Source organism: Paraburkholderia sp. BL10I2N1 (assembly GCF_004361815.1).
GTDB lineage: Bacteria > Pseudomonadota > Gammaproteobacteria > Burkholderiales > Burkholderiaceae > Paraburkholderia.
In genome coordinates, this window is sequence record NZ_SNWA01000001.1 from 3544680 (window position 1) to 4464771 (window position 920092).

Sequence of the window (920092 nt, forward strand, 5' to 3'; positions counted from 1 at the left end):
GCGTCCGCGCAGAAACACGAGATTCTGAAACTTGTCGAGCTCCGCCTCGGCGCTATAGCGCGCCCCGCACGGGTTCTTTTCGTTCCAGCTCTGCCAAAGACGCGATCAGGCAAGTTACTGCGCCGAGCGATTCAGGCAATCTGCGAGGGCCGGGAGCCAGGAAACATCACGACTATCGAAGACCCATCTGTACTGGAAGCAATTGCAGAGTCGGTCATTCCAACGTAAGCGGCTCGCACCGGCCGTTATAGATGGTAAGTGTGTGAGACAGCAAAGTGGTGCCCATCATTGCTGATCTGATGGGCACCCCCTTTGTCATAGTTTGAAGAGAAGAAGCCGGGCACCAAACGGGCCGCCAGAATCACGCGCGGAAGCTTCGTAAGGGATTGGCGGCAGCAGCTTGCGAACCGGGCGTATCAGTCGCGAAGCTGGCCCGGGAGAATGTCACAACGCGAAGATGCTGTTCAGCTGGCGAAAATATCTGGCCGAGCAGCAAGCCCGGTCTGCTGGGCTCATTCCGGTCGTATGGTAAGTGACACGGCGACGGAGGCCGTTGTATCAACTCCAGTAGAACCGCGAGCGCAAGAGAGGAACCTGCACATCATCAATATCATGACAATGGATGGAGACACGAATGCAACTCAAAGATAAAGTAGCAGTTATCACCGGCGGAGACAGTGGAATAGGGCTAGCCTGCGCGCGTCTATTCCTTGCAGAGGGTGCCGACGTTGCGATCATCAGCAACAATTCTGAAACCCTCAGCGCTGCACAAAATCAGCTTGGTGCCAACGTAATGGCAATTCAGGCAGACGTCACGATCCCCAAGACCCTCGGCGCTGCGTTTGCAGAGGTTGGTGATCGGTTTGGCCATATCGATGTCCTGTTTGCAGGCGCTGGCGTTGCATCGACTACCCCTCTGGACGGCGCGTCCGTTGAGACTGTTGAGCGCGTCCTCACGATAAATATTGCGGGCAGCTTCTATACCGTACAGGCCGCCCTTCCTCACTTGCGCTCTGGCGCATCGATTATTCTCGTTGGCTCGGTCATGTCAACGATGGGATACGCCGGATTCGGTGTCTATGCCGCGAGTAAAGCCGGGATATCGGGGATGGCGCGCTCATTGGCTTCAGAGTTAACACCTAGAGGCATCCGCGTAAACACGCTGGTTCCAGGCGCTACGCGAACTCCAATCTGGAACAGCCTGGCGCAAACGGAAGCCCAGGTGCAGGAAATCGAGCAGGGATTGATCAGAAGCATCCCGATTGGCCGGCTCAATAACGCAGAGGAGGTGGCCCACGCCGCGCTCTTCCTGGCTTCCGATCGCTCAAGCAGCATGCGTGCGGCGGAGCTGGTTATCGACGGTGGTGCCACCGGTGCCCCCCAAGGCGCACCGGTATATCTAGCTTGAGTCACCCTCTTATGTGACTTTGAGGATTGACTAAAGGTATGTGTCGCAGGCGAAGTTCGGCTTATGTTCTCGCCTGCGATCGGCATCGCAACCGCGCGACTCCCGATAACTAGATAGTCGGCGAACCAGGGCCAAAATAAGGTCGATACTTACTTGCGCGGGAATGCGTGGGTTGCTTCCGTAAATGCCGATTTAAACGTACCGCATGTGGTGAGCCGCGCACACCAAAGATGCGTCGGAATTAATCAGCGTGCGCCCGAATTCATCTCTTTTTGCCGATCGTCGGCAGATCCGATGCATGGCGGCCTTTATCGAAATATCGGCACAAAGAAGCAAGCAGTATGGGTAATGACGTACTAATTAAGTATAACTAAATATGGAGATATAGGATGAGGCGGAATGTGACGCCCGGCTTGGGCGCTCTGATGGTATGCGCGAGCATGGCATTAAGTTCGGTTGCGTTTGCCACGGAAGGGGGAAGCGATAACATCGGCGAAGGTGCCGAGGCGTTTTTCGCCGGCGCGTTGCCGCCAGCTGGCCTGTACGGCATCTTGTATTACTCGCATTACCATGCGTCGCACTTCAACGATTCGCACGGCAACAATTCGGTGCCGGGGTTTAAGCTCGACGCCGACTTGCTGATTCCTCGCACCGTATATATGTCGAATCTGTCGTTGCTGGGCGGACGCTACGGGGCCTACGCGGTACTGCCCGTGGCACGGCTTTCTCTGAGTGCAGGCGGGATGCCATTCGACCGAACCAGTCTCGGCGACCTGCTCGTCAGTCCGGCATTGATCGCGTGGGGAACCGGCGCGCTTCGGACTGCGGCGGCCATTGAGTTCGTACTGCCCACTGGTCAGTACGACAAGAACGCGGTTCTGAACACCGGCAAGAATTATTATACGGCGCGGCCGGTGTTCGCCGTGTCGTGGTTGCCGAACGAGAGGGTAGAACTGTCCGCGAAGGTGACCTACAGCTTCAATTCGCCGAACACCGACACGAACTATCACTCAGGGAACCTGTTCCACTTTGACTACTCGGCGAGCTATGCGGTCACGCCAGCGGCGCGCGTAGGAATTTCTGGCTATTTCATCAAGCAGATGACGGACGATGTACAAAACGGTCAATCGGTAGCCAGAGACGGATTTCGTGGGCAGGTCTTCGCGATGGGTCCCGGCTTACGCTATCAGTTCAGCAAGGTCAGCGTCGAGGCACGCGTCGTGAAGGAGTTTTTCGTGCGGAATCGTCCGGCCGGGGAGGCGGTTTGGGCGAAGATGGTAGTGGCATTTTGACGGAAAAGAGCGATGTACAGGCTTGCGTATTACATAAGCATATGGAGACTTCGATGACGAATGCCAACTCAGAAACAACACGCGACAGCGCGCCGCAGGCCTCGCCGAACCCGGAGTTCGACTTCGACTGGGCGATCGTCGGGTCCGGATTCGGCGGAAGCGTCGCCGCTCTCCGGCTGACCGAGAAGGGGTACCGGGTGGGCGTGATCGAACGCGGACGTCGCTACGAGGACAGTGATCTACCCACTTCGACAAACGAGATCGAAAAGTTCGTCTGGGCTCCGGAGCAAGGGCTCTACGGCATCCTCCGAGATGTCGCGTACCAACATGTCGAGACCGCCTCGCAGACGGGCGTAGGAGGTGGGAGCCTCATGTACGGGGGCGTGCTCTTCCGTGCGCAGAAGGGGTTCTACAACGCCCCCCAGTGGCGAGGCCTCGAGTCCTGGGAGGCGGCGCTCGACCCGCACTACGCCAAGGCGGAGTTCATGCTCGGCGTGCGGGAATCCCCGTGGGACTCGGTCTCGATCCAGCTGACCAAGCGCATCGGCGAGCACTTCGGGGTCTCCGACGGATTCAGGCTTGCGCCGACCGGCGTGTTCTTCGGCGAACCCGGCAAGACAGTGGATGATCCCTACTTCGGCGGCGAAGGACCTGCGCGGACCGGATGCAGACGTTGCGGCGATTGCATGATCGGATGCCGCACGGGCGCCGCGAACAGGCTGACGAAGAACTATCTCTGGTTCGCGGAGAAGCGGGGCGCCCGGATCATTCCGGAGCAGGAGGTCATCGACGTCCGGCCCCTCGGCGCAGCCGACGGCGCAGACGGGTACCGGCTGGTCGTAGAGCAGCGCAGCCCCGACGGGTCCCGCGCCCGCACTGAGTACACCGCTCGCGGCGTCGTCTTCGCCGGCGGAGCTATCGCAACCAACGAACTGCTCGCAGACTGCAAGTACCGTGGATCACTACCGCGGATCAGCGACAGACTCGGCCACCTGGTCCGCACGAACAGCGAGACCTTCCTCAGCGTCCAGTTCCCCCGGGATCTCGAGGCATGGCGCGACGTGACAGCGCCCAGCCGATTGATCTTCGACGGGGACACCCAGGTCGAACTCCTTACCGTCGGGAAGCATGCCGACGCATGGCAGGGCAAGTTCACCGTCCTCACAGGCAAGGGGAACATCCTCGTCCGTCGCGTCAAGTGGTTGACGAACGTCATCCTTCACCCGAGACGGTGGAAGGCAACCAAGCAATCCGAGGGCTGGAGCGCCCGATCACTGGCGATGCTCGTCATGCAGCCTCGCGACAACGCGGTCCGGTTACGCGCGCAGAAGCGCAGCACCGGCACCGGCTACACGCTAGTCAGCGAGATCGATAAGTCCCGTCCCGCCCCGACATTCCTCTCTGTCGGGCACAAGGTCGCTAAGTGGCTCGCCGAGGAAACGGGTGGGGTTGCGGGCAGCACCCTGACCGAAGCCTTCCGCAACGCCCCGTGGACGGCGCACATCCTCGGCGGGGCGGTCATCGGCTCGAACGCGACCACCGGCGTCATCGACGCGGAGCTGAAAGTGTTCGGTTACAAGAACATGATCGTCTGCGACGCCGCCGCGCTGCCCGCGAATCCCGGGGTCAACCCCGCGCTCACGATCACCGCGCTCGCCGAATACGCGATGGATCGGCTCCCACGCGCACCCGCGACGACGCCAGAGCCTGTGGAGGGGTGACGCTACACCGCCGAGCGCGAACCGGGCAAGAACCGGAAGGCGGGCCCCGGCACGAGCTCGCGCATGGGAAATTCAAGCGCCCTCCATCGGGGCCGGCCCGAGACCGAGCCAAGACCTGCGCAGAGAGCACGAAGTGCCCTGAGCCGGGCCCGCCAGCCGCCGCCCGGGCCTGTGCCACCAGTTCCCGGCCGGCTCTCGGCATAGCTTTACCAACTTGCCTTACCGGGGCGAACTTCAGGATAAGCGGCTATCGCTCAGAAACCAGTCGACGGGTTTTGGGTGAGCTCAGTGAATCGGCGCCACGCGGCAAAGCGTTCGCAGAGTCGTTTGCGATACGACGAAGTTCGCAGCAGATGTCTTTCGAGCGCGAAGTGCCCCAGAAATACCTGCGTGCGTTTGCGCTCACGCTCACGAAGGCCCCGCATGCGGCGCTCGCGTTCACACGTAGGCTGATGACTGTTTTCTGCCCGGTTGTTTCACCGGGCAGCCGCCTTTGCGAACACATGCTTGACGTTAGCCAGTTGGGGAATCTCCGCCTTTGCGGCTAGGTAGAAATTTCTTGCCAGTTGGCGCCGGCGCACAGATATGAGGCACGGGACCGATCTCACGCCTCATACGGATTGGACGAGTGCTAAAACTTGTATCCGACGGATACAAACGAAATGATGGGATTAACCTTGAGCTTCGCACTGCTGGTCACGGTACCCAGCTTCGACTGCGTTGTCAGCGTTGCCCGGACGGACAGCCACATATACGAAAGCGAGGCATCAACCGACCAATGTTGGGTAATGTTGTAGGTCAAGCCTGCGTTGATCACGGGTGCAAACGAGTGGCTCAGCTTGACGCTAGTCGGCCCCTCGAGAGCGGTCCCAAGGGTTGGCGAATATAAAAGCGCGCCGCTGGCCGCCGCGGGCTCAAGTTTCACGCCACTAAACCAGACGTAAGCTGCGCCTGCGGCAAGATACGGTCGAAGGTTACTCATGGCATCGTTGAAGTAGTACTTCAGCAATATTGTCGGGCTCCACTCATATGCTGAGCCCGCCCGAGAGCGCTGAGCGACCCGGTCCCTGCTAGTCGAAACTTGGGCGGAATGCCGCCTACCGCGGCGGTGGCGATGTGATCGGTAATAAAATATGTGGCGGCGAACCCGACCGTATCGGCATTGTCAACCGACGTGCCGGTGCCCGGCGCAGTGACGCTGGTACCAAGTGCGTTGATTGTGAGTGGTTCGCTGGAGTCCTGTGGCGCGAGATGGAACCAGCCTAAGTTCCCGACGAAATCTCCGGCGCTTTGCGCCTGGGCCGAAGTGCACGTTAGCAGTGCAGTGGCAACGGCAAAAATTCGTTTTTGCAACATCCTGTCTCCTCCGGTTTTACATTTATGGTGATGAGCTGAAACGGCAAAGCAACTGGGAGGTGGGACGCGAGGGCACTATCGAAGGCGTTCTGTCACGTCGCAAACGTCCTCAATAAAGCGGCCCCGACGCGAGCCGGCGGCAATTCGACTGCCTTCTGCGATGAAGCCTTCGCTCAGGGTGCCAAATAGCCCGCGATAGCACTCGATAACCTCATCCAGTGATTCGCACGCAGGCGGATCGTAGTGACGCACAATGCGGCGGGTTCCGGATTCTGTCGTGCGGTACACGGTGATCTGGTGATAGTTGCCCGCTGCGATCGCTTGCGCGATAGAGCGTCCCATTTTGACCATCATTGCCTCCTGTTTGGGGTTCAACGCTGACCAGCCTCTGATTCCAAGGCTGGTAGTCGAGGTTGTTTCTAGGGAGCTGGTGGCGCGTGTGGCTATCGCTCCCGTGTCGCGGAGTTGGTTGTTTCCGCGAACAGACGAGAAGTCGCCAAAGCCGGGGCGATGATCCGGGCGCGGAGCTTAGGACCGCAGAGAGCTGGCAACGGACACAGAACTGCGCATGCAGTGGGGCTGTGATGCCGTGAAGGGCCTCCTCGTTGGAAATGAACCGGGTCGAGCTTGATGCCGGCTGGGAAGTCGGGATCTACCTGCCGCCGGATCTCGGCGTAAGTGGCCAGCACGAAGAGACGCTGCTTTTCCGGACCGTGGTCGTGGCGGTTGTGAAGCGGCGATAGGACCCGGCTGTCGAGATAACCGTGCGCGCCGCGGATTTGCACGCCGCTGAAGCCGGCTTTCTTGCGGATGACTGCATTGCTTCCGAAGCGCTGGATGATGTCGTCAATCTCGGCGATATAGGCTTCGGGTGGGGTGCAGAAGTACGCTGCCATGTCGCCATCGAACGGGATGGACGATGGGAAGAGACTGCCGAGATTCAGGCCTTTCGGCGACTGCTTTCCAGGATGGTCGAGCCGAACGCGGATCACCACTCCATGGTTGGTTACGCCGCGCACCCACTGCCGCAACACAGGCAGATCCGCTTCATTCTCAATCACCACGTTGCTGGGTGCGCCCACCGCGCGACGATCGGTCGTCCCGCTCCCCGTGATGACAGATTCAACGCCCGTCGCGGACCAGCGCAGGTGCAGGCCGACGAGTTTCGATGTCGGACGATTGTCGTAGGTGCCCAGCGTCTCTTTCACGGACGCCTTGGCGAGCCGGGTTCGGCGTACGCTGCCGTTCGGCAGGCGCAGAGGCTGAATCAACGAATCTATGTCAAGCGGAGAGCATTTGCGCATGGTGCATACTCGGAAGCTTCGAGGAAGCGGGACACCTGCCGGCCAGTGTCGGAATCACCAGATGTCACGCGTGGGCACGTGCATGTGTATAAGTCTGATATCGAGGGCGGTCGAGATGTGCTATACGAATCGTATAGTAGTATGATTATACTAAATGTATAGTATGTTAAACCCACAACCGACTGCCGCGGGGCGAGCCTATATGAGCGCCGCTTGTCGCTCCGGCTCGGTAGATTACGGTCGAATCTTGTGATCCTGTGAATCAGGATGAATGCCGAAATGCTCGACGAACCTGCGCTCGATCCTTGGAATTATTGAAGTTCTGAACGAGGTAGGCACGACGTCGCGGACTTGGATCCCTTGCGACTCCCCGGCCAGACTGTTGCTTCGACGAAGTTGCGCGCCCGGGACGCCAGGGTGGCGCATGTCCACATCGGCGGTACCCCTAGATGGCGGCGACCGGGAATGCGTGCACCAATCTGCCCGCAATCACTTCACGACGAAAATTGCCAGATAGATGCAGTTGAGTTCGCCGCCGATGCCGACTGTCTCCAGGCCGTGGGCAGCAGCTTTTGCTCGGGCGGGTCGACGTGCTCGATGCCGGCATTGTTTGCCGGCAGATGGAGTCTTTCGTCATTGCCCTGCAATGAACCTGAAAGCGCCCGCGAGCGACGCAGCATCGCTAATATCCAGCGTCGGCGAAGCCGCCAACCTGGGCCACAGTTTCGCTTCGAGCGCGTTCAATGCGGCGGGCTGAATATACGGCTGATCACAATTCGCCACCAGGCGGCGGCAGAAGGGTACGCCGTTGTCCGCTCTCGCGCCGGTGGCAAGGCAAACCTGCTCACGCGCGCCACGCCCGATTCGCAGTGTGCGGATGCAGGTAGGGCGAGGTAACGCATCAGGGCTTGTATTCGAGAACCTTGAATACCTGCGTGAACGCTTGTCGGCTTCCATGCAGCAGGGTTGCGCGCCCCTCGCGGAGCGCATGCGCAGGTGTGACTTGACGCAGGGCCAGCGCCATGAACGTATCCATGTCGCACTGTATCTTGACGTCGGCGGGCTCTTCGCTGGGGCCGGAGCGGACCAGCACCTTCCCGTCGTTCACCGGGACATGGAAAACTTCTGCCCCCACATGGAACTCGTACAAGGCTTGCAAACCGGCGCTTGACGCCGGATCGCTCGAACCCGTCAAGCACAGTGCGATGAGTTCCGCACGGGCACTGGACGGATCGATGCGCTCATCGATCGGCAGGTGCAGACCCCAAAGCCCAAGCGCGATTACCGGTTTGCGCAATTGTTCGCCCAATTCCGTCAGTTCGTAAGCTGGCGCTGCGGCGGGCGCTGGCAACGTGGTCGGCTGGATGACATCGCTCTCCACCAGCATGGCCAGGCGCTCGGACAGCCGGTTTGCGCCCATGGCAGGCATGATCGCCAGCAGATCCTTGAACCGCTTCGGACCTAGCAGGAGTTCGCGGATCACGAGCAGCGTCCAACGATCGCCGAGGACGTCTAATGCCCGGGCCATTGGGCAAAGTTGACCGTAGGTTTTGTTTGGCATGTCACATTGTACAAGGCCCTGCTCAGGCGAAGCCGGGTGGAACACAACACTGGCGGACGAGGCGGGAAATCTGCCGCGCAAACCTGATAGTGATCAGGTGTGGCGGCGCCGCCTCGGGGGTTACCTTCATCAGTAGCACATCAAGCTCCCGGAAAAGTCGCGCCCAGCCATCGCGGATCTGCTGCCGGGCTGCGTTTGCTCGCCCAGCCATGACCGGAGACTTCGCGGGGGCAACCCGCACGGTGTATGCGCGGGTCCGTCCGGGAATTGGCAGATGAGCCATGCTATCGGCGCCGCAACAAAATGGGCATCCATCGTCGCGGTTACCGACGAAGAGGCGCCATACCCACGCGGCAGCCCGCTCGAACGGTGGCGGTGCCTCGAAGTCCTGCGATGTCAATGTCGTAACAGGGTCCATGCCTTTGCTTCCGATTTTAGGCTCGGAGTGCACACGTTTAACTATATCATTTATATAGTCTAGACACTATACAAAATGTATAGTGTAATGCGTAGTCATTGCCTGAGGCTCGCGCATCTTTAGCCTTCGACCCGGGCGGTTTCCGCCCGACCTTGCTCCCAGGCGAGCGCAGTGTGGTAGCGAGCCCGACTATATGAGGCCTTCGCATAAAGTCTATGGAGACCCGAATGAGCAGAAGACACTGGATCCAGTCGTACGGCTCGATTCCCCCCGAGATCGACGCCGATCGCTATCCGTCCGTGACTGCGCTGCTGAGGGACGCAATGTGCCGGTTCGCTGACAAACCAGCCTTCCGTGTCGGTGGACGGACACTGACGTATGCCGATGTCGACCACTTCTCGTCTGCGTTCGCCGCTTACCTGCAAAGGTGGTCGGCGTGAAAAAAGGCGATCGTGTCGCCGTGATGCTGCCGAACCTGCTGTCGTTCCCGATCGCCTTCATTGCCATTGCAAAAATCGGCGGCATCCAGGTCAACGTCAATCCGCTATACACGGCCCGGGAACTCGAGTATCAGCTTAACGACGCGGGCGCCGAAGTGATCGTGGTCCATAGCGCTTCAGCATCCACCTTTGCGCAAGTGACTGGCAAGACGCGCGTCAGGAAGATGATTACAGCCGGTCCCGACGACGGAGGCGCTGCGGCTCCGGGGCTCACGGTCGACGGGTTGCTGAGCGAATGGATCACGCTACAAGCTGCAATCGATCTGGGCGAGACGCTCGAATTCGAGTCGGTGACCGTGATTGGCAGTGATTTGCTCTTGCTGCAATACACCGGCGGCACGACCGGGCTTTCGAAAGGCGCCGCGTTGTCACACCGTAATCTGATCGCCAACATCGAACAGTTCAGGGCCTTGATGCCCGATACGCAGCGGCCCGGCGAGGAGGTTGTCGTGACCGCGATCCCGCTTTACCACATTTTCGCGCTCATGGTGAACTTCCTGACTTACTTCTCCGTGGGCGCCGAAAACTGGCTCGTGGCCAACCCGCGGGACACTGAGGCCTTCATCGATGTGCTGAAGGCCGCGCGGCCCACAGTGTTTTCCGGCGTCAACACGTTGTACGCGGGCCTGGCTGTCCACCCACGCCTGACGGAAGTGGACTGGTCGAGACTGAAGCTTTCCGTCGGCGGCGGGGCGGCGATGATTGACATCATCTCGGCGCGATGGAAGGCGGTGACGGGCAGCTTCATTCGCGAGGGCTACGGGTTGTCTGAGACTTCTCCGGTCGTTTCTTTTAACCCGCAGTTCGTTAGTGACTTCACGGGTAGCACGGGCCTGCCGGTGCCTTCCACCGATGTCAGGCTGCTGGACGACGAGGGCAGGGAGGTCGGTATCGGTGAGGCCGGCGAGATCCATGTCAAGGGGCCACAGGTGATGTCCGGGTACTGGGAAAAGCCCGAGGCAAACGCAAAAGCGTTCACCGCTGACGGCTACTTCCGCACGGGCGATATCGGCCTCTTCGACGACAAGGGTTTCCTGAAGATCGTTGACCGCAAAAAAGACATGATTATCGTCTCGGGCTTCAACGTTTACCCAAACGAAGTGGAAGCGGTCGCGACCACATTTCCCGGCGTCGCCGAATGCGCCTGCATTGGCGTGCCGGACGAAAAAACAGGCGAGGCGGTGAAACTGTTCGTCATCAGGAAGGACGGCGCCGAGGTGACCGGGGACGGTCTGCTCGCGCACTGTCGAGCCGGCATGGCCGCCTACAAGGTGCCCAGAATTATCCAATTCGTCGATGCACTTCCGAAATCAACCGTGGGAAAGATCCTTCGACGAGAACTCCGCAGCATTGTATGAGCGCCGCTTGGCGCGACAGTCGGGCTCTGAATTGTGACTACTAGAACCAGGAAAACGGAGACAAACCATGAACGTCTTGTACGCTGATGTGCGCGTGGAGAGCGCGACCGGTGCAGGCTCGAGGTGCCCGCAATGAGTGCTTCCCATGATTTCGACTACATCGTCATCGGCTCGGGCTTCGGCGGTAGCGTGTCGGCCTGCCGGCTGACCGAGAAGGGCTACTCGGTTGGCGTAATGGAGATGGGCCGGCGCTGGACGGTTGAGGATTTTCCCCGGACCAACTGGGACGCGCGGCGCTGGATGTGGAAACCTGGTCTGAAAATGTTCGGCTTCTACAACATGCGCATCTTTCGCCACGTGATGGTCCTGAGCGGCAACGCGGTCGGCGGCGGCTCCATCACCTACGCCAACGCCCTGCTGATTCCGCCCGACAGAGTGTGGGACGAGGGCTCCTGGGCTGGCCTGACGGACTGGAAGCGCGCCATGCCGCAGTACTACGCCATGGCGGAGAAAATGCTGGGCGTCACCGAGAACAGGATGCTGGGCGAGGCGGATCTTCGGCTCAAGAAGATGGCGGATTTGCAAGGCGTGGGCGACACGTACCACAGCGGCCGCGTCGCGACGTTCTTTGCTCCCAAAGGCGAGGCCGGCGGCAAGACTTATCCTGATCCCTACTTCGGCGGTGAAGGTCCGGAGCGCGGCACTTGCGTCGGTTGCGGTGGCTGCATGGTGGGTTGCAAGCACAACGCCAAGAACACACTCGACAAGAACTATCTTTACTTCGCGGAAAAACGTGGTGCACAGGTCTTTGCCGAAACCAGGGTGGTCGACGTGCGCCCGCTCAACGGCAAGGAAGACGGCAGTGACGGCTACGAGGTCTTCACCGAACGTTCAACTGCCTGGTTCGACAAGCAGCGGCGCAGTTTCCGCTGCCGCGGTGTCGTATTTGCCGCTTCTTCATTGGGCACGATGGAGTTGTTGTTCCGGCTCAAGCACAGCGGCTCCCTGCCGCGCATCAGCGACGACCTTGGCAAACGCGTGCGCACCAATGCCGAATCCCTGGTGGGTGTGCGCTTTCCAGCCAAAGACAAGAGCATGTCGCCCGGCGTGGCCGGCGGCGCCGGCGTCTATATCGACGAGCGCACGCACATCGGTGCAGTACGTTACCCGGAAGGCTCGGACGCGACGGGTCTGATGATGACCTTGCTGTGCGGCGGCCGTGCCGGATGGACGCGGATTTTCACGTGGCTATGGACCTTGCTGACCCATCCGCTCAAAGCGGCGCATGTGCACAACCCGTTCGGGTTTGCGCGCCAGACTGTCCTGTTCGTGGTGATGCAGACGGTGGATGCTTTTATCAACATGCAGTTCAAGCGCCGCTGGTACTGGCCGTTCAAAAAGCGGTTGTGCACCGAGGGCGGCCCGATTCCCACCTTCATCCCTGAAGCCAATGCGTTTGTTGAAAAGGGGGCAAAGGCACTGGGCGGCATTCCTACCACCTTATTGACCGAGATCCTGTTCAACATCCCCACCACGGCGCACTGCATGGGTGGGTGCGCGATGGCGGACTCTCCCGAACGAGGCGTCATGGATGTCCAGAACCGCGTCTTCGGTTATCAGAATCTGCTGGTCTGCGACGGCTCGATGCTCAGTTCCAACCTGGGCGTGAACCCCAGCCTGACCATCACCGCGCTGACCGAGCATGCGATGTCCCACATTTCGACGAAATCGTCCCTTGCAACCCTCCATCCGAGTGCTCTCCATGGCCAACCCGTCCTCATTTAACGCCAGCCCGCTGAGCCAGCCGTTGCGTTTGCCCAATGGCAGCATGCTCCGCAACCGTCTCGCCAAGTCGTCCATGAGCGAGACGCTGGGTACCTATGACAACCATGCGACGCCCAAGCTCGTCGAGTTGTACCGGCGTTGGGCCGCTTCCGGTGTCGGCTTGCTGCTGACCGGCAACGTCATGATCGACCGCCGTGCGCTCGGCGAGCCTGGCAATGTGGTAATCGAGGACGAGTCCGACATGCTCATCCTGAAGCAATGGGCTCGCGCGGCCACCGACCAGGGCGCGGCCCTGTGGGTGCAACTCAATCATCCCGGCAAACAGTCGCCCAAAGGGCTGAACGTCAGCAACCTGTCGCCGTCGGCCATTCCGTTTCGCGAGGACATGGCGGCGTTTTTCGAGACCCCGCGCGAAGCCACTACCGCAGAGATCCGCGACATTATCCGGCGCTTTGGGCGCAGCGCCGCCATCTGCAAGAGCGCCGGCTTCAGCGGCGTGCAGATCCACGGCGCCCACGGCTATCTGATCAACCAGTTCCTGTCGCCTCATCACAACCGGCGCACTGACGAATGGGGCGGCAGCCCTGAGCATCGGCGCCGCTTCCTGATGGAGGTCTACGCCGAAATCCGCCGCCGTGTCGGCAGCGATTTTCCAGTGGGCATCAAACTCAATTCGGCCGACTTTCAGCGCGGCGGCTTCACCGAGGAGGAGTCGATGGCCACCATTCACGCGCTTGCCGAGGCGGGCATCGATCTGATCGAGGTTTCCGGAGGCACCTACGAGGCGCCGGCCATGAGCGGCGCCTTCCAGCAGCCGCAAAAAGCCTCGACGGCAGCGCGTGAAGCCTACTTCCTGGAGTTCGCGGAGAAAGTCCGCGCGAAGAGCCCGGTGTTGCTGATGGTCACCGGCGGCTTCTGCACAGCTGACGGCATGAACGCCGCACTGCGTTCGGGTTCGCTCGACATCGTCGGCCTGGCGCGGCTGTTGGCGATCGACCCGGATGCGCCGGCTGCCTTGCTGCAAGGGCGCGACAGCCCGCAGCGCGTGCGGCCGATCAGCACGGGCATCAAACCGGTGGACCGCATGGGCATCATGGAGGTTCTTTGGTACACGCGGCAGCTCAGGCGCATTGCAGAGGGGGGCAATCCACGCCCCAAGGAAAGCGGCCTGATGGCCTTCCTCAAAAGTCTGGTGAATAGCAGTTGGGGCAACTATCGCACCAAGCGCATGCGGGCGTGATCGCTGACACGATCTTTCCACTATTACTGTCAAAAAAAAATGATCCAGGAGATCAATGCAATGCGTCGTCTACTGAAGGCAAGCGTCCTCGGACTCGCCCTGGCAGCAACCCTCGTTTCAGCGCCAGTGCAGGCGGCCGAAGTTTCGCCAGATAACGCGACGATGAGTTCGTCGCCGCTGAAACAGGAACTCGAGGTCAGCTGGAAAGATGCGCCAACGCAAACCATCACGGCAGGCGGAGTGGACTTCGCATATCGGGAACTTGGGAAATACCATGGCGGCACGCCGGTGGTCTTTCTTACCCACCTGGCCGCCGTGCTGGACAACTGGGATCCTCGGGTGGTGGACGGCATTGCGGCGGAGCATCATGTAGTTACGTTCGACAATCGGGGTGTTGGCGCTTCCAGTGGTTCACCATCGAATTCGATTGAACAGATGGCTGATGATGCCATCGCCTTCATCAAGGCCATGGGGTTCAAACAGGTAGATCTTTTTGGTTTCTCGATGGGCGGCATGGTCGCCCAGGAAATCGTGCTGAAGGAGCCGCAACTTGTCCGCAAGATTATTCTCGCGGGGACCGGTCCCGCTGGCGGGGAAGGCATCAGTGCCGTGACCGGCGTAACTTTCTACGACATGCTCCGAGGCTTCTTCACCGGCCAGGATCCGAAGCAGTATCTGTTCTTCACCCGTACGCCCAACGGTATCGACGCGGGCAAGGCTTTGAACGAGCGCTCGGAGGACCGTGACAAGAAAATCTCCGTGACCGCGTTTCTGGCTCAATTAGAGGCGATTCGCGCCTGGGGCCGGAAAGAGCCAGAGAACCTGTCGGTGGTGCAGAATCCGGTGTTCGTTGTCAACGGCGATAGCGATCGGATGGTCCCAAGCAAGAACTCGGAAGACCTGGCGCGGCGCCTGCCGAACAGCAACCTGATCATCTACCCTGATTCCGGCCATGGCGGGGTGTTTCAATTCTACGCCGACTTTGTGCCCAAGGCGCTAGAGTTCCTTGCGAAATAACCTTTGAAGAAACGCCCACCCGGGCGCGCGATCGTCGCAGGCAGCGTGCCGGAAGGACGAAGAGCACGTTTGAGGCAATAACCTCCTGGTTCGGCAGTTGGCACCGAACATGAGCATTTCATATTCATATTTAGCAATTTAATAAGGATTCCAACATGATCGATACGCACTTCACCGCGCCGACCCGCTTCGTGGAAGTCGATGGCGATAGATTTGCCTATCGCCGCTGGGGCAACACGAGGACGACTGACCAGCCGCCATTGTTTTTCCCCCAACACTTCCGCGGCGGAATGGATCATTGGGATCGGCTCATGACAGACGGCCTGGCGGCAGGGCCTGAGGTGATCCTTTATAACGGTCGCGGCATTGCAAATCCCGAATGCGCCAACCACACAAAGGGCAAGGAATCGGGGGAATTGGACGTTATTTCATCATCAGAAAGGTGCAGTAAGTTCCGTTTCCGGACTTTCAAAAGAACCAAAATTCACCTTGACTTTCAGGGACGCCGCCAAGGGTTTTTCGACTCTTTCGGCGAAGGAAGGTAAAGAGGCATTCCTTGTGACTCTGCATCAAGAAGATCTCGCAGTCAGTGGTGACTTTGCGGAGGTAATGTCATTCCAGGGACCGACGGATTATCTGAAATTGAAAAATATATGACAGAGTAGCGTAAAGGAATATTAAAGCGTGGCAATGGGAGTAGTCACAATATCCTGGATGCTTGTTGTAGAAATGCGCAGCCGATTCTTCTGATGGGGTGATCGATGGAGGAAATTTTGCCGAATCAAGCGGAAACTAGTGGCCTCACATATTCCGGGGAGCAGGCCGATATTTTTGAAAGGTGGGTTCACTATTTCGGGGCGACCGACCCACAGGAACTCGATCTCGGAATGCTAATGGCTATCCACGAATGGGTCATGGACGGTCTGGAGCCGAGAGATCAAAGGCAAGAACGATAGTCGGCCCCGCAGGGGGCATCGGCTGTCTGACGTTTCGTGCTCCATGAGCCCCATGCCTTCCAGTCGGCCGCCTGCGCCCGAGTCACTTCGGCGTGGCGGAGTTGTCGTTACCGTGATTGCGGGCAGATGCGCGCGCTGTCGCGGACGGGCTTAGTGACGCGAGAATCTTGTCGCGGCACACCGCCAGGATTTCGTCGGCCAGCGGGGAATCGTTCGGGCAGGCGCGCGACATGACAATGGCTCCGACCGCGTGCGCCAGTATGTCGAGGGACCTGGCTCGCACCTGGCCCGGATCGGCGCCGTCCAACTCAGTGCCCTCGGGGCTCAGCGCAGCCAGCAGGCTCTCAATGCCGGCCGCAAACGTGGCCCGAACCGCTTCCGGCTGACGCGCGGCATCCCCGCCCAGTGCGGCCATCGTGCAACCGGTCGCGCGGGTGTCACGGTGCTCGCGAGAAAGGTAATACCGCACAAACTCAGGCGCGTTTACGCCCGCACTCAACGCCACGGTCTGCGCGATGCCGCAGGCCGCCGATTCCGCCACCAGGTCGGCCTTGGAGCGGAACTGTTTGTAAAAGCCGCCATGGGTGAAGCCGGCGGCGGCCATCAGATCGGCAACGCCAACTCCATCGTAGCCACGCTCCCGAAACAGTTGGGACGACGTCTCGACCACGTGCTCCCGGTTGGCCTGTGCCTGTGCCTTGGTGATCTTCATTTCTTGACCACGGTGGGTTCATGTCTGCGAAGGCTCCATTATACATTGATGTCGACCGTCATCAAAACCTTGACAGGTTAGATTATGATCGTCATCATTGATCTCATTCCCAACTCCGGAAACTGACGCAACATGACCGACAAGACGCTTTTCGAGCCCTACGCCCTTGGCCGCCTGACACTCGCCAATCGCTTTGTCATGGCACCGCTGACCCGCAATCGCGCAGGCGCGGGGCTGGTGCCCAGCGAACTGGCCGCGACCTACTACGCCCAGCGCGCCTCGGCCGGCCTGATCATCACGGAGGCCACTCAGGTGTCAGCCCAGGCCCAGGGCTATCAGGACACCCCGGGCGTGTACACACTCGAGCAAATCGCCGGCTGGCGCAAGGTCACCGAGGCCGTGCATGCCAAGGGTGGACGCATCTTCGCGCAACTCTGGCACGTCGGCCGTGTTTCGCACGTCGATGTCCAGCCTGGCGGCGCTGCGCCGGTCGCGCCTTCGGCCATCCGCGCGGAGACGAAAACCTTCGTCAACAATGGCTTTGCCGACGTGTCGCAGCCACGCGCCCTCGAACTCGACGAATTGCCGGGCATCGTTGGCGACTTTCGTCGAGCCGCGGCCAATGCCATGGCAGCCGGCTTTGACGGCGTGGAGATCCACGGCGCCAACGGCTATCTGCTGGAGCAGTTCATCAAGGACGGTGCCAACCAGCGCACTGACGCCTACGGCGGCTCGATCGAGAATCGCGCGCGCCTGTTGCTGGAAGTCGTCGCTGCAGTGGTGGAAGAAATTGGTGCCGATCGCACCGGCGTGCGCATCTCGCCTGTGTCGCCGGCAAACGGCATCTCGACCAGCGATCCCCAGCCGCAGTACGACTACATCGCCGGGCAGCTCAGCGCGCTGGACATCGTCTACCTTCACGTGGTCGAGGGTGCGACCGGCGGCCCGCGCGATGTCGCACCGTTTGACTACGACGCGCTGCGGCAGCGGTTCAGGCAAACCTACCTGGCCAATAACGGCTACGACCTGGAACTCGCTACCGCCAGGCTCGACGAGGGCAAGGCAGACCTGTTCGCCTTCGGCCGCGCATTCATCAGCAACCCCGATCTGATCGAACGCCTGAAGACCGGCGCACCGCTGGCGCAGCCCGACTTCGCCACGCTCTATGGTGGCGGCGCTGCGGGCTACACCGACTACCCGACCATTGCCGCCTGAGGCGCGCGCTGCTTGCGTACGCGTCCGAACCACTCTTGCAAAGGAAATAACCCGTGACCTCGCTTCCGACTGTTCTCATCACCGGCGCCTCCTCCGGCATCGGCGCCACTTACGCCGAGCGCTTCGCCGGCCGCGGCCACGACCTCGTGCTGGTTGCACGCGACAAGGCGCGCCTCGATACGCTGGCCGCGCGCCTGCGTGAAGAACGCGGTGTGTCTGTCGAAGTGCTGCAGGCCGACCTGACCCAGCCTGGGGATCTGGCCGCGGTCGAGACTCGCCTGCGCGACGACGCTCGCATAGGCATCCTGATCAACAACGCCGGCATGGGTCAGTCGGGTGGCTTCGTGCAGCAGACCGCTGAGGGCATCGAACGCCTGATCACGCTCAACACCACGGCACTGACGCGGCTCGCAGCCGCGGTCGCTCCGCGCTTCGTGCAGTCGGGGACTGGCGCGATCGTCAACATCGGCTCGGTGGTGGGTTTCGCGCCCGAGCTCGGCATGTCGATCTACGGCGCCACCAAGGCCTTCGTGCTTTTCCTGTCGCAGGGATTGAACCTCGAGTTGTCGCCCAGCGGCGTCTACGTGCAGGCGGTGCTGCCGGCGGCGACCCGCACGGAGATCTGGGAGCGCGCCGGCGTCGACGTCAATACGCTTACCGAGGTGATGGAGGTCGGCGAACTGGTTGATGCGGCACTGGTCGGCTTCGATCGCCGCGAGCTGGTCACCATCCCGCCGCTGCACGTGGCCGCGCGCTGGGACGCGCTGGATGGCGCGCGTCAAGGGCTCCTGTCGGATATTCGACAAGCGCACGTGGCCGATCGCTATCGGCCGGAAGCTTGACCACTGCGGCTTCTCTCTTACTCGAAAGCCAGGCCATGCCTTATCGACGGACACTCCGGCACAGCCCTCAACAGGTAACCCGATGACTGACACCCATATCACCACGCCCACGCGCTTCGCGGATGTCGACGGTACGCGATTCGCCTACCGCCGCTGGGGTAACACCGATTCCTCGCAGCCGCCTTTACTGCTTCTGCAGCACTTTCGCGGCGGCATGGACCATTGGGACCCGTTGATGACCGACGGCCTTGCCGAAGGCCGCGAAGTCATTCTCTACAACGGTCGCGGCATTGCTTCGTCCGGCGGCCAGCCCCGCACCCGCATTGAGGACATGGCCGATGACGCGGCAGCCTTCGTTCGCACCCTGGGCTTGCCGCAGATCGATGTTCTGGGCTTCTCGCTGGGCGGTTTTCAGGCGCTGGATCTGACCTGGCGTCATCCCGAGTTGGTGCGCAAACTGATGCTGCTGGGCACCGGCCCACGTGGTGGCGACCCCGACATGGAGCCGCGCGTGCTGAGCACAGCGGTCAATCCCGTCCCCGTCTTCGAAGACTTTCTCTACCTGTTCTTCGGCCGGTCGGCGCATGCCGAGCAGGCCGCGAGGGAATTCTGGGAACGTCGCCATCGACGCGTCGACCAGGACCCCCCGTCTTCCCCAGAGGTCGCGAAAGCACAGATCGAGGCCAACATGCTGTATCTGCCAAGGCTCTCGGAAGACGATCCATTCGCCTACCTGCGTGGCATCCAGCAGCCCACGTTCATCCTCAACGGCGTCAACGACGTGATGATTCCGACGGTCAACTCGTTCTACATGGCCCGCAACCTGCCGAACGCCCAGTTGTTCATCTACGCGGACTCGGGCCACGCTGCGCAGTTCCAGCACCCGCAGCGTTTTCTTTATCACGTGGCGCGGTTTCTGAGCGAGTGACGACCACGCCACTCATCGCCCCGAAGTCACGATCCAGTATCCAAAGGCCCTCGCCATGCTCAAGTTTAAGTTCCTGCTGTGGATGTTCACCCAGCTCCTGAAACGACAGATCAGGAACAACTCCGACTGCGCGAAGTACGTCGCGGGCAAGACCTTGGTGTTTCAGATCCGCACGGTGTCCGGCGTCGGTCGCTACTACGTCATTCGCGATGGCGTCATCCGATCTATTGGGGGACTGACGGCGAACCCCCAGTTCACGCTCACTTTCAGAGATGCCGTCAAAGGCTTCGCGATCCTGTCGGCCAAGGAAAGCCAGGCGGCCTTCCTCAGGGGCCTGGGCAACAAGGATCTGATCATTAGCGGCGACTTTCGCGAAGTGATGTGGTTTCAGGGCCTGACGGCATTCCTGCAGCCTCCGAAAGTCGTTTCGCCTTACAACCGCACCGCGTTCTGAGCTGCCCATGAAACCAGATCTGCTGAACCAGCTGTTGCGCCTGCCCAATGGCAGTGTGCTGCGCAATCGGCTCGCCAAGGCGGCCATGAGCGAGACGCTGGGCACCTACGACAATCGTCCGACTCCGGACCTGGTGCAGTTGTACCGACGCTGGGCCGCCTCGGGGCTGGGACTGATCATGACGGGCAACGTGATGATCGACCGCCGCGCCCTGGGCGAGCCTGGCAATGTGGTGATCGAGGACGAAACTGACTTGCCTGCCCTTCGACAGTGGGCACAAGCGGCGACTGGGCGAGGGGCGGCCATCTGGGCACAGCTCAACCATCCGGGCAAGCAATCGACCAAGGGTTTAAACGCCTTCAACCTCGCGCCGTCGGCCGTTCCCTTCCGCGAGGACATGGCCGCGTTCTTCGAAACCCCGCGCGAAGCCACCACGTCCGAGATCCACGACATCGTCGAGCGCTTCGGCCGCAGCGCGGCGATCTGCAGGAAGGCCGGGTTCAGTGGTGTGCAGATCCACGGGGCGCACGGCTACCTGATCAGCCAGTTCCTGTCTCCGCATCACAACCGTCGGGAAGACGAATGGGGCGGAACTCCCGAGAAGCGGCGCCACTTTGTACTGGCCGTCTATTTGGAGATCCGCCGGCAAGTCGGTCCGGAATTCCCGGTGGGGATCAAGCTCAACTCGGCCGACTTCCAGCGAGGCGGCTTCACCGAGGAAGAATCGATCGAAACGATTCGCGCGTTGACCGACGCGGGCATTGACCTCATCGAGATCTCGGGCGGCACCTACGAGGCACCCGCGATGAGCGGTGCGATGCGAGAGTCGAAGAAGGTTTCCACCGTGGCCCGCGAAGCCTACTTTCTCGAATTTGCCGAGAAGGTGCGGGCCGCCGTAAAGGTGCCGCTGATGGTGACCGGCGGGTTCCGCTCGGCGGCCGGCATGAACGCAGCTCTGCGCTCTGGCGCGCTGGATGTGGTGGGCCTGGCGCGGCTGCTGGCGATCGATCCCGACGCACCAGCCGCCTTGCTGCACGGGCGCGATAGCCTGAGGCAGGTGCGCCCGATCAACACCGGCCTCAAGGCTGTCGATCGCATGGGAATCATGGAGGTGCTGTGGTACACGCGCCAGCTCAAGCGCATTGCAAGGGGTAGAGAGCCGCGTCCCGACGAGAGCGGACTGTCAGCGTTCGTGAGGTCTGCTTTCAATAGCGGCTGGGGCACCTTTCGCACGCGGCGCCTGCGGGCGCGGAATTGAGTGCCGAGGGCTGGCGATCTGAGACTCGCCACTGGTGAACGTCATATGAAACGATCCACAACGCGATCCAAGGAAGTCACGCACGAGCGCATCGTCGAAGCTGGCGCACGCGCGATCCGCCGCTGTGGCTATGACGGCATTGGCATTGCGGACATCATGAAAGAGGCCGGCCTCACCCACGGCGGGTTCTACGCGCATTTCGCCTCACGCGAGGCCATGCTGGCCGAGTTGGCAGACCGCGCAGGAGCCGAGGCCATCGCCACCTTTTTGCACTTCACGGCCGCCGTGCCCGCCGAACAATCCCTGCAGGCGCTGCTGCGCGCCTATCTGTCCAGAGAGCACGTGAAAAACCCGGAGGTCGGTTGCCCGATCGCCGCCCTGGGAACGGAAATGCCGCGTCAGGCGCCGGCGGTTCGACGTGCAATTACCCGCCGCATCAAGGAAATGATCGACATGGTCTCGCGCCAATCGGCCGACTGGGACCAGCCCGGTGCGCACGAGCGCGCCCTGGCGACCGCCGCCACGATGATTGGCGCGGTCGTGCTGGCGCGCGCGGTCGACGAAGAACCGCTGTCCAGATCGTTGCTGGAGGCGGCGCTGGAGCACCTCACCCCAGCGGCGGATTGAGTTTCCATCGGCTTTTTTTTATCCCTCAGCATGATGCTCGACATATGAAACCCGTGCCCCCAAAGGAGAAGTGATCATGACATTCAAGGCGCTGCTGGCCACCAGAACCGGCGATGCGATTGCCACCGCCCTGGTCGATTTCGACGAAGCCGACCTGATGCCGGGCGACGTCACCGTCGCGATCGACTATTCGACGGTGAACTACAAGGACGCGATGGCTGTCAGCGGCCGCGCGTCGGTGATCCACCAGTTCCCGCTGATTCCGGGCATCGACTTTTCGGGCGTCGTGGAGGCTACGTCGCACGCAGGGTTCGCGGTGGGCGACCGCGTTGTCGCCAACGGCTGGGGCCTGAGTCAAACCCACCATGGCGGTTTCGCGCAGAAGGCACGCGTCAGGGGTGACTGGCTGGTCAAGCTGCCTGACGTGTTTTCGACGCGCGATGCCATGGCCATCGGCACGGCGGGGTACACCGCGATGTTGTCCGTGCTCGGGCTGGAGCATGCGGGAGTGACGCCGGACAAAGGCGATGTGCTCGTGACTGGGGCCGGCGGCGGGGCCGGGTCCATCGCCATCGCCTTGCTATCCACGCTGGGGTATCGGGTGGTGGCCTCGACCGGGCGGCTGGAGGAGACGGGCTACCTGCACGAGCTGGGTGCGGCCGAGGTTATCGACCGTCGCATGTTGTCCGAGCCGGGTGCACCAATCGCCAAGGAACGGTGGGCCGGAGCGATCGACTCGGTGGGCAGCCACACACTGGCCAATGTGCTGGCGCAGACCTGCTACCGCGGCGCGGTGGCGGCCTTCGGGCTCGCGCAGGGCGCGGACCTGCCCGGCTCGGTGTTGCCCTTCATCCTGCGCAACGTGACCCTGGCCGGCATCGACTCGGTCAACGCGCCGCAAGACGTGCGGCAGCAAGCGTGGGCACGTCTGGCCACCGACCTGGACCCCGGAAAGCTCGCACGCGCTACCCAGGTGGTCGGCCTGGCCGAAGTGTCTGGCCTTGCAGATGCGGTACTCCAGGGCCAGGTGCGTGGCCGCACCGTCGTAGACGTCAACGCGTGAAGGCCGAACCCAAGGAATCGATGATGATCAGTTTCAACCCGGATAGCCAATCGGCAACGTCCTATGCCCACGCACAGAACAACCAGGTCAGGGCGGGCGGAACCACCTTCGCTTACCGCGAACTAGGCCCGCACGGCGGCATCCCGCTAATCCTGCTCAACCACTGGGGCGCAGTGCTGGACAACTTCGACCCGCGCATCGTCGATGGCCTGGCCCGCAAGCATCGCGTTATTGCGATCGACTACCGGGGAATCGGTTCGTCCGGCGGCATTGCGCCCGTGACCGTGGACGAGATGGCGCGCGACACCATCGCGTTGATCCGCGCGATGGGTTTCGATCAGGTCGATCTGCTCGGCTTTTCGCTCGGCGGCTTCGTGGCGCAGGACGTGGCGCTAAAGGCGCCGGACCTGGTGCGTAGGTTCATCCTCACAGGCACGGGTCCCGCGGGCGGTCAGGGCATCGATCGCGTCGGTGCCATGTCCTGGCCACTGATGCTCAAGGGCCTGCTGACGCTGCGCGATCCCAAGACCTATCTGTTCTTCACCTCCACGGCCAACGGCCGGCAGCAAGCGCATTCCTGAAAAGACTGAAGGAACGCAAGGCGGATCTCGACAAGGGGCCGACGCCCCGCGCCTTGCTTCGCCAGCTCAAGGCGATCAAAGCCTGGGGCCAGCAGGCGCCGCAGGACCTCACCCACCTGCACATGCCTGTCCTGATCGCCAACGGAGACAACGACATCATGGTGCCCACCGCCTTGAGCCACGACATGGCCCGCCGTATTCCCAACGCGCAGCTCATCATTTACCAGGACGCCGGGCACGGAGGCATCTTCCAGCATCACACCAACTTCGTGCCCAAAGCACTGGAGTTTCTGGCGCAATGAATCCTTCGCGGTCAGCGACAAGCGAAGTCCTATGAAGCTAAGCAGAAGCTGCGCACAACGTGAATTTCGAACAGGTCTCGTCGAAGACAGGCCTTGCCGTACTTCACCCCAATTTGGAGAAACAGATGAAAGCAGTCCGGTTTCATAAGACAGGCGGACCCGAAACGCTGGTTTATGAGGAGGTGCCCGATCCGACACTCGCCGACGATGAGGTTCTCATCCGCGTCGAAGCGGCTGGAGTGAACTTTGCCGACGTCATGCGTCGTCGCGGCGACGACTATCCTGAGCCATCCCCTACACCCTTCACGCTGGGTGCTGAAGTAGCCGGCACGGTCGCCGCCCTCGGGAAGGCCGTGACTTCGCTCGCTGTCGGCACGCCGGTGCTGGCCGCGCCAGGAACAGGCGGTTATGCACAGTACGTCCGCGTGCCCGCTGCCATCGTGATCCCGCTGCCGGCGGGGCTCGACTTGCTACGCGCTTCGGCGCTGGTTGCCCATGGCCTGACCGCCGCTCTGGTCCTGCGCAAGGCCGCTCGACTGGCGCCGGGCGAAACCGTGTTGGTGGAGGCTGCGGCAGGCGGAGTGGGGTCGCTCGCCGTACAACTGGCCAGGCTGTATGGCGCCGGCAAGGTCATCGCGGCCGCCAGCAGCCCCGCAAAGCGGGCTCTGGCCGAGCGCCTGGGGGCTGATGCGTCGGTGGACTACACCGCCCCCGACTGGGCCGAGCAAGTGCGCGCGCTGACCGACGGCAAGGGTGTGGACGTGATCCTGGAGACGGCCGGTGGCGACAACGTCGCCGAGGCGTTCAAAGCATTGGCCCCGTTCGGGCGCCTGATCTTCATCGGCCAGTCCAGCGGCAAGACCAGCCTGATCGACCCGTGGAAGCTGACCGTCCCCAACCATACCGTTACCAGCTTTTACGTCGGCGCCTACCTTGCCTTCCCCGATCTGGTCCGGGCGACGCTGACCGAACTCATCGGGCTGGTCTTGTCCGGCAAAGTAACGCTGCAAACAGAAACGGTGTTGCCGCTCGCGCAGGCCGCCGAAGCACATCGCCTCCTGGAAGGGCGCAGCACGACCGGTAAGGTCGTGCTGCAGCCTTGGGCGTGAGCTGGATTTCGTCCGAACTCTGCCACATCATTTACCAACATTGGATTTAGAACGACATGAAAGCACTCACCTTCAAACGCTATGGCAAGTCACCCGAGATCGGGTTCGCCGAAGTACCTCGTCCTACCCTAAAGCCTGATGAACTGTTGGTCCAGGTCCACGCGGCGGGGTTGAACCCAATCGACAACATGATTCCGGCGGGAACGTTCAAACCCGTCCTCAAGTTCGAGTTGCCAGCCACGCTGGGCAGCGATATTGCTGGTATGGTGACTGAGGTCGGCAGCCGCGTGACGCGTTTCAAGCCGGGCGATGCAGTCTTTGCCAGCCTCTTCGATCTCGGTAGGGGCTCGATCGCCGAATTCGCGGCGGTGCCGGAGAGCGTTGCCGCGTCGAAGCCGGTCAATCTGGACTTTGTGCAGGCTGCCGCCGTTCCGATGGTCGGGCTCACCTCCTGGCAGGCGTTGAAGGAGCGCGCCAATCTTCGGGCTGGCCAGAAGGTGTTCGTCCCCGCAGGGTCTGGCGGTATTGGCACGTTTGCGATCCAGCTGGCAAAGTACTTCGGCGCCAGAGTGGGAACGACCACCAGTACCGGCAATGTTCAACTGGTAACCAGTCTGGGCGCAGACGAGGTCGTCGACTATAAGAAGCAGGAATTCGAAAAAGTGCTGCACGGCTACGACGTTGTGCTTGGCACTATCAGAGGTGATGCGATTGAAAAATCGATGGGCATCCTCAAACCGGGGAGCAAGATTGTGTCGCTTATCGGGCCGCTGGACGCAGCGTTCGCCCGCGCTCGCAGGCTGAACTTTATTCTGAGGTTTGTATTCGGGCTAATGAGCCGCAAGATCATGCGGCTTGCAAAAAAGCGGGAGGTGACGTATTCATTTCTCTTCGTGCGCCCCGATGGGACCCAGCTCGCCGAAATTGGCGAACTGATTAAGTCAGAACGCATCCGTCCAGTCATTGACAAGGTGTTTCCGTTTGAGCAAGCGAAGGAAGCGCTTGAATACTTGGCCCAGGGACGCGCCAAGGGCAAGGTCGTCGTCAAGGTCAAGTGACGCGCCAAACGGTTGGCTGTGGATGAACGTGCCCTCGACCATGTGACGTTCGAGGAGGTCGGCTTCGATCTCGATCAGGCGCTCTCGCACGTCAATTCGCTATTCCGGCGCGCAGACACGGAACTGGTTCGGCAGGTCCATACATGATGTCTAGAGGGTGCCCAACGGTCGTTCAATGCCGCGAATGCGACGCTACAGCATGACGCGCCGATGCAGTCGGACATACGACAATCGTTGACGCGAATTGCGTCGGACGCTTGCCGCGTTGAGGGCACTCTCTGATTACGTGGAACAGCACCCCGAATCACTCGTGTGGAGAAAATCAGCGGATCATTGAGTATTCGATTTTTTTTTTGTCGGAGATTGACCTCTCCTTTCAGCGTGGCACGTCACGCCTGGCGACCGGCCATCACACCGCCGTCGACCGGCAACACCGCGCCCGTAATCCAGGAGGCGCTCGGCGATGCCAGAAAAAGGATCGCCTCGGCGATATCGGCCGGTTGGCCGTTGCGCCCGAGAGGATGGAACGCATTGAATGACGGCAGCGTCTGCTTGACCTGATTGTCCGTCATGAACGTGTTGTAGATCGGCGTCTCAACAACGCCTGGAGCAACCGTGTTGATGCGGATATTCGCGGGCGCAAGCTCAATGGCCAGGTTGCGCGTGAGAGCATGCACTCCAGCATTCGCTGCCGAGTAGGCCGAAGACGGCGTCGCACCGATGGCCTGCAGGGCCCAGAGCGAGCCTGTCTGAACGATGGCGCCGCCGCCGCGTCGCTTCATCGCGCGCGCCGCGGCCTGTGCCATGAAGAACTTGCCTTTGAGGATGGTGTCGAGGAACCAGTCGTAATCGGACTCGCTCAGCTCCAAGAATTCCTTGGGTCGGAATACGCCCGCGTTGTTGATCAGGATGTCGACACCGCCAAACGCGTCGATCGCGACATTCACAAGCGCAGCGCCCGTGGCTGGTAAAGCGATATCCCCTGCGTACGTGCGAACTTTGATTCCTGCGGGGTCGATTTCGGCAGCGGCTTGTTTGAGCTTAGCCTGATCGCGGCCACCGATAACCACGCTAGCGCCGGCGCGCACCAGACGGATGGCCACCTCCTTGCCGATACCGGAACCGCCACCGGTGATGATGGCGACTTTAGACGAGAAACTATTCATTGTGGAAGTCCTTTGTGAACCGAACGCGGATTGAAACTTTCGAGTTGATTCGAAAGCTTTGCGTGGTGACCACATTATTGGATGACACGTATGGATTCACAAATGAGATATTCTGCCAGTCACTGAAAGAAATTCTTTACGTGATGACTGCTCCAATCTTCCTGAATGCGTTACGCGCGTTTGAAGCAAGCGCGCGCCACCAGAGTTTCTCTGCAGCGGCGACCGAGCTGAACGTCACGCCAGCGGCGGTGGGGCAGCTCGTCCGCAGCCTGGAAGAGTGGCTTGGCATGTCGCTATTCCATCGAGGCAGTGGTGGGCGGGCGCGTCTGGTGCCCACGGAGGCGGCGGTAAGGGCGCTGCCCGACATTCGCGACGGGTTCGATCGGTTGAACGTCGGATTCGCAAGACTTAGAGAGCGGTCAACGGTCGGGGTGCTGACAGTGACGGTCAGTCCCGCGTTCGCGGCCAAGTGGCTTCTGCCCCGCATCGACCGCTTTCAGACCGCATGGCCCGAAACTGACATTCGCCTTGACACAAATCTCAAGCTGGTGAACTTCGCGACACAAGGCATCGATATCGGCGTGCGCTATGGAGCCGGACACTGGCCGGATCTGGAGGCAGAAAAGCTGATGGACGAGGAAGTCTTCCCCGTCTGCTCGCCCGTGTTTCTTGAGCGTCATCCGGGAATCCGCAACCCCGCCGATCTGGACGGACTCACGCTGATCGATGATCTATCTGTCGACCGGCAAATAGGGTTCGTTACCTGGGACGCGTGGCTCGACAAAGTGGGCATTAAGTTGACTGCGGCCCGATCGAATTTGAAGATCAATAGTTCCTCTGCCGTCCTTCAAGCCTCGATCGATGGCCATGGGGTAGCGCTGGCGCGTAGCGCTCTTGCACGCGACGATGTGGCCTCAGGGCGATTGGTGCGGCTTTTTCCAGATATCGAGCGGCCGTCGGAACTTGCCTATTACATCGTCTATAGGAAGGAGTGCGCTAACCTGCCAAGACTCGTTGCGTTTCGCGAGTGGCTTCGCGAAGAGGCGTCCAGCGACAGAAATGCGACCTAATACAACATCCCGTAAATAGGTTGAATAATTAACTGCCTCGGATATCATGTCTGGATGAGTCGAGGCCGCCATGCAACGCCAGTGAAGCTGGCGAATAAAGAACGACAGGAACTGCTATCGCTGATTGAGCGGAAAACGGCTACGCAGCGAGATGTGATGCGGGCGCGTATCGCGTTGTGGGCCCACGAGGGTCACTCCAATACGGTGATTGCGCGGGAACTGGGTGTCTCGGTGCAAACGGTCTGCCTGTGGCGCAAGCGCATTGCCCGGCAAGGTGTCCTGGGTATTCGCGAGGGCGAGCGCAGTGGCCGTCCGCCACGCATCACGCACGAAGCGCGACTGCAGTTGATTGCGCTGGCGTGTGAAGCACAGGAACCTGAGGGACGGGTCACGCCGACCCTCGACGAGATTGCGGCGCGTGCCGTGGAGCGTGGCGTCGTCGGGCAGATCAGCCGCAGTCACGTGCAGCGCATTCTGCAGGCCGGCGACGTACGCCCGCACCGGGTCCGGCAATGGCTGCACAGTCCGGACCCGGCCTTTCGCGAGAAGGTCAACGTGATTTGCAAGCTGTACCGCAAGGCGCCGCGAAACGCGGTAGTGCTCAGCATCGACGAGAAGACCGGCATTCAGGCCATTGAGCGCAAGCACCCGGGACGGGCACCCGCGCCAGGACGGCTGCGTCGCCGTGAATTCGAATATATCCGTCACGGCACCCAGGCGTTGATTGCTGCGCTCGATGTGCATACCGGAAAGGTGCTGGCAGAGTGCCGCGAGCGGCGCACCCAGGACGATCTGGTAGCCTTCATGGAACGCGTGGCAGCCGCGTACCCGGACAAACAGGTGCACGTGGTTTGGGACAATCTGAACACGCATCGCGCCCAGGCCGTCTGGCAGGCGTTCAATGTGCGGCATGGCAAGCGGTTTCATTTCCACTTCACGCCGTTGCACGCAAGCTGGGTCAATCAGATCGAACTCTGGTTTGCCCGTTATACGCGCCGGGTGCTGCGCCATGCCAGCCACACCAGCACCGCGCACCTGCGCGAGCGCACCGGGCAGTTCGTCGGCGAGCACAATCAGGCCGCACGCCCCTTCAAATGGAGTTTCCGGGGCTATCCGCTGCAAAGCGGTGCATCGTAATCGAGGAACGCAGATGCCAGTTGTACCCGCCAAACACCACGCTGCTGAACTGCAGCGTCAACTGCGCAGCCTGCTCGGCCATGAGCAGATTGTCACGCAAGCCTACGGGCGCCACTTGCTGATCAAACGTCTGGACGATGAGGAGCCAACCGTCGTGGCGCGCCTCACCGAGCTCGGCCGCAATCGATATGGCGCCGCCTTTCGCAGCCATAGTGGGCGTTGGGAACCGCTGCCGGGCACGGGTTCGCTCGACGAAATGGCCGACGTGGTCGTCACGCTCCTGCAGCCTTATTTGCAGCCCGATAATTATTAAACGTATTTGCGGGATGTTGTACTAGTCGATGGCCTGCATGCGCTATCAAGCGGCCCGTATGGCCGACAAGGTATCGGGCCGACGCTATTGCGAATCGCGCATTGTGATCCGACTGCCTGACGAAGTAATGTTCGACGGCTCGCGCGATTTAATGAGGTCGAGTCGTTTACTACGAGAGTTGCTCGCGCGGTTGCCGGCTAAAGCCGTTCGCTAGATACGTCTTTACATCTTTCTTCAAACGAAGACTTTCTTGAGCACTCCAGCCGGGTGCCGTCGTGTGCGGCCTTGAGCAGGTAGTGGCGGACGTTCGTGCCGCCCTGTCTGGGTGGCGCTACGATATCGCCATATGTGGCCAGGCGGCCGCTCGCGGTCTGCGTCGTGGATGCGGCATCGGAGGCCAACCGTATTCCGCCATCCCGGGACAGTTCGATTTCGACCGCGCCTGTGTCCGTCGCCTGCCGATAGATAGGTTGCCAGCTTGCCGCCGGGAAGTAGTCATCCCAATGAAGTCGTTTTGCACCGCGTTCCATCCCGAGCATCGCTTCGAGCGCCGGGTTGAACTGCACGAATTCGCCATCGGCCGCGACGGTAACGAGCCCGACCGGCGTGACGTCATACGCGCGACGCAATTCTGCTTGCGCCCGCAACCGCTCGGCGCGCTCGGCACGGATCTGCTCGCCGATCGCGAGTGCGGCCATCAGACTGGACACGAGCGCCGCGGTTACGCTGTTCAGCGTCGGGATAAAAAATCGCGTATGGAAGGCCGCCGAAGCGACCTCAGAGAAGCTTGCAATCAGCGCCACCGCGCATCGGCTGGCGCGACGCGTCGTCCTGGGGCGACGGTATGTGAACGACGTGTACGCGGTCGCACTCGCCGCGCAGCCATGCTGTGTTCAGTGGAACACCACAGCCTTAGCCGGCCAATCTCGTGATCGCCGCTCGGCTGCCGGCTTGCTCACGCAGTCGAAACTTCTGGATCTTGCCCGTCGCGGTTTTGGGCAATTCGCCGAAGATCACGCGACGCGGGCATTTGAAATGCGCCAGTCGCTCCCGACAGAACAAGATTACATCCTCCTCCGTTATGTCAAGGGCATCCGGCTTCAGCTCGATAAACGCGCAAGGAGTCTCGCCCCATTTGTCATCAGGCTGTGCGACCACGGCCACGTACAGGACGCCCGACATGCGATAGATGACCTCCTCCACCTCCACTGACGAAATATTTTCTCCACCAGAGATGATCACATCCTTCGAGCGGTCTGTGATCTGGATATAGCCATCGGAATGGACGATGGCAAGATCTCCGGTATGGAACCAACCGCCGGCAAAGGCTTTTGCGGTTGCCTCGGGATTCTTGAGATATCCCATCATCACCGTATTCCCCCGGACCAGGACCTCACCGCAAGACTTGCTATCGGCTGACACGGTCTCGAGCGTCTCAGGATCGGCGACCGACATTTTTTCGAACGCTGCCGCACGCACACCTTGCCGCGCTTTCAATTTCCCTTGCTGCTCCGGCGGCAATGCGTCCCATTCATCGTGCCATGCACAGCTGATAGGGGTGCCGGAGATTTCAGTAATTCCAAAGACGTGGTCGACGTCGAAGCCCATCGCTCCAACGGCCTCGAGAACAGCGGCTGGCGCCGGCGAGCCGGCGGTAAGGACCCGCACCCGACGCGGCAGCGGCTGTCGGTCCGATTGAGGCATGCTTGCGAGGCCTGACAGAACAATTGGCGCCGCGCAAAAGTGATCGACGCCGTGCTTGACGATGGCGGAAAGAACGCTGGCGGCATTGACCTTGCGCAGGCATACATGCGTTCCGGCCGCGGCAGTGATCGCCCATGTGAAGCACCAGCCGTTCGCATGGAACATGGGAAGCGTCCACAAGTAAATCGGCGCACGCGGCAAAGGCCAGTTCGTCATCTGGAGCAGGCTCATCAGATGCGTTGCACGATGGCTCGGAACGACGCCTTTCGGATCGCCTGTCGTACCCGAGGTGTAGTTCAAGGCAATGGGCGTCCACTCATCGGCCGGCCAGCAGCCGGTAAATGCCGGATCGCCGCTCGCCAGCAGCGACTCGTAATCGATTTCCCCGATAGCGGGGCCCGCGGGGGCTTGGCAATCGTTGATGTCGATCACACGCGGTGGAATGGGGACTGACTTCAACGCTTTCTCGACCAGCGGAGCAAATTCGCGGTCCACCAGCAGGAGCTTGCATTCGCCGTGGCGCAGAATGAATGCGATACCGTCAGCATCGAGGCGGCAATTGACGGCATTGAGCACGGCACCTGACAAAGGCACACCAAAGTGAGCCTCGAGCATGGCTGGGGTGTTCGGCGCGATGATCGACACCGTATCGCCCGGTTCGATCCCCAACAGAACGAGCGCCGACGCGAGGCGATAGCAACGTTCGCGGGTTTCGGCCCACGTCTGCCTGAAGTCGCCATGAATGATGGCGGTCCGTTCCGGATAGACGTCGGCGGTTCGATCGAGGAAGGTCAATGGCGTCAATGGAACGTGGTTTGCCGCGTTCTTCTCAAGTCCTCGAGAGTAGGCCTTTGCACTCATGACTTTGTCTCCGTTCATTTTTCGTAGAAAGTAGTGAAATCGCCGACCGGGCTGCGCTCCGTTACCAGCGAGTTCTCGATGCAACTGGGATCCGCGTAACCCAGGCTCATCCCGCAGACCAACATGTGATTGTCGGGAATGGACAGTTCGTCGGCGATGACACGGTGGAACTTATTGAAAGCCACCTGCGGACAGGTATCGAGGCCCCGCGCCCGGGCAGCAATCATGACGCTTTGCAGAAACATGCCGGTGTCCAGAAGACTTCCTTCTCGCATGACCCGCTCAATCGTGAAGAACAGGCCTACGGGTGCATCAAAGAAGTTGTAGTTGCGGCCGTGCTGGACGTGCATCCGCTCCTTGTCACCCTTGTGGATACCCAGCAGGCCGTAAAGACTCCAACCGACCTTGCGCCGGCGGTCCACATACGGCGCGATCCATTCGCGTGGGTAGTAATCGTAGGGCTCTTCCAGGTCTGAACTTCGTGCCGGATCATCATTCATCTCGTTGATGGCAGCGGACAGGCGGGACTTCATCGTGCCTGTCACAACATGCACATGCCAGGGCTGGATGTTGACGCCCGTTGCGCTGAAGCGCGCAACGTTGAGGATGGACTCGACTTCCTCGCGGGGAACCGGTATGGGCAGGAAAGCACGGACGCTGCGCCGGGTGACGAGCGCCCAGTCGACGGCTCGACTGACGTCGGCAAACGAGCGGGAAGGAGGAGGAGATAGACGGTCCATTTTTCCGGCATGTTGAAAGTTAATCTGGATTGAATCGTTTGATTTTTTCGAGGAGAGAGCCCATACGAGCCGCGCTCTCACACGAACCTCGGCCATGAAGCCTCATATGGCACAGACTTCAGCGCCGCCGTTAATACCGTGCTGTAACCAGTGTCGGGCGAACGAGGCCGATAGTCCATGTCCATCAACTTCAGCTCGGATGAGGTCGCCCAACACCGGCGTTCGCCTGCATTGCGGCACTGTCGGTAGCTCCTGGCGCGTTACTGGACGAAATCGCTTGCTGGAGTGCCGCCCTGAACGACCGGATGCTTTAATTGTGGTCTGCCACCCTTACCGCAGATGGACGGGCGGCTTCGACCAACGCCTCGAGTTGAGCAGGGTTGTGTGGCGGGCGGCCCCGGTCAGTGTGGCCGCGAGCGGGACGCCCTGCGCTCCGGTGATCAGGCGGCGCTTTGCACCGGGGCGGAGCGTATGCGCCCATTCGCGGTAGCGTTGGCAGAACTGGGTGTAACGGTACTCGCCAGACACTGCGGACGGGCGCGCGCTGCCAACCGAACTAGTACAACATCCCGCAAATACGTTTAATAATTATCGGGCTGCAAATAAGGCTGCAGGAGCGTGACGACCACGTCGGCCATTTCGTCGAGCGAACCCGTGCCCGGCAGCGGTTCCCAACGCCCACTATGGCTGCGAAAGGCGGCGCCATATCGATTGCGGCCGAGCTCGGTGAGGCGCGCCACGACGGTTGGCTCCTCATCGTCCAGACGTTTGATCAGCAAGTGGCGCCCGTAGGCTTGCGTGACAATCTGCTCATGGCCGAGCAGGCTGCGCAGTTGACGCTGCAGTTCAGCAGCGTGGTGTTTGGCGGGTACAACTGGCATCTGCGTTCCTCGATTACGATGCACCGCTTTGCAGCGGATAGCCCCGGAAACTCCATTTGAAGGGGCGTGCGGCCTGATTGTGCTCGCCGACGAACTGCCCGGTGCGCTCGCGCAGGTGCGCGGTGCTGGTGTGGCTGGCATGGCGCAGCACCCGGCGCGTATAACGGGCAAACCAGAGTTCGATCTGATTGACCCAGCTTGCGTGCAACGGCGTGAAGTGGAAATGAAACCGCTTGCCATGCCGCACATTGAACGCCTGCCAGACGGCCTGGGCGCGATGCGTGTTCAGATTGTCCCAAACCACGTGCACCTGTTTGTCCGGGTACGCGGCTGCCACGCGTTCCATGAAGGCTACCAGATCGTCCTGGGTGCGCCGCTCGCGGCACTCTGCCAACACCTTTCCGGTATGCACATCGAGCGCAGCAATCAACGCCTGGGTGCCGTGACGGATATATTCGAATTCACGGCGACGCAGCCGTCCTGGCGCGGGTGCCCGTCCCGGGTGCTTGCGCTCAATGGCCTGAATGCCGGTCTTCTCGCCGATGCTGAGCACTACCGCGTTTCGCGGCGCCTTGCGGTACAGCTTGCAAATCACGTTGACCTTCTCGCGAAAGGCCGGGTCCGGACTGTGCAGCCATTGCCGGACCCGGTGCGGGCGTACGTCGCCGGCCTGCAGAATGCGCTGCACGTGACTGCGGCTGATCTGCCCGACGACGCCACGCTCCACGGCACGCGCCGCAATCTCGTCGAGGGTCGGCGTGACCCGTCCCTCAGGTTCCTGTGCTTCACACGCCAGCGCAATCAACTGCAGTCGCGCTTCGTGCGTGATGCGTGGCGGACGGCCACTGCGCTCGCCCTCGCGAATACCCAGGACACCTTGCCGGGCAATGCGCTTGCGCCACAGGCAGACCGTTTGCACCGAGACACCCAGTTCCCGCGCAATCACCGTATTGGAGTGACCCTCGTGGGCCCACAACGCGATACGCGCCCGCATCACATCTCGCTGCGTAGCCGTTTTCCGCTCAATCAGCGATAGCAGTTCCTGTCGTTCTTTATTCGCCAGCTTCACTGGCGTTGCATGGCGGCCTCGACTCATCCAGACATGATATCCGAGGCAGTTAATTATTCAACCTATTTACGGGATGTTGTACTAGTTCGAGCATACGAAGCTAGCTGCGAGATTCTGGTCACCGCCGACGTATTTTGGCCACTGTGGATATTCGCACAATGGTCGGGTACGTCCAGCGGCTGGCGGAGCGAGGTCGGTGATAGTCAGGTTGTGGGGCTCGGCGCCTTTGGTGACCCAATTGTCCAGCACCGTCAGACCATCGTAGGAACCATTGAACTGTCCGCCGCCACCATGCGCCGCGCCCGGCACCAGGTAAAACTTCAGAAACTGATCAAGTGGCCCCTGCCCGAACCTGGATACCAGACGGTTATAGTAGTCAATCGACAGTTGCGCGGGAATGAACTGGTCAGCTTGTCCGTGTTGGAGAATGATCTTGCCACCGCGACTCTGGAATTGAGTCAAGTCTGTACCGGCTCCGGTTGTTTGGACACGCTTTTGCAGTTCAGGCGGCCAGTTTCATCAGCCTTTCCTGACGGGCTTCGAGGGGTGATTTGAAGCCCAGCTTTTCAAGACGCCAGTCGCGATTGTATCGATCCTTGAATGCGATGGCGGCAGCACGAACTTCCTCCAGGTTTTTGAAGATGCGCCCATGAATCGCCTGTTCCTTCATTGTCCGGTTGAACCGCTCGGCGACGCCGTTGGTCTGCGGTTCGGCGACAAAGGCGTAGCTGGGCGCGATGCCCCAGAACCGGATCTGGTCGCGGAAGTCGTCCGAGGTGTATTGCGAACCGTGATCCATGCGCAGCGACAACCCGCGCCCCGAGTCGGCGACTACCGAGCCAAACTCGGCCAGCAGCCCCTGGGAGATCGGCTCGAGGGCAGCGAAGCGGTCACCGATTTTCGCCGCATGGATGCCGGTGCACAGGCCATCGCAGTGATCAACGGCCGAGAAGATCCACACCATGCCGTCGTCCACGGTCGCGACGCGCACGCCATCGGTACCCCACATCTCATTGGGGCAGTCGGTCGTGATCCGGCCGTCGTGAAGGTTGGGTTCGCCTTTTGGCCGCCGGTGCGGCGAGAGCAGACTGTGCTCACGCATCAATCGCAACACACGGGTTCTGGAGACCCGGATGCCTCGCAAGATGCGCAGCCGTGCCCAGACCTTGCGATGACCTTCGCCGGTGAATGGCGACGCTGCCAGATCGTCGCGAATAGCCTTCAGCAGTTCGGTATCGGGCATCTTCGGCTTGGGGCCGCGACGCCCCGGGATGATCGGCACCACGTTAGCTGCCGCTCTCGCACGCACCGCGTAGATCGTCGAGCGCGGGAACTGGAGCACCTGGCAGACCCGCTGCAATCCAAAGGACTTGCCTGCACTGACGGAGATCGTGTGGCTCATGTCGACGATCTCCGGACGCTCAAAGGGCGACGGGCCTGCAACTCACGCTCCTTGCGCAGGATCTCGACTTCCATGGACAACTCGCCGACCCGTCGCACGGCGTCGTTCAGCCGCGCTTGCAGTGGATCGGTGGTGCGTGCCTTGAGGCCGGCCTCCATGCCGGCCAGCGCCAGTTCACGCCATTGCTCGAGCTCGGCGATCGTCACACCGACTTCGCGGGACACGGCGTCAACGGGTTCGCCGCGCAGCAGCCGAAGCACCACGCTACGCTTGCGGCCGGTCGACCAGCGTTTGACTTCGGCCGCGCCAGAGGCGCTTTCAGTCGCGCTACGCGCTCCTTCCTGCGCATCTGGCGCAATCGCCTTCGAATCAGCTTTCTTCAACATCAACCACTCCAGTTTGGATCACACGTTTTACCCCAAATCTGTGTCCAAAAAAAACGGAGGCGCCGCAAATTGAGTCAAGTCAATGCTCGTGCTATCCATGAGCGCGCTCACCGCTTGGACGCGCGCGGTCAGTGGCCCCGGGTCGGCAGGGGTAAAATTTAGAATGCTTAAGCTAGGATCGCGAGCGACCGTGAAACGCAGCATGTCGTTTGAGAACGTGTAAAAAAACGCGCTTTTCCCGTTCACTCCGGGTTCGATTGTGGCACCGGTGGCTGACGCGCCCCAAGCCAGCGCAGTGGACCAAAAATCTGCCCCGGTGAATGCGTTGTATGCCGGAAAAGTTTGAATTCCGTTTGCCAGATCAAAGCTAAAGTTAAGTGGTGTCGAAGCGGTGGTCATTGTATTGATTTGCGCGTCGGACAAGCATGTGTCTCCGGTGTCGACTCCGCCGGGGCAGCGAATCAGCGTCGGATCGAACACGCACGCTGAAGGGTTACTAATTATTCCGTCAGCCACGCCATCCAAAGCGTCACATTGGTTCATGACCACTGCCAGAAGCGCGTTGCCTTTAGCAGGGGTGACGTATCCTCCGGGCGCTAGGAGAGATTTCGCAATTCTCCCCATTTGGAGCCATAGTCCTGTAATTCCCGAGGCCGGAAATGTCGAGATGATACCGTCGTAGTCTTGTGGGAATCGCTGCGCCGCCATCAGGGCTTGTCGTCCGCCGCTCGATCCGCCAATAAAATAACTGTGCACGAAGGCCGAGCCATAACGTCTCTTTGCGATGTACGCTGCAAAATCATGCGTCTTCTTAATGTGGTTGCCTGCGTGTACCGGCTCCGGTTGTCTGGACACGCTTTTGCAGCTCAGGCGGCCAGCTTCATCAGCCGTTCCTGACGGGCTTCGAGGGGTGATTTGAAGCCCAACTTTTCAAGACGCCAGTCGCGATTGTATCGATCCTTGAACGCGATGGCGGCGGCACGAACTTCCTCCAGGTTTTTGAAGATGCGTCCATGAATAGCCTGTTCCTTCATTGTCCGGTTGAATCGCTCGGCGACGCCGTTGGTCTGGGGTTCGGCGACGAAGGCATAGCTCGGCGCGATGCCCCAGAACCGGATCTGGTTACGGAAGTCGTCCGACGTGTACTGCGAACCGTGATCCATACGCAGCGACAGCCCGCGGCCCGCATCGGCGAGCACGGAACCGAATTCGTCCAGCAGCCCCTGGGAGATCGGCTCGAGGGCAGCAAAGCGGTCGCCAATCTTCGCGGCATGAATGCCGGTACACATGCCGTCGCAATGATCAACGGCCGAGAAGATCCACACCATGCCGTCGTCCACGGTCGCGATGCGCACGCCGTCGGTGCCCCACATCTCATTCGGGCAATCGGTTGTGATCCGGCCATCGTGAAGGTTGGGTTCGCCTCGCGCTTGCCGGTGCGGCGACAGCAGGCTGTGCTCGCGCATCAGTCGCAGCACGCGGGTCCGGGAGACCCGGATGTCGTGCAGGATACGCAAGCGCGCCCAGACCTTGCGATGCCCCTCGCCGATGAACTCAGGATCACCCACATTTTTCGTGAGCCAACTTATTCGTCTTGCCTGAAGATGCGATACATCTCGGTGATCTCGTGCAGGACGAGAAATCCACGCCACATGACGGTGGGACCGGGTGGGTGGTCATGCTTGCGGTTCAGGTACCCACCGAGTTTTGCAATCCACAGCACGACCTCACCGAGTGAAGGTATTGCAGTCGGTGGTTTTGACGTGCGATGGGTGCGGCTATGAAGCGCGCGCCATTCGTCTGGTTGCAGAAGGACTTCGCACGACAGGTCCGGATCGGCACGACCCAGCAACGTCGCGTACATGATGCGCCAGCTGATCACCGCAAATAGCGCGGTCGACCGTACGAACCGCTCAAGGTTGCCGAACTGACGCTTTTCAATGCTGCAGCCACTCTTCAGTACGCGGTGCCACGACTCAATCGTCCATCGGCGGGCATACCAGCCGAGTCGTTCAAGGGTGTCCTCAAACGTGATCGTCGGCACGGAACTGAGCAGCATCCATTCGAGCGGCTCGATGTCCGCCGGCGGCGTGGTTTCAAGGGCGTGGATCGCATAGACTGTGACCTCGGCGAGCCGGGATGAAGGCCGTTGCGGAGGCCTCAGTCGCACTGGCGTACACCGCAGTGTCAGACGGGCGACGCGCCTGGGTTGATTACCCACTGGCGGGACCTGTAACTCCGTTTCGCCCAGCGGGGCGGTCGCGGCAACGGCCTCCCAGAGGGAGTGCTCGGGGTTGACGGTCTTGCGATCCGACTTGGCTCGGATCAGCCACTCAACGCCTCGCGGACGCTCGGCCGTGAACACTTCGTAGAGGTCGCTTTCCCGGTCACCGATTCCAATCACCAGGGTCTCGGGACAGCGTGCCTTGAGGGCGCCCAGATGCGCGATGCCTTCGAGCCACTTGACGCTCTCCTTGTCTGCAACCGGAAGGTGCTTTCTCTGCTGCTTCTTGCCTAATTGCGCGTCGGGTCGCACCCAGGTCTTCATACCCAGCACACCCAGCGGCAAACCTTCTGGCGTGACGGCCAGCAGGCTGTGCAGCATGAAGCCGCGCGAAGCGTTGCCCGTGCCGTAGCCCAGTCCTTCGGTCGCTTTGAGGTGGCTCAGGTTGAATTCGGTCGTGTCCTGCACCGCAAGCACGACCGGTATGCGGGTCATGCGCCGCAGGGTCTGTTCAATGTGCGGAGCAAGTACGCCATCCGTATCGACCTGTTCGTTGTCGAAAAAACGATAGGCTGCCTTGAGCTCGGCGGCATTGAGCGAGCGCGGGAATGGGCAATCAGGACTACTTGCCAACCGTCGCGCCAGCGCGACCAGTCGGCTCGTCAAACGGGCATCGCCCAGATTGGCCGCACCGAATTCGGTATCGGCCCAGTCAGCGTTATCGTCTATGGAAGGCAACGGCGTGTCGTTTTACAGGCAATACACGCAAGTTAACATCGCCTGACTCAGTTTACAAGCGCGATTCAGCGAAAAGATGTGGGCAATCCTGAGCGCCGATGAAGGGGGAAGCCACCAGATCGTCGCGGATGGCCTTCAGCAGGTCAGCATCGGGCATCTTCGGTTTCGGGCCGCGGCGGCCCGGGATGATCGGCACCACGTTGTCCGCTGTCCTCGCGCGGACAGCATAGATCGTCGAGCGGGGGAATCCGAGCACCTGGCAAACCCGTTGCAATCCAAAGGGCTTGTTCGCACTAACGGAGATCGCGCGGCTCATGTCGACGATCTCCGAGCGGTCAAAGGGCGACGGGCCTGCAGTTCACGTTCCTTGCGCAGGATCTCGTTTTCCATAGACAACTCGCCGACGCGCCGCACGGCGTCATTGAGCCGGGCTTCCAGGGGATCGCTGGTGCGTGCCTTCAGGCCGGCCTCCATGCCGGCCAGTGCCAGCTCACGCCATTGCTTGAGCACGGCGATCGTCACACCGACTTCACGGGACACGGCGTCGACGGGTTCGCCACGCAGCAACCGAAGCACCACGCCGCGTTTGCGACCGGTCGACCAACGCTTGACTTCGGCGGCGCCAGAGGCGCTTCCAGTCGCGCTACGCGCTCCTTCCAGCGCCTCTGGCGCAACCCCGTTTACATCTGTTTTCTTCAACATCAACAACTCCAGTTTTGGACCCACGTTTTACCCCAAATCTGTGTCAAGAAAAACAGGAGGCGCGGCATGTGGTTGCCTGCGTAATTAGCGAGTGCCTCATCATTAGCTGCGAATGAGCCATCGAAGAGGGTTCCCTCATGCCCGCTGTCGCTCCCGAGAGTCACGTAACCTCTGCGCAACGGCGTTGTGACGCCTGCTGGCTCTGCGCCGGCTAAGAAACCATCGAGCGGAGAGCCCTCAGTAGCGGGGATGGTGCCGTCAAAACCCGCGCCACCAAAGTGAACAGATTTTCCGTTGAAGTTAGTCGGAAGGTCCACCTCCGCATGAATATCGGGCGCGTTGAAATCCACCGGATGAATACTTCCAAGTACTTTGCAATACTCACCATTTGTATTGCCAGGATCAGTGTCAGCAACGAGCGTGGCGGATATGACAGTGGCACCGGTTGTCGGTAACCCGATAGAGGAGGCGGGAACCGTCATGCCGGCCAACGCACTACACATCGCAGCCGACGTCTGCGCCGCGACGTTTGCCGGCGCGGAGTCATGGCCGCCGCAGCCGGATATGGCAATAGTCGATGCCGCTAACAAAGCACGCGCAATTGCCGAGCTTCGGCCCCTTGTTAACCGATTTCTCATTCTCGTCTCCGTATAGTTATTACCGCCATACTGACTTTCTGATTCCGAGCAGTCTTTGCTCTCCTGTGCTGCTATTCTCGTGAGGCGTTAATCCGGAACTGGCCACCATATGCCTGGAATTTCGGTCACGCTTCACTACTCCTACAGCAGCGATCAAGTGCGTGGCCGTCACGGGATAAATTCCGGGTACTTCCTGCAACCGGGCGCGACACTCCTATTCCTTTGCCAAAAGCGATTGCAGTGTCAGCCTGGTTGGAGCCTCAATCCATGTCCTTCGACCTCAGTTTGAATGAGGTCTGTGGACAGGCTGCTCTTTCCTCGTGCTGCGAAGGTCTTTGCTCCCCAGGACTCAACCATCCACGCACGCGATCCAATGTGCGGAGTTGCGCGCCAATGGTCTCTAGCCAGCCAACGGTTCGCCGTTCGGGCCGCCCGTCTGAAAGAATGCGAGCGGTGGCAGCAGAAAGCTCTGCTTCATACGCTTGCGCGACGCTGCTTCTCCAACGGCATCGTTCATTAACGCCAGATCTGCGTCGGGATCGAACCGCGCAACAGATCTTTGATCATCGGCATGAACTCGCGTACTCGCACGCCTACCGTCCACATCACGATCGCGGTTGTGATAAAGCAGGCCCCTCGGTCGCGTACCCGAACCGTACGACATAGAGGAACGGCTGTCGGAGTAGCTTCAGGGTAGGGGCGGCTCAGACGATCTCAATCGCCAGAGCGGTGGCCTCGCCTCCGCCGATGCACACGCTTGCCACGCCGCGCCTGGCACCGCGCTGGCGAAGTGCGGCCAGTAGCGTCACGACAAGACGTGCGCCGGTAGCGCCGATCGGGTGACCCAGCGCGCAGGCCCCGCCATGCACATTCACTCGCTCGTGCGGCAGCGACAGCTCGCGCATCGCGGCCATGACCACCACGGCGAAGGCCTCATTGATCTCCCACAGGTCGACGTCGTCAACCTGCCACCCCACCTTGGTGAGCAGCTTCTGGATCGCACCCACGGGCGCAGTAGTGAACCAGGCCGGCTCCTGTGAGTGCGTGGCATGCGCTTGGATAACGGCCAGCGTTGATAAGCCACGCTCGCGTGCGGTGGACTGGCGCATCAGCACCAACGCTGCTGCACCATCGGAGATCGAACTGGAGTTGGCCGCCGTGACGGTGCCGTCCTTGCCGAAGGAGGGCTTGAGGGTGGGGATCTTGTCCAGTTGCGCCTTCGCTGGCGCCGCGTCTTCGTCGAAGAATTTCTCGCCACTGCGGCCCGGCACGGCCACCGGCGTGATTTCCCACCGGAACAGGCCGTCGCGCTGCGCCTGCTGCGCGCGCAGCGTGGAGGTGGCAGCATAGGCGTCTTGCTCCTCACGGCTGAAACCGAAATGGCGCGCACAGTCCTCGGCGAAGGTGCCCATCAGGCGGCCGTCGGAGGCGGAGCCGTAGTGGTCCTCCAGCCCGTCGAAGAACATGTGGTCCAGCACCTGGCCGTGCCCCAGGCGCTGGCCCGAACGGGCCTTGGGCAGCAGGTACGGCGCGTTGCTCATGGATTCCATGCCGCCGGCCACGATCACGCGTTGACTCCCGGTCAACAGCAGATCGTGCGCCAGCATCGTGGCTTTCATGCCCGAGCCGCAGACCTTATTGATCGTGGTGCAGCCCGCCGAAAGCGGCAGCCCGGCCCCCAGCGCCGCTTGACGTGCGGGCGCCTGGCCCAGGCCGGCGGGCAGCACGCAGCCCATCAGCATCTCGTCTACGGCCTCAGGCTGCAGCCCGGCCCGATGCACTGCGGCGCGGATCGCGCTGGCGCCAAGTTGCGGCGCTGTCAGCGAGGCGAAGTCGCCCTGGAAGCCGCCCAGCGGCGTGCGTGCGGCACCGACGATAACGACGGGATCATTGGAAGTCGAAGAGGTAGGCATGCGAGTCTCCATCCGCCGCTCCATGGCGGCGTTGCAAGGGGTGAACAAAGGTTTCGTCGCGGAGGAATTCAGTTGACCACATTCGGGCCCTGCGACTGAGGCCGACCGCAGCAAGCGACAGCAGGCATCATGATCAGTGCGCCGGACACAGGGTCACTTGGCTGCCATGCGGATGGCGCCATCAAGGCGAATCACCTCGCCGTTGAGGTAGGCGTTTTCGAGGATGTGCTGCACAAGGCCCGCGAACTCGTCAGGCCGTCCGAGGCGCGCGGGAAAGGGGACCATCTTCCCGAGCGCGTCCTGTACCTCCGTGGGCATGCCTTTGAGCATGGGCGTCTCCATGATCCCAGGCGCGATGGCGACCACGCGAATGCCATGGCGCGCCAATTCGCGCGCGATAGGCAGCGTCATCGCGACCACCCCGCCTTTGGAGGCGGCGTAGCCCGCCTGCCCGATCTGGCCATCGAAGGCCGCGACTGACGCGGTGTTAATGATGACCCCGCGCTCGCCATCGGAGTCGGGCATGTTCTCGGCCATGCAGGCCGCGCCCAGCCGCACCATGTTGAAGGCGCCGATCAAGTTGATGTTAACGGTGCGCGCGAAACTCTCCAGCCGGTGCGGGCCTTCGCGGCCAAGCACTTTCTCGGCGGGCGCCACGCCGGCGCAATTGATCAGGCCATGCAGCGTGCCGAAGGTGTCGCGGAATGCGGCCAACGCATCCTCCGCGCTGGCCGCGTCGGATATATCGGCCTTGGCGAAGTGGGCATTGCGGCCCAATTCCGTCGCCAGCGTGGTACCAGCGTCCTGATTCAGGTCTACGAGCAGCACGCGGGCGCCGCCCGCTACCAGGCGGCGCGCCGTCGCCGCGCCAAGCCCTGAGCCGCCGCCCGTGACGACAAAACCTTTATCTTGAATCTGCATTTCTGTCTCCTGAGTGATGGCCCCGACGCGCGAGGCACCGGGGCGGTCATTGCGGCCAGCACGAAACCAGAACTTGTGGGTGTGCCCTGAAGCGTCTTGCGACATGACCGGCACGCTGCCGCGCAGCCTGTGCCGACAAGCTAGGTTCTCGACCACCTACTGGCTGGTCATCGTAGGCGGCACGCTGGGATACTTCCATGCCCATAGACTTCTTCACGCATGAGCCTTTCGGACATATCGAACGGGTCGTCCTTCCGCTCGATACTGCTCGTCGGCTGATAACTACCGGCGGCCGGCTGTCTCACGTTTCAATTGGGCCTCGCAGCGATTAACATCAGTGCACCTCTGTAAGCCGGACCTGACTATGAATGACACTCGAGACAAGGGCACAACTTCCATTGGCCTGGTGCGTGAAGCGATACTTGTCGCTACGCAACGTAATCTGGATGTGGCGGCCGCGCTGCAGCACGCCGGTATCGCGGCAGAATTGTTGAATGCCCCGAGAGCACGCGTGCCCGCATTGGCTTTTTCGCGCCTGTGGACGGCTCTGGCCGACTTGATGGACGACGAGTTCTTCGGTCTGGATAGCCACCCACTGCGCCGGGGCAGTTACGCTCTGATGTGCCACGCAGTTCTGCATGCAGCAGACCTGGGACACGCGCTGCGTCGCATGCTGAAGTTTCTGCGCGCGGTTCTCGACGACATCCACGGGGAGCTACGCTGTGAGGGCGAGTATGCACTGATCATCCTGCATGATGATGGACCGACGCGCCGCCTCTTTGCCTACGGGACGTGGTTCATCCTCGTGCACGGCTTAGCGTGTTGGCTGGCACGCAGACGGATTCCGTTGATCGAGATGAGATTTCGCGCTTCCGCGCCGATCGATGACAGCGACTACCGCATGCGCTTCTGCGAGGAGGTGACGTTCTCCGCGGACGAGACCCTGATCCGGTTCGATCGCAGTTTCCTCGACCTCAAACTGACGGAGACGGAAACGAGTCTGCGCGCATTCCTGGAGAATGCACCGGCGAACATCCTGGTGAAATACCGCAATGAATCCAGCACTACCGCCCTGATAAGGCGCCGCTTGCGAAACCAGATCCCCGACGACTGGCCTGACCTCGACACGCTATCGCAGTTACTGAATCAGTCCTCGGCCACGCTGCAGCGCCGCCTGCTGGCCGAGGGGACCAACTACCGGCAACTGAAGGACGAATTGCGCCGTGACATCGCTATCGACCTGTTTTCGACCAGTTCTCTCACGGTCGCGGAGGTCGCTGCGCGGACTGGATTTCAGGAGACCAGCGCATTTCACAGGGCCTTCAGGAAGTGGACTGGGGCCAGCCCCGGAATGTACCGCCATGGCAGGGCGACCCCTTCAAGCTAAGGAGGAAGCGCTCCATGACCGAATTGTCCCAACAGTTGCCCGGTCAGTGGCCGGCCAGCGTCACCGATGTCGTCAGCGCGTTCGTATCACGCGATGACGCGCCGGCGATCAATTGATACGCTCCGCCGTTCAGTTTCCAGGTGTGCTTCGTCACGTCCCAAGTCGACAGCAGTGTTGCGGGCACGGAGACGCTCACCTGTTGCGACTGTCCGGGCTGCAACGTGACTTTCTGCCAGCCCACGAGCCGCTTCGGCGGTTCGCCGAGCCCGGCGGGCAGCGTTGCATAGACCTGGGCCGTTTCCGCGCCGGCGCGCGTGCCGGTGTTCTGGACTGTGAGGGTCACGGTCACGTCACCGGCTCCATCCGTGCTCGCGCTGATGCCCGAGTAGGCAAACGTCGTGTAGGACAGGCCGAAGCCAAATGGGAAGAGCGGCTGGATCTGCTTTGCGTCATACCAGCGATAGCCCATCATCAGCCCCTCGCTATAGTTGACGGTCAGGTTGGTGGCCGAGATCGCCGGTTGGGGCAGATCGGCGTCCTGCTGCGGGAAGGTGATCGGCAGCTTGCCCGACGGGTTCACGTTACCGAACAGCAGGTCGGCGATTGCCTGGCCGCCTTGCACCCCCGGGTACCATGACTCAAGCACCGCGTTCACGTTGCCAAGCCACGGCATCAGTACCGGACTGCCGTTCTCCAGCACCACGACCACGCGCTTCGCTTTCGCCGCAACCGCAGTGATCAGCGCGTTCTGGTCATAGCTCTGGTTGTACGGATCCACCGCGTTGTTGGGCAGGCTCAGGCTCGGCAGATCGAACCCTTCACCTTCCCACTGAGTGGCGAACACGATTGCGACGTCAGCCTGTGCAGCGGTGCTGGCCGCGGCGTTTGCGTCTGTGCCGTCAAGGTAGGTCACGCTTGCGTTCGCTGCCTGTGCCTTGATCGCCGCAAGCGGCGAAGACTTGTACCAGGTCGCACAGCCGCCGAAAATCAGGCTTGCGGGCTGCTGGCACCCAGACACCGCATTGCCGTTGATCGCGGGCGTCCCGCCCGAGCCAGCGCCCGACAGCACACCCGTATCCGCATGTCCACCGATCACGACAATCGACGACAGGCTCGCCCCGCTCAGCGGCAGGACCGGCTGCTGCGCGCCGGTCGCCGCGGCGTTCTTCAGCAGCACCGCCGACTGTTGCGCGACCTGCAGCGCGAAGGCGTTACCCGCCGCCTGATCGATCGTGCCGCCCGACGTGGGCGGGGAATCAAAGACTCCATACCGGATCATCGTGCGCAGCTTGCGCTGCACCATGTCGTTCAGCCGCGTCATCGGCACGCTGCCCGCCGTGACCGCGGCCTTTAGCGCTGAGCTGAAGTACGAGGTAAAAGTAATGCCAGGAAGACTGCCAGCCGCACTGCCGAGGTCGCCCGGTTCTTCCTCATCCAGCCCGGCCAGCGCAGCGGCCACCGTGCTGTGATTTGCGGCCCAGTCGGACTGCACGACTCCCTTGAAGCCCCACTCGTTCTTTAGCACCGTCGTCAGCAGATACGGGTTCTCGCATGCATAGATGCCGTTCACCTGGTTAAACGAACACATCACGTTGCCCGGCTGCCCCTGCGTCACGCCGATCTCGAAGGCGAGCAACTCGGTCTCGCGCATCGTCCGCTCGTCGACCACCGAGTTGCTGGTGAAGCGGTTCGTCTCCTGATCGTTCATCGCGTAATGCTTGATGGTCGCAATGACTTTCTGCGATTGCGTGCCGGTTGTGCGTGCCGCGCTCATCGTGCCTGCCAGGACCGGATCTTCGCCCATGTATTCGAACGTGCGGCCATCACGGGGTTCGCGCGCCAGGTTGCCCCCCCGCCAAGGCCTTCGCCATACCCGAGTGCGCGCAACTCGGTCGCGATGCGCGCACCATAGGCGTTGGCGAGTTGCTGATCCCAGCTCGCCGCGAGCGCAACGGGCGCCGGCAAGGCCGTCGCACCAACGTTCGCAATGTTCACCCCGCCGGCCGAGTCCGCCATCGCGAGCCCAGGAATCCCGAGTCTGGGAACGCCCGGGATGTATCCAGCACCATTCACCCCTGGCGGAAAAGGTCCTCCGAGGCCGAAGACCGGAAAGCCAGTGCCGTGCACCAACTGAACCTTTTCGTCGGTGGTCATCTGGGCGACGAGTGCGGCGGCCCGCTGGTCGGCGACCGTGTCAGGATCAGTTGGCGCGTTGATGCCGTCGCCGCTGCCGCATGCAGCGATCATAAGGGCGACAGCGCAGGCGACTGCCGTCGCGACGCAGGGGAAAAGCAGCCTCTTCTTCATTGTCGTCTCACTCCAGTTTATGTCTGATTCGGACTGCGAAATATATGTCATGCATCGGTTCGGTCTTTTTCTCAATCGACACGACAGTTCACCCGCTGGCTGGCCGGATCATTCCGGTCACGGCAGGATCGATTCGAACCGCCAGAATTTGCACGAAAAATACGACAGCCCTTTGGTAAGGCTTGCAAGCCTAGGTGGCTCCGGCGTCGCTCCCGAGGTGCACCCGGAGCGCGCGCAGCACTTCTTGTCGTCGCCCTGGCGCAGCAATGTGCACCCGCTTGCCAGTCTGTTCGACTAATGGCGATCGGCTTGTCAATTATTGCGTCACGGCGTTCGCTTGCTGCTTGCGAGCCATTCGTCGCGCAGTCTGTTTTTCAGTATTTTTCCTACTCCAGATAGCGGCAGTGGCTCGGTGCGGATCTCATATCTGCGTGGCACCTTGTAGCCTGCAATGTGGGCTCTGCAGTGGGCGTCCAGTTCCGCAGGGGTTGCGACGTAGTCGGGTTTGATGACGATAACGGCATGCACACGCTCACCCCAACGCTCATCCGGCACCCCGATCACTGCGCATTGGCTTACCGCCGGGTGCATGCTCAAGCCTATTTCAAATTCCGAGTGGCTGGTTTGGCGGGTCAAGTACGGGCGTCAGCCCGGCGAAGCGAATACTTGACGCGCGTTGAAGAAGTAAGCTGGGACAGGGCTGGTTGCGGCAGAATGCGGCAACCAGCCCTGCAAGACAACGTGAACCGATGAACCAGACCCAACTGTTTGAAGCCGCCTTGGGAATCAAGGCCCCGTGGTACGTGCAAGGCGTCGATTTCGATGCCGCGCGGCGTGAACTGACCATTGCCGTGGACTTTGTCGCGGGTACGCGCTTTCCCTATCCCGGCGTCGCGGGCGAGCATCCGGCTCACGACACCCAGATCAAGCGGCTGCGCCACCTCAACTTCTTTCAGCACGAGTGCTATCTGGAGGTTCGGGTGCCGCGGGTGCGTCTGCCGGACGGCTCGGTGCGCCTGGTCGAACCCGACTGGATAGGCAAGCTGGACGGCTTCACGCTGCTGTTTGAAGCGCTCGTGCTGACGCTGTGCCGGGAGATGACATTTGCCGCGGTGGCCCGCGTGGTGAACCTGTCGTGGCATCGGGTGAAGGCCATCTGTGACCGTTACGTGGACCTGGCCGTGGCCGCGACCGACCTGTCCGAAGTTACCGCGGTGGCCATTGACGAAACGTCGGCCCGACGTGGGCAGGACTATATCTCGCTGGTCGCCGACATGGACGCAAGGCGCGTGGTCTTCGTCACGCCAGGCAAGGATGCCGGCGTTGTCGAACGCTTTGCCCGGCACCTGGAGGAACATAATGCCACGCCTGCACAGATCGAATCGGTCAGCATCGACATGTCGGCTGCCTTCATCAAGGGCGTGGACGAACACCTGCCCGACGCGCGTGTGACCTTCGACAAGTTTCATGTCGTGGCGCATGCGTCCAAAGCGCTTGATGGTGTGCGCCGCGCGCAGCAGAAAACCGATCCCTCGCTGAAGGGCATGCGCTGGTCGCTGCTCAAGGATGCCGAGAAACTCGATCTCGCGCAACTGACCGATCTCGAGGCGCTGATCAGCCAGTACGCCACCAACCGCACGGCCCGAGCGTGGATGTACCGCGAGCAACTGCGCGAGATTCTCGATCGCAAACAGATCCACGTCGTCTCCAAAATGCTGCGCCGGTGGTGCGGCAACGTCATGCGTTCCAAGGTCGAGCCCATGAAGGACGTCGCGCGCATGATCCGTCGTCATTTCGACGGCATCATCGCGTGGGCGCAGACACGCCAGACCAATGGATTCATTGAGGCGATCAACGGCCTGTTTCAGGCCGCCAAGCGCAAGGCACGGGGATACGCCAGCTTCAAGACCATGCGCACCGTGCTGTTTCTCATCGCGGGCAAACTCGACTTCTCAGCACTCAATCCGCATGCCTCGTGAGCCGCATTACCCACTGCGCTTTTAAAAGAGCCAAAAAATCCTGGACTACCTGGAGGTAGTTCATGTTCTCATACGAAGATCGCATTCGAGCGGTCCGACTCTACTTGAAGCTGGGCAAGCGCCTTGGGGCCACCATCAGGCAATTGGGCTACCCAACAAAGAATTCTCTCAAAGCCTGGCATCGCGAATACGAACGGTGCCATGATCTACGGGCTGGCTATGTCCGTTCTAGACCGAGGTATTCGGCTGAACAGAAGAAGGTGGCCGTCGATCATTATTTGAGTCATGACCGCTGTGCTGCCGCAACCTTGAGGGCTTTGGGCTATCCGAGTCGCGAGACGCTTACAGCCTGGATCGAAGAACTATGCCCTGAAATCAGAAAACGTATCGTCGGCAGAGCAACTGGTAGTGTTCCAAAATCACAAAAAGTGAAGCAGGCGGCGGTCATCGAGCTGTGCACCAGAGAGCAAAGCGCGCGCGTGGTTGCCGAGAAAACAGGCGTGAGTAGGCCGACGCTGTATAACTGGAAGAACCAGCTACTCGGTCGGGAGGTTCCAGCATCCATGAAACGCAAAAAGAAGCCAGCGCCGGACCATGAGCGTGCGGAACTGGAACAGCAGGTCGAATCGCTTCGACGCGACATCCGGCAGTTGCAGCTTGAGCACGATATCCTGAAGAAGGCGAACGAACTGATAAAAAAAGGAATGGGCATCGACCCGCAACTCCTGAGCAACCGGGAGAAGACGATGCTGGTTGATGCCCTGAAACAGGCCTATGCGTTGCCGGAGCTTTTTAGCCGCCTTAAGCCTTGCCCGCAGTTCCTACTTCTATCACCGTGCACGTCTGTTGGTTGCTGATAGGCATTCTGGCGCGCGTCGCATGATTGCAGACATCTTCGAACTCAATCACCGTTGCTACGGATATCGCCGAATCCGCGCGGCATTGGGCAGGCAGCAGATCTTCATCTCAGAGAAGGTCGTGCGACGTTTGATGCGACAGGAAGGTCTGGCCGCTGCCACGAACAGGCGACGTCGCTACGGCTCCTATCGCGGAGAAATAAGCCCCGCGCCGGAGAACATCATCAATCGTGACTTCTGTGCCGCCGCTCCGAATCAAAAATGGCTTACCGACATTACCGAATTCCAGATCCCGGCCGGCAAGGTTTATCTGTCGCCGGTGATCGACTGCTTCGACGGTCTCGTTGTGAGCTGGTCAATCGGCACGCGGCCGGATGCCGAGCTCGTCAATACCATGCTGGATTGGCACTGAGCCGGTTTTTTTGTCATAGAGTAAGGCACGTCGATTGGCGTTGTTCGAAAAAAAGCGCCCGGTGCCCCAGATAATTCGTACAACGCTTTGGTCTGGCCGCCCGTTGCTTTCACAATCGTGCTGTCGGCGTAGCTGCCGACGCCCCCACGGTACGGTCCGCTCTGCACATAGTAAGCGGCGGTGCGGCGCCTCCAGACCCGCCCCAGCCTCTTGTTGCATAACACGTGACTTGGCAGCTGTTCGAGTTCGCGCCCGGCTACGCCCCGATTAGTTTTTGTGTGTAGCGAAGACGACCTTTTGGGAGTGTTGGCACAGCAGGTCAACGCGTTGCTCGTTGGGCCACCAATCCCGGTTCGTAATGATGCGACAAGCAGCTTGCGTGGCAGAGTCGCTGCCCGAAAACGGGCATTTGGCTTCGGCTGACATCGTTCTCTCACTTAGGTTGCGGTCGCTCACGGGCCGTGCGAGCAGTGATAGAACGATGCTGGCACGGGTAATCAGGGCTCATTCTCTTGACATCGACATTTCCTTTGAAGGAAAATGGTTTCTGTAATATGGACTATTTAATAGCAAAGGGTTAACCCTAGCATACCGTTATAACGAGTCTTGATGGATCTGCTCGGACGTTACGGCTTTCTACATAACCCCAAGTGCACACGTCGACGTTTCTCAACTCATCGCGAATTGAATCTTGGAGGGCAAGGCGCATGGAACGTGTTCTTGACGGAAAAGCCATTATCATCACCGGCGGGGGCGGGGGTATCGGTCGAGCTGCAGCGCTAGGATGCGCGGTTGCCGGGGCCCGCGTCGTCGTAGCCGATGTCGGCAAAGCAGCTGGCGAGGCCACCATATCGCTGATTCGAGAGCAAGGCGGGGAGGCTGTTTTCGTCGCAGTCGACGTTGCGGACGAAACGCAGGTCGAGAGGCTGGTGGCGACGGCTATCGAAGAATTTGGCCGGCTAGACGGGGCGTTCAACAACGCCGGACTTTCACAAACGAACGTGCCGTTGCATGAGCTAACGGTCGCTCAATGGCGGAAGGTCCAAGGCGTCAATTATGACGGCGTGTTCTTTTGCATGAAACACGAGATCCGCGCAATGTTGGAGGGCGGAGGTGGATCGATTGTCAACGTTTCATCGTCGCTCGGGCGCGTATCGGTGCCTCTCGCGGCTGAATATTGCGGCTCGAAAGCAGGAGTGCTCGGACTAACTCGCGCAGCCGCAGTCGACTACGGGAAAAAGAGTATTCGCGTTAATGCCATTCTTCCGGGTGTGACCAAGACGCCGATGGTTAGCTCCCTCGTTTCAAACCCGCAGTTCGCCGAGTTGCTGCCGAGAATCGAGGCCCGTCACGCGATGGGACGGCTAGGGATGCCGGAAGAAATCGCGGCAGCTGCTGTGTGGTTATTGTCCGATCAGGCGTCGTTTGTCACCGGCGCCGAACTAGCTGTGGACGGTGGATACCTCGCCATGTGACCGGAGCAAACCGGCCCGCGTCCACAATCGGACGGGGCCGTGTGCTGGTCCGTGGAACGGCTGAACCGGCCAACGGTCGCGACCAATTCACGACACAAGACTTTTCGAGATGCGTTCAGCGCCTGCAATGACGAGTTCAGACAGGCGCTTAAGCTGTCGCGCGTTCGTTCGTGTAATCGGAGACGCAATGCCTAAGGCGGCTACCGCTCCTCGAGTCGGATGACGTATGGCCGCTGCCACAGAGCACACGCCGGACTGGCTTTCTTCCATATTCGTGGCGTAGCCACAACCGCGAACATTATCCAGGGCCTCTTCCAGATCCAGCCATTGCGTTATCGTCGTGGGAGTGAAGGACGGGAGAGGATCGCGAGGATACAGGGCACGCACGCGCTCGGGCGGCAGTTCCGCGAGAAGTGCTTTGCCAGCACTGGACGCGTACGCGGCGAACACATCGCCAACTGGCACTCCCACCTTGAGAGCCTGGTTGCTCTCGATGCCATCGACGTATCGGATCTTGCCTTCCTCCAAAACGGCAAGCAGTAAGCTTTCGCCTGTCTCGGCTGCAAGCTCCTCGATTACGGGGCGGGCCACCGCCCTGACGTCCAGTCGCTGAACTGCAGCCAGACCGACTTCCATCAGTGCATTGCCCGGCATGTAGACTCGCGAGACTGGATCCTGCGTCACGAAGCCGTGATATACCAGCATGGCTAACAGCCGATGGACGGTGGAGTGGCCGAGACCGAGCTCATTTTTCGCGTCGGAAAGCCTGATTTGACTCGAATGGCGGAACATCAGGAGCAGTCGCAACACGTTGTTCACCGACTCCAGCATGTAACGCGGCGCGGGCGATTGCGAATCTGTCGCGCTTTCAGGTGATGCCGTTTCGCTTTCCACCTCTGCCGTTGCGCTCTTCTTCGCAGCAGAAATGTTGTCGTCTCCCGGCTTCACTCTTTTCTCTCTTTTGGTGTCTGGCATCGATCAGTTCGATTTGAATCTTGGTCAAGACGTCATCATATACGGACGGCTTAGGCTTGGATATATGGGTTTCCGGCCGGGCGGGGATTGGGGGCATATCAAATTCTTGCCGGATAATGTTTGGCGGCTGTTGCCTATATGCAGAAAGGCAATCTGGGATATGGATTCCACCAGGTGACGCAGTGGGTGGAAAACAGTCTCCATCCTCGGACTGAAGGCCGAGGTCTTCGGGGCCGGTCGAGATGCATGCGCGGCATCACAGCACCGCACTGGGGCGGAGATCATAGAACAGCTGGTAGACGAGCGTGCGGAGCCATTTGTGCCCTTCGTCGCGTTGATACCGGTCATGCCAGAACTGGGCGATATCGACAGGGGTAATGTCAAATGGGAGAGCGACGGCACGTACATCGTTGCGGCTCGTCAGTACCCGTGCCAGCCGGCTCGGTATGCAAGCAACAAGGTCGCTAGACGAAACAATTCGTTCAAGCCCAAACGAGTGGGCCAGTTGTAGTGCCACGCGGCGAGGGTTGCCGTCGTGCGGAGACCGCGCATCGAGCTCAGCCGCAAAGTGCGCATGACTCCCCGCAGTCGGTGTGTAAATCACATGTGCCGCTGCGAAAAACTGATCAATGGAAAGACGGGTGCCTACAGTGGGATGATCGTTTCGCACAAGCGCGACGTATGTTTCCTGGAAGAGACATTGCTGATGAAGGTCGGCATGCAGTCCCGTAAACATACCAATCGCGAGATCAATCTGGCCGAGCTTCATCATCTGCTGTGCTACGTCCAGTGGCGGATCTGTCGTGACGATTCGAATGCCTGGCGCGACCCGATGCAACTGCGCGACGAGCGGCGGAATGAAGATCGCCTGGCCAAGATCGCTGACGTACAGGTGGAAGGTGCGAGTCGTGGTGGCCGGATCGAAGGTACGGCCGGCCTGCATTGCGAGACGCAGTGATGCGAAGCCTTCGTCGACAAGTGCCGCAATTCCATCCGCTCTTGCAGTGGGCTGCATGCCATTAGACGTCTTCACGAACAGAACGTCGTCGAACAATGAGCGCAGACGCTTTAACGCGTTACTAACGGACGGCTGCGTCAAATGGAGCGATTCTGCGGCTCGCGTCGTACTCCTTGTCCGGTACAGCACATCGAACACGAGCAGCAGATTGAGGTCGATGTTATCCAGCGCGGTATCGGGAGTCATCTTCGCGTTCCGTGTGCGGTTATAGGTCTCGTGAATAGCGATATTCAAACGGCAAATTTAACAGGGAGCTCTGTCCGCCCTATGCTGGCTTCGATGCGCCGGACCGCAAGTAGCGCCGGCGAGTGTTGAGACCGCCAACATACCAGGAGGAGTTTATGCAGCACAAGATCGCGCTTGAGGAGCACTTCGCATCGCCAGATACAATCGGGGATTCACAACGCTTCTTCACCGGCGACATCTGGCCGCAACGGCGTCGGCAACTTCTCGATTTACACGAAGAGCGCATAGAACGCATGGACGCCTGCGGGATCGACTACGCGATCCTGTCATTGAACGCGCCTGCTGTGCAGGCCATCACCGATACGCAGCAGGCGATCGATGTCGCACGCCGTGCGAACGACCTGCTTGCCGAGCAGGTGGCGCGTCGTCCAGACCGCTTCGGCGCGTTCGCTGCATTGCCAATGCAAGACCCGGATGCAGCCGCACGCGAGCTCGTTCGCACTGTATCGGAATTGGGTTTCAAGGGCGCTCTCGTCAATGGGTTTTCGCAAATCGGCAGCGTCGAAAATGCGACGTACTGCGACCTGTCGCAGTATTGGTCGTTCTGGGGCGAGGTCGCGCGGCTCAACGTACCGTTCTACCTGCATCCGCGCAATCCGTTACCGAGCCAGCAGCTTGCTATCGAGGGGCATCCCTGGCTCATGGGCCCTGCATGGGCATTCTCGGCCGAAACCGGTGTGCATGCGCTGCGTCTCATCGGTAGCGGACTCTTCGACGCGTATCCTTCGTTGCAAGTAATCCTGGGTCATCTGGGCGAGCTTGTTCAAAACAATATCTGGCGTACATCCCACTGGGCGTCGGCGAGCGGCAAGAATCCACTTGGCGTCAGGGCGAAACGGCCATTCATCGACTACTTCCGAGAGAACTTCTACGTCACCACGAGCGGCAATTTCCGCACGATCGCCATGCGCAACGCCATTGACGAGCTCGGCAGCGACCGTGTGATGTTCTCGTCAGATTACCCGTTCGAAGCGATGGAAGAGGCGAGCGGGTGGTTCGATCGAGCGGAAATCAACGATAACGACCGACAGAAAATTGGCCGCGACAATGCGAGGCGGCTGTTCCGTTTGTCTTGATCCGTTCAGGTTTCTGACGGAATTGGAGGCGACGCCGATCGCCTCCGCCTACAAAACAAAAACTAGCGGAAGCGCGCGCTTTTGAAGCGCCTGAGGCCGTTGCGCTAAGGACGGGGGGGCTCGTCTGAGCTTAGTCAGATGATAGCCATCTTGGAACGTCCTCATATGTAGGGTCACAGCAACCGACGATTTCCGCTCAATCGGGCTCGATCCGAGGCACCCATGGCTTCCCAATCGCGGGGGCCATTCGGATCTTGGGGGAAGCGGTTCCAGCCATCCGCTGGCCTTGTCGCGCCTTGGTTTCGAGTCGAAGCCGCGAAGCATGAGCTATCCGGGACTTTTCATCCACCCAGGGTTTCCTATAGGCAGAAATCGTTTCTGCAACATCTTGACGGGCAATGTCTTCCTGACGAAAATGTATTCTGCTATGTGGACTTAACGGAGGCTGCTGCCTCTGGTCATAGCAAGGCGCAAACAGGGATAAAAACAGAGACAACTGGAGGAGATGGTGATGGTTTGGAGACCTGACCGGCCGGGCTTCCGGCTCCGCAGTGGTTGTGCGCATCGGAGACGATTCGCCGAATTGAAACGCTGCGTCCTTGCGGCTTCGGTTACAGCTGCGGTAAGCACGCTCGGCGCCACAGCAGCTCATGCGTTCGAATTTAATACCGGCAATGAGGACCTGACGGCCCGCTGGGACAACACTGTCAAGTACAGCACGGGTGTCCGGCTCAAGAGCCCGTCATCAGAGCTGACAAGCGACGCGAACCTCGACGACGGCGATCGCAACTTCAAAAGCGGCGGTCTGATATCGAATCGCTTCGATCTTCTTTCCGAGTTCGATGTCAGTTACAAAAGTTTTGGCGTACGCCTGAGTGGTGCCGCGTGGTATGACACGGTCTACAACCGTTCGACCTACAACAATTCGCCCGGCACGGCCAACGCAGCTTCCGTGCCTTATAACCAGTATCCGGATGCGACGCGCGATGTGCATGGCCGCCAGGCCGAACTGCTTGATGTGTTCGCTCATGGATCCGGAAACATTGGCGATGTCGGCCTTTCGGGACGAGTGGGTCAGCACAGTCTGCTGTACGGGGAAAGTCTGTTCTACGGGAACAACGGCATTGCAGCGGCGCAATCACCCGTCGACATCATCAAGTTGCAGTCGGTGCCGAATACTCAATTCAAGGAGTTGATCCGGCCGGTGCCTCAACTGTCGGGGCAAATCCAGTTGCTCCCCAATCTGGCCATCGGTGGCTATTACCAGGTGCGCTGGGATCGCGATCGCCTGCCTGGAGTTGGCAGCTACTTTTCAACGGTCGACATCCTGGACACAGGCGGAGAACGCATCCTTGCCGGTCCCAACACGATCGTTCCAGGTGGCCCGGGACTCTTCTTCCAGCGTAGCGGCGACATTGAACCAAAGAACTCCGGACAGGGCGGTATGCAGATTCGCTTTCGCCCCCAGGGGAAGGATGTCGAGTTCGGCCTCTATGCCGCTCAATTTCACCAGAAGGACCCGTTTGTCTATGTGCATCCGGGCGTGGGCTTTAATCCGTCTTCAGGACAGGTCGGCACATACCAACTGGTCTTTCCTGAAAACATCAAGACAGTTGGCGCCAGCTTTTCGACAACTGTGTGGGATGTCAATATAGCGGGCGAGACATCGATCCGCTTCAACTCACCGTTGGTCCCAGCGGGCGGGTCAGTGGTCGTGCCCGATGGCGTGACGGCGGACAACAACAACAATCCGCTCTATCCGGTCGGCAAGACGATGCACGCCAATTTGTCCTGGATTGCGCTGCTCTCACCAAACAAGCTTTGGCAGGGGGGCAACCTGATTGGTGAAATCGCATGGAACCGTCGCCTTAGTGTCTCGAAAAATGCGTCGGCGCTGGACCCAAATGCTACTCGTGATGCCGGTGCGATTCGCCTTGTCTTTCAACCCGCCTATTACCAGGTGTTGAGCGGGCTCGACATCAACGTTCCAATCGGAATCGGTTACGGAATATTCGGCAAGTCCTCGGTCATCAATCCCGGTTTCAGTGTCTATCACGGAGGGGATCTCAGCATTGGGGTCAACGGTGAGTATCTGAAGGTCTGGAAATTCGGCCTCAACTATACGCACTACTTTGGCCCGGCTGCCGGCGTCGTTGGTCCGGCGAATAGTGCTGTCCAGGCCTACACATACGGGCAGACGCTCAAAGACCGGGACTTCATCACGCTTACAGCTCAGCGTACTTTCTAATCGCAGGGAACAATCCATGAAATATCGTATTGCAGCTTCTCTACTGGTAATGTGTGGTCTCTTGGCAACCAGCCAGTTGGCTCTTAGTGCGGTGAGTGCGGACGAAGCGGCCAAACTCAAAAGCACATTGACTCCGTTTGGTGCCGAGAAAGCAGGTAACAAAGACGGAACCATCCCCGCGTGGGACGGTGGATTTACCCAGGTTCCTGCCGGATACAAATCGGGAGACCAGTTCCCTGATCCGTTCGCGAGTGAAAAGCCGCTTTATACAATCAACTCAAAGAACATGGATCAGTATGCGAGCAAGCTGAGCGAGGGGGTCAAAGCACTACTGAAAAAGTATCCGGATACTTTCCGGCTTGACGTCTATCCGACTCATCGAACAGCTGCTGCACCACAATGGGTTTATGACGCTACGTTCAAAAACGCCACGGAATGCAAGCCGAAAGAAGGGGGCAACGCCATCGAAGGTTGTTTCGGGGGCATTCCCTTCCCTATCCCGTCCAGTGGTGTGGAGGCCATGTGGAATCACCGACTGCTCTGGGCAGGAGAGACCACTACGCTAAATGTCGCAAACTACATTGGTACCGCTAGCGGCCAGTTGGAATTAGCCGTAAAAGCCTATAACAAGGTCAACTATCCCTACTACGACAAGAACGGGTCAGCGAGCAACTACAAAGGGGAAAGCCAGTTGCTGCGGACGTTTATGACGGACCCTCCCTTCAAGTCGGGCGAGCAGTTTCTTACGGTTGACTATGTCAACCAACCGCGCCAGGCATGGCAGTATCTGACGGGACAACGTCGGGTCCGCATGGCACCGACGATTGGCTACGACACGCCCGATGACGTCAACTCCGGCCTCAACTACTACGACGAGGCATTCATTTTCTGGGGTCCCCTTGATCGATATGAGTGGAAGCTGATCGGCAAGAAAGAGCTTTATATCCCTTATAACGACAACAAGTTCTATCAGCGTGGCAAGAAAATCGACGAAATTCTGATGCCGCATCATCACAACCCCGATGCAATGCGATGGGAACTGCATCGTGTGTGGGTCGTTGAGGCAACGATCGCGCCTGGAAAGCGGCACGCGGTTGCGAAGCGCCGTCTGTATCTGGACGAGGACACCTGGGGCGCAATACTCGGAGACGAATATGACGCGAATGGCCAATTGTGGCGTGTCCAGATGGCGCTGCCGTTCATCGTGCCGGAAGGGCCGATGGTCGTGCCGAATGCAAACTTCTCGCTGTACAACCTGACAGCGGGTACCTATCTCGCCGCGTGCGTCACTGACTGGTCGAATCCTTCTTACAAGTATTACTTCAAGGTGCTTGATCGTCTCCCGAAGTCGTATTTCACGCCCGAAGCGATGGCGGGCGAAGGCGTTCGTTAATCGGATAGTTGAAAGATGGGGCGCCAGAAGTGGCGCTCCATCAAAAAGGAAGTCAGACATATGAAGTTAATCTCGCTGCACATCCTCCGAACGCTGTTAGTAGCGGTCGTTGCATTGCCGTTTGTGGTCTCGGGCGCGCACGCGGAACCGGAGTTACTGGCGCGACCGTCTTTACCCGATGCGCGCGCGACAAGCCGCGTTATGTTGGCAGTAAATCGTGCGGGTGAGCGACTGGTCGCGGTGGGGGAGCATGGCGTCATCCTGCTATCCGACGACAACGCCAAGACGTGGACGCAAGCCAAGGCACCTGTGAGCCTGACACTGACGAACGTCCGCTTCGTGGACACGAAGAAGGGATGGGCTGTTGGGCACGGGGGCGTCGTGTTGCTCACGAACGATCGCGGTAACACCTGGTTTAAGCAACTTGATGGGGTTGAGGCGGCTGCGCTTGTGCGAACCGCTGCGCTGCCAAAGGCAAGCAATGGCGGCGATAAAGCAAAGCGAGCGCTTGCCGACGCGGACCAGCTGGTTGCCGACGGACCCGACAAGCCGTTCCTCGATGTGTACTTCGCTGATGAGCGTCGAGGAATTGTTGTAGGAGCCTATGGACTAGCGTTTGTCACCGAAGATGGAGGCGAGCACTGGCAGTCGATCGCGGAAAGAATTCCGAATTCACAGGGGCGCCACCTGTACAGCATCTACGTAGCAAAAAGCGGTCTCTACATCGCAGGTGAACAAGGTGTCCTTTTTCGTTCGACGGACGGGTGGAAATCGTTCGACAGAATACCCACGCCATATAACGGGACGTACTTCGGTGTTGTGGGAGACGGAGGTGACATGATCCTCACCTTTGGGCTGCGCGGCAACAGTTATCGTTCTGACGACGCGGGAAAGACATGGAACAAGGTCGATGGTGTTGGGTCATCCACGTTGACAGCAGGACTGCGTTTACGTGATGGGACTTTCTTCCTCGCTAATCAAGCCGGTCAGGTTCTCAAAAGCAGTGACGCGGGTCGCAGTTTCCAGCAGGTGCACACGCGGCATGACGCAGAGTGCACGGGCATTGCCCTAGGGACGAACGGAAGCCTCGTTTTGAGTGGCGCGCGAGGCATGGGCACCGTGACACAACCGATCCAGCTTGTGGAGCAAAAGCAATGAAGCATGATTCGTCACTCGCTGAACAACCCGTAATCCGTGATTTGAAGGATTTCGACACGAAGTCCGGATCGCTGGCCGAGCGATTTCTATTCAACAACCGGCTGCTGGTCGTGGTAGTTTGCCTTGTTCTCACAACAGTGCTAGGCCTGCAAGCGACAAAGCTCACGCTTAATGCCGGCTTTGAGAAGATGATCCCGACGAAGCATCCGTTTATCGTGAACTACCTTGCGAACAGGAGCGAACTGACGGGGCTAGGAAATACGCTAAATATCGTGGTGGAAAACAAGCACGGGACCATTTTCGATGCGGCGTACCTGGACAGTTTACGCAAGCTGAACGACGACATCTTCCTGCTACCCGGTGTCGACCGTGCCTATATGAAATCCTTGTGGACGCCTTCAACCCGTTGGCTCGGTGTGACCGAGGAGGGGCTGGAGGGCGGGCCAGTGATCCCTGACGACTACAATGGATCGACGAAAAGTCTGGATCAGTTGCGTGCGAACATCGAACGTTCCGGGCAGGTGGGGCAGCTGGTCGCTAACAACTACCGTTCAAGCATCATCCGGGTCCCGCTTCTTGAAAACGATGGGACTGGCCGGCGGCTCAACTATCACGAGTTCTCGAGCAAATTGAACCAGTTGAGGGACAAGTATGAATCCCCCTCGGTGGGGATCCATATTACGGGCTTCGCCAAGGTGGTTGGCGATTTGATTGATGGACTGCAGCAAGTCTTGCTTTTCTTTGCCCTTGCAATCGCTATCTGTACATCTCTGCTTTACTGGTACACGCGTTGTGTGCGCAGCACGGTGCTAGTGGTGGTCTGTTCGCTGCTAGCGGTGGTATGGCTGCTCGGATTGCTACCGACGCTTGGCTTCGAGATCGACCCGTACTCCATTCTGGTGCCTTTCCTGGTGTTCGCAATCGGCATGAGTCACGGCGCCCAGAAGATGAACGGGATCATGCAAGACATCGGTCGTGGCACGCATCGCCTCGTTGCTGCGCGCTACACGTTTCGCAGGCTTTTCCTCGCGGGACTGACTGCGCTCCTGGCCGATGCGGTGGGTTTCGCAGTATTGATGGTCATCCAGATCAAGGTAATCCAGGACCTGGCGATTGCGGCCAGTATCGGCGTGGCCGTCCTGATCTTTACCAATCTCCTGCTACTACCAATTCTCCTGTCGTATGTGGGGGTCAGCAATAAGGCGGCAGTACGAAGCCTGAAGGCAGAAGTCGAGGACGAGAACGACACGCAACACAAAAAGCACGCGTTCTGGGAGTTCCTGGACTTGTTCACAGAACGCAAATGGGCTCGGCGTGCTCTGATCGTTGCTGCGGCTATGGGAGTGGCGGGCTTTGCCATCAGTCTGAATCTGAAAGTCGGAGATCTGAAGCCCGGTGCACCGGAGCTGCGGTCAACCTCACGCTACAACCGTGATAACGCTTTTACGGTAGCGAACTACTCGGCGAGTAGCGACACATACGTAGTAATGGTGAAGACGCCGCAGTATCAATGCACACAGTACAAGAACCTGGTGCAGGTCGATGCGCTCGAATCGCGGCTGCAACAACTGCCAGGGGTTGAGTCGACCAGTTCGGTAGCAGGTCTGGCGAGAAAGGCTGCGACGGCCATGAATGAAGGAAGCCTCAAATGGTATGAGGTCCCGCGAAGCCAGGACATGATCAATTCGATTACGAACCGTGCGCCGCGCGAGCTGTTCAACCAGAACTGTAACCTGCTGAGCATCTATATCTATCTGAAGGATCACAAGGCAAGCACGCTTGATAGCGTCGTCCGCACGGTGCAGGCGTTTGCCGATGCCAACAACACGGCAGATCATCAATTTCTGTCAGCCGCAGGCAACGCCGGTATCGAGGCCGCAACGAATATTGTAGTGAAGCGGTCGAATACCGAAATGTTGCTGCTTGTCTATGTGGCAGTGATCGTGCTGGCGTTTATCACTTTCCGGTCATGGCGTGCGGTCCTATGTGCGGTTTTGCCATTGATGTTGACGACGGTATTGGCAGAGGCACTCATGGTGGCGCTCGGCATTGGCGTGAAGGTGGCGACGCTACCTGTCACCGCGCTCGGCGTGGGGATAGGGGTGGACTATTCGCTCTACGTCTTGACCGTTGCGCTTGCGTGGCTGAGACGGGGTGCGAGTCTTTCCCAGGCGTATTACAAAGCGCTTCTATTCACGGGAAGAGTCGTTGTCTTGACCGGCGTGACACTTGGTGTGGCAGTGGCGACGTGGGCGTTCTCTCCTATCAAGTTTCAGGCAGACCTGGGGATTATGCTCGCGTTCATGTTCCTCTGGAACATGGTGGGTGCACTCGTCCTGCTTCCGGCGTTGGGTTATTACCTGTTGTCCAGAAAGGGTTCGCCGGTTAAAGACGAATCCTCGACCGCTGAATCGATGAACAATATCGAGATCGCACGCGGAGCGTCACACTAAAGTAGATCCCGGTTTTGATGACCGGTCGCCTCTGGGACGGAGGGGGCGACTCACGAAATTTCGCTGAAAGGTATATATATGGTGAAGCTGATCATTGCAGTAAAAAGAAAGCCTGACATGACCATCGAAGCGTTTCGCAGACACTTGAGCGTGACGCACGCAGATCTCGTTCGAAACTGTCCGGCAACCGCCAAGTTCGTCCGCAAATACGTTCAGAGCTACGCCTTGTGGAACGGCGACGCGCTCGAGGAACCAGCATTTGACGGTGCGGCGGAACTATGGTTTGACAGCATTGATGATAAGGATCGCTTTTTTGCGGATCCCGACTACCTTGACGGTGTCCGTCCCGACGAAATTCGGTTCGCTGACATGAGTCGGACTGTGTTTTTTCTGACTGAGGAAAATCAGGTTTGTTGAATATCTGAGATTCAATGGTGTGTGCCGTATGGGAAGGCAGACTGCGATTCCTTCTCGCGCAGCACCTTTAAGTGCTGCAGCGTTAGGGAGCCGGATTCACTCCGGTCTGCCTACATATGCTGACGTTTCATTGATTAATCCCGGAGAAACTGTATGGCTCGTGTCGGACGGCTGGAAGGGAAAGTGTGTGTGATCACCGGCACAGGGGGGAGCATGGGACGCGCAGCGGCCTTAATGTTCGCCCGTGAAGGTGCAAAGATAGTCGGCTGTGATATTTCTGTAGATGCTGCCGAGGAGACGGTCGCTGAAGTACGCAATGCCGGCGGAGAGATGGTGTCATTGCAACCATGCGATCTTACACAAAGAGAGCACTGTCAGTCGCTGGTAGCTCTTGCGTTAAACACCTACGGTTGGATTGACGTATTGTTCAACAATGCCGCGATGGCTTGGTTCGCGCCGATCGACACGATCAGTGACGAGCAATGGTACAAGACTATCGATCAGGAGTTGCACCTCGTCTTTGAGATGGTCAGAGCAGCATGGCCTGAGCTGACCAAGCGTTCCGGATCGATCATCAACACCGCCTCTGTCTCAGCATGGTCGACCTACCGGGTCCTGCCTGCTCTGGCGCATTCCGCTGCCAAGGGTGCGGTCGTTTCGTTGACCCGCCAACTGGCGCTTGAGGGTCGGGCGCACGGATTGAGGGCGAACTCAATTTCGCCTGGACTCATCGAGACCAATCAAACTCGTCCACTACTGTCCAATCCCGAGTGGTCTGACCCGATGCTCGGAAAGATCATGCTCGGCCGGATGGGCCGTCCCGAAGAGGTGGCTGCAACTGCTCTGTTTCTGGCGTCTGACGAAAGCTCATTCATCACCGGAGCCGATATTCGGGTGGACGGTGGGACCACAGCATGGTAGCCGCCAATCGCCGCGCCAAAGTCGTAATGCCATTCGAAAAGGGAGACGCAAGATGAAGAAATCTATCCAGATTTCGCAGGAAAATGGACTTGCAAAAATAAGGCTGGAGGTTTCATGCTGACCGTTTACGTCTGCGGAGGGCCGAATCCCCGCAAAGTTGCGATACTTCTTGAGGAACTCGGCTGGGAGTATCGGTCGAAACTGGTGGACATCTACCTCGGCGAGCAGCGCTCCGAAGATTATCTGGCGATCAATCCGAATGGACGCCTGCCCGCCCTCGTTGACGAGAATTCAGAGTCCCCACCGGTCGTGCTATGGGAATCCGGGGTGATCCTTGAATATCTTGCCGACAAGTCAGGGCGATTCCTGCCGAAGAGCGGAGCCCAGCGATATGAAGTGCTGAAGTGGCTGCACTTCCAGCTTACGCACGCGCCATATCTCGGCAACGCCCATCTCTATCGAGTGATGTACAAAGAAGCTATTCCCTTCGATATCAAGCGATTCACAATTGAATCGGCGCGAATTTACGGAGTGCTTGACGCGCAACTGGGTCGCTCGCAGTTCGTTGCGGGCGACGATTATTCAATTGCTGACATGGCCTGGTATCCGTGGATTCAGTACCACGAGTGGCAGGGTCAAGACCTTGCCGATTTTCCTAACGTGAGCAGTTGGTTCGGCGAGTTGAGTGAGCGCCCAGCCGTACGGAAGGGGGCGGCAATTCCATGGGCGTATGGTGAATACGGTCCCAGCGCCGTGGGTGAAAAGGTCAGTCGGCTGGTCGATCGACGGCTCAAGGATCCTCAATTTACGCTATCGGCTACGGCCGCTGACGATGCAATGTGCAATCTCGCACCTAAGTGATTAGCCGTTACCGACGCGCGCACTTCTATTTGTGCGCGCATCGGAACGCATCCAAACTGACGCTTCTTCGGTTGGCCTATCTAACGCGTCAGGATCTTGTTTCACCGTAGGGAGGAATGCTGATGCAACCATTGAGCGTATTGATCGTTGGAGTGGGTGGGCTTGGGAAGTGCATCGCACAAGAGGCGCTTGAGCGCGGCTTACGCGTTTCCGTTCTCGTGAGAAATGAAGCCAAGCTCGAAGCCGCGCTGGGAGGCGATATTGTCGCAAAGTTGTGCAAGATCACGCTAGGCGATGGCACGCGCCCGCAGGTGCTAGACGAGGCTATGTCCGGAATCGACGTTGTTTTGTCAGGCCGAGGCGCCGATCCTGATTTGGCATTCGAGTTGGCGGCAGCAGTCAAGCGAAATGACGTCAAGAAGCTCTGTTGGCCGGCTGGCACCACGAATGTCCTGGCTGACGATGGTGTCACACCAAACTATGAACGGCTCGTGCATTTAGGGAGTTGGGTTGAGGGCGCATACCGTGCACATGGCGCATGTATCGATGCCATTCGTGAGGCCGACATCAACTATGTAATCTTTTGTCCAGGCCGCATGGGGAGTGTCGGTCTGCGAAGTACGGACGTCCGTGCATCAGTGCGGATTAATCGCGACTCCGGCCCCTTCGTTTCATACGAGGACGCGGCCTGGGTGATGGTCGAAGCCGCTACCACGAACAACTTTGACCGCCAGCTTATCAGCGCGGCGACGAAAGTCTGAAAGTTCTTTGTCAGACGCGTTGCGGCCTCGAATACGAATCTCCTAGCCTACGTACCTGCTTCGGCGTCGTCCGCGTCGGCATGCAGGACATGGCATAAAGACGGAGACTTAACTAACACCGTCTAGGATTTGTTTTCATGACCGTGTATGACTATGACCTTTTCGTGATTGGTGCCGGGTCGGGCGGTGTGCGCGCCGCACGCGTGACCGCCGCACTTGGACGCCGCGTGGCGATCGCGGAGGAATATCGCTTCGGCGGGGCATGTGTCATTCGAGGCTGTATGCCGAAAAAGCTGTTCGTCTATGCTTCGCAATATGGCGAACACTTTGAGGATGCGGCGGGCTACGGTTGGAAGGTAGCAAAGCCGAGCTTCGACTGGCCTACACTCCTTGCCAATAAGGACCGCGAGATCGCTCGACTGGAAGGCGTCTACCGGCGCAATGTCGAAGCCTCGGGGGTCACCATACTGAACACGAGGGCGGAGATTGTTGATCGTCACACCGTAAGGCTTGTAGGCGAAGGGCGGACCGTCACGGTCGACCAGATATTGATCGCCACCGGCGGTCGTCCGTCAGCGCATCCCGCGCTTCCAGGCCATGAACATTGCATCACTTCCAACGAAGCATTCCATCTGCAGAACCTGCCAAAGTCGATAATGATCGGCGGCGGCGGCTACATTGCGGTGGAATTCGCGAACATCTTCCACGGATTGGGCGTTGAAACGACGCTCGTTTATCGCGGGATGGAAATTCTCAATCGCTTCGACATGGATTTGCGCACCGGCCTGCACGAAGCCATGTCGAGAAAGGGCATCGAGGTCATCTGTCATTCGGTCGCTGAGGATGTGGCGCGTCGCGATGATCGACGTCTGGATGTACGTTTGAGCAATGGGGAAACGCGCACGGTCGACCATTTCATGCTGGCTGTGGGGCGATCGCCAAATACAGAAGGACTAGGGCTTAACGCCGCCGGCGTCGAGACCTCCTCGACCGGTGCTGTGGTCGTGGACCAATTTTCGCGGACAAGTGTCGAAAACATCTGGGCTATCGGCGACGTGACCGACCGGGTCCAACTTACACCGGTGGCGATCCATGAGGCGATGTGCTTCGTGGAGACAGCGTTTAAGGATCACCCTACGGCCCCTGACCATGACCTGATAGCGACTGCTGTTTTCTCGCAGCCTGAGATCGGCACCATTGGCTTACCGGAACACGAGGCCGTGGCGAAGTACGAGGATCTGGAAGTCTATCGTACTTCGTTCCGACCCACTCGTAATGCGCTTTCCGGGCGCGACGAGAAGGTGCTTATGAAATTGATCGTAGAAACCACATCTCGGAAGGTGGTCGGGGCCCACGTTATGGGACCTGATGCCGGCGAGATGGCACAGTTACTCGCTATCCCACTTAAAGCCGGCGCTACCAAGGATGACTTCGACCGCACGATGGCGGTGCATCCGACGGCGGCTGAGGAGTTCGTAACCATGTACAGACCGACATACCGGGTTGAGCATGGCGAGCGGGTCGATCAGTTAACAGCTTGATCAAATCTCAAGGCGGCGCGCGGTCGCCCTTTGCACTTCATGCTTCGCTTCGCTGCGCCGCGAACAGCGATGCGATCAGGTGCCGGAGCCACTGGTTGCCAGGGTGGTGGTGAAAGCGCGAGTGCCAGTGCTGCGTAATTTCAAAAGACGGTAGGGGAACCGGCGGTGCAAGGATCTGCAACGGCGCCAATTCCCCGAAGGCGGTCGCGAGACTTCGAGGCAGAACAGCAATATAGTCACCCTGCGCAATGAGCGTCCACAAGCCAAGGCAATGGGCGACGCGCGCCATAGCTGCCCGTTGCACCCCATGGTGCTGAAATACGGCATCGATTGATGCCTCCATCAATGCGTGTCCGCTACCTGGCGGCCGGTAGATGATGTGCTGTGCAGTCAGGAATTGTTCGAGCGTGAGTTTGCGGGCGATCCACGGGTGATCACAGCGCGCCACGCAGACGAACGTTTCTGTGAACAGCCTCTGTTGATGAAACGGGCCTTCGAACCCATGCAAGTAGCCGACTGCAAGGTCCACATCACCGCTCTCCAAGGCAGCCTCGCGAAGCCGGAAGGGCGGTAGCTGTTCCGTGAAAATACGAACGGAAGGGGCTTGCTGCGTGATGAAACGCAGCAGACGTGGGAGCAGGACGAACTGTCCTACGTCGGTCATGAAAAGCGTGAACGAGCGTTCCGCGCACGCGGGATCAAAGCCGAGCTTGTGTTCGAGTGCCGCGTCTATACGGGCGAGGCTTTCGCGGATCGGGTCGGCGATCTCTTCAGCCCACGTCGTGGGCATCATACCTTCAGACGTTCGAACGAAGAGTGGGTCCCCCATCGCATCGCGCAGGCGGTTTAGCGCGTTGCTCACCGTCGATTGTGTCAGGCCGAGATTTAGCGCGGCAATAGTCACGCTGCGCGTCTGCAAAATCGCGTCGAAGACTTTCAACAGATTGAGATCGATTCGGTGGGGATTCATTTTCTTCGTGAGCTCGTGCTCCGAATGCGCTTCGGCAACACATTGATGGTAAGCGCTTCTGCAGCACATTGATGGTAAGCGCTTCGACGCCTATGTCGATTGGTAGAAGTCCCTCCCTGCATACGGTCGGCATCTATTGATGTCCAAAATACCTTGAATTTCGATTCTAAATTCGACTGAGGTTCAGAACGTCCATAGGCTATTGGCAAGTGGTTCCCAAACGCCGGCACCTGTGGGTGTCGAGCACACGACAAAAAAGGAGGAGACGTCAATGACCTTTAAGGTGACATTGAGGCCGAGTGGCCATGTCTATGATACGGAAGGTGATATCAGTATTTTGTCTGCGGGTCTGGCGGCTGGACATTCGCTTGCATACAGTTGTCGGGCTGGTATGTGTCGGACTTGCAAATGCAAGGTGACCGCAGGCGCAGTCGATCACGGTCATGTATCGCAGGCTTACCTTTCGGATAGTGAAAGACGCGAAGGCTATGCGCTGATCTGTCAGGCGCGCGCGCTTTCAGACGTGGAAATCGAAGCTCAGGAGTTGACCGGCCTGGCAGGCATCCGGTCGCGGGTGACTCCGAGCCGCGTCGTCAAACTGGAGCGGCGGGCCCCGGACGTTATGGAACTTCGCGTACGCTTACCGATGAACGAGAATCTTCTGTTCGCAGCGGGGCAGTACGTTGATTTTCTGCTAGCAAATGGTGAACGACGGACCTATTCAATTGCAAACGTACCTCTTGCCGAAGGGGTGACCGAGCTTGAATTCCATCTGCGTCACATGCCCGGAGGTCTATTTACGGACCATGTCTTCTCGAGGTTAAAGGTGCGGGACCTGCTGACACTCGAAGGACCGCTCGGAACGTTCTTCGTCCGTGAAGAGTACGGCCAGCCTCTGATTTTCATTGCGGGCGGGACGGGTTTCGCTCCTATCAAGTCAATGTTGCTCAATCTGTTGGCCCGTCGAATGCACGAAAAGCGGCCAATTCACTTCTACTGGGGTGCACGCACGCGTGAGGGCCTGTACATGCGCGATCTCGTCGATCAATGGGTCGGACAGTACCCTAACTTCACATTCACGCCAGTTGTTTCACATCCGACGGAAATGTGCGATTGGCATGGCCGCACCGGCAATGTTCATGAGGCAGTGCTTGAAGACCATGCGGATCTCGCGGGCCGGGAGGTCTACGTTTGCGGAGCACCAGGACTCGTGGAAGCCGCAAGGCACGATTTCGTCGCGCTGCGCAACTTGTCTCCCAAGGACTTCTTTGCCGACGAATTCCTGCCTGCGTCGGAGAGACGCGCTGAAACCTTACCACCGGAGGAGCTTCAATCTTGAGCCATATTCTCGCGCTAACAGACAATGCTGTCGTTGAACCCTCGAACGGCATGTCCGTCGTCAAGCCTTATGTTATGTCGCACGGAACGTTACCTTGTCGCGATCTTGCGAAATCTCGCAAGTTCTATGAGGAGTTCCTAGGCATGGAGTGTGTACAGCACGGCATTACGTCGATGGTGATCCGCTGTGGGTTGAAGTTTCACATCGTTTGCGTGAACCTCGGCGACGCGTGTCCACCGTGCAATATGCACAATCATTGGGGTATCGATGTCACGTCGGAAGCCGAAGTGGACGCGGCACATGAAGCTGCAATCAGGTTGAAGGACGCCTACGGCATACAGGAAGTCCAGCAGCCGGAGCGTCGTCACGGCGTTTACTCCTTCTATATGGTGGACCTCAACGGAAGCTGGTGGGAAATCCAGTACTACCCGGGCTTTCAGAATGATGACATGTTTGATTTCGGCGACCGCTTTACGCCGGACGGCAAAGCGATTACGGACCGTTAGAGGGGGGCACAATGACATTTGCATTGGCATCGATTGCTCATGATGGCCGCATCAGCGCGGCAATCAAGATTGATGGCACGCTGTGGAAACTGGAGGCGGCCGCGAAGCGGCTTGGCATCGATGGTCTTTCTGGAGGGCTTAGCGACGTTTTCAGCCGGTGGCACGATACGCGCGAGAGCGTTATGCGCGTGGCTGACGCTGCTGCGGGCGGCAAGCTGCAGAATCTTGCCTTGAATGAGCGCACCGTGGAGATCGTGCTGCCGCTCCAGTATCCGAGAAAGGTGTTCTGCATCGGAGCGAACTACGCTGACCATCTCGCCGAAATGAAGGTTGTCATCGAAAAGGTCGAGGGCCGAGCACCGTTTTTCTTCATGAAACCCGCTTCGACGGCACTCACAGGACCGGGGCATTCCATCCATCTGCCACGAGGCTGCAACGACTTTGACTGGGAAGCCGAAGTCGTTGTGGTGTTTGGCCGGGGAGGGCGCAACATTCCCGAGGAGCGGGCACTCGACTATGTTGCTGGGTATACGCTCGGTATCGATTTTACGGCTCGCGACCAGTTCCTTGCCCCTCACCTGCCATTTAATTTCGACTTCTCGCTTGGCAAGTGCCAGGATAAGGCCACCCCCGTCGGACCTGTGATTGTGCCGAAGGAGTTCGTTGACGGCGAGCATATCGAATTCCGTCTCTTCGTCAACGGCGAGCAGAAGCAGAAGGGATGCACTGCGAACATGATCTATTCGCTTCGCGAACAGATTGCGGGCGTCAGCAAGGCCGTCTGCATCGAACCAGGCGACATCATGTTCACAGGCTCTCCCGCCGGTGTCGGGGCTGCGCGCGGTGAGTCTCTTTCTGTCGGGGACAGTGTCGTGGTGGAAGCGGAAGCACTTGGGCGCATGGAGGTAGTGATCCAGGCTCCTTTCGCGACCGATTGAATCTTCCGGTATCGGTTCGCGTTCCTCGATGGGAGCGCGAACGAGTTCGTCCACTAGACCAGGCTGCGCGACACGCGTTCGGCGGCATCAATGACAAGTTCGGACAGGCGCCGTACCTGCTTCGGGTTCATCCGGGTAACTGGCGCTGCAATACCCAACGCGCCGAAAGAGCCGCGTGTCGGGTGGCGTATCGCCGCCGCCACCGAGCACACGCCCGACTGGCTCTCTTCAAAATTGGTCGCGTAGCCCCGCTTACGTACCTCGTCGAGTTCCTCTTCCAGCGCGAGCCACTGGGTAATCGTGTTGCCTGTGAATGATTGCAGTGAATCGCGATGGAACAACGCGCTTACGGCCTCGAGAGGCATCTCGGCGAGCATGGCTTTGCCAACGCTTGATGCGTAAGCTGCGAAGACGTTTCCTACAGGTACCGACACGCGCAGCGCCTGGTTACTTTCGATGGCGTCGATGTAGCGAACGTTGCCATCTTCAAGCACAGCAAGCTGCACTGTCTCCCCGGTTTCTGCCGCCAGCTTTTCGAGGACCGGACGAGCAATCGTCCGAATATCCATTCGCTGAACGGCAGCCAAACCCACTTCGAGCAGTGCCTTGCCAGGTTTGTAGATGCGTGATACCGGATCCTGGGTCACGAATCCGTGGTACACGAGCATCGCCAATAACCGGTGGACGGTCGAATGGCCGACGCCAAGCTCTTCTTTGGCATCCGAAAGCCGAATCTGGTTGGTCCGCCGAAACATCAGCAGCAGCCGCAGCACGTTGTTGACGGACTCGAGCATGTACCGGGGCGTGGGCAACGCTTGCTTTACCCCACCTTCATCGACGGGAGTGGCATTTTGCACAGATTGATCTCCAATAGTTTTTAGTAGCGCAGAAACGGCTTTGGCCTTCGTCGCCTTCGGTGGCTGGCGCGTTGCGCTCATGGTGTCAGGCATAGCAGGAAATCCCATTCTGGTCGGGCTTGTGGCCAAGTCTGACGAAACATATTCGGGTCGACATCCGGTACTGCTGCGGGGAGAAAGATCGGTCTGGCACCTATTTTTCGCACTGCGTCTGTCGTCACTTGTATTCTCCAGTGTTTCTATGATTTCTGTACAGGAGAAATCGTTTCTGGAAAGTGCTTGACCTTCGCTTTCTTATGGACGAAAATAATTTCTGACAGATGGACATTGTACGTGATGCGGGCTTCGGGTGCTCAATCCGAAGGCGAGCCGCGTACGCTTCATCAAAGGCGGAAGCGGCGCACATTGAATTACAAGCAGCGCCCCTGACTAGGAGACAAGGATGTACAACAGACAAGGCTGCTGGCGTCGGGTATTCCCGCAGTCCTCATCGCGCGAAGGCAAACTCGCTCCGAGCCGAGCAGAAGTTGCAGCGGCCTTTGTTGTCGTCAGTCAAGGGGCTCGAGCTGCTCAATCTAGCGGCGTTCCGAGCGCGCCCCGATTCAGCTCTGCCGACGTTGACCTGTTGACATTGTTCGTGTCGCCGCGCCACCGCTGGCTGAGTCGCCGGGCAGCATCACCGAAGTGGGTACGTTCGCCGAGGCCGATGTGACGCGAATCACTGAAACGACTTCGCCAAATTTCTCTCTGGTTGCGCCCGGTACACATGATTCGCGCAAATGCAGTCCGGGACCGCGACGTTAGAAAACGCACGGTCGAACATGCCGGTCACGAGGATTGTGACGGTCATAGACTAAAAGATTTAAAAGATCTAGGAGATTGAAAAATGACAGAAGAGACAAAAGCCGGTAAGCCGATGCCGCAGCTCTGGACGCGCGAAGGATTCGCCGGGCCGCTGTCGGTTGTGACCCGCCCGACGTATGCTCCCGACTATCTATCGGTAAGTGGCGTGCATGCTCCGCGTCGGTCTGTATTGAGCCACATGGTCCCGCGTGACGAGGGCGACGTCGACGCACTGCCGTCCGTTGTAGCGACGTCGAAGCTCGGTGTTCGTATCCTTGTGTCGGGACGGCGCAAACCCATGCCGTTCGTCGTGCGCAACGTTGAGGCCGACGAAATCCATTTCGTTCAGACCGGCACGGTCAAATTCGAAACTGACGTCGGCACGCTGACTGCGGAAGAGGGCGATTTCGTTTGCATTCCGCGTGCTGTCGCCTACCGGTTTGCCCCCGTTACCGAGTCGATGCGCAGCGTAATTATCGAGAGTCCATCAGCGTTAAATCTGACGCCGCCGGCACCGTTTGGGATGGTCAATTTCGCACGTGACGTGAAGCATGCAGAAATCGATGCTGATATCCCCCCGGGCGGACCGACACAGTTGATTCTGAAGACGGGCGACGGCGAAGAGACGGTTTTCCAGATGTCACATGATCCGCTCGCCGTGAGCGGCCGGCTCGCGACAAACGTTCCCGTCTGGAAGCTTAACCTCGCAAAGATCCAGGTCCTGACTTACCTCCCGGACGGAGGTCCACCAAGCGCTTTCCTTTCGTCAAAAAACGGCGAACTCTTGATGTTTAATCTCAGTGCGCGCATTACGAACCGTCCTCCCGTTCACGTTAACGCTGACTTCGACGAACTGGTCTGCTATGTCCGTGGCCCCGGCGCGTGGGGCGGGTGTTCAGAACCGGGGACGCTCACATGGGTCCCAAAGGGGGTAACCCATCATGGTCCATCGGAAAACGTCCCGGAAGGCTATCTCGCCTGGTTGGTGGAAACGCGCGCGACACTGAGGTGGACACCGGAGGCTATTGCCGCTTCGCATCTGATGGAGACTGGTCAATACGGTCCGCATCCGAGTGTGTGCGGGTAACCGTAAGAAGCGACACAAACCGCCAACGTAAGAAGCGACACAAACCGCCAACGTAAGAAGCGACACAAACCGCCAAGTAAGACTCATCTGATCTGAATTTAGTCGCCGTCACTCGGCATAACGATGAAAGCATTAGAATCGATACGGATTCCTAATGGCTTGAGTCAACTTCACAAGGAGTTTCACCATGATCGAGAAGTTGCCCCTGTGGGAAGCCGCGAAGCAGGAAATGGAGAATTATCACTTCGTCGCGGGCGCGGAAACCCAACCGAAGTGGGACGTGTCGCCAAAGATTGCGATCAACGTCGCCGTGGCGGGACGGTTTGACGACGGCAAACCGACGTCGATCCAGAACTATATCGATGAAGCGTCGCGGGTCATTGAAGCAGGAGCATGCGGCATCCACATCGATTTCACGTGGGTGACCGACGACAAGGGACGCCGTCTCGATCGCGACGTGCCGCCTGTAGAGGCATATTCGGCCGTACTGGAGCCGCTGCGCGCTCGCTTTGGTAATGCATTCGTCTCGAACCTCAATGTCCTTAATGGTACGAGCTTCGATATTTGCGTCAGTCCGGCCCGTGAGGGGCTGGCAGAAGTTGCGCCGTGCGCTCCGGGTCATCCCGAAGCATTCTGCGTGCCGGCGGTACAGGCGCTTGAAGAAGCCGGTGTGAAGCCTGAACTCGCTGTCCACAGTTCGGGCGAGATCGAACTCGCGAAGCGCCGCTTCATTGACACCGGTATTCTGACGAAACCGTATAACTGGCTGATCCTTTACGGCCTGCCGTTCAACGTGGGCCGCACGCTGGTGTCAGGCACCTGGGTGAGCGATGCTCAGGACATGACGCAGCACATGTTCCTCATGGTCGACCAGATTCGCAAGATCGATCCGACATCAGTGATTACGGTATGTGCAGCGGGCCGCGCAAGCCTCTACATGACCACGCTGGCCACAATGATGGGCCTGCACATCCGCGTCGGTACGGAAGACACGCCTTGGAAGTATCCGAACAGTGACGCACGTCTGAAAGACAACCTCGAGATGTTCCAGATGGCGAAAGATATCGCAGGCTTGCTCGGGCGGACACCCGCGAGCGCAAACGAATATCGTGAGCTCATCGGCAAACCTACGAAGTCCTGATAACGGTACGCCGCGAGACGCCGAGGCGGACGTCTCGCGGCATCGAGTAAAAAGCATTCCATCAAATCGAAGAGGAGACGCCCATGGTTATTGATACTGCTACCGCAGCAAGCGGGTTCGCGTCGCAAGTCTATGCGGCTTGCGATTCGATGGACGAACATCGTTTCGGACAATATCTGACTGAGGACTGCAGATTCGTCTATGCCAATAGCGATCCGGTTATCGGGCGTGCGAACGCGGCGGCGTATGTCAAGGGCTTCATGTCGATGATCTCGGGAATCAGGCATGAATTGCTGGAGGTCTGGCAATGCGATGACGACGTGCTCATTTCGCGAATGAATGTGACCTACACGCGAAAGGATCGGACGACGCTGACCGTTCCAGCGATGACGGTTTGGCGCATGCGCGACAAGATGATCCAAGAGTACCTGATCTACGTAGACGTTTCTGAACTGTTTGGCGGGTGATAGTGGCGGTTGCCTGGCGTACATGACAACCTGAGCCAGTATTTGGGGCGCCGTCGGAAAAAGACGCCTCAAGTCACCCAAGGAGAGGCTCATGTCCCAAGTTTCAGGCCGCAACGGAAGGCTTGCGGAAAAGGTATGCGTCATTACGGGAACCGGTAGCGGCACAGGAAGGGCAGCCGCATTGCGGTTTTCACGCGAAGGTGCGCGCATCGTCGGATGCGACGTTTCCAGATCGGCCGCGCTGGAAACTGTTGGTCTTGTGCAGCAATCGGGCGGCGAAATGGTTTCACTGCATCCTTGTTATTTGACGCGCCGCGAAGACCGCCAAGGCCTGGTTGACCTTGCTGTCGATACCTACGGCGGAATTGACGTGCTGTTCTACAACGCGGTGATGACGCGGTCCGATTCGATGGATGTCGTGCGGGATGAGAAATGGTACAAAGCAATCGAATACGAACTGAACCTTGTCTTCCTGATTACTCGCACCGCGTGGTCGGAACTGGCTAAACGGTCTGGCGCGATCATTAGCATGACATTGTGTTCCGAATGGCATTCCTGTCCGACTCTTCCGGCACTTGCCCAAACAGCAGCAAAAGGTGCGATCGTTTCGCTGACCCGCCGCTTGGCACTGGAAGGCCGCTTGCACGGAATTCGCGCCAACTCCATATCACCAGGTCCGATCGAGACCAATCAGGCGTGCGCGCAGTTCTCCCGCCCGGAGCGCTTCTCACAGATTCTGGAAAGAATCATGTTAGGCCGGCTTGCACGACCAGACGACGTGGCGGCCGCTGCGCTGTTCCTTGCATCGGACGAGAGTTCGTTCATTACAGGAGCAGACATCTGCGTCGACGGAGGTATGGCGGCTTGGGGAAAGGCAGCATGAATCTCACCGGCTTCGCGGTTCACAGACTGTCCGCCGGCTAGTCGAGCAAAACATCGGCAGACACATGTTAGTAATCTGCAATTAGTAATCCGTATTAAAGGTATCGCGCGTTGGCATGGGAATATCGCCAACAGGCAATAAAAAGCAGTTCAGAACCGTTGCGTCGTGTAGCGGATTGAACAAGGCAACGGAGACAGGATGAAACAGCGAAAGGTCATATCGCAGGCAATAGCGATCTCGGCTGGGCTGCCGGATATTTGTTTTGCAACCACTGGCATTTATGCGACCGGATACGGCACGCGTGAACAAGGGATGGGTAGAGTCGGCATCGCGATCGGCGAGTCGGTGCTCGCGCCGGCAGAAAACCCTGCTGGTATCGCATTCTCAGGAGACAGGTTGGACGTCGGTGGGGGCCTGTTATTCATTCAGTCGGGAGCGGTAGACGATGGCGTGTCCTATCACGCGAAGACGGGAATTACGCCGATGCCGGAGTTCGGTTATGTAAAGTCGTTGTCGCCTTCGCTCGTGTTCGGCGTGGCATCCTGGGCATCTGGCGCATCGATGAGTTACAGAGCGCCATACGGGGGCATCCCGGGGAATTCCAATACGTATTCACAAGGTGTCTTCGTACACGTTGCACCGACCGTCGCTTACCGGTTTGGTGCGGAAAAGAATCATGCCTTGTCATTGTCGTTCGTCGGGGCACTCTCGACCATCGATGTCGAAGGCGTTCAGGCTCAAACAGGTCTCCCAAATCAGGGGCGTAACTGGAAGCCCGGCTATGGCTTCAAGATCGGCTGGATGAGCCAGTTTACTTCGCAGTTTTCCATGGGGGCGTCCTACGCATCAAAGATCAGATACCAGCCGTGGGATAAGTACAGCCACATCTTCGCGGATGGCAGGCGGTTTGAGGAGCCGGAACAGTATGGCGTCGGCATCGCGTTCCGACCGACGCCTAAGTGGTTAATCGGGTTCGACTGGATCCGTTTCAACTATGGCAACACACATGTGCTCGGCAATCCGGTCAACTTTTCGGTGCCTCTCGGAAACATTAACGGCTGTGGATTCAGTTTTCGCAATGTCAACGCTTACCGCTTCGGCGTGCAGTACGAGGTGAACGATCGGTTCACTATTCGCGGCGGCTTTGAAATGACCGACTAGGTAGTGTCGGCTGTCAATACCGGTTTCACGTTTCTTGCACCTACGACGCCTAACCGCACCTACACGCTTGGCGCCACTTATCGGATCGGCAAGCAATCGGAACTGTCGTTTGCTTATGCAATATCCCGCGTGTGCAGGTCAATGGGACCGCGCAAAGCACAGGGACCAATCCGTATGCGCAGAACAACTTCGTTGCACTCACCTATACGAGCAAATTCTGACTTTGCTGGGTAGACCAGACGAGCGCCTGACGCAGATTTGAGCGTCGAAGGCGCAAACAGGAAAACGCCTTCTCGGAACCTCATTGCGCAGTGGAAGTGAGTTCGTTGGGGCGGCGAAAACATACGAGCCTGGCGAGGATGGCGTTACGACAACGTCCGATGCCGGTGCAAAAAGGAGCGGAGATGAAAGTCGGCGAAAAGTGGCTTATCGCGGTCTGCGTTGGAGGGTGCGTTGGCGTTGCGCACGCGCAGAGTTCTGTCACGCTGTACGGCGTATTTGACCAGGGTGTGCTGGCGGTGACGAATGTGCACGGCGCGCACGTTTACCAATCGTCGGGCGGCTGGCTGTCAGGTTCGCGATGGGGCTTGCGAGGCGCCGAAGATCTTGGCGGAGGGGCGCAGGCGATCTTCGTTCTTGAGAACGGCTTCGACGGATCCACCGGAGCCGCACTGCAAGGGGCCCGACAGTTTGGGCGTCAGGCCTACGTGGGACTTTCCAACTCGTACGGGAAACTGACGTTTGGTCGGCAATACGACATGGTCGTCGACCATCTTGCTGTTACTGGCATGACGGCGGAAATATGGGGCGGTGCATTTGCTTGTAGTCCTGGCGATGTTGACAACCTGTGTAACAGCCGGCGCATGGACAACTCCGTCAAGTATTCCAGCCCGTCGTTTGGCGGCTTTTCATTCGGCAGTGCCTATAGCTTTGGTGGAGTTCCGGGGGAACTCTCGCGGTCGAGCATCTGGACTGCAGGCGCGGATTACTCGAATGGTTCGTTGACTGGGGGCGTCGGCTATTTCAATGTGAATAGTCCGAACACAGCCTCTTATGGAGGTGCCGCAGTGTCCGGTACCGCCAACACCTTTACGAATGGTATGAGTTCGTCGCCGGTCATTAGCGGCTTTGCTTCGGCGAATCGGCAGGAAACGTTAGCAGCTGGCGTGAACTATACGATCGGCTCCAGCACGTTCGGCGCGTCCTACACCTATACCCGTTTCGACGGGCTGGGGACATTTGCCGTGGCAGGCACGCCAGTTCTCAATGGGACTGCGAAGGTACAGAATGCCGAAGCGCGATACTTTATCTACGTCACACCATTCCTTGTGACGGGAATCGCCTTCCACTACACGGCGGTGGGCGCCGCGGGCAGCATTGCTGGCGCGCGGTACCGGCAGCTGGATCTTGGCGTCAACTACTATCTGTCCAAACGCACTACGCTTTATGCAGTTTTGGCGATGCAATCTGCAAACGGACAGGACTCGACTGGCAAACCGGCGGTCGCGGCACTGGCGTTCGTCTCACCGTCTTCATCGAATCACCAGGCCGCCGCGCAGATCGGCATCCGGCATCGATTTTAGGCTGACCGTAATCCAGGCAGGCTGCGCAGGCGGGGAGAGATGGCAACGGCTGTCTCCCTCGTTGGTCCGACGATGTGGTGGCGTAACTCGCCGCTCAATCGCGGCCAGTGACCGATTCAAATGATGAGGGATTGGAGGAGTGATGAATCAGGAACATGTTGACGTCCGGGATTTCCTGGATGCCCAGAAGGGTTGCCGTCTGCAGTGGACGGTTGTGGCGCTCATTTTCGCGTTCTGTCTCGTCGACGGCTTCGACGCGACCGTGATCGGTTTTCTTGCCCCGGCTATCAAGGCGGAATGGGGATTGTCCCCCGCTGACCTTGCACCTATATTTGGTTTCGGAATGGCGGGCCTGCTGGTCGGTGGTTTGATCTGCGGTCCTCTGGCGGACCGCCGTGGTCGCAAGCCGGTAATTGTCGCCGCCGTCGCATTTTTTGGCCTGACGACGCTCGGCGCCGCGCTCGTCGATAGCGTCAGGGCGATGGTCGCACTTCGATTTCTGACGGGAATCGGGCTGGGTGGCGCGATGCCGATTGCGCTGACGCATCTGGCCGAGTTCGCGCCGAGCAACATGCGTGCGCGAATGATGGCGTGGGCGGGCATCGGCTTCACTCTGGGCGGGGCTGCATCAGGGCAGGTTGCCGCGCATCTTATTTCGCATCTAGGCTGGCGCGGCGTGCTGATATTCGGTGCCGTGCTACCCCTGCTGCTGTGTGTGTTGCTGATTGCGTTTCTGCCCGAGTCGTTGCGCTACCTCGTCGTTAAAGGCGCTGACGAGTCACGGATCCGCCGGGTCGTTGAGCGGATTGTCCCAGACTTCGCCGGCAAGCTGATTCACCGTGATGTCGAAGAATCAGGCGGTCACCGTGCGTCGGTTCTGGCGCTGTTCCGACAGAATCTGTTTGCAACGACGGTGCTGATCTGGGCCACGTACTGTTGCAGTCTCTTCCTGTTTTACCTGATGAGCAGCTGGCTACCGCTTATCCTCAGCACGACAGGGATGACAACGCGACATGCAGCCACTGTCTCGTCGATCTTCCTGCTTGCGGGCGCGGTTGGCATGCTGATACTTGGCTTTGCGATGGACAGGTTTCGGGGGGAAGTGGTGCTGGGCCTCGCCTACGCGGCTGGTGCAGTCTTCGTATGGCTGGTCGGGATGTCCGCGGACCCGACGACACTGACTGCGCTAATCGTCTGCTTCGGACTGTCAGTGGGCGGAGCGCAGAGCATCATTCCGTCTCTGGTCGCGTCGTGTTATCCAACGCCAACGAGAGCCACGGGGGTCAGTTGGGCGTCTGCGTTTGGCCGGGTGGGCGCATTCATTGGATCGATCGCGGGGGGCATTATGTTGAGCTTGCATCTGCCCACCTCGACAATATTTTCACTGATGGCCGTGCCTGCGGTGATTGCGGCAGTTGCCTTGCTGGCATTAAACAGGAAACGGCATCCGGTGGCGACGCCCGTACTGGGCAAATGAGTCGAGTCCCGCGATGGACGCGGGCGATCGGCGGCCGGCGTCATTCGCCGCGGTGCTGGTCAAATGCGCCCATCCTCGAACCGGCTGGAGATTGCGTTCACCCTCGGAACGGTCGTCGAAGAACGGGGCCGTGAGGAGGTTGCTCGCGGGCGCGCTGGCAGCGCGGGGATCGATTCCGCACTGTAAAGACGAACAGATTTCGCGTTGCTGCTACGGGGAACGGGACACCTGCGGTCGCGTCCCGATCTATTGTCCGTTCCAGTGCCCCCGTCTCCCGCGATGTATCGCGCCAGTGACCATGCTTCATCGGAATCGGCGCGTTACCAGCACCGCTCGGTCAGCGATCGAGGCATGGTCGGGACCACTGCGAACTCGTCGGGCAAGGGGAGGAGTGACGCCAGGGAAGCCGCCGCCCCATTCGGATGTGTTAAGGCAACGCTGAACAAGCTGCTGAATTTGCGGCGTGTCCGCTATTTGAAGGCGGTTCACTCATGAAGCCGAGCTTCACTCCTTGGTTTTTGGCCCTCACGGGCCTTGCATGCGGGCTTTTCGCCCGCCTTTCGCCCATTAAGGGCGTACCTGTGCCATCAATCGCTTGCGCGACAGATAGACGTTGGCCAGGGCCAAGGCCACGAATGCGCGGTTCGCATTCTTTGCCAGACCGCGATAGCGCACCTTCGTGAATCCCCACAGACGCTTGACGACCGCAAACACATGCTCGACCCGCGCCCTGATCCTCGACTTGTTGCGATTCTTGCCGCGCGCCACTTCGTCGACTTCGCCTGCACGACGCGTACGCTGATTGGTAAAGTCGCGTGCCTTCGGTGCCTTGCTGCGGATCAGCGCCTTCTGGCTCGCATAGGCGCTGTCGCCATAGACGCGTCGCTCCTGGCCGTGCAGCAATTGCGGCAGCGGGTGCTTGTCATGCACGTTGGCCGGCGTGAGCACCGCGCTATGCGTCAGACCGGTTTGGCTGTCCACGCCGATATGCAGCTTTGCGCCGAAATACCATCGTTTTCCCTTGCGCGTCTGATGCATCTCAGGGTCGCGGGCCTTCTGCTCGTTCTTGGTCGAGCTCGGCGCGCCGATCAGGGTGGCATCTACGATGGTGCCACTGTTGAGCTTCATGCCACTGACTTGCAGAACCCGGCCCACTTCGGCGAGCAGCTGCTCACCCAGTTTGTCGCGCTCCAGCAAGCGCCGGAACTTGAGCAGCGTCGTCGCGTCCGGCACCGCTTCGCAGCCCAGATCAATGCCCACAAAGCGACGCAGACTGGTGCTGTCATACAGCGCTTCTTCGCACGCAAAGTCAGCCAGGTTGAACCAGTGCTGGATAAAGTGAATCCGCAGCATGCGCTCGAGGCCAATCGGCGGTCGGCCGTTGCCGCGCTTCGGGTAATACGGCTCGACTACCGCGCACAATCCGGCCCACGGCACGATCGCATTCATCGCGTCGAGAAACTCGTCCCGACGCGTGCGTTTGCGTCGGGTCTCGAATCCCGCACCTTGACCTTGATCTGCGGCCATCGCGAGCGTCTGTTGCTTCATCGTCTTTTGCCTTATCCGTTGCTTGCGAGCTCTATAACGCTTGAAACGTACGAACGGTGGACTGATATTGTTGAGCGCCACGGCGGCTGTCGCGACGATGGGCGACGCGAAGGCCTTTCGCTCAGGACGGGAATTCGCCGCCTGGCTCGGTCTGGTGCCCAAACAAACCGGCTCTGGCGGCAAGGTTCAGTTGCTGGGCATCAGCAAGAGAGGCGTCACGTATCTGCGCACGCTGCTGATCCACGGGGCTCGTAGCGTGCTACGACATCCAGACAGGGCCGGCGCATGGGTTGAGCAGCTCGGCAAACGCCGACCGTTCAACGTGGTAATCGTGGCTCTAGCCAACAAGATCGCAAGAACCATTTGGGCACTTCTCGCCCACGACAGGCAGTACGGCAGAGAGTACGTAAGCTCGAAACCTCATTAAAGAATTTGCGTTACAAAGAAGCTGTTCTCACAGGTGGCACTTTGACAGGTTGCGTTGGCAATCGTGTGTAATGACAAGATAGGTCGGACCGGGACTCCCTAAACCTGGGTATGACGAAGAGCCTTGAGCTCGACACGGAAATGAGGTGGGAGTCAGCGGATTTCATCGGGGCCCGCAGCCGAATGATTGGCTGCAACAGGCCGGATATAAAGCAGCAACCGCCCCATCAAGTCGACCACACGAAAAACCTTCGCAAAAAGGGAGGCGTCCATATAAAGTCATACTGCCTTAATCAGCGTTGCCTTAATCCGAAGCTACGGATGCAGTGAGCGCGGCCGTGAGGATGCGGTCGTTACTCGATCGCATTCGCTTTTCAGCTCCGGCTTGAAACCTGTGCTGTCTCAGATCGATGATGTTCACTCGGCATCAGGCGTGAATCCGCATCGACAAGTCGATAGCGCGAACATGCTTGGTAAGCGCACCACTCGAAATACGATCCACGCCTGTAGCGGCGATTGCGCGCAGGGAATCCAGGTCAACGCCGCCGGACACCTCCAGAACCGCGCGACCGCCGTTCACGATGAAGGGGTGTGACATGTCGTCGAGGCTGAAGCCATCAGGAGGATGCATTCTGGCCCCGCGCCCAGCGCCTCCTGGAGCTCGATGAGGTTCTCCACTTCGATCTGGATGCTGATGTTCCCTCCCAGACTTTTTGCTTGCTCGAGCGCCCGGCGCACCCCGCCTGCAGCAGCGATGTGATTCTCTTTGATCAAGATGCCGTCCCACAGCGCCATGCGATGGTTTAATCCGCCTCCGACGCGCACGGCATACTTCTGCGCTTGTCGAAGTCCTGGGAGCGTCTTCCGTGTGTCGAGAATCGCACACCCTTTGGAATTGGGCGAAACGCCCGAAATTTTGTCGACGTAGCGACGAGTCAAGGTGGCTACGCCGGATAGCATTTGCAGGAAGTTCAGTGCTGATCGCTCTGCAGACAGTCAGACAGTAGGGGCTCTTGCGTCGCCGCTGATGCGACACACGACCGAGTTAGCTTTAACTGGTGCGCCTTCGTGAACAAGCCATTCAATTTGCGCGTCGGTGTCCAGCCTTGCCATGCAAGCTGCGAACCAGGACTGGCCGGCAATTACTCCGTCTTCTTTGGCCGTCACAAAGGCTTGTACGCGTTTCCTGGGCGGCACGAGTCGCGCGGTCCAGTCCCCACGGCCGATATCCTCGCGGAGCGCATCTTCGACTTTGCGCTCTAGCGCCTGCTGCAGAGTTTCGTTGCACTCGAACATCTTTTCTCCATACGGTGCGCCATCGGCGCCCGGCACCCACGCTGTTGTGGGGCACGTAGGTCGACGGGACGAGGAGTTTCGGGCAACTGCACCATGCCGTCAGATCGGCCCTGACTGTCGTGCTGGCATTCAGATGTTTGCACAGTGCGACGACGGTGGGGATCCCGGATGGCTAATAGCTGCCACCGGGCGTTTCGTGGAGTACCCGGAGCATTCCCTCCGCGAAAGGCCCGGTGACGCCTTTAAAATCTTCCCTCGTCAGGCATTGCAACCCCGCGGCTAGGATCTAGCAACACATGCACGGACGCTGCCATCACGCCGCAGCACACCACGAAGCGTTCATCGCCGGTCGTTCGATATCGGGCGGGAACACACGCCACGCACCGTCATCATGGAGGAAGAAGTAGATTGTCAAAGCGCCTGATGGTCGCAGTGCTTCCACGCAGATATACCGTCCCCGATTGGAAGGCATCCGACCAAACTCGGTGACTCGGGCCGGCATCGCCGGAGTCGGCCCAAGCCACTTTTTGACCAGTGAGCGCAAAGGTCTGTCTATCGTACCCATCGACTTCTCCTTCTACTTTTCCAGCACTGATGCAGCCAGCGACATAAACTTTCGAACAACGAGTCTGATGTCAGAGGTGACTCAATTTCATTCCGAGCCCCTGAGTACACGGACGAGGCCGCCATTGGAGCGAAAACAGAGCGGTGCTCCATTCCGCTCAGCGCCTTCCGGCATAAGCGGTGATTCAATTCCGCCGTTGTAGCGACTGTCAGGTATCCAGCGCAGGCGTCACACTTATGCTGGAAGGCATTGCACCGTATACGAGAGCCGCAGTAAGCAACAAGGCAGCTCCGATGGCGATGAACATGGCATCGTATGTGCCTGACCATTGCTGGATAAGGCCTGCAAGTAAAGGTCCTAACATCGCTCCCACCCGCGACAATCCGAGAAAAATGCCGACACCTGTCCCCCGGATCTCAGTGGGATACATTGCGGCAACCAGATTGTTGAGAACTATCTGGGATCCAACTACGAACGCCCCCGCCGCGGCTACCGCAATGATGGTCGTCGTGTGATTATGAGATCGTGCTAACACCCATATGGCTGCCGCACCAAGTACGAAGCTTATGGCGACGACGCGTCGGCGATCGCCTGACCGGTCTGCCGCGAAGCCCGCCAGGAGGCCGCCTAGAACAGCCATTGCAGCGAGCAGGGACCCGTAAGCAAAGCTTGCCGACAGGTTTTCGCCACGCTTGAGCATGATGGTCGGGAGCCAGCCGGAGAGGCCGTAAGCCGAAAACAGGCTGAGTGCGCCCGCGCAACAGCAACTGACAGTCCGGACCCAGTAATCGCGTGAGAAGAGCACGCGCGCTGAACCGCGGTGCTCGATCGCGGGCGGCACGTACAACTGCGCCGACTCGTAGCGCTGCGCGCGATCAGGACGGATCTTTCCGAGCAATGCCTTCAGTTCCGACCAGCGGGCGCGGCTCGCAAGGTAGTGGGGCGACTCTGGAAGCCAATGGATGAGCACCGTAAGCGAGAGCAGCGCTGCGCCGGCGTAGTACAAGCTCTGCCAGCCGAAACGGGGTGTGAGCCATGCCGCGACAATGCCGGCCGATGACGCGCCTGCGAGCCAGCCGAGCGAAAAGAACCACGCGGTGAAAACGTTCGACACACGCGCCGGCGCAATTTCATTGATATAGGTGATGGCGATCGGCATGAGCAGGCCAAGTGCAAGGCCCATGACCACACGCAGCGCGACATATGAGAAGAAGTCATGCGCTGCGACAGCGATCGCGAGGCTCATGATGCCGGATGCCCAGCACCCGAGAAGAAGCACCTTTCTGCGGCCAAGGCGGTCGCCTAACAGTCCTGAAACGGTCGATCCTGCTGCGAAGCCTGCCAGTCCGCTGGAGAGAAGTACACCGATTTCACCCGGTGACAGGCGCCATAGCTCAGTGACCGAATGGACGATGTAGGCAGCGTTGTAAAGGTCGTAGCCATCAGCCAGAAGTATCAGCGATATCAACAGGCCCAGCCAGATGTGGAAGGGTCGGAGGGGCGCGTTGTCGATCTCCTGCCTTACGTCAAGGCGGCCCGAGGAGTTCCACACCGCGCTTGCACGGGGCGCCTCAAGGTCAACGTCGGGTAATGACGCAAGAGCCATTGTGTCATTCAGCTTGGCCTTCATTCTTTGTCTCCCACGTAATATGAACGGTAGATGTAGTTTTATGAGCCCCAGCGCGATGGATGCGCCGGGCGGCCCGAGGCGCGGTCCATCAGACAAACCCGGAATGGCGACGCCGCGGGCGAATTACGCGAACCGCGGGGCTTCGCGCGTTGGAAGCGGGAGCGGGGCGCCGAGTCCGGCACGCGTTGCACGCTCCAGAATTTCGACGCCAAGCGCCAGGTCCGACACTCCCATCCCCATTGCCTTGAAGATAGTGATGTCGTCATCAGTGGTGCGGCCGTTCTTTCCGGCGATGACATCACACAGCGAGTTGACGTCCGCCCAACGACGGGATTCGCCATAGGCCCGAATGAGCTCGGTCGAAAGGCGTTGCGCCGCGGGCAGGTCGTCAACGACGGCGCGCGTGCAGCGGGCGAACACATTCATTTCAAGTTCGACACGCTCCTCGGTAATCGCCCCTACCGCGTTGATGTGGGCGCCCCGGGCTATGCACGAAGCAGACAGGAATGGCTGTTTCGCGCGCGTTACCGTGGTAATGATGGGTGCGTCGGCGACGGCCTCTTCGACCGAACTGGCTTCGACAATTTCCATATGAAACGTCTCACGCGCGCGGGCGATAAACGCCTGCCGCTTCTCGGGCGTTGGGCTGAAGACCCGCACGAGGCGCAGCGGTCGTACAGCGGCCACCGCGGCGAGTTGCGACAGGGCCTGCTTGCCCGTACCAATAAGCGCCATCAGGTCGGCATCCGGCTGTGTAAGCCAGCGCGACGCGACGCCGGATATCCCGCCGGTGCGCATCTGCCCGAGCGCGAACGCCTCAATGATCGCTTTCAACTGTCCCGTCGCAGCGTCGAACAGAATCAGCAAGGGGCATGTTCCGCCGGTAGTGTGAGCCCATGTCTTCGTTCCGACGATGCCTGTCTTGGGATAGGTTGCGCCGATGGCGTGCAGATTGTTCTCGGCCCAGGCTACATGCGTTTTCACCATGTTGCGTGCATCGCCCGCCGCCTGCTGAGCCAGGCCCCGTTCGAGCGCCCCGATTGCGTCGGAAAGGCTCATCAACTCGACGACATTCTGCTCAGAGATCCAGATCGGTGAAGTCATCTCGCTGTTACTCCTCGAAGATTGACGGGACCGGCGGCGCCAGCCGGAGGGTATTGACCACGATCGCGTGAGTGACGTAACGCCCAATCAACATTGCGAAGGCCATTGCTTCGGATGGCGGAACGAGACTGGCGAGTGCCTCGAACTCGTCCTCAACGCCTATTCCACGCTTCTGGAGCGCCGCGAGCGCATAGACCTGCGCCGCCTTTTCGACATCCGTCAACGCTTCGGCCGACGCCGGATCGAGCCTGTTGACCTCCGCGATCCATTCGCGGGGAAAGCCCAGTTTCGCACTCAGACGTTCATGCTGATGGCGTTCATAGCGGTTCTCCATGTAGCTCGCCACTGTCAGTGCACCGAGTTCGGTCAGCCGGTCCGGGAGCGCCTTCTTCAATGCGTCCGTGAAATGCATGAATTGCAGGATCACGTCGGGCGCATTGCCTGCGCACTTGAAGAGTTCGCCCAGATACCCGAGCCGTTTCACGCGCGGCTCCAGATAGGCTGCGAGGTCGGGGGGCAGCGACTCCATCTCGAGTCGGGGGATACGGTTACTCATCGTTGTCTCCTTTTGACGGTCGCGCGTCAGAACGCACCGGCGAGCACGCCGGCCTTGATTTCGAGGTAGTCGTCGACTCCGTACACAGAGCCTTCGCGTCCGACGCCGGACGCCTTGACTCCGCCAAACGGAACGACTTCTGATGAGATCGCGCCGGTGTTGATGCCGACCATGCCGGCTTCGAGCGCCTCGAACACGCGAACAATCCTGTCCATGCGGGACGCGAAGAAGTAAGCAGCGAGGCCGTATTCCGTATCGTTGGCAAGCGCAATGCCTTCTTCTTCCGTGACGAATCGCACGATCGGCGCCACGGGGCCAAACGCTTCCTCGCGAAAGAGTCGCATATCGGGAGTGACGCCGCGCACAACCGTCGGTTCAAAGAAATTACCGCCGAGCGGATGAGGGTTGCCACCGACGGTCACTGTCGCATCCAGCGCAATTGCGTCTTCGAGCAACGCGCGGAGATGGGCAATGGCGTCGCTATTGATGAGCGGGCCTTGATCGACGTCTTCTGCCGTTCCCGGGCCTACACGTAGCTGCGCCACTGCACGCTCGAATTCCGTGCAGAACGTGTCGTACACGCTCTCCTGAACCAGAATCCGGTTGGTACAGACGCAGGTCTGCCCGGCATTGCGGAACTTTGAGAAGATCGCGCCCGCGACAGCCTTCGGGATGTCAGCGTCGTCGAATACGATGAACGGTGCGTTGCCGCCCAGTTCCATTGAAACCTTCTTGACCGTTTCCGACGATTTCGCCATCAGTTCACGACCGACTTCGGTCGAGCCGGTGAACGTGAGCTTGCGCACGATCGGGTTACGACAAAGTTCATCGCCGATGCGGCGGGCGCTGCCCGTGACAACGTTGATGACGCCCGCGGGAATGTCAGCTTCCTCGGCGAGCACTGCGAGCGCCAGCGCGGTGAATGGTGTGGCGCTCGCCGGCTTCAGAACTACCGTGCAGCCCGCCGCAAGCGCCGGTCCGATCTTGCGGGTAATCATTGCCGCCGGGAAGTTCCATGGCGTGATGGCCGCACAGACGCCGACCGGCTGTTTGACGACGATAATGCGATGGCCGTCGGCGGGGGCGGGGATCACATCGCCGTTGATCCGCTTCGCTTCCTCAGCGAACCATTCGATGAAGGATGCGGCGTAGCGAATCTCTCCGCGCGCTTCCGCGAGCCTCTTGCCCTGTTCGGACGTTAGAATCAGTGCAATGTCCTCGATATGCGCAGTCACCTTGTCGTGCCACGTGCGCAGCAATTGCGATCGATGCTTCGCTGTGGTCCGCTTCCAGGATTCCAGCGCTGTCGCTGCCTGCTCAATTGCGCTGCGCACCACTTCGACCTTAAGGTCAGGCACGCGTCCGACGATTGCTCCCGAAGCCGGATTGCGCACGTCAAGCGCCGCCCCGTCACCGGCCTCGATCCACGTGCCGCCCACGAACGCAGCCTGACGCAGCAGATCGGGACGAGCGAGGACGGGAGTCGCCAGCTTATGTGTTGGCATGTCTATGGCTCCTCGTCCTTAGATGAGACCTGCGCGTTCGAGCACGTGGTCAAGGCGTTTTTCGAGTTCGGGAGTCGCAGGGACCATTGGCAGCCGATGCTCGTTGACCGGCAGGAGACCCAGCCGCTTCATCATGTACTTGATCGGAATCGGATTGGTGTCGAAGAACACTGACAGATTCAGTTCAAACAGATCGAAGTGCAGCTTTCGGCCTGCCGCAAGATCGCCTTGGTCGACGGCCTCGAAGAGGTCGGCGACCTTCCGGGGTGCGAGATTGCCGACCGCATTCATCAATCCGCATGCACCGACCGCGAGCATCGGGAAGCTCAGTTCCTCGAGGCCCACAAACACATGCCAGTCGGGCCCGAACGCGTCAAGCATGTGCGTGACGAAACCCATATCGTTGACGGCGTGTTTCATGCCGATGAGGTTCGGCACGCGCTCCCTGATTGCCTTGACGGTCGCGAGATCCACGTTCACGGCCGCGCGTCCCGGGATGTGATAGATCATTAGCGGCCGTTCTGTGCGTTGGCCGACTTCTGCGTAATACTCGACGAGGCCGCGTTGTGGCGGCTTGATGTAGTACGGCGTGACAACCAGCAGCCCGTCGACGCCTGCTTTGTCCGCATGCGAAGTCAGCTCGAGCGTTTCCGATAGCGATTGGGAACCGGTCGCCGCGATCACCGGCACGCGACCAGCCGCAGCCTCGATCGCCACGTCCACAAGGCGATTGCGTTCAGCAGTCGTCAGCGTGCTGGGTTCTGCAGTAGTGCCGTTGACGAGCACGCCGTGACCGCCGTTGGCGATCTGCCAGTCCACGAGCCGCGCGTAGGTGTCGTAGTCGACCTCGCCGTTCCGGAACGGCGTGACGATCGGGGTCATTGAACCCCGCAATGAAGAAAGTTTGTTCATCGATCGAGTCCTCAGGCTGCGCTCTTGCGATTGGTCTGGAAGCCCGTCTGGGTGCCCAGCAACGCCGGCGCTTCCTTCAAGCTCTCCTGCCAGAGGAGCGATTCCATGTAGATGTTGAGTGGCTGATCCTGAATCGTCAGTTCATACACGGGCTCGTCGTGCGATGCATGGTTGTGCACAGCCCAACCGGGTGCCGACAGCATCAGGTCGCCCGCTTTCCAGTCGTAACGGTTGCCAGCGACCGTGCTGTGGCCCGAGCCGGAGAAGTAGTAGTTGATTGCTGCCGATACGTGGCGGTGCGGACGATCGACGATCTTTGGCGGACGGATTGTCATGGTTGCAAAGAAGTTCGGCGTGATGCCGTTCGTGCGTCCCGTCGTCGGGTTGTACATCATGTAGAGACGTCGGCCCACGTACTCGCTGCCAAGCGCGGCGAGTTTGTCGAGTTCTGCCTTTACGTTTTCCCACGGGAAATGGAGCGGCTTCGACTCGACAACTGTCGGGTTGATCAACGTCTCATACGGCATGAGCAGGCCACCCTCGGTGCCGATCGGGAACGTGCCATAGGGATTCTTGCGCCGAGGATCGTCATCAGAGTGGGTAATCGCAGGACCGCTCTCGACGTCAAGCGCAACATCGAAATCCTGCACATAGATTTCCATGTGCTGAAGCAGCGGGATGTTCGAGTACACCAGCCGGACCTGGATGTCGTCCGAGTCATTGATGTGCTGATAGGCGACGAATGACGGATGGTTCCATACGTCGTATTGACGGAATGCAATAGAGCGGCCGGCAACGATCGTGCGGCCCGCACCGCGAATGCAGAAGTTGACCTCAGTCGCGTTGTGGCGCATGGGTTGCGTGGCTTCGCCCGGCAACAGCACCTGCAGCATGACCTGGATGCCGGGCGCGAGCCCCGGTGCGTCGTTACGCGCTGCGGGATGCACGATCAGCGATTGCCGGCGTCCGTCGGCCGGGGCAGGCAGGCCCGCAAGGCGAGCCACTTCGCCGTCGATTTCCTCGCGCGTGATGACCACAGGATCCCAGTAGTGATTGTCCCGCGGACGTGTTGTTGTCTGATCGACAAACAAGGCCTCGCGCCGTTCGAACGCGTGCTTCAACTCATGCATGACTGCCTCCGTTTTCGGTAATGGATTTGTGCTTCGGTCACGTCGCCGCGCAACCCTTGCCATGCGAAAACGATAGACTTCCTTAAGGGTTCAATCAAGATTGATAATTCAAATCAATATAAAGGAGCCTGCTTGCCGTTGGGCCTTATTTGAGGAGTGTGCTGGCGCTCGATGTACAATTGATTAAATCGAGTTTGTCAAAGGAATGCGTCGTCTCATGGCCAAGGATCTATTGACTCGAAGCGAAGTGCTCGAATTGCTCAACATCAAGGCGGGCACGCTCTACGCGTACGTGAGCCGCGGCTTAATCAAGACGGCTCCGCACCCGGACGGTCGCAAGAGCCTGTATTTCCGGACCGACGTAGATCGTGTTCGCAGCCGCAAACGTGGGCGACCGCCGCAGATCGCCGCGGCGGAATCCACGATGCACTGGGGTGCGCCGGTAGTGGCGTCGGCAATCACGCAGATAGCCGAGGCCGGCCCATCCTACCGAACCCGCTCAGCCGTCGAGATGGCACGCGTGGGAGTGTCGTTCGAATCGGTCGCGCAATTGCTGATGACAGGAATGTGGCAAGACAATTTCGCGGCCTGGCCGGCCATCGACACGCCGGAAGATGTGAAGCAGATGATTGACCATTACCAGGCATCGCAAGTGGCCACCGATATTGGCAATCTGCTCGGCATGGTGACATTCGCATTGGGTATGCGCGGCAGGGGACCGGCGGAAATCGCGGACGGCGCATCCGTACCGGCCGCACGACTCCTGATGCAAACGATGGCTGGCTGCCTGGGTTTCCTGCAGACGTCGCGTCGCTTCGCAGCGCGCCAGGCATTCGAGTCGCTTCCGGCGTTTATTCTGCGCGTCAGCGGGGTTGATGCCTCGCCGGAGGCTCTGCGCGCATTAAATGGCGCGATGGTCGTGCTCGCCGATAACGAACTGGCGCCGGCGACATTCGCCGCGCGCATTGCTGCATCAACCAACGCGGACCTCTTCAACTGCGTTGCAGCGGCAATAGGCTCGCACCTCGGATTCTCAACAGGTACGGCCACCCTCAAGGTGGAGTCCGCACTGCTGCAGACGACGTCGGCCAAGGATCTGGCACAGCGCAAGAGCCTCGTCAAGGAGTACGGCGCAAGCCTGTTCGGTTTCAATCATCCAATGTATCCCGGAGGTGACCCTCGGGCGGACGTCATACTGGATCTGGTCCGGGCCCTCCCGAAGCTGGACGTGGACACCCGCAATACCCTTGCATTTCTCGACGAACTTCGCGCACAGCAGCAGGCACATCCGGGCGTTGCAATAGCACTGGTCACGCTTGCGCGGGCGCTAGGGATGCCCGACGGATCTGCCACGGCGATCTGGGTGCTGAGCCGCACGAGCGGCTGGGTGGCGCACGTGCTGGAGCAGCGCACGATGGGCTTCCTGCTCAGGCCGCGCGCGAAATACATAGGTAGCGCTGTCTTGCGCTAATCTTATCAGTTGCTATGGTGATACGGACTGTTGCAGAAACTATTCTGGACCGTCGGGTCCGAAACGGCTATCCTATCGAACAAGTTAAGGAAACGAGATGGCAAGGCCGCGTGAATTTGATGAGAGGGAAGCGTTGCTTCAGGCAATGCAGGTGTTCTGGAGCAACGGTTTCGAGGCGACATCACTCACCGACCTGCTAAAGGCCACCGGTCTGAGCAAGAGCAGCCTTTATGACACGTTCGGAAGCAAGCGTGAGTTGTTCCTTGCAGCGTTCGAGGTTTACCGGCTGGAGAGAATGCGGATGCTCGACGGTTATCTGAAGAGCAAACCGACTGCATTCGCATCTATTCGGGCCTTCTTCGAGATGGTGGTTGAGCATGCGCGCCTTGCCGATCGGCCATTTGGTTGTATGAGCTGTAACGAGGCCGTCGAATTCGGACCGCATGACGAGGAAGTACAGCAGCTTATTGCCCGGGATTTCCTGGGAATCGAAGATGCGCTCGCCCATGCTGTTGAACGCGGTAAGGCTGACGGCTCTATCCCCGGCGATAAAGATGCGCGAAAACTCGCACGCTTTCTCACCGTCACACACCAGGGCTTGCAGGTTATGGCTCGCTCGAAGGCAAACATCGACCGGCTTGACGATGCGCTTGGAGTAATGCTGCAGGCATTGCAATAAACGGTTCCCACCCCAGGTGGGATTTATTTGGACCATTTTGGACCGTATGGTCCGTTATTGAAAAGGATGATGAGCATGACCGCAAATTCGCTTGATCAACTGCTTTCGCCGGTGCAGGTTGGCGCATACAAGCTGCGCAACCGGATGGTGATGGCGCCGCTGACGCGCAGCCGTGCCGGTACTGGCGACGCGCCGACACCGCTGATCGCGCAGTACTACCAGCAGCGCGCAAGTGCCGGCCTGATCATCACCGAGGCTTCCCAGATTTCGCCGCAGGGTAAGGGCTATCCGCGCACGCCGGGCATACACTCCGCCGCGCAGATCGCGGGCTGGAGGCAGGTGACCGATGCAGTGCACGCAGAAGGCGGTCGCATCTTCCTGCAGATCTGGCACGTTGGCCGACTGTCTCACCCTTCGGTGCAACCGAATGAAGCGTTGCCGGTCGCGCCGTCCGCGCTTCGGGCCGAAGGCGAAATCTTCACGGCCGAAGGGCTTATGTCGCTCGTGACACCGCGTGCACTTGAGCTGGAGGAAATCGCCGGTGTCGTGGCCGACTTCCGCAAAGCGGCGGAAAACGCGAAGCTTGCTGGCTTCGACGGCGTCGAGATTCACGCAGCGAACGGTTACCTGATTGACCAGTTCCTGCGCGACGGTACAAACGTGCGTACGGACGCCTATGGTGGCTCGATTCAAAATTGCGCGCGCTTCCTGAAGGAAGTCGTGGAAGCCGTCGTGCCGGTGTTTGGCGCCGACCGAGTAGGCGTTCGTCTGTCGCCTATCTTCAACGGCTTCTCGATGAGCGACAGCGATCCTGCAGCGACGTTCGGGTACGCCGCAGAACTGCTTGGTCAGTATGGGCTCGCTTACCTGCACGTGATGCAACTCGGCGAAGGGGAGTTCGACTTTAAGGCCCTGCGGCAGCGCTTTAACGGCACATACATTGCGAATGGTGGATACGATGCCGCACGGGCTGAATCGGCAATCGATGCGGGGGATACGGACCTCGTTTCGTTCGGCACTCTCTTCCTCGCTAATCCGGATCTTGTGAATCGCTTCCGCGCCGGATCGCCCCTCAACGAGGCAGACCGAACGACTTTTTATCAAGGGGAGGAACGGGGCTTCACCGACTACCCCGCGATAAACGCTGCCTGATAGACAGCGCGTCGAAAGCAAAAACGCCATCCGCGGTTGAATGGTCGGGTCGGGTGGCCGACCACGCTAGTCGCGAAACCATGCAAATGAGGATAGAGAACATGTCACGCACGATTCTCGTCACCGGCGCAACGAGCGCCATTTCGGCCGAAGTTATCAAAGGGCTTGTAGCCGCGAATGCAAAAGTTCGCGCGCTGGTACGTAATCCGGAAAAGGGTGATTCGCTCGCGCGATCCGGCATCGACATCGTCGTGGGCGACCTTGAAAAGCCGCAAACGCTGGACGCGGTGTTCGCTGGTGTGGACACCGCGTTCATGCTGACGCCGCCGGGTCCGCGAGCGCCTGAGCAAGGGTCGAACGCGCTGTGGGCAGCGCGCCAGGCTGGTGTACGGCGCATTGTCCGTTTGTCAGCCTTCGGCGCGGCACACAACGCGCCTACGATCAATGGACGTCTGCACGCGCTGTCCGACGCCGAGCTCATTGCCTCCGGTTTGAGTTATACGATTCTGAAGCCGCACTTCTTCATGCAAAACCTGTTGATGGCGGCGAGGAGCGTGGCGGAGCAGGGCATCTTGCCGCTTCCCATGGGAAACGGGCGTATGGGGATGATCGATACGCGTGACATTGCCAGCTTTGCTGCGCGGGTGCTTATGTCCGACGGCCATGCAAACGTCAGCTATACGTTGACTGGGCCCGCGTCAATTTCGATGGATGAGACGGCGTGCGCGCTTGCCAGTGTGCTAGCAAAGCCGGTTCGCTATCAGGACGTGCCACTTGACGCGGCGCTCCGGAACATGGCGGAAATGGGTTTTGACGACTTCACGCTTAACGTTCTGCACGATTATTTTGTGGCCTACAGCGGGAACTGGGGTGACGTCGTGACAGACGATATTTTGAGGGTAACAGGCGCACCCGCGCGCACCGTCGCAGAATTCGCACGAGACTTTGCCGACGCGTTTGGCGGAGTACGGGTGGGTTGATAGCCGGTCGATTGATGTGTGCCGAACAGAGTTCAAAGCGACGCTTGCCTTTGAGCGGGTAATCCGTCGCGCATGGATGCACGATCGGACGCTCCCATTTCGCTCTTCTCGCCAGAACGCCGTGTCGGATCGTTATGGCTGACCGACCCGCAGAACAGAATCGAAGTGAAGAAAATGTCCTCAATTATTGACAGTGCTGATGCCGAACCGAGTCACTTTCTCTACTTCGCCAGCGTAGTGCGCAACGGAAGCTTTACCCGCGCTGCAGAAGAGATTGGAGTAAGCAAGTCGACGTTGAGCCGGGTTGTAGCGAGCATGGAAGCGCAGTCCGGCGTGGCATTGCTCGAAAGGACGACCCGGCGGATAAAGGCGACAACCGCTGGGCTCCAGGTGTTCGAATGCTGTATGCAAGTTCATTCTGCAGTACGAAGAGCGCAGGGTGTGCTCGATATGCTGAGCATCCGATGTCCCGACGAGTCTGTCGCTCGCGCGCCTGGCCGTCGTTGATCAACTTCTCTGCCTGGTACCGATAGACACCGACCTGGAAACAAGCGGACTTTTTGTCTTCGGAAACATCAGCGCGGCACGCTCTTTGCACCAGCTTGGGAATCGGTTCGAAGATTAATCTGCTCAAAATGGGAATACGTCATGGGTGCGGAGAAAGAAAGAGCTGTAATTGTCGCCGGCGGGGCAGGTGCCGTGGGTGAAGGCATTGTGAGAGCATTCAGAAAGGCGGGTTACGCTGTTGTGGTCCCGTCGCGAAGCGCGAAGCGTCTGGAAGCGCTGCACGCGGCAGTTGGGGATGGGCTTGATCTTGTCGAGACGGACTTGTCTAATCCTGCCGCTGCGAGGGAATTTGCCACCAATGCTGCCGCGCGGCACGGCGGAATCGAAGTGGTCGTTGCAGCGCTTGGAGGCTGGTCGCACACCGGCCGTTTGCTCGACGCCTCAGCTGAAGTCTGGAACCGGGTCTTGGAAGACGGTCTGACGAGTCACATGCGTACAGCGCAGGCGTTGGCGCCTCTTGTGGCCACAACTCGTGGTGTATATCTATTGATCAATGGCGGCGCCGCAGATCAACCGGTGCCTGACTACGGGCCGGTGTCCATTACCGCAGCTGCACAGGCCATGCTTATGCGCGTTCTGGATCAGGAGCTCGCGACGTCGGGTGCGAGGTCACTGACCCTGCTCGTCGACAGTATTGTCGCGACGCGCTCGAGGGAGCATCCGAAGGCGCAGTGGATTACAGCTGATGAAGTGGGAAGACTTGCCGTTATGTTGGCCTCACCAGAGGCCGCTCCGTTCGCGGGACAGGTGGTGCGTGCACGTCAGCTGCGCCGGAAGGCACTCTGAGACACAGTCGGGCAACTTGACTGGCAGAGATTGCATATCATGTTTGAAGGCCTCTGCGAACTCATTGACTTCCTCAGGCACCACTGGAACACAATGCACCGCAGAAATCTAGCGCAAACCCGCACAAGCCGAACGACTGGAGACGTGTCGCGCGACGCTTTTCACTTTGGGCGCGAACGAAGTTTGTGAGTACTGCCGCGTTCGGTCGAGGGCGGCGGACGTCCGGAGCGGGCGACCGGTGCCGCACTGCCAGATCAGAACACGGACCCACCGCACAGGAGTGCGAATGTTTCGCGCTACCATTCGTTGCTTGGTCGCCATGGAAACGCTGTTCCCAGGTGAGTGCGACTTCAAAGGGTGGGACCTACCCGGCGGCCCGAGCTGCAGCAGCGCAAAGTGCTCGGGCACCATGTTAGCCAGGTTGGTAGGGATCGGTTATTTTCGCTTCTGAACTGGACTGTCACGGTTCATCCCGAGTTGCCAAACGGCCGCCCTCAGCATCCAGACTTTCTTGTGCATACACCCCCAAGGTGGCGCGGTCCCGACGGCCCTTGCCCTGCTCAATGCGCAGCGTCATACGGTGGCTGTCGACGTCGCCGAACCTTCCGGGCCACCACTTCGCTTGCGCGCAATCCTGCGCCGTAGGCGACTGACAGGGCGGTCTGGTGCTTGAGCTTGCCGGCCGCCTCGGTGAGGCGACGCACTTCATCGGGACTGGGTGCGACGTGCAGTATGCGGGGGCACGGACACAGGGTGCATCCTGACCATCAGGTCGGGCCGGTCAAGCGTAACCCCGAAGAAGAAACTTTAGGCCGGTGATGGCGTGGTTCGGTGGCACGGGCGATGTGCCGTGATCGACGAGATGCGGCTGGTGGCGCCGCAGGTCCTCGAGGGCGGCCGTGTCAGGGGAGCGCCCGAGAAACCGGGCAAATTCGCGCACGATGTACAGATAACCGATTGGGTTATTGCCAATGATGCCCGCGAGGCTCACCATCAGGAACTGGTCGTCATCCGACTTGGCTGTGTTATGGAGCGGGCAGGAGGGGACGGTAATAAGGTCGATCCTATAGTTTCTTCCCTGCATATCGTTCGCCTCCGGAAATAGCGCACGCGGAGGGACATGCTCCGTCGTTGTGCCCTCGGCTTCGCACATATAACAGCGGGTAAATTGCATTCAGACCGTCCAGTTTTTTGAGAAACGAGTGGACACACGGATGCAGAGACTCGAGCAGGGAGATCCGTCCAACCTTCATGTCCTTTATGGTCGTAGGTGATTTCCATGCGTGATCGCCGGCTTGCCTCACGCAGCCGTCCTTCATCACATGTCGGCCAGCATCGGATATCGTTTGGCGCCTTCTTTGGTCGCATCCGCCATGTCACCTTTGCTTCGGTGCAACAGGAAACAAGCACAGGACCCTGATGACCGTTTTGCCGGGATATTTAGCGTTCTCAGCGGGCAGGGCGGTGTGGCGGCATGCGGCGCGGCGCAGACCCCTCGCGTGATCAGGTTTGCGGACGCGAAACTCTGGCTCGACGGGCTGACGGGGATTTTTCACGGGCCTTCAATTGCCCTTGTAACAACGCAACCTGCTGAGCCAGACCATCGCGTTCGTGCTGCAGGCCACGGGCTTCCTGCGTGACGCGATCGTGCAGCTTCTCATGCCGCTCGGCAACGCGCCTTTGTTCGGCGGCGTCCGCCGATATCCGCTCGACGTCGCCGATAAGCTGCTCATTGCGCTTACGGACCTCGGAGAGCGCAGCCTCCGCCCGGCGTTGCGCGTCACGTGCCTCTTCGGTCTGCAGCATGACGCGTTTCTGGACACCTTCGAGCCGCGCCGTCGCACGGTCGACCTCTGCACGCAAGGCCGCTTCATGTTCGGCGTGGGTCGCTCGCAACGTTTCGACTTCACGAAGATGGGCTGATCGCACGTCGCGCAGCGCCTGTTCCGATTGCGCGCGGACAGCGTCCCTTTCGGTCGTGGCTGCTTCGGCCAGCCGGAGCGCGGCGTCACGCCCGCCCTGGACCTGCGCGAGTTCCGCAAGCACTGCGGCAAGTCGTGCCTGCTGGTCGTCAAGCTGGCCGCGAACGCTGCGAAGTTCGCCCTGAAGTTCCGCATGGGCGGTCTCCAGTGTCCCGGCGCGTGTGATGGCGGCGGCCGCTTCTGCTTCGAGCTCGTCGCCACGTTGCGCAAAGACCCGTTCACCTTGTTCGACCGCAAGCGCCCATACCGACAGCATCGCATCGGCGACCGCCGGCGGCAGCGCTGCGGCGAGTGCGTCATTGCGCGTCTGCTCGTCCTTCCACAGTTTCAGTTCGTCATTGATGGTGGTGCGGCTGCCCTGGCGGATTTCCGCGTAGATCAGGTCAACGGTGAGTTCATGCGCAGGCCGGCCCGAGGCGACCAGTTGCGCGGCGGCTTCCCGGGTGCGGATACGGGTGTCACTGATACGGCTCATGGGCGGCCTTTCACGGTAAAAACGGCTGGCAGGAACGGCATTTGAACGCAGATTATGACTGTATATTATCGTATAACGTTATAAACGTAACGCCTGCTGTTCGAAATTTGTGATAACGCCCATAATCGCAAGTATTTGTGCTGTATGCTGCCAAAAGCCCAATTCAAAACGCGTCACACCATGAATCTGCCCGCTGCAGCCCCAGAATCACCAGAACCGATCTTTTCCCTTGTGCTGCCGGCCGCTCTCGACGGGCACAACGGTATCAACCGCGCACGCGGCGGGCACCGGCAGATCGCCGCGGACAGCGACGTCGAGGCCGTGCGCCTGTGGCTCGCGGAATATGCCGGCTCGCCGCACACGCTGCGCAGCTACCGCAAGGAAGCGGTACGGCTGCTGCTGTGGGCCACCCAGGCGCTGGGCAAGCCGCTCTCGAGCCTCACGCGCGAGGACTTCCTGCTGTACGAGCGGTTTCTCGCGGCACCGACCGGCGACTGGGCCGATCCGGTACGGCCGCGGCGGGGCGGCACGCGGCGACTGTTCGACGGGCCCCTGTCCGAGCGCAGCCGGCATCAGGCGCTCGGCATCGTGTCGGGCCTGCTGTCGTATCTGGTCAGTGCCGGCTACCTGGCCGGCAATCCGCTCGCGCTGCGCCGCCGGACCGGCGCGGCAGCGCGGCGCACACGACGGGTCGAGCGTTACCTGGATCACGCCCTGTGGGATCACGTACTCGCCAGCGTCGAGCAGTGGCCGCGGGAGACCGCGCGCGATACGCAGCACTACGAGCGCAGCCGCTGGCTGGTCCGGCTGCTGTACGGCACCGGACTGCGCGTCTCGGAAGCGGCGCATGCCAAGGCGGCCGACTTTTATCAGCGGCGGGGCAACTGGTGGCTCCACGTGGTGGGGAAGGGCGGCACCGAAGGGGAGGTGCCGGTGAGCGCTGCGCTGATGGCGGATCTCGCACGATACCGCGTTTTTCATGGGCTGGCACCGACGCCGTCGGGAAATGAGAAGGCGGCCGCGGTGATGAGCGTCGCGGGCGATCCGCACAGACACCTGACGCCAGCCGCGGTCTATCTGATCGTCAAGGAAGTGTTTCGACGCGCCGCCGATATGCTCGAAACGGGCGACGTGGCCGGCGCTGAAACGCTGCGACGCGCGTCAACACACTGGCTCCGCCATAGCGCTGCGACACATCAAGCCGATGCAGGCACGGACCTGCGCTTCATCCAGAAGAACATGCGTCATGCGTCGATCCAGACAACCGGCATCTATCTGCACGCTGAAGATGACCAGCGGCACGCCGATACCGTGCGCGAACTCGAGCAGAACTGATCCCTGCAACACATAAACATAATGTGAGAGAATCGCTTCGCTATTTAAAACCACAAGAAATCGGGTGCAATATGGCGGACGAGAGCGCCAATCTCTGTTTCGACAAGTCCGGGGCGAAAGCCGACGATGTTCCGCAATCTCATGCAAATTGCATATTCAAAGAGATGCCACAGCGTCGGCTGCATTCAACGTGTGTGACCAGCGCGAATACTTGCCCCCGCCTAACATCCCCCGCAACGGACGTGGCAACCCGGCTGTCATCACGGGCACCCCGTTTTATGTCGAGGCCTGGACCTGGTCTGCTGCGCTTTCACCAGAAGGTGGACGGCCGTAGTGTGCCGAGCAGTTGCACGTAGTCCGAGCGCGGTGAGCAGGAGCAAACACACGATGAGGCAGACGAGCGTTAGTGCTTTCAACGCCGGGCCGTCAATGCTCGGATACATCTATCAGGTTCGGCAGGAAAAGCCGGACTGCGGACTTCGTTGTCAAAATCGAAGCACTCGACGACGTGAGTTTTCACGCCGACGGTGATCCTGTTGCGGTGTTGCAGACGAAAACATGCACTCAATACCGCCGCGAGCCTTGGTGACCTGAGCGCCGAGCTCTGGAAGACATTGCGCGTCTGGCTGGTCGGTTCTTCGTCCGGCGAGATCCCGGTATCCTTCCTGAGGAACGTTTTTCTATTGTTTGCTCTGGTTATTCCTTCCTGAGTTCGTTGCGGACAGATATGCGATTGGAATAACGGGTGGATTTCTTGGGTTTTGAGCCGCTGCGCGGCTTGCTTACCAAAGGAGCAAGTGCCTGAATGTAAGCGCACTTCCGATCGCTAGGCGTTGTTTTGCGGAAGGTCGGTTCTGGGGCGTCGTATGCGCTACCGTTGATTTGATGGTCCGGTCGAGTTCGTAGGGGCGACGAATCGCGCTCGCTTAAATTCCGGCCAAGGAATTGGCGGGGTTCGTTTTTTGGGGGGCTCAATGGAACCGGTTGAACCAGAATTCATCTGGCGTACAGAGATTCACCGCGGCTAGTTATCTTGATCGTGCGACGAAGGGAGACGGAATCTCCGACGCTGTTGCAATATGCCGCGCTCGCTGACCAATAGGGGTGCGTCAGCAATCTATGTCATCGAGTGCTACGCATCAGTTTCTGGGTGCTGGAGGCGATTGGCTAAAATCGAGGAATACTTGTGAAGATCACCGACGAATGGATCCGTGCCAACGCCACCCGCAATGGCGGATATACGAAGAAGCAACTTGAGTTGCTCGACGTTAACTGGCCACCCATCGTCGGATGGAAAGGGGAGATCTCAGGTCGGGAAATCGATGATGCCCTCGCCGACCAGTTTGAAGCAATTGCTCGCGCCACCTTCAACGACGGGCGATAGCAGCAACGTTTGCGGCGGCGGACTATCTCGACTTTCGCCCGGCCTTTCGGTAACCGACGCGTGAGTTCGAGTTACCTTGCAGGCCCACAAACGGCCCGTCTGGCGTCTATTGGCACGATGTACGGACCAATCGGCACGCGTATCGTGCCCGGCGCCATCGGCGCAAGCTCGTTAAAAAGCACATCGCTTGCAGTCGAGTTAGTTGCGTTGCGCGAATGAGTGTCTTCTTGGGATAGAACGCTGCATCGGGACAATAGCTGGATTTTTGCTGAGAACGGGCTTGTATTCCATACGAGCCTGTCCGCACGGGGAAGGGCGATGGCATTGTTGGACGAAATACTGAAGTGGTCGCAAAGTGAACTGAAACTCTGGCAGCAAGATGCTGTGCGTCGCTTATTTACTGCTCCCAAGACCGGCCTGACCGATGCCGACTACGCGGAGCTCTACGACCTCCTGCTCGTAGAGCATAAGTTGCCGAATGCAGGCGATCTGGCGGCGATTCCATTGTCGGCAGCAAACCTTCCCGCAGCCCAAGCAGCCGTCTCGCCCGTCGCATTGAAGGCCATGCGGGATACAAAATATCTCAACCGATTGGCTGCCGGACAGGTGCTTACATTCGCAGCTTCGGGTTTGACCGTGATATTCGGCGGCAACGGGAGCGGGAAGTCCGGCTACGCTCGCGCCCTCAAACGCGCATGTCGCGCGCGCGATCAGGTTGAACAGGTGCATCCAGACACATCAGACCCTCTTGCATCAAAACATATTCCTGAGGCGACGTTCGATGTACTCGACAACGGCGTAGAGGAGGCTCTTATTTGGAGGCGGGGAGAAGAGTCTCCGGAGAAGCTGGCCAGCATTGCGGTTTTCGACTCTCACTGTGCGCGGGTCTATCTGACCGCGGAACAGGAAGCCGCAATATCCCCGTATGGATTGAGCGTTGTTGAGGAACTGGGAAGCAAGGTCCTGCCTCACTTGAAGCGACGATTGGACCACGAGCGCAACTCGATCGACATCGACAAGTCGCCATATAAAAACCTGCTCGGTGACACTGAAGTTGGCCAGTTGATAGCGAATCTCAGCTATAGAACTGACGTCGCAGCTATCGAGAAGCTAGGAACATTGGAGCAGGTGCAGCTTGACCGATACGCTGAATTGGACAAGCTGCTGAAGGAAGCCGATCCCAAGACCACCGCGAACAACCTTTCGAACCAAGCCAAGCGTTTCGGTGAGGTAACACAACGGCTGGACAGAGCGCACGCCTGGGTAAAAGGCGAGTCTGTTAAGCGTCTGCAAACATTGGCTGCAACCGCAATCAACGCGGCCAAGGCTGAGCAGCTTGCAGCCGAGGGATTTCGAGCAGGTGAGGCCTTGCTTCCTGGCACTGGTGAGCCGATCTGGAAAGAGTTGTTTGAGGCTGCGCGCCGCTACTCGGAGCAGGCTGCATACATGAATCATGCATTTCCACACACGGAAGATGCGGTATGTTTGTGTACCGGCTCCGGTTGTTTGGACACGCTTTTGCAGTTCAGGCGGCCAGTTTCATCAGCCTTTCCTGACGGGCTTCGAGGGGTGATTTGAAGCCCAGCTTTTCAAGACGCCAGTCGCGATTGTATCGATCCTTGAATGCGATGGCGGCAGCACGAACTTCCTCCAGGTTTTTGAAGATGCGCCCATGAATCGCCTGTTCCTTCATTGTCCGGTTGAACCGCTCGGCGACGCCGTTGGTCTGCGGTTCGGCGACAAAGGCGTAGCTGGGCGCGATGCCCCAGAACCGGATCTGGTCGCGGAAGTCGTCCGAGGTGTATTGCGAACCGTGATCCATGCGCAGCGACAACCCGCGCCCCGAGTCGGCGACTACCGAGCCAAACTCGGCCAGCAGCCCCTGGGAGATCGGCTCGAGGGCAGCGAAGCGGTCACCGATTTTCGCCGCATGGATGCCGGTGCACAGGCCATCGCAGTGATCAACGGCCGAGAAGATCCACACCATGCCGTCGTCCACGGTCGCGACGCGCACGCCATCGGTACCCCACATCTCATTGGGGCAGTCGGTCGTGATCCGGCCGTCGTGAAGGTTGGGTTCGCCTTTTGGCCGCCGGTGCGGCGAGAGCAGACTGTGCTCACGCATCAATCGCAACACACGGGTTCTGGAGACCCGGATGCCTCGCAAGATGCGCAGCCGTGCCCAGACCTTGCGATGACCTTCGCCGGTGAATGGCGACGCTGCCAGATCGTCGCGAATAGCCTTCAGCAGTTCGGTATCGGGCATCTTCGGCTTGGGGCCGCGACGCCCCGGGATGATCGGCACCACGTTAGCTGCCGCTCTCGCACGCACCGCGTAGATCGTCGAGCGCGGGAACTGGAGCACCTGGCAGACCCGCTGCAATCCAAAGGACTTGCCTGCACTGACGGAGATCGTGTGGCTCATGTCGACGATCTCCGGACGCTCAAAGGGCGACGGGCCTGCAACTCACGCTCCTTGCGCAGGATCTCGACTTCCATGGACAACTCGCCGACCCGTCGCACGGCGTCGTTCAGCCGCGCTTGCAGTGGATCGGTGGTGCGTGCCTTGAGGCCGGCCTCCATGCCGGCCAGCGCCAGTTCACGCCATTGCTCGAGCTCGGCGATCGTCACACCGACTTCGCGGGACACGGCGTCAACGGGTTCGCCGCGCAGCAGCCGAAGCACCACGCTACGCTTGCGGCCGGTCGACCAGCGTTTGACTTCGGCCGCGCCAGAGGCGCTTTCAGTCGCGCTACGCGCTCCTTCCTGCGCATCTGGCGCAATCGCCTTCGAATCAGCTTTCTTCAACATCAACCACTCCAGTTTGGATCACACGTTTTACCCCAAATCTGTGTCCAAAAAAAACGGAGGCGCCGCAATGCGGTATGTTTGTTGTGTCAACAGCCACTTGAAGATGGTGCCGGGCGAATGCTCCGGTTCGAGCAGTTCGTCAAGGCCGACGCCGCGAACACGGCACAGAAGGCGCGTGAGGCATTGACCGTGGGGACCGCGAAGATTACCGGCGCGGTGCTGTCTCAGGAATTGCCCCTCTCGCTGAGTGACGAGCTCGAGACTCTGGAACGGGGGCTGCCCGCGTTGATTCTCGAGTTTGAGGCGGGAATCGAGACCCGCCGTTCAGCAATGTTGATGTTTGCCGAAAGTGGGGTTTGGGACGGGCTCCCAGATCTGCCGCAGGACCCACGGCCGAAACTTGAGGCCATCGCGAGCAGGCTTACTCAAAGAGCCAGCGGTCTCAACAATGCGGCGGATGCCGCCGCTCGCCAGAAGCTCGAAAAGGAGCGAAACGAGTTACTGGCTCGTACGCATCTCGCACCAGTAAGAGGCGCGGTGGCAGCGCTGGCGAACCGAATGAAACTCCACAAACAGCTCGAAAGCTGCGAAGTAGATCTGAGGACGAACCGGATAACAGCCAAGTCAAAGGAGTTTGCGACCATCGGCGTGAACCAGGCGCTTGCCACAGCGCTCGATGATGAGTTTGCGCGGCTGGGTATCGGGCACATCAAGACGAAGCTGATTCCGCGGGGCGATCGGAGCAAAAACAAGTATCGGCTGGGCCTCAACCTGCCTGGAACGTACAACCTTGACGAGATCCTTTCGGAGGGGGGGCAGCGGTCAATTTCACTTGGCTGCTTCTTGGCCGAATTGCGTCAATTTAACCACAAGGGGGCGATAGTATTTGACGATCCGGTGAGTTCCCTTGACCACTGGCGTCGGCAGTACGTTGCGCAGCGTTTGGCCCAGGAGGGTCGCGACAGGCAGGTGATTGTGTTCACCCATGAAACCGTGTTTTTGGCTCTTTTGGAGGATGCCGTTCAGGATGCGCAAGTCGGGCTCCATATCCAAAATCTCGAGTGGCAAAACGGCCGTCCAGGAGTTATTGTCCCTGGGCTGCCATGGGACCATCAGCCGTACGCTCAGCGAATTGACGCTATCGAGCGTACTCAGCGCTTACTTGTGAAAGACTGGCCGGCTTATCCGAATGCAGAACAGACGGAGTTAATCCGCCGCCAGTACAGCTTACTGCGCTCAACGATTGAGCGTGTTATCCAGGACGTGGTGCTCGGAGGCGTCGTTAGGCGGCACCATGAATACGTCAAAGCCGGGGACTTACGTCGCGTAGTCGGTTTTCCTCTAGTCGAGCAGCAAGAGTATGACCGCCTGGTAAGCCGGTGCAATAAAATGACTGAGGCACACGACCCGTCATCGGGGCAATACCTTGCGCCTCCCTCTGCTGCAGAATTGGGAGCTGATTTGGTAGCGTTAAAGGCAATCATCAAAATTACCAAGGCGCGGCAGAACGCGAATTAACCTTGAGGGAAGCGCAAAGATCGGCGTGTCAGCGCTGGAAAAAGTCCGTTCGGCCTATCGGAAAATTATAAGAGAGCATGAGCACACCATCGGACAGTGACATTGTCAGTCAGTTCATCGCGAGGTATCGCCGTGAATTCGACTTCTTCGAGCATGCGGGACGCATTGTTGCGCAGCAACTTGAGGCGCAGCTGGAGGCTTCTGGCATCCGTGCAATGGTGACATCAAGAGCAAAAAACCCCAAGCGCCTTGAGTCGAAAGTTCGTCAACGGAACGAGGAAAAGCACTATGCAACGGTTGACGACATCTACAACGACATTGTTGACCTTGCCGGTGTCAGAGTCGCGTTGTATTTTCCCGCTGAACGCGTTGAGGTGGACAAGATAATTCAGGAACGGTACGCCTTGGGTGAGCAGCCGAAGATTTTCGAAGGGACGTCGAACACGAACCCTAGCTATAGAAAGCGCTTCTCGGGCTATTGGGCCACCCACTATCGGCTTCAGATTCGCGAGTCGACCCTTCCTGACACAGACAAACGCTTCGCTGAAGCTCGAGTTGAGGTACAGGTAGCATCAGTATTGATGCATGCGTGGTCAGAAGTCGAGCACGATCTTGTGTACAAACCGCTCCAAGGCAGTCTGTCTGAGGACGAATTGGCGATACTGGACGAGCTAAATGGGATGGTTCTGGCCGGCGAAATTGCGCTCGAGCGTCTTCAACGGGCCGCGGAGATCCGACTTTCTGCGCAGGGTGCGAAGTTCGAAAATCACTATGACCTCGCATCGTTTCTCGTGAAGTACGGTCGCTCAAAATTTGGCGACCTAGCGGGAGAGCCAGTTATAGGCGACGTAGAGCTACTCTACAGATTTTTGGTAATGCTGGGGATCTCGACAGCGGAGCAGTTGCGTCCATATCTTGAGGGCCTGGTCCCCGACACCGAACGACGCCCGATTGCAGAGCAGATTACTGATCAAATTCTTGAGGCAAACTCGGATCGGTACAGTGCATATGCAATGGCACGTGGGCAAGACGAAACACTAGATTCTGGCGTGACTGTGAACGCCATGGTTCTACGGCCGGCGGCACAAGACCCTAAGCATCATGCTATCGGCTATTTTCTTTCACAGTGGATCGAGTTTGAGCAGTTCATCCGGGAGCTTGCCGTAATTCGGAACTTAGGAAGCGATGGAAAATCACTGGCAATGGCACCGAAGCTCAGGAAGTTCGAGGACGTGTTTAGCTCAAAACAGTTGACCGATATCGAGCAGATTCGTCGAGTTCGAAATTATCTCGTGCATGGCATTGAGAACCCGGAGCCTGAGTTTGTCGAAAGCCTTGGCCGTGAGCTTCATCAGATGTTGCATTCCTTATTGACTAGCGAGCTACCCGACGTGCGCGAAGCTGCGCGCAGGGCGCTAGGGGGTGAGGATGATGCCCGTGCTCTCTTGTAAGTACAATACCGACCGGACACCTACCCCTTCATGGTCTTTACGAACGACACAGCGTGAAACTGACGACGGGCAGGGCCGCAAACGGCTCTCCCCGGTAGTCGTGCCTCGGCTCGGCTGACCGCGGATACGGACGAATGTTGACGAACGTGAGATGCGACCGGGCGGTCGCAATTGCCTCTGGAGCAAAATCAGCCGGTGCGCATTGACGGCCGTTTGGTCGCAGGGGGATATACATACCAACGGCCGTCATCGTGCCTGAAGAACATAATTTCGAGCGGCACAGTCCCAGTCAGTCTGGAGGACCTCGCGAAGACGCAACGCGCTTCTCCCGAAGCCGTATTGCTCAAACGCGACCGCGTTAGATGTACCGGTGATGCCGGAGTTGGCGCAAGCCACTTGTCGATCAGGTTGCGCAAGGATTTCTCGCTGAGGCTCATCGCGAACTCCATGGATACATCAAAGCATTCACAGGCGCGGCTACCAACGTCGACCGTCCTCGACTGTGTCTTATCCAACGTGGGACGCGGTTGGCTGCGTCACCAACGTGCGCGACGGAGAAATGCCTGGCCGATGGAAGGTCGGCGTCAGGCAATCTCTAATATTGGTCGCATGACTGATTTATACAGTCATGCGACCAATAAATCAAGATTCTCAGCGACCGGGAAACTACGGATTTGTCTATGTATTTGGCAGAATTTTGGTAGTTGCAGATCGCGAACCGGTCGATTGTCTGGTAATTATTGGTCGTTTGACGTATTATCTGGGCGCGGAGCAGTGATGGATCTCCTGTTGAGGGCGGTATTCAACCGTGGTACGCCGTGGTCGTGCCTCATCAAGGCAGTCGTCGCTCGGCAGTGCAGCTACGTCGACGGCCATACCCCGACAACTGGCAATCAGCTAGGAGTGTTCATAAGTGAAACAGGTCGCGATCAACTTGGCTGGCAGGAAAGAGGAACCCGACGAGCCGAAGCGCCGCGGTAACAGGACAACGCGAACTCCGGAAATCCTCGAGGCGGCGATCGATGTGCTCGCAAAGTACGGTAATGTCGGGTTTGCTCTCCGGCGCGTTGCCAGCGAGGTAGGTATTCACCTGGCTACGTTGCAGCACTACTTCCCGAGCAGGGAAGACTTGTTGCGTGCGGCGATGGAAGAGGTGGCGGCGCGATACCTGGCGCTGTATCAAAGTTTGGTCAAGGACGATGAACGGTCACCAGAGGTTCGGCTCGACGCTATCGTGGACGTCGCCTTTGATGAGTTGACCAAACCCGGTACCCACATTGCGCCGTTTTGTCTCGAAGGATGGAGCATGGGAGAGCGTGAAGAGTTTGCCCGGAGCCTGGTGGCCAGGTTTAACCGCCAGTTTCAGGAGACATTTGCGAGCCTGGTAGGGAAGATCAACCCGTCGCTTACGCCTCAAGAATGCGCGCTCCGCGGTCGTCTGCTTTATTCGCATATGGCGGGACTAATTGTCCTCGTTCGCCCCGTACGCGGGGGCTCGGCCGACGTTGAAGCACTTCGTGCAGCGACAAAGGTCGTATGGAGAGCGCTCAGCGCCGCCCCGCAGTAGGGTGAAATGCTCCTGACGCTGATTGCCAGACTTTCCATAGAACTGCGCCTGATTCGAGAGACAGATCTACACCTGTCGGCCCAGCTGACATCGCCTGCTTCACTCAGCTAAGAGTGCTGGCATCCCGACAGGTTACCGATGTGTTTCGCGACGAGCGGACGGGGGAATGCCTGCTGTGAACCGTCTTCAGGGATTCGACAGAACTGCGGGTTATCGATTAAGCAGCATCGGAGTGATGTCGACCAAAGCGGTGTCGCACCTTGCCGCGTGCAGATACGCTAACCCTGGCGATAGGCGGGAGCCCCCATCATCGCGCCAGTGACCCCACCGTCAACATAGAGTTCGGTAGCTTGCACATACGATGACTCACTAGAGCAGAGAAAGAGCACGACCTCTGCGACCCCTTCTGCCTCACCCAGGCGGCCCAGTGGGACGGATCGCGTCGCGAACTCATGGACGGCTGGAATGAGCGCGGCGTCTGCTACAGTTCGCCAGAACGGAGTTCGAATATTACCGGGAGAGACGACATTTACGCGGATCGCTCTTCCAGACAGCTCTGAGGCGATGCATCGGGCCATCCCGATCAGTCCAGCCTTGCTGGCAGCATAGGCTGCCATCCCCGGCATTCCGATCGCATTGCCGATCGAACTATTCAGTACTATGGAAGCATTGTTTCGTAGGTGGGGTAGAAGCGCTTGAACGTAGAAGAAGGGACTTTTCAGGTTCGTCGCGATCAAGTGATCGAACTGTTCTACAGTCGTGCCGCCCACTGGCGTCAAGCTTGCGTCGCCAGCATTCAGAAACACAGCGTCGAAATTGCCTACGTCTCTCACGATGGATGCGAGCCCGGATTCCAGGCCGACGAAGTCAGTAGCATCCAAGCGAAAGGCAAAAGCCGACTCGCCAAGTGCCGCCTTGCTTTCAGAAAGTGTAGCTTCGTTGCGTCCGGTGATAACCACAGTAGCGCCTTCTTCCGATAGCCGTTTGGCCGCAGCGAATCCAATTCCACTATTTCCACCTGTGACCAGCACCGTTTTGCCCGCCATTCGCATGTTATCTTCACCTCATATGAATGAATTTAGCTCAAAAGGAACGCCATGCAGTTGATGGCGTAATGGGACGAAATTTATAACGCTTTTATTACCGAACCGTTGTTGCTTCTGCCCTTTGGAATCGTTCGCCGTCGATTCAGTTCTATCGAACCCGGAGCTAAAGATGATGCAGTCAAGCTCCGTCCGAATACCTTCGGAGCTTAGGCAGCACCTTCGACCGTTAAAACTTGTACGAGATACCGAGGAAAGTCACGATTGGATGAAGCCTGACTTTCGCATGACTGACAATCTCTGTTCCGCCTGCCGTTTTCCCTGTCAGCGTCACATTGGTGTCGGTAGGGATATATGCAACCAGCATGTCCACAGACCAGCGCTTGGATATCTGATAGTCAAGGCCAGCCTGTACCACCGGATTCCATGAACTGGAGGCATGTGCAGTCGCAGTTCCACCGGGACCGAAGGATTGCTCGACAAAATCGGAGTTCGTGACACGCGTGTCAGTGAACCACGTGTAATTAACGCCGACGCCGACGAAGGGCCTGAATCGACTGTCGGGCTGACCAAAGTGGTAACGCAATACCACCTCGGGAGCCCACGTCCGCGTATCGCCCAGAACGCCATAGCTATCCATCACGCCCCGCCCCTCTAGCTGCATTCGACCGGGCCAGCCACCCAAAAACGCAACGCCAATTTGATCGGTAATGTAGTGTTCGAAGATGAAGGCGGGTAAGTCGGCGCTTCGGGCACCAGACCCTGAACCCGGAATCGGCATGTTGACAGGCGTTCCGCCGACGCTTGTTACCGTCAGCGGACCGCTACCGGTTTGTGGCGCCACATGCGCCCAGCCAAGACTGACGACGTTGTCGCCAGCCGCCTGTGCGTGAGCGCTGTCGACAGATCCAGCAATCAGCGTCAAGCCTGACAGGCATGCCGTTGTTGCGTACTTCCACTTCCACATAATTGTCTCCGTTGTCGTTTTTTTCTATACGTTGTGGTCGAACTACAGCTTCCGACAGTTCAGCGAGGCCATATTGGGAGGGGCGGCCTTCGCGGAACCGTGGGACAGTAAGGCCGCCGCAGTGCTCTGCGAGGCGCTCGTGCTAGAACGGGTTGGCGTGGCGACTTGCGGGCCGTTGACCAGGACGTTGCCGCGACGTAACGCCGGGTCGGGCCGGGTTAAACCCCCAACTTTCTGCGCACGAGTGCGCCATAGCTGTCGGGAAACAGACGAGCAATCCATTGCAGGGAGCGCGCGCCATTGCCAACCAGCAGCCGTTTGTCGCCGCGTAGCAGTCCCGCCACAATCTCGCATGCACACTGCTCGGGTGTTGTCGTCATCTGGCGTTTGTTGGCATCCAGTAGACGACGCTCAAAATCCGTCTCGTGTTCGGCTTTCGGAACGTTGCTGATGTTGGTGTTGATGCCACCCGGGTGCACGAGTACGGCTCGCACGCCGGTGCCCTCCAATTCCTGCCACAGTGTTTCTGTTAGTCCTCGAACGCCGAACTTGGAGATTGTGTATGCGGCCGAGCAGGGTGTCGCCACTAGCCCGAAAACACTCGATATATTCACGATGCAGCCTTGGCGCCGGGCCAGCATTTTTGGCAAGAACGCTTTGGTGCCGTAGATCACACCCCACAGGTTGATTCCGATTACCTTCTCGAACTCCTCTATCGTGGCGTGCTCGACTGAGGCCAGCACCGAGGTTCCGGCGTTGTTGGTCACAAAGTCGACGTGCCCGAAGTCACTGGCTACTTCGTCCGCATGTCGAAACATTGCATCGCGACTTGAAACGTCGAGTAAGTAGGAACGTGACGAGGTGCCGACCGGCAAAAGCGCGACGGTTTTCGCTAGACTCTGCTCGCTCACATCTGACAGTGCGAGACGAGCGCCCCTGCGAGCGAGCTCGATAGCCAGCGCACGGCCAATGCCTGACCCCGCACCAGTGATGGCCACGACGAGATTACTGAACATGGCCGTGCACCTCCGCATTGCCACGCATTGCTGCAGCACGACACAACACTTTGACGCAATTTGGCATCCACCTGACGTCTGTCGGTGTAACCAAAGGACGGTTCTTGTCCATTCAATGTCTCCTCTCTGCCATCGTTAACGAAAGGTACGTTAGACCGCCACTATGAATTTCGTTATGCGAATCAATTCAATCGTTAATTGAGTATTGAAAAGGCCGGTCGGAGTATGCCGACCGTCCGAACCTCTACGTCCCCGTGTGCTTGTTAGATTTTGCGCTGCTCGTCCCGCCAGAAAGGCGCGCGCACATCTTTTTTTAGGACCTTGCCGTTGGGGCTTCGGGGAAGGGCATCGACGAACACGACGCGCTTGGGGGTTTTGATTCCACCGAGCTTAGGGCGACAATAGGTAATGATTTCGTCTTCGGTCGCTTGTGCGCCCTGGTTCAACTCGATGACAGCCGTGACTGCTTCGCCCCAGTCGGCGTGCGGAATGCCGATCACAGCGCAGTCCTGCACCGCCGGGTGGGTCCAGATGACCTGCTCGACCTCGCTCGGGTAGACGTTGAACCCGCCGCTGATGATCATGTCCTTCTTGCGGTCGGTAATATGAAGGAAGCCTTCTGAGTCGAGATAGCCGATGTCGCCGGTGTGCAGCCAGCCATCAATGATTGTTTCAGCAGTCTTGTCCGGGGCTCTGTAGTAACCTGCCATCAGCAGATCGCCACGAACGCAGATCTCGCCTGCCTGGCCGGTCGGAAGAATTTTTCCATTATCGTCGAGGATCTCGACCCGCACGAGCGGAGCAGGTCGCCCGGCCGCCGAGAGCCGCGCGTCGTCGGCAATTTCACCGTTGCGGAAGTGGTCTTCGGGACGCATGAATGCAATCGCGGAGGGAGCTTCGGCTTGACCATATCCCTGAAACATTACAGGTCCGAACACTTCGATCGCGTGGCGCAACTTTTCCGTTGACATCGGAGCTGCGCCGTAGATGAAGTATTTCAGCGATGAGAAGTCGCGTTTTTCGATCCCGGGAATTTCGAGAAGTCGATAAATTACCGTGGGCGGCAGATAGAGTTCCGTAACACGGTGTTTCTCGATCAGGTCAAGGAGGTGATGCAGGTCCATTCGATTCATCACCACAATCGTCCCTGCGCGTGCGGTACATGGCAGGGTAAGCGTGCCGGCGGCATGTGTCATCGGAGCGGCGACAAGATTCACGATCGGCTCGTCCGAAGAGTATGGCGCCGCAAACATCTGGTGCAGTGCGCTGACGGACAAGCTTCGGTGAGTGTTCATCGCACCTTTCGGTGCCCCCGTCGTTCCCCCGGTCGGCATCACGCCGGCGAGGGAGCCCTGTTCCGGGACAAAGTCAGGAAGGGAGGCTGGCGCGTTTGCAAGGAACGATTCGAGCGTAACGGCACCCGCTGCAGATGCAGCTTCGACGTTGTCGCCCAGAGAGATCACGGTGTGCAGTTTTTTCAGGTCAGCACGAATTTCATGCACAAGCGGCAGGAACTGCTCGTGACAGAACAGTACTTCGCAGTCAAAGCCGTCCAGCAGCCGCTGGGTCTCCTCTGGCGGATTCGCCGGATTGACCGGGACCCAGGCGAGACCGGCACGCCACAGTCCGAGTACACAACCCCACGCCTCAGGGTCGTTACTTGCCAGCACCGCGCCTTTGGCATCGCGCTCGATACCGCGGCCGAGTAGGGCATTACCGACACGACAGGACAGCTCGCCGATGTGCCTATACGTGAAGGTGCGATCGCCCGCGATGAAGGCGATCTTATCCGGGTTGGCACGCCACCCGCGGTCGAAGAAATCAGTGATAGCCATACAAGTTCCTAATTCACAACCCGATTCGATTGCCGCGATAAAGCAGCGAGTTCAGGTATCCAAATTTCATATTGAGAAGATGATTTTCGCCGTCCTCGATCCGCGCGGCCCGCGCGTCCCGGAAGAGCTTTTCAAGCTGGTACTCGCGGGTCAGACCGTATGCGCCGAAGAGTTGCAAGGCTTCATCGACTACCTCGAAGGCGAGGTCGGTGCAGGTGACTTTGGACCCGCCCGTGAAGTACGGATGCTTGGCCGGCGAAAGCAGCGTGTACTCGGTGGCGCGACGAGCCACGGCACGCATGGTTTCCACCTTTCGAGCCATCGCACCGAGCCGGTATTGGACCATTTGATGGTCGGCGAGAAGCGCGCCGCCCTGGCGCCGCTCGTGGACGTACTCGATTGCAAGCTCAAATGCTGCCCGGGCCATGCCCGTTGCCATCTGACCCATGCCAACGCCTGCTGTAGACCAGGTGCTTGCGTGACCACGCCAATATTCGTCCCCAGACGACACCGCATAGCGCAAGGGCACCTTGACGTTGTCAAAGTAAATTTCGCCTTGGGGCAAAGCCCGTTGTCCCAGCTTTTCGAGCGGCTTGCCTCGGCTTACTCCCGGGAGGTCCAAGGGCACAATGACTTCGATACCGTGTGGGTGACCGTCCCCGTCGAAGAACCCTTTGCCGTAATCGGCAACGATCGTCAAAATCGCAACTTGAGCGACCGACCCATTGGAAACCCACGCGGAGCTTTGCCCGTTGATGACAATGTCACCGCCGGTGACCTTCGCCGTGAGGTTGCCCTTGTTGCCTTGCGGCGCGAGAGGGTGCCGCTCCCCCGGATAGAGCATTGTCCCGTCCGAGCCGCGATCCGGCTGAGTGGCGACCCAACACCCTAGTTTGTTCGCCGTCAACTCGATCAGTTCATGGTTGGCGGCTCGCTTGGCCATCATGTTAGGGAACGCTGCAGCGGCTAGCGACACCGTAAGTCCTACGTCACCCCAACCAAATTCCTCAATGACGATAGCCTGAAGCCGGGCTAGCGTCTCGGGCGGAACGTCCCCGGCGTCGGTGTCGAAACTGATCCCCGATGCGACGGCCGTCTTGACGAAGTCCCAGTATGGCGAGCCGGGCGCAATCGCCTCCTCGGCAGTGAGCTTGTCGATTGCGATCGCCGCCGGGCGCATCACGTCACGTGCAAATCTGTGCATGGCGTGCTGGACGGTTCTTTCTTCGTCGCTGAGCACTTCAAATCCCGTTAGTTCTATATACGGGAGTCCGGGCCGCACTGAAGCCGGTGTATCGCGTTCCGTCTGCTGACTCATTTTCGGCGTCTCCGTTTCGTTTCTTTACGGTGGTTTCTGCTACTTCGCGGCGGCGAGGTGCGCCGGGAGATCGCGTTCGTGCTCGACATCCTGCATTTGAGCCATTCTTTCAAGGCCCTCGCGAACGGCGGGAATATCGACGAGCTTCATGAATGCCGCGTTTTCGCTCGCAAACCCTGCAAACTGTGCCTCGACGGCGGATCCAAAGACGCTTTTGATGACTTCGTCCACCGCGGCGACCGAGCCGGCAGGGCGCTTTGCGACATCATGGGCGAGCGTATTCACATAGGAGTTCAGGTCGTCGCGCGCAAGCGAGCGATTCACAAAGCCGTAGGCTGCGGCTTCGTCACCCGTGAAATCGCGAGACGACAAAATCACCTCGCGGGCGCGAGCGGGACCGATCAGCATCGCAAGCCGGGTAGTACCGCCGCCGGCCGGCAGGATTCCGCCGCTGGCCTCAGGCAAGCAGAATTTGCTTTTTGGCGTGCTGAACCGCATGTCCAACGCGAGAAGAAATTCGAGGCCAGCGCCGCGGCAAATTCCGTCAACCACGCCAATAGTCATTTGAGGCAGGATCTGCCATGCTGTTGCGAGCGCCTGCATCACGTTGATGTCGTCATAGCGGCTGCGCGGTGCAGTCGGATCGTTCGACAGCCGAAGCAGATCGTTCAGATCGAAGTGAGCGACGAAAAATTCGGGGTTGGCACTGCCGAAGACGACGACTGCGGTCTCACGGTCAAAAGCCAGTGATCCTGCGAGATCGAACAACTCGCCGATCATCTGAGCGTTGATGAGATTCAACGGGGGATTGTTGAAGTCGACGAAGAGAGTCCGGCCGTCGCGCCGAATGTTAAGTGTCTGGTAGGTCATAGTCTCCTCCGGGGGTTGGATGCGGACGACTCAGGAGCCGAGAATAGTGATTGCGGCGGCGGCCTCTTCACCGGCGTAGAGCCCGCCGCCGTTTTCTGCAAGTGCAATGCGGGCGCCGGCGACCTGGCGCGCTCCACAATTGCCGCGAAGCTGCTGCACGAGCTCGTAAATCTGCGCGAGGCCCGAGGCACCCATGGGATGTCCCTTGGACTCAAGGCCGCCGGATGGGTTGATGGGCATGCGGCCGCCCAGCTTGGACGCGCCGGACTCCACGAACCGGCCACCGGAACCGATCTCACAAAATCCAAGCAATTCCGATTGCAAGAGTTCGCCGAAGGACGATGCGTCGTGGACTTCCGCTACGGAAATGTCCTGTGGTCCGACGCCCGCTTGTTCATAGGCAGCTTGCGCGGCCAGGCGGGTGACGGAACGGTCCCATGCGGATAACGGACGCACGGTCCCGCTTTGCAGAACGGCCGCAAGGATGCGAACTGGCCGGCTACCGTCGAGACGTTTCAAACCGGCTGCGTTGCAGACGACGACTGCCGAGGCTCCGTCCGTTAGCGGTGCACACATTGGAACGGTGAGCGGGCCCGACACCGGGCGTGCTGCGAGGATTTCCTCTACAGACATCTCGGCGCGGAAGTGCGCGAGCGGGTTGTGTACGGCATGCTCGTGGTTCTTCGAGGCGATCAGAGCCAGTTGTTCCCGAGTCGTACCGAACGCGTTCATATGCGCTCTCGCGAGCGCCGCATAGACGTCCATAAACAGGCTATGAGGCTTCCCGTCATCCGGAAGCGCACCACCGAGTTCCTCGAGCACGGCACGGACGCCTTGCCGATCGTTCACGTCGACACCGCCGTCAAAGACTCCGAGTGCTTTCGTCTTGTCGCCGATGCTGAGCTTTTCGGCGCCAACCGCCAAAACAATGTCGGCGGCTCCAGAGCGCACATGCATGATGGCTTGATGTAATGCCGTGGCCCCCGTCGCACACGCGTTCTCGACATTGACGATCGGGATACGTTCGAAGCCCATCGACCGAAGCGCCATCTGACCGGCCACTACGACTTGACCTTCAAGGACGTCTTGACAGGTATTGCCGAAATATGCGGCTTCGATGGCGGCAGCATTGACGCCGGCATCTGTGAGAGCGTCGATGACCGCAGCCCGCGTCAGTTCCTTGACCGACACGTCCGGCCTAACACCGAATTCGGTCATGCCCACGCCGGCGACCCAAACGGGCATGTGGGTCATGCCACTGTCTCCTCGGTCACGCGAGCCAGGCCGTAGGCTTCCAACGCTCCCATGAGCTCGCGATGTCCCAGCAGTTGTGCCGGGGAGCGGAAGCCGACTCCGCTGAAGGTATTGCCGATCAATCGCATTGCCGCGTAGGCTTGCAACAAGCCGGTGATCTGATAGCCGGAGGTGCCGTGAATGACGGTGCGCGCCGTGACGTTGTTGCCCCGACCGATACACCAGTCAATAGAGCGATGTACCTGCCGGTTTTCTCGGGGAGGGGTGTTCGGCGTCATACTGGCCGCAACACGATCCAGCACGGGGTGCAATTTGTCCTCGGGTAGCCACTGGAACATGACCTTGAACATGCGCTCCGCGGCTCGGACGCGCTGAGGAATGTCGCCCTTGTCGTTGCGCATCGCGACGAACATGCGACAGTTGCGTACCCGTCGATCGTCGCGGAAGAAGACTGGCAATGCGGTGCCGCCCCACTGAAGACCGGGCACGACGTACGCAGTGCCCGGTACGACCATGTCCTGCTGCACGATTCCGTCGTACTTCTTCAGGACGTTGTCTTGCAGATAGTACGAGTCGGTACGAATCACGTCGAACATCGATTGGCTCGACCCAACCGTTGGGATGGCGCTGACGTATTCGCCGAGCTCAAGGGTGTCGATTCCAGGTGTTTCCAACACGATGCGGGCAGCGATGTCGTGCACTGCGTACTGCATCGATACCGCAGTGGAGACAACTAGTCCGGCCGCGGCAAATTTCGGACCCCAGTGGTCCAGCAGTTGAAGATGGTGTTGCTGTTCGCCAGCGGTGTCGAGATAGTGGCAACCGGCACGTAGCGACGCCTCGAGGACAGAGGGGCCATATCGCAGGAAGGGGCCGACCATATTGCAGACGACTTTTCGGCCTTTGAAAAGCGCTACTAGCGATTCGACAGAGCCGTCGACTTCGGCAATCTCGTAGTCGGCAGTCTCGATCCCGGGAACGGAATCCATGACTTCCTTGAGCTTGGCCTTGTTCCGCCCCGCGGCGACAAAGGGAATGCTGTACTCACGCAAGTACTCAGCCACCAGCCGTCCGGTATAACCACTGGCGCCATAGATGACGACAGGACGCAATTCGCTCATCGTCTCCTCCTATTTAATAGTTTGGTTACTGTTGGTGATGACCGACTGTACTGGGTGACCGGCATCCGGCGCTTGCACATGCGTGCATGCGACTTGTCGGTTTGTGCATCGTGGGCCCGGATTGGGGTTTCTGCGCACTTGACGGCGGCCTTACTGATCCACACGATCGCTGGTAGTAGTTATTTGTCAATTCGCCAATGGAAAGGAACCCAATGGCAGCTGTTACCTGGTCGACCCACGGGTTGCCCCACAAGCTCTTGCAGGACGCATTCAGCAGCAAGCTCTCTGATCTGCATGTAAATTGGACGTTATCGATCCCAGAGCCGGACGGATTTGACGCATCTGTGCGGTACCGGAAAGTGGATCGGCTGACAATCGGGGAGTTGCGAAGTGGCCGGATTACGGGCCAACGAGCGGCGTCGGGAGATGCACCGCTACTGGGGGTTCTGATGAACCTCAGTGGACGGCTAGCGTGCCGCTACGAAGATGGGCGCGAGGTCGTACTGCCCCCCAATCATCTGCTGATCTGGGATAGTGAGCTGGGTTTTGACTTTGACGTTGAGGGGTCTCATCGCGAGTTCTATCTGCTTGTGCCCCGCGAGCGAGTTCCCTTGACGGTTGCGAGCGCTGCCACTCATTTGTGCGGCGCGTTACCGGCGGTGCAAGGGTCCGGCCTGTCGGCCATTGCCGGTGAGCATCTCCGGACGATCTCCCAGGAGCTCGACCAACTGTCCGATGGCGCTTTGGCGATTGCCTGTCAGTCCTTTTTCGACTTGCTCGACGCGGCGCTTACCGTCAACACCCATCGTCCATCCTCAAAGGCCATACTGCTAAATGCGATCCGGCAGTACATTGACAAAAATCTGGACGACCCCGAATTGTGCGCTGCGTCAATCGCAAACGCTCATCATATTTCGGTACGGAAACTACATGTTACCTTCGCAGGTACGGGGACAACGGTCAGTCGTTGGATCCGTGATCGTCGGCTGAAAGTCTGCTATCGCGAACTATGTGCGGCTGCCAGTACGAAAACGGTGACGGACGTGGCTTACAAATGGGGATTCAACGACGCAGCCCACTTCAGTCGGACGTTCAAGCAAGCGTTCGGCGTAACCCCAAGAAGTTTGCGGATTGGCAGCACGGTACCGGCCCTGGACGATTACTAAATCCATTGTTCCAGACCTGGGTTGTTTTACTGTGCCGAAGACTGCGTACAAAAGCTCGTCGCTTTGCCGTATGCCCCGCCTGACGGCATCAGGATGCGCAAGAAGCCGGTCGCAGCATGACCTTCTGGTACGGCTTGCTGAAGCTGAAAGGCAGGACGGGCGCTGCTGCGAGGTCCTGCTTTCGTAGGCCAGAGTTAGTGTTCGTCGCGCAGCAGCATGCGCTCCATGAATACGCGCCGCTCGTCCCGCTGCTTATCGGTACCCTGGTTTGAAAGTAGGGATTCGGCCAACTCATAACTGTAAAGGGCGAATGCGCGCTTCCGTGCTTCCGAAATATCGAAGCCGAGTGCACTAAAGCACTGGGCAATATAAGCAAGGCGCTTCCCATCCACCTCATCCACAAATTGACGGGCCATCTCGTCCCGCCTTGCCCATCCCCGTATCGCTAACTCCGTCGCGGCGGCAACCTGCGCTGCTTCGCCGTGAAACGGCAATGCCAGCAGTTGGCGCAGCAGTTCCCGCGCCTTGACGTTGCGTTTCTCAAAACGCTCAATGATTTGCTCTGTGGCGGTATCGCGCCACCACGTCAACAGATGACTCAAGAGATCGTCGCGGTCTTTGAAGTGCCAGTAAAAGCTGCCCCGTGTGACCCCAAGATTTTTCGACAGAACCTCTACACGCACGGCTTCGACACTCTTGTCGACCAGAACTTCTGCGGCTGCACGAATCCAGTCATCCGGCGTGAGTTGAGGTTTGCTTGACGCGTCCGAAGTACGCGGTACCGAAGATCGTGACATTGCGTGTCCGTAAGGGCAAAAGAAATATTTTACTTCATCGACACATGCAGAACCGTATGGTCATGTGTATTCACGTTAACACCTGGAAATTTGACTGGCTAGGGTTATTGACTTCATCTCTGCGACGACATACGATGCACTCCATACACATACGTATGTGTATGGAAAGAACTCGAGGAGAGCGAGAATGGGCGATTTGGCAGGCGTTGGAAAGACGCTGCAGGCGGCGGACCATCGAACGAACTATCACGAGGTCGGGCAGGGCAAGCCGCTTTTCCTGCTGCATGGATCTGGTCCCGGTGTGTCGGGCTGGACCAACTGGAAGGGCGTGATGAGCGATCTTGGTGAGCAGTTTCGCGTGATCGTGCCAGACATCGCCGGCTTTGGTTTCACCGAGTTCAAGGAAGGCAGCAAGTACGACATCAAGCTCTGGGTGCGCCATCTCACGGGCATCATGGACGCACTTGGTATCGAGAAGGCGTCCTTCGTCGGAAACTCGTTCGGTGGCGCGCTCGCCATCGGGCTTGCGCTTTTCGACAAGCAACGCGTTGACCGGCTAGTGTTGCTAGGCACCCCTGCAGGCGAATTCGAACAGACCCCCGGCCTGAGGTCGGCATGGACATATGAACCGTCGCTCGAGAACATGGAGCAGACGATGCGTTTGTTCCCTTTTGACCAGGCGATCATCACCGATGAGATGGTCCGGACGCGTTATGAGGCCAGCGCTCGTCCTGGTGCGCAAGACGCCTTGCGTAAGCTGATTCCGAGGCCGAATAACGACGGGCCGACGATCGTCAAGGGATTTCCCGCGTCCGCCGTTGCCGGCATCGAAGCGCCGACGCTCGTGCTGCACGGGCGCGAGGACAGAGTCGTGCCGCCTGCTTGCGGTGCGCTACTCGCTCAGCACATTCCCAACGCCGATCTGTACCAGTTCGCCAAGTGCGGCCACTGGGTGCAAACGGAGCGCCGAGACGATTTCCTCCGGCTCGTCACGGATTTCGTTGGACAGCAATCATGAGCCGCAACAGCGTGGAGCGTGTGCTGCATCAGCTGTGTATCGATCGCGGCGCTAAACAGCGGTTTAAAGAGGGCGCGGAGCAGTTCCTCGAGCGCTTGCCGCTGACTGATGCCGAGCGCGCGATGATCTTGTCGTTCGACGTGAAAGGCCTTCAGCGATACGGGGTGAACAGCATGTTGACCATGGGTTTTTGGCAGGAGCTCTCGCCGAATCGCGACATGAGGGCCTATCTGTCGCGTCTGCGTGATGTGAAGGACGGGGAAGCGCTATTTGCAGCGGCACTGAAGGGGTAGATCAACTATGGGAAAAATCGTAGGAGCGTTTCTGGTTCCGCATGATCCCGTCATGTATGTGGCGCCGGAGGCGCCGGCGAAGCAGCAGCGCGATGCGGTCTGGCAGGCCTATACGGAGTGCGCGCAGCGCCTGCAAGAGCTAGAGCCGACCACCGTAATCATCATCGGCTGCGATCACTACATCTTGTTCGGTCCGCAGTGTCTGCCGAGCTACCTGATAGCGACCGGAGACGTCGACGGCCCCATCGATCAGCTACCCGGACTCAAACGCGCTGCGTTCAGCAATAACGAGGCGTTGGCGACACATATCGCTACGTACGGACGTGAAAACGGATTCGATTGGGCGGTGGCGCGCGCGTTCACAGCCGACCATTCGGTGGCGATTCCTCAGCAGCTTATCGTTGATCCGTTGCGCACGACGAGCGTAGATGTCAAAACCATTCCGGTCTATCTGGCGTGTGGCGTCGATCCGTACATCACATTACGGCGATCCGCGGAACTGGGCGAACAGATCAGGCGGGCCGTCGAGGCTTTCCCCATCGATGAGCGCGTCGTCGTGATCGGCAGCGGTGGAATAAGTCATTGGGTCGGCTCTGCCCAAATGGGGCGAGTGAACGCTGTGTTCGATCGCAAAATCATCGGGTACGCCGAGGCAGGCGATCTCAATGCGCTATGTGCGTTGTCGGACGAGTACATCCTCGAGCACGGCGGTGAGGGTGGAATGGAAATCCGCAATTGGGCCTGCGCCATGGGAGCGCTCGAAGGCTCCCGCGGAGAAACGATTGCCTACGAGGCAGTGCCGGAGTGGGTGACCGGGCTGGGTTTCGTACAGCTGCATCCGCAGTGAATCGAGAAGGACTCCTGAGATGAGCAACAAGATTTACTTGATCAAACGCGACCAGCTGCAACCAGGACAGGTGTGCAAGGTTGAGCAGTCGAGCTGCCCGCTTGCGGTCTACAACGTCGACGGTGTTTTCTATGCGACGTCCGATATGTGCACGCATGCGACCGCTTCGCTTTCGGAAGGCGAAATTGTAGACGGCGATCTGATCGCCTGCCCGCTCCACGATGGGCAATTTCATATTCCGACCGGGCAAGCGCTGGCGTTCCCATGCACGGTGGATCTGCGGACTTACAAGGTGATCGAGGAAGGCGACGATATTTACGCCGACCTTGAACAGGAAGCGGACGCGGCGGCGTCGGCAATCTGAGGAGCGAAGAAATGACACATGAGTGCACTGGAAGCTGCGAGCGGCTGCGCAAGGATCCGGCTAGCGAGCCGCTTGCCGGCCTAGACCGGCTGATCGATCTCGACGCCGGGCGTCTGTCGCGCAGGGTCTATTGGGATCAGCGCATCTACGAGCAGGAACTCGAGAAGATCTTTGCCCGGAGTTGGCTGTTTCTCGCGCATGAGTCACAGATTCCAAAGGCCGGCGATTATCTAACGACCTATATGGCCGAAGACAACGTCATCGTCGTTCGCCAGAAGGACGGATCCATCAAAGCGTTCCTCAACACCTGTCCACATCGTGGCAACAAGCTGAACTTCACGGACGCTGGTAGCGCACGCAGTTTTGTCTGCAACTATCACGGCTGGGCTTTCGGCATCGACGGTGCGCTGCGCGGTATGGCCGGCCAGGAATTGTTCGACGAAAGCGGAATGAATCCTGCCGAGCACGGCCTGCACCCCGTCGCTCAGGTCGCAACCTACAAGGGCCTGGTATTCGGCAATATGGATCCGGATGCGCCCTCGTTGAGCGAATACCTTGGCGATTTCCGGTATTACCTCGATGTGATCCTCGATATGGACGGGGAGGGCACGGAGTTTGTCGGCGGCTGCGTCAAGTCGGTGATCAACTGCAATTGGAAGATTCCGACGGAAAACTTCATCGGCGATATCTATCACGCGCTCTGGACGCACGACTCGGCGGCACGCGCGATGCTGGGTGGACCGGTCGCGGAAGTTTATAAGGATCCCGACTCGTACCATGTGAACTTCAACGGCCACGGCTGGGAGTTCAATCTCGACATCATCGGCAACGCGGCTACGTTGGGCGAAAAGGAAATTCGCAAATATCTGTATGGCATTCAACCGAAAGTTGCAGAGCGACTTGGCGAGTTTCGCTCCAGGATGATCGGTTCGATTTCGTCTGTCAGCGTCTTTCCGAACCTGTCGTTCCTGCCGGGGCAGAACACTTTCCGCGTTTGGCATCCGCGAGGACCGGGCAAGATCGAACTGCATACGTGGACCATCGTCAACAAGAGCGCGCCGCAGGAGATCAAGGACAAGTGGCTTAAGGGGACGATGATGACGTTCTCGCCGACGGGTGTGTTCGAGATGGACGACGGCGAAAATTTTGAGTTTTCGACGCGTACCAATGCGGGCTTCGTCACGCGGCAACAGGACTTGTACATGGGGCTTGGCCGCGGCAGTCGTCTCGAGGACAGCGACTTGCCTGGCAATGTTTACCGGAATCAGGTCAACGAGGCCAACCACCGTGCGTTCTATCGGCGCTGGCTCGATCTGATGCAGGCCCGCTCGTGGAGTGACGTGCCGAAGCGCGACTCGGCGAGGCTTGATGAGAATGCATTTGTCCACGGGCGCGCAGCAAAGGAGGTCGCATGAGTGCGGTACCTACGCTCGTATCCGCCGGCCCGGCGGATGGCACGGTGGATCGGGAGGTTGCCCATCGCATCGAGCAGTTCCTCTTCCGTGAGGCACGGCTGCTCGATACGGAGGCATGGGACGACTGGCTCTCGCTCATGACAGAGGATATCCATTATTGGATGCCTGCCATCGAGAACCGCAGGCGCGCAGACAAACTCGGCGCGTATGCCCCGGGTCGCGGCGCTTACTTCGACGACAACCACTTCGATCTGGAGCGCCGCATTGCAAGGTTCAAGCAACCGTCGGCATGGGCCGAGGATCCGCCAACCCGGCATGTGCATGCGATCAGCAACGTGGAGGCGTTGCCCGGTTCTCGGCCTGGCGAGTATGTCGTCCATTCCGTCTTTGTCAATTACCGCAGCCGCGGCGAGGCGGACAACGACCTGCTACTCGGCAGACGCGAGGATCTACTCCGCGAATTCGACGGCAGCTTCAAGATCGCAAGCCGCAAGATCGTCATCACGCAATCACTGCTGATGTCCAAGAACCTTAATACGTTCCTTTGACCATGGGTTGGCTAGACAACGATGTAGCGCTGATTACGGGCGCCAATTCCGGGATCGGGCTCGCCGTGCTGCGGCGTTTCCTCCAGGAGGGCGCGAAGGGCGTCGGGGCGTTGGTGCGTAGTGCTCAAGGCGCGGATGCCTTGCGTCAGGAGTTCGGCAACCGCGTTGCGGTGACTGTTGGTGACGTTCGCTCCGCCACGGCCAACGAAGAGGCTGTCGCTGCGACGCTGAGCGCATTCGGCAAACTCGATACGTTGGTTGGCAATGCGGGCGTTTGGGACTACTTCGCATCGCTGCGGAAGTTTGCCGACGGACAGCAGCTCGCCGACACTTTCCGCGAAGTGTTCGAGGTCAACGTAATGGGGTATTTGCTTGCCGCGCACGCGGCGGCGCCAGTATTGCGTGAGACGAGGGGCAGCATGATCTTTACGCTCTCCAACTCGAGTTTTTATGCGGGTGGTGGCGGTCCCGTCTATGTGGCTTCGAAGCACGCTTGCGTCGGGATGATTCGGCAACTCGCCTATGAACTCGCGCCGGACGTTCGCGTGAACGGCGTGGCCCCGGGCGGCACTGCGACCCCTCTCAAAGGCCCGGAGTCACTAGGCAAGCATGACGCGCGGTTATCCGAGATCCCTGGATTCTCGGATGCCGTGGCGGACGCCGTACCGCTCGGCTTTATGGCCCAACCGGAAGACCACACGGGACATTACGTGCTGCTCGCCTCGCGCACCAATTCATGCGCGACGACGGCGAACATCATTCAAAGCGATGGCGGGTGGGAGGTGCGCGGGCGTCCCCCGCGCAAAGCATGACGGATATGGGAGGCGTGACGAAGATGGACGGTGCGACAAACCGCGGCTGCCTGGCCGAGCTGTTCCCTGTCGGTCGGTTGCCGTTAATGGCGGCGCCGATGTTTCTGGTTTCCGGACCGGAGCTTGCGATCGCCTGTGCAACAGCCGGCATTGTCGGTAGCTTCCCCGCCCCGAATGCTCGCAATGTCGATCTCTTGGAGGCATGGCTCGCGCAGGTGACATCCGCTTTGCGCGATATGCCGGGCGCTTCCCCCTGGGCGCTCAATATGATCGTGCACAGCACCTACGATCGCTTCGAGCGTGAATTGGCGCTGGTCATGAAATATCGGCCCCGCATCGTTTCTACCGCGCTCGGCAGCCCTGCACGCGTGCGCGAGCATGTGCATAGCTACGGCGGCATCGTGATGGCGGATGTTGTCACGCCCACGCTGGCGCGCAAGGCCGTCGATGCAGGCGTCGATGCGCTGATTCTTGTTACCCATGGCGCGGGCGGGCACACGGGTTATTACAACCCTTTCGCGTTCGTCGCCGAGGTCCGCCAATTCTGGAGCGGACCACTTGGGCTCGCTGGATGCATTACGAGCGGACGCGATATCCGCGCCGCCCAATTGATCGGCGCAGACTTCGTCGTGGCCGGCACACGCTTCATCGCGACTCGCGAAAGCATGGCGTCGGCCGAATATCGCGATCTGGTGGTTAGTAGCCGGATTGAGGATTTAGTTGAGTCGAAAGCCGTGTCGGGTGTTCTTGCCAATTGGCTCAAACCCACGCTGCATGCGGCCGGCATCGATGCGTCTCTGGATGGTGAAGGCAAACGGATCGATTTTTCGGGCGACATCAGTGCCGGGAAAAAGGCGTGGAAGGACGTGTGGTCGGCGGGACAAGGGCTAGGCGCAATCGAGCGCTTGAGTAGTGTCGCTGAGTTGGTAAGGCAGCTCGAATGCGAATACCTCGAAATGCTGACAACTGAACGGGAACAGACCGGTGCACTGTTGGGCCGCTGGCGAGGGACATCCGCGTGACACGCGTCGGTCCATCAATATTATGAGGAGAGAGGCATGAAACCAGGCATTGAGGGAGCTGCCGAAGCATTGTGGCAGGCGCGCTCCGAACGGAAGACTATCGCTCGCGTGTCGGAGACCTTCGACATTCAAACGGTGCAGGATGCCTACGCGATCGCCGAGGTCAACGTCAACCGCGCCCTTGCGGCGGGCGCACGAGTCTGTGGAAAAAAAGATTGGCTTGACATCGAAAGCCGTGCAACAGCAGCTTGGGGTCGATCAGCCCGACTACGGCGTACTGTTCGCGGACATGGAGTATTTGAGCGGTGCCGAACTGCCGGCGCAAAAGCTGATTCAGCCAAAGGCCGAAGGGGAGATAGCGTTCGTTGTTGGTCGCGATCTCGATGCCCCGGACTTGAGCTGGGGGCATTTTCTCATCGGTTTGGAATACGCGTTGCCGGCGATCGAGGTTGTCGACAGTGCGATCGACGATTGGAAGATTACGCTTGTCGATACCGTCGCTGACAATGCGTCGTGCGGGCTCTACGTTCTCGGCCTCGAGCCGCGCCGTATAGGCGACCTCTCGCTGGCGGGATGCGGGATGGACTTCAGGAAGAACGGGACGACTGTCTCCGTCGGGTCAGGGGTGGCTTGCCTCGGAAATCCGCTGAGCGCGACGTACTGGCTTGCCAAAAAGATGGCTGAACTCGGCCAACCCCTGCGCGCCGGTGACGTCGTGATGTCGGGCGCGCTCGGGCCGATGGTGCCGGTGACGAGGGGCGATCGCGTCGACGTTGAGATCAGCGGCCTGGGCCGCGTGAGCTGCGCGCTGGAGTGACGTGATGAACTCGGCGCATGATGTACTCGACGGGCTTGGCCGGAATCAGGCGTCAGCGGGGCTTGCCTTGGCAACGCCCGATATCGAACGCATTGACGCTCCTGACGGCAGCTTCATTCTGCGTTCGCGCATGCCGCCAAGGCCGCACGCTCGGTGCATCGGCAGCTGGCTTGAATACTGGAGCCGCACCACGCCTGGTCAGGTGTTCCTAGCGGAGCGTACTGACGACGGCGCGGGTTGGCGCCGTTTGACGTATGCGCAAGTGCGTGCAGAGGTGGGCGCGATCGCCCAAGGCCTGCTCGATATCGGCCCGGCATCCGGGAGGCCCATTGTCGTTCTGTCGGATAACAGCATAGATGCTGCGCTTGTGGCGCTGGCCGCGATGCATATCGGCTTGCCGGTGTCGTTCATATCGGCAGCCTATTCGAGGGCAGCGCACGATTTCAGCAAATTGAACGCGCTTCTGAACGTGCTGGATCCGGGTCTGATGTATGCCGACGATGGAGAAGTTTATGGCAAGGCAATGCAGGCTAGCGGCAGGCAATGCCCGCTCGTGTATTCGCGGAATGTACCGGACGGCGGGATCGATCTCGGCTGCTTACGCAAGACGCGGGAAACGGCAGCCATCATGGAGGCTCACGCACGCGTCACGCCGGATACGCACGCGAAATACTTGCTGACGTCAGGCTCGACTGGCATCCCGAAAGCCGTAATCAATACGCACGGAATGCTTTGTGCAAACCAGGAGGCGATCGCTCAGGTTTGGCCGTTTGTTGACTCCGCCGCACCGATCGTCGTGGATTGGCTGCCTTGGAGCCATACATTTGGCGGCAACCACAACTTCAACATGATCCTGCGCAATGGCGGCTCCCTCTATATCGATGATGGGCGGCCCGTGCCTGGGTCGATCGAAAAATCGGTGCGTAATTTAATCGAACTGTCGCCGACGCTCTATTTCAACGTGCCGCGCGGATTCGATATGTTGCTGCCCCATCTCGAGCAAAACGAGACGTTTGCACGGCATTTCTTCAAGAATATGCGGGCGATCTTTTTCGCTGGCGCTGCGTTGCCAAAGCCGCTATGGGATCGCCTGAAATCGGCCGCTGAACGCCATCGTGATGCGCCGCCACTGTTCAGTTCGGCGTGGGGCTCGACGGAAACTTCACCGGTCATCACCAGCCTGCACTTCCATTATCCCGAGCCCGGCAATCTCGGTGTGCCGGTTCCGGGCGCAGAAATCAAGTTCGTACCGAACGGTGACAAGTTCGAAATGCGAGTGCGCGGCCAACACGTCTTCCGCGGGTACCTCCATGCGCGGGAGCTAACAGACAAGGCATTCGATGAGGAAGGATTTTATTTGATAGGAGATGCAGGGCGCTTGGCCAATCCCGCAAATCCGAACGCTGGCGTTCTGTTTGATGGACGCATCTCGGAAGATTTCAAGCTGACCACGGGGAGCTGGGTATCGGTCGGCACGTTGCGCCTACGTGCCGTTGCCGCCCTGATGCCGTACGCGCAGGACGTTGTTGTGGCTGGACATGATCGCGATGAAGTTGGCCTGCTCGTTTTCTCGTCACCGGCGTTGCATACGTTGGTCGGAGACGACGCGCGTGCGATGACAGGCGAGCAATTGGCGGCCAATGCAGAGGCCCGAAGAAGGATTGCAACCGCGCTCTCCTCGCTCAACGAAGGTCATGGCTCTGCTAGCCGAGTCGCACGCGCAATCATCATCGGCTGTCCGCCGAACCAAGAGAGGGGCGAGATTACGGACAAGGGATACATCAATCAACGGAGAGTGTTGACGTTGCGCGCACACGAGGTCGAGCGATTATTTGGCGGGGGCGCCTCGGTCATCTTTCCCGCCACCAACACTCATTGAACGCACTAGCGAAGGACGAGCAATGGCAAAGAAACTGAAGGCCGCGATCATCGGATCCGGAAATATCGGCACCGATTTGATGATCAAGATTATGCGACATGGCGAGCATCTCGAGATGGGGGCGATGGTCGGCATCGACCGTGCATCTGACGGGCTCGCACGTGCTTCGCGCTTGGGCGTAGCCACGACATACGAGGGCGTCGAAGGGCTCACCCGTCTGCCGGTGTTTGACGAAATCGATATCGTATTCGATGCGACAAGCGCCGCCGCGCATGTGAAGAACGACGCGTTCTTACGTCGGCTCAAGCCTGGCGTCCGAATGATCGACTTGACGCCGGCAGCGATTGGTCCGTATTGCGTACCTGTTGTGAACCTCGATGAGCATGTCGATGCGCTAAACGTCAACATGGTCACGTGCGGTGGACAGGCGACGATTCCGATGGTCGCCGCCGTCTCTCGTGTCGCGAAAGTGCACTATGGCGAAATCGTCGCATCGATCTCGAGCAAATCGGCAGGCCCGGGTACGCGCGCGAACATCGATGAATTTACTGAAACGACCTCAAAGGCGATTGAGCAGATCGGTGGAGCGACGAAGGGAAAGGCGATCATTATCCTGAATCCAGCAGAGCCGCCACTGATCATGCGCGATACCGTGTACTGCTTGTCGGAGCCGGCCGACGAGGATGCCGTGGCGCAGTCGATCGAAGAAATGGTGGCTGCCGTCAACCGTTACGTACCGGGCTATCGCCTCAAGCAGACGGTCCAATTCGACCGCATTGACGCCACTCAACCGTTGAATATCCCCGGGGTTGGCGCGCGGATGAGCGGGTTGAAGACCTCGGTATTCCTCGAAGTGGAGGGTGCCGCGCATTATCTGCCGTCTTATGCCGGCAACCTCGACATCATGACCTCCGCGGCGATGGCCTGTGCTGAACGCATGGCCGCCGAAATGGTCGCCCGTACCACTGCCTGAAGGGAGAGACGGCATGACATCTGACAAAAAGCTCTACATTTCCGACGTGACGCTACGCGATGGTTCGCATGCGATTCGTCACCAATACAGCGTGGAACAGGCCGTCGCCATTGCCAGGGCGCTCGACGAGGCGAAAGTTGACTCGATCGAGGTCGCTCATGGCGATGGTTTGCAAGGATCGAGTTTCAACTATGGCTTCGGCGCACACACCGACCTTGAATGGATAGCGGCAGTGGCGGGGACGGTCAAGCATGCCAAGGTCGCGACGCTACTTTTGCCTGGCATCGGCACGATTCACGACTTGCGCAATGCCTACGATGCCGGCGCACGCATCGTACGTGTCGCGACTCACTGCACCGAAGCCGATGTCTCGCGACAGCATATCGAGCATGCGCGCAAGCTTGGGATGGAAGCGGTGGGATTTTTGATGATGAGCCATATGACGACGCCGCAGCATCTGGCTCAGCAGGCAAAGCTCATGGAAAGCTATGGAGCGACGTGCTGCTACGTCGTGGATTCGGGCGGTGCCCTTGGCATGAACGACGTCCGCGAACGCTTCCGCGCATTCAAAGACGTACTTGATCCCCGGACGCAGACCGGCATTCATGCACACCACAACCTGAGCCTTGGGGTCGCGAACAGCATCGCGGCGGTAGAGGAAGGATGTGATCGCATTGATGCGAGTCTTGCAGGGATGGGGGCGGGTGCCGGCAACGCGCCACTCGAGGTATTTATCGCGGCGGCCGCTCGGCTCGAATGGAACCATGGCTGTGATCTCTACAAGCTGATGGACGCTGCAGACGATATCGTCCGCCCGCTGCAAGATCGGCCGGTGCGAGTCGACCGCGAAACGCTCGCGCTCGGTTACGCCGGTGTTTATTCGAGCTTCCTGCGTCACACCGAAGTTGCCGCAAAAAAGTACGGACTTAAGACCGTCGACATCCTCGTTGAACTTGGCCGCCGTCGTATGGTCGGTGGCCAGGAGGACATGATTGTGGACGTTGCGCTTGATCTGCTCAAGGCAAAAGAGGCCGAACGAGTAACCGGATAGTGCCATGACTGCATTCAAGCTGAGAATCGAGCCGGCGGGTGTCGAAATTCCGTGTTCCGCCGAGGGCAGCCTGCTCGATGCCGCGCTGGCTGCCGGTTACTTTCCGCGTCATAGCTGTCGGCGTGGCCAATGTAACGCGTGCGAGGCGCGCGTCGTGTCCGGCGACGCGCGCTATCCGAGCGGATTCGAGCCGGAAGGCGTGCGCGACGGTTACGTCTTGACCTGTCAGGCTCGCTGCACGACGGATGTCACGATCGAGGCCCAGGAGGTCGCGTCCACTCCGGGGCAGCGTGTTTTGCAGACAGGCGCGCGGGTGCTGGAAGTCCAGCGGGTGAGCGAGGACGTGGCCCGCGTGCGGCTGGCAGTGCCAACGGAAACGGGTTTTGCTTTTCAGCCAGGGCAGTATGTGGAAGTGATCTTGCGGGATGGGGCGCGGCGCAGCTACTCAATGGCGAACGCGCCCGACGGGAGCGGAACGATCGAGTGGCATGTCCGCGCGGTGCCAAGCGGGCGCTTCTCGAACCACGTCTACCGCTCGCTGAAGCCGCGTGACATGCTGCGAATCGAGGGACCATTTGGCACGTTCATGCTACGAGATTCGTCTGCGCCCGTTATCTTCCTGGCCTCGGGAACGGGTTACGCGCCGATTGCGGCGATGCTGAAGGCGCATGAGACGGTCATCCAGCAACGTGGCGCGGTGCTCTATTGGGGAGGCGTGCGTCTTAGCGATCTCTACGCATACGACGAGGTATGCGCGTGGGAGCAGGCCCATCCCGGGTTCCGCTTCGTTCCGGTTCTGTCGGGCGACGAGCCCGGTTGGACCGGACGCAAAGGCTTCGTGCATGAGGCCGTGTCTGCGGATTTCCCGAATCTTTCGCAGCATGAAGTTTACGCCTGTGGCAACCCGCTGATGGTCGACGCAGCGGGGCACACCTTCACTCAAGCGAACGGACTTCCCGCGGGAAATTTCTTCAGCGATGCGTTCGTCACTAGACCGGAGCCGGTGAAGACCGACGAAAGGGTATGACTTTCGACCGCACAGGTGTGCACGAATACGCCTGTGCGCACGCCATAACCTTGGCCTGGTAGGAAACTTGGGATAACAGATGAAAGGCATGATGGGAACGATGCGCTTCACGATCATTGTGGGTGCGACTGTCTGCGTTGTTATGCTGGCTGCGATGAGTTCCTTTAGCGCTATCGGACTATCCAGGCTAAATACACGTGTCGCGGACGTTTACCTCAAAGGCGCGCTTCCTATTGCGAACCTCGGCGACATGCGCAAGGCGCAGTTGGACATACGCTTACAGTTGCGCCGCATACAGGCAACGACCGATGCGTCCACTGTCTCATCGTTCACGGATGCAATTCGCGAAGATGAAGACCTCCTACATAAGGCGTGGAATGACTACTACGCCAGTGGGGCTGCGAGTGGCGAAGGACGGGCTGTGGCCGACCGCATTGTGGCGTTACTTCCTCGGATCATGGATGGTGACGCGAAAATTACTTCGGCCTATGCGGCCGGCGACCGAGATACTGCGGAAAAATATATCGTCGCCGATGAAGCGGTCTGGAAAGCACTGACGGCTGCCATTGATGATGGCGTCGATGTTACACGTTCTGAAGCGGGAAAATGGGCCGACCAGGGGCATGCGACCTATCATACAACGCTGATTCTCGCGTTGACGATGTCGGGTATGGGCCTACTCATAGCAATCGCTATTAGTATCTATCTCCTGCGTTCGATCTCGCGCCCCCTCGAAAAATCAATAGGTGTCGCCGGTAACATCTCTGTCGGCAAGCTGGAGAACAATTTAATCGTCGACTGCGGAGGTGAATTCGGTCAGTTGCTCGCGGCTCTGAAAAGGATGGATGAGCAGCTATCGTCGACGGTTCGCCGCATACTGGCGTCCGCTGCCTCGGTTGGGCGTTCGTCCCACGAAATCGCAAGCGGCAATATGGAACTCTCCTCACGAACTGAAGAACAAGCTTCGTCGCTGGAGGAAACGGCAGCGAGCATGACGCAGCTGACGGAGACCGTGAAGCAGAATGCAGACAATGCAATGCAGGCGAATGAACTCGCGACTGGCGCAGCCAGTCTAGCCGACACGGGTAACGAAGCAGTGCAAGGCATGGTTGGAACTATTGAGAAAATCGCCAGCAGCTCGTCCAAGATTTCAGATATCACGGGCGTGATAGAAGGCATCGCGTTTCAAACAAACATTCTTGCCTTGAACGCCGCAGTTGAAGCGGCGCGCGCCGGCGAGCAGGGACGCGGATTTGCGGTCGTTGCCAGTGAGGTGCGCAGCCTTGCCCAACGGTCTGCGGCTGCGGCTAAGGAAATCAAGGAACTGATTGGCGCGTCGGTGGCGATGATTCAGGAGGGTGCTCGCCAAGCTACGGACGTGGGCGCAACCATGACGCACGTCAAGCAGGCCATCCGCAGCGTCTCAGATATCGTTGCCGAAATAGCACGCGCGTCCGACGAGCAAAGCCGCGGGATCGAGCAGGTCGGGCAGGCGATATCGCAGATGGACGAGGTGACGCAACAGAATGCGACGCTTGTCGAACAGGCGGCCGCCGCCGCGCAGTCACTCCAGGAGCAAGCAAAAAATCTAGGCGGCGCGGTATCGGTCTTCGTGTCGAGGCAGGGCACTGAAGGAACGGTGGCATCCGAACGCCGCCAGGTTGAGGAGCAGCTAGAAGCTCCCGTCGTTTAGTAAGAAATTCCGAGCCCTCGGAGGGTTTTGCATTTTTCAATGAACGGTGATTGAGATGAAATTGTTGGTTTCAGTGAAACGCGTGGTCGACTACAACGTCAAGGTCCGGGTCAAGTCGGACGGCACGGGCGTCGACATTGCGAATGTGAAGATGTCGATGAACCCGTTCGACGAAATCGCCGTGGAAGAGGCGGTGCGTCTGAGGGAAGCGGGTGTGGCTACGGAAGTGGTGGCGGTGTCGGCCGGCGTGGCGCAATGCCAGGAGACGCTGCGCACGGCACTGGCGATCGGTGCCGATCGCGCGATCCTGATCGAGTCGAACGAAGATCTGCAGTCGCTGGCTGTGGCCAAGCTGCTCAAAGCGCTCGTCGATAAGGAGCAACCGCAGCTCGTGATCCTGGGCAAACAGGCGATCGACGACGATTCGAACCAAACGGGCCAGATGCTCGCCGCGCTGGCCAATCTGCCGCAAGCGACGTTTGCCTCGAAGGTGACGGTCGGAGGCGGCAAGGCCACGGTTGCGCGTGAAGTGGACGGCGGCGCGGAAACGCTGACGTTGACGCTGCCTGCCGTGGTGACGACGGATCTGCGCCTGAACGAGCCGCGCTACGTGACGCTGCCCAACATCATGAAGGCGAAGAAGAAGCCGTTGGAAACGATTAAACCCGAGGACCTCGGCGTGGATGTGGCACCGCGTTTGAAGACGCTGAAGGTGGCCGAGCCGCCCAAGCGCAGCGCCGGCGTGATGGTGCCGGACGTGCAGACGCTGGTCGAGAAGCTGAAGACCGAAGCCAAGGTGCTGTGAGATTACGCACGGAGCGAGACGAAATGACGATTCTGGTAATTGCGGAACATGACAACGCGTCGATCAAGGGCGCGACGCTGAACACAGTTGCTGCTGCACAGAAGATTGGCGGCGACGTCCACGTGCTGGTCGCCGGCCACAATGCGCATGGCGCAGCCGAGGCAGCGGCCAAGATCGCGGGCGTGGCGAAGGTGCTGCTGGCCGATGCGCCGCATCTGGCCGAAGGCTTGGCGGAAAACGTCGAAGCCACGGTGCTGGACATTGCGAAGGATTACTCGCACATCGTGGCGGCGGCAACGGCCTATGGTAAGAACATTGCACCACGCGTGGCGGCCAAGCTGGATGTGGCGCAGATCAGCGAAATCACGGCTGTGGTGTCCGCCGATACGTTCGAGCGTCCGATCTACGCGGGCAATGCCATCGCCACGGTGCAATCGGGCGACGCGATCAAGGTCATCACGGTGCGTGCGACGGGCTTCGATGCGGTAGCGGCCGAAGGCGGCAGCGCATCGGTGGACAAGATCGAAGCCGCAGGTGACCGTGGCATTTCGCAGTTCGTCAACCGCGAAGTGACGAAGCTCGATCGCCCGGAGCTCACGAGCGCGAACATCATCGTGTCGGGTGGCCGCGGCTTGGGCAGCGGCGAGAACTACACCAAGGTGCTCGAGCCGTTGGCCGACAAGCTCGGTGCGGCGCTGGGCGCCTCGCGCGCGGCCGTGGATGCGGGCTATGTGCCGAACGACTACCAAGTGGGCCAGACGGGCAAGATCGTTGCACCGCAACTGTATGTGGCGGTGGGCATCTCGGGTGCGATTCAGCACTTGGCCGGGATGAAGGATTCGAAGGTGATCGTGGCGATCAACAAGGATCCCGACGCGCCCATCTTCAGCGTGGCCGACTACGGGCTCGTCGGCGACCTGTTTGTTGCCGTGCCCGAACTGAGTGAGCGTATCAACTGAGGTTCGTCGAAATCGCCATCGGAACTATCTAAGGCGGAACAGAACGATGGATACGATGCAGCAGGCCCGCCTTGACGCGGCTGCCGCGGTCAATGCGGAGGACGCTTCGATTTGGCGCTGGTTTTGCGTGCTTCTCGAAGAGCGCAGAGTTCGGTGGCGCTATGCGTTCGATCAATGGGTCGTGAGCGTTGATCGAGTTCGCGTTGCAGCCGAAAGTAATTTTCACGATGCCATACGCGCTGCTAAACGGGCCGCCGAAAATCGCGGCCTTGGCCTGTTGCACGAAGCATCGGGCGATGTGAGACGGTCGAGGGTGAACGAGGACGTGACGCGGTGCCTCCGGTCCGACGATGAATGTCTGCGGTCTCCCGTCGGACATACCCATTAAACCGCGATAAGGCGGCGTCCTTGTTCGCCTATTTGTTGAGAATTTCGGAATAGCGATCGCGGAACCGAGCGGTGCATGGAGAACATATGAAGCAAAAGTCGTGGATTGTCCACAAGCCGGCGCGAGGCGCCTATGACCCTAGCTGTCTGAAGCTTGAGGAGCGAGAGAGGCCGAGTCAGGCGGGCGGAGAGGTTCTCGTGCGCACGCTATTGCTGAGCCTAGACCCGAGTAGTCGCAATTGGCTCAGGCTCGATCGTGCATCTTCCCATTCGGCACTCGGAGTAGGACGCGTGATGGTTGGCATGGCCGTGGGTGAGGTCGTTCAGTCGGGGGCGGGGTGCTTCTCCCCAGGAGACCTCGTGCAGGGACTATGGGGATGGGAAGAATTCTCGGTTGCCCGTTCTGACGCGCTTGAGAAAATCGAGCTGCCACCAGGCGTTCCGTTGGAAACGCACCTTTCAATCTTTTCGCACATCGGGCGTGCGGCCGCGGTGGGTCTTCTCGAAGTGGGCGCGCTCAGTCCGTCGGACACTGTGGTGGTGTCGGGTGCAGCGGGGGCGACGGGATCCCTGGCGGCGCAGATAGCCAAGGCATTTGGCGCCCGCGTGATCGGCATTGCCGGCGGTGAGGCTAAGTGCCGCAGGTTGCTCGACGAGTTGGGACTCGATGGTGCGATTGACTACAAGTCTGAGCCACTCGATGCAGCGCTTCGTCGAGAGTGTCCCGACGGCATCGATCTTTACTTCGACAATGTCGGGGGGGCGACGCTTGACGCTGTCTTAGAAAATATGGCTGTTGGTTGCCGCATTGTGGTCTGTGGCGCAATCTCGCAGTATGACCTGGCTACCGAGAGCGAAGCATACGGAATCAAGAATCTTCCGTTCATGCTCATCAAACAAGCGCGGATGGAAGGATTCGTCGTTTCCCAATTCCAACATCGTTACGCCGAGTTCGACGAAGTGCTCCTCGATTTGTTCACCGAGGGCAAGCTGAAGCATCGTGCGCACTTGGTGGACGGGCTCGAGCACGCGGCTGAGTCTCTAAAGCTGTTTTTCAGCGGTGCTAATGAAGGCAAGGTAATGATCCGCGTGGCGTCCCGATAGGATCTCGATTACCGTTCTCAGACATATGAAAATGGGCTGGCGCCGAGATGGGTGCTTTGTCGACCACCGGCTTCACGCGGTTCGCTCTTGGTGCACCAATCGGTTGTCTCGCCTCCGTTGCGGCTTGTACAGGGCAACGCCTCTCGCAATTTTCGATCGAAACAACTCAATCCAACTCTCAGACTGAAGGGAATCACGCATGAAGATTCACGAGTACCAGGGTAAGGAAATCCTGCGGAAATTCGGAGTCGCGGTACCGCGCGGCAAGCCGGTCTTCTCGGTGGACGATGCGGTCAAGGCCGCTGAAGAGCTCGGTGGCCCGGTGTGGGTCGTCAAGGCTCAGATCCACGCGGGTGGCCGTGGCAAGGGTGGCGGCGTGAAGGTCGCGAAGTCGCTGGAACAGGTCCGCGAATACGCGAACCAGATCCTCGGCATGCAACTCGTCACGCACCAGACTGGTCCGGAAGGCCAGAAGGTGAATCGCCTGCTGATCGAAGAAGGCGCTGACATCAAGAAGGAACTGTATGTCGGTCTCGTGATCGATCGCGTCTCGCAAAAGGTCGTCGTGATGGCCTCGAGCGAAGGCGGCATGGACATCGAAGAAGTCGCCGCGAAGACGCCGGAAGCGATCCACAAGGTCGCCGTCGATCCGTCGAAGGGTCTGCTGGACGCGGAAGCCGACGATCTGGCGAAGAAGATCGGCGTGCCCGACGCTTCGATCCCGCAAGCCCGCTCGATCCTGCAAGGCCTGTACAAGGCAACGTGGGAAACGGACGCGTCGCTGGCCGAAATCAACCCGCTGATCCTGACGGGCGACGGCAAGGTCATCGCGCTCGACGCCAAGTTCAACTTCGACTCGAACGCACTGTTCCGTCATCCGGAAATCGTCGCTTACCGCGATCTGGACGAAGAAGATCCGGCTGAAGTCGAAGCGTCGAAGTTCGACCTCGCGTACATCTCGCTCGACGGCAACATTGGCTGTCTGGTGAACGGCGCTGGTCTGGCGATGGCGACAATGGACACGATCAACCTGTTCGGCGGCGAGCCGGCGAACTTCCTCGACGTTGGCGGTGGCGCGACGACCGAGAAGGTCACGGAAGCGTTCAAGCTGATGCTGAAGAACCCGAACCTGACGGCGATTCTCGTCAACATCTTCGGCGGCATCATGCGTTGCGACGTGATCGCGGAAGGCGTGATCGCGGCTTCGAAGGCGGTCGATCTGCAAGTGCCGCTCGTCGTGCGCATGAAGGGCACGAACGAAGACCTCGGCAAGAAGATGCTGGCTGACTCCGGCCTGCCGATCATCTCGGCGGACAGCATGGAAGAAGCTGCGCAGAAGGTCGTCGCGGCTGCCGCAGGCAAATAAGGGCGCATCGCATCAAGGATACCGAATGGCTGCGCTTGGGCGTCCCGGTCCGTGCCACGTCACGGCGGGAACGCAACGCGACGCCAAACGAACAGAGGTCAATACATGTCGATTCTGATCAACAAAGACACGAAGGTCATCACGCAGGGCATCACCGGCAAGACCGGCCAGTTCCATACGCGCGCATGCCGCGAATACGCTAACGGCCGTGAAGCCTATGTCGCGGGCGTGAATCCGAAGAAGGCCGGCGAGGATTTCGAAGGCATTCCCATCTACGCAAGCGTAAAGGAAGCGAAGGCCGAAACCGGCGCGACCGTCTCGGTCATTTACGTGCCGCCGGCAGGCGCGGCTGCGGCGATCTGGGAAGCGGTCGAAGCCGACCTCGACCTGGCGATCTGCATCACCGAAGGCATCCCCGTTCGCGACATGATCGAAGTGCGCGATCGCATACGCCGTGAAAACCGCAAGACGCTGCTGCTCGGACCGAACTGCCCGGGCACGATCACGCCGGACGAACTGAAGATCGGCATCATGCCGGGTCACATCCACCGCAAGGGCCGCATCGGCGTCGTGTCGCGCTCGGGCACGCTGACGTATGAAGCAGTCGGCCAGCTGACGGCACTGGGCCTCGGCCAGTCGTCGGCAGTCGGTATCGGCGGCGACCCGATCAACGGCCTGAAGCACATCGACATCATGAAGATGTTCAACGACGATCCGGATACGGACGCCGTGGTCATGATCGGTGAGATCGGCGGTCCGGACGAAGCCAACGCGGCTTACTGGATCAAGGACAACATGAAGAAGCCGGTGGTCGGCTTCATCGCTGGTGTCACCGCGCCTCCGGGCAAGCGCATGGGCCACGCCGGCGCGCTGATCTCGGGCGGTGCCGACACCGCGCAAGCGAAGCTCGACATCATGGAAGAGTGCGGCATCAAGACCACCAAGAACCCGTCTGAAATGGGCCGCCTGCTGAAGGCGCTGCTTTGATCAGGAGCGGCAACAATAGAGATGTAGAACACGAACCCGCGCGCGGTGCAGCCGAGGCAACCAAAGTCGCCGAGCACCAGATCGACCGTCCGATCCGTGGATCCTCAAGACACCAACGCTGTGGTGCTTTGGCTTGTCGGGCGTCTCGCTGAACTTGGCTGCCTAGGTTGCTCGCGCAAAACGAATCGGTCCGATTCCATGAGTGACGAGACTCTCATTCCTCCTCGAGACGATAAGCCCGTTCTTCACTACCCTTGTGGCGAAGCGCCCGCAGCCGGGACGGTCAGCGAAATTGCGCCGGGCGTGCTGTGGTTGCGCATGCCGATGCCGCTCGCGCTCAACCACATCAATCTATGGGCATTGCGTGACGGCAACGGATGGGCAGTCGTCGACACCGGCCTGCAAACCAGCGACACGGCAGCGGCTTGGCACCAACTGTTTGCCGACGGCGGTGCTTTGGCGCAAGGCAGACTGACGCGCGTCTTCGCCACGCACATGCACCCTGACCATATCGGCATGGCAGGGTGGCTCACGCGGAAGTTCGACTGCCGGCTTTGGATGACCCGCATGGAATATCTGATGTGCCGGGTCTTGGCCGCCGGTACCGGACGAGCCGCACCGGACGACGGCGTGCGCTTCTACCGGCAGGCGGGCTGGGACGACGACGCGATCGAGCTCTACAGGATGCGATTCGGCGGCTTTGGCAAGTTCGTGCACGCGTTTCCGGATAGCTTCCGTCGGCTTAGCGACGGCGAGACCCTGAACATTGGTGAGCATTCCTGGCGTGTTGTAACTGGCAATGGGCACTCGCCGGAACATGCATGCTTCTACTGCGCCGAATCGAAACTATTGATCTCCGGCGACCAGGTATTGCCGCGGATCTCATCCAATGTCTCGGTCTTCCCGACCGAACCGGACGCCAACCCGATGGAGGACTGGTTAGCATCCCTCGACAAACTGCAGCAAATGATCCCCGACGACGTCCTCGTGCTGCCCGCACACAACGAGCCGTTCAGGGGACTTCACGAGCGCCTTGACTATTTGAGACGAAGCCACCATGCGACGCTCGACCGGCTAAGACAGGCTCTGGTTCAGCCGAAGCGCGCAGTGGATGTATTCCCGCAGCTTTTCTCACGTCCGATCAGCTCGGCGGAGCCGGGCTCGCTCGGCATGGCCACCGGCGAGAGCATCGCACACCTGAACTACCTGTTGCACCGCGGCGAAGCTGAGATGGAACTTCGGTCCGACGGTTGCGCATGGTATCGCCTGAGCCGCTCGATCAATTGACGTGAGCGTCCGGTGTCCCGTCGACGATTGTCATTCCGCTCGTGACATGCGGAATGAAATGGACAGACGGCAAGAAAACTGTCCATCTAGGCGAAAATCTAATGGACGCGAATTGATCTGTCGAACCATTGATTGTTGGGCCCCAAGCCTGTCCATTTTCACAATAGAATGGCAGCTCCGCGACAACACCATCAGGCTGTGGAACCCGGCGAACGGCGTGACTGTACCCATCAAATCTGCAACCAACGCAAGTTCGCGTGTGAAAAATTAGACCATTTGCGCGATTTCATATATCCACGACGAAAAAGATCGTCGGTTTGCGAAAGCCGGACGCGCGAGGTGCTTTTTACGGCCGAAGATGCTACCTTCGAGTCGTCCTACGATGCTCGCAGCATGCCGACGTCACGGACAGCATCGGACGATTCCATGGTGCAATTGCGGTTAATTGGCGGAGACTGCCGATCGACAGCCGTGCACTAGTGGTTACACGATGGCGGCGGCACGGCAATCTTGTTCAATTGCTCACCAACGCAGGGAAATGTGTTCACCTTAAGGTCCGGGCTGTTCATTTGACGGCCAGTTCTGTTCAAAGGTTGGCGACCGCACGGCAAAGATGGTGACACGCTGACGAAAGCCGCACTCAGAACGACGCTGTGTTCACGGTTGCCGGAAAATCGTGATCGTATTTGCCGAGGGCGGCCACAAACCGCGGCGGGATGCTATTCACGAGTGAGCAAAGTCGTTACAAAGTTGACGTTCGCGGGCAACGATGATCCGACGGTGACGAAACCGGCCGTGGGTTGTGCCCGAGTTGACGACTCCCAGGCAAGGTTTCTTTGGTGGGAATCGGCAATCTCAGGCTTCCTTCAGATCACCAAAAAAGTTTCAACTTTCGGTTCGCTCACGTGCATGGCCACGCAATCAGCGTCACAATTGCATGCCGGACAGCGGAAATATCCGCGAAATTCCGGTCGAATATCGGGTAACCAATTCCTACGCGAATTACGTGGAATATCTGATACAGATTGCGTGGAAGCGTTCTACGAGCGCAGCCGCTGGCTGATCCGCCTGCTGTACCACACGGTGCTGCGGGTCTCGGAAGCTGCGCATGCGAAGGTTGCGGACTTCTATCAGCGGCGCGGCAAACGGTGGCTGCACGTGGTCGGGAAGGGCGACACCGAAGAGGAGGTGCCGGTGAGCGCCGCGCTGATGGCAGACCTCGCGCGGTACCGGGGTTTTCATGGGCTGGCACCGACGCCGTCGGGAAATGAAATTGCGTAGTGCGTCGTACCTGAGATCACGTGTGATCACGCATCGTGATCGAAATTGTCGAGGGCGGCAAGCCGGACACGAGACTTAACGTAAATCCCTTAGAAATGCCACAAGACCATCTGCGGGTGCATTTTTTGACGCAAACCATTTAGAAACGGCGTTGACGGCATTTCTAAACGATTTCTGTCGAGTTTTCATAACAGTTTCTGTGAATGCACTCAAACGTCCAACGGTAACGAACAGGTACAAACTTGCTAAGCCTCCGTCTATCCCCGACGGGATGAAAAGCCGGACACCTTCACCGGCCCGAGGGAGGCACCGAAATGCTGAAGGATTGAGCGCGAAGGGCGCATGGATAGAAACGATCTTGTCCCGCTTGAATGGGCTGCGGAGCATGTCTCCGTTTTCAATTTTCCCGACAGTGATGCGCGGATGTTGAGAGATACGTCCGCTCGGGCAAACCACCAATTTTCCGCCGAAAGCCGGTCCACGTTCACACCACGGACGCGAGCTTTAGCGACAAAGTGCGTGCTAAGCGCGCGCAATCTTGGGACCGGCGCAAAAGTATGTACTCGATGCGTTAAAGCAGTCAAAGCATGTGTTCAGTGTGCAATCTCGTCGAGCGCACATACATTGTCTCCGCGCACTTCAATCAATCGTAGCTCGCCTGAGCGATTCCGGCCGCCTGAGTCGCATTTTGCTAGCGACATAAAACACCAAGCTGGGACGTGTGAAGCGCTTCTCCACCTAATTTACATCCTCAAGGTAAATTTGCACCAAAAGCGGGAAATCGGCCTTGTTTCAGGAAAAGTGGTTAGAAATTTACGTTCACGGACTCAAGCTACGTGAATGCTCGAGAAATAAGTTGCAACACTCCTGCAAAGTGTCAAATTCACTGATTAGCGTGAAAAATGTCGCAACTTTAGTTCGCCGGGCTGAAAGCTCGATAATTTATCTTATGTCAAATTAAACATCGAAGCCCTCCACATTTGAGGGACCGACTCCATTCGCGACCGACAAATTTGACCGGTCGCGAATGACGGGAATGGCCGACGACCTGCCCGTCAGCACCAATCAACGACACCCCGAAAAGGGCGATCACCCCAGCGAGTGCGCCTCAGCACTGACCTGGGCGTCTTCCGCCCTCCAGTCACAATCGTTCAACGCCAGGGATGCCAATTCCGCAATTCCGCGAGATTCTGGCGCAATATAAGAGTGCGACAACTGCCGACGAAGACGAAGGCATACGTGAAAAACTCCACCGCGCTCGGGCTGTTTTGCCGGCTATTTCTCGGCCTGTTTGTGGGTTTTTTTTGCATAACAGCCACCCTTTTCGTACGTTACATGTCGGCAAACCAGTTGCCAAAAGTCACTGTCGTGCAGCCGAAAAACGTATCACAAGCCTCGTTGGGAAGTGCCCCGGCAATCCCGTTCTCGTCCGCCTCCCCACACCAACAACGCCTTCGCTGAATACTGGGGAAAAGACACTCATTGCGTCGTCGACCTCCACTCTCGTCGCGTTCATTGCGGCTGCGGTGACTAGTTTCCTGAACTGGCGGAAGGACAAGGCAAAGCCGACCAAAGAAAAGCGGAACCCGTCCCGCCAGGCCAGGCCCCGAATCTGGAAGTTGTGACTCGACCCGCGCACCATCAGGTGTGCGACCTGGTACGCATGCCGCCCACGCCGACCTTGCCGCGCCCGACACGACCGGTTTTGCTTTGCGCCGAACTGCCCGGGCGCGGCTTCTTCCTGGAGACGGCCGTGAACGTTACGTGATCTGCCGGGTAGTAAGTCGCTCTGTGCACCGCTGCGTGACAGGCCGGATGGTCAGGGTTGAGCGCGAGCTTGACCGTCTTCACACCGCAAAATTTTCTACTACCCTTCATTACGTCCCGCAGCGGAATCGACAGCAATTTGCCACGCGGCGTAGCAGCGTTCCCGGACCCGGTCTGGTCGAACCAGGCGGCAGCGCGCACGTTCGCATACTCGACGCCGTTGATGGTGACATATGTCGCCTTCTCGCCGAGCTTGCATTTGGGATCCTCGACGTCGACTGCCATGATGGACATCTCCTCGGACGATACCGACGTTAACAGTTTAGGGCATGCCAAATCATCGGCATATCGGCGCCGTTTCGAGGACTCCGTACGCATGCCGGTTGCTGAACGCCGTCCATCTCGAGCACTTCGCTTGCGTTCGGCCGCTGAGCAACGGATTGCAGGGCGAACCGATGCTATCTTTACATCCGGGCCGCCGAGGCACTCGCATGGCCACCTGACATCGGCCGCAGCAAGCATGTCGAAGCAGGCGTTTCGGCTGTCTCCGTCATTCTCGGCCAGAGGTGACATCAAACCGTAATCTCAATCAATCGCACACTCCTCAACCCCGGAGAAATCATGGCAAAAGTACTCGTGCTTTACTACTCGATGTACGGTCATATCGAAACGATGGCTGAAGCGGTGGCCGAAGGCGCACGATCGGTCGCCGGCACCGAGGTGACGATCAAACGTGTCGCGGAGACGATTCCGGCGGACCAGGCCGCAGCCTACGGAGTCAAACTCGACCAGAAAGCGCCTGTGGCGACACCGAACGAACTCGCCAGTTACGATGCCATCATCTTCGGGACGCCAACGCGCTTCGGCAATATGGCCGGTCAGATGCGCACCTTCCTCGACCAGACCGGAGGACTCTGGATGAAAGGCGCGCTCATCGGAAAGATAGGGAGCGTGTTCGCATCGACCGGTACCCAGCACGGCGGCCAGGAAACCACCATCACCTCGTTTCACAGCACACTGCTGCATCAAGGCATGGTCATCGTGGGCGTGCCGTATGCATGCGCCGGTCTCACCAACATGGTCGAGATCACGGGGGGATCACCCTACGGGGCAACCACGCTGGCAGGCGCCGACGGCAAACGGCAACCCTCGGCGAATGAACTGGATATCGCGCGGTACCAGGGCAAACACGTTGCCGAACTTGCGTCGAAGCTCGCTGGCTAGCGTCTAACCGGTGCAACACTGACTTCGAACGGGAGGGTGATCGGGTGTCGCCCTCCTTTGCCGGGTCTGTGTGACGGCGCAAGGCTGTCTATCCTGGGCACTCGTCCGACACACCGGACGGCTTGCCGGTATATGCAGGTTCGACCGACCGACTTCCGACAGCCACCTCGCCGCATGAACATCGGGCGCTAACGCCCAGCGAATCAGGTGCGGGAAATCGAAGCCCCGCCGTCGATCAGCGAAGCAGTGCCAGTCACAAACGATGAATCGTCGGACGCGAGGTAAAGCACTGAACGGGCCAGTTCTTCCGGTTTGGCCACGCGCTTGAGCGCATGCAGGTTCGTGATGAATGCCTGCGACTCGGCCGTATTGTTCATATCGCGATACATCTGCGTATCCACGGCGCCGGGCAACACTGCGTTCACGCGTATGTTCTGTGGCCCGTATTCGGCCGCGAGCGCCTGAGTCAGGCCGATCAGCCCGGATTTACTCGCCGCGTACGCCGCCGTTCCAGGAAATGCGAACGTGTACCCGACAAACGTCGACGTGAAGATGATTGATCCGCCGCCCTGCTTCACCATCTCCGGAATCTGGTGCTTCGCGCCCAGAAATGCACTCGTCAGGTTGGTCGCCAGCGCGTCCGACCAGCCTGCTGCGGAGACCTCGGTTGACGGCCCCATTTCACCCAGCGTGCCGGCATTGTTAAAGGCAATGTCCAGACGGCCGAAACGGCTGACGGCCAGAGCGACGACTGCTTTCGCGAAGTCTTCCGAGCGCACGTCGCCAGCCAGAAACGCGGCCTCTCCGCCCTCCCCGACAATCTCGCCCACCAGCGTTTCGAGTTCGACCTCACGGCGCGCAGCGACCACCACCCTGGCGCCTTCCGTGGCGAACAGCTTCGCGGTCGCCCGTCCGATTCCCGCGCTGGCGCCGGTCACAATGGCGACTTTTCCTGACAAGCGGTGCATGGTCGATCTCCTGGTGCGATTGGCCGGTCGGCGCACAGGCACAACGCCGCTTCGATGATGGAAGGCTCCGGCAAGAGAGTAAGAAAATACACCCGCCGCAAACCATTGTCAGCACGGCCGCGGCTGGCAATGGGGCTTTAGACTCATGTCACTGTGCGACCCAACCTGTGAGGCCCGCCAGGGTTGCCCCGGACCGTGGGCGCGGCTTCCTGGTGATCGGCGAAGCGGTCCGGCAGCCGACCGGCAGTCTGTATCGTCTGCCTTTGCGGCAGATAAACGTCGCCAGCGTTCAGGCCTGAAACGAACTTTCAGGTAGATACGGACGTTTCATGGTTCGACGTACAACACAGTCAGGATACCGAATGTGTGTTGCACGTGAAGATCACGAGCCTTGACTTCACTGGTATCCGGCGACGTCGTGTTTTACTGTCCGCCAGCGTCGCACTCTTCCATCGCATGTCTCATGGCGTCAGCGCCTGCCGGCAGGCCACGGGTGACACTATGCCCGACCACCAGACCGGCGTCATAGGCCGCTTCAAGAGCGCGGTAAATGTCGTCAACGCTAACGATGCGGAAATCGGCGCTGGGCTTCCCCGTCAGCTCGAACGTTTCGATGCCAAGGTCTTCCCTGGCAATGGCGAGCAGCAACTCGATGTGTGCATCACTCATGGGTTTCTACTCCTTAACGATGGTTTGTGAAGTCGGCGTGCTGGGAGACGCGTCAATCCGGCGGTTGACGGTCCTGATCGCCTTGACCAGCTCACGGACGCTGTCGTACTCGCGCGCGGCCTGCAGCGAATCGTGGTCGACCATGCAGCGGGCAGTGCGGTCGGCGCGGCGAGCGGCGTACCAAAGGTAAAGGAGGCCCGGCCAGACCATCAGGCAAAACAGGACCGTAAAGACGGCCTGCGAAACGGGCTCAAGGGTGTGCGGCGACCTTCTCTGGCACACCGGGCAATATTGAACGCTGACTTTCACGACGGATCTCAGTTGACGGGGGTATACACACCCCACTCCTTTCAATATAGAAAGCTTGAGCCTCCGCAGTACGTGGTGAGATGACGCAAGTCGAGGCTCTACTCCAAAACGCCTGGTCCTTGTAGACAACCGCGAAACGCGGCTGACCCTCGATACATGAAGCGCTTCCTTACACAATCCGGCTGGTGCACGGCGAGCGCGACCCGCCCGTGTGGAGCCTCTTCCAGTTTTCCGCCGCGCGATCTGAGGGCGGTTAGCTAACGTCGGATGGCCGCGCACGCACGGCGCGGCGGCGCGAAGGGTGAATGTGAGGCGACCCGCTGGCAATGAATGGTCTGCTGAATCTGTCGTCCGCCGCGGATTGCCACCAGTGAGGAGCGTTTGGCGTGACGGACGCGAAAAGTGTTTCATGCCCCCATTTTTCTCGCCCGGCGCGCGTAGCGCGGCAGATTGCCGCCAGTCGCTCTGGCTCTCGAGCTAGATACTCGTTGGCAGGATCGGTGGATTTGGCATTGACCGTGACGGCTGCGCCGAGGCGCCTCGCGAGAGTCGATAGCCACGGCGGCCACGTTCAGGCACTTCGCCTTTGTGAAATGCAACACGCCGTCGTGCAATGTCAAGACCTGAGCACGCGTAAGGAAGGATGCCGCCAACTCAGTCGATTTAGCGGCAAAGGTGCTGCCTGTGCCGCTGCGGCTAGCTACCCTGCCGCAGTCGGCGAATGGATTAGCGGCTCAGTCAGCGATCGTCGTCACGAATCGACGATGCATGCCGGCACAACGCCCGCACCTGGAGATCCATGTACGGGAAAAGCGGCAGCTGGCTCAGCACATCGTGCAGGTGCGCCGGGCTATCGACATCGAACACGCTGATATTGGCGTAGTGTCCGGCGATCCGCCACAGATGACGCCATACCCCTTCCTTCTGCAGCCTCTGCGACATCGCCTTCTCGTCGGCCTTCAGACGCGCTGCGTGCTCAGGATCCATGTCGTGTGGCAGGTTGACCGTCATTTCAACGTGAAACAGCATTGCTTGCTCCTCAAACAGTAAAAGACCCCGTCGGCGCGGCACGCTGCGTGACGGGGTCGACTACACGTTCCATCCATGCCGTTCAGGCTTCTGCCCGCACGCGCTCGACTTCAGCGCCAGGCAGATTGGCACGCTCCCTGAACAGCGTGAAATCGAAATCGATCATGGCGAAGTTGCCGTCGACGCCATACGGCTTGCCTTGGGCGCCTTCCGCTTTCTTCACGGGCGGCACGAGACCGTCGCGCGTCGCGAAAGCGAAGTCGTCCCACAGGTACGGATCGCCTTCGATGTTGATCTGCGTTGTGAGCTTGCGGAAGCCCGGCGCCGACACGAAGAAATGAATATGCGCAGGACGATGGCCATGACGCCCGAGTTGATCTAGCAGTTGCTGAGTCTTGCCTGCGGGCGGCACGCTGTAGCCGACCGGCACCACGCTGCGGAAGCTGTAGTTGCCGTTTGCATCGGCGCGGATCGAGCGGCGCAGGTTGAACGCGGGCTGCGATTTGTCGAAGTACGAGTAGTTGCCGAGATGATTCGCGTGCCACACTTCAACCAGCGCGCCAGCGAGCGGCTTGCCATCTTCACCCAGCACACGGCCGCGCATCACCAGCGTTTCGCCGGGATCCGTGCCGTCGTCGAGACGTGCGTGGCCCTCGGACAGGGGCGCGCCGGCTACATACAGCGGCCCTTCGATCGTGCGCGGTGTGCCGCCTTCGATGCCGGCTTTCGCTTCGGCTTCGTCAAGACGCAGATCGAGAAAATGCTCGAAGCCAAGGCCTGCTGCGAGCAGTCCCAACTCACCGCTCTGGCCCGCCTCGCCGAGATAGTTGAGCGCGGTCCAGAATTCATCCGGCTGCACGTCGAGGTCTTCGATCGTATGGAACAGATCGCGAACGATCCGGTTGACGATCTCCTTCGTGCGCGGATTGCCTTCGCTGGTGGCACTGTCGTTGATCTTTTGCAGCAGCGCGTCGATGGCTTGCCTGTTCATGGGGTATCTCCTTTGATTGAATGTTTGTCGTGGCTGTAGCGGTTATCGCTCACGCGTTCATCTCACGGTGACGCTCGCCCCCTGCCGCGTATCGCGGCGCAGACGGTCGATTTTTTCCCAGTCGAGCGTGATGCCAAGCCCTGGGCCTTGCGGAAGATGCAGCGCGAAATTCTCGTAGCGCAGCGGCTCGGTGAGAATTTCTTCGGTCAGCAGCAACGGCCCGAAGAGTTCGGTGCCCCACTTCAGCTCGCCGAACGTACTGAAGAGTTGCGCCGACGCCATCGTGCCGACCGCGCCTTCGAGCATCGTGCCGCCGTACAGGTCGATGTTCGCCGCGAGGGCAATCGCGGCGACGTTCGCGGCGCCGGTGAGCCCGCCCGACTGGGCGATCTTGACGGCGAATACATCGGCGCCGCGCGTGCTGGCGACCGCAAAGGCATCGGCCGGACCGTGCAGCGCTTCGTCGGCCATGATGGGCACGCGGGCGATGTCGGTCAGACGCTTTAACCCCGCGCGGTTCCCGGCGGCGATCGGCTGTTCGATCAGCGCAACGCCCGCTTCGGCGAAACGCGAGGCGGCCCAGATCGCTTCCGGTTCACTCCATGCCTGATTGACGTCGACGCGCACTTCGCCACGCCCGTCCAGCGCTTTACTGATCGCAACGACATGCGCGACGTCGTCAGCTACCGCCTGCGAACCGATCTTCAGCTTGAACACGCGATGGCGCCGCGCCTCGAGCACGCGCTCCGCTTCGTCGATATCGCGCTTCGTGTCGCCGCTCGCGAGCGTCCATGCCACGTCGACGCTTTCGCGCACGCGCCCGCCCAACAATTCCGACAGCGGCACGTTTAGCCGCCGCGCCTGCGCATCGAACAGCGCCGTTTCGACTGCGCATTTTGCAAAGCGGTTGCCCTGAAACAGTTTGCGCAGCTTCGCCATCGCAGCGCCTGGACGTGTCGCGTCCATACCTTTGAGCAACGGCGCGAAGTAGGTGTCGAGATTGACCTTGATGCTTTCCGGGCTTTCTTCGCCGTACGCGAGACCGCCGATCGTCGTGCCTTCGCCGACGCCGATGCTGCCGTCGGCGGAGCGGATGCGCACCAGCACGAGCGTCTGGCAGTTCATGGTGGCGACCGACAGCCGGTGCGGACGGATCGTCGGAACATCGACGAGGATCGTCTCCACGGTTTCGATCTTGACGGGTGTTGCTATCATGCGTTTCCCTCCTGATGCTGCACATGTTAGAAACAAACCCGCGTAGCAGTCCAACACCCATTACGACTACTTTCATACCTTAGGGGTATGCATGGAATTGCGCCAACTCCGTTATTTCATCGCCGTCGCCGAAGAAATGAACATCACGCGTGCCGCGGACCGGTTGCATATGACTCAGCCGCCGCTCAGCCGCCAGATCCAGCAGATTGAGGAAGACGTCGGCCTGCCGCTGTTCGAACGCGGCTCGCGTCCGCTGCGGCTGACCGAGGCGGGCCGCATCTTCTATACGCAGGCGAGGCGGCTCATCGAGGAAGCGGACGAACTCGCGCCGCTCACACGCCGTCTCGCGCAACTGGCCGAGCGCATCGTGATCGGCTTCGTGCCGTCGACGCTGTATGGGGCGTTGCCTGCCGTCATTCGCGCGTTTCGCGAGGCGGCGCCGCAGATCGAACTGTCGTTGATTGAGATGTTCACGATCGAGCAGTTGGGTGCGCTAAAAGGCGGCCGCATTGACGTGGGCTTTGGACGGTTGCGTTTCGACGATGCACAGCTGTCGCGCGAGGTGCTCGTCGACGAGCGGATGATTGCCGCGTTACCGCAGGGCCACCCGCTCGCCGCCGGCACAGACACGCTGACGCTTGCCGACATTGCACGTGAAACGCTGATCGTCTACCCGAGCGCGCCACGGCCAAGCTACGCGGACCAGCAACTGTCCGCGCTGCGTGACCACGCGCTGGAACCGAAGGCGGTTCACGAAGTGCGCGAACTGCAGACGGCACTCGGGCTCGTCGCAGCGCAGGTCGGTGTGTCCCTCGTGCCGGAGAGCGTCGAAGGCCTGCGCGCGCATGGCGTGGTGTACCGGCCAGTTCTGGACGCGAACGTGTCCTCGCCGATCATCATGAGCCGCCGCCTGCAGGACGAATCGCCCACGACCACCCTCTTTTGCTCGCTGGCGCGCGATCTGTTCCGGCATGGCTGATATCGCGCTGCCGACGTAGAGCGCATATGTCCTCGCTTGCCGCAGCCTGGAGAGAAAGCGTCAACTGATTGCGCCTGTTCCGCCGCTGCTCGCCTACTCCTTCCTTTCCAGCCGCAGGTACGTATCGGCGGCAACGAGGCCAAACACGATATGAGACATGAAGCTCACCCAACTGCGGGCGTCCTCAATCCATGGGAACACGTGGCTCATGCCATAGAAGTTGATGAGATACACGGTGGCGCCAAAAACCGCGCCCGCCAGCGAGGCCATCCCCATGCTCGAATCGAAGCTGAACGGCGCGATGATCACCGCCAGAATGAGCGCGAAGATGATCGAAAGCAGGAAGTGAACGACCAGCGCCACCAGCACGATGCCCACGTCGAACGTGGCGGGCTGCGCTAGCACACCGCGCCCCACCGCAATCGCCGCGATCATTCGAGGCGCCCCCCAGGGGCTCTGCCCGGCAAACCACATCCCAAGAAATTCGAGCACCAGAAAGACCGCTCCCGCTGCGCAGCCGGCGATTACGGCTGCACGCCAGTCGGGCACGCGGCGAATGAAGTGGTGCAAGTGCATGTGACGTTCCATCGCGACCTTCTTTAGACGCGACCCGATTCCGCTGCTTTCATTAATCATTTTAGAAAATGTGGACGGAAAAGGCACTGTGCCTGCGGGTCGGTTCCGCTGACGAGGTATTCGTGCTCTGAAGGAACCGGAAATTGCGATCAGGCGATGTTGCGCAGCCCGCTGCGCTGCAGCGACGCACCCGGAAGCGCTGTGCATCGTGGCTGGATTCCATCCCTCTTCCCCAGCCCTCCCAACTGGCGCTTCATTCGAGGAAGCCAGATTCCAGCGAGGCGACGATCAAGCGATTGAGCTTATCTCGCCGCAATGCGTTGTCACGCGATCTGCTGAACCCATTGACTCCGCCAACCCGGCGCTTCAAAGGGATCCGAAAAATACTGGGTCTCGTGAACGACCTTGCCGTTGCAGAACTCCATAATGCTGACGGTATAGGCCGGTCGCCCGTTATAGGTGATGGCGTATTCCGTGATCCATAGATTGCCGTCTCCTTGAATTCGCCTGACATCGAAACCCGCTGGCTTGCCTGGATGATGGCTCCGCAGTGCCTGCAAATTCATTCTCCCGAGGATTCGTTCACCTGACTGGGGATAGTCACAGATGGCATCATCATCGTAAATATCGTGTTCTGCGTCGAGATCGCCGGCCGCCGACGCTTGCCAGTGCGCATTCAGGGCTTCACGTATTTTCTCGTCCTGCATGGAGTGCCTCCGGATACCGCTTACGTTCATCTATCGCGTGCGTCGTGGAATAAACCCGGGGCTGCCCGTCTTGACGACTTCGAGACTCCACGAAGCACGTGCTCAATGAGTGCGCTTACTGCGGGAAGTATAAGTCTCAACTTCACTGCAATGGGCAGTGGTTAGCAAGGGGGCGACTTCTCGAATTGCCTACGATCTTCGAGCCGGTGCCGAACGACCATTTCTGGCCGAGCCCAGAAGTACACGGTCAGTTTGAACATCACTGGCTTCGGCCGGAAGCCGAACTTCCGTATCCGACCCACAAGGGACGGTCGGCGCTATCAACAACAGACCTTCGCCAAGGGCAATGTGGGTTCCAGGCTTGGCGTCCAGGGCGCACTCGCCTGGTGGCAAGGAAGCTTCAAGCTCGGACTGCCACCGTAACCACAATGAGCGCCGAGAAGATCAGCGCCGGGACGAGATGCCGGAAAGGCTCCCGATTTCGTAGCAACGTGAAAAGCGCGCCGATCATGATCGCACCGGCCAGCGTTAGGCCCAAGACTCTGGTTTGTTGTCCAAGAAGAAGTGCCGCACTGAACAGCTCGAGAGCGCCACAGAGCAACTGAAACCATGCTGGGTAACCCCAGCGCGCGAAGTCGCGCTTCACCGCGCCGCGTCCTGCGAGATTGACCACCCCAGCAACCGCGAACAGAACCGCTACGATCGTCGCGAGAATCGATTCGAAAGATGCAGTGTTTAACGCCATCGTCATGCTCCGTTGCTTTGCTGAAAGTGCTTCTGTACAGAGAGGTCCGCAATCAAGCCGGGGCCGTGGGGTTCCCACGCAAGAATTCGCCGGGCATTCTGTCCGCTTACTGTCTGGTCGAGCGCCAGTGCGTCAGCAAATGGCCCGAGCGATTTGCGGGCATCGTCGAGCGGCCAGAATTCGACGCGGTCGGCGCCGACCGAGGCTCGAATCGCTTCGCCTATGTCGACAACGGCAACGGCATCTTCAGCGACCACGTTGAAAATCTGTCCGGTGACTCGATCGTCCCCGCTTGCCGCGCGCTCCACCGCGCTCAGATAAGCCGTGGCGAGATCATCGACATGCACGGCAGGCCAGTGGTTGCGACCATCGCCGACGACTCTCACCCTGCCGGTCTGGCAGACCATGCCGGCAAGCATGCCGAAGACGCCGCCGCCGTAGCCGTGCACCATCGCCGGCCGGAGGATCACCGCGGCAATCGAGCGGCGTGCTGCCAGCGCCTGCACGTGTTGCTCCACTGCGGGCCGCCAGGCGACGAGTGGTGTTGGGTTCAGTGCCGTCGCTTCAGTCGCGGGCTCGCCCTCCGTATCGCCGTAGACCCAGGTGCCCGACGTATAGACAAACGCCGCGCCCGGCCGCAAATGCGAAAGCATCGCCTCAGTCGCGGCCTCGTCAGCAGCGGCGGCGGAAGCATCGTTGGTCGACGCCATGTGCACCACGCCATTGGCGGCACCGGCAGTCGCAGCGAAAGACTGTGGCTCACGCAAGTCGCCGCCATGCAGTTTCACGCCGAGACGTGCCAGCGCACTTGCTGCCGCCGACCTGTCTTCGCGCACCAGCGCCGTCACCTGGTGGCCGCGGCTAATTGCCTTGCGCGCGACTGCTTGCCCGATGTAGCCCGTACCACCTGTAATGAACAGTTCCATAACGTTTTCCTCGATGAATTGCCTGCGGAGTCGATAAGTCACACGAACGAGACTTCTCGGTCTCGTTTTGACCAATCTAAACGAGACTGGTTAGTCTTGTCAACTGCCTGGCGATCTGTTATTTATCTGCTATGAACACGCTCTTTCTCCCCGACCTGAGCCCGCTGCAACGCCGTAAGCGGTTCGCGATCTTCGACGGCGCAAAAGCCATTTTTTTGAGGCAGGGTTTCGGCCTGGCAACGATGGACGATGTCGCCGCGGCCGCTGGCGTCGGCAAACAGACGGTCTACCGCCACTTCAAGTCGAAGGAGGCGCTCTTTGTCGGTCTGGTGAGTTCGATGTGCGCTCAGGTGGGTGAACTTCTTGCCAGTGCTCAGGACGAGCAATCCGATGGCTCACCCGAAGTTGAGTTGCGCGAGCTGGGATGGGTGTTGGCACGAATCCTTATCGAGCCGGATTATCTGCGGCTTTACCGGGCCATCGTTGCTGAGGCCGAGCGTCTTCCGGAACTCGGCCAGGTGTTTTACGAAAATGGTGCGAAGGTCGTGCGCGTCTTCGCCGCAAAAATTCTGCGAAAGCGATTTGACGAATCGACTGCTGCATTGCGGGCAGCGACATTCGTTCAGTTGGTGCTAGGCGACGCGTATCTGGAACTGTCCATTGGCTACACGGTGCCCGATGTTGAAGCGCGCTTCGCGCTGCAGATTGACGAGGCGGTGGCGGCGGCACTTCGCTAAAGCGTGCAGCGGCCCACGAACATCAGCGCATGTCCTTTTCAGGCAGCCAGCCGCGCTCGATTCGTTCTATCAACAATGTGTCGTTCCACGAACCCGGACGGAGCCGAATGGGCGCTTCACGCGCAAGTTGATACTTTTACCGGTCTAAGCCCGACTGACACCATGCCTCGACGCCATACCGCTACACCTCGACGCCCGGCTCGGCATACGGCTCCAGCAGGCGGCGCGCGTACACCATCGCTTCCACGGGCCGGCTGAACAGATAACCCTGCTGCTTGTCGCAGCCGATCGAGCGCAGGAAGGACGCCTGCGCCGGTGTCTCGACCCCCTCGGCCGTCACGTTCATGCCGAGCGAATGCGCCATCGCGACCACCGCCTGCGTGATCGCAACCGAGTCGCGGTGGTCCGGCAAGCCGGCGACAAACGACCGGTCGACCTTCAGGTTATGCAGCGGAAAGCGCTTCAGATACGACAGCGACGAATAGCCCGTGCCGAAATCGTCGACGGAAATCTGCACGCCCATGCCAGTCAGCGCCCTTAGCATCGGCAGTACGGTTTCGCTGTCGCGCATCAGAAGCCCTTCGGTAATCTCCAGTTCCAGTGCGCCGGGATCGAGCCCGGTACGGCCAAGACAGTACTGGACGCGCTCGACCAGCCCATCGTTGAACTGGCGCGGCGACAGATTGACGGCGATGACGAGGTCCGGCGCAATCGTCCTTCGCCATTCGGCTGCCTGCCCGCACGCCCGTTCGAGCACCCAGTGGCCGATCGCGACGATGAGCCCCGTGTCCTCCGCGACCGGAATGAATTCCGCCGGCGACACCTGGCCGAGTTCGCTGTTGGTCCAGCGCAGAAGCGCCTCGGCGCCGATCGTTTTACCGCACCGGCTTTCGACGACCGGCTGGTAGGCGAGACTGAGTTCGTCCGAGGTCAGCGCACGCCGCAGAGACTGCTCGATCGCAAAGCGGCGTTGCAGGCGCTGGTTGAGTTGCGCGGTGAAGAACTGGAAGTTATTGCGACCACGCTGCTTGGCGTGATACATCGCCGAATCGGCGTTGCGCATCAGCGTGGTGGCGTCGTGTCCATCTTCAGGCGACACGCTGATCCCGATCGACACCCCCAGGTAATACTCGTTGTTCGCCACTTCAAACGGCTGGGCGATTGCATCGAGCACCTGCCGCGCGAGTGCCGCGAGGCAGCCTGTATCCTCGTATTCGTTGACGACGATCACAAATTCGTCGCCGCCGACGCGCGCCAGCGTGTCCTCTACGTCTACACAGCGCGCCAGCCGGTAGGCGACGCTGCGCAGCAGCGCATCGCCCGCATCGTGACCGGCTGTGTCGTTGACCTTCTTGAAACCGTCGAGATCGACAAACAGAACGGCGACGCGCCGGGGCGGCGCAGAGCCGTCCCGCGGATCGAACAGCTCACGCATCCGGTCGCCGAGATACGTCCGGTTATAGAGGCCAGTGAGAGAATCGCGCGTTGCCAGGTACCTGAGTTGCTGCTGTGCCTCGCGCACCGGTCCGATATCGTTGAACGAGATCAGCACCGAACTGGCTTCCGTCTCGCCCGGCTTGATGATGGGCACAACGTTCCCGGTGATCCAGATGACGTTGCCATCGACGAGTTCCAGACCCAGCGTGAGGCCAAGCAGTGGCTTGCCGCTCGCCAGCACTCGGCGGGTCGGGCGTTCGCCGTCCGGGATCGTGGTGCCGTCCTCCCGCAACGCGCGGACCACCACCGAATAGATGTCGCGGCCGACGAGGCCGGTTTTGGCACACAGCATCCGGTGCGCACTCGGATTGCACGCCAGCACGATGCCCGAGCGCGATTGCACGACAATCCCTTCGTTCAGGTGATCGACCACGAGCCGGTGATGCTCTTCGCTTTGCGCAAGACGCCGGGCGATCCTGTCCTGATGTACCGCGAGCCCGACGCTGCGGCCAATGTCGCGCAGGATGGCTTCTTCTTCCTCGCCTGGCCGGCGCGGCGCGCGATAGTAAACCGCAAATGCACCCAGCACTGCGCCCGCGTCGTCCTGAAACGGAATCGACCAGCACGCCCGCAGCCCCACCGGCAGCGCGAGATGCTTGAAATCAGCCCATAGCGTATCCGTCTCGATGTCCTCGACGACCACCATCCGCCGCTCGTACATTGCGGTGCCGCACGACCCGACCCTCGGGCCGATTGCGGCCCCGTCGATTGCCGCGCTGTACTGCGCGGGCAACGACGGCGCCGCGCCCACCCTGACGTGCTGGCCGTCGGCATCGAGCAGCAGGATCGTGCAGGACGCGCCATCGCCCAGCAGCGCCTCGGCGCGGTTGCAGACTTCCACCAGCAATTCCGGCAATGGCGTATTGCGCGTGATCAGCCGCAAAACGCTCTGCTCGGAGGCCAGCACTTCGGCGGCCAGACCCGAGCCATATCGGACGCTTTCCGGTTCGGTGTCCATGATGAAACCTGCGGCGTCTTGACGGATCATATCTGCGCTCCCTATCCCGACAACGGCAAGACCAGCCCTCTGGCACACTGGGGTTTACGCCGACAGGAAGCAGGACGGCACGTGAAACGACAGTCCTGACAACGATACATGAAGTAGGGCCGCGGTACCTCTATGCCGAATGGCCAGGTGGGCTCCCAGAATGATATCCGGCTGACAACGCCCATCTCCGCAGATCGTGGCAGACTAGCCGGATCAACCGTGATGGGGCCGATCATGGAGCGTGCTTTCATCGATCGCGCGGAAGCCGGCCGCGTGCTCGCGCGTCAGTTAGGCGCCTGGGCGAATCGCAGCGACGTCGTCGTGCTCGGGTTGCCGCGCGGCGGCGTGCCAGTCGCCTTCGAGGTCGCAGACGCGCTCGGCGCGCAACTCGACGTGCTGGTGGTGCGCAAGCTGGGTTTGCCGATTCAACCCGAACTCGCGATGGGCGCGATCGCCTCGGGCGGCGCGCAGTACGTCGACCGCCTGCTGATCGACGACGCGGGCGTCACGCCGATCGAGTTCGAGCGGGTGCTGGAAGAGGCCAGGCTCGAACTCGCCGAGCGGGAGCAGATGTACCGCCAGGCCCGGCCGCCTGTGGACCTGACCGGACGTATCGTGATCGTCATCGACGACGGCATGGCGACCGGGGCGACGCTGCTGGCCGCCGCGCGGGCATTGCGCGCTCGTGCGCCGGCAAAAATCATCGCGGCATTGCCGGTCGCTCCTGCCGGCGCGGATGCGCGGCTGGGCGATGCCGTCGATGACTTCGTCTGCGCGCTGACGCCACGCATGTTCTTCAGCGTGGGTCAGTTCTACGCGGATTTCAGCGAAACCACCCACGACGACGTGTGCAACCTGCTCGCCCGCGCGCGCCGGAATGCAGGCTGAAGCACGCGCGACGCGTCCGGCGCAACAGCCGTGTGCGGTTGCTTCCGTCCGGCGGTTGAGCGACTTTTCAGGCGGCCTGTGCGGTGAGCACCACCGGCAGATAGTTCTGCAGGTATTCCTCGAAATCAGCCCGGACTTCCGGATGGCGCAGCGCGAATTCGACCGTTGCCTTCAGATAGCCGAGCTTGCTGCCGCAATCGAAACGCGTGCCGAAATAGCGGTACGCGAGCACCTGCTCTTCCGTCAGCAGCGACTGCAATGCGTCCGTCAACTGCAACTCGCCGCCGGCACCCGGCTTGAGTGCGCGAATGTGCTTGAAAACCGTCGGCATCAGCACGTAGCGTCCGACCACGCCGAGATTCGACGGCGCCTGCTCGGGCGCGGGTTTCTCGACGATGCCTGACAGTTTGATCACGTCCTCTTCCCACTCGCGGCCGTCGACGACGCCGTACGAGCGGCTATCTTCGCGCGCGATGGTTTCGACGCCGACCACCGAGCTGTGATAGTGATTGAACACGTTCACGAGTTGCTTCATGACCGGCTGCGTGCTGTGCAGCAGGTCATCGGCAAGAATCACGGCAAACGGACTCTCGCCAACCAGTTTTTCCGCGCACAGCACCGCATGGCCCAGCCCCAGCGCGGTCGCCTGGCGAACGTAGAAGCAGTCGACATGACTCGGCTTGATGTTGCGTACGAGATCGAGCAACTGCTCCTTGCCGCGCGCTTCGAGTTCAGCTTCGATTTCGTAGGACTTGTCAAAGTGATCTTCGATCGCGCGCTTGCTGCGCCCGGTGACGAAGATCATCTCCGTGATGCCAGCCTCGATGGCTTCTTCAACCGCATACTGAATGAGCGGCTTGTCGACGATAGGCAGCATTTCCTTCGGGCTGGCCTTGGTGGCCGGCAAAAAAACGCGTGCCGAGGCCTGCCACGGGAAACACGGCTTTGGTGACTTTCAGCATGGTATGGGTTCCCACCTCTGTTGATGACTGAGCGAGCGCCGGCACGATGTGCGACACGCGGCGGCTCCGCGTCTTTTTAAAAGACTAGCTTAAAATTATTCAGCTGAACGCATAAACTGCAATTAAATCGACAATCCGCAATTGCGGCGATCAGATTTGTCGCGATATGAAATATGAGTGGAAACAATTACGCCAGGCCATTCGTCATCCGGCAGGAATTTCCGGATGCAATGCCCGAAATGCCCGACATTGCACCGGGCAATCGTCGATGAGCCGTTATTCCGTGTCATCCATCGGCGGCAGCTTGTCGCCCCCGTTCATCCTGAAACGGCTGATCGGCTCGTTGCGCAGCGCTTCGCGATAGGCGGAAATCCCGACGAGAATCAGCAGCACGGCGATACCCGCGAGCAGGTGCATATTCATGGCTGTACCTTTTGGTTCTGGTGATATGAGCGTTAAACTAGCATAAAAAAAACGGTAAATAATCCAATCTACCGATCCCGTTCAGGGCATATTTTTTTAATATTCAGCGATTCATCAAGCGGTCTTTTTTATTACCCCTCGATATATATTTTTTATCATTTTTTGAGCGGTTCCTTGCATTACGATAGCCAGGCGAACCCAGGCTCGCTTGGGCGAGCGCGCCTATAAGCTTATTCATCCGCATGGACAAGGACTCCGCATGAGCGACCCCGCACTGGATGCTTCCGCCTCCTCCCTGCCCTTCCCTGCAGCGCCGCGCGGCGTCTCGCGCGCGCAGAGCGTTCCCAAGGAACACATCATCGATGCGTTGCGGGGCCTTGCAGCCCTGCTCGTCGCCTACTTCCACTGCCGCCAGGTGACATGGGTCGGCATGCAGAACTTTCATCAGACAGCAGGCCGCGCGCTGGATCTGAATACGATCGTCTCGTATCTGACGTTTCCTGTCGCCTGGGGCTCGGCAGGCGTGCCGGTTTTCTTTGTCATCAGCGGCTATTGCATTCACCGCAGCGCGGCACAGCGACTCGCCGCGAATCCAGCTTACCGCCTCGACACAGTCAATTTCTGGGCACGGCGCTTCGCGCGCATTTACCCGGTCCTGCTCGCGGCGCTCTTGCTGACCTTCGCACTCGACTGGGCCAGCCATCAGCTGCCGCCCGTCAATCACAAGCTGCTCGACATCGGTCCGCGCGCCTTCCTCGTCAACCTGTTTTCCCTGCAAGGCGTGGCAGGCAAAACCTATGGATCGAATGGCGCACTCTGGACGCTGTCGATCGAGGTGCAGTTCTACGCGATCTATCCACTGCTGTTCGCGTTGCGCCGCCGGTTCGGCATGACACCGGTGCTCGCCATGATTGCGCTCATCAACGTCGCGTCCGCATTCGCGCTCGAACGGCATGAGATCCAGTTCTTCACCTCGTACTGGCTCTCGTGGACGATCGGCGCCTGGATCGCGGAAGCCAGGGTTCGCACGACGCCCGATTCGCGCGCCGCGTCGCCGTGGTTGTATCTGATCGCGTTTGTCTTCATGGCGCTCGGCTGCATTGCCTTCCACTTCGGCCAATACGCCGCATTCCAGCTATGGGCCGCTGGTTTCGCCTGCTATCTCTACAAGGCGCTGGACCAACGCGGTGACGGCAGTAACACGCGTGGGCCTGGGTCGGCCGTCCGCCTGCTTTCACGCGTCGGCGACTTCAGTTTCTCGCTTTACCTGATCCACCTGCCGATCTTCGTCCTGCTATCGTCGCTGCTGTTCCGGTCAGCCTTTCAGGTCGAGATCTGGCCATCGTTCGCCTTCATGCTGGTCGCCATTCCCGTTGCTTACGTGTTCTACCGGCTGGTCGAACTGCCCGCAATGAAGTGGTCTGCGAGCCTCAAGCCCAAAGCAAAAGCGGCGCGCGTATAACGCCAACGCCGCCTGTATTGCCACCCCTGCTACGTATCCTGCAACTGATCTTTCATCCGCGTTCACACGCTTTCACACAGGGCGTCGCTGCCGCGCAGCGGCCGCCCTGATCCTCAAGCCTTCCCTGCAACCTTCTTCAGAATGCGCTCGACGCCGGACACGTAGTTGTCCGTTCCGAAGCGTTGCAGCGCGGTCCGATATCCGGCTGTGACGAGGCGGTCACGCAGCGACGCATGCGATTGCAGCCGTGTGAGCGTATGGGCGAGAGCGAATGCGTCGCCCGGCTCGCACAGCAGGCCGTCCACCCCATCCTCGATGATCTCGATCACCCCACCTGCACGCGCTGCGACCACCGGACGCTGCGCCAGCATGCCTTCGACGATCACGCGGCCAAACGGCTCAGGCGTGATCGACGAGTGCGCCACCACATCGACCGCGCACATGCAGGCGGCGATATCGTGCTGGAAGCCGAGAAAATGCACGCGGTCGCCGATGTCGTGCGTCGCGACGAACGCCTGCAGTTCCGCCTCGTATTCGTCTTCGCCGAACAGCGGTGCGCCGACGAGCACCGCATGCATCTTCGGGTTGAGCAACATCGCTTCGAGCAGCACATGTTGTCCTTTCCAGCGCGCGAGGCGGCTAAACGAGCCGACCAGAAACGCATCTTCGGGCAGACCAAGTCGCGCACGCAGGACACTTTGCGAAACATCGCGCAACGCCTCGAACGGCGCGTCGGAAATACCGTTGAACACGACGTCGATCCGCTTGCTGTCGAAATTAGTCAGATCGGCGAACGCGCGCACCGACGCTGCCGAGTTCGCGATGACGTGCGCCAGGCCGAATTTCGCACACCACTTGATGATCGCCAGCTGCTTGCGGCCGAAATGTTCGGCGCTGACGATATCGCGCAGATGCCAGACCACCGGCTTGCGCGTGAGACGCCCCGCCACCGCGCCGATCACCATCGCCCGCTGCGTGTTCGCATAGATCACGTCGGCGTTGCGCGCGCGTGCGGCGGTCGCGCGCACGAGCGACGCGAGCCCCTTCAAGGCCTGTCCCTTCGGCAGCTTGCCCCCCTGCTTGCGCACGTGACGCAGTGCGCCGGAATCGAGTACGTCGGCATTCACGCCTGCGTGGCCGAGCGCTACACGGAACGGACCATCGTCGAACAGGACCACCTGTATGCGCGCGCGCAGTGTCTTGACGATCTCGAGCAGCGAGAGCTCGGCGCCGCCCAGCACGCCGCTTTGATCGATCGCCAGCACACGCATGCTCGCCGCCGCCTGGGCGGATTGTGCTGATGGCGGCGAGCCATCCAGCTTGACCGGTGCCCCCGCGTCGCAGGCGGGCAACGTCGCGCTGCGCAGCGCTGGAACGTTTTGCTGGACGTGCTCGAAAAAGCGCTCGCGAAAGTGTCTGGCCGAAAACTGCTCCGCGTTCGCCCGGCAATCCGCAGCCGAAAAACGCGTGCTGTTTGCGTCGAAATCATCGACGGCCGCGATGATGGAGTCCGTGCTCTGCTCGTCGAAGAACATGCCGGTCGGACGCGGCTCATAGAGATCGCGCACCGTTTCGAGTGCGCCGCCCTTGCCATACGCAATCACGGGGGTGCCGCAGGCCTGCGCTTCGACCACCGAAATCCCGAAGTCTTCTTCCGCAGCGAACACAAAGGCCTTCGCGCGCCGCATCCTGTCGTGGAGCACCGCGAATGGCTGGTAACCCATGATCTCGACGTTCGGCGTCGCCTTCGCGCGAACCTTCTGCATGTCCGGTCCGTCACCGATCACGACGAGCCGCCGCTGCGGCATTTTCGCAAACGCCTCGACGATCAGATCGATCTTCTTGTACGGCACCATCCGCGAGGCGGTCAGATAGAAGTCTTCCTTCTGCTCGTTGAGCGAAAAAGCGTCGACATCCACCGGCGGAAAGATCACCTGCGCGTCGCGCTGATACACCTTCTTGATGCGCCGTGCGATGAACGCCGAATTCGCGACAAATGCGTCGACCGAATTCGATGTGCGGATGTCCCAGTTGCGGATGTAGTGAAGAATCATCCGCGCAAGCGCCGAACGCGGGCCGCTGATGAGATTCGACTGCTTCAGGTACTGATGCTGCAGGTCCCACGCGTAGCGGATCGGCGAATGCACGTAGCTGATATGAACCTGGTCGGGTCCGGTCAGCACGCCCTTCGCCACGGCATGGCTGCTGGAGATCACGACGTCATAGTCCGACACGTCGAGCTGCTCGATTGCGAGCGGCATCAACGGCAGCCATGCGCGATATTTCGTGCGCGCAAACGGCAGCTTCTGGATGAACGACGTGGTCACCGGCTTGCCACGCACGAACGTGCGATCGTCGAGAAAATCGACGAGGCTGAACAGATCCGCATCCGGGAAACACGCGATGATCTGTTCCAGCACGCGCTCCGCGCCGGCATAGGTGACGAGCCAGTCGTGCACGATCGCAATGCGCACCGGCTTGTCGGGGCGAATGCCCGGCCGCTGCGGCGTTTTCGCGATCTGCGGCGGGACGGCGACTTCCGCGCTGGCGCTGCGTGCGGCTGGCGTCGACGGGCGCAGGACGGTTTTTTCAAGGACGTCGTGATTCATGCGCTTTTCCTCGGGTTCAGTCGCAGCAGCAGAGAACGGGCAAGCTCGCGTACAGCGGGCGTCATCGTGAGCGACCAGCCGACATTCGCGAGCACGATCACGGCGCCCGCTGCGATCGCGATCGCGAGACTGGAAAGGAAACTGGCCAGATACAGGCTGCCCAGCAGGAAGGCCAGATGCGGCAGCATGTCGAACAGGATCGGGCGTGCCCGGATGGCGGACAGCCACAACAGCACGGCGTAGTCGAACAGCGACCGGGCTGCCACCGCCACCGCCGCACCAGCCACGCCAAAATATCTGATGCCGAACCATAGCCCGGCGGCGAGGAGCGGCAACTCGAAGAGCGCGACACGTGCCGCTGAAGCGGGGTTGACCTGCGACTGGATCAGGACGCGCGTGACGTTCGCCTGCCCGATGAGCCACACCGATATGACGAGGATGCGTCCGACCGGCGCGGCCTGCACCGCGAGATCGTTGCCCACCCACAGCCGCAGGAACGGTTCAAGGGCGAACATCGTCACGATCGCAATCGGCGTGAACGCGCTGTTGAGAAATTCGAGCGACTGCTGCGCAATCGTGCCCGCATGGTCGCGACGAACCGCGGACATCCGCGGGAACAGCGTGCGGACGAAGGCGGTCGACAGCATGTTCAGACGCATCACCAGATTCTGCGGCACCGTGTAGTACGTGACGAAGCGCGCGCCGAGCCCTGTGCCGAGCATCACGCGGTCGAGCGACTCGGAGACCATGTTGGTGACGCTCGTGATCAACATCCAGCCGCCGAAGCTGAACAGGTCCTTCGCGACCCCGAGCTGCGGCGCGCGAATCCGGCGAATATTGAGCACCTTGATCGTCGAGCGGCCGAGCATGAGCCCGGCAATGAGCCGCGCCACCACCGCGGCCGCCAGCACGTTCTGCAGATTCGGCGCGATCAGCCATGCCGCGCCGAGCGGCAGCAGCTGGAACAGAAACGTACCGATGGTCTGGTTGGTGTTGTAGATGCCAAAGCGTTCAGCCCCGTTGATTGCGCCAGCAAACACCCACGAGACGTTGGCGATCGGAATCGCAATCGCAAGCCAGGGCAACGCCATGTACACCTCGTGCCGCAACGCCGGCGACACCTTCGAGAAGTACGCGGTGTACATGAACGCGCCGAAATAAATCACGAGGCCGCCGATGATGCCCGTGCACAGATTGAGCCAGAACGCGCTCCAGAAGACCCTGGCGCTCTCTTCATCGTCGCCCGATGCGCGCGCCTTCGAAATGTGATTCTGCGCGGCCATGCTCATGCCGAGATCGAGAATTCCGAAGTAGCCGATCAGCGTCCACACGAGGCTGATCACGCCATATCGCTCGACGCCAAGCGTCCTGATGTACGCCGGCACCGTGACGAGCGAAACAAAGGTCGGCAGGACCAGCCCGCAAAAATTGATCGCCACGTTCTTGAGGATGCCTTTGTCCATCAGATGCCTTTGAGTCGTTGATACGGTTGCCGCACTGGCCGCGTTTGTTGCGCTGCACACGACGTGGCGAGGCCAGCATCGAGTAGAACACGTAAAAAATCGGCACCGCCTTTGTCGCGCTGCAAGAAAATAATTCAGACCGCGTCAGGCGTTCACGCCGGTTTCCAGCGATACATCATTACTTTTCCGCGCGCATCCTCTTCGACGAAGATCAGATATTCGCCATCGCTGCGCCGGTGTGCGCTGATACCGTTTGGCACATCCACCCAGCCCGATGCGCGTCCCACTTCCGGTCCTGGGCGGATCACGCCCACCTCCCTGCCTGAATCCCTGTCGTAGACGTGGACCGCGCCGACCGGCTCGACGGCGAACACGTATTGCCCTTCGACCGTGAGCCCGATCACCGTAGCGATCGGCTTTGCCTTCGTGTCCCACGGCAACGGAATCGCGTAACGCTGCACGGGTTTGCCCGTCGACCAACTGTCATAACGCACCAGCAGCCGTCCGGCTTCCTTCCAGAACGAGTGGTCCACCGGCAGATCGGCTGTGTAGCCGGTGGCGTAGAGCGAGTCGCTGGCAGGGTCGTAAATCGCACGATGCAACTCGGTGAAAGGCGCGGGCACGGGGTACGTCGTCAGGTTCGAATACGAGTAGACCGGGTTGCCGATCGCATCGAGTCCGCCAAAGCGGAAGCGATAGATACCCTTCGAGTCGCGCGCGCGCCAGATGTCGCCCTCGCTATCAACCCACCAGCCCCAGCCACCGATCAGTTTTGCGCCGCTCGTGTTCGGGGTGAATTCGTTGGCGTCGAACCTGCCATTGCCGTTTGCGTCGCGCCAGATCCAGTCACCGCCGGGCGGCGCGTTCGGCACGCGCGTCACGCCCCGGTCGCGGCCCGCGATAAAGCCCGACGGAATGGCCACTTCGCCGTCACGGGCCGGATCGAAGCGATAGATCTTCAGATGGTCTGCGTACATATCTGTCAGAAACAGGAACGTGCGGCCTTTCAGCTTGCGGGCAATCGGTAACCCCGGCCATTGATCGACACTGAATACCGGGTCCTCGGGGTACTTGAAGCGATTCGACAGGAAACCCGCGTATTTCCACTCCTGCCCCGGCGGCTTCGACAGATCGAGGTCGAAGCGCTTGTTGCCGGTATAAACACTATCGGGCCGCGACGGATCCATCCATGCGCCGTCGACGAACAGCAAGCCCTGCAACTGCCACGTCTGATGGCCATCGGGCGCATAACTTTCGAGGGTTGCGCCAAGGCCTGCGCCAATCGGCGCGAAGCGCGGCCCGATGCCGTTAGTCGATACATAGACGTTGCCGCGTGCATCCACGCCCACCGCCGTCAGTCCGTTGAAACGCTGCGGGCCGGGCCGCCCCGGCACCCCCGAGAAAATGCCGCCTCGCTCGCCCAGCGCGCCACTTGCCACATATCGACCGTTGCTCCTGCTGAAGAACAGCACCTGCTGAGGCGGTCCGTTGTCCGCCACCAGCACGCGCCCTTGTCCATCCACTGCGAGATCGACCGGCACGGTATCCGCGGGGAGCGGCAATTCATCATTGAGACGCTGTCCGGTCGCCGTGTAGTGCGCGATGCCGGGCGCGCGCTCGCCGAGCGTATCGGTCAGCACCCACAACGTGCCATCAGGCGCGAGGGCGATGCGGCCGGGTTCGTGTACCGCCCAAGTCGTCTTCTGGACCATCGATTCGGCGTCATACACTTCGACGCGGTCGTGCGTGGCATTTGACGCATACAGTGTCGAATCGCTCGCCGCGAGTCCGGTGATATCCGCCGTCGTGCCCGTCGGCACCTCATTCACCCTCAGGAAGCCGGCTGCGAGCCATGCACGCTGATCCGTCGCATTGGCCGAAGGCTGAAACGGCACGCTGCGTTTGGGATCGGCAATCTCTCGACGCGAAATGCCGTACCACTGCTTACCTTTTTCCGGCCAGATGCCGGGAGAAACCAGGTGACCTCGCTCGTTACCCACGGCCACGGCGAGAAACACGTATTTGCGATTGACGGCAACCGCATTGCCGCCGCCGTTGCCCCATCCGTGTGTGCCACCCGCGAATCCGAGCATCCTGCCGTTCTGATACACGCTCGCTTCCGCGCCGCTTTCGTCCCATGGCGCGTTCGTGTACACCTTGCCATCAGGCGCGACCGCGATCGCGGTGATGTTGATCTGCGTCCATGTCCCGTCGCCGTAGCCGAACGTATTGCCGATCCATGACGTCTTCGCATTCAGCGCGGTTTCTGCCGACACCACCTGCGATGCCACGCATAGCAGCGCGTAGACGCACGTGGCAAAAAATCTGGCCAACAACGGACGCGACAAATGAGGTTCCTCCAATCAGTGCCATTTCACGGCATGCTGCATGCGGCAAGCGTCCCGGAGTCCCGGCGAGTGTCTCAATGGAATGATTGCCAGAATGGCGAAAAGGCGCGGCAAACAGCGGGACCAGAAGCGTGGCCCAGGCGCAACACAAACAGGGAGCACAACGAAAACGTCGGGCCTGCAGACCGGCGGCGCGACCGATACATCACAGCGGTCCAGCATGGGCGAAGCGCAACCGGTCAAACCATCACAATGTCCCACAGTACGCGGAAAATACGGCGCGACGAAATTCGAAAATAATTCAAAAATATTCAGGAATTAAGGTTAGAGAAAGGCGAGAGCCGATTGCGAAATCATGGTGCACGACGTGACACGAGAGATAGCGGAATCCCACATGTTTGAAGGCTTGGTTCGAAGCGGATGCTTCCGCAGCGCTTGCCCGATTCGATATCGAAGCGCCACCTCGGATTCATTTGATTACAACTCGAATCCATTGTTTCGATTTATCGGTGGCATTCGAGTTTTTTCATCAGTTTATTTTCCCTAGAATGAACCTCACTTCTGTCGGTCGCCGGTCCGACTGCGGACTTTAGCGGCAGCAATTGCAGACGAGTCCCTGTCCCGGCGCATACGGCGCCAACCATGGACGGCCTATGACTGCAAGCGCCCTACCCGCGCCACCCTCACACGCTCATCGCATTGTGCAACTCGATGGTCTTCGCGCCATCGCCGTGCTCGCCGTATTCGCCCAACACGCGCTCAGGGCGCCTTTCTGGATGGGCGTGGATCTTTTCTTCGTGCTCAGCGGCTTTCTGATTACCGGCATCCTGCTCGAGCGCAAGGCGCGCGGCCAGTCGTATTTCGGTTATTTTTACTCGCGTCGCGCGCGGCGCATCCTGCCTCCGTACATTTTGCTGATGATCTTGTCATCGCTGGTGTTCGGATTGGCCTGGGCGAAACACTGGCCGTGGTATGTACTCTTCGCCACCAATATCGGCGATGCGCTCGGACAGAGCGGGCACGACAGTCTGAATGTGCTCTGGTCGCTTGCCGTCGAAGAGCAGTTCTATATTTTCTGGCCGTTCGTCGTGCTGCTGTTGCCGAAACGCGCGCTTGCGATCGTGGCTGCTTCGCTGATCGTCATCGTGCCGGTCCTGCGTGCCGTCGCGACGCCGTGGTTCGACACGTTCTGGCCGATCTATTACCTGACACCGTTCCGCATGGATCTGCTGTCCGCAGGCGCGTTGCTCGCGATTATCCAGAGGCGCAACCGCGACGCGTTCGAGGGATATGAGGTCGCGGCCGTACTGGCTTTTTTCGCCGCGCTGGCCGTGCTCGTGTGGCTCCATCTGCACTTTCCCCGTTTCCGGGCGGCCAACACGCCGCTGTCGAATGCCGGGCTGTACAGCGTGTCGCTCGTGCTGTGCACGTCCGCGCTCATCATCGCCCTGCAGTCGAAGGGTATCGTCAAACGCGTGCTGAGCAACCCGGTGCTCGTCTACGTGGGCACGATCAGCTACGCGATCTATCTGATTCACCTGAGCGTGCTGTACACGATCTGGCCGCTGGGCCTGAACCGCTACCTGAGCGCCGCGCTGGCGCTTGTCATTACGCTCGCCTATGCGAGCATCACGTGGTTCGCCTTCGAGCGCCGTCTGATCCATGGCCCGTCAAGGCAACGCGCCCATACGCAGGCGGCGCCCGACGCGAACCAGCCCGGCAGAACACAGGGCAGCACACAGGGCCGCGCATGAACCTCAGCTCAACTGCGCGCGCCACTGCGGGCGCCCTCTTCGTCGCGATGCTTGCCGTGACCGGCGCGGCGGCGAGCGGTGCATCGCGGCCTGAAGACGGCCCGCACGCAACCGGGCCGGTCGTGTTGATCGAAGCCTACGGAGATTCGACGACCCTCGGCATCTCATGCAGCGGCGGTCATTGCGGGCCGCTCGCACAGAATGCCGTCAGCGACCTGCAGGACGCGCTGCAGGCCACGCACGGCGCAAGCGTGACGGTCACCAACTTCGGCGTCGGCGGCACGATGGCGTACCAGTTGCGCGACGGCACCGAACGCGGTCGCGGCGAGCCGTGGAAAGCCCGTCTCGCGGCATCGCGCGCGCAGATCGTGACGATCAACTACGGCATCAACGAAGTGATGCACAACCAGACGCCTGAACAGTTCTACGCGGCGGAAACCGAACTCGTCACGACCGCACGCGCGCTCGGCAAGCTGCCGGTTCTGGAGACATCGAACCCGATGCCCGACGGCCGGCTCAACGCGAAGCTCGCGATGATGGCCGCCATGACCCGCCGCGTCGCGGCGGAACAGCGCGTGCCGCTCGTCGACCAGTTCTCCTACATCTCGGCCCTGCCGGACTGGAAGACGATGATGTCGGACGGCGCGCATCCGAAGCCGGAGCTCTATCGCCTGAAAGCAAACCAGGACTTCGACGTCATCGACCCGCTCGTGCGGCGCATGCTCGATGATCCGTCGAAGAAACACGCCAGTACCGAACCGGATCACATATCAAAGGGGCAACCATGAGCACTCCACGCAAGGCCATCATCACGGGCATCTCCGGTCAGGACGGCGCCTATCTCACCAAACTGCTGCTCGGCAAGGGCTATCACGTCGTCGGTACTTACCGGCGCACGAGTTCGGTCAATTTCTGGCGCATGGAAGAACTCGGCGTGGCCGATCATCCGAACCTGAGGCTCGTCGAACACGATCTGACCGACCTCGGTTCGACCGTCCGTCTGCTGCAGTCGGCACAGGCCGACGAAGTCTACAACCTCGCTGCGCAAAGCTTTGTCGGCGTGTCCTTCGATCAGCCCATCACCACCGCCGAAGTGACCGGCATCGGCGCGCTGAACCTGCTCGAGGGCATTCGCATCGTGAATCCACGCATGCGCTTCTACCAGGCATCCACCTCCGAAATGTTCGGCAAGGTGCAGGCCGTCCCGCAGTGCGAAGACACCCCGTTCTATCCGCGCAGCCCCTATGGCGTCGCCAAGCTGTTCGCTCACTGGTCGACGATCAACTATCGCGAGTCGTACGGCCTTTTCGCGAGCAGCGGCATCCTGTTCAATCACGAATCACCGCTGCGGGGTCGTGAATTCGTCACGCGCAAAATCACCGACACCGTCGCGAAGATCCGTCTCGGCAAGCGTGACGTGCTCGAACTCGGCAACATGGACGCGAAGCGCGACTGGGGCTTCGCGCTCGAATACGTCGAAGGCATGTGGCGCATGCTCCAGGCCGACGAACCCGACACTTACGTGCTCGCCACCAACCGCACCGAGACGGTGCGCGAGTTCGTGCGAATGGCGTTCGCTGCGGCGGGCTACCAGCTCGAATGGTCCGGCAAGGCTGAAACGGAAACCGGCATCGACGTGGCAACCGGCAAGACCCTGGTGCGCGTGAACCCGAAGTACTATCGCCCGGCCGAAGTCGATCTGCTGATCGGTTGCGCGGACAAGGCGAAGAAAAAGCTGGGCTGGCAACCGGAAACGACGCTCGAACAGCTCTGCCAGATGATGGTCGCAGCCGACCTGTCGCGTAACCAGCATCACGAAACATTCTGAGCCTGAAGGTGAAGAAGGCGCCTCATGCAGGCGCCTTCTTCGTCCTTGTCGAGCCTGGGCGGCCCTGAACAAGCCACCCGGGCAGAACGCTTCAGCGGTTTCAGTGCACCCCGCCTGCCGCAATCGCTTCGTCGTACACCGCCGCGACGCGCTTCGCGATCACCGCATTGTCGAAGTTCTCGCGCGCATACGCGCGGCACGCGTCAGCGTCCGGCAGCTTCAGCGAGCCATCGAGCGCCGCGGCGAGGCCATCGGCAATCGCAGCGGCGCCCGTCGCCGGCAACACCAGATCCTGCGACAACCCCGCCACCGCCTCCGGCAAACCGCCGACCGGCGTCACCAGCACCGGTGTGCCCGACGCCAGCGATTCCACGGTGATGAGGCCGAACCCTTCCAGCGCCACCGTTGGCACGACGCTGATCGTCGCTGCGCGGTAAAGCGCCGCGAGATGCTGGTCCGGCACGAAGCCGAGCAGCTTCACGTTGTCCTCGAGGCCCGCTTCCGCGATACGCGCCTGCAGCTCGCCTTCGAGCCGGCCTTTGCCAGCGATCAGCAGCAACACATCCGGCTGATGGCGCTTGAGCAGCTTCACCGCATCGACGAGGTCCTCCAGACCCATGCGCCGTACGAGCCGCCGCACCGCCAGCACGATCGGCCGTCCGAGCGGCAACTGGAGCTTGAACCGCGCTTCGGTCTGCGAGATCGGCAGGTTGAACTGCTCGACGTTCACGCAACCCGGCACGACGCGGATGCGTTCGGGCGGAATGCCGTAGCGCGACGTGAGAATTTGCCCGAAGGCATCCGACAGCACGATCAGCCGCGACGAGCGCGCATACACCGCCTGCTCCAGGTAGCGCTTCGCGCGCTGCCCGAGCGAGTCGGCGCCTTCGACGTGACTCTCGTCAGCCCATGGACCCTGGAAGTGCGAGACCTGCGGAATGCCGCGCGTGACGTCCAGACCCGGAAACGTATACAGCGCGAAATGCGAGGAGATCACGTCCGGGCGCTCTGCATCGATCGCGCGGCGCAGTGCGCGGCGCGCGGCCATCAGCCGCAAAGGCAGCGATTGCGCAGCGGAACCGAAGCCATGGATCGCGCCATCCGTATCTTGCGCCACGCGCGGCGAGCCCGCCACGACACCACGCACCGACACGCCCGCACCCGGCAGCGCACCCACGAGCGAGTAGTACATCCGGTCGAGGCCACCCGCGCGCTCGGGGAACCAGTGCATCCCGATCTGCAGCGATTTGATTGAAGAAGTTTTCATGGCTATGCCTCTAGTGTTCGCCTGACGCGGCGTCAAACATGTCAAAGGAATTCATTCGGCCGCCTTGCTGCCAGTCAGCGCATTCGCGGCGAGCGACTTCGCCTCTGCTGCGCTCCCGGCGCGATGATGGTCTTCACGACGGCCCGCCAGCTGGCGGTACAGCGCGATGTACTGACCGGCCATTCGCGCCCAGCCGAAGCCCGTCGCGAGTTCGTTCGCAGCGATGCCCATCGCGCGGCGCGCGTCGTCAGAGCCGGCGAGCCGGGCCACGGCATTGGCCAGCGCCTTTGGATCGTCCGGATCGTCGAGCACAATGCCGCATTCGGGGGTGATGATCTCCGCGCCGCCGGCGGTGCGGGCGGTCACGACCGGCAGACCGGCCGCCATCGCCTCGAGCAGCGACAGGCTCATCGCCTCGTAGCGCGACGGAAACACAAAGGCGTCGACCGAGTGCATCAGTACCGGCATCTCCTTCACCAGCCCGAGAAAATGCACGCGATCGGCGATGCCGAGCGCGCGTGCCTGTTCCGGATAGGGACTCCCCGGCAGATAACCGGCGACAGCGATATGCACGTGCTCCGGCAGATACCGCAGCGCTTCGAGCACGGTGCCGAGGTTCTTGCGCGGCGTACGCAGATCGCCGACGAAGAGCAGCAGGAACGCGTCGGCCGGCAGGTTGAACTTCGCGCGATCGCCGTGCGCGGCGGCGAAGCCTCGCGTGTCGACGCCGTTATAGATCACGTCGACCCGGTTGCGAGGCGTGAGGCCGATCGCGCGGATCTCGTCGGCGACCTTCTGCGACACCGCCGTGATCACCCGCGAGCGCCGGTACGCCCAGCGCTCGAGTATCGCGTTGAGGCCCGTGTAGACGTACTGATACGCGGACCACACACCCTTGCCGAGACCGAACGGGTAGTACTTGCTGCCGAACCAGCCGCTATGCACGAAGTGCGCCGTGTTCACGTCCGCCGGCACCCAGGAAATGAAGCCGTTCACATGCAGTACGTCATATTCGTCGCGGTGCCTGCGCAACCACCACGCGCTCTTCAGCGCGAACACCTGTTGACGCAGCAGGTTCGATGGCCACCATCTGCCGATCTTCACGGGGATCCAGCGCACGCCCGGCTCTTCGAGGAGTTCAGGCGCAACGTGCGACGCGACGAGCGTCACCGCAATGTGTGCGTCAAGGGCCGCGCGGGCAATCTCGTGGTTGACGCGCCCCTGGCCGTCGTTATGGCGCACGACGTGCGTGACGATGGCGACTCTCAATCAGGTGCCTCCTTGAAGAATGAGATTGCGTCTGCGGTTCAGTTTTTGCCAGTGCGCCGCAGACAGGATCGAGAAGATGCTCATGAACAGCAGCAGGCCGCCGGTGCCCACAAGCGAATTGGTGAAGACCAGCATCGCGAAGACCGCGAGACTGAGGCTCAGGCACGCGCCGGCATATTTGTCATCCTGCACCGCGAACGAAGCCAGCACGGCGCGCATCAGGAGCCACAGGATGCCGGACATGTAGAGCAGCGTGCCGGGCCAGCCGAGCACGAACGGAATGTTCATCACGCCGCTGTCGAAGTTGCCGTATTTGCCCAGATTGCCGCCCTCGCTCGAAAGCTTGGTCGATGTGCCGGTTGCGCCGAGCCCTTCTCCCTGCACGTCGGTAAAGGCGGTCTTGGCGAATGTCGCGTAAAACTCGTTACGCGCGGCGTAGCTCTGATCGTCATTGAGGTTCACGAGGGTCTGCAGGCGCTGCTGCATGCGGTCGGCCACCGGCCCGACTGCTAGCAGCGGCACACACAACCCGCCCAGCAGCACCGCGGTCGCGAGGATCCGCACCCGTACGCGATTGCTCGACTTGACCAGCTGGATCGCGAGCGCGATCACCCAGCCGCCCCAGGTCGAGCGCACGAGGCTCAGCGCAAAGGCGAGAAAGCCGAGCGCGCCGGCTATCCAGCGCACCCGGTGCTGAGCGGCCATCACGAAGACCATTGCGCCCATCATCGCAAAGGCGAACGGACCGGACGAATTCATCGTGCTGAACACACGCACGCCATAGGGCACAGGGTCGCCCTGCGAGGCCATCTGCGAGCTGATCATCCACATCGAATCCCATGCGGGCATGATGAAGAACTGCACGAGGCCGTAGGCGCCCATGACGAGCATGCCCCAGATGAACGTACTGACGATCACGTCGCGATACTCGGGGTATTGCCGTGTGTTCGCCATGATGTGAAAGCCGATCAGGATCGGATAGACCCAGTTCGCGAGGTCGTACACTGCGGCAAGCGGGCCGGCTGAAACCACGCCGATCAGGAGGCCATACGCGAGCCCGGCGAGGATCAGCAGCACCGGCAAGCCACGCCGCTGCGCGAGCACCGGGTAGTAGCGCAGCAGCGACAGTCCGCTGATCATCGTCACGGCGAGCGGCGCCACCTGAATGAGGCTCGTCGGCGTGTAACCGCCCTTCGACCAGTCGGCGAGACGCCGCACTTCCGGGCTCAGAAACCACAGCCACCACATGAAGCCGACGTAGCGCGCGGGGCTCTTGAAGTAGAGCCACAGGCCGGTCAGTATCGCGAGCAGCGGGAACGCGAGTGTCAGCACCGCGCCCTGGTGCGCGCCGATCAGCGCGGCCGTGACAAGCCACAGCAGTGCCTGCGGAAGCCATGCCTGCCGGTCGCTGCCGAACAAACGCGTTGACCCGCCCGCCTCGATACGCGCAACTGCCATAGATCAAAGCCCCCTGCCAGCCTGACGCTGCGGCTGCGCGGCCTGGCCGCTGCTTTTGCCAGCGCCGCTGGCGCCGCCGGCACGCCGGCGCGCTTCGTCGACCGAACGGCCGCGCGGCGACGCGCGGCGCTGCAGCAGGTCCTGTGTGATGCGCACGTGCTGCCGCGCGAATTCCTGCGTCGTCAGATCGCGTGACACGAGCTGGCGCGCGGCCGCCTGAGCCAGGCGAAGGGCGTCTTGCGGCGCGGCCACGAGGCCCTCGGCAGCATCTCGCAACGCCGCCGGATCGAACGGCGGCACATAGGCCGCCTGGCTGGCCGTGAAATAGTCCTGCAAGGCGCCGACGTCCGTGACGATCATCGGCTTGCCGACAGCGGCCGCTTCGAGCATGACCGTGATGCCCGATGCGTGTGTATTCGGGCGCAGCGGCACGACGATGACGTCGGCCCAGTCGTATAGTTCGCGCTGTTTCTTGAGGCCCGCCGCCGGCGCGATGTCGACGTTCGACGCCCGCAGCGAAGCAGGAATGCGCCGCCGTGTCGCCAGCCGCACGGTGTAACGCGCATCGTTGCCGAATGCGTTGATGAGGGTTTCCCAGTCGCGGTCGCGATCGTTGCCGATAGCGGCGATGCGCAACGGCGTGTGCGGCTCCCATTGCGTGGGCACCTGCACCGGGAAGTCGCGCGTGTTCAGGCCGTAGAAGACGTGCACTGCATCGCGGTCGAGGTACGTGCGGCACAGCGCGGCGTTCTCCGAAGCGAGCGTGGTCAGTACATCGGCGCGCGCGATCAGCTTGCGATAGGCCCAGCGCCGCAGCGCGCCGTATTCCGGCCACTTGTCGAGCAGCCACACGCTTTGCGCGAGCAGCGCAGGCGACGCCTTCCGGCCTTTGAGCAGCAGCAGGAGCGCCACCGACAGATACTCATGCTCAGTATGCGTCCAGATCACATCAGAGCGCAGGATCTCATCACGGTTGCGCAGCGTATGAATGAAATCGAAGCCGAGCACGGCCTTCAGCCCGCGCCGCAACAGCCGCATCGGCGCACGCTCGCGAGCATCCTGCGAATAGGTCAGCGCGAAGGCATCCGATTCAGCGTGGTGATAGCCATACAGGCAGCCGATGTCGTCGCCCTTGCGATAGAAACGCGGATCGGCGCCGTAAAACAGATGGACGTGGACTCTGGTCACACTCATGCAGGACTCCGGACAACCGGTTGAGGAAAGCATCGGCAAAGACACTCCGATGCCCGATGATGCCGCCTGGGCTTATCGCTTCGCGCTGCGTGTGCCTCCTGACGCAGCGTCAGCGCGTCTCGCGCGCCGCGCCAGCCCGTGTCACCGCGCCAGCCCGTCTCACCGCGCGGCGCGCCGCGCTTCGTGCGCGCCCGTGCGTACCGCGCGCCAGCGCGACAGCGTCGTGCTGCTGTGTCTTGACGCCAGCGCCAGCAGCGCGTGAGCCATGCCCGGATACACCCGCGTGCCGACCAGCGCGTACCACCACCAGGCCGCTTCCCGGCGCATCGGCGGCAAAGCGTCGCGCAGGATCAGGTGCAGGTTGTACGCGGCGTTGCGCACCGCCTGCATCGTCTGCGCATCGCGGCGGTCATCGTCGAAACGCTCCGCGGGAAAATGGTCGACGGCGACCTGCGGGTCGTACACCAGCTTCCAGCCGGCGTTCTTCACGCTCATGCTGAAAGCCATGTCGTTGTGAACCTGGGCGCCCGCGCCGCGCAAACGGTTGTCGAAGCGGATCGTGCGGACCGCTTCGCGCCGGTAGCTCATGTTGGCGCCTTTCAGCAGATCCACTTCGCGTGCCCCGCCGACGCCCAGGTGATGGTTGCCGATGATCCTGCCCGAGCGCCGCACCTTGCCGACGAGTGGGCGTGCGCCATCGAGAACGCGGCCCCTCTGGTGCACCCAGTCGCGCCCGCCGAGCGCGCCGAGCCGCGGATCGGCCTCGAACGTCGCCACGATGCGCTGCGCCCAGTCGGGGCGCGGGGCGGCGTCGTCGTCGGTGATCGCGATGACGTCGCCGGTCGCGACGTCGAGACCGCGATTGAGCGCCGCCACCTGCCCCGGCACTTCGACGAGCGCAATGCGCAACGGCAGCGCGCCCTTCACGGCCGGATCATGCAGGCAGGCGAGCGTCGCCTCGTCGTCGGGACGCACCACGACGACCACTTCGTCGGGCGCGCGCTGCTGCCGCTGCAACGCCGACATGCAGCGTGCGAGATCGGCGGGCCGGCGAAACGTGGGAACCAGTACGGAAATTTTCATGATGTCCTCTCTGCCTCGGCCGTCAGGCGCTCAGGTATTCCTGCACCATCGCGTAGCCGCGGGCGTAGGTGCCGCGCGCACGCGGCGGCATCGCATTGAAGATCGCGCCGCGCACGCTGACGCCCGCGTTGTGCAGATGCTTCATCGCATCGACGATCTCGGGTTCGCTGTGCATGCCCGAGCGCAGCACGAGGAACGTCGAGCCCGCGTGAACGGAAGTGATCGATGCGTCGGTCACCGCGAGAATCGGCGGCGTGTCGATGAGGATCACGTCGTAGCGCTTCGCAAGACCTTCGAGGTATAGCTGCAGGCGCGGCGACATCAGCAGTTCGGACGGATTCGGCGGACGATGTCCGCACGAAATGAAGGTGAGGTTTTCCGTCTCGGTGTGACGGATCGCCTCTTCCAGCGAGATCTGGCCGCTCAGCAGTTCGGAAAGGCCGTTGTCCTGCGCGCCGCCGAGGTAGCGCTCCAATGCGCCACGACGCATGTCGCCGTCGATCAGCAGCACACGCTTGCCCGAATGCGCGAGCAGCACCGCAAGGTTGACCGCGAGGAAGCTCTTGCCGACGCCGGGCATGGGTCCGGTGAGCACGACGACGTGGTTCTTCGCATCCATCATCGTGAACTGCATCGACGTACGCAGGCTGCGCAGGCTTTCCACCGTCGCGTCTTTCGGGTGTGCTGCCGAGAGCACCTTGCGCAGACGGTTGCCGCCACGCTCGAAGCTGCTCTCCAGCACCGCCTGTTTCCGCGCTCAACGGAACGAGGCCATACACCGGCAGGTGGAAGGCGCGTTCGATATGCTCCGGATCATCGATACCCTTGAACATGTTGCGGCGCAAGAACACGAAGCCCGTGCCGACGATCAGCCCGAGAATCACCGCCGCCGACAGGATCAGTACCTTCTTTGGCTTGACGGGCGCACCCGGACGCAACGCGGCATCGATGATGTGAACGTTGCCGCCCGTGCCGGCCTTCTGCACCGACAGTTCCTGCACGCGGTTCAGCAGTAGCACGTAGATGTCTTCCGCCACCTTCGCGTCGCGTTGCAGCTGGACTGCCTTGACCTCGGTCGCCGGCAGATCGCGGAAGCGGTCGGCGTACTTCGTGCGCTGCGCTTCGAGTTCGCCAAGCTGCTGACGGGCCGCAACCAGCATCGGGTGATCGTCGCCGAAACGTTGTTGCAGCGACGCGATCTGGATCCGCAGGGCCGAGATCTGCGATTCATACTGCACGCTGCCTTCCAGATAGACCTTGGCTTCATCGCTTGCATTGATCGAGCCGGACTTGCTCTGATAGGCGGTCAGCGCCGCTTCCGCGCGCTCCAGATCGCTCTTCAGGCGCGGCTCTTCGCTCTTCAGGAAGTCGAGCATCTTGCTCGCATCGACCTGCTTGCTCGCGATGTGCTGACGCAGATACGACTCGGCAACCGCATTGGCCACTTTGGCCGCGTGCTCAGGATCCTCGTCGTCGAGCGAGATCTGGATCACGCCGGTCTGCTTGCCCTGCTCGGTCACCTGGATGGCCGACTGGAACGCAGCGATCGCGTCGAGATCGTTGGCGCGCATCACCTGGAACTGCGTGCCGGGACGGGCAACGAGCTTGTCGACGAGGATCGACACGCCATTGCCCTGCGCCGGCACACCTGCCTGGCCGCTCAGGAGCGGCGAGCCATTCGGAGCGCGCAGTTCGAAACGCTCGTCGGGTAGCACCGTCAGCACCATCTTCTGGCCTTCGAGCTCGGGCGGCACTTCGACGGAATCCACGTTCGCCACTTCACCGCCCCATGCGTAGCTGCCAAGGCCCAGCCACGGACGCGCCGGTTCGCCCGGCGTCGCGAGGCGCGCGGCGAGCCTGCCCAGCACGGGAATCGTCCTCGGGGTCACCGAGAAGTTCAGCTTCATGTCATGAACCACCGGCGCGACCACGCCGCGGCTCTTGATCATCTCGATCTCGGCGTCGGTGGGCAATGAGCCCTGCCCGCTCGTCGTGATCGCGGCGCCGGTCTGCGTCTGAGTGAGCGCCTGCGACGTGTTGTCGGACTGCTCGACGCGCACGTGGGCATCCGCCGAGTACACCGGCTTCGCGATATAGCAGTAGAGCGCAGCGATCGCGACGATCGACACCGCAATGGCGATCAGCCACCAGATGTCGTCGAGAATCACCTGCAGCAGCTGACCGAGGACGACGTCCTCTTCTTCGGTCCTGGCCGGGCCGGCCAGTTGAGTGTTTGCGTGAGTGCTCACAGTTCGATCCTGGTTGGTTCGCCCCGGGATCCATGCGGTGCACAGCGGTGGACTGTGCGGGCCCGCATGGAGCTGGGACAGGTCAAGCGACTAGCGCGTCAGCTGTCTCAGATAGAACAGCGTCTGAATGGTTGGCAGCACCTGCTGCAGCACACGATTGAACGTCGTCGAGGCCGCCGTACCCACGTACACCACATCCATCGGTTGCAACTGGAATTGCGTCGACAACATGATCGAATCGGGCTGCGTCATGTCGAGGCGGTACACCTCCGGCGTCGTCGGGTTCTGCTGCATGCCGCGCAGCACGAAGATCTGACGCGGGTTCGCATCGGTGTCGAGAATGCCGCCCGACTGCGTGAGCGCATCGGCGATCGACAGACGTCCCTTGATCATCGTCAGCTGGATCGGGTTCTTCACTTCGCCCATCACGAACACGCGGCTGTCGATGCGGTCCGGCACGTTGAGGATGTCGCCCGCCTGCAGCATCACGTTCTGCTTCGTGTCGCCGCTGTCGAGCATGCGGTTGGCGTCGAGCACATACAGCTGGTTGTTGCGCGTGAGACGCACGCGCTGCAGGTCGGCATCCCCGGTCGTGCCGCCCGAGCGCGTGATGGCGTCGACGAGCGAGAGCGGCACATCGCTGATCGAAAGCGGACCCGGCGTCTTCACCTGACCGGTCACATGCACCTTCTGGCCGCGATACGACAGCACGCGCACGTCGACCTGCGGGTTGCGGATGTAGCGCACGAGTCCGGACGCGAGCTGATCGCGCAGCTCGCCAACTGTTTTGCCCGCCGCGTGGATGCGGCCGACGAACGGGAAATAGATCGTGCCGTCGGCGGCAACGGTCTGGCCGTACGGGTCGGCCTGGCCTGGCAGGGCCGTCGTATACGGCTGTTGCAACGCGGCGCCTACCGATTGCGTTGTGTTGCCGCCGGCAGACAGCGTGCTGCCGTTCGGCGTCGTAAGTTCAGGGTGATCCCAGACGGTCACGCCGAGAATGTCCTGTGGCGCGATCCGGTACACGTACTGCGCCGGATCGGCATAGCGCGATTGCGGCAGGACCTGCGGGGCTGCGGCCGCGGACTTCGCCTGGTCCATCACGACCTGCGCGTTGATCAGCGTCACCGGATAGGTTTCGGTGGGCGCGGTCTGGTTGTCTTTCAGACGCGATGTGTCGAGGTAGTTCCCCGGCGCGGTCGAGCACGCCGACACGAACGCTGCCAGCAGCAGCAGAAGAGAGAGTATGAAATTTCGCATCAGCATATTTTGTTCAGCCATCCCATGACCAGATGTTCGATGAGCACGAGACTTTCCCGATAGCCGGCTTCGTGTCCGCCGTGCGGATCGACGACGTCGGAGTCCTCCCATTTGCCGAGCGGATACACCTTGCCGCGCGAGGTCGGATCGAGCGATTCGACCTCCTTCACCTGGGCGCGCTCGGTGACCAGAATCAGATCGGCGTCGCGCACGATGCGGCGGTTCAGCCGCCGTGCCCGATGACTGCCCGTCGCGACACCCTGCTCGCCGAGCAGGCGCCGCATGACCGGGTCCATGCTGTCGCCGTCGAACGCGCGAATGCCGGCCGACTGGAACGCGATCGGCACGTTGCCGCGGTGCCTCGCAGCGCTTGCCGCGCTGCCGGCGAGACGCGCCTTGAACAGCATTTCGGCAGCCGGCGAGCGGCACACGTTGGCGTGGCAGACGATCAGAACGTTGGCGAACATGGACAGGCTCCTTGAGCGCTAATCAGCGCGCGGCGACTTCGTCGACACTCGCCGTGTGCACGGGCGGCGCGCCGGTCTGCGGTTGCGGCGCGCCGTCCGGCAGTGCGTACTGCCGGCCGATCGCGTGATATTCGATGCCGAGTTCGCGCATCGATTCAGGTTCGTACAGATTGCGGCCGTCGAAGATGAGCGGCGTCTTCAGGCTCCGCTTGAGGCTGTCGAAGTCCGGGCTCTTGAAGACTTTCCATTCGGTGAGGATCACGAGCGCATCCGCGCCTTCGGTCACCTCCATCTCGTCGCTGGTGAATTCCAGACGCGCCAGTTGCTGCGGCGCGTCCTGCAGATCCAGCGCGAACACGCGCTTCGCTTCGTCGAGCGCAACCGGATCGCAGGCCTTCACGCGGGCGCCGCGTGCGAGCAGCGCTGCGATCAGGCGGCGGCTCGGCGCTTCGCGCATGTCGTCGGTATTCGGCTTGAACGCGAGACCCCAGACGCCGAACGTGCGGCCCGTCAGATCGCCGCCAAGGCGCGTGACGATCTTGTGAGCGAGGATCTTCTTCTGCTCGTCGTTGACGGCCTCGACCGCATTCAGGATGCGCAGGTCCTGGCTATGCTCGTCGGCGGTGCGGATCAGCGCCTGCACGTCCTTCGGGAAGCACGAGCCGCCGTAGCCGCAGCCCGCATACAGGAAGTCGTAGCCGATCCGCGGATCGGAGCCGATGCCGCGGCGCACGGCCTCGATGTCGGCACCCACGCGATCGGCGAGGTTCGCGAGTTCGTTCATGAACGAGATGCGCGTGGCAAGCATCGCGTTGGCCGCGTACTTGGTGAATTCAGCCGAGCGCACGTCCATGTACAGCGTGCGCTCGCGGTTGCGGTTGAACGGCGCGTAGAGGCGCTTCATCAGATCGCGGGCCTTTTCGCCGGGCACGTCCTCGTCGCAGCCGAGCACGATGCGGTCGGGGCGCGTGAAGTCTTCCACCGCGGCCCCTTCCTTCAGGAACTCGGGATTCGACACCACCGAGAACATGTGTTTCGCGCCACGCGCCGCCAGTTGTCCGGCAATCGCGTCGCGCACGCGCAACGCGGTGCCAACGGGGACGGTCGACTTGTCGACGATCACCTTGAAGCCGTTCATGTAACGGCCGATGTTGCGCGCGGCCGCGAGCACGTATTGCAGGTCGGCGGAACCGTCTTCGTCGGACGGCGTGCCGACGGCGATGAACTGCACGTCGCCGTGCGCGACCGCTGCCTCGATGTCGGTCGAAAACCTGAGGCGGCCAGCCTTGCGGTTGCGCGCGATGACCTCCTGCAGGCCCGGCTCATGGATCGGCACGCCGCCATTGTTGAGCACGTCGATCTTGCGTTGATCGACGTCGAGACAGAACACGTCGTTGCCGATGTCAGCAAGACAGGCGCCTGTCACAAGGCCTACGTAGCCGGTACCAATGATCGTCAGGTTCATCTGTTACACCTCGAAGATTTGAACATTCCAGAAACGGAAAACACACGCCGCGCAGCCCTCGTCTGCGATGCGCCGCGCGAGCCCGTTCCGCTCAATAAGCGTTGTGGCCGACGAAACCCTTCCAGAGCGTCAGGACGACGATCTTGATGTCGAGCCAGAAGGTCCAGTGCTGCATGTAGTACAGGTCGAGCTTCACACGTCCCATCATTTTTTCGATGCGATCCGTCTCGCCCCGATAGCCGTTGATCTGCGCCCAGCCGGTGATGCCGGGCTTGATGCGATAGCGGTGCATGTACCCCTTCACCAGATCCTTGTAGATGTCGTCGTGCTCGAGCGCATGCGGACGCGGCCCGACCACCGACATCTCGCCCTTCAGCACGTTGATGAACTGCGGCAGTTCGTCGAGACTCGTGCGCCGCAGGAATGCGCCTACCGCCGTGATGCGCGGATCGCCGCGGGTCGCCTGGGTCACCTTGCCGGCGGTCTCGGCGTGCATCTTCATCGAACGGAACTTGTAGATCTCGAACTGATGCCCGTCGATGCCCTTGCGCTTCTGCCTGAAAAACACCGGTCCCGGCGAGGACAGCTTGACCATCGCAGCAATCACCAGCATCAGCGGCGCGAGCGCGGTCAACGCAGCGAGCGCGAACAGGCGGTCGAAGACGAACTTCGGCAGCACGCGCACATCCGTGATCGGCGACGCGGCGAGGTTGATCGCCGGCACGCCCAGCAGATCGACGACAGGCTGGGTAAAGAGGCTCAGGCTGCGCACGTCCGGGATGAAGCGGATGTTGACGAACTCGTTGCGAAACTCCATCACGAAGCGGTGAATCGTGCGCTCGTGGGAAATCGGCAGCGCGAGCCAGAGTTCGCTGATGCCACGCGTGCGCACGAGCCGCACCATCGTGTCGAAGTCGTGCTCGACCGGCACGCCTTCGAGCTCCATGGGCAGACTGTCCGCGCTCACGGCGTGACTGGCGAACTCGAGCCGGTCGCTCTCGCGCCGTCCGCCCGGTACGTCGAACACGACAGCGGGGCTAAAGCCCGCTTCCGGGCGGCTCCTCATCTGCTCGATCAGAAAGCGCCCGTACAGCGAGCCGCCGACGATCGCCACGGCCTTCTGGTTGTAGCCCTCGCGCCGCAGGCCCTTCAGCACGCCGTGCACGACGGCCTTCGTGAGGATCAGCAGCACGACCGTCACGATGGCCCAGTAACCGAGCCACAGACGCGACAGCTGATCCGAGCGGTGCAGGCTGAAACTCATCAGGATGCCCGTGCCCTCGACGATCAGCCATGCGCCGGCGACGCGCCACAACAGGTCGTAGACGGGCTTGCCGCGCCACGACTGATAGATACCCAGCGCCGGAAAGAACACCACCACGAGCAGGCAGTTGAACAGGAGCGAGACGTTCTCCATGTCGTTCAGCCACACGAACGCTCCGTTGTGTACGGCAGCCGCGATGAGTGCGCCGAGGCCCACCATCGCGATGTCGATAATCCGGGATAGAACGCTCAGCATGAGCCGCACCTCAGTTCGTCAGTCAAGTTCCGTCCGTGAATTGAATACATCTCGCGCTGCATGGAAGTCTCTGCGGGACAGAGATCCGTGTCACCGTCCGTCGCCATGACGAATTAAGGTCACTGGCTTTTCCATTGCAATGCGCGATGAGAAATTCTGATCCGAATGAGTGAATACCCTCGTACAGGTATCAATAAAGCGGCATTAAAATTCCCGTGACAAGGCAGCAAAATATCTCAAATTGTATCGGTAACAATTTCCGGATTTTCTCTTGATTTTTTCCGGTAATTGTTGCCGGTTTGGCATTTTTTTATTGATTAAAAAAATGCCGGTCAAGCGCCGCGCGACCGTTTTGATACGCCTCATTGCGCCGGCTGCGTCGAGCGCTCGCCACCAACTTTTCGGCTTGAATAATTCCCCGTCTGTTCAACCGGATTATTTTTATTTTTTTTCGCTCCACATCAAAAACTTTCGCATAAAAGAATCGCCCGATTTAAGCCGTTTATTTTTACCTTAGAACATAATTGGCTTTCTTTTTATTGACAAATTACGTTGTGATACAACTCATCGCATCGATCATGCCTTGAGGAGTCTTTCGATGACTGCGATTGTTGCAGCGCCTGATGTGGGTACCCGGTCTTCCATAACGGCCAACGTGAAACTCAAAGTACACCCTGTCATTCTGGCCGGTGGTTCCGGCACGCGGTTGTGGCCAATGTCGCGTGAGCAGTATCCGAAGCAGCTCATCGGTCTGCTGGGAGACGACTCATTGCTGCAATCCACCACGCGCCGCCTCGACGCGCTCGACGCCGGCTATCCGCTCGCGGATCAACTGATCGTCGTCGGGAACGAGGAGCATCGCTTCACCACCGCCGAGCAGTTGCGCACGAGCGGCAAGGCGAGCCGCCTGATGCTCGAGCCGGTCGGCCGCGATACGGCACCGGCGTTGACCGTCGCCGCGCTGTCGATCGCCGCGCAGGACCAGGACGGCGTGATGGTGGTGATGCCGGCAGACCACGCCGTCGCCGATACGGCGCGCTTTCACGCGGCGGTATCGGCCGGGGTCCAGCAGGCGGCGGCAGGTCACATCGTGACGATGGGCATCGTGCCGACCCGCGCGGAAACCGGCTACGGCTATATCCGCGTGGGCGCGCCGACCGACGCAGGTGCGGCCGGCGCCCGCCGCCTCGACCGCTTCGTTGAAAAGCCGCATCTCGAACTCGCGCAGCGCTATGTGAGTTCGGGCGAGTACTGGTGGAACAGCGGCATCTTCATCATGCGCGCGTCGACGTGGCTGAAGGCGATCAGGCATTTCCAGCCGGCGATTCATGCGGCTTGCACGGAGGCGTTCGCGGGCGGCAAGGCAGACGGCGATTTCTTCCGCCTCGCGCGCGATGCATTCGCCGCGTCGCCGTCGAATTCGATCGACTACGCGGTGATGGAGAAGCTCGGCAATGATGCGGCGGTGTGCGCGGGCGTGGTCGTGCCGCTGGATGCCGGCTGGTCCGATGTCGGTTCGTGGGACGCCATCTGGCAGATCCTGCCGAAGGACGCCGACGACAACGTCGGACGCGGCCGCGTGATGTTCGAAGGCGCGGCATCGACCTTCGCGCATTCCGAAGGCCGGCTGATTGCGTGCGTGGGCACGCAGGATCTGGTGGTCGTCGAGACAGCCGATGCAATTCTGGTCGCGGACCGTTCGCACGTGCAGGACGTGAAGAAGGTGGTGGGCCGCATCCGCAGCGAACAGGGCCCCGAGGCGGCGAACCATCGCAAGGTTCATCGCCCGTGGGGCCACTATGATTCGGTCGATACCGGCGAGCGTTTCCAGGTCAAGCGCATCGTCGTAAAGCCAGGCGCACGGCTGTCGTTGCAGATGCATCACCACCGCGCGGAACACTGGATCGTCGTGCGCGGCACGGCGCTCGTCACGCGAGGCGAAGAGCGTTTCATCGTCTCGGAGAACGAGTCAGCCTATATCCCGCTGGGTGTCACTCACCGTCTCGAGAATCCGGGCAAGATGCCGCTCGAAATCATCGAAGTGCAGTCCGGCTCCTATCTCGGCGAAGACGACATCGTGCGCTTCGACGATACCTACGGACGCCAGTGACGTCGCCGTGAGTGACAGCCTGGTCTGACGAGGCCCGTGCGTCGGTGAAGTTGCCGTCCGCGGGCGTCTTTGATGTTCAACCCCTGACGCATCAGCCGCGGACAGACTCCGGGCTAGCCCGGGTTCAGCCGTGGTGCGAGAGGAAATCCAACGCCGACGGGCTGCGATCGGCGGAACCGTCTGCCGCGTTCTCGCCCGGATAACGGCGCAGCGGTACCCGGCGCGCGTGGTTGACGTTCACATGCGCCGACATATGCACCTTCGCCGGATTCACGGCGGGAGCGTCCGCAACGCCAGCAGCAGGCGCGGGTGCAGATGCAGCGGGTGCCGCAGTAACCGCAGGACGGGGCGCCGGCATCGGTCGGGAAACGGGACCGGACGGGGGACTGGACGGCGGCCCGGCCCGAACGACGTCATCCTGAAGCGCCGCTGCGGCCATCATGCGGCAGTGACGGTCGATCCATTGCTGGGCCCACTCGAACGCGTGCCGCTCCGCTGCCTCGGGTGTCTCGAAGCGCGGACCGACGAGGCCGGAACGCTCGACGCGTCTGCCGTCCTTCATGATCTCCGCCCACGCCCGATACATCTCGTGCGGCACCGATTGCGCCATCACATAGATCACATAGCCACGCCGGTCGGCAAGCTGCTCGCCGGGCGACGACATGCCCATCCACAACGGACTGCGTGCGGCCTCTTCGGCCAGGTCGTGCTCATGATGCGAACCGTGCGCTCCGGCAGCCGGATCGCTTGCGCCCACCAGCGCACGGGGGTCGATGCGAGTCGACGCCTCGTCGGGCGAGCCCGAAAGTTGTCGCGTGATCTCCGCAAACGGATCGACGGGACGCGAGTCACCCGCATCGCCACCCGTGTGCGGCGCCTGCCACGACTCGGGACTCTTCCAGAACACGCCACGCAAACCGTCGTCACGCAGATCGTGATGATCGCGCGCAGGGGTGCTCGCCGTCTCCGTCGTGCCTTGCGGGGCAACCGCGGTCGTTGGCTCCGGGACGTAGGCGAACCGCCGGCCGGTTTGCGACAGGAGCTGAACCATTTCGGCCAATGTGCCGTTCAGTTGCCACTCTTCGAAACGGCGCCGGCAGGTTGGGCCGGAGGGATAGCGTCCAGGCAGTCTGGACCAGGGCTCGCCAGTGGTCAGGATCCACAAGACCGCGTTGGCGACGACACGCGGTTCTGCGCGGGGCCGACCGCGCCGGTTAAGACGAACAGCCGGCTCATCGGAAACGAGCGCAGACAGTAGCGCCCATTCGTCATTGCTTAGCTCATCGAAAAACATGTTTTTCTCCACGCAGCACGGCCTGCTGCGGCTTTGGACACCCACAAATTTCTTTTTTCGTGATTTGTGTGCTGCCCTCGGTTGCACAATATGCTTGTACGTTTTGGGGCGTTTCGGGCAAATCGCACAGCCTTAGTGCGGATATTCCCGTTAGCGACGCACAAAACGTGGTCTCACTCGTGCAGGGGAGAATTTGTGCACAAAGCATACCATCCCCAGGGTTTGCATGAATATCATTGAGACAAGTGTTACGCCTAGAAACAATCTTGTCCTTTTCGCGGCGTTGTTACGCTAGCCGTTGTCACGAAAATATTCGCCGGGAAAGCGTCGTGTCGGGTAATACATCAGCGCAAGTGGAGCGCTTTAGTGGCATGCGTGCCGCTTCATTTGCCGTTCATGCGCCGGCCTCACCGTGCGGCAGGAAGAGCGACGAGGCGATCGATGTGAGCAATTCGTAACAGAGTTTGTTCGACGGCCGATCGTTACGCGTGACGAGTGCGTCCGGGCTGTCGGCCTGGTCGACGCGCAGCAGGGTCCGGTTTCATTGAACGCCTTGCCGCACGCCTCGTCGCTCACCGCACGGGTGTCGTGGCGCCGTCGCCCACCACCGTTGTCCAGGCCCGCACACGCCAGCGGGTAACGAGCCCCGCGCGTACATACGGATCGGCCTTCGCGAACGCTTCCGCCACTGCGGCCGAGTCCGCTTCGAAGAGCAGCATCGCGCCGTCCACCGGATCGGCAAGCGCGCCTGCAAGCAGCAGTTCACCGCGATCGACCGCTGCCCACGCGAGCTTCAGATGTTCAGCGCGGTAGTCGCCGCGCCGTTCGAGGTAATCCGGCGATACGTCGTAGATCAACAGATAGTGCATGGTGCGTTCCTGTCTCGCTGTGAGTATGTCGATGATGCTACGACATCGCGCTGACGGCCGGGAGCCTCGCTTGCGCGTTATCAGGGAAGAACCTCATGAGCCGGCTGTCAACCGAACCCTCGTTCCGTCCGTTTTGACGGACAGCTTTGCCATGATGGCGATGGGCCCTGGTGGATGCGTGCGATGCCCGCTCGCATGACTGCCAATCACGTTTATCAACGATGGAGTGTCACATGAAGATCCAAACCGCTCTCGCTGCTCTCGTCCTTGGCGGCCTGCTCGCCTCGCCCGTCGCTTTCGCTGACAACAGCCAGCAGTCGAAGATGACGGCCTGCAACAAGCAGGCAGGTGACAAGAAAGGCGACGACCGCAAAGCCTTCATGAAGAGCTGTCTGTCGGCTTCGGCGCCGGTAGCGGCTTCCGCGCCCATGACCCAGCAGCAGAAGATGACGGCCTGCAACGCGCAGGCCGCGGACAAGAAAGGCGACGACCGCAAGGCATTCATGAAGTCCTGCCTCAGCAACAAGGGCTGATCCCGAAGCCTTTGGCGGGCCGGCCCGGCCCGCATCCGTTTCTGCATGCTGCGCCGCGCGTGACCTGTCGATCGCGGCATGCAGTTCGCATCACCAGATTGCCCGTCACGCTTCGCTTCATCCCGCGCGCTCCACGCGTGCAAGCTCCCACCTATCCTTATTTGTGCCGCTTCGCTGGCCTGTGCGCCAGAGCTGGCCGTTTTCTTCTATGATGGCTGCGGAGACGGCCCAATACCCACAATCGAAGGCGCTGAATCATTGAGGCGCTCAAGGCCAGCAGGCCAAAGGTCCGCCGTCTTGTCGTTGATGCCGAAGAGCATTGAACGGAGGCAGGAATGGTTGGGAGACACAAGAACCGCTGGCTGAGGCGGTGGCTCGTCGTCATCATCTTCTGGGCGGTGCCGGTGGCGATCGTCGCCGTGAACGAGATCCGCGAGGAAATGGCGTACAACGCCGTCGATCTCAACAACGCCCTCACCACCTGGCAGTTCACCGACGCGCAGCGCGCTGCTGGCGCCCCCGCGCACTGTCGCGGCGTACCCGACGACGCACGCGCGGCCGGCTGTCCAGCCGATGTGCTGGCGGCCAATGCCCCGCGCCAGCAGGAAGCACTCAACGAATACGAGGTGCGCAAGAGCACGCTCGCTGCCTATCTGTGGCATGCGTTCGTGGGTTACTGGGTCGTGCCTGCCGTCGTTCTTTTTCTGATCGGCGCCGTCATCGGCGGCATCCGGCGTGCGCTGCGGCGGCCCCAGCAGCCGGTCAAAAGCTCCACCCATCACTGACTTACGAAGACTTGCTGAGGAATCGCCCAGGCGGCCCTCGCGGCGACATCTCGTGGGTGTTGTGACGGGCGTTCCCGGTACGCCCTCGGCTCAAGCGAAAAACCCGGCTTGCGGATTGAAGCGCGCTTTTGTGACGATACTTTCAGTTCTATTTTCAAATCGGATGTCGGGGCTGAAAACCGGCAAAAATGACCGGACAGGATGAATACCCATCCATGGCCGCCAGACCCGCAAATGGGCAACCCTTGCCGCGAAAATCAATCTGCAAGCCGTTTTAATCGCGTGGGATTCGAGAGGCTCGGCAATCGGTCATAGTTACGTCACCGGCGTTCGTTATATGCTCCAAACGCCCACCACACAAGGCGTTCCGCGATATCACGAACATCGTCCTTCGTCCGCCCTATGATATAAGCGTGATCAGGCGACCCGATTTTAAGGCGGGGTTGCACCCAGGAAACCACGACGGAGAAAAACGATGCAAAGACGAAACTTCATTTTGAAGACTACCGCTGCGCTCGCCTTCGGAAGCCTTTCACTCGCAGGCTGTACCACGACAGGTAACCAACCCGATTCGGCCGCCACCGACATGTCGAAACGGCACGCGATCGACGCCAGCGTCGACGGCACGATTTCACGCCTCTATACCACGGTGCCGGGCTCCCGCGAGCTGATGTCGAAGGCCCGAGGCGTGCTCGTATTCCCGTCCGTGATCCAGGCGGGTTTCATCGTCGGCGGCCAGTATGGGGAAGGCGCGCTGCGCGTCGGCGGCAGCACGGTCGGCTATTACAGCACCGTTTCCGGATCGGTCGGGCTGCAGGCAGGCGGGCAATCGAAAGCGATCATTTTCCTCTTCATGACGCAGGATTCGCTCGACAAATTCCGTAACTCGGACGGCTGGTCGGCGGGCGGCGACGCTTCCGTCGCGCTGGTGAAGGTGGGGGCGAACGGCATCCTCGACACGACCACGGCTACCGCGCCGGTCCAGGCATTCGTGCTGACCAACGCGGGGCTGATGGGCGACCTGTCGCTCGCCGGCACGAAGGTGACGCGCCTGAAGATCTAGGCGTTTCCGTTTGGTTATACCCCGGCGGGCAATCGCCGGGGTATGTATGTCGACGAAGTCACACCGACACGCGCATGGCGGTCGCAACGACTCCATCATGCGCCGCGCACTTCGTGATACACACGCTTCAGCTCGACGACGTGTCGATCACCTTGAAGCGTGAACGCTTCTGCGCACGAATCACGGACTGATAGGCATTGACATACTGCTGCGCCATTCGGTGCGATGTGAAGCGCTCTTCGAAGCGCTGCCGCACGCGCTCGCGCGACAGTTTGTGCAGACGGTTCACTGCGGCGACCGCGCCAATTTCGTCCTCGACGATGAAGCCGGACACGCCGTCATCGAGCACCTCGGGCACCGAGCCGCGATTGAACGCGATGACCGGCGTACCGCAGGCCATTGCCTCGATCATCACCAGACCAAAGGGCTCCGGCCAGTCGATCGGGAACAGCAGCGCATGTGCGCCCGACAGGAACTCTGCCTTCTGGTGATCAGCAATTTCACCGATGAATTCAACATGCGGTTGCGCCAGCAACGGTTTGATATCGCGCTCGAAATATTCGCGGTCCGCCGCATCGACCTTCGCCGCGATGCGGATCGGCAGGCCGCATTTCGCGGCAATCCGGATCGCGGTATCGACACGCTTTTCCGGCGAAATGCGCCCGAGGAAAGCGAGGTACTTCTGCGCGACCGGCTGCGGTGTATAGAGTTGTTCCGGCAAGCCGTGATACACCGTGGTGAGCCACTTCGCCTGGGGCAGGGGTGCGCGCTGCGAGTCGGAAATCGAGATCACCGGTGCGGTGTTGAACGTATCGAACACCGGCTGCTGCTCGGGCAGATCGAGGCGGCCGTGCATCGTCGTCACGAACGGCGTGTCCTGGCGCTTGAACACCGAAAACGAGTAGTAGTCCATGTGGAAATGCAGCACGTCGAACTCGTCGGCCTGACGGCGGACCAGTTCCATCAGCAGCATGTGCGGTGCGACGCGGTCGCGGATCCCCGGATCGAGCCGCAAGGCGCGCGGCCACACGGGTTCGAGCTTCGCGCGCGTGACGGAGTCGCCGCTCGCGAACAGCGTGACGTCGTGGCCGAGGTCGACAAGCGCCTCGGTGATGTATGACACGACGCGCTCCGTGCCGCCGTACAGCTTCGGCGGTACCGATTCGGTCAAGGGAGCGATCTGCGCAATTCTCATTGTATGTCTCCGTGAAACTGGGCCCGGCTAACGGCCGCGGGCCTCTCCGGCGCCCGGCCGGGCAAACGCCGGCACCTTTGATCAATCGACGCCGTGCGTCTTTCGCGTTGTGATCGACACGTGAAAGACGGGCGCAATAACACGATTATTATTCAACCTGCGCGAAAAAACCCCTGGTATTTCAATTGCTGCTCGCTGTTACAGTCGCGAAACACTCGCCAGGCGGCCCTGACTCGGCCATTTTCAGCGCGCCGGCCACTTCCACGCGGGCAACTCCAGTGACGCGTCGTCGGCGATACGGGTGGCGCCGAACTGCTTTTCGAGCACGATGGACTCACTGCCGTCCTCACGCTCCAGCGACGCGATGAGCCGCGCCGCGTGTGAAACGACCAGCACCTGCGAGTGCTGCGACGCCCGCGCGATCAGACGTCCGAGCGCCGGCAGCAGATCGGGATGGAGGCTCGTTTCCGGCTCGTTCAGCACGAGCAGCGCTGGCGGCCGTGGCGTCAGCAAGGCAGCGACCAGCAGCAGATAACGCAGCGTGCCGTCGGACAGTTCCGCACCCTTCAGCGGGCGCAACAGGCCGTGCTGCTGCATCGTCACTTCGAAGCGGCCATCGTGATTCGTGATCGCGATGCGCGAGCCCGGGAAAGCGTCGTCGATCGCCTGATCGAGCGCGGCGGGGTCGCCGATCTCCCGAATCGTCTGCAAGGCCGCGGCCAGATCAGCGCCGTCGTCACCGAGCACCGGCGTGTGCGTACCGATCTGCGGCAGACGCACGGGAGAATCGGCGTCCGTGCGAAAGTAGTCGTAGAAGCGCCACGAGCGGATCTGCTCGCGCACCGCGATCATCTCGGGCGCGGTACGCGGGTCGGCGAACTCCGTCATCATGCTGTCGAAACTCGCGACGGTATGCGGAAGGGTCTGCCATTCGCCTTCGTCGTCGCGCGTGCGTATCGACGCGCCGTGACGGTCGACCAGCAGCGCCGACGGCCGCAGCAGCGGGCCGCCCCAGATGCATTCGCGTTTGATCACCGGATCGAGTGAGAACTGCGTGGGTCCGGGGATCGGCAGGCCGAGGTCGATCGCGTAGCCGAATTCGTCGCCGGCGAAGCCCAGCCGCAGACTGATCGGGTCCTTGCGGCGCGTGCCTTCGACGGCCTGATCGCCTGCCAGCATCGCTCGCGAAAAACGCTCAGGACCGGCCCACAGCGTCGACTGCAGACCGCCCTCGCGAGCCAGCGACGGAATCACTCCGCCGCGCGCGGTCACTGCGAGCAGGCGCAGCGCACGATAGACGCTCGACTTGCCGCTGCCGTTCGGCCCAGTCACGACGTTCAGTCTGGCAAGCGGCAAGATCAGTTCGCGCAACGACCGATAACCGGCGATGGCGAGCGTCGTCAGCATGGCGGCTCCCCGACCCGCGCGCAGCGCAGGTCGCCCAGAAACGAATCGCGCCACACGCCCAGGTCGTTCTTGCGCAGCGCGATCATGTTGATCTCATAGCGCCACCTGCGCTCTTCACCCGGCATGGCAAGCGCACGTTGCAGCGCTTCGCACATGCCGACGGAATCGTGCGGATTCACGATCAGCGCCCCCGTCAGTTCGGCAGCCGCTCCCGCGAACATCGACAGCACCAGCACGCCCGGATCGTCGGGATTCTGCGCGGCCACGTATTCTTTCGCGACGAGGTTCATGCCATCGTGCAACGGCGTGACGAAACCCACCTGCGACTCTCGAAACAACGACATCAGTTTCCAGTGGTCGTATTGCTGGGTGAGATAACGAATCGGCGTGTAGTCGAGCCCCGAGTAGCGGCCGTTGATGCGCCCTGCCTCGTACTCCAGATCCTGACGGATCTGCTGGTAGGTCGCGACGTCCGAGCGTGTCGGCGGCGCGATCTGCACGAGCGTGACATTGCCGCGCCATTCCGGCGAGCGCTCCAGCAACTGTTCGAACGACCTGAACCGTTCGACGAGCCCCTTCGAATAATCGAGCCGGTCGACGCTCATGATCAGCTTGCGTCCTTCGAGGCTTTGCTTCAGATCGAGCACGTGCTGACGGCTTTTATAGCGTTCGGCCTGCTCGGCGATTTCGTCCGGGAACACGCCGATCCGGTAGACGCCCGTGCGCAGCCTGCGGCCGAATGCTTCGATACGGTTGTCCCCGGTCACGCTGCCGCGCGCGTGACGCACGAGGTAGTCATGGAACGCGGTCTGGTCGGTGTCGGTCTGGAAGCCGATCAGGTCGTAACAACACAGCGACCTCACCAGTTCCTCATGCGGCGGAATATTCAGCAGGATCTGCGGCGCGGGAAACGGAATGTGCAGGAAGAAGCCGATGCGGTTCGCCACGCCTTCCGAGCGCAACGCTTCAGCGAACGGGATCAGGTGATAGTCGTGGACCCAGATGATGTCATCGGGTTCGAGCAGCTTGATGAGCTTGTGTGCGAGCCACGAATTGACGCGCCGGTAGCCGGCGTATTCCTCGCGCTCGTAACGCGCCAGATCAGTGCGATAGTGGAACACGGGCCACAGCGTCGCATTCGAGAAACCACGATAGTACTGGTCGTAGTCCTTGCGCGTGAGGCCCGTTGTCGCGAACGTGACGGCGCCATCATGTACGAGCGTCGGCCCGGCGTTTGCGACTGTTTCGCTCACCACGTCGCCGCTCCAGCCGAACCACACGCCGCCGGCGCTCTTCAGCGCGCCGAATATCCCGACTGCCAGGCCGCCCGCCGAGCCCTTCGTCTCAGTTGGCGCCGCCACCCGATTCGACACGACGATCAGCCGGCCCATGTTCACTTCCCTCCCTGTGTGCGTGTGGTGCCCCGTGACGCCCCGCGTGTGTCCGGTTCAGTTCTTCGCCTGATTCGAAACCTGACCGGTTGCAGCCACCGCATCCGCCACGCTCGCCTTGCGGGCAGATGCCGCACGCGGGTCGCTCTCCAGGCGTTCGCCGCGACTTGCCACCGGATCGGCCTCGCTATGGGCGGCCGTGCTCGATGCCGGCGCCTGCGCGCTTTTCGGCATCCAGTCGAGCGTCCCGCCCTCGACTGCCTCGAGTTCCGCGGACACCTCGGCACGCGCGCGCGGCAGGTACTGCGGATAGTGCGTCTGCACGAAAACGAGCAGCCCCTCGCGTACCCGGCAACGCAGATCCCAGTTCAGGCCCGAATCGTTCGAGCTGACGAGCACGCGCAACTGCATCGCACGGTCGGTCGCGTCAGTGACCTGCAGGACCTGCACGCGCCTGTCCCACTCGGGCGCCTGCTCGACGATGCGACCCAGTTCCTCGCGCAACGGCGTAAGCGGCATCCGGTAGTCGACATGCAGAAACACGGTGCCGATGATCTGCGAGCTGCTCTTTGTCCAGTTGGCGAACGGGTTTTCGATAAACCACTGCAACGGCACGATCAGCCGGCGCTGATCCCACAGCCGCACCGTCACATAGGTGCTGGTGATTTCCTCGATGCGCCCCCACTCGCCCTGGATGACGACGACGTCGTCGAGCCGCAGCGGTTGTGACAGCGCAATCTGCAGGCCGGCAATCAGATTGCCGAGCACTGGCCGCGCCGCGATACCGGCGACGAGACCGGCCACCCCCGCCGAAGCCAGCAGGCTCGCGCCGATCTGCCGCACGCTCGGAAAGGTCATCAACGCTCCGCCGATGCCGACGATCACGATCACGATCATCACCGAGCGCGCCAGCACACGGGCCTGCGTATGAATGCGGCGCGCCTGGAGGTTGTCGGCGGAATCGAGCGGATGAGCCTGAATGATCGCTTCGCCGATGGCCGCCGCCGAACGCACGGAAAGCCACGTGAGCGCGCCGATCAGCGCGAAAGCCGCGCCGTCGCGCAGCGCCAGGATGAAGCGCAGGGTGTCGGGGGCTTCCGTCCAGACGAGTTCGACCAGAACGATCACAAGGACGAACAGCGCGGGCTTGTCGATATAGCGCAGGATCACGCTCAGGAGCGGATACGGTCTCGCAATCCGCTTGAGCACGCGCCCGCCGATCCAGTGCACACCTATCGCAAGCACCACCGCGAGCACCGTCACGATGGAGGTGACCAACCAGCTGTGCAACGGCGCATCAGCGAGATTGGGCAGGTCTTCGATCTTGAGCATGAGTGGCGTCTTCCTCGTTGGGTTGCGGGGAAATGGGTTCGCCTGCCTGCGGCGCAGACCGGGTCGCCTGATGACGACAGCGCGCGACAGGCACACCACACCGCGGCGACAGGTAACGCCGCAGACGCAGTCGGGCGGGCGGCGCTGTCTGCGCGCGGCCCGCTAAAACTCGAACCCGGTCAGACGCGACCCGGCCGCCCGTTCAACTGCCCGTCTTGCAAGGAAAGGCCTTGCCGAGCCCGAGCGAAATTGCCGTGCTCGCGTTGTAGCCCGCGACCATCGGATTCTCCGCGATGTACTTGCGGACCGCGTCGGTCAACTGCTGCGAGTGCGCGTCGGGCGGCAGACAGAAATACTGCCCGACACGCGGGCCCGTCGTGCCACCGATCGCGTCGATTGTGTTGAAGACGCCGTCCGCCACGCCCTCGATATACGCGCCGCATGCGCTGCGCGACGCCACGTCGGTTTTTGTGCACAGCTTGTTGAGGTCGCCTCCCGTGAACGCGGCTGCCGAAAGCGGTACGGCGAGCGCGCTGGCGCAAATCAAAACCCGCAGCATAGTTTCCCTTTTATGTGAGCGGTATGAGGAGCAGTGTCGAGCGGTCTGACGCCGCATCTGATCGGCGCGGCACCGGTCGCCGCGCCAAGGCTGCTATTTTGCACTTTTACTGCGCGGCTGGGGTGCTCGCAGGCATCTGCTTCTGGGTCTGCTGCATGCGCGCCGTCAGTCCTTCGATGACGTCCGGTTCCTTGTACTGTTTCGCGAAATCGAGCGCCGTCATGCCGATCTGGTTTTTCACGTTCATGTCGGCACCGTTGTCGAGCAACAGCTTGACTGTCGAGACGTGCCCGCCGCGAGCCGCCATCATCAGCGGCGTCGTGCCGTTCGGCGAACCGGCGTCGACATAGGCCGAATGGTCGAGCAGAAGCTTCACGATCTCGTCGTTGCCGTTCGCGGCCGCATAGTGCAGTGGCGCCCAGCCTTTTTTGTTCACCTCGGCACCCTTCTCGATCAGGATTTTCACGATGGTGATGTCGTCGTTCAGCGCGGCCATCATCATCGCGTTCTCGCCCACCTTGTCGGTGATTTCGATGTCGGTCTTCGAGTTCGCGATCAGGGCGGCGACGACCTTGTCCGACTTTTCGCGCGCGGCGATCACGAGAAGCGGCATGCCCTGGTTGTCGGTCATGTTCGGGTCCATGCCCTGCGCAAGCTGCTTGTTGACTTCCTTGACGTCGTCGAACTTCACCGCCTTGATCATCGTGTCGGCCGGGGCGGCCTGAGCGGGCAGCGCGCCGAGCACCGCGAACGCCATGCCGCCCGTGATCGCCAGACGCGCGAGACGGGCCAGCCCGCGCCGCGGCGCCGAATGCACGCCGGATTCGTGTGAGCCGCGATCACCGCGAAGGCCGCTCGAGGCGTTCCCATTTCCACGTGTCAGAGTCGCAATATTTTTCATAGATTACTTTAGGAAACTTCCCTATCCATTTGATCGTTATGAATTTTATCGTCAGGTGGAGACAGGCTCCGGGATCCTGAACAGGCGGAAAAAATTCTGCGTCGTCGCGCTGGCGAGATCGGCTTCGGCCATCTCGCGCTGCTGCGCGATGAAGCGTCCGACATAACTTACGTACGCAGGTTCATTAGGCTTGCCGCGATACGGGACCGGCGCGAGGTACGGCGAATCAGTTTCGATCAGCAGACGTTCGAGCGGCACGCGGCGAGCGACGTCCTGTACGTCGGTCGCGCTCTTGAAAGTGACGATGCCCGACAGCGAGATGTAAAAATTCTGCGCAAGCGCCATTTCCGCGACGTGCCAGGGCTCGGTGAAACAGTGCATCACGCCGCCCGGCACGCCCGCGCGCTCTTCTTCCATCAGCCGCAGCGTGTCTTCCCACGACGAACGCGTATGGACGATGAGCGGCTTGTTCGTCGCGTGCGCGGCGCGGATGTGCGTGCGAAAGCGCTCCCGCTGCCATTCCATGTCGGCAATCGTACGGCCTTCAAGGCGGTAGTAGTCAAGGCCCGTTTCGCCGATCGCGACCACCTTCGGGTGCGCCGCGAGTTCGACCAGTTCCGTCACCGACGGCTCCTGCGCGTCCTCATGGTCCGGATGCACGCCGACCGACGCGTACACGTTGTCGTACGAGCGGGCGATTTCCAGCACCAATGGCAGCGTTTCGAGATCGACCGAGACGCACAGCGCGTGCGTGACCGAATGCGAGCGCATGTTTTCCAGCACCTGCGGCAGGCGGTCGGCGAGTCCTTCGAAATTGATATGGCAGTGCGAGTCGACAAACATGGTGGTGTCCTGCAAGTGTGGCGGGTCTGCGGTGAGGCTCTGGTGGTGCTTCAGGCGGCGCTGTCGAGCCGCAACCCGAGGATCACGAGATCGCGCTCGACGCCATCCAGCACCGCCACGCGCGGCAGCGCGCCCCAATCGGTAAAGCCGAAGCTGTGGAAGAGGCGCAGGCTGGGCTCATTGTGGCCGAAGACGAAGCCGAGCACGCTATCGATCTGGAGACCGGGCGCAGCCTCCAGCGCGGCGGCCAGCAACATTTTGCCGAGCCCCTTGCCACGGGCGGCTACGTCCAGATAGATGCTCACTTCGGCAGTCCGCGAATAGGCCGGGCGGCCGTAGAAATCCGAAAAACTGAGCCACGCGATCACCCGCCCCCCTTCTTCGACTACCCACAGCGGACGCGTCTTTGGCCCATGCGCGTGAAACCACGCCTCGCGGCTTTCGACGCTCACCGGTTCCAGGTCCGCCGTGACCTGGCGCGACGGCACAGTCGAGTTATAGATGGCAACGATGGCCGGCAGGTCGTCGAGTGTGGCGTCGCGGTATTTGAGACTCATGGCTTCGATGTGAAAAAGACGACGATAAAGCAGTCTGATTGACCGCGTGAAATTGACTACGAAAACAGATCGCGGTAGCCGATAAAGAGTTCTTCGAACACGAGACGCGCGTTCAGCGGATGATTCTCGACGGCCCGCTGGCGTGTCACGGTCCTCATGAAGCGGGCAAGGGCGCTCGCGTCCACCTGAGCGGCGCAGCGGGCCAATGCCGCGGAGGCGTCCGGAAAATAGCGTGGCGCGCCTGCCGTGCGCTGCGCCAGCAGATCATAGAGCCAGCGCTGCAGCCATCCGAGGACAAGCGGCACAGGCAGTTTCTGCAGCGTCTCGCCACAGGCGAACGCGTCGCAGTTCGGGCCGGCAGCCAGTTGCCTGAGCGTCCAGTCGCGCAGCGCGCGGCTTTCGTCGCTGGCGAGCGCGAGCGCCGTGAGTGGCGCACCGCCGGCTTCGGCGAGCAGCGCGGGGGCAGCGTCGATGCCTTGCGCCGCCAGCCAGGCGGTGGCGGCCTCCGGTGCGGGCGTCGGCATCGGCCACTGGCGGCAGCGGCTGATGATCGTCGGCAGCAACCGGTCGATGCGCGCCGATACCATCAGGAACACCACGCCCGCCGGCGGTTCTTCGAGCGTTTTCAGGAGCGCGTTCGCCGCCGCGACGTTCAGCGCCTCGGCGGGATAGAGAACGACCACCCGCGCGCCGCCGCGATGCGAACCGACACCGACGAAGTCCAGCAGCGCCCGCACCTGCTCGATCCTGATTTCCTTGCTGGGCGCGCGGGCTTTCTTGCCGTTGCTGTCGTCGGCGTCGGCCTTTTCTGCCTTGGCGTCGTCTGCGGCAGCAAAGCCGGATTCGGCCGCCAGCGCTTCGGGCAGTACGATCCGGTAGTCCGGGTGATTGCCCTGCGTGAACCAGTTGCAGGCGACACATTTTTCGCACGGTTCGCCGTTCGCGAGCGGCGCTTCACACAGCAACCCTTGCGCCAGATGTTGCGCAAAGCGCAGCTTGCCGATGCCGCCCTGTCCATGGAGCAGCAGCGCGTGCGGCCAGTGCGCTCGCAACTGTTGCAGGCGGCCCCAGTCATCGGTTTGCCACGGATAGATCATCGTTTATCTTTTGATTCAATCGGTTAGACGCGGTTTTTCATTGCTTGGGCGAAATATAGTCGCGCCCATAAAATCTGCTTATATTTTTATAAAATCAAATACTTGCGATGATTTCACGAAGCTCTTTCTGGATCTGGGCAATGGTATGCGTCGAATCGATCACGGCAAACCGGTACGGCGCCTCTTCGACGCGGCGCAGATATTCGTTGCGTGTCCGTGTAAAGAACGCGTCGGATTCGCTCTCGAAACGGTCCGGCTCGCGCACGGCACCCCGCCGTTCGCTGGCCGTCTCCGGCGACAGGTCGAACAGTACCGTCAGGTCCGGCTGAAAACCGCCCTGCACCCACCGCTCCAGCGCCTCGAGCTTGTCGCGCGGCAGGCCGCGCCCACCACCCTGGTACGCAAAGGTCGCGTCGGTAAAACGGTCCGACAGCACCCAGTCGCCGCGCGCCAGCGCCGGCTCGATCACCTCGGCCAGATGCTGGCGGCGCGCCGCAAACATCAGCAGCGCCTCGGTCTCGAGGTCCATCGGCTGATGCAGCAGGATCTCACGCAGCGCTTCGCCGAGTTTCGTGCCGCCCGGCTCGCGCGTCATGACGACGGCATGCCCGGTCGCCGCGACCTTTTCGGCCAGACGGTCGCCGAACCAGCCCAGATGGGTCGTCTTGCCGGCGCCATCGATGCCTTCGAACGTGATGAATTTGCCCCGCGCCATCATTGTCCTCGGATGTATTTGTCGACGGCCTTGTTGTGATCGTCGAGTGTGTCAGAAAAGATGCTGCTGCCGTCGCCGCGCGACACGAAGTACAGGGCGGTGGTCTGCGCCGGGTTCAGCGCGGCCTGCAGCGACGCCACGCCGGGCAGCGCGATCGGTGTCGGCGGCAGGCCCATGCGGGTGTAGGTATTGTAGGGAGTGTCCGTCTGCAGGTCGCGCTTCTTCAGGCGCCCCGCGAAACTGTCGCCGAGGCCGTAGATCACGGTCGGATCGGTCTGCAGCGGCATGCCGACCCGCAACCGGTTCGCGAAAACCGCCGACACCATCGGCCGGTCGGTGGCCTTGCCGGTCTCCTTTTCGATGATCGACGCCATCGTCAGCGCATCGTACGGCGTCTTGTACGGCAGGCCGGGGGCACGCGCGGCCCAGGTTTCGTCAAGGCGCAGCTTCATCAACCGATAGGCGCGCCGGTATATGTCGAGGTCGCTCGTGTCCTTGTCGAACAGGTAGGTATCGGGGAAAAAGAGACCCTCGCCGTTACCGATCGGGGCTTCCGGCGCACCGATCGCCGCCAGCAGGTCGGTGTCGCTCATGCCGGCCGTGTCGTGCTTCAGCGCGGGGTTGGCATCCAGCTCGGCGCGCATATGACGGAAAGTCCAGCCTTCGATGATGGTCGCGACGTATTCATTGACGTCGCCGCGCGCCAGCTTTTGCAGCACCTCGTAAGGCGTGATGCCGGCCTTGAATTCATAGTTGCCGGACTTCAGCTGGCTTTGCAGGCCAAGCACGCGGGTCATCAGCACAAAAAGTTCAGGTTCGACCGGCACCCCGCCACGGTTCAATTGCAGGGTCACACTGCGCACGCTGCTGTGCGGCTTGATCGTCACGTCGAGCTGTGCAGGGGTCAGGTCAATCGGACTCGTGGCCCAGTGATACACGCCGGCAACGGCGGCTGCCGCCAGCGCAACCAGGATTACGCCGGCGATGAGACATTTCTTCAGGAGGGACACGACAAGGAACGTTTGGGGTTAAGACAGCAAACAATTGATTTTTAACAGAAAAGTCTCGCGCCGTTCAGCGTTGAGGCTTTGCCCGTTTGTAGGCTTTTCGGCCCTTTTCGCCCTGTATTGTATAGATGTGGGCACGATATGGGCACACCAATCCCTCCCCACATCAGGGCGGCCTTCGCCCAAGCGCGGGTCAACCCGTTTTCAGGGTCGTCGTTCAAGGGTGATCTTTACTGGGCGAATCTTCCAGATCCGCTCGCAGTATTCGCTGATGGCACGATCGGACGAGAACTTGCCCGCATACGCGGTGTTCAGGATCGACATGCGGGTCCAGCGCCGCGTGTCCTGCCAGGCGGCGCTGACGTCCTCCTGGCGCGCGACGTAAGCGGCGTAATCGGCAAGGACGAGAAACGGGTCCGCGTGCAGCAGATTGTCGACCAGCGGACGGAACATCCCGGGATCTCCACGCGAGAAGTGCCCGCCGGAGATCAGATCCAGCGCTTCTCGCAGCTCTTCGTTCGCATTCACGTACTCGATCGGGCGGTAGCCTGCCCGTCTGACGCGTTCCACCTGATCCGCAGTCAGGCCGAACAGGAAGAAGTTTTCGTCGCCGACTTCATCACGTATTTCGACGTTGGCTCCGTCCAGCGTGCCGATGGTCACCGCGCCGTTCATCATGAACTTCATGTTGCCGGTTCCCGAGGCCTCTTTGCCGGCAGTCGAAATCTGCTCGGACAGATCGGCGGCCGGGTAGATGAAATGCGCGTTCTTCACATTGAAGTCCGGAAAGAACACGACCTTTAGTCGCCCGCTTACCGCCGGATCGTTGTTGACGACTTCAGCGATGCCGTTGATCAGGCGGATGATGAGCCTGGCCATCGCATAGCCGGGCGCGGCCTTGCCGCCGAACACGAAACAGCGCGGCGTCAGCGCGAGTTGCGGATTGCGCCGTAAGCGCAGATAGAGCGTAACGATGAAGAGCGCGTTCAGGTGTTGCCGCTTATATTCGTGGATGCGCTCTCCGCGTCGCATCTGGGATCGATCCTGAAAAGCTGGGCGGAGCACTATAACCGCGGACGTCCTCATATGTCACTGGGACCGGGTGTCCCTGATCCGCCGGCCGATCTTGCACAGATCCCCCATGAGAATTCCCGTCATCATGTTGACCGGTGCCTTGTGGTGCATGCGAAAACGATTCCTGGTGGGCTGCACCACGAGTATTCATTGGTAGCCGCTGGCACTTGATCCGGTTCTTGCGGAGCACAGCCACCGTTACGCTGGTCCGCACAACGTCTTTCCGCACTTTTTCATTTCGTTGCATCAAAGTCCGACAGTGCTGCGCGCCATTACCGGACAGGAGCGATGTTACCGGGACCCTGCTTATTGCCAGCCACCATCCAGGGCTTTCTCGCAGACGCGAGCACACACGGCATCGGGATTTGCACCTCACCGTTGTCCGTATACGAAGCCGCATCGTCGGACACCGCCTTCTGGATCGAAGCCAGCCCCTCCGGCGACTGCGCCTTCAAAATCGCCGCGACGCGCACACCGCCGCGCATCAGGACGTCGAAAGGCGTTTCGGGCGCGCGAATACGCAACGTTTGACTGACTTCCTTAATTTGCGGCTCAACGAAGCCCACATCGAGCAGCGCACGCTCCGATTCGTGCGAGTCGCTGAAGCGGAAGAACGGAGGCCCGGGAGGCAGCGGGACATCCATGCGGCCGTGCTTCTCAATGGCCTTGAGCACCATCCCGAATCCAGCGGTCCGGTCCGGCGACGCCCAAACGGTAAACGCGATCCTGCCGCCCGGGCGCAGCACGCGTAACGCTTCGGCGAGCGCGGCGTCGGGGCGAGCGAAATGCAGCATTCCGAAGCTGATGCCGACCGCGTCAAAACTCATGTCCGCAAAAGGCAGGTCTTCGGCGCTCCCGGAACGGAATGCGAGGGCGGGAAAAAGCCGTCTCGCTTGCTGGACCATCGCGTCCGCGAAATCGACGCCGACGACATCGGCACCACGACGCGCCGCGGCCGCCGCGAGGTAGCCGGGCCCAGACGCGACATCAAGAAACTGGACGCCAGCGCGTACCTCAAGGGCGTCGAGCAGCGCTTCATTTGACTGTGTCGTCAGTTCGCCAAAATATGAGTGATACGGCTGTGCGACTGTTTCCCAGCCCTGACGCTCAAAGGCGCTGAATTCGTCTTGTTCCATGTCACACCTCCATCCGGGTGTCACCTGCCGCGGCACGACACCGGATCGACGCGAACCGCGCCGATGCATGGTGATCAGGTTAGTACCACAAGGCCACTTGTACAAGACTGGGGGTTTTTAGAAGTGATCCACATCGAAGATTCTTTCACGCGCCAACTCACCTGACGGGTGGCGTGCGGTATTCGATCTCCCCGCCGGGGAGGAAATACATCATTAGCGCCCGGCCGGTGACGGTAGGAAAATGCTCGCTCGTCGGCGGAAATACACGCCATCCCGCGCCGCTCCCGCAAAACTGAACGCCTTCTTCGAGCGGGATGATCATGTTGATTTCGCCATTTATGTGGCAGTGGTATTGGCCCTTCACGTCGCGCAACAAGCCGCTCTCGACGCTCATATCCGACGTTTCACGCGACGGCTCCGCAATGCGGCCGCGGCGATACTCATCACCCTCGATATCTGCGTAGGCAGCCCAGCCTTCTTCTACACCGAGCTTCACCAATTGCGCGACCCGCGAGTAAGACTCCGTACCCGCACCGTACCTGCTGTTCAGATGCGCTTCGAGCGCCGCGTCGAGCGGCATGACGCTCGACCCTTCCCGAAGGGAGGAGACCTGTTCGTTTCCATCTCCCCTTGTGTTGGACGGAAGAGTGCTTGTGGTTCGGCCCGTTTTGTCAAGATGCGCGACGCACGATGGCTGCGTTTGTGGCGAAAACGCACGCCGGAATTTTTGCTCCGAACACTCCGCAAACGATTGCTTATACTCTGTGCACCTCTCACTCCAAGCCGCATCGTATGCAGCAGGAATGGCTTGAATATCTCGAACGACTTAGCTGGAACACCCCGATAACCTTGACGCTCGCGTCGGGGGCGGTCGGCTCCGTCATAACGCTCGCCTGGATCTCAGCAAGGGATGCGAAGGAGCGTAAACGTCAACGGCACCACACTGCGTTGGAACTCGCGCTGTCGCTGGAAAGTTACGCTCGAACGTGTCGGACAATGATGCATAAGGCCGCCTGGGCAGCGTCGGAACCGGTCGGCCCTATGAGCCGCGAAACCGGCAAGGGCGTTTCCATCCCCGCCTTTGCCTACCCGGAAAAGCTGCAGTGGCACGTTCTGAGCCGCAGAGTCATCTCTGAAGTGCGCGAATACCCGGCTATGGTGCATTCTGCACGAGAGTACGTGGAGGCATTTCGGGAGTTCGGCGAGCCGATAGACCTTTACGGCCAGGTCGAATACGAATGTGCGAAGGCTGCGATGTCTGCATTAGCGCTGGCCCGAGTCACGCGCCGCCGGCACGGAGTCGTGAGGTGGCAACCGGGTGCCAAGGATTCAGCCATAGAGCGCGAACTGTCCGACTTCATCGCGGACGCTGAAGAAAAGCGCAAGGCGTTGCTTGAGCGCCGAACAGGATCCATGGTCGGTTCGCCAGCTGACTCGCAACCGTTCAGACACCCGCTAAACGCCTGAAACCTGGGCAAGACAATGGACATCAATGCTTCAGGTGTCTCGCGACTGGCTGCGCCCTTCGAACCTGCCGCCGGGCGCTTCTGAGCGAAGCGGACCCGGCGGCCAGGGTGGGCCGGTCAGTGCAGGCGCGGCGCGCGCCGCAGAACGATCGATACCGGCACGTGCGGTTCGTGACGCAGCACGATAACCGTGATGACGTCGCGCTCGCGCCACGCGCACCGGATCACGTCCTCGATCGCGTGTTCGCGGCTTCGGAATGCATGTTCGAAACCCTCTTCAGTAAGCAGCCTGAAGCCCTCGAAGTCACCGAAGCGATCGTACTCGAGCGACGAAACCTTGCCCGTTGTCCTGCGCGGGATCGACGTTGTTTGCAGCCGGGTTCTCAAAAACGGGAGCGCCCGGCACAATGCCGCCCGCACCGACGATGCCCGTCGAGACGTCGCGGAAAATTTTGCAACTTTATTTTTTCCGGCTCTTGTTTCCGCATCGCTCATGCCCAGAGTTCATCGGAGGAGGCACGCGTCGTTTGCCGGTTGAACCGTGCCCGTAATCACGAAGCGGTCCGGGCGACGTCAACCGATCGGCGCCCTATTGTTCGACGAGCCCCGCACGCGGCCAGCGTGGCCGACACGCATACAGCAATCGCAGACTTCTTCATCCGGTGTCTCCTAGAACATATGTTTGATGCCGACCATCACGCCCGTCTGTCCCATGCCCGCGCCCGGCGTCGTGCCGCCACCGCCGCCGCTTACCGAGTAGCGCGCCTTCGCGCTGTTGGCGAGATACGCGGCTTGTGCGTATACGGAAGAGCGCTTGCTCAACAGATAAGTCGTGCGCAGTGTGCCCATCGTCGCGCGCGTGTCGTGTTCGGCGTTGACGATGCGGAACACCTCGCCGTCGACAAGAAACGCGGGCGTCACGAAGTACGAAGCGCCGACGAAGAACAGGTCGGAACGTACATTCGGCACAGCGGGTGAATCCGTCACGACGCGACGCCCGAGCCAGCCCGCGCCGAGCTTCACGCCGGCGTATTGCGCATACGCGCTGACGTGCGTGCGCGCGTCCTTGTCGGCGGCATGGGTGAGCGGCGTGATTGCCACGCCATCGAAGAAGTTGGCGGCTGCGTTCGTGCCGCCACGCTGCTCTTCGTATGAGGCAGCGATGCCGAAGTACGGTGCGTCGTACTTGAGCATCACCGACCAGTCGCGGCATTCCGTTGCATGGCCGGGCACCGAACCCGCGCAGGTGCCCTGCCCCGGCGAATTGCCCGTGCCCGCCGAATCGCGCCCGAACGAATAGCCCGCGCCCAGCGTGAATCCCTTGTAGCTGCCCATGTAGGTCACGGAATTGTCGGCGCGCGCATTAGGCACGTACGCGTCGAGCGAACCCATGCCGTAGATGTCCGGCCCGATGATGTCTGCGCCTTGCAACGACAGGTAGGTCATCGTGTATTGACGCCCGAATGCGACCGTCCCGTACGCGCTCTTGAGGCCGACGAAGGCCTGTCGTCCGAACAGCCGGCCACCCTGGCCTGAACTGCCGTCGCGCACGTTGAAGCCGCTTTCGAGCGTGAAGATCGCGCTATAGCCTCCGCCCAGATCTTCGACGCCGCGCAAGCCCCAGCGCGAAGGCAGTTCGCCTGTTACGGCGGGCATGCGGAACACATGATCGCCGGCGGCGTTCGCGTGCGATACGTATTCGATACCCGTATCGACGACGCCGTACAGCGTGACGCTCGATTGCGCGAAAGCGCTCGTGGTGAATGCGCAGAGTGCGCCGCACAGCAGAAGGCGGGTCGTTGTTGCCTGCATCTCGTTGTCTCCAAACGTCGTGTCTTGTTTTAGGAAGGGATGATTCAGTCCGCGGCGCGCGGACGGCGGATCAGCAGCAGTGCGGCAACGGCGGCGATGAGCGTGACGGGAATACTCGCGCCGATCACCATCGACGAACTGCGGCCTGTCGCCAGCAATGCGCCCGCCGCGAGCGGGCCGACCACGGAGCCGATCCGGCCCACGGCCACCGCCGCGCCGACGCCTGTGCCGCGCATGGCCGTCGGGTAGAAGACGGCGGCGAGCGCGTAGAGCACCGATTGCCCGCCGATCACGAACATGCCGGCGAAGTACGCCGAGACGGCGAGCCAGGCGAAACCCGGCGCAACCGACAAGGCCGCGAGCGACGCGATGATCCCGATGTACATGCCCGAGACAACCGCGCCGCCGCGCAGCCGGTCCATCAACATGCCGATGAAGAGCGCGCCCAGTCCGCCGCCGATGTTGAAGAAGATCTGCACGTAGCCGACTTCGGCGCGCGCGAGACCGCGCGCCGCCATCAGCGACGGCAGCCAGTTGAGCAGGAAATAGAGAACGATCAGCGTGCAGAAATAGCTGATCCAGATTTGCAGCGTGGACAGGCCGCGATGTGCACCGAACAGCACTTCGCCGACGGGCGCGGGCTGCGGCTTCGCGCCACGCGACGCCTTGCGAAACGCACTGGATTCGGGCAGGAACGCGATCAGCAACGGCACCAGCACCAGCGGCCCCGCGCCGCCGACATAGAAGATATGCCGCCAGTCCGTATCGCCGAAGCTGACGATGCCAATGATCGATGCGATCACGCCGCCGAATGGAATGCCGCAATACATCACGCTCACGGCCGTATTGCGCGCCTTCGGCGACACGGCCTCCGACGATAGCGCGATCAGGTTCGGCAGCGCGCCGCCGAGTCCCATGCCCGTCAGCACGCGCACCACCACCAGCATGCCGAAGCTCGATACCAGCGCCGTCGCGATCGACAGCAGGCCGAACACGCATGCCGACAGGATCAGCACCCGCTTGCGTCCGATGCGATCCGCAAGACGCCCGCCGAACATCGCACCTGGCAACAGACCGAAGGTGCCCGCGCTGAACGCGAGCCCCATCTGCGCGACCGTCAGGCCGAATTCGCGCGCCATGCGCGGCGCCGCGACACCGACCGATTGCAGGTCCAGCCCTTCCAGCAGGGCGATCGCGAAACAAAGGCTCAATGTGATGACGGCGCCCGTGCCCGCAATGGGCTGCGTCGTCATACTCTCCATGCTGTCTCCGGGTAATGCTGTCCTGGTGGATTTCATCTCTGTCACCTGTTGTTGTGTCGGTATCCGCGAGCGCTTCGAGATGCCTTAATATCAGGTACCCTGATATTAAGGTCGAGTAAAAGCGCGTTCGTGAGAACGCGCTGGAGATCGTCGCGATGCAGCGCATTTAATATCAGGCCACCTGACAATGCAAGACGAAAATCTTTGGTGAATACCCCAGGCGCCGCTGGCATCTTTCACGCGTGGTGCATGTCGGATATCGCCCTGAGACGCGCCCATATGCCGTTTGCGGGCCGCGACACCTTCGCGCCCACCCGCGATCAGGGTTTTCACCGACGAACGGAAGATTGTTTATCAGGCAGCTTGATAATAGACTTCGTATCAGGCTACCTGATAAATGAAATGAATCGGGTAACTACAGGAACACGGCAAACATCGATACGCGCCACAGTGCGCTGGAGCTACGAACATGGCAAGTTATGAGGATCGCTGGAAGACGGTGGACGTCAAGGTTAAAGAGGGCATTGCGTGGGTGACGTTCAATCGTCCCGAGAAGCGCAATGCGATGAGCCCCACGCTCAACAGCGAAATGGTGCAGGTGCTCGAAAGGCTGGAACTCGACGCCGATGCCAGAGTGCTCGTCCTCACGGGAGCCGGCGATGCGTGGACGGCGGGCATGGACCTGAAGGAATATTTCCGTGAAGTCGATGCGGGCCCGGAAATCCTGCAGGAAAAGATTCGCCGCGACGCGTGCCAGTGGCAATGGAAGCTGCTGCGCATGTATTCGAAGCCGACCATCGCGATGGTCAATGGCTGGTGCTTCGGCGGCGGCTTCTCGCCGCTGGTCGCCTGCGATCTCGCGATTGCCGCCGACGAAGCCGTGTTCGGCCTCTCCGAAATCAACTGGGGCATTCCGCCCGGCAATCTCGTCAGCAAGGCGATGGCCGATACCGTCGGGCATCGACAGGCGCTTTACTACATCATGACGGGCGATACCTTCACGGGCACGGAAGCCGCCGCGATGGGCCTCGTCAACAAAAGCGTGCCGCGCGAGCAGTTGCGCGCCGAGACGGTTGCGCTGGCAGCGAAGCTGCTCGAAAAGAACCCTGTGGTGCTGCGCGTCGCGAAGCATGGCTTCAAGCGCTGCCGCGAACTGACGTGGGAGCAGAATGAAGACTATCTGTACGCCAAGCTCGACCAGGCGCAACTGCGCGACCCCGAAAATGGCCGCGAGGAAGGACTGAAGCAGTTCCTCGACCAGAAATCGATCAAGCCCGGCCTTCAGGCGTACAAGCGCACCGATTGACGGCATACGACGCCCGGCATGCCCGACGCGCACGACGCGCCGGGCCCACGACAGAACATGAAGCAATGGAGACAGCCATCGTGACCGAAGTGAGCATGTTGATCGGCGGCAAGGACCGCCCCGCATCGAACGGCGCGACGTTCGAGCGCGTTAATCCCGTCACGGGCGCCGTGGCCTCGCGCGCGCCCGCAGCCACGCTCGCCGATGCCAATGCCGCCGTCGATGCCGCAGCCGCCGCCTTCCCGGCGTGGTCGGCGCTGCCGCCGACGGAGCGCCGCGCGCGCCTGCTCAAGGCCGCCGACATCATGGACGCCCGAACGGGCACCTTCATCGAAGCCGGCATCGCCGAAACGGGCGCGATGGCGAACTGGTACGGCTTCAACGTGCATCTCGCGGCCAATATGCTGCGCGAAGCGGCGGCGATGACGACGCAGATCGACGGCAGCATCGTACCCACCGATACCCCTGACAACCTCGCGCTCGCCGTGCGGCAGCCGTGTGGCGTAGTGCTCGGCATCGCGCCATGGAACGCGCCCGTGATTCTCGGCACGCGCGCCGTCGCGATGCCGCTCGCGTGCGGCAACACCGTCGTGCTCAAGGCGTCGGAGGCGTGTCCCGCCGTTCATCGGATGATCGGCAGCGTGTTGCAGGAAGCCGGACTCGGCGATGGCGTCGTCAACGTCGTGACGAATGCGCCCGAGGACGCGCCCGCCATCGTCGAGCGTCTGATCGCGCATCCCGCCGTGCGGCGCGTGAACTTCACGGGCTCGACGCACGTTGGCCGCATCATCGCCATGCACGCGGCGAAACATCTGAAGCCCGCATTGCTCGAACTCGGCGGCAAAGCACCCGTGCTCGTGCTCGACGACGCCGATCTCGATGCAGCCGTCGAAGCGATTGCGTTTGGCGCGTTCTTCAACCAGGGGCAAATCTGCATGTCGACGGAACGCGTGATCGCGCATCGCGGCATCGCGGATGCCCTCGTCGACAAGCTGACCGGCAAGGCGCACAAACTGATCGCGGCGGCACCGACTGCGCAGGGCGCCGTGCTCGGCGCGATGGTGAGCGCGCAGGCGGCGCAGCGCGCGACGGCGCTCGTCGTGGACGCATGCGAGCAGGGCGCGACGATCCGCGCAGGCGGCGCAACGCACGGCGCGATCATGCAGCCGACCATCGTCGATGGCGTGCGTCCCGGAATGAAGCTTTACGCGGAAGAATCGTTCGCGCCCGTGGTGAGCGTGCTGCGCGTCGACAGCGACGACGAAGCGGTGCGCGTGGCGAACGACAGCGTGTTCGGCTTGTCGGCGGCCGTGTTCAGCCGCGACATCGCGCGCGCCATGCAGGTCGCGAAACGCGTCGAATCGGGCATCTGCCATATCAACGGGCCGACCGTGCACGACGAAGCGCAAATGCCGTTCGGCGGCGTGAAGAGCAGCGGATACGGACGTTTCGGCAGCAAAGCGTCGATTGCGGAATTCACCGATCTGCGCTGGATCACGATACAGACGGGCCCGCGTCGCTATCCGATTTGAAGGCGTTGGCGTAGACAGGCCGTTCAGGAATTTGCGTATGGTTCGCGTAAGGCGAAAGACCTCGCGCCGGGCAGCGGCTCATCACGCCAGAGAGCCCACACAGGAGACAACAAGGTGAATATCCAGCCGACGCAACACCGTGTCGACGGAGAAACATCCGCGCCCTATCGCGCGGTGCGGATCGGTTCGGCGCCCGTCCGCGTGCGCCGCCACGGCGACGCCTGGTACATGGAATCGGACGCCACGCCCGGCAATTATCCGAAACGTCTGACCGACCGGCTCGCAAGCGGCGCGCAGGCGCATCCCGACCGCTGGCTCGTCGCGCGTCGCGGTCCGGATGGTACGTGGCGCGGCATCAGCTATGCGCAGATGCTCAGTCATGCCCGCGCGATCGGCCAGGCGCTGCTCGATCGCAAGCTGTCGGCTGATCGCCCTGTCGCGATCCTCTCGGGCAATGACCTCGAACACATGATGATCGCGCTTGGCGCAATGTGGGCCGGCGTGCCTTACGCGCCGATTTCGCCGGCGTATTCGCTCGTCTCCAGCGACTACGGCAAGCTGCGTCACACGCTCGACCTGCTGACGCCGAGCCTCGTGTTCGCCACCGAAGGCGACACGTTTGCTGCCGCGATCGTCGCGACGGTCGCCGACGACGTCGAAGTAGTCACGGCCTCGGGTTCATGCGGACTACGCAACGCAACCGCGCTGTCGCAACTGCTCGACACGGTGCCCACTACGGTCGATGCCGCGCACGAGGCGATCGATCCCGAGATGATCGCCAAATTCCTGTTCACGTCGGGCTCGACGATGCTGCCGAAAGCCGTGCCGACGACACATCGCATGCTGTGCAGCAATCAGCAGATGCTGCTCGACACCTTTCCGGAGTTCGCCGTCGAGCCGCCCGTACTGGTCGACTGGCTGCCGTGGAATCATACGTTCGGCGGCAGTCACAACGTCGGCATCGCGCTCTACAACGGCGGCACGCTGTATATCGACGACGGCAAGCCCGTCGCGAAGAAGTTCGACGAAACACTGCGCAATCTGCGCGAGATCGCGCCGACCATCTACTTCAACGTGCCGAAGGGATGGGAAGAACTGACGATCGCGCTCGAAACCGACGCGCAACTGCGCGACACGTTCTTCTCACGCGTGAAGGTGTATTTCTTCGCGGGCGCGGGACTCTCGCAGGCGGCGTGGAACCGGCTGCAAAGCGTCACCGAGCGCTTTTGCGGCGAGCGCATCCGCATCATGGCCGGGCTCGGCATGACGGAGACGTCGCCCTCGTGCCTGTTCACGACAGGGCCTGTCATGGGCGCGGGTTACGTCGGAATGCCGGCGCCCGGTTGCGAAGTCAAGCTCGTGCGCGTGGCGGGCAAGCTGGAGGCGCGCTTTCGCGGCCCGCATGTGATGTCCGGCTACTGGCGCATGGAGGACGCGCAAGCAGCGGGCTCCTTCGATGACGAAGGCTATTACTGCAGCGGCGACGCGCTGAAGTTCGTCGATCCCCGGCGCCCCGAACTCGGTCTGATGTTCGACGGACGTATCGCCGAAGACTTCAAGCTCAGCTCTGGCACGTTCGTGAGCGTCGGACCGATGCGCGCACGTGTCATATCGGCGGGCGCGCCGTATGTGCAGGATGTGGTCGTGACGGGACTGAATCGCGACGATGTCGGCCTGCTGGTGTTCCCGCGGCTCGACGACTGCCGGCGGCTCGCGCAGTTGCCGCTGTCCGCGAGCGCGTCCGAGATCGTCGGCGCGCCTGCCGTGCGTGAGTTCTTCAGCCACCTGCTCGACGGTCTGAACCGCGAATCGACGGGCAGCGCGACGGCGATCGCCCGGCTGCGGTTGCTCGACGTGGCGCCCTCGCTCGATCTCGGCGAGATCACGGACAAAGGTTCGATCAATCAGCGCGCGGTGTTGATGCATCGTGCGGAACTCGTCGAGGCGATGCACGATGCGCGGCGCAACGACCCACACGTGATCTACGTGGTGCCTTGCAAGGCGTGAAAGCGTCCAGGATGACGTAGAAGGCGAACGGCGCGGTAACATGGCGTCTTCCACGACAGCATCCGGCCGATGTGATGACGGGCAAATCTCCCACAAAAACGACTACAGCGACTAAAACAACGAGAGCGGCAGCCGCAAGCACTGCCCGCTCACGCCCTGCCTCGACGGGTCGCAAGGCTGCCGCGCGTCCCCGGCTGACCTATCTGATCGGCAGCCTCGACCGCATTCTGCGCCGCAAGATGACGGAAGCGCTGGCCCCGCTCGGGCTGACGCTCGCGCAGTTCACCGCGCTTTCGGTGCTGGAAGCGCGCGGCGAGGCGTCGAATGCCCAACTCGCCGAGCGGTCGTTCATCACGCCGCAATCGGCCAACGAAGTCATGAGCGTAATGGCGTCGCGCAATTGGATTACGCGCGAGCCGGATCCGAATCATGGCCGCATCGTCGTACTTCGACTCACGAACGAAGGGCGCCAGGTGCTGAATCGATGCAAGGCTACGGTACATGTTCTGGAAACCCAGATGCTCTCGGGCATCGAGGCGCATGATGCGTCGGCTGCGCAGGACCTGCTGGAACTCTTCGTCCGAAATCTTCGCGAGTGAGAACCGGTCCTGTACATCACCAGATGCGGTCAGGGACTCGACCCTCGCACCGTCAGGTATGCGACCTGGTACGCATGCCGCTCCACGTTCCGCGCGAGGTATGTCTGAACGACCGGGTTGCTCCGCAACGAACGAAAGGAAGGGTGCGCGCGCAGGAACGCATCGACGTCAGGAACCGCCAATTCCTTACCGTTGATCCAGTCCATCATGACTCGCGGGATTCTCAGCCAGCGGGCTGGCCAATAGAAGCGCCCATCGTTGTCCACTGCGTAGCGGCCGCGCACCAGCACAGGATTGTCGGAGCCCGATGCGGAAGGCTCAGTAGCATATTCTGCACACGTCGCAATATCGAACGGAACAAAGTGCCGCACGATTCGGAGGATTCCGCCGAGCATGGCCTCGGTAGATGGCCCCGGATCGCAGGCGCGGCGCAGTTCCAGAGCGCCGCGCAGGCGCGGCGCAGTTCCAGAGCGCCAATTGCGAACTTCAGCTGGTCGGCCTGCCTCACGCTGCCTCCCCTTCTGACGGACACGACTTCCTGTAGGACCAGCGCCGCTATCCGCAAAGGTGCGAGCTTTCTCTTACCCTTCCGCCCTTGTCGCCTGCCGCGAAACTCCCAACGCCCTCTGCTTCGCGGTGCGTCAGGTCGAGAAACAGCATACGACTGCGATGCGCTGGAAACCCGATAATCACTGCGCCGCGATGCAAAACGCCAAAAGTCCCGACGTGACCTCGTCGATGATTTGCTTCATCTCCGGATACGGCGGATGGAATGGCGTCGGGTTTTGCGGACTGCCCCACTCGATCGTGTACGAAAACACCTTAGCTTTTTTGGCATCGATCAGGTGACGGCTGAACGCATAGTCATCCGACGTGCCGGCCGTCGGATACAGGCTCATCGACTGCTCCGTCTTGTAGACCCGGCCACGCGATGCCTTGATCGCATCACGCATCTCGTTTGCCAGGTTGACCGCGATCTTCTTGTCCTCGGCCGAGATGTACTCACGGTATGCCTTGTCGTCAGCAATACCGCGCTTGCCGTCATACGTGGGGTTCTGGAAATTCATCGCTGGGTCGTCGCTTTGATCGACATCGTCACCCCAGTTGTACAGGATATCTTCCGAGTAGCTATGCAGGTCGACAAAATAACGAATGTGCGGAAAGTTGTCGAACACCCAGACGGCGTTCTTCGTCTCCGGCTCGGAGGTTGCCGCGGGCCCAATGTAGACATCGTGGTCGCACGGATCGGTGGAGTTTGCAATCGGCGACTTCGGGTTGAAGTACTTTGGAAAGTCCCAGAGAAAATCGTAATTACGGTTGACGTCAACACCGACGCACTGGGACTGCGTATGTCCCGCTGGCGCAGGCCGTCGATTCTTGCGCCACATCGGTTCGCTCAGCATGCTGTAGTTGCGTCCGTCAGGATTGGCCAGGGGAAAGACGTAAATGTCCTTCGTGTCCACCACGGCTTTGATTTGTGCGGAGGTAAAGGTCCTGCTGCCAATCGTGATATCCGTAGTTGTCCGGTATGCGTTGGTGAGCAGTTGCACGAAGTTGATGAGAATGTCAGGGCTGCCCCATTCGCGCGCGTGAACGCCGCCAAGGAAATAGATTCCGACGCGGCCCGCTCCGCTGCCTTTGCCAATCTTGAGCGCGTGACAAACACGCTTCTCCCATGTTTCGTTCGGCAATTTGATCAACGTGGTGAACGCGTCATTCGGAGCCTCTGATTCGGCAGCCAGGGCCGCCTCAACGTGCGCGACATCGAGGTATCCAGTGCCAGCGACGACCGATAACGCTTCGCGCATCAATGCGCCGCCTACGCTTTTGCGTTTTTCCTTTTGTCGCGCCACACCCTCGATTTCCGCATCCTCAAGACGTTCAACCTTGTAGCCCGCAGTTTCAAGCGCACGAATCTGTTCGTCGCTAGCGTGTGCGTCGACGCGGTAGCCTGCTGCGACTTTCTCAACCGTGTGCCGGGCGACCGTGACTCTATACTTTGTCACGAGGTCGGCCATTGCCGCGTAGTCGCTTCCGGTAATTCTGGCGTGATAATTCGACACTTTCATTCTCCCGGGCAGCTCTCTGCCTTTGCAATCTTAAAAACGGTCTGGCAGCAGATATTTCAAATCCGCGAGTCATCGTCATACCTTCGCGAATCCGTTCGCATCGGTCCAGATAGCGCTGGCCCGCTGGCACGGCAAAGCGATTCCAGCAGAACACGTCAAAAATGAGCTGATACGCGTTGGATTATAGAAATACTACAATCATCCTTGATGCCGATCTTTCAAATCGTGCGCAAGAGAATATGAAAAATACATGTAAGATCAAAGATGTACTGTCGAGTTTCGAGCTTGACGTGCCCTACAATCGACAGGCATTGTTGTAAAACTACAAGACACGCTGATCACTGTTCTTCGCGCGGCTCGCGGATCAGATTCTGCTTTTTCTCGTTCCCCTGGTCATTTTCCAAACGACCGGGCGTGTATCTTGGTCTGGCATCGCGTTTTCGCTCGAGACCTTCCCAAGATATCTGTGTTTTCCGGTTCTGGGCGCGCTTTGCGACCGGCATTCGCCCGGTAAGCTCATGCGCATCAGTCAGATTCTCCGGGCATTGGTGTGTGTCGTTGGCGTTGCCGGATACGACCTTTTCGGCGGAATAGGATGGCTGATCGCGCTTTCACCGTTGTGCGGCATGCTGACGAGCCAGGGCATCGTCGCGCGCGAGGTGATGCTGCCGCAGATCTTCAGCAGCCATCGCTTCGAGAAAGTGCTGTCGTATTCGCAACTGGCAGACCAGCTTGGGCTGGTTCTGGGCCCGATGCTGGCAGCTATGCTGCTGTCGTGGTGGCGCTGGGAGTTCGTCGTCGCCGCAACAGCCGTCCTGTTCTTTACCGCTGATATCGCACTGGCCTATTGGCAAAAAGCGAGCGCCTTCGAATTTGCTGTACCGGAAAGTGCACACGGCACCTGGTTCAAGCCGATCAAGACGGCGCTCGCTCACGTCATCCATCTCCCTGGCCTCAAGTCCGTCATCCTGCTGGCTGCTGCGGAGAACCTCGTGATCGGTGTGACGCTCGCAACGTCCGCCGCGATGGTCACCGGTTTTCACCGCTTCGGTCCCGGCACGGTAATTCTGGTTCTGTCGTTGTGTATGGGCGGCCTCGGCCTCCTGGTCTCGCTTGTTCCTCGCCTTCGGAAAGACCAGAACCCTTCGGCGGCGTCAGCATCCTCCCACGAAGGCTAGGGGCATGATGGAGCGGTTTCACAAATACTTCGAGGACAGCGCGATCCGCCAGCGAAACAAGGGGCATACCTGGGCAAGCTGGCACGTTCAGGCGGGCACGCCGCTGAACCGGTTGATGGAATTAGCGAGCTGGGCGAAGTATGAGCACATTCTCCGGTATGCCCACCTTGCGCCCGACCATCTGCAGAACACGCCAATATGGTCACTATCTGGGCACAACCGGACGCAGAAAACGTGCAAACCCTTGCGGCATAGGGCTCCTGGAAAGCATTATTTCGCCAGGGACATGCGAAACAAGGCTTGGGTGGACCCCATATAATAGTTGCTTGCTTAAGCTAAAGTCAGAATTGACCCTACTGCGAATCCATGACTGCACCGCTCGCCTCCGCGCCAGATACGCCTGTTCCGGCCTCCGCCGCCCACCCTGCACCCGCTCCGTTTCCGCGTCCGGCGCCCGCTGAGTTCGACGCCGTGCTCACACGCGGCGCGTTTATGCCGCTCACGCAGTGCGGTGTCATTGACGTCACCGGCGACGATGCCGCCACGTTCCTGCACAGCCAGCTCACCAACGACACCCAGCATCTCGATGCCGCGAACGCCCGTCTGGCGGGCTACTGCTCGCCCAAGGGCCGGTTGCTTGCATCGTTCCTGACATGGCGCACGGGCGAGACGATCCGCCTGCTGGTGTCGAAGGAGATCCAGCCCGCCGTGCAGAAGCGCCTGTCGATGTTCGTGCTGCGCGCGAAGGCGAAGCTCGTCGACGCGAGCGCCGATCTTGCCGTGGTCGGCCTTGCCGGCGATGTCCGGCCAGCGTTGTCGCATGTATTCGATGCCATTCCCGACGGCGTTCACGTCAAGGTGGACGGCCCGGCGGGCTCGCTCATCCATGTCCCCAGTGCCGCCGGACGGCTGCGCTATCTGTGGATCGGGCCGAAGGCCGACGTCGAGGCGCGTCTGCGGTTGCTCGAAGGCAAGCTCGCGCGCGTCTCGCCGGCCGTGTGGGACTGGCTGGATATCCGCGCGGGCGAGCCGCGCATCACGCAGCCGGTCGTCGAGCAGTTCGTGCCGCAGATGGTCAACTTCGACGTGCTCGGCGGCGTCAACTTCCGCAAGGGCTGCTATCCGGGCCAGGAAGTGGTGGCCCGCAGCCAGTATCGCGGCACGATCAAGCGGCGCACGTCGCTCGCGAACGTCGCGGGCGCGCTGGCGAATGTCGCGGCGGGAGCCGAACTCTTCCATTCGGACGACCCGGGCCAGCCGTGCGGCATGGTCGTCAATGCGGCTTCCGCACCTGAAGGCGGCGTCGATATACTGGTCGAGATCAAGCTCGCGGCGCTCGAAGCCGGTTCGGTGCATCTGGGCGCCGCCGATGGCCCTGTGCTTACCTTCCTGCCGTTGCCGTATTCACTGCCAACCGAGGTCTGACGCGTTGGCCCAACCTTACCTGACGGCGACACGTTCATGTGTCTGATCGTCTTCGACTGGCGACCGGACGCATCGGGCGGCCCGCTCCTCACGCTTGCCGCCAATCGCGACGAGTTCTTTCGTCGCGCCGCCCTACCGATGAACTGGTGGGTCGATGCGCCTGGCTTGCTGGCGGGGCGAGACCTCGTCGGTGGCGGGACGTGGCTCGGGATCACACGCGACGGCCGCTTTGCCGCGCTCACCAACTATCGCGCTCCGCACGAGATGCGGCCCGATGCGCCGACGCGCGGCACGCTCGTGAGCGCCTGGCTGTCCGGAGAGCGGACCGTGCCGCTCGACTATCTGCAGCAGGTCGCGCGAACCGGCGATATCTACAACGGCTTCAACCTGCTGGTCGGCGACCTGTCGCGGCGCGAACTCGGCTGGTACTGCAATCGCTCGGAGGCCGCGCCGGTCTTGCTCGAAGCCGGCACGCACGGCATTTCGAACGCGGTACTCGATACGCGATGGCCGAAGCTGGTCAGAAAGCGCGCCGAACTTGCCGCATTGCTCGCGGAAAACGCAACGCCGCCGCTGTCAAGCCTGATCGACATGATGCGCGACCCCCGTCTCGCTCGCGACGACGAGCTGCCTTCCACCGGTATTCCGCTCGAACGCGAACGGGTGTTGTCGGCAGCATTCATCGAAACGCCCGAGTACGGCACGCGCGGAACCACCGCGCTGCAGGTAGCGGCCGAAAGCGAAACGCTGAAAGTGAACGTCACCGAGCGCAGCGACGACAACGGTTCGCACCGGATCGCGCGGCCGGGACACTTCGAGCGCTCATATGGGTTCGACATCGCGTTAGACATCGCTCACTGATGCCTTCCCGACCTCCCGTGTTGTTTCGGTCAGTCGATACCGAATGCCGCGCGCAGCGCCATGGCCGCGTCGGCATGCGCCTCTGCCACCTCGGGCACGAAACCGCCCATCTTGAAGAACTCGTGGATCATGCCCGCGTAGCGTTGCAGTGTGACCACATTCCCTGCCGCGCGCAGTTTGTCGGCATAGGCGGCGCCCTCATCGCTGAGCGGATCGTACTCGGCCGTCGCGATCCACGCGGGTGCGAGGCCAGCAAAGGCCGGCGCGCCGCGTGTCCCATCGAGCGGGGCGAAGCGCCAGTCGTGACGATCGTCCGCGTCACGGACGTATTGCCCGAAGAACCACTGGATCGTGTCGCCCGACAGCAGGAAGCCATCGGACAGCCGCGTATGGGAATCGGTCTGCTGATGACCGGTCGCGCCGGGATAGATCAACAGTTGCAACGCGAGCGGAATGCCGGCGTCGCGCGCAAGCACGGCGCACACCGTGGCGAGCGTGCCGCCCGCGCTGTCGCCGCCGATCGCAATGCGCGCCTGATCCACGCCGTATAGCGCGGCATTTGCGGATAGCCACGTGAGTGCGTCGAACGCGTCGTTCACCGCGGTGGGGAATTTGTGCTCTGGCGCGAGCCGGTAGTCAACGGACAGCACCACGCACTGAGCGTCGCGCGCGAACATGCGGCACAGCGCATCGTGCGTATCCACGCTGCCGACCGTGAATCCGCCACCATGGAAATACACGAGCGCCGCTGCAGGCTCAGCCCAGCCCGGCTCGACAGGGTAATAAAGGCGCGCGCGGATCGTCGCGCCGTCGCGCGTCGGCAATGCGAGGTCTTCGACCGAAAACATCGGCGCGCTCGCGATCTCTAGAATCGGTGCGCTTTTCTCGTACGACGCGCGCGCCTGTTGCGGCGTGAGTTCGTGATAGGCGGGACGCTTCGCTTTCGCGATCATCTCGAGCACCTGCTCGATCTTCGGATTCAACGGCATCGGACATGAGCGCGGCGCGCTCGCGCCGCCTGAAAAGAATGAGCGCCGTATGATGCCATGAAGCCCCTCTTTGCCGCCCTCTTCCCTGGCACCCTCATCCGGCGTTTTTGACTTCCGGCTTGAGCGACAGCGGATCGGTCGGATTGCGCTGCTGTTCGATATCTTCGTGCCGCAGCCGTACCGTCTCCAGAATTCCCGGATGCGTGATGATGTAGAAACCGCCCGACTCAATGGCCTCGAACGTCATTCTGGCGACATCTGCCGCGCTCAGCTTGCCCGACTGCACCGCACGATGCAGCTGCTTGCCGGCGGCCAGTTGCGAGCGCGTGGGGACGGCGTCGTTGCGCAGCGCGTTTGGACGCGCGCGCTCTGCATCGGCGATGCCCGTCGGCACGAAAGCCGGACACAGCAATGAGCAGCCCACCGGACCGCCGGCGTTTTTCAGGTCGTGATAGAGCGTCTCCGTGAGCGAAACGACAGCGTGCTTCGACGCGTTGTAAATCCCCATCGAAGGGGGCGACAGCAGCCCCGCGACCGACGCCGTGTTGACGATGTGCGCAGGCTCGTTCTGGCGCAGCATGATCGGCGTAAAGACGCGCACGCCGTGCGCGACGCCCATCACGTTGACGTTGAAGACCCAGGCCCAGTCGTTCGCACTGCATTCCCACAGGAAGCCGCCCGCGCCGACGCCTGCGTTGTTGAACAGCAGATGGACCTTGCCGAAGGCGTCGAGGGCTGCGAGCGCCAGCGCTTCGACCTGCGACGCGTCGGAGACGTCAGTGGGCACGCCGATCGCGTCGGCGCCCGTAGCGCGCAGCGCATCGACGGCTTGTGCCAGCGCATTCGCGTCGACATCCGCAAGCACCAGCTTCATGCCGAGTGCCGCGCCCTTCTCCGCAAACGCGCGGCCGAAACCGCTCGCCGCGCCGGTGATCACGGCCACGCGGCCATTGAATTCGAGCATCCTGCCTCCCTGTACTCCCTGTATTTTGCGCGGGCGCCGGTTGCATTCGCGACGCCCTCGGGGCTGGCGTGTGCCAGGTGAGCTTCGCGAGCCTTTGCACCGCGGCGTCGTGCCCGCGTGCCCGATGTGCGGGACTTCAGACCAGCTTGACGAGTTGCTTGCCCAGGTTCTTGCCCTTCAGCATGCCAAGGAACGCTTCGGGCGCGTTTTCGAGCCCCTGCGCGATGGTCTCGCGATACTGCAGCTTCTTCTGTGCGACGAGCGTGCCAAGTTGCTTGAGCGCTTCGGGCCACACCTCCATATGCTCGCTGACGATGAAGCCCTGCACCAGAAGCCGCTGAGTCAGTATCAGACCAGGATGCCTGAGCGGCAACGGCGCGCTGTCGTACCCCGAGATCATTCCGCACAGCGCGATCCGCCCGAACGCGTTCATACGCGCAAGCGTTGCATCGAGCACTTCGCCGCCTACGTTCTCGAAGTAGCCGTCAACGCCATCCGGCGTAGCGGCCTTCAGATCCTGGTACAGGTTGCCCGCCTTGTAATCGACGCACGCATCGAAGCCGAGCGTCTCGACCACATAGCGGCACTTTTCCTCGCCGCCTGCGATGCCGACCGCGCGGCAACCCGTGAGCTTTGCCAGTTGCCCGACGACACTGCCCACCGCACCGCTCGCCGCGCTGACCACGACGGTCTCTCCCGCCTTCGGCGTGATGATCCGGTTCAGGCCATACCATGCTGTCACACCCGTCATGCCGACCGGCCCAAGATACGCGGACAGCGGCACGTACGTCGTATCGACCCTCTGGATACCGCTACCGTCGGACGTGCCGTATTCCTGCCAGCCGAACAGGCCGACGACCTTGTCACCAACGGCAAACTTCGGATTCTTCGACTCCACCACCTCACCGACCGTGCCGCCGATCATCACCTCGTTGAGCGGTTGCGGCAGCGCATACGATTTGCTTTCGTTCATGCGACCACGCATGTACGGATCGAGCGACAGATAGTGATTCCGCACGCGCACCTGGCCATCGGCGAGCGGCGGCAGCGGCGTTTCGACGAGCTTGAAGTTCTCGGTCGACGCGGCGCCCTGCGGACGGGACACCAGCAGGATCTGGCGATTGATTTGAGTCATGGGAATTACCTCTGCAGTTTGCGCGCCGGGTCGATCCAGATCGATCGGGCGCGGGGAACGTGGAATGCACGCGGCGCGGCAACGGACACGTCCTGAATGTTTGCAAGTCCATGGGCGGGATCAACCGTCGCTTGGACCCGGTGTCGCGGACGGATCGCTACGCAGCCGCTGCTGCTTCACATCGCGGCCCACAGCGAGACGCCGCATATATTTGAACGTGCCGAGCGCTTTCGCCACGAAGTGGCCCTCGGTGTCGCGGATTTCGCCTTCGCAATAAGCCATCGTGGTCGAGCGATGCAACACGCGGCCCGTCGCGCGCAGTTCGCCGCGCCCGGGCTGCATGAAGTTGACCTTCATCTCGACAGTGACGACACCGACGCCATCGCCCGCGACGCTACGCGCGGCCATGGCGAGGGCGACGTCCGCGAGGGTCATCGTCACGCCGCCGTGCGCGACGTCCCAGGTGTTCAGCAGTTGCGGCTGCAGCGGCAGCACGACTTCGCTGACACCATCGGCGGCCGACACGAGTTTCGCCCCGATATGATCGATGAACGGGCTTTCCACTATCGGTGTCGAGCGTTCGTTCGCGCGACCGGCTGCGGGTTTCTGTGCGTCAGTCATCGTCGCGCGTCAGACTTCATAATCGACACACTGGCGGGCTTCACGCACCGCACCAGCGAACGTCTTGAGCGCTTCGTGCGCCGGGTGGACCTGATAGGCGTCGAGGGCCGCCTTGTCGACGAAATCGGAGACGAGCACGACGTCGAACGTCGATTCAAGGCCGGGACTCGCGAGGCCCACTTCCAGATGCAGGATGCCCGGCACGATGTCGCGGCAGCCTTCAAGTTTTTCTTTTAGTTTCAGCGCGTTTTCTTCGCGGCTTGCGCCTTCGGCTGAGTCCTTCAGTTTCCACATCACGATATGTCGAATCATGGCGTTCGTAGCGCTTCGCTCTAGTCCGTTAAATAGATTGCCAGGCTTACTCAGCTGGCCTCTCCGGCTTTCCTCGCGTTCATAGTCGTTCGCCGGAAACTGCGGCCATCCGATGAAAAACCGGCAAAAAAACCGGGTTTCATTTAAACGCTCGGAAACCGATACCCGGTTTTTCACCCATGGCGCTCTCAGACATCAAGATCAGACAGGCCAGAGTAAGTTGGAAGCCTATCAAATTTACCGACTCCAATGGTCATTATGTTGAAGTGAAGCCGAACGGCTCGAAGCGCTGGCGTTATCGATACGAGTTGGCCGGGAAGGAAAATAGTTTCGAGCCAGGCTTGAGGACTTGCCGTGCGGTCAGAAGAACCGGCAGCTGTTGCGGTGAACGGGACATCTGCTTGGCGCTTATATGATCGCCAACGGCAAGGTAATCTCACTGTAACGCTCGACCAAGGGGGAAACCCCCGGTTTGCAATGTCGAGCCCGCAAGTCGTAGTATTGTTAATCGTCCTGCTTTCCCCGGTGATAGCCATCTCCGTCTGGGTAAGTCAATGCCGTTCGGTTTTGAAGGGACCGTGATGAATCGATACCCCTCTTGTCTGTCCCCGAATTCCCACATGGGACGGGATGAAGGCGGTCGTACAGTGCATCCAGCGACCGACCCATTCTTGAGCGCATGGATCAGATTCCGAACATCGCCTATGCCCGGCGAGTCCCTGCGGGTGACTGACTCGCTCAAGCAGACAATTGTCTTTGAGAGCATCTATGAAAACGTTGCTTCTGCAGGCACCCTCATTTGACGGCTTCGACGGTGGAGCGGGCTCACGTTTCCAGACGAAGCGCGAGATTCGTTCATTCTGGTATCCAACCTGGCTCGCCCAGCCCGCTGCGCTGATCGAGAATAGCCGCCTCCTGGATGCTCCCGCAGACGGCCTATCCCTGGATACGTCTCTTGACATTGCCGAGCAGTACGACCTTGTCATCATTCATACGAGCAGTCCGTCGTTTCCGAGCGATGTCCAATTCGCAGAGCATTTAAAACGACGTAAATCCACGATCCTCATCGGGATGGTCGGGGCAAAAGTCGCCGTCGATCCTCACGGCTCGCTTACAGCGAGTGATGCGATCGACTTCGTGTGCCGCGAAGAATTCGACTTCACATGTCGCGACATCGCGCAAGGGCTCCCATTCGAGTCGATTCCCGGTCTTAGCTATCGTCTGCCCGACGGCGGAATCCTGCACAACGATGCCCGGCCAATTCTTGAAGACATGGACCAGCTGCCGTTCGTTGCGCCCATCTATAAGCGCGACCTGATGAGCAAAAATTACTTCAGCGGCTACCTCAAACACCCGTATGTGTCGATCTACACGGGTCGAGGCTGCAAATCCAGGTGCACCTTTTGCCTCTGGCCGCAGACGGTCGGGGGCCATCGCTATCGCACACGTTCGGTCGAGAACGTCCTCGAAGAGGTGAAGTGGATCAGGGACAACATGCCCGAGATCAAGGAGATCATGTTTGATGACGATACCTTTACCGATCTCAGACCGAGAGCCGAAGAGATCGCTCGCGGTCTTGGCAAATTAGGCGTGACGTGGTCGTGCAACGCGAAAGCGAATGTGCCTTACTCAACCCTCAAAGTGATGAGGGAAAACGGGTTGCGGCTCTTGCTTGTCGGCTATGAATCCGGCGACGACCAGATCCTCGTGAACGTCAAGAAGGGGCTACGAACCGATATGGCGCGCCGCTTCAGTGACGATTGCCGCAAGCTCGGCATCAAGATCCACGGCACGTTCATTGTTGGACTGCCCGGCGAAACGCGCGAAACAATCAAGAAGACGATCCAATACGCGAAAGAAATCAATCCCCACACGATCCAGGTGTCACTCGCTGCGCCCTATCCCGGTACGCTCCTTCATAAGCAAGCGGTCGAGAATGGATGGCTGAAAGACAGCAAGGTCATCACGCTCGTCGATGCCAGGGGCACCCAGTCTTCAGCGATCGGCTATCCGCACCTGTCACGCGAAGAGATCTATCGCAGCGTGGAGGAATTCTATAAGCGCTTCTATTTCAGACCGACGAAGATCTGGGAAATCGTCCGCGAGATGCTGGTCAGCTGGGAGATGATGAAACGGCGCCTGCAAGAAGGCGTGCAGTTCTTCAAATTTCTCCGGGCGCACAAGGCATGAGGCACGGGGCCCGATCCACGTTTCCTGCCTCTAACGGCAGAAACGGCTTTGTGATGCATGGACGCCCCTGGTTTGCCAGGCTTCATGTTGCGATGCTTCAAAGGTCTTGATTGCAGTCATGCAGCCGGACTAGTCGCAAGTGTCGGAGGTCCCAATGAAGAAATCCGAAAGGCGGGTTGCGATTGCATTAGTGGGCGTCGCCATCTGGCTTGGTGGTCTCTATTTCGCCATTACCGGACTGGTCTATGACCGGACCATGACATTCCGTTACGGCGCGCTCGCCATTTTTGTCGGTGTGTTGATCGTGGTCGTTGCGTTGAACCTGATTTCAGTTCCAGGCTTGCCGCGCAAGAAAAAGCAGATCCCGCGATAGCAGCGTGCTCACGGCACTACGACGGCCGGCGCTGCTGCGTAGGACCCGTTCAAGTCATTCTCCACTCGGAAATTCCGCGTGTCGGACCGCGGCTCTGAACTGCTCGACTCGCAACGGGACCACCCTTGCAATTTACGCATGGTGACGTATTCTGCCTTGTTGAATGTTCATGGCGTTTGCGAAGAGCGCCCGGTCGTAGAGGGTCCGCCGAAAGGCGCAACGAGGCCCGATCAATCACATACACCTGCGCAGCGCACCCGGCGCATTCCACGCCCCTCGGGATGAGGCTGCAAGGACAGGAGACGTCGGTATGGGCAAACATCCCGCCACAGACGCTTCGCGGCAGACCTCACCCGGCAGCGACGAGCTTCAACTGATCGATGCGTGGTGGCGCGCATGCAACTACCTTTCAGTTGGCATGATTTTTCTGTTGGACAATCCACTGTTGCGCGAGCCGTTGAAAGCCGAACACGTCAAGCACCGCCTTCTCGGACACTGGGGCGCCAGCCCGGCTCTATCGTTCGTTTGGGCTCATCTTAATCGCGTGATCAAACGCGACGACCTCGACGTGATCTTCATGGCGGGCCCCGGACATGGGGCACCGGGCGTACTCGGTCCCGCCTACCTGGAAGGCACCTACTCGGAGGTCTATCCGGACAAGAGCGAAGATACGGAGGGCATGCAAAAGTTCTTCAAACAGTTCTCGTTTCCTGGTCATATCGGCTCGCACGTGACGCCGGAGACCCCCGGCTCGATCCACGAAGGCGGCGAGCTCGGCTATAGCCTGTCGCATGCCTATGGCGCTGCACTCGATAGCCCCGATCTCATCGTGGCCTGCGTGGTCGGCGATGGCGAGGCGGAGACCGGACCGCTCGCCACCGCCTGGCACTCGAACAAGTTCATCAACCCCCTGCGGGACGGCACCGTGCTGCCGATCCTGAATCTGAACGGCTACAAGATTGCGAATCCGACCATCCTCGCTCGCATCAGCAGCGAGGAACTGGAAGCGCTCTTCGTCGGCTATGGCTACAAACCCCATTTCGTAGAAGGATCGGATCACGCGGAAATGCATCGGAAGATGGCGAGTACGCTCGATACCGTTCTTGCCGAAATTCGCGCCATCCATGAGAAGGCGCGCGTGCACGGCAATGTCGAGCGGCCACGCTGGCCGATGATCGTGCTGCGCACGCCGAAAGGCTGGAGCGGACCGAAGGAGATCAATGGGCACAAGGTCGAAGGCTCGTGGCGTTCGCATCAGGTGCCATTCGCGGACGCGCGCAACAACCCCGTGAATCTCGAGGTGCTCGAGCAGTGGCTGCGCAGTTACCAGCCCGACGAGCTCTTCGATGCCGACGGCCGTCTGATTCCAGAGCTCAAGGCGCTATCCCCCGAAGGCACGCGGCGCATGAGCGCCAATCCGCATGCCAATGGCGGCGTGTTGCGCAGGGAACTGAAACTGCCCGATTTCCGGGCCTATGCGGTCGATGTTGCGCACGCGGGCCAGGTGCTGCATGAGAACACGCGTCCGCTCGGCGAGTTTCTGCGCGACATCATGCGCGAAAACATGAGCACCTTCCGCGTGTTCGGCCCGGACGAAACGGCCTCGAACCGTCTTCAGGCGATTTACGAGGTCAGCAAGAAGGTGTGGATGGCCGACCTGCTTCCAGAGGATGAGGACGGCGGCGAACTGGCACGCGACGGCCGCGTGATGGAAATGCTGTCGGAGCACACGCTGATGGGATGGCTCGAAGGTTATCTGCTGTCGGGCCGCCACGGCTTCTTCCATACCTATGAAGCGTTCGCGCACGTGGTGGATTCGATGTTCAACCAGCACGCGAAATGGCTCGACATCAGCAAGAATTACGTGCCGTGGCGCGCGTCGGTATCGTCGGAAAACATTCTGCTGTCGTCGACCGTCTGGCGCCAGGATCACAACGGCTTCTCGCACCAGGACCCTGGTTTCATCGACCTGGCCACCAACAAGAGCCCGTCAGTCACGCGCGTCTACCTTCCACCTGACGCGAACACGCTTCTGGTCGTGGCCGACCACTGCCTGCGCTCAACCAACCGCATCAACGTCATCGTGGCGGACAAGCAGAAGCACCTGCAGTTCACCACCATCGAGGAAGCCGTTGTTCACTGTGCAAAAGGCATGGGCGTGTGGAGACGCGCGAGCAACGATGAGAATGACGAACCCGACGTCGTGATGGCGTCGTGCGGTGACGTCGCCACCCAGGAGTCGCTAGCCGCGACGGCAATCCTGCGCGAACACCTGCCCGAACTCAAGCTCCGTTTCGTCAATGTGGTCGACCTGTTCAGGATGCAGCCGGCAAGCGAGCATCCGCACGGCTCGACCGAACGCGAATTCGACAGCCTGTTTACGATCGACAAACCGGTGATCTTCAACTTCCACGGTTACCCGTGGCTGATTCACAAGCTCGCATACCGCTTCCGCAATCACGAGCATCTTCACGTCCGGGGTTACAAGGAGAAGGGCAATATCAACACGCCGCTCGAACTGGCGATTCTGAATCAGGTGGACCGCTTCAACCTGGTGATCGACGTGCTCGACCGCGTGCCGCGCCTGCAAGGCAGAACCGCTCATCTCAGGGAGGACATGAGAAACGCGATCATCTGCCATCTGAACTATGCGCACACGCACGGCACGGACCGCGCCGACATCACCGACTGGGTGTGGCCAGGCTGAGTATCCCGCCCGCTTGGCGCAGGGAAAGGCAACGGCTGATCGGGCACGACGTGCACGGTGTGCCCTTCGGCTTCGCCGTGAGTGTCCAGTGCACCCGAGGCGGTCCGGAGACCTGGACCATCTGCCGTGCGCTGAGTTCAGCTCGCGCTGATTTCGTTTGAAAGCGGCTTGCCCGTCTCGAACTCCGTGATGCTTTGCAGCGTCGTCTCACAGATGGTCGTCACCGCTTCGCGCGTGAGAAAGGCCTGGTGCCCGGTCACGATCACGTTCGGGAACGTGACGAGCCGCTGCAGCACGTCGTCGGTGATGATGGTGCCGGAGAGATCACGAAAGAACAGGTCCGCCTCCTGCTCGTACACGTCGATCGCAAGGCCGCCCAGCTGCCCGCTCCTCAACGCATCGATGACCGCCTCCGTGTCGATGAGCCCGCCGCGGCTGGTGTTGATCAGAAGCGCGCCGGGCTTCGCGCGCGCGAGCATGTCCGCGTCGATGATGTGATATGTCTCCGGCGTGAGCGGGCAGTGCAGCGAGATGACATCCGCGCGCTCGCCAATCTCCTTCGGCCGTGCATAGCGCGCGCCCAGCGCCTCGAATTCCGGTGACGGAAACTTGTCGTAGCCGATCACGTTGCAGCCGAACCCGAGCATGATCTTCGCGAACACGCGCCCGATCTTGCCCGTGCCGATCACGGCCACTGTCTTGCCGCACAGGTCGAAGCCCATCAGGCCGTCGAGGGAGAAGTTGAAGTCGCGCGTGCGGTTATAGGCGCGGTGAAGCTTGCGGTTGATCGCCATCAGCAAGGCGACCGCATGCTCGGCGACCGCGTTCGGCGAGTAGTCCACCACCCGCACTACCTTGATCCCGAGGTCCTGTGCCGCTTTCAGGTCGACGTTGTTATAGCCCGTGCAGCGCAGCGCAACGAGCTTCGTGCCGCCCCGCACGAGCGCCTGCAGCACGGCGGCGTCCGCCCGATCGTTGACGAAGATGCAGACGGCGCCGTGGCCCCCGGAGAGGCCGACCGTTTCGACGTCGAGCGGGACGTCGAAGTACTGGAGCCGATGGCTGTGCGCCGCGTTCGCGGCATTGAGATATTCGCGGTCGTAGGGCTTCGCGCTGAAGACGGCTATTTCCATCGTGGCCTCCGTGGCTGGTTCGGGTTCAGGAGTTCGCAGGGGAATCGCAGAGGCTGCGCCATTACGCTATCCGCCGGCGAGCGCGGCGGCTATCTGCACGAACAGGATCTTCACGATGGTCATCGACGGGAAAATCATCGCATAGCCGACATCCGGGCGGTCGGTCGGCGCGACGCGATTGGCAAAGGCGAGGATCGCGGGATTGCCCGTCGTGCCGCTCAGCACGCCCACCGTCATGTCGAACGGCAGCCGGAAGACCCACAGGCAGAACACCGCCGTGACGACGACGAGCGCAAGCAGGATTGCCACGCCATAGAGCAGAAAGGACACGCCCGTCGCGCCGACGGTCGCGAAAAATTTCGGCCCCGAGGCGATGCCCACCTGCGCGAGGAAGATGGTCAGGCCGAAGTTGCGCAGCACGAGATTGGCCGAGAGCGGCATCGTCCAGACGAAGGGGCCGAAGCGCCGCACCCGGCCGAGCACGAGCGCCACCAGCAGGAGCGCCGCGAGCCCGAGCGCGAGCTTGCCAACGCCCGGAATCGTGAGCGGAATCGCGCCCGCAAGGAGGCCGAGCGCCGCGCCGGTGCCGATCGAGATGAAGCTCAGTTCGGCGGTGCTCTTGATGGAGTCGCCGAAGAGCGCGCGAACCTTCTTGATCTGGTCACGGTTGACCAGCAGGCCGACGCGGTCGCCGTATTCGAGGATGACGTCCGGATTTGGCATCAGATCGGCATCGCCTCGGCGCACATGCGCGATCGTGCAGACGACGCCTCCTGGAAAACGGATGTCGCGCAGCATGTGCCCGACCACGAGCCGGCTCGACGCGAACACGCGCGCGTAGTCCAGGTCCTCGCGGTGGCTCGTCATGCGGCCCGGCTGCAGTTCGCCGAAAAGCGTTGTCGCCTCGCGCAGCACGGCCGGGTCGGTGGCGGTTGCGAGCAGGACGTCGTCGGCGCGAAGGACAAGGTCGTCGGCGGGCGGGCGGTTGTGGTGCTCGCGCCGCACGGCGGCGATTGCCAGCCCGGGCGGCATGCGCGCCACCAGTTCCGCGAGGTTCAGCCCGACAAACGCCGGGTTTCGGAGCGCGATCTCGGCGGTTTCCATGAGTTTGGGCGGCGGCCGCACGATGTTCGGCTTGAGCAATGCGCTAAGGGCATACAGAAAGAGAATCGGCCCGGCCACGCCGAACGGATACGCGACGCTGTAGCCCACCGTCGGCCCGTCGCTCTTCACGGCGGCCATCGCGGCCTGCAGGCTCGCCGTGCTGGTGCCCGCGCCCGCGAACATGCCGAGCGATTCGCCGAGCCTCACGCCGAAGAGCGGCACGAGCGCAACCGCGACAAGCCCCGAGGCGATCACCCCGAGCGCGGCGGCGGCATTGGCCTTGAGGCCGTCGGCGCTCGTCAGGCCCTTGAAGAACTGGTCGCCGTACTGGACGCCGATGCCGTAGAGAAAGAGCAGGAGCCCGAGCGTGCCGAGCAGCGCGGGCGGAGCGGACTTAGGCGCGAAGCCGCCTATTGCCAGCCCGACGAACAGCACCGCGCCCGATCCGAGCGACACCCCCTTGATGCTGATCTCGCCGACCACATAGCCCAACGCAACCGTGAGAAACAGCGTCAAGAGCGGCTGGGTTTCGAGCAACGTCCTGACTGTATCCATGACCGTTCCTTTTGATGCGCAGGAGCAAGGACGCAACAGCGAATAAACCCGCCGCCCTCGGGGCACGATCCCCTCACCCGCTCGACGCTCGCCCGGTCATGCCGGCTGCGATCGAAACTTCTCGATTGTCCGAAGGTGCAGCCCAAAGGTGCGACTTCAATTTAGGTTCAAACCCATTAAAAGACAATCCGACCATGGGCCTATGCCGCGAACGCCGTGGCGACTGTAATTATTGACACAGCAGTACTAACAGGTTGATGAAACACCTCGTTTCTCCATCATCCGGGACGAAGTGGTAACCGTTGAAGGTGATTCGAGCGCCCTTCGATTAATTCGCGCACTGACGCGCAGGAAGACGCGCTTAGCTTCACTCGGGCAGCGAAGCCCGAAATCGTTGCCTATGATCTAGCTAGACCGGTTCGAGTCCATTGCAGCGCAGCGCCCGGGCGAATCCAGGGTTTAACCTTATAGCGATAGACCCGTCCGCACCGGGCTTGCGCCCCTGAAATCAAGACGTATCAGCCGAGCGTCAAACAAAAGGAGTCGCGCAAATGAAAGCTCCTCAACATGCAATACGCATCGAGTTGGTGGCGCCGCTCTCTGGGGTCATGGTACCGCTCGAAACCGTGCCCGATCCGGTCTTCGCCCAGAAGATGGTCGGCGATGGCGTGTCTCTCGACCCCATCTCGACTGAGCTGCTGTCCCCGCTCCCCGGCAAGGTCACGCAACTGCACAGCGCCGGGCACGCCGTGACGGTCACGGGCGATAGCGGGCTCGAAGTGCTGCTGCACGTCGGACTCGACACCGTGTTGCTGCGCGGCGAGGGCTTCACCCCGTTGGTCAAGGAAGGCGACATCGTCGCGATGGGCCAGCCGCTAATCCGTTTTGATCCTGTCGTCGTCGGCGCCAAGGCGGCGAGCCTGCTGACCCAGATGGTGATCGCCAACGGCGATCTTGTGACGCGCTACGTGCCCGCGAAGGGCCTCGTCACAGCGGGCCAGGATGCTGCACTGTCTGTCGAACTTGTCGGCGGCGCGGTCGAGGAAGCGACCACCGGCACGGCCGGCGCAATCTTCTCCGACGAAGTCACCCTGCCGAATCCCGTGGGCCTGCATGCACGGCCCGCTGCGGTGTTCGCCGCCGAAGCGAAGAAGTACAAGTCCGACATCCGTCTGTTGCGCGGCAGCGACAGCGCGAATGCCAAATCGGTCGTGTCGATCATGAGGCTCGCGACGAAGTTCGGCGACAAGGTGCGGGTCCAGGCCGCCGGTCCCGACGCGGGAGAAGCCGCTGGCGTGCTCGCGCGTCTGCTCGTCGACGGTTCGGGCGAGAAGCCCGGCGAGGCACCCAACCCCGCATCGGCGGGCGTTGCGTCCGCCGCCGAGTCCCCTGCCGCCGAACGCGCGCAGCCTGCCGGCGCCAACGAACTCACCGGCGTATCAGCCTCGCCCGGACTCGCCGTCGGCAAGATCGTGCAGTTCCGCCAGGAAGTCATCGACGTCGCGGAAGCAGGCGAATCGCCGCAACGCGAACGGGCGCGGCTCGAAGCGGCCCGTCACGAAGCAGGTCAGCACATCGAGGCGCTCAAGGCGAAGCTCACCGATCCGTCGAAGGCGCAGATCCTCGACGCGCACCTCGAACTGCTCGAAGACCCCGATCTCAACGACATGGCGATCGGCAGCATCAGCGCAGGCAAGAGCGCCGGCTTCGCGTGGCGCGGCGCTTTCGAGCAGCAGGCGAGCACGCTGGAGAAGCTCGACAACCCGCTGCTGCGCGAGCGCGCGGGCGACATCCGGGACGTCGGCCGGCGCGTGCTGGCGCTGCTGGCGGGCGTGAAGCAGGCGCAGATCGACGTGCCCGCCGACTCGATCCTGATCGCCGAGGAACTCTCACCGTCCGACACCGCTTCGCTCGATCGCAGCAAGGTGCTCGGCTTCTGCACGACGACCGGCGGCGCCACCAGCCACGTCGCGATCCTCGCGCGCTCGCTCGGCATCCCGGCTATCTGCGGTATCGACGAGGACGCGCTGCAACTCCCCAACGGCACGCTCGTCGTGCTGGATGGCTCGCATGGCAGCTTGCGCCGCAACCCGAGCACCGAGGAACTCGATAGGGCGCGCGAACGCATCGAGCGCCAGGCGGCCAGGCGCGAAGAAGAAAAACGCTCTGCGATCAGGTTAGCCATGACTGCCGACGGTCATCGCGTCGAAGTCGTCGCGAACATCCGCAACGCGCAGGAAGCGCGCGAAGCGGTTGCGGCCGGGGCCGAAGGCGTGGGCCTCCTGCGTTCCGAGTTCCTGTTCGACAGCCGCGACACCGCGCCATCGGAGGACGAACAGACCGACGAATATTGCGCCGTGGCCGAAGCGCTCGGCCGCGAGCGTCCGCTCGTGGTCCGCACCCTCGACGTCGGTGGCGACAAGCCGCTCTCCTACATGCCGCTGCCCCATGAAGACAACCCGTTCCTCGGCCTGCGCGGCGTGCGTGTGAGCCTCGACCGTCCGGACATCTTCCGCACGCAGCTGCGCGCAATCCTGCGCGCAGCCCCGATCGGCAACCTGCACGTGATGTTTCCGATGGTTGCCGCGATCGAGGAAGTGCGCGCGGCAAAGAAAATCCTGTTCGACGAGGCCGGCGATCGCGCAAGCGGCGTCAAGGTTGGCGTGATGATCGAAGTACCGTCTGCCGCACTGATCGCCGAGCCGCTCGCGCGCGAAGTCGACTTCTTCTCGATCGGCACGAACGATCTGACGCAATACACGCTCGCGATGGACCGCGGGCATCCGAAGCTCGCCAAAGAGGCCGACGCACTACACCCTGCGGTGCTGCGCCTGATCGGCATGACGGTCGAGGGCGCGCACAGACACGGCAAATGGGTCGGCGTGTGCGGCGGCATCGCCTCGGATGCAATGGCCGTGCCTGTGCTCGTGGGTCTCGGCGTCGACGAGCTTTCGGTCAGCGTTCCGGCGGTGGGCTCGATCAAAGCCCAGCTTGCGCGGCTGACGATGGATAAAGCGCGACAGCTCGCCACCGACGCGCTGCAACTCGGCACGGCCGCCGAGGTTCGTGTGCTCCTCGCTCCGTTCGGAGAATAAGCAAATCAATCAGATCAACAGCAACCATCTTGCACGGGACCCGAGTAAGCGCTAAAGCGCTAACTCCGGTCGACAGGAGACCGGCCATGTTCAAACATGCCTTCGGAGTGTTACAGAAAGTCGGCAAGTCGTTGATGCTGCCGGTCGCGGTGCTTCCCGTGGCCGGCCTGTTACTTGGCCTCGGCGCGACCGATTTCCACGGTTACGTGCCGGCCATCGTGCTCGCGCTGATGAAGAACGCGGGCGACGTGATCTTCAGCAATCTGCCGCTGATCTTCGCCATCGGCGTCGCACTCGGCTTCACCGAGAACGACGGCGTCTCGGGCATCGCCGCCACGATCGGGTATCTCGTCATGACGGCGACCCTGGGCGTGATCGCCAAGGTGGAAGGCATCGAGCCCGATACGATTATGGGCATTCCGTCGATCCAGACTGGCGTATTCGGCGGCATCCTTGCGGGCGGCCTGGCGGCGCGATCAAGGCCTTTTCGCAGTGGGCGGCGGTTTCCGATCCGCGCACCGCGGCGACGGTCTACGGGTTCGTCGAACGTCTATTGATCCCGTTCGGCCTGCATCACATCTGGAACGTGCCGTTCTTCTTCGAGGCGGGAAGTTACCTGGACCCGACGACCGGTAAGGTGGTCCACGGCGACATCACCCGGTTCTTCGCGGGCGACCGCACCGCAGGCATCCTGTCGGGTGCGTTCCTGTTCAAGATGTTCGGCCTGCCGGCCGCGGCGATCGCGATCTGGCACTGCGCCAAGCCTGAGAAGAAGGTCGCCGTCGGCGGCATGATGGTTTCGGCGGCGCTGACCTCGTTTCTCACCGGCATCACGGAGCCGATCGAGTTCGCCTTCCTCTTCGTCGCCCCGATTCTCTACTTCATCCACGCGTGTCTCGCGGCATCGGCACAGTTCGTGGCCAACACCCTGAACATGCGTATGGGCTTCACCTTCTCGCAGGGCGGCATCGACTTCCTGATGTTCAACCTGATCGGCAACAAGGCGACCCATGCGTGGTACGTCTTCATCCTCGGTCCGATCTACGCGGGAATCTACTACTGCGTGTTCCGCTTCGTGATCACCCGCTTCAACCTCAAGACGCCCGGTCGCGAGGACGACACAGCCGAGGCCGCCACGGTCAGCACGGCCGGCGCCGGCGGACGCTCGCGCGAACTCGTGCTCGCCTTCGGCGGCCGTTCCAACATCACGAGCCTTGATGCCTGCATCACGCGTCTACGCATTTCGGTGAACGATCCGGCGCTCGTCGACGACGGCAAGCTCAAGGCGCTCGGCGCCGCGGGCGTCGTGCACGTCGGCAACGGCGTGCAGGCGATCTTCGGGACGCTATCGGAAAACATGAAGACCGACATGCAGGAATACCTGAAGACCGCGGGCAGCGAGGCCGATCTCGCATCGGGCGGAGCGCCTGCCGCCGGAGCCGAAGCGCCGGTCGCAGCAGCCACGGCCTCCGGGCACTACACAACGCAGCAGAAGGCGCGTGCAGAAAAAATCCGCGCCGCGCTCGGTGGCGCCGCCAACATCAAGAAGCTCGAAGCGCTTGCTGCCACACGTCTGCGCGTCATGCTCACCGACGCCTCGCGGCTCGATACCACCGCACTGAAGGCTGCCGGCGTCCCTGCAACGCAATCCCTCGCCAACGGCGAGTTCGACCTGATCGTCGGCCTCGGAGCGGAGAACCTGGCAGGCGCGATGCAATAAGCGCCGAGTGCACCGACCCCTCGAATCTCGATCTCGAGACCCGGGCGGACCGATGCCAGCTTGGCTCCGTAGAGCCGCAGCGATCTCGCTCGTCTGGCCAGGCCTCACAAACGTGTCGCCGCCAGGACCGGTTGACGCAGATCCTTAAGGTGCGTGGATTGATGCATGCGTGCCGCAGCGTATGGCAGCGCATTCTTCGTTGCCGAAAAAGACGTCGCGAAGAACCTATACTCGTACAGTGCGCAGTGCCGCTCGCTGCGCGGCTCCCGATTTGATGCCCGTCAATGTAACGCCCAGCCTGCCGGCTTCCCTGTTTCGACATGTAGAGCGGATCAACCAGCGCACCCTCACAAAGCGCTCGGCCTTCGAGCGACGCCGCCAGGCGGGCACCCCTTTCATTGGGAAGTAGCCATGGACAAAGCCGTGAAATCGAAGAAAGCAAATGCGGACTCTAAACCGGAGACCGGTTACGAATCCTTCGACGAACGTGCGGCTCGGGGGCGGGCGCTGCGCGACACGGTGCCACGCTCGTCGCACGCCGGTTGGAAGCCGGCGCAAGGGCGCCGCGACCCGGTCGAGCTCCTGATCGAATCAAACGAAGGCCGCCTCTCGCACCTGGTCCCCATCCGCTTCGGGCGAATGTCTGCGTCGCCGTTCGCGTTCTATCGCGGTGCGGCCGCCCTGATGGCCGCCGACCTTGCCACCACGCCCACTAGCGGAATACGGGTGCAGGCATGCGGCGACGCACACTTGATGAACTTCGGCGGTTTTGCGACGCCGGAGCGCAACGTCATCTTCGACATCAACGATCTGGACGAGACGCTGCCTGCGCCGTTCGAATGGGACCTCAAGCGGCTGGCGGCGAGCCTGGTGATCGCCGCGCAGTATCTGGAGTTTCCCTCCAGTGAGACGATCCGCATCATCTCGGGTCTCGTCCGCGAATACCGGGAACGGATGCACGACTACGCGTCGATGAGGGCGCTCGACGTCTGGTACGACCGCATCGACCTGCAAAACTATGAGGACCGGACGGGTGATCCCGCTGTCATCGAGGCGGCACGCAAGCGGATCGCGGAGCGGATCGAAGTCGCGCGGCGCAAGACCCTGCCCGACTATCTATATCCGAAGCTCGTCTGCGAAAAGGGCGAACTGCCCAGGATCAAGGACGATCCCCCGCTCATCTTCCATCCGACGGATGAGCTGGCCCCAGGTTTCACGTCGGGATACGCGGAGGCCATCGCTGCCTATCGCGAGAGCCTCGCGGAACATGTCCGCATCCTGTTCGACCGGTTCTATTTTGTCGACCTGGCAATCAAGGTGGTCGGCGTGGGGAGCGTAGGCACGATGTGCGGCGTGGGCCTGTTCATGGCGGGGGACAACGATCCGCTGTTCCTGCAGGTGAAAGAGGCGCGGGCCTCGGTGCTGGAGCCATACGCGGGCAAGAGCCTGCACCCCAACCAGGGCCAGCGCGTGATCGCGGGCCAACGCATCATGCAGGCCGCGAGCGACGTATTTCTCGGGTGGACGCGAGGCCGCAACGGCCGCGATTTCTATATCCGTCAACTTCGCGATATGAAGATGTCCGTGGTCATCGAGGACCTGGATGAGGGCCTGCTGCGGCAGTACGCGCGCATGTGTGCGCACGCTCTGGCCCGGGCGCACGCCCGCTCAGGCGACGCCGCGGCGATCGCGGGATACATGGGCTCAGGGAAGACTTTCGATGATGCGATCACCGAGTTCGCGACCGATTACAGTGCCCAGAATCGACGTGACCACCGGGAATTTGTCCGCGCCATCAGGGAAGGACGGATCGAGGCCACTACGGAAGATTGAAGCCGCCCCGGTGGGCATTGGGCGCCCGGTCCGGAATACGTCTCGCACGCATCGCCTTGACGATCGTTTCGAAGTCCTCGGTTGTCGCGTTGCGGCTGCCTGGCAAGGTCACCTCGCGTTTGTGGAACCCGGTAGACCGGATCGCATGCGACCAGTCCGTCCAGAATCAGCCGCCTAGAGCGATGATGATCGCAAGCAGCGCGGCGCCAATTCCGGACATTGCAACACCGGTCAGCCATGGCCTTCCACCGGTGTAGCGACCGAGTGCAAAGCCGCCGATGAACAGCGTGACAAGTGCCAGGATGTTCGAGACGCGCAACGCCACCACTATTTTCGAAATAAAGATGAATGGAATCACGACCGGGAAAGTCGCCAGGACGACGAGAGCGAATACCCCGAATGCGGCGGCATAGTCTCTCCCGCCAAGTCTGACGGTCGGCTCGCGTACAGTAAGCAGCCCCTGGTGCAGTGCGTCAAGCGTCGCGGGCTGGACGATGGCTGCGAAAAGTTGCGGGAGCGCATCTGTAATCAGGCGGTGCGCTTCAGGCTTATCGCCAGTCGTCCGAAGCTGGGCGAGCAAGGTACTCTTCCTGCGTCGCTCCGTTGCCGTGCGAATCAGGTACATGACGGCATCCACGAGCCCCCAGGCGAGGTTGCAGCCGAGCGCGGTGAACATCATCGTCCGGACTTCCTGGCGGCCGGCGGTCGCAACGCTGAGGGCACCTGTGAACGAGAGTGCCATCAGCACGCCAAAGACGATTTCGCACACTCTGTCGATCGGATCAAGCAAAGGTTCGCGTTCGTTTGACATCAGTGGCGCTCCTTATTGTTCTCGGCTGATTACATCAAACCGGCGGCTCGCAGATTCGTCGCAATCGGACATATCAATGCATATGCCGCGCATGCTGAGTATATACATCACGCAGACCAACGCTGGCCGGGCTGGACCTTTGGATCACGGCCCGGTCGTTTCGAGAGCGCCCTGACGCCAGGGAACGACCCGTCGATGGTCGCTTTATGGCCGACTGATGCCCAATGCAGCCGGCCGAAGCCGACTACATCTGTAAGTGAGTTGTCGCTTGATCTGCAACAACCTCATGTTCACCGCGCGAAAGTACTGATGCTATCAATCGTGTGCCTGCGCAATTCCAGAAACCCGCGCATCATGGGTAATGTCCGGGCCGCGCGCGGACATCTGGGCGGCCGGGTGTGGCTGGATGCATAGGAGGACACCATGTCTTTCACTCCCATGTTCAAGCTCTTCGTCTGCCTGGCGTACACGATCGCCCTGCTTGGAGAGGGATCGGCTGGTGCAGCGCAGCACCCGGTCCCGGCATCTGCGACGAGGCCCGCACCGGTGCGCCAGCTCAGCGTACCCAGCACGCCCTGGCAGGGTGACTTCAATGCGATGCTCGAGCGGCGCCAGCTTCGCGTGCTCGTGCCCTACAGCCGCACCCTCTATTTCATTGACAAGGGACACGAGCGCGGCCTGACCGCGGAGCTCATGCGTGACTTCGAACGCTATATCAACAAGACCTACTCGAACCGCCTTGGCAAGCGTCCGTTCACGGTGTTTCTGATTCCGACGACGCGCGACCGGCTGCTGCCAGACCTGAACGCCGGTCTGGGCGATATCGCCGCGGGCAATCTCACGGTTACCGACGAACGATTGAAACTGGTCGACTTTTTTGCACCGCCCAACCGCAAACCGGTCAGCGAACTGGTCGTGACGGGACCGCAGTCACCCCAGCTCGCAACGCTTGACGACATGGCCGGCAAGACAGTACATGTGCGACGCTCGTCAAGCTACTATGAGAGCCTCACTGCACTCGACCGCCAACTGCGCGCGAGCGGCAAGCCCCCCCTAAAGATTGTGCTTTTGCCTGATGCGCTCGAAGATGAGGACGCGCTTGAAATGCTCAACACCGGTCTGCTGCAGATTCTGGTGGTTGACGACTGGAAGGCCAGGCTTTGGGCTCAGGTATTGCCGAACATCAGGGTGCACGACAATCTGGCCGTGCGAACCGAGGGCTATACAGGCTGGGCGATGCGCAAGAACAGTCCGCAACTCCGGGAGGCGATGGCGGATTTCTTTCTCAAGCATGCAAAGAGGCAGGGCATCGAAGAGTATCGCCTCGAGCGGTACATGCGGCACTTCAAGCAAATTCGCAACAACGATGAGGTTGAAGCGCTCCGGCGCTTCGAGCAGACGGTCGCGGTCTTCCAGATTTATGGCCGGCAATATGGCTTCGATCCCCTGATGCTTGCCGCGCAAGGCTTTCAGGAATCGCAGCTTAAGCAGAGCGCCCGCAGCCGCGCGGGGGCAGTCGGCATCATGCAGATCACGCCTGCTACTGGCAGGGAGATGAATGTGGGCAGCATCATGGTGACGGAGTCCAACATCCACGCTGGTGCAAAATACATGGATCAGCTGATGACCCGCTATTTTCCGGATGCGCACTTCAGCGAGAATGACCGGTCGCTTTTTGCCTTCGCGAGTTACAACGCGGGTCCGTCGAAGATCGCCGGAATGCGCGAAGAGGCGCTGCAACTCCGGCTCGATCCGGACAAATGGTTCAACAATGTGGAGATCGTCGTCGCCGAGAGGATCGGCATGGAGACACCCACCTACGTGCGCAATGTCTATAAATACTACGTATCGTACCGCCTGGTTACAGAGGCCCAGGCCGCGCGCACGAAGGCAGTCGGGACGGTGCGCAGGTGATGTGCAATCTGCTTTTCCAGGCGATGCCGCCGCACTGCCCTGCCAATAACCGGACGCGCCGCGCGAATGACTGATTTACCCCGGCAACAGCGTGGTCACGCCGAGTCGGTGGTCGGAAAATCGGGTGGCTTCTACAACGGTGTCGACGGGAAATCCGTCAGATCATGAACCGGTCAATCGGGCACGTCCTGCACTGAGCACGACGTTCGGCGAGAGACCAGGCGCATACCGGATGTTTCGAGGCGCTGAGGCCCGTTGACAGCGCATACAAGAGAAGTCGGAGGGACCCATGTGGATGTATGTGCTTCTTGTCTTTGTGCCGATAGCGATTGCGCTGGAATTCCTCGCCGCCCATCAGTACCTTCTCGTATTCATCACCTCCTCTCTGGCCATCCTGCCCCTCGCCGGGTGGATGGGCCACGCCACCGAGCAACTGGCGGATCGCATGGGCGAAGGGGTTGGGGGACTTCTCAATGCGACTTTCGGCAACGCCGCAGAACTGATCATTGCGTTCGTCGCATTGCATGCCGGGCTCCATCAGGTTGTGGAAGCATCCATCATCGGTTCCGTGGTGGGGAACATGCTGCTGGTGCTCGGCGCCGCGATGCTGGCCGGTGGGATACGCTATCCCGAGCAGCGTTTCAATCCGCTCGGCGCGCGTTCGCAAGCGACGATGCTCATGCTCGCGGCCGTCGCGCTGGTTCTTCCCGCCGCCTTCCAGGCGGCAGCGGGTACGACATCGGGCATGCTCCACCAGCTCAGCGTCTCATTTTGCGTCGTGCTCCTTCTCGTCTACGCGCTGTACCTGGTGTTCTCGCTCGTCACCCACCCCGGGCAGTTCCGCAGCTCCGACACGGCCGAGGACGGCGCTCCCGAAAAGGATGAGAAGAAGGCGCCTCACCCGGTCGGCCTGGCGGTGGCGGTACTGGCCGCAGCCACTGTCGGGACTGCGTGGATGAGCGAGATCATGGTGGGTTCAATCGAACCCATGGTGCACGAGTTCGGCTTCAGCGACGTCTTCGTCGGCGCATTCGTGGTCGCGGTACTGGGAAACGCAGCCGAACATGCGACGGCGATCACCGCAGCATTGAAAAATCGCCTGGATCTGTCGTTTTCCATTGCAGTCGGCTCAAGCGTGCAAGTCGCGCTTTTCGTGGCGCCCGTCCTCATCATCGCGAGCCACTTTCTCGGCCCGGCCCCAATGGATCTGGCCTTTCGTCCCGGCCTTATCCTGATCGTCGTCCTGTCCGTGCTGGTCGCGGCGCAGATATCGGGCGATGGTCGCTCCGACTGGTTCAAGGGCGCGCAGCTCCTGGTCGTTTATTTCGCCCTGGCTCTCACCTTTTTCTTCTTGCCGGGCTAAAGCGCGTACGGGTCATCTCGATGGGCCCGGTCGACACGACGGACTGGACGCAATGCGCTGGGTCCCGGGGCAGCCGTCTCGACTGGCTACGTCACAGGGGAATCGACGGTCCGAAACGCGCCGGGGACCGGTCATCCAGCAGCCCAATGCCAATGTCTTGAGATGGCCGCACTGAGACAGAGCAGCACCGTGCTCACGAGGCCAAGGTCGCCGCCCGGTGGCGGTATTGATCACGCCACGGAAACCGCAGTGGGGCGTTTGGTGAGTACCTTGGTGACGGTTTCCATGCGCCGCAATCTGTCTCGCATGTTATGGAGGGCTTGCAGAATTCCTGGGAGTGTTCGTGGAAGACGGTTCGTCGTTCGCAGTTGCAGCCATGCGCCTGCTATGAAGGCATTCAACGCGCACATTGAGCGCATCGTGCGAAACTCGACGTGCAAAGCAGCGCATTACCATACGAATTCGGACGCAGCCAACCAGAGCACCATATCGCGTGGCGCCAGCTAAGTTGCTGGTGCCCTTTTTCACTGAGCACCAGCAACGCGCATCAGCGTCTGCTGACATCGACTGCCATGATTTCGTATCCGGGGTCGCCGAAAGCGTTCGCCGCTTTTTCCGCTTCCTCATACGAGAGGAAGGACGTGGCTTCTTTAATCGTCGGTGCCATGCCGATGTCGCCGTCCTCGGCGGTGCAGAGGAACTTCTCACCGGTCTTCACGACGTAGACGGTCGTCATGTGTCCCTCCATGGTTCGCAAGGGAGCTTCCAGTCTAGCAGGCCGGAAGGGACGCGGGCGGTTCGTCGAGTCCTTTCTACCACGTCCCCGCCGGAGCCATTCCCACCTCGATTGTCCGTGCGTCATTCCACGATTTCGTACGCAACCCGGCAAATTGATCCACCGCTTTGCTTGCGACGAACCCGGCATACGCGTGTCCGTTCATGGATGTGGTTCCGCAGATTCGTCATGGCGAACGTCCCTTCCTGGGCCGACTGCTGCCCGATAGCCACGGCACCGGGAGACGGTCACTAGCAGCAGGCCATGCTCACGACGGTCCCGTGCCAGCAGCCCGTAGCGCCTCGCTCAACGACTGGGTCGATACTGCCGTCTTGCAAACTCTATACTTAACGCATACCCATCGAACCCGATCTGACTCAAATCCCGCGTGAGTTAATCATTTAATTGTGAGGGTTCCACTTATCTCGCCACTCAGCATCACTGCATCCCCACATTGGACTGTGTGCAGGCATGCACACATAACACCTTCTCGATGCCGCGCTTGTGCGTGGCCTTACAGGACACATCGAACCTGCCCATGACCACCCTCACCGATTCCGAACTCGGGCTATTACAGCAAAGGCTCTGCGAGCGCCGTCGTGAGCTGCTGGCCGCGCTGCACGGCGAATACGGTGATCTCGCCGGAGCACGCCCGCCTGAAGTGCTGGGCCCCGAGTCGCATCCCGACGAAACCGCATCGCGCAAGGCGCGCGATGCGTTGCGCACTGCGCTCGCGCAGCACGATTTCGACGAATTGCAACAGATCGACGCGGCGCTGACGCGAATCACCGCAGGCCGCTACGATGCATGCGTGGAGTGCGGCGATCCCATCAGTTATGAGCGGCTTGTCGCCGCGCCCTACACGGCCCGATGCGTTTCATGCCAGGCCGCGTTCGAACGACATCGCGCCACCCGCCAATAGGAAGCCCATCGTCGTCGCGCTTATGCGAAGTCAGGGAAAAAGCATCGCGGCGTAATTGCGCGCTGTGCAGGATGTGAATAACGTCGACACGTTCGGGAGGCTCGCCCACGACACGATAGAAAATCTGATGACCGCCGTGAACCCGATGACGTACGCCGCTGTCTTCATAGCGCGGCACAATCGGGAATGCGACATACATGTCGGCAAGGCGCATGCACTTCTCGCGCATCTCGCGTACGAAACTCAGCGCACGACGAGGATTATCGCGGGCCATGTAGTCGCCGATCGCCTCAAGGTCGGCCTCGGCGTCAGGAAGGATTCGGACAATCATCGACTGGTGCCCGCCATTGCGTGATACTTTCGGTCAAGCCGGTCGAACACTTCCACGGCGAGCCTGCCCCGTCCTGTCCCCGAATCGCCAATGCTGCGATTGATGACGGTATCGAGCGCAGCGAGCTGCATTTCGCGATCCTGAATGAGCTTCACGCCTTCTCGTAGCACCTCGCTTTCCGAGCCGTAGCGACCCGACTCGACCAACTTAGCGATGTAGCCCTCAAGCTGACGCCCGAGATCTGCATTGATCATCGCGATACCCTCGGAATATTCATCCGCCTAGACCGCCTGATAAATATTATATGGCGGTGCGGCGCAACCGGAGTGGGTCAAATTCAGGGCACGCGACCGAAGCGAGCCGCGTTGCGGGAGTTGCGCACAAGTTCCTCAACCGGGGGCGGCGCCACTACCGGAAACTGGAGTTCCTTCTGCGATTTGAGCCAGAACTGCTAGTGGACGCGGTCGAGCGCGCGGGACGAATCGTCTCGCGGCACTGGCGGCGGGCAGTTGCACGACAGCGATCGGAAAACGGACACACATTCGCGTCCGGTCTTTCCGACGGGCGTGCGATCGACGGCAGTCGCGGCGGCAACAGTGCCTACTTGCTGAACCATGAATGCACGCCCAGCTGCGAGGCCATCGAGACGGGCGACCGCGTCTTCATTCATGCGCTCAGTGCGATCAGGCCAGGCGAGGAGTTGTTTATCGATTGCGGCCTCGTCATCGACGGCGAGATGACTGAGGACATTCGGGCCCAGTACGCATGTCATTGCGGCACTTCCGCCTGCCGTCGATCGATGCCTGGCGGCAGTCCGACTACACCATGATTGAGGCGCGCTGTCAGATGGACTCCGCTGACGGACAGTCTTTCATCGTCCGCGTGCACCGATCTGCGGATTGGGATCCGGGAGCCGTGTCCCAATGCCTGGTGCCGACCCTGAGCCGCCCTTCAGCACGGCCACCCGGACGTCCGAGGCACACCTCGAAGCGGTCATTCGAACGCAGTCTGTGCCGGATGGCTAGTAGTTCGTTCCATCAATACAGTTACTAAATAAGCGATAATAGCCTCGTTTCGTTCGCAACTCTTGACGGAGGTGACGATGGCGAGGAAGTCCAAACGTGCGGCGCTGGTGCTTACACCGGAGCAGACGACGACGCTCAAGGAACTTGCTGGATCGAGGACAGCGCCCGCGCGCGAAGTCGAACGGGCGAAGGTGCTGTTGGGCTACGCCGCGGGCACTTCGATCACGGAGCTGCAACGCCAGCTCGGGTTCAGTCGTCCGATGATCTATCGCAGCGTTGACAAGGCGCTGGCAGCAGGTGTGCAAGCGGGTTTGAAAGACAGGTACCACCGGCCGCATGAACCCGAGATCAGCGATGAAGCCAAAGCCTGGGTGGTGAGCATCGCGTGCACCAAGCCCAAGGATCAGGGCCTGGCGGCCGAGTTGTGGAGCATCTCCGCACTGGCGCGGTTTGTATCTGAAGGAGCCGAGGCCGCTGGATTCGCTCGCCTGGCCAACGCTGGCAAGAGCACCGTGTGGCGCATCCTCAACGAGAACGAGATCAAGCCCCACAAGATTCGCTACTACCTGGAAAAACGGGACCCGGAGTTTGACCGCAAGATGCAGGAAGTCCTGATGGTCTACCGGGATGTCTCGATCTACCGGGAGGGCGCCGTTCATGATGCGCGACCCAACCCCATCTATACCGTCAGCGTCGACGAGAAGCCGGGTATTCAGGCGATCGGATTGACCGCGCCGGATCTGCCCCCGGTACCGGGCAAGGCATCAACCGTCGGGCGCGACTACGAGTATGTGCGTCGGGGCACGGTATCGATTCTCGCCGGAATCGACTTGCACTCGGGTCACATCTTCGCCAACGTCGAGGACCGCCACCGCAGTGTGGAGTTCATCGCGCTGCTCAAGCGCCTGGACGAGTACTATCCGAGCGAGGCCATCATCCGCGTGGTGCTGGACAACCATTCGGCCCACATCTCCAGGCAGACCATGGCCTATCTCGCCTCGCGCCCCGGGCGCTTCGAGTACGTTCACACACCCAAGCATGGCTCCTGGCTTAATCTGGTCGAATGCACCTTCTCCAAAATGGCCCGCACTTTCCTTCGCCACATCCGGGTCAAATCGATCGATGAACTGAAGGAGCGCATTCTGAGGGGCATCGAGGAATTCAATGCCTCACCGGTTGTCTTCCGCTGGAAAAAGGTCGACCTCGGCGTGGCTTAATATCTAACGACTTTGATGCAACGATCTACTAGTAGCTATAGACTCGATACTATCGGACGGTCACGAACGGTGACTGCCTTCTAAAACAACTCGATCCCGGGGCAGTCGCATGAGCTATGAATCGCAAATCCATCCACCTTCGCGGCGCGTCCCGCCATCCTTTACGTCATTGCACCGTCGCTTCTGCCTTTGCAGTGTTCAGGGTAAGGCTACACAAACTTCACCATATCCTCGATGACCTTCTTGGCGTCACCAGAGGTGGCCTCGTTCGTTCGGACAGGATCAGCGAGTTTTTAAGTGGAATTGCTGAGGCAATCAAGCTGCCGATTTTATCGCTGGCAGCGTGGCGAAGTATGCTTCATCCGGTGTCTGATCGGCCAGCCTGGAATGAGGCCGGTTCTGGTTATACCAGTTCAGGTAATTGCCGATTGAGCGGCGGGCGTGGCTGACCGAGTCGTAGGCTTTCAGATAGACCTCTTCATATTTGACGCTTCGCCACACCCGTTCGACGAACACGTTGTCACGCCAGGCGCCCTTTCCATCCATGGACAGAAGAACGTTCCGGCTGAGCACCGCGTCGGTGAATTCGGTTGCGGTGAACTGGCTGCCTTGATCCGTGTTGACGATCTCAGGCAGGCCGTATTTCGCAAACACTTCCTCCAGCGCCTCGACGGCATGGCAGCTCTCCAGCGTGATCGCCACCCGGTGTGCTAGCACCCGACGGCTCGCCCAGTCCACTACGGCCGTCAGATATACGAAGCCGCGCGCCATCGGGATATAGCTCGTATCGAGCGCCCAGACCTGATTGGCCCGGTCGATCTTGCGGTGGCGCAGCAGGTACGGCCAGATCCTGTGGGCTGCATGCTTGCGGCTCGTGTTTGGCTTGCGATACAACGCCTCGACGCCCATGCGCTTCATCAAGGTGCTGACGTGTCTGCGCCCGACCTTGATGCCTTCGCGACGCAGCAGCCTTGCCAGCATTCGTGCCCCTGCAAATGGATGCTCGAGATGAAGCTCGTCAATCCGGCGCATCAATTTCAGATCCGCTTCGCTGACCCCACGCGATTGGTAATAGGCACTCGAGCGGCTGATGCCTACCAGCCGGGCCTGCTGTGTCACCGGTAGAGCGTGATCACGATCGATCATCGCTTTACGCCCAGCAGTCCCGCCTTGCTGAGCGCGCTTTCTAAAAAATCATTCTCCAACGTCAATTGCCCGATCTTCGCGTGCAGCACCTTCACGTCGACTGGCGGCGCCGACGGCGCCGCGCCGCCCACTTCGAACACATCGGTAACCCGCTCCTGCAGTTGCTTCTTCCAGTCCGTGATCTGGTTCGGATGGACATCAAATTGCTGGGCCAGTTCTGCCAGCGTCTTGTCGCCCTTGAGCGCCGCCAGGGCCACCTTTGCCTTGAACGCCGGTGAGTGGGTCCGTCGGTTTCGTTTCGTCATCTTCTGGTTCCTTGTTGCCGGCCATTATGGCCGACTCACCCCCCAGCTTTTCCACTCAACGAACTGTCTGAATTCTCGAAGCCACTTCTATGATGCACCCAGCCTCCCGCCTCCTCTGCCCGGCAACGTGGGGGCGCTGCAAACCGCCGCCTTTAGCAGGCTCGAAGCACGTTGATGATACGGCTCGCGAGCAACGGTTTCGTATTGCGTCCATATTCAGCCATATGCGCAGAGGTCGCATGCACCTTCAATGCTTCGGGGCTTTCCCAGCGTTCGATTACCGCAAACGTGTCATTGCCGAGCGGTGTCGGAATCGTCCCGAAGTCCGATACGTCGACAACCGCCTCGTAGCTGATTCATCCCTTCTCCGCCAGCACTGCTGGGCGGTTCTTCCTGAACAGTGCCAGCATGGCGTCGCGTTGACCGGGCGCTTCGCGCAAGCCGAGCGACACGTTCCATGCAGCGCTATCGGCACGTTGTTCATCCGGAATCACCCGTTTTGACCGCCCGATCGCCGGGTGCTATGCTGAAAAATCCTTGAATTCATGGGCTTCTGGCGAAAATTCGATCATGCGGTATTGGCGTCTGGACCGCCCCGGACTCACGGGGCAACTCGATCTCTCACGCGTGACGGGCCTCGTCGCGTCGATCGGGCACACCGACGTCAATGCGCTCGCGGCCGAGATACTGAAGACGCTGGAAACGGTGGCCTCGATTTCACAGTGCACCGTATTCGCATACGAGTTCGGAAATCGTCCGCGAACCGTGTCGGTCGCGGATCATCGCGGCGGGCGCTTTTTGCGCGATGTCGCAGACACGTATGCGCGTCTCTTCTACACGCTCGACGGCAACCAGAAGATTGTCTCTGAAAGCCGTCCCACAGCACACGGCTCAGCGCTCGTCCTGCATCAGCAGACGAGTGAGGATATTCACCACGAGGGATATCGTCTCGCGTGCTATTCGCAGCCGAACGTTTCGGACCGCCTCTCCTTGCTCGTGCAACCGGCCGACAGTATCTGGCTGTCGATCAATCTTTACCGCGACAGCAGCGCAGGCAGTTTCCAGCCCGCTGAAATCGGCTTGATTGAAGCGCTCGCGCCGCTGATCAGTCACGCAGCCAGGCACCACTACGCGCTTTCAGGCCGGAATCAGCCTGGCATCCCACAGATGATGCTCGCCACGCTACGTGGTCTCTGTCCCGCGCTATCCAAGCGCGAACTGGACGTTTTGCGTGGCGTCCTCGAAGGATGTACGGCCGCAGAAATCGCCGATACGATGGGCATCAGGCCTTCCAGTGTCGTCACCTACCAGAAGCGCGCCTATCAACGCCTCGGTATCTCCAGTCAACGCCAGCTATTCGCGCTTTGCCTCTCCCCGGGCAACGCATAAGCATTCTTCCGACGAAACCATTCCGCTTTTCAATGCACTCCCCCGCGAGCGTCGCGCCTCCTCTGTACCCAAATTGAGGACAGCGCCCCGTGTTCGTCGCTCCATACTGCGCGCAATGCCCTGGCCCGTTGCTGACGGGAGCATGCAGTCGTACCGCGCCTGTCGCGCCGTGGGCACAAAAAACCAATTCTGGAGACAAACCGAATGGACCCAACACTCCGGGCCGCATCAGGCCCCATCGATGGCACGCTGCCGTCGGCCAGCGCCCTGTCGATGCAGCACGAACCCGTCGTCAGCAAGGTCTCGAAGCGCCTGCTGTGGTTCCTCTTTCTGCTGTTCTTCTTCTCGTTTCTCGACCGGATCAACATCGGTTTCGCCGGCCTGACGATGATGAAAGACCTGGGGCTGAGCGGCACCCAGTTCGGCTTCGCGACGACGCTCTTCTACCTCGCCTATATCGCCTTCGGCATCCCGGGGAACATCGTCCTTGCCCGCATCGGCGCACGAAAATGGATCGGCAGCATCATGATTGCCTGGGGTCTCGCCTCCACCGCAACGATGTTCGCGACGAGTCCCGGCACGCTGTATTTTCTTCGCGTTCTCGTCGGCATCACCGAAGCGGGCTTCCTGCCCGGCATGCTGCTGTATCTGACATTGTGGTTTCCCGCGGCTTACCGCGCACGCGCCAATGCGCTGTTCATGATCGCGATGCCCGTCACGGCGGCGATCGGCTCGGCGCTTTCCGGCTTCGTGCTCGGACTGGATGGCACGCTTGGCCTCAAAGGCTGGCAATGGCTGTTTCTGCTCGAAGGATTTCCGTCCGCGCTGCTGGGCTTGATCGTCTACTTCTATCTCGACGATTCGCCGCAGAAAGCATCGTGGCTGACGGCCACAGACAAGGATGTGCTGGCGCGCACGCTCGCCGCCGAACACCGTACCGGTCCGGCGCCACAGGCGAACGAAACAGGCAAAAATCTCATGGCCGAACTGGCGTCGCCGACGGTGCTCAAGTTCGCGCTCGCCTACTTTTGCCTCGTCAACACGCTCGCCATGGTCGCGGTCTGGACGCCGTTGATCGTCAAGAGCTTCAGCGCCGGCGCAAGCAACCGCACGGTCGGCCTGCTCGCGGCGATCCCGCAAATCTGGACGATCGTTGCAATGATCTGGTGGGGCCGCCGTTCCGATCGCCGGCAGGAACGCAAATACCACCTGCTGTTGCCTCTGTTGTTCGCGGCCGCGGGCTGGTTGTGCACGGCATGGTCCACCCATCCGGTCGCGCAGATGCTCGGTGTATGTCTGGCGTCGGCGGGGTCGTACACGGCCATGTCCATCTTCTGGACCACACCCGATCACGCCCTCAGCTTCCGGGCGAGGGCTGTCGGCATCGCGGTGATCAATGCGGTGGGCAATATCAGCTCGGCGCTGAACCCTGTGGTCGTCGGATGGTTAAAGGATGTTACGCATAGTTTTTCGGCAGGCCTGCTGTATTCGGCGGCGTTGCTCGTGACCGGTGCGCTTGTTGTCGCTGTATTGCCGATCCAGTCGACGCGCAAGCCCGTTTAAGGAAGAGACGATGAGCGTTGAATTCAAGCCCTATCCATTTTCGGCAAAGCATTACGCCGCGCGCATGCCTGAACTCGATAACGGAACCGATGCTAAACGTCGGGCCGTCACGATCGTCGGCGGGGGCCCGGTCGGACTCGCCGTTGCGCTCGGCCTTGCGAACCACGGCATCGCTTCCGTGCTGATCGAGGCCGACGACTCCGTCTGCTACGGCAGCCGCGCGATCTGCATCTCGCGACGCAGCCTCGAGATCATCGAGCGCCTTGGCGCACTCGACGGATTTCTGAAAAAAGGCCTGCCGTGGACAGGCGGACGCAGTTTCTATCGCGACGCCGAAGTGCTGCATTTCACCATGCCACAGGACCAGAACCAGAAGCTGCCGCCGATGGTGAACCTGGCCCAGTATCACATCGAGCAGTTTCTGCTGGATGCGGCGGAAAAGAACGCCGACCTGATCGACATCCGCTGGCAGACACGCGTCACCGCTATCGACGCGGGCGCGGACGGCGCAACGCTCAGCCTTGCCACCCCCGAGGGCGACTACCGGCTGGAGTCCGATTGGGTGGTCGCATGTGACGGAGGCCGCAGCACGATCCGCGATGCGCTGGATTTGAAGCTGGAAGGCACGAGTTACGAAGGCCGCTATGTCATCGTCGACATCGAACTCGATAGTAACCGTCCTACCGAACGGCTCGCGTATTTCGATCCAGCGTCAAATCCAGGTTCGACTGTTCTGGTACACAAGCAGCCCGACAACGTCTGGCGCATCGACTACCAACTGCGCGACGGCGAAGACGCCGAACAGGCCGTCAAACCCGAAAACGTCATTCCCCGTGTGCAGAGCCTGCTCGACATGATGGGCGAGCACGGCGCGTGGGCGCCCATCTGGATCACCATCTACAAGGCTAACGCGCTGACCCTGAGGCACTATCGCCACGGTCGGGTGCTATTCGCGGGAGATGCCGCTCACCTGGTACCGATCTTCGGCGTACGTGGCGCCAACTCCGGCATTGACGACGCCGACAACGTTGCCTGGAAACTGGCGTACGTCATCAGGCAATTCGCTTCGGAAGCGCTGCTTGACAGCTACTCGACCGAACGCGTGTTTGCAACGCACGAGAACCTCAGCTATGGCACGAAGAGCACCGAGTTCATGGCGCCGCCGTCCTTCGCGTTCGACCTGATGCGCAAGGCGGTGCTGAGCCTGGCGGTCAATCATCCGCCGCTGCGCTCGCTGATCAACCCGCGCCAGACGTCCGCGATCACCTACAGCGCTTCGAGCCTGAACGTGGCTGACGCGACACCCGATGCGTTCGCTGCGGGTCCCGCGCCCGGCGCGATCCTGCCTGAATGCCCTGTCACGATCATGAGCAAGGGTCATGCGACTGAAGCGCATTTGACCGATGCGCTGCATCCCGGCTTCACCGCGTTCTATTTCAGCGACAACGGCACGATTCCTTCTTCGTTCGAGAATTTCTCCCCCGCAGTCAACGGCAAAGCACTGCCCTTCGCGCTGGTTCCCATCTCCGCACGTCGGAATGACGAGGCGCGCAACGACTATGGCTGGGACCATACAGGTCAGCTTTTCACGCTATATGGCGCGAAGGTCGGCACTGTGTATCTGATCCGCCCGGACGGACACGTGCTTGCGCGATGGCAGTCAGCGACGGTCGCGCAGATTCGGGCGGCCATTGACCATGCACTCTCGTGAACGCATTCGCACGAAACAGGAGAAACCCATGACTGACAGCGAACTTGACGCCGTCTATACGCAACTGTGCAAGACCATGACAGAACTCGGCGAAGCGCACGCGCCACTGTATCTCGCGCGCCTCGCCTTGCTCGCGATCGACAGGATCGGCGACGCAGGGGCGGCCATGCGTCTCATTGCCGACGCACGAGACCACGCGTAATCTGCCCCGGCAGAACGAACCAGGCCCCACGAGGTATTTTTGTTGAATTTTGGCTACCACCGCATGTGTACGTTCCTCTGACCTCGGGACAAAGGTGTCCGCCTCTGGACATCGTTGTACGTCGCGGTGACCTGGTACGTACTGGCCGGCCCACTAATAAAGCAGCGTGGGCCGTCAGCCTTGAACGAGGCAACTTCCTCACCATTGAGCGTGAGCCTGACATCGACACCTGCCAGGTACTTGCCACGAGAACCCTGTGTGAATAGCAGCCCTCTGTCAAAATTTCCAGCCTGAGCGCGCATCGCCTGCTGTTCGTCCTGACCTACACCACCGCACAGGTAGGTGATCTGACCAACCGTGCGCGGTTCAAGATTTGCAGCCCCTGCAACTTGCCATGCCGTTGTTGCAATCGCGGCAATCATCAGCGTGCAAAGACGGGAATGCCAGGCAATCGAGCCGCAGGCGGCGGTGAGTTTCCCGGTTCCGGTGCGTTCAAGATCGAGGAAGTGCATGAGTGTCCTCCTGGAGTCGGCCCCGGAATCAATATAGGTCAAAACCAGAGCAATGGACCTCGATTGCGAATTCCGTCAGGGGTTACATGCGGACATTGAAACAATCAATCCGCGTGTTCACTTTCTGTAACGGGCTCATCAAACAACCGCACGAGTCTGTCAACGGCATGCAACTCCCAGTCTGGCGTCTGCCCCATCTCCTCAAAGACGTTGCCGGCACGATTGATCCAGCAGGTCGGAAGACCGAAATAGCGAGCCCCGGTTGCCTCCCTCACATTCGACGACCTCGAAGCTCGCGCAGTGCATCAGACACCTCCGTGAACGGTTGCCGAAAGCGGCTGACTGGACGATTGTCGATCCGGGCTACCAGTCATAGCCCACAAACAGATATGGCCCGCGATCGTCACGGGCCATATCGGTGGGTAATGCCGCCGGGGTTCCAGGGCAGCCCGCGTCCCTCTGAAGGAATCGCAGCATGATGCAACACCCTGTCCCGGCCTCGTTGCTGGTCGGCGGCAGCATCCAGACGCTGCACGCGGGTGGTCCGGCGCGTTCCACCCGGGAGAGCACTCTAGCCCAGTCGTTCTGCCGCGACGGACTTCGCATGTGCGACGGCCTCTTGTGCGTCAGAGAATGTACCGAGCTGGTCCCAACGCTCCTCGGCTGCGTAAGTCCCCTTCATACCGAGTGCCCTTTGTATGCGCAATTGCGCCACGTACCGTCCGTCCTCCAATGGTCGAGCGGTTGCAATCACCTTGTGCGGGAGACCAGATCTCTGCGGCTGAATCAGCTCAGCAGGACCGCCCGGGACGCCAATGTCGCTCAACTCGTTACGCGCTTTGCAGTCTGGGCAGTAGAAGCACCACCCTTCGTCCTCGCGAATGGATCTGACCTGCCTGCGGGCCAGCACCGCGCGACATTCGACGTTTTCGCAGATATACGGCATAGCGGTCTCCATGGTGGTTTGCGAGAAATCCTAGCATGACCATCAACGACCAACCATCGGCATTGTTGCCGTGCCCATTCTGCGCCCGCGAAGCCCGGATGAAGACCGGCGGCGACCAGTGCGCAGAGAGTCGCGTCAACCGGTCGTGGGCTTCGTCACGGAGCTACTTCCACCGCCGATTCGCTACAGTTATCTGAACGGTGCTAATGAAAATGCAGCGATCAGGATTCCGGGTTGATAATCAAGTCAGGGGTGCCCAAAGGAGCATGCGGCAAGGGGCAGTCCCGGACAACACCCGGCATTTGAGGTGATCCAATATGACTCAGTGAGGTCGTGCAAGCGGCTTATAGAGCGTTCCATGAGGTCGACGATTTTCTACAACTCCCCTCTGTGGAGAATTTCAACCGCCTGCGAAGGGAGGTTCCCCCGATGCTGCGACGTATCCTGGCTTCAAGCCGCTACATCATGCTCGTTCCCGTTATCGGGACGTTTTTGGGTTCTATTGCGCTGATTTTGTATGAGGCGACAGTCTTATCCTCGAACGCCATCGATACAGTCCGGAACGGCGCTGTCTCGACCAAGTCGGCCAAAATATTCGCCGTTGGAATAGTTGAGGCCGTCGATGTATTTCTGATTGCCATCGCTGTCTACATCATCAGTATTGGCCTCTATTCGCTGTTCATCGATGACAAGCTACCGTTACCGAAATGGCTGGAAGTCAATAATCTTGAGGATCTCAAAGGAAATCTGGTTAGCGTCGTTATTGCTGTTCTCTCGGTCCTCTTTCTGCGCGAGGCCGTCGCCTGGGACGGTACCCGTGACATCGCTGCTTTTGGTGGCACGCTAGCCCTCGTGGTTGCCGCCCTCACATTCTTTCTCATGAAAAATAACATGCGGAGGGAATGAGCCCCGCGTCAGAGCCGGCGATGCGGGTGCGTCCGCTCATTCGACTCCCGCCTGTTCGACGCGTCGACTCGCCGGGCTGTTCACTCCGGCGGGATGTCCAACGGAACGACAAACATGCCGGCGGTGTAGTCCATATGGAAATAGCCACAGCGCGCGTAAGCCGCAATGCGCTCGAGCCGCTCAGGCGAATGGCGCACATCTGTGGCGTCTGGCGCCGGATCAGCCGTACCGGAAACTGCGTTGACGTCGCGCGCCGTCCAATGCCTCCTCACGGTGCGAGCGGGATGCCGAAGGCCGTCCAGAATAAGAGCCGTTGCGTTTGTCATGATTCGACCTCCATCAATTTGACGCTGTCCCATCGAATCTAGTCATTCCAAACTGAAATCGCAAACAAGCTTTCGTGGATTGCTTCTGGACGAATGCGTCAAACCCTCATCGCGTAGCGCCGAATGTCGCGAACGCTTACGGCCCGGCATCGAAGAAGCGGTTTGCGGGCCTTGCCAAACCAAGGTTCTGGCGCAATGTCACGCCTTCGTATTCGCGGCGGAAAATGCCACGCTTCTGCAGCTCTGGAACGACCTTATCGACGAAGTCGTCGAGGCCAGCCGGCAAATGCGAAAACATCACATTGAAACCATCCGAGCCCTCTTCCTCCAGCCACTCTTCCATTTGATCGGCGATCGTGACCGCCGTGCCCACCATCTCCAGACCTGAATATCCGCCGACGCGCTGCGCGAGCTGGCGAATCGTCAGACCATCGCGTTGCGCCCATTCGACGATGCGTTGCCGCGCCGTGCGGCTCGCATTGGTTTCAGGTATCTCGGGCAGCAGACCGTCCGGATCGAAGCCGGACACGTCATGCCCCAGAGCAATCGACAGCGAGGCGATGCCGCTCTCGTAGTGCACGAAAGTATCGAGCCGCGCGCGCGTTTCCTGCGCCTCTTCCAGCGTGTCGCCAACCACGACGAACGCGGCCGGAAGCACCTTCAGATGATCGCGGGAGCGGCCGAGCTTTTCCATACGGCTCTTCAGATCGGCATAGAAGCGCTTGCCGTCGGCAAGGTTGCTTTGCGCAGTGAACACCACCTCGGCGGTTTCGGCGGCGATCTGACGGCCGGCTTCCGACGATCCCGCCTGTACGATCACGGGCCAGCCCTGCACCGGCCGTGCGATATTCAGCGGGCCACGCACCGAAAAATGCTCGCTCCTGTAGTTCAGCACATGCAGCTTGCCGCGATCGAAGAACGTACCGGTTTCGGTGTCGCGGATAAACGCGTCGTCGGCCCAACTGTCCCACAGGCCTGTCACGATATCGAAGAATTCGCGCGCGCGCCGGTAGCGCTCGTCGTGCTCGACATGCTCGTCGAGGCCAAAATTGAGCGCGGCATCGGGATTCGCCGTGGTGACCAGATTCCAGCCGGCGCGGCCGCCGCTGATGTGATCGAGCGACGCAAAGCGCCGGGCCACGTGATAGGGCGCGTCGAACGTCGTAGAGGCTGTTGCGATCAGGCCGAGCCGCTCGGTGACCGCGGCGAGTGCGGGCAGCAGCGTAAGCGGCTCGAACGACGTCACCGTATGACTGTGCCTGAGCGCCTCAACCGGCATATTGAGCACCGCAAGGTGATCGGCCATGAAGAAGGCGTCGAAGCGGCCGCGCTCCAGGGTCTGCGCGAAACGCTTCAGATGCGCGAAATTGAAATTGGCGTCGGGATACGCGCCGGGATAGCGCCACGCGCCGGTGTGGATGGTAGTGGGACGCATGAAAGCGCCGAGGCGTAGCTGACGTGACATCTCAATCGATCTCCATCGAGTGACCTGGACGACTGGATACTATCGCCCGCAAGGCGGAACGTACTGGTGAATTAAAACGATTCGTTGAACGGCCGCAGATCGATCTCCTGTGACCATGCGCTGCGCGCCTGCTGGTGAAGATGCCAGTACGCGTCGGCAATATCGGCGGGATGCAGCAGACCATCCTCGCCGCGTTCGGCTACCCGCTGTGGCGTGGACGAGCGTAGACGCTCACCGTCGATGCCACCGTCGATGACCACATGCGCGACATGGATGTTCTGCGGACCGAATTCCCGCGCGAGACTTTGACTGAGCGAGCGTAAGCCAGCCTTAGCTGAAGCGAACGCCGTAAACGGCGGCCGGCCGCGCAGCGACGCGGTTGCACCCGTAAAGAGCAGAGAGCCATGGCCGGTGGCAAGCAGCGGAGGTAGCGCCGCCCGGGCGAACAGGAAACCGCCGAATGTCGAGCCGCTCGCGAGAGCGTGCCGTCACGGCAACGGTCATGCCCTCGCGGGCAAAGCGGCGCGCGAGCGCGGCACCCAGTCCGGCGCTCGCGCCGACGCCGGCAATCCACGCGAGGCGTGTACGACCCGGTTGTTCAGTCATGGACATCTCCATTGCGTGTTGCGACCTGACATTTCGTGCAGCTGCGGTGGGCGCACGCGCCGATCTTCCAAGCGTAGGCGAGCGGCACGCAAGAAGGAAATAACGAATCGTGAAAAGTCATGTGCGTTCTTGCCGAATCAGGCTCCCTTCCGATCAGCGCCACGCCTGGCAATCGTTGACGGTGCAAATCCCGCGTCAAGGAGTTTCATGGAGAAGACGGACCTGCCGTATCGTCCCTGCCGTATCGTCCCTGCCGTATCGTCCCTCCTGTGAGCGAAGCATCGAGTTGCCGGTTGCGTCTCACCTGCGTTGGTCGTCAAATGTCATGGTGCCGGCCAGCCCAACGCCCATAAGGAGAGTGACGTGACTACTTCCGAAACGCAGGAAATCCAGGAACTATGCATTAACAGCATCCGCTTCCTGTCTGCCGATGCCGTCCAGCATGCCAACTCCGGACACCCCGGCATGCCCATGGGCGCCGCTGCCATGGCGTACACGCTGTGGACGAAATTCCTCAGGTTCAATCCGAAAGACCCGGCCTGGTTCGACCGCGATCGCTTCATCCTGTCGGCAGGTCACGGCTCGATGCTCCTGTACAGCCTGTTGCACCTCACCGGCTACGACCTGCCGCTCGATGAACTGAAGCGCTTCCGGCAATGGGGCAGCAAGACGCCCGGTCACCCGGAACGGGGGCATGCGCCCGGTGTGGAAGTCGCAACCGGTCCGCTCGGGCAGGGTTTCGGGAACGCAGTCGGCATGGCAATTGCTGAAGCGTGGCTCGCGGCCCGCTTCAACCGTCCCGGTCACACGATCATCGATCACTACACGTACGGCATTTGCGGCGACGGAGACCTGATGGAAGGCATCAGTCAGGAAGCCGCTTCGCTCGCGGGCCATCTGCAGCTCGGAAAGCTGATTTTTCTCTACGATCACAACCACGTCTCGCTCGCCGGCGGCACAGACCTCACGTTCACCGAAGATGTCGGCAAGCGGTTCGAGTCGTACGGCTGGCATATTCGACATGTCGAACGCGGCAACGACACTGAAGATATCGCCAGCGCCATCGAAGAAGCCCGGCAGCAGGCAAACCGCCCCTCCCTGCTCATTGTGCGGACACGCATCGGATATGGAAGTCCGGCAAAGCAGGACAGCTTCGAAGCCCACGGCAGCCCTCTGGGCGAAGAAGAACTGGTAGCGGCGAAGAAGGCCCTCGGATGGCCGAGCACGGAAAAATTCTTTCTGCCTGAAGACGCAGTCAGATTCTTTCGCGAGGTGGGAGACAAGGGGGCGGAACACCAGGCTACATGGGAAGCAAGGCTGGCCGGCTATCGAACGGCGTTTCCAGCGGAGGCGGCGGAGCTCGACCGGATGATCAGCGGCAAGTTGCCGGACGACTGGCGAGCCGACCTGCCTGCCTGGAGCGCACAGGACAAACCGCTCGCCACCCGTGCCGCGGGTGGGCAGGTCCTGAATGCGCTCGCGAAGCGCATCCCCAATCTGCTGGGTGGCTCGGCGGATCTGAATCCCTCCACCAATACCGCCCTGAAAGGGCAAGGCAACTTCCAGCCGGCCGAGGCTGGTGGTCCAGCGATTCAGGGCGCCGTCGACGGTGTATGGGGATACGCCGGGAGGAATCTGGCGTTCGGCGTGCGCGAGCACGCGATGGGCGCGGCTGTCAACGGACTGGCCGCACACGGCGGCATACTGCCGTTCAGCGCGACCTTCCTCATCTTCTCTGACTACATGAAGCCGTCGATTCGCCTTGGCGCACTGAGCAAGCTGAAGGTGTTCTACGTCTTCACGCACGATAGCGTGGCCGTAGGCGAAGACGGTCCCACGCATGAACCGATCGAACATCTGGCCGGCTTGCGCTCGATGCCCGGGCTCAACGTGCTGCGCCCGGCGGATGCGACGGAAACAGCGCAAGCCTGGGCGGTCGCTATCGAGCATGACGGGCCGACGCTGTTTGCCCTTAGCCGCCAGAATCTTCCCCATCTCGATCGCAGCCGCTCGGTCGACGCGGATGTGAGCAAGGGCGCCTATATCCTTTCCGAGGCTGAGGGCGGCAGGCCGGATGTCATCCTGATCGGCTCGGGTTCCGAAGTCTCCCTGTGCATGAAAGCGCAGGAAAAGCTGGCCAGCTACGGCGTCAGCGCGCGCGTGGTGAGCATGCCGGGCTGGAATCTGTTTGCCGCGCAGGATGATGCCTACCGCGAAAGGATTCTCCCTTCGGCGCTCAAGAAAAGAGTGACGGTCGAGGCCGCTGCGACATTTGGCTGGGCGCGTTGGGCAGGCGACGAGGGAACAGTGATCGGCGTCGATCATTTTGGGGCTTCCGCGCCAGGCGCGGAAATCATGAAGCATTTTGGTCTCACGGCTGAGCACGTGACGGCAGCGGCGCTGGCATTGCTCAACCGGCCCGACGAGGCGAAACAGGAATATGGTGGCGGGACGACCCACGCCGCACCCGCGTCGCCGACCTGAACCTCGTCACTCAGCCGTCGGGGAAGCGGCTGAGTGCGGCTCGTTACCTTGGTCGTTATCTCGTCATCAGCGCGTTGTACGACCCGCCCCAGGTACGCCCGTTGCCGCCGGACCCTGCACTCGTTCGATGCCCACGCGAAACACCGTTGCGTAAACGTCCTTCAACAGGGCGCGAGGCCCAAGCCCTCCGTGATCCAGTCGACGGTACGCGCCGGAAACGAGCAGGCGCATCACTGTTCCTGCACGCCGGACCGTGGACGTGGCTGCGCCATAAAGCCCGGCGCGGCGCTGCAGACGGTCGCCGAGCCTGCGATAGTAGACGGCGGCTCGCGCAGCCCGTTCGCGGATCGGCGCGGGTGCGTCCCGCGAGACGTGGCGCAACTTGTCCGCCCGCCTCGATGCGGCGGTCGCCATTCTCCGGTAGTGCGTCTGGCCCGCCGCTCGCGTCATCCGGACCTTCTGTCCCACGTCGCGATCGGGAGCCACGCCGCAACTCTGGTTGTCGTGCTGACGATAAAGCACGAGCGGATCGTCGATCGCCACGGCGTTGCCCAGCGAGGTCGCGACAAACCACGCCCACGTGTCATGCGACATCGGATAGCCTGGATCGATGGGATGTTCCGGGCGATCGCGCCAGTCGATATAGTCGTAGATCGATCGCCTGACGACGGCCGACATGCCGAACAGCACGTACCAGGGGTTCGTGGTCAACGGCGCATACTTGCCGTGATGGGACCAGTGGCTTGCCGTATCGTCGTCGCGGGGCTTCAGGTCGCCGTCCACGACCTTCACTCCATGAACTACCAGCAGCACGTCCGGATCGGCGAATTCCTGCGCCACGCGCTCGAGTTTGTTGTCCATCCAGACGTCGTCCTGATCGCAGAAGGCGACGCAATCGCCTTCGCAAAGCGATATCGCCCTGAAAAAATTCGCGTGAAACCCGAGGCGTCGTTCGTTGCGATAGACGCGCACGGGAAACGATACGCGGCGCGCAAATTCCAGCGCCACGTCACAGGTCCTGCTGTCCGGACTGTCGTCGGTGATCACCAGTTCGAAGGGAGGCATTGTCTGGCGGGCGATGCTGTCCAGTTGCTCGCGTAGAAAGCGTTCGCCTTTGCAGGTAGCCATCGCGATCGATATTTTCATGATGGGTCCATTTCCTTAGGGTCGGATGGAAATCATGCCGGGAGCGTCGGATGGGCCTCCCTGCCACCGTCACCGTGGCTCACATACCGACTGACGTATCCTCAGACTAGCAGGCAGTCCGCAAACTTGACTTCACGTAAATAAAAAAAATAATTCACGCAAAAAAAATAATTCGCGCAAAAAAAAATGCGGCCACACAGGCGCCAGGGAATGCGGTTTATGCTCCGCACACAGGTACTGCACGACGCGACGCTTCTCCTTATGCCCACCCGCTTTCATGCCGCTTTCACCGCGCTCTTCGCAGCCGCCCTCTTTGGCGCGACCACGCCGCTTGCGAAGCTTCTGCTCGGAGCGCTGTCGCCGTTCATGGTCGCGGGCCTCTTCTATCTCGGCAGCGGCGTCGGCCTCGCGCTGACGATTGCGCTGCGCCGGATGCGCACCGTGAACCGGAGCACCAGCGCGAAACTACGCGCAAGCCGGATTCAATGGCCGGACGTCCTCTGGCTGCTCGGCGCGATTGCCGCCGGCGGCATCGCGGGTCCGGCGTTCCTGATGCTCGGCCTGAGCAGCACGCCAGCCGCCACGGGCTCATTGCTGCTGAATCTCGAAGGCGTCTTCACCGCACTGATCGCATGGGTCGTTTTTCGCGAAAACGTCGATGTGCAGATCTTTCTTGGAATGATCGCAATCGTCGCGGGTGGCGTTGCGTTGTCGTGGCATCCGGGCGCCGCCGCTTTTCCGGCCGGGGCGCTGCTGGTGGCGGCAGCTTGCGTATGTTGGGCCATCGACAACAACCTGACGCGCCGTCTCTCCACGCTCGACGCGATGACCATCGCCTGCCTGAAGGGTCTCGTGGCCGGCCCCGTCAATCTGCTCATCGCGCTCAGGCTCGGGGCCACGCTGCCTCACCTGCCGGCGATCGCCGCCGCCATGCTGACCGGCTTCGCAGGCTACGGCGTGAGCCTCGTCCTGTTTGTCGTCGCGCTGCGCAATCTGGGTACGGCGCGCACGGGCGCGTATTTCTCGGTGGCGCCGCTCTTCGGCGTCACGCTGTCGCTGATCCTGTGGCCCGAGATGCCCTCGCTGCTGTTCTGGATTGCCGCCGGTTTGATGGTGCTGGGCGTCTGGCTACATATCCGCGAGCGCCATGAGCATCCGCATACGCACGAGCCAATGGAACACAACCACCGGCACCGTCACGACGAACATCATCGGCACGAACACGATTTCCCGTGGGACGGACAGGAACCCCATACGCATTCGCATCGGCACGCAAAGATCGTTCATACGCACCTGCACTTTCCGGACATTCATCATCGCCACCGCCACTGACGGCGCAGCGAGGTCCGTTTTTCAGAGAAGGAGCCCTTCGTGGAATCACTTCGTGCGCTGAAGTCTGCCCGACTGCTGCTGATGGCGGCGTTATCACTGGTGATGCTCGCGGGCTGCGCGGGCATGTTCAATCGCGACGAGCTCCGCGTAAACGTAGTCGGCGTCGAACCGCTCGCCAGTCAGGGGCTCGAACTGCGGTTCAACGTGAAGCTCCGGCTACAAAATCCGAACGACTCAACCGTCAACTTCGATGGCGTATCGCTCGAACTCGAAGTCAACAATCAGACACTCGGGAGCGGCGTCAGCAGCCAGAGCGGCAGCGTGCCGCGTTTCGGCGAGACGCTGATCAGCGTCCCGGTGACCGTGCCCGCGTTTTCGGCCGCGCGTCAGGTGATCGCGCTCGCCAACCGGGCGAACGGCGGCGACGTGCCGTTCGTGGTGCACGGCAGGCTCGCCGGCGGCGCGTTCGGCGGCATCCGTTTCTCCGACAAGGGCACGCTGCCCCTGCCGGATTTCGGTGGCATGAGCCAGTAAGCGGCAGTCTGAAATGCCAGAGGGCCGGCGACGCAATACCGCGCCGCCGGCCCTCGGCATCGTCATGCAATCAATCACGCGATCAGACAACCTCGAACAACCCTGCCGCGCCCTGCCCGCCGCCGATGCACATCGTCACGACGACAAGCTTCGCGCCGCGCCGCTTGCCTTCGATGAGCGCATGTCCGGTGAGTCGCGCGCCGGACACACCATACGGGTGACCGACCGCAATTGCGCCGCCGCTCACGTTCAGGCGTTCGTTCGGAATGCCCAGCTTGTCGCGGCAATACAGCACCTGCACGGCGAACGCCTCGTTCAGTTCCCACAGGTCGATATCCTCGACCTTCAGACCCGCCTGCTTCAGCAGCTTCGGCACGGCGAACACGGGACCGATGCCCATTTCGTCAGGCTCGCATCCCGCGACCGCGAAGCCACGGAAAATGCCGAGTGGTTGCAGCCCTTCACGCTCGGCGACCTTCGCGTTCATCACGACACACGCCGATGCGCCGTCCGAGAACTGGCTCGCGTTGCCCGCGGTAATCACGCCGCCCGGCAGCGCGGTGCGAATCTTCGATACGCCTTCGAGCGTCGTGTCCGCGCGAATGCCTTCGTCGGCGGCGATCGTGACTTCCTTCGTGAACAGACGCCCGCTCGCCTTGTCAGCGACGCCGGCAAGCACTGTCATCGGTACGATTTCGTCGTTGAAGCGGCCCGCTTCGAGTGCGGCAGCCGCGCGCTGTTGCGACTGCACGCCGTATTCGTCCTGACGCTCCTTCGAGATCGAATAGCGTTTGGCGACGTTCTCGGCGGTCTGCAGCATCGACCAGTAGATTTCCGGCTTGTTCTGGCTGAGCCAACCTTCGGCCAGCATGTGGCGGTTCATTTCGTTCTGCACGCATGAGATCGATTCGACGCCGCCCGCGACGTACACGTCGCCCTCGCCGGCGATCACGCGCTGCGCTGCCAGCGCAATCGTCTGCAGCCCCGACGAGCAGAAGCGGTTGACGGTCATCCCCGGCACGCTGACCGGCAAGCCCGCGCGCAACACGATCTGCCGTGCGATGTTGGCGCCCGTCGCCCCTTCGGGATTCGCGCAGCCCATGATCACGTCTTCGACGCGCGCCGGGTCGAGCTTCGCGCGCGCGACCGCAGCCTGCGTCACGTGGCCGCCGAGCGTCGCGCCGTGTGTCATGTTGAAGGCGCCGCGCCACGATTTGGCAAGACCCGTGCGGGCGGTCGATACGATTACGGCGTCAGTCATGCATGTCTCCTGCTTCCTGTATGGGTGATGGTTCGCCGCGCCAGAGGGCTGGCGGCGATCTGCATCAGATCTTTGCCAACACGTCGGCGGCCTGCACGCGCGAGATACCCGCTGCGTGCAGTTGCTGCCAGGCGGCGTCGAGCGAACCGTTGAGATCGATCGCGCGGGATGCGTCTTCGATCAGTGCGACCTCAAAGCCTGCGGCGCGTGCATCGAGTGCGGACCACGCGACGCAATAGTCCGTCGCGAGGCCGCAGCACCAGACGCGTTTCACGCCGACGTCGCGCAGATAGCCAGTGAGGCCGGTCGGCGTCCTGCGATCCGCTTCGAGAAAAGCCGAATAGCTGTCGACGTCGACGTGATGGCCCTTGCGGATGACGAGCCGCGCATGCGGTATGTCGAGGTCACGATGCAGCGCCGCGCCCGGTGTGTTCTGCACACAGTGGGTCGGCCACAACACCTGTTCGCCGTACGGCAGCGTCATCATTTCGAACGGGCTGCGGCCCGCGTGATTTGCGGCGAATGAGATGTGTGAGGCCGGATGCCAGTCCTGCGTCAGCACGACGTGACTGAACGCACGCGCGAGCCGGTTTATCACCGGCACGACCTCGTCTCCACGCGCGACGGCCAGTGCGCCGCCGGGCATGAAATCGTTCTGCACATCGACCGCCAGCAGGACCTCATCGGTGCCTTTCATCCCGCTCTCCTTTCTACCGCTTCGCTCAACTGTTGAAGCCGCGGCCCTGCGCCGCCCGCTCGACGATTCGCGGCGCGATCTGCCAGGCGTCACCGTTCGGCTGCGCCGCGTAGCGGCGAATGGCCCGCTCGACGTTGTAGAGGCCGACGGTGTCCGCATAGAGCATCGGACCACCGCGCCACAGCGGGAAGCCATAGCCCGTCAGATAGACCATGTCGATATCCGACGCCTTCGACGCAATGCCTTCTTCGAGAATCTTCGCGCCTTCGTTGACGAGCGCGAACACCAGACGCTCGACGATTTCGTCGTCGCTGATCCTGCGGCGTTCGGCACCCGCTTCCTTCGAGTACGCGACGATCATCTCGTCGACGAGTTTCGACGGATGCGCCGCGCGGTCGCCAGCCTTGTAGTCGTACCAGCCGCCGCCCGTCTTCTGGCCGAAGCGCCCCATCTCGCACAGACGGTCGGCGATCTTCGAATAGTGCATGTCAGGGTGTTCCTGATAGCGGCGCTTGCGGATCGCCCAGCCGATATCGTTGCCGGCGAGGTCGCTCATGCGGAACGGACCCATTGCGAAGCCGAACTTCTCGATTGCGCGGTCGATCTGTGCGGGCAACGCCCCTTCCTCGAGCATGAAGAGCGCTTGACGGACGTACTGCTCGATCATCCGGTTGCCGATAAAGCCGTCGCAGACGCCCGACACCACGGCGGTCTTCTTGATCTTCTTCGCGATCTTCATGACCGTGGCAAGCACGTCTTTCGCCGTCTCCTTGCCGCGCACGACTTCGAGCAGCTTCATCACGTTGGCCGGGCTGAAGAAGTGCATGCCGACCACGTCCTGCGAACGCTTCGTGAATGCGGCGATCCTGTCGACATCGAGCGTCGACGTATTCGATGCGAGGATCGCGCCGGGTTTCGCCACTTCGTCGAGGCGTTTGAACACCTGCTCTTTCACGCCGAGTTCTTCGAATACGGCTTCGACGATGAGGTCGGCGCTCTTCAGGTCGTCGTACGAGAGCGTCGGCGTGATCAACGCCATGCGCTGCTCCAGCGCTTCGGCGGTGAGCTTGCCCTTCTTGACGCTCGCCTCGTAATTCTTGCGGATCGTCGCGACGCCGCGATCGAGCGCTTCCTGTTTCGTTTCAAGCAGCGTGACCGGCAGGCCCGCGTTGACGAAGTTCATCGCGATGCCGCCGCCCATCGTGCCAGCACCGATCACGGCGACCTGTCTGATCTCGCGGGCAGCCGTGTCCGACGGCACATCGGGAATCTTGCTCGCGGCACGCTCGCCGAAGAACGCATGACGCAGCGCGCGGCTTTCCGGCGTCTGCACGAGTGCCATGAAGCAATCGCGCTCGAACGCAAGACCCTTGTCGAAACCGTTCTTTGCACCGGCTTCAACGGCATCGATGCACTTGTGCGGCGCCGGGAAATTCTTCGCGATGCCCGCCACCGTGTTGCGCGCAAACTGGATAAAGCCTTCGGCGTTCGGATGTTCGATCTTGCGATCGCGCACGCGCGGATGCGGGCCCGGTTTCGCGCCAACCTTGCGCGCAAACGCCAGCGCGGCTTCGAGCAGATCGCCTTCGACGACCTCGTCGAAAAGCCCCGTGCCCGCCAGCTTCTCCGACATGACGGGCGTACCCGACACGATCATGTTGAGCGCGGCTTCGAGACCGATCGCCCGCGGCAGACGCTGCGTGCCGCCCGCGCCCGGCAGAATGCCGAGCTTCACTTCGGGAAGCGCGATCTGCGCGCCCGGCGCGGCGAGCCGGTAGTGCGTGCCCAGCGCGAGTTCCAGCCCGCCGCCCATCGCGACGCTGTGAATCGCCGCGACGACCGGCTTCGCGCTACCTTCGACGGCCTTGATGACCGTCCCGAGCGTCGGCTCCTGGGTCGCTTTGGGCGTGTTGAATTCGGTGATGTCCGCGCCGCCGGAAAAAGCCTTGCCGGCGCCCGTCAGCACGATGGCCGTCACCGACGGATCGTTCTGCGCGCGTTCGAGCCCTTCGACGATGCCCGCCCGCGTCGACAGACCGAGCCCGTTGACCGGCGGATTGTTGAGCGTAATGACGGCAACGCCGTCACGTGTCGAGTAGTCCACTGCCATGTGCCTGCCTCCATGCGCCTGGCTGCGCAAGATGTGTCCGTCGGTTCATTGTCCGACGCATTGTCCAAACATTCCAGGACCAGGAGGCAGAATACACAAAAAAGCACGCTCGTTCAATTTATTGCGCGCTTATTCGATATAGGGTTTGCCCGGAGGTACCCCGGGGGTCATATGCCGCTCAGGACGGCACCTTGAACGGGCAGTCCGCGATATCGAGCGCAGACGGCAGCACGTGTTCGCGGAACATCTCGCGCAGCTTGAGTTTTTGCAGCTTGCCGGTGGCCGTATGCGGCAGTTCGTCGACGAACACGACGTCGTCCGGAATCCACCACTTCGCGACTTTGCCCTCGTAGAACGCGAGCAGTTCCTCGCGCGTCACGTCGGCGCCCGGCCGTTTGACGATGACGAGGAGCGGCCGCTCGGTCCACTTCGGATGTGCGCAGGCGATGCAGGCGGCCTCCGCGACGGCCGGATGCGCGATCGCGACGTTCTCGAGATCGATCGAACTGATCCACTCGCCGCCGGACTTGATGACGTCCTTGCTGCGGTCGGTGATGTGCAGAAAACCGTCCGGGTCGATGGTTGCCACGTCGCCGGTCGGGAACCAGCCGTCGACGAGCGGTGAGTCATCTTTCTGGAAATAACGCTTGATCACCCACGGGCCGCGCACATGCAGGTCGCCGAATGCCACACCGTCCCATGGAAGATCCCGGCCATCATCGCCGACGATTTTCATGTCGACGCCGTACATCACGTGCCCCTGCTTTTCGCGCAGCTTGCGCTGTTCGTCAGGCGGCCGCTGCGATTGCTCCCACGTCAGTTTCGCGAGCGTGCCAAGCGGTGACATCTCGGTCATGCCCCACGCATGGATGACCTCGACGCCGTAGTCGTCCTCGAACGTGCGCAGCATCGCTGGCGGACATGCGGAACCGCCGATCACGGTGCGCTGCAGCGTCGAAAACCGTACGCCCGCTTCCTTCATGTAGTTGAGCAGGCCCAGCCAGACGGTCGGTACACCGGCGGAGTACGTGACGCCTTCGGCTTCCATCAACTCGAAAAGCGACTTGCCATCGAGATCCTTGCCGGGAAAGACCAGCTTCGCGCCCGTCAACGGCGCCGAGTGCGGAATGCCCCAGGCGTTCACATGAAACATCGGCACCACCGGCAACACCGAATCGCGCGCCGACAGACACATCGCATCCGGCAGCGAGGCGCCGAACGCGTGCAGCACCGTCGAGCGATGCGAATACAGCGCACCCTTCGGATTGCCGGTCGTGCCTGATGTGTAGCAGAGGTAGGACGCCTGGCGTTCGTCGAGCGGTGGCCAGCCGAAAGCGCCGTCATGCGGTTCGAGCAGCGTCTCGTAGCTGATGAGCGCCGTTGACGTCGGCATCGGCAGGTGCGGCAGATGCGCTTCATCGGCGAGTGCGATCCAGCCGCGCACGTTCGGACAGCGCGGCGCAAGACAATCGACGAGCGGCGCGAACGTCGTGTCGAACATGACGTAGCTGTCCTGCGCGTCGTTGATGATCCACGCGATCTGGTCGGGGAAGAGCCGCGGGTTGATCGTATGGCAGACGGCACCGAAGCCCGTCGTCCCGTAATAGACCTCGAGATGCCGGTAACCATTCCATGCGAGCGTGCCGATCCGCTCGCCCGGCTGCACGCCAAGGCCGATCAGCGCCTGCGCCAGCCGCTTCGCACGCGTCTCGCAATCGCGATACGTGTAGCGATGCATGTCGCCCTCGATCCGGCGCGACACGATCTCCGTACTGCCGAAGTGCCGCGCGGCATGCGCGATCAGCGAGGACACGGTGAGCGGCACATCCATCATCTGTCCCAGCAGCGGCGTTGTCATGTCTTTTGTCTCCTCGCCCAGTCGCGTGTAAGCCTTCAGGTCGGGCGCTTCTCGCACGGTTGCCGGATGGCCGCCCCACCCATACCAGGGTGAAGCAGGAAGCCGGCCAGCAGGCCCGTGGGCGCGGACTTACAATATCGGCTAAACGTGAGGCTCTCAATATGTCGTTTTCCCCAAGCAACTCCGGCCTGTCAGAGCCAATGTCGGCCCTGGCCGGCTCGATTGGAAGCCAACGCGAAGGCGCGTTTGCCCAGCTCGGCACCGCCTTCATGACGCGTCTGCCGGCAGCGCCTCTATCGGCCCCGTACATCGTGGGCTTCGCCGCCGAAACGGCCGCCCTGCTCGGTTTCGATGCGACACTTGCCCAGGATCCAGGCTTCGCCGAGTACTTCTCCGGCAACACCACCCGCGACTGGCCCGCGCAGACCTTGCCTTATGCATCGGTATATTCCGGGCACCAGTTTGGCGTTTGGGCGGGGCAACTGGGCGATGGCCGCGCGCTCGGGCTTGGCGAAGTCGAACACAACGGCAAGCGGTACGAACTGCAACTCAAGGGCAGCGGCCGGACGCCGTATTCGCGCATGGGCGACGGCCGCGCGGTGTTGCGTTCGTCGATCCGCGAATTCCTGTGTTCGGAAGCGATGCACCACCTTGGTATTCCGACCACGCGCGCGCTCTGCGTGATCGGCTCCGACCAGCCGGTGCGCCGCGAAGAGCTGGAAACGGCGGCCGTGGTGACGCGCGTCGCGCCGAGCTTCGTGCGCTTTGGACACTTCGAGCACTTCTATTCGAACGATCGCGTCGACGCATTGCGTTCGCTGGCAGATCACGTGATCGACCGTTTCTATCCCGCCGCGAGGCATGCCGACGATCCCTATCTCGCGCTGCTGAACGAAGCGGTGCTGTCGACGGCGGACCTGCTCGCCCAATGGCAGGCGGTCGGCTTCTGCCACGGCGTGATGAACACGGACAACATGTCGATCCTCGGCCTGACGATCGACTACGGTCCGTTCGGTTTCATGGATGCGTTCGATGCGAACTACATCTGCAACCACTCCGATACGCAGGGCCGCTACGCCTACAGAATGCAGCCGCAGATCGCCTACTGGAACCTCTTCTGTCTGGCACAGGGCCTCCTGCCCCTCCTCGGCCAGCAGCACGAAGACAGCGTGCGCGGCGAACGCGCGGTGGAAGATGCGCAACGGGTGCTCGAGGGATTCAAAGGCCGCTTTGCACCCGCGCTCGAACGGCGGATGCGCGACAAGCTCGGTCTCGAAACCGAACGTCCCGGCGACGATCAGCTTGCCAACCGGCTGTTCGAAATCATGCACGCGAACCGTGCGGACTTCACGTTGACGTTCCGCCATCTGGCGCGGGTTTCGAAGCTCGATGCGAGCCAGGATGCGCCGGTGCGCGACCTGTTCCTCGACCGCGCGGCGTTCGACACCTGGGTGAACGACTACCGCGCGAGGCTGTCCGAAGAAACACGCGATGACACCGCGCGGGCCATTGCAATGAACCGGGTGAACCCCAAATTCGTACTTCGCAATCACCTTGCGGAAACCGCGATCCGTAAGGCGAAGGAAAAGGACTTCTCCGAAGTCGAACGGCTGGCGGCGGTGCTACGCCGTCCGTTCGACGAGCAACCCGAGCACGAAGCGTATGCGGCGCTGCCGCCCGACTGGGCGAGTTCGCTCGAAGTCAGTTGCTCGTCGTGAAGCCCGCCTGGATCCCGATGCCCTGAGCCGGCCGCACGCACAGACTTCGTGAGCGACCGGTCCAGCCCCTCCTATCGACAGGAACCTGACCATGAACCCAGACGATCTCAAGACCGACTTGCCCCCCGTGCAGAAAGACGACGCCGAATGGCGCGAGCAGCTTTCCGAGACCGAATACCAGGTGACGCGCCACGCCGCCACCGAGCGCCCGTTCACCGGCCGCTACTGGGACCACTTCGAGCGGGGCGTGTACGACTGCGTCTGTTGCGGCACGCCGCTCTTCGAATCGGACACGAAGTTCGACGCCGGCTGCGGCTGGCCGAGCTACTTCAAGCCGATCAACGGCGAGGTGATCGCCGAGAAGACCGACCGCTCGCACGGCATGCTGCGTATCGAGGTGCAGTGCAAGAACTGCGGCGCGCACCTCGGCCATGTATTCGAAGACGGTCCCGCTCCAACCGGCCTTCGGTACTGTATCAATTCGGCTGCGTTACAATTCGACCCCAAGTAACAGACGCCGGTCGCGGCGGCGCTTCTGACAGGCGGGCTCCTTCTGTACTGTGGCGCCGCGCCCGGGCTGCTGAACGGCATTCCCGTCCAGTCGCCTGGCGGCCGCTGGCGGACCGACCGTAGCGGGTACGGACAACGGGCGCCCACGCGCCCCTCGTTGAGCCCTTATTGAGCGTTTCACTCCCCCGATTGCCGACCCGATAATGAAATTCCTGTTCGACCTGTTCCCGATCATCCTGTTCTTTGTCGCGTTCAAGATCTGGGGCATTTTTACGGCGACGGCCGTCGCCATCGTCGCCACGCTCGTGCAGATCGCCTTTGTGGCATTCCGGCATCGCAAGGTCGATCCGATGCTGTGGGTGAGCCTCGGCGTCGTCACGGTGTTCGGCGGCGCGACGCTCGTGCTGCATAACGACACCTTCATCAAGTGGAAGCCGACCGTGCTTTACTGGGCGTTTTCGGTCGCGCTGATCGTGTCGCAGCTGGCGTTCAGCAAGAACCTGATCGAAGCGATGATGGGCAAGCAGATCACGCTGCCGCACCGCGTGTGGGCCCAGCTGAATATCGTGTGGGCGGTGTTTTTCGTGCTGCTCGGCATCGTCAACCTGTTCGTCGCCTATCACTTCTCCACCGACGCGTGGGTCAACTTCAAGCTGTTTGGCGCGACTGGCTGCCTCGTGGTGTTCATCGTCGGCCAGAGCCTGTGGCTCGCCAGATACATGAAGGAGGAGTGACCGTGAGCCACGACGTCTTCCTCAACACCACCACGGCCGAGCGCGTCGCGCTGATCGAGGCGCGCCTCGCGGCCGCACTCGCGCCGGTCGTTTCAATCGATGTGCGCGATGACAGCGCGCAGCACGCTGGCCATGCGGGTGCCGCAGCCGGCGGTCATTTCAGCGTCACGATCGTCGCCGCGGCATTCGCCGGCAAGGCCCGCGTAGCAAGGCACCGCATGGTGTATGATGCGCTGGCCGATGGCATGCAGCGCGGCATCCATGCACTCGCAATCACGGCTTACACGCCAGAAGAATTCGATTTGTTGTCCCGTTAGGAAACTTCCGATGACCTTGAAGAACACCCGCTCATGGGTATTGCTGGCTGCGTTCTCGGCAGCGCCTGCGTTTGCGCAGAACATCGCCGTCGTGAACGGCACGCCGATTCCGAAAGCACGCGCCGATGCGTTGGTCCAGCAGCTCGTCCATCAGGGCCAGCAGGACACGCCGCAACTGCAGATGGCCGTTCGCGAAGAACTGGTCAACCGTGAAATCCTGATGCAGGAAGCGGCCCGTCGCGGTATTCCGACGCGTCCGGACGTGAAGGCGCAGATCGCCGTCGCGCAACAGACCGTCGTGCTGCGCGCACTCATCGAAGACTTCGTCAAGAATAACGCGCCGACCGACGCCGAAGTCAAGGCACGCTATGACGATCTCGTGAAAGGCGCGGGCGGTCAGGAATATCACCTGCACCACATCCTCGTCGACAACGAGCAGCAGGCCAAAGACCTGATCGCGAAGATCAAGGCCGGCGCAAGCTTCGAAGACCTCGCAAAGCAATTCTCGAAGGATCCGGGATCGGGCAAGAACGGCGGCGACCTCGACTGGTCGGACCCGAAGGCCTATGTGCCGGAATTCGCCGACGCAGCCACGAAGCTGAAGAAAGGCGAGATGACCGATACGCCGGTACACACGCAGTTCGGCTGGCACATCATCCGTCTCGACGACACACGCGCGATCGCGCCGCCGCCGCTCGAGCAGGTGAAGCCGCAGGTCGTGCAGCAGATGCAGCAGGAAAAGCTGCAGGCGTTCGAAGAAGGCCTGCGCAAGAACGCGAAAATCCAGTAAGTCGCGTTGGCGGCCCTGCGGGGCAGCCGGACAGGGCTCCTATACGGGGGTTCCTATACGGGGGTTCCCATACGGGGGCTCCCAGGTGTTTTCCGGCTTCAGAAACGACAATGCCGCCCGAGGGCGGCATTGTCGTTTTCAGGTTCAAGACATGGACCAGGCGCACCTTTCGGCGCGCCCCGGTCTTCGTCCCGCCTTAGCCGAGCCAGCGGCGCGCGTTCTGGAACACACGCATCCACGGGCTTGCTTCGCCCCAGCCCTCTGGGTGCCAGCTCATCGTCACCGTGCGGTGCACGCGCTCGGTATGCGGCATCAGCACAGTGAAGCGGCCGTCAGGCGTCGTCACCGACGTGATGCCTTGCGGCGAACCATTCGGGTTGAACGGATACTGTTCGGTAGCCTGGCCACGGTGATCGACGTAGCGCATTGCCACCGCCACGCGCGATGCGTCACCCTGCTGCGAAAAGTCTGCGAAACCTTCGCCGTGCGCAACAGCCACCGGAATCCGCGAGCCTTCCATGCCGGCGAAGAAGATCGACGGCGACGTCTGCACTTCGACCAGCGAGAAGCGCGCCTCGAATTTCTCCGACTTGTTGCGCGTGAACTTCGGCCATGCGTCCGCGCCCGGAATCATCGACGCGAGGCTGCTCATCATCTGGCAGCCATTGCAGATACCGAGTGCAAACGTGTCCGCGCGACCGAAGAACGTAGCGAACATGTCGGCGAGCTGCGGATTGAAGCGGATCGTCTTCGCCCAACCTTCGCCGGCGCCGAGCACGTCGCCATACGAGAAGCCGCCGCAGGCCACTGCACCCGCGAAATCGGCCAGCGTCGCGCGGCCGGAGAGCAGGTCGCTCATGTGCACATCGTGCGCATCGAAACCGGCGCGATCGAATGCGTAGGCCGTTTCGAGGTGTGAGTTCACACCCTGCTCGCGCAGGACCGCGACACGTGGACGGGCACCCTTCGCGATGAACGGCGCGGCAATGTCTTCGGCGGGATCGAAGCCCAGATGCGCCGTGATGCCAGGATCCGACGCGTCGAGCAGCATGTCGTGTTCAGCATCGGCGCACGCGGGGTTGTCACGCAGACGCGCAATCCGCCAGCTGACTTCGTCCCACGCGCGGTGCAGTTCGGTGCGCGGTGCTTCGTAGATCTTCTTCGCATCGCGCCACACTTCGAGCGTGTCGCGGTCGTTCGGCTTGCCGATCACGTGCGAGCACGCCGACAAACCCTGCTCACGCAACGCGGCCAACACCGCATCGCGATCCGAGGTGCGCACCTGGATCACTGCGCCGAGTTCTTCGGAGAAGAGCGCGCGGATCGTGCGGTCGTCGCGACGGCCGCTCGTCTGTTTCGCCCAGTCTTTCGCGTCGCCGTAGTCGAATTCGTGATTCGGATCGAGCGTCAGCATGTCGACATTCAGCGACACACCTACGTGCCCCGCAAACGCCATTTCGCAGACCGTCGCCCACAGGCCGCCGTCCGAGCGGTCATGGTACGCAAGCAGCCGGTCTTGACCATTCAGTTCCTGAATCGCGGCAAAGAAGCGCTTCAGGTCTTCCGAATCGTCGACGTCGGGCACCGAATCGCCCACCTGCTGCGTCACCTGCGCGAGAATGCTCGCGCCGAGACGATGCTTGCCGCGGCCAAGGTCGATCGCGATCAGGACGGTGTCGCCCACTTCGTCGGCACGGCGCAGTTGCGGCGTCAGATGGCGACGCACGTCCTCGACCGGCGCGAATGCCGAGATGATCAGCGACACGGGGGCGACCACTTCCTTCGCTACGCCGCTGTCTTCCCACTTCGTGCGCATCGACAGCGAATCCTTGCCGACCGGGATGCCGATGCCCAACGCCGGGCAGAGCTCCATGCCGATCGCCTTCACGGTGTCGTAGAGCGCCGCGTCTTCGCCGGGGCTGCCGCATGCGGCCATCCAGTTGGCCGACAGCTTGAGCTTGTCCAGCGAGACGATCGGTGCCGCAGCGATGTTCGTCACCGCCTCGCCGACCGCCATGCGGCCCGACGCGGGCGCGTTGATCACGGCGAGCGGCGTGCGTTCGGCCATCGTCATTGCTTCGCCGCGGAAGCCCGCGTAGTCCGCCGCCGTGATCGCGCAGTCCGCAACCGGCACCTGCCAGGGACCGACCATCTGGTCACGCACGCTCGTGCTGCCCACCGAGCGGTCGCCGATCGTGATCAGGAACGACTTGCTCGCCACCGTCGGGTGACGCAGCACGCTCACGGCCAGTTCCGACAGGTTCAGGCCGGTCACGTCGACCGGCTGCAGGTTCACCGGTTCGCGCCTGACATCGCGATGCATGCGCGGCGGCTTACCGAGCAGGACTTCCATCGGCATATCGACCGGCTGATGGGCATTCGCATCGCGTTCGCCGGCATCGATCAGCTTCAGTTGACGTTCGGCAGTCGCCACGCCAATGACGGCGAACGGGCAACGCTCGCGCTCGCAGATCGCCGCGAACTCATCGAGATCGGCAGGCGCAATAGCGAGCACGTAGCGCTCCTGCGCCTCGTTAGACCAGATTTCGCGGGGTGACAAACCGCTCTCTTCCAGCTGAATCTTGCGCAATTCGAAGCGCGCGCCCTTGTCTGCGCCATCGACGAGTTCCGGGAACGCATTCGACAGTCCGCCCGCGCCGACGTCGTGAATGCTCAGGATCGGGTTGTTCTCGCCCAACTGCCAGCAGCCATTGATGACTTCCTGCGCGCGCCGTTCGATTTCCGGGTTGCCGCGCTGCACCGAATCGAAGTCGAGTTCAGCGGTGTTCGTGCCGGTCGCCATCGAGCTGGCTGCGCCACCGCCCATGCCGATCCGCATGCCCGGGCCGCCGATCTGGATCAGCAGCGACCCTTCCGGCAGATCGTGTTTGTGGGTGTGCTGGTCGGCGATATTGCCGATGCCGCCCGCGATCATGATCGGCTTGTGATAGCCGCGCACGCGGCCCGCCACGTTCTGTTCGTAGACGCGGAAATAGCCGCCGAGATTCGGCCGGCCAAATTCGTTGTTGAACGCGGCTCCGCCGAGCGGGCCGTCGATCATGATCTGCAGCGGCGACGCGATGCGGTCCGGGCGGCCGTACGTCTCCTGCTGTTCCGCGCTATTGCGATGGGCGACCGGCTGTGCGGCGTCGCGATCGTTTTCCCACGCTTCGCGGGCATCCGGCAGATCGAGGTTCGATACGGTGAAACCCGTGAGACCCGCCTTCGGACGCGCACCACGGCCCGTCGCGCCTTCGTCGCGGATTTCGCCACCGGCACCCGTCGCAGCACCCGGGAACGGCGAGATCGCGGTCGGGTGGTTATGCGTTTCCACCTTCATCAGCGTATGCGTGAGCTCGGTATGGCGACCGAAATGCTCAGGCAGTTCGCCTTGCTTCGTGGGCTTGCGCGGGAACCAGCGCTCGGCCATCCCGCCCACCATGATCGACGAGTTGTCCGAATACGCGACAATCGTGCCTTGCGGGCTGAGCTTCTCGGTATTGCGGATCATGTTGAAGAGCGAAATATCCTGCTCTTCGCCGTCGATCGTCCATTGCGCGTTGAAAATCTTGTGACGGCAGTGCTCGCTGTTCGCCTGCGCGAACATCATCAGTTCGACATCGGTCGGGTTGCGGCCGAGCTTCGTGAAGGCGTCGACGAGGTAGTCGATTTCGTCGTCGGCGAGCGCAAGGCCCAGTTCCGTGTTCGCGGCTTCCAGCGCGGCGCGGCCGTTCGCCAGCACGTCGACGGTTTGCAGCGGCCTCGCCGGCAGTTCGTCGAACAGGTGCATGGCGTGATCGCGTGAAGGCGCGACGCTTTCGGTCATGCGATCGTGCAGCGCGTCGGCAACGGCGGCGTGCGCTTCGTCGGACAGCGCTTTCTTTCCGCCCAGCAGCCCTGACTTCAGGATCACGGTGTACTCGACGCCGCGCTCGATCCGGCGCACGTGCGTAAGGCCGCAGTGATGCGCGATGTCGGTTGCCTTGCTCGCCCACGGCGACACCGTGCCAAAGCGCGGGACCACGAGGAAGGTTTCCGCCGTGCCACGCTCTTTCGCTTCATCGAACGGCGCGCCGTAGTGCATCAGCGCTTCGATCTTCGCGCTGTCGTCAGCGGAAAGCGGCGTCGTGGCGTTGACGAAGTGCAGGTATTGTCCGCGCACGCCGATGATGTTGGCGTCGATACGGGTGAGCGTATCCAGCAGACGGGTTTGACGGAAATCGGAAAGGGCCGAAGCGCCGGGGAAACACGAGAAGTGGGCCATGGACTTGACGTTGCGTCGCTCAGTTGCGTCTCAGTTGCGTCGCTCAATTGCGTTGCTGAGTCGCGCGTGCGGGCGACGAGAGGCGAAAGGAAGTCCGAGATTATAACCCGGGAAGGCCCGTCAGACCTGGCTGATGTGGCATGACGGCTACCACGGCGGCCGCCCCGAAGGCGGGCTCCGGCGCGGCCCGGCAACGTGCGGCGGCGTGGCGGTTCGTCCCGTTTGACTGCTATCATTCGCCCTTTCACCAGATCGGCGCTGCAGCACGGCTGCGTTGCGCCGCATGCCACGCTGGCGGGGAACGCCGGGTAGTAAGCGTCCCGCCGGCAAATCGAATCAATCATGGATGTCATTGTCATCGGCGGCGGGATAGTCGGCGTCGCCACTGCTTATCAACTGCGCGCGGCCGGGCATCGGGTATGCGTCGTCGAGCGCCACGCGACTGTCGCGCAGGGCGCGACCTACGGCCATGGGGGCACCGTGCTGCCCAGCCCCCTCGACGTCTGGTTCGGCCCGACTTTCATGCAGAACCGGCGCGCGGTGAAAAATGGTGTCATCAGCAAAGTCGGCTTCAATTCCACCGCGCGCGATTTCGTCAAACGTCTCGCGAAGCTGCACGAACCGGAAGCATTCGGACAGCAGTTCGCGCGGCTGCGCCCGCTGATCGAACTGGCGCGCGACACGCTCGCCGATATCGAAACGCGCTTCGGACTCGAATTCGAGCAGCGTAGCGGCATGCTGCACGTGGTCCGGTCGGCCCGCGAGTGGGAACTGACCCAGCCGGCACTCGATCTCCTTCGCCAGTTCGAAGTCCCGCACCACGTGCTGACGCCGGCCGAGTGCGCCGCGCTCGAGCATTCGGTGCCGACCGACCCCGAATTCGCCGGCGGTGTTTACTTCGACTCGGAGCGCACGGCCAATTGCCCGCTGTTCGCGAAGCTCGTGAAGCAGTTGCTGGACGAAGAAGGCGGCGTCACGTTCCTGAACGGCCGCGAAGTGGCTGCGATCCGGGTCGACAACCAGCGGGCAGCCGTCGAACTGACACCGCACGCCGGCGAACCGACCCGTTCACGCGAAGTCGACGTGATCGCTGCCGATGCGATCGTCGTGGCCGCTGGCGTCGGCACCTTGCCACTGCTGGAGAAGCTCGGCCTGCGTCTGCCGTTGCATCCGCTGCGGCTGCATACGCTCGCGGCGCCGGTCGCTCATGAAGAATGTGTGCCGCATATGACGGTGATCGACGCCGTCAAACGCATTACGATCACGCGCATGAATCACCGCTTGCGGGTCGCCGGCGGCGCCGTACTGCAACCTGCGAGCCAGACCGACAAGCCGCTCGGCGAGCCGCTGACGAAAGAAGCCCTCGCGCTGCTCGGCCAGGCCACCCATGACTGGATTCCCGGCGCGGCGAAAATATCGGCGGCATTGCCTTGGGAAGGCCTGAAGCTACTGTCGCCGGATGGCCTGCCGGTCGTGGGCAATGCGCACCATCCACGACTCTTCGTCAATGCCGGGCATGGCCCGGCTGGTTGGGGCCTCGCGTGCGGGTCTGCTAAAGTAATCGCTGATCTCATCGCCGGAGCCACGCCGGACGTCCCGCCCGATACGCTCGCCGCGATGCGGCCGGAGCGGTTCCGGGATTAGTATCGCGCGCTCCGTCCGGGCGGCGCCCTTCGACGCGCTGTGGCGCCGGTGGGGGTGATCGGGGTAGTCGACGGTCGTCCTTGTCCGACGCCATTTCGCTTTCGCCTGTCTCTGTCCTGCTGCCGCCATGACCGATGCCATGCAGTCCGCCTCGCCCGAAGTGCCCGCCCTCGTCAATCCGCACGACCGTCCACTGCCGCTCCTCTTCGTTGCCGGGTTACGCGCGCTTGAACAGGAAGCGGCCGCCACGCTACCCGAGCACGCGCTGATGGGCCGCGCAGGCGCGGCCGCCGCACGCTTTCTACTCGATCAGATCGGACACGACGGCTCCGTCTTCACGGATCACCCGGTGTGGCTCGTCGCGGGCCCAGGCAATAACGGCGGCGACGCCCTCGTCGTCGCGACCGAATTGCGCCGCGCCGGCGTCGCCGTGGATGTCTGCATGCCCGTCGAGGTCAAACCGGACGACGCCCGCTGGGCTCTCGCCGCCGCGCGTGTGGCCGGCGTACCGATTTCCACGACGCCGCCAGCGTCGTTCGACGCCTACGGCTGGCTCGTCGACGGCATGTTCGGCATCGGACTCGCACGACCGCTCGATGGCGTGTTCGCAACGCTTGCGCAACAGCTCACGGAGCGCGCACGCGGACAAGGCCGAGTGCTCGCGCTCGATGTTCCCAGCGGGCTCGACAGCGATACCGGCAATGTCGTCGGCAATGGGGCGGCAGTTCGGGCAACGCACACCGTCACCTTCATCGGCGCGAAGCCCGGCCTGTACATGACGTCCGGGCGCGACCTGGCCGGGTCCGTCACCGTCGCGCCGATTGGGCTCGACGCCACCGGCCGGACACAGGTGCAACTCAACGCGCCAGCCCTTTTTGCGCCCTTCCTGCCGCCACGCGATTTCGCGACAAACAAGGGCACGTTCGGCAGTCTCGCGGTGGTCGGAGGCGATACGGGCATGTGCGGAGCGCCAATTCTCGCGGCCCGCGCCGCCCTCTATGCAGGGGCGGGCAAGGTGCACGTCGCGTTCGTCGGCAGCGGCGCGCCGGCGTACGATCCGCCGCATCCCGAACTGATGCTGCATGCCATCGACGCGCTCGCGCTCGATTCGATGGATGCGCTCGCGATCGGCTGCGGCATGGGCCACCGCGACCGCGCGTCGGTCACCCTGCACGACGCATTGGCGCTCGAGGTGCCGACGCTGCTCGACGCCGACGCGCTCAATCTGCTGGCGAAAGACGACGCGCTGGCGGAAGCGCTCGAAGCGCGCGGCACGCAGCACGGCAATCCGTGTGTGCTCACGCCGCATCCGCTCGAAGCAGCGCGCCTGCTGGGCTCGGATGCGCGCGCCGTGCAAAGCGATCGCCTCGCGGCCGCGCGTTCGCTTGCCGCGCGCTATGCGAGCGTCATCGTACTGAAAGGAGCCGGCACGGTGATTGCCGCACCCGACGGCCGCATTGCGATCAATCCGACCGGCAATGCCGCCCTCGCGACCGGCGGCACCGGCGACGTGCTCGGCGGCCTGGTCGGCGCGCTGCTGGCACAGCAGCTGCCGCAGTACGAAGCGGCGCTTGCGGGCGTCTATCTGCACGGCCTCGCCGCCGATACGCTGACTGCCAGCGGCTGCGGCCCCGCCGGACTCACTGCCGGCGAACTCGCGCCTATGGTCCGAACGCTCTTGAACCGGCTGTTCTATCCATCCCTTACCTGAGCCGCGTGCGCAAGCGCCCCGCCGCGCTTCGGCTTCGCATGCATCCAATCCCACAATCTGAAGTCCACGAGTGTGCTGCTGCTGTCATCCAGTGCCGCTATACTGATTGATCGCGTCGCCGGATCGATCGCCGCGTCGGCACGGCATCGAACACGACGATCCGAAGGCGCTCCAAAGCCTCACCTCCGGCGGCACCTGTTGCGCCGCCTTCCATTCGCACCCATTCGTTCGACGGACAGTTATGACGATGAAATCGCTCCCCGCCTGGTCCGCGCTAGAAGCGCACTACGAAGAGATTCGCGATGCGCGCCTGCGCGACTGGTTCGCCCCTGAGAACGACCCCGCCCCGACCCGCGCCGAGCGCTTCACGCTGTCGGGCGGCGGTCTTGGCGCCGATTTTTCGAAGAACCGCGTCACCGATGAAACCATGCGGCTGCTCGTTCAGCTTGCGCGCGAAGCCGGTGTCGAGAAGCGTCGCGATGCGATGTTCGCAGGCGAAGTAGTCAATCCGACCGAAGGCCGCGCCGCGCTGCACACCGCGCTGCGTGCCACCGATCCGAATGCCCCGTTCCACGCGCAAATCAAGGCCGAGCAGGCAAAGATGGCCGTATTCGCCGACCAGGTGCGCAGCGGCGCATGGACCGGCTATACCGGCAAGCGGATTCGCTACGTCGTGAACATCGGCATCGGCGGCTCGGACCTGGGGCCGAAGATGGTCGTTCACGCGCTGCATCATCTGGCGACGCCTGACATCTCATCCTTCTTCGTGTCGAACGTCGACGGCGCGGACCTGTATCGCGTGCTCGAACAGACCGACCCTGAGGAAACCCTTGCGATCATCGTGTCGAAAACGTTCACGACGCTCGAAACGATGACCAATGCACGCTCGATGCGCGACTGGTTCATCCAGAAAGGCTGCCCCGAAACCGCGCTGGCGAAACACTTCGTCGGTGTCTCGGCGAACCCGGGCGAGGTCGTGAAGTTCGGCATCGCCAGGGAAAACGTCTTTGAGATGTGGGACTGGGTGGGCGGGCGCTATTCGCTATGGTCGGCTGTGGGTCTGTCGATCATGATTGCGGTCGGCCCTGCGCAGTTCGCCGAACTGCTCGCCGGCGCAAACGAGATGGACCAGCATTTCCGCGAGGCTCCGCTCGATCGGAACCTGCCGGTGCTGCTCGGAATGATCGGCATCTGGTATCGCAACTTCTTCGGCTCGCAGAGCTATCTGGTGGCACCGTATTCGGAGGCGCTGCATTACCTGTCTTCGTATCTGCAGCAGCTCGAAATGGAAAGCAACGGCAAGTCGGCCCGGCTCGATGGCGCGATGGTCGATTACCCGACTTCCGCCGTGACGTGGGGCGAGCCTGGCACCAACGGGCAGCATGCGTTCTTCCAGATGCTGCATCAAGGGCCGACGATTGTGCCGATCGATTTCGTCGCAGTGCTGACGCCCGAACACCCGCTCGCCGATCATCATCCGAAACTGCTCGCGAACTGCTTTGCGCAGAGCGAAGCACTGATGCTGGGTCGCACGTTTGAAGAAGCGCAGAAAGTTGCCGGGCCGGACAAGCCGGAACTCGTGCCGCATCTGGTGTTCCCCGGAAACCGTCCCACAACGACGCTGCTCGTCGACGCGCTCACCGCCCGCTCGCTCGGGGCGCTCATCGCGCTTTATGAGCACAAGGTGCTCGTACAGGCGTCGGTGTGGAACATCAATCCGTTCGACCAGTGGGGCGTCGAGCTAGGCAAGATTCTCGGCAAGGTCGTCGAAGCGGACCTCACTTCGGCAAGCACCGACGTGAAGAAACACGATTCGTCGACGTCGGCGCTGATCGCGAGGGCCCGGGCTACGTTGAAGCGGTAGGCGTCGCTGGCGTTGTCTTATGGAGCGGGTGACTTCGTGCGCCCGCTCCTTGTCGTTTCACCCCGGGGGCATGGAAACCGCGCGCCGGTTCAGGCGACGAGATGCCCTGCCTCGATCGTCACCGTGGAATCGCAGCGTCTGGCCAGTTCGACATCGTGCGTGACAAGCACAAGCGTTGCACCATTCGCGCGATTCATCTGGAACATCAGATCGATCACGGCATGACCGGTTGCCGCATCGAGGCTGCCGGTCGGCTCATCGGCGAACAGGATCGCCGGATGAGTGACGAACGCGCGCGCGAGCGCAACGCGCTGCTGCTCACCGCCCGACAGCAGCTTCGGATAGTGCCTGGTGCGCTTGCCAAGGCCCACCTGTTCGAGGAGCGCCCGCGCACGTGTCGCCGCCTCGCGTGCGGACATGCCGCCTTGAAGTTCGAGCGGCAGCGTGACATTTTCGAGCGACGTCAGGTGCGGCATCAGCTGAAACGACTGGAACACGAAGCCAACCGCGCCGCTGCGCAATGCAGCGCGCTGGTCTTCGTCGAGTTCGGTGAGTTCGTGACCGAGCAGCCGAACCGACCCCGAAGTCGCGCTGTCCAAACCTGCCAGCAGGCCCAGCAACGTGGACTTGCCCGAACCGGATGCGCCGAGGATCGCCACACTGCTGCCCGCCTCGATCGAAAGATCGATATGATCGAGGATCGTCAGTTCGCCTGTCGCATCCTTAACCCTCTTGCACAAACCCCGCACTTCGATGACTGGATCGGATTTCTTTTGCATGGTGAAGCACAGGTTAAAAGTGCACGCTGCGGCGCTGGCCACAGCACTCGGCGTCGCCGCATTCATGGCGACGGTGCCACTTGCTGCGGACGCAGCCAACACGGCCGCACCCGACAAGCCGGTGATTGTCGTGCTCGGCGACAGCATCTCCGCCGAGTACGGCCTGCCGCGCGACACCGGCTGGGTCGCGTTGATGCGTCGGCGGCTCGCCGACGAGCGCCTCGATTATAACGTTGCAAATGCAAGCATCAGCGGCGATACCACGAGCGGCGGACGCGCACGCTTGCCCGCGCTGATGCAGCGCCTGAAGCCGGCCATCGTAATCGTCGAACTCGGCGCGAACGATGCATTGCGCGGCGTCCCGCTCGCAACCACCGAAGACAACCTTCGGACGATTATCGAACAGGCCCAGCAGGCCCATGCCCAGGTCGTGCTGGTCGGCATGTATGTACCGCCAAATTACGGCATGGACTATACGCAAAAGTTCCACGGCATCTACGGCGATCTTTCGAAGCAGTTCCGCGTGCCGTTGGTGCCGTTCCTGCTGGCTGGAATCGAGAACAGGCCGGACATGTTCCAGGCCGACCAGATCCACCCTAAGCAGGAGGCACAACCCACGTTGTTGAACAATGTGTGGCTCACATTGAAGCCGCTACTTCGCCCCCCTTCGGCTCAATGAGACGTTTGCTCACAACTTGTTTCCGGATCGGGGGGAACACGGTCTTGCTTTGGCGATCTGACACTATCGCCTGACCTTGAAAAACCAGCTCTATTTGAGCGATTTTGGAGGGAGATAACGTGAAATACTTACCACTTATCGCGTTGACCGCGGCAATTTCTGCCTGCGCCGCGCAACCGCCGGCGGGTGTCCAGACCATCGGCCAGACACACCTGGCGCCGAAAGACGTAGCGCAATGCGTCGAGCACAAATGGGCGGACAAGTCTCAGCAGCAGGTCGTGTCGCAGGACGTGCTGGCCAACCATCAGTCCGTGGACATTTATGTCCCCGGCCAGCAGCCGCCTAACGGCGCCGCCGCTATCGTCCGTCCGGCCTATACCGGCGTGGGCTCATGGGTCGGCTACCGCCCGGCAGCCGGCGCAACCGGTGGCGATGCGACAGCCGATATTGACGCCTGCCTGTAACGCTGTAGCGCGCATTGTCGATTGATGGCGCGCGGTTTTCGTCAAACTTTTCGCCAAACAAAGAGCCCCGCTAGTGCGGGGCTTCTTGCTTCCAACAGCTGTGAGCTACCGCGCCTGGTCAATCGCCGGTGGGCTGCCCGGCCGAGTCCAGCGCTCCGTAAAACTTGATCTTCGCACGGGAACGCAGCGCATCGACGTACGCTTCGACCTGCGATTGCGCGTTGACCTGCGCGATTTGCTGCTGCGCAGCTACGAGGCGCTGCGGGTCAGCCGAGTTGCCTGGCACCACCGAATTCACGCGATAGACTGCGTAACCGTCGTCGCCGAGATCGACACCAACGTAGGCCGGCAGCTTTTGCGCGTCCGCCTTGTAGATCGCGCTGAGCGCTACAGGCGGGACGCCTTGCGCGACGTTGCGCGATACCTTCAGCGCTGACGAGAAACCTCCGGTCGACTTCGACTTCTCCAGTTCAGCAAGCTTCGCCACACCTTCCTTGCGAGCCATCTCGGCGGATTGCAGGGCAATGACCTTCTGACGTACGGCGTCCTTGACGGCATCGAGCGCCGGCACGGCAGCGGCCTTGTAATCGGTCACATGCGCGGCGATCAGCGTGCTATTGCCGACGTCGATTGCCTGCGTATTATTTTTCGCCTTCGTCGCGTCGCTCGAAAACACCGCAGCAAGAAACTTCGGGTTGTTCAACGGGCTGTCGGGCGGCAGCTTCGGATTTGGTTGCGGCGTCACCGTGGCGGTCTGGATCTGCAGTTTGTACTTGTCCGCCGCGGGCTGCAGACTCTTGGCCTGTTCGTACACCGTCGACGTGAAGCCTTCCGAATCGTCGGTGAATGCCTTGGCGGCCTGCTGGGTTTTCAGGTCCTTCGCGATCGAATCCTTCACTTCGTCGAACGGCCTCGTGACCGACGGCTTCACATCCGTCACCTTGACGATGTGATAACCGAAATCCGTCTGCACGAGATCGCTGATTTCGTCTTTCTTCAGCTTAAACACGGCGTCATCGAACGCCTTGCCGCCCGCGATCATGCCGGGACCAAAGTAGCCGAGATCCCCGCCCTTCGACGCCGAACCCGGATCCTGCGAGTTCTGCGCGGCGATCTGGGCAAATTGATCCGGATGCGCCCTGACCTGGGCGAGCAACGCTTCGGCCTTCTGCTTCGCCTTTTCCCTGTCGGCCGCGCTTGCATCCTTCGGCACAGCGATCAGGATATGGCTCGCGCGCACTTCGCCGTCGGTACGGTAATGTGCAATGTTGTCGTCGTAGTATTTCTTGATGTCTGCGTCGCTCACCGGCACAGCTGCTGCGAGCGCGTCGGGCGACAGCACCAGATACTGGATCGTCGCCGTTTCAGGCGTGGCGAACTCGGTGCGATGCGCGTCGTAGTAGGCCTGAATCTGCGCGTCGGTCGGCCGCACTTTCGCGGCGTAGTCTTTTGCGTGGAACGCGAGACCCTGCACTTCGCGCTGCTGCTCTGCGAGCTCCGTCAAGTGCTGTGCGAGCGTCTTCGACGTGAACGCGCTGGACTCGATGGTGGCCGGCAGCTGCTGTGTAGCAAGGCTGTAGCGCACGCGTTCGTCGTACTGTTCTGGCGTCATGCCCTGCATGGCCAGCAACTGCTTGTAGCGATCGACGTCGATCGAACCGTCGGCATTCTTCAGCGACGAAATGACCGGGTCGGCGAGCAAGGTACGGCGCACTGCGTCGTCCGAAGCGGTCAGATGCAGACGCTGCGTCTCATCGGTAAGTACGCGCTGCTGAATCAGGCCGTCGAGCATGTCGCGGCGACGCTCCGGCGTATCGAATGACTGCATGTCGAACTGGGCGCCGAGTACCTGGCGCGCACGATCAAGCTGCTGACGCATTGCGTTGTCGTATTCGACGCGCGTGATCTTGTGACCATTGACGCTCGCGACGTTGGCGCTCTCGTCAAAGAAGCCACGAAAGCCCTGAATACCTACAAATCCCAACCCCGGCAAAATGACAAGGATGAGCATGAACATCATCAGGCGCTGGTGATTGCGGAAAAAATCGAGCATGCGTGAGGGTTGGCCAAAAACAGAACGCCCGATATTACAACAGTGGGCAATAAAAAAGGCGAACCGGAGTTCGCCTTTCGAAAATACTGGCGGAGTGGACGGGACTCGAACCCGCGACCCCCGGCGTGACAGGCCGGTATTCTAACCGACTGAACTACCACTCCATTTTACTGCTGCTGGCTGGCCACTACAGAACCGGAAACTGGTGGGTGCTGAGAGGCTCGAACTCCCGACCTACGCCTTGTAAGGGCGCCGCTCTACCAACTGAGCTAAGCACCCGTTCCGCGATTCATCGCTGCCATTCACCAACTGTTCGCTAATCCGAGGTTGCTTTTACAGGACCCCCAACCAACGAGCCAATTAGTTTAGCGCATCTTTCAGCGCTTTACCAGGCCTAAATTTGGGCACCTTGGCTGCCTTGATCTTGATCGCGGCGCCGGTGCGCGGGTTGCGGCCCGTGCGTGCCGTGCGCTTGCCCACGGCGAACGTGCCGAAGCCGACCAACGTGACCGAACCACCCTTCTTCAACGTGCCTTTGACACCACCGATCACTGCATCGAGCGCACGTCCTGCAGCAGCCTTCGAAATATCAGCTTGTTGTGCAATGTGGTCGATCAATTCCGTCTTATTCATTCCAGCCCCCGAGAATGTTATTGGGCAATCGTGGTAGCGCCACTGGCGCCGGGATATAAGCAGGCAAGGCACACAGCGCCGAGCCAGCTAATTAGAATTGGCCGAAACCCTTGTGTCAAGCGGGGTTGAGCCTGATCGGGGCGTATATTCTCAGGGAGTTTTGTGACGGAATCTTGCGACCAATCGATGCAAATGCAACTAATTCTGGCCCGAGGAAAGAGGATGACACGAGCGATCGAGACGGCGTCCTGATGCCGCACTGCAGCACAAAACATGGGTCGAGGTGCCCTTCAGAATCTTCGGGATTCGGAATCGGGCAGTACTCCTTCGCCCCATCAGGCTGGACAGGGGACTTGCACCCCAAGATATTGCGCATGCTCGGCGCACCAATAAAAAAACCCGCGGCTTCGCCGCGGGTTTCAGGTACGACGGGAACAGCCTGTATCAGTGCTTCACAACTTCAGTTGCGGGATCCTTGGCAGCTTCGGCCACCGGCGCCGCCTTCGGCTCTTCGTCCGGCAGCGGTTGCGGCGCACGTTCGAGCGCAAGTTCAAGCACCTTGTCGATCCAGCGGACCGGCACGATTTCGATCGCGTTCTTCACGTTGTCCGGAATTTCCGTCAGGTCCTTGACGTTCTCTTCCGGGATCAGCACCAGCTTGATGCCCCCACGATGCGCCGCCAGCAGTTTTTCCTTCAGGCCGCCGATCGGAAGCACTTCGCCGCGCAACGTGATTTCGCCCGTCATCGCGACATTGGCACGCACGGGAATGCCGGTCAACACCGACACCAACGCAGTCGTCATCGCGATACCGGCCGAAGGACCGTCTTTTGGCGTCGCGCCTTCCGGCACGTGGATGTGAATGTCCTGCTTCTCGAACGCCTCGTCCTTGATGCCAAGACGACGCGACCGCGAACGGACCACCGAGCGCGCTGCCTCGACGGATTCCTTCATCACGTCACCGAGCGAACCCGTACGGATCACGTTGCCTTTACCCGGCATGACAGCAGCTTCGATCGTTAGCAGATCGCCACCGACTTCCGTCCACGCGAGACCCGTGACCTGGCCGACCTGGTTATCCTTCGCGGCCAGACCAAAGTCGTATTTGCGCACGCCGAGGAAGGTATCGAGGTTGCTGCCGTCGACCTTCACTGCGCCTTCCGCCTTCTTAAGCAGAAGCATCTTCACGACCTTGCGACAGATCTTCGAGATTTCACGCTCGAGCGAGCGGACACCTGCTTCACGCGTGTAATAACGAATGATGTCGCGGATCGCCGTTTCCGTCACATCGACCTCACCATCCTTCAGGCCGTTGTTCTTCTTCTGCTTCGGCAGAAGATAACGTTGCGCGATGCTGACCTTCTCGTCTTCCGTGTAACCCGACAGCCGGATGACTTCCATCCGGTCGAGCAGCGGCGGCGGGATGTTCAGCGAGTTCGACGTCGCGACGAACATCACATCCGATAGGTCGAAATCGACCTCGACGTAGTGATCGGCGAAGGTATGGTTCTGTTCCGGATCAAGCACTTCCAGCAATGCGGACGACGGATCGCCGCGGAAATCCTGCCCCATCTTGTCGACTTCGTCGAGCAGGAAGAGCGGATTGCGCACGCCGACCTTGGTCAGGCTTTGCAGGATCTTGCCGGGCATCGAACCAATGTACGTACGGCGGTGACCGCGAATCTCAGCTTCGTCGCGCACGCCACCTAGCGCCATGCGTACGAACTTGCGGTTCGTCGCACGCGCAATCGACTGACCAAGCGACGTCTTGCCGACGCCCGGAGGTCCAACGAGACACAGGATCGGCGCCTTCACCTTGTCCACGCGCTGCTGGACCGCGAGATACTCGAGAATGCGTTCCTTCACCTTCTCGAGACCGAAGTGATCTTCGTCGAGCACGCGTTCAGCATTTGACAGGTCGTTATTGACCTTGCTCTTCTTGCGCCACGGCAGGCCGATCAGCGTATCGATGTAGTTGCGCACAACCGTTGCTTCTGCCGACATCGGCGACATCAGTTTGAGCTTTTTCAGCTCGGCGTCGGCCTTCTTCTTGGCTTCCTTCGGCATGCGTGCGGCCGTGATGCGCTTCTCGAGCTCTTCGAGATCCGCACCTTCTTCGCCTTCGCCCAGTTCCTTCTGGATTGCCTTGACCTGCTCGTTCAGGTAGTACTCACGCTGGCTCTTTTCCATCTGACGCTTGACGCGCCCACGGATGCGCTTTTCCACCTGCAGGATGTCGATTTCGGCTTCGAGTTGCGCGAGCAGATGCTCAAGGCGCTCAACGACCGGGAACATCTCGAGGATGTGCTGCTTCTGGTCGAGCTTCAGCGGCAGATGCGCGGCGATCGTGTCGGCCAGACGCCCTGCTTCGTCGATGCCCGAAAGCGACGTAAGAATTTCCGGCGGGATCTTCTTGTTCAGCTTCACATACTGATCGAACTGCGACACGATCGCGCGACGCAGCGCTTCAGTTTCAGCGCTGTCGGCGTGGTCGGGTTCGAGAGGCATGACTTCGCACGAAAACTGGGTTTCCTGTTCTTCGATCGAGAGCGTTTTCGCGCGCTGAAGACCTTCGACAAGCACCTTCACGGTGCCATCGGGCAGCTTCAGCATTTGCAGGATGTTAGCGACACACCCTACTTCGTACATGTCCTTTTCAGTCGGCTCATCTTTCGCAGCCGTTTTCTGGGCGACGAGCATGATGTGCTTGCCGCCTTCCATCGCTGCTTCGAGAGCCTTGATCGACTTCGGGCGGCCTACGAAGAGCGGAATCACCATGTGCGGGAAGACTACGACATCACGCAGCGGGAGCAGCGGGAGCGTAGTGCGTTCCGGCGGAAGGAGTTGGGTTCCTGACATTTCATTTCCCCATGAGTGGAATCAGTTCGTTCGGTAGGTGAGGCCAGCAAAAAAGATTGCAAGGCCTCCGCGTGTGGGAAAAGTTCAGTGACTCCAAAAAAACACAATCCATCCTGGCCACAAGATAAACGAAAAAGCCGTTCACGTCGCCATGAACGGCTTTTTTGCAGAACCCGGAAAGCCGATCAATTCGAACCCGCGACCTTGGGCGCGTCTTCGTAGATCAGCAACGGTTTGCCGTCGCCGTCGATGACGTTGTCGTCGATGATGACCTTGCTCACACCCTTCATCGTCGGCAACTCGTACATCACATCCAGCAAGGCCTGTTCCAGGATCGATCGCAGACCCCGGGCACCTGTTTTGCGGCGGATCGCCTTGCGGGCAACTGCCTGCAGCGCGGCCGGACGAATCTCCAGTTCGACCCGCTCCATGTTGAACAGCTTGTGGTACTGCTTGATCAGCGCGTTCTTCGGTTCGACGAGGATTTTCATTAGCGCTGCTTCGTCGAGCTTGCCGAGCGTAGCCACCACCGGCAGACGCCCAATCAGTTCGGGAATCAGGCCAAACTTGATCAGATCTTCCGGCTCCACTTCGCGCAGCACTTCGCCAGCGTCGCGGTCCTGCTTGCTCTTCACGCTCGCACCAAAGCCGATACCCGTCTTTTCCGTGCGGTCGACAATGACTTTCTCGAGACCGTCGAATGCGCCGCCACAAATGAACAGGATGTTGGTCGTATCGACCTGGATGAAATCCTGGTTCGGATGCTTACGACCACCTTGCGGCGGCACTGATGCCATCGTGCCTTCGACCAGCTTCAGCAGCGCCTGTTGCACGCCTTCACCCGAGACATCGCGAGTGATCGACGGGTTATCGGATTTGCGGCTGATCTTGTCGATTTCGTCAATGTAGACAATGCCCCGCTGGGCCTTGTCGACTTCGTAATTGCAGTTCTGCAGCAGCTTCTGAATGATGTTTTCGACGTCTTCGCCAACGTAGCCGGCTTCCGTCAACGTCGTTGCATCGGCAATGACGAAGGGAACGTTCAGCAGACGCGCAAGCGTCTGCGCGAGGAGCGTCTTGCCGGAGCCCGTCGGGCCAATCAGCAGGATGTTGCTCTTCGACAGCTCGATTTCGTCCTTCTTGTCGAGATGCTTGAGGCGTTTGTAGTGGTTGTACACCGCCACCGCGAGAATCTTTTTCGCGCGCTCCTGGCCGATCACGTATTGATCGAGGATCTCGCGAATTTCCTGCGGACTCGGCAGATCGGACCTGGAAAGGCCGGTTTCCGTGCCCGAGCCAGCAGCCTCGTCACGGATAATTTCGTTGCAGAGGTCGATACATTCATCGCAGATGAATACCGACGGTCCGGCAATCAGCTTCTTGACCTCATGCTGACTCTTGCCGCAGAACGAGCAATACAACAGCTTCTCGCTGTTAGAACCTTTTTTGTCCGCCATAAATGTATGAGCCTCCGGACACTCAATGACATGATACGCCGTTTGCCCCAGCCTCGCAGTTGGGCTGGGACGATGCGCAAAAGCTGGGACGACGTTTTCGCAGTAGGCGCTCAGGGACGGGTCAGCTACATTTAAAGGACTTTACTCTGACCCCTGCCCTGATTTGGGGCATACGCACCAAATCAAGGACGCTTGTGCAGCACCTGGTCAACGAGACCATAGGCCTGTGCGTCGTCACCGGACATGAAATTATCGCGATCAGTGTCGCGAGCGATACGCTCGACCGGCTGCCCCGTGTGGTGCGCAAGCAGCTGGTTCAGACGCTCCTTCAGGTACAGGATTTCGCGTGCCTGGATCTCGATGTCCGATGCCTGCCCCCGTGCGCCACCCAGCGGCTGGTGAATCATTACTCGCGCGTTCGGCAACGCGAAACGCTTGCCCTTTGCGCCTGCCGCCAGCAGAAACGCGCCCATGCTGGCCGCAAGGCCCATGCACAGCGTCGAAACGTCCGGCTTGATGAACTGCATCGTGTCGTAAATGGCCATCCCGGCTGACACGGAACCACCCGGGCTGTTTATGTAAAAGCTGATGTCCTTGTCCGGATTCTCGCTTTCGAGGAACAGCAACTGTGCCACGACGAGGTTGGCGGTCTGGTCGTTCACTTCGCCGACGAGAAACACCACTCGCTCCTTCAGCAGACGCGAGTAGATGTCATACGAGCGCTCACCACGCCCGCTTGTTTCCACGACGATCGGAACAAGTCCGAGCGCCTGCGCTTCGAGATCCCGCGGCGCGTGGGAGGCCAACGTGTCCAGCAATTGAGCGCGAAAGGTCATGCAATGGATCCTTGTCTGGAAATGTTCTAGTACGTGAGGCAAGTGAGTACGACAACCCGCGTTTCAAGCCCCGCGGCACGCCGGACATAAAAAAACGGCGTGCTGGCCGTCGCTCCGACAGCCGGCACGCCGTTGCAGCGACGCTTACGACTGCGCCGTTGCGCTTGCCAGTTCTTCGAAGCTCACTTCCTTGTCCGTCACCTTGGCCTTGTTGAGGACGAAATCGACGACATTGGCTTCAACGACGTACGCTTCCATTTCAGCAAGGCGCTGCTGGTTCGAATAATACCAGCGGACGACTTCCTTCGGGTCTTCGTAGCTTTTGGCGAATTCGTCGACTTCGGCACGAATCTGCTCCGGCTTCGCCTGCAGTTCGTTCGCCTTCACGAGTTCGGCCAGCACGAGACCCAGCTTCACGCGACGCTCGGCCTGTTCCTTGAACATTTCTGCCGGGATCGGCGCGTCTGCCGCGTTCGGCACGCCACGCTGCTGCAGATCCTGACGGGCCATTTCGACGAGACGTTGCTGATCCTGTTCGATCAGCGCGTTCGGCACGTCCAGTTCGGAAATCTTCAGGAGCGCGTCCATCACCTGGTTCTTGACGATGGCCTGCGTGCGGCGCTTCGCTTCGCGTTCGAGGTTGTCCTTGATCTCGGCGCGCATCTTCGTCAGATCGCCGTCTTCGATGCCGAGCGATTTAGCGAATTCAGCGTCGATTTCCGGCAGGTGCGGCCATTCGATCTTCTTCATCGTGATCGCGAACTGGGCCGTCTTGCCGGCCACATCCTTGCCGTGATAGTCCTCAGGGAAGCTGAGGTCAAATTCGCGCGCTTCGCCGGCCTTCAGGCCCAGCGCAGCCTTTTCGAATTCCGGCAGCATACGGCCTTCGCCGAGCACGAAGGCGAAGTCGTCTGCGCTACCGCCCTGGAACACTTCACCATTGATCTTGCCGGCGAAGTCGACCGTCACGCGGTCGCCGTCTTTCGCTGCCGTGTCGGCACCGCCGTCTCCGTGTTCGCCGGCTTCGCCACGTGCGTGGAAGTGCACGCGCTGCTTGCGCAGGATGTCCAGCGTGCGGTCGACTTCAGCTTCGCTGATGGCCGTCGTGGTGCGCTCGATTTCGGCCGTGGCGACGTCGCCCAGTTTCACTTCCGGATAGACCTCGAAGGTCGCGTCGAACGCGTAGTCGCCTTCTGCGACGTCAGTCTTCGGTGCAAAGCTCGGCTGGCCGGCCACGCGCAGGTTCTCGGCGCGGCTGATGTCGAAGAATTCCTTGCCAACCTTGTCGCTCAGCACTTCGGCTTCCACCTGGCCCGAATACTGTTGCGTCACCATCTTGAGCGGCACCTTGCCCGGGCGGAAACCCGGCATGCGCACGTTCTTTGCGATCTGGCGGATACGCGAATCCACTTCCTTCTGCACAGCATCCTTCGGCAGGGAAATCGTCACGCGGCGTTCGAGCTTGCCGAGGTTCTCAACAACGTTAGCCATGGCTTCAATCGTCCTAAAATTATTCGAGCGAATCAGTTATCTTTGCCGTGCCGCCTGTCGATGTCTGCCTTGCAGGGCCTGCCTTGCGAAGTCGCAAAGCAGACTTGCGTTGCATCAATCGCGCGCCTGTCGCCGCGGGCTCTCAGGCCGCCAGCAGCACGGTTTGGGTCAGAAGAGCCGAATATTTTAGCAAACTATTTGCGCGCCTAGCCGGGATTCGACGTTTGCGCGCCTTTTCGCGCTGATTTCGGCCGGCGAGGTGCACAGTCCGGGCGGTTGCGGCACGGCGATTCCGCACTCGATGCCCGCTATGCCGCCCGCGTTATTCAGCCGCCGCCGCTGTGCTGCTAAGCTATCGCACGCGGCCGGATGCAGTCACAGCCGAACCAGCTGCCCGAGATTCGCCACCATCCCAACCATCAAGAGACACCATGCCTAAGCCGCCGTCCACGCCCGTCGTCGTTATCGCTCCCGATTCCTTCAAAGGCTCGCTCGGTGCCGAGCAGGTCGCCGAGGCCATCGCAACCGGCGTGCAGCGCGCGCGGCCAGAGGCCGTCGTACGCATCTGCCCGATGGCCGACGGCGGCGAAGGCACGCTCGACGCCATGCTCGCCCGCGGCGGCGAGCGCCGCAAGCTGACGGTATGCGGTGCAGCGGGACCGGTGCGCGAAGCGGCGGCCGGATTGCTCGCGGACGGCAGCGCGATCATCGAAACGGCGGAAGTCGTCGGCATCACGGATCCTGTCGGCATGGGCGTGCCAGTCGAAGCGCGCAGCACGCGCGGCATGGGCGAAGCGATCCGCGCACTTCTCGACGCCGGCGTGCGGCGCTTTTTCGTGGCGCTTGGCGGTAGCAGCACCAATGACGGCGGCGCGGGTCTGCTCGCCGGTCTCGGCATGAAACTGTTCGACGCACAAGGACAGGAACTGGAGCCGAAGCCCGAGGAGCTGTCGAAGGTCGCGAGCGTGGACGTGTCGCAACTCGACGCGCGGCTCGCCGAGGCGACGTTCATCGGCATGTCCGACGTCGACAACCCGCTCAACGGCGAGCACGGCGCGACGGCCGTGTTCGGTCCGCAGAAAGGGGTGCAGCCCGACCAGATCGCGACGATCGATGCTGCGCTCGCGCACTTTGCGGATCTGCTCGAACCTGCGCTGAACCGTGCTGCACGTAACGAGCCAGGTGCGGGCGCGGCGGGCGGTCTGGGCTTCGCGTTGCATATGCTCGGCGCACAGTTTCAGCCCGGCGCAGAAGTTGTCGCGCAGCAGATCGGCCTCGATGCGGCGCTCGAAGGCGCGAACTGGTTGATCACCGGCGAAGGCCGCTCGGACGTGCAGACGCTGCACGGCAAGGCGCCCTTCATCGCCTGCCGCCACGCGCAGGAGGCCGGCGTGCCGGCCACGCTGCTGTCAGGCGCCGTCGACTCCGCGGCGCTGTCGCGCCTCACGGAACACTTCACGGGTTGCTTTTCGCCAGCACCGGGGCCGATCACGCTCGACGTAGCGATCCGCGACGCCGCACGCCTGCTGGCGAACGAGGCCGAGCAGCTTACGCGACTGAAATTCGGCACGCGTTGACCCGCCCGGCGGATGCGGCAACAATCACATCGCCACGACCGCATCCACTCACCCCGGGAGCACCATGAAGGCATCCGCCAAAGCCGGACTCGAACAGTTTCTGACGTATCGCCTGCATGTACTGAACAAGCTCGCTGAACGCGGTATCAGCGAGCGTTATCAGGACAAGCTCGACGTCACCCTGCCTGAAGCGCGCGTCATTGCTTCGGTAGGTTCGTTCGGGCCATTCTCCATCATGGACCTGGCGCGGCATGCGAACCTCGACAAGAGTCAGGCAAGCCGCGCGGCCGAGGCGCTCATCAGGCAGGGACTCGTGCAGCGGCAGGCAAGCGTGGAAGATGGGCGGGTGGTACTGGTTTCACTCACGGCCGAAGGACGGGCGCTCTACAAAAAAGTGATGCCGATCGCGCGCAAGTGGAACGTCGATTTGTTCGACTGTCTCGATGACAAGGAAAAAGTCATGCTTGGCGAGGCGCTCGACAAGGTAATCGAAAGCGTGCTGGCGCGCCAGGGATGATTGCCGACAGGCGGCGCCGCCGGGCACTGCGGGCGATGAGGCCGCGCGCGGCACGCCCGCCGTTCAGCGCCGGAAGCTGACTGTTCCTGGTCCAATCCGGCCAGCGAAAGCCCCTTCAAAGCCCACTGTTCGACGCCCGTTGACGCAGCAATCCGAGAACCGCGTCGCAGAACGGTGTCGGCACACCGAGCCGGTGGCCAAGTTCGGGAAACACCCCCAGTATCGGACCGATCTCGAGCGGGCGGCCGTCTTCGAAATCCTGCAGCATCGAGGTTTTGAACGCACCGAGTTTGCGCGTCCCCGCGACCCGCTCCGCCGCCTCCATACGCGTCGACAGACCCAGTCGCCTGCCGATGGCGTCAGCCTCCTCCATCATCCGCAACACCAGCGCGTGCGTGAGCGGATCTTCGAGCAACTGATCGGCCGTCGAACCCGTCAACGCACTCAACGGATTCATGTTCATGTTGCCCCACAGCTTGACCCAGATTTCCGTGCGGATGTCGTCGGATACGGCGACTTCGAAGCCGCCCTCGCGCAGTGCCGTGGAGAACGCGTTCGCCTGCGCGGAGAGCGCCGGAGCCGGTGCGCCAACGATCAGATGATTGCCGCGGCCGCGCCGGATCACGCCGGGTGCGTCGGTCGACGAGGACAGATGCACGACGCAGCCGATTGATTGCGCCGGCGGCAATGCGGCCGACACTCTGCCATCAGGGTCCACCGCCTCGATATGCTGGCCGGCGAGCGGCCCTTGCATGCCGCTCAGAAACCACCACGGCAAGCCGTTCATCGCGGCGACGATCACCGTTTGTGGCCCGATCATCGGCCGCAGGCTCGCGGCGACGGCCGGCAACACCTGAGCCTTCAGCGCGACGACCACGAAGTCCTGCAGGCCAAACGTAGCGGCATCGTCGTCGGCCACAACCCGCGCGACAGTCTCGCTTTCTTCACCGACGATGCGAATACCATCCGCGCGAAGCGCATCGAGCGTCTTGCCGTGTGCGAGGACGCTCACGGCGTGGCCGGCGCGCACGGCCGCCGCGGCGATCAACCCACCGATCGCGCCTGCACCCACCACGGCTGTCCTGATTTGCTGCCCACCCATGACCGCGTTACTCCCTGTATGACTGATCGATACGATCGACCTGACGCAACAGCGCGCCAAGCACATCCTCACCCGCACCATAGCGCGGATCGAACTGCAACGCATCGCGCGTGCAACGCGCCGCGACCTCGTCAGGAATGTGGCGCGCCGCCCCTAGCGCAGCGCTCGCGAGCTGCACTTCGCAGGCGCGGTTGAGCGTCCAGAGCCGCACGAAGGCCTGTGCAATCGTCTCGCCGATCGCAAGCAGGCCGTGATTGCGCAGAATCATCAGTGGCTTGCCGCCGAGATTCGCGACCAGTCGCGGCCCCTCGTCAGGACGCACGGTAATGCCCTCGAAATCGTGATACGCAACCATACCGTGTAGTTGCGCTGAATAGAAGCTGGCGTTCTCCAGCCCGATCTCCGAGCACGCAACTGCCAGCCCCGCTGTGGTATGCGTGTGCATGACGCAATGGGCGTCAGGCAGTAAGCGATGAATTGCTGCGTGCACGACAAAACCGGCAGGATTCACCCGGCATGCCGACTCACCGACGATGCGTCCGTCCAGATCGACGCAGACCAGATTCGACGCATTCACCTCGGCGTAATGGAGCCCGAACGGGTTGATGAGAAAGTGCGAATTCGGGCCGGGCAGCCGGACCGTAATGTGGTTGTAGATCAGTTCGGTCCAGCCAAGCATCGCGAACACGCGATAGGTGCCGGCCAGTTGGACGCGCAGCGCCCGCTCACCCTCTGCATCCGAACTAGCGCTGGTGGAATGCGGAATACCGACGGCTGACATCACTGCCTCCTAACACATGACCGCGAGCGCCTGAAATTATCTTCGGCGTGTCAGCGCAGGATAGGAGAATCTGGTTGCATGCGCAACCAGTTGAACCCGCCACACGACCGGATGTCCCCATTGCCGGTGACATCATTGGAGCCAGGTCACGTGAGCCATGCCGCGCCGGTCAGTCGTCGATTGCAGGCGCCGCGCCGCGCGGGAAGCGAACTTGCGATCGTGCCAGGGTCGAGGGGTGTGCAGGTAATCCGGGCATGCCTGAGCGGCGTGCCTGCCACCCGGAACAGGCGGCACGATCCACGACGTAGCGCCCTTGAAACCGCAATCGATCCTGGTCCGACATTCTGGCCAGAACGATCGCTCGTCCCGCGCTGCCGGCCATAACGGACCGCAGGACGGCTTATGCGAGCGACATCACAAAAGCAGTGATGTTTCTCGATCAAGGTCCGCCGCGAAGGCGTAAGCTCGATCCAGGCGAGTGAAAACAGGCGCGGCGTTGATGTTGATCACCGGCTCCGTGTCTGAAAGCAGCCTGTCGCGGCGACGCAACACAAAGAGCTGCGCAAGACGGCGGCGGAAACACGCGAATCGCGTATCCGCGACGCAGACCTGCATCGTTTGAAACGCGCGCGCAGGTAATGCTTAACGGGAGTTTGACAATGGTTACCGCAGCGGTTGTTGTATTTATCGTAAAGTTCTGGCCCGCGATCATCGGCGTGATCGGTCTCTCGGGTGCGGCCCTGTTTGGCTGGCTTAAGACGAAGCCCTCTCATCGGCCCGATTTGCAGACATTCGAGGCCACCCTCCTTGCCCCGAAGCCAGGCATCGACTTGCGCGATGCCGCATCGCAGGCGAAATCCGGGAAGACTCAGCCGCGGAGCCCGAGGAAGAGGGAAATAAACGAGGGTGCGGGTCGGCTTTGATACGTTTGACAGCCTGTCACCTTCGGACAGACTGCCGGTTACCTGTCAAAACCGGCCGCGATGCGTCGCAGCCGTGCCCGCTGCCGCGATTGTCGCTTTGAGCTTTCTCATCGGTCTTGCGGATCACCATCCGCCGCGCAGCCTGTCTCGGCCCAGCGACGATCAGGCCTGCTTCTCCGCCGCCTCCGGCTTCGGCGCCCTCGCTGCGCGAGCCGCCTTCAGTCGCAGCGCACGCGTCGCATCGGGCGCCAATACGTTGCCCGCTTCGCCGCCCGTGAGGTCGACTCGTGCAGCCCCTTCGACGAGGCATGCCCAGTAGCGGCTTCCGCGGCACCATGTCCTGAGCGCATCGCGCAATTCCGCCTCGCTTAACGCGAGTTCCTGCGCGTGCTTCATCAGGTCTTCGAAAATACCGATCTTGAGCGGCACCTTGGGCGCCGGATTCTTCGGAAATGCCTGCGGGAATCGCTTTTGAAGCTTCGCGATCGTCAGCACCACCGGGTCGACCGGCTTCGACCGCGCCTCGGGCGCAGCCCGGCGTGCGCGAGGCGCCTTAACCGCCGGCTTGGGGTCGGTTTTTTTCGCGAGTTGATCTCTCAATGCGGCAAGTTGTTCGAAGCCCATAGCACACAGCCAATGACAAAAGAGGATCGATTGTATCAGTCTGCGTGCATTTTCCCGCGTCTTCCCTCGAGGCGCAGCAACGCTGCGCGTCAAAACGGCCCTCCCCGTTCGGCGGGATAGAGCGTCACAAAATCGTCGCATTCGAACTGGCGACGCATCCTCCGTTCGCAGCGCGAGACGCTTCGGCCAGCTATCCCGGTGATCGGGCGCCAATACCGGTTGCAATGTTCAGCAAAACGGCGGCATAAAGAGGTCTGCTGGGCGCTTACTCGCGCATCGAAATAGTTTTGAATTTCGACTCGATTGATCGAATTGTTGACTAAGTTATACGAAATATTGTTCACGACGTCGATGCGACGGACTGGGTTCCTGAATGAGGTCGTCGGTAGGCGTGACGGTTGAAACGAAATGAAATTTTTGTCGCAACGAGGCTTGGGCGTTACCTGGCACGAACATCTTGCAAATTCGTTCAGGATGCACTTCAGTGAAGGTACGCAAATTTTCTGGCTTCGAGCACGGCTAGCTGGGACACCTAAGACCAACAAACAATTTCAAGGTCAGGCACCATGACCTCATCGTCGGAACAAAGGCTTTCCCCTGGGACGCTCATTTCGCTCATCCCGCTCGTTGTCGGCTCAATCGCCGGCGCCGGCATTGTTCCACGTGCCTCCGCATTCGGACGCGCGACCGATGGCCTGGGCGCGCTGGTTGGCTGGATGATCGCCAGTGTGGCGATTTCGATGCTGGCGTTCGTCTTTCTGAGACTCGCTCGACTCAAACCCGAACTCGACATCGGTGTCCACGCGCATGAAAAGGATCGTTTCGGAGACGAACCTGACTTCACCGCGGCGCAGGGCTTCCGGGCTGGAAGCTGCGTTTGCAACGTCTCCTGCCGGCTATTCATCACATCGACGCTGGACCCGTTCTCCCTGGGCTTCGGCAATGACAGTACGGTCACACCCCGCGCGGCGTGATGCTTGCCGCGCGCCGCGCAAGAAGTCACTGTGCCCTGCCCGATGCATCTGACCTTTCACTGTATCTGGAGAAACAGCAATGGATCGACGGACGCTCCTCTTCGCAATGACGCTGGTCGCCGCGGTATCGCTGGCACCGGCGCCCGCCGTCTTCGCTGAAAACGGGGAGCCGCCTCCCCTCCCTGCCAATCAGCCGGAGCCTGGTGCGCGGGAGCGAAGCCCACGTCGGCCGCCACCACTTAAGGGACAGGCCCAACCACCGCAGCCGCGGGTAGAAGCAGGCGCACAGCGCCCTTACTTCGTGTGGATTCCAGGTCGTTGGCAGTGGAGAGACGGCAACTTCGAATGGATACCTGGGATCTGGAGCGAGGGTAGGCCAGGCTGGCGCTGGCGCCCGGGACGATGGACACCCGAACACGATGCCTGGGAATTCTCGGACGGCCGCTGGGTTCCGATTAACTAGCGTGCCTGTCCGTGACCAGCATCGGTTCATCGCATATCTGCGCCGGCATGGTCCGGTGATGCGCTGACGTGTTGCCGCGCAGTGACGCGACAATCAACGCGGCGACGGCACATCAAGGCCGCGCGAGCGCAAACGCGCCCCACTCAATCGCTTCGATGAACGAGAAAGAGGTCATTCATGTTCCCTCGCAAACCGGGCAATAAGGAAGCATCCGGCCATCCGTTCGCCTGCTTCTGCCAGAAGTCCGAGATCGAGTTTCTGAACAACCGGATCAGCGCGGATCTCTCGCGACGGGGCTTCGTTGCGGGCATGGCTGCCTCCATGTTGATGCTTGTCCTCCCGAAGCTCGCCAGCGCGCAGACGGCGCCCCCGCCCGTCAATCCCACACGCCCTGTCCTCTTCACGAACTTCCGGCTGTTCGACGGAATATCCGGCACGTTGCGCGACGGACTCTATCTGCTCGTGGATGGCAATCGCATCCACTCCCTGACGCACGGCAAACCTGCCGTGCCCGACGGCACGCAGGTGATCGACTTCGGCGGCCGCGTGCTGATGCCCGGTCTCATCGACATGCACTGGCATTCGATCATCGCAGCGCTCCCGATCCAGGTCGCGCTGAGCGCCGACGTGGGCTACCTCCATCTGGCCGCAAGCGCGGAGGCCGAGCGTACATTGATGCGCGGCTTCACCACGGTGCGCGATGCGGGCGGCCCTGCCTTCGCGCTGAAACAGGCAATCGACGAGGGACTCATATCGGGTCCGCGCATTTATCCTTCAGGCGCGATGATCACCACCTCGGGCGCTCATGGCGATTTTCGCGCGCTGTCGGATCTGCCGAGATCCGGCGGCAGGATCACCAGTTCGGAGCAAACGGGCGGCAGCATCATTGCCGACAACGCGGATGAAGTCCGCCTGCGCGTGCGTGAACAGTTCATGCAGGGCGCGTCGCAGATCAAGATCGTGGGCAGCGGCGGCGTTTCCACCCCTCGCAGTCCGCTGGACATGCTCACGTTCACCGAGCCCCAGTTGCGCGCAGCGGTGGAAACCGCCGAGGACTGGGACAGTTAGCTCCTGGTACACGCCTATCCGCCGCATGCCATCCAGCGATCGATCGCGGCGGGCGTCAAGTGCATCGAACACGGCCATCCTGATGGACGATGCAACGGCCAGCCTGATGGCGAAGAACGGCACATGGTTGAGCATTCAGCCGTTCTTGGGCGAGGAGGACTCCGTTCCGCTGACCGGTCCCACCCGGGACAAGATGCTCCAGGTTATCGCGGGTACAAACAACGCATACACGCTCGCAAAAAAAACACGGGATCAAGACGGCGTTCGGCTCGGACCTGCTGTTTTCGCCCGTGCTCGCCAGGCGCCAGGGCACCATGTTGACGCACCTGGTCCGCTGGTACACAGCAGCCGAAACGTTGAAGATGACCACGGCGGCCAATGGCCAGCTGCTCGTGCTGTCCGGACCACGCAATCCCTATCCCGGCAAGTTAGGGGTGGTGGAAGAAGGAGCGCTTGCCGATCTGTTGCTCGTCGATGGCAATCACGTTGAGAACATCGCGCTCGTCGCCGACCCGGAGAAGAACTTTCTCGTCATCATGAAGGACGGGAAGATCTACAAGAATGCACTCAGCGCGTAAGGCCCGGTGATCATGATCGTGATGGATCACTGCAGCCTTGACATGGGTCGCGTTGCCGGACAGGTGTCACCGTGTCCCGACGGGAGGTCTCAGCGCCATTCCGAAACGATTCGAGAGAGTTGGAGTGGGTGACGCCCGTTCCTGCATCGCACACGATAAGCGGACACAAGAAAGCCGCCACGTGGTTGGCGTCGGCGGCTCGCATGTCCGTACTACTTCAGTACGGCATTGCCATATCGTTCGCCACCTGTGCCCTGTCACCCACACGCAGATTGCCGAGATCGCGTTGCGTCACTGTTGCGAGCCGCCCGTCGTCGAGCCTTACGTTCACGCGGTAGATGGTCTCCGTACCGCTATTGGCCCGCCGTTCGAGCTGGTTGCCCGCCACACCGCCCGCGACGGCACCGCCGATAGTCGCAATCGTGCGGCCAGTACCGCCTCCGATCTGGTTGCCCAGCACACCGCCGGCCACGCCGCCGATCACTGTACCGAGCACACCGGAGCTGCCCGTCTGCTGCGTGACCGGTTCGATCGATTCGACGCGGCCGTAGAAGACGGACCCCACAGGCGCCTGCGAAACGCCAGGGGGAAGCGGTGCAGCAGGTGGCGGCGGTGCACATGCCGTCAATACGATCACACTCGCAACAACGCCGGACAGAGTCATGCCGTTCATCGAAGGTTCTCCTCACTGGAAACGAAAGCCCCCAGCACCATCATAAGAGATGCACGGCAAATGGAAAGTTTCCGGGCATCCGGACGCAGCATCGCGATTTATCGTCAGCTTTCTTGCGGGATGCTGCAATCTGCGCGAGTATCAGGGCATTGGGTCTAGTGGCGTACCGCGGAGAAACGACCACCACCGATCGCGGCGAATGGACGGAGGAATGTTTGTAGATCCCGGATCGAAGACTTCAAGACGGAGCATGCCGTGACAACGTCAAATACAGAAAAGCTTTCGTTGCGCGCGTTAATTGCGTTAGTCGTAGGTTCGATGGTCGGTTCGGGGATCTTCGCGCTCCCCGCTGCGTTTGCCCGTGCGACCGGCGGCTTCGGTGCGCTGATCGCGTGGCTCATCGCCGGCACCGGAATGCTGATGCTCGCGCTCGTGTTCCAGACGCTGTCGCGACGGCGCCCGGATCTCGATGCCGGCATCTACTCCTATGCGAAGGCCGGATTCGGAGAATATCTGGGCTTCAATTCCGCGTTCGGATACTGGGCCGGCTGCTGTCTTGCCGATGTCGCGTGCCTGATCCTGATCAAGTCGACGCTGGGCGCCTTTTTTCCCGTGTTCGGCGACGGCACAACCCCCGTCGCGCTCGTCAGTGCATCGATTCTGCTCTGGGCAGTGCACTGGCTGATACTGCGTGGCGTCCGTGAAGCTGCCTTCCTGAACACGGTCGCGACGATTGCGAAAATCGTCCCGATCTCCCTCTTCATCGTCTTTGTCCTGTTCGGCTTCAAGGCCGATGTCTTCGCGCTGAACTTCTGGGGCGGCGAAGGCCACGAGCTGGGCTCTCTCTTTCACCAGGTGCGCAGCACGATGCTCGTCACCGTGTTCGTCTTTGTCGGCATCGAAGGCGCAAGCGTGTACTCGCGCTATGCAAAGAATCGCAACGATGTCGGCATCGCCACCGTGCTCGGCTTCATTGGGGTTCTCTGTTTCCTCGTCCTGGTCACGATGCTGTCCTACGGCGTGCTGCTGCGGCCTGAACTCGGAGGGATCCGCAATCCGTCGATGGCTGGCGTGCTCGAAGCGGTCGTCGGTCCATGGGGCGCGGTGTTCATCAGCGTCGGCCTGCTGATATCCGTTCTGGGCAACTATCTGTCATGGTCGCTGCTTGCGGCGGAAATCCTGTTCGCCGCCGCGAAGAATGGCACCATGCCGGCATTTCTCGCCCGGGAAAACAGGAACAAGGCGCCACTTGCAGCGCTGGTGGTCTCCAATCTGCTGATCCAGATCTTCCTCATCGTCAGCCCCTTCGCGGAGTACGCGTTCCTGCTGGCGCTCAAGATGACCAGTGCGATGACGCTTGTGCCATACCTTCTGGTCGCCGCTTACGGAACGAAGCTCGCCTTGAGCGGCAAGACCTACGAGACCGATTCACATGAGCGCACGCTGGACCTCATATGCGGCGCGATCGCGACGCTCTACGCGGCCGGAATGATCTGGGCGGGCGGCATGAAATTCCTGCTGCTGTCGGCGATTGTGTATGCCCCGGGCTCCCTGCTGTTCTTCCTTGCGCGACGCGAACAAGGGAAGCCGTTATTCAACCTCGGGGAATGGCTGCTCTTCATTGTGCTTGTGATCGCAGCCTTCGGCGGCGCTTATGGTCTGGCTGCTGGTACCGTCACGATTTGATTCGCTGGCGCCGCCTCGGCCGGCAGCTTTGCAAGAATAGACAATTAGAGAACCCTTCCCGCAGTGCAACCGCAATGAGAGGGCATGAATGCGACGCACGACACTCAAGGTGGCAAAGATAAGCGGGCTGATCGTTGTCCTGCTGGTGATATTCGCGCTAGGTTTTCGCGCGTGGCATTCGCAGCGAGGGCCGGGCCTCTCGGTCTGGCATACCTACGTGCCGCGCGAAATGACGATCAAGGAAATGGACGCCGGCGACTGGAACGGCTACATGGCCGCGGAGAACCGCATATTCAACGACGTTCACACGAACGTCGTCGAAAAGCTGGACGCGGCCTCGCGCGTGCCGACAAACCGGTACTACGAGGGCTCGCCTATCTATCCGGAGCACTTTGACCAGAACTGGAACCGGTCATACGTTCTCGAACCGTCCGGCACGCCAGTCGGTGCAGTGGTGCTGCTGCACGGCCTCACCGATTCGCCCTACAGTCTGCGCCACATCGCGCGCCGCTACCGGGATCATGGCTTTGTCGCCATCGGCATCCGCCTTCCGGGACACGGCACGGTTCCTGCAGCCCTGACTCAGATCGAATGGCGCGACTGGGCTGCGGCGACGCGGCTCGCTGTGCGCGAAGCACGCCGGCGCGTCGGTCCTGACAAGCCGCTGGAGCTGGTCGGATTCTCGAATGGCGCGGCGCTCGCGCTGCAATATGCACTGGACGCGATCGAGGATAAATCCCTCACGCGCCCCACCCGCCTCGTGCTGATCTCACCAATGATCGGCGTCACCCGTTACGCCCGCTTCGCGGGGCTTGCCGGCCTTCCGTCGGTCTTCCCCGCGTTCGCCAAGGCTGCCTGGCTCGGGGTGGTGCCCGAGTTCAATCCCTTTAAATACAATTCGTTTCCGGTCAACGGCGCACGCCAGTCCTACCTGCTGACGCACGTCCTTCAGGAACAGATTTTGAGGCTGCAGCGTGAGAACCGCCTCGTCGAATTGCCGCCTGTGCTGACGTTCCAGTCAGTAACCGACTTCACTGTCAGCGCGCCCGCAGTGATGTCGGCGCTCTACGACCGGCTTCCCGAGAACGGCAGTGAGATCGTACTGTTCGACATCAACCGCAGCGTGAGATTCCGCACTTTTCTGCGCGCGGCGTCGTACGGCGCGCTCGGCCGTCTTCTACGCATAGGGCCACAGAACTACCGCACGACCATCATCGCCAACGCGAGCCCTGACTCGGGCAAAACCGTCGTGCGAACCATCGACGCCGGCGAAACGGAAGAGCACGTACAGCCGTTGGGAGTCGACTATCCATCGGATATCTTTTCCTTGTCGCACGTCGCCATTCCATTCCCGGTGACCGATCCGCTTTATGGCTCACAGCCCGGAACAGATGAGAATTTCAATGCAAATTTCGGCACGCTGAATCCGCGCGGGGAACGCGGCACGTTGATCCTCACGCTCGACTCCATGTTCCGGATCGCATCGAACCCTTTCTTTTCGTTCGTCGCGCGGCGCATCGACGAGGGTGCGGGCAAGATGCCGGGACCGGTAATCAAGGCGCCTGAACGATCGCATGAAACCGCATCAGGAACGACGGACGAAGCGGCCGACGCATTGCAGGACGTCGAACTGGATGAGTCGTATGGTCCGTAAGAACCTGTTGCTGCTCGAGATGATTGACCGGAGTACCTTTCTGTCCGGGTCGATTAATATGGATAACGTAATGCGCTCGAGCCGCACCGGCCGCGTGCGCCACCGGACGATGTGCGACACGGTGGGCGGCGACCGGTGGCCGCCGACTCCGCGGCGACGCAGACCCTTCGTTGCGGCATCGGTATTCTTCCTCATGGTGTCTGCCATTTGTCATTTCCCTTTGCATCCACAACAAGGTTCTCGCTTTCCGTACCGAAGCCTGTGTTGAGTTCATGCCACCTCTACGCCGGCTGCCATCAGGTCCGTAAGCAGGTCTCGTCCTGACTGATCCTGGAGCGACGAAACGACTTCAGTTTTGACAGCGCTCTTAGCTCCTTCCTTATTGTCTCACCCTGACAGCACAGCCGGTTACCGTCTTGTCACCTCCGTCACCGGCAACAAAGACACTCCGCCCGGTGGCTTGCCAGATACGTTCCTTCATCGGTAACCGCCTGATCGTCCGCATACCGGAGCAGTATGGGCAAACCATTCCGAATCCGCGACGCGGCCATGCCGCACCGTGGACAGTCCGCCGGCAGATCGCGTGCGGCGACGCTGCGCATCTGATCGAACGCGCCGCACGCGTCGCAACGATATTCGTAGATCGGCATGATGGTGCTACCAGTGCGTGCCCAACTCGCCACGGGGCACAAATTGCCCGTATCCAGTTTGGCCCACCCACTCGCCGTCGTCGATCAACAACTCGCCGCGCAACAGCACCTTCTTCACCCGCCCCGTGACCTGATGACCTTCGAATAGCGTGAAGTCGCAATCGCTGTGCTGCGTGTCTGCGCTAATCGTGTGCGCTTCACCCGGATCGAACAGCACGATGTCGGCGTCACTGCCGACCGCAAGCGTGCCTTTTTTCGGGAAGAGCCCAAACAGTTTCGCAGGCGCGGTCGACGTTAGCTCGACGAAGCGGTTCAGCGAGATTCGAGCTGTCCGCACGCCACCGTCGTACACCACCGTCATGCGCGTTTCGACTCCCGGCACGCCGTTTGGAATCTTCGAAAAGTCGTCGCAGCCGAGCGGTTTCTGGTTCACGTTGCCGCGATGCCCTTCCTTCATGCAGTAGGGGCAATGATCGGTCGAAATGAGTTGCAGGTCGTCAGTCTTCAGCGCGGTCCATAGCGCGTTCTGCGCGTCTTTCGAACGGAGCGGCGGACTCATGACATAGCGTGCGGTCTCGAAACTCTCATCCGAGTACGCCGAGTCGTCGAAGAACAGATAATGCGGGCAGGTTTCCGCGAACACCGGAATGCCGAGGTCGCGCGCTTCGATCACATGTTTGAGCGCTTCCCTGGCCGAAAGATGCACGAAGTACACCGGCGCTTCGGCGAGTTCCGCGAGTTTGATGCCGCGATGCGTCGCTTCGCCTTCCATGATGGCCGGGCGCGTGAGTGCGTGATAGCGCGGCGACGTATGACCTTGCGCGATCGCTTCGCGAATCAGCAAGTCGATCACGGTGCCGTTTTCGGCGTGCAATGCGATCATGCCGCCGTGCTGGCCGACCATGCGCATCGCCTGAAAGATCGCGGCGTCGTCCGACATGACGGTGCCCGGATACGCCATGAACATCTTGAAGCTCGACACCCCTTCGTGACGGATCGCGTATTGCATGTCGCCGAGTACGCTTTCGTCAACGTGCGTGACGATTACGTGGAACGCGTAGTCGATGCTGGCAACGGCAGCCGCTTTCGACTGTGCGCGGGCAATGGCATCGAGCGGACTCGTACCGGCGTTTTGCAGCGCAAAATCGATGATCGTCGTGGTGCCGCCGAAGGCGGCCGAACGTGTGCCGGAAGCGAAGTTGTCGCAGGTTACCGACGGGCCGAAGGTGTTCTCCATATGCGTATGCGCATCGACGCCGCCGGGAAACACCAGCAAGCCGCTCGCGTCGATCACGCGGGTGTCCGGTCCCGCTTCGAGTTGCTGGCCGATGCAGACAATGCGTTCACCCTGAATGACAATATCGGCAATGTAGTCGTCGACGGCTGTAATCAGGCGTCCGCCGCGGATCAGGGTGCGGGTCGCGGTGTGAGTCATGAATCGCTCCGTTCGGGATCAATGGCAAGCGCAAAGGAGAGCGCCTCGTCGAGGCGGCGGGTTTCGGCGGCCGACAGACGAGGGATCGGCGGACGCATCGACGGCTGCGGAAACTTGCCAAGCAGATGCAAACAGGCCTTCAGGCGCGCATTCGCATGCGAGCCGGGCGCCGTGCCGTAAATGGCCTTTGCCAGCGGATATACATGGCCGTGGAGCCGTTGCGCCTCGCTGAGTTCGCCGCGCAGTACCGCGCGATACAGCGCGACTATCAACTCCGGCACCACGGCGGCGAGACTCACGAGGCTGCCTTCGGTGCCGATCGCGAAGCATGGGAGCAGGTGCTCATCGCCTGATGCCATCACAGCCACATGCGGCGCAACGCATTTCGCGAGCCTGCGATTGGCCTCGTAGGCGCCGGTTTCCCAGCTCCCTTCCTTGATCGCCACCACCTCGGGCAGGCTGACCAGCGCCGTCAGCATCTCAGGCGTGTAGGCCATCGCGCCCGTGTTGACGCCCGCCTGGTACAGCATCATCGGCAACCGCGCGTTCTCGTTGACGATCCGGTGATGCGTGACTACGGTTTCCAGATCGGTGGAAAGCGCCCACGAGTAAGGCGGGAACAGCAGTAACGCATCGGCGCCCGCGCGTTGTGCGTCGTCGGCATGCGCTTGGGCTTCGTAGCTGTCTTCCGAGTTGATACCCGCGACGATGATGGAGCGCTCGCCGCATGCGCTGCTTGCAATCTCCACCACACGCCGCTTTTCCTCTCGCGACAAGGCGACGTTCTCGCCCGCGTGGCCGTTGATCAGCAGGCCGACAATTCCGTCGACCGCTGCCACGTCTTCGAGATGGCGCACTAGCGCAGCCTCGTCAAGATGGCGGCCGTGCGCATCGAGCGGACACAACGTGGCGGCGTAAATGCCATTGAAGGGGGCGTCATGCAAGGGAATCATGGGGTCTGTTCTCGATGAGAGAGTTCGGGCGCGGCAACGATGAGCCGCGCAGGGTCGAACAACGGCAGCTCGGGCGTCTCACCGAGCATCGTTTGAGCGAGCAGCTTGCCCATGTAGGGACCGCTCGTGTAACCTGAGTGCACGCAGCCGACGACCCACGCGTCGGCAAGGCCGGGCAGCGGGCCGATCATGGGCATCGCGTCGGCGGTTTCGGCTTCGAGCCCGAGCCAGATGCGCGCCACACGCGCTTTGGCGAGTGCCGGGATCACATGCTGCGCGAGCCGCAAGTTGCCGGTGAGGTTTTGCGGAATGGTTTCGACGGGACCGCGTTCGCGATCGCCGACACCTTGCCAGCCGCCACCGATCAGCACCGTGCCGTTGGCAAACTGTTTCATCGACAGCAGCCCGTTCGCAATGCTTAGCACCGAACGCATCACAGGCGGCATCCGTTCGGTGACGATCAACTGGTTCACCAGCGTCTTCACGGGAATGCGGATATCGAGCATCGCCAGCAATGGTTCCAGCCAGACGCCGCCCGCCATCACGAGACGCGTGGCGTCGATCCGAATCGAGGCACCGTGGTTTTCGGGGCCATGCACCCGGTACTGTCCATTTGTCTGATCGATGCGGACCGCGGCCGTCTGCTCGAAGATCTGCACGCCGGCTGCACGCAGCGCCGCGCAATAGGCGCGGCCGGTCAGATACGCGCTGGCAAAGCCGTCTGTCTGGCAGAACGCGGCTTCGAGCATCGCAGGGTTGAGGCCGGGTTCGACCGCGAGCGCCGCGTCGCGCTCGAGCAGGTCGATCTGCGCACCGTATTCGCGCCGTGCGGCGGCGCGGGCCCGTAGCAGTTCACGTTCGGCTTCCGTAAAAGCGAGCGACAGCCCCGGCGCAGCGGTCGCCAGTACGCTTGAGCCAAGCCATTGATCGGTTTCCATCCACATTTGCCACGCACGCATCGCGTAGGGAATCAATGCGGCCCGTGTCATATGGAGCGTGAGCGTGCCCGCGTTCACGCCGGAGGCGGCGCGGCACAGGGCGTCGCGTTCGATGAGCGCCACGCGCATGCCGGCGCGCGCGAGGAATAGCGCGGTGGTGCAGCCCATCACGCCGCCGCCGACCACGGCGGCATCGAATGGCCCATGCACGTTTTGAACCGGCGTGCTCATAGCGGGGCCGCCTTCGGAATCGGGATATCGTCGTACGCAAACTCGCCGGTGAGCGCTTCGACCGTCACCGGGCGCAAGGGCGTGCGGGCGGCAAAACATCCGACGCTTTCGCGTGAAGTGGCGCCTGCGCGCCGCATAAGCAGTTCACCGGCGACATCGCCGCACGTGCGGCCCTGGCACGGGCCCATGCCGCAACGCGTCCACGCCTTGAGCTGGTTGGCGTCCTGTGCGCCGGCATCGCAGGCGGCGTCGATCTCGCGGCGTGTCACGTCCTCGCAACGGCACACGATCGTATCGGGGGTGATGCTGTCGACGTGACCGAAGCGCAGCGCCATCAGATCGGCCATCGCATGTCCGATGCGCATTGCCTGCCGATGCGCCTTGCGCGTCGGCTCGCTGCGACGTGTCAGGCGCGAGGGGTTCGAGGCGCCGACATCGAGCGCGCACGCCAGTCCGGCCAGCGTGCCGTGTATGGCGGCAGCGGCCGCACCCGCGATACCGGCAACGTCGCCGGCGACATAGAGCAGAGGACGCGAAGTGCGCCCGTCCTCATCAGCGACGGCGATCCACCCTCCCGCCGCACGCGAATAAACATGCTTCGCACGCAACAGCCGGGTGACCTCGGTGGAAGGCGTGAGTCCATGCCCTACGGCTATGCAATCGGCGAGGACGGTCTTTCGTTGTCCGTCCATCGGGCGTCCAGCCGCGTCGCAAGGAGCAAGGGTGGCGCGCAAGCGCTCGCCGGCGGGCTCGACACGAACGATCGTGTGCCGCGCGAAGCGCGGCGTGCCCGCGCGGCCGATCGTGCGCCACCACTTTGCGCCCTGCCAAAGCAGATCGGGACGTGCGAGCAGCGCAGGCAGGGTAGCTGCCCAATCGGCGGTGCCTGCGAGATCCGCAATCGCCTCGACCTTGCCGCCGCCTTCGATCGTTTTCGCCGCCACGGCTGCGAGCAACGGACCACAGCCGGCCAGGAGCGTCGAGCGGCCTGGCAGCACACCCTGCGATTTCAGGAGGATTGTCGCAGCCGCGAGACCGATCACGCCAGGCGTGGTCCATCCTTCAAACGGCACGACCCGTTCGGTCGTTCCGGACGCAACGATCAATGCGCGTGCCAGGCAATGCACGGGGCCATGCGGGCCGGTGGCGTCGACGCGGTACTCACCGGTCGCGGCCCACACCGAATGAGCAAAGAAGGTCGTCACCGTGCTGGCGGCGAGTTCACGCCGCAGTGCGTCACCGGCCTCCTGATCGGCGCTGCTGCCGGCATCGATGCTGGCGCCAATACCATCTATGGGTGCGCGATAGACCTGCCCCCCTGCGCTGGGGTTTTCGTCGAACAGCGCGACGCTCAATCCAGTCGACGCCGCCGCCAGCGCCGCGGACGCGCCCGCCGGCCCCCCTCCGAGCACCACCACGTCGAACTCAGACATCGGCGCCGGTCTCCGGAACGGTTTCGATACGCAAGCCGTCGGTAACGGGCGTTTGGCAAGCGAGCACCCGCCGGCCGTCTACCATCACCAGACACTCCTGGCAGGATCCCATCAGACAAACCATACCGCGCGCCTCGCGCAGACGTGGGCTCGTGCGCAACGCCCTTACGCCGGACGCAAACAGCGCGGCCGCGACGCTTTCGCCAGCACGCGCCGTGAAGCGTTGGCCGTCAAAAAACAGCTCAATCGCGGCCCCGCGGTTCGCATAATGAATACGCATGGCGTCCTCTGCTGACATCGGCACCAACCTCGCTTGACAAGTAATTTAGGCGATGTTTTGATAGTACCGTATACGATGCGTATACGCAAAGTCGCCAAAAATAAGCGGCGCCGCGAACGCCTCGACCGGGCACTTCCGCACCTTGACGTCCTCTCACGGAGTTACAGCATGAAACCCTCGATCATCCTGAGCCGCATGCTCGCCGTCGGTATCGCGGCATGCGCGCTGCTCGGTTCACTCGACGCAAGCGCACGCACGCTGGACGAAATCCTCGCGTCGAAGAAGATTGTGTTCGGTATTAACCCGAACCTGGCACCGCTCGGCACCTATGACGCAAAGAACAATATCGACGGCTTCGATGTAAGCATCGCGAAGAAGATCGCGGACTCGCTGGGTGTAAAGCTGGAGATCGTGCCGGTCGGATCGAACGACCGCGTGCCGTTTCTGATGGCCGACAAGATCGACGCGGTGATGGGCGGCATGACGCGCAACGCAGACCGCATGAAAGTGATTGACTTCACTGATCCCGTGAACACTGAAGTGCTCGGCGTGCTGACCACTCAGGACAAGCCCTATAAAGACTGGACACAGCTGAACGACCCTTCGGTGCGGCTCGTGCAGGTGCGCGGCACGACGCCAGTGAAGCTGATCCAGGACAAGCTGCCCAAGGCGCAATTGCTGTTGCTGGATAACTATCCTGATGCGGTGCGCTCGATTGCACAAGGCCGCTCCGACGCGCTGATCGACGTGCTCGATTTCATGCTGAGCTACACGAAGAACTATCCGACGAAATGGCGTGTCGTTGACGCACCGATTGAAGTGGACTACGACTGCATCGGTATCAAGAAGGGCAATACCGAGCTGACTGAGCGTCTGAACAAGGAAATCGGCATGTTGCAAAAGAACGGCTTTGTGGCAGCGAGCTGGAAGAAATGGTTTGGCAGCCCGATGCTGTACGACCCGACCGCTGCACCACCCGCGATCGCCGCCCAATAACTTTGCTTCGTCACTGGCAGTGCGCGTCGTCACATAGGGTATCGCGCACTGCCTATCATCGTTGCAAGGAGTGCTGATTCGATGACGCTACAGTTCGGGCCGATCCTCGAGCAATGGCCGTATCTGCTCGGTGGCGCGTGGCTCAGTCTTCAAATCGCGGTGCTTGCGTTCGCGCTCGGCATGCTGATCGGACTCGTCTGCGCGTCGCTCCTGCGCTACGGGCCGGCTTTTGTGCGCCGCCTCGTGAGCGCGTATGTGAGCTTCGGGACCAATACGCCACAGCTCGTGCAGATCTTCTTCCTGTTCTTCGCGCTACCCGGAATCGGCGTCACGCTTTCACCCTACAGCGCGGTTCTGCTAGGCGCCACGTTCAATGTCGGCGCTTACCTGTGCGAAATCCAGCGCGCCGGTTTCGCGTCGGTACGATGGGCGGAAATCGAGGCGGCCGAGGTACTCGGCTTTTCGACGCCGCAGATCGTACGGCACGTGATCTTTCCGCACGTGATGAAAGTGATGTTTCCACCGCTGTCGAACCAGTTCATTGTGATGACACTCGGTACTTCGATGGCAGCGATCTTCGGTGTCGAGGAACTGACGGGCCGCACCTACAACATCAGCTCGCAGACGTACCTGTCGGTCGAAGCGTTTAGCGTCGCCGCAGTGATGTATATCGCCATCACACTCCTGGCGACCTTCGCGCTGGCAATGTTCGGCCGTCACGTGTGCCGCGCGAAGATAAAGGTGTTCTGATGTTCGGCTCGACAATGACACAACTCACCCAGTTGTTCTCGTACTACAACGTGTTGTTGTTGCTCGAAGGGCTCGTCGCGACCTTCGTGCTGTCGGTGATCGGCTGCATCGCGGGTTTCGTTTCGGGCTTCGTGGTGGCGATCTTGCGTGCGACGCGCTCACGCGCAATGGCGCCAGTCCGCGCGCTGATGTTCGCCTACTGCCTGCTGTTCAGGCGCGTGCCGTTCCTCGTTACGTTGATGCTGGTGTTCTTCGCGAGCCAGTCGATCAACGCGAACCTGTCTACCTTCACGGTCGCGTTGATCAGCGTATGCCTGATCGCCACGGCATATCTCGGCGAGATCGTGCGCAGCGGGCTGGAGTCGGTCCACATCAACCAGTGGGAGGCCGCCAGTACGCTGAACTTCAGCTACCTGGAGACGCTGCGCTATGTGATCGTGCCGCAGGCGTGGCGCGTCATCTTGCCGCCCACTTTCGGCTTCTTCGTGATGTTCATCAAGGACACCGCGCTAGCTTCGCAAATCGGCGTGATGGAGCTCACATCGGCGGGAAAGGTGCTCAGCAACAAGGGCTTTTCCGCGACATTCGTGTACGGGACGGTTTTGGCGCTGTATTTCCTGATGTCGTATCCCTTGTCGCGCTTCGGCAAGCGCCTGGAGAAGAATCTTGCCACAACTCGAAATCGTTGACCTGAAGGCCTCTTACGGTCCGCATACGGTACTGGAGCGCATCAACCTGTCCGTCGAGAAAGGCGAGATCGTCAGCCTGATCGGACCTTCCGGTTCGGGCAAGAGCACGTTGCTACGCGTGTTGATGGGGCTGCTGTTACCTGAGGATGGAAGTGTGCGCCTGAACGGCAGTGAGGTGAACTACGCAGACAGGGCCGCTGTACATGCGCTGCGCTCGGATATCGCGATTGTGTTCCAGCAGTACAACCTGTTCCAGAACATGACCGTGATCGACAACGTGATGATTACGCCGACCAGGATCAAACGGTGGCCGCGCGCCGAGGTCGAGCAAAACGCGATCAATCTGCTGACGCGCGTCGGCTTGGCGCACCGGTTGCATGCCTACCCTGACGAATTGTCGGGCGGCCAGCAACAGCGTGTCGCGATCGCGCGAGCGCTCGCCTTGAAACCGAAGGTGCTGTTGCTCGATGAAGTCACCGCAGCGCTCGACCCTGAACTCGTCAATGAAGTGCTCGATACGATCCGCGAGCTCGCGTCCGATGGCATCACGATGTTTATCGTGTCGCACGAAATGGGCTTCGTCCGCGAGGTGTCATCAAAGGTGGTGTTCATGGCGGGTGGCCACGTGATCGAGACCGGGACGCCACAGCAGGTGTTCGATGCGCCGCAGGAAGCGCGCACGCGTGAGTTTGTTGGAAAGATCCTGCGTCACTGATGGCGACGTTTTCGGTGACGCGGAGCGCCGTGCGCGCCTCGCACTTCGTAGCCCGCACCCAGGTTAATGTCCTGGGTCGGTGCGATGATCGTCATTGCCTGCTCCACTACGCTGTTGTTCAAACCGGCTACACCCCTCTCTCAAATCTTAAGGCTTGCCCGTATGAATAACCCTGTTTCAACCCTGTCGCTGTTCGATGCAGTCGACCGGGGCTTTGCTTCCGAAGTCGAATTTCTCGCGGCGCTCGTGCGCAGACCGTCGGACAATCCACCCGGCGATTGCGCCGGTCATGCCGAGATGGCCGCGCTTGCGCTGGAGGCGCTGGGTTTCACAGTGGAGCGGCACTCCGTACCCGTCATCGACGTGACACGGGCCGGCATTATCAGCGCGACGAACCTGGTCGTGCGGCATCGCTTCGGCGCTGGGCCGACTGTCGCCCTGAACGCGCATGGCGATGTTGTGCCGCCTGGCGATGGCTGGTCCACGGACCCCTATGGCGCAGAAATCCGCGACGGCTGGATGCATGGCCGCGGTGCTGCCGTTTCGAAGTCTGATTTCGCGACCTACGCGTTCGCACTCAAGGCATTGATTGACACTCAGGCGCCGCTTGCGGGGACCGTGGAATTACATCTGACTTACGACGAAGAAAGCGGCGGCCTGATTGGACCCGCATGGCTGCTGAAGCAGGGCATCGTGAAACCCGACTACGCGATTTGCGCGGGCTTTTCGTATGCAATCACAACGGCGCACAACGGTGCGATACATCTTGAAATCACGGTGCGCGGTAAGTCTGCCCACGCGGCGCGACCAGACACCGGGCACGATGCGCTCGAAGCTACCGTGGCGGTGTTGAACGCCTTGTATGGGCACCGGAAGGTATTGCGGCAGATTCGCTCGGCAACGACCGGCATAGAACACCCGACGCTCGTCGTGGGTCTGATCGAAGGCGGGATCAACACCAACGTCGTGCCGGACAGAGTGACGTTGCGTCTCGACCGGCGCGTCGTGCCCGAAGAAATGTCGCAGACGGTGTTGGCGCAACTCAAGCAGTTGGTTGAAGGGTCGGTAAAAGACCTGCCGGGTATCAGCGTGGGGATACGGGAGGTGTTGGTAACCTCGCCGCTGCGCGAGATAGGCGGTACCGAGCGTCTCTTATCGGCCCTGAAGCGCGCCGCCCAGGTGACGTTGCGGGCGGATATTCCCACCGAAGGCGTGCCGCTGTATACCGACGCACGGCTCTATTGCGAAGCAGGTGTGCCAACCGTCATTTACGGTGCGGGCCCGCGCACGCTGCTACTGGCGAACGGACACCGTGCGGACGAGCGTGTCGCGCTTGAAGATCTGCGCATCGCGACGAAGACCGTCGCACTCGCACTCAGTGATCTGCTGAACTGCAAGTAACCCGTCGCGTGCAGCGATCTGGCGCTGCCTGAGCGATCAGCTATATGTGCCCTCAGCGAGCCGGTCGAGCACAAAGCGGCGCAGGTTCTGTAGATGCGTACGGACGGCGGCGCGCGCGGCGTCCGCGTCGTCCGCCAGATATGCTTCGAGAATCGCCAGATGTTCCGCGCGATCTTCTTCGATACGGTTGAACGGTGTGACCAGCTCAAACAGGCGGCTGTTCGTGCGCACCAGATCGATCATGTGGGCGAGCACATCATTGCCGCTCGCGCGCGCCATCATCGTGTGGACCTGATCGTCTATCTGCCAGTGCGCCTGTTCCTGCTGGCCGCTACTTAAGGCCTTGATCTTCTTGACCAACTGCTGAACGAGTTTCTTGTCGATCTTGCCGATAGCGAGTCCAATGGCCTCCGCTTCGAGCAGCTCGCGCACTTTCATGGCCTGAAAATATTCCTGCGCGCTGACAAAGCGCACCGAATACGAGCGCGCGCCGGCGCGCGCGAGCAGGCCTTCGCCTTCCAGCCGCAGCAAAGCCTCGCGCATCGGTGTGCGGGAAATATTGAGTTCCTCGGCAAGCCGTCCTTCGACGACCGGACCACCGCTGCGCAACGCCTTGTCCAGGATCATCCGGCGCAGCGTCTGATAAGCCAGCTCGCCGAGTTTCTCGGGACTGGAGGTGGAATTGGTGTTCACGCGATCTCACTGAAGTTGTGCGTTGAGTATACGAACTGTATGCGGATACGCAAGTCTACCTCGCCAGTGACGGCTCGCGGACTTTCAGGTCAAACTCCATTTGCGGACTGAGGCCGACTCGAATACCGCCGCTTGATCCTTCACTATCACGCCGATGCGTGGCAACGCCATCCGATGCATCCTTCGTTACCACCCGCAGCATCATGACCCGTTATCTTGAGACTCACTACTTCTCGACGCGATAACAAGACGAGATCGGACCAAATGGGAGAAGAACCCGACGATTCTGTTTGCGAGTCGTCATGTTCCCAAGGCTCAGTGACCAAGACCGCTCCTGGCGATCTGCTGCTCCACGAACTGGGCGAACAGTGCATGCAGACGCGTCGTCGGATGAAGGTCGTCGGCGAACATGTACGTCTGATCGGCATTGGCCGTCACGTAGGTATTCGGCGAGCACAGCAATGCCGTCGCATCAGGCGTTTTGGCAGGGTCGCAGGCGACGCTGGTGTTTGACACGGCGAAGCCATTGGCCTGAAAACTCGCGATGATCTGATTCACCCATGTATAAGAATCGATCTGAATGACCTTGCCTTGCAGGCCATTGGCCTGCAAGGCAGCGTTCAGGCTATCGTTGAAAATTTGCGATAACTGGGTCAGGTTTGCCCCGCCGTCGGTCGAAGCGATGCCTTTGGGCGATAGTCCGATATTCGGAACATTGACCACCACGACATGAGTGGCGCCCTTCTGGACGATCTGTCCAACAACTTGAGCCAGGGTGGTCGCCGCCGTCTGAACAGTGGGCGCCGCGGCCGGCAGCGCCCCGGCGCGAAGGACGTCGTTCGAGCCAGCCCAGACCAGCACCAGTTGATCGGAGTTGAAGCCCCCGCGGGTGGCCAGATAACTCGAAACCTGCTGATTGACGGGCATCTCGATATCGCCGATCACGTCCGCAAGAAAGTCGTACAGGTTTGCTGGCGTCGCCACCGTGGCACCGCCCTCCGCATAGCCGAGTCCACTTTGCGCACTCAATTTATGGGTGGCGTCGATCGTAAACGCCGCGCTTAGCGTATCACCGTAGTATTGCGCGACATCCTGAGTCCACATTTGCCCCGGATTGGTGGTGAAACGCCCCCCGCCCAGCGGGCTCGCGATCGGGGCATAGGTCCCGACGTCCGACAGGCTGTCGCCGAACGATACAACTTGCAGATGAATGCCGCCTGCCGGGGTGGCCGCACCACTGCCGTTACTTGAGCTGCCTCCCTGCCCGCCGCATGCGGTAAACAGTGAAATCACCATCGCAAGAATTGCAACACATACCTTGTCATTGATTCCTTGCATAGCTCCACCCCTGGTCGGCCCGGCAGTTGCGCTCACGTGGCGGGCTCATCGCCAGCCTGCACACCGTTCTTGCGATAGACATCTTCGTTAAGCAAAAAGGATGCGCAATCGTCCTGATTTCACAATTCCTGCGGGCATTGAAGTGGCGCCAGATCCGCAAAAAATTGTCGCAGATGCCCTGCACCGGGCACCCAGTTAGATGGCAGCTCGCCGTCTGTGCTCCGCTCTGGAGGGCGGCCACGGGTTAGGTCCGTCCAGGTGATTCCGTGTGCGGTCTGTCCAGCAGACTACGAATCGCGTCTATCAGCTGACCTATGGGCGCGGGCTTCCGCAAAAGTACGTCCCATAGCGGCTCCATCGGAACAGGCGGCAGCACGGCCGACAGCATGACGACAGGAATGTCCGCCATTGCAGGGTCGCTCTTCAGGCGTCGGCACAGTTCAACGCCGTCAATGTGCGGCATCATCCAGTCGGTCACAATGAGACCGGGACTTTCAATGGCCGCGGCAGCCAGAGCCGCCCTCCCATCCTGCGCCGTGACCACGCGGTATCCCTCCCGTTCCACCAGCAGCTGAAGCGGGCGCAGAATATTCGGGTCGTCATCAACCAGCAATACAGTCGCCAATCCAGATGTCCCGTTTACCTCGAAAGGACAATCAGTTGAAGTGGCAATAAACGTACCCGACTTTCCAGCATCGCGGACGGCACTCTGCCGCCATGGTCGTCGTGACACAGGGACTACAATTCATGCAGCATGGCAATTCGTCCGTGCATCCATGGTACAAGTTACAACCCGGAGGGCATATGGCTGGACCGGCTGCGTCAGCCGCGGACCGTGCACGACGCGCGGGCAGCCTGGTCACACCGGCGCTCGACACGCGCCCGCATCGCCCGCCCGATTTCGCCGCTGAAAGCCATGCGATGCATCGTCTGGCACAGTCACTTTCATCCCCGGATGGTGCCTTGTTGCAGGCGCTTTCGGACATGGCGCTCAATCTGTGCGAGGCAGGCAGCGCGGGCATCGGCCTGCTGGAAAATGGCGCCGACGGCACCCAGGTCTTCCGTTGGGTTGCGGTTTCGGGTGAATGCCATGCCGCGGTGAACACCACAATCCCGGTCGCAGGCAGTCCAGGCGGCATTGCGCTCGAACTGGCTGCGGGACAGCTGTTCTCGTTTCCCAGGCGTCACTTCACGTGTCTGAACCACGTTGTTCCCGAGATTGTTGAGGAGCTGGTCGTACCGATTCCGGGTCAACCTGAGCCGTGGGGCACGCTGTGGGTGATGTCTCACGACCGGGAACGCCTTTTCGATAGCGAAGACCGTAGAATCCTGACCGGCCTCGCGAACTTCACCTGCGCAGCGCTCACGATTACCCGGGCGAAAGCAGATGCGGAAGCCCGTGCGGCAGAAGCCGAAGCGGCAAGGAACGCGCTTGCGCTCGCTGAAGCGCGCAAGGATGATTTCATTGCGTTGCTGAGCCACGAACTGCGCAATCCCCTCGCGCCAATCGACAGCGCCGTGACGGCAGCGCGAAAGCTGGCCGTGGGCAATCCCGGCGTGTTATCTGCCCTGGGTATCGCTGACAGGCAGATACGTCTGCTGAAACGACTCGTAGCCGACCTGCTCGATGCGTCCCGTATAAGGCACGGCAAAGTATCTGTCCGTCCCTCGTACGGGCTGCTCCAGGATGTCGTGGCCGATGCGGTAACGGCAATGAGGGCTGACGCCACCGACGGTCAACACCGGTTTCATGTCACGGTTCCTCCGTATCCGGTGACCGTTCACGCGGACCTCGGGCGGCTCACACAGGTTGTGTCGAATCTGTTGTCGAACGCGGTGAAGTACACGCCTCCCGGCGGCGACATCACCTTGTCGGTAGAAGCACCTAACCTCAGCGTCGCGTCGAAACACGGCTCGTCACCCTGCCATGCCGTCATCACCGTCAGGGATAACGGCGTGGGCATTTCGGCTTCATTGTTGCCACACGTTTTCGATATGTTTGCCCAATCGGCATCAGCACGGAAGCGTCCAGAAGGCGGGCTCGGAATCGGACTGGCGGTCGTAAAACATCTGGTGACCGCACACAACGGCACCGTCACCATTGCGAGCGCAGGTGAAGGCCAGGGAACGGAGGTAAACATACAACTCCCCATTGTCTGCGCAAGCACCGAAGAGAAGAACACGATGGAGACGCGCACGATGGCACCGATTCGCATCCTCCTCGTCGACGACAATGCGGACGCCGTGGAGGCGCTGGGCACGTTGCTGGAACTCGAGGGCCATAAGGTAAAGCGGGCACAAAGCGGCGTTGAAGCACTCTCGATCGTGGAGTCATTTACTCCGGACGTCGCCCTGATCGATATCACCATGCCCGGCATGGATGGCCTCGAGCTTGCGCAACTGCTTCGCCTTCGTGCCCAGTGCTCACAGACGAAACTGGTTGCACTAACTGGCTACACCGATGCTGCCAGTAGATTCATGACCGACGAACGGGTATTCGACTGCCATCTCGCCAAGCCGCTTTCGCTCGAAGACCTGGCGGATGTCATGCGGCGCACGTAGCAAATAGCGGGGCTCGAGTCCGGATCGATTGATGGAATCATTGGTACACTTCGCTGGAGGGTCTATAACAGTATCAGCAGCGCAAATCCGACGTGCCGCCCGCCGAGGCGCAGAACCCGGCGAATTTAATAGTGCTTACGACCGATTGAATCCATGCTTTGTCTTGTCGAATCTCGATTAGCCTTGGGGCATTGGAGGTAATCATGCAGTACGAGTACGGCGGCTGGACCATTGACGCGACACCAGATTATTCCCTTGGGAAATTCTTCGCGCACGCGCGCCTGACTCGAGCCTCGCCTGACAGCGGTACTGACTCTGAAATGCACATCGAGCGTGATATTGCCTGGTTCGATAGCGAGGACGAGGCGGTCCAGTGTGCGCGCCAGTGGGCGATGGTATGGATCGACGAGCGCAACGGCCGTATCGCCAGCGCGCCAGCCGACCGGGCGGCATCGCGCAACCACAACCCAGCCACTAGTCCTGCTAAATGAAGACCCGGATACATCATGCTGGCAAAGGATTAATTGTCTAACTGATATTGGCGTTTGCGTTCAGGCTGATCCCCGAGCGCTTCGGCCCATCCTGTCGGATGGGCCGCCTTTTATCCGCCGTCGGAAAGACCCCAGTCAGTCGTCAATTCTTTCGAAAGCAGATGCGATCCGCGATTTTTCCGCACACGCATCCTGCAGCGCTCTATTCGTCACAATAGTGCCCGGCCGTCCCGTCGGACAGGTAAGCCGACGAGAGGAGGAGCCGAGAACCATCGACGGAGAATGCATCCGATGGAAAAAGTATCCCGTCCGTCGGGCGCGGCATTTGCCTCAGTGATGGCCCGCGCATCCGCTGCAGTCCGCAGGGTGCCTCCACTGATGGCAGTTGCACCCATAACGCCGCTGGAAGGCGGGATGCAACTGGATCAACTGCACGACACGTTTCTGCGGACGAACTGACTGTCGCAATCATGGACATCATGCCGCAGGCTGACGGACACGTCCTCGTTCTGCCCAGAGAAGCAGCCGCCGAGATATTCGACCTCTCCGAAGAGGGCGCCGCGGCGTGCATCCGCACGACACAACTCGTAGCGAAGGCGGTCAAGGCGGCGCTGAATCCACCCGGTGTGCTCATCGCCCAGTTCAACGGGCGCGCGGCGGGGCAAACGGTGCCGCATGTTCATTTTCACATCATCCCCCGGCGCGAAGGCGAGACGTTGAGGCCTCACGGCGCCGTCCCCGCCGACCCCGAAAAACTCCGTGAAATCGCCGCACGGATTGTCGCCGCGCTTTCAGGGACAGCAGCGTAAGCGCAGCGAATCAAGCCACCCGGCTGGCGGCGCCCGTGAATGCGCCGCCGCAATCGATACCGCACGCCCCTACATCTGCCGGCGCAATTCCGCAGGCGGTACTTTCATCAGATGTCGATACTTCGCGACCGTGCGGCGCGCGACAAGCACGCCCTGATCCGCGAGCATTCTTGCCAGCGTAACGTCGGAAAGCGGATCGCTCGCATTTTCAGCAGCAATCATTTCCTTGAGCAACGCACGCACGGCAGCAGCCGAGCAGGTGCCGCCGCTCTCGGTACTGAGTTCGCGCGGGAAGAAATGCTTGAACTCGAAAATACCGCGCGGCGTCGCCATATATTTGTTGCCCGTCGCACGCGAAATGGTCGATTCATGCAGACCGAGTTCGTCCGCCACATCGCGCAGCCCGAGCGGCTTCAACGCGATTTCGCCGTACTGGAAGAAGGCCCGCTGATGCGCGACGATGCATTCGGCGACCCGCTGGATCGTGTCGAAGCGCTGCTGCGCGTTGCGAATCAACCAGCGCGCTTCCTGCAATTGTTGCGCGAGCGGCGAGCGGCTGGCACCGGCTGACTGCGCAAACAGCTCAGCGTACTTTCGATGGATGCGCGCACGCGGCATCACCGCCGGGTTGATTGTCACGACCCACTTGTTGCGCATCTGGCGCACGATCACGTCCGGCACGACGTAGCTATCTGCGGCGTATCCGTAAAAATTGCCCGGCCTGGGGTCCAGCTTGCGCACAAGTGCGCAGGCAATCCGCAACTCGCCCGCGCTGCAGCCGATCTGCTTTTCCAGTTCCGCCTGCTCGCGGCGCGCAAGCCGTTCGAGATGATGTTCGACGACCCGCAGCGCGACGTCGCGACCGGGTATGTCGTCCATCGCGTCCAGTTGCAGCTTCAGACATTCGGACAGCGAGCGGGCAGCGAGCCCTGGCCGGTCCAGCGACTGCACGAGCCGCAGCGCCACCAGCAGTTCCGCTTCGGTGAGGCGCGGCTCGGCGTCGACGACGTCGACGAGGTCCACGAGATCCTGGCGCAGATAGCCGTCGTCGTCGAGCGACTCGATGATGAGACGCGCCACCTCCCGGTCGCGTTGATTCAGCGGATACAGACACAGTGCCTGATGCAGTTGCTCGTGAAGGGTCGGCTGGGCACGCGCCCAGTCGGCGGGATCACTTCCTTCGCTATCGCCGTTGTGACGCGACGAGCCGCGTGCGAACGAATCGCCGCCGTAATCGCCGCCCATCTCGTCGGGCAGCGGCGCATCCGCACTTTCCTGCGCAGGCGACCCGGCAAACTCTGCCGTGCTGGCAGGCGCGGACATGCCTGTTTCGTCACCTGCTTCCTGGGAAGCAGGTGGACTATCCGTTGCAAGTGCAACGTCTTCGGTTTGCGACGCGTCGTATTCGAGGAACGGATTGGTGTCGAGTGCCGTGCGCAGTTCCTGCTGGAATTCAAGCGAAGACAGTTGCAGCAACCGGACCGACTGCTGCAGGCGAGGCGTCAGTGCAAATGACTGCCGGGTGCTTAGCTCGATGGAAGGCGGCATTGTAGGGTGATCCTGTGAAGAGTCTGGTTCAGGCACGACAGGTTTTCGCCAAATCCAGCAAAGCCCGTACCAGTTCTCGCACGTCACTGTTTTTACAGCACTTTGGATGCCCGCTGGACAGCTTTGCGTCATCCGTCCTCCGCCGTTTTTACAAGCCGCCGGAAAAAAAGTGGCCCCCCGCTGCTTCGTCTCTCGGGCCGTCGCGCGAAGGCCGGTTATCGGCCGAAGCCGTCGCCAGTCAAAGACCCGGGCCGATGAAACGGGGCTGCCGCGGGAGGTGGCACGCGGGTTGCGCCTACCCGCTATGTGGGCGGGCCTGGTCACGCAGCGGCTGACACGCGATGACCGGGTCCGATGTCGACCACGGGGCTGACGGAACCGTTACGCGGCACCGATCAACGATCCCCAGGGCGAGTCATCGGCGCCGATCGCCGCGATCGACCGCACAGGCAACAAGACCGCAGAACGCTTCAACCACCCGTAAGGAGAAGTCCATGAAGTCGATCCAGTTCCTCAAGGCCGCCGGCGGCATCGCATGTGTCGCCTTCGCCCTGAACGCAACGGCGCAGACAAGCGCCTCGCCGCCGCCGGCCACCTCGGAAACCGTGGGCGAGCATATCGACGACGGCACGCTTACGACAAAGGTCAAGGCCGAGTTGCTGGGCGCAAAGGACGTGAAATCGACCCATATTCACGTGAAGTCCCACAATGGCGTTGTGTGGCTGACCGGGTCGGTGCCGTCAGCAAAGGAGAAGACCGCTGCTGAAGACGCGGTGAATGGCGTATCCGGAGTCAAGGGCGTGAAGAACCACCTGAAGGTGGCGCCGGACTAAGCTTCCGGTCACATGTGCCGTAGCCCGGACTGAGCTGGGCCGAACCTTTTGGTCGAAGCCCGCTCAACTCAAAAGGCCATCCGCGTATGCGGATGGCCTTTATTGCAAGCTGCCCCGACATCCGCTTCGTTGCGGGCTCTTGCACGTGCGCGGCTGCTAATCCCGGCCGCGGCGCTTTCGCGACGATGCCGGCCTGCGACCGCAGCGTCGCTCCCCGCGCGTTGCCTTGCTCCTGTCGCGTGACAGCCTTCGTCCAACTGAGCCTCCACTTTGGCAGCGGGAGCTTCGGCCTCCGCCTTGCGGCGCCCGACGCTGCGCTTGAGCAGTCCCGACAAATCGACGATATCCGCCGTATGCCGCACCCGCGACGGCGCAGCCGCCTCGGCCTCGCCCCTTTCGTCTTGCCCTCGCAATTTTTCTTGTCCACAAGCTTAAGGATGTCATCATGGAAAGTGTCGCGATAGTCGTCGAGATTCCAGGCAGCGGTCATGCCGTCGATCAGCTTCTTTGCCGTATCGAGCTCGCGGGCGGTCACGCCGGTCTTCTTTGCGCTTTCGTCCGGCAATCGCACCTCGTCGAGCGACGGATCTCTTCGGACCCGCGCAGCGTATTGAGCGCGAGCACGCGCCCCGCCGGAATCGGCGCAGCCAGATGCTGCTTGCTGTGCAACACGGCGCTCGCGATGCCGATCTTGCCGGTGCCCGCGAGCGCATCGCGCAGCAATGCGTAGGTCTTCACGCCGCAGCGCTCCAGCGCGAGGTTGTACGGTGTGAAACCTCAGAAGCGTCGACCAGGGAAAGGAGATCGACGCTCTATGTCGATTCCGGGGTCGCCGCCTGGATCTCCTCATCGCTCAGGACCACAGATCTGCCTTTCTCATATTCGAAACCGCGCACGATGTTCTCGCGCGCCACTTCTTTGCCGGTGCGCTGGTTGATCCGCTTGTAACCGATCGGGTCGATCGGGGTCGATCTCGAGCAGGTTTGAAACGCGTGTGCCGCGTCCTCGTCGCCGGATAGGCCTGCACCGGCACGTGGACAAGGCCGAAACTGACCCATCCTTTCCAGATTGCGCGAGCCATCGTGCCTCCTAAGCGCGCCATGGCGACGCACGTCCCGCGCACGACAATAAAAGCGGCTGCCCCGTTGCACGAGCGGGCAGCCGGCTGACTTTGCGATCCTTACAATACTCGTTGTAATAGCTGCAATTCGAAAGAGCGATGTCGCGACCTTTCCGGACCGGAGCATCCTCATCGCCGTGCGACGCCGAGCACCAGCGTGACCAGAAAAACCATGAGAAAGATGTAGAACAGGATCTTCGCAATGGCAGCCGCGCCGGCTGCGATGCCGCCGAAGCCTAAGACCGCCGCGATGATCGCAATGATGAAGAAAATAAGCGCATACTGAAGCATGGAACCTCCCTCCTTATGGCCTGACCGGTGGGCGGTAGGCGTTGTTGCAAGGCGGCCTGGCTTCGCCGCTTTTTGAACTTGCCGCAGCTTCGTTCAATGCCTGGACTTGTGCTGAGGCTTGCCCTTCTGCTTCGTCGACGCAAAGTCCTCCAGCTGCGCTTCGCTCATTGACTCGTACATCGATTTCGAGGCTCCCTTTAGCGACCCGGCTTTTCTCTCGCCACGCTTTGCAGCAAGAGCGGCACCGGCGGCCATTTGCTGCGCTTTGGACTTTGCGGGCATATCGAACTCCGTTTGCGTATTGCCTGTCATTCGCCCGGTCAGCGCAACAGCGCCGGCGGTTTCCATTCCGGGACATGCAAATCCTGTACCTGCTCGACCGACGTTCTGCGTACAGCTGGCCGATCGTTCAAGATTTCGATTCGTCAATGCCGTCGACCGGCTAGGACCAGCGGCCTTGCTGCCAGTGACCGGTCGCGCGTTCTGTCGAGAGCCCACCGGAATCGCGCGATACGCGAGCGGCCTTCTGCTGTGTCCCGGCGAGACATGGACGGCCACGAGCACGCCGGAATCGCGAGACTCGCGATGCCACACGTTTGCGAGGAACGCGTCCACCGCCGCGCATGTGGGACATCGCGCCAATCAGCGAACCGACATAGGCACCGACGCCCGCCGCGATGACGAGCACCAGCATCGGCGCAGACATCAGTTTGAATAGACGGTCGAGCGCGGCGTTCTCTTGCATGGAAAACTCCTGTGAGGCTGGCGCAAATGCCTTTGTCAGGCGGCGTCAAGCCACGCCGAGCCATTGCTCGATGACGGGCCCCCGCTCGCCCAGCACCGGATCGCTCGGGGGAAACGGCAGCGCTTCCATAGCCGCGAGCTCTTCCGGCGTCAGCGCATCGCGCCGAATATCCCACTGCTGCCCAAACGGGTAGGCGCCGACCACGCGCAGATTGCCGGTGGACGCTTGCAGGCAATGTCCGGTGCCGGCAGGCAGTAGCAGCGCATCACCCGGACGCAACGTGACCACGCGTCCGCCGGGGCCGCCAATGATGACTTCAGCCGAGCCCGATGCGGTGCCCAGCACCTCGTGTGCAGTCGAATGAAAATGTTGATAGTCGAAGATGCCGTCGCGCCATTGCGGCGGCCATTGGTTGTGCTCGAAAAGCGCTTCGAATTCTGTGGTCAGATCGCTGCCTGTGCCCGGTATCGCCGCGCGATAAATTGCCACGGCAAGCTTGCGGTTGTTCGGCACCCAGTCGCGCGGCGCCAGCGTGAATGCTTCGTAGTGTCCCCGTTCAATCTGCTGCTCGTATCGCATATCGATCATCTCTTACTCCCGAATCTGCGCCCGCGAACGTCGATCGATTCCGTGTATCGTCCGCGCACATCGCTTGCGCGAATCGCGCGTGACGAATTTCAGCGGAAAACCTCGCACTGCATCACCTGCTGCGAGCGCCTGCTCCTCGACGAATGTCATGCCATCCCCCGGGATTCAGCCGCCTCCGATCCCCTGCGGCACCTTGCCCGTGCCGCCGCACACTATGCACCGTACACCCTCGACCGTGCCCCTTCCGCGACAGGCCTGACATACGTCCTCGCCTACGCCAGGCGCACCGGCCGCCTCTTCGTCGCCGGGATTGAGGGGCGTTTCGCCGTCTGCCGTTGATTGGCTCATGGAATCCTCCATTGGAAACCGCATGTGTTTGACGAAGCAACAAGCGGACCACCCGGACACGTGCACGCACGAGACGGCCATCGCAGTGATCGCGGCCCAAAACGCCTGCCCCGGGGATGCAGCGCGCGGGCAATCAGGTACGCCATCGGTGCGCCGCCGACGGCCTGCAGCGCCATCATGCCGCCTTCGGCGAAGCGCTCACTGAGCGGCTGCGCCTCGAACATCTCAAGCAGCGACCGGGCGGCGGACGTGGGTTCGGCGCGCGTCGTTTCATTAGTCTGCGTCATTGTGCTGTTTCGCCGAAGTCACCTCATTGCTCATCGCGGCGCAAGCGGTGATACCAGTTCATGAGTGGCGTAGCCGAGATCCCGTGGACGACGACCGAAGCCGTCACGACCGCGAGTGCCAGCGGGACGAGCGGCATGATGACGGTGGGGCTGCCGTGTTCGAGTGCGTAGGTCAGGTAATAGAACGAACCGATGCCACGAATGCCGAACCAGCTCATCAGGCGACGCTGTGCCGGCGACGCGCTGGAGCCGGCCAGCGAAAGCTCGACCGCCACGGGCCGCGCCAGCACGAAGAGCACGACGGAAAGTGCGATGCCTTGCCACGTGAAAAGCGGCACGTGCAGCGTTGACAGCACGTTGCCCACGAGCATCATCATCGCCATTTCGGCAATCCGTTCCAGTTCGATCGTGAAGCCGAGCACCGATTCCGCCATGAAGGCGTGCACCTTTCGCGGATCTGAAGCGGTAGCGACGACGTCTTCGGAGTCGACCTTGCCGATCGTCTCTCGCGGCAATTGTCCGCGGCTCGCGCGATGTTCGACGCCTCGCATGGCGACGCCCGCGGCGAAGGTGGCAAGAAAACCGAACGTAGACGCCCGTTGTGCAACGCCATATGAGAGCACGATCAGTCCCAGCGCGAAAAACCCTTCCAGACCGAGCGCCTGGGCATGCCGTGAGCGCAACCATGCAACGCCGTGCGTGGTTGCCCATCCAAGGCCGCCACCGACGGCGATGGCACCCACCACGCCCCATGCCGTTCGTCCGGCGAAGCTCCAGTCGAGCACGTCGCGCGTGTCTGACGAATGGCCCGCGCAGAGTGCGAGGCCAAGCACCGCGAAGGGGAGCGCAATGCCATCGTTGAGACCGCCTTCGCCCGATAGCGAAAAGCGTACGAGATCGACATCGCCGGGATCCTGGACCTGAACATCATGCGCGAGGACCGGGTCGGTGGGCGCGAGAATCGCGGCGAGCAGCAACGCAGGCCCCCAGCCGAGATGCAATACGTAGACGCCGAACAGCATCAGGATTGACACAGTGACGATCATCGCGAGAAACCCGAGCCGCAACGGCAATGACCATAGCGCATCGAAAAGCGGCACCCGCAGTCGCAAACCAATGGCGAAGAGTGAGACCAGAAGCGCGACTTCGGTCAGCATGCGCAAGACGTGCCCATCGCCGGCGATATCCAGATTGAGCAGTCCCAACCCCGCCGGTCCGCACGCAAAACCGATCCCTAGATAGAACATCGCGGCGCTGCAGGGCAGCCGCTTGAGTGACGTGGCGGCGATGCCCATGAAGACGAACACGCCGCCGACGACGATAAACCAGGTTGTTTCGTGCATGAGGTATCTGGTGAGGCGGCCTGACTACGCCGCCGTGCGGTTCCGCCTGCTGCGGGCTTCGTGATGATCCTGCGTATGCCCGCCTCAAGGCGCGCGCCCGAACGCTTCGCGCAGTTTCTTTTTCGCCTCGTCAAGCGTGTCGCGGCGCGACTTCGGCAGGTTGCGTCCGGCCCGGTTGATGTAGAAGTTCAGCATCGACATTGCCGACTGGAACGGGGTGCCTTTGCGTCGGTGGCTTCTGGTCGATGAGCGCTTGAGCGACTCCGCGATTGCCTGCGCGCTACCTGTCTTGAAGATGTTGGGCTCGATATCCATCGCGTCGCTGGTTTCCATGACGTGATGCGACCAGCGGCGCCCCTTCGTTTGCGCTGCTCCCTGTTTTGCGCGTTGCGCGGCATGGGCCTGCGCGTGTCGCTGGCGGGCCGGGCGCCCGGAACGGCTGCGCTTCGCGGGTCGCTTCGACTTTTTCGTGACCATGATCGGCTTTGCCTCCCTTGGGTAGTGATCCGCGTCGCTCTCCGGTCATCCTGACAGCAACCGGGCCATCGAAAGCGTGGCGTTCACCGCGCTTTAGACCATCCTGCCCCTGCACCCGGGGCATGCATTCCGCGCGTTCCGCATTTCCGGCTTAAAGCTTGACGCCGCCTGCCTCAGGCGCGTCGGACTCCCTTGCCGGAATGTCGTCGACGCGGAGGTCAGTGTGGCCCCAGTACGGCGCGCGGCCATAGTACTGATGGACCGTGGTGGCCCAGGTGCGGTCCGCCATCGAGGGCCAGTGTTCCTTGTCGAAGCCGGGCGCGTTCTTTACCTGGGCCGACGTGATCGACAGCACGAAGCATTTATGGTCGGTATCGAGGGTCAACGCGTTCCACGGAATGGCGAGCAGCTTGTCGCCGATGCCGAGAAAGCCGCCGCTCGACAACACCGCATAGGCGATGCGGCCGCCTTGCACATCGAGCATGATCTCCTTGATCTTGCCCACATCGTCGCCGTCCGCACTAAGCACCGTGTTGCCGTCGAGCGTGCTGGCTGCCATCACGTCCGGCCCTGGGCCGTCCGCGGTCTCTCGTCCGCCGCCGACAATGCGTGCGCCGTCGCCGGTGCGAGGTTGAGTGAACGTATTCATGATGCGTCTCCCTGATAGTGCAAGGCTGCGTCGCGAGCGGAACCTCATACAGCGGCGGGATTGCCGCGTCGATGATTGAGCAAGTGATGTACCTGTGATGCGCGGATGGTTCGCTGTCGATGATGCGCACGTTGGCGACGGGAGGACGCAACAATTGCACGACTACGCGCACAACTTGCAAGCGTGGCGCGGGTCGCTGTCCGGCAGCGGCCGCTATACGGTGGGTCTGCAAGCTTCGCACGAAGCAGCGGAGATCTGGGCATTAGCCCGCATCATCGACGCAAGCGCATCTCTGCCCATATCGCGACGTCGTCGGGCACACCTCTTGCGGCTTCGGATATATCACCGGCGAACCGTTGCGTTTTGTGCACTGGCCGGCAGGACTCTATTCAGTCATCAAGGGGAAGGACTCGTGGCTAACACTCTTCAAGGCTGCAAGGTTGCCGTGCTGGCAGTTGATGGTTTCGAGCAGGCTGAACTCGTCGAACCTAGACGCGCACTGACCGAAGCTGGGGCGACCGTGCACGTGATTTCCGCCAGGGCGGGCAAGATCCAGGGTTTCAAACATGAAGACAAGGGCGATACGGTCGACGTGGACACCACCTTCGACAAGGCAACGCCCCGCGACTACGACGCCGTGGTATTGCCCGGCGGTGTCGTGAACAGCGACGCGATCCGTCTGCTGCCGCACGCGCAGGCGTTCGTGAAGGCCGCCGACAACGCGAAAAAACTGATCGCGGTGATCTGTCACGGCGCGTGGCTGCCGGTGTCGGCCGGTCTCCTCAAGGGACGTACCGTGACGAGCTGGCCGAGCCTGCAGGATGACATCCGCAATGCAGGCGGGACGTGGGTAGACCAGGAAGTGGTCGAGGACGACAACTTCATCACAAGCCGCAAGCCGGACGATCTTCCTTCATTCAACCGGACGCTGGTCGCCCGCTTGTCAAAACAGAAGAAAGCGGAATAACGGGCGAATGTGTAGTCGACGGGACGCGCGACCGGGCGCGCGACACGCCTGCGATGAATCTCGCGCCGCGCCCCGTTTTTCCACAGAAGGATTCGGAACAGGAGAAACCGCATGACATTCCAGTATTTGCTTCGCGCATCGGTGGTAGCAATCAGTCTTGGCGTCGCAACGTTCGGCGCGGTTCATGCACAGACCAGCGCTCCGGCGGCTGCGACGGACAGCAAGCTGTCGGCGTCTGATCAGCAGTTCGTGCAGGACGCATCGCAGGCGGGAGCGACGGAAATCGAGGCGAGCAAACTCGCGTTGACGAACTCGAGCGATCCGCACGTCAGAAAATTTGCGAACCAGATGATCGCCGACCACACGAAGCTCGCGCGCAATCTTGACGTGATCGCCGTGAAGAGGGGACTCACCACGCCCCCGGCCGCTGACGCCGCTGTGATTGGAAAACTGCAGGGACTGAAGGGTGCGGATTTCGATCAGGCTTACATTGGGCAGGTTGCGTTGGAAGGACATCAGAAAGCCGTCGAGCTGTTTCAGAAGGAAAGCGAGAGCGGCACAGACCCGCAACTGAAGACCGCCGCGACGAAGGCGCTGCCTGTCATCAAACACCATCTCGCGATGGCCGAACAGCTTGGCAGCGCAAAGAAGAGCACATCATGAATGCGATTCCGCCGAAGGTTGCTTACGAGGATGCGAACATGAACATCACCTTTCCCGACGAGACACCCATTTTCGACGGCGCAAATCTGACCATGCGGTTCACGGCGGCCGTCGATGGCGAACCGGTTGCATGCTTTATCACGGCGGAAGCACTTCAGGATCACTTCGGCGCCGATTCGTCGCTGGAAGATACGCTACTCGAAGCATTCGAGCGTGGCCGCGCGCGGATTCGTTCGGTGTGCGCGGAGGCACTTGACCAGAATGATGGCGACAGCGTCGTGTTACATAGCGGCCTTTTTCGCGCCGGAGCGATGTAGCCGGATCGCGGCCTGACCGCCTGACGTGCTGCACGTGGTGCGCGCTCGTCCGATGCGGGCGACGCGCGGCGCGGCATGGTTTCTGGAAGCGATGAAAGCAGGCTCATGCCTCTGATCGGATCAGCCAAACCCAGATTTCCCGTTCGCGGGGGCGACGCCGCGTACGGCCATCCACACACTGGTCATTGTCTCGCTTCAGTTCGCAGCCTGCGGGCGCAATGCCTCGCGCCACTGGGTTGCACGCAATCGTACTCGGTGCCTGGTGCGGCGCCGATGTCAGCGTGTGTTCGCGAAGCTGCGAGACTCCCACAGATGTGGCGATCGCAACGAGAACAAGAAATTCCGCGCTTTTGATTGTCAGGATGACTCTCCATTTTGTCGATGTTACCTGCCCTTTCTACAGGTCCTTTGGCGCTTCCTCCCATACCGGTCTGCGCTAAAGGGAACGGTCGGGCATCGCCAGCTGAGCAACGTCCATGCCGACATCAAAAGCGCCGCAAAGGGTCCTCTTTGCAGCGGCTCGCACGCCAGGCCTGTCGTCATACACTCTCTGCCACGGGAATCTCTACGAGCGCGCGCAAGTTCGTAGCAGATTGCGCACGATGGCAAGGGCATGAGCGTACAGGCACGATGCCTGCGACTACCTGCTGAACCGCAGCAATGCGGTTCGCTGAACCCCAATCTGACCCAAGGAGCATTGAATGGCCACGAACGTTATTTCTGAACTGAATGATCTCGTCGAGACGTCGAAGGATGGAGAGAAGGGCTTTCGCAAGGCCGCTGAAGAGGCACACGATGCGCAACTCAAGTCGCTGTTCCTGAGCCGCGCCGATGACTGTGCGCGCGGCGCTCGCGAGTTGCAGGACGCCGTGCATCAGCTGGGCGGCAAGCCGGAGACGGGAGGCTCGATGTCAGGCGCGCTGCATCGCGGGTGGGCCGATGTGAAATCGGCGGTCACCTCCCGCAGTGACTACGACATCCTCGCGGAGTGCGAAAAAGGTGAAGACGTCGCGAAGAAGCGATACCACGACGCGCTCGAAAAGGATCTTCCCATCGACGTGCGGGCGATTGTCGAGCGTCAATATCAAGGCGTATTGCAGAATCACGACCGCGTCCGCGATCTGCGCGATCAATACGCCGCCATGAGGTAATCGGGTTCCAGCGGGTGGCGGCTTCAGGCTGCTGCCTGCCGGCTGTAGCCTGATTCGCGTTGCCCTGCGATAGGATAAGAGCCGTCCGCATACGCGGATGGCTTTCTGGTTGTGCGGGTTTTCTGTCCACCGTGGCGTCCTCGCCGCCCGATGCTGGCAGCAGTTGAGCGAACTTCACGGGCGTGCTCTCCTCACCCGAGAGACTTCATCGTCCCGGGAGTTCCGAAACCCGGCCGTTACCAGCCACGCTCGCTCCGATAGCCGATTGTTGAGGGAACAACAAGTCTCACTATCCCGCGCGGGCCGGGACAATAACTGGCGCGACTTCACGTCGCGCACTTACGTATAAGTCCGAATCTTGGCGGCACCCCGAATATCTCGAACATTGCCGGCGCTATGCGCTCGACAAGCCTGTCCGCTAGTTCGGAGAATGTTGTCACGATGCCGGCGCCACGCGTGAGGGCACCAGTGCGACGGAAGGAGAGCCAGCGGGGAGCGGAGGTAAAGCGCGGACCATGCGCGATCGCGTCAATCGGCCTACGTAATCGCGGCGATCGCGAACATCGCCACAACGGCCACGCCCATCACGACGGTTGCCAGCCACCCGGTCATCCGCAGACTGCCACGGATGCAGAATTCGCCCATGACGCGCGGATGCGAGGCCATTTTCATCATCAGCACCATGATCGGAACCGACGTGATGCCGTTGATGACGGCGCTCCAATAAAGCGCCTTGATCGGATCGAGCGACGTGAAGCCAAGCGCAAGCCCGGCCATTGTTGCAATAACGATGATCGCGTAAAAGCGCTTTGCGAGGCGCGGTTCCAGTTCCAGGCTGTTGTTCCACCGGAATGCGCCGGACATTGCGTACGCCGCCGAGCCTGCCAGCACCGGTAGCGCAAGCAGCCCGGTCCCGATAATACCGACGCTGAACAGCAGAAATGCGAACTTACCGGCTATTGGCTTGAGCGCTGACGCAGCCTGCGCGGAAGTCTGGATATCGGTCACGCCGTGCACGTGAAGGGTCGCGGCGGCCGTCAGCAGAATGAAAAACGCGATCAGGTTCGAGAATCCCATGCCGATCCATGTGTCGACGCCAATGCGCTCAAGCTGGCGCGGCGCCTCCATTGGGGCCTTCTTCAGCGCGACTTCGCCGGGGGCCGCCCGCAGCTCCTCGACTTCCTGCGACGCCTGCCAGAAAAACAGGTAGGGACTGATGGTTGTGCCAAACACCGCGACGATTGTTGTCGCGTAGTTGCCGCTCCACGACATGTGCGGGAGCACGGTGCGAAACGCCACCGTTGTCCATGGGATTTTGACGGCAAACACAACGCCCACATATGCGAGCAGCGCGAGGGTGAGCCATTTGAGCACGCGGACATAGCGCTTGTACGGCACAAAGACCTGCAACACAAGCGACAGCGCTGCCAGCGCGACCGTATAAAGATGAGCGGGACCGCCGACGAGGAGGTTGACGGCCGCGCCCATGGCCGTCAGGTCGGCCGCGATGTTGATTGTATTGGCAACGAGCAGAAGCGTGACCGCGCTGTACAGGATCGAAACCGGGTAGTGCTGCCGCAGGTTGGTTGCGAGGCCGTGGCCGCTGACCCGGCCGATCCGCGCACTGACCAGCTGGATCGCAACCATCAGCGGATAGGTCAGCAGCACGGTCCAGAGGATGTTATAGCCAAACGCGGCGCCTGCCTGTGAGTACGTCGCGATACCGCTCGGATCATCGTCGGCCGCGCCGGTGACCAGACCGGGCCCTAACTTTTCCAGCCACGGATTGGCTGACTCCTCTGGCGTGGCTGGTGGCTCAATGTTGGTTGTCATGGGTGTTCCAGACGCGGCCCAAAGGGATGCTCAAGGCCAGGACGATGTAAATGCCTGGCAACCCGCGTCGGAAGCAGCATGACGCAATGATGGAGGTGCAAATCTTGCGCCTCCTATTGCCCTGTCGGATGCCCAGCCTTTGAACGACGTGGGCCGTGCCGAGGGAAACGCCATCATTGGACGATTTCGATGGAATCGGGCGGGCAAATGACGCGAAACGCAAAGAAATCATGCTTCTCAAGGATGCGCCGGACCTGATCTCGCCGGCCCGGTTGACCTGGCCAATTGTGTAGCGGGACGCCGAGAATAGTGGCTGCCTCCCTCGCGCTTACTCGCTTTCCGCTTGCGATGTCCATCCCTACACCCTGCGGGTAAATTTCAGTTCCTCGTTATGCTCATTTGGTCAATGACGTTTCCATCATCGAATAATCTGATTTAATCCAAATTTTTAATCATAACAATATGGATATCTAACTTCGCCATGCTAGGATTCCCCTGCCTTTATACGAAGGTTAGCCAATGTACTGCGTGGAGACGTACCATGGTTTTCTGATCCTCATGGAGCTTTCAGAGGCATCTTCCAGCTGGACTTGTATAGTTGCATTTGAACGATTGGACGGCGACCTAACCAAACCAACGCCGATCGGGTTCGATAAAACCGTTCGCAAGTCTGACGATAGCGCACTGAATCTCAGCATGGATATGCTCGCTAAAGCTGAAGAGCGGATTAACTACTGGTATAAAAATGGAAATAACTGAGTTTAGACCGCCAGCTTCCTGAGCTTGACCATTCGTGCACCCGGAATGCGCTGAAAAGGATCGTGCTCCCTCTTGCCAGGATTCACCGAAAATAACAACGGAGACAGCATGCCAACTTATCAACTCACTCGCGCTGCGCTGATACGCATTGCTCAGTCGGTGTGCGGGATTTTTGATGGAAACGCGGTCTATGGTGAAAAGGCTGCGACTGACGGCAAAATGAAAAATCTGATCATTCGAGACCCAGGCGGAAAAAGAACGCCATACATCTCGCTTCTCTTTCCGGATGACATTCTTGACCGGTATGACGCAATGCCGGGCGGCGCGCGGACGACAGTCGAAAACCGGATAATTGCAATATTGCTGGAGCAGTTGCCGAACTACCAGGGTGAGTTCAAAAGCGGCTTGCTGCAGGTGCATCAGGTATTTGCCATTGAGTTCGATGCCCGACTGATTGATGACGTTTGATTCAGCCATGCGCTGCGTTCTGGTGAATACGGCGCCCTGATTGGGGTGCCCTTCGATGAGCAGCACATTGTGCGTGACTTGTTGGCCACCACCTCAACGATCTGTCTGAATCATGAGTGGTCCTGGTCTCATCGTCGAATGTGTCGAAAGGCAGCGCAATGTGACAGTCAGCTCGGCGACGCTCGCGTGGTACCCGGTACGGGCGTATCGCCACACACGGCATGGGCGTCGAAACGCAAGTCGGAGCCACCGGCGGTTGGGCACCTCAACAGCCCCCGCGCTGATCCTCGATCCCCGGCGCGATGAGCGTAGCGGCCAGTCGTCGCAATTGAGCCTGCAGGCACGGTTCGTCGCGCACAGTTCGCGCAACTCGAGCAGGTCGTGTGCAGTTTCGCCCATGGGTCGGCCATCAGCGGAAACGCCGACCGGGCTATTCAGTCTTCATAAGCTGCCATTACGAGCCATACATCACGCTCGCCGTCGTGGATTTCCGCTGCCAACGCATAGGGATCTCGAGGCTTACACCTCTGTTCGAGCATGTTATGCGCGACCTCGCCGTTGCTGAACGCGCTTTCACAGAGCGGTCGAACTTCACGCTTGCCTTCGAACATCGACCGGTTTTGGTGATAAACCAACGGCTGCCGCTTCCAGGTATTGAAGCAGTCCTTGACATGCTGGAAATCACCGCCGCAAATATTGGCCTGATAGCTACATCTTGCTTCCATGATGAACCTCCCTCGGCCATCGTCGGGCGCTTGTTGCCGGATGCGCCACCACTAGCGGTATGGCTCGTGCATATCATCGACTGGAGACCGTCGTATAACTTGATGCAACCGACGTGCCTGGGGCGGCGTTCCCAAACTGGAAACAACGTTGAGCTTCTCCCGGAGCCAGCGTCGCGCACTCATGCCGACAGACTGCGCGAAATTACAACCACCATGCAAATCTGTCGGTACGAGTCAATCGCGCTTTACCTCGTCGTTGCCAGCCAGGGGTGATGAAAAATTCAATTGCGGTCCATGCGCAAAGGCAAAAAAATGTCGCGACCGGGGCTCCTGTCCGGGTAATCGTGGCGACGACCACGCAAGCAGGAAGCGGCGTCTTCTCAATCGAAAGGGTCCTGACGAAATCAGGCAGCGCGTCCACTTCCGTCGCGAATCCTTTGTACTGACAGGTTCGTATTGTTCAACACCCTCCAGCATGGCTAAAACGGGCGCCACTCCCATACGCCCGGCATGCCTTCCGCGCGCAGGTAGCCTCGAACTCGTTGCCTGTCGTAACCGCTTACACTTCATCGGCAGCTAGCCGCTGGGCGCCGTCGCGCCGGTCTCTCCATCCCGGGAAGAATCCATGTCACGCAACAGGTCGATGAGCATGTCCGGGTCGACCGGCTTGACCAGATGGCGGCTGAAGCCGGCCTCGGCAGATTTAGAAATGTCCTCTGCGCTCGCGAATCCTGTCATGGCGATCAGCACTGCGTGCTGCGTTTGCGGTAACGCCTTGAATTCCTTCGCGACGTCGTGCCCGTTCATCCCAGGCAGGCCGATGTCCAGCAGGATCACTTCCGGTGACCATGCGGCCGCGACCCGGATCCCGCCAGGGCCGTCATCCGCTGTCCTGACCTCGTAGTCGTGCATCCGCAGGATCAGGGCGAGTGAATCCGCTGCGTCGCGATTGTCGTCTACGATCAATATCTGCGGTTTGGGGCCGCCCCCTTGTTCCACGGCAACAGGTTCGGATTCGTTGCCCGAAGGCGCTGGCGCGATGGGCAGACGTACTGTGAATCGACTGCCCTGGCCGGGCCCGGCACTCGTCACCGCAATGTCGCCTCCATGCATCTCGACCACGGAGCGGACGATCGACAGCCCGATTCCCAGTCCACTACGCGAGCGCCGGGTCGTCGGATCGACCTGGAGGAAAAGATCGAAAAGATGAGGCAACTCGTCGGTCGGAATCCCGATTCCGGTGTCTTCAACCGAAACCATTGCGGTGTCGCATTCCGCCTGGACCGTCAGGCGAATGTCGCCACCGTTCCCTGTATATTTGATTGCATTGTCCAGCAGGTTCGACATGACCTGCGTGAGGCGCATCGGATCGCCATTGACGAACACGGCCTCATCGGGAAGGTTGACCGACAATCGCTGTCGTCGCATCTCGGCGAGCGGCTGGCTGATCTCGATAGCCCGTGCGGCTGCTTCTTTCAGGTCAAAAATCTTTCTTTTCAGCTTGACCTTCCCGGTCGTGATTCTGGATACGTCGAGCAGGTCATCGACCAGGTCGGAGAGGTAACGGCTTTGCCGTTCGATCATGGCCTGCACCCACTGGACCTGCGGAGGCAGACTGGTCAGATAGTCTTTCATGACCTGCGCGCCATTGCGGATCGGTGCCAGTGGGCTACGGAGTTCATGCGCGAGGGTGGCCAGAAACACGTCCTTGCGTCGATCTGCTTCCTTCCGGGCGTCCTCGACCTGCGTGCGCTCCGTAATGTCCGCCAGCGTGCCCACAAAACATTCGACTGCGCCCTCGTCCGAAAACCGGAAGCGGCCACACATTTCGACCACGCGCAAAGCGCGATCGCTTTTCCGGAAGATCCGGAAGGCCGCCTGGACCAGGCGCCCCGGGACCTTGCCTTCATCGAATTGCTCCGCGAGCTTCGAAGCGTCGTCCGGATGAACGACAGTCTGGGTGAACTCTTCGCCGGACAGCGGGCCATCGCCGGGAGGCTGTCCGGTTATCGTGTACATCCAGACGTTTTCCCAGACGGCACTCCTCTCGGCCAGCCTCCATTCGAAGATACCCAATCCGGTGGCCGCAGCCGCCATGCGCAGTCGTTCTTCGCTTTCCTGCTGGGCGGCAAGCGCACGATCGCGCTCCCGAAGCAGATCAGCGGCGCGCTGATCCTGTTCTTCCAGTAACTGCCCGATGGCGTCATGGAGAGTCGCGCTGAACAGATCCTCGATGGTCTGATACGCCCGCGCCTCGAGCTTGCTTGAACGCGCGGGCGATAGCAGGAAAAACTCGGCCGTGGCTTCCCGGACGCACCTTCGAAGCAGATCGAGTTCCCGGAACAGGTCGTCCAGCTGGTAGCCCTGCATCCAGCGAGAGCGTCCGCGTTGACGCGCATCGCGTTCAATGCGAGCCTGGACCGGTCTCCGTCGCGCAGTTTTCAGTTTCTCGCAGATCTCTTCGTAAATGCCTGGCAAATCGTCGATGAACTGCTCGGCGGTTAGCCTGCGAGCCTCACTCAGGGGATCGGCGCGAAGCGCCGCAAGCCATCGCTGTGCGACCAGCCCACGTTTCCGTTGCAGATACGCGGGCAGTTCGCGTAAAGGTTCAGGCCGCCGCGCTTTCATGGTGTTCTCCTTGCGCGTATTAGCAGTCCACCTCTGTCGCCGTTCCGGACGACGGGCGCGGGCACGGCACATCCTCGCTGCCGGTAGCACTGACGAGTCGCCGCACCGAGGTGCGACTGACGTTAAGCTGCCTGGCAATTTCCCGTTTGCTGAGTCCCTGCGCAAACAGGGCTTGCATCTCCGGCGCGCGAGCCGTGACGGTCAGGGGGCGTCCATGCGGTGACCCGCTCGCGCAGACATCGCGCTCGAACTCAGCGACGCCAGCATGCTGGCCAGCGTCCAACCGCCGGGCGTCGTCATGTCGAGCGCGTCCGACAACGAAACGAAGCCTGCTGGTCGCGGGTTGAGACACGGGCATAGAGCACTGCACGCATGACGTTCCCCATGGCCCAAAACCCTTGAAATTCGCCGCCGGACAGCCGCAGATGCTGGGGGCACGGCGGCAACTGGAGCATGGTCATGAACATTGGTTACCGGCCATACTACTCGGTTCCTATACCTGGAGAAAGCGACGCTCCGTCGTGAAACACTGGCGCTCGCGGCCGACAGCCTCCTTTACCAGTCGATCCGACGTTTCGCTGACCGACTTTGGCTGAACCCGGGAAAGCGTGGTCCGCGCCGATCCTGATGCGAAGAGGCTTGCCGGACTCCTGACGTACGAAAAAAACCGAATCCTGAGTGTGCCCCAAATGCGATACCAACGGCGAAGCCGGCAGCACCAACAGCAAAATCGTCTAAAATTAATCTGGTCCGCCTGATTTGAACAAGGGGAAGATAATGATGCGATTGATTGCATGGATATTGATTGCTGGCACTGCAGTTCTCGCCGGTTGCAACACAATGGCAGGCGCAGGCCAGGACATTTCGAAGGGCGGCCAGGCGATCAAGAATGAGGCACAAGAAGCCAAATAAGGGGCCAACTGAGGGAGCGCGCCAACGAAGCCAAGAACCAAAGTCAACAAGCCCATTCGCTGCGAATCATCACAGCAAACGCGCGCCTCGATGGTGCGCGTTTTCGATTGTGCGCGGTTTTTCGTCTTATTTTGTCGTAAGCTCGGTTGCCGACGTATCCGCATGGCTGCCTTGGACTACAAGAATGTGGATTCCACGTCAGGACGCGACTGGCATGATCGTTGGGGAACGTCCGTCTCCTGACGTACGAAGCGGTGACGACGGTCGAGGTGCCTGATCTATGCACGAGAGACCCCCTCCATCTGGAGTAGCCAGCCGGAGCACGTTGATGAGGACGCCTGCCAGAAGTCAGGCCAGCGACCAGGTACACAGGAAGGCGCGCACGCTGACCATTCTGGCGGCATGCTGCCTGCTGTGTCAGGGGCTGTCGGCGCAAACGCCCGACGATGCCATCAGCTTGCGCCAGATATACCAGAGCCTGATTCCACGGCTCGACCATAACCCGTTTCAGCGGCGGCTGTATCTCGATTCGCAGGAATCGCCATCCACGGTCAAGGGCGAAATCTACGCCGTGATGGACTATCCATTCGCGACCGTCAACGACGCCCTCAATGACCCGTCGCAAGGCCCGGTGAACTGGTGCGATGTGTTGATCCTGCATCCCAACATCAAGTACTGCCATGCCTCTGCTGATAGTAGCGGCAACACGCTGACTGTGAACATCAGCAAAAAGGAAGTCGCCGAAGAACTCGGGGCCACTTACCGCGTGCGATTCGATTACCACGCAGCGACCACCAGCCCGGGATACTTTCAGGTAAAGCTCCACGCCGACAGCGGACCGTTGAACACCCGGGATTATCAGATCGTTCTGGAAGCGGTGTCGCTCAGCGGCGACCGCACGTTCCTGCATTTGACTTATGCATACAGCTACGGCGTGATCGGGGGTCTTGCCATGAAAGGCTATCTGGCCACCTTTGGCCGCGGCAAGGTCGGCTTCACCAACATCGCGGATTCGTCCGCGGCACAGGCGGAATACGTCGGTGGGGTACGCGGCCTCGTGGAGCGCAACACCATGCGTTACTACCTGGCCATCGATGCCTATCTCGGCGCACTGTCGAGCCTGCCGGACAGGCGGCTGGAGCAACGCCTGAGCAACTGGTTCAGCGCCAGCGAGCAATATCCGCGGCAGCTGCACGAAATTGATCGGCAACAGTATATGCAGATGAAACAGGAGGAATACCGGCGCCAGCAGACGAAGCAGTAGTTGGCGAATCGTGTATCCGCATCGCTGCCGGACAACAAGAATGCGACCGTCACCCGGCGTCTGTGGCAAGTGACCCGATGTCGGGCATGCGTCGTTCGAGTCTGGCGCTCGTGAAGTTGCGGTCACGATGGTTCACCGCTAGCGTCCGTTTCGCCGCCGGTTCATTGACGCAGATGGGCTCGAACACCTCGACCAGGAAATCGCGATCAATTTCCCGGTCAGATCCACCTGATCGGGGAACTGCTGGCCTTGCTGACACGGTACGACGAAAGCATCTATCTAAACGCATTGAGGAAGCTGGGCTCGCCCCTTCTTGCAAACCTCACGCTCCCCCCTCTAAACGCGTGACAGACTGACTCAGGGCGTGAAGTGGACCTTCAGATTTTCCGGAAGCGGCCGTTCTAAGCATCGGCATCTTACGAACCTTCATCTTCCGTTTTGCTGCTTGCGCCGCGGATCAACTCCAGTTCATATACGGTCTGTGCGCGTGGGTTCTGTATGAGTCACGTAACGATGCTTACGAACACGCCGGGGAGAACGCGCGGAATCTGATGCTGGTCATTGAGCGCGACATCGCATGCAACGTCGAACTTTATGATCTTCCGATACAAGCGGTTGTGGACGGAGTGACCGATCCGCAGGTCATGGCACTTCCGCCAAAGATCCGAAGCGAAGTATTGTTCGACCGCGCTGCCTCAGGCAATTACCTGGGTTCGATCTTCGTGATGAATGAACGGGGTGACATCATCATTGACTCCCGATTCATACCCGCGAGCAGGAAACTTCGCTGACCGTGACTATTTCGCCGTCCACCGTGATCACAGCAACACGGGCCTCTACATCAGCAAACCCTACGCGTCACGGCTGCGCGACGCCACGCTCACGATTGCGCTGAGTCGCCGGATCGCGCGTGCGGACGGCTCTTTCGGTGGTGTCGTGGTCGGAACATTGAGCATCGACTATTTCCGTGCTTTACTGGACGGCCTGTCCGTGGGAGCGCGCGGAACGGCCGCCGTGGTCGAGACGAACGGTACCATGATCACGCGATTGCCCTACGACCGCGACGTAGTCGGGCGCGATATCCGGAACGCCCCCGACTTCATTCAGGCGATGCCGACGAACGAAGGTGCATTCACCGGCACTGCATTGATCGACGGGGTCCGCCGACTCTACGTGGACAGGCGCCTGGCAGGGCTTCCAATCATCGGTGGCGAGGAATTCGTGGTGACCCTTCCCGATACCGATTCGGCCGGCGCGATGGGATTGGCTGAAACCCTTCGGCACGCGGTCTACGGCCTCAATATCGAACACATCCAGAGCCGATATGGCCGCGTGACTGTGAGCATTGGCGTAGTCGCAACCCAGGGCCGCGCGGCTTACGATGGAGCGATGCTGGTGAAGATGGCTGATTCGGCCCCGTACGAAGCCAGATCAACTGGCCGAAACCGGGTGTGTGAAGCACAAAACGGATGAAAGGTGCCGCCTCGCTAGCCCCAGAGAATGACTGGTTTGGAACTCAACGCCAATCCCGATGTGGAAACAACTGACTGGAGAGCCTTCTGGTGGAGATTTATAAAAATGCGAGATTTGTGCGTTCCGCCCTCGGTCCGCGCTACCTCCTTCTCTACTCCTGGCTGCGGCAGACCCCTCGGTAAGGTGAGAAGCGCCAGTGACCGGTAGGGTCCTTTACTGCGACCGCGCCGTATTCGTACAACACCTCGCAAGTGGCGGCAGGTCGCAGCTCACGTATGTCTTCGACAACCAGAAGCGTGCGCATCGGCGTCTCGGCGCTCGGCTCGGCAGCAGACAGCGAATATCCTTTCTCCGAACTGCGGCATCGGTTTGCCGAGCCTGCGACACCCAAATGCTCGCCATGGGCCGCATACTCCGCGCACTCCGGGCCGCCCCAATCGGTGCCAGAGCCATCCTCAATAAAAGTCGAATCCATGTGGCGCTTGCCTGCCTGGTATAAGTGTCCCTGATCTCGTGTTAGCCCCAGTGCTTGCAGCGCGCGAAGCGCCTCATGGCCGTCCAACGACGACTTGTGGCATGTCTCCCTCCATCCGTCACCACCGGATACGTGCTACGCCCGCGACACTGTCAAATCGCGCTCTCTTCGGAACTGAAGGCTCAAGACGTCCAGTCCAGTCTGTTCTGAGCCTCTCGCACGCAACGTGCCATGCCCGTTCAACCAGATTCACTGAAGCCGCGCATACCTTGCCAGATGATTTAAGCACGGAGCATCGGCCTAAGCCAGCCTGAACCGCAACGCGCGGGGTCAGCAATTCTGAGTGGCACAGGGTCATCAAAATGCGAGCGGCCGTGGACGTCCCGCTGCGTCCCCAAGGCGACCGCCGCTATCGTTCCGGTGAGGAGCGCTTGCTACTGGAGCGAAGCTTGGACAGGCTGCGGCACAGGAATTGCGGCTCGTGGAGGGCGGATTTGCACCCGCTCAGGTTGCGACCAGTCGCTTTGTGAACGAAGGAGACCGTCATGCGAGCTACCACGAAGGAAATTGTGTTTTCAGTATTGTTTATAAGTGAGGTCGCTCGAATCTCGAACGCGCTCTTCATTCCCGCTGTCGAGAGTTGAAGTGAAGGAGAAGGCAAATGACCATCGGAACCATTCTGCTAATCGTGTTGATCCTGTTGCTGATCGGCGCAGTCCCGAGCTGGCCTTACAGCCGCTCGTGGGGCTACCGTCCAACGGGCCTGCTCGGCGTCGTCCTGGTCGTCGTCTTGGTACTGGTGCTGCTGGGTCACATTTGACTGTCCGGTGCGCCGTAGATAGAGAGCGCAAGGATCCTCTATAACGGCGCGTTGTCGGTCGCTGTGCCAAGGCGCACAATCGGCGCATCGGCCTCGCCTGCCCCGATCAGCAGTCGGCGCGTCCGCGAGGTGACTGGCTTGTGGCTGGCGATCTCGATTGTGAAAATGTACGCGAATCGCGGCATGCAATTCCTGGCTCTGATCCAGGAGGGCAACATCGGTCTGATGAAGACGGTCGACAGGTTCCAGTACCGCCGGGGCTGGAAATTTTCCGCTGCCGCTACACAGTGCGTTCGCCAGACCGTCACCCGGGCGATCACCGACCCGGCCCGTTCGAGTATCGGTCCATATGATCGAGCCGACAACCAGGCTCAATCGCAGTTCGCGGGAAATATTGCAATGTAGCGGCAAGAAAGCGGGCGGACGAGGCTGGCCGAGCGCATGGAGATGCCTGAGCACATGGTACGCGGCACCATGAAGATCGCGACAGAGCCGGACTCAATGGCGACGTCCGTCGGCGAGGACGGTAACACGAGCCTCGGCGACATGATCGACAGACTCGGAGACGATGTCTCCCGCCGACACGGCGCACGCAGCCAGGGTATTCGGAGGAGTTTCGGCATAGACATGCCGACCGACTGCACACTGGAAGAGCGGCCCGACCCGGGCCTATACCGTCGCGCTTGCGACGCTGTCACTGGCGCCGCAACCCTGCATGCGCATCACATCACGAATATCCAGACATCTGCACAGGCCTCCTCGCCGGATCAGCTGCCTACGCGATGGCGGGAACGTTCAAATGGAAAAATAGCCTGGAACTCGAGCCACGGCTCGCCAGACGATTTTACGGAATCGTCATCCTTGCAACCGTAATAGGGCTGGCGCTCGGCTTCACCTCGATTGACCCGATCAAAGCGCTTCACTCGAGCGCCGTCATTAACGGCGTCACCTCCGTCCCGATCATGGTGCTCATGATGAAAATGGCATCGAACCCGGGCACCATGGGCAAATTCGTCATTGGCGGTAGCCTGCAGGTCGTCGATTGGCTGGCGGCTGCTGCGATGACAGTCGCCGCAGCGGCCATGGTCCTGCTTACTGCGGGATCGTGAGCCTGCCGCGTTGCCCTTTCCGGTCTTGCGGAATGAACTGACGATGGGGCGCTCGTGGCCATCGTCAGTCTGCCCTCAAGCCACCAGCGCATCATGGGGAAAACCCGGAGCCGTCGGCGGCGCCCGAACGAACAGCCGCCGCTCGCGGAAAACACCCGAATGGAGCCGTACGGCGGGACACATGGTGCTCACTCGATGGGTTTTGCCGCCGCAAAGCCCCTGCAATGTTCCAGATACGCCGCCTCGTGAATGCTGATCAGCTCGACTACGCTGACCCACAACCACGACGGTGTATCACGCGACCTCTCCCGGCTTCGCCGGAGTTCCGCTAGCCACGACTTACGGGTTGCGCCATCCATCTGGCTCGCATGAGCCCTGCCAACAACGAGCGCCAGGAAACGCGCGGCCTTTACTGCATCGGCCTCGAGCCGATACCACCAAAAATACCACCTCATACCACCAGCTTCCAGCGGACCAACCCGGGATGCTACAGAATGAAAAAACCCGCGAAGCCTTGTGCTATCGCGGGTTTCTGGACCTCTCCGGAACCTTCCGGAATGGTGTGTGGTGCGTGAGGCCGGACTCGAACCGGCACGCCATTGCTGGCGTCAGGACCTAAACCTGGTGCGTCTACCAATTTCGCCACTCACGCGTCGTCGCCGAACCGGCATCGACTTTATACATAGTCTGGCATGACCGTCGCGGTATCGCTTGCGCTGTATGCCGCTGCGATGTGCATCATTGCGCGCATTGATTCGTGGAGCCCATCCATACCGACGGGTAGCCACGGGTAAGCGCCGGTAAGCACTACGCAGCCGGGCAAAATGCGATGCGCACCCTGCCGATTGTCTGTCTCGCCATCGACCGCCGACTGCCGTCCCAAAGCGTAAGCGCGAGATTCTAACCGATTGCCCACGGCTTGTCTGCCCCCGCCTCTCGTATCGCGATGCTACAATTTTTCGCTGGCCGCCCGACCCGGTGCGCGCCGTCTGCATCCGACTCCCCTCACCCCCAATCCAGTGAATTTCGACGACTATTGCCAGCAGAAGGCAGCGCCACCCGGTTCGAGCACGTACTACGCACTCAGGCAGGCGCCGGCCGCCCGCCAGCCGCTCCTGACCGCCCTCTTCGCCCTGCGGCGGGAATTCGAGGAAACAGTCAAGGAAACCAGCGATCCGACCGTCGGCCGCACCAAGCTCGCGTGGTGGCAAAAGGAAACCTCCGCGCTGGCAGCCGGCGAGGCGTCTCATCCAGTATCAAAAGCGCTCATGGCGCATCTGCCCAGCACCGCCTCCGAATACGCTTCACTGGAGGCGCTGCTCTCCGGCTTCGAAATGGACCTCGATCAGGCCCGCTATCTCGACTATCCGAATCTGCGACGCTATGTCGAGAGGGTCGGCGGCGCGTTTGCCGCGCTGGTCGCGCGGGCAACGGCACGCGACCCTTCGCAGGCGTCGGGCTGGGCCGTGCCGCTCGGCAACGCCTTGATGCTTGCGCAGTTCGTCGAAGAAATCGGCGACGATGCGCGCCACGGACGCATCTATATTCCGATCGACGAGATGCAGCGCTTTAACGTCACTGCCGCGGATCTGATCAACCGCAAATACACCGACGCGTTCACCGAATTGATGCGCTTCCAGACCGGCCGCGCACGCGACTCGCTGCACGGCGCGCTCGCCGCGATTCCGGACGCCGAGCGCGCCACCCAGCGCACGCTTCGAGCGCAGGCCGCGCTCGCACTCGCGGTGCTGGACGAAATCGAAAGGGATGGCTACCACGTTCTGCATCAGCGAATTGCACTGACGCCGATCCGAAAATTGTGGATTGCCTGGCGAGCCGCACGCGGATGATGCTATGCGCGCAGCAACGGCAGCGGCTCGAATCGCTGCTGCAGCACGTTCGCAGCATCGAGACCCCACCAGGACCCAAGCACCGTCGCGTACAGTTGCCGGAAGTCGATGCCGACCGGCAGGTTGCCGTTGCCATCGAGTTGCGCGAGCACCGGCGGCACGCCGTACAGTCCACCCCGCACCCGCCCGCCCATCGCGAAGTGCGGGGTGACCGTGCCGTGATCCGTACCGTTGCTCTGATTCTCGCGCGGACGCCGGCCGAACTCCGCGTAGGTCATCACAAGCGTGCTGTCCCAGCGTCCTAGTTCCATCAGCGCCGACTTCATCGCCACGAATCCTTCCGCCCGCTGTTTTAGCAACGCAGCCTGCTGCCCAGGCTGATTCTGGTGCGTATCGAATCCGTTGAGCGTCAGCCGGATCACCGCAACGCCCTGGCCCCTAACGGGTTGCCCCTGCGCCGTGTCGCCGGCGGCAAGAACCTGCATCGCGGTTTTGATCGACGCCCCGAACGCGCCCTGGGGGAATGGGGTCTTCAGCGGAACCTGACCCTGGCGGGGCCGCAGCCGGTCGGCTGCTTTCACGATGTCATTCTCGACGTCGAGAATATGCGAGAGTTCGGGGTTGCGCTCATGTAGCGAGACAGGCGTCGCGAGCCGCGACGCCCGCACGAACTGCGCCGGATTGACGAGCGCAATCGCCCGTGCGCCGTTCGCAAGGGGGCCCATTTCCGCGCTGCCGATCACCACGCCATCGGCCGCGAAACCAGCCGGAACCGGCCTTAGCGCAAACGCGCGAGACAGCCACCCTTCGCGCAGATACTGATCGGACCTGGACGCGGTGTCCCAGATCTCGATCGAACGAAAATGCGACAGATTCGGCTGCGGATAGCTGACGCCTTGCACGATCGCCAGTTGCCGATCCTGCCAGAGCGGCATCAACGGCTGGAGCGAGGGATGCAATGCCGTCCGTTCGTCAAGCTGGATCGCCTGCTCGCGTTTGATGCCGATGCTCTTGCGCAGTTGATAGTAAGCGGGATCGGCGTACGGAATGACGGTATTCAGACCGTCGTTGCCGCCCTTCAACTCGACGAGGACCAGCAGGTTGCCATAGCCGCCAGCGGGCGATGGGCCGCCGTTCGCGAGCGTGCCCGTCTGCGCGGCAAACGTCGTCGGCAACCAGAGCGAGGCGCCGGCTGCTGTCGCCATCGAAAGGAAATCGCGTCGCTTCATGCTGCACCTCGTTCGTCCGCTGAAGGCATGTCGCCTGTCTCGTGCACCAGCTCTTATTTCAGCTGGTAGGCGGGGTCCATCAACAACGCCTCAAGATACGCGCTCCCGGTGGAATCCGTCTCGATCGCGTCGACTGGCGCGAGCGGCAACACTGCGTGCTGCAACTGCAGTTCGATCGACAGACCCGGCTTCGCATCCGGCGTCGTGTTGTAGTGCGCGAGCCATCTGTCGATATCGAAGCGCACGCCGCCCAGGCCCACACGCGCCATCGCGCGCTGCACCGGCGCGCTGGCATTCATGTTCTGCGCCATGCCATTTTGCATCCGCTGCGGACCAGTGGTTTCAGTGGCGCGAAATAATTGCTCGACAAACTGCTTGCGGGCAAGCAACGTCGAACTGTTGATCCAGGTGGGGCCGCCCGGCCAGCCCTTCACATTCGGCGGATAAAAAAGGTTTTCGCCTAGATTGCGGAACACACCCGCGAACGGTGCGGTATTGTCGTAGCCAATATCAAATGCACGTAAGGTGCCGACCACGAACTCCGCCGGCGATTTCACCAGCACCCCGCGGTTGCCGTCGCTCCAGAAAGCATCGGAAAGGAACAGGCCGCGCAGGGCAACCTTGATGTCGTAACGGCTGGCTCGAAACCGCTCCGCGATCGGAGCGATCTGGTCCGCGTCGGGTGTGTCGGACACGAACTCGCGCCACAGTTCAGTGGTGGTGAACGTGGCCGTCTCCGGGCGGGCAAGCAGGATATCGAGCACCTGATCGCCGTCGAACGCGCCGGTCTGGCCGAGGACAGTCTTGATGCCGTCGTCGTGCAGGTTCGGCCGAAAGACATAGGCTTGCGTATCGGGATCGAGGCTCCATCCGGTATAGGCGCGCGCCGCCTCCGACACGTCCTGCTGCGAATAATGGCCCTCGCCCAGCGTGAACAGTTCCATCACCTCGCGCGCGAAGTTCTCGTTGGGCTTGCCCTTGCGATTGCTTGCGCCGTCGAGATACAGCAGCATCGCCGGGTCTTTCGCGACGTCATGCAGCATGTCGCCAAAGTGACCAACTGCCTCGCGCCTGAGCAGCGCGTTCTGCCGCGCCATGTTCTGCGGGAACTCAACCTTGTCCTGACCGGACGTGAAATGATTGGCCCAGAAAAGCGTCATGCGTTCCGTGAGCGGCGACGGCGTGTTCAACATCTCGCGGACCCACCACGCACGCAGTTCCTCGTAACGTTCGCGACGCAGGCGCTGGTCGTCGCGTCGCTGGTCGGGCGTCCATGCCTTGCGTTCGGCGCGGGTTGGCAGCGGCTCCGACACCCATGCCGGCGGCGGAGTCAACGCTTCGGTGCGCACTGACGCCAGCACCCTGTCGACGGCCTGCTGCCGCGTAAGGCCGACGTACGCCGCGACCTCGCTGCTATCGGGCGCAAAACCGGTGCGGGCGAGAAAAAAGCGCGCATCGCTGGCGTCGAGAATAGCCTGCTCTTCGTCGCTCACGGCCGATGCGGCCCGGTGATCCTTGTGATGCTTTGGACGCGACCCGTGCAGCGTACTGTCCTGCGCAGCCAGGGCCGGCACGGTGAACGCCACGGCCAACCCACAGATTAGCGCCGATATACCGCGCGTCAGTGTCAAAAGGGTGTTCATAGCCTGTAAGCCTGTCGTCGGTGAACGTGACTTCGCCCGTGAAGAGTTGGCGCGAATAAGCCGTGTACCTGTCCTCGCTGCTCAACGGCAGGTCGGTCGGGTCAGTTGACGATGGAATTGCTACGAAATCTTTCGTGCAGGCAAAAAGCAGGAACGCACGCAACCGGTACGTCGAATACAGGCACCCGACTAGCGCTTGTAGAGTTCGCGCACGGCGTCTTCGATATGCTGGCGCAGAAGACGTCGCTCCTCCGGCGTCATGTGACCGTCGCGGCGCCGCTGATCGAGGTCGGGGGGCACGGCGGTGCGCATCATGATGTCGGACGCAGGCTGGTCGACGTTTGCGCGCGCTTGACGCGGGGGTTTTCCGTTATGCGAGGACGAGCGTGGAGTTGCCATCCGGTCTGCCGAAGGCTGGGCGCAGGCGAGCGTCGGACCCAGTGCGCCTGTGAGCGTGCCGGCAACTGCCAGCGTAATGACGCTCAAGCGTACATTCGGCCAAACCCCTCCCTTCATCTTGTTCCCTTCTTGGTGCGGCAACCGGTACCTCAAATGCGTATGCAGACCCCGGCCAGGACCGGGTGCGAGAGTTTTTTGTCATGTGAAGTATCTACCGAACAGCCGCAAACAGTAAAGGAGTCTAAGCGCGCATGCTTTACGTCGCGCCACAGGCGGGGTAAATTTTGTAACTGACTGTAACCCGATAATTGGTGCGAAGATGTACCTCTTTGTAATCGCGTTAAGATGCCGACCATGGAAACCAAAAACCCTTCGAAAATCCTCGTCGTCGATGACGATCCGCGCCTACGCGACCTGCTGCGCCGCTATCTGGGCGAACAGGGCTTCAACGTCTATGTGGCCGAAAACGCGCCGTCAATGAACAAGCTGTGGGTCCGCGAGCGATTCGATCTGCTCGTGCTCGATCTCATGCTGCCCGGTGAGGACGGTCTTTCGATCTGCCGGCGCCTGCGCGGTAGCAACGACCGCACGCCGATCATCATGCTGACGGCGAAGGGTGAGGACGTCGACCGCATCGTCGGCCTGGAAATGGGCGCTGACGACTACCTGCCAAAGCCGTTCAATCCACGCGAGCTGGTCGCGCGCATTCACGCGGTGCTGCGTCGGCAGACGCCGTCCGAGTTGCCTGGTGCGCCGTCGGAAACTACAGAGGTTTTCGAGTTCGGCGAGTTCGCATTGAATCTCGCTACCCGCACGCTGACGAAGGCCGGACAGGAAATCCCGCTGACCACCGGCGAGTTTTCCGTGCTCAAGGTCTTCGCGCGGCACCCACGCCAGCCGCTCTCGCGTGAAAAGCTGATGGAGCTCGCGCGCGGCCGCGAATATGAAGTGTTCGACCGCAGCCTCGACGTGCAGATCTCGCGTCTGCGCAAGCTGATCGAACCGGATCCGGGCAGCCCGCGTTTCATCCAGACGGTATGGGGCCTCGGTTACGTGTTCATTCCTGACGGCGCAGCCTGAGGTTGTTTCTGCTGACGTTGTTTCTGTTTCTTGACGAGAAGGGCCCATGCGGATCGACCGGCGCCTCCTGACGCTCGCGTTCGGTGGCCTATTCTGGCGCACATTCCTGCTGATCGCGCTTCTGATCGCAGTCAGTCTCGCCGCGTGGTTCCAGAGCTTCCGGGTGATCGAACGCGAGCCGCGCGCGCAGCGCGTGGCGTTGCAACTCGTCGCCGTCGTGAAGCTCACGCGCACCGCCCTCCTTTATTCCGATCCCGACCTGCGGCGCGCGCTGCTGCAGGATCTGGAGAGCAATGAAGGGGTGCGCGTGTACCCGCGCGAGACCACCGACAAATACCGCCTGCAACCCGACGAATCGCTCAACCGGCTGATCGAGCATGACATCCGCGGGCGCCTCGGCGACGACACGGTGATCGCGCAGAGCGTCAACGATATCCCTGGCGTCTGGATCAGCTTCAAGATCGACGACGACGATTACTGGGTCGCGCTCGATCGCGATCAGCTCGACAACGTCACCGGTCTGCAGTGGGCCGGCTGGGGCATCTTTGCTCTTGCGTTGTCGCTGTTCGGCGCGGCGTTCATTACGAGTCTGGTCAACAGGCCGTTTGCGCGGCTCGCGATGGCGGCGCGCAAGGTCGGCTCAGGACAGTCGCCCGAACCGTTGCCCGAGCGCGGCATGGGCGTGGCCGCCGAGACCAATCGCAGCTTTAACCAGATGGTGACCGACCTCGAGCAGCTCGAAGCCGATCGCGCGCTGATGCTGGCCGGCATCTCGCACGACCTGCGCACGCCGCTCGCGCGTCTGCGGCTCGAAACCGAAATGAGTCCGTCAGATCAGCCCACCAAGGACGCGATGATCGACGACATCGAGCAGATGGACATGATCATCGGCCGCTTCCTCGACTACGCGCGTCCGGTGCAGCGCATGCCGGAACCCGTCGACCTTTCCGTCATCGCAGGAGAACTGGCGGCGCGCATGGCGAACGAGGACGGCATGCGCCTCATCACACGGCTCGCGCCGTCGGCAGTCATCGAGGCAGACGAGACGGACATGCGCCGTGTCGTCGGCAACCTGATGGAAAACGCGCGCAAGTACGGCCTGAGCGATGACGACGGCATTCCACGCGTCGTGATCGAAACGCGGGTCTCGCATTCGCGTGTGGAGCTGACCGTGGTCGACGAAGGCCCCGGAATTCCCGAGGACCAGCTCGCGCTTGTCACACGACCCTTCTATCGTGTGAATACCGCCCGCAGCCAGGCCAACGGCACCGGCCTCGGGATGGCGATCGTGCAGCGCCTCGTGGGCCGCTATCGGGGTTCCCTGCGGCTGCGCAATCGCACGCCGGGGCCGGGCCTCGAAGTCACGATCGACTTCCCGCTCGCCAAGGGCATTTGAAGCCGCGGGGCAGATGTCTCACAAGAGCCTCGCCGGTTTTCGCGAGCGCTCTGCTGCGTTCCTGACCGTGCCCAATCATCGTGCTAACTATCGAAGCGTTGAATAAAAACTATCCAGTATATTAGCCAAAAACTATTGCCTTTATTATTCAATAGAGTTAGAGTGAGCCCTTGTGTAACGCATCCGTTACAGCGCAGGTAGCTTGAACAGGTTGTTTTCTCAACTCATACAGGAGTATCCGCATGAAAACCGTGGGCGATAAACTCGAAGCTTTCACCGTCACCGCTGCAAAGCCGGGCTTCAACAACCATGAAGAAAACGGCCAGTCGGCGTTCGAAGAAATCACCGAACAGTCGTTCCCGGGCAAGTGGAAAATCATCTATTTCTACCCGAAGGACTTCACGTTCGTGTGCCCGACGGAAATCGTCGAATTCGGCAAGCTGACCAAAGACTTCGAGGAGCGTGATGCGGTTCTGCTCGGCGGCAGCGTCGACAACGAATTCGTCAAGCTCGCATGGCGTCGTGAGCACAAAGACCTGAACAAGCTGAACCACTTTTCGTTCGGCGACGTGAAGGGCGAACTGATCGACCAGCTCGGCGTGCGCGACAAGGAAGCTGGCGTTGCACTGCGCGCGACGTTCATCGTCGATCCGGACAACACGATCCAGCACGTTTCGGTGAACAACCTGAACGTCGGCCGCAACCCGGAAGAAGTGCTGCGCATTCTCGACGGTCTGCAAACGGACGAACTGTGCCCGTGCAACCGTGCAGTCGGCGGCGCGACGCTGTAAGCGTTGCAGTCGAAAGCCCGCTAAGCTTGAAAGAGCCGGCGGGCTTTTTTATCGGCAACTTGATAGGAGATATCAATGGAATTCTTGTCTACGATTAAAGAACTCATTCCCGACTACGCTAAAGACATTCGCTTGAACCTGGACGGCACGATCGCACGTTCGTCGCTCGAAGGCACCGATGCGGTCGGCGTGGCGCTGGCCGCCGCCTTTGCCGCGAAGAGCCCGCTGATTGTCGATGCGATCCGCAAGTCGGGCGTGCTGTCGCCGGAAGAAACCCATGGCGCGCTGACCGCGGCCGCCCTGATGGGCATGAACAACGTCTGGTATCCGTATCTCGAGATGGCCGACAACGCGGATCTGAAGACGCAGCCGGCAGGTTTGCGGATGAACGCGTACGCGTCGCACGGCGGCGTCGACAAGCGCCGCTTCGAAATGTATGCGCTCGCGGCATCGATCATCGGCAAGTGCCACTTCTGCGTGAAGTCGCACGCCGATACGCTGGTCGCTGAAGGCATGAGTTCGACCCAATTGCGCGACGTTGGCCGCATTGCGGCCGTGGTCAACGCGGCGGCGCTGGTGATTTCGGCCGAAGGCAAGTAAACCGTTTCGAAGGCCGACGCGTGGCGGTCTGCAAAAACACCGCGCAAAAAAACGCCACGCGATCCTTCTGCGTGGCGTTTTAATCTTCTCGCACTCACAACCGCTGGCCCGCAGCAGTCAGCACGTTAGCCATCAGGCACGGGTGAGCAGCACGGCTGCCTGCGCCTCGATGCCCTCGCCTCGCCCCAGATACCCGAGCTTTTCGTTGGTCTTCGCCTTCACGTTCACCCGATCCAGCGGCAACCTCAGGTCTTCGGCGATATTCGCGCGCATCGCGTCGATGTGGGGCGCGAGCTTCGGCGCCTGGGCAATCACGGTGCTATCGACGTTGCCGATCACAAAGCCGGCCTCGGCAACCCGCTTCGCGCATTCGCGCAGCAGCACGCGGGAATTCGCGCCGGCAAACTGCTTGTCCGTGTCGGGGAAGTGACGCCCGATATCGCCCATCGCCGCCGCGCCGAACAGAGCGTCCGTGATCGCATGCAGCAGCACATCCGCATCCGAATGGCCAAGCAGCCCGCGGTCATAAGGCACCGTCACGCCGCCGATGATCAATGGCCGTCCCGGTACCAGCGCATGCACGTCGTAACCCTGCCCGATCCTGAAATCCATCATCTAATGTCCGCTAATGTGGGTTGAAACTGGTTTGAGGCGCGCTCGTTATTCCGTTCGTTGATCTCTTGCGAGGCTCACTCACGAAGTCGCTGGCCGGCTGAGAATCGCATCGGCCAGATCGAAGTCCTCCGGATACGTCACCTTGAAGTTGCGCAGGCTGCCCTGCACGAGCCGCGGCGCGTGACCGAGCCACTCGATTGCGCTGGCTTCGTCGGTCAGATCGTGGCCGTCCGCCTGCGCGCGCAGGATCGCCTCACGCAGCATGCCGATGCGGAACATCTGCGGCGTCTGCGCCTGCCACAGGCCATCGCGGGCTTCGGTGCGGGCAATGCGGCCGCCACTCTCCGGCGCAATACGCTTGAGCGTATCCGCAACCGGCAACGCGATGATGCCGCCCACCGGATCGTCTTTCAGCGCGCCGATCAGCGAGCGGATCAATGCCGGCGTGATGCCCGGGCGCGCCGCGTCGTGGACCAGCACCCAGTCGTCATCACGTGCGCCGAATTCGGCCAGCGCGTGCAGACCGTTCAGCACCGAAGCCTGGCGAGACACCCCGCCGCACCGGCGCACCGCGAAACGCAGGCCGGCGAAGCGGCGGGCATCGAAATGCTGGTCGTCGGGGGCGATCACCACGAGCGTCTGGGCGAATTCGCTGCAGGCGTCGAAGGCGGCAAGCGTGTAGTGAAGGAGGTCGCGGCCGGCGACAGTGCGATACTGCTTGGGCATCACGGCGCCGGAACGGCTGCCGGTGCCAGCACACGGGATCAGGGCAAAAAGACGGGAAGTCACAGGGGCGGACGCCGCGAAAGTCAAAGTGAAGGACGGATTTTATAATAGGTCCTTCGCGTCCACGTCGGGACACGCGTAAACTTGCCGCTCACGCGCCCCTACGGCTGCCTCTCTCTTTATGCCAGATATCGCCGCTTCAACGCAGTCCACTCCGCCCGTCGCGCTCGTCAAGGCCGGCCAGCGTTTCGCCTTCGACGGCACGCATGGCTCGTCCGATGCGCTCCTGATCGCCCGCTACCATCTTGCCTACCGTGAGCAGGTGCCGCTGCTGGCGGTTGTCTGCGAAAGCGCGGTGGACGCACAGCGGCTGTCGCAGGAGATCGCGTTCTTCGCGCCTGCTGCGCGCGTGCGTCTCTTGCCCGATTGGGAGACGCTGCCGTACGACACGTTCTCGCCGCACCAGGATCTGGTGTCCGAGCGCCTCGCGACGCTGCACGATCTCGGCGAGGGCCGCTGCGACATCCTGCTCGTGCCGGCTACCACGGCGCTGTACCGGATGCCACCGGCGTCCTTCCTGGCTGCCTATACGTTTTCGTTCACCCAGGGCGAACGGCTCGACGAAGCCAGGCTGAAGTCGCAGTTGACGCTGGCGGGCTACGAGCACGTGAGCCAGGTCGTGCGGCCGGGCGAATACTGCGTGCGCGGCTCGCTGATCGACCTGTTTCCGATGGGCTCGACGCTGCCCTACCGCATCGACCTCTTCGACGATCAGGTCGACTCGATCCGCGCCTTCGATCCCGACACGCAGCGCAGCCTCTACCCGGTGCGCGACGTGCGTCTTCTGCCCGGCCGCGAGTTCCCGTTCGACGAAGCCGCGCGCACCGCCTTTCGCAGCCGCTGGCGCGAGGTGTTCGAAGGCGATCCGAGCCGCGCATCGATTTACAGGGACATCGGCAACGGCGTGCCGTCGGCGGGGATCGAATACTACCTGCCGCTTTTCTTCGACGACACGGCGACGCTTTTCCACTATCTGCCCGAGCGTTCGCAACTGGCGTTCGTCGGCGATCTGGACGCCGCGATCAAGCGCTTCACCAACGACACGAAGCAGCGCCACAGCTTTCTGTCGCACGACCGCGACCGGCCGATTCTCGAGCCGCAGCGCCTCTTCCTGTCGGATGAAGACTTTTTCACGCTCGCCAAGCCGTTCGCGCGCCTCGTGCTGCCGGCGGATTCCGGCGGCTGGGCGACCTCGCTGCCGGATCTCGCCATCGACCGCCACGCGGAAGACCCGATCGCTGCATTGCGCGCGTATCTGGAAAAAACGCCGAATCGCGTGCTGTTTGCCACCGAATCGGCCGGCCGGCGCGAAACGATCGCGCAGTTGCTGGTGGACAACCATCTGCGGTCCGCAACCACAGACAGCTATCACGACTGGCTGCTCTCCGATGAGCGCTTCGCGCTCGGTGTCGCGCCATTGTCGAACGGCTTCGCGATACCGGGCGAACAGATCGCGATCGTCACCGAAACCGAACTCTACGGCCCGCTTGCCCGCCGCGCCGGCAGACGCCGGCAGGAACAGGCGAGCAACGTCGATTCGATGGTGCGCGACCTGTCCGAGCTCAAGCTCGGCGATCCGGTGGTGCATTCGCAGCACGGCATCGGCCGCTATATGGGCCTCGTGACGATGGACCTCGGCGAAGGCGAGACCGAATTCCTGCACCTCGAATACGCCAGCGAGAGCAAGCTGTACGTGCCGGTCGCGCAACTGCACGTGATCTCGCGCTACAGCGGCGCCGATCCGGAAAGCGCGCCGCTGCACTCGCTCGGCTCCGGCCAGTGGGAAAAAGCCAAGCGCCGTGCCGCGCAGCAGATCCGCGATACCGCCGCCGAGCTGCTGAACCTCTACGCGCGCCGCGCCGCGCGCGAAGGTCACGCGTTCGCGCTCGAACCGCGCGACTACGTGAAATTCGCCGAGAGCTTCGGCTTCGAGGAAACGCCGGACCAGGCCGCGGCCATCGCCGCGGTGATCGGCGACATGACGAGCGGCAAGCCGATGGACCGGCTGGTCTGTGGCGATGTCGGCTTCGGCAAGACCGAAGTCGCGTTGCGCGCCGCGTTCATTGCGGTGATGGGCGGCAAGCAGGTCGCGCTACTGTCGCCAACCACACTGCTCGCCGAGCAGCACACACAGACCTTCACCGACCGCTTCTCCGACTGGCCCGTGCGCATTGCAGAACTGTCGCGCTTCAAGACGACCAAAGAGGTCAACGCCGCGATCCAGCAGATCAACGACGGCTCCGTCGATATCGTCATCGGCACGCACAAGCTGCTGTCATCGGATGTGCAGTTCAAGCGGCTCGGCCTCGTGATCATCGATGAGGAACACCGCTTTGGCGTACGGCAGAAGGAAGCGTTGAAGGCACTGCGCGCCGAAGTGGACGTCCTCACGCTCACGGCCACGCCGATTCCGCGCACGCTCGGCATGGCGCTCGAAGGCCTGCGCGATTTCTCGGTAATCGCGACCGCGCCGCAGAAGCGGCTTGCGATCAAGACCTTCGTGCGACGCGAGGAAGACAGCGTGATCCGCGAAGCCATGCTGCGCGAGCTGAAGCGCGGCGGCCAGGTGTACTTCCTGCACAACGAAGTCGAGACGATCGATAATCGTCGCGCGATGCTCGAAGCGCTGGTGCCGGAGGCGCGTATCTCCGTCGCTCACGGACAGATGCACGAGCGCGAACTCGAACGCGTGATGCGCGATTTCGTCGCCCAGCGCGCCAATGTCCTGCTGTGCACGACGATCATCGAGACCGGCATCGACGTGCCGAGCGCCAACACGATCCTGATCCATCGTTCGGACAAGTTCGGTCTTGCGCAGCTGCACCAGTTGCGCGGCCGCGTCGGGCGTTCGCATCACCAGGCGTACTCGTATCTGCTCGTGCACGATCCGCAGGGACTCACGAAGCAGGCACAACGCCGCCTCGAAGCCATCCAGCAGATGGAAGAACTCGGCGCAGGCTTTTATCTGGCGATGCACGACCTCGAGATTCGCGGCACGGGCGAAGTGCTCGGCGACAAGCAGTCGGGTGAGATTCATGAGATCGGCTTCCAGCTGTACACCGACATGCTCAACGATGCAGTGAAGGCGCTGAAGGAAGGCAAGGAACCGGACCTCAACGCGCCGCTTGCCGCAACGACGGAGATCAATCTGCACGCACCCGCCATCCTGCCCGCCGACTACTGCGGCGACGTCCAGGAGCGGCTGTCGCTCTACAAGCGACTCGCCAACTGCGAGCACGACGATTTGATCGACGGGATTCAGGAAGAACTGATCGACCGCTTCGGCAAGCTGCCGCCGCAGGCGCATGCGCTGATCGAAACCCACCGTCTGCGGCTGGCCGCAAAACCGCTCGGCATTTCGAAGATCGATGCGGGCGAAGCGGTCATCGGGTTGCAATTCATCCCGAATCCACCCGTCGATGCGATGCGTATCATCGAGATGGTGCAGAAGCACAAGCACATCAAGCTCGCGGGCCAGGACAAGCTGCGCATCGAAACGCGTACGCCCGATCTCGCGGTGCGCGTCTCGACCGTGAAAGAAACGTTGCGGGCGCTTGGCGCGCCGTCTCGCGGCACCGCTGCCGCCGCTCGCTGAACGTCGATGTTGCGGTGCGCCATGGGCGCGCCGCAACATGCGTTTTCTGCCGGATGCTTTGGCCGGGACTATGTTTTTTGGGTATGATCAAAAAATAACCAAGCTGGAGTCCTGCCATGTCACACGCCGCTGAAGCAGCGCGATCCGCAGCACCGTCGTCCTCTTCCCCGTCTTCTGCTTCCGCCTCTTCTGCCTCTCCCGCGTCGCTTCCCTGGGTCACACGGCTCGTGTCGATCGACACCGTCAGCCGCAATCCGAATCTCGGTCTGATCGAAATCGTGCGCGACGAACTGCGCGCCAAGGGTATCGAGGCGACGCTCACGCACGACGCAAGCGGCAAATGGGCCAATCTGTTCGCCACCGTGCCCGCGCATGACGGCGAAACGAACGGCGGCATCGTGCTGTCGGGGCATACGGATGTGGTGCCCGTCGATGGCCAGCAATGGGACAGCGACCCTTTCAAGCCGGAGATCCGTGAAGACAGGTTGTTCGGCCGAGGCACCTGCGACATGAAGGGTTTTATCGGCGCCGCGCTCACGCTGCTGCCGCAGATGCAGAACACGAAGCTGGCAAAGCCGATTCACTTTGCCCTTTCGTTCGACGAAGAAGTGGGTTGCGTCGGCGCGCCGCTCCTCATCGCCGACCTGATGAAACGCGGCGTGAAGCCGGACGGCTGCATCGTCGGCGAACCGACCAGCATGCGCCCGATCATCGCGCACAAGGGCATCAACGCATATCAATGCTGCGTGCGCGGCCAGGCCGCGCATTCGTCGCTGACGCCCAAGGGGCTCAACGCGATCGAATACGCCGCGCGCCTCATCTGCTACATCCGCGACATGGCCGATCAGTTCCGCGAGCAAGGTCCGTTCGACGAACTCTACGACGTGCCTTTCACGACGGCGCAGACCAGCACGATCCAGGGCGGCAACGCCATCAACACCGTACCCGCCGATTGCAGATTCGAGTTCGAATTCCGCAATCTACCGACGCTCGATCCCGAGCCGATCTTCGCGCGTATCGACAAATACGCGAAGGAGACGCTGCTGCCGAAAATGCTGCGCGAGCATCCATCCGCCGCGATCGAGATCACGAAGATCGCCGCGGCACCCGGGCTCGACTCGTCGGAACAGGCGGCGATCACGCAACTGGTACGCGCGCTGACCGCCGATCAGGACAGGCGCAAGGTCGCATACGGCACCGAAGCCGGGCTGTTTTCGCTCGCCGGCATTCCGAGCATCGTGTGCGGGCCGGGCGACATCCAGCAGGCGCACAAGGCGAACGAATTCGTCGCGCTCGATCAACTGGATGCATGCGAACGCTTTCTCAGCAAGTTGATCCACAGCATGTCCGTGGATGCGCATACACACTGAAGCTCGCACACCCACCCATCACGATCGTTCGAAGACAGGCACGCCATGTCCACCGGCACTCCACAGCACACCGACCACACCATCGACGGTGAGCCGATCCCGACGCTCGACGACATCGCCGCGCAGCATTTTGCGCTGACGCCGTGGGTGGTCCGAACTCCTGTGTTCGAACGGCACGATTTTCCGTCGCTGGAAGGCACGACCCTCAATTTCAAGTTCGAACTGCTGCAGTCGGGTGGAAGCTTCAAGGCACGTGGCGCGTTCACCAACCTGCTCGCGCTCGACGAAGCCCAGCGTAGCGCGGGCGTGACATGCGTGTCCGGCGGCAATCATGCGATCGCGGTCGCGTATGCGGCGATGCGGCTCGGTATCAGCGCGAAGGTCGTACTGTTCCGCTCCGCGAATCCGGCACGAGTTGCACTGTGCCGGCAGTTTCAGGCGGAAGTGGTGATATCGGGCGGCCCGGCGGAAGCGTTCGACCTCGTGCGCCGGATCGAGGCGGAAGAAGGCCGCTACTACGTGCATCCGTTCAACGGCTACCGCACGGTGCTCGGCACATCGACCCTCGGTTATGAATGGGCGACGCAAACGCCCGACCTCGATGCGGTGATCGTGCCGATCGGCGGCGGCGGCCTTGCGGCCGGCGTCTCGACCGCGTTGCGGCTCGCCAATCCGCGCGTGCATATCTATGGCGTCGAACCCGTCGGTGCCGACGCGATGAGCAAAAGCTTTGCGGCCAACCATACGGTCAAGCTGCATCATCTGCACAGCATCGCCGATTCGCTGATGGCGCCATACACCGAGCAATACAGCTACGAGTTGTGTCGTCGCCATATCGACCGGATCGTGACCGTCTCCGACGACGAACTGTGCGTCGCGATGCTCACGCTCTTCAATCAGCTCAAGCTCGCAGTCGAGCCGGCCTGCGCGGCCGCAACCGCCGCGCTGCTCGGCCCGCTGCGCGAGACGTTGCAGGGCAGGCGCGTGGGCGTTCTGCTGTGCGGCACCAATACCGATCCGGCCTCCTTCACGCAATACATCGAACGCGCCCAGGCTTTGACGCGCGGGTGAGCGTTGGCGCTGTCGTTCTGTTCGCACTGGCGAGGCGAGTCTGTATCGATATCGCCATCAGGAATGACACGGCCGAAGAAGAAATGAAAGTATCCCGGTCCCTGTCAGGAATAAACTACCGGGATTTGTGGCTGGGAAAGCAAAACCCTATCCGCCCCTTGATACGTTCGCTATCATTGCCCTGTCGGCAAACGCCAAACCGAGGGCATTCGCCTCGTTTTTACGGAGGAAGCGATCTATGAGCATGATCCAGGAATTCAAGGAATTCGCAGTCAAAGGCAACGTGATGGATCTCGCTGTCGGCGTCATTATCGGCGGCGCATTTTCCACCATCGTCAATTCCATCGTGAAGGACCTGATCATGCCGGTTGTCGGTGTCGTCACCGGCGGCCTTGATTTCTCCAACAAGTTCGTCAAGCTCGGCCATATTCCCGACACGTACCGGGGCAATCCCGATTCATATAAAGACCTGCAGGCGGCCGGCGTCGCCGTATTCGGTTATGGATCGTTCATTACGGTGTTGATCAACTTCATCATTCTCGCGTTCATCATTTTCATGATGGTGAAGTTCATCAACAATCTCCGTAAGCCAGCGGACGCCGCACCAGCCGCACCGCCAGCGCCGACAGAAGATGTGTTGCTGCTGCGTGATATCCGCGACACGTTGAAGAATCAGCAACGCTGATTTTCGCGCGCTGACGCGCCTGAAGAAGCGACGAAAAGGCCTGCGTGGAATGCCACGCAGGCCTCTTTTTTTCACATGTATCTCAACGCGCGGCCGCTTCCGCCCCACCCGCTTTTCCTGCTTTCACCGTCGCTGCCCGTTCGATCACCTCTTCGAGCTGGATGAAATTGACGGGCTTCGTCAGATGCGACGTGAAACCGGCCGCGAGACAACGGCGCACGTCATCGTCCGTGCCGAAGCCCGTCAGGGCGACGGCCGGTGCATCCGAGTGCTCGCGGAAAGCAGTAATGAAGTCGAGCCCGGTGCCATCAGGCAAGCCGACGTCGCTCACGATCAGGTCGAAGTCCGTCGCCTGCGTGGCGGTAAGCGCGTCGGCCACTCGGCCCACCACCGTGACATCGTGGCCAAGCCCGTTGATCAGCTGCGACATCACTTCCGCTGTGTCGATGTGATCCTCGATCAACAGGATAGTAAGCACGCCTGCCGGATGCGATGCGGCGGGTATGGCCACGACGATTTCTTCGACCGGCTTCGCTGCCGTCGGCAACGTAATGGTGAAAGTCGCGCCGCAATGCGCGCCCGGGCTTCGCGCCGTGACTGTGCCCCCGTGTACGTCGGTCAGCGCCTTCGTGATCGCGAGCCCAAGCCCGAGCCCGCCGAACTGGCGCGTCATGCTCTGGCCGCCCTGCTCGAACGCGTTGAACAACTTGTCGATCTGTTCGGGCTCGATGCCGATGCCGGTATCTTCGACCGAAATCTGCACCTGCATCCGCTCGTCCTGTGTGCGAACGTAGATGTGGCCGCCATCGGGCGTGAACTTCGCCGCGTTGCGGATCAGATTCCAGAGCATCTGCTGGAGCCGTGCACGGTCCGCAAGCACGTAGCGATGCTGCGCCGTCTTCTCGACGTGCACGTCCTGCTGCTTGACCTGAATTTCGCTGCGAAAGAGTTCGAGCACGCTATCGATGACGTCATGCACATCGACGGTTTCCAGCGCCAGGCGCAGCTTGCCGTTCGCGACCCGCGTGAGGTCGAGCAGATCGTCGATCAGCCGCGCTTCGAGTTCGACGTTGCGGCGGATCATCCTGACGCCGGCACGCGCGCTCTCCGGCAAGTCGGGCACCCCTTCCAGCACGCGTGCGCAGGCAAGCACGGGCGTGAGCGGCGTGCGCAATTCGTGCGACAGCATCGCGAGAAAGCGGTCCTTCGAACGGTTCGCCTCTTCGGCGGCCTGGCGGGCGGCCTGCTCCGATGCAAGCAGGCGTTCGCGCTCCTCGATGGCTTCGCGCTCGGGATGGATGTCGGTGCAACTACCGAACCACTTGCTCACGCCACCGTGCTGATCATGCACGGCGACGATGCGCGCGTCGAACCAGCGCCACGCGCCATCGTGGCGGCGGATCCTGAGCTCGTGCCGGTAATCCGATGCCCCCGTGCTCACCGTCTTCAGCCACGTCCGGCGAATTTCCTCGCGATCGTCCGGATGAACCGCGTCGAGCCAGGCGAGCCCGAGCGAGCCGGCTTCGTCGAGACCCGTGTATTCGAACCACTGTTTCGACAGGAAATCGCAGTCGCCATTGGCGCTGCAGGTCAGCACCAGGTGAGGCAACGCTTCGGACAGTGAGCGGTAGTGCGCTTCGCGGTCGCGCAGCTTCTCCGCTTCCGCCGATGCCTTCTGCATCCGCACCTGGGACTGTACGCGCTCGACGGCCTCGGGCAGATAGTCGAGGTAATCGCCCGACTTGGGCACGACGTCCGACACCCCGGCGCGCAAGGCTTCAATCACCCGCGACTCGTCGGTAAAACCGGTGACGAGAATCGCCGGGATCCGCACACCCTCGACGCGCAGTCGCCGGAAGAAATCGAGACCTGTCTCAGCGCCGTTCAACTGATAGTCGAGCACCAGCAGGTCTGGCGCTTCAATGCCGATCAGTTCGCGCGCGCGTTGAACCGTCGTGCAGGTCGCGACATGGCAGCCGGCACGGTCGAGCGACTTCCGCGCGAGAAGCAGAATACCCTCGTCGTCGTCGACCACGAGGACGCGCGCGGCCATTGGCGGAGAAACGTCGTCGGTCATGCTGGTCTTTTTTCTCTGAAGGCCTTTTTGTGGCGAACAGGGTGCATTGGGCGCCGCCAATGCCGGCATTGCAGGCCTGCGCACTGCAACGCACAACCCTTACGATGATGAAAGCCGCTGCCCCGCCGGCAGCTTCACGACCTGCAAAAAGAAGCCCAGCCGGCGCACTGCCTCGATAAAGGCATCATATTCGACCGGCTTGGTAATGTAGACGTTGCAACCAAGTTCATAACATCGCTCGATCTCGCGCGGGTCGTCGGTTGTCGTGAGGACGATGACAGGCAGCGCGGCGGTCGAAGGCGCCTCCTTCAGGCGGCGCAGCACTTCGAAGCCGTCGACGCGCGGCATCTTCAGGTCCAGCAGCACGACGAAGTTGGCGAGATCGTCACGCGACAGACGGGCAGGCGCCGCCGTGTCGGCCGGCGGTGCGCCGAAAAAGTAATCCAGCGCGTCCTGGCCGTCGCCAAAACGGATGAAGCCATTCGTCAGGCCAGCGCGGCGCAGATTGCGCTCGACGAGCGTGGCGTGTCCATCGTCATCCTCGATCAGGATGATGCCCACCGATTCCCCTTGTGTCATGCTGCCCTCCGTGTCCGGCGTTCACCGTGCTTTCATGACATGCGTACCGGCTGATCCGGCAGCGCAACGTAAAACGTCGAGCCCATTCCCTCCACCGATTCCACCCAGGCCCGCCCGCCGTGGCGTTCGGCAATACGCCGCACGAGCACGAGACCGATGCCCTCGCCTTTGGCCACGTCGCCGTGCAGGCGCTGGAAGGCACGAAATACCTTCGACATGTAGGCCGCTGAAATCCCGAGGCCATTGTCGCGCACATAGTAAGTGCGCGTACTGTTTCCCACGGGGTGAGCCTGATCGACGGGATCGGCCTCGAGAACGCCCACTTCGATGCGTCCCGGCCGTGCCGGATCGAGATAACTGAGCGCGTTCGCAATCAGATTGCGGAAGATCTGCTCGATCGCGACCGGGTCGCCCCACGCGGGCGGCAGGTCCCGGACAGTCACCACGGCCGCCCGCTCGCGCGTCGCAGACTGCAACGTATCGAGCACTTTCGCAACCGTCTGGCCGACGCTTACCCGTTGCCAGTGGTACTCGAGACGCCCGGCGCGCGAGATGCGCAACAGCGAGTCGATGATCGCCGCCGCCTGGGTCACCGCCGTACGCAAAAACTGCAACGATTCGCGCACGTCGCCGTCGAGCACTGCGGCAAGCCGCTGCTGCTGGGGCTCCGGCGGGCGGGCCGATTCGATCGTTGCGCGCAGGTCGTCGTACGAGACCTGCAATTCTTTCGAAAAGCCCTGCAGGTTGACGAGTGGCGAGCGCAGATCGTGCGATACGCTGTAGATGAACATCTCGTTTTCCTGCGTGCCCTGCCGCAATTCCTCGTTGACGGCCGCCAGTTCGACAGCGCGCGCCTCAAGTCTTGCCTTGAGCGACTCATGCTCGAGCCCTGCGGTTTGCAGCCGGGCGCCGGTCTGGTGCAGCACGGCGTCGAGCCCGGCGATCTCGTCGTTGCCTCTCAAAGGCGCGGCGAGCGGCGCGCCGTTGCCAAGGCGGCCGGCATTACCGGTCAGCACCTCGATGCGCTGCCCAAAATGACGCGCGAACACCCATGCCGTCAGCGCCCAGATCAGCATCGAACCCACCACCGCGGCGATCAGCGTGATCTGCTGGCGCTGCCGGTTGTCCACGAACGCCGCCAGGTGCTGCGCATCAAGGCGCGACTCCTCGTCGACAAATGCATCCAGGCGGTCATGAAACAAGGCGATCGGCGCAGGAATGTCGTCGCGCTCCGAAGCAATGAGGGGCGCGAGGCTGCTTCCGTTGTGCGATGCCGCCACGACCGCGGCGGCATGGGCACGATAGCTATCGACGGCGCCGCGCATATCATGGACCCGCCGCACCTGGCGGGAGTTGCCCGCAACCAGTCGTTCGAGATGAGAGAGCCGTTCGTCGAGGTCGACCCATATTGCAGGCCGGTCCGTGAACGACACGTCGTTGACGATGAGCGCCGTGCGCAGCCGCGCGGCCTCGCGCAGCAAGGGGTCCATCGTCGCCGAGGCCTGGTAGAGAATCTGCTTGCTGCTTGACACCCACTGTGCGGACTGCGCGGTCTGTTGCTGCGTATCGAACACGGCACCGAGCAGCGCCAGTTCGACGACACCTGGTACTGCGATCAGAAGAAGACCCTTGGCAAGCAGTTTCATGTTCGTCCGGCAGCCTTTGCAATCGTGGCGGCATGTCGCCCGAGCCCTCGCCACAGAGGCATCCCGGCGCCGTTCATGGGTTCAATGCACACACCCTCGTCCCTCCGCCCGGGCCATTATCGACGGGTACCCGGCATACTTCAACGAGCTGCAAAGGCGCGGCAGAGAGGCGGTGCCGCACACAAAAAACAGCATTTTTTATGGGTGCCGGAGTCACCAGCGCGGCGGCTGAGTCTATTATGGAGTTAGATGTTCGGAGATGCGAAAGCGCGCGGCGAGCAAATACGGCATGAATCGTGCGGGTGGTGTGAGGCAGACGAACCGTCGAATCACCGTGAATCCGACATCACCGTATGCTATAAAAGATCGACGTGCGGCGCGCGAAGCCGGGAGTGGTCGCATGAGGACGCTGCGTTTCTTGCAATTCTTTTTCAGGCGAATTTTTATGTCCTTCCCGAAAAAGCGTAGGCGCGCGAAGGCGGACGGCGATGAGTCGTTTCTCGCCGTGCTACGGCATTTCAAGCCGTTCGGCCAGCTCGACACGAAGATCGCGCGGGCCCGTGCGCAAGATGAGCCTGTGCTCTACGCTCATGTTCTTCCAGGGCTCGATGTGCTGCTGTGCAGCGTGCGCGGCGCGCATCCGCCTTATCCCGAGATCGCCGAACTACGTCGTCGCTGTATCGAGTCGATTGCGAACGCGCTGGAGCAGCCGCTCGATGGACTCGAGAACGGCGGCTACTGGTATGAAGCCAACGGCTTCGGTTTCCTGGTGTTCGCAAGCCGTGCACGAGCGCGGATCCTGCCCGAGTTCGGTGCGGCCAAGGCCGCGGCTGGTGCGCGACGCGGCGTTCGCAGACAGGACGCGGCAGGCGATGCAGCCCCGCGGTCGCTTCGGTAATTCTCAGGTTAATCCCTTGCGATAACCTTTATCTTCGACGGCGGAGCAGTGATGCTCCGCCGCTTTCGTGTGTCGGCTTCACCACGCGTCAGCTTTGTCTGGCGTCAGCTTTGCCTGGCGTCAGCTTCCCTTATATTGCACAGCGGTCTCCGACGACGGCGACGTGACGGGCGCCGGTTTCGTCGCGGTGGGACGCTTCGCGCCGCTGATGGCCGAGGCAGCGGCGTCGGCGCTGCGCGACGTGGTCATCTTCTGCCCTGCCGGTGGCGCCTTGGGCTGTGTCCTCATATGCCCGAGCAGCTCGTCGCAGGGCAATGGTTTGTTATTGCTAGGCGCGATCAGCGGAATCAGGGCGGCAAACGGATTGATGAGCCCCAGCCCCACGATGGCACCGCCGCGCACCGCCAGCGCCGCCGCATTCACGCCGACACGCGGGTCCTTGAACGTGCCCTTCACGTAGAGCGGCGAGCGCAGCGTAAAGACGCGGAAGCCCTTCGTGTGCGGATGAATGTTGAGATCCATGGACTCGTCGCGCAGATCGATGTGGCCGTCCATGTTGATGACAGCATCGTCGGTGTCGAGCGCGAAGACTTTCGAATCCAGCACACCGTTCGTCGCGACAAAATTGGCCGCTGCGCAGTTGATCTTCACGTCCCGGTTGCCGAAGAGCTTCTCATAGACGACGTTCGCCACGTTCAGACCGGCGGCTTCCATGTACAGACGGCTGACGGTGCCATCCGTGATGAGCGCCTTCACTTCGCCGTTCGAGGTGGCCGCCAGCGCCGCAGGCGAATTGCCGGTTGCGGAAAGCGCGGCGTCGCCGTTGACTTCGCCCAGCGCGGTCTGCATCGTCTTCACGTTCGGGAACAGCTGCCTGAGCTTCAGATGCCGCGCCTCGGTCGCGACGCGGCCCTTCAACGGCCTGGCGCTGCCGTCGAGATGGATATCGGACGCAAGCGTCCCGCCCGCCACGCCGAATGTCAACGGCTGCAGCGACAGCACGCCATCCGTCATCACGACATGGGTGTACAGGTCGGTGATCGGCAGGCTCGGATCCTTGATGATCCGGCGTCCAGTGAACTTCACGTCGGCGTCGATCGCATTCCAGCGATCGGTGCGGAATTCCTCGACCGGCAACGCGCGGTCCGACGGCTGTTGTGCCGCGTCACCGCGCTTCGCCTTGCTGGCGCTCGAATCGGCGCCAATGATCGGCGCGAGATCAGAGAACTGCAGCAGGTTCGACACCAGTTCGCCCTGCAACAATGGGCGCGGCTCGCGCGCGAAATACGTCAGCGAGCCATTCAGGTTGCTTTCGCCCACCCGCCCTGTAAAATTTTCATACTTGAAGACACTGGCGTTCCGCTTGAACTGCCCGATGAGGTGTCCCTCGGTTGCGTACGGTGGGGTCTCCGGCAGCGTGACGCCCGTGAGCGAATACAGATGCGCCATGCTGGCCCCCTGGAGCCACAGGCGCAGATCGACTGCGGCCAGGTGCGCGGGATCCGTGACCGTGCCAACGACCGCGATTCGCGTATCACCCACTTTCACGTCGGCCTGCACGGGGAACGGACGGTTGGCATCCTGCAGCGCAAGCACGCCGCCCACCTTACCGCTGCCCGACAGCGCCGTGCGATTGTAAGTGCCCTTCACCGTCCAGCCGATGCCGTATAGCGGAACCTGCTTCGTCTCAGGCGTCACGGCGACAGCGCTTGTCGCGGGCACGCTGGCCGCCGGCGCGCTTGCGACGACCGCTGCGCTTGCAGAAGCCGCGGAAGCCCCCTGCGCAACCGTATCCGATCCGCCCACCGCGCCTGAGGCCGCAGCAGCCGATGCGCCAGCCGCCTCCGACGCTGCCGCCGCCTCCGCCTGCTTCGCGAGGCGGCTCGCACCTTCTTTGCCGACGACCTGCGCCGACGCACTGCGCGACGCATTTTCCTGCGCCTTCATCACGTCACCGATGGGCACCGGCTGGCCGAGCGTATCGACGGCTACCTGCACGTCGGTCTTCTTCTGCTCATCGGAGTACGCGACATTGCCTTTGGCAAACTGGATATCGTGCAGATCGAGCTTCCATTCGGATGGCCCTGATGAGGAAGCAAACTTGAACGTCCAGTTATTGCGCCCATCGACGAGCCGCTCGAGATAGACCGACGGATTCACCAGATTGATCGCCGGGATCACGATGTCGTGTGCGAGGAGCGGCAACACCTTGACCTGAAAATCGATTTCGTCGAGCGTGGCGAAATGCTTCTGCTTCGTCCAGTCCGGATTGGCGACGGTGATGTTGGTCGCCGAGAACCGGGGCCAGGGCAGCCAGGCGTTCCAGCCGGTCTCACCAACGGGATGCCGCCAGCCCACCTTGACATCGCCCTCGATAGCGAACGGCCGGCCGATCGCCTGGCTGACCTTGTCGTTGATATACGGACGGGCGCGATTCCAGTCGAACGCCAGGATGAAGATGACCACGGCTGCGATGAGGACAGCGATAGTCGCCACCAGCCACGCGATAATTTTTCCGATGCGCCGCGATAACGCCATGAGTGCTCCAGTGCATTTCTCTTGATTGTGCCGCAGCACATGCCATGCCCGGCCAAGGCCGTCTATTATGACGCACTGCCACATGCGCCTGATCTGCACTTAGCCTGCTTTCGTCTGCGCTCATCGGCGTTCACCCGCTTTTACTGGCATTCACCGGCCTCGACACCTTCGACTCACCTTCGACTCGCCTTGACCCCAACCATGACGGCCATTCCCATCGTCGATGCACAGGACATCTCCCGTCGCGATGCGCTGCGCGGGCAGATCCTGCTTCAGCCGACCCGCTTCGTCCTGTCTGCCGGCGACCGTGTCGCGATCACCGGTCCGTCCGGGTCCGGCAAGAGTGTTTTTCTGCGCACGCTCGCGCTGCTCGACCCGCTCGACGGCGGACGCATCCTGTGGCACGGCAAGCCCGTCGCGCGCGCAACCATTTCGCGCTACCGGCGCAATGTCGCGTATATCCGCCAGCGCCCTGCGATCCTCGACGGCACGGTCGAGGACAATCTTCGCTACCCGTTCACGCTGCGCGCCTACCGCGATGTATCGTTCGATCGCGGACGGGCCGCGTCGTTTGCGGCGCAGGCCGGCCGAAGTAGTGATTTTCTTGAGAAACACGCGAGCGAACTGTCCGGCGGCGAAGCACAGATCACGGCATTGATCCGGGTGCTGCAACTGTCGCCGGAAGTCCTGCTGCTCGATGAGCCGACGGCATCGCTCGATCCGGAATCGACGCTCGCCATCGAAGGACTGGTGAACGCGTGGTTCAGCGCAGGCGAGGGTCAGCGTGCTTCGATGTGGGTGTCACATGATCTGGCACAGGCTGAACGCATGAGCAGGCGGCATCTGACGATGCGTGCCGGGGTACTCAGCGAGCGCGCTGCGGCGTCCGCCATGGCTGCCCCGGATAACGGCAACGGCTCACAGGAGCGCGCGCAATGAACCAGGGACTCCAGAACCTGAGCCTGTGGGACGTCGGCATTGCGGCGCTGCTGATCGTCGTGAATGGCGCGCTGTCGGTGCTGCTCAAGCTCGATCTCGAACGCAAGCTCGCGTGGGCCGCCGTGCGCACCGTCGTTCAGTTGCTCGCGATCGGCTACGTGCTCGGCTGGGTCTTCGCGTACGACCGCTGGTTCGTCGTGCTGCCGCTGATGGTGTTGATGACCCTGATCGCCGGCTTCGCGGGCGCTCAGCGCGGCGCGCGCACGTATGCCGGACAACGTGCGGACAGCATCCTGTCGATCTGGATGAGTTCGTGGCTCGTCGCGGCGGTGGGGCTCTTCGTCGTGATCCGCATTCATCCGTGGTACGAGCCGCAATACGCGATTCCGATTCTCGGGATGATCCTCGGCAACACGCTGACCGGCGTATCGCTTGGCATCGAGCGGATGACCGAAGAGCTGACTGCGCGGCGCGACCGCGTCGACATGGCGCTTGCGCTCGGCGCGACGCGCTGGGAAGCGGCGCAGGGCCCGGCGCGCCAGGCCGTGCGCGCGGGAATGATTCCGACGCTGAACCAGATGGCCGTCGTCGGCGTCGTGAGTCTGCCCGGCATGATGACCGGCCAGGTGCTGGCCGGTCAGTCGCCGCTACAGGCGGTGCGCTATCAGATCGTGATCATGTTTCTGATCGCGGCGTCCTCGGCATTGGGGACCGTCGGCGCGGTGCTGCTCACGTATCGACGGCTCTTTTCCGCGGAGCACCGCTTTCTCGCATCGCGGCTGGTGGAGCGGCAAACCAAGGCGAGCCGCTGAGGGCCTCGCCCGTCAGCGGACCCGACTATGCGCCACGAATCACCGGCGCGCCGTGACCGCGACCTGCGTGCCGTCGCTCAATGTGAGCGTTTTCGTGGACCCGTTGGTCGGCAACGTGAAACGGACGATCTGACTGAGCGAGACATCGTTCGGACACTTGAGGCTCTGGCCATTGGCGGTGACGGTCTTCGTACCATGCGGCGTCTGGGCCTGGAAGCTCATCTGAACCGTCGCCGTGCCTTTTGCATCGACCACCGGGGCGAGGCGTACCTGCATCTGGCGAATCATCGCGCCGTTCGCATCGAGGGGCAGCGACGAATAGTTCGGGCATTGGTCGGTGCCGGGCACCGGGCCGCCTGGCGGCACTGTCTTCCACGTGTAGTCGTCCGACTCGCCGGAGCGGATCTGGCGCGTCTCCTGCGCATTGCCGAACTGCTTCGACGTGATCTTGACGGTGTACTTGATCGGGCCGTCGGTGGCGGCCTGCGACGTTACCGTGATGGGCGTCGCGGCCTGCGACAGCGTCGCAAACCCGCATACGACAGAAGCAGCAACAGAAACGGCGAAACATTTAAAGCTGGGGCTCATAACGTCACCTCGTTGTTGTGCCGCTGCGCACCCAGGACGCGGGCCGCGCAGCTGTTTTTGCGCGATGCACTGTCAGTCTAACGCCAAGCGGCGTCATGCGGGCCTCGCTCGGATCGGGTGTTAACCCGCTTGCAACAACAGCGTTTCTGCTGCCGTGATTTTTCTCTCCGGCCTCGTCGCAAACGACCGGGCGCGTCATCGACGGGCCCGCTCACGCGGCTTCTGCGCTCACGCTGAAGCCCCCATTTCCGCTACCGGCGCGCTCAGAAACCCGTCAACACGAGCTTGCCGATCGCCCTTCCTTCCTCGAGCAGACGATGCGCGCGCCGCACGTTCTCCGCGTTGATTCGCCCAAGATCCTGCCCCACTGTCGTGCGCAGCGTGCCCGCGTCGACGAGGCGCGCGACCTCGGTCAAGAGCTTGTGCTGTTCGATCATGTCCGGCGTGCCGAACATCGAGCGTGTGAACATGAATTCCCAATGAAACGCGGCGCTCTTCGCCTTCAGCAATTCGACGGGGACCGGCCGTTCGTTTTCGACGATCGTGCAGATTCCGCCTTGCGGTTTGATGACAGCGGCTGCCGCCGGGAAATGCCTGTCCGTGTCGTTGAACATCAGCACGTAATCGACCTGCTCGATACCGAGCGCCTTCAGCTGTGCCGGGATGTCCTTGAAGTGATCGACGATGTGGTTCGCACCCAGTTCGGTCGCCCACTTCGCCGATTCGGGCCGCGACGCCGTCGCGATCACCTTCAGCTTCCCGAGCTGTCTGGCGAGCTGGATGCCGATCGAGCCCACCCCGCCGGCGCCGCCGATGATCAGCACCGAACGCCCTTCATCGGCGCCCTGCGGCGACACGCCGAGCCGCGCAAAGAGCGCTTCCCACGCAGTGATGGCAGTGAGCGGCAGCGCAGCGGCGTGCGTGAAATCGAGCGATGCCGGCTTGCGGCCGACGATCCGTTCGTCGACGAGGTGATACTCGCTGTTCGCACCCGGTCGCGTGATGCTGCCTGCATAGAACACTGGATCGCCGAGCTTGAACAACGTCACGTCGGGACCGACCGCGGCCACTGTGCCGGCCGCGTCCCAGCCGAGCACACGCGGAGTTTTTTCGGTTTGCTCTTTCGGCGAGCGAACCTTGTAGTCGACCGGATTCACCGAAATCGCTTCCACCTTGACGAGCAGATCGTGGCCGGTCGCTTCCGGCTTGTCGATCTCGACGTCGAGCAGCGCTTCGGGGTTCTCGATGGGCAAATAGCGATAAAGACCTACGGCTTTCATGAAAGACTCCTGATTCCTTGAAGCAAGTGTTGAGGCAAATTGGAAACATGACGAACGGCATGGCGCTCCGCTCACTGGAAGCTTTGTATCCGGTCGGACTCATGCCATCGTAGGTCGTTCTGTCTTCTTGCGAAACAGTCATAATGACTGAAACATCTTTCTGATTTTCCGAAGAATGACCGTTTCGTCTACCGGTGCCGGCCGTGACCGGCTCGATCTGCTTGATGTCGCGCTGTTCGTGCGTGCCGCCCAGCTCGCCAACGTGTCAGCGGCGGGGCGTGAGTGCGGGGTGTCGGCGGCAGTGGCGAGCGCGCGTATCGCCAGTCTTGAGCACCTGCTTGGTGCGCGTCTCCTGCATCGGACAACCCGTCGCATCAGCCTCACCCAGGACGGTGAAGTGTTCATGACGCGCGCCGTCGCGCTGCTCGAAGCCGCCGATGCCGCACGCGGCTCGGTCGGCCGTGCGCAGGCCGCCCCGCAAGGACGGCTGCGGGTTTCGATGCCTTCTTCGTTCGGGCGGCAACACGTGTCACCGGTGATCGCCGAATTCCTGCGGCGCTACCCCGGTGTCGCTGTCGATCTGCGTCTGTCGGATCATCTGGTCGACCTCGTCGACGCCGGGATCGACGTCGCGATCCGCATCGGGGCCTTGAAGGATTCGTCGCTGGTCGCAAGACGGCTCGCAGTGAACCGACGCGTGATCTGCTGTTCGCCAGCGTATCTCGCCGCGCGCGGCACGCCGCGCCATCCCACGGATCTCGTCGATCACGAGTGCATCATCCTTTCGGAGCAACGCGACTGGGGATTTGTCACGCCAGCGGGGCCTGTCAGCGTGCGGGTCGACGGCCGGCTCGTGACCGACAACGGCGAGGTGATCCGCGACGCGCTGCTCGCGGGCTTCGGCATCGCATTGAAGTCGACGTGGGACGTCGCGCCCTATCTTCGTGGCGGGCAGCTGGTCACCGTGCTCGACAGCTACCCGCTCGCGGAAACCGTCGCGATCTGGGCGGTCTATCCGAGCCGCGCGTTTGTGCCGCCGAAAACCGTCGCGTTCACCGATTTTCTCGCCGCATACTTCGGCGATCCGCCGTATTGGGATCGGGAGCCGGGTTGCGGCTGACCTGCTTAAGCCATGCTGAAGCAGGTCAGCCGCACACGACCGCATCAACGCCGAACCTGCGCGCTAATGTTTGCGACGCGAGCCGCCTCCTGACTTCGACGCCGAGTTCTCATTCGTATGCGCATCGTCCTGTGTGCGCCGCTGATACTCGTCGCCGCCGCGCCGGTCGGTGTCCGTCAATCCGCGCTCGACGTCGCGGTGCGCCTGCTTGCCCACCCGATGCGGGGCCTCATCGTGCTGCGCTTGCGGGTTCTGGTCGGATTCGTGCGGCAGCGGCGCAGCGTCGTCGGTCGGCAGGCTGGCATGCCTCGTGGATGGATCTCGCTCGCGCCTTGTTGCCATTTCACGCTCGTGGCCCGTCGACGCTTTCTGCGGTGACGTTTTCATCGTAGTCCTCTCGTTCGGATGAGTCATGGCGAAAGAAGACGTTCATTCCGGCTCCGCTTTCTCCAGCCGCTTTTTCATGGCAGCGGTGATGCGCTGGCGGGTCTTCGCATACGCGGCCCACGGGTCCTGCTTTAGCCCGTCGAGCCGCTCGTGCAGGTTCGCGATGTTCCATTGATCGCCGGCCTTCGTGGCAGGCACTTCCTCCCACGTCAGTGGCACGGACACGCCAAGTCCCGGCCGCGCGCGCGTCGACCAGGCGGCGACCGTGCTGGACCCGCGGTTGTTGCGCAGATAGTCGACGAAGATTTTCTTCTTGCGGTTCTGCGCCCCCATCTTCGCTGCGAAGTGTGTCGGCAGCGTCGTCGCCATGTGCTGCGCGACCGCCTGAGAGAACGCCTTCACTTCGTCCCAGCCAGCCTGCTTCGCAAGCGGCACGACGACATGCAGACCCTTGCCGCCACTCGTCTTGCAGAACGATACGAGTCCCAGTTCCTCGAGCAGCGAACGGGTCAGCTGGGCGGCTTCGATCATGCTTTTCCAGCCAAGCGATGGATCGGGGTCGAGGTCGAATACCATGCGATCGGGCTTCTCGATGCTCGAAGCGAGTGCGTTCCAGGTGTGCAGTTCGATGGTGCCCATCTGCGCGGCGCCGATGAGCGCCTTCAGGCTGTCGATCGTAATCAGTGGTGGATGGCCCGGATCCAGATCGGGATGTTGCGTGACGCCCGGAATGGACAGTTTCTGGCTGTGCTTCTGAAAAAACAGTTCGCCGCCGATGTCCTCCGGCGCTCGCACGAGTGATACGGGACGGTCCTTTAGATGCGGCAGCAGCCAGTCGGCGACCGACTCGTAATAGCGCACGAGATCGATCTTGCGCGTGCCGGTGCTCCTGTCGATGACGCGGTCGGGATGCGACACACGCACGCTGGCGACGGTCGCACTGCCCGCTTTCGACGCGCCTGACTGAACGGCAGCATCCTTGCCGCTAGAGGTCGCCGGCCTGGCAGATTTTGCCGCACGTGCGGCTTCGCCCGACGCGCCTGAATCTCCGGCTACCCGCTTCGTCGCGCGCTGCTTCGGAGTTGACGGGTCCTGCATGGTGTCGTTGATAGTCTGCTGCACGTCGTCTCCTTTGCGCGGCGCTTCCTTCACGATCTGCCGCGCCGGCTTGTCGCGGCGCAGGCCGACGAACGATGCCTGCCGTACACTCCCCTCGTCGGTCCACTCGGCGAAATCGCATTCGGCTACCAGTTCCGGCTTTACCCAGTGCACAGGTGTACGGCTGCGTTCATCAGGTGCGCTGGCAAACGGCATGCGCGACGTTTCACGCGCGTCGAGTTCCTTCTTCAGCGAATTCAGCAGCGCGGCATTGAAGCCGGTGCCGACGCGGCCCGCATACTGCAGCTTGCCCTTGCCGTCATACACGCCGAGCAGCAGCGCACCGAAGGCTGTGCGACTGCCCGCCGGCTCGGTATAGCCGCCGATCACGAATTCCTGGCGACGTCGGCATTTGAGTTTGATCCATGCCGCCGTACGGCCCGATGCATAGACGCTGTCGCGGCGCTTGCCGATGATGCCTTCGAGGCCCATCTCGCCGGCACTTTTCAGCAGGCCGTCGGCAGAGAAAGCGAAGTCATCGGAGAAACGCAGGATGTCACTTTCGAGCGGCTCAAGCAGCGCGCGCAGGATCGCGCGACGTTGCACGAGCGGCACGCCGCGCAGGTCGTAGCCGTTCAGAAACGGGATGTCGAACAGGTAGATGACGATGTCCTGAGGACGATTGGCATCGAAGGCGTTTTGCAGCGCCTGGAAGCTCGGCACGCCGTTGCGGTCCAGCACCACGGCTTCACCGTCGAGCCACGCGGAATCGATGTCGAGCTGATCGAGTGGATCGACCTGCTTGCGGAATTTAGCGGTCCAGTCGTTGCCGGCACGCGTGAAAAGGTGCGTCTGCTGTTTCTTCGCATGACGGTCGATGCGCGCCAGCACGCGATAGCCATCGAACTTGATTTCGTACGACCAGTCGCCACCTGATGGCGCGCTGTCGACGAGCGTCGCGAGCTGCGGCTTCAAGGTCGCAGGAAGGGGTGCCTTGACCGCACCCGCGATTGCCGGCGAAACAGCCAGTTCGCGCAGGGACTGAGAACTGCGTGTAGCGACGATGTCGGTCTTTGTCGAATCGGCTGCGCTCGCCCGCTTCCTTGCCACGGGTGGCTTCTTCACTTCAGCCTTGTTCTCTTTCGTCGGGTTCGCGCCGCCATCGAGCACGCTGCCCGGAAGTCTGGCAAGCACATTGAACTCGCTTTCGCTACGAGCCGCTTCATCGCGTTCCTTGATGAGAAGCCACTGCTCTTTGTCGCCGGTTCCTTGCATATGGCTGCGCACGAGCATCCAGTTGCCGTGCAGTTTCTCGCCATGCAAGGTGAATTTCAGTTTGCCGGCCTTGTACATTTCGCGCACATGCGCTTCGCCGCCGATGGGCTCCCACGTGCCGCGATCCCAGACGATCACGCTGCCCGCACCGTAATTGCCTTGCGGGATCTCACCCTCGAACGAACCGTACTCGAGCGGATGGTCTTCGACATGCACAGCCAGCCGCTTTACCGACGGATCGAGACTCGGCCCTTTCGGCACCGCCCACGACAACAGCGTGCCGTCGAGTTCCAGACGGAAGTCGTAATGCAGACGACGCGCGTGGTGTTCCTGGATGACATATGAGAGCGCATGCGCGATCTGTCGCGACGGCTCGCCTGCAGGCGCACGCTTTTTCGCACCGGCGCCGGATGGCTCGGGCGTCTCGTTAAAGCGCCGCTTGCGGTGGTAGTTTTCGAGTCTGTCGGTCATTGTCCGGCTCGCTTGTGCCCGGTCACGCGTGCGTTGCGTATACGTGAGTATGTGCCGAGGTGTACCCATGTGCGCCCTCAAGCTGCCCGACGCCTGCGTGGCGGCGCATCCTTCGGTCCGGTATCGCGACGGGCGCGGCGGACCGTCTTCGCCTTTCGGCGGGTTGAAGTTTCCGCTTCCCCGTCGTCATCGCCGCGCGCGGCCGCCTTGCTCTTGCCGCGCCCCAGGCTGCGCTTCAGCAGGTCCGACAGATCGAGAATATCCGCCGACCGGCGCGGTGCGGCCTCCTTTTCAACCGCGCCGATTTCCTCTGTCTTGCCCGTGCGAACCTTCTTGTCGACCAGCGCCATGATGTCGTCGCGGAAGGTGTTGTGATAGCTCGACGGATCCCACGTGTCGCTCATGTCGTCGATGAGCTTTTTCGCCATCTCTAGTTCGCGGGCGGTGACCCCGGCCGATTTCAAACCCTCGGGCGGCAGCTTCAGTTCATCGAACGGACGCACTTCATCGGCCCAGTGCAGCGTGTTCAGCACAAGCACAGGTCCGAGTGGAACCAGCGCCGCCAGGTGCTGCTTGTTGTGCAGCACGACGTTAGCGACGCCGATCTTGCCTGAGGCCGCCATCGCCTCGCGCAGCAGCGCATAGACTTTTTCGCCCTTGCGATCGGGCGCCAGGTAGTACGGCGTGTCGAGGTACAGAAACGAGATCTCCGGCGCCTCGACGAACGCGAGAATATCGACCGTCTGCGTCGACTCGGGGATCGCCGAGCGGATCTCGGCGTCCGACAGCACCACGTACTGGCCCTTCTCATATTCGAAGCCGCGCACGATGTTTTCCCGCGTGACTTCCTTGCCGGTTCGCTTGCTGATCTGCCGGTAGCCGATTGGATCGATCGAGCGCTTGTCGAGCAGATTGAAGCCGGCGTTCTCGGACTGCGTCGCCGGGTAAAGTTGCACCGGCACGTGCACGAGTCCAAAGCTGATCGCGCCTTTCCAGATCATATGTGCCATGGTGCGCTCCTTGAAGTCCGAAACTTGAGAGAAGCAGCAAACGTGCCACTGGCATCAGCCTGGACGCTCGTAGCCAGTGCGAGGCGAAAGCCTGTTGATAGTGGTCGCGCGGCCCAGGCGCAGGATGTAACTCTTGCCTCGCGCGAGAAAAAGATACGGCCTGTGCTGCCTAGCCGACCTCGCAGGGCACCGCAGCGAAACCGCGGAAACGTACGCGGCCGCCGCGGGTCGGTTCGCCGCTCAAGCGCCAGGCCGGAAAGCGCTGCACAAACCGGCCGATGGCGACGCGTGCCTCAAGTCGCGCGAGCGACAGGCCTGCGCACTGATGGATGCCGAATCCAAACGCGAGATGGCGGTTTGGCTCGCGCCGGATGTCGAAGCGATCAGGGTCCGCGAACTGTTCCGGGTCACGATTCGCCGCGCCAATGCACAGCGTGACCGGCGTGCCCTTCGCCACCGGGACGCCCCCGATCTCCGTATCGACGGTCGTCATGCGATTGCCGAGCTGGTTCGAACTTTCGAAGCGCAGGCATTCTTCGACCGCGCTGCCGATCACGCGCGCCCGCGCCGCGCAATGAGATCCTTCAGGTAGTGCACGAACTCAGTCACGGCGCGATTGCCGCGCTCGAGTTGTTGCGCGTTCAACGCGGGTTCGAGGGCACCGAGAATCGCCAGTGACCATTCGCGCAACGGCCCACGCTCCTCATGCGGCACGGCCAGCAGGTCGCCGATGATCTCGACCGGAATCGCCGACGCGAACCACTCAATCAGATCGATGCGCCCACGCGCCGCAGCGTCATCGAGCAGGCCGTCGACGAGGCGGATCAGGTCGGGCTCCATCGCCGCAATGGCACGCGCGGTCAACGCCCCGGCGATCAGCTTGCGCACGCGCGTGTGCAGGGGCGGATCGTTGAAGACGAGGCTCGTCGTGTGATGCTCGTACAGTGGCGATTCCCCGTACTTCGGGCGGAATTCGACCGTCTTGTCGGAACTGAACGTTTTCGGATCGCGATACACCGCCTGAACGTCGCGATAGCGTGTGAGGAACAGCGAGCCGTTCGGCATTCGTTTGACAGGAGCGTGTGCGCGCAGCGCGCGATACGTCGGATAGGGATCCGCATAAAACGCGGCGTCGAGGTGCTGCAGGTCGAAGTCGCGCGCAAGTGCGTGATCGTCGATGGCGGCGGTCGGGGTCATCCGGTGTCTCCATTTCTGTGCCACGTCTCCGGCCGGGCGCGCAGCACCGTTTGTGAGGTCAGTATGAGGCACCTCGGCTCATCCGTGCAGGGGCACACGGATGCACGGATGCACAACGGCAAACCGTTACAATAGCGGGATTTTCCGCGCGCGCCGCGCGCTCTTCCCTGCGTCGTCCATGAACCTCGTCATCCAAAGCCCCGCGCCGCTCCCCGAAGCCCATGTCAAACCGCTCGTCGCGATCGCGCGCGGCACACGTGCAACCCCTGTCGACCAATACGCCCTGCGTATCGAAGGGGCGGACCCCGCCCAGCGCGGTGACATCGACGTCTACTGCGGCACGCATCAACTCGACTACGCGTTCATCGAACCGGGCCGGCGCTTCGCCGACTTCGGCCTCGTCGCGATGGACATGGATTCGACGCTGATCACCATTGAATGTATTGATGAGATCGCCGATTTCTGCGGGCTCAAGGCGGAAGTCGCGGCAATCACCGAAGCATCGATGCGCGGCGAGATCAAGGATTTCAACGAGAGCCTGACGCGCCGGGTCGCGCTGCTGATGGGCCTCGATGCAGCGGCTCTCGAACGGGTCTATGAAGAGCGGTTGCGGCTGTCGCCAGGCGCTGAGCGCATGCTTGCCGGAGCCAAAGCGGCCGGCCTCAGGACATTGCTCGTGTCGGGCGGCTTCACGTTTTTCACCGAAAAACTGAAGGCGCGTCTCGGTCTCGATTTCACGCGTGCGAATACGCTGGAGATTATCGACGGAAAGCTGACCGGCAACGTCGTCGGCGAAATCGTCAACGCGGACGTCAAGGCACGCATGCTGCGGGAAACCTGCGCGCAACTCGGCATCGAACCGGCCCGCGCAATCGCAATGGGCGACGGCTCGAACGATCTAAAGATGATGGCCGAAGCGGGCGTGTCGGTCGCCTTCCGCGCGAAGCCAGTGGTGCGCGAAGCCGCGAGCGTCGCGTTCAACCATGTCGGGCTCGACGGGTTGCTGCGGCTCTTCTGACGCACATACAGCCCGGCCAGTGATGTGGTGGCCGTGTCGCCGTAAAAAAAGCCGCCCCTGAACTCAGTCAGGAGCGGCTTTTCTATCGCCGTGTGCCGGGTCAAAGCAGTCCGTTATGCCAGGGTCGCGAGGCTGTGCTCGATATCCGCGCGCAAATCGGACTCTTCCTCGAGGCCGATATAGAACCGTACGAGCGTGCCACGATCCGGCCATTGCGCGGCCGTTCGCATCGAAGCAACGTCATACGGCATCGCAAGGCTGTGCGCACCGCCCCAGCTCCATCCCAGCGAAAACAGCTCCAGCGACTCGCAGAACGTATCGATTTGCGCAGCACTGTACTTTGCGTCGAACACGACGGAAAAGAGTCCGCCCGCGCCGGTGAAGTCGCGCAAATAGAACTCATGACCCGGACAGTCCGGCAGCGCGGGATGCAGCACCGCTGCGATCTCCGGACGCGTCTTGAGCCACTTCGCGATATTGAGCGCGCTGCGATCGTGCTGCTCGAAACGGATCTTCATGCTCGGCAGGCTGCGCAGGATCAGCGAACAGTCGTCCGACGATACGCCGATTCCCATGCGCATCCGCGCCGCCTTCAGCTTGAGATGCAACTCACGGTCGACGGTGATCGTCGCGCCCATCAGCACGTCGCCGCCGCCCGACTGGTATTTCGTCAAGGCCTGCACCGAGATGTCGACGCCCTGTTCGAACGGTCGGAAGGCGAGCCCCGCCGACCACGTGTTGTCGATCGCCGTCACGACGTTGCGTGCGCGAGCCGCCGTGGTGATCGCGCGTACGTCGGGCACTTCCATCGTCACGGAACCCGGCGCCTCGAGCCAGATGAGACGCGTGTTCGGCTGGATCAGATCGGCAATACCCGCGCCGATCATCGGATCGTAAAAGCGCGCCGTAATGCCGAAATCGCGCGCGAGCCAGTCGCCATGATCACGGTTCGGCGAATACACGTTGTCGGGAATCAGCACGTCGTCGCCGGTTTTCACCAGCCCGAAATAGACGTTCGAAATCGACGACAGCCCCGACGGCTGCAAGAGCGCGTGATTGCCGCCTTCGAGCGCCGCGAGACGCTGCGCGAGCACGAGCGAGGTCGGCGTCGCGTGCAAACCGTAGCGCCATTGGGCGTCGTTGCGCCAGTCGAGTGCGCGCATTGTCGCCAGATCCGGAAACACGACGGTCGAGGCGCGTGTAACCGGCACAGCGAACGATTCGAAGCCGGGCGTGAGGTCGTCTTCCGCGCGCACGATGCGGGTCTGCAAGCCGCGGCTGGATTTAGCGTCAGTCATGTTGGATTCGTGAAAAGTGGGGTGACTTCAGTGCACGGCCTGAGCGTCAGTCGCCCGTCGTCAGGTTACTCACACCGCCGACCGGATGGCCGCCGCCTGTCGTCGGCACAGGCGTGGCAGACGCCGCGGCGGCGGGTTTACCGGCCACCGCGGCCACCGCGGCCGCAGCGGTTGCGGCCTGTCCAGGCACGCCCGCGCTGCCTATGGCCGGGGCTGCCTGACCGGGTGCCAGCAGGTGCAGATCGAACGGTTGCGGATCGGAGTCGTCGACATTCGTCCGGTCGCCCGTGAGCGTGCCGTCGGCCGCAAACTTGCCGACCCAGTTGCCGGTGATATGCGTGCCGTCGTTAGACTCTTCGCCTTCCAGCGTATCGCCATCGCGATCGCCCGCGACCAGGATCACCTGACCCGTGTCAGTGAACTGGTACTCACCGTGCACACCGGACGGGTCGTCGGTTTTCGGCCCGAGGTGCAACACGATCTGGCGCGTCCCGAGCGTGCCTGTATAGCGCGGGAACTTCGCAAAATCCGCGCTCGGCTTCAAGGGCAACTGGATCGGCGCGGGCGCGGCCAGCTCTTTCACCGCATCACTTTCCGCCCGCGCCACCGAAGGCAGCAACGTGCCCGCACCGCTCACCAGCATGAACGCGCATGCGCCAGCGATCATTGTGCGCCACGACGTGACGCCCTTCATCGACTTCGATTGCTGCATCCTATCCTTCCTTCGTCCATCGTGCCGCGCATGCAGCCGCGTCAGATCCGCTCAAAGATCGCCGCGATGCCCTGCCCGCCGCCGATGCACATCGTCACGAGCGCATAGCGCCCACCGATGCGCTGCAGTTCGTACAGCGCCTTCACGGTGATCAACGCGCCGGTCGCGCCGATCGGGTGGCCGAGCGAAATGCCGGAGCCGTTCGGATTGACCTTCGCGGGGTCGAGCCCAAGTTCCTTGCTGACCGCGCAGGCCTGCGCGGCAAATGCTTCGTTCGCCTCGATCACGTCGAGGTCCGCGACCGTGAGGCCGGCGCGTTCGAGCACCTTGCGCGTGGCCGGCACCGGGCCGATGCCCATATACGCCGGGTCGACGCCCGCATGCGCGTAAGCGACCAGCCGGGCGAGCGGCTTCGCGCCGCGCTTTTCGGCCACGCTGCGCTCCATCAGGACGACCGCGGCTGCGGCGTCGTTGATGCCCGACGCGTTGCCCGCCGTCACCGTGCCGTTTTCCTTTGCGAACACCGGCTTGAGCTTCGAGAAATCTTCAGGCGATGCGTTCAGTCGCACGTGTTCGTCTGTATCGAAGACCGTGTCGCCCTTCTTCGATGGGATCGTGATCGGAAGAATCTGTTCCTTGAAGTAGCCGCTCCCGATCGCTTTTGCCGCGCGGCGGTGCGATTCGAGCGCGAGCGCGTCCTGCGCTTCGCGCGAGATGTCGAATTTCTTCGCGACATTCTCGGCGGTCACACCCATATGGATCGACTGGAACGGGTCGTTCAGCGCGCCCAGCATCATGTCGATCAGGCGGGAATCGCCCATGCGCTGACCGAAGCGCGCAGCCGGCATCACATACGGCGCGCGGCTCATGCATTCCGAACCACCACCGATCGCGATGTCCGCGTCTCCCAGCAGGATGCCCTGCGCGGCCGACACGATGGCCTGCAGGCCAGAGCCGCACAGCCGGTTCACGGTCAGCGCGGGCGCGTGCTGCGCGACGCCTCCGTTGAGCGCGGCGACACGGGCCAGATACATGTCCTTCGGCTCCGTGTGAACCACGTTGCCGAACACGACGTGACCGACTTCGTCGCCCGCCACCTTCGCCCGCGCGAGCACTTCATGGACCACGCGTGCGCCCAGATCCGTCGGCGAAAAATCCTTCAGGCTGCCGCCGAAATCACCGATGGCCGTCCGTACGCCGCTCACCACTACGACTTCCTTTTGCATCGCTCGCTCCTCTCTATCCTGAATCGTGATCTGGAATCCGTCCGGCGGCTCGCTGGCCGCCTTGTTCCCCACTGCGTGCCCGACGGCGTGCTGCCATCAGTTCGCCAGCACACTCTCGACCGTTGCGCGGTCCGGAATCGGTGCGACCGCGCCGAAGCCCTGTGTCGACAAACCCGCCGCCACATTGGCGTAACGCGCCGCATCAAAAGGATCGTCGCCTGCGACGATCCGCGCAATGAACGCGCCACCGAAGCAATCACCCGCGCCGGTCGCATCGACCGCGTTCACCACGCGGCCCGGCACCACGCGGCGCTCATCCGGCGTCGCCACATAGGAACCTTCCTTGCCGAGCTTGAGCGCGACGACACGCGGCCCAAGCGCGAGCAAAAAATCGACGATTTCGTCGTGTCCGGTGAGGCCCGTCAATTCGGTCACGTCGTCCCAGCTGGGCAGGCAGATGTCGGTCTGCCGGATCGCTTCGAGCATCACCGCACGCGCCCGTGCAAGCGGCCACAGCTTCAGACGAAGATTGGTGTCGAAACTCACGCGCACGCCATTCGCGCGCGCGTGTTCGATCGCGGCGAATGCGGCATCGCACACGCTCACGCTGATCGCCAGACTGATGCCCGACAGGTGGATCACCTTCGCGCCCGCGATGGCATCGAGCGGCAGATCGCGGGACGCGTAGCGGCTCGCGGCGGAACCCGCCCGCAGATAGTCGAACTGGTGGCCGCCCGGCCCGTGCGATACGAAATACACGCCAGTCGGCGCCTGCCCATCGATACGCACCGCAGAAGTATCGACACCCTCGCGTTGCCACAGGTCGATCAGCAGCCGGCCAAAATGATCTTCACCGACGGCCGACACAAAGCCCGTACGCGCGCCCTGTCGCGACGCCGCGACGCAGAAATTCGACGTATCACCGCCGAAGCCCTGCAGATAGTTCGGCTCATCTTTCGACGACTGGTTGAACTCGACCATCGCCTCGCCGAGCGCGAGAATCTCGGGAAATGCTTGGGCCATCGCTTAAACCTCGCCCCACAGGTCGTGGCCGTCGGCGCCGGTGATCCTCACCGATACGAAATCGCCGACCTTGTAGCGCTTCGACGCCTTCGTCGACGGCGCGATATACACGACACCGTCGATCTCCGGCGCATCTGCCGCCGTGCGGCCGATGCCGCCATCGCTGTTGATCTCGTCGACGAGCACCTTCAGGGTCTTGCCGACCTTGCGGGCGATACGCTTCGCCGACACTTCCTCCGCCACTTCCATGAAGCGGGCGCGACGTTCCTCGCGCACTTCGTCGGGCAATGCACCGTCGAGCTCGTTCGCGCTGGCGCCTTCGACTGGCGAGTAGGCAAAGCAGCCGACGCGATCCAGCTCCGCCTCGCGGATGAAGTCGAGCAGCGTTTCGAACTGCTCTTCCGTTTCGCCCGGGAAGCCGGCGATGAACGTGCTGCGGATCGTCAGGTCGGGACAGATTTCGCGCCACGCACGCACACGCTCGAGCACTTTCTCGGCGTTGGCCGGGCGCTTCATGCGCTTCAGCACTTCCGGGTGCGCGTGCTGGAACGGCACGTCGAGGTATGGCAGCACGTGGCCCTTGAACGGACCTTCGGCCATCATCGGAATCACTTCGTCGACACTCGGATACGGATACACGTAATGAAGCCGCACCCACGCGCCATACTGCGCGGCGAGTTCGCCAAGCGCGCCGACGAGGTCCGTCATACGCGTCTTGATTGGCTTGCCGTTCCAGAAACCAGTGCGATACTTGACGTCGACGCCATATGCGCTCGTGTCCTGCGAAATGACGAGCAGCTCCTTAACGCCTGACTTGAAGAGGTTCTCCGCTTCGAGCATCACTTCCGCGACAGGGCGCGACACGAGATCGCCGCGCATCGACGGGATGATGCAGAAGGTGCAGCGGTGATTGCAGCCTTCGGAAATCTTCAGATACGCGTAGTGACGCGGCGTGAGCTTCACGCCCGCGGCCGGCACGAGATCGACGAACGGATCGTGCGGTTTCGGCAGGTGGCTGTGCACATGCTGCATCACTTCGCCGACTGCGTGCGGACCGGTGACGGCGAGCACTTTCGGATGCACTTCCTCGATTAGACCCGAACCGCTCGCGCTCTTCTTCGCGCCAAGGCAGCCGGTGACGATCACCTTGCCGTTTTCAGTGAGCGCTTCGCCGATCGCGTCGAGGCTTTCCTGGACGGCTTCGTCGATAAAACCACAGGTGTTGACGACGACGAGGTCCGCGCCCTCATATGTGCCGGAAATCTCGTAACCTTCGGCGCGCAACTGCGTGATGATCTGCTCGGAATCGACGAGCGCTTTCGGGCACCCGAGGGACACGAATCCGACTTTCGGGGCGGTGGCGTGTGGCGTGATGGAGGAGGAAGTCTGCGGCATGGGGATGGTCCGGCGGGTGGCGGTCACGTAACCTCATATTGTACCGCGCCGCCGGCTTTGCCCGCCCGGAACGCGCGTGAAGCGCCTTGAGCCGCGGCCAACCGGGTCCGACTGCCATCAGGCTGCAATCAAAGTTGCCATCCGCCGGCAATCCGTTGCAGTCCGGCTCACGCGTGGCTCTGCTGCGGCTCTGGCTCGGACTGACATGTGAAGCCCGTTCGGGCCTCGCCCGAGCCGTTACTTCTTTTCCGGTTCCGGGTTCGGCTGCTTGTTGAACGGGAAAGTGCTGAACATCGATTTCGCCTGATTCTGCATCTGCTCCTGCATCTGCACGAACATGTTTTTCGACTGCTCGATGTAGCTCGTCATCATGCCCTGCATCATCGGCGCCTGCATGTTCATGAACTGGGACCAGACCTCCGGATTCATCGCGTTGCCTTCGTAGAGCGTCTTCGACTGGTCGGTGAGCTTGTTCTGGATGTCGATGAACGCCTGGATGTTCTTTTCCAGGTAAGTGCCCATCATGCCCTGCATCGCGTGCCCGTAGAAGCGGATGATCTGCGACAGCATCGACGACGAGAACATCGGCAGGCCGCCGCTTTCCTCTTCGAGAATGATCTGCAGCAGGATGGCGCGCGTCAGATCCTCGTTGCTCTTCGCATCGATGACCTTGAAGTCCTCCTGATCCAGCACGAGCTGCTTGACGTCCGTCAGCGTGATGTACGTGCTCGTTTCCGTGTCATACAGCCGGCGGTTCGGATATTTCTTGATCAGTCGTTCGGCCGTCGTCTTCTTTGTAGTAGTCATTTAACGCCTTTGAGCGCCATCGAGCGCAGAAACGGCGCCTGTCGCACGCGCAATCGAACCCTTGCGCAATGCGGGACGCCGCCGGAAACATCTGACCCGCAGCACGCCCCGCCAGGACGGGGCGCGAGTGGGATCAGCCCATGTGCAGGCCGCCGTTGAGCGAAAAATCGGCGCCCGTCGAAAAGCCCGATTCTTCGGAGGCAAGCCACGCCACGATCGAGCCGATTTCATCCGGACGGCCAAGACGGCGCACCGGAATCGTCGCCACGATCTTTTCGAGCACGTCGGGGCGGATCGACTTCACCATGTCCGTACCGATGTAGCCTGGCGAAACGGTGTTCACCGTCACGCCCTTGGTTGCCACTTCCTGGGCCAGCGCCATCGTGAAGCCGTGAATGCCGGCCTTCGCGGTCGAATAGTTGGTCTGCCCGAACTGGCCTTTCTGACCGTTCACCGACGAGATATTGATGATGCGGCCAAAGCCACGCTCGACCATGCCGTCGATCACCTGCTTCGTCACGTTGAAGAGGCTCGTGAGATTGGTGTCGATGACAGCCGTCCAGTCTTCGTGGGTCATCTTGCGGAACACCACGTCGCGGGTGATGCCGGCATTGTTGACCAGAATGTCGATCTCGCCGACTTCAGCCTTCACCTTGTCGAACGCCTGCTTGGTCGACTCCCAGTCGCCGACGTTGCCTTCCGACGCGACGAAATCGAAACCGAGGGCTTTTTGCTCGCCCAGCCATTTTTCACGACGTGGGGAATTCGGGCCGCAGCCAGCGACGACCTTGTAGCCATCCTTGTGCAGACGCTGGCAGATACTCGTGCCGATGCCGCCCATCCCGCCCGTTACATACGCAATTCGCTGTGCCATAAACCACACTCCATTATCGTTGTGCGAGGTGCCGACCGGCAGCCTCCTTCCTCGCCTTCACCGTCTCCGTGCCTCTGCCGCCTTTTGCACTCTAATGCAACAGAACCCACCCGATTCGCCAGATTCAGCGAGAACGCTGGCCGGGCGCCGCCCTGAAACGGCGCCTGGCCGCGGCGACCAGGTTATGCCGTCAAGCGCGCTCGACTGCGAGCGCGACGCCCATGCCGCCGCCGATACACAGCGACGCCAGACCTTTCTTCGCGTCGCGCTTCTGCATTTCGTGCAGCAGCGTGACGAGAATACGGCAACCGGACGCGCCGATCGGATGGCCGATCGCAATCGCGCCGCCATTCACGTTGACCTTCGACGTGTCCCAGCCCATCTGCTTGTGCACGGCGAGCGCCTGCGCGGCAAACGCCTCGTTGATTTCCATCAGGTCCAGATCCGCCGGGCTCCAGCCCGCGCGCTCCAGACAGCGACGCGAGGCCGGCACCGGGCCCATGCCCATCACCTTCGGATCGACGCCCGCATTCGCATAAGCCTTGATGCGCGCGAGCGGCGTAAGACCGAGCGCCTCGGCCTTTTTCGCCGACATCACGATCACGGCCGCCGCCCCGTCGTTCAGACCCGACGCGTTCGCCGCCGTCACCGTGCCTTCCTTCGAGAAGGCCGGCTTCAGGCCCGCCAGCGATTCGGCTGTCACGCCGTGGCGCACGAATTCGTCGCTGGCAAAGCGCAGCGGCTCGCCCTTGCGTTGCGGTATCTCGACCGGCACGATTTCAGCATCGAAACGGCCTGCCTTCTGTGCGGCTTCCGCCTTGTTCTGCGACAAAGCCGCGAACGCATCCTGCTGCTCGCGCGTAATGCCGTATTCCTTCGCCACGTTCTCGGCCGTGACGCCCATGTGATACTGGTTGTACACGTCCCACAGGCCGTCGACGATCATGCTGTCGACCAGCTTCGCGTCGCCCATGCGAAAGCCGTCGCGCGAGCCCGGCAGCACGTGCGGCGCGGCGCTCATGTTCTCCTGGCCGCCTGCAACGACGATATCCGCGTCGCCCGCGATGATCGCGTTGGCGGCCAGCATCACGGCTTTCAGGCCCGAACCGCAGACCTTGTTGATCGTCATTCCCGGCACGGCTGAAGGCAGCCCCGCCTTGATCAGGGCCTGACGGGCCGGGTTCTGGCCGGAACCGGCCGTCAGCACCTGACCCATGATCACTTCGCTGACCTGCTCTGGCTTCAGGCCCGCGCGTTCGAGGACGGCGCGGATCACCGTGGCGCCGAGTTCGGGCGCCGCGATCTTCGCAAGCGATCCGCCGAATTTGCCGACACCTGTACGTGCGGCCGATACGATCACAACATCAGTCATTTTCATTTCCTCCGGGCGCCGCGGTGTCATGCGCCGCAGCCCGTCAAGTTAAAAAACCAACTGCTTCAATTGCTTCATCCGTTTCGCACGCTTCGTACGATGTGCACCTGATGCCGGCGAAGACACCGACGCGACGTCATGCGTCGATCTGATCAATCGCGTTGCAGGACATAGCGCCCCGGCGCGGGCTCGATCTCGGGGAATTCGGCTGAGCCCGGTTCGCTACGCGGCTTCACCTTTTTGCCAGCGTATTGATCGAGCCATTCCGTCCAGTCGGGCCACCAGCTGCCAGGTACTTCCTCGGCCTGCCCGAACCATTCCTCGGCATCCTGCGGCAGGCTTCGATCCTCGCCCTTCAATACCCAGTAGTTGCGCTTGTTCTTCTTCGGCGGGTTGATCACGCCGGCGATATGGCCGGACGCACCCAGCACGAACCGCACCGGACCATTGAGCAACGGCACCGATGCGTAAGCCGTCTGCCACGGCACGATATGGTCTTCACGCGAACCGTAAATGAAGGTGGGCACATCGATGCGCGACAGGTCCACCGGTTCGCCGCAAACAGTAAGCGCACCCGGCTCGCGCAGCCTGTTCTCGAGATATGTATGGCGCAGGTACCAGACATACATCGGTCCCGGCAGGTTCGTCGAGTCGCTGTTCCAGTACAGCAGGTCGAACGGCACCGGCGTGCGACCCTTCAGATAGTTGTCGACGACGTAATTCCACACGAGGTCGTTCGGACGCAGGAACGAAAACGTGTTCGCGAACTCGATGCCACGCATCAGGCCCGGCTGAGCGCCGCCCATTCCGCCGATCGTCTGCTCGCGCATCTTCACATGAGCTTCGTCGACGAACACGTCGAGCACCCCTGTGTCCGAGAAATCGAGCATTGCAGTGAGCAAGGTCATCGACGACGCCGGATGTTCGCCTCGTGCGGACGCGACGGCGAGCGCGGTTGCGAGCATCGTGCCACCGACACAGAAGCCGAGCGTGTTGATCTGCTCGCGACCGCTGATCTGGCGGACCGTATCGATCGCTTTCAGCACACCATCGCCGATGTAGTCATCCCACGACTTGTGCGCAACCGATGCGTCCGCATTGCGCCACGAAATCAGGAATACCTGATGGCCCGAATCGAGACCGTGCGCGACGAGAGAATTCTCCGGCTGCAGATCGAGGATGTAGAACTTGTTGATACACGGCGGCACGATGAGCAGCGGCCGCTCACGCACGGTTGCCGTGCGTGGCTTGTACTGGATCAGCTGAAACAGGTCATTCTCGAAAACGATTGAGCCTTCGGTATTCGCGAGGTTCTTGCCGACAATGAAACGTGACTCGTCCGTCTGGGAAATCTTGCCGCGCTGAAGGTCGCCCAGCAGGTTCATCACACCCTGCCGCAGGCTTTCGCCCTGACTCTCGAGCAGCGTTTTCTGCGCTTCCGGATTCAAGGCGAAGAAGTTGCTCGGCGACGCCGCCGCCGTCCATTGCTGAACGGCGAAGCGGATGCGTTCGCGCGTCTTCGGATCGGTTTCGAGCGCGTCGACGAGTTCCTGCAGATAGCGCGCGTTCAGCAGATACCAGGCCGCGGTGAAACCATAGGCCGGCGTGGCTTTCCACGCTTCCGAGCTGAAACGCCGGTCCTTCAGTTCAGGGACGGTCTGCTTCGCATCCGCAGCCTGCTGGATGAGTTGCATCGCCTCTCGCGAATAGTCGGCCTGCAGTTGCTGAAGACGGCCCGGAGGGATCGCCGCAGTGGGCATCTTCAAGCCGGCGAAAGGCGACATCGACGCCGCGGCTTTCGTGAAATCCGGCATCGATGCAAACGACGGCATCTGGGGCATCTGCGGCATAGGGAACGGCGTGCCGTTTGCTCCGAAGTTTGCACCCGGCCAGGACACACCCGGCATATTGCCTTCCGGGCTCTGCGCAGAATTGCCCAGCGAACGCCATGCGTTCATCCAGGTATCGAACATTTGTTGCATCCCGACGGTAGCGGTATCGCCCTGCTGTTGCGTGGCGTCCGATGAGGTGTCCGTACGGGAGGAAGTCGAGGAACGTTTTGATGCAGCCATACCTGCTTTTGACCGGTGGGTCCTCGCGGACTGGTTGAGAGGCAGGTTTATTGCGCACGTGGGCGATTGCTCGCGACCTCGTCACGCCCTGTCCCGTGGTGAGGAACATTCTTGCTCCCCATCGCAAGGCATGTCAATGCTTGTTCCCGATTTTGCCGCAGTGCGATATTTTTTTAATTATCGTTTTCCCCATGTTTTTCTGCAGTCTGCAAAGCGGGGTATGCGTGCGATGTTATCAAATGCAAAACGAGCCCTGAATGCACGGCTTGTCGTGTATTCGCGCAGCCTGACTAACATGTTAAGCGCGATGTTTTTCTGTGCTTTACGCTGGACTGAGGCAGCGCAACAAAAATGCGCTGCCTGTCCGCCGACGAAGCGGCTTCGCGCAAACCCTGGTCAGGCGGCCGCTCCTGATGCCTGAGGGGCGCATTAACCGGCGAGCCAGATCATCGCGGCCATACGGCCGGTTTCCCGGTCACGACGATACGAATAGAAACGCTCGCGCTGGGTAACAGTACACATATCGCCACCGCTTACACGTGTAATACCGATTTGATTCAAACGGATACGTGCGAGCACCGCCAGATTGGCAAAGTATTTACCCGGCATTTCGGGTCGTGGGACAAATCCTTTTGCCGTCGCATCGCGTTGCACACCATCGACACCATTCATGAACGCGTCACGCACGTCTGAACCGACCTCGAAGGTGCCTCGCCCGATCGCCGGGCCGAGGTACGCGTGCAGCGCGCCCGTCCCCTCGCCTGCGAGATCCGCGACGCGCTGCGCCGTCTTCTCGACGATGCCCGCCGCGAGGCCGCGCCATCCCGCGTGCGCCGCACCGACTGCCCGCCCGTTCTCATCACAGAAGAGCACCGGCATGCAGTCGGCGATCATGACGACACAGACAACGCCCGGCTGATCGGTCACGCTGGCATCGGCGCGCACGGGGGCCGCGCCCTGCTGCGCGCCGGCGAGCACTTCGTCGGCACGAACCACTTCCGCACCGTGGACCTGTTCGAGCCAGGCCGCGGGTGCGCCCGTCAACGCAAGGAGCCGTGCGCGGTTGATCTCGACGGCTTGCGAGTCGTCCCCCGCGCGGCGGCCGAGGTTCAGGCCGCCCGGCAGATCGACACCGTCATGCCAGCGACCGAAGGGCGGCGCGCTCACGCCGCCGTTGCGCGTCGTGACGAGCGCGCGCACGCGCGGCGATACGCGCCATTCCGGTTGCAGCACGTCGGCAAGCGTCAGTTCCGGTGTGCTCATAGATTACGGTCCTCGCTATCGTCCTGTTCGTCAGGCAGATCGTCGTCGAAAGCGGTGTCGTAGTTTTCATCGCCGTCGTAATACGCTTCGTCGAAGGCACCTTCGTCGTCGCGCCCGAGGCCGAGCGCCGCCGATAGCGCCGCGAGATCGTCCGGCACGTCGGCGCGCCATTGCATCGTGCGGCCGGTGCGCGGATGGATCAGGCCAAGGCGCCACGCGTGCAACGCCTGGCGCGCGAAGCCGTCGGGCAGCGGCGTCACCGAGCGTTTGCCGCGCGCCCGTCCGTACACCGGATCGCCGAGCAGCGGATGACCGATGTGGGCGCAATGAACGCGAATCTGATGGGTTCGCCCGGTCTCCAGATCGCAGTGAATCGCCGACACCGGCTGGCGCTCCCAGATGGTCGAGTCGACCCGCCGGAAATGCGTGCGGGCGGGCTTGCCCGACGCACCGGTGACGACCGCCATCCGCGTGCGTTCGCGCGGATCGCGTCCGATCGGCGCGTCGATCGTGCCTTCATCGGGCATGTTGCCCCACACGAGCGCGAGATAGCGGCGCTTCACCGTGCGTGCCTGCAACTGGCGCACGAGATCTGTCTGCGCCTCGAGCGTGCGCGCGACGACCATCAGACCGGAGGTCTCCTTGTCGAGCCGGTGCACGATGCCCGCGCGCGGCAGACCGGCCGCCGCGGCGCCGTACCGGTGCAGCAGGCCGTTCAGCACGGTGCCGCTCCAGTTCCCAGCCGCGGGATGGACGACGAGACCGGCGGGTTTGTTGATCACGACAAGGGTTTCGTCTTCATAGACGATGTCGAGCGGCACCGGCTCCGGCGTGAATGCAAGCTGCTCCGGCAGCAGGTCGGGCACGAGTTCGATCGTGGCGCCGAGAGGCACCGGCTGACGGATCTTCGCCGGCGCGCCATCCACCTGTACGCGCCCCGCCTCGATCCAGCTCTGCAGACGGCTGCGCGAAAATTCCGGGAACACCTTCGCGAGCACCTTGTCGAGGCGATCGCCCGCGAGTTCGTCCGGCACCTGCACGATGCGCGGCGTTTCGTCGACGCCTTCGCGCCCGACCATGGGAGCGGGCTGCGGCACAAGCGCGTCGCTGCCGAGATCGTCATCGAGGGAATCGCCTGACAGCGCGTCGTCAGGGTCGGCGCTTAAGCTATAATCTTTGTTGCTGTTCCGCGTACCGGCAGCGGTACCCGGAGTATTTGAGCGGGTCATTGAGTCTGGGTCACCTGGACGTAAAGATAGACTGGAAAATGCGAGCCTTGAACACCATTACCAATATGGCCCGAACGACAGCGGCCCAAACGACAGCGGCCCGCAAGACGGCCGGCAAAATGACCGCAAGCGTGGCCCGATATTTTGCCTGCGCCGCCGCCCTGGCAATCGTGGCAGCCTGTCATGGCCTGCCCGAAAAGACCGATGAAACGGCCACGTGGGCGAACAACAAATTATATACGGAGGCGCAGGACGCCTTGTCCGGCGGCGACTGGGGTAAGTGCGCGAAATACTTCGAATCCCTCGAAGGGCGCGATCCGTTTGGCCACTTCGCCCAGCAGGCACAGATCAACGTTGCGTACTGCAACTGGAAAGATGGTGAAACCGACGCCGCCGACCAGGCCATCAGCCGCTTCATCCAGCTGCATCCGGATCACCCGGACATCGCTTATGCGTACTATCTGAAAGGCTTGATCCATTTCAACGACGACCTCGGTCTGTTTGGCCGCTTCTCGGGCCAGGACATGAGCGAGCGCGACCCGAAGTCGTTGCGCGAGTCGTATGACGCGTTCAAGGTCGTGGTCGACAAGTACCCCGACAGCAAGTATGCGCCGGACGCCGCGCAGCGTATGCGTTATATCGTCAATGCGCTGGCGTCGCACGAAGTGCACGCGGCGGACTATTACTATCGCCGTGGCGCGTACATCGCAGCAATCAACCGCGCGCAGGTCGCGATCAGGGAATACAAGAACGCGCCGGCCATTGAAGACGCGCTGCATATCATGCTGCTGTCCTATCAAAGGCTCAACCAGCCGCAACTGGCCGAAGATACGAGGCGCGTGCTGGCTGGCACCTTCCCGGACAGTCCGTACATCACCGGACGTTCACGGCCGGGTGCGCAAAAGTCCTGGTGGCAGTTTTAAGCCGTCCTTCGTTTCGCATCACGACCTGAGTTTCGACTCAGGTCAAACAAAAATGCCATGGATCACTCCATGGCATTTTTGTTTACGACGCCGGTTTTATTGCTGGCAGGGGCGGCGTGGCCAGCTGCCCCCCTCAGTCGCGCTCAACCCCATTCAGTCCCGCTCGAACAACGCAATCGACTCCACATGCGATGTGTGCGGAAACATGTTCACCACTCCCGCACCCTTCAACCGGTAGCCCGCTTCGTGCACCAGCAGGCCGGCGTCGCGCGCCAGCGTCGCCGGATTGCACGACACGTAGACCATACGCTTCGGCAACGGGCCGTCGCCGCTCTGCGCGATCTCCGCCAGCGCCTTGGCTACGGCCAGCGCGCCTTCGCGCGGCGGATCGATCAGGAACTTGTCGAAGTAGCCGAGCGCGCGCAAATCGTCTGCGGTGATCTCGAACAGGTTGCGGCACGCGAACGACGTATGGCCCGCGACACCATTCTCTTCAGCGTTCGCGAGTGCGCGCGTCGTCAGCACCTCGCTGCCTTCGATACCGACCACTTCCTTCGCGAGCCGCGCAAGTGGCAACGTGAAATTGCCAATTCCGCAGAACAGGTCGAGCACGCGATCCGTGCTCGACGGCGCCAACAGGCGCAGCGCGCGGCCCACCAGCACGCGGTTGATCTCGTGGTTGACCTGGGTGAAGTCGGTCGGCTTGAACGGCATCCGGATGTTGAATTCCGGCAACGTGTAGTCGAGCTGCGCGTCGAGCGGATAGAACGGCGTAACCGTGTCCGGCCCCTTCGGCTGGAGCCAGAACTGCACGTTGTGCGCATCGGCGAAATCGCGCAGCAGCTGTTCGTCGGCGGCATTGATCGGCTCCAGCACGCGCAGCACCAGGGCCGTCACCGACGCGCCCACCGCGAGCTCGATCTGCGGCATCCGGTCACGAATCGAGAGCCCTTCGACCAGCCGGCGCAGCGGCACCAGCATCGCCGACATATGCGGCGGCAGCACTTCGCAGCTCGTCATGTCGGCGACATAGCTGCTCTTCTTCTCGTGGAAGCCGACCAGCACGCCGCCCTTCTTCTCGACATGGCGCACCGTCAGCCGCGCGCGGTAGCGATATCCCCACGTCGGCCCGTGAATCGGCCGGAACACGGTTTCGGCGCGCAGCTTCGCCAGATGGGCGAGATTGTCTTCCAGCACGCGCTGCTTGACCGCGATCTGCGCCCGGATGTCGAGATGCTGCATCGAACAACCGCCGCAGGTGCCGAAAAACTGGCATTGCGGCTTCGTGCGGATCACACTCTCACGCAGAACTTCGACCACCTGCGCCTGCTCAAAACTCGGCTTCCTGCGGTAGCTCAAATAGCTGACGCGTTCGCCGGGCAGCGCACCTTCGACAAAAATGACCTTGCCTGGCTCGCCGTCCTCGTTGACCGTGCGGCCGACGCCGCGCGCTTCCATGTCGAGCGAGTCGATTTCCAGAATCGGGGCGGTAACGGGGACGGCACTCGCCCCCGCTTCGGCGGACGCTGACTTGTTTCTACGCGAGCGATGATGGGCAGTTCGAGACACCTGCGGCTTCCTGACGGACATGTGGGGAAAGGCGAGATTGTAGACGAACCGCGACTGGCGACGGAGATTTGACAATGAGACTGATCAGTTGGAATGTCCAGTGGGGACGCGACGCCGATGGCAACGTGAATCTCGCCCGCACGCTGGACGAGGCGCACCGCCTCGCCGATTTCGATGTGCTGTGCCTGCAGGAAATCACGCTCGGCTTCAGCGGGCTGCCGGGCCGTCCTGGCGACGACCAGGTTGCGGAACTCGCCTATCTGCTGCCAGGGTTTACCGTAGTGCATGCGATCGGCGCCGATCTGAAGCCGCTCGCGCCTGGCGCGCGCCGACGCCAGTTCGGCAATGCGCTGGTGACGCGCCTGCCGGTCGAGCGCGTGATTCGCCATTCGCTGCCGTGGCCGGCGGACCCGGCGGCCCCCTCAATGCAGCGGGTCGCGCTCGAAGCAGCGCTGGATGCGCCCGGCGGCCCGTTGCGGGTGCTCGTCACGCATCTTGAGTTCTATTCGCTGACGCAACGGCTTGCGCAGGTCGATGCGTTGCGGCGTGTGCAGCAGGAAGCGGCCGGACACGCAGCGCGTCCCGCCCGGGAGGAAAATGCGACCGGCCCGTTCGCCAGCAGCGCGCGACCTCTGAGCGCCATCGTCTGCGGCGATTTCAACAGCGCGTTCGGCAGCGAGGCGTACCAGCGGATGCTCGAGCCGCTTCCAGGCAGTCCTGCTTTCATCGACGCCTGGACCGAGCTGCATCCGGGCGCGACGCCGCCGCCGACCGCCGGCATCTACGACACCGTGCAATGGAAGAATGGGCCGCTCACGTGCGATTTCGTCTTCGCGACTGAGGATCTGCGTGGCCGCTTGCGGCGCTGCGAGATCGACGGCGCCACGCGCGCGTCGGATCATCAGCCGATCGTTCTGGAGCTGGATTGACAGGCAGTGCCGTCTGGGCGCTATAGAGGCGCCGGCAAAACGGCGTCAGGATGGCTAGCCTTCGAACGCGGCGAGGTATTCGGCCCAGTGCGCCGCGGGCTCCTGCGCGAGTGCGTTCTTGACGATATTGATTTCGTCGTCGTATTCGGCGGCAGAAAAGCCGCCGCGCATCAGCTGGAACCGGCAATACAACAGATACGTGTTGACGACGTCCGTTTCGCAGTAGTTGCGGATTTCTTCGATACGGCCCTGCTGGAAGGCGTGCCAGACCTGTCCGCCGTCCATCCCGAGCTTGCCGGGAAATCCGCACAGCTTCGCGAGCGCGTCGAGCGGCGCGTTGGCGCGCGCCTGGTACATCGCGAGCACGTCCATCAGGTCGGTGTGGCGTGCGTGGTAACGGCTGATGTAGTTATTCCACTTGAAATCGCGGTCGTCCTCGCCGAGATCCCAGAAGCGCGACGCCGGAATACCGTTCACCAGCGCCCGGTAGTTCAGCACGGGGAGATCGAACCCGCCGCCGTTCCAGGACACGAGTTGCGGTGTGTATTTTTCGATCACCCGGTAAAACGACTGGACAAGCGCCGCCTCGCCGTCGGCGGGGGTGCCGAGCGAGCGGACGCGAAAACCGGCGTTATCGCGAAACACGCACGAGATTGCCGCGATCCGCTGCAAATGGTGCGGCAGAAAATCGCTGCCGGTCTTTTCGCGGCGCGCGGCGAACGCGTGTTCGGCGACCTCTTCGTCGGTCAGTGTGTCCGGGAGCGCTTCGAGCCGGCGAATGCCGGCGACATCGGGAATCGTCTCGATGTCGAATACAAGAATCGGTGTCATCAGGTTATAAGACTGCGTCCTTGCGAACACCATTAGAGGCAAAGAAACGCTTCAGGCGCACGAGCGCTTCCTGCTGGATCTGACGCACGCGTTCACGGGTCAGGCCCATTTCATCGGCGAGTTCTTCCAGCGTGGCCGGCTCAATGTGGTTCAGGCCGAAACGGCGTTCGATTACATGGCGATGCTTGTCCGACAACCGCGCGAGCCACGCCCGAGTCAGTGTTTCCAGCTCGCGGTGCTGCACTTCGGCATCCGGCGACTGGCTCTGGTCATCCGACAACAGATCGAGCAGGCTGCTCGCGGGGTCGAGATCGAGCGGCGCGTCGAGCGACGCCGTGTGCTCGTTGAGCGCGAGGATGTCGGTGACTTCGTCGGTGGTCTTGCCGGTCAGGTAGGCGATGTCGTCAATGCTGGCGTCACGGCGGTCGGCCGCCGGGCCAGCATTCATTGAATTTTTCTCGAGATGGCGTTTTGCGCGCAGCACCTGATTCAGTTCGCGAATCACGTGCACCGGCAGACGCACCGTGCGCGCCTGATTCATGATCGCCCGCTCGATGCTCTGACGGATCCACCAGGTGGCATAGGTCGAAAACCGGAAGCCGCGCGTGGGATCGAATTTCTCGATCGCGTGCATCAGACCCAGGTTGCCTTCCTCGATCAGGTCGAGCAGCGGCACGCCGCGATTCAGATAGCCCTTGGCAATACTGACGACCAGCCGCAGATTGCGTTCGATCATCACCTGCCTGGCCTCAAACTCACCTGCTTTAGCGAGCCGCGAATAACGCTGCTCTTCCTCGACGGTCAGGAGCGGCTTGACGCTTATGCGATTCAGATAATGCTGGATGGTGTCGGCGGTGAGTTCCGCCTGCAGCAACGCGCGGAAGTCGTCTGCGTCAGGCGCGGAATCGTTTGCGCTGTCGCGCGCGTCAGCGACTTCATCGGCTGCGACTGCGCGCTCATCCAGGTCGGCCGGGCTGTCGACCTCGTCCATGCCGTCGTCTTCATTGACTGCGCCACCGTCCTCCACCGAAACATGCGTGGCACGGCTGATCGACTCAGTTCCGGCTTGCGGCAGGCGGCGCTTCGATTTCGGCATGGTCGTATCGCTTATTGCGGCGGCAAGTACTTCAGTGGGTCGACAGGTTTACCCTGCCGGCGAACTTCGAAATGCAACATCACACGGTCCGAATCGCTGTTGCCCATTTCGGCGATCTTCTGCCCCCTGGTCACCGCGTCTCCCTCTTTTACCATCAAAGCGCGGTTATGTGCATACGCCGTGAGATAAGTCGCGTCATGCTTGATGATAATGAGATTGCCGTATCCGCGCAGCCCATTTCCAGCATAAACCACACGACCATCCGCCGAAGCCTTGACCGGATCGCCGGCTGCCCCGCCGATATTCACACCTTTGTTCTTCGAATCGTCGAACGTATTGAGCAGCGGGCCGCGCACCGGCCATGCGAACGAGACATTGCCGTTGGCGCCCGCCGTCGTATCGCTCGCCGACGGCTGCGGCGCGAGCGCTGTTGCCGCTGGTGCGTTTGCACCCGAACTGTAGAGCGGCGGCGCGGGCATCACGCCGGCGGCAGCGCCCGTCGTAGCCGGCGCCTGAGCGCCGAGCGGCGCGCTCTGCACACCACCGCCGACGCCAACCGGCGAGGTGGCGACGCCAGGCGTCAGCGCAGCGACGTTCGCCCCTGGAGGCGCAACGCGCAGCAACTGGTCGACTTCGATCTGGTTGGGATTGGTGAGGTTGTTCCAGCTGGCGATGTCACGATAGTTCTGGCCGTTTTCGAGCGCAATCCGGTACAGCGTATCGCCCGGCTTCACACGGTAGTAACCCGGAGGAGGCGGCCCGAGCGGAACGGACGGCTGGGCCGCCTGCGTGCCGATCGCGCCCGAGCCGGAACGATCGACGACCGGCGCCTGATCGAACCGCGTCGCGCAGGCCGTCAACAGGGAGAGCGCGACCACGCATACGCTGCTTCGGGCCACTGTCAGTGCGGTCAGGTCGATATTCAGGCTGGTTCTTTGCATCGCGCGCAACATACTCATCGGTTTCAGATCACTCCGGATTTTAAGGGTACAAAGAAAACGCGATCAAGCCGCGATTCGCGCCACTGCGCCGGCCCGGTGCGCTCGACGAGCGTCAGCACCTGCGCCTGCCCGTCCTGCGATCCGACTGGCGCGACGAGCCGCGCGCCGATCGCGAGCTGTTCGAGCAGCGCCTGCGGCACATCGAGGCCAGCCGCGGCAATCACGATGGCGTCGAAAGGCGCAGCGGCCGGCAATCCGATTCGCCCGTCGCCGTAATGCAGACGGATGTTCGGAATGCGCAGCGGACGCAAGTTGGTCTTGGCGCGCTCGTACAACGGCTTGATACGTTCAATCGAATACACGTCGCGCGCGACCTGGCTCAGCACGGCGGCCTGATAGCCGCAGCCGGTGCCAATCTCGAGCACGCTTGTGAGTGGACGGCCTGCCGCTGCAAGTTCGATCATGCGCGCGACCACCGACGGCTTCGAGATCGTCTGGTGATGACCGATCGGCAGCGCCGCATCTTCGTAAGCCTGGGCCGCGAGACCGGGGTCGACGAACATGTGGCGCGGCACAACTGACATCGCGTTCAGCACGCGCTGATCCGTCACGCCGTTCGCCCGCAGCCGTTCGACCATCCGCTCGCGCACCCGTTCCGAGGTCAGCGCCATCGCGCTGTTCAACGCGACGTTCGGTGCTGCGCTGCGTTCGGCCTTCGCGCTCACCGGCTTGCCGTTCGCTGAATGACGCGAGCCCGGCGCGCGGTGGCCCGGCTGTTCGCGCGCGGTAAGCGGCGCGCGTGCGGTTCCGGGCCGCGCATCGCTGCCTGCAACGCCGCTCGTGCGAGTCTCGCCAGTCCGGCCTTCGGGCCGGCGCGGCTCGCGCACCAGATCGGCGAGGCCGAGCGGAAAGCGCTTCGCGCGCTCGCTGGTCATGAAGCGCTGCTCCCGGCGCGCACCCATTCGCGCGCCGCGGGCAGCATCTGCGTGTGGGTCAGGTCGAGTTGCAGCGGGGTGATCGAGACGTGGCCGTGCGCGACGGCGTGAAAGTCGGTGCCTTCACTTGCATCGCGGGCGCTGCCCGACGGGCCGATCCAGTAGATCGGCTCGCCGCGCGGGTTGGTCTGGCGGATGACCGGCTGCGACGGATGGCGTTTGCCAAGACGCGTGATCTGCCAGTCGCGCAACTGGTCGTAAGGCAGGTTGGGAATGTTTACGTTCAGCAACGGATGGCCCGACAGCGGATGAGCGAGATAGTGCGCGACGATCTCCGTGGCGACGCGAACCGCATCGCCGAGATGCGCCCAGTCTTTGTCGACGAGCGAAAATGCGATCGCCGGCACGCCGAACATGATGCCTTCGGTGGCAGCGGCAACGGTGCCCGAGTAGAGCGTGTCTTCGCCCATGTTCTGGCCGTTGTTGATACCCGACACGACGAGATCCGGAGTGTGGTCCAGCATGCCCGTCAGCGCGATGTGCACGGAGTCGGTCGGCGTGCCGTTCACATAATAGAAACCGTTTGACGAGCGCAGTACCGAGAGCGGCCGCGACAGCGTCAGGGAGTTCGAGGCACCGCTGCAGTTCTGCTCGGGAGCCATCACGGTGACATCGGCGAGCGGCTTCAACGCGTCGTGGAGCGCGGCGAGGCCAGGCGCCAGATAACCGTCATCATTGCTGAGTAGGATTCGCATGCGGCGATTGTAACCGAGGAAAGATGGCACGCGAACGACGCACCAGACGATGCGTGGCGTCGGTACGAGACATGCCATAAACGCACGTTCGTTCGGACCGGCTTTGACTTTGACTTACACTTTGTCTTTGCCCTGCAACGACCAGGAGACACGATGCGCGCAATCCGCTGCAACCGGTATGGGCCGCCAGAGAGCCTGACCATCGAAGACATTCCCGATCTCGTGCCTGCGCCCGGCGAGGTCGTGATCGACGTGAAGGCGGCGAGCGTCAACTTCCCTGATGTGCTGATCATCGAGAACAGGTATCAGGTCAAGCCGCCTCTGCCCTTCACCCCCGGCTCGGAAGTCGCGGGTCTGGTGCGCGCGGTCGGCGATGGCGTCACCCAGTTTCGGCCAGAACAACGCGTGGTCGCATTCATGGGATCGGGCGCTTTCGCCGAACAGGCCGTCGCGCCGGCCACAGCCTGCATCGCGCTTCCCGACGACGCCGATTTTGCGGTGGCAGCCGCATTCACGCTGGTGTACGGGACGTCGCATCACGCCGTCGTCGACCGCGCCGCGTTGCAGGCCGGCGAAACGATGCTCGTGCTCGGCGCGGCAGGCGGCGTCGGCCTTGCTGCGGTGGAGATCGGCAAGGCGCTCGGCGCTCGGGTGATCGCCGCGGCGTCAACGGACGAGAAGATTGCCGCCTGCGTCGAGCACGGTGCGGATGCGACGATCAACTACAGCCGCGACGACCTGCGCGAGCAGATCAAGGCACTCACCGACGGCCGGGGCCCCGACGTGATCTACGACCCGGTCGGCGGCATCTATACGGAACCGGCGTTTCGCAGCATTGGCTGGCGCGGGCGATATCTGGTCGTCGGGTTCGCGAACGGCGAAATTCCGAAACTGCCGCTCAACCTGACGCTGCTAAAAGGCGCGAGCGTAGTCGGCGTATTCTGGGGCGATTACGCGCGACGTGAACCCGAGCGCAATACCGCGGGCTTCATGCAGATGCTCGGCTGGATGAAAGAAGGCAAGCTGCGGCCGTACATCTCCACCCGTTACGCGCTGGAAGACACCGGACGCGCGTTGCGCGATATGGCGGAACGGCGCGTCGTCGGCAAGATCGTGATTACGCCCTGACCTTCTTCCGATACGACCGGCGGTGCTCGCGTGTCGCTGGTATGACGCCTGTACCAGCCAGAACGAATGCGGCGCGCGATCAATCGCGCGCTGCCTGTCTTTCCACCTGTCCTTCCTTGCCGCTGCCTCAGGTCTTCACAGCTTTTCGGTTTCGCCGCTTTTCGGCTGCCACTTCATCAGACGCCGTTCCATCACACCGACCACGCCGTCGAGCACCAGCGCAAAGGCTGTCAGCACCAGAATCCCGGCGAACACGGTGTTGATGTCGAAAGTGCCTTCGGCCTGCAGGATCAGATAGCCAATACCGCGCGCCGAGCCCAGATATTCGCCGACCACCGCGCCGACAAACGCCAGCCCGACCGACGTGTGCAGACTGGAAAACACCCAGCTCATCGCGCTCGGCAGATAGACGTTGCGCAGCAGCTGCTTGCGGTTGGCGCCGAGCATTCGCGCATTCGCCAGCACGACGGGGCTCACCTCCTTCACGCCCTGATAGACGTTGAAGAAGACGATGAAGAACACCAGCGTCACGCCGAGCGCGACCTTCGACCAGATCCCGAGCCCGAACCACACGCCGAAGATCGGCGCGAGGATCACGCGCGGCATCGAATTGGCGGCCTTGATGTACGGATCGAAAAGCCCGCTCGCGAGCGGCGAAAGCGCAAGCCACAGACCGATTGCAAGACCGAAGATCGTGCCAAACGCGAACGCGAGCACGGTCTCGATCAGTGTGACCCACAGGTGAAGATAGATTTCACCAGTCGCGAACCAGTCCCAGATCCGCATCAGCACTTTCTGCGGCTCGCCGAAGAAGAACGCCGCCTTGTTCGGATCGTCGAAATAGAACGGCGGCAACAGCGTCGGGCTCGTCAACGCGTACCAGAGCAGAAAGCTCAACACCAGCAGCAGCCACTGCCAGATCGCGAGGTTGGCGCGATTGGGGCGCACACGCTTCCACATGTCTGTCCTTACTGTTTCGATGGATGGCCGGCCGGCTGCAGCGGGACGGCCGTTAGTTGCTGCTGATAGCCCTTCAGCACTTCATCGCGCAGCACGCTCCAGATCTGTGCGTGAAGTTCGACGAAGCGTGGATGCGCGCGAATCTCGGCAACATCGCGCGGACGCGGCAGATCGATCGTGAATTCGCCGATCGGCCGCGTGCCCGGTCCCGCCGACAGCACGACGACGCGATCGGACATGGCGATCGCCTCGTCGAGATCGTGCGTGATGAAGAGCACCGCCTTGCGCTTCGCGGCCCACAGGTCGAGCAGTTCGTTTTCCATCAGCTGGCGCGTCTGGATGTCGAGCGCCGAGAACGGCTCGTCCATCAGAACGATGTCCGGGTCGAGAATGAGCGTCTGCGCCATCGCGACGCGCTTGCGCATGCCGCCCGACAACTGATGCGGATAGCGGTCGCCAAAGCCGCCGAGACCCACGCGCTTCAGCCACTCATCCGCCTTCGCGCGCGCTTCATGTCGCGGCACATCGCGGAAGGACAGGCCTGCCATCACGTTGTCGATGGCGGAGCGCCACGGCATCAGCGCATCGGCCTGAAACATATAGCCGGCGCGGCGGTTGATGCCTGTGAGCGGTTCGCCGAACACGCTGACCGTGCCCGATGACGGTTCGAGCAATCCCGCGCCGATGTTGAGCAACGTCGACTTGCCGCAGCCCGTCGGCCCGACGACCGACACGAATTCGCCCGGAGCAATGCGCAGCGTCGTGTCCCTGACTGCCGTGTAACGCTGCGAGCGGTCGTCACGCGACGCAAACGTGCAGGTGATGTTTTCGAGCGCCAATGCGGCAACGGTCATCGTTCGACTCGCTTCTTCTGTTTCTGATGCAGTGAGAATCGTGCGGCGGCGGGCAGGCTTTGAACTGCACCGCCGTTGCGGCCGTGACTTACGCCTTGACGGTGGCGAGCGCCTTCTTCACGAAGTCGTTGGTCCAGGTCTTCGACAGGTCGATCGACGCACCCTTCACCGTTTCGTCGAACGTCTGCAGCGTACGCAGCGACGTCGCCGGACCATCGGCCGGCATCATGCCGTCCGGCGACATCGCTTCCTTCACGTGCGCCCACGCGTCGAGATAGAGCGCGCGGTCGCCGAGCAGGTACGATTCCGGCACCGTGTTGATGAGCTCGCTGCCGGTCGCCGTCTGCAGCCACTTGAGCGCGCGCACCATCGCGTTGGTCAGCGCCTGCGTGGTGTTTGGATTCTTCGTGATGAAGCTCTGCGACGCGTACAGGCAACCGGCTGGCATGTTGCCGCCGAACACCGTGCGCGTATCGGCGAGCGTGCGCGTGTCGGACACGATGCGGATCTCGCCCGCGCGCTCCAGCTTCGTCATGACCGGGTCGAGATTGGCAAGCGCGTCGATCTGTCCTGACTGCATCGCCGAAATGGCGCCCGCACCAGCGCCCACGCCGATGAACGCGACGTCTTTCGCCGTCAGGCCGGCTTTTGCCAGCACGAAGCTCGCCATGATCGAAGTCGATGAACCCGGAGCGGTAACGCCGATCTTCCTGCCCTTCAGGTCGGTAACCGATCTGAAATTCGGCATCGTCTTCTTCGAGACGGCGAGCACGATCTGCGGCGCACGTCCCTGCAGAACGAATTCGCGGAACATCTGGTTTTTGGCCTGCAACAGCAAGGTGTGCTCGAACGCACCTGAGACCACGTCCGCGCTGCCGCCGACGGCCGCCTTCAGCGCCTGCGAGCCGCCCGCGAAGTCGGAGATCTCGACTTCCAGGCCTTCGTCCCTGAAGTAATTGCGCCGCTCCGCGATGCTGAGCGGGAGGTAATAGAACAGGTTCTTTCCACCGACCGCGATCGCGACTTTCTGCGTTTCGGGTTTGCCCTGAGCGAAGGCGAGCGGCGTACCGGCCAATGCCGCGCCAGCGAGCGCGGCTGAGCCGGTGAGGAACGTTCTGCGTTGCATCTTCGATGTCTCCGTTTTTAGTTGTCTTTGCTTTCACCCGGTCGTGTGCCGGATTTTGCGGATGGTCCTTGATCCGCGCTTGCCGTGTACGGCTGTGATCTGTCGAGCGGCCAGGGTTTCAGCGAACATCAGGCCGCCGCGCACGCTGTTCAGACGATCTGCCCGGCATGCAGGCGCGCGATGTGGTCTGCATCATAACCTAGCGAATGAAGGACTTCATCGGTATGTTCACCCAGTTCCGGTCCCAGCCAGCGCGTTTCGCCGGGCGTCTCCGACAGCTTCGGCGTCACGGCGGGCAGCGTGATGTCGACGCCGTCCTGCCATTTGAAGCGCTGGATCATCTGCCGTGCGAGAAACTGCGGATCGGTGAACATGTCGGCGACACTAAAGATGCGTCCGACCGGCACGTCGGCGGCGTTCAGCACGGCGAGCGCCTCGTCGATCGTGCGCGTGGCGAGCCAGGCGGCGATTGCGCCGTCGATCTCCTGCGTGCGCGGCACGCGGCCATCGTTGTGCGCGAGATCAGGATCGTTGGCGAGGTCCGCGCGGTCGATGGCAAGCATCAACCGCTTGAAGATCGGATCGCTGTTGCCCCCAATCACGATGCTGCCGTCGCGACACGGGTAGGTATTCGATGGCACGATCCCCGGCAGCGAAGCGCCGGTGCGCTCGCGAACCATCCCGTACACGCCGTATTCGGGCACCACGCTTTCCATCATGTTGAAGACGGCTTCGTACAGGGCGACGTCGACGACCTGCCCTTTGCCGCCATTCACCTGCCTGTGGTGCAACGCCATCAGCGAGCCGATCACGCCGTGCAGCGCCGCGATGGAATCGCCGATCGAAATGCCGATGCGCGGCGGCGGCAGATCCGGATAGCCCGTGATATGGCGCAGGCCGCCCATCGATTCGGCAATCGCACCGAACCCCGGACGATCGCGATACGGTCCGGTCTGGCCATAGCCCGACAGCCGCACCATCACGAGACCTGGATTTTCAGCGGACAGCACGTCATAGCCGAGACCGAGTTTCTCGAGTAGGCCTGGACGGAAATTCTCGACGACGATATCTGCTTCCCTGGCAAGACGCCGGACGATCTCCTTGCCCTCTTCGGCTTTCAGGTTGATCGTCACCGACTTCTTGTTGCGCGCCTGCACCGCCCACCACAGAGACGTGCCACCTACTTCCGGGTAGAGCTTGCGCCACTTGCGCAGCGGATCGCCGCCCTTCGGGTCTTCGATCTTGATGACCTCCGCGCCGAACTCACCGAGAAAACGCGCCGCGAACGGACCCGCGATCAGCGTGCCGAGTTCGAGCACCTTGACGCCCGCAAGCGGGCCAGACTGGCCAGTGGTTGCGCTCATGTGTCTCCTTCGTGTCTTTTTTGCCTGGTCTTCTCTGGTACCGGATGCGCCTGCAGTGCGCCCAACACACGCCCAGCGCGTGCCGGCTGCTGCGCTATAGCGAACGCCTGTCGAGCATCGCGCGGGCGATCGTGCCGGCGTCGACGTATTCGAGTTCGCCGCCAACCGGGACACCGCGCGCAAGCCGCGTCACGGCAAGACCGCGCGCCTTGAGTGTCTGCCCGAGATAATGGGCGGTGGCTTCGCCTTCATTCGTGAAGTTGGTCGCGAGCACGACTTCCCTGACGACGCCATCCGATGCGCGCTTCACCAGCCTGTCGAAATGAATCTCCTTCGGCCCGATGCCGTCGAGCGGACTCAGACGGCCCATCAGCACGAAGTACAGGCCACGATAGGTCATGGTCTGCTCGAGCATGATCTGATCGGCGGGTGTTTCGACGACACATAGCAAGGTCGGATCACGTTCCTCGTCGAGGCAGACTTCGCAGACCTGCGCCTCGGTGAACGTGTTGCACTTCTCGCAATGTTGCAGGTTTTCGGTGGCAAACAGCAGCGAGCGGCCGAGACGTTCGGCGCCGTCGCGGTCGTGCTGCATCAGGTGGTACGCCATGCGTTGCGCGGACTTGGGCCCGACTCCGGGCAGTGCGCGCAGCGCGTCGACGAGCGCCGACAGGGCGGAAGGTTGTTTCATGCGAAATCGGCGTCGTCGAAAAAGGTGAAACGGATGTCCGCCCGCTCAGAACGGGAGCTTGAAGCCCGGCGGCAGCGGCAGTCCCGAAGTCATGCCGCCCATCTTTTCCTGCGCGGTCGCTTCGGCCTTGCGCACGGCGTCGTTGAACGCGGCGGCGACGAGGTCTTCCAGCATGTCCTTGTCGTCGGCGAGCAGGCTCGGGTCGATCGAGACGCGGCGCACGTCGTTCTTGCACGTCATCGTCACTTTGACGAGGCCCGCGCCCGACTGCCCCTCGACCTCAATCTGAGCGAGTTGCTCCTGCATCTTCTTCATGTTTTCCTGCATCTGCTGAGCCTGCTTCATCAGCCCGGCGAGTTGACCTTTCATCATGGCGTGCTCCTTCTTGATCGTGTGAAATTCAGGGATATGGCGGTATTACGCGCCTCAAGTCCGTTGGGTTTGGCTGGCGTTCACGCCCGGTCAGTGAGCAGCGGCCGCGCCGCCTGCTGCACCCTGGCCGCCTTCCGGTGCGATCGGCCTGATCGAATCGGGAACGATGCTCGCACCGAAGTCGCGGATCAGCGACTGTACGAACGGATCCTGACGGATTTCCCGTTCGGCGTCCTGCTGGCGCTGCGCACGGGCGATGGCATCGAGCGCGGCGGCGGTGCGGCGCGCGCGGCCGACTTCGACCTGGACGTCGACGGGTTGACCGAGCCGTTCGGCCAGCGCCGTTTTCAGTTTGGCAACCTGGGCGGGATCCGCGTATTGCGGAACCGGCACATTCAGCCGGAGCGTGCCCCCATCGAGCGATATCAGTTCGCTGTTGAACGCCAGCTGGTATGAGATGCCCTTCAGCGCCAGGCCGACCGCGAGTGCGGGCCAGTCGCCGTCGAAACCGATTGCATCGAGCGGAATTGCCGGCGGCAAAGGCGTCGTGTCGACTACCGGCACCGGAGTGGGAGCAGCGGGCGTCAGGCGGACATCGTCGGGACCGCTGTCGAAGACCGGCACGTAGCCGTCGTCGAGGGGGCCGAAGTACGCATCGTCCGCTGACGCGGGCATGTAGTCGTCCAGGGGAATGTCTTCCCACGGCGGCACGGATGAAGCGCCCTGTGCCGCGTTGGGTGCGCTTTTACGCTGCGGCCGGGCCGGCGCGGATGCTGCGCCTTGCCTGTCAAGAGGTGCGCCCGGGACATTCACGCGCGGCGCGGCGGGCTTCGGCGCTGGCGCTGACGGGGCTGCCGGCGCCGCGCGACCGCGGTCAGAGGACACTTTCAGGCCCGCGCTGCGCAGCACGTCAAGCGCGGCACTCGCTCCGCCTGCCCGACGGGGCGCGGCGTCGGCGCCTGCGGGAGGCGGCGTTTGTCGTGCGGCAACGCTTGAGTCTTCCTGTGCCGCTGGCGCAACTGCCGGGGTCGAGGCAGAGGCTCCATTTGCCGCGCGTGCAAACGACGGAACCGGACGGCTATCGTCCCGCGCGGCAGGCGGCGTTGCATCTTCCTGAGCTGGCCGCCCGGGTGAGGAGGCTGCCGCATCGACGCCTTGTGCCGTCTCTGCTGCGTTGGCTTCAGCTGCTGGCGCGCCACCAGGGGCAGTACCCGCCCCGGCGGGAGCCTTGCTCCCCGAAATGTCGGTTTGCGTGTCACCTTCGACGATGGTCGCGGTCGAAGCGTCGGACGCTGCGGCGCCAGCACCCACTACTCTTGACCCGGCCTCCCCGTGCTCAGTGGCGTGCGGCACAGGTGAGGCGGAAGTCGTTTGCGCCGATGAAGTCTGAGTCGCGTTACCCGTCTGGGTCGTCACAGCCAGGCGCGCTGGCTCGGCCGCACGCGCTGGCGCAGCCGCCGTAGCCACAGGCTCGGCCGCCGCGCCCTGCCGGGCGGCAACCGTCGGGACCGCGGTGCGTGTGCCCTCGGCACTACCGGCTGTTCCAGATCGCGCCGCCGGCACTGCCCCGCCTCCGCCGCCACCGTTCGGCGCCGGCTCGAAAGCCAGCATCCGCAGAAGCGTCATCGTAAAGCCGGCGTATTCATCCGGTGCGAGGCCAAGTTCACTCCGGCCTATCGTTGCGATCTGATAGAACAGCTGAACCTGCTCGGGACTCAGCATGTCGGCGAAGCGTCGCAGGTCGGCCGCTTCCGGCCACTCCTCCAGCACCGACGACGGTGCGAACTGCGCCCAGCCAACGCGATGCAGCAGGCTCGCCAGATCCTGAAGCGCAGTCGGGAACGACAGGCTGCGCAACGCCATCTCGTCGGCAACAGCCAGCACGCCCGCACCGTCGCCCGCCGCCAGCGCGTCGAGCAGGCGGATCAGGTAGCTCTGGTCGAGCGCCCCGAGCATGCCGCGCACGGCTTCCTCAGTCACCTGATTGGCCGAATAGGCGATCGCCTGATCGGTCAGCGAGAGCGCGTCGCGCATCGAGCCGTCGGCCGAACGCGCGAGGAGGCGCAGCGCCTGAGCCTCGAAGGGAATCTTCTCTTCGCCGAGAATTCGCTCGAGATGCGACACGATGTGTCCTGCCGGCATCTGCTTCAGGTTGAACTGCAGGCAGCGCGACAGCACGGTGACGGGAATTTTCTGCGGGTCGGTCGTGGCGAGGATGAACTTGACGTGCGCCGGCGGTTCCTCCAGCGTCTTCAACATGGCGTTGAACGCGTGGTTCGTCAGCATGTGCACTTCGTCGATCATATAGACCTTGAAGCGCGCATCGACGGGCGCGTACACCGCGCGCTCCAGCAGCGCGGCCATTTCGTCGACGCCACGGTTGCTCGCCGCGTCCATTTCGACGTAGTCGACAAAGCGTCCCTCGTCGATCTCCCGACACGCACGGCAGACGCCGCATGGGGTCGCGGTCACGCCGGTTTCGCAATTCAGTGCCTTGGCGAAGATGCGCGAGAGCGTCGTCTTGCCGACGCCGCGGGTTCCGGTAAACAGATAGGCGTGATGCAGACGCCCGCCGTCGAGCGCGTGCGTGAGCGCGCGCACCACGTGCTCCTGTCCGACGAGCGACGCGAAATCCTTCGGCCGCCACTTGCGTGCGAGAACTTGATAGGTCATCCGGAAATTGTATCAGCAACAATGGAGCGCAAAGACGAATCGACCGGACGCCGCAAGGCCTCGTCGCTTCATTGAATTTCGCTAATGAAGCGATAGCGCAAACAGGAGGAACTTACACTGAACGACCGGGAAACCGCGAGGAGGAATCGGGGGAATCGGGGAAAAAGCTCGAAGGACTATTGCGGAAGAGCAACGGAAACGGAACGGCAGAAAGAGGAAGGTGACGAGCCCGACCCTCGGCACTGGTGGAAAACGGCTGTGGCTGCTTCGTTCCCGACCTGACCAGGTTGACCATCCCTCCATGCGAGGAGGCCCGTCACGAAGCATTCTATCACCGTGAGGCTGCCAATGCGACTGTTAATGGCGACGAAGACGGTCAAAGTCCATGCCTGACTCGTGTATCCACGGCGGTATTCACGGCGCACTCACATCCGGAGGCACTTGTGTTTGGCGCCGCGACCACCAGATAGATCCCGAAGCATCGCGTCGGTAACACGTGGCCCTACTGCCGGCATGACTACTATCACCACGGGCAACGCATAGCGATTTAGGCTAAACTGGCGTACGAATCACCCGCAATGCCACGGCACGCGGCGCACCCAGCAGCATGTAGATGGGTGACCGAACCGGGCAGATTATGCGGCGAGGCGAACGGAAGTTTTTTCAGTTCTGGTGTATCGTGGCGAGCAACCAAGGCGGGCCTCGAACCGAAAGAGGTATTCATACAATGAGCGAACAAATCAAGCACATCAGCGACGCATCGTTCGAACAGGATGTCGTGAAATCCGACAAACCCGTCCTGCTCGATTTCTGGGCTGAATGGTGCGGTCCCTGCAAAATGATTGCGCCGATCCTCGATGAAGTCGCGAAGGATTACGGCGACCGTCTGCAAATCGCCAAGATCAATGTCGACGAGCATCAGTCGACACCGGTCAAGTTCGGCGTGCGCGGCATCCCCACACTGATCCTCTTCAAGAATGGCGCGGTCGCCGCGCAGAAGGTCGGCGCACTGTCGAAGTCGCAACTCACCGCGTTCCTCGACGGCAATCTCTAAGCTGATCGCATGACGCGCGCAAAGCGCGTCTGCCCGGTGCGTGTTGTCAGTCGACAACATGCACGACAAGATCAGGCATTTCCGCTGCACTGGCGGGAATCGGCATGTGCTATGCTAGAATCCACAAAACGTCGAAAAGACGTGTAAGTCCTTGAGCGGTCCCGCTCACTCTCCTCCCAGATTTCATTTCGTCGCACCTTCTCCTCCCCGGCGGGTTCTCCGTATGCATTTATCCGAGCTTAAGACTCTGCACGTGTCCGAATTGATCGAGATGGCCAATGGCCTCGAGATCGAAAGTGCCAATCGCCTGCGCAAGCAGGAGTTAATGTTCGCCATTCTTAAAAAGCGCGCCAAGACGGGCGAAACGATCTTCGGTGACGGCACGCTCGAAGTGCTTCCGGACGGTTTCGGCTTCCTGCGTTCGCCGGAAACGTCGTACCTCGCGAGCACGGATGACATCTACATCAGCCCGTCGCAGATCCGCCGCTTCAACCTGCATACCGGCGACACGATCGAAGGTGAAGTCCGCACGCCGAAGGACGGCGAGCGCTATTTCGCGCTGGTCAAGGTCGACAAGGTCAATGGGCAGCCGCCAGAAGCCTCGAAGCACAAGATCATGTTCGAGAACCTCACGCCGCTGCACCCGAACAAGGTGTTGCTGCTTGAGCGTGAGATGCGCGGTGAAGAAAACGTCACGGGCCGCATCATCGACATGATCGCGCCGATCGGCAAGGGCCAGCGCGGCCTGCTGGTCGCCTCGCCGAAGTCCGGCAAGACGGTCATGCTGCAGCACATCGCGCACGCCATCAAACAGAACCATCCGGATGTCGTGCTGTTCGTGCTGCTGATCGACGAACGCCCGGAAGAAGTGACTGAAATGCAGCGTTCGGTGGCGGGCGAAGTGATTGCCTCGACTTTCGATGAACCGGCTGCGCGTCACGTGCAGGTTGCCGAAATGGTGATCGAGAAGGCCAAGCGCCTCGTCGAAATGAAGAACGACGTCGTGATTCTGCTCGACTCGATCACGCGTCTCGCGCGGGCCTACAACACGGTTGTGCCGGCATCGGGCAAGGTGCTGACAGGCGGTGTCGACGCGAACGCGCTGCAACGTCCGAAGCGCTTCTTCGGCGCGGCACGGAACATCGAGGAAGGCGGTTCGCTGACCATCATCGGCACGGCGCTGATCGAAACCGGCAGCCGCATGGACGACGTGATCTATGAAGAATTCAAGGGCACCGGCAACATGGAAGTGCACCTGGAACGACGCCTCGCTGAAAAGCGCGTCTATCCGTCGATCAATCTGAACAAGTCCGGCACGCGTCGCGAAGAACTGCTGATCAAGCCGGAGATCCTGCAAAAGATCTGGGTGCTGCGCAAGTTCATCCACGACATGGACGAAGTCGAAGCGATGGAATTCCTGCTCGACAAGATCCGCCAGACGAAGAGCAACTCCGAGTTCTTCGACATGATGCGTCGCGGCGGCTAAGAGACTCTGCACCCTCGACTCACCGGCAGGCTGCACAAAAACCGTCCGCTTTTGCGGACGGTTTTTTTTCGCTTGTACCGTCTGCACAGGCAAACCTGTACGTAAACGTTCACGTTGAACTATAATGCGCGCAGCCCGTCACGGATTTGCGACTGCCATGTCCAGCGAATCACCCACCCTCCTCACCGTCAGCGAGGCAGCGGAACGTCTGCACGTCACGCCACGCACGCTGAAGTATTACGAAGAACGGGGCCTCGTCACACCGAGCCGCAGTGAAGGCCGATATCGGCTGTACGACGAAAACGACCTCGACCGATTCTCGCGAATCCTGCGCCTGCGTTCGCTCGGATTCTCGCTGCACGGCATCACCGAGATGCTGAAGCGTCCGTTGGAACCGGTCGAAGGTGGACGCAACCGCTTCTCAATGGAATCGCTGCAGGAAATCCGCGACGCGCTGGCGCAGCAGGTCGACGCGCTGAACGCTCGTATCGACGGCGTGCGGCGCGAACTGAAAGAAGCGCAGACGCTGAAGGCCGAACTCAGCGACGACCTCGACTATGTGCAACGGCGGCTCGCTGGCGAGAACGCCGACGCGCTGCTCGCGCAGCGGCGCGACGCCCAGTCGAAGAAAAAGCCTTCGGGACGCCGCTCACCTGCCAGCGGCAAAAATGGTGGGCCGGCATGAACACTGCGCCGTCCCGCGTGCCGCGATTCAGCGCCACCAGGCTGCGCGGTGATTCTTTCCCGTGGGTGCTTGCGCTCGTCACCGGACTCGATTATTTCGAGAACGCGGTCTTCTCGTTCTTCGCAAGCTATATCGCGGGCGGCGTCAACGCATCGCCGGACGAACTCGTGTGGTCTTCAAGCGCGTATGCGGTGGCCGCCGTGCTCGGCATCCTGCAGCAACAGTGGTGGGTCGAGCGCTTTGGCTACCGGCGCTACGTCGCGGGCTGCATGCTGCTCTATTCCGCCGGCGCAGTCGCGGCCGCGCTGTGCGATACATCGTTCGAACTGCCGTTCGCGCGCGGCTTTCAGGGCTACTTCATCGGCCCGATGATGGGTACGTGCCGCATCCTGATCCAGACCAGTTTCGCGCCGCAACAGCGTGCCGGCGCCATCCGCGCGTTCCTCATCCTGATCGTGGCGAGTAGCGCGCTGGCGCCGCTCGTCGGTGGCCAGCTGGTGGCGCATTTCACCTGGCGCGCGCTGTTCGCCTGCACCGCCCCGGCAGGGGTGATCTTCGCCGGTCTCGCGTTGTTCGCACTGCCGGATTCGGGCGACGTGCTGCCCGAAGAACGTGGCGCATTGCATTTCTGGCCCTACATGATCTTCGCCTTCGCACAGGGTGCGCTGCAGATCGTGATGCAGCAGGTGCGTTTCCAGCTGCTCAGCGCGTCGCCCGGCCTCATCATGCTCGCGGTCGCGGGCATCGCCGCACTTGCCTGGTTTGCGTACCAGCAGTGGCAGCATCCGTCGCCGCTTGTCCGTCTCCATGCGCTGCGCGAGAAGACTTTCCAGGTCGGCCTCGTGCTGTATATGTTCTACTACTACGAGTCGACGGGTTTCAGCTATCTCGTCTCGCGCCTTCTCGAACAGGGGCTCGGCTACCCGGTGGAAAACGCCGGGCGGCTCGTCGGCATTACGTCGCTGATCTCGTCCTGCGCCCTCTTCGTTTATCTGCGTTACGCGAAGCTGTTGCCACGCAAAAAATGGATCATCGTGCCGGGCTTCGCGATAGCCGCGTTCGCCGCGGCCTGGATGACACGCATGTCGCCAGGCGTGGATCAGCGCGCGTTGATCGGCCCGCTCCTGCTGCGGGGACTGCTGCTGCTCTTCATCGTGCTGCCGGTCGCCAATCTGACGTTTAAAATCTTCGCTATCGAGGAGTTTACGCACGGCTACCGGCTGAAGAACATCGTCCGGCAAGTGACGATCTCGTTCGCGACTGCATCTGTCATCATTGTCGAGCAGCATCGGCAAGCGTTGCATCAGACCCGGCTCGCCGAATACGTGAATCCGTACAATCCGGTTTTTCAGAGCACGATCGCAACGCTGGCGAACGGCTTTGCCGCCGCCGGCCACTCGATGAGCGAAGCGCACGCGCTTGCCGTCGTTCAGGTGAGCCGGATGGTCGCGCAGCAGGCGAGCTTCCTGGCGTCGCCGGACGGGTTCTATTTTCTGATCGGCGTCGCCGTGTGCGGCGGAATCTTCGCAGCGTGGCAAAAACAGATCGACTGACCGATGCTATCAAAACTGACACACTGGCTCGATGCCCGCCGCCGCGATCGCGCGTTGCGCAGTCACGCGATCCCGGACGCGCTGTGGCAGTCCACGCTGGACGGCCTGCCGTTTCTCGCTTACCTCGACGCAGGCAACCTCGCCCGGCTGCGCGAACTCGCCAGCCTCTTTATTGCGCAAAAGGAGTTTTCGACTGCACACGATCTCGAGTTGACCGACGCCATGACGGTCAGCATTGCCGTGCAGGCGTGCCTGCCAGTGCTTAACCTGGGGCTCGATCTGTACAAGGGTTGGGTCGGCGTGATCGTGTATCCGGGCGAATTCGTGATCCGCAAGACAGTCGAGGATGAGGACGGCGTCGTTCACGAGATCGAGCAGGACGCGAGCGGCGAAGCGTGGGAAGGCGGCCCGGTCGTGCTGTCGTGGGAAGACGCCCAGATCACAGACGGCACGGAAGCGTACAACGTCGTGATCCACGAGTTCGCGCACAAGATCGACATGTTGACGGGCGAAGCAGACGGCCATCCGCCGCTCTTTCGTCGCCTGCACGCCCCGCTCGACGCGCCAGCCTGGGCCGCCGTGTTCGACCACGCGTACGACCACTTCTGCGCGAAGGTCGACGCGGTGCCGCAGCGCCGCTGGACGCGCTTCGAGCGCGAATCGCTGATCGATCCCTATGCGGCGGATCATCCATCGGAATTTTTTGCCGTCTGCAGCGAGGCGCTGTTCGTGCAGCCGCGCACGTTCGAGGCCGAATATCCCGAGCTATACCGGCTTCTGGCCCGCTATTACCGTCAGGATCCGGCGTGCGTGGGCGCGCTTGACACACACGACGGTCCGGGAATGCCAAAATAGTCAGGAAATTCGTCAACCGACTGATTTTCTGGCATAATCGCCGTTTTTCGACCTTAGGCAAGTGGCTCGCGCCGAAAGTCCGTTCGCGTCACCTCGCGGCGGCACGCGGGTTGGCTACCGCCAGATTAAAGGAAAGACCATGAAACAAGGCATCCATCCGGATTACCGCGAAGTTCTGTTCGTCGATATGTCGATCGACTTCAAGTTTGTGACGCGCTCGACCATTCAGACGCGTGAAACCGCCGAGTACAACGGCAAGACCTACCCGCTCGCCAAGATCGAAGTGTCGTCGGAATCGCATCCGTTCTACACTGGCCAGCAAAAGATCATGGACACGGCCGGTCGCGTCGAGAAGTTCAACAAGAAGTTCGGTGCGCGCGCAACGGGCAAGGCAGTCAAGTAATATCCGCCTCGTTACCGGCCTTGTGTTTCAACCTGAGCCGGACCGACGCACGAAGGGCAGCGAAAGCTGCCCTTTTTTATCGCCTGAATCCGTCGCAGGAAGCGGTCACGCGAAGCGTCCCGGGCATGCGGTGAATGACGCGCGACCGTATGGTTGGAAGCGCCGCAGCGGTAATGTTGCCCTTCCGACCTTGCCGCCTGTTACCCCGTCGTGACGCATGCAGCGCAGCCCGTCTACAATGCCGGATCCGGGCCGGCCGCGCCCGCCGGACACGTCGTCCGTCGGTAGCCGAACCGCTTATCCGATACTGCACATCTGCATGAGATCCGTCGTCCGCCTGACTGCCTCCGCGACCAGCGCGCTACCGCGCTCGCTGCTGCTTGCCATCTGCATCATCTACGCGTCGTTCGGCCTGTTCGGCCGCGATCCATGGAAGAACGAGGATGCAGCGGGCTTCGGCGTGATGTGGACGATGGCCAACGGCACCTGGCACGACTGGCTGCTGCCCAACCTCGTCGGCAAATTCATCACGGGCGACGCTCCGCTCAGCTACTGGATCGGCGCGATCGCAATCCGCGCGCTTGCGCCGTGGGTCGATGCGAGCAATGCGTCGCGCGTCTTCACCGGCCTGCTCTTTTGCGCGGCGTGCGCGTTCGTCTGGTACGCCGCCTATCTGCTTGGCCGACGCGCCGAAGTGCAGCCGTACAAATACGCGTTCGGCGGCGAACCTGAACCACGCGACTATGGCCGCACGCTCGCCGACGGCGCGCTGCTGATCCTGCTGGGCTGCTTTGGCCTCGCCGAGCGCGGGCACGAAACCACGCCGCAGCTGGCGCAATTCTTCTGTATCGCGATGCTCGTCTACAGCCTTGTGCGGATGATCGACAAGCCGCTGCAAGGCTCGCTGCTTTGGGGCGTCGCGCTTGGACTCATCACGTTGACGAGCAGCCCGGTGCTGGTGATCGCGTTGCTTGTCGGCACGCTGGCGATGACGATCATCGTGCGCGAGGCCCGCACGCGCTGGCTCCTGCTCGCCGGCCTGCCGGTCGCGCTGGTGCTTTCGGTGGCATGGCCGCTCGCCGCGCTGGCCGCGTTCCCGGACGACGCCGTGTGGTTCCTCAATCAGTGGCTGCGCGGCAGCGTCAGCGCGTTCTCCGGGCCGCCCGGCTCCGTGCTCCGCTACGCACTGAAAAACCTGCCGCTCTTCACGTGGCCTGCGTGGCCGCTGGCAATCTGGGCATGGTTCAGCTGGGCCGGCCTGCGACGCGCGCCACACATCGCGATTCCTTCGTCGATCATCGCGCCGCTGCTCGTCCTCGTCGTGTTGCAAAGCCATTCGACGAATCGTCTGTATATGCTGCTCCTGCCGGCGCTGGCCGTGCTTGCTGCATTCGCCTTGCCGACGCTGAAACGCGGAGCGATCAACGCGTTCGACTGGTTCGCCGTGTTGAGCTTCACGATTCTCGGCAGCTTCGTCTGGCTCGTCTGGCTCGCCGGGCTCACCGGCTTTCCGCATCCGCTCGCGCGCAATCTCGCCCGTCTTGCACCTGGCTTCAATCCGCAGTTCAAGATCCTGTCGTTCATATGCGCGGTCGCGGTCACGGTGTGCTGGATCGCACTGGTTCAGTGGCGCATCGCGCGCCATCCCAAAGTGCTGTGGCGTAGCGTGGTGCTGTCGAGCGCCGGCACAACCCTGATGTGGGTACTGCTGATGACGCTGTGGCTGCCTGTCGTGAACTACAGCCGGACCTACAAGGATGTCGCCGAGCAGATCGCGAGCCACCTGCCCGACGACTACACCTGCATCTCGCCCGTGCGTCTGGGCGATGCGCAGATTGCGACCTTCGCCTATTTCGGCGACATGCATTTCTCGTTCACCGACGACTGCGACGTGATCCTTCGCCAGGATACGCAGGACTATGGCGAACCGAGTGCGATGTCGGACTTCGTCTGGAAGCTGGTGTGGGAAGGCCGCCGGGTTGCCGACCGCGACGAGCGCTTCCGGCTGTACGTGCGCATCGACAGGCCGAAAGCGCCGGTCAAACGCCGCAACTGGCACCCGAAACCAGGCTGATCATGCTTGCCGACGTGCGGAAAATAGCCGCGCTCGCGTGGCCCGTGCTGATCGGTCAGCTTGCGATCATCTCGTTCGGCGTCATCGACACCGCGATGGTCGGCCGCTATTCGGCCATCGATCTCGCCGCCCTCGGCCTCGGCTCGTCGATCTACATGTCCGTGTATATCGGCCTGACCGGCATCCTCACGGCGCTGCAACCCATCACGGCACAACTCTACGGCGCGCGGCGCTACAGCGAGATCGGCGAAGAAGTTCGCCAGGCGTTGTGGCTTGCGCTCGCGCTGATGGTGATCGGCTTCCTGATCCTGTACTTTCCCGATCCGCTGCTGCGCATCGCGCAAGCGCCCGAAGCACTGCGCGAACGCGCTGTCGCCTATCTGCAGATCCTGTCGTTCGGACTGCCCGCGAGTCTAGCGTTTCGCGTCTACAGTTCGCTGACCAATGCAGTCGGTCAACCGCGTCTCGTGATGATCCTGCAGATCGGCGCCCTGCTGCTCAAGTTTCCGCTCAACATGTGGCTGATCTTCGGCGGTGCGGGCGTGCCGGCGCTCGGCGGTCCGGGTTGTGCGCTGGCCAGCACCGCAATCAACTGGACACTCGCTGTCGTCGGCATGGTGTTGATGATGCGCGTCAGCGTGTTCCGCCCGTTCGGGACTTTTTCGCGCTTCTGCTGGCCCGTCTGGCATCGTCAGGCGGCCCTGCTGAAGCTTGGCGTGCCGATGGGGCTCTCTTACCTGATCGAAGTCACCTCGTACACGTTCATGGCGCTTTTCATCGCACGCTTCGGTACGACGACGCTTGCCGGTCACCAGATTGCCGGCAATCTCGGCGCGGTGCTGTACATGACACCGCTATCGATCGGCATCGCGTCATCGACGCTCGTCGCGCAGGCTGTCGGCGCCCAGCGCTATCCGGCGGCGCGCAGCCTCGCCCGGCACGGCATCCTGATGGCGTGCGCAATCGCCTGCCTGTACGGCGCGATTGTGCTTGCTCTTCGGCCATTCATCGTCGCGGGCTACACGTCGAACGCGCAGGTTGCGGCAGCGGCCATGCCGCTCGTGCTGATCGTGATCGTGTATCACCTGTTCGATGCGTTGCAGATCACCACGGCATTCGTGTTGCGTGCGTACCGCGTCGCGGTGGTGCCCACTGTCATCTATGCCGTCGCATTGTGGGGCGTCGGTCTCGGCGGGGGCTATCTGCTGGGTTTCGACGTCGTCGGCGGGACGCCCGCATGGCTCACCGGCGCCCGCGGATTCTGGTGCGCCAACGCAGCCAGCCTTGCGATCGCGGGCATCGGGTTCGCCATTTACTGGCGCAACGTCAGCGTGCGATTTCTGCGCATGGACGCCACGCCGCGCATCGATACGGCAGCATAGTCGACGCGTCACACGACGCCGAAACGAAGCAGAACGCATGGCGAGCGACGCCGTCGCGCGCTTCATCCACAGCCTGCCGGTCAGCGTGAACTGTTAAATCGAGCTCACATTAATTTACTTGTCACGAATCAATCGTTATAAATCAGCGGCTTTCGTAAAAAGGGCGTGCAAATTATCCTATGCTTGAACGCAGCGCCTGCTGAGTGGAGACGTCGTCCGTTCCCGGCTATTTTTTTGCCCTCAATGGAGTGCCTGCCATGCTGAAGAAGCTGTTGATGCTCTGCGTTGCGTTTGCCCTGTCGCTATCCGCCACGTTTGCGGCGGCGGTCGAAGTCAATACAGCCGACACGGCCGCGCTGGAATCGGTCAAGGGGATTGGCCCCGTCCATGCGAAGGCGATCATCGACGAACGGACCAAAAACGGGCCGTTCAAAGATGCTGACGATCTCGCCGCGCGAGTCAAGGGGCTCGGCGCCAAATCGGTGGTCAATCTCGAAGCGGCAGGTTTGACGATCAACGGCTCAGCGGCCGCGCCGACCGGCGCCAAGGCTTCGACCCCTGCCACGACGAAGTCCGGCAGCGCCAGCAGCAAGGCAAAGACTTCGACCGAAACGGCCGCCCCCGCGGCGACACCAGCCAGCGCACCAGCTGAATCTTCGGGCACGAAAAAATCGAAGAAGACCAAAGAGGCCGCCGCATCGGCGCCAGCAGCGACCGCTGCGGCCAGTTCACCGGCCGGCGCGTCAGACGCAAACACTTCGAAGAAGAAGGGGAAGAAAGCGAAGGCTGCCTCGGCGGCATCGGGCGTGTGATAGCTGGCGCCAGACGGTGCTCCCTGCACCCTTGCCACCCGCCACTGCCCCCTAGCCGGTGCCGCGCTTCGGCGCGGCGTATTCCACCGCCGGCGCGCTTCGCGTTTGCCGGCATTCAAGAGAGACCGTCATGAGCTTACTCGACACTATCGGTTCCCTTCTCAACAAATCACCCGAAGGCGGCGGAGGTCAGCAGGCGCTGATCGCGACCGCACTCGAATTCGTGAACAACCAGCCGGGCGGCCTCAACGGCCTGATCCAGCAGTTCAAGGACAAAGGCGCCGGCGACATCATCAGTTCGTGGGTCAGCAACGGTGAGAATCAGCCAATCTCGCCGGATACGTTGCACAACGTGCTCGGTTCGGACGCCGTCGCGAGTTTCGCTTCGAAGGCCGGTATCGCTCCGGAACAGGTGACGGGCTTGCTGTCGCAGGTACTGCCTCACGTGGTCAATGCTGCGACGCCGGATGGCGAGGTTCCCGCGGAAGGTCAGCTGAACTCGACAACCGTGCTCGGCGCACTCGGTGGCCTCACTTCCTTATTCGGCAAAACCTAGGGCCAGAATCCTGTCATTTGTGCATACTCCTGGATTGTTTTGAGCACCCACCAAACAAAAAGGGCAACGACTCCCATCGCTGCCCTTTAAACCAGGTCAAACACCGGGCGTGGGCTGCGTCCCACGCCTGTTTCACTTAGTGCACAACCCGCTCGAACACGAGCTTGTCGTTTTCCACCTCGACAGGAATCAAGTCCTTCGGACCAAACCTGCCCGCCAGAATCAACTTCGCGACCGGATTCTCGATCTCCTGCTGGATCGCACGCTTCAACGGCCGCGCGCCGTACAGAGGGTCGTAACCGACCTTGCCGATCAATTCCAGCGCGGCGTCCGACACCACCAGTTGCATGTCGAGTTTAGCCAGCCGCTCGTGCAACCGCTGCAACTGAATCCGCGCAATCGACTGGATGTTCGACCGGTCAAGCGCGTGGAACACGACGACGTCGTCGATCCGGTTGAGGAACTCGGGCCGGAAATGAAGTTTCACTTCTTCCCAGACCGCATCCTTCACGGCTTCCTGCGGCTCTCCAACCATCGACTGGATCACCTGCGACCCGAGGTTCGATGTCATCACGATCACCGTGTTCTTGAAATCCACGGTACGCCCCTGACCATCGGTCATGCGACCGTCGTCGAGCACCTGAAGCAGCACGTTGAAGACATCCGGATGAGCCTTCTCGATTTCGTCGAGCAGGATCACACTGTACGGCTTGCGACGCACCGCTTCAGTCAGGTAACCGCCTTCCTCATAGCCGACATAGCCCGGCGGTGCGCCGATCAGACGCGCGACACTGTGCTTCTCCATGAATTCGCTCATGTCGATGCGGATCAGATGATCTTCCGAATCGAACAGGAACGATGCCAGCGCCTTGCACAACTCGGTCTTGCCGACGCCTGTCGGGCCGAGGAACAGGAACGATCCATATGGCCGGTTCGGATCGGCGAGACCCGCGCGCGAACGACGAATCGCATCGGCAACCGCGCTGATCGCTTCGTCCTGACCGACCACACGGTCGTGCAGTTTCTCTTCGATCTGCAGCAGCTTTTCGCGCTCACCCTGCATCATGCGTGAGACCGGAATGCCGGTCGCCCGTGACACGACTTCCGCGATTTCCTCCGCACCAACCTGGGTGCGCAAGAGGCGCCGGCGCGTCGGATTGTTCTGCTCCTGCGCCTCCGCCTGCGTAACCTGTTTCAGTTGCGCTTCGAGTTGTGGCAACTTGCCATACTGCAGTTCCGCGACCTTTTCGAGCTTGCCTTCGCGTTGCTGCCGGACAATCTCCGCACGCACCTTTTCGATCTCTTCCTTCAACTGCGCACTGCCCTGCACCGCGGCCTTTTCAGCAACCCAGATCTCTTCGAGGTCCGAATATTCGCGGTTGAGCCGCTCGATTTCTTCCTCGATCAACTGCAGGCGCTTCTGCGACGCTTCGTCCTTTTCCTTTTTGACGGCTTCGCGTTCGATCTTGAGCTGGATCAAACGACGGTCGAGCCGGTCCATTTCTTCCGGCTTCGAATCGATTTCCATCTTGATCTTCGAAGCGGCTTCGTCGATCAGGTCGATCGCCTTGTCCGGCAAAAAGCGGTCGGTGATATAGCGATGCGACAGCTCCGCGGCGGCAACGATCGCCGGGTCGGTGATATCGACACCGTGGTGCAGCTCGTACTTCTCCTGCAAGCCGCGCAGGATCGCGATCGTCGCTTCGACCGACGGCTCGTCGACCAGCACCTTCTGGAACCGGCGTTCGAGCGCTGCGTCCTTCTCGATGTACTTGCGGTACTCGTCGAGCGTGGTCGCGCCGACGCAATGCAGCTCGCCACGCGAGAGCGCCGGCTTCAGCATGTTGCCCGCGTCCATTGCGCCCTCGGCCTTGCCCGCGCCGACCATCGTATGGATTTCGTCGATGAAGACGATGGTCTGGCCTTCGTCTTTGGCGATGTCGTTCAGCACGGCTTTCAGACGCTCTTCGAACTCGCCGCGATACTTCGCGCCGGCGAGTAGCGCAGCCATGTCGAGCGACAGCACGCGCTTGCCCTTGAGCGTCTCCGGCACTTCGCCATTGACGATACGCTGCGCAAGCCCTTCGACGATGGCCGTCTTGCCCACACCCGGCTCGCCGATCAGCACGGGGTTGTTCTTCGTGCGCCGTTGCAGGATCTGGATCGAGCGGCGAATTTCGTCGTCGCGGCCGATCACCGGATCGAGCTTGCCCGCGCGGGCGCGCTCGGTCAGGTCGACCGTGTACTTCTTCAGGGCTTCGCGCTGGCTCTCCGCGTCCTGGCTATGCACCTGCGAGCCGCCACGCACCGCGGCGATCGCCGCTTCGAGCGACTTGCGCGACAGCCCGTGCTGCCGAGCGAGCCGGCCCGCTTCGCCTTTGTCGTCGGCGACGGCGAGCAGGAACATTTCGCTGGCGATAAAGGTGTCGTTGAGCTTCTGCGCTTCCTTGTCGGCCTGGTTGAGGAGGCCTGTGGTTTCGCGGCCGATCTGCACATTGCCGTCGGTGCCCTGCACCTGCGGCAGACGCGTGATCGCGTCGTTCAGCGCCGTTTGCAGTGGCTGCACGTGCACGCCTGCACGCGAGAGCAGCGAGCGGGCCGAGCCGTCCTGCTGCGCGACCAGCGCGGAAAGGACATGGACCGGTTCGATGTATTGATTGTCGTGGCCGACAGCCAGGCTTTGCGCATCCGCCAATGCTTCCTGGAATTTGGTGGTAAGTTTGTCGATTCTCATTAAGAGACCTCCAATTTCGAATATCACCAAAATGGGGCACTTTGTGCGGGTTTCAAGCGCCTTTTTGCATTGGACGGGAGTTTTTTGACAAACTGACGCGACAAACCACGGCCCCCCGCACCAGCCGGCAGGCGCCGCTTACTTCCCGACGGGCACGATCGGCACTGCCGTGCGCAAACCCAGCAATGCGGCGAGCGGCGCGGCCGGCTGCGCCAGATCACCGATCGTATGCCGGTCGAGTTCCACCATGAACGCTTCGCGTGCGGCTTCGAACACCCCCTTCAACTGGCATTGCGATTGAATCACGCAATGCCGAAGGCTACCCGTGTCATCGGGAATACAGCCGACGAGAGCGAAGTCGGCCTCGGTCGCCCGCACGACCTGGCCAACCGTGAGCGCTCCCGATTGACCTGCGAGCCGCAGACCGCCATGACGGCCGCGCACTGTCTCGACCCAGCCGAGTTCGCCAAGCCGCTGGACCACCTTCATCAGATGATTCTTCGAGATGCCGTAAGCGTCGGAGATGTCCTGGATCGTCGCGAGTCCTTCACGGCGGACCGCCAGATAAAGCATCACGCGCAACGCGTAATCGGTATAGTCGGTGAGTCTCATGGGATTCCGGTCGCGTTCAGCGGCAGGCGCAATCAGCATGACGACCGCGTCGGCACAAGGGTTGTCGATCCTGTTTCTACGCAATAACATGCCGCCTGGATGCACGTATGTCCGAACGCAGAACGCCTAGTGTGCGCCAGGTTGCGCTGTGCTCCAACTCGGACCGGCATTTTGCCGGTTTCAGGGTCGTGCTCGGTCCCGCGCGCGCCCGTGCGGCTGAATTCTGCCATTTTCGCCTTTCACCCGTGTTCACTCTATGAATCCGTCCTTTCCCCCGTTGCCGGCCGTCACGCGCCAGCCTGAGCCGACCGAAGAAAACGTCCGCGATCTGGTCTACGCGTTCTATGAGCGCGTGCGCGCCGATCCCCTGCTGGGGCCGGTCTTCGAGCGCACGCTCGCGGGAAGCTGGGACGAGCATCTGCCGAAGATGTGCACCTTCTGGGGAAGCATCGTGCTCGGCGCGAAACAGTATCGCGGCAACGTGCAGCAGGCGCATCAGCCGCTGCCGGGCATCGAACCGCAGCACTTCAGCCGCTGGTTATATCTGTTCCTGGATACGGTGGAGTCGCGCTATGAACCTGCCGCGGCAGTCCGTTTCATGGAGCCCGCGTTGCGCATTGCACAAAGCCTGCAGCTGTCGCGCTTCGGTTGGGACTACACGATTCCGGCGGAACAACAGGCGCTGCTGGATCGCGTCGCGCCACGGCGGCACAATCGTGACGACAACACGCACGAAAGCGCCCGGCCGCGTGGCGAGCCGTTCCCGACGAAGATCATCGGGCGCAACAAGGAAGATTGAGTGCGCCGTCAGCCGCATCGCCCGGCGTCCCATCCCGGGGCTGCCTCTCGCCGCCACAGACGCCGGATCAAGCCTTCGTGTTGCCTGAATCGACGCCCCAGCGGGCGAGCGCGACGTCATCGGTGACGCGCGCATCGACCCAGCGTTCCCCGCTGTCGGTCTTCTCTTTCTTCCAGAACGGGGCCTGGGTCTTCAGGTAGTCCATCACGAACTCGCACGATGCAAACGCATCGCCACGATGCGCGGCGGTCGTGGCGACCAGCACGATCTGGTCCAGCGGACAGAGCTTGCCGACCCGATGCACGATCAGCACATCGATGCCCGGCCAGCGGCTGCGCGCGGTCTCGACGATCGCCTCCAGCGCCTTCTCCGTCATGCCCGGATAGTGCTCGAGTTCCATCGTCTCGACGGCGCTGCCGTCGTTCAGATCGCGCACGGTACCGACAAAGCACGCCACCGCGCCGACCTTCGGATTCTGCGCGCGCATGGCGGCTACTTCGGTGGTCAGGTCGAAATCTTCGGTCTGGACGCGAACGGTCATCGGTGAGCTCCCAGACGGTCTCTCAGCCGCCCGTCACGGGCGGAAAGAATGCGACTTCGCAGCCGTCGGTAACACGCGTGGCGGCGTCGGTCATCTGGTGGTTACACGCCATGCGCAGGGCGCGCCCTTCGGCCAGCGCTTCGGCCCACGCGCCGCCGCGCACGCGCAGCCAGGCACGCACATCGCCGACCGTCGCAATGCCGTCCGGCAGCACGACTGATTCGTCCGCCACGCCAAGCGCCTCGCGGACGCTCGCAAAATATTTCAGCTGGATCTTCATGTTCAGTGTCCGGCGACGCGTCAGGCAACGTCAGTTCAGCAATTCGGAAAAAGGGATGAAACGCACGGTTTCGCCCGCGCTGATCGCATGGTTTGGCGGATTGTCGATCAGGCCATCGCCCCACACCGTCGAGGTCAGCACCGCCGAACTCTGGTTCGGGAACAGGTCGAGGCCACCCGCCGGATTGACACGCGCGCGCAGGAATTCATTCCTTCGATCGGCCTTCGACTGCGAGAAGTCGGCACGCAGCGACAGCGCGCGCGGTGTCACGGTGCGCACGCCGGCTAGCCGAAGCACGAACGGACGGACGAACAGCAGAAAGGTCGCAAAACTCGACACAGGATTGCCCGGCAAGCCGATGAAGAAGGTTTCGCCCACGTCCTGCGCCGTGGCGTTGGCGTCGCCCGACCGACGCACCGCGCCGAACGCAAGCGGCTTGCCCGGCTTCATCGCAATCTGCCACATCGACAGACGGCCTTCCGCCTCGACCGCCGGCTTCACGTGATCCTCCTCGCCCACCGATACGCCGCCGCAGGTCAGGATCAGGTCATGTGCCTGCGCAGCCTCGCGCAGCGTAGCGCGGGTCGCGTCGAGCCGGTCGGGCACGATGCCGAAGTCCGATACCTCGCAGCCCAGGTTCGCGAGCAAGCCACGCAGCGTGAAGCGATTCGAGTTGTAGATGGCGCCCGGCTTGCGCGGCTCGCCTGGCATCGTCAGCTCGTCGCCGGTGAAAAAAACGGCGACCTTCACGCGCCGCGCGACGGTCAGCGTCGCGCACCCGACCGATGCCGCCAACCCCAGTGCCTGCGGCGTAAGCCGCGTGCCCAAAGGCAGGATCACGGAGCCGCTGCGGATGTCCGCGCCCTGTTGTGTGATCCATTCGCCGGCCTTCGGCGTGTGCAGAATCGCGACTTCGTCGCCGGTCGTTTCGGTTTGCTCCTGCATGACGATGGCATCTGCACCGGGCGGCACCGTCGCCCCCGTGAAAATGCGCGCCGCCGTGCCCGCTGCAAGCGGCTGCGGCGCGTGGCCGGCAGGAATGCGCTGGGACACCGGCAAACGGCGCTCGCCTTGTGACAGGTCAGCCACGCGGACCGCATAGCCATCCATCGAACTGGTATTCATTGGCGGCACGTCGAGCGGCGACACGACATCGGCGGCCAGCACGCGATTCAGCGCATCGAGGGTAGGCAATGTTTCCGTGCCTTCGACGGCACGGGCCGCGCCAAGCAGCGTGGCGAGCGCATCGGCGGTCGAAAGCATCGGCGCGCGAGGCGCGGAAGATGGAGGCGTGGACATCGAATGGGCTGGCGCACAGGACCGAAAAGAATATTGTAGCGGTCAGAGAGCGCAGGCGGGGCACGCTGGACGGATAGCGTCCTTTTGTGGGTGCCCGGCACGCGCTCGGCGCGCCGGGCATTCACTCATTCACCCACTCAGTTCGACGTGTGTGCTGCGACGAAGTCCTTCACCTGCTGGACGTCGGCCGGCAACACTTCGAATCGCTGCGGCAGCGCTTCGAGACCGGAGAACGCCGCCGGCCGCTCCGGTTCGCGAAGCAGCGCTTCGCGGATCGTTTCACCAAACTTGATCGGCTGCGCGGTTTCCAGCACGATCATCGGAATGCCCGGTTGCAGATGCTCGCGCGCAACCTTCAGCCCGTCGGCGGTATGCGTATCGATCATCGTATCGTAGCGCTCGAACACGTCGCGGATTGCCTCGACGCGATCCGCATGGCTGCTGTGCCCTGACACAAAACCGAATTCCTGCACCCGCGCGAAATCGCCGCTCGCCGCCAGATCGAAGCCGCCCTTCTCTTCGACGTCGCGGAACAGTTGCAGTACGCGCGCCGGATCACGGCCCAACAGGTCGAACACGAAACGCTCGAAATTCGACGCCTTCGAGATGTCCATGCTCGGGCTGCTGGTGTGATACGTCTCGGCAGCCTTGCGCACACGATAGATGCCCGTGCGGAAGAACTCGTCGAGCACATCGTTCTCGTTGGTTGCGACGACGAGTTTCTCGATCGGCAGACCCATCATCCGCGCGATATGGCCTGCGCAGACGTTGCCGAAATTGCCGGACGGCACCGTGAACGACACACGCTCGTCGTTTGACTTCGTCGCCGCGAAATAGCCCTTGAAGTAGTACACGACCTGAGCGACGACCCGGGCCCAGTTGATCGAGTTGACCGTGCCGATCCGGTGCTTTGCCTTGAACGCGTGATCGTTCGACACCGCCTTGACGATATCCTGGCAATCGTCGAACACGCCTTCGACCGCCAGATTGAAGATGTTCGGGTCCTGCAGGCTGTACATCTGCGCAGTCTGGAACGCGCTCATCTTCCCGTGCGGCGACAGCATGAAGACGCTGATGCCCTTCTTGCCACGCATCGCATATTCAGCCGCGCTGCCGGTGTCACCCGAGGTCGCGCCGAGGATGTTCAGCGTCTCACCGTGCCTGGCGAGCGCGTACTCGAACAGGTTGCCGATCAGTTGCATCGCCATGTCCTTGAACGCGAGCGTCGGTCCGTTCGACAGTTCGAGCAGCGACAGCGGCGCGCCGTTTTCGACGCCCAGGGTCTTCAAAGGCGTGATCTGCGCGGCGCTTTCGTCGTCGCGGACGTTGCAGTAGGTCTCAGCCGTATAGGTGCGGCGCGTCAGCGTGCGCAGGTCTTCAGCGGGGATGTCGTCGCTGAACTTCGACAGGATCTCGAACGCGAGATCCGCGTACGACAGCCCGCGCCAGCGGGCCAGTTCGTCCGCCGTGACGCGCGGGTAGTGCGCGGGCAGATAGAGGCCGCCGTCTTTTGCCAGACCGCCGAGCAGGATGGCTGAGAAAGTGTGGCGCTCGCCGGCCCCGGCGCCGCGCGTGGAGATGTAGTTCATATGTGTGGCCTAGTTCAGCGCTTCCATGCGCAGCTTCGTCACCTTCGACACGACGGTCTTCAGCGCTTCGATGTTCGCGATCGCGGTGTTGACGTTCTTTTCGACCGTCTCGTGCGTGATCAGGATGATGTCGGTTTCGCCCTTGCCGTTCGCATCGACCTGCTCCGATTCCTTCTGCAGCAGCGCGTCGATCGAAATACCCGTGTCGGCGAGGATGCGCGTGATGTCGGCCAGCACGCCGGTCACATCGGCGACCCGCAGACGCAGGTAGTAACCGCTCGTCACTTCGTCGATTGACAGGATCGGCGTGCTCGACAGGCTGTCCGGCTGGAACGCCAGATGGGGCACGCGATGCTCCGGATCCGCAGTGTGCAAACGCGTCACGTCGACCAGATCGGCGATCACGGCCGATGCCGTCGGCTCCGCGCCCGCGCCCTTGCCGTAATACAACGTCGAACCCACCGCGTCGCCGTGCACCACGACCGCGTTCATCGCGCCTTCGACGTTCGCGAGCAGACGCTTCTCCGGGATCAGCGTCGGATGGACGCGCAGTTCGATACCTCTATCCGTGCGGCGCGCGATGCCGAGCAGCTTGATGCGATAGCCGAGTTCTTCCGCGTAACGGATGTCGATTGCGGCAAGCTTGCTGATGCCTTCGACGTAGGCGCGGTCGAACTGCACCGGCACGCCGAACGCGATCGCACTCATGATCGTGGCCTTGTGCGCAGCGTCGACGCCTTCGATATCGAAGGTCGGATCGGCTTCCGCATACCCCAGGTCTTGCGCGGCCTTGAGCGCCGTCGCGAAGTCGAGACCGCGGTCGCGCATCTCCGACAGGATGTAATTCGTCGTGCCGTTGATGATGCCCGCGATGTACTGGATGCGGTTCGCCGTGAGCCCTTCGCGCAGCGCCTTGATGATCGGAATACCGCCCGCCACCGCTGCTTCGAACGCTACCATCACGCCGTTCGCACGCGCCGCCTCGAAGATCTCCGTGCCGTGCACCGCGAGAAGCGCCTTGTTCGCCGTCACGACATGCTTGCGGTTGCGGATCGCGCGCAGCACCAGTTCGCGCGCGATGCCCGTGCCGCCGATCATTTCCGCAACGATATCGATCGACGGATCGTCGACCACCGCGCCGAAGTCGTCCGTAATCTGCACGGTGCCGCTTGCGCTGCCGAGCGCGGCGCTCGCCTTCGCGGGATTGCGTACGGCGATACGCGCCACTTCAATGCCGCGGCCCGCGCGGCGTTTGATTTCTTCCTGATTGCGGCGCAGTACGGTGAAGGTGCCGCTGCCTACCGTGCCGAAGCCCAGCAGTCCAACTTTGATCGGTTCCATGCAGCGTGTGTTTTCGAGTAAGAGATTAAGGAAACAGGTTGCGGGCGGCCGGTACGTCAGTTCAGGCGTCAGGCCGCGTGGCGCTTGCGATAACCGTCGAGGAAACGTGCGATCCGGTTGATCGAATCGGCAAGATCGTCGACGTTCGGCAAGAAGACGACGCGGAAATGATCCGGCGTCTTCCAGTTGAAGCCACTGCCCTGGACGAGCAGCACACGCTCTTCGAGCAGCAGATCGAGGATGAATTGCTGGTCGTTTTCGATCGGGTACATCTTCGGATCGAGACGCGGGAACATGTACAGCGCCGCCTGCGGTTTCACACAGGTTACACCGGGAATCGACGTCAGCATGTCGTACGCCAGTTCGCGCTGCCTGTACAGGCGCCCCGTGGGCACGATCAGATCGTTGATGCTCTGGTAGCCGCCGAGCGCCGTCTGGATCGCGTACTGACCCGGAACGTTCGGGCACAGCCGCATCGAGGCGAGGATGCCGAGCCCTTCGACGTAGTCTTTCGAGCGGCGGCGGTTCTCGCCGGTCAGGCCTGAAATGAACATCCAGCCCGCGCGGTAGCCGCACGAACGATAGCTCTTCGACAGGCTGTTGAAGGTGACCGTGAGCACGTCTTCGGACAGCGCGCCTATCGCGGTGTGCTGCTTGCCGTCGTAGATGATCTTGTCGTAGACCTCGTCGGCGAAGATCACGAGGCCATGCTCGCGCGCGATCTGGATCAGTTCGAGCAGCAGTTCGTTCGAATACAGCGCACCGGTGGGGTTGTTCGGGTTGATCACGACGAGCGCCCGCGTGTTCGGCGTGATCTTCGCGCGGATATCGTCCGGGTCGGGCATCCAGCCGTTCGATTCGTCACAGATGTAGTGCACCGGCGTTCCGCCCGACAGGCTCACGCCGGCGGTCCACAGCGGATAGTCGGGCGCCGGCAGCAGCACTTCATCGCCGTCGTTCAGGAGACCCTGCAGCGCCATCACGATCAGTTCAGAGGCGCCGTTGCCGATGAAGATGTCGTCGAGTTCGACGCCCTGCACGTTCTTCTGCTGTGCGTAGTGCATGATCGCCTTGCGCGCCGCGAACACGCCTTTCGAGTCGGAATAGCCCGACGAGCCCGGCAGGTTCAGGATCATGTCCTGAATGATTTCGTCCGGGGCTTCGAAACCGAACGGCGCCAGGTTGCCGATATTCAGCTTGATGATGCGATGGCCTTCTTCTTCGAGGCGCTTCGCATGTTCGAGAACGGGCCCGCGGATGTCGTAGCAGACATTCAACAGCTTGTTGGATTTCAGAATCGGTTTCACGGCGGGCACGGGGTCCTAGTCAATCAGTCGGTGTCAGTCTGGAAAAATCAGCCTGCGATGTTCAATCTGCGAAGTCCGGCCGGGGCCGACCAGTCTGGACGGACAGGTCTGCGAAAGCCTCTTGACGGGGAAGCAGGCCCGGGAGCGGCCGGTCCATGTGGGGGGACCTGTCTGAGTCGCGCCCTTCTGTCGTCATTTTGCCGGTCTTTTGCCGTCTGACGAACCTCTCCGGCGCAGCTTGTGGCGTCGCGCGAAGCAAGGGGGCGCCGCCGGGCGGCTAAAAAGTTATAATTTAGCGGATTTTGGCCGACTTCCGCAATGCACCAACCGTGTCGGCCAACCATTTTGGCCAATTCGTCCATTTCGTGCCGCCTGGTGAGGAGCTGGCTGTGAAGCGGCACGACGCCCTTCGCGCGCAGCACCCGCCACCCGATATTCACGATGGCCACGATGCCTCACGACGACCCCGGATCACAAATTTGAAACTACACCAGGATTCCAGCGGCGCCCTCAACACCGTCACCGGCTACGGCGCCGACTATGTCGAAATCAACCTCGAGCGCCATATGGGCAGCATCCTCGTGCTTCCAGACGCGCCCGTCATCGCCTGGCCGGTCTCTTCGTTCGAATCGCTTACCCCCGAACACTTCGAGCTGCTGATTGCACCGGCACCGGAAGTCGTCGTGTTCGGCAGCGGCGAACGCCTGCGCTTTCCGCACCCGCGCCTGACCGCCGCGCTCGCGAAGCACCGCATCGGTGTCGAGACGATGGACTTCAAGGCGGCCTGCCGGACCTACAACATCCTGATGGCCGAAGGCCGCAAGGTCGCGGCTGCGTTGCTGATCGAAAGCTAGAACGCGCGGCGCAGGCACCGCGTCACGGCGTTGCCACACGCTGCGCGACAGGCAGCGCTGCGCCACGGCGCCTCAATGGACCGAGGCCCGGCGCATGTCCGCCTCACTGTCGTCGCTCACCCTTCCACGACGCCGCCCCGCGGCATTGATAAACAGGCTGAAAACCATGAACGATACGCCGTCCCGGCTACCGCTCAACCGCACCGCGATCCTGCTGCTCGTCGTTGCGCTCGCTGTCATCTGGTTCGTGCCGCTCGGCTGGCGCCACCTGCTGCCGAGCGATGAGGGCCGCTATGCGGAAATGGCCCGCGAAATGTTCGTCACGGGCGACTGGATCACGCCGCGCTACAACGGCTACAAATACTTCGAAAAGCCGCCGCTGCAGACCTGGGCCAATGCGCTGACGTTCGCCTGGTTCGGCATCGGCGAATGGCAGGCGCGGCTCTACACGGCGCTCACGGGCTTCGCCGGCGTGCTGCTCGTCGGCTACACCGGCACGCGCGTGTTCAACGCGGCGACGGGCCTGTTCGCCGCGCTCGTGCTCGCGACTGCGCCGTACTGGTACCTGATGGGCCACTTCAACACGCTCGACATGGGTCTGTCGTTCTGGATGGAGTTGACGCTCAGTGCATTGCTGCTTGCGCAGCGCCCCAACCTGCCGGCAAGCCACGTGCGGCTCTGGATGTGGCTATGCTGGGGTTCGATGGCGCTCGCCGTGCTGTCGAAGGGGCTGGTCGGCATCATCCTGCCGGGCGCCGTGCTCGTGCTGTACACGTTCATCGCGCGCGACTGGGCAGTCTGGAAACGCCTGTATCTGGTGAGCGGCCTGATTGTCTTCTTCGTGATTGCAACGCCCTGGTTCGTTCTCGTCCAGCAGCGCAACCCGGAATTCCTGAATTTCTTCTTCATCGTCCAGCAGTTCCAGCGCTATCTGACGCCCGAGCAGAATCGCCCCGGCCCCATCTACTACTTCGTGCCGGTGATTCTCGTAGGGTTTCTGCCGTGGCTGTCGGTGAGCATTCAGAGCATCCGCCACGCGCTGCGCACGCCGCGCCAGCCGAACGGCTTCTCGCCGGTGACCCTGCTGCTGGTGTGGGCGGTGTTCATCTTCCTGTTCTTCAGTGCATCGCATTCGAAGCTGCTCTCGTACACGCTGCCGATCGCCCCGGCCCTCGCACTCGTCATCGGCATGTACCTGCCGCTCGTGACGCGCGACCAGTGGCGCCGCCACCTGACCGGCTATGCCGTGTTCTTCGTCGTCGCAGCGTTTGGTGCGATTTTCCTCGGCCGGCTGGGCAACGCGCGAACGCCGAACGAGCTGTATCGCGCCTATCAGGTCTGGGTATTCGCGGCGCTTGGCACAGGGTTCCTGCTCACGCTCGTCGCGCTCTGGCTCAACCGGCAGAGCCGCACCGGAATCGTCGGCGCGACCGTGGCGTTCGGCTCCGCGTGGCTGCTGGTTGCCACCATCGCGGGCACGGGTCATGACGTGTTCGGGCGCCTGAGCTCTGGCGCGCCGCTCGCGCCCGCCGTCAAGGCTGCGCTGGCAAAGCTGCCGCCCGATACGCCGTTCTACTCGGTGGGGGTGCTCGATCACACGATGCCGTTCTACATCGGCCACACGATGATCATGGTCGCGCAGCCGGATGAACTGACATTCGGTGTGTCGGTGGAACCGGAGAAATGGGTGCCGACCGTCGACGAATGGATCAAACGGTGGGACAGCGACCGTTATGCGCTCGCCTTGATGCCGACGCAGCGCTTTAACGAACTGTCGGCCCGGAACGTGCCGATGCAGGTCGTCGCCCGCGATGTGCGGCGCGTGATCGTGGAAAAACCGCAACAGTAACCCCATATCTGGACCAACGGACCTCTCGTCGCCGATGAACCCCATTTCCCTCTTTTGCATCCTCGCAGGCGTGTCGCTGAACGCCTGCGCGCAGTTGCTGCTCAAAGCCGGCACGAATGCCGTTGGACACTTCGAATTCACCCGTGCGAACATCCTGCCCATCGCCTTCAGGCTGGCAACCCAGTTGCCGATCATCGGCGGCCTCGCCTGCTATGTCGTGAGCGTCGGCGTCTGGGTGATCGGGTTGTCGCGGGTCGATGTATCGATTGCCTATCCGATGCTCTCACTCGGCTACGTCGTCAACGCCTTCGCGGCCTGGTATCTGTTCGGCGAGGTGCTGTCGGTCCAGAAGCTCGTTGGCATCGGCATTATCCTGGTTGGTGTTTTCGTGCTTGCACGAAGCTAGCCGCGGTGGTGGTATAAAGCCGCCCTGCAACCGTCAGCGCAACGGTCCGTTGCCGATCGCCGCGTCGAGCCGTTCTTTGGCAGACGCTTAAGCGTGCCTTAAGGTTCGCATAAGGCCTGTTTGAGCACACTTGCACATTGCACCCTTTTTATCGAGCACAGCATTCATGAGCCAGCCATCAGTCCCGTTTTTGCCGTTTGTCCGTCCGGAAATCGATGAAGAGACGATTCAGGGCGTAGCCGACGTGCTGCGCTCCGGCTGGATCACGACCGGTCCGCAGAACCAGAAGTTCGAGGCCGCGCTGTCGGAATTCTGCGGCGGGCGACCGGTGCGCACGTTCAATTCCGGCACGGCGACGCTCGAAATCGGTCTGCGAATCGCCGGCGTGGGCGAAGGCGACGAAGTCATCACGACGCCGGCCTCGTGGGTCGCAACGAGCAACGTGATCATCGAAACGGGCGCGACGCCGGTCTTCGTCGACATCGATCCGAAGACGCGTAACATGGATCTGGGCCTGCTCGAGAAGGCCATCACAGCGCGCACGAAAGCAATCATTCCGGTTTATCTGTCGGGCCTGCCGGTCGACATGGACCGCCTGTACGACATTGCCCAGGCACATAAACTGCGTGTCGTCGAAGATGCCGCGCAGGCATTCGGCTCGACCTGGAAAGGCGAGCGCATCGGCAAGCTCGGCGATATGGTTTCATTCAGCTTTCATGCGAACAAGAACCTGACGTCAATCGAAGGCGGCGCACTCGTGCTCAACAACGAAGACGAAGCGATCCTCGCCCAGAAGTACCGCCTGCAGGGCATCACGCGCACCGGCTTCGACGGCATGGACTGCGACGTGCTCGGCGGCAAGTACAACCTGACGGACGTGGCCGCACGCGTCGGCCTCGGCCAGCTGCCGCATCTGCAACGCTTCATCGCGCAGCGCAAAAATCTTGCACGCGCTTACTTTTCAGGCTTCGAAGGCGGCGCGGCCGTCAAACTCGGCGTCGGCCTGCCGCTCGCGGACTTCGAGAACAGCAACTGGCACATGTTCCAGATCACGCTGCCGCTCGAAAAGCTGTCGCTGGATCGCGCCGGCTTCATGGCGCAGTTGAAGGAACGCGGTATCGGCTCGGGGGTGCACTACCCGGCAATCCACCTGTTCTCGCTGTATCGCGCGCGGGGCTTCAAGGAAGGCATGTTCCCTCACGCGGAGCGCTTCGGCGCCACCACGGTCACGCTGCCGCTCTTCACGCAGATGAACGAAGGTGACGTGGCACGGGTATGCCGCGCGGTCAATGAAATTTGCGAACAATTCGGAAAATAAGCGGAAATGAGTCAAACGGAACATCACTCCCGAGCGTCGGACGCGCCGGAAGTCTCGATCGTCATCCCGGTGTACAACGAAGAGCAAGGTCTCGCGGAGCTCTTCGCACGTCTCTACCCGGCGCTCGACACACTCGGCACAACCTACGAAGTGATCTTCATCAACGACGGCAGCCGGGACAAATCGGCGGCGATACTCGCCGGGCAGTTCCGCGCGAGGCCCGACGTGACGCGCGTGATCCTGCTGAACGGCAACTTCGGTCAGCACATGGCGATCCTCGCGGGCTTCGAGCAGTCGCACGGCGAGATCATCCTCACGCTCGACGCCGACCTGCAGAATCCGCCGGAAGAAATCGCCAAGCTCGTCGCGAAGATGCGCGAGGGCTACGACTACGTCGGCTCGATCCGCACGCAGCGCCAGGACAGCCTGTGGCGCCGCAAGGCGTCGCGCGCGATGAACCGTCTGCGCGAACGCATTACTCGCATCAAGATGACTGATCAGGGCTGCATGCTGCGCGCGTACAGCCGTCAGGTCATCGATACGATCAACCGCTGCGGCGAAATCAATACGTTCATTCCAGCACTCGCGTACACATTCGCGCAAAACCCGGTCGAGATCGAGGTCGCGCACGAAGAGCGTTTTGCGGGCGAATCGAAGTATTCGCTCTACAGCCTGATCCGTTTGAACTTCGACCTGGTGACCGGCTTCTCGGTGGTGCCGCTGCAGTGGCTGTCGTTCATCGGCGTGATCCTGTCGTTCGGATCAGCCGCACTGTTCGTGCTGCTGCTGATCCGCCGCTTTATCATCGGCGCGGAAGTGCAAGGTGTGTTCACGCTCTTCGCCATTACGTTCTTCCTGCTTGGCGTGATCATTTTCGCGCTCGGGCTGCTTGGCGAATATATCGGGCGCATCTATCAGCAGGTGCGCGCGCGGCCACGCTATCTGGTGCAGACGATCCTCGAACAGCGCGACGGCACCACGGTCACGCAGACCCCGCGACAGACCGTCGTGCAGGCTGTGCAGAATGTGCAGATCGCGCCAGCCATCGATCAGGGCCCGCAGCCATGAAGCCCCGCGCGGTCGTATTCGCCTATCACAATGTCGGCGTGCGCTGCCTGCAGGTGCTGCTCGCGCGCGGTGTCGACGTGGCGCTCGTCGTCACCCACGAAGACAGCCCGACCGAGAACATCTGGTTCGGCAGCGTTGCGTCGGTGGCCGCCGAACATGGCGTTCCCGTCGTCACGCCGGCCGACCCGCGCAGCCCCGAACTGCGCGCCGCCGTGAGCGCCGCACGGCCGGACTTCATCTTCTCGTTCTATTACCGGCACATGCTGCCGGTCGACCTGCTGGCGATCGCCGCACGGGGCGCGTACAACATGCACGGTTCGCTGCTGCCTAAATACCGCGGCCGCGTGCCGACCAACTGGGCGGTGCTGAACGGCGAAACGGAAACGGGCGCCACGCTGCATGAAATGGCGGCGAAGCCCGACGCCGGCGCAATCGTCGCGCAGACACCTGTGCCGATCCTGCCCGACGATACCGCCGCGCAGGTTTTCGACAAGGTCACCGTCGCGGCCGAGCAGACGCTCTGGCGCGTGTTGCCGGCCCTGCTAGCCGGCGAAGCGCCACATCTGCCGAACGATCTGTCGCATGGCAGCTACTTCGGAGGGCGCAAACCGGAAGACGGACGCATCGACTGGAACCAGCCGGCGCATCAGGTCTACAACCTGATACGCGCGGTCGCGCCGCCCTATCCGGGTGCCTTCACGGAGCTCGAAGGCCAGCGTTTCATCGTCGCGCGGGCACGACTGGCGCCACCCGCAGCCCTGCAGTCGGATTTGCCGCCGGGACTCCACGTAAGCGATAATGCCATTTTTGCGATATGCGGCGACGGTCGCGCCATCGCTATTCACGAATTGCGGCATCAGCACGACGGTCAAGAAACCGTCGTCACCCCCGCCGGATTCACCCAGCTCATTCACTCTCCCCGTCACTCTTCATGAAAAAAGTCCTGATTCTGGGCGTCAATGGCTTCATCGGCCATCACCTGTCCAAGCGCATTCTCGAAACGACCGACTGGGATGTGTTCGGAATGGACATGCAGACCGACCGCCTTGGCGACCTCGTCAATCACGAGCGGATGCACTTCTTTGAAGGCGACATCACGATCAACAAGGAATGGGTCGAATATCACGTGAAGAAGTGCGACGTGATCCTGCCGCTCGTCGCGATCGCTACGCCCGCAACCTACGTCAAGCAGCCGCTGCGCGTGTTCGAACTCGACTTCGAAGCAAACCTGCCGATCGTCCGTTCGGCCGTCAAGTACGGCAAGCACCTGGTCTTCCCGTCGACCTCCGAGGTCTACGGCATGTGCGACGATGAACAGTTCGATCCGGACGCATCGCAACTCACCTACGGCCCGATCAACAAGCCGCGCTGGATCTACGCGTGCTCGAAGCAACTGATGGACCGCGTGATCTGGGGTTATGGCATGGAGGGCCTCAACTTCACGCTGTTCCGTCCGTTCAACTGGATCGGCCCGGGCCTCGATTCAATCTACACGCCGAAGGAAGGTAGCTCGCGCGTGGTCACGCAGTTCCTCGGCCATATCGTGCGCGGCGAGAACATCAGCCTCGTCGACGGCGGAGCGCAAAAGCGTGCGTTCACCGATATCGACGACGGCATCGGCGCTCTGATGAAGATCATCGAAAACAGGAACGGCGTCGCGACGGGCAAGATCTACAACATCGGCAATCCGACCAACAACTTCTCGGTGCGCGAACTCGCGCACAAGATGCTGGCGCTCGCCGCCGAATTCCCGGAATACGCGGAAACGGCGAAGAAGGTTCAGCTCGTCGAGACGTCGTCGGGTGCGTACTACGGCGCGGGCTATCAGGACGTGCAGAACCGCGTGCCGAAGATCGACAACACGAAGCAGGAACTCGGCTGGGCGCCGGTGTCCACCTTCGACGACGCACTGCGCAAGATTTTCGAAGCGTATCGCGGCCACGTCGCCGACGCTCGCGCGCTCGTCGAGCAGCAAGCGTAAAGGCGGCGCCTTGCCTCGTATCGTCCTGAAGATCGACGTCGACACGCTTCGCGGCACGCGTGAAGGCGTGCCGAATCTCGCGCGTATCTTCGACCGCTTCAAGGCGCGCGCCACCTTCCTCTTCAGCCTCGGGCCCGACCACACTGGCTGGGCGATGCGCCGCGTGCTGCGACCGGGTTTTCTGAAGAAGGTGTCGCGCACATCGGTGGTCGAGCACTACGGCGTGAAGCAACTGATGTACGGCGTGCTGTTGCCCGGTCCGGATATCGGTGTGCGCGCAGCGTCGGAGATGCGTGCGATCCACGAAGCCGGCTTCGAATGCGGCATTCATACGTGGGATCACGTGTACTGGCAGGACAACGTGCGTTCGCGTCCGCCCGAATGGACCGCCGCCGAGATGAAGAAGAGCTATACCCGGTTCATCGACATCTTCGGCTCGCCGCCTGTTACGCACGGTGCAGCGGGCTGGCAGATGAACGGCGCCGCGTTCGAGCAGATCGACGCGTGGGGCATGCACTACGCGTCCGACGGCCGTGGCCATACGCCGTATTTTCCAGTGGTCAACGGACGAACGCTGTCGCACGTCCAGATGCCCACCACGCTGCCAACGCTCGATGAAGTGCTGGGCGTCGATGGCGTGGATATCGATAACGTTGCCGCGTGGTACCTGAAGCGCACGCAGAGCAATCCGCACGATCAGGTCTTCACGCTGCACGCCGAACTCGAAGGACAGAAACTCGCGCCGGTGTTTGAGCAGCTCCTCGACGGCTGGCGCGCGCAAGGTCATACGTTTGCGACCATGGGCGATTATCACGCCGCGCTGGACCGAAGCACGCTGCCATCGTACCCTGTTACATGGGGTGAAATTCCCGGACGCTCCGGCGAACTGATCGTCCAGCCCGACTGATCGGCGCCGCGCCAAACCGGACCTTGCGGACCTCACCGGATCTTGTGCGCTGTCACGAAGTTTCACGCGTACCGGACTACTCCCCGCACCTCGATGCTCAAGGCTGACGGAGCCGCCCCAGCCGCTTCGTCATGCCGATAACAACCGGAGAACCTCGTGCCCATCGCAGTCGACCAACCCGTCCCCGACTTTACCGCTGCCGCAACCGGCGGCGAGTTCACGCTGTCCAGTCTTCGGGGCAAGAAGGCGGTGCTCTATTTCTATCCGAAGGACAACACCCCGGGCTGCACGACCGAAGGTCTGCAGTTCCGAGATCTTTACCCGAAGTTCAGGAGGGCCGGCGCGGAAGTCGTCGGCGTGTCGCGCGATAGCGTACGTTCGCATGACAACTTCAAGGCAAAGCTCGAACTACCCTTTCCGCTTGTGTCCGATCCGGACGAAACGCTGTGCACGCTCTTCGGCGTCATGAAACTGAAGAAAATGTATGGCAAAGAGGTACGTGGAATCGAGCGTTCCACCTTCCTCATCGACGGCGATGGCGTGTTGCGCCAGGAATGGCGCGGCGTCAAGGTACCGGGACATGTCGACGAGATTCTGGAGGCTGTACAAGCGCTTTGAGGCGCGTTATATTGGTCCGCAATGAGTGCCCCATCACCCCATTCTTTCCGCTGCTGCGCTGGCTTTCACGCTGCTGTTGTTGAAGTCGTGAGGCGCAACGCGATGACCGAAGTCGAGCCGCTTGCCCCGGTTGCCGGGGAGGCGGCTTTTTTGTTTGCGCGAAGCCGTTCGTCCGTTCAGCAACGCGTTTTTGTCAAGGAGCGCATCGAAACTCAGGCGAACCGGCATTTTTAGACCAAAGCGCGTCGCCTGTCGCATCCTGCGTGCTCTGTTCCGGCACGGCAGGATGCGACAGGCGACGCACGATATGTGACCCGCTTTTTCCGAGGGAAACCATGCCTTTGCCTACCCCACCCAGCAAGCTCGGCAATCTCTTGCCGCCTGATGAGTACAAGGCGAAAGCCCAGCCAGCGGCGAAATCCGCCCGCAAACAGGCCCACGAAGGGGAGCAGCTGGAAACGGCTGATTATGGCCGTACCAGCGTCGCCACACCGATGACGCACGCCGCCAACACCGCGACTACGCTGCGCCCCGTTCCGGCTTCGCCTGCCCCGGCCGCGGCGCCGGCGCCCGCCCGTGGCCGCCGCTCGAAACAGACCGCCGCGCTCCTTCAGACTGTGCCCGCTGCACGCCCCGAGCCGAGCCAACCTGCCGAGCCCGCTCACCCCGTGGTAGCACGCGCCGGCAAGGAAGCCGAAGCCGCCGTTCCCGCCGCGACCACGCCCACGACACGCGGCACGACAAAGAGCCGTGGCCGCAAAACCGGCGAAATCGAAATCCGCAAGCTGTTCGTGCTCGACACCAACGTCTTGATGCACGATCCGACCTGCCTGTTCCGCTTCGAGGAACACGACGTCTATCTGCCGATGATGACGTTGGAAGAACTCGACAACCACAAGAAGGGGATGTCGGAAGTCGCGCGCAACGCGCGCCAGGTCAGCCGTACGCTCGACGCGCTCGTCGCGAACGCGGGCGAGATGTCGGAAGGCATCTCTCTGGCCCGCCTCGGTAGCCGCGAAGCGTCGGGGCGTCTCTATTTTCAGACCAGGCTGACCCACATCGAGCCGGTCGAAGGTCTGCCGCAAGGCAAGGCTGACAACCAGATTCTCGGTGTAGTGCGTGCGTTGCAGCGTGACCGGGCGGACCACCAGGTCGTGCTGGTGTCGAAAGACATCAACATGCGCATCAAGGCGCACGCGCTCGGCCTGCCCGCCGAGGACTACTTCAACGATCAGGTTCTCGAAGACAAGGATCTGCTCTTTTCCGGCATCCGCGCGCTGCCCCAGGATTTCTGGACGAAGCACGCGAAGGGCATGGAAAGCTGGCAGGACACGAAAACCGGCACCACGTATTACCGCGTAACCGGTCCGCTGTGCGCGTCGATGCTCGTCAACGAATTCGTTTATCTCGAACCTCAGAACGGCGAACCGGCGTTCCATGCGCTCGTGCGTGAACTGAACGGCAAGACCGCATTGCTGCAGACGTTGCGTGACTACGGCCACCACAAGAACAACGTGTGGGGCATCACGGCGCGCAACCGCGAGCAGAATTTCGCGCTCAATCTGCTGATGAATCCGGAGATCGATTTCGTCACGCTGCTGGGCCAGGCCGGGACCGGCAAGACGCTGGTCGCGCTGGCGGCCGGCCTCGCACAGGTGCTCGACGACAAGCGCTACAACGAAATCATCGTGACGCGTGCGACGGTGCCGGTGGGCGAAGACATCGGCTTCCTGCCGGGTACGGAAGAAGAAAAGATGCAGCCGTGGATGGGCGCCTTCGACGACAATCTCGAGGTCCTCCAGAAAACCGACGATGCCGCCGGCGAATGGGGACGCGCCGCGACCCAGGAACTGATCCGCTCGCGCCTGAAGATCAAGAGCATGAACTTCATGCGTGGCCGCACGTTCGTGGACAAGTACCTGATCATCGACGAGGCGCAGAACCTGACGCCGAAACAGATGAAAACGCTTGTCACGCGGGCAGGCCCGGGCACCAAGATCATCTGCCTCGGTAACATCGCGCAGATCGACACTCCCTACCTGACGGAAGGCAGTTCGGGGCTGACGTATGTGGTCGACCGCTTCAAAGGTTGGGCGCATAGCGGCCACGTGACTCTCGCCCGCGGCGAACGCTCGCGGCTGGCGGACTACGCGTCCGAGATTCTTTAAGCTTCGCGCCTGCTTTGTCTGGAAGCCGCGCCGGGTATTGCCCGGCGCGGCTCTTTTCATGGTGGACCCAACGCAAATGCTGCCATCGCGCCGTTCCAGCAAAGCAACACTTAGCGCGCATACTTCAAGTAAATTGTCAGCAATTCTTGCCTGAGGCCTGTCGCGCGGGCTACTATCGCCACATCTTCGCTTTAAGCGGACGTTTACGCTCGTCTGTGTGTCCATGCGCCGACTCTGGTTCCCGCTGCTGATCGCGCTTCTGCTCGCTGCATGCTCCGGCGCGCCGCAGAAGGTCTCGCGCGGGCCGGCCACCGAGAGCGAAGACGCCTATCGCACCACCCCATCCGGCTTCCCGAACTTCGTCGACCACAGCGTCGGTCGTGAGGAAATCTCGATCCAGGCCATGAGCCTCGTTGGTGTACCGTACCGATGGGGCGGCAATACGCCGGACAGCGGCTTCGACTGCAGCGGGCTCGTGCGTTATGTAGTAGCGCGGGCGGCCTCGGTGAGTCTGCCTCGTACAACAGCGGACATAAGCGGGCGCGGCGAATCGATCGAACCCGACGAGATCGCCACCGGGGACCTGATTTTCTTCAATACAACGGGTCGGCCACATTCGCATGTCGGCATTTACGTCGGCAAGCTGCGCTTTGTAAACGCGCCATCGACTGGCGGTACCGTCAGGCTCGACTACTTGACGAATCCCTACTGGGCGAAGCGGTTTGACGGCATCCGGCGAGTCGCACCGCCCGCCCGCAACCCTGCTCCGTTCGACACGCCAACGTGGCAGGCGTCGAATGAGCCGGATAAAGCCCCTTCGATGACGCAACCGCCTGTTAGCCAGGCTGCGTCCGGAGCTGCGCCGACCGTGACGACTTCGTCGCCACTTTCAGCGCGTGTATCGGCTGCTTCGTTCCAGACACCGTCCGCCACCGGCTCGACCTCGACAGCCATTTCCGTCACGGCCCAACCCGCTGCTGCGTCCAGCGACCCGTTTGAACCTCCCCCGCCGGGCTTGAGCGCGGCGCAGATGCAGGCTCGTGCCGCCGGGGCCATCGCATCTTCCGTTGTCCCGGCGCCCCGTGCGCAAGAAGGTTCGGGCACCCTCGCGTCCACGCAGGCAAGCACGCCAGCACCCGTCCGGGTCGCGCCCGAAGCCTCCGCGGAACACGCTGCGGCCAATGCGCCGGACGCCATCGACGCCGCCGCCGACGCCTTCGAGCCCCCGCCGCCCGCGGCAGTCGCCGTGCGTCAGGCACAGCAGGCGCAGCAATCCGGCGCGGCCGGTGAAGTGCAGGTCATGCGCGCCTCCACGACTTCCCGCCCCGCCCCCGCTGCGACCCACACCAACGACGATCCTATCGCCCGCTTCGCCAACGGCAGTTTCTGACTTTCAGATCGCACAGTCCATAGACCGTTCGGCCAATTCCCCGGAGACCCGGGCCTCTGCTATCGTTGCCCATATTCTCCGACCGCAGGGTGGCAACCATGGATCTCGGGCTCAAAGACAAGGTGGTACTGATTACCGGCGGCAGCAAGGGTATCGGGCTGGCCTGCGCCCGGGCGTTCGCCACTGAAGGCGCGAGAGTTGCGATCGTGTCGCGCGATCCCGCCAATCTGGCCCGCGCCCGCGAACAGTTGACGAATGAAGGTCTGCACGTGCATTTAACCCGCGCTGACCTGCACGAACCGCATAGCGCCGCCGACGTGGTCGAGGAAGTCAGCGAGGCTGTAGGCCCGATCGAGATCCTGATCAACAGCGCGGGCGCGGCGAAGCGCTACGACCCCGAAACGCTCGACGCTGCTGCGTTCAAGGCGACGATGGAAGCCAAATACTTTCCGTACATCTACCCGCAGCAGGAAGTATTGCGGCGTATGGTAGAGCGCGTAAAAGCGCGCGGCACGGCTGAACCCGGCGCCATCGTCAACGTCATCGGGATGGGCGGCAAGATCGCGAGCGATATCCACATCGCTGGGGGCGCCGCGAATGCCGCGCTGATGCTGGCGACAGTCGGGCTCGCGCATTACTACGGGCGCTACGGAATCCGGATCAACGCGATCAATCCAGGGGCAACGTTCACGCAAAGAGTGGAAGAGGCGCTGAAACTGGAAGCCGACCAGCAAGGCATCGGCACAGATGAAGCACTCGCGCGCGGTCAGGCCAAGGTGCCGCTCGGGCGATATGCGAAACCGGAAGAAATTGCGGACGTCGCCCTGTTTCTGGCTAGCCGCCGCGCGAGTTATGTCACGGGGGCGATTGTTCCGATGGACGGAGGTAGCGCGCCGCTGATCTGATGCGGCGCGCCAGCCATCCGGCATGCTTTACATCAGACGATGGGCGAGCCACCAGCTGGCCGCAGCGAGCACCGCCGAAGCAGGAATGGTGAGTATCCATGCCCACACGATGTTACCTGCTACGCCCCAGCGCACCGCGCTCAGCTTCTGCGTGGCGCCAACGCCGACAATCGCGCCGGTAATCGTATGAGTGGTGGACACCGGAATACCCAGCCAGGAGGCGGTGAACAGCGTAATCGCACCGCCCGTTTCCGCACAGAACCCACCAACCGGCTTGAGCTTTGTGATCTTCTGCCCCATCGTGCGGACGATGCGCCAGCCGCCGAACAGCGTACCGAGCCCCATCGACAGATAGCAGCCGCCGATCACCCAGATCGGCGGTGCTGCGGCGGTGGCCGATGCATAGCCGGTCGCGATCAGCAGCATCCAGATGATGCCGATGGTCTTCTGCGCATCGTTGCCACCGTGTCCAAGGCTATACAGCCCGGCCGAAACCAGCTGCATACGGCGGAACCGCCGGTCGACCTTGCTTGGCGGTGTCCGGAAGTAAAGCCACGACACCGCCAGCATGAAAAATGACCCGAGCACGAAGCCGAGAAGCGGCGAAACGAAGATGAACGCGATCGTCTTCAGCAGACCGTCGAAGTTGAGCGCACCCCACCCCGACTTGGCAAGCGCCGATCCCACCAGACCGCCAATCAGCGCATGCGATGAACTCGACGGAATGCCGTAGTGCCACGTCACGATATTCCAGCCAATCGCACCAACGAGCGCGCCGAACACGACGTAGTGGTCAACGATGGCTGGATCGATCGTGCCGCGCCCGACCGTCTCCGCAACCTTCAAGTGGAAAATGAAGTACGCAATAACGTTAAATGCTGCGGCAAACGCAACAGCCTGCTGGGGCTTGAGCACACCGGTCGAAACGACGGTCGCGATCGAGTTCGCGGCGTCGTGAAAACCGTTCATGAAATCGAAGACCAGCGCGACGACGACGAGGGTGGCGACCACCCAGATGGCGAGTTGAATCGACTGCATCTCAGGCGTTTTCCAGCACGATGCCTTCGATGATGTTCGCCACATCCTCGCACTTGTCGGTGATCGTCTCGAGCAATTCGTAGATTGCCTTGAGCTTGATCAGGGTCTTCACGTTGTCTTCCTCGCGGAAGAGCTTCGACATCGCGGAACGCAGCACGCGATCGGCTTCCGATTCCAGCCGATCGATTTCCTCGCACGCCTTCAGGATCTGTCTTGCCTGCTTCATGTCGGAGAGCATGCCGACGGCTTGCTGCACGCGCTCCGATGTCGCCGTGCAGATGTGCGCCAGTTGGCTCGCTTCGGACGTCACCGCCTGCACGTCATAGAGCGAAATAGCCGTCGCGACGTCCTCCATCAGGTCGAGGATGTCGTCCATCGTCGTGATCAGCTTGTGGATTTCGTCGCGATCAAGCGGCGTGATGAAGGTCTTGTGCAGCAGATCGATGGCTTCGTGCGTGAGTTTGTCAGCCGCTTTTTCGGCCTTCTGCACGTTCTGCTTGTGAATCTCGGCGTCCGACAGGTTATCGATTAGCAGCTCGAGTTCGCGGCTCGCCGAGACAATGCAATTTGCGTGCGCATTGAAAATATCAAAGAACTTGCCCTCGGTGGGCATGAAACGACCGAACATTGGGATCCCGGAAATTGGTCACGGTTGTGGCTGACATAAAGCCGCAGCATTGTACCGTTCCGGAACCAGCGTCGCATTTTTGAAAGCATCGTTACAACAGCCCGCGCAGATATGGCTTTACTCGCTGTAGAAATTCTGCGCACCGGCAAAATTATCGAATTTCGTGAATTGGCCATGGAACGTGAGCCGAACGGGTCCGATCGGACCGTTACGTTGTTTGCCGATGATAATTTCTGCGGTGCCCTTATCCGGGCTGTCCGGGTTGTAGACCTCGTCCCGATAAATAAAGAGAATCACGTCCGCGTCCTGCTCGATAGCACCCGATTCACGCAAATCCGACATCACCGGCCGCTTGTTGGGCCGCTGCTCAAGACCGCGGTTCAGCTGAGACAGCGCGATCACCGGGACGTCGAGTTCCTTCGCCAAACTCTTCAGTGATCGGGAGATTTCCGAAATTTCAGTCGCCCGGTTTTCACCTTGCGACGATCCGCTCATCAGTTGGAGGTAGTCGATGATGATGAGACCCAGTTTGCCGCATTGACGCGAAAGCCGCCGCGCGCGCGAACGAAGTTCCATCGGATTCAGGCCACCGGTTTCGTCAATGAAAATCTGCGCCTCGCTCATCTTCTGCACGGCGTGCGTCAGCTTCGGCCAGTCTTCGTCCGTCAGACGCCCGGTTCGCATGCGGTGCTGATCCAGCCTGCCGACCGAACCGAGCATACGCATCGTCAGCTGGGTACCCGGCATTTCCATCGAAAACACGGCGACCGGAAGACCATATTCGACCGCCACGTATTCGCCGACGTTCATCGAAAACGCGGTCTTACCCATCGACGGCCGCCCAGCGACGATGATCAGTTCGCCACCGTGCATGCCCGACGTCATCCTGTCGAGATCAACGAAGCCCGTCGGCGTGCCAGTCACATCGCTTGAGTTAGCCGTGTGGTACAGGGTGTCGATCCGTTCCACCACCTGCGTCAACAATGGCCCGATTTCGAGAAAGCCCTGAGTGCCGCGTGCGCCGTCTTCGGCAATCGAAAACACTTTCGATTCAGCCTCGTCGAGCAGTTGCCGGACTTCCTTGCCCTGCGGGTTGAAGGCATCGGCGGAAATCTCGTCGGCGACCGAAACGAGGCGCCGCAACACCGCTCGATCCCGCACGATTTCCGCGTAGCGGCGGATATTGGCGGCGCTCGGCGTGTTTTGCGCGAGCGCGTTCAGATACGCGAGGCCGCCGACCTCCTCCGCCTTGCCGGACGTGCCGAGCGCTTCGTACACAGTGATCACGTCGGCCGGACGCGTTGCCGCGATCAGCTTGCCGATATGCTCGAAGATGATCCGATGGTCGTAGCGGTAGAAATCGCTCTGAGACAGGAAATCCGCGATGCGGTCCCATGCAGCGTTATCGAGCAACAAGCCGCCGAGCACGGACTGCTCGGCCTCGATCGAGTGCGGCGGGACTTTCAGCGATTCGAGTTGGGGATCTTTCGACGGTGCGTTCATGGAGACGAATTATCGGGCAAATGCGGTTATCAGGAAACCGGAACGCGGAAACAAAAAAACGGGAGCCGGTTGCCCGACTCCCGCTTTTTTTGCCAGAAACGACCTGGCGAATACTGCCCGGTACTTAGACGTGTTCGCCCAGCACCGACACCGTCACGTCGACTAGAACATCGGTGTGCAGCGAAATCTGCACCGGATGATCGCCGACCATTTTCAGCGGGCCTTCCGGCAGACGCACTTGAGCCTTTTCCACTGTGAAGCCTTGCTTGACCAGTGCGTCAGCGATGTCGGCGTTTGTCACCGAGCCGAACAGACGGCCGTCGACGCCAGCCTTCTGGCCAATCTGAACGGTCGAGCCGGCCATCTTTTCGCCTTGAGCCTGAGCGGCTGCCAGCTTTTCAGCAGCAACCTTTTCCAGTTCTGCACGGCGGACTTCGAATTCAGCGATCGCTTCCTTCGTTGCACGGCGAGCCTGCTTTTTCGGGATCAGGAAGTTACGTGCGTAACCGTCCTTCACCTTGACGATGTCGCCGAGATTGCCCAGGTTGACGACTTTTTCGAGAAGAATGATTTGCATTCGGATGCTCCTTGTTGCGTCGTCGGGTTAGGCCTTGTGCTGGTCGGTGTACGGCATGAGCGCGAGGAAACGTGCGCGCTTGATTGCCGTATCCAACTGGCGTTGATAGTGCGACTTCGTACCCGTAAGACGCGCCGGCGTGATCTTGCCGTTTTCGCCGATGAAGTCCTTCAGCGTTTCGAGGTCCTTGTAGTCGATCTGGTCGACGCCAGCGGCCGTGAAACGGCAGAACTTCTTGCGCTTGAAGAGCGGATTTTGTTGCTGACGACGCTTGTCGAATTTCTTACCAGTCGGGCGGGGCATGTTCAGTCCTTTCCAATGTCCTGCAATTCTGTGATGTGAAATACCAGGGTTCTGGCGTTGCGGCTCTTTTTTGCCAGGAAGCCGGTGAAGAGCGTTTCGACGCCCATCGCACAGCTTTCCAGCTTGCCGCTCGCCTCGCCGGCGGCCACCGCCGACATCGTCAGTTCGACCTGCCGTGCAATACCGGCTTCGACGACTTCGGTGCGGTGATGCAACGTACAACCTGCAATCGGAACGCCAGCGGGGGTATACCGCACCGGTTCGCGTTCAACGACGCTGGCCATGAGTTGCAGCCTGTTCATGAGAGCGACGCGAGTTTTCCGTAACCTGGTAGCTTAAATAACTGTATTAAGCCTGCGCTTCGGATGCTTGCGTAGCAGCCGACTTCTTGGCTTCTTCGCGCTGCACTTCCTTCATCATCGGCGACGGACCGGTTTCGGCCTTCTTCATCTTGACGATGAGGTGGCGCAGAACCGCGTCGTTGAACTTGAACGCATGTTCGAGTTCGTCGAGCGTAGCCTGGTCGCACTCGATGTTCATGCAGACGTAGTGAGCCTTCGCGAGTTTCTCGATCATGTAGGCCAGTTGGCGACGGCCCCAGTCTTCGATGCGGTGGATCTGGCCACCGTGCGACGTGATCGTGCTCTTGTAACGCTCGATCATAGCGGGCACCTGCTCGCTCTGATCGGGATGCACGATAAAGACGATTTCATAATGACGCATACACACTCCTTGTGGATTAAAGCCACCCGGGCGTCGGAACCGGTGTGGCAAGTGAGAAGCCGGAGAGTGTAACCCGAATGGGGTCAGCACGCAAGGTGTGCGTTGAATTTCCGTGCTGATTCGGCCGTGTTTTCAACGGCTTAGGAGCCAAAGCGGCCCCGGTCGCGCGCAAAGGCCACGCTTTTCCGTGACGCCAGCCCCAGGCACCGCCTGCCACACTGGCTGCCGGACGCCGGTCAGCCCGGCATTTCGCCCCGCGCGCCGCCGTGCAGACGGGCGTTCAGCGCCACCTTGAACGCCGCCAGCGAGTCAGGCGCGGCATCCGTGATCGCCCACCACACCATGCCGTCGTCACGCCAGCGGGCGAGCGAGTATCCGTCGCGAACAACCGTCGACGCTGGACTTTCTGCACCCGGGTCGGTCTCGGGGAAGACGTACACGTCGAGGACGTGCTTGCGGTAATGGTACGTCAGCACCGCCACCCGGCGATGTCCGACGTAGTCCAGCCGTCCGCCCACCAGCGTAAAGCCGCTCGCGGCCAGATCCTCGACCGGCGGTGCATAGTCGAGCCGCCCGTTGAACCACGGCTTTACTGTGTGCTGGTCGGAGGAAACGACATCGATCTCCCGCCCCGACAACTGCGCTCGCACATGGCTCGCGACGAGTTCATCGACAAGCGGCCCCGCGTCGGCCGGACGTCGCAGCGTCAACGTGACACCGGCGACCACGGCGCACAGCGCGATCAGCAGCGTGGCGAGCCAGCCGGCGCCGACCGTGTCGCCCGCCGGCGCGCCGAATATGCCGCCACCCAGCCCGCGCGCGCCGCCAAACAAAGGGAACCGCCAACGTCGGCGCCGCTGCGGCAACGAGGTCGGCGGCAGATCGGCGACGATGCGAGCCCGCAGCGCATCTGACGCGCGATGATAGTTCGCCTGACGGACGTTACGGCTAACCGCCCGAACGATCCCCGCCTCGCGACGGCATGCTTGGCACCCGTCGATGTGCTGCTGGACGCGCCGGTCGTCAGCCGCCGAAAGTTCGCAATCGGCGCTCGCATCAAGCAGAGGACGCGCTTCCTTACAGTCCATCCGGCGCCTCCCCGTTCGTGCGGGCCACTCCGCCGCTCTGGTCGGCGAGGCCATCCGGCGCGCGTCCCCGGAGCGAGGACCGTGTACCTCCCGGCTGCCCCGTCTGCGCGCCGGACAAACCGGTCTGCGCGTCAGGCGCAGTTCCTGTTGCGCCGCGCACAGGTGCTTGCGATCGAGCCGCGTCCCATTCATCCCGGCCCCGGCCATCGTGTCCGCACGAAGCATCGAGTGGCAATCCGGCCTGGTTGCCATTCACGTCGACGTCGTCGGCGTGGCTGCCTGGCTGCCGCGCTGCCGGGGCGCCTTCATCATTCCCTGCTGCGGCGCCCTTTCGCTGCCGCGCCGGTCCGGACTCGCGCGCCTCGAGCGCGGTCAACGCCGCGGCCAGCTTGCGACGGCCGCGCGCAAGCCGCGACATCACCGTGCCGACCGGCAGATCGGCAATCGTCGCGATCTCCCGATAGCTCAACTCCTCCAGCTCCCGCAGAATCAGCACCTCGCGATACTCGACCGGCAACCGCTCCAGCGCGGCGTGCACGAGTCGGCTGTCTTCCTCGCGGATCGCCAAGGTCTGCGGATCGACGCTCGCGGGACTCCAGCCGTCGATGGCGGCCTCTTCCTGCGAGTCGTCGAATCCGCCCACTTCGTGCGCCGACGCACGCCGGCGCCACTCCGTGTACCACGTGCGCCGCACGATCGCGAGCAGCCACGGGCGAGCACTGTCGCCACGGAAGGTATCGAAGAAGCGGAACGCGCGCATAAAGGCTTCCTGAACGACGTCGTCAGCGTCGCTGGCATTGCCGCACAACCAGCGCGCAAGGTTGTAGGCGGCATCGAGATGCGGTAGCGCCAGTTGCTGGAACCGTCGACTGCGCGCGGCCTGGTCGTACGTTCCAGCAGCGTTTCTTTCGGTCTCACCCACGCAGGCCCTCCCGGCTTTACGGCTGCAATACCGGCCATCCGTCAAGTTTATTCCCGCTTTCTCGCGCGGCAGGCACAAATAAATCCGGAATAAAATTCGCCTCGCGCCGGTCGACAGGAAATGCTCACCCCATGAGGAGCCGCCATGACGACCCGCCTGAACCAGCTCAAACGGCGCGATTTTTTGCGCCTTGCCGCCTTCGGCGGCGCAGCCCTCGCGTCCGCCCTGCCCGGCTGGACGTACGGGCGCGACGACGATTTCTTCTTCGTGCAGCTCTCCGATGCCCACTGGGGTTTCGAAGGCCCGGCCGTCAATCCCGACGCGAAGGGTACGCTGCCCAAAGCGATCGCCGCGGTAAACGCTCTACCCACCGCGCCGGATTTCGTCATCTTCACCGGCGACCTGACGCACACCACCGACGACACCGCCGTGCGCCACGAGCGCATGCGCCAGTTCCAGTCGATCGTCAGCAAGCTCAACGTCAAGCCGCTCTACCTGATGCCGGGCGAGCACGACGCGAGCCTCGACAACGGCGCGGCGTATCGCGAGCATTTCGGCGACACGCACTACACGTTCGACCATAAGGGCGTGCATTTCATCACGCTCGACAACGTGTCCGATCCAGCGGGCAAGGTCGGCGCCGAACAGATCGCGTGGCTTGCCGCCGATCTGGCGCAGCAGCCTGAACACGCGCGCATTGTCGTGTTCACGCACCGGCCGCTCTTCGATCTCGCGCCGCAGTGGGACTGGGCGACGCGGGACGGCGCACAGGTCATCGACGTTCTTGCGCAGCACTACAACGTCACCGTGTTCTACGGTCACATCCATCAGGAGAATCATGCGATGACGGGAAACATCGCGCACCACTCGGCGCGCTCGCTGATGTTTCCGCTGCCCGCGCCGGGGTCGCAGCCAAAGCGCCTGCCGGTGCCGTGGGACGCGTCCGCGCCTTATCGGGGGCTCGGCTGGCGGCAGATCGAAGTGGGCGGGACGGCCGGCGCGTTTGCGCTCAATGAAATGCCGATCCGCGACATCTCGTGAGGAGACCGACCATGCACGCAAACGCAAGCCTCGGGGATCAAACGCGCGTCACGCGTCGCCACTGGTTGATGCTCGCAGGTGCAGGCGCGGTCACGGCGCTGATCCGCTTCGATGCCAAAGCTGCGGAGCCGCGCGTCATCAAGGTTCATGCGCGCAGATTCACGTTCACGCCGAACCGCATTACGCTCGCGCCTCACGAACAGGTCATCTTCGAAGTCACTGCTGAGGATACCGTGATGGGGTTCTCGGTTCCGCAGTTCGGCGTGCGCGCCGACGTGCCGCCGGGCGCGACCGTGCGTGTGCCGGCTCAGGCCGCCGAGGCGGGCAACGTCGAATTTCTGTGCGACATCTTCTGCGGCTCGGGGCACGAAACGATGAACGGCACAATCGTCGTCGGCTGAAGGATGGGGCGGGCGTGATGCGAGGCTGCGGCAGCCCGCGTCACGCCACGCCGCTCCAGTAGCCCGGACGCGCGTACACCTCTTTCAGATAGTCGATGAAGTACCGCACCCTTGCCGGCACATAACGCTGCTGCGGATAGACGGCGAGGATGTCGTAATCGGGCAGTGCGAATTCGTCGAGGACGGTTTCGAGTTCGCCACGTGCAATCTGCTGCTGCACCTCCCAGGTCGAACGCCAGCCGAGACCGAGCCCTTCCGCCACCCAGCGGTGCAGCAGTTCGCCGTCGTTGCAGTCGAGCGTGCCGCCGACGCGCACCGTCGCGAGCTTGCCGTTGCGTCGAAAGTACCAGCCGCGGTTCTGGCCGCCCTGCAGGTTGAACGCGAGACAGTTGTGCTGTGGAAGGTCTTCGAGCGTCTTTGGCCGCCCGTGCCGGCGGAAATATTCGGGCGTGCCGCACACCACCCGCCGGTTCGACGCGAGCTTCACCGCGACGAAATTCGGATCGACCGCCCCGCCAATCCGAATCGACAGGTCATAGCCTTCGCGCACGAGATCGACCACGCGATCCGTCAGATTGAACGAAAGCTGCAGTTCCGGCTTGTCGGACAAAAACGCGGGCGCGAGCGGGGCAACATGTTTGCGGCCAAAAGCCGCCGGCGCCGAGACGATCAGGTGCCCCGTCACTGCGCGCCGTCCGGCCGTCAGTTCGTTTTCCGCCTGATCCCATTCGGTGAGAAGCCCGCGGCACCGCTCGAGAAATGCCGCGCCTTCTTCGCTGACCACGAGCCGCCGGGTCGAGCGATACATCAGCTTCACGCCAAGCCGCTTCTCGAGCGCGTCGATGCGCCGGCCGAGAATCACCGGCGACACGCCCTCTTCCAGCGCGGCGGAGGCAAGGCTGCCCGCGTCGGCGACGCGCACGAAGGTCTCGATCTGCTTGAAGCGGTCCATGGTCATCTCCAGCCTTGCCTGGCGGTGGTGGCAGCAAACGCCCGGTCATCCCGCGCCTGATGGGCCCCACCGCATTCAGTACTTTTTGTTTCGAAATAAGCGACCTGAACGGATCTTATCAAACCTTTAGGTGAAGCTTAAAGTGCCTCTCAACAGCCTTCACCGGCGATTCCAGGCATTCCAGACATTGAGGAGACAACCATGGCCAAGATGAGAGCCGTCGACGCAGCCGTACTCGTGCTCGAAAGAGAAGGCATCGATACTGCGTTCGGTGTCCCGGGCGCCGCGATCAATCCGTTCTACTCGGCGATGCGCAAGGCCGGCAATATCAGCCACGTGCTGGCGCGCCACGTCGAAGGCGCATCGCACATGGCCGAGGGCTATACGCGGGCCGCGCCGGGCAATATCGGCGTGTGCATCGGCACGTCGGGCCCGGCGGGCACCGACATGATCACCGGCCTCTACTCCGCCTCCGCCGATTCGATTCCGATTCTCGCGATCACCGGCCAGGCGCCGCGCGCGCGTCTTTACAAGGAAGACTTCCAGGCCGTCGATATCGAATCGATCGCCAAGCCCGTGACGAAGTGGGCTGTCACCGTGCGTGAGCCGGCGCTCGTGCCGCGTGTGTTCCAGCAGGCCTTCCATCTGATGCGCTCGGGCCGCCCGGGTCCGGTGCTGGTCGATCTACCGATCGACGTGCAACTCGCCGAAATCGAGTTCGACATCGACACGTACGAGCCGCTGCCGGTCTACAAGCCCGCGGCCACCCGCAAGCAGATCGAAGCCGCGCTCACGCTGCTCAACGATTCCGAGAGGCCGCTGATCGTCTCCGGCGGCGGCGTGCTCAACGCGGCGGCGGAAGCCCTGCTCGTCGAGTTCGCGGAGACCGTCGGCGTGCCAGTGATTCCGACGCTGATGTCGTGGGGCGCGATTCCCGACGATCATCCGTTGATGGCCGGCATGGTCGGTCTGCAGACCTCGCACCGCTACGGCAACGCAACGATGCTCGCCTCTGACTTCGTGCTGGGCATCGGCAACCGCTGGGCGAACCGTCATACGGGCAGCGTCGAAGTTTATACGAAGGGCCGCAAGTTCGTGCACGTCGACATCGAGCCGACGCAGATCGGGCGCGTGTTTGGTCCGGACCTCGGCATCGTGTCGGACGCGAAGGCGGCGCTCACGCTCTTCGTCGAAGTGGCGCGCGAATGGAAAGCAGCCGGCAAGCTCAAGGACCGCAGCGCCTGGGTCGCGGACTGCCAGCAGCGCAAGCGCACGATGCTTCGCAAGACGCACTTCGATAACGTGCCGATCAAGCCGCAGCGCGTCTACGAAGAGATGAACCAGGTGTTCGGCCGCGACACGTGCTATGTGAGCACGATCGGTCTGTCGCAGATCGCCGGTGCGCAGTTTCTGCACGTGTTCAAGGCGCGCAACTGGATCAACTGCGGCCAGGCCGGCCCGCTCGGCTGGACGATTCCTGCTGCGCTCGGTGTACGCGCTGCTGATCCGCAACGCCCGATCGTCGCGCTCTCCGGCGACTACGACTTCCAGTTCATGATCGAAGAACTGGCAGCCGGCGCGCAGTTCAACCTGCCGTACGTGCATGTGGTGGTGAACAACTCGTACCTCGGGCTCATCCGCCAGGCGCAGCGCGCGTTTGACATGGACTTCTGCGTGCAGCTCGCATTCGACAACATCAACGCACCGGAAGTGAACGGCTATGGCGTCGATCACGTCGCGGTGGCCGAAGGTCTCGGCTGCAAGGCTATCCGCGTGTTCAAACCGGAAGAGATCAAGCCGGCGCTGCAGAAGGCGCAGTCGATGCTGTCCGAGTTCAATGTGCCGGTGATCGTCGAAGTGATTCTCGAGCGCGTGACCAACATCTCGATGGGCACGGAGATCGATGCGATCAACGAGTTCGAAGAACTGGCCGAAAGACACGAAGACGCGCCGACCGCGATCAGCGCGCTCGACTGAACCTTCAGGCGGCCCGAACGGGCCGCCTCCAGCCGAAACCGGCCTAATCCCGCTTAACTGACCGACCAGCGAGACTTACGCACCATGCCGAAATTTGCAGCCAACCTGACCATGCTGTTCAACGAAGTCCCGTTCCTCGGCCGCTTCGCGGCCGCAGCGGACGCGGGCTTCAACGCCGTCGAATTTCTCTTTCCGTACCCGTACGGGATCGCTGAACTGGCCGAGCGTCTGCAGCAGAACCGTCTGAAGCTCGTGCTGCATAACCTGCCGGCCGGCAACTGGGAAGCGGGTGAACGCGGCATTGCCTGTCTGCCGAATCGTGTCGCCGAATTCCAGGAAGGTGTCGGCCGTGCAATCGAATACGCGAGGGCGCTGAATGTGCCGCAGTTGAATTGCCTCGTCGGCATTCCGACGGCAGGCATCGATGCCGACAAGGCGCGCGCCACGATCGTCGACAACCTGCGCTTCGCTGCGGACGAACTGAAGAAAGAAGGCATTCGCCTCCTCGTCGAGCCGTGCAACTCGTACGACATTCCAGGCTTCGCGCTGAACCGCTCATCGGAAGGCCTCGACGTGATCCGCGCAGCCGGCTCGGACAATCTCTTCCTGCAGTACGACATCTATCACATGCAGCGGATGGAAGGCGAACTCGCGGCGACCATCCGGAAGAACCTGGCATCGATCGCGCACATCCAGCTCGCCGATAACCCCGGCCGCAACGAACCGGGCACCGGCGAAATCAACTACCCGTTCCTGTTCGACCTGCTCGATTCGCTTGACTACGAAGGTTACGTCGGCTGCGAATACAAGCCGCGCACGACAACCACCGAGGGCCTCGGCTGGATCCAGCGCATCGCCGGCCAGACGCGCGGCGCGGCGCACATAGCAGCCTGAGCGTTGCTGCGTAACCAGCCAGCGAACGGTTGAACATTTCTCGAACCCTGCATCCCGGAGACATATCTATGGCAACAATCGGTTTCATCGGCCTCGGCATCATGGGCGCGCACATGGCGCGCAACCTTCTCAAGGGCGGTCACACGCTGATCGTCAACGGCGCCTATCCCGTACCGGACGACCTGCGCACGCAGACGACCGTCGTCGCGAGCTCCACCGCCGTCGCCCAGGCCGCCGATATCGTTATCTCGATGGTGCCGGACACGCCCGACGTCGCGAACGTGCTGTTCGCCGAAGACGGCGTCGCGAACGGCCTTTCGAAAGGCAAGCTCGTCATCGACATGAGTTCGATCTCCCCGCTCGAAACGCAGGACTTCGCGAAGAAGATCAACGCCCTTGGCTGCGACTATCTCGACGCGCCGGTATCCGGCGGCGAAGTCGGCGCGCGTGAAGCGACGCTGACCATCATGGTCGGCGGCCCGCAAAAGGCGTTCGATCTGGCAAAGCCGCTGTTCGACCTGATGGGCAAGAACATCTCGTTGATCGGCGACAACGGTGCCGGGCAGACCTGCAAGGTGGCAAACCAGATCATCGTGGCGCTGAACATCGAAGCCGTCGCCGAAGCGCTGCTGTTTGCAGCGCGTTCGGGCGCCGATCCGGAGCGTGTGCGCCGCGCGCTGATGGGCGGATTCGCGTCGTCACGCATCCTCGAGGTACACGGCGAGCGCATGACGAAGCGCACCTTCGATCCGGGCTTTCGCATCGAGCTTCACCAGAAGGATCTGAACCTCGCGCTCGATGGCGCGCGCAAGCTCGGCATCGCCCTGCCCCACACGGCGAGCGCGCAGCAGCTGTTCAGCGTGTGTGCGGCGAATGGCGGCAAGGCCTGGGATCATTCGGCCATGGTGCGTGCGCTGGAAATCATGGCGAACTTCGAGGTCGCACAGGCGCCGGGCAAGGAAGCGAAGGCTGCCTGAAGTCAACGCCCGGTTGTTGCCTGTTGCGACAGACATTCGCAACGGGCAATCACGATTCGCCATTGATGCACATAAACAGCGGCCGCGACATTCGCGGTTGCTGGCAGGTGGGGCGCTTTGTCCGTTGCGCGGCACGCGTAGCGGCCAGGGCAAATCAAGCCGCTCTGGGCTGAGAGCGGCCAGTGGGGTCCGCAGCGGCACCCGGCGACGCCGGGGAAGCCTTGGTCGGTCAGACGTCGTCGTCGGGTGTCCGGCTGTCGGATTTCATGGTTTTGCCACGCCTTGACCAGGACCGCTTTCGGCCGTCGCGGTCCGCAGGCATCAGTAAGTATCGAACGCCCGCTGCAACGCGACCGAACCCGTCCCGCCTGCAGCGAGCGCGAGCATCAGCAGCACGCGCGCCTTGTAAGGATTCAGCGAATTGGCCGTGACAAAACCGAGCGCATCGTCGGGCGCCGCACCATTGCGCATCACATGTCCGGAGCCCACGCGCGACGAGCGCACCACGGCCACACCCTGCGACGCCGCATCCGCCAGCGCCTGCTGCATCGACGCGTGGATCGAACCGTTGCCCGTGCCCGCGACGACGATGCCCCGCACGCCGGCGGCCACCAGCGCGTCGACGGCGACGCGTGAAGCGCCCGCATAACTCGCGACGATCTCGACATCCGGCCATGCCGCGCCGATCACGAATTCCGTCGCAGCCGTATGCGGCCGTACGACGCTGCGCTGGAACTCGACACGCCCATCCTGCACCCAGCCAAGCGCGCCGACTTCCGGCGACTGGAACGCATCGACCGCGAAGGTGCTCGTCTTGACGACGTCGCGCGCGCTATGGATGCGATTGTTGAATGCAACGAGCACTCCCTTTCCGTGCGCAACCGGACTCGCCGCGACCGTCACGGCATTCGCGAGATTCAGCGGACCGTCGGCCGACAATGCGGAGGCCGGCCGCATCGCAGCGGTCAGCACCACGGGCTTCGCACTCTTTATCGTGAGATGCAGCAGATAGGCCGTTTCCTCCAGCGTATCGGTGCCATGCGTGATCACCACGCCGTCAATGTCGTCGGTTGAAAGCAGCGCATTCACACGTTCCGCGAGCGTCGTCCACAGCGCGAGCGCCATGTCCTTGCTGTCGATGCTAGCGACCTGTTCCGCGTGGATCTGCGCGACTGTCGACAACGCAGGCACCGCCGCCAGCAACTGGTCGACGCCAACCACGCCAGCCTGGTAGCCCGCGGTGTTGGTGGCATCGGCGGCAAAGCCCGCGATGGTGCCGCCCGTGGCAAGCACGGCGATGCGCGGCAACGCGCCCTGCGGCGCAGAAGAAGTGGAAGTATTCATGGCGGCGATTGTAAGCGATGCGCTGCCATGTTTCGATACGCGTGCACCCGATGTCGCGGACGGTGCATCGCGCACCGTCACGCTGCGCCGCGCGACTTCAGGCTGCTTCGCGCAACTGCGCAGCGATTTCCGCTTCGTTCAGTTGCGGCGCGAACATCTCGAGCAGCCGGTAAGCGTAGGCGCGCAGGAACGCGCCCTTGCGCAGACCGACGCGCGTCGTGCTCGCTTCGAACAGATGCTGCGTGTCGAGCGCGACGAGTTCGGTGTCGCGCTTCGGGTCGTAAGCCATCGCCGCGACCACGCCGATCCCCATGCCGAGTTCGACGTAGGTCTTGATCACGTCAGCGTCGATGGCGGTCAGCACCACGTCGGGCAAGGCACCGGCTTTCGCGAACGCCTGGTCGATATGCGAGCGGCCCGTGAAGTCCTGGTCGTACGTGACGATCGGATACTCGGCAACCTCATCGAGCGTGAGATTGGGCCGGCCCACCAGTGGGTGATCCTTCGGCACCACCACTACGTGATGCCACGAATAGCACGGGAACGTGACGATGTCGGGATAGCGGTCGAGCGCCTCGGTCGAGATGCCGATGTCCGCCTCGCCATTGATGATCATCTGCGCAATCTGCTGCGGACTGCCCTGGCGCAGCGCGAGATGCACCTTCGGGAACACCTCGGTGAACTGGCGGATCACCTTGGGCAGCGCGTAGCGCGCCTGGGTGTGGGTCGTAGCGACGACGAGGTGGCCGCTGTCCTGGTCGGCGTACTGACGGGCAACGCGGCGCAGGTTTTCCGCATCGAGCAGCATCCGCTCGATCAACTGATGCACCGCCTTGCCAGGCTCGGTCAAACCCGTCAGCCGCTTGCCGCGACGAATGAAGATATCGACGCCGAGTTCGTCCTCGAGGTCCTTGATCTGTTTCGACACACCCGACTGCGACGTGTACAGCACGTTCGCCACTTCGGTCAGGTTCATGTTCTGGCGCACGGCCTCACGCACAAAACGTAGTTGCTGAAAGTTCATCTGTATGTCTCCGGTTCAGCCGAAGTTAGATTATGCAATGGTCAATGCGCCGGAAACACGCGCAACGCCCGCGGCACGGCGGTCACACCGTCGCCGACGGCAAGACGCAGATCGCGCCATGCTTCGCGATCGAGTTCGGCTTCGAGCACGGTGCCTTCGCGGCCTTCGAGCTCGACCCGCACCGAGCCGCCCAGCGTGACCACGCGCCGCACGCCCACCCCGATGCCATCGCGATGGCTGTCGGTCTGCGGATACAGTTGCAGATCGTGCGGCCGCACATACGCAAACGCGGGGCCTTCGAAGCCCGCCTCGATCGGCACCGGCAGCGCCGCCCCGTCGACCACGAAACCGCGGCGATCCACCTTGCCCTGCAGACGGTTGGCCGCGCCGAGGAATTCATAGACGAACGACGTCTGCGGATGATCGTACATCTCCTGCGAACTGCCGACCTGCTCCACGTGTCCGCGATTGAGCACGACGATGCGGTCGGCGACTTCCAGCGCTTCTTCCTGGTCATGCGTGACGAAGATCGTTGAGATATGCAGGTCGTCGTGCAGACGCCGCAGCCAGCTGCGCAGCTCCTTGCGCACCTTCGCGTCGAGTGCGCCGAACGGTTCGTCGAGCAGCAACACTTTCGGCTCGACGGCGAGCGCGCGGGCCAGCGCGATGCGTTGCCGCTGGCCGCCCGAGAGCTCCGACGGAAAGCGTTGCGCGAGCCAGTCGAGCTGCACGAGCTGCAGCAGTTCATGCACCTTCTCGCGGATCACCGCTTCCGAAGGCCGCTGCCGGCGCGGCTTCACACGCAGGCCGAACGCGACATTCTCGAACACCGTCATATGACGGAACAGCGCGTAATGCTGGAACACGAAGCCCACCTGCCGCTCACGCGCGCCCACCTGCGCGACGTCCTGGCCCTGCAGCACGACCTGGCCGGCATCCGCATGGTCGAGGCCCGCGATCACGCGCAGGAGGGTCGTCTTGCCGCACCCGGAAGGCCCGAGCAGGGCAACGAGCTCGCCCGGCGGAAAGTCGAGCGAGACGTTATCGAGCGCGGTGAAATCGCCGAAGCGCTTGCGCAGGTGACGAACGGTGATGCCCATGGACTGCTCCTTACTGAACCGGCTGGCCGGCCACCCGCGACGGCGCCGGCGACTGGGTGACAGGACCGGAGTGCGCAGGAAGATCCCGCGCGCTGGCCAGCTCCGCCGACATATGACGTTCCGCGAGCAGCTTGAGCGCCAGCGTGAGCAGCGCCAGCAGCGCCAGCACGGAGGCCACCGCAAACGCCGCGGAAAAGTTGTATTCGTTGTAGAGGATCTCGACGTGCAGCGGCATCGTGTCGGTCTGGCCGCGAATATGCCCGGACACCACCGACACCGCGCCGAACTCGCCCATCGCGCGCGCATTGCAGAGAATCACGCCGTACAGCAGACCCCACTTCACGTTGGGCAAGGTGACGCGGCGAAAAACCTGCCAGCCCGACGCACCGAGCACATGCGCGGCTTCTTCCTCGTCGTTGCCCTGCGCCTGCATCAGCGGAATCAGTTCGCGCGCGACGAACGGAAACGTGACGAACACCGTCGCGAGCACGATGCCCGGCACCGCGAAGATGATCTGCAGGTTGTGCGCTTCGAGCCACGGACCGAACCAGCCCTGCGCGCCGAACATCAGCACATAGATCAGGCCCGAGATGACGGGCGACACCGAGAACGGCAGATCGATCAGGGTCGTCAGCAGCGCCTTGCCGCGGAATTCGAACTTCGCGATGCACCACGACGCCGCGAGTCCGAACACGAGGTTCAGCGGCACGGCGATGGCCGCGGTGACCAGCGTGAGCCTGATCGCCGACAGCGCGTCGGGATCGGCGAGCGATTCGAAATAAAAGCCGATGCCCTTGCTGAGCGCCTGATAGAACACCGCAGCGAGCGGCACGACGAGAAACAGCGCCAGGAACAGCAGCGCGATGCCGGTCAGCAGCCAGCGCACCGCGCGCGGCTCGGTCACCGGGTCGGGACGGTGAACGGCGGTGCCGCTGTTGCGCGGCGTCGAGGCGAGCGTGGCAGGGGTGGCAGGGGTGCGGCTCATTGTGCGCCTCCGCCGATCGCGACGGCACCCGCGCTGCCGATGCCCGTGGCCGGCGGCACCGCGCCGGATGCGCCGCGCCCCGTACGCCGCTGCAGATACCACTGCAGCGTGTTGACCGTCAGCAGCATGAAGAAGGACACCACCAGCATCACCACCGCCAGCGCCGTGGCGCCCGCGTAGTCATACTGTTCGAGCTTCGTGATGATCAGCAGCGAGGTGATTTCGGACTTCATCGGCACGTTGCCCGCGATGAAGATCACCGAGCCGTATTCGCCGAGCGCGCGGGCGAAGGCCAGTGCGAAGCCGGTCAGCAGCGCGGGCAGCACCGACGGCAGCACGACGCGCCGGAACGTCAGCCAGCGCGATGCGCCCAGGCACGCGGCCGCCTCTTCCTGCTCGCGCTCGAAGTCTTCGAGCACCGGCTGCACGGTGCGCACGACGAACGGCAGGCCGATAAACGTCAGCGCCAGCAGCACACCGAAAGGGGTGAACGCGACCTTGATGCCGAGCGGCACGAGCAGCTGTCCGAGCCAGCCGTTGCCGGCGTACACGGCGGCGAGCGAAATGCCCGCGACCGAGGTCGGCAGCGCGAATGGCAGATCGACGACCGCATCGACGATGCGCCTGAACGGAAACCGGTAGCGCACCAGCACCCAGGCGAGGAGAAAGCCGAATACGGCGTTGATCAAGGCGCCGCCGAACGCGGCGACGAACGTCAGCCGGTACGAGGCGAGCACACGTGGCGACGTCACGGCGCGCACGAACTGCTCCCAGTCGAGGGTGGCGGTCTTCAGGAAGGTCGCCGCCAGCGGGATCAGCACCACGAGGCTCAGATACGCCACCGTGATGCCGAGTGTCAGGCCGAAGCCGGGTAACGCGCCCGGCTTGCGGAAGGTCAACGTCGTCATGCTGAATGCCCTTGTTACTCGATTACTGCGGCTGGTAGATCGAATCGAAGATGCCGCCATCCGCGAAGTGTGTCTTCTGCGCGTTCGCCCAGCCGCCGAAGCTGTCGTCGACCGTGTACAGCCTGAGCTTCGGAAACTTCGAGGTGAGCGCGGCCGGCACCCTGTTCGAACGCGGACGGTAGAAGTTCTTCGCCGCGATCTCCTGGCCTTCGTCGCTATAGAGGAAGTTCAGGTACGCCTCGGCGAGCCTGCGCGTGCCGTGTTTGTCGACCACCTTGTCCACCACGGCAACCGGCGGTTCGGCCAGGATGCTCGCCGAAGGCACGACGATCTCGAACCGGTCCGGGCCGAATTCCTTCAGCGACAGAAACGCCTCGTTTTCCCACGCAATCAGCACGTCGCCGATGTCGCGCTGCACGAAGCTGGTCGTCGCGCCCCGGGCACCCGAATCGAGTACGCCTGCATTCCTGTAAAGCTTGCCGACGAATTCCTTCGCCTTCTGGTCGTTGCCGCCCGGCAGATGGGCGGCGTAGGCCCACGCGGCCAGGTAGTTCCAGCGGGCGCCGCCGGAGGTTTTCGGGTTCGGTGTCACGATCGACACGCCCGGCTTGATCAGGTCGTCCCAGTCCCTGATGTGCTTCGGGTTGCCCTTGCGCACGAGAAACACGATGGTCGACGTGTACGGCGACGCGTTATCCGGCAGACGTTTCTGCCAGCCCCTGTCGATGAGACCCTTGCCGGCGAGCGCGTCGATGTCATAGGCGAGCGCGAGCGTCACGACGTCCGCCTGCAGACCGTCCAGCACCGAACGCGCCTGCGCGCCCGAGCCGCCGTGCGACTGCCTGAAGGTGACCGATTCACCGGTCTTTGCCTTCCATTCCTTGCCAAACGCCTGATTGACATCCTGATACAGCTCGCGCGTCGGGTCGTACGACACATTGAGGAGCGTTGCATCCGCCCGCGCATGGCCGGCGAAACCCGCCGCCGAGATGCCCAGCGCAAGTGCCGTGATGACGTTGCGCGTCCTGCCTGTCAGCCCCGAATTTCCGAACATCCGCTTTCTCCGTGTTCTTTGTATTGATGCAGCGTTGGTTTGCATCGATTGCGGCGCAGTCTATCGAACGGCCTTCATTATTAAAAATAATCGTTCTTCATTTTTTAATACGAAAAAGTGCTAACAACGGACAGGCGTGGCGTTCCAGCACGAAAACGTGTGTGACGATGTCCGAAACCAGCGTTGCAACGACACCGCCGGAACCGAACCTAAAGTAAAGCTTGAAATGCGCCGGATACTGTATAAAAATACAGTCACCTGTCTATCCATACAGTGGCGCCATGACCAAACTCACCGCACGACAGCAGCAGGTTTTCGATCTGATTCGCCGGGCCATCGAGCGCACGGGCTTTCCGCCCACCCGCGCAGAAATTGCCGGCGAACTCGGTTTCAGCTCGGCCAACTCGGCGGAAGAGCATCTGCGCGCACTGGCGCGCAAGGGCGTGATCGAACTGGCCGCGGGCGCTTCGCGCGGTATCAGGCTGCTGTCCGGCTCAGACGACAGCCCCTATCAGTTCACACTTCCGCACGCGAGCATCATGCAGCTGTCGCTGCCGCTGATCGGCCGGGTGGCGGCCGGCAGCCCGATCCTGGCTCAGGAGCACATCTCGCAACACTACGCGTGCGACCCGGCGCTCTTCTCGAGCAAACCGGATTACCTGCTGAAGGTACGTGGGCTGTCGATGCGGGACGCGGGCATCTTCGACGGCGATCTGCTGGCCGTTCAAAAGAAGAGCGAAGCGAAAGACGGCCAGATCATCGTCGCGCGGCTCGGCGACGATGTCACGGTGAAGCGGCTGAAGCGCCGGCCGGACGGCATCGAGCTGATCGCCGAGAACCCGGACTACGAAAACATCTTTGTACAGGCCGGCAGCGCCGAATTTGCGCTCGAAGGCATTGCGGTTGGGCTGATTCGCCCGACCGAATTCTGAATCTCGCCAGGAGAGTCTCATGGAACGCCTTGCCCGCCTGATCCCGTTTCGCCAGTTCGGCCGTCTGCGTCATCTGCGCAATATCGTCCCATGCGCACCACTCGAGGCGATTGCCACGCCGTCGCTCTTCGGGCGCGACGCGACAGCCGGGGCGTCCGGTGCTTCGCCCCTGCCGTCCGCGCTGCCGGCCTTCGCGCGGGTATCGCTGAATTCCGGACTTAACGCGGAACCCGCAAGACGCGCACCGGTGCGCGTCTATCATGGGTCGTCGCGGCTCATCATGGTGGGTACAGTGGATGCGGTCTGCCGCATGATCGACCACTGCATCGCTGAAGAGCGGGCTGGCGTGCAAGGCGCACTGTTCGAGTGATGGGCTGTTCCGATGACCCGTGGGCCTGAGGCGATTGCGCCGCAGATGCGCTGCGACCGCGCCGTGTCCCGGCCCGACTTGCGGCTCAGGGGATCGTTTCCACATGGTTGCGGTCAACGTTAGATCACATCTGACAGAGGCTCACCCTCCATGGCTGTTTCAGCACCTCCAAAGAAGAAGCACCGTCCTTTTCGGTCGCTGGCGATTGCGGCCCTTGTGGTCGTGGTTGTGGCAGCGCTGATATATGGCTATGCCTCGCCGTATATCGCGCTCAACCGTCTCAAGCGCGCAGCCGACGCGCGCGATGCGGAAACGGTCAACGAATATGTCGACTTCCCGGCTCTACGCGACAGTCTGAAACAACAGGTGACCGGCTTGCTCGTGCGGCGTCTCGACGGGCAGCACAGCGGGAATCCGTTGGCCGCCATCGGGGCAATGATAGGAGTAGCCTTGATCGGTCCGCTGGTGGATGCCTATGCAACGCCGGATGGCGTCGCGGCCCTGCTGAACGGCATGCCGCCGCGCGGCGAGCCCGGCGAGCGACCACCGCAGCCACCATCGGCGGCATCGAATGAGCCGTCTGGATCGGCAGGCTCAGCAGGAACGGCGAGCGCAACGCAAGCACCGTCGCCTGCGCCGCCCACCGCATCGTCTTCTTCAGAACAGCCGACCCCGCTGCAGCCCCCGCAGACCACTGCGGGTTATCGCGGGATCAACGAGTTCGTCGTTACGTATCAGCACGGTATCGGCGATACGCGTTATTCGGCCATCCTGCGCCGCGACGGTCTGTTTTCATGGAAGCTGTCAGCCGTTGATCTGAATGGCTGACGCTATACGTAACTGATGTTACTCAGCGTGACATCAGGCCGCTGTAGTCGTCGAGGCTGCAGCGGCGGCCTCCTGTTTCTGTTCGGCGGCTGAGGAACAGGCCACCAGAATGCTGCAGGAGACCCGGTCGAGAAGCGGCGTATTGCCCGCACCCATCCACCATCGCGAAAGTCCTGTACGGCAACGATGGCCCACCACCACGAGGTCCACTTGCAGTTCGTTCGCGAGATTGGCGATTTCGTCGATCGGATGACCAAACGCAAAGTGACCATGAGCCTGTACGCCGCGCTCGGTCAACCAGTTCACGCCTTCTTGAAGAATTTCGCGGGCTGTTTCTTCGAAACGACCGCACGCGACATCGGTCAGCAGGCCCGCGCTTTGTGCGATGCTCGATCTCATGTCGACCACGGACAGCAGATGCGTTTCCGCTTTCAGGTCCAGTGCAAGATCCGCACCGCAGCGCAGCGCCTTGCGGCCTTCGCGCGAGCCGTCGTAGCACAGCAGGATTTTTTTGTAGCTCGCCATGATCTTCTCCCCACCGCCCGATGCGGCTTCGCTTCAATCATGGTGCGCCGCAATTCCGCTTGCAAGGGATGGAAAACGCTTAGTGCGTCTCCACCGCGTTTGAGGGCATGCCGCAGTGCAATAAGCACCTTTCAGGCATCAGGGCGCCGCAAACGCAACGCAGCCAATGCCCCTAGAATGGGCAGCCCGGCCGGTTTTTTTACGGCACACCTCGTGCAGTCACCCATCCATGTCCGCAGCCGAGATTGAATTCGAGAACGTAGAGAAGCGTTATGGCGAGAAGACTGTCGTTGACGGACTTTCGTTCCACGTCCGCGCCGGCGAGTGCTTCGGTCTGCTGGGGCCAAACGGTGCCGGTAAGACGACGACACTGCGCATGTTGCTTGGCATCGCCGCACCAGATGCGGGCACGATCAGGCTCTGCGGCGAATCGATTCCGCTGCGGGCGCGTTATGCCCGAGCGCGGGTCGGTGTCGTGCCACAGTTCGACAATCTCGATCCGGACTTCACCGTTCGCGAAAATCTGCTCGTGTTTGGCCGCTATTTCGGTTTGAGCGCCGCGCAAACGCGCGACAGGGTGCCGGCGCTGCTCGAATTCGCCCGGCTCGAAAACAAAGCGGACGCGCGCGTCGGCGAACTGTCGGGTGGGATGAAACGACGTCTGACGCTTGCTCGGGCGCTCGTCAACGATCCCGACGTGCTGATCATGGACGAGCCGACCACCGGTCTCGACCCGCAGGCCCGGCATCTGATCTGGGAGCGTCTGCGCTCGCTGCTCGCGCGCGGCAAGACGATCCTGCTCACCACGCACTTCATGGAAGAAGCCGAGCGGCTGTGTCACCGGCTGTGCATCATCGAGGAAGGGCGCAAGATTGTGGAAGGTGCACCGAATCAGTTGATCGCGTCGGAGATCGGTTGCGATGTGATCGAAATCTACGGACCCGATCCCGTCGCCCTGCGTGACGAACTGGCGCCGCTCGCCGTGCGCACCGAGATTAGTGGAGAGACGCTGTTCTGCTACGTCGAGGATCCGCAGCCTGTCCACGCGAAGCTCAAACAACGCTCGGATTTGCGGTGTCTGCACCGGCCCGCCAATCTTGAGGACGTTTTTCTGCGGCTCACGGGCCGCGAGATGCAGGACTGAGCCTGCGCGATGCAGCCGACTCATTCAACGAGGGGCGCCCCCTTCTGATCACCCGCCTCCGACAGACACGAGATTCACCCGACCCTATGGACGCGCGCAGCTACGATACCCCCGGCAAACCCTCCCGGCTGCACGAAGGCTTTGCCGCCCTGCCGGCCAATCCGGTCAACTGGATTGCGGTCTGGCGCCGCAACTATCTGGTCTGGCGCAAGCTCGCGATTGCGTCGATGTTCGGCAATCTCGCCGATCCGATGATCTATCTATTCGGTCTCGGTTTCGGACTGGGTCTGATGGTCGGCCATGTCGACGGTGTCTCGTACATCTCGTTCCTCGCGGCAGGCACGGTCGCGTCGAGCGTGATGATGTCGGCGAGTTTCGAGTCGATGTATTCGGGCTTTTCGCGGATGCACGTACAGCGCACCTGGGAAGCCATCATGCAAACGCCGCTCACGCTCGGCGATATCGTGCTGGGTGAGGTGATCTGGGCCGCCAGCAAAGCGACGCTGTCCGGCGCGGCGATCATGCTGGTGGCGGGCGCGCTCGGTTATGCAAGTTTTCCTTCGATGCTGCTCGCACTGCCCGTCATTGTGCTGACCGGACTCGCGTTCGCCAGTGTCACGATGATCGTGACCGCCCTCGCGCCGTCCTACGATTTCTTCATGTTCTATCAGACGCTGGTGCTCACGCCGATGCTGCTGCTCTCAGGCGTGTTCTTTCCGGTTACGCAATTGCCCGCGGCCGCACAAACCGTCACGCTGCTTTTGCCGCTCGCGCATGCGGTCGATCTGATGCGGCCCGCGATGCTCGGCAGGCCGGTTGAAGATGCCGCGTTGCACGTCGCCGTGCTGGCGGCCTATGCGGTCGTGCCGTTTGTGATTTCGGCCGTGCTGTTCCGTCGCCGTCTGATGCGCTGAACAGGCATGCGCACCGCGCGGACCGCCATGCCCATGTGGCGTGTGGGCAGTCCGTCAGTCTTCGTCGTCGGTCCACGGAATGTCGACGTCCGAGATGAACGCGACCGTGGCGAACGGACCGCCGTCCTGACGTCCAATCTTGCCGTCTGCCCGTTGCCATTCGACGCGGAACACCGTGCCCGGATCATCCGCCACGAGGCGGATCGTGCGCACTTCGTCCGGATCGGCCGCTTCCACCGGGCCATCGAGCGAGATGAGCAACGTCTGCGGCCACAACCCGTCAGCCGGATCGTAAATGCGATCGCCATCGGGGATCAACGTGAACGCTTCCACGCCAATAGTCGCCGACGCATCGACAATCATCTTGCCCAGTGCGCGCAGCAACGCGGTCGCCCGCGCCGAGTTCGCCTGGCGGATAGCGAGGTCCCCGCGCGTCAGCGCCTGTTCAAGTTTCGGATTGGTTTTCTGTTGCGCCATTCTGTTTCCTGGATTCCATCGTTCTTTTCAGCGTGCGGTCGTGGAAAGCCCGCCGCCGATATTGCAATTGCCAATGAGGGTTGAAAAAGATTGCAGCCGGTCATGGGTGGTTGCGTTCGCGGACTGAATCCTACCATTCGGGTGTGCTGCAATGCGGCAGCGCGGGCGCGGTGGCTAGACCGCACCCCCAGTCCCCCCAGTGTAGGTCGCGTTTGGCGATTGAACACGTCAATTCCACCCGCGAGCGCGAGAAAGCGCACCGATCGGGTGTGCCGCCTAAAAACCCAGTGCGATCGCCAGCAGACCGGCGACCACGCCAAAAGCCACCACCGACACGGCCACGACCGACAGCACGCGGGGCCGGAACGAGCGCGTCAGCATTGCGAGCGACGGCACGCTGATTGGTGGAAGCGTCATCAGCAGCGCGCCTGCCGGACCGACGCCCATGCCGAGCGACAGCATCGCCTGAATGATCGGCACTTCGCCCGCCGTCGGAATCACGAACAGCATCCCGGCCACCGCCAGCGCGACAATCCAGCCGATATGATTGCCGATCTCAGGCCCCACATGCGGAAACAGCCACGCGCGCGCCGCACCGAGCAGCAGAATGAGGACGATGTATTCCGGAATGAGGCGCACCGCCATCCGGCCGAGAATCTGCAGCCAGCGGGCAAATGCATGGCCCGTCTGCTGCTCGGCAATGAGTTGCGCAAGCTGCGTATCGGCGGCTTCCGATTCCCTGGTGGTCACGAGGCGGTTCATCAGATAGCCCAGGCCGAACACCATCAGCACCCCGAGTACCAGCCGCAGTGCAGTCCAGTTCCAGCCGAGTACGAACCCCATGAACACGAGCGTCGCCGGATTGAGCACCGAGTTACCGAGCCAGAAGGCGATCGCGCCGCCGGGCGAGGCTTGCCTCGCCCGCAACCCGACCACTACCGGCGCGGCGCAGCAGGTGCACATCATGCCGGGAATCGCCAGCAGCCCGCCTGCCGCGACGCTGCCGAAACCTGTCTTGCCGAGCAGCCTCGCCACCCAGTGTGCCGGCAGCAGCGCCTGCACGGCCGAGCCGAGCAGCAGGCCCAGCACCATTGCCTGCCAGATTGCCTTGCCGTAAGCCCACGCGTAATCGAGCGCCGCCGACAGCGAGGGCTCAGGGGGACTTGCCGCGGTGCCCATCAGGATCGATTTTCCGATCGAGTGCGTCGATGCCGCGGTGAAAGCGCGGTTGTAGTACGGAAACCACTTCACATAGAAAAGCCCGACGACGGCAATCAGCAGGAAAACCGGCCAGCCGTAAGTGGGTTGTGTTTGGCGTGTGGAGTTCATGATTTTCTTTCTTGGATATTCTGAGTGACGAAAGAGGTGGAAGCCTGTCCGGATTGCGTCGCACCCGTCACAACGCGCCTTCCCTCAGGGGAAAGGGTAGCGGACGAAGAAGAAGGCGTCATCCATGCCGCTCCGCCCTCAGCGCATTGCGCGAGCAGCACCCTCGCCTGTTCGACGCAGTCCGCCGCATTCGGCCGGAAGGTGAACCGAAGCGCCTGCGCAAGACCGCGGAAATGCTGACCACTGCTGCGCTGATACGCAGGATCGTAATGGCATTCGATCAATTCACCGGACAACTCGGCGCGCGCCCCGTCGTCGATCAACTGCTGCCAGTGTCTGACCTGCTCCTTGCTGTGCAGGCCGATCAAACGGTCGAGTTGCTGCTGGAACTGCCGCGGGTCGTCGAACAGGTGCGCGTAGTCCTGCAGCAGGAACGCAATGCGATCTTCACGCGATGCGTCGATCTCGACGCACGCCCCGCGATGAAAGCGGTCGAGCAGTGCCAGCGGCAGCGTGATACGGCCGATGCGCCGGCTCTCCGATTCGACGAACACCGGGCGCCTGACATCGAGCCGGGACAATGCGTCGAAGAGCGCCGTATCGAACGCTTTCTGCGACGGCTGCGCCTGCCCGGGCCACGCGCCCAGCAGCGAGCCGCGATGGCGCGCGAGTTCTTCCAGATCGAGCACCTGCGCGCCCGCCTGCCGCAGCGCCTGCAAGAGACGCGTCTTGCCGCTGCCGGTAGGACCGACGAGCGCGATGTAATCGAATTGCCCCGGCAATGTGCCGAGCCTCTCCAGCACCGAGTGACGGTACGTCTTGTACCCGCCGTCGAGTTGCCGCGCCTGCCAGCCGATCATGTTCAGCAGCATGGTCATCGAGGCGGAACGCTTGCCGCCGCGCCAGCAATAGATCAGCGGACGCCAGTTGCGCGGCCGGCCGGCGAAGGTGTGCTCGAGGTGCCAGGCGATGTTGCGCGCGACGATCGCCGCGCCGACGCGCGTCGCCTCGAACGGCGAAACCTGTTTGTACATCGTGCCGACGAGCACGCGCTCTTCGTTGCTGAGCACGGGGACATTGATCGCGCCCGGTATGTGGTCTTCGGTGAATTCGAGCGGCGTACGGACGTCGACGATCTCGTCGAACCGCGACAACTGGTCCAGAGGTACAAGCAGGTTTTTCAATTTGGCGACGCGTGAAAGACCTTCTCCGAACGAAACAGCCAATCGAAGAAGAAGCCAGCGTGGAGATTGGATGGGACGGATTATCGCACGGGGCTCCGTCCACGCACCCTGCCGCTGGCGCTCGAGGCCGCGGCGCCCAACGTGCTTTCGCGAGACGCGTGGACCGGCGGCGCCATGGTCGCAATCTGATGGTCGAGAAACGCCCGCACCGAAGCGGGCAACTCGCGGCCGGCCATCGTCTGCACCTGGATGTTGCGCTGGCATAGTGGCGGATTGCTCAGCCGAATCATCACGACACCGTCGTCGCAATAGCTTCGCGGGTTGCTTCGTGGTTTGCTTTTTTGGCAACGCAAGGTTCGAAATACAATCATTGTGGCAACAAAAACGGCCTTCTAGAATCGATCGAACGTCAAGCGCTGCCCCCTTATGTCGACAAGGCGCGCCCGCCTCGCCCGTTTTTCACTGGAGACTGTCTTGAGCCGCACCCACGCCATCGACCACGCGACACAGCATTTCGATTCGGGCGCCTTCCTCGCCGACCTCAACCGCCGCGTCGGCGTGCACACCGAGAGTCAGGAAGCGGGTCGCGCCGCCGTCCTGCACGCGTACCTGAGCGACGAAATCGTGCCCGCGGCCCGGCAACTCGGTTTCGATACGCGCATCGTCGGTAACCCCGTCGAAGGTTTTGGCCCCTTCCTGCTGGCGACGCGCCACGAAGCGGACCACCTGCCGACGGTGCTCATCTATGGTCACGGCGATGTGGTTCGCGGCTACGACAGCCAGTGGCGCGAGTCGTTGACGCCGTGGGCGGTCGTGGTCGACGGCGACCGCTGGTATGGCCGCGGCACGGCGGACAACAAAGGCCAGCACTCGATCAATCTCGCGGCGCTCGGTAGCGTGCTGGCCGTGCGCGAAGGCAGGCTCGGCTTCAACGCGAAACTGCTGATCGAGATGGGCGAAGAAACGGGTTCGCCCGGACTCAACGAAATCTGCCAGCGCTTCAGCGACGAACTCGCCGCCGATGTGCTGATCGCCTCCGACGGCCCGCGCCTCGCCGCGACACGTCCAACCGTCTTTCTCGGCTCGCGCGGCGCGGTCAATTTCCGGCTCGCACTGAACCTGCGCCACGGCGCGCACCACTCCGGCAACTGGGGCGGTCTGCTGCGCAATCCCGCAACGGTGCTCGCCAATGCGCTCGCGAGTCTTGTCGATGCGCGCGGCGTGATTGCCGTCGATGGCCTGCGTCCGCCGCCGATCCCGGACGCCGTGCGCCGGGCGCTCGCTGACATCACCGTCGGCGGCGGCCCGAACGATCCGGCCGTCGACGACAACTGGGGCGAGCCCGGCCTCACGCCCGCCGAACGCGTGTTCGGCTGGAACAGTTTCGAAGTGCTCGCCATGAAGGCGGGCAACCCCGAGAACCCGGTGAACGCGATTCCGTCCAGCGCGTTCGCGCAGTGCCAGTTGCGCTTCGTGGTCGGCACCGACTGGGAGCATCTCGAAGGGCATCTGCGCGCGCACCTCGACTCGCACGGCTACACGATGGTCGAAGTGAGCGTCGAGCGCGGCGCCCCGGCGACGCGTCTGAACCCCGACGATCCGTGGGTCACGTGGGCGATCGCTTCCCTCGAACGCACCACCGGCAAGAAAACGGCCGTGTTGCCGAACCTCGGCGGAACGCTTCCTAACGAGGTGTTCGCCCACACCCTCGGTCTGCCGACCATCTGGGTCCCGCACTCCTACCCGGCCTGTTCGCAGCACGCACCGAACGAGCATCTGCTTGGCAGCGTCGCGCGCGAAGGGTTGCAGATCATGGCCGGTCTGTTCTGGGATCTGGGCGAAAGCGCGCCCCATTCCGGCGCTGCCTGACCACCCATCCCGCGCCTCCGCTTCGCCCATAAAAAAACAGGCTGCCGCCGGAGAAACCGGGGCAGCCTGTTTGCGATACCAGCCACATGAATCAGAAGTCAGTACGGCTTACGGAGCCGGATTCGGCTGCCGTTCGTGCAAAGCGTCGATTTCCGCGAGCGCTTCCGGCGACAGCTTCAGCTCGGCGCTTGCGATGTTTTCCTTCAGCTGATCGAGCGACGTCGCGCCGATCAGGTTGCTCGTCAGGAAAGGCTGGCTGTTGACGAATGCGAGAGCGAACTGCGCCGGCGACAGGCCATGGCGTTTCGCGAGCTCGACGTAACGCGTGGTCGCCTGCACCGACTGCGGCTTGCTGTAGCGCTGGAAGCGTTCGAACAGCGTGATCCGCGCGCCAGCTGGACGCGCGCCGCCTTCGTACTTGCCCGACAGCCAGCCGAACGCGAGCGGCGAGTATGCGAGAAGCCCCACGCCTTCGCGGTGCGTGAACTCGGACAGGCCGGTCTCGAAGGTGCGGTTCAACAGGCTATACGGATTCTGGATGCTGACGATGCGCGGCAGGCCCAGCTTCTCCGACGCGCGCAGGAACTGCGCGACGCCCCACGGGGTTTCGTTCGACACACCGATATGCCGAACCTTGCCTTCCTTCACGAACTCAGCGAGCACCGACAGCGTCTCTTCGATCGGCACCGTGTACGCATCGTCGATCCAGGGGTAGGCAGGACGGCCGAACGTCATCGTGCTGCGGTCTGGCCAGTGCAGCTGGTACAGATCGACGTAATCCGTCTGCAGGCGCTTGAGGCTGTCGTTGAGCGCTTCGGTGAGGTTCTTGCGGTCGAACTGGTTACCTTCGCCGCGAATGTGCCGTGGATTGTGCGGCTGGCGCGCCGGGCCGGCGATCTTGGTGGCGAGCACGATTTTTTCGCGCGCGCTGCGATGCTGCGCGAGCCACGTGCCGATGTAACGTTCGGTCGAGCCCTGCGTCTCAGGACGCGGCGGCACCGGGTACATCTCCGCCGCGTCGATCAGGTTGACGCCGTGGTCCAGCGCGTAGTCGATCTGCGCATGCGCTTCGCTTTCGGTGTTCTGCTCGCCCCACGTCATCGTGCCGAGGCCGATTACGCTGACCTGTACATCGGTTGCGCCGAGTCTGCGGTATTCCATCGAACTGTTCCTGTTGGTTGAGTGAACGGAAAACGCTGAAGTTACCACGCCGGCGCGCAACCCGTGCAGGGCCGCTAGAATGACGCACCTGCGCAGCTCACGCGGATGGGCCGCCTTTCTTGTGGAGAGTCATGCAGATGTCAGGTTCCTCGCCCGCTGCCATGCGCTCAGGTGATCCATCATTGATCGTCATGCTGGTGGCGGCGGCATTCTTCATGGAAAACCTCGACGGCACGATCATCGCCACCGCGTTGCCGCAGATGGCGCGCTCGTTCAATGTGCATGCGGTCGATCTCAGCATCGGCATCACGTCCTATCTGCTGACACTCGCCGTCTTCATTCCGATCAGCGGCTGGGCCGCCGACCACTTCGGCGTGCGCAACGTGTTCACGGCGGCGCTCGCGGTGTTCACGGCTTCGTCGGTGGTGTGCGGGATGACCAACGGGCTGGTTGAATTCACGGCGGCGCGCATCGTCCAGGGCATCGGCGGGGCGATGATGGTACCGGTGGGACGCCTCGCGGTCCTGCGCGCGACGCGCAAGGAAGACCTGATGCGCGCGATCTCGATCATCACGTGGCCAGGCCTCGTCGCGCCGGTGATCGGGCCGCCGCTCGGCGGGCTCATCACGACGTACTCTTCGTGGCGCTGGATTTTCTGGCTGAACCTGCCGCTCGGCCTGATCGGGCTTGTTCTCGCGTGGCGCTTTATCGGCAACGAGCGTGACGCAGACAAGCGCCCGTTCGACGCGTTGGGCTTCGTGCTGACGGGCGTCGCCTGTACGGCGGTGATGTATGGGATGGAGCTGACCGGCCGCGCCGATGCGCCGTGGATTCGGGTACTGGCCTGTCTCGCGGTGGGGATCTCGGCAGGCGTGGCCGCGCTCGTTCATCTGCGACGCGCGCCGTATCCGGTCGTCGATCTCTCCGCGTTCAAGGTGAAAACGTTCGCCGTTGCGATGGGCGGCGGGTCCCTCTTTCGCGTCTCGATCAGCGCCGTGCCGTTTCTTCTGCCGCTGATGTTTCAGGTCGGCTACGGCATGAACGCCTTCCGCTCCGGCTTGCTGACACTTGCCGTTTTCGCCGGCAATCTCGCCATGAAGCTCGTCACGACGCCCGTGATGCGGCGTTTCGGCTTTCGCTCGGTGCTGCTCGCGAATGGCGCGTTTGCCGCGCTGTCACTGGCGGCGATGAGCCTGCTCACCCCCTCGACGCCGGCCTTCTGGATCGTTGCCGTACTGTTCGTCAGCGGTCTCGCGCGGTCGCTGCAATTTACCGCCATCAATACGCTCAGCTTTGCCGATGTGCCGAAGCTCCAGATGAGCGGCGCATCGACGCTGTCGAGCACGCTCGGACAGATGACGATGGGCATGGGCGTTGCGTTCGGCGCGATCGCATTGCGGATCGCGGCATGGGCGCACGGGCACGAAGCGCAGTCGGTGACGCCCGCCGACTTCAGTCTCGCCTTCCTGTTTGTCGCGGCATTGGGCGGTGCCGCGCTCCTCGACGTGATCAAGCTCGACCGGCACGCGGGCGCGCACGTCAGCGGACATGGCAGGACCGAGGCCTGAGCCGGGCACGCCGATTGCTGAAAGATGGCGCCACCGCACCCGCGAAGGATCGTCGCCATGAACGTCAATGAGATGCCCGCTCCCGCCGAATTCGACGGCCCGTCTGCCCCGCCGCCGGCGCCCGATTCCTTGATTTCATTTGACCCGGTCGCGCGGAAGAAAGGCGGCACGTTCTCCGAATCGCTCGCGCTCGGCATCGCGCGGATATTCGGCCTTGAACCGTTTCTCGCCGAGTCGCCCGATCAATCAGAGTCCCCCGCTTCCGACCGGTCGATTCGTCCGGACCTGAAACGCTAGGACAGCGGCCCTGCGCAAAAGGTGCAAACCAGGTGCAAACCGCGACTGACAAGAAGACCACGCCAGACCTCAACCGACGATCCAGGCGCGGAAATAGTTGCAATAGCCAGGAAAACTGCGCGACGGAGCTTTCGGCGCGCAGCGTGCACACAGAGTAAGGAAGGGCATCATGGAAAAACTCAACCAGACTGTTTCAGACACGGCATTCGCGTCGAAGGCTGCGCTATCGATCATCGTGCTGGCGATCGGTGCGCTGCTGCCTGGCGTCGCCCGCTCGGACGACACGCCGAGTCCGTGCGCCGCACTCAAACGGATCGTCGCAGCGGCCCCGGACGGATTCGCGTCGCTAAGCCCGGACGACAGCCGAAACGTGGCGCAACCTTATGGCGACGACACGCAGTGCAGCGCGAGCCACGCCAGCTATCAATGTCTATGGACTCCACGTCACGACGCCGGCTCCACCACGGATGCGCTGGAGGCCGTCGCGGCCGATATCGCATCGTGTCTGCCTGACGCAACGCACGACCAGAACTCGCCGGCCCGCCAGCACTTCTATCTCGGCGCGCGCGGGCAGCGCACGCAGATCACCGCTACGACCGCAGGCGCGAACAAGCTCAAACTGGTGGTGTCGGGAAAATGACGTGCGCGTGATCAGCGCGCCAGACGTGGGCGCAGCCTGGTTTTCCTAGCGGCGCACGAGCGCGACGACGTACACGCAGGGCTCCGCCCCGGGGTTGAAGAACTCGCAATCCGCTGGCGCGCCCAGTTGCAGACAGTCGCCTGCATTCAGTTGATGGGTCTGTGAGCCTTCGCGAAACGTCAGCGTTCCGCGTGTGACCCAGATCTGCTGATGCTGAAACACGAAAGCATCCGACGGATACGGCACGCTCACGCCAGCCGGTAACTCGATCTCGAGCAACTCCAGCACGCCGCCCGTCGCGGGCGATACCCGGCGACGCGTGTAACCCGTTTCCGGATCGCGCCAGAGCACCTGCTGCTCGCGGCGCGCGAGTCGCTCACCGGTCTGCTCGGCTAGCGCCAGAAGCGTTGACAGCGTCAAGCCGAAAGCACCCGACAGCCGGCCGAGCACCGTCGCGGTCGGACTCGCTTCGCCGCGCTCGATCTTGCTGATCATCGCCTTCGATACGCCGGAGCGTTCCGCGAGTTCGCTCAGCGACCAGTTCCGGGCCTCGCGCTCGATCTTCACGCGGGAGGAAATCGCAAGGTTCAGATCGATCGACGCGGAATCGGACATGGAGGAAAGAGGATAGACAGGAGCGGTTTTTGCCGCCACGCATTATACCGGCGGCCTGTTCAGGACCCGGGCGCCGTCAGGCCAGCTTGAGATCCGGCGGATTCATTCAGTTTGCTGCAGGTCCTAGCTTCACACAACGTCTTGCATAGTGTTTTTTTGTCCACTATATTAAACGCACGATCAACGTGCGAAGCGCAGTCAGGTCGTGTGAGCGCAGGTACTCCGCAACCTCCACCGGAACACGCCATGCCGAAGGAAATCCTCCTCAACGCTTTTGACATGAACTGCGTCGGGCACATCCAGCAGGGTTTATGGACGCACCCGCGCGATCGCTCTGACCGCTACACCGATCTGCAATACTGGACCGATTACGCACGCACGCTGGAGGCTGGTCTTTTCGACGGCATTTTCTTCGCCGATGTGGTGGGTGTCTACGATGTCTACGGCGGCAGCCCGGATGGCGCGATCCGCGGCGGCGTGCAGGTGCCGGTCAACGACCCGACCCTGCTGATTCCGGCGATGGCCGCCGCGACGCGTCATCTGTCGTTCGGCGTGACGTGCAATCTCACCGTCGAGCAGCCGTTTCTGTTCGCGCGCCGCATGTCGACGCTCGATCATCTGACACGTGGACGTATCGGCTGGAACATCGTCACCGGCTACCTGAATAGCGCCTCGCGCGCGATCGGCCTCACGGGCCAGATGGCGCACGACGACCGCTACGACCTCGCCGACGAATACATGGAACTCGTCTACAAGCTGTGGGAATGCAGCTGGGAGGACGATGCCGTGTTGCGCGACAAGGCACAGGGCATCTACGCGGATCCTGCCAGGGTTCATGTGATTCACCATCATGGCAAACAATATCGCGTCGACGCCATGCATTTGAGCGAACCTTCGCCGCAGCGTACGCCGGTGCTCTATCAGGCCGGCTCGTCGACGCGCGGAAAGCAGTTCGCCGCGGCCCATGCTGAATGCGTCTTCGTCAACGGCCAGGCGAAACCCGCCGTAAAAGCCATCGTCGACGACATTCGGGCACAAGCCGTCGCGCGCGGCCGCAGCGCAGATGACATCAAGGTTTTCCTCGGCCAGACAGTGATTACCGGCCGTACCGATGCGGAAGCACGGGAAAAATACGCCGGGTACCAGCGCTACGTGAATTCCGAAGCGGCGCTCGTCCACGCAGCAGCCTCCCTCGGCATCGATTTCGCCCGCTACGACCTCGACGAGCCGATCGAAACCGGCAAGAGTCAGGCAATCGTGTCGAACGTCGAAGCGATGACTCGCGCGGCTGGCCCGAAGTGGACGAAGCGCAAACTGCTCGAACAGATGGTGCTGGGTAGCCGCCAGACGCCGCTCGTCGGCGCAGCCGAACGCGTCGCCGACGAACTCATCGCCTGGAGCACTGAGGCGGGCGTCGACGGTTTCAATCTGTCGCGTACGGTCGCGCCCGAATGCTTCGACGATTTCATCGAGTTTGTGGTGCCGATCCTGCAGGAGCGCGGCGCCTACAAGCGTGCCTATCGCGAAGGCAGTCTGCGCGAAAAGCTGTTCGGTCACGCCCGTCTGCCGGCCAGCCACACGGCTGCGCAGTTTCGCGCGCCGTCATGCGCGGCAGCGCCAGCCGACCCAACCTGCTGACGCAGCAAGCGGCAAGCCGGTAGCACGACGATCTTTATCGCAGAGAATCCTATGGTCGACAAAGCCACCTTCCGCGACGCGATGGCCGGACTGGGCGCCGCCGTCAACATCATCACCAGCGATGGCGAAGCCGGACGCGCCGGCTGCACGGCGTCGGCCGTCTGCGGCGTGACGGATGAGCCGCCTACCCTGCTCGTCTGCATCAATCGCAGCAGCCGCAACAATGCGGCGTTCCGCGACAACGGTCGCCTGTGCGTCAACGTGCTGAGCGCGGAACAGCAGACGCTCGCCGCGAAGTTCGCCACGCCTGCGCTGTCCATGGAGGGGCGTTTCGCGGCTGCGCAGTGGGACACGCTCGTCACAGGGGCGCCCGCGCTGCACGGCGCTGTCGCATCGCTCGACTGCGAGATCGAGTCCGTCACCGAGGTCGGTACGCATACGGTGTTCTTCTGCGCGGTGAAGGCAGCGCGAACCCGCGACGGCTGCGATGCACTGATCTACTATGGGCGCAACTACCATCGCGTTGGCGCTGTGTCCGCGCATGTCGCCTAACCCTGGCTCCTCGCACGTGACGACCTCTCCTCCCGGCCTCGCCCAACCCGCCAGCACGAAGCGCGGCAAGACGCGCTCGCTCGTCATCCTGCTGCTGTGTCAGGTAGGCGCGATGAGCGTGTGGTTCTCGTCGTCGGCGGTCGTCGCGATCGTCAGGCAGGTGCAGGGTATCTCCGCGCTGCAGGCAACCTTGCTGACGAGCGCGGTCCAGGCGGGCTTCGTCGCCGGCACGATTACAAGCGCGCTGCTGTCGCTCGCGGATCGCTACGATCCCCGACGGCTCTTCATGACGAGCGCGTTGGTCGCGGGCAGCGCAACCGCTTGCCTCGCGTTCATCGAACCGGCGGGCGTGGCCGCGATCGCGTTGCGCTTTCTGACCGGCATGTGCATGGCGGGCGTCTATCCGGTCGGCATGCGCCTCGCCGCCACGTGGGCGAACCGCGATCTCGGCCTGTTGATCGGCCTCCTGGTCGGCGCGCTGACGTTCGGCTCGGCGAGCCCGCATCTGCTTGCGGCGCTCGGCGGATCGAGCTGGCGCGCGATCTATGCGATAGCCGCGCTCTGCGCCCTCCTCGCCGGTATCGCGATCCTGCTCTGCGATGTCGGGCCCACCATGGCCCGCGCGACGCGCATCCAGTGGTCCGCGCTGGCCGGCGCATGGCGCAACCCCGCGCTGCGGCTCGCGAACCTCGGTTACCTCGGTCACATGTGGGAGTTGTATGCGATGTGGGCATGGCTCGCCGTGTTCCTGCAGACGAGCTTCGCAGCCGCTGGCATCAGTCACGCACGACAGGCGGCCGAATGGCTGACGTTCGCCGCGGTGGCGGCGGGCGCGCTCGGCGCGTGGCTCGGCGGTGTGCTGGCAGACCGTGTCGGGCGCACGACGGTCACGATCGGCGCAATGGCCGTGAGCGGCGCATGTGCGGCCGTGATGGGCTGGCTTCTGGGCGCGCCGGTATGGCTCGTCGTGGGTGTTGCGCTGGTGTGGGGCGTGTCGGTGATTGCCGATTCGGCACAGTTCTCGGCCAGCATCGCAGAACTCGCCGAGCCCAACTCGATCGGCACGCTGCTTACCGCGCAAACCTGTGCGGGCTTTCTGCTCACGCTCGTCAGCATTCATCTCGTGCCTGACGTCGTGGCGTTCGCCGGTTGGCCCGGCGCGTTCAGCATGCTCGCGGCGGGCCCGTTCCTTGGCTGTATCGCGATGGCGCGCCTGCGCCGTCACCCCGATGCGCGACGGCTGGCGGGCGGCAAAGGATAGTTCAACGCGCTTCGGTTGCCGCGCTGGGGATTGAGCTTGCGCATGCCCGCGCCGCAAGCGCCCTACGCTCGCCGCGCGCCATGCGCGCCGACCACCTGCATCGCCCCACGGCTCAGGCGCCGTGCACCGTCACCTCTTCGAGACGCTTGCGCAACTGCTCCGCGTTCCTGATACCCGGCAAACGTCGCACCGGATGAGCCGCGTCGCTCGTCTTCAGGATGACCGAGCCGGTACCGAAGATTCGCTGCCACCACGGATGAACCGTCGTCACACCTCTGATAAGCGAAAGATCCAGGCTCGACACGCGCCGACGCAGGATTCCTTGGGTCCAGGTGATCCGTTCGGTGTCAATAACGATCTCGGTAAGCGCCGTCTTGAGGAACGGCAAGCCGACACCGATCATGACAGCCGCTGCCTGGATCAGCACGAGACGCCACTGGAACGGGAATTCATCCGACGCATAGAGATGGATCGCGCCAACCAGCGCGATGACCACGCCGCCTTTCAGAAACGCCGGAATATTGATGACCTGAGAAGGCGCACCGCTGAAAATCACCTGCCTCGCCATCACACTTGTCCTTTCATTGATCAATTGCCCTGCTCTTCGGTCGGGAACGGCAGTTCCGCCTGCGCCGGGTGCGGCGCGACGGGTTCGCTGCCGACCGGTGTCAACGCACTGACACGCACGCCCAGGAGCCGCAGCCGCCGGTTCAGCGGGACGCGTTTGAGACATTCTGTTGCGGCGCGGCGAATCTCGACTGCATCGGCCGTTTGCACGGGAATGGTCAGATCGCGCGTCACCGTTTTGAAGTCGTCATAGCGCAGCTTGATACCGACGGTGCGGCCAGTATAGCCCTTGCGCCGAAGGTCGTCCGCTACCCGCACGCACAGGCCGGTGAACGCCGCGGACAGCGCTGCGCGATCGTGGCGCGGATGCAGGTCGCGCTCGAAGGTAGTCTCCCGGCTCATCGACCTGGGTTCGGAACTCACCACCACCGGACGTTCGTCGAAACCCTGCGACACCTCGGCAAGCCACGCGGAATAGCTCCGTCCGAAATGCGTCTGCAGCAGCCCGAGGTCCGCGCTCGCCAGATCGCCGACACTGACGATGCCAAGCGCGGCCAGCTTTTCATTCGCCTTCGGCCCGATGCCGTTCACCTTGCGCGCCGGCAGCGGCCAGATCCGCCCCGGCACGTCTGCCATCGTCAGGATGGTGAGACCATCCGGCTTGTCCAGTTCGGAGCCGATCTTCGCCAGCAGCTTGTTGGGCGCGATGCAGATCGAGCAGGTCAAGCCAGTGGCGTCACCCACTGCCTGCTTGATTTTTGCGCCGATGTCGGCGGGCTCGCCGGGGACATCGGCGAGATCGATGTAGATTTCGTCGATGCCACGGTCTTCGATCTGCGACGTGAATGTCGCCACCGCGGTCTTGAAGAGACGCGAGTAATGGCGGTAGGAGTCGAAATCGGTGGGCAGCAGGATGGCGTCGGGTGCCAGTTGCGCCGCCCTCATCATCCCCATCGCTGAAAACACGCCAAGCGCGCGGGCCTCGTAGGTGGAGGTCGTGACAACACCGCGGCCCGCGTAATCACGCAGCCGCCGGAAGCGTCTGGTGCCGTCGTCGAGCGTTTCGGGCGCGGCATTGCGGCCGCCGCCGATCACCACCGGCTGGCCTCTTAGTTCGGGATACCGCAGCAACTCGACGGACGCGTAAAACGCGTCCATGTCCAGGTGAGCGATGCGGCGCATTGCTGGATTCATCGTCCCGATATCGTAAACGAACTCGGGCTGGCGGGCGTGAGGCGTGGGGTGAAGTCTCCCTTCAGCCGCAAGCGGCCCGGCTAGTGACGGCTGCCTGCTTCGCTGTCGAGGCGCGCCATCTGCGCTGCCGCGTAACGCTCACCCGCCGCGGCGCCCTTCGGCACCGCCTGCGCGATCGCCGCCAGATCGGCATCGCTCAGCGCGACATCCAGCGACCCAAGCGCTTCGGCAAGCCGGTCGCGACGGCGCGCGCCGACCAGCGGCACGATGTCGTCACCCTGCGCCGACACCCACGCAATCGCGATCTGCGCGACCGACACGCCCTTCGCGTCAGCAATCTTGCGCAGCGCCTCGACGAGCGCCAGATTCCGCTCGACGTTCTCGCCCTGAAAGCGGGGGCTAAAGGCCCGGAAATCGCCTGCGCCGGCCGCGTCCTTTTGCCAGTGCCCGCTGATGAGACCGCGCGACAGCACGCCATACGCAGTCACGCCGATGCCCAGTTCACGGCACGTCGCCAGAATGCCGTCTTCGATGCCGCGCGAAATCAACGAGTATTCGATCTGCAGATCGCTGATGGGATGCACGGCCGCGGCGCGCCGGATCGTCTCCGGGCCCACTTCCGACAAGCCGATGTTTCGCACATAGCCCGCCTTGACCATATCCGCCATCGCGCCGACCGTGTCTTCGACCGGCACATTGGGATCCAGCCGTGCAGAGCGATAGATATCAATATGATCGACACCCAGTCGCTGCAGCGAGTACGCGAGGAAATTCTTCACCGCTTCGGGACGGGCGTCGTACAGTGCCGACCAGCCACCCGCCGGATCACGCAACGCGCCAAACTTGACGCTGATGAGCGCAGCGTCGCGGCGCGACGGCGGCGCGCTCTTCAACGCCTCCCCGATCAGCATCTCGTTGTGCCCCGAACCGTAGAAGTCGCCAGTGTCGAGCAGCGTCACGCCCGCTTCGAGCGCCGCGTGAATCGTGGCGATGCCTTCGGCACGATCCGACGGCCCGTACATGCCTGACATACCCATGCAGCCGAGGCCGATCGCCGACGTTTGCGGCCCGGTCTTGCCCAGTCGAAGTTGCTTCATGTCATACCTCGTTCATCATGCCGCACGCGGGATGGCAGGCGGTCGAGAGGGATTATGGGACTAAACACGGCGTGCGATAATCCATCTCGATCCGACCAGGCTGTACGAAAAACTGCACAATGAGCGAACCCGATCTTTCCGACCTGAGCGCGTTTGTGGCTGTCGCGACGGCGCGCGGCTTTCGACAGGCGGCGGTCGTGCGCGGCGTGTCGGCTTCGTCGCTGAGCGAGGCGATCAGGCGGCTCGAGGGCCGGCTCGGGGTACGCCTGCTCAACCGCACGACGCGCAGTGTCACGCCGACAGAGGCCGGCCAGCGTCTCTTCGACCGCCTGAGGCCCGCGTTCGGTGAAATCACCAGCGCGCTCGACGCGCTCAACAGCTTCCGCGACAGTCCGACGGGCAGACTGCGGCTCAACGTGCCCTCGATTGCTGCTCGCGAGATTCTTCCCGCCCTGCTGCCGCGTTTCCTCGCGGCGCACCCGGGCATCACGCTTGAAGTCACGACCAACGACACCTTCATCGATGTGCTTGCCGCTGGCTTCGATGCGGGCATCCGGTATGACGAGCGTATCGAGCGTGACATGATTGCTGTGCCGATCGGCCCGCGCAGACAACATTTCATGGCCGCCGCCGCGCCAGCCTATCTCGCCGACCGCGGCGAGCCCAGGCATCCTCGCGATCTGCTGAAGCATGCCTGCATCGGACATCGGTTCGACAGCGGCGCACTGGCAGCGTGGGAATTCGAACGCCGGGGAGAAGTGATACGGATCACGCCGGATGGGCCGCTGGTCGCATCGGTTATCGAACTGGAAAGGAGCGCGGCGGTGGCCGGCCTTGGTGTGATCTACACGTTCGAGGAATTTCTGCGACCGGCCATCCAGAGCGGCACGCTCGTACCGGTGCTTCAGGACTGGTGGCAGAGCTTCTCCGGGCCATTCCTCTATTACCCGAGCCGCACGCACATGCCTGGTCCGCTCAGAGCGCTGGTGGACTTCCTGCGCGATTCTGGCACGGGTGGATGACTGGCCGTCCAGATCAAGACATGGCTGCCCTGCTGCCGCCGCGCCTCCAGCGGTCGATGATGCGGCCTACGCCCAGCAGGTACTTCGTCACATACTTCGTGGCCGCGTACTCGACGTAGCCGACCGGACACCGCGCCCGGTTCACGAACAGATGATCTTCGTGCCCGTGCGATTCCTTCGAGAAATTGATCGACCGGAATCCCAGCGATTCGAGCCGCCGCTCAAGCCGCGCGACGTCCTTCTTCTCCACAAGGCCGCAAAAATCATGGAATTCGATCGCGATCTGGCCGATGTTACGCAGGAACGCGTCTGTCAGCGAATCGAGCAGCGGCACCTCGGCGCCTTCGATGTCGACCTTCAGCAGATCGATCTTCGAGATCCCCTGCTGCTGCGTGAACACGTCGAGCCGCACAGTGGGCACATGGATCTCGCGATTGTTCTCGCTGGTGCGAACGAAAGACGATGCCTCCGAATTCGCCGCCACGAAGAAGCTCATCGTCCCTTCACGATCGGCAATCGCGAGGTTGAACGGCTTCACGCGCGCCATGCCGCCGAGCCGCGCAAAACAGTCGGGATTCGGCTCGACCGCGTAACAGACGCATTCGTACCTCTCCGAAATCAACCGGGAAAATGTGCCGATGTTCGCGCCCAGATCAATAACAGTGCTGTCCCGCTGCAAAAACCGCCGGAAGAAAGTATGCCCGCTGATTCTATCCATTGAGTTCTCCTGGAGTTCACTAGTGGAGCGTACCATTCTGTCTGGAACTTATGCGGCTGTTCACGCAAATGACCTTCTGCGGAGTGTCGCGAGCGCTTTTGGTCCAGATGAACCGTTTGGGGATGGTGTTGTGATGGGCGACGTAGTCACTGATGGCGCCAGCCTTACACTCGTGAGCCTTGCGCGATTGGAAACGCCGGATCCATATAAGTCCATCAAGAATCGAACACTTCACTAGTGAGCCCGAAAACGCCCCGTGGCCGGGTCGATCCGGGTCGCGAAACGGACCAGCACAACGATGCCTATTGGCACCACGATGAACGTCGCAGTAAGCATGTCTAACCCCGTCTTACATTTTTTGTATCACCATCATCCGGGCTGTCACGACTAGCGCCTGTTGGGGCATGCGCGCCTGGTAGTCTTCCCCATGCCCGGTCACCGTCGGTGCGAAGAACGTCAGCCTCTTGCGACGGGTTTAGCCTGCGACGGATCGAAACCCCTTGAACTCAGTCCCACCGACTTTAAACGCGATGCCCTGCTGAATATGTGCGGTAGCCGACGCTGATCCGCGACAGGTGCCGGACTGGAGCTGGGGAGTCTGGTCGATACGAAGCCGGCATCCGCGCCGAAGATGACTGGAGCCTTGGCAGGCTCCGCCGGTACTGGATGGGATCGCGCGCCGGGCACCTGTTTACCCGTTGCGCGGATCGATGCGTGTACTAGCGTACGCAGCCAGCCCGTTTCCTGCACTAGGATGGTCGCTCCCATTGCGATCGACCTGACACGAGCCGCCACGCCGACCATGAACCAGGTACCCCACCCGAACTCGCTCCCCCCGCAACCACGCCTGCTCAGCCTGTTGGCCGACGCCAGGCTTGTGCCAGGTCGCAGGCTGCTGGTCTGCACGGCAGGTGTCGCGTTGCTTGGCTATGTTGTCGCCATCCTCTTCGGACCGATTCTGCGGGGACCCGACACTTACACGTCGTTCTCGCATCTGTACATCTGGACCGCGGCGTTGAAAGCCGGCGACGCCCTTTCCACCTGGACTCCGGTCGATGCCAATGGCTTTGGCTCGCCGGTTCCGTTCTTTTATCACAAGCTTTTCAATCTGGTGGGCGCCACGCTCGCCCTGGCGTCCGGCGACCTCGTCACAGGATTTCGACTCGCAGCACTGGTTTTTTCCGCCCTGATGTTCGCTGGTGTCTACACGTGCGCCGGGCGCTTCGGCGCTGACCGGATCTCGGGGTTGGTCATTGCAACTGCGTCCGTTCTCGCGCCATACATATTCGGCAAACTCGCCGTATCGGGAAGCGCGGCGGAATATTCCGCCGCGACGCTCGTTCCGTTCGTCATCGCCATCACGATCGATGCCTACACCAGGCGGTTCGGGAAGTGGCACGGCGTTGCCCTCCTCGCCCTTCTGCTGCTTCTCACCCAGGCGCACGTACTGGTATTCGTCATCGCACTCGGTGTGCTTTTTCCGGCGCTGCTTTATCTGGTTCTCAGCTCGCCGCGTACTGGCTGGCTGCCATTCGTGATAACGACTACGGTGATGGCTGTATTCGTCACGTTGATATACGTCCCGTTCAGTTTCTGGAGCACCTTTTTCTCCCCGCAGCAGGCATTCGCGATGGGCCATATGGCCGACCTGCTTATTCCGCCGCGAGACATATTCTGGCGCTCGCCTCGCTCGTCATTTGGATGGCCCGTCTTTGCGTTGATGATCGGCATGGCGTTCACCGTTTTCCGGCCGAACCAGCTCAAGGATGAACGCATCCGAATTGCGTTCGTGCTCGGTTGCATCGCGTTCGGGGTGATCCTGATGATGACGCGTCTCACGCGTCCGTTCTGGGAACTCTCCGGCCCACTGGAATTCATTCAACTCCCCTGGCGACTCCTCTCGATTGCCGCGCCGATCTGTCTTGTTGCGATCGCCGGCCTCATCGAGCAGTTCTCAATGGATACGAAGCGGCGCGTCCAGCTCGCCCTGCTCGTGTTTGCAATGGTGAACGCAGTGCGCATGATCAACGTCGCGTCCCAGAACACGGGCCCTATACCTGGCCCGGAACTTCGTCGCGAAGTGCCTACCGCCAGTATCGTGGGGCCTGACGCCGGCGGCGAATACTTCCCCAACACATACCGGCAGCAGCTTGCCGGCGTCGACCTCTGGAAAAAATCTGCGGCGAGTATCCTGCCCGAACCGCGTCCTCTGGTCGAGGCCAGTGGATGCGTCTACACGGATATTCCGCGGTCCGCCTATTTCGATACGCTGCTGATTTCAGCGACATGTCCCGCCGAAGGTCACGTGCGCATCAACCAGTTCTCGACACCGTTTCTCGAAAGTGTCGCCGTAGACGCACAGGGTCACGCGATCAGGCCACTTGCAGAAAGCCAATTTATCGAGTTCGACCTACCCGCGGGTCACTGGACTGTCGTTGTCAGGAAGCAAGGCTATCTCGATCTCCTCATCATGGCGTGGCGGGCGAAGCTGTCAAAACTCGGGCTGTTATCGTGACCGCGAGGGTGGCCCTGAAACGAAGGGACTTGCATACAGGTGACGACATTGACGACACAGCTTGCCAGCGTAGTTAGATAGACCTGTCACGGAAGTGTTGTGCCGGGCGTTCCCCAACCGACGTCACAGGCGATCGCGCCAGCCCCGCATAGATCGACACCAGCGCCAGGCGAATACCCGAAGACCGTTCGGGGCGGTCGCCACTACGACCCTGATGACGGGTGCGACGAGAGCGCAGCACCCAACGTGCCAAAGGCGTCTACTCGTTGATTGGGGCGACTACAGCAGCGCGATGGCGGCTCCCCTGATGCTGCCGACCTTGAAGAAGGCGCCTGCGAATTGGCCGGTCATAGTACTTCTCGGCAAGGCACGCGAGCGCTACGACAGTCAGCAATATCGCCGCACCCAAAGCATAGATGGCTGGCGACGCGATGCGGTCTGATCGGGCGAGGAACATCTGAATAAGGAATACGGTCGGGACGTGCAGAACATAAACTCCGTAGGACACCATTCCGAAAAATAGAAATACCTTTCTCAGCCAGCGCGACGGCTCAATGGATGCTGCGATTCTGACCGCGACTGGAATAGCGAAAATCAAAACAAAAACGATGAATGCCGGACGCGCCGATTCCGGGATCGGAGCGCAAAACATCAACAGGCATACGATGACTGGAACAATGGAATAAATATCGCTAATTTTTCTTCGAGAAACACGCAGACGGAAAAGAATGATGCCAAAGGAGAATGAATAGGCAATACGCAGGAAGCCAACATAACTTCCACCGAATACCGGACCAGCGTCAAGGGTTTTATGGCGAAAACCGATAACGGCCAGCATCACGCCAGACAGGACGACGATAAAAAAAAGCATCCGTGTTGTAAGGCGCTTGAAGAATATTGCGTATGCTGCGTTGCCCACCAGTTCAAAAAACAGTGACCACGACGGGAAATTGAGAGGATAAAGGGAATGTGGAGCAACGTTGAACGGATAGAATATCCGGATGGTAACCGGACTCGGCAGCATCAGGATAGCGAGAGGAAGTGCCAATCCTACGAAATGCCAATCCGGGAATGGTAGTTTCAGCAAAAGGCCTGCTGCGCCCAGCAAAGTCCCCGCAATATAAAGGGGATAGAGACGGATCAGGCGAAGTCTCATGAACTCGCGTCCGTTGATATTTTCTCGTAATAATTTTTCCTCATAGGCACTACCAATGACGAAACCGCTCATAACGAAGAACAGGTCCACGACCAGGTAGCCGTTTTCGATCGAAGCAAGACCAAATAAATGCGGAAAATGGACCACGACGACCAACATGGCCGCCACACCACGTAAGCCGTCCAGTGTCGCGTATTTATCCGGTGTGTTTGAATTGTCCATGCTCGTTCGCCGTATCGTGCCAGGTCCCTTCATTCGAGTCCGAATGAGCTTTATTTCGCAGGTATGTCGCACTTGTAAAACATCTCGATTTGCCGCACGGTAGTTTCGGTTTGCTTCCTGTCGCCAGCCATCCAGCTTCCAGCTCCGCCCCGAGAAATATGGGAAAGAGCGGTGGCGTTCAACAATTGCCCCTGCTCAGGGCTTTCAGGCACGCAGACCTGCTCGTCTGCGTATTGCCTCGTATCCGATCGTGGAGGAGTTCGGGCTGGCAGTCCGTGGGGTTTCGAACACAGTGCACGTTCTGTCAGGCCGTTCCCAGGCACCGCAGGCGACTGACCTCGTCTGGCCGAGACCGTTTGCACAACCCGCCGGTCGTCGATCTCATGAAGTCCTTAAGGGTCGCACTACCCTTGATCGAATGCCGGAGAGCCGCTTGCAGGCAGATTTCGACTGAGCTTCACTGGCGTCGCGTCGGCAGCTTCGTGCTTTGCGGGTAGCGACGAAACACGTTTCCTTCGGCTTCATCCATCTTTGCTCACGGCATCAGCATGCCACGCCATGAAATGCACGCGCGGGCATTAATATGTATGACCATGAATGGCAATGAGAGGATGCTCCATGAACCCATCGGTTATCTCGGCTCTCGCTGCGCTTGTCGGCGCTGCGATTGGCGGCCTGACTTCGGTTCTTGCTTCATGGCTGACCCAACGCACCCAGGTTCGTGCGGAATGGCTGGCGCATGACCGCGTCCGTCGGCAGGAACTCTACAAGGAGTTCATCGAAGATGCGACGAAGTGCTACGTTGACGCACTGCAACACAATGAGCCGGATCTCCCTGCGCTCGGCAACCTCTACGCAAAGATCGGCCGCATGCGCGTGCAATCGTCGCGCGAAGTCGCAGACGAAGCCGACGTGATCGGACGCAAGATCGTAGACACCTACCTTGCGCCGGACAAGACCTTCATCGAGATTCGCGAGATGCTCGCGGACGGCTCGATCGACATCCTCGGCAAGTTTGGCGAGGTGTGCCGCGCAGAATTCGCGTCGCTGCGCGCCCAGCAGTTCTGAAACCCGCTCACGAGCCGCTCATTTCCCCATTCATCGCGGCTTGAGTTCGACAGGCGGATCGGCGCGATAGCCGCCGCCGAGCGCCTTCGTCAACGCGATCTCCTGACTGAGCATCTGGCCGTTGAGCGTGAGCAGCGCGACCTGTTCCGCGATCACGGGCTGACGTGCCTCGAGCGCCGCCAGGCGGCTGGTGAGTCCGCGCTGATAGTGCGCTTCAACGCTGTCTCGCGCGAACGCGACGGATTCGATCCGTTGCTTCTGCAACCCGGTCTCCGCATCGAGGGCCTGCAGACGGCTGCCCGTCTGCGCGACATCGCGTACCGCATTCAGGACGGCCTGGTTGTACTGCTCGATCAACAGGTTGCTGCCCTCACGTGCGCCGCCAAGGTTCGCGTTGAGCCGGCCACCATCGAAAATCGGCAGATACAGGCCAGGGATCAGGTTGATCTGCTGGCTTGCATGCGTGAAGAGGTCGGAAAGATGCAATGCGTTGTAGCCGAAGAACGCCTTGATGTCGAAGCTCGGATAGAACGCCGCCTTCGCTGCGTCGATCCGGTCGAACGATGCCGCCACGTACCAGCGCATCGCCTGAAGATCGGGCCGCCGGGCGAGGAGTTCATAAGAGAGCGTCGCGGGCAAGGCCGCTTGCGAGCGCGGCAACGCAACGGGCTCGATCGGGGGCAAGCCGTTCGGTCCCGCGCCGATCAATGCTCGCAACGATTCGCGAATCTGCCGTATCTGGCCTTGCGCCGAAACGATCTGTCGTTCGATGGTCAGTTGCTGCGCACGGGCTTCTTCGAGCCGGGTTCGGGGCTCGACGCCGCGCGCCGTACGCGCGTCGTGTGCATCCACCGCGAACACCGCTACCTCGCGCGATTCGTTCAGCAGGTCGATAAGCTGGTAAGTCGTCTGAATGCCGTAGTACAGCTGCGCGACGTCGGTCGAGATTTCGAGTTCGACGGCGGACGTCTCGGCAAGCCGCGCATTGCTCACGCCGAGCGACGCGGCGACCTGCGCGCGCTGTTTGCCCCAGATGTCGACGTTCAGACTTGCGCCAAGCCCGACGATGCCCTCGGTGTACCAGGGGCCCGTCAGCCCCAACGCAGGTTCGTTCATCGCGAACGGGCCGAGAAAGCCGTTCGCGGAAACGTGCTCGCGATCCAGCAAGGCAAGCGCCACCACCTGAAGGCTCGACCCCGTTCTCACAAGCTCGACGTCCGACTTTGCCTGCGCGACGCGGGTTCGCGCAATCAACATCGTCGGCGCATCGGCGAGCGCCTGTTCGATGAGCGCGTCGAGCTGCGCATCGCGATAACGACTCCACCAGCGCGCGGCGGGCCAGCCATCGCGCGCGAGATGGATGTCGTCGGCGAGACTGATCTGCTCGGGCGAAATCTCGGCATACGGCGTGCCGTTTTTGTGGATCAGCGCGCAACCCGGCAGGCCGAGGCACGACGACCATGCGATGCACAGGGCGCAGCGACGCCACGACCAGGCGCGGGGACTTGATCGCGCCTTCATGTTCGTACGGCCTGGGAAGAGGACGCCGTGCCCGATGCCTCGATGCGCCAGTCCGGCAGACCCGCTACCTGCCGCGACAGGTCTTCCGCGGCGGCGATGAGCGGCATGTTGGCTGCATCGACGGGCTGCGAGGCGATGTCGACGCGTCGCGGCGCGTGGGCCACGGGCGGATTGGCAGTAAGGTCGTCTGCGTACCGGGTGATTTCCGCGCAGGCCTGGTCCTGAGCGGCGCGCGCTGCGTAGTCCATTTGCGGACTTGCCGCACCGGCTTGCGCCGCCAGCGTGTTATTCAGCGCATTACCGGCGAGCATGATCTCGCGGCCTTGCGCGAGGACGGTTTGTGCGCGCAGTGTCAGTTGGGCCTGCTCGCCTTCCTGCCAGCCGGGCTCGAGTGCGACCCGCGACAACATCGTCTCGCAATCGGCCAGCGCGGCCCATGCCTGCAACTGACGCTGCGCAGTGGGCAATTGGTCCCGTATCTCGACGCCCGCCTGTGGCGCGCGCAGTTGCGCGGCGATGGCGCGCAGCATCGTCGCGAGTTTCTTCCGCAGCAGGTCGCCCTCGCCCTCGCGCCAGAACGACATCTGCACGAAGGTCGCCACGCCGACACCCAGCAGGATACCGACCATCCGGTCGCGGATTTCAGTGAGATTGCTGGTGGGCGCGAACTGTTCGAGCAACGCGAGCGAGAAGGTGAACATCAGCTGGACGCCGGCGTAGCCGATCCGTTCGGAACCAGCGGATATCCACGCGGCGAGCGCGACAACGGGCAAGGTCATCAGCAGCAGGCCGACGATGTCGTCGAGGTGCGGAATCACGAACACGACCATGAATAGCGCCAGCGCGCTGCCGATGACCGCCCCGGCGACGCGCAGCAAGGCCCGCTGCATCGATGCGCCGAGGCTCGGCAGCGCGACGATCACGCACGTCAGCATGATCGTGTGAATGCCTTGCCAGTCGACCGCGTTGTAGAACACATAGCAGACCAGCACGGCAAGCAGCGTCTTCAGCGAATAGCGCAGGTACGCGGGATTGGTCCACGCGTCGGGCGCGACCATCGGTTCGCTCGCGGGCGGTTTGCCGGGTGCGGCGCCGCTCGCAACCAGATCGGCGAATGCGTGCAGCGCGCGCTGCAATTCGGCTGCGGCGGGAAACGTATCGGCGGCCGCGCGTTCTTCAGTTGTTGCCGTGCGCACGTAGCGGTACGGCTCGCCGGTCATGACCCATTCGTCGAGCGCCGTGCAGTTCGCGCGCAACTCGCGCAGCATCGCAAGCTGCGTCGCCGAGGGGCCCGGCCCGCTGACCGGCAATTCGCTCGCGCCGCGATAGAGGCGCGACACCGTCGCAATGCATGCAAGCTGCAACGCCTGATGCTCGCGATAGTGCGCGTCACGCATTGTCGTGAACCGCAGCAGCTTTTGCAGCGTCAGCGCGCCTTGCTGGACCGCCGTCAACGTGATCGGCGCGGCGTTCGTGCCGCCGTCGATCAGTTGCGTCAGCCGCGCTTGCAGCGCCGTCAGTTGCCGATGGATTTCCGCCTTGAGTTGCAACTGCGGTTCAGCGGGCAACAGCAGCGTATTGACCACGAGCGTCAGCGCGATCGGATAATTGACGGCGACCCAGACCCACAGCACCGCACGGATCAGCACGTCGGCCTGATCGGTCCGGTCGACGAAGCTCTGCACGTAGATGACGACGATGGCGACGATGAAGAACACGACGCCGATTTTCAGCACCCGTATCAGGTACACGCTGCCGAAGAACAGCAGACTCGCGACGACGATGCGCAGCAACGGGTAGTCGAACGTGAACTTCAGCAGCAGGATCGACAGACCGATCGCGAGCGTCGATCCAACGATGAACATCAAGCCGACCAGCCGCGTGACCACCACGTTCGACTGCGTGACATAAAACACCACCAGCAGCGACAGCGCGAGCGATGGCACCTCGAGCGCCATCGACGCGACGATCACGATTGCGCTCGTCAGCAGGCAACGCAACATCACATTGAGACGCCCGGGAAAAGGCGCAAGCTCGCGCTTCAGGAAAGCGCCGGCATCGCGCAGCGTGACGGGCATAGGGGGCAGGTAGTCGGCGGCGGCCATGGGCACTCCTCAACGGCTTTCGCCGTCGTCGCCGCGCCCGGGGTGCAGCACAGCTACCGCCGACGTCCCGACGCGAAACAGCTCCGGGTTCGGATTGTCGACGCGGATCTTCACCGGGAAACGCTGCGACACATGGACCCAGTTAAGCGTGCGTTGAATGCGCGGCAAGCCGCCGGGCAAGGCCAGGCCGCCTTCATCGGGCGCCACGCCGTAGCTGATTGAATCGACGGTGCCCTGGAAGCGCTGACCCGTGTCGCTCATCAGGTAGACCGTGGCGGGCGTGCCCGTCCGGATGCCCTTGAGTTCGGTCTCGCGAAAGTTCGCGACCACGTACCAGTGGCGCGTGTCGATCAAGGTGAAGACGGGCTTGAGTGCTGACGCGAACTGCCCCGTCGATGTCTTCAGCGACACGATGCGTCCGTCGAACGGTGCTCGCACGGTCGCATATTCGAGGTTCAGCTCGGCAATCGCGATCTCGGCCATGACGACGGCACGTTGCGCGACCAGCGCGTCGACGCCGCTGACGGCGGCTGCCGCCTGCTGCGCCTGCAGTTGTGCGGCGCTGAGTTCGGCCTGCGTGGCGCGTTGCGCGCACGGTCGACGTCCTCCGCCGATACGTATCCGTGCGACAGCAGCGGCTCCATACGGTGCAGCGTATCGGATGCCTGGCCGGCCGCAGCTCGCGCGCGCTCGACGGCGGCGCGCACCGACTGGGCGTTGTACTGCTGCGCATTGACCGTGCGCTGCGTCAGCTCGATCTGGCGGTCGAGCGCGACGAGGGACGCCTTGCCCCGTGTCAGCGCTTCCTGATACGGACGCGGATCGATGCGGAACAGCAGATCGCCCTGCTTCACCGCCTGGTTGTCGCGCACCGCCAGTTCGACGATACGCCCACTGACCTCGGGCACGACATCGATCGTATCCGCGTAGACATAGGCGTCGTCGGTGCGCGGCGCGCGGTCCAGCAGCCGGATGACGAAAAGCACCAGCAGCAACGTCACCACGACCAGGATGAGGGCCGGCCATTTTCTCTTCGATGTCCTGCTGGTAGTCGTCGCCATTGCATCCACCTGAAGGACATTCAATGCTGGAACAGCATCAACCAGACAGCGAGTGCGAGGAAAGTGACGAGAGTGGGATAGACCACAGGTGAAGGTCCCAGCAGATGGTCGACCTGCAGGCGCTTGAGAATCAGATAGACGGCGACCGTGAGCACAACGCCCGCGACAATACAGAACAGCCAGTCCGGAAAGTACGCGCCAAGCACGCTAATGGATGGCGAACTTGCGCAACCCGATATGAAAATAGCCGTGATCGCAGCAATGCCGGTGGCACACTTCGGACATACGCCTCTGACGAGTGGCATGTGTCGCTCCAAAGTCGTCCGTGTCGTTGGGATCGATGTCACGCTTTGCAGCTTCGCCGACGCATTCTGCCTCAACTTTCGGGGTTATGGAAAGGGGCGCTCCAATTCGGGCTGCATACCGCACGATGTCCCTTACCCGGGTATCTGCGAAGTGCGGCATAGACCATAGCGAGAAGTTGCGGTTTGTGCGGCGTCTTGAGTTCAGCAACCAGGGGTTTATACCAGTAACCGTCTCATCCATGCCTCTTCCGATATGGATTCAAGCCCGCTGCACGGTGCCCGATCAGACGTGTGCCCTGTCGTACAGGAGACCTCGCTGCCAGTCACGCTTGCCAGCCAATCCTGACGCGTAACCAGCGGCCATCATTTGAATGATCAAGGTGGCAGCCGTCAGTCCGGCCAGCGCGTCCGTGTTGCCCATTCCTTCCGATAGTCATGCAGCCATCCGGGCAGAGGCAAACTGACGGCCCCTGATGTGAGGCGTCGGGCACGACGCGCGCCCGCAAGTGACTGCGGCTTGCCTTCGCTGGAACGCTTGGTACTTCTCGTAAACGGATTTATACGGGTAGTCTGCCCCCACGTAGCCGTCCGGCTTTTGCCGCTTTGGTAGGGAGACTTTCTTGCGGGGCGTAGTCTCGTAGGAAATCTTGGCAAGCAGATCGCTGATGACATTGAGGCGGGCTTGCTGCTCGTCGTCGGACTTGACCACATACCAGCGGGCAATCGCCGTGTCGGTGGCCCGTAACATGGCGTCACGGGCGCGTGAATAGTCATACCTGCGGCTGTACGACTTCAGGTCCATCTCGGAGAGCTTCCATAGTTTGCGGCCGTCGTGAATGCGCGCTTCCAGTCTGAGGGTCTGCTCTTCCTGACTGACCTCCAGTCAGCACTTGAACAGCAGCACCCCGGAGTGGACGATCGAGCGCCTGCGGAAGTTCGAGCAGTTGCAGGATGACGGGCTGGTCGTTGCCCAGCAGATTGCCATTGGCGATCTGGAACAGCAGCGAATAGGCAATCTGTCCAGCCGCACCGGTCACGGCAACACGTTTGGCAGGTTCTAACATGATGAACCTCCTGAAAAGTGGCGCGACATGCGCCTAGCGCACCGGGACAAGGCATGGCGCGTGGAACAGCTGACCACGTGCGAGTTCACGCAACGTTTTCGACAGCACGACCAGCCACAGTCCACCGAGCAGCATCGCCAGCACGATGCCGATGGCAGCAAACCCGGCGAAGCCCGTCACGCGATTCAGGCCAAGCGTTGCAACGGTGTAGACGCCCAGCGGGAACGTGAAGCCCCACCATCCGAGGTTGAACGGCAGTCCCTCCGTGCGATAGCGCAGCGTGAAGAAGACAGCGGTGAAGAGCCACCAGAGGCCCGCGCCCCACAGCAGCAGCGCCCCTAGCCCTACCTTCGCAAGCTCGGCGTTGTTCGGCGGTGGCGCCGAGGCGGAATGTGGCTTAGATAAGGCGTAGATATTGAATTTCGCTTGATTCTTTGGTTTGAAGATGCTACATGAAAGAACATGCACATCTTCGAAAGAAAAGTCAACGGTCATCGCTACCGCATCGCGGCGCAATCCGTGTGGGATGCGCAGCGCGGCCGCTCCGTTGCACGCCAGGTCGTGCTGGGACCGGCCGATCCACCGCGAGTCGCGGATCTGAGTGCGACCCAGACGGTGGGCACGCGCGGCGTGGGCGACGTCGGGGCGTTGATCTGGGTCGCCGAACAACTGGACCTGGTCGGGCAGATCGATCGGGCCTGCGGCGGGGTTGGCGCCAAAGGCGGCCCATCGGTGGGCGAGTTGGCGGTGGCCGTGGCGATCCAGCGCGCCTGTGCACCGGGACCCAAGCGCGAACTGGGGGAGTTTCTCGATGCAAGTCTGCCGCGCCTGTCGTGCTTGCCCGGCTCCGCCTTTACGGGCCAGGCCTTTCATCGCGTCGCGCAGCAAGTGACCGATGAGCAGCTGGAGCAGGCGCAGGTGGCCATCGCGAATGCAGCGGTCTCCCGCTTCGGGCTCTCGGCCGACGTGCTTGCGTTCGATACGACGAACTTCGATACCCACATCGACACGCAGACGCCCGGCGAGCTGGCTCGACGTGGACACGCCAAGAGCAAGCGAGGGGACCTGCGCGTCGTCGGGCTGGGCCTGCTGGTCAGCGAGACGGGCCATGTGCCGTTGTTGTACCGGACGTATCCCGGCAACGGATCGGACCAGGCGGTGCTTACGGCGTGCCTGGCGGGCCTGGCGCAGTTGCATGAGGCGCTGGATAGTGCCGAGGGTCGCGAGCGGCCGGCGCAGCGCACGGTGGTGCGAGACGGCGGATTCTGGAGCCCGCAGCTCGAACTCGATCTGGATGCCGCCGGCTACTACAGCCTCATCTCGTTGCCGCTGGGGCACAAGGCCGCGGAAGAGGCGCTGCAGATGGCGGCGCAACGCGGTGCGATGAAGCCGCTGTCGGGCAAGCTCAGTGACGTGCGGGCGGCGCGGATGCGAACGACCGTTGGCGAGTTGGACCGCACGCTCGTGGTGGTGGAGAGCCAGGAGCTGCTAGCGGGCCAGAAGCGCGGGATCGCGGTGGCGCTGCGCAAGGCGAAGGTGGAATTGAGCACGCTGCAGGGGTTGGTCGAAAAGGGCCGCATTACGCGCAGCCGGCTGGAGCTGCGGGTCAAGAAGGCGCTCGCCCGGGAACATCTGGCGAGCTTCGTTGTGGCTACCATCGCCGGGAGCGAGCCGGCACCGACCTTGCACTGGCACGTCGATGACGCATTGCGCCGCACGCTGGAGCGCACACGGCTGGGCAGACGGGTGCTGTGTACAGATCGGCACAACTGGAGTACCGGGCGCATCGTCCACGCCTTCCGGGGGCAGTGGAATGTCGAGGAGTTGTTCCGCCGGGCGAAGAAAGGGGGTTTGGTTCCGTGGGGCCCGTCGCACCAGTGGGCCGACGGATCCCTGCGGCTGCACACGTTCGCGACCGTGCTCGGCCTGATGCTCGTGAGCCTGGCAAAGATCGCACTGCGCACCGAGGTTTCGGCCCGCCGCATGATGGACGCCCTGGCCGAAATCAGCGTGACCCTGGTGAGGACGAAGACCGGAGCAACCGGACGACGACCCACTGCGATGCTGGCGCCGGAGCTCACGGCCGAGCAGCGGCGCGCCGTGAAGGTCTTCGAGCTGCAGCGCTGGGCACCAACATTATTTCATGTATGAATTCAGAGACAATTTGGTCATCAAACAACGGCATTATCCGTCGATTTGACAGCTTGTTTTGCGAAGGTCGGGCTAGAACGCCAAGGTCACGCGCAAGGAGTGCGACGCTCGCGAGCGAGGTGCCTGCAAACGCGGCGGGCGCCGCCTGACCGAGGGTGAGCAGTCCCAGCGCGCCGGTGCCGATCGGCCCCAGCGTGAGCCAGCTCGACGGCTCCAGATCGCGATGCGGCAGCTTGTGGATGAGGAGCCGGAAGAACACGATGGTCAGCACGGAAAATGCGAGCGGCACCGAGATTGCCCACAGCACATAACCCGCACCAATCACGAGGCGGGCCGTTGCGGCGTCGAGATGCGGCGCAAGCGTGGCGGCGCTCGACGCTGCCACTTCAGGCGCGACGACCCTGACAGCGGGGCGCCATACCTGCCCTGGGGGCCGTACCTTGCGGCGGACAACGCGCGGAGATTGCGCGGCGAACTGTTCGCGGTGATCGAGGAACTGGCGCGGGCCGAAGGCTGGACGCGCGAGCGCTACGCCGACACGATGGGCCGTGCCGCAAACGGGCCGCTCACGGACCTGTTGCCGAACATCGAACACTTCCAGGCGAATGTGATCGAGCGCCGCGCCGATATCGATGCGCGGGCGCTGCTGGCGACGCGTTCGTGGCGTTATGAGGGGCGACCGGTAAAGGCGACGAAGCAGGCGGCAAACCCGCCGACCACGAAGGGCGACCCGGACAGGCCGGAAATCACGGACCCGCGCTATGCAGACCCGGTAAAGCGCGCCGCAATGCTCGCATCGAGTCCGCTTGTGCGCGGCGCGGTGACCGGGCGCAAGTACAGCGAGGGGATTTTCGGCACGGATGCGGACCTGCCGGAATACGTCGCGGAGCTTCGCGCGCAGGCCAAGGCAGTGAAGGACGGCGACATGACGGGCCTGGGACGATGCTTGCGACGCAGGCGAATACGCTCGACATGATCTTTAACCACCTTGCCCACAAGGCCGCCTACAGTGAATACCTGAACCAGTTTCAGGCGCATTTAACGCTTGCTCTGAAGGCGCAGGCGCAATGCCGCGCGACGCTCGAAGCCCTGGCGGAAATCAAAAACCCGCGCCCGCTCGCCTTCGTAAAACAGGCGAACATCGCGAACGGGCCGCAACAGGTGAACAACGGCACGCCCGCCGCGACACAGGGCGGCAACGCGCCGCCCGAGCCTCACGCGCGCGGTAAAAATGGCGAGACGGCAAACAAACTATTGGAATCGAACGATGGCGAACGGATGGACGCCGGAACGGCGGGCGCGACAGGCCGAAGCAATCCGGCGTTGGAAACCGTGGGAACGCGCAACGGGGCCATTAACGGACGCGGGCAAAGCGGCAGTGTCCAGTAATGCAACAAAGCACGGTACGAGGTCCGCACGCTGGCGGGCCGAGCTTCGCGAACTCAACACCGTGTTGCGCGAATGCAGGAAACGGCTGAAGCGCTGAATCTGGTGGCATAGATCAAGGCCAAGTTGGGCGTGCCGAAGAAGCGCCACGACCTTGGCGAGCGGTTGATCGAGCTATTCAAGGAGCGCGTTACCGGCGACGAATGGAAATGCATTGTTGCTGAAGCGCGGCGACGGCACGACACGCAGGAACGCCATGATGGTCCGCGTACTGAGACGGGCCAAATTGGTGTTGGCCCGGCTGCATGGATGACGGCCTACGGGGCACAGTCGGCGGCGGGTGCTGCGACCGCCGAAAGCGGTGCCAAGGTCTATCAGATGCTGGCAAAGGGCAACATGTCGCTGTTTCTCGACGTTTGGCCACTGCATATGTTCTACAAGAAATTCGGATTGCAGCGCTTCGAAAAGTGCCTTGAGGGACGTGCACAACTACGCGGCTCGGTTGTCTGGCCGATTGGGGATCGAGTGCCATTCGGCAAACCGACGGACGAAATACGACAAGCATTCAGGGCAATTGATGCGGGGAACATTGAGAGAGGCGTTGAAGCACTGGCGCAGCATGAACAACTCAATATCCTGCAACCGGCCATGTACGACGATCCTGCTTTCGCTCTGCTGATGCGCGCCAATCAATTTGCATGGGCGTTGCATATTCCGACTGGATCGGCGCGGGAAATTCAGCTTGTCTTTGCGAATCAGTGTACGGTGACGGGAGCCAACGCCAAGAACGAACGATTCAGCAAGGAGCCTCTCGCAAATCTCGCCGATCCACACCAGCGCATGGCGTTTGTGCTACGCGCCGCGCAGCGATTCAATCAACTGTTGCACCATCCACTTCAAAAGTATGACGTCGAAAACTCCCTGTATCTCATTGCGCATCCGAGGTAAGCATGCTGAGTCGAAAAATCAGGTGGCCCGGATATCTCGTTTGTGCAGTGGTTGGCTGCGCTGCCGTATGGGGACTGCTCACAATGGCAAAACCCGTTGATGAAGTCGTTCTTACGCTTGGCGAATCTTACGAACAAGTGCGCCAGCAGTCGCGTTCTACGCTTCCTCCGGTTGAACCCGACGCATTTTGGGCAGGCTATATCAATCGTCCGGCAAAATTTCGGTTTGCTGATTCTCGGTATCAGTTTGTGACACCCGCCGCAAAATTTCTGACAGTCGGATATGACGAACGTGGCAATGTTTTGTCGGTTACGCTTTCCCCGCAAGTTGAAACGTTGCCGCTTGATCAGGCAATGGCGGTCATGTTGGATTTGCAGGACCAATTGCAGCGGCACGGCTGGCATCCAATACGTCCCCGCCATTACCCACCGATCAGCAATACGCCTGCGATGATTGAGAGCATCCGGCGCGGGGACGATCCGCAAACCTTCTGGCAGGCCGCTGGCAAATATCAGGTAGCACTCGACATTCGCCGGTTCGTTCACGAAGACAGGCCAAAAGATGAGCGCTACCTGATTACGCTACAACTTAGTGGCCCGCCGCTGATGGAAGACTATCCCAAGGACAATTGACCGAATGTGCTGGCGGACAATTCCGCCAGCATCTGCTATCGAGCCACGATACGGTATTCACCCCAGCAAAGAACAGACATGTGCCGCCCATGCTTCCATCATCGGGCGGCGCTGCTCACGAAAGGCCGTGTCGATGCCTCATGATGTTGAGATTTGTCCATGTGGCAAGACGGCGAAACATGGCGGTTTGACGGGAGATAACGATGAAGGAAAGCAGCAAAGACCAGGATTTCGCCCTGATAGACCGAGCGCGGGCGTTTGCGCTTGGTGCGCACGCCGCCATAAACCAGCGGCGCAAATATACGGGCGAGCCTTATGCAACCCATCTGGCCGAAGTCGCCGAACTGGTAACAGGAGTTCAGGGTGTGAGCGCAGAAATGCTCGCCGCCGCCTGGCTGCACGATACGGTTGAGGACACCGCCGTTTCGCTAGCATTGATCGAGGCGGAGTTTGGTGCATGTGTCGGCAGACTTGTCGGCGAACTGACCGCCATCTCGACACCTGATGATGGCGACCGGGCCACGCGCAAGACGCTGGATCGGACGCATACGGCGCACGCATCGGCAGCCGCGCAGACCATCAAGGCGGCTGATCTCATTTCGAACCTGCGTACGGTTGAGGCCCGCGATCCACTGTTCGCAGCAATCTACATGCGCGAGAAACGGCTGCTGCTGGACGTCCTGACGCGAGCTGATGAATGCCTGCGAACTGACGTGCGTGCCATCATCGACGATTACTTCACGCGGCAGGAGGCAGACGAGCCGACCTGATGTGCGCTGCCGTCACGCTTGCCCCCGCCGATCGCTCTCTCTCGTACCAGCGTAAGGGAACTTTGTTCAAATCACAGAAGAAGCAGGGTACGCAACATATCTGTTTTCGCTGCAACCGGTGCGACGCGCCGCTTACACGCGTTTTGACGGTTGAGGATATGTCGCAGTACACCACGCGCGGCGGCGAGTCGTGGAAATGGGGGCAGCCCTGCTTTCCTGCGGGCTTCGCCATCAAGGAGCGCGGCGACGTGTGGCAAGCCTACGCGGGTTGCTGGCTTGTACAGGAGGATGACGTTATTGGGTTGAGCGTCACGCACCGGGTTGAGCGGACATATGGCTGCTGCGGCATGACGGGTCGGCGTGGCCCCAATCTCGTATGCAGGTGCGGCGAGCATGTGGCAAGCGCCGAAACCGATTGCACCGTGCCGAACTTCGTCGCACTGAGCAAAGGCCGGGTGCATGCCGTAAGGTTGCGCCTTAACGCTGCACGGGCGGAAAGCAACGCGGCTCGCGAAGATGATAGCTTTTGATAGCGGGTTTAGTGATGGGCAGCCAGGTAGCGCCCACTCCCGACGATTGCGTGCGATAGTCCGAATCTTGCGCACCGCCAAGAGGTCGCGACGAATGCCGGTCCGCGTTGATCGAATTTGCCTACACAGTGCCTACACGGATTCCAGAAAGCAAAAAGCCCAGCCATAGAGACCGGGCTAAGCGCTTGATTCTGATGGGGTGGCTGATGGGACTCGAACCCACGACGACAGGAATCACAATCCTGGACTCTACCAACTGAGCTACAGCCACCACTGACACAACTTTTGAACCACATCTGGCTCGCCGTGAACTGGCTCACCGATCAAGAAGCGAGATTATACAAACATGAATTGCGTTTGCCTAGCCCTTTATTCAAACATTTCGACGGGCTCGCGCAGATGAGTGCGTGCCTCGTCGAAGATCGTGAGATCGGCAGCCGCGAGCTTTCTGCTATCTGACAACACACGACGCCAACCGCGCGCGCCGGCCACGCCACGATAGAGACCAAGCGCATGCCGCGTGATACCGCCAAGGTAGGTCCCGCGAGCAAGCTCCGCCGCGCAGTATTCGATGAACTTCTCCTCGATCTGCTCCCGGCTCAGTGCGGCATCCGGCGAACCGTAGAACCGTGCGTCAACGTCGGCGAGCACGTACGGGTTGTGATAAGCCTCACGCCCGAGCATCACGCCATCGACGTGCTGAAGATGCAGCTCTACTTCGTCGAGCGTTTTAACGCCGCCATTGAGGATGATCTCGAGGTTCGGGAAATCGCGTTTCAGCTGATACGCGTAGTCGTATTTGAGCGGCGGGATTTCGCGATTCTCCTTCGGGCTGAGGCCTTTGAGAATCGCGTTGCGCGCATGCACGATGAACACGTCGCAGCCGGCCTCGGCAATGGTGCCGACGAAGTCTCGCACGAAACCGTACTCTTCCACCGCGTCGACGCCGATCCGATGCTTGACCGTCACCGGCACCGACACCACGTCGCGCATCGCTTTCACACAGTCGGCGACGAGTTGCGGTTCGTTCATCAGGCATGCACCGAACGCACCGCGCTGCACGCGCTCCGACGGGCACCCGCAATTCAGGTTGATCTCGTCGTAGCCCCACTGCTCACCCAATTTTGCCGAGCGTGCGAGGTCGTCGGGTTCGCTGCCGCCAAGTTGTAGCGCGACGGGCGCTTCGCCGGGAGTGAATGCCAGATGACGTGCGACGTCGCCGTGAATCAGCGCGCCCGTCGTTACCATCTCCGTGTAAAGCCACGTGTGGCGCGACAGCATGCGATGCAACGAACGACAGTGGCGATCGGTCCAGTCCATCATCGGTGCAACCGAAATCCTGCGAGCGTTGACTGGCATAGAAACCCTTAAATCTCAAACACTTGTGCCATTTGATGTGCAAAAATCCGTGACATTCAAACTTCTTTTTCGCACCTTTTTTTGACTCCGGTGCAACAACCGGTGCAACATACCATTTTTGTTGCACCGGAGAAAGATGATGGGATCGATCACCACTCGCAAGAGCAAGTCCGGCCCCCGCTACACCGCGCTCGTGCGCGTCAAGCGGGACGGCAAGATTGTACACTCCGAGGCCCAGACCTTTGAGCGGCGGGCGGTGGCCGCCGCCTGGATCAAACAGCGCGAGACGGAGCTCTCCGCGCCCGGTGCGCTCACCCCCCGGGAGGACCCGCCGCTCAAGGACGCAATTGGCAGATACATCGAGTCCTTCGAGCAGGGCATCGGCCGCACCAAGGCGCAGTGTCTGCGCACCATCGCCGCCTCCGGGCTGGGCACGGTGCGCTGCTCGAAGGTCGACAGCGTGGCACTCGTGGAGTTCGTCCAGGGGATTGACGCCCAGCCCCAGACGCGCGACAACTACCTCTCCCACCTCGCGGCCGTATTCACGATCGCCCGCCCCGCCTGGGGTATCCCCCTCGACAAGCAGCAGGTCGACGACGCCCGCATGGTACTGCGCAAGCTCGGCGCCACCTCCCGCTCAAGGAAGCGCGACCGCCGGCCGACAGTCGAGGAGCTGGGCGCCATCCTCGGCTACTACCTCGAGATGGATGCGCGCGGGCGCGCCGCGATTCCCATGCTCCAGATCATCCCGTTCGCCCTCTACTCCACGCGACGCCAGGAGGAGATCTGCCGCATCACGTGGGAGGACTACCAGGGCGACCGCGTGCTGGTGCGCGACATGAAGCACCCGGGACAGAAGATCGGCAACGACACGTGGTGCGACCTGCCGCCCGAAGCGCGCCGGATCATCGACGCCATGCCGAAGGGCACCGGCCGCATCTTCCCCTACAACCACAGGTCCGTCAGCGCATCGTTCACCAAGGCATGCAAGTTCCTCAAGATTGACGACCTGCACTTCCACGACCTGCGTCACGAGGGGGCGAGCCGGCTCTTTGAGATGGGGTGGAATATCCCGCACGTGGCAGCCGTGACGGGCCATCGCAGCTGGCAGAGCCTGAAGCGGTACGCCCACCTGCGTCAGGCGGGCGACCGGTGGGCGGGCTGGCAGTGGCTGGAGTCAGTGGCGGCTATGCCGACCGCATAATGTGTGCCCGCGCACACGCGATGGCGGATAACGCCTGGTTGATGTCCGAACCTGGTGGCATTCGTCTGTAGACTCGGTATTGCCAGTTCGACCCCAGATTAAAGACTGCGGTCCCCTCCGCGGTTTTTTTGTAGCTCCGGGGTCAACTTTTAGATCCCCCCGGCGGGAATGATGCACTCCGAAGCCCTGCTGAATTCGCCATGTAAGCCCGGGGGGGTCTCTTTTTTACTTCTTCAGCCGCGCCGTGTTCTTCATCTGGTTGTAGGTGTAGTCCGCCGGTTTCTTTCCTGCCGCCTTCGCGGCACGGTCCCTGGCCCGCTCCGCGGCCGTCATCGAGTTACGCGCTTCGCCCTTCGGGGTGAGCTGCTGCGTACCCTTCTTCAACACCCCATTCTTCTGCAACGAGGACGTGGCGACCGCCGCGGCCTGCGACTTGCCCATCCCCTTCTTCTCAAGCTGGCCCTCGAGCCGCTCCAGGATCTTCGGCATCACTGCTCTCCCTGCTGCTGTATGTAAGCACCCCGGCTGCGGCCCGTCTCAACCCCGCCGACGATCGAGTTCTCCCGCCGGCCCTGGTTCATCGGCGCACGCAGCAGCGTGGAGAACGGCGAGGGCTTCAGGCCGTTGCTGCGCATCTGCTCCTGCATCGTTTTCCACTGACCCTGCAGGTCACGCAGCGTGGCCGAGTCACCGTCGCGGTAGGCCTTCGCGTACTGGTTGACCATCTGCTGCGAGTGCTGCTGGAAGAACGTCTGCGCGTTGTGGAACTCGGCGGCCCGCCGGTAGCTGTCCTCGATCTTCATCGGCGTGACGCCCGCGGCCTGCAGCGCTACATCAAATGCCGAGATGTCTTCTGGCTTGATGATCGTATCGTTGCGGCTGTTGGTGAGGCCATCGGCCGCGAGGCCATACGCCTTCATCCCGTCGCGGATCCCCGAGGGCACCATCTGCTCGAGCCCGTGGTAGTAGTCGCCCTGCATGATCCTGCCGGCACCGGTGAGCACATTCGGGAGCGTGGTACCCAGCATCGGCCCCAGCGCGGCGAGCATGTACGACTTGTAGTCATCCGCGGCGGTCTTGCCACCATTCACGTTGGCGCGACCGAGCGGGTTCAGGATGTCACCGGCCCCGATGCGGTTCGTGAGATCGATGCCGAGCGCAGCCGGGGCACCGTGCAGGATGATATCCGCCAGGAACTTGTCGCCGATCACGCGGCGGAAGTACGACTCCGGGTCCTCGGGTACGTCCGAGTCGCTGAAGATCTTCTGGATCGCATAGGCCAGCAGCTGCGCGCCGGGAATGCCCATCGCGCCGGCCAGCACCCCGTAGTGCAGCGCCATGTAGCCCAGTGCTTTCCCGCCAACCACACGCTCTTCCGGCGAGGCGCCGGTAAACGCCTGGTGCGCGAGGCGCGCGACGATCGACGTGTGGATGATGTTGAACTTGCGGAACTGCGCCATGAGCCGCACCGGCAGCCCCGGGGCGTTACCCGGCATGAGGGCGCGCGGCGTGTTGGCCGCCGAGTAGTCCCCGTACGCCTGGCGCACCACGTCACGGGCGAACTTCGTCCCGGCCGCGTGCGCCGCGTCAGCGTCACCGCCCCGGTTGAGCGAGTCAGCGTGCGCGAGGCGGTAGGCCGCCAGCGCCGAGAGGGTGCGGTTATAGCCTTCGAGACCGCGCGCGACCATCGTCACCTTGTTCATCGCTGTGGCACCAGCCCGGGTCAGCTGGTTGCTGGAGAACACCTCCGGCTTGCCGTACTCCGACTCATGACCCGCATCCAGTACCCCCTGCCTCTGCAGCGTGGTGAGCATTCCACGCTCGTCCCCCACGCGGCTCACGTGTTTGCTCACGTCGAGCTTCAGCGCATTGCCCCCCTTCCCGAGCTTCGCCGTATCCTGCGCCGCCCCGATCATCTCCTTCCACGCTGCACCGTAACCGTGTCGGGCGCCCAGTATCGGGTGCGCCATCGTCACAGGCTGTGCGATGTACTGCAGGTAGTGCGCGGGCGAGGTCAGCAGGCGCCAGGCCGTGTTGAACATCAGCAGGTTGTCCATGACGCGCGACGGCCGGTTGTTCGCCTGCGCGATGGCCCGCTTCTGGAACTCGTTGACGATGTCGGTGCGCGCGGGACGCTGCGCGCCGCCCTGCTTCGCTTCGTCGGCCATGCCCTTCATCGCGTCGGCGATCTTCGCGCCGTGCAGCATGGTCGAGACCAGCTGGTTGTGGCGCAGCCCGTTCTGGAAGAACGACTCAAGCCCCTGCTTCGCGATCACGCCAGGAATGTTTTTACGCTTGAGCTCCCCGGCGCGTGCACTCGTGTCCGCGATGGACTGCAGGTACATGTCCGTGAGCGCGCGGTCCATCGCAGCGGCGTACTCCTTGCCCTGCGGCGTGCCGGTGTCGAAGTAGTCGCGCATCTTCGCGCGCCACTGTTCGAGTTGCCGCCAGCTCGCACCGTGGCTGTCCTTGAAGTACACGTCCTTGGCCATGGGCTGCGCGTTGCCGGCACCGTACTTCGCCTCAAGCTCCTTGGCGAGTGCACGCGCTTCGCCCATCGTGCGGGTCTGCGTGTACACGTAGTGGTCCGGGTCCTTCCTGAGCGTGTCCATGCGCGGCGTGTCTTCCGCCGCTTCCGCTGCCTTGTAGGTGGCGGACTTGGCTTCCACGACATAGTCGCCGTGGCGGCGCAGCGGCAGGTAGGGGCCGGGCATCTCTGCACCGGCCACCCTGGGGGCGTCGGCCCCCATCATCTTGCGGACCTCTTCCTCGGCCGCGCGCAGCTGCGAGCGCTGCGCGGCACCGTGCTCGTTGACCGCCTTGATAACCTCCTGCACCGACGCGGGGAGCGCATTGAAGCGGGCCTTCGTGGCAGGGTCCACGGTGACGCCGGACTTCCACGCGGGGTCATAGCCCCACTTCTGGGACATCGTCGTTTCAGTCAGGAAGGTGCTCGCCATGTCACGCTGCGGCAGCGAGAGCGCCGAGGCCTTCTGGCCGATTTCACCGAGCTGGTTGTCGAGCGTGCGACGGTAGGCGTCCTGCTCGCCGTGCAGGTCCATGTACTCGCGGGGGGCTTCCATGCCCAGACGTGAGGACGCCCAGTCAGCGAGATCGTGACCGAACGTGAGCGCCTGCGTGCCGCGCTTCGCGGCGTGCGCGAGGGTGTCGTAGGTGCGCTGGACCGGCGAGGCGAGCCCTTCCGGCAGCGCCGAGATCAGACGTTCTGCGCGGGGTCGGCGTTCGTCGACGGAGTCGTGGTCGTAGTCGGGTCCACGGGACTGGAGGCTACGCTCTGGGCTCCCGGCTGCGTCTGCTGTTGCTGCATCGCCGCTTCCGCCTTCGCGAAGTCGAACGGCTGCAGGTTCGCCGGCTGCGCGATTTTCGAAACCCGTGGCGCGCTGTTCTGCGCCATCGCCCGAGCGAGCGAGAAGCGCTTCTGGAGATTGCTGGACATCGTTGGTCACCTCGCGCATGAATGCGGAAGATTCGGGCGCGTATCGTTCGAGAATTGCACGGCCGCGGGGGTCAGTGTACATCGAACCGAGCTGCGCAAACAGCTCCGCCTGCGCATCCTGGCGGTCAAGGTCAGGGTGTTGTCCGCGATTGAGCGGGTAGTCGAAGTACTGCTCGAATGCACCGTCCGTGGGGTCGTTGGACCAGAGGTCATGCAGCTCGCGCGCGACGCTGCCTTCCGGCGCCCAGTCATCGGCGAACTCTTCAAGCCGCATCTCCGGCTGCACCGAATACACCCCGCCATGCAGGGCGTTGTCGATGCCGTGCCAGAGCTCATGGGTGATCGCGTGCTGCACCAGCGCGGGGCTGCCATGCTGGAGCACCGAGGCGTTGAGCGTGATCTTGACCGTGCCGTCGCGGTTCAGGGTGATCTCACCGCCCACCCCATCGGGCAGACGGCTGACCGACCAGTGGTCCACCGAGTCCACCGCGTGGGGGATACCCAGGTGGCGCAGGTTCGCCGTGACGGTCGACACGTTACCATAGCGCGCTTCCACCCCGCGGAACTCGGCGCTGCGCGACTGGTACGCATCGGGGTAGTCGTTGGAGTCGAGCCGGTTGACGATCTGTGCCTTGTCGGCGAGCGTGCCGTTGCCGTTCCCGACGAACTCATCCCAGTCACTGCGCAGCGACTCAGGCAGGTCGTCATAGGCAACGTTGCTCGGCACGGTGGCCTCGTGTGCCTCCCACGCCTCACGGCCCCGGTCCTCGGAGGTCTTCCAGGCGTCGGGGTTCTGCTTCGCCTGCGCTTCGAGCTCGGCGACTTTCGTCCTGGCCTTGAGCCACTTGTCCCTGTCGACGCGCGAGCCGTCGCCATTGGCGACTAACGCGTCCCAGTCGTTGCGCAGGGCTTTCGGCAGGTCGTCATAGGCGACGTTGTCCGCCGAGGTGGCTCCGTGCGCATCCCACGCCTCACGGCCACCGTTCTCGGAGGCGTTCCCGGCGCCGGGGTTCTTGCCCGCCGGTGCCTCGATCGCAGCGAGTTTCTTCTGGGCCTTGAGCCACTGGTCGGTCAGGTCGCCCGTGTCCTTCCACTTCGACTGCGAGCCACCGGCCGACTTGACGACACCCATGCTCTGGGTGACGCCACGGTCCTCATCGCCATGCAGCTCGTTGCCCTCGACGCGCATCTCGTCCGCCGAAGCGGGCGTGGCGTCTTCGGCCTTCGCCGCGTGCTCGTTCTCGTCGTAGGCCGTCTCCCCGGTCGGCACATCGGCAGGCTCTTCATGCATGAGCTGCATGATGTCTTCCGGCGTGTAGCCGAGCCGGTTGGCTGCCGCGACCACCTTCGGGCCGAGGCTCTTCTCGCCGACGATCTGTGTGATGCGCGAGTGATCAAGCCCGTACTTGTCGCCCAGCTCACGGTGCGACATGTCGTTGACGAAGTGATCCTGCAGGATGTTGAAATCCCGCTCAGCGTTCTTCGTGCCGGCCAGCGCCTCGCGCCACAGCCGGTCACGCGCCTCGTTCTTCTGCGCCGAGTCAGCCGTTGTTGCCGGTGCGGGTTTGACGGCTGGTGCTTGCGGCGCTGCAGGAGCGGGCTCGGACAGAACCTGTTTCTGGATCTTGACGAAGCCGGGGCTGCGGTCCGGGACCTCGTGGATGTTGGCGATATTGTTGCGATCGAGGTAGCGCAGCAGATCCGCGCCGATACCTCTCCCCCGTGCGTCTTCTGTGACTGCGATGGAGTCGAGCATCCCGCGTTTGATATGGGCGGCACCGACCACGTTGTCGCCATCCAGTATCTGCACCCGCGTGTTACCCGCCTTCGCTGCATCCACCCGCGCCGTCAGGCCGTTGCCCAGATCCTCGGTGTGGGTCAGCACGGGGTCAGTGGTGAACTGCTTCGGATCTGCGTTCGCGCGGTCAAACATCTGCGCGCGAAACTCGGCCTGCTTCTGGACAGCAGTCTTCCCCCCGAGGGTGTCCTTTACGTTATCCGCAAAGTTCGAGAACAGCTTCCCTACCGGCGTACCCTTCGGTTGCGTCCTGCCTACGGTACGCCCTGCACCCGGCGCCTGACCCGCAAATGTGTTGTTCTTCTGCGCCTGCGCGAGCGCATCCGTTACTTCCTGGGCTTCGGTCCCGCCAGCTGCATGTCCGCCACCAGGTACAGCGGCATCCCCAGCCGGGCTGCTATCCGCTGCTCCCGCGCCTCGTACGCTGCTGTCTCGTGCGGCTCCTGCTTGCTCGTCAAGCGGTTGTCGCAGCTCACCTGCTGGTCGAACTGGTACGGGTCCCACGCCTGCGGGTCGTCCAGCAACGTCCCCGGCAGCGGCTTGCTGTTGCTGTCCATTTCCACCTCTCCGTTTCAGTTGGATGAAACCGCCCGTCTTCTGGACAGGCGGCGTTACAGGCTGTTCTTGCCCGGCTTGGGCAGATCCTGGCTGTACATCTGCCGGTTGTTGTCCTTGAAGTTGGGCGACTTCGGCGGCTTGGGCGCTTTCGGCGGGGCTGCTACCTTCGGCGGCGGCGGGGCCTTGAGGGCCTGGGGCGCTGCTATCCTGGGCGCTGCCGGCACCGCGATTTTCGGGGCCGACACTTTGGGTCCCGCCAGGTTGGGCGTTGCTATCTTGGGCGCCGCTGGCATTGACACCTTCGGTCCCGCTCCGATCTTGGCCATTTACATCTCCATGAAGAATCTTGTTGCGCCACGCAGTCAGGATCTGGACCTTGTCCAGCGACGTCTGGGCCTTTGAGTTCGCCAGGCGGTTGATCGCCATGTCGATCTTCGCCGCCGCCTGTGCGAGCGTCGGCGCTTCGTTGACACCGGTCAGCCTCACCAGCTTGTCGATGTCACTCATCGCCGGGTACGGACCCGGTTCGGTGCTGCGCTGGTCGGGCGCGGCGACGCGGTCTTCGCGCCAGGCATCCGAGAGCAGCTGTTCGGCGTCGTGCTGCACCGGAGACTTCTGCGCCTCCTTCGTGAGCAGCTTGTCGACGTACCTGTTGTAGTCCGGCGTGGTGCCATGCTCCTGGCCGTCGAACGCGTGCGCGCCGACCACCACCTCGCCAAGTGCCGGGTGCACCAGGTCTGCGCGCGGGCCGACCTTCGCAAAGAGGCTCTGCAGCAACCCCTCGCGCGCCTGCGCGCTCTGGGCCTGCTGGGCAGCGGCCTGGGCCTGCGGCTGCTCACGTATATCGAACAGGTTGCCCTGCGTCATCGGCCCCTGTTCAACCTGGGTCTGCGGCTCGTGCAGCGTGAACGGCGTCTCTTCGCCAAGCGCTGCCTGCACGTCCTGTTCAGTGGTCGCGGGCGGACGGCCGATGCCGAGGTTGCGATCGATCATGTCCTGCACCGGCAGGCCCTGCCCGGGACGGATGACGGGCACCCCGTTCGACGGCTGGGTGTCGTACAGGTCACCCTGCGGGCCTGCGTCAAGCGCCGTATCGTGGCCGGCGTTGAGTGCGTCAACATGCCCGCCAACGTTGTACGGGTTGATCGGGAACAGGTCACCCTGCTGCCCCTGCGATGGGTCGAGCGCTTCCTCGACAGGATCCGCCGTAGGCGTCCGCTCGTTCGCACCGGGGAGCGCCGAGCGCTGGCCGTGGAACATGCCCATGCCGACACCCGCGAGCGCACCGCCGACAAAGCCACCGAGCGCGGACGAACCGACACCCTGGCTCCATGGCTTGCCTTCACCGACGTTCTCACCGGCCGTCGAGCCGGCGTTCATCGCCGCACCCTGCACACCCTGATCGACTGCGTTGGCGGTGGCACGCCCGAGGAAGTCTCCCGCGAAGCGCGTGCCGAGTGCAGTCGCGGCGGGCGTGAGGAACCTGCTGCCGAGCCCCACGGTTGCAGCGGACACGGTGCCAGCGACACCGGCAGCCTCGTACATGCCCTTCGTGTTGTTCGGGTCCTGGTCGAGCACGTTCTGCCCGGCTTCACCGGCGGACTGCGCGCCGAATACGAGCGGTGCGGCGGGGCCAGCGGCCATCCCTACAGCGAGGCCCGGCGCCATCTGCAGCGCGCGACCGGCGAGCGTGCTCGGGTTGCGCAGCATCGCACCGGCCGTCTGGCCGAATCCATGCGCCTGCTCAACCTGCTGCTCGGCCTGCTGGCGTGCGGCCGAATAGTCACGTGAGAGGTCCGCCTGCTGCTGGGCACCGTTGAGGTCCTGCGGCAGCGGCATGCCGTGCTGCGCGAGCATCTGGCGATAGTCTTCCATCGCCTGGCTGGACGTGTTGCCCGAGGCTTCGCTGCCGAGACCCTTCAGCGCCTGGCCAAGCCCCGAGACGCCCTTGAGCACATCCACGCCGAGATCCGCCACGCGACGGAACGGGCTCTGCCGCGGATGGTCGTCATCGTCCCCCGCATCGACAGGCTGGAACCCCTGCAGCACGCCACCGGACTGCTGGTCAGACTGGGCAGGGCCGGCGCCTACCGGCTGGAACCCTTCAAGGATCGGCACGCGCGCTCCTTAATAGTTCGCGTTGTCGTAGAGACCCGGCTGCGTCGGCATGCCCGCAGGCAACGGTGCACCACCCCCGCCCTGCGGGTTATAGCCCGGCGGCGGCAGCGGCGGCGGGTTGCCCCCTTGCGGTAAGGCCGTCTGACGCTGGGGCGTGAAGGTCGCAAGGGCTTCCTGCTCGCTGCCGTACCACTGGCCATCCGAGCCCTGATACCCCGTCTGCCCCTGCGCGTTCTGTGCGGTCGGCACGCCGTTAGGGGTGGTCTTGCCACCGGGCGCACCCATGCCCTGCCCGAGCTTCGTGACCTTCATCTGGCCGTTCTTGCCCATCTGCACGACGGTGCCGCCGTTCTGGTCCAGATACGTGTTCGGGTTGTTCGGGTCGGCCATCCACTTCGGGCGGTTGCCCTGGGCCTGCACGCGCGCGGCGGCCGTATTGGCACCGCCATAGGCACGCGCGTAGGCCATGCCGTTGGGCGACGAAACCATCAGGTATTTCTGCACGAGCGCCTGGCCCTGCGGCGAGGCAAGCTGTTCAGGCGTGAGTGCGTTGAGCTGGTCACGCAGCTGACCGGCGGCCCGGGCGGTGCCGAGGTTGACGTCCTCGAGGTTGGTCTGCGCATTAGTGAGGCCCGTGCGCGCCTCCATCTCGCCGGCCTGGGCGCCGTACATCTGGCCGCGCTGCGGAGCAATCAACGCTTCCGCGTTCGACTGGTTGGCAGCGCCCGTGTTGCGGGCGATCTCGGACGGCGCCATCGAGGCGCGCGTGCCTGAGTCCTGCAGCGCGGCCTGCCCGTGCAGCATCGACGCATCGGCCGTCTGCATCTGCGGCAGCAGGGTCGGGTCGGCGGCCAGCAGCGAGTTGCGCAGGATGCCGTTCTGCAGCGCGCCGGCCCCCGCGAGCAGCGTGGGCGCATGCGTGAGGTCGTAGGTCTGCCCGCTCGGCTGGCCATTGGGGTTCATCAGCGCGAGCGAGTTGCCATCGGGCGAGAGCTGATACTTGATGCCCTGCAGGTCGGCCTGCGAGAGCAGGGTCTTGCGCGCCGTGGCGATGTCGCCCGAGCTGACCGCCGAATCCACGCTGTTATAGAAGTCGTGCGCCGCCTTGCCGGCATCCATGATGCCCTGTGTCTTCGTGTTCGCGAGGTTGAGCCCCGTCGCCTGCGCGCCCTCGCGGCCGTACTGCATCGCCTGCAGCGGCTGGCCGTGACGGGCCATCGCCGTCTGGACATCCTGGTTATAGGTGGGCGAGTTGGGGTCGAGCTGCGAAAGGTCCTGCTGCAGCCCCACCGTCTGCTGGTACTGGTTGTTCTGGACGTTGTACTGCAGCTGCCGCAGACGGTTCTGCTGCATCTGGTCGTAGACGTTCATGCCGCTGTTCATCGCGGCACCCGCTGCAACCCCCCAATCGATGTGGCCCATACTCGCCCCTGCTTACGTGTAGCCGGCGCCACTGAGGGCGCCAGAAGAAGGATTCGTCCAGCTGTAGCCGCCGAACGAGCCGGTATTCAGCGACGACCCCGCGCCCGAGTCACTGCCGAGGCCGGTCGTGAACCCATAGGGGTTGCTGCCTGTGGTGCTGGACCCATAGGGGGTGCTGCCTGTGGTGCTGGAGCTGCCGCCACCGCTGTGGCTGAACGCACCGAGAATGCCGCCGCCGACCGCGCCGATGGCCGCGCCCCAGGGGCCGAACGCCGAGCCAATCGATGCACCCGACATCGCCCCGCCGGCAACGTTGCTGAACGTGCTGCTGCCGCCCCCACTGCTGCCGCCCCCACTGCTGCCGCCCCCACTGCTGCCGCCCGAGCCGCCCGAGCCGCCCAACGACCCCAGCATGCCCATACCGCCGCCGAGCAGCGAGCCAATGCCGGCCGAACTCGCCTGGTTCGCCTGGTTGTACGCCTGGTAGCCCTGCAGGTCGCCCTGGTACTGGCCAAGCCCGAGCTGGCCCACGCCCGCCGCGAGGCTACCCGAGGTTGAGTACGCCTGATTGTTAGCACTGCTCGCGTTCAGCGCGTTGTTCACGCCAAGCTGTCCGGTGTTGGCGGCCAGGCCGCTCGCGTTCAGCCCGAGTGCGCTCGCGTTCTGGGCGAGCGACTGGGAGTTCAGTCCGAGCGACGTGTTCTGTGCGGCGTAGCCGGGAAGCGTCTGGCCAAGCGAAGCGGCCTGGCTCTGCATGTTCCACCCGAGCTGCTGGGCAGCGACGCGCGCACGCGAGGCCGCGGCGGCCTGGTTGGCGGCCTGGTTGATCTGGTTGGCGTTCCACATGCCCTGGTAGGCACCCGAGGCCGGGTTGACGCCGGCCTGCTGCATCTGCATCTGGGTGGCCTGGTTCGCCGCGTTGTAGCTGGCGTTGACGTCGCCCACCGCAAGCTGCGCCTGCTGGTTGTAGTTGCCCTCGGTGTTGTAGTTGTTCGCCTTGTCGACCATGTTCTGCATCAGCGGCATGTACGTGTTCTGGTACGCGCTGTTGTAGGTGTTGGCCGTGCCATTCAGCGCCTGCTGCTGGGCGACCATCGCGTTCTGCTGGTTCGCGAGGACCTGCTGCTGCTGCGTGTCGTAGGCTTCCTGCGCCTGCGTGTTGGTGTTCTGCGCCTGCAGTGCCGACTGGATCTGCGGCATGTACGTGTTGGTGTACCCGCCAATCTGGTTCTGCTGCAGCTGGCCGAGCTGCTTCTCCGCGCCGGTGATCCCCGGATTCGGCGACGGCGGGGTGGCGGCACCCGACGAGCCCTTGCCGTGGGGCCTGGCCCAGATACCGTACTTCGCGTTAGCAAGTTCTCGCAGCAGGTTCATCAGAGATCCATCGGCATTCTTCGCGCAGCATCCCGTACACGATCAGGTCGGAGCCATCCTCCATTCCACGGCGTAGCAGCCCTTCCTGCACAAACCCCACATGCTCGTCGAACCTGCGCGCCGCATGGTTGTTCGCGCCGACCAGGCCGGTCACGCGACTACACTTCAACTGCACAAACGGATAGACGAAGAAGCGGAACATCGCCTGTTTCGTGGCCCATCGCGCGCCGGGCTCCGCTGCCACATGCATGCAGATGTCGTTGCCCGTGTAGCGGTCATAGACCACCCCAGCGATCAGCTCCCCGTCGCGCTCCACGCCAATCGCGGTGGTGTCGCCGAACTTCACGCCGATCCGCCTGGCGACCCATGCGGTGACGCGCGCGTCCTCGCCGTAAATGAAATCGATCATATCTGCTAACTTTAAAGCATTAACCTGCTCACGTTAAACACTATGCGCCGGCCGCGTTAATACGTTGGATGATGGTGTTGATCGCCGCGATGATCTGCGCCGTGCTCGCGGTCGAGGACAGCTGGGTGAGTACGGGCGAACCCGGGCGCACCCCGGTCATCAGCTCGACGTTCTCCTTCAGCGGCCCGATGATGCGGCCGAGCTGCGCATCGAGCGACAGCACACTCGGCACGGCCGGTTTCTTCAGGGCGGTCATGCGCGTCTGAGCTCCCCAACGGTGGTGGCCATCGTGAACCGGCGCACGGCCGTATTGCCGGTGATGAGGATCTCCCAGGTCGTCGCCTTGAACCCGGCGGGCATGCGCACCGGGTCATTGGAGGTCATGCCGGCTTCGAACACCTGCACGCCATCGGCGAAGATGGTCACCTGGATGCTGCGCACGTCTTCGGTCGCGATGATCGGGATCAGGCTGCTGCCGTCGACCGTCAGGGCGTTGTTGACGGTGTTGTTCAGGCAGCCGCCCAGCGAGGTGGAGGCGTCCGCGGCGAAGGTCGCCGCGTTGGAGGCCTCGTTGGCAAAGATCTGGTTGTTGTAGGCGATGCCCCCCTGGATGTAGCTGTAGTCCGCCTTCACCTTCAGCGCGCCAAAGTTGGTCGGCTCGGTCATCTCGTAGAGCCGTGAGCGCCACTGGTAGATCGTCGCGTTCTGGGGGTCAGCGTCAAGCTGGTAGATGTTGTTGTCGACGCTGGACACCGCATAGATCCTGCCAGTCAGCCGGTCGACATAGACACAGCTGGCGGGGAAGTCGTAGGTCGCGAGCGGCGGCGTGTCCGCACGCGAGAAGACGAACGCCGAGGTCGGCCCCGTGCCGTTGTTCCAGAAGCCGATGTACATGTTGTTGTACAGCAGGCCCACGATCGAGGCCGGGCTCAGCGGCTGCCACTCGTCGCGCGTGTACAGCGACTGCGTGATGACGTCCTGGATGCCGGGGCCAATCGCGAGCAGCCCGTTCGGGCTTGCGTAGACGACGCCCCACTGGTCACCGACGATCGAGCGCTTCGAGACGCACGGCTGGAGGATCGGCAGCTTTTCCTGCGACACCGACGAGGGCGTGGTGCCGGTGATGAGGTACGGGTTCTTGGTCGTGCCGACAAAGAGCGAGTTGCCAAACACCCCCAGCCCCACGATCGGATACTCGGTCACCTGCTGGTAGGTGACGGGCCACGCGTGCGGCTTGTAGGGCTCGCAGAACCACACCTGGTTGCCAACAAACCCGGCCAGCATGCCGTTGGGCATCTCGACCAGGCCCTGCAGGCCCGAGGGCGGCGGGGTGTAGTAGGTCGACTGGAGCACCTGGCCGAGCTGCGTCACCGTCAGCGCATCGACGTAGGATGCCGTGCCGATCGCGATCTGCGCGACGAACTGGTACGAGACCGTGCTGGTGCCCGCGACCGACCGGTAGATGTTGATGTACTGGAAGTTGTAGTTGCCCGCCGGGGGCGCGGTGAAGCCGTTCACCGTCACCGTCGCGCCGGTGCTCGAGACGTTCACCGTCGCCGCAGGGCTGGGTGCCGATTCTTCCTGGATCGCCCCGAACACGGTGACGTAGGTGTACACGTACGCGCGCGTCTCGGCAGGCGCGGTGGTCGAGCTCGGCGTGAGCGTCGGGCCCCCCGTGGGAGCCGGTACGCCGAGCTCGTAATAGGCGGCCGGGTACGGACCCATGCCCGTGCTCGCGAGCGCCCAGTTGGTCTTGCGCGGCGCGAAGGTGGCGCCCGTGTAATAGATCCGGTAGTCGCCGTTATCCGCAAGCACCCCCGCCACCACATCGACGTCACAGTTCCACGTGAGCCAGCGCGTGTTGATCGTCGGGCCCTGCAGCAGGTAGATCGCCTGCACGGCCGTGGTCAGCGGCGTATAGGCGACGACGGGCTTCTGCCAGGGGCGCAGCTCGCCGGACTGCATCTTCACGTTGCTCGCCAGCTGCGCGTTCATCGGCCCGAGCCGCGAGGGCCCGAGTCGAGGGACGATGCCGGAGAAGCCTTCGATGGCGATCGTGGTCATTTACCAGAACTTGAATGAGAGACACACGGGCGCGCGGTGCGATGGTCCCCAGCTGTATGCGGGTGCCGCCCACGCATCGTTCTGCCAGTACGCCCAGGCCTTCCAGCCCAGCTTCAGGCTGAGTACGCCAGTGCCCTGGTACTTGAGACAGAACGCGCCATAGCGCGACCAGGCGAAAAACCAGCTGGCCGAGTTGGTGACGACCGTCCAGTGCGCTGCATCGAACGCGATACCAAACGGCCAGTAGTCAAAGCCATACCCGGGGTTGCGCCGCAGCCACTGCGTGCGCGTGCTCTCGAGCGAGCCCGTCCAGCTGAAGGGTGGCTTGCGGCAGTCATCGAGCGTCGCGTCGAACGTCTGGAACCAGTAGAGGTACGTCGGCAGGTTGCCGTCCGCGCCGGTCGTCATCGCGAGGAGCGGCGCGAGGAGCCACGTGAGGCCCCCCATCAGGACCGAGCCCAGCGCGAAGAATGGGTAGAGGAGCAGCATGGCTATTCCCCATCGGGGATGATGGCGCGGCGGCCCGCGTCGGCCACGACGGACTCCGCGCAGTGGTCAACCGGCTTGCCGGCGATGAGCGTCGCGACCCAGCCCAGGAACGCGCAGAGCACGCAGCCCCACCCGCGGCCGGCGGCACGTGCCTTGCCAGCGCGGCTGCTGATCGTCTCGCGCGGATCGCCGAACGCGCTCGCGTTGCACAGGCAGTCGAAACTGTAGGCCACGCTATGCAGCCAGCCATCGCCGTTCGGGCGGTAGAGGAACACCAGCGCGCCGGCGAAGTACCAGAGACCGATGAAGAGGTTCGAGACGTACAGCGTGGCGATCGCGATCATCATTACCCCCGGTTATCGGTCGGGACGCGCGGGTCGGCCTGCATCTTGCCGCGGAAGTACGAAGCGATACCGAGGACAGCCGTCTGCACGCCCATGATCCCGGCCATCGACCCCAGCATTGGCGGGAGGTAGCTGAGCACGTTTGCATCGACGTGGAAATACATCACACCGACGTAGGCCATCAGCACGACGAGCGAGGTGAGCAGCCCCTCGACGCCGTAGCAGAACCCGACGAACGGGCGCCACGTGTAGGTCGGCCAGTGATCGGCCTTCGCCTCGACCTGCATGGTCGCGTTGACCGTCTGCGCGTCGGTGGTGTCGGCGCTCAGTTCGGCCTCTTCCTGCTGGGCCGCGATCTGCGCGAGCTGCACCTGCTGGTCGAGCATGGCCTTCTTGAACTGCAGCTCGAGGTTCGGGTCCGCCTGGATGGCAGCCAGCGCCGCATCCGGCGCGGACTGGCCTGTGACCTGCTGCGCGATGCCCACCACCTTGGTGGCGACGTCTGCGGCCTTCGAGCCACCCAGCCAGTTGGCGATCATCGGCACGAAGTTAGCCAGTGCCATGGCGATCGGGATCAGCGGCATTACAGCGCTCCCTTGAGCAGGTTGTTGGCGATGCGGTTGATCCACCCCTTGCCGAAGGTGACCCACGCCCTGAGCGAGACGTAGTAGCGCAGGCGCAGCGCGTTCCAGCGCATCATGAATTTCAGCGGGTCCGTCTTCGAAACCGCGATGATCGTGTGGGGTCCCAGGAGGCCGTCCACCGCCGAGCCCGAAGCGCCCTGCATCCAGATCACGCAGTGGCCGCCGTTGTAGTTGGCGTCCAGGATCTGGAAGGCGACGCGCGGGTCAAACTCGTCCAGGTGCAGCGGGTCCCAGTACAGCTTTTTGGCGATGGCCTTCGCGGTGTCCTGCGGCAGGTCCTGCATGGCGCCGGTATAGCCCGAGGCGCGTGCCACCCGCTCGGTGACCCCCCACATCGTGGCGCCGCCGGGGTCTGCCGGGTTGTCGACATACTTCCCTTCGTTGCCGATCAACGCGGTGAAGGCGTCGTCAAAGCTGCTCACTTCTTGGCCTTTGCCTTCGCATCAGCGATGGCCTGCTCGGCCGCGATGCCTTCTTCCAGCTCGCTGGCGATCAGCAGGCCTTCCTCATTCAGCGTGAAGGTCGGCGCGGCGTCGCCCACGATACGGCGGTCTTCCTGAATGCCAAGGACGAGCCGGCCGCCCACCATTTCTGCGCCGGTCTTTGCAACGAAGTCTTCCAGACTGATCGACATATGTGCTCCATGTATCTACAAGGGGGTGCTACTTGTTAACCTGTGCCTCGATGCGTGCGATGTGATTACGCAGGTCTTCGCGGAACAGTTCGATGTACTCCTTCATGTCGGCCTTGAGCTCCGCATGCAGCTCGCGCAGGTCGCCCTTGCGCATGTACTCGCCTGCGACCGTCACCTTCAGCGCACCGTGCGCGTCCTGGAGGTCATCCAGCTCCTGCCTGACGTCCTTCAGGTCGTCACGGGTGTTCTTGACGTACCCGCCGACGACCGCGAGGATGGCGGTAAACAGAAGGGTCGCAACCAACGAAACCCAGTAATAGACTGCCATCGGATCACCCATGTTAGCCACTTCACGAGGTTTTGTTAGCTGGTTAAAGTTTACAGGCGTACCTAGCCGGTGTACATGATGTAGGCCAGCGCGTAGTAGGGCGGCCGGTTCTCGATCGACGAACCGCTACCGGTGTTCTGGATCGAGATGCTGGTGCCCGCCCCGTAGATCCCGATGTTGCTGCCCGCGCCCAGGATCGAGATGTTGGTGCCGTGCGCCGCAATGCTGATATTTGCTGATGCGGCGTTCATGGACGTGCCGCGATTGACGGTGCTGCCGCCCGAAAGACCGCTGCCGCCACCCGAATAGGCATAGACCTGGGCTGAGCCGTCCGACCATCCGTGTACGTGGCCGGGATCGTTGACGCCGTGGACGTGGCCGGGGTCGCTGATGCCGTGCCCGTGACCGGGGTCGTACACGCTGTGCGCGTGGCCGGGGTCGCTAACACCGTGGCCGTGCGCCGGCAGCTGGCTGACTGTGAGGCTGTAGGTCGCCGCCCCGCCGGTGGCCGCCACCGCGTAGGTGCTGCCCGCGCCGACGATAAACCTGTTGCGCAGGTCAGGCGTGCCGGTCGTGCCGTCGCACAGGTGCCAGTGCGCGGGGATGGTGGCCACCGACCCGCTCCACAGGGCGATGATCCCGGTGAAGAGCGGCGCGATCGTCGCGTTGAACGTGGCGATGTCGAGATAGTCGTGAAAGAGCGCGGCCGGCGTGCGCAGCTCGAACTTGTCGCCCGCGGTCCACGCCAGGCCCGCGGTGTTGTCCTGCCCGCGCAGCACTGTCAGGGCGTCGCCCGCGAGGGCCGTCACCTTGACGATCTCGATGTTGTTCGCCGCGTTGTTCAGCGTGCCCCAGAACCAGTCGCCGGGCTGCAGCACCGGAAAGCGTGCCCCCTGCCCCGCCGCAAGCGTGATCGTCGTCTGCGAGCTGGTGAGGTTACCGGCAAGCGTGCCGAACGCGTTGTTAGCTACTTTGACAACCATAAGGTCCTCACTGTTTGCCCGGCTGCCAGAGCCGCTGATACCGGCTCTTGTTGACCAGCGTCAGGTTGTTGACGCGATACGTGCCCGGGATGCTGGCGGAAATCGCCACCTGGATGTACTGGACCCCGGCGGGGATGACGAACTCGTGCTGGTAGATCTTTTGCTCGGGCTCCTGCCCGTTGTTGACCATCGACACCAGCTGGGACCAGCCGCTGCCGTTGTTGGTCATGATCTGCACCAGCAGCCCCTGGATCTCCGAGGTGACGGTCATGCCGCTCGTCGCGATGCACCCGCTGAAGGCGAGCGTGTCGCCCGCCGCAAAGCCCCCATCGGCCACGCCGATCGCGTTTGAGTTGAGCAGGTAGGAGTTGGCGGTGCCGGGCTTCGTGTAGACGAACGTCTTCCCCGTGTAGGGGTAGCCCAGCGTGGGCTCGTAGGTGACGGTGCCGTTGCCCGTGTCGGACGTCCAGCCGGCCAGGTTGGGGCCGATGAAGTTCACGAAATTGCCGTTGATGAGCATGTTGGCCGGCGCACTGTCCGTGGTCTCCGGGAAGATCCCGAAGTACGGCAGCCGGCGGAACTGGTACGGGTTGCGCAGCAGCGCCGCCGTGGGGCGGGCGATCTCGTCCGTCCCTGCCGCGTTCGGGTGGGTACCGTCGATCGTGTAGGCGGTGACGTAGCCGCCCAGCGGATCCGCTGCATTGATGGTCGCGGTGCACGCATCGACCAGCGGCACGCCATAGCGCTCCGCGAGCAGGTAGTAGAAGTACCGGTTCATGTACGCGTCCGGCACGCCCGTCTTGGCGGGCGGCACGACGATGAACGGATACACCCCGCTGTTGATGCAGCCGTGCACGATCTGCTCGATGTAGTTCATGTACGAGGCGGCGGCCACCGTGCCGAACGTGTTCACCGGCACGTCGTTGGTGCCGGCCATGATCGTGATGCAGTCCGGGCTGTAGGCGAGCACGTCCGACTGCAGGCGTGCGGCGATCTGGTAGCTCTTCTGGCCGAAGATCCCGGCGTTCGAGATCAGGCGCAGGCCCGCGCGCCACGCGGCCTTCTCGGCGAAGCTGTTGCCGAACTGCCAGTAGCCATTGGTCTCGCCCGAGTTCGCCTGGGTGATCGAGTCACCGAGCGGGATCATGGTGCGCAGGACCGGCTTGAACGCCGGCGGCGTCGGGTTATTGAGCGCCATCGTCTAGCCCTCGTAGATCGTGACGGGCTGGCCGGCGGCGGGGCCATACACACTGATTGCGCCGCTGTAGGGCAGCGGCGGGACCCAGCTGCCGCCGGGGTAGACCGGCAGGCTGCCAGGTCCATTGGCCGCGGCCGTGGTCGTCGGGCTCACCCACAGCACCTGCGAGCCGGGGTTGACCACCTCGAGCGACTTGCGCGACGTGTTCGAGCTCACCATCGAGGTCGCGACACCCAGCCACGTCAGGATGAACTGCGCGCCGGTACCGCCCCCGCTGCTCGAGACCTGGCTCACCGGGTTGGCCGGGATCGAGCCGGAGGCAAGCGAGCCGGGAGTCAGCACGGTGGCGGCGGTCACCCCGCCCGAGGCGACGGTCGTGACCTTGATCACCGCCCCGCCGACAAACGTGATGGTGTCGTTCACCGCGTAGCCGCTGCCGGCCGCCGAGACAGCCGCCGCGCCGAGACAGCCGTTGACGGTGCCGCTGCGGTCGGTCGGGGTGGTGTTCACCGGGGTGCTGACGACAGGAAAATTGGCCATGGCTTATGCGTCCTGAACCATTGCGAGCCAGTAGCGGTGGGTCGCGGTGAAGAAGTACATCGATGGCGTGCCGCCCTTCGTCTCGTCGGCGAGCACGAGGTAGATCCCCTGCGGGGTCGCGGGCAGCGCGGCAAAGGTCGCCACGGTCACCATCGCGATCACATGGCCGCCAGCGGTCGCGCCGTCGTGCACATGGATGCCGTAGGTGTCGGTGTCGACCGTTGCCTCGCCCTGCGCGCCGGTGAAGGTCTGGTGCTGCGCGAGCGTGCCGCGCCGCAGCTTGAACTGGGTGCTCACGGTACGGTCCCCATGTCAAAGTTGCCGTAGACCGTATCGGTCAACGTGCCGCAGTCCATCGCCGCGCCCGAGTTGAAGGCAGCAGCCACCGCAGCAGCGGCAGCAGCGGAAGTCGCAGCGGCAGCGGCAGAGTTGGTCGCGCCGGCCAGCACCGCGGCGCTGTCGGAGAGCTCTTTCGCAAACGAATTCACGGGGCCACCGGCGGTCGTGACGACCGTGGTCGCGCTGCCGTTGACGATCTGGTGTGCGAGACCAGCGTCCGTGATGAACTGCGAAACCGAATCGGCAAGGCTCGTCATGAGTAGGTCCGGTTATCCATCAGCACCCAGTTCGCGCCCCCGGAGGCCTCGCGATGCCAGGCCACCTCGACGACGCCCTTGCTGCCGGCGGCGATGGTCGCGACCGTTGCGCCCGTAATCGAGTTGATGGTGAGGGTGTAGGCCGAGGTGTTGGTCTTCGTGAACCGGTAGCGGCGCCCGCTGAAGAGCTGGTTGGCCGTGACCCCGCGATGCTCGGGCAGCGTCACCACGCGCGCGGCGGTGAGCGGTGCGTCGAACACCTGATGCAGCGGATCGCCATAGGCCACCGTCACGCTCGTGTCGACGTTCATCTGCATGCGCGAGGGGTCGTTCCACGAGTCGACCGCGATGTAGTCGGCCGTCATCGACGCCACGTTGTCGCACAGCTTGCAGGTGGTCGAGAACGGCACGTCCACCACCCCGATGCGCGAGGTGAGCGGGCCGGGCGTCGAGCAGATGAGGAGGGTGCCGTTGTTCGCCGCGAACGAGTCGATGCGGTAGTTCTTCACGTCGAAGTACGAGTGGTTGGCGGCGGCCTGGAACGTCGTCACGGTGACGCCCGCGCCGATCGTCAGCGTGTTGGTGTAGACCGCGCTGGCGAGCAGCACGCCATTGGGCACGTTGAACAGCACCGTATTGGCGTTGTATGTCGCTACCTCGAGCGCGAAGTGCTCGATGAGGTGCACCCCGCCCCCGCCGTCATAGATCATCGCCGCGCCGCTGTTGGCCGCGTTGACCTCCACGCCGTCATAGGTGGCGACCACCGAGTTGTGGTTGAACAGCACCTGCGTCGCGCTCTGGCACGAGATGTACATGCGCTCGAAGCGGTTGTTCGGCTTGCCGGCCGCGCCGCTGATGTTGTTCACGCCCCCCGCGAAGTCGCCGAGCCACATGTCGCGGTACGTGTTGCCCCACCACTGGATGGTCGGTGCGTTCGTGAAGTAATAGAAGTTGCGCGACCAGAGGTCGGTGAACACGCAGTTAAAGATCGAGCCGTTGCTCGGCCCGTCCACCTGGAACACCGCCGAGGCGGTGTTGCCGGTCTGCATCGTCGAGTAGATGATCTGCATCGACGCCCAGACGAGCGTGTGGATCGCAAGGCCCGTCAGATGGAAGATGGGCATGTTGCTGCCCGTCTGCGTGAGGATCGTGCCGCCGCGCGACTGGCCAGTAATGCGGATGCCGGTGAAGACCGAGGTGTTGTTCGCGCCGAGCGTGAGCGGCGCGGAGAGGATGTAGTTGCCATCGGGGACATAGAGCCCCTGGGTCGGCCCGGCCACCAGCGCGTTCATCGCGAGCTGGAAGGCGGCCGTGTCGTCCGTGACGCCGTCACCCTTCGCGCCGAAGTCCTTCACGCTCAGCATGTCGGCAAACTTGCCCTGGGCGGTGCGCGCGAGCGTGCCCGAGGTCCCCTGGGCGATGCCGAGGAAACTGCCGAGCAGCCACTGCGCAAGCGTCGAGAGCGTGGTCTGCAGGAGGCCCGCGCCGCGCGTCACCGGAACAATGACGCTGCCCGTCAGCGTGCCCGCGTCCGAGTTGGTGCCTGCACCCAGCGCGCTGAACGTCGTCTGGTTGTCCGCCTCCAGCTTCGCGAACGAGCGCACCGGGCCCCCATTGGTGGTCACCGTCGTGGTGGCGTCGCCATGGACGATCGAATGCGCCAGCGCCACATCGGTCTGGAACGTCGCGAGCGCCTGCTGGACCGTATCCGTCATTACCAGTACCCCGGCGACGGCAGCGTCGTGTTGATGAGCGTGTGCAGCTGCTCACGCGCGATGAAGTCCTGCTGCGTCTGCGTGTCCTGCTGGAACACCGTGCACTGCAGGACGATGTAACTCGCCGAGGCCATGGTGTCGATCAGCTGCGTCGCCACCGCGATCGTGGCTTCGATCTCGGTGAGCGTGGCATTGATGAGGCTGGCATTGACCGTCATGCTGCCCGCACCCTGAACTTGAGCAGGTCATACACCGTCTGCACGTTGCCGTTGCCAAACGTGATGACGACCTGCCCTTCGTACTGCCCCGCGGGCACGGCCAGCGTCGTGCCGGGGAAGTTGAACGTGATCTTGCCGTCCGTGCCATCGGTCACGAACATGCAGGGGATGATCGAGAGCGGCGACGTACCAGCACCATTCAGGATACGGAACAGCACCACCGCGGAGGTCCCCACCGGCGAGAGGTCGATCGGGTTGCCAGTCGCCGCGTCGGTGAGCTGCAGGCCGATGAATGGCAGGTTGTCGCCTGCCACCAGGTCAATGGTCGCGATGGTCATACGAACCTCTGGAATTCGACCCGGTCGGACGTCCGCGTGAGCGACTTGTCGACCTTGATCTTTGCCTTGTCCATGGCCGTGCGAAAGAGCCGCGCGTAGAGCGCCGCGGCCTTCTCGTCCGAGTAGGGCTGGTTGTGGGTCGCGTACAGCCGCGCGCGGGCGCCCTGCGCAATCTCCTCGAGGTAGTGCTCGTAGAGCGCGCTGTCCACCGTCGTACTTGAGCGTGCAGGTGCTAACGCCACGCGCATGGTGAGTGCGTTCGAGAGGGTCGAGACGGGGTACGGTACGAGCAGCAGCTCCGGCTCGATGATCCGGGTGTAGTACGCGGGGTTGCCCTGCAGCGTGCGCCAGTCAAGCGTGCGGTAGATGTACGCCAGCTGGTCGATCGACTTCGGGATCAGCAGCACGTTGTTGTACCAGGCCTCGACCACGTCGACCACCACGGTGTTCGGTGGCGTATCGATCTCGTAGTTCGACACGTTGATGACGCCGGTCACGGGGTCGAGGTCCTGCTGCCAGTAACGCGTGCGGCGGCAGAACTCAATCACCGCGTTGCGGATCGCGTTGATGGCGACGAACTCCGGCACGTCCGGGATGTACGGCGTGACTTCGGTCAGGAAGTTGTCGAACGGGACGGCAAAGCCGTAGGTCTCGCTCACGAGGTCGCTCCCGGCTCAGGCTGGCCCTTGGCCGGTCCCAGCGTCTGGTTGACGTTGTTCGTCGTCTCGGCCTTGTCCTTGGCGCCCAGCGCGGCGGTGAAGGCGGTCCAGTAGCCCTGGGCGAGCTGGAAGCCGGGCGCGTACTCCGCATCCTTGCTGTTCGCGCGGAACAGCACGTAGTCGAGCAGCGTCGTCTCGAGCACGTCGTTCACCGCAATCGTGCTGGCTTCCGTCGTGAGGTCCGCCGGCACCCGCGAGTAGTTGACCTCGACGTAACCGGTACCGTCACTCGGCGGGTACACATAGAAAGCGGTCTGGTCCTGGATGTCGTAGACGTAGTTCTGCGCCGTGGACGAGGCGGCCGACGCGTGCCACGTGGGCATCTGGGCGTCGATCAGCTGGCGCGAGACAATGCGCACGACGCGGCCCGGGGTCGCGCCGTTGGTGCCCATGTTGCGGTAGATGTCGAGCAGCAGCCAGCCATCGACAGGGATGGCCTGGCGCGTGCCCGCCACCAGCCGGACCGCAACCGTCGTGCTGTTCGAGTTCGGCTGCATCAGCACGACCTGGCGTTGCGCGTCATTAAGCCAGCCGAGCAGCTCCGTCCGCGTCCATCGGGTGTTCGCGGTGTCGAGCAGCTGCGTGGCCGCCTTGTTGATGATCGCCGTGCCAGTGATCGTGCCCATGATGCCCAGAGAAAACGGGGGGCCACGCCCCCCGGATATCAGGTCGAATGCGTCGCGAACCAGTTCAGGCCGTCCGGCGACTGGAACAGGCAGTTCTTGCCCACCGCCACCGAGAACGCGACGTTCACCGTGCCCTGGTTGACGTTGCCGCCGACCGGGGGATAGACCAGCAGCGCGTTGGCGCCGCCATTGAACACGTTGATCTCGGCGCCGCCGCCGGCCGGCAGGATCGCGCCAGCGTTGGCGGCCACCGTCGAGAAGCACACGTAGTCCGAAAGCGGGATCACGGCCGCGTTGGCCTGCGAGCTGGTGCCCGCACCCGACAGCCCGGTCGTGAGAAGGCTGCCCACGATGGACTTGGCGGTGTTGTCCCAGATGCCGCCCTGGCTCACCAGGTTTTGTTCGATAGTCATGAAATTCTCCGTAGTCCGAAAAGAGCGGGGTTGCCCCCGCTCCCCGATCAGTTCGCTGCGAGGAGCAGCGCGAGACCGGCCGGCTGCGTGACCTGGTAGCCGTAGATGTTCAGGCCGCGGACCAGGTTGCCGAAGTCGTTCGGGTTCTGCAGGCTCTCGACCTTGGCGATCTGCGAGGCGAAGCTGATGGCCGACTTGTGGCCCGCCACGATCGAGTGACGCTTGGCCGTGCCGCCCGAGACGCCGCCGAAGAAGTCGTGACCCGAGGTCGCGCGCGGCGTGAGGTTGCTCACATACACCGTGAAGCGGTCGATCTGGCCGATCTTGCCGTTGCGCAGGATCGAGCTGCCGTCACCCATGAACTGCGCCTGGGCGAGGTTCGATTGCATCAGGATCTGACGCTCGGTCGGGGTGATGATGAGCCAGCGGTCCGTCTCCGGCACGTTGTTCTCGTCGAGCACCGAGCTGAGCGAGGTGATGTACGACAGGATGTTGGCCGGCGTGAGCGCGACCGGCGCCGTGTCAGTGCCGAGGTTGTACGCACCCGAGATCGCACCGGCGGTCGCGCCCATGTTGGCCGCGGCACCCTGGTTGTACGTGCCAAGCAGCACGTCCTTGTCCACCGCGATTTTCATCTGCATGCTCGCGTCGTTGGTGAACATGTCCATCAACTTGGGCTTCGCCTGCAGTTCGAGGACGTTATTCACGTTGACCCCGAAGTACTTGCCCTTGTTGATCTGCAGGGTGATCGTCGACGGCGTCGGCACGTCGTAGTTCAGCGACTGGCCGATGCTGTAGTTGTAGATGTTGATTGTCGGGATCGTGTTGATGATGACCGTGTCACCAAGACCCGAGATGTCGCCCTGCCAGTCCGTATTGGCGATCTCGCCAAAGACGGTGGCGGCATAAAATTTCTGCGCCAGCTTGCCCGACCAGAGGGCCGGGATGAAGGTACCGGAATACGCGGTGCCTGCGTAGGCAACCTGTCCGGCCGGCGAGTTAAAGCCGCCGGCGTTGATCGGGTAGACTGCGCCCGGGGTGATGGTGGTCATGCTAAAACTCCTGGCTCAAAAGTTTGGGTGAGCCACCATCGACGGGCACTACGCTCGAACGCGTCCCTCATCGATAGCAGCGTAAAGGTCTGCTTCCAGTCGAGCCGCCTCGTCCGCGGGGATGACGCCACGCCGCAGGTCCCGGTAGAACTGTTCGATCCCCTGCTGTGTCCAGTTGATCTTTTGGGCTTCCTGAGGCGTCGCGCTCGCACGGGTGCGGGGCGGGGTGACCTGACGCTGGAGTTCTGTCGTTCGGTTGCTAACGTTCGGTGCAGGAGGAGCTAACGTGGCCTTGTACATTTCGAAGATGCGGGCGGTGCGCTCGACATCTCCGTTCTGTGCTGCGTTGTCCAGCGCCGCCTGGCGCGGGAGTCCGTAGACCGGGTCAACCTCTTTCAGCCATGTGAGGAGGCCGGGGTCGACGTTCAGCCTGTCGACATCCGGCAGCCGCTGGGCGAGGCGCACCATGAAGGTGTCCTTGCTGGTCATGGTCTGCTGCTGCGAAACGTTGCCCACCTGCGACCTGAGCTGGACGTTCTCCCCCTTCAGGCGCTCGAGTTCGGTCTGCAGTGGCGCAGTGGCCGCCTTCGTGGCGCGTTCGATGAGGTTGACGAGATCCGGCCCGAAGGCTTCCTTGTCGTGGTCGGTGAGTAACGGCTGCGGCTGCGGCGCGGGCTCCGGTGCCTTGTGGGTCTTGAGCTGGGCGTTCTCAGCAAGCAGCTGCTGAACCTGCCCGGACAACTCCCGTACGGCGGTGTTCAGGCGCGGAACCTCCGCGTCGAACATCCCCTTGAACGTGTGGTACTTCTGCTCCCACGTCTGCTCGGGGATCGGGTTCTGCGCTGCCGGCGCGGCCGGCGGCGTTACCTGTGGCGCTGCTTCGGGGGGCGTCGGCTGTGCCGGTTCAGGTCCCGCGATCGGTTCGCCGGTCTCCGGGTCTACTGCCCCGGTCCCTGCGCCCGAAAACTGGGCCATCCATGCGTCGGCTGCGTCGGCCTGCTCCTGGACTGCGCGTGGCAATGCCATGGTCACTACTCCCCCGCTCCGACTTGGGTTCGGCGCTCCGGCTTGACGGTCTGCGCTTTCGGCCTCTACGGTCTGCGGCAATAACTTCGTTTCGTACTTCTAACCGGCCCCGGCTTTACGGTCGGCCCGTCAGAGCTTGTGATTCCGGTTGAAGAGGAGGTTTTCGCCCTCTTCAATGAACTGCAAAATCGTTTCGAGGATGTCGATCTGCCCCTGCGAGAACGCTACGTCGTAGCTCTCCCGGGCGCGCTTGAGCGTCTTGCAGTGCTCCGCGCTCGACTCCCTGAGGTGGGCAACCAGCGCTGCGAAGTCCGCATGCTGCAGCCGCGCGTAAGCGCGCAGCGCCGCGTCGGACGCGCGCTTCACTTCGACAGTCCGTCGCCCTTGTTGACGATGAGACTGATCTCACCGCCGCCCGGACGGTCATGGAACTTGTTGCCAATCGAGCTGGAATTCGTCGGCGTGCTGGCGCCGGCCGGGCCGCCACCGCGGCTCACCTGGCCCATCTCGCCCTTACGGCCTTCCTGCAGCGCAGCCATGCTGCCCGAACCGCTCTTGCCCTTGGACATTTCGTATCCCTAATGTGTGTAGGTACTAACTACCATCTGCCTACATGCTAACAACTGGTAAACCGTGTGTGAAGGGGTCAATTTCCAAAGTGGTTCGTGACCGGGGCGCCGGTCGCGAGCTGCGCGCCGGGACCGGGTCGCGGCGGCGGTACCATCCCGGGGCCGGGCGGCGGCGCACCGCCTGGGCCCACCAGCATCTGGGCCATCTGCTGGGCACCCTGCACCTGCTGGGCCGCGGGCATGGTCGGCGGGAACACGCCGTGCTTGAGCATCATCTGCTGGGCGAACTGGCGCTCGGCCTGCGCGAGCTGGGCCTGCTGCATCTGCTGCTGCTGGGCGGCCTGCTGGGCCCAGCGCTGCTTGAGGATCGGCAGCGGCGCGACGATCTCGTCCACGTTCATGTCGAGCGTCTTCGCCGCGTTGCGCAGCAGCTCCGCAATGCCTTCCTGGCCGACCACCTGCTGCACGATCTGGTTCGACAGCGCGATCTGCAGGAACTCGTTCTGGCGCTGCTGGGCCGCCTCTTTCTGCATGAGCGAGGCTGCGCCGCGCGCGACGACGTTCACCGCCCCCTTGAGGTCCGGGTCGTTCGAGTAGCGCATGTTGTAGTAGTAGAGCCGGTCCACCGCGGGCTCGGTGACGCGGTCATCGATGTTCGAGATCACCTGCTTGACCGCCTTGCCGGCGTTGGTCATCAGCATCGACATGCCCGAGGCCGTCCGGCCGGCGCCGCCCGAAGGCGAGTCGCCCGTCATGTAGCGCGGGATGCCCGTGTACTCGTCGGCGAGCGTGGCGAACTTCTCGTAGATCTGCATGAGCTCGCCCGCGATCGACTGCGGCTGCATGAACTGCATCGGCGGCTGCGAGCTCGAGAGCGGGTCGCTCGTTACCTGCCAGATTTTCCACGGGTAGAGTTGCGTGATTTTTTCGCCTTCGGGGAGTCGATCGACGTTGTAGACGACCTGGGGGCCGCTGGCCAGTCCCATGTTGTTGACCAGAGCACGAGCGGCAGCATTACAAATGTCCTGTGTATCTCGGCACAGATCCGCCACGCTGTTACCCCAAAAGGCTCCTGGTACTTCTTCATAGCTTGCCTTGTAGTACGGTTTGCGACCCAGCGGGTCGGGATTGATGACGGCCTTGATGACCCAGTTACCGATCAGCCACGCTTCAACCGGGTATTCAAGGAGCGGGTCATCGATCTCAGAGTCGTCCATGCCCCAATCAAGGAGCATCTGACCCTGTACCGATCCCCAGAACTGCAGCGCGTCAATAAGTTCGCTGGGGTTCGTCGCAACACCAATGGTCGCCTTACCCTCTGCAGTGGCCTGCGCCGTATCAACATAGATCCACTCCCGAAGGCCCCCCTTGCCGTAGGCGTCGAGCACCCCACGGATCGCCTGGTCCGAGTAGCCATCCACCCCGAGGAGCGCCACCAGGTCAGCACGATGCAGCTTGTGACGCTCGATGAGCCAGCCGTCCTCGATGGTCGAGGCATCGGGCGCCGGGTACATGTGGAACGGGTCGACCCGCTCCCACTCCATCACGAGCTCGTCCTGCACGTCCGGCGCAAAGCCGCCGGGACCCTGCACCCACTTGAGCTTCGGACGGCGGCGCACGACCGGGCCCTTCATGAAGGCGCTCGGGAACGTGGTGATGTCGTCAATGAATTCGCCGAAGGCGCGCACCCAGCCCCCCTCGATGAGCTGGGTCTGCATCTTCTTTTCCATCCGGTCGGCGTCCTGCTGCGCGAGCTCCTGGAGCTGCGCGAGCGCCATGTCCTTCAGCGCGAGGAGCATCTGCCGCACGTCGAAGTCAGACGGGTTCTGGCCCTGCCCGTACATCTGCTGGATCTGCTGCTGGGCGATCTGCATGACCTCGGCCAGCAGGTCCGGCGGCATGTCCGCAACCGGCGGCGGACTGAGCGACCAGGGCTTGTCCTCGGCCGTTGTCACCAGCACGTCGCGGATCCATGAGGCGGCAGCCCGGCACTTGTTGCTCGTGAGCATCATGTAGACGGTCGTGCTGCCCTGCTCGGCGAGGATCGCGAGCTTCTCCGGGTCGTACTCGCCGCGGCGCTGGCGCACCGACTTGAGCATCTTCAGTTCGGAGGTCATTTCCTTGGCCTGGCGGGCCTGCCACCAGAGCTTGCGGATGTGGGCGGCGAAGCCCTGCACCACCGGCTCGTTGTTGGCCGCCTGGGCGGCGGCCCTGTCCTCGGCCAGCAGCTGCGAGACCGACTTCACCGGCATGATGCCGCCGATGTTAGTACTGCCAGGCGCGACGCCGGAGGTGATGTTCAGGGCTTGCTGTGCCATGGGCGCGCTACGGCGTGAGGAAGTTGAACAGGGCGTTCGCGAGGATCACGCTGCCCTGCGGACTCGGATGGGTCGTATCACCGAGCAGTCCGCCCGCGCCGCTGGTAGCCCCGGAATTGATGCGCGAGCGCGCGTCGAAAATACACACGTTCGGGTCCGCCCGGGCGATCGAATACATCGCCGCGATGAAGTTGGCCCAGGTGTCGACCGGCGTGACGCCGCCCGCAGGGTTGACCTGCCACTCGGGGATCAGCACGATCGAGGGATGTGTGGTCGTGTTGGTGTAGATGCCGCTGATGATCGTCAGCAAGTTTGCCTTGAACTGCGCGGCGGTCTGCGGGCTGGGATTATTTGCGCCCCAGTCGTTCACCCCCAGCATGACCGTGACCAGCGATGGCTGCACCTTGGCGAAGTCGCTCAGGAAGCCGGCGCTGGTGAGCAGCGCCGCAGCCGATACGCTCGACTGCCCGGCGTCCCAGAACCGCAGCCCCGCGGCTTCATCGCCGTTGTACTCCATGAAGCCGTCGATGTAGGCGCCGTTGCCGCCCGTGCCGCTCACCCAGTCCACCTCGACCGTGTGCGCCGTGCCGCCGAGGCCCGAGATGCGCACCGAATGCATGGCGTCGGTCGCGCCTCCTGCCGTGACCGTCGTCGCACCACCCCCGTCGAGCTTGTAGCTCCACGAACCGACCACGGCGTTCTGGTAGTAGAAGATGTCGACCGCCGTCACGTTGCCCGTCGTCAGCACCAGCTTCTGGCCGGCGCCGTTGAGGAGCGCTGCCTTGGCGCCCATGCCGTCGATGTTCGACAGGGTGGTGCCGGTGGCCGCCACCGGGTAGTCCGCCGGCGTGCCGATCGCCTGCATGGCGGAGAAGTAGCCCCGCCCGCCGGTGACACCAGCGGGCTGGAACTTCGCCCGCAGCAGCGTGCGCAGCAGCGTCTGCCAGCGATTGGCGATGTTCAGTGAAAAGCCGGTGGTGATCGAGTCACCCACGAAGACGAGGTCGCACGCCGCGCTGCCGGCGTTACCGAGCTGGTAGTAAAAGCGCTGCAGCGCGGCGGCTTTCGAGGGCAGCAGGCTGTCGCCGAAGGGCGCGCTGCCTGCGTAGGACTGGAACTGGGCGAGGCCGGCCGAGTCGGTGAGGACCGGCGCGGAGGCGTTGGCGCGGTACCCCATTACGTTCCCCAGCCGAAGGAGATCGAGAGGGCCGCCGTGCCCGAACTGGTGATCGCCGCGAACGCGGCCTGCTGCGCAATGCTGAAGACCTCAACGTACCCGGGCGGGACCGGCACGCCGGCCGTGGTGGCCGCGGTGCCGGCCGCGCCCGCCGCGACGTACGCGAGGGAGGGTCCGGCGTTGTACACACGCGCCGTCAGGCATCCAGCGGGGATCGTGACGTTCGACGTCACCCCCGTAGCCGCCAGCGACTGGGTCTGCGTGTTCTGATTCAGCTCGAAAGGGGTGTCCATTGAGGCATCGCCAGGATCCGGTCAATGCACTCACATATATCATACAACCTGCTAACTGTTAAGCCCGCCCCGGGGCAAGCGGGGCGGGGTCCTGCTCACTGGATCAGCTGTTGAGCAGCTGGCCCGGCTTCCAGATCGCCTGGGTGGCGGTCTTGTTCCACAACGTCATGTTCGCACAGGTGTACGAGCCCAGGTCCATCGTGTACAGCGTCGGCGTCAGGCCGCCGGACACCTGGCTGGCCGGCATCACGAACTCCTGCGAGAAGTCGAAGGTGCCAACGGTCAGCTGCCCGGAGAACGGCCGCACGTGGTCGCCCGTCATGTCCAGCGCCAGCGTGAACCCGCTCATTGTCGCGGGCGTGGGGCCCGAGACAATGAGCCGGCCCGAGAACACCAGCGTGTCGTTGGCCGAGTAGCCCGTCGTGATGCCCGGGGCGTACAGCGCGTAGGCGGGCGCCGTCGTCAGCGTGTAGGCGAACAGGTTGCCCGTGTAGGGCTGCGCGGCCGGGGTGAGCGTCCACGAGCCGTACGTGGTGCTGACCCCCCAGTGGTCGGGCGTGCCGGGGATCGTCTGCTGGGCAAACGAGCCGTTTGCGATCAGGTTCGCCGGCTGGCCGGTCGAGGTCTCCGAGTACGCGGCGAGGTAGGTCGGCGAGAAGTAGCTGTCGATATTGGCCAGCACCAGCGAGGCCTGCTGCGCGATTGCCTGGATGCCCGCCGGACCCGGGTGCGTGCCGTCCGGCGAGTAGCCCGTCAGGTAGTTGCCGGTGGCCGGATCGACCGTCACGCGGTAGGTGTCGATCAGCGGCAGGTGGTAGTAGTCCGCCAGCAGGTAGTAGAACAGCTGGACCTGGCGGCTCTCCGGCGCGGCGGCGTTGCGCACGGGCGGCGTCACGAGCACCGGCATGATGTTCGCGTTCAGCAGCCGCAGGATGATCTTCTCGATGTTGTTCATCATCGAGGCCATCGCGGCGCCGGTCATGCCCGACGTGATGTCGTTGGTGCCCCCCATGAAGAGCACCACGTCGGGTGCGTAGGCGATGACGTCGGACTGCACGCGCGCCAGCATCTGCGCGGTGGTGTTGCCCGGGATGCCGGCGTTGCGCACGAACTGGTACTTCGGACCGGCCATGCGGATGGAGGTCTCGGCGTAGCCGGTGGACTGGTACCAGATACCGTCCGCGGACGCCCAGGAGGTGCTGGCGGTAATGGAGTCGCCGAAGGGGATGATGCGTCGCAGGTTGTTATGGATAATCGGGAAGCCGCTACTGGTGATGGTCGTCACGAATGAATCACTCCGAAGGTAGGGTTGACCTGTTCACGTACTGCGGGACAGATGCTAACACCTACGCATACACACGGCAACCACCTGCTAACATTTTTCTCTCATGCCCTCTCAGGCCCAGTGCCACGCCACCTTCTCGACCGGCTGCACCTTCGAGCGCATGCTGCCCCCTGTCAGGTTCCCGTCCGCATGCAAACAGGCGTACTGGTGCGCGTCGGCGATGTGACTGTGCATGTTCTTCTCCGGCTTGTCCTCCATCTCGCCGTTGGTGCGCAGCTTGTAGCGGTACCCGCCGCGCAGCGCCGCGATGAGCGCGCGGCACCGCGGATCGATCAGGTGGGCCGGCTTGCTGTCCACCATGCGGGTGAGCCACGAGTCGACCGCGCTGATGCGCGCGGGAATCGCGTTGGTGCGCGCCGGGATGACCCGGAAGCCCTCCTGCTTGAGGATGTCGAACACGCTGCGCTCATCGGTCTGGGCGCGCTGCTGGCCGGCCGGGTCGCCGATCACGAGCACGTTCATCCCGGCGAAGCGCTGCGCGAGCAGGGGTTTCAGCTTCTCGCGGCAGAAGCGCAGCGCCCCCATGCCGTCCGAGGTGAGGTTGTCGTAGGTGAGCAGCCGCCCCTGCGGATCGATCTGGTTGATCGTGCAGGCCGGCGTGAGCCCGAAGTCAAAGCCGATCATCAGCGGGTGGGTGCTCATGCGGATCGGCCGCAGCTCGTTTTTCGCGACGTGGATATCGCGGTCGAACGCGCGGAACACCGGCTGGCCGGCAAGCGACTTGCCGAACTTCGCATGCACGTAGACATCGATCCAGTCCTGGCTCTTGCCCTCGCAGAGGTTTTCGTAGTAGTCCGTCTTCAGGTACTCGAGCCAGTCCGCCTCCGGGCTCATGCCCGAGGGCTGGATCCACGCATCGGCGTTGGACGGCGGCTCCGAGATGAACTGCTCCCAGAACGTGTCGGCGTCGGGCGGGTTACTCATCCCCCAGAACTTGTCGATCGCGTGGCCGAAGTCATCCTGGCACCCTACCCCGTTGTCCGCCTTCGACGGGTAGCGCCCGAGACGCGCCTGCAGCGCGCGGAACACGTCCGGGTTCAGCTCCCGGAACTCGTCGGCGATGCCGAAGGTCGCCTGCAGCGACAGCAGCCGGCGCACGTCGTTCGAATCATCGAGCCCGCGGAACAGCACCTCGCACTCCACGTCGGCGAATTTCAGTGTGAACTTGTAGTTCGTCTTCTCGAAGGTGCCGGCCACGCCGTCCGGGAACCAGCGAAGCCAGTCTGGTATCGACGTGTCGCGCAGCTGCTCGCGCGACTGCCGGATCCAGATCGCCCGGGAGCGCCGGATACCGTCCCGGCACGCCTTGATCTTCCTCGCCTCGTGCGCGACCTTGAGGATGCCGGCGGTCGTCTTGGTCGACCCCACGGGGCCAATCACCAGGTTGATGAACTTGTTCGACGTGAAGAAGTCGACCAGCGACGGAGGGGGGGTGTAGACGAGACCGGTCATTCGACGAGAGGTTTGGAGGGGGTGATGTCGATCTCGCGCGGCTTCGAGGTGTCCGGCAGGTTGATCGTGATGGAGAAGCCCGTGCCCTGCTGCGCCGTGGCGGACTGTTTGGGCTCCTTCCACTTGACCAGCGCCTCGGTGAGCGCGAGCTTCTGCATGAGCGGCACCTCGGAGGACAGGCCGATCTTGCCGATGTCGTCGAGCATCATCTCGGCGAGCAGCCCCGCCTTGGCCCGGAAGGTCCACCCTTCCGCCTCGAGCTCCGCGCGCTTTTTCTGCACCGCGTCGAGAAACGGCTTCCACTGCACGAGCGCATCCCACCGGGCGCCCTTGAAACCAAAGCGCCGGGCGATCTCCACCGGGTCCTCGATCCCCTTCGCCATCTCGGCCACCATCTCGGCCGGCACGTTCAGGTTCGCATCTTCAAGTGGGTCGAAGGTGACCAGCTTGTCACTCAAAATCGCAGCTCCGAAATGGACGTGACAGCCGCCATCGGGATGGTCATGAGGTCGCACCACTCAGACGAGCACTCATCCGCGCCGCGGGAGAGCGCAAGCGTGATGGCGTGCTCGTCCATGTTGACGAGATACCCCACCGTCTCGCAGTACGACGGCTCGAACATGTAGGGTTCCGCAGTGCGCCGCCAACCCCCTACCGTGCAGGAGTCGGTCCACTCCACGAGGTAGATCTTCGGGCGCGGGCGGCGGTGGTCAGTTTGCTTGCCCATTGCCCTTGTGCCCGTTCTCGAGAAAGTCGGCGAGGCCGCGCAGGCCCTGCGCGATGCGCCAGTTCATCTGCTGGTCGGTCAGGTCGCCGGCCGCGCTCACATCCAGCACGCCACCGTCGCCGATGAAAAAGTCGATGTGGAAGAACGACTCGGGCTCCGTCTTTTCGGCATCGCTCATTTCGGGTCCTTCAGGTAGTCCGCCAGCGCACGGCGCACGTGCTCCGCGACGGGCGTGCCGGTCTCGGCCGCCTTGGCCTGCAGGGCCTCGTACAGTTTTTCAGGAATGAAGAAATTCCTGCGGGTCATCGGTTCGAGCTTGGACATGGCTGGGCGTGGAAACAGCGGGCAGGTGTGCTCACTGACAGGGTCATGTTAGCAAGTTGTCGTGTGTATGTGAAAGGGTTGCCGTGAGGTGCGTAGGGTGTGTGTAGGTAGTGAAAATGGCAGGCGCTCTACATGTGAGGGGTAAGCGAGGACCCCACCCCCTGGCAGGTGGTCCATCCCCCCCATACCCCCGCCCCCGTCGACCGTACCGCGTCTCATTCGCGTTGCGGCGCGGTGAATTCACCGATCGACCCCCCTTAAGGGACCCTTTTCGTCCTGAGCAAAGCGGTAGCGTGAAAGGTAGTGCGTAGCAGCGGGTTCGAGTGGTAGCGCAGCGGAAACCTGGGGTCTGTTAGTTGGTTGTGACCCCAGGCGAGTAGCGAGCGGATAGTGTCCCCCTTGTGGAACGTGAGGGGGCATGGGGGAGTGCGTTTTGTTAGCACTCCGGCCCAAAACACGAAACCACCATAACGGACAACGTACCCCGCTGCAAAACACTGGCGAGTATCGGCTAGCGCCCGGATGGTCGGACCAAGCGCCAGACAAGCGCCCGGATAATCGCCGCCTAGGAATCGTTCACTCGCCGAAACTAAGTGATCCGTGGCATACGGGTTTAAGCGCCCGTATGCTGGCAATATGTGCGCCGTTTGTCCAAACGGGTTCAAGCACCACAGGGTTTCCCCTTGTGGTTGTGGCGACCTAGTAGCGAACGAGCAAGCGCATGCACAAAGCGTAGTGCGTTGCACATTGTCAGTCACCAATTTTCCATAGGTCTGGATGGTCAAACGGTGACGAGAGTCGCAATTGTTTTCATCCCCTGCATACAACAGGGGTGGACAATTGAGAACACCTAGCTATGCTGGGTTTTCTCTGTTGTTCAACTTCAATCATTTAGGAGTGTGAATCATGTCAAACGCTAAACAAGCAAAGGTTGCCCTTTTGTCCAAAGATGAAGCGCTGAAACTCATTAAGACAAACGGAAACCGTATCGTTTCGTTGCGCGATGACTTGCAGCGCATTGCCGTTGCTGCCATTGGCTATGCGAACGTGCATGGTGATGTGACTATCGCGCAAGCGGCCGTCGCAGTCATGACAAAAGGTGTAACGGCGTCGAAATTCATAGCGTACCTATGCGCGCATGGTCAGCTTGAAAAAGATGACAAGCTGGGGGTTCGGTACATCAAACGCGATGATGTAACCAAGGATGTCGCTGAACTGGTTACCACATTGGCGGATAAAAAGTGGTTCGACCATACCGCGGCGCGTGTCAAGAAAGAGGAATACGACGCCAAGGATGAACTGCAGCGCGTCATTACCCGGCTGCAAAAGGCAGCGAAGAAAGAAGGGGTTGTCGTCCACTATGAAACCCTGCTTGCGCAGGTGGCGTTGGTGGTGGCGAAAGGTGTCGACGTGGAATTGCCCCTGCCGAAAGCAGCGTAAGTGCAGTAACCCTCCCCCGGGCGCAAGCCCGGGTTTAAACAGCGCATCCAAGTTGTACATGTGTGTGCTGTTTAAACCAAAGTACCACGAACATCGCCGGTTGCCCGCTAAGCCTTGTCGGGCGGGAATTGGACAAACTCTGAAAAATGTTCCATCCAATTGTCCAATTCGGTTTCTATATTCCACGCGGGTTTGCGGGTCGTTTTGGTGAATTGGATAAATGGATGTAAAAAAAGAATGGATACGTACGCGAGGCCAGCCATCCGTGGATCCATGTGCGACATACACACACATTCCGCGCGTCTCATTAGAGTGAATGTTTTTTTTGCATCCAAATTGCCAATTCACCCTCTCGATCGCCCGCAATCCCTTACCCAGCATGGCTTACAAGAATTGGACAAAGCTCATCCAATTCAAAATAATTCCATCCAATTCAACCGATTTTGTCCAATTCAACCGCGTGGCACCTATCACAAACAAACTGCGCACACGCGTACAGCTTGTTTAAGCTAGAAACTTGTGCCAACTTGTTTTTCTGCATTGTACGGTCTGTTCGGGACTTTCAGCGATCCCCCCCACGTACAAACGTGGCAACAGAACCCACAATGCAGATTATTAAGTTGGTACACGTTTCTAACTTAACACGTAGCACATGCATGTATAGCTTGATGTTTAAGTTAGACATTGGCGTGCTGTTTGTTCCAGCACCACTAAACCACTAAGGAGTGAGCCATGAAAGCGGTGATGATTGTCTTGTTTGTCGTCGTGTGCATCGTGGGGGCGTTCTTCGGGTCTGCGGTGGGATACATGCTCGCAGGCAAATTCGGCGCACTGGTCCATGCACTCTCACTCTGAGGGCCGGGTTTAATTTCCCCTTGACTACCTACTAACATACACATATCTTACGCACTCAATCCCCTAACTTTTGATTCAACCATCTAACATGTAGACAACTTGAGGACGTGCCATGACCCCCGAAGAACTCCAGCAACTCGTGGAAGCTGTGCGTCAGGCCAACGCGGAAGCCGCGGTCGGACTCGAGCAGCAGCACGACGAGCACTGCAAGGTACGTTGGCGCCGCCGGCTGATGGTGTGCGCTGTCGTGGCGGCTGCGCTGTTCGCATGCGGCCACCTGTTCCACATCGAAGAACTGTTCAAGGGCTGGGAGCTGCTCGCCGCTGCCTGCGTGGACAAGTTCGTGTTCGGTATCGCAGAAGCGTGAACCAGGGAGAAAAACATGATCGTTTGTCACGACCGGATTATCGCCAAGGCGCGCGGACGCATCCAGGCCGAACTCGCTGACTGGAGACATGCAGCTGATGCTCGCACGGGACTGAACTATCTATGGTCATACTGTGAAAAGGAGGACCACAACTACATCCGGCAATCCTGCCGGGATACGCGAACGATCGTCGCAGACGCTGCGCGTGAGATCGCTGAGATCAACTGCATCGAGTTGTGACTCCAGCTTGGAGTTGATCCAGCCTCTGCGTTCCCTCGGCTACCTGTAACCCCACACTATATAGAGGTGCGTCATGCGTAGCTCCGCTCCATTCATCCTCGCCACCATCGGCCAGCTCGGGCTCGCCCTGATCGTGGAGTTCACCAAGCTGGTGGTCTTCACGCAGCCGGTGTTCTGATCATGATGTTCCTCTTTGGATTGATCCTCGGCTGCATCCTGGGATTCATTGTCTGTGCCTCGCTGGCCGAGGACGATGACGACGATGACGACGATGACATGGAGTGGGATGGAACCCTGTAACCCACACACCCCAACCCCGCAACACACAAGGAGTTCGTCATGAGTAGCACCCATAGCAGCACGTATAGCAGCACTTATAGCGTCAACTCGAAGATCGACGCGCTGGTCGAAGAGAACATGAAGCTCAAGGCGCAGCTCGCTGACCGCGACGACGACCTCAACGATGAGATCGAACAGCTGCGTGATGTGATCGTAGCGCAGGCCATCAAGATCACAGGACTTGAGCGGAGCGTGGACGAGCTGGCAATTGATCTGGCACGTGAGTCGAACGCACACGAGGCAGCTAAGGCCAGCCGCTCACCCCACACAGTATATAGAGGTGGATCCGGCGTAGCTCCGCTCCCTTCGCCCTCGCCCTGATCGTGGAGTTCACCAAGCCTTCATAGGCGTGCGCCTTAACGGCTGCTCCGGCCATCCGAGTCAACCAAGCTTCTGTCATAGGCACGCCACCCGCGCAGGGGGATGAGGTGTTCTCTGGTTCTCATCCCAGCGCCACATCTGTGCGGGCGTTAGCACAAGTAACGGAAGCAAGCCGGATTCAAGGACTGCTCCACGCCCTCGGGCGTGGAGTCAGGCCGGAACCTACTAACTTGTTATGAGGTGACACCGTGAATGACGCAGTCAACCAGCACATGGATGTGCTGATCGAGAAGAACCTGGCCCAACACGACCGGATCGTGTCACTTGAGGAGACCAACGCAGCGCTGCGCCACCTGCTCGCCGAAGCCTCCAAGGAGATCGCCACGCAGGGCGACATGATCAAGGAGCTTGAGGTGATCACCGAAGCGCAATGTGGAAAGCTCACCGAAGCCCACATCGAGATCGTCCGCTTGCGCACGCTGATCGCCGAAGCCTCCAAGGAGATCGTCCGCCTGCGCAAGCTGATCGCCGAAGTCTACAACATAGTCAAGAGAAGAGGTAAGCCATGAGAACCCGAGGTCTGTTCCTGGTGCTGGCCACCACACTGGTGGCGCCGCATCTGTCGCTCAACACGGCCCTCGCGCTCGGCGCGGTGTGGATCGTGCTGTGGTTTCTGTCATGGATCTGAGGAGCATGGGCATGAGCACATTCCGTAACATCAGGGTGTTCGTCGACCCCAACATGCCAGCGACATTCCGCTGGGTGAACGTCATAGATGGGCCGACCGTTGGCTTCGATGGCGAGATGGTCGTGGCGGTGTACTTCGGTATGGGTGCGCGTAACTCGATCTGGGTGCTCGCTGAGTGGCGCGAGGCGATCGAGAAAACCCCCCTCGCCACCATGCGGATCGGCCCGGAGCATACACCCATCGAGACAGTACCGTGGACTGACCTGATCGCGAAGATCGACGCGCTCACGGTTGATGCTGTGGTTCAACTCGTGCGCGAACGCATGGAGGTGTGAGATGGACGATATAACGGATGACCTGAAGAAGAAGCTGAACCCAGGCTACTGGGAGCGCGACCATAGCGAGGTCCTGTTCAATGCCGTCGTCATCGCCTACCACATGGGCAGGCTGCTGCAGGATGAGCGGCTGATCAATATCGACATGGATGTGTACGACTGGGCGGTGCAGTTCGAGATCGAGTGGCGTGCGATCGAGGGATACCGAAGTGATCCATGGGTGAAGCTGCGCGAGTTCACCTCGCTCAAGCTCGTAGAGAAACGCATGGAGGTGTGAGATGGATGAAGATGCGATCAACGAGTTGTGCACCAACGCCATGCAGATCGGGTTCTTTCTTGCGCAGTATGGCAAGGGCAGCATCGAGGACGTGAAGGCCGACGTGCTCGACATCGCGCGCCAGTGTGAGAGCGCATGGCGCGCGTACTGTGAGGAGTGCCACGACGAACGGGCCAAAGGCGGAACACCTGCGCAGATGACGTTTGTCGACTGGTGCAGCGAGTGGTGCGCCGTGCAGGTTGTGCTCGAACGCATGGGCGTGTCGGAGTAACGCACCTATCACGCGCGCAAAACGTCAACATTTTTAAGGTGCAGAGGAGAAGGACGATGAGTGACATCGACAACACTCTGAAAAACCGCCGCTGGTACATGCGGCAGCGCATCACGTGGCTGACCAACGCCATCGAGCGGGTCGAACGCGGTGAGCCGTACAGCATCACGCTGGACGTGCTGAAGCGCAACCTGGCGGACAGCGTGGTGATGCTCATGGAGATGGAGGAAACATGAAGAAGAACCTGTGCGAGTTGAAGCCGATCCTCGTCGAGCTGGAGGACGGGGATGGCCACGAGGTCGACGGCTACCACTGGGTCAAGCTGTTCGAGAACATGCTGTTCATCCTGTTCGACCCGGAGTATGAGCTGTGTGGCGTATCGCAGGAGGGCAGCGGCGGCACTACCTACGTGACGGAGGACTTCTTCCCGATGGCTGACCTGAACTGGGGCAGCGGCCGGGGCGAGAGGCCCCAGGACACAGTCGTGGCGGTCTCGCAGGAGGAGCTTCAGCAGCTCGTCCACGAGCGCATGTGCCAGCACACCATTGAAATGCTTCAGGAGCGCATGACATGAGCAGCCACGCAGAGCGGGAGCACGACGATCAGTTGCTGATCGAGAACGCGATCGAGATCGCGCTGTGGGTTGGGCACACCGGCTACAGCCCGGGCAGCGAGGCGCTGGACGAAGCCGGCGGCATCAGCGCGTGGATACAGGATCGCGCGGTGCAGTTCGAGAAAGAGCACAAGGACGCGGACTGGGACGACCTCCGCGGATACTACGATGCGATCGAGGACTGGATCACGGCGTATGCCGTTGCGCAACGCATGGAGAACTGATATGGCCAAGTCATTCGTATACAACCGGTTTGATATCGTGCCAAGCGGCAACGAGATCCCCGATGCAGAAGGCGAGTGGGTCAAGGCACAGGACGCCCTCGATCGCGAAGCCGTGCTGCAGGCGAAGATCCGCACGCTCGAAGTCCAACTGAAGGACCTCAAGGAGGGTGAGGCGTGAACCCCTACCAGCTGCGTGAGCTGCTGGCCAGCAGCAACATCCACACCCACGACTACGAGCCGACAGGCTGCCTCGATGCGCCGGACCTCATACCCGATGGCGCGACCCGGCTGCTGACATGGTGCGAGCCTCGCAGGATGGGCAACCGGGAGGGAGCATGAACGACATTAGAGTGCTTCTCATTACGGCGCTGGTGATGCTCGCCATCAGTCTGGATCTGATCCTCATCTTCCTGCATAACCTGTTTTAATTTACTTGCTAACAGGACATACACACGTTAGCATCTAACCTACATTTCGTGAGGTACTTATGGACCCGGTGCTCAGGCGGTTTACAGCCGTTGACTGGATCGGCGTCATCGCCACGGTGGCAATGGCGTTCGTGGTTGCGTGGTCGTTCTGGATGCGCGACTGGATCGGTGTGGCGGCTCTCAGCATCTCGCTGGCGATGTGGACGTTCGCTTGCTGGCGCACGTACGTGCGGCGCAAGAAGCAGATGCTCGAAGAGATTTTCAACAGGATCATGTGAGCCATGGACAGCGAACCGAAGGACCCGGAGCGGCAGGCGAAGATCAGGAGCATCCGGCTGGTACTGCGCCGCGAGTGGCTCACGCCGGCTGAGCGGCTGGAGCTGGAGGCTGCACTCTTACGGCTGATCGGCCACCAGGAGAAGTGAATGTCCTCGCCAAAAAGACGTATCGCCCAGGTGTTCCCGGCGGAACTGGACGACCTGCCCGACCTCAACTGGATCGGCCTGTTCGAGAACAGGGTGCTGGTCCTCGTCAGTAAGGACGGCCCGGTCGCCGTGACCCGCGGTGGAGCATGCGACGACACGCTGGTGACAGCGGAGTACGCCGTGCCGCTGACACTGCGCTTTGAGGACGACATCATCAAGACCGTTCCCCCCGACGAGCTGGCGGAGGCCATCAACGAGCGCAGCCGGGAGGCCATGCTCGAATACCTGTCCAGCCGATTCGATTGACTGCTTACTTAGGAGTGCGACACGTCAGGTTTTGGTTCATCCCCCCAGCAGTAACTTACTAACCAGGTTAGGAGCATCAAATGAAATTCGCAGACATCCATACGTCGGTCATGAAGCAGTTCGCCACCACCAACCGCATCGTGCCGTTCATCCTCGGCAAGCCCGGCGGCGGCAAGACGGAACTTGGCCGCAAGGTAGGACGTGACTTCGCGTTCGCAGATGGCGGCGGCTTTGACAAGGTGATCGAGTTCAACGCATCGCTGCGCGATCCGGTCGACCTGCTGGGCACGCCGAACAATACCGGCGAGTGCACCGTGTGGGTGCCGCCGAAAGAACTGTATGACCTGCGCCAGGGCCGCAACCTGCTGATCCTCGAAGAGCTCAGCGACGCGTCGGTGCCGATGCAGAACGGCCTGTGCGGTCTGATCCATGACCGCAAGCTCAACGAGCTGCACCTATCACGCGACACGTACATCATCGCCACGGGCAACCGCACGGAAGACAAGTCCGGTGCGAACCGCATCACGTCGAAGCTCGCCAACCGGACGCGGCGCTTTGACTTCGACGAGAACATCGACGACTGGTGCGAGTGGGCGCTCAACGCGGGCATCGACATCATGCTGATCCAGTTCCTGCGCTTCAAGCCCAACCTGTTGTCCGACTTCGATCCGAACCGCTTCCAGAACCCCACTCCCCGCTCGTGGGAGCGCGTGTCGCTGATCCCGGAGGACCTCGATGCGGACCTGTTCTACGGCAACGTGGCGGGCGAGGTGGGTGAAGGCGCGGCGGCTGAGTTCACGGCCTTTCGCAAGGTAGCCGCAAACCTGCCGAACATCGACAACATCATCATGAACCCGGCGACGGCACCCGTGCCCGAAGGCGACCCGGCGGTGATGTATGCGCTGACCGGCGCAATCGCACAGCGCACGTCCAAGGACAACCTGGACCGCATCAACGAGTATATGGACCGGTTGCCGGTGGACTTCTCCGTGCTTTTTATGAGTGACGTGGTGAAGATGAAGCCCGAGGTGAAATCGACAAAAGCCTTTGTGGGCTGGGCGGTAAGGAACGCCAGTGTCTTAGTGTGATGCCATGAAACGCCACCGTTACCACATGGACATCCAGAAGGGGCTCATCCTGGTCAACGGTGGCGTGTCCCACCCCAACGGCTGGATGATCCTGCGCAGCGGGGACTTGAACAAAGCATGGCGCCGCTACTACCCGCCGGGCTACAACGAGAGATTCGCCGGGAGGGACGACGCGAGGGCCACGCTGGTGCGCCACTACACCGGCAGCCAGGAGTGGTGGGTCTCGTGGGTGAGCGGCCCGGAGACAGGCAGTGAGATCGGTCCGTTCCCGAGCAAGGCAGCGGCGTGGGCCGCGTACAAACTGTTAACGAGTTAGGAGGTTGGTATGGGTACAGATATCCACATGGTGCTCGAACGCGAGCACAACGGTAAATGGGTGGGCGTGCACAACTTCGACAGCAGGCACATGGAATACAACGAGGCCACGCGGCAAGCAGTGGTGGCGTACAACGCCACGCTGGGGAGTGATGTTGAGTACGGCCTGCGCGCACAGCTGCCCATGTACTGCGACTGGGGTGTGCGACACCGGAACTACGCCCTGTTCGGTTCGCTGGCGAATGTGCGGCGGGATGGCGATGGCGCACCAGATCCGAAAGGCGTACCGGACGACGTGTCCGACCTGGCCAGAATGGAGATCGATGGCTGGGGCATCGATGGACATAGCCACACATGGTGGACGCTGCGGGAAGCGCTGCCGGTGTTCGCCGCGCATATATGCCCCGAAGACCTCCTGGGCGAAGAGCGCAAGAGGCTGTCGAGCAGGCTGTTCGAGGTCGACGAGGAGGATGTAGACCAGTACCGGCTGATCATCTGGTTCGACAATTGAGGGTCAATCATGAAGATCACCTTCAAGCATCGCAATGGCAGGCATGATGACGTGCCCGGCTGCATCCCGTCCAACCTCACAACGATCTTCTACGATGAGCAGGGGCAAGGCGGCCGGATGATGTGGCTTTCGGTACTCCATGATGCACCCACGTGGCTGTACTGCGGCGGGGATAGCCCGGACCTCTGGGAGCGTACCGTGGTTCGCCATCCGGGCGGGGGCTGGTATATCCATGCCTGGGACACCAGGTTTCCCGGCGAGCCGTCCCAGCGTTTCCCTTGCCGCAAGGCAGCCTTCACGGCTGCGCGCGTGCTGGGGTTCTGAGATGAAGATCATCAAGAAGGTCCACAGGCAGGTCCAGACCGTGGCTGAGCGGTCCTACTACCTGATGGAGGATGAGGACGGCGGCAGGTGGGAGACCGACTTCCGCAACGATGCGATGCTGGTGTTTCCTCCCCGATGGCTCGCCAGTAACGGCACCCATATCTGGATGATTGCGCGGTGGCGCGGTGGCGGCTACTGGCTGTGCCATTCATTCACCGAGGCATGGGTCGTCGACGACCGTCTCCGCAAGCAGTCCGAGCCGATCCCCGAGATCGGTCCGTTCCCCACACGCAGGGCGGCGATCGCCGCGATGAGGGTGTTGCATTCATGAAGATCATCGAGAAGCAGGTTGAGACGGAGAGCTGCTACCCCACCATCAAGCTGGAGAACGGCTGGACGATCGTGTTCCGCGGCGAGGTGACAGAGGTGTGGGTGGACCAGAAGATCTTCGCCCTCAAGGACGAATCGGGCTGGCGCCCTTACCGGCTGTCCGCAAGATGGAGCAGCGACGAACGCTACCCGTCCCGCCTGGCGGCGATGGTGGCAGCGAGGATGTAGGCAGTAAACCCCCCACTACTGAATAACTTAGGAGCAGCATCATGGACATGCGTGCAACCCCCCTGTGCGCCAAAGCAATGCTCGTCAAACTGACGATCCGCCGCGCGAACCTGTCGCGCCGGGACGCTGCGGCCGAGACGCTGATCCAGCAGACGCTGGACGACGCCAGCCTGATCGTCAGCAGCAAGCTGTTCCGCGACAAGGCCAACCCCGTCAACCGGATCATGTCGACGGCCGCCGAGGTCTACACCTATCACAAAAAGCATACGCTACCGTGGGCCGACAAAGGTCCGCGGCTGCTGCCCAACGGGCTCTACTTCGAATACCGTGACGCCATGCGCCACCGCATCGCCCAGGTGGACGCGATGCTCAACGAGCACATGCCGCACTACGACTCGTATGTGAGCACGGACATCGCCTGCCGCAGCAAGTCACTCGGCGCGGCCTCGCGTGCCCAGGTGGGGGACTACCCTTCGGCGGAACAGTTCAGGGAGCGTATGGGGTTTGACCTGCGCTTCTCCCCGCTGCCCGACAGCCAGCACTTCCTGTTCGATCTGTCCGCCGAAGACCAGGCGGGATTCGAGCAGGCGCTCACCGATGCGCGCATCGGCGCACGCAACGATGCAGTGCGCAGGATGTTAGAACCTACCCAGCATCTGGTTAGCAGGTTGAACGTCCCAATCGGCGAAAACGGGAGTATATTTCGTGACTCGGCGCTCACCAATGTGGTGGAAGGGATCGACCTGGCGAGGAAGCTGACGCTGGACGAAGACCCCGATATCACGGCGGTGACGGAAGAGCTGGCGAAGGCGGTGCGCAAGTGCGTGGACGGCAAGGAGCTGCTGCGTGAGTCGCCTGCCACGCGCGAGGCGGCGGTGAAGAAGCTCGAGCAGCTGGCCTCGCAGATGAGTGCGTTCATGGTGGGAGTGTGACCGCCGCCGAGTGGTCGGCAGCGCTGCTGGTTCGCGCCCGGCTCGCTGGCATGGATGAAAACGTGATACGCGAGTGGCGCTGGCAGCTGGAGTGCGACAACTGGTATGAGGCGCAGTTGCAGCTGGAACTGGCGCTGCTGCAACTTGAAGAAGGAGGACCCGATGCGTTCATGGTGGGAGTGTGAGATGAAGGATGCAATCATGCGCTGGCGCCTGTCGCCGGCCGCCTATGTGGTGTGGGTGGCGCTGGGCGACCCTGCGCAGTGGGACTTCGACTCCGAGTACACGATCGCGCACCGCAATGGCACGCGGTTCCGGGTGTCGGCGGGCGCGGGTGGCTTTCGCCCCGAGGGAGCAGTCGTGGGCCTGAATTTCGGGTTCTTCGAGCGACGCATCCTGTGGGCGCAGTACCAGAAAGCGCTGCACCTGACGCTGATCTCCAAGATGTTGCGCATGTGAGGATGTCATGCCCTACAAAGCCAACAAGCGGCTGCCGATCCATGAGCGGTACACGGCGGCGATGGTGGAGCTGCGGTTAGCGGGTGCGAACGAGCACGTCATCAACCGGTTCCGCACACTGCACCCGAAGAGGATGCGCCAGTTCCTGCCGGACATCCGCTACATGCTCGACAACCCGCGGCTGCTTCGGAGTGACCCACCGCCGCCACCAAGAGGATGGGACAAGGTATGAAGAAGCTCAAACGCAGAGCGCTGCAGGCGAAGCGCCAGCGTTACAACCTCTTCCTCGCCACGCAGTACCAGGTCGCCGCAGGGATGCTGCGCATCGTAGGAGGCTTTGACGACAGCGTGGAGTTCATCGGCACCCTCGACCACGAGCTGCGCAAGAAGAATCGCAGCTGGGTGCAGCACACGCTGGCCACGGCGGGGCTGCCGCAGATTGACCTGTGGGGCAAGCCATGAGCGACGACGCTGTTAGCACCCTCTCCCCCGTAGAGGAGCGCATTTACCTGCTGGTGCGGCTGCGCATGCTCGGCGTACGCCCTCCGCCCTCCGCATATGGGGTGACACCAACCCGCATGACTTTGAGGACATGGCCAGGCTGCGCAAGCGTGTCCAGCTTGAAGAGATGTGCCAGGAAGCACTCGTGCAGTACCCACTAACTGACTTACCCACCGGAGCAAAGTCATGAGAAACGTTAGCAAGCTGGACAAGGCCAAGGCCGCCATTGTTCTCGATAACCCGTTCTTCGCCAGCATCCTGCTGCGCCGCCCGATGGTCGCGCGCGAGGACATCCCGCTGTTCGCGATCAACCAGCGCGGCACGATCTATTACAACCCGAAGAACATCGAGGCGCTCCCCGTGCCGCAGATCGTCTGGGGCCTGTGCCATGAGTGCATGCACTACATGGGCCAGCACGCTGCGCGCCAGCAGGCCCGCAAGCACAAGAAGTGGAACTACGCGACGGACTACTTCATCAACGACACGCTGACCAGCGCCAAGGTCGGCGAGCCGATCCCGGCGACGCTGCAGATGGACGGCGCGAAGGACAAGAGCTGCGAGGCGATCTACGACGAGATGCCGGACAACGACGACAACGGCAGCGGCCAGGGTGACGGCCAGGGTGACGGCGGGAACCAGGGCGGCATGGGCGACGACATCCTGCAGGAAGGCACGCCGATGACTGAGTCGGAGATCAAGGAGCAGGCCGCGCAGACCAAGATCGAGATCGCTGAAGCGGCGCAGGCCGCGAAGATGCGCGGCAAGCTGCCGGCTGCACTCGCCGAGTATGCGGCCGACGTGCTCGATGCAAAGACCCCGTGGCACGACATCCTGGAGCGGTTCATGGTTGGCATGACCAACATGGACTCCACCTGGGCGCGGCCGAACCGCCGGTTTATCCCGAGTGGCGTGTACCTGCCGTCGATGGCCAAGCAGCCAACGATGGGTGAGCTGGTGGTGCAGATCGACGTGTCGGGCTCGATCAGCAAGCAGGAACTTGCCTACTACAACGGCCATCTTAAGCGCATCGTCTCGCAGTGCAACCCGGAGAAGGTCCACGCGATCTATGTGGACACCCAGGTGCAAAAGCACGTCGTGTTCGAGCAGGGCGAAGAGGTCGACCTCGAGTTCTATAGCGGCGGCGGCACGCACATGCCGGCGGGGTTCGACTGGGTCGAGGAGGAAGGCATCGAGCCCGATGCGGTGGTCGTGCTGACCGATGGCTATACCGGCTGGGGCGAGCAGCCTGACTTCCCGGTGATCTGGTGCATCAGCAGCGACGTGCAGGCGCCGTATGGTGAAAATGTGCACTTCGAGATGGAGCACTGAAGTGGGCGACCGCGGCCCCAGGCCAGATGGATGGGAGCAGATCGCGCCGGACGTCTGGCTATATACCGCATCCGGCACGTCGCGCGCGATGGTGTGGAAGGGGCCGTGGGCCACGGTGTGGAACGTCACCCCGTCCGACCCGCCACTCATGGAACCTGATCTCGAGACGGCGTGTGCGCTCGCGGTCGCGCTGTACCGGCTGGGAGGCTGAGATGGAATGGACGCTTGATGTCACGGACTATGACCTGCGCGACGGGAATGGCACGCTCCTCGCCTTCACCTATACGCCGGCAGGGCAGACCACCCGGTCATTCGCGCTGTGTGGGCCGTACAGCGATGGGCACGGGTTCGCAACCGAGGCCGAGGCGCGCGAGGCATGCCTTGCCAGCCTCGTCGCCGCACGCATGGAGGCCTGAGATGGAATGGCGAGTGCTTAACGCCTCCCCGGAGCAATGGGAGCTGGTTGATGACGGGCGGTTCCAGCTCGCGATCGTGTACCGCAGAGAGTTTGCCGGGAAGTACAGCTTTGTCACCGCGCACCGCCTCGGCGGGAATCCGTACTTCGAGACGCCCGAGGAAGCCATGCAGGCGGCCCTGGTCGCTGTCGTTGAAGGGAGGCTTGAGTCATGAGATGGAATCATTCCGGCCTCACCCCGTACGACGAGTGGTACCTCCTCGACGATGCGGACAATTCCCTCGCCCGTATCTGGCGCGCTCACATGGCTGACGGCTACGCGTGCCTTGTACGCACGGGGGTGTGCCTCTATGAGCCCACGCTGGAGGCCGCCATGGAGAAAGCCGTTGTCGAAGTCGTTACAGGGAGGCTTGAGGCATGACCACCAGAAGTGCTGCGATCGAGGTAGAGGTCATCACGCGCTCGGAGCGTGTGGGGCCGCCGAAGTATTTCGTGAACATCAACGTGAACCGCACCCCATGGAAGTCCCTGCCGGTTGACGAGCCCATCACGATCGTCGAGGCGTTGTCGTTAGCAGCTGTCGAGTACAAGTTAGCCCATTCATAGGAGATAAAAGATGGACAAGAACCTTGAACTGCTGCGCACCGTGGTGATCGCGAAGCTCGTGTACTGGGACGCGCTGGGCGAGCTGGAGAAGCGCCTGGCCCCCGATGGCGAGTTCTCCGACCGCGCGAACAACGATGTGATTGACGAGATCGCCACGCTGGCTTCCGCGCTGCACGGTCCGCATGACGTAGGCGCCATCACGCAGGAACACCTGAGCGAGATCGAAGAGCTCGCCAGGCAGTAACGCAGTACCCCCCACTGACTAACTGGAAATCAAAATGTACACATACGCAGAGCTTAAGGCGTTCTTCGACGGTCGCCGCTTCAAGGACCGCAACTACCGCAACGGCCTGGAGAGCGGGAGCATCGCCATCCATGAGGAGACGGTAGGCGGCAGGAGCTACATGTCGGTCTACCTGTACAACACCCGCATCGTGATGATGGAGCCCGACAACACATGCACCATCCACATAGGCGGATGGGACTCGCCCTCCACCCGCAAGTACATCTGGTGGTTCGCCCGGGTCAACCTCTCGCACGACAGAGACACCACGGGGCTGAACAACCGGCTGCGCGTGGGCTGCTCCAAGGCGGGCAGCCTCCCCTTCATCGACGGTCTCAGGTTCCGCAACGGCGAGTGCCTCAACCCGGAACTGTGCCCGCCCGATGAGATTGCCCGGGTCAAGCGCTCGGCCATCACGGAGGTCCAGCGCAAGCTGCGCCCGCTGAAGTCGCTGATGCTCGCACTGGCGCGGTTCGACGCACTCGAGCGGAGCCAGTCCAGCTACATGTGCGTAATCCCCAGCGACGAGGAACTGGCCGAGCCCACCGTGGAAATGGCGAGCGCGCTGTATGAGCGTGGCCTTGCTATGACCCCCGGCTGGCTGGTCAAGCAAAAGGTAGCCATCGAGAGCGGACTGCGCTGGCTGCGTCACGAGCTCTACAACAGCGACCCCAACAACTTCAACGTCGAGGTGACCTGCCATGGGCACGATCTCAGAAAAGCTGCTTGATGAGTACCGCAACATCAACGTCGAGCACGAGGAGTGGTGGGGCTGCGTCTACTCCGACTGGATCGAGAAGCTCGCGGAGAAAGGCATCACCACCAGCGCTGACCAGATGCAGTTCAGCGGGTTCTGGAGCCAGGGCGACGGAGCGAGCTTCACCGGCCACATCAACCTGCAGCGTTTCATGGAGGTGCATGCGCTGGTGGATGAATACCCCGGGCCGTACCACTTCGCGAAGCGGGACGAGGTGATCGCGGACCTCGTGCGCAGCCGCTCCTCCCACTACTGCCACGAGCAGACCGTGCATGCCGAGCTCGACGACGACTGCCAGGTTGACTGGCGGGCGGCCGAGGAAGGCGAGCTGCGCGCGGTGGTCGATGCAGCGATGTTCGACCAGTATGAGGAGAGCGATGACGGGCTCACGGACGACATCGACCGGATCTGCCGGGGTTACATGCAGGAGTTCTATCGCGAGCTCGAGAAGGAGCATGACTACCTGACGAGCGACGAGGCCGTGCGCGAGTGGCTGGAGATCAACGAGATCTTCGATGACGAAGATGAGGAAGATGAAGAAGAAGTAACCGGGGTGGTCGAAGCATAACGCACCTATCACGCAATCACTTACTGACGGAGCATCGCCCATGAGCATCCAGCAAAGAGCAGTCGAGTTCGCCATCGCCCGGCTGCAGGCCGCCGGCGCATCGTTTCATATCCGTGACGCAGACGGCGTCGAGTACGGGGAGCCGATCCCCAAGAAGCGCACCCGCATCGCGCAGGTCAACGGCCCATCGCTCCTGCATCTGTACCAGGACAAGATCGGCGCCATGGTCAACATGGGCGACGTGTGCGCGATCGACATCCCCGAGGGGGTCGATGCCAGGCGGCTGAAGCACAACGCGGAGTCCTATGCCCGCAACCGCTACGGGCATGGCTCGGTGATGGGATGTATAGAAAACAATCAGGTGCAGCTGATGCGCCTGAAGTAAACGCCGCAGTGGGGAAAACCATGAACGGATCAGGATGAAGGAGCATTGAAGTGAACAACACCGACCACAAGCGGCTTGCCCGAGTGGAATCCAGGCTGGTCCAGCTGATGCTGCACCTGGGCCTCGACCCGCATGAACGCCTCTACGAGACCCCGAACGATGGCAAGGACCCTGAATATCCAGCACACCTTAGAACGTATCTACGCCGCCCAAGAGAGGATCCCCCATGTCGACGACCTGAAGAAGAAGGAGTTGCAGCTGGCGATTGACGCCGCGGTCTCGGTGGTCGTTATCTACCTGAAGCTGGGGCGCGAGCCGGCCATCAAGGAGAAGCACTGGGCCGGCGTGAAAAAGCTGGATTCGGTTATGGAAAGGTGCTAACTTAGCCACCCATGTTAGCGTGTGTATGGGAATAAGTTAGCAACACAAATGTACTTTGTCTGGAGTCCCGCACAATGTGGCCTTTCCGTAAAAAGGAGCCCGAAGTGAGCAGCAACGACCCGAACCTTCAGCCGAACGCGGTAGCGCAGATCACCGGCCAGCAGTTGCAGAACCAGTTGCAGAACCAGATGCAGAGCTCCGGCCTGGCCAACCAGGCCGCCCAGGGCAGCCTGTTCGGCGCAGGGATCGGCGTGTACGACCCTGGCCACTCCCACAGCATCCTGACCTACCCGTATGGTGGCCAGGGGGTTCAGGCGCCCATCACGCAGCAGCCCCGTCCCGACTCGTGGAGCGTCAACATCGAGCGCACCGAGAACGGCTTCCTCGTCGACCTCCTCGACCGGCAGAGCTCGCGCACGCGGCGCTACATCGCGGCCTCGCTGGATGAAGTGCTGGAGAACATCGCCGCCGGTTTCGCGACAGCAGCGCTGGAGAAATGAGATGTCGAACGGGATGTACAGGCCGTTCTCCCGGGAGGAGGCCACACACATACTCGACGCCATGGGCCTGAGCGGCCCGGCAGCGCTGCCCATCCCCTCACCCCCCAGAACGGAGGTACAAAAAGTGGCAGCAGGTGATTTCAACATCACGCTCGTGAAGGTCGAGAACGGCTACATCGTCTCGGTCATCCCGATGGGCAAGACGGTGGAGTACGCGAGGAAGTTCGTCGCGCACGAGCTGAAGGAAGTGCTGGAGCTCACCCTCGCGGCCATCGCGGCCGAGCGCATGACGTCACCCCCGGGGTGATCCATGGATCTGGTGACGGTGGATTGGGAGACGTACTATGACAGACAATTTAGCCTCTCGAAGCTCACGACAGAAGCCTATGTGCGAGACCCGCGTTTCGAGGAGATCGGCTTCGCCTGGCAGATCAATGATGGCGAGCAGTACTGGGTCACCGGCGGCTACGACGAGATCCACCGTGCGGTGAAGGACCTGAAGCTTGAGAAGCGCGCGGTGCTGTGCCACCACACCGCGTTTGACGGACTCATCCTGTCGCAGCGGCATGGGGTGGTGGCATCCCAGTATTTAGACACGCTCTCCATTGCACGATCGGTGTTTGGGGCTAACGGGGGTTGTTCGCTGGCGGCGCTCGCCAGGCGGTTCATGCTGGAGGACAAGGGCGATGAGTTGCTCGGTGCGCTGGGCAAACATCGCGCTGACTTCACGCCGCACCAGCTATTCAGGTACGGTGAGTACTGCAAAAAGGATGTCCGCATCACCCATGCCCTCTTGCAGATCCTGCGCCAGTTCAGCACGCCGCAGGAGCTCTATGTCATCGACCTGATGCTGCGCATGTATGTGGACCCGGTGCTGGAGCTGGACCCGGCGGTGCTGTCCGCGCACCTGCAGAGCGTGAAGGAGAAGAAGGCAGCGCTCCTCAAGCTGGTCGAAGAGACCGCCGGCAAGGACGCATTGATGTCCAACGACCGGTTCGCCGGCCTGCTGGTGGAGCTCGGCGTCGTGCCACCGATGAAGAAGTCCGAGGCGAAGAGCAGGACCGCCGGGCATGACGTCTTCACGTATGCGTTCAGCAAGACCGATGAAGGGTTCAAGGCGCTGCTCGAGCACGATGACCCGCGCGTGCAGGCGCTGGTGTCGGCCCGGGTCGGCGTGAAGACCACGATCGAGGAGACGCGCACCGAGGCATTCATCGGCATCGCGATGCGCGGGGCGCTACCCGTCCCCCTCTCCTACTACGCGGCGCACACCGGCCGCGCCGGTGGGTGGGACAAGATCAACATGCAGAACCTGCCCCGCAAGGGGGCACTGCGCCGCGCGATCCGTGCACCAAAGGGACACAAGGTAGTGGCCTGCGACTCGTCCCAGATCGAGGCGCGCGTCGTCGCATGGCTCGCGGGTCAGACCGATCTCGTTGAAGCGTTCGCGCGCGGCGCGGACATCTACTCTGAATTTGCAGGAGACGTGTATGGCTACCCGGTTGACCGCAAGGCGACGGCCTTCCACCCTGACACTGGTGAGGAGTACACGCCTCATGATGAAGAGGGTCGTGTTGGGAAGACATCAATTCTCGGGCTTGGGTTCGGCATGGGCAAGGACAAGTTCGATGCTTCTCTCAAGAAGGCGGGAGTCCGAAAGGGCCTGGCGTTCTCGGAGCGCGTCGTCGACCTCTACCGCACCAAGTACGCAATGATCAGGAAGCTGTGGAAGTCGGCTCAGACGGCGCTGGAGAGCGTCTGCAACGGGTATGTCGCCGAGATCGGCGTGGGCATCCGGTTGCGCTGGGACCAGGACGGCATCCACCTGCCCAACGGCATGCTGGTCCGCTACAAGAACCTGCGCCGCACTGAAGATGGTGACTACGTCTATGACGGCCGCAACGGCGCCACGAAGATCTATGGCGCCAAGATCGTGGAGAACGTGGTGCAGGCGCTCGCACGCATCATCGTCTTCAACCAGATGTGCATGATCGACCAGAAGCTCAAGCCGCTTGACCGCACCGATGGACGGTACAAGGTCGTGCTGACGGTGCACGATGAAGTGGTGGGCATCTGCCCCGACCACTTCGCGCCGGCGCTCAGGGAAATGATGGTCACGGCCATGCGGGTGATCCCCCGGTGGGCCACGGGGCTGCCGATTACCTGTGAGGCAGCGGGAGGCGAGTCGTATGGAGACTGTAAGTAATCATGCAAGGAAAACCTTAGGACCGGGTAAGGATAACCTGCTAAAAGAATCGGCAACGTATTAACACAAATCCAATTACCATGTTGTACACTTCGCGGGGAATTACATCACTGGGGAACTAAAATGAAATACGACCTGGAGCGGGCAAGGCTTGCGGTCGAATACCTGATCAGCACGCAGTATTTCCCGCAGCGCGTCAAAGGTCTGAGACATGCTGTGAGGAAGCCGCGTGCACTGCCGTATTCGGGGGAGGCCGAGCCGCTCAACGAGCTCCTTGTTATTGGGAGACAAAACGAACAGGCCATGGAGAACCTGATCTCGGTTGCGCAGTACAAGCGCGGCGCACAGAGCCGCGGCGAGTACCAGCGCCGGTTCATGAAACAGCAGCGCGACCGCTGGGCCAAGGCTGTACAGCTGGAGGAGAGACTATTTGGGAAGAAGCTTTCGCTGGATGAAAGAAACATCCTTACACGCGAGGTGCAGGCGACGTGGATGGAGGAGCGCGATGCTTATATCGAGATGCGCGCGGCGCAGCAGAAGATCCAGTTTGGGACGGACGCCTCGTTCGAGGATCGCCACATGTTCATTGATCAGTTCTGGGACCGTAAGGACAAGGAACTGGATGCGATGCTAAATGAATCGCCGGCGCAATCACACCATATACGGCGTAAGAAACGCACCGTCGTGGTGAAAGAAAATAACAAGGATGGTGCAATGCAACAGGCGTTCAAAAAACTGATTGACAGACCGAAATGATCCGGCAAAACTGCATGCTCGTACCGGTGTTACAAGCAGTTACACCTCGTTACCGGCGTGCAGTCATTGAGAGGTAAGAATGACCACGCTAAGGGGAAAACCATGGACTTATTCAGCGCTCGAAGCGTTCGAGACCTGCCCTCGGCAGTTCCACGAGGTCAAGGTGCTGCGCCGGTTTCGCGACCGGCCGAACCCTGCGGGGGACTGGGGCGATCGGGTCCATAAGGCGCTTGAGGACTTTATGGAGACGGGCGCTGCTTTGCCGGAAGGCATGCAGCAGTGGCAAGTGTTAGCTACCACACTGAAAAATCTCCCTGGGAGGAAACTAACTGAAGTCAAACTGGCTGTCGACAAGTGCTTCTCACCCACGCCATGGGGCGACGCATGGAGTCGCGGCAAGGTCGATCTGGTAGTGCTGAATGGTCGTGAGGCCGCCGGCTTTGATTACAAGACCGGCAAGCCCAAACCATCCGAGCAGCTGATGCTGTATGCGGGTTACATGTTCGCCACCTGGCCCGAGCTGGAGAAGGCTCAGACGGGGTTTGTGTGGCTGAAGAATCGCAGGATCGAGCCCGCTACGTACTACCGGAAAGACGTGCCACGGATCTGGCAGGAGTTCGCGCCGCGGGTGCACCGGATGGAGCTGGCCCAGGAAAAGGATGCATGGCCCCCCCGACCAAGCGGGCTGTGCAACGGCTGGTGTCCCGTTACTGACTGCGAACACTACAAGAGCAAGTCATGATCGAAAAACAGACAGAGTTTTCGTCCTTGAACAATGAGGACTTTGTGGACTTTGCATCGTCGCATGCGGGGACGTCCACCCTTCTGGCCGAGGCGCTCTTTCGTCTCATCGTGGCCATGGATATGGTGAAGGAACTGCAGGAGGTGTTGAATGTCGTCAACACCTGAAGGGAAAGTCAAGAAGGACATCAAGAAACTTCTTGACGAAGCGGGGTTCTGGAGGGCTGGTGCCAAACAGCCCGACATACCCGTCGCCGGATCGTATTACATGCCGGTACAGAACGGAATGGGAGTGATTGGCATTCCTGATTTTGTGGGGGTCGCGTGGGGGGGAAGACGGTTCGACATCGAGGCCAAGGCCCCGGGCGAAGCGCCCACCCCCAACCAGCTGAAACGCCATGAGGAAATCGTTGCAGCGGGTGGTATAGTCCTGGTTGTTGATGATGTTAGTAAGTTGGCCGAATTTTTTAATGACCACCCTCCTAACGAACCCTGGGAACCACCATGCAGATGAACCTGCCCGAGATGGTCGAGCTGGATGCGACCGATGGCGACGCCGAGCACGTGCCGTATCGCAGGCTGTTTGCGTCGGTGCTGCTGCAGGCCGTGCGGGACTACGATGCAGCCCGGCGCGGGGTGGTGCCACCGATCAACAGCAACTACGGGTTCTCGGTGCCCAAGCTGCACAGCTGGTTTGTTAGCACCTCCATGGAGGTCTGTTCGTTTGAGTGGATCTGTGCGCTGCTGGACATGGACGCCGGCGTGCTGCGCCAGCGGATTGGCATCGGCCCCTACCCCCCGAGGGACACATCGGCTAACCGGAAACTGAAAGGAAAGTATAAAGCTGCTAACGGATTACCTGAATTACCTCTTAGGACTGAGGCAAGACATGAAAGACACCCCGTCGAAGAAACGCTATGATACAGCCTACGAAGCCCGTCCCGAGCAGGTCAAGCATCGCGAGGAGCGCAACCGTGCGCGAGCCGAGATGGCGAAGAAAGGGGCGGTAAAGAAAGGCGATGGTCGAGACGTCGATCACAAGCGGCCACTTGAGAATGGCGGCAGCAGCGCGCCAGGCAATACGCGTGTGGTGAGCGAGACGACCAACCGCGGGTGGCGCAAAGGACAGAGTGGGTACGACCCTTCAAAGCAGAAGAAATAACATGCTCGTCTACAAACCGAAGAAGGCCCTGTTGTTCAGGCTCAAGAATCCAGGGCGCATCACCACCGTCATTCCGACCGCGAAACTCGTCAGGCATCAGGGCGAAGTTCTGGTGGCCGTTCCGCACCGCCCGGATGAGACGCAGGTGCTGCGCAACCTCGGCTTCGAGGCACCGGACAGCATGCCGCTCTACTACGAGTGGCCCGGTCCCGATACGCCGTTCGCCACGCAGCAGCAGACCTCCACGTTTCTCACACGGCACCGCCGTGCGTTCGTGCTCAACTCCATGGGCACCGGCAAGACGCGCAGCGCGCTGTGGACCTATGACTATCTGCGCGCGACGAAATGCGTCAGGCGTGTGCTGGTGGTCGCCCCGCTCTCGGTGCTTGAGCGCGCCTGGGCCGATACCGTCTTCAGGGCCTTTCCGCATCTGTCCTGCTCGGTGCTTTACGGATCCGCCGCGCGCCGCAAGAAGCTGCTCGCACGCGAAGCCGACGTGTATGTGATCAACATCGATGGCCTTAAGGTCATCAAGGCCGAGCTTAAGGCGCGCACCGACATTGACCTCGTGATCGTCGATGAGGTGGCGATGGCGCGTAACCAGGGCACGGACCGCTGGAAGACCCTGAACGAAGTGATCAACAAGCAGTGCCCACGCAGGGCATGGGGCATGACGGGCACACCGACCCCGAACGAGCCCACCGATGCCTGGGCGCAGGCGAAGCTGATCAACCCGACCAACCCGGACGTGCCGAAGTACTTCAGCGCGTTCAGGGACCGTGTCATGCGGCAGACGAGCCAGTACACGTGGGTGGCGCGGGAGACCGCGCTCGAAGAGGTGCAGAAGGTCCTGCAGCCCTCGATCCGCTTCTCGCTCGATGAGTGTGTCGACCTGCCTCCGCTCACTATCCAGGATCGTGACGTTGAGCTGACCGACGAGCAGCAGAAGGCCTACAACGACATGGCGCGGCAGCTCGCGGCCGAGTATGCAGGTGGCCAGATCATCGCGATGAACGAGGCAGTCAAGGCCAACAAGCTGGTGCAGATCGGCTGTGGCATTGCGTACGACCTCGCCGGCGATGATGTGGTGCTACCCGTGGGGCCGCGCATCAATGAGCTGATGGACGTGATCGAGGAGAGCGAAGGCAAGGTCATCGTGTTCGCGCCCTTCACGTCGGTGGTCAAGCACGTGGCCTCAGAGGTCGCCAAACGCTGGTCAGTCGCCATGGTCTATGGCGAGGTCAAGAAGAACGCGCGCGATGACATTTTCAAGATGTTCCAGAATGCTCAGGAGCCCCATGTAATTGTGGCCGACCCCGGCACCATGGCGCATGGTCTGACACTGACGGCCGCCACGACGATCACGTGGTATGCCCCCACCAACAGCAACGAGCACTACGATCAGGCCAACGCGCGCATGCGACGACCCGGGCAGACACGGCCCACGGTCATCGTGCGGCTGGCGGGCTCGAAGGTAGAGAGAAAGATGTACGCAAGGCTGGACCGGAAAGGCAGCATGCAGGGCCTGCTGCTGGACATGTTCGAGGATCAGGAACCCCTGACAGAGTAAGTATCTGGCTATTTAACCCAACCGTTGTACCCCAAGGCAGTGCTCGCTGAAGTGGCCCCCCAGTCAGTCACTACAGGAGCAGGAAATGAAACTCAATGAAGTAGTGAGCACGTACATCGCGCTCAGGGACAAGATCGCCGCACGCAAGAAGGCCCACAAGGAAGAGCTCGAACCGATCGAGCAGGCGATGGAGCAGATCGAGGCAGTCCTCCTCAGGACCTTCGATGCGACCGGTCTCGAGTCCGCCAAGACCGAGAAGGGCACCGCCTACGTGTCCACGCGCACCAGCGCCACGGTGGCCGACCGTGAGGTCTTCCTCGACTTCATCAAGGCGAAGGAAGAGTGGCCGCTCGCCGACATCCGCGCAGCCAAGACCGCCATCGAGGTGTTCAAGGACAGCAACGGCGGTGAGCTGCCACCAGGTATTAACTGGCGCGAGGAGCGCACCATCAATGTGAGGAGGTCATGACTGTCCAGCTGTTCACGGTCGATCTCGTGGCACTGCTCGCTGTCCTCGCGGGCAGGCCGGAGCTGGGCCTTGTGCTGGCGGCGCTCGCCTATCTGTCCCCCGCTTGACAACTTGCTAACCGGAACTGGTTGGCGTAATCTACATCGTCCCCATCGGAGTCATGCAAATGGCAAACATCATCCCGTTCGATACGAACGGCAAAAACCTGCCGGCGTATCTGAAGTCCTTCAGCAGCGAAGTGACTAACGCGCTCGCGGCCCACCACTCGATCACCTTCCCGGTCATCTCGATCAAGGGCAAGGTCTGGACCATCAAGCGGGGTGGCGAGAAATTCATCATTCCAAATCCGAAGGATCCTGAGAGCCCGGCTACCTACGTCGACGTCGTGATCATCAAGGCCAACCCGAAGAAGTCCAAGGTCTGGTATGCCAATGGCTGGCAGGACGGCGTCGAGAACGGCAAGCCGGACTGCTCCAGCCGCGACAGCGAGAAGCCCGACGCGGACTGCGAGGCGCCGCAGTCGAAGCTCTGCGCGACCTGCAAGCACAACCAGTGGGGCAGCAAGATCAACGAAAAGGGCGTGGCCACCAAGGGCAAGGCCTGTCAGGATACGATCCGTCTGGCGATCTCCACGCCCGACCGCCTGAACGACCCGCACCTGGTGCGCGTGCCACCGGCATCGATCAAGGCCGCCGGCGAGTATGGCGAGATGCTGCAGAAGCGTGGCGTGCCGCTCGAGTCCGTGGTGACGCGGCTCTCGTTCGACCCGGAAGAAGCCACGCCGAAGATCATGTTCAAGGCGATCGGCTTCCTCGACGAGAAGGAGTTCGCCGAAGCGCACGAGATCGCCGACTCGGAGCTGGTCGAGAGCATCCTCGGTACCGCCTACGTGCCGGACGCTGACGATGGTGAAGGCGAGCCGGAAGCCGCCGCAGCAGCAGCCAAGGCCGTGCGGACCGCGAAGTCCACCTCGAAGGTCGAGATCAGCAAGGACAAGACCGTCACCGCCGACGAGGTGAAGGCCGCCATCAAGGCGGGTGAAGCCGGCGAGACGGTGGCCGAGGCGAAGGTGGTCCAGGCCACGCCGGAGCCCGTGCCGGCTGCGGTGTCCGTGGAGTCCATCGATGTGGATGGCATCCCGGACCTGTCGAAGATCTCGTTCGACGACTGATCCCCCCGCTGTCCATGCAGGGCCCGCCTGAGAACCAGGCGGGCTTCCACTCGTTTACTTCCGAAAAATACCATGGCCTACCATATCGACAAGCAGAAGGTCGCGGGAGTGCTCCTCGAGACCAATCTCGCGCTCACGGGCAAGGACTTCAACCACGGGGAAGTCATCATCGGCCTGGGTGAGCTGATCGGCCGGGTGATCGTCGAGGCGTCAAATGGCCCGCTCCAGTGCCAGGAGATGGTCAAGGTCGTGGTCGCGCATCTGGACCGCACGGTCAAGGCGGGCTCCGCCGCGCGAGGGAAGCTGCTGGTCGACCCGGAGTAGCGCATGGACACGCTCGAATTTTTCAGGGCGATCCTGCCGGAGACCGGACCCTACTATCTCGCGTACTTCAAGGGCGAGACGCCCTACCCGTACCACGTCCTGTACCCCACACTCGAAGTGCTCGCCGAGAAGGCGCTGGAGCTCGACGCGCCGGGGACCAACGCGGTCTACCATGCCTGCGCGTCGTACCGGGAAGCGTACGTCATGCTGCCCGACCCGAAGAAGCCGGGCGAGCTGAAGAAGTGCTGGCGGGTGGCGGAGAACCTGGGCCGCATGAAGTCGTTCTGGGTGGACATCGACTGCGGGCCCGAGAAGGCCGCGGCGGTACCGCCCAAGGGCTACGCCACGAAGAACGACGCGCGCGACGCCATCATGGCGTTCTGTGGCGCGCGGGGCCTGCCCTACCCGCTGATGGTCAGCTCGGGCAATGGCCTGCACTGCTACTGGCCCCTCACCAAGTCAATCGGCCCGAAGTCATGGCAGGCCGTGGCGCAGCGCCTGAAGGCCGCGCTCGCCGCGCACGGCATCCTCGCCGACCCGACCCGCACCGCTGACGCGGCCTCGATCCTGCGCCCGCCGGGCACCTATAACCGCAAGGGCGAGCCCAAGCCCGTCAAGGTGGTGTATCCGGGCGGGCAGATTTCCCCCGAAGACTTTCTGGCTGCGCTAGAATCCGTTAGCACCTTGACCGCGTTTAGTGAGCAGAGTGCCCCCGCCTATCTCGCCACTTATCTCGCCACCGCCGAGGTGTCGAGCTGGGCGCTTGCCGGGCACGCCGCATACAGTGGCCCGCCCGCCTCGGCGCGCATCGTGGCCGAGCACTGCAGGCAGGTCAGGCACATGCGGGACACGCTGGGCGACGTGGGCTATGAGGTGTGGCGCGGGGTGATCGGCATCATCAAGCACTGCACGGAAGGCGAGACGCTGGCGCAGGAGTGGAGCGAAGAGCGGGCCAACACCGGGCATGAGTCGCTCGACTGGCAGCGCCGTTACGACACGTGGGACTCGGGTCCGACGACCTGCGGGTTCTTCCTGCAGCATAACCCCACCGGGTGCGATGGCTGTCCACACCGCGAGAAGGAGGGTGCGCCGAAGGTCACGTCACCTATCATGCTGGGCTTTTCGCTGCCGCCAGCCGAAACGTCGCCGGTCGTGATCGAGGTGGATGACGCCGGCGGGAAGCTGATCGTGGAGGTGCCCCCGAAGCCTGAAGGCTACGTGTGGGAGGACGAAAGGCTGTACCGCTACCTGAAGGACAAGGACGGCATCGTGCAGCGGTTCTCGATGTCGGACAAGCATTTTTACCTGACGCACTGGATCGCGACGGAAGCGCGGGATTTCTCGGCGGGCGTGCGCCTGCATATGCCACGGGGCAGCCTGGTGGACTTTGCGGTCACGGCGCGCGACATCGCGGCGCCCTCCGACATGCTCAAGGCGCTGGGCAGCAAGTCCATCTTTCCGACGCACAACAAGGACGCAGCGATGCACCTGCACGCATACATCAAGGACTCACTGCAGAAGATCCAGGCCGAGGCCGAGGAGATGAGCACGATGACGTCCTTCGGCTGGCGCCACGATAGCTCGGGGTTCCTGGTCGGTGACCGGCTCTACCATCGCGACGGCACGATCCGCAAGGTGCTGGTGGGCGGCTCCGCGCACACCCTGCTGGAGGCCTTCCCTGACCCCCGTGGGACGCTTGACGGGTACTGCAGGGCGGTCAACTTCGTCTACGCCCGGGCGGGCATGGAGCCGCTGCAGTATGCGCTGTGCAACGCGTTCGGCTCGATCCTGACGCCCTTCTCCGGCGAGGCGCTCTACAACGGGGTGCTGTTCGCGCTGATCGGCGAGCGCACGGCGCGCGGCAAGACCACGGTGGCGATGGCAGGGCTGTACGGGTTCGGCGATGCACGGCTCATGACCCATACGCGGGAGTCGACGGTCAATGCCCGCTACGCGCTGATGGGCGTGCACAAGAATGCGCCACTGCTGTTCGACGAGTTCACCGACATCCCGCCGGACCAGCTCTCGTCGTGGGCGTATTCCACCTCCGAGGGGCGCGAGAAGTCCCGGCTGCAGACCGGCGCCCACGCGGGGGTCAAGCTGGCCCAGGGCACCACCTGGGCGCTCGCGCCCTACGTCACGGCCAACACGAACCTGCACGCCCGGCTCACGCAGCACCGCAGCAACACCGCGGCCGAGGCCGTGCGGATCGTGCAGGTCGACGTCGACCGCTACCAGCTGCCGCAGCTCGAGCCCGCAGAGGTGACCCAGGCGCTCGCGCGCATGGAGCGCAACATGGGCCACGCCGGTGAGCAGTTCGTCCAGTACGTGGTGACCCACCAGGAGGACGTGCTGGAGCTGGCTGGCAAGATCAAGGCCAGCGTGGACGCCGAGATCCAGGGGCCGGAGTACCGCTACTACCGGGCGCACGCCACGTGCACGCTGACCGCCGCATCGATCATGGTCCAGCTGGGGCTGGTCGACTTCGACTTCGACCGGCTCTTCGACTTCACGATCGGCCTGATGCGCGAGCTCAGTTTCGAGGTCGCCGAGAACAACACGGTGCCACCGGAAGACCTGTTCTCCCAGATGGTCAACGCGCTCGCCCCCCGCATCATCACCACGTACGGCTATCAGGACAACCGGATGCACGCGCCAGAAGAGGTGCGGATCTACCAGGAGGTCGTGGGCCGCTACGTGGTCGGCAACGCGCAGACCAGCAAGGCGCTGCACGGCCGGCTCTGGATCACGGTCGCCGCCGTCAAGCAGTGGTGCATCGAGAACCGCGTGCCGGTCGCCACGATCAAGGGGTTCGCTGACCCGGTGGTGATGCCCGGCACGGACGACGCCCGGGTGGTGCTGACCCGCGGCACGAAGATGGCCGGTGCGCGGGCGCACTGCTTTGCCTTTGACATGAAGAAAATGGGCGTCGATTCGTCGGCGCTCACGCTGGTACATGGTGGCGACGCGCAGGACGCCACGAACTGAGTAGTTGTTGGGGGCCTTACCCCGGGCTTCGGCCCGGGGATTTTTTTCGGGGAATTCCATGAAGACAATCGACATCCTCGTGCAGCAGTTCAACGCTGCCTTCATCCCGCTCGAGGCCGTGCGCCTCGCCTACTTCCCGCACCTGTCAGCCGACCTGATGCAGCGCCGCGCACGCAATAACGAACTGGGCCTGCCGGTCACACGGTTTGACCGCTCGCAGAAGTCCGCCCTTGGGGTCCACGTGGAAGACCTGGCGAGCTACCTGGACGGCCGCAGGGCCGAGGCGCGCAAGGAGTTCAGCGCAACAAAAGATCAAGTGCAACAGTCTGCCTGAGCGCAGGAATTCAGTGCAACGCAGTGCAACAGAAGTGCAGCAGTCTGCCTGAGAGGCCCGTCAAATAAGGCGATCGGTCCAGTCCATCATCGGTGCGACGGACACGCGGCGGGGCGTTGATTTCATTGAATTTTGCTGCAATTTCATAATCTTGCGGATGAATGCTGAACGTCTTGTTCAAGTCCGTTTTCTGTGATTTTTGCTCGTTTTTTTGCCCGAGTGCTACGACGTAGCACGGAAAAACCTCGTGTAACACCGGGGGAGCAATGGGAACGATCACGGAGCGCGTTCGCAAGGACAAGAGTATAGGCTACACCGCCAAGATCCGCCTGAAGCAAGGCGGCAGGGTCGTACATACTGAGGCGAAGACCTTCGACCGTAGACCGGCGGCACAGGCGTGGCTCGACAAGCGGGAGCGCGAGTTGGCGCAACCCGGCGCACTCGAAACAGCCAAAGTGGAAGATCCGACCTTAAGCGAGGCGATCGGTCACTACATCCGGGAATTGAAACGGAATCCCGGTCGTACGAAGAAACCCCCCGCAAGGTGCTGAAGCGGCTCGGTGCTTCGGGAAAATCCGCCATGCGCCAACATCGCCCTCCCCTCGACGAACTCGACCGGATCCTGACCCATTTCGAGAGAATCCGAAAGCGCCGCCCGGACAGTGCCCCGATACGCGACCTGACGGCGTTCGCCCTCTTCTCTACACGAATCCAGGAAATGCTCCGGATCGAATGGAAGGATCTCGACGAAAGCGGAAGCCGCGTGCTCGTACGCAACCTGAAACACCCAGGTCAGAAAATCGGCAACGACGTCTGGTGCGACTTGCCTCTGGAGGCGTTCCGGACCGTCAAGGCGCAGCCGCAACTGGATGATCGAATTTTTCCGTATGGCACCGACGCCGTCGGCGCGGCGCTTTCAGCGCCTGCCGGTTCCTGCAGATCGAGGACCTGCCCCCGCAAGACATGAGGCACGAAGGAACATCGCGACTCTTTGAAATGGTGTGGGATATCCCACACGTTGCGGCCGTCACGGGACACCGCAGTTGGCAACTGCCTGAAGCGTTACACACACCTAAGGCACTCGGGAGACAAGTTCGCTGACTGGAAGTGACTGGACGTCATTGCACCCCGAAAAAGAGGCCAACGACGCTGCAGCTGCGTATGCTCAACGGTGCGATCGCGACGTGCTAACGGACATCCTGTTCTTGCTGCAATCCGGCATCCCGCGATCGATCCTGCTGAAATGCCGTGAAGAGCATCGCGGCGGGCCTCGCATCAGGCTGACGCCGGCACCGACATCCGCTTCATCCAGAAAAACCTGTGGCACGCGTCGATCGAGACGGCTGGTATCTATCTGCACGTCGAGGACGATCGGCGCCACGCGCAGACGGTTGCACAGCAACGTCCGGCGGACCCGGCATAATGACATGGTGTGCTCGCCGAGTCGGTGACATCAAGGAATGCCCCATGCGATCCATCTCGACAACCGGACTGCTCACGTCACGGAGCCTCGCGCTGATTGGTGCAGGGCTGCTCTGCCTGACGATCGAGTCCGCAGTGGCCGCCGATACCGCCGCGACCCTTTACAGACAATGCCGCGACAAACCTTCGACCGCAGCGCAGCGAGACTGTTATCCCGACGTGGTCAGGCGGTCCGAGATCGAGCTTGTGACCGCCGAGAAGAAGGCACGCGCCCACATGATGGAACTCGAAAAGATCAGTGAAGGCAGCCGTTCTATGCATCCCGTACTTGCCTTTGACAAAGCAGCGCGCACCTTCCGCGTATTTCGGGATGCGGAGAGCAACCGTGTACTGGCTTCCTACGGTTCCGGCAACGGCGGCGACCTTGCCGCGTCCGGCACGGCCATCAAGATGAACATCGCCCGCGCGAGGCTGCTGAGCGGCGAAGCAGCGGCGCGCTGAAGCTGGTCGCTTCGGCGCTCGACTGCTGATAGCGGCATGATCGGGAAACCAGATCGTCTTCGTTGATCAAGGTCTTAAGCCAAGATTTGCTTTTACCGGCCAACCCTCTCTATCGCCCCGAGCGCCGGCGACTTTGGACCAGTGAGGAAACAGAATAGCTCCGCTTTCAGTTCCCGGCGGTGCATTTCACGGCCCGCAATGTCGTTGCAACCCTGGCGACCACGTGTCGTTGCGCATACACGAAAACGAGTGATTTACCGGCGCGCGGCAAAGGATACAGTCTGAAAGAGCAGGTACCCGGCAGCACTCCAGAAGTGCGAACTGGCGACAACTCCCCCACGGGACCACATCAGTGGCCGGAAGCAGGTACGGTTTACGCAGTTTTTCGACGAGGACGCGCACCGATGACGTTCTTGGTCTTGTAGGTGACACCGTGCTGTTCGAGGTATTCGCGAATCAGCTGCCGCACCACCTGTGAGGGCGTCAAGTCCTGTTCGCCGCCGACGACGAGATCTGAGCGCCGTCGCGTTTCCAGTAGCGCCCCACGTACCTCAACCTGAGGCCCACCTGCCCGCACGCGCAGGCGGGCTTCATGACCGGCCGCCTCGTCGTTCACCCACCTGCACTGCACCTCCGGATCGAAGCCGCTCATCTGTAGGCGTTTTCCTACACGCCTTCCGCGCCGCCTACACCAAGTTCCTACAGGGACGATTTAATTTTCAGACGCTGCATCCCATACTGCAGCACATGACTTGCGACACTTCCGTTACAGCACTGAAGGTCTTTCTCGTCGAAGACTCGATCCCCGTCCGCCGCCGGATGGTCTCACTGTTGAGCGCGATCGAAGGCGTCGAGATAGCCGGCGAAGCCGAAGAGGCATTCGCAGCGCTCGCTGCGATAGCCGCCATGAAGATCGATGTCGCAATCGTCGATCTGAGGCTGACGGCAAGCACCGGCATGGAGGTTGTCGCGGCGCTGGCGCGACTTCACCCAGAGGTCACGACGATCGTGCTGACCAATCATGCGGATTCGTCGTTCCGCGAAGCCTGTATGGCGGCCGGCGCGCACCACTTCTTCGACAAGACCAGCGAGTTCCAGTTGGCCCGCGACACGATTGAGAAACTTGCGCGCGAGCGTGCCGCTTGCGCTGTCCAGGAAAGAGGAGCACATCATGTCTGGCGTCGTTGAATATCCAGTCGCTGCGCCCGTTGTTCGTCGTGCGCCGCTGGTGCCCCCCATGCCTCACGCAACGCTCAAAGCGGCGGAGCCGACGCCACGCGCCACGTCGCGCTGCTCCACCTGTGCCATGCGCGCCGTATGCCTGCCGCAGGGCCTCTCGGCATTCGAGCTTCAGCGGCTCGACTCGATCATCTGTTCGAGCCGCATGGTGCGGCAAGGCGAAACGCTATATCGCACGAGCGATGCCTTCCAGAGCATCTATGCGGTGCATGCAGGGTCGTTCAAGACCGTCGTCATGCATCGCGACGGACGCGAACAGGTGACGGGGTTTCAGCTCGCCGGGGACGCCCTGGGCCTCGACGGTGTCAGCACCGGCCGTCACACCTGCAACGCGATCGCGCTCGAAGACAGCAATGTCTGCATCATTCCGTTCAGCCTGCTCGAATCGCTGTGCCGCGAAGTCAAGGGTGTGCAGCAGCACGTCCACCGGATGATGAGCGGCGAGATCGTCCGCGAATCGGTGCTGATGATGCTGCGTGGCACGATGTCGGCCGAGCAGCGCGTGGCGGCCTTCCTGCTCAACCTGTCGGCGCGCCTCAAGGCACGCGGCTATTCGTCGGCCGAGTTCAACCTGCGGATGACGCGCGAGGAAATCGGCAGCTACCTCGGCATGAAACTCGAAACGGTGAGCCGCATGTTCTCGAAGTTCCAGCGCGAGGGGCTCGTGGATGCGCGCGGCAAACAGATTCACATCATCGATCCGGATGGCCTCGAAAAGATCTGACAGGCGCAACCAGCTGGCCTGCCGCTGACATCGTCCAAGGCCGGACCTGCGGGTTGGAACGCATGAGGCAGAAGATAAAGCGCGCTTTGCGTCACGCCATCGACAGAACGGCTGCGCCCGTGACTCGTCCTTCACGCAGGTCGGCGAGCGCCCGGTTGGCCTCACCTAGCGCGTAGCACGTCGTTTCGATGACAAGCGGCACCTCCTGTGCGAGGCGCATGAACTCGACGCCGTCTTCGCGCGTCAGGTTCGCAACCGACACGACGCGCCGCTCGCCCCACAGGAACGCATACGGAAACGACGGGATATCGCTCATGTGAATCCCACCGCACACGACCACGCCCCCCTTCACCACCGCCTTCAGCGCGAGCGGCACGAGCGCCCCTACGGGGGCGAACAGGAGCGCGGCGTCGAGTTCGTCAGGTGGCGCGTCGTCGCTGCTGCCAGCCCAGCTCGCGCCGAGGTGCAAGGCGAGTTGCTGTGCGGCGGCGTCGCCCGGACGGGTGAATGCGTAGACCTCTCGACCCTGGTGGCGCGCCACCTGCGCGACGATATGCGCCGCGGCACCGAAGCCATAAATGCCGATGCGCTTCGCGTCGCCCGCCATACTCAGGGTCCGGTAGCCGATCAGTCCTGCACACAGCAGCGGAGCGGCTTCCACATCGGAATACCGCGGCGGCAGGTGGAAACAGTAGCGACTATCCGCGACCGTGCGTTCGGCATAGCCGCCGTCGATGGTGTAGCCCGTGAAGCCCGGTGCGTCGCAGAGATTTTCGCGCTGGGCAAGACAGTAGCGGCACTGTCCGCACGTGCGCCCGACCCACGGCACGCCAACCCGGTCGCCGAGCGCAAAGCCGCTGACATCCGGTCCCATGGCGGCAACAGTGCCGACAATCTCATGCCCCGGGATCACCGGCTCCTTCGGCTCTGTCAGGTCGCGGTCGACCACATGCAGGTCCGTGCGACAGATCCCGCATGCGTGAATATCGATCAGCAACTGTCCGGCAGCCGGCACCGGATCGTCTAGCTGCATATCGCGCAGCAGCGCTGAGGTTCCGTCAAATACCATCGCGCGCATTTCCCGCCTCCCTGATGGGTCTTTTCGCTCCTGACTGTCTTCCTTCCGCGAACTTCTGTGCTTCAGCGTTGAAGTCTCGATGCGTCGACGACCTCATATCTATCCGCCGCGATCTTCCAGTTACTGACCCTCTTTGCCTGTTCGAACAGCCGGATCGCCTCACGTATCTCTGCATCCTGCTTTGTCGACGGAATGGACACACGCATCAGCTCACACTGATGCGGAAAGCCAAAGTGATCAAGTATTTCCTTATAGAAGACGACTTCCATCGCGCAGTACAGCGTGTCTGGCACCTGACCGCACCGGCGCAACGCACCTGCAGCGCTCGTATGCTTCATTGAACTGGCTGGCATGGCAATGCTCCTCATCACCGACGCCTGTCTACTCATCGTTCGTCGAAAGAGCTCGTCCGCTTTGGCGGCATCGCACGCTCCTCGTGAAATCGCGACAGACTGAAAGAAATGTATGCCTCGTGAGACTTGTGACTTTGATCCACATCAAGAACGAAAGGCGCATCTCCCACGTTTAACGTCGACACGAAACTGGACGGCAGTGTCACGCCAATGAACGGCGGCAAGGCTGGTCACCCTTGACAGCTTTCGTCGGGCGATTCCTGCGCGCGATCGGAACGCGCTTTGTCGAACGAGGGAACTATCGAGCCAGTCTCGGGGGCAACATCGTCTTGACCCTGCTGGAGCCCGTGACGCCTACGGGCGATGACTTCCGCGCGGTTGCGCGACGAGGTCCGTCGCGCTATCGCCCCGCACAGTGGCGAACCCTTACTCGCCAGCGGCGCCATGTATCGCGACGTTGCGCCCAACAAATCCCCTCCGGGCGCGCATCCCGTATAAGGCGACTCGGATATCGCCAGGACGAATGCACGGGTGAGACGCGGGGCAGCCCGCAAATTCTGGGTTGCAGCTGTGGGGGTGCGTAACCGAATCCACTTGCGTGTCATTGACGACCCAGGTCGTGAGCGACGCATCAGCCCGTGACAGGCCGGTACGCCTCATCTATTCAATGGTTTCTTGATCGATCTCATGCAGCGCGTCGGATGGAGGTCCAGAATGAATTCATGCGCAATTGCGCTCTCGCTTGCCATAGTGCTCAATGCATCCGACCGCGCATCGTCAGGGACACGGCACATAACCGAAGCGCCCCTGGTGAACAGGTGAGTTGATGATCCAGGCGGTGACGCCATGAATCCGGAATGGATGGACACGGAAGCGTCCTTCAGCGATCGTGCGGATGCAGGACGCGCGCTCGCGCGGCACCTGACCGGCTACACGGGCCGCAGCGACGTGATCGTGCTGGCGCTTCCGCGAGGCGGCGTGCCGGTCGCTTACGAGGTTGCCGAGGCTCTGGGTGTCGAACTGGACGTGCTGGTCGTGCGCAAGCTAGGCGTGCCGTTCCAGCCGGAACTGGCGATGGGCGCAATCGCCTCCGGTGGCGCACTGTATCTCGACGAGCGCACCGTGCGGGTGGTTGGGGTGAGCGAGGCGGAGGTTCTCGACGTTCTGAACGAAGAGCGTCGCGAACTCGCACGGAGGGAAATCCTGTACCGTGGTCATCGACCGCCGCTGAAACTCGAGAGCCGCACCGTCATCGTCGTCGACGACGGTATCGCCACCGGCTCGTCAATGCACGTCGCGATTTCGGCATTGCATGCCGGTCAACCCTCGCGGATCGTCGTTGCCGTGCCGGTCGCGCCGGCCAGCACAGCGAAGGAGCTGGAAGGCATTGCCGACGAGTTCGTCTGCCTGCGCCGCGCGCAACAGTTCAGCAGCGTTAGCCAGTTCTACCGGGAGTTCGGGCAGACGAGCGACGCAGAAGTCCGCGCGCTCCTCGAGCGCTCACAGCGAGACACGCCATAGTGCACCGCAGCCCTCGACGCGCAGTTCTTCGCGGAACAGTACTACAGGTCGATGTTCGGGCGGCGCCTGAACACCTGGAATCTGCGCGACGCACATATGCACCGCACGTTATGCGCCCTTGCGCTATCGGCTGCAACGCGGCGGACAGGGGAGTATCGTGGTCTGGGCGTACAACTCGCACGTGGGCGATGAGCGCGCATCCGAGTCGCGATTGCGCGGCGAATGGAATCTCGGTCAGCTCGTGCGCCGACGCGCCGCATCACTGGCACCAGCGTGAGGAGCCCGAGCGGGCGTCATGAGCGCGACGAGGCGAGAGGGAGGTGTCTGATGCAGTCGATCAATGTGCAAGATGTATTGGTGCCGTGCGGCGATGCTGTGCTGGAAGGCATCCTCGCCCTCCCTACAGAGCCGCGGGGCGTGATCGCGTTCGCTCATGGCAGCGGCAGCAGCCGCTTCAGCCCGCGGAACCAGATGCTTGCCGCGGCGCTGCAGGAGGCTGGCTTCGCGACCTTGCTGTTCGATCTTTTGAGCGCCGATGAAAATGAGCGCGATGTCGAAACCGGCCTTTATCGCTTTGACATTCCCCTGCTCGCGCAACGCCTGACTGGCGCAATCGATTGGCTCGCTGCCCTGCCGACAACCGGGAGCCTGGGCGTCGGGCTGTTCGGTGCCAGCACCGGCGCGGGTGCAGCGCTGATAGCAGGTGCGACACGTCCGGCACGGGTGCGCGCCATCGTATCGCGGGGCGGCCGCCCTGACCTTGCCGACGACGCGCTTCCCCGCGTGCGGGCGCCTACGCTGCTGATCGTCGGCGAAGAGGACACCGAGGTCATTGAACTGAACAGGATGGCGGCGCGTCATCTGACCTGCAACCATCGGATTATCCTCGTGCCGCGCGCTACTCACCTGTTCGAAGAACCCGGTACCCTCGAGGAGGTCGCACGACTGACTACCGCGTGGTTCATGATCCATTTCTTGCCCACGTAGCCACGAAGCAGCCAACTGGTCCTCGCCGCTGCGCTGCGATCGGGCCGCTCGCTGATATTCAGAGGCACGACCGCAGCCGGGTCTCCGGGGCCTCACATGCGCAAGACCTGCGAATCCGTTCCGTCAGCCCTTTACTTCATGGGCGCGCAAAATCACGTCATCGACAAATCTCTCAGCCAATGCGTACGCGTGACCAAGTACCTCCTCCTGACGCCCGTTCAGTTCCTCGCGTACGTCAATGTGAATTCGCTCGGACTTCATTTGGTCGCGTGTCTCGTCGGTATCTGGAGTAACGGCCCACTGAACCGCATATCTCCCTGACGGAAGCTCCACGCACGAAACGCTGATCTTGAATTCCCGATAGATACGGATGTAGTCTGGCATGATCGCCTCCCTCACCCAGTCCCAGGAATCCGAGTATGAGCGATTCAGTACAACACGGCCATCACAGCAATCGAAATAGAGTCAATTCATTCGCGATGGGGAGCGTATGGAGAATCCGCTAAAGGTGACGACGAAAACAAGCTGCACTGCTTCAGATAGCTTTCGCCGCCGAACCTTGCGGGTCGATGAGTGTCCTTTGATGTGTCACGTCAGAGAGGATCGCTAAACTTTTTCCTCACACTTGAGATGCGAGGCTCACGATATCGGTCGACCGCTATCTATCCCTTCTGTACTCGCACTACAGAGCATATTGCAAAGCGAGATCGAAGCCGATGATGACTAGCGAACAACCGAGGCCAGTCAGCAGATTCGCGACCTTATGTTCGAAATCGTGATCCCGGCTTGTCCACGCCCCGATGAGGAAAATACCTCCGAAGGCAACCTGGAGCGCAACGAACACCAGCATCAGCAGAAACTCGTAGCCCATGAACCTGAAGTTCGCGAAGTGCATCCCGTAGTCGAAAATCCATCTGCCCACCCGGCGAACCTCATACAGCAGCAAAAGGATCGGAAAGAGGTAACTGGCAACATAGGTCGGCACGCTCGCGTGCTGCAGTTCGAGATGAAAGTGATATTTGGTGAAATGCGTGTACTGCAAGCCAATGCGAACGTATTGCACGGGGATCCAGAAAATCTCGGGCGTCCAGCCTTGCGTGTTAGGGGAGAAACTCGCGCTGCTGGCGTAAGCGGCGCTGTCGGAACTGCCCGTCGTATTGAAGAAGGAAAGACTTATACCGTATTTGGACTGATAGACGTAAGAGGCCTAGATTCGCTAGCGTATTCAGATTCCCCGACGTGCTATCGCCCAGAACGAAATTGTTCGGGTCATGGATATTCTCTCGAACATAGCGTGCCTGTGCGGTGACTGTGTGCGGTTCCAGCAGGTACTCGTACTGCCCGTCAACGCCATAATCACGATATCGGGTCGTGCCCTGGCCGAATATCGGGAAAGCGTTTGCGTCGGTGGGATAGACTTCAACATTGAACCCGAACATGCCTAACAGCGCGCATGATGCAGAAGGTCAGGAACATCCAGCGGTGCGACAAGGTGTCGTTGGCGATCAACATGCCGCCAACGACTGTAGCCAGATCGGAGGCGCTTTGATGGCTGCGAGCGCATCGGTATCCGAATGTCCGAAATCGGCGAAGATACGACCATTCGAAGCAGCACGAACGACTGTCCACTGGCCGCGAGTACGCGTTCCGACTTCTCGAAAGCGGATGTTGGGAATCGACGAATAGCCCCCCGGTACGAACGGCCAGTATGGCCGATGAACAGACTGCCTTCCGCCAGCGTGACAAGATAACTGGCTATCCGTGTCGCGGCTCGTGGCGCGATTTGCTGCTATCAGGCAGACTCGTGTCGCGCCCGGGATTCACTGCGCGGCATACAGCACAATGGAACATGAAGCGGCGACCGCATAAGGGCTCCGCCGGGCTGTCATCGGCGCTGCCACTACAATGAAGGCTTGCCAGGAGACAAATGGGACCAGTCATGAACAGTATCTCGATCACGCGAGCGTGGAAACGATTAGCGAGGCCAATCCGGATCGCTGCGTGCACCGCTCTTCTGCTGTCGCCACTCGCTCTCCCTGCCCAGGACGAAAAACCGGGTATTGCCTTTTCCACGATCGAGCCCGGCGGACCGCTGCCAGTGGGGTGGAAGAACCTGCCGGTCGTGCACGGCAAGCCGATGACGCAATACACACTTGTTCACGACGGCAACGCAACTGTCCTTCAGGCAGACGCGAACCGTTCCGCTTCCGCCCTGATGCATGAAGGCAATATCGATCTGACGCAAACACCGGTCGTGGCATGGCGCTGGAAAGCAGAAAAGCCGATCGAGGGCGCCGACAATCGCGTCGGATCGAAGGAAGACGCGCCGGCGCGACTGGTGTTCACATTTGACGGCGACAAAAGCAGGCTGTCGATTTTCGATCGGGCGAGCATGGAAGTGGCAAAGCGCCTGGGGGGCCAGGACCTGCCCTATGCGACGCTAATGTACATCTGGTCGACCACGGCTGCGCCAGGCAGTGTCATTGCCAATCCCCATACCGGCCGTGTTCAGATGATCGTCGTCTCCGGTCAGCCCGGCGATGCAGGCCAATGGCAAACCCTGCGTCGCAACGTCGTGCAGGACTATGAGAAAGTCTTTCACGAACCGCCAGGACGGATCATCGGCTATGGCCTGCTGACCGATACCGACAATACCGGTACTACGACGCGGGCGTGGTATGGAGATATCCAGTTTCTGCCTGGGCCATAACAACCTGACGGCGTTGGTCGAAGATCCTGTGGCGCCCCGGAGGTCACTGACCTCCCGGCATGAAAGACGCGCCGATCGCACGGCAGCCGTCGCTTGACTTATTCATCGCCGCCCCATCGCCATCTGGGTTTTTCGCCTTTTGCCCAACAGATACCGACAAGCAGGCCAGTCAACGCGAGAACGGACATCCCGAAAACGAAAGGCTCTCTCTCCGGGTGTATATAAATGGAGCTGGCGACGAGTCCAGACACGTATAAAAGCAGGACCAGCCAGCCCTGCCACGTCACCGGCAACCCCCATCCCCAGCCATAGCGTTTAGCCGGAAACCAGATTTTCTTTTCCGTCGATGCCATGCCTTTTCCCGTTTAGCGCCCAATCACAGCCAAGGATACGCCGCTCCAGGCGTGCAAGTACGAGTGTCGCCTCGAGCATCGCCAGTTGGGCGCCGATGCAGACATGCGGACCGATTCCGAACGGCAGATAGTCGAATCGCCCTGGCTGGCGCCCACCCGCAAACCGCGACGGATCGAAGCTGTCCAGCGCATGCCAGCGCTGCGGATCACGATGTAGCAGCCAGAAAGGAACCAGCACCGTCGAACCCTCGGGGACTTCCGTGCCGCAGGCCTGATGGGGCCGCTTTGCAAGCCGCGCAGTCAGGAACGCCGGCGAATCGAGGCGCAAGGTCGCCTGTACCACCGTTCTTGCGAGTGGCAGGTCTGGCAGTTCGACAGGCTGCCCCGCCCTGCCCGCGATCCCCGACAAGTCCACCGCCGCGGCTTCGCTCGCTGCGCCTGCAACTGCGGCGAACGCGCGAGCAACGTACACGCCCAGAACAAGGTCAACGCAGTCGTCTCGTGACCGGCGACCAGCATGGTGGAAACCTCATCGGCAAGAGATCATCAGAACGGTTGCCGTGCGCCTGCGCCAGCATATCGAAGAGGCCTGCGTAGCGCGCTGGTACCGGAACGGGAATCTCGAGGAGAAATGGCAGTGCGACGTCTCGCCGACATCGCTGAATCGGTCAAACTGCGCCAGCGTTTGCGAAACATCGCGTGCCGCGCACGTCGAAACGGTCGGCATCCAGTGCGGTTACCGCAAGCGCGCCCGGAGACCCGTCGGCGTATAAGTGCCAAATCAATTTGACCAATGTTTCCCGTCAGAACGGGGCCAGAACAGTGGAAATCCGCATCGCACAAGGCGTTCCGCGATTGTTCCTGCTTGAAGAAAAGTAAATTCAAATTATGGATACAAATTTTTGATAGTAAGGGAATACACTTACTCCATTGACGTTGAGCCGGGTTCCAAGGCAAAGCCCCCTACAACGTTTTCGTAACCGGGAAATCAACGATTATTGGAGTCATCATCATGAAGAGCAAGCTTATCGCCGCTGTCCTCATCGCCGCTTCCGCCTCGATCGCCGCGCCTGCATTCGCTAGCGGCTACGGCCCGGCTCCCCACTACAACCCGACCGTCGGCGCACCTGCTTCGCAGCAAGGTCAGAACGCGCAGACAGTTGCCGCGGAGCGTTCGCAAGCCGGCAACGGCGAAGTTGCCTACGGTGGCGTGAACGCGTCGACGTCGCAATCTGGTAGCCGTGCTACCGCGACCGGCCCGGGTTCGGTCTACTTCGGCCGTTAATCGACGGCCAGGCGGCAACGGGAAAGCCGGGTGCCCTCCACGGGACACCCGGCTTTCAGTTTTTCCGCTCCTCTCTTAGAGGCCTTTGCCTCATTCCCCTGCAGTTTCTTTCGATCCCTTCTCTGCGAGTTCACAACCGGATGCGGTTGCCGAAGGGGGCGAACAGTTCCATCACCTTGCCCCACTTCAGCACCTCGACGCCGGGTTTGCCACGCCGGTAGTATCGTTCGCGCCGTTCCGCATGCAGCGCGTCGATGTTCTTTACCGGAACGAAAATCGTCGTCCCGGGTGACGCATCACCATGATGTTCGCCGAAATGGAGCGTCAGACCCGAGCGGCGGATCTGCACACAGAGCGGGAAACTGTCACTGTACGGTGCTCCCAGTCCACTGAAAAGCCGAGAAAGTCGACGCAAAACTCGCGAGCCTTCTCTTTTGAAAAGATGCGGACGATCGGGTCACTGCCGACCGATAGCGGACGACCGCCCCGCCCGTTCGCGCAGAGCGCACAGTCAGCCGGTTACGAAGCCGCCGTCGATCGCCTTGCGCGCCGCGCGAAACCCGGCCTCGGCGGCTGCATGCTCGGTGGACCAGAAACCGTCGATATGCACGAGCTGCCAGTCGGTGACGACCGCGTCACCCTTCAGCACCCGAAAATGCGCCTTGACGCCCGTGAGCACCTGTTCGACCGCGACTTCGATGTCGTAATCCTTATAGCGCTCCTGGTAGTCGCCCATATCATTACCTTTGGGCTCCATGCAGCCTCCTGACCGCTCGCTCACAGCCCATTCATCGACAGATAACGCGCAACCACCCAGCGGGCGAAGCAACGCCCGTCATTCGCAGCTGGCTCATCAATCGCATACAGGCGCAACGATCCATCCGCTAGCTGCCGGATATTGCCGTAGCCCGGCCGCGCTCACCGTGTCAGTCGCAATCGCCGGACAGGTATTTTCTGCCGTCGCAGGTGATTTCGACGCGGTCCGCACTCTGGGCTACAACGCCAGCACGCAGCAGTTCGGCCGCAATGCCCGACGCCAGTTCAGGCGGAACCTGCCCAGCCGCCACTTCGTTCAGACGCCGCAGCGCTTCAATTGCCTCAGGACTCAAGGACCTCGACATGACCATCTCCGTCGTGATGCTCAATTTATCGTAGCACTTTCGTGGGATTGCGCAGTTGCGATCAGCGACGAACCTTCAATCGGTGTCCGTGCGAAGGTAGCCGCGGCTCCAGAAGCAGGCTGCAAGGAAAAACTCTTGCCGGATCCCGGGTCTACCCTCAAGAACCCTACGGCATTGAAAGCGGTTGAGCAGGGTCGAATGAAACAGGTCAAACATGCAGCGATCAAGCGTGTGATCGCGACGTAGTCCGCCCACCGGCGCATCCGGCCGCGAGGCGGTGGCGCGCCTCACAGACGCGCGATCGATACCTCCGTCGACTTCACCAGCGCGACGACCTCGGCGCCAACCTTCAATTCGAGTTCGTCGACGGAGCGCGTCGTGATCACCGACGTGACGATGCCGAATGGCGTATCGACATCGACTTCGGACACGACCGGTCCGCGGATGATTTCCTTGACCTTGCCTTTGAACTGATTGCGTACATTGATTGCGGAAATGCTCATGTCGAGTGACTCCAGTGGGTCGATTAGAAACGGTCAGGCAAGAAACATCAGACGGCCCAACGAACTTCCGTCGGCCGCGCGAGCCGCCCCGACTCACGCACGTCATGGGCGCGATGCGACAGGGCGTCATCGTTGGGCGCGGTTTTCAGCACGCGTTGCAGCACGCGGTCTTCGAGCGCGGCGAATCCGGCCGACGCGCGCGCACGCGGACGCGCGAGCGGCACCGGCTGATCGAGCGCGATGCGCCCGTCTTCGATCAGCAGGATGCGCTCGCCGAGCGCGACGGCTTCATGCACGTCATGCGTGACGAGCAATGCGGTGAAGCGATGCTCGAGCCACAGCCGCTCGATGAGCGCATGCATTTCGATGCGCGTAAGCGCATCGAGCGCCCCGAGCGGCTCGTCGAGCAGCAGCAGCTTCGGGCGATGCACCAGTGCACGCGCCAGTGCCACGCGCTGACGCTGTCCGCCGGAAAGCTGTGCGGGCCAGTCGTTCGCGCGCTCGGCGAGGCCAACTTCCGCGAGTACGGCGCGCGCATCTGCGCGAGCGCCGCGACCGAGGCCAAGCATCACGTTCTGCAGCACGGTCTTCCACGGCAGGAGACGCGCGTCCTGGAACATGATCCGCGTGTCGAGCGGTTCGCCGCGATCGGCATGCTTTGCGAGCACGCCTGCACCGGGCGCCTCGAGTTCCGCGACGAGCCGCAGCAACGTCGACTTCCCGCAACCGCTGCGTCCGACGATCGCAACGAAACTGCCGCGCTCGATCGACAGGCTGAAATCCGATAGCACGGAGCGCTCGCCATACTTTTTGCCGACGCCACGCAGTTCGACCGCGTAATCCGCCTTGCGCTGCGAGTCGCGGACAAGCGGCTGCGGGTCGATGCGTCTGCCCGAAACACCGCTCACATCGCGCGAGCCAGCGCCACGTTCGAACGCGGCGGCTTCGTCCGCATCGTGGTCGCGCGTGCGCGGCCGGGCGAGTTCCGCTTCGAGATCGGCGCCGGACACACCACCGAACGACGTCGCAAACGGGATTGCACTCATGCTTTCGCTCCTCGTTGATACGCGGGATGCCAGCGCAGCGTGACGCGCTCGAGCGTCTTCGCCAGCACGTCAGCGACCTTCCCCAGCGCGGCATAAAGCAGGATGCCGACCACCACCACATCGGTTTGCAGGAACTCGCGTGCGTTCATCGTCATATAGCCGATGCCCGACTGCGCGGAGATCGTTTCCGCAACGATCAACGTGACCCACATCAGGCCTAACGCGAACCGCACGCCGACGAGTATCGACGGCAACGCGCCCGGCAGGATCACATGCCGATATAGCGCGATGCCCTTCACGCCGTAACTGCGCGCCATTTCGATCAGGTTCGCGTCGACGGAGCGGATGCCGTGGCAGGTATTCACATACACGGGGAAAAACACGCCGAGCGCGACGAGAAACACCTTGGCTTCCTCCTCGATTCCGAACCACAGGATCACAAGTGGGATCATCGCGAGCGCGGGGATGTTGCGGATCATCTGCACGGTCGAATCGAGCGCAACTTCGGCCGGCCTGAAGAGCCCGGTCGCAAGACCGAGCGCGAGACCGATTCCGCCGCCGACAGCGAAACCCGACACCGCGCGCCACGTGCTCACCTTCACGTCGGCCCACATCTCGCCGGACTGGATCAGCGACCACGCGGCCTTCACGACCGCGAGCGGTTCGGGCAGCACGCGTGTCGACAGAATGCCGCTGCGCGCGGCGGCTTCCCACGCGATGAGAATCAGGAGCGGTGCGATCCACGGCGCGACGTGCGCGCCCAGTCTACGCAGGACTCCTGTGTTTACATTCGTTTGAGCCATGAAGTCTTTCCTTCCCGATGCGTTGTTCTACGCTACGCCGATACGCGCCGGTACGCGTCGATTCGCGCCGATGCGCCGTGTCAGCTCTGGCTCGCCTTCGGCACATAGTTGTTGCCGACGATCTCGCCGAACGGTCCCGAGAGCGGACCATTCGCGATCTTGCCCTGCCTGTTGGGCAACAGCGGAAAGACGAGTTCGGCAAAGCGATACGATTCTTCGAGATGCGGATAGCCGGACAGGATGAAAGTCTCGATACCGAGGTCCGCATATTCCTCCATGCGCGCCGCGACCTGCTCCGGACTGCCGACGAGCGCCGTGCCCGCGCCGCCGCGCACGAGGCCCACGCCCGCCCACAGGTTCGGATACACCTCGAGGTCCTGGCGGCCGCCGCGCTTGCCGCCATGAAGCGCGGCCATGCGCCGCTGACCTTCCGAATCCATCTTCGCAAACGACGCCTGTGCACGTGCGACCGTTTCGTCGTCGAGCCTGCTAATGAGTTTATCCGCGGCGGCCCACGCTTCGTCTTCGGTTTCGCGCACGATCACGTGCAGGCGGATGCCGAACCTGATCTTGCGGCCCCGTGCTTCGGCGCGCGAACGGATGTCGGTGATCTTCTTCGCAACCGCTTCCGGCGGTTCACCCCACGTCAGATAAGTGTCGATATGCTCGCCTGCCATCTCATGCGCAGCCGGCGATGAGCCGCCGAACCAGAGTGGCGGGTGCGGCTTCTGCACGCTCGGATACAACGCCTTGCCGCCCTTCGACTTCAGATGCTTGCCGATGAAGTCGATTGAATCGTTCGTGTGCGCCGCCGTCAGCAGGCTGCGCCAGATGCGAAGGAACTCGTCGGTGATTTCGTAGCGCGTATCGTGGTCGACGAACACGCCATCGCCCTCCAGTTCAGCGGCATCACCGCCCGTCACGACGTTGATCAGCAGACGCCCGCCGGAGAGACGGTCGAAGGTTGCCGCCATGCGCGCGGACAACCCCGGCGACGCAATCCCCGGACGGATCGCAACGAGAAACTTCAGGCGCTGCGTGACCGGAATCAGGCTCGATGCGACGACCCACGCATCCTCGCACGAACGACCTGTCGGCAGCAGAACGCCGTCGTAGCCGAGCGTATCGGCTGCGACGGCGATCTGCTGGAAGTAGTCGTAATCGGCCGCGCGCGCACCCTCGGAAGTACCGAGATAGCGACTGTCGCCGTGGGTCGGGATGAACCAGAACACATTCATATGCTGCTCCTGCCTGTTCGAAACTGGATGGATCCGGTTGGGTCGACGCGTTCAGCAACGCTCGACCGTGGGCGCCCGCCTGATCAACGGCACAGGGGCGAAGCGTGAGTGGACGCGCGCGCGGCGCCTCAACTCAAGGTCGTGAAAGGCGCGGACATTACCCGGCGACAACCCTCGCTGCATAGCGAGGCGGCTGAACTGCCGAGGATCGATACCTGACTGGACATCGCGACGGTTTCCCTCGACGGAACATGCGCACGCATTCGCGCACCGGATGGGCGACGGCAACACCGTCTGCATGGGGAAACAGTCTATGGACGGTCCTCAAGCTTTTGAACGATTTTTTTTAGCTTAGGTTTTCCACTTTCGTGATTAGCCCGACGCTTTAGCATACGGGCTGACGCACTCCGGAGAGAGCGTCGGCGGACTATATAATGGCGCACGTTTTCCGATAATCCGGCACGGCGGCGCTTGCGGCCTGTGCCCCTGGCGGTTCAATGCATGCAAAAGATCATCCTGCCGTTTGTGTCCGGCTTCCTCGCCTCCCTGTTCTTTCACGAACCGACGCTCGCGCTGCTGCATGCCGCGGGACTCATTGACCCAACCGGCTTTTCGACCGACCCGTTCCTGCCGCTCGGTCTGCCGACGTTCATTGCAAACGCGATCTGGAGCGCCGTATGGGCTGTGCTGATGGCGTGGTTGCTGCGCGTAGCGCCTGAGCGCCGGGCGCCGTGGATTCAGGCGTTCGTGTTCGGCGGCGTGGTGCTGACGGCTGCAAGCGTGTTTGTCGTCGATCCGCTGCGCGGCATCTGGCCGAGCGGCAACATGCTGCCCCGGCTGACCGTCGGCTTCGCGGGCAATGCGATGTGGGGCTGGGGAGCGCTTGTGTTCATGCGCGCGTTCATGGCCGCCGATGAGCATGTCTGAACGCGGCCAGGCGTGTTCTTCTCAAGTCGTGGCACTGCCGGACTGAACGGCGGTTAGACTAGCCGCTCAACCCTGCCGTGTTCAGCCCTGCAGTTCGCGCAACGGATGTTCTGAAGCCAGCCACGGGCTCTCGAACATTTTCGCCACGTCTTCCTGGGTCACGTCTTCGATGCGCGCGAAGCGCCAGTGCGGACGATTGTCCTTGTCGATGATGCGCGCGCGAATGCCTTCGATGACGTCGCCATGCCCGACACACGAGCGCGTCAGATCCAGATCGCGACGCAGACAGTCGGCCATCGCGCCTTCCGCGCGCGTGACGACTTCCAGCGAGATCGCCATCGATAGCGGCGAGCGCTCGCGCAATACCGCAATAGTCTGCTCGGCCCATTCGGCCCGCTCAGGGTCACCGCTGCCCTGTTCGCTTTCGAGCGACGCGAGAATCTGCCCGACGTCAGGTTTCGCGAAATGCCGGTCGATCATCGTCCGGACCGCTGCGAGCCGCGACTTCTCCGGCGCATGTGCAAGTTTGTGCTCGCCAGCCTCACGCGCGATGTACGCGACAACGTCGGCACCCAATTCGAACGACTCGTTCTTCAACCTGTCGATCAGCGCCGGCAGCGCCGCATCGTCGATGCAGATATCGGCAAGACCGGCGTAAAGCGCATCCGCCGTGCCGATCGTCTCGCCTGTCACGGCCAGGTAGCGGCCGAGCGCGCCCGGCGTACGTGCGAGAAACCATCCTGCGCCCACATCGGGAAAGAGTCCAATGCGCGTTTCCGGCATGGCCATGCGGGTCGAACCGGTCGCCACCCGCAGGCCGCCTGTACGATGCGCGCCCTGCGAAATGCCCATGCCGCCGCCCATCACGATTCCGTTCATCAACGCGATGTACGGCTTGGCGTACGTGAAGATCGCGTGATCAAGCGCATATTCCTCGATAAAGAACGTGTCGATCGCATTGCGCTCGCCACGCTGCGCCGCCTCATACAGGAAGCGGAGATCACCACCCGCGCAGAACGCACGGGGATGCGGACTGCGCACGACAACCGCGAGCACGTCCGGATCGTCTCGCCAGCGTTCGAGCGCGGCATGCATCGCGCGGATCATGCCGGTTGACAGCGCATTCAGCGCTCGAGGCCTTTCGAGCTCGATGAAACCGACGTGGTTCGCGACGTAGGCGACGATTTCGTCGCTGACGGCGGTCGATTCAATGGTGGACATGGATAAGGACGCGATCGAATCGGGACAATCGGAACAACCGGGAATTTGAACGGTATCACGCGGGCGGCGTTTCCGGCTTCGGCGCGGCGCGGCGCGTCCGTGCCCGGCTGGGTACGCGTACCGGCACTGCGGATTCGCGCGAGGCTTGCGGCGCGGGTTTTGGATCCGCCTTGACCTCGTCGGTGGCCACGAACCTGTTCGCCGAGCCGAACCACGCATCAAATGCGACGTCGACGAGCGTGCCGATCGGCGTGCGTGGAAAAACCGGACACGTGAGATTCAATGCCACGATGCCGTGCATGGTTGCCCACAGCGCATCAGCCCAGATCGCCCCTTCCGCCGACGCCGGCAGCCGGCCAGCGGCTTTCAGTGCGTCGATTGAATCGACCATCAGACGAAAGGAAGCGTCGCCGGTTTCGTCCGACGCATCCGCGGCCTCGATCAGCGCGGCGTTGGTATAGCTCGGATCTTCCATGAAGATGAGCCTGTAGGTTTCCGGATGCGCGGTGCCAAAAGCGACATATGCGTGGCCAAGCGCCCTCAGGCGATCCGCCGGATCAGCGATCTGCACGAGCGGCTCGAAGCTCGCCAGCAATTGCGCGTAACCCTCGGAACACAACGCCCGCGCGATCTCGTCACGGTTCTCGAAATGCAGATACAGCGTGGCCGGTGAATATTCGATGGCGTCGGCGATCTTGCGCATCGACAGCGCAGCAAAACCCTCGCGCATCACAATGCGCCGCGACGCATCGAGGATGCGTTCGCGCAGCGCCTGCTTCTGGCGGTTCTTTCTTTCAGCGATTCCCATGCTTTGCATTTTCAGGTTGACAAACTGAAAAGTCAAATTATACTGAACACTGTTTACTGAACGCTGTTCAGTAACTTTTCGACAATCAGCCAGATCAGTGAAATCATCCGGCTTGCCTCGCGGACGAGGCCGAACCGCCTTACATCAGGAGCAAAGGAGTCGTCATGGAAACTGCAGGACAAACAGGTCTGTTCGGCGCCGCTGGCGCGGCTGGACGCAGCATCGCCGCGGCGCTTGGTGCGGCCGGACGGCCCTACAGTGTGATCGGGCGCGGACGGGCGGCACTACAGGCATCGTTCGGCACCGATCCGAACGCGGAGATCGTCACATGGAACCCGGAAGATCCCGCTTCGATCGCGGCCGCAGCAGCTGGCCTGCAGACGGCGATCTACCTTGTCGGTGTGCCCTATCACCAGTTCGCCGCTCACCCGCCGCTGATGCAGAAGACGCTCGACGGGCTGATCGCCGCGGGCGTCCAGCGACTGATCCTGATCGGCACCGTGTATCCATACGGGCGGCCGCAGAGCCGGCCGGTCACGGAATCCCATCCGCGCGAGCCCCATACGTTCAAGGGAAAAATGCGCCTCGCGCAGGAAGACCTCGTGCTCGATGCACACGGCCACAACGGGCTCGAGACGCTGGTGCTGCGCCTGCCCGACTTCTATGGTCCGGGCGTCGAGCACAGTTTCCTGCACGGCGTGTTCGAAGGCGCCGCGCGCGGCACACGCGCGCAGATGATTGGTCCGGTCGACGTGCCGCACGAATTCGTTTTCATCCCGGATCTCGGTCCGGTCGTCGAGACATTGACGCGCACGCCGCAAGCGTTCGGCCGTGTGCTGCATCTTGCCGGCGCGGGCACGATCACGCAGCGCGAAGTAGCGGAACGCGCATACGCCCTGTGCAACCGCACGCCGAAGCTGACGGTCGCAGGCAAACCGATGCTACGCGCGCTCGGCCTGTTCAATCCGATGCTGCGAGAACTCGTGGAAATGCATTACCTGCTGACGGATCCTGTCGTCCTCGACGATACCGCGTTGCAGACCCTGATCGGGCCGATCAGAAAGACCTCATATGAAGAAGGAATCGTCCAGTCGCTCGCGGCCGCGCGCGCCGCAGTCCGGCAAGCCGCATGAGCGCGTTGCCTGTCACGCGCCGGGCACGTTGCCGGGCGGAAAGTGGCCGCTCTTCAGCAGTACCGGCGTGCCGTTGCTGATGCGTAGATGTTCGCGCGCAACGGCTTCGATGTGCGCGCGGCCCGCGTCGAAAGCCCTGCGCCAGCCTTCACTATCGTTCGATTGCGCACCGAAGTGGTCCTCTAGCGCTTCGACCGAAATCGCACAGGGTACCGGCTCGCCATCGACGAGCGCGGGAAATACGAGGGTCAGGTTCGAGTCGCGATAAGCAGGCGCATCCGCGAGGAAACGAATTTCCATGGTTACCTCATCAGGAAAATCCGGCAGAAAACGCTTCCGACGCACATTGGCGCGGCACGTGCACAGCGCAGATTATGGTACTCGCCCCGGCGCACCGGGGTCCAGTCGCGGTTGACCTCTCGCCTGTCGGCAACCCACGACCATTCAGTCAATGTCGGTGACAAAGAGTTCGACGCCCGAATGCGCGATCATCTGCGCACTTGTGCGCGCGCCGGCGGTCGAAACGGATACCCAGCAAGTCGTCGCCGCGCGCAGATTCGAGAGGTGAGACGTCAGTATGGGAAAATATTTCCTCCAAAACAGCGAAGTCCCGGAGCCCGATGCAGCCAACAGATGGTTTGCATATGCCGAAAGTCACGGCATCGACATACCGAAGGCCATCAGCATATGGGAAGACGCCGCGACCGAAAGCGGCACCGAAAGTCGCCGCATCATCGGCAGCGCGGGAATCCGGATCGATCCGGGAATCGCATGACGCCCACCAGCGGCTGCGAGAGTTCGCACTGTCGAAACATCATTCACGAGGAAACACGATGAAGTCTCTCGAGCGGCGCATGCGCCAGACCAGCCTTTCCGCCATGGCGCGCATCGTCGCTTTGCCCGGAGCGATCCTGCTCATTGCGTCTCTGTCGGCCTGCGCGTCGTCGAATACGACCTCGCTGATCAACCTGCCGAACGGCGATACCGGCTTCGCGGTGAACTGCAGCGGCGCGGATGCCGGCTCGAGCTGGGCATCGTGCTACGTGCAGGCCGGCAACGCGTGCGGAGCAACCGGCTATGACATCGTATCGAAAGACAACGACGAAGGCGGCACCGCGGGCGGTGGTGTCACCAACGTCGTGTCGGCGAATGTCAAGAACCGTTCGATGATCATTCGCTGCAAGTAACCTGCCCTGTCGGGAGCAGGCGTGCCCGTCAGTGCGCCTGCATCCCCGAGAACAGATTGAGCACCACCACTCCAGCGACAATCAGCCCGAGTCCACAGACCGCTGCGAAATCGGGCACCTGGCGATACATCACAATCGCAACGAGTGTGATCAGCACGATGCCGACGCCTGACCAGATTGCATAAACGATGCCGACCGGGATGCTTCGTAGCGTCAGCGACAGGCAATAAAACGAAATGCCGTATCCGACCACAACGACCGCGGCAGGCAACAGCCGCGAGAAACCGTCGGACGCACGCAGCGCGGAGGTGGCAATGACTTCGGCAACAATGGCAAGGGCGAGCAAGGCGTAGGGAGGCATGCGCATCGTGTCAGGCTCTCGCGAGTGCAAGTGCGCTGTAGTCCTGTCCGAGCAGCGCGCATAGCGCTTCGACAACCAGTTCATGATCGGAGCGCTGCGGCAACCCTGAGACCGTGATCGATCCGATAACGCCCACGCCCGCCACGGTCAACGGGAACGCGCCACCATGCGACGCGTATTCGCTCGCGGGCAATGCATGCTTTTCCGCGAGCGTCGTGCCGGCCTGCTGCATGCGCAGTCCGATCGCATACGAGCTGCGACGAAAATGCGCGACCACGTTGCCCTTGCGTCGCGCCCAGTCGACGTTATCGGGCGTCGCGCCCTCAAGCGTACAAAAGAATAGCGGCTGACCGAAGGTGCGCACATCGACCGCAAGCGGGAGGCCGCGCGCTTTCGCGATCTCATGCAGATAGGCACCCACTTGCCACGCTCGATCGGCGTCGAAACGGGGAAACACCAGGGCTTTTTCCTGAGCGACAATCGACTGCAGATCGTGAACGATATCCATGAGCAAAGACAAAAAGTTGAACGCGCGCCCGCGATGCGGCGCAAAGCGAATTCCGATTCTAGCTCATCGCATCGGGCTACCCATTCTGTAGGCGTCGCAAAGCAACGCACGCGCGACTTCAACTCATGCGTGTTGAAGTCGGTTCTTAAAAAGGTGTTGCGCCACGATGGTGTTTGCCCTATAATCTTTTCTTCGACGGACGCGGGGTGGAGCAGTCTGGCAGCTCGTCGGGCTCATAACCCGAAGGTCGTAGGTTCAAATCCTACCCCCGCAACCAATAAGCACCAACAAGCAGTTCACCGTCGTACCATCAAACCCGCTTATGCGGGTTTTTTGTTTTCTGGGCTTCTCCGATGAAACGAAGGCTCTCCCTTTCCTTGGGATCCGCTTAGAGCACGAGCCATCCCGTCGCGCCTCATACCAACTTTCACGCGAATCCTGCAGGGTCATTGCGTGCCTGTCGTCGCCCGGGAAACGAGCCTCGCAGAATTTTCTCACCCTACACCTGATCTGGGCGCAGTTGTGCTCTTGCCGCCGATACGGATATCTACCTCGCGTCTCACGAAGCTGGCCGCCCGGTAACTCCACTCAATCATCGTCGAACGGTGGGGTATCGAACACGAAGATCAAGACAGCACTCCCAAACTGCAACGCAGTCGTTCAAGATGGGCCGCCTTTCCCCGGACGCGCATCGAGAACAGTTTGAACGCTGCAAGGAGCAAGGCATGCCTTCCAACGCGACAGTTGACAGTGCCAGACCGCCGCGTGAGAACACGGTCGATGAAAATCTGGTCGGAAGATACCTGCTCTATTTCTTTCTGCTCGTGTTCATCGTGTCGCCAATGGTCGATCTTGTGACAAGGTGGTTTGTTTCACCGTTTCCGTCATTGACACATTTGCTGCGAGTCGGGACGTCTGCGTGGGTCACCGGCCTGCCTGCGGCCGAAGACTCCTGGGGACTGATGCGTGCAGCGCTTGACTGGTTCTGGCAGCATCCGGGCGGTCGCATGTATCACCAGTTGTTCTTTGTCGAGGGGAACAAATTCCAGGATCCGCCGAGCAGTCTGTTGCCGTTGTACATCCTGTCGCTCTTTGGCATCCATCCAGGCAATGCTGCTCTCAACCGCTTCGACTTCCTCGTCATTCTGCTCAACGTGCTGGCGTCCGGCGCGTTCGCCTTCACGCTGGCGCTACGCTCGCCCGGCTGTGCCTCCAGGCGCTGGCCGATCGCAGCGGCAGCAGCATGCGGCACGCTGCTGTTTTTCCCTCTGCTCGGCGCACTGACCATCGGCCAGGTGCAAAGCTGGATCAGCGCGTTGTTTGCATTCGCAGCGCTCGCGTGGCTCCTGCGCCGCAAGGGACTGTCGGGCCTGCTGATCGGCCTCATCTGCCTGATCAAACCTCAATTCATGTTGTTCTTCGTCTGGGGTCTGCTGCGGCGCGAATGGCGCTTCGTTGCAGGCTGGAGCGCAGTGGCGCTGGCTGGGCTCGCCGCATCGTTGTCGGTCTTCGGCGTGCAAAACCATCTCGACTACCTCTCGGTGTTGCACGCTCTATCACGCACAGGCGAAGCCTATCGACCCAACCAGTCGATTAACGGCGTTCTGAACGCCCTCTACCGAACTGGCGATCCCAACGTCTGGGAGGCCCGTGGCTTCCCTTCGTTCAATCCGTTCGTCTATGCCGGCACGGTTGCGTCATCTGCCGCGCTGATCGCCGCGGCTCTGCTGATTCCGCTTTTTAGCCGGCAGCGGCTCGGATTGCTGGATTTTGCCGGAGCCGCGTTGACGTTTACGCTCGCGTCGCCGGTTGCCTGGGAGCACGATTACAGCATCTTGCCGACAGCCTACATCGCCACGATGTTCGCACTGCTAATACGCAAGGCGACGCCGATGCGCACGCTCGGCTTCGCGACACTGGCGATCTCGTATCTGACGACTGCTCACTGGCTGAGCGGCTACTGGATGCTCGCGGGGATCCTCGCTCTGCTCACACTGATTCATGCGCTCAATTTTGGCGCGCGTGACAACGCCCTGGGTGCCTCTAACCAGAACCAGACGCAGGGCTGCCCGTAGAGGCGCCGCAAAGCGCCGGAAGATCGACAGGTTCGCTCGTGCGGAGCGTTGAATTTCCCTACCCGCGACAGAGGCGGATGGTTCCGGGGACGAACACGCTCTCGCCGGCTGGCCGGGCGGATCGACCTGGCCGGGCCGGTGCCCGACCAGGTTCGTCGCGCCGGCACCGGGCGTCATCGTGCCGCCCCGCCCCGGTGATAAACTTCCATCACCATTCCTTGCCCACTTTCCATGAAATTCTGTTCTGTTTGCGGCAACGCGGTCAGTCTGAGCATTCCTCCCGGCGACAACCGTGAGCGCTTCGTCTGCGCCAGTTGCGGCACCGTGCACTATCAGAATCCGCGCAACGTCGTCGGCACGGTCCCGGTCTGGGACGAGAAGGTGCTGCTGTGCCGCCGCGCGATCGAGCCGCGTTACGGCTACTGGACGCTGCCCGCGGGCTTCATGGAAATGGGCGAAACCACCGCCGAAGCCGCCGCGCGCGAAACGCTCGAGGAGGCCGGCGCACGCGTCGAGGTGCAGAACCTGTTTTCGCTCCTGAACGTGCCGCACGTGCATCAGGTGCATCTGTTCTACATGGCGCGGCTACTCGACCTCGACATCGCAGCCGGCGAAGAAAGCCTGGAAGTGCGGCTCTTCGAAGAGCATGAGATACCGTGGGACGACATCGCCTTCCCGACCGTCGGCCAGACGCTGCGGTTTTTCTTCGCTGACCGTATGTCCGGCAGCTACGGCCTGCATACCGGCGACATCTTCCGCTCGCTGCGCGAAGGTTGAGCGGGCCGCGCGCATGGTTCCCTGGCTCGGACCCGACGATCCGTTTCCGCCCGTCGAGCGCGCGCTCGGCGCGGCAAGCGGCGCACCCGGCCTCCTCGCGGCAAGCGCCGATCTGTTGCCGTCAAAACTCATCGACGCTTACCGGCGCGGCATCTTCCCCTGGTATTCGGACGGCCAGCCCGTGCTCTGGTGGAGCCCCGACCCGCGCATGATCCTGCGCCCGCGCGAGTTCAAGGTCTCGCTGTCGCTAAAGAAAACGCTCAAGCGCGTGCTGCGCGACGAGGCGTGGGAAATCCGCGTCGACGAGGACTTCGCCGGCGTCATGCGTGCCTGCGCGATGACACCGCGGCATGGCCAGCGCGGCACATGGATCACCGCCGATGTCATCGACGCCTATTCGTCGCTGCATCGCGTCGGCGATGCGCACAGCATCGAAACCTGGCACGAAGGCCGGCGCGTTGGCGGCCTCTACGGCGTGTCGTTCGGACGCATGTTCTTCGGTGAATCGATGTTCGCGGAGGTCACGGATGCTTCGAAGATCGCGCTCTCAGCGCTCATCGGCCACTTGCGACGTCACGAAATAGAAATGATAGACTGCCAGCAGAACACGTCGCATCTGGCGTCACTGGGCGGTCGCGAGATAGCGCGCAAGGCGTTCGTCGCGCATGTCGACGCCTCTGTCGATGCTGCACCGATCCCCTGGCGCTTCGACAAGACCGCGCTCGCCGACGTCATCGCGCAACCGGCGTGACGGCCCCGATAAGGGGCAAACGAAGGGCAAACGATCCGGCTAGTCCGCGGCACGGCTTCGGCAACCGGGTTTGCAATACCAGAAACGCTTCGAGAGCTGCCAACGTGACTCACCCGAATGAGCTGCCGCTTTCACCGCTTTCGGCGCTGCAATTCTATGCAACAGCGCCCTACCCTTGCAGTTATCTGGAAGGGCGTATCGCACGCTCGCAGGTTGCCACGCCGAGCCATCTCATCAACTCCGACGTCTACACCGAACTCGTCAAGGCGGGCTTTCGCCGCTCCGGCGTGTTCACCTATCGGCCCTACTGCGACGGATGCAGGGCCTGTGTGCCGGTGCGCGTGCCGGTCGAGCGCTTCGAGCCAAACCGCACGCAGCGCCGGGTGTGGAGAAAGCATAGCGAACTGATCGCCACGGTCGCGCCCTTGCACTACGACGAAGAGCACTATGCGCTTTACATGCGCTACCAGTCGGCGCGGCATGCGGGCGGCGGCATGGATCGCGACAGCCGGGACCAGTACGAGCAGTTCCTGCTGCAAAGCCGGATCAATTCGCGCCTGGTCGAATTCCGCGAGCCGCCGCACCCCGGCCACCCGGGGATGCCCGGCATCCTGCGGATGGTCAGTATGATCGACATCCTCGGGGACGGGCTCTCGTCGGTCTACACGTTCTTCGAACCCGATCAGTCGCACACGAGCTTCGGCACCTACAACATCCTCTGGCAGATCGAGCAGGCCCGCAGCCTGAAGCTGCCGTATGTCTATCTCGGCTACTGGATCCGCGAGAGTCCGAAGATGGCGTACAAGGCGAACTTCCGCCCGCTCGAAGGGCTCCATGACGGTTCATGGACGGTTCTCGATACGACGGGTCCCGCGCTTGCGCCGGTCGACGCGATGGCGCACGGCGGCCGGCGCGGCAACACGCCCTGAGATACGGCACGACCACAGCGCGAACCTCGGCACGACCGCAGCACAAACGAGCCGCCTGCGATTCCCCTTGCGCGCCACCCACAATCCCGGACTTTGATCTCATTAAACCGCTAAAATAGCGGGTTCTCATTTTCTGGCCGTCCGGCTTCGTTCTGTGTTCAGTTCCCTTTACCCGCTCGTACGCGCCCAACTCTTTCGCATGGACGCGGAAGACGCCCACCATTTGACGCTGCGCCTGCTCGGCGCCGCCGGCCGCACCGGTCTTGCCGGCGCACTCGCGCCGCGCGTGCCCGACTCGCCGCGCACCGTGATGGGCCTCACCTTCCGCAACCCGGTCGGCCTCGCCGCCGGTCTCGACAAGGATGGCGCGTGCATCGACGGGCTCGCCGCGCTCGGCTTCGGTTTCATCGAAGTGGGCACGGTCACGCCGCGTGCACAGCCGGGCAATCCGCGGCCGCGCATGTTCCGGCTGCCCGAAGCGAATGCGGTCATCAACCGGATGGGTTTCAACAACGCGGGCGTCGACCAGTTCGTGAAGAACGTGCAGGCAGCGCGCTATCGCGGCATTCTCGGCCTGAACATCGGCAAGAATGCGGATACGCCGATGGACCGCGCCGCCGACGACTACCTGTACTGTCTCGAGCGCGTGTACCCGTTTGCGAGCTATGTGACAGTCAACATTTCATCACCGAATACGAAGAATCTGCGCCAACTGCAGGGCGCAGACGAACTCGACGCGCTGCTGGCCGCGCTGAAGGACAAGCAGCAGCGTCTCGCCGACCTGCACGGCAAGCTCGTGCCGCTCGCGCTGAAAATCGCGCCGGATCTCGACGACGAGCAGATCAAGTCGATCGCCGACACCCTGCTGCGCCACCGCTTCGAAGGCGTGATCGCCACCAACACGACGCTCTCCCGTGCCGCCGTAGCCGGCTTGCCACACGCCGACGAGGCCGGCGGCCTGTCGGGTCGGCCGGTGTTCGACGCATCGAACGAAGTGATCCGCAAGCTGCGCGCCGAAGTTGGCGAAACGGTGCCGATCATCGGCGTGGGCGGCATTTTCTCCGGCGACGACGCGCGCGCCAAACTGGCTGCCGGCGCCTCGCTGGTGCAGCTCTACACGGGCTTTATCTATCGCGGCCCGGCGCTCGTCGCCGAATGCGCGCAGGCTCTGGCCGCCTGATTCACCCTGGTCTGGAAGCAGGCAATCGATAGCAAAAATATCGATTGCCTGGCAACGGTCATCCTCGCTGAAATCACTACCCGCCCTGGGCAAATAAGGAACAAAGCTCGCCCTGAAGCCGGAGTTCGTCACGACCGAATGGAGCGCGTGATCACCCTCACCGAGTTGCTGCGCAGCGCGCAGGAGATCATCGCGTCGACCTGTCAATCATTGCCTGCTTATCTCGCAGCCGTCAGCGACGCGCCATCCAGCGCCACGCCGAAGCGGTCGAAGCGCGGCTTGTAGTAGTGATCCGGGTCGAGCGAAAACGCGACGTGACGCGTGCGCCCCATCAACTCACTGCGCGGAAAGAAACCGAAGTAACGCGAATCGGCGCTGTCATCGCGGTTGTCGCCCAGCATCAGATACTCGCCCGCCGGCACCATCACGGGCCCGAACGAGCGACGCGGACTCGGCGACACCTCAGACAGCCGCACCACGTGCGACACGCCGTCGAAACGCTCCCTCAGATACTCGCCAGGCGAAAAGGTATCGCCCGGCAGGGGCGTCATCGCCAGCGGCTGGTAGTTCGCGCGCACGCCGTTCACATACAGCACGTTGTCGCGCATCGCGACACGGTCGCCAGGCAAGCCGATCAGGCGCTTCACGATCAGCTCATGCGCCGCCGACGAATCGACCGTCACGATATCGCCGCGCTGCGGGTCATGCAGATGCGCGATCGCGATGTGCGTGAGCGGAATGCGCAGGTCGTACGCCATCTTGTTGACGAGGATGCGGTCGCCCTCTCGGATCGTCGGCAGCATCGAGCCGCTCGGCACGACGTTCCAGTCGGCCACCGCGCTGCGAAACAGCACCATTAGAACGAGAAACGCGAAAAGGCTTTTGTTGTCGCGCCAGAATTTGCTCAGCATGCGTGTCACAACCCGCTCCCATCGGAAGGAAATCGAAAGCTTGAGCGCACCAACCGCCACGCGCCCGCGCAGATCGTATCACTCGCCCGCAAACCGCACGCCAAGCGTCGCGCGCGCGGCGTCGGCCATGGCGATCATCTGCCGCGACTTCGCATGTGTCATCACCGGGCTCTCGAGGTGTCCTGCGCGGATCAGTTCGCAGAAGTGTGCCGTCTCGTAGTTGAGTCCGCCGCCTTCGAACGGCGCATCGAGTTCCACGACACGGCCGTCCCTATAGCGGATGGTCGCGCGCACCGGATTCCACCAGTTTTCGTGGATCGTCACGTGTCCGCCGGTTGCCGCGATCAGCGCATCGCCCTTGCCGGCCAGATCGAGACCGCAGAACAGTTGCGCGATGCCGTGTTCGTGCCGGCTGTTCAGACTTGCGAAGACGTCGACACCGGTCGGCCCGAGGCGCCCGATCGTCTGCACGTCGAGCGGCGCGCCGAGCCAGTCGACCGCGAGAAACATCTCGTAGATGCCGATGTCGAGCAGCGCACCGCCCGCGTGTTCGAACGACACCGACGGGTGATCGTCGGGCACGCCGGGCACTGAGCAGCCCGCCCGCACGAGCCCGACCGCGCCGATCGGGTCGGCGGCGAGATGCGCGCGCAACTGGCGATACAGCGGATAAAACGGCGGCTTCATCGCCTCCATGAAGAGCCGTTGCGCGGCACGCGCCGCGCCGATGACGCGATCGAGTTGCGCCGCGTTCACCGTCGCAGGCTTTTCGCACAGCACGTGGCGGCCAGCCTCGAGCGCGGCGATGGCATAGTCGGCGTGGCTGTCCTGGTGCGTGGCGATGTAGACGGCGTCGATGTCGCTCGCGAGCAGCGCATCGAGACTCGCATGCACGGTGCCGCCGAATTCGGCGGCAAAGGCCGCGGCCGGTTCGCGGCGCCGCGACCAGAGAGAAGTGATCCGTGCGCCGGGAACGTGTGCAAGCCCCACAGCAAAACGGCGCGCAATCCGCCCCGTACCAACGATGCCCCAGCGGACCACGGTGTTGTCTTTCATCGATGTATCAATTCCAGCGAGGTTGATGGCAACCGCTATTGTCGCCCATCCTGGCGCCATGCCCGCGACAATGGCGCCCGCCTTGCTGGAAACACATCGTCATCCAGGCATCTGCCGGTCGACGGCATACGTCCTGCATATCTCGTCGGCGGTGAAGTCGATCAGCGCGCGCGAAGCGCTTTCCGCTTCTTTCGGATCATGCCGTTCGATCGCATCGACGATGCGGCTGTGCGTGTCCACGATCGCTTCCCAAAGGCCAGATTTCTCGGTGACGATCGGATTCACCGTCGACAACGCCCCGCGAATGATGGCCGCCATCTGCTGGAAAAACTGGTTGCCGCTCGCCACGACGATCCGCGTATGCAGCAATTCATCGGCAGCCTGATAGCCAGGCTCACCTGGCCGGACCTCCCGGAAAGCGTTGAATGCCTCGCGAATGCCGACGACATCCGCCGGACTCCCGCGCGAAGCAGCCTGAGCCGAGGCGCGCGGCTCGATCAGCATGCGGAACTCAATCACGTCGCGCAGAAACGCCGGATCGGGCTTCGCGCGAAAACGCCAGTTCACGACCTCTTCGTCGATCATGCGCCAGTCCCGCATGGGCCGGATGCGGGTGCCGATCTTCGGCCGCACATCGAGCATGTGACGCGCGAGCAGCATCGACAGTGCCTCGCGCATCACTGTCCGGCTCACATCGAATTCCTTCGACAATACATCCTGCGGCGGTAGCACAGCACCGTACTTTTCCTCCACGATGCCCGTGACGAGTCCATCCATCACCTTGCTGACCAACGAGCGGTCCTTGTTCGCCTGTTCCATGACACTCTCCCCGATGCGGCCCCTGTTGCCTGAGTAGCCAGTTGACCCTTGCCCTCGTATGCGGAATAGATGTTTTTTCAGTACGTTGCTTGGTTCGGAAACGATGCGCCAGTGGGAAACGTCCTGACAGGGTTATCCCTCTGACAAATTGTTTCGTCTGTGTAACGCGGCGCGCAGCATGGCACGCCCAGTCTGCCTCGGAGGGGATAAGCCATGGAAAAATTGCATCGCGCGGCGCGCGGCGACACCTCGCACCGGCGTTTCTGCGGTATGTGCGATATATGTGCGCGTGACAGATGAGGAGGGCCCGTCCGGCTCCGCGAGGCAGGCTCACGGCCGAAATCGCCCGGCAATGGCTCAATGATCCCGGGAGACCGATGCGTAACGGCCGCCGAAGAACACAAGCGGGGCGTGTTCGTCGAGCGAAAACACCAATACCTCGCCGACGAACAGCGTGTGGTCGCCGCATGCGTGACGGTCCACGACGCGCGCGGCAAAACGCGCCACCGCGCGGTCCAGCAGCACGACGCCATCCAGCCCGTCGACCTCGGTGAAACGCGGCGCGAGCCATGTCTGCGGTTCGCCCGCGAAGTGCCGGCTGTGCGGTTCCTGTTCGTCCGACAGCACGCTGACGCCGAACAGTTGGGTTTGCATGAGCCGCTCGTGCATCCGTGCACGATGCCCGACCGACACGACGATGAGAGGCGGCTTGAGCGAGCCGGACATGAAGGCGTTGGCTGTCATCGCATGAAGGTGATCACCCGAGCCGGCCGAAATCACCACTACGCCGGTCGCAAAGCGCCCCAGCGCGCGACGGAAATGGCGTTCGTCGAAAACCGGCTCCGCTGCGGCATCGCTTGCCGCGCGATCAGGGAAGACAGCTTCGCCGACCGGGAATGTTCGCGCGTTCATTGCTGATCCCTGCCACGGGTCCGCGTCCCGGGCTCGCGCTGCGCGACCCGTCCGTACTGGTCGTCGAAGCGCACGATGTCGTCTTCGCCGAGATAACTGCCCGATTGCACCTCGATGATCTCGAGCGGCGTCTTGCCCGGGTTCTCGAGCCGATGAGTGACGCCGAGCGGAATATACGTGGACTGGTTCTCCGACAGCAGGAAAGTCTCTTCCCCGCGCGTGACGCGTGCGGTGCCGCGCACGACCACCCAGTGCTCCGCGCGATGGTGATGCATCTGCAGCGACAGACGTCCACCAGGCTTCACCACGATGCGCTTCACCTGGAAGCGTTCGCCGCGGTCGATCGAGTCGTAGCAGCCCCACGGCCGCTGCACCTTGCGGTGCTCCTTCGCCTCCGGACCCTGCTCTGCCTTCAGCCGGCCGACGATCGCCTTCACGTCCTGCACGCGATCTTTCGACGCAACGAGCACAGCGTCCGCCGTCTCGACCACGACGACGCCGCTCACGCCGACACACGCGACGAGCCGGCCGTCGGAATGCGCGAAGCTGTCGGTCGCGCCCTCGAACAGCACGCGCCCGCGCGCGACGTTGCCCGCGTCATCCTTCTTCGACACGTCCCAGACAGCGTCCCATGCGCCCACGTCGGACCAGCCCGCGACAAACGGCACGACCACGCCGGCGAGCTTCGCGTCGGCACCGATCTGTTCCATCACGGCGTAGTCGATCGAATCCGACGGGCAGCTTGCGAACGTCGCGCGATCGAGACGCAGGGCGCCGTCGCTTTCGATCGACGCCCGCGCGAACGCATCGGTACAGGATTCGGCGATCGCTGGACGGCAACGCGCAATCGCATCGAGCCAGACCGATGCGCGCACGACGAAGATGCCACTGTTCCACCAGAACTCGCCCGACGACACATAGTGCGCCGCGAGTTCCGCATCGGGCTTCTCGACGAAGCGGTCAATGGCACGGGTGCCGTCGGTACCTTGGGCCGCGCCCGTACGGATGTAGCCGTAACCGGTTTCCGCCCGCTGCGGCGGCACGCCGAGCGCGACGATTGCACCCGCGGCCGCGTGCGCCACGGCATGCTCGAGCGCAAGCGCAAATGCGGTGCAGTCGGCAATCAGATGATCGGCTGGCATCACCACCAGCACCGGATCATTGCCCGGCGGCGCATCGGCCTGCGCGGCCAGGGCCGCGATCGTGAGCGCAGGCGCCGTGTTGCGCGGTACCGGTTCGAGCACGATGTGAAAAGCTTTGCCGCATCGTTCGAGGCGGTCGACGGTCAACAGGCGCAGATCTTCTCCGCACACGACGAGTGGCGCGGCCTTCACCATGCGCAGCGCCGACGACGCGTGAGCGTCGGGCATGAAAGCGTGATCGAGTCTCTTCAGCGTGGCCTCGAGCAGCGACTCGTCGTCGATGAGACCGATCAGCTGTTTCGGACACTGCTCGCGCGATAGCGGCCATAGACGTGTGCCGGAGCCTCCCGCCAGTATCACCGGTTGCACGGTGCACGACGCCTGAGCCTCGTTTTCACGGGCCTCGAGCGTGACAGGCAACACGAAATCGTTCATTCGTCGCTCTCCCGAAGCGGTGCGATCAGTTTTCCAGAAGCGAAAATCAGTGTACATGCGTCGATGGAGAGGGTAGCCGCCTCATGACCCCATCACAGACTCATTGAATCAGAGAGCGCACGCGGGGCTCTGTTCGAGCGCCCACATTGCCTCAGGACATTATTCGTAGGGGTAGAAGCGTCGAACGACGCACACCGAAGGAACGCCGGACGCCCGCCGGCGCAACGATGCATCGACTCAGGCGCCGTGAGCAGGCTTACGTGCGATGAAGTGGAACCACCATGCGTCGCTGCTCTGCGTTTCGGCATAAATGCGCTCGCCGTCGCAGCTGCCGAACACCGCATCGATCTCGAAGCCGATCGAAGTCAACTGACGCCGCTGCTCAGGCAGCGTCGTATAAACGATGACAATCCCGAACATATGCGCAGCCGCCGTCTTGATCGAATAGCCTTCGTAGTCGCGATGGAACTTTGCATGGCGCAGATAGTTGTAGCTTGCAAGCGGCAGCACCCGCATCGAACGCAGCGTTCGCCAGCCGAAGCGCAACGGGTTCGGAGAAAAGCGCGGCAGCAGTTTCCAGACGCTTTCCTGAAAACCCGGGCCTTCGCGGTTGTGGCTGGAGAAGAGAACCAGACCACCAGGCTTCGTCACACGATACATTTCCTTCAGGATCTGTTCGCGGTCTTCGTAGTTCACGCAGTCGATTCCGTTCCAGCTGAACGCCGTGAGGCCGAAGTGATCCGACGGCAGTTTCGACATGTCGCGCGCATCCATATGACGCAGATCGAGGCCGGGAAAGCGCCCGCGCGCCTTCTCCACCAGCACCTCCGTGTAGTCGATGCCCGTATAGTCCGACGAAATATGCATCATCAGCGGTATTGTCCGGCCCGCGCCGATGCCGATATCGAGCAACGGCTGGCCGCGGCATTCGTCGGTAACCCAGTCGAACGCGGACGCCTCACCCGGGTCCGTCCACATCTTTTCGGTTGTAAATTCGCGCAAGGCATCGCGCGAATTCCACGTGCGCTGATTGATCTGGTCAAGCGGAAGCTGGATGTTCATTGAGGCGCTCCATCTGGATATGAACCGTAAGCCACATGCTCCCCGGTCGATCGCCGGCCCGCTGTCGGAGTGGCCGGGCGTTCATCGGGACTCGTTTCCACAGCTGGCGCCCTGACAAACCGCTCAAAGAACCACGACTGTGCATCGGCCATCGCGACTTCCCGCGCGGGGCGCGTGAAGAGTGCGTGGTCGAGCTTGGGTAAGGTCACCGCGCTCACGCGCGAGAAGCGGCGAAGCGCACGCAGACGCGGACCAAACTGGATTTTCAGCTCGTCGAGCCCGAGATCGAAATCGCCATACACGAGGCGCGCTTCCGCGCCTTTGTCGTGCAGCGTGCGCAGCAGCCGACGCACCTCATCTGGCGCAATCGACAGACCGGTCGTGTTGTCGATCAGATCGGAGACGCGCAGGAACAGACCACGGGACGCACGTTGCGCAAGCCCTCGCACGACCCGCATGAGGGACGTCTCGCCGCGCAGCACGCGCATCCATTTGTCGAGCCGGAGTGCCGATTGACGCAGGACGCGCGTCGACGCAAGGCCAGCGGTGCCGGGCGCACGCGCCTCGCCATCCCAGATGAATTTTTGCAGGTTCACGCCGAAGCAACCGACGATACGCGGATGCGCGGCACACGCATGCAGTCCGACAAACGCTCCGCCGCACACGCCAAAGGTGACGACCCGCGGGTGCCCGTGTTCGACGAGCCAGTCGGCGCCCGCCATCGCGCCCGCACAGGAGTCCGCCGAATAGATCATGTCCAGCGTGACGGCCGGCACCGCGGGCGTACTGTCGCCGAGACCAGCCAGATCCATGCGCAACGACGCGATGCCCTGACTCGCCAGCGTCCGTGCAAAGAGGACAAAAATGCGGCCGTCGCCGATGTGATGACTTGCGCCGGTATTGAAGAAGAGAACGGCGGGTGCGCCCTCGCGTGGCACATCGGGCCGGCAATAGATGCCGAAATGTCCGCCGAAGATCACTGGGCGTTCGCTCGCCTTGTCGCCCACGAGCGCGAGTTCTGATGGTTCCGCGTGAAGCGCGTGCGCGCCTGCGTCAGCACTGGCGTCATGTGCGCCGCGCGGCACGTCCGCCGAAACGGCCTGTGCGCCGGTCACCTTTTCGAGCCATGCGGCGACGGTCGCGAACGCGTCAACGGGTTCTTCGCTATACAACGCCTCGACAAAGAAGCGGTCTGCTTCGTCGAAGGCGTGTCGCTCGACCTGCACGCCGTTCGCCGTATAGTGCTCGACTAGCGCCGTACCGCGTGCGCGATCGCTCGAGTCCAGCAGCAGGACGCGGCGCGCGGGTGCCCGCGTGTCGGCGCGCAGATCATACGCACCCAGTTGCGCGATGTCGTCGCCATGAAAACCGAAGCCGAACGCTTCAATATAGTTCGCGGTATCGGGAATGGGATCGGCGTTCATGCCCGCGGTCGTGCTCATCCAGCTCTGGCGATGCGCCCGCAGCTCGCGTAGATAGCTTCGCCCAGACTGCGGCGGCGATAGCAGCACAAGCCCGTCGATGCCGCCGATCCGCTCGGCAGCAAGCGTTGCAAGCGCGGCGCCGAGGCGCAGGCCACACAATGAAACCTGCGTGACACCCGTGGTCTGAACCAGATGACGTACGGCTGCGACGATGCTGTCGAGCCACGCATCGACCCTGCCGGATTCATCTTCCCTGCCTGACGAATCGCCCGTGCCGGGGTAGTCGAAGCGCAGCACGGGCATCCCTGCCATCGCGATGCGCTCAGCCAGTCGACGCCATCCGCGGTGCGTGCATAGCGCGTCGTATCCGAACGGATTGCAGAGCACGACGCCGTGTCGGCCCTGCGCCTCATGAAGCCAACCGAAGCAGCCATCGAAGATGACTGGTCTCATGTGAGTCCTTATGCCATGGCGAGTGAACACGCGTGCAGAGGACCGCACGACATGCCGTCACATCGACCACAAACGATCACCGATAGACGGACGGGATAGTCCCGACTGTATCGAGAGCACGTCGACCTATCTGTGCGTCCTCCCACACAATGCTCTGACGTGTCGTTGCACACTCGGGCACCGGGCTCGTGGCAACGCATATGGGTGCGCAGACGCACAAACTTCACAGCAGGCACCGGGCAGAATCCTGACACTGGGTGGAGGTACATCCGGATCATTCATACAGGGCGCCTGAGATGATGCACCTCGAGACGACGCAAGCACCAGCCAGCGGTCATTCCGGCGACGCAGAACCGGCCCTTTCCGGCACAGAAAAGACGATGTCATTCGGCAGGGGAAACCGGATCATCGGATCGATGGACTGGTTCTTGCCAGCTGTTGCCGGGGTCGTCATGTTGGCCCTCTTCTTTCGGATCCCCACGCTTTCCTCCCGCTCGATCTGGATGGACGAGGCGTACAGCTTCTGGTTTTCGAGTCTCTCATGGACGGATTTATGGACCAGGACGCCCCTCTATGAAACACACCCGCCCTTCTACTATTCGCTACTGAAGATCTGGATCGCGCTGGCAGGATCCTCGGAAGCCGCCATGCGATCGCTTTCTGTCGTCGCGAGCCTCGCAACGGTGGCGATCACAGCCTTCGCACCACGCCTCATCGGACTCGGAAAAAGCTACGCTCCGGCAGGCATCGTGGCGGCTCTGCTTGTGGCCTTGAATGACGGAAATATCGAATACGCCCAGCAGGCGCGGCCCTACGCGCTTCAAACGCTGTTCTGCACGATGCTCATCGTGACTTCGTTGATGCTGTTGCGCCGTCTGCTCGACGCGCAACGCAAGACAGCACGGATTCGCGGCGCGACTCTCCTCTGCCTCTCGTCAGGCATTTGTGGCGGCATCGTACTGTGGCTTCACAACACGAGCCCATTCATCATTTTCAGCAACTGGACGGCGATATTCGCGGCCATCCTGCTGTTCTCCCCCTACAAGCGCGAGGACATGCTACTCGCCGCCAAGGCGTTGGCCGTGGCCCTGCTGGTATGGAGCCCGTGCATCCCGATCCTGTTGATCGAGAGCAGAACCGTCGCAGCCGCATTCTGGATCACGATCTCGCCCAGAATGATCACATGGCCCTACACGCTGGCAGCAGGTGGCAAGTTCGCATTTATTCCCGCCGTCGTCGTGGCCTCTCTCGCGTGGCTTGCGATCTGGAGAAGCAGCAAGGCAATCGCCCTGTACCTGGCCACCATCCTGTTCATGCCAGTGGCCTGCATTTTCGTGCTGTCTTATCTTTACACACCGATCTTCATCACACGCACCTTCGCATGGATCACCCCGGCTTTCCTGCTTCTGGTCGCTTTCGGCCTGTATCTCCCGGGGAAGATGAAGACTTTCAGGCTCGCCATCCTGGCCGTTCTCGTCCTCCTGTGCAGCGTACAGAGCATCACGTACCTTCGCTCACCCACCGAAGACCTGCGCGGCGCCGTTCGCTACCTGGCTGACAACTACCGCCCAGGCGACCTTCTGCTCATCTACCCGAACGAGCTGGAAGTCGGTCTGCACTACTACGCGCGTCAGCAGCCCGTTGAGTTCGACATTGCGGCGATACCGTCGCGCTACCCGGCTGTCGGGTTCAAGCGTCCCTATCTCGGCAGCAATAAGGGCGCGCCAGCGACGATCGAGAGCGACCGCGTGGAAATCGACCGGTTGCTGGCTTCCCATCAGCGGGTATGGTTCGTCGGCGACTGGCCGGGCCTCGGCGGCAAGATGAATATCGTGAGCAGCGAGGTGTTTCGGCAGCGCGGCGCGCCCTTGTCGTCGGTCGAATTCATTGGACCGCGGGTCACGCTTTTCGACAGATAGCCCGCATTTTCGCCACTCGACGAGTGTGCCGCACGCGCTCGTCCGGCGTCATTCGACCACGTCCATGGCATGCCAACGATGAATGCAATGGTGCCCGATCGCCCTAACCGGATTGCGATATGCGCGAATACATGAGCACGTTCAAAGAGGCATCCGCCGGTCCAGACTATCCGGCCTGTTTCGCCTGGCTTCTGGTCTTCGCGTGCGGTGCGGGAATACTGCTCGGCCCGATCGTCAATGGGCACGACACCTATCTTTCGTTTTCGCACATCGAAGTCTGGGTGAACGCCTTGAGGGCGGGCGATCTGGTTTCGGTCTGGACCCCTGTCGATGCCAACGGCTTCGGCTCTCCCATGCCGTTTTTCTACCATAAGCTTTTCAATCTCGTGGCCGCGGCGCTCACGATCGCGACAGACGACATCGTTATGGGATTCCGTCTGAGTGTTCTGCTCTTCGCCGCCATCATGCTGTACGGCGTCTATCAGTGTGCAGCGAAGCTCGGTATCGACCGCACGGCCAGCCTCGTCATCGCCATCGCATGTGTGCTGTCGCCGTACTCGCTGATTTGCGTCATCGAACGCGGTGCCGTCGCCGAATTTTCGGCCAATGCGCTGGTACCACTTGGAATCGCCTGCACCATCGATCTGTTGAACGGCAAAAACAGGACGTGGTCGGCGCTCAAGGTATTCGCCGTCCTGATGCTGCTCCTGCTCGCTCACCTCGTCATCTTCGTCGCCGCTGCCGGCCTGCTGATCCTGTGCGCGCTCTACCTGCTCGTGCGCTCCACCCGGACAGGCGTTGCGCTCCTCGTGGCGAGCGGCAGCGCGCTTTTAGTCTTCCTTGTGCTGGTCTATGTGCCGTTCACGGTATGGGGCAGTTACTTCTGCCCAGCTCAAGCCACGCTCCATGGCCTGCCTGCCGACAATGCTGTTCCGCTCATACGGATCTTTTCTCCCAAGCCAGGATCGTGGTTTGGCTGGCCCATTCTTACGCTGCTAGCCGGACTGGCTCTTCAGATTCGCAGCAGGAACGATCGTTACGCTCGCGTCGTTTTGACGTCCGGCATCGCGGCTCTTGTGCTGACGTTGTTTATGACGCAGCTCGCCGCCCCCGTCTGGCGACTGTCGGCCATGTTCGATTTCGTGCAGTTTCCGTGGCGCCTGCTGTCGATCGCTACACCGCTGATGTTCATCGCGTTCGCGGGCATGATCGAGCAGCTTCGCCCGACCTGGAGACGGGTTGCGCAGATCGCACTACTCGCGGTCACCGTAGCCCATGTCGTCGGCAAGGTGGACGTGTTACAGCAGACTCATACCGCCATTCCCCTCGCTGAGCTGAGGCACGAGATCCCGTCCGCGGAGCCGGGCCCAGACGCCGGTGGCGAATACTTTCCAGCGCGCTATCAGGCAAGGCTGACTGCGACGCCCAACATCCCGTTCGTCAAGGCCAGCTCGATTCTTCCCGAGCCACGGCAACTGGTCGAAAGTCACGGAGGGTGTACGTTCGAGGGTGGTGCGCGGATTCCGTACTTTCGAAACCTTCGTATTCATGCAAACTGCGAATCAGCCGGCGTCATACGGGTGAACCAGTTTTCCACCCCTTTCCTTGACGTCAGCGCGGTCAGTACCGAAGGCGCCATGTCGCAACCGGTTGCACAAACGCCCTTCATCGATCTCCCGCTAAACAGGGGAGACTGGACGATACAGGTCAGGGAACGGACCTGGATCGAACTGGTAAGGATGGCATGGCAGCAAACACTGACGCGCGCTATTTGAGGGGTGTCGTACTAGCCTGTTATCGCCTTGATGACGTCATCCTGCAAGCCGCGAATGTGACTGATCATCGCGTTGCGTGCTTCCACCTTGTCACGCGACTTGAGCGCGGCGAGAATCGCAAGGTGTTCGACGTGATTCTCCTGCTGGCGGTGAAGATGGCTCGTCACGCGAAAGAGCCGCGCGTTCAGCCGCATCATCGCGATCATCTGGACGAGAACGGCATTGCCCGACGCCTCCGCAATCGTCCTGTGCAGCAGATCATCCAGTTCACGATGCTCGACTTCGGTATGCTTGCCGACCTCGAGCGCGTGAACCTTCGCTTCCAGCGCCTCGATCACCACGGGCGTGAGCCGCTGGATACCGAGGTCGATCGCCTGTGCTTCGAGTACTTCACGAACCCGCATGCTTTCGAAAAACTCGCGAGCAGACACTGTGCGCACCGCGAAGCTGCGCGCGTCGGCGCGCACCAACAGGCCTTCGCCGGTGAGCCGGATCAGCGCCTCGCGAACGGGTGTCCGCGACATATCCAGTTGGTCGGCGACACGCAGCTCGTTGAGCAGCGCGCCCGCCTCGAGCTCACGATCCAGAATCATCTCGCGCAAACGCCGGTAGGCGCGCTCGCCGAGGCTGGCAACGCGTGTTTCGGAGACCGCTTCTTCTGTCTGCACGGGCAATGCCTCCGGCTGCCGTACCTCGCCTGTCGATTTCCGCGATGCCTTCTTCACGCCGGTTCCCGCTGCCTTGATTTCTGCTCTTGTCATGATTGCGCGTAATTCTCTTTTCCGCCGGATCCGCTTTCAGATGACAGCAGTCCCATTTTTAACCTGCGATGTTACAACGTCCGGGCGACCGCATCGCAGGAACTGTCCATGACCGGCCTGCCCCCGGAACTGCCCGTCCGCCCAGACGGTCACGCCTCGACTCAGCGTCATCGCGGGCCATGCACGCACTTCGCGGCCCTCGTAGGGCGTGTAGTCGGCCGCATGGTGAAGCTCGTCATTGCGGATCGTACGTTCGATACCCGTATCCCAGATCACCAGGTCGGCGTCACTGCCAACCGCGATTGTGCCCTTGCGCGGGTACAGCCCGTACAGCTTCGCCGCGTTCGTCGACGTGAGCTGCACGAAACGGTTGATGCCGATCCGGCCGCCTATCACGCCTTCCGAGAACAGCAGCGGCAGCCGGGTTTCAAGGCCCGGAATGCCGTTGGGCACCAGGTGGAAGCCGCTAGCGGCGCCATGCAGCATCTTGCCGTGCGGATCGTCGTAGTTAAAGGGCGCGTGGTCCGACGATACGATCGTGAACATGCCGTTCTGTAATCCGGTCCACACGGCCTGCTGGTTCGCCTTGTCGCGTGGCGGCGGACTGCAGATGCACTTCGCGCCAGCGAAGCCTTCGAGCGCGAGGTCTTCTTCGCTGAGGAAAAGATACTGCGGGCAGGTTTCCGCGAAGATCGGCAGACCCCGGCCGCGCGCCCAGTGAATCTGCTCGATCGCCTCCCGTCCGGAGACATGGACGATCAGAATCGGCACCTCCGTCACCTCGGACAATGCGATCGCCCGATGGGTGGCTTCCCGCTCGACCAGCATCGGCCGCGAATCGCCGTGATACTTCGGCGCGGTGAGCCCGGCCGCGAGCAGCCGTTCGGTCAGCCAGCCGATGCAGTCGCTGTTCTCCGCATGGACCATCGTCATGGCGCCATGAACGCGCGCGCAGGCGAGCACGTCTATGATCTGGCGGTCCTCGAGCTTCATGTCGTCGTAGGTCATATAGACCTTGATCGACGTATAACCGTCCGCGATCAGTGCCGGCAGTTCCTCCTTCAGCACTGCCTCTGTCGGGTCCGACACGATCAGGTGGAACGCGTAGTCGATCGACGCCTTGCCGGCCGCTCGAGCGTGATAATCCTGCACCGCCGCGCGCACGCTGTGTCCCTTGAACTGCAACGCGAACGGAATGACCGTGGTAGTGCCGCCGCACGCCGCGGAGCGCGTGCCGGTCAGGAAGTCGTCCGCCATTTTCGAACCGTCTGACGTGGGCTGGTCGAGATGAACGTGCGCATCCACGCCGCCCGGCGTGACGAAGCGGCCCTTCGCGTCGATCGTCTCGCGGCCACTGGGCAGATCCCGGCCGATCGCGACGATCACGCCATCGCTGACGCCGATATCGGCGGTATAAAGATCGGCCGCCGTGGCGATGCGCGCGTCGCGAATCACCGTGTCAAAGCTGGACTGGTACATGTCGGTCACGCGTGTTTTCTCTGTGGTCAATGTGAGCGGGCTGCTACGCGCGGCGTGCGGCGAGCCGTGCACGCCAGCCGCCGCGGCCTGCATCGTGCGCGGCGTAGCCCCGCCCGTAGTAGGCTTCGATCCTGCGCTGGAAGAAACTCCACACCGTCGTCATCAGCAGGTAGTAAAGCGCGGCCACGACGAACAGCTCGAGCACCATGAAGCGCTCCTGGATGAGCTCCTGCGTACGCCGGAGTAGCTCCTCCATCGAGATCACCGACGTGATCGAGGTCGTCTTCAGCAGGCTGTTCACGCTATTGCCGAGTGACGGCACGATGAGCCGCATCGCTTGCGGGAAAACGATCTGGCGCATCGTCTGCACGCCGTTCAGGCCGAGCGCCTTCGCGGCGTTGGTCTGCCCGCGAGGCACCGCGATGATGCCGCCGCGAATGATCTCGGCGAGGTACGCGGCTTCGTTAAGAATCAGGCCAATCAGCGCGGCCTCGATCACGGAGAAGCGCAGCCCGACCTGCGGAAGCCCCGTGTAGAGGATGATCAGTTGCACGAGCAGCGGCGTCCCACGAAGAACCCATACGTAGAACGCAGCCGGCGCCGACAGCCAATGCTTTCCAGACAGCCGCGCAAACGCAACCAGCGAGCCGAGGATAAGGCCGCCGGCAATCGCCGCGAGTGTCAGCCAGATGGTTTGAAACGCTCCGCCGATCAGGTAGGGGCTGATCAGATAAGAGGCGAAACCGTCCCAGTTCCATCCCTGGTTCATCACTTGACTCCTGGCAGATTAATCAACGTCGTTCCCGCGGCATTCACTTTGGCTGCGCGACGGCGATGGGCGCATCGAGTGGCTTGATGCCGTACCTCGCGAACAGCTTCTGATAGCTGCCGTCCTTCTGCATCTGGTCGAGGACGCCGACAATCGCGCTCGCGAGCGCCGGATTTTTGGCGGCAAGCGCGACCGGCGTAGGATGGATGCCGGACACCGCACGCGCAAAGCCGCCACGCTTCTGGTATTCGCCGGCGACCGCGTCGATCGAGACGACCGCGTCAACCTGCCCGGCCGCCAGTGCCTGGTAGGCGATCGAGAATGTGTCGAAAGTACGCAGCGTGAACGGCTTCATGCCACGCGCCGTCATGTCCTTGATCATCGCGCGCGCCTGTGCCTCCTCGAATCCGCCGATCTCGACGCCTACCGTATGCCCCGCGAGGTCGTCCGTCTTCGTGATCTTCAGCGGATTTGAAGCCGTGGTGGAAATGCTGATCGCCTGATTCTCGTACGGGATCATCTGCATGATGCGGGTACGCTCGTCGGTCACGAAAATACCGGTATTGATGACGTCCCAGCGGCCGCCTTGCAGACCCGGCACCATCGCGTCGAAATCGATCTTCACGTATTCGGGCGTGAGGCACAGACGCTTCGCAATCTCCTCGCCCAGTTCGATGCGCATGCCCTTCAGTTGTCCGGAAGCGTCGGTGTATTGCAGCGGCGGCAACGTCGGGTTGGTCGACATGATCAGTACGCCTTGCTTGATCAGCGCGTCGGCGGGAATCGATGACGTGCACGCGGCAGCAGGCTGCTGCGCGGCCATTGCCAAAGCAATCGCGAGTGCGCCTGAAAACAGGCGCGGGCGGACGAACGAACGATAGGACATGAGATTCTCCAGGGGGAAAAAAGGAATCAGGACAGCGTGTTTAGTACACCGAGCGCCGCGAGATCGGCGCGTAGCAGTTCACGATCAGCGGCCGGCAGCGGCAGACGCGGCGCGCGCGGCTCACCGGCTGGCAAGCCCATCATCGCGAGGCCGGCCTTGCTTGCCGACACATAGCGATGCCCGCCGACCCAGCGCACGATCGGCAGCATCTCGCGATAGATCGCAAGCCCCGCGTCGATATCCCGCTTGACAGCGGTGCATTCGTATAGCCGTGCAGACAGCCGCGGCAGCAGGTTCGAGCACACCGCCACCCAGCCTTGCGCACCGACACACATGGATTCATAACCAAGGATCCCCGCGAAAACGGTCATGCGGTCGCCGCACAATTCGACGATGTCGCGCACTCGCGTGACTTCAAGCGTCGACTCCTTGATGTAGTTGACGTTGTCGATGTGCGACAGGCGCGCGACGAGTTCCGGCTTCAGGTCAACGTTCGCCGTGGCCGGATTGTTGTAGATCATGATCGGCAGTTCGATCGATTCGCCGATCCGGCGGTAATGCTCGAAGAGCTCGTCTTCGGTCGGCGTGCTGTAGAACGGCGGAATCACCATCACCCCGTCCGCGCCGAGTTCCTGCGCTTCCCGCGAACGGGCGATGGCGTCATCGGTCCATTCCATCCCCGTGCCGAGCAGCACGGGCACGCGGCCCGCCGCCGCTTCAATCACGGTCTGTGCCACTTCGATCCGCTCCGAGTCCTTTAGAGACAGGAATTCGCCCGTACTTCCGAGCGGGATGAGCCCATGAATCCCCTCTTCGATCTGCCAGTTCACGAGTTTGTGCAGGGCTGGGATGTCGACGTGCTTGCCGTCGGCGGTAAAGGGGGTAATCAGGACGGTGTAGGTGCCGCGAAAAGTCTTCATCGTAGAGCTGGAATCCGGTTTTTTTTGAGAGCTTTGAAATTGCATATTGTTTGTATAGCATTTGTATACAAATTTCGCGCGTCAAGCCTTTTCAAATCCCGGCACCCGTCTTGAAGCTTGCAAAGCCCAACGCAACAAGGTTTCTGATGCGTCTAAAAAAATCGCACATCGCTCCATCCGGCAAGCTCATCTCGTTCGAATACGACGGCGAGCGCATCCGCGCGCTGGAGGGCGAGTCCATCGCCGCGGCGCTCGCCGACGCCGGCCGCGGGGTGTATCGAGAGACACTCAACGGGGAGCGACGCGGGCTGTATTGCGGTATGGGCAACTGCTTCGAATGCCTTGTGTGCGTGGACGGCAAACAGGGACAACGCGCCTGCATGACGAAGGCGGCGGACGGCATGCAGGTCACCGCACAGGGCACGGCGCGCGCAAACGCCGGCGCTCATGTGCCGCTCGCGCCGACGCCTGAAGGCGCACAGCCGCGCGAGGTCGCCGTTGACGTGCTGGTGGTAGGCGCTGGTCCCGCGGGACTGATGGCGGCGTGTGCGGCCCGCTCGCGTGGTGCATCGGTCGAGGTGATCGACGAGCGCCCCATGGCGGGCGGCCAGTTCTTCAAGCAGATCGCCCCGAGCCAGCAGGCCAGCAAACTCGATCGACAGTTCCGCGAAGGCGCAGCGCTGATCCGGCGTGCCCGCGCGATGGGGGTCACGCTCACGCCAGACGCGTTCGTCTGGGGGGCATTCGGCCCGCACGAAATCGGCGTGATCGTGAATGGCGCAAGCGTTGTGTTCCGCCCGCTGCAGATCGTGCTCGCTCCCGGCGCGTACGAATACACCGCGCCCTTCCCGGGTTGGACCTTGCCCGGCGTGATGACCACCGGCGGCGCACAAACGCTAGCGCGGGCGTATCGGGTGGCGCCGGGCGAGCGAATCGTCATTGCGGGCAACGGGCCGCTGAACCTGCAACTTGCCGCCGAGTTGGTGGCCGGCGGCGCGAACGTCGTGGCGGTTCTCGAAAGTGCAACGCGGCCCGGCTTGCGCCTGTGGCGCGAACTGCTTGTCGCGACCCGCGAAGCGCCCAGCCTGATTCGCGATGGCGCCGCTTACCTCGCCACGCTGCGCGCCGCGAACGTGCCGGTCATCTGGAATGCGCGCGGGCTCAAGGCGCATGGCAAGCAGCGGCTCGAAGAGATCGCCTACAGTTGCGGCGACAAACCCGTCACCCTCTCATGCGACACCCTGTGCGTCGGTTATGGCTTCGCGCCGACGACCGATATTGCACGGGCGCTCGGCTGCGCGCATTCGTTCGTCGACAGAGGCGTCGGTCATCTCGCCACTGACATCGACGCGAACGGGCAGACGAGCATCGCAGGCGTGTTTGCGGCAGGCGATGGCGCGCGCATCGGAGGCGCCCGGGTCGCGCTCGCGCGCGGGACGCTTGCGGGTCACGCGGCGGCGGATGCGCTACGTCTTCAGTCAAAGGCGGACGCCGGGCAATCGCGTGCTGCGGCACGCCGTGCGTTGGCGCGCGCGGACCGGTTCCAGACCGCGCTGTGGAAAATTTTCGCCACACCGGCGCCGAGCATCGTGGATCTGCCGCGCGATACGATCGTCTGCCGATGCGAGGACGTGACGCAGGGCGCGATGCTCGACCAGCTGTCCATTGGGCACGACACGCTGGCGTCGATCAAGCGTAACACCCGTCTTGGCATGGGCCGCTGCCAAGGGCGCAATTGCGCGGCGAGTTGCGCCAGGCTCATCGAGGAATCGACGGGCCGTGTCCGTGAGGTCATGCATTTTCTCGCCCCGCGCGTGCCGGTGCGGCCAGTGCCGCTCGCCGCGCTGGCGTTCGAGAAGCCCGAATGGGGAGGCCATCGTAAGGCGTCCACGCCGAACGTTGCGCGGCCCGTGGAAGAGCCCGCCCTGGGCGATCAGAATGCCGACGTCCTCGTGATCGGAGGCGGTGTGATGGGTGCGTGCCTCGGTCATTTTCTGAGCCGCGCGGGCCGCGACGTGCTGGTGGTGGACCGCGACGATTTGAACCTGCAGGCGTCCGGCGCGAACGCGGGCAGCCTGCACGTGCAACTACTGTCGTTCGATTTCGGCAAGAAGGCCCGCGCGGGCGGCACGCCCGCGGCCAACACGCTTGTTCTCGGCCCCGCGTCGGTGCGGCTCTGGCAGCAACTCGAACGCGAAAGCGGCGACAACCTCGAAGTCCGCGTGACGGGCGGCCTGATGGTGGCCGACAGCGAGGCTGGTATGCACTTCCTCGAGCAAAAGATCGCGCTCGAAAAACAGTTCGGCATTGAAGCGGAACTGCTCGATGCACGCGGCCTGCTCGCGTTGTCCCCGCATCTGTCGCCCACTCTGCTCGGCGCGGAATACTGCCCGATGGAAGGCAAGATCAATCCGTTGCGCGCAACGTATGCCGTCATGCGCCTTGCCAGCGCGCAGGGCGCGCGCTTCCAGCGTGCGACCAACGTCACGGCGATCATGCGAGATCGCGGCGGCTTTTCTGTCGCCACAAGCCGTGGCCGGATTCGCGCACGTGTCGTGGTGAACGCCGCCGGCGCGTGGGCAAAAGAGATCGGCGCGATGCTCGGCGTGCACGTCCCGGTGGCGGGCGCGCCGTTGCAGATGATCGCCACGGAACCTGCGCCGAAGCTCGTCGACCACCTGATCGCCCACGCCGACCGCCACCTGAGCCTGAAGCAGACGGCGACCGGCGGCATCCTGATCGGCGGCGGCTGGACCGCCGCGTTCGACCCCGTGCGGCGCATGAACCACGTAATGCGCGAGAGCATCGAAGGCAATGCCTGGGTCGCAAGTCACGTGCTGCCCGCGCTCAAGGGACTTCACATGGTGCGCGCCTGGGCCGGCATGAATATCGACATCGACGGCGCGCCGATTCTCGGTCCGGTGGAAGGCGTTCCCGGCTTTTTCAATGCCGTGACGTCGAACGGATACACCCTTGCACCGATCGTGTCGCAACTCGTGACCGATCTCATTCTTCAACGCTCTCCCGAACTCGACATCGCGCCCTTTCTGCTAGACCGGTTTGCATCTGCGTGAAGCACCTCCACGACCACTCACACAAAGAATCCTGACATGCCCCATACCGACCTGAAAAACCGCATTGCCGCCTGGATCGACGCACACCGGGACGAGCAGCAGGCGCTACTCGCAACACTCGTGCGTTGTCCTTCCGACAACCCTCCCGGCGACTGTGCACCGCATGGCGAGCTTGCCGCGACCGAGATGGAAAAGCTCGGTTTCACAGCCGAGCGTCATCGCGTGCCGGATGACGTGGTCTCTCGGCACGGAATGCAAAGCGTCATGAATGTTGTTGTGCGCGAGCGCTTCGCGCCCGGTCCGATCATCGCGCTCAATGCGCATGGCGACGTGGTGCCGGCCGGCGGCGGCTGGAGTACCGATCCGTATGGCGCCGAAGTCCGCGACGGCTGGATGTATGGGCGCGGAGCGGCGGTCTCGAAGTCTGACTTCGCGACCTACGCATACGCGTTGCGCGCGCTGAAGGAATGCGGCGCGCCGCTCGCCGGCACTGTCGAGCTGCACTTTACGTATGACGAGGAAACCGGCGGCATGACCGGCCCCGGGTGGCTTCTCGCCGAAGGCATCTCGCGGCCCGACTATGCTGTGTGCGCATCGTTTTCGCATCATGTGACTATCGCGCATAACGGCTGTCTTCATCTCGAAGTGAAGGTGGTCGGCAAGTCGGCGCACGCGGCGCGGCCCGATACCGGCCACGATGCACTCGAAGCCGCTACCCAAATCCTTGGCGACCTCTACTTGCACCGCGCGACACTTGCGGGCCGCCACTCGAAAGTAGCAGGCATCGATGCGCCAACGCTGGTCGTCGGCCTGATCGACGGCGGGATCAATACGAACGTCGTGCCTGACGAGATCACCTTCCGGCTCGACCGACGGATCATTCCCGAAGAACAGCCCGAAGAAGTCGAAGTCGAAATCCGCGCGCTCATCGATGCATCCACCGCCAGGTTGACGGGCATCCGCGTGGAAATCACGCGGATCCTGCTCGCCCGTCCATTCATGCCAATCGACGGCGCCGCGGCGCTTGCGGAGATTTTCCGTCGTGAGGCAAGCGAGGTCACGCAGGAAGACGTGCAGACAAACGGCGTGCCGCTCTACGCCGATGCGCGGCTCTATGTCGAAGCGGGCGTGCCGACCATTATGTATGGCGCCGGTCCGCGTTCGCTGCTCGAAGCGAACGGCCATCGCGCGGACGAACGCGTACCGCTCGCGTCACTTGCACTTGCGAGCAAGGTGGTCGCTAATGCGATCGTCGAATTGCTTGCCCCCACCGCGACCTGAGGCTAAATCCATGATCGACATCACCAACGTATCGAAATGCTATGGCAGCGTTCAGGTGCTGGAACGATGCACGACACGCGTGACGCAGGGTGAAGTAGTCGTGATCTGCGGACCGTCTGGCTCCGGTAAATCGACTCTCATCAAATGTGTGAACGGTCTCGAACCGTTCCAGCAGGGTACGATTCACGTCGGCGGTGTATCAGTCAGCGCGCGCGGCACCGATCTATCGAAGCTGCGCGCGCGCGTGGGGATGGTGTTTCAGCAGTTCGAGCTTTTTCCGCATCTGTCGATTATCGACAACCTCATTCTGCCGCAGGTTTCGGTCCTCAGGCGTGGCAAAGCCGAGGCGACGCAGAAGGCCCGCACGTTGCTCGAGCGCGTCGGACTTGCGCCGCACGCCCACAAGTATTCAGGGCAGCTATCCGGCGGCCAGCAACAGCGCGTGGCTATCGCGCGAGCCTTGTCAATGGACCCGGTCGCCCTTCTCTTCGACGAGCCCACGTCAGCGCTCGACCCCGAGATGGTCAACGAAGTCCTCGATGTAATGGTGGAGCTCGCTCGGGAAGGCATGACGATGATGTGCGTCACCCACGAAATGGGCTTCGCGCGCCGTGTGGCAGATCGTGTGATCTTCATGGATGGCGGGCAGATCGTCGAAGACAGTACAAAGGGCGACTTCTTCGACACGCCGAAGTCGCCACGAGCGAAGCACTTCTTGTCCAAAATACTGCAGGCCGCCTAGTATCCCGAGTTAGAGATTCATTGCGTTATTTGCGTTGTGTACTAACCTAGGTTGCAGGGTACGCAAGTCAGTCGTGATCGGTTGCTGTTTGAGAGGAAGGTGTCGTTGCGGCTTGCGTCAGAGAGTTGGACCGCTCGGCCGCGGTTGCTGCCTGAAGGTCCATACGGAATTAATCAGGAAAGTCAAAACCAGCACCATGCCCGTCGCGATGACCTGGGCGATCATGTAGTTGAGCTGGCTGTCCTCGGTCAGCACCTTCATCACAACACCGTTGACCAGCACACCGAGGCACGCCGTCGCCGCGAACTTTGGCAGGGTATTCAGATGACTGCCGGCCGATCTGAAAGTCAGCCGCCGGTTCAGGCAGTAATTCACGAGAGCCCCAACAACCGCCCCTGCGACCGATCCGGTAACGGGTCCGGCCCGGCCCGAAGCGACCGTCGCGACGAGGACAAGGTATTGGGCAAGCGTGCCGACCGCGCCGATGCTGGCGTACGCGACAAACTTCAGCACCACGCGACCATCAGGCATTGCTTGCGCTGACATTCTGGTAACGATCCTTGATGAGATAGACGGGACGCTTCTTCGATTCTGCGTAAATGCGCCCGATATACTCGCCCAGTACACCGATCCCGATCAACTGCACGCCGCCCAGCATCAACACGGCGGTGAGCAGAGACGCGTACCCGGGCACCGCGACGCCGTGAATCAGGGTTCGTGCGATCAGAAAGGCGGCGTACAAAAATGCGAACGTGGCGACCGCCGTACCGATATAAGTCCAGACGCGCAGCGGCAACGTACTGAAACTCGTAAAACCTTCCAGCGCAAAATTCCACAGCTTCCAGCCGGAGAACTTCGACTCGCCCGCTGCGCGAGACTCACGCACGTACTCCACGACGGCGGTCCGATAGCCCACCCAGGCAAACAACCCTTTCATGAAGCGTCTGGTTTCAGGCAATTTCTTCAGTGCGTTGGCCACTTCCCGCGTGATCAGCCGAAAGTCGCCGACGTTTTCCGGGATATGCGTATCGCAGACGGCGTTGTGCATCCGGTAGAACATGGCGGCCGTTTTCCGCTTGAGAAACGAATCCGAATCCCGATTGCTCCGTCTTGCCAGCACGACGTCATTACCTTCCCGCCACTTTTCGACCAGCTGCCTGATGACATAGGGCGGATCCTGAAGGTCGGCGTCGAACGGGATCAGGATGTCGCCCATCGCTTCATCGAGCCCCGCGGACAAAGCGGCTTCCTTACCGAAATTGCGCGTCAGGTCGATGACACGGATCCGGCTATCGGCGACCGAGCGCTGCAGCAACTGGCACAAGGTGTTATCGCGGCTGCCGTCGTTGACGCAAACGATTTCGAAGGTAAGGCTATCAAGCGATTCCAGCACGGGCAATGTCGCTTCGAAGAACTTGCTGATCATCTCCTCTTCGTTATAGAACGGCACAACCAGCGAAAGCAGCGGAACATCGGCAGTCACCACCACCGCAAGCGGCGGCGCTACCTGCTGGGCGTCGCCGTGAATTGGCAGGTCCGGATGCAACGCCCTCAGCAGAGGTGCACCGAGCAGTTGTTCGCGGCCCATGTAATTCATGATTGTCCCCCCAGCCGTGGCAGGCCGTTCGAAGCAGATGGCATCCCCGTTCGCACACGCGTGCAGACCCGAGCCTGTGAACCAATTTAATCCAGAGCGGACGGCACGTTTGTTCGCATCCCAACACTCCCGGCCAAACGGCACTTCAGGCAGCCGCGGCGGGCTGGGCCTTTGTCCTGGTACGAGAGAGCCCCGATCTGCGCAGCAGCGAGCGACCGAGCGCAATACCAGGCCGCTCGACAAAGACGAACGTCAAGGACGAAAAGCCGCTCACGACCAGAGCCGTCAGAGACACGACGCTCCAATATCGCGTTACGGATCCGATCGCGAACTCGCGCAGCGGTGCGATTGAGAACACCAGGTGCAGACAGATGCCGTGGGTCAGGTAAATGCCGTAGCTGATGGCGCCAAGGCGTTGCGCAGCGCGTGTCCTCAAAAGACCGAATATGTCGCAACCGTTGGTGATCAGATAAAAGAAGACCGCCAGCAGAATTGCCTGAGTTATGGGATGTGAAACCTGATAACCGGCATAGACCACGGCCAGCAAGGCCACGGCCGCTATCGAGCTTGCGGCTGCGGGAAGATTCGTTCCGAACCTGCCGTCTCGCAGGGAGGCGAATATCATGCCGATGCTGAATAGCAGGATGAAAGCAGACTGTGGAAAACGACCTGCCAGACTGAGTGACGCCGCGACAAGGAATACCGCGACAGAAAAAGCCAGCCGGAACCTTCGTGAGAAAGCAATCAGCGAGGTCAAGGCAAGCGAGAAATAGAAGTACCATTCCCACCCCAACGTCCAGACCATTCCCGTCATGATGGGAGGACCGCCGTAACCATTGACCCGGACATTTGCGCCCAGCCCGAGCAGCATCCAGTTCCCGATCTCCTTGACGAGCTGGATTGCGCTTACGTTCAGGTGCGGCCCCGTTGCCGAAAGCGTAATTGCCAGCATCAGGGCAATAACCAGGTAGTACAACGGAGCGATGCGGAAGAATCGCGCGGTATAGAGGGAAAACAGATAGCGTCTGTAATCGGTGGCATTGCGGGTGTGACTCGACGCCGCGACCGCCTTCCCCCAGAAAAGGAAACTCGTGATGATGAAGAACAGCGCAACCCCGATACTGCCCAGCTGGTTGAAGAATAAGCTTGGACCGGCTCCCCAATAGCCTGTCGTCATATAGACGTAGTAGCCGGATCCATGCGCAAAAAACACGCCCAACGCCAGGAAGCCGCGTAGTCCGTCGATCGTCCGTGACCGGTTATTGTGCTGCGCAGGCGGCTCGTCCAGGCCCTTGAAGTAGCGCAGCGAGAAAAGCCCGAGCAGAACGACCATCACCGGAACAATGCGCCACGGCTCATAAATTCCACTATTGATCAGATCTGAGCCCATCCTGTTCCCTCGACCGTTGTTGTGAAACGCGCGCCTGCGCGGTCACGATGGACGCCATACGGGTGCCATGTCGCAATCCGATGCAACTCATATTAGGTGGGTGCCCGCGCCTTCGTTGTTCGCTCGCGAACACACCCAGAGCGATTGGAGCGGATCCCGTTGAGGCGGGTACTGCGGGATACTGCCGACCCGCCCTGCGGCGGGTTCCCGCCACAAGAACGAACGGTTGGCGACCTGAGCAGCGTCAGGCAGCCCTGCCCTTCGATCCAATGTCAAAGCTGGAAAATGACAAACACGCGACGAACTGGCAACGAGCAGGCGTCGGCAGAATCGGGCCGGTTTCGTGCTGTAGCACTCATTTTCCCGGGCCTTCCGGGTGGACACGCTCCGTCGAGCTATTTATTGTCAGAAGGGACGACAGTTGCGCCGTATGCCTGTGTGCCGCATCTCTGACGTTCAAATTTATCGAAGGGCCGTTCAGGATTGTTACCCTACGGATAGCCGATCAGCGTTCTTTCAATGCAAGCCCCATGTCGGCCGTAAAGACCGGACAACTATTTCATAGATATTGCGCTGAAGTGCCCTTGTTACGCGGAAAGCTCATGAAACGTCCTACAAAAGTGAACGTCCATCTCTTTTACGGTGCCGACCCGACTCAATACCGGCAGGGAAAGGCAAAGGGCTGCCTTTATGGCTATCATCACGCCGAGTCGGAGAACTATCATCTCACCTACTCTCATGATGCTAAAGAAGGAAAAATCAGGAGATTTTTCCGGAAAGGTCTTAAAGCTGCTGTCGGATTTGATTTTTTGCACACCTGGCATAACAGACGGCAGATACTCGATGCAGATGTAGTCTGGACGCACACGGAATTCGAATATCTGGCAGTTGCGCTCCTTCTTCGACTGCATCGTCGCCCGAAGAATCCACTCCTTCTGGCACAAAGCGTATGGCTCTTTGACCGCTGGCACCGCTATGGCCCGGTACGCAGATTGCTCTATCGCTCATTGGCGAAGCGAGCCGATATGATGACAACCCATTCGTCGATAAACCAGAAATTGTGTAAAACCTGTCTCGGCCTTCCCGCCACCCAGGTTTTTTACGGGATATGCACTGACGACTTTCCGATTTCCACGGTTGCGCCGTGGCGCCCCCACTCACCCCTTCGAATTGCCGCGATAGGCAATGATAGAGACAGAGACTGGGATACGCTCATCGATTCGTTTTATGACGATAACCGGTTCGAGGTTCGACTCGCAACGAGAAGACGGGTGCGTTCAGCAAAGCAATCGCCCAACATCAAAATCGGACCGGTGTTTGGCCTCGCAGCGCAACGTGAACTGTACTATTGGGCTGACGTCATTGTGGTCCCGCTTCGAGAAAACAAACACGTGTCCGGGATCACGGTTATTCTCGAATCCGTTACGTATGGCAAACCGGTCATTGCCACTGACGTCGGTGGACTGCAGGAGTATTTCTCGCCGAATGAAGTGACGTACGTTCCTGTCGCCGACGCAATAGCGCTCCGTGATGCAGCACTTTCTCTTTCACAATCTCCCGAGGACGCCTGGAATAAAGCGTTGCTCGCCAGCCAGCGACTCATAACGAGCGGGTATACGACAGCAAATTTCGCGAAGCAGCATGTCGCACTCACCGAACAGATGCTCGCAGCAGCCTGCAGCCCGGAAACGGGAGAAATGCTGACTGAGGGTTTGCGTGGTTCGTGATGGCGCCGCGGTACAAGTTATGCCGACGTTGAGTTTTCCTCGACACCTGACGCAGCCGGGCGATGTGCGCCGCGCCCGGCGCTGAACTGCCCGAACCGGTTCAGGATTACCGCGCGCATCTGCAGTTCGGTGACCTGGCAGTCGATGTCTCACGCCGCCACTTCTTTGCGGCCATGCATGACTGTTGCCCGGCCGATCTCGAGCAGCGTTCAGTCGGGTACGCCTACCGACTCGCCTGCGTGTGCCGGTCCGGCGCGCCGGACTCTGGAATCGGTTCTGGGCATCAGTGCGGATTTTCTCAAGACCGCGCTGGAGAATCGCCGGGCTTCTCTTACGCCCCATGAATCCAGGATCACAAATGCCCTCGCCGACAGGACACTCAGCGCGACAACGAAGGCCGCACAGGATGCGATCAATACGGGACGACTCAGGTATTCGTGAAGCGCAATGAAGTACCACGCCCCGAACGAGCAGAGTACCAGGGGATGCATCAGATAAAGAGAGAAAGAGATATGTCCAAAAAATCTCGAAACACGGCACGAAAATGCGCTCTGGAACGGCTTCAGCATCATGACGGACACGACAATTATCGTCGCAGCGACGGAATACACGGGAGCCCAGTTATCACGCGCCAGATAGTGGAATGTCAGCACGGGCACAAGCAGAACCAGCATCAACATGATCGATACGGCAATCTTCGAGACCTTTCTTCCCAACAGCAATCTGACCTGTTCAAGCTGATATAGCTCGGCAATGAACAACCCCATCATGAAGGAGACCAGATCCCGGTTGATCAACCAGACGGCGACCAGCGCCAGCCCGTAGGGGATCCATCTTTTTTCCAGTTCACCGAAAAGGGCCAGAAGGCAAAAAATCAGGAACGATCCGAAAAACTCGAGCTGCATGGTCCAAAGGACAAAGACATACGAATTCACATGGAAATAATCGAAGTAAACATCGTAAAGCGCAAATTTCACAAGACTGAAGAAATCAGGCGACCATTGATAAAATTGCGCTATCCATTCGCTACCGGACATCACTGCAACGCGCTGGTTGTACATCAACCCAAGCTTCATCAGACAGAATGCAATGCAACAGGCGAAGAAGATGGGGACAGTCAACCGGATATAGCGGCGAAGTGCCTGGTCAGCGATCAGTTCCCGCCTTCGCTTCTGCACGTAACCCACTGACAGGACATAACCGGACAGAACAAAGAACACGTATACGGCGATCGCGCCATCTGTCAGGAAGTGGTAAAACACAACGCCGACGGTTGCCACGCTGTACTGGAGATAGCCCCAGAACGCGCCTTTCGCAAGGAGGTGTCTGACTCCCTCAGCGGACGGCCCGCTGGATCGGAGCAGGTAGAAGGGAAAGAGGTGGCACAGCACAACGATGAGCGCAGCCCATCCGCGCAACCCGTCGAGGTATGCCAATCGGGAAGAGTCCGACTCTCCAGCACCAGCTGTCATGTGAAATCCCCAATCGAAAATGCTGGCGGTCGCCCACCGACGCACGACGTCGGGCTTGCGCGCACAGGCAGATCGCGAGCGTCCGCGGACACTCGGTCATGACGCAACGAGCGTGCGGCAAGCAGGGTTCCGGAAGAATCATGCGGCATGACCTCCTCGGCACAATGGTCGTTTCCGCACACAAACCGACATCGGCTAGCCAGCCACCCCTCCTTGAAACATCACACGATCGAATCTGCCTGACCGGTACGGGTCGGCCGCTGCGCGAGCTTGGCAAATCTGTACGCTCGCCAACAAATTCCCGCGCGGCAAAGCTGGACAATTGACAGCGCAGCAAGGGGACGCACAACGCCGTGCGTAAAGACTAGACCAGGTGAAGAACATCAAATTACGCCCGTCTAAGGGAGCGCAAAATGGGATGGAAAGGGTCGCTCATAGAAGCACCACTCTGGCTTGCGGGCCGGCTTCGGCCATCTGGCATCGATCCGCTCCGCGAGGAGCCTCGCAACATTCTGGTGCTGCGGCCCAACGATTTCGGCGACCTGCTGACGACCACGCCGCTATTCGAGGCGCTGCGCCGGCGCTTTCCCTCGACCCGGCTCGTTGCGGGAATCGGCCAATGGGGTCGGGCGGTTCTCGAGAACAATCCCTTTGTCGACGAGATCGTTGAAGTCGACGCACCATGGAACAACAAGATCGTCAAGGATCAGTCGCTGCGCAGCGCGATGCGGTTCATCTGGGGATCGGAACAGGTCGATGCACTGCGTCGCCACAACGGTTTTGACGTCGGCATTGACGTGCTCGGCAGTCATCTCGGAGTGATGCTGATGTTACGTGCCGGCGCACGCTACAGAATCGGCGTACGCGGCTATCGCGGCGGCTGGAGCGCATGTCACGCCCATATCGGCTTTACTCCCGAGGTTCACGTGGCCCGCGCCGCGCTGGCGCAAGCCGAATTGCTCGGCGCGCGCGATCTGCCCGAACCGCGGCCACAGCTTTACCTGACCGAGGCAGAACGCAGTCAGGCAGCGCACGTCTGGCGGGCGGATTCATCGCTGGAGCCAAGACCTGTGCGTCTGCTGGTAGGGTGTGCCGCAGGCCTTCCCGAGAAAAGCTGGTCCGCCGAGGCAATGGGGACGGCACTCGGGAAAATATCGAGGTTGCTTGCCCCGATGGCCGGCAGCGACATCGTCATCATTGGCGGACCGGCGGATCAAACCACGGCAGCGCAGATCATGGCGCACGCGGGTCCTCGCGCGGGCATTCGCTCGATGGTGGGCCAGGCATCGCTCAGAGGGACCTTTGCGCTGGCTGAGCAGGCTGACGTCGTGCTCACCTACTCATCCATGCTATTGCACGTGGCTGCCGCGTTTCGACGTCCTACGCTAGCCGTGCTGGGAGGGACGTCGGAAGTGGCCAACGCACAGGCACACGATGTCGTCTGGGGCTACCCGGCGCCGTATAGCAGCGTCGGGCCGTCGAAGGTCACGCCCGGCAAACCCGCTGCCAACTGGCCCACGGTCGACCGGGTTGTAGAGGCCGTACTGGACAAAGCCAGAAACGCACCTGTTCTGCGACAACCCCATCAGATCGCTCTATAGAGAGATGCAATGCGCTCTTCCATGCCCAGCCTGAAAAAAAACGCAGCCGCCAACTTTCTGGGGAGCGCGTTGCCGCTGATCGTCTCGTTCATTACGGTGCCGCTGTACCTCAAGCATATTGGTGCGGAGCGATACGGTGTGCTCGCGATTGTATGGACGCTGCAGGGTTATTTCGGGTATATCGATTTCGGTCTGTCGACCGCGACCTCGAACCGCATTGCGCAACTGTCGAAAGCGTCGCCTGCCGAACGCGAGTCGGTATTGTGGACCGCCCTGCTGCTCAACACGGGATTTGGGATCATCGGCGGCACGATCCTGTTCCTGGTCGGTCATCTACTCTTTGCACAGTTCCACATCGCGCCCGCCATCAACGCGGAAGTGCTGCAGGCGATGCCGTGGATCGCCTGCGCGATACCGATTTCGACTGTGACCGGCGTGTTCACCGGGGCAATGTCCGGCCGTGAGCAATTCGGCCCGCTCAACGCAGTCCAGTTCGTCGGTGTCCTCATATACCAGATCGCACCGCTGCTTTTCGCGATCCTGATCAAGCCCGAGCTACAGATCGTCATTCGCGCCGCCATCCTCGGCAGCGCCGCATCGCTGGTCCTTCTGATCGTCGTGACGTTCTGGGTGTTTCCGCTACGCTTCGCCGCCGGAGCCAGCCTGCGACATATCAAACCGCTGTTTTCGTACGGTGCGTGGGTGATGGTGAGCAACTTCACCACCCCGGTGCTGGATTCCACCGACCGGCTGATGATCGGCAGCATTCTCGGTCCGCAGGCTGTCGCGTGGTACCAGGTACCGTCCAATCTCGCCCTGCGCGGCAAGATCTTCGCCGCTGTTTTCGCCCGCACATTGTTTCCCAGGTTGTCGGCTCTTGAAAAGCACGACGCCGTGGCGCTTGCCGTGCAGGCGACGCGCGGACTCTGCGTTCTGATTACGCCGATCTTCGTCTTTGGCATCTTCCTGATGCAGCCGTTTCTGCATGTGTGGATCGGCCACGATTTTGCGTCAAGAACCACCTCCATCGGCGAAATCGTTCTTATCGGCGTATGGGCAAATTCCCTCGCCCACATTCCTGGCAGTCATCTGACCGCGGGCGGCAAACCGGGGGTGGTGGCACGCCTTCATGCAGCCCAGGTTGTGCCGCTTGTCGCGTTGCTGTGGTGGACGCTGCATAGCTTCGGCGTGATCGGAGCGGCCTTTTCCTGGACCCTTCGCTATGTTATCGAGACCATCCTGCTGTTCATGGCGGCGCGTCTGGGCTCCGGGTTAGCGCGCTTTCTGATCGCGCCTGCGCTACTCATTGTCTCGGCGTTTGTGGCCACGGTGCTGTTCTCATGGACGTCGCCCGCCCGCATCGTCTCGTGGATCCTTCTGGTGGGGCTCGCGATTGTCTGGGCGCTGCAGGCCGAACCCGCCTGGCGTGCCCGCCTGCTGCGTTCGCTATCGTCTGCCCTTGTGCAATATCGATCGTGGCGACGTGCGTAGACCCAGATGCAAGTCACACAACGCGAGAGACTCATGCGTGAACATACGGTGGTGGGTTCATTCGAAGGCGCCCGCGGGGTCGCGGCGCTGCTGGTTGCCGTCTATCACTTCAGCCTTTTCATGCCCTTCAACCTGCCGTATCCGGTGTTCATCCGGTACGGCTACCTGTTTGTCGATCTTTTCTTCGTCCTGAGTGGCTACGTCATCTGCTCTTCGTATCAGAACCGGCTCAGTAGCGGCAACGCTTTCTGGAACTTCGCGATCCGCCGGTTCGGGCGGCTTTTTCCTCTGCTCATATTTTCGACGGCGGTCTACGTCCTCATTCCCAATCTGCACGCCCTGACCAAATACGTCCTCGTCGTGCTCGGTCATCAGAACATGTTCGCGAGTCCAACATCCTCGGGCTACTTCCTGCCGTCGGGGGCCGAGATCCTCGCCACGCTGACGATGACGCACGGCCTTGGTCTCTTCGACAAGGCCATCCTGAACTACGTCAGCTGGAGCATCAGCACGGAGTTCTACACCTACATGCTGTTCGCGGGCGTGTGCATCGCGATTTCGGGCCGCGTGAGACTGGCCGCCTTTGCGCTGCTCAGCGTCTTGGCGTTCCTGATCACCTGCTGGGCGAGCCTCGTCTGGCATGATTGCATCGCCAACGTGGAGTGCCTGAACATCACCTACGATTTTGGCCTGACACGATGCATTGCATCGTTCTTCATGGGCTGTCTTACGTTTCACGCCGCGAAATTCGCCACGCGTCATGAGAGCGCGCTGCAGGCATGCGCGCTGCTGGCTGCCGGGGGCATTTTCATGGCGCTTAAGCATGCACCGGCTCTCGCCCTGGGACTGCCGTTTGTTTTCGCGCTGCTGATCCTGTCGCTCTCATCCGACCGGGGCTTCGTGGCCCGGTGTCTCAGGAGCAAACCCGCGCAGATGTTGGGCTGCCGTTCCTATTCCATCTATCTTCTGCATCCGGCGCTCATCTACCTGTTTGGGCTCGCGGCACGATATTCCGTCCGACCTGCCTTCGGGATCGTGACGCTATCGATCTACCTGACGACGCTCTTTATCGTCTCAGGGCTGACATACCGTTTTATCGAAGTGCCGTTCCGCGATGTCTTCAATCGATGGGCGGGAAAGCAACGGCTCGCGCCGGCAACGGAATATCTGGTGCGGCCAGACTAGTACGACATCCCGGAAATGGGCTTAATAATCTCCGGCTGCGCATAAGGCGCGAGGAGCGCGACACTCGACATCGGGGCGCCAGGCGGTCAGAAAGCCTCGATCGCTTCGTGATAGACGCCGGCAACCTGCGCCGCCACGACCGGACGGTCGAAATGTGCACGCGCATAGGCGCGGCACGCCGCCGCGTCGGGTAAGGTGCGGGTACCACGCAGCGCCTCGATGATCCCGCTGCCGATCGCATGAAAACCCCCGGACGACAGTACCAGATCAGGCGAGAGCGGCGCTACGGCCTCCGGCAGGCCCCCTACCGGCGTCACCAGCACTGGCGTACCCGAGGCCAGCGATTCGATCGTGGTCAAACCGAAACCCTCGAGCGCGACGGTTGGCACCACCGTCATGTCGGCCGCCGCATACCACATCGGCAACGCCGAGTCGGGCACGAAACCCAGAAACTTCACGTGATCTTCGAGGCCACGCGCCGCCACGCGCGCACGCAGGTTCGCCTCGAGCGGTCCGCGCCCCGCGATCGCCAGCAGCGCATCCGGTACCGCCTGCCTGATCAGATACATCGCGTCGATCAGATCCTCGATGCCCATGCGCCAGACGAGACGACGCACGCAAAAGAGGACCGGCCGGTCCTGCGGCAAGCCTAACGAGGCGCGCGCGTCCCGCTTCGCGAGGCCCGTATCGAAACGTGCGACGTCGACACAGCCCGGCACCACGCGAATGCTGTCTTCATGTATGCGGTACTGGGTATGCAGGATCTGCCCGAATGCCTGCGACAGCACGATATGCCGGGTGCCGCCGCGATAGACGAAGCGTTCGAGCGAGCGGCGCACGCCGCGCGCGAATGCCTTGCCACCGGCCTGGATCGACTCGTCGGCCCACGGCCCGTGAAAGTGCACCACACGCGGCACACCGCTGAATACACCTGTAGTCGGTGCGGTATAGAGCGCGAAATGCGCGGCCACGACATCCGGTTTGCGTGCGCGTTTGAGTCTTGACGAGAGCGCCCGGGCGGCCCACAGGCGCCGCCCGAGCCGCGAATCGGCCGTGGCGAACGACTGCACCGTCCCGCCCGAAGCCTTCTCGACCCCATCGCTGCCCGCCACCAGGCCGCGCACGTTGACCCCCTGCGCAGGCAACGACTCGACGAGTTCCATGAACATGCGATCGAGGCCGCCCGGTCGCTCTCCGAACCAGTGCATGCCGATCTGCAGCGAATCGATCTGAGTGCTCATGAGTCCACCGTAGCCGGCGGAGACGGAACCGGGACAGGCGCCACCGCGCGCCGCGCACAGATGCGCTCATACAGCGCCAGGTAGCGTTGCGCCATCGTGGACCACTCGAGCGTTCTGGCCAGCTCACGCGCGACCTGCCCCATTTGCCTCGCGCTGTCGCGATCACTGACAAAACGCTCGATCGCCCCGGCGAGCGCAGGCGCATCTTCAGGATTGTCCAGCACCACGCCGCTGTCCGGTCCGATCACTTCGGCGCCGCCCGTCGTCCGCGCCGCCACCACCGGCAGCGCGCTGGCAAGCGCCTCCAGCAACACCAGGCTCATCGCTTCGTAACGCGAAGGAAACACGAACGCGTCGACCGAACGCATCAGCGCGGGCATGTCTTTCACGAAGTCGATGAAATGTACCCGCTCGGCCACGCCGAGTTCCGCCGCCATTGCCGGATGCGGACTCCCCCGGAAACCAGCGGCGACGACAAGGTGCACTTCGCGCGAGGTCATCGCAAGTGCGCGCAGCACCGTGTCGAGATTCTTGCGCGACACGGTCAGATCGCCTGCGAACAGCAACAGGAAAGGTGCGTCGGGCAAGCCGAAGCGAGCGCGCCCGGAAACGCCTGGCGCGAATTCGTCGATATCGACACCGTTGTAAATGACCTGCACCCGCGCCGGGTCGATACCATGCCTGAGCACTTCGCTACGCACCTTGTCCGACACCGGAACCACCACCTGCGCGCGCCTGAACGCCCCCGCCTCGAGGTAGCCGTTAACTCGCGTGAAGATAACCTGGTAGGCATCGTAAGCGCTGCGAAAAAAGCGAAACGGATAAAAGCCGCATCGATACCACCCGTCGTGCACAAAATGGACGGCGTTGACATCGGCTCGCGCCCACGTAATGAAGCCGTTCACGTGCACCACGTCGAACTCGTGCCGATGCGCGCGGATCCACAGGCCGCTGCGCCACGCGAACGACTGGTACTGCAAAAGGCGCGTGGGCAGCCGGCTGGAGCTGATCTGCACAAACAGCGCGAGCGGGTGATCCGCCAGTTCAGGTGCCGCGCGCGATGCGAGCATCGTCACCTGGTGGCCCGCCGCCAGCGCCGCGCGGGCAATCTCGTAGTTGACACGCCCCTGCCCATCGTTCTTCGCGACGACGTGTGTCACGATCAGAATATTCATACGCTTACTCCTGGTGCCGGCCCTCGGCCAGCGCGTAGAACCGCCGCCGGCGCCACAGCGCGCCCAGCAGGTGCCGATGCAACCGATGCCGCCTTCGCGGCGGCTTTTGCCGCGTGTGCCTCGTGCGCACTGTAAAGGGCATAACGCAGCCCGATGACCGGCATCGTCACGCCAACGTAGAAAAGCATCCCCGTTCCGGATGTCATCGTATTGAACATGAGCAGCATCGCGAAAATCGCGACCGACACGCCCACGCCACATATCACGAAGCGGTCTTTCGGTTGTCGTCGGCTCGCCTTGAACGCCCGCCACATCAACAGAACGATCCCTGTCATAAACAGCAGCGTGCCGGGCCACCCCATCACGAATGGAATTTCCATCACGCCACTATCGAACCCGCCGCCAGCGGGCGCCGTACTGTCGGTCGCAAGCTTCGCGCCAAGGCCTATCGAACCGAGCCCCTCTCCTGAGATATCCGATAGCGCCGTCGTCAGAAAGATCTCGTAAAAGTAGGTCCGCTCCCGAAAGCTGCTGTCGTTGCTGATATCGGTAAGCGTACTCATACGGCCGAGCACGCCATCCGATATCTGATCGAACATCATCAACGGCGCGCATAGCATCACGATACCCAGTACACCGCCGATCATCCGCCGCCGGCTCCTCCCGTCGAGCATCGCAAGTGGATAGACGAGGCCGATGACGAGGCCTCCCCAGCACGTGCGCACCGACGTGAACAGTAACGCCGCGACACCTGCAAGCGCCATCAGGATGGCGAGGCGCTTGCGCGAAGCCAGTGACATCAGCACCATATACATGATCGCCACGGCAAAGATACCGGGCGCATTCATCGTGCTCCAGACACGCAGCCCGTATGGAACAGGGTGGCCGAAAGTCCAGCCTTTTATCTGGATGATCCAGAACGCGTCCCATGGCGGCACCACAACGAACTGAATGACGCCATAGATGCCCATTAACAGACCGGCATACAACACCGTGCTCATCAGAACACGCTGGTAGTCAGGGTAGTGTCGCCATGTGACGTTGAGATAGAACGCCACCAGCGCCGGAAACGCCCAGTTGACCAGCGTATACAGCGCCGGCGCGAAGCCGGCCTGTATCACACCGACAACGAACGCATATAACATCGCGACGACGATCAGCACGAGCGGCGCGTTACGGCGCTGGCCAAGCCCGTTCGCGTGCTTGATGAACGAGAGGCCGCACAGCGAGACTGCCAGCAACGGCGCGACCATGATCGGACTTTTGTCGTTGAACGCGCCGTTCACGAAATCCGCGAGGCGTCGCACCTCCGGTGAGAGGAAAAACAGCCAGCAGACGAAGCCCAGGTAGTGCGGAGGCGAGAACCGGTAGAACATCACAGCGATCACCAGGGCGCCAGCCGGATAAAACAGCTCGGCGATCTTTCCCTGGTGAACAGCGATCAGCAGCAACGTCAGGATGAAGAAGCCGATCGGCAAGAGCGCCGGAAAGCGCGCGACCCACGACCCCTCGACGCGCACGCGTGGTTTGCCACGTTCCGCGTGCGACGCAGTCGCTAGCCGCGACGGCAATGACGGTGCTCTTGACATCCAGTTGCCCCCCGGCAATGAAAACCACGCGATGACGCCAGACGTGCGCGCCCGTTCGCGTTCAGGCCAGCCCGCACTGACGGCGGACCTGGCTGGCACTGCACGCGCGCGTGGTCACAGCAGTTCGTATGTTTTGACGATCGAAAGCCCGCTGCGCAGGCGGCGCACGTTTCCCGACTGAGCATGGCTGCCGCGCTGGCTGCACGAAAGACCGATGAAGGGCACGCCGTGCTCGAGAAAAGGACCTTCAGTCTTGCGAAAACCAAACTGCTCGTAAAAGCTCCTCAGTCCGACGGGTGCGGTCACCCGGATCAGGCGTCCCGGCCAACGCTCCGCAATGGCGCTCAATGCCCGCTCGATCAGCAATTCGGCCGTGCCATCGCCGCGTCTCGCGGGACTGGTCAGTATCTTGTCGATCACCACTTCCGGATCTTCCTCGTCTCCCGGACGAAGCCGCGCATAAGCCAGCACCGGCATCGGCAGGCAGATGTCCTGCATCGCAAACAGATGCAGCGCGGTTTCGTCGTGGCCATCGGCGTCGAGACAAACGTGCGCCTGTTCGACGACGAACACAGCACTTCGCGCCCGCATGATCAGATACAGTTCTCGCGGTGTGAGCTGTTCAAATTCGAGCGTTTTCCAGTTCATCACAGAGTCCATTATCGAAATTCGACGGGAACATGGCTGTTCGCATGGAAACAAGGTACGCCGCCGAACCTCCAGATTCAGTGCGGCACCGCACTGACGATACCGGGTCGCGATCCGTTAAATACCGACAACCAGCGACGTATGCGGCTGCTGCAGCGCGATCAGCCGGATACGTGACTGGTGAAGGACCACCGGCGACGCTGAAGCCGCCTCGTCAGGCACGAGGCCAGGACTCAGAAAACACTGCACAGCTCTATCTCCTCAAGGGAGCGCCTCACTATGAAAACAGCATTGCGACGCATTCTTTCCGAATCGGCCCGTCTCGATGTGCCGCCGGACACGCTGGCTGACGACGCCGACCTTTACGCGGCCGGCCTGTCGTCACTGGCGACCGTGCACCTGATGCTGGCGATCGAAGACGAATTCGGCATCGAGATTCCCGACCGGATGCTGACGCGCCGCCTGTTCTCCAGCATCGATTCACTGTCCGCCGCGGTCAGCGAATTGCAGCAGGCAAAGGCGGCAGCATGAACGCCCCGCTGATGCAGGAGGCCATCGCGCCAGTCGCCGAAGCGGCCACGCCCGCCGCCACCCTGGCCGCCGTGGAACCCGAATCCGGCTGGCGCGCCGCCGCGCAGCGCTGCGCCCAGATCGCCGCGCAACACGCCGATCCGGTCGACCGGCAGGCGCGCTTTCCAGTCGAAGCCTTCGACGCGCTGAAGCGCGAACGTCTGCTGTCGGCGATGGTGCCGGCGCGCTTCGGCGGCGCGGGACTCTCGCTCGCGGACGTCGCCTCGATATGCGAGATCCTCGCCCAGGGCTGCGCCTCGACCGCCATGGTGTACGCGATGCACCAGATCCAGGTCGCCTGCATCGAGGAGCACGGCAGCGACACGCCGTGGCACCAGAACCTGCTCACGCAGCTGGTCGAGCAGCAGTGGCTCCTCGCATCGGCTACGTCTGAAGAAACCATCGGCGGCAACATGCGCACCAGCGCCTGTGCAGTCGAACTCGACGGCGAGCTCTTTCGCATCGAAAAGCTCGCTCCGACGATTTCGTACGGCGCACACGCGGACGGCATCCTCGTCACCGCGCGGCGCACGGCCGAATCGGCGGCGGCGGACCAGGTGCTGATCGTCGCGCTGCGCGATGAGACGGAGCTCGAAAAACGCGGCGGCTGGGACTCGATGGGCATGCGCGGCACCTGCAGCGAAGGCTTCCGCCTCGTCGCCACCGGGCTTGCCGAACAGATCCTGCCGACGCCTTTCGCCGATATCGCCGACCAGACCATGCTGCCCGTCTCGCATACGCTGTGGGCCGCTGTCTGGACCGGCGTGGCAGCCGATGCGGTGAACCGCGCGAAGGCCTTTTTCCGGGCTCAGGCGCGCTCGAAGCCGGGTTCGGTGCCTCCGGCAGGCATGCGTCTCGCTGAGGCTGTGGGCCTGCTGCAGATGATGCAGGCGCGCCTGTCGGTCGCACTCGATGCCGCGCGTGCCGCGCATCGGGCGAAACACGGCGCCTCGCAGGCCGACGCGCCACTCTCGGCGATGCTCGGCTTCGCGTCGGACATGAATACGCTGAAGACGAGCATCTCGTCGACGGCGCTGCTCGTCGTTCAGGAAGTGTTGATGATCTGCGGCATGGCCGGCTACAAGAACGGTACGGAATACAGCGTGGGCCGCCATCTGCGCGACCTGCACTCCGCGCCGCTGATGATCAACAACGACCGTATTGCACAAAACACAGCGAGCCTGCTGCTGGCGCAGCGTCCGGCCGCCCCGGGGAGAGCCTGACATGAACACGATGACCGACACGGCAGCGCTGGCGGCAGCGAATCCCGACGAGACACCGGCCGCGCCGACCTTTCGCGATGAACTGCTCGCAAAAGGCATCCTGATCGATACCGGTGAAAACGGTCTGTATGGCCGCAGCCAGGTGTTCGAAGACGTCGTCGACCGCCTCAACGTTGCGATCACGCATCTCGGCGCGGACCAGCAGCCTGAAGTGCTGCGTTTCCCGCCCGCGATGCGCCGCACCGATTTCGAGGACAGCGAGTACCTGAAGAGCTTTCCGGATCTCGCCGGCACGATCCACTCTTTCTGCGGCAATGATGCCGGTCAGCAACGCCTGTTGCGCTGCCTCGACGATGCGATGGAGCGAAGCGACGACGACCGCGACACCGAATGGATGTCGCAGCAAAAACCGACCCGCGTCGTGCTGACGCCGGCCGCGTGCTATCCGATCTATCCGGTAATGGCGAGGCGCGGGCCGATGCCTGCCAATGGCCGGACCATCGACGTGCTGTCGTACTGCTTCCGGCACGAACCGTCGCTGGATCCGGCGCGCATGCAAATGTTCCGTCAACGCGAATACGTGCGCCTCGGCAACGCCGAACAGGTGATGGCGTTCCGCCAGATGTGGATCGAACGCGGATCGCTGCTCGTCACGCTGCTGCAGCTGCCGGTCGATGTCGATCTCGCCAACGATCCGTTCTTCGGCCGCGGCGGCAAGATCATCGCCGACAGCCAGCGCGCGCAGGCGCTCAAGTTCGAGCTGCTGATCCCGGTCGCCAATGCGCAAAGCAAGACCGCGTGCCTGTCGTTCAACTATCACATGGACCACTTCGGCGCGATCTGGAAGATCGAATGCGAGGACGGGTCCGTCGCGCATACCGGCTGCGTGGGCTTCGGCATGGAGCGGATCACGCTTGCGCTGTTCCGTCATCACGGGCTCGACGTGAACGCGTGGCCTGACGATGTACGCGCGCTGCTGTGGGGCGATACGAAGGCGCGTGTCGCTCACGGTCTGGCTGGAGGGGCCGTATGAACTCGCCGCTCACGACCGTCTGGAACAACCCGGCGGTGGCCGCGCCACCGCCTGCGCCGGCTTTCGCCGGGACCCTCGCGCCGGTGAGCCCGGTCATCGTGCCCGCCCGCCCGGCGCGCGATCATGCGTCGCACGCACTGCATCAGGGTGACCGGGTCTGGCAGGAAACCAACTGCTATGTCGACCTCTGGATCGAACTGCTGCACGGCTTCGGCCTCGATCCGCGCGCGGCGTTCGGCTTTACCGTGACGCAGGACTTCGAAGGCGATCAGTTCACCTTCTTCAAGTTTCCGCTCGAAGATATCGAGCGCCTGTACGGCACGCAGGTGCAGGAGCTTGCGATCTACGATTCGCTCGAAGACCGCGTGCTCGCGCAAACGCTGCGCGGCCATACGGTGCTCGTCGAAGTCGACGGCTACTATCTGCCGAACACGCGCGCCACCTCGTATCGCCGCGAACACCCGAAGACGACGGTGGGCATCGACTTCATCGATCCGTCCGCGCGGCGGCTCGGCTATTTCCACAATACCGGCTACCACACGCTGGACGGCGAAGACTACGACGGCGTGTTCCGCAAGCTGCCGCAGTTCGCGGGCAAGCCCGACCTGCTGTTCCCTTATGTCGAGTTCGCCAAGCAGGTACGCCCGGCCCTGGAAGGCACCGCCCTCGCCGAAGCGTCGGCGGACCTGCTGTGCGCGCATCTGGCGCGCCGGCCGCTGCGCAATCCCGTTACGGAATGGCGGACCGCGTTTCCGGCCCATCTGGACATGCTGCTCGAACGCGGCGAGCCGTTCTTCCATCCCTATTCGTTCAACCTGATGCGGCAGCTCGGCGCAAACTTCGAGTTTCTGTCGAAGTATCTGCTGTGGCTCAAGGCCCAGGGTTTCGCGATGCCCGATACGATTCCCGCGTCGGCGCAGACGATCGCATCGGAGGCGATGGTGATGCAGTTCCGCCTCGTGCGGGCCATGGCGCGCGGTCGCCGCGATACGTGCGACGACTGCTTCGACGTGCTCGAAGCAGCCTATGAAGACACGTTGCCGCCGCTCGCCGCGCTTGCGCTGTGATGCGATGCATCGTCGGAATTCACCGTGCGAGCCTTGTTGAACGACCGCTCTGATCTTGCGCCGCACGGCGCCCGTGAGCAGTTCCCGACCGGCGGCACGCATGCGGACGGTGTCTGGCCGCGCCCCCTCGGGCACGGCTGGCAGTGCGTGACGACGAAGGCCGGCGCGTGCGCCTTGCCGTCCGCGTTACCCGCCGACGGCTGGCTGGTGGCTCCGGTGCCGGGCACGGTCGCGTCGGCGTGGCGCTCTGCGGGTAAGCTCGATTCCGAACGGCCGCCGCCCTTTGCGTTCGACGATCACTGGTACCGCCTGCCGCTTGCGGGCAACGGTACGCAGCGATTGCGTCTGCACGGTCTTGCTACGCTTGCCGAGGTCTGGCTCGACGACCAGAAGCTCCTCATGTCCGATTCGATGTTCGTCGCGCACGACGTCGAATTTGAACTGAGTGGTGAAGCTACGCTCTCGCTGTGCTTCCGTTCGCTCGCGCCTCTGCTCGCCGCGCGTCGTTCGCGTGCGCGCTGGCGGCCGCGACTCGTCACGCCGCCGACACTGCGCAACGTCCGCACGACGCTGCTCGGTTACATGCCGGGCTGGTGTCCGCCGTTGCAGGCGGTCGGTCCGTGGCGCCCCGTGGAACTGCTAGGCAGCGCGCCCCACGCATTCGACACCGTCGACCTGCGCACCCATCTGGACGGCGACGACGGTATCGTTTCTGTAACGATCTGTTTTGTCCATCCGCACGCCGACACGACATCCGCGTCGTTAAATTGCGGGGACGTCCGTTCGTCTCTTCAGTGGACCGATGCGCACACGCTCAGCGGTTCGTTACGTTTGCCCTACGCCGAGCGGTGGTGGCCGCACACGCATGGTGTGCCGAAACTGCACGCCGTAGCGCTGCAGCTTGGCGGCGAATCGTTCGCGCTCGGCGACGTCGGCTTTCGTTCGATCGATGTCGCACGCGGCGCCGATGGCGATGGTTTTACCCTGCTTGTCAACGGCACGCCGGTGTTCTGCCGCGGCGCCTGCTGGACGAGCGCCGATCTCGCGACGCTCGCCGGCACGCCGGAACAACTCGCACAGACCTTCTCGCTCGCACGCGATGCGGGGATGAACATGCTGCGTGTGGGCGGCACGATGGTGTACGAGTCGGACACGTTCTACCGGCTCGCCGACGCATACGGCATGCTCGTGTGGCAGGACTTCGCCTTCGCGAACTTCGACTATCCGACCGACGACGACTTCGTCGCGAGCATCACCCGCGAAGCGACGCAGTTTCTCGCGCGCACACGGCGTTTCGCGTCGCTCGCGGTACTGTGCGGCGGCAGCGAAGTCGACCAGCAGGCGGCGATGTTCGGCCTGCCCACTTCGATGCGCGCGCAACCGCTCTTCACGGAGCGCCTGCCTGGCATCGTCGAGCGCGAACGTCCGGACGTGCCCTATGTGAGCAATTCGCCGTCCGGCGGCGTCTGGCCGTTCTCGACGCGCACCGGCATCACACACTACTACGGCGTCGGTGCGTATCAACGACCGCTCGATGACGTGCGCCGCTCGCAGGTCCGTTTCGCCGCCGAATGTCTCGCGTTCGCGAACGTCCCCGACGACGCCACGCTGCACGACGCAACCGGCACGATCCATCTGCACGATCCGCGCTGGAAGGCCGCCGTGCCGCGCGACCCAGGCGCCGGCTGGGACTTCGACGACGTGCGCGACCACTACCTGCATACACTCTACGGAATCGAACCGGCGCGGTTGCGCTATGAAGATCCGCGGCGTTACCTGGATCTGTCGCGCGCGGTGATTGCCGAACTGATGACCGACGTGTTCGCTGAATGGCGCCGCCACGGCTCGCCGTGCGGCGGCGGTCTCGTCTGGCAGCTTCAGGACCTGAAGGCCGGTGCGGGCTGGGGCCTCATCGACGCGCTGGGACGCCCTAAAAGCGCCTGGCACGCCCTTTCGCAGGTGCTGCAACCCATCCAGGTCGTCATCATCGACGAAGGGCTGAACGGCCTCGATCTGCATCTGATCAATGAGACAGCCGATACGTTATCGTTGCAGCTGGATCTCGTCTGCCTGCGCGATGGCACCGTCAACGTCGTGTCGGCCACCCGCGCCGTCGAATTGCTGCCGCACAGCACGCAGTGCATCCCGGCGGCGGACTGCCTCGGGCAGTTCTTCGATTTCACCTGTGCGTACCGCTTCGGCCCGCGCGCACACGATGTAACGATTGCCACGCTGCGCGATCCGGCAAGCGGAACGATCTGCTCGGAAGCGTTCCATCTGCCGCAGCGCCATGCGCTCGAACGGCATGACCTCGGCCTCACCGCCACGCCTGAAGCCATGCCGCACGGCTGGCAGCTCGTCATCGAGTCGCGCCGTTTCGCACGCTTCGTCCATATTGCGGATGCGCACTACCGCGCAGGCCGCGACTGGTTTCATCTGCCGCCCAACCGTCCGGTCAGGATCACGCTGCTGCCGCTCAACGCGGGCGAAACAACCGCAGCACCCGACGGCGAAGTGCGGGCGATCAATTCAGCCGCCCCCGTCTTCTACCGCTGATCGCCACGCAATCAAGCACCTCGCGGCGTCAGGATGCGCACCAACACTTGTGCCTTCACCGTTGGTGTCGTCCCGACACATTTGCCGCCTGGCATCGGTCCTCGTTCCCCAAAAAAGCGATCCGTGCGGTAGCACACGAAGACCATGAACCACTTCTGAATCAATTCCGGTACAGCCACTGTTGGTTCGTCAGGGCTGTCGCGACGGGGCGTCTCATGCTCGATCCGCTGCCGCGCCAATCGTTTGCTGACGCCACGAACCCAATCCGATCAAGGACTTGGCGCAATCACAAATGTCGTCGCTGTTTCGCTTGCCCGTCCGGGACGATGTACAGAATTGAAACAAAAATGCACGTTTTGCCTCACGCCACAAGATCGCGTCCATCGCTGCGCCGCACCAGCGTTCATTTTCGGTCCCGCTGGCATGCTCCTCGCTAAATGAGAGGCGCAACATCCAGCGCCGACGCAAACCAGCTCGATCAATGCGGAAAGCGCGAGGCTACACGGGGCCGGTACTGCGTACTCCTAGCCGCTCACCAGGCGACAGCTATCACGGGACACAGCACTGGGTTAAAAAAAAGAAGCCGCGTAACGCGCGGCTTCGCGCGAGGACCGATCATGCTCACCCTTCAATCCGATCTGCACGGCAACCATTTGCTCGGCGCATTGCCGTCCCATGAGTGGCAGGCGCTGGCTCCCCATCTCGAACTCGTTCATCTGCGCACCGAGCAGTTGCTGTGCGACTCGGGACAGCGCATTCACCACGTCTACTTTCCGACCACCGCGATCATCTCCCTGCTCTATACGATGGAAGATGGCGGCTCGGTCGAGATCGCAGCAGTCGGCCGCGAAGGCATGACGGGCGTACCCGTCCTGACCGGCGGCGAAACGATGCCGAACCGCGTGCAGGTGCAATGCGCCGGCTTCGCTTACCGGATGACCGCGCAGGCGCTGAAGGCCCATTTCGCCCGCTCCGATTTCATGCGCCGCCTGATGCTGCTCTACATGCACGCCCTCCTCACTCAGGTCGCGCAGACGGCAGCCTGCAACCGCCATCATTCGCTCAACAAACAATTGTGCCGGTGGCTCCTGATCGAGATCGACCGTGTCGCCACCGACGACCTCGCCGTCACGCAGCAGCTCATCGCGGACATGCTGGGCGTGCGTCGTGAAGGCATCACGGAAGCCGCGGGCAAGCTGCATAGCGACGGCCTGATCCATCACAGCCGCGGTCACATCCGTGTGCTGGACCGCAAGGGTCTCGAAGCGCGTGCGTGCGAGTGCTATGGCCTCGTGAAGCGTGAATTCGACCGGCTGCTGCCGCGCCTGCATCAAGCTGAAGCCGTCAGTTAGAGGACGGCCATGTTCAGAAACACCGCGCGCTGCCTCGATGCGCTCTTCGTGATTGCGGGGGCACTGATCGCCCACCGGCTACGCTTCGCGACGGGGTACGAACTGGCTGACGACGAGCGGCTCCTGATCGCATTCAACTGCGTTCTGGTGCTGCTCCTGTTCCCCATGTTCGGCTTCTACGAGACCTGGCGCGGCAAGTCGCTGCCTGCGATGCTCGGGCGCGTCGTGCTGGCGTGGTTCGCCGTGGTCACGACGAGTCTCGTGCTGGTCTTCACGCTGCACCGGATGGACGCTGTGTCGCGCCTGTGGTTCGGCTACTCGACGCTGATCTCCGGCGCACTGATCGTCGCCACGAAGTGCATCGCGCATCTGATGCTGCGCACGGCGCGGCGGCATGGCCTGAACTATCGTACCGTCGCCGTGGTCGGCACGCCTGGCTTCACGCGCACGCTGCTGTCCCATCTCGAACTCGCTCCGCACGCAGGGTTCAAACCGGTATGCGTTTTCGATACGACGCAGGCCGGCGAGGCCTCGCCCGATATCATCGCGCGCATGAGCAAGCTGCCCGTCCTCCGCGACATGGACGGGTTCGTGGCGAAGGTGCGCGAAGAACATATCAACGAAGTGTGGCTGGCGCTGCCACTCTCGGAGGAACGCACGATCTATCGCTTCACGCGGGCGTTCCAGAACGACTTCATCAATCTGCGTTTCATTCCCGATACGCGCAGCATGACGCTGTTCAGTCATTCGCTTGTCGAAGTGCTGGGCCTGCCCACCATCAATCTGTGCGGTGCCCCACACCCTTCGCCGCAGTTGTGGCCGAAGATAGTGTTTGATCGTCTCTTCGCGTTAGCGGTGCTCATCATACTTGCACCGCTTTTCGCCGTTATTGCGGTGGCGATCAAGACGACCTCGCCTGGCCCGGTGTTCTTCACACAGATGCGCAAGGGCATCGATGGCCGGCCGTTCGGAATTTACAAGTTCCGTTCGATGACGGTGCATCACGAGGAAGCGGGCAATCTCACGCAGGCGAGAAAAGGCGACGCACGGGTGACGAAATTGGGTGCGTTCCTGCGTCGCACGAGCCTCGATGAACTGCCGCAGTTCTACAACGTGCTGATTGGACAGATGTCGGTCGTGGGTCCGCGCCCGCATGCGCTCGAACACGACGACCTTTACAAGGATCTGGTGTATGGCTACATGCATCGCTATCGCATCAAACCGGGCATCACCGGCTGGGCACAGGTGAACGGCTATCGCGGTGCGACGGCGAAGATCGAGAAGATGGAAGCGCGGGTGAAGTTCGACCTGTTCTATATCCACAACTGGTCGTTCTGGTTCGACGTGAAGATCGTGCTGATCACCCTGCTGAAGGGTTTCGTCGGACGCAACGCGTATTAAAACCTGCGGGGGCGTGGGGTGAATACAGAGCTTGAAGCTGCACTGCGCGTATCAGTGATCGTGCCGACCTATCGCCGGCAGGTTGATCTCGCTCGCTGTCTGGCGGCGCTCGACGAACAGTTTCGGCCGGCCGACGAAGTGATCGTGGTCGCGCGTCCGGATGACCATGCAACCCAGGCCTTTCTGCAGCAACGCGCGCGAGGGCGTGGCACGCAGGGGCTGCAGGTCGCGCCAGTGACGCGACCCGGCGTGGTCGCGGCCTACAACCGCGGCCTCGATGCCGCAACGTGCGACATCATCTGCTTCACCGACGACGACGCCGCCCCTCATCCTGACTGGACACAGCGCCTCATCGAAACATTTCTGTCCGACCCCGGCATCGGCGGTGTCGGCGGACGCGACATCGTGCATCAGAACGGCATGATCCTCGAAGGGGCGCGACGAAACGTGGGACTCGTTCGCTGGTACGGGCGCCCGGTCGGCAACCATCACATCGGCTGCGGCAAGGCGCGTCGGGTACATGTGCTCAAGGGCGTCAATATGGCGTTCCGCCGCGAGGCTGTCGAAGGACTGCGCTTTGACGAGCGGCTGCGCGGCAACGGCGCGCAGGTGCACTGTGAAATGGAGTACAGCCTCGATGTATTGAGGCGCAAGTGGGCACTGGTCTACGACCCGTCGATTCTCGTCGAGCACTATCCGGCGCCGCGCAGTGACGAAGACCAGCGCTTCAGTTTCAACCATGTTGCGTTTTATAACGCTTCGTTCAACCTGCGGCTCATCATTTGCGAACACCTGTCGGGACCGGGCAGGTGGGCGTTTGTCGCGTATTCGACGTTGATCGGCAATCGCGCGGATCCGGGGCTTGCCCGCGCGATAACCCTGGCGTTCAGCGGCGTTGCACCAGAAATTGCATTGCGTAAATGGTGGATCGGCTTGCGCGCGATGCGCGGAGCCTGGCAGGAAGCAAGGCGCTGACAGCATCACAGCGCTTCGTGTAACGCGAGGGACCATAACCATGATGTTTAAAACGATTTGTACGGGGCTCGTAGCGATCTCCTTATGCGCCTGCTCGCTCTCGCCTGGCGGCTTTCTCGACAAGAGCCGCCTGACCGAGAAGCCGCCGGCGCAGCCTGCCGCGGCACCGGCGACCTTCGAGGTCCAGCCCATCGACGTGGCCTACTTCCAGGCAAACCCGCCTGAAGTCGCGCCACCGGCGCCGTGTCCGCTCACCTGCCTGACGCCGCAGTCCCGCGCGTCACATGCTTACAGGATCGGGGTCAACGACCAGTTGCAGGTGATCGTCTGGGATCATCCCGAGCTGACTTCCCAAGGCGGCGGAGGGAGCACAGGCACTGCCGGCGTTCCGCCGCTGCCTTCCGGCGGGACGGGTGGCGGCGGGACGGGTGGCGGCGCAACCGCAGGGGGCGCGACATCGTCTGGTGGCGTAGAGCCTGGCGGATTGACACTGCGCGTAGCTTCGGACGGCACGGTGTTTTTCCCGCGAGTCGGCCGTATCAAGGTCGCTGGCAAGTCCCCTCAGGAAGTCCAGCGTCTCCTGACAGACGGCCTGCGCAAAACGATTGTCAATCCCCAGCTCGACGTTCGCGTGACCGGCTTCAACAGCCAGCAGGCACAGATCCTCGGCGACGTGAAGCTCCCGCAGGCGCAGGCCCTCACCGATGTGCCGCTGTCGATCATCGACGCGATCAACCGGGCGGGCGGCGCGAACAGTGATGCCGACCTGCAGAATGTCGGTGTCACGCGCGGTGGCAAGCGTTATCAGGTCGACGTCGCGTCAGTCCTCGAAACGGGCAATGTCCAGCAGAATGTCGTGCTCGAGGACGGTGACATCGTCGACGTGCCTGACCGGACGAACAGCCGCGTGTTCGTGCTGGGTGAGATCAGCAAGCCCGCGGCCGTGCCGATGAACCGCGGCAAACTGACGCTCGCCGATGCCATTGCCAATTCCGGCAGCGTCGATAACAAGACGTCCGACCCGCATTTCATTTATGTGATCCGCGGTATCCAGCCGCCATCCCCCGGCCCCGGCTCCAGCCCGAAAGCGGTACCGGTCGGCGCAAAGATGACGACCTCAGTCGTCCAGCCGGACGTGTTCCGTCTCGACATGACGCAGGTCGACGCGTTGGTGCTCATGACCCGGTTCGATCTTCAGCCGCTCGATATCGTGTATGTCCAGATTGCGGATTCCGCGCGCTTTAACCGGTTGCTCGACCTGATCACGCCATCGCTGCAGACGCTCTTCTTCACCAAACAACTGGCGCAATAACCTACGGCTAGCGAGAGAAAATAAAATGAGTACCTATGACAACGCGGATATCTCGCCGACACTGCGAGGCGACGAGGACGAGGTCATGCGTGACCTTGTCCGGCTCGTGCGCGAGCAGATCTGGCTCGTGCTCGGCATCGCCGGCGCCGTCATCCTCGCGTCGGTGCTGTACGCGAAGATGGCCACGCACATCTATTCAGCCGATGCCCTGCTGCAGGTCGATCCACCCGCTACCGGCCCATCATCAGCGGGGTCCGCGCTGGCGTCGCTGACGTCCGGCAGCGCCCTGCGCACCGACGCGGAGATCGAGATCATCAAAAGCCGTGCAGTCGTCGAGCCGGTCGTCGAACAGTTCAAGCTGAACTTCGGTGCCTGGCCGAATACGATGCCGGTGCTCGGCGGTCTGTCGAGCCTGTTCGCCCGCCCCGGACACCCGATGCCCGCCTGGTTCGGCATGCGTTCCTATGCATGGGGCGGCGAAGAGTTCAGCGTCGAGTCGATCAACGTACCCAAGGCTCTGGAGGGCGTGACGCTGACGCTGCGCGCGCTCGGCTACGGCCGTTTCGAGCTGACCGACGACCACGGCCGCGAGCTGCTGACCGGCACCGCAGGCCAGCTTGCCGAGGCGAACGGGGTGTCCTTGCTGGTCAACCGTCTCGTCGCCCGCCCGGGAACGGAGTTCTTCGTCCAGCGCGCGAACCAGCTCGATGCCGTGCAAGGGCTGGCGGGCGGCTTGGGGGTCATAGAAAAGGGCCACGACACTGGCATCATTCAGCTTTCCTACATGGGTGTCGATCCGCAGGAGATCACGGCGATCACCAATGCGGTCGCGAGATCGTACATGCAGCAGCGAACCGAACGCGCGCAGGAAGAAGCAAGCAAGATGCTGAGCTTTCTGAACAGCGAACTGCCGCGGCTGCGCGAGGAACTCAAACGCTCCGAAACCGCGCTCTCGGAATATCAGGCACGGGTCGGTTCGTTCCAGCCAACCCAGGAGGCCGCCGTGTTCCTGTCTGGCGGCCTGGAATATGAAAAGCAGATCGCCAACCTGCGCATTGCGCGAGCCGAACTTCTGCAACGCTTTACTCCGGACAGCGGTGAGGTCCAGACGATCGACGCACAACTTGCCGCGCTGTCGCGCGAAAAGGCACGTTTTGAAGAGCATTTCAAAACGCTGCCTGGCTCGGAGCGCGAAGCCATGTCGCTGCAACGCGACGCCAAGGTGGCTGAAGAAATCTACGTCGCGCTGCTCAACAAGACCCAGGAACTGTCGATCACGCGGGCCGGCATGATCGGCAACGCGCACATTCTCGACGAGGCGCTGCTGCCGTCCGCGCCGGTGAAACCGAAGAGTGCGATGATCATCTCGGCGGGTGTCGTGCTCGGCATCATTGCAGGCGTCGGGGTGGCTTTCTGCCGTCGCACGTTCTTTACCGGCGTATCGGATCCCGAACTGGCCGAACGGCGCTTCCAGTTGCCGATCTTCGGCGCCATTCCGGTCAGCGCCGAACAGGTGCGCGGCGACACGCTGCTGGCCGGAAGCAGCCGCAAGGCTTTGCCTGACGGAGCACGCCGACCCGGCGCGTTACCAGCGCTGCCAACCGGTGTCGCACGCCTGTTCCGGCCGCTGCAGCACGCCGAGGCCGTCGCGGCTTCGGCATCGACACCCGCAGCCGCGCGCAACGTGGTTCCCGCGTCGAGCGCGCCGATCCGCTCACTGCTCGCGAAAACGCATCCGTTCGACCTGTCGGTCGAAGGTCTCAGAGGCTTGCGCGCCACGCTGCAATTCGGGCTCATCGACACGCCGAACCGCATCGTCGCATTCACGAGTCCGGCGCCGTCCGACGGCAAGAGCTTCCTGTGCGCGAACCTCGCCGCGCTGTTCGCCGAATCGGGCAAGCGCGTCCTGCTGATCGACGCCGATCTGCGACGCGGGCGCCTCGCACAGTACTTCGGCCGCTCCCCGAACGGGGGCCTCACCGAACTGCTGACCGGTCAGGTTGACCTGCACGTTGCGGCACGCGCCACAGGCGTCGACGGACTGCACTTCATCGCGGCCGGAGCCTATCCGCCGAACCCGTCCGAAATCCTGACGTCAAGCCGGTTCAGCGAAGCACTTGAACGCTTCAGCGAACAGTTCGATCTGGTGATCGTGGATACGCCGCCCCTGCTCGCGGTAGCGGACGCTGCGATCGTCGCGAACATCGCCGGGGCCACGGTGCTGGTCATCCGCGCGGGCGCCCACACCGAACGCGAAATTGACGAATCGTTGAAAAAGCTGCGCCGCGCACATGCGCGGACGATCGGTGGCGTCATCAACGCGATCCCGCTCAAGCGCAATGGCCGCTATGCCTCGGCCGACTACACGTACGCGTACGCCTACTCCTCGGTCGATCCGGACGTCGTGCAGTAAATCCTGGGCTCGCCGGCGGGCAGCATCGAACCTCGATGGTGTCCGCCGGCCGCATGCCGGTACGCTTGCCAGGCGGGGTCTGCTCTCTCGTTTCAGGAAGTCTGCCAGGGCCTGTTCACGCTAATAACGGGCTGGCGAACGTGCCTTTCCGCCCGCAGTGCAAGGAGCAATGAGCGCCGTTTGGCCGAGCCAGACGCCCCGAAGGAAGTCCCCTTGGGGGACAAGCGACGCCCGACGCCGCGATGTGGCCGGAAAGGCACGTTCCCCTGATTAGAAAAACCTTCGCGGGGCTGGCCGCTATTAGCGTGAACAGGCCCTGGTGAGCGGCAACGCGGAAAGCCGCGCCAACTCCACGTTGTGCGGCTCCATGCAACCCGGGAAGAGAGGGACTTCAGCCAGTCACGGCAACCATCGCGCGCTTCATCTGCGCAAGGTAGCCATCGAGCGAGAAGTACTGCATGACATCGTTGAGTGCCTGATCCGCGATGCGTTGTGCGAGTTCCGGAGCGGCGCGCAGGGTTTCGATTGCCTCGGCCAGCAGGGCCGGCATTCCCGGCTCGACGAGCCAGCCGTTCTTGCGATGCCGCACGATCTCGACCACCCCACCCGCTGCCGCGGCGATCACCGGCCGACCAGCCGCCATTCCTTCGATGATCACCCGACCGAACGGTTCGGCTTCGGTTGACGTATGCAGAATGACGTCGACGGCTTTCATCCAGGCCGGCATGTCGTCACGAAACCCGGCAAAGTGCACCCGGTCAGCGACGCCAAGGCGCGCCGCCTGGCGATGCAGCGACTCGGCATAACGCTGCTCGCCGAAGAGCGCCGAGCCGACGAGTACCAGATGCACATCCGGCATCCGCGCCAACGCTTCCAGCGCGATGTGCTGCCCCTTCCACGGCGCGAGCCGTCCGAACAGGCCCGCCAGATAGACACCCTCGGGAAGTCCGAGACGTCGGCGCAACGTACCGATGTCATCCGCATCGACCGAACTGAATTCCCGCACGTCCACGCCGTTGTGCACGACCGGAACGGCCTCGGGACGGCAATCTGTCAAGGCAACGAGCGACGCCGCCGACGCGTGTGAATTGGCGATGATGCCGTCAACCGCGTAGCGCGTGAGCCACTTCACCATGAGCCGCTGCATCACCCCAAAATGCTCGCGAGACATGATGTCGTGCAGATGCCAGATGATGGGCTTGCGATGCAACGGCTTGCCGAGCGCGCCGAGCACAAGCGCCTTTTGCGTGTTGAGAAACAGGACATCGAAGTCTTCCGCTTGCCGCGCGATGGCACGGACCTGCCGGACGATGCCGGGCAGCGTGCCCAGCCAGCCCAGCCGCACACCCTCTTTCCTGATCCGCGAGACGCCGTGGTCGAGCGTCAGGTGAACCTTGACGCCCTGCGATTCGAGCCGGGACCGGAAGGGGCCGTCCGACAACAGCAGCACCTCGCGGCGCGCAACCCATGCCACCGCAAGGGGCAACATCGAAAACTCCGCGCCGCCGAGCTGTCCGCTCTGATCGACGAAAAGCACACTTGGCGTGATGACTGTCGCGGACGGCGCGTGAATGTCGTCGATGATCGCGGTAGCTGCGGCGCCGCGCGACATCATTTGCGCGCGGGAAAGGTCAGATGTGCTCATGTTGGTCGCGCTCTGGAATCTTTAGTTATTGGCTACCTATTATTTCGCCGCACGCAGCAGTCAAGTGTGCTTATCCGCACTTACCCAGCCTGACACAATCCTTTCGGATAGCTATACTCATTTCCTTCGCGCACACCCGGTTGAAAGAAATGGCCGCTACCGCGGTTATGTCAGCGGACGGCGAAGCGCTTCGGCGAGCACCTTGAGCCTGATCACTGAGCGCCGGCCGCAGCACCATGCGTCGCCTTGTGTGTGTCCGTCCGCACAGAACGCCGCCCCCATCCCCCGTACCCTACGTCCGATGTTCCTGCGCAGAGAGAGGGGGAGTCAACGTCATGAAAGTGGCCATCGTGCATGACTGGCTCGTCGTCTCTGGCGGTGCTGAAAAAGTACTTCAACAGATCATTGAATGTTTTCCGGACGCCGATCTGTTCAGCCTCGTCGACTTTCTCGAGGACAGGTCGCTCGTGCGCGGAAAACCTGTACGCACGTCGTTCATCCAGCATCTGCCGTTCGCGAAGCGCCGCTATCGCGGATATCTGCCGCTCATGCCGCTCGCCATCGAACAGTTCGATCTGGCCGGATATGACCTCATCATCACCAGTTCCTATGCCGTGGCCAAGGGCGTGCTGGTTGGTCCCGATCAGACGCATGTGAGCTATGTGCACTCGCCCATCCGCTACGCCTGGGACATGCAGCATCAATATCTACGCGAAGCCCATCTGACGCGCGGCCCGCGCTCCTGGGCAGCCCGCGCGCTGCTGCACTATCTGCGCAACTGGGATACGCACTCGGCGAACGGTGTCGACCAGTTGATCTGCAACTCGCATTTCGTGTCGCGGCGAATCATGAAGACCTACCGTCGCGAAGCGTCGGTGGTGCCGCCGCCGGTCGACGTCCAGGGCTTCGAGATGCGCGCCGGCAAGGAAGATTTCTATCTGACCGCGTCGCGCATGGTCCCCTACAAACGCATGGATCTGATCGTCGAAGCGTTTTCGGCGATGCCCGAGCGACACCTCGTCGTGATCGGGGACGGCCCGCAGATGTCGCTGATTCGTGCCAAGGCGGGACCTAACGTCACGATTCTCGGGTACCAGCCATTCGATGTCCTGAAGGACCACATGCAGCGCGCGCGAGCCTTCCTGTTTGCCGCCGAGGAAGACTTCGGCATTGCGCCGCTCGAAGCGCAGGCATGCGGAACGCCCGTGATCGCCTATGGCCGCGGCGGCGCGCAGGAAACGATCATCCCGCCCGGCGAGCCGAATCCGACCGGCATTCACTTCACGGAGCAAAGCCTGCCGTCGCTATGGGCTGCGATCGAGCTGTTCGAACAGCAGGCGGCGCTCTTCACACCGCAGGCTTGCCGCGCCAACGCTGAGCGCTTCGCACCCGCCGTTTTCCGTCGCTCGTTCATGATGGAAGTGATGCGGACAATCGCGGCGCAGAATGCGGTTCGGACGGCGCCTTACATACCTGACCGTGCACGCGTGAAAATGGAGTAATCCGCGATGACTTCACCTGCGTCCGTCAACGCACAGGTCCTCGTCGCCACACCGGCTGCGAGGCCCGCCGTCGACTTAGCCGACACCTCGAGTCTCAGGGGGCCTCCGAGCGTGCTATTCGTCGATCAGAGCGGACAGCTCGGCGGCGCCGAACTCTGCCTGTTGCCGCTTGCGTCTAGCTGGACCGCACGACGTGAAGTTCTGCTGCTCGCGGACGGACCGTTCCGCAAACGGCTGGAGTCGCTGGGCGTTCAGGTCGAACTGACGTGCGACGCCCGCGTGTCCCGCATCAGCAAGGACGCGGTGCGCGTCGGCTGGCTGATGGCGCTACCCGGCATCATCCGGCAGGCCCGCGCGATCGCACACCGCGCCAGATCGTTTGATGTCCTGTTCCTGAATACGCAGAAGGCGCTCGTCCTCGGCGCACTCGGCAAGCCGCTGCATCGCAAGCGGATCGTCTGGCATCTGCACGATATCCTGTCGGCCGAGCACTTCGGCCCCGTGCAAAGGCTCATCGTCAAATGGCTGACGCGTCTCGCGGTGGACCATGTGATCGCCAATTCACGGGCGTCCGCTTTTTCACTCGTCGAGCTCGCGAAATGCGCGCCGGAGTCGGTGCCAGTCGTGCATAACGGTGTCGATATGGACGTCTTCCGCAGCATCGATGCATCCGATCTCGGCGCGTTGCGCAAGCGTCTCGGTCTGCCGGAGACTGCCTATCTCGCTGGCCTCTTCGGCCGGCTCTCGCCGTGGAAGGGCCAGCATGTTGCGCTTGATGCACTGGCAAAGCTACCCGACGTGCACCTCGTGCTGGTTGGCGCGGCGCTCTTTGGCGAAGAGGCCTATGTGATCTCGCTGCGCGCCCAGGCCGCCCGGCTAGGTATCGAAGACCGCCTGCATTTCGCGGGCTTCCACGACGACGCGCCAGCGTGGATGAAGGCCATGGACGTAATCCTGCATACGTCGACCGTGCCCGAGCCATTCGGCCGCGTGATCATCGAGGGGATGGCCGCTGGTCGACCGGTCATCGCATCCGCAGCCGGCGGCGTGATGGAAATCGTACGGCATGGCAAGAATGGCTGGCTCGTGGAACCCGACAATGCCGCCGCCCTGGTCGATGCGGTGCAAACGCTGCGCGCAGAGCCGGATCTCGCGCAACGTCTAGCCAGCCAGGCACTCATCGATGTGAAACGGCATTTTTCTCTTGAAGCTTACCTGACGCAGATGACGAACGCCATCGCCAGCGTCGCACGCTGATCGAGCGGGTGACAGTGCCATCACGCGTGCGACGTGAGCATTCCGCTTGCGATCGGGTCAAGAGACGCCGACTTCAGCGCGCAAGCGAACCGCCGCGGCCGCCCGTTTGCATGTCATGCAGCGCAGCGAGCATCGCCAGGTACGCACGCTCGTTGGCGACTTCCTCGTCGGTGAGTCCGTTGCAGGCCTGGGCACCCATGATGATGCCGAGACACAGTCCATAACTGCCCGTAAAAGCGATCGGCGCGGGCGACGGACGCCTCATGCGCTCATAGGCAATGTCGAGAGCACGCCTGAGGTTGCTTTGCATGGTCAATCGTTCCCCCTTTCGCTTTCAACATGAACAGCCAAAGCGTAGCGGATGGAATATGCACACAGAAGGAGATTTTTCCTAAATCCAGCGTCTGATAGCCATCTCTTTTTGAGCGGGAAGTTTTTTCGTTTTATACCGAACGGGATATGGACTTTCGGACAAAATTTCGCTTTCCCGCTTCGTTTGAAATGAAAAACGGCGCCGCCTGCGATGTGCAGTGCGGCGCCGACTCAGACGGTCACCGGACAAACCGATACGGCCGTCCGGTCGAGGGTGGCTAGTTCCTGCCGTACCTGATCGTCTCGACACCGGTATCCGTGCCTAGCAGGCACAGATCGGCGCCGCGACCGGCGAACAGGCCCACGGTCACGACACCGGGCCACGCGTTGATTTCGGTCTCGAGCGCGCGCGGGTCTGTGATCCGCAAACCCTTCACGTCAATGATCTCGTTGCCGTTGTCGGTGATGAAGGGCGAGCCGTCCTTCGTCACGCGCACGACTGGCACCCCGCCCAGCGCCGTCACGCGGCGGCCGATTGCGGTGCGTGCCATCGGCACGACTTCGATGGGCAAAGGAAACGCGCCCATCACATCGACACGCTTCGTGGCGTCGGCGATGCAGACGAACACGTCCGAAACCGACGCGACGATCTTCTCCCGTGTCAATGCACCACCACCGCCCTTGATCATTGCGCCAGTGGGGTCAATTTCGTCGGCGCCGTCGACGTACACCGGCAGCGAGTCGATTTCGTTCAGGTCGAATACCTTGAAGCCGTGCGACTGCAGACGCGCGGTCGTGGCGATGGAACTGGACACCGCGCCGCGATAGCGCGCTTTCGTGGCGGCGAGCGCGTCGATGAAGCAGTTGGCTGTCGAGCCAGTGCCGACGCCGATCACGGAGCCCTCAGGCACGTTGGCGTTCACATAGTCGGCGGCGGCCTGGCCGACCAGTTGTTTGAGTTCGTCTTGGGTCATGGGAAGTGCAGACAAGCGGAAAATCGCAAGTTTACCGGAGTCGGGCGGGTCGGCCCGGTTTATCGGGCCAGCGCTCAAAAATGGCGCAGCGCCTGCTGCCATCGGCGGCAATCAACGCGAGTGTGGCCTTAAGGCGCGGATGGGGTCTCGCCGCCCTCCTTCGGCATGTATTTATCCAGCAGCGCCTGAGCGATCGCATCGGTTTCCGCGTCCGGATTGCCCGTGTAGTCGCGTGGGCGGAAATGCATCTGGAACGCGGCGAATACGCGCTTCGTCCGCTCGTCGAGCACACCGTCGGTGGCGGTCTCGTAGCCATAGCGGGCAAGCTTCTGCTGCAGGCCGCGGATGTCGACTGGCATCGAAGGGTCGCGTCCCGCGAGATGCGCGCTGACCACCGAGGCATCCGGCCATGCGCCGACACCTGCATCATAAAGCTGCTTCCACGGAAACACCGGGCCGGGATCGATCTTGCGCTGCGGAGCGATGTCGCTGTGACCGACCACGCGCGTCGGAGGAATGTTGTAGCGCGTGACGATGTCCTTCGCGAGCCGGATCAGCGCATCGACCTGCGCGGGCGGATAGGGCTGCCAGCTGCGGCCCTGCGGCGTGTCGACAGGGCCCAGATTGACGTTCTCGATACCGATCGATGCCGCGTTCAGTTCCGTCGTGCCCTGCCAGTAGCTGACGCCCGCATGCCACGCGCGCTGCGACTCAGGCACGAGCTGCCAGATGACCGGCTTGCCGTTCCTCAACTGCGGGGCGTCCGGGACGACGTAATGCACGCTGACGCCTTCGGTCGTCAGGACGCGCAACGATTGCGCCTCGTCGATCTCGGTGTAGTGCATCACCAGGAAACGCACGCGCGAATCGACGTTCTGCGCCTGATAGCGCGAATCGGCGATGTAGTTGCCGCGGTCGACCGCGGTGGTCGAACACGCGGCCGCCAGCAGCGCAACGAGTGCGAAAGCCCCGACGCGCATCGCGTGCACGCGACCTGTTTCGGTGAAGTTCATGCTGCGAAGAATGCAGATGCCTCAGGTCTTCGTGAGCGCCGTACGCTGCCGCACGGCCTCGTAAAGGCATACCCCGCTCGCCACCGACACATTCAGGCTCTCGACACTGCCGGCCATCGGAATATGCATCACCATGTCGCACGTATCGCGCGTGAGGCGGCGCATGCCTTCGCCCTCAGCACCCATCACGAGCGCAACGGGACCGTCGAACTTCGTGTCGTACAGACTCTTCGGCGCGTCATCCGAGGTGCCGACTACCCACACGCCGGCCTCTTTCAGTTCGCGCAGCGCGCGCGCCAGATTGGTGACCGTGATGTACGGCACGGTGTCGGCGGCGCCACTCGCCACTTTCGCGGCCGTCGCGTTGAGCCCGACCGCGCGATCGCGCGGCGCGATGATCGCATGTGCGCCCGCGGCATCGGCAACCCGCAGACATGCGCCGAGGTTGTGCGGATCGGTCACGCCATCGAGCACCAGCAGCAACGCCGGCCCGTTGATCCCGTCGAGCAGCTCCGCGAGATTCTGCGCGAGCGGCAGATCCCCCGCACGTGCGACGACGCCCTGGTGGCGCTCGGTATGCGCGAGTCCCCACAGCCGCGTTTCATCGGCGGCGATCAGGCGCACGCCGGCTTCTTTCGCCACGTGCAGGAATTCCGTCATCCGGCGATCCTTGCGCGTCGCGTCGTAATAAATATCTTCGACCGTCGACGCATCGTGCCGCAGACGTGCGGTCACCGCGTGGAAACCATAGAGAACCTTGAGACGTGCCATGACTGAAACAACCTTTGATTGAGCGAATCTGCGATGCGCTGTTGAACGCGCCTGTTATCGCACGTTGAGATGCGTGTCTGACTGACAAACTGGCCGACAAACTGCCGAAAACGGACAACGCGCAACCAGCATTCGATATGCCGGCTGCGCGCTGCATACTGCTTCAACCCTTCAGACCGAACCAGGCCATCGGCCAGGCGTCAGCCGGGCTTGAACCGGGAGTGTCAACGCTTCTTGCGTGCCTGGGTCTTCGATGCGGGCTTCGCCGCGGCGCCGTGCTTCTTCGCGGCGCCGCGCGCTGCGCGCGCTTCCTTGACTGCCGCGGTTTGCGCGGGCGCGGCCTTTTTGCGTTTGCCACCTTCGACTGGCGGCAGCGACCGCACACGCGGACCGCCACTCTCGCCAGCCGACTTGTCGGCAAGCGAAGGCCGGCTCGTCGGCGACTTGATGGGCGTATCGCGCACCAGACGGAAATCGATCTTGCGCGCATCGAGATCGACGCGGCTCACCTGCACACGCACGCGATCCGACAGACGATAGCGAATGCCCGTGCGTTCGCCGCGCAGTTCGTTCTTGATCTCGTCGTACTGGAAGTAGTCGGAGCCCAGTTCGGTGACGTGTACAAGGCCCTCGATAAAGAGCGCGTCGAGCTGCACGAAAATCCCGAACGACGTCACGCCGTTCACCATGCCGCCATACTCTTCGCCGAGCTTGTCGCGCATGAAGTAGCACTTGAGCCACGCTTCGACGTCGCGCGAGGCTTCGTCCGCGCGCCGCTCGTTCGCCGAGCAGTGCAGGCCGAGCTCTTCCCAGATCGCCGTGTTCGAGCGGTTGCGGCTGCGCTTCTCGTCATCGGCCTGCTGCATCGCGCGGGCGCGCGGCGACAGCGCGGTATTCAGTGTGACGCCATGCGGCGCGCTCGGCTGATACTTGCGCCCCTGCAGGACAGCGTAGATCGCGCGGTGCGTCAGCAGGTCGGGATAGCGGCGGATGGGACTCGTGAAGTGCGCGTACGCCTCGTACGCGAGACCGAAGTGGCCGATGTTCTCCGGGCTGTAGACCGCCTGCTGCATCGAACGCAGCAACATCGTCTGCAGCATCTGCGCGTCGGGCCGGTCGCGGATCTGCGCCATCAGCGCGGCGTAGTCGCTCGCGTGAGGCGTCTCGCCGCCGCCGAGCGTCAGACCCATGCCGCGCAGGAACGTACGCAGATTTTCGAGCTTCTCGGCCGTGGGGCCTGCGTGCACGCGGTACAGGCCCGGATGCTTGTTGCGCTTCATGAAGTCGGCCGCGCACACGTTCGCGGCCAGCATGCATTCTTCGATCAGCTTGTGCGCGTCGTTGCGCGTGCGCGGAATGATCTGTTCGATCTTGCCCTGCGCGTTGCAGACGATGTACGTCTCGGTCGTATCGAAATCGATCGCGCCGCGCTTCTGGCGCGCGGTGAAGAGCGACTTGTACACGCCGTGCAGGTTCTGCAGTTGGGGCAGCAAGGCCGCGCGACGTGCGGCCTCCGGACCTTTGGTGTTGGCCAGCACCGCGGCGACTTCCGTATAGGTGAGCCGCGCCGCCGAATGCATCACGCCCGGATAGAACTGGTACGCCTTGATCTCGCCGCGGGCGGTGATGACCATGTCGCACACCAGCACGCAACGGTCGACCTGCGGATTGAGCGAGCACAACCCGTTTGACAGCTTCTCCGGCAGCATCGGAATCACACGGCGCGGGAAATACACCGACGTGCTGCGTTCGATCGCATCGACGTCGAGGCCGCTATCGGGATGCACGTAATGCGACACGTCGGCGATTGCGACGATCAGGCGGAAACCTTCACCCCGGCCGACAGTGACCGGCTCGCAGTAGACGGCATCGTCGAAGTCGCGCGCATCTTCGCCGTCGATCGTAACGAGCGGCACATCGCGCAAATCGATCCGATGGCGGATATCGGACGGACGGACTTCAACGGGCAGCTTCGCGGCGTCGTCGAGCGCGGCCTGGCTGAACTCGTACGGCACGCCATACTTGCGCACCGCGATTTCGATTTCCATGCCCGGATCGTCGATGTCGCCGAGCACTTCGACCACGCGCCCGAGCGGTTGCGAATGGCGGCTCGGAAAGTCCGTCAGTTCCACGACGACCACCTGCCCGACTTTCGCCTTCTTGGTGTTCTGTGTGATCAGGATGTCGTGGCCGATGCGCTTGTCTTCGGGCGCGACGATCAGCGCGCCGTTCTCGTTGAGCAACCGGCCGATCACGCGCCGGTTAGCGCGGTCCGTCACCTCGACGATATGGCCTTCGGGCCGGCCGCGCCGGTCATACCCGACGATGCGCGCGAGCACGCGATCGTTATGCATGACCTTCTGCATTTCGCCGGTGGGCAGGAACAGATCGTCCTGACCGTCATCGCGCACAAGAAAGCCGTAGCCATCGCGATGCCCCTGCACGCGACCCGCGACGAAATTCGACGGATGGGTCAGCTGATAGTGGCCGCGCTGGTCGAGACGGATCTGTCCGTCACGCTCCATGGCCGCGAGGCGCTTGAAAAAACCTTCGCGCTCCTGGCGCTTGATCGACAGTGCCTCGGCGATGTCGTTTGCAGCAAGCGGCGTTTCGCCCGTGCGCAGCACGCCGAGAATTTCTTCACGGCTCGGAATCGGATAGGGATATTTGCTCAAGGGCTTGTCGATGATTTTTTCTCGTTGCATGGACGTCGGTCGGTGATGCCTTTGGATGCACCTGCGCTTCATTGTGCTGAAACTGCCTGACCCGGTTCGTGCAGGTTGCCTCGCGCGTTTGTGCACCGTGCCATCGAACTTCTGCGGGGCATTCTAACACCCGTCCCGCTCGCCACGCGGCCCTTGCAGGCTCGCCGGACATGGCGCACAGGCCGTGCAGCGGCACCTTCTCGAAATACTTGACACGATCGTTCGTAACGCTATAATTGCGTTCTTTGCTGCACACCCACCTGCCCAGGTGGCGGAATTGGTAGACGCACCAGGTTCAGGTCCTGGCGGTGGCAACACCGTGGAGGTTCGAGTCCTCTCTTGGGCACCAGATTCAAAAGAAAACCGCCTTCGGGCGGTTTTCTTTTTGTGTGAGACTTGGCAATCGGGCCGTGAAGGATTGAATCCAGATGCCAGCTCAGTGCAGCAAAGCGGATGGCAGTGAGTCGCAAATCAATTTGCATGTTCCAATTGACACGCTGCATCATCCCGCTACAATAGCCGTCTAGCTTGAAACGTGCCCAGGTGGCGGAATTGGTAGACGCACCAGGTTCAGGTCCTGGCGGTGGCAACACCGTGGAGGTTCGAGTCCTCTCTTGGGCACCACCGTTTCGAGCAATACAAGACACCCCGCAATGCGATCAGCCTGCGGGGTTTTTTGTTTCTGCGCTCCGTCCAGGCTTGCATCGCCGTTTCCGTGCGCGATGTCCGCGGTGATATCCCGTAGCCCGACGGTATCAAACGCATGCACGACAACCAGGTCGGTCGCTTCGCGTGCACCCCCCTTGCCCCACGCTTCCCCTATAAGGGGCCAGCCGATTTCGACATCGGATACTGCGCCGTCTTCGGGATCGGCGATATCCAGTCCCTGAAGCGCGCCGGACACGCCGCGCTCAACCAAAGCGCGAGATCCTGGTGCAATGCACCAATAAAAAATCACCAAAAAATCATCCAATAAATCGCTTTCAAATAATACATAAATTACATATAGCCAACATTACGGCCCTTGATCTTTCGAAGAGAAAGCATGGACCTCAGGGATTATTACGGATTGAACGGTTTCAACAATGCAACCACTTAACGCTCGGCGTACACTCGCTCGGAGCCCGCACCCACGGGGCATGCGAAGGATGTTCAGGCGGCCTGCTGCATGAAGGCGGGATACTGGAGACAAGGAGAACAATGAAATGAGCTGGACCCGGGAACAGAGAAACGTCACGATTGCGGCCTATCTCGGCTGGACACTGGACGCATTCGATTTCTTTCTGATGGTATTCGTCCTGAAAGACATTGCGGCGGAATTCGGCACCGACGTGAAGTCGGTCAGTTTTGCCATCATGTTGACCTTGATCATGCGCCCACTCGGTGCCCTGATTTTCGGCTGGCTTGCCGACAAGTTCGGCCGCCGTCCGACGCTGATGATCAACATCGCGTGCTTCTCATTGCTTGAGCTGCTGTCCGGCCTCTCGCCGAACCTGACCACCCTGCTAGTGCTTCGCGCCCTCTTCGGCATTGCGATGGGCGGCGAATGGGGCGTCGGCGGCGCGCTGACAATGGAAACCGTGCCGCCTAAATCGCGTGGATTTGTGTCGGGCCTGCTGCAGGCGGGTTACCCGAGCGGCTATCTGCTCGCGTCGGTCGTGTTCGGCCTGTTCTTCCAGTACATCGGCTGGCGCGGCATGTTTTTCGTCGGTGTGCTGCCCGCGCTGCTGGTGCTGTACATCCGGGCGCACGTGCCCGAATCGCCCGCCTTCAAGACGCTCGAGAAGAAAGCTCACCCGGGCCTGATCGCCTCGTTGAAGAAGAATGTGAAGCTGTCGCTCTACTCGATCGTGCTGATGACCGCGTTCAACTTCTTCTCGCATGGCTCGCAGGATCTATATCCGACGTTCCTGCGCGTGCAACATGAGTTTGACGCGCACACGGTGTCGTTGATCACAATCACGCTGAACATCGGTGCGATCGTCGGCGGCCTGTTCTTTGGCGCGCTATCGGAAAAGATCGGCCGCCGACGCGCCATCTTCATCGCAGCGCTGATCTCGCTGCCGGTGCTGCCGCTCTGGGCATTCTCGTCGACGCCGGTCTTGCTCGCAGCCGGCGCGTTCCTGATGCAGATCTCGGTGCAAGGTGCGTGGGGCGTGATTCCGGTTCACCTGAACGAAATCTCGCCCGATGAAATCCGCGCTACGTTCCCGGGGCTCGTGTACCAGCTCGGCAACCTGATCGCATCGGTCAACGGACCACTCCAGGCAGGCGTCGCCGAAGCACACGGCAACAACTACGCGACGGTGATGGCAACCGTGATCGGCATTGTTGCGGTTGTGATCGCGGTCCTGATTCTCTTTAGCCGTGAGCGCCGCGGCATCGATATGACCCAGTCCGCCAGAGAGGTCGCGACAGCAGACTGATCGCCGCGATCCGCCAGACGCGGTTTCACTCCGATCGAGTCCGGTTAAATGCCGGACTCAGCCACACCAGAACAGGCGGTCCATCAAGCCGCCAGGCCGGAAATACGAGGCCGTTCCGATTTCGATCGGAACGGCCTGGTCGAGCGCTCCGCCAACCAGGCGCTCTGAAGGCGCCATAGAAGCCGCGCACAAGCGAGGCGGCGCCGGCCGTATGTCGACCGCGCCCCCTGCACGCGCCCCCGCAGGACAAACGCTAGCGCGCCGCTCTGAGAGGCGTGCCAGCCGGATCTTGAAACAGGGAGAAAGCGCCATGCCACTGCTCATCGTTGCGCTGATCGTCGCCAGTGCGGCGCTCGTCTATGTAGAGGCGCGTGCGTTGTGGTGGCTGGCCTTGCTCGGCGTGTGGGTCGGGCTCGCGTATATCAGCGGCGCAGCGGGACCGGTTACCGCAGCGCTCTTCGCGATCCTCGTCGTGCTGCCTGCGCTCGTGCTCACGATCAAACCGTTGCGCCGTGTGTGGCTGACGAAACCCGTATTCGAAGTCTTCCGCAAGATCCTGCCGCAGATGTCGCCGACCGAACGGGATGCGATCGAAGCCGGCACGGTCTGGTGGGATAGCGCGCTCTTCTCTGGACGGCCGCACTGGGACACGCTGCTCGCGCACGGCCCCGCGACGCTCAGCGCCGAGGAACAGTCGTTCCTCGACAACGAATGCCAGCACCTGTGCGATCTCGCGAACGACTGGGAAACCACCGCGGTCTGGCAGGACCTGTCGCCGGAAACGTGGCGGTACATCAAGGAAAAAGGCTTCCTCGGCATGATCATTCCGAAGCAGTACGGCGGCAGGCAGTTCTCCGCGTACGCGCACTCGCAGATCATCATGAAGCTGGCAACGCGCTGCTCGGCCGCCGCTGTTTCGGTGATGGTGCCGAACTCGCTCGGCCCCGCCGAACTGCTAATGCACTACGGCACCGAGGCGCAAAGAAACTACTATCTGCCGCGCCTTGCGAGCGGCGAGGAGATCCCCTGCTTCGCGCTCACGAGCCCTTATGCCGGCTCGGACGCGGCGGCGATACCGGATGTCGGCATCGTCTGCAAGGGCATGTTCGAGGGCCGCGAGACGCCCGGTTTTCGCGTCTCGTGGGACAAGCGCTACATCACGCTCGGCCCGATCGCGACCGTCCTCGGCCTTGCGTTCCGCGCGTACGATCCCGATCATCTGCTTGGCACCGACGACGAACCCGGCATCACCTGCGCGTTGATACCGACGAACCATCCGGGCGTGAATATCGGCCGCCGCCACTGGCCGCTCAATGCCGTGTTCCAGAACGGCCCGAACTCCGGCAAGGACGTCTTCATCCCGCTCGACTGGGTGATCGGCGGACGCACCCAGGTCGGCAACGGCTGGCGCATGCTGATGGAATGCCTCGCAGCGGGACGCGCGATCTCGCTGCCTTCGTCGAATGTCGGCATCGCCAAGCTCGCCGTGCGCGGCACCGGCGCGTATGCCGCCGTGCGCCGCCAGTTCCGCACGGCCGTGGGCAGGTTTGAAGGCGTCCAGGAAGCGCTCGGCCGGATGGGCGGCAACCTGTATGTGATGGACGCCGCGCGCCGCCTGTCGGCTCATGCGATCGATCTCGGCGAAAAGCCCTCGGTCATCTCAGCGATCGCCAAATATCACCTCACCGAGCGTGCCCGGAAGGTGATCAACGACGGTATGGATGTCGTCGCCGGCAAGGGCATCTGCATGGGTCCGTCGAATTTCCTCGCGCGGGCGTATCAGCAGGTGCCGATCTCGATCACGGTCGAAGGCGCGAACATTCTCACGCGCTGCCTGATCATCTTCGGCCAGGGCGCGATCCGCTGCCACCCCTACGTGCTGAAGGAAATGGCCGCGACCCGTGAAACGGATCGCAACAAGGCGCTACGCGATTTCGACGACGCCTTCTTCGGGCACGTCAACTTCACGATGTCGAACGTCGTGCGCAGCTTCCTGTATGGCGTGACGGGCGGCGCCTTCATCGCGAAGCCGCAGCGCGCGCACGCGCCGCTCGTGCACTACTACCGCGCGGCGACCCGACTTTCGACCGCGTTTGCGCTGCTCGCGGACGTGTCGATGTTCGTGCTCGGCGGCGATCTGAAGCGTCGCGAGCGGATCTCGGGGCGTCTTGGCGATGTGCTGTCGCAGCTGTATCTGATCTCCGCGACGCTCAAGCGGTTCGAGGACGAGGGCCGCCAGGAGAGCGATCTGCCGCTGGTGTGCTGGGGTGTCGAAGATGCGCTGTACCAGGCGCAGCAAGCCATCGACGGCGTGCTCGCGAACTATCCGAACCGCGTAGCCGCGGGACTTGTGCGCGTGCTCGCCTATCCGTTCGGGCTGCCGCATCGCGCGCCGCCAGACAGTCTCGGCACCGCGATCGCGGAATTGATGCAGACGCCAGGCGCCGCGCGCGATCGGCTGGTGGCGGATTCCTACGTGCCACCGGTCGAAGTCGATCCGCTCGGCTATGGCGAACTCGTCTTCGAGCTGACGCCACGCGTGACTGAAATCGACCAGAAGCTGCGCGACGCAGTCAGACAAGGGCTGATCGCACCGATGCCGCAAAGCCTGCCCGATCTCGCGGGCTGGACCGAGGCCGCCCTGCAGCATGGCCTGATCGACGCGAATGAACGCCAGCTCCTCGCCGACTACGCACGCTACGGCGCGGAGGTGGTGAAAGTCGACGATTTCGCGCCCGACTTCGACATGCTCGCCGGCCTGCAAAAACGAAAGGATGCGCTCGACAAGGCGAAGCAGCTTGCCGCCTGAACCTTGCGCCGTGCACACTGACAACAATCCCACGGGCGAGGAGCACCGGACGATGAACGACTCTTACCTGAACTTCGTCAACTCGCCCTTCGGCGCCCGGCTCGCGCGCTCGCTTGGCCTGCCGAAGCCCGAGGTGTTGCGCCGTTACCGGACCGACCGACCCGAATTCGAAGATCTCATCGCGATCGGCGCGGGACCGCAGCCGGCGCTGCTCGATGCGCTTGCCGACGTGATCAGCCGCCTCGGCGTGACGAGCGTCGCGCACGAAGGCGCCGGGCTCTGGATGCCGCTCGCCAATCGGCACGGCCTGATGACCGGCCGCTTCGAGCCTGTCGATGGCGACGCTTCGCAGGGACGTCTCGCCGCGCTGCTGTTCGATGCCAGCGGCATCGACGACAGCAGCCAGTTCGACGCGCTCTATGCATTCTTTCACGACGCGCTGCGCTCGCTCGGCAAGTGTGGCCGCATCGTCGTGCTCGGACGGCCGCCCGAGGCGTGCGCGAACCCGCGTCAATGGACTGCGCAACGCGCACTGGAAGGATTGACCCGGTCGCTCGGCAAGGAAGCGCGGCGAGGCATCACAGCCAATCTGGTGTACGTGGCGCAGGGCGCGGAAGACGGTATCGAAGCCACGTTGAGGTTTTTCCTGTCGCCCCGTTCCGCGTATGTGTCGGGGCAGGTCGTGCGCCTGGAGAAAGCCGCGAGCGGCGGCGAGGCGATCGACTGGAAACAGCCGCTGACCGGTCTGCGTGCGCTCGTGACGGGTGCTGCACGCGGCATTGGGGCATCGATTGCTGGCGTGCTGGCGGCGGAAGGCGCGCACGTGATCGGCATCGACATCCCGACGGCGAAAGACGCGCTGGGTGCGACGATGCGGCAACTCAACGGCACCGCCCTCGCCTTCGATATCGCTGCCTCCGAAGCGCCCGCACAGATCGCCGCCGCGCTCGACGAAAACGGTGTCGACATCATCGTCCACAACGCGGGGATCACGAAGGACAAAACGATCGCGAAGATGAGCGAAGCCGCGTGGCACAGCGTAATCGACATTAATCTGTCGGCGCAGGAACGGATCGACGATGTGCTCCTCGAAGCGGGCACGTTGCGCGACGGTGGCAGGATTATCTGTGTATCGTCGATCAGCGGCATCGCGGGCAATCGCGGCCAGAGCAACTATGCGACGTCCAAGGCAGGCGTGATCGGCCATGTAGAGAGCATGGCGGCCCCTCTGCGCGAGCGGCGCATCACGATCAATGCGGTCGCGCCCGGCTTCATCGAAACGCGGATGACCGCCACGATTCCACTCGCCATCCGCGAAGCCGGCCGTCGCATGAATTCGATGAGCCAGGGCGGCCAGCCGGTCGACGTCGCGCAGACCGTCGCGTGGTTCGCGCACCCGGGCTCGGCTGGCGTGACCGGGCAGGTGGTCCGCGTCTGCGGCCAGAGCCTCATCGGAGCGTAATCATGGGTGAGCCCCTCGGCTACGGTCCGGCCGTAGGTTCGACACGGCCGAAGACCGTCGTGATCGAGCGTTTGCCGAAGCCCGCCGCACTATACGGACGCGCACTGTCCGGTCTCGTCAAGCGTGGGCGCGAAGCGCCTCTACCGCCAGTGTGTTTCGTGCGACCGGCCGTCACGCTGGAGGAGGCCGCCATTGATCGCTATGCGCGTGTGTGCGGCTTCATCCCCGAACAGGGCATGCCGTTCACGTTTCCGCATCTGCTCGCGTTCCCACTCCATCTGCTGATGCTGACCGATCCGGCGTTTCCGTGGCCCGCGCTCGGGCTCGTGCATCTGGCCAACAGCGTCCATCTGCGCAAGCCGCTCGATGCCGGCGACGTGCTGCGCGTCGAAGTCGAATTCGGCGCGCTGCTCAAGCACGACAAGGGTCAGGCATTCGTGCTGCACTCGCGGCTTTACCGGCGCGGCGAGGCAGTGTGGGATGGCGACAGCGTCTATCTGAAGCGCGCAGTCCGGGCGCAGGGCGATCCGCTCGCGCCGCTCGATATCGACCGCGACGCGCTTACCCGGCAGGCACGCTGGCAACTGCCGCCGCAACTGGGGCGCGACTACGCGAAGGCGTCCGGCGACTACAACCCCATTCACCTGACGGCGCTCTCGGCCCGCGCCTTCGGTTTTCCGCGCGCCATTGCGCACGGCATGTGGACGCTTGCGCGCGCGGCGTCCGCTTTGCAACCTCCCAGGCGGCTGGCGAGCGCCATCATCAGTGGAGAATTCAAGCTGCCGATGCTGCTGCCCGGCGAGGTGTCGCTCTGGACGGCCTCGCCTCTTTCCACTTCACGCGAACTCGAAGTGCGCGACGTGGCCGGCGCGAAGCCGCATCTGCGCGGCCGCTTTCAGTGGACGCTGCAATGAGCATTGGCATGGCGCACCGCAATGAAAAGGTGGAATCAATGCGGTGCCGTTTTCGTTTTACAGATTCCAGTAGTCGGCTGGCGCGCTGTGCCACTATCCTCACTCGTGTTCAAACTGTCGAGTAACAGGGAACGACCCGAAGGAGCCAGGCATGTCCTACCCGCTTCCTGCTGTACGGCGCGTCGCGATCATTGGCGGCAACCGGATTCCGTTTGCGCGTTCCAACACCGCATACGCGAGCGCGTCGAACCAGGACATGTTGACGTTCACCCTGCAGGGTCTGATCGACCGTTTCAACCTGCATGGAGAGCGGCTCGGCGAGGTCGCGGCGGGCGCAGTCATCAAGCATTCACGCGACTTCAACCTGACGCGGGAATCGCTGCTGTCGACGACGCTCGCCAGGGAAACCCCTGCCTATGACGTGCAGCAGGCCTGCGGCACCGGCCTCGAAGCCGCGATTCTGGTCGCGAACAAGATCGCGCTCGGGCAGATCGAAGCCGGGATCGCGGGCGGCGTCGATACGACTTCGGATGCGCCGATTGGCGTCAACGAGCGCATGCGCAAGATTCTGCTCGAAGCGAATCGCGGCAGGACGACCAGCGAGCGCGTGAGCGCGCTCGCCCGCCTGCGCCCGCAGATGCTTTTCAAGCCGCTGCTGCCGCGCAATAGCGAACCGCGCACGGGCCTGTCGATGGGCGAGCATTGCGAACTGATGGCCAAGCGCTGGGGCATCTCACGCGAGGCGCAGGACGTCCTCGCCCATGAAAGCCATCGCAAGCTTGCGGATGCCTATCAGCGCGGCTTTCTGAACGATCTGATGACGCCTTGGCGCGGCCTCGCGCGCGACAACAACCTGCGTGCCGACCTCACGCTCGAGAAGCTCGCGAACCTGAAGCCGGTATTCGATCGCGACGCCGGAACGCTCACCGCCGGCAACTCGACGCCGCTCACTGACGGCGCGTCGGCCGTGCTGCTGGCGAGCGAAGCGTGGGCGGCCGCGCGCGGATTGCCGGTGCTGGCGTACCTGTCGTGGTCGGAAACGGCGGCGGTCGATTTCTTCGATAAAAAGGAGGGTTTGCTGATGGCGCCCGCCTACGCCGTGCCGCGCATGCTCACCCGCGCGGGCCTGACGTTGCAGGACTTCGACTTCTACGAAATTCACGAGGCTTTTGCCGCGCAGGTGCTCTGCACGCTCGCGGCGTGGCAGGATGACGAATATTGCCGCACGCAACTCCGTCTGCCCGGCCCACCCGGTGTGATCAATCGGGCGAAACTGAATGTGAACGGCAGTTCGCTCGCGACCGGCCATCCGTTCGCGGCGACCGGCGGACGGATCGTCGCCAGCCTCGCGAAGCTGCTGGCGCAGCTCGACAAACCCGCTGGCACGGCGCGTGGACTGATTTCAATCTGCGCGGCGGGCGGCCAGGGTGTCGTCGCGATACTCGAACGTTAGCGTCACGCCGAAGTGAAGCTCAGATGAAGCCCGTATCAAGCCCGTACGATACCCAGAAAAACACAGACAGACTCAGGAGGACAACCGATGATCCAGTCCACGCAAACGCCGCCGCCCGCGGGTACCGCTCCGGCGCCGGCTGCACCGACAGGAGCGAGCGCGCCCAGAACGCCCAACACCGATGGCATCTGGTACGCGTCGTATCCGGAGGACGTCCCGCGCGACATCGATGTCAACCAGTACGAGTCGCTGGTTCAGTTCTTCGACGAATCGATCGAGAAGTATCGCGAGCGCGTCGCGTATGTGAGCGTCGGCGCGAACCTGACGTACGGTGAGCTGGGCCGCAAGGCAACCGCGTTCGCGGCGTATCTGCAAGGCATCGGCGTCAAGCCTGGCGAGCGCGTGGCGATCATGCTGCCGAATACGTTCCAGTATCCGGTGTCACTGTTTGGCGTGCTCAAATCGGGCGCGATCGTCGTCAACGTGAACCCGCTCTACACGGTGCGCGAACTGGCGCATCAGCTCAAGGACAGCGGCGCACAGACGATCGTCGTGTTCGAGAACTTCGCGAAGACCCTCGAAGACGCGCTGCCTGGCACGAAGATACAGAACGTGATCGTCACCGGTCTCGGCGACCTGCTCGCCGACGGCCCCAATCTCAAGGGCCGTTTTCTGAACTTCATGCTGAAGCACGTGAAGAAAATGGTGCCCGCCTACAACTTGCCCGAAGCGGTGCGGCTGCTCGATGCGCTCAGGATCGGCTATGCGACGCCGCTCACGCCTGTCCGCCTCTCGCCTGGCGACATCGCGTTCCTGCAATACACCGGGGGCACGACGGGCGTCGCCAAAGGCGCGATGCTCATGCACCGGAACATCATCGCGAACGTCCTGCAGGCGAAAGCGTGGGCCGCAGGCCAACTGACGGCCACCATCGAAACTGTGCTGACGCCGTTGCCGCTCTATCACATCTATTCGCTGACCGTGAACGCCCTGATTTTCATGGGGCTCGGCGGGCGCAACATCCTGATCGCCAATCCGCGTGACGTGAAGCGTGTGATGATGATCATCCGGCACGAGAAATTCACCGGCATCACCGCGGTCAATACGCTCTACAACGCGTTCCTCGAGAACGAGGAGTTCAGAAAGCGCGACTTTTCCGACCTGAAGCTCGCGATGGCGGGCGGCATGGCCACGCAGAAGGCCGTCGCGGACCGCTTCAAGGCGGTGACCGGCCAGCCGATCGTCGAGGGCTATGGGCTAACCGAATGTTCGCCGATCGTGTCGATGAATCCGGTCGACCTGAAGCACATGCGCGATTTCGAAGGCTCGATTGGACTGCCCGCCCCGTCGACCCATGTGCGCTTCAGGAAAGACGACGGAACGTGGGCCAACATCGGCGAGCCGGGCGAACTGTGCGTCAAGGGTCCGCAGGTGATGAAAGGCTACTGGAACCGCCCCGACGAAACCGCAAAAGTCTTCGACGACGAAGGCTGGCTCGCCACCGGCGATATCGGCGTGATGGACTCGCGCGGCTTCATCCGGCTGATCGACCGCAAGAAGGACATGATCCTGGTGTCGGGCTTCAACGTCTATCCGAACGAGGTTGAAGACGTGATCGCCATGCACCCGGACGTGCGCGAAGTCGCGGCGATCGGCATTCCCGACGCGGCTCAGGGAGAACGCATCAAGGTATTCATCGTGCGGCGTAACCGGGACCTGACGGAAGAACAGGTCATCGCACACTGCCGCAAGCACCTGACGGGCTACAAGGTGCCGAAGGTGGTCGAGTTCCGCGACGAACTTCCGCAAACCAATGTCGGCAAGATCCTGCGCCGCCAGTTGCGCGACGAGGAACTGGCCCGACAGAGACCCGCCTGAGCTCGCGAGGCTGGCACAGGCGGGCGGTTTAGATTCTGGAGAGATTCATGACGTACGCAATGCATCGTCCCATGCGTCCTCGTTCGTGTTGTGCCAGCTCCACGACACTGAAGCGTCTCGTCAGTCTCCTCGCAGCAGGCGTTTTCGCCTGCGTGGCGGGCGTATCGTCCGCCCAGACCGACGAGCTGCAGGCCGTGACGGTGGATCTGCCCGCCTCGCTCAACGTAGCGTCTGCGTCGCCCGCGCAAGTTGGCAAGCTCCCCGTCGACGAGCAGGTGCGCTGGCTGCGCCGGGCCGCCCAAAGCGGCGCGCTCGAGAGACTCAACGACGCGCAGCTCGACGCGCTGTTCGAGTCGCTCGATCCGTTGACGGTGCCCCGCTACATCAAGGAAGGACCAAACGGCTATCCGTCCTACGAGTTCACGATGTCGCGTCAGGAACGCATCCGCGGCATCTGGCCCGAAGCCCCCGATCACATGCTGGTGCGCCTCTCGCGCGGGCCGCTGCGCATCTACGCCAGATGGCTGCCGGATGGCGCGCATTCCGGCCAGGAGATCATCTACGACGAGTCGAAACGCACCGACGAAATCTATGGCCACCTGGGCGGCCTGCTGAGCGTGATTCCGCTGTGGACGTCAGTCAACGGAACGCTGGCACACGCGCAGTCGCGCCACCAGGTGCGCGATCTCGGCACCGAGTACGTCGCGAACCAGTTCGTGTCGGAAGGCATGAAGTTTGCCGAGGCCGGCATCACGCGGCCGCTCAAGATCGACGTGAAGACCGTCGATGGCGTACGCGTCGTCGCGTTCACGTACGAAACAGCGGCAGGCCAGCCCGAGTTCTACGCGAAGAAGGAGACGTTGGGGCTCGATTTGCGCCATCCCTGGTTTCGCTGCGTCGAGTCCTATGACAACGACGGCAGGATCTTCGAGAGGATCGTCTTCGAAACCATCACGCCCAAAACTTTCGACGATGCAACATTCGACCCGAAAAATCCGGCCTATCAGTTCTAGGTTCCGTGTGAGTTCCGCGTAAGTCCCGCGTCAGGCTCGATGAGCAGTCGATCACGAAGGCAACCGGCGCGCGGCGGCCCGCTTCGCGCACGTCGCGGGTCGTCAGGGCGGAGTGCGGAACGCAATGCGTCAACACGAAATAATCGGCCGGACGCGTCACGCCAATCAGCACGCCCGGCGCGCGTGCCAGGTGCGGTGCGAGCGTCGAGTACCAGAGCGCCCCGATGTCGTCGCCGACATCGAACGTCACCAGGTTCGCCCGCAAGGCGTGATCAGCCAGCGCGCGGCCATGGGCCAGCGTCGAATCGAAGACCACGACGGCGCCTGCCGTTCGCGCTGCAACCATCAGCCGGGGCAACACGCAGCCTGTTGCGGCGAGCCATGCGCCAGTCTTGACGAATGTACGTCGGTCCATCATCTGCTCCATTGAGGCCCTCGCCAGCACGCGCTGGCGGTGTTTCTACCTGTAGCCTGCATTCCGGTTACGTTACGGGCGACGTTACTGGCTAGGTATAGCCGCGCTTGCCGCGCCAGACGCGCGGCCAGATGCCCTGCTTGCCGGGTGCCAGAATCCCGGCAGGATCGAGCGCATCCTTGATGGTCTCTGAAAGACGCAGCAACGCTGCGTCGTTGAAACTGTACTGGGCGGCCGCAAAATCCATATACGCAAGATGCGCGCGATACTCGCCGTAGCCGGCAGCGCGCGCGTCGCTCATCACGACGCGCAGCAGATCGCCGGCCTGTTCCGGCGCAAGCGGATCGTCACGATCGAAGATCAACGCGAAAATGTGATGCAGATGCCGCACGCCGGCCGTAAAGCCACCGTAGTAATCGAAGCCGTATTCCGTGGCGCGTGCCTTCACCATCGTGTACTGGCGCATCGCATCGCGACCCGTCGCCGGGCAGACCGGCGAGAAATCCACGTGCGCACCCGCGCCACCGCGCCAGTCGAGCATGCGAAACGCGCTCATCGCGGGAATGCCGGCAAGGTTGCGGGCGCCGCCGCCGGTGGGTTCCGCATCGCCCGCGTAGCGTGTCGCTGACAGCACTGCGTCCGGCACGCGAGCGAACGCCCGATGCACGATCGCGTACTGGGCGTCGATCACTTCCTGCGTGCCGTAAAGCGCGAAATGCAGGTTCCAGCGGCCGATACCCAGCTTGTCCATCATCGCCGCCACGGCACTCTCCGGCATCGGCCCCGAACCGTCGTACCACTGCGAGCGCGGCGCAATACTCGCCGCGCGCCGGATCGCACCTTCGATTACTGCATGATTGCGGATCGTCTCGTCGAGCCGCAGCGGCCGCAGGATATCGACGATCGTCTCCAGGTCGCTCTCGTGCCGAAACTGGAACTCGGCGAGCATGTAGGCAGGCGGCGCAGGCATCAGCCACACACCCATCTTCGTGACGATGCCATAGTTCGACTGCATGAACATCGCGTCGAACGACGGCCCGTAGCCCGGCTTGTACAACTGCCACGAGGTGCCGATATCGATTCCGCCCATCCCCGTTCGCACGACGTCCCCGTTCGCAAGCACGACCTCCATCCCGCATTGCGTTGCCGCGTGATCGCCATAAGGCGTGTAGCCGAAGCCGCGCTCGAGTGTGTTGCCGATCACGCTGCCCCAGCCGGCCGCAGGCGGGTCGACCCACAGTCGATAACCGTTGCTGCGCAGATATGCATGCAGGTCGAAGTAGCTGACGCCTGGTTCGACGAGCGCGTAGGCGAGTGTCTCGTCGACGTGGATGATCCGGTTCATCCGCTGCAGGTCGAGCACGACGGAACCTGACAGACGGGGCGCCGCGCCGCCATACGCGAAATTGCGCCCCGTCGACACGGTCCATAACGGAATCCGGAATTCAGTGGCGACGCGCAGGATCGCGCGGATTTCTTCCACCGAGGCGGGAAGCAACGCCGCCGAGGCCGCGAATGCCGCCTGCTGCGGCCCGATCGCGAAGGGATCGAGATATGACGCCAGCCCGGGGTCCGACGCCACCACATGCGGCGCGCCGACGATTGCCGTCCAGGCGTCCAGAGCACGGTCGAACTTCGCTTCCGGAACGTCCGGCGGCAATAAGCGTGTCGCTGCGCGTGTCAAGGCGCCCTCCTCGATGTGACCGGCGCGAGGCCGGGCGCAGGCGAAAACGCAGGGCGCGCAATGACACTGCGAAAACGTGCGCTAATGCCTCATTCCGCCGCCTGACATCCCGCCTCCGGGCGGACGCACGCTTCCCATCCCGTGGAAGCCTCCGCGTCCGCCCATGCCACCGGGCGGGTGCCCGAAGTGAACATGATCCATGTGATGGAAGTGGTGAAAGTGATCGACGAAGATGAACGATCCTCCGACACCGATCGCCACGGGCGGCCCCCAGTACCATGGGTCATAGTACGGATAGTACGGATACGCAGTAAGCGGGTAAACGGCTACTCCGCCGCCTTCCGCGTCCTGCATGATCTGCCAGGTGCCATCGGGTTGCCTGCACGCGCGGCCCGCGATCTGCTGCATCGTGCCGTCGATCTCCGCCTGCCCGACGACCTCGCGGCAGGTGAGCGTCGGATCGTCGAGCGGAGCGCCCGCCATCGACTGTGGTGGCACCGGTGCGGTACACGCCATGCAGGTGCCAAGCACCATCCCGAGTCCAATGAGGTTGCGCATGATCCCGTCCCACCTCGATGGTCCGGCAACGCGACACGAACGACGCGTCGGCGCCGTGAAGACCCCATCGGTTCGCCTTGCATGCTCCGCGCAGCACGCGCGCGATGACGCGTGACAGCACGTGCCTGCATCGGGTAAACGACTCGCCCGCAAGCGCTATTCCGCTCGCGGACGGCACCGTCATACGCGTTTGTTACGCAGTGTTTCCTGCCGCGTCACGACCTGGCTTTCACGAGCCGGCCCCTTCGGGACTCCCGCGCGATGTAAGGCTATTGCCACGACTCAGGCCGTCCGCCCAGTTCGCTGCAGACCTCGAGCGCAATCGTGCGCAACTTGCCTTCCGATATCGGCCCGGAGAGCGCATACCCCATCTGGTCGCTGACCCAGTAAAAGGTACGACGATTGCCATCGCGAAAGAGACGAAACGCGGTCTCGCCCTTGGGCGTGCCCGTTACGTAGAGCGTCAGCCGTTCGCCCGTCTGGTTTTCGTACATGAACTGCGCGGCCGGCCCCGCTTCGCCCGGAAGCAGCCGGCCGCCGACGAGCGTATACCCGTACTCCTGCAGCGAAGGCACCGACAGCGGCCGGTTAAGCCGCTTCGAGAGCCACGTGATCAGATGTTCTTCCTCGCTCGCCGCCACTTCGACCGGATGACGGCGTTCCGGCGTGTACACGGCGTAGGCGACGTCGGCGCGCTGCGCAAACGCCATCGGCTCACTACCGCCGCCGATGAAGCGCGGCGCCATCGGCCCCAGCGCCAGCGCGAGACCGGCACCGGCGACGAGCCAGCAGGCCGCCACCCCCACCCGCCGCCACCACGGAACACGCACGCGCAGCACGACTACCGGCGGGTCGGCACGCGCGGGCAACGCGCACAACGCCTGCAAGGCGGCTTTCTGCGCACGGTACGCCGCAACGCGGCTGGCAGCGTCGGGATCCTCAGCGAGCCGCTCGCGCACGGCCGCCCGCTCGGGCTGTGGCAATTCCTCATCGATGAACGCGGAGAGCATGCGCGGGTCCATCCCGGCCGTGGGATCGTGATCGTATTCGTCGTCGTTGTGCATCACGAGCCTCTCACTACTTTCAACGGCGGCGACTTGCGCGTCGGGCCTTCAGTCAGCAACGCCCGCATATGTTCGCGCGCACGCGACAACCGCGACATCACCGTACCGACCGGCACGCCGAGCGCCAACGACGCCTCCTGATACGTCAATTCTTCGACACACACCAGCAGCAGCACTTCACGCTGCTCGACAGACAGGTAATACAGCGCCCGCTGCACGTCGCGCAGCACGAGTCCGTCGACTTCGCCGTGCGGCGCTTCGAGGTTGCGCCAGGGCGCGCTTTCGTCGTCGACGGCGATTTCGCGGCGCACCCGCAACTGGTCGATGTAGAGGTGACGCAGGATCGTCAGCAGCCACGCGCGCAGGTTGCTGTCCGGGCGGAACGCCGTCCAGCGGGCCAGTGCGCGCTCGGCGGTGTCCTGCACCAGATCGTCCGCCCACGCGGAATCACCCGTCAGCGCGCGCGCATAGCGGCGCAACTGCGGAAGCCACGAAATCACGTCCGATTCGAAACTCACGCGACGCGTGTCGAAGCGCAGCACGAATGGTCAATAACCGCCGCCACCGCTGCTGCTCCCGCTCGTACTGCTACCGGACGCGCCCGAGTCGGTCGCCGCGGTGCACCCCGTCGACAGCGAAGCAAACGCGAGCACCAGCACCGCAAGGGCGGCTGAGAGAATGCGAGGCATGTTCATTTGTCGTCTCCAGATGTCGCACACCAGCTGGCAAGCTTGCCGCGCGGGATGCGCAGTGCGCCGACTGGCGCGCCCGGGTTGGGAACAAGCTGGCAGGAACGAACTTCTCGACGCTGCCATGCACAAGTAACGTTCGGACGGACAGTTTTATTCCGCGCGCGCGAATGAAAGCGGATTGCGGGAAATCGTAACGACACGTTACACAATACTTTAAGAGATGCTTCCGGCCGCGCAAGCCGTTATAGTGGGCGTGAGGTCGCCGCAACGCGCGCTTGTATCCGACAACAGGGTAGAATCGCGGCGAGCAACCGTTCTTATAACTGACCGCGGCGCATCGCTGCCCGCCTCCGAATCGCCCATGCCTTCCGCAGAATCGCATCCGCAAAACGACTTCATGAACGCAGCGCGCAAAGAAAGAAAGCGCGTTGAAATTTATCTCGTCAACGGTATCCGCCTGACGGGATGCATCGAGTCGTTCGATCAGTATCTGGTGATGCTGCGCACGCCTGTCGGCCTGCAGGGCATCTACAAGCGCGCCATCTCGACCATCCAGCTCGACACCGGTACCCGTCCGGCACCTCGCGCGGGACGTCCGTCGCATGGCGAGCATACGACGCGTGGCCCGCACGGTTCGCGCGACCACCGTGAACCCCGCGAACCTCGTGAGTCATATGGCGGTTCGGGCCAGAGTTCGTCGTCTTCTTCACCGGGAGCGCCGGAACGCTCCGGCACGTCGGCATCGTCCGACCGCACACCGTCGGATGGCCCGGTGGTAGTGACACGCCGCCGCCGTCTCTTCGGTACCGGCAGCGGCAACGGGGATGGCAACAACAACGGCAACGAGTAACACGCGCCGCGCCCGGCCGGCGAACGCCCTCTGCTACGCTAACCGCACTACCGCAGACGTTCGTCGAGCCGCTTCAGGACAGTCTCGATCCGTGTCAGGATCGCATCGATACGCTGCCCCTGCTGCTGCGTCAGTTCGAATCCACATTTGATCGCGAGGACCCGGCGATGCCAGTAGCCCGGGCTCAGCATGCTGTCCACCGGCTGTCGCGTGGCCCACTCCAGATGAGCCAGTTCTTCCTCGACCATGTGCGAGGCGTGAACGCGTTGCGCTTTCCCAGCCGGGCTCCTGCTTCCAGTGTTCATGTCCGTGCAACCTCGTGAGTATGCCGACGCGAGGACATCAGCATGTCGCCTCAACGTGACACACCGAAGACGGCGCACGCGGCGCGATTTTGCAGACAGATCGACGGTTTACCCACCGCCGTTTGATCCTGCCTCACGGCGTGGTCTCCAAAGAACGCTTACAACGCTCTGCTGCTTCCCTGCGGCGGGCTGCCGACGTCTTCCATGCCATCCGGCGAGCTTCTCCGCGTCAGCCACGTTGCGCTATGCTGACCACTCCACGTTCGCGAGCGGAGCAAGCCATGTCCAAACCCAAACCCAATACGCCGGAACCCCACGCGCCGGTAGAAGACCGCCTTGACGAGGCGCTCGACGAAACCTTCCCGGCCAGCGATCCGATCGCGGTCGATCCGGAAGAAGAGCCCGCCGAACCTCCCACCAAGGAGAAAAAGCGTCACTGAGCGCGGATAACGCGCACAACCCCGTCTTCTTTGAGGTCTGTCGGCCAGCGCCACCGAAGCAACAACAACGTGCTCACCGACACCGCCCGCTTCCCGGGCAAACGCGACGGCCATGAAGCGCGCGTCATATATGTCGAACTATCGTTCGACCTGATCCAGCGCATCGCGCTTGCGACCGGCCGGCTGCTGGCCGGCGGCCCGGCTTTCCAGATCATCGGCAATAGGCTGAGCGGCCTCACCACTGTTGTGATGATCGTCGTAGCCGCGTGGGAAAGCGTGTCGCGACGCGCATCGCCGCAAGCAGGTCAGGTCAGCGCCGAATAGCAGAAGGCACCGGTCGGACGAAAACGACGAAAACCCCGCACAGTGAACTGCGCGGGGTTTTGTGTGGCGACGCGAATGGCCGCGTGTCATGCTCGACGAAGCTGGCCAGAAAAATCAGGCCAGAATGCAAACCCAGGCAAGAGACCTGGGTAGCCAGTATCGACTAGCGCACGGTAACCGGAAGACCGGTTTCCAGCTGACGCTGCAGGTCGTGCACCTGACGCTGCGCCGCGCGCAACTGTTCCTGTGCTGCCAGTTTCTGCGTCTGCAGCGCGGCGGCTTCGTCGCGGGTCTGCTTCTGCTGGCTGGCCACGATCGCCTGCTGCTGTCGCGCAACAGTCAGGTCGGCCTGCAGACGGTTTGCGCGGTCCTGCGAGAGCGCGATCAGGCGCTCGGTTAGGACCTTTTGCGCATCGAGTCGCGTGCGGCGGATTTCGACCTCAGACAGTTGCACCGTCTGGCGAGCGAAGTCGCGATAGATCGCTTCAGCGCGGCCATCATCCTGGGTCTTGATGACGCGCCAGAAGTTCTTCTGCTGAAAGAGCGCGACGTAGTAGGTCATTTCCTTGCCGTAGAACAGCAGGCTGGCGCCATAGCTGCCGTTGTACGTCGTGCGCAGTTCGCTCAGATCGGATCCGTGGATCATCTGTTGCAATTCTGCGACGTTGCCGCTGGCCGACTGCTTCGCCTCGTCGGCGGTCAGCACCACTGGCGCGCTCGATGCCGCGGTGGGTGCGTCGGGCGACAACGCCGTAGCCGCCGCGTCTCCGGAGAGCGGTGTCACCGTTCCAACTGGGGTATTACTGGCAACCGTAATGTTTGCGCTGTTATCTGGGCTCGTTTGGGCACGAACGCCTTGCAACCCCCCGATTACAACCAGCCCTACCAGCGCGAGCTGACGAACTTTTGACTTTTGGTCCATGTAATTTTTGCTCTAACAGTTTTTGTTGTAGCCAATCCATCTCATTATTACTCACTTTCGCGCGTTGCGGGTTCCTCATCAAAAAGTTTGGTGCTTTCGTATCTTTTCTCGCAACAGCTTGCGGGCCGAGGTGTTTACATGGCGTCGTACCGCTGTTCTTTCTTCGGCATTGAGGCCACCCGGAGCCTGGTGGATCAGGTGATATCTCACTCGCCTGGATCAACCCGATCCTCCGTTACGCTCCACGCCGTGACCCGGCTGACCGAGATGTCGCATTCGTTGAATCCTTGTCGAGAGAACAGGAGCAACGGGCTCACGGCAGATCGCCAATGTCCACGCTCACAGAAAATTCGGAGGAGGCTGATTGACGCAGGCACGGTCCGCGACAGATCCTGGCCGCCGCCTCAGTGCCAATGGGCAGCGATGGGTCGCTTGCGAAGGCCGACGCCTCGCACGGTCGACTGATCAACAGAGAGTACCCGTATCGACGGACCGATTGCTGGAAGACGCTGAAAAACGGCGTGCCCGTCGCCTGATTAGAGGCATCACTATCAGACGTTACCCACGCTTTCACGTATGCTGCCTGGACCCTTTTTCAAGCCATGGCGTCTGACAGTCACACGATGCCGCGCGACCAGGATCGCGACGATTTTTAACAAGGAGGAAGACAATGACGCATTTCACGCGAGGCTTCCGCGCAACAGCCCTCAAGTCGGCGAAACACGCGATGGTTGCTGGCGCACTGATGGCCAGCGCTGTCGCGGCGATGGCGCAAAACGCGAGTCCGATTGGCACATGGCAAACAATCGACGACCACACGGGTCAGCCGAAAGCGCTCGTGCAGATTACGCAGGACGGCAGCGGCACCCTGTCTGGCAAGATCATCAAAGGACTCAGCGCGAACGACAATCCGGACCGTCGCTGCACGGCATGCACCGATGCGCGGAAGGATCAGCCAATGCTCGGCATGACGATCATCAACGACATGAAGAAAGACAGCGACGGATGGGACGGCGGACAGATTCTCGATCCGGAGAACGGCAAGATCTACAGGTGCAAGATGCACCTCGAGGATGGCGGTCAGAAACTCGTCGTGCGTGGATACATCGGGATATCGCTGCTCGGGCGTTCGCAGACGTGGATTCGCGAGCAATAAGCGACGGCGCAGATAGTCGCGACAAGCTCTTACTCACCAGTCAGAAATATAGGAGACAGACGGGTGCTTGAAGAACGACCGGACAAGCCTTGGATTGCGTTCAATTTGCGCGAGCTGTTCGTGAATCCGCGGCCCCAGCTTTTCGCCGCTTTGCAGAGGGCGTCGCGCGACACCGGTGCGCTTGACGTGACTCCATACCAGTTCATCCGGATTGAGGTCAGGCGCGTAACCTGGCAGGAAGTGCAAGGTCAGTTTGCCCTGAGTGCTGGAGACGTAGTCCCTGACCACCGCTTTCTTATGCGCGGGCAGTCCGTCGACGATCAGATGAACCGCCTTCCTGCGCCTGAACATCAGCTTCCTGAGCAGCGTCACAAACAGTTCGCCAGAGAGCCCGCCTTCGTACGTTGCAAACCAGAAGGCACCCTTCGAGTTGACCGCCGACGCTGCGCTCAGGCCTTGCCGCTGGCCAGGGCGGTCGACTACCGGTGTCTCGCCGCGCTGGGCCCACGTCCTGCCATGCACCGAATCGGCGCGAAAACCGGATTCGTCCCAGAAGAAGATGTCCGAGTTTTCCACCCGCGCCTGAATGGCAATGGCCGGATACGTCTCGCGCTGCCAGCGCTCGATCGCTTCCGGATCGCGCTGGTAAGCGCGCTGCAATGGCTTTTGCGGTGTCAGGTCCAGGCGCGCGAGCATCGCGCCGATCGACGCCAGACTCAGCGTGACATCGAACTTCTGTTGCACCAGTTCGCGAACCACGTTGCGCGTCCACAGACCGAAATCGAACCCGTATTGCGTCGGATTTCTGCCGTTGATCCATCGCAGCACCCGCTGCTCCTGCGCAGGCGTGAGCGCGCGAGGCCGGCCCGTGCCTTTGGTCGAACGAAGCGCTTGCGCTCCATGTGCGCTCGCCTGTGCACGAATCTTGTACGCCCACGACCGATGCATCCCGAACGATGCCGCGACCTCATTGGGATGTTCCCCTTCGGCCATCCGTTGAACCGCCAGGGTGCGCATCTCTTCAAGGATATTATGAGCCAAGGCTCTGCCGTCTCTTTTCATATGAAGCTTCGACACGGTCAAGGGCGTCCAGTTCACAGTTTGTCCGCCAAGTTACTGACCTATGAGTAAGATGAGCCTGAAAAACAAAAAACCGGCCGACGATAGCAATCGTTCGGCCGGTTTCTTTTGAAGTACCGCAGTCGGTCGATCATGCGGCTTGCTTGTAGTCTGACGGGTAGGTTGTGACCTGCGATACAACGTCCGTAGCCGGCGGCAACGTCGGTGCAAGCGGTGAGAGCTGTGTGCCGAAACCAACCCCGAGGCGGGCGGTAGACAGCGTCAAGCAGCATGGCCGGTCAGCGACAACTATCTTGGCCGGTCAACGGGGTAATTGTCGCTGGTTATAAGGTCATATTTGACGTTGCTCCTTCGTAGTTGTCGGTGGGTAATCGCGTAGTTGACGCTCATCGTTACTGCGTAACAATGGGCTGTCGAAGTACTCCTGCCACTGCGCTGAATCGCAATCGATCCCCGCGAGAACACGCTCCTCTTCCGCGATGATCAGTTTCTCGATCAATTCCTGTTTCGTTACTGCGTAACGGCGCGCCACCCGGGCAAGCGCGAGGAAGGCGCGGGTGTCAATCCAGGCGTTCAGGCGACGCTGACCGTTATCGTCCGAGCCCGAATGAGGGCGCCGGGCCCGATATTCGGCTTGCCGTTGTGCTGCTGTTTTTGCCATTTTCCTGTCCAGATCCGGTCGATTTCGTGACCCGTTACCGGGTCACGGATGCGTTACTGCGCAACGTTGCCGTCCTCAGGTGGCGGGCCACTGAACGGGATGGCAGGGTTGTCGTCGTGTAATTGACGCCGCCGTGCGTTCTGTTTGTCGCCGGCCTTGCGGCGGCGGTAGCTTTCGACGTTGAGCTCGAAGATCGTCGAATGATGCACAAGCCGGTCGATGGCGGCGACCGTCATGCCGGGGTCAGGGAACACGTCATTCCAGCCCGAGAACGGTTGATTGGCCGTTATCAGAAGACTTTTACGCTCGTACCTCTCGGCAATCAGTTCGAACAGCACGCTGGTCTCGGCCTGGTCCTTGCGGGCGTACGACAGGTCATCGAGGACGATGAGGTCGAAGCGGTCGAGCTTGGCCAGTGCGGAAGGCAACTGCAGGCTCTGGCGTGCCGCCTGCAGCTTCTGGACGAGTTCGCTGGTGCGCGTGAACAGCACGCGGTATCCGGCATCGATCAGGGCGTGCCCGATGGCCGATCCGAGATGGCTCTTGCCGACACCAGGTGGCCCGAACAGAAGGACCGTGGCGCCTTTCTCCAGCCATGACTCGCCGGTGGCCAGCGCCGTGACATGGGCCTTCGAGACCATTGGCACGGCGCTGAAGTCGAAGGTGGCGAGCGTCTTGGTCGGGTCCATCTGCGACTCGGTGCGGTGCCGCTCGATGCGTCGTTTGGCGCGCTCAGCCAGCTCGTGCTCAAGCAGTGCGCCAAGCAGTCGCGTGGCCTGCCAGCCTTCCTTGTCCGAGCGCTCCGCGAACTCGGGCCACAACCTGCCGATCGTTGGCAAGCGCAGCTCGTTGAGCATCAGGGCCAGGCGGCCACCGTCATGTGCGGGCGCGTTCATGCTGCCATCTCCTCGAGCAGTTCGTCATAGACGGCAACGGGCGGCATCTGAACCTCCACTTCAGGACACGAGGCCTCACGGGGCGCGTACTGCTCACGCAGCGCTTTGAGATCGGGCAGCTCGCCGGCTTCCAGCAACACGTCAAGCTGTCCGGCCAGTACGGCCTCCACGCCGTGCAGGCCGGCGAGTTCAAGCAGGCCAACCATCGTCTTGCATGCTTCGCGTTGCGACAGGCGGGAATCGAGTTGTTCCCAGGTCCGGCGGTAGGCCTCGCGCGGGAACAGTGCGTCACGAAACGCGAGCCCCTTGAATGCCTGCGGTTTGCGCTTCAGGGAGCCAATGAAGTGGCGGTAATCTAGCGCGTGGCGGTTGTCGTGCGCACGGGAGCCCCGTGCGGTGCTGTGCACCAGCACGCCGGACAGGTAACAGTCGAGCCGGTCGCCGTAGACGCGCACCTTCAGCCGGTGACCAATCAGGCGCGACGGCGCACTGTAGAGGATGCCGCGCACCGTGAACGTACTGCAGCGGGTCACAGGAGCCTCCTCCTCGACGAAGTCGGTGGAACGGTACTCCGGCAGATCCTGAAGCTGCTGGCGCTCGATACGGAACGCGGCGGCGTTGCGCCGGTTTCGACGCATCACCTGCTCGCGGATGAATTCATCGTAGGCAGCACGATCAGCGAAGTCGCGATGGCCACGAAGCATCAAGGCCTGATCGACCGCGTCCTTCAGATACCGGTGCGAGGATTCGATACTCCCGTTCTCGTGACCCAGACCGCGATTGTTGCGCGTGCCCTGCATGTCGTAATGATCGAGCAGCGCCTTGTAACGGATCGTGAAGTCCTCCTTCTCGCTCAGGTTTTTGAAGGCGGCCGACAGGCTGTCGGTGCGATGCTCGCGAGGGCAACCTCCCGCCTGCCACAGGGCGTTCTGCAATCCGGTTGCGAGGGCCTCGAAGCTCTCGCCGCCCTCGACTACGTAGGCATACTCCCAGCGTGAGAACGCCAGCACGAAGTGGTACAGCCGGTGCGCGAACGGTGCGCCGCCAATCGTCACGCACAGCTTGCTCATATCGGTGAAGTCCGACAGCCCACGCACGCCGGGCTGATGCTCCTGGGGGAAGAAGATCTCCTGACTGGGGCCCTCAAGCGCCCGCCATTGATGAATGCGTCGCTCCAGCGTGCGGCGCATGCTGTCGGGATAGCGCTCCGGGTGATCCTCCTGCAGCTTGCGCAGGATCGTAATGCCCATCAGATGGGGAGCGTTACGCAGTAGCGGTAAAACTTCGCTATCCCAGACATCGGCGAACTGATCGGGACGGGTGCGCCAGGAGCGCCGAGGCTTCTGGGATGGCAGAGTCGCGTCACGCTCGATGCGGCGTGCGGAACGCACGCTTATTCCGGCCTTGGCGGCCGCGACTTCCTGCGGATGGTGTTTGCGCTTGGTCATGTAAAGACGAACCTGTTGGTCGGTAATGCGGGTTCCAGACATGAGCTGACGGCTTCTTCTTAAAGCTTCGATCAGCCCATCCTAAAGCCCCGCCGACGCGGCGCCGCCGGTGGTTCGTCGTCTCCGGCGGCTACGCCGCCTCCGACTCCTCACCACCGGCCAAAACAATCGTCAACGACCGGCCAAGATAATTGTCGCCGCCCAGGGCGGTCTTCTGCGCCGATGTCGCCTTCATGCGCATGCGTGCCTGCATCATCCCGCACAGCTCTTCGGATGCTGCACCGTATAACTCATCCAGCAAACGCTTCAGCACGCCGGACGCGTACCACACCTTGAAGCGGCGATGGCACGTCTGGTAGGACGGGTATCGGCGCGGTAGCTCCGACCACGTGGCGCCGCTGTACATGACCCACAGCACACCATTCAGCACGGAACGTGTATTAGCCAGCGGGCGACCGCGCAATTCTCGGCGCGGGCGCAGTTCGGGCAGCAGCGGTACAACGCGCTGCCATTCTTCATCATTGATATCACGGAAAGGTGTCACGGGTTTCTCCTTGAGCAAAACCATGGGGAGAAGATATAGAGACAGCTTTCCGGCGAATATGGGATGAGTCCGAATCTTGAAATAACGGCCGGATGGCAGTGGATGCCGGGCATTCACTGGCCCAGCGTAGTGTCGCGACTCTAGGTCAGCGAGGTATCCACGATGCGCCGGGGGGTGTCGAGATATTCCTTCGACTGCATCTCGACGATCCGCGACACGGTACGCGTAAACTCGTTAGCCATCGGACCGTCGACATACAACTGCTCGGGCGACACTGCGGCCGACATCAACAGCTTGACCTTGTGGTCGTAGAACACATCGATGAGCCACGTGAAACGGCGAGCTTCCGATTGCATGCGCGGTGTCATCTGCGGCACGCCCGACAGAACCACCGCGTGGAAACGGCTCGCCAGTTCCAGATAGTCGTTCTGCGAGCGAGGACCGCCGCACAGGGTCGCGAAATCGAACCAGACGACCCCGTCCGCACGGCGCAGGGCCTTCAGTTCGCGTTTTTCAATGCGCAGTAGTGGGCTCTCATCGGGCACCGCGGCGAGGCGCGCAAACGCGTCGCGCAGCGCCTTGTCGGCAGCCGCGCCGAGCGGCGTGTGGTACACCTCGACCTGCGCCAGCGTGCGTTGCCGATAGTCGACACCTGCATCGACGTTGATCACATCGAGCTTCGACTTGATCAGCTCGATCGCGGGCAGCATGCGGTCGCGATGCAGGCCATCGGGATACAGCGTGTCCGGATCGTAATTGGACGTCATCACGAACTGCACACCGTTGTTGAACAGGCGGTCAAGCAGCCGGTACAGAATCATGGCGTCCGCGATATCGGACACATGGAATTCGTCAAAACAGATCAGCCGGTAACGCTTTGCGATGCGACGCGCGAGTTCGTCGAGCGGGTCGGCCTGCCCTTTCAGGTCCTCGAGTTCGCGGTGCACTTCGCGCATGAATTCGTGGAAATGCAGACGCGTCTTGCGCTGCACCGGCACCACCGTGAAATAGCTGTCCATCAGGAAGCTCTTGCCACGCCCCACCCCGCCCCACATGTAAATGCCGCGCGGCAGGTCCGGGTGAATGATCAGCTTCTTGAAGGCATTCGACCGCCGCGCCTTGTACGCTACCCATTCTTCATAGCACCGCTGCAGACGGTCCACCGCCGCGCGTTGCGCCGGGTCCGATTGGTAACCCCGAGTCTGCAGTTCGTTTTCGTAGTATTCGGTGACGTTCATGTTACGGTGACAATAACAAGAAGGCGGGAGGGATTGAACCCGCCCGCCTTCGTAGTGTGATGCGAGGATGCGATCAGTCGACCGGCACGCCTTACATGTTCAGCGCGCGCTTGTCGACAGCCAGCGCAGCTTCACGCATCACTTCCGACAGCGACGGATGCGGATGGCAGATGCGCCCGATGTCTTCCGACGCCGCCTTGAACTCCATCGCCACCACGGCTTCCGCGATCAGGTCCGACGCGTTCGCCGAGATGATGTGCACGCCGAGAAGTTCGTCGGTCTTCACGTCGGCGATCATCTTGACGAAACCATCCGCCTTGTTGATGCCAAGCGCGCGGCCGTTCGCCATGAACGGGAACTGGCCCGTCTTCACTTCGCGGCCTTCTGCCTTCAACTGCTGCTCCGTCTTGCCGACCCATGCGATTTCCGGCTCGGTGTAGATCACCCACGGAATGCAGTTGTAGTCGATGTGCGGCTTCTGGCCGTCGATGATTTCAGCGACCATCACGCCTTCGTCTTCCGCCTTGTGCGCGAGCATCGGGCCACGCACCACGTCGCCGATGGCGTACACGTTCGGCACGCTCGTCGCGCAGTGGCTGTCGACGTCGATGAAACCGCGCTCATTGGCCTTCAGGCCGATTGCTTCGAGCCCAAGGTTATCGGTGTTCGGCACGCGGCCGATCGACACGACCAGACGGTCGGCGTCGAGCGTCTGCGCGTTGCCGTCCTTGTCGGTGTAGGCAATCGATACGCTCTTATCCGTTGCCTTCACTTCGCTGATATTCACGCCGAGATGAATGTCGAGGCCCTGCTTCTTGAACTGCTTGGCCGCTTCCTTTGCGAGCGCCGGGTCGGCGGTACCAAGGAATTCCGGCAGTGCTTCGAGCACCGTCACGTCTGAGCCGAGACGACGCCACACCGAGCCGAGTTCCAGGCCGATCACGCCCGCGCCGATCACGGCGAGCTTCTTCGGCACGGCGTCGAACGTCAGTGCGCCTTCGTTGTCGGCGACGATCCTGTTGTCGACCGGCACGTTCGGCAGATGGCGCGCCTTCGAACCGGTCGCGATGATCACGTTCTTCGCTGTGACGACTTCGGTTTCGCCTTCGCCGCTCACTTCGATCTGCACGCCGGCGTCAGTCTTGCCGGTGAACTTGCCGTGACCCTTCAGCCACGTAATCTTGTTCTTGCGGAACAGGAACTCGATGCCCTTCGTCATCTTCTCGACGATGCCTTCCTTGCGGGCCAGCATCTTCGTGATGTCGACCTTCACGTCGGACACGCTGATGCCGTGATCAGCGAGGTGATGCGAAGCGTTTTCGAATTCTTCCGACGATGCGAGCAGCGCCTTCGACGGAATGCAGCCCACGTTCAGGCACGTGCCGCCAAGCTTCAGCGTGCCGGCCGGGTTTTTCCACTTTTCGATACAGGCCACCGACTTGCCGAGCTGTGCGGCGCGGATGGCTGCGATATAGCCGCCGGGACCTGCCCCGATCACGACTACGTCAAATTCTTTGGACATGACAATCCTTTTGATGACGGAGCAGTGCGCGGCCATGTTTCATGGCGCGCACTGCTCCGGCTCAAGCCAATGCGAGAGACTGAATGCGCGAGTGCAGGTGCTTACAAGTCGAGCAGCAGGCGTGCCGGGTCTTCCAGCGCATCCTTCATGGCGACGAGCGACAGCACCGCTTCGCGGCCGTCGATGATCCGGTGGTCGTACGACAGCGCGAGGTAGTTCATCGGACGGATCACGATCTGGCCGTTCTCGACCACAGCGCGTTCCTTCGTGGCGTGCACACCGAGAATCGCCGACTGCGGCGGGTTGATGATCGGCGTCGACAGCATCGAGCCGAACACACCGCCGTTCGAGATCGAGAACGTGCCGCCCGTCATTTCTTCGATCGACAGCTTGCCGTCCTTGGCCTTCTGGCCGAATTCGGCGATCTTCTTTTCGATGTCGGCGAGGCTCATCTGATCTGCATTGCGCAGGATCGGCACCACCAGACCGCGCGGCGAGCCGACAGCGATACCGATGTCGAAGTAGCCGTGATAGACGATGTCATTACCGTCGATCGACGCATTCACGAGCGGGAACTTCTTCAGCGCGTGCACGGCGGCCTTCACGAAGAACGACATGAAGCCGAGCTTCACGCCGTGTTCCTTCTCGAACCTGTCCTTGTACTTGTTGCGCAGGTCCATCACCGGCGCCATGTTCACTTCGTTGAACGTCGTGAGGATGGCGTTGGTCTGCTGCGACTCGAGCAGACGCTCGGCAATACGCGCACGCAGACGCGACATCGGGACGCGTTGTTCCGGACGGTCACGCAGCCATTGCTCGGCCGATGCCGGCGCCTTCACGTCCGGCAGCGCCGGCTTCGCGGCCTTCGGTGCGGCAGCCGGTGCCGGTGCAGCAGCCCGGGCAGCCGGTGCGGCCACGCCTGCCGTCAGCACGTCGCCCTTGGTGATGCGGCCATCGCGGCCAGAGCCGGCGACGTCGCCAGCCGACAGATTCTTTTCTGCCATCAGCTTGGCAGCAGCGGGCGATGCCGCCGTGTTCGCACCCGTTGCGGATGCGGCCTGTGCGGCAGGTGCCGGAGCAGCAGTCGCTGCCGGTGCCGGCTTCACTTCTGCTTCGACGGCAGCGGCGCCAGCCTTGCCTTCGGTGTCGATCTTGGCGATCACTTCGTCGGCGACCACGATATCGCCGTCGTTCTTGATGACCTGCGCGAGCACGCCAGCTGACGGAGCCGGCACTTCGAGCACAACCTTGTCTGTTTCGATTTCGATGAGGATTTCGTCTTGCGCGACAGCCTCACCGGGTTTTTTCTTCCACTGCAGCATCGTGGCTTCCGAGACCGACTCGGAAAGCTGGGGAACCTTGACTTCAACAATAGCCATTGTGATATTCCTGAATACGTATCTGGTGACAACGAACCGTCTGCGAACCGTGTATGCGCTGTGAGCATCCCGCTAACAACCCATCAAACGCGGCACAGGAAAGCGCGCTGCGCTTTCCCGGTTCGGTTCAAGTAGTTATTTGGCGATCGACGCGCTCTTCAGACGACCGAATGCACCTTCGACCAACACCTTCTGCTGCTCGTAATGCTTCGCGTAGTAGCCGACTGCCGGCGAGGCCGAAGCCGGACGGCCGCTGTATGCCAGCTTCTGCCCGTCCTTCATGCCTTCCTTCAGGTGATGCTCGATGTAGAACCACGGGCCCTGATTCTGCGGCTCGTCCTGCACCCAGACCACTTCCGTCGCGTTGTCGTACTTCTTCATTTCCGCTTCGAACTGCTTGTGCGCGAACGGATACAGCTGTTCGATACGGATGATCGCGACGTCGTTTGCCTTCGCTTCGCGGCGATGCGCGACGAGGTCGTAGTACACGCGGCCCGAGCAGACCAGCACGCGCTTGACCTTCTTCGTGTCGATGGCTTCGTCCACTTCGCCGATCACCGGCTGGAACGAACCCTTCGCGAGTTCCGACAGGTCCGACACGGCTTCCTTGTGACGCAGCAGCGACTTCGGCGTGGCGACGATCAGCGGCTTCCTGAACAGGCGGATCATCTGGCGACGCAGCAGGTGAAAAATCTGCGCCGGCGTGGTCGGTTGAACGACCTGCATGTTGTGATCTGCACACAGTTGCAGGAAACGCTCGATACGTGCCGACGAGTGCTCCGGACCCTGACCTTCGTAGCCGTGCGGCAGCAGCATCGTGAGACCCGACACGCGGCCCCACTTCACTTCGCCCGACGAGATGAACTGGTCGATCACGACCTGCGCACCGTTGACGAAGTCGCCAAACTGCGCTTCCCATGCGACGAACGTGTTCGGCTCAGCGGTCGAGTAGCCGTATTCGAAGCCGAGCACGGCTTCTTCGGACAGCACCGAGTCGATCACGGTGAACTTCGCCTGACCTTCGGCGATGTTCTGCAGCGGCACATACGTGCCGTCGTTCCAGCGTTCGCGATTCTGGTCATGCAGCACGGCGTGACGGTGCGTGAACGTGCCGCGGCCCGAGTCCTGACCCGTCAGGCGCACTGCATAGCCCGACGCCACCAGCGAAGCGAATGCGAGGTGTTCGCCCATGCCCCAGTCGAGCTTCGCTTCCCCACGGCCCATCGCGCGGCGGTCGTTGATCACGCGCTCGACGAGCGGGTGAACCTTGAAGTTCTCCGGAATCGTCGTGATGCGTTCCGCGAGACGCTTCAGTTCGGCGAGCGGCACGGCCGTATCCGCTGCGTCGGTCCACTTGCGGTTCAGGAACGGCACCCAGTCGACCGCGTACTTGCTCTTGTAGTTCGAGAGCACCGGGTCGATCGTGTGATGACCTTCGTCCATCGCCTTGCGGTAGGCCTTGACGAATTCGTCGCCTTCTTCTGCGGTGATCACGCCCTGCTGCACAAGCTTTTCGGCGTACAGCGCGCGCGTGCCCGGGTGCTTCGCGATGGTCTTGTACATCAGCGGCTGCGTGACCGCCGGCGTGTCCTGCTCGTTGTGACCCAGCTTGCGGAAGCAGATGATGTCGAGCACGACATCCTTGTGGAACTGCATCCGGAAGTCGATCGCCATCTGCGTAGCCAGCACGACCGCTTCGGGATCGTCACCGTTCACGTGCAGCACCGGCGCTTCGATCATCTTGACCACGTCCGAGCAGTACAGCGTCGAGCGCGCATCGCGCGGATCGGACGTCGTAAAGCCGATCTGGTTGTTGATGACAATGTGCAGCGTGCCGTGCGTGCCGTAACCGCGCGTCTGCGCGAGGTTCAGCGTTTCCATCACGACGCCCTGGCCTGCGAAGGCCGCGTCGCCGTGGATCTGCACCGGCAGAACCTGCAGGCCGTTGTCGTCGCCGCGACGGTCCATCCGCGCCTTCGCGGAACCTTCGACCACCGGGTTGACGATTTCAAGGTGCGACGGATTGAACGCGAGCGACAGGTGAACCGGGCCGCCTTCCGTCGACACGTCCGACGAGAAGCCCTTGTGGTACTTCACGTCGCCAGCCGGCAGATCGTCGACGTGCTTGCCTTCGAACTCGGCGAAGAGGTCAGCCGGCATCTTGCCAAGCGTATTGACCAGCACGTTCAAACGGCCGCGGTGGGCCATGCCGATGACGATTTCCTGGACGCCGTTCGCGCCTGCGTGACGCACGACTTCGTCCATCGACGCGATGAAGCTTTCGCCGCCTTCCAGCGAGAAGCGCTTCTGGCCGACGTACTTGGTATGCAGGAAGCGCTCGAGGCCTTCAGATGCCGTCAAGCGGTTCAGGATGTGCTTTTTCTTGTCGGCGGAGAAGTTCGGCGTCGAGCGGATCGACTCGAGACGCTCCTTCCACCAGCGCTTCTGCTCCGGATCGCTGATGTACATGTACTCGGCGCCGATCGTGCCGCAGTACGTATCGCGCAGCGCCTTGATGATTTCGCGCAGCGATGCCTGCTCGAACCCGAAGTACAGATTGCTCGCGTTGAACGTCTGGTCCATATCGGCTTCAGTGAAGTCGTAGAACGCAGGTTCGAGCTCGGGGATATTGGGACGTTCGCGGCGCTTCAGCGGATCCAGATTGGCCCATTGCGAGCCGAGGAAGCGATATGCGCCGATCAGGGACTGCACATAGACCTGCTTGCGCGCGGTAGCGAGATCTTCGCCGCCGGCGCGCGGGATGAAGGCATTGGCCTTGGCCCGCTGGGCAAATGACTCGACGATCGGGCCGTGGGCCACGTCGTTCACGTTGCTGCCGTCCGATGCCGGAACGTTCTGCAACGCGTCGAAATACTCACGCCAGTTCTCGGGCACTGACGCCGGATTATCGAGATACGCTTCGTACAGCTCTTCTACGTACGGAGCGTTGCCGCCGAACAGATAAGAGTTCGACTGGAATTGCTTCATCATGTTTACGCTCACCTTTCTTCGAGCTTCTCGAGAAATAGCGGGTTACAAAACCTTCCGCGACACGGCCTGACCGTTTAGCGGATTGCGCGAATCAAGTCTTGCTTGGAAGGACCTTAACTTGCATCTTGAAAAGCATATCACAGAACCGATACTCCAGATAGCTGGCCGCCCGCCGCGAAAGCCCGTCGCAGCGGGGTTTTGCTGGTTTTGCATATGATTTTCCAGCGGTTTTGCAACGCACAAATGTCGATCCGGAAAAAGCAAAAGCCACCCGAAGGTGGCTTTTGCACATAGATTTATGTCTCTTCCAACCACCGGTTGCCCGGCTTAGTCGACCGCAGCTTCGCGGCTCGCGCGACGGCGCTCATGTTCCTTCAGATGGCGTTTGCGCAGACGGATCGACTGCGGCGTGACCTCGACCAGTTCGTCTTCGTCGATGAACTCGACTGCGTACTCGAGTGACATCTGGATTGCCGGCACGAGACGCACGGCTTCGTCGGTACCCGACGCGCGCACGTTGGTCAACTGCTTGCCCTTGATCGGGTTCACGACAAGGTCGTTGTCGCGGCTGTGAATGCCGATGATCATGCCTTCATACAGCGCGTCGCCCGGCTTCACAAACATACGGCCGCGATCCTGCAGCTTCCACAGCGCGTAGGCGACGGCGGCACCGTCGTCCTGCGAGATCAGCACGCCGTTGCGGCGCTCGCCGAGCGAGCCTTCCCTGACCGGTGCGTACTCGTCGAACACGTGGCTCATGAGACCCGTACCACGCGTGAGCGTCAGGAACTCGCCCTGGAAGCCGATCAGGCCACGCGCCGGAATACGGTACTCGAGACGCGTGCGACCACGGCCGTCCGATGCCATGTCGAGCATTTCGCCCTTGCGGCGACCCAGTTCTTCCATCACGCCGCCCTGGTGCCCGTCCTCGAGGTCGACCGTGAGCAGTTCGTACGGCTCGTGCTTCACACCATCGACTTCATGCAGCACCACGCGCGGACGCGACACGGCCATCTCGTAGCCTTCGCGGCGCATGTTTTCGATCAGGATGGTCAGGTGCAGTTCGCCGCGGCCCGACACCTCGAACACCGTTTCGTCGCCCGTGTCTTTCACGCGCAGCGCCACATTGTGATTCAGCTCCTTCATCAGACGGTCGCGGATCTGGCGGCTCGTCACGAACTTGCCTTCCTTGCCCGCGAGCGGCGACGAATTCACGAGGAAGTTCATCGTGAGCGTCGGCTCGTCGACAGTAATCATCGGCAGCGCTTCCGGCGCTTCCGGCGCACAGATTGTCGCGCCGATGCCGATTTCATCGATACCGTTGATCAGCACGATGTCGCCCGCTTCCGCCGATTCAACCTGAACGCGCTCCAGACCGTGGAACGACAGCACCTGGTTGATCTTGCGATTGATCGTTTCGCCTTCCGGACCAAAGCGCACCACAACCGGCTGTCCCGGCTTGATACGGCCACGGGCGATACGGCCAATGCCGATACGGCCGACGTACGTCGAATAGTCGAGCGACGTGATCTGCAGTTGCAGCGGGCCTTCCGGATCCGCCGGACGAACCGGCACGTGCTCGAGGATTGCCTCGAACAGCGGACGCATGTTGCCTTCGCGCACGCTCGGATCGAGGGCGGCGTAGCCGTTCAGACCCGATGCGTAGACAACCGGGAAGTCGAGCTGTTCTTCGGTGGCGCCGAGCTTGTCGAAGAGATCGAACGTCTGGTTGATCACCCAGTCGATCCGCGCGCCCGGACGGTCGACCTTGTTGACGACGACGATCGGCTTCAGACCGAGCGCGAGCGCCTTTTTGGTCACGAAGCGCGTTTGCGGCATCGGACCTTCAACCGCATCGACGAGCAGCAGCACCGAGTCGACCATCGACAGCACTCGCTCCACTTCACCACCGAAGTCGGCGTGGCCCGGAGTGTCGACGATGTTGATATGCGTGCCTTCGTATTCGACCGCGCAGTTCTTGGCGAGAATCGTAATGCCGCGCTCTTTTTCGATGTCGTTCGAGTCCATGACGCGCTCGGCGACCTGCTGGTTCTCGCGGAACGTGCCGGATTGGCGGAGCAGCTGGTCGACGAGTGTGGTCTTGCCGTGGTCGACGTGAGCAATAATTGCGATGTTGCGAAGGGCGCGGGTCATAGGAACCTGGAGACAGTGATGAGTGCGCCAGCTCGCTTCCTGAAACTGTCAACAAGCCCAAAGCGCACTTTTGGGAACCCAAAATTATAGCACGCCGAGATGAAAGTTTTGGACCTGTCAACTCGGAACACACCTAGGACCCCGTCCGCGCACCCTCTCCGGCCCGCACACGAACGCCCCATCCCGTTGCTCACCAAGCGCCTGGGCCTGCATCCCATTTTCAGGCAAGCGCCCAAAAGATATCCTTCTTGAGCGACAAAAGTTCCTTGCCTAAGCTGTAATAACGCTTGCCGCGTCAACTAACCGCACCTATAATCGTGCCTGGTCAACCATTGCTGTCGCACGAGAATTATGGCCAATCTGCCCTCCGCGCCGCCGCCCGATATTGCCGAATATCAGTTTGGCGAGAGCGTCGGCTACCTCCTTTCCCGCGTGAAATCGACGATGTCGAACATGGTCACGCAGCGCACAATGGCCGAACTGGGCATTACCAGTACGCAGGCCAGCATTCTGTTCATGGTCGCCAGCGGTAAATGTCTGCTGGCTGCCGAACTGGCGCGCGAATATGGCATCGACGCAAGCGCCGTGACGCGCCTGATCGATCGCCTGGAAAAGCGCGGCCTGCTAAGCCGCGTGCGCAGCAGCGAAGACCGCCGCGCCGTGCGGCTCGCCCTGACCCCGGAAGGTCTCGCGCTCGCGGCTCGCATGCCCGCCATCTTTAACGGCGTGATCGACAAACTGCTGGCGGGCTTCACCGCCGAAGAAGTCGGTTTCCTGAAAAGCATGCTGCGCCGCATCCTCGTCACGAGCGGCGATCAAACCGGGATGATCCGTGACATGGCAATCACTCCCGATAACAAATCGTAAGAATTTAGTTGCAGCGTCCATCATTACCTTCCACGCAAAGAAGAGTCGAGCGATGAAATCCCCTTCCCTGTCCGCGCCGGCGCTGTCGTGCCGGGCTGCTGTCGCCGCTGCGGTGGCAGCGCTCGCCTTCACGGGCTGCGCGAACTACCTCGGCATCAAGAGCGACAAGCAGATGGCAGCGCCGGCGCAGTTCGAATCGGCGCAGAGCCTCCCGGCGCAGGGCGGCCAGTGGCCATCGCTCAACTGGGCCAATCAGTTCGGCGACCCACAACTGCCCGCGCTGATCAACGAAGCAATTGACGGCAGCCCGTCGATCGCCCAGGCGCAGGCGCGTCTTGCGAAGGCCTCGTCGTATATCGAAAGCGCCCGCTCGAACCTGTATCCGAAGGTCGAGGGTAGCTATTCGTGGACGCGCGAACTGTATTCGGCGAATGCCCTCTTTCCGCCGCCGTACGGTGGCACCTGGTATAGCGAGAACAACGTGCTGGCGAGTGCGTCGTGGGACCTCGACCTCTGGGGCAAGAACCGCCAGCGTCTAGGCCAGGCCGTGTCGCAGGAAAAAGCGGCGGAAGCGGACGTGCAGCAGGCGCGCGTGACGCTCGCGTCGTCGGTTGCGAGCACGTACAACCAGCTGGCGCAACTCTATGCGTTGCGCGAGATTGCCCAACGCGAGATCGACAATCGCCAGGATATCAGCCGGATCACCAACGGCCGCGTCGCGGCGGGCCTCGACACCAATGTCGAGAAGCAGACCGCGAACGGCAACATCGCGACGAGCCAGGCCAACCTGACCGATCTCGACGGCCAGATCACAACGGTGCGTTACCAGCTCGGCGCGCTGCTCGGCAAGGGGCCGGATCGTGGGCTGCAGATAGCAAAGCCCGTTCTGAATCCGGGTGCGGTGGTCGTGCTGCCGGACAACGTGCCGGCCGATCTCGTGTCGCGCCGACCGGATATCGTGGCAGCACGCTGGCAGGTCGAAGCCGACACGCACGGCATCAAGGAAGCCAAGGCCGAGTTCTTTCCGGACGTCAACCTCGCGGCCGCGGCTGGCTTTGATGCGTTCGGCTGGGGCAAATTCCTGACCTCGTCGAGCCGTCAGATCCAGTTTGGCCCGGCGATCCATCTGCCGATCTTCGACGGTGGCGCATTGCGTTCGCAACTGAAGGGCCGTTACGCCGATTTCGACCTGGATGTGGCGAACTACAACCAGACGCTCATCACTGCGCTCGCCGACGTCGCAACGCAGATCTCGTCGATCCGCTCGATCGACAAACAGTCGGGCGATGCCCAGCGGGCGCTAGATGCATCGAGCAAAGCTTATGAGCTGGCCGTCATCCGCTACAAGGCGGGACTGTCGCCGCAATTGCAGGTGCTGAACGCCGACCAGAACCGCCTCGCCGCCGAACAGACGGTGACCAACCTGAAGATGAGGCGCCGCGACCTGCAGATCGGCCTCATCAAGGCGCTCGGCGGCGGCTTCGATGCGACGGCAACCGGGCTCGTAGTGCCAACCGACGCGCCGCCGTCATCGGCGCATGCGTCCAACTGAGCGAATGCCAATCCGGATAACCGACGAAGACTGAGAGAACACGGAGCACATCAATGAGCACCCCCCAACAGCCCGCCGCCAGCACGCAAACGGCAAACAGCGGCAAGCGCAAACGCATGATGACGCTGCTCGTCATCGTGATCCTGATTGCGGCGATTGCGTACGGCCTGTACTACTTCCTCGTCGCACGCTTCCATGAAGCAACCGATGACGCATATGTGAGCGGCAATGTCGTGCAGATCACGCCGCAGGTCACCGGCACGGTGATCGCCGTCAAAGCCGACGACACGCAGATCGTAAAGGCCGGCGATCCGCTCGTCCTGCTCGATCCGGCCGATTCGCGCGTCGCCCTCGAATCGGCGGAAGCGAATCTCGCGCAGGTGGTGCGCCAGGTGCGTGGCCTCTTCGCCGACGACAGCCAGTACCTCGCGCAGGTTGCGCAGCGTCAGTCGGATCTCTCACGCGCACAGGACGACCTGAAGCGCCGTATGACGGTCGCGCAGACCGGCGCCGTGTCGCAGGAAGAAATCTCGCATGCCCGCGACGCCGTCAAGAGTGCGCAGGCCGCTGTCGACGCCGCCCAGCAGCAGCTCGCCGCGAACCGTGCGTTGACCGCGAACACGACTATCGCCAACCATCCGAACGTGCAGGCAGCTGCCGCGAAGGTGCGCGACGCCTACCTCGCCAACGCGCGTAACACGCTGCCGGCGCCGGTTACGGGCTACGTGGCGAAGCGTTCGGTGCAGGTTGGCCAGCGCGTCTCGCCGGGTACGCCGCTAATGGCGATCGTGCCGCTGGAGGCTGTGTGGGTCGACGCGAACTTCAAGGAAGTCCAGCTGAAACATATGCGTATCGGTCAGCCGGTCCAGTTGACTGCGGACGTGTACGGCTCGAGCGTCAAGTACAACGGCAAGGTGATCGGCTTCTCGGCCGGCACGGGCTCGGCGTTCTCGCTGCTGCCTGCGCAAAACGCGACGGGCAACTGGATCAAGGTCGTCCAGCGTCTGCCGGTGCGTATCGCCCTTGATCCGAAGGAACTTGAAACACATCCGCTGCGGATCGGCCTGTCAATGCAGGCTGACGTGAACATCAAGGACGGCAGCGGTGGTGAACTCGGCAATGCGCCGAACACGGTCTATGAGACCAACGTGTTCGACAGGTACGGCGACGAAGCCGACGCCGAAATCGCCCGCATCATTGCAGCCAACGCCGGCCCCAACGGCGGCCAGTATAGCGGCGCGCAAAAGGCAGCGGATCGCGCCGCAAAGGGCGCGGCGAAGCTGATGTAAGCCGCTCCGCTGGCATCGCACCATAAGAAGACTTCCATGGCTCAGGCTCAAGCGCCGCACCCGCCGCTCGAGGGTGCGCAACTGGTCATCGGGACGATTGCCGTCTCGCTGGCGGTTTTTATGAACGTGCTGGACACGTCGATTGCGAACGTATCGATCCCGTCCATATCCGGCGATCTCGGGGTGTCGTCCGACCAGGGCACGTGGGTGATCACGTCGTTCGCGGTCGCGAACGCGATCTCCGTGCCGCTGACCGGCTGGCTGACGGACCGCATCGGCCAGGTGCGGCTCTTCATGGCGTCGATTGTTCTCTTCGTCATCTCGTCGTGGATGTGCGGTCTCGCGCCGACGCTGCCGTTCCTGCTCGCGTCACGCGTGCTGCAGGGCGCGGTGGCCGGTCCGATGATTCCGCTGTCGCAGACGCTGCTGCTCGCCAGCTACCCGCGTGCGAAAGCGCCCATGGCATTGTCGATGTGGGCCATGACGACGCTGATCGCGCCGGTTGCCGGGCCGATTCTCGGCGGCTGGATCTCGGACAATATTTCGTGGCCGTGGATCTTCTACGTCAACATTCCGGTCGGCATCGTGGCCGCCGCCGCGACGTGGGCGATCTTCCGCAACCGCGATTCGGCAGTCAAAAAGGCGCCCATCGACGGCATCGGTCTCGCGCTGCTGATTATCTGGGTCGGTTCGCTCCAGATCATGCTCGATAAAGGCAAGGACCTCGACTGGTTCTCATCGACGACGGTTGTCGTACTGGCGCTCGTCGCGGTGATCGCCCTCGCCTTCTTCATCGTGTGGGAATTGACGGCCGAGCATCCTGTCGTCGACCTGTCGCTGTTCGCGCGGCGTAATTTCACGGGCGGGACGGTCGCGCTGTCGATCGGCTACGGGCTCTATTTCGGCAACCTCGTCCTGCTGCCGCTGTGGCTGCAGACCGACATCGGGTACACCGCTACCGACGCCGGCCTTGTCATGGCGCCCGTCGGTCTGTTCGCGGTCCTGCTGTCGCCGTTGACCGGCAAGTATCTGCCCCGCACCGATCCACGTTATATCGCGACGGCGTCGTTTCTCGTCTTTGCGCTGTGTTTCTGGATGCGCTCGCGCTATACGACGGGCGTCGACACATTCTCCTTGCTGATGCCGACGTTGATCCAGGGCATCGGCATGGCAGGCTTCTTTATTCCGCTCGTGTCAATCACGCTGTCGGGGCTGCCAGGCAACAGGATTCCGGCGGCGTCGGGGCTATCGAATTTCGTGCGGATCATGTGCGGCGGTATCGGCACATCGATCTTCCAGACGGCGTGGGATCACCGCACGATCCTGCATCACGCGCAACTGACGGAGCAGGCGAACGCTTATAACCCTGTGTTCGATCATTCGATGCAGCAGATGGGTGCGGCGGGCTACAGCCAGCCGCAGGCGCTCGGGCTCTTCAACAACATGGTGTCGCAGCAGGCTGCGCAACTGGGCGTGAACGATCTGTTCTTCGTGTCGGCCGGCATCTTCGTTGTGCTGATCGGGTTGATCTGGATCACGAGGCCAGAGCGAGCCGGCGCAGGCGACGCGAGCGCAGCGGCTTCGGCAGCACACTAGGTTCGTTGTTCGGCGCAGGCCGGGTCGGGTAATCAAAGGCGGACCCGCAATCATTCGGGTCCGCCTTTTTTACCACTCAGGTATTTCAGCTCGAAGCGGTAACGACGAGCCTTTCCGGCGCCAACACACCTTCCGCCGCTTTCGCGACACCAAGGAGCCGGCCTTCACCGTAGACGCGAACACGCGGCGCCTGTGTCACCGCATCGTCGATGGAAAGATCAGCGAGACGCAAACGCTGGCCGTGCAAAAAGCGCCGCGTGGATTCTGTGTCGAGTTCCACAGACGGAAAAGTCGACAGGAGCGCATCGACCGGCTGCAACCAAGCGTCCCGCTCGCTCTCGCCCGCGTCCGACAGCGCATCGAGCGTCACTGCGTGTTCGAGCGTCAGCGCGCCTACTCCGGTGCGCCGCAACGTCACCAGATGCGCGCCACAACCCAGCGCTTCGCCGATGTCCTCAGCTAGCGTACGCACATACGTGCCCTTGCTGCAGGTCACACGAAACGTGACATCCGGCAAAGCACAGGCAAGCAGATCGAGCCCGTGAATCGTGACGTTCCGCCCTTCCCGCTCGACCACCTGACCCGCGCGCGCATACTCGTACAGCGGTTTGCCGTCGCGTTTGAGTGCGGAATACATCGGCGGAACCTGAACGATTTCTCCGCGGAACCGGCTCAGCGCCTGTTCGACAGCGGACTGATCGCATGCCACATCGCGCGTTTGCACGGCTTCGCCTTCGGCGTCGCCCGTCGTGGTACGGACACCGAGGCGCATCGTCGCCTCGTAGGTCTTGTCGGCTTCGAGCAGGTCCTGGGAAAACTTCGTAGCCTCGCCGAAGCACAGCGGCAAGAGACCTGACGCAAGCGGATCAAGCGTGCCCGTGTGGCCCGCCTTCTTCGCCAGATAGAGACGCTTCGCGCGAATCAGCGCGTCGTTGCTCGACAGGCCGACTGGCTTGTCGAGCAGCAATACGCCATCCAGCGCGCGACGCGGTATTCGTGGGCGTTGAGGTGCAGTCATATCAATGAGGCAAACGCAGTGTGGTCAAAGACGCGAAGTCAGTCTTCTTTCGCGCGCGTGGCGTTCGCTTCATCGATCAGACGCGACATCTCGACAGCCTGCTCGATCGTCTTGTCGTAGTGGAAATGCAGCGTCGGCACCGTATGGATATGCAAACGCTTGAAAAGCTGATTATGCAGGTGGCCGGCCGCGTGATTGAGCGCGTCCCGCGTCTGATGTGGGTCGCCCGTCAATGTCGTAAAAAAGACTTTCGCGTGGGCGTAGTCCGGCGTCAGCTCGACACTCTGGATTGTGACGAGCCCGATGCGCGGGTCTTTGACTTCGCGCAGCAGTTCAGACAGATCGCGCTGGATCTGATCGGCAATCTGCACGTTGCGATTGGGAGAAGTACGTTTTTTCGGCATAGTGAATCCGTGATTCGTTTTGTCGGCGGGTTCGCGTTCGTGCGGCGGACTTGTGCCGCAGCGAGACGAACGCCGACGCCACGCGCCGACACAAAAAGCAAAGGGCGGATCCGGGCAAGCGCCCGCTCCGCCCTTTGAGCGTTGCGCCAGAATTACAGCGTACGCGCGACTTCCGTCACTTCGAACACTTCGAACTGGTCGCCTTCGACGATGTCGTTGAAGTTCTTGATCGACATACCGCACTCGAAGCCCTGACGCACTTCCTTGACGTCGTCCTTGAAGCGCTTCAGCGAGTCGAGTTCGCCGGTGTGGATCACGACGTTGTTGCGCAGCACGCGCACCGACGACGTCCGCTTGACCACGCCGTCCGTGACCATACAGCCGGCCACTGCGCCAATCTTCGGCACCTTGAAGACCTGGCGAACTTCGACCATACCGGTCACCACTTCGCGCTTCTCTGGCGCCAGCATGCCCGACATCGCGGCCTTCACTTCATCCACTGCGTCATAGATGATGTTGTAGTAGCGGATATCGATGCCATTGGATTCCGCGAGCTTGCGCGCCTGCGCATCCGCACGCGTGTTGAAGCCAATGATGACCGCCTTCGAAGCCGTCGCCAGGTTGACGTCGGATTCGCTGATGCCACCCACGGCGCTATGCACGATCTGCACGCGGACTTCGTCGGTCGACAGCTTGAGGAGCGACTGCACCAGCGCTTCCTGCGAGCCCTGCACGTCGGCCTTGACGATAAGCGGCAGGTACTGCACTTCGCCTTCTCCCATCTGTTCGAGCATGGTTTCGAGCTTCGCTGCCTGCTGCTTCGCCAGCTTGACGTCGCGGAACTTGCCTTGACGGAACAATGCGACTTCACGCGCCTTGCGCTCGTCCGGCATGACGATGACTTCTTCGCCAGCCGCCGGGACTTCCGACAGACCCTGGATTTCAACCGGGATCGACGGCCCTGCCGACCTGGTCGGCTTGCCCGTTTCGTCGAGCATAGCGCGCACGCGGCCGTAGGCACTGCCTGCGAGAACGACGTCGCCGCGATTGAGCGAACCCGACTGGACAAGGATCGTTGCGACCGGACCCTTACCCTTGTCGAGCTTCGCTTCGATCACGAGCCCCTTGGCCGGAGCTTCGACCGGTGCCTTCAGTTCCAGCACTTCGGCCTGAAGCAACACGTTTTCGAGCAGATCGTCGATACCTGCGCCGGTCTTCGCCGACACGGACACGAACGGCGAATCGCCACCGTATTCTTCCGGCACGACGCCTTCGGCGACGAGTTCCTGCTTCACGCGTTCTGGATTCGCATCCGGCTTGTCGATCTTGTTGATCGCGACGACGAGCGGCACGCCGCCTGCCTTCGCGTGGGCAATCGCTTCCTTCGTCTGCGGCATCACACCGTCGTCGGCGGCGACTACCAGAATCACGATGTCCGTTGCCTTCGCACCGCGGGCACGCATAGCCGTAAAGGCCTCGTGACCCGGCGTGTCGAGGAACGTGATGACGCCGCGCGGCGTTTCAACGTGATACGCACCGATGTGCTGCGTAATCCCGCCCGCTTCACCCGCCGCCACCTTCGCGCGACGGATGTAGTCCAGCAGCGAGGTCTTGCCGTGGTCGACGTGACCCATAACGGTGACGACCGGCGGACGCGGCAGCGCTTCTGCGTCAGAGATCTCGCCTTCGACCAGCATCGCTTCCGGATCGTCCAGCTTCGCGGCAACCGCGTGATGACCCAGTTCCTCGACGATGATCATCGCCGTTTCCTGGTCCAGCATCTGGTTGATCGTGACCATCTGGCCAAGCTTCATCATCACCTTGATGACTTCCGAAGCCTTCACTGACATCTTATGCGCGAGATCCGCAACAGTGATAGTTTCCGGTACGTGTACTTCGCGCACGATTGGCTCGATCGGAGCCTGGAACGTGGTGCTCTGATCCTGGTGCTTGCCGCGACCCTTCGGGCCACCGCGCCAGCCGCGATCGACGCCGCCGCTCGAATCGCCGCGCGTCTTGATGCCGCGGCGCTTCGCTGCATCGTCCTGCCAGCCGCCCTTGCCGCCGCCCGGCTTCTTCTTGTCGCCGGCAGAGGAAGGCGCCGGTGTCGCAGCCGGTGCCGCAACAGCAGGCTTCTTTGCGGCCGGCCGGGCCGTCGTTTCGCCTGCCGGACGCGCCGGCTTGTGCAGCGTGCCCTTGGCTTCCGCAGCCTTGGCCGGCTCTGCAGCGGGTTTCGGTGCCGGTTCCGGCGCCTTCGCCTGCGCCTTGCGCGGCGTGTTCATCATCTCGCGGATCGCGCGCGCTTCGGCTTCTGCCGCTGCCCGACGCTTGCTGACTTCTTCTTGCTCGGCACGCGTCTTTTCGGCTGCCTGGCGAGCGGCGTCTTCAGCCTTCTTCGCCGCTTCGCGTTGCGCCGCGCGTTCTGCTGCAGCGCGTTCGTCGTCCTGCTCGGCTGAGCGCTCAGCCTGCACGGCCTGTTCGGCTTCAGCTCGCGCAGCCGCTTCGGCGAGTACCGCGGCACGCTTTTTCGCCGTCTCTTCTTCCGCGCGACGACGCTCCGCCTCGGCCGCCTGTTCGCGAGCCTGGCGCTCTGCCTCTTCGCGCTCGAGCTGTTCCTGACGAGCTTTCAACTCCTGAGCCTGCTTCTCGAGCAGCTCGGCTTCGTGGCGAGCTTCTTCCTCGCGACGCTGGAGTTCGAGATCATCCGTCTCGTCGGCCACATTGTTCGATGCCTCACCGCCTTGTTCGGCCGCTTCGTCACGGCGGACGAAGGTGCGCTTCTTGCGCACTTCGACCTGAATGGTGCGAGCCTTGCCCGTCGCGTCGGACTGCTTGATCTCCGACGTGTGCCGCTTCGTCAGCGTGATCTTGCGCTTGTCGGCATCCGTCGAACCGTGCGACTTGCGCAAGTGGTCAAGCAGACGCGCCTTGTCCGTTTCGGACAAGGTATCGTCTTCGCTCGCTTTTGTGACGCCCGCCGCCTGCAGCTGTTCGAGCAGCACGCCGGCAGGCATTTTCAGTTCCGCGGCAAATTGGGCTACGTTGTTACTCGCCATTCATTCCTCTTAATGCAAGGACCGATTCCTTGCGGTTAGCATCTGTCATGCGGCCTGAGGGCCGCTTTCAATTTAGTGCGCCATGGTCATTTCTCACTGGAACCAGTGTTCACGTGCTTTCATAATCAACGCCTTGGCGGCATCCTCTTCCATTCCGGTCATTTCGACCAGCTCATCCACTGCCAGCTCGGCGAGTTCATCGCGCGTCTGGATCTGATGTTCGGCCAGCTTCGCGAGCAGGTCTGCATCCATTCCGTCGAGGCTCTTCAGGTCGAGCGCTACATTCTCGACCTTTTCCTCGTTTGCAATCGCCTGCGTCAGCAGTGCATCGCGCGCGCGGTTGCGCAGCTCGTGAACGGTGTCTTCGTCGAACGCCTCGATCTCAAGCATCTCGTTGAGCGGTACATAAGCGATCTCTTCGAGGCTCGTGAAACCTTCGTCGATCAGGATGTCAGCGACTTCTTCGTCGACATCGAGACGCGCCATGAACAGGTCGCGCAGTACGCTGCGTTCCTGATTCTGCTTCTGCGCAGATTCGTCCGGCGTCATGATGTTGATCTGCCAGCCGGTGAGTTCGCTGGCAAGACGCACGTTCTGGCCACTGCGGCCGATTGCGACCGCCAGTTCGTTTTCGTCGACGACGACGTCCATCGAATGCTTCTCTTCATCGACGACGATCGACTGGACGGCTGCCGGCGCGAGCGCGCCGATCACAAACTGGGCGGGATCTTCCGACCATAGCACGATGTCGACGTTTTCGCCACCGAGCTCGTTACGGACAGCCTGCACACGCGAGCCGCGGATACCAACGCAGGTGCCGATCGGATCGATGCGCTTGTCGTACGCGACGACGCCGATTTTCGCCCGCACGCCGGGATCGCGCGCAGCCGCCTTGATCTCCAGCAGGCCCTGCTCGATTTCCGGCACTTCCATTTCGAAGAGCTTCATCAGAAATTCGGGCGCCGTGCGGGACAGCTCGATCTGCGGGCCGCGAGCCGTGCGATCGACCTTCGCGATATAGGCGCGCACACGGTCGCCCACACGCAGGTTTTCCTTCGGAATCAGCTGATCGCGGCGCAACAGCGCTTCGACACGTCCCGATTCGACGATGAAGTTACCCTTATCGAGGCGCTTGACCGAGCCGGTCATGATGCTTTCGCCGCGTTCCAGGAAGTCGTTCAGGATCTGCTCGCGCTCGGCGTCGCGCACCTTCTGCAGGATCACCTGCTTGGCGGCCTGCGCGCCGATACGGCCGAATTCGATCGACGGCACCGGCTCTTCAAGGAAATCGTCGACCTGCGCGTCGGCCTTCTGCTCGCGCGCTTCAAACAGCAGGATTTCCTGATCCGGCTCCTGCAATCCCGCTTCGTCCGGCACTACCCGCCAGCGGCGAAAGGTTTCGTGCTCACCGCTTTCACGGTCGATATGGACGCGGATGTCCGCATCTTCTTCGAAGAGTTTCTTGGAGGCCGAAGCGAGCGCCGCCTCAAGGGCGGCAAAAACCACGTCCTTGTCAACGTTCTTCTCGCGTGCCAGCGCATCCACCAGCATCAACACTTCGCGACTCATTGTTTGCGGCTCCTAAAGTCAACTTTGGGGACGAGGCGTGCCTTATCGATGTCCGCTACAGTAAAATCGAGCATCGCGGCGCCTTCCTTCCCTTCGAATTCCAGACCGATCGTTTCGCCCTCGGGGGCATGCAGGATGCCCCGGTACGATTTCCGTCCGTCCAATGGCTTTTTCAAGGTGATAACCACTTCGCTGCCCGCGAAGCGTTCGAAGTCCGCCAGTTTTTTCAGCGGACGGTCGAGACCGGGCGACGAGACTTCAAGCCGCTCGTAGTCAATGTTTTCGACCGTCAAAACGTGCTGGAGCTGACGCGTGACCTTTTCGCAGTCTTCAATCGCGATGCCGGCCGGCTGGTCGATATACACGCACAGCATGCCGCGCCCGGTGCGCTCGAGATCGACGAGCTCGTAGCCAAGGCCCACGACCGTGGTTTCAATCAGTTCCGTCAGTTGCACAGTGCCCTCTAAGATGTTCGCGCAGCGAGCCTGCCGGGTTGCCAACGAACACCTGCGGGCCGAGCGCCAAGCCGGCGCACGTTCGTGCTACCCGAGATGCTGAACCGCTTCGGCCAAAAAAAAATGGGCTAAACGCCCATCATCCTATTGCCGGTGGTCGCACCTGAGCCGCACTTGAAAAGCCGCACGCCCAGCGACTCTGCGATTGTAGCATTTTTCGGTACAAACGCAAACCGCGCAATGCTTGCGCAGCGCGCACTTCAGCCTGATTTCACAGGAATCTTCCGTGCTGCTGCGTCCTCACGAAAGCGTGACAGAGAAGCCGGAGCAAGCCATCGCCCGAGCTGCGGCGGCACCGAGGTCAAGGCGCTGTCGCCGCATTGACCTCATACACCGGTTTAGCGGCTACGCGGACGGTTACGCGGGCTGCCGCTGCGCGGACCACCGCGATTGCCCGCCGCGTTGGGATTGCCGCCGGCACGAGCGCCACCGTTGCCGCCCGGCGTGCGGTTGCCGCCGCTGCCGCCCGCGCGGTTAGGATTGCCGCCGGCAGCGCGATTGCCACCATTGCCCGAGGGTGCACGGTTGCCATCGACTTCGCGTCCGCCACGCGGACCCGCTCCGGGACCGCCGCTACGCCCCATGCCGGCACCGCGACCACCGCCATAGCCGCCACCGAGGCCCGATGACGCCCCGCCGCCGAAGCCTCCAGCCGCACCACGGCGACCGTGGCCGCGCGGTTGCTGGTCCGCCAGACGGCCGTGCGACATCAGCACGGGCTCACGACTGATAAAGCCCATCGACGTCTGCATCGGATCCGGCTGCCGGCGTTCCGGCGCCGCATTGCGGCCGCCCTTCTCTTCGCTCGGCGCCTTAAGACCAACCGACGCCATCAGCACGCGCACCTGGTTTTCTTCCAACTCTTCCCAGCGGCCGCGCTTCAAACCCTTCGGCAGCGAAATCGGACCGTGGCGCGTGCGAATCAGCCGGCTGACCATCAGGCCCGCGGCTTCGAACATGCGGCGCACCTCGCGGTTGCGTCCTTCGGCTAGCGCGACGTGATACCAATGATTCGTGCCTTCGCCGCCGCCATCGCGAATGCGCAGGAAATTCGCCGGACCGTCTTCCAGTTCGACGCCGTGCAGCAGCTTTTGACGCATGCCCTCAGCCAGTTCGCCTACGACGCGCACCGCGTACTCGCGCTCAACACTATAGCGCGGATGCATGAAGCGGTTAGCCAGGTCGCCCGAAGTGGTCAGCATCAGCAGACCCTCGGTATTGAAGTCGAGGCGGCCCACAGCGAGCCATTTGGCGGTCTTCATCGGCGGCAGCTTGTCGAATACGGATGGACGACCTTCCGGATCCGCATGACTGACGATCTCGCCGGTGGGTTTGTGATACAGCAGCACGCGCGGCGGCTTGTTCTGGAGCTTGCGTTTGACCGGCTTGCCGTTGATGCGAACCTGGTCGGTCGGCATAATTCGCTGGCCAATATGCGCCGGCTCGCCGTTGACGGACACCCGCCCTGCAACGATCAGCTCTTCCATCTCGCGGCGCGAGCCCATTCCGGCTTCAGCGAGCACCTTGTGCAGCTTCGGCGCGTCGTCGTCCGGCGACAGCACGCGCTTGGGCGCCTGCGGACGCCCACGACGCAGCATCGGCGCACGCACGCCACCAGTCGCGCTGTTGTCGGCGTCGAAAGCCGGCGAAGTCACGTATGAAAACAGATCGTCCTGTGAAGCCTCGCTTGCGGCCACCACCGGCGGCACGTCGCCTCGGCGGTTCTGGCGCTGACCGCCTTGCCGCTGACCACCCTCGCGCGGCGCGCCTTCGCGCACGGCGCCCGGCCGCTTGCCGCCGCCACTGTTCCTGCGCGGCCCCTGACCGCTGCCGCCACCCTTGCGCGGCATCCGCGCCTGCGCCACGACTTCGCCGTCCGGCGGCGCTTCCGCCACCACCGGAGCAACGGGATCCTGCGTGGACGCGCCTTCGGCGCCCTTCGCCTTCGCCCCCGCGCGACGGCGCGCGATCAGGCTACGTGGGCCGCGACGCAGGCCGCGACGCGGACGGTCTTCGCCGTCGGCGCCCGCGCTCTCGCCACTGCGCTGACTCTCGCCGGCCGACGTCTGCGCCTCGCGCGTTTCGTCGGAGCGTGCGGCGCGCTCAGATTCGGACGAATCGGTGTCGTGGGTATGTGTCAAAACAACCTCAAAATGTCAGGTCGCGCGCGCCCGTTGCGGGCGCGGCAAATAGTTCGGTTACGTCAGGCGCTGCGCGACTCGGTTTCGTCGTCAGTCAGGAGGCCTGCGTCCCGCACGGCTTCGCGGCGATCATCATGATCGTCGTCGTGTGCCGCACGTGTCGGGTTCGGCTCAGCGGCGGGCTCTGCGTTGTCTGCAACGCGAAGATCGCCCGAGTCGTGCGCGGGTGCTGCTGGATCGGCCTGGGAGACCCGATCCTGATTTACTTCCTGCCCGGTAATGCCCATGGCTTCCCCGGTGTGCGACTCAATATCTGCTTCAGCGGTCTGCGACGATACCCCTGCAGCCGCAGCGCCGTGTTCTTCGCGAGCGACGGCTTCCATTGCATGCGAAGGCCGGGCGGGTTTGTCTTCACCCGCCGCCCCGGGCGCCCGTTCGGCGTCAAACTCGACGCCCGTCGGACCTTCTGGCAGCGCCGCGGCTTCCGCGTCGACATGACCTGCAACAGCCTCCGGCAACTCGCTATTTTCGTGCATCGCGTCCGCAACGACGTCCGGGGCAACTTCGGCTACGGGTTCGCCGCCTGGCATTTCACCGTCAGCGAATTCGATCGCATGCTGGCCAAGGAGAGTCACATTCAGTTGCGCCGACGGGTCGTCGAGAGGCGGAAGTTCATCAAGCGCCTTCAGCCCGAGGTCATCGAGAAACGAACGCGTCGTCGCATACAGCGCCGGACGCCCCGGTACATCACGATGACCGATGACCTCGATCCACCCACGATCCTCAAGTTGCTTCACCACCTGCGTGTTGACCGTCACGCCGCGAATCTCCTCAATGTCGCCGCGCGTGACGGGTTGCCGGTACGCAATGATCGCAAGCGTCTCGAGCACGGCGCGCGAATATTTCGGCGGCTTCTCGGGATGCAGACGATCGAGATACGAGCGCATCGCAGGCTTGCTCTGGAAGCGCCAGCCAGACGCCAGCCCCACCAGTTCAACCCCGCGACCTGACCAGTCCTGCTTCAGGTCTTCGAGCAACGTTCGAACCGTGTCTGCCGACACACCGTCGGCAAAGAGCTTGCGCAACTCGCCGAGCTTTAACGGCTCCTGCGCGCAGATCAAGGCAGTCTCGAGGACGATTTTCGCCTCTTGGGTATTCATGCAGCCAGGTCGACCTTATGAGTTAGGGTCAAAGGACCGGATCAGACAGACGATATGGAACTGAAGACGCGCTCGCCCGATTCTGATCGGTCATATTGATGGGAGCACGCACCGGGGGGAGGCGAAACAGGCTAATCGAGCCAAGCCCAGCCGGACGGATCAGCGAAAATCCTGTAAGGAATCGCTTGACTGAGCGCCATCTTACGCAAAAATATCCGGTGCGTAAAGACGAAATACGGGACGTACTCCGGCGCTCAGGTGCGTCCCGTCTTCACCCAGGGCCGCTCAGCGTGCACCGTGTTCGCGCAAAAAGCGCTGCAGGCGCTCCACACCGGCATCGAGTCGCGCCGTATCGCACGCGTAGCACCAGCGCACGAAGCCCTCGCCTTCCGGGCCGAATGCACTGCCCGGCGCGAGCCCCAGCCCGACCTCGCGCACCAGCGATTTGCACAGTTCGAGGCTTTGCCCCGCACCCGGCAACGAGAAAAACAGATACATCGCGCCCGGAGGCGCCTTGACATCGACGCCCGGCAAGGCGGACAGCGCCCGCACAAGATGGTCGCGGGAGGCGCGCAGCCCGGCGACCAGATCCTGTGTAAAACGCTCGCCGTGCTGTACGGCCGCGATACCGGCCTGCTGCACGAACGACGGCGCGCACGACGTGTTGTACTCGACGAGTTTCGCGAGATCGTCCATCAGCGCGGTGGGAGCGACGATCCAGCCTAGCCGCCAGCCCGTCATCAGCCAAGCCTTCGAGAATGAATTGACACAAATCACGCGTTCGTCGCGCGCAGCCAGATCGAGAAACGACGGCGCGCTGCCGGCGCGCTCGTCCGGGCCAGCCGGATCGCCGTAGTAGAGACGCTCGTAGACTTCGTCGGCGACGATCCAGATGCCGTGGCGACGACAATGTTCGAGCACCGCGCGCTGCTCTTCGCGGGTCATCACCCAGCCGGTCGGATTATTAGGTGAGTTGAGCATCAACAGGCGGGTATCCGGCGTGAGCGCAGCAAGCAGCGCTTCCAGATCGAGCGTCCAGCCCGCCGCACCATAACTGAGCGCGACGGTATGCACATGGGCGCCAAGGATTTTCGGAATTTCGACCAGATTCGGCCACAGGGGCGTCACCGCGACCACCCGGTCACCCGCCCCAACGACGAGCTGGGCCGCCAGCATCAACGCGTTCACGCCGGCGCTCGTGACCGCGACGTGCTCGACGTCGGTGGCTCCGTGCCGCGCGCTCACGTAGTCGGCGAGCGCTGCGCGCAGCGGCGCGATGCCCAGATTGTGCGTATAGAAGGTCGCGCCGGCGCCAAGCGCGTCGCTTGCCGCGTCGCGGATGAACTGCGGCGTGACCCGGTCGGACTCGCCAAACCAGAACGGCAGCACATTGTCGACACCGAAGCCCGCGTTTGCTACCTCGCGAATCTGGGAAGACCGCAACGCGCGCACCGCGTCGCGGGCATGGGGAGAAGAAAGCTGGGGCAGATCCGCTGTGCTCATCGAGGCATTCACGTCGGTGGGGTTGATTGATCGAAAAGCGTCAGTTTAACGGTTCGCCGAACGCCCGCGACGGCAAGCCGGCATCCGTCCCAGGCCGCGCCGTTCTCAGCGCAAGTCTTCGGCCCGTGCAGGCAACTGCCGGATCACCCCCCAAACTGCCTCTGCCGCAGGAGATAGCGACCGGTCGCGGCGCCGCACCAGTTCAACCGTTCGTTCCGCGCGAGGCACGAGCGGCCGCGCGACCAGGGACGAATCCGCCGGCACCGGCAACGCGAGCCACGGTAACACGCTGACGCCGATACCCGCCTCCACCAGCCCGAACACGGTCGCCGGGTGCCCGAGCTCCTGCACCACGGTGGCCTTGACGTCATGCTGAGCCATAACGACATCGATGATCGGCCGGCTGCCAGATGCATAGTCGAGCATCACAAGTCGCTGCCCCTCGAGATCCGTCCAGGCAACCTGCTGCTGCGCAGCCAGCGGATGGTCGCTGCGAGCCACGAGGCAGAACGAATCGGTCATCAACGATTCGCTCGCGAGATCATCCGCGGAAAACGGCCCGATGATCACGCCGAAATCGACCTCACCCGACTTCACCTTGCGCACGACGTCGCTCTGGACGTCGTCGCGCAAGCCCAGCGTGATGAAAGGAAACTGCGTACCGCACCCTGCTATCACCTGCGGCATCAGCCGGCAGGCGACCGTCGGGCTTGCCGCCACCACGACGCGTCCGCGCCGCTGCTCGCCCATTTCGCGGATTTCGCGCAAGGCGTCGTCAAGATCGGTCAGGAGCCTCGACACACTTGCAATCAGGTTGCTGCCGACATCGGTCAGTTGCACGTCGCGTGTCGTGCGGTCGATCAGCTTCAGCCCGATTTCCGATTCAAGCTCGCGCACGCAGCGGCTCACGGCGGATTGGGTGAGCCCGATCTCATCCCCCGCGCGGCTGAAACTCTGTAGTCGCGCGACCTCGATAAAGACCCGCAATTGTCGCAGCGTCACATTCATCCATCGATCTCATAGATATCAGGCATTGATGCGCATTCTATTGTTTCTTTCGGCGGAAGCCCATCGACGACTATTCGCTGCAATGCAGCAATAAAGCGCAAACGCACGCTGGGCGGGCCTGATTGCACAAGATTGGTGATTGTCCCGATTTGCGAAATGGGTTTTTTGGATTCTCATACGCCCCTGGCTAGCGCCCGCGCTGGCCTGTTGCCACGGGGTTTCAAGGGGGTTGCAGGGAGGAATGGCACGCTTCCTGCATAAGGGTATGCACTGGGTCGGCGCGGGTTGCCGATAGTTCATTCCAATCGCCGTGGCTTGCCCGACCCCGCCTGGCACTCGAGATCGGGTGCATGAAGAGTGCGCGGCGCGGGGCAGCGCACCGGAGTTAGCTTCGCTGAGGTGAAAACATGATGCTGTTCGACGATTTGAAAGACAACGAGTGGGCGCTGGTCGAGGCGTTGTTCTGTGCGGAGCCAGCACGCAGCGAACGACGCGGTCGGCCTCGCGTGGAAGCGCGCGCGGTTGTCAATGCCGTCCTGTGGGTGCTGTCCACAGGCGAAGGCTGGTCCAAGCTGCCGGGCCGCTATCCGTCGCCGCCGACGTGCCGCCGCCGCTTCGACGAGTGGCAGGCCGATGGTACGCTCGCCGAAATAGTCAAGCGCCTCGGCACGAGCGGCCGGGAAATTTCGCTGCGCGGCCGGATCGGTGCTACAGCAGCGAAGCCGCCTGCACCGCCGAGCCGCGATCGTCTGCGCGGCGCATTCTGGACCAATCCGGAATCCTGGCGTGCGCCGGTGAAAATGGCCTGAGGCCGACCCCACGCCATCGGGCGCTTTCGGGCGCCCGTTGCGTATTCATCGCGTGACCTGCTTTCGGGCGCGAACGACAGGTTTGCGCCACTAACGCTGTTTTCGCCTAGGCGGGGCAACTCGCCGACACTCAGACCGCAGCAGACTGCCAGACTTCCACCTCCGTTGTAGGTGCGACCGACTACGTATTCAGCACCTGACGAAACATCTCATTACCATTATTTACAGCAGGCTTTCGCTCCCAGGCATACCGTACGAGTATGCGAACAAGCCCTATCAGGCGGCTTGACGGGAGCCCATCATGAAACCAGTGTCCATGCTTCTGTGCGGCATTGTGGTTTCATCGCTTGCTGCACCGGCGCTGGCCCAGCAACGCCCGCAGGGCTGGAACTGGCGTCCGGAACATCCAGCCAGCATTGAAGCCTGGCAGCAGGATGATGCCCGCGGTCACGCATTCACACCGCCTGCGCCGCGCGGTGACCTGCGCGGCGACATTGCCAGCAATGTTCGCGAACGGTCCGAACCGCCTCGCGACGGGGGGCAGCGGCGTCGGTGAATCTACGGCTGGGGTTATCGAAGCAGAGCGACTGGACGGAGGATCGAGGCGGATTCAGTTCGGGCGTGCGCGGAAAATCCCCCGTCAAACAAACGAGGCAAACAATGACGGGAACCACTTTGAAACCGTTGAGGTCTCACTCAAGCCATAAGCACAGCGTGGCAAAGTAGTTCCGGTATGCCCGTATCTTGCGATACGGGCTTTTTTTTTCGCGCACCGGTCTCGAGGCCGGTGTATTCGCCGGCTTCACAGATAGTCCGTGGCGGTGTCAGGGGCGCGCTTCGAGCGCGGTCGTACTCGCTTCGCGGACCAGAGCGACGTAGTCGTTCATCCGGTGGGCCTGCCAGTTCAGCGAACGTTCGTCACGTTCGAGCCGCGCAAACTCTGCCCGGCCCCGCTCGGTCAACACCGCAATGTCCACCGGAGCGTGAAAACCCGGCGCGGGTGCCACCGTGCGCTGGCGGACCGTCTCCATGAGGCCCAGCGCGCGAAGATATTCGAAAACTCCGGGACGTCGCGCCCAGGGCACCTGGCGATATTGCGCCCGCCGCAGCGCTTCAAGTACAGCTTCATTGGAATACGTGGTCATCTCACATCTTTCTTAAAGTGCAGCCATGACACAACTTGCACGACACCTCATCATCGCGCCACCGACAAGAGGCGAAGCACCGGATCTGCCCGATGTTCCGTTTGTCACCGGGCGCTGCCTGTAGAATTCAGAACCCCCGTCAGAACGCGCTTTTTGCGTTCCCTCCACGTGCCGACGATGCAGCCGGTCCCGGTGCGATGGCTGGCGCGAGGATTGTCCTGAAAGTCATACGTTACCCCATTTAAATTGATTCTATTCACTTTATTGGCGCTTTTTTTTGCCGCTTTCGCGCTAATGCGGCGGTTGCGTCCGATGATTGCCATCGCTGGCCTGACGCTCTTCTGGTTGCTGTCGGCGGGATGGTTGACAGCACCGCTGCTCGCCTGGGCTCAGGCCGGCGTGCAGCCGGTTGCGCATGCAACTTTCTCAGGGCGCCCCGCAATCATCCTGCTCGGCAGCGGCACCGAATACGACGATAACGAACACCTCATTCCGAAACACGATGGCTTCGCCCGAATCGAAAAAACCGCCGACCTGTACACGATCTGCACGCGTATCGCATCCCACTGCACGGTGATCGTGAGCGGCGGCAACCCGCAACGGCACGAAGCCGCCGAAGCAGACGTCTATCTGCCCTGGCTGCTGCGCAAGGGCGTCGCGCGACCTGACATCATTCTTGAGAACGCAAGCCGTACCACGTACGAAAATGCAAAGTACGTCACCCCTATTCTGGCCCGCGAACATTACGATTCGTTGATACTGGTCACCTCAGCTCATCAGATGCGACGGGCATTGCTGGATTTCAGGCGCTTTGACATCACGCCGCAGCCTGTCGTGTCGAACACCCGTCGCGCCCAGACGGGCGTGTTGCCGCGCTACGCCAATCTCGTCAATGCAGAAATCGCCATGCATGAATTGATCGGTATTGCACAATTTCACGTCTATCGGGCAATCGGCTGGTTTTGAGCGAAGTGGGACCCAAGGAGTACCCGCCCCTTCCTGAATCCACGCGCGTCGGCTCGCCGCCTTGCACAACAAGGCCGATGACCTCAGCCGGTAAATGTAACCAGATGTAACGATCCGTGAATTCTGTTACAACCTGCCTACTGGAGCGGATATTGCTGGCTAGAATGCAGTGTCTTTCCGATTGGACAGGCATTACTCGGGTCCATAAACCACTCTACGGAGGTAGCGATGAAAAAAGTGTCCCTGGCAGTCCTGGTAGCCCTTTCCGCGATGACGGGCGCGGCTTATGCGCAAACGGACAAAGGCATCACGATGAGCACCGATCCGGCCAAGGCAGCTGAATTCGAGCAACACGCACAGGACGTGCAGTCGAAACAGCAAGCCATGGAAAGCGCGCCAGCCATGCCGCAACACAAGACGATGCACCACAAGAAGCCCGCCAAGCCGATGGCCGCCAGCGAATAACGAATGACAGGAATTACGGGTCAAGGCCCGGCGTCGCGGCATGCGCCGCGCAGGTAGAAAAGCCGAAGCCGGCGTAACCGGCTTCGGCTTTTTTATTGCCGGAGGACGGGGGACGGTATGCTAAAGTCGCGCACCGAACCAACCCCAACCCGTGCGCACCCTGGTGCGGAGGACAGAATGAGTAACATCCAGCTGGACATCGAATGGACTGAAGCGGCATCCCGCAAGATCGAAAAACTGATGCCGCGTGGCAACCAGGAAGCGTTCCTTGCACTGCCGCCCGTCGAATGCCTGCCCATGGAAGGCGACGTGCTGTTTCTGGGCCCGGCGGGCAAGCAGCAACCGTTTATCGTCGCCGAACGCCAGTACCACCACGAGGGCGACGCGGACTGGACCATTATTCTGATCCTCGACGTACCGCAAGCCACGCACTAAGCCGGCCGTTCCACCCGGCGATGGATGAAGGCAGGCACGCGTCCGCCTTCATTCACCCCGTGAGCGATGAGGGTAGCGCGGCCAGCAATATCCGCTCCGCGACGCCTGAACGGGCTCCGCGCTTCATCTATCCGCCCCTTCCGCCGTTCAGGCGATCTTCGACACCACGCGAATTTCCGCTTGCTCGACCCAGTCCGCCACCGCCTGTCTGCAGGCCGATATATGGGCTGACTTCGCGTGTGCCGCCAGCGCCGCCTCGCTTTCCCATCGTTCGACGAAGACGAAGCGACGCGGCTCATGCAGATCCTGATGCAGATCGTATTGCAACGCGCCCGCCTCGCTGCGCGTCGGGGCCACGATACCTTCGAGCGCGGCGCGCAACTGCACCTCATAACCAGGTTTCGCCACCGAGATTGCCACCACTGCAATTTCCGCCATGCCCATCTCCTTTGAAAAAGCAGCAGGATACCCGGCACGCCGCGAACGGACAGAGCGCAGTGTGATGCCCCGAACACTCGTAGGGGGAAATGACCTGATAGACTGGTTGATGACCCAATCCATGGCAGACGTCTGGCGAAGCAGGCGTTGACTTGCGCGTTGGGGACACAGGTTTGACCGCTCAGGCGATGCGGATCGTCGCCGACCCTACGCGGTATCCGCGCGCAGCTGGCAGCGTTTTGCAGCACTGCCTTGTCTACACAGCGAGCCATGATGTCCACCGTCGACGAACTGACGCTCCCCCGCCTCCTTCCCCGTATCGTGCGGGATGGCGCCGGCTGGTCGGCCAACTGGCGTTCGATCACGCTCTATAGCGTGTTCCAGCCGGTTCTGTCGATCACGCACCAGCGCATCGTCGGCTACGAGGCGCTTTTGCGCGCGACTGATCCGGCGGGCAACCCGGTGAGACCGGACATCCTCTTCGCGCAGGCCGAAGCGCATGCCAATGCGCCCATCCTGGACCGTCTGTCGCGGTGTCTGCACGTCGCGAATTTCGTCGAACAGAAGATCGACACCTGCTGGCTCTTCCTCAATGCACTGCCGCAGGTCTTCGAGACACGCTGGCCGCATCGCGCTTTCATCGACGAGCTGTCCGCGCATTTCGGGCTGCCGCACGAGCGCATCGTGATCGAACTGCTGGAGCAGCCCGCTGGCGACGAAGCCGCGGTCGCGCGCACGCTCGCGGCCACGCGGCCGCGCGACTTTCTGATTGCGATCGACGATTTCGGCACCGGCTTCTCGAACTTCGACCGCGTCTGGCGTTTCCGGCCGGATATCGTGAAACTGGACCGGTCGCTGATCGCTCGCGCGGGCAAGCGAGAGGGTGACGAGACGCTGATGACCCATCTGATTGCCATGCTGCATCAGGCGGGAACGCTCGTTCTCGCGGAAGGCGTCGAAACCGACGATGAACTGATGATCCTGATGCAGGCGGACGTCGACTTCGTGCAGGGCTTCTGGTTCGGACAGCCGCAGACTTCGGTGCAAGCCGCGGGCGCCGCCGCGCCTTGCCTGATCGAATCGATGTGGCAAAAGTACGCCGCCTACGATGTCGCGAACGCGCGTTATCAGCGGCTCGGTTTCGAGAGCTTTGCGGAAGCCGTCCGCGCCGGCGCCATGGTGTTTGCCGCGACCGGCGATCTCCCGCAGGCGGCTGAACATGTGTTCCGCGTGAGCGAAGCGCGCCGGGTCTTCGTACTCGATGCGAACGGACTCCAACAGCGGCCGTCCGTCGCTTCGCACGATGTCGGGCCGCCGCCAGCGCGGCTCGCCCCGCTCTTTCCCGACACGCTTTGCAACTGGTCGCGACGCGCCTACTTCCGGCATGCACTGGCGGCTCCCGGGCGGGTCGCGATGATGGGACCGCACTATTCGCTGACCGAGGGCGAGGACTGCTACACGACCGCCATCGCGATCAACGGCAAGGACGGCCTCGAAGTGTTCTGTGCCGACTTTCTACCCGACCGTTCGAGGGCCGGACCACGCTGACTTCGCCCCGGGCTCCGCGCTCCGCGAAGAGACAACGGTGGGGGACAAGAGATCAGTCGCTCACACGTCCACGCCCGGCCTTGATCTCACTACGCTTTGACTTGCCTTCGAGCCGGCGCATATTGGACGCGCGGGTCGGACGCGTGGCGACGCGCGCCTTGCGGGCCACGCTGACGCTCTGAATCAGTTCGTCCAGACGGGCGAGCGCCGCTGCGCGATTCATTTCCTGGGTCCGGTGCTCCTGCGCCTTGATGATGACCACGCCATCGCGTGTCAACCGATGATCGGAGAGCGCGAGCAGACGCATCTTGAGTACGTCAGGCAACGAAGATGCATGCACGTCGAAGCGCAGGTGAATGGCGCTCGACACCTTGTTGACGTTCTGTCCGCCCGCCCCTTGCGCACGCACGGCAGTCAGTTCGATTTCGTTTAGCGGGATTGGGTAACGTGAGATCATGGCGGCTGGTTGGGCGGCGAAATACAAGTTTCGCACAGACTATTGCAGACCTCGACGGCGCCTGGTGGTTCGATTCACGCACGCAACAAACGCACGCCGCAAGCCGGTGACAGGCAATGCCCAGCCTGTCCCGTGCTCGCGAAAACGTGGCTGGTCGCACCTGACAACCTTCTCCGCGATACCGATCGAAATGAAACTACGCGCGAGCTTCCTCTTCGAGCTGGCAGTCAACCTGGTGTTACCGTGGCTTGCCTACCGGCTCTCGGTCCCGCATTGGGGAGAGACGGGCGGGCTGATTGCATCCGCCGTGCCGCCGCTCGTCTGGAGCGCGATTGAGCTGGCCCGCTTCCGGCGTGTCGATGCGTTGAGCGTGATGGTACTGCTCGGCATCGTACTGTCGATTGCGGCGATGGCGCTTGGCGGCAGCCCTCGCATGTTGTTACTGCGTGAATCGCTCGTGTCCGGCGCAGTCGGCGTCACGTTCCTGTTTTCGCTCGCGATGCCGCGACCGCTTGTGTTCTATCTGGCACGTGCCACGGTCGCGCGCGAAATGGCTGACGGCGCAGCGCGCATTGAAGCATTGTGGCACGAGCGTCCCGCCTTTGTGTCCGTGCTTCGGCTGATGACCGCCGTCTGGGGTGCTGGCCTGACCGGCGAAACCACCCTGCGCGCGTGGATGGCGATGACGTGGCCTGTCGAGCGTTTTCTCGTCGTATCGCCGTTTATCGGCTACGGCATCTATGGCGCGTTGCTGCTGTGGACCGTGTGGTACCGCAAAGGGATGCGTGATCGCGCCACAGCCGGTGGCGAAGAGGCCGATGGCGTCACGGGCTGAGCCGCCCTCGCACCTCCGCGTTGCCAGCCTGCATCGCCCCGGTGCCGTGTGTCATCCCACACGCTCCATGGCCTCGGCAATGCGCGCCGCGAGGCCGGAGTCGCGCTGCGTAGGCGTCACGATCGCCTGCGCCAGCACCGCGCGTGAGCCGATCACTTCGACTCGCTCACGCGCTCGTGTAATCGCCGTATAGACCAGTTCACGCGACAGCACGCGGCTGAACGCCGAAGGCAGCATCAGCGCCGCGTGTTCGAACTCCGAGCCTTGCGACTTGTGGACCGTCAGCGCGAACGCCGTATCGTGCGGCGGCAGCGCCGCGGGCGATACAGCCCGCAGACTGCCGTCGCCCGAACGGAAATACACACGTAGCACACCGTCTTCGCCCGGCAGCGCAATCCCGATGTCACCATTGAAGAGTCCAAGCGCGTAATCGTTGCGCGTAACCATCACAGGCCGGCCCGCAAACCAGCTGGCGCCGACTGCCAGCGGCACGCGCGCCACGCGGCGTATCTGCGCGGCCATCAGCGCGTTGATCTGATCGACACCGCGCAGACCCGAGCGCGTCGCACACAGAACACGAAAGCGGTTCAGCGCATCGAAAAGCGGAGCCGGCTCCGGTATGGTCGAGGCAAGCGCCACAGAGAGCGCTTCCGCATAAAGGGCAAAGCCGTTCGCGAGTCTTGCGATAGTGCGATCCCCTGGAGCCGGCCCCGGGTCTTCGTAGAATGCTGCGGCGCATGGACCTCCCGGGTCGGGAGTCAAGGTCGCGAGCGCGGCCTGTGGATCGCCGCGCCGGATCGCCAGCGAGAGCTGTCCGATCGGCGATTCCAGGCCAAAGCGGTAGTTGCGCTCAAGCCAGACGACGGCGTCAGCGAGTGCGGCCGGTTCGCGGTTTTGCTGCGGACTTGCGATGGCTGTCCGTTCTCCATGAGTTGCGTCGGCGAAAAGATCGTCGCCAGGCGGCAGCGGGTCAGGCGTGCTCGCCTCGGCAACCGGCAGCGATGCCGCAAGCTGAGATGCGTTGATGCCCAATGCCGCTGCAACCCTTGCGGTGCCCTTTGCGCTGAATGCCGGCTGCGCGCTGAGTTCGGCGAACACGGCGCCGGCTTCGACTGCCGCGAGCTGATCCTTGTCGCCGAGCAACACGAGACGCGTCTGCGGCGCGATCGCATCGAGCAGATGAGCAGCCATCGCGACGTCGATCATCGACGCTTCGTCGATCACGATCACATCGTAGGGCAACGGGTTGTCCCGGTGATGCCGGAAGCGACCGCCAGGCCCGCTCCCAAGGAGCCGGTGCAATGTGTACGAGGTCTGCGGCAGCCGGGCGACGATATCGGGCGGCAGATCACCCGCACGGCCGAGCAGCGCTTCCTGCATGCGCTGTGCCGCCTTGCCCGTCGGTGCGGCGAGCGCGATTCGCAAGTCCGGCGAGGCATCGAGCAGGCAGGCAAGGACGCCCGTCACCGTCGTCGTCTTGCCGGTTCCCGGGCCGCCGCTCACCACCGTCAGCCTGCCGGATAGCGCCATCACCGCCGCCACGCGCTGCCAGTCGACGGCGGCGTCCCGAGGTACGCCGAAGTAGCGGAGCAACCGGGCGCGGAGCGCTGACGGATCGTCGGTCTCTCCGTTGCCGCCAGAACCAGAGGCAGCCTGCGGGTCAACATCGCGCGCACCGTCTCCACGAGCGTGCGCGACAAGCGAGCGCGCGAGGCGCCGCTCGTAGTCGTAGTAGCGCGCAAGGTAGATCCGTCCCTGCCGATCGACGACCAGCGGTCGGAGTGCCGCCGCTTCCGCCACTCCGTCGCAAGCGACGCCGCTCGCGAACAACGCTTCGCGCACCTCCTCGACGGAAGCCTCGTAGCGGTCGGCCAACACGTGCAGCGGCACGCAGACATGCCCTTCGCCCGTTGCGCGGCTGATTGCGAATGCCGTGCGTTGTGCCCAGCGCACACTCATTGCCCCGCCGCCAAGACGTTTCGTCAGGATGCCGAGTCGTCGCGCGAATCCTTCCGCAAGGGCCGTACTGAAATCCGCCGGTGTAGGAAGTGAGACTTCAATGTCGAGCGGCGCCAGGTCGAACGTACTCATGCCGCGTCTCCGTCCATCAGCGCGTTAAGCGCGAAAATCAGTGCCGCCGAAGGCAGGCGTGCGTGCACGCCCGCTGTGCCTTCGACATCCCTCCACGCAGGACGCACCCCGCGCACGAACAGATACAGATAGCCGCCGATGTGCGTCTCATACGTGTAGCCGCGTACACGCGCACGCAGATAGCGATGCAGCGCGACGATATAAAGCAGCGCCTGAAGGTGATAGGCGTGACTGGCCATAGCGGTCTCGAGCGACGCGGCACCGTAGTCTTCAGGTGTATCGCCAAGATGATTCGACTTCCAGTCGACGACCCAGTAGCGGCCGTCGTGCTCGACGATCATGTCGATAAACCCTTTGACGAAACCACGCAGCACGCCCGGCTCCAGTGCAACGTCGGGGTAGCCGTGTGCAAGCAGCAGTTCGCGCAACGCCGGGAAATCGAGCGCGGTCGCAGGAAAGAGAAATTCAAGTTCGTTGAGACGCCGCTTCGGGTTCAGCGCGGCAAGCGTCATCCCCGGCACGAGTTCGGTTGCGACGACGTCCGCCAGCAGGTTGTGCATCATCGCCGGCATCCGCTGCGCGAGTTCGGGCACCGCTTGCGCGGGGCGCTCGCGCAACGCGCGAGCGATTGCTTTCGGCCATGTCTCCCGGCTGGCGAAGTCGGCCAGTTCGAACATCAGGTGCAGACATTCGCCGGCCGCTGCTCCACGCGGGAAAGCCAGGATGTCGTCGGGTGCATGCGCCGGACGCGGCGCGACGAGGAGTGTCGGCCCGGAGACTGCGTCCGCGATCTCATCATGGTCGGGACGCGCCTCTTCGACAGGCGCAGCAAACTCCTCGCTGCGCGCACCCGCTGCCACCAGTCCGCTGAAACTCGCCATCCTCCATTGGTCGCGTAGCAGGCGCCGGTTCATACGCGCCTGCATGCCTGCGCTGTCGATCTGCCCGCTTTCGAGCGGCACCCTGCGCGTGACGGGAGGTAGCGCCTCGATCGACACCGGGCCACCTGCCAGTGCATGCCATCGGTCGGACAACATGCTTTCATCGGGCGGATCGGAGCGCCAGTTGTCGAACTCATGGCCTTTGCCCGCGACCAGCCAGTTGAGCACACTGCGGCGCGACTCTTTCGTCGAACGCGACGACAGATAGACCCCGCCAACCAGATAACAGCGATAGACCGCGCGGGTCAAAGCCACGTAGACGAGGCGCGCCCTTTCGGCCGCCTGTTCACGGGCGGCATGGCGCTGGGCCCGCCCGGCTTCGTCATCGTCGCAGCCGTAATGCAGGACAGCCGCGCCTTCATCGTCGTGATACTCACGTGCATCGGGCAAACCCGACGACGGAGGATCACGCAACGAACCGTCGTTGAGGAACGGGCAGAACACGACCGCGTACTCCAGGCCCTTCGACTTGTGGACGGTCACGATCTGCACCAGATTGCGGTCCGATTCGAGACGCAGTTGTGCCTCTTCGCCGCCGCCCTGGGCGCGCTGTGCAGCCAGCCAGCGCAATGTAGGTGCGATGCCGGGCTGCGTCGCGGCGCGCGCCTGGATGAGTTCGGCGAGATGGTTCACGTCAGTCAGGCGCCGCTCACCGTCTTGCCTTGAGACAAGCCGTTGGGCGACCCGAAGCTCGCGCATCAAGGTGCGCCACATTACGGCAAAACCGCGCTCGCGCCATAGCGTGCGATAGCGCGAGAAGCGCTCGACCCAGTTCATCGCGTCGCCGGCATGGGCGGGATCGTCTGCAGACGATGGCGCGTCCGTCATCTGTGCGAGCCGCCACAACGCGGCCGCATCGAGGCCAAGCCAGTCGGTGGCGAGCGCGGCGCGCAAACGGCGCAGATCGCCGGGTGTATCGACAGCGGCCAGAACGCGCTCGATCTGTTCGGCATCGAGCGTTCCGAACACGGACGCCTGAGCCAGTTCGACGCTGCCAACACCCCAGCTTGCCAGCACGCGTTTGATCAGGCTTCCCTGGCGGTGCGTCTGCACGAGCACCGCGATGTTGCCGGGTTTGAGTGGTGTATTGCCGATCGCTACCGTGCCCTCGCGCGCCCCGCGCAACAGGCGCACGATCTCCGCGGCGCAGGCCTCACCGGCCTGCCGCTGCGCTTCGCGCTTCGTCAGCGCACGCTCGCCATCCGGCAGCATCCAGATGCGAAAGTCGCCGCTCTGCCCGCGTGAATCGATGAATGGCTGACGTTGCCGCTTGCCGGCGCGAACCGGCTGATAAGCGAGCCCTTCCAGCACGAACGCCTGCGGATTCGCTTCGAAGATGCGGTTGCAGGCAACGACCACCGGCTGCGTCGAGCGCTGATTGACTGCCAGCGTGTAGCGCGCGGACGCAGCGTCGCGTGCGGCGAGATAGGTATGCAGATCGGCAGCACGGAAACTGTAGATCGCCTGTTTGGGATCGCCGACAAGAAACAATGGTCCGGCCGGCGCGAAGATGCGATCGAAGATCGCAAACTGCAGCGGGTCGGTGTCCTGGAACTCGTCGATCAACGCGGCGGGATAGCGGGCGCGCAACGCGTCGGCGAGCCACGAATGAGCGGTGAGCGCTTGATACAGATTCGACAGCAGGTCATCGAACGACACCACGCGACGCGTACGCTTGCGTGCCGCGAGTTCGGCTGGCGCGGTTTCGAGCCATGTCTGCACGAGCATGAGCCAGCGGGCACGCTGTGCCGCCTCGGCCGCCACGACCGCGGCCGCCAGCTCATCTGCCAAAGCGAAGAATGGGTGTTCGGGCGGCTCGAACTTGACCTTCGTCGCTTTCTTCAGCGCGGACGCAGTCAGCTTCAATGCCTCACGCGGAGGCGGTGCATGGGCGTCGTCGCCGGCGAAATACGCGGTCCACGCCGCAATCGCCGCACTTAGTGCGTCCGGCTTGTGCGACGTTTTGCTCAGGCGGTCCTGCGATTCTTCGAGCAGACTCGCAATCGCATCGCGTTCCGCACGCCAGAGCTCGCGTGCGGTGTCGAAGCGGGTTTGCGTGTCGGCCGTGCCGCCGGTCTTAGCGGCATCGGTGCCGCCCCACCGCAGTTGCGCCAGCGGCTTTTTGAGGCGCCGGGCCAGTTGCTGGTCCAATGATGCTGGCCCTGCCCCCTTCGCCACCAGCCAGGCAGCGAACGCCGGATGCGCGGCCGCTACCGGTTCGACGCGTTCGCGCCAGAAATCCGCGGCAAGCTCGAACCGCAGCGACGCATCATCCGCTTCCATTTCGAACGCAAACGGCATGGCAGCCGCGAACGGCGCTTCCTGCAACGCGCGCTGACAGAACGCGTGAATGGTGTGAATCGCCGCCTGGTCGAAAGTACGCAGCGCCCGGCGCACAACCTTCGCTGCCGCCTGGCGATCGATGCCTCCTTCAGGCGCAAGCGTCGTTTCGAACAGCTGCGCGATGAACGGATCGCCGCCGTCGTCATCCGTCTCGATCGCACGCTGCAACTCGGTCAGCCGCCCGCGAATACGCTCGTGCAGTTCCGCGGTTGCCGCCTTCGTGAAGGTGACGACGAGAATCTGGTCGGCATTGAAATTCTTCTCGAGCAGCAGCCGCACGTATAGCGCGCAGATATTCCATGTCTTGCCCGTTCCCGCAGATGCCTCGATCTGGTTCACACCGTCCAGCGGACAGGCGAACACGTCGAGTTCCCGCGTGGCCGTTGCATGCGTCCCCATCGTGCCGCTCATGACGCACTCCGCAGATGTCCGAGGAGCGGCTTGAACACGATCGAGGCCAGCGCGCCGAACGGCTCGTCGAGTGTCATCGGCGTGCCTCGCAATGCGATGCGAAGCGAGGAATCGTCGGATTCGCCGCGTACGCGATCGTTGATCCAGGCGCCCTGCGCTGCCGCATCGCCAACCCTCACTTTCGCCCATGCGCTTTTTGGGAAGAAGCGCAGCGGCATCATTCGGCCTGCCCGGAACAACGCAGCGAGCGGCGCCAGTTCTTCGAGTGGAGCTGCAACCGGCGCAAGTTCGAACGTTTCGCCACTACCGTGCCACACCGTGCGCCGCGGGCCTGACGGATGCGTCGCGCAATAGACGAGGTGCGCGAGCCACGCAGAAAGATAGTCGCGCGCCGTTGGCCGGGCATATCGAAACATCACCTGGCCGTTTTCCGTCAGCAGGTTGAGCGTACCGTGCAGTTGTAGCGGCGCTTCTTCGGCCGCTGCGCGCAACGCTGAGTCATATGGGCCGAACAGCGGCGCATCGACCGTGTCAGGCCAGCGCGGCCGGATATCGAGCGCGAACGGCGCGCGCTCGACGCCTGCCGCCACTTCTCGCCGCACGCTGTCCGCCAGTTGACGCAACGCGCCAAGCTCACGGGCGCGCCAGACCGCGCCAGTCGCGCCGCCCGGCAGTTCGGGGCTCGCCTGCGCGATGCGGCGAGCGCGGTCGATGGCGCCCTCGTCCAGATCGCGATCCAGCAATCCCGGGAGTAACCGGTCAGCGAGCGCATCGCGGCCCGCGTAGTCGAGTTCGAACGGCTCGGTGTCGAGCAATTCACCCTGCGCATCAGACAGCACGATGCCAAGCCGGTCGCGCAGCAGCGCGCGCGCCGGATGGCGCCAGAAACGGACGAAATCGTCGAACGCAACCGGTGCTATATGTTCGGCAGGTAAAGGTTGAGCAAAGAACGCCGAAGCAGGCGCGCCCTGTGGAGCGGCCAGCAAGCCGGCAAGTTCCGCGCGATCCGCATCGTATGTGAAGAGGCCCCGCCGGGCGTCGAAATAGTCCGACGCGAACGGCTGCAATGGATGCTCGACGATGAATGCCCGCCGCGCCGCGTCGACTTCAGCCGGCGCGGCGCGAAGCCCTGCCGACTCCCGCGCCAGATGGTCGAGCAACTCGTCGACGAGCGCGGCCGGTGGCAACGGCGCGTTATCGCGGATACTACGTCCGGTATAGGCGATCAACAGACGGTCGCGAGCAGCAAGCAGAAGGTCGAGGAACAGGTTGCGCTCGTCGTCGCGGCGTTGACGGTCGCCCGGTTTGCCGAACACCGCCATCAGATCGAACTCGTCCGCACGTGCGAGGCTCGGCAGCACGCCATCGTCCATGCCGAGCAGACACACGACGCGATACGGCAAGCCGCGCAGGCTCGTCAGCGACGAGAACGTGACGCTCCCCCATGGCACGCCGCCGCGTGCAGGGTCATCGAGCGCTTCTGCGAGCGCCGTGCGCACCACCGCTGCCGGCAACGCTACCTCTTCAGCACCGGCGCGCATCGCTTCACTCATGGCGTCGAGCGCGTCGCGCACATCGGCCAGCGAATCCGCAAACTTAACCCCTGCGTCGAAGCACCGGCCGAGCGTTTCGAGCAATAGCTGGCTCCATTCGACCGGCGTGTGCTCCGCTTCGCAAAGGCGCGCGAAGGCATCGATATCGTCGACGAAACTCGAAAGCCGACCGAGCAGATCCGCGTCCGAGCCATCGGCGCCTTCGACGGGCAGCCACGCATCGACAGGCTCGCCGCCGTCCGGCATCGCATACCCGAGAAAGAGCCGCGTGAGGGCATCGGCAAATGTATGACGCGCGACCGGCACCGCTTCATGTTCCGGCTCGACGGGTGCGAGCCCGCGCCGCGCGCCCGCAGACGCCAGCCATTCCTGCGCAGCTTCGAGCGCAGGCGCATCGATACCGTAGCGCGCCGCGATCGCATCCACACGCAGCCATTCGATCAGGTCCGGTGCACCCACGCTACGCTCAGGCAACGCGAGCCAATCGAGCAGGACGCGCGCGACTGGATTGGCCTGCGACGGCGGCAGGCCGGTGATGCGATAGGGAATGCGCCGCGTGTCGCCAGCGGGCGCCGTGCCGAACACTGCATCGATCAGCGGGCCGGCCGCGCCGAGATCCGGGAACGCGACGAGCACATCGGACGGTTGAAGGTCGTCGAACTCGTCGAACCAGCCGAGCAGACGATCATGCAGCACTTCGAGCTGGCGCGACAGGCTATGACAGACATGAACCTCGATCCCCTGCTCGACAGGCGGCTCGCTTTCCTGCTCGTCCCGCAAATCGAGGATTGCGTTCTGCACGCTGGCGAGCCAGCTCGGCGCAGGGTTCTCGATGAAATACGAGGTTTCGCTCGACGCCGCGCTCTCGGTCAGTTCGTGCAACATGTGCAACTGCGCCTGCGTCTGCCTGCCCCATTCCGCCAGCAGCGGATGACCGACTTCCTGGTAATCGAGTTGTCCAGTTGCGTCGAGCAACTCGACCCGGCCTTCGCTGACGATGTCGAACCAGAATTCGCGACACGGGTTCATCACATAGAGACGCACATCGACCCAGCGCGACAGTTCGCGCAGCAGTGCGACGTGCAGCGGCGGCATCGTCGGCAGCGCGAACACGCTGACGGCCTCGGGCCAGTTCGCCCGCGCCACCGTATCGAGATCGAGCGTGCGCACTTCGTCGAGAAACCGGTAGGCAGGCGGCGTTGCGGCGGCAAGCGATTGCGCATCTCCCCCAACCTCCGCCAGCAGCGCGCGCCACAGCGCGGCTTGCCATTGTTCGTCCTCGCGCGTGACCTCGCTGCCGCCAGTCAACCGTGGGCCCTTGTCGTTCGCGGCACCTGCCCCACCCGACACGCCGGCGAAGATCGAGCCGCCCGACTGCCATTGCGTCAGCCACTCCGGGCGATACGTCAGGTAGTGATCCAGCACGGTGGCCACACGCCGCGCGAGTTCGTAGCGCATTGGCGCATCGGCGGCGTCGAGATAGCTGCGCAAGCGGGGCGACGCGTTCCATGGCGCGCCCTCGCCCTCCTCGCCCAGCAGCCTGTAGCAGCGCCATACCAGCCGGTCCGGTGCAAAGGGTGAATGCACGGGCACCGGAATCACGCCGCCAATCTGTGCCCACAGCCATTGCGCGAGGTAACGAAAGTTGACGTTGGCACACACGCCATGCTGCCTCGCGATATCGAGTTCAAGCCGGCGCCGCACGGCCGCACTCGGGACGATGACAGGTTGCGCAGTCCATGGGTCGGACGGCGCGGCGGACAGATCGTCAAGCAGTGCGGAAACGAGAATCTCGTACCGGTTCGAATAGAAGAGCTGGAGCATGGGGCCTATGGAAACAGCGGCGCCTCGTCAAACCCGGGCCGCAAACGACATTGTGGCGACAGCATAGCAAAGGCATCGACGGCACAGAACCAGGCCAGACGGACGAGGTCAGAACACGGCCAAAATCAGTTAGACTCGACCCAGCTTGAGCCTGTCCCTCAATCGCTTTTTTCGCCAACGGACCCAGGAAAAACCCAGGCATTCGATGCGCTATTCGGTCGAAATCAAGAAATTTCTGTATAGCCAGTACTTTTACGGCGGACTGCGTATCGCGGTCGGCGTATCGTTGCCGGCCGTCCTCTGTCTCATCGTGTTCCATAACCGTGAGCTGGGGTTCACGATCGCGACGGGCGCACTCGGCGCCTGCGTGGTCGACATGCCAGGGCCGCTCAAGTACAAGCACAACGAGATGCTCGCCTGCAGCGTGATCGGCTTTCTGTCGGCGCTTGCCACGGGGCTCGCCACGGTCAATGCGGTCGCCCTGTGGTGTACGGTCGTGCCGCTCACGTTCGTGCTCTCGCTGATCGTCGTGTACAGCAACCGCTGGCCGCAGATCAGCTTCGCGACGCTCTTCATGATGATCATGACGCTTGAAGAGCATTTCACGCCGCTGCAGGCGCTCCAGAACGCGTCGTGGATCCTGCTGGGCGGGCTCTGGTACACCTACTGGGCAACCATCGTGAGCCGCTGGCAGATGCACCGCATCGAACAGCAGGCGCTCGCCGAAAGCGTATTCGCCTGCGCAGACTACCTGGCCTCGCGCGCGGACTTCTACGATCTCGACAATGACCTCGACGAGTGCTATCGCAATCTGGTCGCGAGGCAGATCGCCGCTGTAGAACGTCAGGACGCCGCACGCGACATCGTGCTGCGCAACCTGCCCAAGCTCAAGAGCGGCAAGCTGGACGGGCGCCGCGCGGCACTTTTCAACCTGTTCATCAATACGGTCGATCTGCACGAGCTGTTCGTCGGCTCCCACACGGACTATCCGCTCGTGCGCACTACGTTCGGCGCCTCGGACCTGCTGGTTTTCTATCGCGACCTGATGCGCAAGGCCGCAGCGGACCTCGAAGACATCGGACTCGCGGTGCTGCAAAACCGTCCGCCGCGCGCCCGCGTGAACCTGAAGGCCGAACTGCGCGCGATCGAATACGAGATCGAGTTGATGCGCAAGAACGATCTGCCCAAGAAGAATCCGGAAGCATATGCGGCGGTGTCCGCCAGCTTCCGACGCGTATGGAGTTCGACGCGCCTCATCGACAAGATGCGCAAAAGCCTCTCCAGCGAGGCCGACGTGACGGAAACCGAACTGCGCCTCGACCAGGCGCTGTCGCGTTTCATCTCGAGCCGCCGTGTGCCGTACCGGCAGATTTTCTCGAATCTGACGATGGCCTCGCCGAGCTTTCGCCACGCACTGCGCGTAACGATCGCCGTGGCCGTCGGTTTCTGGCTCGGGCGCCTGCTGCCGCTGACGAATGCCTACTGGATCGTGATGACAACCGTCATCATCCTGAAGCCCGGCTATTCGCTGACCAAGCAGCGTAACGGGCAGCGGATAGTCGGCACGACGATCGGCTGCGCAGCCAGTATCGCGCTGATCGTCTTCGTCAAGGAGCCGCACGTCCTGCTCGTGGTGATGTTCGCGTCGATGGTGATGAGCTACAGCCTGCTGCTCTTCAACTACACGGCAAGCGTCGTCTTTACATCATCGTACGTGCTGCTGATGTTTCATCTGCTTGCGCCCGGCAGCCTGCACATCATCGGTGAGCGCGCGATCGATACGGTGGTCGGTTGCGCCATCGCGATCGCGGCCAGCCACCTGTTCCCGTATTGGGAATACCGGCTGATGGGCAAGCTCGTCAATGACATGATTGCAGCCACCCGGCAGTATCTGGAAGCCAGCTGGTGGTGGAGCGGCCGGCCTGCTTCCGCCAGCGCAGCCATCCCGCCCGACACCGTGACTGAAGCCGGTGCGCTGACGCCGATGGTTGCGCTGGCGGAAGCGACGTTGAATGGAGGTGGCGGCACAGCGACGCTCGATCAGGCCGCAGCGGGCGACGTGAGATCCGCCGTCGCCCCGGTGTCCGCGAGGACAGCGCCGGCCACCGCAGCCACGCCCGCGGCCACGGCTGCCGCCAGCGCGCTCGACCGTGACTACCGCTACCGTCTCGCGCGCAAGAATGTTCACGTAGCGTTTGCAAATCTCGGACAAGCGTTCCAGCGGATGATGCTCGAACCGAAATCCGTGCAGAAGTTCGTGCCCGAACTCAACGATCTGCTGGTGCGCAGTCACGTGCTCGCATCACAGATCACGGCGGCCGCGCCGCTACTGCGCACGTCTGCGCAACTACATGTCAGCGTGTCGCTGCAGCCACAGCAACGGGCATTGACCGTCGTTCGCGAGAACCTGGCCGAGGCGGAGGCCGGCACACCTCCGCCGCAAGACCAGTCCGACGTCACGAAGCAATTGACACGCGAACTCGACACGATGGTCGTTGCAGCAGAGCAGTCGCCCGGCTATTCCGCGGACTCGGTTCACGAACTGAAACTGCTTGCGCACCAATGCAAACAAATGGTCGTGGCGTCGTACCTGATCCGCAAGGACGCGAGCGTCATCCGTCTGCCCGAAGACTAGAAATCTGCAAGGCAGGCGATTATTGACCAGCGCGTGGGCCCGCACGTCATTGCGACGCGCCGGTTCCCCCTGTCGGACCTGTGGTCGTCGACACTGACGCCGCGGCGGGGGCAGGCGTGTTTTGTTCATCGAAATCGCGCTTTTCCCTGATCGCGTTATAGAACAGCGTTGCGATCACCAGCATCACCGCGACCACAATGAAGACAGCAATGCCAAAGGTCGGGTTCTTCTTGCGCGGATCGTTCATGGAGAGCACCCAGTTCGCGGGTTTTATGGAGAAAGCCGGCATTCTACGCCCACGTGCCTTGCACTCTCCTTGCGCCCTCTTCGCCATCGACCAAAAGATTTTCCTTATACAACAAGGCTCAGCCGTTGTAGCGAACGGGCAACGCCGTCGAATATTTGATCTGCTCCATCGCGAAACTGGAACTGACGTCATAAAGCGGCACCGCCCGGATCAGCAGTTTGTAGACGCGGTCATAGTCGTCGATATCCGAGACGACTACGCGCAACAGGTAATCGGTCTCACCGCTCATCCTGTACACCTCGACCACTTCAGGAATGCCCTGTACGGCCCGCGTGAACTCCTGCGCCCATGCTTCCGTATGCTGGTTCGTGCGCACCGCGACGAACACCGTCGTACCCACTCCCAGCTTGCGCGGATCGCATAGCGCCACCTGCGCCCGGATCACACCCGCATCCTTGAGACGCTGTACCCGTTTCCAGCATGGCGTCTGCGACAGGTTCACCCGTTGCGCCAGTTCGGCGATCGGCATCGTCGCATCTTCCTGAAGCAGTTCCAGCAGCTTCCGATCAATGAGGTCCATTCCCATGAGCCACCCCAATAGAAAATTATTCTACTTTTCAGGCTTCTCAGGAAATTATATGGAAACTCTTTCTCCATGCAAACCGGTATAAATAACGTTGTCCGATCACCACAGAACAAAGATTCCAACACCCCATGAACCACGCCGCCAACCTGTACGCTCTCGACCGTGCCGCCCCCGTTCGATCTTCCGGTGGCGACGCCCGTCTGCTGTCGCAAACATCTCACGCATTCGCGCAGCCCACCGCACTGGAACGCCTGTGCCGCACGCTCGAGCTGGCCTTCGAGCGGTCCGCGCAAGCCGACGAACCATCGCATCAGCCGGCCTTCGCACGCAGCGTCCGTGCGGCGCTGGCCGAGGCCGCCGTGGACGCCTCACTGCTCACGTCTGCCCAGCGCGAAGGGGCTGCCGATTCGTACCGACGTCACCTGCTCGCGGCCGATTCGCTTGGCCGCTACGCCGTCGCTGCGCTCGTCTGGATGCCCGGACAGGCGAGCCGCGTCCACGCGCATCACACGTGGTGCGGTTACGCGGTGATCGATGGCACGCTCACGGAAAATATCTACGGCTGGATCGCGGCGGACCAGTGCGCGAGCGAAGTACGCGCGCATCCTCGCGCGCGCGGCGCGGTTTCGTTCACGCGCGCCGGCTACGCCGGCATTCACCGGCTTGGCAACGCGAGCGACGCGCCCGCCATTTCGCTGCATCTGTACGGCGTGCCGGGCACGCAACTCGCGACGCATGTGAACGACTTCGTGCGCCTCGCGGACCAGCGCGTCAGCGCGTAAGCAACGCCGGTCGCGCGATCGTCCGGCTCCCTAGCTTCTGCCCGGCTCGCCGGCGGTGGGGATCTGCGGGGCGACCGGCGCGGATTCCCCCGTCGATGGCGGCGCCGGACGCGGCGCGTGTGACACGTCGCGCACGGCTGGCGCGACAGTCTGCGCCGGCGTCGCGGAACCACCCGCGGCCTGTGATCGCGCGGCCATGCGCGTCTCTACGTCGTCCTCGGCAACCTCCAGACCTTCGCTGTCCGCCGCCGACGTATAGACACGCATCTGCGGCACGGGAATCTCGATGCCCGCCTCGTCCATCTTGCGCTTGAGCCGAAGGTTGAAGGCCCGTGCAACGCTCCACTGCTGCAGCGGCCGGGTCTTGATCTGCCCTTTGACGACCATCCAGTTCGGGTCGAAACGGTCGAGCCCCCACACTTCCACCGATCCCAGCATTTCGCGCCGGTAGCGAAAGTCGGCCATCAGGTCTGCGCCCACTTCGCGGATCAGGCGAGTCACGTGGTCGACGTCCGCCGAGAACGGCACGCGCACTTCGAACACCGCATACGCGAAATCGCGCGACAGGTTCTTCACGATCTTGATCTGCGAGAACGGAATTGCGTGAATCGCGCCCTGCCCGTCCCGCAGACGCACGGTGCGGATCGTCAGGTGCTCGACGGTGCCCGCGTGTCCGCCATCGACGTCGATCCAGTCCCCGACCGAAATGGTGTCTTCAATAATGATGAAAAGGCCGGTGATCAGGTCAGTCACGAGCGACTGCGCGCCGAAGCCGATCGCAAGGCCGATCACACCCGCGCCGGCGAGCAGCGGCGTCACGTTGATGCCGAGATTCGCTGCCGTCACGATCCCCGCGATTGTCAGGATCGTCACGAGCAAGGCATTACGGATGAGCGGCAGCATCGTCCGCGCGCGCATGCTGGGATTGCGCCCCTTGATGCGTGGGCCGCTCGGATTCAGCGCTTCGAGAATCGCCGTGTCGACGAGAATCCAGACAAGCCATGCGAGGAATACCGTCGCGATGATCGCCGTCACCGCGTGCGCGATGCCGCGCGCGGTCACGCTTTCCTCGACAGCCTGCGCCAGCGAGATATCCCAGAGCCGCGCCGCAAACTCAAAGAACGCAAGCCAGATGAACAGCACCAGCAACGTGCCGACGAACCGCAGCAGCCGCGTGACGTAAGGCGAGCGCCGGCGCCGCCGGGCATCGCCGGGGCGCGTCACGCGAAACACGATCGCGCTCAGGAAGAAAGCCAGCACCAGCAGCAGCGCGGTGACGACCGAAATCTGCAGCACGTTCTCGCTCGTGCCGATGCCCGCTATCGTCGCGATGACCGAGACCGTCGCGAGCATCAGCATCGGCACATGCCAGAGGGAGGCGAGCACATCGAACGCGTCGGTCGCAGCCTTGTGGCCGTGCCGCTGTTCGTACGACCGGTTGCGGATCAGATGCGCAATCGGGCGGCGGAATGCAAGAGCGAAATATCCGGTCAGGAGTGCTGCGGACATGTTCGCGACCGTCGAGACCAACCCCGCGAGATTCGAGCCCAGTTGATGCGCGACATCGTAATTCACCGCGGCGTCGCCCAACGCGCCGCATATGCCGATCACGAACAGCAGCCGGCGGCCGCGCACGAGCAGCAGCCTCACGGCAACGCGCCGGTGGCCTGAGCCGAACAACGAAAACATGATGAGGCAGATCGCTGAAAACACCGCGCCGGCGACGATCGCATAGGCGATCACCGTGCCAAGGGTACGACCCAGGGCATCCGGCATCGCGCGGGCGAACAGTAACGCGGCGACGAAAGCGACAATCCAGGGGCCGACGCGCCGCAGCGCAAAAATCAGCAGTTCGCGCGTGGTCGGGTTGGGGTCCAGTTCGTAGACGATGCTAAAGCGGGCATACAGCCAGTGCTGCAGGTAGATGAGCCCCGCGGCGCAGGCGCCCCAGCCAGCCAGCATCGCAAACATGTCGAGCAGCACGCGGCCGAACGACTCGCGCCCCTGACTCGTGACGATCGTATACAACTCGTTGCCCGCCGCGTTGAGGCGTCCAGACCAGTAGCGCAGCGGCGTGTGACCGTTGTTGACGTCGGCCTCGACCGACGCGATCCCCGACGCGATCGCGCCCAGCAGGCCAGGGCTTGGCTGCGCGGGCGCGGCGGGTCCGACGGTTCGCGAAACGTCGCGGAACTTTTTCAGCTGGGCGACCAGCGCGGCGCGTTGATGGTCGTTATCGAGCGTCGTGATGACGTCGTCGAGCGAATGCGCCAGTTCGGCCTGGCTGGCCGGCGACGGCGCCGATGCCGCTTCCGCCGCCGATCCCCCCCGTGCGCTGGAGGCTGACGACACGGTCGCGCTATTGATCAGGCTCTGCAGCGCAGGAATCACGGGCGTGCCGGCCGCACGCGCGAGCCCGGGCGACAGGCCAAGACAGACAGCGCAGACCGCCACGGCCAGCCACGCGCCGGCAGCCCATGCGAACCACCCGGACCACCCCGCCCCCTCACACGGCCGGGCGAGCAAAGATACCGCGCGTGCAAAAGCGCGATGGCGACGGGGGGACTGGTATGCGGCGCGAACAGCCGGTGGCGCGCCAGCAGACGGCGCGCCCCCGGATTCACGCCGCGACGGGCATGACTTCATCGGATTCGGAGACAGAACGGGACATGCCAGTGTAGCCGCAGTTACGGGCAAGACGCGTTCGCATGCGTAACCGAATGTTAGGACGCTTGCGGTGCAGGCGAACACGACGAACCCGCCTGCGCCGCCTTTCGACCTCTCAAGTGCTCAGGAATATCACGCCTGCGCGCACCGCCAAGGTCAGCCGTCAGTAAGCAAGCGTCGCGATCTGCCGGACAAAGCGGCCTTGTTCCAGCTCATCGACGAACGCAATCGCGTAGTCTTCGGCGGAGATACGGCTGTTGCCGCCGGCGTCAGTGATCAGTGCGTTCGCGCCTGTGCGGAACGTGCCGGTGCGCTCTCCGGGAGCGATCAGCGCGGCCGGAGCGAAAAAGGTCCAGTCGAGGTCGGTCACTGTGCGGTAGTACGTGAGCGCGTCGCGGTGGGCGAGCGCCACGGGCTTGTAGGCATCCGGGAAGCCCTCTGTGTCGACCAGTTGCTTGCCAGGCGCAACTTCGAGCGAACCTGCACCTCCGACCACCACGAGGCGCTTCAATCCGGCCCGGCGCACCCCTTCGACCAGCGCCCTCGACGCCGCCACGACGCCCCCAACCTCCCCTTGCGGCGGAGCATAGGCGCTCGCCACGACATCATGACCGCGCACCGCATCAGCGACGCTGGCTGCATCGAGCACATCCGCCTTTGCCGCCGTGAGGTTCGGGATATCCGCGCTTACGCGCTCGGGATTACGCGACAGCGCCGTCACCTGGTGCCCGCGGCGCGCCGCCTCCGCCGCGATGCGCGAACCGATCATCCCGGTGGCGCCTAACAATGCGATTTTGAGTGTCTTGTTCATTTCAGTACCCCCATGGAATGCATATATGTAACTCAATTGATTACATATATGCCGGAAAAAAGAGGGGCTTGGCCCCCAGTTCACCTCCAGCGCATGTTCCAGCGAAATTTTCGCTGAAACAGACGCCGGCCTGTCCGCGCTTCAGGCACGCACACGCTTTTTTCGTTCGCGCTGCCGCTCCACCCGCTCGACATCGGCGGTGGCGTCCGCCACCGTGCGCGAAGCGAGCGAGGCCTCCATCGCCTGCTGCGCGTCGTCGATGATGCCGCGCAGCACCGCCTGAATATTCCGCCCGACCACACACGCCGGATTCGGCTCCTCCCGATGCATCGCGAAGAGTTGCGCATCGTCGACCGCGCGATAGACCTCCAGCAGCGTGATGTCTTCCGGCGCGCGCGCAAGCAGCGCGCCGCCGCCTGCGCCAAGCTGCGAAGTGGTGAGCCCCGCCTCGGACAGCATCGCGAGCAGACGCCGGATCAACACCGGATTCGTATTGACGCTGCCCGCGATCATCTCCGACGAGAGCGGCACACCGTCCTGTTGCGACAACAGCGCGAGCACATGAACGGCAAACGCAAACCGGCTACTCGTGTTCACAGCGAACCCACCCGGCGACAATGTGTAACCATAGTAATTACATTTAATGACGGCGTCAAATCGTTCTCACTTGTCCATTTGCTTCTGGGCGTCGCTCGTATCGGCCGACGTCGCGGCGGAAACCGAGGCCGCGGTCGACGAGGAAGCCCCTGTGTTCTGTCCCGACCACTGTTGCAGCTTACGCCCGGCCGTCTGGAGACCAGCGCCGGTCATCGAGGCAGCGTGGTCGATCGCTGCGCTCGTCGCGCTGGCCGCGCCCTGGAAATTGGCCTGGGCAGACGAAGCCATTGCAGCAGGATCGATCTTGATCGACGGTGCCGAGGCAGCCGTGCCGAGGTTCTGTTTGGCCGCCGAACGCGTTGCATCGACCTGCTGGCCGACGTAGCTCGCGGCCTGATCGAGCTTCTGGCCCGCGGCCTGCGCGACGTCGTTGAGTTTGCTGTCGGCCTGTCCCGCCGAAGCGTCGTTCTTCTGGCATGCGGCGAGCGCAGCCAGCAACGCAAACGCAAAGGCCGTGCGCCGAAACACAGGGTGGCATGTGATGGAGGTCATCGTCGAGGGGGAGCCGCGTCGAGCGGCTTTTGCATGCGAAAACGCCTCAATCATACGCCGTCGCGCGTGACTGCAAATGCGTCGGCTTCGCCTGCCGCCGATGCCCACGCGAGGCGCGCCGCTGTGTCGTAACAGGTGCCCGTCAGTTGCATGACCGCATCGCGAAACAGGGCGGCGAGCGCTGTGGCATCGCGCGCCTGGAACGTGCGTCATTCGATCTGTGTCATGCCCCAACCGGTCGCCGTTCTGTCAAACACCGTGGAGTAGACTGCGTGAACGTTCGATGTGTTCCACCTTTGACTGGAGGCATGCGATGGCAGCAAAGAAAATCCTGTTCCTGACCGGCGACTTCGCCGAGGATTACGAAACGATGGTGCCGTTTCAGGCACTACAGGCGATCGGCCACGTGGTCGACGCCGTCTGTCCGGGCAAGAAGGCCGGCGACCGTGTGAAAACCGCGATTCACGACTTCGAAGGCGATCAGACCTACACCGAGAAGCCCGGCCACCAGTTCGCGCTGAACGCATCGTTCGACGACGTCGACCCGACCCAGTACGACGCCCTCGCCATTGCGGGCGGACGCGCGCCTGAATACCTGCGCCTCAACCAGAAAGTGATCGACATCGTCCGCCAGTTTGCAGAAGCGAACAAACCGATCGCGGCAGTCTGCCATGCGGCACAACTGCTCGCGGCCGCCGACGTGATCCGCGGCAAGCGGATCTCCGCCTACCCCGCCTGCGCGCCAGAAGTCAAACTGGCGGGCGGCGAATACGCGGACATTCCCATCGATGCCGCCATTACCGACGCGCCGTTCGTGACAGCGCCCGCGTGGCCGGCCCACCCGGAATGGATTCGCCAGTTCCTCGTGCTGCTCGGCACCCGCATCGAGTTGTAATGCCGCATCGTCCGGGCTGCAGCCCTCGCCTCGCAGCCCGCGACTCCCTTCCCGTTGGCAATCACGCCTTGATGACCTGCCTGATGTCCGCGAGAAACACGCCTTCCTATACGGGTCGCTCGATTTTTGGACGGTCTTTCAATGGAACTCACAGAGTGTGGATTGTTACGCTTGCCGTCGCGCTGATTGCGCCTCAAGCGGGCTCCGGCCGGGTTCTCACGGCCGGGCTTCCCCCGAACCGACGACGTCGAGCAGATCGCGCGGTACGATCCGCGAGGCCGCTTCGGGCAACGACACGTAAAACGTCGTTCCCACACCTTCCGTCGATTCCGCCCACACGCGGCCACCGTGCCGTTCCACGACACGGCGCACCAGCGCCAGTCCGATCCCTTCTCCAGGCGCGACGTTGCCATGCAGCCGCTGAAAGGCGCTGAAAAGCCGCGGCAAAGCGATCTCCGGAATCCCGAGGCCGTTGTCCCTCACGTAGAAAATGCACAGCGAACGCACACCTGGCGGTGCGGGCGTCGTGCCGATCTCCACGCGCCCTTCGCGTGACGGGCTAAGATAGTTGACCGCGTTGCCGATCAGGTTGGCAAACACCTGCTCGAGCGCGATAGGGTCTCCCCATACCGGCGGCAAGTCGTGCACGACGATCCGGGCGCCGCGCGCACGGATCGACATCCGCATCGCGTCGATCACGCGCTGCACGATGTCGGCCACCTCGACCTGCTGCTGGTTGTACTCGACCCGCCCTACGCGCGACAGGCGCAACAACGCGTCGATGATGTGCGACGCACGCAGCACCGCGGTCTGCAGATAACGCAGCGCCTCACTGATGTCTTCGTCGATCAGGCGCTCGATGCGCGCGCGCTGCACGTCTGTCAGCGAAGACTCGCGCACGGCTCGACGGAGGTCGCCGCACACGTGAATCAGTTCCTTCGAAAAGCCCTGCAGGTTGACAAGCGGCGAGCGCAGATCGTGCGACACGCTGTAGACGAACATCTCGTTTTCCTGCGTCTGCTGGCGCAGCGTTTCGTTGATGCGGGCAAGTTCACCAGCACGCCGGGCAAGATCGGTCTGGAAGCGGGCCTTCAGCCGTTCAGCCTCAAGCAGACGCCGACTGGTGTCGTGAAGAGTCAGGTCGAGCCGCGCAACTTCGTCAGTACCGGGCAGAGGTTCAGCAAGCGGCTCGTTCTGCGCGAGCCGGCGAGCGCTCTCCGACAGTAACGCCAGCCGGCCGCGCACACCGCGCGCAAGCAGGCCGAACGCCACGGCAACAAACACGATGGAGCCGATCACCGCGGCCACGACCAGCATTTGCTGACGCTCACGGGCCGTTTCAGCCGCACTCATCCGCTCTTCGTCGAGGCGGCGTTCTTCCGACTGGAAGGCGGCAATCTGGGTTTGCACGCGATCGAGCACATCATCGGACTTCGGATCGCTAAAACGGTCCAGCACATCGCGTCGGCGCCCCGCACTCAGCAGATCTTCTACCGCGTCGGACCAGCGCCGGTAAGCCTGCACCGCCTGACGGATCTGCACGGCACGCTCGACCTGCGACGGGTTATCGGCAACCAGTTCGGCCAGACGGTCGATGCGCCGGTCGAGGTCCATCCACAACGCAATCGGGGCCGCGCCGCCAGGTTCGCCCGAAATCACATCACCGCGCAGGCGCACCGACTCGAGCTGCACCGGCTGGAGGATCGCCGTGGTCTGGCGCAGCAGATCCTGACTATGCAGCGCCCAACGCTGTGCCTCCGTTGCGTCGGCCTGCGCCTTGATGATGCCCATCAATAGCACAAGCTCGAACACAGCGGGAATCGCAATCAGCAACAGCCCTTTGGTGGTCAGTTTCATGCGCGCGCCAAAAGTCCGGACAAGACGGACGCCGCCCCGGGACGCACATTATGTCGGCGTTTCGGACGGAAGACAAAGCCCGCTCCGCCAGCTTTCAGCACGCCTGCCGGCAACTTCGCAATATCGGGACCGGGCGCCGCATGCACCGAAAGCGCGATCGTCAACAGCCCAAAATCCCACCTTTAATGCATACGCACCACGCAGGTGCGCTCAAGAGTGAGTAAAGGCTTCCGAAAAAAATTGCACACAACCCCGGATAACCCAATCCAGTGCACTTTGGCACCTCCGACAGACGTTTCGCCCCGATTTGGCCCGCTTCTTGCGTTCCATGCCCGCTTTTTGCGCACAGCAGGATTTCAGATGGAAAGTTTAAAGGCCGGAACCGACACGCTCTTTCTGCTACTCGGCGCCGCAATGGTGCTTGCGATGCACGCAGGCTTCGCGTTTCTCGAACTCGGCACGGTCCGCAAGAAGAATCAGGTCAACGCTCTGGTCAAGATTCTGGTCGACTTTTCGGTCTCGACTATCGCTTATTTCTTCATCGGCTATACGATCGCTTACGGCGTGCGGTTCTTCGATCCCGCCGATGTGCTCGCGGCCCACAACGGCTACGCGCTGGTGCGCTTTTTCTTCCTGTTGACATTCGCCGCGGCGATTCCGGCGATCGTGTCGGGCGGGATTGCAGAGCGCTCGAAGTTCAATCCGCAGTTGTTCGCGACGTTCGTGCTGGTCGGCTTCATCTATCCGTTCTTCGAAGGCATCGTGTGGAATAACCGGTTCGGCGTGCAGGCGTGGGTTAGCCAGACGTTTGGCGCGCCCTTTCACGATTTCGCCGGCTCTGTCGTGGTGCATGCGTTCGGCGGGTGGATCGCGCTACCGGCCGTCGTGCTGCTCGGCGCGCGTCATGGCCGCTATCACCGTGACGGCCGAATCGCCGCCCATCCGCCCTCCAACATCCCGTTCCTTGCGCTCGGCGCGTGGGTACTGACGGTCGGCTGGTTCGGCTTCAACGTGATGAGCGCGCAGACGATCGACAAGATCAGCGGCCTCGTGGCCGTCAATTCGCTGATGGCGATGGTCGGCGGCACGCTGACCGCCTGGCTCGCCGGGCGTAACGACCCCGGCTTCACGTACAACGGGCCGCTTGCCGGACTCGTCGCCGTCTGCGCCGGCTCGGACATCATGCACCCGCTTGGTGCGCTTGTGACAGGTGGTATTGCGGGCGCGCTGTTCGTCTACATGTTCACCTGCGTCCAGAACCGCATGCGCATTGACGATGTTCTCGGCGTGTGGCCGCTGCACGGGCTGTGCGGCGCATGGGGCGGTATCGCCGCCGGGATCTTCGGACTGCACGCGCTGGGTGGACTTGGCGGCGTCTCTCTCGGCGCGCAGATCGTCGGCACGCTGGGCGGCATCGTGGTCGCGACGGCCGGCGGCGCTGCCGTGTACGGCTTGATCCGCGTGACCGTCGGCCTGCGGCTCGATCGGGAAGATGAGTTCAACGGAGCCGACCTGTCGATTCACCAGATCACGTCGATGCCGGAGCGCGAAAGCGTCGGCTGAAGCCCCGCGAGTGACATCGCGCCATACCGCGCGACCCACACGCCGGCGCGGCAGCACGGAACTCAGGTGGCCGCGCGGTGAAAACGATGCAGCAGCGAAAAGCGTTTCACCTTGCGCCGCGCCGGTTCATCGGCGCCAAGCATGCCGAACTCGATCGGGCAGCGCGTATAAAACACGTGGACGTTTTCGCGCTGGATCGCATCGAACATCAATTGGGCCTCGATTTCGGTGACTGCGAAAATCACCTGCAGCGGCTGGTCGGTCAACTCGAAGAAGCGCGCGGCGTGATGGACGCCCGCGTGACTGACACCTTCGGTGGCCGTGATGACCGTCGAGCCATGGATGCCGACCTGCTTCGCCTTCGCAAGCAGCCATTCGACCACGGACTGACGCCCATGCCTGCGGCTCTGCTCGGTGTAAAACGTGAGTTGGTAGCCTTTCATGGCGGCCTCCAGCGAGAGCCGGTTGTGCAAAAGCCTGACAGACAGCGCCATATCGGCGGCGCCTGACGCTTCATTCTAGTTCACCGCCATCCATCGCATGGTGCAACGCGGAACCGGCGCGCGCTATCGCTGCGGACGACCGCCGATGATAGACTCCCGGCCGGAGATGGCATTCTCCGTTGTCCTTGAACCGCCGTCGTGGCTGATGATGCCTGCCCTCGCCCGGGAACCCGCGCAAGGCAGCGCCGCGCCTGCGCAGCCCGGTTTATCGACCTCCGCCAAGGACTTTAACAACGATGTATCTGTCTATCTTTGCCGTCGGAATCGGCGGCGCGCTCGGTTCGCTGCTGCGCTGGATTCTCGGTGTGCGTCTGAACACCGTATTTCCCCTTCTGCCGTTCGGCACTCTTGCGTCGAACATCATCGCGGGTTACATCATCGGCGTTGCAATCGCAGTGTTCGGGCGCTATCCGGGTATCGCCCCCGAATGGCGGCTCTTCGTGATTACCGGATTGATGGGCGGGCTTTCGACGTTCTCCACCTTTTCCGCGGAAGTTGTCAGCCACCTGCAACAGGGACGGCTCGGCTGGGCTGCCGGGGAGATCGCGATTCATGTCGGCAGTTCGCTTCTGATGACCATACTCGGTCTCGGGACCGTCGCCCTGATGGCGCGCTAACTGGCACACCGATACGCGGGACTGAGGCGCCTCGCCCATGGAGAAGGCCGGTCGGTCATGGTCTGGCGCTGTGCGGCGGCGCTACTTCCCATGCCCGCTGTTCAGGCCCAGCGCCTGAGCCGGGACCGGAACCGGAACTGGAGCCGGGACGGCATCCCACGCGCTACAATCCCTCGCCGCCCGTCTCCCCTCCTGACCGCTGCCGACATCCATGCGTGGCTCGCTGCTGCTGAAAAGAAAGACGTGCGACATGCTGCGCGCAAGCGCAGCCTGGGGCCCGGGTCTGCTCGTCATGCTTGCCGACTGTGACGCCGGCAATGTCGTCACCGCCGCGCAGAGCGGCGCTCAATGGGGCATTCGCCTGCTGCCGGTACTCTTCGCTCTCGTTCCCCTGCTTTACATGGTTCAGGAACTCAGCGTGCGCCTTGGCATTTTCACGGGACAAGGCCATGGCCAACTGATCCGCAAACGGTTCGGCCCGACGTGGGGCTGGATATCTGCCCTGGGACTCGTCGTTGCCGTGATGGGTTCGCTGATTACCGAATTCACGGGTGTCGCAGGCGTAGGTGAAATGTACGGCGTCTCGCGCAACATGACGCTGCCCCTGGCTGTCGTGATCCTGCTGGCGGTGATCCTCACCGGCTCGCATCGACGTGTCGACAGGGTGGCCATCGCCATCGGAACCTTTGAGCTGAGTTTTTTCGCGGTCGCCTGGCACGCCCACCCGAGTATCAGGGCGCTGGCCGGGCAGTTGCGTGACATTCCCTTTGCGCATCCTCAGTTCGCGTGGCTTTCCGCCGCGCTCATTGGCGCGACATTCAATCCGTGGATGGTCTTCTATCAGCAGGCGGCGATTGCCGACAAGAAGCTCACTGCGAGCGACTATCCTTCGGCACGCGTTGAAACGGCGGTTGGCGCCGTGCTCACGCAATCTCTGACGGCGGCCATTCTCGTCGCGGCCGCCACGACGCTATCGAGCACGGGACCACAGCATGGCCTGCAAAGCGTGGGCGAAATCAGCACGGCGCTGTCAGGTATCGCCGGCTGGCAAGTCGGGCGACTGCTCTTCAGCGCCGGCGTGCTCGGGGCCTCGCTCGTGGCCAGCATCGTCTGCTCACTGGCGCTGGCGTGGGGTCTGGGCGAAGTTGCCGGCTACAGTCGCTCGCTCGACGGGCGGCCCTCGCACGCACCGTGGTTTTACGGCGTCTATGCCGCCGCTCTCGCGCTCAGCGCACTGGTTGTCTGGCTGGCGCCCGACCTCGTCCTGTTGAACGTTGCAGCGCAGGTCGTCAACGCATTGATGCTGCCGCTCGTAGTCGGCTTGCTGATCTCGTTGAGCATAGTAGCGTTGCCTGCCGCGCGGCGGCCCCGCCGCGTGTACTTCTGGCTCGTGTGCACCGTATCGGCGCTGGTTTGCGTCGCGGGCCTGTTTGGCGCCGCGCTCGGCTGGCGCTCATGAACCACTGCGCAACCGGTTTTCACCTCATCGCATCGACTTATGGCCATAGAGACACATCATGTCGATTGGTGTCGTGAATTACACGCCCCTCCTTTCTCTCGCGGGATGACTCGCGATTGGCGTCGCTGCCACCGTGCTCATCCTTTTCAACGGACGAATCGCGGGCATCAGCGGCATCCCTGGCGGATTGCTGGCGTGGCCGCGCGACGACGTCGCCTGGCGAACCGCCTTTCTGGCAGCGCGAGTGCAAACTCCTGTGGCAAATGTGGGAATGGCGTCAACCGCGATTCGGCTATTTTTTCGCCGTGCAGTCATACGAATACCGGCCTATTTCCTTGTCGCCCTCGCGCAAGGTCAGGTCGACTTCACAACTACCGCCCACCTGTGGGGTAACGCGAACCGTCGACACGGCTTGAGGCCGTCCCGGCGAAACGCTTAGGGTGCCCCCTTGCGAGACGTTGGAAGTACCCGTCCTGCCGCTGTTGACGACATTCAGTTGATATTCGAGACGCGCTTCACGCGCCCACTCGACGTATGGCACGACGACAACCTGACTCTGATTCGAGTTCGCGTCGAACCAGACGGCTGGGTTGCTATCGGCTATCAACATCGCGCCCTCCTTTGACGAACATGCCACGTCGGTTGCTTATGGGCCGTATGTTGGACTATCGCACAGCGGGGATGATTTCCCCGGTCATGTCACCGGCCGCACAGTGCGCGGGCCGTGCCTATGCACGCTCGGCCAGCGCCAGCCAGACCGGACACGGCGTATCGAGTCCGAAGCCTGGGCATTCGACAGCATGCCGGAGCGCATTCGCCCGATAAGAAGAATAGAAGTGAGATGAGGGCATTTGCGATAACCATGCTACCCCCGCCATGGCAAAATCGCCGCGTGAACCTGGCCTTTGCGGCGACAGCCGCGCTGGGCGAATTCAAGGGAGACGGAGGTTTGCCGGAGCGATGGGTTCCGTGACAACCGTCACTTCCGTGAGGCGTCTCCAGGAACAGAAGAACATGCACGCCAGCGATGTGCTCCCGGTTGCATTCCCGTGCAGTTGGCCAGCGGTCGAAGGCAAAAAACAAAATTAGGTTCGGGGAATATCCATGTCAACCTATAGAGAGACTCCACGCGTAACCGGCGGCCTGTCCCACGCACAATCTCCTTCTCTCCCGCTCAGGTCGGCATTGCGCCGCTGGAACCTGCGGGTGCAGTGGACGATTGCCGCACTTAGCGCAATCGTCGCCGTCGCGGCGGCGCGCTGGTACGGCAGCTATGGCGCCGCGTTGGGACTGGCGCAGTTCCTGGTGATTTTTGCGCTCTTCGGAGCCGGCCTGCTTCATGCAATCTCGATCTTGCGGACCCAGTCGAATGCGCTGTGCGACGGCGATCTGTCACGGGACGTGTCTCTGGCGGGGCGCGACGAACTGGCGGCGCTGGGCGAACAGGGGCGCGTACTCGCCTACCAGTTGTCGCAGATGGTGGCGCGCATGCGCAGCGAAGCCGAACTGATCGCCATGGGAGGGGCCCAGGCGACCCAACATGCCACCTCGCTGTCGCAACGCACCGAATCGCAGGCTGCCAACCTGGAGCAGACCCGTGCCTCACTCGAAGCCTTGCTGGAAGCCGTGCGCTACAACACCGATCAAACACAGCAAGCCGATGAGCGGTCTGCACGTGCGCATGCCGATGCGGTAGCGGGACAGGCCGCGGTGCGCGCTTCGGTCGAAAGCATTGAGCGCATCGAGCAACGTTCGCGCGAGATGGGAGAGATACTCGGTGTGATCGATGGCATCGCCTTCCAGACCAAAATTCGCGCGCACCGCGCAATGCCTTATCCCGCTTGAATCTCCACTACGCCTCGGTTTTTGACCCACCACTTACCCCCCGAAACGAGCCTGAAGAGATCTGACCAGATAGGACCAGACTGGACGGGCGGTGGCCTGATCGCCGCTCATGGAGCGCAGTTTTTTTTGCGTTGGCAGTGCCGCCATAGCCTCATGATCACCACATAGGCAAGCGTCGCCACAAGCAGATCAGCCAACAGCATGAGCGGGATGTATAAATCATCCGGGTCACGAATGCCAAGCCGATTTGCAGCGTGTAACCACGCAAGCGCCTGACTTTCCGGCATCGGTATAGGGTATGTGTGGACGTAGGGCACGGAGAGGCAGAACAGGCCGACAAACAGCGCCACCTTGACGAGCCTACCGACAAGTGCGGTCATCAATCGCTATTTTTCAACGTTGCCTGTTGCCGCGATAGAGCCGCCATAGCCTTATGATCGCCGCATAAGCAAGCACTGCCACGATCAGTTCGATAGTCAGCCATACCGCGAAATACAAGTTGTCGGGGTCATCGACACCGAGCCAATCCGAAGCACGAAACCATGCACGTGTTTCGGCTGCTGACCACTCATTGGACAGTGGGATATAACGAACTGAAAGAAGAACTAACCCGATAAACAGCGCGACCTTGAATAGCCTACGGACAAGTATTGCCATGCGTGATGACCTCGATCGTTCCGTATGAGTTAAGTCCTGAATTGCCAGCAGCGATGGTTTTGGTGTGCAAAAGCGCCGTGCGGACTCTCAGGAAATCGACACGGCTCGGCAAGGTAATGCATCCGAATGACAAGCCAGCACCTCCTGCCGGATGCAACCGGAACTGTCCACGCTTGACACCATTAACCCACGTCACATCGTCAATCATCCCGTCATCCCGATACAGCGCGAACCATTCGCTGTGATCGGACGGATTTCCTTTGTAAGAATTCCACTCATCCTTAAGCCACGCTTGAACCTTGGAGCCTACGCCGCCAGTAGGGCGTGCGACGATCCAATACTTACCGGCCGGAATAGGTCCTTTGCTGGCCATCGCCGTGCATCCGCCCCGATTCCGATATATTTCATCGCCCGAAAATGCGTCGTATGTACCCACACCATCAATCGTGAGCGGCGACAGCCATTTGTTATCAACAACAAATTTTCCAGTAACAGCCATTGTCACTCCCGCTCAGGCGCGTTCATTCCAAGCATCGGTGTATTTGATATTGCCGTCCAGATAGTGCCATGTGATCCGCTCATACATCATCGACACCGCTTCAGAGTGATTGAGCGCGGACGCCTGCGCCAGCCGTGTATTAGTCATGCCGGGATTGATGCCGCAGACCTTTACGCCTTCGAGTAGCATCACGAAATACACTTCCTCTTTCCCTGCATCGTTGATGCGATACCACTTGATTTCGGCCGACTGCAGCGTTTGACCCGTCGCCACCGCTTTGTAAAGATACGGCGTCGCTGAATCAAACTCCTTTTCAAACGCAACCGGCGAGTGCGAACGTGCGCCGGTAATCTTTCCGTTAGCAGCATCGACCGGCAGATTCACACCGTGGCCGAAACTGATAATTTCAATGCTTCCCTCGCGATCCTGAACGGTCGAAGAACCTTTGATGTCTGCGCCGCCATCGTCTTTCAGCCACATATGTGCAGGAATTGGCATCTTTAGTTTTTCCTTGAATGGTTAAACGAGCGCTGCAATGTTGCGACCTCATTTCTAATAGGGTACGCATTCCGCGAACGGACAATCTTTTACCCGGATACCCATGCGTTTGCAATGACACTTCTATGCGTTATGAATACTTTGACGTTATTTGACAAACGTCAGCAGTGTGAATGCGATCTGATCGAGCGCAGCGAGCAGGCAAAAAAAGACCCGCTCGGGGCGGGTCTGGTGGTGTGGTGATCATGCTTCCGATCCCGTTTTCTTCGCCTTACTTGGCGGCTTGGGTATCTGATCTGCCGGTGCGGTCGGGTCGGGTTTCTGCATCTCTGCGGCACGATCTGCGATCCATTGATTAACCTCGCTTTCACGCCAGCGCACCGCCTGCACGCTGATCTTGATCGGCTTGGGAAAAGTGCCTGCGGCGATCTTCAGATAGATCGTTCTGCCGCTCAGTCCGATGCGCTGCTCGACCTCTGCCATCCGTAACAGGCGGTCATTTTCAGGGGGTGTCATGGCGACTCCGAATCGTCGTGTTGCTCGCTGGTCTCCCAGCCGTGCGGCAATGAACCGCCTTCGACATCGAACACGTTGATCACGAGAACTAGCAAGGCCAGTTGATTCGGTTCAAGGTGAATCTCGGCGCGTGATACACCGCCTAAAATCTCACCGTCGCACCTGACTAGCGGCGGGGTCTCTGACAGGTCAACTTGAATTTTCCGGTTCATTGGGTGCCTCACCAGTTGGCGGGGTCGATGGCTTCTGCGGTGCCGAAGGTGCAAGGACCGCATAGGCCGGATTGATAGACGACGCGGCCAGCTTTTACACCGGTCACGCATGGCGACTCGTCGCACACCTCGCAGCGCGTGCCGTAGTCAGGCTCGAATGAATCGACCGCAGCGGGGTCAGCAGTTGATGCTGGCGGCGCGAGTTTCGCGCGCGCCTTCCTGCTTCGTGATGACATGGGAAAGTCTCCGACTAGGGGCCGCAGTTCGCGACCAGATAATGCAGGATCAGGGAGCGCACACCTGCGAAACACAGGACGGTAGCGAACTGATCTATCCGTACTCGGCGCTCGCAGGGGTGCAGGTGGACGCCTCGACGTTCCGCGCGATCCCTAAGCAGTCGTTCGACACGCGCATGCTGCGGGTGCAGATTCCGTCGAACTACGATCCGATCTCGCGCGAGTATCCCGGCGTATGGGACGGCACCTTTAGAGTCGCGTGGACCGATAACCCTGCGTGGATTTTCTATGACGTGGCAGTGACGCGCCGCTATGGCCTCGGTGCGTACCTGAATCCGCAACTGATGGACAAGTGGACGCTGTACGACATCAGCCAATACTGTGATGGCATGGTGGCGGATGGCTTCGGCGGACTAGAGCCGCGCTACACCTGCAACGTCTACATTCAGGAACGCGCCGACGCCATCGCAGTGATGCAGCAGTTCGCGAGCATCTTTAACGGCATGCTTTTCTGGTCCGGTGGTGCGCTCACCGTGACGGCAGACCGGCCTTCTGATCCGGTGATGGCCTTCACACCTGCCAGCGTCATCAACGGCGAATTCGGCTATGTGGGCACGCCACTGAACCAGCGGCACACGGTCGCGCTGGTGACATGGAACAATCCTGCGAACCGCTACGAGCAGGAAATTGAGTACGTAGAGGACGGCGAATCAATCGCGCAGTTCGGCCTGCGGGAAGCCGAAGTGCTGGCCTTCGGATGCACCTCGCGGGGCCTCGCGCACCGCATCGGTCGTAGCATCCTGCTAACCGAGCAGATGCTTTCAGAAACGGTGTCGTTCAAGACTGGCGTGAATGCGGCCTTCATGCGACCCGGCGACGTGTTCACGACGACCGACCCGACGCGCGCAGGTGCGCGCAATGGTGGCCGCATCCTTGGCGGTGACGCTTCTACGGTCGCGCTCGATGCACCTGTGACGATCACTGCCGGGGTCAGTTATCGGCTGTCAGTGATGCTGCCGAATGGACGGCTTGAGACCCGCGACGTGTTCGGCGCGCTCAGTGGTGATCAGACCCAGCTAACCGTAGCGCCGCCGTTCTCGCTGCCGGTCTCCCGCATGGGCGTCTGGTCCCTGTGGGCGTCCAATCTGCAAAGCGAGCTATGGCGGTGTCTGTCGCTGACCGAGGATGAAGACGGCAACATTCAGGTCAACGGGGTGATGTATAACGCGAGCAAGTTTGCGGCAATCGAGCAGGGGCTTGCGCTCGAAATGCCTGAAACGTCGATCATTGATCCGTTCAACATTGCGCCGCCGTCTGAACTGAACCTGACCGAAAGCCTGTATCAAATCTCACCGGTCATTGTTGGCGCGCGCGTGACGTTTTCATGGCTCGCGCCGACTGGCGCGATCCGCTTTCAGGTCGCGTATCAGTCCGCGACAGGTTCCCCGGTGGTGGAAGAAACCGGGATGAACAGCATCGACGTTCAGCCGACTACACCCGGCATGTGGTTTTTCACTGTGTGGGCGGTCAACAGTCTCGGCATCATGTCGCGGCCTGCGTCGATCCAGCGCGAACTGTACGGCCTGAATCGACCGCCTCAGAACGTGCAGCAGTTCCAGCTTGACATCATCAACGACAGCGCGAATCTGACGTGGCAACTTGCGACGGACCTTGATGTGCTGGTGGGCGGACAGTTGCTTATCCGCTATTCGCCGCGCATGTCCACGCTGGTGACGTGGGAAGAATCCAGCGAGATCGCACGCTTTGCAGGGTCCGCGAGTAACGGCTTTGTGCCGCTGATGAAAGGCACCTACCTTGCGAAGTATGAGAATTCGTCAGGCTGGCTCTCAATCGACGCGACGATGATTGTCAGCACGACGGGACCGCTGCGCGATATGAACGTGGTCGCGGAACTGCCGCAGGAACCTTTGTTCCTTGGCGAACACATCAACACGGTGGTGCGGTATGGCGTGCTGTATGTGGACACGACGCCTGAGGGCTGCGGTTCGCGGCCAGGCATTCCATGATCAAGATTGCTCGTTCAGGAGAACTCACGCTTGTCGGATGGGTACCCGCGCGTGAACAGATCGCGCTGGCCGAACGGAGCGCGAACAAGGTGGACGGCGTCACCTCGGCGAACAACCTGCTCTCGCGTGGTCGTTGAAATCGAATGGATGCGCCGCGCAGGCGACGCTCGAAGATTGAATCTGGTCAAGGTTTTCAAACCGGCGCCGGCAGGGACGCTTTAATAGTAAGTGACCTCGATGGATTTCACCCCGCGGCTCTCGCAGACAGAGTCGAGAACTGAGTGCGGCATGTGTTCCGGAACACGCACACGGCCTATCGGATGCCGGACCGCAGCGCGTCTTTCGCCGTTCGACCAGCCTTTGTTGTCTGTTCACGCGTGTTAGCGATTGCTGCAGACTTTTTTGTGCGCCGATAGCGCACAAAAAAAAAGCGTCACATAACCGTGACGCCTTAAAAAGTTCTAGCCATTCCGAGGGCCGTGCTAGAACCTGAGAGACGGGATCCGAAATCCGATTTCCTCATCTGGCTCTGCTCGAACCCTTGTGCTCCAGCCTTGAAACCCGCACCGGCGCGGTTCAGACATGCTTTGAAAGGATTCCAAAAGCATCGACAGAACATCGATTTTCGAAATGAAATTCCATTTTTTATGTTTATGCTGACTAAGTCAAGCAAAATGTCGTCCCACTGTACGCGCCACGGCACCAGATTCGCTACAATGAATCTTCAGATGAAACTCGCTCCGAAGGCCCCGCCGAGAGGGCTTCCGGGCGTCGATGGGATAGATTGGGACCCATCGGCACAATCAAAAAAATGAAATACAGTTCCATAAAAACGAAATGAGCCTGCAACGGACACCCACGCACATCACCGATCCACTGAAGGACAAGGACGGTTCCGCCGACGAAGTGACCGCGCTCGCGCGCGGCATCACCGTGCTCAGGCAGATTGCCGCTGCCGACGCACCCCTCAGTAACCGCGAACTGACCGAACTGACGGGGATTCCGAAGCCGACCGTGTCCCGCATTACCGCGACGCTCGTCGGCGCCGGCTTTCTGTTCCGGCTGCCGGACAGCGAGCGCTTCGTCCTCACCGCCTCCGTGCTCGAACTGAGCAACGGCTTCCTGCGCAACTTCGATATCCGCGCACGCTCGCGGCCGTTCCTGATTGATCTGGCCGAGCGCACTTCGCTGTCGGTGCATCTGGCGGTACGCGACCGTCTGGACATGGTGGTCATCGATACCATCCGCCCGCGCTCGGCCGTGCTCGTGTCGCGACTGGAGGTCGGCTCGCGGATGGACATGTGCCGCACCGCCGTCGGTCGAGCCTACATGGCCGCGTTGAGCGAGCCGGAGCGGCAACGGCTGCTCGTCGGCCTGCAGGCGGCCGCCGGGGAAGATTGGGCGCATCTCGGCACCCGCCTCGACGACGCCTTGCAGGAAACCATCGCCCAGGGCTACGCGATTGCGACCGGCGAATGGCACGAAAACCTCAACGCGGTCGCCGTAGGCTTCATCGGCCCATCCGGCGAACGCTATGCGGTCAACTGCGGCGGCGCGGCGCATCAGTGCCCGCGCGACTGGCTCACGTCGCGCGCCGTGCCAGCCCTCATCGAATGCATCGGGAAAATCGTGCGCGAGATTGGCGGCGCGCCCGGCCAGCGTCTCGACGATTGAGACATCGAATCCCCGGTTGCAGTCGCCGCGGGTGTAACTCAGGTAACCAATCGAAAAATACGCCGCTGGACTGTAACAAGCCGGGGGACGTAGCATCATGCTTTCAGCGCGGCGGCGCCCGTTGCAACGCCGGCAAACTGGTTCGACCCGGTGTGTTCACCTGTCGAGCGCAGTCATACTCGCAACGACGCGCCTTAACATCTTTTCCCCGCGCCTCGCGTAGCATCGCATCGAGCGAGGCATCGGCATGGGTCAATATCACGGCGCTCATGAACGTCACCTGACGCCTTCTGTTGTCTATCGCCTGCTACCCAGCTTATCGCGTCGCGCAACGCGCCCTTGCTCAACTACACGCCAGCCACCTGAACGAACTGATGGACGAACAACAAAAGCATCCGGAAACGCCGCGCAGCATTGACCCCGCCCGCCAATCGCCTGAACCGGCAGGGCCAGCCGGCACGCCTCGCGTTCCGCCGGGCGCGAAACCGCATCGGGCCCGCACGATCGGGTTGATCGTCTCGGCCCTGGTGATCGCGGGTATCGTGCTGGTGCGCTGGCATCCATGGGGGAGCGATCCGAGCGCCGCACAGGCGCCCGGCGGCGCCAGTGGCGCGCGCGCTGGCCTCGGCGCCGCGGGCCTTGCCAACATGCCTCAGCCGGTGCACGTCGCTAGCGTGACACAGGGCGACATGCCGGTTGTGCTAACAGCGCTCGGCACCGTCACCCCGCTTGCCAACGTCACCGTGCGCACGCAGCTGAGCGGCACCCTGCAGACTGTCGCCTTCCAGGAAGGCCAGATGGTCAAGAAGGGTGACCTGCTTGCGCAGATCGACCCGCGCCCGTTCCAGATATCGCTCGCCAACGCGCAGGGCACGCTGGCGAGAGACGAAGCCCTGCTGCAAACCGCGCGCCTCGACCTGAAGCGCTATCAGACGCTGCTCGCGCAGGACTCCATCGCGAGCCAGCAGGTGGACACGCAGGCCTCGCTCGTCAGGCAGTACGAAGGCACCGTCAAAGCGGACCAGGCGAACGTCGACACCTTCAAGCTCGACCTCATCTATGCGCGCATCACGGCGCCGGTGTCGGGCCGCGTCGGCCTGCGCCAGGTCGATCCGGGCAATTACGTGACCTCGGGCGACACCAACGGCATCGTCGTCATCACGCAGCTGCAGCCGATCAGCGTGCTCTTTACGACATCCGAAGACAACCTGCCCGCCATCATGAAACAGATTCACGCGGGCACGAGAATGTCGGCCACCGCCTACGACCGCAGCAACACCACCGCACTGGAATCGGGCTACCTCGATACGTTCGACAACCAGATCGACACCACCACCGGCACCCTCAAGATGCGCGCGCTGTTCCCGAACCCCGACAACGGGCTGTTCCCGAACCAGTTCGTCAATACGCGCCTGCTCGTCGACGTCGTCAAGAGCGCGACCATCGTGCCAACCTCAGCGGTGCTGAACGGGTCAATGGGGCGGTTCGTGTATATCGTGAAACCGGACAACACGGTGACCGTGCGTACGGTCAAGATCGGCCCGGTCGATGGCGAGCGCACCAGCATCCAGTCGGGCCTCGCGCTTGGCGAGCGCGTCGTGATCGACGGTTCGGACCGGCTGCGCGAAGGCTCGAAGATCACGATTCCCGCAGAACGGCCGAGGGCTGCAGCGGGCGCATCCGGTGCTGCCGCGGCGTCCGGCGCATCGGGCGCGCAGGCCCACCGTCACAAACGCGCGGCGCAAGCCTCGGAATAAGGCACGGCTGATAACGCATGAATCCATCCCGCGCTTTTATTCTGCGCCCGGTCGGCACCGCCCTGCTGATGGCGGCGATCATGCTGGTAGGGCTTGTCGCGCTGCGCTTCCTGCCGCTTTCGGCGCTGCCTGAAGTCGACTACCCGACCATCCAGGTGCAGACCTTCTATCCGGGCGCGAGCCCGGACGTGATGACGTCGTCCGTGACCGCGCCGCTCGAACGGCAGTTCGGACAGATGCCCTCGCTCAATCAGATGTCGTCGCAAAGCTCCGCGGGTTCGTCGATCATCACGCTGCAGTTCAGTCTCGACCTGCCGCTCGATATCGCCGAACAGGAAGTGCAGGCGGCGATCAACGCGGCGGGCAACCTGCTGCCGTCCGACCTGCCCGCGCCGCCGATCTACGCCAAGGTCAATCCGGCCGACGCGCCGATCATCACGCTCGCGATCACGTCGAAGACGCTGCCCCTCACCCAGGTGCAGGATCTCGCCGACACCCGTCTCGCCCAGAAAATCTCGCAGGTAGCGGGCGTCGGTCTCGTGAGCCTGTCGGGCGGCCAGCGGCCGGCGGTGCGCATCCAGGCGAACCCGCGTGCGCTCGCAGCGTATGGCCTGAATCTGGACGACCTGCGCACGACGGTCTCGAACCTGAACGTCAATACGCCAAAGGGCAATTTCGACGGCCCGAGCCGTTCGTACACGATCAACTCGAACGACCAGCTGACCGACGCCGCGGCCTATCAGGACGCAGTGATCGCCTACAAGGCAGGCCGCCCGGTCATGCTCACCGACGTCGCGAGAATCATCGAGGGCGCGGAAAACACCAAGCTCGGCGCATGGGTCGACAACACGCCGGCGATCATTCTGAACGTGCAGCGCCAGCCGGGCGCCAACGTGATCCAGGTGGTCGACAACATCAAGAAGCTGCTGCCGCAACTGCAGCAGTCGCTGCCGGCCTCGCTCGACGTCGAAATCGTCACTGACCGCACCACCACCATCCGCGCGTCGGTGCGCGACGTGCAGTTCGAACTGCTGATGTCGGTCGTGCTCGTCGTGCTCGTGATGTACCTGTTCCTCGCCAACATCTATGCGACGATCATCCCGAGCCTGTCGGTGCCGCTGTCGCTGATCGGCACGCTCGCCGTGATGTACCTGTGCGGCTTCTCGCTCGACAACCTGTCTTTGATGGCGCTGACGATCGCAACCGGCTTCGTCGTCGACGATGCGATCGTGATGATCGAGAACATCGCGCGCTACGTGGAGGACGGCGACCCGCCGCTCGAGGCCGCGCTGAAAGGCTCGAAACAGATCGGCTTCACGATCATCTCGCTGACGGTCTCGCTGATCGCGGTGCTGATTCCGCTGCTGTTCATGGGCGACGTGGTCGGACGCCTGTTCCACGAATTCGCGATCACGCTGGCGGTGACGATCGTCATTTCGGCGGTCGTCTCGCTGACGCTCGTGCCAATGATGTGCGCGAAGCTGCTGCGTCACACGCCGCCGAAAGAAAGCCACCGCTTCGAAGCGAAAGCGCACCAGTTCATCGACTATGTGATTGCGCGTTACGCGGTGGCGTTGACGTGGGTGCTGAACCGTCAGCGCGCGACGCTCTTCGTCGCGCTGCTGACGCTCGTGCTCACGGCCCTGCTATACGTGGTGATTCCCAAAGGTTTCTTCCCCGTGCAGGACACCGGCGTGATCCAGGCGATCACGCAGGCGCCGCAGTCGGTGTCGTACGCGTCGATGGCAGAGCGGCAGCAGGAACTCGCCGCACAGATCCTGAAGAATCCGGACGTGGAAAGCCTGACGTCGTTCATCGGCGTCGACGGCAGCAACATCACGCTAAATAGCGGCCGGATGCTGATCAACCTGAAGCCGCGCGACGACCGCAGCAATTCCGCGAGCGACGTGATCCGCCAGTTGCAGAAAGATGTCGCGCATATTCCGGGGGCGGCGCTGTACATGCAGCCGGTGCAGGATCTGACCATCGATTCGACGGTCAGCCCGACGCAGTATCAGTTCATGCTGACGGACCCTAACATCACGGAATTCGCCACCTGGATGCCGAAGCTGATCGACCGGCTGAAGCAGTCGCCTGAACTCGCCGACGTCGCCACCGACCTGCAGGAAAACGGCCAGTCGGTATTCGTCGAAATCGACCGCCCAACCGCCGCGCGCTACGGCATCACGCCCGCCACCGTCGACAACGCGCTATACGATGCGTTCGGCCAGCGCATCATCTCGACGATCTTCACGCAGTCGAACCAGTATCGCGTGATTCTCGAAGCCAAACCGGAGATGCAGCATTACGTCGAGTCGCTGAATTCGATCTTTCTGCCGTCGGCAACATCGACGGGCGGACAGGTGCCGCTGTCGGCCATCGCGAGTTTCCATGAACGGCCGGCGCCCCTCCTCGTCACGCACCTGAGCCAGTTCCCGGCGACCACCGTGTCGTTCAACCTGGCACCGGGCGCGTCGCTCGGCGCGGCAGTCAAGGCGATCGGACAGGCGGAAAAGGACATCGGCCTGCCCGCTTCGTTCCAGACACGTTTCCAGGGCGCGGCGCTCGCGTTCCAGGCATCGCTCGCGAACGAGCTGTTCCTGATCCTCGCGGCAATCGTCACGATGTATATCGTGCTCGGCGTGCTGTATGAGAGCTTCATCCATCCGATCACGATCCTCTCGACGCTGCCATCGGCGGGCGTGGGCGCCCTGCTCGCGCTCCTCATCACCGGGCACGATCTCGACATCATCGGCATCATCGGTATCGTGCTACTGATCGGTATCGTGAAGAAGAACGCGATCATGATGATCGACTTCGCGCTCGAAGCCGAGCGCGAACACGGCAAGCCGCCGCGCGAGGCCATCTATCAGGCCGCGCTGCTGCGCTTCCGGCCGATCCTGATGACGACGATGGCCGCCCTGCTCGGCGCGCTGCCGCTGATGCTCGGCACCGGCGCGGGTTCCGAACTGCGGCACCCGCTCGGCATCGCGATCGCCGGCGGTCTGATCGTGAGCCAGTTGCTGACGCTCTTCACCACGCCCGTGATCTATCTCGGCTTCGATTCGCTGGCACGCCGCGCCCGTGCGCGTTTTCATCGCGGCGATGCAACCCCGACGCCGCCTGCCGCCGATGCGGGGAACTGAGCGATGAACCTGTCGCGTCCGTTTATTGCCCGGCCGGTCGCCACCACGCTGCTGGCGATCGGCATCGCGCTGGCAGGCATGTTCGCGTTCGTGAAGCTGCCGGTCGCGCCGCTGCCGCAGGTCGATTTTCCGACGATCTCGGTGCAGGCGACCCTGCCAGGCGCGAGCCCGGAAACCGTCGCAACCAGTGTCGCGAGTCCGCTCGAACGGCACCTCGGCTCGATTGCCGACGTAACCGAAATGACGTCGTCGAGTTCGGTGGGCTCGTCGCGGATCACGCTGCAGTTCGGTCTGAACCGCGATATCGACGGCGCTGCGCGCGATGTGCAGGCCGCCATCAACGCCGCCCGTGCCGACCTGCCGACCAGCCTGCGCAGCAACCCGACCTACCACAAGGTCAACCCCGCCGACGCGCCGATCCTGATTCTCGCGCTGACCTCCAACACGCTGCCCGCCGGTCAGCTGTACGACTCGGCGGCCACGGTGCTGCAGCAGTCGCTGTCCCAGGTGGACGGCGTGGGCCAAGTCGACGTGAGCGGCTCGGCCAACCCTGCGGTGCGCGTAGAACTGGAACCGCACGCGCTGTTCCACTACGGCATCGGCCTCGAAGACGTGCGGGCGGCGCTTGCCGCCGCGAACGCGAACAGCCCGAAAGGCTCGATCGAGTTCGGCCCGACGCACGTACAGCTCTACACCAACGATCAGGCGACCAAGGCCGCGCAGTACAAGGATCTCGTGATCGCGTATCGCGACGGCGCGGCGGTGCATCTGTCCGACGTCTCGCAGGTGGTCGATTCGGTCGAGGATCTGCGCAACCTGGGTCTCATCAACGGCAAGCGCTCGGTGCTCGTGATCCTGTATCGCCAGCCGGGCGCGAACATCATCGAGACCGTCGACCGGGTGAAGGCCATGCTGCCGCAGCTGAAGGCCTCGCTGCCCGCCGACGTCGACGTGATTCCCACCGCTGACCGTTCCATCACGATCCGCGCCTCGCTGAAAGACACACAGCGCACGCTGATCGTCGCGGTGGCGCTCGTCGTGATGGTGGTGTTCCTGTTCCTGCGCAACTGGCGCGCCACGCTGATTCCGAGCGTCGCGGTGCCGATCTCGATCATCGGCACGTTCGCCGCGATGTACCTGCTCGGCTTCTCGATCGACAACCTGTCGCTGATGGCGCTGACCATCGCCACCGGTTTCGTCGTCGACGATGCCATCGTGGTGCTGGAGAACATCTCGCGGCACATCGAGAACGGCGTGCCGCGCATGAAGGCGGCATTCATCGGCGCCCGCGAAGTCGGCTTCACGGTACTGTCGATCAGCATCTCGCTGGTGGCCGTGTTCCTGCCGATCCTGCTGATGGGTGGCATCGTCGGGCGGCTGTTCCGCGAGTTCGCGCTCACCCTGTCGTTGGCAATCGGCGTATCGCTGCTCGTCTCGCTCACGCTCACGCCGATGATGTGTTCGCGCCTGTTGCCCGAGCATCACGACAAGCGCGAGGAAAGCCGTTTCGGACGCTGGCTCGAACGCGGCTTTACGCGCATGCAGGGCGGCTACGAGCGCACGCTCGGCTGGGCGCTGCTGCATCCGCGCCTGATCGTCGCCATCCTGATCGCGACGATCGGCCTGAACGTCTATCTGTACATCATCGTGCCGAAGGGCTTTTTCCCGCAGCAGGACACCGGCCGGCTGATCGGCGGCATCCAGGCCGACCAGAGTACGTCGTTCCAGGCCATGAAGGTAAAGTTCTCCGAGATGATGGCGATCGTGCAGAAGAATCCGGCGGTCGACAGCGTGGTGGGCTTCACGGGCGGCCGCCAGACGAATTCGGGCTTCATGTTCGTGACGCTGAAGTCGAAGAGCGAGCGCCGTGCCTCAGCGGACCAGATCATCCAGCAACTGCGCGCGCCCCTCTCCGATGTCGCGGGCGCCCGCACCTTCCTGCAGGCGGTGCAGGATATCCGCGTTGGCGGCCGGCAGTCGAACGCGCAGTATCAGTTCACGCTGCTGTCCGATTCGACCACCGATCTGTACGTATGGGGACCGAAGCTCACTGAGGCGCTGCAGCGCCGCCCCGAACTGGCCGATGTGAACTCCGACCAGCAGCAGGGCGGTCTCGAAGCCATGGTGACGATCGACCGCGCGTCGGCGTCCCGCCTCCGCATCCAGCCGTCGCAGATCGACAACACGCTGTATGACGCGTTTGGACAACGCCAGGTCTCGACGATCTACAACCCGCTGAACCAGTATCACGTCGTCATGGAAGTCGCCCCGCGATACTGGCAGCATCCGGACATGCTGAACGAGATCTACGTCAGCACGTCGGGCGGCAGCGCGAGCGGCGCGCAGACCACCAACGCGACCGCCGGCACGGTCACGGCCGCGACCACGGGCGGCACGGCAGGCACGACTGCAACGAGCGCGGCGGCGATCGCCGCCGACTCTGCCCGCAACCTGGCCACCAACTCGATCGCGGCAAGCGGCAAGTCAAGCGCATCGGCAGGCTCGGCAGTGTCGACCTCGAAGGAAACGATGATCCCGCTATCGGCCATCGCGCGCTTCGGGCCGGGTAATACCCCGCTGTCGGTGAATCACCAGGGGCAGTTCGTGGCATCGACGATTTCGTTCAACCTGCCACCGGGCAGGTCTCTGTCAGAGGCCACGAACGTGATCTATCAGACGATGGCCGAGATCGGCATGCCGGGCACGATTCGCGGCAGCTTCCAGGGCACGGCGCAGGCGTTCCAGCAGTCGATGTCCGATCAGCCCATCCTGATACTGGCGGCGCTCGCCGCGGTGTACATCGTGCTCGGCATGCTCTATGAGAGCTACATCCATCCGTTGACGATTCTCTCGACGCTGCCGTCCGCGGGTGTCGGCGCGCTGCTCGCGCTGCTGCTGTTCAGGACGGATTTCAGCATCATTGCGCTGATCGGCGTGATCCTTCTGATTGGCATCGTGAAGAAGAACGCGATCATGATGGTCGACTTCGCGATCGAAGCGTCGAGGCAAGGACTATCGTCGCGCGATGCCATCCACCAGGCCTGCCTGCTGCGCTTCCGGCCGATCATGATGACGACCTGCGCGGCCCTGCTCGGCGCGTTGCCGCTCGCCTTCGGCCGGGGTGAAGGCGCGGAACTGCGCGCACCGCTCGGGATTGCGATTGTCGGCGGCCTGATCGTTAGCCAGATGCTCACGCTGTACACGACGCCCGTCGTCTATCTTTATATGGACCGGATTCGCGTGAAATGGGAAACGAGACGCCAGCGGCGCTCGCGAGGTGCGCCGGCGACTGAATAGCTCGCCTCACCAGTCGATTCTCACGTCGGTCTGCCGTGCAGGCCGACGGGGCGCGCAAACCGAAAGCGACAGGTGCCTCAGAGCTTCTGCGCTGCGGCCAGCGTGAAAATCCGCGCCCATTGCCGGGCCTGCCGCTCTCCGCTCATGGGCAGTTGCCAGGCCGGATGCGTGCCGCTCTTCACCTTGAGGGCGACCTGCCAGCCGTCGCCCGCGCGTTCGGCCTCTGCCTGCACGACGTCGGCAAAAATATATTCGCCGACGTCATTTCCCACGCGCACCTTCAGGAACCGCTTGGCGGCGGCCAGTCTGATCTCGCCCCACTCACCCTTCAGTTCGTGCGTCCAGTCGCCGTCGCGTACATTCGCGGCCACCTCGCGGCGGCGCCGCCACCACCAGGCGATAGCCAACAGCAGAGCGATGGCGACCACCACCGCCACGCCCACTGCAACGCCCAGACCGAATTGCGTCGACAGGAAATCAAACGCCCGGACCGCGCCGTAAATCAGCGCAATCAGGGCCAGCAGGACAACCACAATCGGCATCTGGCTTCACTCCGGCACGAACGGGCGCTCCAGTCGGACTGGAAGCATAAAAAGAAAGCGGCGGTCTAATCCGCCGCGCGATATCCAACCCAGTCCGTCAAGGCTGCCTGTGCGTTGCCGCCCAATCCTTCACGGCCTTCAATGTGTTCTCGACGTGCTTGTCCGGCGACAGGCTCGTGTATTCGTAGATGATCTTGCCATCCGGTGAGATCACATACGACACCCTGTTGGCCATCGGCATACGCATGGGCATGCCTGCGTCATATTCATCGATGATCTTGCGGTCTTCGTCGGCCGCTACCGGGAACTTGTTGCGACACTCGCTGACCGAGAACTTCGTCAACGTCCCGATGTTGTCGTGCGAGACGCCGATCACGGTCGCCCCATACTTCTTGTACTCGTCGACGGCCTCCGCGAATTCATGGGCTTCGATCGTGCAGCCCTTGGTGAACGCGGCCGGATAGAAATACAGCACGACCGGGCCCTTCTTCAACGCGTCTGCAAGCGAGTAGGTATACGTGTTGCCGCCGAGCGAAGCCTGCGCGGTGAAGTCCGGCGCCGCATCGCCCGGCTTGAGCGTTGCGCTGGCCGTGCCCGCGTGCAGTACCAGCCCCGCCGACAAACAGCCAGCCAGCACGAGCGACATGAAGTTTCGTTTCATAGGGATTTTCCTTTCGATTGACTGACGCACGACACCTGTCATGCAGAGTGCATGTCGAGGCATCGTAACGCCCCTTCGATTGGATCGCGCAGCGGGAACGCAGGTTCGCTCGCTCCCGCCACCTGGGCAATCGCGACGACTTCACGCCCCGGTTCACGAGCGCATTGACAGGACTACTCGCCGGCGTGCGCGGCAAACCAGGCCGCCGCTGACAGGCTAAGCTCCGCGAGCACTTCGGGCGTGAGTGCCGCGAACCCGGGCAAGGCTGCATCGCGGGCGACCGCCGCCGCGTCCTCGCCCTGCTCGACCGCTTCGGTCAGGCGCAACAGCGCGCCAAGCGGACCGGTTCGGTTGACGATAGCATCGCGGATCGGCGGCGACAGGCCCAGACGGTCGAGCGTCGCTTCCGGTGTCGAGCCGACAACCACATGCACCAGCGAAAAGATCCCGGTCATGAAGGCGGCATCGCCAAAGCTCTCCTCCGAAGGTCGCAGCCAGCTCGCCGCCAGCTCCATGAAACGCGAGCGCGTCCCGGCGAGTTGCACCAGCGGATCGGAGCGCCATGGCAGGTCGCGGCCATCGGCGTACAGCAGCAGCTGCGCCCAGCGTGCGATCTGCCGCGTGCCGGTTGCGATGATCGCTTCGCGCAGCGACGAGATATTGCGCCCAAGCCCGAACGCGCTCGAATTCACGAGTCGCAGCAGTTGCACGACCACGTTCGGATTCAGCTTCAACTCGGCTTCGAGTTCTGCAATGCCGGCATCGCGCGCAAGCAGCGCGAGGAGCCGCAACAGCGCAGGGCGCGCGGAGCGTATGACCGGCGCGCTCAATACCTGAGGCCGCGCGAAGAAGTAACCCTGGAACAGATCGAAGCCCAGCTCGCGGGCAAATGCGAAGTCTTCCTGCGTCTCCACCTTCTCGGCCACCAGCGTCCTGCCATGGCGGCGCACCGTCGCGGCCAGCGCCGGCAGCGCCGCGCGGTTGGTCGCGAGGAAGTCGACCTTGACGATATCCACGTGCGGCAGCAGGGCGACAAGACCGCCCGTCAGTTCGACCACGTCGTCGAGCGCAATCTGAAAGCCCGCGCGGCGAAGGTGACCGATGCGTTTGAGCAGGCGCGCGTCGAAGGTGACCGTTTCGAGAATCTCGAGCACGAAGCGCTCGGGCGACATCAGATGGACGATGTCGTCGAACAGCAACTCGCGGCTGATGTTCACATAGCCGCGCTGATGGCCCAGCACGGCGCCCACGCCAAGCCCGCCGATCGTACGGGAGACGACCTGCGCGGTGGCCTGCGCGTCGTCTTTGACCTCGGCGTAATTGTGCGCACCGGCGCGGAACAGCAGTTCGTAGGCCGCGAGCGCCCCGCTCCGGTCGAGGATCGGCTGTCGGCCGAGATAGACGAACTGGTCGGCCGCGACGGCAGGCTCTCCGGGCAGGTCTTCGCCTGCGCCGGCGCGCGTGGACCCGGTATCGAGCGGATCAGACATGTCTCTTGGCAGCTTGCATTCGGGTGGACCGCGGGGCGCGCGAGCTGACTGCACCAATCGGCCCGCGTCTGTTGGACTGTGCCGCATCGACGACAATCCGCGCCACTTTAACCGAATCCGCGGGCCGCTGCAGTGGCGGCTGGAAGCGGTTTCACTTACCGTTGCTTTTTTTGCCCGATCGGCTAAAGATTTCCGCCCCGGGGTCGATATCTCGTTCTGATGGACGGTCTCGTGTCCTGAGACCGGTCTGCCGGAAACGGCGGAACCGGCCTTCCGCCTGCAAGTGAGAATACGGGTTGCCTGCGACAAACATGGAAGCGAATAGCGTCACCGCGCCCCGCCGGGGCCCTCTGCGCACGGTCATCGACCGACTGCGTGCGCTCGGTCGGCGCGCCGACGGCGAGGCCCTGCCGCGCGAGGACCACCCACGCCTCGAGCACACGGTCAGCGGCGTCGATTTCCTCGCTCATGTGGACCGGGACCTCAAGTTCCTCTATGTTTCGGACGCGAGCCTGCGCTTCATCGGCTACCACCGCGAGTACCTGCAGACCATCACGCTGCACGATCTGGTCGCCCCCGGCGATGTCGCGAAGCTCGACGCCGTGCTCGCCCATGCAGCCTCCAGCGCCGCCGTCGAAAAGATCACGCTCGAACTCGTGAAATCGCTGACCTACCCGGTCGCGGTCGAACTGCGCGTGGTGCGCAACAGCCACGACGGTACCGATGGCTTTGCGATCGCCGGCTTCGATGTGTCGGCGTGGCGCGCGACCGAAGACCGACTCAAGCATGCGCTGCATCACGACCGCCTGACCGGTCTGTGGAACCAGGCTGCGCTCGTGCCGGCGCTTCTCAACGCGCAACAGCAAGCCGATGCGCACGGCTCGACCGCCGCACTGCTGCTACTCGATATCGACGATTATCAGCGCGTGAACCGCGCGCTCGGCTACGACGCCGGCGACGAGATGCTGCGCGACACCGCGCGGCGCCTGCAGAACATGGTGAACCAGGGCGAGACCATCGCGCGCGTCGCGAGCGATGAGTTCGCGATCCTGCTGCCCCTGATCTCGACGCATCCGAACGCATCGTTTGCCGCCGAGGCGCTGGCCCGGCGTCTCCTGACGGCTATCCAGCAACCGTATTCGTTCAACGGCCAGCAGGTTCACCTGTCGGCGAGCATCGGCATCGCACTGTATCCCGATGCGCGTCATATGAAGGACGCAACGCCTGGCGGCAGCCATCTCATGCGCTGGGCCGACCATGCACTTCTGCAGGCCAAGTCCGGCGGCGGCAACACCCTCGCCTTCTACGTCCCGGACGACAATCCCGCCGACGCCGAGCGCCTCAAGCTCGAGGCGGATCTCTACGACGGCGTGCGCAACGGCGAATTCTCGCTGCACTTCCAGCCGATCACGAGCAGCCAGACCCATGGCGTCGTCGGCGTCGAGGCGCTGATCCGCTGGCTGCATCCGGTGCATGGGCTCGTGCCGCCGTCGATGTTCATCCCGCTCGCGGAATCGGTCGGCCTCATCAACTATCTGGGCAACTGGGTGCTGAAGGTTGCCTGCATGCAACTGATTCAGTGGGACGACCAGGGTATCAGGCTGCAATACGTAGCGGTCAACGTATCGCCGCAGCAGTTCCGCGACCCTCGCTTCACGGACAGCGTGCGCGAAGCGATCGCCCTGACCGGCATCGACCCGCGCCGCCTCGTGTTTGAGATCACCGAAAGCCTGCTGATGCACGACCCGGCACACGCCAAGGCGCTGCTCGAGGAACTGACCGCAATCGGCATCCGTTTCGCCGTTGACGATTTTGGCACGGGATACTCGAGTCTCGCGTATCTGCAGCGTTTTCCACTCGCGAAGCTGAAGATTGACCGCAGTTTCGTCGAGAATCTGCTAACCTCGCGCAACGATCAGGCGATCGTCAGCGCGGTCGTAGGCCTCGCGCAAACGCTCGACCTCGAACTGGTCGCCGAAGGCGTCGAGACCGAAGCGCAGCGCGCACTGTTGACCGAGATGGGATGCGATCACATACAGGGCTGGCTCGTCTGCAAGGCGCTGCCATCGGAAGAACTGGCGCAGCGCTTCGAAGCACGCACGCTCCACCTGCACGGCGCAACCTCCTGATGCGGACCGCGCACATCCGCATCGAGCACCGGTCACGCGCCGGCATGCCAATCACTGGAACACGTATGGCTTTCGCGGGAATCACATGGTAAAGGCTGCGCTACTCGACAGATTGTGGTCGCGGATGAGCGAGCGCGGCGACTTCCCCATGCTGTCGCAGTCCCTGCGCGCAACAATGGCGGCGATGACCAACGACGACCTCGACTTCTCGGCGCTCGTGCAGGTCGTGCTGTCGGACTTCGCCTTGACACAGAAGGTGTTGCGGCTTGCCAACTCGGCGATGTACATGGCCTTCGGCGGCAACATCACCACCGTCACGCGCGCGCTGATGGTGCTTGGCATGGACGCCGTCGGCCATCTCGTCGTCGGGCTCAAGCTCGTCGATCACTTTCATCACAGCGTGCCGCGGCGCATTGACGCCAAGCTGGAACTGAACCGCACGATGCTGTCGGGCTGCGTCGCGCGCAAGCTTACCGAGCGCGGCGACCTGCGCGCCGGAGAAGAGGCCGTCGTCTGCACGTTAATGCGTCAGGTCGGCAAGCTGCTGGTCGTGTTCTATCTCGATACCGAATGGGACAAGATCCGCCGCCACGTCGACGCCGGCATGGAAGAAACCGAAGCGTGCAATGCCGAACTCGGTGTGACGTTCGACGAAATCGGCCTTGAAGCCGCGACGCGCTGGCGTCTGCCGGAGATGATCCGGGCCGGCATGAGCCAATTCAATCCGCAGGATGAGGAGCCGCGCCAGGTGCAGTGGCTGCGCGCGATCACAAACTATTCGACCGAGGTCTCGCACGTCCTCACGTTGCCGAATCTTCCCGACGCGGTACGCGAAGCGCGCATCGGAGAACTCGCGCAGCGTTACGGCCGTACGCTCGGAACCGATCCGGACGTGCTCGTGGAGATGAGCGTTGCGCTGGCCCGCGAAGAGGCCGGCGATGGCGTCATGCGCGAGATCAGCGAGCTGCGCGCCAACGCCGACGCGATTGCGCGCGAGGCACTCGATCCGGAGGCACGGATTGGCGCGGGTGTCGAAGACCTGCGTGCGCTGCCGTCGGACAACGCACTTGCACCGGCGCTCGCGCTGGCATCGGAAACCGTGCTGGCCGGCCTCGGCTTTGCCCGCACGGTCGTCTTCGTCAGGCACGGCGCCGGTACTTTCAAGGCGCGGCTCGGCTTCGGACCGAAGATGGAGGCGCTGCTGCCGACGCTGCAATTCAACGCAGCTTTCCAGCCGGACGTGTTCCATCTCGCGATTGCGAACTCGGTCGGCATCTTCATCGAGAACGCCCGCGACCCGAAAATGATGGCGCGCCTGCCGGAATGGTTCCGCCGCTCATTCGGCGACACACGCTCGTTTGTTCTGTTGCCGGTCGCGCTGGAGAACCAGTCGACGGTTGCACTGATATACGGCGACTGGACGCATGAGCAGGAGCCGCGCAAGATTTCTCTAGGGGAGATGGGCGCGCTCAACGAGCTTGCGCGTGAAGTCGGCAGGTTCTTCGCCCACGCGCCCGCGCGGGAAATGGAACTGCTTTGAGGGTGTGACGGGGCAGCCAACCTGAGCGCCCACAGCGCGCTACCGGGGCGAGAGGTACGGCACTTGCGTGACGCGCCCTCTTCCCCGCCTCCGGTTCTTCAATCCTCGATCCGTTCAAGCCCCGCCGCTTCGGCGCTGCGATCCGCCACGCCAGCCCATGCAGCGGCCATCAGCCCGAGCCTTGCGATATCGGCAGCCGTCAGCGGCCCCAACTGCAGGCATACGGTATCGACATCTGTCCATGCTGCGCGCTCAAGCGCTTCTATCGATGACAGCAACATGCCCAGCGCGCCCTCGCGCCGCAGGATCGCCGCGCGGATCGGCTTGGTCAGCATGAGCATGTCGAGCGTGTTTTCGAGCGAGCCGCCGAACACCGCATCGACGAACGAAAACACGCCGGTGAGGAAGGCCGCATCGGCCTCGTCCCGTCCCGCTTCGGGCAGACGCTCCACGGCCAGTTCCATGAAACGCGCGCGGGTCGCGGCGAGTTGCAGCAGCGGATCGTCTTCCAGCGAGACCTTGCGGCCGTCCGCGTACAGCAGCAATTGCGTCCAGCGCGCGATGCGGTTCGTACCGGTTGCGTTGATGGCTTCGCGCAACGTCGTGACCTTGTGACCGACACCCAGGCCGCTCGAATTCGCGAGCCGCATCAGATGCATCACCAGCACCGGGTTCAGCTTCAATTCGGCTTCGAGCTGCGCGACTGTCGGATCAGAGGCGAGCAGTTGCAGCAGATTCAGCAACGCGTGACGCGGCGCGCTCGCGCGGCGCAGGTTCTGGGTCTGCGGACGGGCAAAGAAGTAACCCTGAAAGCGATCGAAGCCGAGATCGTGCGCGGCCTGAAAATCGGCAGGCGTGTCGATGCCATTGCCGATCAGAATCTTGCCCGCCGCCTTCAATACTTTCGCGAGCTTCGGCAGCAGCGCAGGCTGGGTGCGCCGGAAGTCGATCTTCACGGCATCGGCATAGGGCAGCAGTTTGGCGAAGGTGTCGCCCGGCTGCGTCACATCGTCGAGAACGAAACGATAGCGACGCCCGTGCAGCGCGATGACGCGCGTAACGAGTTCATCGTCGGCTTCGAGGGCGGGAGGCAGTTCGAGCGTGAAGCGTTCGGGGGGCAAGAGGCGCAGCGTGTCGTCGAAGAGCATTTCACGGCTCGCATCGACATAGGCCATATGTCCGGCCAGCGCTCCGCTTACGTCGGGCTGCGCGATGGCCCAGATCACCGCCTTCGCATCCGCCGCGCGCGCGGCTTCAGTCGCCTTCAGTGCGGCGTCGGCGGTTTCGCTGTTGGTGAATGCGGCGGGATTCGGCGTCGGAATGGCGGTGTGGCGTGCTTTCAGCTCGAAGCCGCACAGCATGCCGTCGCGATCCAGCAGCGGCTGACGCGCGACGTAGACGTCGTCCAGCGCATGGTCGGCCTGGCCGGACGTGCCGTCCGGATGTTGGTGATCTTCGACTGCGATCGTAGTCATACCCGTCCCCCGCGAAGCGTATCGACGCTTCGTTTTGCTCTGCTCTTGTGGTGTATTCGTTGTGTCTGAATCCGACCGGCCAGCGCTCTCGACGCGGGCCTCAGGCACTGGCAGATTCTAGCGCACGCAGAAGTCATCAGGCAGCCGCGCGCAAACGATTTCGAAAAAAAACCGGCCGCGCAGGCGGCCGGTTTTTCGAGTCGGCCACACGCATTTCGCCTTCAGCTTTGCACAAGCGGCGTTGCCGATATCGATGCCGAACCCTTGCGGCTGATGCGGTTCCCCTCGAAAGCCGCGGAGGCGCGATTGTATGGAGTCGGCGCAGCACACCTGCCGGGCCGGCCCCATGACGCGGCAGCGGTCCCAGCGACCGCGCGGCCGTACGATGGGTCAGACGAGCGCGGCCAGCGTGCTGTCGGTGGTTTCGATGACGAGCAACCCGGCGCGCAGGCCGGGCTTCACCGTCGGATTCGGAAACACGATGCGTTCTTCGTCGTGGCGCACCGAGTAGCGATAATCGCCATCGCGGGCGAGCAGCGTGTCTTTTTCGAACGGCGTGAAATTCGGCACATCCGAGGCGACGAGCAGTTCGAACGCGTCGCTCTGCTTCGTGATCTGGTCGATGACCGTGAACACGCGCGGCAGCGGCGCCGATTCAACGACCGGCTCACCTGCGACCAGCCGGCGCAGCGCGTGATCGGCCCCCGCGAAACGCACGAGATCGTTCTGTCCGAACGGGCGGACCTTCCCGAGTTCGAGCGTGCATGCCAGTGCGCCGCACGTATCGGCGGTGAAATGCGAATACGTGTTGCCCTTCGTCGTATGCAGCAGCACAGCGGCAATGCGTGCGTCCCGCAGCCATTCGAACATCGCACGCGATAGCGGCGCGCCCGTGTGCGGCAACAACGCGAACTGCTCGAACACCGAGGCACGGATCGCCGTGTGCATATCGACGTGCCAGCGTGCTTCGGGCGCATTGGACGCGGCCGCGAAGAAACGCGTTGCGGCGCGCTCGAGTGCGGCCGCGCGCGGGGCTTCGCGACTCTGCGCGACCTGTGCATGACGGCCGCTGAAGAGGCGGTTCAGGTCGTCGTCGCGATAACGGCGCGCTTCACGCATCGCATTGACGTTGCCGAGAATCACGAGCAGCCGGCACGCAAGCGGCATGCGCCCCGTCGCGATATCGCGCACCATCAGCGACAGCAATTCGATCGGCGCGGTTTCATCGCCGTGAATGCCCGCCGACGCGAGCACGCTACGCGTTCCGTTCGTGAGCACCGCGGGTTCAAGCTGCAGCACGCCATCGCCCTGCCACGCAAAGCGTGTGCCGTTCGCGCACTCCCCCACGGCCTCTTCCGGTGACGGACGTTTGCCACCCAGCGTGTATGCCAGAAAATCGTCGAGCAGCGCGTGCGCGCCGCGATCAGCGCTGGAAGTCATAGAGCGAGCCGAGGCCGAGAATCTGCGTCAGTTCGTCAAGCGCGGTGCGCGACTCGGCCAGCAGTTGCGGATCGGTGAGATCGGCCGGTGCGAGGCGATCGCGATAGTGCTTTTCGATCCACGCATCGAGGCGACCGAAGAGGTTATCGTTGATCCATACGCCCGGCGCCACCGCTGCGCGCTCTGCGTCGTTCAGCACGACACGCAGACGCAGGCAGGCCGGGCCGCCGCCGTTCTTCATGCTTTCACGCAGATCGAACACCAGCACGTCGTCGATCGGACCATGCTGCGCCGAGAGGCTGTCGAGATACGCGGCAACCCGCGCATTTTCACGACATTCCTGCGGCACCACCAGCACCTGGCGGCCATCCGGGCGCGTCAGCAACTGGCTGTTGAACAGATAGGACGTCACGGCATCCGCGACGCTCACCTGGGCGTCCGGCACTTCGATCACATTGAACGACGCGTTGAGCTTGTCGAGCTTGGCGCGCAGTTCGTCGTACACCGCGGACTGGTCGACAAACGCGGTCTCATGACAGAACAGCGTGTTGCGGTTGCCGACGGCAATCACGTCGTTATGGAACACACCGGCATCGATCACGTCAGGCGTTTGCTGCGCGTAGACCGTTCCGCCTTCGACCAGCCCGTGACGATGCGCGACCGCGCGGCTCGCCTCGAACGTCTGGCGCGCCGGATAGCGCTTCGGTTCCGGCCCGCGACGATACTCGCTGCGCCCGTAGACGAAGAACTCGACGCCGCGCACTCCATACTCCGCGCAAAAGCGCGTGTGATTCGCCGCGCCTTCGTCGCCAAGCGCCGGCGTGCCGGGCAACGCTTCATGCACCGCGAAGCGTGCGTTGTCCGCGAAGATCGCCTGCAGCGTGCGGCGCGTCGATTCGTGTTCGATTGCGCGATGCAGCTTGCTGCACAGGTTCGCCGGCGTGAAATGCACGCGGCCATCGTGTGTGTCCGCCGAAGGGCTCACTGTCGCCGCGTTCGCTGTCCACATCGCCGACGCGGAACTCGCGGCGGCGAGCAGCTCGGGCGCGTCCTTCGCAACACGTGCGATGACGGAAGCGTCGTCGCCGGAAAAGCCGAGTTCGCGCAGAAGGCGCATCGACGGCCGCTCTTGCGGCGGCAACACGCCCTGATTAAAGCCGAGCTCGGCAAGCTGTTTCATCTTGCGCAGACCCTGCTTCGCCGCGGCCTTCGGGTTCGCGACAGACTTCTCGTTGTTCTGCGATGCGACGTTGCCGAACGACAGCCCCGCATAGTTGTGGGTCGGGCCGACGAGTCCGTCGAAATTGGCTTCACTGGCTTGCATCGTCGATCCTCAGAATTGGAGGCCCGGCGAAACGCTCGCGGGCATCTGCAGTTGTGCGCTTTCGACGGAAGCCATCGGATACGCGCAGTAATCGGCCGCGTAGTACGCGCTCGGCCGGTTGTTGCCCGAGCGGCCCGAGCCGCCGAACGGCGCGCCCGACGAAGCCCCGTTGGTCGGCCGGTTCCAGTTGACGATGCCCGCGCGGATGCTGCGCTGGAAATGCGTCCACAGCGACTCGTCGTCGGCCAGCAGACCGGCGGACAGGCCGAATTCGGTGTCGTTCGCACCGTCGATTGCGGCGTCGAAGGTCGTGTAGCGGATGATCTGCGCAAGCGGGCCGAAGTGCTCTTCGTCGGGCAGGTCCTGCACGCCGGTCACATCGAGAATCGCAGGCGTCACGAAGCCGAGTTGCGGATCGCGCTGTTCCATCGTCAGCAGCGATTTCGCGCCGTCCGAGAGCAGCCGGTCCTGCGCCGCGACGAGACGCGAAGCGGCGCGCGCCGAGATCACCGCGCCCATGAACGGCTGTGGATCGGCATTGTATTCACCCACGGCGATGCGCGAAGTCACCTCGACGAGACGCTCGATATAGCGGTCGCCAAAGGCATCGCTCGGCACGAAGATGCGGCGCGCGCAGGTGCAACGCTGCCCTGCCGACAGAAACGCCGACTGGATCGTGTGATGCACGGCGGCGTCGAGATCGGCGACCGGTGCGACGACGAGCGGGTTGTTGCCGCCCATTTCGAGCGCGAGCACGATCTCCGGGCGGCCGCCGAACTGCTTGTGCAGCAGCGTGCCCGTGTCCGAACTGCCGGTGAAGAAGAGGCCATCGATCTGACGATGGTTCGCCAGTGCCACGCCCGTGTCCTTCTCGCCCTGCACGAGGTTCAGCACGCCGGCCGGCAGACCCGCCTCACGCCACACCTCGACCGTCGCACGCGCGACGCCCGGCGCCAGTTCGGACGGCTTGAACACGACTGTATTGCCGGCGATCAGCGCCGGCACGATGTGCCCGTTCGGCAAATGGCCCGGGAAGTTATACGGCCCGAATACCGCGACCACGCCATGTGGACGATGCCGCAGCACCGCGACGCCATCGGCCATCGGTGTGCGCTTTTCTCCGGTGCGCTCGTGGTAGGCCTGAATCGAGATCTCGACCTTCGCAGCCATCGACGCCACTTCGGTGCGCGCTTCCCACAACGGCTTGCCAGTTTCGCGACCGATCGCCTCGGCGATCGCTTCCTTGCGTTCGGTCAGAAGCGTAGCGAAGCGGCGCACGATCGCGATACGTGCGTCGAAATCCAGCGCCGACCACGCTGCAAAGGCGCGGCGCGCGCTACGCACCGCACGGTCAACGTCTTCCGCCGAAGCGCTGTTGCCTTCCCACACTTTCGCGTTGGTGCCCGGGTTGCGCGACGCGAACAGGTGGCCGGTGCCGGCGGCCCATTCGCCGTCGATAAAAAGCTCAGTCATGATCATCCCTGTTTTGATTTCTGCGGCAGTACACGCACCGGATCGCCGGCGCGCACGTCGAGCGCAGCAGCATCTTCGGCGGACAGGCGGAACACGCCCTCCTCCGGCACGCCGGGCGCCATGCCGACGCGGAAGTCGGCCAGCGACGTATTCGATACGAGCGAACGCGGACCACCGTCCTGCACCCGCGGCTCGCCAATCTCGACCGGCACGACGACACTCTCGCGCACCGTGCGCAGATCGGCGATATGACATTCGAGCACCGGACCGGCGTCGAAAATATCGACGTGGTTCTCGTAGCGCAGCCCTTCGGCTTCGAGCATCCGGCGGGCGGGCAGCGTGTCGCTGTGCGTGAGGCCGACGGCGGCCTGCGCCTCTTCCGGCAGCAGATCGACGTACACCGGATAGCGCGGCATCAGTTCGGCGAGGAACGCCTTGCGTCCGTGCGAGCTGAGATAGTCCGCGGCGTTGAAATCGATCTGATAGAAGTGCGAGCCCACCGCGCGCCAGAACGGCGATGTGCCGTCCGCATCGAAGTGCCCGCGCAGTTCGGCGCAGATGCGCTGCGGAAACCGCTCGCGGAACTGCGCGATAAACATGAAGCGCGAGCGCGACAGCAAACCGCCGACGCCGCTCGTCCGGTAACGCGGGCTCAGAAACAGCGAGCACACTTCGGCGTAGCCCGTCAGATCATGCGAGATGTTGAGCGCACGCATGCGCGTCCAGATGCCGAGATCCTGGCTCGCGTGCACGACCGTACTCACGCGATAGTTGTAGAACGGCTGTTCGAGACCGACTGCGGTTTCGATCCCGCACACGCCTGCCACGTCGCCCGTCTGCGCATCTTCCATGACAAAGAAATAGCCTTCTTCGTGTGGCGCGGCCTTGCCTTCCATTGTCCGGCGCGTGCGTTCGACGCGCGCTGCCAGCGCATCGCGATCCGGCTTGAAGGTGGTGAGACCGGGACCGGTCTCCTGAGCGAGCGCGACGAGCGCGTCCACATCGCCCGTCTGCACGACGCGAACGACGATCATTGTGCTTCTCCCGAATGTTCATTCTGCGTCTGCTGATGCAGCGGCACACAGCGCACCGTGTCGCCGTCCTGCACGCCAAGCGCTTCGCGCGTGGCGCTCGACAGTGTGGCGCCTCTGGTCTTGTCCGTTGGCAGATCCGCCAACACGCAGCGGAAATCGCCTGCGCGATTGCTGGCGATGAGGTACGTTGGCCCTTGTTCGGCCGCGGCCCCTTCGTGCACCACGCGATTCTCATTGCGCGCCACGCACGCCGCGCGATCGACCTGCGCCGTCACTACCGGACCGGCATCGAAGATATCGACGTAGCGGTCCGTCTCGAAGCCCTCTTCCTGGTGGATGTCGTAGGCAAGCAGCGCCTTCTCGTCCGGCTCGCCCAGCACACGCTGCGCCGCTTCGGGCAGCAAGGGCACGTAGATTGGATAGCTCGGCATGACTTCCGCGATGAAGGTGCGGCTGCGGCCGCCCGACTCCACTTCGATATCGGCGAAATTGCGGCCGAAGAACTTGCGGCCCACCGCTTCCCAGAAGGGCGACACGCCCGCATCGTCGGTCACGCCGAGCAGCAGCGAAAACACTTCCGGCGTGAAGCGCCTGCGGTTCGCGGCGATGTACATCATCCGCGCTCGCGACATCAGATGCGCCGCCGCATCGCCACGCAACGAGGGATCGATATAGAAGCCCGCGAGCCGGCTCTTGCCGGTCAGTTCATGCGACATGGTCAGCGCGTGAATCTTGCGGTTCACGTGCAGCTCACGCGACGCATGGATCAGCGCGTCGTTGCGAAACGCGTAGAACGGTTCGGAGTAGCCGGCCGCCGCGACGATGCTCGCCGTGCCCAGCAGCTTGCCTGTTGCGGCGTCTTCGAGCACGAACAGGTAGAACTCTTCGCCCGGAAAATCGACTTCCGCGAGAAACGAGTCTTCCGACAACGCGACGCGCGCCTCGAGCGCCCGCCGGTCATGCGGCAGCGAGTGCAGCACGGGTTGGGCGGTGCGCGCCATGTGTTCGAGCGCATCGAGATCGGCGAGGCGGCCAGGGCGTACGAAGAGCATCATCGTTCCAGTGGTTGAATGTGATGCAGATGAATCAGCGTGCCGCTGCTTCAGCGGTCGCGCCGACGACAGCCTCGATTGCCTTTTCGAGGCGCGCAAGACCTTCATTGAGATCGTCGATCGGCATGATCAGCGACGGTGCAAAACGCAGCACATCAGGCCCCGCCATCAGCATCATCGCGCCATGATTCGCGGCAGCGGTGACGAAGTCTTTCGCGCGGCCCTTGAACGCATCGGTCAGTTCGGCGCCGATCAGGAGACCCTTGCCGCGCACTTCCTTGAAAATGCCGAAACGTTCGTTGATCTTTGCGAGCTTTGCCTTCAGGAGTTCGCCGCGCGAGCGCACGCCTTCGAGCACGGCCGGTTCGCTGATCAGTTCAACGACCTTTTCCGCAATCGCCGAAGCCAGCGGATTGCCGCCGTACGTGGTGCCATGCACGCCAACCTTGAAATGCGCGGCCAGTTCGGTCGTCGTCAGCATCGCGCCGATCGGGAAGCCGTTGCCGAGCGCCTTCGCGGTGGTCAGGATGTCAGGCGTCACGTCCGTGTCCTGATACGCGTAGAAATAGCCGCTGCGGCCTACACCGGTTTGTACCTCGTCAAAAATCAGCAGTGCGCCGTGCCTGTCGCAGGCTTCGCGCAATGCGCGCAGGAAAGCCGGATCGGCCGGAATGACGCCGCCTTCGCCCTGGATCGGCTCGACGATCACCGCGCACGTCCTCGCGCCAATGGTCTTCAGCGCGGCTTCCGTGTCGTTGTACGGCAGATGGATGATGCCCTGCGGCACCGGACCGAAGCCTTCCGAATACTTCGGCTGGCCTCCGACGCTCACCGTGAAGAAGGTCCGGCCGTGGAACGACTGCGTGAACGAGACGATTTCGTACTTGTCGGCGCCGAAACGTTCGAACGCGACGCGGCGCGCCAGTTTCAGGGCGGCTTCGTTCGCTTCCGCGCCCGAGTTGGCGAAGAATGCTCGGTCGGCGAACGTCAGGTCTTCGAGACGCCTGGCCAGGCGCAGCACCGGTTCGTTCGTGTAACCGTTGCCGATGTGCCACAGCTTGCTGCCCTGCTCCTGCAGCACCTTCAGCAATTCCGGGTGCGAGTGGCCGAGCGCCGTGACGGCGATGCCGCCGGCAAAGTCGATGTAGTCGCGGCCTTGCGTATCCCAGACACGCGAGCCCTCGGCGCGCACCGGCACGAAAGCGGCTGGCGAGAACACCGGCACCATCACTTCGTCGAAAGTCTCGCGTGTCACAGTCAGGTCGTTCATGGCTAATCCTCGTTGCAGTAATGTCACTAGTGTAGGAAACCGCGTGCGAACCGTCTTGCTTATACGCGACGCGTTCTATCGGGGTTGGTGTTCTGCGGCCGCATGCGCGGCTTTAGTCCGTATCGGGCGGCTCGATCAGCGCGGCCGGGCGCGGCACGTTCACGCGACCGTCCGGGCCGCCGCCATGCTGCTTTTCGATGTAATTGCGACGATCCTCGCGCGGTGTGACGCCAAAATGTTCGCGATACGCATTCGAAAAGTGCGCAGCCGACGAAAAACCGCATGCAAGGCTGATCTGCACCATCGATTTGCTGGTGCGCTGGAGTTGCGTACGCGCTTTTGACAGGCGCAGCCCCAGGTAGTAGCGCGACGGCATCGCAGCCAGATACTGGCGAAACAACCGTTCGAGCTGGCGCCGCGAGACACCGACGAGACCCGCGATTTCATCGGTGGTCAGCGGATCTTCGATATTGGCTTCCATCAGCAGAAGCGCGTCGTTCAGGCGCGGATGGCGCTCGCCGGGCGCCGTCACGAACGGAATGCGCTGACGCTCCTCACCCGCGCGCAACACGCCGACGCCGAGCGTGTCGGCGATCCGGTCCGCCAGTTCCGGGCCGTGTTCGCGGGCGATCATCGCCAGCATGAAGTCGACGGTGGCCTGGCCGCCGGCGCAGGTCGCACGGTCGCGATCGATTTCGAAGATCTGCTGCGTGACGATCGAGCGTTCGAACTGCTCGGAAAACTGCTGATAGGTTTCCCAGTTGACGCTCACCCGATAGCCGGACAACTGCCCGGCCATCGCGAGCCACCAGACGCCGTGATGGATGCCCGTGACGAGCGGCGTGCGCTGCCCCACGCGCGACAGGCTCGCGAGGAACAGCCGATAGTCGGCGAACTGCTGGAAGCGCTCGCTGACGATGATCAGCCAGTCGGCGGAAATGGCGTCGCCGAACGCGGCATCGGCGGGCCACTGCGCGCCGCCGGAGAGCGGCACAGGGCGCCCGTCCCACGAACAGACCTGCCAGCGGTACAGCGCGCGACCGTCGATTTCGTTGGCGAGATGGAGTGCGTCGACGATCGGCCCTACGCCCGACATCGACACGGGCGGCAACGCGACGATCGCGACCTGGGTCGTGCGTGCCGGGTTGGACGTGCGGGCCATCTGGTTCTGAAGCGCGGGTCGTCGAGGCGTTGTTCGAGAAGTTACTTCAGGCTGCCGGACAGGAACTGCTTGAGCCGTTCGCTGCGCGGCGACGTGAGCACCTCGGAGGGCAACCCTTCTTCTTCGGTACGCCCCTGATGCAGGAACATCACGTGATTCGATACGTTGCGCGCGAAACCCATTTCATGCGTGACGACGATCATCGTGCGGCCTTCTTCGGCGAGCTTCTGCATCACCTTCAGCACTTCGCCGACGAGTTCCGGATCGAGCGCCGAAGTCGGTTCGTCGAACAGCATGACGTCGGGATTCATCGCCAGTGCACGGGCAATCGCGACGCGCTGCTGCTGGCCGCCCGACAGATGCGACGGATACTGCTTTTCCAGACGCGGCGCGAGGCCGACCTTCTCCAGATACTGACGGGCGCGCTCTTCGGCTTCGCGACGCGACAGACCGAGCACGTGAATCGGCGCCTCGACGACGTTCTCGAGCACGTTCATGTGCGCCCATAGGTTGAAATGCTGGAACACCATCGCGAGCTTCGTGCGGATGCGCTGTAGCTGCTTGTGATCGGCCACTTCGAAATTGCCGTGGCGGTCGGTTTTGGTGCGCACCGTTTCGCCGTCGACGATGATCTGCCCGGCGTTCGGGCGCTCCAGAAAATTGATGCAGCGCAGGAACGTGCTCTTGCCCGAACCGCTCGCGCCGATGATGCTGATCACGTCGCCCTTGTTCGCGTTCATCGACACGCCCTTCAGCACTTCGTTGTCGCCGTAGCGCTTGTGGATGTCCTGCACGGCGAGCTTGCAGGCTTCGGTTTGAGATGTATGGAGCAAGATGCTCTCCCAGTGTGAATGCAGGCCCGTCTTGCGACAGGGTGATACGTTCTGTTCTGCGCGTTACCGCGGGCTGATCCTCCCGCCGCAGCGCTCCTTGTGCGCGCCCGGCTCAGTGCGTACGTACCGCCAGATACGCGAGCCAGCGGCGCTCGGCGCGGCGAAACGCGGCGACGAGCGCAAACGATACCGCACAGTAGATCAGCGCCGCGATACCGAAGGCTTCGAACGAGCGGTACGTCGCCGAATTCACGTCGCGCGCCACCTTGAGGATGTCGGGCACGGTCGCTGTGAAGGCAACGGTCGTTGCGTGCAGCATCAGGATCACTTCGTTACTGTACAACGGCAGCGCCCGGCGTAGCGCGGACGGTAGCACAATGCGCCGGTACATCGTGAACCAGCTCATGCCGTAGGCACGCGCCGCCTCGACTTCGCCGTGCGAAGTCGAGCGGATCGCGCCCGCGAAAATCTCCGTCGTGTAGGCGCAGGTGTTCAACGCGAACGCGAGGATCGCGCAGTAGAAGCCGCTGCGGAAGAAGGCATCGAGCAGCGAATGGGCCCGCACGAATTCGAGGCTGTAGATGCCGGTATAGATCAGCAGCAGTTGCACGTACAGCGGCGTACCGCGAAACACGTAGGTATAGAAGCGCACCGGCATCGACAGCCAGCGCTTCTTCGAGACCCGCATCACGGCCAGCGGAATCGCCATCACAAAGCCGAAGCCGATCGACACGACCAGCAGCCACAGCGTGACCGCCAGCCCCGACATGCGATGGCCGTCCCAGTAGAGAAATGCGCGCCAGTACTCGGTGAGGATTTCAGTCATGGTGGTGTCAAAGCTCCGCGTGCCGCACGCCAATCGAATAACGCCGCCCCAGCCACACGAGCACGATGTTCGAGACCGTCGTGATCGCGAGGTAGATCAGTGCCGCGATGAGAATGAAGAAGAACATGTTGAAGGTGCTTTTTCCCGCGTCCTGGGCGGCTTTCACGACATCGGCAAGCCCGATGATCGACACCAGCGCGGTCGCCTTGACGAGCACCTGCCAGTTGTTGCCGATGCCCGGCAGCGCGAAGCGCATCATCTGCGGGAACATGATGCGGGTGAAGACGCGCATGCCGCTCATCCCGTAGGCGCTGCCCGCTTCGAGCTGGCCGCGCGGCACCGACAGGAATGCGCCGCGGAACGTCTCGGTGAAATACGCGCCGTAGATGAAGCCGAGCGTCAGCACACCGGCCACGAATGGATCAATGTCGAACTGAGGCAGATCGAGCGCGTCGGTCAGGTCGTTGACGGCGATCTGGATGCTGTAGAAGAGCAGTAGCATCAGTACGAGATCCGGCACCGAGCGAATCAGCGTCGTATAGCCGGTTGCGAGGCTGCGCAATGGGCGGTTGGAGGAGAGCTTCGCCGCCGCGCCCGCGAGACCGAGCACCACAGAGGCCGCAAGCGACAGGACGGACAGCTCGATCGTCTGGATCGTACCGGCGAGGAGCACCGGACCAAAGCCGTAAAGGAACACGCGTGTCTCCGTCGAAGTGTTGAGTCATGGCCGGCACCGCCCTCTTCTCTCTGGTCCGCGCTCGTCAGCGCGTGGTCTGATGAGGCGGCGGGCGGCCTTCCGGCATGGCGCGGATACTCGCAGGCGAAAATAAATCGCTCAAATTGCGGTCATGCGTCTTGCTGCGTTGCAACATCCGTCGATCGGGTGTTGCCCCGGCGCGAAACGCCTGTTTTGACGGGCAATACGAATCTGTAAGGTGACGGGACAAGCGTGATGGCTGCCGCGATTTAGCAAGTTTCGGGTCGCTTTTTCGATAGACGGATTGTCCGTACCAGCCGCCGCCCACCGATCTCTACGCGCTCTTCGAAACGCATCTCGTGCCCGGCGGCGTGACCGCCGGCGTGGGCTGCGGCAATGGGCGCGACGCCGCATGGCTCGCCGTGGACCGCGTCGTCGTGCTCAGGGCACGCTCGCCCTGATGCGCTGCCCGTACGAGAGCGGATTCACACCATGCCGAGCCGCGCCTTGATCGCCGGCATCATGTATTCGACCGCGGCGCGGCCCTCGTCAATGGCGGGCCCCGCGCGATGAAAATCGAAGATACCCATGCCGCCCAGGCGCGGCTGGATCAGGATGTCGGCGGGCTCGCCCGCGAGGCGGCTACGCGTGATACGCACCTGCATGATGTCGATGCTTTGCCCGATCGAACTCAGCATCGACGGCACGCGTGCGCTCGGCGGCGGCGGCACGCGCACGTCGCTCGTGCCGCCTGCGCGGCCGTTCTCCGGCGCGAGCCAGCGCGGCCACGGCTTGCCGTTCTTGCGCAAGGCGACGGGCGGCGGCGCGTCGGGATCGACTTCCTCGATGGGCACCGACATGTCGACCGCAACGCCGCCCAGATCGCGCCCGTTGAGGATGTCGTTATTCAGATCGATCGCGATCACACAGTCGGCCCGCATCCCGCGCGCGACGGATACCGGCACCGGGTTCGCGAGGCCACCATCGACGAGCCACGCTCCCTCATGCCACATCGGCGTGAAAATGCCCGGAATCGCAATCGAGGCCCGCACGGCATCAACCACGCGCCCGTCCTGCAGCCAGATTTCGCGGCCCGAATCGAGTTCGGTCGCGACTGCCGCGAAGGGGATCTTGAGATCGCGGATTTCGCAACCGTTGAACCGGTCGGCAAACACCTGAATCACTTTCCGTCCGCCCAGCAGACCGCCCGAAAAACGCAGATCCAGCAGACGTACAACGGTTCGCCACGTGAGACGCGACACCCATTCTTCGAGCCAGTCGAGATCGCCATTCGCGTAGACCGCGCCGACCAGCGCACCGATCGACGTGCCGCAGACGACATCCGGTTTGATGCCCGCGTCGAGCAGCGCACGAATGGCGCCGATATGAGCCCAGCCGCGCGCGGCGCCGCCGCCGAGCACGAGACCGATGCGTTGATGACGACGTCGACGGATCATGTTGCGTCCCTCGCCTATCGCCCGCGAATCACGTCGGAACGCGACGTGGTGTAGACCTTGCCGTCCACGTCGAAATGGACGTTGAAGAAAGCCTCCTGTGTGACGCCGCCTTCGAGCCACTTCCAGCTCCACACCGTTTCCGGCTTGAGTGGATAACGGGCGACTTCGCCGGGCTTGCCGAGCAGCCGGCGCACTTCATCCTCGGTCATGCCAGGCCGGATCTTCGCGAAGTTGGTCGCGGTCAGCACCTGAGTGATCGCGCTCAGCGTGCCGTTGCGATCGATGTCGACCATATAGGTGTTGAGCCCCTGCGGACCGCGCGGATATTCGAGGCGTTTCGAGCCGTCGGTGTAGGTACGCTCGGTTTCCGGCCGGCCCATCTGCTTGCGGACCTGGTCTTCCGTCGTGATGCCGGGAGTCAGGCCTTTGAGCAGCAGTGTGTCCGGTTTGACGGCGTTAAAGAAGTCTTTGAGCTTTTGCACGGCGCGATCGGTTTGCTGGTCGTCGCAAGCCGTCAGTGCGAGCGAGACGCCCAGCACCATCACGGCAAGCAGTCTGGAACGGTGAGCCATCTTCGAAACGAAGCACGTCCTGTATGAAGGTTGTACTACAGGATAACTGCCTGCTTCGAAAAGGGCGAGCGTTGGCCTGCCGAATGCGTGCGCCCACGCGCACAACAGCGTGACGCGCGATGAAGCGCAGTCGCGGGGGACAGTGTGGAGCGGGTGAAAATGCTTGAGACGGAAGAGACACGTCGCAACACTGCGCGAAGCTGCAACGCGGGACGACATGGGGGAGCACGGGGGGGCCGATCAGACTGTGTGCCAGAAAAAGAGAAAGACGCCTGGCAGCGGCGCAACAACCCGGCGCATCCGGACAGAAACCGCGCCCTGTCCACGCCTGCAACCGGAATGTTGACCGCTGCTCGCGGTCGTCTGGTCCCTCGACTTATCCTGTCTGGGTGCCGACAATTTAGCCGCGATTGTCAGGCAACGCGAGAGAGCGTTTACACCAACCCGGCTGACGAATCGTCGATTCCTTCAGCGCGACGGCGATCGTGTTCGACACGCGCCAACAACACCCTTCTCTCGACACCCGGCGGGCACGATCGCGACGGGTCGGCTGCGCGCGAATTGACCGATCGGTCCGCATCGTCCGGGATTGTTCTGCGTAGCCGACCTACGCGTGACGATGCGGGACCGATCAGCGTCAACTTCCTGCCTGAGCGTCGCTTCCCGTGAGGCACACCCACGCGCACCGCGCAAGGAAATGACAGCTTCACGCTAACGCCGGGGCATGGCCATTTCTGTGCGACGTCGCACTTACGGCCTCTTTCTGATCTGTTAATCGCATGCTGCACCACAACACCCTGCTGCGTGCAGGGACTTGTGGAGGCCGTCAGCGCGAATACGTGCGCTTTGGCACAATCCTGCTTTGCCCTGGCCGCCACTGGCCCTTTCGCGTATCCGGACACTTCGTTCGGCCGCAGGCCGTACCGCGCCGGGCGTCGGACGAACACAACATGATCCCTTTTTCGGTTCTCGATCTCTCCCCCATCACCGTCGGCGCGACTCCGACGAAGGCCTTCACGAACACGCTGGATCTCGCGCAGCATGCCGAACAGTGGGGCTATCTGCGCTACTGGCTCGCCGAGCATCACAACATGACCGGCATCGCGAGTGCGGCGACCTCGGTGGTAATCGGCCACGTCGCGGGCGGCACGAAGACCATTCGCGTCGGCTCCGGCGGTGTGATGCTGCCGAATCATGCACCGCTTGTGATTGCCGAGCAGTTCGGCACGCTGGAATCGCTGTATCCGGGCCGCATCGACCTGGGTCTCGGGCGCGCGCCCGGCACCGACCAGACCACCGCCCGCGCATTGCGCCGCGATCTGCACGGCAGCGCGGAGTCGTTTCCGGACGACGTCGTCGAGTTGCAGCGATATTTTGCCGATACAGTGCCTGGCCAACGCGTGCGCGCGGTCCCCGGCGCCGGGCTGCATGTGCCGATCTGGCTGCTGGGCTCGAGCCTCTTCAGCGCGCAGCTGGCGGCAGCGCTCGGACTGCCCTTCGCGTTCGCGTCGCACTTTGCGCCGGACCACATGCTGACGGCACTGCGGATTTATCGTGCGCAGTTCCGTCCCTCCGCCGCGCTCGCCAAACCCTATGCGATGGTCGGCGTGAACCTGTTCGCGGCGGACACGAACGAGGCGGCGCAACGCCTCTTCACGTCGTTGCAGCAGCAGTTCGTGAACCTGCGACGCGGCACGCCGGGGCAACTGCAACCGCCTGTCGAGCGCATCGAGGCAACGGAGATGGAATTGGGCGGCGTCGCACATTCGCTCTCGTGCTCGGTCATCGGCGACCGCGAAGCAGTACGCGAAGGCCTGCTGTCGGTGATCGAGCAGACCGGTGCCGACGAGCTGATGTTGACCGCGCAGATCTACGACCACGCAGCGCGCCTGCGTTCGTTCGAGATCGCCGCGCAGGTGCGCGAAGCCATCGCCAGCAGCAAGGGCTGACGCCGGAAAGCGCAGCCGCGCGATCTGGCTTGCAAGCGTGGGCCGAATTCGTCACGTCACAGCCGCATGACGCCCAGGCAACGCTATTCGGTCGTGAAAGCATGCTGCAAGTTTGAATGAGAAAGCCCCGCCGAGGCGGGGCCTTAGTTCAAGCTATTACTTCGCAACAGAACGAAAGACCCGACCAACGTTGCGGATCAGTCACTGCCCGTTAACTGGATACCGGTCTGCATCGACCTTCATCTCGATCTTCGTGTGTTCGGGACCAAGTAACTGCATACGCTCGGTGCGACCTTGATCGTCAGTCATCCCAATGTACTCCCGCGCGCTGGTCGTCACACGATAGCAAATATCCGAAAGGGGCTCCTGTTTGCCGAAGCTATCGTTCCCGACCAGAGTCAACGATTTTTCCTGAGTACGCACGGTCCACACCTGAGTTTCGAGAATACGGGCTTTCGTGGGTTCGCGTTTGTCTCCACACGTAAAACTGTTGCTTCCGGGTGCCGGACCCAATGTATCAGCTGTTACCGCATAGCTGGCGACACCCTGTAGCTTCGGGGTATTACACAGGTTCTGACATCCCGAAGACGGACAGTTGGGAACGAACTCGACACCGATCTGCCATTTGTCGTCTGGATCGACCTTGCCCTTGCTCAGCTTGATGACCCGTTCATGAACGAATATTTTGTCCTTGTCCAAACCTAACCGCATCAAGAACGTCTTGACATTTTTTCCTCGCAAAGCGGCAAGTTCTTTTGGATTCTGTTCGGATTCAAAAGCCACCGCATCGACCTCTGCGCTCGCCCCCTCTGTTGTCCATTCCCTTGCTGTTAGATAGCGGCGAGTTAGAGAGAGACGGTCACTATTGCTTACATCGGCAGCGTTAAGCGGCAATTGTATGTTGCTTTGAAGAAAGACCGAACAGGCATGCGATTGCAACGATATCGCAACCGCGACTGCGCCCAAAGCGTAACCGATAAATTTCATGTTTAAGTCGTTAGTAGCGTGCCAAAACGTACCAGGCAATACTATCTGCGTTGGTTATTGCACGATCAGGGTGATCGCTGGCGAACCACGTACAAGCTGTGTACCCATATCCACCCGGATAATCCAGGGAGCCAAATGTGTCTACGAAATGCGTGCATTCATGAACTATTGTCAGCTGCATTGAAGATAATCTGGACACAGATTTTTGAGGTAATTGACAGAAATTTCTATTAATCGCAATGGTATGCGTAGCCGTATCGGGAGCGCATACGTGCGCAACTTCTCCATCGAGATTTTTCGTACCAGGCACACAACCGGTAGCTCTGTCTTGCTCTGAATCTACACGTACGAAGTTTCTTGCGGTCAGCCCATTCATAACCGGTACAAGTGCCTTCAGGCCGCTTATAAGTTTAGTGCGGGCATCTTCGTCTGACTTTCCGAACCATTGTTTTACTCTCGCTTGTGCGGCAGCATTCCAGTTGGATAAGTCCTGAATTCTGAGTGCGATCACCTTGACGGCATCATCGCGCAAGGTCAGAACAGTCTTTCTAAATTCGGCATCGCTCATGTTATCGCAGATCGCTGACCCGCTTGTATCCACGGTAACTGTAACCATTGAATTTGGGTTGGTGTTCGTAACTGCTGAATCGTGGACTGTTACGAATTCATAGTCAGACACTGTGTTAGTTCCCCGTGATCGAAAAAATGAGGCTGCGCTTTCGCGGTTGCTCACGTCACGAAAGCTTCAGACGCGCGCTTAGAGGTCGGCAACTTCTAGCGTTATGCGCTTCGCGGATTCCGTATTGATACGTTGCGTGCGGCCTTGCGCGTCTGTGAGGCCACTGGCTACTACGTGGGAACCCATACGCGCGCGATACCGCACATTCGCGAGCGGATAACCGTCGTCATCCCGGAGGGTGAACTGTTCGTCATACACTTTCGCCGCTGATGATAAAGCGCTCGGCGTCGATGCCGCACTGGTGCGTCTGATACCTGCCTGACCGCCGTCGGCTTCAATAAAGATACCGGGGTTACTACCGACAATGACGCGATTCTTCCCGCACGGGCACAGCACGCGGTCGTCGTCAACCACTACGCATCGCCCCCTATCGGACATCTTTTTGCCGGTGCCGAATATCCTGTATGTACCCTTGCAGTTACCACAGGTGGCATGATCGTCAGTCAAGGCAACCTTCTTCCCCTTATCGTTGATGCGGGTCGAAGTGCCAATGACATATCCTCCCGTTGTTGTAGGATCGCCGTCGCGGACCGCTGCTTTACGCATCAATGCTCCCTCGATCCGTGGCGGCCCTCAGCGGCAGCATGTATGCTGGATCGAACAGGCCAGAAATATCCTCGCCGTCGCGAACCGTGATACCGAATTCATCCTGCATGGCTGTCGTGATCGTGTCGCCATTGCTCAGGCGAGAACCGACCAGCGCGATCGGCTTGTCGGCCCACATTGCGGCAAAGCCCGCACGGTCAATGATGGTTGTTTCCGTGCCGTCGTCGTAGGTCACAAGGTCACCCACCACGGCAAGACCTCGTTCATGAATCGTCGCAGTCGTCGACACGCGGGCAACACGCCCGCCGCGCCCGGTGCGCGCGCCGATAGTTGCGAACGGACAGGTTGTCCCGTTCTTTTGCTGTTCCGACATGGTTCGCGTTTCCTTTATTGGGGTACGGGAGGACAACCCTAAAACAGATCGCGGCTCGCGGGTGTCAAGAATTGACATTTTGATTTTGGGAGCGCTGCCTAACGGCACGCGAGCCCGAATGGGTGCCTGCGCAGACAATTGCAGCTGTTTCTCGCGGGTCGAATCTGCAAGGCGGCGCGCTCAGTCGTGTTCTACCGGTTGAGCCTGCATCGCCTCGATACCCGCAAGCAGCGCGCCGCCGTCTTTGAGCGTCCTTTGCGCGTCGTGGCGTCGCCGCGCCTCGGCCACGATGCATTGCGCCGGCTTGCTCGACTTGCAAAAGCCGATCTGGTCCGGCGCGATGAGCCGATAGCCGGCCTCGCTCAAACGGTGGATCGTGGTTTCCCACGTCGCCCCGCAAAAATTTTTGCCGTGCAGCAGAACCGCTGTCCGGCCATTCGGATGCTCCGGCTTGATGTCCATATACGCCATATGCAGCGTCTGCTGCGGCGACGTGAACTCGAACTGTTCGACTGGCGCCAGTGAAGGACGTGCTGGCCGGCACCCGGCACGCTTACGGCCACCTGTCTGTGGCACGGTTATTGCACACCGCGGGCACGACGCACAATCACGCACTGTGCGTCATACCGCACTCGCACACCGCGCCGTCCCGGGTGATACTGGCAGACAGCAGCGAGTCCGCATCCACATAATCCAGACTATTCGCGCGCTGCCAATCGGTGCTAGAAATAGCAGGCGACGCCGCAAAAAGAAAAACACTGCAATCCGGGGGCACCTTCCAGGGAGACAAAGACATGGAAACTCCGGCAAGCCTCAACGATCTGCAACGCACCACGCTCGCCATCGTGCTGGCCGGCGGTCGCGGCACGCGGCTCGGCCCCCTGACGAACAAACGCGTCAAACCAGCGGTTCATTTCGGCGGCAAATACCGGATCATCGATTTCGCGCTGTCGAACTGTCTGAACTCCGGCATCCGCCGCATCGCCGTCGTCACGCAATACAAGGCGCACTCGCTGCTGCGCCATCTGCAGCGCGGCTGGGGCTTCCTGCGCGGCGAATTCAACGAGTTCATCGATCTGTGGCCGGCGCAGCAGCGCGTGGAAGGCGCGCACTGGTATCGCGGCACGGCCGACGCCGTCTTCCAGAATCTCGACATCATCCGCTCGATCCAGCCGAAGTACGTCGTGGTGCTGGCGGGCGACCACATCTACAAGATGGATTACACGCGGATGATTCTCGATCATGCCGAAAGCGGCGCGGACTGCACCGTCGGCTGCATCGAGACCCCCCGGATGGACGCCGTGGCCTTCGGCGTGATGCACGTCGATGAAAACCGGCGTGTGACGGGCTTCGTCGAAAAGCCCGCCGATCCGCCCGCGATGCCGGGACGCCCCGACATCGCCCTCGCCAGCATGGGCATCTACGTGTTCAACGCGGACTACCTGTACTCGCTGCTCGAGGAAAACATCACGAGCGCCGCCACCGATCATGACTTCGGTAAAGACATCATCCCGCGCGTGGTCACCCAGGGGCATGCGATCGCCCATCCGTTCAGCATGTCGTGCGTGTCCTCGGGGACGGAGACCGAGCCTTACTGGCGCGACGTCGGCACCATCGACGCCTACTGGGCCGCCAATCTCGATCTGGCCTCCACCATTCCGACGCTCGACCTGTACGACCGCAACTGGCCAATCTGGACCCACCAGGAGCAGTTGCCGCCCGCCAAGTTCGTGCGCGACCTGAACGGCCTGCAGGGTTCGGGAACGAACCTGATTGTCTGCGGCGGCTGCGTGATCTCCGGGTCGCAAATTTCGCGCTCGGTGCTGTCGTCGAATGTCGTCGTGAATTCGTTCTGTAACATCAATGAGGCAGTCTTGCTGCCACAGGTGACGATCGGTGCGAGCTGCCGGCTGCGCAAGGTCGTGATCGACCGCGGCTGCACGGTTCCGGATGGCACGGTGATCGGCGAAGACCCGACCCTCGACGGCGACCGCTTCTATCGCACGGAAAGCGGCGTCGTGCTCGTCACCCCCGAGGCGCTGCGACGACAGACCGCGCACTAGCCGCAGCCTGACAAGCTGTATCGACACAAGGAGTCTCCCTTATGACGACGCGCGCCCTGCACGTCGCGAGCGAGCTGTATCCGCTCCTGAAGACCGGCGGTCTGGCCGACGTGGTCGGCGCCCTGCCACCCGCGCTCGTCGAACGCGGCGCGGACGTCCGGGTGCTGTTGCCGGGCTTTCCGTCGGTGGCGGCGGGCCTTGCCGACCTGAAGCCCGTCGCGCAGTTCGGCAACCGTTTCGGCGCGGCCAGCGTGACCCTCGAACTGGGCACGCTGCCGTCGACCGGCATCGAGGTGTACATGATCCGCGCGGACGAGCTTTACATCCGCCACGGCAACCCCTATCTCGACGACGATCATGTGCCGTACGGCGACAACGCCCAGCGTTTCGCGCTGCTCGGGTGGACGGCGGCGCAGATCGCGCAACACGTCGATCCGGCGTGGGTGCCGCAGATCGTGCATTGCCACGACTGGCATGCCGGCCTCGCACCGGCCTATCTGAAAGCGGCTGAACGTGAAAAGGGCAAGACGATCGCCCGCACGATATTCACCGTCCACAACCTTGCGTATCAGGGGATTTTCCCGGCCCGGCAGTTCGCACTGCTCGGTCTGCCGGCGGACTTTTTCAACATGCACGGCGTCGAGTTCTACGGCCAGCTGTCGTTCCTGAAGGCCGGGCTGTATTACGCCGACCGCATCACGACCGTAAGCCCGACCTACGCGCGCGAAATCCAGACGCTCGCCCAGGGCGGCGGCCTCGATGCACTCCTGCGTGAGCGCTCGAAAGATCTGACCGGCATCCTGAACGGGGTCGACTACGCGGTATGGAGCCCCATCAACGACACGACCCTGGCCGCGCGCTATGGCCCGTCGCGGCTGCCTGGCAAACGCGCCTGTAAAGAAGCGCTGCAAAAGCGCTTCGGCATCGCGGAACAAGGCGATGCGCTGCTGTTCGGCGTCGTGAGCCGGCTGACCGAGCAGAAAGGGCTCGACCTGCTGCTCGCCACGTTGCCGGAAATCATCAGGCGGGGCGGCCAGCTCGTCGTGCTCGGCACCGGCGACCCGGCGCTGGAGAACGGCCTCATGCGCGTCGCACAGGCGCATCCGGACATGGTTGCCGTCGAACGCGGCTTCGACGAGACGCTCGCCCACATGATCCTCGCCGGGAGCGACGTGATCGCGGTGCCGTCGCGCTTCGAGCCGTGCGGCCTCACGCAGCTCTATGCGCTCGCCTACGGCTCGCTTCCGCTCGTGCATCGCGTGGGCGGCCTCGCCGATACGGTGTTCGACGCATCGCTCGAAAATCTTGCCGACGACCTCGCCACCGGCTTCGTTTTCGAGCACTTCGAACCTGAGGCGTTGGGCGCCGCGATCCGTCGCGCGTTCGCGCTTTACGCGCGCCGCACCGACTGGAAGGCGACGCAGCAACGCGCGATGCGTCAGGACTACGGCTGGGGGGCATCGGCGGAGCGCTATCTCGCGCTCTATCGGGAGCTGGTCTGACATCGCCTCACGTTGAGCGAAGTTTCGGCATCTTTATGCCGCAACCTGATGGTTCGGCGCAACAACGCGGGGCCTGATCGGGTCCGCGCACGTGAAAACTCATGTATCGTAGTTTCTCGCACGCGCATGCTGCACCTGCACGAGATCCGCACGGCGGCGCTTCGCGGCATGACAGCGGCGTGCGGTCCCATCCAGTCAATACCAGCGGCGCGCACCGGGCGCTCCGGCGATGCAGATCATGAAAAACGTCCTGAGCATCCAGTCGCATGTCGTCTTCGGTCATGCGGGCAATAGCGCGGCGGAATTCCCGATGCGACGCCTCGGTGTCAACGTGTGGCCGCTCAACACCGTGCAGTTCTCGAATCACACGCAGTACGGGCACTGGACCGGCAGTTCGATCGACGCGGCGCAACTGCTCGATCTCGTCGAAGGCATCGGCGCGATCGGCGTGCTGCCGCGCTGCGATGCGGTGTTGTCAGGCTACCTCGGCGCACCCGACCAGGGCGAAGCCGTGATCGAGATCGTCCGTGCGGTAAAGGCGGCCAACCCGCATGCCTGGTACTTCTGCGATCCCGTGATGGGCGCACCGACAAGCGCGGCAGGCGGCTACAAGGCCGAACCGGGCATCCAGCAGTTTCTCGTGCGCAGGATGCCGGAGATCGCCGACGGCATGGCGCCTAACCATACCGAACTGCAGCGGCTCGTCGGGCGCGAGATCGAAACCGTCGAGGAAGCCGTCGCCGCATGCCGCGAAGTGATTCTCCGCGGACCGAAGATCATGCTCGTCAAACACCTGCTCGATCGCAACAGCCCGGCCGACTGCTTCAACATGCTGGTGGTCACCGAGCGCGAAGCGTGGATGGGGCAGCGCCCGCTCTATCCGTTCGCACGCCAGCCGGTTGGCGTCGGCGACCTGACGAGCGCAGTGTTCGTCGCCCGCACGCTGCTGGGCGACCCGGTGCGCTCGGCATTCGAACATACGCTCGCGGCCGTGAACGCCGTCGTCAAGGCGACCTGGGAAGCGCACCGCTACGAGCTCGAACTCGTCGCGGCCCAGAACGAAATCGCGCATCCGCGCGACTGGTTCGATGCGTGGGTGGTGAGCGAAGCCGAGTGACGCGGGAATGACTCGGAATACGCGTCCAACCCTCACCACTTCGGCTGGCTCGATGCGCACCCACGTCTACCGGTTCGACACTATCACCGGCTGTGGCTGACCCGCAGCAGCCGCAGCGCGCGCCGCGCGCAACGCGGCCACCTTGTGCGCGGCCTCGACGGCCAGTTCCGGATAGCCCGCTTCGCTGAACTCATAGCCTACCGCCCGATAGTCGGCCAGTTCCGCCTTCACTTCGGCGCGAGTCAGACCGCCTGACAGCCCCGACTCCTGCGCCATCGACGGCCCCGCCAACGCGAAACCCAGCACGCCGCAGCACAGCGAAACAAGTACGCTTTTCATCTTCGATTCTCCACAGTTGCGTGACCAGAACAGTCAGAAGCAGTCTAGCGAGAGAAGCGCCGCGGAAAATCCCCCGCGCGTGGAAAACTTTCTTGCGGATTACACAATGAACGACCAGACCGCGGCGGGTTCGTGGCGGCAGACCTGCGTGCAGATGCACAGCGACGGGACGTCCTATAATTCGAGCCGCGCATTCCGCGCCAGCATCATCCCAGCACAGGTAAAGAGGCACCGATGGACGGACAGATCCGCAGCGAGCGGGAAGAATATTTTGAGGAGTTGTGCATCAGCGTCGATGCTGACGAAGCGCACGAACAGGAAGCCATCGAGTACTTCGAGAACCAGTTCGGCGAAGCGGATTTCGATCCGGCGCAATGGCTCGACATCGCGCTTTACTACTCGCCAGCCGTCGCGCGCGGCATCATCGACCTCGTCGCCGCCGACGACAAGGCACGCAGCAACATCGCAGTTGTGATTGCCGACAACCTCGACATCTCGTATGGCGCGGACGAATGCGCGCAATTCGCGGAAACGATCCAGTTCGCGCTCGCGAACGGTGTGCCGGTCGATCTCGATATCGTGCTGGACGGCTGCATGCGCGCAATCGACGACCTCGACACGTGGGCCAGCGACGACGTCAAGGAACCGCTCGTGCGCCTGCGCGAGGAACTGCTGCGCCTGCAAGGCGAGCAGTGATATGCGGGCCGGCGCAAACGCGCCGGCTTTCTTTTTGTCGCGCTGCAGCGCCCGCCATTCCCCCCGCTCTCCCCCCGCCATTGTCCCTCCCGCAGTCAACCCGCTCGAATTCACATTTTTGGTCTGTGCTGAAATGCGCAGTCAAAGCGCCGCGAACTGCCAAGACGACCTCATATTGGCTTTCTATATTCGCGCCAGATTGATCACTGCAATCGCAGCGTACCGGGCAGTCAGCTGTCTCTGTTTCCGGACGTACCATGCACCGCGATTTATCAGGCAGTCTTTGAGCAGCCGGCCGGAGGCGCATTTCCCCGCATTCATCCGCGGCGTGTCTCCGGTGCACATGATCGAGCCGGTTTTCGTCCCTTGAACCTTGTAGATGGAAGGAGAGAACATGAGTCTTCGCAAGACGATGCAACCTGTCGCTGTGCTGCTGGGTGCCGTGTTGTCGGTCGCACCGTTATCCAGCTTCGCGGACGATCTGCCGGTCAAGATCGGTTTCGCCGCGCCGCTGACGGGCGCGAACGCCGGCTACGGCAAGGATCTCGAGAACGGTGTGCGGCTCGCGATCGACGAGGCGAACGCGCAGAAGATCAAGATCGGCGACAAGGTCGCGAATTTCAGCCTCCTGTCCGAAGACGATCAGGCCGACCCCCGTATCGGCGTGCAGGCGGCGCAGAAGCTGGTGGACCAGAACGTATCGGTGGTGGTCGGCCACTTCAATTCGGGCACGACGATTCCGGCCTCGCAGATCTATGAGCAGGCCGGCATTCCAATGATCGACCCGGCCGCAACCAACCCGACCATCACGAGCCGCGGCTTTGCGAACACCTTCATGGTCATCTCAACCGATGGCCAGAACGCCGGCAATGCAGGCGCCTATGCCGTCGACGTCACGAAGGCGAAGCGGATCGCCATCATCGACGACCGGACCGCGTTCGGTCAGGGTGAAGCCGACGAGTTCGAAAAGGCGGTGAAAGCGCACGGCGGCAACATCGTGACGCGCGAATACACCGACAACCACGCCGTCGACTTCAGCACCCAGCTGACGAAGATCAAGGCGACCAACGCCGATCTGATTTTCTTCGGCGGCCTCGACAATCAGGCAGCGGCCATCGCGAAGAAGATGAAGCAGCTCGGCATGACGGCGCAGTTGCTCGGCGGCGGCGGCGTCGAGGATCCCGAGTTCGTGAAGCTGGCCGGCGACGCAGCGGACGGCGCGATGGCGTGGGAATACGGCAAGCCGCTCGCGCAACTGCCCGGCGGCAAAGACTTCTCCGACAAATTCAAGAAGAAGTACGGCGTCGATATCCTGTCCTATGCGCCGTTCGGCTATGACGCGACGTGGGCGGCGATCAAGGCGATGCAGGTGGCGAAGTCGTCCACGCCGTCGGTGTACCGGCCTGCGCTGAAAACCATCAGCTTCGAAGGTGTGACCGGGCCGATCTCGTTCGACAACACCGGTGCGCTGAAGAATGCCCAGTCCACGCTGTATCAGGTGAAGGGCGGCGTCTGGGTCCCTGTGGTCACGAAGAGCGGCAGCTAGGCGTTCCTCCGCCACAACGGTCTTGCCGCGCGTGCCGTCCCGCTTTCAACGCGGGGCGACACGCGCCTCGACTAGCCTCCCTCGGCTTTCGCCACCACCTGCGAGAATGCGTCCCGCTCGATACGCTCCAGCGCGGCACGCGACTGCGCAAACTCTTCCGGCGAGCAGACCTGGTGCCCGAACGCGGCATGCAAACGCCGCGTAACCTGCAAGGTCCGCGTAGCAGGATCGAAGACGTAGTGCGACGCATAGTCGAAAGACGGTGCGCGCACGGCGGCATCGCGCGGCACATCGGTGACGCGCACATTCGCCGGCAGCGTGATCTGCGCAGTCTCGTCGAAATCTCCACCGATACAGACATACGGTTGCGTGCGCACCGGTTCCGCAAGCCACGTCTGAACCTGCGTCGCAATTCCGCCTGACAGGCTCGACAGTGCAGGCAGCGCAGTCGTGCCATCCGGCCAGACCAGATGTTCGACCGTGCCCTGGATCGAACTCGTGAAGGGTCCATCCGTTGCGGCAAGATCGCCCGTGCGGATCTGCGCCGTGCCGTGCAAACCCGTCTGACGCAAACGGTCGGACGCGATCTGCTGGGCGCGCGCATGTGTCGAGCGCCGGAACATGTTTCGCTCAGGCTCGGCGGTCGCGCCCGTATCCTCGACGCGATACATGTACGTCGCGTTTCCGTCCGCGCCGACGTCGATCTGCAGCCGCACGCTGCGCCCGCGCGGCTGCCCGGCGGGGGTGCGCGACAGCACGCCCTCGTCGACCAGCAGCACAGGCCGGTCCATGACGCCCGCGGGCAGATAGCCAAACGCCGTACCGCCCGCCGACGCGTCCGCGTAAAGTCCCAGATCGGGCATCCAGAGAATCGCGTGATTGATTGCGCTCGTGCCATAGCCCGGCACCGACGGCAGCGTATAGACCGGTCCCAGGCTCAGCAAAACGGGCTCGCTACGGATGCCGAGCGCCGCCAGCAGCGCGCCGTAAAGCGCGACGTAATCCTTGCAGTCGCCGTACCGGTTGCGCAGGATGTCGATCGCGCGATGGGGCTTCGCCGCCGTCTCGCCGAGAAAGAGCGCAACGTAGCGCACGTTGAAGCGCATCCAGTCGTACAGCAGTTGTGCCCTGGTGCGCGGATCGTCGGTCTGCGCGGTCAGCGAGCGGGCCAGTTCGACGATCGCCGGATCGGCCGTCGTCGGGTCCGCGGCGGCCGACTGGTAACGCGCCGCGAACGCCGCAAAATCCGGCGTGGTGGACACGATCAGCCGGTCGCCCCATGTCGCGTAGCCCACTGCCCCGCTCTCGATCGGCGGATACGTCCCGTGACGATACTCGAATGTGTAGCGGGTCCGGCCGTTCTCCGTCACGGGATCGAGCGGCACATAGCCGCGTGCATCCGCATGGAGCGGCACCTCGGCAGGCAGATCGAAGATCAGTTGCTGCAACTCGACCGGCCCGCGCGCCGGTTCGACGAAATACGAAAACGTGCCTGCCTGCAGCGGTTTCGAGCGCGTCTTGCGAAACGCGAGGTGCACGCGCGCACCCGGCTCGACGCCCGGAAAAATCACGGTGCGCAGTACGCCGTCCTCGAAGGTCGGCGCTCCCGCAGAACGCGGCTCCTGCACATCGCGGATACCTTCCGGGCCCACCGGATGAGCAACGCCGTCGCGGCCGATCGTCTCCGCCGCCAGCAACTGGACCTGCTCGATGTCCTTGTTGAACCATACGTAGCGCTGCGCGATGTCGTCGACGCCGCTCGTCGTGTTCGCGCGCAGAACCGTGTCGTCGCGTTCCTCGATGGAACCGTCTTTCTGCACGATGAACAGGTGAACGTCGCGCTCGACCACCGATGGCGGGACGTCTTCCGCAACGGTGGTGTCTTCGGCATGCGCGATCGTCACGCCGCAGCACGCGATCAGCGATAAAACGAGGCCACAGTGGACAAACTGCCGGAATGAGCGGCGCCATGAGCGTCGCGCTGACCTGAGCAACAGGCGGCCCAGCAAGCGGAGCTCACTCATGCGTAATGCACCCTGCTTCGCACACCGGCCCGCCAGGCGCGCGGGCTGACGCCGAACTCTGCACGAAACGCGTGATTGAAATTCGATATGTCGTTGAAGCCGCTGTCCAGCGCGATCTCGACAATTTTTGCCGTATCGTCTGCCAGCCGCAGCGCCGCCGCGCGAAGGCGCGCGCGCAACACGTATTGATGTGGCGTCACGCCGGTCACGTGCGCAAACGTGCGCAGGAAATGGAATTCGCTCATGCATGCGGCGCGCGCCAGACCGCTGAGCGTGTGGGACGCATCGGGCGTGCCGTCGATCATGCGCACGATCTGCGCGACGCGCGACCAGACCGCGGGCGTCGGCTTCGACATGCGGCGTGTGCCTTCCTGAGTCGCCTGAAATGTCGCCCCGGCCAGTTGGACGACCAGTTCATCCCAGGCCGGCTGTGTTGCCGTTCCGCTCCCCGATGTGCCTGCGCAGGCACGCGCAATCAGTGGCGACAGCACCCGCAAGGGCGGAACGCGTAGACGGCGGAAATCCAGATCGCGGCTGCCGAGGCCAGCGTCGGCGGCCTGCCGCTCGAACCAGCCTGGCGTGTAGTGCACGGACAGGCAGCGGTCACCCGCGCCGTGTCGATGTCCGCACTCGAAACATTGGCCCGTGTTGCCGAGCAGCAGCGAACCCGGCGTCAGCAGTTCGGACCCGACATCCGTGCGGCACGTGAACGAACCGGCAACCACCATCGCGATGCACACGTGCGTGTGCTGTTCCTCGAACGGACGATCGTGTGGGCCGAAGGTGCACAGCACGTCGTGGATGGCCCAGCCTTCGCCCGCCGCGACGGGACGCGCGGCAGTCCGCCCACGACCGCCAGCGAGCACACGCTGCTCGAGTGCCTGTTGCAGATCTGCGGCAATTTTCCCCAAGATGTCACCTCGTCCGGGTCCGTATGATGCTTTTATCACATCGGCAGCGAACGCGGTTTTGCTGCGGCGCGTCCGCGTCGATGAATTCTTCACACGATGGAGCACGCAGGATGAACCTCAGCGAAGCGAATCTCGAACAGGGTTTTTTTCCGGCCCTCGCCGCACCTGGCCGCGCAACCGATATTCCCGAAGCCGACGATGTCTACGGATGGCTCGTCGGGAGCTGGGAACTTGATGTCAGGCACTACCGCGTCGACGTCGCCCCACAACACATCAAGGGCGAGAGCCATTTCGCCTGGGTGCTCGAAGGCCGCGCGGTGCAGGACGTATGGATCATGCCGCCGCGCAGCCAGCGCTCGCCTCGCCTCGATACAGGCAACGACATGTACGGCACGACGCTGCGCATCTGGGACGCGACGCTGCGTGCATGGCGTGTCACCTATCTCAACCCGGCGACCGGTCAGCGCGACGAGTTGATCGGACGGCGCGTCGGCCACGACATCATCCAGATCGGCGCGCACGCGAACGGCACACCGATCCGCTGGAATTTCACCGATATCGCCAGCGATGCCTTCCGCTGGACCGGCGTTGCGCTCGAACCCGACGGCGTGACGTGGCGGCTCGAAGCGGAATTCATTGCCCAGCGCATGCGGTAAGCGGTGAGATCGGCGCGCGATCGGTCATGCGCTCTTTTACCGCAAATGCTGGCGTGCGGGAAGATTCGCGCGCTCCACCCTTTTGTTCGCTGTCCCTTCGCTTGCCGCTCCATGACAGTCTTCAGCGGCGTGTCTCTTCGACCGCCTTCAACAGCGACAGCGCAATGCCACGCGCCGCCTCGCGCACCTCGTCGAGCGAAGGAAACGATGGCGCAATACGCAGATGGCTGTCATCAGGATCGATGCCATACGGAAACGCCGCGCCGGCGGGCGTGAGCACCAGCCCGGCTTGCGCAGCCAGTGTGACGGTCCGCTTCGCAAGCCCGCGCGGCGCGTACAGGCTGATGAAGTAGCCGCCCTGCGGCTCGTTCCACGACACATCCGGCAGGCCGCCAAGCCACTCGTCGAACGTCGCCACGACCGCGTCGAACTTCGGCTTCAACAAGGCGCGATGACGCTCCATCAAACGCATGAGCCCCGCCCGGTCGCGCAACAAACGCACATGACGCAGTTGGTTCAGCTTGTCCGGCCCGATAGAGCGAATCGACACATGCTGTTGCCACCACGCAATATTCCGCTGCGACGACGCAAGAAACGCAATCGCGGCACCCGCAAAGGTGACCTTGGACAACGAAGCGAACACCAGCGCACGATCCGCATGGCCGGCTCTTTCGCATGCCTTAAGGATGTCGGGCGTCGTGTGGTGGTGTTCGGTCAGGTGATGGAAGCGGTATGCGTCGTCCCACATCAGGCGGAAATCGGCCGCGGCGGTTTGCATCGAGGCGAGGCGCTGCACTACCTGCGCCGACCAGATCGCGCCCGTCGGGTTGCTGTAGAGCGGCACGCACCACATGCCCTTGATCGACGCATCGTCACGCACCTGGGCTTCGACGAAATCCATATCCGGGCCGTCATCGTTGAACGGTACAGCGATCATCCGGATGCCAAGCGCTTCACAGATCGCGAAATGCCGGTCATAGCCGGGCGCGGGACACAGAAACGCAATGTCGTCATGCCTGCGCCACGCGTCGCCGCCGGGCACGCCCGCGAGCATCGCGAACGCGAGTGCGTCGTGCATCAGCTCGAGGCTCGAATTGCCGGCGGCCACCACCTGTGCAGCCGGCACGTCGAGCAGGTCCGCGCCGAATTCGCGCGCTTCCGGCAAGCCCAGCAGATGCCCATAGTTGCGGCAATCGATGCCATCGCGCGACACGAACCCTACGGTGCCCGCTTCGTCCAGCAGCGCGCGCGACAGATCGAGCTGCGCGGCAGAAGGCTTGCCGCGCGACATGTCGAGGCGCATCCCCAGTTTTCTGAAATCTTCGTAGGTCATCGGCATTGCGTGAGTCTCCGGCCGCGCTCGCGGCATATTGTTGAACCGCCGCCAGTATGCGGTCCGCCTTGCGTTCAGACAAACGCGTTATATTGAACGTTTCAATCAGCTTTTCTGATACCGATGAAAACCCTCGATCTCGATGTTCTCTCGATGGTAGTGGCAATCGCCGACGCCGGCAGCTTCGTGCGCGGGGCGGCGCTTGTGCATCGGTCGCAGTCGGCGTTGAGCATGCAGATCCGCGCGCTGGAAGATGCGCTCGGCAAGCCGCTTTTCGTGCGCGGCCCACGCAGCGTCACACTGACCCAGGACGGCCAGGTGCTGCTCGCCTACGCCCGCCGTATGCTCGCCTTGCGCGACGAAGCGTGGGCGTCGATGGTTCATCCCGAGGTGAAAGGCCGCGTGTCGATCGGTGTGCCGGACGATTACGCGTCGTCATTGCTGCCTTCAGTGCTGCGCAAGTTTTCGGCGACGTATCCGAAAGTCGAGATCCAGGTGGTGGGTCTGCCGAGCCACGCGCTCGCGCCGCTCGTCCGCGACAACAAGGTCGATCTTGCCTGCGTCACGCGAATGAAAGGCTTGAGCGGCGACTTTATCCGCTTCGAGCCGATGGTCTGGGCCGGCTCGGCAGGCGGACGGGAAATCTGGAAGGAACGGCCGTTGCCGATTGCGCTCTTCGGCGCCGGCAGTGTCGCGCGGGCCAATGCGATCCATGCGCTGGAGCGCGCGAAGATCGCTTACCGCACATCGTATGAAAGCCCGAGCCTGATGGGACTCTTCAGCATGGTAGAGGCCGGACTGGCGATTGCGCCGCTCGCGCGATGCGCAGTGCCGCAGCATTTCGTGCAGCTGGGTCGCCCCCATGGGCTGCCGAAGCTCCCGGAGCTCGAGGTCGTACTGGCACGCAGCGCGCGCTCAAACCGGCCGCCGTGCGACTTTCTCGCCGAACAGATCCTCACTGAACTGCGGCTGTAATCGCGCACCTGTGCACCAGGTGTCGATGGGTCCCAGGCGGTGCCGCTCAGTCGCCATCGCCAAGCTGGTTCAGCAGTTCCTGCAGCTTCTCTACATGCCGCAGCAGCAGATCGCGGTGCTTTTCGATCTGTTCAAGACGGCCTTCCAGGTCCGCATGGACGTGACCGTCGAGATCCGTGGCGGCCAGCACGTCCTCGACTTTGGCGCGAACCGCGCTGAATTCGACAGGCGGGTGACTCAAATAGCGTTCGAAGCGTCGCACGTCCTGCACCGCAAGATCCCGGACCTTGCGAAAATGCGCGTGACGCCGGTGCGCCTCGGCATCGAACGCTTCCTCTTCCGCGCGCCGCGAAGCGCCCGGTTGCCTGAAGATCGGCTCGGGCGGGCGCAGCACCGATTTCTTGCGTACGGGATGGGCCGTGCCGCGAAAGCGCGCGAGCGGCGCCTCGTTGTCGATGGCGGCGCGCGCATCGGCGGGAATGTCGCCCCCTTCATGCGGCGTGTCCATCCAGCCCGCCGGAAGACCCGTCACGGCCTCCACACCGCGCACGAACTCTTCGCTGAACTCGCGCTGGCCAGACAGCATCAGCTTCAGATAGCTCGCGGAAAACGTCATCATTCGCGCGAGCCGCGTCACAGCTCCCACCTCGCGGGTCAGCACCGCAAGGTTCGCCCGCCAGACCGGGAGCTGGGATTCTTCGGAATCTTCCATCGATGAGTCGTCCATCTTTTCTCGCCCGATGTTGTCGTGACGCCACTGCGCGGCCGGTACCGCAGGCGTCGTGTTCATGAAGGGTAGTCGCTTCGCCATGCTGCGCGCAACCCGCACGTATGGCGTGTGCACACTGACGCGCGCAACACCGCAAGCGCCGGATCGACGGGGTTACCCGTTGACCCGTCTGGCGGAGCAGTGTTCCTGACAGACCGAAGGAGGGTGTAACGGCGACGGCGTGCCCGGGCGGCACGTGCGGAGCGCCAGCCCGAGCGGATTGGCGCGCTATATGCTTGTTTTTCTTTGAACGGGCAAACACGCAAAGGCGCCGCTTGCGGCGCGCTCCTCGACGCACATCGGAATACGCCGCGAGTTGCGCGGCGACATGCACCGCGCGGCGGCTTCCCAGCGCCTCAGGCCGCCGCGACCCGCGCCAGCGCGGTCTTCAGCAGTGCCTCGAGCACCGGCTGCACCTTCGCGGCTAGGGCATCGTCATACGAATACGGCATCTGCTCCTGCATGTAGGTAATCTGCGACAGTTCGAGCTGCACCGCGTGCACGCCCTGCTCCGGCTGGCCATACTGGCGCGTGATGTAACCACCCTTGAAGCGGCCGTTGGCCACCGCCGTATAGCCGCCGTCATGTGCCTCGACGATCGCCGCGAGTTCGTCGGCGAGCCCTACTGCCGCGCTTGCGCCGTTCGCCGTGCCGAGGTTGAAATCCGGCAGGCGCCCTTCGAAGAAGCGCGGCACGTGCGAGCGGATCGAATGCGCCTCCCACAGCAGCACCTTGCCGTGCTTCGCCTTCAGCGCCGCGAGTTCGCTCACGATCGCGTTGTGGTACGGCTTCCAGTATGCGTCGCGGCGACGGGCGACTTCGGCGTCGTCGGGCAGCCGGCCGTCGCGATACAACGGTTCCTTGTCGAATGTATCGACGGGCAGGAGGCCCGTCGTATCCTGCCCCGGATACAGGTTCGCACCATCGGGCGGACGGTTCAGATCGATCACATAGCGCGCGTAGGTCGGCGTCAGGATCGATGCGCCGAGGCTTTTGGCGAATGCGTACAGGCGGTCGAGATGCCAGTCGCAGTCGTCGGTGCGCGCGGCGACCGGAGTCATCGTCGCGGCGATGTCGTCCGGGATGCGCGTGCCCAGATGCGGAATCGAGATCAGAAGCGGCAGGCTTCCCTGGTGCAGCGAGAAGACCGGTGCGGAGTTCGATGCAGTCATGTGAGTCCAGGTTCAGTTCGTTCGATCGATGGTTCGATCACTTCAGCAGGTCGGCGAGCGCGACGCGGTATTGCGCGTAGGCGCGTTCTTCGTCGCGATGCCGGCGGTTGTCGACGAGTTTCTCGCCGCCCGCATACACGTCGCGAACCGGCGATTCGCCATGCTCGCAGAATACGACACCCGAGAGCCAGCTGTCAGGCCCATGCCCGGCGATGCTCGCATGATCGGCGTCGAGCACGAGCCAGTCGGCGCGACGGCCGGCCTGCAACGCGCCGACCGGATGGCCGGTTGCACGCGCACCGCCGTCCAGCGCTGCGGCGTACAGGCGATCGGCGACATGGGTCGCCTCTGCGGAGGCCAGCACATTGCGTTGACGGCGTGACAGCCGCTGGCCGTATTCGAGCAGACGCAGTTCCGAGCGCCAGTCGACACCGATATGGCTATCGGAGCCGATACCGAACCGCCCTTTCGCTTCGAGATACTCCCGCGCCGGGAAAATACCGTCGCCAAGATTCGCCTCGGTCGTAAGACACAGACCGGCAATCGCGCCGCTCTTCGCGAGCGCGACGGTTTCATCGGCGTCGACGTGCGTTGCATGCACGAGGCACCAGCGTGAATCGACATCGAAACGGTCGAGCAGCCATTGCACAGGCCGCGCGCCTTCGGTTTCGAGGCAGGCATCGACTTCGGCGGTCTGCTCGGCGATGTGGATGTGCACGGGCGCGCCCGGCAGCATCGCGTCGAGGCCTCCGAGCACGGCGCGCAGCGAATCCTCCGACACCGCGCGCAACGAATGCGGCGCCACGCCGTAGCGCAGCGACGCATCCTCAGCGTGCGCGTCGCGCAATTTACCGAGCAGATCGAGGAGGCTGTCCGGCGTGTTGATGAAGCGCTGCTGGTCGGCGCGCGGCGCCTGCGAACCGAATCCGCTGTACTGGTACAGCACCGGCAGCATCGTCATGCCGATGCCGGTGTGCTTCGCTGCATCGACCACGCGCCCGGCCAGTTCCGCCGGGTTCACGTAGCGCGTACCGTCGGGCGTGTGGTGCACGTAGTGAAACTCGCACACCGACGTATAGCCCGCCTTCAGCATCTCGATGTACAGCCATTGCGCGATAGCCCCGAGCCCTTCCGGGGAGATACGCGCGGCGAAGCGGTACATCAGGTCGCGCCAGCTCCAGAAGGTGTCGGTGGCATTCGCGCGATATTCGGTAAGGCCAGCCATCGCACGCTGGAACGCGTGCGAATGGAGATTCGGCATACCGGGCAGAACAGGGCCCGCCGCATACGCGACACCGGGGGTAGCCGCGGTGCTGTCGGGCGTCACCGCGGTCAGCATGCCATCGGTGTTCCATTCCAGCAGCACGTTGCGCCGCCAGCCGTCCGGTAGATACGCGTATTCGGCGAACAGCGATTGATTCGATTGAGTCATCTTCGGACCTTGAGGGTGGTCAGGACGGCGGCTTATGCGTGAGCGCGCCGCGTATGGACGGTTTCGCCCGCCCGTACAACGCGCGCGCACAGCGGCCGGCCGATCCAGTATGCGAGCTCCGCCAGCGTATCGACGGACCACACCGCGAAATCGCCCGAACGTCCTGCTGCGAGCGTACCGTGGCGTTCCGCCTGGCCGAGCGCGCGCGCTGCGTGGCGGGTCACGCCCTGCAACACTTCGGGGACCGTCATGCGGAACAGCGTGGTCGCCATGTTCATCATCAGCAGGAGCGAGGTGGCGGGCGACGTGCCAGGATTGCTGTCGGTCGAGATGGCGATCGGCACACCGTAGCGGCGCAGCAGATCGATCGGCGGCAACTGCGTCTCGCGGATGAAGTAGTAGGCGCCGGGCAGCAGTACGGCGACCGTGCCCGCTTCCTTCATCGCGGCAACGCCTGCTTCGTCGAGAAATTCGAGGTGATCGGCCGAGAGCGCGCGATGACGTGCGGCAAGCGCCGTGCCGCCGCCATTCGACAGCTGCTCGGCATGCATCTTCACCGGCAGCTTGCGACGCTCCGCCGCTTCGAACACGCGCTCGCTCTGCGCAAGCGAAAAGCCGATGCGCTCGCAGAACACATCGACCGCATCGACGAGGCCTTCATCCGCGAGCGCGGGCAGCATGCGGTCACAGACTTCGGTGATGTAATCATCGGCACGTCCGGCGAATTCCGGCGGTAACGCGTGCGCGCCAAGAAACGTCGTGTACACCGATACCGGATAGCGTTCGCCAAGCCGGCGCGCGACGCGCAGCATCTTGCGCTCGCTGTCCAGGTCGAGGCCGTAGCCGGACTTGATTTCGACGGCGGTCACACCTTCGGCAAGCAGCGGTTCGAGCCGCGCGGCCGACTGGCGGAACAAGGTGTCTTCGTCGGCGGCACGCGTGGCGCGCACCGTCGACACGATGCCGCCGCCCTGCCGCGCGATCTCTTCGTAGCTCACGCCCGCGAGCCGCTGGGCGAATTCGTCCGCGCGCTGGCCGCCATACACCAGATGCGTATGGCAATCGACGAGACCAGGCGTCACCCACGCGCCGCCCAGGTCTTCGCGCGGCCAGGCCGCATATTCGGTGGGAAGTTCGTGTGCGGCGCCGAGCCATGCGATCTGGCCGTCGCGCACGGCGATCGCCGCGTCGGCGATCGTCTGGTTGGGGTCGCCCTGCGGGCAAAGTTTCAGGTGATGCCAGACGGTTTGCTTCATCGCTTGCTCATAGCCGTGTGGGGCGAAATACGCGGCCTCGACACAGCGAGGCCGCGTCCGTCATGCGTAGCGGATGCCGATCGCAAGCAGCGCGCCGCTGCCGCCCGTCGTGCAGCGCAGCGCCTGCGCTGCATCCGCGCTGTCGATACGCATCGTATCGTTGATATCCAGTTGAACCGGAGCGGCATCGCCGACTGTCACCGCGATCGGGCCTTCGGCGCAAAACAGCAGCGCGACGTCGGCCGACAACGTGTGTTCGCCGTCGCCGCGCCATACCTCGACTTCGCCTGCGGCCGCGCCACGACGCAGCATCAGGTTGAAATCGCGCGTCGGGCCATTGACGAGCCGCGCTTCGATGACGGCTTCGCCCTCGAAGCGGGCGATATCGAGCGGTTGCTTCAGCGCATGCGTGTAGCCTTGCGCGTCATCGAGCAGCATGCCCGCGCCGGACAACAACACGAGCGTCCGGTCGATGCCCGCAAAGCGTGAGAATGGACCCGGCTGCGCCACGTCGGCGACGCTCACGCGCCACACAAACGTATCGAGACCGGCGCCTTCCGGCCAGGCCGCCACTTCGCGCGTGACGCCGCCGCCGTTCTTCCACGGCGACGCCACGAGATCGACGCCGCGTATCAGCGTCAGGTGCGGCGTTTTACCCATCGCCACGTTCGTTGAAGTCATCAGCGACCGAGCATCGGCAGCTTGAGACCGGCCTCGCGTGCCGTTTCCTGCGCGAGCTCGTAGCCGGCATCCGCGTGACGCATCACGCCCGTCGCCGGATCGTTGAACAGCACGCGGCCCAGGCGTTGCGATGCGGCCTCGGTGCCGTCCGCCACGATCACCACGCCGGAATGCTGGCTGAAGCCCATGCCGACGCCGCCGCCGTGATGCAGCGAGACCCACGTCGCGCCGCCCGCGGTGTTCAGCAGGGCGTTCAGGAGCGGCCAGTCGCTGACAGCGTCCGAGCCGTCCTTCATCGATTCCGTTTCGCGATTCGGGCTGGCGACCGAGCCGGTGTCCAGGTGGTCGCGACCGATCACGATTGGCGCCTTCAACTCGCCGTTCCTGACCATTTCGTTGAACGCCTGGCCGAGGCGATAGCGATCCTTCACGCCAACCCAGCAGATCCGTGCCGGCAGGCCCTGGAACGCGATGCGTTCGCGCGCCATGTCGAGCCAGTTGTGCAGGTGCGGATCATCGGGAATCAGTTCCTTGACCTTCGCATCGGTCTTGTAGATATCTTCCGGATCGCCCGACAGCGCCACCCAGCGGAACGGCCCCTTGCCTTCGCAGAAGAGCGGACGGATATACGCCGGCACGAAGCCCGGGAAATCGAAGGCGTTATCGACGCCCATTTCCAGCGCCATCTGACGGATGTTGTTGCCGTAGTCGAGCGTCGCGGCGCCGCGTTCCTGCAGCGTCAGCATGGCCTGCACCTGAACGGCCATCGACTGCTTCGCGGGCGTCACGATGGTGTCCGGCACGGTCTTCTGACGCTCGCGCCAGTCTTCGACATTCCAGCCCTGCGGCAGGTAGCCGTGGATCGGGTCATGCGCGCTGGTCTGGTCGGTGACGCAGTCCGGCGTGATGCCGCGCTCGACGCATTCCGCGAACACGTCAGCCGCATTGCCGAGCAGACCGACCGAAACTGGCTTGCCTGCCTTCTTCGCCTCTTCGATCATCGCGAGCGCTTCGTCGAGCGTCTTCGCCTTTTTATCGACGTAGCGGGTCTTGAGGCGGAAGTCGATGCGCGTCTCGTCGCATTCGACGGCGATCATCGAGAAGCCGGCCATCGTCGCTGCGAGCGGCTGTGCGCCGCCCATGCCGCCGAGGCCGCCCGTCAGGATCCAGCGGCCCTTCGGGTCGCCGTTGAAATGCTGGTTCGCCACCGAGAAGAACGTCTCATACGTACCCTGCACGATGCCCTGGCTGCCGATGTAGATCCAGCTGCCCGCCGTCATCTGGCCGTACATCATCAGGCCCTTGCGGTCGAGTTCGTGGAAGTGTTCCCACGTCGCCCAGTGTGGCACGAGGTTCGAATTCGCGAGCAGCACGCGCGGCGCATCGGCGTGCGTGCGGAACACACCGACCGGCTTGCCGGACTGGATCAACAGCGTTTCGTCGTCGTTCAGGTCTTTCAGCGACTTGAGGATCTGGTCGAAGCAGTCCCAGTTGCGCGCAGCGCGGCCGATACCGCCGTACACGACCAGCGCATGCGGATGTTCTGCCACTTCCGGATCCAGGTTGTTCTGGATCATGCGGTACGCGGCTTCCGTCAGCCAGCTCTTGCAGGTCTTTTCGCTGCCGTGCGGCGCGCGGATCGTGCGGGACGGGTCGAGACGCGGATCGATGTGTTTCGGGTTGTTCATGTTGGTGGCCCTCAAGTGCCCAGAGAGAAAGTTCAGAAGTGTCCGGTGAAGCGATAACGGCTGCCGGGGTGCCAAAGATTGGCCACCGAAGCGACCATGCCCTGTGACCAGGTGCGTCGATGCAGCACCAGACAGGGCTCCAGTTCATCCATCGTCAGGAGCGTACGGGTATCGGCGTCGGCTGCCAGTGCCTCGATCCTGTACTCGACGCGTTGCAGCGGTGCGACGCGCACGAGATACTGGTTCGGCGTGGTGGTTGTGAAATCCTGCAGCGCGTATTCAGGCGCGACAGCGGGATTCACCCAGCGTTCTTCCAGCTGCACCGGCTCGTCGTTTTCGAAATGCAGCACACGCGAGTGAAACAGCGGGTTACCCGCGTTGACCTGCATTTCTTCGGCGAGCGCCTCGTCGGCGATCGTCGCGCCGACGTGCAGCACGTTCGCCTGATAGCGATGGCCGCGCGCGACGATCTCATCGGAAATGCTGCGGATCGCGACGAGCGTCGATTCGTACTTCGGCCGTGCGACGAAAGTGCCCGAGCCCTGCACGCGCGTGAGCACCTGCTCCGAAGTCAATTCGCGCAGCGCGCGGTTGACCGTCATGCGCGCCACGTTGAACTCGCGTGCAAGTTCGTTTTCCGATGGGACCTGGTCGCCCTCCGCCCATTCGCCCGCGTGGATGCGGGCGAGGATGAAGTCCTTGATCCCCTGATAAGCCGGTGCGTTCATGCTGGTGGCAACGTAGCTTTACTTTTGTTCAGAAGCGAACGAGAGCGGCGAGTGCGCGGCAATCGTGCCGTTCTGCACGAGGCGCGTGATCGCAGCGATGTCCGGCGCGAAGTAGTGATCGAGTTCGTAGTGCGCGACTTCGTTGCGCACCGTCTGCATCACACGTTGCAGGCTCGGGCTCGTCTTGTGCGGAGCGCGCAGATCGACACCCTGGGCTGCGGCGAGCAGTTCGATCGACAGGATGTTCGCGGTGTTTTCGGCCATGTCGGCGAGCTTGCGCGCGGCGAAGGTTGCCATCGACACGTGGTCTTCCTGGTTCGCGGAAGTGGGCAGCGAATCGACCGAAGCCGGATGCGCCAGCGTCTTGTTCTCGGATGCGAGCGCCGCCGCCGTCACGTGCGCGATCATGAAGCCGGAGTTCACGCCGCCATCGCGGACGAGGAACGGCGGCAGGCCCGACAGCGTCGCGTCGATCAGGAGCGCGATGCGGCGTTCGGCGAGCGCGCCGATTTCGGCGGCAGCGAGTGCGAGGTTATCCGCTGCGAACGCGACCGGCTCGGCGTGGAAGTTGCCACCCGAGATCACTTCGCCCGTGTCCGGGAAAATCAGCGGATTGTCGGAGACGGCGTTCGCTTCGATCAGCAGCACGTCAGCGGCGTGGCGCATCTGGTCGAGACACGCGCCCATCACCTGCGGCTGGCAGCGCAGGCTGTACGGGTCCTGCACCTTGTCGCAGTCGGCGTGCGAGACATTGATTGCCGAATCTTCCAGCAGCGAGCGATAAGCCGCTGCGGCTTCGATCTGGCCTTGATGGCCGCGCAACGCGTGGATGCGGTGATCGAACGGCTTGACCGAACCCATTGCGGCGTCGACCGACAGCGCGCCCGCGACCAGCGCCGTGCGATACAGGTCTTCGATCGCGAACATGTTGTAGAGCGCGAGGGCCGTCGAGGCCTGCGTGCCGTTCAGGAGCGCGAGACCTTCCTTGGCCTGCAGCGTGAGCGGCTTGAGTCCGGCGATGCGCAAGCCCTCCGTCGCCGCAGCACGCTCGCCGCGAATGAACACTTCGCCGATGCCGAGCAGCACGCCCGACATATGCGCGAGCGGCGCGAGGTCGCCCGAGGCGCCGACCGAGCCCTTCACCGGGATCACCGGCAGCACGTCGGCGTTGAAGAGGGTAATCAGCGCGTCCATCACTTCGCGACGGATACCCGAATGACCGCGGCCGAGGCTCGACAGCTTTAGCGCCATCAGGAGACGCACGACGGGACGCGACATCGGTTCGCCCACGCCCACAGCGTGCGACAGCACCAGATTCCGTTGCAGCAGTTCGAGCTGGTCGTGCGGAATGTGCGTGCTGGCGAGACGGCCGAAACCGGTATTGATGCCATAGGCCGGCTCGCCCTTCGCGGCGATGTCGGCGACGGTCTTGGCGCCGGCATCGATCGCGGCAAAGCTCGCCGGGTCAAGCTGAAGCGTGACCTGCTCACGGGCGATCTGGCGCAGTTGCGGAAGGGTCAGGTTGCCGGGCGTAAGAATCATGATGGAGTGTCCTGTCTATACAAGTGTGAGTGGAGTCTAGCGTCGCCATCTTGTATATACAACTTGTTTTTGCAGTTTCGACGTTAGGACTTTCCATTAGACGTCATGGCACTTTGTGGCATGCATCTCGCTCTGATTGCGATATCCGCCCGCAGGGCGCGGGTCAGCGCTGCCGACACAGGCCGGGGCGGCGTTCGCTGACAACTTGTATATACACATCAGTCATGGCCGCCAGCAAGAGAATAAAAAAGCCGGCAAGACCCACGCGGCTGCGGACGGCGGCGTCAGAACCTCAGCCGCGTGGCGATGAAATCGAGAAAGCACTGCACGCGGCCGGCGAGCGTTGCGCTCTGGTAATACACCGCGCTCACCGGTTGGCGCACGTCGACGAGCAGGCTGTCGAGAATCGTGATGAGGCGGCCGTCGCGCACATCGGCGGAAGTCATGAAGTCGGACAGGCAGGCAATGCCCCAGTGGCTGAGAACAAGCTGCCGGATCGTCTCGCCGCTCGACGCAGCCATGGCCGGCTCGATCTTCAGCAGGTCGGCGCCGTCGCGCAGCGGCCAGCGGTTCAGCAGGTCCGGCGCGGTGAAACCGATCAGGCGATGCCCGCGCAGCGCGTCAACGCTGCGCGGCTCGCCGTATTCCGCCAGATAGGCCGGGCTCGCGAGCACGCGCAGCTTGCTGCTGCCAAGCGCGCGGGCGTGCAGCGTCGAATCCTGCAGCGCCCCGATGCGGATCGCGATATCGACCTTCTGCTCCAGCAGATCCACGATGCGCTCGTTGCTCGTCAGTTCCAGCCGGATCTCGGGAAAGAGCGCGCTGAACGCCTTCATCTGCGGTGCAATGCAATGCAGCATGAAGGGCGTTGCCGCGTCCACCCGCAGGCGTCCGGACGGCCGTTCCCGGCGACGCGCGACCGATTCTTCCGCCTCCTCCATCGCAGCGAGGATGGCCCGCGCGCGGCCGAGGAACAGCTCGCCCTCCTCCGTCAGGTGCAACCGGCGCGTGGTACGCCGTACGAGTGCGGTATCGAGTTTCTTTTCGAGCCGCGTGAGCGCGCGGCTCACGCCGGACACCGTCTGCTGAAGCTTCTCCGCGGCCGCGGTGATCGAGCCGCTGTCGATCACCGTGACGAAGGCCAGCAGTTCGTCGGTGGAAGTCTTCATTCTTGATTTTCCGTCAATATTGAATTGAGACTAGCACGGTTTTTGCGAAAATCACTTCGACGGATACTGGCCACCTCATTTCCGGATCAACCAGCAGGAGAACGTTGTGAACATCTTCATTACCGGCGCAGGCGGCTTTATTGGCGGTTCGATCGCGACAGGCCTCGTGCGCGCCGGGCATCACGTGCGAGGGCTCGTGCGCCGCCCCGAACTGGCGGACGCGCTGCAGCGCCTTGGCATCGAACCCGTGGTCGGCGATCTCGACGACCGCGCGTTGCTGATCGGTGAGGCGAAGGCCGCCGATGCTGTCATCAACGCCGCCAGCAGCGATCACCGTGACGCAGTCGAAGCGCTGATCGAAGGACTCGCCGGCTCCGGCAAGCCGCTTTTGCATACGAGCGGCTCGAGCATCGTCGGCGACGCCTCGGGTGGCGAAGGCACCGAGGCGATCTACTACGAGGACAGGCTCCCCGAGCCGACCGCCGACAAGGCGGCACGCGTCGCGATCGACCGGCTCGTGCTCGACGCCGCGAACAGGGGCATCCGCTCGGCCGTGCTGTGCAACACGCTGATCTACGGTCACGGCAAGGTGCCCGGCGCCGAAAGCGTGCAACTGCCGCGCCTGCTGCGTCAGGCGAAGAAGAGCGGCGTCGTGCGCCACGTGGGTAGCGGCGGCAACATCTGGTCGAACGTGCATATCGACGACGTCGTCGAGCTATACCGTCTCGCGCTCGAAAAGACGCCGGCCGGCACGTTCTACTTTGTCGAAAGCGGCGAAGCGTCGTTCCGCGACATGACGACCGCGATGGCCGACGTGCTCGGCATGGGCAAGCCGCAAGACTGGCCGCTCGACGAAGCGAAACAGGAATGGGGCTACGAAATGGCGTCGTACGGTCTCGGTTCGAACAGCCGCGTCCGCGGACAGCGTGCGCGCGAACTGCTCGGCTGGAAACCGCAGCGCAGGTCGGTGATCGACTGGATCCGCAACGAGATGGTGTAAACGTCCTGGAGGCGTTGTAATCGACGCGACAGATACCGTGACGCGCGCGCAACGCCGCGCCGTCCTGTAGCGAATCCGTAAGCCCGGCTCGCTAGAATCGCGCATAACACAAGGCGCGACGAGACCACCGCCCGGATTCCCTGATGAATCTCGCACTCAATTTCGACTGGCTGACCAATCTGCTTGCGATCCTGTTCGTCGTCGCCTGTCTCTATGACACGCGCCACGACGAATACGGGACGTTGACGCTGGCGGCCGGCGCAATGGGTCTCATCGTGATGGGCATCGAACTGTTTCTGAAGCCAGCCTTCGATATGTCGTTGTAGGCTTCGCGGCAAGCGATGCGCAGTCTCGGCACCCCTCTCAGGCAAACAGGCGTTCGAGCCAGTCAAGCGCGTCCGTCCAGCCGGACCGATGGCTGTCACGCGCGGCTTCGTCGTCGAACTGTTCGTGCGTAAGCGTAAGAACAGTTGCCTCGCGGTCGCTGCGCAACATGACCGTAACCAGCGATTCGCGTTCGGGCGCAGTGCGCCACGCCCACGTAAAGACAAGTTTCTCGTCGGGCACAACCTCGCGATAGACCCCGCTGACGTCATGCTCCTCGCCGTCCGGTGTGCGCATGATCACGCGAAACCGGCCGCCCACGCGTACGTCAGCTTCGGCATGCACGACATGGTTGCTGGCGGGATGCCACCACTTCGCTATTTGCGCCGGGTCCGTCCAGGCACCGTAGACTTTCGCGGGCGACGCGTTGAGACGGCGCTGGAGCGTGAGACTGGGTCGGACGGACATGCTTCTTCCTCCACAAAGGCTGCAAGCCGGTCAAGCTGTTCGGACCAGAAGCGCTGATAGTGGGTCAGCCACTGCATCGCTTCCTCCATCGGCGCGGCGGACAGACGGCATGCGACCGTGCGCCCGGTTTTACTCCGCGTAACGAGCCCCGCATCCGACAGCACGTCGAGATGCTTCATGACCGCCGGCAGCGACATGGCAAAAGGCTGCGCAAGTTCGCTGACCGACAGATCGTGCTGATCCGAAAGACGTGCGAGCAGCGCGCGCCGCGTGGGGTCCGCGAGCGCGGCGAAGGTGCGGTCCAGAGCCGCTTCCTGAGTTGCTTCCTGATACTTAACCATAGAGTTAAGCTTAGACGATCAGCGCTTCGTGTCAAGCGCGCCTGCAATGCGGCTCGCGCGGGCGGGATCCAAAGAACGAGGCGCTTCACGGTGAACACCGTGAAGCGCCTCGTGTTGCCCGACCCGGCCAGGAAAGTGACGATCAGTCGTTCATGCGTGAATCACGATCGGCGAAGCGCGTCCGCGAAGCCGCGCATCAGATCGCCCAGCCGCCGAGATAGAACACCGCGAGCACGAGTGCGATCGCCACGGTGCCGACGTTGAGCTTGCGAAACTCGCCGCTTACTACCCGGCCGATCACGAGTGTGCAGAAGCCGAGCATGATGCCCGTCACGATATTCGCGGTCAGCACGATGAATACGGCGCAGACGAGACCCGACATCGAGTCGATCATGTCGTTCATGTCGAGCTTGCTGACGCTGCTCAGCATCAGCAGACCCACATACATCAGCGCGGGCGCCGTCGCGTACGAAGGAACGAGGCCAGCCAGCGGCGAGAAGAACATCACGACGAGGAACAGCAGACCGACCACGGCCGCAGCAAGCCCCGTCTTCGCACCAGCGGCCACTCCGACGGTCGATTCGATATAAGCCGCAGCCGGCGCGCCACCGAAGAAGCCCGAAAAGATCGAGCTGAGCGAATCGGCTGTCAGCGCGCGGCCGCCGTTGATGATGCGGCCGTTTTCATCGAGTTGCCCCGCCTGCCCTGCGACAGCACGAATCGTCCCCGTGGCATCGAACACCGCCGTCATCACCAGCGCCAGCACGCTAGGCAGCACCGCGAGCGACAACGCGCCCTTGATGTCCATCGAACCGATCAGCGAAGCGTGACCCGGCGCGGACAGCGACGGCAACGCAAACACCCCGTGGAACGCCACAGCCGGATCGAGAACCATCGCCAGCGCCGAGATCGCCACGATCACGAGCAGGATCGAACCCGGCACGCGACGGCGCACCAGGCCGAAGATGGCCGCGAGACCCGCCACCGACATGATCACTGGCAGCGAGGTGATGTGACCCAGTTGCACTGGCAGCCCCGGGCCCGGATTCTTGACGACAAGACCCACGTCGTTCGCCGCGATCAGCAGCAGAAAGAGGCCGATCCCGATGCCTGTGCCGTGCGCAATGCCCGACGGCAGATTGCGCAGGATCCACGAACGCACGCCCGTCACCGAGATGCCAGTGAACACGAGGCCCATCAGGAAGACCGCGCCAAGCGCGACTGTCGGATGCAGCCCTTTGCCGAGCACGAGCCCGAATGCGGTGAACGCGGTCAGCGAGATCGCGCAGCCGATCGCGATCGGCAGCCGGGCCCAGATACCCATCAGCATCGAACCGAAAGCGGTGGTCAGGCACACGGCGACGAACACCGCGCTCGTATCGAAGCCCGCCTTGCCGAACATGCCGGGAACGACGAAGACCGAATAGACCATCGCCAGAAACGTGGTGACGCCCGCGACGATTTCCTGACGCTGCGTGCTGCCGCGTGCCGAGATTTCGAAATAGCGGTCGAGAATGCCTTTTCCATCGAAAGTCTGGGTGCCGACATCGCCAATCGGCTGGGCCTGGGGTTCCATCATGATGAGTGCCTCCTTTATCAGCATGCTGAAACGGTCGGAAAGCCGGCCGTCATCAGGGTTCGTCTCGTTACGTTTATTGATTGATTTCGCTTCCTGCTGTGCCGAAATGTAGGTGAACACAAACATATCTCCTATCGCATGGATGGCATGCCGGACATGTCGCGACGCTTATATCCTTAAGGACGCGGTAACGCGCGGACCCAGCCCGCGCGTTTACACCTACGGCCTTCACCCCTGAAAAACCGGCGGGAACGACGCTCGAAACCGGCCTCGAATCCCGCGCGATGGGCCGCCAATCGGGCGCGCCGGTCGTCGCGGGTTAAACTCTCGCGCGTACGCACTGTCAACCGAATCGCTGCGGGCAAGGCAACACGACTGGTCGCGCCCCCGCAATGGCACATGGAGTTCTTCTTGATGAGTGGCGGTTTCCCACGTCCAGCCTTCCGTCTGCCGTTCCTTCTCGCCCTCATGGCGCTCGTCCTGTCAGGCTGCAGCCTGTTCAATCCCACGCAGGAGCCCGCGCCGGTCCGCGAAGCGGAGGCGATCCCGGTCGAGCAGGAACCCATCGAGCCAGTCGCGACCGAGCCGCCGGAGCAGCCCGAGACGCCGGAACACCAGGCGCAGAAGAAACCCAAAAAGCCGGTTGTCAAACCCCACAAGGTCGAGGAGCCGCCACCGCCCCCGCCGCCGCCTCCACCACCTCCGCCGCCTGCGCCGATCATCACGACGCGGATAATCGACCGCAATGCGGCCCACGGGCTGCTCGACAGCGAAGTGCAGCGGCCGGACGGCAAGGTCGTCGGGCGCGCGGTCGACATCATTACCGACGCGAGCGGCACGCCGCGCGAAATGGTGGTCAATCTGCAGGGCTTTCTCGGGATTGGCGACCGTAAAGCCAATTTCCCGTGGACCGCTTTCCACTTCACGCCCAGCGTGAAAACCGCGCCGATCACGCTCAACGTGCCGCCCGGCAAGACGCCCGCGGCAGTGGGTCCGAAACTGGCCGGACCATTTGCGGGCACGACGACGCCGCCTGTCGACCCCGGGCAGGTGCCTTTGCTGGATGCGACGGTCGAACGTTCGAACGGCGAGAAAGTCGGCCGTATCGTCGACGTGCTGATCGACGGTAATGCACAGCCGCAGGCGGTCGTGCTCGACGTGAGCGGCATCATCAATCTGGATCGCCGCACGATTGCCGCGAACTGGTCCGCGATGCGCTTCGGCGTGAGGAACAAAGCGCTCACGCCGTTGATCGATCTCAACGAAGCGCAGATCAAGGCGTCGCCACCCTACGCCGCCGACCAGCCGATCCGTGCCGTCTCGCCGGTCGCGCCTGCCGCACCTGCCGCACCTGCGGCATCTGCGGCACCTGCGGCCCCCGCTGCTCCCGCGCCTGCGCCCGCCGCAGCCGCTTCGCCATCCACGGCTACGGCCTCTTCTGCGCGGCCCAAGTGATGACGAACCGAGATCTCATCCATGCGCGCAGCCTGCGCGCGCTCGACTGGCTGAACTTCTTCGTCGCCAATGTGCAGACGGGCTTCGGGCCATTCATCGCGTCGTACCTCGCGTCGCACAAATGGACGCAGGGGGAAATCGGCCTCGCGCTCTCCGTCGGCACGATCAGCGCGATGGTGAGCCAGGTGCCGGGGGGCGCCGCCGTCGACGCGTTACGCAACAAGAAGGCCGCTGCGGCATGGGCGATCATCGCCATCATCGTGAGCGCGTTGCTGCTCGCCGCCAGCCCAACCGTGCTGCCTGTGATGATCGCCGAGGTCTTCCACGGCTTCGCGAGCTGCATGCTGGTGCCGGCGATGGCGGCAATCTCGATCACGCTCGTCGGACGCCACGATCTTGGCGACCGGCTTGGCCGCAATGCGCGCTGGGCGTCGATAGGCAGCGCGGTCGCGGCCGGCCTGATGGGTCTTTTCGGCGAATACTTTTCGCCGCGCGCCGTGTTCTGGCTGACGGGTGCGCTTGCGCTGCCCGCCCTTATCGCGCTCAGCATGATTCATATGAATCCGGCGCCGATACCTGTCGCAGTGAAACACAAGAGGAAGACCGACCCAGGCGAGCGCGAGACGCTGCTCGAACTGCTGCGCGACAAGCGGATGCTGATCTTCGCGGCATGCGTGGTGCTGTTCCATCTGTCGAACGCGGCGATGCTCAATCTCGCCGCTGGCGAAGTGACCGCGGGCATGGGCGACAACGTCCAGCTCGTGATCGCCGCGTGCATCATCGTGCCGCAGGCGATCGTCGCGATGATGTCGCCGTGGGTGGGACGCTCAGCCGAACGCTGGGGCCGGCGGCCGATCCTGCTGCTCGGCTTCTCCGCGCTGCCCGTGCGTGCGCTGCTGTTCTCGGGGGTGAGCAGCCCTTACCTGCTGGTGCCGGTGCAGATGCTCGATGGCTTGAGCGCCGCGGTGTTCGGCGTGATGTTGCCGCTGATCGCGGCCGACGTGGCCGGCGGCAAGGGACGCTACAACCTGTGCATCGGACTCTTCGGACTGGCGGCCGGGATCGGCGCGACCTTGAGCACGGCAACCGCCGGGTTCATCGCCGACCGCTTCGGCAACGCGACCAGCTTCTTCGGCCTCGCCGGTGCCGGCGCGCTGGCCGTGCTGCTGGTGTGGGCCGCGATGCCGGAAACGCGCGACAGCGATACCGCCAGCGACACGGCGGCCGTGCCGGAGGCGCCGGGCAACAGGAGCAGTTAGCGATCCATGATCGATGCCCGATGCTCGATGAAGAAGCGCGGTTGCTGCATGTGGACCGCTGCGGCTCTTTCCTGCGATCGGGTTGCTGCCTGCGTCAATCGAGAAATTCGGTGGCCCGCTTGCGCAGTACGGCGCTGAACTCGTCGAGCCAGCCGATCGACAGGCGCCAGCTCTGCCAGTAGAGATCGATGTCGAGGTGCCTGCCCGGCGTCATTTCGACCAGTTCGCCGCGGGCGAGGTGCGGCGCGACCATGCGTTCGGGACACATGCCCCAGCCCATTCCCGTCACGCATGCACGCAGAAAACCCGCCACGTGTGGAATCCAGTGCAGTGGCGGATCGATTTCCGCACGCGTGATGCGGCGCATGTAGCGCTTCTGAAGCTGGTCTTTCGGATTGAAGTCGACGCACGGTGCGCTGCGCAGCGTGGCGCGCGTGACGCCGTCCGCGAAATGCCGTTCGAGGTATTGCGGCGCGCAGACGGCGAGATAGCGCATCCGTCCGAGCCGCGTGGAGCGGCAACCTTGCACCGGCTCGGCCTGCGTTGTGACCGCGCCCTGCACGCTGCCGTCGCGAATGCGCTGCGCGGTGTGGTCCTGATCGTCGATGACGAGGTCGAGCAGCATCTCGCGCTCGACGCAAAAGCCCGCGACGGCGTCGATAAACCAGGTGCCGACGCTATCGTCATTCACTGCGACGCGCAGCGTCGGCCACGATTCGACGAGCGCGCCGGGAAGCGTTGGCAGGCGGCCGCCCAGTTCGGCCTCGAGAAGCTGGACGCGTTCCGTATGCCGGCACAGCAGCGCGCCGGATGTCGTCGCGACACACGGCTGGCCACGTTTGACAAGCACGCTGCCGACCCGCTCCTCCAGAAGCTTGACGCGCTGCGACACGGCGGACGGCGTCACGTTCAGCTCGTTCGCCGCGCGTTCGAAGGAACCGTGACGAACCACCGCGGCGAGCGCATCGAGCAGGGCATAGTCGAGCATTAGCGCTCCTTAATCGACATTAACTAAATTAGCTTCTCTTACCAGCGACAAAAACGCAGACTAGCGTCGTTCGTCTCAATCGTCTATCGGATCGTATATGGACTGGCTCGCTTTTTCACATGGTGCGGCGTTGTGCGCTTCGCTGATCGTCACGATTGGCGCACAGAATGCTTTCGTGCTCAGGCAGGGGATCATGCGCTCGCATGTCGGCAAGATCGTTTTACTTTGCACCGTGTCGGATTTCATTCTGATCGGCGCGGGTGTGGGAGGTGCTTCAGCGCTTGTCGAACGGTATCCGGTTTTTGTGCATGCCATGCTTTATGTGGGGATTGCGTATCTTGCCTGGTTTGGGATGGGGGCGCTGAAGCGCGCGTTCAAGCCGGGCCATGCGGTAATCGAGGTTCAGGGGCCGGGTTCGGCAGCTTCTGCTTCTGCTTCTGCTTCTGCGTCTGCGGACAGCCAGCGGGCGTTGTCTGTCGTTCTCATGACGCTTGCGCTCACCTGGCTTAATCCCCATGTTTATCTGGACACTTTCCTGCTGATCGGCACCGCTGGGGCGCGTGAACTGCCCTCCGGGCGTGTTGCGTTTGCCTTCGGTGCCATGGCCGTCAGCGCCGTCTGGTTTGTTCTGCTCGGATATGGCGCCCGTGTGCTCGCGCCCCTCTTTCGACGTGCTACCGCGTGGAGGATTCTGGATGGGGCTATCGGAAGTATGGTCTTGTTGATTGCTGTGACGCAATTGCGGTGAGATGCGGACGTCCTCCAGATGGACCGCCTGTTTCAATTCGAGCCGCGAACCGGGCCCACACCGACAGTCTGAAGCGCGCCGTCCGTCACGTACGGCACGATACCCGTTGCACTGATCGCGGCGACGGCGTGCTGCGCGCATTCGACATCGCCGGGCGGGCAGTAGTCGATCGAGACGACGTGCAGACGATAGCGCTCGCGAATCGTCGCTGCCTGCGCAAGCAGCCAGTCGCGGTCGGCCTGAGGCACTTCGGCGTAGCGTTGTTGCGCCTGATCCCAGCCGCGATACAGCGACTCGAACGCGACCGCATACACGAGCGTGTGCACCTGCGGCAGAATCTCAAAGCCACGATTGAAAATCAGCCTCGCTTGCGGATAGCGCGCCCTGATCGCGCGAATGACGGCGACGAGCCCCGCCTGTTGCCGCGCGCGCGCTTCATCCGTCGTGGCGACCAGCTGATACGAATCGAGCGTATCGAGAAAGAAGCCGCGATAGCCCCGCTTCCAGAGCGGCGCAATCACGTGCTCGATATAGAACGCAGGCCAGCCGGCGGCGTCCTGATCGATCACCGTCGAAGCCCACGCCGCATTGCGTCCCGTGAGCCAGGCTTTCGGAATCGCGGCGTAGTACGGGCGCTGCGGCGCCACCTCGCCGACGCTCACGTAGGCAAACCAGGCCGTGTGCGTGCTCTTGTGCGCAAGCGGATCGAAGCCGCTATCCGGTTCAATCACCACCACATCGAACGCGCTCAATGGCGCGACCGGCGGATTGGCGCCATAAAAAAATGCGATGGACGGCTCGCCGCCCGCCGGTTGCGCATGCGCCACCGAAGACAGGACGCCAACCACGACCACGCGCGCGACGCGCAAGAGGCACAACAAGCAGCCAAGCGCGGCATGCGCCAGATTTCGGTCACTGTTCTTTGACTTCAAGAGATCCATTCCTGTCGATGCAATCACCTGGCCGCCTCAACCGCTACCCTTGAACCATGGCCACCAGCAGATCGAGTCCAGATCGATCGTTTCAACGGATGGACTGAATCCTGCGCGCGTGCTGGCGTTCCAGGCGCTCTGTGCTGCGGCATTGGCGGAACAGGACGTAGCATAGTCCAGTGTGCCGACAAAAAAATCGCGTCGTCCAGCGATGCGCGCAGCGTCCGACCAGGCGCGCAGTTGAGCGACGAGCGAACGGCTCGTCGACGACAAAAAGACCTCTTCCGCGAACACGCCATCCACCAGCAGCGGGAACGGCACCCTGCCACTCGTTGCGCCGAGCGCAGACACAGGTGCATTGTTGAGCACGATCGAAAGCTTCGGATAGCGGCTGCGCAAGGTTGCCACGAGATCGAGACCGCCCTGCCTGCATGCGGCATCGCACATCCCCTCCGGCGCGTCGCTGTCGTGATCGATGATTTCGACATTGTCGAGCATCAAGCCGTCGACGCCCGCAGCGACGAGACGAGGCGCGACGTAGTCGGCGATCAGATGTTGAAACTGGGCGTTGCCGACGTTCATCCAGTATTCCGGATACCCCTGGTAGCGGCCGAGCTGCGCGGCCTGGTTCGCGCGACACGATACGAAGCCGGCAGGCACCCTGCTCCAGTACGATCGCGACTGTTCGCACGCGCCGAAATTCAGGTAGCTGAGTACCTTTGCGCCATGCGCTTTCAGTAGCGCAATCTGCGTGGCGTCGAAAGCGGGACCGTCATCGCTGTGCGGGTCGGGATCGGCGTCGATGATGATGACCTTGAACGTGCTGCCCAGTCGCTCCACGTCAATGTCCACCGAGGCGCCGTAGTAAGCCACCCACGTGGGTCTGGGCGGCAGCGCGCGAGCCTCCGACATCGCGTTGTCCGTGGCGCTGCCCGATGCGCCGGCCGGCGCATCCACCTGCAAGCCAGCGCTCTGCCCCATCTCCGCTGCACCGGCCTGCACGGCCGTGCAGTATGCCAACACGAACCCGACCGCCACGCTGGAAGCCGCCCACCCCAACCTGCGCGTCCATTGCTGGCGGGTGCGAAGCGCTGTCAGGCAAGCGACGCGCACTTTGGGCTCAACGATACGGCTCACGTCGTCAACACTCTACTGACGCAGCATGTAAGTCTCATATTCGAGCGACGCAAATTTTCGATCGAGCACGGTAACTGCGGCTATCGCGACCACCAGCAGCGCGAGCGCAAAGCCGTATCCATACGAATCGGGACCCAGCCAGAGGGTGACGCCGGTGAAGAGACCATTCAGCACGACAAACGCCGCTGTCAGCTTCAGGACGATACGGCGTCCGTCGAGATAGAAGAACACATTCAGCAGCCCAAGCAGCAACACCTGCAGACTCGCCGACACCACGTCCACGATCAGCAACGGCATATAGAGCGCCGAGATATGCAGCGCTTCGAGCAGCCTTTGTCCGAACGCGACGATGAGCAGCAGCGCGATGGCCTGAACCTTGATGATTTCATAGAGGCCCGTGCGCACGCTGCCGACCATCATGTCCCGCATGTCGTTGATATGGCGCAGCGTGGCGCCATTACGCACGGCATCGAAAAAGGCGTCGTAGTACTCGACGAAATCCGCTTCGATGCGCACCAGAAATGTCGCCATCCCGGGCATCACGCAGACATACGCGATAAACACCGGAATGTCGTAAATCACCGATGCATGCAGCGGTCCGATCACCTTCGAACCCGTGCCCGGCGCGTACCAGAACATGAACTTGTCGAGCCACACGCCCAGGTTGAACAGCAGGCCCACGAGTGCGAGGCTCGGATACGCAAAGCGCTTCTGGAACACCTCGAAGGAGATGAAGCGGCTGCTTTGATAATCGCGGTAGATCAACCCCGACAACCCGCCGAGCAAAACCAGATGCCCGGCGACGAAACCGCCCAGCAGCCCCACGAGGCCGTGCCCGTTCAGCAACAGCGCGAACGCGACCGTACACGCATAGCCGATCAGAAACACGAACAGGATCTGCCGGTATTGCTTGACGCTCGACAGGAAGATCACCGCGATCCAGATGTTGCTCACTACCACGAAGCCCGCGATCATCAACAGCTGGTAGACGAGCGGCTCGGCGCGAAACGCCACGGCCATCGCGACGAACCCGAGCAGCCCGGATGCCATGGTCGACACCAGCACGACGCCGTTGTAGTTCGACAGCACGAGGTCGGCACGCTTTTCGAACAGGCGGTCCGAAATGAAACGCGTGAACGAAAGCTGCAGCGGTCCCGTCAGGATCAGGCTGAGCGCGATGATGTAGGTCACCGAGACCTGGAATTCGACGATCGCGAATTTCGGTATCACGGACGCGAGACTCAGCACGCCAATGATCAGAATGCCGAAGATCGACAGGATGAGCGGCCCTGAACTGATGAGGCCGGCGTACGCATAAGCCTGCGCGACGCCGATCAGCGTGTCGCGGCGCAGTATCTTGCGGAGTTCGAAACCAATCCCGGCCATCAGCGTGTCTCCTGCGTATCCGTGGCGGTGGCGGCCGCACGTGCGCCGTGCGGCACCGGGCACTTCCCGACCTGCTTTGCCGCGCCGTGCGATCCACCCGCACGGTCGGGCGCGGCAGCCAGACGGTCATAAAGAATGCGATATCGCTCGACCATCTGCGCGCGGGTGTAGTAGCGTCGCACGCGCGCAAGACCTGCCTGCTGCGCGGCAAGCCAGCGGGCATCGTCGCCCAGCAGCGACAGCACGGCCGACGCGAAAGCCGCCGGATTCGCGAGTTGCACGACGAGCCCCGCCGCGCCCAGCGCGCGATCTTCATCGCCTTCGCCTTCGATCAGCTGGCGGCACGATCCCACGTCGGTGGTGATGGCGGGCACGCCAGCCGCGAAGCCTTCCAGCACGACGAGCGGCAGCGCCTCGCTGATCGACGTCAGCGCAATCACGTCGATCTTGGGCAGCACGTCGTCAATGCGCTGAAAGCCGAGAAACCTCACGTTGCCGCCCAGGCCAAGGCTCTCCACGAGCGCGCGGCATTCCAGCGCGTAGGCCGGATCTTCCTCTTCCGGCCCGATAATCCAGCCCTGGATATCCGGCAAGGTCCGCGACGCGATGAAAATCCCACGAATGAAGGTCTTGATGTCCTTGATCGGCACCACCCGGCCGATCAGCGCGACTACGCGATGCGGACCCGACCCGCGCTTCCCGACGAGCGACGCGAGACCGTCGACGTCGATGCCGTTCGGAATGCTCTGGGTCCGGCCGGCCTCTGCGCCGTCGGCAATCTGGCGCTGGCGATTGGCTTCGTACAAGGCGACGATTTCGTCGGCGGCATCGTAGGCCAGCTTGCCGATCGCCTCGAAGAAGCGCACCCACAGTTCACGAAAATAGCTGACCTTTGAGATGTCGCGCTCGAACACGCCGCGATTGTCGCGAATCCAGCGGCTTTGCAGCAGATCGATCTTGCGTTCCTTCGTATAGATGCCGTGCTCGGACACGAGCAGCGGACGCCCCGTGCGGTGATGCAGGATCGCGCCGAGAAAACCGGCATAGCCCGTCGACACCGTGTGATACACACGCGCCGGCGGCAGCTGTTCCGCAACGCGTGCGAGTTGCCACAGCGGCTTGTGCATGATGCGCACGGTCCAGAAGTAGTCGGTAAATGACGGGTCGGTGCAGTACTGCTCGTACTGGTCGACGATGTTCTGCCATGCCCGCCGGCTGGTCAGAAATTGCGCCTCGCTCAACGCCCCGCTCTCGCCGAGCATCGGAATCATGCTGGCCATCAACACACCGGCGTCCTGTTCGCCACCCGGGTCGCGCAATGCCGCGTGCAATTGCGCCGATCGGTCGAACGCGGCGGCGTCCCCATCCATTGCGTGCGGCTGACGCTCGTCGGCGGCGCCGTGCTCGTAGAGGTAATGCGTTTCGAAATGCACGACGTTCTCAGGCAGCGCATACGCAGCGCCCGCATAGTCTTCTTCGCGGCTGCCGATAAACACGATCGAAAAACGGGTGGACGGATAGGCCCGCACCATTTCGTTGACCCAGCTCGATACGCCGCCGCGCACATACGGAAACGTGCCTTCGAGGAGAAGACAGACATCGGCGTCGGCGGCCCGGCGCAGCAGGGACAGTTTCGTCATGACCAGTAACTCACAACCGGTTTGAGTGTAGGCAGCACGGCCGCATTGCCGAGCGAAGCAAGCAGCGCGGCAACCTGCGGATAGTCGCCGTTCAGGAACGCCACTTCGGCCAGCCAGGGAACCAGCCGTTCACGCGGAAAGCCAAGCGCCTGGGCGCGCGACATGCACGCGTGCCCCTCCTCCGGCTTGCCGTCGGCGAGCGCCAGGCGGCCGCGAATCAGCCATAGCGCGGCGTCGGAACCGTCGGCGGCGAGCGCGGCACGGGCATAGCGATCCGCCTGTTCGAGCGTATGGCGATACACCGCGCCCTGAACGAGGTTCTGATACACCAGCTCGAAGTGCAATTCCGCGAGACGCCGGTTCAGCGCGTGGCGCTCGCTGTCGTCGGCCGCGGCCTCCAGCGCTTTGCCGGTATGAAAGATCTTCTGCATGATTTCGTTTTCGGCATGATCGAGCGTGCCGTAGGCAATCAGGCGGACGTCTTCCAGCGGATCGGCGAGCAGTTCGCGCAGCAACGTACCTGTCGTGCGCGTCGGCATGCCCTGGATGGCGACCAGTGCGGAGAGGCGGTCGGTGGCGGGCACCTGGGTGTTGGCGAGCCGCGCCTGCAGGCGCGCGCCGCCGCCGTGCGAGACACGCGACACGAGCCATGTGACGAACTCGGGGCGCGCCACGTCGCCCAGCAGTCCGCTTTCTTTCGAGCCGGGGAAGCAGGCCGCCCAGATGCAGCTTGCAAGCACGATCAGGCCTCCGCCGAACGGCACGAAGGTGCACATGAGCCACAGCAACAGCAGCGACCATGCGCGCGGTTCCCGGTAGCGCGCCGGTAAAAGCGCGTGAAAGACGGCGGCTTCCGCCAGACCGGCGAGTGCCTGAAGCACGAAGAAAAGCAGCAATGGATCGACGCCCCGCACGGGGTGCAGGAGCTGCGCAAGCGCCGCGCCCTGCGCAAACAGGGCGAGCGCGGCCAGCAGGGCCGCGACGATGAGGGTCCGGGCTTTAGACATCGACGCCGCTTCGCTTGAGAAGACGTAACAGCGCCTGGCCAGGATCTGCGCCGTCGAGGTGCAACGTGTGCACACCAATGCGCGCCTGTTCGAGATCGGTATTGAATTGCGCCGCGAGGCTCCCTTCGATACGCGCGAGGTAACCGTCGATGCCGGTCGTATCGGTGGCCGGCATCAGGTTGACGAGCACCGATTGCGTCGCGCTGCGCACCGGCCACATCACGTCCAGCGAACGGCGGCGGCGCATCACGTGCTCGAACAGCGAATCGCCGGCTTCGTCGCGCGGGAACGCGAGCGCAACCACCGACGAAGCGACGCCCGCGTCGCGTTGCAGGCGCGTGAGGCGGCCAAGGTCGAGCGCAAAATCGGACGGGCAGCCGGGCACCGAATCGACGATCTTCTGCACGAACGTTGCATGCTTGACGCCGTCGGCGTAATAACCGAGCAGCACGAGCAGCAGTTGCAGATTGTCGAAGTTGAGCGACAGGAATGGCATGCGCTTGACGACCAGCAGCGCCAGCAGCACGCCGTCGGCGGACACGAGCGGTGCACACACCAGGTACTGCGAATTCGCGAGCCGGGTGTCTGCGCTTTTCAGGTGCGCGATGGCCTGCGTGGCGATTGCGTGAGTAACGAGTTCGTCCTTGGGATCGAACTCGAAGCTGTCGCCAATGCGTGCAGCCGGCTCGGCAAGCGGCCGCCCGCCGCGCACCGGATAGACAGCCGCCACTTCGATCTGGCACGCCTGGGCGACGAACTCGAGCAGGCCATGTGCGCCCGGCAGCTTGCCTTGCGTTTCGCCCTGCATCTGCCCTTGCACCGTTCCTGCGACACCGGTCGAAGCGGTCTGCGCACTGCCCTCGACCGACAGGCGGCGCAATTCGGTAATCGAATCGCGCAGCGTGGTCGGCTTCGACAGCAGATCCTTTTCAAGCCTTTCGTGCGACAGACGCAGCAGATAGTGACTGTTCGTCAACGCGACGAGACGGTCGTTCAGATAGTCGTTGAGGGCGGACGCGCGCGCGGCACGGCTGCCCCATGTGTCGCCGAAGTGACCGACGAGGATCGTTTCGATGGTTCCGCCCGCGAAGACCATCACAGGAAACACGCTGCCATGCGGATAGAACAGCTGCCACACGGCGAGCAGCAACGCGTCGGCGAAAAGACCCAGCAAGGCGCCGTAGCGCAGCGCGATGACGAGCGGTGCGAGCCACAGCCACGGAAAGCCCGCGCCCAGCAGCAACGGATCGCGCGGCTCGACCAGCCACGCGAGGCCGCACACGATCACCATAAAGACGATCGTCTCGACGACAGCGAATGGCCGCGCCACGGCAGGAGCCAGAAAGCGGCGCACCCGGCCGAGGTTGCCGAACGGATTGGCATTGCGCTGTTTCGATGCGCCGGAGGCGGATTGCATGGCTGCGATATTCACGGCCTGTTCCTTATGACTTGTCGAGGTGCTCATGAAGAGCTTTCTGCCGACTGTTGCAAGCTCAACGATGCGCGCCCAGCGGCGACAGCACATCGCCGATCAGCGCAGTCGCGATGCTCGACAGGCCCGAACGGCTCCAGCCCGTGCGCGATCCGGTTGCGCTCCACACGACCTTGCCGGTCGACACATCGATCAGTTCGAAGGTCACGCCCACCACCGGCTCGCCGTCTACACCGGCCTTGTAGCGCCATTCCTCGACCGCGCCGGTCAACACATACCGGACGTGCTGCGAGCGCGCCCATTCCAGTTTCTTCTCGGTGCTGTCGCGCGGCGCGCTATCGAACATCGCGTTCGCGCCGGCATCGGCTGGCGCGAGGCGCACGTCGGTCAGGCCGCTTACACGCAATGCATTCGCCGCGATCGAGCCGGCGCTGCGGCCGGCGTCGGGTGTCTCGGTGAAGTTGGCGATCGGCGCGACCGCCACCGTATCCGCGGCCGCCAGCGTCGGCGCATCCGTCTTCCTGATCGTGCCGCAGGCGGCCACGACCAACACTGAAGCCGCCACTGCGGCGCACCACGAAGCCCGGCGGGCAAACCTCTCGATACCGATCATGGAACTGCTCCTCGAATAACGTCGAATTGTCTGTGTCTGTTAATGGGAGCGCGTCAGAGCTAACCGCCGCTTCGCCCGCCCCGGTGATACGAACTTCAATAAAACCAGCTGTAGCGCGCCCCGATCGCGGTGACAGGCGTCCCAAGGCGCGACACGCGTTCATGCTCCAGATACAGCGCCGCGTGATCGCCGCCGAACACGGTGCCCGCCACGCCGACGCTGACCTGCGGGCCCCATCTCTGAATCGAGTCGTGCACGATGCCGGCGTCGAAGAAGGGACGCCAGCGATGCGTGTACTGCTCGAGCAGATCGTTGCCAAAGCCGAAGAAGAGCCCGTACTGCGCGTAGGTGTCCGGTATGAACGAGCCTGCCAGCCCTTCTGCCGGCGGCACGAGACTCGATATCAGCGCGTCGGGCTGGCCGCTCGCGGCATAGCGGCCGCGGATGCCCACGAGCCGCAGCGTGTAGTCCGGATACTGGATATGCAGCTTGTAAGCGATCTCGCCGGTCGCCAGGATCCCGCTGCCCAGAAACGAGCGAGCCTGGCTGTAGAAGCGGTCGGCCTCGACCGTGCCTGACACCTGGATGCGCTCTGTCGGCTGATAGACGATGCCGCCGATCACGTTGTCCTTCATGCCGCCCACCTGCAGCGTCTGCGTCTCGGTGGCGGTTTCGTTGCGGCCCGCGTGCACCGTGAAGCGCAGCGGCGAATTGCGGCGGCCCGCTTCGGCGTCCAGTGCGAGTGTGTAAAAACTGTCGAGCGCCTCGCGCCGTCCCGCCGTTACCTGGAATGCCGTGTCGAGCGTCTGACGTCGCGCGAAGAAGTCGATCGAACGGTCGACGCCCGGTACATTGGTCAGCTGCGTCTGGTCGGCAGACCACTGGAAGCGCTGCGTGCCGGTCACGCCGATCATGTAGCGATCCGCGATCTTGCGGCTCGCGCCAAGCGTCTGCTCGATGTAGTCGAGCGGATGCTCGACGTAACTCGTCACCGTGGCGTCGATCGACTGCGGCCATAGAAGCGCCGTGTCCACCACCCGCGTATGCAGGTCGGTATTGTCCGGCGCGCCTTCGAGACCCCTGTATGCGAGCTTCTGCGCGGCGCCCGGCCGGTCCACCGCGGACAGGGCATCGATCCGGTTGTCGATCGGCAGCCGGCCGCCTTCGCGGTCGAGCAGCTGGTTCATGGTCGTCACATCGTTATCGGCGAGCGCGATCGCCAGTCTCGCGTCGCCGGGCTGAAGCAGGCGGCTCGCATACTGACGTGCGAGCCAGCGCTTCGCCAGCGGCTGCGATTCGGTCGACAGCGCCCACGCCACCGCGACGTCCTTCGCCACGGCAGACTTGAGCCGGCCCCCGTCCGCGTTACCCGCAGCCGCGTCCGACGCCGCTGCGACCGGCGGCAGCCCACGCACGTCGCCCAGCATCGTGCGGCGTTCGAGCGGCGTTGTCTGGCGGCTTGGGTCGTGTGCGAACAGATCGTCGAGCAGCGCCTTCGACACGTCGCCGCTTTCGAAGATCGCGGCCAGCGTCACGCGTTGACCCGCGAGCTGCTCGCGGGCGTCGGCATCGCGGCCCGCATGGCGCTTGAGGGCAGCGCTGGCGCCGCGTCCATTCGATACCACGGTCTGCTCTTCGCTCTGCATCTGGACCCAGACCTTGCGACGGATCGACCAGGCAGGGTCGGGCCGGCCGGCCGCTTCCTGCGCATCCGCATAGGCGAGCAGCCACAGTGGATCGCGCGACATCGTGGCCGCTTCCAGACGCAGATAGCCGAGCGCCGCCTGCGGACGGTCGAGTCGCAGCTCGGCAGCGGCAAACGGCTCCCACAGCGACGAAGAGCCGGCCGCCGCGTTGCGCCACGCCGACAGCGCCGCGCGCAGTTCGCTGTCGCTGCCGTAGTCGATCAGCATCCACAGCAGCGCCGTGCGCAGTTCGTTGGGCGCGCCGGGCAGCTTCACCGCGCGTTGCAGGTCATGCAGCGCATCGAGCGGACGATCGGTCAGCCGGTAGTACTCCGCGCGCGCGCCGAGAAACCCCGGATCACTTTCCGCCGCTGCGAGCTGCTCCGGAGAAAGGCTCGCGAGCAGCGCGGCGACGCGGTCCATCGCCTGCGCTTCGGTGTAGTAGTAGAGCGCGTTCTGCAACGCACGCGGCGTGCCGTCGCGCCTGTACTGCAACTCGGAGGTACGCGCCGCGTCGATCGGCCACGGGTCGTAGAAGTACGCCATGTCGCCGAGGTCTTCGGCTGTTGCTGTGCCCGCCGCGAGCAGATGCGCGTAGCCGTCGTTGGCCGGCTTGTCCTGCTGCAACAGCCGTGCGAGCTGCGCATAGTTGCGCCAGAACGCGTCGTCGTCGTCCTTCGCGCCGCCGCGCGCCTTCTGCAGCGCGTCGAACGCGCCCTTGTAGTCGCCATGCCGGTACAGCAGGCTCGCCGTGCGCAGCGCGTACGTTGCGTTGCCCGGGCTGTGCTGCTGCAACCGTCGATAGACCGCGAGCGCTGCGTCGTCGTGCCCAGACCGCTCGTTCAGCATACCCATGCGGTCGTCGATTGCGTCGCCCTCGCTCGCGCGCGGATGCGCCGTGAGGAACGCCAGTGCATCTTCGGGGCGGCCGAGACGTTCGTAAGTCGCGACAACGTCGTCCACGAGCTTCAGGTTGTCCGGCTCGGCATGCGATGCATGCACGAGCGCGGCGATATAGGCGTTGTCGTCGTCGAGCATCGGCGCGATACGCAGCACATTCGCCCACGCGGCCGGATCGTTCGACGTCTCGGCATAAGCCAGCCATGATTTCAGTGCGAGCGGCGACGCGTGGTTCCATTCCGCTACCTGTGCAAGACGCCGGAGCCAGAGCGCAGAACGTGGATCGTGCGCAACCTGTTCGCCGGCTGTCTTCTGGGCGCTCGCCAGGTCGCCCGCTTCGACAAACGACTGAAAGACCAGACTCGCCACGTCGCCATTTCCAGACGTAGCCGCCTTGCCTGCCGCAACCACTGAAGCCGCAGCGCCCGGGGCTGCGGCGGGATTCATCGTGTCGGTCGTTGCTGCCACGCGCCATGCACGCACCGCAGGCCGTCCCGAAGTGCCAGCGTCAACACGCTTGCGCGAACGGCCGCTCGCCTGCGGACCGTCCATGTACGCATACGGCTCTTCGTTGCCAACGTCAGCCATGCGCGGCCGGGCGAATGAGGCGTATCGCATCGCCATTGCGCCTTCCGGTCGCACGGCGGCGAAACGGGCAAGCGCCTTTGCATAGCGGTCGGAGAGATCCGGCCGGTTCGCGGCGCGCGCCAGGTTCAGCAGCGCGATCAGCGTGTCCCTGTCGTCGGCAAGCGCGCCGATATGCTGGTCGGCCGCTGCAAGCGCCTCGCTCAACAGGTTGCCGGACTGCAGTGCGCGGATGCCTGCCAGAAAGTCGCGGCGCTGTTCGTCGAGCGTAGCCGCTGCGGCCTGCTCCCGGAACCACGCATTGGCTGCCTGCCGATAGTCGCCGACAAACAGCGCGAAGCGCGAGACCTGTGCATTCCAGTGACTGTGCCGGGCCGGATCCTGCTCGACGAGACGTTCATAGAGTTGCATCGCCAGTTGCGGTGCATCGGCGGATGCCGCGCGCTGCGCCAGCGACTCGAGATCAGGCGTGGACCACGTCAAGCCGGCCGCAACCATCAATTGCGCACGAAGCTTCGCAAACGCCGCGGCGCGACGCGGATCGTCCGGAGGAATCGCAAAGGTCTCCTGCTCGGCGATCGACAGCCGCAGCAGGGTCGCCTTGCGGTGCATCGGCTCGCTGTTCAGCGCGTCCATCCGCTCTGCAACGTGCAAGGCGTCGTCGAGACGGCCGAGGTGCGCGTACTGCTCGCCGAGCAACGCCAGGAATTCCGGATTCGCGGGCTGCACTCTCAGCCATGCTTCGAGGTAGGCGACGCTCAGCTCGCTCGGCGTCGTGCTGGCCAGCATGCGTTCGCGCAGGCCGCCACGCGGCCAGGCCGCATAGAAGATCAGCAGCACGACGGCTGCGAGCAGCATCACGAGCCACGGAGGCGCGATACGGGGACGCTGACTGGGAGGATTAGCGGCCACAGGCAATCTCGACGGGTCGATACTCCACCTGCTGTCCGGCAACGCCTGCCGTGTCGAACCGCAGGGCGCCGCCATCGCGTTGGGCGGAAACCGCGCGCCCATCCACGCTCACGCTGCACATCTGCGCGTTAGCGAGTCTCACGAACGGCTGGTAGTAGCCGCCGAATTCGAAGCGCACGCCCGTTGGCGTCCGTTCGAAGCGGCGCACGAAGCCGTTGGCCTCGGCGATATACGGGAGCTTCGCGCTGGCGCCAGCCTCTTTGCCACGTGCCGCATCTATCGCGGCAAACGAGAAGTGCGCGCTGCCGTCGTCGAGATGGATATAGGTGCCGTCAGGTCCCGGCGCAAAGCCGGTTAGACCCACCGATGAAGCGAGTGCCGGCGCTTCGGTCTTCGGCCAGTGCAGTTCGCGCACGAAGCCGTTGCCGCGCACCACCCACTCGCCTTCATGGCTTCCTACCCCGCGCGCGACCGCGAAGGAACGCCAGTCGAGCACCTTGCTGATGTAGTCCGTGATGTGCACGGGCAGCACCGCCTGCTTCAGCACCGTCGTGAAGACCTGGTCCAGCGCCCGCAACGACGCGACCTTGGTGCCGCTGTACATGTGGTAGTACACGTCGATCGGCTTGAAGCGGCGCGGCTTCTCCGTCATGTCGAAGGTTTCGAGCACGCGCGTGAAGCCGTAGAACGGTCCGAGCCACTCGTTCGTGTAGACGTTTTCGTCCTGATTCGGCGCGTAGACCTGGTACGCGCCGGGACCCTTGTCGACGCCGATGGGCGCGATATTGGTCCAGCTGTTGTCCGTCTTCGTAATGACGGTGTCGCCACCATTGAGGTTGAAGACGCCCGCCTCATACACCTTGCGCACCACGATGCCCGGCGGCTGGCAGTCGCCTGACCATTGCAGCACGACCGTCTTCTTGCCCGGGGGCGCGAGGCGCTCGTTGATGTAATCGATCGAGCCGCTGATTTCGCGGTCGATGTTGAACTTGTAGCCCGGAATATTCAGCGAGAACGCGGCATCGCCACCGCCGCGATCCACCCGCTGGCCGGTTGCGTCGACGTTGTCCCACTCGAACGGATGCGAATAGGTATGCGTGCCGATGGCGACATTCGGCAGCGCGAACATCTTGCGGGCGATCTGTTCGAGGCGCGGCGAGATATCCGGATGCAGGCCTTTCGCCCCCACCTCACCTTCGATGACCGAGAGCGTCATCGGCACCTTGTAGCGCGTGAAAATCTGCTGGTAGAGCGCCTCGCCCGAGAAGTCCGCGCCCGGGAACTCGGCACGGGACGCGAAGCCATCGCCGTCGACGTGGCTCATGAAGAGGCGCCGGCCGTTTTCGGTCGTCACGCTCGGCGAAGGCATCGTCTGCAGACGCAATGCTGCGCTGAGAAATGCGATCGGCTCGATGGCCCAGCGCTCCTGGTCGACGCCGACGAGCGACTCGACCGTGTACGGGCTCAACGCATAGCCGCCCCACGGCGTGATCGCCACCTGGTCGAGCACGGTGCCGTCGGCCGATACGCGCAGCAGCGAGCGGCTCTTCGGGCCGACGCGCACGCCAGCCAGATCGCGTGCATCCGGCTTCGGGCTGGTTTCGAAACCCACCAGCGGATCCTGCGCCACCACCGTGACCGGCCCCGTTGGCGTGCCCGGCACGGCCTCGAGGTCGAGCACGGCGCCGCCGTCTTCCGGGGCGTCGAAGCCGAACTGTCCAAGGAACACGACCGGCACGTGATCCGTGATACGTCCCGCGACCCAATGGCGCCATTGCTCCGCATCGGGCACCGCGTCCCGCTGGAACCACGCTACCACGCCCGCATAGCGGTCCGGCGTGATGCCGGCCGGCAGCGAGGAATCGAAGTCGGCGTACTCGACGTCATAGCCCAGGTAGTTGAGCGGCATCGCGAGATCGCGCACACCCGGCGTGCCGTCGAGCGGCTCTTTGGTATCGCGGTCCTGCACGATGAGAATCTTGCGCGGTAGCACCTCGATAGCCCCGATACCGACCACGTCGCGCGCCACGTCCGTCACAAAGGGGACGATGCCCGTCGCGGTCACCCTGGCGGCAGTCGTGCGGGCGCACTCGCGGTCCGCGCCGGCACAGTATTCGAGCGACACGACCGGCACGCCGGTCTGCAGCATGAAGGCGCGTGCGTCCGCTATACGGCTCTCGCGCAGGGCATCCGGCACTTCGATCGGCTGCCCGCCGGTTTCGTCGACGCCGCGCACCAGCGATTCGCCGACCACAGCGTACAGCGCACCGGCATGCGGCCCGGCCGCCTGCAGCGCCTTCGGGCCGCCGACGATCAGGCGCGCGTCGGGATGCGCTGCGTGAATGGCGTCGATCGCTGCGATCGTGTGCGGCGTGTCGAGCAGAAAGCCGCGATAGCCGCGTTGCCAAAGCGGCTCGATCTGCCCCGCGACGAAATCGGCGGGCGCACCTGGCGCTTCAGACCCGTCCGTGCGTGCGATCCAGACCGTGTGCTTCAACGGGTGGGCAGCGGGATCGAATCCCTTCGCGGGGTCGAGAACGACGGCGTCGAACGCCTGAAGCTCGCCGACGGGCACATCGGATGCATCGAAGAAAGCGAGATTGATGGACCGGTCGGCACGCGCTGCCGTCGCGCCAGCGGTATTGGCGCGCGCGTCGGCAGACAGGCCGATCGCGACCGCGGGCGCCGCGGCGGGTCTGGCCGGCTGCTGCGCGTGAGCGGCGACCATCGGCAGTGCGCCGATCGCAAGCAGGCCGATGGCGCGCGCAAACTCGCTCCACCCGTTCCGGCGTTCCGTCCTGAGCGGAGTCAATGCTGCGGGCCCACTCAATCGTGTCGTGGTTCTTGACATCCAGTTTCCGATCCAAGGTTGCGGACGCGTCAAAAAACGCGTCGATCACGGTATTGCCGGTCACGCCAAGGCCTTCTGACGGCTTGCGCCCAATGCATGCCTGCGGCGTGAGTGCGTGGGGCCGCGCTCAGGCGGCGGACGCAGTCTGCATCCCGCGCTTCACAGGCACGCGGGGTTCAGACGGATCAGAGGTGAGAGCTTCGTCGGGACAGACGACGGGACGAGGAGCGGGGAAAGCGCCATGCTGGTGGCGCCTTCCGGCTGCGTTTCAGATGAACGCTGTATTCTGGTCGACATCATTTTCGTATTCGCTTCTTCAGATGACTTTCTAATTGAGCGCGGGAATCTTCACCCCTGGGTTCCGAAGATCCCTGCTCCGCGCCGGTCGATCTACCCCGTCACCGACGTCCCCATGGTTTGCCTGTACTGACCATATCGCCGGCTGGATTCACCCAGGCTTAAAAATTCTCTGAAATGGCGAATCGGCCCGCATTCTAACCGTTGCCTCAGATAAAAGCACGGCAACCACGAGGAGAAAAAACAAGGCGGAAAACGATTGCGAAAATGGATTATCGCGCAGCGGCAACGGTTGATTCCATAATCCGGCTGCGCAAACGTTAGCGTAAAAATAATTGCACCGACAGGCCCCGAAATTGACGAAAAGCAACAGTTGGTAAGACGCCGATTCCTGAAGTTATTTGCTCGAACCTGATGGGCAGCGAAGAGAAACTTGCTGGCGATCGTTAGTTCTGAGAGGTTTTTCCGCCCGTACTGCGTGTAGCGGGCTGAGACGGGGTATCTGGATTCCGGCTTTTTTGACAATCCTTAACGCTTGGATAAACAAATTTAAAGATATTCCAATCGATTGACGGTCGCACCCATGGATGCAGAAGTCAAAACCAGAGATTTTTTCCACATGCGTGAATAGAGCAGGACAGGAAGCTCCGGACTTGATAAACCGGTCGCATCACCGCCCCCGATTGTCGGATCGGAAATTTCGATGCGCCGCTATTTTTGTTCGGTTATGCGACTGGATATAAAGCGCATTTTTGATATCATCATCACGCTTTTTGGGTTTCGGTTTGCGATGTGAATTGGGCTGGAAAATGCGCGTTGCCGCGTAGACTCAAAACGGTTACCGCGGCAGATGACTGATACCCGGCCAGTCAATAGAATGCTCGATCGCGCCACCGGTACCCGCGAGCGGGCCATTCGGCAGCAGACAGATCTTGCCCTGCCGCCCCGGCGCCTCGGCATGGCGCAATGCCTGGCTGATCGCGTCGAGCGGATAAGTCGCGGCAATCTGGCTCTTTAGTACGCCGCGCGCGAGCAGATCGACCGCTTCCGCGATCAACGCGTCACGTTGCGCGAGCAACATGCGCGACAGCCGCTGCGTCAGCCAGAATCCTTTCAGACTGATGCCCTTGAAGATAGCCTGCCGGCAATCGAGGCGCATCGGCTGGCCTGACAACATCCCGTAGTTCACAATCGAGCCGCCGGGATGAAGCAGATCCGCGAGCCGCGCAACGCCGTCACCGCCCACCGCGTCGAGCGCGAGCGAAACGGCTGCACCGCCGGTGACGGCCTGTGCTGCCTGCACCAGCTCAGGGGTGTCCTCGATGGCGGCGTCGCCGCCTGCTTCCAGCACCTGGGCAAGCGCATCGGTGCGTCGCACGATGTTGAGCGTGCGCAAGCCGTCGTGCCGGGCTGTCTGCATGACAGCGCGGCCGACGCTCGACAGCAGCGCAGTCTGCACCAGCCAGTCGCCGCGTTTCAGCACAGCCGAGCGGCGCACCAGTTCCAGCGCCGTGCAGGCGCTGACCTTGAGCGACGCCAGTTGCAGCACGTCGAGTTCAGGCGGCACCTTGTACACCATCGACGCCGCGAGACGGCGCCGTTGGCACCAGTTGTCGTTGGCCACCAGCAGAACCCGATCGCCTACCGCAAGGTTGCGTACCGACGCGCCGCAGGCTGCGACGCGTCCAGCCGCATCGAGGCCGGGCGTGGCGGGCAGCTTCGGCAGCTCGCCGTAGCGCCCGGCCAGACGCGCAAGGTCGGCAGGATTCACCGCACAGGCTTCCACATCGACCAGCACTTCCCACGCTGACGGCAGTCCCGGGTCGGCTGCGTCGCAGCAGCGGGCAACCTGCGACGGAGGACCGAAGGTGTCGAACCGGATCTGCTTCAAAAGAGCCCCTTGCTGGCCGGCGCAGCAGCCTTCAGTTCGACCAGCAGGCGGATCGTCCGGTCGATCTGCTCGCGGGTATGGGCGGTGTTGATAAAGAAACGCAAACGCGCGGCGTCGCGCGGCACCACCGGGAAGATCATCGGAAAGGCAAACACGTTGTTGTCGAACAGCCGCGCGGACATCCAGAGCGCCAGTTCGGCGTCGGCCAGCATCACCGGCACGACGGCCGAGCCGTCGCTCAAGCCGGTGCTGAGCCCCGCTTCCCGGGCGCGGGTGCGGAAATGCGCTGCGTTATCAACGGCCCGGCGCGCGCGCCCGGGTTCGGCGCGCATGATCCGCAGCGCCGCCAGCCCGGCGGCGGCATTCGCCGGCATGGGCGACGCGATGTAGAGACCGAGGCCCGGCGCGTAGTACTTGAGCATCGTGATGAGCTCCTTACGGCCGGCGACATAGCCGCCGATCGTAGCGAATGCCTTGCTCATCGACGCATAGTGAATGTCGATATCCGCGCCGTTCAGACCGAAGTGGTCGACCACGCCGAGGCCCCGCGCGCCGATCACGCCCATCGAATGCGCTTCGTCGACCATCAGGAGTGCATGGTGCCGCTTCTTGATCTCGATCAGTCTGTGGATGTCGGGAATGTCGCCATCCATGCTGAACACGCCTTCGGTCAGGATCAGCACCCGTTCGAAGTGGCCGCGATGCTCGACGAGCAGGCGCTCCAGTGCGTCGTAGTCGTTGTGTGCGAAGGCGAAGCGGCGCGCACCGCTGAGCTTCGCGCCGGTCAGCATGCTGTTGTGGACCAGCTCGTCGTACAGGATCAGATCCTGCCTTCGCGCGAGGTAGCCGATCGTCGCGACGTTGGTGCCATAGCCGCTGACGCCGAGCACCGCATCCTCGACACCGAGAACGTCGGCCACCTCTCTCTCGAACTCGGCGAAGATCGGTATCTCGCCCATGATGATCCGCCCGGAGCCGGTCGAGGTGCCGAAGTCGTCGATCGCCTTTCTGGCCGCTTCCTGCACCCGCGGGTCGCCAGCGAGGTCCAGATAGTTATACGACGAGAAATTGATCACCCGCCGGCCCGCCACTTCGGCCTCTGCGCTCGCGACGCCGACATGCTCGCGAAACATGTTCCACTCGTAACCCTGCTTGTCGTAGTACCAGCGCGTACTGGTGTACTCGCGCAATTCGGGGAACTGTGCGAAGTCATAATGCTCGGGGCCGGGCTTGACCCTCGTGGAGACGGCGCGCAGCGCAGACGCCTGCGCGTCCGGACGTTCAGTGCCCGCTTTGCCAAGCAGTCGCGCCCGCAGGCGTTCAACGTGCGTTTCAGTTTTCATGTTCGAATCTCTTTTGTGTTGCTGGCGCAGGCAGGGCTCAGGCCGCCTGAGTCTGTGGCGCCGCCTCGGAGGACGCTCCCCAGCCGAAGCTGCCGAGCGCTCTCGCAACGATCCCGCGAATCGTCAGGTCATCGAGGATTTCGAGCACCGACACGCTGATGCCGAGATCGCGGTCGAGCAGCAACTGGATTTCCGTCGCCATCAAGGAATCGACACCGAGATCGAGAATCGGCCGGTCGACGTTGATGCTCTCGGCCGCGGTCGCCAGTTCGTCGGCGATGATCGATGCCACGAGGCTCGCCAGCACCGTGAAGCGCTCCGCAGGCGGCAGTTCTACGAGTTCCCCGCGCAGCAGCTCGCGAGCGCCAGGGTCCGGGTTCGAATCGGCGGCAATCAGTTCGGCGTAGCGCGGCGACTGGCTGCCCAATGTCTCGTAGCGTCCCCAGTCGGCCCAGTTGGTGATCAGCATGATGCCGATCTGCACCACCTCGCGCCGCAGCGCGCGCCCGAGCCATCCCAGCGCCTCCGCTGACGCCATGCCGCGCAGGCCCATGTATCGCATGAACTGCTCCAGCCTGTCGTCGCGGGTGACGACGCCGGCATCGGCAATCGCCCCCCAGTTGATGCTGGTCGCCGGCAGCCCGAGTGCGCGTCGGTGCCATGCCAGTCCGTCGAGGAAGCCGTTGGCGCTGACGTAACTCGCCTGCCGGCTATTGCCCACGAGGTTCGCGATCGACGAGTAGAGAACGAAATGATCGAGCGCCATCCCGCAGGTCTGTTCGTGCAGCAGGCGGGCGCTTTCAGCCTTGCTGCGCATGACCGTCACCAGGTGCTTCGGGTCGAGTTCCGTCAGCGGCTCGTCGATGATCACCGCCGCCGCATGGAATACACCGCGCAGCGGGGGCGCCGAGGCTGCCATGGTGGCGAAGAGATCGCGGACCTGGCCTTCATTCGCGACATCGCAGCGCACGCACACGACATGTGCACCGAGCGCGTTCAGATCGGCGATGAAAGCACGGCGCTCGGGCGTGTCCACACCGCTGCGGCCGGCCAGCACCAGATGACGGGCACCGTGCTCCACCAGCCAGCGGGCAGTCTTCTGACCGAAGCCGCCCAGCCCGCCGGTGACCAGATAGGTGGCGTCCGGTCTGAACGCCATCGATTCGTGAACATGCACCTGCAACGCAGTGCAGGCGTCGTCAAAGCTGACGATCAGCGCGATGTCGGCATCGGGCATCGCCAGCTTCCGGGTCGCCAGATCGACGATCGACACCGACAGGCTGTCCGCCGGCGCGAGCTCGCCACGAACTGCGCGTCCGACCGCGCCGCGCAACGAAGCGGCGAAGCGGTCCGCGCGTTGCGTGAGCACCGCGAGGTCGGCCCGCACGACGGCCGAAGCCGAGCCTGGCACCGTGAACGGCTGGGTCCGTCCGGCGGTGTCGATCAGCACGCCCCCGGCCGCGAGCGCGCGCCAGCCGAAACGGCCGCACCACTGGCTCATCACCCCGGCAATGACGTCGAATCCCTTGCCGCCTGTGCAGCCGGCAACCGCGCATTCCAGCGCCTCGGGCGTCGCCGCGAGCAACGGCTGGCCGGCGGTCTGCGCCGAAGGCGCACCCTGCGCACTCACGAGCAGCGTGACGTGCACACCGCGCCGGCGCAAGGCCGCGCTCACCGCGAGGCCCGTCTCATCGGCTTCCACAAGCGCGTGCGCGCCCTCATCCAGGTCAGCCAGTTCCGCGAGCCGTTCGGCGACTGCGTCCCGGGCGGCGACCTGGAGCAGCGACGAGGCGGGCACCGCCTCATCCAGTTCGACCAGATGGAAGGCCTGCCGCGGCCCGCGAATGTGGCTTGCAAAGTCGGCAGGCGCAAGCCCATACACCCTCATTCCGGCGCGCAGGTCGGTCACGTCCTTGCCGACGCCGCACACGGTCGCAAGCACTTCGACGTAGTCGTTGTCGAGCGTTTCGCCGCCCGAGGTACGCAACGCACGCATCGTCAAGGCGACCTGATCGAGCTTCAATTCGATTTCGTTGCCGCGCAGCGGCGCACGGGCCACCTCGACAAGCTTGACACTGCCCGCCCCCGTCTCGCGCTCGCCAAGGTTGCGCACCAGCACGGCACGATCGGCCGTCAACGGCAGCGGCTCGACGAGCGGCTCGGTCAGCCATGGATTCGCGCTCAGGCGGCTGAAGAGGCGGCGAGCGCGCCGGATCGCGACTTCATCTTCCTCTGCGTCGCAGACCAGTTCGAGAATGGCAGCGTCAAGGTCTTCAGAGTCAGCCGCGGCGGGAACGTCGATCGTGCTGAAGCGCATACCGTCGATTTCATTGAACGCGACGCGGGCGAAACCATTGAGCGCGGACTGCGCGGGCTGCACGGGCGGGTCGCTTTCGCTTACCTCGAAGGCACCCTGCGTCAAGACATACGCACGCGGACGCAGCGTCGCCGGAGCGCCGGCAAGATGTCGCGTCACCGCGAGCATCAGCAGCAAAGCCTCAGTGCCGGTCGGATCGGCGCCATCGAGCCGTGCGCCCGCACCGTTGATGAAGACGACGCCCTCCACCGGACCTGCGGCTTCCAGCGCGGCCGCCACATCAGCCTGCACGTCAGGGCGCACACACATCCGCTCGCCCCGCGCGCTGGCAGAAGCTCCGCCATGAAGACGCGCCACAACGCGCGCGCCATAGGCGGTCAGTCCATCTGCGATCCGGTCGGCCAGTTCAGGAGCGGCGGGATCCTCGACGATCAGCCAGTGGCCGAGGCGACGCGGTTCTGACGGGCGCCCGGCATCGGCCCATTCGTACCGGAGCATCTGCAGCTTCACAGGGTCGCCGCAGGCATCCGTGCGCTCGAGCCTCGCCGCCGTTGCGGTGACACGCAGCCCGCGGATCACCGACAGAACCGTGCCGGCATCGTCAATGATCGTCAGGTCGGCGTCGACATGGCGCGCGCTCCGGCTGACCCGCTCGACGTGGCACCAGTAACGCACGGGCAGCGACGGCACCAGCAGGCGCAGTTCCTTGAGACCGGTGGGCAGCCAGCTCGATTCACTGTCGTCGAGCATGCCGACGAGCACCTGGAAGCAGGCATCGAGCATCGCCGGCTGCGCGTGGTAGCCGGCACCCGGCAACTCCGCCGGGTTCTCGATCAGCGCGAGCACGCGAGCGCCGTCCGGTGCGATGCGTAGCGACTGCACCGCCCGGAACTTTGGTCCGTACTGCAGTCCGATGCGTGACAGCTCGCGATAAAAGCCGACCGCGTCCTGCTCTGCACCGAGCGACGCCCGCAGCGTGTCGAGATCGATGCGGCGAACTTCGGATGACGGCAGTGGCCCGACGGTGCCTGTGAGATGCAACTGTCCTTCGCCGGTCTTGCCGGCCTCGATGCTGCGGATCGCCACGCTGCGCGTGCTGCGCTCACAGGTCGAAACGTAATCGATGGCCCGGTCGGCGGAGATGACAAGCGGTGCGCGAATCTCAACGTCGGCGAGCCGCCAGCCCGGCGCGTCGGGATCCAGCGACGCGGCGATCTCCAGCAGCGTCTCCACGTACCCGGCTGCCGGCATGACCGGCGTGCCGGAGACGATGTGGTTCTTGAGGTACGCGAGCGCCTCATGCTCGAGGTCATTGGCCCAGACGTCGGCCGCCGGATACAGTTCGAAGCCGAGCATCGGGCGTGTGGTCGGGCCGACGCGCTGGTAGATGGCGCGCACCGTCTCGACCCACTGACGCTCGCGCTGCCACGGATAGTTCGGCAGCGCAATCGCGTGCCCCTGCCCGTTCAGGATTTTCCAGTCGATCTCGCAGCCACTCGCGAACACCTGCGCCACCGCGCGCTGCACACGTACCCGCTCGGCCTCGTGGCGTCGCAGGGTCTCGATCACGTGGATCCCCTTCGCGTGCTCCCTCGCGCAATCGCGCAGCGCGCTCGACAGCACCGGGTGCGGCCCGACTTCGACAAAGGCGACGAAACCGCTGTCGAGCAGCGACTGGATCGCAGCAAGAAAGACGACCGGCTTGCGCACGTTCTGCGGCCAGTAGCCGGCACCGAACCCGGGGCCTTCGACGCGGCGTCCGGTCACAGTCGAATAGACCGGAATCTCCGGCTCACGCGCGACGATGGCAAGCAGCGAAGTCTCGAGCTCAGCGAGAATGGGGTCCATCAGGTGGCTGTGATAGGGCACCTCCACGGTGAGCACGCGGTTGAACACCTCGCACGCGGTGAGCTGGGCCGCGAGGGTTGCAATCGCCGCCGTATCGCCCGACAGGGTGAGCGTATCGGGACCGTTGATCGCCGCGATCTCGATACGCCCTTCGAACGGTTTCAGCCAGCCTGCGACGGCTTCGCTGCCGAGGCCGACGGCGAGCATGCTGCCGCTGCCTGCGGTGCGCGCCTGCAAACGGCTGCGTTCGTAACTGACGCGCAGCGCGTCTTCGAGACTCAGCGCGCCGCTCACACAGGCCGCCGTCACCTCGCCGACGCTATGACCGACCACCGCGCCTGGCCTGACGCCGCCGGCACCCAGCAGCGTCGCAAGCCCCCACTGGATCATGAAGTTCGCCGGCTGCGCATAGAGCGTCTCGGTGATCCGCGACTCCGCCTCGCCCTTCAGCATTTCGGCGAGAATCGAGAAGCCGGCGATGCCCTGAAAAATGCGGTCGGCTTCGTCGACTGCTGCGCGGTATAGCGGTTCGTCGCGATACAGTTCCTGACCCATGGCCCACCACTGCGGCCCCATGCCGGTGAACACCCATACCGGCAACGGCTGGCCGGCTGCAACCTGCTGACCCGTGACGACATGCTCCGCGCTCTCGCCCCGCGCAAGCAATTCGAGCCCATCGGACAGCTGGTCGCGACCGGCGCCCATCACCACGGCGCGATGGCTGAGCGGCGAGCGCCGCATGGCAGCGGAATACTGGACGTCGCCGACATCGACATCCGGTTGCGCGAGCAGATGGCGGTAGCGCAGCGCGAGCGCCCTGAGCGCAGACGGGCTGCGCGTGGACAACGGCAGATAGAGCGGACAACCCGCGGGACGCGGCTGCGTCGACTCCCCTGGTGCGGTCGCGGCGGCGCCCCGCGTGGCCGTCGCGAGCGCCGAACGCAGCACGACGTGCGCATTGGTGCCGCCATAGCCGAACGAGTTGACGGCCACGAAGAAGGGTTCGTCCGCTTCGGCGAGCCGGATCGGCGCGTCCGCAAGGCGCACGCCGAGTTCCTCGAAGGGGATACCGGCATGCGGCGTCTGCAGGTTGCCGAGCGGGAATGCCTCGCGATGTATCAGCGTCAGGACGGCCTTGATGATGCCGGCGACACCCGCGCCAGCTTCCAGATGCCCGATGTTGCTCTTGATCGAGCCCAGCACCACGCGCGCGTCACCGCTGCGGCCTGCGCCGTACACCGAGCCTATGGATGCTGCCTCGATCGGATCGCCGACAGCGGTTCCGGTCCCGTGGCATTCGACGTAGCGCACCTGCGCCGGGTCGATCGCGAAGCGCTCGCACACGTCGCGGATCAACTCGCTCTGCGCCTGCGCGCTCGGCATCGAGATGCCCGGCGTGCGGCCGTCCGAGTTGACACCCGCCCCCGCGACCGTGGCGAGAATCGTGTCGCCATCCGCCAGCGCGCGCTCGAGTGTCTTGAGGAGCACGATACCGCCGCCCTCGCCCCGGCCATAGCCATCACCGCGGGCATCGAAGGACTTGCACTCGCCGTCGCGCGACAGAAACTGCCCCTTGCTCATGCCGACCGGATACTCGGGCCGCGTCATCACGTTAGCGCCGCCGACCACCGCCATGTCGCATTCGCCGGCCCAGATGTCGCGGCATGCATAGCTGAACGCCACGAGCGACGACGAGCAGGCCGTATCGATCGAAAGGCTCGGGCCGCGCAGGTCGAACGCGTGTGAAAGCCGGTTCGACAGCATCGTCATCATCATGCCCGCTGCGGTATTGGCGTTGTGGCGCGCACGGTTCGCAGGCTGCATCAGCGTGATCATGTGATCGAGCATGAAACCGCCGACGTAGACACCCACCTTGCGACCCGCATGGGCTGGCAGATCCAGTCCGGCATGCTCGAAGGCTTCCCAGGTCAGTTCCAGCAGCAGACGTTGCTGCGGATCCAGGTTTTCGGCGACCCGCGGAGGCAGATCAAAGAACTCCGCGTCCATCGAACGGACGTCCTGCTTCAGGAAATTGGCGCGGGCGACGTACGCCTTGCCCTTCGCGCCCTCGTCCGCGGAATAATAGCGAGCTGCATCCCAGCGGTCGGCCGGGATCGGCCCGGCGGTCACAGTACGCTGCCGCAGCGCAGCCAGCAGCAGATCCAGGTCATCCAGACCACCGGGAAAACGGCAAGCCATTCCCACCACGGCGATATTACGCATGTCAGTTCCTCGATTCATCATGATTGGTAAGCCGGGTTGTGAGGCTTGTGACGGAAACGCCATGTCGGGATTGCTGTTGTCGGATATGCAGTCTCATACCCACAGGAATCCTTATTTTTATTCATAAAATGTTCCGACCAGTTGAACGCTGCGTTGCTCCGCCATTGCGCCAAAGCGATTCCACGATGCCCCCGTCTGACGCTGCCACTGCAGCGCCACGTCGAAACGGGAAAAGCGGCGGCGCAACTCCACCCAGAACTGCCGCCCTGCGCCGACGTCGCTCTGCACAAAGCCGGACAGATCCAGCCGCCGCACACCAACGTTGCGCCAGTTCGCCATCAGGAATACGCCGTGGCGTGCAGGCAGTTCCTGCGACGCGGCGACGGTCTGCACCGCGCGGCCCCATGCCGCGGGATTCGACGCCTGTAGCGCGCTCCACTGCGTGGCCGATGCGCCAGCGCCGTTGCCCTGAAACTCGGCTGTCAGCGACAGGTCGTTTGGCAGCGTCCATGTCGCGCCCACGGCCGAACTCGCACGGAATGCGCGGTCGTCGATGCCCGTGGTACGGGCGAGTATCGATTGCCGGCGCCCGCCGGCCCATTCGGCATAGGCGACGATCGAGTTGCCGAGCAGCGCGCTAAAGTTCACGCCGAATTGCGGTGCCTGACCCTGCTCGCCGTAAATCAGCCATTGCGGCTGCACGGTCTCGCTCAACCGCTGGCTGCCCACCAGCATCCAGCGATTCACGCCGTTCGTCCTCTGCAGGGCGGATGAAGCAGAAGGGTCGCCAGGCGCGCTATAGCCCGTCAGGCGTGGCGACAGCATCAGCGACAACGATCCGGTGTCCCACAGCTGCTGGCCGCGCACGGCCACGCTGCCGAGGCGGTTCGTGCGCCGGCTCTGGGGGTCGGGCGATACATCCAGGTTGACTGCGCCGGCCTTGAAGAAATCGGTTGGGTTGTAGCCGAATGCAGCCCCGACGCGCTGATTGACGCGCCCGACATCGACCACCTGCAGCGGCGACGCACGCCAGCTCACATAAGCCTCTCTGATGAGACTCTCGCTACGGGACGGTGCGGCCTTCGAAGAAAGAGGATCGAAACGGTCGAAGCGCATCGAAAAATTGACATTCAGCGACGGCACCAGACTCTGCGCATACTGGACATCCAGCGAAACCTGGTTGCGTGCGGAACCGCCTGCGTTCTGATAGTCGCTCAGGCGCACGGCGTTTTCGACGTTCAGCTTCCACGGGCGAACCGTCGCCGCAGCAGACGTGGACGTAGCCGCTGACGTAGCCATTGCGTCGGCAAGGTCAAGCGCGCTGCCCGTGCCATCCGCTCTTGCATTCGACACGGCGTTCCCCACGGCGCGTCCGCTGGCGGTGGCCGGCGTGGCCGGGGTTGTGTCGGCGAGCCGAAGTGCGGCGTCCACCCCGTCGTCCGGCACGCTCGCGTTCGCCGCCATTGACGCTTCGGATGTATCCGCGTGTCTGCGGGCGCCGTCCATCGGCTCGGCTGACTCACCCGCCTCTTCCGCGTGGGTGAGACGCGGTATCAGCGAAGCGAGGAGCAGCAGCGTGGCGGGCGCAAACGTGCGTACGTGCCTCACGCTCATTCCGGCCGGAAGCGCGCCAGATAGTCCCGCTGCATCCACGCGTCCGGGATGCCGCGCCACGCGTAGTCGGAAAATCGCATGACCGTTACCCAGTTGGGATCGAGTCCGTCGATGATGACAAATTCGGTCGGACGCTCGGCACCGAGCTGCATGGTGTAGCGGCGGTAAAACGCCGTCTTGAGCAGGCGGTCGCTTTCCGAGAAAAACCTTGCCTTCACCGGCCTGGTGTTCGCCGCGTCGAGCCACATCTCAATGCGGTGATAGATGAGTCCCGGCGTCTTGCCCGCCAGAGAAAGCTTGTAGCAGTGACGCAGTTGACGGTCGCCGTCGGTCACGTCCTCTTCACCCAGCAGCGTGGCGGTGTAGTCGTGCGCCAGATTCACGGTCACCACGTCGCCGTTGGCCTCCTGCCCGAGCAGCCGCTGGTCGGGAGAGATCCGGATGCTGGCCTGATTGGCCGGATCATAGAACCAGAGATCGTCGCCGTTTTTCAGCATCAATTTGCCGACGTCGCGCGCGGGCGCCACAAAGCGCACCAGCGTGCGGAACGTTCCGCCCGGTGCGTCGGGCTTCGTATAGATCGACAGCATGTTGGCGTCGATCTGCTTGCCCGACCGGTACTCCGTCAACGCGGCATTGAGCACGAACGGTTGGGCCGGCGTGCGAATGGCGTCGCTCGCGGCGAGAAGCTGCTGGGCGTCCGGCGCTGCCTGCGCGTGCGCGTGGAATGGAGCAAGCTGCATAACGAGGAGCAAAGCGAACAGACAGCGGCGCACAGGCCACCTCCGAAGATGGACAGACATTGAGGAATCAGACATGGCGCAGCGCGTCGACGATAGAAAGTCTTGCGGCATGGCGCGCTGGCCACCAGGCGGACAGGCCCGCCACCAGCGCGAGACTGAAAAACGTCATGCCGATCTGCCCCCACGCGCCCCAGACACGCACGGTCAGCGCAACCGGGTCGGTACGTGCGGGCGGCGTCCATGACAGACCGCTATGGTTGATGACGATGGCCATCAGCAATGCGATCACTACACCCACCGCCGCGCCGGCGAAACCGAGCAGCATGCCTTCGAGCGTAAACAGCGCCGCGATGCCGCCGCGGCGCATGCCCATGGCGCGCAGCGTGCCGATTTCCACCGTGCGTTCGATGATCGCCATACTCATCGTGTTGCTGACAACAAACAGCACGATGACGCTGACCAGCGCGAACATGAATCCAAAGATGACCGAGAACATGCTGTTGGTCTGCCCGTAAAATGGATTGAGGGTCGCAAAGTCGAGCGCAGCGAGCGACTGGTCGGCGAAATGCGTCGCCAGAATCTGCTCGATGCGCTGGCGCGCGGCGGGCAACTGGTTCGTATGCCGAAGCTGCACTTCCACCGCCGTCACCTTCGGCTCGTCACCGCCATAAACCAGACGTTGAGCGCGCAGCAGATGGAGCGCGAGGTACACATCGTCGAACTCCTTGACGCCCTGTTCTTCAGCCTTGACGACGGTGAAGCTTCCTACGTTGGGCGCACCATGCGTGTTCGCGGCTAGAACGTCGATGCGAGCGGTGGTGTCAGCCCGCCCTGACGGCACTTCGAGCGCCGCGAGCGCCATCACGTCGGCGGGGGCATCGGCGGACGCGGCGGCCACCGGGTGATCGGACATGACTTCGCCCGGCCGGCAATCCTGGATGTGCAGCGGCACGCACAGCTGCAACACGCGCGCGAGCCCTACGCCTGTGACCGCGGCGTCTTCGGCGGTGTTTTCGAGCGCAAACGGTCGGGACGTGAGCGGAAAACCATAGTCGTTCCATTCCTGCATGCGGCTCTGGTCGGCGGCGATCGAGCCTTCCGCCATCACCGTGCGGGACACGCCGGCGTTGAAATTGCCCGCGACGCCACCCAACTGCAGCGTTGGCGTGACGACGAGCGCCATGGTGCGGAGTACCGGATCACCCCGCAACACGGCGACCAGCCGCCCGTAATCGCGGATGCCATATGCCGCCGAATTGCCGCTCCCGTACATGAAGAAGCCGCGCCGCTGGACCTGAAGATGACCGCTGTGTTGCACGATATCCGTCTGCATACCCAACGTGATATCCCTGCTGAAGCCGCCAAACAGCAGAAGTGCGCATACGCCCACCACCATGGCAAGCAACGTTGTCATAGAACGGCGGCGATTGCGCTGCAGATTTCGAAGCGCGAGCCAGAAGGCATGCATCACGCACCCTCCCGTTGCGAGACAGGTCCCGAATCGACGATGCGTCCATCGCGCATCCGCACCACCTGGTCCGCGGCTGCGATAACCTGGGGGTCGTGCGAGGCGATCACGAAAGATGCGCGACGCTCTCGCTGGATGCGACGCATCAACTCGACGATCGACGCACCGGTGTGGCTGTCGAGACTCGCCGTCGGTTCGTCGGCGAGCACGAGGGGCGGAGCCAACGCCAGCGCGCGAGCGATGGCGACGCGCTGACGTTCGCCGCCAGATAGCTGCCCCGGATGGTGCTGCGCCTTGTTCGCCAGGCCTACCGCATCGAGCAGATGCATCACGCGACGGCATCGCGCGTCTGCCCGCACCCGCGCCATCAGCAGCGGATACTCCACGTTCTCGTAGGCCGAAAGCACCGGCAACAGATTGAATGTCTGAAATATGTGGCCGATCTGGCGGGCGCGGAAGTCCGACAGGGCGTTATCCGATAAACGCGCTGTGTCCTGCCCGGCAATCACGACGCGACCACTATCCGCCCTATCGATGCATCCAGCCATGTTCAGGAGCGTAGTCTTGCCGCTACCCGACGGACCGCTAAGCACGGTAAGGCGATTTGGCGCGATCTGCACCGACACGTCCGCAAGGCCGATAGTCTCGACACTGTCCAGCTTGTAAGTCTTGTTTAGCTGCTCGATCAGGATGGCATTCATCGTATTCAGTTATTCCGGCCGGTCGCTTCTTCTGTTATGGCAAGGCTCTACTCTCGTCTCCCGACGTGCGTTGTTTGTCGAGTTCAGCGCGCTCTTCGCGAAACGACCGCGAAAAATTCGAAACGAAGAATTGCAGGGAGTCCGTTCTGATATCGGCGACGTCGCACATGGACACATGCCAGCGACCCGGATAAGCTGTGTGATCCCTCTCAGCAACCGGTCTCCGCTCAGGGGCATACTGGTTATCTTTTCGGCAGACCCTCTCACTTTCCAACTTCAGCCCCAAGACATTAACTCACGATATAAGCATATCTAATCATTTATATTATCAATGAACCTGCCACCTTGAAAACATGATTGACAATTTTTGATCATCAGGAGGCGGATATTCAACTCGTCATATCAAAAAATAATCTGGTAAATGATGATCTGGCATCTGAAATATTTTCCTTGCCTGGAACCGGGGAATCGATGACCGTGATAGAGGGATTTTGCTTTCTTCATCCAGACATCTTCCGCGAGTGACCTCTCAACCCGACAGCGCCCCCCCGGTTCGATGTTCATGATCTCCGATCCCGATGATCACGTTGCCGAACTGGCTGATCAGCTTCGCCGAAATACGCAAACGCCGGCAAAGATCGACTTTGTTGCGGAAGCATATCGCTGCACTTTGTTTCTGGAAGCCTGTCTTTGCATCGATCGCAAAAATAGGCTTCCTGTCTCAGCCGCGCCCCGCCTGACTCGAAGCCGATGATCCGCTGAAGTAGTTGAACGCGCCGCTGAGGTCGTTCGAGCGGATGGGCTCCTCGCCCTTCCTTTCGGCGATCGTTCTGCCATTGCGAATCAGCGTGAAGCGCGGGGTGCCGGGTATCGATGGCACGGCAACTTCGCTGACGCCGGCCGGCAGATCGTGCGCCGTTCGTGCGCCGCCTTGCACGATGGTGAGGATCGCAGGCTCGGCCAGAAACGTCGTTACGTGAATTTGCCCGGTCAGCGGCGTACGGGAACGTGGCGCGGTTGCGGCGCCGACCGATGCGCCGATACCCGTCATTGCGCCCACGCCTACCGGATGCAGACGATAGAAGTAGAAGAACCTGTCCTGAGTAATCGCCGGTGCGGCGCCGCGCTTGAACCACTCGATGAAGTAGCGGCTCGCGTCGAGGTACGCGGTGTGGCTCAGCAACGCGCCGAAGCGCGGGTTGTAGACCTGCGCGCGCGAATTGCTGCCGATCGGCGCGACATAAGTCGATTCGGCCCAATCGTTCCACGTGACGATCTGCACCCAATCGACATTCGCGCGAATCGCAGCGAGCCATTCGCTCGCCATGCCCGAGAAGCCGCCGGTTTCAAACGCACGATAGTTCGTGCCGCTCGCGAGCCCGCGGTAATACGGCGTGACGGGCGCCATGAACAGCTTGCCAGCCGGCTTGAGCGCGCCAGCCAGATGTTCGATGGAGCGCGCCAGTGAATCCGGTGCACCCGCTGCGCCGAAATAAAAATAGCCTTGCGCGGCGCGGCAGCGATTCGCAACTTCGCTCGCGACGGCGTCGCTGATTTCCGCTTCGCCCGTCGATGGCACGAAATGTGGCACGAAATGCGCGCCCAGCGATTCCGCTTGCGCGATCAGCGCTTCGCAATGCGCGGCGTCCTTACCGCCCAACGCATACGATGACACCACCGGCTTCCCGCCGACCGTCAGTTGTGCCGGAAGACCGGCGGTCGTATGCACGATGTCGTCGAGCTCGTTCTGCGCTTTGCCGTCCGCCGAAACGAACAGCTTGAAGCCGTTGCCGAACTGCTCGGCGGCACGATACATCGTCAGCACGCGTGCGCGATAAAGCGGCTCGCTGCGATTCCAGCCGCCGCAGTTCAGCGCGAAGCCGTCTATGCCGCGTTGCTGCGCATCGCGGACCTCCGCGATGTAGTCGTCGATGCATGCATTCGGGCCGCCGCGCGGCCACGCGACCATGTAATGCGCCAATACCCGCTTGCCCGCCGGCGACGTAGCCGCTTGCGCCGGCGCAGCCGACACTCGTGCGGACATCCACGCGGGCGGCATACTCAAGCATCCCAGAAGCAGCGTTCTACGCTTCATCTCTGCAAGCTCTCAGGTCGTTTTAACGAAGGCACGTCGGCCGATCATCAGCGACAGCGACAGCACGAGCACACCTGTGATCACGATGCCGGTCAGCGCGCCGATCAGCCCGAAGCCATACGACAGCACCGAAACGAACAGCAGCGACGCCCCGACTTCGAGCGTCGAAATCCTGACGAACGAAGCACGGTCTGTGGAGAACACGAGCAGGGACAGCACGCGGCAGACGAAGATCAGCGTAGCGCCCAGGAACGCGGCGAACATGAAACCGAACTGCATCGCATCGGAACCGAGCACGGCAATGGGAAACAGGTGAATGCGGCACGCGAGCCAGCTCGCGAACAACACCAGCGCGACGAGGACCGCCACGCCCGCCGCCATCACGCGACGCTGCGGCAGATGCAGGAGCACCGCCACGATCCGCCCGAGACCGCCGCTCAACACGAGCGCCACCCCTTGCCCGCAATTGAACGCGAGGTTGTGCGCGCTCTTCACGCCGCGATATAGCGATCCCGCCGCAGGCCCGACGATGAACGTGACGATCATGATGTCGACGTGCTTCGCGCCGGAGAAGATCGCGTTCCCGTACCAACTGCCGAGAATCTCCTGGCGGTTCTGCACGAAAAACGCCTTGTAGTCGAAGGTGCGGAAGTTGAATTTCTCTGCTTCCGGGCGGAAGAATTCAGAGCCGCGCGGCGGGCCGCGACGCAGCGAATGCAGATACGCGACGAGCAGCATCGCGCCATACAGGGCCTCGACGAGCAGCAGCAGGTCCGGCAGGTACGGGGCGAGCGAGTCCCTCACGATCAGCAGCACGACAATGAACACGCGGCTCAGCGCGGATACCGTCGAAATCGCGCAGATCGTGCCGCTGCGTCCGTAAAAGCGCAGCACGCCTAGCGAGAAATGCGACAGTCCATAGGACATCGGCGCGAGCACCATCAGCACGCCAAGCTGCGTGCGCGCAAACAGGCCGTAATTGGCGAGCATCGTGCCGACCGTCGCGAACACCACCGTCGAACCGAGCGCGCTCAGACAGTCGAGAAAGATCAGTGTCGATACGCGCGAGCGCACCTTCTCGACCGTGAAGATGCGCGGCGAGCCAAAATTGAACAGATCGACCGCAACGAAGAAGAATGCGACGAGCGCGTACGATTTGCCCAGCCACTCCGCGTCCAGATAGCGCAGCGCAAGCGCCACCGCAACGAAATTGCCGAAGGCCGGCAGTGCTGACGCAAGCATCACGTAGACGACGTCCCGCCTCATGTCAGCCATATGCTTTCAACGCCTCGCAATAGTGGCGGTACTGCGCTTGCAGTTCCGAATAGCGAAACCGGCGCACCGCTTCGCGCTGGCGTTGCTTCTGCTGATCGCGCCACTGCGCATCCGCGGCGTTGTGCGCGATTTTCTCGCTCAGTGCATCGACATCGGCCGGTGGCACGAGACTCGCGGGCTCGAGCACTTCAGCGATGCCGCCCACGTGCGTTGCGATGACCGGAATGCCCACGGCCATCGCTTCGAGGAGTGCGCGTGGCATGCCTTCCTGGAGCGACGGCAGCACGAAAAGCGCATGCTGGCTCACCGTGCGAAGTACGTCGTCGCCGTTCAACGCGCCCGCGAATCGCACGCTGTCGGCAAGACCGAGTCGCGCGGCGAGTCGTTCGAGTTCGGCGCGCAGCACGCCGTCGCCGATCAGTGTGAGTTCGACGTTCAGCCCGCGTTCGCGCAGCGCGGCCACCGCGCGCAGCAGAATCCCGTGGCCCTTGCTTTCGTTGTGCATCATCGCGACGTTGACGATGGGGAACACGCCGGCATCTGCATCATGCATGACGCGCGCGTCATCGCGACGGTCGAACAGCTCATCGGGCAGATACGCATCGCTGAAGCTGAACGAACGCGCCAGCGTTCGCGGCGGATAAACCGCCTGCAACGCGGCAGTCGTGACGTAGCGCACAGTTCTGCCGTGCTTCGCCGCATGGCGCGTAGCCCAGCAATGCACACGGCGAGCGACGTGCCGCAGCGGATGACGCGAGGCTGCATCGCTGAAATAGTCGGCCGGATCGGCGACGATCTCCGCGGAGAACGGCTTGCCCGTCGCGCGGCACAGCAGCATAGCGAGAAGCGAAAGGTTGCCGGGAAACCGCAACAGCAGCAGGTCCGCATTGCGGATCACACGCCAGGTGCGCCACACGAGCCGCGGTAGATGCCTGATCCACGCTTTCGCGCCGCGTGGACTGCCAAGGTCAATGAATTGGGTGCCTTCGCCGGTAACGAGTTCACCCTGTGCGCGCGGCACCGGAAACGACCGGGCCGCGATGCGCACGCGCGCGAAACTCTCCGTGAAGCGTGCCGCGAACTTGCGATGCCCCATGTGGGGGCTGAATATCTGGTCGCCGACCTTCTGGAAATTGCCGTCGATCAGAAGCGTGATCGAGGGATTGATTTCGTCCCCGATCAACTTCAGCAGTTGTGTATAGCGATTCACCGACAGACTGGCGAGCTTCTGCCAGAACGGTGCAGGGTCGTGCCTGAGCTTTTCGATTGAAGCAGCGACCGCCTCGGGATCGAAGCTTTCCGCATGGAACGCGTATTCGGACAACCCCAGGTCGCCATACGCAGCCTGCCCTTTGCGCTCGTAGGCGATGTGAATGCTCGGCAACCCGCCAAGCACGCTTTCGAGGCTGCCATGCAGCCGCACCGATAAGACGATCGCATCTTCGGAGCGGATCACATCGCGCAGCGCGGGCGCCGACTCGACGCCGAACACGCGCCGATAGAATACGTCATCGCTATTGCCGCGTCCCGCGCTCTGCAGCGCGAGGCTCGCATCCGGCGTCAGTTCGACCAGACGCCGCAGCTTCGCGATGTAGGCGTCCGCATACGGCTTGCCGCTCAGGTCGCGAAACACGAAGTACACCTTGCGTCGCGCGACGTGCGCCAGGGAATCGCTGGCCGCGAGTTGTGGCGCGTGCGGCCGCTTGCTGATTTCCAGCACGACCAGATCGCCGATCCGCACTGCATGCCGATGATCGAGTTCGCGCACGCTCTTGTCGTCGCGCAGAAAGATCGTGTCGACACGGCGGCGCACAAGCCATTTGAGCACGCGGCCCGGCGCCGTCGAAAACGGTCCGACGCTTTGCGGCAGATAGATTCGCGCGCGCGGGCCCCATAACGACGCGCACACGATCTGCAAGCCATGCGCAACCAGCGTCTTGCAGCCTTCCTTCCACGTGCCGGCGCGCAGATACCCGCCGCCGACGCCGAAGAACACCGGCCCGCGCCGGCGCCACGCATGTGCGAGCGTTCTGGCAACGAACCGCCGGAGCGAAATCAGCTCGAGTTGCGGATCGTCGAGATAGCCGGCGAACGACGCCGGATCGAGACACACGACGGTGATGGGCTGCCTGAAACCGGCCTCGCGAATCGCACGCAAACTCAGTTTGACCAGCAGCCCATCGCCGCTGTTGCGTGAGCTGTACGCGTGCAGCAAATAGACGTCAGGCCTTTTCATAGCAGTTCATCAGGGACTTGAAGAATTTCTCCGCGTTGAACGCCTGATCGAACACGTGACGCGAATTTGCGCCCATCCGGCGGCATTCGTCGATGGACAGCGAGTTGAGCTGCTCGGCGAGGCACGCCCCCGTGAGCTGCTGCAGCATCAGACCGTTGTAGCCATGAATGACCTGTTCCGGCAGCGAGCTTTCACTCGATACGACCAGCACCTTGCCGGCTCTCATCGCTTCGATCGGCACGAGCGCGAGCCCTTCCCAGCGCGACGGAACCACGATCGCGTCCATCCTGCGCATCGCGTGTCCGGTCTCTTCGGGGCCGACCCAGCCGTGGTACGTGATGCGCGACGCTTCGCCCGGCATCGCCACGCCGCCGCGCACCGCTGTGCCGAACACATGCACCTGCAAGTGGTCCTTGAGCAGCGGCAAGGCGTCGACGAGGATGTCGAAGCCCTTCTGATAATCGAGCCGCCCGAAGTAACCGACGCGAATGTGTTGCGCCGGCTGCGCGACGGCTTCCGTTTCGTCGCTGAACCACTCGGCCGCGGCGTCCGTCGCAATGCCTGTGTAGACAAGCTCGACCTTGTCGGGCGCGATGCCATGCCTGCGCGCCGCGCGCACTTCGTCGAACGACATGCAGAGAATGCGCGCGCAACGCCGCGCCAGCCATTTCTCCATGAGCGCGAAGGCGAACGCGGTCGCGCGCGAGATGTCCTTCTTCATGAAGGACCACGCGTGCGGCGTGTACAGCACTTTCTCGTCGCCGAAGCGGTTCAGGCGCACGTACACGCCCGGATAGGAGCTATGGCAATGAATCACGTCCGCATGCAGCGTCCTGACCAGCCTGCGCACCGCGCGCGCGATCCCGACGAACCTGAGCGGATTGCGGCTCGACCGGTACGACACGACCTCGATGCCGTCGACGTCCAGCTTCGCGACATCCATCTTGCGCGGATCGCATACGAGCACCACGTCGTGTCCGTGATTGCGCTGCTCTATCATCAGCGCGGTCACATAATTGGCGACGCCGCCGATCCATGTTTCAACTACGTGGACTATTCTCAATACGCACCCCAGCGTGTCGATGAAAAAAGCGCGGGCCGGTTCTTTTTCGTCTCAGCAAATGCGCCATCGGCAAGGCGAACAGCACGATCCAGCGCACCCCGTAGTAGGCGAGTACGTTCGAATCGAACAGGAAAAACAGGAACGGCAGTGGGTATGACACCACCTTCACGGGCACCCATCGCCAGTTCGAGCCGAGGGCCATCTGGTCGATCCACGCCATCAGCCAGGCCGCCACGACGAACGACAGCAGATAACCGAACACACCGAAATTGACGAGGAATTCGCCGGGCATGCCGAACAGCAGCGTCGTCTCGGCGGACTGGTTGGTCTCGGTCTCGCGAACGATGTCGGTCTTCTCGCGGGCAAAGGTTTGCGGCTTGTCTTTCCAGACCGCCTTCGGGACGACCGCCGCGACCGCGCCCACAAAGCTGCGGCCCATGGCGAGCGTGTAGCCCGGCTTCGACACCGAGTCGATCGCCTGCACCTGCACGTCGAAGCGCGACAGGTCGCGAAACAGGAAGAAGCTGAGCGGTCCCATCGACAATTGCAGCATCCGCTTATCCGCGAAGTTTTTCGACAGGTTGCCGATCTCCGAATAGTCGATGCCGAACTTGAGCGGCAGCATCGCGAGACCGCCGACGGCGACGCAGATGCCGACGATCTTCGCCGCGCGCCGGCTGATGCGCGCAACGAACGCGTGATAGATGAGGCAGGCGAACAGCACGACGAACACGATGCCCTGCCGGTTGCCGAATACGCCGGACGACAGCCATCCGAGCACGATCAGTTGAGCGAAGGCCGCGATCCTCATCAGGCGACTGCGCCACGGCCGGAGCATCACGCATGCGAAAACCCAGAGCGGCGCGGTATTGGCAAGCGCCTGCACGACACCGAGCCCTTCCAGCGGATCGTTTTGCGTGACCGACGTTTCGAGGCGATTTGCATAGAGCTGAGCGATCTGCCCATAGCCGCCAAGCTTCACATAGATGAACGCGAGCGCCGCGAGAGCCAGCAGTGCGAACGCATAGACCCAGCGGCTCACGGTGACGGCCCGGCGCATGTCCGGCATCGCGGCAGACGCCGCGCGCCTGCTGCGCATCGCGATGAGCGTAAAGTTCATCGCCCAGATGCCGACGATGTTCAGCATGAACCAGGCGATCGTCGCGGGGTTCTGTTCGGGCAGGAGCGTCAGATAGATCTCGTCGCGCGCGATCAGCTGGCCAGCCGGCAGCACGCAAAAATACGCGAGCGCGAACAGCCGCCACAGCCGCAGCAACGCGTTATCGGCCTTCATGCACCAGATGCTCACGGCCCCAAGCAGCAGCAGACAGACCGTCAGCCTATTGGCGCCGCCAAGATAGAGCGCGGCGAAGAGGCCCGCGCTCGCGAAGCCGCCGCACAGCAGCCGGAGAAACGGCAGCTTGTCGCGTCTTCGCCGCGCCCGGCGCCAGTTCGCTCGCGCCGCTCTCATTTCGCCGGCGTCTTCTGGTTCTGATACTGATAGGCAACGTAGCGGTACGCGCCATACTTCGACCGATAGCCGAACGCGCGCGCATTCACGCCGTTGAAAATCGCGCCTTTGAGCGGCGCGTCCGCGCGTTGCAGTTGCCGCGCGCTTTCGGTGAGCTCGCCGATCGTCGTCTTCTGAAAACGCGCAACAAGGAACACCGTGCCGGCGATGGATGCCATCACCGGCGCATCGGAGACCGCCAGCACCGGCGGTGTATCGATGACCACCAGGTCATAGCGCTCGCTGACCGATTCCATCAGGCGGCTCATCCTCTCGCTGAGCAAAAGTTCCGACGCGTTGGGCGGAATGCTGCCCGCCGTCATCAGATCGAGTCCCGGCGACACCTCCCGCTGAATCGCGGCCTCGTCCGCCACCTCGCCCACGAGCACGTTCGACAGGCCCTGCCCGCGTGCGCGTCCGAAGTACTGATGCAGGTGGCCGCGCCGCATGTCCGCATCGACGAGCAGCACGCGTTTGTTGCCGCCGCACAGCACGGCCGCGAGATTGGCGGACACGAACGACTTGCCGACGCCCGGCGCGGGGCCGGTCAGCAGCAGGCGATTGTTCGGCGCCTCGAGCATCGCGAAGCTCAGCGCGGTACGCAAGCTGCGCAGGCTTTCGATCGACGGGTCGGCCGGATTCGATTCCGCGAGCAGGTATCTGCCCTGCCTATCCGATTGCATGCCCGTGTTCAGCGACTTCTGCACCTGCGAAAGCGGAATCGTGCCGTACACGTTGAGGCCCGCGTAGCTCTCGATGTCTTGCGCGTCCGACACGCCGCCGTACAGCATTTCCCGTGCGAACGCGGCGCCAATGCCGAGCATGAGGCCGGCGATCGCCGCAAGCCCGATCACGAGCGGCTTTTTCGGCCATACCGGCTCTTCCGGCACGCGCGCGTCGTCCACGTGGCGAACGTTGCCGACCTTGCCCGCCGCGACCAGCTTCAACTGCTGGATGTTGTTCAGCGTGCCGACATAGATGTCCTGATCGACCTGCACGTCGCGCATCAGCGACACCAGATCCTGCTCGAGGTTCGGCAGGCGCTTCATGCGGCGGTTCACGTCGCCGAGCCTGGTCTTCATCGCGCCGATCTGCTGATTGAGCGCGATGATCTCGGGATGACCCGCCGCATAGCGCGTCGCGAGATCGTCAAGCTTCTGCTGCAGGTCGAGCAGGTTGCTTTGCGTCGCGACGCTTTCCTGAAGGAAGGTTTGCGCTTCGAGGCTCACGTCGAACGTGCCGCGCTGGTTGCGCATCGCCTTGTAGCGCTCTTCCGCAACATCCAGATCGTGCTTGAGATGCGGCAGCAAGCCCTCGAGGAATTGCGACGACTTCTCCGCCTGGGCTGCCTTGCGCCTGACGTTCTGCGCGACGTACTCCCCGCCGATCTGGTTCAGGATCGCCGAGATCTGCTGCGGATCGCGGCCACGCAGCGCGCCGGTAATGATGTCGCTTTGCTTGCCCTTCTGCTGCATGTTGAGATCGCGTTGCAGATCGGTCAGCGTCTTGAGCTTCGACTCGCGCGTCAGGATGAATGCGGCGCCTGGCTTCGCGTGCACGGCTGCCACGAGAAGGCGAAGATGGCCTACGCTCTGCTCGATGTCGACCGGCTTGCCGATCACGCCTTCGATCGGCGCGTCGAGATTGGACTGCTGAAGGCGAAAGCGCTGGTTCTCGAGTAGCGTCAGCCTGAAGCGTTCGCCTTCGAGTTCCTTCGGCACGTCGAATTCACGCATGTCGATCGATTCGGTGCCCCAGCAGAAACCGCCCCAGCCGAGAAGACCAGGATTCGACAGCGACTTCGCGCTGTCGGCGATGCGCCAGCCGATCAGCGGAAAATAGCGCGGCCGTGCGTCGAAATAGAGACGCAGATTGTTCACTGCCTGATCGACCACCATCCGCGATTGCAGGATCTCGAGCTCGCCTTCGGCTTTCGTCTTCACGTCGAACAGCGACGACACGTCGCCAAGCAGCGAGCTCGCGCTCGCCTGGTGGTCTTCCTCGACCTGGATCATGATGTTCGCCTGATACGTCGGCTTCGCCAGAAACGCGTAGGCGGTCCCCAGCAGTACGACGGCGGCGAAGATGCTCGCGATGAGCCAGCGGTTCGCGATCACGATGTCCAGATGGCGGATCAGGTCGCCGTCCTCGTCGATGCGATCCTCAACGATCGGGTCCACTCGGTTGTTCATGCTGTTCTCTCGTTAGACCATTGCTTTTATACGTGGCGCCCATGCGTCGACGCCCCAGCGGATCAGCTCGAATGCATCGTGGAAATGCGCAATCGGCTTTCTGTACGGATCGGGCACGTCCAGGCGCGCGACCTCTCCGAGCCGGAACACCTTGCCCGACGCGCCCGGATGCCGGCGCATGATCTCGTGCTTGTGCGCCGCTTCCATTGCGAGAATCAGATCGGCGCCGTTGGCGAGAGCCACATTCAGCTGTTGCGCGCGATGCGCGGCGATGTCGAGCCCCGACTCCGCGGCGACGCGTATCGCCAGCGGATCGGGCGCCGAACCCACGACCGCGTCGAGCCCGGCCGACAGTACCGTGACGCTGCCGAGTTCACGATCGAGCAGGTATTGCGCCATCGGGCTGCGACAGATGTTGCCCACGCACACGACCAATACCGTCTTGATCATTTGGTCACGATCGCCCCGGTTAGCGCCGCGTTGACGGCGGGCAGCAACAGGCTCAAGACGCGGGAGAAGCGCACGAGGCCATTGCTGTCGACATAGACGACGTCGCGCGGATTCAGCTCGAACTGATTCGCGAGCAGCATCGAGACCGGCGAGCGCGCGGTGAGGTGATAGACCTGCGGATTCGGTCCGAGCGAATTGCGAATCACGTAGACCTCCGATGCATCGGCGGTATTGCTGTTCAGGCTTCCTGCCTGCGAGATGGCTTCGCTCAGGGTGAGGCGGCCGTTGCGCCGTGGAATCGCCGTCATCGGCTTGTTGACTTCGCCCATCACATACACGCCGTTTTCGTCGCGCGCCAGCACGCGCAGCAGATCGCCGTCGTGCAGCACGATCTTCGCGGGATTGACGCCCGTATCGAGCATGTCGGTGACGCTGATCGGATACGAGCGTCCGTCGCGCACGAGCACGAGGCGGCTCTGATCGGCGGTGTCGCTGAAGCCGCCGGTGCGATTGATCGCGTCGTAGAGCGTCATCGGGATGTCGTTGAGCGGCAGCGCACCCGGCGCATGCACCTGGCCGTCCACGAACACCTGTTTCGCGCGGAACGACGCGACGCGCACCGTCACCTGCGGCTTGATGAATGCGTTGGCGAGCCGCTTCGTCAGTTCACGCTGCACTTCCGCAGGCTTGAGCCCCTCGACGTGCAGGCTGCCCGCATAGGGGAATTGGAGGTTGCCGTCCTCGTCGATCACGAAACCGGACACGGGATCGGAAGCGCGCGTCGCGGTCTGGCCGGAGGGTGCCTGCGCGGCGGCCAGTTCCGGGTGATCCCACACCGTGATCTGCAGCACGTCGCCCTTGCCGAGCGTATAGGCGACGGGCGGGGACATGAGATCGCGAAACTGGTCGGAGCGTGCCTGCGCGAGCTGGCTTTGCATTTGCGCGATCAGCGCGACGTTAATGTCTTCGATCGATACCGGCAGGCTGGCGGGCGGCGTCTTTGCATCGCCGCTCGTGACAGGCAGCACCACCGGTTCGCCCATCTTCATGCCCGGCGCTGCCGCGCAAGCTACCATCCCTGCGCACACGGCGACGGCGAACAAACCGCGCACGATCCTCAGGCATGGGCCAAGCGCCTTCACATCCATTCTCATCTCACTGCTCCGTAAAACCCGTTATCGAACAGGATGTGTTCGACCTCCGTCTCGCCTGCCATTTACTTGCCCCATTGCGTGCACATCGCTTTCGTCGCGCGACGCGACACGCAGGAAACCGTCCGATTTCAGATAGAGCCGCTCGGGGTTTAATCCCTGCGTCCAGCAATCAACCACCCAAACGGTTACGCATGGTTAGACGAAGTACTTCGCGAGCGCACCGGCACGCCGGTATCCGTTTCACGCTAAGCAGTACTTTTTAACCGGGTGACTTCAGGGTGTTTATCGAGGTAACCCTTCTCAATACGCATTACGATGCGACATCCCTTTCGCGACTGTCGCAAGAACGATGCGCATATCCAGACCAAACGACCAGTTGCGCAAGTAATACAGATCGTGCTCCACCCGCCCTCGCATCTTTTCGATCTCGTCGGTCTCGCCGCGAAAGCCGTTGATTTGCGCCCATCCGGTGATGCCCGGCTTGATCCTGTAGCGGTGTATATAGCCGTCGACAATGGCGCGGTACTCGTCGTCGTGCTCTATCGCATGCGGTCTCGGTCCGACCACCGACATGTCTCCGCGCAGCACATTGAAAAATTGCGGCAACTCATCGAGGCTCGTGCGGCGAAGAAATGCGCCGAGGCGTGTGACCCGCGGGTCGCCGCGAGTGGCCTGGCAAATCACGCCAGGCTGCTCGGCATGCAAGCGCATCGAACGAAACTTGTAGATGCGGAATACGCGCCCGTCCACGCCCTTGCGCCGCTGGGTAAACAACACGGGCCCCTTCGACGTCGCCTTGACGGCCACTGCAATCAACAGCATCAGCGGCGCCAGCGAGAGCAACATGACAACCGCAAACAACCGGTCGAACAGCGCCTTCTGCATCAATGCGTACGGCGTCATCGGCGAGGCCATCAGATTGATGGCCGGTGAACCGATCAGATCGACCATGTTGCGATCGAACATCACGAGACTGCGCACATCGGGAATGAAGCGCAAGTTGACGAGGTCGCCGCTGAATTCATCGAGTATGCGCAGAAGGGTGCTCTCGTCGGACATTCTCAGCGCGAGCCATACCTCGTCGACCCGCTCGTCGCGCACCCATTCCGCGAACTTGCTCAGACGTACGAACGAAGGCAAGCCATGCGCATCCGGCGTTCTGTCGCGAAGCGTATTCAGCGTTGCGACCGCCCGAAAACCCGCCGCTGGAGATCCGGCGATGCTGGCGATCACGCTGTCGCAATGCGCGCCAGCGCCCACCACCGCCACCGTGCGCAGATTCCGCCTCGAGCGCCAGCGGCGCCCGAGCACCGCGTACACCAGCAGTCGCGACACGACAATTCCAATGGCAGTGGTCGCTGTCCAGCTCACGCACCAGAGCCGCGACATCGGCGCAGCACGGTGAAGCAGAAACATGACGACCAGCCCGCACCCTTGCACCACGACCCAGCCGAACACGGCGTTGAAAGCCAGACGCCATTTCGATCGGCCGCGCCATGAGCTGTACATGTCGAACCATGGCAACAGCAAAATCGCGAGCGCCATGTCGAACACCACGAAAGCGCTCTCGATAGTCCACTGTTGCGCGCTGGGTATGAAAAGCAGGGAAGCGAGAACCGCCCCCGAGCCGATCAACCCCATGTCTAACAAGCGCGCCAGCACACTTCCCCACCCCACGAAGTCACGGCCACCAGCCTGGCGAATCACGGTGCTCACGACGGCCGACCTAGCGCTCGACGGCGCCGCGTCTTCGAGCCGTTGCCTCGACGCAATGCGATTCACGCAGCAATGCAGGACGCATGCACGCGACGCTCAATTCCAGATCAGCCTGCAACTTCATGGCATGAATCCCAAAGTCTCTTTGGAGCGCAAACCGCGTCACCCCCGTTCTAAAGAGTTCGAATCTTACGGCCCCAGGAGAATCAGAAAAGTGGCACTCGTCTGAATTTTTTTTTAGATTTTGTTAAGTGCTGGATTTGCCCTTAGGGCCATCGCATGAAACGTCAAATCGCTAAACGTCTTTGCCAGCCAGGCAGTTCCAGATAGCGGTCATTGGCGCAGGCGAGCATACGGCGATTTTTCAGCCCCGCCTTGGTGGTGCGATCCTGCCGCAGCAGGTTCATGACGATGCGCCTGAGGATTGCGAAGTTCTGCGCGGCGTTGTCTACGCGAACGCGACACTGGTCTTCACCAAAGGCCACATCGAGACACCGGTGCTCGCGTCACGTGTGACGCGGTGCGCAAGACTGCCAATGGCACCCTGTCGAAATGGGCGTGGACGAGGGCGCGGCGAAAGCCTGATCCATCGGACGGCCACGCTTGACCTCGTCACTCTGGAAATAAATCGACGACGTTACGATCGAAGCGCGGCGCAGGTTGTCGTTCTAACCCTTGCGCAAAACCTCCAACCGGTAGGCGGGCACAGCGGTTGCTGTTTCCCCTTGCAGCGTTGGCCTCACCGGCCTGTGAGACGACGCCGTCGAGCGACATCAGATCAATCCGGCACTCTATTGGTGGGAGGCCTTCATGCTTCGATACGCAGTCGTTTTCTTCGTCATCGCGATCATCGCCGCTGTCCTCGGCTTTGGCGGGATCGCCGCTGGCGCGGCTGAGATCGCGAAGGTTCTGTTTTTCATCTTCCTCGTGATCTTCCTCGTGACCTTGCTGATGGGCGTCATCAGGCGATAGACGCACCCAGGCCTTCCGTCGCAGGCCCCGATCAGGAGGCTCGTAACAGATCGCGCGTCATCGCTGTCGCGACTACGTGCGATCTGCTTTTTTGACGAAACGTTTGCGTGTCGCAACGGTACGAATGGCGCATGGAGCAACCTGCGCACCTTGAAATTATTGCGTGGCAGCTTGCAATATTTGCGGCACTTCGCGGGCTTCCCTGGTGCGTCGGCAGCCAATACCGCCGCTGCCCGCTCCCTAACTTCCCTCAGGTTCCTGCAATGCGCCCGGCGCGCCGTCCGTGCCTTGCGCACGCAACGCCTTCGAACGGGCTTCCAGTGTTTCCAGCGCCTCGATCAACCGGTTTACGCGGCCTCGCTGTGCCGGCACAATCGCCTCCGCTGCAACCGTTCTCACGCGGTTGCGCCAGTACGACAATGGAAGCGGGTCGTTCGCCGCAATGTGGTTGATGATCTGTTCGAGATGTTGAATGTCCTTCTCGACCTGATAGTGGTCCATTGCTTCCCCCGGCGACGCCTTTTTAATGCGTTTCGCATGGAATCATGGTCTGTATAGATATCGTGACCGCTCCCGCCCGGCTCGGCCCGACTGGTGGCGCAAGACTATCTATCTGACACCAGGGGAAATTGCCAGGCAAGCTCTGACGCCTGTTTCCGAGAAATCCTCAGAAGTTTGCCAGCCAGAGCGGCATCCCGGCGGACAGCCGCGCGGCGAGAAAATCGATCAACGCCCTCGCGCGCCGCGGCATTGATTTCGGACGACCATACTGCACGCCGTCGCGCAGTAACGACGTGTTACGAATATCGCACAGCCGTTGCACCTGCAACCCGGCGCGCCACCTAAACTCCGCTCCTGATTACTGACCTTGCACTCACTGCACGAAGCGGAAAAGAAATGATCAAGAACGCGATGAAAGCGATGCTGGGCATCGCTGTGCTGGCTGTTTCCTGCGCTGCGTCTGCGCATGTCGATGTGGGCATCGACGTCGGCATCCCTGGACCCGTGTTTGTGCCGGCACAGCCCGAATATGCGCCGCCGCCTCCCGTCGTTTATGCCCAGCCACCCGTCGTGGCGTACGGTGGCGATGAAGACTGGCGCGAGCGCGAATGGCGGGAGCGTCGCGAGTGGCGCGAACGGCAGTGGCGCCATCACGAAGAGCGGGAACGCGAGTGGCACGAACGTCACGGCTGGGATGGCGATTGAAATCGGGTGGACCGCCACCACTTTCCGCTCACACAACACACGGGGTAACTCAGAATGAAAGCTCTGCACACATTTGCAGTCGCAGCCGCGGCACTGGTGCTCGCAACAGCCGGAACGGCAAACGCCGCCGGCTGCCTGAAAGGCGCGGTCGTCGGCGGGGTGGCTGGCCACTATGCCGGACACCACGCCGTGATCGGTGCCGTTGGCGGTTGCGTCGTGGGACACCACCTCGCAAAGAAACATGCTGAAGAGCAGGCGGCGCAACGCCAGGCAGCACCGGCACAAGTCCAGTAACGCATCGCGTCGCCGGGTTACCCGGCGGGACAGGCGGCTCGCCGTTCCACCGGGTAGGCACTGGCGCTTTCACGTCATCGGGCTATCCGCGCCCACAGGCTCAGCGCACGAGCGCGAACGCCTCCCTGGCAGCGATGTCGCCGGAGCCGAACACGCCCGCGACCGTATAGTCGACGGCGACGCATTCGAACGTGGCGTCCATGAACGTGAACACGAAATGCCGCAGCGAAGCTTGCGGCGACGCGATCTCCCACCCTTCAGCAACGAGCGACGAATTCACCACCTCGTGCGCCGAATACGACTGGAGACCGCGTGACGAAAGCGGATGCATGTCGAGCGCGTCGTCGCCTGGCGGTCCGAGCCGATGAAAATCGGTCCCTGTGAACAGGATCATGCAATACGGTTCGGCGTCGTCATCGAACGGGCCGAAGCGTTCGAAGTCCGCATCGGCGATCCGGTACGACAGCGCAATGCGCCGCTCACTGGCCACAAGCAAAGGCTCGCAGGCGGGACCGGGAACGGCGTCAAGCAGAACGACTTCGTCCTGCTGGCTCAGGTCGGGATTGATATTCATCGATGGCTGCCGCTGCGCCATGCGCCCGCGTTTGCGGCGGCGGCATTCGCGGAGTGCGCGGACTTCGCGAGATGCGTGCGAATCGGTTCAAGTGTGGCCATGCATCACTCCCATCGGGTTAATGGCCCGCACTATGCCACGGATAGTCGACATAACGCGACTGCGCCGCGCACGGCAGTTGACGGTTCACGGCGTCGCAAGGTAGGGGCAAACAGGAACCAGGCAGGTCGATCCAGGCGCTCGCGGCTTACCCATGCCTGCAGTCAGACAGGTTGCGCGCCCCAGGAGACGGTGCGATTTCTCCCCGCGCTTTTCGCGGAATACAGCGCGCGGTCGGCGCGTGCGAGTGTTGCATTCAGGTCGTCGCCAATCTCGAACCGGCAAACACCGGCGGAAAACGAGTACTTGATCGACGAGTCGTCCGCTAACCCGAGCTTTGACTTCTCAAATAGCCGGAATCCGCATCAGTGCAGGGTTTCGGCTATTTTCTGGGACTATCATGTAGCCATGTAAGTTAGTATTTTTATATTGACTTTCGGTGATTATTTGCTTTAATCAGTGTTCATGTATATCGAACACGTCCCCAACCGCAACTCACCGCCCGCCATCCTGTTGCGCGAGTCCTTCCGCGACGGCAACAAGGTGAAGAAGCGCACCCTGGCCAACCTCTCATCGCTGCCCGCCGAGGTCATCGAAGGACTGAAGGTGCTGCTGCGCGGTGGCGTCGCAGTGCCCTCGGCTGAAGAGGCCTTCGTGATCGAGCGCAGCCTGCCGCACGGACATGTGGCCGCGGTGCTGGGCGCGGCGCGTGCCTGCGGCGCCGAGCAGTGGTTTGCGGCTGCACCGGCCGCGCTGCGCGCGATGCTCATGGCGCTGCTGGTGGCGCGGGTGGTGTCTCCCGCTTCGAAGCTGGCCACCCATCGCATGTTGCGCGACGAGACCGCGACCCACTCGCTGTCGCGGCTGCTGAAGCTGGGCGAGGTTGACCTCGGACAGGTCTATACCGCGCTCGACTGGCTGGGCGAGGCCCAGGAAGACATCGAGAAGCGGCTGGCGCGCAAGCATCTGGCCGGCAGCATGCTGGTGCTCTATGACCTCACGTCCACGTGGGTGACCGGAGACTGCTGCGAGCTTGCCGCGCGCGGCTACAGCCGCGATGGCAAGCGCGACGATCCGCAGATCGTGTTCGGGCTGGTTTGCACTCCTGAAGGCTGTCCGGTGGCCGTCGAGGTGTTTGCCGGCAACACCGCCGATCCGGCTACCGTGGCCTCGCAGGTGGAGAAACTGCGGGACCGCTATGGCATCGGCAAGATCGCCTGGGTGGGCGACCGGGGCATGCTCACGCAGGCGCGCATCGACACGGTATTGCGCCCGGCGGGGCTGGACTGGGTGAGCAGCCTGCGCGCGCCGCAGGTGAGCGCGCTTGCCCAGGAGAAGGGGCCTTTCCAGCCCTCGCTGTTTGACGAGCGCAACCTGCTGGAGCTGACCAGTGAGGCGTTCCCCGGTGAGCGGCTCATCGTGTGCCGCAATCCGCTGCTGGCCGAGCAGCGGACCCGCAAACGCGAGGACTTGCTGCAGGCCACTGAAGCCGAGCTGACGAAGATCGCCGAGGCGACCACGCGTGCCCGCAACCGCCTCAAGGGCGCCGATGCCATTGCCCTGCGCGTGGGCCGCGTCATCGACCACTACAAGATGGCCAAGCACTTCGAGCTGAGCTTCACCGACGAGGGCTTCACCTGGACGCGCAAGGCCGGTCAGATCCGGCAGGAAGCGGCGCTCGACGGCCTGTATGTGGTGCGCACCAGCGTGCCCGAACAGGACCTGCCGGCCGAAGCGGCTGTCTCGGCGTACAAGGGCCTGGCGGTCGTGGAGCGTGCCTTCCGGTCGCTCAAGACAGTCGATCTGAACGTGCGCCCCATATTCCACTGGAACGCCGAGCGTGTACGGGCGCACGTCTTCCTGTGCATGCTCGCCTACTACGTCGAATGGCACATGCGCGAGACCTTGAAGCCGATGCTGTTTGACGATGAATACATCGAGCTCGCACGCGCAACCCGGCCCTCGCCCGTGGCCAAGGCACGACGTTCGGACCAGGCAAAAGCAAAGGATGCCACGCGGCTTGGCGAGGACGGCTTGCCCGTCCATAGCTTCCGCACGCTGCTCGATGATCTGGCCACGCTCGCCTACAACGTCTGCCACACATCTCTGAACCCGGACGCAAAGATCGTGATGATCACGCGGCCCACACCCGTTCAGGAAAAGGCCTTCCGCCTGCTGAACATCAGCCCTGTCTGTACCCAGTAACCGACTCCCCCCGACACGCGTAACCGCGGCAATTCAAGGACCTGCGCGCGCCGCATGCTCAAAGTTCGGGCTAACCGGACCCTGCGGCCAAGCACGTTGCGACGCATCCGTTCGACAGCCGATGCGCCATGCTCGACAGGCGTGCCGGGAAAAACCACCAGGAATTCTTCGCCGCCAATGCGACCGGCGATGTCCGATTGACGCGTCGCCTGCCGGCAGACCTCGCCGAAGTCGCGCAGGACAGCGTCGCCGGCAGCGTGCCCATGCAGATCGTTGATCCGCTTGAAGTGATCCAGGTCGACGAGCGCGATGGTGAGGGGCGTCTGCGCGCCCGCGGAAGCCGACATCGCAAGCTCGAGGGCCGACATCGAATGGCGCCGGCTCGCAAGCCCCGTCAGCGCGTCCGTGCGGGCTTCTTTCAGTGCGCGTTCGTGCGCGCCGATCCACGCCTCTTCGGTGGACTTCAGGTGAGATATGTCGGTGCCGACCACGACGATCCAGTCGTTGTCGAGCAGCGTCTCCGTCATCGAGAACCACCGCCCGTCCATCAGTTCGGCAGCGAAGGTGCGTTGTCCCGCGTCCTGGCGTCGCAGTTCCTGCGCATGGGTGATGAACGCCAGCGCATCGTCGCCTTCGATACGCGTACCGCGCTGGTTCAGGACGCCGCGCAGCACCACGTCGGCAAAAGTAATTTCGCCATCGTTACGGCCAAGGCCGAAGGAATGCCGGAACGCACTGTTGGCAAAAACGAGCCGGTCACTCGTGTCATAAATGGCGACGAGCAGATGTTGTCCTTCGAGCGCGCACAGCAACGCTTCGTGGGCGACATCGTCAGTACACAGGTCCAGTATCGATTTCATCGACGTCGGTTGAGGTTTTTTACCGCGCAGTACCGCCGAACCGGAGCGCCAACGCGAAGGCCCCGCGACGCTCCCCTGCTGCGGATCCACTCTTTTTTCCCGGCAGGAAGAAAGGCGCCGCGGGCCGGAAGACCCGCGGCACGTGAAACGTTCCAATGACCCCGGCAGTGCGGAAAGTCATGGAGAACGTGGAGACAGATCCAAGTCTACGCGCGCGCCAGGTTCGTCATCCGGAGAACAAAGAGCCGTTTCGCCCGCTATTCCGCCGTTGGCAGCCGCTTCGCCAACGTCGCCGACCCTCGCCAATCGACACGTCGGCGACATGCAGGTGGCAGGAGCCGGCAGATTCAGTCCGCAGTTGCCCAGCCCCTTTCAGAAAAATGCGCCTCTGATAGCCCGATTCAATTGACAACTCCACCCTCGCCGTCCTGTAATTAAAGCCTCTAGTTCGCGACGCCAGGCTCCGCCGATACCGGGGTACGCTCTCATCCACGCGGCATCAGATCGCCAGGCTAGCCACTGACGAACAGATAACCATACCAGGTGAGGCGTTCGTGATACCGGTGCGTACTCTGACTGCCGTGACTGGCGCGCTCTTCGCCGTCGCGGTGCAAGCCGCGGATATAAGCGGTGCCGGCAGCACGTTCGCTGCTCCCATCCATACCAGTTGGGCCAATGCCTACCAGAAGAGCGGCGGCGGCAAGGTGATCTACCGAAGCGTAGGTTCGTCGGATGGCATCAAGCAGATCCTCGCCAGGACAGTCGATTTCGCGGGCTCCGACGCTCCGCTCAAGGATGAAGACCTCGTAAAAGATGGCTTGATCCAGTTCCCGACCGTGGTGGGTGGCGTGGTGCCGGTCGTCAATCTTCCGGACGTCGGACCCGGCGACCTGACGCTCTCCGGCCCGGTGCTCGGCGACATCTACCTCGGCAAGACCACCAACTGGAATGACCCCGTCATTGCCGCGCTGAATCCGCACTCAAACTGCCCGATCTTGCGATTGCCGTGATTCGTCGGTCAGATGGTTTAGGCACGACCTTCATCTGGACCCACTACTTTTCACAAGTCAATCCGGAATGGAAGCGCCGGATTGGCGAAGGCACGAACGTCCGCTGGCCGCATGGTGCTGGCGCCCGGGGTAACGAAGGAGTGGCCCTTTTCGTCCAGCGGCTGTCCGGCGCCATAGGCTACGTGGCATGGGATTTCACCAGGCAGAACCACATGGCCTATACGTCCATGACGAATGCAGCGGGCATCGCACTGCGGCCTGGCCCGAACGCCTTCAGGGCGGCTGCCGCCGGCGCCGACTGATCGAGATCGTTCCATCAAATCCTGACCAACGAGCCGGGCAAGGACGCATGGCCTGTCGTTGGCGCGACCTTCGTGCTGCTGCACACGACGCCGGACAAGTGCGGCCACGCCGAGGAAACCCTGAAGTTTTTCGACTGGGCGTTCAGGCATGGAGACCGGGCTGCCGAAGCACTGGATTACATTCCACTTCCGGAACCGGTGGTGAACGAAATCCGTTCGCAATGGCGCGCGAAGGTAAAGGACGCGCAGGGCAAGCCGATCGCCGAATAGCGCCACGACTCCGGCATCGCGCGGCCGCGTTCACCCGCGTGAAACCTTGCGCAAGACTGAGGTCTCTCTGCTCAAGCAAGGCGCGAGGTGTCATCATCGAGTCTGCCGTGCGACTAACCATGACAGATGACGCCGCACGTGTCAGGAGACAGGCACACATGATGAACGCTATCCGGAAATTCCTCGTCACTGCGAGCCTGCTGTTCGTTGCCGGCTACGCGGTTGCCGGCGAGCAGGCCTTCACCCAGTCCGCTTTCGACAGACTGAACGCCGCCGGCGCACCCAACATCGTCTACTTTCACGCGACCTGGTGCCCGACCTGCAAGATCCAACAACCCATCGTGGACCACCTCGCTGCGCAGCCCGAGTTGAAAGGCGTCACCATCCTCGAAGCCGACTTCGACAAGGAGGTGGCCCTGAAGCGCGCCCTGAAAGTCAGCCAGCAGTCGACTTTCGTGGTCTTCAAGGGCGGTCGCGAAGTCGCTCGATCGACCGGACAGACGCGTGAGCAGGACATCAAGGACACGTTTGCCAAGGCCCTGTGATGGACTTCACGCTGGGTACGTACGCGGTGGGATTGATGGCGGGTGTCCTGACTATCCTGTCGCCGTGTGCCCTACCTCTCGTGCCGATCCTCGTGACGTCGGCGCTGGCTGCTCACCGGTTTGGCGCCATCGCGCTCGCCCTCGGACTAGGTATCTCCTTTGCCGCCATTGGCGTTTTCGTGGCGACAGTGGGCGTATCGCTCGGGGTCGACAACGACGTTTTTCGTCGTGGCGCCGCCGTGCTGATGATCCTGTTTGGGTTCGCGATGCTCTCGCAGCGATTGCAGGCCACAGTCAGCCGCGCGACAGCAGGGATAAGCGGAACTGGCCAGAACTGGTTGAGCAAGATTAGAGGTGACAGCCTGTCCGGCCAGTTCGCCGTTGGCCTGCTTCTGGGTGCGGTATGGAGCCCGTGCGTCGGCCCGACGCTGGGCGCGGCGACGACCCTCGCCGCACAAGGTAAAAGTCTTGGCGGGATCGCATTGCTGATGGGTCTGTTTGGCGTGGGGGCCGGCTTGCCTCTCGCGCTTGTCGGCATGCTGTCGCGAGTGTCGATGCTCAGGCTGCGCAGCGGTCTCGGCTCGATCGCAGCGGCGGGAAAAACGGTTCTCGGGACGATGTTCGTCGTCTTCGGGCTCTTCATCCTCACAGGGTTCGACAAGACACTCGAGACAGTGCTGCTATCCGCAAGCCCGGCGTGGCTCACCGCATTGACTACATCGCTATAGGCGGCACAGGACAGGCTGACTTAAGCGGTTGCATCTTCAGACTGTTCGTGACCCTTGCTCACAGGATCTAGCTGGAGAGCACCATTTCCGTTCCGCGAAACGCTGGCCGCGACTCGACGACGGGCTCCTGGCCGGCTATCGCGTACTGCGGCAAGGCGATCAGCATGGTGACCCGCCGGAGGATCTGCCAGAAGACCTTGTCGAAGGCTCGGGCTCGCTCGTCATCGCTCATCCCTTCACCGAGCGGATCCGGGAAATTCCATTGGCAGAATTCGGGCTCGCCGGGGAATGACGGCGCATGGTATTCCGCCACGCGATCGCACAACCCGATGACGAGGTCCATGCAGGGAGCCCAGTTGCCCGTGAATTCCAGCCAGCTTTTGGGATTGAGGCGGCTGAGTTCGGAAATGCCCGGCCGCAGTTGAGCGATAGCCAGCGGGTGAATGCGGGCGGCGGGCTCGGCCCCCGCGCTAAACGCCTCGAACCGGTCGCCAGCAAACTCGCGCAACAAAGCTTCCGCCATCACACTGCGCGCCGAATTCTCTCTGCAGAGAAACAGCACCTTATATTTTTTGGTCACGTATCTACCCCGGGACGTGCATTTTTTCATTATGTGCAGGATTCTGTCAGGCGAGTCTTGCATTACCGTGACAGCGCAAAACGGAAAAAGCGGTGGACCCGATTCAGGCCAGATAGAAAGATCATTGAAAGAATTGCGTCTTCAAAGACCAGCCCGGCTCACGTTTCCGCAGCAGATACTACCGGACGTGTTCTTCCGAAGAAATAGACAAAAAAAAACCTGGCTTATGCCACCCGGCGTACGCACAATCACCTTGCGGCCCCCTCCCCGGCGTGCACTGCCCCGGGCATGGATATCGCATAACATCCGGGCGGACGCCCGGCGAGCCAGCCGGGATGCGGGACAATACCTCCGCCGGAGCGCCGGAGCAACGGCCAGGCCCGGCGGCTGTGAGCGTCGCGCGGGTATCCTCGGCCGTTCCGCGCCGGGCAGGATCACCGATTCCATTGGAGGAAAACCTCTATGAGCGACGATGAACGCGCCATCCGAACCCTGATCGACACCTGGATGAGCGCCAGCAGAAATGGCGACACCGCCACCGTGCTTACCCTGATGGCCGACGACGTTGTCTTCATGGTTCCGGGTCAGAAGCCTTTCGGCAAGGAGGCTTTTGCGGCCACATCCGAAGGGATGAAAAACGTCCTGATCGACGGCACGAGCGACATCAGGGAACTCCAGATCCTCGGCGACTGGGCTTTCCTGCGCAACTACCTCGACCTGACGATCACGCCGCCAGGCGGTGCCGCGCCGGTGCGGCAGAGCGGCTACACGCTCACGATCCTGCGCAAGGAACTGGACGGGCGATGGGTCCTCGCGCGCGATGCGAACCTGCTCACCGTGCAGACCTGACCGAGCGCGCACGGCCAGACAAAAAAGCCGACGCGAGGTCGGCTTTCCTGCTTGAACATACCGGTCCTGAAGACCTGTAGACCTGAAGACCGCTACCGCATCATGCGCCCGTGACCTGCCCCACCGCGCCACGTCTCGGCAGCACCGCCGACACCACGAACGTCACGACGATGTTCACCACCAGCGCGATCAGGCCGATATAGAGCGGCCAGGTCCCGCCGCCCGCATGCAGCGCGTACACCGGCTTCAGGCCCTGCGAAATCGCGAGGCCAGTACCGATCACGATGCCCACCATCCAGCCGGCGAGCAGCCCTGCCGTCGACATGCGCTTCGTGTATAGCGTGAAGACGATCGCCGGGAAGATCTGCAGGATCCACACGCCGCCGAGCAGTTGCAGATCGATCGCGTACTGCGTCGGCAGGAACACGATGAAGAGCAGCGCGCCGAACTTCACGACGAGCGACACAATCTTCGCCGTCGAGGCTTCCTTCTCCGGCGTGATGTCCGGATTCACCATGGGACGCCAGAGGTTGCGGGTAAACAGGTTCGCCGCACCGATCGACATGATCGCCGCCGGCACCAGCGCACTGATCGCGATGGCCGCGGCCGCAAAGCCGACGAACCACGCCGGGAACAGTTTGCTGAACAGGGCCGGCACCACATCGGAGGCCGACTGCACCTTGACGTCCGCTGCAATCGCCATGTAGCCGAGCAGCGCGATCAAACCGAGCAGCAACGTATAGGCCGGCAGGAAGATCGCATTCTTCTTCACCGTCTTCGCCGACGCCGAGGACAGCACCGCCGTCATCGTATGCGGATACATGAACGCAGCGAGCGCCGAACCGAACGCCAGCGATGCATACGCGGTGAACTGGGTCGGCTTCAGGATGATGCCGGTAGCACCGCCCTTGGCCGTGAAGAACTTGTCGGCGGCATCGAACACCGCGCCGTACCCGCCAAGTTTCGACGGAATCAGCCACACCGCCGCGATCACGACGATGTAGATCATGATGTCCTTGACGAACGCGATCATCGCCGGCGCACGCAGGCCGCTCGAATACGTGTAGACAGCGAGAATCACGAACGCAACGACGAGCGGCAGTTCGCCGTTCACGCCCAACCCCTTGATGACGACCTGCATGCCGACGAGCTGCAGCGCGATATACGGCATCGTCGCCACGATGCCGGTGAGCGCGACGGCCGCCGGCAAGAGCTTGCCGCCGTATTCGCCATGCACGTAGTCGGCGGCGGTGATGTGGTTTTTGTCATGCGCGATCTGCCAGAGTTTCGGCATCACCGCGAACACGAACGGGTACACGATGATCGTGTACGGCAGCGCGAAGAAGCCATACGCGCCGACCGAAAACACCAGCGCCGGAACCGCGATCACGGTGTACGCAGTATAGAAGTCGCCACCGACGAGAAACCACGAAATGATCGTGCCAAACTGGCGCCCACCGAGTCCCCACTCGTGCAGTTGCGTCAGGTCCCCGCGTTTCCAGCGTGCCGCCACGAATCCAAGCACTGTCACCAGCACAAAGAAGGCGATGAAGACACTCATCGAGATGCTGTCGACCGATTTCACATCGTTCATTTGACGCTCCTGAAGACGACATACAGCAGGAGCGACGTGAGCGGCACCCACAGCAACTGATACCAGTAGAAGAATGGGAAGCCGAACAGCGGCGGTTCGATGTGGTTATAGAACGGTAGCCAGAGGAGCGCGATGTAGGGAATCAGCAGCAACACTTTGACCCAGGATCGCTGCGTTTGGTCGGATGAAGTCATGATCTTGATGTTATTGAACTGAAAGGAACTCCCGGCGTGGGCGCAACGGGGATCGCCCGTGGCGCCGCGCACGAGAGCGCGTGCGCCGGGAACATATATGAAGGTTCCTGCGTACCCGCCCGTCGTCCTGAACGGCTACGTTCGCGATTATGTGCGAATCCCGCCGAGGCTGCAGCGCGCCTCGCAGGGCGATCTCGAGCGCTGCCCGGAAGGATCGTCACGGCCACGGCACGTGGTACGCCGATATCCGCGGGCCTTCTGGACGACGCGCGCTCAACACTGCAAACTCACGGTTCACGCGCCTGTCTTTCTGCTTTCCGGGCCCCGTCCGGCGCACCCGGTAGGTGCACACAACACCGGCCTGCGTCAAAGAATCGAACCTCCAGAAAGACCCCTTTCAACAACCAGGAAAACATTCCATCATGCTTAGCAAACCCGTCCTGACCGTTGCAGAAGCGACGCAGATTCTCGATGCCGCCCGTGCGGAAGCCGCGAAGAACCAGTGGGCTGTCGCGATCGCGGTCGTCGACGACGGCGGCCATCCGCTCGCGCTCTCGCGCCTCGACGGCTGCGCCCCAATCAGCGCCTATATCGCCACCGACAAGGCGCGCACCGCTGCGCTCGGGCGCCGCGAGTCGAAGCAGTATGAAGACATGATCAACGGCGGCCGCACGGCGTTTCTCAGCGCACCGCTGTCGGGCACGCTCGAAGGCGGCGTGCCGGTGATCGTCGACGGCCAGGTTATCGGCGCGGTGGGCGTATCGGGCGTGAAGGCAGACCAGGACGCCCAGGTCGCGAAAGCCGGCGCACAAAGCATCCACGCCTGAAGCGGGCTACAGCCTGACCTGAATAGACGGAGCAGTTCATGACTCAGATGACCGACCAAAACGGCCTGAAGGTTGCGGCCAACCTCAAGCAGTTTGTTGAAAACGAAGCCCTTCCTGGGACCGGCGTAGACAGCGCCAGATTCTGGGAAGGATTTGCCGCACTCGTGCACGACCTCGCACCGAAGAATCGTGCGTTGCTGGCCGAACGCGACCGCCTGCAGACCGAGCTCGATCACTGGCATCGCGCGAACCCGGGCCCGGTTCGCGATCTGCGTGCGTATCGTGCGTTTCTCGAAGGCATCGGCTATATCGTGCCGGCGCCGGCCAGCGTCAAGGCGATCACCGCCAACGTCGATCGCGAAATCGCCGAACAGGCCGGCCCGCAGCTGGTCGTGCCGCTGTCGAACCAGCGTTATGCGCTCAATGCCGCGAACGCGCGCTGGGGCAGCCTGTATGACGCGCTGTATGGCACCGACGCCATCCCGGAAACGGATGGCGCGGAAAAGCAGGCCTCGTTCAATCCGGTTCGCGGCGCACGCGTGATTGCCTACGCCCGAGCCCTTCTCGATCAGGCCGCGCCGCTTGCCAATGGCTCGCACACTGACGCTACGCGCTACCGCGTTGAAGGGGGACAACTCGTCGTCGCGCTGAAAAACGGCTCGACCGGGCTGAAGACGCCAGCGCTATTCGTCGGCTACCAGGGCGATGCGGCTGCGCCCTCGGCGGTACTGCTGAAGCACAACGGCCTGCACATCGAAATCCAGATCGACGCCGCCGATTCAATCGGCAAGACCGACGCGGCACACGTGAAAGACGTGCTGCTCGAAGCCGCGGTGAGCACGATCATCGATTGCGAAGACTCCGTCGCGGCCGTCGACGCGGACGACAAGGTCCAGCTTTACCGCAACTGGATCGGCCTCATGAAGGGCGATCTCACCGAGCAGGTCACGAAGAACGGCAAGACCTTCACGCGCGCGCTGAATGCCGATCGCGAATACCTCGCCGCCGATGGCTCGGCGTTCAGGCTGCACGGCCGCTCGCTCCTCTTCGTGCGCAACGTCGGGCATCTGATGACCAATCCCGCGGTGCTCGACCGCGACGGCAATGAGATTCCCGAAGGTATTCTCGACGGCGTCGTCACGACGCTCTGTGCGATCCACGACCTGCAACGCAAGCTGAATTCGCGTACCGGCTCGATCTACATCGTCAAGCCAAAGATGCACGGTCCGGCGGAAGTGGCGTTTGCGAGCGAACTGTTTACGCGCGTCGAAGCGCTGCTCGGCCTGCCGCACAACACGATCAAGATGGGCATCATGGATGAAGAGCGCCGCACGAGCGTGAACCTGCCGGCCTGCATCGCCGCAGCAGCCGAGCGCGTGGCCTTCATCAACACGGGCTTTCTCGACCGCACCGGCGACGAAATGCATTCGGCGATGGAAGCCGGCGCAATGATGCGCAAGGGCGACATGAAAACGTCCGCGTGGATCACGGCCTATGAACGCAACAACGTGCTCGCGGGCCTGAGTTCGGGCCTGCGTGGCCGCGCGCAGATCGGCAAGGGCATGTGGGCGATGCCCGACCTGATGCAGGCGATGCTCGAACAGAAAATCGCCCACCCGAAGTCCGGCGCGAATACCGCATGGGTGCCCTCGCCGACCGCCGCGACGCTGCACGCACTGCACTATCACCAGGTCGACGTGCAGGCGGTCCAGCAGGACATGGAACGCATCGACTACGCGAGTCAGCGCGATGAACTGCTTGCCGGCCTGCTGACGATTCCGGTCGTCGAAAAGGCGCAATGGTCGGCCGACGAAGTCCGCCACGAGGTCGAGAACAATGCGCAGGGCATTCTCGGCTACGTGGTGCGCTGGGTGGATCAGGGGGTCGGCTGCTCGAAGGTGCCGGACATCAACAACATCGGCCTGATGGAAGACCGCGCGACGCTGCGCATTTCGAGCCAGCACATCGCGAACTGGCTGCGTCATGGCGTCATCACGCGGGAGCTGGTGCAGGAAACGCTCGAGCGCATGGCGAAGGTCGTCGATACGCAGAACGCGGGCGATCCGCACTACACGCCGATGGCGCCTGATTTCAGCAAATCGCTGGCTTTCAAGGCAGCCTGCGCGCTCGTGTTCGAAGGCCGCGAGCAGCCGAGCGGCTATACCGAACCGCTGCTGCATAAATTCCGTCTCGAAGTAAAGAAGGCGTCCGCATGACCGGATCCACGACGACTCCCCTCACCCGCGCCATCGTCACGGGCCACACGCGCGGCCTTGGTGCCGCGCTCGCCGCACAGCTGCTCGACCGGGGCATCGAAGTACTCGGCGTGTCGCGCTCGCTGAATCCGGTGCTTGCAAAACGTTTCCCGCGGACGTTCAAGGATGTGGAACTCGATCTGGCCGACACCGGCCACGTCGCCGCATGGATCGCTGGCGACACGTTGCGCGGCTTCCTTGCCGGCGCGGCCCGCGTGCTGCTCATCAACAACGCGGGCACGGTGCAGCCGATCGCTCCGATCGAAGACCAGCAGGCAGGCGCGATTGCGAACGCGGTCAGCCTGAATGTGGCGACGCCGCTGATGCTGGCCGCTGCCGTCGCCGCCGCGAGCGTCGAGGCGAGCGACCGGCGCATCGTGCATCTGTCGAGCGGTGCGGCGCGCAACGCCTATGCGGGCTGGAGCATCTATTGCGCGACCAAGGCCGCGCTCGATCATCACGCACGCGCCGTCGCGCTCGACGGTAACCGCACGCTGCGGATCTGCAGCCTGGCGCCGGGTGTCGTCGATACCGGCATGCAGGCGGAAATCCGCAGCACGGGCACGGAGCAGTTTCCGCTGCGCGAGAAGTTCGACGACCTCAAGCGCAACGGCCAGCTCGCCACGCCGGAAGCGACCGCGGCGAAGATGATCGAGTACGTGTTGAGCGACGCCTTCGGGCAGACACCCACCGCCGATATCCGCGACATTCGCGACCTTTCGGCAGCGTGACGCTTCATCGCGGGCGGCTACGCCCGCGATGAAGCCAGGCGCTCAAACCCGCGGCAGATCGTCGATGAACTTTTCGACGTTTCCGCCGGGGACGTCGGTATCGATCCCGTCGTGGCCGTCCGTGTGCGAGACGGCCTTGATTTTTGGACCTAGCAATCGCATGCCGCCGAGCGTAAAGAGAGACCAGACGACGTTGCCTGTGTGGATGGCGGCGACCACCTCAGCCACCTCCACGATCTCCTGCGAAGACAGCCACTCGTGTGTCTTCGGGTTAACGAGCGCCCAGCGCACGTGCGTCACGCGGTCGTTAGCAGGGTTGATGCGTACGGCATCGATTGCGTACGTAGCCATAACCACCTCCATCGTCCTGACCTCAAAATCGTAGCACGGCGGTCGCCCGGCCAGGCGGGCAGACAAATAGGGCGTCATGCCTCGAAATCGAGGCCCCCAATTAGTATGGACGGTTCTGCCTGCGCACGCGAGCCGAAATCGACCGGGCGCCCGCCCTCCCAGTTCTGCAGCTTGGCCGGAATGGCGCCCAGATAGCGGGCAAAGCGCGCCTCGCCATCCGGCTGCATCAGTCCGTTGATCGCGTCGCTATCCCAGGTCAGCGACACGTTGAGCGGATGCACATAGCCGTGCCGGCTCACGAACCTGGCGCCGGTCAGGGTTATCCGCGTCGGATGCCCTGTGCCCGCGTACGGCACGATTTCGACGCGCACGTGCTGTTTGAGCAGGCCCGCAATCACGGCGGCGATGCGCGGCGCGAACTCCCGGTCGAACCGGGCGGCTGAATCCTGATTCATGGTGGTGTCGTTAGTGGCTTTGGGCCTGCTATCGCCTTCTACTGGTTGCGGGTTTCAACGTCGATGAATCTTCAAGCATCGGGCACGGCGTTCTCGAGTCAGTGAACTCGACAGGATGGCCGGTCATGAAGCACCATTTTTCAAACGTTTTACACTGTTTTGTCAGGACTACCATTGAACTGGCGTGCTGGATTCTGCCGCTGGAGCCGCAGGCCCTTGAAGATTACCCGTGGCAGAAGTTCCGGAGGTTGATCATCGTATAGGCCAGGGCCTTGAATGCGCAGTGCAGCTGGCTTAGGCGCTCGAAGCGAAGCAGATCTTGCGCACGCCCAGCTTCGGTGCCGGACCACTGCTCCCGACGGAAAGGTGCGGCAAGACAAACGCTTCAAACTGCGCAAGGCGCAATTTCGTTGAAATCGCTTGCCTGCGTTGACTTCCCGCCATTCTGGCAATCCAGAAAACTGGACTTTAGCCTGGTCGGTCCGACGGGCTCAAAACCCAGCTCTGTAGCGGCTTGCCAACAATTTCGCCTGCCTGGAGAAACCCGCAACCAGTAGCTTGCCTGCCGTCGAAAAAATCACGTCGAAAAATCAGCGTGCAACGTGCCTTGCCCAGTCCAGCCAGCCGAGATTCACGGCGGCATTCACGAGGATACCGAGTAGCGAAACGAGTGCTGCGACCATCGTCCAGAAGGCGGATCTGCGCGCCACGTCTGCCGACCGTTGCGACGCCAGCGCCGCCTCGCGCGCCTCCTGGGTCGAATGCTCCGACGCAGCGAGCGCGCGGTACGACAGCTGGCGCCGCTCGTCGTCCTGTGCCGCCTGCTGCGTCTCCTGCTGCCGGTACATCCATTCGCGGGTCCAGTCGCGGGATTCGGGACTGGATCGGTCGGACTCGATATGCGCTCGCGCGGCAGGCGTCCCTTCCGTGTCCCACTGCTTCCACAATTCGTCCTTTGTCACGGGGCTCTCCGCTCTCCGGCATTGCGCTGTGGTCGCAAAATCGTAGCACGAAGCCACGCGCGGACTTTCCTGATGCAGCACCGCATTGCGCCTGCGGCGGCACCCTGCTATATCCTTCGCATCGGCGCCGTCCGGCGCCTTCGACGCGAACCCACAGGAGCCGTATGGACCGCCTGCAAGCCATGACCGCATTTCTGACCGTGCTCGACACGGGCGGCTTCGCGTCGGCGGCTCGCAAGCTGAAGGTGTCGCCTTCGGTCGTCACGCGCATGGTGGGCGAGCTGGAAGACGCCATGGGCGTGCGGCTCCTCACGCGCACGACCCGCATGGTGCGCGTCACCGACACCGGCGCCGAGTACGCCGAGCGCTGCCGACGGATCCTTGCCGATATCGAGGAAGCCGAACAGTCTGCCACCAGCATGCACGGCAACCCTCGCGGGCTGCTGTCGATCACGTCGTCGATGCTGTTCGGCAAGATGTACGTCACGCCGATCGTCACCGAGTATCTAGGGCGCTACAACGAAGTCGACATCAGCTGCTGGTTTCTGGACCGCATCGTCAATATCGTCGACGAAGGCATCGATGTCGCCATTCGCCTCGGCGAGTTGCCCGACTCATCGATGCAGGCGGTGCGCGTCGGCCGGGTTCGCCGGGTGGTGTGCGCGTCGCCGGCCTATCTCGAGCGCCATGGCATTCCAGAGGCACCTGACGAGCTGGCCGGACACCAGATCGTGTCGGCAAGCGGCGTGTCTTCCTTGTCCGAATGGCGTTTCGGCACCGACGAGCGCAGGCAGTCCGTGCGCGTCAAACCGAGAATGACCACGACGACCAACGATTCAGCGATCAGCGCCGTCGTCTCCGGCCTGGGGCTGACGCAGCTTCTGTCGTATCAGGTCGCGCAGCAGTTGCGCGAAGGCACGTTGAAGGCGGTGCTGGTCGACTTCGAGCCGCCGCCCCTGCCGATCCACGTGCTTCATCGGGAAGGACGGCACGTGACGAGGAAGGTGCGAACCTTCCTCGATCTTGCGATCGAACGGCTGCGGGAGAATACGTCGCTGAACTGATCGCGGCCTGCGCCGCCAGGCCCCCACTCTTCGCGTTTCGCGAATGCTGAATTCTCACCGCGACGGATTCAAACCGCCGACGGTGCGCTCTAGACTGCAATCGCTGTCAAACATCCCGTCCAAAGCCCCACAAGGAACATCGCCATGAATCTGTACCACTACCGGCTGTCCGGTCACTCGCATCGGGCCCGTCTGTTTCTGTCGCTGCTGCAGATCGATCACGAACTCGTCGAGGTCGACCTCGCCAGGGGCGCGCACAAGACGCCGGAGTTTCTGCAGCTGAATCCGTTTGGCCAGGTGCCGGTGCTCGTCGATGGCGAAACGGTGGTGGCGGACTCGAATGCGATCCTCGTCTACCTGGCGAAGAAATCCGGCAAATCCGCCTGGCTGCCGGAGTCACCGGAGGAGGCAGCGGCGGTACAGCGCTGGCTCTCGGTCGCCGCGGGCGAAATAGCGTACGGTCCGGCTGCGGCGCGTCTCATCACCGTGTTCGGCGCACGCCTGAACCCGGACGAAGTGATCCAGCGCGCCCATACGGTTCTCGGGCGCATCGAGACACGCCTCTCCAACCGCACGTGGCTCGCCACCACGGCACACCCGAGCGTCGCCGACATCGCGCTCTATAGCTACGTGGCCCATGCGCCCGAGGGCAACGTCGATCTTGCCGCCTATCCGCACGTCAACGCGTGGCTTAGGCGCATCGAAGCACTGCCGGGATTCGTGCCGTTCGCGCGGACGCCGGTCGGTCTCGAAGCCCGCAGCTGAGAATCAACGCGCGGGCGTAAACTGCCTGCTGTCTCCTTCCTTCTGGAGCCGCCGTCATGACTGATGTTGCACACATCCAATCTGCGTCACCCTGGCACGCCGGCGAGCTGACGCTCCAGAAGAAGGTCGGCGTCGACAAACGCCTGGACGAGGTGGGCCACCGCGTGATCCGTGACCATATGCCGGAGCAGCATCGCGGGTTCTATCCGCTGCTCGCCTACGTCGTGCTCGGTTCGGTCGATCAGGCCGGCGACGTGTGGGCCACGCTGCGCGCGGATCAGCCGGGTTTTCTGCAGTCGGACGATCCGCGCAGCCTGCGCGTCGGCAGCGCACGCGATACAGCGGACCCGGCCGATAGCGGCATGGAGAACGGCGATGCGGTTGCCCTCCTCGGCATCGATCTCCTCACGCGGCGACGCAACCGGCTGAACGGCGTGATCCGGCGCGGCAGACCGGAATCATTCGATCTGCGCGTCATGCAGAGCTACGGCAACTGCCCGCAATACATCCAGTTGCGCGACTTCGAGTTCACCCGCAACCCCACCGCGCCGTCGCCGTACGAACCGGAATACGCCAATACGCTCGATGAGCGCGCCCGCGCCGTGATCGGCGCGGCCGATTCGTTCTTTGTCGCCACGTACGTGGATCGCGACGACGGCGCAGGCCGGCAGGTTGACGTCTCGCATCGCGGCGGCAAGCCGGGCTTTGTGCGTATCGGCGACGACGGCGTGCTGACGATTCCCGATTTCGCGGGCAATCTGTTCTTCAACACGCTCGGCAACATTCTGGTGAATCCGAAGGCCGGCCTCGTCTTCGCTGATTTCGACAGCGGCGACCTGCTGCAACTGACGGGCGACGCCGAAGTTGTGCTCGATTCGCCGGAAATTGCCGCGTTTCAGGGCGCTGAACGGCTGTGGCGCTTCCGCACGCGGCGTGCGGTGTTTCGCCGTGGCGCGCTGCCGCTGCGCTGGGTGACGCGACGCGATGGCGCCTCGCCGAATTCGCTGATGACGGGTAGCTGGGACGAGGCGGCGAGGCGTCTGAAAGCCAGCGCGACAGCCAATACATGGCGCGCGCTGCGGGTGACGAAGGTCGTCGACGAAAGCAGCACCATCCGCTCCTTCCATCTCGAAGCGACCGATGACACCGGGCTGGTGCCGCACGCGGCGGGCCAGCATCTGCCCGTGCGCGTCACGCTTCCCGGCGGCGACAGGCCGGTGCTGCGCACGTACACGCTTTCGGTTGCGCCCACCGACCGGGCCTATCGCATCAGCGTCAAACGCGAGGGAAGCGTCTCGCGCCATCTGCACGACACGCTGCATGTTGGCGACACGATCGAGGCACGCGGCCCCGCCGGCGACTTCACGATCGATCCGGCCGAACGCAGGCCAGCCGTGCTGCTCGCGGCGGGCGTTGGGATCACGCCGATGCTGGCCATGTTGCGTCATATCGTCCGCGAGGGAATCCGCACACGCAGGGTCCGCCCGACCTGGCTGATTCAGGCGGCGCGTAGCCTCCCGGAGCGTGCTTTCGACAAGGAAATCGCCTCGCTTATGACCATGGCCGACGGCGCCGTCCACGTGCTTCGCGTCCTGAGCCAGACCGACGGCGCGCTCGAGGATCGCGACTATGAGGCAGCAGGCCACGTCGATGTGGCACTGCTCAAGCAGGCGCTGCCCTTCGATGACTACGACTTCTACCTGTGTGGCCCGTCGGCGTTCATGCAGAACCTGTATGACGGACTGCGCGGATTGAACGTTGCAGACGCGCGCATCCACGCGGAGGCGTTCGGCCCCGCCTCGCTGCGCCGCACGCCCGACGCCGGCGCACCGGTCGAGCCGGCGCGTCTTCCTGCCAGCAAGCCGGTTCCGGTCGCGTTTGTGAAGTCGGGAAAGGACGCGCACTGGACACCCGGTTCGGGAACGTTGCTCGAACTCGCCGAATCGCGTGGCCTGTCGCCGGAATTCAGTTGCCGCGGTGGAAGTTGCGGAACCTGCCGGACGCGGATTCTCGAAGGCGCCGTCACGTATCCGGTGGCGCCCGCGACCCACGTGGCGAACGACGAAGCGCTCATCTGCTGCGCGGTTCCGGCCGAAGCGGAAGACGGTGAACCAGCGCGCCTGCAACTCGATCTGTAGGTGTGGCCAGCGACGGCTTCACACCACGCTGTCCACGTGCCCGGGAACGCACGACAGGTCGCGCATCGGACGCGAGAAGTAGTAACCCTGCACGAGCACGTTCGGCCACCGTGCGAGCCACTGCGCCTGCGCCGCGGTCTCGACGCCTTCGACCACGATGAACACGTCGAGCCCTTCGAGTAGCGAAAGGATGCCCGACACGACGGTCTCCGCACGCTGGCACCCAGGCGCTGCCCCCAGCAGCTCGCGCGCGAGCTTGACCGTGTCGACATCGAAGGCGCTCAGGAGCGCGAGCGACGAATAGCCGGTGCCGAAGTCGTCGATCGCGAGACGGATACCGGACTGGCGCAGCGGTTTCGTCAGTGATTTCGTCGCCAGGATTTTTGCGGTGTCTTCTGTTTCTGCGAGTTCGATTTCGAGCAGGTCCATCGACACGCCGTGTGAGCGTGCGATACGCTCGAATTCCTCGGCAAAGTGCTCGTAAGCGGCTACTGAAGGGGGCACGTTGATGGCGACCGGGCACACGGTCTGCCCCGCGCGCAGCGCGCGGCCCAGCTGGCAGCACGCGCTGTCGATCACGAACCAGGTCAGTTGCAGCGCGACCTGCGGGTTTTTCAGCACGACGAGGAACGCCTCCGGCAACAACAGGCCGTAGTCGGGATGCATCCAGCGAATCAGCACTTCGATGCGCGACAGGCCTCCGGTGCTGATTTGGTAGATACCCTGAAACGCCAGATGAAACTCGCCCGCGGCGAGCCCCAAGGAGACCCGCCGTTCTAAATCGGAAAACGGAATGGCTGCGGCACTTTGGGGTGCCGACGCATCCTTGTGGTCGTCATTCACTTGCATGGGTACGCGTTGGCCGGGAAGTTGAGTGTTTTGTCAGTCCACATACCACCGCACGTTCCGTACCAGGCGACGCATGCGCGCCTGCAAGCGAGCAGGCGCGCGCCTCGCGGGCACGCCTTCTGGGCGAGACCGTTCCGCCGAATCAATCGAGCGTTCGTAAATGTTTCACCTGCGTAACGTGACGCGAAGTGACCGCGACGCCAGTGTCGTGTCATTGTCCACGTCGGTGAGGTTATCGTTCCCCGCACCAGCGCATCACTGTCTACGCTTACGCCGTGGCGCCCGCCCTGCTCACTCGGCTTCCTGGGTGCACCACCGCATCCACTCTGAAGTGATGCGGCAGCATAGACCGTTAGTTGCGTTTGTAACCAGACCACTACTTCGCAAACAGCGACGCCATCTCGGCAAACGCCTTGATCTCGATGGCATTGCCCGACGGATCGGGGAAGAACATCGTTGCCTGTTCGCCGACTTCGCCCTTGAAGCGGATGTGCGGCTCAATGAATCCGTGGGCGGCGCCCGTCGAGAATGCGATCAGGACATTGGGCGAACTGCTGAGCGAGTTGAGCGCACGGCGCGAGTGATCATGCAGATGCGGGCCGCCGCGCAGCACCGCTTCGAGATAGGTCAGCATGTGCTGCCAGGGAAGTTCCTCGCGCAGCAGCAATTCATCATCATCTACCCGTCGATGATGGATCTGCGGGAGCCTGCAAAGAAGTAGCAGTTGACGAATATTCGAGGGCAGCAGTGAAGCGGTGCTGTCAGGCCACCTCCCGCTCATTCGACCAACACCACAGTTCCTCGGGCGATAGCGCCCGCGCATACAGGAAGCCTTGCAGTTCATCGCAGCCGATTCCGCGCAGGATCTGCGCCTCGTGCTCGCTTTCGACGCCTTCCGCCACGACACGCAGCCCAAGTTCATGTCCCAGTTCGATGATCGCCTTGATGATCGCCAGATCCGCCGGCGCGTCAAGCATGTCGTGCACGAAGGCGCGGTCGATCTTGAGCCGGTCGAGCGGGAAGCGGTTCAGGTAGCTGAGGCTCGAATAACCGGTGCCGAAGTCGTCGAGCGACAGCTTCACACCGAGCGCACGGATCGCCCTGATCGCCTCCAGGTAGTTTTCGGCGCTATCCATCAGCACGGTTTCGGTGATTTCGAGTTCGAGCAGTTCTGGCGGCACCCGGTGCGTCACGAGGCTGCGCCCGAGCGTCTCCAGCAGATCCGGCGCACGTAGCTGGATTGCCGACAGGTTGATCGACACGCGGATATCCAGCAGATCCTGGCCGCGCCATTGCGCGATCTGACGGCAGGCTTCATCGATGACCCACGCGCCGATCGGAATGATGAGGCGCGTTTCTTCCGCGACCGGAATGAACTGCGCCGGGGTAACCGTACCTATTTGCGGACTGTTCCAGCGCAACAATCCCTCGACCCCAACCAGTTCGCCCGTGCGTGCATCGACGCAGGGCTGATACGCAAGCCGCAGTTCCTTCCGCTCGATCGCGGTGCGCAGACACGCTTCGAGTGCGAGGCGATAGCGCGCGTGCTCGGCCATGTCGGGTGAGAAGAACTTGACCAGGTTGCGCCCGGCCGCCTTCGCCTGATACATCGCCGCGTCGGCGTTCTGCATCAGCGTTTCGATGTCGTGTCCATCTTCCGGATAGAGCGCTACCCCGATGCTGCATGACACCTGCAAGGTCATGCCGCCGATTTCGTGCGGTTCGCGCACGAGCGGAATCAGACGCTCGTCGAGTGTGCGCGCGACGTCCGCCGCGTTGGTCACGCCGCTCAGAATGACCGTGAACTCGTCACCGCCCAGCCGGCTCACCGTATCGTTGGTGCGCACTGCCTGCAGCAGCCGTCGCGACACGGAGCGCAGCAGGCCGTCGCCGATATGGTGGCCGAGCGAGTCGTTGATGATCTTGAAGCGGTCGAGATCGATGAAGAGCACGGCCACGCGCTGCCCCGTAATCTGCGCATTGCCCAGCACCACGCCGAGCCGTTTGGCGAACAGCGCACGGTTCGGCAGTTCCGTCAGCACGTCGTGCTCGGCGAGGAACTGGATGCGCGCTTCGCTCTTTTTGCGGTCGGTGATATCAATCAGCGTGCAGATGTAATGCGACACGCTGCCCCGTTTGTCGCGTACCGCGCTGATCATCAGCCACGCCGGATAGTCGCCGCCCTCGCGCCGGCGCACCTGGGCCTCGCCATGCCACGTGCTCGACCGGTCGACCAGCGCCGCGACGCCCGGGATCACCGCTTCGCCGCCCGGGCCGCCGATGATGAATGCGGGCGGCTTGCCGGCGACATCGTCGGCGCGATAGCCCGTCGCGCGATGGAACGACGCGTTGGCCGTCACGAAGCGGCGTTGGTCGTCGAGGATCACGATCGCCTCCGACGAGGCTTCGAACACCTTCCCCCACAGTTCGAGCCGCTGCTCCATCAGCTTGATCTGGTTGATCGGCGTGAATGCTGTCAGCACGGCATCGCGTCCCTGGAAATTCAGACGACGCGCGGACAGCATCGCCCAGGTCGGTTCCGCCGTGGCCTTCCAGCGCACTTCGAATTCGTCCACCGCGTCGCGATCGGACAGTTGCTGAAAGAAGCGCGCGCGCACGGCCGAATCGAGACCGAAAGCCCATGGGTCGATCCCGCAGCCGTTCAGCCAGTAGAGCGCCGGCTTGTTCGCGTGCAGCACTTCATGGCCGGGAATCGCGGTGACCACCATCGGCACCGGTGTCGCTTCGACGAGGGCGTGCTGCGCCGCCGACGCCCGCGCGCTAGCGGCCAGTTCCTTTTGCACATCGCGTTCGCGGTCGAGCTGTTCGAGCATTTCGTTAAAGCCCGTCACCAACTGACCGATTTCATCCTGGCTGTGCCAGCGGGCCCGCAGCGAATGGTCGCCGGTACGGCGCACGGTATCCATCACGCGCGCCAGATGGCGCAATGGCCGCGAAATCTGCTGGGCGACGAAGTACACCATGCCGAGAATGCCGCACAGAAGAAAGAGCGCCGTGCCGAGATGAAGCCACATGCGCTGGAACAGACCGCGCACCCGCGCACGCAACAGTTCGTCCAGCTGGGTCCCGGTGTCGCTCCAGGCCTGCTGCACACGGCCCGCCAGCGCCTGCTGCGCGTCGTCGACCGCGCGCAGCATGGCAGGATCGGCGGCCCCTCCGCTGTCCACCACCACGCGCGCAACGCCGCGATACGCTTCCACTGCGGCACGCATCTCTTCGACCGACGGCCTGAGCGTTACGTCGAGCGTGTGGTTGGCCGCGGTCGCTTCGTCGAGGTCGGAGCGCAGCCCTTGCAGCACCGCGTCGAGCTGCCCTTCGAGCACGAGATAGCGCGTACGCATTTCTTCATGCACCGACGACGCGCGCGGCTGGCTGTGCAGTTGCCGTCCAATGCGGTTGACGGAATCGAGCAACGCCGGATAACGCAGGATCGACAGCGACATCGAGTAGTAGCTGTCGAGATCGGGGTCGAGAATCAGATTGGACTGGTTGCCGACCCGCGTGACGAGTTCGCGGCAGGCGTCGAGCGCGTCATCGACCGCGGCGGCGCGCGGGTGCGGTTGCTGTGTGAGAACTTCGAGCGCCGCGCGCACGCGCTGGTTGAGCGCGGCGCTTTCCATGTTCGCGCCGTAGCGCCCTTCGGCTTTGGCAAGACCGTCCGCCGCCTGGTCGAACGAGGCCGCCGAAGGAGGCTGGCCCGCCCCGGCAAGCGCCACGTCGACGAGCGCATCGCGCACGGTTCTGACGTAGGCATTGCCGACGATCTCCTTGTTCGAGAAATCGATGGCGAGGTATTTTTCGTGGATCAGAATGCCGCTGATGTAGACGACCGCAGTCAGATCGAGCAGATAGATCAACAGCAGTTTTCTGCCCACGCGAAGACGCGCGAGCAGCCGGAAAAAGAGATTGCGCTTCATAGGGTGGGCCGCGTCCTCACCTGGATGATCGGTGACGGCATGCACGATCCCCTCGCGCGTGATGCTGGATCAGCGCTCACGCGCAACGCCGAATGTTCCACAACCGACCTCCAACGAAAGAAACCCCAAAGCGCAATGCTGGCCGCACAGAATGGAAAACCGCTTGACTGTCAGGCATATCGGCGTCTCGAACCTCTTCTTTAAGCTTTGCCGGATATTCACTATCCCGGTGCGATGGTGCGACACACGGGTGCAGAAAACGCGCGACTGCGTGCGTGCATTGCACCTTCAGCAGGCAGCCGGACAACAGGCCGAGGCGCGTCTCACGCACCGTTGGCCGACTGCAAACTTACATCAGACAAAAAGCAGAAAGGCGCGTGATGCACAACGTTTTTCAACGTCGCACATCACGCGCCCTTTGACCTGCAGCGGAGCTGCAGCCTCTGGCAATACTCGCCTGGCAGATCAGCCTGCGACCAGCGCTTCCTCCGCGCTTTCGATCACCTCTTCGTCTTCGATGGTGTTGCGGATCAGGTGATCGAACGCACCAAGCGATGCCTTCGCGCCCTCGCCCACGGCGATCACGATCTGCTTGAACGGCACCGTGGTCACGTCGCCCGCGGCGAACACGCCAGGCACCGACGTCGCGCCCTTCGCGTCCACCACGATCTCACCATGCTTCGACAGTTCGACCGTACCCTTGAGCCATTCCGTGTTCGGCACGAGGCCGATCTGGACGAACACACCTTCAAGTTCGATTCGCTTCGTTTCGCTCGAACGCAGATCCTTGTAGACGAGGCCGTTGACCTTCTTGCTGTCGCCGGTGATTTCAGTGGTCTGCGCCTGGGTGATAACCGTCACATTGGCGAGGCTGCGCAGCTTGCGTTGCAGCACTTCGTCCGCGCGCAGCTGGGCGCCGAATTCGATCAGCGTGACTTCACGCACGATGCCGGCCAGATCGATGGCCGCTTCGACGCCCGAGTTGCCGCCGCCGATCACGGCCACGCGCTTGCCCTTGAAGAGCGGACCATCGCAGTGCGGGCAATACGCAACGCCATGGTTACGATACTCACGCTCGCCCGGTATGTTGATTTCGCGCCAGCGGGCGCCGGTTGCCAGCACAATGCTCTTGGCCTTGAGCACGGCACCGTTCGCAAGACGCACTTCGTGGATGCGTCCCGGAATCAGCGCTTCGGCGCGCTGGACGTCCATGATGTCGACGTCGTAACTTTTCACATGCTGTTCGAGCGCAGTGGCGAACTTCGGTCCTTCCGTTTCCTGCACCGACACAAAATTCTCGATAGCGAGCGTGTCGAGCACCTGGCCGCCGAAGCGCTCAGCGACGACCCCCGTCTTGATGCCCTTGCGCGCCGAGTAGATCGCCGCCGCCGCACCGGCCGGCCCACCGCCGACGATCAGCGTATCGAACACCGGCTTCGTCGCCAGTTCCTTCGCCGCCCGTGCGCCTGCGCCAGTGTCGAGCTTCGCGAGGATCTCCTTCACACCACTGCGGCCCTGGCCGAACACGTCGCCGTTCAGGAACATCGTCGGCACGGCCATGATCTGGCGCGACTCGACTTCGTTCTGGAACAGCGCACCGTCGATCGCCACGTGACGGATGCGCGGATTGATCAGCGCCATCACGTTCAGCGCCTGCACGACTTCCGGGCAGTTCTGGCACGACAGCGAGAAATACGTTTCAAACTGATAGTCGCCGTTGAGATTGCGGATCTGTTCGATTACCGCATCGTCGAGCTTGACCGGATGGCCGCCCACCTGCAGCAGCGCCAGCACGAGCGACGTGAATTCGTGGCCCATCGGAATGCCGGCGAAGCGGATGCCCGTGTCCCTGCCCGGCTCGCCGATCGAGAACGACGGCTTGCGTTCGTCGTCGCTGCGACGCTCGATCACACTCACGCGCGCCGACAGCGAAGCGATATCGGTGAGCAATGCCAGCAGTTCCTGCGATTTGGCGCTGTCGTCGAGCGAAGCGATGATCTCGATCGGCCGGCTGACCTTCTCGAGGTACGTTTTCAACTGGGTCTTGAGGTTGGCGTCCAGCATGGCTATTCGATTCCGTAGCGAGAGTTGGGTGCGTTCGCCCGCGTCGCGGGGGGCATGAAGAAGGAACAGGGAACGTTTGGGCCGCGCTGGCGAAAGCCGCGCGGCCGCCCGCACGAAGATGCGCCATCCACCGGATGGCGCGTGATGCTTCAGGCTTGATACGCTTAGATCTTGCCGATCAGGTCGAGCGACGGCGTCAGCGTTTCAGCGCCCGGCGTCCACTTGGCAGGGCAGACTTCACCCGGATGCGCCGCGATGTATTGCGCAGCCTGCACCTTGCGCAGCAGCTCGCCGGCGTCGCGGCCAATGCCGTTATCATGGATTTCGCACAGCTTGATCTCGCCTTCCGGGTTGATCACGAACGTGCCGCGCAGCGCCAGGCCTTCTTCTTCGATCAGAACGTCGAAGTTGCGCGAGATCGCCAGCGTCGGATCGGCGATCATCGGATACTTGATCTTCTGGATCGTGTCCGACGTGTCGTGCCATGCCTTGTGCGTGAAGTGCGTATCAGTCGACACGCTGTAGATTTCCACGCCCAGCTTCTGGAATTCGGCGTAACGATCGGCCAGGTCGCCCAGTTCGGTCGGGCAGACAAACGTGAAGTCGGCCGGGTAGAACACGACGACCGACCACTTGCCCTTGAAGTTTTCTTCAGTGACGGGCACGAAATCGCCGTTGTGATACGCGGTTGCCTTGAAGGGTTTGATCTGGCTGTTGATGATCGGCATTTGCTGCGTCCTCTTTTTGCGTGGTTGAGAAAGTGAGGAGAGTATGTCGGCGGATACTTCATAGATGAAGTTGATTATCTATATGGCAGTGATTGGTAATTGCTATTCGTCGTATGAGTCGCGCTTTATCGGGCAGCCAGGGAGCAGGCTCAGGCCTGCGGCGTAGAATTTTGTGTCGTCAGGCGAGAGCGCAGCGCCGCTGCGCCTCGTCAGCCGCGAGTCAAGGCTGCCACCCGCGCTGGCGCGTGACGCCGCACCTCCGACCCAGGCTTCCGGCCACCAGGAGCGCACATGAACACCCCTTCACAGGATGCGAAACCCACCGTAATCAAGGTCCGGCCCGAGCGCGAGATTCTCACGCGCCAGCGCCTGCCCTACTTCGTCGGGCTGTCGGCGACCACCGCGGGCACGCAAGGGCTGTCGATGTATCTCGTCGTCGTGCCGCCGGGCGGCCATGCCGAAGCGCATAGTCATTGCGGCTACGAGACCGGTATCTACGTGCTGGAGGGTCGTGTCGAGACGAGATATGGACCTGGGTTGCGCGAGTCGGTAGTGACCGAAGCCGGCGACTTCCTGTTTATTCCGCCGGGCGTGCCGCATCAGCCGTTCAACCTGAGCGACACGGCACCGGCCAAAGCGATCGTCGCCCGCAACCAGCCCGACGAGAACGAACAGGTGCTACCGTACGATCCTGCCGATGAGCAATAGGCGCGACACACCGCCCGTCAAGCCTCGTGGACGTGACCTCTGCGAAGATCGACGGGCATTCCTGCGTCTTGGCGCGGGCGCAGCTGCGCTCGCATCGCCGTTCGGCCGTTTCGCACTCGCGCAAGCGCCGGCTCCGGGAGCGCAGATCATGAACAGACGCCCGGTTCCCAGTACCGGCGAAAAGCTACCGGTCGTCGGCTGCGGCACCTGGCGCACGTTCGACGTCGGCGATGACGAGGCCGCTCACGCAAGGCTCGCCGATGTGCTGCGCGTGCTGTTCGACGCCGGCGGCTCGGTGATCGACTCATCGCCGATGTATGGATCGTCTGAGGCCGTGACGGGCGCGCTGCTGACCCGGCTATCCGCGCATCAGAAGGCGTTTGTCGCGACCAAGGTCTGGACGCAGGGCCGCGATGAAGGCATCGCGCAGATGGAAGCATCGATGCGAAAGCTGCAGCAGCCACGCATCGATCTGATGCAGATCCACAATCTGGTCGACTGGCGCACTCAGCTCGCGACGCTGCGGGACTGGAAAGCGAGCGGCAGGATACGCTACATCGGCATTACGCACTACACGCCGAGCGCGTTCGGTGAGGTGGAAACGATCATGCGCTCCGAAAAAATCGACTTCGTGCAGATCGATTATTCGGCCGACGACCGCGACGCGGAAGAGCGCATCCTGCCAGCGGCCAAAGAACGAGGCATCGGCGTGGTGATCAATCAGCCCTTCGGTGGCGGCAGCCTGCTCGCGCGGCTGCGCGACCGGCCGTTGCCGGGCTGGGCGCAGGAAATCGACTGCACGAGCTGGGCACAGGTTCTGCTCAAGTTCGTGCTGGCCCATCCGGCGGTCACGTGCGTCATCCCCGGCACAGGCCGTCCCGAGTACATGACCAACAACGTGCGCGCCGGCTTCGGCCATTATCCGGACGACGCGCTACGCAGGCAGATCGTCGCGGCTATCCGTACCTGACTGCCCGGCCGCCGTTGACGCTCAGGCGGCAGCCGCCTGCGGCATCGCATCGCCCTGCTCGCCGCCGAGTGCTTCGACGATGTCGGCAAACATGCGGCCGAGTTCGAGCGTCATCAACGTGAAGTCGGAATCGAAGCGCTCGTCATCGTTTTGCGCGGTGGGATCCGACGCGTCCTTGACCACGTCGAGCGGCGTCACGCGCTTGATGGCCAGAGACGGCGTGAGAACAAACGACACCCGGTCGTTCCATGTCATCGCAAGACGCATGCACTGCTTGCCTGCCTCGATGTGCCGGCGCATGTCGTCGGCTTCGAGCGCGTGGCCCACGTAGCGCACCGTCGCGTTGCCCTCGGCGGCTGAACGCAGCTCGGCATCCTGATCCAGCGTGAAGCCGCCCGGCGCCTCGCCGGAAAGCACCCAGTCGGTCATCGCCGCGACCGGCGACTGCGCAACGCGCACGCTCGCGAGCGGCAACGGGTCGATCGATTTGACGAGCAGCCCGAGCACGTCGTCGCCCAACGTCGGCGAAGCGGCATCGATGACGAGCCAGCCGTTCACCGTATCGATCCACACGCGCGTATCGCGACGGATGCTGAATGCACGCGGCAGCAGTTCGTCGGTGACCTGCTCCTTGAGTTCGCGCAGCTGTTTGCGGCCGGGCTTGTAACCCTGCTGCTCCTCGATTTCGAGCGCGCGCGCCTTGGTGACCTGATTGACGACGGAAGCGGGCAGCAGTTTCTTTTCCGAGCGAAACGTCAACAGCATCTGGCGGTTGATCGAGTAGACGAGCGCGCCATCATCGCGCGGCGACGCCCAGCCGTGACGCTGCATCTCGACGCTGCTGCCGGGCTGGAAAGCGTGCGGCGCGAGCCACTTTTCGAGTTGCTCAGGCGTGACGGACCAGGGGGCAGAAAGACGGTGAAGCTGAAGGTTCTTGAACCACATGGTATGAGCGCAGGCAAAGCGCCACATTCTATATGAGAGCTGCGCGGGATCTGAATGAGATCTGTGCAGGCGTTACACGAGACCTGAATGAAACCCATGCAGTATCCGCAGTGAAATCGACGCGGGCGCTGCGCCAACGCACCTCGCGCGATCGGTCACGTGCGACTCATACGTCGTTCTCGCATTGGCGCATGAGCCTGCCTGAATGTTGCATGAGGCGCGGCCTAGTGCTCCAGTGACTGCGTACGCGCCAGCTCGGGAAAGATCCGCATCCACAGCAACGCTATCGCGATCGTCGCAATACCGCCCACCAGCACCGCTGGCTTCGCGCCCCACCACCCGGCCGTGAGCCCCGACTCGAACTCGCCAAGCTGATTCGACGTGCCGATAAAGACTGCGTTCACCGCACTCACACGGCCGAGCATTTCATCGGGCGTGCGCAGTTGCACGAGCGAAAGTCGTACGACGACGCTGATGACGTCGGCGGCACCGAGCGTCGCCAGTGCCGCGAGCGACAGCAGAAAATGATGCGACAGCCCGAATACGATGGTCGCGGCGCCGAACGCGATCACACCGCCGAACATCGCCATGCCCGGGCGCCTGCGAAGCGGAAAGTGCGCAAGCCAGACCGTGCCCGCGAGCGCACCGACCGCCGGCACCGAGCGCAGCAACCCCAACCCGAGCGGGCCCATCTGCAACACATCGCGCGCGAAAATCGGCAGCAACGCCGTGGCGCCGCCGAACAGCACCGCGAACAGATCGAGCGACAGCGCACCGCGGATCACCGGCTGCCGCCGGATGAACGCGATCCCCGAGAACACCGACTTGAGGGTGACAGGCGCGCGCGGCCGGTTTCGTCTGGAGCGGAATCGACCAGACGAGCGTCGACGCCGCAAGGAACGCCACCACGCAGGCGATGTACACCGCACTCACTCCGACGCCATACAGCAGGCCGCCAAAAGCCGGCCCGAGAATCTGCGCCGCCTGATTCGCCGAGGTCGACCACGCGGTGGCGTGCGGGAGTTCAGCGCGCCCCACCACGCCCGGCAGCAGCGAAGCCACCGACGGCGACTCGAACGCCCGGGCCGCACCGACCAGCGCCGCCAGCGCATAGATCGCCGGCGCGGCGAGCCAGCCGCCGAGCGTGCCGAGCAGGAACGCGAGCGCGACCATCGCTTCGACGCCCTGACAGATCGCGGCAACACGCCTGCGGTCGTAGCGGTCGGCCACATGGCCGACGACGAGCGTCAGCGCGAACATCGGCAGGAACTGCGCGAGACCCACAAGTCCGAGGGCGAAGGCACTGTGGGTCAGCGCGTAGATATGCCAGCCGATCGCGACAGCCAGCATCTGGAACGACAACGACGAGAGCACGCGCGCGGACCAGAAACGCTGAAACGCGACGGAGCGTATCAATCGGCCCTGGGCGGGCAACGGAGAAGGTTGGCTTGTCATGCAGCTATCAGACCGGTTGTCGGCAGGTTGTTTTTGTGTCGAAACAGCTGACACTTTGACTGAAGGCGGCGGCCACCTGTAGTCATGGGTGGCGATTGGCAAGAACGGGGGGACCGCGTGAAACGACGCGGCCCCGCACGAGGCGGGGCCGGTTCAGCAGTTCGCCTGGCAGTTCGCCTTAGTGGCAGCGCTTTTCCATGTGATGATGGATGCGCACCTCATGGCATTCGCGATGATGGTGATGATAATCGTTGGCGAACGCCTGCGAGACGCTACCGAAACCGGCTACAACGACTGCAACTGCTAGCAAAACCTTCTTCATTACACATCCTTCAAACGGGAACGGGGGATGCGCATGCTACCAAAAGGCACATTACGATTTGCTAACCGGAGGGGCTGGCCGCGCCATGGAACGCTGTGGCGCCAACTCGCCCCACGTGGTTCAGACAGCGGGAAAAGTGAGACTCGCGATCTCGCAGTCAGGCAACTGCCGCAGAACGGCAGGCGCCAGCAGCAGCTTGGCCGCACGCACGCCTGCGCCCATGGCGACCTGCGAGCGGTCCATCACCGCGGCGTCGACCAGAACGCGCCAGCCGGCGGGCAAGCCGAACGCCGTGATCCCGCCGAACTCCATGCCGCTGTGTTCGACCGCGACTTCCCGCTTTGCAAACGACAGTCGCTGTGCGCCGAGACACGCCTTCACGGCGCCATTGATATCGAGGCGCAGCGATCCCAATGTCACGACGGCCGCGTACTGCTCCGTGCCGTCTTTCCTGTAGCGAAGGACGATCGTGTTGGCGCAGTCCTCGAGGCCAAAGCCGTACCGCGCGCTGAATTCTGCTGTATCCGACGCGTCGTCGCTAACCGAAAACGCGACGACTTCCCGCGCCGGCAGGCGCGCCACGACCTCGGCAGGAAGATGATCGGAGAGTTGCTCTGCTGGAATCACATCCAGCTTCTGTACGAGTTCGTGTGAGTGCATAGATGACAACGTTGGGCTGGTCCGACTTCGCATTCTAGCGGCTGGGGTGATTCTGCGTCAGCGCTGGATACCAGACGTCCGCGATCTTCGCCGAAGGCTATGCGGCTGGTTGCATGCCGCGCCCGTCAGCCGCATGGCGCTGCCTCACGTAATGACAGGCTCTCGCACCGGGATTTCTGTTGTCCAATCACCGCGACGGGACAGACAGAAGAGCGGCATGAGTGCAAGGCAAGGCAATGTAGGGTTGAGAGAGGTATGGTTAATCGGGGTGAAAGAATTGGAAAGCTAATAAAAACCTTCGATTCTTCGTTATCCTCTATTTTTCGGAATCGTCTTGTAGAAGGGCACCCCTGCACCTGCCGATACTATGAACGTCGATACTATCGACGTTCTTACCTCCGTAGACCGGCGCAGAGGCGTTTCCCCCTCAGTCGCCGTCGTTGGCCCCGCTCCGGCAGAGCGGGGCTTTTTTTGTCTGGAAACCTGATCCCGGACCACTGCGAAACGGAAGCACGACGGACCACCAATCACACGATGCAATTTCCGCCTCGACACCAACAGCTTTCAACAACAACGGTGGCGCAACTGCAGGCCTCGTCAACAGTTACGACACGGTAGCAGGATGCGCTCCGCCCATGAATCACCGCCAGTATTCAAACACCGCTTAACTGCGGCGTAAATCCGATGGAGGTCATGGCGCGCTGTCAGGCTCCGGTTGTCAGCCATCATCAGACTGCAAGCTAATTCGGCGTACATAGCTCCACATTTGCCCGATCTGTCTGCTACTATCACTTCAAATTAACAGGTCTCTTCAAACTCGCGGGTGATCGCTGCGTTGCAGCGGGGTTGGACACCGGAGAAAGGACATCGTGTTATGCCAGACGCCATGATCGCGTACTGCGGCCCCGCCGCAGTACCGGATGATTTCTGGGTTCGCTGGAATACCGATCCGCTGCTGATTGCAGTGCTCGCTGCCCTGGCGATTATGGTGGCTCGCGGTCGCTCGGCCGATGCACGAGCGGGCTGGGTCGCGATTGCACTGATGGTCGTCGTGTTTGTCTCACCCCTTTGCGCACTGTCGTCGGCACTGTTTTTGGCGCGGGTGACTCACCACATTCTTCTCGTCACCGTCGTGGCCCCTCTGCTGGTGCGGGCCTTTCCGCTACGACGCATCGGCTCTCCTCCGCTCGTTGCGCTGGTTACCGCACATGCGCTCATCCTGTGGGTCTGGCACGCGCCGGGACCTTATGCTTTTGGCCTCGCCAGTGTGCCAGCCTACTGGCTGATGCAGATATCGCTCCTTGGGAGTGCCTGGTTCATGTGGCGGGCCATTCTTGCCCCTTCGGCGACAACCGGCGCGGCATTGATGGCACTCGTTGCAACAATCGGACAGATGGGTTTGCTTGGCGCGTTGATCGTCTTCGCACCCGAGCCGCTGTATGCCGTGCATTTCTCGAACACCGCCCCCTGGGGGCTCACTCCGCTTGCTGACCAGCAACTTGCCGGACTCCTGATGTGGGTGCCGGCCATGCTGCCTTATCTCGGCGTGGGACTCTGGCTCGCCTGGTCCAGCCTCCGGCACAGCGAGCCCGCACTGTGACGACCTTCCTCAAGTTCGTTCACCTCGCGGCGATCGCGCTCTGGTCGGGCGGCCTGATCGTGTTGCCGCTCCTGTTCTGGCAGCGCAGGACGCTGCCGGCCGGACCGGATCTCGACCGCCTGCACCGCATCACGCGGCTGGTCTACGTGGAGCTGACCTCGCCTGCCGCCTTCATCGCCATCGCGAGCGGCACGGCGCTGATCTTCCTGCAGACGACTTTCGTGGAATGGTTCTCCCTGAAGATGGTGCTGGTCGGCATCATGGCGATGCTGCACGTCGTCGCCGGCCTCGTGCTGCTGCAGCTGTTCCTGCCTGACGGCCACTTCGGCCGGCTCTCCTGGCTGGCGCTGACGATCGCCTATGTCGTGGTCATCGTCGCGATCATCTGGGTCGTGCTAGCCAAACCGCATATCGATTCGAACCAGTTCGCCCCGCATCTGTTCGAGCCCGGCGGACTCGCCCGATGGCTGCATCATTCCTTCGGCGAAACCAGAATGCCAACGCCATGATCGAACACGAGCTTGCCTCCGTGCCAGCCGGCGAAGCCGGTCATCACCGACGCGATTGCCGACAGTGCGAGGCCATGCGGCAGGATGCCCGCAGGGTCGGTCAGGCGCAGGCCCCAGTTGGCCGCCGCGATAGCGACGAGCGTCATCGCGGCCACCGCGTGGGACCAGCTGGCCTCGCGCAGGCGGATGCCGCGCACGAGCAGCAGTTCGGCCGTGCCGGCGACGCTTGCGGCCACGCCGCTCCAGAACGCGAAGCCGGCGGCCCACAGGCCCGCCCTCACCCAGAAGGGATCGCCCGACCACCAGTAGATGACATCGACACCGAGCGTGGCGACCACGAACGCGATCGGAAAATGCACCATCATCACGTGGATCGGATGCCCGACGAGGGCGACTGCCGAACCGGCATCGAGCCGCAACAGTTCCAGCAGGACCTGACTCTGGGGTTCCTTTCCGGTATCGCCTTTCTTCGCCATGGTTCTGGTCCCTCACACCGGATACGGCATCCGTTGAACCATCATAGCTGCTGGCACGTGACGGTCCAAGCCGGATTGACTGCAGCGCTCTGCGGCTGCAGCGGCCCGCTGTCGACACTCGCCCCGTCCGGGCCGGCCGCGTCGTCGATTGCGGCGCTCTGGTGGGTCATGCTGGTCGGCTCGGCCGTGCTCTTCACGCTGGTGCTCGTCCTCTTCCTGCTGGTGTTCCGGCGTCCGGGCTGGGGCTCGGGCATCTCGCCCGCGCGCTGGATTGTGCTGGGCGGCCTCGTTCTGCCGGCCGTCATCCTGCTGCCGTTGATCTCCTATGCCTTGCTGGCCGGCGAGCGGCTCCTGCCGCTGCCGGGCAAGACGCCGCCCCGCATCGAGGTCGTGGCCCGCCAATGGGTCTGGACCTTTCGCTATCCCGACCAGGGGGGCGTCGCGACGCAGAACGTCTTGCACCTGCCTGCGGGCACGCCCGTGGACATCGTCGTCACCAGCGAAGACGTCATTCATTCGTTCTGGATACCGCGCTTTGCCGGCAAGATCGACGCGGTGCCCGGGCATGAGACCCGGCTGCGGATCGAGGCGGATCAGCCGGGCCAGTACGAAGGGCTATGCAACCAGTTTTGCGGTCTCGGGCACGCGGGGATGCATTTCACCGTTGTCGTCGATCGTCCTGAGGACTACTCTGCCGCGCTCTCCGAGGCGGCCGCCACTGCCGGGGTAAAAAAATGAGCGTGCCCATCGAGCCGCCGTCAGAAGGCGTCAAGGCCCTGCGGCTGCACCGCCAGCTTGCCGCGATCTGGGACACCGGGCCTGGACTGCATCGTCTTGCCGCGGTCAACCATTCGGTGATCGGCATGCGCATGATGATCACCTCGTTCGTGTTCTTCGCGATCGCCGGCGTGCTCGGCATGCTGACCCGCGTTCAGCTCGCGACACCTCACGCCGCCTTCATGGACGCCGAGACCTACAACCAGGTCTTCACGATGCACGGGTCGATGATGCTGTTCCTGTTCGCCATCCCGATGGTGGAAAGCTTCGCGGTCTACCTGACGCCGAAGCTACTCGGCTCGCGCGACTTCGCCTTTCCCCGGCTGACGGCCTATGGTTACTGGTGCTACCTCCTCGGCGGCACGATTCTGACCGTGTCGTTGCTCGCGAGGGTCGCGCCCAACGGCGGCTGGTTCATGTACACGCCGCTCAGTTCCAACGTCTACACGCCGGGGATCAACGCCGACGTCTGGCTGCTCGGCGTGACCTTCGTCGAGATCTCGGCGCTGTCGCTCGCGATGGAAATCGTCGTCTCGATCCTGAAGATGCGTGCGCCCGGCATGTCACTCGACCGCATGCCGATCTGGGGCTGGTACATCCTCGTGACGGCGATGATGATGATCGTGGCCTTTCCGCCGCTGATCCTCGGCTCGATCCTGCTCGAGATCGAGCGCGCCTTCGACCTGCCTTTCTTCGACCCGAGACGCGGCGGCGATCCGCTCCTCTGGCAGCATCTGTTCTGGCTGTTCGGCCACCCGGACGTCTACATCATCTTCCTGCCGATGGCGGGCGTGCTGTCGACGATCATCCCGGTCTTCGCCAACCGGCCGCTCGTCGGCTACCGGGCTATCGTCGTCGCGATCATTGCGCTTGCGTTCCTGAGCTTCGGCATCTGGGTGCATCACATGTTCACGGTGGGCATCCCGCATCTCGCGCTGGCGTTCTTCTCCGCGGGCTCGGCGATCGTCGCGGTGCCCACGGCGGTGCAGTTCTTCGCGTGGCTCGCGACGCTCTCGCACGGCAGGCCGCGCTGGGACGTGCCGATGCTGTACGTGTTCGGCTTCTTCTTCGTCTTCACGGCCGGCGGCCTGACTGGCGTCATGCTCGCCATGGTGCCGTTCGACTGGCAGGCGCACGATACCTATTTCGTCGTCGCCCATCTGCACTATGTGGTGGCCGGCGCGCTCGCCTTCCCGATGCTCGCGGCGTTCTACTACTGGCTGCCGTTGCTGACCGGGCGCACCGCCGTGCACCGGCTGTCGGTGTCGGCCTTCTGGCTGGTCTTCATCGGCTTCAACCTGACTTTCTTCCTGATGCACCTGACGGGCCTCCTCGGCATGCCGCGGCGGGTCTTCACCTATCGCGGCGACGAAGGCTGGAACTGGCTCAACCTGCTGTCTTCGGTGGGCGGCTTCGTCATGACGATCGGCTTCGCGCTGGTGGCGATCGACGTCATCGTGCAACTGCGCTACGGGCGACGCGTGCGGCGCAATCCATGGGGCTCGGAAACGCTGGAGTGGGCCATGCCAAACCCGCCGGCACCGTATGCCTTCGCGTCGATCCCGCATGTCGGGAACGACAACGGGCGCGTCGCACCTGGAGAGCTGGCGGTGTCCCTGGCGCGAGGCGAAGGCTATCTGGGATTCACGCGCAACGGCTGGCAGGAAACGATCGGCGTGCACATGACCTCCGGCGAGCCGGATCAACTGATCGTGCTGCCGCGCGCGACCTATCTGCCGCTCTTCACCGCGCTCGTCACGGCGATGGCGGTGCTGGCGATGCTGTTCAAGTTCTATCTGGTCTCCCTTGCCTTCGCGCTGGTGACGATCGGGCTGTTCATCTTCGCCGGGCAGAGCGCCGGTCTCGCACGCGACTACGGCCCGCTGCCCGTCGGCCACGGCGTTAGTGTGCCGCCTCATACCGAGGTAACGGACTCGCCACCGAGGCTCGCGCTGATCTGCACGCTGGTCGCCAATGGCACACTTTTCACATCGCTGATATTCGGGACGTTCTATCTCTGGATCGCGGCGCCGAACTGGCCGGCGGCGATGTCGCCAACGCCGAACCGCCTGCTCGTGCTCGTCGCTGTCGTCGCGCTCGCCATTGCGGCGGCCGCGGCGCGCGGATCGCTGCGCGCCGCCGCTGGCGGCAAGGCCCCGCACGGCTGGATCGGACTCGCCGTACTGGCGCTTCTCGCGGCCATCGCAGCGGACGTCGGACTGATCGCCGGCGTCACCCCGCATCCGCGCGAGCATGCGCTCGGTGCGACCGCCGCCGCGCTGCTCGGCTATGTCGCGCTGCACGCGGGCATCGGCCTGCTGTTCCTCATCAGCAACCTTCTGCGCCTTGGCGCCGGCTTCATTTCACCCCGCCGGCTGACGGACCTGCGCCTCACTCGCCTATGGCTCGACTATACGGTGGCGACAGGGATCATCGCGCTAGCCCTCGTGCTCGCGCTGCCCGCGCTCGTGGCAATGCTGGGAGCACGGCCATGAACGGGCGTCCAGTTCCACCACGGCGGCTCTGGTGGCTCTCGGCAGGCTTCGCCGTCTGGTGCAGCGCCCTGATCGTGCTGTACGCGCTGCACGCGATCGGCTGTGCGTTCGGCTGGTCGGCCGGGCCGCTGCGCCTTACCCTTACGGTCGTGCTGGTGGTGCATCTGGTCGTGATCGGCTGGATGTGGCGCAATCTGGCGGCGCCCGGCTCGAACCCCGACTCCGGGCAGACCGGCACGTTCCTGCGCACCGTGGTCATCTGGACCGTGATCGCGGCACTGGCTTCCACCATCATCACATTCGCGCCGTCGCTTCTGCTCAGCACGTGTATCTGATCAGCGAGTGTCCGGCACCCCCGTTGCCGCGCGGAGGAAGGTGATCTCAATGCCGTTTCGCGATCTCTTGAACAAGGCCGTCTGGGCCGCTATCTATCTGCTCTTCATCCTCGCACCGCTGTTCGCGCTTCTGGCGGGCAGGCTGCCACCCAGCCGCGACTTCGGCACGGAGTTCTCCGTGGCGATCGGCTATTCGGGTCTCGCGATGATGGGGCTGCAATTCGGCCTCACGGCGCGCTTCCGGTACGTCACCGAGCCATGGGGCGAAGACGTGATCTATCACTTCCATCGGCGGATCTCGCTGCTGGCGGTCGGCCTCGTCGTTACGCATCCGCTCATTCTGTTCGCCATCGGCTCGAACAAGCTCGCGATGCCTGAGTCCATCCGGGATGTGCCATGGGGCGCCCGCTTCGCCATGCTGTCGATCTGTTCGCTTATCGCGCTCGTGGTGATGGCGTTGTGGCGCACGAAGCTGCGCATCCGCTACGAAATCTGGCACCTCACGCATATCGTGCTGGCTGTGGTCGCGGTAGCCGCAGGCATGCTGCACATGGCGGGCTGGGGCTTCTATCTGATCGATCCGTGGAAGCGGGCCTTGTGGATCGGCATGACGGTCTTCTGGATCGGGCTTCTGCTTTACGTGCGCATCTTCAAGCCGCTGTTCATGCTGCGTCGCCCCTATCGCGTCGCCGGGTTGCGCACGGAACGCGGCGACACGGCAACGCTCGTGATGCGCCCCGACGGTCATCCGGGATTTCGCTTCAAACCAGGCCAGTTCGGCTGGCTGACGCTGTGGGGCAGCCCCTTCCGGATCACCGGGCACCCGTTCTCGTTCTCGTCGAGCGCCGAGGCCGCGGATGGGCGCGTCGAAATGACGATCAGGAACCTGGGCGATTTCACGAGCGCCATCCCGAAGGTGGCCGTCGGGCAGCGCGTCTATCTCGACGGGCCGTACGGCGCATTCACGATCGGCCATCCAGCCGACATGCATGTGCTGATCGCAGGCGGCATCGGCATCACGCCGATGATGAGCATGATCCTGACGCTAGCCGACCGCGGCGACAAACGCCCTTTGATCCTGCTCTACGGCGGCAAGGACTGGGAATCGCTCACGTTCAGGGAAGAGCTGGAGGCGCAGAAGGCGCGACTCGATCTGACGATCGTCTACGTGCTATCCAATCCGCCGGAAGGCTGGACCGGAGAACGTGGGCGCATTACCGCCGATGTGTTCAGGCGACATCTGCCGCCGCGGTACGCCGATCACGAATACTTCATCTGCGGGCCGAACGTCATGATGGATGCCATCGAGGCGGCACTGGGCCAGATGCAGGTACCGATCTCTAAATACCACTCCGAACGTTACAGTTTCGTCTAGGAGACTTTCGATGCGTCGCCTGCTCGCAGACCGTCTGGCTCTTGCCACCGGCATTGTCGTGGTCCTGTTGTCGCTGCTGTTCGCCATCCTGCGCGTGGCGCGTGGTTAGCGCGACTCATGGGTAGGGACACGGCGGCCGGCCCGCCCGTCAGGCTTCAAGGCGGGCTTCGATTCTTGCAATGAGCCGTTCCGTCCAGATACGTACCAGCGCGTTTGATGGCGCGAGCGGCACTGAGCACGCGATGAGCTGATATACGCCGTTGCGTTTTACCTTGGAGACTCTTTCCGGATCCAGCCAGTCGTCGTTATGGACGAGGAGCAGCAGCGTCTCCAGCCCGATGAGAATCGGCCACAAACACGCCAGCCGCAATCGAACCGAGAAACCGGGAATGGCAAGCGTGTACTCCACCGCCTCACGGTAGTGATCCATGGTCTTCCGGACAAGTTCGAACAGGAGCGGCTGCGCGCGAGCGGAATTGGCCGGCGCCATAAGATCTTGCGGACTCAGGCCGAAGCGCTCGAGCATGGCAGACGGGAGGTAACAGCGACCGATGCGCAGATCCTTGCCGCAGTCGCGCAGAACATTCGTCATCTGCAGCGCCTTGCCAAAGCGCACGCCACGGTCCAGCATCGTCGCGGACTCCTCCTTCAGTGTGCCCGGCATGTGCGCATAGGTCATCCTGGTCCAGAATTCCCCCACGCATCCGGCGACGAGGTAGGTGTACCGATCGAGCTCTTCCCATTCGCGAAGCGCGACAGTCCGCCCCGAACGTTCATCGGGGAAAGTGCGCAGATCGAATTCCATGCCCTCGGTCAGGGTCGACACGATTTCGCGTACCGCCCGCCGATCCGTGTCGCTCAATTGGGCCAATACCGCGAGCGCAGGTTCGAGCGACTCGAGCAGGATCTTTTCGTCCGAGTGCGTCTGCTGCCCCGCCACTTCCACGGCCATACGCTTCATCAAGGCCTCGTCGCCTCGCGCCCCGTTCACCTGATCGCGAAGCGACAGGAGCAACTCCAGGCGCTGTTCCGGCGGGATCAGCGACGTGTCGGCAATCGTGTCCGCGGCGCGTGCCAGAAGATACGCGAGGCCGATCGGATCGCGCATGCCGACAGGCAGTATGCGCAGCGTCAGATAGAAAGAGCGTGAAACACCTTTCAGTAGCGGGCCGAGAAGGAAGGCCCGGGCGGGATTAGGCATGGATGGAATCAGGTCGGTATTGGGCAAGTGTGGCGCAGCCGGATTGTATCTGGCAAATGGCTTGCGCCCGCTTTGGCCTGGCCTCCACGTCAGAATTCGCGAGCGGATTTCCTGTTCCGCATACCTTGCCGGACTGAGCATTCGACCTGTGTGCGGCCAATCATCGAATGGTCCGAAGACAACCGGTTCGTGCCCCTATCCGAGGCTTTGGCAGATTCCTGATACGCGCAAAGCAGCACTTCTTGCCGCGATATGCGCCGAAGTTGAATGATCGATCAAGGACCGAATGCGCCGGCGGCCAGGTCCTGCTCGAATTCGACCGTCCAGGCAGTGCCCTGGCCGGCATCGTAGATCTTGACTGTGTTGTTGACCAACCGGGTTACTGTAACTTGCCGGTGGATGGCCCCGACAGTTCCGCGAGGAGGATACTGATCTTCGTCGATGATAGTGAATTCGCCAATGTCGAATCCCTCTGCTGCCGCAGCCGCCGTCAGATCATCTTGTTCGTCCTGCGCAAACTCATGAAACAGGTGCGTTGCCATGACCGTCTCCCATGATGAGAGGAATCCTAGCATGTGCGCCATCATCAGCGAATGCGGCTGCTACCGCTATTTCCTGACCCGCCCCGCCGACTCGATGACGCCCATGAAATCGACCGTGCTTTTCGTGATGCTCAACCCGGGCACGGCGGATGCGAAACTCGACGATGCGACCATTCGGCGCTGCCGCGGCTTCGCGAGCCGGTGGGATTGCAACGGCATTGCGGTGGCGAATCTTTACGCCCTTCGCTCAAGCGACCCGGCCCGCCTGTGGTTGCATCCCGATCCAGTCGGCCCGGACAACGACATGTACCTTCGGCGGCTTGCGCGCGAGTATGGCGACGTGGTGTGCGCCTGGGGATCGAACGCGCGACCGGACCGCGTGACGACTGTCGCGAAGATCCTGGCTGGCGCCGGCGCGCGCCTGTGGTGTCTCGGCACGACTAAGGACGGATCGCCTCGCCACCCGCTCTACATGCGCGGCGATCAACCGCTGATTGAATGGACCCCGAAAGAATCCCCGATCCCAGTTTGAGGGGGCGTGCCATGCTCAGACTGATCGAATCACCACACTATCGGCTTGCGTTGCATATCCGGCTGGATATTGCGCTCCCGCCTGTGCATACAGCGCTGATTATGTGCCCGCATACGGGTACGGCAGCGTTGACATTTGGGGTGGCGGGGGCCGCGACTGCCATGGGGGTTATCACCGTGACTGCGGCTACGGCCCCAGGTATGGCCATGGAGGCGGCTACCGGGAAGGTGGCAGGGGAGATAGGGGACACGCTGGCCACGGGCATTAGCCGGCCACGTTCGCGGCCGGCCGCAGCTGGATCAAAACAAGCCCCGCGCTGGCGGGGCTTTGCATAGCTGGGACGTCGCGTCAGTGCTTATGATGATGCATCCAGCCCATATGATGCGTATCAAGCCACTGAGCCATTCCCTCACCCTTCTGCTCGCGCAGATATCGGCGCGCCAACGCGAATGCGAGGACGGCCAACAGGATCGCCAGGCCCACTACAAAGCTAAGCATTGACTCAGTCATGGCAGCCTCCTTGCTCGACAGCGACCATGGTTACATTGTAGGTGATGCGCTTTCTGACAGCCTCCCGATCTCCCCCTAATTTCCGGAACCTCACGCTTCAATGCTTGTGGTGCATCAAGTCCACGTAATGGGTATCAAGCCAGCGCGCTGATCGTCCTCGGGCGTCATGCCTGCTGTAATGGGCTACGACCCATAGCGCGCCCCCCACCACGACCATTGCGATCGGTCCCATCAAATACGCCAGCGTAGACTCAGCCATAGCAGCCTCCACGGCAAGGTTCGCCATTCGTACATTCTAGGCGACAAGCCGCCATCTCCTTGCGCAAAAAAACCGCTGAACTCGCGACCAGCGAGAACCATAGGCGTTACGCTCTTCGCAAACAAGTCATTCATAGCGTGCAAGAAACATATCGGCTGCGGACTCCGCTACTTGCCTTTGGTCATCCGCGCTGAGGGGTGGCTGACCCATCGTCACCTGCGGCCAGAACGCGAACGCTTTTACAAGGCCCAGCAACTGCTGCGAGGCGAATATCGGGTCCGACGTCTTGAGGCGGCCATCGGCGGCGGCTGCACGAATCCACACCGTCAAGTCTTCTTCACGCTCACCCATGCGGGCCACCATGTCGCGCGCGCGCTCCGGCGAATGAATGCCTGCCGCGATCGCAACGCGCGCGAGGGACAGGAACGCCTCGTCGTTTAACAGGCTCAGCTTTTTCAACAGAAGCCGGAGCAACTGTGCGCGCAACGGACGTCGGGCGGAATAAGCAGGCGCTTCCTCCGTGTGACTCGAATCCCACAACTGCCGCAGGATTGCTGCGAACAGCGCTTCCTTGCCTGGAAAATGATTGTAGACCGTACGCTTCGAGACGCCCGCGCGCGCTGCGATGCGGTCCATGCTGGTCGCATCGAAGCCACCCGCGAGAAATTCTTCAATAGCCGCCCCGATCACGGCCGCACGCTTGCGGTCGGTCAGGCGTAAGGGGTTATCACTGGTAATCATCGCCGAATCTTACACCCGGTAGTTTACTTTTCCCGAAAACAAACTACACTCAACAGTCTACTTTCCGCATCGAGACGCCTTACATGACATCGTTCACCGGTTTTATTCGCCGTGCCTTGGGCCTGACAGCAGCGCGACGCGGGCGTGAATTGTTCGACACGTCGGCTCAGCATGATGGCGAGCGCTTTCGTAACGTCAAACCGCGTCCCGTCGAAGGAATCGGCAAGACCTTGAGCATCGCGTGGAACCTGTTGTTCAACAAACCGGACGGCACGGCGCCGGCGAGCACCCTGCCCGTCGATTCGCTGTCGCGTGAACAACTCCACGCCGCGCCTGACCGGAGCCTGTATCGCCTGGGGCATTCGACCATGCTGCTCAAGTTGCGCGGGCAGTTCTGGCTGACCGACCCGGTCTTCGCTGAACGTGCATCGCCGTTCCGGCGGTTCGGTCCAAAACGCTTTCATGCACCGCCCATTGCGGTAGAAGACTTGCCGCCGCTTCGTGGCGTAATTCTGTCGCACGACCACTACGACCACCTCGACCGCGAGACAGTGCTGGCACTCGCTGCTACGACGGGCGTGTTTCTGACGCCGCTGGGTGTCGGCGACCGCCTGATCGAATGGGGTATCGATGCATCGAAGGTACGCGAGTTCGACTGGTGGCAGGATGCAGAGATCGACGGTCTGTCGTTCACGGCGACACCTGCCCAGCATTTCTCCGGCCGCAGTCTGTTCGACGGCAACAGCACCTTGTGGGCCTCGTGGGTCATCGTCGATGACGGTCTGCGCGTGTTCTTCAGCGGCGACACGGGCTACTTCGACGGATTCAGGACCATCGGCGAGCGGCTTGGTCCATTCGACGTGACGCTGCTCGAAACGGGCGCATATGACGCTCTATGGCCGTACGTACACATGCAGCCCGACGAAACCATACAGGCACATGTCGATCTGCGCGGCCGCTGGCTGGTGCCGGTTCACAACGGCACGTTCGATCTGGCGATGCATCGCTGGCAAGAACCGTACGAGCGCGCGATCGGGCTCGCCGCCGCGCGCGGCATTCCGATCGCGATGCCGCGCATGGGGGAGCGGCTGAATCTCACCGCGCCGCACCGCGGTGAGAAATGGTGGCGCGAGGTTGAGGAGAATGTGCAAGAGCCAATGACACTGCGGCGCTGGTTCTCCTGCCGCCATACTCCCCAGGCCAATTCGTAAGGCCTACTATTGATACTCATGGGCAGAGAGACCCAGAGCGCGTTGCCGCACATCGGTTTCTCGCCCAATGCGTTCATCGCCGAAGCGGCGCTGCAAAGGCGGACAGGCGTGCCTCGCCTCAGCGCGCAACGACGAACGATGTGTGCATGCCCATCTCATAGTGCCCCGGCCGGTTGCAAATCAGCACATAGCGTCCTGGCGCAAGCTTCAATGACAGCCGCCTGGTCGAACCCTGCGCCAGGTCCTCCACCTCGCCCATTTTCTTGAACCGGCTTTCCGCAACCTGGCCTTTGTGGACGGGCAGATGCGCGTCGTCCATGTCTGTCCTCAGCACCACGAACTCATGTTCGGCATTGCCGTTCGCTGCGTTGTTGACCTCGAACGTAATGCGCCCGGCATTCGCTGTGCCGGGATCGAGTTGAATCGTGTTGTCCGTGAGCTTGACATGGATCGTCTCGTCCGCATGACCGCTCAGCGGCGCAACGCCGAGCACAACCGCCGCCAGCACGAACGCAGTAAGGTTTCTGTCGATCATGATGTTTCTCCTCGAAACGGCCACGTTGCCGCAAGACGCGTCGACCCACAGTGCCGGATTCGCCGGCACCGAAGGCTCGTGGATCAACTGTTCTCTCGATGACCATCGCGCGTCAGCAAGCACGTTCGCCAATATGCATGGATAGGAACCCTTATCATTGTCGCTACCGCTGAATACCACCTTTCGCGGCGCACACAGCTTCGCCTTCACGCAACGGCGCAAGCAGTTTGCACGCGCGTGAATTCATCGCGGATGAAGGACCGGTGCTCGCCAGTGCAGGCGAACCTCGCTGGTAGAACGTGAGTGGGCTTCGAAATATTCCGTCCGATGTCGCGCCATACGCCCATTAGGCAAGCGAAATTTTTCGAAGTGCAGCGGGAATAGTTGAGGGACAGCAGTCGTTTAGCCTGCTCGTGCGCCAACTCGCGGAGCACCAGTCAGACTAAGGAGGATAGTCATGTCGCAGGTCTCTTGGGGTCTCAAAGCGGTGGCCGTGATCGTCCTCGCCGCCGGTTTCACAATCGGGCATGCGGCGGACGATGATGCTTACGTTGTCACGCCATTGGTGTCCAACCTGGCAGGCGCTGCCCCGAAGGTCGACGGGGTACTACAGAACGCCTGGGGTATTGCCTTTAGTCCAGCAGGAAGTCCTTTCTGGGTCAACGAAAATGCCACAGGCTGCTCCACGCTGTATGACGGCGAGGGGGCAAAGGTGGCGCTGCAGGTCTCCATCCCGCTGCCTGGCAATGTCATACCGGCCGGTACCTGTCATCCCGTCTTTGCCAACAACCCACCGAATCCCACGCCTGCGGCGCCGACCGGAATCGTATGGAATCCCTCACCGGCGTTTCTCGTGCCAGGTACCAGGATCCCTGCCATATTCATCTTTGCGACCGAGGACGGCACGATTTCCGCCTGGGCCGGCGGGTTGAATCCGGCGAACAACGCCGTGATCGCGGTCGATAACTCGTCGTCTCCGTCCGCCGCCAGCGGGGCCGTCTACAAGGGGCTCGTCTTCGGCGTAAACGAGAAAGGGGGACTCCTGTTTGCCACGAACTTTCGCTCGGGTCGCATCGATGTATTCGGGCCAGGCAGCGGTACGAACGGCTTGTACACGCCCGCTACGACGGACGGCGGCTTCACTGACCCTGACATCCCAGCCGGCTACGCGCCGTTTGGTATCGCGAACATCGATGGCGACCTTTTCGTCACCTATGCCCAGCAGAACGGTCAGAAGCACGACGATGTTGCAGGCAAGGGTCATGGATTCGTCGATGTATTCGATACCGACGGCCGCCTGCTGCGCCGCTTCGCCAGCCGAGGGGCGCTCGACTCGCCGTGGGGAATCGCGCGCGCATCGTTTGCATTCGGCCGCTTCAGCGGCAAGATCCTGATTGGCAACTTCGGCGACGGCCGAATCAATGTCTTCAACAATGACGGCACGTTCGTCGATCAGCTGGAGAATCCGTACGGCAATCCACTGGCTATCGACGGGCTGTGGACTCTGACACTCGGTGGCGGCCGCAACTCGAGCCCGGACACGCTGTACTTCTCGGCAGGTCCTAACAAAGAGACCAATGGACTATTCGGTACCATCGCTCCAGTGAGTGTCTCCAAGGCGCGAGCGTCTGCTCAGCAAGGGCAATAGCCGGCAGTCGTGCGTGGGTTCCTGGCGGTGATCCTCGTCACCGCCAGGAAGTGGCGAGCGTGCTGCGCGATGCGGCTGCGGGCGCCCTCACGAACATCGCGGACAAGATGAGCGTAGACCTCTCCCACATTGATCATCGCACCCACCGGAGACCGCGGCGAGGAGGCCGACGACATGATCATCGTTCGCCGCGTCAACTCCATCGACAGCAAAATCGTCTCAGTGCCGGTTGCCAGTCCACACGGCCGCATGCCGACGCCACTGGATCGAGAGGTCTGCATGCGCCCAGGCTATGGCACGACATATGCGTTGGGGAATTCCGGCGTCCGGACGCGTTTCAGGCTCCCCATCCTTTACACGCCAGGGAGAGCATCTTGACTACACTAATATTCATGAATCTCGCCACTTCCAGTGAGATGGATCGCAAATCAGTGACCGACATTCTTGGAGGCCGCGTGAGCCGCGTCCATGAGGTCGAGCCCGTCGATCAGGAGCTTAAGGAGGCGACATGAACGCAGTGTGCCCGCTGCACGGGCCGACGAAAATCATCGGCACGAATGCGTACGGGTTTCCAGTCTATGCGTGCTGCTGCGACGACGTGACCTACGTGACGCCCCCGGATGCGTGTACGAGGGCACCGACGCAACGCGGACGTGACCCGAAGCCCCAACAACCGAAGACGAGGAAGGAGTGATACTGAGGCTGACCCGGAATCAGGGATTGTGCAAGCGAAAACGGCTATGCTCGCGACCTTGGCGCGCGTGCGCTCGCGCATACGGTCGCAAACAAGCTTGAAGCGGCTTATCACCGCACCGATTTAATGGAACAGCGCCGCCCGATGACGGAAGCATGGGCGGCGCGTGTGTGCGGCACGGCGGATTGATTGCGAGGGTCTGTACAGTATTCGCCAAAGAGACCACCATCAATCAATGAGCGCTTTCCGTTTGACACCAAGCTAAATTTCACTGGAAGTCTCAGTGCGGCTGTTGGCCGTGCCATGTTTGAAATACCTGAATCAGCCTTTTGACGCGCTGTAGCGTTCGATCAGAGATGTGTCCCGCAAAATGGGTTTCGTCGGTAGCGCTCACGGTCCCCGCATCGGTATCCAATCGAACGCTATCACCCTCTGTACTCAGATATGTAACGTCGTAGCAGTAGGAAGTGCCAGGCTCACCCGGTCGCTTATCCACCAACACGAGGGTGCTCGTACGCAGTTTCTCCACGTTCGCTGGAGCGCAAACAGGCATAGTGCCAAACTTGTCGGGTACCGACGTCGCGAGGTTCTGTCGCAGGAAGCTGATTTTTACGTAACGACCATAGTTCGGGCCTACCACGTGGCTCCCGTTGATCACATAGTTCACGTTGTCTTCCTGATCAGTCCCAGAACCCATGCATTGCAATAAAAGGGGCTGGAATTCATTCTCCATGCCACAGATGCGGGCCGCTCGCCGCAGAGCGCTTTTGCTTCCGGCAATGAGCGGTCGAAAATGGCGGAGCGCTCGCCGTCGCTGTCGCAACTTCCAAACAGCGACGGCGTCGCCGCGAATGCACTGGTTGATGCAGCCAAAGCAAATACCGCAATAAGCCTAGATTTGACAGACATATGCGCGTGCATCCTGAGAAATGAGATTGAAATTTGCGTTCGTTCGTTGGTTCGTCTCCCCGTAGGCGGTGTACGAGTACGGCGATTGCTGAAGAATTCCAATTCGCCTGCTCACACAATCTGCCACATATACATGCTTTGCCGCCTTCGCTCGCTCTTCAACTGCAATACGGACGAGAGCAGATTGACTTGTCGGATGGTCGCTCGCCACTCTGGATTTAATTGCCTCAGTGTCTGGCGTAATCGACTGTTGTTGAACCGCGACATCGAACAGCGCGCAATATGAGACGAGTTCAACTTTCTTCATCAAATCCGGCGACAAGGACCGGAGAAACTCAATTATGGCCATTACATGCTGATGTCGTCGCGCACCGCAGTCACAACCTGAATGTCCTTAAACGCCTAATCGGGCCCTCACAATTCTGGCTTCAGTGAGATTCCGTGCAAAAATTGAGAGTTTTGGTTATTGGCCTGACCTCCTTTCCATCATCATCCAGAGAAAAAAACCTTTCTCTGCATTGCTCTTTAGTCGCATCGCCCTGTTCAATATGATATTGCGCGACCAACATCTTGCTATCAGGCCGACTAACGAGACTGGTCATGTAAGTTCGTCCATCAGAGGTTTTTAGGGGGTGCCCCTGATCGTTTGAAAACATGTCGAGCGCGCTTGAATCAGAACCACTTACCAAATCCGATAGCGTGTAATATCTACAATCAGCGCCGCAGCTATGGACCCCGATATAATATTTCCCCGCGAAATTTACCCCAGGGGGTTGCACCAATTTCCCCATGTCGTCACGCCACTCACCATCTGTTTTCTTATAATACGCCGGCACCTTTAATTGGCCATGGTAGACATTGACGGAGTACTCTACAAATTTTGGCAAAACATTGCCATTCGTCGCATGAACAACGGCACACCCGCCAGCAATAAAAATTGCCAAAGCTCGAAATATGAATTTCATCACGCCTCACTTAATCAAATCATCAAGCCCACCAATAGGGACAGCCAAATCACTCTTCCCGGACAACTCATCACTTAGGTACTCGAAAAATTTTGCATTTACCGTACTCATGCCAACGCCACCTTGCCCATAATCATTTCCCGGCAAGCTCGCCCACTCAAGATTGCAGCCGTCCTCAATGACAGCTTTTTGTATTTTCCCACTTTTAATATCTTCCAGAGCGTGGCGTTTATACTTCAACAAGATAACGCAATATCTATCTTGAGAAACAGGAGTAAAATCCGCAATCCCGTACTGTTTCCGATATATCACATATGCAGGATCGCCCCAGTTATAGCCCATTATCTGATATGCACCAGCGGCGCTAGATCGTAAAGTCTTACCTTTGCTATTTGTCCGAGTTATTAGAATTCGAGGATGATCGCTAAAATCGCGTCCGTAGTCTTTGATAAACGACTGCCCACCAAATAAACGCTCGTAACCGGCCGGGGTTTCTGTACCCTCCCCAACTCGAATCATCCTGAGAAAGGCACGCACCCTTGCCTCCTCGATGGTCAGTCCGGCACCGGTCTGGAAAAAATTCCCCACCAGCCCGATCGGATGGATATGGAACACATCGGGACTGGACGGGAAGGGCTGGCTGACCTTGCCCTGTACCTCATCCCACCAGGCAAGCTTGCTGATGCGTTCAATTTCGGCGGCGTGATACGGCGACGGCTCGCTACGCGTCACCAGTTGGGCGAACAGTTCCCGATAGCTTTCCTCACTGGCCCATTCGCTGCGATGCCGTGGAATCAGGCGCGACGCGCGAAAACGCAGCCACCTGTTCGCCCCGTGCGACAGCAGTTCGTCGGCGGCTTCCTTTTCGTTACGCGCGGGTGACATGGCACGGTAGACACCCGTCGCCAGCGGCTTGAGTTTGCCCACGTCGGACAGATCGGGCTTGCCTGCGTCCAGGACATAGTCGAGCCAGGCATCCGCCGAGCCAAACAGCGTCGGATTGTTCGCATCGGAATCCGTGAACATCTCGAAATCGCTCCAGTGGCCTGGGGATTCGCGCGTCACCCGGCCAGCAGGGGTCTGCCGGTTGCGCACCCAGCCCGTGATATCCGCGTAGCGGCTGTCCGCGCTGGTGATTTTCCACCAGGGTTCGCCCTTGCCGTGGTTGAAGGGATCGTCATCGACGGAGCCCTTGCAGTCAGCGGGCAGCGCGTCCAGCACGGCCTGGCTGTAGACCTGCACAATAGCCGTGCGGGGCGCATTGGCCCCCTCCTGCCTGACCGATGGACCGGTATGCAGTTTCACGCTCCGGTCGATACGCAGGATAGGCCGCTCACTGTGATAGTCCGCTTCTGCTGCCGCCCGGCTGGCTTCGATGTAGGCTGGCAGCGTGCCATCGCAGAACACCTCGATATGCACTATCCGGTTTGGCTGCGCGGGGTCCGCCGTGTGCCAGTATGGCCCCAGGTACCCAATCAGGTCGCCCGCACCGACCTTTACCGGATGGGGTGGAATCACCACGCGGTCAAACGCTGAATCGGGCATGACCTCGCGCACCACGGGGTCGCCGGGCTCGCTGCCCATGAAAATCCAGCCGCCAACGGCCTCATACGGCCCGACAAACCGGCCGTCCTGCGGGGGGTATGGAGACGGACCCTCGACGGCGCTGACCTGCCCCCAGTCACCGTCGCGGCGCCCGATCGTGGCCCGCGCACCGTGCGGCAGGGTGCACCGAATGGTCCCGTGCTGCCTCGATGTGCGCACCCTCAACCCTGCATGATCCGGCGCGCTTGGTCGTCCGGTGCTGGCGGGGTGGGGGCGGTCCTGGGCGTAGGACGTTACCTCGACCTGCGTACTCCAGTAGCCGGGGCGCGGCTGGGACGGCTCGCACTCGTAATCCGCGAAGCCCTGAAGGTGCATGTAGAGGCTGAAGAAAGACAGCCGGTTTCCGGCGGGATATTCGAGCGTATGGCGCACCAGTGCAAAGCTGGTGCTGTACGGCACGTTCAGTTCCGGCTGTCCGCCGCTTGCCGGAATCCTGCTCGTGGGGCTGATACGATCAAGCCGGTAGGCAATGACCTCGCCATCGGCCAGGCAGCGCACGCCGTATTTCAGGTCCAGCATCGGACCAGCGCCTTCCGCTGACACATGAATGCCGCCATGCCACAGGCCGGACGGACTCGCGGCAAAGTTTCCGCCCGGCTCGTTCATCAGCCAGGCATGAAACAGGTGTTCATCGATGATGGTCTTGCCCTTCGCGTCGCGGAACGGAAAAGGCGAACGCCAACGGTCTGGTACTGCTTCCGGTTGTGTCCTGCAGCGGTTTTTCTGTGTTTTGCATCGTCTGGTATTGCTCGTCGTTCTTCCAGAATTCCGCTTTCGTGTTAAACGGGTGCGGATTGCCACTCGCCAACCTAGCGCACAGAGGGAAGAGGGATCAATCAGACCTGCCCCAGATTTTGGTCAAGGATGGTCAATGTCTGCGCTGACGCCCGCGCACTGGCTTTTATGCCGATCTCCGTTCACCTGTATGCACGTGTGTTGCCAACATTGAATGCATACACCATATGTTGCGATGGCTGGCGGTCGTGTGTGAACCCCTTCGCGACGTTCGCAGAAATGTCCGCAATGTTCACGGGCCAAACTCAACGCCGTTGCGAGACGATTGAACGAACGTCCCAGAAAGACCCTAAACTACGAGACACCCGCTGAACGATTCCATCAATTCGTTGCATCGACCGGTTGAATCTGCAAATGACAAGCGGCCGCTCGTACGGGACGAGACGCCTTGCATCGAAGTGCTCTTCATGGCCCGGGCACAGCCGGATGTGGACGGCGCCGCCCGACACAATGCGGTCAATGCGTTTGACCACTTTCCGGCGACCGCTTGCCAACACCAAACACAATAGCGGCCCGTTCATCTCTGCTTGCACACGTCAGCATCGCAAGGTGCGTCATAACATTGTCGTGTTTGCTAAAGCTGACCATTCGAGGCGGGCATTGAGTCTGACGCGGTGTAGTAGCGCAGCCAGAAGGTCTCGCGACATGCGTTGTTGAAACTTTGTGCTGCCGGTTTGATAGTTGTGCCAGGTGGACTCTTGACCACCTTGTAGTCTATCCAGCATTCGGGACAGATCAGATCAGACGTCACGCGATCCCATTCGATGGAACGTCGGATGACCGCGCCGTTGTCGAAGACATACACAGCGTCTTCTTTGCTGACCTCGATCTCCTGATCGTGCCAGTTTTCGTGAGAAACGTCGCGGTGAACAATTGCTACTGGACTGGGCAGCCCATGAATCGAGTTGACGTAGGAAACAAGCTTATCCATGCTCTGCGTGCGGAAGCCGTCTGGGGAGGCGTCATTATACAAGTCGCCTGGATAGCACTCTCGCCCAACCTCCTCCAGCCAGCGCGTCGACACATTCCAGGGCGGCCGTTGACGCTCAGGCAATCGGTACTTCATCGTCCGGATACCTGTCGCGCGCGCCAGCGTGCCGTCCCGACTTCGCGTACTGGCACTTGTACCCGGTCAAGTTCCCCATTGCTGCACCCCACAGAGGGCTTCGGGGCGGCCCACAACAGCCCCCATTCCAGCCCACAATCTGCATTGGATGCCAGCGGACAGGGGCTGACACGGCTGACAGCTTATTCAGGCTGAGACCCGTGTGGGATAAGGCTTTGCGGGGTGTTTGGCTTGGTGCGGCCGCGATGCCAAAAAAGGGCTGGCGGAGAGACGGGAATCTTGGGATCGTCGGCAAGCCCGTGCCGGGTTTGACTTCCAGTTTTCGAATGCGAGGCTACCCCTACCCACACCCCCACTGCAAGAATCGCCGCACTTGCCGCATGGTGAAATCCGCCGCGTATCCCGCCGACTCCGGCGTTCGATACGACAGCATATTGTCAGCCGGCCGAATGCTAAGCCCTCGGCCTTCGCCGGTTCGCGGCCCGCCTTGACGGTCGCCTGAACCATCGAACGAGTGTTGCCGTTTCGGCAACCTTGATGTACGGGGACCACCAAGGTCTTTCTCGCGGATGTCGCTCTTGATAACGCCCACTCAATTAACAACCACCTGCCGCAAACCCAACGCTGGGCCTCACTCGGGTCCAATTGCGCCTGCCGATACCGTCAGCGATACCGACGGGTCACGGTCTTTTTCAACGCGATCAACCCTGAACCACCGTTCGAGCTTCTCTGACCAACGACGACTTTTAAGGTACAACCGCCACTTGCCTAACTGAGTCGGCCGGCTGGTGGTCGGCCATTGCCGACATTGGGCCGGACTGAGTTCTGCGTCAGCAATGTGGCGGATTGCTGACGGTGGCGACATCGAGCAACCCGACGGCAGCTTCCTGCATCAGCGAACTCACACTCCCGACCCACTCCCGTCGTCCGCCTCCCATCGGCGGATGTCGGCTGTTCACCCGCAAACCGGACACTCGCTGGCGTTGCCGGATAGCCGTTCGTCACCGGAAACGCCGCAGTCCTACTGCGGCTTCAGTAAGCCGCTGAGCGCCAGAGCGACGGTCTTCGTAGCCCGCCTCAGATCTTCTATCGCCACTCGCTCGTCCGCCCGGTGTCCGTTTGCCTCAAGGAGTGTGCGAGGTCCGGCCCCGTAGATCACGGTCGGCACACCGGCTTCGCAGTACAGGCGGGCATCGGTATAGAGCGGCACACCTTCCGCCGTAATCTCCGTCTGGATCGTGACGCGAGCCGCCGCCTGCAATGCGGCGACGAGCTGCTCCGCGCCGGGCAACTGCCTCATCGGTGAGGCGATCAGCACCTCGCGGAATTCGACGCTGATGCCGGGCAGCCCGGCGACAGCGTGCCGCACGACTTCCTCCACGCGCGTTCGCGCGGCAGCCGCGTCTTCCTCCGGCGTCACGCGCCGATCGAGCCGCAGGGTCACCAGATCGGGCACGACGTTGGTATTGATGCCGCCTTCGATCAGCCCCACTACGAGTGTCGGATGTTCGATTCCGGTGGTCGCGGAGCGAATCGTGGCCAGTTCCGCGCGATGCGCATAGAGCGCCTGCAACACCGCCGTGGCCGCCTCAAGCGCGTCGTGTCCGGTGTCGGGGCGAGCGGCGTGCGCGGACTTGCCGCGCACGGCGACTTCGAGATGCACGCAACCGTTGTGAGCGGTCGTGATTGCATACGAGAAGCCGGCGCAGATCGCGAAGTCGGGCTTTACGATGCCGTTCGCAAGCAGCCAGCCGGGACCCAGCAAGCCGCCGCTTTCCTCGTCGTAGGTCAAATGCAGTTCGACCGTGCCTTGCAGCGGGGCAGCCGTCTCGATCAACGCGCGCAATGCGAAAGCGTACGTGG

The 920092-nt window shown here is 62.3% G+C and carries 840 protein-coding genes, 7 tRNA genes, 1 other RNA gene, 39 pseudogenes and 1 riboswitch (2 of these 888 only partly in view); of the genes and pseudogenes, 408 read left to right on the forward strand and 479 right to left on the reverse strand.

What is annotated here, in order from left to right:
• The 4 genes from B0G77_RS16425 to B0G77_RS16440 all read left to right on the forward strand — a co-directional run.
• A protein-coding gene (locus B0G77_RS16425) for a propionate--CoA ligase (protein WP_133663069.1) crosses the window boundary here: on the forward strand, positions 1-228 show its end. 1671 nt of this gene lie to the left of the window's left edge; only the last 228 of its 1899 coding nucleotides appear in the window; the start codon falls outside the window, past its left edge; it ends in the stop codon at positions 226-228.
• A 406-nt stretch (positions 229-634) separates the two neighbouring features.
• Positions 635-1408, forward strand: a complete 774-nt coding sequence (locus B0G77_RS16430; protein WP_133663070.1) for an SDR family oxidoreductase — start codon at positions 635-637, stop codon at positions 1406-1408.
• A 440-nt stretch (positions 1409-1848) separates the two neighbouring features.
• Positions 1849-2700, forward strand: a complete 852-nt coding sequence (locus B0G77_RS16435) for a transporter (protein ID WP_243751018.1) — start codon at positions 1849-1851, stop codon at positions 2698-2700.
• Between the two features lie 53 nt (positions 2701-2753).
• Positions 2754-4421, forward strand: coding sequence for a GMC family oxidoreductase (locus B0G77_RS16440; protein WP_133663072.1), 1668 nt, complete (start codon positions 2754-2756; stop codon positions 4419-4421).
• Between the two features lie 254 nt (positions 4422-4675).
• Here the strand turns inward: B0G77_RS16440 and B0G77_RS16445 are convergent.
• The 6 genes and pseudogenes from B0G77_RS16445 to B0G77_RS16465 form a co-directional block, all read right to left on the reverse strand.
• Positions 4676-4972 (reverse strand): annotated as a pseudogene (locus tag B0G77_RS16445) (IS6 family transposase); the annotation flags it as partial.
• Positions 4973-5052: 80 nt separating this feature from the next.
• Positions 5053-5777 (reverse strand): annotated as a pseudogene (locus B0G77_RS16450) (OmpW family outer membrane protein).
• Positions 5778-5852: 75 nt separating this feature from the next.
• The gene (locus B0G77_RS16455; protein WP_133663073.1) at positions 5853-6152 is read right to left on the reverse strand and encodes a hypothetical protein; all 300 of its coding nucleotides are present in this window, start codon (positions 6150-6152) and stop codon (positions 5853-5855) included.
• 68 nt (positions 6153-6220) lie between these two features.
• Entirely contained in the window at positions 6221-7048 is an 828-nt protein-coding gene (locus B0G77_RS16460) for a hypothetical protein (protein ID WP_243751019.1), read from the reverse strand.
• 527 nt (positions 7049-7575) lie between these two features.
• Positions 7576-7761 carry a hypothetical protein gene (locus B0G77_RS43235; RefSeq protein ID WP_166656166.1) on the reverse strand — a complete coding sequence of 62 codons (186 nt, stop codon included), beginning with the start codon at positions 7759-7761 and terminating at the stop codon, positions 7576-7578.
• Between the two features lie 221 nt (positions 7762-7982).
• Positions 7983-8687 carry a winged helix-turn-helix transcriptional regulator gene (locus B0G77_RS16465; protein WP_243751020.1) on the reverse strand — a complete coding sequence of 235 codons (705 nt, stop codon included), beginning with the start codon at positions 8685-8687 and terminating at the stop codon, positions 7983-7985.
• A 600-nt stretch (positions 8688-9287) separates the two neighbouring features.
• Between B0G77_RS16465 and B0G77_RS16470 the strand changes: the two are divergent.
• The 5 genes and pseudogenes from B0G77_RS16470 to B0G77_RS45540 all read left to right on the forward strand — a co-directional run bounded on the left by B0G77_RS16470 (position 9288) and on the right by B0G77_RS45540 (position 15505).
• Positions 9288-10918: pseudogene (locus tag B0G77_RS16470) on the forward strand (AMP-binding protein).
• A gap of 132 nt (positions 10919-11050) precedes the next feature.
• The gene (locus tag B0G77_RS16475) at positions 11051-12703 is read left to right on the forward strand and encodes a GMC family oxidoreductase (RefSeq protein ID WP_133663075.1); all 1653 of its coding nucleotides are present in this window, start codon (positions 11051-11053) and stop codon (positions 12701-12703) included.
• Complete coding sequence (locus tag B0G77_RS16480) at positions 12681-13943, forward strand: NADH:flavin oxidoreductase/NADH oxidase family protein (protein WP_133663076.1); 1263 nt, start codon at positions 12681-12683, stop codon at positions 13941-13943. Before B0G77_RS16475 ends, B0G77_RS16480 begins: the two co-directional genes overlap by 23 nt.
• Positions 13944-13982: 39 nt before the next feature.
• Positions 13983-14960 (forward strand): alpha/beta hydrolase, encoded by a 978-nt coding sequence (locus B0G77_RS16485; protein WP_243751021.1) that lies wholly within the window; start codon positions 13983-13985, stop codon positions 14958-14960.
• 155 nt (positions 14961-15115) lie between these two features.
• Positions 15116-15505: a hypothetical protein gene (locus B0G77_RS45540; protein ID WP_347814163.1), complete on the forward strand. Its 390-nt coding sequence runs from the start codon at positions 15116-15118 to the stop codon at positions 15503-15505.
• Positions 15506-15998: 493 nt separating this feature from the next.
• Here the strand turns inward: B0G77_RS45540 and B0G77_RS16495 are convergent, their stop codons facing one another.
• A complete protein-coding gene (locus B0G77_RS16495) occupies positions 15999-16628 on the reverse strand; it encodes a TetR family transcriptional regulator (protein WP_133663078.1) in 630 nt (209 codons plus the stop codon).
• A gap of 132 nt (positions 16629-16760) precedes the next feature.
• Here B0G77_RS16495 and B0G77_RS16500 point away from each other — a divergent pair, with 132 nt between their 5' ends.
• From B0G77_RS16500 to B0G77_RS45255, 11 genes and pseudogenes are all read left to right on the forward strand, one after another.
• Complete coding sequence (locus B0G77_RS16500) at positions 16761-17843, forward strand: alkene reductase (protein WP_133663079.1); 1083 nt, start codon at positions 16761-16763, stop codon at positions 17841-17843.
• Between the two features lie 53 nt (positions 17844-17896).
• Positions 17897-18685: an SDR family oxidoreductase gene (locus B0G77_RS16505; RefSeq protein WP_133663080.1), complete on the forward strand. Its 789-nt coding sequence runs from the start codon at positions 17897-17899 to the stop codon at positions 18683-18685.
• Positions 18686-18767: 82 nt separating this feature from the next.
• Positions 18768-19613, forward strand: coding sequence for an alpha/beta hydrolase (locus B0G77_RS16510; RefSeq protein WP_133664177.1), 846 nt, complete (start codon positions 18768-18770; stop codon positions 19611-19613).
• A gap of 55 nt (positions 19614-19668) precedes the next feature.
• The gene (locus B0G77_RS16515) at positions 19669-20067 is read left to right on the forward strand and encodes a helicase (protein ID WP_133663081.1); all 399 of its coding nucleotides are present in this window, start codon (positions 19669-19671) and stop codon (positions 20065-20067) included.
• A 7-nt stretch (positions 20068-20074) separates the two neighbouring features.
• Positions 20075-21325, forward strand: a complete 1251-nt coding sequence (locus B0G77_RS16520) for an NADH:flavin oxidoreductase/NADH oxidase family protein (RefSeq protein WP_133663082.1) — start codon at positions 20075-20077, stop codon at positions 21323-21325.
• A gap of 45 nt (positions 21326-21370) precedes the next feature.
• Entirely contained in the window at positions 21371-21952 is a 582-nt protein-coding gene (locus B0G77_RS16525) for a TetR/AcrR family transcriptional regulator (RefSeq protein WP_133663083.1), read from the forward strand.
• Positions 21953-22028: 76 nt separating this feature from the next.
• Positions 22029-23015, forward strand: coding sequence for an MDR family oxidoreductase (locus tag B0G77_RS16530; RefSeq protein WP_133663084.1), 987 nt, complete (start codon positions 22029-22031; stop codon positions 23013-23015).
• A 23-nt stretch (positions 23016-23038) separates the two neighbouring features.
• A pseudogene (locus B0G77_RS16535) lies at positions 23039-23898 on the forward strand (alpha/beta hydrolase).
• Positions 23899-24023: 125 nt separating this feature from the next.
• Positions 24024-25007: an NADPH:quinone oxidoreductase family protein gene (locus B0G77_RS16540; RefSeq protein ID WP_133663085.1), complete on the forward strand. Its 984-nt coding sequence runs from the start codon at positions 24024-24026 to the stop codon at positions 25005-25007.
• Positions 25008-25063: 56 nt separating this feature from the next.
• On the forward strand, positions 25064-26065 hold the full coding sequence (locus B0G77_RS16545; RefSeq protein WP_133663086.1) for an NADP-dependent oxidoreductase: 1002 nt from the start codon (positions 25064-25066) through the stop codon (positions 26063-26065).
• Positions 26066-26083: 18 nt separating this feature from the next.
• Complete coding sequence (locus B0G77_RS45255) at positions 26084-26212, forward strand: hypothetical protein (RefSeq protein WP_279571321.1); 129 nt, start codon at positions 26084-26086, stop codon at positions 26210-26212.
• A gap of 242 nt (positions 26213-26454) precedes the next feature.
• Here B0G77_RS45255 and B0G77_RS16550 read toward each other — a convergent pair whose 3' ends face one another.
• The gene (locus tag B0G77_RS16550; protein ID WP_133663087.1) at positions 26455-27231 is read right to left on the reverse strand and encodes an SDR family NAD(P)-dependent oxidoreductase; all 777 of its coding nucleotides are present in this window, start codon (positions 27229-27231) and stop codon (positions 26455-26457) included.
• Positions 27232-27374: 143 nt separating this feature from the next.
• On the opposite strand from B0G77_RS16550, the gene gcvA reads away from it, so the two are divergent.
• The 3 genes from gcvA to B0G77_RS16565 are packed head-to-tail and all read left to right on the forward strand — an operon-like array spanning position 27375 to position 29751.
• On the forward strand, positions 27375-28301 hold the full coding sequence (gene gcvA / locus B0G77_RS16555; RefSeq protein WP_133664178.1) for a transcriptional regulator GcvA: 927 nt from the start codon (positions 27375-27377) through the stop codon (positions 28299-28301).
• A gap of 54 nt (positions 28302-28355) precedes the next feature.
• The gene (locus tag B0G77_RS16560; protein ID WP_133663088.1) at positions 28356-29438 is read left to right on the forward strand and encodes an IS630 family transposase; all 1083 of its coding nucleotides are present in this window, start codon (positions 28356-28358) and stop codon (positions 29436-29438) included.
• Between the two features lie 13 nt (positions 29439-29451).
• Complete coding sequence (locus B0G77_RS16565; protein WP_133663089.1) at positions 29452-29751, forward strand: hypothetical protein; 300 nt, start codon at positions 29452-29454, stop codon at positions 29749-29751.
• Positions 29752-29948: 197 nt separating this feature from the next.
• On the opposite strand, the gene B0G77_RS16570 is transcribed toward B0G77_RS16565, so the two are convergent.
• The 17 genes and pseudogenes from B0G77_RS16570 to B0G77_RS16650 all read right to left on the reverse strand — a co-directional run bounded on the left by B0G77_RS16570 (position 29949) and on the right by B0G77_RS16650 (position 43930).
• A complete protein-coding gene (locus B0G77_RS16570; RefSeq protein ID WP_133663090.1) occupies positions 29949-30554 on the reverse strand; it encodes a PAS domain-containing protein in 606 nt (201 codons plus the stop codon).
• Positions 30555-30663: 109 nt separating this feature from the next.
• Positions 30664-32316 (reverse strand): AMP-binding protein, encoded by a 1653-nt coding sequence (locus B0G77_RS16575; RefSeq protein ID WP_133663091.1) that lies wholly within the window; start codon positions 32314-32316, stop codon positions 30664-30666.
• Between the two features lie 14 nt (positions 32317-32330).
• Positions 32331-33056 carry a nitroreductase gene (locus B0G77_RS16580; protein ID WP_133664179.1) on the reverse strand — a complete coding sequence of 242 codons (726 nt, stop codon included), beginning with the start codon at positions 33054-33056 and terminating at the stop codon, positions 32331-32333.
• A 290-nt stretch (positions 33057-33346) separates the two neighbouring features.
• A pseudogene (locus B0G77_RS44260) lies at positions 33347-33521 on the reverse strand (IS5/IS1182 family transposase); the annotation flags it as partial.
• Between the two features lie 116 nt (positions 33522-33637).
• Complete coding sequence (locus B0G77_RS16585) at positions 33638-33937, reverse strand: hypothetical protein (RefSeq protein ID WP_133663089.1); 300 nt, start codon at positions 33935-33937, stop codon at positions 33638-33640.
• 13 nt (positions 33938-33950) lie between these two features.
• Positions 33951-35033, reverse strand: coding sequence for an IS630 family transposase (locus B0G77_RS16590; protein ID WP_133663092.1), 1083 nt, complete (start codon positions 35031-35033; stop codon positions 33951-33953).
• 54 nt (positions 35034-35087) lie between these two features.
• Positions 35088-35477, reverse strand: a pseudogene (locus B0G77_RS16595) (tannase/feruloyl esterase family alpha/beta hydrolase); the annotation flags it as partial.
• Positions 35478-35508: 31 nt separating this feature from the next.
• Entirely contained in the window at positions 35509-36408 is a 900-nt protein-coding gene (locus B0G77_RS16600; RefSeq protein ID WP_133663093.1) for an IS3 family transposase, read from the reverse strand.
• Complete coding sequence (locus tag B0G77_RS16605) at positions 36405-36794, reverse strand: transposase (RefSeq protein ID WP_133663094.1); 390 nt, start codon at positions 36792-36794, stop codon at positions 36405-36407. Before B0G77_RS16605 ends, B0G77_RS16600 begins: the two co-directional genes overlap by 4 nt.
• A gap of 27 nt (positions 36795-36821) precedes the next feature.
• On the reverse strand, positions 36822-37649 hold the full coding sequence (locus B0G77_RS16610) for a tannase/feruloyl esterase family alpha/beta hydrolase (protein ID WP_243751023.1): 828 nt from the start codon (positions 37647-37649) through the stop codon (positions 36822-36824).
• Between the two features lie 11 nt (positions 37650-37660).
• Positions 37661-38362, reverse strand: a complete 702-nt coding sequence (locus B0G77_RS16615) for an integrase core domain-containing protein (protein ID WP_166656167.1) — start codon at positions 38360-38362, stop codon at positions 37661-37663.
• A gap of 17 nt (positions 38363-38379) precedes the next feature.
• Positions 38380-39756 (reverse strand): IS4 family transposase, encoded by a 1377-nt coding sequence (locus B0G77_RS16620; RefSeq protein WP_133662695.1) that lies wholly within the window; start codon positions 39754-39756, stop codon positions 38380-38382.
• A 52-nt stretch (positions 39757-39808) separates the two neighbouring features.
• Positions 39809-40072 carry a hypothetical protein gene (locus B0G77_RS16625; RefSeq protein ID WP_133663096.1) on the reverse strand — a complete coding sequence of 88 codons (264 nt, stop codon included), beginning with the start codon at positions 40070-40072 and terminating at the stop codon, positions 39809-39811.
• Complete coding sequence (locus B0G77_RS16630; protein ID WP_133661608.1) at positions 40069-40458, reverse strand: transposase; 390 nt, start codon at positions 40456-40458, stop codon at positions 40069-40071. Before B0G77_RS16630 ends, B0G77_RS16625 begins: the two co-directional genes overlap by 4 nt.
• Positions 40458-41096, reverse strand: coding sequence for a tannase/feruloyl esterase family alpha/beta hydrolase (locus B0G77_RS16635; protein ID WP_243751024.1), 639 nt, complete (start codon positions 41094-41096; stop codon positions 40458-40460). The genes B0G77_RS16630 and B0G77_RS16635 overlap by 1 nt, the downstream gene beginning before the upstream one ends.
• A gap of 704 nt (positions 41097-41800) precedes the next feature.
• Positions 41801-43009 (reverse strand): acetyl-CoA C-acyltransferase, encoded by a 1209-nt coding sequence (locus B0G77_RS16645; RefSeq protein WP_133663098.1) that lies wholly within the window; start codon positions 43007-43009, stop codon positions 41801-41803.
• A 153-nt stretch (positions 43010-43162) separates the two neighbouring features.
• Positions 43163-43930 (reverse strand): 3-hydroxyacyl-CoA dehydrogenase, encoded by a 768-nt coding sequence (locus B0G77_RS16650; protein ID WP_133663099.1) that lies wholly within the window; start codon positions 43928-43930, stop codon positions 43163-43165.
• Between the two features lie 364 nt (positions 43931-44294).
• Here B0G77_RS16650 and B0G77_RS16655 point away from each other — a divergent pair, with 364 nt between their 5' ends.
• Positions 44295-45317: an AraC family transcriptional regulator gene (locus B0G77_RS16655; protein ID WP_133663100.1), complete on the forward strand. Its 1023-nt coding sequence runs from the start codon at positions 44295-44297 to the stop codon at positions 45315-45317.
• Between the two features lie 43 nt (positions 45318-45360).
• On the opposite strand, the pseudogene B0G77_RS16660 reads toward B0G77_RS16655, so the two are convergent.
• Positions 45361-47564 (reverse strand): annotated as a pseudogene (locus tag B0G77_RS16660) (glycoside hydrolase family 3 C-terminal domain-containing protein).
• Between B0G77_RS16660 and B0G77_RS43240 the strand changes: the two are divergent.
• The gene (locus B0G77_RS43240; protein ID WP_166656088.1) at positions 47533-47922 is read left to right on the forward strand and encodes a hypothetical protein; all 390 of its coding nucleotides are present in this window, start codon (positions 47533-47535) and stop codon (positions 47920-47922) included. The pseudogene B0G77_RS16660 and the gene B0G77_RS43240 sit on opposite strands and share 32 nt — an antisense overlap.
• A gap of 26 nt (positions 47923-47948) precedes the next feature.
• Here the strand turns inward: B0G77_RS43240 and B0G77_RS16670 are convergent, their stop codons facing one another.
• Positions 47949-48260 (reverse strand): hypothetical protein, encoded by a 312-nt coding sequence (locus B0G77_RS16670; RefSeq protein WP_243751025.1) that lies wholly within the window; start codon positions 48258-48260, stop codon positions 47949-47951.
• Positions 48261-48373: 113 nt separating this feature from the next.
• On the opposite strand from B0G77_RS16670, the gene B0G77_RS16675 reads away from it, so the two are divergent.
• From B0G77_RS16675 to B0G77_RS16685, 3 genes and pseudogenes are all read left to right on the forward strand, one after another.
• Complete coding sequence (locus tag B0G77_RS16675) at positions 48374-49603, forward strand: ISL3 family transposase (RefSeq protein WP_133662124.1); 1230 nt, start codon at positions 48374-48376, stop codon at positions 49601-49603.
• 62 nt (positions 49604-49665) lie between these two features.
• Positions 49666-50863 (forward strand): annotated as a pseudogene (locus tag B0G77_RS16680) (IS3 family transposase); the annotation flags it as partial.
• Positions 50864-51579: 716 nt separating this feature from the next.
• The gene (locus tag B0G77_RS16685) at positions 51580-52347 is read left to right on the forward strand and encodes a glucose 1-dehydrogenase (RefSeq protein WP_133663102.1); all 768 of its coding nucleotides are present in this window, start codon (positions 51580-51582) and stop codon (positions 52345-52347) included.
• An 87-nt stretch (positions 52348-52434) separates the two neighbouring features.
• Here the strand turns inward: B0G77_RS16685 and B0G77_RS16690 are convergent, their stop codons facing one another.
• Both B0G77_RS16690 and B0G77_RS16695 read right to left on the reverse strand, forming a co-directional pair.
• Positions 52435-53322, reverse strand: coding sequence for an IclR family transcriptional regulator (locus B0G77_RS16690; protein WP_133663103.1), 888 nt, complete (start codon positions 53320-53322; stop codon positions 52435-52437).
• 256 nt (positions 53323-53578) lie between these two features.
• Entirely contained in the window at positions 53579-54526 is a 948-nt protein-coding gene (locus tag B0G77_RS16695) for a LysR family transcriptional regulator (RefSeq protein ID WP_133663104.1), read from the reverse strand.
• A 155-nt stretch (positions 54527-54681) separates the two neighbouring features.
• Between B0G77_RS16695 and B0G77_RS16700 the strand changes: the two genes are divergently transcribed.
• From B0G77_RS16700 to gor, 10 genes are all read left to right on the forward strand, one after another.
• The gene (locus tag B0G77_RS16700; protein ID WP_133663105.1) at positions 54682-55662 is read left to right on the forward strand and encodes an amidohydrolase family protein; all 981 of its coding nucleotides are present in this window, start codon (positions 54682-54684) and stop codon (positions 55660-55662) included.
• Between the two features lie 583 nt (positions 55663-56245).
• The gene (locus B0G77_RS16705) at positions 56246-57910 is read left to right on the forward strand and encodes a DUF1302 domain-containing protein (RefSeq protein WP_243751026.1); all 1665 of its coding nucleotides are present in this window, start codon (positions 56246-56248) and stop codon (positions 57908-57910) included.
• 16 nt (positions 57911-57926) lie between these two features.
• Positions 57927-59303 carry a DUF1329 domain-containing protein gene (locus B0G77_RS16710; protein WP_133663107.1) on the forward strand — a complete coding sequence of 459 codons (1377 nt, stop codon included), beginning with the start codon at positions 57927-57929 and terminating at the stop codon, positions 59301-59303.
• A 60-nt stretch (positions 59304-59363) separates the two neighbouring features.
• The gene (locus tag B0G77_RS16715) at positions 59364-60461 is read left to right on the forward strand and encodes a YCF48-related protein (RefSeq protein ID WP_133663108.1); all 1098 of its coding nucleotides are present in this window, start codon (positions 59364-59366) and stop codon (positions 60459-60461) included.
• Positions 60458-62914, forward strand: a complete 2457-nt coding sequence (locus B0G77_RS16720; RefSeq protein WP_133663109.1) for an MMPL family transporter — start codon at positions 60458-60460, stop codon at positions 62912-62914. The genes B0G77_RS16715 and B0G77_RS16720 overlap by 4 nt, the downstream gene beginning before the upstream one ends.
• A gap of 78 nt (positions 62915-62992) precedes the next feature.
• Entirely contained in the window at positions 62993-63331 is a 339-nt protein-coding gene (locus tag B0G77_RS16725) for an EthD domain-containing protein (RefSeq protein WP_133663110.1), read from the forward strand.
• 153 nt (positions 63332-63484) lie between these two features.
• Positions 63485-64252 carry an SDR family NAD(P)-dependent oxidoreductase gene (locus B0G77_RS16730; protein ID WP_133663111.1) on the forward strand — a complete coding sequence of 256 codons (768 nt, stop codon included), beginning with the start codon at positions 63485-63487 and terminating at the stop codon, positions 64250-64252.
• 114 nt (positions 64253-64366) lie between these two features.
• Positions 64367-65113, forward strand: coding sequence for a glutathione S-transferase N-terminal domain-containing protein (locus tag B0G77_RS16735; RefSeq protein WP_133663112.1), 747 nt, complete (start codon positions 64367-64369; stop codon positions 65111-65113).
• A 122-nt stretch (positions 65114-65235) separates the two neighbouring features.
• The gene (locus tag B0G77_RS16740; RefSeq protein ID WP_166656168.1) at positions 65236-65874 is read left to right on the forward strand and encodes an NAD(P)H-binding protein; all 639 of its coding nucleotides are present in this window, start codon (positions 65236-65238) and stop codon (positions 65872-65874) included.
• A 137-nt stretch (positions 65875-66011) separates the two neighbouring features.
• Entirely contained in the window at positions 66012-67415 is a 1404-nt protein-coding gene (gene gor, locus B0G77_RS16745) for a glutathione-disulfide reductase (RefSeq protein WP_133663114.1), read from the forward strand.
• A 37-nt stretch (positions 67416-67452) separates the two neighbouring features.
• Here gor and B0G77_RS16750 read toward each other — a convergent pair whose 3' ends face one another.
• Complete coding sequence (locus tag B0G77_RS16750) at positions 67453-68355, reverse strand: LysR family transcriptional regulator (RefSeq protein ID WP_166656169.1); 903 nt, start codon at positions 68353-68355, stop codon at positions 67453-67455.
• Between the two features lie 301 nt (positions 68356-68656).
• Between B0G77_RS16750 and B0G77_RS16755 the strand changes: the two genes are divergently transcribed.
• The 3 genes from B0G77_RS16755 to B0G77_RS16765 are packed head-to-tail and all read left to right on the forward strand — an operon-like array spanning position 68657 to position 71168.
• Positions 68657-69724 carry a CDP-6-deoxy-delta-3,4-glucoseen reductase gene (locus B0G77_RS16755; protein ID WP_133663116.1) on the forward strand — a complete coding sequence of 356 codons (1068 nt, stop codon included), beginning with the start codon at positions 68657-68659 and terminating at the stop codon, positions 69722-69724.
• Positions 69721-70230, forward strand: coding sequence for a VOC family protein (locus B0G77_RS16760; protein WP_243751027.1), 510 nt, complete (start codon positions 69721-69723; stop codon positions 70228-70230). The genes B0G77_RS16755 and B0G77_RS16760 overlap by 4 nt, the downstream gene beginning before the upstream one ends.
• 11 nt (positions 70231-70241) lie before the next feature.
• Entirely contained in the window at positions 70242-71168 is a 927-nt protein-coding gene (locus tag B0G77_RS16765) for a fumarylacetoacetate hydrolase family protein (protein ID WP_133663117.1), read from the forward strand.
• 53 nt (positions 71169-71221) lie between these two features.
• Here B0G77_RS16765 and B0G77_RS16770 read toward each other — a convergent pair whose 3' ends face one another.
• Positions 71222-72118, reverse strand: coding sequence for an IclR family transcriptional regulator (locus B0G77_RS16770; protein WP_166656170.1), 897 nt, complete (start codon positions 72116-72118; stop codon positions 71222-71224).
• A gap of 793 nt (positions 72119-72911) precedes the next feature.
• On the opposite strand from B0G77_RS16770, the gene B0G77_RS16775 reads away from it, so the two are divergent.
• From B0G77_RS16775 to B0G77_RS16805, 7 genes are all read left to right on the forward strand, one after another.
• Positions 72912-73955, forward strand: coding sequence for a homogentisate 1,2-dioxygenase (locus B0G77_RS16775; RefSeq protein WP_133663119.1), 1044 nt, complete (start codon positions 72912-72914; stop codon positions 73953-73955).
• Positions 73956-74142: 187 nt separating this feature from the next.
• Positions 74143-75096: a 3-keto-5-aminohexanoate cleavage protein gene (locus B0G77_RS16780; RefSeq protein ID WP_133663120.1), complete on the forward strand. Its 954-nt coding sequence runs from the start codon at positions 74143-74145 to the stop codon at positions 75094-75096.
• A gap of 83 nt (positions 75097-75179) precedes the next feature.
• The gene (locus tag B0G77_RS16785; RefSeq protein WP_133663121.1) at positions 75180-75563 is read left to right on the forward strand and encodes a nuclear transport factor 2 family protein; all 384 of its coding nucleotides are present in this window, start codon (positions 75180-75182) and stop codon (positions 75561-75563) included.
• 91 nt (positions 75564-75654) lie between these two features.
• Positions 75655-76446 (forward strand): SDR family oxidoreductase, encoded by a 792-nt coding sequence (locus tag B0G77_RS16790; RefSeq protein ID WP_133663122.1) that lies wholly within the window; start codon positions 75655-75657, stop codon positions 76444-76446.
• Positions 76447-76644: 198 nt separating this feature from the next.
• Positions 76645-77607 carry an outer membrane protein transport protein gene (locus B0G77_RS16795; RefSeq protein ID WP_133663123.1) on the forward strand — a complete coding sequence of 321 codons (963 nt, stop codon included), beginning with the start codon at positions 76645-76647 and terminating at the stop codon, positions 77605-77607.
• Between the two features lie 404 nt (positions 77608-78011).
• Positions 78012-79190: a porin gene (locus B0G77_RS16800; RefSeq protein ID WP_133663124.1), complete on the forward strand. Its 1179-nt coding sequence runs from the start codon at positions 78012-78014 to the stop codon at positions 79188-79190.
• 142 nt (positions 79191-79332) lie between these two features.
• On the forward strand, positions 79333-80667 hold the full coding sequence (locus tag B0G77_RS16805) for an MFS transporter (protein WP_133663125.1): 1335 nt from the start codon (positions 79333-79335) through the stop codon (positions 80665-80667).
• Positions 80668-81234: 567 nt separating this feature from the next.
• Here B0G77_RS16805 and B0G77_RS16810 read toward each other — a convergent pair.
• Positions 81235-82215: an IS5 family transposase gene (locus B0G77_RS16810; RefSeq protein ID WP_133663126.1), complete on the reverse strand. Its 981-nt coding sequence runs from the start codon at positions 82213-82215 to the stop codon at positions 81235-81237.
• A gap of 58 nt (positions 82216-82273) precedes the next feature.
• Between B0G77_RS16810 and B0G77_RS16815 the strand changes: the two are divergent.
• A pseudogene (locus B0G77_RS16815) lies at positions 82274-82642 on the forward strand (transposase); the annotation flags it as partial.
• Between the two features lie 426 nt (positions 82643-83068).
• Here B0G77_RS16815 and nadC read toward each other — a convergent pair.
• The 8 genes and pseudogenes from nadC to B0G77_RS16855 all read right to left on the reverse strand — a co-directional run bounded on the left by nadC (position 83069) and on the right by B0G77_RS16855 (position 91339).
• A pseudogene (gene nadC, locus B0G77_RS45260) lies at positions 83069-83937 on the reverse strand (carboxylating nicotinate-nucleotide diphosphorylase).
• 313 nt (positions 83938-84250) lie between these two features.
• Positions 84251-84502 (reverse strand): hypothetical protein, encoded by a 252-nt coding sequence (locus tag B0G77_RS44275; protein ID WP_133663127.1) that lies wholly within the window; start codon positions 84500-84502, stop codon positions 84251-84253.
• 208 nt (positions 84503-84710) lie between these two features.
• Complete coding sequence (locus B0G77_RS16830; protein WP_243751030.1) at positions 84711-86132, reverse strand: MFS transporter; 1422 nt, start codon at positions 86130-86132, stop codon at positions 84711-84713.
• Positions 86133-86255: 123 nt separating this feature from the next.
• Positions 86256-87236, reverse strand: a complete 981-nt coding sequence (locus B0G77_RS16835; protein ID WP_133663128.1) for an ornithine cyclodeaminase family protein — start codon at positions 87234-87236, stop codon at positions 86256-86258.
• Positions 87237-87243: 7 nt separating this feature from the next.
• Positions 87244-87792 (reverse strand): hypothetical protein, encoded by a 549-nt coding sequence (locus B0G77_RS16840; protein ID WP_133663129.1) that lies wholly within the window; start codon positions 87790-87792, stop codon positions 87244-87246.
• A 26-nt stretch (positions 87793-87818) separates the two neighbouring features.
• A complete protein-coding gene (locus tag B0G77_RS16845) occupies positions 87819-89297 on the reverse strand; it encodes an NAD-dependent succinate-semialdehyde dehydrogenase (RefSeq protein ID WP_133663130.1) in 1479 nt (492 codons plus the stop codon).
• Positions 89298-89315: 18 nt separating this feature from the next.
• Positions 89316-90209 carry a 4-hydroxy-tetrahydrodipicolinate synthase gene (gene dapA, locus B0G77_RS16850; RefSeq protein ID WP_133663131.1) on the reverse strand — a complete coding sequence of 298 codons (894 nt, stop codon included), beginning with the start codon at positions 90207-90209 and terminating at the stop codon, positions 89316-89318.
• A gap of 11 nt (positions 90210-90220) precedes the next feature.
• On the reverse strand, positions 90221-91339 hold the full coding sequence (locus tag B0G77_RS16855) for an AraC family ligand binding domain-containing protein (RefSeq protein ID WP_133663132.1): 1119 nt from the start codon (positions 91337-91339) through the stop codon (positions 90221-90223).
• A 217-nt stretch (positions 91340-91556) separates the two neighbouring features.
• Between B0G77_RS16855 and B0G77_RS16860 the strand changes: the two genes are divergently transcribed.
• The 5 genes from B0G77_RS16860 to B0G77_RS16885 all read left to right on the forward strand — a co-directional run bounded on the left by B0G77_RS16860 (position 91557) and on the right by B0G77_RS16885 (position 96974).
• Positions 91557-92810, forward strand: coding sequence for a citrate synthase family protein (locus B0G77_RS16860; RefSeq protein WP_208116427.1), 1254 nt, complete (start codon positions 91557-91559; stop codon positions 92808-92810).
• A 97-nt stretch (positions 92811-92907) separates the two neighbouring features.
• The gene (locus B0G77_RS16865; RefSeq protein WP_133663133.1) at positions 92908-93489 is read left to right on the forward strand and encodes a TetR/AcrR family transcriptional regulator; all 582 of its coding nucleotides are present in this window, start codon (positions 92908-92910) and stop codon (positions 93487-93489) included.
• Between the two features lie 69 nt (positions 93490-93558).
• Complete coding sequence (locus tag B0G77_RS16870) at positions 93559-94641, forward strand: alkene reductase (RefSeq protein ID WP_208116428.1); 1083 nt, start codon at positions 93559-93561, stop codon at positions 94639-94641.
• A gap of 101 nt (positions 94642-94742) precedes the next feature.
• A complete protein-coding gene (locus B0G77_RS16875; RefSeq protein ID WP_133663135.1) occupies positions 94743-95621 on the forward strand; it encodes an SDR family oxidoreductase in 879 nt (292 codons plus the stop codon).
• Between the two features lie 648 nt (positions 95622-96269).
• A complete protein-coding gene (locus B0G77_RS16885) occupies positions 96270-96974 on the forward strand; it encodes an SDR family oxidoreductase (protein WP_133663137.1) in 705 nt (234 codons plus the stop codon).
• Between the two features lie 535 nt (positions 96975-97509).
• Here the strand turns inward: B0G77_RS16885 and B0G77_RS16890 are convergent.
• Positions 97510-97926: pseudogene (locus B0G77_RS16890) on the reverse strand (tyrosine-type recombinase/integrase); the annotation flags it as partial.
• Between the two features lie 551 nt (positions 97927-98477).
• Positions 98478-99431, reverse strand: a complete 954-nt coding sequence (locus B0G77_RS16895) for a DNA-binding protein (RefSeq protein ID WP_133663138.1) — start codon at positions 99429-99431, stop codon at positions 98478-98480.
• A 180-nt stretch (positions 99432-99611) separates the two neighbouring features.
• On the opposite strand from B0G77_RS16895, the gene B0G77_RS16900 reads away from it, so the two are divergent.
• The 3 genes from B0G77_RS16900 to B0G77_RS16910 all read left to right on the forward strand — a co-directional run bounded on the left by B0G77_RS16900 (position 99612) and on the right by B0G77_RS16910 (position 103728).
• Positions 99612-100766: a tyrosine-type recombinase/integrase gene (locus B0G77_RS16900; RefSeq protein ID WP_133663139.1), complete on the forward strand. Its 1155-nt coding sequence runs from the start codon at positions 99612-99614 to the stop codon at positions 100764-100766.
• A 1186-nt stretch (positions 100767-101952) separates the two neighbouring features.
• Positions 101953-102150, forward strand: a complete 198-nt coding sequence (locus B0G77_RS16905; RefSeq protein ID WP_133663140.1) for a hypothetical protein — start codon at positions 101953-101955, stop codon at positions 102148-102150.
• A 318-nt stretch (positions 102151-102468) separates the two neighbouring features.
• Positions 102469-103728, forward strand: coding sequence for a hypothetical protein (locus B0G77_RS16910; RefSeq protein WP_133663141.1), 1260 nt, complete (start codon positions 102469-102471; stop codon positions 103726-103728).
• Here B0G77_RS16910 and B0G77_RS16915 read toward each other — a convergent pair.
• On the reverse strand, positions 103676-104575 hold the full coding sequence (locus B0G77_RS16915) for an IS3 family transposase (protein WP_133663093.1): 900 nt from the start codon (positions 104573-104575) through the stop codon (positions 103676-103678). The two genes, B0G77_RS16910 and B0G77_RS16915, sit on opposite strands and share 53 nt — an antisense overlap.
• Entirely contained in the window at positions 104572-104961 is a 390-nt protein-coding gene (locus B0G77_RS16920) for a transposase (protein WP_133663094.1), read from the reverse strand. The genes B0G77_RS16915 and B0G77_RS16920 overlap by 4 nt, the downstream gene beginning before the upstream one ends.
• Before the next feature lie 117 nt (positions 104962-105078).
• Between B0G77_RS16920 and B0G77_RS16925 the strand changes: the two genes are divergently transcribed.
• From B0G77_RS16925 to B0G77_RS16940, 3 genes are all read left to right on the forward strand, one after another.
• Positions 105079-106479 (forward strand): AAA family ATPase, encoded by a 1401-nt coding sequence (locus B0G77_RS16925; RefSeq protein ID WP_133663142.1) that lies wholly within the window; start codon positions 105079-105081, stop codon positions 106477-106479.
• A gap of 77 nt (positions 106480-106556) precedes the next feature.
• On the forward strand, positions 106557-107930 hold the full coding sequence (locus tag B0G77_RS16930; protein ID WP_133663143.1) for a RelA/SpoT domain-containing protein: 1374 nt from the start codon (positions 106557-106559) through the stop codon (positions 107928-107930).
• Between the two features lie 913 nt (positions 107931-108843).
• Positions 108844-109497, forward strand: coding sequence for a TetR/AcrR family transcriptional regulator (locus tag B0G77_RS16940; RefSeq protein ID WP_133663145.1), 654 nt, complete (start codon positions 108844-108846; stop codon positions 109495-109497).
• Positions 109498-109775: 278 nt separating this feature from the next.
• On the opposite strand, the gene B0G77_RS16945 is transcribed toward B0G77_RS16940, so the two are convergent.
• The 8 genes from B0G77_RS16945 to B0G77_RS16980 form a co-directional block, all read right to left on the reverse strand.
• The gene (locus B0G77_RS16945) at positions 109776-110549 is read right to left on the reverse strand and encodes an SDR family oxidoreductase (protein WP_133663146.1); all 774 of its coding nucleotides are present in this window, start codon (positions 110547-110549) and stop codon (positions 109776-109778) included.
• 220 nt (positions 110550-110769) lie between these two features.
• Positions 110770-111507 carry an OmpW family outer membrane protein gene (locus tag B0G77_RS16950; RefSeq protein WP_133663147.1) on the reverse strand — a complete coding sequence of 246 codons (738 nt, stop codon included), beginning with the start codon at positions 111505-111507 and terminating at the stop codon, positions 110770-110772.
• Between the two features lie 218 nt (positions 111508-111725).
• Positions 111726-112523: an SDR family oxidoreductase gene (locus B0G77_RS16955; RefSeq protein ID WP_133663148.1), complete on the reverse strand. Its 798-nt coding sequence runs from the start codon at positions 112521-112523 to the stop codon at positions 111726-111728.
• A 263-nt stretch (positions 112524-112786) separates the two neighbouring features.
• On the reverse strand, positions 112787-114358 hold the full coding sequence (locus tag B0G77_RS16960; protein WP_133663149.1) for an AMP-binding protein: 1572 nt from the start codon (positions 114356-114358) through the stop codon (positions 112787-112789).
• A 13-nt stretch (positions 114359-114371) separates the two neighbouring features.
• Complete coding sequence (locus tag B0G77_RS16965; protein ID WP_133663150.1) at positions 114372-115676, reverse strand: acyl-CoA dehydrogenase family protein; 1305 nt, start codon at positions 115674-115676, stop codon at positions 114372-114374.
• A 39-nt stretch (positions 115677-115715) separates the two neighbouring features.
• On the reverse strand, positions 115716-116546 hold the full coding sequence (locus B0G77_RS16970; protein ID WP_133663151.1) for an enoyl-CoA hydratase/isomerase family protein: 831 nt from the start codon (positions 116544-116546) through the stop codon (positions 115716-115718).
• Positions 116547-116576: 30 nt separating this feature from the next.
• On the reverse strand, positions 116577-117800 hold the full coding sequence (locus B0G77_RS16975; RefSeq protein WP_133663152.1) for a thiolase family protein: 1224 nt from the start codon (positions 117798-117800) through the stop codon (positions 116577-116579).
• Complete coding sequence (locus B0G77_RS16980) at positions 117797-118921, reverse strand: DUF5938 domain-containing protein (protein WP_133663153.1); 1125 nt, start codon at positions 118919-118921, stop codon at positions 117797-117799. The genes B0G77_RS16975 and B0G77_RS16980 overlap by 4 nt, the downstream gene beginning before the upstream one ends.
• Positions 118922-119133: 212 nt before the next feature.
• Between B0G77_RS16980 and B0G77_RS16985 the strand changes: the two genes are divergently transcribed.
• Positions 119134-120087, forward strand: coding sequence for a helix-turn-helix domain-containing protein (locus B0G77_RS16985; RefSeq protein ID WP_208116429.1), 954 nt, complete (start codon positions 119134-119136; stop codon positions 120085-120087).
• Between the two features lie 194 nt (positions 120088-120281).
• Here the strand turns inward: B0G77_RS16985 and B0G77_RS16990 are convergent, their stop codons facing one another.
• The gene (locus tag B0G77_RS16990; protein WP_133187362.1) at positions 120282-120884 is read right to left on the reverse strand and encodes a TetR/AcrR family transcriptional regulator; all 603 of its coding nucleotides are present in this window, start codon (positions 120882-120884) and stop codon (positions 120282-120284) included.
• A 187-nt stretch (positions 120885-121071) separates the two neighbouring features.
• Between B0G77_RS16990 and B0G77_RS16995 the strand changes: the two genes are divergently transcribed.
• The 16 genes from B0G77_RS16995 to B0G77_RS17070 all read left to right on the forward strand — a co-directional run bounded on the left by B0G77_RS16995 (position 121072) and on the right by B0G77_RS17070 (position 136407).
• Positions 121072-121902 (forward strand): alpha/beta hydrolase, encoded by an 831-nt coding sequence (locus tag B0G77_RS16995; protein ID WP_208116430.1) that lies wholly within the window; start codon positions 121072-121074, stop codon positions 121900-121902.
• Entirely contained in the window at positions 121899-122195 is a 297-nt protein-coding gene (locus B0G77_RS17000; RefSeq protein ID WP_133663155.1) for an extradiol ring-cleavage dioxygenase, read from the forward strand. The genes B0G77_RS16995 and B0G77_RS17000 overlap by 4 nt, the downstream gene beginning before the upstream one ends.
• Before the next feature lie 7 nt (positions 122196-122202).
• Positions 122203-123042, forward strand: coding sequence for a protocatechuate 3,4-dioxygenase (locus B0G77_RS17005; RefSeq protein ID WP_133663156.1), 840 nt, complete (start codon positions 122203-122205; stop codon positions 123040-123042).
• A gap of 19 nt (positions 123043-123061) precedes the next feature.
• Positions 123062-123406 (forward strand): non-heme iron oxygenase ferredoxin subunit, encoded by a 345-nt coding sequence (locus B0G77_RS17010; RefSeq protein WP_133663157.1) that lies wholly within the window; start codon positions 123062-123064, stop codon positions 123404-123406.
• An 11-nt stretch (positions 123407-123417) separates the two neighbouring features.
• Positions 123418-124821: an aromatic ring-hydroxylating dioxygenase subunit alpha gene (locus tag B0G77_RS17015; protein WP_133663158.1), complete on the forward strand. Its 1404-nt coding sequence runs from the start codon at positions 123418-123420 to the stop codon at positions 124819-124821.
• The gene (locus B0G77_RS17020; protein WP_133663159.1) at positions 124818-125369 is read left to right on the forward strand and encodes a 3-phenylpropionate/cinnamic acid dioxygenase subunit beta; all 552 of its coding nucleotides are present in this window, start codon (positions 124818-124820) and stop codon (positions 125367-125369) included. Before B0G77_RS17015 ends, B0G77_RS17020 begins: the two co-directional genes overlap by 4 nt.
• 2 nt (positions 125370-125371) lie before the next feature.
• The gene (gene hcaB / locus B0G77_RS17025) at positions 125372-126181 is read left to right on the forward strand and encodes a 3-(cis-5,6-dihydroxycyclohexa-1,3-dien-1-yl)propanoate dehydrogenase (protein WP_133663160.1); all 810 of its coding nucleotides are present in this window, start codon (positions 125372-125374) and stop codon (positions 126179-126181) included.
• A gap of 23 nt (positions 126182-126204) precedes the next feature.
• Positions 126205-127203, forward strand: coding sequence for a nitronate monooxygenase (locus B0G77_RS17030; RefSeq protein ID WP_133664184.1), 999 nt, complete (start codon positions 126205-126207; stop codon positions 127201-127203).
• 220 nt (positions 127204-127423) lie between these two features.
• Entirely contained in the window at positions 127424-128020 is a 597-nt protein-coding gene (locus tag B0G77_RS17035; RefSeq protein WP_347814164.1) for a fumarylacetoacetate hydrolase family protein, read from the forward strand.
• 4 nt (positions 128021-128024) lie between these two features.
• Positions 128025-129899: a feruloyl-CoA synthase gene (locus tag B0G77_RS17040; protein ID WP_133663161.1), complete on the forward strand. Its 1875-nt coding sequence runs from the start codon at positions 128025-128027 to the stop codon at positions 129897-129899.
• A 22-nt stretch (positions 129900-129921) separates the two neighbouring features.
• Positions 129922-130872 (forward strand): acetaldehyde dehydrogenase (acetylating), encoded by a 951-nt coding sequence (locus B0G77_RS17045; RefSeq protein WP_133187382.1) that lies wholly within the window; start codon positions 129922-129924, stop codon positions 130870-130872.
• Between the two features lie 13 nt (positions 130873-130885).
• The gene (gene dmpG / locus B0G77_RS17050; protein ID WP_133663162.1) at positions 130886-131923 is read left to right on the forward strand and encodes a 4-hydroxy-2-oxovalerate aldolase; all 1038 of its coding nucleotides are present in this window, start codon (positions 130886-130888) and stop codon (positions 131921-131923) included.
• A gap of 4 nt (positions 131924-131927) precedes the next feature.
• The gene (locus B0G77_RS17055; RefSeq protein ID WP_133663163.1) at positions 131928-132950 is read left to right on the forward strand and encodes an FAD-binding oxidoreductase; all 1023 of its coding nucleotides are present in this window, start codon (positions 131928-131930) and stop codon (positions 132948-132950) included.
• A gap of 79 nt (positions 132951-133029) precedes the next feature.
• Positions 133030-134643, forward strand: coding sequence for a methyl-accepting chemotaxis protein (locus B0G77_RS17060; protein WP_133663164.1), 1614 nt, complete (start codon positions 133030-133032; stop codon positions 134641-134643).
• Positions 134644-134698: 55 nt separating this feature from the next.
• Complete coding sequence (locus tag B0G77_RS17065; RefSeq protein ID WP_133663165.1) at positions 134699-135448, forward strand: electron transfer flavoprotein subunit beta/FixA family protein; 750 nt, start codon at positions 134699-134701, stop codon at positions 135446-135448.
• 23 nt (positions 135449-135471) lie between these two features.
• Positions 135472-136407 (forward strand): FAD-binding protein, encoded by a 936-nt coding sequence (locus B0G77_RS17070; protein WP_133663166.1) that lies wholly within the window; start codon positions 135472-135474, stop codon positions 136405-136407.
• Positions 136408-136435: 28 nt separating this feature from the next.
• Here B0G77_RS17070 and B0G77_RS43245 read toward each other — a convergent pair whose 3' ends face one another.
• Positions 136436-136690, reverse strand: coding sequence for a hypothetical protein (locus B0G77_RS43245; protein ID WP_166656171.1), 255 nt, complete (start codon positions 136688-136690; stop codon positions 136436-136438).
• Positions 136691-136881: 191 nt separating this feature from the next.
• Here B0G77_RS43245 and B0G77_RS17080 point away from each other — a divergent pair, with 191 nt between their 5' ends.
• From B0G77_RS17080 to B0G77_RS17100, 5 genes and pseudogenes are all read left to right on the forward strand, one after another.
• Positions 136882-137898 (forward strand): NADP-dependent oxidoreductase, encoded by a 1017-nt coding sequence (locus tag B0G77_RS17080; protein ID WP_133663167.1) that lies wholly within the window; start codon positions 136882-136884, stop codon positions 137896-137898.
• Positions 137899-138097: 199 nt separating this feature from the next.
• Entirely contained in the window at positions 138098-139264 is a 1167-nt protein-coding gene (sucC, locus tag B0G77_RS17085; protein ID WP_133663168.1) for an ADP-forming succinate--CoA ligase subunit beta, read from the forward strand.
• A 105-nt stretch (positions 139265-139369) separates the two neighbouring features.
• A complete protein-coding gene (gene sucD / locus B0G77_RS17090) occupies positions 139370-140251 on the forward strand; it encodes a succinate--CoA ligase subunit alpha (RefSeq protein WP_133663169.1) in 882 nt (293 codons plus the stop codon).
• Between the two features lie 198 nt (positions 140252-140449).
• Positions 140450-141538, forward strand: coding sequence for an MBL fold metallo-hydrolase (locus tag B0G77_RS17095; protein WP_133663170.1), 1089 nt, complete (start codon positions 140450-140452; stop codon positions 141536-141538).
• Between the two features lie 1041 nt (positions 141539-142579).
• Positions 142580-142810, forward strand: a pseudogene (locus B0G77_RS17100) (tyrosine-type recombinase/integrase); the annotation flags it as partial.
• A gap of 1650 nt (positions 142811-144460) precedes the next feature.
• On the opposite strand, the gene B0G77_RS17105 reads toward B0G77_RS17100, so the two are convergent.
• The gene (locus tag B0G77_RS17105; RefSeq protein WP_133663171.1) at positions 144461-144871 is read right to left on the reverse strand and encodes a hypothetical protein; all 411 of its coding nucleotides are present in this window, start codon (positions 144869-144871) and stop codon (positions 144461-144463) included.
• 336 nt (positions 144872-145207) lie between these two features.
• Here B0G77_RS17105 and wrbA point away from each other — a divergent pair, with 336 nt between their 5' ends.
• A complete protein-coding gene (gene wrbA / locus B0G77_RS17110) occupies positions 145208-145810 on the forward strand; it encodes an NAD(P)H:quinone oxidoreductase (protein ID WP_133663172.1) in 603 nt (200 codons plus the stop codon).
• 203 nt (positions 145811-146013) lie between these two features.
• Here the strand turns inward: wrbA and B0G77_RS17115 are convergent, their stop codons facing one another.
• The 6 genes from B0G77_RS17115 to B0G77_RS17140 all read right to left on the reverse strand — a co-directional run bounded on the left by B0G77_RS17115 (position 146014) and on the right by B0G77_RS17140 (position 150991).
• Positions 146014-146778, reverse strand: a complete 765-nt coding sequence (locus B0G77_RS17115; RefSeq protein WP_133663173.1) for an SDR family oxidoreductase — start codon at positions 146776-146778, stop codon at positions 146014-146016.
• A gap of 423 nt (positions 146779-147201) precedes the next feature.
• Positions 147202-147447, reverse strand: a complete 246-nt coding sequence (locus B0G77_RS17120; protein ID WP_133663174.1) for a hypothetical protein — start codon at positions 147445-147447, stop codon at positions 147202-147204.
• A gap of 6 nt (positions 147448-147453) precedes the next feature.
• Positions 147454-147756: a hypothetical protein gene (locus B0G77_RS17125; protein WP_133663175.1), complete on the reverse strand. Its 303-nt coding sequence runs from the start codon at positions 147754-147756 to the stop codon at positions 147454-147456.
• Between the two features lie 738 nt (positions 147757-148494).
• Entirely contained in the window at positions 148495-148785 is a 291-nt protein-coding gene (catC, locus tag B0G77_RS17130) for a muconolactone Delta-isomerase (RefSeq protein WP_133663176.1), read from the reverse strand.
• 82 nt (positions 148786-148867) lie between these two features.
• On the reverse strand, positions 148868-149776 hold the full coding sequence (gene catA, locus B0G77_RS17135; RefSeq protein WP_133663177.1) for a catechol 1,2-dioxygenase: 909 nt from the start codon (positions 149774-149776) through the stop codon (positions 148868-148870).
• Positions 149777-149833: 57 nt separating this feature from the next.
• Positions 149834-150991 carry a muconate/chloromuconate family cycloisomerase gene (locus B0G77_RS17140; protein ID WP_133663178.1) on the reverse strand — a complete coding sequence of 386 codons (1158 nt, stop codon included), beginning with the start codon at positions 150989-150991 and terminating at the stop codon, positions 149834-149836.
• Positions 150992-151082: 91 nt separating this feature from the next.
• On the opposite strand from B0G77_RS17140, the gene B0G77_RS17145 reads away from it, so the two are divergent.
• A complete protein-coding gene (locus B0G77_RS17145) occupies positions 151083-151970 on the forward strand; it encodes a LysR family transcriptional regulator (protein ID WP_133663179.1) in 888 nt (295 codons plus the stop codon).
• 93 nt (positions 151971-152063) lie between these two features.
• On the opposite strand, the gene B0G77_RS17150 is transcribed toward B0G77_RS17145, so the two are convergent.
• From B0G77_RS17150 to B0G77_RS17165, 4 genes are all read right to left on the reverse strand, one after another.
• Complete coding sequence (locus B0G77_RS17150; RefSeq protein WP_133664185.1) at positions 152064-152558, reverse strand: hypothetical protein; 495 nt, start codon at positions 152556-152558, stop codon at positions 152064-152066.
• A 311-nt stretch (positions 152559-152869) separates the two neighbouring features.
• Positions 152870-153253, reverse strand: a complete 384-nt coding sequence (locus B0G77_RS17155) for a nuclear transport factor 2 family protein (protein ID WP_133663180.1) — start codon at positions 153251-153253, stop codon at positions 152870-152872.
• Positions 153254-153653: 400 nt separating this feature from the next.
• Positions 153654-153998: a DoxX family protein gene (locus B0G77_RS17160; protein WP_133663181.1), complete on the reverse strand. Its 345-nt coding sequence runs from the start codon at positions 153996-153998 to the stop codon at positions 153654-153656.
• A gap of 2 nt (positions 153999-154000) precedes the next feature.
• A complete protein-coding gene (locus B0G77_RS17165) occupies positions 154001-154924 on the reverse strand; it encodes an NAD-dependent epimerase/dehydratase family protein (RefSeq protein ID WP_133663182.1) in 924 nt (307 codons plus the stop codon).
• 131 nt (positions 154925-155055) lie between these two features.
• Between B0G77_RS17165 and B0G77_RS17170 the strand changes: the two genes are divergently transcribed.
• Positions 155056-155661 carry a TetR/AcrR family transcriptional regulator gene (locus B0G77_RS17170; protein WP_133663183.1) on the forward strand — a complete coding sequence of 202 codons (606 nt, stop codon included), beginning with the start codon at positions 155056-155058 and terminating at the stop codon, positions 155659-155661.
• Positions 155662-155842: 181 nt separating this feature from the next.
• Here B0G77_RS17170 and B0G77_RS17175 read toward each other — a convergent pair whose 3' ends face one another.
• A complete protein-coding gene (locus B0G77_RS17175) occupies positions 155843-158116 on the reverse strand; it encodes an EAL domain-containing protein (RefSeq protein ID WP_133664186.1) in 2274 nt (757 codons plus the stop codon).
• A 264-nt stretch (positions 158117-158380) separates the two neighbouring features.
• On the opposite strand from B0G77_RS17175, the gene B0G77_RS17180 reads away from it, so the two are divergent.
• On the forward strand, positions 158381-159034 hold the full coding sequence (locus B0G77_RS17180; RefSeq protein ID WP_133663184.1) for a phosphoribosyltransferase family protein: 654 nt from the start codon (positions 158381-158383) through the stop codon (positions 159032-159034).
• A 67-nt stretch (positions 159035-159101) separates the two neighbouring features.
• Here the strand turns inward: B0G77_RS17180 and galU are convergent.
• Both galU and B0G77_RS43250 read right to left on the reverse strand, forming a co-directional pair.
• A pseudogene (galU, locus tag B0G77_RS17185) lies at positions 159102-159996 on the reverse strand (UTP--glucose-1-phosphate uridylyltransferase GalU).
• 276 nt (positions 159997-160272) lie between these two features.
• Positions 160273-160419 (reverse strand): hypothetical protein, encoded by a 147-nt coding sequence (locus tag B0G77_RS43250; RefSeq protein WP_166656172.1) that lies wholly within the window; start codon positions 160417-160419, stop codon positions 160273-160275.
• Between the two features lie 259 nt (positions 160420-160678).
• On the opposite strand from B0G77_RS43250, the gene B0G77_RS17190 reads away from it, so the two are divergent.
• Positions 160679-161881, forward strand: a complete 1203-nt coding sequence (locus B0G77_RS17190; RefSeq protein ID WP_133663185.1) for an acyltransferase — start codon at positions 160679-160681, stop codon at positions 161879-161881.
• A gap of 113 nt (positions 161882-161994) precedes the next feature.
• Here B0G77_RS17190 and B0G77_RS17195 read toward each other — a convergent pair whose 3' ends face one another.
• The 3 genes from B0G77_RS17195 to B0G77_RS17205 all read right to left on the reverse strand — a co-directional run bounded on the left by B0G77_RS17195 (position 161995) and on the right by B0G77_RS17205 (position 168244).
• Positions 161995-164490 (reverse strand): glycosyltransferase family 4 protein, encoded by a 2496-nt coding sequence (locus tag B0G77_RS17195; RefSeq protein ID WP_133663186.1) that lies wholly within the window; start codon positions 164488-164490, stop codon positions 161995-161997.
• Complete coding sequence (locus B0G77_RS17200) at positions 164487-165953, reverse strand: flippase (RefSeq protein WP_133663187.1); 1467 nt, start codon at positions 165951-165953, stop codon at positions 164487-164489. Before B0G77_RS17200 ends, B0G77_RS17195 begins: the two co-directional genes overlap by 4 nt.
• A gap of 152 nt (positions 165954-166105) precedes the next feature.
• Complete coding sequence (locus B0G77_RS17205) at positions 166106-168244, reverse strand: hypothetical protein (RefSeq protein WP_243751136.1); 2139 nt, start codon at positions 168242-168244, stop codon at positions 166106-166108.
• Between the two features lie 710 nt (positions 168245-168954).
• On the opposite strand from B0G77_RS17205, the gene B0G77_RS17210 reads away from it, so the two are divergent.
• Genes B0G77_RS17210 through gmd form a run of 3 tightly spaced genes read left to right on the forward strand, consistent with a single transcriptional unit; the run spans position 168955 to position 171883 of the window.
• On the forward strand, positions 168955-170055 hold the full coding sequence (locus tag B0G77_RS17210; protein WP_133663189.1) for an acyltransferase: 1101 nt from the start codon (positions 168955-168957) through the stop codon (positions 170053-170055).
• Positions 170052-170843, forward strand: a complete 792-nt coding sequence (locus B0G77_RS17215; RefSeq protein WP_243751032.1) for an SGNH/GDSL hydrolase family protein — start codon at positions 170052-170054, stop codon at positions 170841-170843. The genes B0G77_RS17210 and B0G77_RS17215 overlap by 4 nt, the downstream gene beginning before the upstream one ends.
• On the forward strand, positions 170840-171883 hold the full coding sequence (gmd, locus tag B0G77_RS17220; RefSeq protein ID WP_133663190.1) for a GDP-mannose 4,6-dehydratase: 1044 nt from the start codon (positions 170840-170842) through the stop codon (positions 171881-171883). Before B0G77_RS17215 ends, gmd begins: the two co-directional genes overlap by 4 nt.
• A gap of 100 nt (positions 171884-171983) precedes the next feature.
• On the opposite strand, the gene B0G77_RS17225 is transcribed toward gmd, so the two are convergent.
• The 10 genes and pseudogenes from B0G77_RS17225 to B0G77_RS17270 all read right to left on the reverse strand — a co-directional run bounded on the left by B0G77_RS17225 (position 171984) and on the right by B0G77_RS17270 (position 185114).
• Positions 171984-173150, reverse strand: coding sequence for a glycosyltransferase family 4 protein (locus B0G77_RS17225; protein ID WP_133663191.1), 1167 nt, complete (start codon positions 173148-173150; stop codon positions 171984-171986).
• A gap of 51 nt (positions 173151-173201) precedes the next feature.
• Complete coding sequence (locus tag B0G77_RS17230; protein WP_133663192.1) at positions 173202-174419, reverse strand: glycosyltransferase family 4 protein; 1218 nt, start codon at positions 174417-174419, stop codon at positions 173202-173204.
• Positions 174420-175877: a glucose-6-phosphate isomerase gene (locus B0G77_RS17235; RefSeq protein ID WP_133663193.1), complete on the reverse strand. Its 1458-nt coding sequence runs from the start codon at positions 175875-175877 to the stop codon at positions 174420-174422.
• A 3-nt stretch (positions 175878-175880) separates the two neighbouring features.
• Positions 175881-177071, reverse strand: coding sequence for a glycosyltransferase (locus B0G77_RS17240; RefSeq protein WP_133663194.1), 1191 nt, complete (start codon positions 177069-177071; stop codon positions 175881-175883).
• A gap of 159 nt (positions 177072-177230) precedes the next feature.
• Complete coding sequence (locus tag B0G77_RS17245) at positions 177231-178154, reverse strand: glycosyltransferase family 2 protein (RefSeq protein WP_133663195.1); 924 nt, start codon at positions 178152-178154, stop codon at positions 177231-177233.
• Between the two features lie 22 nt (positions 178155-178176).
• Positions 178177-180379 (reverse strand): annotated as a pseudogene (locus B0G77_RS17250) (polysaccharide biosynthesis tyrosine autokinase).
• Between the two features lie 114 nt (positions 180380-180493).
• Positions 180494-181684, reverse strand: coding sequence for a polysaccharide biosynthesis/export family protein (locus B0G77_RS17255; RefSeq protein WP_243751033.1), 1191 nt, complete (start codon positions 181682-181684; stop codon positions 180494-180496).
• The gene (locus B0G77_RS17260; protein ID WP_133663196.1) at positions 181663-182130 is read right to left on the reverse strand and encodes a low molecular weight phosphotyrosine protein phosphatase; all 468 of its coding nucleotides are present in this window, start codon (positions 182128-182130) and stop codon (positions 181663-181665) included. Before B0G77_RS17260 ends, B0G77_RS17255 begins: the two co-directional genes overlap by 22 nt.
• A gap of 22 nt (positions 182131-182152) precedes the next feature.
• A complete protein-coding gene (locus tag B0G77_RS17265) occupies positions 182153-183595 on the reverse strand; it encodes a UDP-glucose/GDP-mannose dehydrogenase family protein (protein ID WP_133663197.1) in 1443 nt (480 codons plus the stop codon).
• A 91-nt stretch (positions 183596-183686) separates the two neighbouring features.
• Positions 183687-185114 (reverse strand): undecaprenyl-phosphate glucose phosphotransferase, encoded by a 1428-nt coding sequence (locus B0G77_RS17270; protein WP_133663198.1) that lies wholly within the window; start codon positions 185112-185114, stop codon positions 183687-183689.
• 598 nt (positions 185115-185712) lie between these two features.
• Between B0G77_RS17270 and B0G77_RS17275 the strand changes: the two genes are divergently transcribed.
• Complete coding sequence (locus B0G77_RS17275) at positions 185713-187224, forward strand: mannose-1-phosphate guanylyltransferase/mannose-6-phosphate isomerase (RefSeq protein ID WP_133663199.1); 1512 nt, start codon at positions 185713-185715, stop codon at positions 187222-187224.
• 124 nt (positions 187225-187348) lie between these two features.
• Here the strand turns inward: B0G77_RS17275 and B0G77_RS17280 are convergent, their stop codons facing one another.
• Together B0G77_RS17280 and B0G77_RS17285 are read right to left on the reverse strand one after the other, a co-directional pair.
• Positions 187349-188518, reverse strand: a complete 1170-nt coding sequence (locus tag B0G77_RS17280; RefSeq protein ID WP_133663200.1) for a DUF6566 family protein — start codon at positions 188516-188518, stop codon at positions 187349-187351.
• Positions 188519-189090: 572 nt separating this feature from the next.
• Entirely contained in the window at positions 189091-189387 is a 297-nt protein-coding gene (locus B0G77_RS17285) for a YciI-like protein (protein WP_133663201.1), read from the reverse strand.
• Positions 189388-189620: 233 nt separating this feature from the next.
• On the opposite strand from B0G77_RS17285, the gene B0G77_RS17290 reads away from it, so the two are divergent.
• From B0G77_RS17290 to B0G77_RS17300, 3 genes are all read left to right on the forward strand, one after another.
• Positions 189621-189920: a PsiF family protein gene (locus B0G77_RS17290; protein WP_133663202.1), complete on the forward strand. Its 300-nt coding sequence runs from the start codon at positions 189621-189623 to the stop codon at positions 189918-189920.
• 335 nt (positions 189921-190255) lie between these two features.
• Entirely contained in the window at positions 190256-190705 is a 450-nt protein-coding gene (locus tag B0G77_RS17295) for a hypothetical protein (RefSeq protein ID WP_133663203.1), read from the forward strand.
• Between the two features lie 475 nt (positions 190706-191180).
• Positions 191181-191768 (forward strand): YSC84-related protein, encoded by a 588-nt coding sequence (locus B0G77_RS17300; RefSeq protein ID WP_133663204.1) that lies wholly within the window; start codon positions 191181-191183, stop codon positions 191766-191768.
• Positions 191769-191895: 127 nt separating this feature from the next.
• Here B0G77_RS17300 and B0G77_RS17305 read toward each other — a convergent pair whose 3' ends face one another.
• From B0G77_RS17305 to B0G77_RS17370, 14 genes and pseudogenes are all read right to left on the reverse strand, one after another.
• The gene (locus B0G77_RS17305) at positions 191896-192963 is read right to left on the reverse strand and encodes a glycosyltransferase family 4 protein (RefSeq protein WP_133663205.1); all 1068 of its coding nucleotides are present in this window, start codon (positions 192961-192963) and stop codon (positions 191896-191898) included.
• A 243-nt stretch (positions 192964-193206) separates the two neighbouring features.
• Positions 193207-194370: an AAA family ATPase gene (locus B0G77_RS17310; RefSeq protein WP_133663206.1), complete on the reverse strand. Its 1164-nt coding sequence runs from the start codon at positions 194368-194370 to the stop codon at positions 193207-193209.
• Positions 194364-195761 (reverse strand): alpha,alpha-trehalose-phosphate synthase (UDP-forming), encoded by a 1398-nt coding sequence (gene otsA / locus B0G77_RS17315; RefSeq protein WP_133663207.1) that lies wholly within the window; start codon positions 195759-195761, stop codon positions 194364-194366. Before otsA ends, B0G77_RS17310 begins: the two co-directional genes overlap by 7 nt.
• Before the next feature lie 57 nt (positions 195762-195818).
• On the reverse strand, positions 195819-197093 hold the full coding sequence (locus B0G77_RS17320) for a mechanosensitive ion channel domain-containing protein (RefSeq protein WP_133663208.1): 1275 nt from the start codon (positions 197091-197093) through the stop codon (positions 195819-195821).
• Between the two features lie 202 nt (positions 197094-197295).
• Positions 197296-197652, reverse strand: coding sequence for a Rap1a/Tai family immunity protein (locus tag B0G77_RS17325; protein ID WP_133663209.1), 357 nt, complete (start codon positions 197650-197652; stop codon positions 197296-197298).
• A 106-nt stretch (positions 197653-197758) separates the two neighbouring features.
• Positions 197759-198409 carry an ankyrin repeat domain-containing protein gene (locus B0G77_RS17330; RefSeq protein WP_243751137.1) on the reverse strand — a complete coding sequence of 217 codons (651 nt, stop codon included), beginning with the start codon at positions 198407-198409 and terminating at the stop codon, positions 197759-197761.
• A gap of 195 nt (positions 198410-198604) precedes the next feature.
• Entirely contained in the window at positions 198605-199396 is a 792-nt protein-coding gene (locus B0G77_RS17335; protein ID WP_133663211.1) for a TatD family hydrolase, read from the reverse strand.
• A gap of 50 nt (positions 199397-199446) precedes the next feature.
• Positions 199447-199953 carry a GNAT family N-acetyltransferase gene (locus tag B0G77_RS17340; protein ID WP_133663212.1) on the reverse strand — a complete coding sequence of 169 codons (507 nt, stop codon included), beginning with the start codon at positions 199951-199953 and terminating at the stop codon, positions 199447-199449.
• A 56-nt stretch (positions 199954-200009) separates the two neighbouring features.
• Positions 200010-201050, reverse strand: a complete 1041-nt coding sequence (locus tag B0G77_RS17345) for a DNA polymerase III subunit delta' (RefSeq protein WP_133663213.1) — start codon at positions 201048-201050, stop codon at positions 200010-200012.
• Between the two features lie 94 nt (positions 201051-201144).
• Positions 201145-201765: a dTMP kinase gene (tmk, locus tag B0G77_RS17350; protein WP_133663214.1), complete on the reverse strand. Its 621-nt coding sequence runs from the start codon at positions 201763-201765 to the stop codon at positions 201145-201147.
• Positions 201765-202775 (reverse strand): endolytic transglycosylase MltG, encoded by a 1011-nt coding sequence (gene mltG, locus B0G77_RS17355; RefSeq protein WP_133663215.1) that lies wholly within the window; start codon positions 202773-202775, stop codon positions 201765-201767. The genes tmk and mltG overlap by 1 nt, the downstream gene beginning before the upstream one ends.
• 201 nt (positions 202776-202976) lie before the next feature.
• A pseudogene (locus B0G77_RS17360) lies at positions 202977-203807 on the reverse strand (glycogen/starch/alpha-glucan phosphorylase); the annotation flags it as partial.
• A gap of 311 nt (positions 203808-204118) precedes the next feature.
• Entirely contained in the window at positions 204119-204982 is an 864-nt protein-coding gene (locus B0G77_RS17365; RefSeq protein WP_133663216.1) for a class I SAM-dependent methyltransferase, read from the reverse strand.
• Positions 204983-205139: 157 nt separating this feature from the next.
• Complete coding sequence (locus B0G77_RS17370) at positions 205140-205562, reverse strand: DUF4863 family protein (protein WP_133663217.1); 423 nt, start codon at positions 205560-205562, stop codon at positions 205140-205142.
• 71 nt (positions 205563-205633) lie between these two features.
• Between B0G77_RS17370 and B0G77_RS17375 the strand changes: the two genes are divergently transcribed.
• Positions 205634-206449, forward strand: a complete 816-nt coding sequence (locus B0G77_RS17375) for a hypothetical protein (protein ID WP_243751034.1) — start codon at positions 205634-205636, stop codon at positions 206447-206449.
• A gap of 116 nt (positions 206450-206565) precedes the next feature.
• Here the strand turns inward: B0G77_RS17375 and B0G77_RS17380 are convergent, their stop codons facing one another.
• The 3 genes from B0G77_RS17380 to mhpT form a co-directional block, all read right to left on the reverse strand.
• Complete coding sequence (locus tag B0G77_RS17380; RefSeq protein ID WP_133663218.1) at positions 206566-206835, reverse strand: hypothetical protein; 270 nt, start codon at positions 206833-206835, stop codon at positions 206566-206568.
• A gap of 282 nt (positions 206836-207117) precedes the next feature.
• Positions 207118-208260, reverse strand: coding sequence for a porin (locus tag B0G77_RS17385; RefSeq protein ID WP_133663219.1), 1143 nt, complete (start codon positions 208258-208260; stop codon positions 207118-207120).
• A 44-nt stretch (positions 208261-208304) separates the two neighbouring features.
• On the reverse strand, positions 208305-209513 hold the full coding sequence (gene mhpT, locus B0G77_RS17390) for a 3-(3-hydroxy-phenyl)propionate transporter MhpT (protein ID WP_243751138.1): 1209 nt from the start codon (positions 209511-209513) through the stop codon (positions 208305-208307).
• A gap of 478 nt (positions 209514-209991) precedes the next feature.
• Between mhpT and B0G77_RS17395 the strand changes: the two genes are divergently transcribed.
• From B0G77_RS17395 to B0G77_RS17410, 4 genes are all read left to right on the forward strand, one after another.
• Positions 209992-210828 (forward strand): p-hydroxycinnamoyl CoA hydratase/lyase, encoded by an 837-nt coding sequence (locus B0G77_RS17395; RefSeq protein ID WP_133663221.1) that lies wholly within the window; start codon positions 209992-209994, stop codon positions 210826-210828.
• Between the two features lie 80 nt (positions 210829-210908).
• Complete coding sequence (locus B0G77_RS17400; RefSeq protein WP_133663222.1) at positions 210909-212360, forward strand: aldehyde dehydrogenase; 1452 nt, start codon at positions 210909-210911, stop codon at positions 212358-212360.
• Between the two features lie 114 nt (positions 212361-212474).
• Positions 212475-214367, forward strand: coding sequence for a feruloyl-CoA synthase (locus B0G77_RS17405; protein ID WP_133663223.1), 1893 nt, complete (start codon positions 212475-212477; stop codon positions 214365-214367).
• 74 nt (positions 214368-214441) lie between these two features.
• Complete coding sequence (locus tag B0G77_RS17410; protein ID WP_133663224.1) at positions 214442-214966, forward strand: MarR family transcriptional regulator; 525 nt, start codon at positions 214442-214444, stop codon at positions 214964-214966.
• Between the two features lie 689 nt (positions 214967-215655).
• Here B0G77_RS17410 and B0G77_RS17415 read toward each other — a convergent pair.
• Positions 215656-217029, reverse strand: coding sequence for a M14 family metallopeptidase (locus B0G77_RS17415; RefSeq protein WP_133663225.1), 1374 nt, complete (start codon positions 217027-217029; stop codon positions 215656-215658).
• Between the two features lie 347 nt (positions 217030-217376).
• On the opposite strand from B0G77_RS17415, the gene B0G77_RS17420 reads away from it, so the two are divergent.
• From B0G77_RS17420 to B0G77_RS17435, 4 genes and pseudogenes are all read left to right on the forward strand, one after another.
• Positions 217377-218213, forward strand: coding sequence for an MFS transporter (locus B0G77_RS17420; RefSeq protein ID WP_133663226.1), 837 nt, complete (start codon positions 217377-217379; stop codon positions 218211-218213).
• Positions 218214-218277: 64 nt separating this feature from the next.
• Positions 218278-218532: pseudogene (locus B0G77_RS44280) on the forward strand (hypothetical protein); the annotation flags it as partial.
• A 47-nt stretch (positions 218533-218579) separates the two neighbouring features.
• Entirely contained in the window at positions 218580-219638 is a 1059-nt protein-coding gene (locus tag B0G77_RS17430) for a folate-binding protein YgfZ (RefSeq protein ID WP_133663227.1), read from the forward strand.
• A 36-nt stretch (positions 219639-219674) separates the two neighbouring features.
• Positions 219675-220499 (forward strand): NRDE family protein, encoded by an 825-nt coding sequence (locus tag B0G77_RS17435; protein ID WP_133663228.1) that lies wholly within the window; start codon positions 219675-219677, stop codon positions 220497-220499.
• 29 nt (positions 220500-220528) lie between these two features.
• Here B0G77_RS17435 and B0G77_RS17440 read toward each other — a convergent pair whose 3' ends face one another.
• The 5 genes from B0G77_RS17440 to B0G77_RS17460 all read right to left on the reverse strand — a co-directional run bounded on the left by B0G77_RS17440 (position 220529) and on the right by B0G77_RS17460 (position 224520).
• The gene (locus B0G77_RS17440; RefSeq protein ID WP_133663229.1) at positions 220529-221488 is read right to left on the reverse strand and encodes an alpha/beta hydrolase; all 960 of its coding nucleotides are present in this window, start codon (positions 221486-221488) and stop codon (positions 220529-220531) included.
• A 94-nt stretch (positions 221489-221582) separates the two neighbouring features.
• A complete protein-coding gene (locus B0G77_RS17445) occupies positions 221583-222452 on the reverse strand; it encodes an SDR family oxidoreductase (RefSeq protein ID WP_133663230.1) in 870 nt (289 codons plus the stop codon).
• 136 nt (positions 222453-222588) lie between these two features.
• Positions 222589-223587 (reverse strand): NADP-dependent oxidoreductase, encoded by a 999-nt coding sequence (locus tag B0G77_RS17450; protein WP_133663231.1) that lies wholly within the window; start codon positions 223585-223587, stop codon positions 222589-222591.
• Positions 223588-223707: 120 nt separating this feature from the next.
• The gene (locus tag B0G77_RS17455; protein WP_133663232.1) at positions 223708-224208 is read right to left on the reverse strand and encodes a PaaI family thioesterase; all 501 of its coding nucleotides are present in this window, start codon (positions 224206-224208) and stop codon (positions 223708-223710) included.
• A gap of 9 nt (positions 224209-224217) precedes the next feature.
• Entirely contained in the window at positions 224218-224520 is a 303-nt protein-coding gene (locus tag B0G77_RS17460; protein ID WP_133663233.1) for a Dabb family protein, read from the reverse strand.
• Positions 224521-224699: 179 nt separating this feature from the next.
• Between B0G77_RS17460 and B0G77_RS45545 the strand changes: the two genes are divergently transcribed.
• The 4 genes from B0G77_RS45545 (at position 224700) to B0G77_RS17475 (ending at position 229790) form a co-directional block, all read left to right on the forward strand.
• Positions 224700-224936: an Arm DNA-binding domain-containing protein gene (locus B0G77_RS45545; protein WP_347814165.1), complete on the forward strand. Its 237-nt coding sequence runs from the start codon at positions 224700-224702 to the stop codon at positions 224934-224936.
• 352 nt (positions 224937-225288) lie between these two features.
• On the forward strand, positions 225289-226710 hold the full coding sequence (gene hpnJ / locus B0G77_RS17465; RefSeq protein WP_133663234.1) for a hopanoid biosynthesis associated radical SAM protein HpnJ: 1422 nt from the start codon (positions 225289-225291) through the stop codon (positions 226708-226710).
• A 154-nt stretch (positions 226711-226864) separates the two neighbouring features.
• On the forward strand, positions 226865-227083 hold the full coding sequence (locus tag B0G77_RS17470; protein ID WP_133663235.1) for a DUF2964 family protein: 219 nt from the start codon (positions 226865-226867) through the stop codon (positions 227081-227083).
• Between the two features lie 310 nt (positions 227084-227393).
• Positions 227394-229790 (forward strand): phosphoketolase family protein, encoded by a 2397-nt coding sequence (locus B0G77_RS17475; protein ID WP_133663236.1) that lies wholly within the window; start codon positions 227394-227396, stop codon positions 229788-229790.
• Between the two features lie 137 nt (positions 229791-229927).
• Here the strand turns inward: B0G77_RS17475 and B0G77_RS17480 are convergent, their stop codons facing one another.
• Both B0G77_RS17480 and B0G77_RS17485 read right to left on the reverse strand, forming a co-directional pair.
• On the reverse strand, positions 229928-230923 hold the full coding sequence (locus tag B0G77_RS17480; protein ID WP_133663237.1) for a 2-hydroxyacid dehydrogenase: 996 nt from the start codon (positions 230921-230923) through the stop codon (positions 229928-229930).
• Positions 230924-230989: 66 nt separating this feature from the next.
• Positions 230990-232582 (reverse strand): TrkA C-terminal domain-containing protein, encoded by a 1593-nt coding sequence (locus tag B0G77_RS17485; RefSeq protein ID WP_133663238.1) that lies wholly within the window; start codon positions 232580-232582, stop codon positions 230990-230992.
• A 551-nt stretch (positions 232583-233133) separates the two neighbouring features.
• Here B0G77_RS17485 and ptsP point away from each other — a divergent pair.
• The 3 genes and pseudogenes from ptsP to B0G77_RS17500 all read left to right on the forward strand — a co-directional run bounded on the left by ptsP (position 233134) and on the right by B0G77_RS17500 (position 239230).
• Positions 233134-235677, forward strand: coding sequence for a phosphoenolpyruvate--protein phosphotransferase (gene ptsP, locus B0G77_RS17490; protein ID WP_133663239.1), 2544 nt, complete (start codon positions 233134-233136; stop codon positions 235675-235677).
• Between the two features lie 86 nt (positions 235678-235763).
• A pseudogene (locus B0G77_RS17495) lies at positions 235764-237397 on the forward strand (PTS transporter subunit EIIC).
• A 411-nt stretch (positions 237398-237808) separates the two neighbouring features.
• A complete protein-coding gene (locus tag B0G77_RS17500) occupies positions 237809-239230 on the forward strand; it encodes a DUF2252 domain-containing protein (protein WP_133663240.1) in 1422 nt (473 codons plus the stop codon).
• Positions 239231-239396: 166 nt separating this feature from the next.
• On the opposite strand, the gene B0G77_RS17510 is transcribed toward B0G77_RS17500, so the two are convergent.
• Complete coding sequence (locus B0G77_RS17510; RefSeq protein ID WP_133663241.1) at positions 239397-240041, reverse strand: VIT1/CCC1 transporter family protein; 645 nt, start codon at positions 240039-240041, stop codon at positions 239397-239399.
• 423 nt (positions 240042-240464) lie between these two features.
• Between B0G77_RS17510 and B0G77_RS17515 the strand changes: the two genes are divergently transcribed.
• The gene (locus tag B0G77_RS17515) at positions 240465-241955 is read left to right on the forward strand and encodes a transporter substrate-binding domain-containing protein (protein ID WP_133663242.1); all 1491 of its coding nucleotides are present in this window, start codon (positions 240465-240467) and stop codon (positions 241953-241955) included.
• A gap of 289 nt (positions 241956-242244) precedes the next feature.
• Positions 242245-243318 (forward strand): calcium/proton exchanger, encoded by a 1074-nt coding sequence (gene cax, locus B0G77_RS17520; RefSeq protein ID WP_133663243.1) that lies wholly within the window; start codon positions 242245-242247, stop codon positions 243316-243318.
• Between the two features lie 547 nt (positions 243319-243865).
• Here the strand turns inward: cax and B0G77_RS17525 are convergent.
• Positions 243866-244054 carry a hypothetical protein gene (locus B0G77_RS17525; protein ID WP_133663244.1) on the reverse strand — a complete coding sequence of 63 codons (189 nt, stop codon included), beginning with the start codon at positions 244052-244054 and terminating at the stop codon, positions 243866-243868.
• Between the two features lie 577 nt (positions 244055-244631).
• Here B0G77_RS17525 and B0G77_RS17530 point away from each other — a divergent pair.
• Positions 244632-245015, forward strand: coding sequence for a TraR/DksA family transcriptional regulator (locus tag B0G77_RS17530; protein WP_133663245.1), 384 nt, complete (start codon positions 244632-244634; stop codon positions 245013-245015).
• Here the strand turns inward: B0G77_RS17530 and B0G77_RS17535 are convergent.
• Together B0G77_RS17535 and B0G77_RS17540 are read right to left on the reverse strand one after the other, a co-directional pair.
• The gene (locus B0G77_RS17535; RefSeq protein WP_347814166.1) at positions 244924-245346 is read right to left on the reverse strand and encodes a type II toxin-antitoxin system RelE/ParE family toxin; all 423 of its coding nucleotides are present in this window, start codon (positions 245344-245346) and stop codon (positions 244924-244926) included. The two genes, B0G77_RS17530 and B0G77_RS17535, sit on opposite strands and share 92 nt — an antisense overlap.
• Positions 245343-245600 (reverse strand): type II toxin-antitoxin system ParD family antitoxin, encoded by a 258-nt coding sequence (locus B0G77_RS17540; RefSeq protein ID WP_133663246.1) that lies wholly within the window; start codon positions 245598-245600, stop codon positions 245343-245345. The genes B0G77_RS17535 and B0G77_RS17540 overlap by 4 nt, the downstream gene beginning before the upstream one ends.
• Before the next feature lie 50 nt (positions 245601-245650).
• On the opposite strand from B0G77_RS17540, the gene B0G77_RS17545 reads away from it, so the two are divergent.
• Together B0G77_RS17545 and B0G77_RS17550 are read left to right on the forward strand one after the other, a co-directional pair.
• Positions 245651-246175 carry an SET domain-containing protein-lysine N-methyltransferase gene (locus B0G77_RS17545; RefSeq protein ID WP_347814167.1) on the forward strand — a complete coding sequence of 175 codons (525 nt, stop codon included), beginning with the start codon at positions 245651-245653 and terminating at the stop codon, positions 246173-246175.
• Positions 246176-246448: 273 nt separating this feature from the next.
• Positions 246449-247588: an IS630 family transposase gene (locus tag B0G77_RS17550; protein WP_133660551.1), complete on the forward strand. Its 1140-nt coding sequence runs from the start codon at positions 246449-246451 to the stop codon at positions 247586-247588.
• Positions 247589-247903: 315 nt separating this feature from the next.
• Here B0G77_RS17550 and B0G77_RS17555 read toward each other — a convergent pair.
• Both B0G77_RS17555 and B0G77_RS44290 read right to left on the reverse strand, forming a co-directional pair.
• A protein-coding gene (locus B0G77_RS17555; protein WP_133663247.1) for an IS3 family transposase occupies positions 247904-249039 on the reverse strand; the annotation gives its coding sequence in 2 pieces (ribosomal slippage) (positions 247904-248784 and positions 248784-249039; 1137 coding nt in all).
• Positions 249040-249395: 356 nt separating this feature from the next.
• Complete coding sequence (locus tag B0G77_RS44290; RefSeq protein ID WP_243751037.1) at positions 249396-249533, reverse strand: hypothetical protein; 138 nt, start codon at positions 249531-249533, stop codon at positions 249396-249398.
• 76 nt (positions 249534-249609) lie between these two features.
• Here B0G77_RS44290 and B0G77_RS17565 point away from each other — a divergent pair, with 76 nt between their 5' ends.
• From B0G77_RS17565 to B0G77_RS43255, 4 genes are all read left to right on the forward strand, one after another.
• Positions 249610-250428, forward strand: coding sequence for a LuxR C-terminal-related transcriptional regulator (locus B0G77_RS17565; protein WP_133663248.1), 819 nt, complete (start codon positions 249610-249612; stop codon positions 250426-250428).
• A gap of 204 nt (positions 250429-250632) precedes the next feature.
• A complete protein-coding gene (locus tag B0G77_RS17570) occupies positions 250633-251991 on the forward strand; it encodes an MFS transporter (RefSeq protein ID WP_133663249.1) in 1359 nt (452 codons plus the stop codon).
• 10 nt (positions 251992-252001) lie between these two features.
• Positions 252002-253702: an FAD-dependent oxidoreductase gene (locus B0G77_RS17575; protein ID WP_133663250.1), complete on the forward strand. Its 1701-nt coding sequence runs from the start codon at positions 252002-252004 to the stop codon at positions 253700-253702.
• 28 nt (positions 253703-253730) lie between these two features.
• Entirely contained in the window at positions 253731-253904 is a 174-nt protein-coding gene (locus B0G77_RS43255; RefSeq protein ID WP_166656173.1) for a hypothetical protein, read from the forward strand.
• A 53-nt stretch (positions 253905-253957) separates the two neighbouring features.
• Here B0G77_RS43255 and B0G77_RS17580 read toward each other — a convergent pair whose 3' ends face one another.
• Complete coding sequence (locus B0G77_RS17580) at positions 253958-254326, reverse strand: hypothetical protein (protein WP_133664192.1); 369 nt, start codon at positions 254324-254326, stop codon at positions 253958-253960.
• Between the two features lie 661 nt (positions 254327-254987).
• On the reverse strand, positions 254988-255362 hold the full coding sequence (locus tag B0G77_RS44295; RefSeq protein WP_133663251.1) for a hypothetical protein: 375 nt from the start codon (positions 255360-255362) through the stop codon (positions 254988-254990).
• Between the two features lie 429 nt (positions 255363-255791).
• On the opposite strand from B0G77_RS44295, the gene B0G77_RS17595 reads away from it, so the two are divergent.
• Positions 255792-256268 (forward strand): YqhA family protein, encoded by a 477-nt coding sequence (locus B0G77_RS17595; RefSeq protein WP_133663252.1) that lies wholly within the window; start codon positions 255792-255794, stop codon positions 256266-256268.
• An 80-nt stretch (positions 256269-256348) separates the two neighbouring features.
• Here the strand turns inward: B0G77_RS17595 and B0G77_RS17600 are convergent, their stop codons facing one another.
• From B0G77_RS17600 to B0G77_RS17610, 3 genes and pseudogenes are all read right to left on the reverse strand, one after another.
• The gene (locus tag B0G77_RS17600) at positions 256349-256594 is read right to left on the reverse strand and encodes a hypothetical protein (RefSeq protein ID WP_133663253.1); all 246 of its coding nucleotides are present in this window, start codon (positions 256592-256594) and stop codon (positions 256349-256351) included.
• A 136-nt stretch (positions 256595-256730) separates the two neighbouring features.
• Complete coding sequence (locus B0G77_RS17605; protein WP_133663254.1) at positions 256731-258059, reverse strand: LLM class flavin-dependent oxidoreductase; 1329 nt, start codon at positions 258057-258059, stop codon at positions 256731-256733.
• 71 nt (positions 258060-258130) lie between these two features.
• Positions 258131-258671, reverse strand: a pseudogene (locus B0G77_RS17610) (SDR family NAD(P)-dependent oxidoreductase).
• Between the two features lie 357 nt (positions 258672-259028).
• On the opposite strand from B0G77_RS17610, the gene tkt reads away from it, so the two are divergent.
• On the forward strand, positions 259029-261149 hold the full coding sequence (gene tkt, locus B0G77_RS17615) for a transketolase (RefSeq protein WP_133663255.1): 2121 nt from the start codon (positions 259029-259031) through the stop codon (positions 261147-261149).
• 66 nt (positions 261150-261215) lie between these two features.
• Here the strand turns inward: tkt and B0G77_RS17620 are convergent, their stop codons facing one another.
• Complete coding sequence (locus tag B0G77_RS17620; protein ID WP_133663256.1) at positions 261216-262295, reverse strand: glycosyltransferase; 1080 nt, start codon at positions 262293-262295, stop codon at positions 261216-261218.
• A gap of 261 nt (positions 262296-262556) precedes the next feature.
• Here B0G77_RS17620 and B0G77_RS17625 point away from each other — a divergent pair, with 261 nt between their 5' ends.
• Together B0G77_RS17625 and B0G77_RS17630 are read left to right on the forward strand one after the other, a co-directional pair.
• Positions 262557-263627 (forward strand): DMT family transporter, encoded by a 1071-nt coding sequence (locus B0G77_RS17625; protein WP_133664193.1) that lies wholly within the window; start codon positions 262557-262559, stop codon positions 263625-263627.
• Between the two features lie 39 nt (positions 263628-263666).
• Positions 263667-264161 (forward strand): LEA type 2 family protein, encoded by a 495-nt coding sequence (locus B0G77_RS17630; protein WP_133663257.1) that lies wholly within the window; start codon positions 263667-263669, stop codon positions 264159-264161.
• Positions 264162-264243: 82 nt separating this feature from the next.
• Here B0G77_RS17630 and B0G77_RS17635 read toward each other — a convergent pair whose 3' ends face one another.
• The 4 genes from B0G77_RS17635 to B0G77_RS17650 all read right to left on the reverse strand — a co-directional run bounded on the left by B0G77_RS17635 (position 264244) and on the right by B0G77_RS17650 (position 270087).
• Positions 264244-265422: an acetyl-CoA C-acyltransferase gene (locus B0G77_RS17635; protein WP_133663258.1), complete on the reverse strand. Its 1179-nt coding sequence runs from the start codon at positions 265420-265422 to the stop codon at positions 264244-264246.
• Positions 265423-265486: 64 nt separating this feature from the next.
• The gene (pncA, locus tag B0G77_RS17640) at positions 265487-266119 is read right to left on the reverse strand and encodes a bifunctional nicotinamidase/pyrazinamidase (RefSeq protein WP_133663259.1); all 633 of its coding nucleotides are present in this window, start codon (positions 266117-266119) and stop codon (positions 265487-265489) included.
• A 25-nt stretch (positions 266120-266144) separates the two neighbouring features.
• A complete protein-coding gene (locus B0G77_RS17645) occupies positions 266145-268229 on the reverse strand; it encodes a 3-hydroxyacyl-CoA dehydrogenase NAD-binding domain-containing protein (protein ID WP_133663260.1) in 2085 nt (694 codons plus the stop codon).
• 178 nt (positions 268230-268407) lie between these two features.
• A complete protein-coding gene (locus tag B0G77_RS17650) occupies positions 268408-270087 on the reverse strand; it encodes a 3-(methylthio)propionyl-CoA ligase (RefSeq protein WP_133663261.1) in 1680 nt (559 codons plus the stop codon).
• 161 nt (positions 270088-270248) lie between these two features.
• On the opposite strand from B0G77_RS17650, the gene B0G77_RS17655 reads away from it, so the two are divergent.
• The 5 genes from B0G77_RS17655 (at position 270249) to B0G77_RS17675 (ending at position 274156) form a co-directional block, all read left to right on the forward strand.
• Positions 270249-271805: a protein adenylyltransferase SelO gene (locus B0G77_RS17655; RefSeq protein ID WP_133663262.1), complete on the forward strand. Its 1557-nt coding sequence runs from the start codon at positions 270249-270251 to the stop codon at positions 271803-271805.
• A 91-nt stretch (positions 271806-271896) separates the two neighbouring features.
• Positions 271897-272316: a peptide-methionine (R)-S-oxide reductase MsrB gene (gene msrB, locus B0G77_RS17660; protein ID WP_133663263.1), complete on the forward strand. Its 420-nt coding sequence runs from the start codon at positions 271897-271899 to the stop codon at positions 272314-272316.
• A 202-nt stretch (positions 272317-272518) separates the two neighbouring features.
• Entirely contained in the window at positions 272519-273049 is a 531-nt protein-coding gene (locus B0G77_RS17665; RefSeq protein WP_133663264.1) for a septation protein A, read from the forward strand.
• Positions 273046-273366, forward strand: coding sequence for a BolA family protein (locus tag B0G77_RS17670; RefSeq protein WP_133663265.1), 321 nt, complete (start codon positions 273046-273048; stop codon positions 273364-273366). Before B0G77_RS17665 ends, B0G77_RS17670 begins: the two co-directional genes overlap by 4 nt.
• 10 nt (positions 273367-273376) lie before the next feature.
• Positions 273377-274156, forward strand: a complete 780-nt coding sequence (locus B0G77_RS17675; protein ID WP_133663266.1) for a peptidylprolyl isomerase — start codon at positions 273377-273379, stop codon at positions 274154-274156.
• Between the two features lie 196 nt (positions 274157-274352).
• On the opposite strand, the gene purL is transcribed toward B0G77_RS17675, so the two are convergent.
• Entirely contained in the window at positions 274353-278420 is a 4068-nt protein-coding gene (gene purL / locus B0G77_RS17680; RefSeq protein WP_133663267.1) for a phosphoribosylformylglycinamidine synthase, read from the reverse strand.
• Positions 278421-278762: 342 nt separating this feature from the next.
• Here purL and B0G77_RS17685 point away from each other — a divergent pair, with 342 nt between their 5' ends.
• The 3 genes from B0G77_RS17685 (at position 278763) to pgi (ending at position 283639) form a co-directional block, all read left to right on the forward strand.
• Complete coding sequence (locus B0G77_RS17685) at positions 278763-280064, forward strand: FAD-dependent oxidoreductase (protein ID WP_133663268.1); 1302 nt, start codon at positions 278763-278765, stop codon at positions 280062-280064.
• Between the two features lie 139 nt (positions 280065-280203).
• Positions 280204-281775 (forward strand): NAD(P)H-hydrate dehydratase, encoded by a 1572-nt coding sequence (locus tag B0G77_RS17690; RefSeq protein ID WP_243751141.1) that lies wholly within the window; start codon positions 280204-280206, stop codon positions 281773-281775.
• A 241-nt stretch (positions 281776-282016) separates the two neighbouring features.
• On the forward strand, positions 282017-283639 hold the full coding sequence (gene pgi, locus B0G77_RS17695) for a glucose-6-phosphate isomerase (protein ID WP_133663270.1): 1623 nt from the start codon (positions 282017-282019) through the stop codon (positions 283637-283639).
• Positions 283640-283728: 89 nt separating this feature from the next.
• On the opposite strand, the gene B0G77_RS17700 is transcribed toward pgi, so the two are convergent.
• On the reverse strand, positions 283729-284418 hold the full coding sequence (locus B0G77_RS17700; protein ID WP_133663271.1) for an ATP-binding cassette domain-containing protein: 690 nt from the start codon (positions 284416-284418) through the stop codon (positions 283729-283731).
• Here B0G77_RS17700 and B0G77_RS17705 point away from each other — a divergent pair.
• Positions 284417-285097, forward strand: coding sequence for an arylesterase (locus B0G77_RS17705; protein ID WP_133663272.1), 681 nt, complete (start codon positions 284417-284419; stop codon positions 285095-285097). The two genes, B0G77_RS17700 and B0G77_RS17705, sit on opposite strands and share 2 nt — an antisense overlap.
• Before the next feature lie 119 nt (positions 285098-285216).
• On the forward strand, positions 285217-285561 hold the full coding sequence (locus B0G77_RS17710) for a hypothetical protein (RefSeq protein ID WP_133663273.1): 345 nt from the start codon (positions 285217-285219) through the stop codon (positions 285559-285561).
• A 118-nt stretch (positions 285562-285679) separates the two neighbouring features.
• Here B0G77_RS17710 and B0G77_RS17715 read toward each other — a convergent pair whose 3' ends face one another.
• From B0G77_RS17715 to tig, 8 genes are all read right to left on the reverse strand, one after another.
• The gene (locus B0G77_RS17715; protein WP_133663274.1) at positions 285680-287614 is read right to left on the reverse strand and encodes a SurA N-terminal domain-containing protein; all 1935 of its coding nucleotides are present in this window, start codon (positions 287612-287614) and stop codon (positions 285680-285682) included.
• An 87-nt stretch (positions 287615-287701) separates the two neighbouring features.
• Positions 287702-287778, reverse strand: a tRNA-Asp gene (locus B0G77_RS17720).
• A gap of 39 nt (positions 287779-287817) precedes the next feature.
• Positions 287818-287893: transfer RNA gene (locus B0G77_RS17725), tRNA-Val, on the reverse strand.
• 81 nt (positions 287894-287974) lie between these two features.
• Positions 287975-288247, reverse strand: a complete 273-nt coding sequence (locus tag B0G77_RS17730) for an HU family DNA-binding protein (protein ID WP_007585907.1) — start codon at positions 288245-288247, stop codon at positions 287975-287977.
• A 444-nt stretch (positions 288248-288691) separates the two neighbouring features.
• Complete coding sequence (gene lon, locus B0G77_RS17735; protein ID WP_133663275.1) at positions 288692-291106, reverse strand: endopeptidase La; 2415 nt, start codon at positions 291104-291106, stop codon at positions 288692-288694.
• Positions 291107-291291: 185 nt separating this feature from the next.
• On the reverse strand, positions 291292-292563 hold the full coding sequence (clpX, locus tag B0G77_RS17740) for an ATP-dependent Clp protease ATP-binding subunit ClpX (protein ID WP_133663276.1): 1272 nt from the start codon (positions 292561-292563) through the stop codon (positions 291292-291294).
• A gap of 182 nt (positions 292564-292745) precedes the next feature.
• Complete coding sequence (clpP, locus tag B0G77_RS17745) at positions 292746-293399, reverse strand: ATP-dependent Clp endopeptidase proteolytic subunit ClpP (protein WP_133663277.1); 654 nt, start codon at positions 293397-293399, stop codon at positions 292746-292748.
• Positions 293400-293543: 144 nt separating this feature from the next.
• Positions 293544-294890 carry a trigger factor gene (tig, locus tag B0G77_RS17750; RefSeq protein ID WP_133663278.1) on the reverse strand — a complete coding sequence of 449 codons (1347 nt, stop codon included), beginning with the start codon at positions 294888-294890 and terminating at the stop codon, positions 293544-293546.
• A 431-nt stretch (positions 294891-295321) separates the two neighbouring features.
• Between tig and B0G77_RS17755 the strand changes: the two genes are divergently transcribed.
• Positions 295322-296467: a glycerate kinase gene (locus B0G77_RS17755; protein WP_133663279.1), complete on the forward strand. Its 1146-nt coding sequence runs from the start codon at positions 295322-295324 to the stop codon at positions 296465-296467.
• 64 nt (positions 296468-296531) lie between these two features.
• Positions 296532-296984: a MarR family transcriptional regulator gene (locus tag B0G77_RS17760; RefSeq protein ID WP_133663280.1), complete on the forward strand. Its 453-nt coding sequence runs from the start codon at positions 296532-296534 to the stop codon at positions 296982-296984.
• A gap of 115 nt (positions 296985-297099) precedes the next feature.
• On the opposite strand, the gene B0G77_RS17765 is transcribed toward B0G77_RS17760, so the two are convergent.
• The 4 genes from B0G77_RS17765 to B0G77_RS17780 form a co-directional block, all read right to left on the reverse strand.
• Positions 297100-298086, reverse strand: coding sequence for a 2-dehydropantoate 2-reductase (locus B0G77_RS17765; protein WP_133663281.1), 987 nt, complete (start codon positions 298084-298086; stop codon positions 297100-297102).
• A 7-nt stretch (positions 298087-298093) separates the two neighbouring features.
• Positions 298094-298867: a class II aldolase/adducin family protein gene (locus tag B0G77_RS17770; RefSeq protein ID WP_133663282.1), complete on the reverse strand. Its 774-nt coding sequence runs from the start codon at positions 298865-298867 to the stop codon at positions 298094-298096.
• A 1085-nt stretch (positions 298868-299952) separates the two neighbouring features.
• On the reverse strand, positions 299953-300414 hold the full coding sequence (locus B0G77_RS17775) for a ProQ/FinO family protein (protein WP_133663283.1): 462 nt from the start codon (positions 300412-300414) through the stop codon (positions 299953-299955).
• Between the two features lie 89 nt (positions 300415-300503).
• Positions 300504-300758, reverse strand: a complete 255-nt coding sequence (locus tag B0G77_RS17780) for a hypothetical protein (protein ID WP_133663284.1) — start codon at positions 300756-300758, stop codon at positions 300504-300506.
• A gap of 222 nt (positions 300759-300980) precedes the next feature.
• On the opposite strand from B0G77_RS17780, the gene B0G77_RS17785 reads away from it, so the two are divergent.
• From B0G77_RS17785 to B0G77_RS44305, 3 genes are all read left to right on the forward strand, one after another.
• Positions 300981-301388, forward strand: coding sequence for a hypothetical protein (locus B0G77_RS17785; protein WP_133663285.1), 408 nt, complete (start codon positions 300981-300983; stop codon positions 301386-301388).
• Between the two features lie 640 nt (positions 301389-302028).
• Entirely contained in the window at positions 302029-302919 is an 891-nt protein-coding gene (locus B0G77_RS44300; RefSeq protein ID WP_243751038.1) for an amidohydrolase family protein, read from the forward strand.
• Positions 302920-303233: 314 nt separating this feature from the next.
• Entirely contained in the window at positions 303234-303497 is a 264-nt protein-coding gene (locus B0G77_RS44305; protein ID WP_243751039.1) for a hypothetical protein, read from the forward strand.
• A 217-nt stretch (positions 303498-303714) separates the two neighbouring features.
• On the opposite strand, the gene B0G77_RS17800 is transcribed toward B0G77_RS44305, so the two are convergent.
• Entirely contained in the window at positions 303715-304170 is a 456-nt protein-coding gene (locus B0G77_RS17800; protein WP_133663287.1) for a glycine zipper 2TM domain-containing protein, read from the reverse strand.
• Between the two features lie 255 nt (positions 304171-304425).
• Here B0G77_RS17800 and B0G77_RS17805 point away from each other — a divergent pair, with 255 nt between their 5' ends.
• Positions 304426-305856, forward strand: coding sequence for a basic amino acid/polyamine antiporter (locus B0G77_RS17805; protein WP_133663288.1), 1431 nt, complete (start codon positions 304426-304428; stop codon positions 305854-305856).
• Between the two features lie 88 nt (positions 305857-305944).
• Complete coding sequence (locus tag B0G77_RS17810; protein WP_133663289.1) at positions 305945-307510, forward strand: alpha/beta hydrolase; 1566 nt, start codon at positions 305945-305947, stop codon at positions 307508-307510.
• Positions 307511-307938: 428 nt separating this feature from the next.
• Here B0G77_RS17810 and B0G77_RS17815 read toward each other — a convergent pair whose 3' ends face one another.
• Genes B0G77_RS17815 through B0G77_RS17840 form a run of 6 tightly spaced genes read right to left on the reverse strand, consistent with a single transcriptional unit; the run spans position 307939 to position 313430 of the window.
• Positions 307939-308160, reverse strand: a complete 222-nt coding sequence (locus tag B0G77_RS17815; protein ID WP_133663290.1) for a zinc ribbon domain-containing protein — start codon at positions 308158-308160, stop codon at positions 307939-307941.
• A 7-nt stretch (positions 308161-308167) separates the two neighbouring features.
• Entirely contained in the window at positions 308168-309595 is a 1428-nt protein-coding gene (gene hydA / locus B0G77_RS17820; protein WP_133663291.1) for a dihydropyrimidinase, read from the reverse strand.
• Positions 309592-310548, reverse strand: coding sequence for a dihydrodipicolinate synthase family protein (locus B0G77_RS17825; protein WP_133663292.1), 957 nt, complete (start codon positions 310546-310548; stop codon positions 309592-309594). The genes hydA (B0G77_RS17820) and B0G77_RS17825 overlap by 4 nt, the downstream gene beginning before the upstream one ends.
• Positions 310545-311717 carry an FAD-dependent oxidoreductase gene (locus B0G77_RS17830; RefSeq protein WP_133663293.1) on the reverse strand — a complete coding sequence of 391 codons (1173 nt, stop codon included), beginning with the start codon at positions 311715-311717 and terminating at the stop codon, positions 310545-310547. The genes B0G77_RS17825 and B0G77_RS17830 overlap by 4 nt, the downstream gene beginning before the upstream one ends.
• The gene (locus tag B0G77_RS17835; RefSeq protein ID WP_133663294.1) at positions 311714-313150 is read right to left on the reverse strand and encodes a (2Fe-2S)-binding protein; all 1437 of its coding nucleotides are present in this window, start codon (positions 313148-313150) and stop codon (positions 311714-311716) included. The genes B0G77_RS17830 and B0G77_RS17835 overlap by 4 nt, the downstream gene beginning before the upstream one ends.
• Complete coding sequence (locus B0G77_RS17840; protein WP_133663295.1) at positions 313143-313430, reverse strand: (2Fe-2S)-binding protein; 288 nt, start codon at positions 313428-313430, stop codon at positions 313143-313145. The genes B0G77_RS17835 and B0G77_RS17840 overlap by 8 nt, the downstream gene beginning before the upstream one ends.
• A 168-nt stretch (positions 313431-313598) precedes the next feature.
• Here B0G77_RS17840 and B0G77_RS17845 point away from each other — a divergent pair, with 168 nt between their 5' ends.
• The 5 genes from B0G77_RS17845 to B0G77_RS17865 all read left to right on the forward strand — a co-directional run bounded on the left by B0G77_RS17845 (position 313599) and on the right by B0G77_RS17865 (position 317981).
• Positions 313599-314426, forward strand: a complete 828-nt coding sequence (locus B0G77_RS17845) for a transporter substrate-binding domain-containing protein (RefSeq protein ID WP_133663296.1) — start codon at positions 313599-313601, stop codon at positions 314424-314426.
• An 81-nt stretch (positions 314427-314507) separates the two neighbouring features.
• Complete coding sequence (locus tag B0G77_RS17850; protein ID WP_133663297.1) at positions 314508-315176, forward strand: amino acid ABC transporter permease; 669 nt, start codon at positions 314508-314510, stop codon at positions 315174-315176.
• Positions 315176-315865: an amino acid ABC transporter permease gene (locus tag B0G77_RS17855; protein WP_133663298.1), complete on the forward strand. Its 690-nt coding sequence runs from the start codon at positions 315176-315178 to the stop codon at positions 315863-315865. The genes B0G77_RS17850 and B0G77_RS17855 overlap by 1 nt, the downstream gene beginning before the upstream one ends.
• Positions 315843-316580: an amino acid ABC transporter ATP-binding protein gene (locus tag B0G77_RS17860; RefSeq protein WP_133663299.1), complete on the forward strand. Its 738-nt coding sequence runs from the start codon at positions 315843-315845 to the stop codon at positions 316578-316580. Before B0G77_RS17855 ends, B0G77_RS17860 begins: the two co-directional genes overlap by 23 nt.
• Before the next feature lie 162 nt (positions 316581-316742).
• Positions 316743-317981, forward strand: coding sequence for a M20/M25/M40 family metallo-hydrolase (locus B0G77_RS17865; protein ID WP_133663300.1), 1239 nt, complete (start codon positions 316743-316745; stop codon positions 317979-317981).
• 36 nt (positions 317982-318017) lie between these two features.
• On the opposite strand, the gene B0G77_RS17870 is transcribed toward B0G77_RS17865, so the two are convergent.
• The 3 genes from B0G77_RS17870 to B0G77_RS17880 all read right to left on the reverse strand — a co-directional run bounded on the left by B0G77_RS17870 (position 318018) and on the right by B0G77_RS17880 (position 320637).
• Complete coding sequence (locus B0G77_RS17870; protein ID WP_133663301.1) at positions 318018-318674, reverse strand: GntR family transcriptional regulator; 657 nt, start codon at positions 318672-318674, stop codon at positions 318018-318020.
• Positions 318675-318989: 315 nt separating this feature from the next.
• Complete coding sequence (locus B0G77_RS17875) at positions 318990-320012, reverse strand: SGNH/GDSL hydrolase family protein (RefSeq protein ID WP_133663302.1); 1023 nt, start codon at positions 320010-320012, stop codon at positions 318990-318992.
• 244 nt (positions 320013-320256) lie between these two features.
• On the reverse strand, positions 320257-320637 hold the full coding sequence (locus B0G77_RS17880; RefSeq protein ID WP_166656174.1) for a response regulator: 381 nt from the start codon (positions 320635-320637) through the stop codon (positions 320257-320259).
• Between the two features lie 179 nt (positions 320638-320816).
• Here B0G77_RS17880 and B0G77_RS17885 point away from each other — a divergent pair, with 179 nt between their 5' ends.
• The 4 genes and pseudogenes from B0G77_RS17885 to B0G77_RS17895 all read left to right on the forward strand — a co-directional run.
• Entirely contained in the window at positions 320817-322574 is a 1758-nt protein-coding gene (locus B0G77_RS17885; protein ID WP_133663304.1) for an ATP-binding protein, read from the forward strand.
• Between the two features lie 203 nt (positions 322575-322777).
• Entirely contained in the window at positions 322778-323065 is a 288-nt protein-coding gene (locus tag B0G77_RS17890) for a hypothetical protein (RefSeq protein WP_133663305.1), read from the forward strand.
• 291 nt (positions 323066-323356) lie between these two features.
• Positions 323357-323524 carry a hypothetical protein gene (locus B0G77_RS43260; RefSeq protein ID WP_166656175.1) on the forward strand — a complete coding sequence of 56 codons (168 nt, stop codon included), beginning with the start codon at positions 323357-323359 and terminating at the stop codon, positions 323522-323524.
• Positions 323515-323874 (forward strand): annotated as a pseudogene (locus B0G77_RS17895) (HIT family protein); the annotation flags it as partial. The gene B0G77_RS43260 and the pseudogene B0G77_RS17895, both read left to right, overlap by 10 nt.
• Before the next feature lie 69 nt (positions 323875-323943).
• Here the strand turns inward: B0G77_RS17895 and B0G77_RS17900 are convergent.
• Complete coding sequence (locus B0G77_RS17900; protein WP_133663307.1) at positions 323944-325422, reverse strand: RNA polymerase factor sigma-54; 1479 nt, start codon at positions 325420-325422, stop codon at positions 323944-323946.
• Between the two features lie 494 nt (positions 325423-325916).
• Between B0G77_RS17900 and B0G77_RS17905 the strand changes: the two genes are divergently transcribed.
• Positions 325917-326255 carry a BON domain-containing protein gene (locus B0G77_RS17905; protein ID WP_133663308.1) on the forward strand — a complete coding sequence of 113 codons (339 nt, stop codon included), beginning with the start codon at positions 325917-325919 and terminating at the stop codon, positions 326253-326255.
• A 531-nt stretch (positions 326256-326786) separates the two neighbouring features.
• On the opposite strand, the gene B0G77_RS45265 is transcribed toward B0G77_RS17905, so the two are convergent.
• The 10 genes and pseudogenes from B0G77_RS45265 to B0G77_RS17950 form a co-directional block, all read right to left on the reverse strand.
• Positions 326787-326993: a Ku protein gene (locus B0G77_RS45265; RefSeq protein ID WP_279571330.1), complete on the reverse strand. Its 207-nt coding sequence runs from the start codon at positions 326991-326993 to the stop codon at positions 326787-326789.
• 74 nt (positions 326994-327067) lie between these two features.
• Positions 327068-327313 (reverse strand): Ku protein, encoded by a 246-nt coding sequence (locus B0G77_RS45270; protein WP_279571331.1) that lies wholly within the window; start codon positions 327311-327313, stop codon positions 327068-327070.
• A 191-nt stretch (positions 327314-327504) separates the two neighbouring features.
• Positions 327505-327666 (reverse strand): DUF1328 family protein, encoded by a 162-nt coding sequence (locus tag B0G77_RS17915; protein WP_133663309.1) that lies wholly within the window; start codon positions 327664-327666, stop codon positions 327505-327507.
• A 93-nt stretch (positions 327667-327759) separates the two neighbouring features.
• Positions 327760-327948 carry a DUF3008 family protein gene (locus B0G77_RS17920; RefSeq protein WP_133663310.1) on the reverse strand — a complete coding sequence of 63 codons (189 nt, stop codon included), beginning with the start codon at positions 327946-327948 and terminating at the stop codon, positions 327760-327762.
• A 160-nt stretch (positions 327949-328108) separates the two neighbouring features.
• Positions 328109-328369 (reverse strand): annotated as a pseudogene (locus B0G77_RS17925) (hypothetical protein); the annotation flags it as partial.
• Positions 328370-328456: 87 nt separating this feature from the next.
• Positions 328457-328999 (reverse strand): cupin domain-containing protein, encoded by a 543-nt coding sequence (locus B0G77_RS17930; protein ID WP_133663312.1) that lies wholly within the window; start codon positions 328997-328999, stop codon positions 328457-328459.
• Between the two features lie 165 nt (positions 329000-329164).
• Complete coding sequence (locus B0G77_RS17935; protein WP_133663313.1) at positions 329165-329359, reverse strand: hypothetical protein; 195 nt, start codon at positions 329357-329359, stop codon at positions 329165-329167.
• A gap of 298 nt (positions 329360-329657) precedes the next feature.
• Complete coding sequence (locus B0G77_RS17940; RefSeq protein ID WP_133663314.1) at positions 329658-330977, reverse strand: cation:proton antiporter; 1320 nt, start codon at positions 330975-330977, stop codon at positions 329658-329660.
• A gap of 84 nt (positions 330978-331061) precedes the next feature.
• Positions 331062-331454, reverse strand: a complete 393-nt coding sequence (locus B0G77_RS17945; protein ID WP_133663315.1) for a DUF3175 domain-containing protein — start codon at positions 331452-331454, stop codon at positions 331062-331064.
• 151 nt (positions 331455-331605) lie between these two features.
• Positions 331606-332103 (reverse strand): PRC-barrel domain-containing protein, encoded by a 498-nt coding sequence (locus B0G77_RS17950; RefSeq protein ID WP_133663316.1) that lies wholly within the window; start codon positions 332101-332103, stop codon positions 331606-331608.
• Between the two features lie 412 nt (positions 332104-332515).
• Here B0G77_RS17950 and B0G77_RS17955 point away from each other — a divergent pair, with 412 nt between their 5' ends.
• The 4 genes from B0G77_RS17955 to B0G77_RS17970 all read left to right on the forward strand — a co-directional run bounded on the left by B0G77_RS17955 (position 332516) and on the right by B0G77_RS17970 (position 335201).
• Entirely contained in the window at positions 332516-333070 is a 555-nt protein-coding gene (locus B0G77_RS17955; protein WP_133663317.1) for a type 1 glutamine amidotransferase domain-containing protein, read from the forward strand.
• A 111-nt stretch (positions 333071-333181) separates the two neighbouring features.
• Complete coding sequence (locus B0G77_RS17960) at positions 333182-333733, forward strand: DUF4142 domain-containing protein (RefSeq protein ID WP_133663318.1); 552 nt, start codon at positions 333182-333184, stop codon at positions 333731-333733.
• Complete coding sequence (locus B0G77_RS17965) at positions 333730-334050, forward strand: DUF1488 domain-containing protein (protein ID WP_133663319.1); 321 nt, start codon at positions 333730-333732, stop codon at positions 334048-334050. The genes B0G77_RS17960 and B0G77_RS17965 overlap by 4 nt, the downstream gene beginning before the upstream one ends.
• 701 nt (positions 334051-334751) lie before the next feature.
• Positions 334752-335201 carry a PA2169 family four-helix-bundle protein gene (locus tag B0G77_RS17970; RefSeq protein ID WP_133663320.1) on the forward strand — a complete coding sequence of 150 codons (450 nt, stop codon included), beginning with the start codon at positions 334752-334754 and terminating at the stop codon, positions 335199-335201.
• 537 nt (positions 335202-335738) lie between these two features.
• Here B0G77_RS17970 and B0G77_RS17975 read toward each other — a convergent pair.
• Positions 335739-337034: a divalent metal cation transporter gene (locus tag B0G77_RS17975; RefSeq protein WP_133663321.1), complete on the reverse strand. Its 1296-nt coding sequence runs from the start codon at positions 337032-337034 to the stop codon at positions 335739-335741.
• 867 nt (positions 337035-337901) lie between these two features.
• On the opposite strand from B0G77_RS17975, the gene B0G77_RS17980 reads away from it, so the two are divergent.
• The gene (locus B0G77_RS17980; protein WP_133663322.1) at positions 337902-338261 is read left to right on the forward strand and encodes a hypothetical protein; all 360 of its coding nucleotides are present in this window, start codon (positions 337902-337904) and stop codon (positions 338259-338261) included.
• Positions 338262-338695: 434 nt separating this feature from the next.
• Here B0G77_RS17980 and B0G77_RS17985 read toward each other — a convergent pair whose 3' ends face one another.
• Together B0G77_RS17985 and B0G77_RS17990 are read right to left on the reverse strand one after the other, a co-directional pair.
• Positions 338696-338986: a hypothetical protein gene (locus B0G77_RS17985; RefSeq protein ID WP_133663323.1), complete on the reverse strand. Its 291-nt coding sequence runs from the start codon at positions 338984-338986 to the stop codon at positions 338696-338698.
• A 576-nt stretch (positions 338987-339562) separates the two neighbouring features.
• Positions 339563-341614, reverse strand: coding sequence for an ATP-binding protein (locus B0G77_RS17990; protein WP_166656176.1), 2052 nt, complete (start codon positions 341612-341614; stop codon positions 339563-339565).
• Positions 341615-342391: 777 nt separating this feature from the next.
• Between B0G77_RS17990 and B0G77_RS18000 the strand changes: the two genes are divergently transcribed.
• The 3 genes and pseudogenes from B0G77_RS18000 to B0G77_RS18010 all read left to right on the forward strand — a co-directional run bounded on the left by B0G77_RS18000 (position 342392) and on the right by B0G77_RS18010 (position 345263).
• On the forward strand, positions 342392-342526 hold the full coding sequence (locus tag B0G77_RS18000) for an entericidin A/B family lipoprotein (RefSeq protein WP_133663326.1): 135 nt from the start codon (positions 342392-342394) through the stop codon (positions 342524-342526).
• A gap of 328 nt (positions 342527-342854) precedes the next feature.
• Complete coding sequence (locus B0G77_RS18005) at positions 342855-343790, forward strand: hypothetical protein (protein WP_133663327.1); 936 nt, start codon at positions 342855-342857, stop codon at positions 343788-343790.
• A gap of 470 nt (positions 343791-344260) precedes the next feature.
• Positions 344261-345263 (forward strand): annotated as a pseudogene (locus B0G77_RS18010) (diguanylate cyclase).
• A gap of 151 nt (positions 345264-345414) precedes the next feature.
• Here the strand turns inward: B0G77_RS18010 and B0G77_RS18015 are convergent.
• Positions 345415-345738: a hypothetical protein gene (locus B0G77_RS18015; RefSeq protein ID WP_243751040.1), complete on the reverse strand. Its 324-nt coding sequence runs from the start codon at positions 345736-345738 to the stop codon at positions 345415-345417.
• A gap of 661 nt (positions 345739-346399) precedes the next feature.
• On the opposite strand from B0G77_RS18015, the gene B0G77_RS18020 reads away from it, so the two are divergent.
• The 4 genes from B0G77_RS18020 to B0G77_RS18025 all read left to right on the forward strand — a co-directional run bounded on the left by B0G77_RS18020 (position 346400) and on the right by B0G77_RS18025 (position 347667).
• Positions 346400-346558 carry a DUF3309 family protein gene (locus B0G77_RS18020; protein WP_133663329.1) on the forward strand — a complete coding sequence of 53 codons (159 nt, stop codon included), beginning with the start codon at positions 346400-346402 and terminating at the stop codon, positions 346556-346558.
• Between the two features lie 138 nt (positions 346559-346696).
• Entirely contained in the window at positions 346697-346963 is a 267-nt protein-coding gene (locus tag B0G77_RS45550) for a sigma factor (protein WP_166656089.1), read from the forward strand.
• A gap of 24 nt (positions 346964-346987) precedes the next feature.
• Positions 346988-347431 (forward strand): sigma-70 domain-containing protein, encoded by a 444-nt coding sequence (locus tag B0G77_RS45555; RefSeq protein WP_347814180.1) that lies wholly within the window; start codon positions 346988-346990, stop codon positions 347429-347431.
• Positions 347341-347667 carry a divalent metal cation transporter gene (locus tag B0G77_RS18025; protein ID WP_347814168.1) on the forward strand — a complete coding sequence of 109 codons (327 nt, stop codon included), beginning with the start codon at positions 347341-347343 and terminating at the stop codon, positions 347665-347667. The genes B0G77_RS45555 and B0G77_RS18025 overlap by 91 nt, the downstream gene beginning before the upstream one ends.
• A gap of 188 nt (positions 347668-347855) precedes the next feature.
• On the opposite strand, the pseudogene B0G77_RS18030 reads toward B0G77_RS18025, so the two are convergent.
• A pseudogene (locus B0G77_RS18030) lies at positions 347856-348092 on the reverse strand (DUF2252 domain-containing protein); the annotation flags it as partial.
• Positions 348093-348232: 140 nt separating this feature from the next.
• Positions 348233-348319: transfer RNA gene (locus tag B0G77_RS18035), tRNA-Leu, on the reverse strand.
• Between the two features lie 367 nt (positions 348320-348686).
• Between B0G77_RS18035 and hpnD the strand changes: the two genes are divergently transcribed.
• Positions 348687-349517 (forward strand): presqualene diphosphate synthase HpnD, encoded by an 831-nt coding sequence (gene hpnD / locus B0G77_RS18040; protein WP_133663331.1) that lies wholly within the window; start codon positions 348687-348689, stop codon positions 349515-349517.
• Positions 349518-349519: 2 nt separating this feature from the next.
• On the opposite strand, the gene B0G77_RS18045 is transcribed toward hpnD, so the two are convergent.
• From B0G77_RS18045 to B0G77_RS18055, 3 genes are all read right to left on the reverse strand, one after another.
• Positions 349520-350746: a DUF1501 domain-containing protein gene (locus B0G77_RS18045; protein WP_133663332.1), complete on the reverse strand. Its 1227-nt coding sequence runs from the start codon at positions 350744-350746 to the stop codon at positions 349520-349522.
• A 53-nt stretch (positions 350747-350799) separates the two neighbouring features.
• Positions 350800-352389 carry a DUF1800 domain-containing protein gene (locus tag B0G77_RS18050; RefSeq protein ID WP_133663333.1) on the reverse strand — a complete coding sequence of 530 codons (1590 nt, stop codon included), beginning with the start codon at positions 352387-352389 and terminating at the stop codon, positions 350800-350802.
• Positions 352390-352578: 189 nt separating this feature from the next.
• Positions 352579-352905: a hypothetical protein gene (locus B0G77_RS18055; protein WP_133663334.1), complete on the reverse strand. Its 327-nt coding sequence runs from the start codon at positions 352903-352905 to the stop codon at positions 352579-352581.
• 237 nt (positions 352906-353142) lie between these two features.
• Between B0G77_RS18055 and ompR the strand changes: the two genes are divergently transcribed.
• The 4 genes from ompR to B0G77_RS18075 all read left to right on the forward strand — a co-directional run bounded on the left by ompR (position 353143) and on the right by B0G77_RS18075 (position 356655).
• Entirely contained in the window at positions 353143-353868 is a 726-nt protein-coding gene (gene ompR / locus B0G77_RS18060; RefSeq protein WP_122155675.1) for a two-component system response regulator OmpR, read from the forward strand.
• A gap of 46 nt (positions 353869-353914) precedes the next feature.
• On the forward strand, positions 353915-355264 hold the full coding sequence (locus B0G77_RS18065) for an ATP-binding protein (RefSeq protein ID WP_133663335.1): 1350 nt from the start codon (positions 353915-353917) through the stop codon (positions 355262-355264).
• A gap of 242 nt (positions 355265-355506) precedes the next feature.
• Positions 355507-356055, forward strand: coding sequence for a peroxiredoxin (locus B0G77_RS18070; protein ID WP_133663336.1), 549 nt, complete (start codon positions 355507-355509; stop codon positions 356053-356055).
• Positions 356056-356130: 75 nt separating this feature from the next.
• Entirely contained in the window at positions 356131-356655 is a 525-nt protein-coding gene (locus B0G77_RS18075) for a carboxymuconolactone decarboxylase family protein (protein WP_133663337.1), read from the forward strand.
• Positions 356656-356787: 132 nt separating this feature from the next.
• Here the strand turns inward: B0G77_RS18075 and ispF are convergent, their stop codons facing one another.
• Positions 356788-357267 (reverse strand): 2-C-methyl-D-erythritol 2,4-cyclodiphosphate synthase, encoded by a 480-nt coding sequence (gene ispF, locus B0G77_RS18080; protein ID WP_133664194.1) that lies wholly within the window; start codon positions 357265-357267, stop codon positions 356788-356790.
• Positions 357268-357348: 81 nt separating this feature from the next.
• On the reverse strand, positions 357349-358059 hold the full coding sequence (gene ispD, locus B0G77_RS18085; protein ID WP_133663338.1) for a 2-C-methyl-D-erythritol 4-phosphate cytidylyltransferase: 711 nt from the start codon (positions 358057-358059) through the stop codon (positions 357349-357351).
• A 118-nt stretch (positions 358060-358177) separates the two neighbouring features.
• Here ispD and mfd point away from each other — a divergent pair, with 118 nt between their 5' ends.
• The 4 genes from mfd (at position 358178) to mscL (ending at position 364777) form a co-directional block, all read left to right on the forward strand.
• Positions 358178-361651: a transcription-repair coupling factor gene (mfd, locus tag B0G77_RS18090; RefSeq protein WP_133663339.1), complete on the forward strand. Its 3474-nt coding sequence runs from the start codon at positions 358178-358180 to the stop codon at positions 361649-361651.
• A 116-nt stretch (positions 361652-361767) separates the two neighbouring features.
• The gene (gene argE, locus B0G77_RS18095) at positions 361768-363021 is read left to right on the forward strand and encodes an acetylornithine deacetylase (RefSeq protein WP_133663340.1); all 1254 of its coding nucleotides are present in this window, start codon (positions 361768-361770) and stop codon (positions 363019-363021) included.
• Between the two features lie 45 nt (positions 363022-363066).
• Entirely contained in the window at positions 363067-364092 is a 1026-nt protein-coding gene (locus B0G77_RS18100; protein ID WP_133663341.1) for a threonine/serine dehydratase, read from the forward strand.
• Between the two features lie 238 nt (positions 364093-364330).
• Positions 364331-364777, forward strand: a complete 447-nt coding sequence (gene mscL, locus B0G77_RS18105; protein WP_133663342.1) for a large conductance mechanosensitive channel protein MscL — start codon at positions 364331-364333, stop codon at positions 364775-364777.
• An 82-nt stretch (positions 364778-364859) separates the two neighbouring features.
• Here mscL and B0G77_RS18110 read toward each other — a convergent pair whose 3' ends face one another.
• From B0G77_RS18110 to B0G77_RS18120, 3 genes are all read right to left on the reverse strand, one after another.
• Positions 364860-366854, reverse strand: coding sequence for a response regulator (locus B0G77_RS18110; protein WP_133663343.1), 1995 nt, complete (start codon positions 366852-366854; stop codon positions 364860-364862).
• 99 nt (positions 366855-366953) lie between these two features.
• Positions 366954-367433 (reverse strand): response regulator, encoded by a 480-nt coding sequence (locus tag B0G77_RS18115; RefSeq protein ID WP_133663344.1) that lies wholly within the window; start codon positions 367431-367433, stop codon positions 366954-366956.
• A 32-nt stretch (positions 367434-367465) separates the two neighbouring features.
• Entirely contained in the window at positions 367466-369079 is a 1614-nt protein-coding gene (locus B0G77_RS18120) for an ATP-binding protein (RefSeq protein WP_133663345.1), read from the reverse strand.
• 400 nt (positions 369080-369479) lie between these two features.
• On the opposite strand from B0G77_RS18120, the gene B0G77_RS18125 reads away from it, so the two are divergent.
• The gene (locus B0G77_RS18125; RefSeq protein WP_133663346.1) at positions 369480-369977 is read left to right on the forward strand and encodes a hypothetical protein; all 498 of its coding nucleotides are present in this window, start codon (positions 369480-369482) and stop codon (positions 369975-369977) included.
• A gap of 120 nt (positions 369978-370097) precedes the next feature.
• On the opposite strand, the gene B0G77_RS18130 is transcribed toward B0G77_RS18125, so the two are convergent.
• A complete protein-coding gene (locus tag B0G77_RS18130) occupies positions 370098-372515 on the reverse strand; it encodes an AsmA family protein (protein ID WP_133663347.1) in 2418 nt (805 codons plus the stop codon).
• A gap of 201 nt (positions 372516-372716) precedes the next feature.
• Here B0G77_RS18130 and B0G77_RS18135 point away from each other — a divergent pair, with 201 nt between their 5' ends.
• Positions 372717-373454, forward strand: a complete 738-nt coding sequence (locus B0G77_RS18135) for an ATP-binding cassette domain-containing protein (RefSeq protein WP_133663348.1) — start codon at positions 372717-372719, stop codon at positions 373452-373454.
• A complete protein-coding gene (fetB, locus tag B0G77_RS18140; RefSeq protein WP_133663349.1) occupies positions 373451-374266 on the forward strand; it encodes an iron export ABC transporter permease subunit FetB in 816 nt (271 codons plus the stop codon). Before B0G77_RS18135 ends, fetB begins: the two co-directional genes overlap by 4 nt.
• 39 nt (positions 374267-374305) lie before the next feature.
• On the opposite strand, the gene B0G77_RS18145 is transcribed toward fetB, so the two are convergent.
• The gene (locus B0G77_RS18145; protein WP_133663350.1) at positions 374306-374854 is read right to left on the reverse strand and encodes a DUF6013 family protein; all 549 of its coding nucleotides are present in this window, start codon (positions 374852-374854) and stop codon (positions 374306-374308) included.
• A 263-nt stretch (positions 374855-375117) separates the two neighbouring features.
• On the reverse strand, positions 375118-376134 hold the full coding sequence (locus B0G77_RS18150; RefSeq protein ID WP_133663351.1) for a zinc-binding alcohol dehydrogenase family protein: 1017 nt from the start codon (positions 376132-376134) through the stop codon (positions 375118-375120).
• Positions 376135-376309: 175 nt separating this feature from the next.
• Between B0G77_RS18150 and B0G77_RS18155 the strand changes: the two genes are divergently transcribed.
• Positions 376310-377254 carry a LysR family transcriptional regulator gene (locus tag B0G77_RS18155; RefSeq protein ID WP_133663352.1) on the forward strand — a complete coding sequence of 315 codons (945 nt, stop codon included), beginning with the start codon at positions 376310-376312 and terminating at the stop codon, positions 377252-377254.
• A 63-nt stretch (positions 377255-377317) separates the two neighbouring features.
• Here the strand turns inward: B0G77_RS18155 and B0G77_RS18160 are convergent, their stop codons facing one another.
• The 4 genes and pseudogenes from B0G77_RS18160 to B0G77_RS18175 all read right to left on the reverse strand — a co-directional run bounded on the left by B0G77_RS18160 (position 377318) and on the right by B0G77_RS18175 (position 382692).
• Positions 377318-377641 carry a hypothetical protein gene (locus tag B0G77_RS18160; protein WP_133663353.1) on the reverse strand — a complete coding sequence of 108 codons (324 nt, stop codon included), beginning with the start codon at positions 377639-377641 and terminating at the stop codon, positions 377318-377320.
• 42 nt (positions 377642-377683) lie between these two features.
• A complete protein-coding gene (gene ligD, locus B0G77_RS18165; protein ID WP_133663354.1) occupies positions 377684-380485 on the reverse strand; it encodes a DNA ligase D in 2802 nt (933 codons plus the stop codon).
• A gap of 77 nt (positions 380486-380562) precedes the next feature.
• Positions 380563-381495, reverse strand: coding sequence for a Ku protein (locus B0G77_RS18170; RefSeq protein ID WP_133663355.1), 933 nt, complete (start codon positions 381493-381495; stop codon positions 380563-380565).
• Positions 381496-381664: 169 nt separating this feature from the next.
• Positions 381665-382692 (reverse strand): annotated as a pseudogene (locus B0G77_RS18175) (cytochrome P450).
• A 178-nt stretch (positions 382693-382870) separates the two neighbouring features.
• On the opposite strand from B0G77_RS18175, the gene serB reads away from it, so the two are divergent.
• Positions 382871-383710, forward strand: a complete 840-nt coding sequence (gene serB / locus B0G77_RS18180) for a phosphoserine phosphatase SerB (RefSeq protein WP_133663356.1) — start codon at positions 382871-382873, stop codon at positions 383708-383710.
• 113 nt (positions 383711-383823) lie between these two features.
• Here the strand turns inward: serB and B0G77_RS18185 are convergent, their stop codons facing one another.
• From B0G77_RS18185 to B0G77_RS18235, 11 genes are all read right to left on the reverse strand, one after another.
• The gene (locus B0G77_RS18185) at positions 383824-385008 is read right to left on the reverse strand and encodes a cystathionine beta-lyase (protein WP_133663357.1); all 1185 of its coding nucleotides are present in this window, start codon (positions 385006-385008) and stop codon (positions 383824-383826) included.
• Positions 385009-385054: 46 nt separating this feature from the next.
• Entirely contained in the window at positions 385055-385720 is a 666-nt protein-coding gene (locus tag B0G77_RS18190) for a hypothetical protein (protein ID WP_133663358.1), read from the reverse strand.
• A gap of 41 nt (positions 385721-385761) precedes the next feature.
• Complete coding sequence (gene bktB / locus B0G77_RS18195) at positions 385762-386946, reverse strand: beta-ketothiolase BktB (RefSeq protein ID WP_133663359.1); 1185 nt, start codon at positions 386944-386946, stop codon at positions 385762-385764.
• Positions 386947-387042: 96 nt separating this feature from the next.
• Complete coding sequence (locus B0G77_RS18200) at positions 387043-387969, reverse strand: sugar kinase (RefSeq protein ID WP_133663360.1); 927 nt, start codon at positions 387967-387969, stop codon at positions 387043-387045.
• A 3-nt stretch (positions 387970-387972) separates the two neighbouring features.
• Positions 387973-389364 carry a 30S ribosomal protein S12 methylthiotransferase RimO gene (gene rimO / locus B0G77_RS18205; protein WP_133663361.1) on the reverse strand — a complete coding sequence of 464 codons (1392 nt, stop codon included), beginning with the start codon at positions 389362-389364 and terminating at the stop codon, positions 387973-387975.
• 237 nt (positions 389365-389601) lie between these two features.
• The gene (phaR, locus tag B0G77_RS18210) at positions 389602-390171 is read right to left on the reverse strand and encodes a polyhydroxyalkanoate synthesis repressor PhaR (protein WP_133663362.1); all 570 of its coding nucleotides are present in this window, start codon (positions 390169-390171) and stop codon (positions 389602-389604) included.
• Between the two features lie 133 nt (positions 390172-390304).
• Entirely contained in the window at positions 390305-391045 is a 741-nt protein-coding gene (locus B0G77_RS18215) for a 3-ketoacyl-ACP reductase (protein WP_133663363.1), read from the reverse strand.
• 190 nt (positions 391046-391235) lie between these two features.
• Positions 391236-392417 carry an acetyl-CoA C-acetyltransferase gene (locus B0G77_RS18220; RefSeq protein ID WP_133663364.1) on the reverse strand — a complete coding sequence of 394 codons (1182 nt, stop codon included), beginning with the start codon at positions 392415-392417 and terminating at the stop codon, positions 391236-391238.
• 152 nt (positions 392418-392569) lie between these two features.
• Positions 392570-394489, reverse strand: coding sequence for a class I poly(R)-hydroxyalkanoic acid synthase (gene phaC / locus B0G77_RS18225; RefSeq protein WP_133663365.1), 1920 nt, complete (start codon positions 394487-394489; stop codon positions 392570-392572).
• Positions 394490-394918: 429 nt separating this feature from the next.
• Entirely contained in the window at positions 394919-395752 is an 834-nt protein-coding gene (gene pgeF, locus B0G77_RS18230) for a peptidoglycan editing factor PgeF (protein WP_133663366.1), read from the reverse strand.
• Entirely contained in the window at positions 395749-396981 is a 1233-nt protein-coding gene (locus B0G77_RS18235) for an RluA family pseudouridine synthase (protein ID WP_133663367.1), read from the reverse strand. The genes pgeF and B0G77_RS18235 overlap by 4 nt, the downstream gene beginning before the upstream one ends.
• Positions 396982-397100: 119 nt before the next feature.
• On the opposite strand from B0G77_RS18235, the gene B0G77_RS18240 reads away from it, so the two are divergent.
• Positions 397101-397904: an outer membrane protein assembly factor BamD gene (locus B0G77_RS18240; protein WP_243751143.1), complete on the forward strand. Its 804-nt coding sequence runs from the start codon at positions 397101-397103 to the stop codon at positions 397902-397904.
• A 153-nt stretch (positions 397905-398057) separates the two neighbouring features.
• On the opposite strand, the gene rlmD is transcribed toward B0G77_RS18240, so the two are convergent.
• On the reverse strand, positions 398058-399362 hold the full coding sequence (gene rlmD / locus B0G77_RS18245) for a 23S rRNA (uracil(1939)-C(5))-methyltransferase RlmD (protein WP_243751144.1): 1305 nt from the start codon (positions 399360-399362) through the stop codon (positions 398058-398060).
• Positions 399363-399547: 185 nt separating this feature from the next.
• Between rlmD and B0G77_RS18250 the strand changes: the two genes are divergently transcribed.
• Positions 399548-400402: an endonuclease/exonuclease/phosphatase family protein gene (locus B0G77_RS18250; RefSeq protein WP_133663369.1), complete on the forward strand. Its 855-nt coding sequence runs from the start codon at positions 399548-399550 to the stop codon at positions 400400-400402.
• Between the two features lie 54 nt (positions 400403-400456).
• On the opposite strand, the gene B0G77_RS18255 is transcribed toward B0G77_RS18250, so the two are convergent.
• The 5 genes from B0G77_RS18255 to surE are packed head-to-tail and all read right to left on the reverse strand — an operon-like array spanning position 400457 to position 404960.
• Positions 400457-401233, reverse strand: a complete 777-nt coding sequence (locus tag B0G77_RS18255) for a 3'-5' exonuclease (RefSeq protein WP_133663370.1) — start codon at positions 401231-401233, stop codon at positions 400457-400459.
• 4 nt (positions 401234-401237) lie between these two features.
• Complete coding sequence (gene rpoS / locus B0G77_RS18260; RefSeq protein WP_133663371.1) at positions 401238-402329, reverse strand: RNA polymerase sigma factor RpoS; 1092 nt, start codon at positions 402327-402329, stop codon at positions 401238-401240.
• 11 nt (positions 402330-402340) lie between these two features.
• Entirely contained in the window at positions 402341-403288 is a 948-nt protein-coding gene (locus tag B0G77_RS18265; protein ID WP_133663372.1) for a peptidoglycan DD-metalloendopeptidase family protein, read from the reverse strand.
• A gap of 5 nt (positions 403289-403293) precedes the next feature.
• Positions 403294-404205, reverse strand: coding sequence for a protein-L-isoaspartate(D-aspartate) O-methyltransferase (locus B0G77_RS18270; RefSeq protein ID WP_133663373.1), 912 nt, complete (start codon positions 404203-404205; stop codon positions 403294-403296).
• Positions 404202-404960 carry a 5'/3'-nucleotidase SurE gene (gene surE, locus B0G77_RS18275; RefSeq protein WP_133663374.1) on the reverse strand — a complete coding sequence of 253 codons (759 nt, stop codon included), beginning with the start codon at positions 404958-404960 and terminating at the stop codon, positions 404202-404204. The genes B0G77_RS18270 and surE overlap by 4 nt, the downstream gene beginning before the upstream one ends.
• A gap of 153 nt (positions 404961-405113) precedes the next feature.
• On the opposite strand from surE, the gene B0G77_RS18280 reads away from it, so the two are divergent.
• Entirely contained in the window at positions 405114-406088 is a 975-nt protein-coding gene (locus tag B0G77_RS18280) for an NADPH:quinone oxidoreductase family protein (RefSeq protein WP_133663375.1), read from the forward strand.
• A 135-nt stretch (positions 406089-406223) separates the two neighbouring features.
• Here B0G77_RS18280 and B0G77_RS18285 read toward each other — a convergent pair whose 3' ends face one another.
• The 8 genes from B0G77_RS18285 to ffs all read right to left on the reverse strand — a co-directional run bounded on the left by B0G77_RS18285 (position 406224) and on the right by ffs (position 414446).
• Positions 406224-407048: an ABC transporter permease gene (locus B0G77_RS18285; RefSeq protein WP_133663376.1), complete on the reverse strand. Its 825-nt coding sequence runs from the start codon at positions 407046-407048 to the stop codon at positions 406224-406226.
• 8 nt (positions 407049-407056) lie between these two features.
• Positions 407057-407902, reverse strand: coding sequence for an ABC transporter ATP-binding protein (locus tag B0G77_RS18290; protein WP_133663377.1), 846 nt, complete (start codon positions 407900-407902; stop codon positions 407057-407059).
• Between the two features lie 88 nt (positions 407903-407990).
• Complete coding sequence (locus B0G77_RS18295; RefSeq protein ID WP_133663378.1) at positions 407991-409028, reverse strand: ABC transporter substrate-binding protein; 1038 nt, start codon at positions 409026-409028, stop codon at positions 407991-407993.
• Positions 409029-409177: 149 nt separating this feature from the next.
• Entirely contained in the window at positions 409178-410392 is a 1215-nt protein-coding gene (locus B0G77_RS18300; protein WP_133663379.1) for a CaiB/BaiF CoA-transferase family protein, read from the reverse strand.
• A 94-nt stretch (positions 410393-410486) separates the two neighbouring features.
• Entirely contained in the window at positions 410487-411083 is a 597-nt protein-coding gene (gene recR / locus B0G77_RS18305; RefSeq protein ID WP_133663380.1) for a recombination mediator RecR, read from the reverse strand.
• Between the two features lie 45 nt (positions 411084-411128).
• The gene (locus B0G77_RS18310; protein ID WP_006048866.1) at positions 411129-411455 is read right to left on the reverse strand and encodes a YbaB/EbfC family nucleoid-associated protein; all 327 of its coding nucleotides are present in this window, start codon (positions 411453-411455) and stop codon (positions 411129-411131) included.
• Positions 411456-411545: 90 nt separating this feature from the next.
• Positions 411546-414128 carry a DNA polymerase III subunit gamma/tau gene (locus tag B0G77_RS18315; RefSeq protein WP_133663381.1) on the reverse strand — a complete coding sequence of 861 codons (2583 nt, stop codon included), beginning with the start codon at positions 414126-414128 and terminating at the stop codon, positions 411546-411548.
• 219 nt (positions 414129-414347) lie between these two features.
• Positions 414348-414446, reverse strand: an RNA gene (gene ffs, locus B0G77_RS18320) — signal recognition particle sRNA small type.
• Positions 414447-414855: 409 nt separating this feature from the next.
• On the opposite strand from ffs, the gene trxA reads away from it, so the two are divergent.
• From trxA to B0G77_RS18370, 10 genes are all read left to right on the forward strand, one after another.
• Positions 414856-415182 (forward strand): thioredoxin TrxA, encoded by a 327-nt coding sequence (trxA, locus tag B0G77_RS18325; RefSeq protein WP_074264820.1) that lies wholly within the window; start codon positions 414856-414858, stop codon positions 415180-415182.
• A gap of 223 nt (positions 415183-415405) precedes the next feature.
• Positions 415406-416668 carry a transcription termination factor Rho gene (rho, locus tag B0G77_RS18330; RefSeq protein WP_133663382.1) on the forward strand — a complete coding sequence of 421 codons (1263 nt, stop codon included), beginning with the start codon at positions 415406-415408 and terminating at the stop codon, positions 416666-416668.
• A 157-nt stretch (positions 416669-416825) separates the two neighbouring features.
• Positions 416826-417353, forward strand: a complete 528-nt coding sequence (locus B0G77_RS18335; RefSeq protein WP_133663383.1) for a MerR family transcriptional regulator — start codon at positions 416826-416828, stop codon at positions 417351-417353.
• On the forward strand, positions 417350-418906 hold the full coding sequence (locus B0G77_RS18340) for an MFS transporter (RefSeq protein ID WP_133663384.1): 1557 nt from the start codon (positions 417350-417352) through the stop codon (positions 418904-418906). The genes B0G77_RS18335 and B0G77_RS18340 overlap by 4 nt, the downstream gene beginning before the upstream one ends.
• A 3-nt stretch (positions 418907-418909) precedes the next feature.
• Entirely contained in the window at positions 418910-419761 is an 852-nt protein-coding gene (locus tag B0G77_RS18345; RefSeq protein WP_133663385.1) for a M90 family metallopeptidase, read from the forward strand.
• A 139-nt stretch (positions 419762-419900) separates the two neighbouring features.
• Positions 419901-420164, forward strand: a complete 264-nt coding sequence (locus B0G77_RS18350; protein WP_133663386.1) for a type B 50S ribosomal protein L31 — start codon at positions 419901-419903, stop codon at positions 420162-420164.
• 319 nt (positions 420165-420483) lie between these two features.
• A complete protein-coding gene (locus B0G77_RS18355; protein WP_133663387.1) occupies positions 420484-422238 on the forward strand; it encodes a glycosyltransferase family 39 protein in 1755 nt (584 codons plus the stop codon).
• Positions 422239-422240: 2 nt separating this feature from the next.
• Entirely contained in the window at positions 422241-423620 is a 1380-nt protein-coding gene (locus B0G77_RS18360; protein ID WP_133663388.1) for an MATE family efflux transporter, read from the forward strand.
• Positions 423621-423877: 257 nt separating this feature from the next.
• Positions 423878-424432 (forward strand): helix-hairpin-helix domain-containing protein, encoded by a 555-nt coding sequence (locus B0G77_RS18365; protein WP_133663389.1) that lies wholly within the window; start codon positions 423878-423880, stop codon positions 424430-424432.
• A gap of 130 nt (positions 424433-424562) precedes the next feature.
• A complete protein-coding gene (locus tag B0G77_RS18370) occupies positions 424563-424988 on the forward strand; it encodes a YidB family protein (protein WP_133663390.1) in 426 nt (141 codons plus the stop codon).
• Between the two features lie 136 nt (positions 424989-425124).
• Here B0G77_RS18370 and clpB read toward each other — a convergent pair whose 3' ends face one another.
• Positions 425125-427722 carry an ATP-dependent chaperone ClpB gene (gene clpB / locus B0G77_RS18375; protein WP_133663391.1) on the reverse strand — a complete coding sequence of 866 codons (2598 nt, stop codon included), beginning with the start codon at positions 427720-427722 and terminating at the stop codon, positions 425125-425127.
• Positions 427723-427860: 138 nt separating this feature from the next.
• Positions 427861-428334, reverse strand: coding sequence for an Rrf2 family transcriptional regulator (locus B0G77_RS18380; protein WP_133663392.1), 474 nt, complete (start codon positions 428332-428334; stop codon positions 427861-427863).
• Positions 428335-428590: 256 nt separating this feature from the next.
• Between B0G77_RS18380 and B0G77_RS18385 the strand changes: the two genes are divergently transcribed.
• The gene (locus tag B0G77_RS18385) at positions 428591-429133 is read left to right on the forward strand and encodes a group III truncated hemoglobin (RefSeq protein WP_133663393.1); all 543 of its coding nucleotides are present in this window, start codon (positions 428591-428593) and stop codon (positions 429131-429133) included.
• A gap of 67 nt (positions 429134-429200) precedes the next feature.
• Here the strand turns inward: B0G77_RS18385 and B0G77_RS18390 are convergent, their stop codons facing one another.
• The 6 genes from B0G77_RS18390 to B0G77_RS18415 form a co-directional block, all read right to left on the reverse strand.
• Complete coding sequence (locus B0G77_RS18390; protein ID WP_133663394.1) at positions 429201-429674, reverse strand: molybdenum cofactor biosynthesis protein MoaE; 474 nt, start codon at positions 429672-429674, stop codon at positions 429201-429203.
• A gap of 22 nt (positions 429675-429696) precedes the next feature.
• A complete protein-coding gene (moaD, locus tag B0G77_RS18395; protein WP_133663395.1) occupies positions 429697-429954 on the reverse strand; it encodes a molybdopterin converting factor subunit 1 in 258 nt (85 codons plus the stop codon).
• 30 nt (positions 429955-429984) lie between these two features.
• Complete coding sequence (gene glp / locus B0G77_RS18400; protein WP_133663396.1) at positions 429985-431217, reverse strand: gephyrin-like molybdotransferase Glp; 1233 nt, start codon at positions 431215-431217, stop codon at positions 429985-429987.
• A gap of 173 nt (positions 431218-431390) precedes the next feature.
• On the reverse strand, positions 431391-432842 hold the full coding sequence (gene thrC / locus B0G77_RS18405) for a threonine synthase (RefSeq protein ID WP_133663397.1): 1452 nt from the start codon (positions 432840-432842) through the stop codon (positions 431391-431393).
• 9 nt (positions 432843-432851) lie between these two features.
• Positions 432852-434183: a homoserine dehydrogenase gene (locus tag B0G77_RS18410; protein WP_133663398.1), complete on the reverse strand. Its 1332-nt coding sequence runs from the start codon at positions 434181-434183 to the stop codon at positions 432852-432854.
• A gap of 68 nt (positions 434184-434251) precedes the next feature.
• Positions 434252-435499, reverse strand: a complete 1248-nt coding sequence (locus B0G77_RS18415; protein ID WP_133663399.1) for a pyridoxal phosphate-dependent aminotransferase — start codon at positions 435497-435499, stop codon at positions 434252-434254.
• A gap of 470 nt (positions 435500-435969) precedes the next feature.
• On the opposite strand from B0G77_RS18415, the gene B0G77_RS18420 reads away from it, so the two are divergent.
• From B0G77_RS18420 to B0G77_RS18475, 13 genes are all read left to right on the forward strand, one after another.
• Positions 435970-436344, forward strand: a complete 375-nt coding sequence (locus B0G77_RS18420) for an Mth938-like domain-containing protein (protein ID WP_133664196.1) — start codon at positions 435970-435972, stop codon at positions 436342-436344.
• Positions 436345-436510: 166 nt separating this feature from the next.
• Positions 436511-438193 carry a glycosyltransferase family 39 protein gene (locus B0G77_RS18425; RefSeq protein ID WP_133663400.1) on the forward strand — a complete coding sequence of 561 codons (1683 nt, stop codon included), beginning with the start codon at positions 436511-436513 and terminating at the stop codon, positions 438191-438193.
• A 34-nt stretch (positions 438194-438227) separates the two neighbouring features.
• Positions 438228-438599, forward strand: a complete 372-nt coding sequence (locus B0G77_RS18430; RefSeq protein WP_133663401.1) for an SMR family transporter — start codon at positions 438228-438230, stop codon at positions 438597-438599.
• A 166-nt stretch (positions 438600-438765) separates the two neighbouring features.
• Positions 438766-439917: a DegT/DnrJ/EryC1/StrS aminotransferase family protein gene (locus B0G77_RS18435; RefSeq protein WP_133663402.1), complete on the forward strand. Its 1152-nt coding sequence runs from the start codon at positions 438766-438768 to the stop codon at positions 439915-439917.
• Positions 439918-439923: 6 nt separating this feature from the next.
• A complete protein-coding gene (locus B0G77_RS18440) occupies positions 439924-440985 on the forward strand; it encodes a glycosyltransferase (RefSeq protein WP_133663403.1) in 1062 nt (353 codons plus the stop codon).
• Positions 440982-441920: a formyltransferase gene (locus B0G77_RS18445; protein WP_133663404.1), complete on the forward strand. Its 939-nt coding sequence runs from the start codon at positions 440982-440984 to the stop codon at positions 441918-441920. The genes B0G77_RS18440 and B0G77_RS18445 overlap by 4 nt, the downstream gene beginning before the upstream one ends.
• Positions 441917-442966 carry a bifunctional UDP-4-keto-pentose/UDP-xylose synthase gene (locus B0G77_RS18450; RefSeq protein ID WP_133663405.1) on the forward strand — a complete coding sequence of 350 codons (1050 nt, stop codon included), beginning with the start codon at positions 441917-441919 and terminating at the stop codon, positions 442964-442966. The genes B0G77_RS18445 and B0G77_RS18450 overlap by 4 nt, the downstream gene beginning before the upstream one ends.
• Positions 442967-442976: 10 nt before the next feature.
• On the forward strand, positions 442977-443873 hold the full coding sequence (locus B0G77_RS18455; RefSeq protein WP_133663406.1) for a polysaccharide deacetylase family protein: 897 nt from the start codon (positions 442977-442979) through the stop codon (positions 443871-443873).
• A 156-nt stretch (positions 443874-444029) separates the two neighbouring features.
• Positions 444030-444491 carry a peroxiredoxin gene (locus tag B0G77_RS18460; protein WP_133663407.1) on the forward strand — a complete coding sequence of 154 codons (462 nt, stop codon included), beginning with the start codon at positions 444030-444032 and terminating at the stop codon, positions 444489-444491.
• A 102-nt stretch (positions 444492-444593) separates the two neighbouring features.
• A complete protein-coding gene (locus tag B0G77_RS45275) occupies positions 444594-444725 on the forward strand; it encodes a hypothetical protein (protein ID WP_279571332.1) in 132 nt (43 codons plus the stop codon).
• A gap of 101 nt (positions 444726-444826) precedes the next feature.
• Positions 444827-446659, forward strand: a complete 1833-nt coding sequence (locus B0G77_RS18465; RefSeq protein ID WP_133663408.1) for a PhoH family protein — start codon at positions 444827-444829, stop codon at positions 446657-446659.
• A gap of 223 nt (positions 446660-446882) precedes the next feature.
• Positions 446883-448049 (forward strand): C40 family peptidase, encoded by a 1167-nt coding sequence (locus B0G77_RS18470; RefSeq protein WP_133663409.1) that lies wholly within the window; start codon positions 446883-446885, stop codon positions 448047-448049.
• 98 nt (positions 448050-448147) lie between these two features.
• Entirely contained in the window at positions 448148-448954 is an 807-nt protein-coding gene (locus B0G77_RS18475) for an SDR family oxidoreductase (RefSeq protein ID WP_133663410.1), read from the forward strand.
• Between the two features lie 27 nt (positions 448955-448981).
• Here the strand turns inward: B0G77_RS18475 and B0G77_RS18480 are convergent, their stop codons facing one another.
• The 9 genes from B0G77_RS18480 to B0G77_RS18520 all read right to left on the reverse strand — a co-directional run bounded on the left by B0G77_RS18480 (position 448982) and on the right by B0G77_RS18520 (position 455736).
• Entirely contained in the window at positions 448982-449992 is a 1011-nt protein-coding gene (locus B0G77_RS18480) for an inorganic phosphate transporter (RefSeq protein ID WP_133663411.1), read from the reverse strand.
• A 1-nt stretch (position 449993) separates the two neighbouring features.
• Entirely contained in the window at positions 449994-450620 is a 627-nt protein-coding gene (locus B0G77_RS18485; protein ID WP_133663412.1) for a DUF47 domain-containing protein, read from the reverse strand.
• Positions 450621-450737: 117 nt separating this feature from the next.
• Positions 450738-452123, reverse strand: a complete 1386-nt coding sequence (locus B0G77_RS18490) for a replicative DNA helicase (RefSeq protein WP_133663413.1) — start codon at positions 452121-452123, stop codon at positions 450738-450740.
• A gap of 124 nt (positions 452124-452247) precedes the next feature.
• Positions 452248-452700: a 50S ribosomal protein L9 gene (gene rplI, locus B0G77_RS18495; RefSeq protein WP_133663414.1), complete on the reverse strand. Its 453-nt coding sequence runs from the start codon at positions 452698-452700 to the stop codon at positions 452248-452250.
• A gap of 27 nt (positions 452701-452727) precedes the next feature.
• Entirely contained in the window at positions 452728-453003 is a 276-nt protein-coding gene (gene rpsR / locus B0G77_RS18500) for a 30S ribosomal protein S18 (RefSeq protein ID WP_133663415.1), read from the reverse strand.
• A gap of 2 nt (positions 453004-453005) precedes the next feature.
• Positions 453006-453305 (reverse strand): primosomal replication protein N, encoded by a 300-nt coding sequence (gene priB, locus B0G77_RS18505; RefSeq protein ID WP_133663416.1) that lies wholly within the window; start codon positions 453303-453305, stop codon positions 453006-453008.
• Positions 453306-453351: 46 nt separating this feature from the next.
• Positions 453352-453726, reverse strand: coding sequence for a 30S ribosomal protein S6 (gene rpsF, locus B0G77_RS18510; protein ID WP_133663417.1), 375 nt, complete (start codon positions 453724-453726; stop codon positions 453352-453354).
• 236 nt (positions 453727-453962) lie between these two features.
• Positions 453963-454814 (reverse strand): anti-sigma factor, encoded by an 852-nt coding sequence (locus tag B0G77_RS18515; RefSeq protein WP_133663418.1) that lies wholly within the window; start codon positions 454812-454814, stop codon positions 453963-453965.
• Entirely contained in the window at positions 454804-455736 is a 933-nt protein-coding gene (locus B0G77_RS18520) for an RNA polymerase sigma factor (RefSeq protein ID WP_133663419.1), read from the reverse strand. The genes B0G77_RS18515 and B0G77_RS18520 overlap by 11 nt, the downstream gene beginning before the upstream one ends.
• 144 nt (positions 455737-455880) lie before the next feature.
• On the opposite strand from B0G77_RS18520, the gene B0G77_RS18525 reads away from it, so the two are divergent.
• A complete protein-coding gene (locus tag B0G77_RS18525; RefSeq protein WP_133663420.1) occupies positions 455881-456777 on the forward strand; it encodes a metallophosphoesterase in 897 nt (298 codons plus the stop codon).
• Positions 456778-456788: 11 nt separating this feature from the next.
• The gene (locus B0G77_RS18530; RefSeq protein WP_133663421.1) at positions 456789-457178 is read left to right on the forward strand and encodes a cupredoxin domain-containing protein; all 390 of its coding nucleotides are present in this window, start codon (positions 456789-456791) and stop codon (positions 457176-457178) included.
• A gap of 40 nt (positions 457179-457218) precedes the next feature.
• Here the strand turns inward: B0G77_RS18530 and B0G77_RS18535 are convergent, their stop codons facing one another.
• On the reverse strand, positions 457219-458130 hold the full coding sequence (locus tag B0G77_RS18535) for a LysR family transcriptional regulator (protein WP_133663422.1): 912 nt from the start codon (positions 458128-458130) through the stop codon (positions 457219-457221).
• Between the two features lie 201 nt (positions 458131-458331).
• Here B0G77_RS18535 and gcl point away from each other — a divergent pair, with 201 nt between their 5' ends.
• The 3 genes from gcl (at position 458332) to B0G77_RS18550 (ending at position 461978) form a co-directional block, all read left to right on the forward strand.
• The gene (gene gcl / locus B0G77_RS18540; RefSeq protein ID WP_133663423.1) at positions 458332-460107 is read left to right on the forward strand and encodes a glyoxylate carboligase; all 1776 of its coding nucleotides are present in this window, start codon (positions 458332-458334) and stop codon (positions 460105-460107) included.
• Positions 460108-460191: 84 nt separating this feature from the next.
• A complete protein-coding gene (hyi, locus tag B0G77_RS18545) occupies positions 460192-461001 on the forward strand; it encodes a hydroxypyruvate isomerase (protein WP_133663424.1) in 810 nt (269 codons plus the stop codon).
• 62 nt (positions 461002-461063) lie between these two features.
• Complete coding sequence (locus B0G77_RS18550) at positions 461064-461978, forward strand: 2-hydroxy-3-oxopropionate reductase (protein ID WP_279571347.1); 915 nt, start codon at positions 461064-461066, stop codon at positions 461976-461978.
• A 321-nt stretch (positions 461979-462299) separates the two neighbouring features.
• Here B0G77_RS18550 and B0G77_RS18560 read toward each other — a convergent pair whose 3' ends face one another.
• The 6 genes from B0G77_RS18560 to B0G77_RS18585 all read right to left on the reverse strand — a co-directional run bounded on the left by B0G77_RS18560 (position 462300) and on the right by B0G77_RS18585 (position 468393).
• The gene (locus B0G77_RS18560; RefSeq protein WP_133663427.1) at positions 462300-463322 is read right to left on the reverse strand and encodes an asparaginase; all 1023 of its coding nucleotides are present in this window, start codon (positions 463320-463322) and stop codon (positions 462300-462302) included.
• Between the two features lie 97 nt (positions 463323-463419).
• Positions 463420-464346, reverse strand: a complete 927-nt coding sequence (locus tag B0G77_RS18565; RefSeq protein WP_133663428.1) for a CysB family HTH-type transcriptional regulator — start codon at positions 464344-464346, stop codon at positions 463420-463422.
• Between the two features lie 41 nt (positions 464347-464387).
• On the reverse strand, positions 464388-465446 hold the full coding sequence (locus tag B0G77_RS18570; protein ID WP_133663429.1) for a sulfate ABC transporter ATP-binding protein: 1059 nt from the start codon (positions 465444-465446) through the stop codon (positions 464388-464390).
• A gap of 10 nt (positions 465447-465456) precedes the next feature.
• Positions 465457-466431: a sulfate ABC transporter permease subunit CysW gene (cysW, locus tag B0G77_RS18575; RefSeq protein WP_133663430.1), complete on the reverse strand. Its 975-nt coding sequence runs from the start codon at positions 466429-466431 to the stop codon at positions 465457-465459.
• Entirely contained in the window at positions 466428-467339 is a 912-nt protein-coding gene (gene cysT, locus B0G77_RS18580) for a sulfate ABC transporter permease subunit CysT (RefSeq protein ID WP_133663431.1), read from the reverse strand. The genes cysW and cysT overlap by 4 nt, the downstream gene beginning before the upstream one ends.
• Before the next feature lie 22 nt (positions 467340-467361).
• Positions 467362-468393, reverse strand: a complete 1032-nt coding sequence (locus tag B0G77_RS18585) for a sulfate ABC transporter substrate-binding protein (protein WP_133663432.1) — start codon at positions 468391-468393, stop codon at positions 467362-467364.
• Positions 468394-468674: 281 nt separating this feature from the next.
• On the opposite strand from B0G77_RS18585, the gene lexA reads away from it, so the two are divergent.
• The 3 genes from lexA to B0G77_RS18600 all read left to right on the forward strand — a co-directional run bounded on the left by lexA (position 468675) and on the right by B0G77_RS18600 (position 470523).
• Entirely contained in the window at positions 468675-469325 is a 651-nt protein-coding gene (gene lexA, locus B0G77_RS18590; protein ID WP_133663433.1) for a transcriptional repressor LexA, read from the forward strand.
• Between the two features lie 19 nt (positions 469326-469344).
• The gene (locus B0G77_RS18595; RefSeq protein ID WP_133663434.1) at positions 469345-469695 is read left to right on the forward strand and encodes a hypothetical protein; all 351 of its coding nucleotides are present in this window, start codon (positions 469345-469347) and stop codon (positions 469693-469695) included.
• 150 nt (positions 469696-469845) lie between these two features.
• Entirely contained in the window at positions 469846-470523 is a 678-nt protein-coding gene (locus tag B0G77_RS18600) for a DUF2939 domain-containing protein (protein WP_133663435.1), read from the forward strand.
• A gap of 33 nt (positions 470524-470556) precedes the next feature.
• Here B0G77_RS18600 and B0G77_RS18605 read toward each other — a convergent pair whose 3' ends face one another.
• Positions 470557-471048 (reverse strand): universal stress protein, encoded by a 492-nt coding sequence (locus tag B0G77_RS18605; protein ID WP_133663436.1) that lies wholly within the window; start codon positions 471046-471048, stop codon positions 470557-470559.
• Positions 471049-471277: 229 nt separating this feature from the next.
• Here B0G77_RS18605 and nodI point away from each other — a divergent pair, with 229 nt between their 5' ends.
• Both nodI and B0G77_RS18615 read left to right on the forward strand, forming a co-directional pair.
• Positions 471278-472192 carry a nodulation factor ABC transporter ATP-binding protein NodI gene (gene nodI, locus B0G77_RS18610; RefSeq protein ID WP_133663437.1) on the forward strand — a complete coding sequence of 305 codons (915 nt, stop codon included), beginning with the start codon at positions 471278-471280 and terminating at the stop codon, positions 472190-472192.
• Between the two features lie 86 nt (positions 472193-472278).
• Positions 472279-473106, forward strand: a complete 828-nt coding sequence (locus B0G77_RS18615; RefSeq protein WP_133663438.1) for an ABC transporter permease — start codon at positions 472279-472281, stop codon at positions 473104-473106.
• A 54-nt stretch (positions 473107-473160) separates the two neighbouring features.
• Here B0G77_RS18615 and B0G77_RS18620 read toward each other — a convergent pair whose 3' ends face one another.
• The 4 genes and pseudogenes from B0G77_RS18620 to B0G77_RS44315 all read right to left on the reverse strand — a co-directional run.
• Entirely contained in the window at positions 473161-473583 is a 423-nt protein-coding gene (locus tag B0G77_RS18620; protein ID WP_133663439.1) for a hypothetical protein, read from the reverse strand.
• 276 nt (positions 473584-473859) lie between these two features.
• Complete coding sequence (locus tag B0G77_RS18625; RefSeq protein ID WP_133663440.1) at positions 473860-474912, reverse strand: permease; 1053 nt, start codon at positions 474910-474912, stop codon at positions 473860-473862.
• Positions 474909-476096: a tRNA 2-selenouridine(34) synthase MnmH gene (gene mnmH, locus B0G77_RS18630; RefSeq protein WP_133663441.1), complete on the reverse strand. Its 1188-nt coding sequence runs from the start codon at positions 476094-476096 to the stop codon at positions 474909-474911. Before mnmH ends, B0G77_RS18625 begins: the two co-directional genes overlap by 4 nt.
• Positions 476097-476176: 80 nt before the next feature.
• Positions 476177-476401: pseudogene (locus B0G77_RS44315) on the reverse strand (LysR family transcriptional regulator); the annotation flags it as partial.
• Positions 476402-476570: 169 nt separating this feature from the next.
• Here B0G77_RS44315 and B0G77_RS18640 point away from each other — a divergent pair.
• Positions 476571-477965: a M20 family metallopeptidase gene (locus B0G77_RS18640; RefSeq protein ID WP_133663442.1), complete on the forward strand. Its 1395-nt coding sequence runs from the start codon at positions 476571-476573 to the stop codon at positions 477963-477965.
• A gap of 108 nt (positions 477966-478073) precedes the next feature.
• On the opposite strand, the gene B0G77_RS18645 is transcribed toward B0G77_RS18640, so the two are convergent.
• Positions 478074-479126 (reverse strand): NADP(H)-dependent aldo-keto reductase, encoded by a 1053-nt coding sequence (locus B0G77_RS18645; protein ID WP_133663443.1) that lies wholly within the window; start codon positions 479124-479126, stop codon positions 478074-478076.
• A gap of 137 nt (positions 479127-479263) precedes the next feature.
• Between B0G77_RS18645 and B0G77_RS18650 the strand changes: the two genes are divergently transcribed.
• The 3 genes from B0G77_RS18650 to B0G77_RS18660 all read left to right on the forward strand — a co-directional run bounded on the left by B0G77_RS18650 (position 479264) and on the right by B0G77_RS18660 (position 481631).
• The gene (locus B0G77_RS18650; RefSeq protein WP_133663444.1) at positions 479264-480694 is read left to right on the forward strand and encodes an MFS transporter; all 1431 of its coding nucleotides are present in this window, start codon (positions 479264-479266) and stop codon (positions 480692-480694) included.
• A 57-nt stretch (positions 480695-480751) separates the two neighbouring features.
• The gene (locus B0G77_RS18655) at positions 480752-480991 is read left to right on the forward strand and encodes a hypothetical protein (RefSeq protein ID WP_133663445.1); all 240 of its coding nucleotides are present in this window, start codon (positions 480752-480754) and stop codon (positions 480989-480991) included.
• A gap of 169 nt (positions 480992-481160) precedes the next feature.
• Positions 481161-481631, forward strand: a complete 471-nt coding sequence (locus tag B0G77_RS18660; RefSeq protein WP_133663446.1) for a hypothetical protein — start codon at positions 481161-481163, stop codon at positions 481629-481631.
• Positions 481632-481676: 45 nt separating this feature from the next.
• On the opposite strand, the gene B0G77_RS18665 is transcribed toward B0G77_RS18660, so the two are convergent.
• On the reverse strand, positions 481677-482246 hold the full coding sequence (locus tag B0G77_RS18665; RefSeq protein ID WP_133663447.1) for an XRE family transcriptional regulator: 570 nt from the start codon (positions 482244-482246) through the stop codon (positions 481677-481679).
• A gap of 246 nt (positions 482247-482492) precedes the next feature.
• Here B0G77_RS18665 and B0G77_RS18670 point away from each other — a divergent pair, with 246 nt between their 5' ends.
• The 3 genes from B0G77_RS18670 to B0G77_RS18680 are packed head-to-tail and all read left to right on the forward strand — an operon-like array spanning position 482493 to position 485697.
• Positions 482493-483884, forward strand: coding sequence for an LLM class flavin-dependent oxidoreductase (locus tag B0G77_RS18670; protein WP_133663448.1), 1392 nt, complete (start codon positions 482493-482495; stop codon positions 483882-483884).
• A 51-nt stretch (positions 483885-483935) separates the two neighbouring features.
• Positions 483936-484436 carry a flavin reductase gene (locus B0G77_RS18675; RefSeq protein ID WP_133663449.1) on the forward strand — a complete coding sequence of 167 codons (501 nt, stop codon included), beginning with the start codon at positions 483936-483938 and terminating at the stop codon, positions 484434-484436.
• 16 nt (positions 484437-484452) lie between these two features.
• Positions 484453-485697, forward strand: a complete 1245-nt coding sequence (locus B0G77_RS18680) for an MFS transporter (RefSeq protein ID WP_243751041.1) — start codon at positions 484453-484455, stop codon at positions 485695-485697.
• A gap of 112 nt (positions 485698-485809) precedes the next feature.
• Here the strand turns inward: B0G77_RS18680 and B0G77_RS18685 are convergent, their stop codons facing one another.
• The 3 genes from B0G77_RS18685 to B0G77_RS18695 form a co-directional block, all read right to left on the reverse strand.
• Positions 485810-486265, reverse strand: coding sequence for a PH domain-containing protein (locus B0G77_RS18685; protein ID WP_133663451.1), 456 nt, complete (start codon positions 486263-486265; stop codon positions 485810-485812).
• A 20-nt stretch (positions 486266-486285) separates the two neighbouring features.
• The gene (dinB, locus tag B0G77_RS18690; protein ID WP_133663452.1) at positions 486286-487458 is read right to left on the reverse strand and encodes a DNA polymerase IV; all 1173 of its coding nucleotides are present in this window, start codon (positions 487456-487458) and stop codon (positions 486286-486288) included.
• 80 nt (positions 487459-487538) lie between these two features.
• Complete coding sequence (locus B0G77_RS18695) at positions 487539-488555, reverse strand: aldo/keto reductase (RefSeq protein ID WP_133663453.1); 1017 nt, start codon at positions 488553-488555, stop codon at positions 487539-487541.
• A 119-nt stretch (positions 488556-488674) separates the two neighbouring features.
• Between B0G77_RS18695 and B0G77_RS18700 the strand changes: the two genes are divergently transcribed.
• On the forward strand, positions 488675-489577 hold the full coding sequence (locus B0G77_RS18700; protein ID WP_133663454.1) for a LysR family transcriptional regulator: 903 nt from the start codon (positions 488675-488677) through the stop codon (positions 489575-489577).
• Between the two features lie 13 nt (positions 489578-489590).
• Here B0G77_RS18700 and B0G77_RS18705 read toward each other — a convergent pair whose 3' ends face one another.
• Positions 489591-490295 (reverse strand): FkbM family methyltransferase, encoded by a 705-nt coding sequence (locus B0G77_RS18705; RefSeq protein ID WP_166656178.1) that lies wholly within the window; start codon positions 490293-490295, stop codon positions 489591-489593.
• A gap of 802 nt (positions 490296-491097) precedes the next feature.
• Here B0G77_RS18705 and B0G77_RS18710 point away from each other — a divergent pair.
• The gene (locus tag B0G77_RS18710) at positions 491098-492810 is read left to right on the forward strand and encodes a 6-pyruvoyl-tetrahydropterin synthase-related protein (protein WP_166656179.1); all 1713 of its coding nucleotides are present in this window, start codon (positions 491098-491100) and stop codon (positions 492808-492810) included.
• A 259-nt stretch (positions 492811-493069) separates the two neighbouring features.
• Here B0G77_RS18710 and B0G77_RS18715 read toward each other — a convergent pair whose 3' ends face one another.
• Positions 493070-494188, reverse strand: a complete 1119-nt coding sequence (locus tag B0G77_RS18715) for an acyltransferase (RefSeq protein WP_166656180.1) — start codon at positions 494186-494188, stop codon at positions 493070-493072.
• 618 nt (positions 494189-494806) lie between these two features.
• Here B0G77_RS18715 and B0G77_RS18720 point away from each other — a divergent pair.
• A complete protein-coding gene (locus tag B0G77_RS18720) occupies positions 494807-495256 on the forward strand; it encodes a hypothetical protein (RefSeq protein WP_243751042.1) in 450 nt (149 codons plus the stop codon).
• A gap of 30 nt (positions 495257-495286) precedes the next feature.
• Here B0G77_RS18720 and B0G77_RS18725 read toward each other — a convergent pair whose 3' ends face one another.
• The 7 genes and pseudogenes from B0G77_RS18725 to B0G77_RS44325 all read right to left on the reverse strand — a co-directional run bounded on the left by B0G77_RS18725 (position 495287) and on the right by B0G77_RS44325 (position 501807).
• Positions 495287-496777, reverse strand: coding sequence for an MdtP family multidrug efflux transporter outer membrane subunit (locus B0G77_RS18725; RefSeq protein ID WP_243751043.1), 1491 nt, complete (start codon positions 496775-496777; stop codon positions 495287-495289).
• A complete protein-coding gene (locus tag B0G77_RS18730; protein ID WP_133663459.1) occupies positions 496774-498882 on the reverse strand; it encodes an FUSC family protein in 2109 nt (702 codons plus the stop codon). The genes B0G77_RS18725 and B0G77_RS18730 overlap by 4 nt, the downstream gene beginning before the upstream one ends.
• A gap of 9 nt (positions 498883-498891) precedes the next feature.
• Positions 498892-499943: pseudogene (gene mdtN / locus B0G77_RS18735) on the reverse strand (multidrug transporter subunit MdtN).
• Between the two features lie 20 nt (positions 499944-499963).
• On the reverse strand, positions 499964-500248 hold the full coding sequence (locus B0G77_RS18740) for a YtcA family lipoprotein (protein ID WP_133663460.1): 285 nt from the start codon (positions 500246-500248) through the stop codon (positions 499964-499966).
• A 538-nt stretch (positions 500249-500786) separates the two neighbouring features.
• Positions 500787-501173, reverse strand: a pseudogene (locus B0G77_RS18745) (polyphosphate kinase 2); the annotation flags it as partial.
• A pseudogene (locus tag B0G77_RS44320) lies at positions 501136-501312 on the reverse strand (malate dehydrogenase); the annotation flags it as partial. The pseudogenes B0G77_RS44320 and B0G77_RS18745, both read right to left, overlap by 38 nt.
• A gap of 33 nt (positions 501313-501345) precedes the next feature.
• The gene (locus tag B0G77_RS44325; RefSeq protein ID WP_133663461.1) at positions 501346-501807 is read right to left on the reverse strand and encodes a hypothetical protein; all 462 of its coding nucleotides are present in this window, start codon (positions 501805-501807) and stop codon (positions 501346-501348) included.
• Between B0G77_RS44325 and B0G77_RS18760 the strand changes: the two genes are divergently transcribed.
• Positions 501775-503463 carry a transposase gene (locus B0G77_RS18760; RefSeq protein ID WP_133663462.1) on the forward strand — a complete coding sequence of 563 codons (1689 nt, stop codon included), beginning with the start codon at positions 501775-501777 and terminating at the stop codon, positions 503461-503463. The two genes, B0G77_RS44325 and B0G77_RS18760, sit on opposite strands and share 33 nt — an antisense overlap.
• A 73-nt stretch (positions 503464-503536) precedes the next feature.
• On the opposite strand, the pseudogene B0G77_RS18765 reads toward B0G77_RS18760, so the two are convergent.
• Positions 503537-503863: pseudogene (locus tag B0G77_RS18765) on the reverse strand (C4-dicarboxylate ABC transporter); the annotation flags it as partial.
• Positions 503864-503926: 63 nt separating this feature from the next.
• On the opposite strand from B0G77_RS18765, the gene B0G77_RS45560 reads away from it, so the two are divergent.
• From B0G77_RS45560 to B0G77_RS18790, 5 genes are all read left to right on the forward strand, one after another.
• Positions 503927-504439 (forward strand): hypothetical protein, encoded by a 513-nt coding sequence (locus tag B0G77_RS45560; RefSeq protein ID WP_347814181.1) that lies wholly within the window; start codon positions 503927-503929, stop codon positions 504437-504439.
• Positions 504406-504852, forward strand: a complete 447-nt coding sequence (locus B0G77_RS18775; protein ID WP_347814169.1) for a hypothetical protein — start codon at positions 504406-504408, stop codon at positions 504850-504852. Before B0G77_RS45560 ends, B0G77_RS18775 begins: the two co-directional genes overlap by 34 nt.
• A gap of 129 nt (positions 504853-504981) precedes the next feature.
• Positions 504982-505797, forward strand: coding sequence for a hypothetical protein (locus B0G77_RS18780; RefSeq protein ID WP_243751044.1), 816 nt, complete (start codon positions 504982-504984; stop codon positions 505795-505797).
• A gap of 83 nt (positions 505798-505880) precedes the next feature.
• Positions 505881-506429 carry a flagellar biosynthesis sigma factor gene (locus tag B0G77_RS18785; protein WP_243751045.1) on the forward strand — a complete coding sequence of 183 codons (549 nt, stop codon included), beginning with the start codon at positions 505881-505883 and terminating at the stop codon, positions 506427-506429.
• A gap of 203 nt (positions 506430-506632) precedes the next feature.
• Positions 506633-507199 (forward strand): HD domain-containing protein, encoded by a 567-nt coding sequence (locus B0G77_RS18790; protein ID WP_133663464.1) that lies wholly within the window; start codon positions 506633-506635, stop codon positions 507197-507199.
• Between the two features lie 725 nt (positions 507200-507924).
• Here B0G77_RS18790 and B0G77_RS18795 read toward each other — a convergent pair.
• Positions 507925-508000: transfer RNA gene (locus B0G77_RS18795), tRNA-His, on the reverse strand.
• Positions 508001-508098: 98 nt separating this feature from the next.
• On the reverse strand, positions 508099-509088 hold the full coding sequence (dusA, locus tag B0G77_RS18800) for a tRNA dihydrouridine(20/20a) synthase DusA (RefSeq protein WP_133663465.1): 990 nt from the start codon (positions 509086-509088) through the stop codon (positions 508099-508101).
• 139 nt (positions 509089-509227) lie between these two features.
• Here dusA and B0G77_RS18805 point away from each other — a divergent pair, with 139 nt between their 5' ends.
• Entirely contained in the window at positions 509228-510292 is a 1065-nt protein-coding gene (locus tag B0G77_RS18805) for a site-specific integrase (protein WP_133663466.1), read from the forward strand.
• Between the two features lie 225 nt (positions 510293-510517).
• On the opposite strand, the gene B0G77_RS18810 is transcribed toward B0G77_RS18805, so the two are convergent.
• From B0G77_RS18810 to B0G77_RS18985, 37 genes are all read right to left on the reverse strand, one after another.
• Complete coding sequence (locus B0G77_RS18810; protein WP_133663467.1) at positions 510518-510781, reverse strand: hypothetical protein; 264 nt, start codon at positions 510779-510781, stop codon at positions 510518-510520.
• Entirely contained in the window at positions 510781-518223 is a 7443-nt protein-coding gene (locus tag B0G77_RS18815) for a PLxRFG domain-containing protein (protein ID WP_133663468.1), read from the reverse strand. The genes B0G77_RS18810 and B0G77_RS18815 overlap by 1 nt, the downstream gene beginning before the upstream one ends.
• A gap of 9 nt (positions 518224-518232) precedes the next feature.
• Positions 518233-519645, reverse strand: coding sequence for a hypothetical protein (locus B0G77_RS18820; protein ID WP_133663469.1), 1413 nt, complete (start codon positions 519643-519645; stop codon positions 518233-518235).
• Positions 519646-519657: 12 nt separating this feature from the next.
• Complete coding sequence (locus tag B0G77_RS18825) at positions 519658-521019, reverse strand: hypothetical protein (protein ID WP_133663470.1); 1362 nt, start codon at positions 521017-521019, stop codon at positions 519658-519660.
• Positions 520994-521428: a GNAT family protein gene (locus tag B0G77_RS18830; RefSeq protein WP_133663471.1), complete on the reverse strand. Its 435-nt coding sequence runs from the start codon at positions 521426-521428 to the stop codon at positions 520994-520996. The genes B0G77_RS18825 and B0G77_RS18830 overlap by 26 nt, the downstream gene beginning before the upstream one ends.
• Before the next feature lie 40 nt (positions 521429-521468).
• Complete coding sequence (locus tag B0G77_RS18835) at positions 521469-521684, reverse strand: hypothetical protein (protein ID WP_133663472.1); 216 nt, start codon at positions 521682-521684, stop codon at positions 521469-521471.
• Positions 521681-523492, reverse strand: a complete 1812-nt coding sequence (locus B0G77_RS18840; RefSeq protein WP_133663473.1) for a hypothetical protein — start codon at positions 523490-523492, stop codon at positions 521681-521683. Before B0G77_RS18840 ends, B0G77_RS18835 begins: the two co-directional genes overlap by 4 nt.
• Positions 523493-523981 carry a hypothetical protein gene (locus tag B0G77_RS18845; protein WP_133663474.1) on the reverse strand — a complete coding sequence of 163 codons (489 nt, stop codon included), beginning with the start codon at positions 523979-523981 and terminating at the stop codon, positions 523493-523495. It abuts the gene before it with no gap.
• A gap of 2 nt (positions 523982-523983) precedes the next feature.
• Complete coding sequence (locus tag B0G77_RS18850) at positions 523984-524325, reverse strand: hypothetical protein (RefSeq protein WP_166656091.1); 342 nt, start codon at positions 524323-524325, stop codon at positions 523984-523986.
• A 2-nt stretch (positions 524326-524327) separates the two neighbouring features.
• Entirely contained in the window at positions 524328-524909 is a 582-nt protein-coding gene (locus B0G77_RS43830) for a hypothetical protein (protein WP_208116436.1), read from the reverse strand.
• Positions 524909-525391, reverse strand: a complete 483-nt coding sequence (locus B0G77_RS18860; RefSeq protein WP_133663476.1) for a glycosyl hydrolase 108 family protein — start codon at positions 525389-525391, stop codon at positions 524909-524911. The genes B0G77_RS43830 and B0G77_RS18860 overlap by 1 nt, the downstream gene beginning before the upstream one ends.
• A complete protein-coding gene (locus tag B0G77_RS18865) occupies positions 525388-525603 on the reverse strand; it encodes a hypothetical protein (protein ID WP_133663477.1) in 216 nt (71 codons plus the stop codon). The genes B0G77_RS18860 and B0G77_RS18865 overlap by 4 nt, the downstream gene beginning before the upstream one ends.
• A gap of 28 nt (positions 525604-525631) precedes the next feature.
• On the reverse strand, positions 525632-525943 hold the full coding sequence (locus tag B0G77_RS18870; protein ID WP_133663478.1) for a hypothetical protein: 312 nt from the start codon (positions 525941-525943) through the stop codon (positions 525632-525634).
• A gap of 50 nt (positions 525944-525993) precedes the next feature.
• Complete coding sequence (locus tag B0G77_RS18875) at positions 525994-526914, reverse strand: hypothetical protein (RefSeq protein WP_133663479.1); 921 nt, start codon at positions 526912-526914, stop codon at positions 525994-525996.
• Positions 526915-526921: 7 nt separating this feature from the next.
• Positions 526922-528112 (reverse strand): SGNH/GDSL hydrolase family protein, encoded by a 1191-nt coding sequence (locus B0G77_RS18880; protein WP_133663480.1) that lies wholly within the window; start codon positions 528110-528112, stop codon positions 526922-526924.
• A 3-nt stretch (positions 528113-528115) separates the two neighbouring features.
• Positions 528116-528652 (reverse strand): hypothetical protein, encoded by a 537-nt coding sequence (locus B0G77_RS18885; protein ID WP_133663481.1) that lies wholly within the window; start codon positions 528650-528652, stop codon positions 528116-528118.
• A gap of 3 nt (positions 528653-528655) precedes the next feature.
• Complete coding sequence (locus B0G77_RS18890; protein WP_133663482.1) at positions 528656-528949, reverse strand: hypothetical protein; 294 nt, start codon at positions 528947-528949, stop codon at positions 528656-528658.
• Positions 528946-529248: a hypothetical protein gene (locus B0G77_RS18895; protein ID WP_133663483.1), complete on the reverse strand. Its 303-nt coding sequence runs from the start codon at positions 529246-529248 to the stop codon at positions 528946-528948. Before B0G77_RS18895 ends, B0G77_RS18890 begins: the two co-directional genes overlap by 4 nt.
• Complete coding sequence (locus B0G77_RS18900) at positions 529245-530963, reverse strand: glycosyl hydrolase family 28-related protein (RefSeq protein WP_133663484.1); 1719 nt, start codon at positions 530961-530963, stop codon at positions 529245-529247. Before B0G77_RS18900 ends, B0G77_RS18895 begins: the two co-directional genes overlap by 4 nt.
• On the reverse strand, positions 530963-531181 hold the full coding sequence (locus B0G77_RS18905) for a hypothetical protein (protein WP_133663485.1): 219 nt from the start codon (positions 531179-531181) through the stop codon (positions 530963-530965). Before B0G77_RS18905 ends, B0G77_RS18900 begins: the two co-directional genes overlap by 1 nt.
• A complete protein-coding gene (locus B0G77_RS18910; protein ID WP_133663486.1) occupies positions 531178-531519 on the reverse strand; it encodes a hypothetical protein in 342 nt (113 codons plus the stop codon). Before B0G77_RS18910 ends, B0G77_RS18905 begins: the two co-directional genes overlap by 4 nt.
• Positions 531516-532178: a hypothetical protein gene (locus B0G77_RS18915; protein WP_133663487.1), complete on the reverse strand. Its 663-nt coding sequence runs from the start codon at positions 532176-532178 to the stop codon at positions 531516-531518. The genes B0G77_RS18910 and B0G77_RS18915 overlap by 4 nt, the downstream gene beginning before the upstream one ends.
• Positions 532175-532864 carry a DUF6682 family protein gene (locus B0G77_RS18920; protein ID WP_133663488.1) on the reverse strand — a complete coding sequence of 230 codons (690 nt, stop codon included), beginning with the start codon at positions 532862-532864 and terminating at the stop codon, positions 532175-532177. The genes B0G77_RS18915 and B0G77_RS18920 overlap by 4 nt, the downstream gene beginning before the upstream one ends.
• Positions 532865-532902: 38 nt before the next feature.
• A complete protein-coding gene (locus B0G77_RS18925; protein WP_133663489.1) occupies positions 532903-533277 on the reverse strand; it encodes a hypothetical protein in 375 nt (124 codons plus the stop codon).
• A gap of 47 nt (positions 533278-533324) precedes the next feature.
• Positions 533325-534329, reverse strand: a complete 1005-nt coding sequence (locus B0G77_RS18930; protein WP_208116437.1) for a hypothetical protein — start codon at positions 534327-534329, stop codon at positions 533325-533327.
• Between the two features lie 48 nt (positions 534330-534377).
• The gene (locus tag B0G77_RS18935) at positions 534378-535355 is read right to left on the reverse strand and encodes a hypothetical protein (RefSeq protein WP_133663490.1); all 978 of its coding nucleotides are present in this window, start codon (positions 535353-535355) and stop codon (positions 534378-534380) included.
• Positions 535356-535484: 129 nt separating this feature from the next.
• A complete protein-coding gene (locus B0G77_RS18940) occupies positions 535485-535721 on the reverse strand; it encodes a hypothetical protein (RefSeq protein ID WP_133663491.1) in 237 nt (78 codons plus the stop codon).
• Positions 535718-535924: a hypothetical protein gene (locus B0G77_RS18945; protein WP_133663492.1), complete on the reverse strand. Its 207-nt coding sequence runs from the start codon at positions 535922-535924 to the stop codon at positions 535718-535720. The genes B0G77_RS18940 and B0G77_RS18945 overlap by 4 nt, the downstream gene beginning before the upstream one ends.
• A gap of 77 nt (positions 535925-536001) precedes the next feature.
• Positions 536002-538242, reverse strand: coding sequence for a hypothetical protein (locus B0G77_RS18950; RefSeq protein WP_133663493.1), 2241 nt, complete (start codon positions 538240-538242; stop codon positions 536002-536004).
• A gap of 7 nt (positions 538243-538249) precedes the next feature.
• On the reverse strand, positions 538250-539419 hold the full coding sequence (locus tag B0G77_RS18955) for an SGNH/GDSL hydrolase family protein (RefSeq protein ID WP_133663494.1): 1170 nt from the start codon (positions 539417-539419) through the stop codon (positions 538250-538252).
• On the reverse strand, positions 539419-539712 hold the full coding sequence (locus tag B0G77_RS18960; RefSeq protein WP_133663495.1) for a hypothetical protein: 294 nt from the start codon (positions 539710-539712) through the stop codon (positions 539419-539421). The genes B0G77_RS18955 and B0G77_RS18960 overlap by 1 nt, the downstream gene beginning before the upstream one ends.
• A gap of 103 nt (positions 539713-539815) precedes the next feature.
• Entirely contained in the window at positions 539816-540997 is a 1182-nt protein-coding gene (locus tag B0G77_RS18965) for a GDSL-type esterase/lipase family protein (protein WP_133663496.1), read from the reverse strand.
• A gap of 111 nt (positions 540998-541108) precedes the next feature.
• Positions 541109-542509 (reverse strand): hypothetical protein, encoded by a 1401-nt coding sequence (locus B0G77_RS18970; RefSeq protein ID WP_133663497.1) that lies wholly within the window; start codon positions 542507-542509, stop codon positions 541109-541111.
• Positions 542506-542967 (reverse strand): hypothetical protein, encoded by a 462-nt coding sequence (locus B0G77_RS18975; RefSeq protein ID WP_133663498.1) that lies wholly within the window; start codon positions 542965-542967, stop codon positions 542506-542508. The genes B0G77_RS18970 and B0G77_RS18975 overlap by 4 nt, the downstream gene beginning before the upstream one ends.
• Positions 542964-543131, reverse strand: coding sequence for a hypothetical protein (locus B0G77_RS43270; protein WP_166656181.1), 168 nt, complete (start codon positions 543129-543131; stop codon positions 542964-542966). The genes B0G77_RS18975 and B0G77_RS43270 overlap by 4 nt, the downstream gene beginning before the upstream one ends.
• A gap of 88 nt (positions 543132-543219) precedes the next feature.
• Positions 543220-543414, reverse strand: coding sequence for a hypothetical protein (locus B0G77_RS18980; protein ID WP_133663499.1), 195 nt, complete (start codon positions 543412-543414; stop codon positions 543220-543222).
• On the reverse strand, positions 543411-543560 hold the full coding sequence (locus tag B0G77_RS18985) for a ribbon-helix-helix protein, CopG family (protein WP_133663500.1): 150 nt from the start codon (positions 543558-543560) through the stop codon (positions 543411-543413). Before B0G77_RS18985 ends, B0G77_RS18980 begins: the two co-directional genes overlap by 4 nt.
• Positions 543561-544466: 906 nt before the next feature.
• Here B0G77_RS18985 and B0G77_RS18990 point away from each other — a divergent pair.
• The 55 genes from B0G77_RS18990 to B0G77_RS19230 all read left to right on the forward strand — a co-directional run bounded on the left by B0G77_RS18990 (position 544467) and on the right by B0G77_RS19230 (position 572322).
• Positions 544467-545000, forward strand: coding sequence for a hypothetical protein (locus tag B0G77_RS18990; protein ID WP_133663501.1), 534 nt, complete (start codon positions 544467-544469; stop codon positions 544998-545000).
• Between the two features lie 732 nt (positions 545001-545732).
• The gene (locus B0G77_RS45280) at positions 545733-545855 is read left to right on the forward strand and encodes a hypothetical protein (RefSeq protein WP_279571333.1); all 123 of its coding nucleotides are present in this window, start codon (positions 545733-545735) and stop codon (positions 545853-545855) included.
• Positions 545856-545967: 112 nt separating this feature from the next.
• The gene (locus tag B0G77_RS18995; protein ID WP_133663502.1) at positions 545968-546222 is read left to right on the forward strand and encodes a hypothetical protein; all 255 of its coding nucleotides are present in this window, start codon (positions 545968-545970) and stop codon (positions 546220-546222) included.
• Between the two features lie 15 nt (positions 546223-546237).
• On the forward strand, positions 546238-546462 hold the full coding sequence (locus B0G77_RS19000; RefSeq protein WP_133663503.1) for a hypothetical protein: 225 nt from the start codon (positions 546238-546240) through the stop codon (positions 546460-546462).
• A gap of 339 nt (positions 546463-546801) precedes the next feature.
• On the forward strand, positions 546802-547122 hold the full coding sequence (locus B0G77_RS19005; RefSeq protein ID WP_133663504.1) for a hypothetical protein: 321 nt from the start codon (positions 546802-546804) through the stop codon (positions 547120-547122).
• Positions 547123-547370: 248 nt separating this feature from the next.
• The gene (locus tag B0G77_RS19010) at positions 547371-547691 is read left to right on the forward strand and encodes a hypothetical protein (protein WP_133663505.1); all 321 of its coding nucleotides are present in this window, start codon (positions 547371-547373) and stop codon (positions 547689-547691) included.
• Complete coding sequence (locus tag B0G77_RS45285) at positions 547688-547810, forward strand: hypothetical protein (RefSeq protein ID WP_279571334.1); 123 nt, start codon at positions 547688-547690, stop codon at positions 547808-547810. Before B0G77_RS19010 ends, B0G77_RS45285 begins: the two co-directional genes overlap by 4 nt.
• 11 nt (positions 547811-547821) lie before the next feature.
• Entirely contained in the window at positions 547822-548145 is a 324-nt protein-coding gene (locus tag B0G77_RS19015; RefSeq protein ID WP_133663506.1) for a hypothetical protein, read from the forward strand.
• Position 548146: 1 nt separating this feature from the next.
• Entirely contained in the window at positions 548147-548422 is a 276-nt protein-coding gene (locus B0G77_RS19020) for a hypothetical protein (protein WP_133663507.1), read from the forward strand.
• 1 nt (position 548423) lies between these two features.
• Complete coding sequence (locus B0G77_RS19025; RefSeq protein WP_133663508.1) at positions 548424-548693, forward strand: hypothetical protein; 270 nt, start codon at positions 548424-548426, stop codon at positions 548691-548693.
• Positions 548694-548749: 56 nt separating this feature from the next.
• Positions 548750-548929 carry a hypothetical protein gene (locus B0G77_RS19030; RefSeq protein ID WP_133663509.1) on the forward strand — a complete coding sequence of 60 codons (180 nt, stop codon included), beginning with the start codon at positions 548750-548752 and terminating at the stop codon, positions 548927-548929.
• Complete coding sequence (locus tag B0G77_RS19035; protein ID WP_133663510.1) at positions 548926-549267, forward strand: hypothetical protein; 342 nt, start codon at positions 548926-548928, stop codon at positions 549265-549267. The genes B0G77_RS19030 and B0G77_RS19035 overlap by 4 nt, the downstream gene beginning before the upstream one ends.
• Positions 549264-549530: a hypothetical protein gene (locus B0G77_RS19040; protein ID WP_133663511.1), complete on the forward strand. Its 267-nt coding sequence runs from the start codon at positions 549264-549266 to the stop codon at positions 549528-549530. Before B0G77_RS19035 ends, B0G77_RS19040 begins: the two co-directional genes overlap by 4 nt.
• Before the next feature lies 1 nt (position 549531).
• Entirely contained in the window at positions 549532-549708 is a 177-nt protein-coding gene (locus B0G77_RS43275) for a hypothetical protein (RefSeq protein WP_166656182.1), read from the forward strand.
• Complete coding sequence (locus tag B0G77_RS43280; protein WP_166656183.1) at positions 549705-549869, forward strand: hypothetical protein; 165 nt, start codon at positions 549705-549707, stop codon at positions 549867-549869. Before B0G77_RS43275 ends, B0G77_RS43280 begins: the two co-directional genes overlap by 4 nt.
• A 148-nt stretch (positions 549870-550017) precedes the next feature.
• On the forward strand, positions 550018-550236 hold the full coding sequence (locus tag B0G77_RS19045; RefSeq protein ID WP_133663512.1) for a hypothetical protein: 219 nt from the start codon (positions 550018-550020) through the stop codon (positions 550234-550236).
• 3 nt (positions 550237-550239) lie between these two features.
• On the forward strand, positions 550240-550383 hold the full coding sequence (locus B0G77_RS43285; protein ID WP_166656184.1) for a hypothetical protein: 144 nt from the start codon (positions 550240-550242) through the stop codon (positions 550381-550383).
• Positions 550384-550689 carry a hypothetical protein gene (locus B0G77_RS19050; RefSeq protein ID WP_133663513.1) on the forward strand — a complete coding sequence of 102 codons (306 nt, stop codon included), beginning with the start codon at positions 550384-550386 and terminating at the stop codon, positions 550687-550689. It abuts the gene before it with no gap.
• A gap of 110 nt (positions 550690-550799) precedes the next feature.
• Positions 550800-551777 (forward strand): MoxR family ATPase, encoded by a 978-nt coding sequence (locus B0G77_RS19055; RefSeq protein WP_133663514.1) that lies wholly within the window; start codon positions 550800-550802, stop codon positions 551775-551777.
• 106 nt (positions 551778-551883) lie between these two features.
• Complete coding sequence (locus tag B0G77_RS19060) at positions 551884-552093, forward strand: hypothetical protein (RefSeq protein WP_166656185.1); 210 nt, start codon at positions 551884-551886, stop codon at positions 552091-552093.
• A gap of 9 nt (positions 552094-552102) precedes the next feature.
• On the forward strand, positions 552103-552603 hold the full coding sequence (locus B0G77_RS19065) for a hypothetical protein (protein ID WP_133663516.1): 501 nt from the start codon (positions 552103-552105) through the stop codon (positions 552601-552603).
• Between the two features lie 9 nt (positions 552604-552612).
• Positions 552613-552927, forward strand: coding sequence for a hypothetical protein (locus B0G77_RS19070; protein ID WP_133663517.1), 315 nt, complete (start codon positions 552613-552615; stop codon positions 552925-552927).
• Position 552928: 1 nt separating this feature from the next.
• Positions 552929-553258, forward strand: coding sequence for a hypothetical protein (locus B0G77_RS19075; protein WP_133663518.1), 330 nt, complete (start codon positions 552929-552931; stop codon positions 553256-553258).
• Positions 553255-553485, forward strand: coding sequence for a hypothetical protein (locus B0G77_RS19080; protein ID WP_133663519.1), 231 nt, complete (start codon positions 553255-553257; stop codon positions 553483-553485). The genes B0G77_RS19075 and B0G77_RS19080 overlap by 4 nt, the downstream gene beginning before the upstream one ends.
• Positions 553486-553526: 41 nt before the next feature.
• On the forward strand, positions 553527-554417 hold the full coding sequence (locus B0G77_RS19085; protein ID WP_133663520.1) for a hypothetical protein: 891 nt from the start codon (positions 553527-553529) through the stop codon (positions 554415-554417).
• Positions 554414-554602, forward strand: coding sequence for a hypothetical protein (locus B0G77_RS19090; RefSeq protein WP_133663521.1), 189 nt, complete (start codon positions 554414-554416; stop codon positions 554600-554602). Before B0G77_RS19085 ends, B0G77_RS19090 begins: the two co-directional genes overlap by 4 nt.
• 1 nt (position 554603) lies before the next feature.
• Positions 554604-554876: a hypothetical protein gene (locus tag B0G77_RS19095; protein WP_133663522.1), complete on the forward strand. Its 273-nt coding sequence runs from the start codon at positions 554604-554606 to the stop codon at positions 554874-554876.
• Between the two features lie 7 nt (positions 554877-554883).
• A complete protein-coding gene (locus B0G77_RS19100) occupies positions 554884-555108 on the forward strand; it encodes a hypothetical protein (RefSeq protein ID WP_133663523.1) in 225 nt (74 codons plus the stop codon).
• Entirely contained in the window at positions 555105-555338 is a 234-nt protein-coding gene (locus B0G77_RS19105) for a hypothetical protein (protein WP_133663524.1), read from the forward strand. Before B0G77_RS19100 ends, B0G77_RS19105 begins: the two co-directional genes overlap by 4 nt.
• Before the next feature lie 225 nt (positions 555339-555563).
• Entirely contained in the window at positions 555564-556706 is a 1143-nt protein-coding gene (locus B0G77_RS19110; RefSeq protein ID WP_133663525.1) for a VWA-like domain-containing protein, read from the forward strand.
• On the forward strand, positions 556681-556917 hold the full coding sequence (locus B0G77_RS19115; RefSeq protein WP_133663526.1) for a hypothetical protein: 237 nt from the start codon (positions 556681-556683) through the stop codon (positions 556915-556917). Before B0G77_RS19110 ends, B0G77_RS19115 begins: the two co-directional genes overlap by 26 nt.
• Position 556918: 1 nt before the next feature.
• Positions 556919-557122: a hypothetical protein gene (locus B0G77_RS19120; protein WP_133663527.1), complete on the forward strand. Its 204-nt coding sequence runs from the start codon at positions 556919-556921 to the stop codon at positions 557120-557122.
• A gap of 1 nt (position 557123) precedes the next feature.
• Positions 557124-557336, forward strand: a complete 213-nt coding sequence (locus B0G77_RS19125; protein ID WP_133663528.1) for a hypothetical protein — start codon at positions 557124-557126, stop codon at positions 557334-557336.
• A complete protein-coding gene (locus tag B0G77_RS19130) occupies positions 557333-557542 on the forward strand; it encodes a hypothetical protein (protein ID WP_133663529.1) in 210 nt (69 codons plus the stop codon). The genes B0G77_RS19125 and B0G77_RS19130 overlap by 4 nt, the downstream gene beginning before the upstream one ends.
• On the forward strand, positions 557539-557727 hold the full coding sequence (locus tag B0G77_RS19135; RefSeq protein ID WP_133663530.1) for a hypothetical protein: 189 nt from the start codon (positions 557539-557541) through the stop codon (positions 557725-557727). The genes B0G77_RS19130 and B0G77_RS19135 overlap by 4 nt, the downstream gene beginning before the upstream one ends.
• A gap of 10 nt (positions 557728-557737) precedes the next feature.
• Positions 557738-557971 carry a hypothetical protein gene (locus B0G77_RS19140; protein ID WP_133663531.1) on the forward strand — a complete coding sequence of 78 codons (234 nt, stop codon included), beginning with the start codon at positions 557738-557740 and terminating at the stop codon, positions 557969-557971.
• Between the two features lie 34 nt (positions 557972-558005).
• The gene (locus tag B0G77_RS19145; protein ID WP_133663532.1) at positions 558006-558740 is read left to right on the forward strand and encodes a hypothetical protein; all 735 of its coding nucleotides are present in this window, start codon (positions 558006-558008) and stop codon (positions 558738-558740) included.
• Positions 558712-559335 (forward strand): hypothetical protein, encoded by a 624-nt coding sequence (locus tag B0G77_RS19150; RefSeq protein WP_133663533.1) that lies wholly within the window; start codon positions 558712-558714, stop codon positions 559333-559335. Before B0G77_RS19145 ends, B0G77_RS19150 begins: the two co-directional genes overlap by 29 nt.
• Positions 559336-559375: 40 nt before the next feature.
• Complete coding sequence (locus tag B0G77_RS19155) at positions 559376-559720, forward strand: hypothetical protein (RefSeq protein WP_133663534.1); 345 nt, start codon at positions 559376-559378, stop codon at positions 559718-559720.
• A 159-nt stretch (positions 559721-559879) separates the two neighbouring features.
• Positions 559880-560101, forward strand: coding sequence for a hypothetical protein (locus tag B0G77_RS19160; protein ID WP_133663535.1), 222 nt, complete (start codon positions 559880-559882; stop codon positions 560099-560101).
• Between the two features lie 104 nt (positions 560102-560205).
• A complete protein-coding gene (locus tag B0G77_RS19165; RefSeq protein ID WP_133663536.1) occupies positions 560206-560601 on the forward strand; it encodes a hypothetical protein in 396 nt (131 codons plus the stop codon).
• A 1-nt stretch (position 560602) separates the two neighbouring features.
• A complete protein-coding gene (locus B0G77_RS19170) occupies positions 560603-560908 on the forward strand; it encodes a hypothetical protein (RefSeq protein ID WP_133663537.1) in 306 nt (101 codons plus the stop codon).
• A 3-nt stretch (positions 560909-560911) separates the two neighbouring features.
• Positions 560912-562807: a DNA polymerase gene (locus tag B0G77_RS19175; RefSeq protein ID WP_133663538.1), complete on the forward strand. Its 1896-nt coding sequence runs from the start codon at positions 560912-560914 to the stop codon at positions 562805-562807.
• Between the two features lie 123 nt (positions 562808-562930).
• Positions 562931-563563, forward strand: a complete 633-nt coding sequence (locus B0G77_RS19180; RefSeq protein ID WP_133663539.1) for a hypothetical protein — start codon at positions 562931-562933, stop codon at positions 563561-563563.
• Positions 563564-563642: 79 nt separating this feature from the next.
• The gene (locus B0G77_RS19185; protein WP_133663540.1) at positions 563643-564305 is read left to right on the forward strand and encodes a PD-(D/E)XK nuclease family protein; all 663 of its coding nucleotides are present in this window, start codon (positions 563643-563645) and stop codon (positions 564303-564305) included.
• A complete protein-coding gene (locus B0G77_RS43290; RefSeq protein WP_166656186.1) occupies positions 564302-564472 on the forward strand; it encodes a hypothetical protein in 171 nt (56 codons plus the stop codon). Before B0G77_RS19185 ends, B0G77_RS43290 begins: the two co-directional genes overlap by 4 nt.
• Entirely contained in the window at positions 564456-564818 is a 363-nt protein-coding gene (locus B0G77_RS19190) for a VRR-NUC domain-containing protein (RefSeq protein WP_133663541.1), read from the forward strand. The genes B0G77_RS43290 and B0G77_RS19190 overlap by 17 nt, the downstream gene beginning before the upstream one ends.
• Positions 564809-565225 (forward strand): hypothetical protein, encoded by a 417-nt coding sequence (locus B0G77_RS19195; protein WP_133663542.1) that lies wholly within the window; start codon positions 564809-564811, stop codon positions 565223-565225. The genes B0G77_RS19190 and B0G77_RS19195 overlap by 10 nt, the downstream gene beginning before the upstream one ends.
• Entirely contained in the window at positions 565194-565466 is a 273-nt protein-coding gene (locus B0G77_RS19200; protein WP_133663543.1) for an HNH endonuclease, read from the forward strand. Before B0G77_RS19195 ends, B0G77_RS19200 begins: the two co-directional genes overlap by 32 nt.
• A gap of 1 nt (position 565467) precedes the next feature.
• A complete protein-coding gene (locus tag B0G77_RS19205; RefSeq protein WP_133663544.1) occupies positions 565468-567036 on the forward strand; it encodes a DEAD/DEAH box helicase in 1569 nt (522 codons plus the stop codon).
• Positions 567037-567121: 85 nt separating this feature from the next.
• Complete coding sequence (locus B0G77_RS19210; protein WP_133663545.1) at positions 567122-567505, forward strand: hypothetical protein; 384 nt, start codon at positions 567122-567124, stop codon at positions 567503-567505.
• Between the two features lie 166 nt (positions 567506-567671).
• Entirely contained in the window at positions 567672-568676 is a 1005-nt protein-coding gene (locus tag B0G77_RS19215; protein ID WP_133663546.1) for a hypothetical protein, read from the forward strand.
• A 72-nt stretch (positions 568677-568748) separates the two neighbouring features.
• Positions 568749-569000, forward strand: a complete 252-nt coding sequence (locus tag B0G77_RS19220; RefSeq protein WP_133663547.1) for a hypothetical protein — start codon at positions 568749-568751, stop codon at positions 568998-569000.
• A gap of 3 nt (positions 569001-569003) precedes the next feature.
• Positions 569004-571988, forward strand: a complete 2985-nt coding sequence (locus B0G77_RS19225) for a DUF927 domain-containing protein (protein WP_133663548.1) — start codon at positions 569004-569006, stop codon at positions 571986-571988.
• Positions 571989-572046: 58 nt separating this feature from the next.
• Positions 572047-572322, forward strand: coding sequence for a pyocin activator PrtN family protein (locus B0G77_RS19230; protein ID WP_133663549.1), 276 nt, complete (start codon positions 572047-572049; stop codon positions 572320-572322).
• A 10-nt stretch (positions 572323-572332) separates the two neighbouring features.
• Here the strand turns inward: B0G77_RS19230 and B0G77_RS43295 are convergent, their stop codons facing one another.
• On the reverse strand, positions 572333-572503 hold the full coding sequence (locus tag B0G77_RS43295) for a hypothetical protein (RefSeq protein WP_166656187.1): 171 nt from the start codon (positions 572501-572503) through the stop codon (positions 572333-572335).
• Between the two features lie 85 nt (positions 572504-572588).
• Between B0G77_RS43295 and B0G77_RS19235 the strand changes: the two genes are divergently transcribed.
• The 4 genes and pseudogenes from B0G77_RS19235 to B0G77_RS19250 all read left to right on the forward strand — a co-directional run bounded on the left by B0G77_RS19235 (position 572589) and on the right by B0G77_RS19250 (position 574245).
• Positions 572589-572873, forward strand: coding sequence for an integrase (locus tag B0G77_RS19235; RefSeq protein ID WP_133663550.1), 285 nt, complete (start codon positions 572589-572591; stop codon positions 572871-572873).
• The gene (locus B0G77_RS19240; protein ID WP_133663551.1) at positions 572867-573289 is read left to right on the forward strand and encodes a hypothetical protein; all 423 of its coding nucleotides are present in this window, start codon (positions 572867-572869) and stop codon (positions 573287-573289) included. Before B0G77_RS19235 ends, B0G77_RS19240 begins: the two co-directional genes overlap by 7 nt.
• Before the next feature lie 300 nt (positions 573290-573589).
• Positions 573590-573745 (forward strand): annotated as a pseudogene (locus tag B0G77_RS44330) (site-specific integrase); the annotation flags it as partial.
• A gap of 134 nt (positions 573746-573879) precedes the next feature.
• Positions 573880-574245 (forward strand): DUF1311 domain-containing protein, encoded by a 366-nt coding sequence (locus B0G77_RS19250; protein WP_243751046.1) that lies wholly within the window; start codon positions 573880-573882, stop codon positions 574243-574245.
• A gap of 373 nt (positions 574246-574618) precedes the next feature.
• Here the strand turns inward: B0G77_RS19250 and B0G77_RS44335 are convergent, their stop codons facing one another.
• Positions 574619-574780 (reverse strand): hypothetical protein, encoded by a 162-nt coding sequence (locus B0G77_RS44335; RefSeq protein ID WP_243751146.1) that lies wholly within the window; start codon positions 574778-574780, stop codon positions 574619-574621.
• Positions 574781-574992: 212 nt separating this feature from the next.
• Here B0G77_RS44335 and B0G77_RS19260 point away from each other — a divergent pair, with 212 nt between their 5' ends.
• Positions 574993-575433, forward strand: a complete 441-nt coding sequence (locus tag B0G77_RS19260) for a response regulator (RefSeq protein WP_133663554.1) — start codon at positions 574993-574995, stop codon at positions 575431-575433.
• A gap of 49 nt (positions 575434-575482) precedes the next feature.
• A complete protein-coding gene (locus B0G77_RS19265) occupies positions 575483-576208 on the forward strand; it encodes a helix-turn-helix domain-containing protein (RefSeq protein ID WP_243751147.1) in 726 nt (241 codons plus the stop codon).
• A gap of 91 nt (positions 576209-576299) precedes the next feature.
• Here the strand turns inward: B0G77_RS19265 and B0G77_RS19270 are convergent, their stop codons facing one another.
• Both B0G77_RS19270 and B0G77_RS19275 read right to left on the reverse strand, forming a co-directional pair.
• On the reverse strand, positions 576300-577286 hold the full coding sequence (locus tag B0G77_RS19270) for a zinc-dependent alcohol dehydrogenase family protein (RefSeq protein ID WP_133663556.1): 987 nt from the start codon (positions 577284-577286) through the stop codon (positions 576300-576302).
• 62 nt (positions 577287-577348) lie between these two features.
• Entirely contained in the window at positions 577349-577639 is a 291-nt protein-coding gene (locus B0G77_RS19275; RefSeq protein ID WP_133663557.1) for a hypothetical protein, read from the reverse strand.
• Between the two features lie 846 nt (positions 577640-578485).
• Between B0G77_RS19275 and B0G77_RS19280 the strand changes: the two genes are divergently transcribed.
• From B0G77_RS19280 to B0G77_RS19290, 3 genes and pseudogenes are all read left to right on the forward strand, one after another.
• The gene (locus B0G77_RS19280) at positions 578486-579160 is read left to right on the forward strand and encodes a phosphoribosyltransferase family protein (RefSeq protein WP_243751047.1); all 675 of its coding nucleotides are present in this window, start codon (positions 578486-578488) and stop codon (positions 579158-579160) included.
• Between the two features lie 39 nt (positions 579161-579199).
• Positions 579200-579413 (forward strand): annotated as a pseudogene (locus B0G77_RS19285) (erythromycin esterase family protein); the annotation flags it as partial.
• An 83-nt stretch (positions 579414-579496) separates the two neighbouring features.
• Positions 579497-580147: a dienelactone hydrolase family protein gene (locus B0G77_RS19290; RefSeq protein WP_133664200.1), complete on the forward strand. Its 651-nt coding sequence runs from the start codon at positions 579497-579499 to the stop codon at positions 580145-580147.
• Positions 580148-580270: 123 nt separating this feature from the next.
• Here B0G77_RS19290 and B0G77_RS19295 read toward each other — a convergent pair whose 3' ends face one another.
• Positions 580271-580531 (reverse strand): hypothetical protein, encoded by a 261-nt coding sequence (locus B0G77_RS19295; RefSeq protein ID WP_133663558.1) that lies wholly within the window; start codon positions 580529-580531, stop codon positions 580271-580273.
• 298 nt (positions 580532-580829) lie between these two features.
• Entirely contained in the window at positions 580830-581210 is a 381-nt protein-coding gene (locus tag B0G77_RS43835; protein ID WP_243751048.1) for a hypothetical protein, read from the reverse strand.
• A gap of 876 nt (positions 581211-582086) precedes the next feature.
• Here B0G77_RS43835 and B0G77_RS19305 point away from each other — a divergent pair.
• Positions 582087-582857, forward strand: coding sequence for a DUF3047 domain-containing protein (locus B0G77_RS19305; protein WP_133663559.1), 771 nt, complete (start codon positions 582087-582089; stop codon positions 582855-582857).
• A 98-nt stretch (positions 582858-582955) separates the two neighbouring features.
• Here B0G77_RS19305 and B0G77_RS44340 read toward each other — a convergent pair whose 3' ends face one another.
• On the reverse strand, positions 582956-583210 hold the full coding sequence (locus B0G77_RS44340; protein ID WP_133663560.1) for a hypothetical protein: 255 nt from the start codon (positions 583208-583210) through the stop codon (positions 582956-582958).
• Positions 583173-583682 (reverse strand): cytochrome P450, encoded by a 510-nt coding sequence (locus B0G77_RS19315; RefSeq protein WP_243751049.1) that lies wholly within the window; start codon positions 583680-583682, stop codon positions 583173-583175. Before B0G77_RS19315 ends, B0G77_RS44340 begins: the two co-directional genes overlap by 38 nt.
• Positions 583683-584222: 540 nt before the next feature.
• Here B0G77_RS19315 and B0G77_RS19320 point away from each other — a divergent pair.
• Entirely contained in the window at positions 584223-584495 is a 273-nt protein-coding gene (locus B0G77_RS19320; RefSeq protein ID WP_133663562.1) for a hypothetical protein, read from the forward strand.
• A 130-nt stretch (positions 584496-584625) separates the two neighbouring features.
• Here the strand turns inward: B0G77_RS19320 and B0G77_RS19325 are convergent.
• The 7 genes and pseudogenes from B0G77_RS19325 to ssuD all read right to left on the reverse strand — a co-directional run bounded on the left by B0G77_RS19325 (position 584626) and on the right by ssuD (position 589206).
• A pseudogene (locus B0G77_RS19325) lies at positions 584626-584948 on the reverse strand (glyoxalase superfamily protein).
• Positions 584949-585006: 58 nt separating this feature from the next.
• Entirely contained in the window at positions 585007-585252 is a 246-nt protein-coding gene (locus B0G77_RS19330) for a DUF6566 family protein (protein WP_133663563.1), read from the reverse strand.
• Between the two features lie 169 nt (positions 585253-585421).
• Positions 585422-585616 (reverse strand): hypothetical protein, encoded by a 195-nt coding sequence (locus B0G77_RS19335; protein WP_133663564.1) that lies wholly within the window; start codon positions 585614-585616, stop codon positions 585422-585424.
• Between the two features lie 287 nt (positions 585617-585903).
• Positions 585904-586119: a molybdopterin-binding protein gene (locus B0G77_RS19340; RefSeq protein WP_117333809.1), complete on the reverse strand. Its 216-nt coding sequence runs from the start codon at positions 586117-586119 to the stop codon at positions 585904-585906.
• A 47-nt stretch (positions 586120-586166) separates the two neighbouring features.
• Complete coding sequence (locus B0G77_RS19345) at positions 586167-587165, reverse strand: ATP-binding cassette domain-containing protein (RefSeq protein WP_133663565.1); 999 nt, start codon at positions 587163-587165, stop codon at positions 586167-586169.
• Positions 587162-587968, reverse strand: coding sequence for an aliphatic sulfonate ABC transporter permease SsuC (gene ssuC / locus B0G77_RS19350; RefSeq protein WP_133663566.1), 807 nt, complete (start codon positions 587966-587968; stop codon positions 587162-587164). Before ssuC ends, B0G77_RS19345 begins: the two co-directional genes overlap by 4 nt.
• A gap of 80 nt (positions 587969-588048) precedes the next feature.
• Complete coding sequence (gene ssuD / locus B0G77_RS19355; protein ID WP_133663567.1) at positions 588049-589206, reverse strand: FMNH2-dependent alkanesulfonate monooxygenase; 1158 nt, start codon at positions 589204-589206, stop codon at positions 588049-588051.
• 501 nt (positions 589207-589707) lie between these two features.
• Here ssuD and B0G77_RS19360 point away from each other — a divergent pair.
• Entirely contained in the window at positions 589708-590133 is a 426-nt protein-coding gene (locus B0G77_RS19360; protein WP_133663568.1) for a hypothetical protein, read from the forward strand.
• An 81-nt stretch (positions 590134-590214) separates the two neighbouring features.
• Here B0G77_RS19360 and B0G77_RS19365 read toward each other — a convergent pair whose 3' ends face one another.
• Positions 590215-591354 carry an enoyl-CoA hydratase/isomerase family protein gene (locus B0G77_RS19365; protein WP_133663569.1) on the reverse strand — a complete coding sequence of 380 codons (1140 nt, stop codon included), beginning with the start codon at positions 591352-591354 and terminating at the stop codon, positions 590215-590217.
• A gap of 55 nt (positions 591355-591409) precedes the next feature.
• Positions 591410-592162, reverse strand: coding sequence for a TetR/AcrR family transcriptional regulator (locus B0G77_RS19370; protein ID WP_133663570.1), 753 nt, complete (start codon positions 592160-592162; stop codon positions 591410-591412).
• Between the two features lie 164 nt (positions 592163-592326).
• Here B0G77_RS19370 and B0G77_RS19375 point away from each other — a divergent pair, with 164 nt between their 5' ends.
• Positions 592327-593295: an NAD-dependent epimerase/dehydratase family protein gene (locus B0G77_RS19375; protein WP_133663571.1), complete on the forward strand. Its 969-nt coding sequence runs from the start codon at positions 592327-592329 to the stop codon at positions 593293-593295.
• 12 nt (positions 593296-593307) lie between these two features.
• On the opposite strand, the gene B0G77_RS19380 is transcribed toward B0G77_RS19375, so the two are convergent.
• Positions 593308-593595: a DUF1488 domain-containing protein gene (locus B0G77_RS19380; protein ID WP_133663572.1), complete on the reverse strand. Its 288-nt coding sequence runs from the start codon at positions 593593-593595 to the stop codon at positions 593308-593310.
• Positions 593596-593872: 277 nt separating this feature from the next.
• On the opposite strand from B0G77_RS19380, the gene B0G77_RS44345 reads away from it, so the two are divergent.
• Complete coding sequence (locus tag B0G77_RS44345) at positions 593873-594070, forward strand: hypothetical protein (RefSeq protein WP_133663573.1); 198 nt, start codon at positions 593873-593875, stop codon at positions 594068-594070.
• 58 nt (positions 594071-594128) lie between these two features.
• A complete protein-coding gene (locus tag B0G77_RS19390) occupies positions 594129-594482 on the forward strand; it encodes a hypothetical protein (protein WP_133663574.1) in 354 nt (117 codons plus the stop codon).
• A gap of 28 nt (positions 594483-594510) precedes the next feature.
• Here B0G77_RS19390 and B0G77_RS19395 read toward each other — a convergent pair whose 3' ends face one another.
• The gene (locus tag B0G77_RS19395) at positions 594511-594849 is read right to left on the reverse strand and encodes a multidrug efflux SMR transporter (RefSeq protein WP_133663575.1); all 339 of its coding nucleotides are present in this window, start codon (positions 594847-594849) and stop codon (positions 594511-594513) included.
• 4 nt (positions 594850-594853) lie between these two features.
• Positions 594854-595351 (reverse strand): heme-degrading domain-containing protein, encoded by a 498-nt coding sequence (locus B0G77_RS19400; protein WP_133663576.1) that lies wholly within the window; start codon positions 595349-595351, stop codon positions 594854-594856.
• A 200-nt stretch (positions 595352-595551) separates the two neighbouring features.
• Between B0G77_RS19400 and B0G77_RS19405 the strand changes: the two genes are divergently transcribed.
• The 7 genes and pseudogenes from B0G77_RS19405 to B0G77_RS44350 all read left to right on the forward strand — a co-directional run.
• Positions 595552-595628: transfer RNA gene (locus B0G77_RS19405), tRNA-Met, on the forward strand.
• A gap of 448 nt (positions 595629-596076) precedes the next feature.
• Positions 596077-597426: a glycosyltransferase family 87 protein gene (locus tag B0G77_RS19410; protein ID WP_166656190.1), complete on the forward strand. Its 1350-nt coding sequence runs from the start codon at positions 596077-596079 to the stop codon at positions 597424-597426.
• Between the two features lie 231 nt (positions 597427-597657).
• Positions 597658-598203 (forward strand): NUDIX hydrolase, encoded by a 546-nt coding sequence (locus tag B0G77_RS19415; RefSeq protein ID WP_133663578.1) that lies wholly within the window; start codon positions 597658-597660, stop codon positions 598201-598203.
• Between the two features lie 13 nt (positions 598204-598216).
• Positions 598217-598954: a leucyl/phenylalanyl-tRNA--protein transferase gene (gene aat / locus B0G77_RS19420; RefSeq protein ID WP_133663579.1), complete on the forward strand. Its 738-nt coding sequence runs from the start codon at positions 598217-598219 to the stop codon at positions 598952-598954.
• A 104-nt stretch (positions 598955-599058) separates the two neighbouring features.
• Positions 599059-599883, forward strand: coding sequence for an arginyltransferase (locus B0G77_RS19425; protein WP_133663580.1), 825 nt, complete (start codon positions 599059-599061; stop codon positions 599881-599883).
• Positions 599884-600037: 154 nt separating this feature from the next.
• Entirely contained in the window at positions 600038-601063 is a 1026-nt protein-coding gene (locus tag B0G77_RS19430) for a quinone-dependent dihydroorotate dehydrogenase (RefSeq protein WP_133663581.1), read from the forward strand.
• Positions 601064-601210: 147 nt separating this feature from the next.
• Positions 601211-601300: pseudogene (locus B0G77_RS44350) on the forward strand (ABC transporter permease); the annotation flags it as partial.
• On the opposite strand, the gene lepB reads toward B0G77_RS44350, so the two are convergent.
• From lepB to B0G77_RS19465, 7 genes are all read right to left on the reverse strand, one after another.
• Positions 601282-601974: a signal peptidase I gene (lepB, locus tag B0G77_RS19435; RefSeq protein ID WP_133663582.1), complete on the reverse strand. Its 693-nt coding sequence runs from the start codon at positions 601972-601974 to the stop codon at positions 601282-601284. The pseudogene B0G77_RS44350 and the gene lepB overlap by 19 nt on opposite strands.
• Positions 601975-602052: 78 nt before the next feature.
• Positions 602053-603030, reverse strand: a complete 978-nt coding sequence (locus B0G77_RS19440) for a Gfo/Idh/MocA family oxidoreductase (RefSeq protein ID WP_133663583.1) — start codon at positions 603028-603030, stop codon at positions 602053-602055.
• Between the two features lie 99 nt (positions 603031-603129).
• Positions 603130-603849, reverse strand: coding sequence for a FadR/GntR family transcriptional regulator (locus B0G77_RS19445; RefSeq protein WP_133663584.1), 720 nt, complete (start codon positions 603847-603849; stop codon positions 603130-603132).
• 357 nt (positions 603850-604206) lie between these two features.
• Positions 604207-604761: a flavin reductase family protein gene (locus B0G77_RS19450; RefSeq protein WP_133663585.1), complete on the reverse strand. Its 555-nt coding sequence runs from the start codon at positions 604759-604761 to the stop codon at positions 604207-604209.
• Positions 604758-606338: a mannose-1-phosphate guanylyltransferase/mannose-6-phosphate isomerase gene (locus B0G77_RS19455; protein ID WP_133663586.1), complete on the reverse strand. Its 1581-nt coding sequence runs from the start codon at positions 606336-606338 to the stop codon at positions 604758-604760. Before B0G77_RS19455 ends, B0G77_RS19450 begins: the two co-directional genes overlap by 4 nt.
• Positions 606339-606575: 237 nt before the next feature.
• Entirely contained in the window at positions 606576-607400 is an 825-nt protein-coding gene (locus B0G77_RS19460) for a class I SAM-dependent methyltransferase (protein WP_133663587.1), read from the reverse strand.
• Positions 607397-609277, reverse strand: coding sequence for an alpha/beta hydrolase (locus B0G77_RS19465; RefSeq protein ID WP_133663588.1), 1881 nt, complete (start codon positions 609275-609277; stop codon positions 607397-607399). Before B0G77_RS19465 ends, B0G77_RS19460 begins: the two co-directional genes overlap by 4 nt.
• A 647-nt stretch (positions 609278-609924) precedes the next feature.
• On the opposite strand from B0G77_RS19465, the gene B0G77_RS19470 reads away from it, so the two are divergent.
• Together B0G77_RS19470 and B0G77_RS19475 are read left to right on the forward strand one after the other, a co-directional pair.
• Positions 609925-611196, forward strand: coding sequence for a hypothetical protein (locus B0G77_RS19470; RefSeq protein WP_133663589.1), 1272 nt, complete (start codon positions 609925-609927; stop codon positions 611194-611196).
• Positions 611197-611327: 131 nt separating this feature from the next.
• The gene (locus tag B0G77_RS19475) at positions 611328-612971 is read left to right on the forward strand and encodes a hypothetical protein (RefSeq protein WP_166656191.1); all 1644 of its coding nucleotides are present in this window, start codon (positions 611328-611330) and stop codon (positions 612969-612971) included.
• An 11-nt stretch (positions 612972-612982) separates the two neighbouring features.
• On the opposite strand, the gene B0G77_RS19480 is transcribed toward B0G77_RS19475, so the two are convergent.
• From B0G77_RS19480 to B0G77_RS19500, 5 genes are read right to left on the reverse strand one after another with little or no spacing between them, the layout of a single operon-like run.
• The gene (locus B0G77_RS19480) at positions 612983-613732 is read right to left on the reverse strand and encodes a GntR family transcriptional regulator (protein WP_133663591.1); all 750 of its coding nucleotides are present in this window, start codon (positions 613730-613732) and stop codon (positions 612983-612985) included.
• Between the two features lie 36 nt (positions 613733-613768).
• Complete coding sequence (gene hydA, locus B0G77_RS19485) at positions 613769-615211, reverse strand: dihydropyrimidinase (protein ID WP_133664201.1); 1443 nt, start codon at positions 615209-615211, stop codon at positions 613769-613771.
• A gap of 43 nt (positions 615212-615254) precedes the next feature.
• A complete protein-coding gene (locus tag B0G77_RS19490) occupies positions 615255-615980 on the reverse strand; it encodes an amino acid ABC transporter permease (RefSeq protein ID WP_133663592.1) in 726 nt (241 codons plus the stop codon).
• Between the two features lie 43 nt (positions 615981-616023).
• A complete protein-coding gene (locus tag B0G77_RS19495; protein WP_243751051.1) occupies positions 616024-616866 on the reverse strand; it encodes an ABC transporter substrate-binding protein in 843 nt (280 codons plus the stop codon).
• A gap of 26 nt (positions 616867-616892) precedes the next feature.
• Entirely contained in the window at positions 616893-617786 is an 894-nt protein-coding gene (locus tag B0G77_RS19500; protein WP_133663593.1) for a dihydrodipicolinate synthase family protein, read from the reverse strand.
• Positions 617787-617932: 146 nt separating this feature from the next.
• Between B0G77_RS19500 and B0G77_RS19505 the strand changes: the two genes are divergently transcribed.
• From B0G77_RS19505 to B0G77_RS19515, 3 genes are read left to right on the forward strand one after another with little or no spacing between them, the layout of a single operon-like run.
• Entirely contained in the window at positions 617933-620860 is a 2928-nt protein-coding gene (locus B0G77_RS19505) for an FAD-dependent oxidoreductase (RefSeq protein WP_133663594.1), read from the forward strand.
• A 36-nt stretch (positions 620861-620896) separates the two neighbouring features.
• Positions 620897-622141, forward strand: a complete 1245-nt coding sequence (locus B0G77_RS19510) for a M20/M25/M40 family metallo-hydrolase (protein ID WP_133663595.1) — start codon at positions 620897-620899, stop codon at positions 622139-622141.
• A gap of 10 nt (positions 622142-622151) precedes the next feature.
• On the forward strand, positions 622152-622883 hold the full coding sequence (locus tag B0G77_RS19515) for an amino acid ABC transporter ATP-binding protein (protein ID WP_133663596.1): 732 nt from the start codon (positions 622152-622154) through the stop codon (positions 622881-622883).
• Between the two features lie 117 nt (positions 622884-623000).
• Here the strand turns inward: B0G77_RS19515 and B0G77_RS19520 are convergent, their stop codons facing one another.
• From B0G77_RS19520 to B0G77_RS19530, 3 genes are all read right to left on the reverse strand, one after another.
• Positions 623001-623429 (reverse strand): GtrA family protein, encoded by a 429-nt coding sequence (locus B0G77_RS19520; RefSeq protein ID WP_133663597.1) that lies wholly within the window; start codon positions 623427-623429, stop codon positions 623001-623003.
• On the reverse strand, positions 623407-624480 hold the full coding sequence (locus tag B0G77_RS19525; RefSeq protein ID WP_279571335.1) for a glycosyltransferase family 2 protein: 1074 nt from the start codon (positions 624478-624480) through the stop codon (positions 623407-623409). Before B0G77_RS19525 ends, B0G77_RS19520 begins: the two co-directional genes overlap by 23 nt.
• A gap of 145 nt (positions 624481-624625) precedes the next feature.
• Positions 624626-625870, reverse strand: coding sequence for an acyltransferase (locus B0G77_RS19530; RefSeq protein WP_133663598.1), 1245 nt, complete (start codon positions 625868-625870; stop codon positions 624626-624628).
• Positions 625871-626472: 602 nt separating this feature from the next.
• On the opposite strand from B0G77_RS19530, the gene B0G77_RS19535 reads away from it, so the two are divergent.
• Positions 626473-627597: a glycosyltransferase gene (locus B0G77_RS19535; protein WP_166656192.1), complete on the forward strand. Its 1125-nt coding sequence runs from the start codon at positions 626473-626475 to the stop codon at positions 627595-627597.
• Between the two features lie 209 nt (positions 627598-627806).
• Here B0G77_RS19535 and B0G77_RS19540 read toward each other — a convergent pair whose 3' ends face one another.
• On the reverse strand, positions 627807-629069 hold the full coding sequence (locus tag B0G77_RS19540; protein WP_133663600.1) for an acyltransferase: 1263 nt from the start codon (positions 629067-629069) through the stop codon (positions 627807-627809).
• Between the two features lie 413 nt (positions 629070-629482).
• On the opposite strand from B0G77_RS19540, the gene B0G77_RS19545 reads away from it, so the two are divergent.
• Genes B0G77_RS19545 through B0G77_RS19555 form a run of 3 tightly spaced genes read left to right on the forward strand, consistent with a single transcriptional unit; the run spans position 629483 to position 633346 of the window.
• Positions 629483-630670 carry a glycosyltransferase family 9 protein gene (locus B0G77_RS19545; RefSeq protein WP_133663601.1) on the forward strand — a complete coding sequence of 396 codons (1188 nt, stop codon included), beginning with the start codon at positions 629483-629485 and terminating at the stop codon, positions 630668-630670.
• Positions 630671-630691: 21 nt separating this feature from the next.
• Positions 630692-632161, forward strand: a complete 1470-nt coding sequence (locus B0G77_RS19550; protein WP_166656193.1) for a flippase — start codon at positions 630692-630694, stop codon at positions 632159-632161.
• A 33-nt stretch (positions 632162-632194) separates the two neighbouring features.
• Positions 632195-633346 carry an acyltransferase gene (locus B0G77_RS19555; RefSeq protein WP_166656194.1) on the forward strand — a complete coding sequence of 384 codons (1152 nt, stop codon included), beginning with the start codon at positions 632195-632197 and terminating at the stop codon, positions 633344-633346.
• 86 nt (positions 633347-633432) lie between these two features.
• On the opposite strand, the gene B0G77_RS19560 is transcribed toward B0G77_RS19555, so the two are convergent.
• The 5 genes from B0G77_RS19560 to B0G77_RS45290 form a co-directional block, all read right to left on the reverse strand.
• Positions 633433-634587 carry a glycosyltransferase family 4 protein gene (locus B0G77_RS19560; RefSeq protein ID WP_133663604.1) on the reverse strand — a complete coding sequence of 385 codons (1155 nt, stop codon included), beginning with the start codon at positions 634585-634587 and terminating at the stop codon, positions 633433-633435.
• Positions 634584-635762, reverse strand: a complete 1179-nt coding sequence (locus B0G77_RS19565; RefSeq protein ID WP_133663605.1) for a glycosyltransferase family 4 protein — start codon at positions 635760-635762, stop codon at positions 634584-634586. Before B0G77_RS19565 ends, B0G77_RS19560 begins: the two co-directional genes overlap by 4 nt.
• Positions 635759-637351 carry a hypothetical protein gene (locus B0G77_RS19570; RefSeq protein ID WP_133663606.1) on the reverse strand — a complete coding sequence of 531 codons (1593 nt, stop codon included), beginning with the start codon at positions 637349-637351 and terminating at the stop codon, positions 635759-635761. The genes B0G77_RS19565 and B0G77_RS19570 overlap by 4 nt, the downstream gene beginning before the upstream one ends.
• Positions 637352-637465: 114 nt before the next feature.
• Complete coding sequence (locus B0G77_RS19575; protein ID WP_133663607.1) at positions 637466-637999, reverse strand: GNAT family N-acetyltransferase; 534 nt, start codon at positions 637997-637999, stop codon at positions 637466-637468.
• A 117-nt stretch (positions 638000-638116) separates the two neighbouring features.
• Positions 638117-638248, reverse strand: a complete 132-nt coding sequence (locus B0G77_RS45290; RefSeq protein WP_279571336.1) for a hypothetical protein — start codon at positions 638246-638248, stop codon at positions 638117-638119.
• Between the two features lie 30 nt (positions 638249-638278).
• Here B0G77_RS45290 and B0G77_RS19580 point away from each other — a divergent pair, with 30 nt between their 5' ends.
• From B0G77_RS19580 to B0G77_RS19625, 10 genes are all read left to right on the forward strand, one after another.
• Positions 638279-638530, forward strand: a complete 252-nt coding sequence (locus tag B0G77_RS19580) for an acyl carrier protein (protein WP_133663608.1) — start codon at positions 638279-638281, stop codon at positions 638528-638530.
• Positions 638527-639792 carry an acyl-CoA dehydrogenase family protein gene (locus B0G77_RS19585; RefSeq protein WP_133663609.1) on the forward strand — a complete coding sequence of 422 codons (1266 nt, stop codon included), beginning with the start codon at positions 638527-638529 and terminating at the stop codon, positions 639790-639792. Before B0G77_RS19580 ends, B0G77_RS19585 begins: the two co-directional genes overlap by 4 nt.
• 1 nt (position 639793) lies before the next feature.
• On the forward strand, positions 639794-640825 hold the full coding sequence (locus B0G77_RS19590; RefSeq protein ID WP_133663610.1) for an amino acid--[acyl-carrier-protein] ligase: 1032 nt from the start codon (positions 639794-639796) through the stop codon (positions 640823-640825).
• Positions 640822-641892 carry a DUF1839 family protein gene (locus B0G77_RS19595; protein ID WP_133663611.1) on the forward strand — a complete coding sequence of 357 codons (1071 nt, stop codon included), beginning with the start codon at positions 640822-640824 and terminating at the stop codon, positions 641890-641892. The genes B0G77_RS19590 and B0G77_RS19595 overlap by 4 nt, the downstream gene beginning before the upstream one ends.
• Before the next feature lie 147 nt (positions 641893-642039).
• A complete protein-coding gene (locus tag B0G77_RS19600) occupies positions 642040-644448 on the forward strand; it encodes a glycoside hydrolase family 2 protein (RefSeq protein ID WP_133664204.1) in 2409 nt (802 codons plus the stop codon).
• A gap of 617 nt (positions 644449-645065) precedes the next feature.
• A complete protein-coding gene (locus B0G77_RS19605) occupies positions 645066-645800 on the forward strand; it encodes a Crp/Fnr family transcriptional regulator (protein WP_133663612.1) in 735 nt (244 codons plus the stop codon).
• 9 nt (positions 645801-645809) lie between these two features.
• Complete coding sequence (locus B0G77_RS19610) at positions 645810-647201, forward strand: undecaprenyl-phosphate glucose phosphotransferase (protein ID WP_133663613.1); 1392 nt, start codon at positions 645810-645812, stop codon at positions 647199-647201.
• Positions 647202-647219: 18 nt separating this feature from the next.
• The gene (locus B0G77_RS19615) at positions 647220-648176 is read left to right on the forward strand and encodes a glycosyltransferase (RefSeq protein WP_243751052.1); all 957 of its coding nucleotides are present in this window, start codon (positions 647220-647222) and stop codon (positions 648174-648176) included.
• Positions 648177-648216: 40 nt separating this feature from the next.
• On the forward strand, positions 648217-649488 hold the full coding sequence (locus tag B0G77_RS19620) for a polysaccharide biosynthesis/export family protein (RefSeq protein ID WP_133663614.1): 1272 nt from the start codon (positions 648217-648219) through the stop codon (positions 649486-649488).
• 25 nt (positions 649489-649513) lie between these two features.
• Entirely contained in the window at positions 649514-651901 is a 2388-nt protein-coding gene (locus B0G77_RS19625; protein ID WP_133663615.1) for a polysaccharide biosynthesis tyrosine autokinase, read from the forward strand.
• A gap of 391 nt (positions 651902-652292) precedes the next feature.
• Here B0G77_RS19625 and B0G77_RS19630 read toward each other — a convergent pair whose 3' ends face one another.
• Positions 652293-653546 (reverse strand): glycosyltransferase family 4 protein, encoded by a 1254-nt coding sequence (locus tag B0G77_RS19630; protein WP_133663616.1) that lies wholly within the window; start codon positions 653544-653546, stop codon positions 652293-652295.
• A gap of 335 nt (positions 653547-653881) precedes the next feature.
• On the opposite strand from B0G77_RS19630, the gene B0G77_RS19635 reads away from it, so the two are divergent.
• Together B0G77_RS19635 and B0G77_RS19640 are read left to right on the forward strand one after the other, a co-directional pair.
• Entirely contained in the window at positions 653882-655048 is a 1167-nt protein-coding gene (locus tag B0G77_RS19635; protein ID WP_133663617.1) for a glycosyltransferase family 4 protein, read from the forward strand.
• A 6-nt stretch (positions 655049-655054) separates the two neighbouring features.
• On the forward strand, positions 655055-656305 hold the full coding sequence (locus B0G77_RS19640) for a glycosyltransferase family 4 protein (RefSeq protein ID WP_208116438.1): 1251 nt from the start codon (positions 655055-655057) through the stop codon (positions 656303-656305).
• Between the two features lie 73 nt (positions 656306-656378).
• Here B0G77_RS19640 and B0G77_RS43305 read toward each other — a convergent pair whose 3' ends face one another.
• The 5 genes from B0G77_RS43305 to rnr form a co-directional block, all read right to left on the reverse strand.
• A complete protein-coding gene (locus B0G77_RS43305; RefSeq protein ID WP_166656092.1) occupies positions 656379-656615 on the reverse strand; it encodes a hypothetical protein in 237 nt (78 codons plus the stop codon).
• Between the two features lie 280 nt (positions 656616-656895).
• A complete protein-coding gene (gene rpiA / locus B0G77_RS19645; RefSeq protein ID WP_133663618.1) occupies positions 656896-657591 on the reverse strand; it encodes a ribose-5-phosphate isomerase RpiA in 696 nt (231 codons plus the stop codon).
• Positions 657592-657719: 128 nt separating this feature from the next.
• A complete protein-coding gene (locus tag B0G77_RS19650; protein ID WP_133664206.1) occupies positions 657720-658571 on the reverse strand; it encodes an N-acetylmuramoyl-L-alanine amidase in 852 nt (283 codons plus the stop codon).
• A gap of 54 nt (positions 658572-658625) precedes the next feature.
• A complete protein-coding gene (gene rlmB, locus B0G77_RS19655; RefSeq protein WP_133663619.1) occupies positions 658626-659375 on the reverse strand; it encodes a 23S rRNA (guanosine(2251)-2'-O)-methyltransferase RlmB in 750 nt (249 codons plus the stop codon).
• 224 nt (positions 659376-659599) lie between these two features.
• The gene (rnr, locus tag B0G77_RS19660; protein ID WP_133663620.1) at positions 659600-662080 is read right to left on the reverse strand and encodes a ribonuclease R; all 2481 of its coding nucleotides are present in this window, start codon (positions 662078-662080) and stop codon (positions 659600-659602) included.
• A 262-nt stretch (positions 662081-662342) separates the two neighbouring features.
• Between rnr and B0G77_RS19665 the strand changes: the two genes are divergently transcribed.
• Together B0G77_RS19665 and B0G77_RS19670 are read left to right on the forward strand one after the other, a co-directional pair.
• Positions 662343-662429, forward strand: a tRNA-Leu gene (locus B0G77_RS19665).
• Positions 662430-662617: 188 nt separating this feature from the next.
• A tRNA-Leu gene (locus tag B0G77_RS19670) sits at positions 662618-662704 on the forward strand.
• A gap of 97 nt (positions 662705-662801) precedes the next feature.
• Here B0G77_RS19670 and B0G77_RS44355 read toward each other — a convergent pair.
• Positions 662802-663038, reverse strand: a pseudogene (locus tag B0G77_RS44355) (GNAT family N-acetyltransferase); the annotation flags it as partial.
• Between the two features lie 247 nt (positions 663039-663285).
• Here B0G77_RS44355 and B0G77_RS19680 point away from each other — a divergent pair.
• From B0G77_RS19680 to B0G77_RS19710, 7 genes are all read left to right on the forward strand, one after another.
• Positions 663286-664506, forward strand: a complete 1221-nt coding sequence (locus B0G77_RS19680) for an MFS transporter (RefSeq protein WP_133663621.1) — start codon at positions 663286-663288, stop codon at positions 664504-664506.
• Between the two features lie 310 nt (positions 664507-664816).
• The gene (locus B0G77_RS19685) at positions 664817-667315 is read left to right on the forward strand and encodes an acyl-CoA dehydrogenase (RefSeq protein ID WP_133663622.1); all 2499 of its coding nucleotides are present in this window, start codon (positions 664817-664819) and stop codon (positions 667313-667315) included.
• 52 nt (positions 667316-667367) lie between these two features.
• The gene (locus B0G77_RS19690) at positions 667368-668777 is read left to right on the forward strand and encodes a 3-oxoacyl-ACP reductase (protein ID WP_133663623.1); all 1410 of its coding nucleotides are present in this window, start codon (positions 667368-667370) and stop codon (positions 668775-668777) included.
• A gap of 2 nt (positions 668778-668779) precedes the next feature.
• A complete protein-coding gene (locus tag B0G77_RS19695) occupies positions 668780-669691 on the forward strand; it encodes a MaoC/PaaZ C-terminal domain-containing protein (RefSeq protein WP_133663624.1) in 912 nt (303 codons plus the stop codon).
• Positions 669692-669842: 151 nt separating this feature from the next.
• Complete coding sequence (locus B0G77_RS19700; RefSeq protein ID WP_133663625.1) at positions 669843-671144, forward strand: acetyl-CoA C-acetyltransferase; 1302 nt, start codon at positions 669843-669845, stop codon at positions 671142-671144.
• Between the two features lie 87 nt (positions 671145-671231).
• Complete coding sequence (locus B0G77_RS19705) at positions 671232-673022, forward strand: AMP-binding protein (RefSeq protein ID WP_133663626.1); 1791 nt, start codon at positions 671232-671234, stop codon at positions 673020-673022.
• Between the two features lie 47 nt (positions 673023-673069).
• Positions 673070-674035 carry a DUF1571 domain-containing protein gene (locus B0G77_RS19710; protein WP_133663627.1) on the forward strand — a complete coding sequence of 322 codons (966 nt, stop codon included), beginning with the start codon at positions 673070-673072 and terminating at the stop codon, positions 674033-674035.
• On the opposite strand, the gene B0G77_RS19715 is transcribed toward B0G77_RS19710, so the two are convergent.
• The 6 genes from B0G77_RS19715 to B0G77_RS43310 all read right to left on the reverse strand — a co-directional run bounded on the left by B0G77_RS19715 (position 673974) and on the right by B0G77_RS43310 (position 678451).
• Complete coding sequence (locus tag B0G77_RS19715) at positions 673974-674450, reverse strand: hypothetical protein (RefSeq protein ID WP_133663628.1); 477 nt, start codon at positions 674448-674450, stop codon at positions 673974-673976. The two genes, B0G77_RS19710 and B0G77_RS19715, sit on opposite strands and share 62 nt — an antisense overlap.
• A 91-nt stretch (positions 674451-674541) precedes the next feature.
• A complete protein-coding gene (locus B0G77_RS19720) occupies positions 674542-676134 on the reverse strand; it encodes an FAD-dependent oxidoreductase (protein ID WP_133663629.1) in 1593 nt (530 codons plus the stop codon).
• Positions 676135-676215: 81 nt separating this feature from the next.
• Entirely contained in the window at positions 676216-676617 is a 402-nt protein-coding gene (locus B0G77_RS19725) for a hypothetical protein (RefSeq protein ID WP_243751149.1), read from the reverse strand.
• A gap of 344 nt (positions 676618-676961) precedes the next feature.
• Entirely contained in the window at positions 676962-677756 is a 795-nt protein-coding gene (locus B0G77_RS19730; protein WP_133664207.1) for an anti-sigma factor, read from the reverse strand.
• On the reverse strand, positions 677756-678274 hold the full coding sequence (locus tag B0G77_RS19735) for a sigma-70 family RNA polymerase sigma factor (protein WP_133663631.1): 519 nt from the start codon (positions 678272-678274) through the stop codon (positions 677756-677758). The genes B0G77_RS19730 and B0G77_RS19735 overlap by 1 nt, the downstream gene beginning before the upstream one ends.
• Before the next feature lie 30 nt (positions 678275-678304).
• A complete protein-coding gene (locus B0G77_RS43310) occupies positions 678305-678451 on the reverse strand; it encodes a hypothetical protein (RefSeq protein WP_166656195.1) in 147 nt (48 codons plus the stop codon).
• 358 nt (positions 678452-678809) lie between these two features.
• Here B0G77_RS43310 and hfq point away from each other — a divergent pair, with 358 nt between their 5' ends.
• Positions 678810-679298: an RNA chaperone Hfq gene (hfq, locus tag B0G77_RS19740; RefSeq protein ID WP_133663632.1), complete on the forward strand. Its 489-nt coding sequence runs from the start codon at positions 678810-678812 to the stop codon at positions 679296-679298.
• Between the two features lie 47 nt (positions 679299-679345).
• Here hfq and B0G77_RS19745 read toward each other — a convergent pair whose 3' ends face one another.
• Entirely contained in the window at positions 679346-679603 is a 258-nt protein-coding gene (locus B0G77_RS19745; RefSeq protein ID WP_133663633.1) for a hypothetical protein, read from the reverse strand.
• A 281-nt stretch (positions 679604-679884) separates the two neighbouring features.
• Here B0G77_RS19745 and B0G77_RS43315 point away from each other — a divergent pair, with 281 nt between their 5' ends.
• Together B0G77_RS43315 and B0G77_RS19750 are read left to right on the forward strand one after the other, a co-directional pair.
• Complete coding sequence (locus B0G77_RS43315; RefSeq protein WP_208116439.1) at positions 679885-680043, forward strand: hypothetical protein; 159 nt, start codon at positions 679885-679887, stop codon at positions 680041-680043.
• 69 nt (positions 680044-680112) lie between these two features.
• Complete coding sequence (locus B0G77_RS19750; RefSeq protein WP_133663634.1) at positions 680113-680367, forward strand: hypothetical protein; 255 nt, start codon at positions 680113-680115, stop codon at positions 680365-680367.
• Positions 680368-680530: 163 nt separating this feature from the next.
• Here B0G77_RS19750 and B0G77_RS19755 read toward each other — a convergent pair whose 3' ends face one another.
• Positions 680531-681289 (reverse strand): DUF2968 domain-containing protein, encoded by a 759-nt coding sequence (locus B0G77_RS19755; protein WP_133663635.1) that lies wholly within the window; start codon positions 681287-681289, stop codon positions 680531-680533.
• Between the two features lie 670 nt (positions 681290-681959).
• On the opposite strand from B0G77_RS19755, the gene B0G77_RS19760 reads away from it, so the two are divergent.
• The gene (locus B0G77_RS19760) at positions 681960-682445 is read left to right on the forward strand and encodes a DUF2147 domain-containing protein (RefSeq protein WP_133663636.1); all 486 of its coding nucleotides are present in this window, start codon (positions 681960-681962) and stop codon (positions 682443-682445) included.
• Between the two features lie 33 nt (positions 682446-682478).
• On the opposite strand, the gene B0G77_RS19765 is transcribed toward B0G77_RS19760, so the two are convergent.
• From B0G77_RS19765 to typA, 10 genes are all read right to left on the reverse strand, one after another.
• Positions 682479-683507: an IS630 family transposase gene (locus B0G77_RS19765; RefSeq protein WP_133663637.1), complete on the reverse strand. Its 1029-nt coding sequence runs from the start codon at positions 683505-683507 to the stop codon at positions 682479-682481.
• A 349-nt stretch (positions 683508-683856) separates the two neighbouring features.
• Positions 683857-684186 (reverse strand): hypothetical protein, encoded by a 330-nt coding sequence (locus B0G77_RS19770; protein WP_184069220.1) that lies wholly within the window; start codon positions 684184-684186, stop codon positions 683857-683859.
• Between the two features lie 53 nt (positions 684187-684239).
• On the reverse strand, positions 684240-685082 hold the full coding sequence (gene istB, locus B0G77_RS19775; protein ID WP_243751053.1) for an IS21-like element helper ATPase IstB: 843 nt from the start codon (positions 685080-685082) through the stop codon (positions 684240-684242).
• Positions 685079-686572 (reverse strand): IS21 family transposase, encoded by a 1494-nt coding sequence (istA, locus tag B0G77_RS19780; protein ID WP_133663638.1) that lies wholly within the window; start codon positions 686570-686572, stop codon positions 685079-685081. Before istA ends, istB begins: the two co-directional genes overlap by 4 nt.
• A gap of 88 nt (positions 686573-686660) precedes the next feature.
• Complete coding sequence (locus B0G77_RS19785; protein ID WP_166656197.1) at positions 686661-687074, reverse strand: transposase; 414 nt, start codon at positions 687072-687074, stop codon at positions 686661-686663.
• Between the two features lie 140 nt (positions 687075-687214).
• The gene (gene zapE / locus B0G77_RS19790; RefSeq protein WP_133663640.1) at positions 687215-688312 is read right to left on the reverse strand and encodes a cell division protein ZapE; all 1098 of its coding nucleotides are present in this window, start codon (positions 688310-688312) and stop codon (positions 687215-687217) included.
• 91 nt (positions 688313-688403) lie between these two features.
• Positions 688404-689834 carry a dihydrolipoyl dehydrogenase gene (gene lpdA / locus B0G77_RS19795; protein ID WP_133663641.1) on the reverse strand — a complete coding sequence of 477 codons (1431 nt, stop codon included), beginning with the start codon at positions 689832-689834 and terminating at the stop codon, positions 688404-688406.
• Between the two features lie 101 nt (positions 689835-689935).
• Entirely contained in the window at positions 689936-691213 is a 1278-nt protein-coding gene (odhB, locus tag B0G77_RS19800; RefSeq protein ID WP_133663642.1) for a 2-oxoglutarate dehydrogenase complex dihydrolipoyllysine-residue succinyltransferase, read from the reverse strand.
• Positions 691214-691348: 135 nt separating this feature from the next.
• On the reverse strand, positions 691349-694204 hold the full coding sequence (locus B0G77_RS19805; protein WP_133663643.1) for a 2-oxoglutarate dehydrogenase E1 component: 2856 nt from the start codon (positions 694202-694204) through the stop codon (positions 691349-691351).
• A gap of 327 nt (positions 694205-694531) precedes the next feature.
• Positions 694532-696358 carry a translational GTPase TypA gene (gene typA, locus B0G77_RS19810; protein ID WP_133663644.1) on the reverse strand — a complete coding sequence of 609 codons (1827 nt, stop codon included), beginning with the start codon at positions 696356-696358 and terminating at the stop codon, positions 694532-694534.
• Positions 696359-696709: 351 nt separating this feature from the next.
• On the opposite strand from typA, the gene B0G77_RS19815 reads away from it, so the two are divergent.
• From B0G77_RS19815 to B0G77_RS19830, 4 genes are read left to right on the forward strand one after another with little or no spacing between them, the layout of a single operon-like run.
• Entirely contained in the window at positions 696710-697225 is a 516-nt protein-coding gene (locus B0G77_RS19815) for a MarR family transcriptional regulator (protein WP_133663645.1), read from the forward strand.
• A 52-nt stretch (positions 697226-697277) separates the two neighbouring features.
• Complete coding sequence (locus B0G77_RS19820; RefSeq protein ID WP_133663646.1) at positions 697278-698777, forward strand: efflux transporter outer membrane subunit; 1500 nt, start codon at positions 697278-697280, stop codon at positions 698775-698777.
• Positions 698778-698830: 53 nt separating this feature from the next.
• The gene (locus B0G77_RS19825) at positions 698831-700066 is read left to right on the forward strand and encodes an HlyD family efflux transporter periplasmic adaptor subunit (protein ID WP_133663647.1); all 1236 of its coding nucleotides are present in this window, start codon (positions 698831-698833) and stop codon (positions 700064-700066) included.
• 36 nt (positions 700067-700102) lie between these two features.
• Complete coding sequence (locus tag B0G77_RS19830) at positions 700103-701662, forward strand: DHA2 family efflux MFS transporter permease subunit (RefSeq protein WP_133663648.1); 1560 nt, start codon at positions 700103-700105, stop codon at positions 701660-701662.
• A gap of 85 nt (positions 701663-701747) precedes the next feature.
• Here the strand turns inward: B0G77_RS19830 and truB are convergent, their stop codons facing one another.
• The 9 genes from truB to B0G77_RS19875 all read right to left on the reverse strand — a co-directional run bounded on the left by truB (position 701748) and on the right by B0G77_RS19875 (position 714036).
• Positions 701748-702680 (reverse strand): tRNA pseudouridine(55) synthase TruB, encoded by a 933-nt coding sequence (gene truB, locus B0G77_RS19835; protein WP_133663649.1) that lies wholly within the window; start codon positions 702678-702680, stop codon positions 701748-701750.
• A 38-nt stretch (positions 702681-702718) separates the two neighbouring features.
• Positions 702719-703084, reverse strand: coding sequence for a 30S ribosome-binding factor RbfA (rbfA, locus tag B0G77_RS19840; protein ID WP_133663650.1), 366 nt, complete (start codon positions 703082-703084; stop codon positions 702719-702721).
• A gap of 152 nt (positions 703085-703236) precedes the next feature.
• Positions 703237-706140: a translation initiation factor IF-2 gene (infB, locus tag B0G77_RS19845; protein ID WP_133663651.1), complete on the reverse strand. Its 2904-nt coding sequence runs from the start codon at positions 706138-706140 to the stop codon at positions 703237-703239.
• Positions 706141-706233: 93 nt separating this feature from the next.
• Entirely contained in the window at positions 706234-707709 is a 1476-nt protein-coding gene (nusA, locus tag B0G77_RS19850) for a transcription termination factor NusA (RefSeq protein WP_133663652.1), read from the reverse strand.
• Complete coding sequence (gene rimP / locus B0G77_RS19855; RefSeq protein WP_133663653.1) at positions 707706-708164, reverse strand: ribosome maturation factor RimP; 459 nt, start codon at positions 708162-708164, stop codon at positions 707706-707708. Before rimP ends, nusA begins: the two co-directional genes overlap by 4 nt.
• Positions 708165-708562: 398 nt before the next feature.
• Entirely contained in the window at positions 708563-710365 is a 1803-nt protein-coding gene (rluB, locus tag B0G77_RS19860) for a 23S rRNA pseudouridine(2605) synthase RluB (protein WP_133663654.1), read from the reverse strand.
• Between the two features lie 62 nt (positions 710366-710427).
• Positions 710428-711525, reverse strand: a complete 1098-nt coding sequence (scpB, locus tag B0G77_RS19865; protein ID WP_133663655.1) for an SMC-Scp complex subunit ScpB — start codon at positions 711523-711525, stop codon at positions 710428-710430.
• 285 nt (positions 711526-711810) lie between these two features.
• Positions 711811-713028, reverse strand: coding sequence for a pyridoxal phosphate-dependent aminotransferase (locus tag B0G77_RS19870; protein WP_133663656.1), 1218 nt, complete (start codon positions 713026-713028; stop codon positions 711811-711813).
• Between the two features lie 105 nt (positions 713029-713133).
• Positions 713134-714036 carry a LysR family transcriptional regulator gene (locus B0G77_RS19875; protein ID WP_133663657.1) on the reverse strand — a complete coding sequence of 301 codons (903 nt, stop codon included), beginning with the start codon at positions 714034-714036 and terminating at the stop codon, positions 713134-713136.
• Positions 714037-714443: 407 nt separating this feature from the next.
• On the opposite strand from B0G77_RS19875, the gene B0G77_RS19880 reads away from it, so the two are divergent.
• Together B0G77_RS19880 and B0G77_RS19885 are read left to right on the forward strand one after the other, a co-directional pair.
• A complete protein-coding gene (locus tag B0G77_RS19880) occupies positions 714444-714845 on the forward strand; it encodes a transposase (RefSeq protein WP_133663658.1) in 402 nt (133 codons plus the stop codon).
• 301 nt (positions 714846-715146) lie between these two features.
• Positions 715147-715401 carry a hypothetical protein gene (locus tag B0G77_RS19885; protein WP_133663659.1) on the forward strand — a complete coding sequence of 85 codons (255 nt, stop codon included), beginning with the start codon at positions 715147-715149 and terminating at the stop codon, positions 715399-715401.
• 268 nt (positions 715402-715669) lie between these two features.
• Here the strand turns inward: B0G77_RS19885 and B0G77_RS19890 are convergent, their stop codons facing one another.
• Positions 715670-715990 (reverse strand): hypothetical protein, encoded by a 321-nt coding sequence (locus B0G77_RS19890; RefSeq protein ID WP_133663660.1) that lies wholly within the window; start codon positions 715988-715990, stop codon positions 715670-715672.
• A 312-nt stretch (positions 715991-716302) separates the two neighbouring features.
• Between B0G77_RS19890 and B0G77_RS19895 the strand changes: the two genes are divergently transcribed.
• The 3 genes from B0G77_RS19895 (at position 716303) to B0G77_RS19905 (ending at position 717856) form a co-directional block, all read left to right on the forward strand.
• On the forward strand, positions 716303-716956 hold the full coding sequence (locus B0G77_RS19895; protein ID WP_243751054.1) for a YdcF family protein: 654 nt from the start codon (positions 716303-716305) through the stop codon (positions 716954-716956).
• Positions 716957-717184: 228 nt separating this feature from the next.
• Positions 717185-717421 carry a hypothetical protein gene (locus tag B0G77_RS19900; RefSeq protein ID WP_133663662.1) on the forward strand — a complete coding sequence of 79 codons (237 nt, stop codon included), beginning with the start codon at positions 717185-717187 and terminating at the stop codon, positions 717419-717421.
• Between the two features lie 177 nt (positions 717422-717598).
• On the forward strand, positions 717599-717856 hold the full coding sequence (locus B0G77_RS19905) for a DNA-binding protein (protein ID WP_133663663.1): 258 nt from the start codon (positions 717599-717601) through the stop codon (positions 717854-717856).
• Positions 717857-718003: 147 nt separating this feature from the next.
• Here B0G77_RS19905 and B0G77_RS19910 read toward each other — a convergent pair whose 3' ends face one another.
• Positions 718004-718294, reverse strand: coding sequence for a putative quinol monooxygenase (locus B0G77_RS19910; RefSeq protein ID WP_133663664.1), 291 nt, complete (start codon positions 718292-718294; stop codon positions 718004-718006).
• A gap of 273 nt (positions 718295-718567) precedes the next feature.
• Between B0G77_RS19910 and B0G77_RS19915 the strand changes: the two genes are divergently transcribed.
• Positions 718568-719842, forward strand: coding sequence for an EAL domain-containing protein (locus tag B0G77_RS19915; RefSeq protein WP_133663665.1), 1275 nt, complete (start codon positions 718568-718570; stop codon positions 719840-719842).
• Positions 719843-719894: 52 nt separating this feature from the next.
• Here B0G77_RS19915 and arfB read toward each other — a convergent pair whose 3' ends face one another.
• Complete coding sequence (gene arfB / locus B0G77_RS19920) at positions 719895-720299, reverse strand: alternative ribosome rescue aminoacyl-tRNA hydrolase ArfB (RefSeq protein WP_133663666.1); 405 nt, start codon at positions 720297-720299, stop codon at positions 719895-719897.
• A 190-nt stretch (positions 720300-720489) separates the two neighbouring features.
• Here arfB and B0G77_RS19925 point away from each other — a divergent pair, with 190 nt between their 5' ends.
• Entirely contained in the window at positions 720490-721134 is a 645-nt protein-coding gene (locus B0G77_RS19925; protein ID WP_133663667.1) for a VC0807 family protein, read from the forward strand.
• Between the two features lie 51 nt (positions 721135-721185).
• On the opposite strand, the gene recD is transcribed toward B0G77_RS19925, so the two are convergent.
• The 3 genes from recD to recC are packed head-to-tail and all read right to left on the reverse strand — an operon-like array spanning position 721186 to position 730297.
• A complete protein-coding gene (recD, locus tag B0G77_RS19930; protein ID WP_133663668.1) occupies positions 721186-723225 on the reverse strand; it encodes an exodeoxyribonuclease V subunit alpha in 2040 nt (679 codons plus the stop codon).
• The gene (recB, locus tag B0G77_RS19935) at positions 723222-726920 is read right to left on the reverse strand and encodes an exodeoxyribonuclease V subunit beta (RefSeq protein ID WP_133663669.1); all 3699 of its coding nucleotides are present in this window, start codon (positions 726918-726920) and stop codon (positions 723222-723224) included. The genes recD and recB overlap by 4 nt, the downstream gene beginning before the upstream one ends.
• The gene (gene recC, locus B0G77_RS19940) at positions 726917-730297 is read right to left on the reverse strand and encodes an exodeoxyribonuclease V subunit gamma (protein ID WP_133663670.1); all 3381 of its coding nucleotides are present in this window, start codon (positions 730295-730297) and stop codon (positions 726917-726919) included. The genes recB and recC overlap by 4 nt, the downstream gene beginning before the upstream one ends.
• 205 nt (positions 730298-730502) lie before the next feature.
• Between recC and B0G77_RS19945 the strand changes: the two genes are divergently transcribed.
• A complete protein-coding gene (locus B0G77_RS19945; RefSeq protein ID WP_133663671.1) occupies positions 730503-732932 on the forward strand; it encodes an FUSC family membrane protein in 2430 nt (809 codons plus the stop codon).
• 46 nt (positions 732933-732978) lie between these two features.
• Here B0G77_RS19945 and B0G77_RS19950 read toward each other — a convergent pair whose 3' ends face one another.
• Complete coding sequence (locus B0G77_RS19950; protein WP_133663672.1) at positions 732979-733179, reverse strand: hypothetical protein; 201 nt, start codon at positions 733177-733179, stop codon at positions 732979-732981.
• Between the two features lie 118 nt (positions 733180-733297).
• A complete protein-coding gene (locus B0G77_RS19955; protein ID WP_133663673.1) occupies positions 733298-733765 on the reverse strand; it encodes an Lrp/AsnC family transcriptional regulator in 468 nt (155 codons plus the stop codon).
• A gap of 128 nt (positions 733766-733893) precedes the next feature.
• Between B0G77_RS19955 and B0G77_RS19960 the strand changes: the two genes are divergently transcribed.
• Entirely contained in the window at positions 733894-734547 is a 654-nt protein-coding gene (locus B0G77_RS19960; RefSeq protein WP_133663674.1) for a cysteine dioxygenase family protein, read from the forward strand.
• Between the two features lie 30 nt (positions 734548-734577).
• On the opposite strand, the gene B0G77_RS19965 is transcribed toward B0G77_RS19960, so the two are convergent.
• The 4 genes from B0G77_RS19965 to B0G77_RS19980 all read right to left on the reverse strand — a co-directional run bounded on the left by B0G77_RS19965 (position 734578) and on the right by B0G77_RS19980 (position 739174).
• A complete protein-coding gene (locus tag B0G77_RS19965) occupies positions 734578-737193 on the reverse strand; it encodes a mechanosensitive ion channel family protein (RefSeq protein ID WP_133663675.1) in 2616 nt (871 codons plus the stop codon).
• Positions 737194-737377: 184 nt separating this feature from the next.
• Positions 737378-738025, reverse strand: coding sequence for an NAD(P)-dependent oxidoreductase (locus B0G77_RS19970; protein WP_133663676.1), 648 nt, complete (start codon positions 738023-738025; stop codon positions 737378-737380).
• 141 nt (positions 738026-738166) lie between these two features.
• The gene (locus tag B0G77_RS19975) at positions 738167-738622 is read right to left on the reverse strand and encodes an Rrf2 family transcriptional regulator (protein WP_133663677.1); all 456 of its coding nucleotides are present in this window, start codon (positions 738620-738622) and stop codon (positions 738167-738169) included.
• A gap of 66 nt (positions 738623-738688) precedes the next feature.
• Positions 738689-739174 carry a hypothetical protein gene (locus B0G77_RS19980; protein ID WP_133663678.1) on the reverse strand — a complete coding sequence of 162 codons (486 nt, stop codon included), beginning with the start codon at positions 739172-739174 and terminating at the stop codon, positions 738689-738691.
• A gap of 313 nt (positions 739175-739487) precedes the next feature.
• On the opposite strand from B0G77_RS19980, the gene B0G77_RS19985 reads away from it, so the two are divergent.
• Positions 739488-740069, forward strand: a complete 582-nt coding sequence (locus tag B0G77_RS19985) for a DJ-1/PfpI family protein (protein WP_133663679.1) — start codon at positions 739488-739490, stop codon at positions 740067-740069.
• 216 nt (positions 740070-740285) lie between these two features.
• Here the strand turns inward: B0G77_RS19985 and B0G77_RS19990 are convergent, their stop codons facing one another.
• Positions 740286-741926, reverse strand: a complete 1641-nt coding sequence (locus tag B0G77_RS19990) for a sensor histidine kinase (RefSeq protein WP_133663680.1) — start codon at positions 741924-741926, stop codon at positions 740286-740288.
• Between the two features lie 360 nt (positions 741927-742286).
• On the opposite strand from B0G77_RS19990, the gene B0G77_RS19995 reads away from it, so the two are divergent.
• The gene (locus B0G77_RS19995) at positions 742287-743489 is read left to right on the forward strand and encodes an ammonium transporter (RefSeq protein WP_133663681.1); all 1203 of its coding nucleotides are present in this window, start codon (positions 742287-742289) and stop codon (positions 743487-743489) included.
• Positions 743490-743551: 62 nt separating this feature from the next.
• On the opposite strand, the gene B0G77_RS20000 is transcribed toward B0G77_RS19995, so the two are convergent.
• A complete protein-coding gene (locus B0G77_RS20000; RefSeq protein ID WP_133663682.1) occupies positions 743552-743932 on the reverse strand; it encodes a DUF190 domain-containing protein in 381 nt (126 codons plus the stop codon).
• Between the two features lie 153 nt (positions 743933-744085).
• Positions 744086-744154, forward strand: a riboswitch (Fluoride riboswitch).
• Between the two features lie 74 nt (positions 744155-744228).
• Between B0G77_RS20000 and crcB the strand changes: the two genes are divergently transcribed.
• From crcB to B0G77_RS44360, 3 genes and pseudogenes are all read left to right on the forward strand, one after another.
• A complete protein-coding gene (crcB, locus tag B0G77_RS20005) occupies positions 744229-744609 on the forward strand; it encodes a fluoride efflux transporter CrcB (protein WP_133663683.1) in 381 nt (126 codons plus the stop codon).
• Between the two features lie 211 nt (positions 744610-744820).
• Positions 744821-746068: a divalent metal cation transporter gene (locus B0G77_RS20010; RefSeq protein ID WP_133663684.1), complete on the forward strand. Its 1248-nt coding sequence runs from the start codon at positions 744821-744823 to the stop codon at positions 746066-746068.
• A gap of 115 nt (positions 746069-746183) precedes the next feature.
• Positions 746184-746306: pseudogene (locus tag B0G77_RS44360) on the forward strand (YeeE/YedE family protein); the annotation flags it as partial.
• Positions 746307-746360: 54 nt separating this feature from the next.
• Here the strand turns inward: B0G77_RS44360 and csgH are convergent.
• Positions 746361-746678 (reverse strand): curli-like amyloid fiber formation chaperone CsgH, encoded by a 318-nt coding sequence (gene csgH / locus B0G77_RS20020; protein ID WP_133663685.1) that lies wholly within the window; start codon positions 746676-746678, stop codon positions 746361-746363.
• Positions 746679-747172: 494 nt separating this feature from the next.
• Between csgH and B0G77_RS20025 the strand changes: the two genes are divergently transcribed.
• Positions 747173-747913 carry a hypothetical protein gene (locus B0G77_RS20025; protein WP_133663686.1) on the forward strand — a complete coding sequence of 247 codons (741 nt, stop codon included), beginning with the start codon at positions 747173-747175 and terminating at the stop codon, positions 747911-747913.
• Between the two features lie 107 nt (positions 747914-748020).
• Here B0G77_RS20025 and B0G77_RS20030 read toward each other — a convergent pair whose 3' ends face one another.
• The 7 genes from B0G77_RS20030 to B0G77_RS44365 form a co-directional block, all read right to left on the reverse strand.
• Positions 748021-748293 carry a hypothetical protein gene (locus B0G77_RS20030; RefSeq protein ID WP_133663687.1) on the reverse strand — a complete coding sequence of 91 codons (273 nt, stop codon included), beginning with the start codon at positions 748291-748293 and terminating at the stop codon, positions 748021-748023.
• Positions 748294-748306: 13 nt separating this feature from the next.
• On the reverse strand, positions 748307-748570 hold the full coding sequence (locus B0G77_RS20035; RefSeq protein ID WP_133663688.1) for a hypothetical protein: 264 nt from the start codon (positions 748568-748570) through the stop codon (positions 748307-748309).
• Complete coding sequence (locus B0G77_RS20040; protein WP_133663689.1) at positions 748551-749069, reverse strand: DUF2778 domain-containing protein; 519 nt, start codon at positions 749067-749069, stop codon at positions 748551-748553. The genes B0G77_RS20035 and B0G77_RS20040 overlap by 20 nt, the downstream gene beginning before the upstream one ends.
• A gap of 12 nt (positions 749070-749081) precedes the next feature.
• Positions 749082-749567, reverse strand: a complete 486-nt coding sequence (tssD, locus tag B0G77_RS20045) for a type VI secretion system tube protein TssD (protein WP_133663690.1) — start codon at positions 749565-749567, stop codon at positions 749082-749084.
• Between the two features lie 243 nt (positions 749568-749810).
• Positions 749811-750083, reverse strand: a complete 273-nt coding sequence (locus B0G77_RS20050; RefSeq protein ID WP_133663691.1) for an AlpA family transcriptional regulator — start codon at positions 750081-750083, stop codon at positions 749811-749813.
• A complete protein-coding gene (locus B0G77_RS20055; RefSeq protein WP_133663692.1) occupies positions 750080-750295 on the reverse strand; it encodes a hypothetical protein in 216 nt (71 codons plus the stop codon). The genes B0G77_RS20050 and B0G77_RS20055 overlap by 4 nt, the downstream gene beginning before the upstream one ends.
• A gap of 8 nt (positions 750296-750303) precedes the next feature.
• Positions 750304-750531: a hypothetical protein gene (locus B0G77_RS44365; RefSeq protein ID WP_243751055.1), complete on the reverse strand. Its 228-nt coding sequence runs from the start codon at positions 750529-750531 to the stop codon at positions 750304-750306.
• 41 nt (positions 750532-750572) lie between these two features.
• Here B0G77_RS44365 and B0G77_RS20060 point away from each other — a divergent pair, with 41 nt between their 5' ends.
• The 6 genes from B0G77_RS20060 to B0G77_RS20085 all read left to right on the forward strand — a co-directional run bounded on the left by B0G77_RS20060 (position 750573) and on the right by B0G77_RS20085 (position 762432).
• Positions 750573-752558: a phage tail protein gene (locus B0G77_RS20060; protein WP_243751056.1), complete on the forward strand. Its 1986-nt coding sequence runs from the start codon at positions 750573-750575 to the stop codon at positions 752556-752558.
• Complete coding sequence (locus B0G77_RS20065; protein WP_133663694.1) at positions 752555-752695, forward strand: BON domain-containing protein; 141 nt, start codon at positions 752555-752557, stop codon at positions 752693-752695. The genes B0G77_RS20060 and B0G77_RS20065 overlap by 4 nt, the downstream gene beginning before the upstream one ends.
• Positions 752696-753395: 700 nt before the next feature.
• The gene (locus tag B0G77_RS20070) at positions 753396-754232 is read left to right on the forward strand and encodes an IclR family transcriptional regulator (protein WP_133663695.1); all 837 of its coding nucleotides are present in this window, start codon (positions 753396-753398) and stop codon (positions 754230-754232) included.
• A 374-nt stretch (positions 754233-754606) separates the two neighbouring features.
• A complete protein-coding gene (locus B0G77_RS20075; protein WP_133663696.1) occupies positions 754607-755989 on the forward strand; it encodes an MdtA/MuxA family multidrug efflux RND transporter periplasmic adaptor subunit in 1383 nt (460 codons plus the stop codon).
• Between the two features lie 17 nt (positions 755990-756006).
• Complete coding sequence (locus B0G77_RS20080) at positions 756007-759135, forward strand: MdtB/MuxB family multidrug efflux RND transporter permease subunit (protein ID WP_133663697.1); 3129 nt, start codon at positions 756007-756009, stop codon at positions 759133-759135.
• A 3-nt stretch (positions 759136-759138) separates the two neighbouring features.
• Positions 759139-762432 carry an efflux RND transporter permease subunit gene (locus B0G77_RS20085; RefSeq protein WP_133663698.1) on the forward strand — a complete coding sequence of 1098 codons (3294 nt, stop codon included), beginning with the start codon at positions 759139-759141 and terminating at the stop codon, positions 762430-762432.
• A gap of 77 nt (positions 762433-762509) precedes the next feature.
• Here B0G77_RS20085 and B0G77_RS20090 read toward each other — a convergent pair whose 3' ends face one another.
• The 3 genes from B0G77_RS20090 to B0G77_RS20100 all read right to left on the reverse strand — a co-directional run bounded on the left by B0G77_RS20090 (position 762510) and on the right by B0G77_RS20100 (position 765125).
• Entirely contained in the window at positions 762510-762974 is a 465-nt protein-coding gene (locus B0G77_RS20090) for a hypothetical protein (protein ID WP_133663699.1), read from the reverse strand.
• A gap of 97 nt (positions 762975-763071) precedes the next feature.
• Positions 763072-763635: a peroxiredoxin gene (locus tag B0G77_RS20095; RefSeq protein WP_133663700.1), complete on the reverse strand. Its 564-nt coding sequence runs from the start codon at positions 763633-763635 to the stop codon at positions 763072-763074.
• Positions 763636-763808: 173 nt separating this feature from the next.
• Complete coding sequence (locus tag B0G77_RS20100; RefSeq protein ID WP_133663701.1) at positions 763809-765125, reverse strand: EAL domain-containing protein; 1317 nt, start codon at positions 765123-765125, stop codon at positions 763809-763811.
• Positions 765126-765436: 311 nt separating this feature from the next.
• Between B0G77_RS20100 and B0G77_RS20105 the strand changes: the two genes are divergently transcribed.
• Both B0G77_RS20105 and B0G77_RS20110 read left to right on the forward strand, forming a co-directional pair.
• Complete coding sequence (locus tag B0G77_RS20105) at positions 765437-767254, forward strand: sensor domain-containing phosphodiesterase (protein ID WP_133663702.1); 1818 nt, start codon at positions 765437-765439, stop codon at positions 767252-767254.
• 85 nt (positions 767255-767339) lie between these two features.
• Positions 767340-768794, forward strand: coding sequence for an HDOD domain-containing protein (locus B0G77_RS20110; protein WP_133663703.1), 1455 nt, complete (start codon positions 767340-767342; stop codon positions 768792-768794).
• 98 nt (positions 768795-768892) lie between these two features.
• On the opposite strand, the gene B0G77_RS20115 is transcribed toward B0G77_RS20110, so the two are convergent.
• The 11 genes from B0G77_RS20115 to hisQ all read right to left on the reverse strand — a co-directional run bounded on the left by B0G77_RS20115 (position 768893) and on the right by hisQ (position 781380).
• Positions 768893-770269, reverse strand: a complete 1377-nt coding sequence (locus tag B0G77_RS20115) for an EAL domain-containing protein (RefSeq protein ID WP_133663704.1) — start codon at positions 770267-770269, stop codon at positions 768893-768895.
• 390 nt (positions 770270-770659) lie between these two features.
• Positions 770660-771709 carry a succinylglutamate desuccinylase gene (gene astE / locus B0G77_RS20120; protein WP_133663705.1) on the reverse strand — a complete coding sequence of 350 codons (1050 nt, stop codon included), beginning with the start codon at positions 771707-771709 and terminating at the stop codon, positions 770660-770662.
• The gene (gene astB / locus B0G77_RS20125) at positions 771693-773033 is read right to left on the reverse strand and encodes an N-succinylarginine dihydrolase (protein ID WP_133663706.1); all 1341 of its coding nucleotides are present in this window, start codon (positions 773031-773033) and stop codon (positions 771693-771695) included. The genes astE and astB overlap by 17 nt, the downstream gene beginning before the upstream one ends.
• 9 nt (positions 773034-773042) lie before the next feature.
• Complete coding sequence (astD, locus tag B0G77_RS20130) at positions 773043-774506, reverse strand: succinylglutamate-semialdehyde dehydrogenase (RefSeq protein ID WP_133663707.1); 1464 nt, start codon at positions 774504-774506, stop codon at positions 773043-773045.
• 2 nt (positions 774507-774508) lie between these two features.
• Positions 774509-775540 (reverse strand): arginine N-succinyltransferase, encoded by a 1032-nt coding sequence (astA, locus tag B0G77_RS20135; protein ID WP_133663708.1) that lies wholly within the window; start codon positions 775538-775540, stop codon positions 774509-774511.
• Positions 775537-776592 (reverse strand): arginine/ornithine succinyltransferase subunit alpha, encoded by a 1056-nt coding sequence (gene aruF / locus B0G77_RS20140; protein WP_133663709.1) that lies wholly within the window; start codon positions 776590-776592, stop codon positions 775537-775539. The genes astA and aruF overlap by 4 nt, the downstream gene beginning before the upstream one ends.
• Before the next feature lie 34 nt (positions 776593-776626).
• On the reverse strand, positions 776627-777862 hold the full coding sequence (locus B0G77_RS20145; RefSeq protein ID WP_133663710.1) for an aspartate aminotransferase family protein: 1236 nt from the start codon (positions 777860-777862) through the stop codon (positions 776627-776629).
• A 112-nt stretch (positions 777863-777974) separates the two neighbouring features.
• Positions 777975-779024: a GlxA family transcriptional regulator gene (locus B0G77_RS20150; protein ID WP_133663711.1), complete on the reverse strand. Its 1050-nt coding sequence runs from the start codon at positions 779022-779024 to the stop codon at positions 777975-777977.
• Positions 779025-779065: 41 nt separating this feature from the next.
• Complete coding sequence (locus tag B0G77_RS20155) at positions 779066-779857, reverse strand: ABC transporter ATP-binding protein (protein ID WP_133663712.1); 792 nt, start codon at positions 779855-779857, stop codon at positions 779066-779068.
• Positions 779858-779969: 112 nt separating this feature from the next.
• Complete coding sequence (locus B0G77_RS20160) at positions 779970-780683, reverse strand: ABC transporter permease (protein WP_133663713.1); 714 nt, start codon at positions 780681-780683, stop codon at positions 779970-779972.
• Positions 780684-780690: 7 nt separating this feature from the next.
• On the reverse strand, positions 780691-781380 hold the full coding sequence (gene hisQ / locus B0G77_RS20165) for a histidine ABC transporter permease HisQ (protein ID WP_133663714.1): 690 nt from the start codon (positions 781378-781380) through the stop codon (positions 780691-780693).
• 314 nt (positions 781381-781694) lie between these two features.
• On the opposite strand from hisQ, the pseudogene B0G77_RS44370 reads away from it, so the two are divergent.
• Positions 781695-781802: pseudogene (locus tag B0G77_RS44370) on the forward strand (SAM-dependent methyltransferase); the annotation flags it as partial.
• Positions 781803-781865: 63 nt separating this feature from the next.
• Here B0G77_RS44370 and B0G77_RS20175 read toward each other — a convergent pair.
• A complete protein-coding gene (locus B0G77_RS20175) occupies positions 781866-782837 on the reverse strand; it encodes a patatin-like phospholipase family protein (protein ID WP_133663715.1) in 972 nt (323 codons plus the stop codon).
• A gap of 14 nt (positions 782838-782851) precedes the next feature.
• Positions 782852-783409 carry a hypothetical protein gene (locus tag B0G77_RS20180; RefSeq protein WP_133663716.1) on the reverse strand — a complete coding sequence of 186 codons (558 nt, stop codon included), beginning with the start codon at positions 783407-783409 and terminating at the stop codon, positions 782852-782854.
• Between the two features lie 950 nt (positions 783410-784359).
• Here B0G77_RS20180 and B0G77_RS20185 point away from each other — a divergent pair.
• Entirely contained in the window at positions 784360-785358 is a 999-nt protein-coding gene (locus tag B0G77_RS20185) for an LLM class flavin-dependent oxidoreductase (protein ID WP_133663717.1), read from the forward strand.
• Positions 785359-785559: 201 nt separating this feature from the next.
• Here the strand turns inward: B0G77_RS20185 and B0G77_RS20190 are convergent, their stop codons facing one another.
• The 5 genes and pseudogenes from B0G77_RS20190 to B0G77_RS20210 all read right to left on the reverse strand — a co-directional run.
• Positions 785560-786345, reverse strand: a complete 786-nt coding sequence (locus B0G77_RS20190) for a hypothetical protein (RefSeq protein WP_133663718.1) — start codon at positions 786343-786345, stop codon at positions 785560-785562.
• Between the two features lie 10 nt (positions 786346-786355).
• Entirely contained in the window at positions 786356-786913 is a 558-nt protein-coding gene (locus tag B0G77_RS20195) for a M35 family metallo-endopeptidase (protein ID WP_243751057.1), read from the reverse strand.
• A gap of 189 nt (positions 786914-787102) precedes the next feature.
• On the reverse strand, positions 787103-787630 hold the full coding sequence (locus B0G77_RS20200; protein ID WP_133663719.1) for a PAAR domain-containing protein: 528 nt from the start codon (positions 787628-787630) through the stop codon (positions 787103-787105).
• Positions 787623-788081 (reverse strand): PAAR domain-containing protein, encoded by a 459-nt coding sequence (locus B0G77_RS20205; protein ID WP_243751058.1) that lies wholly within the window; start codon positions 788079-788081, stop codon positions 787623-787625. Before B0G77_RS20205 ends, B0G77_RS20200 begins: the two co-directional genes overlap by 8 nt.
• Before the next feature lie 222 nt (positions 788082-788303).
• A pseudogene (locus tag B0G77_RS20210) lies at positions 788304-788522 on the reverse strand (alpha/beta hydrolase); the annotation flags it as partial.
• A 275-nt stretch (positions 788523-788797) separates the two neighbouring features.
• On the opposite strand from B0G77_RS20210, the gene glgC reads away from it, so the two are divergent.
• The 3 genes from glgC to pdxY all read left to right on the forward strand — a co-directional run bounded on the left by glgC (position 788798) and on the right by pdxY (position 792685).
• Positions 788798-790066: a glucose-1-phosphate adenylyltransferase gene (gene glgC / locus B0G77_RS20215; RefSeq protein WP_133663720.1), complete on the forward strand. Its 1269-nt coding sequence runs from the start codon at positions 788798-788800 to the stop codon at positions 790064-790066.
• Positions 790067-790107: 41 nt separating this feature from the next.
• Positions 790108-791568, forward strand: a complete 1461-nt coding sequence (glgA, locus tag B0G77_RS20220) for a glycogen synthase GlgA (protein ID WP_133663721.1) — start codon at positions 790108-790110, stop codon at positions 791566-791568.
• Positions 791569-791806: 238 nt separating this feature from the next.
• Complete coding sequence (gene pdxY, locus B0G77_RS20225; RefSeq protein WP_133663722.1) at positions 791807-792685, forward strand: pyridoxal kinase PdxY; 879 nt, start codon at positions 791807-791809, stop codon at positions 792683-792685.
• 66 nt (positions 792686-792751) lie between these two features.
• Here pdxY and B0G77_RS20230 read toward each other — a convergent pair whose 3' ends face one another.
• Positions 792752-793024 (reverse strand): DUF4148 domain-containing protein, encoded by a 273-nt coding sequence (locus B0G77_RS20230; protein ID WP_133663723.1) that lies wholly within the window; start codon positions 793022-793024, stop codon positions 792752-792754.
• A gap of 234 nt (positions 793025-793258) precedes the next feature.
• On the opposite strand from B0G77_RS20230, the gene B0G77_RS20235 reads away from it, so the two are divergent.
• Both B0G77_RS20235 and B0G77_RS20240 read left to right on the forward strand, forming a co-directional pair.
• Positions 793259-793720 (forward strand): hypothetical protein, encoded by a 462-nt coding sequence (locus tag B0G77_RS20235; protein ID WP_133663724.1) that lies wholly within the window; start codon positions 793259-793261, stop codon positions 793718-793720.
• Positions 793721-794114: 394 nt separating this feature from the next.
• Complete coding sequence (locus B0G77_RS20240) at positions 794115-795266, forward strand: branched-chain amino acid ABC transporter substrate-binding protein (protein ID WP_133663725.1); 1152 nt, start codon at positions 794115-794117, stop codon at positions 795264-795266.
• 71 nt (positions 795267-795337) lie between these two features.
• On the opposite strand, the gene B0G77_RS20245 is transcribed toward B0G77_RS20240, so the two are convergent.
• Together B0G77_RS20245 and B0G77_RS20250 are read right to left on the reverse strand one after the other, a co-directional pair.
• A complete protein-coding gene (locus tag B0G77_RS20245; protein ID WP_133663726.1) occupies positions 795338-797290 on the reverse strand; it encodes a DUF3857 domain-containing transglutaminase family protein in 1953 nt (650 codons plus the stop codon).
• Positions 797287-798201, reverse strand: a complete 915-nt coding sequence (locus tag B0G77_RS20250) for an AraC family transcriptional regulator (protein ID WP_133663727.1) — start codon at positions 798199-798201, stop codon at positions 797287-797289. The genes B0G77_RS20245 and B0G77_RS20250 overlap by 4 nt, the downstream gene beginning before the upstream one ends.
• 110 nt (positions 798202-798311) lie before the next feature.
• Between B0G77_RS20250 and B0G77_RS20255 the strand changes: the two genes are divergently transcribed.
• Positions 798312-798857, forward strand: a complete 546-nt coding sequence (locus B0G77_RS20255; protein ID WP_133663728.1) for a hypothetical protein — start codon at positions 798312-798314, stop codon at positions 798855-798857.
• 121 nt (positions 798858-798978) lie between these two features.
• Here B0G77_RS20255 and B0G77_RS20260 read toward each other — a convergent pair whose 3' ends face one another.
• Positions 798979-800196, reverse strand: coding sequence for an aminotransferase class I/II-fold pyridoxal phosphate-dependent enzyme (locus B0G77_RS20260; protein WP_133663729.1), 1218 nt, complete (start codon positions 800194-800196; stop codon positions 798979-798981).
• 117 nt (positions 800197-800313) lie between these two features.
• Here B0G77_RS20260 and B0G77_RS20265 point away from each other — a divergent pair, with 117 nt between their 5' ends.
• On the forward strand, positions 800314-801165 hold the full coding sequence (locus B0G77_RS20265) for a LysR substrate-binding domain-containing protein (RefSeq protein ID WP_133663730.1): 852 nt from the start codon (positions 800314-800316) through the stop codon (positions 801163-801165).
• A 46-nt stretch (positions 801166-801211) separates the two neighbouring features.
• Here B0G77_RS20265 and B0G77_RS20270 read toward each other — a convergent pair whose 3' ends face one another.
• From B0G77_RS20270 to B0G77_RS20310, 9 genes are all read right to left on the reverse strand, one after another.
• Positions 801212-801877, reverse strand: coding sequence for a hypothetical protein (locus B0G77_RS20270; RefSeq protein ID WP_133664210.1), 666 nt, complete (start codon positions 801875-801877; stop codon positions 801212-801214).
• A 413-nt stretch (positions 801878-802290) separates the two neighbouring features.
• Positions 802291-803106 carry an N-formylglutamate deformylase gene (gene hutG / locus B0G77_RS20275; protein WP_133663731.1) on the reverse strand — a complete coding sequence of 272 codons (816 nt, stop codon included), beginning with the start codon at positions 803104-803106 and terminating at the stop codon, positions 802291-802293.
• Between the two features lie 37 nt (positions 803107-803143).
• Positions 803144-804538 (reverse strand): formimidoylglutamate deiminase, encoded by a 1395-nt coding sequence (locus B0G77_RS20280; protein ID WP_133663732.1) that lies wholly within the window; start codon positions 804536-804538, stop codon positions 803144-803146.
• Between the two features lie 32 nt (positions 804539-804570).
• Entirely contained in the window at positions 804571-805794 is a 1224-nt protein-coding gene (gene hutI, locus B0G77_RS20285; RefSeq protein WP_133663733.1) for an imidazolonepropionase, read from the reverse strand.
• Positions 805795-805854: 60 nt separating this feature from the next.
• The gene (locus B0G77_RS20290) at positions 805855-806475 is read right to left on the reverse strand and encodes a HutD family protein (RefSeq protein WP_133663734.1); all 621 of its coding nucleotides are present in this window, start codon (positions 806473-806475) and stop codon (positions 805855-805857) included.
• A complete protein-coding gene (gene hutU / locus B0G77_RS20295; protein ID WP_133663735.1) occupies positions 806475-808163 on the reverse strand; it encodes a urocanate hydratase in 1689 nt (562 codons plus the stop codon). The genes B0G77_RS20290 and hutU overlap by 1 nt, the downstream gene beginning before the upstream one ends.
• A 32-nt stretch (positions 808164-808195) precedes the next feature.
• Positions 808196-808891, reverse strand: coding sequence for a histidine utilization repressor (hutC, locus tag B0G77_RS20300; RefSeq protein ID WP_133663736.1), 696 nt, complete (start codon positions 808889-808891; stop codon positions 808196-808198).
• An 18-nt stretch (positions 808892-808909) separates the two neighbouring features.
• The gene (hutH, locus tag B0G77_RS20305; protein WP_133663737.1) at positions 808910-810436 is read right to left on the reverse strand and encodes a histidine ammonia-lyase; all 1527 of its coding nucleotides are present in this window, start codon (positions 810434-810436) and stop codon (positions 808910-808912) included.
• 281 nt (positions 810437-810717) lie between these two features.
• Positions 810718-811602, reverse strand: coding sequence for a LysR family transcriptional regulator (locus B0G77_RS20310; RefSeq protein WP_133663738.1), 885 nt, complete (start codon positions 811600-811602; stop codon positions 810718-810720).
• 106 nt (positions 811603-811708) lie between these two features.
• Between B0G77_RS20310 and B0G77_RS20315 the strand changes: the two genes are divergently transcribed.
• Together B0G77_RS20315 and B0G77_RS20320 are read left to right on the forward strand one after the other, a co-directional pair.
• Positions 811709-812602 carry an NAD-dependent epimerase/dehydratase family protein gene (locus tag B0G77_RS20315; protein WP_133663739.1) on the forward strand — a complete coding sequence of 298 codons (894 nt, stop codon included), beginning with the start codon at positions 811709-811711 and terminating at the stop codon, positions 812600-812602.
• Between the two features lie 143 nt (positions 812603-812745).
• Positions 812746-812928: a hypothetical protein gene (locus B0G77_RS20320; protein ID WP_133663740.1), complete on the forward strand. Its 183-nt coding sequence runs from the start codon at positions 812746-812748 to the stop codon at positions 812926-812928.
• Between the two features lie 37 nt (positions 812929-812965).
• Here B0G77_RS20320 and B0G77_RS20325 read toward each other — a convergent pair whose 3' ends face one another.
• From B0G77_RS20325 to B0G77_RS20335, 3 genes are all read right to left on the reverse strand, one after another.
• Positions 812966-813394: an SRPBCC domain-containing protein gene (locus B0G77_RS20325; protein ID WP_133663741.1), complete on the reverse strand. Its 429-nt coding sequence runs from the start codon at positions 813392-813394 to the stop codon at positions 812966-812968.
• A complete protein-coding gene (locus tag B0G77_RS20330) occupies positions 813304-813735 on the reverse strand; it encodes a metalloregulator ArsR/SmtB family transcription factor (protein WP_133663742.1) in 432 nt (143 codons plus the stop codon). The genes B0G77_RS20325 and B0G77_RS20330 overlap by 91 nt, the downstream gene beginning before the upstream one ends.
• 196 nt (positions 813736-813931) lie before the next feature.
• Positions 813932-815314: an NCS2 family permease gene (locus B0G77_RS20335; protein ID WP_133664211.1), complete on the reverse strand. Its 1383-nt coding sequence runs from the start codon at positions 815312-815314 to the stop codon at positions 813932-813934.
• A 414-nt stretch (positions 815315-815728) separates the two neighbouring features.
• On the opposite strand from B0G77_RS20335, the gene B0G77_RS20340 reads away from it, so the two are divergent.
• Both B0G77_RS20340 and B0G77_RS20345 read left to right on the forward strand, forming a co-directional pair.
• Entirely contained in the window at positions 815729-816769 is a 1041-nt protein-coding gene (locus B0G77_RS20340; RefSeq protein WP_133663743.1) for a PRC-barrel domain-containing protein, read from the forward strand.
• Positions 816769-818028 carry an MFS transporter gene (locus B0G77_RS20345; RefSeq protein WP_133663744.1) on the forward strand — a complete coding sequence of 420 codons (1260 nt, stop codon included), beginning with the start codon at positions 816769-816771 and terminating at the stop codon, positions 818026-818028. The genes B0G77_RS20340 and B0G77_RS20345 overlap by 1 nt, the downstream gene beginning before the upstream one ends.
• Before the next feature lie 94 nt (positions 818029-818122).
• Here B0G77_RS20345 and B0G77_RS20350 read toward each other — a convergent pair whose 3' ends face one another.
• A complete protein-coding gene (locus B0G77_RS20350; protein ID WP_133663745.1) occupies positions 818123-819016 on the reverse strand; it encodes a LysR family transcriptional regulator ArgP in 894 nt (297 codons plus the stop codon).
• Between the two features lie 97 nt (positions 819017-819113).
• Here B0G77_RS20350 and B0G77_RS20355 point away from each other — a divergent pair, with 97 nt between their 5' ends.
• Positions 819114-819764 carry a LysE/ArgO family amino acid transporter gene (locus tag B0G77_RS20355; protein WP_133663746.1) on the forward strand — a complete coding sequence of 217 codons (651 nt, stop codon included), beginning with the start codon at positions 819114-819116 and terminating at the stop codon, positions 819762-819764.
• 32 nt (positions 819765-819796) lie between these two features.
• Here B0G77_RS20355 and B0G77_RS20360 read toward each other — a convergent pair whose 3' ends face one another.
• The 26 genes and pseudogenes from B0G77_RS20360 to B0G77_RS20485 form a co-directional block, all read right to left on the reverse strand.
• Positions 819797-820696 (reverse strand): endo alpha-1,4 polygalactosaminidase, encoded by a 900-nt coding sequence (locus tag B0G77_RS20360; RefSeq protein WP_243751059.1) that lies wholly within the window; start codon positions 820694-820696, stop codon positions 819797-819799.
• A 36-nt stretch (positions 820697-820732) separates the two neighbouring features.
• Positions 820733-821833, reverse strand: coding sequence for an endo alpha-1,4 polygalactosaminidase (locus tag B0G77_RS20365; protein WP_243751060.1), 1101 nt, complete (start codon positions 821831-821833; stop codon positions 820733-820735).
• A 12-nt stretch (positions 821834-821845) separates the two neighbouring features.
• The gene (pelG, locus tag B0G77_RS20370; protein WP_133663748.1) at positions 821846-823219 is read right to left on the reverse strand and encodes an exopolysaccharide Pel transporter PelG; all 1374 of its coding nucleotides are present in this window, start codon (positions 823217-823219) and stop codon (positions 821846-821848) included.
• Positions 823219-824859, reverse strand: coding sequence for a GT4 family glycosyltransferase PelF (gene pelF / locus B0G77_RS20375; RefSeq protein ID WP_133663749.1), 1641 nt, complete (start codon positions 824857-824859; stop codon positions 823219-823221). Before pelF ends, pelG begins: the two co-directional genes overlap by 1 nt.
• Complete coding sequence (locus B0G77_RS20380) at positions 824856-825866, reverse strand: hypothetical protein (RefSeq protein WP_133663750.1); 1011 nt, start codon at positions 825864-825866, stop codon at positions 824856-824858. The genes pelF and B0G77_RS20380 overlap by 4 nt, the downstream gene beginning before the upstream one ends.
• The gene (locus tag B0G77_RS20385) at positions 825859-827331 is read right to left on the reverse strand and encodes a PelD GGDEF domain-containing protein (RefSeq protein WP_166656199.1); all 1473 of its coding nucleotides are present in this window, start codon (positions 827329-827331) and stop codon (positions 825859-825861) included. The genes B0G77_RS20380 and B0G77_RS20385 overlap by 8 nt, the downstream gene beginning before the upstream one ends.
• A 28-nt stretch (positions 827332-827359) precedes the next feature.
• Positions 827360-827911: a penicillin-binding protein activator LpoB gene (locus B0G77_RS20390; RefSeq protein WP_133663751.1), complete on the reverse strand. Its 552-nt coding sequence runs from the start codon at positions 827909-827911 to the stop codon at positions 827360-827362.
• A gap of 95 nt (positions 827912-828006) precedes the next feature.
• A complete protein-coding gene (locus B0G77_RS20395) occupies positions 828007-831993 on the reverse strand; it encodes a tetratricopeptide repeat protein (RefSeq protein WP_347814172.1) in 3987 nt (1328 codons plus the stop codon).
• Complete coding sequence (locus B0G77_RS20400; protein ID WP_243751061.1) at positions 831983-834844, reverse strand: sugar ABC transporter; 2862 nt, start codon at positions 834842-834844, stop codon at positions 831983-831985. The genes B0G77_RS20395 and B0G77_RS20400 overlap by 11 nt, the downstream gene beginning before the upstream one ends.
• Positions 834845-835979: 1135 nt before the next feature.
• Positions 835980-837032, reverse strand: a complete 1053-nt coding sequence (locus B0G77_RS20405; RefSeq protein WP_133663752.1) for a zinc-dependent alcohol dehydrogenase family protein — start codon at positions 837030-837032, stop codon at positions 835980-835982.
• Positions 837029-838375: an aminotransferase class I/II-fold pyridoxal phosphate-dependent enzyme gene (locus B0G77_RS20410; RefSeq protein ID WP_133663753.1), complete on the reverse strand. Its 1347-nt coding sequence runs from the start codon at positions 838373-838375 to the stop codon at positions 837029-837031. The genes B0G77_RS20405 and B0G77_RS20410 overlap by 4 nt, the downstream gene beginning before the upstream one ends.
• 37 nt (positions 838376-838412) lie before the next feature.
• Positions 838413-844763, reverse strand: a complete 6351-nt coding sequence (locus B0G77_RS20415) for a type I polyketide synthase (protein WP_166656200.1) — start codon at positions 844761-844763, stop codon at positions 838413-838415.
• A 117-nt stretch (positions 844764-844880) separates the two neighbouring features.
• Positions 844881-846371, reverse strand: a complete 1491-nt coding sequence (locus tag B0G77_RS20420; RefSeq protein ID WP_243751062.1) for a hypothetical protein — start codon at positions 846369-846371, stop codon at positions 844881-844883.
• 2 nt (positions 846372-846373) lie between these two features.
• On the reverse strand, positions 846374-847120 hold the full coding sequence (locus tag B0G77_RS20425; RefSeq protein WP_133664216.1) for an outer membrane lipoprotein-sorting protein: 747 nt from the start codon (positions 847118-847120) through the stop codon (positions 846374-846376).
• A gap of 67 nt (positions 847121-847187) precedes the next feature.
• A complete protein-coding gene (locus B0G77_RS20430) occupies positions 847188-848588 on the reverse strand; it encodes an FtsX-like permease family protein (protein ID WP_133663755.1) in 1401 nt (466 codons plus the stop codon).
• Entirely contained in the window at positions 848588-849289 is a 702-nt protein-coding gene (locus tag B0G77_RS20435; protein WP_133663756.1) for an ABC transporter ATP-binding protein, read from the reverse strand. Before B0G77_RS20435 ends, B0G77_RS20430 begins: the two co-directional genes overlap by 1 nt.
• Before the next feature lie 721 nt (positions 849290-850010).
• Positions 850011-851384: a glycoside hydrolase family 71 protein gene (locus B0G77_RS20440; protein ID WP_243751063.1), complete on the reverse strand. Its 1374-nt coding sequence runs from the start codon at positions 851382-851384 to the stop codon at positions 850011-850013.
• Between the two features lie 12 nt (positions 851385-851396).
• Positions 851397-852659, reverse strand: a complete 1263-nt coding sequence (locus tag B0G77_RS20445) for a hypothetical protein (RefSeq protein WP_243751064.1) — start codon at positions 852657-852659, stop codon at positions 851397-851399.
• A complete protein-coding gene (locus B0G77_RS44375; protein WP_133663757.1) occupies positions 852652-854895 on the reverse strand; it encodes a glycosyltransferase in 2244 nt (747 codons plus the stop codon). The genes B0G77_RS20445 and B0G77_RS44375 overlap by 8 nt, the downstream gene beginning before the upstream one ends.
• Positions 854882-855958: a glycosyltransferase gene (locus B0G77_RS20455; protein ID WP_133663758.1), complete on the reverse strand. Its 1077-nt coding sequence runs from the start codon at positions 855956-855958 to the stop codon at positions 854882-854884. The genes B0G77_RS44375 and B0G77_RS20455 overlap by 14 nt, the downstream gene beginning before the upstream one ends.
• On the reverse strand, positions 855936-857429 hold the full coding sequence (locus B0G77_RS20460) for a hypothetical protein (RefSeq protein WP_133663759.1): 1494 nt from the start codon (positions 857427-857429) through the stop codon (positions 855936-855938). Before B0G77_RS20460 ends, B0G77_RS20455 begins: the two co-directional genes overlap by 23 nt.
• Positions 857426-859660, reverse strand: a complete 2235-nt coding sequence (locus B0G77_RS20465; RefSeq protein WP_133663760.1) for a polysaccharide biosynthesis tyrosine autokinase — start codon at positions 859658-859660, stop codon at positions 857426-857428. The genes B0G77_RS20460 and B0G77_RS20465 overlap by 4 nt, the downstream gene beginning before the upstream one ends.
• Positions 859661-859672: 12 nt before the next feature.
• Positions 859673-860110 carry a low molecular weight protein-tyrosine-phosphatase gene (locus tag B0G77_RS20470; RefSeq protein ID WP_133663761.1) on the reverse strand — a complete coding sequence of 146 codons (438 nt, stop codon included), beginning with the start codon at positions 860108-860110 and terminating at the stop codon, positions 859673-859675.
• Positions 860107-861264: a polysaccharide biosynthesis/export family protein gene (locus B0G77_RS20475; protein ID WP_133663762.1), complete on the reverse strand. Its 1158-nt coding sequence runs from the start codon at positions 861262-861264 to the stop codon at positions 860107-860109. Before B0G77_RS20475 ends, B0G77_RS20470 begins: the two co-directional genes overlap by 4 nt.
• A 300-nt stretch (positions 861265-861564) precedes the next feature.
• Complete coding sequence (locus tag B0G77_RS20480) at positions 861565-862980, reverse strand: undecaprenyl-phosphate glucose phosphotransferase (RefSeq protein WP_243751065.1); 1416 nt, start codon at positions 862978-862980, stop codon at positions 861565-861567.
• 287 nt (positions 862981-863267) lie between these two features.
• Positions 863268-863486, reverse strand: a pseudogene (locus tag B0G77_RS20485) (hypothetical protein); the annotation flags it as partial.
• A 304-nt stretch (positions 863487-863790) separates the two neighbouring features.
• On the opposite strand from B0G77_RS20485, the gene B0G77_RS20495 reads away from it, so the two are divergent.
• On the forward strand, positions 863791-863952 hold the full coding sequence (locus tag B0G77_RS20495; protein WP_133663763.1) for a DUF1328 domain-containing protein: 162 nt from the start codon (positions 863791-863793) through the stop codon (positions 863950-863952).
• 240 nt (positions 863953-864192) lie between these two features.
• Here the strand turns inward: B0G77_RS20495 and B0G77_RS20500 are convergent, their stop codons facing one another.
• Positions 864193-864453 carry a hypothetical protein gene (locus B0G77_RS20500; RefSeq protein WP_133663764.1) on the reverse strand — a complete coding sequence of 87 codons (261 nt, stop codon included), beginning with the start codon at positions 864451-864453 and terminating at the stop codon, positions 864193-864195.
• Positions 864454-864849: 396 nt separating this feature from the next.
• Here B0G77_RS20500 and B0G77_RS20505 point away from each other — a divergent pair, with 396 nt between their 5' ends.
• Complete coding sequence (locus B0G77_RS20505; protein ID WP_133663765.1) at positions 864850-865158, forward strand: hypothetical protein; 309 nt, start codon at positions 864850-864852, stop codon at positions 865156-865158.
• A gap of 54 nt (positions 865159-865212) precedes the next feature.
• Entirely contained in the window at positions 865213-865452 is a 240-nt protein-coding gene (locus tag B0G77_RS20510; RefSeq protein WP_133663766.1) for a hypothetical protein, read from the forward strand.
• Between the two features lie 100 nt (positions 865453-865552).
• Here the strand turns inward: B0G77_RS20510 and B0G77_RS20515 are convergent, their stop codons facing one another.
• Entirely contained in the window at positions 865553-866026 is a 474-nt protein-coding gene (locus B0G77_RS20515) for a hypothetical protein (protein ID WP_133663767.1), read from the reverse strand.
• A 263-nt stretch (positions 866027-866289) separates the two neighbouring features.
• Positions 866290-866436 carry a diguanylate cyclase gene (locus B0G77_RS20520; protein WP_133664220.1) on the reverse strand — a complete coding sequence of 49 codons (147 nt, stop codon included), beginning with the start codon at positions 866434-866436 and terminating at the stop codon, positions 866290-866292.
• A gap of 154 nt (positions 866437-866590) precedes the next feature.
• Here B0G77_RS20520 and B0G77_RS20525 point away from each other — a divergent pair, with 154 nt between their 5' ends.
• A complete protein-coding gene (locus B0G77_RS20525) occupies positions 866591-868330 on the forward strand; it encodes an IS1634 family transposase (RefSeq protein WP_133660463.1) in 1740 nt (579 codons plus the stop codon).
• On the opposite strand, the gene B0G77_RS20530 is transcribed toward B0G77_RS20525, so the two are convergent.
• Complete coding sequence (locus tag B0G77_RS20530) at positions 868279-869190, reverse strand: GGDEF domain-containing protein (RefSeq protein WP_133663768.1); 912 nt, start codon at positions 869188-869190, stop codon at positions 868279-868281. The genes B0G77_RS20525 and B0G77_RS20530 overlap by 52 nt on opposite strands.
• A gap of 563 nt (positions 869191-869753) precedes the next feature.
• Between B0G77_RS20530 and pstS the strand changes: the two are divergent.
• The 3 genes and pseudogenes from pstS (at position 869754) to B0G77_RS20545 (ending at position 872045) form a co-directional block, all read left to right on the forward strand.
• A pseudogene (gene pstS, locus B0G77_RS20535) lies at positions 869754-870772 on the forward strand (phosphate ABC transporter substrate-binding protein PstS).
• Between the two features lie 158 nt (positions 870773-870930).
• On the forward strand, positions 870931-871317 hold the full coding sequence (locus B0G77_RS20540; RefSeq protein WP_133663769.1) for a thioredoxin family protein: 387 nt from the start codon (positions 870931-870933) through the stop codon (positions 871315-871317).
• Positions 871317-872045 carry a cytochrome c biogenesis CcdA family protein gene (locus B0G77_RS20545; protein ID WP_133663770.1) on the forward strand — a complete coding sequence of 243 codons (729 nt, stop codon included), beginning with the start codon at positions 871317-871319 and terminating at the stop codon, positions 872043-872045. Before B0G77_RS20540 ends, B0G77_RS20545 begins: the two co-directional genes overlap by 1 nt.
• Before the next feature lie 67 nt (positions 872046-872112).
• Here the strand turns inward: B0G77_RS20545 and B0G77_RS20550 are convergent, their stop codons facing one another.
• On the reverse strand, positions 872113-872625 hold the full coding sequence (locus B0G77_RS20550; RefSeq protein WP_133664221.1) for an arsenate reductase ArsC: 513 nt from the start codon (positions 872623-872625) through the stop codon (positions 872113-872115).
• Between the two features lie 462 nt (positions 872626-873087).
• Between B0G77_RS20550 and B0G77_RS20555 the strand changes: the two genes are divergently transcribed.
• Positions 873088-873474 carry an SgcJ/EcaC family oxidoreductase gene (locus B0G77_RS20555; RefSeq protein ID WP_133663771.1) on the forward strand — a complete coding sequence of 129 codons (387 nt, stop codon included), beginning with the start codon at positions 873088-873090 and terminating at the stop codon, positions 873472-873474.
• Positions 873475-873574: 100 nt separating this feature from the next.
• Here B0G77_RS20555 and B0G77_RS20560 read toward each other — a convergent pair whose 3' ends face one another.
• Entirely contained in the window at positions 873575-875068 is a 1494-nt protein-coding gene (locus tag B0G77_RS20560; RefSeq protein WP_133663772.1) for a sodium:solute symporter, read from the reverse strand.
• The gene (locus tag B0G77_RS20565) at positions 875065-875262 is read right to left on the reverse strand and encodes a DUF3311 domain-containing protein (RefSeq protein ID WP_133663773.1); all 198 of its coding nucleotides are present in this window, start codon (positions 875260-875262) and stop codon (positions 875065-875067) included. Before B0G77_RS20565 ends, B0G77_RS20560 begins: the two co-directional genes overlap by 4 nt.
• Positions 875263-875684: 422 nt before the next feature.
• On the opposite strand from B0G77_RS20565, the gene B0G77_RS20570 reads away from it, so the two are divergent.
• The 3 genes from B0G77_RS20570 to B0G77_RS20580 are packed head-to-tail and all read left to right on the forward strand — an operon-like array spanning position 875685 to position 879075.
• Positions 875685-876089, forward strand: a complete 405-nt coding sequence (locus tag B0G77_RS20570) for a heme-binding protein (protein ID WP_133663774.1) — start codon at positions 875685-875687, stop codon at positions 876087-876089.
• A 38-nt stretch (positions 876090-876127) separates the two neighbouring features.
• Positions 876128-878305: a malate synthase G gene (locus B0G77_RS20575; protein ID WP_133663775.1), complete on the forward strand. Its 2178-nt coding sequence runs from the start codon at positions 876128-876130 to the stop codon at positions 878303-878305.
• Entirely contained in the window at positions 878302-879075 is a 774-nt protein-coding gene (locus B0G77_RS20580) for an SDR family oxidoreductase (RefSeq protein ID WP_133663776.1), read from the forward strand. The genes B0G77_RS20575 and B0G77_RS20580 overlap by 4 nt, the downstream gene beginning before the upstream one ends.
• Before the next feature lie 42 nt (positions 879076-879117).
• Here the strand turns inward: B0G77_RS20580 and B0G77_RS20585 are convergent, their stop codons facing one another.
• The 3 genes from B0G77_RS20585 to B0G77_RS20595 form a co-directional block, all read right to left on the reverse strand.
• Entirely contained in the window at positions 879118-879426 is a 309-nt protein-coding gene (locus B0G77_RS20585; protein WP_133663777.1) for a hypothetical protein, read from the reverse strand.
• Positions 879427-879500: 74 nt separating this feature from the next.
• Positions 879501-879881 (reverse strand): DUF5594 family protein, encoded by a 381-nt coding sequence (locus B0G77_RS20590; protein ID WP_133663778.1) that lies wholly within the window; start codon positions 879879-879881, stop codon positions 879501-879503.
• Positions 879882-880471: 590 nt separating this feature from the next.
• Positions 880472-880843, reverse strand: a complete 372-nt coding sequence (locus tag B0G77_RS20595; protein WP_133663779.1) for a hypothetical protein — start codon at positions 880841-880843, stop codon at positions 880472-880474.
• A 164-nt stretch (positions 880844-881007) separates the two neighbouring features.
• Here B0G77_RS20595 and B0G77_RS20600 point away from each other — a divergent pair, with 164 nt between their 5' ends.
• The 3 genes from B0G77_RS20600 (at position 881008) to B0G77_RS20610 (ending at position 884810) form a co-directional block, all read left to right on the forward strand.
• A complete protein-coding gene (locus tag B0G77_RS20600) occupies positions 881008-881907 on the forward strand; it encodes a LysR family transcriptional regulator (protein WP_133663780.1) in 900 nt (299 codons plus the stop codon).
• 144 nt (positions 881908-882051) lie between these two features.
• A complete protein-coding gene (locus tag B0G77_RS20605; RefSeq protein ID WP_133663781.1) occupies positions 882052-882672 on the forward strand; it encodes a glutathione S-transferase in 621 nt (206 codons plus the stop codon).
• 56 nt (positions 882673-882728) lie between these two features.
• A complete protein-coding gene (locus B0G77_RS20610) occupies positions 882729-884810 on the forward strand; it encodes a pyridoxamine 5'-phosphate oxidase family protein (protein WP_133663782.1) in 2082 nt (693 codons plus the stop codon).
• An 18-nt stretch (positions 884811-884828) separates the two neighbouring features.
• Here B0G77_RS20610 and B0G77_RS20615 read toward each other — a convergent pair whose 3' ends face one another.
• The 5 genes from B0G77_RS20615 to ahpC all read right to left on the reverse strand — a co-directional run bounded on the left by B0G77_RS20615 (position 884829) and on the right by ahpC (position 892389).
• On the reverse strand, positions 884829-885659 hold the full coding sequence (locus tag B0G77_RS20615; RefSeq protein ID WP_133663783.1) for an EAL domain-containing protein: 831 nt from the start codon (positions 885657-885659) through the stop codon (positions 884829-884831).
• Positions 885660-886035: 376 nt separating this feature from the next.
• On the reverse strand, positions 886036-886440 hold the full coding sequence (locus B0G77_RS44380; RefSeq protein ID WP_243751066.1) for a hypothetical protein: 405 nt from the start codon (positions 886438-886440) through the stop codon (positions 886036-886038).
• Positions 886421-889597, reverse strand: coding sequence for an EAL domain-containing protein (locus B0G77_RS20625; RefSeq protein ID WP_133663784.1), 3177 nt, complete (start codon positions 889595-889597; stop codon positions 886421-886423). Before B0G77_RS20625 ends, B0G77_RS44380 begins: the two co-directional genes overlap by 20 nt.
• A gap of 465 nt (positions 889598-890062) precedes the next feature.
• On the reverse strand, positions 890063-891661 hold the full coding sequence (gene ahpF / locus B0G77_RS20630) for an alkyl hydroperoxide reductase subunit F (protein WP_133663785.1): 1599 nt from the start codon (positions 891659-891661) through the stop codon (positions 890063-890065).
• A gap of 164 nt (positions 891662-891825) precedes the next feature.
• On the reverse strand, positions 891826-892389 hold the full coding sequence (gene ahpC, locus B0G77_RS20635) for an alkyl hydroperoxide reductase subunit C (RefSeq protein ID WP_133663786.1): 564 nt from the start codon (positions 892387-892389) through the stop codon (positions 891826-891828).
• Positions 892390-892680: 291 nt separating this feature from the next.
• Between ahpC and B0G77_RS20640 the strand changes: the two genes are divergently transcribed.
• A complete protein-coding gene (locus B0G77_RS20640) occupies positions 892681-893097 on the forward strand; it encodes a cupin domain-containing protein (protein ID WP_133663787.1) in 417 nt (138 codons plus the stop codon).
• 148 nt (positions 893098-893245) lie between these two features.
• Positions 893246-894067 (forward strand): aldo/keto reductase, encoded by an 822-nt coding sequence (locus B0G77_RS20645; protein ID WP_133664222.1) that lies wholly within the window; start codon positions 893246-893248, stop codon positions 894065-894067.
• A gap of 21 nt (positions 894068-894088) precedes the next feature.
• On the opposite strand, the gene B0G77_RS20650 is transcribed toward B0G77_RS20645, so the two are convergent.
• The 4 genes and pseudogenes from B0G77_RS20650 to B0G77_RS20660 form a co-directional block, all read right to left on the reverse strand.
• Positions 894089-895012, reverse strand: a complete 924-nt coding sequence (locus B0G77_RS20650; protein ID WP_133663788.1) for a recombination-associated protein RdgC — start codon at positions 895010-895012, stop codon at positions 894089-894091.
• A gap of 224 nt (positions 895013-895236) precedes the next feature.
• Positions 895237-896467, reverse strand: a pseudogene (locus B0G77_RS20655) (MFS transporter).
• Positions 896468-896645: 178 nt separating this feature from the next.
• Positions 896646-896789 carry a hypothetical protein gene (locus tag B0G77_RS43320; RefSeq protein WP_166656202.1) on the reverse strand — a complete coding sequence of 48 codons (144 nt, stop codon included), beginning with the start codon at positions 896787-896789 and terminating at the stop codon, positions 896646-896648.
• A gap of 120 nt (positions 896790-896909) precedes the next feature.
• On the reverse strand, positions 896910-897449 hold the full coding sequence (locus B0G77_RS20660) for a YbaK/EbsC family protein (protein ID WP_133663789.1): 540 nt from the start codon (positions 897447-897449) through the stop codon (positions 896910-896912).
• 874 nt (positions 897450-898323) lie between these two features.
• On the opposite strand from B0G77_RS20660, the gene B0G77_RS20665 reads away from it, so the two are divergent.
• On the forward strand, positions 898324-899049 hold the full coding sequence (locus B0G77_RS20665) for a cytochrome c oxidase assembly protein (RefSeq protein ID WP_208116440.1): 726 nt from the start codon (positions 898324-898326) through the stop codon (positions 899047-899049).
• On the forward strand, positions 899046-899558 hold the full coding sequence (locus B0G77_RS20670; protein WP_133663790.1) for a CopD family protein: 513 nt from the start codon (positions 899046-899048) through the stop codon (positions 899556-899558). The genes B0G77_RS20665 and B0G77_RS20670 overlap by 4 nt, the downstream gene beginning before the upstream one ends.
• Here B0G77_RS20670 and B0G77_RS20675 read toward each other — a convergent pair.
• Positions 899522-900034 carry a DUF2231 domain-containing protein gene (locus B0G77_RS20675; RefSeq protein ID WP_133663791.1) on the reverse strand — a complete coding sequence of 171 codons (513 nt, stop codon included), beginning with the start codon at positions 900032-900034 and terminating at the stop codon, positions 899522-899524. The two genes, B0G77_RS20670 and B0G77_RS20675, sit on opposite strands and share 37 nt — an antisense overlap.
• Before the next feature lie 57 nt (positions 900035-900091).
• On the opposite strand from B0G77_RS20675, the gene coxB reads away from it, so the two are divergent.
• The 4 genes from coxB to B0G77_RS20695 are packed head-to-tail and all read left to right on the forward strand — an operon-like array spanning position 900092 to position 905016.
• Complete coding sequence (gene coxB, locus B0G77_RS20680; protein WP_243751067.1) at positions 900092-900772, forward strand: cytochrome c oxidase subunit II; 681 nt, start codon at positions 900092-900094, stop codon at positions 900770-900772.
• Positions 900769-903306: a cytochrome c oxidase subunit I gene (ctaD, locus tag B0G77_RS20685; RefSeq protein WP_133663793.1), complete on the forward strand. Its 2538-nt coding sequence runs from the start codon at positions 900769-900771 to the stop codon at positions 903304-903306. Before coxB ends, ctaD begins: the two co-directional genes overlap by 4 nt.
• A complete protein-coding gene (locus B0G77_RS20690; protein ID WP_133663794.1) occupies positions 903303-903641 on the forward strand; it encodes a hypothetical protein in 339 nt (112 codons plus the stop codon). The genes ctaD and B0G77_RS20690 overlap by 4 nt, the downstream gene beginning before the upstream one ends.
• 49 nt (positions 903642-903690) lie before the next feature.
• A complete protein-coding gene (locus B0G77_RS20695) occupies positions 903691-905016 on the forward strand; it encodes a ferredoxin reductase family protein (RefSeq protein ID WP_133663795.1) in 1326 nt (441 codons plus the stop codon).
• Positions 905017-905164: 148 nt separating this feature from the next.
• On the opposite strand, the gene B0G77_RS20700 is transcribed toward B0G77_RS20695, so the two are convergent.
• Positions 905165-906217, reverse strand: coding sequence for a phytoene/squalene synthase family protein (locus B0G77_RS20700; RefSeq protein ID WP_133663796.1), 1053 nt, complete (start codon positions 906215-906217; stop codon positions 905165-905167).
• A gap of 275 nt (positions 906218-906492) precedes the next feature.
• Positions 906493-906759: a hypothetical protein gene (locus B0G77_RS20705; RefSeq protein ID WP_133663797.1), complete on the reverse strand. Its 267-nt coding sequence runs from the start codon at positions 906757-906759 to the stop codon at positions 906493-906495.
• Between the two features lie 31 nt (positions 906760-906790).
• Here B0G77_RS20705 and B0G77_RS20710 point away from each other — a divergent pair, with 31 nt between their 5' ends.
• Positions 906791-907291 carry a DUF1643 domain-containing protein gene (locus B0G77_RS20710; protein WP_133663798.1) on the forward strand — a complete coding sequence of 167 codons (501 nt, stop codon included), beginning with the start codon at positions 906791-906793 and terminating at the stop codon, positions 907289-907291.
• A gap of 348 nt (positions 907292-907639) precedes the next feature.
• Here B0G77_RS20710 and B0G77_RS43325 read toward each other — a convergent pair whose 3' ends face one another.
• A complete protein-coding gene (locus B0G77_RS43325; protein WP_166656203.1) occupies positions 907640-907801 on the reverse strand; it encodes a hypothetical protein in 162 nt (53 codons plus the stop codon).
• A gap of 385 nt (positions 907802-908186) precedes the next feature.
• Entirely contained in the window at positions 908187-908801 is a 615-nt protein-coding gene (locus B0G77_RS20720) for a TetR/AcrR family transcriptional regulator (protein WP_133663799.1), read from the reverse strand.
• A gap of 83 nt (positions 908802-908884) precedes the next feature.
• On the opposite strand from B0G77_RS20720, the gene B0G77_RS20725 reads away from it, so the two are divergent.
• Positions 908885-910012 (forward strand): MBL fold metallo-hydrolase, encoded by a 1128-nt coding sequence (locus B0G77_RS20725; protein ID WP_133663800.1) that lies wholly within the window; start codon positions 908885-908887, stop codon positions 910010-910012.
• Between the two features lie 118 nt (positions 910013-910130).
• Here the strand turns inward: B0G77_RS20725 and B0G77_RS20730 are convergent, their stop codons facing one another.
• The gene (locus B0G77_RS20730; protein ID WP_133663801.1) at positions 910131-910547 is read right to left on the reverse strand and encodes a cupredoxin domain-containing protein; all 417 of its coding nucleotides are present in this window, start codon (positions 910545-910547) and stop codon (positions 910131-910133) included.
• A gap of 457 nt (positions 910548-911004) precedes the next feature.
• Here B0G77_RS20730 and B0G77_RS20735 point away from each other — a divergent pair, with 457 nt between their 5' ends.
• Both B0G77_RS20735 and B0G77_RS43330 read left to right on the forward strand, forming a co-directional pair.
• The gene (locus tag B0G77_RS20735; protein ID WP_133663802.1) at positions 911005-912195 is read left to right on the forward strand and encodes a TIGR03118 family protein; all 1191 of its coding nucleotides are present in this window, start codon (positions 911005-911007) and stop codon (positions 912193-912195) included.
• A 374-nt stretch (positions 912196-912569) separates the two neighbouring features.
• Entirely contained in the window at positions 912570-912707 is a 138-nt protein-coding gene (locus B0G77_RS43330) for a hypothetical protein (RefSeq protein WP_166656204.1), read from the forward strand.
• An 845-nt stretch (positions 912708-913552) separates the two neighbouring features.
• Here B0G77_RS43330 and B0G77_RS20750 read toward each other — a convergent pair.
• The 5 genes from B0G77_RS20750 to B0G77_RS20770 all read right to left on the reverse strand — a co-directional run.
• The gene (locus tag B0G77_RS20750; RefSeq protein ID WP_133663804.1) at positions 913553-913798 is read right to left on the reverse strand and encodes a hypothetical protein; all 246 of its coding nucleotides are present in this window, start codon (positions 913796-913798) and stop codon (positions 913553-913555) included.
• A 428-nt stretch (positions 913799-914226) separates the two neighbouring features.
• The gene (locus B0G77_RS20755; RefSeq protein ID WP_133663805.1) at positions 914227-914763 is read right to left on the reverse strand and encodes a hypothetical protein; all 537 of its coding nucleotides are present in this window, start codon (positions 914761-914763) and stop codon (positions 914227-914229) included.
• A 6-nt stretch (positions 914764-914769) separates the two neighbouring features.
• On the reverse strand, positions 914770-917169 hold the full coding sequence (locus B0G77_RS20760) for a glycoside hydrolase family 104 protein (RefSeq protein WP_133663806.1): 2400 nt from the start codon (positions 917167-917169) through the stop codon (positions 914770-914772).
• Positions 917170-917737: 568 nt separating this feature from the next.
• Positions 917738-918229 (reverse strand): hypothetical protein, encoded by a 492-nt coding sequence (locus B0G77_RS20765; RefSeq protein ID WP_243751068.1) that lies wholly within the window; start codon positions 918227-918229, stop codon positions 917738-917740.
• A gap of 1021 nt (positions 918230-919250) precedes the next feature.
• Positions 919251-920092: the 3' portion of a M20/M25/M40 family metallo-hydrolase gene (locus B0G77_RS20770; protein ID WP_133663807.1), read on the reverse strand. The gene runs 394 nt beyond the window's last position; only the last 842 of its 1236 coding nucleotides appear in the window; its start codon lies off the right edge, out of view; its stop codon occupies positions 919251-919253.

Bases quoted from the DNA above. Each gene is read 5' to 3' on its own strand.
- B0G77_RS17530 (WP_133663245.1), top strand. From the start codon at position 244,632: ATGACCACCCTCACCGATTCCGAACTCGGGCTATTACAGCAAAGGCTC.
- B0G77_RS19410 (WP_166656190.1), top strand. From the start codon at position 596,077: ATGCCTTCCAACGCGACAGTTGACAGTGCCAGACCGCCGCGTGAGAAC.
- B0G77_RS19390 (WP_133663574.1), top strand. From the start codon at position 594,129: ATGAAGTCTCTCGAGCGGCGCATGCGCCAGACCAGCCTTTCCGCCATG.
- B0G77_RS20505 (WP_133663765.1), top strand. From the start codon at position 864,850: ATGATCAAGAACGCGATGAAAGCGATGCTGGGCATCGCTGTGCTGGCT.
- B0G77_RS17020 (WP_133663159.1), top strand. From the start codon at position 124,818: ATGAGTGCGGTACCTACGCTCGTATCCGCCGGCCCGGCGGATGGCACG.
- B0G77_RS19280 (WP_243751047.1), top strand. From the start codon at position 578,486: ATGAATCCGGAATGGATGGACACGGAAGCGTCCTTCAGCGATCGTGCG.
- B0G77_RS19030 (WP_133663509.1), top strand. From the start codon at position 548,750: ATGAGTGACATCGACAACACTCTGAAAAACCGCCGCTGGTACATGCGG.
- B0G77_RS17775 (WP_133663283.1), bottom strand. From the start codon at position 300,414: ATGGGCTTCGAACAACTTGCCGCATTGAGAGATCAACTCGCGAAAAAA.
- B0G77_RS17160 (WP_133663181.1), bottom strand. From the start codon at position 153,998: ATGGCGTTAAACACTGCATCTTTCGAATCGATTCTCGCGACGATCGTA.
- B0G77_RS20240 (WP_133663725.1), top strand. From the start codon at position 794,115: ATGAGTCTTCGCAAGACGATGCAACCTGTCGCTGTGCTGCTGGGTGCC.
- B0G77_RS20035 (WP_133663688.1), bottom strand. From the start codon at position 748,570: ATGGCAATACTTGTCCGTAGGCTATTCAAGGTCGCGCTGTTTATCGGG.
- B0G77_RS19080 (WP_133663519.1), top strand. From the start codon at position 553,255: ATGAAGATCATCGAGAAGCAGGTTGAGACGGAGAGCTGCTACCCCACC.
- B0G77_RS45545 (WP_347814165.1), top strand. From the start codon at position 224,700: ATGGCGCTCTCAGACATCAAGATCAGACAGGCCAGAGTAAGTTGGAAG.
- B0G77_RS17730 (WP_007585907.1), bottom strand. From the start codon at position 288,247: ATGAATAAGACGGAATTGATCGACCACATTGCACAACAAGCTGATATT.
- B0G77_RS20580 (WP_133663776.1), top strand. From the start codon at position 878,302: ATGACCGGATCCACGACGACTCCCCTCACCCGCGCCATCGTCACGGGC.
- B0G77_RS19490 (WP_133663592.1), bottom strand. From the start codon at position 615,980: ATGAACCAGGGATGGAACTGGGACGGTTTCGCCTCTTATCTGATCAGC.
- B0G77_RS18070 (WP_133663336.1), top strand. From the start codon at position 355,507: ATGAAAACCGTGGGCGATAAACTCGAAGCTTTCACCGTCACCGCTGCA.
- astD (WP_133663707.1), bottom strand. From the start codon at position 774,506: ATGACTGAGCTTTTTATCGACGGCGAATGGGCCGCCGGCACCGGCCAC.
- B0G77_RS16870 (WP_208116428.1), top strand. From the start codon at position 93,559: ATGAGCATGACCGCAAATTCGCTTGATCAACTGCTTTCGCCGGTGCAG.
- B0G77_RS17645 (WP_133663260.1), bottom strand. From the start codon at position 268,229: ATGGCAGTGGACTACTCGACACGTGACGGCGTTGCCGTCATTACGCTC.
- nusA (WP_133663652.1), bottom strand. From the start codon at position 707,709: ATGAGTCGCGAAGTGTTGATGCTGGTGGATGCGCTGGCACGCGAGAAG.
- B0G77_RS19210 (WP_133663545.1), top strand. From the start codon at position 567,122: ATGAAACTCAATGAAGTAGTGAGCACGTACATCGCGCTCAGGGACAAG.
- B0G77_RS18725 (WP_243751043.1), bottom strand. From the start codon at position 496,777: ATGAAGGCGCGATCAAGTCCCCGCGCCTGGTCGTGGCGTCGCTGCGCC.
- B0G77_RS19330 (WP_133663563.1), bottom strand. From the start codon at position 585,252: ATGGAGCCCAAAGGTAATGATATGGGCGACTACCAGGAGCGCTATAAG.
- B0G77_RS16585 (WP_133663089.1), bottom strand. From the start codon at position 33,937: ATGCCAGTTGTACCCGCCAAACACCACGCTGCTGAACTGCAGCGTCAA.
- B0G77_RS19095 (WP_133663522.1), top strand. From the start codon at position 554,604: ATGAAGGATGCAATCATGCGCTGGCGCCTGTCGCCGGCCGCCTATGTG.
- B0G77_RS19035 (WP_133663510.1), top strand. From the start codon at position 548,926: ATGAAGAAGAACCTGTGCGAGTTGAAGCCGATCCTCGTCGAGCTGGAG.
- recC (WP_133663670.1), bottom strand. From the start codon at position 730,297: ATGCTCCAGCTCTTCTATTCGAACCGGTACGAGATTCTCGTTTCCGCA.
- B0G77_RS20190 (WP_133663718.1), bottom strand. From the start codon at position 786,345: ATGAAATTTATCGGTTACGCTTTGGGCGCAGTCGCGGTTGCGATATCG.
- B0G77_RS17900 (WP_133663307.1), bottom strand. From the start codon at position 325,422: ATGCCGCCTTCCATCGAGCTAAGCACCCGGCAGTCATTTGCACTGACG.
- B0G77_RS18370 (WP_133663390.1), top strand. From the start codon at position 424,563: ATGAGCTTACTCGACACTATCGGTTCCCTTCTCAACAAATCACCCGAA.
- B0G77_RS19905 (WP_133663663.1), top strand. From the start codon at position 717,599: ATGAGTAACATCCAGCTGGACATCGAATGGACTGAAGCGGCATCCCGC.
- B0G77_RS17800 (WP_133663287.1), bottom strand. From the start codon at position 304,170: ATGAACGGCATGACTCTGTCCGGCGTTGTTGCGAGTGTGATCGTATTG.
- moaD (WP_133663395.1), bottom strand. From the start codon at position 429,954: ATGAAGATCCAGCTGAAATATTTTGCGAGCGTCCGCGAGGCGCTTGGC.
- B0G77_RS20265 (WP_133663730.1), top strand. From the start codon at position 800,314: ATGAAAACCCTCGATCTCGATGTTCTCTCGATGGTAGTGGCAATCGCC.
- B0G77_RS19025 (WP_133663508.1), top strand. From the start codon at position 548,424: ATGGATGAAGATGCGATCAACGAGTTGTGCACCAACGCCATGCAGATC.
- B0G77_RS18950 (WP_133663493.1), bottom strand. From the start codon at position 538,242: ATGGCACAGCAAGCCCTGAACATCACCTCCGGCGTCGCGCCTGGCAGT.
- B0G77_RS17285 (WP_133663201.1), bottom strand. From the start codon at position 189,387: ATGCACTATCTGTTGATCTACGACGTATCGCCGGATTACCTCGAACGG.
- B0G77_RS19205 (WP_133663544.1), top strand. From the start codon at position 565,468: ATGCTCGTCTACAAACCGAAGAAGGCCCTGTTGTTCAGGCTCAAGAAT.
- B0G77_RS18450 (WP_133663405.1), top strand. From the start codon at position 441,917: ATGAAAAAAGTCCTGATTCTGGGCGTCAATGGCTTCATCGGCCATCAC.
- B0G77_RS19475 (WP_166656191.1), top strand. From the start codon at position 611,328: ATGAGCACGTTCAAAGAGGCATCCGCCGGTCCAGACTATCCGGCCTGT.
- rpoS (WP_133663371.1), bottom strand. From the start codon at position 402,329: ATGCCGAAATCGAAGCGCCGCCTGCCGCAAGCCGGAACTGAGTCGATC.
- B0G77_RS18160 (WP_133663353.1), bottom strand. From the start codon at position 377,641: ATGAAAACGTCACCGCAGAAAGCGTCGACGGGCCACGAGCGTGAAATG.
- B0G77_RS18870 (WP_133663478.1), bottom strand. From the start codon at position 525,943: ATGGGTGATCCGATGGCAGTCTATTACTGGGTTTCGTTGGTTGCGACC.
- clpP (WP_133663277.1), bottom strand. From the start codon at position 293,399: ATGACCTTTCGCGCTCAATTGCTGGACACGTTGGCCTCCCACGCGCCG.
- B0G77_RS18625 (WP_133663440.1), bottom strand. From the start codon at position 474,912: ATGAACTCCACACGCCAAACACAACCCACTTACGGCTGGCCGGTTTTC.
- B0G77_RS45280 (WP_279571333.1), top strand. From the start codon at position 545,733: ATGAAAGCGGTGATGATTGTCTTGTTTGTCGTCGTGTGCATCGTGGGG.
- B0G77_RS18985 (WP_133663500.1), bottom strand. From the start codon at position 543,560: ATGTCCAAGCTCGAACCGATGACCCGCAGGAATTTCTTCATTCCTGAA.
- B0G77_RS19005 (WP_133663504.1), top strand. From the start codon at position 546,802: ATGAGTAGCACCCATAGCAGCACGTATAGCAGCACTTATAGCGTCAAC.
- ssuC (WP_133663566.1), bottom strand. From the start codon at position 587,968: ATGGCTCAAACGAATGTAAACACAGGAGTCCTGCGTAGACTGGGCGCG.
- B0G77_RS17595 (WP_133663252.1), top strand. From the start codon at position 255,792: ATGCTGCGACGTATCCTGGCTTCAAGCCGCTACATCATGCTCGTTCCC.
- B0G77_RS19295 (WP_133663558.1), bottom strand. From the start codon at position 580,531: ATGCCAGACTACATCCGTATCTATCGGGAATTCAAGATCAGCGTTTCG.
- B0G77_RS17770 (WP_133663282.1), bottom strand. From the start codon at position 298,867: ATGTCAGCCGTCGGTATTCCGCATTCCACCAGCGCTAGTTCGGATGCA.
- B0G77_RS19895 (WP_243751054.1), top strand. From the start codon at position 716,303: ATGATTGCCATCGCTGGCCTGACGCTCTTCTGGTTGCTGTCGGCGGGA.
- B0G77_RS16715 (WP_133663108.1), top strand. From the start codon at position 59,364: ATGAAGTTAATCTCGCTGCACATCCTCCGAACGCTGTTAGTAGCGGTC.
- B0G77_RS17300 (WP_133663204.1), top strand. From the start codon at position 191,181: ATGCAAAGACGAAACTTCATTTTGAAGACTACCGCTGCGCTCGCCTTC.
- B0G77_RS19900 (WP_133663662.1), top strand. From the start codon at position 717,185: ATGAAAAAAGTGTCCCTGGCAGTCCTGGTAGCCCTTTCCGCGATGACG.
- B0G77_RS16625 (WP_133663096.1), bottom strand. From the start codon at position 40,072: ATGAGCCGCGCGATCTCCGTTAGTGCGAACAAGCCCTTTGGATTGCAA.
- B0G77_RS19525 (WP_279571335.1), bottom strand. From the start codon at position 624,480: ATGAATTACATGGGCCGCGAACAACTGCTCGGTGCACCTCTGCTGAGG.
- B0G77_RS16885 (WP_133663137.1), top strand. From the start codon at position 96,270: ATGGGTGCGGAGAAAGAAAGAGCTGTAATTGTCGCCGGCGGGGCAGGT.
- B0G77_RS19170 (WP_133663537.1), top strand. From the start codon at position 560,603: ATGTCGAACGGGATGTACAGGCCGTTCTCCCGGGAGGAGGCCACACAC.
- B0G77_RS17850 (WP_133663297.1), top strand. From the start codon at position 314,508: ATGACGCTACAGTTCGGGCCGATCCTCGAGCAATGGCCGTATCTGCTC.
- B0G77_RS20570 (WP_133663774.1), top strand. From the start codon at position 875,685: ATGCTTAGCAAACCCGTCCTGACCGTTGCAGAAGCGACGCAGATTCTC.
- B0G77_RS16540 (WP_133663085.1), top strand. From the start codon at position 24,024: ATGAAAGCAGTCCGGTTTCATAAGACAGGCGGACCCGAAACGCTGGTT.
- B0G77_RS18850 (WP_166656091.1), bottom strand. From the start codon at position 524,325: ATGATCGCGATCGCCACGCTGTACGTCTCGAACCTCTTCATCGGTCTC.
- aat (WP_133663579.1), top strand. From the start codon at position 598,217: ATGGTTCCCTGGCTCGGACCCGACGATCCGTTTCCGCCCGTCGAGCGC.
- B0G77_RS18840 (WP_133663473.1), bottom strand. From the start codon at position 523,492: ATGACCACGATCGCCATCGAAGGCTTCTCCGGCATCGTCCCTCGACTC.
- typA (WP_133663644.1), bottom strand. From the start codon at position 696,358: ATGACCCGCGCCCTTCGCAACATCGCAATTATTGCTCACGTCGACCAC.
- B0G77_RS19950 (WP_133663672.1), bottom strand. From the start codon at position 733,179: ATGAACGATCCGCGCAAGAAGAACCCGACCTTTGGCATTGCTGTCTTC.
- B0G77_RS20055 (WP_133663692.1), bottom strand. From the start codon at position 750,295: ATGAACCGGAAAATTCAAGTTGACCTGTCAGAGACCCCGCCGCTAGTC.
- B0G77_RS16895 (WP_133663138.1), bottom strand. From the start codon at position 99,431: ATGAGCCGTATCAGTGACACCCGTATCCGCACCCGGGAAGCCGCCGCG.
- B0G77_RS17095 (WP_133663170.1), top strand. From the start codon at position 140,450: ATGAGTGACGAGACTCTCATTCCTCCTCGAGACGATAAGCCCGTTCTT.
- B0G77_RS19335 (WP_133663564.1), bottom strand. From the start codon at position 585,616: ATGTCGAGGTCCTTGAGTCCTGAGGCAATTGAAGCGCTGCGGCGTCTG.
- B0G77_RS20750 (WP_133663804.1), bottom strand. From the start codon at position 913,798: ATGTCTGTCAAATCTAGGCTTATTGCGGTATTTGCTTTGGCTGCATCA.
- B0G77_RS43305 (WP_166656092.1), bottom strand. From the start codon at position 656,615: ATGCAAAGCAACCTCAGGCGTGCTCTCGACATTGCCTATGAGCGCATG.
- aruF (WP_133663709.1), bottom strand. From the start codon at position 776,592: ATGCTCTTCGTACGCCCTGGCCGCCTCGCCGATCTCGATGCGCTCGAA.
- B0G77_RS18390 (WP_133663394.1), bottom strand. From the start codon at position 429,674: ATGACCGTTCGCGTCCAGACCGAAGATTTCGACCTGACCACCGAAGTA.
- mscL (WP_133663342.1), top strand. From the start codon at position 364,331: ATGAGCATGATCCAGGAATTCAAGGAATTCGCAGTCAAAGGCAACGTG.
- B0G77_RS16945 (WP_133663146.1), bottom strand. From the start codon at position 110,549: ATGCGAATGGCGGGCAAAACGGTGCTGGTCACAGGTGGAAATAGTGGA.
- B0G77_RS18280 (WP_133663375.1), top strand. From the start codon at position 405,114: ATGCGCGCAATCCGCTGCAACCGGTATGGGCCGCCAGAGAGCCTGACC.
- B0G77_RS20730 (WP_133663801.1), bottom strand. From the start codon at position 910,547: ATGATCGACAGAAACCTTACTGCGTTCGTGCTGGCGGCGGTTGTGCTC.
- surE (WP_133663374.1), bottom strand. From the start codon at position 404,960: ATGCGAATCCTACTCAGCAATGATGACGGTTATCTGGCGCCTGGCCTC.
- B0G77_RS17950 (WP_133663316.1), bottom strand. From the start codon at position 332,103: ATGAATACGTTCACTCAACCTCGCACCGGCGACGGCGCACGCATTGTC.
- B0G77_RS17305 (WP_133663205.1), bottom strand. From the start codon at position 192,963: ATGAGAATTGCGCAGATCGCTCCCTTGACCGAATCGGTACCGCCGAAG.
- B0G77_RS17855 (WP_133663298.1), top strand. From the start codon at position 315,176: ATGTTCGGCTCGACAATGACACAACTCACCCAGTTGTTCTCGTACTAC.
- B0G77_RS16590 (WP_133663092.1), bottom strand. From the start codon at position 35,033: ATGAGTCGAGGCCGCCATGCAACGCCAGTGAAGCTGGCGAATAAAGAA.
- astA (WP_133663708.1), bottom strand. From the start codon at position 775,540: ATGATCGTCGTTCGCGTCGTGCAGACGGGCGATGTGGACGCGCTCGTC.
- B0G77_RS18470 (WP_133663409.1), top strand. From the start codon at position 446,883: ATGCGCCGACTCTGGTTCCCGCTGCTGATCGCGCTTCTGCTCGCTGCA.
- bktB (WP_133663359.1), bottom strand. From the start codon at position 386,946: ATGCAAAAGGAAGTCGTAGTGGTGAGCGGCGTACGGACGGCCATCGGT.
- B0G77_RS18220 (WP_133663364.1), bottom strand. From the start codon at position 392,417: ATGACTGATGTTGTGATCGTATCGGCCGCACGTACAGGTGTCGGCAAA.
- B0G77_RS17545 (WP_347814167.1), top strand. From the start codon at position 245,651: ATGGCGGTGCGGCGCAACCGGAGTGGGTCAAATTCAGGGCACGCGACC.
- B0G77_RS19085 (WP_133663520.1), top strand. From the start codon at position 553,527: ATGGACATGCGTGCAACCCCCCTGTGCGCCAAAGCAATGCTCGTCAAA.
- gmd (WP_133663190.1), top strand. From the start codon at position 170,840: ATGAGCACTCCACGCAAGGCCATCATCACGGGCATCTCCGGTCAGGAC.
- B0G77_RS18240 (WP_243751143.1), top strand. From the start codon at position 397,101: ATGACCGCAAGCGTGGCCCGATATTTTGCCTGCGCCGCCGCCCTGGCA.
- B0G77_RS44275 (WP_133663127.1), bottom strand. From the start codon at position 84,502: ATGGGTACGATAGACAGACCTTTGCGCTCACTGGTCAAAAAGTGGCTT.
- B0G77_RS17675 (WP_133663266.1), top strand. From the start codon at position 273,377: ATGACCTTGAAGAACACCCGCTCATGGGTATTGCTGGCTGCGTTCTCG.
- B0G77_RS20660 (WP_133663789.1), bottom strand. From the start codon at position 897,449: ATGCACTCACACGAACTCGTACAGAAGCTGGATGTGATTCCAGCAGAG.
- B0G77_RS20675 (WP_133663791.1), bottom strand. From the start codon at position 900,034: ATGGCGAAGAAAGGCGATACCGGAAAGGAACCCCAGAGTCAGGTCCTG.
- B0G77_RS17625 (WP_133664193.1), top strand. From the start codon at position 262,557: ATGCCCACCCGCTTTCATGCCGCTTTCACCGCGCTCTTCGCAGCCGCC.
- B0G77_RS19055 (WP_133663514.1), top strand. From the start codon at position 550,800: ATGAAGCAGTTCGCCACCACCAACCGCATCGTGCCGTTCATCCTCGGC.
- B0G77_RS17010 (WP_133663157.1), top strand. From the start codon at position 123,062: ATGAGCAACAAGATTTACTTGATCAAACGCGACCAGCTGCAACCAGGA.
- B0G77_RS20175 (WP_133663715.1), bottom strand. From the start codon at position 782,837: ATGATCCGTCGACGTCGTCATCAACGCATCGGTCTCGTGCTCGGCGGC.
- B0G77_RS16635 (WP_243751024.1), bottom strand. From the start codon at position 41,096: ATGAGAAATCGGTTAACAAGGGGCCGAAGCTCGGCAATTGCGCGTGCT.
- B0G77_RS16725 (WP_133663110.1), top strand. From the start codon at position 62,993: ATGGTGAAGCTGATCATTGCAGTAAAAAGAAAGCCTGACATGACCATC.
- B0G77_RS17920 (WP_133663310.1), bottom strand. From the start codon at position 327,948: ATGCCCGCAAAGTCCAAAGCGCAGCAAATGGCCGCCGGTGCCGCTCTT.
- B0G77_RS19115 (WP_133663526.1), top strand. From the start codon at position 556,681: ATGTGCACTTCGAGATGGAGCACTGAAGTGGGCGACCGCGGCCCCAGG.
- lepB (WP_133663582.1), bottom strand. From the start codon at position 601,974: ATGCTGAGCAAATTCTGGCGCGACAACAAAAGCCTTTTCGCGTTTCTC.
- B0G77_RS19455 (WP_133663586.1), bottom strand. From the start codon at position 606,338: ATGAACGATTTCGTGTTGCCTGTCACGCTCGAGGCCCGTGAAAACGAG.
- B0G77_RS17650 (WP_133663261.1), bottom strand. From the start codon at position 270,087: ATGACAACGCCGCTGCTGGGACAGATGATGGATGTGCCGCTCACCGTG.
- B0G77_RS18120 (WP_133663345.1), bottom strand. From the start codon at position 369,079: ATGAAACTGCTTGCCAAGGGTCTTCTTCTGATCGCAGTACCAGGTGTC.
- clpB (WP_133663391.1), bottom strand. From the start codon at position 427,722: ATGAGAATCGACAAACTTACCACCAAATTCCAGGAAGCATTGGCGGAT.
- B0G77_RS18290 (WP_133663377.1), bottom strand. From the start codon at position 407,902: ATGACCGTTGCCGCATTGGCGCTCGAAAACATCACCTGCACGTTTGCG.
- B0G77_RS20260 (WP_133663729.1), bottom strand. From the start codon at position 800,196: ATGCCGATGACCTACGAAGATTTCAGAAAACTGGGGATGCGCCTCGAC.
- B0G77_RS18785 (WP_243751045.1), top strand. From the start codon at position 505,881: ATGGCAAAACCCGTTGATGAAGTCGTTCTTACGCTTGGCGAATCTTAC.
- B0G77_RS17960 (WP_133663318.1), top strand. From the start codon at position 333,182: ATGACATTCCAGTATTTGCTTCGCGCATCGGTGGTAGCAATCAGTCTT.
- B0G77_RS20475 (WP_133663762.1), bottom strand. From the start codon at position 861,264: ATGAGAATGGATGTGAAGGCGCTTGGCCCATGCCTGAGGATCGTGCGC.
- B0G77_RS19885 (WP_133663659.1), top strand. From the start codon at position 715,147: ATGAAACCAGTGTCCATGCTTCTGTGCGGCATTGTGGTTTCATCGCTT.
- B0G77_RS19945 (WP_133663671.1), top strand. From the start codon at position 730,503: ATGCGCTATTCGGTCGAAATCAAGAAATTTCTGTATAGCCAGTACTTT.
- B0G77_RS20095 (WP_133663700.1), bottom strand. From the start codon at position 763,635: ATGAAACGAAACTTCATGTCGCTCGTGCTGGCTGGCTGTTTGTCGGCG.
- B0G77_RS17540 (WP_133663246.1), bottom strand. From the start codon at position 245,600: ATGATCAATGCAGATCTCGGGCGTCAGCTTGAGGGCTACATCGCTAAG.
- B0G77_RS18130 (WP_133663347.1), bottom strand. From the start codon at position 372,515: ATGGCGTTATCGCGGCGCATCGGAAAAATTATCGCGTGGCTGGTGGCG.
- B0G77_RS18700 (WP_133663454.1), top strand. From the start codon at position 488,675: ATGAGCGAACCCGATCTTTCCGACCTGAGCGCGTTTGTGGCTGTCGCG.
- B0G77_RS44325 (WP_133663461.1), bottom strand. From the start codon at position 501,807: ATGACCGTTGACTTTTCTTTCGAAGATGTGCATGTTCTTTCATGTAGC.
- B0G77_RS17655 (WP_133663262.1), top strand. From the start codon at position 270,249: ATGTCGTTTTCCCCAAGCAACTCCGGCCTGTCAGAGCCAATGTCGGCC.
- B0G77_RS17235 (WP_133663193.1), bottom strand. From the start codon at position 175,877: ATGGCAGTTGCGCGTATCGAGGCGGGCGGGTCAACGCGTTTGTTCGGC.
- B0G77_RS20110 (WP_133663703.1), top strand. From the start codon at position 767,340: ATGGTAAAGGCTGCGCTACTCGACAGATTGTGGTCGCGGATGAGCGAG.
- B0G77_RS19020 (WP_133663507.1), top strand. From the start codon at position 548,147: ATGGACGATATAACGGATGACCTGAAGAAGAAGCTGAACCCAGGCTAC.
- B0G77_RS16530 (WP_133663084.1), top strand. From the start codon at position 22,029: ATGACATTCAAGGCGCTGCTGGCCACCAGAACCGGCGATGCGATTGCC.
- B0G77_RS17080 (WP_133663167.1), top strand. From the start codon at position 136,882: ATGAAGCAAAAGTCGTGGATTGTCCACAAGCCGGCGCGAGGCGCCTAT.
- otsA (WP_133663207.1), bottom strand. From the start codon at position 195,761: ATGGGCCGGCTGATCGTCGTGTCGAATCGGGTGGCGGCGCCAACTGAG.
- B0G77_RS18655 (WP_133663445.1), top strand. From the start codon at position 480,752: ATGAACGTCAATGAGATGCCCGCTCCCGCCGAATTCGACGGCCCGTCT.
- B0G77_RS18720 (WP_243751042.1), top strand. From the start codon at position 494,807: ATGAACCCATCGGTTATCTCGGCTCTCGCTGCGCTTGTCGGCGCTGCG.
- sucD (WP_133663169.1), top strand. From the start codon at position 139,370: ATGTCGATTCTGATCAACAAAGACACGAAGGTCATCACGCAGGGCATC.
- B0G77_RS17060 (WP_133663164.1), top strand. From the start codon at position 133,030: ATGAAAGGCATGATGGGAACGATGCGCTTCACGATCATTGTGGGTGCG.
- B0G77_RS20105 (WP_133663702.1), top strand. From the start codon at position 765,437: ATGGAAGCGAATAGCGTCACCGCGCCCCGCCGGGGCCCTCTGCGCACG.
- B0G77_RS18200 (WP_133663360.1), bottom strand. From the start codon at position 387,969: ATGGCCCAAGCATTTCCCGAGATTCTCGCGCTCGGCGAGGCGATGGTC.
- B0G77_RS18845 (WP_133663474.1), bottom strand. From the start codon at position 523,981: ATGCTGCTCCTCTACCCATTCTTCGCGCTGGGCTCGGTCCTGATGGGG.
- B0G77_RS19360 (WP_133663568.1), top strand. From the start codon at position 589,708: ATGCAAAAGATCATCCTGCCGTTTGTGTCCGGCTTCCTCGCCTCCCTG.
- B0G77_RS18660 (WP_133663446.1), top strand. From the start codon at position 481,161: ATGGAAAAACTCAACCAGACTGTTTCAGACACGGCATTCGCGTCGAAG.
- B0G77_RS18535 (WP_133663422.1), bottom strand. From the start codon at position 458,130: ATGGACCGCTTCAAGCAGATCGAGACCTTCGTGCGCGTCGCCGACGCG.
- B0G77_RS16600 (WP_133663093.1), bottom strand. From the start codon at position 36,408: ATGAGCCACACGATCTCCGTCAGTGCAGGCAAGTCCTTTGGATTGCAG.
- B0G77_RS17170 (WP_133663183.1), top strand. From the start codon at position 155,056: ATGAACACGCTCTTTCTCCCCGACCTGAGCCCGCTGCAACGCCGTAAG.
- B0G77_RS18125 (WP_133663346.1), top strand. From the start codon at position 369,480: ATGAGGACGCTGCGTTTCTTGCAATTCTTTTTCAGGCGAATTTTTATG.
- B0G77_RS18485 (WP_133663412.1), bottom strand. From the start codon at position 450,620: ATGTTCGGTCGTTTCATGCCCACCGAGGGCAAGTTCTTTGATATTTTC.
- B0G77_RS17875 (WP_133663302.1), bottom strand. From the start codon at position 320,012: ATGCAAGGAATCAATGACAAGGTATGTGTTGCAATTCTTGCGATGGTG.
- B0G77_RS17845 (WP_133663296.1), top strand. From the start codon at position 313,599: ATGAAACCCTCGATCATCCTGAGCCGCATGCTCGCCGTCGGTATCGCG.
- B0G77_RS19220 (WP_133663547.1), top strand. From the start codon at position 568,749: ATGGCCTACCATATCGACAAGCAGAAGGTCGCGGGAGTGCTCCTCGAG.
- B0G77_RS19650 (WP_133664206.1), bottom strand. From the start codon at position 658,571: ATGCGCGTCGGGGCTTTCGCACTCGTTGCGCTGCTGGCGGCCGCGTGT.
- hydA (WP_133664201.1), bottom strand. From the start codon at position 615,211: ATGTACCAGTCCAGCTTTGACACGGTGATTCGCGACGCGCGCATCGCC.
- B0G77_RS20645 (WP_133664222.1), top strand. From the start codon at position 893,246: ATGAACAGACGCCCGGTTCCCAGTACCGGCGAAAAGCTACCGGTCGTC.
- B0G77_RS17785 (WP_133663285.1), top strand. From the start codon at position 300,981: ATGACCTCATCGTCGGAACAAAGGCTTTCCCCTGGGACGCTCATTTCG.
- B0G77_RS18255 (WP_133663370.1), bottom strand. From the start codon at position 401,233: ATGACACCGATTCTTGTATTCGACATCGAGACGATTCCCGATGTCGCC.
- B0G77_RS19805 (WP_133663643.1), bottom strand. From the start codon at position 694,204: ATGATGAAGCAATTCCAGTCGAACTCTTATCTGTTCGGCGGCAACGCT.
- ptsP (WP_133663239.1), top strand. From the start codon at position 233,134: ATGAAAGCTCCTCAACATGCAATACGCATCGAGTTGGTGGCGCCGCTC.
- B0G77_RS18475 (WP_133663410.1), top strand. From the start codon at position 448,148: ATGGATCTCGGGCTCAAAGACAAGGTGGTACTGATTACCGGCGGCAGC.
- catC (WP_133663176.1), bottom strand. From the start codon at position 148,785: ATGCTGTTTCACGTTGAAATGACGGTCAACCTGCCACACGACATGGAT.
- B0G77_RS20025 (WP_133663686.1), top strand. From the start codon at position 747,173: ATGTCAACCTATAGAGAGACTCCACGCGTAACCGGCGGCCTGTCCCAC.
- B0G77_RS19500 (WP_133663593.1), bottom strand. From the start codon at position 617,786: ATGAAGACTTTTCGCGGCACCTACACCGTCCTGATTACCCCCTTTACC.
- B0G77_RS19570 (WP_133663606.1), bottom strand. From the start codon at position 637,351: ATGTCAAGAGCACCGTCATTGCCGTCGCGGCTAGCGACTGCGTCGCAC.
- B0G77_RS16685 (WP_133663102.1), top strand. From the start codon at position 51,580: ATGGAACGTGTTCTTGACGGAAAAGCCATTATCATCACCGGCGGGGGC.
- B0G77_RS18380 (WP_133663392.1), bottom strand. From the start codon at position 428,334: ATGAGACTCACCGACTATACCGATTACGCGTTGCGCGTGATGCTTTAT.
- B0G77_RS20590 (WP_133663778.1), bottom strand. From the start codon at position 879,881: ATGAATCAGGATTCAGCCGCCCGGTTCGACCGGGAGTTCGCGCCGCGC.
- istB (WP_243751053.1), bottom strand. From the start codon at position 685,082: ATGAACGCGCCCGCACATGACGGTGGCCGCCTGGCCCTGATGCTCAAC.
- csgH (WP_133663685.1), bottom strand. From the start codon at position 746,678: ATGTTGATAGCCGATAGCAACCCAGCCGTCTGGTTCGACGCGAACTCG.
- B0G77_RS18990 (WP_133663501.1), top strand. From the start codon at position 544,467: ATGTCAAACGCTAAACAAGCAAAGGTTGCCCTTTTGTCCAAAGATGAA.
- B0G77_RS17515 (WP_133663242.1), top strand. From the start codon at position 240,465: ATGTCTTTCACTCCCATGTTCAAGCTCTTCGTCTGCCTGGCGTACACG.
- B0G77_RS20510 (WP_133663766.1), top strand. From the start codon at position 865,213: ATGAAAGCTCTGCACACATTTGCAGTCGCAGCCGCGGCACTGGTGCTC.
- B0G77_RS19260 (WP_133663554.1), top strand. From the start codon at position 574,993: ATGACTTGCGACACTTCCGTTACAGCACTGAAGGTCTTTCTCGTCGAA.
- B0G77_RS19990 (WP_133663680.1), bottom strand. From the start codon at position 741,926: ATGAAACTGACCACCAAAGGGCTGTTGCTGATTGCGATTCCCGCTGTG.
- B0G77_RS16525 (WP_133663083.1), top strand. From the start codon at position 21,371: ATGAAACGATCCACAACGCGATCCAAGGAAGTCACGCACGAGCGCATC.
- crcB (WP_133663683.1), top strand. From the start codon at position 744,229: ATGTATCTGTCTATCTTTGCCGTCGGAATCGGCGGCGCGCTCGGTTCG.
- B0G77_RS19555 (WP_166656194.1), top strand. From the start codon at position 632,195: ATGCGTGAACATACGGTGGTGGGTTCATTCGAAGGCGCCCGCGGGGTC.
- B0G77_RS16520 (WP_133663082.1), top strand. From the start codon at position 20,075: ATGAAACCAGATCTGCTGAACCAGCTGTTGCGCCTGCCCAATGGCAGT.
- B0G77_RS43830 (WP_208116436.1), bottom strand. From the start codon at position 524,909: ATGCCGCTGATCCCGATCGCCATGGCACTGGCTAACTTCGTGCCGATG.
- B0G77_RS17570 (WP_133663249.1), top strand. From the start codon at position 250,633: ATGGACCCAACACTCCGGGCCGCATCAGGCCCCATCGATGGCACGCTG.
- B0G77_RS19155 (WP_133663534.1), top strand. From the start codon at position 559,376: ATGAGCATCCAGCAAAGAGCAGTCGAGTTCGCCATCGCCCGGCTGCAG.
- B0G77_RS17755 (WP_133663279.1), top strand. From the start codon at position 295,322: ATGCCTAAGCCGCCGTCCACGCCCGTCGTCGTTATCGCTCCCGATTCC.
- B0G77_RS20065 (WP_133663694.1), top strand. From the start codon at position 752,555: ATGATCAAGATTGCTCGTTCAGGAGAACTCACGCTTGTCGGATGGGTA.
- B0G77_RS17215 (WP_243751032.1), top strand. From the start codon at position 170,052: ATGAACCTCAGCTCAACTGCGCGCGCCACTGCGGGCGCCCTCTTCGTC.
- B0G77_RS20460 (WP_133663759.1), bottom strand. From the start codon at position 857,429: ATGAGAGCGGCGCGAGCGAACTGGCGCCGGGCGCGGCGAAGACGCGAC.
- dmpG (WP_133663162.1), top strand. From the start codon at position 130,886: ATGACATCTGACAAAAAGCTCTACATTTCCGACGTGACGCTACGCGAT.
- B0G77_RS18310 (WP_006048866.1), bottom strand. From the start codon at position 411,455: ATGATGAAAGGTCAACTCGCCGGGCTGATGAAGCAGGCTCAGCAGATG.
- B0G77_RS16575 (WP_133663091.1), bottom strand. From the start codon at position 32,316: ATGAGTGCAAAGGCCTACTCTCGAGGACTTGAGAAGAACGCGGCAAAC.
- B0G77_RS20665 (WP_208116440.1), top strand. From the start codon at position 898,324: ATGCCAGACGCCATGATCGCGTACTGCGGCCCCGCCGCAGTACCGGAT.
- B0G77_RS16795 (WP_133663123.1), top strand. From the start codon at position 76,645: ATGAAACAGCGAAAGGTCATATCGCAGGCAATAGCGATCTCGGCTGGG.
- B0G77_RS16865 (WP_133663133.1), top strand. From the start codon at position 92,908: ATGGCAAGGCCGCGTGAATTTGATGAGAGGGAAGCGTTGCTTCAGGCA.
- hutC (WP_133663736.1), bottom strand. From the start codon at position 808,891: ATGAACGCACCGGCTTATCAGGGGATCAAGGACTTCATCCTCGCCCGC.
- B0G77_RS17940 (WP_133663314.1), bottom strand. From the start codon at position 330,977: ATGCACGAAACAACCTGGTTTATCGTCGTCGGCGGCGTGTTCGTCTTC.
- B0G77_RS19760 (WP_133663636.1), top strand. From the start codon at position 681,960: ATGACGCATTTCACGCGAGGCTTCCGCGCAACAGCCCTCAAGTCGGCG.
- B0G77_RS17190 (WP_133663185.1), top strand. From the start codon at position 160,679: ATGAGCGACCCCGCACTGGATGCTTCCGCCTCCTCCCTGCCCTTCCCT.
- B0G77_RS16875 (WP_133663135.1), top strand. From the start codon at position 94,743: ATGTCACGCACGATTCTCGTCACCGGCGCAACGAGCGCCATTTCGGCC.
- B0G77_RS18705 (WP_166656178.1), bottom strand. From the start codon at position 490,295: ATGGATAGAATCAGCGGGCATACTTTCTTCCGGCGGTTTTTGCAGCGG.
- B0G77_RS18980 (WP_133663499.1), bottom strand. From the start codon at position 543,414: ATGAGCGATGCCGAAAAGACGGAGCCCGAGTCGTTCTTCCACATCGAC.
- B0G77_RS18810 (WP_133663467.1), bottom strand. From the start codon at position 510,781: ATGCCGAAGATCCTGGAGCGGCTCGAGGGCCAGCTTGAGAAGAAGGGG.
- B0G77_RS20280 (WP_133663732.1), bottom strand. From the start codon at position 804,538: ATGACTCAATCGAATCAATCGCTGTTCGCCGAATACGCGTATCTACCG.
- B0G77_RS17500 (WP_133663240.1), top strand. From the start codon at position 237,809: ATGGACAAAGCCGTGAAATCGAAGAAAGCAAATGCGGACTCTAAACCG.
- mhpT (WP_243751138.1), bottom strand. From the start codon at position 209,513: ATGACGACGCAGCCCATTGCGGGCACGGGCGCCGTCATCACATTGAGC.
- B0G77_RS19145 (WP_133663532.1), top strand. From the start codon at position 558,006: ATGTACACATACGCAGAGCTTAAGGCGTTCTTCGACGGTCGCCGCTTC.
- B0G77_RS16930 (WP_133663143.1), top strand. From the start codon at position 106,557: ATGAGCACACCATCGGACAGTGACATTGTCAGTCAGTTCATCGCGAGG.
- B0G77_RS18885 (WP_133663481.1), bottom strand. From the start codon at position 528,652: ATGGCCAATTTTCCTGTCGTCAGCACCCCGGTGAACACCACCCCGACC.
- B0G77_RS17980 (WP_133663322.1), top strand. From the start codon at position 337,902: ATGCCAACTTATCAACTCACTCGCGCTGCGCTGATACGCATTGCTCAG.
- B0G77_RS17030 (WP_133664184.1), top strand. From the start codon at position 126,205: ATGGACGGTGCGACAAACCGCGGCTGCCTGGCCGAGCTGTTCCCTGTC.
- B0G77_RS19825 (WP_133663647.1), top strand. From the start codon at position 698,831: ATGAGCACCCCCCAACAGCCCGCCGCCAGCACGCAAACGGCAAACAGC.
- B0G77_RS18075 (WP_133663337.1), top strand. From the start codon at position 356,131: ATGGAATTCTTGTCTACGATTAAAGAACTCATTCCCGACTACGCTAAA.
- B0G77_RS43255 (WP_166656173.1), top strand. From the start codon at position 253,731: ATGACTGACAGCGAACTTGACGCCGTCTATACGCAACTGTGCAAGACC.
- pncA (WP_133663259.1), bottom strand. From the start codon at position 266,119: ATGAAAGGCACCGATGAGGTCCTGCTGGCGGTCGATGTGCAGAACGAT.
- B0G77_RS44375 (WP_133663757.1), bottom strand. From the start codon at position 854,895: ATGAAAAGGCCTGACGTCTATTTGCTGCACGCGTACAGCTCACGCAAC.
- B0G77_RS19580 (WP_133663608.1), top strand. From the start codon at position 638,279: ATGAAAACAGCATTGCGACGCATTCTTTCCGAATCGGCCCGTCTCGAT.
- B0G77_RS20470 (WP_133663761.1), bottom strand. From the start codon at position 860,110: ATGATCAAGACGGTATTGGTCGTGTGCGTGGGCAACATCTGTCGCAGC.
- hutI (WP_133663733.1), bottom strand. From the start codon at position 805,794: ATGAAGCAAACCGTCTGGCATCACCTGAAACTTTGCCCGCAGGGCGAC.
- hfq (WP_133663632.1), top strand. From the start codon at position 678,810: ATGCCTTCCGCAGAATCGCATCCGCAAAACGACTTCATGAACGCAGCG.
- B0G77_RS18830 (WP_133663471.1), bottom strand. From the start codon at position 521,428: ATGATCGATTTCATTTACGGCGAGGACGCGCGCGTCACCGCATGGGTC.
- B0G77_RS18020 (WP_133663329.1), top strand. From the start codon at position 346,400: ATGACCATCGGAACCATTCTGCTAATCGTGTTGATCCTGTTGCTGATC.
- tig (WP_133663278.1), bottom strand. From the start codon at position 294,890: ATGGCTAACGTTGTTGAGAACCTCGGCAAGCTCGAACGCCGCGTGACG.
- B0G77_RS19890 (WP_133663660.1), bottom strand. From the start codon at position 715,990: ATGACCACGTATTCCAATGAAGCTGTACTTGAAGCGCTGCGGCGGGCG.
- B0G77_RS18820 (WP_133663469.1), bottom strand. From the start codon at position 519,645: ATGGGCCACATCGATTGGGGGGTTGCAGCGGGTGCCGCGATGAACAGC.
- B0G77_RS18730 (WP_133663459.1), bottom strand. From the start codon at position 498,882: ATGGCCGCCGCCGACTACCTGCCCCCTATGCCCGTCACGCTGCGCGAT.
- B0G77_RS18595 (WP_133663434.1), top strand. From the start codon at position 469,345: ATGGAACGCCTTGCCCGCCTGATCCCGTTTCGCCAGTTCGGCCGTCTG.
- sucC (WP_133663168.1), top strand. From the start codon at position 138,098: ATGAAGATTCACGAGTACCAGGGTAAGGAAATCCTGCGGAAATTCGGA.
- wrbA (WP_133663172.1), top strand. From the start codon at position 145,208: ATGGCAAAAGTACTCGTGCTTTACTACTCGATGTACGGTCATATCGAA.
- B0G77_RS20605 (WP_133663781.1), top strand. From the start codon at position 882,052: ATGAATCTGTACCACTACCGGCTGTCCGGTCACTCGCATCGGGCCCGT.
- B0G77_RS17225 (WP_133663191.1), bottom strand. From the start codon at position 173,150: ATGAAAACTTCTTCAATCAAATCGCTGCAGATCGGGATGCACTGGTTC.
- B0G77_RS17040 (WP_133663161.1), top strand. From the start codon at position 128,025: ATGAACTCGGCGCATGATGTACTCGACGGGCTTGGCCGGAATCAGGCG.
- B0G77_RS20625 (WP_133663784.1), bottom strand. From the start codon at position 889,597: ATGAAGCGCAATCTCTTTTTCCGGCTGCTCGCGCGTCTTCGCGTGGGC.
- pdxY (WP_133663722.1), top strand. From the start codon at position 791,807: ATGAAAAACGTCCTGAGCATCCAGTCGCATGTCGTCTTCGGTCATGCG.
- B0G77_RS19415 (WP_133663578.1), top strand. From the start codon at position 597,658: ATGAAATTCTGTTCTGTTTGCGGCAACGCGGTCAGTCTGAGCATTCCT.
- B0G77_RS20030 (WP_133663687.1), bottom strand. From the start codon at position 748,293: ATGACCGCACTTGTCGGTAGGCTCGTCAAGGTGGCGCTGTTTGTCGGC.
- B0G77_RS18570 (WP_133663429.1), bottom strand. From the start codon at position 465,446: ATGGGCATCACCGTTCGTCACCTGCGCAAGCGCTTCGGCGATTTCACC.
- B0G77_RS19820 (WP_133663646.1), top strand. From the start codon at position 697,278: ATGAAATCCCCTTCCCTGTCCGCGCCGGCGCTGTCGTGCCGGGCTGCT.
- B0G77_RS17565 (WP_133663248.1), top strand. From the start codon at position 249,610: ATGCGGTATTGGCGTCTGGACCGCCCCGGACTCACGGGGCAACTCGAT.
- B0G77_RS43285 (WP_166656184.1), top strand. From the start codon at position 550,240: ATGGACAGCGAACCGAAGGACCCGGAGCGGCAGGCGAAGATCAGGAGC.
- B0G77_RS20545 (WP_133663770.1), top strand. From the start codon at position 871,317: ATGGACTTCACGCTGGGTACGTACGCGGTGGGATTGATGGCGGGTGTC.
- B0G77_RS18945 (WP_133663492.1), bottom strand. From the start codon at position 535,924: ATGTCCAAGGGCAAGAGCGGTTCGGGCAGCATGGCTGCGCTGCAGGAA.
- B0G77_RS19520 (WP_133663597.1), bottom strand. From the start codon at position 623,429: ATGTCAGCGCAAGCAATGCCTGATGGTCGCGTGGTGCTGAAGTTTGTC.
- B0G77_RS19075 (WP_133663518.1), top strand. From the start codon at position 552,929: ATGAAGATCATCAAGAAGGTCCACAGGCAGGTCCAGACCGTGGCTGAG.
- B0G77_RS16970 (WP_133663151.1), bottom strand. From the start codon at position 116,546: ATGACCTACCAGACACTTAACATTCGGCGCGACGGCCGGACTCTCTTC.
- tmk (WP_133663214.1), bottom strand. From the start codon at position 201,765: ATGGCGCGGGGCAAATTCATCACGTTCGAAGGCATCGATGGCGCCGGC.
- B0G77_RS20115 (WP_133663704.1), bottom strand. From the start codon at position 770,269: ATGACTACGATCGCAGTCGAAGATCACCAACATCCGGACGGCACGTCC.
- B0G77_RS16920 (WP_133663094.1), bottom strand. From the start codon at position 104,961: ATGTTGAAGAAAGCTGATTCGAAGGCGATTGCGCCAGATGCGCAGGAA.
- B0G77_RS18155 (WP_133663352.1), top strand. From the start codon at position 376,310: ATGACCGTTTCGTCTACCGGTGCCGGCCGTGACCGGCTCGATCTGCTT.
- B0G77_RS16560 (WP_133663088.1), top strand. From the start codon at position 28,356: ATGAGTCGAGGCCGCCATGCAACGCCAGTGAAGCTGGCGAATAAAGAA.
- B0G77_RS20400 (WP_243751061.1), bottom strand. From the start codon at position 834,844: ATGTCAAGAACCACGACACGATTGAGTGGGCCCGCAGCATTGACTCCG.
- B0G77_RS19505 (WP_133663594.1), top strand. From the start codon at position 617,933: ATGCGTCTAAAAAAATCGCACATCGCTCCATCCGGCAAGCTCATCTCG.
- B0G77_RS20710 (WP_133663798.1), top strand. From the start codon at position 906,791: ATGTGCGCCATCATCAGCGAATGCGGCTGCTACCGCTATTTCCTGACC.
- B0G77_RS16735 (WP_133663112.1), top strand. From the start codon at position 64,367: ATGCTGACCGTTTACGTCTGCGGAGGGCCGAATCCCCGCAAAGTTGCG.
- phaR (WP_133663362.1), bottom strand. From the start codon at position 390,171: ATGACTACTACAAAGAAGACGACGGCCGAACGACTGATCAAGAAATAT.
- B0G77_RS17340 (WP_133663212.1), bottom strand. From the start codon at position 199,953: ATGAGTCTCAAATACCGCGACGCCACACTCGACGACCTGCCGGCCATC.
- B0G77_RS19560 (WP_133663604.1), bottom strand. From the start codon at position 634,587: ATGAGCACTCAGATCGATTCGCTGCAGATCGGCATGCACTGGTTCGGA.
- B0G77_RS19915 (WP_133663665.1), top strand. From the start codon at position 718,568: ATGTCCACCGTCGACGAACTGACGCTCCCCCGCCTCCTTCCCCGTATC.
- B0G77_RS43320 (WP_166656202.1), bottom strand. From the start codon at position 896,789: ATGAAGAAGGTTTTGCTAGCAGTTGCAGTCGTTGTAGCCGGTTTCGGT.
- astB (WP_133663706.1), bottom strand. From the start codon at position 773,033: ATGCAAGCCAGTGAAGCCAATTTCGACGGACTCGTCGGCCCGACCCAC.
- B0G77_RS18215 (WP_133663363.1), bottom strand. From the start codon at position 391,045: ATGGCACAGCGAATTGCGTATGTAACGGGCGGGATGGGCGGCATCGGC.
- B0G77_RS44295 (WP_133663251.1), bottom strand. From the start codon at position 255,362: ATGCCGTATATCTGCGAAAACGTCGAATGTCGCGCGGTGCTGGCCCGC.
- B0G77_RS43325 (WP_166656203.1), bottom strand. From the start codon at position 907,801: ATGACTGAGTCAATGCTTAGCTTTGTAGTGGGCCTGGCGATCCTGTTG.
- B0G77_RS17065 (WP_133663165.1), top strand. From the start codon at position 134,699: ATGAAATTGTTGGTTTCAGTGAAACGCGTGGTCGACTACAACGTCAAG.
- B0G77_RS17760 (WP_133663280.1), top strand. From the start codon at position 296,532: ATGAAGGCATCCGCCAAAGCCGGACTCGAACAGTTTCTGACGTATCGC.
- B0G77_RS20355 (WP_133663746.1), top strand. From the start codon at position 819,114: ATGGACTGGCTCGCTTTTTCACATGGTGCGGCGTTGTGCGCTTCGCTG.
- ctaD (WP_133663793.1), top strand. From the start codon at position 900,769: ATGAGCGTGCCCATCGAGCCGCCGTCAGAAGGCGTCAAGGCCCTGCGG.
- B0G77_RS18410 (WP_133663398.1), bottom strand. From the start codon at position 434,183: ATGGAACCGATCAAAGTTGGACTGCTGGGCTTCGGCACGGTAGGCAGC.
- B0G77_RS17905 (WP_133663308.1), top strand. From the start codon at position 325,917: ATGAAGTCGATCCAGTTCCTCAAGGCCGCCGGCGGCATCGCATGTGTC.
- truB (WP_133663649.1), bottom strand. From the start codon at position 702,680: ATGACTGCACCTCAACGCCCACGAATACCGCGTCGCGCGCTGGATGGC.
- B0G77_RS20235 (WP_133663724.1), top strand. From the start codon at position 793,259: ATGGACGGACAGATCCGCAGCGAGCGGGAAGAATATTTTGAGGAGTTG.
- B0G77_RS18435 (WP_133663402.1), top strand. From the start codon at position 438,766: ATGAGCCAGCCATCAGTCCCGTTTTTGCCGTTTGTCCGTCCGGAAATC.
- B0G77_RS20320 (WP_133663740.1), top strand. From the start codon at position 812,746: ATGAATCTCGCACTCAATTTCGACTGGCTGACCAATCTGCTTGCGATC.
- B0G77_RS18110 (WP_133663343.1), bottom strand. From the start codon at position 366,854: ATGACCGACGACGTTTCTCCGCCAATGGCCGCGCGCGTCCTCGTGGTC.
- B0G77_RS19230 (WP_133663549.1), top strand. From the start codon at position 572,047: ATGAAGACAATCGACATCCTCGTGCAGCAGTTCAACGCTGCCTTCATC.
- recB (WP_133663669.1), bottom strand. From the start codon at position 726,920: ATGAGCGGCACGATGGGGACGCATGCAACGGCCACGCGGGAACTCGAC.
- B0G77_RS19815 (WP_133663645.1), top strand. From the start codon at position 696,710: ATGGCCAATCTGCCCTCCGCGCCGCCGCCCGATATTGCCGAATATCAG.
- B0G77_RS16775 (WP_133663119.1), top strand. From the start codon at position 72,912: ATGACAGAAGAGACAAAAGCCGGTAAGCCGATGCCGCAGCTCTGGACG.
- B0G77_RS17600 (WP_133663253.1), bottom strand. From the start codon at position 256,594: ATGACAAACGCAACGGCTCTTATTCTGGACGGCCTTCGGCATCCCGCT.
- B0G77_RS18920 (WP_133663488.1), bottom strand. From the start codon at position 532,864: ATGGGCACGATCACTGGCACGGCGATCATCAACAAGGCGGCCACGCAG.
- B0G77_RS16695 (WP_133663104.1), bottom strand. From the start codon at position 54,526: ATGACTCCCGATACCGCGCTGGATAACATCGACCTCAATCTGCTGCTC.
- B0G77_RS44365 (WP_243751055.1), bottom strand. From the start codon at position 750,531: ATGTCATCACGAAGCAGGAAGGCGCGCGCGAAACTCGCGCCGCCAGCA.
- pgeF (WP_133663366.1), bottom strand. From the start codon at position 395,752: ATGAGCACACCGGAACTGACGCTTGCCGACGTGCTGCAACCGGAATGG.
- trxA (WP_074264820.1), top strand. From the start codon at position 414,856: ATGAGCGAACAAATCAAGCACATCAGCGACGCATCGTTCGAACAGGAT.
- B0G77_RS18235 (WP_133663367.1), bottom strand. From the start codon at position 396,981: ATGACCCGCTCAAATACTCCGGGTACCGCTGCCGGTACGCGGAACAGC.
- B0G77_RS17015 (WP_133663158.1), top strand. From the start codon at position 123,418: ATGACACATGAGTGCACTGGAAGCTGCGAGCGGCTGCGCAAGGATCCG.
- B0G77_RS16785 (WP_133663121.1), top strand. From the start codon at position 75,180: ATGGTTATTGATACTGCTACCGCAGCAAGCGGGTTCGCGTCGCAAGTC.
- B0G77_RS18150 (WP_133663351.1), bottom strand. From the start codon at position 376,134: ATGAAAGCCGTAGGTCTTTATCGCTATTTGCCCATCGAGAACCCCGAA.
- B0G77_RS16845 (WP_133663130.1), bottom strand. From the start codon at position 89,297: ATGCCAACACATAAGCTGGCGACTCCCGTCCTCGCTCGTCCCGATCTG.
- B0G77_RS20290 (WP_133663734.1), bottom strand. From the start codon at position 806,475: ATGACTTCAACGAACGTGGCGATGGGTAAAACGCCGCACCTGACGCTG.
- B0G77_RS17835 (WP_133663294.1), bottom strand. From the start codon at position 313,150: ATGTCTGAGTTCGACGTGGTGGTGCTCGGAGGGGGGCCGGCGGGCGCG.
- B0G77_RS17070 (WP_133663166.1), top strand. From the start codon at position 135,472: ATGACGATTCTGGTAATTGCGGAACATGACAACGCGTCGATCAAGGGC.
- B0G77_RS18135 (WP_133663348.1), top strand. From the start codon at position 372,717: ATGACGGCCATTCCCATCGTCGATGCACAGGACATCTCCCGTCGCGAT.
- B0G77_RS18530 (WP_133663421.1), top strand. From the start codon at position 456,789: ATGCACGCAAACGCAAGCCTCGGGGATCAAACGCGCGTCACGCGTCGC.
- B0G77_RS19960 (WP_133663674.1), top strand. From the start codon at position 733,894: ATGAACCACGCCGCCAACCTGTACGCTCTCGACCGTGCCGCCCCCGTT.
- B0G77_RS19620 (WP_133663614.1), top strand. From the start codon at position 648,217: ATGATGTTTAAAACGATTTGTACGGGGCTCGTAGCGATCTCCTTATGC.
- B0G77_RS17320 (WP_133663208.1), bottom strand. From the start codon at position 197,093: ATGCTCAAGATCGAAGACCTGCCCAATCTCGCTGATGCGCCGTTGCAC.
- B0G77_RS19000 (WP_133663503.1), top strand. From the start codon at position 546,238: ATGATCGTTTGTCACGACCGGATTATCGCCAAGGCGCGCGGACGCATC.
- B0G77_RS20700 (WP_133663796.1), bottom strand. From the start codon at position 906,217: ATGCCTAATCCCGCCCGGGCCTTCCTTCTCGGCCCGCTACTGAAAGGT.
- B0G77_RS16650 (WP_133663099.1), bottom strand. From the start codon at position 43,930: ATGCAGATTCAAGATAAAGGTTTTGTCGTCACGGGCGGCGGCTCAGGG.
- B0G77_RS17005 (WP_133663156.1), top strand. From the start codon at position 122,203: ATGGGAAAAATCGTAGGAGCGTTTCTGGTTCCGCATGATCCCGTCATG.
- B0G77_RS44345 (WP_133663573.1), top strand. From the start codon at position 593,873: ATGGGAAAATATTTCCTCCAAAACAGCGAAGTCCCGGAGCCCGATGCA.
- lon (WP_133663275.1), bottom strand. From the start codon at position 291,106: ATGTCAGGAACCCAACTCCTTCCGCCGGAACGCACTACGCTCCCGCTG.
- B0G77_RS19135 (WP_133663530.1), top strand. From the start codon at position 557,539: ATGACCACCAGAAGTGCTGCGATCGAGGTAGAGGTCATCACGCGCTCG.
- B0G77_RS20145 (WP_133663710.1), bottom strand. From the start codon at position 777,862: ATGAACGACCTGACTGTGACACGCGAGACTTTCGACGAAGTGATGGTG.
- B0G77_RS16985 (WP_208116429.1), top strand. From the start codon at position 119,134: ATGGCAGCTGTTACCTGGTCGACCCACGGGTTGCCCCACAAGCTCTTG.
- B0G77_RS20435 (WP_133663756.1), bottom strand. From the start codon at position 849,289: ATGAATGCCATCCTGATCGAGCAGCTAAACAAGACTTACAAGCTGGAC.
- B0G77_RS19755 (WP_133663635.1), bottom strand. From the start codon at position 681,289: ATGGACCAAAAGTCAAAAGTTCGTCAGCTCGCGCTGGTAGGGCTGGTT.
- ompR (WP_122155675.1), top strand. From the start codon at position 353,143: ATGGAAACCAAAAACCCTTCGAAAATCCTCGTCGTCGATGACGATCCG.
- priB (WP_133663416.1), bottom strand. From the start codon at position 453,305: ATGAACAGGCTGCAACTCATGGCCAGCGTCGTTGAACGCGAACCGGTG.
- B0G77_RS16755 (WP_133663116.1), top strand. From the start codon at position 68,657: ATGACCTTTAAGGTGACATTGAGGCCGAGTGGCCATGTCTATGATACG.
- B0G77_RS20100 (WP_133663701.1), bottom strand. From the start codon at position 765,125: ATGTCTGATCCGCTCGATACCGGGTCCACGCGCGCCGGCGCAGGCGAA.
- B0G77_RS16915 (WP_133663093.1), bottom strand. From the start codon at position 104,575: ATGAGCCACACGATCTCCGTCAGTGCAGGCAAGTCCTTTGGATTGCAG.
- B0G77_RS19275 (WP_133663557.1), bottom strand. From the start codon at position 577,639: ATGCCAGCCAGTTCAATGAAGCATACGAGCGCTGCAGGTGCGTTGCGC.
- clpX (WP_133663276.1), bottom strand. From the start codon at position 292,563: ATGGCGGACAAAAAAGGTTCTAACAGCGAGAAGCTGTTGTATTGCTCG.
- hutG (WP_133663731.1), bottom strand. From the start codon at position 803,106: ATGACTGCATCGAACTCCGCACCGGTCTTCTCGCTGCACCAGGGAAGC.
- B0G77_RS19710 (WP_133663627.1), top strand. From the start codon at position 673,070: ATGACGTACGCAATGCATCGTCCCATGCGTCCTCGTTCGTGTTGTGCC.
- B0G77_RS18440 (WP_133663403.1), top strand. From the start codon at position 439,924: ATGAGTCAAACGGAACATCACTCCCGAGCGTCGGACGCGCCGGAAGTC.
- B0G77_RS18345 (WP_133663385.1), top strand. From the start codon at position 418,910: ATGCTATCAAAACTGACACACTGGCTCGATGCCCGCCGCCGCGATCGC.
- B0G77_RS16955 (WP_133663148.1), bottom strand. From the start codon at position 112,523: ATGTTCAGTAATCTCGTCGTGGCCATCACTGGTGCGGGGTCAGGCATT.
- B0G77_RS20390 (WP_133663751.1), bottom strand. From the start codon at position 827,911: ATGATCGGTATCGAGAGGTTTGCCCGCCGGGCTTCGTGGTGCGCCGCA.
- B0G77_RS19100 (WP_133663523.1), top strand. From the start codon at position 554,884: ATGCCCTACAAAGCCAACAAGCGGCTGCCGATCCATGAGCGGTACACG.
- B0G77_RS45540 (WP_347814163.1), top strand. From the start codon at position 15,116: ATGATCGATACGCACTTCACCGCGCCGACCCGCTTCGTGGAAGTCGAT.
- B0G77_RS19270 (WP_133663556.1), bottom strand. From the start codon at position 577,286: ATGCGCGCGATGGTATTTGACGGAACCTCAGCGCTGCTGCGCGATATG.
- B0G77_RS17890 (WP_133663305.1), top strand. From the start codon at position 322,778: ATGCAGTACGAGTACGGCGGCTGGACCATTGACGCGACACCAGATTAT.
- B0G77_RS17470 (WP_133663235.1), top strand. From the start codon at position 226,865: ATGAAGAAATCCGAAAGGCGGGTTGCGATTGCATTAGTGGGCGTCGCC.
- glgC (WP_133663720.1), top strand. From the start codon at position 788,798: ATGGAAACTCCGGCAAGCCTCAACGATCTGCAACGCACCACGCTCGCC.
- B0G77_RS18675 (WP_133663449.1), top strand. From the start codon at position 483,936: ATGGTCGACAAAGCCACCTTCCGCGACGCGATGGCCGGACTGGGCGCC.
- pgi (WP_133663270.1), top strand. From the start codon at position 282,017: ATGACGATGAAATCGCTCCCCGCCTGGTCCGCGCTAGAAGCGCACTAC.
- B0G77_RS20245 (WP_133663726.1), bottom strand. From the start codon at position 797,290: ATGAGTGAGCTCCGCTTGCTGGGCCGCCTGTTGCTCAGGTCAGCGCGA.
- B0G77_RS19140 (WP_133663531.1), top strand. From the start codon at position 557,738: ATGGACAAGAACCTTGAACTGCTGCGCACCGTGGTGATCGCGAAGCTC.
- B0G77_RS19365 (WP_133663569.1), bottom strand. From the start codon at position 591,354: ATGTCCACCATTGAATCGACCGCCGTCAGCGACGAAATCGTCGCCTAC.
- B0G77_RS20000 (WP_133663682.1), bottom strand. From the start codon at position 743,932: ATGAAAGGCTACCAACTCACGTTTTACACCGAGCAGAGCCGCAGGCAT.
- B0G77_RS20085 (WP_133663698.1), top strand. From the start codon at position 759,139: ATGAACCTGTCGCGTCCGTTTATTGCCCGGCCGGTCGCCACCACGCTG.
- B0G77_RS17480 (WP_133663237.1), bottom strand. From the start codon at position 230,923: ATGGAAATAGCCGTCTTCAGCGCGAAGCCCTACGACCGCGAATATCTC.
- B0G77_RS18315 (WP_133663381.1), bottom strand. From the start codon at position 414,128: ATGACCTATCAAGTTCTCGCACGCAAGTGGCGGCCGAAGGATTTCGCG.
- B0G77_RS18605 (WP_133663436.1), bottom strand. From the start codon at position 471,048: ATGGCGAGCTACAAAAAAATCCTGCTGTGCTACGACGGCTCGCGCGAA.
- B0G77_RS20340 (WP_133663743.1), top strand. From the start codon at position 815,729: ATGAGTGGCGGTTTCCCACGTCCAGCCTTCCGTCTGCCGTTCCTTCTC.
- B0G77_RS19440 (WP_133663583.1), bottom strand. From the start codon at position 603,030: ATGAAAGACAACACCGTGGTCCGCTGGGGCATCGTTGGTACGGGGCGG.
- B0G77_RS17485 (WP_133663238.1), bottom strand. From the start codon at position 232,582: ATGGATACAGTCAGGACGTTGCTCGAAACCCAGCCGCTCTTGACGCTG.
- rbfA (WP_133663650.1), bottom strand. From the start codon at position 703,084: ATGCCGAAAAAACGTACTTCTCCCAATCGCAACGTGCAGATTGCCGAT.
- B0G77_RS17295 (WP_133663203.1), top strand. From the start codon at position 190,256: ATGGTTGGGAGACACAAGAACCGCTGGCTGAGGCGGTGGCTCGTCGTC.
- dusA (WP_133663465.1), bottom strand. From the start codon at position 509,088: ATGCCAGTCAACGCTCGCAGGATTTCGGTTGCACCGATGATGGACTGG.
- B0G77_RS43315 (WP_208116439.1), top strand. From the start codon at position 679,885: ATGTCCAAACCCAAACCCAATACGCCGGAACCCCACGCGCCGGTAGAA.
- B0G77_RS19965 (WP_133663675.1), bottom strand. From the start codon at position 737,193: ATGAAGTCATGCCCGTCGCGGCGTGAATCCGGGGGCGCGCCGTCTGCT.
- B0G77_RS18665 (WP_133663447.1), bottom strand. From the start codon at position 482,246: ATGTCCGATTCCGCGTCGATCGATCTGAACCTTGCGATTTCCTCCCGC.
- B0G77_RS18335 (WP_133663383.1), top strand. From the start codon at position 416,826: ATGTCCAGCGAATCACCCACCCTCCTCACCGTCAGCGAGGCAGCGGAA.
- B0G77_RS19545 (WP_133663601.1), top strand. From the start codon at position 629,483: ATGGGATGGAAAGGGTCGCTCATAGAAGCACCACTCTGGCTTGCGGGC.
- B0G77_RS16550 (WP_133663087.1), bottom strand. From the start codon at position 27,231: ATGAATAGTTTCTCGTCTAAAGTCGCCATCATCACCGGTGGCGGTTCC.
- B0G77_RS17460 (WP_133663233.1), bottom strand. From the start codon at position 224,520: ATGATTCGACATATCGTGATGTGGAAACTGAAGGACTCAGCCGAAGGC.
- B0G77_RS18955 (WP_133663494.1), bottom strand. From the start codon at position 539,419: ATGGGGTACCGCGCCAACGCCTCCGCGCCGGTCCTCACCGACTCGGCC.
- B0G77_RS17345 (WP_133663213.1), bottom strand. From the start codon at position 201,050: ATGATCTATCCGTGGCAAACCGATGACTGGGGCCGCCTGCAACAGTTG.
- B0G77_RS17575 (WP_133663250.1), top strand. From the start codon at position 252,002: ATGAGCGTTGAATTCAAGCCCTATCCATTTTCGGCAAAGCATTACGCC.
- hpnJ (WP_133663234.1), top strand. From the start codon at position 225,289: ATGAAAACGTTGCTTCTGCAGGCACCCTCATTTGACGGCTTCGACGGT.
- B0G77_RS16995 (WP_208116430.1), top strand. From the start codon at position 121,072: ATGGGCGATTTGGCAGGCGTTGGAAAGACGCTGCAGGCGGCGGACCAT.
- B0G77_RS17525 (WP_133663244.1), bottom strand. From the start codon at position 244,054: ATGACGACCGTCTACGTCGTGAAGACCGGTGAGAAGTTCCTCTGCACC.
- B0G77_RS18285 (WP_133663376.1), bottom strand. From the start codon at position 407,048: ATGTGGAAGCGTGTGCGCCCCAATCGCGCCAACCTCGCGATCTGGCAG.
- B0G77_RS20160 (WP_133663713.1), bottom strand. From the start codon at position 780,683: ATGACTGAAATCCTCACCGAGTACTGGCGCGCATTTCTCTACTGGGAC.
- B0G77_RS19470 (WP_133663589.1), top strand. From the start codon at position 609,925: ATGCGATCGCTTTCTGTCGTCGCGAGCCTCGCAACGGTGGCGATCACA.
- B0G77_RS19235 (WP_133663550.1), top strand. From the start codon at position 572,589: ATGGGAACGATCACGGAGCGCGTTCGCAAGGACAAGAGTATAGGCTAC.
- B0G77_RS17165 (WP_133663182.1), bottom strand. From the start codon at position 154,924: ATGGAACTGTTCATTACAGGTGGTACGGGCTACATCGGGCAAGCAGTC.
- ssuD (WP_133663567.1), bottom strand. From the start codon at position 589,206: ATGAATGTGTTCTGGTTCATCCCGACCCACGGCGACAGTCGCTATCTC.
- B0G77_RS17970 (WP_133663320.1), top strand. From the start codon at position 334,752: ATGGCCACGAACGTTATTTCTGAACTGAATGATCTCGTCGAGACGTCG.
- B0G77_RS43240 (WP_166656088.1), top strand. From the start codon at position 47,533: ATGCCGTCGCCGCTGCCGCATGCAGCGATCATAAGGGCGACAGCGCAG.
- B0G77_RS18600 (WP_133663435.1), top strand. From the start codon at position 469,846: ATGGCTGTTTCAGCACCTCCAAAGAAGAAGCACCGTCCTTTTCGGTCG.
- B0G77_RS19730 (WP_133664207.1), bottom strand. From the start codon at position 677,756: ATGCACAACGACGACGAATACGATCACGATCCCACGGCCGGGATGGAC.
- recD (WP_133663668.1), bottom strand. From the start codon at position 723,225: ATGAGTACGTTCGACCTGGCGCCGCTCGACATTGAAGTCTCACTTCCT.
- B0G77_RS19110 (WP_133663525.1), top strand. From the start codon at position 555,564: ATGAGAAACGTTAGCAAGCTGGACAAGGCCAAGGCCGCCATTGTTCTC.
- B0G77_RS17455 (WP_133663232.1), bottom strand. From the start codon at position 224,208: ATGACTGACGCACAGAAACCCGCAGCCGGTCGCGCGAACGAACGCTCG.
- B0G77_RS19200 (WP_133663543.1), top strand. From the start codon at position 565,194: ATGAAAGACACCCCGTCGAAGAAACGCTATGATACAGCCTACGAAGCC.
- gcl (WP_133663423.1), top strand. From the start codon at position 458,332: ATGGCCAAGATGAGAGCCGTCGACGCAGCCGTACTCGTGCTCGAAAGA.
- B0G77_RS19625 (WP_133663615.1), top strand. From the start codon at position 649,514: ATGAGTACCTATGACAACGCGGATATCTCGCCGACACTGCGAGGCGAC.
- lexA (WP_133663433.1), top strand. From the start codon at position 468,675: ATGACCAAACTCACCGCACGACAGCAGCAGGTTTTCGATCTGATTCGC.
- B0G77_RS18515 (WP_133663418.1), bottom strand. From the start codon at position 454,814: ATGGACTGTAAGGAAGCGCGTCCTCTGCTTGATGCGAGCGCCGATTGC.
- B0G77_RS18055 (WP_133663334.1), bottom strand. From the start codon at position 352,905: ATGAAGGGAGGGGTTTGGCCGAATGTACGCTTGAGCGTCATTACGCTG.
- ahpF (WP_133663785.1), bottom strand. From the start codon at position 891,661: ATGCTGGACGCCAACCTCAAGACCCAGTTGAAAACGTACCTCGAGAAG.
- B0G77_RS19445 (WP_133663584.1), bottom strand. From the start codon at position 603,849: ATGGAACAGGCGAACAAGGACCGCTCGTTGGTCAGCAAGGTGATGGAT.
- B0G77_RS16485 (WP_243751021.1), top strand. From the start codon at position 13,983: ATGATCCAGGAGATCAATGCAATGCGTCGTCTACTGAAGGCAAGCGTC.
- B0G77_RS16655 (WP_133663100.1), top strand. From the start codon at position 44,295: ATGAATGACACTCGAGACAAGGGCACAACTTCCATTGGCCTGGTGCGT.
- B0G77_RS19725 (WP_243751149.1), bottom strand. From the start codon at position 676,617: ATGGCGGGCGCTCCGCTCGACGATCCGACGCTCACCTGCCGCGAGGTC.
- B0G77_RS43290 (WP_166656186.1), top strand. From the start codon at position 564,302: ATGATCGAAAAACAGACAGAGTTTTCGTCCTTGAACAATGAGGACTTT.
- B0G77_RS17915 (WP_133663309.1), bottom strand. From the start codon at position 327,666: ATGCTTCAGTATGCGCTTATTTTCTTCATCATTGCGATCATCGCGGCG.
- B0G77_RS16975 (WP_133663152.1), bottom strand. From the start codon at position 117,800: ATGACCCACATGCCCGTTTGGGTCGCCGGCGTGGGCATGACCGAATTC.
- B0G77_RS16495 (WP_133663078.1), bottom strand. From the start codon at position 16,628: ATGAAGATCACCAAGGCACAGGCACAGGCCAACCGGGAGCACGTGGTC.
- B0G77_RS17270 (WP_133663198.1), bottom strand. From the start codon at position 185,114: ATGCTGAGCGTTCTATCCCGGATTATCGACATCGCGATGGTGGGCCTC.
- B0G77_RS17435 (WP_133663228.1), top strand. From the start codon at position 219,675: ATGTGTCTGATCGTCTTCGACTGGCGACCGGACGCATCGGGCGGCCCG.
- serB (WP_133663356.1), top strand. From the start codon at position 382,871: ATGAACCTCGTCATCCAAAGCCCCGCGCCGCTCCCCGAAGCCCATGTC.
- B0G77_RS19705 (WP_133663626.1), top strand. From the start codon at position 671,232: ATGATCCAGTCCACGCAAACGCCGCCGCCCGCGGGTACCGCTCCGGCG.
- B0G77_RS18015 (WP_243751040.1), bottom strand. From the start codon at position 345,738: ATGGATTCGACTTTTATTGAGGATGGCTCTGGCACCGATTGGGGCGGC.
- dapA (WP_133663131.1), bottom strand. From the start codon at position 90,209: ATGAACAAACTTTCTTCATTGCGGGGTTCAATGACCCCGATCGTCACG.
- B0G77_RS19530 (WP_133663598.1), bottom strand. From the start codon at position 625,870: ATGGGCTCAGATCTGATCAATAGTGGAATTTATGAGCCGTGGCGCATT.
- B0G77_RS16545 (WP_133663086.1), top strand. From the start codon at position 25,064: ATGAAAGCACTCACCTTCAAACGCTATGGCAAGTCACCCGAGATCGGG.
- B0G77_RS20325 (WP_133663741.1), bottom strand. From the start codon at position 813,394: ATGTCCGTCCGACCCAGTCTCACGCTCCAGCGCCGTCTCAACGCGTCG.
- B0G77_RS19015 (WP_133663506.1), top strand. From the start codon at position 547,822: ATGAGCACATTCCGTAACATCAGGGTGTTCGTCGACCCCAACATGCCA.
- B0G77_RS17115 (WP_133663173.1), bottom strand. From the start codon at position 146,778: ATGCACCGCTTGTCAGGAAAAGTCGCCATTGTGACCGGCGCCAGCGCG.
- B0G77_RS19985 (WP_133663679.1), top strand. From the start codon at position 739,488: ATGGCAGCAAAGAAAATCCTGTTCCTGACCGGCGACTTCGCCGAGGAT.
- B0G77_RS17930 (WP_133663312.1), bottom strand. From the start codon at position 328,999: ATGATCGATATGCGATACGAGCAGCAGATTGAACGGGGACACTACGAA.
- B0G77_RS16810 (WP_133663126.1), bottom strand. From the start codon at position 82,215: ATGAAGCAACAGACGCTCGCGATGGCCGCAGATCAAGGTCAAGGTGCG.
- B0G77_RS43250 (WP_166656172.1), bottom strand. From the start codon at position 160,419: ATGAATATGCACCTGCTCGCGGGTATCGCCGTGCTGCTGATTCTCGTC.
- B0G77_RS16500 (WP_133663079.1), top strand. From the start codon at position 16,761: ATGACCGACAAGACGCTTTTCGAGCCCTACGCCCTTGGCCGCCTGACA.
- B0G77_RS20755 (WP_133663805.1), bottom strand. From the start codon at position 914,763: ATGAAATTCATATTTCGAGCTTTGGCAATTTTTATTGCTGGCGGGTGT.
- B0G77_RS17145 (WP_133663179.1), top strand. From the start codon at position 151,083: ATGGAATTGCGCCAACTCCGTTATTTCATCGCCGTCGCCGAAGAAATG.
- B0G77_RS16840 (WP_133663129.1), bottom strand. From the start codon at position 87,792: ATGAGTAACCGTATCCCCCGACTCGAGATGGAGTCGCTGCCCCCCGAC.
- B0G77_RS17150 (WP_133664185.1), bottom strand. From the start codon at position 152,558: ATGGAACGTCACATGCACTTGCACCACTTCATTCGCCGCGTGCCCGAC.
- B0G77_RS44305 (WP_243751039.1), top strand. From the start codon at position 303,234: ATGTTGACGCACCTGGTCCGCTGGTACACAGCAGCCGAAACGTTGAAG.
- B0G77_RS19190 (WP_133663541.1), top strand. From the start codon at position 564,456: ATGTCGTCAACACCTGAAGGGAAAGTCAAGAAGGACATCAAGAAACTT.
- ispF (WP_133664194.1), bottom strand. From the start codon at position 357,267: ATGGATTTCAGGATCGGGCAGGGTTACGACGTGCATGCGCTGGTACCG.
- B0G77_RS20530 (WP_133663768.1), bottom strand. From the start codon at position 869,190: ATGAAATCGATACTGGACCTGTGTACTGACGATGTCGCCCACGAAGCG.
- B0G77_RS16925 (WP_133663142.1), top strand. From the start codon at position 105,079: ATGCTCCGGTTCGAGCAGTTCGTCAAGGCCGACGCCGCGAACACGGCA.
- B0G77_RS17280 (WP_133663200.1), bottom strand. From the start codon at position 188,518: ATGTTTTTCGATGAGCTAAGCAATGACGAATGGGCGCTACTGTCTGCG.
- B0G77_RS17260 (WP_133663196.1), bottom strand. From the start codon at position 182,130: ATGTTCGCCAACGTTCTGATCGTCTGCCACGCCAACGTGTGCCGCTCG.
- B0G77_RS17450 (WP_133663231.1), bottom strand. From the start codon at position 223,587: ATGACTCAAATCAATCGCCAGATCCTGCTGGTGTCCCGTCCGCAGGGC.
- B0G77_RS20330 (WP_133663742.1), bottom strand. From the start codon at position 813,735: ATGGTTAAGTATCAGGAAGCAACTCAGGAAGCGGCTCTGGACCGCACC.
- B0G77_RS19540 (WP_133663600.1), bottom strand. From the start codon at position 629,069: ATGACAGCTGGTGCTGGAGAGTCGGACTCTTCCCGATTGGCATACCTC.
- B0G77_RS16630 (WP_133661608.1), bottom strand. From the start codon at position 40,458: ATGTTGAAGAAAACAGATGTAAACGGGGTTGCGCCAGAGGCGCTGGAA.
- B0G77_RS16690 (WP_133663103.1), bottom strand. From the start codon at position 53,322: ATGCCAGACACCAAAAGAGAGAAAAGAGTGAAGCCGGGAGACGACAAC.
- B0G77_RS17700 (WP_133663271.1), bottom strand. From the start codon at position 284,418: ATGCAAAAGAAATCCGATCCAGTCATCGAAGTGCGGGGTTTGTGCAAG.
- B0G77_RS18670 (WP_133663448.1), top strand. From the start codon at position 482,493: ATGCCGAAGGAAATCCTCCTCAACGCTTTTGACATGAACTGCGTCGGG.
- B0G77_RS18895 (WP_133663483.1), bottom strand. From the start codon at position 529,248: ATGACGAGCCTTGCCGATTCGGTTTCGCAGTTCATCACGGACGCTGGT.
- B0G77_RS19125 (WP_133663528.1), top strand. From the start codon at position 557,124: ATGGAATGGCGAGTGCTTAACGCCTCCCCGGAGCAATGGGAGCTGGTT.
- B0G77_RS43275 (WP_166656182.1), top strand. From the start codon at position 549,532: ATGGCCAAGTCATTCGTATACAACCGGTTTGATATCGTGCCAAGCGGC.
- B0G77_RS20345 (WP_133663744.1), top strand. From the start codon at position 816,769: ATGACGAACCGAGATCTCATCCATGCGCGCAGCCTGCGCGCGCTCGAC.
- B0G77_RS18645 (WP_133663443.1), bottom strand. From the start codon at position 479,126: ATGGAATACCGCAGACTCGGCGCAACCGATGTACAGGTCAGCGTAATC.
- B0G77_RS20765 (WP_243751068.1), bottom strand. From the start codon at position 918,229: ATGAAGTACCGATTGCCTGAGCGTCAACGGCCGCCCTGGAATGTGTCG.
- B0G77_RS16965 (WP_133663150.1), bottom strand. From the start codon at position 115,676: ATGAGTCAGCAGACGGAACGCGATACACCGGCTTCAGTGCGGCCCGGA.
- B0G77_RS16700 (WP_133663105.1), top strand. From the start codon at position 54,682: ATGCAGCACAAGATCGCGCTTGAGGAGCACTTCGCATCGCCAGATACA.
- B0G77_RS18360 (WP_133663388.1), top strand. From the start codon at position 422,241: ATGCTTGCCGACGTGCGGAAAATAGCCGCGCTCGCGTGGCCCGTGCTG.
- B0G77_RS18695 (WP_133663453.1), bottom strand. From the start codon at position 488,555: ATGAAGCAACTTCGACTGGGCAAGACCGGGCCGCAAACGTCGGCGATC.
- B0G77_RS20565 (WP_133663773.1), bottom strand. From the start codon at position 875,262: ATGACTTCATCCGACCAAACGCAGCGATCCTGGGTCAAAGTGTTGCTG.
- B0G77_RS17045 (WP_133187382.1), top strand. From the start codon at position 129,922: ATGGCAAAGAAACTGAAGGCCGCGATCATCGGATCCGGAAATATCGGC.
- B0G77_RS20195 (WP_243751057.1), bottom strand. From the start codon at position 786,913: ATGAGCGATGCCGAATTTAGAAAGACTGTTCTGACCTTGCGCGATGAT.
- B0G77_RS43310 (WP_166656195.1), bottom strand. From the start codon at position 678,451: ATGAACATGCCTCGCATTCTCTCAGCCGCCCTTGCGGTGCTGGTGCTC.
- B0G77_RS17200 (WP_133663187.1), bottom strand. From the start codon at position 165,953: ATGGACAAAGGCATCCTCAAGAACGTGGCGATCAATTTTTGCGGGCTG.
- B0G77_RS18835 (WP_133663472.1), bottom strand. From the start codon at position 521,684: ATGACCGCCCTGAAGAAACCGGCCGTGCCGAGTGTGCTGTCGCTCGAT.
- B0G77_RS18760 (WP_133663462.1), top strand. From the start codon at position 501,775: ATGCACATCTTCGAAAGAAAAGTCAACGGTCATCGCTACCGCATCGCG.
- B0G77_RS16855 (WP_133663132.1), bottom strand. From the start codon at position 91,339: ATGCATGAGTTGAAGCACGCGTTCGAACGGCGCGAGGCCTTGTTTGTC.
- B0G77_RS16910 (WP_133663141.1), top strand. From the start codon at position 102,469: ATGGCATTGTTGGACGAAATACTGAAGTGGTCGCAAAGTGAACTGAAA.
- B0G77_RS17885 (WP_133663304.1), top strand. From the start codon at position 320,817: ATGGCTGGACCGGCTGCGTCAGCCGCGGACCGTGCACGACGCGCGGGC.
- B0G77_RS17175 (WP_133664186.1), bottom strand. From the start codon at position 158,116: ATGGACACCGAACCGGAAAGCGTCCGATATGGCTCGGGTCTGGCCGCC.
- B0G77_RS19320 (WP_133663562.1), top strand. From the start codon at position 584,223: ATGAAGAGCAAGCTTATCGCCGCTGTCCTCATCGCCGCTTCCGCCTCG.
- hyi (WP_133663424.1), top strand. From the start codon at position 460,192: ATGCCGAAATTTGCAGCCAACCTGACCATGCTGTTCAACGAAGTCCCG.
- B0G77_RS17430 (WP_133663227.1), top strand. From the start codon at position 218,580: ATGACTGCACCGCTCGCCTCCGCGCCAGATACGCCTGTTCCGGCCTCC.
- B0G77_RS18910 (WP_133663486.1), bottom strand. From the start codon at position 531,519: ATGACCATCGCGACCATTGACCTGGTGGCAGGCGACAACCTGCCATTC.
- B0G77_RS17945 (WP_133663315.1), bottom strand. From the start codon at position 331,454: ATGGTCACGAAAAAGTCGAAGCGACCCGCGAAGCGCAGCCGTTCCGGG.
- B0G77_RS44340 (WP_133663560.1), bottom strand. From the start codon at position 583,210: ATGGCATCGACGGAAAAGAAAATCTGGTTTCCGGCTAAACGCTATGGC.
- B0G77_RS18875 (WP_133663479.1), bottom strand. From the start codon at position 526,914: ATGGTTGTCAAAGTAGCTAACAACGCGTTCGGCACGCTTGCCGGTAAC.
- B0G77_RS18880 (WP_133663480.1), bottom strand. From the start codon at position 528,112: ATGGCGCTCAATAACCCGACGCCGCCGGCGTTCAAGCCGGTCCTGCGC.
- B0G77_RS20050 (WP_133663691.1), bottom strand. From the start codon at position 750,083: ATGACACCCCCTGAAAATGACCGCCTGTTACGGATGGCAGAGGTCGAG.
- arfB (WP_133663666.1), bottom strand. From the start codon at position 720,299: ATGATCTCACGTTACCCAATCCCGCTAAACGAAATCGAACTGACTGCC.
- B0G77_RS18340 (WP_133663384.1), top strand. From the start codon at position 417,350: ATGAACACTGCGCCGTCCCGCGTGCCGCGATTCAGCGCCACCAGGCTG.
- B0G77_RS19610 (WP_133663613.1), top strand. From the start codon at position 645,810: ATGTTCAGAAACACCGCGCGCTGCCTCGATGCGCTCTTCGTGATTGCG.
- B0G77_RS18865 (WP_133663477.1), bottom strand. From the start codon at position 525,603: ATGTCGATCAGTCTGGAAGACTTCGTTGCAAAGACCGGCGCAGAAATG.
- B0G77_RS19690 (WP_133663623.1), top strand. From the start codon at position 667,368: ATGAACGACTCTTACCTGAACTTCGTCAACTCGCCCTTCGGCGCCCGG.
- B0G77_RS18715 (WP_166656180.1), bottom strand. From the start codon at position 494,188: ATGGACAATTCAAACACACCGGATAAATACGCGACACTGGACGGCTTA.
- B0G77_RS16430 (WP_133663070.1), top strand. From the start codon at position 635: ATGCAACTCAAAGATAAAGTAGCAGTTATCACCGGCGGAGACAGTGGA.
- B0G77_RS17605 (WP_133663254.1), bottom strand. From the start codon at position 258,059: ATGTCACGTCAGCTACGCCTCGGCGCTTTCATGCGTCCCACTACCATC.
- B0G77_RS19400 (WP_133663576.1), bottom strand. From the start codon at position 595,351: ATGGATATCGTTCACGATCTGCAGTCGATTGTCGCTCAGGAAAAAGCC.
- B0G77_RS20465 (WP_133663760.1), bottom strand. From the start codon at position 859,660: ATGAACAACCGAGTGGACCCGATCGTTGAGGATCGCATCGACGAGGAC.
- B0G77_RS19185 (WP_133663540.1), top strand. From the start codon at position 563,643: ATGACCACGCTAAGGGGAAAACCATGGACTTATTCAGCGCTCGAAGCG.
- B0G77_RS16800 (WP_133663124.1), top strand. From the start codon at position 78,012: ATGAAAGTCGGCGAAAAGTGGCTTATCGCGGTCTGCGTTGGAGGGTGC.
- B0G77_RS19770 (WP_184069220.1), bottom strand. From the start codon at position 684,186: ATGGCAAAAACAGCAGCACAACGGCAAGCCGAATATCGGGCCCGGCGC.
- B0G77_RS16730 (WP_133663111.1), top strand. From the start codon at position 63,485: ATGGCTCGTGTCGGACGGCTGGAAGGGAAAGTGTGTGTGATCACCGGC.
- B0G77_RS18025 (WP_347814168.1), top strand. From the start codon at position 347,341: ATGGCGGGAACGTTCAAATGGAAAAATAGCCTGGAACTCGAGCCACGG.
- B0G77_RS18355 (WP_133663387.1), top strand. From the start codon at position 420,484: ATGAGATCCGTCGTCCGCCTGACTGCCTCCGCGACCAGCGCGCTACCG.
- B0G77_RS18775 (WP_347814169.1), top strand. From the start codon at position 504,406: ATGCTTGCGACGCAGGCGAATACGCTCGACATGATCTTTAACCACCTT.
- B0G77_RS19605 (WP_133663612.1), top strand. From the start codon at position 645,066: ATGCTCACCCTTCAATCCGATCTGCACGGCAACCATTTGCTCGGCGCA.
- B0G77_RS19070 (WP_133663517.1), top strand. From the start codon at position 552,613: ATGAAGATCACCTTCAAGCATCGCAATGGCAGGCATGATGACGTGCCC.
- B0G77_RS17195 (WP_133663186.1), bottom strand. From the start codon at position 164,490: ATGAATCACGACGTCCTTGAAAAAACCGTCCTGCGCCCGTCGACGCCA.
- B0G77_RS16990 (WP_133187362.1), bottom strand. From the start codon at position 120,884: ATGTCACGATCTTCGGTACCGCGTACTTCGGACGCGTCAAGCAAACCT.
- phaC (WP_133663365.1), bottom strand. From the start codon at position 394,489: ATGGCTGCATCAAAACGTTCCTCGACTTCCTCCCGTACGGACACCTCA.
- B0G77_RS20695 (WP_133663795.1), top strand. From the start codon at position 903,691: ATGCCGTTTCGCGATCTCTTGAACAAGGCCGTCTGGGCCGCTATCTAT.
- B0G77_RS17325 (WP_133663209.1), bottom strand. From the start codon at position 197,652: ATGCTGCGGGTTTTGATTTGCGCCAGCGCGCTCGCCGTACCGCTTTCG.
- B0G77_RS17665 (WP_133663264.1), top strand. From the start codon at position 272,519: ATGAAATTCCTGTTCGACCTGTTCCCGATCATCCTGTTCTTTGTCGCG.
- B0G77_RS19465 (WP_133663588.1), bottom strand. From the start codon at position 609,277: ATGAGACCAGTCATCTTCGATGGCTGCTTCGGTTGGCTTCATGAGGCG.
- B0G77_RS43235 (WP_166656166.1), bottom strand. From the start codon at position 7,761: ATGCTGCGTCGCTCGCGGGCGCTTTCAGGTTCATTGCAGGGCAATGAC.
- B0G77_RS17370 (WP_133663217.1), bottom strand. From the start codon at position 205,562: ATGCCGCTCGACGCGGCGCTCGAAGCGCATCTGAACAGCAGGTACGGT.
- B0G77_RS19480 (WP_133663591.1), bottom strand. From the start codon at position 613,732: ATGACAAGAGCAGAAATCAAGGCAGCGGGAACCGGCGTGAAGAAGGCA.
- B0G77_RS20040 (WP_133663689.1), bottom strand. From the start codon at position 749,069: ATGGCTGTTACTGGAAAATTTGTTGTTGATAACAAATGGCTGTCGCCG.
- B0G77_RS17245 (WP_133663195.1), bottom strand. From the start codon at position 178,154: ATGAAAATTTCCGTACTGGTTCCCACGTTTCGCCGGCCCGCCGATCTC.
- B0G77_RS17120 (WP_133663174.1), bottom strand. From the start codon at position 147,447: ATGAGTGATGCACACATCGAGTTGCTGCTCGCCATTGCCAGGGAAGAC.
- fetB (WP_133663349.1), top strand. From the start codon at position 373,451: ATGAACCAGGGACTCCAGAACCTGAGCCTGTGGGACGTCGGCATTGCG.
- B0G77_RS20385 (WP_166656199.1), bottom strand. From the start codon at position 827,331: ATGAGCACCTCGACAAGTCATAAGGAACAGGCCGTGAATATCGCAGCC.
- B0G77_RS18525 (WP_133663420.1), top strand. From the start codon at position 455,881: ATGACGACCCGCCTGAACCAGCTCAAACGGCGCGATTTTTTGCGCCTT.
- B0G77_RS18970 (WP_133663497.1), bottom strand. From the start codon at position 542,509: ATGACCGGTCTCGTCTACACCCCCCCTCCGTCGCTGGTCGACTTCTTC.
- B0G77_RS17265 (WP_133663197.1), bottom strand. From the start codon at position 183,595: ATGAACCTGACGATCATTGGTACCGGCTACGTAGGCCTTGTGACAGGC.
- purL (WP_133663267.1), bottom strand. From the start codon at position 278,420: ATGGCCCACTTCTCGTGTTTCCCCGGCGCTTCGGCCCTTTCCGATTTC.
- cax (WP_133663243.1), top strand. From the start codon at position 242,245: ATGTGGATGTATGTGCTTCTTGTCTTTGTGCCGATAGCGATTGCGCTG.
- B0G77_RS17690 (WP_243751141.1), top strand. From the start codon at position 280,204: ATGCAGTCCGCCTCGCCCGAAGTGCCCGCCCTCGTCAATCCGCACGAC.
- B0G77_RS20425 (WP_133664216.1), bottom strand. From the start codon at position 847,120: ATGCAGCTTGCTCCATTCCACGCGCACGCGCAGGCAGCGCCGGACGCC.
- B0G77_RS19955 (WP_133663673.1), bottom strand. From the start codon at position 733,765: ATGGGAATGGACCTCATTGATCGGAAGCTGCTGGAACTGCTTCAGGAA.
- B0G77_RS17715 (WP_133663274.1), bottom strand. From the start codon at position 287,614: ATGCTCGATTTTTTCCGCAATCACCAGCGCCTGATGATGTTCATGCTC.
- B0G77_RS45270 (WP_279571331.1), bottom strand. From the start codon at position 327,313: ATGGGTCAGTTTCGGCCTTGTCCACGTGCCGGTGCAGGCCTATCCGGC.
- B0G77_RS17395 (WP_133663221.1), top strand. From the start codon at position 209,992: ATGGCAAGTTATGAGGATCGCTGGAAGACGGTGGACGTCAAGGTTAAA.
- B0G77_RS20575 (WP_133663775.1), top strand. From the start codon at position 876,128: ATGACTCAGATGACCGACCAAAACGGCCTGAAGGTTGCGGCCAACCTC.
- B0G77_RS17810 (WP_133663289.1), top strand. From the start codon at position 305,945: ATGCGACGCACGACACTCAAGGTGGCAAAGATAAGCGGGCTGATCGTT.
- B0G77_RS18825 (WP_133663470.1), bottom strand. From the start codon at position 521,019: ATGAACCTGCTGCGAGAACTTGCTAACGCGAAGTACGGTATCTGGGCC.
- B0G77_RS17210 (WP_133663189.1), top strand. From the start codon at position 168,955: ATGACTGCAAGCGCCCTACCCGCGCCACCCTCACACGCTCATCGCATT.
- B0G77_RS18190 (WP_133663358.1), bottom strand. From the start codon at position 385,720: ATGCAGCAATCGAAGTCGATGAAGGGCGTCACGTCGTGGCGCACAATG.
- B0G77_RS18805 (WP_133663466.1), top strand. From the start codon at position 509,228: ATGGGATCGATCACCACTCGCAAGAGCAAGTCCGGCCCCCGCTACACC.
- glgA (WP_133663721.1), top strand. From the start codon at position 790,108: ATGACGACGCGCGCCCTGCACGTCGCGAGCGAGCTGTATCCGCTCCTG.
- B0G77_RS18425 (WP_133663400.1), top strand. From the start codon at position 436,511: ATGAACGATACGCCGTCCCGGCTACCGCTCAACCGCACCGCGATCCTG.
- B0G77_RS19980 (WP_133663678.1), bottom strand. From the start codon at position 739,174: ATGACCTCCATCACATGCCACCCTGTGTTTCGGCGCACGGCCTTTGCG.
- B0G77_RS19050 (WP_133663513.1), top strand. From the start codon at position 550,384: ATGTCCTCGCCAAAAAGACGTATCGCCCAGGTGTTCCCGGCGGAACTG.
- gcvA (WP_133664178.1), top strand. From the start codon at position 27,375: ATGACTGCTCCAATCTTCCTGAATGCGTTACGCGCGTTTGAAGCAAGC.
- B0G77_RS16835 (WP_133663128.1), bottom strand. From the start codon at position 87,236: ATGACTTCACCGATCTGGATCTCTGAGCAGAATGTCGTCGAGTTGATG.
- dinB (WP_133663452.1), bottom strand. From the start codon at position 487,458: ATGAATCCAGCAATGCGCCGCATCGCTCACCTGGACATGGACGCGTTT.
- B0G77_RS18905 (WP_133663485.1), bottom strand. From the start codon at position 531,181: ATGACGGTCAATGCCAGCCTCATCAATGCCACGCTCACCGAGATCGAA.
- B0G77_RS17825 (WP_133663292.1), bottom strand. From the start codon at position 310,548: ATGATTCCCTTGCATGACGCCCCCTTCAATGGCATTTACGCCGCCACG.
- B0G77_RS20725 (WP_133663800.1), top strand. From the start codon at position 908,885: ATGACATCGTTCACCGGTTTTATTCGCCGTGCCTTGGGCCTGACAGCA.
- B0G77_RS17000 (WP_133663155.1), top strand. From the start codon at position 121,899: ATGAGCCGCAACAGCGTGGAGCGTGTGCTGCATCAGCTGTGTATCGAT.
- B0G77_RS17055 (WP_133663163.1), top strand. From the start codon at position 131,928: ATGACTGCATTCAAGCTGAGAATCGAGCCGGCGGGTGTCGAAATTCCG.
- hcaB (WP_133663160.1), top strand. From the start codon at position 125,372: ATGGGTTGGCTAGACAACGATGTAGCGCTGATTACGGGCGCCAATTCC.
- B0G77_RS20335 (WP_133664211.1), bottom strand. From the start codon at position 815,314: ATGATGGAACCCCAGGCCCAGCCGATTGGCGATGTCGGCACCCAGACT.
- lpdA (WP_133663641.1), bottom strand. From the start codon at position 689,834: ATGTCCAAAGAATTTGACGTAGTCGTGATCGGGGCAGGTCCCGGCGGC.
- B0G77_RS17620 (WP_133663256.1), bottom strand. From the start codon at position 262,295: ATGAAAATATCGATCGCGATGGCTACCTGCAAAGGCGAACGCTTTCTA.
- B0G77_RS19700 (WP_133663625.1), top strand. From the start codon at position 669,843: ATGTCCTACCCGCTTCCTGCTGTACGGCGCGTCGCGATCATTGGCGGC.
- B0G77_RS20255 (WP_133663728.1), top strand. From the start codon at position 798,312: ATGAACCTCAGCGAAGCGAATCTCGAACAGGGTTTTTTTCCGGCCCTC.
- gor (WP_133663114.1), top strand. From the start codon at position 66,012: ATGACCGTGTATGACTATGACCTTTTCGTGATTGGTGCCGGGTCGGGC.
- B0G77_RS16710 (WP_133663107.1), top strand. From the start codon at position 57,927: ATGAAATATCGTATTGCAGCTTCTCTACTGGTAATGTGTGGTCTCTTG.
- B0G77_RS18100 (WP_133663341.1), top strand. From the start codon at position 363,067: ATGTCCACCGGCACTCCACAGCACACCGACCACACCATCGACGGTGAG.
- B0G77_RS20010 (WP_133663684.1), top strand. From the start codon at position 744,821: ATGCGTGGCTCGCTGCTGCTGAAAAGAAAGACGTGCGACATGCTGCGC.
- B0G77_RS16780 (WP_133663120.1), top strand. From the start codon at position 74,143: ATGATCGAGAAGTTGCCCCTGTGGGAAGCCGCGAAGCAGGAAATGGAG.
- catA (WP_133663177.1), bottom strand. From the start codon at position 149,776: ATGAACAGGCAAGCCATCGACGCGCTGCTGCAAAAGATCAACGACAGT.
- B0G77_RS19195 (WP_133663542.1), top strand. From the start codon at position 564,809: ATGCAGATGAACCTGCCCGAGATGGTCGAGCTGGATGCGACCGATGGC.
- B0G77_RS18445 (WP_133663404.1), top strand. From the start codon at position 440,982: ATGAAGCCCCGCGCGGTCGTATTCGCCTATCACAATGTCGGCGTGCGC.
- B0G77_RS18185 (WP_133663357.1), bottom strand. From the start codon at position 385,008: ATGACTGACGCTAAATCCAGCCGCGGCTTGCAGACCCGCATCGTGCGC.
- B0G77_RS17935 (WP_133663313.1), bottom strand. From the start codon at position 329,359: ATGGAGGATTCCATGAGCCAATCAACGGCAGACGGCGAAACGCCCCTC.
- B0G77_RS17765 (WP_133663281.1), bottom strand. From the start codon at position 298,086: ATGGGTGGGCAGCAAATCAGGACAGCCGTGGTGGGTGCAGGCGCGATC.
- B0G77_RS19130 (WP_133663529.1), top strand. From the start codon at position 557,333: ATGAGATGGAATCATTCCGGCCTCACCCCGTACGACGAGTGGTACCTC.
- B0G77_RS16675 (WP_133662124.1), top strand. From the start codon at position 48,374: ATGAACCAGACCCAACTGTTTGAAGCCGCCTTGGGAATCAAGGCCCCG.
- B0G77_RS18465 (WP_133663408.1), top strand. From the start codon at position 444,827: ATGCCTTTGCCTACCCCACCCAGCAAGCTCGGCAATCTCTTGCCGCCT.
- B0G77_RS18960 (WP_133663495.1), bottom strand. From the start codon at position 539,712: ATGGACACCCCTTTCGAGCTGAATCAGAACACGCAGACCCAGTCGCTG.
- B0G77_RS19680 (WP_133663621.1), top strand. From the start codon at position 663,286: ATGAGCTGGACCCGGGAACAGAGAAACGTCACGATTGCGGCCTATCTC.
- B0G77_RS17550 (WP_133660551.1), top strand. From the start codon at position 246,449: ATGGCGAGGAAGTCCAAACGTGCGGCGCTGGTGCTTACACCGGAGCAG.
- B0G77_RS19215 (WP_133663546.1), top strand. From the start codon at position 567,672: ATGGCAAACATCATCCCGTTCGATACGAACGGCAAAAACCTGCCGGCG.
- B0G77_RS20495 (WP_133663763.1), top strand. From the start codon at position 863,791: ATGCTTCGATACGCAGTCGTTTTCTTCGTCATCGCGATCATCGCCGCT.
- B0G77_RS18365 (WP_133663389.1), top strand. From the start codon at position 423,878: ATGCTGAAGAAGCTGTTGATGCTCTGCGTTGCGTTTGCCCTGTCGCTA.
- B0G77_RS18145 (WP_133663350.1), bottom strand. From the start codon at position 374,854: ATGAGCCCCAGCTTTAAATGTTTCGCCGTTTCTGTTGCTGCTTCTGTC.
- B0G77_RS18935 (WP_133663490.1), bottom strand. From the start codon at position 535,355: ATGGCATTGCCACGCGCAGTCCAGGAGCAGGCCGACGCAGCCGACGCA.
- B0G77_RS18270 (WP_133663373.1), bottom strand. From the start codon at position 404,205: ATGACCAGCGAGCGCGCGAAGCGCTTTCCGCTCGGCCTCGCCGATCTG.
- B0G77_RS20525 (WP_133660463.1), top strand. From the start codon at position 866,591: ATGTATATCGAACACGTCCCCAACCGCAACTCACCGCCCGCCATCCTG.
- scpB (WP_133663655.1), bottom strand. From the start codon at position 711,525: ATGAATACCCAAGAGGCGAAAATCGTCCTCGAGACTGCCTTGATCTGC.
- rho (WP_133663382.1), top strand. From the start codon at position 415,406: ATGCATTTATCCGAGCTTAAGACTCTGCACGTGTCCGAATTGATCGAG.
- B0G77_RS19745 (WP_133663633.1), bottom strand. From the start codon at position 679,603: ATGAACACTGGAAGCAGGAGCCCGGCTGGGAAAGCGCAACGCGTTCAC.
- B0G77_RS19450 (WP_133663585.1), bottom strand. From the start codon at position 604,761: ATGAACGCGCGAACATTCCCGGTCGGCGAAGCTGTCTTCCCTGATCGC.
- B0G77_RS17330 (WP_243751137.1), bottom strand. From the start codon at position 198,409: ATGGCGTTCGCGGTGCTCGGCGCGCTGCCCGCTCAGGCCGCCCCGGCC.
- B0G77_RS16580 (WP_133664179.1), bottom strand. From the start codon at position 33,056: ATGGACCGTCTATCTCCTCCTCCTTCCCGCTCGTTTGCCGACGTCAGT.
- B0G77_RS20430 (WP_133663755.1), bottom strand. From the start codon at position 848,588: ATGCATGCCTTCTGGCTCGCGCTTCGAAATCTGCAGCGCAATCGCCGC.
- rimO (WP_133663361.1), bottom strand. From the start codon at position 389,364: ATGCCGCAGACTTCCTCCTCCATCACGCCACACGCCACCGCCCCGAAA.
- B0G77_RS20230 (WP_133663723.1), bottom strand. From the start codon at position 793,024: ATGAAAAGCGTACTTGTTTCGCTGTGCTGCGGCGTGCTGGGTTTCGCG.
- B0G77_RS20080 (WP_133663697.1), top strand. From the start codon at position 756,007: ATGAATCCATCCCGCGCTTTTATTCTGCGCCCGGTCGGCACCGCCCTG.
- infB (WP_133663651.1), bottom strand. From the start codon at position 706,140: ATGGCGAGTAACAACGTAGCCCAATTTGCCGCGGAACTGAAAATGCCT.
- B0G77_RS19065 (WP_133663516.1), top strand. From the start codon at position 552,103: ATGGGTACAGATATCCACATGGTGCTCGAACGCGAGCACAACGGTAAA.
- B0G77_RS18480 (WP_133663411.1), bottom strand. From the start codon at position 449,992: ATGCAGTCGATTCAACTCGCCATCTGGGTGGTCGCCACCCTCGTCGTC.
- B0G77_RS17635 (WP_133663258.1), bottom strand. From the start codon at position 265,422: ATGACTGACGCCGTAATCGTATCGACCGCCCGCACGGGTCTTGCCAAA.
- B0G77_RS19925 (WP_133663667.1), top strand. From the start codon at position 720,490: ATGAAACTACGCGCGAGCTTCCTCTTCGAGCTGGCAGTCAACCTGGTG.
- B0G77_RS20615 (WP_133663783.1), bottom strand. From the start codon at position 885,659: ATGCAAGTGAATGACGACCACAAGGATGCGTCGGCACCCCAAAGTGCC.
- B0G77_RS19910 (WP_133663664.1), bottom strand. From the start codon at position 718,294: ATGGCGGAAATTGCAGTGGTGGCAATCTCGGTGGCGAAACCTGGTTAT.
- B0G77_RS19630 (WP_133663616.1), bottom strand. From the start codon at position 653,546: ATGAGCACATCTGACCTTTCCCGCGCGCAAATGATGTCGCGCGGCGCC.
- B0G77_RS20650 (WP_133663788.1), bottom strand. From the start codon at position 895,012: ATGTGGTTCAAGAACCTTCAGCTTCACCGTCTTTCTGCCCCCTGGTCC.
- B0G77_RS17385 (WP_133663219.1), bottom strand. From the start codon at position 208,260: ATGCAGGCAACAACGACCCGCCTTCTGCTGTGCGGCGCACTCTGCGCA.
- B0G77_RS20310 (WP_133663738.1), bottom strand. From the start codon at position 811,602: ATGAAGACTTCCACCGACGAACTGCTGGCCTTCGTCACGGTGATCGAC.
- B0G77_RS19040 (WP_133663511.1), top strand. From the start codon at position 549,264: ATGAGCAGCCACGCAGAGCGGGAGCACGACGATCAGTTGCTGATCGAG.
- B0G77_RS45285 (WP_279571334.1), top strand. From the start codon at position 547,688: ATGAGAACCCGAGGTCTGTTCCTGGTGCTGGCCACCACACTGGTGGCG.
- B0G77_RS18350 (WP_133663386.1), top strand. From the start codon at position 419,901: ATGAAACAAGGCATCCATCCGGATTACCGCGAAGTTCTGTTCGTCGAT.
- pelG (WP_133663748.1), bottom strand. From the start codon at position 823,219: ATGGCCGGGATTGGTTTCGAACTCCGCAAGATACTGCGCCGCGACACG.
- rplI (WP_133663414.1), bottom strand. From the start codon at position 452,700: ATGCAAATCATTCTTCTCGAAAAAGTCGTCAACCTGGGCAATCTCGGC.
- B0G77_RS18490 (WP_133663413.1), bottom strand. From the start codon at position 452,123: ATGAACGCACCGTCGAAAGATCCCCAACTCGAATCGCTGAAAGTCCCG.
- B0G77_RS19970 (WP_133663676.1), bottom strand. From the start codon at position 738,025: ATGAACAAGACACTCAAAATCGCATTGTTAGGCGCCACCGGGATGATC.
- B0G77_RS20705 (WP_133663797.1), bottom strand. From the start codon at position 906,759: ATGGCAACGCACCTGTTTCATGAGTTTGCGCAGGACGAACAAGATGAT.
- rpsR (WP_133663415.1), bottom strand. From the start codon at position 453,003: ATGCCCCGCCCGACTGGTAAGAAATTCGACAAGCGTCGTCAGCAACAA.
- B0G77_RS18430 (WP_133663401.1), top strand. From the start codon at position 438,228: ATGAACCCCATTTCCCTCTTTTGCATCCTCGCAGGCGTGTCGCTGAAC.
- B0G77_RS19345 (WP_133663565.1), bottom strand. From the start codon at position 587,165: ATGAGTGCAATCCCGTTTGCGACGTCGTTCGGTGGTGTGTCCGGCGCC.
- B0G77_RS18790 (WP_133663464.1), top strand. From the start codon at position 506,633: ATGAAGGAAAGCAGCAAAGACCAGGATTTCGCCCTGATAGACCGAGCG.
- B0G77_RS20440 (WP_243751063.1), bottom strand. From the start codon at position 851,384: ATGAAGCGTAGAACGCTGCTTCTGGGATGCTTGAGTATGCCGCCCGCG.
- B0G77_RS18900 (WP_133663484.1), bottom strand. From the start codon at position 530,963: ATGACGGATACGGTCCAGCAGGCGCTCGCGACGTTCCAGACCGATGTG.
- B0G77_RS20540 (WP_133663769.1), top strand. From the start codon at position 870,931: ATGATGAACGCTATCCGGAAATTCCTCGTCACTGCGAGCCTGCTGTTC.
- B0G77_RS44380 (WP_243751066.1), bottom strand. From the start codon at position 886,440: ATGAGCGGGAGGTGGCCTGACAGCACCGCTTCACTGCTGCCCTCGAAT.
- istA (WP_133663638.1), bottom strand. From the start codon at position 686,572: ATGTCTGGAACCCGCATTACCGACCAACAGGTTCGTCTTTACATGACC.
- B0G77_RS19880 (WP_133663658.1), top strand. From the start codon at position 714,444: ATGATGCTGTTCGACGATTTGAAAGACAACGAGTGGGCGCTGGTCGAG.
- B0G77_RS19585 (WP_133663609.1), top strand. From the start codon at position 638,527: ATGAACGCCCCGCTGATGCAGGAGGCCATCGCGCCAGTCGCCGAAGCG.
- thrC (WP_133663397.1), bottom strand. From the start codon at position 432,842: ATGAACTACATCTCCACGCGCGGCGCCGGGGCCGGCGAGCGCCACACT.
- B0G77_RS18265 (WP_133663372.1), bottom strand. From the start codon at position 403,288: ATGAGTATGTTGCGCGCGATGCAAAGAACCAGCCTGAATATCGACCTG.
- B0G77_RS17985 (WP_133663323.1), bottom strand. From the start codon at position 338,986: ATGGAAGCAAGATGTAGCTATCAGGCCAATATTTGCGGCGGTGATTTC.
- B0G77_RS16980 (WP_133663153.1), bottom strand. From the start codon at position 118,921: ATGAGCGAATTGCGTCCTGTCGTCATCTATGGCGCCAGTGGTTATACC.
- B0G77_RS16960 (WP_133663149.1), bottom strand. From the start codon at position 114,358: ATGGCTATCACTGATTTCTTCGACCGCGGGTGGCGTGCCAACCCGGAT.
- B0G77_RS20445 (WP_243751064.1), bottom strand. From the start codon at position 852,659: ATGGCTGACATGAGGCGGGACGTCGTCTACGTGATGCTTGCGTCAGCA.
- B0G77_RS18585 (WP_133663432.1), bottom strand. From the start codon at position 468,393: ATGTTCGGAAATTCGGGGCTGACAGGCAGGACGCGCAACGTCATCACG.
- B0G77_RS18000 (WP_133663326.1), top strand. From the start codon at position 342,392: ATGATGCGATTGATTGCATGGATATTGATTGCTGGCACTGCAGTTCTC.
- B0G77_RS18620 (WP_133663439.1), bottom strand. From the start codon at position 473,583: ATGGCGCAACAGAAAACCAATCCGAAACTTGAACAGGCGCTGACGCGC.
- B0G77_RS20075 (WP_133663696.1), top strand. From the start codon at position 754,607: ATGGACGAACAACAAAAGCATCCGGAAACGCCGCGCAGCATTGACCCC.
- nodI (WP_133663437.1), top strand. From the start codon at position 471,278: ATGTCCGCAGCCGAGATTGAATTCGAGAACGTAGAGAAGCGTTATGGC.
- B0G77_RS17865 (WP_133663300.1), top strand. From the start codon at position 316,743: ATGAATAACCCTGTTTCAACCCTGTCGCTGTTCGATGCAGTCGACCGG.
- B0G77_RS17310 (WP_133663206.1), bottom strand. From the start codon at position 194,370: ATGCTGACGACGCTCGCCATCGCCGGTTATCGGTCGTTGCGCGAACTG.
- B0G77_RS45275 (WP_279571332.1), top strand. From the start codon at position 444,594: ATGACCGAAGTCGAGCCGCTTGCCCCGGTTGCCGGGGAGGCGGCTTTT.
- ligD (WP_133663354.1), bottom strand. From the start codon at position 380,485: ATGACCGACAGACTCGAAAACTACCACCGCAAGCGGCGCTTTAACGAG.
- B0G77_RS19150 (WP_133663533.1), top strand. From the start codon at position 558,712: ATGGGCACGATCTCAGAAAAGCTGCTTGATGAGTACCGCAACATCAAC.
- B0G77_RS19375 (WP_133663571.1), top strand. From the start codon at position 592,327: ATGGAAACTGCAGGACAAACAGGTCTGTTCGGCGCCGCTGGCGCGGCT.
- B0G77_RS19370 (WP_133663570.1), bottom strand. From the start codon at position 592,162: ATGGGAATCGCTGAAAGAAAGAACCGCCAGAAGCAGGCGCTGCGCGAA.
- cysW (WP_133663430.1), bottom strand. From the start codon at position 466,431: ATGAGCCGCACCCCTGCCACCCCTGCCACGCTCGCCTCGACGCCGCGC.
- B0G77_RS17535 (WP_347814166.1), bottom strand. From the start codon at position 245,346: ATGATTGTCCGAATCCTTCCTGACGCCGAGGCCGACCTTGAGGCGATC.
- B0G77_RS19995 (WP_133663681.1), top strand. From the start codon at position 742,287: ATGGAAAGTTTAAAGGCCGGAACCGACACGCTCTTTCTGCTACTCGGC.
- B0G77_RS17105 (WP_133663171.1), bottom strand. From the start codon at position 144,871: ATGGCAGTCGACGTCGAGGATCCCAAATGCAAGCTCGGCGAGAAGGCG.
- odhB (WP_133663642.1), bottom strand. From the start codon at position 691,213: ATGGCTATTGTTGAAGTCAAGGTTCCCCAGCTTTCCGAGTCGGTCTCG.
- rlmD (WP_243751144.1), bottom strand. From the start codon at position 399,362: ATGGAAGCGCGCGGCGTCGGCCGCACGGTCAACGAGGACGGCGAGCCA.
- B0G77_RS16440 (WP_133663072.1), top strand. From the start codon at position 2,754: ATGACGAATGCCAACTCAGAAACAACACGCGACAGCGCGCCGCAGGCC.
- B0G77_RS19695 (WP_133663624.1), top strand. From the start codon at position 668,780: ATGGGTGAGCCCCTCGGCTACGGTCCGGCCGTAGGTTCGACACGGCCG.
- B0G77_RS19225 (WP_133663548.1), top strand. From the start codon at position 569,004: ATGGACACGCTCGAATTTTTCAGGGCGATCCTGCCGGAGACCGGACCC.
- B0G77_RS20205 (WP_243751058.1), bottom strand. From the start codon at position 788,081: ATGTCAATTCTTGACACCCGCGAGCCGCGATCTGTTTTAGGGTTGTCC.
- argE (WP_133663340.1), top strand. From the start codon at position 361,768: ATGTCACACGCCGCTGAAGCAGCGCGATCCGCAGCACCGTCGTCCTCT.
- B0G77_RS16565 (WP_133663089.1), top strand. From the start codon at position 29,452: ATGCCAGTTGTACCCGCCAAACACCACGCTGCTGAACTGCAGCGTCAA.
- recR (WP_133663380.1), bottom strand. From the start codon at position 411,083: ATGAAACAACCTTCCGCCCTGTCGGCGCTCGTCGACGCGCTGCGCGCA.
- B0G77_RS18560 (WP_133663427.1), bottom strand. From the start codon at position 463,322: ATGAATACTTCCACTTCTTCTGCGCCGCAGGGCGCGTTGCCGCGCATC.
- B0G77_RS17275 (WP_133663199.1), top strand. From the start codon at position 185,713: ATGACTGCGATTGTTGCAGCGCCTGATGTGGGTACCCGGTCTTCCATA.
- glp (WP_133663396.1), bottom strand. From the start codon at position 431,217: ATGCTTTCGACCGCCGATGCGCTCGCCACGCTGCTTGGCGCGGCCCGT.
- B0G77_RS19515 (WP_133663596.1), top strand. From the start codon at position 622,152: ATGATCGACATCACCAACGTATCGAAATGCTATGGCAGCGTTCAGGTG.
- B0G77_RS16805 (WP_133663125.1), top strand. From the start codon at position 79,333: ATGAATCAGGAACATGTTGACGTCCGGGATTTCCTGGATGCCCAGAAG.
- B0G77_RS18385 (WP_133663393.1), top strand. From the start codon at position 428,591: ATGAATCCGTCCTTTCCCCCGTTGCCGGCCGTCACGCGCCAGCCTGAG.
- B0G77_RS20150 (WP_133663711.1), bottom strand. From the start codon at position 779,024: ATGGCCCGCACGTCCAACCCGGCACGCACGACCCAGGTCGCGATCGTC.
- B0G77_RS16950 (WP_133663147.1), bottom strand. From the start codon at position 111,507: ATGTGGAAGTGGAAGTACGCAACAACGGCATGCCTGTCAGGCTTGACG.
- B0G77_RS20515 (WP_133663767.1), bottom strand. From the start codon at position 866,026: ATGAATATCAATCCCGACCTGAGCCAGCAGGACGAAGTCGTTCTGCTT.
- B0G77_RS18170 (WP_133663355.1), bottom strand. From the start codon at position 381,495: ATGGCACATATGATCTGGAAAGGCGCGATCAGCTTTGGACTCGTGCAC.
- B0G77_RS17815 (WP_133663290.1), bottom strand. From the start codon at position 308,160: ATGCCGATCTACGAATATCGTTGCGACGCGTGCGGCGCGTTCGATCAG.
- cysT (WP_133663431.1), bottom strand. From the start codon at position 467,339: ATGACGACGTTGACCTTCCGCAAGCCGGGCGCGTTACCCGGCTTCGGC.
- B0G77_RS19175 (WP_133663538.1), top strand. From the start codon at position 560,912: ATGGATCTGGTGACGGTGGATTGGGAGACGTACTATGACAGACAATTT.
- rlmB (WP_133663619.1), bottom strand. From the start codon at position 659,375: ATGGCACGTCTCAAGGTTCTCTATGGTTTCCACGCGGTGACCGCACGT.
- B0G77_RS20200 (WP_133663719.1), bottom strand. From the start codon at position 787,630: ATGCGTAAAGCAGCGGTCCGCGACGGCGATCCTACAACAACGGGAGGA.
- rpsF (WP_133663417.1), bottom strand. From the start codon at position 453,726: ATGCGTCATTATGAAATCGTCTTTATCGTGCATCCCGATCAGAGCGAG.
- B0G77_RS17155 (WP_133663180.1), bottom strand. From the start codon at position 153,253: ATGCAGGACGAGAAAATACGTGAAGCCCTGAATGCGCACTGGCAAGCG.
- B0G77_RS17975 (WP_133663321.1), bottom strand. From the start codon at position 337,034: ATGACAACCAACATTGAGCCACCAGCCACGCCAGAGGAGTCAGCCAAT.
- B0G77_RS18685 (WP_133663451.1), bottom strand. From the start codon at position 486,265: ATGGCGAGGCAGGTGATTTTCAGCGGTGCGCCTTCTCAGGTCATCAAT.
- B0G77_RS18005 (WP_133663327.1), top strand. From the start codon at position 342,855: ATGAGGACGCCTGCCAGAAGTCAGGCCAGCGACCAGGTACACAGGAAG.
- B0G77_RS19340 (WP_117333809.1), bottom strand. From the start codon at position 586,119: ATGAGCATTTCCGCAATCAATGTACGCAATCAGTTCAAAGGCAAGGTC.
- B0G77_RS18565 (WP_133663428.1), bottom strand. From the start codon at position 464,346: ATGAACTTTCAGCAACTACGTTTTGTGCGTGAGGCCGTGCGCCAGAAC.
- B0G77_RS17445 (WP_133663230.1), bottom strand. From the start codon at position 222,452: ATGCTCGAATTCAATGGCCGCGTGGCCGTGATCACCGGCGCGGCGAGC.
- B0G77_RS19715 (WP_133663628.1), bottom strand. From the start codon at position 674,450: ATGGACCGACGTACATTCGTCAAGACTGGCGCATGGCTCGCCGCAACA.
- B0G77_RS20060 (WP_243751056.1), top strand. From the start codon at position 750,573: ATGCAGGATCAGGGAGCGCACACCTGCGAAACACAGGACGGTAGCGAA.
- B0G77_RS20090 (WP_133663699.1), bottom strand. From the start codon at position 762,974: ATGCCGATTGTGGTTGTCCTGCTGGCCCTGATTGCGCTGATTTACGGC.
- B0G77_RS19595 (WP_133663611.1), top strand. From the start codon at position 640,822: ATGAACTCGCCGCTCACGACCGTCTGGAACAACCCGGCGGTGGCCGCG.
- B0G77_RS18050 (WP_133663333.1), bottom strand. From the start codon at position 352,389: ATGAACACCCTTTTGACACTGACGCGCGGTATATCGGCGCTAATCTGT.
- B0G77_RS19765 (WP_133663637.1), bottom strand. From the start codon at position 683,507: ATGAAAAGAGACGGCAGAGCCTTGGCTCATAATATCCTTGAAGAGATG.
- B0G77_RS17335 (WP_133663211.1), bottom strand. From the start codon at position 199,396: ATGTTTGTCGACTCGCACTGCCATATCAATTTCGAAGGACTCGCCGAC.
- B0G77_RS20500 (WP_133663764.1), bottom strand. From the start codon at position 864,453: ATGGACCACTATCAGGTCGAGAAGGACATTCAACATCTCGAACAGATC.
- B0G77_RS20560 (WP_133663772.1), bottom strand. From the start codon at position 875,068: ATGAACGATGTGAAATCGGTCGACAGCATCTCGATGAGTGTCTTCATC.
- B0G77_RS19635 (WP_133663617.1), top strand. From the start codon at position 653,882: ATGAAAGTGGCCATCGTGCATGACTGGCTCGTCGTCTCTGGCGGTGCT.
- B0G77_RS44300 (WP_243751038.1), top strand. From the start codon at position 302,029: ATGTTCCCTCGCAAACCGGGCAATAAGGAAGCATCCGGCCATCCGTTC.
- B0G77_RS17365 (WP_133663216.1), bottom strand. From the start codon at position 204,982: ATGGAACAAGACGAATTCAGCGCCTTTGAGCGTCAGGGCTGGGAAACA.
- B0G77_RS17440 (WP_133663229.1), bottom strand. From the start codon at position 221,488: ATGCCGTTGAATCCGAAGATCGAGCAGGTGCTCGAGATGATCGCGAAA.
- B0G77_RS20180 (WP_133663716.1), bottom strand. From the start codon at position 783,409: ATGGCTCACCGTTCCAGACTGCTTGCCGTGATGGTGCTGGGCGTCTCG.
- B0G77_RS19550 (WP_166656193.1), top strand. From the start codon at position 630,692: ATGCCCAGCCTGAAAAAAAACGCAGCCGCCAACTTTCTGGGGAGCGCG.
- B0G77_RS18740 (WP_133663460.1), bottom strand. From the start codon at position 500,248: ATGCCACTCGTCAGAGGCGTATGTCCGAAGTGTGCCACCGGCATTGCT.
- B0G77_RS16765 (WP_133663117.1), top strand. From the start codon at position 70,242: ATGACATTTGCATTGGCATCGATTGCTCATGATGGCCGCATCAGCGCG.
- B0G77_RS17240 (WP_133663194.1), bottom strand. From the start codon at position 177,071: ATGAGTGTGACCAGAGTCCACGTCCATCTGTTTTACGGCGCCGATCCG.
- B0G77_RS16740 (WP_166656168.1), top strand. From the start codon at position 65,236: ATGCAACCATTGAGCGTATTGATCGTTGGAGTGGGTGGGCTTGGGAAG.
- B0G77_RS17685 (WP_133663268.1), top strand. From the start codon at position 278,763: ATGGATGTCATTGTCATCGGCGGCGGGATAGTCGGCGTCGCCACTGCT.
- B0G77_RS17510 (WP_133663241.1), bottom strand. From the start codon at position 240,041: ATGTCAAACGAACGCGAACCTTTGCTTGATCCGATCGACAGAGTGTGC.
- B0G77_RS17410 (WP_133663224.1), top strand. From the start codon at position 214,442: ATGACGGGCAAATCTCCCACAAAAACGACTACAGCGACTAAAACAACG.
- B0G77_RS19395 (WP_133663575.1), bottom strand. From the start codon at position 594,849: ATGCGCATGCCTCCCTACGCCTTGCTCGCCCTTGCCATTGTTGCCGAA.
- B0G77_RS18650 (WP_133663444.1), top strand. From the start codon at position 479,264: ATGTCAGGTTCCTCGCCCGCTGCCATGCGCTCAGGTGATCCATCATTG.
- B0G77_RS17255 (WP_243751033.1), bottom strand. From the start codon at position 181,684: ATGGCTGAACAAAATATGCTGATGCGAAATTTCATACTCTCTCTTCTG.
- B0G77_RS17990 (WP_166656176.1), bottom strand. From the start codon at position 341,614: ATGAAAGCGCGGCGGCCTGAACCTTTACGCGAACTGCCCGCGTATCTG.
- B0G77_RS19460 (WP_133663587.1), bottom strand. From the start codon at position 607,400: ATGAACATCCAGCTTCCGCTTGACCAGATCAATCAGCGCACGTGGAAT.
- zapE (WP_133663640.1), bottom strand. From the start codon at position 688,312: ATGAACGTCACCGAATACTACGAAAACGAACTGCAGACTCGGGGTTAC.
- B0G77_RS18115 (WP_133663344.1), bottom strand. From the start codon at position 367,433: ATGACACAAGGGGAATCGGTGGGCATCATCCTGATCGAGGATGACGAT.
- B0G77_RS16605 (WP_133663094.1), bottom strand. From the start codon at position 36,794: ATGTTGAAGAAAGCTGATTCGAAGGCGATTGCGCCAGATGCGCAGGAA.
- B0G77_RS19180 (WP_133663539.1), top strand. From the start codon at position 562,931: ATGAAATACGACCTGGAGCGGGCAAGGCTTGCGGTCGAATACCTGATC.
- B0G77_RS19105 (WP_133663524.1), top strand. From the start codon at position 555,105: ATGAAGAAGCTCAAACGCAGAGCGCTGCAGGCGAAGCGCCAGCGTTAC.
- B0G77_RS18250 (WP_133663369.1), top strand. From the start codon at position 399,548: ATGAGACTGATCAGTTGGAATGTCCAGTGGGGACGCGACGCCGATGGC.
- B0G77_RS20735 (WP_133663802.1), top strand. From the start codon at position 911,005: ATGTCGCAGGTCTCTTGGGGTCTCAAAGCGGTGGCCGTGATCGTCCTC.
- B0G77_RS20350 (WP_133663745.1), bottom strand. From the start codon at position 819,016: ATGCTCGACTATGCCCTGCTCGATGCGCTCGCCGCGGTGGTTCGTCAC.
- B0G77_RS19380 (WP_133663572.1), bottom strand. From the start codon at position 593,595: ATGGAAATTCGTTTCCTCGCGGATGCGCCTGCTTATCGCGACTCGAAC.
- B0G77_RS20555 (WP_133663771.1), top strand. From the start codon at position 873,088: ATGAGCGACGATGAACGCGCCATCCGAACCCTGATCGACACCTGGATG.
- B0G77_RS18300 (WP_133663379.1), bottom strand. From the start codon at position 410,392: ATGAGCGCAACCACTGGCCAGTCTGGCCCGCTTGCGGGCGTCAAGGTG.
- B0G77_RS17965 (WP_133663319.1), top strand. From the start codon at position 333,730: ATGAATGCGATTCCGCCGAAGGTTGCTTACGAGGATGCGAACATGAAC.
- B0G77_RS18045 (WP_133663332.1), bottom strand. From the start codon at position 350,746: ATGAAGCGACGCGATTTCCTTTCGATGGCGACAGCAGCCGGCGCCTCG.
- hutU (WP_133663735.1), bottom strand. From the start codon at position 808,163: ATGAACAACCCGAAACACATCGATCCGCGTCTCGACCCGTCCCGCACG.
- B0G77_RS20585 (WP_133663777.1), bottom strand. From the start codon at position 879,426: ATGGCTACGTACGCAATCGATGCCGTACGCATCAACCCTGCTAACGAC.
- mfd (WP_133663339.1), top strand. From the start codon at position 358,178: ATGCCAGATATCGCCGCTTCAACGCAGTCCACTCCGCCCGTCGCGCTC.
- B0G77_RS16900 (WP_133663139.1), top strand. From the start codon at position 99,612: ATGAATCTGCCCGCTGCAGCCCCAGAATCACCAGAACCGATCTTTTCC.
- B0G77_RS16435 (WP_243751018.1), top strand. From the start codon at position 1,849: ATGGCATTAAGTTCGGTTGCGTTTGCCACGGAAGGGGGAAGCGATAAC.
- hydA (WP_133663291.1), bottom strand. From the start codon at position 309,595: ATGACTCACACCGCGACCCGCACCCTGATCCGCGGCGGACGCCTGATT.
- B0G77_RS19045 (WP_133663512.1), top strand. From the start codon at position 550,018: ATGGACCCGGTGCTCAGGCGGTTTACAGCCGTTGACTGGATCGGCGTC.
- B0G77_RS16720 (WP_133663109.1), top strand. From the start codon at position 60,458: ATGAAGCATGATTCGTCACTCGCTGAACAACCCGTAATCCGTGATTTG.
- ahpC (WP_133663786.1), bottom strand. From the start codon at position 892,389: ATGCCGATCATCAACAGCCAGATCAAACCCTTCAAGGCAACCGCGTAT.
- B0G77_RS19830 (WP_133663648.1), top strand. From the start codon at position 700,103: ATGGCTCAGGCTCAAGCGCCGCACCCGCCGCTCGAGGGTGCGCAACTG.
- rpiA (WP_133663618.1), bottom strand. From the start codon at position 657,591: ATGACCCAAGACGAACTCAAACAACTGGTCGGCCAGGCCGCCGCCGAC.
- B0G77_RS19495 (WP_243751051.1), bottom strand. From the start codon at position 616,866: ATGTCCTATCGTTCGTTCGTCCGCCCGCGCCTGTTTTCAGGCGCACTC.
- B0G77_RS16475 (WP_133663075.1), top strand. From the start codon at position 11,051: ATGAGTGCTTCCCATGATTTCGACTACATCGTCATCGGCTCGGGCTTC.
- B0G77_RS20185 (WP_133663717.1), top strand. From the start codon at position 784,360: ATGATCCCTTTTTCGGTTCTCGATCTCTCCCCCATCACCGTCGGCGCG.
- B0G77_RS20410 (WP_133663753.1), bottom strand. From the start codon at position 838,375: ATGAAAACTGAAACGCACGTTGAACGCCTGCGGGCGCGACTGCTTGGC.
- B0G77_RS17290 (WP_133663202.1), top strand. From the start codon at position 189,621: ATGAAGATCCAAACCGCTCTCGCTGCTCTCGTCCTTGGCGGCCTGCTC.
- B0G77_RS19160 (WP_133663535.1), top strand. From the start codon at position 559,880: ATGGCAAGGACCCTGAATATCCAGCACACCTTAGAACGTATCTACGCC.
- B0G77_RS19565 (WP_133663605.1), bottom strand. From the start codon at position 635,762: ATGAATATTCTGATCGTGACACACGTCGTCGCGAAGAACGATGGGCAG.
- rnr (WP_133663620.1), bottom strand. From the start codon at position 662,080: ATGCAACGAGAAAAAATCATCGACAAGCCCTTGAGCAAATATCCCTAT.
- B0G77_RS20610 (WP_133663782.1), top strand. From the start codon at position 882,729: ATGACTGATGTTGCACACATCCAATCTGCGTCACCCTGGCACGCCGGC.
- B0G77_RS17475 (WP_133663236.1), top strand. From the start codon at position 227,394: ATGGGCAAACATCCCGCCACAGACGCTTCGCGGCAGACCTCACCCGGC.
- B0G77_RS18925 (WP_133663489.1), bottom strand. From the start codon at position 533,277: ATGACTATCGAACAAAACCTGGTGAGCCAGGGCGGCATCTGGGACAAC.
- B0G77_RS16515 (WP_133663081.1), top strand. From the start codon at position 19,669: ATGCTCAAGTTTAAGTTCCTGCTGTGGATGTTCACCCAGCTCCTGAAA.
- astE (WP_133663705.1), bottom strand. From the start codon at position 771,709: ATGACTTCCAGCGCTGATCGCGGCGCGCACGCGCTGCTCGACGATTTT.
- B0G77_RS19265 (WP_243751147.1), top strand. From the start codon at position 575,483: ATGCCTCACGCAACGCTCAAAGCGGCGGAGCCGACGCCACGCGCCACG.
- B0G77_RS19535 (WP_166656192.1), top strand. From the start codon at position 626,473: ATGAAACGTCCTACAAAAGTGAACGTCCATCTCTTTTACGGTGCCGAC.
- B0G77_RS19305 (WP_133663559.1), top strand. From the start codon at position 582,087: ATGAACAGTATCTCGATCACGCGAGCGTGGAAACGATTAGCGAGGCCA.
- B0G77_RS16770 (WP_166656170.1), bottom strand. From the start codon at position 72,118: ATGCCTGACACCATGAGCGCAACGCGCCAGCCACCGAAGGCGACGAAG.
- B0G77_RS18295 (WP_133663378.1), bottom strand. From the start codon at position 409,028: ATGCAACGCAGAACGTTCCTCACCGGCTCAGCCGCGCTCGCTGGCGCG.
- B0G77_RS20270 (WP_133664210.1), bottom strand. From the start codon at position 801,877: ATGGAAGATTCCGAAGAATCCCAGCTCCCGGTCTGGCGGGCGAACCTT.
- B0G77_RS16830 (WP_243751030.1), bottom strand. From the start codon at position 86,132: ATGAAGGCCAAGCTGAATGACACAATGGCTCTTGCGTCATTACCCGAC.
- B0G77_RS18710 (WP_166656179.1), top strand. From the start codon at position 491,098: ATGAACCAGGTACCCCACCCGAACTCGCTCCCCCCGCAACCACGCCTG.
- B0G77_RS19875 (WP_133663657.1), bottom strand. From the start codon at position 714,036: ATGAATGTGACGCTGCGACAATTGCGGGTCTTTATCGAGGTCGCGCGA.
- B0G77_RS19510 (WP_133663595.1), top strand. From the start codon at position 620,897: ATGCCCCATACCGACCTGAAAAACCGCATTGCCGCCTGGATCGACGCA.
- B0G77_RS19685 (WP_133663622.1), top strand. From the start codon at position 664,817: ATGCCACTGCTCATCGTTGCGCTGATCGTCGCCAGTGCGGCGCTCGTC.
- B0G77_RS18615 (WP_133663438.1), top strand. From the start codon at position 472,279: ATGGACGCGCGCAGCTACGATACCCCCGGCAAACCCTCCCGGCTGCAC.
- B0G77_RS16645 (WP_133663098.1), bottom strand. From the start codon at position 43,009: ATGCCTACCTCTTCGACTTCCAATGATCCCGTCGTTATCGTCGGTGCC.
- B0G77_RS20415 (WP_166656200.1), bottom strand. From the start codon at position 844,763: ATGCGTAATATCGCCGTGGTGGGAATGGCTTGCCGTTTTCCCGGTGGT.
- B0G77_RS19120 (WP_133663527.1), top strand. From the start codon at position 556,919: ATGGAATGGACGCTTGATGTCACGGACTATGACCTGCGCGACGGGAAT.
- B0G77_RS17830 (WP_133663293.1), bottom strand. From the start codon at position 311,717: ATGAGCACGCCGGTTCAAAACGTGCATGGGCCATTCGATGCCGCCGTG.
- B0G77_RS19590 (WP_133663610.1), top strand. From the start codon at position 639,794: ATGAACACGATGACCGACACGGCAGCGCTGGCGGCAGCGAATCCCGAC.
- B0G77_RS18930 (WP_208116437.1), bottom strand. From the start codon at position 534,329: ATGACCACCATCACCCCGGGCGCAGTCTACCCGATCAACGCCGGCGGC.
- pelF (WP_133663749.1), bottom strand. From the start codon at position 824,859: ATGACGAAACTGTCCCTGCTGCGCCGGGCCGCCGACGCCGATGTCTGT.
- B0G77_RS20640 (WP_133663787.1), top strand. From the start codon at position 892,681: ATGAACACCCCTTCACAGGATGCGAAACCCACCGTAATCAAGGTCCGG.
- B0G77_RS16860 (WP_208116427.1), top strand. From the start codon at position 91,557: ATGGCCAAGGATCTATTGACTCGAAGCGAAGTGCTCGAATTGCTCAAC.
- B0G77_RS19640 (WP_208116438.1), top strand. From the start codon at position 655,055: ATGACTTCACCTGCGTCCGTCAACGCACAGGTCCTCGTCGCCACACCG.
- B0G77_RS20380 (WP_133663750.1), bottom strand. From the start codon at position 825,866: ATGTCTAAAGCCCGGACCCTCATCGTCGCGGCCCTGCTGGCCGCGCTC.
- B0G77_RS17580 (WP_133664192.1), bottom strand. From the start codon at position 254,326: ATGATTGCCGCGATTGCAACAACGGCATGGCAAGTTGCAGGGGCTGCA.
- B0G77_RS43270 (WP_166656181.1), bottom strand. From the start codon at position 543,131: ATGTTCGAGCCGTCGTACTGCGAGACGGTGGGGTATCTCGTCAACATG.
- B0G77_RS18065 (WP_133663335.1), top strand. From the start codon at position 353,915: ATGCGGATCGACCGGCGCCTCCTGACGCTCGCGTTCGGTGGCCTATTC.
- B0G77_RS20600 (WP_133663780.1), top strand. From the start codon at position 881,008: ATGGACCGCCTGCAAGCCATGACCGCATTTCTGACCGTGCTCGACACG.
- B0G77_RS17180 (WP_133663184.1), top strand. From the start codon at position 158,381: ATGGAGCGTGCTTTCATCGATCGCGCGGAAGCCGGCCGCGTGCTCGCG.
- B0G77_RS19870 (WP_133663656.1), bottom strand. From the start codon at position 713,028: ATGAGCACAGCGGATCTGCCCCAGCTTTCTTCTCCCCATGCCCGCGAC.
- B0G77_RS17705 (WP_133663272.1), top strand. From the start codon at position 284,417: ATGGTGAAGCACAGGTTAAAAGTGCACGCTGCGGCGCTGGCCACAGCA.
- B0G77_RS20690 (WP_133663794.1), top strand. From the start codon at position 903,303: ATGAACGGGCGTCCAGTTCCACCACGGCGGCTCTGGTGGCTCTCGGCA.
- B0G77_RS16790 (WP_133663122.1), top strand. From the start codon at position 75,655: ATGTCCCAAGTTTCAGGCCGCAACGGAAGGCTTGCGGAAAAGGTATGC.
- B0G77_RS19575 (WP_133663607.1), bottom strand. From the start codon at position 637,999: ATGAACTGGAAAACGCTCGAATTTGAACAGCTCACACCGCGAGAACTG.
- B0G77_RS43260 (WP_166656175.1), top strand. From the start codon at position 323,357: ATGGAAAAAGTATCCCGTCCGTCGGGCGCGGCATTTGCCTCAGTGATG.
- msrB (WP_133663263.1), top strand. From the start codon at position 271,897: ATGAACCCAGACGATCTCAAGACCGACTTGCCCCCCGTGCAGAAAGAC.
- B0G77_RS18995 (WP_133663502.1), top strand. From the start codon at position 545,968: ATGACCCCCGAAGAACTCCAGCAACTCGTGGAAGCTGTGCGTCAGGCC.
- B0G77_RS16510 (WP_133664177.1), top strand. From the start codon at position 18,768: ATGACTGACACCCATATCACCACGCCCACGCGCTTCGCGGATGTCGAC.
- B0G77_RS16480 (WP_133663076.1), top strand. From the start codon at position 12,681: ATGGCCAACCCGTCCTCATTTAACGCCAGCCCGCTGAGCCAGCCGTTG.
- B0G77_RS17140 (WP_133663178.1), bottom strand. From the start codon at position 150,991: ATGATAGCAACACCCGTCAAGATCGAAACCGTGGAGACGATCCTCGTC.
- B0G77_RS20070 (WP_133663695.1), top strand. From the start codon at position 753,396: ATGAGCCTGCAACGGACACCCACGCACATCACCGATCCACTGAAGGAC.
- B0G77_RS20720 (WP_133663799.1), bottom strand. From the start codon at position 908,801: ATGATTACCAGTGATAACCCCTTACGCCTGACCGACCGCAAGCGTGCG.
- tssD (WP_133663690.1), bottom strand. From the start codon at position 749,567: ATGCCAATTCCTGCACATATGTGGCTGAAAGACGATGGCGGCGCAGAC.
- B0G77_RS17840 (WP_133663295.1), bottom strand. From the start codon at position 313,430: ATGCGTATTCATTATGCGAACCGCGGGGCCGCGATTGAGCTGTTTTTT.